Annotated in this window: 753 protein-coding genes, 11 tRNA genes, 10 pseudogenes and 1 riboswitch (1 of these 775 running past the window's edge); of the genes and pseudogenes, 424 read left to right on the top strand and 350 right to left on the bottom strand. The window is 43.7% G+C overall.

The genetic code is table 11. The features are described from left to right. The 5 genes from L3V35_RS04255 to L3V35_RS04235 all read left to right on the top strand — a co-directional run. A protein-coding gene (locus L3V35_RS04255; protein WP_054545960.1) for an FCD domain-containing protein crosses the window boundary here: on the top strand, positions 1 to 196 show its end. It extends 587 nt beyond the left edge of the window; the window shows 196 of its 783 coding nt (coding positions 588-783); its start codon lies beyond the left edge, outside the window; it ends in the stop codon at positions 194 to 196. Positions 197 to 403: 207 nt separating this feature from the next. Continuing rightward, a complete protein-coding gene (gene uxuA / locus L3V35_RS04250; RefSeq protein WP_054545959.1) occupies positions 404 to 1,591 on the top strand; it encodes a mannonate dehydratase in 1,188 nt (395 codons plus the stop codon). Positions 1,592 to 1,764: 173 nt separating this feature from the next. Further along, entirely contained in the window at positions 1,765 to 2,283 is a 519-nt protein-coding gene (locus L3V35_RS04245) for a TetR/AcrR family transcriptional regulator (RefSeq protein WP_237298558.1), read from the top strand. Then, positions 2,280 to 3,335 (top strand): alcohol dehydrogenase family protein, encoded by a 1,056-nt coding sequence (locus tag L3V35_RS04240; RefSeq protein WP_237298556.1) that lies wholly within the window; start codon positions 2,280 to 2,282, stop codon positions 3,333 to 3,335. The genes L3V35_RS04245 and L3V35_RS04240 overlap by 4 nt, the downstream gene beginning before the upstream one ends. Before the next feature lie 234 nt (positions 3,336 to 3,569). Next, positions 3,570 to 4,664 carry an HDOD domain-containing protein gene (locus L3V35_RS04235; RefSeq protein ID WP_237298554.1) on the top strand — a complete coding sequence of 365 codons (1,095 nt, stop codon included), beginning with the start codon at positions 3,570 to 3,572 and terminating at the stop codon, positions 4,662 to 4,664. 102 nt (positions 4,665 to 4,766) lie between these two features. On the opposite strand, the gene L3V35_RS04230 is transcribed toward L3V35_RS04235, so the two are convergent. The 5 genes and pseudogenes from L3V35_RS04230 to L3V35_RS04210 form a co-directional block, all read right to left on the bottom strand. Then, on the bottom strand, positions 4,767 to 5,165 hold the full coding sequence (locus L3V35_RS04230) for a DUF1090 domain-containing protein (protein ID WP_237298553.1): 399 nt from the start codon (positions 5,163 to 5,165) through the stop codon (positions 4,767 to 4,769). A gap of 162 nt (positions 5,166 to 5,327) precedes the next feature. Beyond that, positions 5,328 to 6,854: an SgrR family transcriptional regulator gene (locus L3V35_RS04225; protein WP_237298551.1), complete on the bottom strand. Its 1,527-nt coding sequence runs from the start codon at positions 6,852 to 6,854 to the stop codon at positions 5,328 to 5,330. Between the two features lie 10 nt (positions 6,855 to 6,864). Further along, positions 6,865 to 7,875: a Gfo/Idh/MocA family oxidoreductase gene (locus L3V35_RS04220; protein WP_237298549.1), complete on the bottom strand. Its 1,011-nt coding sequence runs from the start codon at positions 7,873 to 7,875 to the stop codon at positions 6,865 to 6,867. Positions 7,876 to 7,988: 113 nt separating this feature from the next. Beyond that, positions 7,989 to 8,888 carry a homocysteine S-methyltransferase family protein gene (locus tag L3V35_RS04215; RefSeq protein ID WP_237298547.1) on the bottom strand — a complete coding sequence of 300 codons (900 nt, stop codon included), beginning with the start codon at positions 8,886 to 8,888 and terminating at the stop codon, positions 7,989 to 7,991. A 131-nt stretch (positions 8,889 to 9,019) separates the two neighbouring features. Continuing rightward, a pseudogene (locus tag L3V35_RS04210) lies at positions 9,020 to 9,222 on the bottom strand (IS110 family transposase); the annotation flags it as partial. 23 nt (positions 9,223 to 9,245) lie between these two features. Between L3V35_RS04210 and L3V35_RS04205 the strand changes: the two are divergent. Together L3V35_RS04205 and L3V35_RS04200 are read left to right on the top strand one after the other, a co-directional pair. After that, a complete protein-coding gene (locus L3V35_RS04205; RefSeq protein WP_237298546.1) occupies positions 9,246 to 10,325 on the top strand; it encodes a hypothetical protein in 1,080 nt (359 codons plus the stop codon). 170 nt (positions 10,326 to 10,495) lie between these two features. Beyond that, positions 10,496 to 11,197: a lipoate--protein ligase gene (locus L3V35_RS04200; RefSeq protein WP_237298544.1), complete on the top strand. Its 702-nt coding sequence runs from the start codon at positions 10,496 to 10,498 to the stop codon at positions 11,195 to 11,197. Between the two features lie 152 nt (positions 11,198 to 11,349). Here the strand turns inward: L3V35_RS04200 and L3V35_RS04195 are convergent, their stop codons facing one another. Both L3V35_RS04195 and L3V35_RS04190 read right to left on the bottom strand, forming a co-directional pair. Next, entirely contained in the window at positions 11,350 to 12,210 is an 861-nt protein-coding gene (locus tag L3V35_RS04195) for an SDR family NAD(P)-dependent oxidoreductase (protein ID WP_237298542.1), read from the bottom strand. Positions 12,211 to 12,536: 326 nt separating this feature from the next. Then, positions 12,537 to 14,609 (bottom strand): alkyl sulfatase dimerization domain-containing protein, encoded by a 2,073-nt coding sequence (locus L3V35_RS04190; RefSeq protein ID WP_114634509.1) that lies wholly within the window; start codon positions 14,607 to 14,609, stop codon positions 12,537 to 12,539. 188 nt (positions 14,610 to 14,797) lie between these two features. Here L3V35_RS04190 and L3V35_RS04185 point away from each other — a divergent pair, with 188 nt between their 5' ends. Further along, entirely contained in the window at positions 14,798 to 15,700 is a 903-nt protein-coding gene (locus L3V35_RS04185; protein WP_065206627.1) for a LysR family transcriptional regulator, read from the top strand. Here the strand turns inward: L3V35_RS04185 and L3V35_RS04180 are convergent. After that, on the bottom strand, positions 15,697 to 16,596 hold the full coding sequence (locus L3V35_RS04180) for a DMT family transporter (RefSeq protein WP_114634510.1): 900 nt from the start codon (positions 16,594 to 16,596) through the stop codon (positions 15,697 to 15,699). The two genes, L3V35_RS04185 and L3V35_RS04180, sit on opposite strands and share 4 nt — an antisense overlap. A 209-nt stretch (positions 16,597 to 16,805) precedes the next feature. Here L3V35_RS04180 and L3V35_RS04175 point away from each other — a divergent pair, with 209 nt between their 5' ends. Together L3V35_RS04175 and L3V35_RS04170 are read left to right on the top strand one after the other, a co-directional pair. After that, on the top strand, positions 16,806 to 17,195 hold the full coding sequence (locus L3V35_RS04175) for a VOC family protein (protein ID WP_171307524.1): 390 nt from the start codon (positions 16,806 to 16,808) through the stop codon (positions 17,193 to 17,195). A gap of 51 nt (positions 17,196 to 17,246) precedes the next feature. Beyond that, positions 17,247 to 17,771 (top strand): hypothetical protein, encoded by a 525-nt coding sequence (locus tag L3V35_RS04170; protein WP_237298534.1) that lies wholly within the window; start codon positions 17,247 to 17,249, stop codon positions 17,769 to 17,771. Positions 17,772 to 17,940: 169 nt separating this feature from the next. On the opposite strand, the gene L3V35_RS04165 is transcribed toward L3V35_RS04170, so the two are convergent. Further along, positions 17,941 to 18,150 (bottom strand): hypothetical protein, encoded by a 210-nt coding sequence (locus tag L3V35_RS04165; protein ID WP_237298532.1) that lies wholly within the window; start codon positions 18,148 to 18,150, stop codon positions 17,941 to 17,943. Positions 18,151 to 19,039: 889 nt separating this feature from the next. Between L3V35_RS04165 and L3V35_RS04160 the strand changes: the two genes are divergently transcribed. The 6 genes from L3V35_RS04160 to L3V35_RS04135 all read left to right on the top strand — a co-directional run bounded on the left by L3V35_RS04160 (position 19,040) and on the right by L3V35_RS04135 (position 28,627). Beyond that, positions 19,040 to 20,167 (top strand): hypothetical protein, encoded by a 1,128-nt coding sequence (locus tag L3V35_RS04160; protein ID WP_237298530.1) that lies wholly within the window; start codon positions 19,040 to 19,042, stop codon positions 20,165 to 20,167. Between the two features lie 64 nt (positions 20,168 to 20,231). Then, the gene (locus L3V35_RS04155; protein ID WP_237298528.1) at positions 20,232 to 23,924 is read left to right on the top strand and encodes an RHS repeat protein; all 3,693 of its coding nucleotides are present in this window, start codon (positions 20,232 to 20,234) and stop codon (positions 23,922 to 23,924) included. Then, on the top strand, positions 23,914 to 25,044 hold the full coding sequence (locus L3V35_RS04150; protein WP_237298526.1) for an RHS repeat-associated core domain-containing protein: 1,131 nt from the start codon (positions 23,914 to 23,916) through the stop codon (positions 25,042 to 25,044). Before L3V35_RS04155 ends, L3V35_RS04150 begins: the two co-directional genes overlap by 11 nt. Before the next feature lie 264 nt (positions 25,045 to 25,308). Next, entirely contained in the window at positions 25,309 to 26,748 is a 1,440-nt protein-coding gene (locus L3V35_RS04145; protein WP_237298524.1) for a 6-phospho-beta-glucosidase, read from the top strand. Between the two features lie 106 nt (positions 26,749 to 26,854). Further along, the gene (locus L3V35_RS04140) at positions 26,855 to 27,853 is read left to right on the top strand and encodes a LacI family DNA-binding transcriptional regulator (protein ID WP_237298522.1); all 999 of its coding nucleotides are present in this window, start codon (positions 26,855 to 26,857) and stop codon (positions 27,851 to 27,853) included. Between the two features lie 213 nt (positions 27,854 to 28,066). Next, on the top strand, positions 28,067 to 28,627 hold the full coding sequence (locus L3V35_RS04135; RefSeq protein ID WP_237298520.1) for a sugar O-acetyltransferase: 561 nt from the start codon (positions 28,067 to 28,069) through the stop codon (positions 28,625 to 28,627). Positions 28,628 to 28,779: 152 nt separating this feature from the next. On the opposite strand, the gene L3V35_RS04130 is transcribed toward L3V35_RS04135, so the two are convergent. From L3V35_RS04130 to L3V35_RS04095, 8 genes are all read right to left on the bottom strand, one after another. Further along, complete coding sequence (locus tag L3V35_RS04130) at positions 28,780 to 30,138, bottom strand: GGDEF domain-containing protein (protein WP_076671089.1); 1,359 nt, start codon at positions 30,136 to 30,138, stop codon at positions 28,780 to 28,782. 37 nt (positions 30,139 to 30,175) lie between these two features. Beyond that, entirely contained in the window at positions 30,176 to 31,045 is an 870-nt protein-coding gene (locus L3V35_RS04125; RefSeq protein ID WP_237298519.1) for a hypothetical protein, read from the bottom strand. Next, a complete protein-coding gene (locus tag L3V35_RS04120) occupies positions 31,014 to 33,452 on the bottom strand; it encodes a pilus assembly protein PapC (RefSeq protein ID WP_237298517.1) in 2,439 nt (812 codons plus the stop codon). The genes L3V35_RS04125 and L3V35_RS04120 overlap by 32 nt, the downstream gene beginning before the upstream one ends. Positions 33,453 to 33,496: 44 nt before the next feature. After that, positions 33,497 to 34,171 (bottom strand): fimbria/pilus periplasmic chaperone, encoded by a 675-nt coding sequence (locus tag L3V35_RS04115; protein WP_048609919.1) that lies wholly within the window; start codon positions 34,169 to 34,171, stop codon positions 33,497 to 33,499. Positions 34,172 to 34,223: 52 nt separating this feature from the next. Then, entirely contained in the window at positions 34,224 to 34,895 is a 672-nt protein-coding gene (locus tag L3V35_RS04110) for a hypothetical protein (RefSeq protein WP_237298516.1), read from the bottom strand. A gap of 122 nt (positions 34,896 to 35,017) precedes the next feature. Then, positions 35,018 to 35,662 carry a response regulator transcription factor gene (locus L3V35_RS04105; RefSeq protein WP_237298514.1) on the bottom strand — a complete coding sequence of 215 codons (645 nt, stop codon included), beginning with the start codon at positions 35,660 to 35,662 and terminating at the stop codon, positions 35,018 to 35,020. A 31-nt stretch (positions 35,663 to 35,693) separates the two neighbouring features. After that, positions 35,694 to 36,452: a helix-turn-helix transcriptional regulator gene (locus L3V35_RS04100; protein ID WP_237289694.1), complete on the bottom strand. Its 759-nt coding sequence runs from the start codon at positions 36,450 to 36,452 to the stop codon at positions 35,694 to 35,696. A 387-nt stretch (positions 36,453 to 36,839) separates the two neighbouring features. Beyond that, entirely contained in the window at positions 36,840 to 38,024 is a 1,185-nt protein-coding gene (locus L3V35_RS04095; RefSeq protein ID WP_237298512.1) for an MFS transporter, read from the bottom strand. 281 nt (positions 38,025 to 38,305) lie between these two features. On the opposite strand from L3V35_RS04095, the gene L3V35_RS04090 reads away from it, so the two are divergent. Then, positions 38,306 to 39,187 (top strand): LysR family transcriptional regulator, encoded by an 882-nt coding sequence (locus L3V35_RS04090; protein WP_237298510.1) that lies wholly within the window; start codon positions 38,306 to 38,308, stop codon positions 39,185 to 39,187. Between the two features lie 154 nt (positions 39,188 to 39,341). Here the strand turns inward: L3V35_RS04090 and L3V35_RS04085 are convergent, their stop codons facing one another. Further along, positions 39,342 to 39,839, bottom strand: a complete 498-nt coding sequence (locus L3V35_RS04085; RefSeq protein ID WP_237298508.1) for a hypothetical protein — start codon at positions 39,837 to 39,839, stop codon at positions 39,342 to 39,344. Positions 39,840 to 40,333: 494 nt separating this feature from the next. On the opposite strand from L3V35_RS04085, the gene L3V35_RS04080 reads away from it, so the two are divergent. Further along, positions 40,334 to 41,863, top strand: coding sequence for a phospholipase D family protein (locus L3V35_RS04080; RefSeq protein ID WP_237298506.1), 1,530 nt, complete (start codon positions 40,334 to 40,336; stop codon positions 41,861 to 41,863). 120 nt (positions 41,864 to 41,983) lie between these two features. Here the strand turns inward: L3V35_RS04080 and nfsA are convergent, their stop codons facing one another. From nfsA to L3V35_RS04065, 3 genes are all read right to left on the bottom strand, one after another. Then, on the bottom strand, positions 41,984 to 42,706 hold the full coding sequence (gene nfsA, locus L3V35_RS04075; RefSeq protein WP_017087636.1) for an oxygen-insensitive NADPH nitroreductase: 723 nt from the start codon (positions 42,704 to 42,706) through the stop codon (positions 41,984 to 41,986). A gap of 206 nt (positions 42,707 to 42,912) precedes the next feature. After that, a complete protein-coding gene (locus L3V35_RS04070) occupies positions 42,913 to 44,025 on the bottom strand; it encodes an outer membrane protein transport protein (protein WP_237298504.1) in 1,113 nt (370 codons plus the stop codon). A 140-nt stretch (positions 44,026 to 44,165) separates the two neighbouring features. After that, positions 44,166 to 45,566, bottom strand: coding sequence for a DUF1254 domain-containing protein (locus tag L3V35_RS04065; RefSeq protein ID WP_237298502.1), 1,401 nt, complete (start codon positions 45,564 to 45,566; stop codon positions 44,166 to 44,168). A 242-nt stretch (positions 45,567 to 45,808) separates the two neighbouring features. Here L3V35_RS04065 and L3V35_RS04060 point away from each other — a divergent pair, with 242 nt between their 5' ends. The 5 genes from L3V35_RS04060 to L3V35_RS04040 all read left to right on the top strand — a co-directional run bounded on the left by L3V35_RS04060 (position 45,809) and on the right by L3V35_RS04040 (position 52,539). After that, positions 45,809 to 46,960, top strand: coding sequence for an anaerobic sulfatase maturase (locus L3V35_RS04060; protein WP_237298501.1), 1,152 nt, complete (start codon positions 45,809 to 45,811; stop codon positions 46,958 to 46,960). Positions 46,961 to 46,977: 17 nt separating this feature from the next. Further along, complete coding sequence (locus tag L3V35_RS04055; RefSeq protein WP_237298499.1) at positions 46,978 to 47,874, top strand: LysR family transcriptional regulator; 897 nt, start codon at positions 46,978 to 46,980, stop codon at positions 47,872 to 47,874. Between the two features lie 185 nt (positions 47,875 to 48,059). Further along, on the top strand, positions 48,060 to 49,598 hold the full coding sequence (locus tag L3V35_RS04050) for a sulfatase-like hydrolase/transferase (protein WP_237298497.1): 1,539 nt from the start codon (positions 48,060 to 48,062) through the stop codon (positions 49,596 to 49,598). 73 nt (positions 49,599 to 49,671) lie between these two features. Then, on the top strand, positions 49,672 to 51,117 hold the full coding sequence (locus L3V35_RS04045) for a DUF1254 domain-containing protein (protein WP_237298496.1): 1,446 nt from the start codon (positions 49,672 to 49,674) through the stop codon (positions 51,115 to 51,117). A 177-nt stretch (positions 51,118 to 51,294) separates the two neighbouring features. Further along, positions 51,295 to 52,539 (top strand): NADH:flavin oxidoreductase/NADH oxidase family protein, encoded by a 1,245-nt coding sequence (locus L3V35_RS04040; RefSeq protein WP_237298494.1) that lies wholly within the window; start codon positions 51,295 to 51,297, stop codon positions 52,537 to 52,539. 108 nt (positions 52,540 to 52,647) lie between these two features. Here the strand turns inward: L3V35_RS04040 and L3V35_RS04035 are convergent, their stop codons facing one another. Together L3V35_RS04035 and arcC are read right to left on the bottom strand one after the other, a co-directional pair. After that, positions 52,648 to 53,274 (bottom strand): TetR/AcrR family transcriptional regulator, encoded by a 627-nt coding sequence (locus tag L3V35_RS04035; RefSeq protein WP_237298492.1) that lies wholly within the window; start codon positions 53,272 to 53,274, stop codon positions 52,648 to 52,650. A 125-nt stretch (positions 53,275 to 53,399) separates the two neighbouring features. Next, positions 53,400 to 54,308, bottom strand: coding sequence for a carbamate kinase (gene arcC / locus L3V35_RS04030; protein WP_237298490.1), 909 nt, complete (start codon positions 54,306 to 54,308; stop codon positions 53,400 to 53,402). A gap of 396 nt (positions 54,309 to 54,704) precedes the next feature. On the opposite strand from arcC, the gene L3V35_RS04025 reads away from it, so the two are divergent. The 9 genes and pseudogenes from L3V35_RS04025 (at position 54,705) to L3V35_RS03990 (ending at position 63,519) form a co-directional block, all read left to right on the top strand. Beyond that, positions 54,705 to 56,141 (top strand): APC family permease, encoded by a 1,437-nt coding sequence (locus tag L3V35_RS04025; RefSeq protein ID WP_017078523.1) that lies wholly within the window; start codon positions 54,705 to 54,707, stop codon positions 56,139 to 56,141. Positions 56,142 to 56,157: 16 nt separating this feature from the next. Beyond that, a complete protein-coding gene (gene aguA, locus L3V35_RS04020; protein WP_065206656.1) occupies positions 56,158 to 57,249 on the top strand; it encodes an agmatine deiminase in 1,092 nt (363 codons plus the stop codon). A 169-nt stretch (positions 57,250 to 57,418) separates the two neighbouring features. Next, complete coding sequence (gene argF / locus L3V35_RS04015) at positions 57,419 to 58,465, top strand: ornithine carbamoyltransferase (RefSeq protein WP_004732254.1); 1,047 nt, start codon at positions 57,419 to 57,421, stop codon at positions 58,463 to 58,465. 175 nt (positions 58,466 to 58,640) lie between these two features. Further along, positions 58,641 to 59,906, top strand: coding sequence for a RidA family protein (locus L3V35_RS04010; protein ID WP_237298489.1), 1,266 nt, complete (start codon positions 58,641 to 58,643; stop codon positions 59,904 to 59,906). Between the two features lie 175 nt (positions 59,907 to 60,081). Then, the gene (locus L3V35_RS04005) at positions 60,082 to 61,065 is read left to right on the top strand and encodes an HAD family hydrolase (protein WP_237298487.1); all 984 of its coding nucleotides are present in this window, start codon (positions 60,082 to 60,084) and stop codon (positions 61,063 to 61,065) included. A 205-nt stretch (positions 61,066 to 61,270) separates the two neighbouring features. Further along, positions 61,271 to 61,966: an aspartate/glutamate racemase family protein gene (locus L3V35_RS04000; RefSeq protein WP_237298485.1), complete on the top strand. Its 696-nt coding sequence runs from the start codon at positions 61,271 to 61,273 to the stop codon at positions 61,964 to 61,966. A gap of 312 nt (positions 61,967 to 62,278) precedes the next feature. After that, positions 62,279 to 62,662, top strand: a complete 384-nt coding sequence (locus L3V35_RS03995; RefSeq protein ID WP_054545906.1) for a hypothetical protein — start codon at positions 62,279 to 62,281, stop codon at positions 62,660 to 62,662. 232 nt (positions 62,663 to 62,894) lie between these two features. Then, positions 62,895 to 62,990: pseudogene (locus L3V35_RS25525) on the top strand (radical SAM protein); the annotation flags it as partial. A 292-nt stretch (positions 62,991 to 63,282) separates the two neighbouring features. Further along, the gene (locus L3V35_RS03990; protein WP_012600119.1) at positions 63,283 to 63,519 is read left to right on the top strand and encodes a YdcH family protein; all 237 of its coding nucleotides are present in this window, start codon (positions 63,283 to 63,285) and stop codon (positions 63,517 to 63,519) included. 218 nt (positions 63,520 to 63,737) lie between these two features. On the opposite strand, the gene glpD is transcribed toward L3V35_RS03990, so the two are convergent. The 5 genes from glpD to L3V35_RS03965 form a co-directional block, all read right to left on the bottom strand. Then, positions 63,738 to 65,297 carry a glycerol-3-phosphate dehydrogenase gene (gene glpD / locus L3V35_RS03985; RefSeq protein ID WP_171331215.1) on the bottom strand — a complete coding sequence of 520 codons (1,560 nt, stop codon included), beginning with the start codon at positions 65,295 to 65,297 and terminating at the stop codon, positions 63,738 to 63,740. Between the two features lie 267 nt (positions 65,298 to 65,564). Continuing rightward, positions 65,565 to 66,350: a DeoR/GlpR family transcriptional regulator gene (locus tag L3V35_RS03980; protein WP_004732237.1), complete on the bottom strand. Its 786-nt coding sequence runs from the start codon at positions 66,348 to 66,350 to the stop codon at positions 65,565 to 65,567. 292 nt (positions 66,351 to 66,642) lie between these two features. Continuing rightward, positions 66,643 to 68,166 carry a glycerol kinase GlpK gene (glpK, locus tag L3V35_RS03975; protein WP_065206658.1) on the bottom strand — a complete coding sequence of 508 codons (1,524 nt, stop codon included), beginning with the start codon at positions 68,164 to 68,166 and terminating at the stop codon, positions 66,643 to 66,645. Positions 68,167 to 68,225: 59 nt separating this feature from the next. Next, complete coding sequence (locus L3V35_RS03970) at positions 68,226 to 69,080, bottom strand: MIP/aquaporin family protein (protein WP_004732234.1); 855 nt, start codon at positions 69,078 to 69,080, stop codon at positions 68,226 to 68,228. A gap of 448 nt (positions 69,081 to 69,528) precedes the next feature. Continuing rightward, a complete protein-coding gene (locus L3V35_RS03965; protein ID WP_237298483.1) occupies positions 69,529 to 69,960 on the bottom strand; it encodes a PACE efflux transporter in 432 nt (143 codons plus the stop codon). A 131-nt stretch (positions 69,961 to 70,091) separates the two neighbouring features. Between L3V35_RS03965 and L3V35_RS03960 the strand changes: the two genes are divergently transcribed. Beyond that, positions 70,092 to 70,982: a LysR family transcriptional regulator gene (locus tag L3V35_RS03960; RefSeq protein WP_237298481.1), complete on the top strand. Its 891-nt coding sequence runs from the start codon at positions 70,092 to 70,094 to the stop codon at positions 70,980 to 70,982. A gap of 72 nt (positions 70,983 to 71,054) precedes the next feature. On the opposite strand, the gene arsB is transcribed toward L3V35_RS03960, so the two are convergent. Beyond that, complete coding sequence (gene arsB, locus L3V35_RS03955) at positions 71,055 to 72,110, bottom strand: ACR3 family arsenite efflux transporter (protein ID WP_237298480.1); 1,056 nt, start codon at positions 72,108 to 72,110, stop codon at positions 71,055 to 71,057. A gap of 102 nt (positions 72,111 to 72,212) precedes the next feature. Then, entirely contained in the window at positions 72,213 to 72,554 is a 342-nt protein-coding gene (locus L3V35_RS03950; RefSeq protein ID WP_054545903.1) for a winged helix-turn-helix domain-containing protein, read from the bottom strand. A 318-nt stretch (positions 72,555 to 72,872) separates the two neighbouring features. Between L3V35_RS03950 and L3V35_RS03945 the strand changes: the two genes are divergently transcribed. The 3 genes from L3V35_RS03945 (at position 72,873) to L3V35_RS03935 (ending at position 75,740) form a co-directional block, all read left to right on the top strand. After that, positions 72,873 to 73,670 (top strand): Cof-type HAD-IIB family hydrolase, encoded by a 798-nt coding sequence (locus tag L3V35_RS03945; protein ID WP_237298478.1) that lies wholly within the window; start codon positions 72,873 to 72,875, stop codon positions 73,668 to 73,670. A gap of 179 nt (positions 73,671 to 73,849) precedes the next feature. Then, the gene (locus L3V35_RS03940) at positions 73,850 to 74,497 is read left to right on the top strand and encodes a DsbA family oxidoreductase (RefSeq protein WP_237298476.1); all 648 of its coding nucleotides are present in this window, start codon (positions 73,850 to 73,852) and stop codon (positions 74,495 to 74,497) included. Between the two features lie 34 nt (positions 74,498 to 74,531). Then, positions 74,532 to 75,740 (top strand): crosslink repair DNA glycosylase YcaQ family protein, encoded by a 1,209-nt coding sequence (locus L3V35_RS03935; RefSeq protein WP_237298474.1) that lies wholly within the window; start codon positions 74,532 to 74,534, stop codon positions 75,738 to 75,740. A gap of 65 nt (positions 75,741 to 75,805) precedes the next feature. Here the strand turns inward: L3V35_RS03935 and L3V35_RS03930 are convergent, their stop codons facing one another. Next, positions 75,806 to 76,744 (bottom strand): LysR family transcriptional regulator, encoded by a 939-nt coding sequence (locus L3V35_RS03930; RefSeq protein ID WP_237298472.1) that lies wholly within the window; start codon positions 76,742 to 76,744, stop codon positions 75,806 to 75,808. A gap of 106 nt (positions 76,745 to 76,850) precedes the next feature. Between L3V35_RS03930 and L3V35_RS03925 the strand changes: the two genes are divergently transcribed. Next, complete coding sequence (locus L3V35_RS03925) at positions 76,851 to 77,174, top strand: antibiotic biosynthesis monooxygenase (protein ID WP_237298471.1); 324 nt, start codon at positions 76,851 to 76,853, stop codon at positions 77,172 to 77,174. Between the two features lie 3 nt (positions 77,175 to 77,177). Next, positions 77,178 to 78,152 (top strand): Gfo/Idh/MocA family oxidoreductase, encoded by a 975-nt coding sequence (locus L3V35_RS03920; protein WP_237298469.1) that lies wholly within the window; start codon positions 77,178 to 77,180, stop codon positions 78,150 to 78,152. Between the two features lie 112 nt (positions 78,153 to 78,264). Here L3V35_RS03920 and L3V35_RS03915 read toward each other — a convergent pair whose 3' ends face one another. The 7 genes from L3V35_RS03915 to L3V35_RS03885 form a co-directional block, all read right to left on the bottom strand. Further along, entirely contained in the window at positions 78,265 to 78,903 is a 639-nt protein-coding gene (locus L3V35_RS03915; RefSeq protein ID WP_237298467.1) for a 2-dehydro-3-deoxy-6-phosphogalactonate aldolase, read from the bottom strand. After that, positions 78,893 to 79,801, bottom strand: a complete 909-nt coding sequence (locus L3V35_RS03910) for a 2-dehydro-3-deoxygalactonokinase (protein WP_237298466.1) — start codon at positions 79,799 to 79,801, stop codon at positions 78,893 to 78,895. Before L3V35_RS03910 ends, L3V35_RS03915 begins: the two co-directional genes overlap by 11 nt. 168 nt (positions 79,802 to 79,969) lie before the next feature. Then, the gene (locus L3V35_RS03905) at positions 79,970 to 81,115 is read right to left on the bottom strand and encodes a mandelate racemase/muconate lactonizing enzyme family protein (RefSeq protein ID WP_237298464.1); all 1,146 of its coding nucleotides are present in this window, start codon (positions 81,113 to 81,115) and stop codon (positions 79,970 to 79,972) included. Positions 81,116 to 81,129: 14 nt separating this feature from the next. Continuing rightward, entirely contained in the window at positions 81,130 to 82,398 is a 1,269-nt protein-coding gene (locus L3V35_RS03900) for a TRAP transporter large permease (RefSeq protein ID WP_048614493.1), read from the bottom strand. A 9-nt stretch (positions 82,399 to 82,407) separates the two neighbouring features. Beyond that, the gene (locus L3V35_RS03895) at positions 82,408 to 82,881 is read right to left on the bottom strand and encodes a TRAP transporter small permease (protein ID WP_017089486.1); all 474 of its coding nucleotides are present in this window, start codon (positions 82,879 to 82,881) and stop codon (positions 82,408 to 82,410) included. 135 nt (positions 82,882 to 83,016) lie between these two features. Then, a complete protein-coding gene (locus tag L3V35_RS03890) occupies positions 83,017 to 84,072 on the bottom strand; it encodes a TRAP transporter substrate-binding protein (protein WP_050643400.1) in 1,056 nt (351 codons plus the stop codon). A 58-nt stretch (positions 84,073 to 84,130) separates the two neighbouring features. Further along, positions 84,131 to 84,856, bottom strand: a complete 726-nt coding sequence (locus L3V35_RS03885) for an IclR family transcriptional regulator (protein WP_237298462.1) — start codon at positions 84,854 to 84,856, stop codon at positions 84,131 to 84,133. Positions 84,857 to 85,078: 222 nt separating this feature from the next. Between L3V35_RS03885 and L3V35_RS03880 the strand changes: the two genes are divergently transcribed. Further along, positions 85,079 to 85,417, top strand: coding sequence for a Fis family transcriptional regulator (locus L3V35_RS03880; RefSeq protein ID WP_237298461.1), 339 nt, complete (start codon positions 85,079 to 85,081; stop codon positions 85,415 to 85,417). A gap of 53 nt (positions 85,418 to 85,470) precedes the next feature. Further along, positions 85,471 to 85,770: a hypothetical protein gene (locus L3V35_RS03875; protein ID WP_237298459.1), complete on the top strand. Its 300-nt coding sequence runs from the start codon at positions 85,471 to 85,473 to the stop codon at positions 85,768 to 85,770. Between the two features lie 292 nt (positions 85,771 to 86,062). On the opposite strand, the gene L3V35_RS03870 is transcribed toward L3V35_RS03875, so the two are convergent. After that, positions 86,063 to 86,962, bottom strand: a complete 900-nt coding sequence (locus L3V35_RS03870) for a GyrI-like domain-containing protein (RefSeq protein WP_237298954.1) — start codon at positions 86,960 to 86,962, stop codon at positions 86,063 to 86,065. A gap of 226 nt (positions 86,963 to 87,188) precedes the next feature. Then, positions 87,189 to 87,953 (bottom strand): DeoR/GlpR family DNA-binding transcription regulator, encoded by a 765-nt coding sequence (locus L3V35_RS03865; protein ID WP_054545888.1) that lies wholly within the window; start codon positions 87,951 to 87,953, stop codon positions 87,189 to 87,191. A gap of 281 nt (positions 87,954 to 88,234) precedes the next feature. Here L3V35_RS03865 and ltnD point away from each other — a divergent pair, with 281 nt between their 5' ends. The 8 genes from ltnD to L3V35_RS03825 all read left to right on the top strand — a co-directional run bounded on the left by ltnD (position 88,235) and on the right by L3V35_RS03825 (position 97,524). Further along, complete coding sequence (ltnD, locus tag L3V35_RS03860; RefSeq protein WP_146455018.1) at positions 88,235 to 89,149, top strand: L-threonate dehydrogenase; 915 nt, start codon at positions 88,235 to 88,237, stop codon at positions 89,147 to 89,149. A 2-nt stretch (positions 89,150 to 89,151) separates the two neighbouring features. Then, entirely contained in the window at positions 89,152 to 90,408 is a 1,257-nt protein-coding gene (gene otnK, locus L3V35_RS03855) for a 3-oxo-tetronate kinase (RefSeq protein WP_237298457.1), read from the top strand. A gap of 11 nt (positions 90,409 to 90,419) precedes the next feature. Further along, complete coding sequence (locus L3V35_RS03850) at positions 90,420 to 91,085, top strand: aldolase (protein WP_065206674.1); 666 nt, start codon at positions 90,420 to 90,422, stop codon at positions 91,083 to 91,085. Continuing rightward, positions 91,085 to 91,861 carry a 2-oxo-tetronate isomerase gene (gene otnI, locus L3V35_RS03845; RefSeq protein ID WP_065206675.1) on the top strand — a complete coding sequence of 259 codons (777 nt, stop codon included), beginning with the start codon at positions 91,085 to 91,087 and terminating at the stop codon, positions 91,859 to 91,861. Before L3V35_RS03850 ends, otnI begins: the two co-directional genes overlap by 1 nt. A gap of 163 nt (positions 91,862 to 92,024) precedes the next feature. Further along, on the top strand, positions 92,025 to 93,479 hold the full coding sequence (locus tag L3V35_RS03840) for an SLC13 family permease (protein WP_065206676.1): 1,455 nt from the start codon (positions 92,025 to 92,027) through the stop codon (positions 93,477 to 93,479). Positions 93,480 to 93,591: 112 nt separating this feature from the next. Beyond that, positions 93,592 to 94,758 carry a glycerate kinase gene (locus L3V35_RS03835; protein WP_237298455.1) on the top strand — a complete coding sequence of 389 codons (1,167 nt, stop codon included), beginning with the start codon at positions 93,592 to 93,594 and terminating at the stop codon, positions 94,756 to 94,758. Positions 94,759 to 94,957: 199 nt separating this feature from the next. Then, positions 94,958 to 96,409 (top strand): catalase, encoded by a 1,452-nt coding sequence (locus L3V35_RS03830; RefSeq protein WP_237298453.1) that lies wholly within the window; start codon positions 94,958 to 94,960, stop codon positions 96,407 to 96,409. 242 nt (positions 96,410 to 96,651) lie between these two features. Then, a complete protein-coding gene (locus L3V35_RS03825) occupies positions 96,652 to 97,524 on the top strand; it encodes a patatin family protein (RefSeq protein WP_114634607.1) in 873 nt (290 codons plus the stop codon). A 120-nt stretch (positions 97,525 to 97,644) separates the two neighbouring features. On the opposite strand, the gene L3V35_RS03820 is transcribed toward L3V35_RS03825, so the two are convergent. The 3 genes from L3V35_RS03820 to L3V35_RS03810 form a co-directional block, all read right to left on the bottom strand. Next, positions 97,645 to 98,637, bottom strand: coding sequence for a 2-hydroxyacid dehydrogenase (locus L3V35_RS03820; RefSeq protein ID WP_017081793.1), 993 nt, complete (start codon positions 98,635 to 98,637; stop codon positions 97,645 to 97,647). A gap of 223 nt (positions 98,638 to 98,860) precedes the next feature. Beyond that, a complete protein-coding gene (locus L3V35_RS03815) occupies positions 98,861 to 99,193 on the bottom strand; it encodes a DUF1971 domain-containing protein (protein ID WP_017072581.1) in 333 nt (110 codons plus the stop codon). A gap of 64 nt (positions 99,194 to 99,257) precedes the next feature. Further along, positions 99,258 to 100,061 carry a ferredoxin--NADP reductase gene (locus L3V35_RS03810; protein ID WP_237298451.1) on the bottom strand — a complete coding sequence of 268 codons (804 nt, stop codon included), beginning with the start codon at positions 100,059 to 100,061 and terminating at the stop codon, positions 99,258 to 99,260. 356 nt (positions 100,062 to 100,417) lie between these two features. Here L3V35_RS03810 and L3V35_RS03805 point away from each other — a divergent pair, with 356 nt between their 5' ends. Next, positions 100,418 to 101,362: an acyltransferase gene (locus L3V35_RS03805; protein WP_237298449.1), complete on the top strand. Its 945-nt coding sequence runs from the start codon at positions 100,418 to 100,420 to the stop codon at positions 101,360 to 101,362. Positions 101,363 to 101,516: 154 nt separating this feature from the next. On the opposite strand, the gene L3V35_RS03800 is transcribed toward L3V35_RS03805, so the two are convergent. The 3 genes from L3V35_RS03800 to glgX form a co-directional block, all read right to left on the bottom strand. Then, positions 101,517 to 102,239, bottom strand: a complete 723-nt coding sequence (locus L3V35_RS03800) for a tRNA (adenine(22)-N(1))-methyltransferase TrmK (RefSeq protein WP_237298953.1) — start codon at positions 102,237 to 102,239, stop codon at positions 101,517 to 101,519. Between the two features lie 137 nt (positions 102,240 to 102,376). After that, positions 102,377 to 104,110: a diguanylate cyclase gene (locus L3V35_RS03795; RefSeq protein ID WP_237298448.1), complete on the bottom strand. Its 1,734-nt coding sequence runs from the start codon at positions 104,108 to 104,110 to the stop codon at positions 102,377 to 102,379. Positions 104,111 to 104,362: 252 nt separating this feature from the next. Then, positions 104,363 to 106,336, bottom strand: a complete 1,974-nt coding sequence (gene glgX, locus L3V35_RS03790; RefSeq protein ID WP_237298446.1) for a glycogen debranching protein GlgX — start codon at positions 106,334 to 106,336, stop codon at positions 104,363 to 104,365. Between the two features lie 434 nt (positions 106,337 to 106,770). Here glgX and lamB point away from each other — a divergent pair, with 434 nt between their 5' ends. After that, on the top strand, positions 106,771 to 107,979 hold the full coding sequence (gene lamB, locus L3V35_RS03785) for a maltoporin LamB (RefSeq protein ID WP_065206686.1): 1,209 nt from the start codon (positions 106,771 to 106,773) through the stop codon (positions 107,977 to 107,979). Between the two features lie 162 nt (positions 107,980 to 108,141). Continuing rightward, positions 108,142 to 108,972: a MalM family protein gene (locus L3V35_RS03780; RefSeq protein WP_237298444.1), complete on the top strand. Its 831-nt coding sequence runs from the start codon at positions 108,142 to 108,144 to the stop codon at positions 108,970 to 108,972. 588 nt (positions 108,973 to 109,560) lie between these two features. Here the strand turns inward: L3V35_RS03780 and pulA are convergent. Together pulA and L3V35_RS03770 are read right to left on the bottom strand one after the other, a co-directional pair. Then, positions 109,561 to 113,202 carry a pullulanase-type alpha-1,6-glucosidase gene (pulA, locus tag L3V35_RS03775; RefSeq protein WP_237298951.1) on the bottom strand — a complete coding sequence of 1,214 codons (3,642 nt, stop codon included), beginning with the start codon at positions 113,200 to 113,202 and terminating at the stop codon, positions 109,561 to 109,563. A gap of 403 nt (positions 113,203 to 113,605) precedes the next feature. Continuing rightward, entirely contained in the window at positions 113,606 to 115,378 is a 1,773-nt protein-coding gene (locus L3V35_RS03770; protein WP_237298443.1) for an alpha-amylase family protein, read from the bottom strand. 179 nt (positions 115,379 to 115,557) lie between these two features. On the opposite strand from L3V35_RS03770, the gene L3V35_RS03765 reads away from it, so the two are divergent. Continuing rightward, the gene (locus L3V35_RS03765; protein WP_237298441.1) at positions 115,558 to 115,947 is read left to right on the top strand and encodes a DUF1294 domain-containing protein; all 390 of its coding nucleotides are present in this window, start codon (positions 115,558 to 115,560) and stop codon (positions 115,945 to 115,947) included. A gap of 56 nt (positions 115,948 to 116,003) precedes the next feature. Here the strand turns inward: L3V35_RS03765 and L3V35_RS03760 are convergent, their stop codons facing one another. Then, complete coding sequence (locus L3V35_RS03760) at positions 116,004 to 116,588, bottom strand: LysE family translocator (RefSeq protein WP_010431665.1); 585 nt, start codon at positions 116,586 to 116,588, stop codon at positions 116,004 to 116,006. A gap of 141 nt (positions 116,589 to 116,729) precedes the next feature. Between L3V35_RS03760 and L3V35_RS03755 the strand changes: the two genes are divergently transcribed. Both L3V35_RS03755 and L3V35_RS03750 read left to right on the top strand, forming a co-directional pair. Beyond that, complete coding sequence (locus tag L3V35_RS03755; RefSeq protein WP_102357329.1) at positions 116,730 to 117,170, top strand: Lrp/AsnC family transcriptional regulator; 441 nt, start codon at positions 116,730 to 116,732, stop codon at positions 117,168 to 117,170. Positions 117,171 to 117,196: 26 nt separating this feature from the next. Then, positions 117,197 to 118,126, top strand: a complete 930-nt coding sequence (locus L3V35_RS03750; protein WP_004732134.1) for a LysR family transcriptional regulator — start codon at positions 117,197 to 117,199, stop codon at positions 118,124 to 118,126. A gap of 142 nt (positions 118,127 to 118,268) precedes the next feature. On the opposite strand, the gene L3V35_RS03745 is transcribed toward L3V35_RS03750, so the two are convergent. From L3V35_RS03745 to dsrO, 5 genes are all read right to left on the bottom strand, one after another. Next, positions 118,269 to 119,330 (bottom strand): c-type cytochrome, encoded by a 1,062-nt coding sequence (locus L3V35_RS03745; protein WP_237298439.1) that lies wholly within the window; start codon positions 119,328 to 119,330, stop codon positions 118,269 to 118,271. 9 nt (positions 119,331 to 119,339) lie between these two features. Next, a complete protein-coding gene (locus tag L3V35_RS03740) occupies positions 119,340 to 119,981 on the bottom strand; it encodes a c-type cytochrome (RefSeq protein WP_237298438.1) in 642 nt (213 codons plus the stop codon). Positions 119,982 to 120,440: 459 nt separating this feature from the next. Beyond that, positions 120,441 to 123,533 carry a tetrathionate reductase subunit A gene (locus L3V35_RS03735; protein WP_237298436.1) on the bottom strand — a complete coding sequence of 1,031 codons (3,093 nt, stop codon included), beginning with the start codon at positions 123,531 to 123,533 and terminating at the stop codon, positions 120,441 to 120,443. A gap of 14 nt (positions 123,534 to 123,547) precedes the next feature. Then, complete coding sequence (nrfD, locus tag L3V35_RS03730) at positions 123,548 to 124,696, bottom strand: NrfD/PsrC family molybdoenzyme membrane anchor subunit (RefSeq protein ID WP_237298434.1); 1,149 nt, start codon at positions 124,694 to 124,696, stop codon at positions 123,548 to 123,550. Next, complete coding sequence (gene dsrO / locus L3V35_RS03725) at positions 124,693 to 125,529, bottom strand: sulfate reduction electron transfer complex DsrMKJOP subunit DsrO (RefSeq protein WP_237298433.1); 837 nt, start codon at positions 125,527 to 125,529, stop codon at positions 124,693 to 124,695. Before dsrO ends, nrfD begins: the two co-directional genes overlap by 4 nt. Positions 125,530 to 125,783: 254 nt before the next feature. Here dsrO and L3V35_RS03720 point away from each other — a divergent pair, with 254 nt between their 5' ends. The 3 genes from L3V35_RS03720 to L3V35_RS03710 all read left to right on the top strand — a co-directional run bounded on the left by L3V35_RS03720 (position 125,784) and on the right by L3V35_RS03710 (position 129,872). Next, positions 125,784 to 127,673 carry a sensor histidine kinase gene (locus L3V35_RS03720; RefSeq protein WP_237298431.1) on the top strand — a complete coding sequence of 630 codons (1,890 nt, stop codon included), beginning with the start codon at positions 125,784 to 125,786 and terminating at the stop codon, positions 127,671 to 127,673. 11 nt (positions 127,674 to 127,684) lie between these two features. After that, positions 127,685 to 128,287: a response regulator gene (locus L3V35_RS03715; RefSeq protein WP_237298429.1), complete on the top strand. Its 603-nt coding sequence runs from the start codon at positions 127,685 to 127,687 to the stop codon at positions 128,285 to 128,287. 322 nt (positions 128,288 to 128,609) lie between these two features. Next, positions 128,610 to 129,872 (top strand): tetratricopeptide repeat protein, encoded by a 1,263-nt coding sequence (locus L3V35_RS03710; protein WP_237298949.1) that lies wholly within the window; start codon positions 128,610 to 128,612, stop codon positions 129,870 to 129,872. A gap of 203 nt (positions 129,873 to 130,075) precedes the next feature. On the opposite strand, the gene sstT is transcribed toward L3V35_RS03710, so the two are convergent. The 7 genes from sstT to malT all read right to left on the bottom strand — a co-directional run bounded on the left by sstT (position 130,076) and on the right by malT (position 139,362). Further along, on the bottom strand, positions 130,076 to 131,290 hold the full coding sequence (gene sstT, locus L3V35_RS03705; protein ID WP_019824728.1) for a serine/threonine transporter SstT: 1,215 nt from the start codon (positions 131,288 to 131,290) through the stop codon (positions 130,076 to 130,078). A 459-nt stretch (positions 131,291 to 131,749) separates the two neighbouring features. Next, complete coding sequence (gene rsgA / locus L3V35_RS03700; protein ID WP_237298427.1) at positions 131,750 to 132,814, bottom strand: ribosome small subunit-dependent GTPase A; 1,065 nt, start codon at positions 132,812 to 132,814, stop codon at positions 131,750 to 131,752. Positions 132,815 to 133,320: 506 nt separating this feature from the next. Further along, positions 133,321 to 133,779, bottom strand: coding sequence for a copper chaperone PCu(A)C (locus tag L3V35_RS03695; RefSeq protein ID WP_076649322.1), 459 nt, complete (start codon positions 133,777 to 133,779; stop codon positions 133,321 to 133,323). Between the two features lie 83 nt (positions 133,780 to 133,862). Then, on the bottom strand, positions 133,863 to 134,459 hold the full coding sequence (locus tag L3V35_RS03690) for an SCO family protein (protein ID WP_004732104.1): 597 nt from the start codon (positions 134,457 to 134,459) through the stop codon (positions 133,863 to 133,865). After that, a complete protein-coding gene (locus L3V35_RS03685; RefSeq protein ID WP_017073657.1) occupies positions 134,456 to 134,896 on the bottom strand; it encodes a hypothetical protein in 441 nt (146 codons plus the stop codon). The genes L3V35_RS03690 and L3V35_RS03685 overlap by 4 nt, the downstream gene beginning before the upstream one ends. A 202-nt stretch (positions 134,897 to 135,098) precedes the next feature. Further along, the gene (locus L3V35_RS03680; protein ID WP_029405904.1) at positions 135,099 to 136,019 is read right to left on the bottom strand and encodes a DUF368 domain-containing protein; all 921 of its coding nucleotides are present in this window, start codon (positions 136,017 to 136,019) and stop codon (positions 135,099 to 135,101) included. Positions 136,020 to 136,653: 634 nt separating this feature from the next. Next, entirely contained in the window at positions 136,654 to 139,362 is a 2,709-nt protein-coding gene (malT, locus tag L3V35_RS03675; protein WP_237298947.1) for an HTH-type transcriptional regulator MalT, read from the bottom strand. Positions 139,363 to 139,930: 568 nt separating this feature from the next. On the opposite strand from malT, the gene L3V35_RS03670 reads away from it, so the two are divergent. The 3 genes from L3V35_RS03670 to glgB all read left to right on the top strand — a co-directional run bounded on the left by L3V35_RS03670 (position 139,931) and on the right by glgB (position 147,109). After that, positions 139,931 to 142,384: a glycogen/starch/alpha-glucan phosphorylase gene (locus L3V35_RS03670; protein ID WP_010431613.1), complete on the top strand. Its 2,454-nt coding sequence runs from the start codon at positions 139,931 to 139,933 to the stop codon at positions 142,382 to 142,384. Positions 142,385 to 142,572: 188 nt separating this feature from the next. Next, positions 142,573 to 144,753 carry a 4-alpha-glucanotransferase gene (malQ, locus tag L3V35_RS03665; RefSeq protein WP_151417593.1) on the top strand — a complete coding sequence of 727 codons (2,181 nt, stop codon included), beginning with the start codon at positions 142,573 to 142,575 and terminating at the stop codon, positions 144,751 to 144,753. Positions 144,754 to 144,928: 175 nt separating this feature from the next. Further along, positions 144,929 to 147,109, top strand: a complete 2,181-nt coding sequence (glgB, locus tag L3V35_RS03660; RefSeq protein WP_065206705.1) for a 1,4-alpha-glucan branching protein GlgB — start codon at positions 144,929 to 144,931, stop codon at positions 147,107 to 147,109. A gap of 80 nt (positions 147,110 to 147,189) precedes the next feature. Here the strand turns inward: glgB and L3V35_RS03655 are convergent, their stop codons facing one another. From L3V35_RS03655 to L3V35_RS03630, 6 genes are all read right to left on the bottom strand, one after another. After that, positions 147,190 to 147,660, bottom strand: coding sequence for a TetR/AcrR family transcriptional regulator (locus tag L3V35_RS03655; protein ID WP_004732091.1), 471 nt, complete (start codon positions 147,658 to 147,660; stop codon positions 147,190 to 147,192). Between the two features lie 222 nt (positions 147,661 to 147,882). Beyond that, entirely contained in the window at positions 147,883 to 148,722 is an 840-nt protein-coding gene (locus tag L3V35_RS03650; protein WP_017086560.1) for an energy-coupling factor transporter transmembrane component T, read from the bottom strand. Next, entirely contained in the window at positions 148,719 to 150,413 is a 1,695-nt protein-coding gene (locus tag L3V35_RS03645) for an ABC transporter ATP-binding protein (RefSeq protein ID WP_054545856.1), read from the bottom strand. Before L3V35_RS03645 ends, L3V35_RS03650 begins: the two co-directional genes overlap by 4 nt. 6 nt (positions 150,414 to 150,419) lie before the next feature. Further along, positions 150,420 to 150,968 carry an ECF-type riboflavin transporter substrate-binding protein gene (locus L3V35_RS03640; protein ID WP_048609818.1) on the bottom strand — a complete coding sequence of 183 codons (549 nt, stop codon included), beginning with the start codon at positions 150,966 to 150,968 and terminating at the stop codon, positions 150,420 to 150,422. A gap of 310 nt (positions 150,969 to 151,278) precedes the next feature. Then, the gene (locus L3V35_RS03635; protein WP_054545855.1) at positions 151,279 to 152,409 is read right to left on the bottom strand and encodes an HlyD family secretion protein; all 1,131 of its coding nucleotides are present in this window, start codon (positions 152,407 to 152,409) and stop codon (positions 151,279 to 151,281) included. After that, positions 152,409 to 152,804, bottom strand: coding sequence for a DUF3302 domain-containing protein (locus tag L3V35_RS03630; RefSeq protein ID WP_065206708.1), 396 nt, complete (start codon positions 152,802 to 152,804; stop codon positions 152,409 to 152,411). Before L3V35_RS03630 ends, L3V35_RS03635 begins: the two co-directional genes overlap by 1 nt. A gap of 250 nt (positions 152,805 to 153,054) precedes the next feature. Here L3V35_RS03630 and L3V35_RS03625 point away from each other — a divergent pair, with 250 nt between their 5' ends. After that, complete coding sequence (locus tag L3V35_RS03625; protein ID WP_237298425.1) at positions 153,055 to 153,957, top strand: DMT family transporter; 903 nt, start codon at positions 153,055 to 153,057, stop codon at positions 153,955 to 153,957. Between the two features lie 55 nt (positions 153,958 to 154,012). Here L3V35_RS03625 and L3V35_RS03620 read toward each other — a convergent pair whose 3' ends face one another. The 4 genes from L3V35_RS03620 to deoD form a co-directional block, all read right to left on the bottom strand. Beyond that, on the bottom strand, positions 154,013 to 155,593 hold the full coding sequence (locus L3V35_RS03620; protein WP_017081835.1) for a GGDEF domain-containing protein: 1,581 nt from the start codon (positions 155,591 to 155,593) through the stop codon (positions 154,013 to 154,015). Continuing rightward, the gene (locus L3V35_RS03615) at positions 155,593 to 157,062 is read right to left on the bottom strand and encodes a hypothetical protein (RefSeq protein WP_237298424.1); all 1,470 of its coding nucleotides are present in this window, start codon (positions 157,060 to 157,062) and stop codon (positions 155,593 to 155,595) included. The genes L3V35_RS03620 and L3V35_RS03615 overlap by 1 nt, the downstream gene beginning before the upstream one ends. Before the next feature lie 186 nt (positions 157,063 to 157,248). After that, a complete protein-coding gene (locus L3V35_RS03610; protein WP_029222154.1) occupies positions 157,249 to 158,718 on the bottom strand; it encodes a lactate dehydrogenase in 1,470 nt (489 codons plus the stop codon). Positions 158,719 to 158,800: 82 nt separating this feature from the next. After that, a complete protein-coding gene (gene deoD, locus L3V35_RS03605; protein WP_004732072.1) occupies positions 158,801 to 159,511 on the bottom strand; it encodes a purine-nucleoside phosphorylase in 711 nt (236 codons plus the stop codon). Between the two features lie 347 nt (positions 159,512 to 159,858). Between deoD and L3V35_RS03600 the strand changes: the two genes are divergently transcribed. Continuing rightward, on the top strand, positions 159,859 to 160,935 hold the full coding sequence (locus L3V35_RS03600) for a L,D-transpeptidase family protein (RefSeq protein WP_237298422.1): 1,077 nt from the start codon (positions 159,859 to 159,861) through the stop codon (positions 160,933 to 160,935). 117 nt (positions 160,936 to 161,052) lie between these two features. On the opposite strand, the gene L3V35_RS03595 is transcribed toward L3V35_RS03600, so the two are convergent. Next, positions 161,053 to 161,319 carry an Lpp/OprI family alanine-zipper lipoprotein gene (locus tag L3V35_RS03595; protein WP_004732066.1) on the bottom strand — a complete coding sequence of 89 codons (267 nt, stop codon included), beginning with the start codon at positions 161,317 to 161,319 and terminating at the stop codon, positions 161,053 to 161,055. Positions 161,320 to 161,681: 362 nt separating this feature from the next. Here L3V35_RS03595 and L3V35_RS03590 point away from each other — a divergent pair, with 362 nt between their 5' ends. Further along, a complete protein-coding gene (locus tag L3V35_RS03590) occupies positions 161,682 to 163,013 on the top strand; it encodes a DEAD/DEAH box helicase (RefSeq protein WP_237298420.1) in 1,332 nt (443 codons plus the stop codon). A gap of 151 nt (positions 163,014 to 163,164) precedes the next feature. Here the strand turns inward: L3V35_RS03590 and L3V35_RS03585 are convergent, their stop codons facing one another. Then, on the bottom strand, positions 163,165 to 164,412 hold the full coding sequence (locus L3V35_RS03585) for an SGNH/GDSL hydrolase family protein (RefSeq protein WP_237298945.1): 1,248 nt from the start codon (positions 164,410 to 164,412) through the stop codon (positions 163,165 to 163,167). 546 nt (positions 164,413 to 164,958) lie between these two features. Here L3V35_RS03585 and L3V35_RS03580 point away from each other — a divergent pair. Continuing rightward, entirely contained in the window at positions 164,959 to 165,900 is a 942-nt protein-coding gene (locus L3V35_RS03580; protein ID WP_216611623.1) for a triacylglycerol lipase, read from the top strand. 39 nt (positions 165,901 to 165,939) lie between these two features. Further along, on the top strand, positions 165,940 to 166,845 hold the full coding sequence (locus tag L3V35_RS03575; protein WP_237298419.1) for a lipase secretion chaperone: 906 nt from the start codon (positions 165,940 to 165,942) through the stop codon (positions 166,843 to 166,845). A 168-nt stretch (positions 166,846 to 167,013) separates the two neighbouring features. Here L3V35_RS03575 and L3V35_RS03570 read toward each other — a convergent pair whose 3' ends face one another. Beyond that, on the bottom strand, positions 167,014 to 168,657 hold the full coding sequence (locus tag L3V35_RS03570) for a methyl-accepting chemotaxis protein (protein ID WP_237298417.1): 1,644 nt from the start codon (positions 168,655 to 168,657) through the stop codon (positions 167,014 to 167,016). Positions 168,658 to 169,123: 466 nt separating this feature from the next. Here L3V35_RS03570 and L3V35_RS03565 point away from each other — a divergent pair, with 466 nt between their 5' ends. The 5 genes from L3V35_RS03565 (at position 169,124) to L3V35_RS03545 (ending at position 175,185) form a co-directional block, all read left to right on the top strand. Continuing rightward, positions 169,124 to 169,945 carry a phosphate ABC transporter substrate-binding protein gene (locus L3V35_RS03565; RefSeq protein ID WP_054545847.1) on the top strand — a complete coding sequence of 274 codons (822 nt, stop codon included), beginning with the start codon at positions 169,124 to 169,126 and terminating at the stop codon, positions 169,943 to 169,945. Between the two features lie 111 nt (positions 169,946 to 170,056). Then, positions 170,057 to 170,986, top strand: a complete 930-nt coding sequence (pstC, locus tag L3V35_RS03560) for a phosphate ABC transporter permease subunit PstC (RefSeq protein ID WP_004732040.1) — start codon at positions 170,057 to 170,059, stop codon at positions 170,984 to 170,986. Positions 170,987 to 171,001: 15 nt separating this feature from the next. Further along, positions 171,002 to 171,865 carry a phosphate ABC transporter permease PstA gene (gene pstA, locus L3V35_RS03555; RefSeq protein WP_004732038.1) on the top strand — a complete coding sequence of 288 codons (864 nt, stop codon included), beginning with the start codon at positions 171,002 to 171,004 and terminating at the stop codon, positions 171,863 to 171,865. A gap of 90 nt (positions 171,866 to 171,955) precedes the next feature. Next, positions 171,956 to 172,705 carry a phosphate ABC transporter ATP-binding protein PstB gene (gene pstB / locus L3V35_RS03550; RefSeq protein ID WP_004732036.1) on the top strand — a complete coding sequence of 250 codons (750 nt, stop codon included), beginning with the start codon at positions 171,956 to 171,958 and terminating at the stop codon, positions 172,703 to 172,705. 335 nt (positions 172,706 to 173,040) lie between these two features. Continuing rightward, complete coding sequence (locus tag L3V35_RS03545; RefSeq protein WP_237298416.1) at positions 173,041 to 175,185, top strand: GGDEF domain-containing protein; 2,145 nt, start codon at positions 173,041 to 173,043, stop codon at positions 175,183 to 175,185. Between the two features lie 136 nt (positions 175,186 to 175,321). Here the strand turns inward: L3V35_RS03545 and L3V35_RS03540 are convergent, their stop codons facing one another. The 6 genes from L3V35_RS03540 to L3V35_RS03515 are packed head-to-tail and all read right to left on the bottom strand — an operon-like array spanning position 175,322 to position 182,393. Beyond that, positions 175,322 to 177,004, bottom strand: a complete 1,683-nt coding sequence (locus L3V35_RS03540; protein ID WP_237298414.1) for a BatD family protein — start codon at positions 177,002 to 177,004, stop codon at positions 175,322 to 175,324. Positions 177,005 to 177,006: 2 nt separating this feature from the next. Then, positions 177,007 to 179,040 carry a VWA domain-containing protein gene (locus tag L3V35_RS03535; protein WP_237298412.1) on the bottom strand — a complete coding sequence of 678 codons (2,034 nt, stop codon included), beginning with the start codon at positions 179,038 to 179,040 and terminating at the stop codon, positions 177,007 to 177,009. Continuing rightward, positions 179,033 to 180,025, bottom strand: a complete 993-nt coding sequence (locus L3V35_RS03530; RefSeq protein ID WP_237298411.1) for a VWA domain-containing protein — start codon at positions 180,023 to 180,025, stop codon at positions 179,033 to 179,035. Before L3V35_RS03530 ends, L3V35_RS03535 begins: the two co-directional genes overlap by 8 nt. After that, on the bottom strand, positions 180,018 to 180,503 hold the full coding sequence (locus tag L3V35_RS03525; RefSeq protein ID WP_146456311.1) for a DUF4381 domain-containing protein: 486 nt from the start codon (positions 180,501 to 180,503) through the stop codon (positions 180,018 to 180,020). Before L3V35_RS03525 ends, L3V35_RS03530 begins: the two co-directional genes overlap by 8 nt. After that, the gene (locus tag L3V35_RS03520) at positions 180,500 to 181,426 is read right to left on the bottom strand and encodes a DUF58 domain-containing protein (RefSeq protein ID WP_237298409.1); all 927 of its coding nucleotides are present in this window, start codon (positions 181,424 to 181,426) and stop codon (positions 180,500 to 180,502) included. Before L3V35_RS03520 ends, L3V35_RS03525 begins: the two co-directional genes overlap by 4 nt. Positions 181,427 to 181,436: 10 nt before the next feature. Next, positions 181,437 to 182,393: a MoxR family ATPase gene (locus L3V35_RS03515; protein WP_017084836.1), complete on the bottom strand. Its 957-nt coding sequence runs from the start codon at positions 182,391 to 182,393 to the stop codon at positions 181,437 to 181,439. A gap of 458 nt (positions 182,394 to 182,851) precedes the next feature. On the opposite strand from L3V35_RS03515, the gene L3V35_RS03510 reads away from it, so the two are divergent. Both L3V35_RS03510 and L3V35_RS03505 read left to right on the top strand, forming a co-directional pair. Beyond that, entirely contained in the window at positions 182,852 to 184,768 is a 1,917-nt protein-coding gene (locus L3V35_RS03510; RefSeq protein ID WP_237289420.1) for a methyl-accepting chemotaxis protein, read from the top strand. Between the two features lie 208 nt (positions 184,769 to 184,976). Next, positions 184,977 to 185,177, top strand: coding sequence for a hypothetical protein (locus L3V35_RS03505; RefSeq protein WP_017091765.1), 201 nt, complete (start codon positions 184,977 to 184,979; stop codon positions 185,175 to 185,177). 250 nt (positions 185,178 to 185,427) lie between these two features. Here L3V35_RS03505 and malK read toward each other — a convergent pair whose 3' ends face one another. Beyond that, positions 185,428 to 186,540 carry a maltose/maltodextrin ABC transporter ATP-binding protein MalK gene (malK, locus tag L3V35_RS03500; RefSeq protein ID WP_171307598.1) on the bottom strand — a complete coding sequence of 371 codons (1,113 nt, stop codon included), beginning with the start codon at positions 186,538 to 186,540 and terminating at the stop codon, positions 185,428 to 185,430. Positions 186,541 to 187,203: 663 nt separating this feature from the next. Here malK and malE point away from each other — a divergent pair. The 3 genes from malE (at position 187,204) to malG (ending at position 190,943) form a co-directional block, all read left to right on the top strand. Beyond that, a complete protein-coding gene (malE, locus tag L3V35_RS03495) occupies positions 187,204 to 188,388 on the top strand; it encodes a maltose/maltodextrin ABC transporter substrate-binding protein MalE (protein WP_017074674.1) in 1,185 nt (394 codons plus the stop codon). Between the two features lie 81 nt (positions 188,389 to 188,469). Further along, positions 188,470 to 190,041: a maltose ABC transporter permease MalF gene (gene malF / locus L3V35_RS03490; protein ID WP_017074675.1), complete on the top strand. Its 1,572-nt coding sequence runs from the start codon at positions 188,470 to 188,472 to the stop codon at positions 190,039 to 190,041. A gap of 11 nt (positions 190,042 to 190,052) precedes the next feature. Next, on the top strand, positions 190,053 to 190,943 hold the full coding sequence (malG, locus tag L3V35_RS03485) for a maltose ABC transporter permease MalG (RefSeq protein ID WP_017081399.1): 891 nt from the start codon (positions 190,053 to 190,055) through the stop codon (positions 190,941 to 190,943). 583 nt (positions 190,944 to 191,526) lie between these two features. On the opposite strand, the gene L3V35_RS03480 is transcribed toward malG, so the two are convergent. The 4 genes from L3V35_RS03480 to L3V35_RS03465 all read right to left on the bottom strand — a co-directional run bounded on the left by L3V35_RS03480 (position 191,527) and on the right by L3V35_RS03465 (position 195,714). Further along, positions 191,527 to 191,799, bottom strand: coding sequence for a hypothetical protein (locus L3V35_RS03480; protein ID WP_171307599.1), 273 nt, complete (start codon positions 191,797 to 191,799; stop codon positions 191,527 to 191,529). Between the two features lie 258 nt (positions 191,800 to 192,057). Continuing rightward, positions 192,058 to 192,561 carry an acyl-CoA thioesterase gene (locus tag L3V35_RS03475; protein WP_139685920.1) on the bottom strand — a complete coding sequence of 168 codons (504 nt, stop codon included), beginning with the start codon at positions 192,559 to 192,561 and terminating at the stop codon, positions 192,058 to 192,060. A gap of 427 nt (positions 192,562 to 192,988) precedes the next feature. Continuing rightward, the gene (locus tag L3V35_RS03470) at positions 192,989 to 194,626 is read right to left on the bottom strand and encodes a peptide ABC transporter substrate-binding protein (RefSeq protein ID WP_237298407.1); all 1,638 of its coding nucleotides are present in this window, start codon (positions 194,624 to 194,626) and stop codon (positions 192,989 to 192,991) included. A gap of 194 nt (positions 194,627 to 194,820) precedes the next feature. Next, entirely contained in the window at positions 194,821 to 195,714 is an 894-nt protein-coding gene (locus L3V35_RS03465; RefSeq protein ID WP_171315398.1) for a DMT family transporter, read from the bottom strand. Positions 195,715 to 195,812: 98 nt separating this feature from the next. On the opposite strand from L3V35_RS03465, the gene L3V35_RS03460 reads away from it, so the two are divergent. Beyond that, complete coding sequence (locus tag L3V35_RS03460; protein WP_237298405.1) at positions 195,813 to 196,601, top strand: helix-turn-helix transcriptional regulator; 789 nt, start codon at positions 195,813 to 195,815, stop codon at positions 196,599 to 196,601. A 47-nt stretch (positions 196,602 to 196,648) separates the two neighbouring features. Here the strand turns inward: L3V35_RS03460 and L3V35_RS03455 are convergent, their stop codons facing one another. Continuing rightward, positions 196,649 to 197,011, bottom strand: coding sequence for a hypothetical protein (locus L3V35_RS03455; RefSeq protein ID WP_054545834.1), 363 nt, complete (start codon positions 197,009 to 197,011; stop codon positions 196,649 to 196,651). Positions 197,012 to 197,415: 404 nt separating this feature from the next. On the opposite strand from L3V35_RS03455, the gene L3V35_RS03450 reads away from it, so the two are divergent. From L3V35_RS03450 to L3V35_RS03415, 8 genes are all read left to right on the top strand, one after another. Continuing rightward, entirely contained in the window at positions 197,416 to 197,757 is a 342-nt protein-coding gene (locus L3V35_RS03450; RefSeq protein ID WP_160317329.1) for a DUF1214 domain-containing protein, read from the top strand. Positions 197,758 to 197,767: 10 nt separating this feature from the next. After that, a complete protein-coding gene (locus L3V35_RS03445) occupies positions 197,768 to 198,127 on the top strand; it encodes a hypothetical protein (RefSeq protein WP_237298403.1) in 360 nt (119 codons plus the stop codon). 3 nt (positions 198,128 to 198,130) lie between these two features. Further along, on the top strand, positions 198,131 to 199,528 hold the full coding sequence (gene secD / locus L3V35_RS03440) for a protein translocase subunit SecD (protein WP_237298401.1): 1,398 nt from the start codon (positions 198,131 to 198,133) through the stop codon (positions 199,526 to 199,528). Beyond that, positions 199,515 to 200,459 (top strand): protein translocase subunit SecF, encoded by a 945-nt coding sequence (gene secF, locus L3V35_RS03435; RefSeq protein WP_172837690.1) that lies wholly within the window; start codon positions 199,515 to 199,517, stop codon positions 200,457 to 200,459. Before secD ends, secF begins: the two co-directional genes overlap by 14 nt. 306 nt (positions 200,460 to 200,765) lie before the next feature. Further along, positions 200,766 to 201,449, top strand: a complete 684-nt coding sequence (locus L3V35_RS03430; protein ID WP_065206733.1) for a hypothetical protein — start codon at positions 200,766 to 200,768, stop codon at positions 201,447 to 201,449. Positions 201,450 to 202,149: 700 nt separating this feature from the next. Then, entirely contained in the window at positions 202,150 to 203,949 is a 1,800-nt protein-coding gene (locus L3V35_RS03425; RefSeq protein ID WP_237298399.1) for a mechanosensitive ion channel domain-containing protein, read from the top strand. Positions 203,950 to 204,067: 118 nt separating this feature from the next. Beyond that, positions 204,068 to 205,159 (top strand): efflux RND transporter periplasmic adaptor subunit, encoded by a 1,092-nt coding sequence (locus tag L3V35_RS03420; RefSeq protein ID WP_237298397.1) that lies wholly within the window; start codon positions 204,068 to 204,070, stop codon positions 205,157 to 205,159. After that, positions 205,159 to 208,212 carry an efflux RND transporter permease subunit gene (locus L3V35_RS03415; RefSeq protein WP_237298396.1) on the top strand — a complete coding sequence of 1,018 codons (3,054 nt, stop codon included), beginning with the start codon at positions 205,159 to 205,161 and terminating at the stop codon, positions 208,210 to 208,212. Before L3V35_RS03420 ends, L3V35_RS03415 begins: the two co-directional genes overlap by 1 nt. A 492-nt stretch (positions 208,213 to 208,704) precedes the next feature. Here the strand turns inward: L3V35_RS03415 and L3V35_RS03410 are convergent, their stop codons facing one another. From L3V35_RS03410 to L3V35_RS03395, 4 genes are all read right to left on the bottom strand, one after another. Next, positions 208,705 to 209,355 carry a MarC family NAAT transporter gene (locus L3V35_RS03410; protein WP_054545826.1) on the bottom strand — a complete coding sequence of 217 codons (651 nt, stop codon included), beginning with the start codon at positions 209,353 to 209,355 and terminating at the stop codon, positions 208,705 to 208,707. A 130-nt stretch (positions 209,356 to 209,485) separates the two neighbouring features. Continuing rightward, positions 209,486 to 210,877, bottom strand: a complete 1,392-nt coding sequence (locus L3V35_RS03405) for a magnesium transporter (RefSeq protein WP_237298394.1) — start codon at positions 210,875 to 210,877, stop codon at positions 209,486 to 209,488. 9 nt (positions 210,878 to 210,886) lie between these two features. Continuing rightward, positions 210,887 to 211,537 (bottom strand): DedA family protein, encoded by a 651-nt coding sequence (locus L3V35_RS03400; RefSeq protein ID WP_237298393.1) that lies wholly within the window; start codon positions 211,535 to 211,537, stop codon positions 210,887 to 210,889. A gap of 67 nt (positions 211,538 to 211,604) precedes the next feature. Continuing rightward, complete coding sequence (locus L3V35_RS03395) at positions 211,605 to 212,696, bottom strand: calcium:proton antiporter (protein WP_237298391.1); 1,092 nt, start codon at positions 212,694 to 212,696, stop codon at positions 211,605 to 211,607. A 265-nt stretch (positions 212,697 to 212,961) separates the two neighbouring features. On the opposite strand from L3V35_RS03395, the gene L3V35_RS03390 reads away from it, so the two are divergent. Further along, positions 212,962 to 214,026 carry an alpha/beta hydrolase gene (locus tag L3V35_RS03390; protein WP_237298390.1) on the top strand — a complete coding sequence of 355 codons (1,065 nt, stop codon included), beginning with the start codon at positions 212,962 to 212,964 and terminating at the stop codon, positions 214,024 to 214,026. A gap of 91 nt (positions 214,027 to 214,117) precedes the next feature. On the opposite strand, the gene L3V35_RS03385 is transcribed toward L3V35_RS03390, so the two are convergent. Further along, positions 214,118 to 215,047, bottom strand: coding sequence for a LysR family transcriptional regulator (locus L3V35_RS03385; protein WP_054545821.1), 930 nt, complete (start codon positions 215,045 to 215,047; stop codon positions 214,118 to 214,120). Between the two features lie 675 nt (positions 215,048 to 215,722). Between L3V35_RS03385 and L3V35_RS03380 the strand changes: the two genes are divergently transcribed. The 6 genes from L3V35_RS03380 (at position 215,723) to L3V35_RS03355 (ending at position 223,463) form a co-directional block, all read left to right on the top strand. Further along, complete coding sequence (locus tag L3V35_RS03380; protein ID WP_237298388.1) at positions 215,723 to 216,856, top strand: outer membrane protein transport protein; 1,134 nt, start codon at positions 215,723 to 215,725, stop codon at positions 216,854 to 216,856. A 303-nt stretch (positions 216,857 to 217,159) separates the two neighbouring features. After that, complete coding sequence (locus L3V35_RS03375; RefSeq protein ID WP_237298380.1) at positions 217,160 to 218,485, top strand: anaerobic sulfatase maturase; 1,326 nt, start codon at positions 217,160 to 217,162, stop codon at positions 218,483 to 218,485. Positions 218,486 to 218,488: 3 nt separating this feature from the next. Beyond that, positions 218,489 to 219,334, top strand: a complete 846-nt coding sequence (locus tag L3V35_RS03370) for a LysR family transcriptional regulator (protein WP_065206740.1) — start codon at positions 218,489 to 218,491, stop codon at positions 219,332 to 219,334. Between the two features lie 230 nt (positions 219,335 to 219,564). Next, positions 219,565 to 221,919, top strand: coding sequence for an arylsulfatase (locus L3V35_RS03365; protein ID WP_010432891.1), 2,355 nt, complete (start codon positions 219,565 to 219,567; stop codon positions 221,917 to 221,919). Positions 221,920 to 222,123: 204 nt separating this feature from the next. Beyond that, positions 222,124 to 222,435 carry a hypothetical protein gene (locus L3V35_RS03360; RefSeq protein WP_010432893.1) on the top strand — a complete coding sequence of 104 codons (312 nt, stop codon included), beginning with the start codon at positions 222,124 to 222,126 and terminating at the stop codon, positions 222,433 to 222,435. After that, positions 222,432 to 223,463: a multidrug transporter gene (locus L3V35_RS03355; RefSeq protein WP_237298378.1), complete on the top strand. Its 1,032-nt coding sequence runs from the start codon at positions 222,432 to 222,434 to the stop codon at positions 223,461 to 223,463. Before L3V35_RS03360 ends, L3V35_RS03355 begins: the two co-directional genes overlap by 4 nt. A 76-nt stretch (positions 223,464 to 223,539) precedes the next feature. On the opposite strand, the gene L3V35_RS03350 is transcribed toward L3V35_RS03355, so the two are convergent. From L3V35_RS03350 to L3V35_RS03340, 3 genes are read right to left on the bottom strand one after another with little or no spacing between them, the layout of a single operon-like run. Continuing rightward, positions 223,540 to 224,673 carry a lipocalin-like domain-containing protein gene (locus L3V35_RS03350; RefSeq protein ID WP_237298376.1) on the bottom strand — a complete coding sequence of 378 codons (1,134 nt, stop codon included), beginning with the start codon at positions 224,671 to 224,673 and terminating at the stop codon, positions 223,540 to 223,542. Next, positions 224,673 to 227,219 carry an FtsX-like permease family protein gene (locus tag L3V35_RS03345; protein WP_237298943.1) on the bottom strand — a complete coding sequence of 849 codons (2,547 nt, stop codon included), beginning with the start codon at positions 227,217 to 227,219 and terminating at the stop codon, positions 224,673 to 224,675. Before L3V35_RS03345 ends, L3V35_RS03350 begins: the two co-directional genes overlap by 1 nt. An 8-nt stretch (positions 227,220 to 227,227) precedes the next feature. After that, positions 227,228 to 227,941, bottom strand: a complete 714-nt coding sequence (locus tag L3V35_RS03340; protein WP_237298374.1) for an ABC transporter ATP-binding protein — start codon at positions 227,939 to 227,941, stop codon at positions 227,228 to 227,230. 859 nt (positions 227,942 to 228,800) lie between these two features. Here L3V35_RS03340 and L3V35_RS03335 point away from each other — a divergent pair. Further along, positions 228,801 to 233,732, top strand: a complete 4,932-nt coding sequence (locus L3V35_RS03335) for an AAA domain-containing protein (RefSeq protein WP_237298372.1) — start codon at positions 228,801 to 228,803, stop codon at positions 233,730 to 233,732. 5 nt (positions 233,733 to 233,737) lie between these two features. Then, positions 233,738 to 235,123, top strand: a complete 1,386-nt coding sequence (locus L3V35_RS03330; RefSeq protein WP_171310874.1) for a hypothetical protein — start codon at positions 233,738 to 233,740, stop codon at positions 235,121 to 235,123. Positions 235,124 to 235,411: 288 nt separating this feature from the next. Here the strand turns inward: L3V35_RS03330 and L3V35_RS03325 are convergent, their stop codons facing one another. Continuing rightward, the gene (locus L3V35_RS03325; RefSeq protein WP_237298371.1) at positions 235,412 to 237,316 is read right to left on the bottom strand and encodes a bifunctional UDP-sugar hydrolase/5'-nucleotidase; all 1,905 of its coding nucleotides are present in this window, start codon (positions 237,314 to 237,316) and stop codon (positions 235,412 to 235,414) included. Positions 237,317 to 237,687: 371 nt separating this feature from the next. On the opposite strand from L3V35_RS03325, the gene L3V35_RS03320 reads away from it, so the two are divergent. From L3V35_RS03320 to L3V35_RS03310, 3 genes are all read left to right on the top strand, one after another. After that, positions 237,688 to 238,530, top strand: a complete 843-nt coding sequence (locus tag L3V35_RS03320; RefSeq protein WP_108175487.1) for an ABC transporter ATP-binding protein — start codon at positions 237,688 to 237,690, stop codon at positions 238,528 to 238,530. Further along, positions 238,527 to 239,489 carry an ABC transporter substrate-binding protein gene (locus L3V35_RS03315; RefSeq protein WP_171308319.1) on the top strand — a complete coding sequence of 321 codons (963 nt, stop codon included), beginning with the start codon at positions 238,527 to 238,529 and terminating at the stop codon, positions 239,487 to 239,489. The genes L3V35_RS03320 and L3V35_RS03315 overlap by 4 nt, the downstream gene beginning before the upstream one ends. Positions 239,490 to 239,590: 101 nt before the next feature. After that, positions 239,591 to 240,538, top strand: a complete 948-nt coding sequence (locus tag L3V35_RS03310) for an iron ABC transporter permease (protein ID WP_237298941.1) — start codon at positions 239,591 to 239,593, stop codon at positions 240,536 to 240,538. 21 nt (positions 240,539 to 240,559) lie between these two features. Here the strand turns inward: L3V35_RS03310 and L3V35_RS03305 are convergent, their stop codons facing one another. Both L3V35_RS03305 and L3V35_RS03300 read right to left on the bottom strand, forming a co-directional pair. Continuing rightward, complete coding sequence (locus L3V35_RS03305; protein ID WP_237298369.1) at positions 240,560 to 241,549, bottom strand: zinc-dependent alcohol dehydrogenase family protein; 990 nt, start codon at positions 241,547 to 241,549, stop codon at positions 240,560 to 240,562. A gap of 20 nt (positions 241,550 to 241,569) precedes the next feature. Then, positions 241,570 to 242,358: a phytanoyl-CoA dioxygenase family protein gene (locus L3V35_RS03300; protein WP_237298367.1), complete on the bottom strand. Its 789-nt coding sequence runs from the start codon at positions 242,356 to 242,358 to the stop codon at positions 241,570 to 241,572. A 593-nt stretch (positions 242,359 to 242,951) separates the two neighbouring features. Between L3V35_RS03300 and L3V35_RS03295 the strand changes: the two genes are divergently transcribed. After that, the gene (locus L3V35_RS03295) at positions 242,952 to 244,142 is read left to right on the top strand and encodes a GGDEF domain-containing protein (protein ID WP_237298365.1); all 1,191 of its coding nucleotides are present in this window, start codon (positions 242,952 to 242,954) and stop codon (positions 244,140 to 244,142) included. On the opposite strand, the gene L3V35_RS03290 is transcribed toward L3V35_RS03295, so the two are convergent. Further along, entirely contained in the window at positions 244,129 to 245,010 is an 882-nt protein-coding gene (locus tag L3V35_RS03290) for a DMT family transporter (protein ID WP_237298363.1), read from the bottom strand. The two genes, L3V35_RS03295 and L3V35_RS03290, sit on opposite strands and share 14 nt — an antisense overlap. 143 nt (positions 245,011 to 245,153) lie before the next feature. Further along, complete coding sequence (locus L3V35_RS03285) at positions 245,154 to 246,485, bottom strand: MFS transporter (RefSeq protein WP_146456246.1); 1,332 nt, start codon at positions 246,483 to 246,485, stop codon at positions 245,154 to 245,156. 315 nt (positions 246,486 to 246,800) lie between these two features. On the opposite strand from L3V35_RS03285, the gene kduD reads away from it, so the two are divergent. Both kduD and L3V35_RS03275 read left to right on the top strand, forming a co-directional pair. Then, positions 246,801 to 247,559 (top strand): 2-dehydro-3-deoxy-D-gluconate 5-dehydrogenase KduD, encoded by a 759-nt coding sequence (kduD, locus tag L3V35_RS03280; protein ID WP_065206754.1) that lies wholly within the window; start codon positions 246,801 to 246,803, stop codon positions 247,557 to 247,559. A gap of 65 nt (positions 247,560 to 247,624) precedes the next feature. Then, a complete protein-coding gene (locus L3V35_RS03275) occupies positions 247,625 to 248,263 on the top strand; it encodes an RpiB/LacA/LacB family sugar-phosphate isomerase (RefSeq protein WP_017074718.1) in 639 nt (212 codons plus the stop codon). A gap of 172 nt (positions 248,264 to 248,435) precedes the next feature. Here the strand turns inward: L3V35_RS03275 and L3V35_RS03270 are convergent, their stop codons facing one another. Next, positions 248,436 to 249,947 (bottom strand): DUF1214 domain-containing protein, encoded by a 1,512-nt coding sequence (locus tag L3V35_RS03270; RefSeq protein WP_065206755.1) that lies wholly within the window; start codon positions 249,945 to 249,947, stop codon positions 248,436 to 248,438. 143 nt (positions 249,948 to 250,090) lie between these two features. Continuing rightward, complete coding sequence (locus L3V35_RS03265; protein ID WP_054545795.1) at positions 250,091 to 250,879, bottom strand: hypothetical protein; 789 nt, start codon at positions 250,877 to 250,879, stop codon at positions 250,091 to 250,093. A gap of 130 nt (positions 250,880 to 251,009) precedes the next feature. Here L3V35_RS03265 and L3V35_RS03260 point away from each other — a divergent pair, with 130 nt between their 5' ends. Beyond that, on the top strand, positions 251,010 to 251,936 hold the full coding sequence (locus tag L3V35_RS03260; protein ID WP_017074721.1) for a LysR family transcriptional regulator: 927 nt from the start codon (positions 251,010 to 251,012) through the stop codon (positions 251,934 to 251,936). Between the two features lie 43 nt (positions 251,937 to 251,979). On the opposite strand, the gene L3V35_RS03255 is transcribed toward L3V35_RS03260, so the two are convergent. Then, on the bottom strand, positions 251,980 to 252,900 hold the full coding sequence (locus L3V35_RS03255; RefSeq protein WP_054545793.1) for a LysR family transcriptional regulator: 921 nt from the start codon (positions 252,898 to 252,900) through the stop codon (positions 251,980 to 251,982). A gap of 888 nt (positions 252,901 to 253,788) precedes the next feature. On the opposite strand from L3V35_RS03255, the gene L3V35_RS25520 reads away from it, so the two are divergent. Next, positions 253,789 to 254,079, top strand: a complete 291-nt coding sequence (locus L3V35_RS25520; protein WP_346730170.1) for a hypothetical protein — start codon at positions 253,789 to 253,791, stop codon at positions 254,077 to 254,079. Positions 254,080 to 254,223: 144 nt separating this feature from the next. On the opposite strand, the gene L3V35_RS03245 is transcribed toward L3V35_RS25520, so the two are convergent. Beyond that, positions 254,224 to 254,445 (bottom strand): hypothetical protein, encoded by a 222-nt coding sequence (locus L3V35_RS03245; RefSeq protein ID WP_237298362.1) that lies wholly within the window; start codon positions 254,443 to 254,445, stop codon positions 254,224 to 254,226. Between the two features lie 201 nt (positions 254,446 to 254,646). Here L3V35_RS03245 and L3V35_RS03240 point away from each other — a divergent pair, with 201 nt between their 5' ends. The 3 genes from L3V35_RS03240 (at position 254,647) to L3V35_RS03230 (ending at position 258,663) form a co-directional block, all read left to right on the top strand. Continuing rightward, positions 254,647 to 255,570, top strand: a complete 924-nt coding sequence (locus L3V35_RS03240; protein WP_054545791.1) for a LysR family transcriptional regulator — start codon at positions 254,647 to 254,649, stop codon at positions 255,568 to 255,570. Between the two features lie 552 nt (positions 255,571 to 256,122). Beyond that, entirely contained in the window at positions 256,123 to 258,081 is a 1,959-nt protein-coding gene (locus L3V35_RS03235; RefSeq protein WP_054545790.1) for a DUF1566 domain-containing protein, read from the top strand. Between the two features lie 219 nt (positions 258,082 to 258,300). Continuing rightward, the gene (locus L3V35_RS03230) at positions 258,301 to 258,663 is read left to right on the top strand and encodes a hypothetical protein (protein ID WP_054545789.1); all 363 of its coding nucleotides are present in this window, start codon (positions 258,301 to 258,303) and stop codon (positions 258,661 to 258,663) included. A gap of 458 nt (positions 258,664 to 259,121) precedes the next feature. Here the strand turns inward: L3V35_RS03230 and L3V35_RS03225 are convergent, their stop codons facing one another. Both L3V35_RS03225 and L3V35_RS03220 read right to left on the bottom strand, forming a co-directional pair. Beyond that, positions 259,122 to 261,725: a hybrid sensor histidine kinase/response regulator gene (locus L3V35_RS03225; protein WP_054545788.1), complete on the bottom strand. Its 2,604-nt coding sequence runs from the start codon at positions 261,723 to 261,725 to the stop codon at positions 259,122 to 259,124. After that, positions 261,718 to 262,953 (bottom strand): acyl-homoserine-lactone synthase, encoded by a 1,236-nt coding sequence (locus tag L3V35_RS03220; protein ID WP_237298361.1) that lies wholly within the window; start codon positions 262,951 to 262,953, stop codon positions 261,718 to 261,720. The genes L3V35_RS03225 and L3V35_RS03220 overlap by 8 nt, the downstream gene beginning before the upstream one ends. Before the next feature lie 443 nt (positions 262,954 to 263,396). Between L3V35_RS03220 and L3V35_RS03215 the strand changes: the two are divergent. Then, positions 263,397 to 265,843, top strand: a pseudogene (locus L3V35_RS03215) (collagenase). A gap of 263 nt (positions 265,844 to 266,106) precedes the next feature. Next, positions 266,107 to 266,481 (top strand): cystatin domain-containing protein, encoded by a 375-nt coding sequence (locus L3V35_RS03210; protein WP_054545785.1) that lies wholly within the window; start codon positions 266,107 to 266,109, stop codon positions 266,479 to 266,481. Positions 266,482 to 266,599: 118 nt separating this feature from the next. Here the strand turns inward: L3V35_RS03210 and L3V35_RS03205 are convergent, their stop codons facing one another. Continuing rightward, the gene (locus tag L3V35_RS03205; RefSeq protein WP_054545784.1) at positions 266,600 to 267,178 is read right to left on the bottom strand and encodes a hypothetical protein; all 579 of its coding nucleotides are present in this window, start codon (positions 267,176 to 267,178) and stop codon (positions 266,600 to 266,602) included. A gap of 232 nt (positions 267,179 to 267,410) precedes the next feature. After that, positions 267,411 to 269,009 carry an isocitrate lyase gene (locus L3V35_RS03200; RefSeq protein WP_017091722.1) on the bottom strand — a complete coding sequence of 533 codons (1,599 nt, stop codon included), beginning with the start codon at positions 269,007 to 269,009 and terminating at the stop codon, positions 267,411 to 267,413. 141 nt (positions 269,010 to 269,150) lie between these two features. On the opposite strand from L3V35_RS03200, the gene L3V35_RS03195 reads away from it, so the two are divergent. Beyond that, on the top strand, positions 269,151 to 270,104 hold the full coding sequence (locus L3V35_RS03195; protein ID WP_017077357.1) for a LysR family transcriptional regulator: 954 nt from the start codon (positions 269,151 to 269,153) through the stop codon (positions 270,102 to 270,104). 117 nt (positions 270,105 to 270,221) lie between these two features. Next, a complete protein-coding gene (locus L3V35_RS03190; protein ID WP_237298359.1) occupies positions 270,222 to 272,405 on the top strand; it encodes a malate synthase G in 2,184 nt (727 codons plus the stop codon). A gap of 196 nt (positions 272,406 to 272,601) precedes the next feature. On the opposite strand, the gene L3V35_RS03185 is transcribed toward L3V35_RS03190, so the two are convergent. After that, the gene (locus L3V35_RS03185; protein ID WP_237298357.1) at positions 272,602 to 274,029 is read right to left on the bottom strand and encodes an NAD-dependent succinate-semialdehyde dehydrogenase; all 1,428 of its coding nucleotides are present in this window, start codon (positions 274,027 to 274,029) and stop codon (positions 272,602 to 272,604) included. 182 nt (positions 274,030 to 274,211) lie between these two features. Continuing rightward, positions 274,212 to 274,994: an IclR family transcriptional regulator gene (locus L3V35_RS03180; protein WP_016767893.1), complete on the bottom strand. Its 783-nt coding sequence runs from the start codon at positions 274,992 to 274,994 to the stop codon at positions 274,212 to 274,214. A gap of 153 nt (positions 274,995 to 275,147) precedes the next feature. Between L3V35_RS03180 and pta the strand changes: the two genes are divergently transcribed. Together pta and L3V35_RS03170 are read left to right on the top strand one after the other, a co-directional pair. Beyond that, positions 275,148 to 276,227, top strand: coding sequence for a phosphate acetyltransferase (gene pta, locus L3V35_RS03175; RefSeq protein WP_237298355.1), 1,080 nt, complete (start codon positions 275,148 to 275,150; stop codon positions 276,225 to 276,227). Positions 276,228 to 276,300: 73 nt separating this feature from the next. After that, positions 276,301 to 277,065, top strand: coding sequence for a TSUP family transporter (locus L3V35_RS03170; protein ID WP_237298353.1), 765 nt, complete (start codon positions 276,301 to 276,303; stop codon positions 277,063 to 277,065). Between the two features lie 84 nt (positions 277,066 to 277,149). On the opposite strand, the gene L3V35_RS03165 is transcribed toward L3V35_RS03170, so the two are convergent. Further along, positions 277,150 to 278,868, bottom strand: a complete 1,719-nt coding sequence (locus L3V35_RS03165) for a cobalamin biosynthesis protein CobT (protein WP_237298351.1) — start codon at positions 278,866 to 278,868, stop codon at positions 277,150 to 277,152. Positions 278,869 to 278,871: 3 nt separating this feature from the next. Beyond that, complete coding sequence (locus L3V35_RS03160) at positions 278,872 to 279,855, bottom strand: MoxR family ATPase (protein WP_237298349.1); 984 nt, start codon at positions 279,853 to 279,855, stop codon at positions 278,872 to 278,874. Between the two features lie 262 nt (positions 279,856 to 280,117). Between L3V35_RS03160 and xsc the strand changes: the two genes are divergently transcribed. From xsc to L3V35_RS03110, 10 genes are all read left to right on the top strand, one after another. Next, positions 280,118 to 281,929, top strand: a complete 1,812-nt coding sequence (gene xsc / locus L3V35_RS03155) for a sulfoacetaldehyde acetyltransferase (protein ID WP_004731917.1) — start codon at positions 280,118 to 280,120, stop codon at positions 281,927 to 281,929. Between the two features lie 380 nt (positions 281,930 to 282,309). Further along, entirely contained in the window at positions 282,310 to 283,125 is an 816-nt protein-coding gene (locus tag L3V35_RS03150; RefSeq protein WP_237298347.1) for an FRG domain-containing protein, read from the top strand. Positions 283,126 to 283,389: 264 nt separating this feature from the next. Further along, positions 283,390 to 283,827: a nuclear transport factor 2 family protein gene (locus L3V35_RS03145; protein ID WP_017064287.1), complete on the top strand. Its 438-nt coding sequence runs from the start codon at positions 283,390 to 283,392 to the stop codon at positions 283,825 to 283,827. A 48-nt stretch (positions 283,828 to 283,875) separates the two neighbouring features. Continuing rightward, a complete protein-coding gene (locus tag L3V35_RS03140; RefSeq protein ID WP_237298345.1) occupies positions 283,876 to 285,324 on the top strand; it encodes an FAD-binding oxidoreductase in 1,449 nt (482 codons plus the stop codon). 117 nt (positions 285,325 to 285,441) lie between these two features. After that, positions 285,442 to 286,443 carry a TRAP transporter substrate-binding protein gene (locus L3V35_RS03135; RefSeq protein ID WP_065206980.1) on the top strand — a complete coding sequence of 334 codons (1,002 nt, stop codon included), beginning with the start codon at positions 285,442 to 285,444 and terminating at the stop codon, positions 286,441 to 286,443. 164 nt (positions 286,444 to 286,607) lie between these two features. Further along, positions 286,608 to 287,150 carry a TRAP transporter small permease gene (locus L3V35_RS03130; RefSeq protein WP_237298343.1) on the top strand — a complete coding sequence of 181 codons (543 nt, stop codon included), beginning with the start codon at positions 286,608 to 286,610 and terminating at the stop codon, positions 287,148 to 287,150. Positions 287,151 to 287,187: 37 nt separating this feature from the next. Continuing rightward, a complete protein-coding gene (locus tag L3V35_RS03125; RefSeq protein ID WP_004731904.1) occupies positions 287,188 to 288,528 on the top strand; it encodes a TRAP transporter large permease in 1,341 nt (446 codons plus the stop codon). 11 nt (positions 288,529 to 288,539) lie between these two features. Continuing rightward, positions 288,540 to 289,460: a cache domain-containing protein gene (locus tag L3V35_RS03120; protein ID WP_237298342.1), complete on the top strand. Its 921-nt coding sequence runs from the start codon at positions 288,540 to 288,542 to the stop codon at positions 289,458 to 289,460. A gap of 236 nt (positions 289,461 to 289,696) precedes the next feature. Further along, the gene (locus L3V35_RS03115; protein WP_017094519.1) at positions 289,697 to 290,269 is read left to right on the top strand and encodes a malate synthase; all 573 of its coding nucleotides are present in this window, start codon (positions 289,697 to 289,699) and stop codon (positions 290,267 to 290,269) included. Positions 290,270 to 290,755: 486 nt separating this feature from the next. After that, positions 290,756 to 292,363, top strand: coding sequence for a BCCT family transporter (locus L3V35_RS03110; protein WP_171308339.1), 1,608 nt, complete (start codon positions 290,756 to 290,758; stop codon positions 292,361 to 292,363). Between the two features lie 253 nt (positions 292,364 to 292,616). Here L3V35_RS03110 and L3V35_RS03105 read toward each other — a convergent pair whose 3' ends face one another. The 4 genes from L3V35_RS03105 to L3V35_RS03090 all read right to left on the bottom strand — a co-directional run bounded on the left by L3V35_RS03105 (position 292,617) and on the right by L3V35_RS03090 (position 296,469). After that, positions 292,617 to 293,543 carry a M14 family metallocarboxypeptidase gene (locus L3V35_RS03105; protein WP_237298339.1) on the bottom strand — a complete coding sequence of 309 codons (927 nt, stop codon included), beginning with the start codon at positions 293,541 to 293,543 and terminating at the stop codon, positions 292,617 to 292,619. A 166-nt stretch (positions 293,544 to 293,709) separates the two neighbouring features. Next, complete coding sequence (locus tag L3V35_RS03100) at positions 293,710 to 294,915, bottom strand: GGDEF domain-containing protein (protein ID WP_237298330.1); 1,206 nt, start codon at positions 294,913 to 294,915, stop codon at positions 293,710 to 293,712. A 164-nt stretch (positions 294,916 to 295,079) separates the two neighbouring features. Next, positions 295,080 to 296,108, bottom strand: a complete 1,029-nt coding sequence (gene pyrC, locus L3V35_RS03095; protein WP_146456488.1) for a dihydroorotase — start codon at positions 296,106 to 296,108, stop codon at positions 295,080 to 295,082. Between the two features lie 202 nt (positions 296,109 to 296,310). Continuing rightward, positions 296,311 to 296,469 (bottom strand): YqaE/Pmp3 family membrane protein, encoded by a 159-nt coding sequence (locus L3V35_RS03090; protein WP_004731890.1) that lies wholly within the window; start codon positions 296,467 to 296,469, stop codon positions 296,311 to 296,313. 217 nt (positions 296,470 to 296,686) lie between these two features. Between L3V35_RS03090 and L3V35_RS03085 the strand changes: the two genes are divergently transcribed. Further along, positions 296,687 to 298,543, top strand: coding sequence for a hybrid-cluster NAD(P)-dependent oxidoreductase (locus L3V35_RS03085; RefSeq protein WP_237298329.1), 1,857 nt, complete (start codon positions 296,687 to 296,689; stop codon positions 298,541 to 298,543). A gap of 97 nt (positions 298,544 to 298,640) precedes the next feature. On the opposite strand, the gene nadE is transcribed toward L3V35_RS03085, so the two are convergent. Then, complete coding sequence (gene nadE, locus L3V35_RS03080) at positions 298,641 to 299,471, bottom strand: ammonia-dependent NAD(+) synthetase (RefSeq protein WP_237288693.1); 831 nt, start codon at positions 299,469 to 299,471, stop codon at positions 298,641 to 298,643. A 109-nt stretch (positions 299,472 to 299,580) separates the two neighbouring features. Between nadE and L3V35_RS03075 the strand changes: the two genes are divergently transcribed. Next, on the top strand, positions 299,581 to 300,102 hold the full coding sequence (locus tag L3V35_RS03075; protein ID WP_017081421.1) for a nicotinate-nicotinamide nucleotide adenylyltransferase: 522 nt from the start codon (positions 299,581 to 299,583) through the stop codon (positions 300,100 to 300,102). A gap of 22 nt (positions 300,103 to 300,124) precedes the next feature. Continuing rightward, complete coding sequence (locus L3V35_RS03070; protein WP_004731883.1) at positions 300,125 to 300,616, top strand: hypothetical protein; 492 nt, start codon at positions 300,125 to 300,127, stop codon at positions 300,614 to 300,616. Between the two features lie 121 nt (positions 300,617 to 300,737). Here the strand turns inward: L3V35_RS03070 and L3V35_RS03065 are convergent, their stop codons facing one another. Then, positions 300,738 to 301,364 carry a hypothetical protein gene (locus tag L3V35_RS03065; RefSeq protein ID WP_017077381.1) on the bottom strand — a complete coding sequence of 209 codons (627 nt, stop codon included), beginning with the start codon at positions 301,362 to 301,364 and terminating at the stop codon, positions 300,738 to 300,740. A gap of 175 nt (positions 301,365 to 301,539) precedes the next feature. On the opposite strand from L3V35_RS03065, the gene L3V35_RS03060 reads away from it, so the two are divergent. Further along, the gene (locus L3V35_RS03060) at positions 301,540 to 302,646 is read left to right on the top strand and encodes a 1-acyl-sn-glycerol-3-phosphate acyltransferase (protein WP_029222283.1); all 1,107 of its coding nucleotides are present in this window, start codon (positions 301,540 to 301,542) and stop codon (positions 302,644 to 302,646) included. Positions 302,647 to 302,795: 149 nt separating this feature from the next. Here L3V35_RS03060 and L3V35_RS03055 read toward each other — a convergent pair whose 3' ends face one another. Further along, the gene (locus tag L3V35_RS03055; protein ID WP_237298327.1) at positions 302,796 to 303,395 is read right to left on the bottom strand and encodes a hypothetical protein; all 600 of its coding nucleotides are present in this window, start codon (positions 303,393 to 303,395) and stop codon (positions 302,796 to 302,798) included. Between the two features lie 100 nt (positions 303,396 to 303,495). Between L3V35_RS03055 and L3V35_RS03050 the strand changes: the two genes are divergently transcribed. Next, a complete protein-coding gene (locus L3V35_RS03050) occupies positions 303,496 to 303,795 on the top strand; it encodes a DUF1496 domain-containing protein (protein ID WP_237298325.1) in 300 nt (99 codons plus the stop codon). A 39-nt stretch (positions 303,796 to 303,834) separates the two neighbouring features. On the opposite strand, the gene L3V35_RS03045 is transcribed toward L3V35_RS03050, so the two are convergent. Next, positions 303,835 to 304,134, bottom strand: coding sequence for a YfcZ/YiiS family protein (locus L3V35_RS03045; RefSeq protein WP_004731876.1), 300 nt, complete (start codon positions 304,132 to 304,134; stop codon positions 303,835 to 303,837). Between the two features lie 530 nt (positions 304,135 to 304,664). Between L3V35_RS03045 and L3V35_RS03040 the strand changes: the two genes are divergently transcribed. Continuing rightward, the gene (locus tag L3V35_RS03040; protein ID WP_004731875.1) at positions 304,665 to 305,126 is read left to right on the top strand and encodes a TetR/AcrR family transcriptional regulator; all 462 of its coding nucleotides are present in this window, start codon (positions 304,665 to 304,667) and stop codon (positions 305,124 to 305,126) included. 414 nt (positions 305,127 to 305,540) lie between these two features. Here the strand turns inward: L3V35_RS03040 and L3V35_RS03035 are convergent, their stop codons facing one another. The 6 genes from L3V35_RS03035 to L3V35_RS03010 all read right to left on the bottom strand — a co-directional run bounded on the left by L3V35_RS03035 (position 305,541) and on the right by L3V35_RS03010 (position 310,441). Then, positions 305,541 to 306,323, bottom strand: coding sequence for a heme ABC transporter ATP-binding protein (locus L3V35_RS03035; RefSeq protein ID WP_017077386.1), 783 nt, complete (start codon positions 306,321 to 306,323; stop codon positions 305,541 to 305,543). After that, positions 306,323 to 307,360, bottom strand: coding sequence for an iron ABC transporter permease (locus L3V35_RS03030; RefSeq protein WP_029222281.1), 1,038 nt, complete (start codon positions 307,358 to 307,360; stop codon positions 306,323 to 306,325). Before L3V35_RS03030 ends, L3V35_RS03035 begins: the two co-directional genes overlap by 1 nt. A gap of 126 nt (positions 307,361 to 307,486) precedes the next feature. Continuing rightward, positions 307,487 to 308,377, bottom strand: a complete 891-nt coding sequence (locus L3V35_RS03025; protein ID WP_017092662.1) for an ABC transporter substrate-binding protein — start codon at positions 308,375 to 308,377, stop codon at positions 307,487 to 307,489. A gap of 149 nt (positions 308,378 to 308,526) precedes the next feature. Beyond that, positions 308,527 to 308,940: a biopolymer transporter ExbD gene (locus L3V35_RS03020; protein ID WP_017077389.1), complete on the bottom strand. Its 414-nt coding sequence runs from the start codon at positions 308,938 to 308,940 to the stop codon at positions 308,527 to 308,529. Then, the gene (locus tag L3V35_RS03015; protein WP_017087354.1) at positions 308,937 to 309,638 is read right to left on the bottom strand and encodes a MotA/TolQ/ExbB proton channel family protein; all 702 of its coding nucleotides are present in this window, start codon (positions 309,636 to 309,638) and stop codon (positions 308,937 to 308,939) included. The genes L3V35_RS03020 and L3V35_RS03015 overlap by 4 nt, the downstream gene beginning before the upstream one ends. Before the next feature lie 2 nt (positions 309,639 to 309,640). Beyond that, positions 309,641 to 310,441, bottom strand: a complete 801-nt coding sequence (locus tag L3V35_RS03010; protein ID WP_237298323.1) for an energy transducer TonB — start codon at positions 310,439 to 310,441, stop codon at positions 309,641 to 309,643. Positions 310,442 to 310,601: 160 nt separating this feature from the next. Between L3V35_RS03010 and hutW the strand changes: the two genes are divergently transcribed. The 4 genes from hutW (at position 310,602) to L3V35_RS02990 (ending at position 313,932) form a co-directional block, all read left to right on the top strand. Further along, positions 310,602 to 312,011, top strand: coding sequence for a heme anaerobic degradation radical SAM methyltransferase ChuW/HutW (hutW, locus tag L3V35_RS03005; RefSeq protein ID WP_237298322.1), 1,410 nt, complete (start codon positions 310,602 to 310,604; stop codon positions 312,009 to 312,011). Between the two features lie 58 nt (positions 312,012 to 312,069). Continuing rightward, positions 312,070 to 312,591, top strand: coding sequence for a heme utilization cystosolic carrier protein HutX (gene hutX, locus L3V35_RS03000; RefSeq protein WP_054541823.1), 522 nt, complete (start codon positions 312,070 to 312,072; stop codon positions 312,589 to 312,591). 154 nt (positions 312,592 to 312,745) lie between these two features. Beyond that, complete coding sequence (gene hutZ, locus L3V35_RS02995; RefSeq protein ID WP_004731858.1) at positions 312,746 to 313,276, top strand: heme utilization protein HutZ; 531 nt, start codon at positions 312,746 to 312,748, stop codon at positions 313,274 to 313,276. 113 nt (positions 313,277 to 313,389) lie between these two features. Further along, a complete protein-coding gene (locus L3V35_RS02990; protein ID WP_054545756.1) occupies positions 313,390 to 313,932 on the top strand; it encodes an ATP:cob(I)alamin adenosyltransferase in 543 nt (180 codons plus the stop codon). 109 nt (positions 313,933 to 314,041) lie between these two features. On the opposite strand, the gene L3V35_RS02985 is transcribed toward L3V35_RS02990, so the two are convergent. Then, a complete protein-coding gene (locus L3V35_RS02985) occupies positions 314,042 to 314,956 on the bottom strand; it encodes a chemotaxis protein (protein WP_102451040.1) in 915 nt (304 codons plus the stop codon). Between the two features lie 282 nt (positions 314,957 to 315,238). Here L3V35_RS02985 and ppiC point away from each other — a divergent pair, with 282 nt between their 5' ends. Both ppiC and L3V35_RS02975 read left to right on the top strand, forming a co-directional pair. Next, entirely contained in the window at positions 315,239 to 315,517 is a 279-nt protein-coding gene (gene ppiC / locus L3V35_RS02980) for a peptidylprolyl isomerase PpiC (RefSeq protein ID WP_010431207.1), read from the top strand. Positions 315,518 to 315,800: 283 nt separating this feature from the next. Then, positions 315,801 to 317,207, top strand: coding sequence for an alpha-amylase family glycosyl hydrolase (locus L3V35_RS02975; protein WP_237298320.1), 1,407 nt, complete (start codon positions 315,801 to 315,803; stop codon positions 317,205 to 317,207). 147 nt (positions 317,208 to 317,354) lie between these two features. On the opposite strand, the gene L3V35_RS02970 is transcribed toward L3V35_RS02975, so the two are convergent. From L3V35_RS02970 to L3V35_RS02955, 4 genes are all read right to left on the bottom strand, one after another. Next, positions 317,355 to 319,226, bottom strand: coding sequence for a methyl-accepting chemotaxis protein (locus L3V35_RS02970; protein WP_237298318.1), 1,872 nt, complete (start codon positions 319,224 to 319,226; stop codon positions 317,355 to 317,357). 458 nt (positions 319,227 to 319,684) lie between these two features. Continuing rightward, on the bottom strand, positions 319,685 to 321,055 hold the full coding sequence (locus tag L3V35_RS02965) for a YjiH family protein (RefSeq protein WP_004731847.1): 1,371 nt from the start codon (positions 321,053 to 321,055) through the stop codon (positions 319,685 to 319,687). Between the two features lie 229 nt (positions 321,056 to 321,284). Next, positions 321,285 to 321,959, bottom strand: a complete 675-nt coding sequence (locus tag L3V35_RS02960) for a YoaK family protein (RefSeq protein ID WP_004731845.1) — start codon at positions 321,957 to 321,959, stop codon at positions 321,285 to 321,287. Positions 321,960 to 322,109: 150 nt separating this feature from the next. Further along, positions 322,110 to 322,592, bottom strand: coding sequence for a GFA family protein (locus tag L3V35_RS02955; protein WP_017077401.1), 483 nt, complete (start codon positions 322,590 to 322,592; stop codon positions 322,110 to 322,112). Between the two features lie 32 nt (positions 322,593 to 322,624). Between L3V35_RS02955 and L3V35_RS02950 the strand changes: the two genes are divergently transcribed. The 3 genes from L3V35_RS02950 (at position 322,625) to L3V35_RS02940 (ending at position 325,228) form a co-directional block, all read left to right on the top strand. Then, the gene (locus L3V35_RS02950; RefSeq protein WP_237298316.1) at positions 322,625 to 323,278 is read left to right on the top strand and encodes a hypothetical protein; all 654 of its coding nucleotides are present in this window, start codon (positions 322,625 to 322,627) and stop codon (positions 323,276 to 323,278) included. Positions 323,279 to 323,404: 126 nt separating this feature from the next. Then, positions 323,405 to 323,704: an isoamylase early set domain-containing protein gene (locus tag L3V35_RS02945; RefSeq protein ID WP_004737771.1), complete on the top strand. Its 300-nt coding sequence runs from the start codon at positions 323,405 to 323,407 to the stop codon at positions 323,702 to 323,704. Between the two features lie 231 nt (positions 323,705 to 323,935). Continuing rightward, a complete protein-coding gene (locus L3V35_RS02940; RefSeq protein ID WP_054545752.1) occupies positions 323,936 to 325,228 on the top strand; it encodes a peptidoglycan DD-metalloendopeptidase family protein in 1,293 nt (430 codons plus the stop codon). A 121-nt stretch (positions 325,229 to 325,349) separates the two neighbouring features. Here the strand turns inward: L3V35_RS02940 and L3V35_RS02935 are convergent, their stop codons facing one another. Both L3V35_RS02935 and L3V35_RS02930 read right to left on the bottom strand, forming a co-directional pair. Then, entirely contained in the window at positions 325,350 to 327,188 is a 1,839-nt protein-coding gene (locus tag L3V35_RS02935; protein WP_237298314.1) for a bifunctional diguanylate cyclase/phosphodiesterase, read from the bottom strand. 131 nt (positions 327,189 to 327,319) lie between these two features. Further along, positions 327,320 to 328,216 carry a LysR family transcriptional regulator gene (locus L3V35_RS02930; RefSeq protein ID WP_004731832.1) on the bottom strand — a complete coding sequence of 299 codons (897 nt, stop codon included), beginning with the start codon at positions 328,214 to 328,216 and terminating at the stop codon, positions 327,320 to 327,322. A 108-nt stretch (positions 328,217 to 328,324) separates the two neighbouring features. Between L3V35_RS02930 and L3V35_RS02925 the strand changes: the two genes are divergently transcribed. From L3V35_RS02925 to L3V35_RS25435, 3 genes are all read left to right on the top strand, one after another. Beyond that, a complete protein-coding gene (locus L3V35_RS02925; protein WP_237298313.1) occupies positions 328,325 to 329,530 on the top strand; it encodes a multidrug effflux MFS transporter in 1,206 nt (401 codons plus the stop codon). Between the two features lie 122 nt (positions 329,531 to 329,652). Next, the gene (locus tag L3V35_RS02920) at positions 329,653 to 330,003 is read left to right on the top strand and encodes a hypothetical protein (protein WP_237298311.1); all 351 of its coding nucleotides are present in this window, start codon (positions 329,653 to 329,655) and stop codon (positions 330,001 to 330,003) included. A 337-nt stretch (positions 330,004 to 330,340) separates the two neighbouring features. Then, a complete protein-coding gene (locus L3V35_RS25435) occupies positions 330,341 to 330,475 on the top strand; it encodes a hypothetical protein (RefSeq protein ID WP_267136081.1) in 135 nt (44 codons plus the stop codon). A gap of 157 nt (positions 330,476 to 330,632) precedes the next feature. Here L3V35_RS25435 and L3V35_RS02915 read toward each other — a convergent pair whose 3' ends face one another. The 3 genes from L3V35_RS02915 to L3V35_RS02905 all read right to left on the bottom strand — a co-directional run bounded on the left by L3V35_RS02915 (position 330,633) and on the right by L3V35_RS02905 (position 333,316). Next, positions 330,633 to 331,250: a glutaredoxin gene (locus tag L3V35_RS02915; RefSeq protein ID WP_004731823.1), complete on the bottom strand. Its 618-nt coding sequence runs from the start codon at positions 331,248 to 331,250 to the stop codon at positions 330,633 to 330,635. 68 nt (positions 331,251 to 331,318) lie between these two features. Continuing rightward, positions 331,319 to 332,209 (bottom strand): DMT family transporter, encoded by an 891-nt coding sequence (locus L3V35_RS02910; RefSeq protein WP_017089881.1) that lies wholly within the window; start codon positions 332,207 to 332,209, stop codon positions 331,319 to 331,321. Between the two features lie 153 nt (positions 332,210 to 332,362). Beyond that, entirely contained in the window at positions 332,363 to 333,316 is a 954-nt protein-coding gene (locus tag L3V35_RS02905; protein WP_237298309.1) for a porin, read from the bottom strand. 376 nt (positions 333,317 to 333,692) lie between these two features. Between L3V35_RS02905 and L3V35_RS02900 the strand changes: the two genes are divergently transcribed. After that, positions 333,693 to 334,706 carry a succinylglutamate desuccinylase/aspartoacylase family protein gene (locus L3V35_RS02900; RefSeq protein ID WP_054545747.1) on the top strand — a complete coding sequence of 338 codons (1,014 nt, stop codon included), beginning with the start codon at positions 333,693 to 333,695 and terminating at the stop codon, positions 334,704 to 334,706. A gap of 261 nt (positions 334,707 to 334,967) precedes the next feature. Here the strand turns inward: L3V35_RS02900 and L3V35_RS02895 are convergent, their stop codons facing one another. From L3V35_RS02895 to L3V35_RS02875, 5 genes are all read right to left on the bottom strand, one after another. Further along, the gene (locus tag L3V35_RS02895; protein WP_054545746.1) at positions 334,968 to 335,687 is read right to left on the bottom strand and encodes a DsbA family protein; all 720 of its coding nucleotides are present in this window, start codon (positions 335,685 to 335,687) and stop codon (positions 334,968 to 334,970) included. 127 nt (positions 335,688 to 335,814) lie between these two features. Further along, a complete protein-coding gene (locus L3V35_RS02890) occupies positions 335,815 to 336,384 on the bottom strand; it encodes a protein disulfide oxidoreductase (protein ID WP_146456446.1) in 570 nt (189 codons plus the stop codon). 3 nt (positions 336,385 to 336,387) lie between these two features. Further along, entirely contained in the window at positions 336,388 to 338,451 is a 2,064-nt protein-coding gene (locus tag L3V35_RS02885; protein ID WP_237298940.1) for a protein-disulfide reductase DsbD domain-containing protein, read from the bottom strand. Between the two features lie 95 nt (positions 338,452 to 338,546). After that, positions 338,547 to 339,023: a hypothetical protein gene (locus L3V35_RS02880; protein WP_065207018.1), complete on the bottom strand. Its 477-nt coding sequence runs from the start codon at positions 339,021 to 339,023 to the stop codon at positions 338,547 to 338,549. A gap of 351 nt (positions 339,024 to 339,374) precedes the next feature. Then, the gene (locus tag L3V35_RS02875; protein ID WP_004731805.1) at positions 339,375 to 339,623 is read right to left on the bottom strand and encodes a hypothetical protein; all 249 of its coding nucleotides are present in this window, start codon (positions 339,621 to 339,623) and stop codon (positions 339,375 to 339,377) included. A gap of 252 nt (positions 339,624 to 339,875) precedes the next feature. Here L3V35_RS02875 and L3V35_RS02870 point away from each other — a divergent pair, with 252 nt between their 5' ends. Next, the gene (locus L3V35_RS02870; RefSeq protein ID WP_237298307.1) at positions 339,876 to 341,480 is read left to right on the top strand and encodes a mechanosensitive ion channel family protein; all 1,605 of its coding nucleotides are present in this window, start codon (positions 339,876 to 339,878) and stop codon (positions 341,478 to 341,480) included. Positions 341,481 to 341,714: 234 nt separating this feature from the next. Next, on the top strand, positions 341,715 to 342,548 hold the full coding sequence (locus tag L3V35_RS02865) for a RecX family transcriptional regulator (RefSeq protein WP_054545743.1): 834 nt from the start codon (positions 341,715 to 341,717) through the stop codon (positions 342,546 to 342,548). 40 nt (positions 342,549 to 342,588) lie between these two features. Here the strand turns inward: L3V35_RS02865 and L3V35_RS02860 are convergent, their stop codons facing one another. Next, positions 342,589 to 343,383, bottom strand: coding sequence for a LuxR C-terminal-related transcriptional regulator (locus L3V35_RS02860; RefSeq protein WP_237298306.1), 795 nt, complete (start codon positions 343,381 to 343,383; stop codon positions 342,589 to 342,591). 219 nt (positions 343,384 to 343,602) lie between these two features. On the opposite strand from L3V35_RS02860, the pseudogene L3V35_RS02855 reads away from it, so the two are divergent. The 3 genes and pseudogenes from L3V35_RS02855 to L3V35_RS02845 all read left to right on the top strand — a co-directional run. After that, a pseudogene (locus tag L3V35_RS02855) lies at positions 343,603 to 343,680 on the top strand (DUF3187 family protein); the annotation flags it as partial. A gap of 156 nt (positions 343,681 to 343,836) precedes the next feature. Next, the gene (locus L3V35_RS02850; RefSeq protein ID WP_054545742.1) at positions 343,837 to 344,871 is read left to right on the top strand and encodes a porin; all 1,035 of its coding nucleotides are present in this window, start codon (positions 343,837 to 343,839) and stop codon (positions 344,869 to 344,871) included. A 197-nt stretch (positions 344,872 to 345,068) separates the two neighbouring features. After that, a complete protein-coding gene (locus L3V35_RS02845) occupies positions 345,069 to 345,380 on the top strand; it encodes a hypothetical protein (RefSeq protein ID WP_029222415.1) in 312 nt (103 codons plus the stop codon). 92 nt (positions 345,381 to 345,472) lie between these two features. Here L3V35_RS02845 and L3V35_RS02840 read toward each other — a convergent pair whose 3' ends face one another. Further along, positions 345,473 to 347,320 (bottom strand): M3 family metallopeptidase, encoded by a 1,848-nt coding sequence (locus L3V35_RS02840; protein ID WP_237298304.1) that lies wholly within the window; start codon positions 347,318 to 347,320, stop codon positions 345,473 to 345,475. Positions 347,321 to 347,574: 254 nt separating this feature from the next. Here L3V35_RS02840 and L3V35_RS02835 point away from each other — a divergent pair, with 254 nt between their 5' ends. From L3V35_RS02835 to dbpA, 9 genes are all read left to right on the top strand, one after another. Further along, entirely contained in the window at positions 347,575 to 356,751 is a 9,177-nt protein-coding gene (locus L3V35_RS02835) for an RTX toxin (protein WP_237298302.1), read from the top strand. A gap of 33 nt (positions 356,752 to 356,784) precedes the next feature. Beyond that, positions 356,785 to 358,944, top strand: a complete 2,160-nt coding sequence (locus L3V35_RS02830) for a type I secretion system permease/ATPase (RefSeq protein ID WP_237298300.1) — start codon at positions 356,785 to 356,787, stop codon at positions 358,942 to 358,944. Continuing rightward, entirely contained in the window at positions 358,937 to 360,262 is a 1,326-nt protein-coding gene (locus tag L3V35_RS02825) for an HlyD family type I secretion periplasmic adaptor subunit (RefSeq protein ID WP_017074812.1), read from the top strand. The genes L3V35_RS02830 and L3V35_RS02825 overlap by 8 nt, the downstream gene beginning before the upstream one ends. Positions 360,263 to 360,296: 34 nt before the next feature. Then, the gene (locus tag L3V35_RS02820) at positions 360,297 to 361,610 is read left to right on the top strand and encodes a TolC family outer membrane protein (RefSeq protein ID WP_017074813.1); all 1,314 of its coding nucleotides are present in this window, start codon (positions 360,297 to 360,299) and stop codon (positions 361,608 to 361,610) included. Then, positions 361,610 to 362,248, top strand: coding sequence for an OmpA family protein (locus L3V35_RS02815; protein ID WP_102551464.1), 639 nt, complete (start codon positions 361,610 to 361,612; stop codon positions 362,246 to 362,248). The genes L3V35_RS02820 and L3V35_RS02815 overlap by 1 nt, the downstream gene beginning before the upstream one ends. Continuing rightward, entirely contained in the window at positions 362,248 to 363,192 is a 945-nt protein-coding gene (locus L3V35_RS02810) for a substrate-binding domain-containing protein (RefSeq protein WP_237298299.1), read from the top strand. Before L3V35_RS02815 ends, L3V35_RS02810 begins: the two co-directional genes overlap by 1 nt. Positions 363,193 to 363,402: 210 nt before the next feature. Continuing rightward, positions 363,403 to 363,987 carry a hypothetical protein gene (locus tag L3V35_RS02805; RefSeq protein ID WP_237298297.1) on the top strand — a complete coding sequence of 195 codons (585 nt, stop codon included), beginning with the start codon at positions 363,403 to 363,405 and terminating at the stop codon, positions 363,985 to 363,987. 217 nt (positions 363,988 to 364,204) lie between these two features. Further along, on the top strand, positions 364,205 to 365,113 hold the full coding sequence (locus L3V35_RS02800) for an aldo/keto reductase family oxidoreductase (RefSeq protein WP_237298295.1): 909 nt from the start codon (positions 364,205 to 364,207) through the stop codon (positions 365,111 to 365,113). A gap of 176 nt (positions 365,114 to 365,289) precedes the next feature. Further along, on the top strand, positions 365,290 to 366,669 hold the full coding sequence (gene dbpA / locus L3V35_RS02795) for an ATP-dependent RNA helicase DbpA (protein ID WP_017074818.1): 1,380 nt from the start codon (positions 365,290 to 365,292) through the stop codon (positions 366,667 to 366,669). Between the two features lie 84 nt (positions 366,670 to 366,753). Here dbpA and L3V35_RS02790 read toward each other — a convergent pair whose 3' ends face one another. Then, complete coding sequence (locus L3V35_RS02790) at positions 366,754 to 366,927, bottom strand: hypothetical protein (protein ID WP_017077429.1); 174 nt, start codon at positions 366,925 to 366,927, stop codon at positions 366,754 to 366,756. Between the two features lie 304 nt (positions 366,928 to 367,231). Here L3V35_RS02790 and L3V35_RS02785 point away from each other — a divergent pair, with 304 nt between their 5' ends. Continuing rightward, entirely contained in the window at positions 367,232 to 368,068 is an 837-nt protein-coding gene (locus tag L3V35_RS02785; RefSeq protein WP_237298293.1) for a DUF6279 family lipoprotein, read from the top strand. A 69-nt stretch (positions 368,069 to 368,137) separates the two neighbouring features. Here L3V35_RS02785 and L3V35_RS02780 read toward each other — a convergent pair whose 3' ends face one another. The 3 genes from L3V35_RS02780 to L3V35_RS02770 form a co-directional block, all read right to left on the bottom strand. Beyond that, on the bottom strand, positions 368,138 to 368,761 hold the full coding sequence (locus L3V35_RS02780; RefSeq protein ID WP_237298291.1) for a 3'-5' exonuclease: 624 nt from the start codon (positions 368,759 to 368,761) through the stop codon (positions 368,138 to 368,140). A 66-nt stretch (positions 368,762 to 368,827) separates the two neighbouring features. Beyond that, positions 368,828 to 369,232 (bottom strand): PPC domain-containing DNA-binding protein, encoded by a 405-nt coding sequence (locus L3V35_RS02775; protein ID WP_237298290.1) that lies wholly within the window; start codon positions 369,230 to 369,232, stop codon positions 368,828 to 368,830. Between the two features lie 113 nt (positions 369,233 to 369,345). Continuing rightward, entirely contained in the window at positions 369,346 to 370,542 is a 1,197-nt protein-coding gene (locus L3V35_RS02770) for a DEAD/DEAH box helicase (protein WP_017109066.1), read from the bottom strand. 167 nt (positions 370,543 to 370,709) lie between these two features. Between L3V35_RS02770 and bluB the strand changes: the two genes are divergently transcribed. The 3 genes from bluB to L3V35_RS02755 all read left to right on the top strand — a co-directional run bounded on the left by bluB (position 370,710) and on the right by L3V35_RS02755 (position 374,796). Further along, positions 370,710 to 371,366, top strand: coding sequence for a 5,6-dimethylbenzimidazole synthase (bluB, locus tag L3V35_RS02765; RefSeq protein ID WP_237298287.1), 657 nt, complete (start codon positions 370,710 to 370,712; stop codon positions 371,364 to 371,366). 137 nt (positions 371,367 to 371,503) lie between these two features. Further along, on the top strand, positions 371,504 to 373,159 hold the full coding sequence (locus tag L3V35_RS02760) for an ABC transporter substrate-binding protein (protein WP_237298285.1): 1,656 nt from the start codon (positions 371,504 to 371,506) through the stop codon (positions 373,157 to 373,159). 176 nt (positions 373,160 to 373,335) lie between these two features. After that, positions 373,336 to 374,796, top strand: a complete 1,461-nt coding sequence (locus L3V35_RS02755; RefSeq protein WP_054545726.1) for a hypothetical protein — start codon at positions 373,336 to 373,338, stop codon at positions 374,794 to 374,796. A gap of 142 nt (positions 374,797 to 374,938) precedes the next feature. Here the strand turns inward: L3V35_RS02755 and L3V35_RS02750 are convergent, their stop codons facing one another. After that, the gene (locus L3V35_RS02750; RefSeq protein ID WP_237298284.1) at positions 374,939 to 376,570 is read right to left on the bottom strand and encodes an NAD(P)/FAD-dependent oxidoreductase; all 1,632 of its coding nucleotides are present in this window, start codon (positions 376,568 to 376,570) and stop codon (positions 374,939 to 374,941) included. 253 nt (positions 376,571 to 376,823) lie between these two features. Here L3V35_RS02750 and fdxA point away from each other — a divergent pair, with 253 nt between their 5' ends. Beyond that, a complete protein-coding gene (fdxA, locus tag L3V35_RS02745; RefSeq protein ID WP_050650887.1) occupies positions 376,824 to 377,147 on the top strand; it encodes a ferredoxin FdxA in 324 nt (107 codons plus the stop codon). Between the two features lie 97 nt (positions 377,148 to 377,244). Here fdxA and L3V35_RS02740 read toward each other — a convergent pair whose 3' ends face one another. The 3 genes from L3V35_RS02740 to L3V35_RS02730 all read right to left on the bottom strand — a co-directional run bounded on the left by L3V35_RS02740 (position 377,245) and on the right by L3V35_RS02730 (position 379,734). Continuing rightward, positions 377,245 to 377,979, bottom strand: coding sequence for an RNA methyltransferase (locus L3V35_RS02740; protein ID WP_171311645.1), 735 nt, complete (start codon positions 377,977 to 377,979; stop codon positions 377,245 to 377,247). 206 nt (positions 377,980 to 378,185) lie between these two features. Then, a complete protein-coding gene (locus tag L3V35_RS02735; protein ID WP_267136080.1) occupies positions 378,186 to 379,238 on the bottom strand; it encodes an aldo/keto reductase in 1,053 nt (350 codons plus the stop codon). Between the two features lie 349 nt (positions 379,239 to 379,587). After that, positions 379,588 to 379,734 carry a hypothetical protein gene (locus tag L3V35_RS02730; RefSeq protein WP_171315947.1) on the bottom strand — a complete coding sequence of 49 codons (147 nt, stop codon included), beginning with the start codon at positions 379,732 to 379,734 and terminating at the stop codon, positions 379,588 to 379,590. Between the two features lie 348 nt (positions 379,735 to 380,082). Here L3V35_RS02730 and pepT point away from each other — a divergent pair, with 348 nt between their 5' ends. The 3 genes from pepT to L3V35_RS02715 all read left to right on the top strand — a co-directional run bounded on the left by pepT (position 380,083) and on the right by L3V35_RS02715 (position 382,867). Further along, positions 380,083 to 381,315 (top strand): peptidase T, encoded by a 1,233-nt coding sequence (gene pepT, locus L3V35_RS02725; RefSeq protein WP_171328379.1) that lies wholly within the window; start codon positions 380,083 to 380,085, stop codon positions 381,313 to 381,315. 76 nt (positions 381,316 to 381,391) lie between these two features. Further along, positions 381,392 to 381,859, top strand: coding sequence for a DM13 domain-containing protein (locus L3V35_RS02720; protein ID WP_054545722.1), 468 nt, complete (start codon positions 381,392 to 381,394; stop codon positions 381,857 to 381,859). A gap of 165 nt (positions 381,860 to 382,024) precedes the next feature. Then, positions 382,025 to 382,867: a mechanosensitive ion channel family protein gene (locus L3V35_RS02715; RefSeq protein ID WP_054545721.1), complete on the top strand. Its 843-nt coding sequence runs from the start codon at positions 382,025 to 382,027 to the stop codon at positions 382,865 to 382,867. A gap of 134 nt (positions 382,868 to 383,001) precedes the next feature. On the opposite strand, the gene L3V35_RS02710 is transcribed toward L3V35_RS02715, so the two are convergent. Next, positions 383,002 to 383,445 (bottom strand): cytidine/deoxycytidylate deaminase family protein, encoded by a 444-nt coding sequence (locus L3V35_RS02710; RefSeq protein ID WP_004731749.1) that lies wholly within the window; start codon positions 383,443 to 383,445, stop codon positions 383,002 to 383,004. Between the two features lie 259 nt (positions 383,446 to 383,704). Here L3V35_RS02710 and L3V35_RS02705 point away from each other — a divergent pair, with 259 nt between their 5' ends. From L3V35_RS02705 to L3V35_RS02695, 3 genes are all read left to right on the top strand, one after another. Then, positions 383,705 to 384,841 (top strand): efflux RND transporter periplasmic adaptor subunit, encoded by a 1,137-nt coding sequence (locus L3V35_RS02705; protein WP_029405039.1) that lies wholly within the window; start codon positions 383,705 to 383,707, stop codon positions 384,839 to 384,841. A gap of 11 nt (positions 384,842 to 384,852) precedes the next feature. After that, positions 384,853 to 388,005, top strand: coding sequence for an efflux RND transporter permease subunit (locus L3V35_RS02700; protein WP_237298282.1), 3,153 nt, complete (start codon positions 384,853 to 384,855; stop codon positions 388,003 to 388,005). Positions 388,006 to 388,338: 333 nt separating this feature from the next. Further along, positions 388,339 to 389,025: a MaoC family dehydratase gene (locus tag L3V35_RS02695; RefSeq protein WP_004731744.1), complete on the top strand. Its 687-nt coding sequence runs from the start codon at positions 388,339 to 388,341 to the stop codon at positions 389,023 to 389,025. Positions 389,026 to 389,183: 158 nt separating this feature from the next. Here L3V35_RS02695 and L3V35_RS02690 read toward each other — a convergent pair whose 3' ends face one another. Then, positions 389,184 to 389,999 (bottom strand): phosphate ABC transporter substrate-binding protein, encoded by an 816-nt coding sequence (locus tag L3V35_RS02690; RefSeq protein WP_237298280.1) that lies wholly within the window; start codon positions 389,997 to 389,999, stop codon positions 389,184 to 389,186. Positions 390,000 to 390,308: 309 nt separating this feature from the next. On the opposite strand from L3V35_RS02690, the gene L3V35_RS02685 reads away from it, so the two are divergent. Beyond that, positions 390,309 to 390,671 (top strand): DUF3024 domain-containing protein, encoded by a 363-nt coding sequence (locus tag L3V35_RS02685; RefSeq protein ID WP_017077443.1) that lies wholly within the window; start codon positions 390,309 to 390,311, stop codon positions 390,669 to 390,671. A 167-nt stretch (positions 390,672 to 390,838) separates the two neighbouring features. On the opposite strand, the gene L3V35_RS02680 is transcribed toward L3V35_RS02685, so the two are convergent. Next, the gene (locus L3V35_RS02680) at positions 390,839 to 391,645 is read right to left on the bottom strand and encodes an AraC family transcriptional regulator (RefSeq protein ID WP_004731740.1); all 807 of its coding nucleotides are present in this window, start codon (positions 391,643 to 391,645) and stop codon (positions 390,839 to 390,841) included. Positions 391,646 to 391,848: 203 nt separating this feature from the next. Beyond that, entirely contained in the window at positions 391,849 to 393,855 is a 2,007-nt protein-coding gene (gene rnb, locus L3V35_RS02675; protein WP_237298278.1) for an exoribonuclease II, read from the bottom strand. Positions 393,856 to 394,164: 309 nt separating this feature from the next. Here rnb and L3V35_RS02670 point away from each other — a divergent pair, with 309 nt between their 5' ends. Both L3V35_RS02670 and L3V35_RS02665 read left to right on the top strand, forming a co-directional pair. Next, entirely contained in the window at positions 394,165 to 396,258 is a 2,094-nt protein-coding gene (locus tag L3V35_RS02670) for a DEAD/DEAH box helicase (protein WP_017081949.1), read from the top strand. A 765-nt stretch (positions 396,259 to 397,023) separates the two neighbouring features. After that, positions 397,024 to 398,217, top strand: a complete 1,194-nt coding sequence (locus L3V35_RS02665) for an acetate/propionate family kinase (RefSeq protein ID WP_171311655.1) — start codon at positions 397,024 to 397,026, stop codon at positions 398,215 to 398,217. Positions 398,218 to 398,387: 170 nt separating this feature from the next. On the opposite strand, the gene L3V35_RS02660 is transcribed toward L3V35_RS02665, so the two are convergent. Beyond that, complete coding sequence (locus tag L3V35_RS02660; RefSeq protein WP_004731730.1) at positions 398,388 to 398,603, bottom strand: hypothetical protein; 216 nt, start codon at positions 398,601 to 398,603, stop codon at positions 398,388 to 398,390. 175 nt (positions 398,604 to 398,778) lie between these two features. On the opposite strand from L3V35_RS02660, the gene L3V35_RS02655 reads away from it, so the two are divergent. Then, positions 398,779 to 399,828, top strand: a complete 1,050-nt coding sequence (locus L3V35_RS02655; RefSeq protein WP_171308380.1) for a cysteine synthase A — start codon at positions 398,779 to 398,781, stop codon at positions 399,826 to 399,828. Between the two features lie 105 nt (positions 399,829 to 399,933). On the opposite strand, the gene L3V35_RS02650 is transcribed toward L3V35_RS02655, so the two are convergent. Beyond that, on the bottom strand, positions 399,934 to 400,500 hold the full coding sequence (locus L3V35_RS02650) for an XRE family transcriptional regulator (RefSeq protein WP_171308381.1): 567 nt from the start codon (positions 400,498 to 400,500) through the stop codon (positions 399,934 to 399,936). 99 nt (positions 400,501 to 400,599) lie between these two features. Between L3V35_RS02650 and L3V35_RS02645 the strand changes: the two genes are divergently transcribed. Continuing rightward, positions 400,600 to 401,793, top strand: coding sequence for a benzoate/H(+) symporter BenE family transporter (locus L3V35_RS02645; protein WP_237298276.1), 1,194 nt, complete (start codon positions 400,600 to 400,602; stop codon positions 401,791 to 401,793). A gap of 170 nt (positions 401,794 to 401,963) precedes the next feature. Beyond that, positions 401,964 to 402,353, top strand: a complete 390-nt coding sequence (locus L3V35_RS02640; RefSeq protein ID WP_054545708.1) for a hypothetical protein — start codon at positions 401,964 to 401,966, stop codon at positions 402,351 to 402,353. A gap of 156 nt (positions 402,354 to 402,509) precedes the next feature. Here the strand turns inward: L3V35_RS02640 and L3V35_RS02635 are convergent, their stop codons facing one another. Then, a complete protein-coding gene (locus L3V35_RS02635; protein WP_114634917.1) occupies positions 402,510 to 403,442 on the bottom strand; it encodes a LysR family transcriptional regulator in 933 nt (310 codons plus the stop codon). Between the two features lie 267 nt (positions 403,443 to 403,709). Here L3V35_RS02635 and L3V35_RS02630 point away from each other — a divergent pair, with 267 nt between their 5' ends. Beyond that, entirely contained in the window at positions 403,710 to 404,477 is a 768-nt protein-coding gene (locus L3V35_RS02630; RefSeq protein WP_171308424.1) for a glycine betaine ABC transporter substrate-binding protein, read from the top strand. Between the two features lie 156 nt (positions 404,478 to 404,633). Then, the gene (locus L3V35_RS02625) at positions 404,634 to 405,659 is read left to right on the top strand and encodes a zinc-binding alcohol dehydrogenase family protein (RefSeq protein ID WP_237298274.1); all 1,026 of its coding nucleotides are present in this window, start codon (positions 404,634 to 404,636) and stop codon (positions 405,657 to 405,659) included. Positions 405,660 to 405,773: 114 nt separating this feature from the next. On the opposite strand, the gene L3V35_RS02620 is transcribed toward L3V35_RS02625, so the two are convergent. From L3V35_RS02620 to L3V35_RS02590, 7 genes are all read right to left on the bottom strand, one after another. Then, the gene (locus L3V35_RS02620; protein ID WP_237298272.1) at positions 405,774 to 406,409 is read right to left on the bottom strand and encodes a CIA30 family protein; all 636 of its coding nucleotides are present in this window, start codon (positions 406,407 to 406,409) and stop codon (positions 405,774 to 405,776) included. Positions 406,410 to 406,456: 47 nt separating this feature from the next. Further along, positions 406,457 to 406,723: a DUF3081 domain-containing protein gene (locus tag L3V35_RS02615; protein WP_171308387.1), complete on the bottom strand. Its 267-nt coding sequence runs from the start codon at positions 406,721 to 406,723 to the stop codon at positions 406,457 to 406,459. Between the two features lie 260 nt (positions 406,724 to 406,983). Beyond that, the gene (locus L3V35_RS02610; protein WP_237298270.1) at positions 406,984 to 408,186 is read right to left on the bottom strand and encodes a type III PLP-dependent enzyme; all 1,203 of its coding nucleotides are present in this window, start codon (positions 408,184 to 408,186) and stop codon (positions 406,984 to 406,986) included. Then, on the bottom strand, positions 408,179 to 410,044 hold the full coding sequence (locus L3V35_RS02605) for an IucA/IucC family protein (RefSeq protein ID WP_237298268.1): 1,866 nt from the start codon (positions 410,042 to 410,044) through the stop codon (positions 408,179 to 408,181). Before L3V35_RS02605 ends, L3V35_RS02610 begins: the two co-directional genes overlap by 8 nt. Further along, the gene (locus L3V35_RS02600; RefSeq protein ID WP_237298266.1) at positions 410,016 to 411,233 is read right to left on the bottom strand and encodes an MFS transporter; all 1,218 of its coding nucleotides are present in this window, start codon (positions 411,231 to 411,233) and stop codon (positions 410,016 to 410,018) included. Before L3V35_RS02600 ends, L3V35_RS02605 begins: the two co-directional genes overlap by 29 nt. Positions 411,234 to 411,239: 6 nt before the next feature. After that, positions 411,240 to 413,051 (bottom strand): IucA/IucC family protein, encoded by a 1,812-nt coding sequence (locus L3V35_RS02595; RefSeq protein WP_237298264.1) that lies wholly within the window; start codon positions 413,049 to 413,051, stop codon positions 411,240 to 411,242. Beyond that, on the bottom strand, positions 413,048 to 414,259 hold the full coding sequence (locus L3V35_RS02590; RefSeq protein WP_237298262.1) for a hypothetical protein: 1,212 nt from the start codon (positions 414,257 to 414,259) through the stop codon (positions 413,048 to 413,050). Before L3V35_RS02590 ends, L3V35_RS02595 begins: the two co-directional genes overlap by 4 nt. Positions 414,260 to 414,499: 240 nt before the next feature. Here L3V35_RS02590 and L3V35_RS02585 point away from each other — a divergent pair, with 240 nt between their 5' ends. The 8 genes from L3V35_RS02585 (at position 414,500) to L3V35_RS02550 (ending at position 424,526) form a co-directional block, all read left to right on the top strand. Beyond that, positions 414,500 to 416,536, top strand: a complete 2,037-nt coding sequence (locus L3V35_RS02585; protein WP_237298260.1) for a TonB-dependent siderophore receptor — start codon at positions 414,500 to 414,502, stop codon at positions 416,534 to 416,536. A 206-nt stretch (positions 416,537 to 416,742) separates the two neighbouring features. Next, a complete protein-coding gene (locus L3V35_RS02580) occupies positions 416,743 to 418,872 on the top strand; it encodes a TonB-dependent siderophore receptor (protein WP_237298259.1) in 2,130 nt (709 codons plus the stop codon). Positions 418,873 to 418,959: 87 nt separating this feature from the next. Next, positions 418,960 to 419,937: a Fe(3+) dicitrate ABC transporter substrate-binding protein gene (locus L3V35_RS02575; RefSeq protein ID WP_237298258.1), complete on the top strand. Its 978-nt coding sequence runs from the start codon at positions 418,960 to 418,962 to the stop codon at positions 419,935 to 419,937. Next, a complete protein-coding gene (locus tag L3V35_RS02570) occupies positions 419,934 to 420,968 on the top strand; it encodes an iron chelate uptake ABC transporter family permease subunit (protein ID WP_237298257.1) in 1,035 nt (344 codons plus the stop codon). Before L3V35_RS02575 ends, L3V35_RS02570 begins: the two co-directional genes overlap by 4 nt. Further along, positions 420,968 to 421,939 carry an iron chelate uptake ABC transporter family permease subunit gene (locus L3V35_RS02565; protein WP_237298256.1) on the top strand — a complete coding sequence of 324 codons (972 nt, stop codon included), beginning with the start codon at positions 420,968 to 420,970 and terminating at the stop codon, positions 421,937 to 421,939. The genes L3V35_RS02570 and L3V35_RS02565 overlap by 1 nt, the downstream gene beginning before the upstream one ends. A gap of 2 nt (positions 421,940 to 421,941) precedes the next feature. After that, positions 421,942 to 422,706, top strand: coding sequence for a Fe(3+) dicitrate ABC transporter ATP-binding protein FecE (fecE, locus tag L3V35_RS02560; protein ID WP_237288733.1), 765 nt, complete (start codon positions 421,942 to 421,944; stop codon positions 422,704 to 422,706). A gap of 155 nt (positions 422,707 to 422,861) precedes the next feature. Then, entirely contained in the window at positions 422,862 to 423,755 is an 894-nt protein-coding gene (locus L3V35_RS02555) for a DMT family transporter (protein WP_237298255.1), read from the top strand. A gap of 354 nt (positions 423,756 to 424,109) precedes the next feature. Further along, positions 424,110 to 424,526, top strand: a complete 417-nt coding sequence (locus L3V35_RS02550) for a VOC family protein (protein ID WP_017074853.1) — start codon at positions 424,110 to 424,112, stop codon at positions 424,524 to 424,526. Positions 424,527 to 424,703: 177 nt separating this feature from the next. Here the strand turns inward: L3V35_RS02550 and L3V35_RS02545 are convergent, their stop codons facing one another. Continuing rightward, a complete protein-coding gene (locus L3V35_RS02545) occupies positions 424,704 to 425,603 on the bottom strand; it encodes a DMT family transporter (RefSeq protein WP_114634949.1) in 900 nt (299 codons plus the stop codon). 269 nt (positions 425,604 to 425,872) lie between these two features. Here L3V35_RS02545 and L3V35_RS02540 point away from each other — a divergent pair, with 269 nt between their 5' ends. Further along, complete coding sequence (locus L3V35_RS02540; RefSeq protein ID WP_237298254.1) at positions 425,873 to 427,273, top strand: alpha-amylase family protein; 1,401 nt, start codon at positions 425,873 to 425,875, stop codon at positions 427,271 to 427,273. 92 nt (positions 427,274 to 427,365) lie between these two features. Here the strand turns inward: L3V35_RS02540 and L3V35_RS02535 are convergent. Continuing rightward, positions 427,366 to 428,358: pseudogene (locus tag L3V35_RS02535) on the bottom strand (LysR family transcriptional regulator). Positions 428,359 to 428,458: 100 nt separating this feature from the next. Between L3V35_RS02535 and L3V35_RS02530 the strand changes: the two are divergent. Continuing rightward, a complete protein-coding gene (locus L3V35_RS02530; protein WP_108208047.1) occupies positions 428,459 to 429,811 on the top strand; it encodes an MATE family efflux transporter in 1,353 nt (450 codons plus the stop codon). 201 nt (positions 429,812 to 430,012) lie between these two features. Here the strand turns inward: L3V35_RS02530 and L3V35_RS02525 are convergent, their stop codons facing one another. Beyond that, positions 430,013 to 430,450: a Spy/CpxP family protein refolding chaperone gene (locus L3V35_RS02525; RefSeq protein WP_017087288.1), complete on the bottom strand. Its 438-nt coding sequence runs from the start codon at positions 430,448 to 430,450 to the stop codon at positions 430,013 to 430,015. 226 nt (positions 430,451 to 430,676) lie between these two features. Here L3V35_RS02525 and L3V35_RS02520 point away from each other — a divergent pair, with 226 nt between their 5' ends. Then, positions 430,677 to 430,922: a hypothetical protein gene (locus L3V35_RS02520; RefSeq protein ID WP_004731665.1), complete on the top strand. Its 246-nt coding sequence runs from the start codon at positions 430,677 to 430,679 to the stop codon at positions 430,920 to 430,922. Between the two features lie 27 nt (positions 430,923 to 430,949). Here the strand turns inward: L3V35_RS02520 and L3V35_RS02515 are convergent, their stop codons facing one another. After that, complete coding sequence (locus tag L3V35_RS02515; protein WP_146456578.1) at positions 430,950 to 431,147, bottom strand: hypothetical protein; 198 nt, start codon at positions 431,145 to 431,147, stop codon at positions 430,950 to 430,952. 102 nt (positions 431,148 to 431,249) lie between these two features. On the opposite strand from L3V35_RS02515, the gene L3V35_RS02510 reads away from it, so the two are divergent. The 6 genes from L3V35_RS02510 to L3V35_RS02485 all read left to right on the top strand — a co-directional run bounded on the left by L3V35_RS02510 (position 431,250) and on the right by L3V35_RS02485 (position 436,455). Beyond that, the gene (locus L3V35_RS02510; protein WP_004731662.1) at positions 431,250 to 432,254 is read left to right on the top strand and encodes a response regulator; all 1,005 of its coding nucleotides are present in this window, start codon (positions 431,250 to 431,252) and stop codon (positions 432,252 to 432,254) included. Between the two features lies 1 nt (position 432,255). Further along, complete coding sequence (locus tag L3V35_RS02505; RefSeq protein ID WP_004731659.1) at positions 432,256 to 432,693, top strand: PAS domain-containing protein; 438 nt, start codon at positions 432,256 to 432,258, stop codon at positions 432,691 to 432,693. 865 nt (positions 432,694 to 433,558) lie between these two features. Beyond that, a complete protein-coding gene (locus L3V35_RS02500; RefSeq protein WP_004731658.1) occupies positions 433,559 to 434,602 on the top strand; it encodes a GMP reductase in 1,044 nt (347 codons plus the stop codon). Positions 434,603 to 434,672: 70 nt separating this feature from the next. Then, positions 434,673 to 435,209 carry a hypothetical protein gene (locus L3V35_RS02495; protein WP_216609837.1) on the top strand — a complete coding sequence of 179 codons (537 nt, stop codon included), beginning with the start codon at positions 434,673 to 434,675 and terminating at the stop codon, positions 435,207 to 435,209. 328 nt (positions 435,210 to 435,537) lie between these two features. Next, positions 435,538 to 435,765 carry a hypothetical protein gene (locus L3V35_RS02490; RefSeq protein ID WP_171315903.1) on the top strand — a complete coding sequence of 76 codons (228 nt, stop codon included), beginning with the start codon at positions 435,538 to 435,540 and terminating at the stop codon, positions 435,763 to 435,765. A gap of 12 nt (positions 435,766 to 435,777) precedes the next feature. Beyond that, the gene (locus L3V35_RS02485; RefSeq protein WP_171315901.1) at positions 435,778 to 436,455 is read left to right on the top strand and encodes a hypothetical protein; all 678 of its coding nucleotides are present in this window, start codon (positions 435,778 to 435,780) and stop codon (positions 436,453 to 436,455) included. Here the strand turns inward: L3V35_RS02485 and L3V35_RS02480 are convergent. Next, positions 436,437 to 436,688: an ogr/Delta-like zinc finger family protein gene (locus tag L3V35_RS02480; RefSeq protein ID WP_171315899.1), complete on the bottom strand. Its 252-nt coding sequence runs from the start codon at positions 436,686 to 436,688 to the stop codon at positions 436,437 to 436,439. The genes L3V35_RS02485 and L3V35_RS02480 overlap by 19 nt on opposite strands. Positions 436,689 to 436,875: 187 nt before the next feature. On the opposite strand from L3V35_RS02480, the gene L3V35_RS02475 reads away from it, so the two are divergent. Then, positions 436,876 to 437,634 carry a hypothetical protein gene (locus L3V35_RS02475; protein WP_102513293.1) on the top strand — a complete coding sequence of 253 codons (759 nt, stop codon included), beginning with the start codon at positions 436,876 to 436,878 and terminating at the stop codon, positions 437,632 to 437,634. 74 nt (positions 437,635 to 437,708) lie between these two features. Here the strand turns inward: L3V35_RS02475 and L3V35_RS02470 are convergent, their stop codons facing one another. Further along, positions 437,709 to 439,016 (bottom strand): putative phage abortive infection protein, encoded by a 1,308-nt coding sequence (locus L3V35_RS02470; protein ID WP_171315897.1) that lies wholly within the window; start codon positions 439,014 to 439,016, stop codon positions 437,709 to 437,711. Positions 439,017 to 439,494: 478 nt separating this feature from the next. Further along, complete coding sequence (locus tag L3V35_RS02465) at positions 439,495 to 440,457, bottom strand: phage portal protein (RefSeq protein ID WP_171315895.1); 963 nt, start codon at positions 440,455 to 440,457, stop codon at positions 439,495 to 439,497. 133 nt (positions 440,458 to 440,590) lie between these two features. Between L3V35_RS02465 and L3V35_RS02460 the strand changes: the two are divergent. Continuing rightward, a pseudogene (locus L3V35_RS02460) lies at positions 440,591 to 440,689 on the top strand (IS5/IS1182 family transposase); the annotation flags it as partial. 63 nt (positions 440,690 to 440,752) lie between these two features. Here L3V35_RS02460 and L3V35_RS02455 read toward each other — a convergent pair. Continuing rightward, complete coding sequence (locus L3V35_RS02455; protein WP_171315893.1) at positions 440,753 to 441,427, bottom strand: glutathione S-transferase family protein; 675 nt, start codon at positions 441,425 to 441,427, stop codon at positions 440,753 to 440,755. Positions 441,428 to 441,925: 498 nt separating this feature from the next. Here L3V35_RS02455 and L3V35_RS02450 point away from each other — a divergent pair, with 498 nt between their 5' ends. From L3V35_RS02450 to thiM, 11 genes are all read left to right on the top strand, one after another. Beyond that, the gene (locus tag L3V35_RS02450; protein WP_009844828.1) at positions 441,926 to 443,023 is read left to right on the top strand and encodes a YdcF family protein; all 1,098 of its coding nucleotides are present in this window, start codon (positions 441,926 to 441,928) and stop codon (positions 443,021 to 443,023) included. 130 nt (positions 443,024 to 443,153) lie between these two features. After that, positions 443,154 to 443,405, top strand: a complete 252-nt coding sequence (locus tag L3V35_RS02445; RefSeq protein WP_009844829.1) for a DUF2999 family protein — start codon at positions 443,154 to 443,156, stop codon at positions 443,403 to 443,405. Between the two features lie 423 nt (positions 443,406 to 443,828). Then, a complete protein-coding gene (locus tag L3V35_RS02440; protein ID WP_171315891.1) occupies positions 443,829 to 444,857 on the top strand; it encodes a DUF4382 domain-containing protein in 1,029 nt (342 codons plus the stop codon). A gap of 174 nt (positions 444,858 to 445,031) precedes the next feature. After that, positions 445,032 to 445,760 (top strand): AraC family transcriptional regulator, encoded by a 729-nt coding sequence (locus L3V35_RS02435; protein ID WP_016768295.1) that lies wholly within the window; start codon positions 445,032 to 445,034, stop codon positions 445,758 to 445,760. An 85-nt stretch (positions 445,761 to 445,845) separates the two neighbouring features. Then, complete coding sequence (locus L3V35_RS02430) at positions 445,846 to 446,763, top strand: EamA family transporter (protein WP_237298252.1); 918 nt, start codon at positions 445,846 to 445,848, stop codon at positions 446,761 to 446,763. A 98-nt stretch (positions 446,764 to 446,861) separates the two neighbouring features. Continuing rightward, positions 446,862 to 446,973, top strand: a riboswitch (TPP riboswitch). A gap of 96 nt (positions 446,974 to 447,069) precedes the next feature. Next, the gene (thiD, locus tag L3V35_RS02425; protein WP_237298251.1) at positions 447,070 to 447,963 is read left to right on the top strand and encodes a bifunctional hydroxymethylpyrimidine kinase/phosphomethylpyrimidine kinase; all 894 of its coding nucleotides are present in this window, start codon (positions 447,070 to 447,072) and stop codon (positions 447,961 to 447,963) included. Then, entirely contained in the window at positions 447,953 to 448,732 is a 780-nt protein-coding gene (locus L3V35_RS02420; RefSeq protein ID WP_237298250.1) for an ABC transporter ATP-binding protein, read from the top strand. The genes thiD and L3V35_RS02420 overlap by 11 nt, the downstream gene beginning before the upstream one ends. Before the next feature lie 46 nt (positions 448,733 to 448,778). Continuing rightward, positions 448,779 to 449,570 carry an ABC transporter permease gene (locus tag L3V35_RS02415; RefSeq protein WP_237298936.1) on the top strand — a complete coding sequence of 264 codons (792 nt, stop codon included), beginning with the start codon at positions 448,779 to 448,781 and terminating at the stop codon, positions 449,568 to 449,570. 119 nt (positions 449,571 to 449,689) lie between these two features. Then, a complete protein-coding gene (locus tag L3V35_RS02410; RefSeq protein ID WP_050646626.1) occupies positions 449,690 to 450,646 on the top strand; it encodes an ABC transporter substrate-binding protein in 957 nt (318 codons plus the stop codon). A gap of 8 nt (positions 450,647 to 450,654) precedes the next feature. Beyond that, positions 450,655 to 451,335 carry a thiaminase II gene (gene tenA / locus L3V35_RS02405; protein ID WP_017109110.1) on the top strand — a complete coding sequence of 227 codons (681 nt, stop codon included), beginning with the start codon at positions 450,655 to 450,657 and terminating at the stop codon, positions 451,333 to 451,335. 28 nt (positions 451,336 to 451,363) lie between these two features. Beyond that, positions 451,364 to 452,149, top strand: coding sequence for a hydroxyethylthiazole kinase (thiM, locus tag L3V35_RS02400; protein WP_237298249.1), 786 nt, complete (start codon positions 451,364 to 451,366; stop codon positions 452,147 to 452,149). Positions 452,150 to 452,286: 137 nt separating this feature from the next. Here thiM and L3V35_RS02395 read toward each other — a convergent pair whose 3' ends face one another. After that, positions 452,287 to 454,230: a methyl-accepting chemotaxis protein gene (locus L3V35_RS02395; RefSeq protein ID WP_237298248.1), complete on the bottom strand. Its 1,944-nt coding sequence runs from the start codon at positions 454,228 to 454,230 to the stop codon at positions 452,287 to 452,289. 260 nt (positions 454,231 to 454,490) lie between these two features. Here L3V35_RS02395 and thiE point away from each other — a divergent pair, with 260 nt between their 5' ends. Beyond that, positions 454,491 to 455,108 (top strand): thiamine phosphate synthase, encoded by a 618-nt coding sequence (gene thiE / locus L3V35_RS02390; protein WP_237298247.1) that lies wholly within the window; start codon positions 454,491 to 454,493, stop codon positions 455,106 to 455,108. Positions 455,109 to 455,290: 182 nt separating this feature from the next. Here thiE and L3V35_RS02385 read toward each other — a convergent pair whose 3' ends face one another. Both L3V35_RS02385 and L3V35_RS02380 read right to left on the bottom strand, forming a co-directional pair. Next, on the bottom strand, positions 455,291 to 455,635 hold the full coding sequence (locus L3V35_RS02385; protein WP_009844840.1) for a hypothetical protein: 345 nt from the start codon (positions 455,633 to 455,635) through the stop codon (positions 455,291 to 455,293). 418 nt (positions 455,636 to 456,053) lie between these two features. After that, positions 456,054 to 456,956 (bottom strand): LysR family transcriptional regulator, encoded by a 903-nt coding sequence (locus L3V35_RS02380; RefSeq protein ID WP_237298246.1) that lies wholly within the window; start codon positions 456,954 to 456,956, stop codon positions 456,054 to 456,056. Between the two features lie 138 nt (positions 456,957 to 457,094). On the opposite strand from L3V35_RS02380, the gene L3V35_RS02375 reads away from it, so the two are divergent. From L3V35_RS02375 to L3V35_RS02355, 5 genes are all read left to right on the top strand, one after another. Continuing rightward, positions 457,095 to 457,523, top strand: coding sequence for a PACE efflux transporter (locus tag L3V35_RS02375; protein ID WP_237298245.1), 429 nt, complete (start codon positions 457,095 to 457,097; stop codon positions 457,521 to 457,523). Between the two features lie 181 nt (positions 457,524 to 457,704). Beyond that, positions 457,705 to 458,685 carry a helix-turn-helix transcriptional regulator gene (locus L3V35_RS02370; RefSeq protein ID WP_346730169.1) on the top strand — a complete coding sequence of 327 codons (981 nt, stop codon included), beginning with the start codon at positions 457,705 to 457,707 and terminating at the stop codon, positions 458,683 to 458,685. 357 nt (positions 458,686 to 459,042) lie between these two features. Then, positions 459,043 to 460,419 carry an amidohydrolase family protein gene (locus L3V35_RS02365; RefSeq protein ID WP_237288753.1) on the top strand — a complete coding sequence of 459 codons (1,377 nt, stop codon included), beginning with the start codon at positions 459,043 to 459,045 and terminating at the stop codon, positions 460,417 to 460,419. Positions 460,420 to 460,505: 86 nt separating this feature from the next. After that, positions 460,506 to 461,171 (top strand): DUF3299 domain-containing protein, encoded by a 666-nt coding sequence (locus L3V35_RS02360; protein ID WP_346730168.1) that lies wholly within the window; start codon positions 460,506 to 460,508, stop codon positions 461,169 to 461,171. 164 nt (positions 461,172 to 461,335) lie between these two features. Further along, positions 461,336 to 462,535 (top strand): carbohydrate porin, encoded by a 1,200-nt coding sequence (locus L3V35_RS02355; protein WP_237298935.1) that lies wholly within the window; start codon positions 461,336 to 461,338, stop codon positions 462,533 to 462,535. Between the two features lie 96 nt (positions 462,536 to 462,631). Here the strand turns inward: L3V35_RS02355 and L3V35_RS02350 are convergent, their stop codons facing one another. Continuing rightward, positions 462,632 to 463,099 carry a hypothetical protein gene (locus L3V35_RS02350; RefSeq protein WP_004731619.1) on the bottom strand — a complete coding sequence of 156 codons (468 nt, stop codon included), beginning with the start codon at positions 463,097 to 463,099 and terminating at the stop codon, positions 462,632 to 462,634. A gap of 343 nt (positions 463,100 to 463,442) precedes the next feature. Here L3V35_RS02350 and L3V35_RS02345 point away from each other — a divergent pair, with 343 nt between their 5' ends. After that, positions 463,443 to 464,447 (top strand): Solitary outer membrane autotransporter beta-barrel domain, encoded by a 1,005-nt coding sequence (locus L3V35_RS02345; protein WP_054545669.1) that lies wholly within the window; start codon positions 463,443 to 463,445, stop codon positions 464,445 to 464,447. Positions 464,448 to 464,565: 118 nt separating this feature from the next. Next, positions 464,566 to 465,639 carry a sensor domain-containing diguanylate cyclase gene (locus L3V35_RS02340; protein WP_237298243.1) on the top strand — a complete coding sequence of 358 codons (1,074 nt, stop codon included), beginning with the start codon at positions 464,566 to 464,568 and terminating at the stop codon, positions 465,637 to 465,639. Between the two features lie 37 nt (positions 465,640 to 465,676). Here the strand turns inward: L3V35_RS02340 and L3V35_RS02335 are convergent, their stop codons facing one another. Beyond that, entirely contained in the window at positions 465,677 to 466,672 is a 996-nt protein-coding gene (locus L3V35_RS02335; protein WP_065207093.1) for an AraC family transcriptional regulator, read from the bottom strand. Positions 466,673 to 466,831: 159 nt separating this feature from the next. Here L3V35_RS02335 and L3V35_RS02330 point away from each other — a divergent pair, with 159 nt between their 5' ends. From L3V35_RS02330 to L3V35_RS02315, 4 genes are read left to right on the top strand one after another with little or no spacing between them, the layout of a single operon-like run. Beyond that, positions 466,832 to 467,953: an HlyD family secretion protein gene (locus tag L3V35_RS02330; protein ID WP_054545666.1), complete on the top strand. Its 1,122-nt coding sequence runs from the start codon at positions 466,832 to 466,834 to the stop codon at positions 467,951 to 467,953. Beyond that, complete coding sequence (locus tag L3V35_RS02325) at positions 467,943 to 468,962, top strand: DUF2955 domain-containing protein (protein WP_065207094.1); 1,020 nt, start codon at positions 467,943 to 467,945, stop codon at positions 468,960 to 468,962. Before L3V35_RS02330 ends, L3V35_RS02325 begins: the two co-directional genes overlap by 11 nt. Positions 468,963 to 468,984: 22 nt before the next feature. Next, a complete protein-coding gene (locus L3V35_RS02320) occupies positions 468,985 to 470,085 on the top strand; it encodes an AI-2E family transporter (protein ID WP_016793015.1) in 1,101 nt (366 codons plus the stop codon). After that, entirely contained in the window at positions 470,086 to 470,745 is a 660-nt protein-coding gene (locus L3V35_RS02315; RefSeq protein ID WP_171315861.1) for a potassium channel family protein, read from the top strand. A 112-nt stretch (positions 470,746 to 470,857) separates the two neighbouring features. On the opposite strand, the gene L3V35_RS02310 is transcribed toward L3V35_RS02315, so the two are convergent. Continuing rightward, positions 470,858 to 471,397 carry a DUF3332 domain-containing protein gene (locus tag L3V35_RS02310; RefSeq protein WP_029222428.1) on the bottom strand — a complete coding sequence of 180 codons (540 nt, stop codon included), beginning with the start codon at positions 471,395 to 471,397 and terminating at the stop codon, positions 470,858 to 470,860. Positions 471,398 to 471,656: 259 nt separating this feature from the next. Beyond that, positions 471,657 to 471,818: a hypothetical protein gene (locus L3V35_RS02305; protein ID WP_237298242.1), complete on the bottom strand. Its 162-nt coding sequence runs from the start codon at positions 471,816 to 471,818 to the stop codon at positions 471,657 to 471,659. A 266-nt stretch (positions 471,819 to 472,084) separates the two neighbouring features. Here L3V35_RS02305 and L3V35_RS02300 point away from each other — a divergent pair, with 266 nt between their 5' ends. After that, positions 472,085 to 472,678, top strand: coding sequence for a hypothetical protein (locus L3V35_RS02300; protein WP_108099566.1), 594 nt, complete (start codon positions 472,085 to 472,087; stop codon positions 472,676 to 472,678). A 231-nt stretch (positions 472,679 to 472,909) separates the two neighbouring features. On the opposite strand, the gene L3V35_RS02295 is transcribed toward L3V35_RS02300, so the two are convergent. Continuing rightward, entirely contained in the window at positions 472,910 to 473,119 is a 210-nt protein-coding gene (locus L3V35_RS02295) for a hypothetical protein (RefSeq protein ID WP_004731601.1), read from the bottom strand. A 971-nt stretch (positions 473,120 to 474,090) separates the two neighbouring features. On the opposite strand from L3V35_RS02295, the gene L3V35_RS02290 reads away from it, so the two are divergent. From L3V35_RS02290 to L3V35_RS02265, 6 genes are all read left to right on the top strand, one after another. Beyond that, positions 474,091 to 475,023: an ABC transporter substrate-binding protein gene (locus L3V35_RS02290; protein ID WP_237298241.1), complete on the top strand. Its 933-nt coding sequence runs from the start codon at positions 474,091 to 474,093 to the stop codon at positions 475,021 to 475,023. Positions 475,024 to 475,122: 99 nt separating this feature from the next. Beyond that, the gene (locus L3V35_RS02285) at positions 475,123 to 476,076 is read left to right on the top strand and encodes an iron chelate uptake ABC transporter family permease subunit (protein ID WP_016793445.1); all 954 of its coding nucleotides are present in this window, start codon (positions 475,123 to 475,125) and stop codon (positions 476,074 to 476,076) included. Beyond that, positions 476,069 to 477,019, top strand: coding sequence for an iron chelate uptake ABC transporter family permease subunit (locus tag L3V35_RS02280; protein WP_237298240.1), 951 nt, complete (start codon positions 476,069 to 476,071; stop codon positions 477,017 to 477,019). The genes L3V35_RS02285 and L3V35_RS02280 overlap by 8 nt, the downstream gene beginning before the upstream one ends. A 12-nt stretch (positions 477,020 to 477,031) precedes the next feature. Next, a complete protein-coding gene (locus L3V35_RS02275) occupies positions 477,032 to 477,796 on the top strand; it encodes an ATP-binding cassette domain-containing protein (protein ID WP_102557138.1) in 765 nt (254 codons plus the stop codon). Positions 477,797 to 478,085: 289 nt separating this feature from the next. Beyond that, positions 478,086 to 479,111, top strand: coding sequence for a two-component system response regulator (locus L3V35_RS02270; protein ID WP_054545659.1), 1,026 nt, complete (start codon positions 478,086 to 478,088; stop codon positions 479,109 to 479,111). Then, positions 479,104 to 484,026: a transporter substrate-binding domain-containing protein gene (locus L3V35_RS02265; RefSeq protein WP_237298239.1), complete on the top strand. Its 4,923-nt coding sequence runs from the start codon at positions 479,104 to 479,106 to the stop codon at positions 484,024 to 484,026. The genes L3V35_RS02270 and L3V35_RS02265 overlap by 8 nt, the downstream gene beginning before the upstream one ends. A gap of 140 nt (positions 484,027 to 484,166) precedes the next feature. Here L3V35_RS02265 and L3V35_RS02260 read toward each other — a convergent pair whose 3' ends face one another. After that, positions 484,167 to 485,057 (bottom strand): LysR family transcriptional regulator, encoded by an 891-nt coding sequence (locus L3V35_RS02260; protein ID WP_114635084.1) that lies wholly within the window; start codon positions 485,055 to 485,057, stop codon positions 484,167 to 484,169. A gap of 230 nt (positions 485,058 to 485,287) precedes the next feature. Between L3V35_RS02260 and L3V35_RS02255 the strand changes: the two genes are divergently transcribed. Then, a complete protein-coding gene (locus L3V35_RS02255) occupies positions 485,288 to 486,463 on the top strand; it encodes an MFS transporter (protein WP_146456332.1) in 1,176 nt (391 codons plus the stop codon). Between the two features lie 274 nt (positions 486,464 to 486,737). Here L3V35_RS02255 and L3V35_RS02250 read toward each other — a convergent pair whose 3' ends face one another. From L3V35_RS02250 to L3V35_RS02240, 3 genes are all read right to left on the bottom strand, one after another. After that, entirely contained in the window at positions 486,738 to 489,494 is a 2,757-nt protein-coding gene (locus tag L3V35_RS02250) for an immune inhibitor A domain-containing protein (RefSeq protein ID WP_237298238.1), read from the bottom strand. 55 nt (positions 489,495 to 489,549) lie between these two features. Next, positions 489,550 to 489,867: a hypothetical protein gene (locus tag L3V35_RS02245; RefSeq protein WP_237298237.1), complete on the bottom strand. Its 318-nt coding sequence runs from the start codon at positions 489,865 to 489,867 to the stop codon at positions 489,550 to 489,552. Positions 489,868 to 490,366: 499 nt separating this feature from the next. Continuing rightward, the gene (locus L3V35_RS02240) at positions 490,367 to 491,332 is read right to left on the bottom strand and encodes a hypothetical protein (protein WP_215945768.1); all 966 of its coding nucleotides are present in this window, start codon (positions 491,330 to 491,332) and stop codon (positions 490,367 to 490,369) included. A gap of 153 nt (positions 491,333 to 491,485) precedes the next feature. On the opposite strand from L3V35_RS02240, the gene L3V35_RS02235 reads away from it, so the two are divergent. Together L3V35_RS02235 and L3V35_RS02230 are read left to right on the top strand one after the other, a co-directional pair. Then, positions 491,486 to 491,953 carry an Lrp/AsnC family transcriptional regulator gene (locus L3V35_RS02235; protein WP_017086398.1) on the top strand — a complete coding sequence of 156 codons (468 nt, stop codon included), beginning with the start codon at positions 491,486 to 491,488 and terminating at the stop codon, positions 491,951 to 491,953. Positions 491,954 to 492,130: 177 nt separating this feature from the next. Further along, positions 492,131 to 493,693 carry a PAS domain-containing methyl-accepting chemotaxis protein gene (locus tag L3V35_RS02230; RefSeq protein WP_237298236.1) on the top strand — a complete coding sequence of 521 codons (1,563 nt, stop codon included), beginning with the start codon at positions 492,131 to 492,133 and terminating at the stop codon, positions 493,691 to 493,693. Positions 493,694 to 493,872: 179 nt separating this feature from the next. Here L3V35_RS02230 and tkt read toward each other — a convergent pair whose 3' ends face one another. Both tkt and tal read right to left on the bottom strand, forming a co-directional pair. Continuing rightward, positions 493,873 to 495,864: a transketolase gene (gene tkt / locus L3V35_RS02225; protein WP_237298235.1), complete on the bottom strand. Its 1,992-nt coding sequence runs from the start codon at positions 495,862 to 495,864 to the stop codon at positions 493,873 to 493,875. A gap of 90 nt (positions 495,865 to 495,954) precedes the next feature. After that, positions 495,955 to 496,905, bottom strand: a complete 951-nt coding sequence (gene tal, locus L3V35_RS02220; RefSeq protein ID WP_029224345.1) for a transaldolase — start codon at positions 496,903 to 496,905, stop codon at positions 495,955 to 495,957. A gap of 459 nt (positions 496,906 to 497,364) precedes the next feature. On the opposite strand from tal, the gene L3V35_RS02215 reads away from it, so the two are divergent. Beyond that, a complete protein-coding gene (locus L3V35_RS02215) occupies positions 497,365 to 498,369 on the top strand; it encodes a sugar-binding transcriptional regulator (RefSeq protein WP_017075438.1) in 1,005 nt (334 codons plus the stop codon). Positions 498,370 to 498,540: 171 nt separating this feature from the next. Here L3V35_RS02215 and L3V35_RS02210 read toward each other — a convergent pair whose 3' ends face one another. Continuing rightward, positions 498,541 to 499,419, bottom strand: a complete 879-nt coding sequence (locus L3V35_RS02210) for a LysR family transcriptional regulator (RefSeq protein WP_017075439.1) — start codon at positions 499,417 to 499,419, stop codon at positions 498,541 to 498,543. Positions 499,420 to 499,517: 98 nt separating this feature from the next. Between L3V35_RS02210 and L3V35_RS02205 the strand changes: the two genes are divergently transcribed. The 3 genes from L3V35_RS02205 to L3V35_RS02195 are packed head-to-tail and all read left to right on the top strand — an operon-like array spanning position 499,518 to position 502,806. After that, a complete protein-coding gene (locus L3V35_RS02205; protein WP_237288768.1) occupies positions 499,518 to 500,582 on the top strand; it encodes an HlyD family secretion protein in 1,065 nt (354 codons plus the stop codon). 9 nt (positions 500,583 to 500,591) lie between these two features. Beyond that, positions 500,592 to 501,626 carry a DUF2955 domain-containing protein gene (locus L3V35_RS02200; protein WP_237298234.1) on the top strand — a complete coding sequence of 345 codons (1,035 nt, stop codon included), beginning with the start codon at positions 500,592 to 500,594 and terminating at the stop codon, positions 501,624 to 501,626. Next, on the top strand, positions 501,616 to 502,806 hold the full coding sequence (locus tag L3V35_RS02195; protein WP_237298233.1) for a patatin-like phospholipase family protein: 1,191 nt from the start codon (positions 501,616 to 501,618) through the stop codon (positions 502,804 to 502,806). Before L3V35_RS02200 ends, L3V35_RS02195 begins: the two co-directional genes overlap by 11 nt. A gap of 125 nt (positions 502,807 to 502,931) precedes the next feature. On the opposite strand, the gene L3V35_RS02190 is transcribed toward L3V35_RS02195, so the two are convergent. The 7 genes from L3V35_RS02190 to moeA form a co-directional block, all read right to left on the bottom strand. Beyond that, positions 502,932 to 505,223: an EAL domain-containing protein gene (locus L3V35_RS02190; RefSeq protein WP_237298232.1), complete on the bottom strand. Its 2,292-nt coding sequence runs from the start codon at positions 505,221 to 505,223 to the stop codon at positions 502,932 to 502,934. A gap of 394 nt (positions 505,224 to 505,617) precedes the next feature. After that, on the bottom strand, positions 505,618 to 506,466 hold the full coding sequence (locus L3V35_RS02185; protein ID WP_237298231.1) for a sulfurtransferase: 849 nt from the start codon (positions 506,464 to 506,466) through the stop codon (positions 505,618 to 505,620). Between the two features lie 106 nt (positions 506,467 to 506,572). Continuing rightward, positions 506,573 to 506,887, bottom strand: coding sequence for a hypothetical protein (locus tag L3V35_RS02180; protein ID WP_017077526.1), 315 nt, complete (start codon positions 506,885 to 506,887; stop codon positions 506,573 to 506,575). A gap of 204 nt (positions 506,888 to 507,091) precedes the next feature. Next, positions 507,092 to 507,709, bottom strand: a complete 618-nt coding sequence (locus L3V35_RS02175; protein ID WP_237298230.1) for a hypothetical protein — start codon at positions 507,707 to 507,709, stop codon at positions 507,092 to 507,094. Positions 507,710 to 507,720: 11 nt separating this feature from the next. Further along, on the bottom strand, positions 507,721 to 509,856 hold the full coding sequence (locus L3V35_RS02170) for an LruC domain-containing protein (protein ID WP_237298229.1): 2,136 nt from the start codon (positions 509,854 to 509,856) through the stop codon (positions 507,721 to 507,723). Between the two features lie 255 nt (positions 509,857 to 510,111). Then, positions 510,112 to 510,861 (bottom strand): molybdopterin-synthase adenylyltransferase MoeB, encoded by a 750-nt coding sequence (gene moeB / locus L3V35_RS02165; RefSeq protein ID WP_065207154.1) that lies wholly within the window; start codon positions 510,859 to 510,861, stop codon positions 510,112 to 510,114. A 12-nt stretch (positions 510,862 to 510,873) separates the two neighbouring features. Next, positions 510,874 to 512,109, bottom strand: coding sequence for a molybdopterin molybdotransferase MoeA (gene moeA / locus L3V35_RS02160; protein WP_065207120.1), 1,236 nt, complete (start codon positions 512,107 to 512,109; stop codon positions 510,874 to 510,876). Positions 512,110 to 512,325: 216 nt separating this feature from the next. Between moeA and folE the strand changes: the two genes are divergently transcribed. Next, positions 512,326 to 512,979 carry a GTP cyclohydrolase I FolE gene (folE, locus tag L3V35_RS02155; protein ID WP_004731548.1) on the top strand — a complete coding sequence of 218 codons (654 nt, stop codon included), beginning with the start codon at positions 512,326 to 512,328 and terminating at the stop codon, positions 512,977 to 512,979. Between the two features lie 65 nt (positions 512,980 to 513,044). On the opposite strand, the gene L3V35_RS02150 is transcribed toward folE, so the two are convergent. The 5 genes from L3V35_RS02150 to L3V35_RS02130 form a co-directional block, all read right to left on the bottom strand. Beyond that, positions 513,045 to 514,517: a C69 family dipeptidase gene (locus L3V35_RS02150; RefSeq protein WP_065207121.1), complete on the bottom strand. Its 1,473-nt coding sequence runs from the start codon at positions 514,515 to 514,517 to the stop codon at positions 513,045 to 513,047. A 743-nt stretch (positions 514,518 to 515,260) separates the two neighbouring features. After that, on the bottom strand, positions 515,261 to 515,842 hold the full coding sequence (locus tag L3V35_RS02145; protein WP_065207122.1) for a hypothetical protein: 582 nt from the start codon (positions 515,840 to 515,842) through the stop codon (positions 515,261 to 515,263). Further along, a complete protein-coding gene (locus tag L3V35_RS02140; RefSeq protein WP_004731545.1) occupies positions 515,835 to 516,374 on the bottom strand; it encodes a YaeQ family protein in 540 nt (179 codons plus the stop codon). Before L3V35_RS02140 ends, L3V35_RS02145 begins: the two co-directional genes overlap by 8 nt. 117 nt (positions 516,375 to 516,491) lie before the next feature. Next, the gene (locus tag L3V35_RS02135) at positions 516,492 to 516,701 is read right to left on the bottom strand and encodes a cold-shock protein (protein ID WP_004731543.1); all 210 of its coding nucleotides are present in this window, start codon (positions 516,699 to 516,701) and stop codon (positions 516,492 to 516,494) included. Between the two features lie 448 nt (positions 516,702 to 517,149). Further along, the gene (locus L3V35_RS02130; protein WP_237298228.1) at positions 517,150 to 518,235 is read right to left on the bottom strand and encodes a PQQ-dependent sugar dehydrogenase; all 1,086 of its coding nucleotides are present in this window, start codon (positions 518,233 to 518,235) and stop codon (positions 517,150 to 517,152) included. A gap of 270 nt (positions 518,236 to 518,505) precedes the next feature. On the opposite strand from L3V35_RS02130, the gene L3V35_RS02125 reads away from it, so the two are divergent. Then, positions 518,506 to 519,699 carry a multidrug effflux MFS transporter gene (locus tag L3V35_RS02125; protein ID WP_237298227.1) on the top strand — a complete coding sequence of 398 codons (1,194 nt, stop codon included), beginning with the start codon at positions 518,506 to 518,508 and terminating at the stop codon, positions 519,697 to 519,699. Positions 519,700 to 519,847: 148 nt separating this feature from the next. Here L3V35_RS02125 and L3V35_RS02120 read toward each other — a convergent pair whose 3' ends face one another. Both L3V35_RS02120 and L3V35_RS02115 read right to left on the bottom strand, forming a co-directional pair. Beyond that, a complete protein-coding gene (locus L3V35_RS02120; RefSeq protein WP_237298226.1) occupies positions 519,848 to 520,633 on the bottom strand; it encodes an ABC transporter ATP-binding protein in 786 nt (261 codons plus the stop codon). Positions 520,634 to 520,710: 77 nt separating this feature from the next. Then, positions 520,711 to 521,472, bottom strand: coding sequence for a siderophore ferric iron reductase (locus L3V35_RS02115; RefSeq protein WP_171309409.1), 762 nt, complete (start codon positions 521,470 to 521,472; stop codon positions 520,711 to 520,713). Positions 521,473 to 521,692: 220 nt separating this feature from the next. Here L3V35_RS02115 and L3V35_RS02110 point away from each other — a divergent pair, with 220 nt between their 5' ends. The 7 genes from L3V35_RS02110 (at position 521,693) to L3V35_RS02080 (ending at position 530,984) form a co-directional block, all read left to right on the top strand. Continuing rightward, the gene (locus L3V35_RS02110; RefSeq protein WP_017091277.1) at positions 521,693 to 522,601 is read left to right on the top strand and encodes a helix-turn-helix domain-containing protein; all 909 of its coding nucleotides are present in this window, start codon (positions 521,693 to 521,695) and stop codon (positions 522,599 to 522,601) included. A gap of 206 nt (positions 522,602 to 522,807) precedes the next feature. Next, the gene (locus tag L3V35_RS02105) at positions 522,808 to 524,955 is read left to right on the top strand and encodes a TonB-dependent siderophore receptor (protein ID WP_237298225.1); all 2,148 of its coding nucleotides are present in this window, start codon (positions 522,808 to 522,810) and stop codon (positions 524,953 to 524,955) included. 82 nt (positions 524,956 to 525,037) lie between these two features. Continuing rightward, positions 525,038 to 525,976, top strand: coding sequence for an iron-siderophore ABC transporter substrate-binding protein (locus L3V35_RS02100; protein ID WP_237298224.1), 939 nt, complete (start codon positions 525,038 to 525,040; stop codon positions 525,974 to 525,976). After that, a complete protein-coding gene (gene fhuB / locus L3V35_RS02095) occupies positions 525,976 to 527,970 on the top strand; it encodes a Fe(3+)-hydroxamate ABC transporter permease FhuB (RefSeq protein ID WP_237298223.1) in 1,995 nt (664 codons plus the stop codon). The genes L3V35_RS02100 and fhuB overlap by 1 nt, the downstream gene beginning before the upstream one ends. Positions 527,971 to 528,207: 237 nt before the next feature. Then, positions 528,208 to 529,020, top strand: coding sequence for a crotonase/enoyl-CoA hydratase family protein (locus L3V35_RS02090; protein ID WP_237298222.1), 813 nt, complete (start codon positions 528,208 to 528,210; stop codon positions 529,018 to 529,020). A gap of 93 nt (positions 529,021 to 529,113) precedes the next feature. After that, a complete protein-coding gene (locus tag L3V35_RS02085; RefSeq protein WP_237298221.1) occupies positions 529,114 to 530,295 on the top strand; it encodes an outer membrane protein transport protein in 1,182 nt (393 codons plus the stop codon). Then, on the top strand, positions 530,295 to 530,984 hold the full coding sequence (locus L3V35_RS02080) for a hypothetical protein (protein WP_237298220.1): 690 nt from the start codon (positions 530,295 to 530,297) through the stop codon (positions 530,982 to 530,984). The genes L3V35_RS02085 and L3V35_RS02080 overlap by 1 nt, the downstream gene beginning before the upstream one ends. A 113-nt stretch (positions 530,985 to 531,097) precedes the next feature. Here the strand turns inward: L3V35_RS02080 and L3V35_RS02075 are convergent, their stop codons facing one another. The 3 genes from L3V35_RS02075 to L3V35_RS02065 form a co-directional block, all read right to left on the bottom strand. Beyond that, positions 531,098 to 532,696, bottom strand: a complete 1,599-nt coding sequence (locus tag L3V35_RS02075; RefSeq protein ID WP_237298219.1) for a bifunctional aspartate transaminase/aspartate 4-decarboxylase — start codon at positions 532,694 to 532,696, stop codon at positions 531,098 to 531,100. A gap of 148 nt (positions 532,697 to 532,844) precedes the next feature. Then, positions 532,845 to 534,563: an aspartate-alanine antiporter gene (gene aspT / locus L3V35_RS02070; RefSeq protein ID WP_237298218.1), complete on the bottom strand. Its 1,719-nt coding sequence runs from the start codon at positions 534,561 to 534,563 to the stop codon at positions 532,845 to 532,847. A gap of 147 nt (positions 534,564 to 534,710) precedes the next feature. Next, on the bottom strand, positions 534,711 to 534,971 hold the full coding sequence (locus tag L3V35_RS02065; protein ID WP_054545625.1) for a hypothetical protein: 261 nt from the start codon (positions 534,969 to 534,971) through the stop codon (positions 534,711 to 534,713). 172 nt (positions 534,972 to 535,143) lie between these two features. Between L3V35_RS02065 and L3V35_RS02060 the strand changes: the two genes are divergently transcribed. After that, the gene (locus L3V35_RS02060; RefSeq protein ID WP_171309400.1) at positions 535,144 to 536,367 is read left to right on the top strand and encodes an efflux RND transporter periplasmic adaptor subunit; all 1,224 of its coding nucleotides are present in this window, start codon (positions 535,144 to 535,146) and stop codon (positions 536,365 to 536,367) included. Positions 536,368 to 536,376: 9 nt separating this feature from the next. Then, the gene (locus tag L3V35_RS02055; RefSeq protein WP_237298216.1) at positions 536,377 to 539,424 is read left to right on the top strand and encodes an efflux RND transporter permease subunit; all 3,048 of its coding nucleotides are present in this window, start codon (positions 536,377 to 536,379) and stop codon (positions 539,422 to 539,424) included. A gap of 103 nt (positions 539,425 to 539,527) precedes the next feature. Here L3V35_RS02055 and L3V35_RS02050 read toward each other — a convergent pair whose 3' ends face one another. Continuing rightward, complete coding sequence (locus tag L3V35_RS02050; protein ID WP_237298215.1) at positions 539,528 to 541,441, bottom strand: winged helix-turn-helix domain-containing protein; 1,914 nt, start codon at positions 541,439 to 541,441, stop codon at positions 539,528 to 539,530. A gap of 231 nt (positions 541,442 to 541,672) precedes the next feature. Between L3V35_RS02050 and L3V35_RS02045 the strand changes: the two genes are divergently transcribed. The 6 genes from L3V35_RS02045 to L3V35_RS02020 all read left to right on the top strand — a co-directional run bounded on the left by L3V35_RS02045 (position 541,673) and on the right by L3V35_RS02020 (position 550,090). Next, positions 541,673 to 542,308 carry an SDR family oxidoreductase gene (locus tag L3V35_RS02045; protein ID WP_237298214.1) on the top strand — a complete coding sequence of 212 codons (636 nt, stop codon included), beginning with the start codon at positions 541,673 to 541,675 and terminating at the stop codon, positions 542,306 to 542,308. A 277-nt stretch (positions 542,309 to 542,585) separates the two neighbouring features. Next, positions 542,586 to 543,698 (top strand): NADH:flavin oxidoreductase, encoded by a 1,113-nt coding sequence (locus L3V35_RS02040; protein ID WP_267136077.1) that lies wholly within the window; start codon positions 542,586 to 542,588, stop codon positions 543,696 to 543,698. A 415-nt stretch (positions 543,699 to 544,113) separates the two neighbouring features. Next, positions 544,114 to 544,749, top strand: coding sequence for a CatB-related O-acetyltransferase (locus L3V35_RS02035; RefSeq protein WP_237298213.1), 636 nt, complete (start codon positions 544,114 to 544,116; stop codon positions 544,747 to 544,749). Between the two features lie 139 nt (positions 544,750 to 544,888). Next, a complete protein-coding gene (locus L3V35_RS02030; protein WP_237298212.1) occupies positions 544,889 to 546,535 on the top strand; it encodes an ABC transporter ATP-binding protein in 1,647 nt (548 codons plus the stop codon). Continuing rightward, on the top strand, positions 546,532 to 548,784 hold the full coding sequence (locus L3V35_RS02025) for an ABC transporter transmembrane domain-containing protein (protein WP_237298211.1): 2,253 nt from the start codon (positions 546,532 to 546,534) through the stop codon (positions 548,782 to 548,784). Before L3V35_RS02030 ends, L3V35_RS02025 begins: the two co-directional genes overlap by 4 nt. Further along, a complete protein-coding gene (locus L3V35_RS02020) occupies positions 548,777 to 550,090 on the top strand; it encodes an HlyD family type I secretion periplasmic adaptor subunit (protein ID WP_048614198.1) in 1,314 nt (437 codons plus the stop codon). Before L3V35_RS02025 ends, L3V35_RS02020 begins: the two co-directional genes overlap by 8 nt. Positions 550,091 to 550,318: 228 nt before the next feature. On the opposite strand, the gene L3V35_RS02015 is transcribed toward L3V35_RS02020, so the two are convergent. After that, positions 550,319 to 562,930 (bottom strand): VCBS domain-containing protein, encoded by a 12,612-nt coding sequence (locus L3V35_RS02015; protein ID WP_237298210.1) that lies wholly within the window; start codon positions 562,928 to 562,930, stop codon positions 550,319 to 550,321. A gap of 233 nt (positions 562,931 to 563,163) precedes the next feature. Between L3V35_RS02015 and L3V35_RS02010 the strand changes: the two genes are divergently transcribed. The 6 genes from L3V35_RS02010 (at position 563,164) to L3V35_RS01985 (ending at position 571,308) form a co-directional block, all read left to right on the top strand. Next, positions 563,164 to 563,628: a hypothetical protein gene (locus tag L3V35_RS02010; RefSeq protein ID WP_237298209.1), complete on the top strand. Its 465-nt coding sequence runs from the start codon at positions 563,164 to 563,166 to the stop codon at positions 563,626 to 563,628. Positions 563,629 to 563,727: 99 nt separating this feature from the next. After that, a complete protein-coding gene (locus L3V35_RS02005) occupies positions 563,728 to 565,194 on the top strand; it encodes a TolC family protein (RefSeq protein ID WP_237298931.1) in 1,467 nt (488 codons plus the stop codon). Between the two features lie 3 nt (positions 565,195 to 565,197). After that, positions 565,198 to 566,937, top strand: coding sequence for an efflux RND transporter periplasmic adaptor subunit (locus tag L3V35_RS02000; protein ID WP_237298208.1), 1,740 nt, complete (start codon positions 565,198 to 565,200; stop codon positions 566,935 to 566,937). After that, positions 566,934 to 570,077 (top strand): efflux RND transporter permease subunit, encoded by a 3,144-nt coding sequence (locus L3V35_RS01995; protein WP_237298207.1) that lies wholly within the window; start codon positions 566,934 to 566,936, stop codon positions 570,075 to 570,077. The genes L3V35_RS02000 and L3V35_RS01995 overlap by 4 nt, the downstream gene beginning before the upstream one ends. Positions 570,078 to 570,104: 27 nt before the next feature. Further along, positions 570,105 to 570,710, top strand: coding sequence for a cupredoxin family protein (locus L3V35_RS01990; protein WP_237298206.1), 606 nt, complete (start codon positions 570,105 to 570,107; stop codon positions 570,708 to 570,710). A 112-nt stretch (positions 570,711 to 570,822) separates the two neighbouring features. After that, complete coding sequence (locus L3V35_RS01985; protein WP_237298205.1) at positions 570,823 to 571,308, top strand: hypothetical protein; 486 nt, start codon at positions 570,823 to 570,825, stop codon at positions 571,306 to 571,308. Between the two features lie 161 nt (positions 571,309 to 571,469). On the opposite strand, the gene L3V35_RS01980 is transcribed toward L3V35_RS01985, so the two are convergent. After that, positions 571,470 to 571,727, bottom strand: a complete 258-nt coding sequence (locus L3V35_RS01980) for a hypothetical protein (RefSeq protein WP_016788617.1) — start codon at positions 571,725 to 571,727, stop codon at positions 571,470 to 571,472. A gap of 299 nt (positions 571,728 to 572,026) precedes the next feature. Between L3V35_RS01980 and L3V35_RS01975 the strand changes: the two genes are divergently transcribed. After that, the gene (locus tag L3V35_RS01975) at positions 572,027 to 574,312 is read left to right on the top strand and encodes a glycoside hydrolase family 9 protein (RefSeq protein ID WP_237288796.1); all 2,286 of its coding nucleotides are present in this window, start codon (positions 572,027 to 572,029) and stop codon (positions 574,310 to 574,312) included. Positions 574,313 to 574,491: 179 nt separating this feature from the next. On the opposite strand, the gene L3V35_RS01970 is transcribed toward L3V35_RS01975, so the two are convergent. Next, positions 574,492 to 574,566, bottom strand: a tRNA-Gly gene (locus tag L3V35_RS01970). A 38-nt stretch (positions 574,567 to 574,604) separates the two neighbouring features. Beyond that, positions 574,605 to 574,679 (bottom strand) — tRNA-Gly (locus L3V35_RS01965). Positions 574,680 to 575,205: 526 nt separating this feature from the next. Between L3V35_RS01965 and L3V35_RS01960 the strand changes: the two genes are divergently transcribed. The 4 genes from L3V35_RS01960 (at position 575,206) to L3V35_RS01945 (ending at position 577,899) form a co-directional block, all read left to right on the top strand. Continuing rightward, complete coding sequence (locus L3V35_RS01960; RefSeq protein WP_017058966.1) at positions 575,206 to 576,369, top strand: threonine/serine exporter family protein; 1,164 nt, start codon at positions 575,206 to 575,208, stop codon at positions 576,367 to 576,369. Positions 576,370 to 576,548: 179 nt separating this feature from the next. Next, positions 576,549 to 576,887: a zinc ribbon domain-containing protein YjdM gene (locus tag L3V35_RS01955; RefSeq protein WP_054545608.1), complete on the top strand. Its 339-nt coding sequence runs from the start codon at positions 576,549 to 576,551 to the stop codon at positions 576,885 to 576,887. A 102-nt stretch (positions 576,888 to 576,989) separates the two neighbouring features. Further along, positions 576,990 to 577,412, top strand: a complete 423-nt coding sequence (locus tag L3V35_RS01950) for an N-acetyltransferase (RefSeq protein ID WP_054545607.1) — start codon at positions 576,990 to 576,992, stop codon at positions 577,410 to 577,412. Between the two features lie 55 nt (positions 577,413 to 577,467). Further along, entirely contained in the window at positions 577,468 to 577,899 is a 432-nt protein-coding gene (locus L3V35_RS01945) for a GNAT family N-acetyltransferase (protein WP_237298204.1), read from the top strand. Positions 577,900 to 577,954: 55 nt separating this feature from the next. On the opposite strand, the gene L3V35_RS01940 is transcribed toward L3V35_RS01945, so the two are convergent. From L3V35_RS01940 to L3V35_RS01915, 6 genes are all read right to left on the bottom strand, one after another. Then, a complete protein-coding gene (locus L3V35_RS01940) occupies positions 577,955 to 578,899 on the bottom strand; it encodes an ADP-ribosylglycohydrolase family protein (protein ID WP_237298203.1) in 945 nt (314 codons plus the stop codon). A gap of 192 nt (positions 578,900 to 579,091) precedes the next feature. Continuing rightward, a complete protein-coding gene (locus tag L3V35_RS01935) occupies positions 579,092 to 580,018 on the bottom strand; it encodes an amino acid ABC transporter permease (RefSeq protein ID WP_237298202.1) in 927 nt (308 codons plus the stop codon). A 134-nt stretch (positions 580,019 to 580,152) separates the two neighbouring features. Continuing rightward, positions 580,153 to 580,962 (bottom strand): transporter substrate-binding domain-containing protein, encoded by an 810-nt coding sequence (locus L3V35_RS01930; RefSeq protein ID WP_012600468.1) that lies wholly within the window; start codon positions 580,960 to 580,962, stop codon positions 580,153 to 580,155. Between the two features lie 12 nt (positions 580,963 to 580,974). Continuing rightward, complete coding sequence (locus L3V35_RS01925; protein ID WP_237298201.1) at positions 580,975 to 581,772, bottom strand: amino acid ABC transporter permease; 798 nt, start codon at positions 581,770 to 581,772, stop codon at positions 580,975 to 580,977. Then, positions 581,772 to 582,518, bottom strand: coding sequence for an amino acid ABC transporter ATP-binding protein (locus tag L3V35_RS01920; RefSeq protein ID WP_019350835.1), 747 nt, complete (start codon positions 582,516 to 582,518; stop codon positions 581,772 to 581,774). The genes L3V35_RS01925 and L3V35_RS01920 overlap by 1 nt, the downstream gene beginning before the upstream one ends. 225 nt (positions 582,519 to 582,743) lie before the next feature. Next, positions 582,744 to 583,892, bottom strand: coding sequence for an iron-containing alcohol dehydrogenase (locus L3V35_RS01915; protein WP_004731461.1), 1,149 nt, complete (start codon positions 583,890 to 583,892; stop codon positions 582,744 to 582,746). A 193-nt stretch (positions 583,893 to 584,085) separates the two neighbouring features. Here L3V35_RS01915 and L3V35_RS01910 point away from each other — a divergent pair, with 193 nt between their 5' ends. The 8 genes from L3V35_RS01910 to L3V35_RS01875 all read left to right on the top strand — a co-directional run bounded on the left by L3V35_RS01910 (position 584,086) and on the right by L3V35_RS01875 (position 589,884). Then, positions 584,086 to 584,970, top strand: a complete 885-nt coding sequence (locus L3V35_RS01910) for an AraC family transcriptional regulator (protein WP_054545603.1) — start codon at positions 584,086 to 584,088, stop codon at positions 584,968 to 584,970. Between the two features lie 165 nt (positions 584,971 to 585,135). Beyond that, positions 585,136 to 585,486, top strand: a complete 351-nt coding sequence (locus tag L3V35_RS01905; protein WP_108100593.1) for a hypothetical protein — start codon at positions 585,136 to 585,138, stop codon at positions 585,484 to 585,486. 146 nt (positions 585,487 to 585,632) lie between these two features. Next, on the top strand, positions 585,633 to 586,067 hold the full coding sequence (locus L3V35_RS01900) for a GNAT family N-acetyltransferase (RefSeq protein ID WP_237298200.1): 435 nt from the start codon (positions 585,633 to 585,635) through the stop codon (positions 586,065 to 586,067). Between the two features lie 578 nt (positions 586,068 to 586,645). Continuing rightward, positions 586,646 to 587,893, top strand: a complete 1,248-nt coding sequence (locus tag L3V35_RS01895; protein ID WP_237298199.1) for a RidA family protein — start codon at positions 586,646 to 586,648, stop codon at positions 587,891 to 587,893. A gap of 223 nt (positions 587,894 to 588,116) precedes the next feature. After that, the gene (locus L3V35_RS01890) at positions 588,117 to 588,473 is read left to right on the top strand and encodes a hypothetical protein (protein ID WP_146457734.1); all 357 of its coding nucleotides are present in this window, start codon (positions 588,117 to 588,119) and stop codon (positions 588,471 to 588,473) included. Positions 588,474 to 588,567: 94 nt separating this feature from the next. Next, positions 588,568 to 588,717, top strand: a complete 150-nt coding sequence (locus tag L3V35_RS01885; protein WP_165886753.1) for a hypothetical protein — start codon at positions 588,568 to 588,570, stop codon at positions 588,715 to 588,717. A gap of 113 nt (positions 588,718 to 588,830) precedes the next feature. Next, complete coding sequence (locus L3V35_RS01880; protein ID WP_237298198.1) at positions 588,831 to 589,295, top strand: acyltransferase; 465 nt, start codon at positions 588,831 to 588,833, stop codon at positions 589,293 to 589,295. Between the two features lie 70 nt (positions 589,296 to 589,365). After that, on the top strand, positions 589,366 to 589,884 hold the full coding sequence (locus tag L3V35_RS01875) for a GNAT family N-acetyltransferase (protein WP_237298197.1): 519 nt from the start codon (positions 589,366 to 589,368) through the stop codon (positions 589,882 to 589,884). 133 nt (positions 589,885 to 590,017) lie between these two features. Here L3V35_RS01875 and L3V35_RS01870 read toward each other — a convergent pair whose 3' ends face one another. Then, positions 590,018 to 590,464, bottom strand: coding sequence for a DUF417 family protein (locus L3V35_RS01870; protein WP_004731440.1), 447 nt, complete (start codon positions 590,462 to 590,464; stop codon positions 590,018 to 590,020). A gap of 197 nt (positions 590,465 to 590,661) precedes the next feature. Here L3V35_RS01870 and L3V35_RS01865 point away from each other — a divergent pair, with 197 nt between their 5' ends. Beyond that, positions 590,662 to 591,426 carry a PhzF family phenazine biosynthesis protein gene (locus L3V35_RS01865; protein WP_237298929.1) on the top strand — a complete coding sequence of 255 codons (765 nt, stop codon included), beginning with the start codon at positions 590,662 to 590,664 and terminating at the stop codon, positions 591,424 to 591,426. A gap of 112 nt (positions 591,427 to 591,538) precedes the next feature. Further along, positions 591,539 to 591,901: a RidA family protein gene (locus tag L3V35_RS01860; RefSeq protein WP_237298196.1), complete on the top strand. Its 363-nt coding sequence runs from the start codon at positions 591,539 to 591,541 to the stop codon at positions 591,899 to 591,901. Positions 591,902 to 592,021: 120 nt separating this feature from the next. Here the strand turns inward: L3V35_RS01860 and L3V35_RS01855 are convergent, their stop codons facing one another. Continuing rightward, positions 592,022 to 593,608: a BCCT family transporter gene (locus L3V35_RS01855; RefSeq protein WP_237298195.1), complete on the bottom strand. Its 1,587-nt coding sequence runs from the start codon at positions 593,606 to 593,608 to the stop codon at positions 592,022 to 592,024. Between the two features lie 451 nt (positions 593,609 to 594,059). Here L3V35_RS01855 and L3V35_RS01850 point away from each other — a divergent pair, with 451 nt between their 5' ends. Together L3V35_RS01850 and L3V35_RS01845 are read left to right on the top strand one after the other, a co-directional pair. Beyond that, positions 594,060 to 597,227: a glycosyl hydrolase family 18 protein gene (locus L3V35_RS01850; protein ID WP_237298194.1), complete on the top strand. Its 3,168-nt coding sequence runs from the start codon at positions 594,060 to 594,062 to the stop codon at positions 597,225 to 597,227. Between the two features lie 295 nt (positions 597,228 to 597,522). Beyond that, positions 597,523 to 598,986, top strand: coding sequence for a sensor domain-containing diguanylate cyclase (locus tag L3V35_RS01845; RefSeq protein ID WP_237298193.1), 1,464 nt, complete (start codon positions 597,523 to 597,525; stop codon positions 598,984 to 598,986). Positions 598,987 to 599,121: 135 nt separating this feature from the next. Here the strand turns inward: L3V35_RS01845 and L3V35_RS01840 are convergent, their stop codons facing one another. Next, positions 599,122 to 599,376, bottom strand: a complete 255-nt coding sequence (locus L3V35_RS01840) for a YgjV family protein (RefSeq protein WP_010430226.1) — start codon at positions 599,374 to 599,376, stop codon at positions 599,122 to 599,124. 268 nt (positions 599,377 to 599,644) lie between these two features. Between L3V35_RS01840 and L3V35_RS01835 the strand changes: the two genes are divergently transcribed. The 3 genes from L3V35_RS01835 (at position 599,645) to L3V35_RS01825 (ending at position 602,056) form a co-directional block, all read left to right on the top strand. Continuing rightward, a complete protein-coding gene (locus L3V35_RS01835; RefSeq protein WP_017093719.1) occupies positions 599,645 to 600,235 on the top strand; it encodes a DUF4136 domain-containing protein in 591 nt (196 codons plus the stop codon). A gap of 178 nt (positions 600,236 to 600,413) precedes the next feature. Continuing rightward, positions 600,414 to 601,598, top strand: a complete 1,185-nt coding sequence (locus L3V35_RS01830; protein ID WP_108185383.1) for a D-alanyl-D-alanine carboxypeptidase family protein — start codon at positions 600,414 to 600,416, stop codon at positions 601,596 to 601,598. A 164-nt stretch (positions 601,599 to 601,762) separates the two neighbouring features. After that, the gene (locus L3V35_RS01825; protein ID WP_017076090.1) at positions 601,763 to 602,056 is read left to right on the top strand and encodes a YkgJ family cysteine cluster protein; all 294 of its coding nucleotides are present in this window, start codon (positions 601,763 to 601,765) and stop codon (positions 602,054 to 602,056) included. Here the strand turns inward: L3V35_RS01825 and L3V35_RS01820 are convergent. Beyond that, complete coding sequence (locus L3V35_RS01820) at positions 602,053 to 602,949, bottom strand: LysR family transcriptional regulator (RefSeq protein WP_237298192.1); 897 nt, start codon at positions 602,947 to 602,949, stop codon at positions 602,053 to 602,055. The two genes, L3V35_RS01825 and L3V35_RS01820, sit on opposite strands and share 4 nt — an antisense overlap. Before the next feature lie 104 nt (positions 602,950 to 603,053). Here L3V35_RS01820 and L3V35_RS01815 point away from each other — a divergent pair, with 104 nt between their 5' ends. Then, the gene (locus L3V35_RS01815) at positions 603,054 to 603,437 is read left to right on the top strand and encodes a DoxX family protein (RefSeq protein WP_237298927.1); all 384 of its coding nucleotides are present in this window, start codon (positions 603,054 to 603,056) and stop codon (positions 603,435 to 603,437) included. A gap of 89 nt (positions 603,438 to 603,526) precedes the next feature. On the opposite strand, the gene L3V35_RS01810 is transcribed toward L3V35_RS01815, so the two are convergent. The 6 genes from L3V35_RS01810 to L3V35_RS01785 form a co-directional block, all read right to left on the bottom strand. Continuing rightward, positions 603,527 to 605,209 carry an RluA family pseudouridine synthase gene (locus L3V35_RS01810; RefSeq protein WP_237298191.1) on the bottom strand — a complete coding sequence of 561 codons (1,683 nt, stop codon included), beginning with the start codon at positions 605,207 to 605,209 and terminating at the stop codon, positions 603,527 to 603,529. A gap of 151 nt (positions 605,210 to 605,360) precedes the next feature. Beyond that, complete coding sequence (locus L3V35_RS01805; RefSeq protein ID WP_108185380.1) at positions 605,361 to 605,981, bottom strand: glutathione S-transferase; 621 nt, start codon at positions 605,979 to 605,981, stop codon at positions 605,361 to 605,363. A gap of 38 nt (positions 605,982 to 606,019) precedes the next feature. Then, the gene (locus L3V35_RS01800; protein ID WP_237298190.1) at positions 606,020 to 607,051 is read right to left on the bottom strand and encodes an NADP-dependent oxidoreductase; all 1,032 of its coding nucleotides are present in this window, start codon (positions 607,049 to 607,051) and stop codon (positions 606,020 to 606,022) included. 138 nt (positions 607,052 to 607,189) lie between these two features. Beyond that, entirely contained in the window at positions 607,190 to 607,780 is a 591-nt protein-coding gene (locus tag L3V35_RS01795; RefSeq protein ID WP_029222534.1) for a TetR/AcrR family transcriptional regulator, read from the bottom strand. A gap of 172 nt (positions 607,781 to 607,952) precedes the next feature. After that, positions 607,953 to 608,426, bottom strand: a complete 474-nt coding sequence (locus tag L3V35_RS01790) for an FKBP-type peptidyl-prolyl cis-trans isomerase (RefSeq protein ID WP_004731366.1) — start codon at positions 608,424 to 608,426, stop codon at positions 607,953 to 607,955. 114 nt (positions 608,427 to 608,540) lie between these two features. Next, positions 608,541 to 609,167, bottom strand: coding sequence for a thioredoxin domain-containing protein (locus tag L3V35_RS01785; RefSeq protein ID WP_237298189.1), 627 nt, complete (start codon positions 609,165 to 609,167; stop codon positions 608,541 to 608,543). A gap of 271 nt (positions 609,168 to 609,438) precedes the next feature. On the opposite strand from L3V35_RS01785, the gene L3V35_RS01780 reads away from it, so the two are divergent. Continuing rightward, the gene (locus L3V35_RS01780; protein WP_029222001.1) at positions 609,439 to 610,074 is read left to right on the top strand and encodes an OmpA family protein; all 636 of its coding nucleotides are present in this window, start codon (positions 609,439 to 609,441) and stop codon (positions 610,072 to 610,074) included. Between the two features lie 112 nt (positions 610,075 to 610,186). On the opposite strand, the gene L3V35_RS01775 is transcribed toward L3V35_RS01780, so the two are convergent. Beyond that, positions 610,187 to 610,546: a glutaredoxin gene (locus tag L3V35_RS01775; RefSeq protein ID WP_004731371.1), complete on the bottom strand. Its 360-nt coding sequence runs from the start codon at positions 610,544 to 610,546 to the stop codon at positions 610,187 to 610,189. Between the two features lie 89 nt (positions 610,547 to 610,635). Beyond that, positions 610,636 to 612,228, bottom strand: coding sequence for a nitric oxide reductase transcriptional regulator NorR (gene norR, locus L3V35_RS01770; protein ID WP_237298188.1), 1,593 nt, complete (start codon positions 612,226 to 612,228; stop codon positions 610,636 to 610,638). Between the two features lie 349 nt (positions 612,229 to 612,577). Here norR and hmpA point away from each other — a divergent pair, with 349 nt between their 5' ends. Beyond that, on the top strand, positions 612,578 to 613,774 hold the full coding sequence (gene hmpA / locus L3V35_RS01765; protein WP_017078299.1) for an NO-inducible flavohemoprotein: 1,197 nt from the start codon (positions 612,578 to 612,580) through the stop codon (positions 613,772 to 613,774). A 147-nt stretch (positions 613,775 to 613,921) separates the two neighbouring features. On the opposite strand, the gene L3V35_RS01760 is transcribed toward hmpA, so the two are convergent. Together L3V35_RS01760 and clcA are read right to left on the bottom strand one after the other, a co-directional pair. Further along, the gene (locus L3V35_RS01760; RefSeq protein WP_004731381.1) at positions 613,922 to 614,869 is read right to left on the bottom strand and encodes a TDT family transporter; all 948 of its coding nucleotides are present in this window, start codon (positions 614,867 to 614,869) and stop codon (positions 613,922 to 613,924) included. A gap of 352 nt (positions 614,870 to 615,221) precedes the next feature. Next, positions 615,222 to 616,628, bottom strand: coding sequence for a H(+)/Cl(-) exchange transporter ClcA (gene clcA / locus L3V35_RS01755; RefSeq protein WP_017078301.1), 1,407 nt, complete (start codon positions 616,626 to 616,628; stop codon positions 615,222 to 615,224). Between the two features lie 597 nt (positions 616,629 to 617,225). Here clcA and L3V35_RS01750 point away from each other — a divergent pair. The 3 genes from L3V35_RS01750 (at position 617,226) to L3V35_RS01740 (ending at position 620,503) form a co-directional block, all read left to right on the top strand. Next, positions 617,226 to 618,209, top strand: coding sequence for a GTP-binding protein (locus tag L3V35_RS01750; protein WP_237298187.1), 984 nt, complete (start codon positions 617,226 to 617,228; stop codon positions 618,207 to 618,209). Between the two features lie 181 nt (positions 618,210 to 618,390). Next, a complete protein-coding gene (locus L3V35_RS01745; protein ID WP_054545580.1) occupies positions 618,391 to 619,677 on the top strand; it encodes a DEAD/DEAH box helicase in 1,287 nt (428 codons plus the stop codon). Positions 619,678 to 619,882: 205 nt separating this feature from the next. Further along, positions 619,883 to 620,503 (top strand): LysE family translocator, encoded by a 621-nt coding sequence (locus L3V35_RS01740; RefSeq protein ID WP_004731394.1) that lies wholly within the window; start codon positions 619,883 to 619,885, stop codon positions 620,501 to 620,503. A 240-nt stretch (positions 620,504 to 620,743) separates the two neighbouring features. On the opposite strand, the gene L3V35_RS01735 is transcribed toward L3V35_RS01740, so the two are convergent. Continuing rightward, entirely contained in the window at positions 620,744 to 622,771 is a 2,028-nt protein-coding gene (locus L3V35_RS01735) for a PhoX family phosphatase (protein ID WP_237298186.1), read from the bottom strand. A gap of 254 nt (positions 622,772 to 623,025) precedes the next feature. Here L3V35_RS01735 and L3V35_RS01730 point away from each other — a divergent pair, with 254 nt between their 5' ends. From L3V35_RS01730 to L3V35_RS01710, 5 genes are all read left to right on the top strand, one after another. After that, a complete protein-coding gene (locus L3V35_RS01730) occupies positions 623,026 to 623,367 on the top strand; it encodes a YggL family protein (RefSeq protein ID WP_004731398.1) in 342 nt (113 codons plus the stop codon). Between the two features lie 387 nt (positions 623,368 to 623,754). Next, the gene (locus L3V35_RS01725; RefSeq protein ID WP_237298185.1) at positions 623,755 to 624,438 is read left to right on the top strand and encodes a spondin domain-containing protein; all 684 of its coding nucleotides are present in this window, start codon (positions 623,755 to 623,757) and stop codon (positions 624,436 to 624,438) included. Positions 624,439 to 624,447: 9 nt separating this feature from the next. Then, positions 624,448 to 625,128: a spondin domain-containing protein gene (locus tag L3V35_RS01720; protein WP_146457766.1), complete on the top strand. Its 681-nt coding sequence runs from the start codon at positions 624,448 to 624,450 to the stop codon at positions 625,126 to 625,128. A gap of 89 nt (positions 625,129 to 625,217) precedes the next feature. Continuing rightward, entirely contained in the window at positions 625,218 to 625,949 is a 732-nt protein-coding gene (locus L3V35_RS01715) for a response regulator transcription factor (RefSeq protein ID WP_102553570.1), read from the top strand. A 66-nt stretch (positions 625,950 to 626,015) separates the two neighbouring features. Beyond that, positions 626,016 to 627,389, top strand: a complete 1,374-nt coding sequence (locus L3V35_RS01710; RefSeq protein WP_237298184.1) for a HAMP domain-containing sensor histidine kinase — start codon at positions 626,016 to 626,018, stop codon at positions 627,387 to 627,389. A gap of 33 nt (positions 627,390 to 627,422) precedes the next feature. Here the strand turns inward: L3V35_RS01710 and L3V35_RS01705 are convergent, their stop codons facing one another. Then, positions 627,423 to 627,878: a hypothetical protein gene (locus L3V35_RS01705; RefSeq protein ID WP_054545573.1), complete on the bottom strand. Its 456-nt coding sequence runs from the start codon at positions 627,876 to 627,878 to the stop codon at positions 627,423 to 627,425. Between the two features lie 158 nt (positions 627,879 to 628,036). Then, positions 628,037 to 628,966, bottom strand: a complete 930-nt coding sequence (locus tag L3V35_RS01700) for a DMT family transporter (protein WP_237298925.1) — start codon at positions 628,964 to 628,966, stop codon at positions 628,037 to 628,039. A gap of 149 nt (positions 628,967 to 629,115) precedes the next feature. On the opposite strand from L3V35_RS01700, the gene L3V35_RS01695 reads away from it, so the two are divergent. Then, positions 629,116 to 629,574 (top strand): Lrp/AsnC family transcriptional regulator, encoded by a 459-nt coding sequence (locus L3V35_RS01695; RefSeq protein ID WP_237298183.1) that lies wholly within the window; start codon positions 629,116 to 629,118, stop codon positions 629,572 to 629,574. 169 nt (positions 629,575 to 629,743) lie between these two features. Here L3V35_RS01695 and L3V35_RS01690 read toward each other — a convergent pair whose 3' ends face one another. Continuing rightward, positions 629,744 to 629,986, bottom strand: a complete 243-nt coding sequence (locus tag L3V35_RS01690) for a hypothetical protein (protein ID WP_017062621.1) — start codon at positions 629,984 to 629,986, stop codon at positions 629,744 to 629,746. 269 nt (positions 629,987 to 630,255) lie between these two features. Next, positions 630,256 to 630,831: a hypothetical protein gene (locus L3V35_RS01685; protein WP_237298182.1), complete on the bottom strand. Its 576-nt coding sequence runs from the start codon at positions 630,829 to 630,831 to the stop codon at positions 630,256 to 630,258. 106 nt (positions 630,832 to 630,937) lie between these two features. Between L3V35_RS01685 and L3V35_RS01680 the strand changes: the two genes are divergently transcribed. The 5 genes from L3V35_RS01680 to phaC all read left to right on the top strand — a co-directional run bounded on the left by L3V35_RS01680 (position 630,938) and on the right by phaC (position 636,470). Then, positions 630,938 to 631,603 (top strand): SH3 domain-containing protein, encoded by a 666-nt coding sequence (locus L3V35_RS01680; protein WP_237298181.1) that lies wholly within the window; start codon positions 630,938 to 630,940, stop codon positions 631,601 to 631,603. A gap of 530 nt (positions 631,604 to 632,133) precedes the next feature. Then, the gene (locus L3V35_RS01675) at positions 632,134 to 632,874 is read left to right on the top strand and encodes an SDR family oxidoreductase (protein ID WP_054545568.1); all 741 of its coding nucleotides are present in this window, start codon (positions 632,134 to 632,136) and stop codon (positions 632,872 to 632,874) included. A gap of 26 nt (positions 632,875 to 632,900) precedes the next feature. Beyond that, positions 632,901 to 634,112: an acetyl-CoA C-acetyltransferase gene (locus L3V35_RS01670; RefSeq protein WP_237298180.1), complete on the top strand. Its 1,212-nt coding sequence runs from the start codon at positions 632,901 to 632,903 to the stop codon at positions 634,110 to 634,112. 108 nt (positions 634,113 to 634,220) lie between these two features. Then, a complete protein-coding gene (locus L3V35_RS01665; RefSeq protein WP_237298179.1) occupies positions 634,221 to 634,568 on the top strand; it encodes a phasin family protein in 348 nt (115 codons plus the stop codon). A 75-nt stretch (positions 634,569 to 634,643) separates the two neighbouring features. Continuing rightward, positions 634,644 to 636,470 (top strand): class I poly(R)-hydroxyalkanoic acid synthase, encoded by a 1,827-nt coding sequence (gene phaC, locus L3V35_RS01660; RefSeq protein ID WP_237298178.1) that lies wholly within the window; start codon positions 634,644 to 634,646, stop codon positions 636,468 to 636,470. Positions 636,471 to 636,613: 143 nt separating this feature from the next. Here phaC and L3V35_RS01655 read toward each other — a convergent pair whose 3' ends face one another. The 6 genes from L3V35_RS01655 to napF form a co-directional block, all read right to left on the bottom strand. Beyond that, positions 636,614 to 636,751 (bottom strand): TIGR02808 family protein, encoded by a 138-nt coding sequence (locus tag L3V35_RS01655; protein WP_004731329.1) that lies wholly within the window; start codon positions 636,749 to 636,751, stop codon positions 636,614 to 636,616. A gap of 11 nt (positions 636,752 to 636,762) precedes the next feature. Then, positions 636,763 to 637,344 carry a NapC/NirT family cytochrome c gene (locus L3V35_RS01650; protein WP_017105877.1) on the bottom strand — a complete coding sequence of 194 codons (582 nt, stop codon included), beginning with the start codon at positions 637,342 to 637,344 and terminating at the stop codon, positions 636,763 to 636,765. 29 nt (positions 637,345 to 637,373) lie between these two features. Further along, the gene (locus L3V35_RS01645) at positions 637,374 to 637,835 is read right to left on the bottom strand and encodes a nitrate reductase cytochrome c-type subunit (RefSeq protein ID WP_004731324.1); all 462 of its coding nucleotides are present in this window, start codon (positions 637,833 to 637,835) and stop codon (positions 637,374 to 637,376) included. Positions 637,836 to 637,960: 125 nt separating this feature from the next. Further along, positions 637,961 to 640,450 (bottom strand): periplasmic nitrate reductase subunit alpha, encoded by a 2,490-nt coding sequence (gene napA, locus L3V35_RS01640; protein WP_171329636.1) that lies wholly within the window; start codon positions 640,448 to 640,450, stop codon positions 637,961 to 637,963. Continuing rightward, positions 640,447 to 640,752 carry a chaperone NapD gene (locus L3V35_RS01635; RefSeq protein WP_004731320.1) on the bottom strand — a complete coding sequence of 102 codons (306 nt, stop codon included), beginning with the start codon at positions 640,750 to 640,752 and terminating at the stop codon, positions 640,447 to 640,449. The genes napA and L3V35_RS01635 overlap by 4 nt, the downstream gene beginning before the upstream one ends. 23 nt (positions 640,753 to 640,775) lie before the next feature. Next, the gene (napF, locus tag L3V35_RS01630; RefSeq protein WP_017078318.1) at positions 640,776 to 641,255 is read right to left on the bottom strand and encodes a ferredoxin-type protein NapF; all 480 of its coding nucleotides are present in this window, start codon (positions 641,253 to 641,255) and stop codon (positions 640,776 to 640,778) included. A gap of 253 nt (positions 641,256 to 641,508) precedes the next feature. Here napF and narQ point away from each other — a divergent pair, with 253 nt between their 5' ends. Beyond that, positions 641,509 to 643,239, top strand: a complete 1,731-nt coding sequence (gene narQ, locus L3V35_RS01625; RefSeq protein ID WP_114635236.1) for a nitrate/nitrite two-component system sensor histidine kinase NarQ — start codon at positions 641,509 to 641,511, stop codon at positions 643,237 to 643,239. Further along, positions 643,226 to 643,858: a response regulator gene (locus L3V35_RS01620; RefSeq protein ID WP_054545562.1), complete on the top strand. Its 633-nt coding sequence runs from the start codon at positions 643,226 to 643,228 to the stop codon at positions 643,856 to 643,858. The genes narQ and L3V35_RS01620 overlap by 14 nt, the downstream gene beginning before the upstream one ends. 233 nt (positions 643,859 to 644,091) lie before the next feature. On the opposite strand, the gene dcuC is transcribed toward L3V35_RS01620, so the two are convergent. The 3 genes from dcuC to L3V35_RS01605 all read right to left on the bottom strand — a co-directional run bounded on the left by dcuC (position 644,092) and on the right by L3V35_RS01605 (position 647,128). Next, on the bottom strand, positions 644,092 to 645,459 hold the full coding sequence (gene dcuC, locus L3V35_RS01615) for an anaerobic C4-dicarboxylate transporter DcuC (RefSeq protein ID WP_065206214.1): 1,368 nt from the start codon (positions 645,457 to 645,459) through the stop codon (positions 644,092 to 644,094). A gap of 450 nt (positions 645,460 to 645,909) precedes the next feature. Then, entirely contained in the window at positions 645,910 to 646,416 is a 507-nt protein-coding gene (locus L3V35_RS01610; protein WP_171329634.1) for a hypothetical protein, read from the bottom strand. Next, positions 646,409 to 647,128, bottom strand: a complete 720-nt coding sequence (locus tag L3V35_RS01605; protein ID WP_237298177.1) for a winged helix-turn-helix domain-containing protein — start codon at positions 647,126 to 647,128, stop codon at positions 646,409 to 646,411. The genes L3V35_RS01610 and L3V35_RS01605 overlap by 8 nt, the downstream gene beginning before the upstream one ends. A 356-nt stretch (positions 647,129 to 647,484) precedes the next feature. On the opposite strand from L3V35_RS01605, the gene L3V35_RS01600 reads away from it, so the two are divergent. The 4 genes from L3V35_RS01600 (at position 647,485) to L3V35_RS01585 (ending at position 655,468) form a co-directional block, all read left to right on the top strand. Further along, the gene (locus tag L3V35_RS01600) at positions 647,485 to 649,689 is read left to right on the top strand and encodes an alpha/beta fold hydrolase (RefSeq protein WP_237298176.1); all 2,205 of its coding nucleotides are present in this window, start codon (positions 647,485 to 647,487) and stop codon (positions 649,687 to 649,689) included. After that, the gene (locus L3V35_RS01595; RefSeq protein WP_237298175.1) at positions 649,679 to 650,872 is read left to right on the top strand and encodes an outer membrane protein transport protein; all 1,194 of its coding nucleotides are present in this window, start codon (positions 649,679 to 649,681) and stop codon (positions 650,870 to 650,872) included. The genes L3V35_RS01600 and L3V35_RS01595 overlap by 11 nt, the downstream gene beginning before the upstream one ends. Before the next feature lie 194 nt (positions 650,873 to 651,066). Further along, positions 651,067 to 652,404: an efflux RND transporter periplasmic adaptor subunit gene (locus L3V35_RS01590; protein ID WP_237298174.1), complete on the top strand. Its 1,338-nt coding sequence runs from the start codon at positions 651,067 to 651,069 to the stop codon at positions 652,402 to 652,404. Then, entirely contained in the window at positions 652,391 to 655,468 is a 3,078-nt protein-coding gene (locus L3V35_RS01585) for an efflux RND transporter permease subunit (RefSeq protein WP_237298173.1), read from the top strand. Before L3V35_RS01590 ends, L3V35_RS01585 begins: the two co-directional genes overlap by 14 nt. Positions 655,469 to 655,568: 100 nt before the next feature. Here the strand turns inward: L3V35_RS01585 and L3V35_RS01580 are convergent, their stop codons facing one another. The 3 genes from L3V35_RS01580 to L3V35_RS01570 form a co-directional block, all read right to left on the bottom strand. Continuing rightward, complete coding sequence (locus L3V35_RS01580) at positions 655,569 to 656,321, bottom strand: DUF481 domain-containing protein (RefSeq protein ID WP_054545555.1); 753 nt, start codon at positions 656,319 to 656,321, stop codon at positions 655,569 to 655,571. 191 nt (positions 656,322 to 656,512) lie between these two features. Next, positions 656,513 to 657,409: a hypothetical protein gene (locus tag L3V35_RS01575; RefSeq protein WP_054545554.1), complete on the bottom strand. Its 897-nt coding sequence runs from the start codon at positions 657,407 to 657,409 to the stop codon at positions 656,513 to 656,515. Positions 657,410 to 657,640: 231 nt separating this feature from the next. Next, positions 657,641 to 658,357, bottom strand: coding sequence for a GntR family transcriptional regulator (locus tag L3V35_RS01570; protein ID WP_009845448.1), 717 nt, complete (start codon positions 658,355 to 658,357; stop codon positions 657,641 to 657,643). A 317-nt stretch (positions 658,358 to 658,674) separates the two neighbouring features. On the opposite strand from L3V35_RS01570, the gene mngA reads away from it, so the two are divergent. From mngA to manA, 4 genes are all read left to right on the top strand, one after another. Continuing rightward, on the top strand, positions 658,675 to 660,609 hold the full coding sequence (gene mngA / locus L3V35_RS01565) for a PTS 2-O-a-mannosyl-D-glycerate transporter subunit IIABC (RefSeq protein ID WP_054545553.1): 1,935 nt from the start codon (positions 658,675 to 658,677) through the stop codon (positions 660,607 to 660,609). Positions 660,610 to 660,846: 237 nt separating this feature from the next. Continuing rightward, positions 660,847 to 663,516, top strand: coding sequence for a mannosylglycerate hydrolase (mngB, locus tag L3V35_RS01560; protein WP_054545552.1), 2,670 nt, complete (start codon positions 660,847 to 660,849; stop codon positions 663,514 to 663,516). Between the two features lie 45 nt (positions 663,517 to 663,561). After that, positions 663,562 to 664,728, top strand: coding sequence for a glycerate kinase (locus tag L3V35_RS01555; RefSeq protein ID WP_054545551.1), 1,167 nt, complete (start codon positions 663,562 to 663,564; stop codon positions 664,726 to 664,728). Between the two features lie 2 nt (positions 664,729 to 664,730). Then, the gene (gene manA, locus L3V35_RS01550; RefSeq protein ID WP_054545550.1) at positions 664,731 to 665,918 is read left to right on the top strand and encodes a mannose-6-phosphate isomerase, class I; all 1,188 of its coding nucleotides are present in this window, start codon (positions 664,731 to 664,733) and stop codon (positions 665,916 to 665,918) included. A 231-nt stretch (positions 665,919 to 666,149) separates the two neighbouring features. On the opposite strand, the gene L3V35_RS01545 is transcribed toward manA, so the two are convergent. The 3 genes from L3V35_RS01545 to L3V35_RS01535 all read right to left on the bottom strand — a co-directional run bounded on the left by L3V35_RS01545 (position 666,150) and on the right by L3V35_RS01535 (position 669,439). Next, on the bottom strand, positions 666,150 to 666,440 hold the full coding sequence (locus L3V35_RS01545) for a putative quinol monooxygenase (protein ID WP_054545549.1): 291 nt from the start codon (positions 666,438 to 666,440) through the stop codon (positions 666,150 to 666,152). A gap of 203 nt (positions 666,441 to 666,643) precedes the next feature. Next, positions 666,644 to 668,017 carry an endonuclease/exonuclease/phosphatase family protein gene (locus L3V35_RS01540; protein ID WP_054545548.1) on the bottom strand — a complete coding sequence of 458 codons (1,374 nt, stop codon included), beginning with the start codon at positions 668,015 to 668,017 and terminating at the stop codon, positions 666,644 to 666,646. A 279-nt stretch (positions 668,018 to 668,296) separates the two neighbouring features. Further along, positions 668,297 to 669,439, bottom strand: coding sequence for a fatty acid desaturase (locus tag L3V35_RS01535; RefSeq protein ID WP_054545547.1), 1,143 nt, complete (start codon positions 669,437 to 669,439; stop codon positions 668,297 to 668,299). A 166-nt stretch (positions 669,440 to 669,605) separates the two neighbouring features. On the opposite strand from L3V35_RS01535, the gene L3V35_RS01530 reads away from it, so the two are divergent. Next, positions 669,606 to 670,151, top strand: coding sequence for a GNAT family N-acetyltransferase (locus L3V35_RS01530; RefSeq protein WP_004731280.1), 546 nt, complete (start codon positions 669,606 to 669,608; stop codon positions 670,149 to 670,151). Between the two features lie 151 nt (positions 670,152 to 670,302). Here L3V35_RS01530 and L3V35_RS01525 read toward each other — a convergent pair whose 3' ends face one another. From L3V35_RS01525 to L3V35_RS01510, 4 genes are all read right to left on the bottom strand, one after another. Continuing rightward, on the bottom strand, positions 670,303 to 671,328 hold the full coding sequence (locus L3V35_RS01525; RefSeq protein ID WP_162838712.1) for a GGDEF domain-containing protein: 1,026 nt from the start codon (positions 671,326 to 671,328) through the stop codon (positions 670,303 to 670,305). 284 nt (positions 671,329 to 671,612) lie between these two features. Then, positions 671,613 to 672,548: a ribosome biogenesis GTPase YlqF gene (ylqF, locus tag L3V35_RS01520; protein WP_054545545.1), complete on the bottom strand. Its 936-nt coding sequence runs from the start codon at positions 672,546 to 672,548 to the stop codon at positions 671,613 to 671,615. Positions 672,549 to 672,764: 216 nt separating this feature from the next. Beyond that, positions 672,765 to 673,760, bottom strand: a complete 996-nt coding sequence (locus L3V35_RS01515; protein ID WP_054545544.1) for a DUF2955 domain-containing protein — start codon at positions 673,758 to 673,760, stop codon at positions 672,765 to 672,767. Further along, positions 673,750 to 674,856, bottom strand: coding sequence for an HlyD family secretion protein (locus L3V35_RS01510; RefSeq protein WP_054545543.1), 1,107 nt, complete (start codon positions 674,854 to 674,856; stop codon positions 673,750 to 673,752). The genes L3V35_RS01515 and L3V35_RS01510 overlap by 11 nt, the downstream gene beginning before the upstream one ends. An 811-nt stretch (positions 674,857 to 675,667) precedes the next feature. Between L3V35_RS01510 and L3V35_RS01505 the strand changes: the two genes are divergently transcribed. Together L3V35_RS01505 and L3V35_RS01500 are read left to right on the top strand one after the other, a co-directional pair. Then, on the top strand, positions 675,668 to 676,678 hold the full coding sequence (locus L3V35_RS01505) for a helix-turn-helix transcriptional regulator (protein ID WP_054545542.1): 1,011 nt from the start codon (positions 675,668 to 675,670) through the stop codon (positions 676,676 to 676,678). A gap of 196 nt (positions 676,679 to 676,874) precedes the next feature. After that, the gene (locus L3V35_RS01500; RefSeq protein ID WP_237298172.1) at positions 676,875 to 678,320 is read left to right on the top strand and encodes a pyridoxal-dependent decarboxylase; all 1,446 of its coding nucleotides are present in this window, start codon (positions 676,875 to 676,877) and stop codon (positions 678,318 to 678,320) included. Between the two features lie 46 nt (positions 678,321 to 678,366). On the opposite strand, the gene L3V35_RS01495 is transcribed toward L3V35_RS01500, so the two are convergent. The 9 genes and pseudogenes from L3V35_RS01495 to L3V35_RS01455 form a co-directional block, all read right to left on the bottom strand. Next, on the bottom strand, positions 678,367 to 678,714 hold the full coding sequence (locus L3V35_RS01495; RefSeq protein ID WP_237298171.1) for a cytochrome c: 348 nt from the start codon (positions 678,712 to 678,714) through the stop codon (positions 678,367 to 678,369). A gap of 409 nt (positions 678,715 to 679,123) precedes the next feature. Next, positions 679,124 to 679,807 carry a response regulator transcription factor gene (locus L3V35_RS01490; protein WP_237298170.1) on the bottom strand — a complete coding sequence of 228 codons (684 nt, stop codon included), beginning with the start codon at positions 679,805 to 679,807 and terminating at the stop codon, positions 679,124 to 679,126. A 94-nt stretch (positions 679,808 to 679,901) separates the two neighbouring features. Beyond that, positions 679,902 to 680,783: a hypothetical protein gene (locus L3V35_RS01485; protein ID WP_102451518.1), complete on the bottom strand. Its 882-nt coding sequence runs from the start codon at positions 680,781 to 680,783 to the stop codon at positions 679,902 to 679,904. After that, complete coding sequence (locus L3V35_RS01480; protein ID WP_237298923.1) at positions 680,773 to 683,157, bottom strand: fimbria/pilus outer membrane usher protein; 2,385 nt, start codon at positions 683,155 to 683,157, stop codon at positions 680,773 to 680,775. The genes L3V35_RS01485 and L3V35_RS01480 overlap by 11 nt, the downstream gene beginning before the upstream one ends. 91 nt (positions 683,158 to 683,248) lie before the next feature. Next, entirely contained in the window at positions 683,249 to 683,935 is a 687-nt protein-coding gene (locus L3V35_RS01475) for a molecular chaperone (RefSeq protein ID WP_237298169.1), read from the bottom strand. Between the two features lie 2 nt (positions 683,936 to 683,937). Then, the gene (locus L3V35_RS01470; RefSeq protein WP_237298168.1) at positions 683,938 to 684,663 is read right to left on the bottom strand and encodes a molecular chaperone; all 726 of its coding nucleotides are present in this window, start codon (positions 684,661 to 684,663) and stop codon (positions 683,938 to 683,940) included. Between the two features lie 114 nt (positions 684,664 to 684,777). Further along, positions 684,778 to 685,275 (bottom strand): hypothetical protein, encoded by a 498-nt coding sequence (locus tag L3V35_RS01465; RefSeq protein WP_017076027.1) that lies wholly within the window; start codon positions 685,273 to 685,275, stop codon positions 684,778 to 684,780. 77 nt (positions 685,276 to 685,352) lie between these two features. Further along, complete coding sequence (locus L3V35_RS01460) at positions 685,353 to 685,877, bottom strand: hypothetical protein (protein WP_237298167.1); 525 nt, start codon at positions 685,875 to 685,877, stop codon at positions 685,353 to 685,355. 770 nt (positions 685,878 to 686,647) lie between these two features. Next, positions 686,648 to 686,830 (bottom strand): annotated as a pseudogene (locus L3V35_RS01455) (low-specificity L-threonine aldolase); the annotation flags it as partial. Between the two features lie 428 nt (positions 686,831 to 687,258). Here L3V35_RS01455 and L3V35_RS01450 point away from each other — a divergent pair. The 5 genes from L3V35_RS01450 (at position 687,259) to L3V35_RS01430 (ending at position 695,098) form a co-directional block, all read left to right on the top strand. Beyond that, positions 687,259 to 690,900 carry a transporter substrate-binding domain-containing protein gene (locus tag L3V35_RS01450; RefSeq protein ID WP_081008932.1) on the top strand — a complete coding sequence of 1,214 codons (3,642 nt, stop codon included), beginning with the start codon at positions 687,259 to 687,261 and terminating at the stop codon, positions 690,898 to 690,900. After that, positions 690,890 to 692,056 carry an EAL domain-containing response regulator gene (locus tag L3V35_RS01445; RefSeq protein ID WP_237298166.1) on the top strand — a complete coding sequence of 389 codons (1,167 nt, stop codon included), beginning with the start codon at positions 690,890 to 690,892 and terminating at the stop codon, positions 692,054 to 692,056. The genes L3V35_RS01450 and L3V35_RS01445 overlap by 11 nt, the downstream gene beginning before the upstream one ends. Then, the gene (locus L3V35_RS01440; protein ID WP_054545534.1) at positions 692,053 to 692,640 is read left to right on the top strand and encodes a response regulator transcription factor; all 588 of its coding nucleotides are present in this window, start codon (positions 692,053 to 692,055) and stop codon (positions 692,638 to 692,640) included. The genes L3V35_RS01445 and L3V35_RS01440 overlap by 4 nt, the downstream gene beginning before the upstream one ends. Continuing rightward, positions 692,637 to 694,022 carry a GGDEF domain-containing protein gene (locus L3V35_RS01435; protein WP_237298165.1) on the top strand — a complete coding sequence of 462 codons (1,386 nt, stop codon included), beginning with the start codon at positions 692,637 to 692,639 and terminating at the stop codon, positions 694,020 to 694,022. The genes L3V35_RS01440 and L3V35_RS01435 overlap by 4 nt, the downstream gene beginning before the upstream one ends. 182 nt (positions 694,023 to 694,204) lie before the next feature. Next, positions 694,205 to 695,098, top strand: coding sequence for a LysR family transcriptional regulator (locus tag L3V35_RS01430; protein WP_237298164.1), 894 nt, complete (start codon positions 694,205 to 694,207; stop codon positions 695,096 to 695,098). 55 nt (positions 695,099 to 695,153) lie between these two features. On the opposite strand, the gene L3V35_RS01425 is transcribed toward L3V35_RS01430, so the two are convergent. The 4 genes and pseudogenes from L3V35_RS01425 to L3V35_RS01410 form a co-directional block, all read right to left on the bottom strand. After that, positions 695,154 to 695,747: a response regulator transcription factor gene (locus L3V35_RS01425; RefSeq protein WP_237298163.1), complete on the bottom strand. Its 594-nt coding sequence runs from the start codon at positions 695,745 to 695,747 to the stop codon at positions 695,154 to 695,156. Between the two features lie 172 nt (positions 695,748 to 695,919). Next, a complete protein-coding gene (locus L3V35_RS01420) occupies positions 695,920 to 697,542 on the bottom strand; it encodes a response regulator (protein WP_054545530.1) in 1,623 nt (540 codons plus the stop codon). A 97-nt stretch (positions 697,543 to 697,639) separates the two neighbouring features. Further along, a complete protein-coding gene (locus L3V35_RS01415) occupies positions 697,640 to 697,990 on the bottom strand; it encodes an Hpt domain-containing protein (protein WP_054545529.1) in 351 nt (116 codons plus the stop codon). A 291-nt stretch (positions 697,991 to 698,281) separates the two neighbouring features. Further along, a pseudogene (locus L3V35_RS01410) lies at positions 698,282 to 698,710 on the bottom strand (beta-eliminating lyase-related protein); the annotation flags it as partial. Between the two features lie 101 nt (positions 698,711 to 698,811). Between L3V35_RS01410 and L3V35_RS01405 the strand changes: the two are divergent. Together L3V35_RS01405 and L3V35_RS01400 are read left to right on the top strand one after the other, a co-directional pair. Then, positions 698,812 to 699,732, top strand: coding sequence for a LysR family transcriptional regulator (locus L3V35_RS01405; protein ID WP_054545528.1), 921 nt, complete (start codon positions 698,812 to 698,814; stop codon positions 699,730 to 699,732). 103 nt (positions 699,733 to 699,835) lie between these two features. Then, the gene (locus L3V35_RS01400) at positions 699,836 to 701,290 is read left to right on the top strand and encodes a DUF1254 domain-containing protein (RefSeq protein WP_054545527.1); all 1,455 of its coding nucleotides are present in this window, start codon (positions 699,836 to 699,838) and stop codon (positions 701,288 to 701,290) included. 186 nt (positions 701,291 to 701,476) lie between these two features. Here L3V35_RS01400 and L3V35_RS01395 read toward each other — a convergent pair whose 3' ends face one another. Further along, a complete protein-coding gene (locus tag L3V35_RS01395; protein WP_054545526.1) occupies positions 701,477 to 701,866 on the bottom strand; it encodes a glycine zipper family protein in 390 nt (129 codons plus the stop codon). Positions 701,867 to 702,813: 947 nt separating this feature from the next. On the opposite strand from L3V35_RS01395, the gene L3V35_RS01390 reads away from it, so the two are divergent. Further along, positions 702,814 to 703,629, top strand: a complete 816-nt coding sequence (locus tag L3V35_RS01390) for a LysR family transcriptional regulator (RefSeq protein ID WP_237298162.1) — start codon at positions 702,814 to 702,816, stop codon at positions 703,627 to 703,629. 148 nt (positions 703,630 to 703,777) lie between these two features. Here the strand turns inward: L3V35_RS01390 and ltaE are convergent, their stop codons facing one another. Next, positions 703,778 to 704,782, bottom strand: a complete 1,005-nt coding sequence (ltaE, locus tag L3V35_RS01385) for a low-specificity L-threonine aldolase (protein WP_054545524.1) — start codon at positions 704,780 to 704,782, stop codon at positions 703,778 to 703,780. A gap of 39 nt (positions 704,783 to 704,821) precedes the next feature. Continuing rightward, on the bottom strand, positions 704,822 to 705,337 hold the full coding sequence (locus L3V35_RS01380; protein WP_054545523.1) for an NUDIX hydrolase: 516 nt from the start codon (positions 705,335 to 705,337) through the stop codon (positions 704,822 to 704,824). Positions 705,338 to 705,624: 287 nt separating this feature from the next. Between L3V35_RS01380 and L3V35_RS01375 the strand changes: the two genes are divergently transcribed. The 7 genes from L3V35_RS01375 to L3V35_RS01345 all read left to right on the top strand — a co-directional run bounded on the left by L3V35_RS01375 (position 705,625) and on the right by L3V35_RS01345 (position 711,624). Beyond that, positions 705,625 to 707,280, top strand: a complete 1,656-nt coding sequence (locus L3V35_RS01375; RefSeq protein WP_054545522.1) for an ATPase RavA domain-containing protein — start codon at positions 705,625 to 705,627, stop codon at positions 707,278 to 707,280. Positions 707,281 to 707,291: 11 nt separating this feature from the next. After that, entirely contained in the window at positions 707,292 to 708,737 is a 1,446-nt protein-coding gene (gene viaA, locus L3V35_RS01370; protein ID WP_054545521.1) for an ATPase RavA stimulator ViaA, read from the top strand. Positions 708,738 to 708,934: 197 nt separating this feature from the next. Beyond that, a tRNA-Cys gene (locus tag L3V35_RS01365) sits at positions 708,935 to 709,008 on the top strand. 48 nt (positions 709,009 to 709,056) lie between these two features. Further along, positions 709,057 to 709,132: transfer RNA gene (locus tag L3V35_RS01360), tRNA-Gly, on the top strand. A gap of 80 nt (positions 709,133 to 709,212) precedes the next feature. Then, positions 709,213 to 709,299, top strand: a tRNA-Leu gene (locus tag L3V35_RS01355). Between the two features lie 65 nt (positions 709,300 to 709,364). Continuing rightward, positions 709,365 to 709,438, top strand: a tRNA-Cys gene (locus tag L3V35_RS01350). 320 nt (positions 709,439 to 709,758) lie between these two features. After that, entirely contained in the window at positions 709,759 to 711,624 is a 1,866-nt protein-coding gene (locus L3V35_RS01345; protein WP_237298161.1) for a methyl-accepting chemotaxis protein, read from the top strand. An 83-nt stretch (positions 711,625 to 711,707) separates the two neighbouring features. Here the strand turns inward: L3V35_RS01345 and L3V35_RS01340 are convergent, their stop codons facing one another. After that, a complete protein-coding gene (locus tag L3V35_RS01340; protein ID WP_054548453.1) occupies positions 711,708 to 712,496 on the bottom strand; it encodes a lipase in 789 nt (262 codons plus the stop codon). Between the two features lie 349 nt (positions 712,497 to 712,845). Here L3V35_RS01340 and L3V35_RS01335 point away from each other — a divergent pair. From L3V35_RS01335 to L3V35_RS01315, 5 genes are all read left to right on the top strand, one after another. Next, positions 712,846 to 712,932 (top strand) — tRNA-Leu (locus L3V35_RS01335). Between the two features lie 82 nt (positions 712,933 to 713,014). Continuing rightward, positions 713,015 to 713,088, top strand: a tRNA-Cys gene (locus L3V35_RS01330). 44 nt (positions 713,089 to 713,132) lie between these two features. Continuing rightward, positions 713,133 to 713,208: transfer RNA gene (locus tag L3V35_RS01325), tRNA-Gly, on the top strand. Between the two features lie 80 nt (positions 713,209 to 713,288). Further along, positions 713,289 to 713,375 (top strand) — tRNA-Leu (locus tag L3V35_RS01320). A 64-nt stretch (positions 713,376 to 713,439) separates the two neighbouring features. Beyond that, positions 713,440 to 713,513, top strand: a tRNA-Cys gene (locus L3V35_RS01315). 157 nt (positions 713,514 to 713,670) lie between these two features. On the opposite strand, the gene L3V35_RS01310 is transcribed toward L3V35_RS01315, so the two are convergent. Next, positions 713,671 to 714,861 (bottom strand): hypothetical protein, encoded by a 1,191-nt coding sequence (locus tag L3V35_RS01310; protein ID WP_171308615.1) that lies wholly within the window; start codon positions 714,859 to 714,861, stop codon positions 713,671 to 713,673. 621 nt (positions 714,862 to 715,482) lie between these two features. Here L3V35_RS01310 and nirB point away from each other — a divergent pair. The 4 genes from nirB (at position 715,483) to cobA (ending at position 720,392) form a co-directional block, all read left to right on the top strand. Beyond that, the gene (nirB, locus tag L3V35_RS01305) at positions 715,483 to 718,041 is read left to right on the top strand and encodes a nitrite reductase large subunit NirB (protein ID WP_054546800.1); all 2,559 of its coding nucleotides are present in this window, start codon (positions 715,483 to 715,485) and stop codon (positions 718,039 to 718,041) included. Between the two features lie 15 nt (positions 718,042 to 718,056). Beyond that, positions 718,057 to 718,380: a nitrite reductase small subunit NirD gene (nirD, locus tag L3V35_RS01300; protein WP_004731122.1), complete on the top strand. Its 324-nt coding sequence runs from the start codon at positions 718,057 to 718,059 to the stop codon at positions 718,378 to 718,380. A 123-nt stretch (positions 718,381 to 718,503) separates the two neighbouring features. Continuing rightward, positions 718,504 to 719,319 (top strand): formate/nitrite transporter family protein, encoded by an 816-nt coding sequence (locus L3V35_RS01295; protein ID WP_017109568.1) that lies wholly within the window; start codon positions 718,504 to 718,506, stop codon positions 719,317 to 719,319. A 296-nt stretch (positions 719,320 to 719,615) separates the two neighbouring features. Next, complete coding sequence (gene cobA, locus L3V35_RS01290) at positions 719,616 to 720,392, top strand: uroporphyrinogen-III C-methyltransferase (RefSeq protein ID WP_054546801.1); 777 nt, start codon at positions 719,616 to 719,618, stop codon at positions 720,390 to 720,392. Positions 720,393 to 720,443: 51 nt separating this feature from the next. Here the strand turns inward: cobA and L3V35_RS01285 are convergent, their stop codons facing one another. Next, on the bottom strand, positions 720,444 to 720,995 hold the full coding sequence (locus L3V35_RS01285; protein ID WP_054546802.1) for a DUF4174 domain-containing protein: 552 nt from the start codon (positions 720,993 to 720,995) through the stop codon (positions 720,444 to 720,446). Between the two features lie 235 nt (positions 720,996 to 721,230). On the opposite strand from L3V35_RS01285, the gene L3V35_RS01280 reads away from it, so the two are divergent. The 3 genes from L3V35_RS01280 (at position 721,231) to L3V35_RS01270 (ending at position 723,832) form a co-directional block, all read left to right on the top strand. Next, positions 721,231 to 721,704, top strand: a complete 474-nt coding sequence (locus tag L3V35_RS01280) for an NYN domain-containing protein (protein WP_046223538.1) — start codon at positions 721,231 to 721,233, stop codon at positions 721,702 to 721,704. 80 nt (positions 721,705 to 721,784) lie between these two features. After that, positions 721,785 to 722,450 (top strand): response regulator transcription factor, encoded by a 666-nt coding sequence (locus tag L3V35_RS01275; RefSeq protein WP_054546803.1) that lies wholly within the window; start codon positions 721,785 to 721,787, stop codon positions 722,448 to 722,450. Then, on the top strand, positions 722,447 to 723,832 hold the full coding sequence (locus L3V35_RS01270) for a sensor histidine kinase (RefSeq protein ID WP_054546804.1): 1,386 nt from the start codon (positions 722,447 to 722,449) through the stop codon (positions 723,830 to 723,832). The genes L3V35_RS01275 and L3V35_RS01270 overlap by 4 nt, the downstream gene beginning before the upstream one ends. Positions 723,833 to 724,056: 224 nt before the next feature. Here L3V35_RS01270 and L3V35_RS01265 read toward each other — a convergent pair whose 3' ends face one another. Next, positions 724,057 to 725,361 (bottom strand): dicarboxylate/amino acid:cation symporter, encoded by a 1,305-nt coding sequence (locus L3V35_RS01265; protein ID WP_017093555.1) that lies wholly within the window; start codon positions 725,359 to 725,361, stop codon positions 724,057 to 724,059. Between the two features lie 548 nt (positions 725,362 to 725,909). On the opposite strand from L3V35_RS01265, the gene L3V35_RS01260 reads away from it, so the two are divergent. From L3V35_RS01260 to L3V35_RS01230, 7 genes are all read left to right on the top strand, one after another. After that, positions 725,910 to 728,006 (top strand): TonB-dependent siderophore receptor, encoded by a 2,097-nt coding sequence (locus L3V35_RS01260; protein ID WP_237298160.1) that lies wholly within the window; start codon positions 725,910 to 725,912, stop codon positions 728,004 to 728,006. Positions 728,007 to 728,185: 179 nt separating this feature from the next. Continuing rightward, the gene (locus L3V35_RS01255; RefSeq protein WP_108156515.1) at positions 728,186 to 728,953 is read left to right on the top strand and encodes a DUF3450 domain-containing protein; all 768 of its coding nucleotides are present in this window, start codon (positions 728,186 to 728,188) and stop codon (positions 728,951 to 728,953) included. Continuing rightward, complete coding sequence (locus tag L3V35_RS01250) at positions 728,953 to 730,329, top strand: MotA/TolQ/ExbB proton channel family protein (RefSeq protein ID WP_237298159.1); 1,377 nt, start codon at positions 728,953 to 728,955, stop codon at positions 730,327 to 730,329. Before L3V35_RS01255 ends, L3V35_RS01250 begins: the two co-directional genes overlap by 1 nt. Further along, entirely contained in the window at positions 730,329 to 730,889 is a 561-nt protein-coding gene (locus tag L3V35_RS01245; protein WP_004731144.1) for a MotA/TolQ/ExbB proton channel family protein, read from the top strand. Before L3V35_RS01250 ends, L3V35_RS01245 begins: the two co-directional genes overlap by 1 nt. Beyond that, positions 730,886 to 731,290, top strand: coding sequence for a biopolymer transporter ExbD (locus L3V35_RS01240; RefSeq protein WP_004731145.1), 405 nt, complete (start codon positions 730,886 to 730,888; stop codon positions 731,288 to 731,290). Before L3V35_RS01245 ends, L3V35_RS01240 begins: the two co-directional genes overlap by 4 nt. A 19-nt stretch (positions 731,291 to 731,309) precedes the next feature. After that, positions 731,310 to 731,930 carry an energy transducer TonB gene (locus L3V35_RS01235; protein WP_054546808.1) on the top strand — a complete coding sequence of 207 codons (621 nt, stop codon included), beginning with the start codon at positions 731,310 to 731,312 and terminating at the stop codon, positions 731,928 to 731,930. Continuing rightward, positions 731,927 to 733,105 (top strand): hypothetical protein, encoded by a 1,179-nt coding sequence (locus L3V35_RS01230; RefSeq protein WP_054546809.1) that lies wholly within the window; start codon positions 731,927 to 731,929, stop codon positions 733,103 to 733,105. The genes L3V35_RS01235 and L3V35_RS01230 overlap by 4 nt, the downstream gene beginning before the upstream one ends. Positions 733,106 to 733,279: 174 nt before the next feature. Here L3V35_RS01230 and L3V35_RS01225 read toward each other — a convergent pair whose 3' ends face one another. After that, entirely contained in the window at positions 733,280 to 733,600 is a 321-nt protein-coding gene (locus L3V35_RS01225; RefSeq protein ID WP_017082146.1) for a hypothetical protein, read from the bottom strand. Between the two features lie 398 nt (positions 733,601 to 733,998). Here L3V35_RS01225 and L3V35_RS01220 point away from each other — a divergent pair, with 398 nt between their 5' ends. From L3V35_RS01220 to L3V35_RS01180, 9 genes are all read left to right on the top strand, one after another. Further along, positions 733,999 to 734,628 carry a PepSY-associated TM helix domain-containing protein gene (locus L3V35_RS01220; protein ID WP_171308618.1) on the top strand — a complete coding sequence of 210 codons (630 nt, stop codon included), beginning with the start codon at positions 733,999 to 734,001 and terminating at the stop codon, positions 734,626 to 734,628. Between the two features lie 97 nt (positions 734,629 to 734,725). Then, positions 734,726 to 735,244 (top strand): DUF2271 domain-containing protein, encoded by a 519-nt coding sequence (locus L3V35_RS01215; protein ID WP_065206167.1) that lies wholly within the window; start codon positions 734,726 to 734,728, stop codon positions 735,242 to 735,244. 94 nt (positions 735,245 to 735,338) lie between these two features. Further along, the gene (locus L3V35_RS01210) at positions 735,339 to 736,175 is read left to right on the top strand and encodes a DUF4198 domain-containing protein (RefSeq protein WP_102516694.1); all 837 of its coding nucleotides are present in this window, start codon (positions 735,339 to 735,341) and stop codon (positions 736,173 to 736,175) included. A gap of 116 nt (positions 736,176 to 736,291) precedes the next feature. After that, a complete protein-coding gene (locus tag L3V35_RS01205; protein ID WP_135458643.1) occupies positions 736,292 to 736,627 on the top strand; it encodes a hypothetical protein in 336 nt (111 codons plus the stop codon). Continuing rightward, on the top strand, positions 736,624 to 737,202 hold the full coding sequence (locus L3V35_RS01200) for a hypothetical protein (protein ID WP_237298158.1): 579 nt from the start codon (positions 736,624 to 736,626) through the stop codon (positions 737,200 to 737,202). The genes L3V35_RS01205 and L3V35_RS01200 overlap by 4 nt, the downstream gene beginning before the upstream one ends. Before the next feature lie 49 nt (positions 737,203 to 737,251). Then, positions 737,252 to 738,187, top strand: a complete 936-nt coding sequence (locus L3V35_RS01195) for a zinc ABC transporter substrate-binding protein (protein WP_237298157.1) — start codon at positions 737,252 to 737,254, stop codon at positions 738,185 to 738,187. Next, entirely contained in the window at positions 738,187 to 738,921 is a 735-nt protein-coding gene (locus tag L3V35_RS01190) for a metal ABC transporter ATP-binding protein (RefSeq protein WP_237298156.1), read from the top strand. The genes L3V35_RS01195 and L3V35_RS01190 overlap by 1 nt, the downstream gene beginning before the upstream one ends. Then, positions 738,921 to 739,796 (top strand): metal ABC transporter permease, encoded by an 876-nt coding sequence (locus tag L3V35_RS01185; RefSeq protein ID WP_017075990.1) that lies wholly within the window; start codon positions 738,921 to 738,923, stop codon positions 739,794 to 739,796. The genes L3V35_RS01190 and L3V35_RS01185 overlap by 1 nt, the downstream gene beginning before the upstream one ends. 2 nt (positions 739,797 to 739,798) lie before the next feature. Then, a complete protein-coding gene (locus L3V35_RS01180; RefSeq protein ID WP_237298155.1) occupies positions 739,799 to 740,722 on the top strand; it encodes an ABC transporter substrate-binding protein in 924 nt (307 codons plus the stop codon). A 152-nt stretch (positions 740,723 to 740,874) separates the two neighbouring features. Here the strand turns inward: L3V35_RS01180 and L3V35_RS01175 are convergent, their stop codons facing one another. After that, positions 740,875 to 741,105 carry a DUF2986 domain-containing protein gene (locus L3V35_RS01175; RefSeq protein ID WP_237298154.1) on the bottom strand — a complete coding sequence of 77 codons (231 nt, stop codon included), beginning with the start codon at positions 741,103 to 741,105 and terminating at the stop codon, positions 740,875 to 740,877. A 97-nt stretch (positions 741,106 to 741,202) separates the two neighbouring features. Here L3V35_RS01175 and L3V35_RS01170 point away from each other — a divergent pair, with 97 nt between their 5' ends. Together L3V35_RS01170 and L3V35_RS01165 are read left to right on the top strand one after the other, a co-directional pair. Continuing rightward, positions 741,203 to 741,718: a GNAT family N-acetyltransferase gene (locus tag L3V35_RS01170; protein WP_237298153.1), complete on the top strand. Its 516-nt coding sequence runs from the start codon at positions 741,203 to 741,205 to the stop codon at positions 741,716 to 741,718. A gap of 2 nt (positions 741,719 to 741,720) precedes the next feature. After that, complete coding sequence (locus L3V35_RS01165; protein ID WP_237298152.1) at positions 741,721 to 742,116, top strand: nitrous oxide-stimulated promoter family protein; 396 nt, start codon at positions 741,721 to 741,723, stop codon at positions 742,114 to 742,116. A 158-nt stretch (positions 742,117 to 742,274) separates the two neighbouring features. Here the strand turns inward: L3V35_RS01165 and L3V35_RS01160 are convergent, their stop codons facing one another. Next, the gene (locus L3V35_RS01160) at positions 742,275 to 743,672 is read right to left on the bottom strand and encodes an MATE family efflux transporter (RefSeq protein WP_017079272.1); all 1,398 of its coding nucleotides are present in this window, start codon (positions 743,670 to 743,672) and stop codon (positions 742,275 to 742,277) included. Between the two features lie 50 nt (positions 743,673 to 743,722). Between L3V35_RS01160 and L3V35_RS01155 the strand changes: the two genes are divergently transcribed. The 3 genes and pseudogenes from L3V35_RS01155 (at position 743,723) to L3V35_RS01145 (ending at position 745,606) form a co-directional block, all read left to right on the top strand. Then, entirely contained in the window at positions 743,723 to 744,616 is an 894-nt protein-coding gene (locus tag L3V35_RS01155; protein ID WP_054546821.1) for an AraC family transcriptional regulator, read from the top strand. Positions 744,617 to 744,764: 148 nt separating this feature from the next. Then, a pseudogene (locus L3V35_RS01150) lies at positions 744,765 to 745,123 on the top strand (winged helix-turn-helix domain-containing protein). Between the two features lie 147 nt (positions 745,124 to 745,270). Next, positions 745,271 to 745,606: a winged helix-turn-helix domain-containing protein gene (locus L3V35_RS01145; protein WP_017079269.1), complete on the top strand. Its 336-nt coding sequence runs from the start codon at positions 745,271 to 745,273 to the stop codon at positions 745,604 to 745,606. Between the two features lie 172 nt (positions 745,607 to 745,778). Here the strand turns inward: L3V35_RS01145 and L3V35_RS01140 are convergent, their stop codons facing one another. Both L3V35_RS01140 and L3V35_RS01135 read right to left on the bottom strand, forming a co-directional pair. Continuing rightward, on the bottom strand, positions 745,779 to 746,930 hold the full coding sequence (locus L3V35_RS01140) for an MFS transporter (RefSeq protein WP_237298151.1): 1,152 nt from the start codon (positions 746,928 to 746,930) through the stop codon (positions 745,779 to 745,781). Positions 746,931 to 747,200: 270 nt separating this feature from the next. Further along, positions 747,201 to 748,226: an AraC family transcriptional regulator gene (locus L3V35_RS01135; RefSeq protein ID WP_017095742.1), complete on the bottom strand. Its 1,026-nt coding sequence runs from the start codon at positions 748,224 to 748,226 to the stop codon at positions 747,201 to 747,203. Between the two features lie 303 nt (positions 748,227 to 748,529). Here L3V35_RS01135 and L3V35_RS01130 point away from each other — a divergent pair, with 303 nt between their 5' ends. Continuing rightward, entirely contained in the window at positions 748,530 to 750,131 is a 1,602-nt protein-coding gene (locus L3V35_RS01130; RefSeq protein WP_237298150.1) for a long-chain fatty acid--CoA ligase, read from the top strand. After that, on the top strand, positions 750,124 to 751,773 hold the full coding sequence (locus L3V35_RS01125; protein ID WP_237298149.1) for a GMC family oxidoreductase N-terminal domain-containing protein: 1,650 nt from the start codon (positions 750,124 to 750,126) through the stop codon (positions 751,771 to 751,773). The genes L3V35_RS01130 and L3V35_RS01125 overlap by 8 nt, the downstream gene beginning before the upstream one ends. A gap of 145 nt (positions 751,774 to 751,918) precedes the next feature. Here L3V35_RS01125 and trxC read toward each other — a convergent pair whose 3' ends face one another. Next, positions 751,919 to 752,353, bottom strand: coding sequence for a thioredoxin TrxC (gene trxC, locus L3V35_RS01120; RefSeq protein WP_237298148.1), 435 nt, complete (start codon positions 752,351 to 752,353; stop codon positions 751,919 to 751,921). A gap of 122 nt (positions 752,354 to 752,475) precedes the next feature. Here trxC and L3V35_RS01115 point away from each other — a divergent pair, with 122 nt between their 5' ends. The 5 genes from L3V35_RS01115 (at position 752,476) to L3V35_RS01095 (ending at position 756,538) form a co-directional block, all read left to right on the top strand. Further along, on the top strand, positions 752,476 to 753,573 hold the full coding sequence (locus tag L3V35_RS01115) for a ketoacyl-ACP synthase III (RefSeq protein WP_237298915.1): 1,098 nt from the start codon (positions 752,476 to 752,478) through the stop codon (positions 753,571 to 753,573). A 32-nt stretch (positions 753,574 to 753,605) separates the two neighbouring features. Further along, positions 753,606 to 754,070: a GNAT family N-acetyltransferase gene (locus tag L3V35_RS01110; protein WP_237298147.1), complete on the top strand. Its 465-nt coding sequence runs from the start codon at positions 753,606 to 753,608 to the stop codon at positions 754,068 to 754,070. A 101-nt stretch (positions 754,071 to 754,171) separates the two neighbouring features. After that, positions 754,172 to 755,404, top strand: coding sequence for a glycosyltransferase (locus L3V35_RS01105; protein ID WP_237298146.1), 1,233 nt, complete (start codon positions 754,172 to 754,174; stop codon positions 755,402 to 755,404). A gap of 226 nt (positions 755,405 to 755,630) precedes the next feature. After that, positions 755,631 to 756,107: a YeeE/YedE family protein gene (locus L3V35_RS01100; protein WP_054546829.1), complete on the top strand. Its 477-nt coding sequence runs from the start codon at positions 755,631 to 755,633 to the stop codon at positions 756,105 to 756,107. Continuing rightward, positions 756,107 to 756,538, top strand: a complete 432-nt coding sequence (locus L3V35_RS01095) for a YeeE/YedE family protein (RefSeq protein WP_237298145.1) — start codon at positions 756,107 to 756,109, stop codon at positions 756,536 to 756,538. Before L3V35_RS01100 ends, L3V35_RS01095 begins: the two co-directional genes overlap by 1 nt. 159 nt (positions 756,539 to 756,697) lie before the next feature. Here L3V35_RS01095 and L3V35_RS01090 read toward each other — a convergent pair whose 3' ends face one another. After that, positions 756,698 to 757,573, bottom strand: a complete 876-nt coding sequence (locus L3V35_RS01090) for an endonuclease/exonuclease/phosphatase family protein (protein ID WP_237298144.1) — start codon at positions 757,571 to 757,573, stop codon at positions 756,698 to 756,700. Between the two features lie 303 nt (positions 757,574 to 757,876). Here L3V35_RS01090 and nrdD point away from each other — a divergent pair, with 303 nt between their 5' ends. Both nrdD and nrdG read left to right on the top strand, forming a co-directional pair. Then, positions 757,877 to 759,997 (top strand): anaerobic ribonucleoside-triphosphate reductase, encoded by a 2,121-nt coding sequence (nrdD, locus tag L3V35_RS01085; protein ID WP_017081069.1) that lies wholly within the window; start codon positions 757,877 to 757,879, stop codon positions 759,995 to 759,997. A 173-nt stretch (positions 759,998 to 760,170) separates the two neighbouring features. Beyond that, the gene (gene nrdG / locus L3V35_RS01080) at positions 760,171 to 760,641 is read left to right on the top strand and encodes an anaerobic ribonucleoside-triphosphate reductase-activating protein (RefSeq protein ID WP_102435170.1); all 471 of its coding nucleotides are present in this window, start codon (positions 760,171 to 760,173) and stop codon (positions 760,639 to 760,641) included. Between the two features lie 114 nt (positions 760,642 to 760,755). On the opposite strand, the gene L3V35_RS01075 is transcribed toward nrdG, so the two are convergent. Continuing rightward, positions 760,756 to 762,183, bottom strand: a complete 1,428-nt coding sequence (locus tag L3V35_RS01075; RefSeq protein WP_237298143.1) for an MATE family efflux transporter — start codon at positions 762,181 to 762,183, stop codon at positions 760,756 to 760,758. A gap of 121 nt (positions 762,184 to 762,304) precedes the next feature. Between L3V35_RS01075 and L3V35_RS01070 the strand changes: the two genes are divergently transcribed. From L3V35_RS01070 to L3V35_RS01055, 4 genes are all read left to right on the top strand, one after another. Next, positions 762,305 to 763,141, top strand: a complete 837-nt coding sequence (locus L3V35_RS01070; RefSeq protein ID WP_237298142.1) for an AraC family transcriptional regulator — start codon at positions 762,305 to 762,307, stop codon at positions 763,139 to 763,141. A 210-nt stretch (positions 763,142 to 763,351) separates the two neighbouring features. Further along, complete coding sequence (locus L3V35_RS01065; protein ID WP_114635321.1) at positions 763,352 to 764,536, top strand: amino acid aminotransferase; 1,185 nt, start codon at positions 763,352 to 763,354, stop codon at positions 764,534 to 764,536. Between the two features lie 11 nt (positions 764,537 to 764,547). Beyond that, positions 764,548 to 765,234 (top strand): RimK/LysX family protein, encoded by a 687-nt coding sequence (locus L3V35_RS01060; protein WP_054546836.1) that lies wholly within the window; start codon positions 764,548 to 764,550, stop codon positions 765,232 to 765,234. Positions 765,235 to 765,558: 324 nt separating this feature from the next. Beyond that, on the top strand, positions 765,559 to 767,166 hold the full coding sequence (locus L3V35_RS01055; RefSeq protein WP_267136073.1) for an ABC-F family ATPase: 1,608 nt from the start codon (positions 765,559 to 765,561) through the stop codon (positions 767,164 to 767,166). A 203-nt stretch (positions 767,167 to 767,369) separates the two neighbouring features. Here the strand turns inward: L3V35_RS01055 and L3V35_RS01050 are convergent, their stop codons facing one another. Beyond that, on the bottom strand, positions 767,370 to 767,894 hold the full coding sequence (locus L3V35_RS01050; protein WP_054546838.1) for a hypothetical protein: 525 nt from the start codon (positions 767,892 to 767,894) through the stop codon (positions 767,370 to 767,372). A 99-nt stretch (positions 767,895 to 767,993) separates the two neighbouring features. After that, the gene (locus L3V35_RS01045) at positions 767,994 to 768,392 is read right to left on the bottom strand and encodes a NirD/YgiW/YdeI family stress tolerance protein (protein ID WP_108209198.1); all 399 of its coding nucleotides are present in this window, start codon (positions 768,390 to 768,392) and stop codon (positions 767,994 to 767,996) included. A gap of 288 nt (positions 768,393 to 768,680) precedes the next feature. Between L3V35_RS01045 and L3V35_RS01040 the strand changes: the two genes are divergently transcribed. The 4 genes from L3V35_RS01040 (at position 768,681) to modC (ending at position 772,896) form a co-directional block, all read left to right on the top strand. Continuing rightward, complete coding sequence (locus L3V35_RS01040; RefSeq protein ID WP_237298141.1) at positions 768,681 to 770,153, top strand: cobyric acid synthase; 1,473 nt, start codon at positions 768,681 to 768,683, stop codon at positions 770,151 to 770,153. Positions 770,154 to 770,335: 182 nt separating this feature from the next. After that, positions 770,336 to 771,094: a molybdate ABC transporter substrate-binding protein gene (modA, locus tag L3V35_RS01035; RefSeq protein ID WP_237298140.1), complete on the top strand. Its 759-nt coding sequence runs from the start codon at positions 770,336 to 770,338 to the stop codon at positions 771,092 to 771,094. Further along, a complete protein-coding gene (gene modB, locus L3V35_RS01030; protein WP_004731040.1) occupies positions 771,095 to 771,793 on the top strand; it encodes a molybdate ABC transporter permease subunit in 699 nt (232 codons plus the stop codon). Continuing rightward, positions 771,790 to 772,896: a molybdenum ABC transporter ATP-binding protein ModC gene (gene modC, locus L3V35_RS01025; RefSeq protein ID WP_004731038.1), complete on the top strand. Its 1,107-nt coding sequence runs from the start codon at positions 771,790 to 771,792 to the stop codon at positions 772,894 to 772,896. Before modB ends, modC begins: the two co-directional genes overlap by 4 nt. 471 nt (positions 772,897 to 773,367) lie before the next feature. Here modC and L3V35_RS01020 read toward each other — a convergent pair whose 3' ends face one another. Beyond that, a complete protein-coding gene (locus L3V35_RS01020; protein WP_004731036.1) occupies positions 773,368 to 773,805 on the bottom strand; it encodes a DUF3069 domain-containing protein in 438 nt (145 codons plus the stop codon). A 131-nt stretch (positions 773,806 to 773,936) separates the two neighbouring features. Here L3V35_RS01020 and L3V35_RS01015 point away from each other — a divergent pair, with 131 nt between their 5' ends. Both L3V35_RS01015 and L3V35_RS01010 read left to right on the top strand, forming a co-directional pair. Next, positions 773,937 to 774,908, top strand: a complete 972-nt coding sequence (locus tag L3V35_RS01015; RefSeq protein ID WP_237298139.1) for a diguanylate cyclase — start codon at positions 773,937 to 773,939, stop codon at positions 774,906 to 774,908. A 77-nt stretch (positions 774,909 to 774,985) separates the two neighbouring features. Next, positions 774,986 to 776,017 (top strand): Solitary outer membrane autotransporter beta-barrel domain, encoded by a 1,032-nt coding sequence (locus L3V35_RS01010; protein WP_237298138.1) that lies wholly within the window; start codon positions 774,986 to 774,988, stop codon positions 776,015 to 776,017. A 32-nt stretch (positions 776,018 to 776,049) separates the two neighbouring features. On the opposite strand, the gene L3V35_RS01005 is transcribed toward L3V35_RS01010, so the two are convergent. Continuing rightward, a complete protein-coding gene (locus L3V35_RS01005) occupies positions 776,050 to 777,291 on the bottom strand; it encodes a GGDEF domain-containing protein (protein ID WP_065206137.1) in 1,242 nt (413 codons plus the stop codon). Positions 777,292 to 777,629: 338 nt separating this feature from the next. On the opposite strand from L3V35_RS01005, the gene L3V35_RS01000 reads away from it, so the two are divergent. The 9 genes from L3V35_RS01000 to L3V35_RS00960 all read left to right on the top strand — a co-directional run bounded on the left by L3V35_RS01000 (position 777,630) and on the right by L3V35_RS00960 (position 786,314). Next, positions 777,630 to 777,998: a late competence development ComFB family protein gene (locus tag L3V35_RS01000; RefSeq protein WP_004731025.1), complete on the top strand. Its 369-nt coding sequence runs from the start codon at positions 777,630 to 777,632 to the stop codon at positions 777,996 to 777,998. Between the two features lie 39 nt (positions 777,999 to 778,037). After that, positions 778,038 to 778,319: an HlyU family transcriptional regulator gene (locus tag L3V35_RS00995; RefSeq protein WP_004731023.1), complete on the top strand. Its 282-nt coding sequence runs from the start codon at positions 778,038 to 778,040 to the stop codon at positions 778,317 to 778,319. A 300-nt stretch (positions 778,320 to 778,619) separates the two neighbouring features. After that, positions 778,620 to 780,170 (top strand): Re/Si-specific NAD(P)(+) transhydrogenase subunit alpha, encoded by a 1,551-nt coding sequence (gene pntA / locus L3V35_RS00990; RefSeq protein ID WP_004731020.1) that lies wholly within the window; start codon positions 778,620 to 778,622, stop codon positions 780,168 to 780,170. A gap of 10 nt (positions 780,171 to 780,180) precedes the next feature. Further along, positions 780,181 to 781,560, top strand: coding sequence for a Re/Si-specific NAD(P)(+) transhydrogenase subunit beta (pntB, locus tag L3V35_RS00985; protein WP_017079246.1), 1,380 nt, complete (start codon positions 780,181 to 780,183; stop codon positions 781,558 to 781,560). Between the two features lie 367 nt (positions 781,561 to 781,927). Continuing rightward, positions 781,928 to 783,400, top strand: coding sequence for a sensor histidine kinase VxrA (gene vxrA, locus L3V35_RS00980; RefSeq protein WP_054546846.1), 1,473 nt, complete (start codon positions 781,928 to 781,930; stop codon positions 783,398 to 783,400). Beyond that, positions 783,375 to 784,034 (top strand): response regulator transcription factor VxrB, encoded by a 660-nt coding sequence (vxrB, locus tag L3V35_RS00975; RefSeq protein WP_009845363.1) that lies wholly within the window; start codon positions 783,375 to 783,377, stop codon positions 784,032 to 784,034. Before vxrA ends, vxrB begins: the two co-directional genes overlap by 26 nt. Next, positions 784,034 to 784,921, top strand: a complete 888-nt coding sequence (locus L3V35_RS00970; protein WP_146455745.1) for a DUF2861 family protein — start codon at positions 784,034 to 784,036, stop codon at positions 784,919 to 784,921. Before vxrB ends, L3V35_RS00970 begins: the two co-directional genes overlap by 1 nt. Positions 784,922 to 784,971: 50 nt before the next feature. Further along, positions 784,972 to 786,120, top strand: coding sequence for a conjugal transfer protein TraF (locus tag L3V35_RS00965; protein WP_237298137.1), 1,149 nt, complete (start codon positions 784,972 to 784,974; stop codon positions 786,118 to 786,120). A 41-nt stretch (positions 786,121 to 786,161) separates the two neighbouring features. After that, positions 786,162 to 786,314, top strand: a complete 153-nt coding sequence (locus L3V35_RS00960) for a YoaH family protein (protein WP_004731009.1) — start codon at positions 786,162 to 786,164, stop codon at positions 786,312 to 786,314. 834 nt (positions 786,315 to 787,148) lie between these two features. Here L3V35_RS00960 and L3V35_RS00955 read toward each other — a convergent pair. Further along, on the bottom strand, positions 787,149 to 788,456 hold the full coding sequence (locus L3V35_RS00955; protein WP_237298136.1) for a GGDEF domain-containing protein: 1,308 nt from the start codon (positions 788,454 to 788,456) through the stop codon (positions 787,149 to 787,151). Positions 788,457 to 789,372: 916 nt separating this feature from the next. Here L3V35_RS00955 and L3V35_RS00950 point away from each other — a divergent pair. The 5 genes from L3V35_RS00950 (at position 789,373) to L3V35_RS00930 (ending at position 793,789) form a co-directional block, all read left to right on the top strand. Next, positions 789,373 to 790,068 (top strand): hypothetical protein, encoded by a 696-nt coding sequence (locus L3V35_RS00950; protein WP_237298135.1) that lies wholly within the window; start codon positions 789,373 to 789,375, stop codon positions 790,066 to 790,068. Positions 790,069 to 790,241: 173 nt separating this feature from the next. Further along, a complete protein-coding gene (locus tag L3V35_RS00945; RefSeq protein WP_237298134.1) occupies positions 790,242 to 790,769 on the top strand; it encodes a hypothetical protein in 528 nt (175 codons plus the stop codon). 109 nt (positions 790,770 to 790,878) lie between these two features. Then, positions 790,879 to 791,562 (top strand): hypothetical protein, encoded by a 684-nt coding sequence (locus L3V35_RS00940; RefSeq protein ID WP_237298133.1) that lies wholly within the window; start codon positions 790,879 to 790,881, stop codon positions 791,560 to 791,562. 344 nt (positions 791,563 to 791,906) lie between these two features. Then, the gene (locus tag L3V35_RS00935; protein WP_237298132.1) at positions 791,907 to 792,470 is read left to right on the top strand and encodes an SLATT domain-containing protein; all 564 of its coding nucleotides are present in this window, start codon (positions 791,907 to 791,909) and stop codon (positions 792,468 to 792,470) included. Further along, positions 792,470 to 793,789 carry a reverse transcriptase domain-containing protein gene (locus L3V35_RS00930; RefSeq protein WP_237298131.1) on the top strand — a complete coding sequence of 440 codons (1,320 nt, stop codon included), beginning with the start codon at positions 792,470 to 792,472 and terminating at the stop codon, positions 793,787 to 793,789. Before L3V35_RS00935 ends, L3V35_RS00930 begins: the two co-directional genes overlap by 1 nt. Before the next feature lie 85 nt (positions 793,790 to 793,874). Here L3V35_RS00930 and L3V35_RS00925 read toward each other — a convergent pair. The 4 genes and pseudogenes from L3V35_RS00925 to L3V35_RS00910 form a co-directional block, all read right to left on the bottom strand. Next, positions 793,875 to 794,158 (bottom strand): annotated as a pseudogene (locus tag L3V35_RS00925) (DUF3653 domain-containing protein); the annotation flags it as partial. 584 nt (positions 794,159 to 794,742) lie between these two features. Beyond that, the gene (locus L3V35_RS00920; protein WP_237298912.1) at positions 794,743 to 796,089 is read right to left on the bottom strand and encodes an ISNCY family transposase; all 1,347 of its coding nucleotides are present in this window, start codon (positions 796,087 to 796,089) and stop codon (positions 794,743 to 794,745) included. 302 nt (positions 796,090 to 796,391) lie between these two features. Next, a complete protein-coding gene (gene yciH / locus L3V35_RS00915; protein WP_145565382.1) occupies positions 796,392 to 796,703 on the bottom strand; it encodes a stress response translation initiation inhibitor YciH in 312 nt (103 codons plus the stop codon). A gap of 3 nt (positions 796,704 to 796,706) precedes the next feature. Next, positions 796,707 to 797,075 (bottom strand): DUF3319 domain-containing protein, encoded by a 369-nt coding sequence (locus L3V35_RS00910; protein ID WP_004730993.1) that lies wholly within the window; start codon positions 797,073 to 797,075, stop codon positions 796,707 to 796,709. Positions 797,076 to 797,175: 100 nt separating this feature from the next. On the opposite strand from L3V35_RS00910, the gene L3V35_RS00905 reads away from it, so the two are divergent. Next, positions 797,176 to 798,144 (top strand): tyrosine-type recombinase/integrase, encoded by a 969-nt coding sequence (locus L3V35_RS00905; RefSeq protein WP_237298130.1) that lies wholly within the window; start codon positions 797,176 to 797,178, stop codon positions 798,142 to 798,144. A gap of 63 nt (positions 798,145 to 798,207) precedes the next feature. Here the strand turns inward: L3V35_RS00905 and L3V35_RS00900 are convergent, their stop codons facing one another. Together L3V35_RS00900 and L3V35_RS00895 are read right to left on the bottom strand one after the other, a co-directional pair. Next, positions 798,208 to 799,203, bottom strand: a complete 996-nt coding sequence (locus L3V35_RS00900) for a D-alanine--D-alanine ligase (RefSeq protein WP_076647591.1) — start codon at positions 799,201 to 799,203, stop codon at positions 798,208 to 798,210. A 179-nt stretch (positions 799,204 to 799,382) separates the two neighbouring features. After that, positions 799,383 to 799,946, bottom strand: a complete 564-nt coding sequence (locus L3V35_RS00895; protein WP_004730988.1) for an SPOR domain-containing protein — start codon at positions 799,944 to 799,946, stop codon at positions 799,383 to 799,385. Between the two features lie 216 nt (positions 799,947 to 800,162). On the opposite strand from L3V35_RS00895, the gene L3V35_RS00890 reads away from it, so the two are divergent. Further along, entirely contained in the window at positions 800,163 to 802,844 is a 2,682-nt protein-coding gene (locus L3V35_RS00890; protein ID WP_237298129.1) for a bifunctional acetate--CoA ligase family protein/GNAT family N-acetyltransferase, read from the top strand. Here the strand turns inward: L3V35_RS00890 and L3V35_RS00885 are convergent. Continuing rightward, positions 802,836 to 803,723, bottom strand: a complete 888-nt coding sequence (locus L3V35_RS00885; protein WP_114635338.1) for a LysR family transcriptional regulator — start codon at positions 803,721 to 803,723, stop codon at positions 802,836 to 802,838. The genes L3V35_RS00890 and L3V35_RS00885 overlap by 9 nt on opposite strands. Before the next feature lie 224 nt (positions 803,724 to 803,947). Between L3V35_RS00885 and L3V35_RS00880 the strand changes: the two genes are divergently transcribed. Then, positions 803,948 to 806,095, top strand: a complete 2,148-nt coding sequence (locus L3V35_RS00880) for a TonB-dependent hemoglobin/transferrin/lactoferrin family receptor (protein ID WP_237298128.1) — start codon at positions 803,948 to 803,950, stop codon at positions 806,093 to 806,095. 355 nt (positions 806,096 to 806,450) lie between these two features. On the opposite strand, the gene galE is transcribed toward L3V35_RS00880, so the two are convergent. The 4 genes from galE to L3V35_RS00860 all read right to left on the bottom strand — a co-directional run bounded on the left by galE (position 806,451) and on the right by L3V35_RS00860 (position 812,112). Next, complete coding sequence (gene galE, locus L3V35_RS00875; protein WP_017079232.1) at positions 806,451 to 807,464, bottom strand: UDP-glucose 4-epimerase GalE; 1,014 nt, start codon at positions 807,462 to 807,464, stop codon at positions 806,451 to 806,453. An 85-nt stretch (positions 807,465 to 807,549) separates the two neighbouring features. Next, positions 807,550 to 809,523, bottom strand: coding sequence for a diguanylate cyclase (locus L3V35_RS00870; RefSeq protein ID WP_237298127.1), 1,974 nt, complete (start codon positions 809,521 to 809,523; stop codon positions 807,550 to 807,552). After that, the gene (locus L3V35_RS00865) at positions 809,523 to 810,059 is read right to left on the bottom strand and encodes a YfiR family protein (RefSeq protein ID WP_237298126.1); all 537 of its coding nucleotides are present in this window, start codon (positions 810,057 to 810,059) and stop codon (positions 809,523 to 809,525) included. The genes L3V35_RS00870 and L3V35_RS00865 overlap by 1 nt, the downstream gene beginning before the upstream one ends. Continuing rightward, complete coding sequence (locus L3V35_RS00860) at positions 810,049 to 812,112, bottom strand: TonB-dependent receptor (protein WP_237298125.1); 2,064 nt, start codon at positions 812,110 to 812,112, stop codon at positions 810,049 to 810,051. The genes L3V35_RS00865 and L3V35_RS00860 overlap by 11 nt, the downstream gene beginning before the upstream one ends. A 170-nt stretch (positions 812,113 to 812,282) precedes the next feature. Here L3V35_RS00860 and L3V35_RS00855 point away from each other — a divergent pair, with 170 nt between their 5' ends. The 3 genes from L3V35_RS00855 to L3V35_RS00845 all read left to right on the top strand — a co-directional run bounded on the left by L3V35_RS00855 (position 812,283) and on the right by L3V35_RS00845 (position 814,914). Continuing rightward, positions 812,283 to 813,026 carry a 5-oxoprolinase subunit PxpA gene (locus tag L3V35_RS00855; protein WP_017064591.1) on the top strand — a complete coding sequence of 248 codons (744 nt, stop codon included), beginning with the start codon at positions 812,283 to 812,285 and terminating at the stop codon, positions 813,024 to 813,026. 177 nt (positions 813,027 to 813,203) lie between these two features. Next, on the top strand, positions 813,204 to 813,971 hold the full coding sequence (locus L3V35_RS00850) for a carboxyltransferase domain-containing protein (protein WP_237298124.1): 768 nt from the start codon (positions 813,204 to 813,206) through the stop codon (positions 813,969 to 813,971). Beyond that, entirely contained in the window at positions 813,955 to 814,914 is a 960-nt protein-coding gene (locus L3V35_RS00845) for a biotin-dependent carboxyltransferase family protein (protein WP_237298123.1), read from the top strand. The genes L3V35_RS00850 and L3V35_RS00845 overlap by 17 nt, the downstream gene beginning before the upstream one ends. Positions 814,915 to 815,232: 318 nt before the next feature. Here L3V35_RS00845 and L3V35_RS00840 read toward each other — a convergent pair whose 3' ends face one another. From L3V35_RS00840 to L3V35_RS00830, 3 genes are all read right to left on the bottom strand, one after another. Then, positions 815,233 to 816,687, bottom strand: coding sequence for an NAD(P)-binding protein (locus tag L3V35_RS00840; RefSeq protein ID WP_237298122.1), 1,455 nt, complete (start codon positions 816,685 to 816,687; stop codon positions 815,233 to 815,235). 531 nt (positions 816,688 to 817,218) lie between these two features. Continuing rightward, positions 817,219 to 819,657 carry an ABC transporter permease gene (locus L3V35_RS00835; RefSeq protein ID WP_237298121.1) on the bottom strand — a complete coding sequence of 813 codons (2,439 nt, stop codon included), beginning with the start codon at positions 819,655 to 819,657 and terminating at the stop codon, positions 817,219 to 817,221. A 1-nt stretch (position 819,658) separates the two neighbouring features. Further along, a complete protein-coding gene (locus tag L3V35_RS00830) occupies positions 819,659 to 820,333 on the bottom strand; it encodes an ABC transporter ATP-binding protein (protein ID WP_004730959.1) in 675 nt (224 codons plus the stop codon). Here L3V35_RS00830 and L3V35_RS00825 point away from each other — a divergent pair. The 5 genes from L3V35_RS00825 to mrdA all read left to right on the top strand — a co-directional run bounded on the left by L3V35_RS00825 (position 820,332) and on the right by mrdA (position 828,265). Beyond that, complete coding sequence (locus L3V35_RS00825) at positions 820,332 to 820,949, top strand: arylesterase (RefSeq protein WP_237298120.1); 618 nt, start codon at positions 820,332 to 820,334, stop codon at positions 820,947 to 820,949. The two genes, L3V35_RS00830 and L3V35_RS00825, sit on opposite strands and share 2 nt — an antisense overlap. A gap of 81 nt (positions 820,950 to 821,030) precedes the next feature. Next, positions 821,031 to 822,230: an enoyl-ACP reductase FabV gene (gene fabV / locus L3V35_RS00820; RefSeq protein ID WP_237298119.1), complete on the top strand. Its 1,200-nt coding sequence runs from the start codon at positions 821,031 to 821,033 to the stop codon at positions 822,228 to 822,230. A gap of 178 nt (positions 822,231 to 822,408) precedes the next feature. After that, positions 822,409 to 824,316 (top strand): EAL domain-containing protein, encoded by a 1,908-nt coding sequence (locus L3V35_RS00815; RefSeq protein ID WP_237298118.1) that lies wholly within the window; start codon positions 822,409 to 822,411, stop codon positions 824,314 to 824,316. A gap of 119 nt (positions 824,317 to 824,435) precedes the next feature. Then, positions 824,436 to 826,091: an ABC-ATPase domain-containing protein gene (locus L3V35_RS00810; RefSeq protein WP_054546884.1), complete on the top strand. Its 1,656-nt coding sequence runs from the start codon at positions 824,436 to 824,438 to the stop codon at positions 826,089 to 826,091. 275 nt (positions 826,092 to 826,366) lie between these two features. Then, positions 826,367 to 828,265, top strand: a complete 1,899-nt coding sequence (gene mrdA / locus L3V35_RS00805) for a penicillin-binding protein 2 (RefSeq protein WP_237298117.1) — start codon at positions 826,367 to 826,369, stop codon at positions 828,263 to 828,265. An 84-nt stretch (positions 828,266 to 828,349) separates the two neighbouring features. On the opposite strand, the gene L3V35_RS00800 is transcribed toward mrdA, so the two are convergent. Beyond that, positions 828,350 to 828,970, bottom strand: coding sequence for a DNA-J related domain-containing protein (locus L3V35_RS00800; RefSeq protein WP_237298116.1), 621 nt, complete (start codon positions 828,968 to 828,970; stop codon positions 828,350 to 828,352). Positions 828,971 to 829,278: 308 nt separating this feature from the next. Next, a complete protein-coding gene (locus L3V35_RS00795; protein WP_004730947.1) occupies positions 829,279 to 830,118 on the bottom strand; it encodes a 2OG-Fe(II) oxygenase family protein in 840 nt (279 codons plus the stop codon). A 202-nt stretch (positions 830,119 to 830,320) separates the two neighbouring features. Here L3V35_RS00795 and L3V35_RS00790 point away from each other — a divergent pair, with 202 nt between their 5' ends. Beyond that, the gene (locus L3V35_RS00790; protein ID WP_171328587.1) at positions 830,321 to 830,929 is read left to right on the top strand and encodes a DUF2238 domain-containing protein; all 609 of its coding nucleotides are present in this window, start codon (positions 830,321 to 830,323) and stop codon (positions 830,927 to 830,929) included. Positions 830,930 to 831,019: 90 nt separating this feature from the next. Here L3V35_RS00790 and L3V35_RS00785 read toward each other — a convergent pair whose 3' ends face one another. The 5 genes from L3V35_RS00785 to L3V35_RS00765 form a co-directional block, all read right to left on the bottom strand. Further along, positions 831,020 to 831,271 (bottom strand): hypothetical protein, encoded by a 252-nt coding sequence (locus L3V35_RS00785; protein WP_017082269.1) that lies wholly within the window; start codon positions 831,269 to 831,271, stop codon positions 831,020 to 831,022. 21 nt (positions 831,272 to 831,292) lie between these two features. Then, positions 831,293 to 832,201, bottom strand: a complete 909-nt coding sequence (locus L3V35_RS00780; RefSeq protein WP_237298115.1) for a DMT family transporter — start codon at positions 832,199 to 832,201, stop codon at positions 831,293 to 831,295. Positions 832,202 to 832,266: 65 nt separating this feature from the next. Then, the gene (locus tag L3V35_RS00775) at positions 832,267 to 833,958 is read right to left on the bottom strand and encodes an SgrR family transcriptional regulator (RefSeq protein ID WP_237298114.1); all 1,692 of its coding nucleotides are present in this window, start codon (positions 833,956 to 833,958) and stop codon (positions 832,267 to 832,269) included. A gap of 154 nt (positions 833,959 to 834,112) precedes the next feature. Further along, positions 834,113 to 834,346: a DUF3389 domain-containing protein gene (locus L3V35_RS00770; protein ID WP_004730938.1), complete on the bottom strand. Its 234-nt coding sequence runs from the start codon at positions 834,344 to 834,346 to the stop codon at positions 834,113 to 834,115. A 76-nt stretch (positions 834,347 to 834,422) separates the two neighbouring features. Then, on the bottom strand, positions 834,423 to 834,848 hold the full coding sequence (locus tag L3V35_RS00765) for a hotdog fold thioesterase (protein WP_004730936.1): 426 nt from the start codon (positions 834,846 to 834,848) through the stop codon (positions 834,423 to 834,425). Positions 834,849 to 835,036: 188 nt separating this feature from the next. Between L3V35_RS00765 and L3V35_RS00760 the strand changes: the two genes are divergently transcribed. Beyond that, positions 835,037 to 835,825 (top strand): M48 family metallopeptidase, encoded by a 789-nt coding sequence (locus tag L3V35_RS00760; RefSeq protein WP_004730934.1) that lies wholly within the window; start codon positions 835,037 to 835,039, stop codon positions 835,823 to 835,825. Between the two features lie 85 nt (positions 835,826 to 835,910). Here L3V35_RS00760 and L3V35_RS00755 read toward each other — a convergent pair whose 3' ends face one another. Continuing rightward, positions 835,911 to 836,993: a site-2 protease family protein gene (locus L3V35_RS00755; protein WP_237298113.1), complete on the bottom strand. Its 1,083-nt coding sequence runs from the start codon at positions 836,991 to 836,993 to the stop codon at positions 835,911 to 835,913. 356 nt (positions 836,994 to 837,349) lie between these two features. On the opposite strand from L3V35_RS00755, the gene L3V35_RS00750 reads away from it, so the two are divergent. From L3V35_RS00750 to L3V35_RS00740, 3 genes are all read left to right on the top strand, one after another. Beyond that, complete coding sequence (locus tag L3V35_RS00750; RefSeq protein ID WP_237298112.1) at positions 837,350 to 838,603, top strand: outer membrane protein transport protein; 1,254 nt, start codon at positions 837,350 to 837,352, stop codon at positions 838,601 to 838,603. A gap of 18 nt (positions 838,604 to 838,621) precedes the next feature. Continuing rightward, positions 838,622 to 841,120, top strand: coding sequence for a VolA/Pla-1 family phospholipase (locus tag L3V35_RS00745; protein ID WP_237298111.1), 2,499 nt, complete (start codon positions 838,622 to 838,624; stop codon positions 841,118 to 841,120). Between the two features lie 232 nt (positions 841,121 to 841,352). Then, on the top strand, positions 841,353 to 841,910 hold the full coding sequence (locus L3V35_RS00740) for a PhnA domain-containing protein (protein WP_004730927.1): 558 nt from the start codon (positions 841,353 to 841,355) through the stop codon (positions 841,908 to 841,910). Positions 841,911 to 841,982: 72 nt separating this feature from the next. Here L3V35_RS00740 and L3V35_RS00735 read toward each other — a convergent pair whose 3' ends face one another. After that, the gene (locus L3V35_RS00735) at positions 841,983 to 842,897 is read right to left on the bottom strand and encodes a LysR family transcriptional regulator (RefSeq protein ID WP_237298110.1); all 915 of its coding nucleotides are present in this window, start codon (positions 842,895 to 842,897) and stop codon (positions 841,983 to 841,985) included. Positions 842,898 to 843,134: 237 nt separating this feature from the next. Here L3V35_RS00735 and L3V35_RS00730 point away from each other — a divergent pair, with 237 nt between their 5' ends. From L3V35_RS00730 to L3V35_RS00720, 3 genes are read left to right on the top strand one after another with little or no spacing between them, the layout of a single operon-like run. Then, positions 843,135 to 843,347: a DUF1656 domain-containing protein gene (locus L3V35_RS00730; RefSeq protein WP_054546893.1), complete on the top strand. Its 213-nt coding sequence runs from the start codon at positions 843,135 to 843,137 to the stop codon at positions 843,345 to 843,347. 10 nt (positions 843,348 to 843,357) lie between these two features. After that, on the top strand, positions 843,358 to 844,218 hold the full coding sequence (locus tag L3V35_RS00725; protein WP_054546894.1) for an HlyD family secretion protein: 861 nt from the start codon (positions 843,358 to 843,360) through the stop codon (positions 844,216 to 844,218). A gap of 13 nt (positions 844,219 to 844,231) precedes the next feature. Beyond that, positions 844,232 to 845,587 carry an FUSC family protein gene (locus L3V35_RS00720; RefSeq protein ID WP_171328571.1) on the top strand — a complete coding sequence of 452 codons (1,356 nt, stop codon included), beginning with the start codon at positions 844,232 to 844,234 and terminating at the stop codon, positions 845,585 to 845,587. Between the two features lie 90 nt (positions 845,588 to 845,677). On the opposite strand, the gene L3V35_RS00715 is transcribed toward L3V35_RS00720, so the two are convergent. From L3V35_RS00715 to L3V35_RS00695, 5 genes are all read right to left on the bottom strand, one after another. Next, positions 845,678 to 846,964, bottom strand: a complete 1,287-nt coding sequence (locus L3V35_RS00715; RefSeq protein WP_065206091.1) for a DEAD/DEAH box helicase — start codon at positions 846,962 to 846,964, stop codon at positions 845,678 to 845,680. Positions 846,965 to 847,107: 143 nt separating this feature from the next. After that, positions 847,108 to 847,848: a DUF1223 domain-containing protein gene (locus L3V35_RS00710; RefSeq protein ID WP_065206090.1), complete on the bottom strand. Its 741-nt coding sequence runs from the start codon at positions 847,846 to 847,848 to the stop codon at positions 847,108 to 847,110. A 177-nt stretch (positions 847,849 to 848,025) separates the two neighbouring features. Further along, positions 848,026 to 848,214, bottom strand: coding sequence for a hypothetical protein (locus L3V35_RS00705; protein ID WP_017079198.1), 189 nt, complete (start codon positions 848,212 to 848,214; stop codon positions 848,026 to 848,028). Between the two features lie 312 nt (positions 848,215 to 848,526). Further along, positions 848,527 to 849,528 (bottom strand): TerC/Alx family metal homeostasis membrane protein, encoded by a 1,002-nt coding sequence (locus L3V35_RS00700; protein WP_029222116.1) that lies wholly within the window; start codon positions 849,526 to 849,528, stop codon positions 848,527 to 848,529. Between the two features lie 657 nt (positions 849,529 to 850,185). Beyond that, positions 850,186 to 851,925, bottom strand: a complete 1,740-nt coding sequence (locus L3V35_RS00695; protein ID WP_237298109.1) for a bifunctional UDP-sugar hydrolase/5'-nucleotidase — start codon at positions 851,923 to 851,925, stop codon at positions 850,186 to 850,188. Between the two features lie 238 nt (positions 851,926 to 852,163). Here L3V35_RS00695 and L3V35_RS00690 point away from each other — a divergent pair, with 238 nt between their 5' ends. Next, the gene (locus L3V35_RS00690) at positions 852,164 to 853,936 is read left to right on the top strand and encodes an ATP-dependent endonuclease (protein ID WP_237298108.1); all 1,773 of its coding nucleotides are present in this window, start codon (positions 852,164 to 852,166) and stop codon (positions 853,934 to 853,936) included. Positions 853,937 to 854,117: 181 nt separating this feature from the next. Here the strand turns inward: L3V35_RS00690 and L3V35_RS00685 are convergent, their stop codons facing one another. Then, entirely contained in the window at positions 854,118 to 854,612 is a 495-nt protein-coding gene (locus tag L3V35_RS00685) for a DUF1097 domain-containing protein (protein ID WP_171308667.1), read from the bottom strand. 204 nt (positions 854,613 to 854,816) lie between these two features. Next, the gene (locus L3V35_RS00680) at positions 854,817 to 855,722 is read right to left on the bottom strand and encodes a LysR substrate-binding domain-containing protein (protein ID WP_004730888.1); all 906 of its coding nucleotides are present in this window, start codon (positions 855,720 to 855,722) and stop codon (positions 854,817 to 854,819) included. 273 nt (positions 855,723 to 855,995) lie between these two features. Between L3V35_RS00680 and focA the strand changes: the two genes are divergently transcribed. After that, a complete protein-coding gene (gene focA, locus L3V35_RS00675; protein ID WP_054546901.1) occupies positions 855,996 to 857,447 on the top strand; it encodes a formate transporter FocA in 1,452 nt (483 codons plus the stop codon). 305 nt (positions 857,448 to 857,752) lie between these two features. Here focA and L3V35_RS00670 read toward each other — a convergent pair whose 3' ends face one another. The 3 genes from L3V35_RS00670 to L3V35_RS00660 form a co-directional block, all read right to left on the bottom strand. Next, positions 857,753 to 858,322, bottom strand: coding sequence for a YceI family protein (locus L3V35_RS00670; RefSeq protein ID WP_114635371.1), 570 nt, complete (start codon positions 858,320 to 858,322; stop codon positions 857,753 to 857,755). Continuing rightward, positions 858,319 to 858,858: a cytochrome b gene (locus tag L3V35_RS00665; RefSeq protein ID WP_146455689.1), complete on the bottom strand. Its 540-nt coding sequence runs from the start codon at positions 858,856 to 858,858 to the stop codon at positions 858,319 to 858,321. Before L3V35_RS00665 ends, L3V35_RS00670 begins: the two co-directional genes overlap by 4 nt. Before the next feature lie 185 nt (positions 858,859 to 859,043). Next, positions 859,044 to 859,289 carry a DUF2164 domain-containing protein gene (locus tag L3V35_RS00660; protein ID WP_048660209.1) on the bottom strand — a complete coding sequence of 82 codons (246 nt, stop codon included), beginning with the start codon at positions 859,287 to 859,289 and terminating at the stop codon, positions 859,044 to 859,046. A 285-nt stretch (positions 859,290 to 859,574) separates the two neighbouring features. Between L3V35_RS00660 and L3V35_RS00655 the strand changes: the two genes are divergently transcribed. Next, a complete protein-coding gene (locus L3V35_RS00655; protein WP_114635373.1) occupies positions 859,575 to 860,210 on the top strand; it encodes a hypothetical protein in 636 nt (211 codons plus the stop codon). 575 nt (positions 860,211 to 860,785) lie between these two features. Next, complete coding sequence (locus L3V35_RS00650) at positions 860,786 to 861,523, top strand: EAL domain-containing protein (RefSeq protein ID WP_171328555.1); 738 nt, start codon at positions 860,786 to 860,788, stop codon at positions 861,521 to 861,523. A 186-nt stretch (positions 861,524 to 861,709) separates the two neighbouring features. Here the strand turns inward: L3V35_RS00650 and L3V35_RS00645 are convergent, their stop codons facing one another. The 3 genes from L3V35_RS00645 to L3V35_RS00635 are packed head-to-tail and all read right to left on the bottom strand — an operon-like array spanning position 861,710 to position 866,909. Continuing rightward, a complete protein-coding gene (locus tag L3V35_RS00645; protein WP_237298107.1) occupies positions 861,710 to 864,769 on the bottom strand; it encodes an efflux RND transporter permease subunit in 3,060 nt (1,019 codons plus the stop codon). Further along, positions 864,766 to 865,821 (bottom strand): efflux RND transporter periplasmic adaptor subunit, encoded by a 1,056-nt coding sequence (locus L3V35_RS00640; RefSeq protein WP_237298106.1) that lies wholly within the window; start codon positions 865,819 to 865,821, stop codon positions 864,766 to 864,768. Before L3V35_RS00640 ends, L3V35_RS00645 begins: the two co-directional genes overlap by 4 nt. Beyond that, complete coding sequence (locus L3V35_RS00635; protein WP_237298105.1) at positions 865,821 to 866,909, bottom strand: efflux RND transporter periplasmic adaptor subunit; 1,089 nt, start codon at positions 866,907 to 866,909, stop codon at positions 865,821 to 865,823. The genes L3V35_RS00640 and L3V35_RS00635 overlap by 1 nt, the downstream gene beginning before the upstream one ends. 150 nt (positions 866,910 to 867,059) lie before the next feature. On the opposite strand from L3V35_RS00635, the gene L3V35_RS00630 reads away from it, so the two are divergent. Continuing rightward, entirely contained in the window at positions 867,060 to 867,800 is a 741-nt protein-coding gene (locus L3V35_RS00630) for a TetR/AcrR family transcriptional regulator (protein WP_114635377.1), read from the top strand. A 127-nt stretch (positions 867,801 to 867,927) separates the two neighbouring features. On the opposite strand, the gene L3V35_RS00625 is transcribed toward L3V35_RS00630, so the two are convergent. From L3V35_RS00625 to L3V35_RS25425, 3 genes are all read right to left on the bottom strand, one after another. Then, a complete protein-coding gene (locus L3V35_RS00625) occupies positions 867,928 to 869,199 on the bottom strand; it encodes a DEAD/DEAH box helicase (RefSeq protein ID WP_237298104.1) in 1,272 nt (423 codons plus the stop codon). 57 nt (positions 869,200 to 869,256) lie between these two features. Next, positions 869,257 to 869,868 (bottom strand): ACP phosphodiesterase, encoded by a 612-nt coding sequence (locus L3V35_RS00620; RefSeq protein ID WP_237298103.1) that lies wholly within the window; start codon positions 869,866 to 869,868, stop codon positions 869,257 to 869,259. A gap of 174 nt (positions 869,869 to 870,042) precedes the next feature. Continuing rightward, a complete protein-coding gene (locus L3V35_RS25425; RefSeq protein ID WP_004730901.1) occupies positions 870,043 to 870,171 on the bottom strand; it encodes a hypothetical protein in 129 nt (42 codons plus the stop codon). A gap of 446 nt (positions 870,172 to 870,617) precedes the next feature. Here L3V35_RS25425 and L3V35_RS00615 point away from each other — a divergent pair, with 446 nt between their 5' ends. Together L3V35_RS00615 and L3V35_RS00610 are read left to right on the top strand one after the other, a co-directional pair. Further along, positions 870,618 to 871,841: an aromatic amino acid transport family protein gene (locus L3V35_RS00615; RefSeq protein WP_237298102.1), complete on the top strand. Its 1,224-nt coding sequence runs from the start codon at positions 870,618 to 870,620 to the stop codon at positions 871,839 to 871,841. Positions 871,842 to 871,989: 148 nt separating this feature from the next. Further along, positions 871,990 to 873,414 (top strand): methyl-accepting chemotaxis protein, encoded by a 1,425-nt coding sequence (locus tag L3V35_RS00610; RefSeq protein ID WP_102534164.1) that lies wholly within the window; start codon positions 871,990 to 871,992, stop codon positions 873,412 to 873,414. A gap of 458 nt (positions 873,415 to 873,872) precedes the next feature. Here the strand turns inward: L3V35_RS00610 and L3V35_RS00605 are convergent, their stop codons facing one another. From L3V35_RS00605 to L3V35_RS00595, 3 genes are all read right to left on the bottom strand, one after another. Continuing rightward, positions 873,873 to 874,598: an HAD-IA family hydrolase gene (locus tag L3V35_RS00605; RefSeq protein WP_237298101.1), complete on the bottom strand. Its 726-nt coding sequence runs from the start codon at positions 874,596 to 874,598 to the stop codon at positions 873,873 to 873,875. 305 nt (positions 874,599 to 874,903) lie between these two features. Next, positions 874,904 to 876,712, bottom strand: coding sequence for an HD domain-containing phosphohydrolase (locus tag L3V35_RS00600; protein WP_237298100.1), 1,809 nt, complete (start codon positions 876,710 to 876,712; stop codon positions 874,904 to 874,906). Positions 876,713 to 876,772: 60 nt separating this feature from the next. Then, positions 876,773 to 877,267, bottom strand: coding sequence for a hypothetical protein (locus L3V35_RS00595; RefSeq protein WP_054546913.1), 495 nt, complete (start codon positions 877,265 to 877,267; stop codon positions 876,773 to 876,775). A gap of 248 nt (positions 877,268 to 877,515) precedes the next feature. Between L3V35_RS00595 and L3V35_RS00590 the strand changes: the two genes are divergently transcribed. The 4 genes from L3V35_RS00590 (at position 877,516) to L3V35_RS00575 (ending at position 883,623) form a co-directional block, all read left to right on the top strand. Then, positions 877,516 to 877,992, top strand: coding sequence for a CreA family protein (locus L3V35_RS00590; protein ID WP_114635383.1), 477 nt, complete (start codon positions 877,516 to 877,518; stop codon positions 877,990 to 877,992). 142 nt (positions 877,993 to 878,134) lie between these two features. Continuing rightward, positions 878,135 to 879,439 (top strand): inosine/guanosine kinase, encoded by a 1,305-nt coding sequence (locus tag L3V35_RS00585; protein WP_054546914.1) that lies wholly within the window; start codon positions 878,135 to 878,137, stop codon positions 879,437 to 879,439. Between the two features lie 293 nt (positions 879,440 to 879,732). Then, entirely contained in the window at positions 879,733 to 881,481 is a 1,749-nt protein-coding gene (locus L3V35_RS00580; protein WP_146455671.1) for a formate--tetrahydrofolate ligase, read from the top strand. Between the two features lie 237 nt (positions 881,482 to 881,718). Beyond that, positions 881,719 to 883,623 (top strand): diguanylate cyclase, encoded by a 1,905-nt coding sequence (locus tag L3V35_RS00575; RefSeq protein ID WP_146455669.1) that lies wholly within the window; start codon positions 881,719 to 881,721, stop codon positions 883,621 to 883,623. A 36-nt stretch (positions 883,624 to 883,659) separates the two neighbouring features. Here the strand turns inward: L3V35_RS00575 and L3V35_RS00570 are convergent, their stop codons facing one another. After that, a complete protein-coding gene (locus L3V35_RS00570; RefSeq protein ID WP_237298910.1) occupies positions 883,660 to 884,265 on the bottom strand; it encodes a beta-phosphoglucomutase family hydrolase in 606 nt (201 codons plus the stop codon). 87 nt (positions 884,266 to 884,352) lie between these two features. On the opposite strand from L3V35_RS00570, the gene arfB reads away from it, so the two are divergent. Further along, the gene (arfB, locus tag L3V35_RS00565) at positions 884,353 to 884,763 is read left to right on the top strand and encodes an alternative ribosome rescue aminoacyl-tRNA hydrolase ArfB (RefSeq protein WP_146455665.1); all 411 of its coding nucleotides are present in this window, start codon (positions 884,353 to 884,355) and stop codon (positions 884,761 to 884,763) included. Between the two features lie 56 nt (positions 884,764 to 884,819). Here the strand turns inward: arfB and L3V35_RS00560 are convergent, their stop codons facing one another. Next, positions 884,820 to 885,137, bottom strand: a complete 318-nt coding sequence (locus tag L3V35_RS00560) for a helix-turn-helix transcriptional regulator (protein WP_004730913.1) — start codon at positions 885,135 to 885,137, stop codon at positions 884,820 to 884,822. 201 nt (positions 885,138 to 885,338) lie between these two features. Here L3V35_RS00560 and L3V35_RS00555 point away from each other — a divergent pair, with 201 nt between their 5' ends. Then, a complete protein-coding gene (locus L3V35_RS00555) occupies positions 885,339 to 885,665 on the top strand; it encodes a hypothetical protein (protein ID WP_065206070.1) in 327 nt (108 codons plus the stop codon). A gap of 100 nt (positions 885,666 to 885,765) precedes the next feature. Here L3V35_RS00555 and L3V35_RS00550 read toward each other — a convergent pair whose 3' ends face one another. The 3 genes from L3V35_RS00550 to L3V35_RS00540 form a co-directional block, all read right to left on the bottom strand. Further along, positions 885,766 to 886,824: a trypsin-like serine protease gene (locus L3V35_RS00550; RefSeq protein WP_237298099.1), complete on the bottom strand. Its 1,059-nt coding sequence runs from the start codon at positions 886,822 to 886,824 to the stop codon at positions 885,766 to 885,768. Between the two features lie 265 nt (positions 886,825 to 887,089). Further along, positions 887,090 to 888,223 carry a glycine cleavage system aminomethyltransferase GcvT gene (gcvT, locus tag L3V35_RS00545; protein WP_237298098.1) on the bottom strand — a complete coding sequence of 378 codons (1,134 nt, stop codon included), beginning with the start codon at positions 888,221 to 888,223 and terminating at the stop codon, positions 887,090 to 887,092. A 493-nt stretch (positions 888,224 to 888,716) separates the two neighbouring features. Further along, positions 888,717 to 889,340: an XRE family transcriptional regulator gene (locus L3V35_RS00540; RefSeq protein WP_017105927.1), complete on the bottom strand. Its 624-nt coding sequence runs from the start codon at positions 889,338 to 889,340 to the stop codon at positions 888,717 to 888,719. Between the two features lie 440 nt (positions 889,341 to 889,780). On the opposite strand from L3V35_RS00540, the gene L3V35_RS00535 reads away from it, so the two are divergent. From L3V35_RS00535 to gcvP, 3 genes are all read left to right on the top strand, one after another. Beyond that, the gene (locus L3V35_RS00535) at positions 889,781 to 891,073 is read left to right on the top strand and encodes a serine hydroxymethyltransferase (RefSeq protein WP_017082299.1); all 1,293 of its coding nucleotides are present in this window, start codon (positions 889,781 to 889,783) and stop codon (positions 891,071 to 891,073) included. Between the two features lie 51 nt (positions 891,074 to 891,124). Beyond that, positions 891,125 to 891,505, top strand: coding sequence for a glycine cleavage system protein GcvH (gene gcvH, locus L3V35_RS00530; protein ID WP_017074376.1), 381 nt, complete (start codon positions 891,125 to 891,127; stop codon positions 891,503 to 891,505). An 89-nt stretch (positions 891,506 to 891,594) separates the two neighbouring features. Beyond that, entirely contained in the window at positions 891,595 to 894,474 is a 2,880-nt protein-coding gene (gene gcvP, locus L3V35_RS00525) for an aminomethyl-transferring glycine dehydrogenase (RefSeq protein WP_237298097.1), read from the top strand. Positions 894,475 to 894,857: 383 nt separating this feature from the next. Here the strand turns inward: gcvP and L3V35_RS00520 are convergent, their stop codons facing one another. Both L3V35_RS00520 and L3V35_RS00515 read right to left on the bottom strand, forming a co-directional pair. Then, entirely contained in the window at positions 894,858 to 895,448 is a 591-nt protein-coding gene (locus L3V35_RS00520; protein WP_054546923.1) for a hypothetical protein, read from the bottom strand. A 401-nt stretch (positions 895,449 to 895,849) separates the two neighbouring features. After that, positions 895,850 to 896,512: a hypothetical protein gene (locus L3V35_RS00515; RefSeq protein WP_054546924.1), complete on the bottom strand. Its 663-nt coding sequence runs from the start codon at positions 896,510 to 896,512 to the stop codon at positions 895,850 to 895,852. Between the two features lie 399 nt (positions 896,513 to 896,911). On the opposite strand from L3V35_RS00515, the gene L3V35_RS00510 reads away from it, so the two are divergent. Further along, positions 896,912 to 898,294, top strand: a complete 1,383-nt coding sequence (locus L3V35_RS00510; RefSeq protein WP_017082305.1) for an MATE family efflux transporter — start codon at positions 896,912 to 896,914, stop codon at positions 898,292 to 898,294. 97 nt (positions 898,295 to 898,391) lie between these two features. Here L3V35_RS00510 and L3V35_RS00505 read toward each other — a convergent pair whose 3' ends face one another. From L3V35_RS00505 to L3V35_RS00495, 3 genes are all read right to left on the bottom strand, one after another. After that, the gene (locus L3V35_RS00505) at positions 898,392 to 898,955 is read right to left on the bottom strand and encodes a type II secretion system protein (protein WP_267136071.1); all 564 of its coding nucleotides are present in this window, start codon (positions 898,953 to 898,955) and stop codon (positions 898,392 to 898,394) included. A gap of 359 nt (positions 898,956 to 899,314) precedes the next feature. Beyond that, the gene (locus tag L3V35_RS00500) at positions 899,315 to 900,841 is read right to left on the bottom strand and encodes a methyl-accepting chemotaxis protein (protein ID WP_237298908.1); all 1,527 of its coding nucleotides are present in this window, start codon (positions 900,839 to 900,841) and stop codon (positions 899,315 to 899,317) included. Between the two features lie 416 nt (positions 900,842 to 901,257). Continuing rightward, on the bottom strand, positions 901,258 to 902,142 hold the full coding sequence (locus L3V35_RS00495) for a LysR family transcriptional regulator (protein WP_237298095.1): 885 nt from the start codon (positions 902,140 to 902,142) through the stop codon (positions 901,258 to 901,260). A gap of 148 nt (positions 902,143 to 902,290) precedes the next feature. Between L3V35_RS00495 and L3V35_RS00490 the strand changes: the two genes are divergently transcribed. Then, complete coding sequence (locus L3V35_RS00490) at positions 902,291 to 902,896, top strand: short chain dehydrogenase (RefSeq protein WP_237298094.1); 606 nt, start codon at positions 902,291 to 902,293, stop codon at positions 902,894 to 902,896. A gap of 143 nt (positions 902,897 to 903,039) precedes the next feature. Here L3V35_RS00490 and L3V35_RS00485 read toward each other — a convergent pair whose 3' ends face one another. The 9 genes from L3V35_RS00485 to L3V35_RS00445 all read right to left on the bottom strand — a co-directional run bounded on the left by L3V35_RS00485 (position 903,040) and on the right by L3V35_RS00445 (position 913,219). Then, on the bottom strand, positions 903,040 to 903,666 hold the full coding sequence (locus L3V35_RS00485) for a LysE family translocator (RefSeq protein ID WP_017094265.1): 627 nt from the start codon (positions 903,664 to 903,666) through the stop codon (positions 903,040 to 903,042). 270 nt (positions 903,667 to 903,936) lie between these two features. Then, positions 903,937 to 904,797 (bottom strand): delta-class carbonic anhydrase, encoded by an 861-nt coding sequence (locus L3V35_RS00480; protein ID WP_017074386.1) that lies wholly within the window; start codon positions 904,795 to 904,797, stop codon positions 903,937 to 903,939. 382 nt (positions 904,798 to 905,179) lie between these two features. After that, the gene (locus L3V35_RS00475; RefSeq protein ID WP_171307837.1) at positions 905,180 to 905,704 is read right to left on the bottom strand and encodes a hypothetical protein; all 525 of its coding nucleotides are present in this window, start codon (positions 905,702 to 905,704) and stop codon (positions 905,180 to 905,182) included. A 142-nt stretch (positions 905,705 to 905,846) separates the two neighbouring features. After that, a complete protein-coding gene (locus tag L3V35_RS00470) occupies positions 905,847 to 906,224 on the bottom strand; it encodes a VOC family protein (protein WP_237298906.1) in 378 nt (125 codons plus the stop codon). A 200-nt stretch (positions 906,225 to 906,424) separates the two neighbouring features. Continuing rightward, positions 906,425 to 908,455: a M4 family metallopeptidase gene (locus L3V35_RS00465; RefSeq protein ID WP_237298093.1), complete on the bottom strand. Its 2,031-nt coding sequence runs from the start codon at positions 908,453 to 908,455 to the stop codon at positions 906,425 to 906,427. A 458-nt stretch (positions 908,456 to 908,913) separates the two neighbouring features. Further along, complete coding sequence (locus tag L3V35_RS00460) at positions 908,914 to 909,282, bottom strand: hypothetical protein (RefSeq protein ID WP_237298092.1); 369 nt, start codon at positions 909,280 to 909,282, stop codon at positions 908,914 to 908,916. 218 nt (positions 909,283 to 909,500) lie between these two features. After that, a complete protein-coding gene (trpS, locus tag L3V35_RS00455) occupies positions 909,501 to 910,583 on the bottom strand; it encodes a tryptophan--tRNA ligase (RefSeq protein ID WP_237298091.1) in 1,083 nt (360 codons plus the stop codon). A gap of 251 nt (positions 910,584 to 910,834) precedes the next feature. Beyond that, positions 910,835 to 911,635, bottom strand: coding sequence for a hypothetical protein (locus tag L3V35_RS00450; protein ID WP_237298090.1), 801 nt, complete (start codon positions 911,633 to 911,635; stop codon positions 910,835 to 910,837). A 252-nt stretch (positions 911,636 to 911,887) separates the two neighbouring features. Continuing rightward, positions 911,888 to 913,219: a D-serine ammonia-lyase gene (locus L3V35_RS00445; protein WP_237298089.1), complete on the bottom strand. Its 1,332-nt coding sequence runs from the start codon at positions 913,217 to 913,219 to the stop codon at positions 911,888 to 911,890. 133 nt (positions 913,220 to 913,352) lie between these two features. Between L3V35_RS00445 and L3V35_RS00440 the strand changes: the two genes are divergently transcribed. Continuing rightward, complete coding sequence (locus L3V35_RS00440; RefSeq protein ID WP_054541138.1) at positions 913,353 to 914,546, top strand: MFS transporter; 1,194 nt, start codon at positions 913,353 to 913,355, stop codon at positions 914,544 to 914,546. 14 nt (positions 914,547 to 914,560) lie between these two features. On the opposite strand, the gene L3V35_RS00435 is transcribed toward L3V35_RS00440, so the two are convergent. Together L3V35_RS00435 and L3V35_RS00430 are read right to left on the bottom strand one after the other, a co-directional pair. Continuing rightward, complete coding sequence (locus L3V35_RS00435; protein ID WP_237298088.1) at positions 914,561 to 915,373, bottom strand: helix-turn-helix transcriptional regulator; 813 nt, start codon at positions 915,371 to 915,373, stop codon at positions 914,561 to 914,563. A gap of 130 nt (positions 915,374 to 915,503) precedes the next feature. Then, positions 915,504 to 916,037 (bottom strand): YbhB/YbcL family Raf kinase inhibitor-like protein, encoded by a 534-nt coding sequence (locus tag L3V35_RS00430; protein ID WP_237298087.1) that lies wholly within the window; start codon positions 916,035 to 916,037, stop codon positions 915,504 to 915,506. Between the two features lie 243 nt (positions 916,038 to 916,280). Here L3V35_RS00430 and L3V35_RS00425 point away from each other — a divergent pair, with 243 nt between their 5' ends. The 4 genes from L3V35_RS00425 to L3V35_RS00410 all read left to right on the top strand — a co-directional run bounded on the left by L3V35_RS00425 (position 916,281) and on the right by L3V35_RS00410 (position 921,656). Then, positions 916,281 to 917,690: a DUF3404 domain-containing protein gene (locus tag L3V35_RS00425; RefSeq protein ID WP_237298086.1), complete on the top strand. Its 1,410-nt coding sequence runs from the start codon at positions 916,281 to 916,283 to the stop codon at positions 917,688 to 917,690. Next, positions 917,668 to 918,315: a response regulator transcription factor gene (locus tag L3V35_RS00420; protein ID WP_054541141.1), complete on the top strand. Its 648-nt coding sequence runs from the start codon at positions 917,668 to 917,670 to the stop codon at positions 918,313 to 918,315. Before L3V35_RS00425 ends, L3V35_RS00420 begins: the two co-directional genes overlap by 23 nt. Continuing rightward, positions 918,315 to 919,133 (top strand): DUF2861 family protein, encoded by an 819-nt coding sequence (locus tag L3V35_RS00415; RefSeq protein ID WP_237298085.1) that lies wholly within the window; start codon positions 918,315 to 918,317, stop codon positions 919,131 to 919,133. Before L3V35_RS00420 ends, L3V35_RS00415 begins: the two co-directional genes overlap by 1 nt. A gap of 120 nt (positions 919,134 to 919,253) precedes the next feature. Further along, on the top strand, positions 919,254 to 921,656 hold the full coding sequence (locus tag L3V35_RS00410; protein WP_237298084.1) for a glycoside hydrolase: 2,403 nt from the start codon (positions 919,254 to 919,256) through the stop codon (positions 921,654 to 921,656). A 72-nt stretch (positions 921,657 to 921,728) separates the two neighbouring features. Here the strand turns inward: L3V35_RS00410 and L3V35_RS00405 are convergent, their stop codons facing one another. Beyond that, positions 921,729 to 922,631, bottom strand: coding sequence for a LysR family transcriptional regulator (locus L3V35_RS00405; protein WP_017092646.1), 903 nt, complete (start codon positions 922,629 to 922,631; stop codon positions 921,729 to 921,731). Positions 922,632 to 922,746: the final 115 nt, after the last annotated feature.

Below are 922,746 nucleotides of genomic sequence, written 5' to 3'. Positions count from 1 at the left end.
AGAATGGTTAGATGATCATGCTCGTATCCTCGCAGCCTTACAGCGCAAAGACCCTGTCGCTGCTAAGAACGCAATGTGGCAACACCTTGAGAATGTTAAACAGCGTTTGTTAGCGCTGTCAGACATTGATGACCCAAACTTTGATGGTTACTTATTTAGTTCCAACCCAGTGGTGCTGCTTAGCTCAGAAAGCTAGTTCTGAAGCTAATGTGGAATTCAGTGACAAGGTTCCTCTTGAAAGCTGACTCAATCACTAGGTTGTAGATAGGTAATCGTCTTTAGACCGGCGTAGACCGGTACTATCTCGGGCAGTAATTGTCATTGCTGCCATTAAGAAGTCGTTATTGCATTTAGCTTGATTAATTCGAGCCGGCTAAGTGCGTCTTAAAGAAAGGTAAGTCTCATGGAACAAACGTGGCGTTGGTATGGCCCTAATGATCAAGTTTCGCTAGACGATATTCGTCAAGCGGGCGCAACTGGTATTGTGAATGCACTGCACCATATTCCAAATGGTGAAGTTTGGACAAAAGAAGAAATCCTTAAGCGTAAAGCCATTATCGAAGAGAAAGGTTTAACGTGGTCGGTCGTAGAAAGCGTGCCTGTGCACGAAGAGATCAAAACTCAAACTGGCAATTACCAGCAGTGGATTGATAACTATAAGCAAACTCTGTCTAACCTTGCTGAGTGTGGCATTGACACAGTTTGCTATAACTTCATGCCAGTGTTGGACTGGACGCGCACTGATTTAGAATTTGAAATGCCAGATGGCTCGCGCGCATTGCGCTTTGACCAAATAGCATTTGCGGCCTTTGAGCTGCATATCTTGAAGCGCCCGGGTGCAGAATCGGACTATTCAGAGTCAGAGCAAGCGCAAGCGTTGGATTACTTCAACAACATGACGCCAGAGCAAATTCAACAGCTGACCAATAACATCATCGCTGGCCTGCCAGGCGCTGAAGAAGGCTACACACTTGAAGCGTTTCAAGTGCAGCTGGATCGCTATGCGGGAATCGACAAAGACAAGCTACGTGGGCACATGTCTTACTTCCTTACTGAGTTGATGCCAATTTGTGATGCGAGTGGTTTGAAGATGGCGGTTCACCCAGACGATCCACCGCGTCCAATTCTAGGCTTGCCTCGTATCGTTTCAACGATCGAAGACATTGATTGGTTGACCGAACATGTACCGAGCAAAATGAATGGCTTGACGATGTGTACGGGTTCATACGGTGTTCGTGGCGACAATGATCTGGTTAATATGATCAAAAAGCACGGTGACCGAATTTACTTTACGCACCTGCGTTCAACTAAGCGTGAAGAGAGCAACCCAATGACATTCCACGAAGCAGCGCACCTAGATGGTGATGTGGACATGTACAACGTTGTAATGGCAATTTTGGATGAAGAAAATCGTCGTGCAGAAGTGGGCGATCACCGTTTAATTCCAATGCGTCCGGATCACGGGCATCAAATGTTGGATGACCTGAAGAAAACCACTAACCCAGGTTATTCGGCGATTGGCCGATTGAAAGGGTTAGCCGAAGTTCGCGGGTTGGAAGTTGCACTCAAGCGTGCTTTCTACACTAAGTAACCATTCGAACATTAGCGACTAACGCTTACACATAAAAATCCTGCTTCTTGATAGAAGCGGGATTTTTTGTTTTTAGGGCTCTATAAAAAGATCTCATTGACATGGGTAGAATGATCGCTCTACTATATGTGTAGAACAATCATTCTACCTTTGGTTAGGTATAAGAGGTCAGCTTGTTAAGAGAACAGATTGCAGCAAGTCTTGAAGTGGCGTTTAGCCAACAAGGGTTTGCTGAGCCGAGTGTGGCTCAACTGAAGACGGCGTGTAACGTGAGCCTACGTACGCTCTATAAACATTTTCCATCGAAAGAAGCGATGATAGTGGGCGCCTTAGAGCACCGTCATCACCGTTACCTAAATTTCCTATTAGAAAATGTACCTGCTGGTGGCCTTGAGTCGATGCTTGATATCTTCAACAAGTTACAACAGTGGATGGAAGAGTATGCGCCGCACGGTTGTATGTCGATGAATGCGATGGCGGCTTTTCCTGACAACGAGATAATTAACCAAGCTGTTACTGAACATAAACGAGAAGTAAAAGCACTTCTGGGTAAGCAGAGTCAACGAGATGATCTGGCTTCAGAGCTTTTTCTACTTCATGAAGGTGTATCAAGCGCGTGGCCAGTATTAGGCGAAGAAGCGGTGATATCAGCACAGAATATGGTGACAAAATTACTCAAGGAAACACGATGAAATTCGAATTACCAAAAACAATGAAAGGCGTAGAGATGTTAGGACACGGCGGAGCAGAAATGCTTGGTTACCGTGAAGATATCGCTGTTCCTGAAATTGAACCTAATGAAGTGCTGATCAAAGTGATGGCTGCGGGCGTGAACAATACGGATATCAACACTCGAATCGGCTGGTACTCAAAAAGTGATGACTCAGACGACGCAAGTTGGTCGGGTGAAGCGTTGCAGTTTCCTCGTATCCAAGGCGCTGATGTGTGTGGTTTTATCGTGGCGGTAGGTAATGAAATCTCTGCTGATCGTATTGGGGAACGTGTACTGATCGAACCTTGTTTGACGGAAGTTTACGGGCGAGATTTACCACAACCATGGTATTTTGGTTCGGAGTGCGATGGTGGCTTTGCGGAGTACACCAAAGTGGCCGCGAAACACGCTTATGAGGTGAACAGCACTATGTCGGATGTTGATCTAGCGTCTTTCCCGTGCTCTTACTCGACAGCAGAAAACATGCTAACCCGTGCCAACGTAACCGAAGGTGATCGCGTGCTTATTTCTGGCGCATCGGGTGGTGTGGGCTCGGCTGCTATACAACTGGCGAAAGCTCGCGGTGCTTATGTGATTGCCATTACTAGCCCAAGTAAAAACCAACAGTTACTTGAACTTGGCGCAGATGAAGTGGTTGCTCGTGATGCTGATCTGGTTAAAGCGTTAGGCGCAAACAGCATCAATGTGGTTATCGACTTAGTTGCCGGTGACAAGTGGCCTCAGTTCCTTGAAGTACTGAAACCCCGTGGCCGTTATGCCGTATCTGGCGCAATTGGTGGCGCTATGGTCGAGCTCGATGTACGAACTTTGTATCTCAAAGATCTCAGCTTTTTTGGTTGTACGGTTTTAGAACCACAAGTGTTCCAGAATCTAGTCAATCGTATCGAGAAACAGCAGATCGAAGCAATCGTCGCGCAGTCTTATCCGCTCGCTGATATCCACAAAGCACAAGACGACTTCTTGAAGAAAAAGCATGTCGGTAAGATTGTATTGGAAGTGTCCCAGAGCTAACTTCAGACAGTGCCACACATCTAACCTATGTAAGAGCGAGCCAGTGTTATGTGCTCGCTTTTTTGTTTCTGACGAATACAGGAGGCCTAGTCTCGCAGGCTGTTGAGTAACAGATCCTATACAGTTGAATAGTTAGTGATTAAATTGTCACTGTATGGTTTATGAGTTGTCTGTGCGATAATCACCCCCGTTATATATCCCTATCTATGTTGTATTCATCTAGGAGCCGTATTGATGTTTAAAAGGGTATTACAGGCATTATTCTCACCTTTTGTTGATCCAAAAAACAAACCCTCTGCAGAGCCTGTTCAAAAAGAGCAACAACAAACCGTTGCTACTGATTCCGTTCAGTCTTCAACCTTTGTTCCGCCGTCGTCAGCTCAACCATCATCATTAATCGTTGATAAGACGCTTAGCCTTCACGATGGTGAGTTCCTTGATTACTTGTTTGGAGAGTCTCGCCTGCGAACAGAGTCAGACCCATTTAGTGATTTTGTTGCTTGTCAGATCGAACGTTTGATTCGCTCTCCAAAAGCCTTGCTCAATGAATTGCCAGTGATGCCAGCCTCTGTGACCACATTAATGGCAGAATTACAGAGTGATGAATTTGACGTAGATGCATTGCTAAAAGTAATTGAGCGCGAGCCGAGCATGGCAGCCGATGTGATTAAACTGGCTAACAGCGCATTCTACAAACGTAGTGAAAAACAGGTAACCGACCTAAAAACAGCATTCCTAAATATGGGTTCTCAAGGACTTGTTGAAGGGGTTGTGAATAGCTACATGAAGAACTTCACGCCGGGCAACAATATTTACTGGCGTCATTTCGGTGAGAAAATTTGGAATCACAGCGTTCAAACCGCGTCTTTTTCTAAGGAGTTGATGAAAGACTCTTCATCACAAGAAGAACAAGCGGCGGCGTATTTTGTTGGGTTAATTCGCAACTTAGGCAAGATGATCATTTTCCAAATGATGGTAGAAGCCTTCAAGCATATTGATCCTTCTGTTCCACCTAACTCATTAGCATTGAAGCGCCTGATGAACAGCTATTCAATTCGCCTGACTTACACCATTGCTAAGTTCTGGGAGCTGCCAGAATCAGTGTTGACCGCAATTGGCTACCAAGAGTCGAGCCGATACGAATGCACACCACTTGGTCAAGCTGTGTTTGAAGCTAACTACTTGAGTGAGTTGTACTATTTACTGGAAGAACAAACGATTGAAGTCGAGCAGTTTAAGCACAGATGCAAAGAGACACTAACGTCACCTGCGGCATACAAAGTGGCTAACCGGATTTATAAAGAGTCTGAATTGGCACTGGTGGGATAATAACGGCTGGCGTTGGCTAGGTTGATTCTTGAGGTCGTCAAAAAGCGGTATTTTTTCAATGGTCTTACTAAGCAGTAAGACCATTTTTGTTTAAATTATCGATTAAGGAATCTGAGCCAGTTCTTGTTTCAATTCATCGATTTTACCCAGTTCTTTTTCGATCTTACCCTCATATTTTCGAATCTTATCCGCTCTATCGTCTTGTTTTGCTTCTTCTAAGTCGGCTTGGTATTCAGCTAAATCTTGTTCATTGGATTCAATCTTCTCGCGGAGCTCATTCTTCAACCCTTCATTGGTGCAGTTGTCTTTCGCAGCTTTCAGTGCGGTGGTTAATCGCTCTACTTTGTACTGATTGTCGTACTGTTCCGCTTTCTTTATCTGATATTCAATCTCACAGAACTTCTTTTCACAGCCTGTTAGCGCGTCGCATTGGGTGCTTGCCATGCTGTTAAAAGAGAGTGTGCAAAGAAACAGTAATGAGCCTGTTAGGTGTCGAGTCATGGTTTACCTTCTTATTGGGGCTATTTAGTTTGTGCTTATATTTGTGGAGTCTCACTTCGAGAGTACATTAGCATCCCATTTCTTTGCTATTGGCAGGGGAGTGTTAAAGATAAGTCTCTGTGCCTAATGACTTATTTTGAACACGACTAGATTTACAAATGGCTAGACTGACAAATGGCTAATCCACAGCTTGTCGAGCTCACACCAACCGAAACCATTCACTTGCGCGCCGTGTATCTTTTCAGAAACCTCTAAGTTGAACGCCTCTTGCTTGAGCTCAACCACAATCCCTGAATCATTCAACCAATGCTTCAGTGCCAACACTGCATTCATCGCTAACTCAAAGTTTGGCTGGTTTCTTATTGAGGCTAAGCCTTGTTGGATTGTCTCTAGCATTTCAGCAGGCAGAGCTAAGTCCTCAAACGGAAAGCGAATGAAAAAGCTTAACCACGAAGTGAAGGTGTCGTTCTCATCAATAATGCTGCACAGCGCGACGTCTTTGGTAGTTAGGTAGTTAGGTAGGTAGTGTCCATATTCCACGCTGGTTTTGCTGTCGCCGGATACTGACAATTGCTCGAAAAGGGTTTGGCATTCAGAGGTGTCTTCAACAGTGAATTCACGAATGGTTTTCGACAATGTTGGGTTCTGAATTTTGAAAAACGTTGAGCCGAAATCCGGTTGAGAAGAATGGTCATCGCCACGCACGGTGATCGTTTTCTCGGGCAGTTTCACGCACACCTGATTTTGAGCGCAAGCTTTGCTCTGTGCCCATTCTGGATAGACCCACAATTCGACTCGATTGAGAATGGGTGTACTGTGTGAATACGCGCTATTGCGGCTCAATCTCAACATCTTGCTCGAGAATATGTCTAATGAGAACGCGCCAGATCCAATCAGCCTTTCAGTCGGTGATGAGTGATCAAATATGGAGGCTTCAACTCTGGCAAGTAAGCGCGGTAAATGCCAATCAGGTTGATTCAATTTCACGACAACCACATTACCAGTCGAGACAGAGACCTCATCAATATGCTGATAACAGCGACGCCATATTTTGCTTTGAATTAGCGAGTTAAGGTTGCGTGCTATGTCTTGAGGTTCGAGTGTTCGACCGTTATGGAACTGAACGCCATTGCGAATTTGAAAGTGCCACTGTGTCGCATCTTCATTAGGTTGCCAATTATAAGCCAGATCGCCGCTGAGTTTGCCGTGCTTAACGGAGGTTAGGCGTTGGCAAGTTTGCATCACTAAGAAACGTTCGGTGCGTCTAAGTACTCGTTGAGGGTGAAGCGCTTCGAGTTCTCGGTGAAATGGGATATACGCGATATTCTGCGCCGACGGATTGGTATTGCTTAGAAAGGCTTGTAACTCAGCGCCAGCATTGCGGCCATTAAAGCTCAAGGTGCTAAACACCTGTTCGATGTTGCCTGCGTCAGCTTGGGTTTGTGCGTATTGGTAACACGCCTCAATGGGCTCAACCAGACACGTGAGTTGTGCCTTCTTGCTGCGGCCTGAGCTGGCGTGCCACTCAATCCAGCCTTGTGCTGTCATCGCTTTGAGTAAGGTTTGAACGTGACGTTCACTCACGTGCAGCAGTGTGGCCAGTTGGTTGACCTGACAATGTGATACTCCAGGCCCAAAAGCCTGAAATATCTTTTCATACAGTTCAAGCTTGCGCTTAAGGTTGCCCAATTTGCTTTTCCTAACGATGAGGTTGAGTTAAATGTTTATAGCCAGAGTCAATGAGTGCTTTCTCCATCGTATCGAGCACTTGAGAGGTTACCTCTGAGCTTAGGATATCCGATTCAGTTTTGCCTTGAAGCACCAAATCTGAAAAATGGTCGATTTCAAATTCGAACCCATTGCCCGTCACTCGTTTGTTGATGGTCGACTTCTGCCCTTGATGTTCAATCTCAATAAAGGCCGGATTCCACCATTTTTCGTGAATGGTGATCTTAGTGTTGGGCCCAGTCAAGTGTGCTGATCGGGTAAGGTTTTGCACTGTTGATGCCGATATCTTACCGTTTATATCACCAGAGAAGGTAAAGCACGCATCGGTATCAACATTCGCCCCCTCATACAGACATGACATCTCTACCTGAGGTTTTGAAGGGGTCACACCCAGTGTTCGACACAGATCGTAGAAGAACCAAAGCCCATAGACCCCAACATCGAGTGTTGCTCCGCCTGACAAATCCGGATTGAAGATAAACAAATCGGGCTCATAGTCGTGATGGTTACCAAAGTTGGCTTCGATTGAATCTATTTGAATGTGGTTATCGACCAAGAATGATTGGAGCTCACGATACGCGGGAAACACCACGGTTTTCATCGCTTCTAACAGCATCACGCCATTTTGTTTCGCAAGGGCTTTCATCTCAAGCCAGTCAGCAAGGTTGGTAAAAGCCGGCTTCTCGACCAATACGTGCTTATTGTTCTTTAGAAACAGTTCAGCGAGTGGCTGGTGGTACGGGTGAACGGTGGCGATGTAAACCGCTTCAACATTTGGGTCATGCGCCATTTCTTCATAAGAGCCATAAGCCTTGTCGCAACCAAACTTGTTGGCGAACGTGGCTGCGCGTTTATGGTCTCTCGCGGCAACCGCATAAAGTTCACCATGCAGACAGTGCTCTGTTACAGCTGTTGCGAATCGATTGGCGATATTGCCTAGCCCTGCGATGCCCCATTTAATTTTTCGTTGCGTGTCGCTCATCAGTTGCTCCAAATCGTTGTTTTGTATCAGTGTACTCAGAGGCGCCACATACAAATAGAGAACAGATTTCTCAACCTGTTCTCTATTTATTTTATTCTAGCTGAAGCTCCGGATTAGCTCTGTAGGGAGCGTTTCCAATCGGCTAGGGCTTGAATGTGTTTTGGCCCGATGCCACAACAGCCACCGACAATATTCGCACCCAATGCGTGCCAGCGTTTTACATAAGTTAAGTAACCTTGGCCATCCAGCTCACGCATCTCCTGAAACATATCATTCGCTTCATGTTCGTTGCTGATAGGCGCAAAATTGTTGGCGTAGACACCAATTTCTAAATCACGGCCTAGCTCATCGATCACTTTCTTAGCATCGATAATGGCTTGATCCATCACTTCAGGCACTGAGCAGTTAAACATAATGCCTTTTGCGTTCGATTGGCAGGCAAGTTTGATCGCGTCTGTTACGCTCTCGCCAGAACGAATATTGGCACAATCGTCCTTGGTGTCTTCCAAACTGAATGCGTAGTAACAAGGTTTGCTTGATTGCTTGAGTACCGAATGAATGGATTCGAATTCTTGCAGGCTACAGATGGTTTCTGCTATCCAAAGGTCGATGTTTGGATCTTGTGCATCGTAAAGTGTTTGGATGATTGGCGCGGCCTCTTCGACCTTAAATAAGTCTGGTCGGTAGCTGCCAAATGGCGGTGGAATCGCGCCCGCCACTTTCACGGTGTGAGAAGCATTGTCAGCAACCGCTTTAGCCAGTTCTCCAGACAGTGCGGCTAGTTCAAAGCCTCGTTGTTCAAAGAGTCTTTCACCCAAATGAAAAGGTACACAGGCATAGCTATTGGTGATCAGGATTTCAGCACCTGCATCGACAAAGTTTTGATGCGCTTGGCTAACAAAGTCGGGTGCTTCAATCAGCGCTTGAGCACTCCAAAGCGGTTGAGAAAATGGCGCGCCGATTTCTTTGAGTTCTCGGCCCATGCCGCCATCAAGTATGGTTAGTGTTTTCATATTCAATACTATCTAAACAATTGCTGAAGTTCTGCCGCCACCATATCAGACAACCTTGTCAGACAGAAGCCATCAAGACTCTGTGTTATCGAGAAAAGGTGTCGGACTGTTTTGGAGATAGCTACGGCATAATTCAGAGTGCCCTTTCCCAAGAATGTATACCACTACACACATCAATAGCTATACGCTTGAGTAGCACATTTGCTATTGTAGTCAGTGGGTTAGTGCGGGTTGCTGACTTGTGAAGTATAACCTTACCTTTTTGGTCTACGACATGAACACTAAAGTGGTTTTTAGCTAGGTCGATACCGCAGAAATAAGAGTAATCAGACATGGTGCCATGGTAAGGGGAAGTCTATGTCATTTATTAGTAGTTTTAAGGGGTATAAATTGAGTTCACCAATATTAGAGGCACTTCCAGCTATCCATGTAACTGTTATTGGTGTTGTAGCAGCCTTCTTTTCTGCATTTGCTATCTATGCTTATCAAAAGGTTAATGATGCTAAAGAGAAGCTTGATTCTGCGCTTAAGCAAAGTATTAACTTAACATCTCCAAGTGCTATGAGATTTGGAGGTGGAAATAGATTTGTAACAGGTGATGGTAATTTAGATTGGGATGAGAATGGCAAGGAGTTGCTACGACAAGTAACTTCATTCTATTCGTATCTCGACTATGAAGAAAAGTATGGCATCCCACGTAGTGAGTTTCAGCGAGAACCAAACCCTGAAGAAGTCATAGAGGCTTGTGATGAATTGTTTTTATTATTAAGTACAATTTTCACCACATACCCGTTTTGGAATAATAATATGGTCCACGTTCAGGCGCAGACTGAAAAGGTTGTACTAAATTGCAATCAAGATCTTGATTTAGAGCGCATTCATGAAATGCAAAGAATCGTTGGTTATTTGTGCTGGACATGGAGTACGAGTAGTCGCGCTATAATAACGTTAGCGCGTAAAGGAGTGGAATTTAAGAAAAACCAACAAATGAAAGAACAAACAGAAATGTTTGAGAAACAGTCAGCTAATATTCCAGAGTCTGAGCGTGAAAGAATATGGAAGCAATTTCATCAACCACATGTCAGTAGGGTTATGGATTTTGAGTCTATATTTGTTGGTTTTTTTGAAAAAGCACATCTTGTTCAGCAGGAAGTTATTCCAACATTGTTAGAATCTTTGACTAGTTTCACAACGTACAATCAAACATTCAAAGTTAAAGACACAACGCTAAAAGTAATAATGTTAATTGCATTTAATTTAGTTGCTGGAGTTATGCTACCGCTAATAATTTTAAACTTGTTAATAGGGGCTAACATCGAATGGTCCAACTTTTGGTTTAGCTCCTTTGAGTACTTTTTATTATTAGTCACTATGTTTCCTTACCTCTGGGTCATTAATTATCTCTTTAATAAGGTTAAAAATTTAGATTTTGCCTGATGCGGATAACAAGTAAGGATTAAGGTTTTGCGCGGTCTAAATCCCGAGTGTTGTACAAACTCGAAGCCACTTTATTAAGTCGTACGATTGGGTTTGGGAGGTATGCTTATCTCATCAACCACCCCAGCATGTTAAATACTAAGTCGCCACAATCTGTAGAGGAAAGTGCATTGAAGTTAACGAATAAACTCGTACGTTACCCGCACATTGATGTTGAGCGTGCGTTTGAAAAAGAAGATGCGTTATTGCAGCAAATACAGGCCGGTGAGATTGCGCAAGCCTTAATGCTTTGGCAAGCAAAAACGCCGACACTCGTTTTGCCCGCAGGTAAAAAATGGCCAGTGACGGTAGAGTCTAGAAAACAACTCGCGGCACAAGGTTGGCAACTCACCTCACGAAAAACCGGTGGCGCTCCCGTTCCTCAACTGCCGGGGATCATTAACCTGTCGCACATTTACCATTGGCCTCGTGATGAAGCCTACAACATCCAAAAAGCGTATCGACATTTATGCGACGTCTTAACCCAGTTTTTTAAAGAACTAGGCATCGATGTGGATGTACACGCAACCCCCGGTTCTTATTGTGATGGTGAGTACAACCTCAATATCAATAAACAAAAAATAGTGGGTACTGCTCAGCGTGTCTTGCTTAAACAAGGGGGCGGCCAAATTGTACTTTCGCAAGCCTGTATCTTGTTAGATGTCGACTTAGAAAACATAGTGATACCCGTGAACTTTTATAATCAAGTTTGCAGTAACCCAACCGTGGTAGATGCGCAGGTTCATACTCCGTTGTCCGCGCATTTGGCAACTCTACCCAACGTAGATTCACTTTTTCAACGGTTGAGCCAAGCTTTTATCAAGTACGCGTAATGTCGCTATTTCGCTAACGCTATGCCAATTTGTTGGGAGAGGAACCATTTCAATGCTATCGAAATAATAGTTGAAGCTCTCTCGTCACGATATCAGACAGTTTTGGGTTTTTGGTGCCCCTAAATATGGAGCACTCCTTGTATTGTATCTGGCTAGCGAGAGTGGGATTTCAGCTCGAGCTGTTCTGCAAGTAACTGGTCGAGAGTTGTCACCAGCTTTTGATTTTTCTCCGTATCTAATGCATCAGCATGAGGGTCTTTGAATAATCCCGAATCATTATCAAAGTACCGTCCTGAGGCATCAGAAAATTCTTCCGACAGTGCCGCTCTGCACAAGATATCAGCACCAATCCCTAAGTCATTGCCTTCCAAACCATACGCATCTTTAACCAATTTACTGCCAAGAAATGAGGCCGGATTAACGGGAATGATTAGGGGCCCTTGATCTCCTAATTGGTGCGCAAGATGGATTGACCACATCGTTAACGCTAACTTACTTTGTGCGTAGATGGGGCCATCTAAAGCGTCAGGATTTGGGCTGACAAGTGCCTCGAGATCGACCGATGACTGAGCGGCTGAAGATAGATTGACGATGCGACCGTTGGCATCAAAAAGTGGTAGCAGCTTTTGAGTCAGTAAATAAGGGGCAATGGTGTTGACGGTAAAGCGGACATCGAGATTGTCTTTGGTGGTGATCTCGGAAACCTTGTAGACACCAGCGTTGTTAATGAGTACATCGAGCTCTTCATGCTTCGACTTTATTTGGTTGGCGAGGGCTTCAACTTCAGAAAGAGAAGAGAGATCAGCAACATAACTTTCGATAATCGCATCCTTGGATAATCGAGAAAGGCCGGTTTCTACTTTGCTGAGTTTTGTTGGGTTACGTCCATGGATAAGGATGTGATGCCCTTGTTGGGCTAACATTTTCGCGGTCTCTAAACCGATACCATCTGTCGCACCTGTAATCATGATCTTTTTTCGCATCTTCCTTCCTTGAATAAAGAGTCCGGACAACTTTTATAACAAAGTTTGATTGCACAAAGTTTCTACTACTTCACATGCTGAGATATAGAAAGTACGGATGTGTATTACGATTGATAAACCGTGAAACAAGGGTGTGGTTTAACAAACACAGTACTGTTTTTCTGGGCTTGATAAGAAGATTTACTCAATGCTTTTTGAGTGCTGTGAGTGGGGTTTCTCATTTATTTTCTTGATATCGAATAAAGCTAAAATCAAAAAAGCCTCAACCGGTTTAATGGTTGAGGCTTGGTCGTATTAGCCTTGTTTCAGCCTATTTAGGCCAGTTTGACGTTGTAATTATTTTACCTTAGAGCGGCTTAGTGAGCGTGCTCGTGTGAATCTTGGTACAACTCAGCGTCTACTTCTTCGCCTTTGTTTGGACGAGGAACAATCTCAAAAGAGGTGTCAGCTTCTGTCAGTGAAGACAGCAGTTTGTTAAGTGATGATTTGTCTCCTTTCACGCCCGCTTGTCCGTCTTCTAGCAGTTTTCCAAGGCTTGTTTTCTTAAGCACTATATCAGACACGTCAGACTTATTGATGATCAGTGTGGTATCCGCATCTTGCAGCTCTGATACTTGGATGTTGTTCAGGTTGCCGTTAGACATTTCAACGTAGTAGAACTCTTTAACATCAGGTAATTGAATGTTCATCGTAAATGGCGTGTTTTGCGCCTTCAATGAATCCACTTTTACCGCTAAGTAATCCAACAAGTTCTCAATGGTCATGTTAGCCAATACATCCGGTGATGCTGTTTTCGGTGCGCCCGGTTGTGTGCCAATACGCAGTTCTTGGGCGCCCGTAAGGTAGATGTTTCTCCAACCTGCGCCTTCTGATTGATAACCCAATTGCTCGTAAGTATCTGCCAATAAGCCACGTGCAACTTTGTTCTCTGGCTCAGCTTGAATCACTTTATTCAGTGCTGTTGCAACGAAGCGATATTCGCCTTCTTGGAAATCTTGTTGCGCTTTCTCAATTACAGCATCGCTGCCGCCCATGTACTCAACAAACTTCACCGATTCTGGCTCGATTGGTAATGGGTTCAGATTCGCTGGGTTCATGTCGAAGTAACCAAGATACATGTTGTACACAGCGCGAGCGTTGTGAGAGTAAGTACCGTGGTAACCATTGGTGTGCCAAGACTGTTGAATGCTGTCTGGCATTACCTTGTAAATCTCGTCACCGATATCTTGTAGAACCACACCGTTATTGGCTAAACGAAGCGTTTGGTTATGAGTAAAACCGTAAGCATCGCGCTGCATTTTTAGGTAATCAGAAATCTCTTGTTCACCCCAGATTGGGGCTGAGTGAGACGCAAATAGCACCTCTGTTTCTTCGCCCCAAGTGACTAACATCTCGTTGATTTTTTTCGACCACTTCAAACCATCACGTACTTTTGCACCGCGAAGTGTGTATAGGTTATGCATGCCTTGGTAGGTCAGTTCGCCAGTCCAAAGTGCTTTCATGCTTGGAATGTAGGTCACCATTTCAGATGCCGCTTCGGTACCTGAAGCATCCATGAATTGCATTTCTAGGCCGTCGATAACCAGAGTTTCAATTTCTTCGTTATGGTTCAGTTCGTAGTCTGGCAGGACGTAAGTAATGCTACCGGTTGATAGGCCTTTAGACAGTGCCGCATCAACAATACCGTGTTCGTGTCGGTTCAGGGTTGCGCCATATTGATAAGCAGTACGACGAGACATCGCATTACCTGCTAATACGTTTTCGTCGACGATTTCTTTAGTGATGTTTTTCGAACCGTACACTTTTACATCTGGATACGCGTCTTTGATTGCTCTTGCGCCACCAAAGTGATCAGCGTGCGAGTGAGAGTAAATCATTGCAACGACTGGCAGTTCACCGCCATCAGGCACATTGTTCTTGAAGAATTCGAGTGATTTGGCGGCTGATTCTTTGGTAAGAAGAACGTCGTAGGCGATCCAACCGTTGTCACTACGAATGAAAGAGATAGACGCTAAATCCGCGCCTCGAACTTGGTAAACTTTACCCGGAACAACTTCATATAAACCTTCCGCCGCTTGGTTCAATACCGCTTGGCGCCACAGTGAAGGGTTTACCGAATCTGGTGCTTGGTCTGCATTCGTTACACTTGGATCGATGAAGTTAAAGCTATTACGAATGATGTCGCCCGTCTCTTGATCAAAGCTAGCAACAAGACCTTTATTGTTATTGTCGAAAGCGCGAGTGTCGGCAAAGTTAAGTGTTTTTGCGAACTCTTGGTTTGCTTTAGTGGTCATCTCGGTTGCGCTTTTGCCACCTTGATCGCCAATTTCGCTGAAGTGTGCGTGGTCATGGTTAGCTGCAATCGCAGGGAATGCGAGCGAGATAGCTAGGAACAGTGATGCATTTTTGAACGTGCGAGAAGTTGTCATAAGAGCCTCTTCATTTCAGAATTTTGTTTCGTTGAGGCGATTATAGGAATAAGACATATAGCAAAAAATAAAGTAAGCTTTATTTAATACATCACGATTGGCTATGTATTGAGTCATGCAATGGTTGGGGAACGAAGACGAATCCTGACCTATGATTGATTAAGACCACATTGACAGGGAGAGTAACGGTGAGCGACGTGGAAAAGTTGGATTTAAATCTATTGAGCGTGTTCTTAGAAGTGTATCGATTAAAGTCGATCACGCTTGCATCAGAATCGCTTGGTATGACTCAACCCGGGGTAAGTGGAGCCTTGAAGCGACTCCAATCTCAGCTTGATACTGATCTTTTTATTCGTGAAGGGCGAGGGATCATTCCAACCAATGCTGCGGTGCAACTAGCAAGCCGAGTGGAACCTGCACTCGAGGGAATCACCAGCGCTGTTAGTACCTTGAAGCAATTCGATAATCAGCAGCATCATGTGTTTCGAATTTTGGTCAACGAGATCGGTTTAACCAAGCTTCAGCCCCTTGTGGAAAAGGACGATACGCTTGGTAACATCTCGATTGAATTCAATATGGTGCCAAGCAATGAAGAAGATCTGCTGCAGAGTTTGAGCATGCAGCAAGCCGACTTAGCGATCGATATTCACTATCCACAAGTGAATGGTTATATGAACCAGCAAGTGATCGAAGATGAGCTCGTATTGATCGCCAAGCAAGGGCACCCAAGGATTGATGGATCGGTGACGGAAGAGCAGTATTATCATGAGAAACACATCACCTTCAGAATGCGTCGTTCTCGCCTTTATACCGCAGATTACTTTACGAAAAGCCCGATACAACAGCGAAAAGTCAGCTCCGAATGTGATTCATTGATGACGATGTGTGTGTTGGTCTCTGGCTCTGATTGTGTTGGTAGTACGTCTCGTGATTTTGCTAATCAGTTTGCGGAGCGATTCCAATTGCAAGTTCTCGACCAGCCGTTTGAGGTCTTGCCCATGAAGCAGTATATGATTTGGCATAAGAGAACCGATTTGAATCCTGCTCATCAGTGGTTAAGAAACAGGATTCAACAATACATGGCCGACTAACGAGCCGCTCTTGCTGCTCGTTTTTGTTTGACGCTCTCTATTATCTTAGAAGGTGTCATACCGGTCACTAACATGGTGCCGGTAATAACAAGAACCGAACCGAAAATGGTGTTAAGGCCAATCGCTTCGTCTAGGAAAAGGTTGCCCCACAAGATGCCAAACACTGGAATCAAAAAGGTGACAGACAGAGCCGAAGGCGCACCCAATTCAGAAACGAGATTGAAGTAAAGCAAGTAAGCAAGCCCAGTACATACGGCGCCTAATAAGATCACCGATGTGGTGATGGTTAGATCCGGAGCCTCTCTCATCGGCATAAAGAAGACAAACGGCAACACGATTAATACCGCCGCCCACATGCTGCCATGAGCATTGTTGAACGCCTCAACTTTGGGTGCTTGTTTGGTATAGTTCGACGCTATTCCGTAACTAAAGGCCGCCATCACCGCCGCAAAGATAGGAAGCACAGCCTCACGGCCAATGTTCATCGCATCCCAACCAACTAACACGCCAACTCCCGTTACCCCAATACCTAGCCCTAATAGAACTCTTGCATCGAGTGTTGTTTTTGTCCATATCGCACCAATGATCGCCGCCCATATTGGCGCGGTAGAGTTCAAGATAGCGAGTGTCGAGGCGTTCAGTGTTTGCGCTGCATAAGCGAAAAACAAAAAGGGAAGTGCAGTATTAAACAAGCCAAGAATGAAAAAGTGTTTCGCATGGGCATTAAAAGAAAGCTTCCTTTTCAGATAAAAAGAAACCAAGAGTAGAGTGACGGCAGCGCACAGAACTCGCGCTTCAATCAGCACCGCAGGGCCCAGCGGATTAGCGGCAATTCTCATGAACAGAAACGAACCGCCCCATATCGCAGCGAGAGTTATTAGTTTTATAAAGTTCACGGCTTATATCTCAGAATGTGTAAAACACTGACTATGGAGGAAAGATAACTATTACACAAACTTAGATGTTAATACTGTTCAGCTACTTGTTGTTATTTTGATAACTCAACTGACCGTTAAACAGGAACACATTCGATGAATTTCGTTCTGTTTATTGATCCTGATTTGATGAGTAATCTAGTGTTAGACATCAAACTTAGGTGAACAAAATGAAGATTGAACACATCGCAATATGGACAAAACAGCTCGAAGTACTTAAGCGGTTTTATGAAGATTACTTTGGTGCGGCGTCTAACCAGAAATATCGCAACCCAACTAAAGGCTTCTCTTCCTACTTCCTCTCTTTCGAGAGTGGTAGCCGATTAGAAATCATGGAAATGGATTCGGTTCCTGAATCGAAAGATGATATCTATGATCAATTTACCGGTTTCATTCATATGGCCATCTCATTGGGGTCGGAACAAGCGGTCGATGAGTTAACAAGCCGCTTGATTCAAGACGGTTATGAGCGCTTAGATGGTCCAAGAAGAACAGGTGATGGCTATTATGAGAGCTGTATACTCGATCCTGATGGTAATCGCTTGGAACTTACCGTTTAATGTAGAGACTTAATTGAGTTACTCATCTACTAACGGAACGGAGGTATTACAATGATGAAGCGTGCTTTGACTTTCCTTTTTAGTCTTGGGCTTATGGGATGTGCTACCTCAGTTCTGGTGTATGAGAAGACGCCAGATACGAAGCCTGAACCGTCTCAACCAATCGGCTACCTTGGATTTAAAGCGAATCAAGAATGGGCTGTTAAATTCAATGACTGTACGGTCTATGATTTAACAGGCGCACAACCCTACCAATGGTTTGATCGCACTTCAGCCGCAGTGAGCTGTTATACGTTCAAGCCAAACGATGCTATCGAGCCTCTGCTGGTTTACTCCAATGCTGATTTCAACAGCAATAAACTCACTCCGATTAACCGCTTTCAAGAGCTGCAGGTATCAGAGTCAGGCTGGGGCAATTTCCCTGCCGTCTATGAAACCAACGGCACCAATTGGCTGAAAGTTAAAGAGGGTTGGATTCACCTCACACTAGCCGATCAAACGCTCGTTCAGTTCTACCCTGGAACTCAAGACCAATCTGGTAAATCACAGCATGACCAGTATTTTGAGCAGCATTGATGTTGGGGTGCCATTCGTCCCTATCGAATTGGTAGGGGCAAATGGAGCCGTGAATTATTGACCTTTCTTGAGTTGGATTATAAAAGGCATAATGGCATTGAAAACAATCACCACGGCGCCAATCAGCGTTATGGTGTTTGGCAACTCGGCAAACAATAGTAACCAAGAATCATGAGTAGATTATCTGTGAGAACTCAACATTCGAAACCATGTTCGCTTCTCTCCATTTGTAAGCGTTGACACCAAACCATTGGCCGATAGAAGAAATAACACCGACCAACACTAACAGCACCAACTCATACCACGTCGGCCATTGCCACTCGATAAGCGGCGGAATCAGCGCAACACCCCCCACGAATATGACTTGATAAGTTAGCACTACGACCTTCTATTCCACATTCGCCATTTTCCTTACGCAGATAGCAGCAATCGTTGTGCCTAACGTGGCCACTAAGCCGAGTTCCAACGTAGAACAACATAGAACAGAGACTCGCTTTCTAGAGTGTGAAGTCTACCTTGGTAGAGGGGGCAAACAGAGTTTTCAAAATATTGAGAGAGAGCATTAATAAGAACTCATTAACTTTTCATTAATTATATTAATAGAAATTAGATAAAAGCATATAAATTATCATCTTGTCGGTTAATAATTGAACGCAGTAGTAATTTCATGGTGGTTTTTATATTTTGACGTAATTAACGAACGCGGTAGATATCTGAGGATATAAGCTGAATAATGAATATTACCATTTTATTGGTAAGGGTAATTATCTCTAATAGTTCTTCTTAATATAAAAACAATGTAAAAGCGCTGATAGTATCAACAGTAAGGTGGTGTAACGATGCGAGTCACCACAAATAAACAGGCTTATTTTTATAAAAAGTAATTCCCTCTCGATTCTGAGTGTGGCTATTGCATGAATGCATTTGAAATAATGTTACATGTGAAATTTTAAGTTGTTGTTTTTTATGGGTATAGTTTTTCATTAGATTTTATGGCTTGGCTAGCGCTAAGAAGACTTTTAAATTTTACATTGATGAATTGATTAATTAAATTAGCGCTGTCTGTTTAATCAATTAAATGGCGTGTAAGCAATGGTTATCAGAATGGATAATGTCACTTGTAATCGTTGATAGTGTGAACTTTAAAATAGGGCAAAGACCCTAGGGTGAATTTAACTATCAACAAAGTTGTTATACCCAGAGATATCATTGTCTTTTCTTTAATTTCTTACCTAATAATATGTAGAGTTAATACTATGAAGTTGTCGATGAATAAATCATTGTTACTAGCAATGTCAGCGTGTTTTTTTTCTAGTGCAAGTTTTGCAGGAATTAATAGTGATTATCATGTGGTGGCCGATGACTTAACGGCTGATCATAATGAAAGCAACGGCGTACCTATGCCTTTTTATGGCAATGGAAGAATGCAGTCCAAACTTAGTGTGTCAGTTTCCTTCGCTGATAGTTACGGCAGAGCAGTAACAGTACCTAAGAGTGACTTAGAAGGTGCGATATCTTTTTACCTTAAGAATAGTGAACAAGAGTTAGGCAAAAATAAAGACTGTACCTACGGAAGAGATTGCTGGGGGTATACATTGAACCCAAATGACTATTCTCACCAAATGGGGAACAGTTATGGATACTCTAAGGGTCTACCAACGTCTCGTGTTTCATCATCTGATACCAAATTAACCGCTTGGGTTTACAGTAACGAAATCGCTCAGCATCGCGAAGTTTGTATGAAAGTTAAATTTAATACTGGTAGCCAGTATGACAATAACTACTACGATAGCTGTGCTTATCCAAATGAATCAAGTGCCTTCTATCAAAGCGTGCAGCCTAAGTCCTATAGTGCTGCTGACTTTTCAGAGATTGGAGAAGGTGACAAGGTATGGGAAGAGAGTAACGCTGATGGGTTCTATTTCGAAAAAGCTGAGATGTATAACTTCTATGTGACGCCCAAAGATACTTCAGTGAAACTGGTCGAGGTTGCTATGGATAACTTCGACGAGTCGGACAGCGATAAGGTGTTCCTAAACGATGAGTGGTTAGGTTGTTATTCAGATTGCACTAATGGCTTTCGTTCAGTGAAAGGTTATGTGTTCGCTCCAGGTTCAGAGCGTAATGTATCTGATGAATATGTTTGGAATAGCGCCGCTGGCGAAGGTCGCACGGCGGTATGGCGAGTTAACCAGCAACTAAGATCAGTGACTCTGAGCCAATTGCTTTATTCAAATAGCGGGACATCGAACAATGATTCTCAAAAAGAGTACCGATTTACTGTATTTGACCAATACGGGAATAAAGGACCACTAAAGCTTATTTATCCTCAAAGTGAATTTACTGGTGGCGGCCAGAAATGGGATTACACCCATTGGAATCTCGTTAGCCAATAACATCCAGATAAAACAGAGTTAGCTCATCCACTTTGAGCTAACTCATTCACTTTAGGGGAAATTTATGTCTAATTGGACTTCAAACGCTTTTAACTTTGATAGCTTTTGTTCGGGCGGCGTAGACCAAAGAACCAGAAGCTATTCATATCAAATCTTACTTGGCTCTCTTATTGGTAACTGGCTTAAGGGACCAAACCTCGATATATCCATTCTATTCTCACCTTACTCGACGGACAACCTTGGTTTCGGTAAGGGCTGGAAATTGAATCTCCCAAGATACGACATCGAGAACCAACAGCTCTATCTTGCAAATGGACAGTCCTACCGTGCTGAATTAAATGCCAATATCGAAATGAGTATTCGCTACAAGAAACTGCTCGATTTTTCGGTATCTTCTAGCGCGAATGGCTATGAAATTACGTATAAAAATGGCCGTATTGATCTTTTAGATAAAGATGGCGACATCATTAAGATCACTCAAAGTAATGGCCATGCTCTCTACTTTTCTTGGCTCAACGTGGGACAAAATAAGCGCCTAGATAAAATTTGGGATGATAGAACAACCAAACAGACCGCACTGTTGTGGGTCGAGTATATTTCGGTAGGGCGCGTTAATATTTTTACTAATATTGGCAGCACCCATGAAGCTTATTTCAGTCTTACTCTTAGCAATAACAAGCTCGTCAAATGCAATTTACCAGAACAAGCAGGTAGCTATAGTTTTGGTTATGAAAGTATTGGTTCATATACGCTAATCAATGAAGTAAATCACCCTTGTGGTTTGACCGAGCGTTTGAGATATAAAGCTGATGGTATTCGAGTCAACTCAATGACTTATTTACCAGCCGTTACTGCACACGATGTCCTCACCCTTAATTCGCCAGTTATTACTACAACCTATGACTGTGTGGGTACAGATAGCCGCAATTTCATGGGTTATGGTGTACGTGGTGGTGAATTAAGTGAAGGGCTTGATAACCTGCTTGAGCGTGGTTACGAATATACTTATCGCGTCCAAAAAATCGAAAATGGCTCTATTGTCACCGCGCAAACATACAATCAATTTCATCTACTCGTTGAAGAAGCTAGACAGGTTAACGGAAACCTTGTTCATTTGAAAAGGCTGGAATACCCAGCGATTGATAACCAACAGTTTTCGGATCAACCTGCTCAGTATTCTTTGATCAGTAAAGAGGAACAAATCTGGTTTTCTGGATCGGATAGCCAAGCTCAAAGTCGATTTTGGGACTATGACGAGTACGGCAACATGCTTAAGTTCGTTGACGAGAATGACATCTATGAACGTTACGAATATTACGCAAAAAATGGTGAAGCAGGTTGTCCAGCATCACCAACAGGTATGGTGAATTTTGTAAAATCACGCGCCTTAAATAACGGTTCAGAGCAGCGAACGCTGTCTTATCAGTATGCGTCTATTGAGGGGCTGAATGGCCATCGTGACGTGGTTCTGAGCTTGGAAGAAGACGTGCAACGTTATAGAAGCCATTACGCTTATCAAACTGATACTGGTGAGACCTACTCTTTCGGACGATTGGCTTCAGTCCAAAATGACATTCTTCATCCTAACGGCACGTATTCTGCTATTTCTCACTATCGCTATGAGTTGGATAGCGATGTCCTTGAAGAACACGAAGAGCTGACCTGTCACGACAATACGAAAACCAATCTTGCGGTTGGGCACTACCTTGATATTGGAGAACTCGCGCGTCATGTCGATTCAGACGGAGTTAGCTGTGCATTTACTTATGATTCGCTTCGTAGAACTACTGAAGAACGGATTGAAGGAAGTGCAGCCCGTTCGTATCAATACATTGTTGATACTGGTATGAGTCGACAAACCTTGTTGCTAACCGATTGCAAAGGCAACTTGTGTGAACAAAGCTGGGACGGTCAAGGACGTGAATTAGAGGCTAAAGTTGGTAGCTCGGTCGTATGGACAAAAATGTACGATGCGTTGGGCAGACTCCAAAGTAAGAGTACTTACGATGTGTTGCCTGATCGCAATTCCAGATCGGCGCCTGTGGTGTTAACAGAAAGCTATGAATACGATGAGTGGGATCAGGTTAAAGCGACTCTGTTAGCGAATGGAAAACGTCGTGTCGAGTTCAATAACCTCGCCTCACGTAAGAAAACTCAAGGTATTGAAGGCTTGACCATGACGGTCAGCTCTCTGAATAGCTGGGGGTTAGAAGAGAAAAAAGAGCAAGGCATCAACAGTTGGAATTATGAGTACGACTCATGGGGAAGATTGATTAAAGAAACGAATCCTCTCGCTCGATCTAAGCATTACCACTACGACCGTTTTGATCGTGTTATTCGCATGACTCAAGCGAACGGTGTCGATCAAGATATCACTTACGCTGAACACACCGATCAGTCACAAGTTGTAGACCTGAAAATTGGTGGGGTGACTTTAGGGCAACGCGATATTGATGGATTGGGACGTCCACAATCCCTGCGAAGAGGAGCGAGTCCCCAAGCTTCATTGGCGTGGACTTATGCGGATAGCAGCAATATCCCAGAAACTGAATCCAGCATGGCAGCTCCAACAAGGCTATTTACTCGCGATAGCCAGTTGGGTGTGCTAAGTGCCAAGTCGTCTGATGGGCAGGCTTCTAGTTACAGTCATGACCCAATATCCGGCTTACCGACAGGGAGTCAGGACAGTGAAGGCAATCAAAGTACCATTACCTACTCGACTAAAGGTTTGCCTGAAGCCGAGGTGAATGATGGTCAGTCTCGTTATTACAGCTACTCTGATGGTGGGGTTATCGCTGCAGTTGAGAGTGACACGGACACTCGCCAATATGGTTATGATGAACTCGGGCGCTTGGTGAAGCTGAGCTCAAATTCAACAACGGTTTACTACGAATATGATGAGTTTGATCGAGTGATACTAGAAACATTGATATCGGGTAGTCAAACCCAAGTCACTGAACTCGAATGGGATGAATATAGTCGTGAAGTCAAGCGAGCTATAGCCTTGAACGATAATTATATCTTTGAGCAATCACAAGAATATAACGCGTTAGGGTTGCTTAATTCTCGTCAAAAGGAGTGTGCAACTTTAGGTAATCTGACGGAAATCTATACCTATGATGAACTCTCTCAGTTGACGAAAGTCGAGTTCTTTGGCGCGGGTCCACTGAGTGATTGGTCTCAGCCTATGACGTCTATTGATTGGAGCTATGATGAGCTAGGTAACATGCTGACGCAACGCACAGCTACTGCTGAATCTGAGGATTTCGCTCGTTACTTTTATGAGTCGGATGACCCTTGCCAGTTGACTCGTATTACTCATTCCCACCCACAACTCGACGGTCAGGTAACAGTGAAATACGACTTGAATGGCAACATGATTGAAGATGCGGATGGTCGAATTCTTGAATATGACCATTTTGACCGATTACAGCGTGTGTTAGCTGATAATGCCGAATGGCTCTATCAATATGACAGCAACGACCGACTGTCTGCACAACAGTCCGTTTCTGAATCTCGTCACTTTAACTATCTATGGGGTGACCTCGCTTCGATCGAGGAAAATGGCAAACTCACTCAGTATATCTATCACGAAGGAGTTCCTAAATGGTCAGAGATGGACTCGGAAACCACGTTATTGGCCACGGATCAAAATGGTTCGGTAATCGCGTCAAATACGTCGGGTAAAACAGGGTCTATATACCGTTACTCTCCATATGGGCAACGTGATCAAGCGGGGAATGAAAATGAACAATAAAGACTCGGTATTTATTACCCCACTTAATCGACGTGAGTTCCTGATTAAAATTGGTCAAACCGCAGCGGTGGCTGGTGGTATCTCACTGCTTCCTACTTCGGTTCGTTTGGCGATGGCGCAGTCGATGACCATCTCTCATTCGGAAATTGGCTTTAATGGCGAGTGGTTGGATCCTGTCCTACAAGGTTATCATTTAGGTCAAGGCTATCGCGTTTACCAGCCGAAGTTGATGCGCTTCAATGCACCGGACAGTTTGGCCCCTTTCAATGAGGGGGTTCACAATGCTTATGTGTACTGCCATAACGATCCGATTAACTTCACCGACCCAAGCGGACACCTGAATATCAGTAAGATCTTGTTTGGTGCTTTTGGTGTGATCGCGGGTATTGTGGGTATTGCATTGGCGGCACCAACCGGTGGTTCTAGCTTAGTATTGGCGGCGGGTATTATCGGTGGTATTGCAGGTATGACTAGTGGTGCGCTACAAATTGCTTCGGGGGTTATCGATGATGGTGACATCTCTCATAAGCTTGATATTGCGACCATTCCATTCGATATCATTGGTGTGGTGAGTGGCGGATATTCGGCCTACAAGTCGGTTCAGAACTTACGTTGGGTAAGGGCAGGTGGGGCATTGGAAGATGTCACTCAGCCCGGCCTTGGTTCTCGTTTGATGAACAAGATTAGGCCTTCTGGTGAATACAACCTTGCGTGGGCCTCTAAAACGAACCCAGCGATGCGAATCGGCAGCTCTAAGGGGCAGGTTATTGCGACCAGAATGACACAGGGTGGCAGAACGATGACCTATATGCCTCCTCCAATCCATGGTGGATTTACCAAGATTCTTCTTGGACAAGTCAAAGTGGGCGCCCGAGGCTATACCATCTACCAAGGCATAATGACGGCGCGCTCGATTGGTGGTTTAGGTTGGTCATCGGTTAAAACAATACCTGGGCGATTAGATGAAGAAAAGTCTTCAGTGGATACCATGGTTACGGAAGGTCGAAGTGCCAACCCTGCAGCCAAGAAGACGCAAATGTACGCACTCGAAGAGACACGACAACGAATAAAATATGGCAATGAGGTTCAGCAGATGATCCGTCAGTTGCCATTGTCGTAGTCTGATTATTTTTTTCTCTAACAACACAAAGCCAGCTCAATCCTCATTGAACTGGCTTTTTTGCATTCTGTGTAGGCGTTCTCGAACGTTATCCATCAACCATGATTACTTTCCTTAGATCTCACTTAGATCAACAGAAGATGAAAAAGGCATTGCTGAAACCGGTTTCAAGTTGTATCTTTGCTTTAATTGAAATCGGTTTCAGGACTGCAATAGGCTCTCTAATCCTGATCTTGTCACGAATAACTTGTAGCGAGTAATGGTATGAACAACGAATTTCCGAACGATTTTTTATGGGGTGGTGCTGTTGCAGCGCATCAGTTAGAAGGCGGCTGGGATGCGAATGGTAAAGGTGTCAGTGTTGTTGATGTATTAACAGCGGGCGCTCATGGTGTACAGCGTCGAATCACTGATGGCGTGATCGATGGCGAAAACTATCCAAACCAAGTCGCAGTGGATTTCTACCATCGCTACAAAGAAGACATTAAGTTATTTGCTGAGATGGGCTTTAAGTGTTTCCGTACCAGTATTGCTTGGACACGTATCTTCCCAAATGGCGATGAAGCTGAGCCATGTGAAGCGGGTTTAGCATTTTACGATGATCTGTTTGACGAGCTGTTGAAATACGACATTCAGCCGGTGGTAACATTGAGCCACTTTGAAATGCCTTACCACCTAGCCAAAGAATACGGCGGTTGGATGAACCGTAAAGTGATCGACTTCTTCGTTAAGTACTCAACCACGGTGATGGAGCGTTACCAGCACAAAGTGAAATACTGGATGACGTTTAACGAGATCAACAACCAGATGAACACTTCGGCAGACATCTTCGGTTGGTTGTGCTCTGGAGTGAAGTACCCACAATGTGAAAAGCCACAAGAAGCCATGTATCAAGCGGTTCACCACCAGTTTGTGGCAAGTGCTTTGGTGGTTAAGAAAGGTCACGAGATCAACCCAGATCTTCAAATCGGCGCAATGTGTGCGATGGTGCCTTTCTACCCTCGCTCTTCAAAGCCAGAAGACATCATGGTGGCGCAGAAAGCGATGCGTGACCGTTATTTCTTCTCGGATGTGATGGTGCGTGGTCATTACCCAAATTACGCTAAGCGTGACTGGGCAACCAAAGGCTTTAACATTGAGATGCAGCCTGAAGATGAGCAGATCCTAAAAGAGGGTAAGGCCGATTACTTAGGTTTTAGCTACTACATGTCGAATACCTTGGATTCTTCTTCTCACCAATCTACAGAAGAAGCGATGGACGGCGGTCATGAGAACTCGGTCGATAACCCGTTCATCCAGTCTAGTGATTGGGGCTGGCCAATTGATCCAACTGGTTTACGTTTCTGTTTAGCGTCTCTGTATGAACGTTATGAAGTGCCATTGTTCATCGTTGAGAATGGTTTTGGCGCTGTTGATACCATTGAAGAAGATGGCAGCATTAATGATGACTACCGCATTGCTTACCTTGGCGACCACATCAAAGAGATGAAAAAAGCCGTTGCGATCGACGGTGTTGATTTGATGGGCTACACCCCTTGGGGATGCATCGATTTGGTGTCGTTCACCACGGGCGAGATGAAAAAACGCTACGGGTTCATTTATGTAGATAAGGACAACGATCAATCTGGTTCTTTAGAGCGCAAGCGCAAGAAGTCTTTCGAGTGGTACAAAGGCGTGATTGCATCTAATGGTGCCACTATTTAGAATGCATTTCCCAGCGCAGTTATGCGAACTGTGAGCTGTGAGCTGTGATTTTGCAATGAATTAGTCGGCCTATGTCGACTAATTTTTTATAAAGGAAAAGAAGCCAATGGTAACCATGCTTGATGTCGCAAACCGCGCGGGCGTATCTAAATCGACCGTTTCTCGTGTCTTAAATGGCAAGAACATCGTGCGCCCAGATGTGGTGAAAAAGGTATTCGATGCGATTCAAGAAACAGGTTATCGGCCAAACCTGTTAGCTCAGCAATTGGCGACCAAGAAGACCAATTTCATCGGCTTTGTAATCACCAATGAGTTGTTCAATGGCCCTTACTTTTCTTCCTTGATGTATCACGCGGCTTCTTATAGCGAAAAGTCGAATCACCAGCTGGTGATCACCGATGGCAAACACAGCGCTGAAGACGAAAGAAAGGCGATCAATTTCCTGCTGGATATGAAGTGTGCGGGCATCATCATCTATCCGCAATGTTTAACGGAAAGCGAGATCGCTCAGATCATCGAAAGCACTGATACACCGATTTTGGTGCTCAATCGTGAAATGCCGTCGAAGCCCAATTACGCGATCACCACCGATCATTATCAAAGTGCTTGCTTGATGGTTGAACACATCATCGAGCAAGGTCATACAGGTATTGCAGTGATTCGTGGTAAAGCCGGCTCTTCGACCGATGAGCTGCGTTACCAAGCCTATCAAGATGTGTTAACTAAACATGGTATTGCATTGGATGAGTCCAAAGTTGTTCAGGGTGATTGGACGATGGGGAGCGGTTACCGTGCCGCGCAAGCTTTAGTTGAAAGCAAAGTAAGCTTCACTGCGATTTTGTCTGAAAACGATGACATGGCGACTGGAGCGATCAAGGCGTTAACTGAACTGGGATATTCATTGCCTAATGACGTTTCTATCGTTGGGTTTGATAACAGTAAAGTCGGTGCGTTTCTAACGCCAAGCTTAACGTCTGTCAGTGTGCCATTAGAGCAAATGACACAAAAGGCGATTCTGCAAATCGTCGGTGATACTGAGCAAGCTGAGGCATTAAGTACTACTGGCTGCTTGGTGATTCGCGACTCGGTTGCCCCGCGTGTTTAGGCTCAGTTAACCGTGATTGAGTTTCATATTTCACCTACAAAAAGTGACGAGCTACGCATCTCTTAAACCAAGCTTAAACACTCATTATTCACTGTTATTTAGATGTGCGATATTGCGTTTTTGGTTCGATGAATTGACCACCATTAGTTAAGTAATGTGACACTAGCTAAGTAATATGAAAATAGCTAATTGATGTGAGAACAGGTAAGTAACGTGAAAACAGAAAAACAAAAAATGCTAGCAGGCGAACCTTATCAGGCTTGGGATAAAGAGCTTTATTCAGCTCGTATCGAGTGTCGTAAGGTACTTCAAAAACTCAACAATAGTGTTCCTGACACACCAGAGTGGGAAGCGGCGACGCAAGAGCTTATTCCGGGTTGCGAGAACGCGCACTTAGAGCCCCCATTTCGTTGTGATTACGGCTCAAACATCAAGCTGGGTAAGAACTTCTACGCTAATTTTAACTGCGTGATTTTGGATGTGGCTGAAGTGACCATTGGTGACAATGTGCTGCTTGGCCCGAACGTTCAAATTCTTACCGCAGGCCATCCACTCGATGTGAAAGGTCGAGTAGAAGAAGGCGTCGAATTTGGCACACCGATTAACGTTGGTGACAATGTTTGGTTAGGTGGTGGTGTGATCATCTGCCCTGGCGTGACCATTGGCGAAAACAGCGTGATTGGCGCGGGCAGTGTCGTAACTAAAGACATCCCAGCTAATGTGGTTGCCGTCGGTAACCCGTGTAAGGTTCTGAAAGCGATCGATAACGAGTAAACATCGTTATTTTCGTTCGAGTGTAAGGCCTACTTATATTTCAGGTAGGTCTTTTTGTATGTGTAATCACGATAACTCATCGAACCATGGGGGCTATGTGACGCTCCTTTGACCTTCAATAACTGTCGCCGTAGTTGCTCAAACTCATTGGTTTAGATAAGGGAACTTTGAACTAAATTTCGCCCTTGATTTTTAGCTTGATACAACATCTCATCAGCGGAAATAATGGCCTCTTCAATCGACTGCCCAGTCGATAAATCCACAAGCCCAAGCGAAGCTGATATTCCGCCTTTAATCATATTTCTGAGTTGTGGATCGTAGGCGATTTTATCTCGGATACGGTCTGCCAGTTTAATGATATCGGATTGACTTTCCGTTTTGAGAATTACGATGAACTCATCTCCACCGATACGATAGCATTCATCGTTGTTTCTTACATTTTCCAATAATATCTCGCTTACCCGAACTAACACGTTGTCGCCGACATGGTGCCCGTAGTTGTCGTTGATCAGTTTGAAATGGTCTAGATCAATGGCAATGACTCCGATACAGCGATTGTTTTTACTCGTTCCATTATGACGAATGCGAGAGTTTGCACTTTCTAAGTAAGAGCGGTTCTTCAACCCTGTTAATGCATCTGATTCTAAAGCAATTGAAGTTCGATATTGATAATGAGAAAAGGCAATCAGTAATACATAGCCGATCCCTAACAATGCGATGACCTCAACAAAGCTTTGAATATCCCCCTTTATCTCAGCGACGGAACTGGTCATATTATCAAAGATAAAAAGGGTCGCACGGAGTTGTGGCAAAGGAACTTCAACGAGATGGAAGTACCGAGAATTGTCATTATTTAATCGAAAAAATATGACGTCTAGTAGTTTCACTTTACTTACATAGAAAGCGGAGTTTTCTGAAGTTTGTATGGTGTGCGTATTCGAGAAATCTAGATTTATCTTTTCTCCAGAAGGCATAAAGTATTGATGTTGATTGTCTCTTATCAAAAGAAGCGTATTGGCTGTACCCTTGACTCCTGGGAAGTAATATTGCAGGTCGACACTTGCCTCGTGGTAAAGGGATGACTGCCGCGATACGAGCCCTGCGATTAAGCTGGTATGAGGCTTTGGATGATTGAAGTTAAATCCCCAAAGTGTTGTTTCCCCATTCTTCATGGCAAGAAATTGAGGTGATGACGTGCTGACATTGAATCGTTGTGCGATGCGTTGAGTGTCAGAATTTGAGAAAGGTTGTGCAGGCTGATAATAAACACCGCCCAGATTGGGTTTGTTGGAGTTTGTCGCTCCAGAGCGTAAAGAAACGCCTAAAATATTCAGTGTTCGAACGACATTATTTTGAACCAGCGTTTGAATTAGCTCGCTTCTGTGAGTTTGATCTTTTTCGATAAAATGGATGGTTCTACGTATTTCACCAATATGAATATAAAGGATGACCAAAGCGAAGCAAGCCATTACCCAATGTCTTTGTTTCATAGCTAAATTGATAGCATTCATATTGGTGTACCTTTGTTAAAAATGTCACTGCGCTACTTTAGTAAATAGGGTCTATTGCTTTCACTTGGATATGCAATTCGTCGCGGTAACTTCCTGCTCGTGACAGGTTGGTGTTGTCAGTGATCGAGAGTGAAAAAGGAATGATGTGCTGACCGCGATTATAGGTTTTTATGGATGTCATGCGGTGCAATCTAGAGACCTCTGTTCCATCGGCGGTAAGCTGATAGGTAATAGCCCAATCAGGGTTCTGAGTGTTGATCAGTTTGCCATGTCGAGGTTTAACCCAAAGCTCTGTTTGAGAATTAGAACGGATCACAAAGTCCGCTTGATAGCGCTTTCCACTATACAGTTCACCGAGTTGCCAGCTGTATCCTGTTGCTGAGCGGTGAATGTTGTTTCCACGGCCTGACCAATCAAAGGTAACGAAAGACTTTATCTTGTAAGTCGCGGTGCTTGTTAGCGTTGATACTGGGTTGTCCTCATACTTGAGCTTGGCAATAAAAGGTACGATGTATCTTGCAGCGTAGTTAATTTTTGCTCTCGGGTCGACCAAGTAAAAACGGACAGGAGAATTGTATTTTGCGTATAGCAAGTACTCTTGTTCTTTGGGATCGTAAGCAAGTAATGTTTGGCTTTGGTTGACGAAATAAGGTCCATTTTTGTCCTGTGTATTGAGGATTTTCAACCGAACCGATTTTAATGAACATTCGCCGCTTTGAGTGCGTAGCTTTTTGAGCTCGTATTGAATTTTCGCAAATCCCGATTTATCAAACTCAATCGGACCATTGTTAAGTTGGGTTAAGCTCCATACTCCGTTGCAACTCTGTGCTAGCAATGGTGAAGGCAGCCAGAGAATGCATAATGTGAGCAGCCAATTAGTTTTTTTCATTGGAAGTACTTTGAACATTGTTTGCTCCTTGTTCTAGTTGAATATCAGAAAGCCTCAACAGGTTATCGTCTGATTCAGGGATGCTGATGCTCCCCGTTGCGTCGGAGTTGATCGCTTCGATTCGATAATCACCGCTGCCTATACCTTCAACAACGAACCTTCCGCCTTTGTTGGTGAAGAATGGATAAGATGTGTCATCGAGATCGGTTAAATAGCCTTGAGTTAACGCAAGCGGTTGACCGTTAGCTAGCAGTAACTTGCCTATTATGGTTTTAGATTTTTTGGACCCAACGGTGATGAGATGACTGGTATAGGCGCCTGGGGTGATGTTGTACATATAATTGCCGATGTCATAACCAACAGGTGCGTCTGGCGCATCAACAGTAAAACTCTGAGTGATATGGGCTGTAGAGAGGCTGATAGCATTGGGGTAACCTTGCTGAGAAATCGCTTCTGCATGCGCGTCTTCATCGCTGTTTATCAGGGCATCCGACTCTAAGCTTTCATGAACTTGCACTAAAGCCGCCGCACCGTATATTGGGCGTGACCAAGAGAGATTGCTGTCACTAATCGTGAATGCTGTGCTGGGTCTAAACGAGGTGACTACAGTGTCTTCGGTATTGGTCGAGTTGTAATAATTGATATCTCCATCATATCTAACCCGGTTGCCTATGTAGTCACCACGTAATTGGTACTGCCCTTGGCTTGATTCGATATCAGCAGATAGAGAATAGCCATATTGGCCGACTTGGTTTTTACTTGGCTTACTGAAGCTTGCTCGTAAGATCTCAGTATCGCTGGCGTATCCTGCATCTGCGGTATATTGGCCGTCATCAGAACTCCATGTCCAATCGACAGACACGATCCCCTCTGTGTTCGAAATTCCCTCATTTGGGTCTTCTTCATGAGTGATACCTAAACCAATCACAACATTGGAGTAAGACCAAGACGTTGAGGCTTCTGCGCTCCATTCCGTATCGAAACCATTCTGTTTATCAAGGTTATATGAGAGCGATAAGTAAACATCATCGGTAATGCTTAAGGTATAGCTGACAGCTGCCGAATGGCCTGTCGTTCCTTCTTCTGTCCAGGGTTGATAGGAATAGGTATCATAAGATTCAAGCGCGATACGTAAGTTGGGGGCACTGTAATTGTTTTGATCCCAGAGCGAGGCGGCATAATCGATGCTTGCGATATAACCGGTTTCATCATATTCACTCGATTGGCTGCCTGATAGTCGAAAGCCAAGATTACCGATGGGGGTACCAAACGTAGAGATCCCTCCCAGTATGAATCCGTCTTTATGATAAAAGCCATTTAACCCAAGCGTTAAGTGTTCGGTTAAGCCATAGTCATAATAGGCACTGGTGATTAAACTTTGGGTATCGTACTTATAGTGGCTGTCTGCTATTTCTGAAGGAGCACCAAAATACACGCCAAAGTCAGATATACCCTCTTTAAGCAGTTTTGAATTGTAGAACACGCTGTAGAGAATGGAGTCTCGCCTTCCTGATTGATATTCAATATCCAAACGAACGTCGTTGCTACCTGAAGACAGCGGCAAGTTATCGAGCATGTAACGTCCTGGTGGAAGTCGAAACTCTGTCACGTAAGAACCATTTATGTACAGTTCGATATCGGCAGACTCTTCAAGCACTAAGGCTTGAGTGCCTCCTACCTGAATACTGCGATTCGGTTGTAATGCTGAGTAATTACGTTCGAACCCGATTCCGCCAAATTGCTGGCTAGGCAGGTGACCTGAAGTGCTGTTGACTTGGTCGCCAAAAGTCACTCGATAAGGGATTTCTGCACGATCAATAAAGGCCGATATATCACCACGATAGAAAGTTTGTTTCTCATCGGTGCCACCATCAAAATAGCCTGAAAGTTTATAATTAACTCCTCGTGCACCAGCAAAGTTCCCTGTAGAGACCCACTCTATATTCCACTTTTGTTCTTCACTTTGAGTCTCAACTCCTCGTGTATCAGATAGGCCAAAGTTAAAGTTATTGATGTTGGTGAAGAAGGCCGACGTGGAATAAATGGGAGGAGAGTAAGGGGCGCTGAAACTTAGCGCTTGCTCTTTTCGTGCATCTTGAACGAAAGATAATGAGATTGACATGTCAGACGATGAGAAGGAGAGCAACACGCCCCAGTCTTTTAGTGTTTCAACTGAAATAAAAGTGTCTTTGTACGTAGATAACTTACCTGATACTTCATTTGTAAGCGCTGAACCAATCAGTGTATGCAGTTGAACAGTATGAACTTTGGAGATAGTTTTGCCATCAGAGAAAGCATCGATATCGCCCACAGTTGAGCCCAAATAGTTGATTGGGAATGGAAATAGCCAATCCGCGCAAAAGGCGTGAGGTTGGGTTAGCAAACATAGAGAGACGCACAGAAGAACTGTGTAGTATCGGCTCATGTTTACCTCCCAATAAAGCTCGTGTAGAAGCCGGTGGTTCAGTGTTAATCATTTTTTTTAATGGTGATACCAGTGACTTTTTTGAACTCGTTTGGAATAGGGTAATAGGCGGTGGCGCCAGGCATTAAGTAACCACTTGTCTTAGTGTCTATTTGGCTCCAAGGTAGGTCTTTTTTCTCGCCATTCATTTGAAGTTCGAATACTGAATGAAGCAAGTTCACTAAGACTTGGCTGGTGTTTTCTACCACTATGTTCCTGTCTTTAATCGAGGGCTTCATAGTCGGCTTTATTGAGTTAGGAGATACAAAAGCTAAGGTCGAAAAACTAAGAAGTGTTTTTATTTTACTGTCACTATCTTCAGGCCCTTCAACTTCTAGTTCGTTGAATTCGATTCGGTACAGTTTGGTCATTGTGAGAGCATCGCTAGGGATATAGCGCACCCGAATTTTTTGAGAACTTTGTGGATCTACCATTATTTGAGGAGGCAAAATGAGAAAACTATCCTCATTAAGCGTTAGCACCTCACCGGTTTCATCGTAACTTACGTCATACACCACAACTTCAATTGGAAGTGAGCGGTCTTGAGGATTATTGATCGTATAGCTTGAGAGAGCCTTTCCTCCAAATTCGTTCATTTCTTGATACATGGGGGTAATTTCGTAGCTGAAAGCGGCGGTGTGGAAGAGTAGCAGACTGATAAATAAAGTAATGTTTTTCATAAAACCCTTCCTAGGTAAAACGAGCCCACGTTTGCGGGCTCTAATTTATGAGCTAAAATCCACACATGCGATGACAAGTTTTCGCTTGGAGTTTCACATACACTGTAGAGCGATAATTACCGGCTCTTGCTAGAGCTGCACCCTCTGTAGTAATACTAAGAGGAACTTCTGCAATTCTTGCTTTTTGGTGTTCACCACTCCATTTAACTTGGAAGTTACCTGTCGTATGACCAAACAAACCATCACTTGCATTGCTTGTATCGAAAATGTCGGTTTGATTTGCTTGTAATGTGTAATCGATACGTTCTTTACCAATGGCCATGCCGAAACGAGTCATTTTGAAAGGTGTGGCAGTCATATCGACTTCCATTGATTTCCCGTAGTTACACCAGGCACGAAGACTTGCAATTGGTTTACTGGCTGTTAGCCCTGAGACCAAATTTTTGCTATCTGCCAGCATGTTCGTTAGGTGGATATCACCATTAACAAACTCTCCGGCTTGTGCTGATTTCAAGTTGAGCACACAACGTTGTGGAATCGTGCCTTCCATGCGAATGTGTGCGCCATCAGTGTTCGTTGCATTGGTCAGAAGAGCATTGGTTGCTCCTCCAAATTGAACCACATTAGCTTCTAACTTGGTTCCACCTGGACCACCACCAACAGCGAAACTATTTACACTGAACATCACACCAGCTACTGCTACCGCTAATATTAATTTTTTCATAATTATTCCCTCATTACTCTTGTTATTCCCGACAACAAATACATAGTAATTAGGATTTAAAAAATATACCTCGCAACGAGGGGTGATATATTGAATAAATAAGTATGAAAAGAGTGCTAATTTTAAACGGTTAATTCATGAGCTTTAGCAAATAGTTCATGTCGAGAATGTACATTCAACTTGGACATCACATTGTAAGCGTGTGTTTTTACTGTGTTTATACTGACATTTGTGTCGTTTGCTATTTGTATGTTTGAAAAACCTTGAATCATTAATTCAAAGACTCTTTGCTCTTTCTTTGTTAAAAAAAACTTTGATGTTACTTTTTCTGTGATGGAATAGGAATTCTTAGAAATGCTACTGATACAAAGGTCAATAATAAAGCTTTCCATAATATGTCTAGGGAACCAAAGCTCTCCCTCTTGAACAGATTTAATGGCTTTTGGAATAAATTCAAAATGATTCACTTCTATTTGGCCAAAAAAGCCAAATTTTAGGTAATCGTAACAAGCGCTGCATTTAATATTGATGGCGATCCACTTATCTTTTCTATTGATAATTGAAACACCACACTTGTCTGGCATCGGTATCGTACTTCTGTCTAAAAGCACAACGCCTTTATACTCAGGGTCAAGTTCAGAATAAGATTCGATAACTTGAAATTGATTGAGTGGGAAAGAAAGTTTCAATAAATCTCTGATCACTCGCGACAAGGTGTTGCTGCGAGTGATCAAGCATGTGTAAGGTGCTGGTCGATTATTTTGCATACTTTGAGCCTTCCTTGGCGGCAGAAGCGAATTAGGTGTAAGCAGAGCGTATTGGTGGGCTGATGAGCCACTGCCCTTGTCCAAATCGAGAGATCAGTTGGTTTTGGTTTTTACATTGTGTTTTGTGCAGGATACTCTTGATCTGACTGCGAACCGTTTCTTTTGATACATCACGGGTTTGTGCGATCTCAGTACCGTTCAATCCTTTAGTCAGTAGATCAAGCACATCAAGTTCTGACTTAGTCAAAGACGGGCTCGTGTTGGCCGTTTTTGGCTCAGAATATTTACGCCAATGTGAGACCATAGTACGGTGGGCGACCCATGAATTTGCCCAAGCGATGGCAATGTCACATATTGATTTTAACTGGCGTAATTCATCAATCCGGAGTTCATCGACACTATGAAACATTATTGATATTCCATGTTCGTAAAGTAGATTTTCAGAAATACTATAGAAATTCAGATAATCTTGTGCGACAGGGAGCTTGTCATGACCCAATATTCTATTGTCCATTATGTCATCTAGCTTGTGATGAATTTTTCCTTTACGGCTCTTTGAAATCAACATGAGATAATCATCTAGATTGTCTGTGATTACCTCTGTCAGTGAGACTCCATCTGACAAACCATCAATATATTTGAAGGCTGGGAAGTCTGGTTTTGATGAGATAACTAATGTGACATGCTCAATTCCAAGTGTAATTAATCCATTTCTTATCGCTTCTTCGAATTCAGACGGGGATTTATTAAGTCCATTTTCTAGTGGAATCTTCAATTCTGATATCTGCATAACTCAATCCATTTAGCCTATTGCAAGCGATAACTCGAATATATTTTGGTGCTTCATTTGAGTTTATCTAAGGTTGATATTAGTCATTAAATGATAGGTTTATCATCACCCAATTGGGTGAAGTAATCCACAAACAATCCACTTTTTATAATAATGGATGCCTATTGAGCAATTAATTGATTTGAATCAATATTAGAAGGGCGATATCGAAGGGTATTTAAATTCAAAAAAAGATTCATAATAAATTATTACTCAAATTATAATTAATAATCTCTTAATTTAATTCAATCGAGGATGTGTTATTTATGTTGTTTGATTCTTATTTGCGAGAAGACAAGGTAGAAAATAGCAACGATGTAAGATTTCATCGTTGCTATTTGGTTAGAGTTATTGGTTCGTCGCTTGGAATGCTGGTTTTTTATTGTCTAGATCACCACTAATTCGGGTCAACACTAGCGCGATTAAGACAATCATAGCCCCGATCCAAGGGGTGTTCATTAATCCAGATTTCGCGACAATCAAACCACCGCCCCATGAGCCCAATGCAATACCGACGTTGAAGGCTGCAATGTTCAACCCAGAAGCGACATCGACTGCGTCTGGTGTGTATTTCTCAGCCAGTTTCACAACATACACTTGTAGCCCCGGAACGTTACCGAATGCAAATGCCCCCCAAACCAAAATAGTCGCAACGGCTGCGTAAGGGTTTACTGCGGTAAAGTTGAATACCACCAGTACTGCGGCTAAACCAGAGAAGATAACGGTCAGCGCTTTAATCGGGCCCATCTTGTCGGCCATTTTACCGCCCCAGATGTTACCTACCGCCACTGACACACCGTAGACCAACATGATTAAGCTGATTGAGCTCGAATCAAACCCTGATACGTTTTCCAGTATTGGAGCAAGGAACGTAAACGCTGTGAATGTTCCGCCATAACCGAGTGCCGTGATAGCGTAAACCAACAGTAAGCGTGGTTGAGTTAGAACCTTTAGTTGTGCCGAAATCTTCGCCGCTGGTGGTTGCTTAAGGTTGCTTGGAACCAAGATAGCGCTACCGATAAGAGCAATAAGACCAAGCAGAGCAACGATCAAGAAGGTCGCTTGCCAGCCAAAGGTTTGGCCGATATAAGTGCCCAGTGGTACGCCGGTTACCAATGCAACCGTTAAACCCGTAAACATGATCGCAATGGCACTGGCTGCTTTATCTTTTGACACCAAACCTGTCGCGATGGTCGACCCAATCGAGAAGAACACACCATGGGCAAGGCCAGTCAAAATTCGTGCGGCGATCAGCGTGTTATAGCCTGGAGCTTGCCACGCCAATAAGTTACCAATGACAAACAATGCCATCACGGTCAGCAACACCGCTTTACGATTCCATTTGCCGGTTAGTGCCGTTAATACTGGTGCGCCAATAGCAACACCAAGCGCGTATAAACTGACTAATAGACCTGCCGATGGCAGAGATACATTCAAGTCGCTCGCCATGGTAGGAATCAAGCCTACGATGACAAACTCTGTGGTTCCGATGGCAAAGGCGCTGAGCGTCAATGCAAGTAATGCTAATGGCATAATCATCTCTCTTACTGTTCTTTGTTAAATACCGAGCGCGATAAAATGGGGCAGCTTGTGACTGCAATAGGAGCGCTTCGTTTGATGGCGAGGATTATCTAGCAAAATATATTTGTGAAAAATGCCATCATTAACAAATAACCTTTGTGTTATTTGCAATAATTTGAGAGTTAGCCGATCATAGGATTAAGCTGATGAGATCGAAAAGACACACATGATTTGAGCTGTGATGATCACAAGCGAGATGACATTAACCAAAATGAAGATAGCGAAGGAGCCTCATGTTAACCCGTTCAGATGATTTAGAAATGGTACTCACCGTCGTCGATGCTGGTGGTTTTTCTGCGGCGGCAGAGGCGCTGGATGTGCAGGTCGCCAAGGTGTCTCGTTCGGTGAGTAAGGTTGAGTCGCAACTCGGCGTCTCGATATTCAACCGAACAACGAGACGCGTGGAATTGACGGAGGAAGGGCGGCAGTTTGTCGATTCAGTCAGGGTAGGGTTACAGGTTATTCAGAGCGCGGAAGAAGAAATCGTGTCGCGTGGTGAGTTACCAAAAGGTCGTTTAAGAGTCGATGCCGCCAGTCCATTCGTATTCCATCAGCTAGTGCCGTTGGTGCAGTCATTCAAAAAGGCTTACCCAGACATTGAGTTGGAACTCACTTCCAACGAAGGCTTCGTTGATCTTCTGGAAAAGAGAACTGATGTTGCGATTCGAATCGGTAAGCTGTCCGATTCAACACTGCACGCTCGCCCGTTAGGAAAAAGTTTACTCCATATTGTAGCGTCACCTGATTATCTCGCTAAGCGTGGGCTACCCATTAAACCTGAAGATTTGAGTTCACATCAAATTGTGGGTTTTGCAGGGAACAAAGTGCTTAACCATTGGCCTTTACCAAACCAAAGTTATGTCGCGCCTACCGTGACAGCCAGCAACGGTGAAACCGTGCGTCAACTAGCACTAGCTGGAAATGGGATAGCTTGTTTATCGGGGTTTATGGTGCAGGAAGATATAGCTGCGGGTCGTCTAATCCCTATTCTGGAACAAGATAAACTTGCCAACACAGACCGAGAGCGAGTGAATGCGGTTTATTATAAATCGTCTTCTGTCTCTAAACGTATCTCAGCGTTTATTGATTTTATTCAGTCAAGGTTGAGCTTGTAGGAAGCAATTAAACACTCTTTAACAGCACACTGCCAAACCGTTATTTGAATCGTTTGAGAGTGGGTATTCGTATCAATGTTTAGAGAGCACATATTGTTGTATTGAGATTCGATAGGTGGATGTGATCTCAATATTGTTTACCAACTTTTACTGTTTAAAACCCGCCCGCCCACACATCAAAATCGTCAATGTTGTCGAGCTCTTCCTTGGTTCTTGGCGCGGGGTAATAAGGCAGAGCTAATCTTTGAACGGAAGGTTGCAGTTCCCAATCGGGCGTAATCTTGAGTCGTGTTAACTCATCGTTGAGTCGCACAAACATATAGTAGCCATCGGCATGGGTATTGGCGTAACTTGCGATGGTCGCAATGTCACCAGAAGGTAATTTTACATCTCTGCCGAGCGGGTAAAGTTGATGCAAAGCGAAGCTGACTTTAGGGTCTTGCAGCTTACCTTGTTTAAAGCGTTCTAGGCCAATCGCGGTTGAGGTCGTGCGAGGCTTCCAACCCGTGAGGAATAATCCACTCAAGCTATCTTGGAACGGTTTACCATTTCGATTGCCTTCATTGCTAATGAATTGAACTGTTAGTTTATCTCCTGACTCTTCCAGAATTTCTAAAAACTGTTCACCAGTGCGATCGACTAAAAGCTTCATAATATCCAAATACCATTAAGAATGAGATGCGATAAATGGTACTACTTTAGGGTTGGTTTTGGTAGGGGCTATAAAGGTTATGCAGCGTGAACACTGTTTTCAGTGTTGATCGTTACATTCCCTTTATATGGACAATAGTTTATCGCTTACGCAAGTAGTGAATTTGCACTATCTCATCTAAGTAAGCCGACACACCTTTTAGTGTGAAATCAAGCGGTGACACTAGCTCTCCAAACAATGGTGAAGCATCACCCAGACCGAACACAGCTCGCCATCGAAATGGTAGAAAACCCGCTAAGTTTATATTGCCTGGCACTCACTCAACTTAAGTGATTTGTAGGTCAATTTACTGATCTTCAAATTTATACTGGATAATTACCTATAAATTTCAGGCTTTAGCAGTAATAATCAATGAATAGACCTGAACAGCTTGTGAGTCGCAAAGCTGTCGGGACAGTTTCTAAAGACGTTACCGTGAAAAGGAAGTCAGACACATGCCTGTGCTCCAACGCATCAGTTTAACCTTAATTTTAGTCGCTATTCTCGGCGGCTGTTCTTCATTACCAGAAGGCATCGACCACCCAGCAGAACCGTACACCTCTTATGGACCAAGCACTTTGTCGGTTTTAGTGGATGAATACCTACCAACATCAGAACAGGCGACTACCGCCGTTCGTTTACAAGAATCCGGTTGGGATGCGTTAGCGCAGCGATTGGCGTTGGTTGAAAGTGCAGAGCACACCATCGATATTCAATACTACATCTGGAACTCCGACGAATCGGGCAGGTACCTAGCAAGTCGTTTGTTAGCCGCAGCTGACCGTGGTGTTAAGGTGCGAGTGATGTTGGACGACATCAACCTCAATGAGCGTGAAGGCCTATTATCGGCACTGGATGCACACCAAAACGTCGAGATTCGAATCTTCAACCCAACACCAACACGCCGTGGTTTTAGTAAGTGGTTGAGCTTCCTTGGCGATTTCTCCCGCTTAAACCGCCGTATGCATAATAAATCCTTTACCGTCGATGGCACCTTGTCTGTGGTTGGCGGACGTAATATTGGTGATGAATATTTCGACCTTTCTGACGAGATCAACTTCCGAGATCGTGATGTATTAGTGATGGGCTCAGTCGTTACCACGATCCAAACCAGCTTTACAGAGTATTGGGACAGCCGTTGGTCTTACCCTGTCGATATGTTGGGTGACGAAGAACAACCGGATCTTTCAAAGATTGACGATATCACCGTTCCACAATACAAAAACTACCCAGAGTTACCATTAAACCGTGAAGCGGCAGATGGCTTGTTGAAAGAGGCTCTTGATGAGATGACTTGGGTCAACGCTCGCTTTGCTTACGATCGCCCTGTGCCTATCGATTCAGATAATACCGATGAACCGAAAGCAACGGCGGTTCTTTTAGGGCAGCTTGCAAGTGAATCGAAGCAAGAGATCTTACTTGAATCCGCTTACCTTGTATTCGATGACGGTCAACTCGAAGAGTGGCAGGTATTGAACAATAAGGGCGTTGAGATAAAAGCGCTCACTAACTCTATGGCGTCTAATGATCTGGTGACTAATCACTCCGCTTATGCGGGCAGACGTTACGACATGTTGGATCATGGCATCGATCTGTTTGAGTTAAAACCAGAATCCAAGCTATGTGAAGCATCGACTCAAGACGCGTCGAAATGTGCGCCTGAGACGGCTTATGGCTTGCACGCTAAATCAGTCGTATTCGACCGCAGCATCGCGAGCATTGGCTCATTCAACTTCAACTTACGCTCTACCTACCTCAATACTGAATCGGTTTTGATCATCGAGAATAAAGAGATTGCTGAAACGTTAGCTGACACCATTGAGCAAGCAATGAATGAAGAAAACAGCTGGCGATTAGAACTGGAAGACGGTGATGTGTATTGGTATTCAGGCGAGCAAAGTTGGGACAGCGAACCAGAAACCGGCAAGTGGGAACGAATGCAGTCAGGCTTCCTACAGCTGTTACCGATTGAGAAATACCTGTAAGAATGTCAGTACCTTAGAAATGAAAGATGTCAGCGCATAATACGCTGACATTTTTATTTGTGATGACGAAACGGAGCTAACCTATCTGAACCTTTCTCTGTCTTCAGAGCTGTTCTCGAGCTATCGTTTGGTCAGTTGTTTACTGTTCAAGTAAGGCAGAATGTGCGGGCGAGATTCGCCAGACAACTTCTGTGTGATCTGTTGTGACCAACTGCTTTGCTTCTGATTGCTTGAGCGGTTCGCGTAGTAGCTTTGCATTGAATCGTCGTAGCTGGCAATTTCATCTAAGCTCAACGGTTGGTATTGATTTTCGTGCATGACCACGTGAGCAGGAAGGCGAGGTTTGACTTCAGGCTGCTGCGCAGGGTGACCTAAACACATACCAAATAGCACGGCCGTGTGTTGTGGAAGTTCCAGTAGTTCATCGACTTGTTGCGCGCTGTTACGCAAGCCACCGATGTACACGCCACCTAAACCAAGAGACTCCGCAGCCAGCATACAGTTTTGCGCCATGATGCCAGAATCGACTGCGCCAATCAGGGTCAGTTCAGTAAAGTCGGTTTTCACTTCAGGGTTGATTTGAGCGTGGCGTTGATAGTCGATACAGAACACCAAAAACTCAGCCGCGTTCTCAACATAAGCTTGGTTACCTGCGTATTCGGCTAGCAGTTTTCGCTTCTCTTTGTCTGTCACTCTCACGATAGAAACAGCCTGTAATAAGCTCGATGATGACGCGGCAAGGCCTGCCTGAACAATTAAATCGAGTTGCTGCTGCTCTATTGGTTGATCTGTATATTGACGAATGGAGCGGTGCCCCAGAATGGTTTCAATCGTGCTGTTCATAACTCTCAGACAGTCCTTGTGATGATGACGTAGAGATTCACAATAACGACAATTACCATGAGCGTAAAGGGTGTTTGAGTCTTTCTGGTTGGCGGAATGATATTCATGAATTCAAAAGGATTGCTCTCACAGCCAATCCTTTTTTATACCGTTTCCTGCTAGAAGCTAGAAGCTAGAAGCTAGAATGGAACGCTCAAGAGTTCGCTTTAATGGCGAAGAGACAAAGTGATGAAGTGAACTCTGTTGGTCGAATAGCTGCCAGAAGGCTGAAATAGTCCTGAGTCAGCATTAATTTCACTATGGCCTAGATCTTGGTATTGGTAGCTCAATCCTAGATGTAAGTCATTGGATATCTTCTTCTCAGCGCCAAATCCGATACGCCACTGTTTATCGAGTGGGAGTAACACATCTCTGTTTTGACTGCTTAAAGGGCTAGTGTCACCGCTCAGTCCGCTGTACAGCAACCAATCCTCATAAGCGTATTCCACACCAACCCCAAGAGAATAGGTGGTTGAGTATTTGTCATCATAATCTTGCCATGTTTCCATGTTGGAGCTGAGTAGAAGGTTTAAATCTTCATTTAATGAATGCTTCAACCCTAAATTTAAGCTTCGAACCCAAGTCAGTTCAGAGCTAATTCCAAAAGCGTTGGCGTTATCAAGGGAAAGGTCGTGATCAAATTTGTCCTGATAACTGACACCCAATTGTGTGTTGTCATTTATGTGGAGATTGAGACTCAGGCCGAACCCTAGCTCAAGGCTATCTCCTTGAAGTTCGCGACCGTTCAAAGCTTGAGTTTCAAGCGCAGTGTGCTGCAATATCAAAGAACCACCAAGGGACAGTTGTTTATTGACCTGATATGACAATGACGACGTTAAGTTGAGTGCCGAAATGCTATTTTCTTTGATCAATAAAGCAGGGTGCGCGCCAACGCCGTGTGAGTATTCAACGCCAGTGCCGCCTGCTGCGTGCAATGCTGTGCCAACGACCCATTGGTCATTGAGCCTTGATGCGTAAGATAAGTGAGGGAGAACATCCGCGCTGCTTCCTGTGGTTGAAGCCGAGTTATCGTCACGGACAAAAGTGGTTTCCACATCGAGGTATTGAACGCCGAGAATCCAAGCGCTTTCTTCAATGGCCGATAACCCCGCAGCGTTGGTGATCACTGCGGATGCATCGTTCGCGGTTACGTTTCCTACGCCAGCTGTGCCAACGCTTTTGGTAGTCGCAATCTGAGATAGGTTTAATCCTCCCGCGTGCGCGAGAGAGCTGACTATCCCTGTTACTAACAGAGACAGTGTGATGAAAGGTGTTTTCAAGAATAGAACCTCATTTTCAGTGTATGAGTCATGTTGCTAGTAATTTGAGTCATGTATTTAGGGATAGAACGAATTGCCACGAGCGAATACTAAGAACGCCGTGGCAATTGACTTGATCTACTTAATTGGCTTAATTAGAGCTAGAGTTTTTCAACTTGTGGCAGTGGATATTCATTGTCTAGAACGGCTTGAGTCGGCTCATACAGGCGCATGTGAAGATAGAAGTCATCTTGAGGTGCAGGCAGCCAGTTACACGTAGGATCGGTTGGTTTTGCGTATTGAATGCATATTGGCAATGTGCCGTCTTCTGCGTATTTCAGTTCATCCTTACGATTGGTTGAGATGGAGTAGCGTTGAATGAAGTTCTCAACCATGAACAGGTTTTTAGCGTCGTACATGGTCAAAGACCAAAAGGCGTCAGCGGGTGCATCAGCTGGCATGGTCATTCGATATTGATTGGATCCCGATAGCTGCTCGCCATTCGAGTCCGTGTATCGATTTGGGTAGAGTGCTCGCTCTGGTACATTCAAACCAGCCGCACGCATATTGATGCTCGCTCGGCTCAGGTAATCATTTCCGTAGCGGCCACCCTCGTACATCATCGACCAGCCATTATTGACATCGCCGATGCTTCGACCAGCGTATTGAATGATCTGCTGTGAAGACTCAATCGCGCGCATTAGCCCTTTTTTCTGTGCTGAGGTTAGCGCTTCAGGGTTAAAGGGGGTCGATCCTCCAATACCAATTTGTTGGAATTGATCAACGATGGCAGCATCTTCTGGAATCGGGTTTTTACGTAGTTCACGGTCAATTAGCGAATACCACTCTAACCCTTCAGGCCTCGCCATGGGTGGGATGCGACCTGTCGAAGCTTTGAGCTCTACGATGTCATGCTCTTCGCCGAGTTGATCAAGTGGGTAGCTGAGGAATTTGTCGTGAGTAACCAAGGCGTCATTGAGATCTTGCTCCCCAAACACACCCGTGCGTTGAATTAACCAAACCATAGGAGTGCGAGACTCTACGACACGATCAATTCCCTCTGGCACTTCGCCAGCCCATCCTTTGTTAACCAAAAGTATTTTGGTTCCTTGGTCGCCGACATTCTTCACGTGCAGATCTTCAATCGAATCTGAGTAAGCATCCAATAACTGAACAATGTAATAGCGGTTATCGGTGCGAGGAATATCAATCACCATTGGACCTGATAAATCCAGATCGTAGTGAGCTTGTGAGTAGAGCGTATCGTTGTTGACGGTCGGTACAATTCTATCCTGAGGACCGGATAGAACGCGTGTTTTACCCATCTCATTCAATGGTGCCATGGCGTTGTCCATCGGCGCATCAACAGATGTGGTCGTTTGCCTAACCGCTGCCACGGTTAATGGGCCTGTACCATAGATAAATGCTTGAACACCTAGATTGTAAGCGAGCTCTTCTTCAGGATTAATAGATTGTTGGGCAAGGGATGGCATCGCGATAATACCGGACAAAGAACACACTAAACTGGTCAGTACACTTTTCTTATAGAGGAGCTTTCTCATGGAACACCTTAGATCGTAGGAACAGAATTAGGCATTTATCATATGAGCAAGTGAGATTAAGGAGTGTAATAGCCGATATTAAGGATGTTAATAGTCTATTTTTATTATTCAAGTGATTGTTTTAATTAATATTAATTCAGGTTGGTGAAGCGACTCTACGACGTGTGCAGGTAGGGGGCCTGAGGCGCTATTGTTTGATTGATTTTCGGTTGATATGTTGGCAAAAAAGTACGGGAATCGATATGAACACATCCACTTATCCTTTTAGCTTATTCATTAAAGCCGAAGGGGCTCAGTGCAATCTGGACTGTAGCTACTGCTATTATCTCAATAGACAAGATGTCGATAAAAGATCTTCAATGTCTCTGGATATGATGGGGCAAATTGTCGGTGCTCATATCGACGCGCAGCCAATGAAAGATCAGCAAGTGGACTTTATCTGGCATGGTGGCGAGCCCATGTTAAGAGGGCTCGATTTCTATGAAACGGCAATGAAAGCACAGGCAAGCAAAGCGACGGAAAAGCGTGTCGTAAATACCATGCAGACCAATGGAACCATGATTAACGATCGCTGGGCGAACTTCTTTGCTAAACACAATTTCATGATGGGCATCAGTATCGATGGCCCCAACATTCTGAATGACATCGCTCGGATCGACAAAAATGGTCAGTCGTCTTTTGAACGCACAATGCGTGGGATGTTTTATCTAAAAAAGCACAACGTTGAGTTTAATACGTTAACGGTCGTGAATAATAAAACCTACAAACACGGCAAAACGATCTATCAATTTTTGGTTGAAAATGGCAGTGGTTATATGCAGTTTCAGCCTTGTATCGATCATGAGTTGGACAGGCGAACAGGGCACGACTGGTCGCTAACCGGTGAGCAATGGGGGCTGTTCCTTTGTGATTTGTTTGATGCTTGGAGCGCCAATGATGTCGGTAAAGTGTATATCCAGTTTTTTGAAAATTGTTTAATGGTGTTGATGGGCTACCAAAGCCAAATGTGCCATCACAGTGCGACTTGTGGACAGCAATTAATGGTTGAGCATGACGGTAGTGTTTACAGTTGTGACCATTATGGGTACCAAGATCATCAACTGGGTACTGTGAATAGTGATAAGCTTGCAACCATGGCGAGTTCACCTGAACAAATAGCGTTTGGCACCAACAAATATCATGAACTGAACAGCACTTGTCGAGGTTGTGACTTTGTTGAGCTTTGCCAAGGTGGCTGCCCTAAGAATAGAATAGCAACAACCGAAGATGGCAGCGCGATGAATCATTTGTGCCAAGGGTATGAGATGTTTTTTCGTCACGCATTACCCAAATTATTGCCAATGGTAGAAGCGATGAAAAAAGGGTATTCGCCAGCGTACTTCCCACTTTTCTAAATAACTTGGAGTCGGGCATGACCAGAGATCTAAACTTACTGCGGCTTATTTTGGTGCTCAATGAAACTCGCCAAACGGTAAGCGCAGCAAAAGCCTTAAACGTAAGTCAGCCGACGATCAGTGTCATGCTTCGTAAGCTCAGAGAACAATTTGATGATGAATTGTTTGTTAGAGATAAAGCGAGGCTTGAACCTACTCCAAAATGCTTGAAGCTCATCGAAACCTTGCCTCTGCTATTAGAACAACTAGACAACCTTTATATCCCCAATGAAGAGTGGGACTTGGAAGATTTAAGAGGGGAGGTTCAAATCATGTTACCTTCCCCTTTGTTGATCCCAGTGGGTGTGCCACTAATCAAAAAGCTGACCAAAGAAGCGCCGCAAGTGACGTTTCAATGTTCACCTTGGTTAGATAACGGCGTCCAATCTCTAGAGACCAACCGAATGTGTTGGGGAGTGAGCTATCTTCCTATGGACGTCAATAAAACCCTGACTGAGCGCCCAGTTGGCTTTGATAAGTTCATGTTGGTGCTAAGAGCTGACCACCCAATTCAAGGTAATTCCCTTGAGGACATTCTGAAATACCCACTCTGTATCAATATGATCCCTGGTTACATTCAGCCGTCCAAGACGGAAATGTTGATCAAAAAATATGACTTAGATAAACACATTGCGCTCAGAAGCAACAATATGAACTTGATGCTGGAGATAGTTAAGGACAGTGACTTTATCTATATTACATCGTCGAAATGCCGCTATTTGCTTGATCACTCTTATCGCTGTATCGATTTACCGCCGGAGCTGTTGAAAGACACCTATCGTCGAGAATTGGCACTGTTTACTCATCAAGCAAACCGTAATAACCCGTTCACGGATTGGCTTCAAAAAGAAATTACGTCGATCATTCAATCCTAGTGTCACGCTACTATTCTTTCTAAATAACGCCCCTTTATCACTGCCACTATTAATAATCGTAATAGTGGCTATCAAGCCATTTTAGACCTCTTTCTTATACCATTTACCTCAACAATGGTTCGCTGAGACATGCACAATTTTCGTTGTGACTTCAGCGATTTACTCATAGTGAATGAGGGTTATAAATGTATAAGTCTTTTGTTAAATCCGCTCTGGCGCTTTCGGTGCTCGCGAGCGTCAACGTACATGCCGCGAGCCAACCCAATGTGGTTGCCATCATGCTCGATGATGTGAGCCCAACGGATCTGTCTGCCTACCACCGTGGTTTAGGCGCGGTGGATACGCCGAACATTGATCGAATTGCCGAACGCGGCATGATGGTCAGTGATTACTACGCACAAGGTAGCTCTACTGCAGGTCGTTCTGCCTTTATCACGGGTCAATATCCATTCCGAACAGGCTTAACGTCTGTCGGTCAGCCGGGTTCTTCACTTGGCCTTCAAAAAGAAGATCCAACCCTAGCCGAAATGTTGAAAGACAAAGGCTATGCGACCGTGCATGTCGGTAAAAGTCACTTAGGCGATAACAATAGTCACCTGCCAACGGTGCACGGCTTTGATGAATTCTTCGGTTTCCTTTACCACCTTAATGTTATGGAGATGCCTGAACAGCCGGAATTCCCAACAGACCCTAACTTCAGAGGGCGCCCTCGTAACGTTCTTCACACTGTTGCTACCGAGAGTGTGGACATGCAAGAAGACCCAAGATTTGGTGTGGTTGGAAAGCAAACAATTGAAGATAAAGGTCTTTTAGGCGCTAAACGCATGCAAACCGTTGATGGCGAATTTTTGGAGTTTGCTACGAATTGGCTTGATAGACATGAAGCAGAGAAAGACGAACAACCTTACTTCATGTGGTACAACCCGACGCGTATGCACCAAAAAACACACGTGCGTCCGGAATATCAAGGCGCGAGCCAAATCAACACCTACTACGATGGCTTGATCGAACTTGATGATCAGATCGGTGTGCTGCTCGACAAGCTTGAAGACTTGGGCGAAATCGACAACACCATCATTCTCTTCACATCTGACAATGGCGTAAACCTAGATCACTGGCCTGATTCCGGCTCTGCATCATTCAGAGGACAAAAAGGCACGACATGGGATGGCGGTTTCCGTGTGCCTATGTTGGTGAGTTGGCCGGATAAAATCCCTCAAGGTGAATACACCGATGGCTTCATGACCTCAGAAGACTGGGTGCCAACCATTATGGCTGCAGTGGGTGAAGGCGACATTAAGCAAGAGCTGCTTGATGGTAAAGAGTTAAACGGCGAGCGCTATCAAGTCCACTTGGATGGGTATAACCAGCTAGACATGTTGACTAAAGGCGAGCCGAGTCAACGTCATGAGTTTTTCTTCTACAACGAGCAAGATTTGAATGCGTTCCGAGTTGATGATTGGAAAGTGCACCTAAAAACCAAAACGGAATGGATTGCGCCTCCTGAAGAGTGGCCACTAGGGATGCTCATCAACATCAAGGCTGATCCTTACGAGCGTAGCCCTGATACTCGCGGTTGGTTCTTATGGATGAAAGAGAAGTCTTGGGTATTACCAAAGCTGCAAAAATCAGCGGCAGAATATCAGAAGTCACTCAAAGCGTTTCCACCAAGACAGAAAGCCGGTGGTATTGGTATGGCAGACAAATCAGTGGTTGCTGACTAACGCCAATACAGTGAATTCAGGTGTGCTGTAACAAGCACACCTTACATATTGCTTTTAGTTGGGACATTGATTGATGAAAAAGAACATACTTGCGACAGCACTGGCTTGTGCTTTCATGGTTGCACTTCCGTCTACGCTACTAGCGAGCCAATCCGTGGACGCGACTAGCGTAGCTGTGGCAACAAAAACAGCAATGGAGATAAAGACGGAAACTCTCCCCGTTGAGATGGCGAGCTTAGCGTCGCTCAAAAAGGATAATCAGTTATTGGCACAACTTGCCTACGAGTACGCGTACTCGATAGATGAAGCCTACAAATATTTTTACAAAACCGTCGTTGAGCAAGACTACCCTTTGAATCGATTTCAAAATATTCGAATACTTGCTGACGACACTTACACTGCGCATCCGACGATTAACAATGACACGTTACACTTGATGGGGTGGATGGACCTAGCAGCAGAGCCTGTCATCGTTACGATTCCAGACCATGATGACAATCGATACTGGTTGTTCCATACGATGAATATGCAGCACTTTACTGACTCGGCTTTTGGCTCTCCACAGCGAGGCACAAAAGGCGGCAGTTTCATGTATGCAGTTGAAGGGTGGAAAGGTGAAGTTCCTGCGAGTGTCGACCAAGTGATCTATGTCGAGCATCCGCTGGTCAAGATGATGGGTCGAATCATGGACCTTGGTGGTGACGATTCTGCAACTGCTCAAAAGTTAATGGATCAATGGAATATTAGGACGTTGTCGGAATACTTAGGTCAGAAAGGACCAGATCCTGTCGTACGCGAGTATCCCGATCCTGAAGACTCTAATTGGGTCGAGCGAACCAATTTCATCCTGTCTGAAGGAACAATGAAGACGCATGACCAAAAGCTGCTTGAACAATTCGAGTACATTAGCTTGGGAGATTCTGAATTAGGCAAAGCTAATCATCCATTTACGAAAGAGCAGCTTCGTATGATCGAGTCTGGTCAAAAAGATGGACTGGAGCGAATTATTAATGCGGGCTTTGATGATTCACGTGACGTGTTAGGCACTCGCGATGAAATGACCAAGGTTCCAAGCTTTCAACACGCCTACGGTACCTTAATGGGCCAATGGGGGCTGCCTGCAAAACACACTATGTATAGCGGTGACTTCTTTGATAGTGAAGGTGGTGCGCTCGACGGTAGTAAGTATGATTACACGGTGACCTTCGATGCGCCACCGCTAGAAGAGGGTGGTTTTTGGTCATACACGGCTTACAGTGGTGAAACCCGATTGATGGAGAAAAACGAGTTAAACCGTCATTCCCGTGGAGACAGAACGCTAACGCCTAATGCTGATGGCAGTTACACCATTTACATGGGTAGCGATATAAAAGGGCATGAAGATGATCCTAACTTCTTACCTATCCCCGATCACCAATGGTATTCAGTGTTACGCATGTACACGCCCGGTGAAGAGGTAAGAACAGATAAATGGAAATCGACACCATTTACCAAGGTCAAAAAAACCACGATAAAGTGATGACTTAAACTGCCTGTTTAAGGTTTTGTTTATAATCGATTAATGCCAGCTGCTATGCCGCTGGCATTTTATTATTGAGTGAAACTTGCTTCGAAATAGGCACTAAATGCTCAGAACTGTCGGATAAAATAGGGCATACTGGATGCAATATATAGACCAAAGAAAGTAACCACGCGCATGAATCCGATCTGCCTCAACGACTCTTTTTCTCTTCCTAATGGCCAAGTGATCAAAAATCGCCTGTTCAAATCAGCAATGAGTGAACAGCTAGGTGATAAACACCATAACCCTAAGCAAGGTTTAGTCACGCTTTACCAGCGTTGGGCTCAAGGAGGCATTGGCCTATCCATGACGGGCAACGTGATGGTCGATAGAGGCGCACTTGGTGAACCTAAAAACGTTGTGTTGGATGAACACAGTGACTTAACTGTATTTCGTGAGTGGGCGAAGGCTGGAACACAGAGTGGTTCTCAGATATGGATGCAACTGAATCATCCTGGTAAGCAAATTCCTAAGTTCTTATGCGATAGCCCGGTTGCTCCTTCGGCTATCTCTTTAGAGCGTGGATTAGAAAAAGGCTTCAATAGGCCACGAGCTCTGACTGAGACGGAAATAATCGCAATCATTGATAAATTCGCGCTGAGTGCAAAGCTTTCAAAACAAGCGGGTTTTACTGGTGTGCAGATCCACGGTGCTCATGGTTATCTTGTCAGTCAGTTTTTATCTTCGAGACACAATCAACGCCAAGACAAATGGGGTGGGTCACTTGAAAACAGACTTCGTTTTGTACTTGAGGTTTATCGCGCGATTCGAAAAGAGGTCGGTGACGATTTCCCTGTCGGGATTAAGCTTAACAGCGCCGACTTCATGAAAGGTGGCTTCACTGAAGAAGAGTCGATGCAGGTTGTGCAAACACTGAGTGATAACGGTATCGACCTGATTGAGATCTCCGGCGGCACCTATGAAAGCCCATCAATGATGGGGTCGAAAAACAAAGCCGAGCCATTGAAGACCAGCACAGTAAAGCGTGAAGCGTATTTTATGGATTACATGGTTAAGGCGAGAAAGCTTGTGAGCACGCCGCTGGTGGTCACGGGAGGTTTTCGAACCGCGCAAGCAATGAATGAAGCATTAAACACTTCGGCGACCGATTTTATTGGTATTGCGCGCACAATGGCGGTTGATCCTGATTTCCCTAACAAGTTAATTGAAAACCCTAGCCACGGCATGCCGCTAACGGTGCCAACCACAGGAAAGCCCGCTTTAGACAAAATGGCGATGGTAGGACTCGTTTGGTATGAACATCAGATGTGGCGCATCGCTTCTGGCAAGAACGCCGACCCTAAATTAAGCGCACTCGGTGTGGTGTTAAAAACAATTTTCAGCGCTGGCTGGCACACTTTCAAGAAGCGCAGAGCGTAGAAGTAATGGATTGTTAAAGCAGAACTTTGAGGAATTGAAGTTCTGCTTTTTTATTCTGGTCACGAGCGCAAATAGAAAGGTAAGACGTTATCGGGATTACAGGTTCTCTTAATGCGTATGCATCCTGCTAGGCTCTGTTTTTTGACAGATATGCGGAATATACAGCTTAAGGTAAGACTCGGTCAGTCGGATTGCTTCGTTGGCAAGTTCTGGTGTGATGCAGCCATGTTGGCGATAAGATAACGAGTATATTTTATCTGCGACTTGCAATGAGATAGCGAAGACATTGATGGATTGTGGCAATTGAGGAACATCAAAGAACTGTCGATAAATCGTTTCTACTTCCTTACCAAGAATTAAGTCATTTTCAGTGTCCGCATGGCCTAATTCGGTGAATGTATGACGACCCAAAATAAGCTTTTTAGCAATCGGGTTATTGTTATAATAATTCACATAGGCTGTTTCAATCATACGATTGATATCAGTCCAATGACTAACATGCTTGGCATCTATACATTTACTGAGTAGAGAGTCGAAATCAATAAATACGTCATCTAACAGGTTATGGAATAAGTTCTCTATATTTGGATAGTGATGATAAACCGTGGACGTTGCCATTCCACACTCTTTAGCAACATCGTACATTGAAATATCCGTTGCTTCACGGCGTTCCATTAGTTGCACAACAGCATCATGAATTCGAATTAATTTTTCTTCGGTTGTTACTTTGCGCATCTAATGATCCTCACCTTTATTGTGGAACACAAAAAACATAAAGGGTTTTCAAGAAAAGTTCCAATTGGAATATCAAAACTTAGACTTTGTGACCCTTTATTTATATAAACCATGATAAGCCGATGTTAGGCGTTAATATGTGTCCCCGTTTTCTCTTCAATGATCTCTAGTGCGCTCGATAGGTCACCAATGTGTCCGTGTTGTTTTGTCCTTTCAACAAAAAGACAGCATGCGTCGACCTTCGGCCCCATAGAACCTGCTGGGAACGTGTATTTCTTCATTTGTTCAACTGACACGTTCTCAAGCTTCTCTTCCTTTGGGGTTCCCCAATCTAAACAAACATGAGACCCATCGGTGAGGATTAACAAATGCTCTGCGCCGATTTCTTCCGCAATGAGTGCCGCTGTCATGTCTTTGTCGATTACCGCTTCAAAACCCACATAAGCGCCATCTTTTTCCACTACCGGAGCGCCACCGCCACCGCCACAAATAATTAGGTGCTCTTTCTCTAGCAAGTCTTTGATGGCTTTTATTTCTAGCACTTCTTTTGGCGAAGGTGATGGCACCACGCGACGCCAGTGTGCGCCGTCAGGTTTCACAACCCATTGGTTGGCTTCTGCGAGTTTTTTAGCTTGTTCTTCTGTATAGATAGGGCCAATAAATTTGGCTGGGTCGGCAATCGCAGGATCATTTTCGTCTATAACAATTCGAGTCAGAATCGTGGTCGTAAAGCGGTCTTTAATTGCAGCATTTAGCCCTTGCTGGATGAGGTAACCAATCATCCCTTGAGTCTCAGCACCAAGCACATCAAATGGATAAGGGGGGCAATCTTTATAAGCATTGTTCTGCAATGAGAGTAGGCCGACTTGAGGGCCATTTCCGTGTACAACCACTAAGCGGTAATCTTTGCTGAGCTCAGCCAAAGAGCTGGCGGTTTGCGCGATGCTCTTTTTTTGGTTTTCACAACTCATTACTTCACCACGCTGTAGTAAAGCATTCCCACCGACAGCAACAACAATAATAGGCTTCGACATGTTTAACTCTCCAAATAATATTTTGCTCAGTGCAAATAAGTTGGTTTGAATTGTATTTAAATATTGTCGGTGCCGTGGGGATAAAAATCACAATTCGATTTGTGCTCAATATTTGATGTTTTTAGTCGCCTATATGTCACAGAAAGCCTTAATTACCCTTAAATTAACTAGATATGTGATCTTGGTTTTGAAATGGAAAATGTATTTATTAATCGAATGGTTATTGACCAAAATCAAGTATTCCGACTTTTAGCATTATAAATCTAATATTTGTTGGGTTTATTTTGTTTTTACCCCGAACTCGTTTGTGTAAAACCGATATTCAATTTTCATCCCAGTTCACTTCATCGCTTTGCCGTTTAATTAATCCCGAATTAGAGATTAAGGAGCTAAGAGATGAGTAACGAAACGCAAGGAAAAATGGGGGTTACGGGAATTGCACTCTTTACACTGTGTGCAGTTTTGGTGGTCGACACATTAACAGCGTCAGCCAGTATTGGTGTCAGTGCCATTGGTTGGTGGGTGTTAATGCTGGTCTTCTTTGTCATTCCATATGGCTTAATTACTTCCGAACTGAGTACCACCTACCCAGGTGAAGGTGGGATTTACGATTGGGTAAAACAAGCCTTCAATTTTAAATGGGCAGTCAGAACAACGTGGTTTTACTGGATTAACGTTGGTTTATGGATGCCTGCGGTATACATCATGTTTGCAGGGATGTTTGCCGAACTTTTCATGCCAGATCTGTCTTTATGGGGACAAATCGCCATTTGTATATTACTCACCTGGCTAACGGTTTTGATTTGTAATGTGTCTGCCGACATCGGAGTGTGGGTCACCAATATTGGCGCAATATTAAAAATTGTCGTGATCAGTACATTGGGTGTAGGCGGCTTTATCTATGCAATGAAAAACGGCGTAGCTAACGAATTTACGTTGCCAGCTATGATGCCTTCATTGGATTCTGCGGTCTCTTTCTTACCAGCGATTGTGTTCAACCTAATGGGTTTTGAATTGGTTGCGACCATGACTAAAGAAATGAAAGACGTTCGTGATATGCCTAAGGCCGTCTTCCTCTCTATCGGTATCACCGCTTTCTTATACATCTTCGGTACGGTAGGCATTTTGATGGCGCTACCTGTCGAAAGCATTGGTTTGGTGTCTGGCCTTATCGACACATTTAGAACACTTTTCGGCACTGGCGTGGTTGGTACAGCCATGGTGTACATCTTCGGTACTTTCGCTTTGTTAACGCTTATCGGCAACATGGTGAGTTGGACAATGGGCGCCAGCCGAGCTGCTGCTGAAGCCGCTCAAGAAGGTGAACTTCCAGCCCCTGTCGCGAAAGTGTCAGAGAAAGGTTCCCCTGTTGGTGCGAACAACATTACTGGCACGGTATCAACGGTCGTTATTCTGTCTTACGCGCTGTTTGCTCAGGGCAATGATGATTTGTTCTGGTCGATATTTGCCTTCTCTAGCTGCATTTTCTTACTTCCTTACCTGTTCATGTTCCCGGCATACCTAAAGCTTCGAGTGGTTGATGGTCAACGCGAACGCCCATTCAAAGTACCTGGCGGTATGGCGGCTCAATGGGTCATGTCGATTGTTTGTTTCTTGGTCGTCCTTCAAGCCGTGATCTTATTTATTTTCCCCGAAGCTCTTGATCTAACTGTTGCCGATTGGGGATACACAGGACCTGTTTTGATTGGCGTGATTGCCACCATCCTTGCTGGCGAATGGATTCTTCTAGGTGCTCTAAAACGCAAGAAGCAGCAAGGTTCAGGCGATGACGACACGACCGAGACACAAGATAAAAAAGAAGCTCAAGCATAATTTAGGGGACATAACGATGAAAAAACTGATTGATACCACTCCAAAACACGATGGCTTCAGAATGCCAGGAGAACACGAGCCACATAGCGAAATTTGGATGGCTTGGCCAGAGCGCACCGACAACTGGCGCAATGGGGCCAAACCAGCACAAGCAGTGTTTGCAGACGTTGCCACCAAGATCAGCCATACAACGCCAGTCACCATGCTTGCGAGTTCTGAGCAATACGATAACGCAGTATCTCGTTTACCAGAGGACATTAGAGTATTGGAAATCTCAACTGACGATTCTTGGATGCGTGACATCGGGGCGACTTATGTGGTCGATGACAGCGGTGAACGTCGAGGTGTGGATTGGGAATTCAATGCATGGGGCGGGTTTGTGGATGGTTTGTATTCACCGTGGAATCGCGACAACCAAGTCGCTCAAAAGATGTGTGAAACCATTCGTGACTCCAGATACCGCGCTCCAATCGTACTAGAAGGCGGCTCAATTCACGTGGATGGAGAAGGCACGCTCTACACAACCGAAGAGTGCTTATTACACGAAAGCCGTAACCCAGACATGAGCAAAGAAGAGCTGACGGAAGTACTTTGCGAACACCTCAGCGTTGAGAAGGTAATTTGGCTACCTCGTGGTTTATACAACGATGAAACCAATGGTCACGTCGATAACATCCTTCATGTCGTGAAGCCGGGTGAAGTGGTTCTAACGTGGTGCGATGACAAGAACGATCCTCAATATGAGATCAGCAAAGAAGCCTATGACTACATCACCAGTCAGACCGATGCCAAAGGTCGTCAGATAAAAGTACACAAGCTGCCGATGCCAGGCCCTCTTTTCATGACCGAGGAAGAAGCGGCAGGTATCGATATCGCAGATGGAATGGAGCGAGAAGCGGGTGAGCGTTTAGCGGCGTCGTATGCCAATTACTTGATTACCAATAACCAAATCGTGTTGCCTTTGTTGGATAAACGCTACGACAACGATGTTATCGGGATCTTGGAAGGCATCTATCCGGGCTACGAAGTGAATGGCGTCCCGGCTCGAGAAATTTTGTTAGGTGGCGGCAACATCCACTGCATCACCCAACAAGTACCAAGAGTTTAGTTACAACGATAAACCTAATAACAACTAAAGACTGAGAACAGTCGTTAACACCAATATTTAATCCAAACGTAGCGGTTCTTGAAAGTAATGGCATGTATTCAAAATCAAATCGCCATGAAAGAGAACTTACAAGAACCGCGCACAAAATTATGAAAAATAGGAACTTATTATGAAATTACCTTCTTCTAGCGCAACTGAACTAAACAAAGCAAATCTGGAACATATGGTGTCTATGAAAGACTTCTCGGTTGAAGAAATGGACAACATGATGGAATTGATGACTCACCTTAAGCAGGCTAGAAAGGACAATGCAATTCCGCCGTTGTTCAAAGGTAAATCTGTTGGGATGATCTTCGAAGCTGGCTCTACACGTACACGTGTTTCTTTTGAAGTGGCAGCAACATTGCTGGGTGGACACGCGTTGTTCTTGTCACCAAAAGATATCCATTTAGGTGGCAAAGAGTCTATTGATGATACTTCGCGTGTGTTGTCACGTATGTGCGACATCATCATGGCTCGTACCAATAGCCCAGAAACACTCGATGGCTTGTTAGAAATGTCGACGGTACCTGTGATCAACGGCCTTGATACGCGTTTCCACCCAACTCAAATGCTAGCCGACCTTTACACGATTAGAGAACACATTACCGATGGACGTAAGTTGTCTGATCTAACGTTAGCATTTATGGGTGATGCGACTGACGTGTGCCGTTCACTGATGCTGACTTGCGCAAAATATGGCATGGGCTTTAAGCAAATTGGTCCTAAGAAATACCACATGGAACAAGAATGGATCGATATGGCGTTGAACTTCTGTGAAGAGTCGGGCGGTACGATTGAGATCACCGACGATGTGGAGCGTATCAGCGACTGTGATGTGGTGTACGGCGATAGCTTCTACTGGGTTACACAAATGGACGAGAAAGAAGAGCGTCTTGCGGCATTCATGCCTAACTATGTGATCACTGAAGAGCTAATGGCTAAAGCTCGCCCAGGCGCAATGCTGCTGCACTGCCTACCTGCGAATGACAAAGAAGAAGTGACTCGTGGTGCACTAGAAAGTGAATACTCAGTGGCATTTGATGAAGCAGAAAATCGCTTAACTGCGCAGATGGCAATCTTGGTGTACTTCACTCATAAAGATGCGGTTATCCCAACACAAGAAACCGTTAAGCATCACGAAGAAAAAATCAGTAGCTTCCTAAGCACTTTGTAGATGTTTATTCGTGGGGGCATCACTGCCTCCACTGTTTAAAGTGAATTAAGCTGGACCAGTATTTATCACGATTTATTGGTTCGGCTATTTTTGTGCCCTTTATTTTGAACTATCGATAAACACGTGGCCGATTGGCTCTATCTGACATCAATACTCGAATAGGAGATGTATCGACATGAGTGCCGATATTATTAAAGTTTCAAGAAACACTGAAGATGCACCACTGAGCCCTTTCTCGACACAATCGGTGGCATTCTCACACTACAATAACCTCTCTGCTCAATTACCTATTGATCCTAAAACAGGTAGCCTGATCTCAGGTTCTTTAGAAGATCAAACAAAACAGTGCTTATTAAACATTCAAGCGATTGTGGAGAGCATTGGACACCGCATGTACGACGTTGTGAGAGTAAATATATACTTGAAAAACATTGCAGATATCGATGTGGTTAACGAAATCTATGCGTCGTTTTTCCAACACTATGTTCCCACATGCACGATACTCGCTGTCGTTGATTTGCCGCTCGAAGGCGCTCACTTACAAATGGATGCCGTGATCTCGAATGGTGAAGGCACTTATCCTCAAGCAGCTTGTGAGTTAGTTAAAATCGCCAGAAATACTCAACACGCGCCAGTCAGTTCTTTATCAACTCAGACGGTGGCTTTCTCTCACTATAATCACATTTCAGCTCAGCTACCGATTGATCCGAAATCGGGTAGCATCGTTGCTGGTGGAGCAAAAGAGCACGCGATTCGATGCCTCAAAAATATTAAATCAATACTGGAAAATGTTGATGTTCCGCTTGATGACATCGTGAAAGTGAATATCCATGTCAGAAGCCTTGATGACCTTGCAGCAGTCAATGAAGTGTATACCACCTTCTTCCCGGACTCCGCGATTGCGAGGGCTGTCGGTTACATGCCAGCACGTTCGGTGACGGTGGTTGAAGGCCTAGCAATGGGAGCGTTAGTGCAGATGGATGCGACCGTGTCACACGGCGATGGCACTCCGCCACAAGCGGTTGAAGATCGACATGGAATAGTGATTAAGGCAAACAATACCAAAGCTGCGCCAATAAGCCCGCTTTCAACGCAAACTGTGGCCTTTTCACACTACAACAATATCTCCGCTCAATTACCGATGGATCCAAGAGTTGGAGCGATTGTTGCGAATGGCGCAAAAGAGCAGGCGATGCAGTGCCTGAATAACATTAAAGAAGTGATTGAGAGCGTTGGCCACGTGATGGATGACATCGTGAAGTTGAATATCCAATTAAGAGACATGGCAGATCTAGATGTGCTTAATGACGTTTGCACGCGTTACTTTGGAGGTCCATTACCTGCGCGCACAGTTATTGGTGTGTCTAATATCCCTATGGGCGCCTTGGTGCAAATTGATGCGATTGCTTCTAATGGAGAGGGAACCCCACCGAGTCTTTAAGCTTTTTTCGGGCATTAGAAAACGAGGGCTAGCTGTGAGGCTAACCCTCTTTTTACGACAGCCCCAACGACAATATGAGTATTGGTTATAGTGTCCATAAGTGGAAAATCAGAGTAGACCAACTAGGATGAATTGAATTAAACCCTACAATTAATTCAACAACATGGTAGTTGCTATGAAGAAAATAACCCTTTTATCTGTCGCGACTTTATCTAGTCTTTCTTTCTCGTCTTTTGCTAAAGACTGTGACCATAACTTGCTGCCTTCTTGGAAAGATAGCGAGAGCAAATCCGCTATCGTCGACTATGTTGGGAAAACCACCAAAGCTGAGTCTGATACGTTCGTGGTGATTGAAGATCGTATCGCCGTGTTCGATAACGACGGTACGCTTTGGTCGGAAAAGCCTTACTACTTCCAACTGGCTTTTGCGTTAGACCGTGTAAAAGAGATGGCACCAGATCACCCTGAATGGAAAACCGAAGCACCTTTTAAGTTTGTGCTTGAAGATGATATCGAGAGCGTTCTTGGCAGCGGTGAAGAAGGGTTATTGAAAATCATTATGGCGACACATTCTGGTATGACTGTTGAGCAATACCAACAAGACGTTGAGCAATGGTTGACGGTAGCAAAAGACGGACGTTTCAATAAAGCCTACACAGACCTTACTTATCAGCCAATGAAAGAGATGCTGACTTACCTGCAAGAGCATGACTTTAAAACTTACATTGTGTCGGGAGGTGGTGTTGATTTCATGCGAGCGTGGGCTCCGCAAGCTTACAACATTCCTACAGAACAAATCATTGGTAGCGCCCTTCAATACAACTACAGCTACAACGATGGTAAGCCGACGGTTACTAAGGATTCGTCCATTTTGACCATCGATGACAAAGCCGGAAAGGTCACTAACATTCAGCATATTATCGGTAAGAAGCCTATTTTAGCAGTAGGCAACTCAGATGGTGACCAAGCAATGATGCAATGGGCAACGAGTCAACCCAACTCAATGGCTATGATTGTTCATCATACTGACGCTGAGCGCGAGTGGCAGTACGATCGTAAGTCTCATGTTGGTAAGTTGGATAAAGCGCTAGATGAGGCGAATTCCAGAGAGGATTGGACGCTGATCGACATGAAATCCGATTGGTGTGAGGTGTACTAACGCCTAGTTTTTCTTTGGTAAAAAACACAAAGGCTCGGATTGTTGATTCGAGCCTTTTTTGTTCGCGGACGTTTTGAAGTCAGAGGTTTGGAATGAACGCTTGAAAACAATGAAGGCTTAATGCCTCGCTTTAAGTAAGAACGTACTATAAGTTCTTAACTCATGACGGTTTAATAGGATAGTCGAAAAATAAAGGAATAAAAACATGAAAACGATCGGTTTGCTCGGCGGTATGAGTTGGGAGTCGACAGTAAGCTACTATAAATCCATCAACGAGGGCGTTAAAGCGATCCTTGGTGGGCTCAATTCTGCAAAGGTTTGTATGTACAGCGTGAACTTCGATGAGATAGAAAAGCTACAACACCAAGGTCGCTGGGCTGAGACTGCTGATATCTTGTCAGACGCGGCCTTATCGGTTGAGAACGGCGGGGCGGACTTTATCCTGATCTGTACCAATACCATGCATAAGGTCGTTCCTGAGATCGAAGAGAAGATCACGATTCCTATCTTACATATCGCAGATACCACGGCGCAGAAGTTGCTTGAGAAAGGAGTGAAGAAAGTCGGATTGCTCGGCACCGCTTTCACGATGGAGCAAGATTTCTATAAAGGGCGCCTGACTAACAAGTTCGGTATTGATGTTGTGATTCCAGATGAGAGTGACCGACAGAAAGTGCACAACATCATTTACCAAGAGCTGTGCCGAGGTGAAGTAAGAGAAGAATCTCGAGCTATCTATCGTCAAATCATTGAGAAGCTAAGCCAGCAAGGTGCAGAGGCCGTTATTTTGGGATGTACTGAAATAGCCCTGCTGATTCAACAGCACCACACCGATGTTCCTCTGTTTGATACCACTGCCATCCATGCAGAAGCGGCAGTACGTTTGGCGACGAGCGATTAGCCTATGGTTAACTTTCAGAGCATTAAGCTTGTCTTTCGATCATTCTACAACCATCAGCTAATTGGTGGTGTCAATTATTGGCCGCTGGGCGCTGCACAGTCAAAAGTATATAACTTTCAGAAGGTTGTTGATTTTTATCTGAGAGCGAATTACGAGTAACTTTTCTTTTAATGAAGACCAAAATTAAGTTTAATAAGCACTCTGTATCACACTTTTTATAAATTTTTAGGTGTGATGGTACACATTCATTTATCTCGTGAATAGAATCTCGATCTAGTGTTATTTTGGCTATGTAATTGAATGAGAATAAAAATGAAATTAAAACCTATTTTTTTGGCTTGCCTGTCTGCAACAATCCTGTCTGGCTGTTTGACTGTCCCAATTGAAGAGTTACAACCAACGGCAGACCAAAAAACAATTGATACCGCTATTGAGTATCTAAGCGATATAAAAGGTATAACGATTACAGAAAATGGCGTGATCTATTATGTTGAGTCACTGCCGGGCAATTCTCGATGGGCAACAGCGCATATTTTGGAGTCTAGCTATCGCTACTCTTGCGAAGGTCTTCGCTGGTATGTAGATCGAGGTATGATCGTGAGAATGAGATTCCAAGGTAATAGTGGCACGACGCAAGATTATGATCTTGAGCGTTGTGAAACGGAAGTCCCTACAAGATTATATGAATCTAAATAGTAGGTTATCGATCCAACCACATTGAGATTGAAGCTTTTCTTTTATTAGTAGTACATCAATACCCTCTACATCTGGTGAGGGTATTTTATTTAAAGTCTATAAACTGATTCGAAATTTGTTTCTATTATCAACACTTCCCTATGTTGTTAAACTCTCCCCAATAAAGTAGGGCTTAGTCAATTTGACAACAACCAGAGCGTGAAACGGGAGATACCATATATGGAATGTGAGGGAAAAGTATCTGCTCGAGAATCTCAATATCGGCACTTTTCATTGGTGCGACCATGGTAATAACATTGTGACTCAGAAATGCTTCCTACTTGATTCAAATTTTTGCGTGGTAGCGTTTACTTAGTGTCGATACCTGTTAGCAGACTCGAAAAGTTAACACGTAAAGAATAATGCTTAGGAGGTTAAACGACTCTCGTGAGCTAATTCCGCTATTGAGATAATTTAAATAAAACCCCTCATTTTTCTAGGTGCATGTTGTAAATTTTTGAATCTGAATTGTCTATATTCTAGGCTGTGTACTGGATCTCATTTGTTATTTGAAGCACTTGCTAAGGTTAATAATGAAATGTGCTTAATACCAATCACTTTACTCAACTTAAGAGGTTTCTATGCTAGGTGAAAATCACTCTCTTGTTCACGAATTTCCTGAAATGAAAGACAAAATTGCTGAGCTTGCTAAAACTGACGATGGCTTTGCAGCAGATATGAAGACATACGACAACCTTGATAAAGAGATTCGTAAACTAGAGCTGAAAGATTCACCCATTGATGACGGCTCGATGCACCAACTAAAACATGATCGTTCTGAGCTTAAAGATTCACTGCATGCTCGTTTAATTGCCTAGCTAGCGGGTTATTTTGCTGAATAGCTAAATTAAATAGTTAGTTAGCAAATTGCAGATTGAGACAATAAAAACTCCTTCGGGAGTTTTTTTGTTTCTGCATTCCTGTTCCTATCTGAACACATAAGCTTGGGTTTCATTGGATATAAAAAAAGCTTAGCGCGGGGGACGCTAAGCTTCGTTGTTAAGTATGTTCTTGAACCATGTTTAGGCTGGTGGGATTAGCCTACTTGAGAAAAGCTCACTACCTTGCTTTGTAGCTTCTCTTTCAGGTAATCCGTTACTGCTTGCTGCTCTGACTCGCTCATGTACAGGCCAAGCTTGGTTCTGCGCCACAAGATGTCTTCGTCAGTCATCGCCATCTCTTTATTGATTAAGTAATCGATTTCAACTTGATAAACGCCATGGGCTTCGCTTGAGAATTGGCTGCCAAGGTCAGCTTCGCTATTCGCACCTTCCAGTAGTTTCCACGTGTAAGTTCCGAATTGAGTCACGTAGCGAAGCAGCAACGCTTCAGATGCCCAAGGGTATTTAGTATGGATCATCTTCGCAAGTTGCTCTCTGCTACAGCTGAAGTTACCACCTGGAAGCGTGTTGTTGGCTGTCCAAGGCGCACCCATATTGGTTAGGTGTGGTTCTAACTTCTTAAGTGCTGCTTCGCCTAGCTTACGATAAGTGGTCAACTTGCCACCGAAGATCGAAAGCAGTGGTGCTTGATCGAGCTCTGCGTCCAATTCCAATGTGTAGTCACGAGTGATCGCTTGTGGTGAATCAGATTCGTCGTCACAAAGTGGTCTTACGCCACTGTATGTCCAAACCACGTCTTCACGGCCAAGCTGTTTAACAAAGTGCTGGTTAACGATATCAATCAAGTAATCCACTTCTACATCATCAATTGCGACGTTACGTGGGTCGCCTTTGTATTCAAGGTCGGTAGTGCCGATGATCGAGAACTTATCTAGGTAAGGGATCATGAACACAATACGATTGTCTTTGTTTTGCAGAATGTACGCTTGTGGTTCGTCGTGAATGCGTGGCACAACAATGTGCGAGCCTTTGATCAGACGAATATTACGAGGCGAAGCCTGCTCTAATCCATCATCAAAGAACTGTTTAACCCAAGGACCAGCAGCGTTAACCAGCGCTTTTGCTTTGCGTTCAAAGCGTTGGTTTGTCATCACATCAAGGATCGTCACATGCCAAATACCACCTTCGCGGTGCGCTTTTTCAACACGGCAGTAGTTACGTACTTCTGCGTTGTTCTCTTTTGCTGCTAATACGTTGAGCAACACCATACGCGCATCATCGACCCAGCAATCTGAGTATTCGAAGCCTGTCTTCATTTCTGGTTTCAGTAGCCCTGATTTTGCTAGGTTGACTGTCTTACTTCCAGGAAGAGTGGTGCGCTTACCCAAGTTATCGTAAAGGAATAGGCCACAGCGAATCATCCAAGCTGGGCGTAAAAATGGTCGATGAGGTAAACGGAAACGCATTGGCTGAGCAACGTGAGGCGCTTTTCTTAACAAGACTTCACGTTCAGCGAGTGCTTCCGAAACCAAACGAAATTCGTAATGTTCAAGGTAGCGTAGGCCACCGTGGATAAGCTTTGAGCTAGCAGAAGACGTCGCAGATGCGAAATCATTTGCTTCGTATAAGCCAACGTTTAGACCACGACCCGATGCATCTGCCGCGATGCCTGCACCATTGATGCCGCCGCCAATCACGATCAAGTCTAAAGTGGAAGATGTACTGTTGTTTGAATTATTTTGTTGAGCACTCATGGTTTTGACCTCTTCTGAGCGAACGAGCATTTTAGAACATAATTGAATCCTATATGAACTTTCGTTTGCGGTCATTTATTATTTTCGTTTATGCGCGTTTTATGTGATTTGGGCATAAAAAAACCTCTGCTTATGAAAGCAGAGGTTCAAATAAGTCTAATTCGAGCATAGAAGCGACAGTGGTAGTGAGCAAGTTTTACTTTTTTAACTTTTCTATAAAGAATCGTGATTCATTATAGAAAGTGGCTCACCGAGCACTTATGTGAGTTATTCGCTCACAGGACGAGCGGTATCGATCACTTCTAATGGTATTGCTGAATCTTTAAGGATGTTGAGAATCTCTTCAGGTGGCTGTTTATTGGTAAAGACCATGTGCGCTTGAGAGATATTACCGAGCTTAACCATCGCGTTACGGCCAAACTTGGTGTGGTCGACGGCTAAGAAGATGCTGCGACTGTTTTCGATGATAGCTTGTTTCACACGAACTTCGTGGTAATCAAAGTCGAGCAGTGAGCCATCAAAGTCGATGCCGCTGATGCCCAAGATACCGAAATCGAGGCGGAACTGCTTCACGAAATCGAGTGTCGCTTCGCCAACTATACCGCCATCACGGTTGCGTACTTCGCCACCCGCCAAGATAACCTTGATCTCTGGGTTCGGTAGAAGGATGCTGGCAACGTTAATGTTGTTGGTGACGACTCTTAGTTGTTTGTGATTTTTGTTGAGTGCGCGTGCCACCGATTCTGGCGTGGTACCGATATCAACGAATAGGGTTGCACCATCTGGGATGTGCTTAACCAGTTCGTCGGCGATCACGTCTTTTTCGTTGAAGTTAAGCGCTTTACGCGTGTTATACGAGGTGTTTTCCGAGCTTAAAGGAATGGTTGCACCACCATGATAGCGACGAATTTTGTTGCTATCGGCAAGTTCATTGAGGTCTCGTCTGATGGTTTGTGGGCTGACATCGAACTTTTCAACGAGCTCTTCGGTACTCACATATCCTTGTGTTTTTACCAGATCTACAATCTGCTGGTGTCTTGGTATCTGCTTCACTTAACTTACCACTCCCTGCGCGCAAAGGGCTCTAGCGCGTCAAAATCGAAAATATAAACTCACGCTATTGTGCTCGAATTGATGAAAAGAGAGAAGTAATGATGGTAAGGAATCATGTCTAAACCGCAAAAACGCTGCGCAAAACGCAGAATTTGAGCCTGAAACGCAAAAAAGAGCACAAAATAGTGCTCTTTTTAGTTTCGTTTGCTGAGGTTCGAACAATCTAGTCGATTAGATTACTCGAGTTCCTAGGTCAGCGGCTAATGATTAACGATTAGTTGAATAATCAGTATTACTCGTTGTCATCGTCATCGTGCAGCTCAGACCAAACCTGTGCACACTTGATAGCACGTTTCCAACCTTTGTAACGGCGGTTACGCTTCTCTTCGTCGTGGTGCGGCATGAATGTGCGGTCAAGAACGGCTTTGTCTTGAAGCTCATCAATGCTGTCCCAGAAACCAACCGCTAGGCCGGCAAGGTAAGCGGCGCCCAGAGCGGTTACTTCCGTTACTTCAGGGCGGTGAACTTCAGTATCCAGCACATCTGATTGGAATTGCATTAGGAAGTTATTCGCTACTGCGCCGCCATCAACACGTAGTTTCGCTAGCTTGATGCCAGAGTCAGCTTGCATTGCGTCAAGTACGTCACGCGTTTGGTAAGCAATACCTTCCAACGTTGCACGGATGATGTGGTTAGAGTTAACACCACGAGTTAGGCCGACAATCGTACCGCGAGCGTAAGCATCCCAGTATGGAGCGCCTAAACCAGTAAACGCAGGGACTACGTAAACGCCGTTTGAAGAATCTACTTTGGTTGCGAAGTACTCAGAGTCTTCTGCGCCAGCCAGTAGCTTCATTTCATCACGTAGCCATTGGATTGATGCGCCGCCCATGAATACTGCACCTTCAAGTGCGTATGCAGGCTCACCTTTAGGACCACATGCTAGCGTTGTTAGTAGGCCGTTCTTTGATGTTACTTTCTCTTGGCCTGTGTTCATTAGAAGGAAACAACCTGTGCCGTAAGTGTTCTTAGCTTGGCCTGCTTCTACACACATTTGACCGTAAAGTGCAGCTTGTTGGTCACCGGCAATACCCGCGATTGGGATACGCGTACCGCCTTTACCACCAAGGTTCGTTTGACCGTAAACCTCTGAAGAGCGCTTCACTTCAGGCATCATGACTGCTGGAATGCCCATTTCATCAAGTAGCTTCTGATCCCAGCATAGATCATTGATGTTGAACAACATAGTACGTGACGCGTTGGTGTAATCCGTAACGTGAACACGTCCTTGAGTCATTTTCCAAACCAACCAAGTATCAACCGTACCGAACAGTAGTTTGCCAGCTTCAGCGTCTTCGCGAGCACCTTCAACGTTGTCTAGAATCCATTTTACTTTGGTACCTGAGAAATACGGGTCAAGGACTAAGCCTGTATTGTCACGTACGTAGTCTTCTAGGCCACGAGCTTTTAGGTCTTCACAGATGTCTGCTGTACGGCGACACTGCCATACGATTGCGTTATAAACAGGCTTGCCTGTCTCTTTGTTCCAAACAATGGTGGTTTCACGTTGGTTAGTGATACCGATACCCGCTAGCTCATCGCTGCGGATGCCTGCTTTAGCAAGAGCTTCAACCAATGTAGAGCTTTGAGTCGCCCAGATTTCCATTGGATCGTGCTCAACCCAACCGGCTTTTGGATAAATCTGAGTAAATTCTCGTTGAGAAGAACTAACGATGTTTGCATCGTGATCGAGGATTACAGCGCGAGAACTTGTGGTGCCTTGGTCTAGGGCAACAATGTATTTTTGCTCGGTCATGGTAAGAATCCTTTTTCTTTTGTTATTTATATTTTAGTAAATGTAGGGTCGCTTAGGAATTAAGCTTGAGCTTGTTCAGCTTCTTCTTCTGTTTCACATTGGTTTGGAATTGTGCAGCCTTGGCCTTCTACTGGTAGGTAAGCACCGATAACACGTGGGTACAACCAACCACCAAAACACGCACCAGCAATTGGAGCAAGAATTGGAACGATGAAGTAAGGAATATCACGAGCACCGCTTAGTGCGAAATCCCAACCTGCAAAGTAAGCAAAAAGTTTTGGCCCGAAGTCACGAGCAGGGTTCATTGCAAAGCCAGTCAGTGGACCTAAAGAACCACCGATAACCGCGATAAGAATACCGATCAGTAGAGGGTTCATTGCACCGCGAGATGCGCCGTTGTTCTCATCACCTAACGCTAAAATGGCAAACATCAACACTGCAGTAATCACGAATTCCACAGCAAAAGCGCCGAAGAAAGAAAGTGAAGCATGTGGGTAAGTCGAGAAGATACCAGCAGTTGATAGTGCGTCTTGGCTGCTACGAACAAAGTTATGTGCGATTTCGTAGTCAGTAAATAGGTTGCTGTATAGGCTGTAAACCAATGCTGCAGAGCAGAAAGCGCCAAGCAGTTGCGAAATGATGTAAGGCACCACTTTCGCTTTATCAAAGCCATGGAACATGGCCAGTGCAATCGTTACGGCTGGGTTGATGTGTGCGCCTGAAACGCCGGCAGTACAGTAAATTGCAATCGCAACACCGAAGCCCCAGATGATGCTGATTTCCCATTGTCCGAATGTCGCACCAGTTAATACTAGAGCGGCCACACAGCCAACGCCAAAGAATATGAGTAATCCTGTACCGATAAATTCAGCCAAGCATTGCCCAAATAAAGAAGGGTGTTTGTTTGTTGTCATGTTCGAGTCCTTTTTAGTTTTGCTTATCTAGCACGTGTATTGTGCATATATTTGCGAACTCGAAAATAAACGAACATCAAAAGTGAGCGTTTGAGCATAAAATTGTTAATTAAAGTCACTTGAAATGTTAATCCGAACACTTTTGCTCGAAAAAGATGCTCGCATGAACGTCATTACTCGAATTGATAGGTTGCGAAGTCGCTCAAACTACCTATATGTAAATGAATGCGCAACTGGTACGAGGAGTTTATGTTTGGATTTGTGATGCTACTTCGTGAGTGGTGGATTATTAGACTTGCTTGAGAGGGGCTATGTGATGTTCTTGCTATGTTAGAAGGGAGTTAATAAATGAGCTTATATGCATAAATGAATAAACTGCCAACTATGTTGTAGTTTGGCAGTTTTAATTTGGGTGTATGTTCTTGTTATATGATACGAACTTACCGCTCTAAACCAGAGCTGCCACTTTTCCTTTCGCTACCAATTGATCTCGGATTGAGTCATACGCCCAGTTGAACGCTATCGCGTAAAGTACGAAGAAAATAACTAGGCCGATGTCCATGATCAGTACGGTTAGGAAGTCGAGTTGTAGAACCCACATCAAGACAGGTAGAGTCACTGTCATTAAGCCAAGCTCAAAACCTAATCCGTGCAGGACACGTGTTTTCGTGGTTCTTTTGCTTCGGTCTGTTCCGTAAACTTTGTCGTATCCATAGTTGTAAACGTAGTTCCACGCCATCGCTATCAATGATATTGCGAGCGCTAAGCCTGCCATTTCACCTGCGCCATTTCCTGTAACATAGGTTGCAAGCCCTGCCATCAAAACCAAAGCAACCAATTCAAATAGCACCATGTGCAACATGCGTTCTTTATGTGACATTTTTCTAACTCTCTTTACGATTAAATAGCCGCCGATGGGCTAGTGACTTGGCTAGATAATATCTACTTAAGTGATAATATAAAGATAGTTAGTATCACATATAGTGATAATAAGTTTTTGGGAGAAGCCAAATGTACAACATTGAACAACTGAAAATGTTTGTGTATGCCGTTGAATTAGGGTCATTTTCTGCCAGTGCTCGTCATTTGGGTAAGGTGCAGTCGGCGGTGAGCCAAGGCATCAGTAATCTTGAAATAGATTTTAATGTTGAGCTTTTTGATCGTTCGACTCGAAAGCCTTCACTAACCAAAGCGGGCGAGCAGCTGTTTAAACAGGTCAAAGCAATCGTGCTTCAGGTTGAAGATCTGAATGTGACGGTTAACGCGATGGGCAGCGGTGAAGAGGGGCTCATCAAAATTGCATTAGATGATTCATTACTGGTTCCGAATCTATCTAAGATCCTTAGTCAGTTCAGTTATCAATTCCCGGCGACTGAAGTTGAACTGGTTGCGTGTACCACAACAGAGGTCAATCCGTTAATTATCGAAGAGAGAGCCGACATTGGATTGATGTTTACCAACTTGGCTTTTGATGTCGGTTCTGAGCCATGCTTTATCGGTCACTTACCGTTTATTGCTGTGTGTCATCCAAGGCATGCGCTCGCAAAAAAAGGTGTGGCGAAACTCACTGATTTACTCCCGCATCGTCAGTTAATGTTGAGGGGAGACAAAGGTAAGGTGATGGATCAGTTTCCGCTGATTGCCGGAAAGGTATGGTGGTCAAACAGCTTTATTGTGATCAAAGAGATGGTACTCGGCAGTGATATTGGCTGGGCATACTTACCTAAGCACCTCGTCGAAGAGGAGTTGAATAAGCAGCGTTTAATGGAGATTAATGTCTCATTCGATCACAAAACATGGTCGCCGCCCGTTGATCTTGTTCTGTCTAAAACACGCTCAAAAGGTCCTGCATTACTTTGGCTTGAACAAGCATTGAAAGGCTTATTAGACGAAACTGAATAAAGAAAAGGCTCACCGCTTAGCGTGTGAGCCTTTCTGTTTAAAGTGATACTGCTTGCTTGCTAGATGTAGACGCTAGACGCTAGGTTTAACCGTCTGACCGTTGTAGTACTTGTCTTTCATCTTAAGCGCCACGTTCACTAGGTAAATCAACACAGGTACTTCAATCAGTGGACCGATAACACCGGCAAACGCTTGGTCTGAGTTGATACCGAATACTGAGATTGCCACTGCGATTGCTAGCTCGAAGTTGTTACCTGTCGCTGTGAATGCAATTGATGCGTTTTTGTCGTATTCAACACCCATCTTCTTACCAATGAAGAAGCTGATGAAGAACATCGCTGTGAAGTAGATAGTCAGTGGAACCGCAATCAGCAATACGTCCATTGGCAGTTCTACAATCATCTCGCCTTTTAGGCTGAACATCAGAATGATAGTGGCCAGTAGTGCAATCAATGTGATTGGAGAGATGCGTGGGATAAACACATCGTTGTACCACTGCTCGCCTTTCATCGAAACAAGGATCTTACGGCTTAAGAAGCCCGCTAGGAATGGGATACCAAGGTAGATAAGTACACTGTGTGCAATGTCGATCATCGAGATATCAACCAACATGCCTTCGTAACCGAATACCGGTGGTAGAACGCTGATGAATAACCACGCCATAAAGCTGTAGCTCACTACCTGGAATGCACTGTTTAGAGCAACCAACGCTGCGCCGTACTCTTTGTTACCGCCGCCGATGTCATTCCAAACCAGAACCATCGCCACACAACGAGCAAGACCAATCAGAATGACACCCACCATGTAACCAGGGTGGTCACCCAAGAACGTCAGTGCCAGCACGAACATTAGAATTGGACCTACTAACCAGTTCATGATTAAAGATAGCTTGATGGCTTTCTTATCTTTGACCACGGTGCCTAACAGGTTGTAGTTAACCTTAGCCAGAGGTGGGTACATCATTAAGATAAGACCAATCGCAAGTGGAATGTTGGTAGTACCAACCGACATCGATTCATTCCACTGTTCGATCTGTGGGAATAGGGTGCCAAGCAAAACGCCAAGGCCCATAGCGATGAAGATCCACAGCGTTAAGTAGCGATCGAGAAAACCTAATTTTGGTTTCATTATATTATCTCTTTGGTTGTTATCGTCAATCGTCGAAAAACGATATTTAAAGGCAAAAAATACGCTTAGTTTATTGTGTTCGACAAACTAAGCGTGGTTAATCTATTTTAAAATGGTGTCGATAAGCGATTCAAATTGCTGAATATTATCTCGGTTAATGCGATAGCACATCTTCGGTGGTATCGATTCGGCAGTGATGAAGCCTGAGGTTTTCAAGATTCTTAGGTGCTCTGATACTGTTGATTGAGCCAAACCTAATTCACTCACCAAGTCACTGTTCAAACAGCCGCCCGATTTTTCTAACGTTGAAAGGATACTCAATATACGAACTCTTGCCGGGTGAGCGAGCGCTTTGGCCAGAGCTGCCATTTGCGTTTCAGCTTCGGTATCACCATGTCCGATTGGTAGAGCACAGCTACCAGTTGTAGGGCAAGTTTCGTTCATATTGATGTTTCGCTTTCCATAATCGTTAAAAGACGATTAATGGTAAGCCTATTTCTTTTATTGGTCAACGCGAAATTTAAAAGTCGGCTTAAGTTGGCATATTAAATCAGTGGTTTTAGTTGAGTTTGATACTCGATTTCTATCTGTTTTAGCTCCTTATTGCGCAAAAATAAGATCTTAGATTTAAACAACGAAATCGGCCGAAAAGCATTGCATTCATTGGCTACTCTAGAGATATAATCGAACGCATAACCGTTACAAAAGATAACGAAAAATCATAATTTGCTATTTAATATTTACTTATAGGTAAGCCCTGAAATGCCACAACAGAACATCAAATTTATCGCTGCTGATATGGACGGCACCCTGCTTAATGAACATGGGAAGTTAGATCCAGAATTCTTCAATCTTTATGAGCGACTAGAAGCTCAAAACATTATTTTTGCTGCGGCATCGGGTCGTCAGTATTACAGCTTGATGGAAACCTTTGCCCCGCTAAAAGATCGCATGATGTTCGTTGCTGAAAACGGCACATTAGTGATGCACAAAGGCCAAGAGCTTTACAGTTGCTTACTTGATACTGATGCCATCAAAGAGATCATTAAAGAAGCTCGCGCGATTGAAGGCGCGCATGTGGTGCTTTGTGGTAAGAAATCGGCATACATTGAAACCAAAGATGAGCGTGCCCTAGCGGAGATCTCTAAGTACTACCATCGCCGTGAGCAAGTAGAAGATTTACTGGCGATAGAAGATGATTTTATTAAGGTCGCTATCTGCCACTTCGACGGTTCGCAAGAGAAAGTGAACCCAAGCATTAATGCCAAGTTTGGTGAGAACTACCAAGTGGTTGTGAGTGCAAAAATCTGGCTAGATGTGATGAACGCTGAGGCATCAAAAGGCGCGGCAATCAAACATCTACAAAACACACTCGGCTTCACTTACGAGGAGACCATGAGTTTTGGTGACTACCTCAATGACTTGGAAATGCTTAAAGAGAGCTACCACTCTTACGCGATGGAAAATGCCCATCCTAAGTTAAAAGAGATCGCACGTTTTAGCGCGCCAAGTAACATCGATGCAGGTGTGTTCCAAGTGCTAGAGAAGCTGCTAGCGTAACGCGGTTAAGCTCAGTCCGATATTTATGAAAGCCAACTCGGTAATAGGAGTTGGCTTTTTTGTTGGTTACTGGGGTATCGAGTTTAATTTGAACGAGTGTTCAGCTTGTTGTAGTCTAATTAGAAAGTGGGTATTCACTTTGAATTGGATACGCCTTAGCAACGATATTTGGAATGATTATGAGCAACAAACTTCAACTTGATATTATTTCTGACGTAATGTGCCCATGGTGCGTGGTCGGTTACAAAAACTTAGAACAAGCTATTACTGAGCTTGGCTTAGCAGAGCAAATTGAACTTGAATGGCAGCCGTTTGAGCTCAACCCTGATATGCCACAAGAAGGTGAAAACCTGCGTGACCATATCATGAGAAAATACGGCTCTAGTGCGGAAGAGAGCCAAAGTTCGCGTGAGCAACTGGCTGCTCGTGGCCAAGCGGTAGGGTTCGATTTCAATTTCTACGACAACATGACAATGGTCAATTCACGTCATCTACATGTACTTCTCGATTTTGCACTAGCGCACGGTAAACAGACTGAGTTAAAGCTACGCTTCTTTACGGCTCACTTCACAGAGCAAAAAGATCTGTCTGATCTTGAGGTTATCGCACAAGAACTTGAAGCGGTTGGGTTCGATTCCACGAAAGCGCTGAAGCGCCTAAAGAACACCGATAACTTGAAGCAAATTGAAGCGCAAGAGTTTGAATGGCAACGCATGGGGATCTCTGCGGTTCCTACTGTGGTATTCAACCGTAAGAGTGCAGTCACAGGCGCGCAGACGGTCGAAACGTACAAGCAAATTCTTCAAGAACTTATTGCTGAATCATAAGCCGATTATTGGTATTCATTAGAGTCTGAATTACATGGAATCATTGTCACTCGCTCAAGCGCAAAAACTGGTATTGCTTTCGCAAAAGCTGCCGCCTAAGAAGTTGCCACCTAAAAAACAACGTAATGGGGGCGCTTTGGCGAACACGCTGTCTGCGATTGAAAACCTTGGCTATGTGCAAATTGATACCATCTCTGTGATTCAGCGAGCTCACCATCATACGCTGTGGAATCGCAATCAAGACTACCAACTCAATCATCTTGATAAGCTGCTAGAGCGTCGAGAAGTGTTTGAGTATTGGTCGCACGCCGCCGCGTATTTACCCATGCGTGACTACCGTTTCAGCTTGCATCGAAAGAACGGGTTTGCGAGCGGTAAGCTTAAGCATTGGTATAAAAAGGATGATGCACTGATGGCGCATGTTCTCAAACGTATTGAGAACGAAGGGCCATTAATGGCGAAAGACTTTGAAGGGGATAGACCAAACCCCGGAGGATGGGGCGGTAAACCTGCCAAACAGGCACTAGAGACTTTGTTTATGCAAGGTGACTTAATGGTGCCGAGTCGAGTGAACTTCCATAAGGTGTATGACCTAACCGAACGAGTTTTGCCGAGTGGCATTGATACCTCTGAACCAACGGAACAAGAGTACATCGAGCACCTGATCATACGTTATCTCGAAGCCAATGGAGTAGGGATTGCGACGGAAATGAGCTATCTCCTCAAGAACACGAAACCATTGATACAGAAAACACTCCAACAGATGCTTGAAGACAAGCGATTGATAAAGGTCGATGTTCATGGTTGTGATTATTATGCCTTACCCGCTGTTTTTGAGCTGCTGAATCAGCCCCTTTCTAGAACCAAGCTTAAGATACTCTCGCCATTTGATAACCTGCTGATTCAACGTAAGCGAATGCAATCATTGTTCAACTTTGATTACCTTCTTGAGTGCTATGTTCCTGAAGCCAAGCGCCAGTTTGGTTACTTTAGTTTGCCAATTTTGTGGCAAGGAGAGCTGGTGGCACGAATGGATTGCAAGGTCGACAGGAAGAGTGGCTTACTCAATATTCGTAACTTGGTTGTGGAAGATCGAATCAAAAACCATGAATCATTAGTTCATGCCTTATGCGGTGAGCTAAAACACTTCATGGTGTTTAACCAATGTGATGAAATGATCGTTCACAACACCACGCCTTCTGAGCTTGGTAAGCGCTTGATGAGTCATTGGCAAACGGTTTAGCGGTTTTGTTGTTTAGAAAACGCTTCGTTACGTAGAAGCCTCTTTGCTAATTCGTCAGCGCTTAGTTACTCAGAAAGAGTGGCTAGCAAAAACTCGACAAAGGTTCTGTTCTTCAATGACAGTTGCTTGGTCTTGTACAGTAAGTGAATCGGTTTTGGTAACGGTGCCATGCCGGGTAAGATCTCCAATAGCATTCCACGCTCAATTTCTTCTGCGACTAAGATAGTTGGTTGCAACAAAACGCCCACGCCTTGTAGGGCGGCATATCGCAATACATCCCCATTATTTGACATCAAACGCGCACACCCTTTATTCGGTGCGGTTTGAGTTGCTTGGTGATTCTGAGGTTCTCCGGGTTGAGGTTCACTATTTTGGATATGGCGGATGTGAGTATCACGTCCAATCACATCACGACGACTGCTATAGCTGAACCCTAGCGACGGGTGTTGTGCAAGGTCTTCCAACATGCTGATCTCAGCATGTTGGTTAAGGTATTCAGGAGCTGCGCAATAACACATCTCATAATCCCCTAAGTATCTTGCGACCAAGCTAGAGTCAGACAGGTCGCCAATTCGCACAATCAAATCAATGTCGGAAGAATAAGGATCGACAAGGTCGTTGTTCAGCACGAGTTCGACGTTGATTGTTGGGTGATTCGCGAGAAACTTCGCCACTATCGGGGCAAGTACCTTGTTTCCATAGGTGACAGGGCAGTTTATTTTTACCGTGCCTTGGGGCTGATTTTCTAAGGCTTGAATCAGGTTTTCAGCATTGTTGATGTCTTCGATAATTCGCTTACATTCCCGATAGTAAAGCTGACCAGAATCGGTTAATGATTGCTTACGTGTGGTGCGATGAATCAATTGAGAGTTGAGGCTTGTTTCAAGATAGTGAACATGTTTACTGATCATGGTCGCCGACAGGTTGAAGTGGTTTGCGGCGCTGCGAAAGCTGCCTTGCTCGACCACGTAAACGAAGACCTTCATGCTGGTTAACTTATCCATTAAACACTCTCGGTTGATAAATAATAAACAAAAGGTGAGTTTATCAATTATTAGGGGTTAATTATATTAATGGCAAACCGATAATTAACTAAAATAAGAGCGTGAAATGCCTCAAATGAACGAAACCATCTTTGTCACTGCCGAACTTAAGATTAAAGCGAACATTGAACGTGATACTGCAGTTGAAGCCATCGAACAGTTTTGCTTAGACATGCAGAGCGAATCGGGCTGCCTACAAGCAATAGCAACCTATGACCAAAACCAAAGCGATCGCGTGATCTTGCTGGAGCAATACTCAAACCGTGAAGCAATTAACCAGCATTTTGTTATGCCTCATACCCAAGCGTTTATTGAGCGTGATATAACTGAATTAGTGCAAGCATTTGAAACGCAACATGGACCTATCAAAACACAAGAGCAGGAGAGCTAAGCCATGAAGTGGGGAATATTAGGAACAAGCTTTATTTCAGGCGTAATGGCTGATGCGATCAAAGGCGATGCACAAAGTGAACTGTATGCCGTCGCTGGGCGCACAGAGAAAACACTCAATGAGTTTGCCGCGCAATATCAGCCAACATTGACCTTCAACAGCTATGAAGCTCTGATTGAAGATGATTCAGTCGACATCATCTACATTGCTCTACCAAACCACGTTCACCACGAATACGTAATTAAAGCCGCTCAAAAAGGCAAAGCGATTTTGTGTGAAAAGTCGTTATCGGTTGATATGGATAAAACCGAGCAAGCTCTGCAAGCGGTGAAAGTATCTGGTGTGTTCTTCGCTGAAGGTCTGATGTATCTAAACCATCCGCTTATCGCCAAGCTTCATCAAGAGTTGGCTACTGGTGAGATTGGTGAAGTGCGCTCTATTCAAGGTTCATACGTTGCGGCGATTGATCAGTTCGTTAACCCTGCGAGCAAGGGTGCACTGTACAACTTGGGCTGTTATCCAATGTCGCTGATTCACTCTGTCGCACAACAACAGTTTGGTGAAAGTGTATTCGATGATGTGCAGATCTCAGCAATCGGTCGACGAGGCCAAGGTGGCAATATCTGTGAATCGTCGGCGATGATGCGCTTCAATAACCGTTTTACCGCGCAAATCCATACCGCAGAAGACCACGGTTTAAAGCATGGCTTCACGATTCTAGGCAGCAAAGGCTGCATCACTCTCGACACCAATCCGTGGTTACCGACTGAAGAGAATACATTCACGGTTGAGATCTATGAAACATCGACACGCGAAGTGAAAGTCGAAGCGCAAGGCGATGGTTTCCACTATCAAGTGCGTAATATTCGCCAAGCAGTTGAGCGAGGTGATACACAACTTGCTGCACCGATGGCTACTCATCAAGACTCTCGCGTAATCATGAAGTTACTGACTGATTGGGAACAAGCGGCGAGCTAGTGTCTTAGTAAAAGAAATACGACTCATATTGTTCTGTATGATTTGATAACAAAATCACGTAGACAAATATGAGCCGTATTGTTGGTTCTGCTTACTATTTGGGCGAGTTTACTTAAGCTGCAGACGCTTTAAAGGCGGTATTGAATGCCTTTGCATTGGCGCGAATCTCGTCGTCAGACAAGCCAGGCTTGTACAGTGACGCCCCTAAACCAAAGCCTTTTGCACCTATGTCTAAGTACGGTTTCATGCTCTCGACGGTAGGGTTGATTCCTCCTACAGGTAAGCAGATTGCTTCGGGAGGCAGCACGGAATTCAACGCTTTAAAGCCATCAAGGCCAAGTACTGAAACTGGGAATAGTTTTAACCCTGTTGCGCCGGCAGCAAGTGCAGCGAACGCCTCTGTTGGCGTAACAACACCAGGGAAGCTGACGCAACCTGCAGCCGCTGACATTTTCACGACCTGTTCGTTGAAGTTCGGCGTTACGACTAAGTTTGCACCCGTATCAATCACAGCTTGTGCTTTTTCTGGTGTGGTAACGGTACCCGCGCCAATTAAGTATTGATCACCGAAATGTTCGACTAGCATTTTAATGCTGGTCAATGCATCTGGTGAGTTCAATGGCACTTCAATCATTGAGAAGCCTTCCTCAATCAAAATCTGCGTCACACGAATACAATCTGCCGGTTCTACACCACGGATAATGGCAACGAGTGGTAAGTGATCATTTAGGTTAAAGTCTTTATTTGTCATTGTTCATTGCCTCTTTAATTTTTAACATTCCAGCGATGAAAGTGTCATCGCCATTCACGTATTCGGTTGTTTTCTTTAGCTGACGACAGGCTTGGTCATAGCGTTTTGATAGGGCTTTCCCGCCCACCAAGTAGATGCTCTCTTGATGCAGTTCTCGTACTTCGTTGCCGATTAACAGCCCTGATAAGTAATCAAACACCTCACTCTCTTCTAGATTGCCGAATAGACGATGCGTTCTGGCTTTGAAAAGTTGATTAGTGATTGACGGGTTCGAGCTTTCCTTTACCCCTTTCACAAAAGCAGTGGTCGAACTCATTTGTTCAGGTAAGCCACGCCCTAGGATTGTGTGTGTCGACAGTGCAGAGAATAGTTCGCCAGTCATGTAGGTTGAAAATGAGACTAACTTACCCGATTCAATATTTGCGTGTTTGCTGTGAGTGCCCGGAAAGGCTGCTTCAAGCGTCGGTTTGCCTGCTAACTCAAGAAGTCCAAACAACTGAACCTCTTCCCCACGCATGACGTCGTAGTGGCCATGCTCATCACAATGGCTGACACCCGGAATGATGGTGGCCGTTGCCCCCCAAGGGAGGTCGAATTGATGGGTGTTTTGAGCCAAGGATTCCACATTAGTTGGTGTGGAAACATAAGGGACGTTGACCCAGCCCTGTGCAGAACCAACCATACCTGCCATATAAATTGGGAAGTGTTGGTACTCGCCGAGCCACTCACTCAGTAATGATTCAAGTTCGGTTGCAAATGCACCATCTTCAACCTGAAGTAGCCCCATTTTGCGTTCTGCTTTATCAACGACCTGTCCTTGTTCATCCATGGCAAAGGCACGAAAGTTTGTCGTTCCCCAATCCAGAATTAGCCAACTGATTTTGTTTTTTTGATTCATAATTACAGCTCACAGACGCGCCCTAAGGCGCGCAGTTTTAGGTTTAGTTGATGTACTTTTTATCGGTTTACTTTGTCGAACCGTGAATGTTCGGATCTAGCTAACTCTATTTATTTAGTTAACCTTAGTTATCTAGTTCGCTTTGTTTGTTTAGTTAACTTTGCCTCTTTAGTTAACTCTGTACTGCTTGATGACGTCGGTATTCACATCGACACCGATGCCCGGTTTGGTAGAGATTTGTACCTTGCCGTTTTCCATCTTGATGCCATCGCAAATGAGATCTTTGCGGAATGGGTGTGAAGACTGGTCGAATTCAAGCATTGGCTCGATAGGGTTAAGTGATAAGGGTGAACTTGGTAATGAAGCAATAAACTGCAAAGAGGCCGCAATACCAATGCCAGAACCCCACACGTGTGGAATCATCATGGTGTGGTTTGCTTGTGCCATTGCTGCAATCTTCTTACATTCCGTGATACCACCTGAAGAACATAGATCAGGTTGAATCACGTCTAACGCTCTCTGTTCAAGCCAAGGGCGGTAGCCCATTTTTCCGAACAGTTGCTCACCTGCGGCGATATAAGTCTTAGAAAGGTTCTTGATTTCTTGATAGCCAGCAATGTCTTCTGGAGCTAACAGCTCCTCTAAAAAGTACAGGTTGAACTCTTCTGTTTCTTTGATGATGCGACGTGCAGCAGCGGCGTTGTACGCCCCATTAGCATCAGCCATGATCTTCACATCATTACCAACGGCTTCACGAATCGAACGAATGAAGGCGATGTCTTCATCTACGCCGAATCCAATTTTGAGTTTGAACGCTTCAAAGCCACCATCGACATAGCGATGTGCTTCCTCAATAGCTGCTTCTGGATATTTCGCGTCTGCGACACGATAGAAGCCAGTTGCGTACGGGGTGACTTCCTTGCGAAAAGCACCGCCGATCAGTGAGTGAATTGGTTTATTGAGAGCCTTACCAATGACATCCCATAGTGCAATATCAACACCGCTGATCGCGTTCACCGCAGAACCACCTTGACCGTATGGGCGAGTCACGTTGTACATCTCTTCCCAAAGCACTTCCACGTCGAACGGGCTGCGTCCGAGCAGTAGTGGCTTAAAGGTATGTTCAATAAATGCCGCCGCAATGTGCGGGCTCTGCAAGCCGTGACACAGAGCTTCACCAAAACCAACAACCCCTTCATCAGTAACGATTTCGATGATCATTGAGCTACGGTTATGAACCCAGCCTTGTGCGAAGTAAAACGGCGTCTCTAGTGGAACTGAGATTGCGTGTGGAATGACATCAATAATTTTCACAATAAATACCTTACTTAAATCAGAATCAGAGATATCTGAGGAATAAATACAATCAGCGTTAACGCGAACATCATGGCTAGGAAGAACGGGATAATGGCTTTAGAGAGTTTCTCAACAGAGACTCCTGAAACGCTCGAGCCAACAAATAAGTTTAGACCGAGAGGAGGAGTGATAAACCCGATAGCCAATGTCACCACCATGATGATGCCGATGTGTACTGGGTTGAAACCGAATAGCATGGCCACTGGAACCAAGATTGGCGTCAGAATAATGATTGCCGCAACGGTCTCCATGAAACAGCCGACAACGAGCAGTAGTGCTACCATCAAGATAATGAAGATCACCTTGCTATCAGAGAACTCAAGCATCGCGTTAGCAATTTGTGTTGGAATTTGCTCAAGTGCTAAGTACTTACCAAAGGCAGTTGCGGTACCCACAATCAACAACACAATCACGGAAGTAATCACCGATTTAGTGAAGATTTTTGGTAAGTCTTTAAAGGTAATTTCTTTGTAGGCGAATAGGCTCACAATAAGGCCATAAACCACCGCTACTACACTTGCTTCTGTTGGGGTGAAAATACCGCCGTAGATACCACCAAGAATGATTACGGGGATAAGCAGTGCGAGTTGAGCGTGTTTAAATTGAGCCCACACCTCTTTCCAGCTAAATGGTTCGTCTGATCCTTTGTAGCCTTTTTTCTTAGAGTAGATGTATGCCCAAGCCATCAAACAAAGCGATACCAAGATTCCTGGGATGATGCCTGCAATGAATAAGTCGCCAATTGATACGCCTGCAGATACGCCGTACATCACCATTGGGATGCTTGGTGGAATCATGACACCAATCGCACCTGCCGCTGTGACAACTGCGGTTGCAAAGCCCTTGTCGTAGCCGTACTTGATCATCGCTGGAATCATGATGCCGCCAACCGCTGCTACTGTAGCTGGGCCTGAGCCCGAGATAGCAGCGAAGAACATACATGTAATGATTGAAGCAATCGCGAAGCCACCCGTGATGTTTTTCACTAATGAGTTAGCAAAGTTCACCAAACGTTGCGAGATACCGCCGCTGCCCATGATGTCACCCGCTAGGATGAAAAATGGTACTGCCATAATTGGGAAAGAATCGACAGAGGTGATTAAGGTACTCACAAGAAAATCAACGCTTAAGGTGCCGGTTGAAATAATGGTGAGTAGCGTTGCCATACCCAATGAGATAGCAATGGGTACAGAGGCAATAACGAGTAGTGCGAAAGTTGCAAACAAAATAAATACTGACATGATTACCTCCTATTTCGCTGTTTTGATGTCATCAGTGGTGGATACCATCTGCTGAATCAACCTGATTGATGTAAGTGCAAAGCCTACTGGGCCTGCTAGATAAACGATCCACATTGGCAACCCAAGTGCTGGTGATGTTTGACCTAGGTAATATAGGTTCGCCACCATTTGCGTTGATTTAAATAAAATAACAACAGAGAATGCTAAAAAGACGAAGTCCGAAAATAGGCTTAGGTACTTTTTTTCCTTCTCATCAATTAACATTGCTATGGCTTCTATTTTTATGTGGCTCTTTTTCGCGACAGCAAAGCTGATGCCGATATAAACTAACCAAATGAAACAATAGCGAGCTAACTCTTCAGTCCAAGCAATTGAATAATCGAATGTTCTGGATACTACTTGTAAGAATATTGCCGCCGTCATAATAACGAGCAGTATTACGGCTATCGTATTTTCAAAATACTTATCTAACCAATTCAACATAATAAGGTTCCTTGTTCACTTATTACTTAGACCTATTACTTGTTTATTATTTATTAATGATAGTTATTGAGGGTTAATCATCAAAATAGTCAGTATTAATAATGTAAGGGTCTAAATGTTAAGTGATGGCTTAAGTTACTGAGCGGCTAATTCGTTTTCAGCTTTTTTAATTTGTTCTTGGAAAGCGGAGACAACATCTTTGCCAATGATTGGTGTGTATTTCTCAATAACGGGCTTGGTCGCTTCTTGGAAGCCAACCAGTGCTTCAGGTGTCAGTGTGACGACTTCCATGTTTTGTTTAATAACATCCAAGCTTTCAAGATTGACTCGACGGTTAACTTGACGCTCGTAGTCGCCAGCATCAATAGCGGCTTGGCGCAGAACTCTTTGATCGTGACGGCTTAGTTTGTTCCATGTCGCTTGGCTAACAATTAAAGCTAATGGTGTGTATACATGGCCTGTGTTTGATAAGGTTTCTTGTACTTCGAACAAGTTGTTCAGTGCGATATTCGGGTAAGGGTTTTCTTGCCCGTCAACCGTGCCTTGCTGTAACGCTGTGAACAGTTCGTTGAAGGCCATCGGCGTTGGGGTTGCGCCCATCGCTTTCCATGCGTCTAGGTGAAGTGGACTCTCCATAGTACGGATCTTTAGGCCTTTCACATCTTCAATCGATTTCACAGCACGACGTGAATTCGTAACATGACGGAAGCCATTCTCCCAGAAATCCAGGCCGACTAAGCCTTTTGACTCTAATCTTTTCAGCATGTCGTCACCAAATTCGCTGCGTAGCACTTTATCTGCGACATCTTCACTGGTGATCATAAAGGGAAGGTCGAACACATTGTATTCAGGGTAGAAGTTAGCCAGTGGACCCGTCGATGGAATAGATACGTCAAGTGTTCCTAATTGCAGCATTTCAATCGCCGCACGGTCATCACCTAATTGCGCTGAAGGGTATATATCCACCTTCAGTTCAGTAAATTTCTCAACAATTTCTTTAAACTTAGCAGCACCATCATAGATAGGGTGTTTGTTATTAGAGCTCATGCTGAAACGTAATGTTTGAACTTGAGATTCACCTGCTGCAATACTCGATTGGTTATTACCTTGAGAATTTGTAGCAATAGCTGCACCAATGATTGAGGCGACAAACACCCCACCAATGGCTAGAATTTTTCCGGTTCTAGACATAGTCGTACCTGATTAATTTATTATTTATATAAAGTGTACGTTACATACACCTGTAGGGTTAATTAAGTTGCTTGGATATTTTCTGACAATATTCAGTAATAACAGGAATTAACTCCGTCATTCTTTTGTCAGACATGTATTCTTTAATGCTGGTTACTGATATAGCCGCAATAATATTGTTATATTTATTTCTTATTGGTACAGCAACGCAACGTACAAGGTCTTCGTTATCTTCTAAGTCATAGCTATAGTCATGCTTAGAATATTCATTCATTCTTTTTAGCATCGACTCGACGTCATGATTAGTTTGCGATGAAATAAGTCGAATCCATTCCATCTTTGGCATATCAATCATTAACGCTTTTCCAATCCCTGTTGCAGACATTGGCAGCCGGTCTCCCACTTGAGATCGCAGTTGAATTGCACGCTCTCCCGGGATTTTATCTAGGTAGAAGATTTGATCCTCATCTTTGATGCCTAGATGGACGGTATCTTTAGTTTGAGCAGCAAGTTCGCGAATAAAGGGTTTCGCAATTTCTTTGAGAGGCATGTCTTGTTGGGCGCGGATACCAAGTTGAATCATTTTAGTACCTAGCACTAGACCAATCCCTTTCACTTCTCGGATATAGCGAGCTTCAATAAGGCCTTGGATAATTCTGTGCACCGTAGATTTCGGCAGCTGCAAATGTTCACACACATCTTTGAGTTGTCGATTACCTTCCGCGATCGAGTCGATGACCGCGATTGCTTTTACCAATGCTTGATTACCTTGTAACTTGCTCATGAAACCGCCTCTCGTTGTATGAGAGAAATATAGCGGTAGTTTGCTATTGATAATGTGATAACTATCAACATTCCACTTTGTGAAACAAGAGTCCCACATTGTGGAATTTATCAGTGGAGTATAAATACTTTGCATTTGAAACAGTCACAGTGTCCAATGTCGTTCAAACAATATTGACCGAAAAACCTTATTTTTTAAGGTGTTAAATAGGAAGTTTGCTGCATGCGTAAATCAGATAAGAAGATCGAAAATCAAATCAGAGACGTGTTAACAGACGTGTGTGAAGCTACGTTGAAAGGCTACGATGGTTTTCTATGGGTGACTCATGCCGTTAACTTTTCTTCTTTTCCACAAAGTTTGAAAATCGTCTGTGTATTCGATACGAATCAGGATAGAACGAACTTCTTAGAGGGAGGAGGTCAGCAGGAGGTCTCTGTTACCATCCAAAAGGCGTTTAGTCAGGTTGGGATTACATTGAAGAATATCGATAAGCACGTGAGCTTCGATACACAAGAGAATTGCGACCGTGACCATCAAGGTAAGTGGAATAAAAGGCTTTAGTACTCTTACTTCTTTAGAGATCCCCCCCTGTGTTGTGATAAAAAGGTCGTGAAATGAAAAAAGCTCAAATATCGCTTAACAAGAACACACTACTAGGTGTGTTCGAGCAATTTTCAATATTAGCCTTATGGCTGCTCGCAGGAAGTGTCGTTTGGTTTGTTTGGTTTGTGTGGGGTATTAACGTTGTCCCCTTTGACGATCCTTACCTCTCTGATACTGAGTATCAACGTCTAATTGAGCAAGAAACTCAGCTGATCAATATCGGCCTATGGGTCGGTAAGCTCTATATCGCGTGTGTGGTGATGTTTTTTATTGTACGCGTTAGGAAAGTACTTCGAGCCTCAAGCGATTGATGAAATCAGTAAGGGTTTCGCTTTGAACTGTCTTAACTGTTAGATGGAAATGGTAAGGCAAAATTTAGCTTACCTCCAGTTTGTATCCCACTCATTTTGATTGTCATGGTCCAAATCCGTTTGGGCTATGACATTACTGGTGTCTACTAGTATTTATTCTCATTTATTGACTAAAAAGCTTCGAAACAGGCCGGCTCTATCTCCAACCTAATTACGTAACAAAGCTGTTGGAAAGCGCTCTAAAGAGACGAAAGCCTACGCGAAGTAGGCTTTGTTATTGTATTTACTCTTGTTACTTAATTGCAGTACAGAAGCTGACGTCTGAATGGTGAGTTTGCGGGTCGTAGCTGTGGTAGAGCTCAAAACAAGGTCGGTCTTCGGTTTCAATGCCGGATTCAATGACGTTACTCATTAAATCATCCCATGCTTTTGCATATTGACCGACTTCGGTGATCGTTTGTCTCATCACCGCATATTGCCCACCGGGAAAATCTTTTAATTCGATCCCACTTGGCACTTCAGTGTCGTCTGAAACCATCAAGCAGATGTCTGTTCGGCACTTATCTGTTGGAGTGATTTCTGGATTGTCATGATAGATAAAGATGCAACTATTACTCGCTAGTCCCTTCATTTCTGCCCATTGATAAAGACGACCGCTTGGCTCTTCATAACCTTGTCCATAGGGGCCAGTCACTCGTACATACGCCAGTTTCGATGCTTCAAATTGTTGTGTTTTCATTGTCATACTCCATGTTGAAAGTTCGGAGTTAGTATATGAATTGCCGTCAGTTGCATCGTTTCCATTCTTGCGCAATGAGTGTCCAATCTTGCTATTTCGAGTTAACTCGCTGAACGCTTGGTAATCTTCGCAATCACGAAAGGCACTAGGCGTAACACCAAAGTGTTGCTTGAATGCCTTAGCAAAGCTCTGAGACGATGAAAAGCCATAATCAAATGCGACGTTAATAATAGGTTGTTTGGATTTGAAGAGATCATTGGCTGCCGCTTCAAGCCTCAGTCGCCTGATGAAATCAGCAAGCGTCTCGCCTTGAACGGCCTTAAAAGTACGATGAAAATGGTAGGGTGAAAAGTTGGCTAACGCCGCTACTTCTGGCAGGTTTAATGGCTCATTAAAGCGTTTTTCTAGATAACGGATAACGGGAATCAGCCGTTTGTGATAGTCAACTTTCATTGCTTTGCTCGCCTGTCTTGGCTTGTTATTGGTATTAGACAGAGAGCCTAACCTATCCAAACAGAGTTTCAATATTCACAGTGTAAAGGTGAGATTAGGTACCGGAAATCACAGTATGTTTATGAAGGGCCCCAGATTGTTTAGGTGTTCTACAGAAGAAAAGGAAAACTGGTTGGGTAGATAACCGAGCCATTAAAGGCTCGCACATCCAATTATTTGATGACCATTATGCCGAAGCGTTAATTACTTCAATACCTTTGTCATTTAACTCTTCAATTACGCTGCTTGGGAGATTGGTATCGGTAATGACACCATCAAGTGACTCCATATCAAGTGCGTGAAAGCTTGCTACTCGACCATATTTGGTGGAATCCGAGATCAAGTAATTGGTTTGGGCTGATTTTACAATCGCCTTTTTCACTAATACTTTATTTTCGTTTGGTGTCGATAAGCCTTTTAAGCTCCAAGAAGAAGAGGAAATAAACGCAATATCAATATTCATCCCTGCCAAGAACTCAGCTACTTTGCCCCCAATACTCGATTGGTTCTCTCGATCGACTTTACCACCCGTATGATAAATCTCGCATGGTGAGTGGTTCATTAAATAAGCCGCGATTGAGAAGTCATTGGTGATGATTAACAGATCTTCACGTGTTGCTAACTGATGGGCGATTTCCAATGAGGTCGTTCCAGCATCTAAATAGACAGTGGCATTTTTTTCGATAAGTTGGGCAGCAAGCTTACCGATTTGGACCTTTTCGTTTGCTTGCTGTTCTACTTTAGCATCATGAGACAGCTCGCGATGCAAGGCTTGAGCTAATTGGACCCCTCCAGATACTGAAACGACTTTTCCAGAAGCTTCCAGCTTTACTATGTCTCGACGAATGGTCATGTGTGACACGTCGAGCTGTTCGACTAACTCAGAAATACTAATCACTTCTTGGTGTGATAACAGTGACAAAATGGTTCTCTGACGCTCTGCTGGAATCATGGTTTTCTTCTATGTTCTTGTTTTTCATCATCCTAACAACCTTTATCTTATTTGTGAAGATCTGTGAACTTATGTTCCCTGTTTGGACTTTAAAGTGTGATAGCCGCCTTTTAAGTGAATTTGTGCTGCCTCTAAAGGGCTAAATTGAGTGGTGGTGTTAAGTTTTGTTAAAAATGTGACTTATCACTAAGTCACTGGTAGCCACTTCACATATAATCACAAACATAAACAAGAATTAACAAACTTAAAATGTACGAAATTACCAAGAAGGCATTGATATTATGAGTGAAGTTCAATCTGTCGGAGTGATCGGTTTAGGTTCAATGGGAATGGGCGCTGCGAAATCATGTGTACGTGCTGGCCTTGATGTCTATGGTTTTGACCTAAATGCACAAGCACTAGAAGAACTGGGTTCGTTTGGTGCAAAAGCGGTGTCGACGAATGCTGTCGAGTTTGCAGATCAACTTGATTCGGTATTGGTGTTGGTTGTGAACGCACAACAAGTGAACACAGTTTTGTTTAAGACTGGCCTTGCTGCGGCACTAAAGCCAAATACTCCAGTGATGGTGTCCGCAACTATCTCTGCTGAAGATGCAAAACAAATTGAAGCCCAGCTCGCTGAGCATAAACTTGTAATGCTTGATGCTCCGGTATCTGGCGGTGCGGTGAAAGCGGAAGCTGGTGAGATGACGATAATGGCATCGGGTGCTCAAGGCACATTCGACACGCTTGCTCCTGTTCTTAATGCAACAGCTGCTAAGGTTTACAATATCGGTGAAGCGATTGGTCTTGGTGCGACAGTGAAGATTATCCACCAATTGCTTGCAGGTGTTCATATTGCTGCGGGCGCTGAAGCGATGGCACTAGCCGCACGCGCAAACATTCCGCTTGATTTGATGTACGACGTTGTTACGAATGCAGCGGGTAACTCTTGGATGTTCGAGAACCGCATGAAGCATGTAGTCGATGGTGATTACTCTCCAAAATCTATGGTTGATATCTTTGTGAAGGATTTGAACTTGGTATCAGATACCGCTCAAGACCTGAAATTCCCACTCCCACTATCAAGCACTGCACTGAACATGTTCGTTAGCGCGAGTAATGCTGGCTTTGGTCAAGAAGATGACAGCGCGGTGATTAAAGTCTTCCAAGGTATTGATCTACCAGGTGTAAATACGTCAAAGGTGGAGAAATAATCATGTTATTAGGTGTTATTGCAGACGACTTTACAGGTGCAACAGACATTGCTGGTTTCTTGGTTGAAAACGGTATGCGTACTGTTCAATTGAATGGGATTCCAACGGGAGAGTTTGACACATCAGCAGATGCTGTGGTGATCAGCCTTAAATCTCGCTCTTGCCTAGTTGACGAAGCGGTGACGGATTCGGTTATTGCGCTTAAATGGCTTCAATCTCAAGGTTGCCAACAGTTTTATTTTAAATATTGCTCGACGTTCGACAGTACCGCTGAGGGCAACATTGGTCCCGTGACAGATGCGCTTTTGGCTGAGCTTGGAGAATCTTTCACTATCGTTTGCCCTGCATTACCAGTAAATGGTCGCACGGTTTACAACGGTCACTTGTTTGTCTTTGGTGAGTTGTTAAGTGATTCAGGTATGCGTAATCACCCTGTTACACCAATGACGGATTCAAGTGTGGTTCGAATGATGGACGCACAATCAGAAGGCGTTTCCGGTTTAGTGAACTTTCAAACGATTGAACAGGGCTCTGATGCGGTTACCGTTCGTTTTAACGAACTCAAAGCTCAAGGTAGTCGCTACGCCGTGGTAGACGCATTTAATGCCGAGCACTTGGTGACGTTAGGTCAAGCGGCTAAATCTATGAAACTAATCACAGGTGGCTCCGGACTAGCTGCGGGTATCGCTAAAAATTGGACAGAACATCTTGTTGACCAAAGTTATGCAAAACATGCAGGCAGCCCAGTAAAAGGAACAACCGTTGTGTTCTCTGGTTCTTGTTCTGTGATGACTAACCAACAAGTTGCTGTATACAAGCAGCTTGCTCCTCACTTTGCTATCGATGTGAAGGCTTGCTTGACCAATGATCAATACGCAAACGAAGTGTTCGATTGGGTAATGACCAACAGCCAAGGAGATTTTGCTCCTTTGGTTTATGCAACGGCAGACGCTGCTGAGCTTAAAGCTATTCAAGAAGAATACGGTGCACACGCTTCAAGCCATGCCGTTGAACAGTTTTTTAGTCAACTCGCTATCAAACTGCAACAACATGGCGTGAAAAACTTCATCGTTGCTGGTGGTGAAACATCAGGCGTAGTGACGCAAAGCCTAGCTGTGAAAGGTTTTCATATTGGCCCTCAAATCGCACCAGGTGTGCCTTGGGTCAAATCGGTTGGAGGTGAGCTTTCTCTGGCTCTTAAGTCAGGCAATTTTGGTGACGAAAACTTCTTTGCTAAAGCACAGTCATTTTTTCTATAGGTGGTGATTCGATGAGTAATGATTTAATAAACGAACAGCCACTATCGAGCGAACAGCAGTTGCGCGAACAAATGGTCACGCTCGCTCGTTCAATGTTCGAACGAGGTTACGCCACAGGTGGCGCAGGTAACCTATCTATCAAATTGCCAAATGGACATTTTCTAGCAACACCAACTGGTTCTTCATTTGGTCGTCTTGTTGCTGAGGAATTGTCGGTTGTCGATATTGATGGCAACCATATATCAGGTAAGAAGCCGTCAAAAGAAGCCGCGTTCCACTTAGCGATTTACCGTAATAATCCTGTATGCAATGCGATTGTTCATCTGCATTCTACGTACCTTACTGCACTGTCTTGCCTTGAAGGATTGGATCGCAACAATGCAATTAAAGCGTTCACTCCCTATTTCGTGATGCGTATTGGTGAGTTACCTGTGATTCCTTACCTACGCCCCGGTGACCCACAAATAGCTGAAGAATTGGCAAAACGAGCAGGTGATTATCGAGCATTTTTGTTAGCAAACCACGGCCCAGTAGTAACAGGCACTGACTTTGTTGATGCCGTTGATAACGCTGAAGAGCTAGAAGAGACCGCCAAATTAGCATTCTTATTGAAAGGGAATGATATCCGTTACCTAACGGACGAAGAAGTGATGGATTTAAAAGGGAGAGGCAAATAATGGCTAAGTTAGCAGCAAACTTAACGATGTTATTCACAGAAGTACCATTTCTAGAGCGTTTTGAAAAAGCACACCAAGCCGGTTTCAAAGCTGTTGAATTCCTATTCCCTTATGCATTTGAGGTCGAAGAGCTTACAGAAAAAATGCAGGAATTTGGTTTTGAACAAGCACTTTTTAATATGCCTCCAGGCGATTGGGACGCAGGCGAACGTGGCTTTGCAGCGATTCCTGGCCGTGAAGATGAGTTTAAAGCCAGTGTTGATACCGCACTTATGTACGCTAAAGCGCTGAACTGCAAAAAAGTCCATGCGATGTCGGGTCTACATGATGCGAACTTCACGAGACAACAACACGTTGAAACCTTCATCTCGAATATTCGTTTTGCCGCAGATAAGTTTGCTGAGCAAGGCATTGAATTGATGATTGAACCGCTGAATAGCCGTGATGTTCCTAATTACTTCGTGGCTCACCAACGTGATGCTGTCGAACTTATTAAGCTGGTCGATAGGTCAAATGTGAAACTGCAACTCGACCTGTACCACGCGCAAATCATGGATGGCGACTTAAGTACTTTGATTCGCGAAGTTGCTGCTTATACCGGCCATATTCAAATCGCTTCTGTACCAGAAAGGCACGAACCATCGGAAGGCGAGCTGAATTATCCACATTTATTTAATGTTCTAGATGATTCAGGTTACCAAGGATGGATTGGTTGTGAATACAACCCCAAAAATACAACTGAAGCTGGTTTGGAATGGGTTAAACCGTATTTATAGACGCAGCCAGCACGAGCCTTTAAGGCAGATTTGAACTCGTAAAAATAAGATAAAGCGGCCAAAACAAAAAGTCGCTGTACAACAAAGTGCAGCGGGAGGCACACCTATGTCTCTCGTTTGCAAAACCCTACACAACAAAAATAGACACAAAAAGGAATACACAATGGATGGAGCACTGATAGGCATTGTAATTGGCATTTTAGCCATGATGGGCATGATCATAAAAACAAGAATCCCAGTGGCGCTTGCTATGATTATCGCAAGCATCATCATGGGTCTGTTTGCTGGGATGGCACCCACTGAACTTATTAATGCAATCAAAGCGGGCTTTGGTGGCGTTCTTGGTGGTATTGGTTTAATTATCGCGTTTGGCGTGATTATGGGTGCATGTTTTGAGCGTTCTGGCGCTGCTGTAAGAATGGCAAAAACGTTTGTAAAGCTATGTGGTAAAGGTCGTGAAGACTTGGCACTTGGTTTCACAGGTGTACTTGTCGCTATCCCAGTATTCTGTGACTCTGCGTACATTATTTTACACTCGCTTGTTCGCGCAATTTCACGTGATACAGGTAAGTCAGCGGTAGGTTTAGGGGTGACACTGGCACTTGGCCTACTGATCACCCACGCACTTGTTCCACCAACACCGGGGCCAGTTGCTGTTGCGGGTATTCTAGGCGTTGATCTAGGTGAGTACATGATGTGGGGTTTGATGGTATCTATCCCTATGATGTTGCTTTCTATGATTTACATTCGCCGCGTGGGCAATGAATACTATCGTGTACCAAACGGTGAAACATGGATTACTAACCAAGCTGATTGGGCAAACCTAGAAAAAGTAAAAGAGACGGATGACAAAGAACTACCAAGTAACTTCTTATCATTTGGTCCAATCCTTCTTCCAATCGCCTTTATCCTAATCAACACACTTGTTGGTCAAGGTGACACTGCAATGCACAACGTTATTTCGTTGATTGGTAACCCAGTGGTGGCTGTGGGTATTGGTGTTGTTATGGCGCTATACGGTCTTACTCGCCATATTGAGCGTAAAGACATGGTTAGCTCTATGGATGATGCTCTGTCTACTACGGGGCTAATTCTTGTAGTGACTGGTTGTGGTGGCGCAATGGGGGCCGTACTTAAAGCATCAGGTGCTGGTCCTCAAGTAGCAGAAGCGATTGCAAGCAGCGGTATTCCTCCATTATTAGTTCCGCTAGCCATCGCATCAATGCTTCGCTTAATCCAAGGTTCAGCAACGGCATCAATGATGGTGGCAGCAACGATGACACTGCCTCTAGTTGAAACGTTAGGTCTAGACCCTGTGTTCGTTGCACTAGCTTGTGCGGTAGGCCCGGTTGGCTTCTCTCATTTGAACGACTCTTACTTCCATATTATCAACCGTACCTTAGGTATTACTGAACTTGCTGACCAAATCAAAATCTGGTCTGTATCTTCAACCGTAGCATGGGCAATTGGTGCAAGCATCATAATGATTCTTAACCTGGTGTTTGGTAAAGGCGGTACGCTGATCGACCCACTGATTCCAATTGCTGTTCTAGGTGCTGTATTTGTGTGGCTAAAAAGCAAAGAGAAATCACAAGTAAAGACAGCCGTTACTAACTAATACTGCTGACCTTTATATACTGCCTCTATTAAGTGATTAGCTTGCTGACCTTCTATAGGGGCATTTTTGGATCGGGCACTCATCAAAACTAATATTCTTTGGATCTCTCAGTATGAAAATTGTTATTGCACCAGACTCGTTTAAAGAATCTCTATCTGCTGTATCGGTGGCGGCGTGCATTGAAAAGGGCTTTCGTGAAATCTTCCCAGACGCTGACTATGTGACCTTACCTTTGGCCGATGGTGGCGAAGGTACGGTCGATGTATTGCTACAAGGTTTAGCCGGACAAAAGCGAACACATCAAGTTGAAGGGCCATTGGGTGAGTTGGTTAGTGCTGAATGGGCGATGTTAGAACCGTCTGCTCAGAACCCAAATCAAACGGCTTTGATTGAGATAGCTGCCGCGTCTGGTTTGGACTTGCTGACGCCAGAGCAGCGCGATCCTTTGATTGCTTCTTCATTCGGCACAGGGCAGTTGATTTTGGAAGCGATAGAGCAGGGTGCTCAAACCATCATTCTTGGATTGGGTGGCAGTGCGACCAACGACGGTGGTGCAGGCATTGTTCAAGCTCTAGGTGGGCGCTTACTCGATAGGAATGGACAAGAGCTTGGCCGAGGTGGTGCTGCACTTGCAGAACTCGCATCAATAGATCTTACCGACTTAGATTCGCGCTACACAGATGTCGAATTGATTGTGGCGTGCGATGTTGATAATCCATTGTGTGGTGATAACGGCGCCAGCCATATATTCGGTCCACAAAAAGGGGCGACGCCTGAACAAGTCTTAATGCTTGATAAGGCGCTTGCGAATTTTGCTCAAGTTGCTGAATCGCAAGGTTGTGTTGGTGGTGAACCCGTACAAGAGCGTGCCGGTTATGGCGCAGCTGGTGGCACACCGATGGGGCTTGGTTTGCTGTTCAATATGCAGATCAAACCTGGTATCGAGATGGTACTGGATGTTTTACAAGCCGATGACGTGTTGAAAGGTGCCGACCTTGTGATCACTGGCGAAGGGCAAATGGACAACCAAACTCTGCAAGGAAAAACACCTTATGGCATTGCTAAACGTGCGAGCTTACAAGGTATTCCAACCATAGGAATTGCAGGATCTTTAGGTACTGAAGTCGAAGCCTTATATGGTGAAATGAGCAGCTTGTTTGGAACGGTACGTTCTCCTCAATCACTCAATCAGGTACTGCAAGAGGCCGAAATGAATCTAACCAGAACGGCAAGAAATATAGCAGCGACGCTCAAGCTAGGAAGAAAGATACTTAGCTAATCAGTGCATCACATCGTTGTTTCTAAGTTGGCCGATTAATAGGTTTTATAGATTATAACGATAAATACAAACGATTATATTTTATGCCATTAGAGGTCTATTCTATATCCATAGTATTTTAGGGGCTTTTGAAAGGGAGCCAGTATAAATATCAAGGTGCATTGCTATTGCTGCATCTTTGGACCTTAAGGAATAGATCATGAGTAAAAAACTAACTACAGCTGCGGGTTGTCCTGTGGCTCATAACCAGAATGTTCAAACTGCGGGTAAACGCGGTCCTCAACTGCTTCAAGATGTTTGGTTTTTAGAAAAAATGGCGCATTTTGACCGCGAAGTCATTCCAGAGCGTCGTATGCACGCGAAAGGTTCAGGTGCTTATGGCACATTTACCGTTACACACGACATCACAAAATACACCAAGGCAAAACTGTTTTCTGAAATAGGCAAAAAGACCGACCTGTTTGCACGTTTTACAACAGTAGCGGGAGAGCGTGGTGCAGCGGACGCGGAGCGTGATATCCGTGGTTTTGCATTGAAGTTTTATACCGAAGAAGGTAACTGGGATATGGTGGGTAACAACACGCCAGTATTCTTCCTTCGTGATCCTCTTAAGTTCCCAGACTTAAACCACGCGGTTAAACGTGACCCGCGCACCAACATGCGCAGCGCAAAAAACAACTGGGATTTCTGGACTTCTCTTCCTGAAGCGCTTCACCAAATCACCATCGTAATGAGTGACCGTGGTATTCCTGCTACGTACCGCCACATGCACGGTTTTGGTAGCCACACGTTCAGCTTTATTAACGCAGACAACGAGCGTTTCTGGGTGAAATTCCACTTCAAATCTCAGCAAGGCATTAAGAACTTGTCTGATGCAGAAGCAGGACAGTTGATCGGTAATGATCGCGAAAGCCATCAACGTGATTTGCTAGACAGCATCGATAATCAAGACTTCCCGAAATGGACACTGAAAGTGCAAGTGATGCCAGAAGCGGATGCAGCGAAAGTGTCTTATAACCCGTTCGATTTGACTAAGATCTGGCCACACGCAGATTACCCATTAATTGAAGTGGGTGAGTTTGAATTGAACCGTAACCCACAAAACTTCTTCGCTGAAGTTGAGCAGTCGGCATTCAATCCTGCTAACGTGGTTCCGGGTATCAGCTTCTCACCAGACAAGATGCTACAAGGTCGTTTGTTTGCTTATGGTGATGCACAGCGCTACCGTTTGGGTGTTAACCATCAGCATATCCCAGTGAACGCACCTCGTTGCCCAGTTCACAGCTATCACCGTGATGGTGCGATGCGTGTTGATGGTAACTTTGGTAGCACATTGGGTTATGAGCCAAACAACGAAGGTCAATGGGCTGAGCAACCAGATTTCGCTGAACCAGCATTGAACTTAGATGGCGCAGCGGCACACTGGGATCACCGCGAAGATGAAGATTACTTCTCGCAACCAGGTGACTTGTTCCGTCTAATGACACCAGAGAAGCAAGCTATTCTGTTTGATAACACTGCTCGTAACCTAGGCGGCGTGCCAAAAGAGATTCAACTGCGTCACCTAAGACACTGTTACAAAGCTGACCCTGCATACGGTGAAGGCATTGGTAAATTGCTTCAAATCGATGTGAGCGAATTTAAGTCGTAATCAATAAACTCGCTTAAATAGTCAGAAGGCCGCTGAGTTAATCACTCAGCGGCCTTTATTGATCATGCGAGTATTAGTTGGCCTCTATTCGCGATCCATGTGAGTAGTGCGAATTCCCTGAAGTTCAGCACCATTTCTATTGATAGCTTTTACCTATCGAATTGATAAACATATCCCATTATCTTTATAAGATGGGCGGGATTATCCTACGGCTATCAGTTTATAAAGTAATAGAGTTTTAGATGAGTAAAAGCGCATTAATCGTTGAAGGTGGGGCTATGAGAGGCATCTTCGCAGCTGGAGTGTTGGACGCCTTTATGCAAGACGATTTCCGTCCTTATGATTTTGCCATTGGTGTATCTGCGGGTGTGTCGAATTTGGTGGGTTACTTATCTCAAGCGCCGAAACGCAGCTATCACGTGATTACCACGATGGCGACTGACAAGACGTTTTTTAACCCTGCTCGCTTTGCCAAAGGGGGTAACTTGGTGGACGTTAAGTGGTTGTGGGATGAATCAAATCAACGTTATCCCCTAGATTGTGGTGAACTGTTTTCAAGTATCCCACTCATTGCTGCTGTAACAAATGTCGATACGGGCAGTGCAGACTACTATCATATCAAGCCAGAAAACCTTTCTAACGTGGTGGAAGCGACCACCGCTCTACCTATTGCTTACCGCGAAACGCCGTGCTTCTCGGGTGGTTGTTATACCGATGGTGGTGTGGCCGATTCAATTCCGGTTCGTGAAGCCTATCGTCGCGGCGCACGAGACATTACCGTGATTCTTTCTCATCCTTTGAGTTACCGAATGAAGCCTCAAAAGCACCAATGGATGCTGAAAAAACTATTAAAGAAATTCCCTCACATTGCAGAATCAATGGCAGTGCGTGCTGAAAACTACAACCAATCTTTGGAGTTCATTCGTAATCCACCAAAAGATGCGACCATCAAGGTGATTGCGCCACCTGAAGCATTCGCGGTGAAGCGTTTAACTATGGATCAATCAACGCTTGATGCCGGTTATGAGATGGGGGTTAAAGCAGGGGAAGAGCACCTTGCTATTCGAAAAGGCATTTATGGTTTAGACACCGAAGATTGTCACTTCTGCGTCTAAGAACTATTTTTGAATACTAGATAAACGAAAAAGCCACGCTGTTCACTTCAGAATAGCGTGGCTTTGTATTTGTAGATCTCGTTTGTTTTTAACTCAGTCTGCTATTAACTCAATCTTCTATTAAACGAGTTCATTGCCGCTGGTGTTGCCTGTAAAGAAGGCATCGACGCTGGTTAGCGTTGTATTAGCAATGTTGAACAGAGCATCTTTAGTTAAGAAGGCTTGGTGACCGGTGAACAACACGTTGTGACAAGCGGATAGGCGACGGAATACGTCATCCACAATCACATCGTTAGATTTGTCTTGGAAGAACAGTTCTTTCTCGTTGTCGTAAACATCAAGGCCAAGCGCGCCAATCTTGCTTTGCTTCAGCGCTTCAATGGCTGCAGTTGAATCAAGCAGTTCACCACGACTGGTGTTCACGATCATTACGCCATCTTTCATTTTGCCAAATGCCGTTGCATCCAACAGGTGATAGTTCTCTTTGCTCATTGGACAATGCAAAGAAATCACGTCAGATTCTTGGTAAAGCTCATCGAGCTCTACGTATTTAGCACCAAGTTCTTTTGCCAAAGGATTTGGGTACGGGTCGTAGCACAAGATGTTCATGCCTAAACCTTTCAGAATACGCATCGTCGCTAAGCCAATCTTTCCTGAACCAATTACACCAACGGTTTTACCGTGGAAGTTGAAGCCAACTAGTCCCTCAAGAGAGAAGTTCGCATCACGAGTACGTTGGTATGCTTTGTGTAACTTGCGGTTCAAACACATCATCATACCGACGGTGTGTTCTGCTACAGACTCGGGAGAATAAGCAGGGACACGAACGACTTGCAGACCAAACTCTTTGGCTGCGTCTAAGTCGACTTTATCAAAGCCCGCGCAGCGCATCGCAATCAGCTTAGTGCCGCCTTTTGCTAGAATCTCTAGCACATCTCGCGATAGGTCATCGTTTACAAACGCACAAACGACTTCGTTGTCGTGCGCCATTTTTGCTGTTGTTGTAGTGAGTCGAAAATCGTGAAAATGGAACTCGGCGTTGAGTTCGCCTTTTGCAAGTTCAAATGATTTTTCGTCGTATGATTTTGAGCTAAAAAAAGCAATGTTGAGCATGGCTTCCTCTCTTACCTAAAATATAAATAATCCACTTATTCATTATCTGAAACGGGATTAAAACTAATAACTTTGTCCAGTGTGCTAGAGTTTTTTTGTCTTGTCTATCACCATTAGTCACTGTAATTACTATGGTTATTTGATCTTCTACCATCACTTCTTGAACATTAAAAATCACACTACGAAGTAGCTTGCTCATAAGTTCATTCATATTGAATCGATCTTACTTTCGAGTATTAAACATTTTCTTGGTCTCTTTTTCTGACCAGAAGTTGATATTGAATTGAGCATCGTCACTAAGTTCGATACGGTGCCAATATTGCGGAGGGCTTGTCGCAAATTGCCCGGCATTGATGACAACGGTGACTTCTGGTTCTGTCGCATCTGCGTCTGCAAAACCGTGGTAGGTAACCGTACCTTCCATAACACATAATTGACCGAATACACCCTCTGCGGTGTTGTGGTGACTGATTAACGCGGCAGGCACGTTGTCTTTAGTGAAGAATGGTGTTGAACGTTGAATCTTCCAATGTGAAGGAATGCGTAAATGACTCATATAAAACCTCTTATCTGCCTGTATTTTGAATACAAGCTTTAGCTTTTTGAATTGGTGACCGTGATTACCAGTAGTTTTCACTGCTGAATTGGCCGGGCTTTCGGCGTAAGTGCTTCTCGAAACCTAAGCTGGTTAGTGCTTCACTTGTGTCGCGAACCATTTGCGGATTGCCACAAAGGTAGAAAAAACTGCGGGTTTGATTGAAAGCGACAGACGTGGTTTGCTCAAGGTCGCCTCCAAGTAACAAGCTTGGGATTCGTCCGCGCAAAGTTCCGGTGACTGATTCTCTAGAAATAATTGGCACATATTGTAGTTTCCCTTGGAAGTGATTAACGAGTTGAGCGATACGGTCTCGATAAGTCAGGTCTTGTTCTGTTCTTACGGCATGAACTAGTACAAGGTTTTTGAATGACATTACTCTTTCGACATCTGAGCCATTTTGCTGCTGCATCTGCATGCTTTCGAGCATTGAGATAAAAGGCCCAACGGCAGTCCCGGTTGAAAGCATCCATAGATCGTCGGCGATCTCAGGGATCTCATCTAATGTCATAAATCCACTAGGGTCTTTGCCGACAAATATGTCATCGCCGACCTTCAACTCATGAAGTTGAGGAGAGAGCTGGCCGTTTTGATCCTTAACAATCAAAAATTCTAAATGCTGATGACCTTTTGTGTGTTCTGGCGCATTCACCATTGAATAAGCGCGTCGAACAAACTCATCTTCACTGTTGAGTAAACCCAACTTTGTGAATTGACCCGCTTGGTAGAGTGAGACTGGTGCACTGACTTGAAGCGAGAACAATTGATCGGTCCACTCTGTCTTGTGTGTTACTTTTCCTGTTACCAAACCATGAGGAATATCTGTCATATCATCACCTTTATGTAGAGAAGTTATCTCATTAAGGATACTCAACTATCTTACTTTTTGGAGTTGCATGTACCATGCCAATAATGAGAATGCTTATCAATACTGAATTGTTGAGAGGAATTACTTTTAATAGAGTCAAAAATACATACTTATAATTGAGTCTTAATGACTATTTATAGTCTTTTAGGTTCTTATTTGAAAGTTGGGTCTTGGTGGCTTTGCTATGGCTAATTTTGAATTGAGCTTGATCAATCTCAATGAGTGGTTTGACCCTTGAACGATTCCACCAATAACTGAAGAGAATAATTTACAGATGAGTATAATGGCGGCTTTCGATCTCAATATAGCCGTGTTTTATGCTTGATAATCTTCGTATGGCCTTGAATGTGTTGTTCGTGACCATTAATACTGCAATGACTGCGTTTACCGTAAGCTTCTTTGGTCTCATCAAACTGATTCTTCCAATCTCTGTTGTGCAGAAGTCATGTACTCGTCTCGCTAACTTCACATTTTGGTGTTGGGCTTCGCTCAATCTTTGGATGCTGAATGTTAATAATGATATCGAATGGCAAGTCGAAGGAGGGGAGGACATCTCGACCAAGCAGTGGTACTTGATGATGTCTAATCACCTGAGCTGGGCGGATATTGTGATTTTATCGTCAGTCTTGAAAGACAAGATGCCAATGACCAAGTTTTTCCTAAAGCATGAATTGCTGTACGTTCCTTTTGTCGGCCTGGCATGTTGGGGCTTGGATATGCCTTTCATGAGACGTCACTCACGTGAGTTTTTGATTCGTAACCCTGAGCGTCGCAATGATGACTTTGATGCAATCAACAAGGCGTGTACTAAATTCAAACTAGCACCGACAACACTGGTGAATTTTGTCGAAGGAACGCGTGCAAACCTCGACAAACTGGCGACAGCGAAAACACCATATCGACACCTACTGAAGCCGAAAACTGGCGGTGTGGCGTTTGCCTTATCGGCAATGGGCCCAATCTTGGATGGTATCGTGGATGTCACTTTGGCTTACCCTGAAAACAAAAGCTCTCCGTTTGAAGACATGCTGAAAGGTAAAATGAAGAAGGTGGTCGTGCGTATTAAATTGCATCCGATGGACGAAAACGTCAACGGTAACTACTTTGAAGACAAAGCGTTTAAGCGTCGTTTCCACAGTTGGCTGAATAACACCTGGAAAGAGAAAGACGACTATCTTGATACGGTATATGGGGTTGATACGCTCTATGAGGTTGAAACGATTGATAAGCCTGATGCGGTTCATAAGAAGCAAGAGCAGTAAGATCAAACCAAACAAATAGCATCAAAAAAGCCGATAGTTCATTGAACTGTCGGCTTTTTTATTAAATCGGCCCTACTAACGGTAAGCGATAAAGTTAGTACTTACTATAATCTAGTGGTAGTAAAATCAATGCTATATGCAGAACAGGTGAGGGCTAAATCGCTTGGTACGCATCAATGATGTGCTTCACTTCGCTGGGTTTACCTTGCTGCTCTTGGCCTTGATGAATGCGCAGATAATGCTGCAATGTTTTGGCTTTGTATTGCTGTGATATCTTCATTTGCTCATCACAACTTGGTGTCCAGATCTTGTCGCCGACGCTTGATATCTCGTTAACGTTTTGGCTCTTTTCAGCATCACCTTGGTTATTACTAATCAATAAAATTTCGTAATAACGACGGTTCTCTTCAATCAACACTTCGTCAATCAGGCCGAGCTTGAGCGCTTTTAAATGACTTCTTAGCTCGAACTGCTGATGGACTGGGCAAAGCAAAAAATCGATATCTTTGTCTGGATGTTGGCGATGAATATCATCGACGAGCTTCTGCGTGAGATCGCCACCGACGCCCGCGATAATAACCAGGTGTTTACCAGTATGTTTCTGGAGCGGAATAGCTGCGACATCCATGCAGTAAACTTGCCATCGGCTGGTAACCGTTTGTTGGTCTAAATTATCTTGGGGAAAGTAACGAGTTAGCTTGTCTTCCAGTTCATTCATCAGAGACGGGACAATATCGACAAAGTGAATCTGAGGCGCTCTATTATCCGACAACAGTTGAACGCCCAAAAATCCATGATCGCAGCAGCAGTCCCAAATATGTTGGTAGTCATTGTTGACAAGGGAGTGGAGAGTTTGCAGTCGGTTACTTAGCTTCATAAGGTTCGTGTCGTTAGAAAGGGAATATTGTCGTGTCGAAGGCGCATTGTAATGACTTTCCATAAAAACAAAAGCACCTAGGGTGTGAATCCTAGGTGCTTTGTGTGCACATACGAATCTACGGCGTGTTATGAAGCTTACGCGACAGCTCTTATATGGCCTTCCACTCGGTTCTTTCCTAGCTGCTGAGCGATGAGTTTCGCCTGTTCTGCAAGCGCTAAAGCCGAATCTGTTTCACCTACTATTTGCGAGAATCCGATGCTGACACCTAATGATAACGTGATATCTGGCGTGGCAATGGCTTGCTCACTAACTCCAATTCGACATTGGTCCAGCTGGAATTTGGCATCCTTCACATCATTTGCTTTGAACAATACAGCGAACTCCTTGCCTCCAATACGTGCTAGACAAAGCCCTTTAGGTTTAGGGAAGTATGAGCGTATCGCTTCTGCAGTCAGCTTGATCATTTTGTCACCGACCGCTTCACCATAGGCGCGATTAACGTGGTCAAAGTTATCGATGTCGAGCAAAGCAACATAGGTATCTGGCTCGTCGGCGTAGTTTTCCAATGCGATATTGAAACTGCTTTTGTTGTCAAACTGAGTCATCAGGTCTTTACTGCTCAATTGATAGTGGAGCAGTAAGTTAGACAGCGAGACCTCGGTGTAATCTCTGATCATACGCAGAATACTCTGGCTGATCGGTAAGTTCGCGTTCACATAAAGCACTGCGACCAACTGTTTGCGAGAGTGCAAAGGAATGCAGTAGTGACGTTGGTGTATTTTGAGTTTACATGCCAGCGGATCTGCGTACTTACCACTTCGATAAGCCATGGTGTCTGGTGTAAATCGTTCTGCAAGGGCCTTGTCACAATGTACCGTTGATTTGTTTCCGTGATAGTCGATGGTACTGAATGCGTGGTTTTCAGGCTGATAGAGACAGAATTGAATGCCTTTTTGGTATGTAAAGCTAGCCAGTATGGATTTCAACTCTCGCTTAAAGCTTACGAGGTCATCGACCTTATTCAGTTGAGATAAAGATACGTTCAAGCGATAAGACAAATAGTTTGCCCCAACCCACAATAGAATCAGAGAACCAAGTACGACGCCAGTTAACGTGAATTGATATGAGCTGGTTAGGATATCGTGACGATCGGTACCCGCAATGAATACCCAGTTCAAGCTATTGTCAGCGTCAAATACCGATATTTTGAAGTTATCTTGATAGTAGTATTCGTGTTTACCGACGGTTTCGCCTTGCGAGAGTTGGTGGCTTATTCCAGCGTGGTAGCTGATAGATTTAGAGCCGATACGTTTCGGATTAGGGTGAAAGACAAGTCGTTCTGTTGTTCGATCAACCACAAACACATAGCCGTGATTAAGCGTTTTTAAGTCTCTTAACCCTTGGGTTGTGTGCAATAGATCAAACTCAATCCATATCTCTTCGTTCAATCTTTCCGCTGTATGTTTTACCGCGAATACCCAACGACCATCGGGCTTTTGATAAATAGAAGAGATATAAAAATCGTCAACAACACTGTCTATTGGGTTCCATTTGATGGATCCAACTTGTTCGTTGGAAAGAGGTAAGCCACGACTTGATATATATTGTTGAGTTTGAGGTTGGTATCGAATGATATCGGAGAAGTTAGGTGTTCTTTTTAGAATGTTATCACTCAGTTCTCTGAATTTTCGATCACCGATTGGAGCCGTTTGAGGTAAGCCTAGACTGGTTTCTAAAAAATAGAGCTTGCCAAATGTGGCTTCGATGTTGGAACGAATCGTGGAGCTTGCGATTCGAATATTTGATGATGATTGTTCGGTTGCTGCTGTTTCTACTTTTTCAAGCTGAGCCACAGCAAGATAGAGCATCCCTCCAGTTAATAAAATAATGTATGGTTTAAAAAGCCGAATTAATGTTTTAGGTAAAGCCATGATATCCAAAGACGTTATAGATTCATTTTTATAGTACGGCCATACTAAACAGTTTTCGTAATCACATCAATGCAAATGATTCCATATAAATGAATGGCTTTTGTGATATTCGGCTAACAAAAAAGCCAGTCATAAACATAACTGGCTCCTATGGTTTCTGGTGGTTTATTAAGCTGGCTTAGCTTTAACTTAAATCAAATCAGTCTTGTCTGGCGAATAGTGCAGAATCGCCATTGAAACGGGAGATAGCAGCATTTCACCTTCAGCATGACCTGGTTTTACATTTCGTAGGTTAGTATCGCAGATAGTCACCCAGTTTTGCTTACGGTCACTAGGTAAAGAAAAACGCGCAGGTGCGTTGGTTTGGTTGATCAGATAAATCAACTCGTCACCATCTTTACCAATACCTAAATGCAACGCAACCGAGCTTAAACGGTTCCAGTCATCATGCTCCATAAGCGTGCCATCGACACGGCTCCAGAAGATGCGGTTAGAGTTACGCTTTTCGCCACTGAATGCCTTAATAAAAGGCACCATGTATTGCTGACGTGCGGAGATCATCTCAGACAGCCAAGTCTTGAAGTAAGTCTTACGCTCTGAATCTTCCCAGTTTAGCCAGCTGGTTACGCCGTCTTGGCAGTAAGCGTTGTTGTTACCCTTTTGAGTATGAGATAACACATCAGCTGTCAGAATATGCGGAATACCAAAGGCGAACAGCAGGCTTGCCATGAAGTTACGCTTCTGCTTTTCACGTGTTGCGACGACCAAGAGGTTTTCGGTTTCGCCTTCAACGCCATAGTTTTCAGAGCGATTGTCGCCGTGCCCATCGCGATTGTTCTCACCATTTTCTTCATTATGCTTGTGCTTGTAAGAAACAAGATCCTGCATGGTGAAGCCGTCATGGTAAGTGATGTAGTTTACGGTCAATTTGTACGGCCAGTGCGCTGCACTGTAGATATCACGCGATCCCATCAAGCGAGTTGCAAACTCTTTCAGATAGCCTTGATCACCGCGCCAGAAGCTGCGTGTAATGTCTCTGAGCTTGTCGTTACACTCATTCCAACCTAAAGGAAAATTACCAACTTGGTAGCCATTCGGGCCGATGTCCCAAGGTTCCGCAATTAACTTGGTTTCTTTAAGTACAGGATCTTGAGCAACGGCTTTGAAGAAAGCGGCCTCAGGGTTGTAATTATCGCCTTCACGGCCTAGCGTTGCTGCTAAATCAAAGCGGAAGCCATCAACTTTAAACTCATTAACCCAATAGCGAAGCGTATCCATCACTAAGTTGAGTGCTGGCTGGTGGGTTAGGTCGACCGTATTACCGCAACCAGTAAAGTTCGCATAATGACAACCATGTTTAATGTAGTAGCGACTATCCAGTGCTTTTAGGTTGAAGGTAGTTCCACCTTCACCGCCTTCTGCTGTGTGGTTGTACACGACGTCTAGAATGACCTCGATGCCATTACGGTGCAGTTCGCGAATCGCAGTTTTGAGCTCATTCACGGCGTCCTTTTCGGCGTAGCGTGGGTCAGGCACCATGAATAAGTATGGGTTGTAACCCCAATAGTTCACTTTCCCCATATCTAGTAGGTGAGGCTCATGCATGCACGCAGCAATAGGTAAAAGTTGTAGAGAGTTGATATTTTGCTGTTTGTAGAACGCGAGCATTTCAGGGCTAACTAACCCTAAGTAACGGCCTTTAGTATGGGTCGCGACTTCAGGGTGAAGCATAGATAGGCCTTTTACATGGGTTTCGAAAAGAACGGTCTCTTCTCGGCTAATACGTGGCTTGTCTACATCTTGCCAGTCGAAAGTGTCATCAATAACAACACATTTCGCCATCGAAAAGCTTTTTTCATTGGTATACGGCGTGACGTAATCGAGCGGTTCGCTGATTGCTTTAGCGTAAGGGTCTGAAAGTAGGATTGGACCATTTTCAGTTTCAGCAATGAAGCCGTATTTTTGTCCTGCTTTTATACCGTCGATAAACACATATCTGATATCAGCGTATTCATTTTCCAACTTATAAGTGGTGAACTCATCGTTCTCGTCAAAGAGTGCGAGGGAAAGTGATTTACAGTCAGGAGAATAAATTGAGAAGTTGCAGCCAGTGTTACCTAGCGTTGCGCCTAGTGGATAAGGGCGAGCGAGCGTTCTAGTCATTGCTTGATTTCTTGTTCGTTTATCGACATCAGTGAACTATAAGTAAAAAGCTTTGTCACAGTAAGGTCAAGCAACTTCACAGAATAATTACGGTAAAAAAAATAATTCATCGATGAAGTTCAAATTATATATTTGAACTAGATCTCACTTATGCTGAATAATTAGATCTGTGTGCTGTCTACTCCTCCTAGATTAAGTGATCCACCTCTTTAAAACACCGTTCTGTTTATTTTCTACTCCCCTCTAGTCCCCCTTAATTAACTTAGGGGTGGAGGAAGTCAAACTTGTCATCCCCTCTTAATATTGACTCCGTTGAAACGAATCAGGGGCAACCCTAAACCTCTCTATCTTACGACTACCATTACTGCCTTTGGTTGCCGCAAGAGAGCAAAAATATAAAAACCTAAAATAAATCGTCCTTAATGGAGTTAAGAATGAAAAAAGTAAGTTTGATTGCTGCTGCAGTGGCAACTACATTAGCTGCTGGCTCTGCGTTCGCTGTAGATTTTAATGGCTACATGCGTGCTGGTACTGGTATTAGCGGAAATGATGGTGGTGACGTTTCATTCATGAAGAATGGTATTGGCCGTCTAGGTAATGAAAACGACAACTATTCTGAGTTTGGCTTGGCTGAAGAACTGAAAACTGGCGAGCAAACTTGGCGTTTAGAGTCAATGATTGCTTCTGGTGCTGATGGCGCAAATGGTTGGGAAGACGGTGACTTTAACGTTGCTCAGTTTGCTGTTAAAGCAACAGGCGTTCTATCTTTCGATGAGGAAGCGACACTTTGGGCTGGTAAAACATACTACCAACGTAAAGATATTCACATCACTGACTTCTACTTCCTAAATACATCAGGTACTGGTGGTGGTATTGAAAATATTTCAGTTGGTAACCAAAAACTTTCTTTAGCGATTATTCAAGATGGTGAAGATGAGAACGGTGCTGGTTACATGGCTGATGCTCGTCTAGCGAATATCGGTCTATGGGAAGATGCTAGTTTAGAGCTTGGAGTTGTATACAACTTCGGTACTGAAAATAAGAATGGCAAATACGATGGCGATGACGGTCTACTTGCTACAGGTATCATCCACCAAAATATGAGTAATGGTTTTAACCAAACTGTTGTTCAACTAGGTACTGCTGGTTACGGCGTTCAAATGGCTAACTTGTGGGGTTCTGGTGCGTACTATGATCGCTCTGGTGCTCAAGATGATGGCTTTGGTTACCGTGTTCTTAACTGGGGTGTAATGAACCTAGGCGAATCTTGGGAAATGGGTCACCAACTTGCATTCCTTGCTGGTTCTGACCTAGGTGCTGATAAGCATGATTCAAGCCAATACTCTATCGTAGCTCGTCCAATGTATAAGTGGAACGACACAATGCGTACTATCTTCGAAGCGGGCTATAACGCTGGTGAAGTAGACAACGTTGACTTTGGTGGCGCTAAATTTACTGTTGCTCAAGCATGGGCAATGGGTGATAGCTTCTGGGCTCGTCCTGAAATCCGCGTATACGGTAGCTACCTGATGGATCTAGAAAACGATTCATTCGGTGAAGTTAAAGATGAAAACGGCGTTGTTACAGGTCAAGGCGCAGACAACGATTTCGTTGTTGGTATCCAAGTTGAAGCTTGGTGGTAAGCCACTAGCTAAAAATTCCAAACTGTCCTAATTCATAGCCGGCTTGCGTCGGCTATTTTTTTAAGGAATGTACGATTAGTAAAAAGGTTTCCTAGGTTAATTATTTTCGTTATGGTAATTAACTAAGTAAATTTCTTAAAAAAATAAAAATAAGGAAGAACTATGTATTTTCGCGCTCTAATGTTGAGTGGTTGTGTTGCGTTAGCTGGTTGCCAATCTGCGCAAGTAGTCGAGCAAGTTCAAGTGGCACAAGCAGAACAAGTGAATTCTATTGCTGGTCTTCAATTTGCCCCAATGAAGCTGCCAAGCTCGGCAATTTTTGATGTGACGCCAAATAGCCAAGTATTAAACTATCAAGGCATAAACAGCCCTGTAGTGGCGATTGAACTACCTGCAGACCGCGGCGAGTATTCGATTAATATCACGAGTATTATCGGTGACACAGCGTTTGTGCCAAATGCGGTCATCTATGACGAAAACGGTCGAGAGCTAGAGCGTTATGGTAAAGAGAGCTTCGAATACGCAAAACCAAGACTACACTTAGGAAACCGCCTCGTTGCTGAGAACGATTTTTACCCACCGACAACAGCAAAATCAGTTTATTTAGTTATCTATACAGATCAAGCTGATCTTGGTGGTTTTACTGATGTGATCCATCCAGCTCGCTTGGACGCGGAAGGCCGTGGTAATTATTTACCTGAAGTGAAAGATATCCCGATTCCAAATGCTAACGTTGGTAAGATAGAAGTTACAATCGATAAAGCGAGCTTCTTCTCAATTGGTTCATCAAACAGCGAATCTAACGCTAAACCAGCCGCTGCGACTAAGATAGATACAATTCAACCAGAGACGCAAACTTACTACCATAATGCAATTCAAACGGCAGTAAGTGAAGACAATATTCCTAAAGCACTTAGCTTATTAGATGAAGCAAAAGCATTAGGTATTGAAGGTGCTCAAGAAGTTTTTGTAAAAGCCGTCAATAAAAAGTAATCAAACGGTTTGTAAAAACTGAATGATATTAAAAGAAGGGCTCCCAGTTGGGGGCCTTTTTTATTGCTTGTTATAAATGGAAGTGAAATGTTTATATTCACTGAAAATTTGGATTTTAAATAACTATTGACTTGAAAATAATAATCAATGGCTAATATAAATGGACGTTCTAGGCTATTTATGGTCTTGATTTACTCACTGCTGATTAAAACACTCTCGTCTATTTTAATCCTCTCAAACAACTGAATACGAAATCTATTGAGGAATCGCAATTTCATTTACCAACCTAAGCTCGCTTCCTAAATTTCACATGCATTTAAATTAGACGCTCACACGAAGTCGTTATGCTTTCTACTAAGAACTAAGAACTAAGAACTAAGAACTAAGAACTAAGAACTAAGAACTAAGAACTAAGACAGTTTGCACATCGTTTTAGTAAAGAGCATCAATCGATGGGAGGCAAAGAGAATGGTGTGGTGCATTTGGATTGGTATTTATTGAGGATAAAAAAAGGGAGACTAATGTCTCCCAAAAGGCTAGCTTGCGCTGGTTTTATTATCTGTTTATTAGAATTCTAAGCTTTAAGGCTTAATTATTGGTTACTGAAACGACCGCTTTTTCTACATTGTCATCTAATTCATGAATTGCATTCAGAGTGAATGTGTAACTGCCAGCTTCTGTTACGCTCAATTGGCAGTTACCACCAGTACCAAGATTGATAGAGCCGTCTGCAAGTTCAGCGGACTTACAACCGATATCAATGGTTTCCCAAGTAGAACTCCCAAATTTGAATTCATAACTATTAGGATCTAAAGTTGCTGTTAGAGAATAAACTCCGTTACTAACAAAGCTCATTGCCCAATCATCAGTTGCGCCCCATTCATTCATGTTACCTCTAACGTAAACCGTTGTTTGCCCGTATGGTGGAATGCTAGATACATCTTTATCTGAGTTATCGACTGGCAGACCGACACCTTGTGCATCGCCTTGAGCTTGTACAAATACAGCGGTGGTTAATGCAGGTACTGTGAAGGTTTCATCGGCAAAGGTTGCGCCTTTCACTATATCATCCGTAGAGTTTTGCTGAACGCTGTGCAGCGCAAAGCCTGTCGCCCCAGTGATTTCGAATGATTGAGACTTAGCCGTAGAGTTAACGACAGCAACAATCGCATCGTTCGCTGGATCGAGGTCTGTACCAGCGGATACACCATCATCAATAGACATCACGATCAGTCCTTCGACTTGATCTTCACCTACATTACGGAAGTCGACACGCTTCATGACTTCGTCTGCTGTGTCTAAGCGGAACAGTTCGCTTGAGCTACGGATTTTCAATAGCTCTAGGAATTGCTGCTTAGTCAGCTCAATGTCGTCTGCGTCTGGTTTAGCCGTGCTGTCAGCAATGATAGTTTTGATCAAATCCCAGTTAGCACCATCTTTGTCTTCACGTGGTAGGCCAACATTCCAGTTGTTGCCCGTACCATCGAACATTACGCGGTTGTACCAGTCACCTGAATCGTAAGAATCACGCTGCATAGATTTAGAACGCAGCAGTTCAGAACCCATATGGATGAACGGTATGCCTTGGCCTAACATCACGGTAGAAAGCGATACAGACTGCATTCGAGCACGCTCTGCTGAGCTAGTACCTGCCGCGATCTTGTAAGCGTTGTTATCCCAAAGCGTTTGGTTATCGTGTTTGGAGACGTAAGAGATGTTCTCTGAAGGCATCTTCGTGTAACCAGCGGGTGCACCGTTGTAATCGACGTTTTTACCTAGTTTGGTATCACCTTTGTAATCAATCAGCACGTATTCTGCGAGGTTACCTGCCATCCCCAAACGAACAAGGTCTTGGTTGTGTAAACGACCGTTGATAGAGTCTTGGTCGGACTTTGTTTCTTCGTTGGCAATCGCTGCGTTACCAAAGCCTTGGTTGAAGCGAAGTGGGTGGTTGCCTTCTGAGTCGACACCGCCATCGAATGGGCTACCGCCACGTACAGCATCACGTAGACGGTCCGAGAAGGTACCGATCTCAGTGCCTGCCATGTTGATTTGGTTCGCTTGATCGAAGCGTGCGTTATCCGCTACTTCGCCGAAATCCCAACCTTCACCGTAGAAAAGTGTGTTCTCGTCGATTTTACGCACTTCAGCAAGAGCTTCTACCATCACGTCTTTTGGCTGGTGGCCCATTAAGTCAAAACGGAAACCATCCACTTTATAGTCGTCAGCCCACACCTTAAGTGAATCGACCATTAACTTACCCATCATTAGGTTTTCAGTCGCAGTGTTGTCACAACAAGTCGAGTTTTCGACGCCACCAGTGTTTACGTTAAGACGGTGATAGTACCCAGGGACAATCTTATCTAGAACCGACTTATCGTTCACGCCAGACGCGTTGGTATGGTTGTATACCACGTCCATGATCAGCTTAAGATCCATGTTGTGCGTCGCTTTAACCATCTGACGGAACTCTAGAATACGCTTAGAGCCATTAGGATCGGTCGCGTAACTTCCCTCTGGAACCGTGTAATGAAATGGGTCGTAGCCCCAGTTGAAGCTATCAAGCATGCGCAGGTCGTTCATTAGGGCTTGGGCGTCACCCGTTGCAGAGTCATAACCATCTAATACAGCTTCGATGGTTTTGCTTTCATCTTCGTTACCACATAAGGCGGCAGTCGGTTTTACATCACATAGCTTACCAACGGTGTCAGTAATATCGACACGGCTCGCTTCATCTTCATCAACGGTAGCGATATCAAATGCCGGTAAGATATGCAGCGTCGTTAAACCTGCATCTTTCAAAGCTTGTAGGTGCTTGACCGACTCACGGTCTGCTTCTGTGAGAGCGAGGTACTTGCCGTTTAGGCTTTTTGTGCCGAGCTTATCGCTGAAGCTAAAGTCACGCAGGTGTGATTCGTAGAGTACGTGGTCTTCGTCTTTTTCTACCGTTGGGCGCTCGTATCCAACCCAACCTTCAGGCATTAATGCAGCATCATTAAGGTCGATAACTTGAGAGTATGCAGAGTTTTTCGACAAACTGAGTGAGTAAGGGTCGGTTACTAGGCGAGTTTCAATGTTACCAGTGGTTGGATGGTAAACCTTCACTTGGTAGCGATAGTAACTGTTGACAGCGTTAGGTACCGCGTCAGTCGCCCAAATACCCGTCTCAGTGCTTTCTGTCATTGGAAAAACTTGTGAGCTTTTCAGGTCTTCGCTGTAAAGAACGAGCTCTACATCTTGCGCTGTTGGTGCCCAAAGCTTGAAGGTAGCCGCACTGCCTTCAACAATCGCGCCTAATTCTTTACCCATTGCATTACCAGCATCTTCGCTAGCAAATACCGCATCAAGCACACCTGGCTTTTGAACCTCAGTTGAAGAGATAACATCGCCATTGGCATTATAGGCAACAAAAATTATCTGAGATTTTAAGATGGTGCGTAATGTGTTGTCGTCAACGTCGATAGCAAGGGCAGGTAAGCTTGCAAGGTGGCGGAAACGCTCTTTCAATTCAGAAGACAATTCTCCATCTTTGCTTAGTTCAATTTCAGTGCCGCCGACAATTTCTTTGTCGTCGTTCATCGTGATGCTGTTGTCTAATGCATAGAACAGTTTTACAGAATCGGCATTACTAGCTGCTTCCCAAGCGATGGTGGTTGCATCTAACCAATGCGCTTTTTGGCCATCGATATTGACGGGACGCTCTGAAATTGGGTCGTAATACAACTCGCTGCTGCCATGGAACCCGAATACGCCCTGTGAATCGCCAAGCTTGGTTAGCTCGATTTTAGAATTGGCACTACCAAACGCTTTTTCGTCGCCATTGTGTAAGATGAAATTCATGCATTTATGTGGGTCAGAAGCATCTGGATCGACTTTCAACACATAGTAAGCGCCGTAGGTATCACTGATACCATCAAATTCGTAAGGTGCTTCCCAGTTAGTACCCGTTTCGCTTAAACCCATCGCGATTAAGTCAGTGCTAGTACAGCCTTCGCCATTCCATAGGTGAAGCCCCCAGCCGTCGTAAGTAGAACCCGAAGTGCTTGCAGCTGCAACATCACGTTTGTAGTAAACAACGACTTCGTTTTCGCCTGCTTTGTATAAGCCACTGTTGCCAGCATCCGTGTCGCTGTCGTTATCGCTACCACAGCCTGCGATAAGGGTGGCGGTGAAGAGAGGTAGAATCGCTTTGGCTAGCGTTGACCGTCTGAAGCTTCTCTTTTTTGTAATGTCGAAGGTGCGTTGTAGAGTGATGTTCTTATTAATATTTATGTTGTTCACGTTTGATATCCATATTTCACTTTTTATGAAGATGAATATCCTAGTCCGAATGATGGCCAACTATTTGTGATGGCAATGTATAAAGTTATTTTTAATACGTAAAAATAGGAAACCTAGTGTCAGTATCACGCTTTGTATTTGGTTTAAGTGAAATTAATTGGATCAACAGCTCATATGTTCGCTATTAATAACCTAAGGCGTAGAAGCTAGGAGTAGATAATAAGGATGAGAGCTCATCCTTATTAATGTGAGGAAGGTATCGAATTGAGAGGTTGTTAATTTAACTTGGGAATTAAGTTAATTATCAATTAGTAAGTTAATAGTTGTTCGGTAACTAATATTGAACGATAGGTTATTCATCTAACGATAATACCCAAACCAAAGATGCGAGCGGTTTTAATTCGATATTAAAATTTCCGATGCTATTTTCAACGTTGAATACTTGTTGGTGAACGCCCTCAATATGTTCATCTAGCAAGTAATTGCCATCCGTTATTTTAAGCTTTTGGATGACATCATTTGGGACCTTCAAGTGAATACTCTCAGTGGCGTGTTGGCTGAAATTTGCGGCAACAATAGTGAGTTCTTGGTCATCATAGCGCAGGAATGTGTAGACTGAATCACTCAAGTTGTTGCTCCGATGTAAGTCTCGATATTCTCCAGTCATTGAAGAGTGCTCAAGCGAAAAGTTCATTACCTTCTGATAGAAGTGACGTAGTTGCTTTTCGTTATGGTCTAATAAACCGCCATCGAAGGCACCGTGGTTCATCCATTTTTGATGTTGTGGAACTCCGATGTAATCGAATATAGAAGTGCGTGAGGGTTGTCCAAAGCCTGCATCTTCCGCTCCCGGTTCGCCAACTTCTTGTCCAAAATAGATCATGGTCGGTGAACTGCTTAATAATGCGCTGACGAGCATTGCAGGCTTCGCGATATTAGGGTTGCCAACAAACTCGGGAGAAGCAATTCGTTGCTCATCGTGATTGTCCAAGAAGTGCATCATGTGATGTTCAATATCCATCATCTGATGTTGGATATCGGGGATGATTGCCGTTGAAGCCTTGCCTTGCATGATGTCTTTTAGACCGTCATAAAGGTCAACTTTATCGTACAGGTAGTCCATTTTTCCTAGGTGAATATAGTCGCGGTACAAGTCCGGCTGATAAACCTCTGCCATTAAAAAGGCATCTTGGTTTTCCATCTTTATCGATGAGTTGAGGTAACTCCAGAACTCGACGGGTACCATCTCTGCCATGTCGTAGCGAAATCCATCAACGCCTTTTTCTAACCAAAACAAGGCTATGTCTCGGAATTTAACCCAAGAGCTAGGTACATCAACAGATTCCCAGAAGCGGAAATGATCCATGTAATTTCTTTGAGTATAGTCACTTGGCAGTTCAGGGAAATCTTTTGAGCCGTCAGGGCGCACGCCGTAATTGATTTTCACCGTTTCATACCAATCATCGAAATTGGGCTTGGCTAAGCGAGAGCCGTTACCCGTCCATTTGGCGGGCGTTTCGATAAACGGAGAGCGTAGGTTAGGGTGCTGTTCACCACCAAGCGGGGTAAAGGCAGGAGCTATATCTGGCAGTTCAAAGGAGCTGTTGGGAATGTAATAGAAGTTGTTATCTCGGTGATATTCGAGTGTTGTGTCATCTTGAGCGCCAAAGTCACTGACTCCCTCTGGGTTATTTAAGCCTTGATAATGACGCGCAACGTGATTCGGTACGATATCGATGATCACTTTTAAGCCGTTGTCGTGGCTTCTTTTGATCAATGCCTCAAATTCTTCTACACGGCGCTCAGGGTTCTCAGCGAGGTCCGGATTCACTGAGTAATAGTCTTTGACTGCATAAGGTGAGCCTGCGCGTCCCTTTACTACGCTCGGGTGATCGTCTGAAATACCAAAGTGTTTGTAATCATTGATGACGGCGTGATGTGGCACTCCGGTATACCAAATATGCGTAATGCCGAGTTTGCGGATTTCTGATAGCGCTTTGTCGGTAAAGTCATTGAACTTGCCGACGCCATTTTGCTCGATTGTGCCCCATGGAACATGCTGGGTGTTTTTATTGCCAAATAAACGCGTAAAAACTTGGTAGATGGCGTACTTTTGGTTGTACATATTTATAATTCCTTTAACTTCCATCATGTTATGTAGGGATGAAAGGGCTTTCTCTGAATTGGGAGGCTGACCTAATTGCTGTTTTATTTATACCAATCGTGGTAAATAACGGCTCATCCTTATCAAAATCTACAGGGCGTAATTGCTACAGTATGTGAGCTGTTACCCAAAAGGAGTTGATGTTGTCTTCATCTATTCAAATCGCCATCACCTATCTGGTTCTGGTGGCGGTGTCTGTGTTGTTTGCAGAAAGCTCTAAAGCGCTGTTGGCGTGGTATTTAGTTATCGGTGTGGTGACGTTTTTTGTATACGCAAAAGACAAAAGAGCAGCAATCACTGGTCATTGGCGTGTGCCTGAGAAAACTCTCCATATTTTGTCTGTTGCTGGTGGTTGGTTAGGGGCTTTGATTGCTCAAGATAAGCTGCGCCATAAAACGCAGAAGCAGCCGTTCAGAGCAATTTATTGGGTGACAGTGGCAATGAATGTTGCGGCGTTTGTGTGGACGTTAACCCCGAGCGGGCAGGCGATATTTGGTCGTTGGTTAAGTGAGATTATTGGATATCTTTAACGATAATAATGGCTAGCACGTGTGTACTAACCATCACATGATAGGAAACTGTTCGATTAGAGCATTGGAATCGTTGATGCTAACAGCAAGCCCGCCATACCGTAGTTAAAGCTTTTGATGCGTACTGGTGTTGTTAGCCAGTGTTGTAGCTGTTTGCCTGCTGCCGTCCAGAATGTCACAGATGGTAAGTTGGCTAGCGTGAATATTGCCGCGATGATCGCAAGCTCCCACCATGAACTGCCACTGCTGTACACTGAAATCGCAGTCAGTGCCATTGACCAACCTTTCGGGTTTACCCACTGAAAACTTGCCGCGCCAATGAAGGTCATGGGCTTATAAGCCTCTGTACTTTTTGCTTTGCCGCTCAATGCTATCTTAATTGCTAGGTACACAAGATAAGTCAGGCTTAGATATTTCAAGATCTGGTGAGAGACAGGATAAGCGTTGAAAATGCCCATCAAACCGAAGCCAACCAACAACAACATCGCGGCAAACCCTAGAGCTATCCCAAGCATGTGCGGAATAGTTCGGGCAAAGCCAACATTGGCACCTGATGTCATGAGCATGATGTTATTTGGACCCGGCGTGAAGGTCGAGACAAACGCAAACAAGGCAAGTGCGCTAAGTTGTTCTAAAGGCATAATGGTTCTCCTACAATAAAATGAACGAAGTGACTGACCGGTCATGACTTTCACGTGTTGAGAAGCATAGTAGGTGGAAAGTGAGGCAATTATGTGCTTTTATTTCACTTATTATCACTAAATGCACAATAATAAGTACCTATGGATAGATTTGACGAAAGGATATTGCAAGAGCTTAAGTTGGACGGCAGAATCTCCAACATTGAGCTTTCAGAACGAATTGGTTTGTCTGCTTCAGCGACTCTAAGGCGAGTTCAAGATCTCGAGCGTAAAGGTGTCATTCAAGGTTACCGTGCGGTTCTGGACAATGGGCTGATGGGTGTCGGTTTTATTGCCTATGTTTCAATTGGCTTATCGAGCCACAGCAAATCGGCTCAGCTGGAGTTTGAACAACATGTCAGTATGGAAAAAGAGGTGGTGGAGTGTCACAACATTACCGGTGCCAACGAGTACTTGTTAAGGGTAGAAACCAAAGATCTACCGGGCTACAAGAAGTTTCATGCCGATGTACTTGGGGAGTGCGCTCAGGTTCAATCAATAACGACCATGGTTGTTATGGATACACCCAAAGATGAACGCTAGTCGAGTTTTATTTCAGGAGAGGCGCAGTGCCAAATACTAACCAGTTGTTATTGTTCTTAGATGTGGTTCAACAAGGATCGTTTACCAAAGCGGCAACCTTGCATGATATGGACAACTCATCACTCTCTAAACAGATAAAAAAACTCGAGCAAGACTTAGGTGTTCAGCTGCTTAACCGTTCGACACGCTCGTTTTCGTTGACGTCGGCGGGAGAAGATATTCTCGCACAAACCTATGTGCTGAAAGACACCATCAATCAGATCCAAGGCATTGCAGATTCATACCAGTCTGAGCCAAAAGGCGTGCTTCGAATTACTTCGCCAATCTATTTTGGTCAGCAATATCTGCAACCTATCATCACTCAGTTCATGAGAAAGTACCCGGATGTTCAGATCGTACTTTCACTAGACGATAAGATCGCCAACATCATTGCAGGGCAGTTTGATATCGCGTTTCGCTTCAGTAAGCTTGTTGAATCGAATTTGATCGCGAAGAAGATTGCCGACAGTAACTTCATGTTGGTCGCGTCAAACGATTTTGTGAAGCAGCACGGTGAACCGAAAACGCCACAAGATTTGCTCGCTCTACCTGCTGTGATTTATACCAATGGCGATATGACGGTCGATCATTTACGTATCAGTGAAGAGCCGCATGGCAACACTTTCCAGAGCCTGACGATTCGTGGCAACTACAAGGTCAGTGATGTTCGTACTATGGTGTCTTGTGTGAAAGATGGTCTAGGTTATGGCTTCCTTGATCAATCAAACCTGTATGCCTCAATGAAAGAGCTTGGCTTGGTTACTTTGCTTCCGGATTATCCGATCTCTACGATTGATACCGCAATCTACGCTGTGTATCCGCACCGTAAACAGACCAAACTGGTCAAAGAGTTCATTACCACGGTTCAAGACTATATCGGCTCTCCAACCATTTGGGAGAAGATGCAGCAAGGTTAGCTGGATCTCTAATCGTTCAAACATAAAAAAGGAGCCAGAACGTCGAACGATCTGGCTCCTTTTTATTCCTCTGGCTATAGCTGATTTACAATGTAAAGCTTAGCTATAGCTGACGTGAACGGCTCTTGTGCACTAATGCCTATCAATGCTCATGAATCACTTCTTTACCACTTGGGTAGGCTTTGGAACCCAGCACATCACCGTCGACTTCTTTGCCATAGTAACCTTGGTGGCTGTGGTAACGCTTAGCATTGCCGGCAACATCGCCTTTGTATCGAGGGTCTTGTGGGCGTTCATGACTGTTTACAAACGCGGCCACATCCCACGCATCCTGAATTGACAGCTGTTGGCTTTTTCCAAGCGGCATGTTTTCGTAGATGAAGTACGCGGCGGTGTTTACGCGGTGCATACCTGCGCCCCAGTTGAATGAGTTTTTGCCCCAAAGTGGTGGTAGGTATGAGCGGCCGTCGTCCCCTTTGATACCTTCACCATTCTGTCCATGACACGTTTGGCAGCTGGTTTGATAAACCTTTTCGCCACGCGCTATCGACGGTTCTTGTTCAGGGTTAGCAATCTTAGGGTAGCCGCGACCTGCAAGCTTGCTGCGGTCATCGATTGGGTATTTGCTTAACAGCTCTTCAGGAAGAGGGAAGCTCTCCGCTTTTCCTCCGACTTGTAAATCTGCATCGCTAATCTCAGGAACGGGTGTGTCTTGCATGCCGTTCTTATCCAAGATACCGCCCATTGCCAACCAGTATGAGTAAGCGGTTAGCGCGACCATCTCTTTTGAGCCCACTGCTGGTGGCAGGCCATTCATTGAATAAGTGAAACAGCCTTGGATACGTTCTGCGTAGCTGTTTACCTTGTCGTTTTTCTTACGGTAAGCAGGGTAGGCCATATAAGCACCCCATAGAGGCGCCGCATTCGCTTTCATGCCCGCTTGCATGTGGCAGTTGACACAGTTTTGTTCATTTCCGACGAACGTACCGCGCATCTGTTGTGAATCGACAAACAGTGAATAACCCAGTTTAACTTTGTCGCCAAACTCTCCTGCAGGAATATCGACCAAGTCTCGTGGCACCAGATACTTGTTATCTTGTGGTTTCTCAACAGCTGGCAGTTCGGTTTGGCGATCGGGCAACTCACCTTCGGCGTAAGCGATTCCAGAAGCAAGGGTTGCGGTAATTAAGAGTAATGTTTTCATGCGAGCCCTTTAGTATCGGAAAGATGCGAAGTAGTAAGACAGGTTTTTGATCTCATCGTCGGTCAACTTACCGGCGATATTGCCCATCATGTTCAAATCATCCCCCTTACGAGTGCCGTTTTTCCATGCGTTGAGCTGAGTTTGAATGTAGTCGGCGTGCTGGCTCGCTAGGCGCGGGAATTTGTCTACGCCCATACCGCTTGGCCCATGACAGGTTGCACAAGCGGGGATGTTGCGGTCCCAATCGCCTTGGAATACCAGTTTACGATAAGGGTTATCAATATCAGCTTGTGAGCCGCGCTGTTCTAAATCGCTGAATTCATAAGAAGGAAGCGAAGCGAAGTACTCGGCAACTTCACGACGAATCGCAGGATCAGACACACCATCCGCCATCCCTTTCATGATCGCGCTTTGACGCTCGCCACTTGAGAATAAGATCAGTTGATGTTCTAGGTAGTCAGCATTGAGCTCTGCAAGCATAGGGGCGATGTTGGGCATGCCTTTCCCGTCTGCTTGATGGCAACCGCTACAGGTTTCTGCGGCTTCTGGCATTGGATTAGGCGCTGCTTGTGCAAAACCGGATAAAGAAAGGCTTCCCAGAGCAGCGATGCAAAGCGTTAGAGTTTGAGTTTTTATGTTCAGCTTAATCATGAGGCGTCGCTATTGGTTGTAATGCACGCATTTTCGACATAATTGGATGTTCGCGCTATTGTGGATTTCCACATCAATTCACTTGGAACTTGAGGTAAGTCTCACATTAATAACCTCAATCACCATAATGGTATTGGTGTGAATTTCGATAGGCGAATCCAACTGCGGTTAACGAAGTGCAAGGGAACTGCCATGTTCGCCTCGGTGTAACTGCTTGTTAAGGCTCGTTTATGGCACCGATTGTATAAGCATAGCTGCTTTATAGAGGCTGGCTAAAAAAGTTACGGTGAAAAGAAGAGAAGAGAATAGAAGTGAAGAGAGTTTGCGGGTTGGATTGAATGTTGCGGATTGAATGCTGCCGATGTATTGACTGTTAAAAAGCAGAACAACTTCGAATGGCGAAGTTGCTCTGTTTTGTCCCTATTCAGAAATGAATAGGGATAGGTATTGGATCACTGACTAGACTTTGTAGATCTTAGCCGGAAGCGCTTGTCTTGCTGCTGCGCCCACAACCCAATCCAACATCACGCCTTTGCCTTCTCTCGTCGGGTCAATCAAGCCTATATCATTGATGTTAACGCCATCGTTTGACTTCATCTTTACTGGTTGTCGTGTGTCACCAATCCAGTGTGCACGTTCACCGAGCTCTTTGTGTCCAAAGCCGTGTTCAAAGCCTAATGTGCCCGGCTTGATGCCATCAATCACCATCGCCAACGCGTGTGTGGTTGAACTCGGTGTTTCAATGGCAAATACGTCACCGGTTTTGATGCCCGCTGAAGAGGCGTCTTGCGGGTGAATGTAAACCGGGTTCACGCCTTTAATCGATTCCAAGCGTGGTGACAGGTTAGACACCGCACTGTGAATATTGGATTTAAAGTTGGTCAGAGTAAATGGCCACTCTTTTGCTGGGAACTGCTCAGCTAATGGCGTACCGTCTGCCAGTTTTTGTGGATACCATGTCGGGCACCCCATGTACTGCTCGCCACTGATGGTGTTGCGAGAGGTACCAAGCTTTTCATTCCAAATAGCCAGTGGCTTGGTCCATTTGTACTTCATGGTTTCATTGGTGTAGGCATTGGTTGCGTCTTCGAAACGACCGCCACGCGCAAAGATATACGCCACTTTTAGCATCTCTTCTGGCTTAAGCGTTTTGTTCATCACAGGTACTAGGCGTTCTAGACCAGACCAAACGATATCTTCAGCGTCTACATTCGGTACGCCACCTTTTGCAAATGCTAAGTTAGCCGCTGAGCGCAAGTAGAAATCTTCAGCGCTATGAATACCGTGCCAATTACCTTGGCTGTCTTTGATTACGTTGTCGCCAAAGCCACCCAAGTCGAGAGTTTTCGCCAGATCAATAAAGAAGTTTTCTAGGTTGATGGCGCGTCCGTCTTGAGTGCGTGAGGTTTTAGGCTCAACTATCGGCCAACGAGCGGTTATCGCTTTGGTCGCGACGCCGTGCCACGGTGTCGCCATGCCCCAGCTCTCGTAGGTAACCGTGTCGGGTACTAGGTAATCTGATAATGCTGTTGTCTCATTGATGAAGGCATCGATAGAGACGATCAAACCCAGTTGCTTTGGATCTTTAAGCTTCTCGCCCAGTAGGTTGTCTAAACCCGGAACACCATAAAGTGGATTCGCCATGTGGTTGATCCACGCTTTTGCGCGGTAAGGGTAGCCATCAATCGCAGCTGATAAATGCTCGGTTAAAAGCGGCGCAGAGATTGGGTACCACGGAGCACGTGTTGGGTAAGGTGATTCACCGGCCGCAACGCGACGTTTGTATTCGCTGGTCTTGTGATACGGGAACTTGCTACGAGACAAGAACACGCCTTGTGGCTTAGTCTTACCTTTGAATTTGGTAAAGTCGTAACGTGGGCCTGCAACAGAGGTTGGGTAGCCACCCGCCTTGGCCATCGCTCCGCCTTTTGCATTGATGTTACCGATCAGCGCATTCAGCATTAGAATAGAGAACGAGTTGTAGAAGCCATTGGTGTGCATGTTGCCACCGTGAGTATCGACGACTGCTTTTGTACCGTAACTGGTGAAGCGTTTCGCTAGCGCAATAATCTGATCTTGTGGGATTTCACACTGCTCGCTGTAGTAAGCAAGGTCATATTTGAAGGCTTCTTCTTTCAATCTTTGTAGAGAAGACTTCACACGAACGGTTTGACCATCAATTTCTACGTCTTGATCGACAAACAGAGCCGCTTCATCTACCTGAATATTTGATGTTAATAGTGACGTTGTCACATTAAGTGCAATGAATCCATCATCGTCAGACATCGGTTCGCCCGTTTCTAGCAAACCAATATCCGATGTGCGAAGCATGCGCCCGTTTTGTGGGTGTGTTTCGTCGCTGATCACGAGGTGAGAGGCATTACACCAATGGGTGGTGCCCGCTTTTTGCATCGCTTGTGCGCTTGGGCGAGACAAGAAGTCGTGATTGTATCGCTGGTTCTCGATGATCCATTGGATCATGCCCAATACCAATGCTGAATCGGTGCCCGGTTTGATCGGCAGCCAGTTGTTACGATCGCCTGCTGCAAGGCTTGATGATCCTGCAGGAAGGCTTGGTGTTACTATGGTGTAGCTCAGTTTTCCGTTAGTACGCGCCTCAGCCAGTTGTCGTGCTTGACGCTTAAACGGGTTACCCGCTTGAGCCGGAGACATACCGATGAAAAGAATGAACTCAGCGTTGTTGAAGTCGGGCTTTAAGTGCGAGAACTTGTCTAAGTCATTCATGATCGCGCCAGAACCTGCACGGAATGCGTAGCCACAGTAAGAGCCGTGGTGACCGAAGTTTCGTGTGCCGTAGCTGTTAAATGCAAAGCGCTTCAAGATATCGTCACGGCCTTCATTACCGGCATTGGTCACAAGCAGTTGGTTGGCTTTTGGTCCGTATTCAGGGTTGTTCGGATCAAGTGGTGTTTCGATGTCACGAATCGAACGTAGACCTTCGACTTCGCCTTCACCAAACAAGTCACCACCTTCGGTGATCTCAGCGATAAGTTGCTCGTAGCTGATTGTTTCCCACTTGCCTTCACCACGTTTGCCAACACGTTTTAGCGGTTGAGTGATTCGGTATGGACTGTTTTGAATCTCTAACATGCCGTTACCACGGGCGCAGGCTGTCGAGCGGTTATTGATACCTGATTCACCAGACAAGCCAATGTAGGCGTTTTTTACGGGCGTTTTGAACGGGATCTGCTGGTCACTTGATAGCGGATGATACGGGTTACCCGAGATACGCAAGATCTCGTCATTGCGATTATCGATACGTACACGCAAGCCACACAGTGTCCAGCAGCCGAAACACATTGACGGCGCAACGCGTTGGTTTGGATTCGGCGAAATCTTACCTTGCTCATCGACACTGTATTCCGTCTCTAGCGAATTACCGTGGTGGATGTGGTTGGTTTTCTTACCAGCGGTACCATCGATAGCACCGTGAACCATGTGTTTTGTGGTTGTCGCATAACCTGCAGCAAAAGCTCCAACACCACCGGCGGCAAAGCCTGTTTTCAAAAATTGACGACGTTTGTTATCCATGACGATTCCTCAGACTACGAGCTATGTGAGCGGTTAAGTGGTGACGGTGTGTTTTGGTTTGGCTTAGATTCTGTATTTTGTGCAGAGCCAGTTGTTCTTTTAGATCCAGTAGACACGATTTCAGAGGCGAACAACGCAAGTGCTAACCAAAGGCCACACATACCAACAATGCCAAGTAAACCAGCGCTACCCATTGGCAGTTCATAGGGGAATGGACCTACATCAAAACGTGGAATGGTTTGAACCTCCATCATGGTCACCCAACGCACCGCCCATGCTGAAACGATGGTTGCTAGCGCTATGCAGACAATTCCTAGCTTGCTTTGAGATAGACGTTGCAGCGGAAGAACCAAGATCATGCAAAGTAAAATACTAGTAGTCATGATGCCTAAATTAATGCCCCAAGCGTCGTTCTCATACAGATTGAAGTGACCATGGTTAGATGCCCAAATCGAGGTAAGAATAATGGCAAGGCCGCCCGTTAACGTAATCGTTCTTTGCACTATAGCGAGATCTGTCGGTTTTAAACTTGGCTTGCTTGAAGGCAGTAGAGCCCAAATCAACAACGTTAAGCCCGTTGCAGCAAAGAAGGCTGTTGTAAACCAAAGCAGCGGAGAAGCCGGTTGATGCCAAAGCGGGCGGCTCGCCAAAATCGCAATCTCGGCACCGGTGTAAAGCGCAATGCTTAAGCCCGATACTGCCGTCGCAGCAGCGAGTGCTATCATCAGTTTTGTTGAAATCTGCCATTGACCTAGGGTTAGCCAAGACAAACGCTTTAGAAGCGGGTTTTCACTCTCTTTCAGTTGTGCGATGTCGTCACGCAGGTAAACCCATGCGGTTGTGACAGCCAGACCAGAGAACAGAGGAAGAAACAGAGAGCCTAATGACATCCATGACCAAGGCGTGATGTGGGCGTAGAAGTGCCACGCACGTCCTGGTTGGTGTAAGTCACCTGTTAGTGCTAGTGGTCCAACAATTGCGCCGATAGCCATCACAAGCACAAGCGCTGAACGGAATTGGTGGCTAGTTGAGTTCTTGAATATCAGTGCAATCAAAAACAGAATAGCGGCCGCGTAAGCCGAACCAATGTAGAAGAAATATTGAACCGCCCACGGTAGCCAAGCGATCTCTTGAGCGGGAACTAACACTTCAGTGATATTCATGCTGTGTCTCCTTGTTTTCCTAGTGCTGCGATTGCCAATTCTTGTTTGCTAGAGGATGAGTTATCAATGGCGGCTGGATCATAAATCGCAGGTTGGCCTTCAATGTGGCTAACGAATCGCTCGTTCATGCCGATATAGAAAACATGGGGGTTGGTATTCTGCTCTGGTTTAAGCACCTTGATGTCGTCTTGGTTTTCATTGAGCAAGCGGTTTATCTCGCTGTTTGGATCTTTCAGGTCACCAATGACACGCGCACCTCCAACACAGGTTTCGACACAAGCGGGCAGTAAGCCGTCTTCAAGGCGGTGTGCACAAAAGGTGCATTTGTCAGCGGTAAGCGTGTCGTTGTTAATGAAGCGTGCATCGTAAGGGCAAGCTTGAACACAATAAGCGCACGCAACGCAGCGTTCGTTGTCGACCATCACGATGCCATCTTCACGTTGGAAGGTCGCTTGAACAGGGCAAACCTTTATGCAGGGTGCGTTGTCACAGTGATTACAAAGGCGAGGCAACATGAAAGATTTCACGTCTTGTTGAGCTGTCGAACCATCATCAAGGGAGACTTCATACTGTTTTACAGTGGTTCTGAACTGGCCAATCGGCGCTTGGTTTTCAACGCTACAGCCAACAGTACATGCCTGACAGCCAACGCATTTACGTAAATCAATCGCCATCGCGTAGCGTTTACCTATTTCGCCTTTGCGGTCAGGTTGGTTGTTATTGCGAATGGCTGTGCTCGCGACTGCGGTGTTGATTCCGGCAATGGGAATGAGCGCAGCACCGGCGGAAACTTTACCGAATTGGCTGAGAAACCGTCTTTTCAATGAGTCCATAGTGGTACCTATAAATGGGTATTCGATCTGTTAGGCTCATTGTCAGTTTTTGACCGTTCACGGGGTATTGTGGATTTCCACATACCCAGATCAAAGTTGATCTAGAACAAATGTGGTTTTCGCTATCTAGCTGTTATGCTTTGTTTTAAAGACTTGTTTAAGGCGATCTAAAGCATGAGTTAGGCGTTAAACATGTCGTCAGCGTAAAGACGAAGTGAAATGAATAAACAGTCCGTTTGGAGAAAGAGATTTTAGTGACAGTCAGAAACCTAATGACAATCGTTGGCCTTTGTTGGTTGAGCCTAACCGCAGGAGTGTGTTTTGCGGCTCAATCAGAACAAGTGATAGCAGCCCCAAGCTCAAGCCCAAACCAAAACACAGATGAACCCGAGCAGATTATCGAGGTTGGCGTGTTGGCGACCCGAGGCAAACTTGCGGCGCAGCAGCGTTGGCAGCCTACGATGGATTGGCTGTCTGAGCATATTCCGAGCAAGCACTTTGTCCTCAAGCCTTTCAATTTGGAAGAGATGGCTGAAGCGGTGAAAGGGGTCACTGTCGATTTTGTTATTACTAATCCAGGTCAGGCGGTTCGATTAGGACGCCAGTATGCGCTTTCTTGGATGGCGACCATGACCAGTCATAACGTTGAAGCTCAAGGCGCCAGTAATACTCGCAGCATTGGTTCTGCTTTAGTGGTAAGAAGAATGTCGCCCTATATCTCTTTCGAACAACTCAGTGGTAAGCCGATTGCAGCGGTCTCGGAAAATGCATTTGGTGGTTACTTAACAATGCGTTATCAAGTGATGCAAGAAGGGCTTAATCCCAACCACTTTTTTTCCAATACGCAGTTCTTAGGTTTCCCTATCGATGCCAGCTTGTACCAACTGCGAGAAGGACACATTGAAGCGGCTGTGGTGCCAGCTTGTTTGGTCGAGAGCATGATCAGTGAAGGTTTGCTGGTGGCGGGTCAGTATCGCGTTATCGGTAATCAAGCGCCTGAAGGTTTTCGATGCCAAGTGTCTACGCCGCTGTATTCCAACTGGTCGTTTGCCAAAACAGAGCGAGCCTCTTCGGCATTAGCTAAGCAAATGAGTCAAGTGTTGTTTTCAATGCCAAAAAGCAGTGTGCCAGCCATTGCTGCGAATGCATCGGGTTGGACGTCACCGACAAGCTTGCTCTCAATCGACAAGCTTTATCAGCAACTCGACATGCACCCACTGCAACAACCTTGGTGGAAGGAAGCGTTAATCTGGCTCAAGTACAATCAACAGTGGGCATGGGCGTTCTTTATTCTTGTCGTGTCGCTGAATGCTTACCACTTCTGGCTAGAATACAAATTCAGTCGCAGCAAGAAACAACTAGAAGCGACGCTGTACAAGCTGAAAAGTAAGAGTGAACAGCTAGAGCACTCACAACGTATCGCGGTAGTCGGTGAACTGGGAAGCAGCTTGGCACACGAGATCAATCAACCTTTGGCGGCCATTCGCAACTACAGTGAAGGTGGTTTATTACGGATTTCGAAGAACAAACCATTGACCGATATTGAACCTGTGTTTGAGAAGATTCAGTCTCAAGTGGATCGTGCAGACGCGATCATCCAACGCTTAAGAAACATGATAAAGAAACGCTCATCGGAAAAATCTCAGACGGACATCGAGCAGTTACTCACAGACACCATTGAGTTGCTGCAGTTTCGATTACAGAAACACAGGATAACCATTGAGCGCCACGCTGTAGGTAAGCCTATCCAACTGCATGTCGACCCGGTGGGATTGCAGCAAGTGATTGTAAACCTGATCAACAATGCGACTGACGCGTGTAACGCACAGCAGCACCGCGAACAAAGCGCTGCGTCTGATATTGATAACAAAAACAGCGAACCACCAACAATTAAAGTGATTACCGAGTATCAACCGGATAAAATGATGCTGTCGGTTATCGATAACGGCACGGGTTTAGATTTCACCGAACAACAAGTCACTCAAGCCTTTGTGAGTAGCAAAGAAAATGGCTTGGGTTTAGGGCTTGCGATTTGCCAAGACGTGATTGAAGACCACAGCGGCCAAATGGCCATCAAATCATTGACTCCTCATGGCTGTCACGTCGCAGTGACGTTACCTTTTTCTCTTTCAAATGATTCATAAGGAATCTTGTTATGTCTGAACTTCATCAAACGTTACCGGTCTATGTGGTTGATGACGATGAGTCGATTAGAGACTCATTGGTGTTCTTATTGGAAGAGCATGATTTCAAGGTGACAGCCTATGAAGATGGCCCGAGCTTTTTGGATGCAGTGGATTTGAATGCGACGGGATGCGTGGTGTTAGACAGTCGAATGCCCGAAATGAGAGGACAGCAAGTTCATGAGTTGATGATGAAAGCGCAGAGCCCATTGTCGGTGATTTACCTGACGGGCCATGGTGATGTACCAATGGCGGTCGAAGCCTTACAAGCCGGTGCGGTGAACTTTTTCCAAAAACCGGTGAAAGGCAGCGAGCTGGCTGAGGCAATCAAGCAAGGGCTAGAGGCCTCTGAAAAGCACTTACATATGAATGTGTATCGCCAAGCGTACGCATCGTTGACTGAACGTGAAATAGACATACTAAAGCAGATTATTGATGGTAAGCGCAATCAGAAAATTGCTGATGAATTATTTATCGCGATGAGAACGGTGGAAGTGCATCGAGCGAGTTTAATGAAGAAATTTTCTGCTAAAACGGTTGCTGAACTGGCTTACATATACGGCCAACTGAACTAACTACAGCGACACGAAATTGTTTATAGGTATTCATCAATTTCGTTGTCTTTGTTTAAGACTATTTTGTTGAAAGATGGTCTTCATTATCGAACTCTATTGAAGCAAGATCACACCATTTATGGAGTGCATAACGATAGGTCTTAGTAGACTTTTTATCGCTATGTATTCCTGAGATACTGAACTAAGTTCATTTTAGGGCGGAACGTTTTAATAACGGCGCTTTTCTCTGTAATTAGAAACATACCATTCACTATGGGTTGATCACTTTCCCGATATCGGGGCTAGTATCAGCCGAGTTAGGTTAAAATATTTTATGAGTACAATGGGAATCGCAATTGGTGCGACGGCTCTTTCGTTAATACTTGTCGCCGTGTGGCTGATCTCTTTATCGCTAAGAAAGCAGCGCTTGGAACAAGAACGTAAGGCTCGTGCTGTCGCTTATCGAAAAGCGATTGAAAAAGCGCGCATACAAGAGCAAAAAGAGCGTCACTTCAAAGCCGAAACTGGGCATGTACCGTCGATTCTGTATTTGGCAAAAGAAGCTGAACGTAACAATATTAAGGAAGCTCTGTATTGGTACGACAAAGCGGCGCAACTCGATAATATCAATGGCATGTACGGCATTGTGCGCCTAAGCATGAAGCGTAAAGAAGACCTGATTTTAAGAGAAAAAGCCAACTTTTGGCAGCTGGCAATTTCTGCTTTAGACAATGACGTATCGGCGAAATTCGAGATGGGCAAAGCGCTTGTCTTTGGTCGTGGAACCGATAAGAACATCCCTAAGGGTTATACCTATATTGAAGAGTCAGCGGCTGGTGGTAATACGGAAGCGATGCTGTTTATCGGTGACTGGTGTCTAGATAAAGAGAATCCCGATTACTCGGCTGAAAGCTCTGTTGAGTGGTACCAAAAGGCCGCTGAAAAAAACAACCTAGACGGCAAGATCAAACTCGGTATGAGTTATTTGAACGGTGTGGGTGTTGAGCCTAACCATGGCGAGGCTATTTACTGGCTTGAGACGGCTGCAGAAAAGAACAGTGCAGAAGCGATGTTTAGAGCAGGCGAAGCTTGGATTGACCATGGTGAACACGGCAACGCCATCGCTTATATCTGGTTATTCCTATCAGCTCATTTTGGCTACGCAGAAGCGAAGCATTTGAGGGATAAAGTCGGCGGGGAACTTGGTGTCGATGCTGTCGTGGGCTTACAGGCTCTGACTAAACCGATAATGACCAAGTTGACCCAAGAAGCGATCACTAAGCACTCAATCATTAAGGCGCTCAACAAGCTCTACAAACGCAATGTGCCTGTCCCTAAGAAGGTTAAAGAGGTTACTGAAGAAGAGGAAATTGACGAGTCGAATGTGCAAGGCAGCGATGTTGAAATGAGTTTCGAGATGAAAGCCCCGAACTCCAACCCAGAGCACAACCAACAATATTCTCCAGAGCACAACCAACAATATTCTCCAGAGCAACGCGCAGCGTCCCAAACGGGTACGGCTCAAAGCACAGATAATACATCGTCACCAGCGCCTAGCGGTGCGTCTTTAGACTTTAGCCAAACCAACTGGAGCAACAAAAATTAAGTCAGTAGCTTGATGAGGTGAGCGTTTGAGCGAATTGAACTCTCATTTAGGTCAGCTCAGCTTATTTTAGTCACACTCCATTGGAGACGGGACACTCTGAGTTAGGAATAACAGGATCAAAAAAGGGAAGCTGATGCTTCCCTTTTTATTTATGTGCTATTTGCTGTTAGAGCTTAGAGCTAAAGCCTAATACCCAAGAGCTGTTAAGCTTTGTTTTGCTCAGCTTTACATACAGCCGCAGTGAACACTACGTCAGTTGAGCTGTTAAGCGCTGTTTCAGCCGAATCTTGAATCACACCAATGATGAAACCAACCGCTACAACCTGCATCGCTACATCGTTTGAGATACCGAATAGGCCACAAGCTAGAGGAATCAGTAGCAGTGAACCACCGGCAACGCCTGATGCGCCACATGCTGATACTGCAGCAACAAGGCTTAGTAGAATCGCAGTGAAGATATCAATTTCAATACCCATTGTGTGTACAGCTGCAAGCGTTAACACAGTGATGGTGATTGCAGCACCTGCCATGTTGATGGTTGCGCCTAGAGGGATTGATACAGAGTAAGTATCTTCATCTAGCTCTAGCTTCTTACAAAGGTTCATGTTCACTGGGATGTTTGCAGCGCTTGAACGAGTGAAGAATGCCGTTACACCAGACTCACGAATACATTGCAGTACAAGTGGGTATGGGTTCTGTTTTGTCTTTACAAAGACAAGCAGTGGGTTAACGACAAGAGCAATGATCAGCATTGAGCTTAGTAGAACCGCTAGCAGTTGACCGTAGCTTGCTAGTGCATCGAAGCCCGTTGTTGCGAATGTAGTCGAAACAAGGCCGAAGATACCGAATGGCGCAAGACGAATAATGAAGCGAACAATGTGTGAAACACTGTGGCTAAGGTCTTCGAAAACCGCTTTTGTTGTTGCTGATGCGTGGTGCAGTGCAAGACCAAGACCGATAGCCCAAGCAAGAATACCGATGTAGTTAGCGTTCATTAGTGCGCTAACTGGGTTATCTACAAGCTTGAATAGAAGCGTATGAAGAACTTCTGCAATACCTTGAGGAGGGTTAGCACCTTCAGCGCCAGCAACCAGTGTCAAAGTGGTTGGGAACATGAAGCTCAGTACTACCGCAGTCAATGCAGCAGAGAACGTACCAATCAGGTAAAGCACAATGATTGGACGCATATGAGTATGCTGACCTTTCTTTTGGTTTGCGATAGAAGCTGCAACAAGAATGAATACTAAAATTGGGGCAACAGCTTTCAGAGCACCAACAAACAGACTACCTAATAGGCCTGCATCTTGAGCTGCTGAAGGAGAAACCATGGCGAGAACGACACCGAAAACAATACCAGCAAGGATCTGTAGAACGAGATTTCCACGAGCGATGCGGGCGAGCATGTTGTGATTTTGCATAAAATACCTGCAATTGTTAATTTATTATAGTGATGTATTTTTTTATAAAGTTGTACCAAATCCAACTATACACTAGTGGAATGGGCGGTCATATTAGCGGGATCTAAGAGGGTGTCTAGGAATAGTTTACTTTTAGGGTGATTGTTTGCGCTACGTGGTGTTTTTAGAGCTAAATGTTAAATTTTTGTACTCTTGTTGAGATATAAATCTGCATGATAATACTCATTCGGGTCAATGTTCTGGTTCTGGTGCCGTCAGAGTCGATTAGCAAGATCATTGTGTGCAGAAATGATCCCACTGGGTTCCTGTTGATATAAAGAAGACCTGTTAATACAAAGAAGCCTCGCTGATACAAAAAAGCCCCAGCCCAATGCATTAAAGAGCTCATGAATTAATGAGCTAATACGCGATAGGGGCATGGGGCTTATTTACGTGTTGTAAACCTAATCCAATAATCGGCTATTTAGACGATTTCTTGATATTACGGCTCTCTGATTGCACGGTTTTGTACATTTTAGAAAGCTGTTTACTGTTCGCTCTCTGTTCTGCCAATGAGGCTCCATTTCTTGCTTGCTCTCTGAGTAGCTTCTCATAGTTAGAGAATCGTCTTTCAGAAAGCTCACCGCTTTCAATGGCTTTGCGTATTGTGCATCCTGGTTCTGACTCATGACTGCAATCAGAAAAGCGACAATGTATCGCTAACTCTTCCACATCAGAAAAAGTTTCACTTACTCCTTCAGCACAATCGGCGAGTTGTAACTCTCGCATACCAGGAGTATCGAGCAATAAACCGCCCGACGTTAGCAAGTGGAGCGATCGTGACGTGGTTGTATGACGGCCTTTGCTGTCGTCTTCACGAATACCGCCCGTTTCTTGTTGAGTCTCCCCAAGCAGCGAGTTGACCAGCGTCGATTTCCCGACACCAGACGAACCCATCAAAGCCACCGTTTTGCCCGTTTTACACCAAGGTGACAATACTTGAGTAGAGTCTTGATCTAGGCTATTAACGGCTTCGATCATTAGCATAGAATCTAAGCTTTGCACTTGCTGTACTTTGTCTTGGTAGTCGTCACACAAGTCTTTCTTGGTCAGTACGATAACCGCTTTAACCTGTGCTTCATTGGCGAGTGCTAGGTAGCGTTCGATACGGCTTAGATTGAAGTCATTGTTTAACGAAACCACGATAAACACGGTGTCGATATTGGCTGAAATGTACTGCTCCGCCACACGACTGCCTGCTGCTTTACGGCTGAAGAGCGAATGACGCTCAAGTAAGCGGTCGAATTGTAAATCAACGTTTAATATCACCCAGTCGCCAACCGTCATTGCGGGTTGGTTTTGATGAACGGGTAGAACGATTTCGCCTTGTTCTGACGCAAGCGTATAACCGCTGCGATGGTGCGCGGTAATGCGAGCAATGACGGAATGGTCATAGTCTTCGAGTGTCAGTTGTTGTTGGAATACAGGTTGCCATCCAAGCTGTTGAAGCGACATTGGATGAGAAAATGCGTTTTGTGAATTCATGTCTATTTACCCAGACGTGCGAGCTTTCTTTTCTTGTGAGAGCATTAAAGTCTTATCAGTGCATTAAAGTCTTATGAGAGCATTAACGTCTTGTAAGACCCCAGATTGTTGATGAGATCGAAAAGCGTTAGTCAGATTAAAAAGCGTCGAGACGTCAAAAATGTTTTGAGCTTGGGTCGAATTCAAATAGATAGGACCCCGGATTGAGTCATGCGCTACAGGCATGCATATATTGATCACTTACGATCAACAGTAAACCGGGTAAAAGTGTGCGGTCGTCAATGGGTGACGATAAGTTGGTAGATCGGTGTTTAAGTTTGATTAACCAAACAAATTAACGCGTTACTTTTACTGCCAGTTGTAGTGTGTTCATTACAATCATCTTCTATTCTCCTTGGGTTATTTATGTGTTCAGGCTTTGAATAAAAAGCGAACTCAGTTTAACAAAAAGCCACGATGGCGAGAAGTCATCGTGGCTTAAATTATTTTATCAATTGTGAATACGATTAATGATGATCGTGATTCATCTTTTTCATGCCGCTCATTACTTTCTTAACCGGCGCATCGAAGGTCTGTGTTTCACCATTGGCGAAAGTCAGTGTCATCTCGATTTGCTCACCTTCTTTTAGGCTGCTTGCTAGGTCGAACAACATGATGTGTAGGCTGCCAGGTTTAAGTACCGCTTCACCATTCGCTGGGATTATGATCTCTTGAACTTGGCGCATTTTCATAACATCGCCATCCATGATTACATCATGAAGTTCTACTTTACCTGCTGCAGGTGTTGTTGCAGAAACAATAGCGCGATCTTTATCGCTGTGGTTCATCAGAGTCGTGAACACCGCGCTGTTCACTGCTGAAGGCGGGGTTGCACGAGCGTACGCGTCATGAACCATAATATCGCTACTAGCCTGAGCAAAAGGGGTGAGCAATAAGCCTGCTAGAGCAAGTGCTTTTAACTTCATGTTGTTGTCCTTAATTTTTATGTTTTTGGTCTGGGACCTGACTTTTTTTGAACTTTATTGAGTAAGTTCTTTGTTTTTACGTTTTACTGCGTCAGCTTGTTGATAGCCTCAACAATTGGCGCTGGCGTCAACGTGTGCGGTACTTTGGTAATCAAGGTACCGTCGGGCTTTAAAAAATAAAAATATGAGCTGTGGTCTAGGGTGTATTCCAACTCTGAACCTTCAAGCTTAGTTTTTCTGAAAATAACGCCGTAGTTATGAGCCAGAGTAGTGGTGACATCCAATGGACCACTTAGTCCTTCCATCATCGGGTGGAAGTATTGCGCGTATTCATACGAGGCTTCAGCAGCATCACGTTCAGGGTCAAGAGAAACAAACATCGGGCGAATCTTTGCTTTTGCTTCATCAGAGACTTGGTTAAGTGCTCCGGCTAACATAGCCAGAGAAGTCGGGCACACGTCCGGGCAACGTGTGAAACCGAAATAAACGATACGAATTCTGTCATCGGTTTGGTCAAAGATTTCCGTTGGCTGGTTGTCTTTGCCGAAAAGAGTCGTTGCGGAAAACTCTTGTTTAGCCGCGTGTTGTTCTTGAACTTCGTTTTGCCCATCAAGATAGCTTTTGACACCAAAGCCAAGTACAAAAGCGACAACCAATGCTAACGACCAATTTCTACTCATCTTGCCATCCTTATTGCAGGGTTTACAGTATCGACACCATCAGTGAGTTCACCGACCCATGTCATTTTATCTAAAGTACATACAGGTAAAATCACTTCACCTTCATAGGTATTATTGCCAATGCTCTTCAATTGAAAACGCGCTGATCCCATTTCCATTTCTAAACCGGTGAGCGATAACATCAGTGTCTCAGATGCAGCACCTTCCCAAACGACCTTTATCTTGGTGGGTAGAAGAGGTTGCGCGGTTTCGCGATCAAGCGACATTGAAATGGATTCCTGCTCACACGATATGGTTGAAAGCATGCAGTAGTCATCCAAGTTGACTTCGGCAGTTGAGTGCTCAATGACCGACTTAAATTTTTGAAATACTTGCGGCCCATAAAAACCTGCCACGAGAGCTATGCCAAGAGCCACCACCTTTAATGCTGGGTGCATGTCGTGTTCTCATCTAATTTTATAAGAGCGGCGATGTTATCATACCCCTCAATACGTGCTTGTATCAAAAAGCAATTTTGTGCGTATGGTAGAACTAAAAAAGCGAAGCCATTGGCTTCGCTTTTGTCTGTTTATCGAGAGGTGAGCTTAGTATTTCTAAGCATTATCCGTTCTAAACGCTTTCCAGAAGTTGGTTGAATGATTAGTCAGCGTTGCGCTCTGCAAATTTCTCTAGTCCTAGAACCAAGGCAATAGCAGCCAACATCATCACAATCGCCATTACCAGCTGAGAAGGCTGAGAGGTTACGGCTTCAAAATCAAACGGTGACAGATTTTCTTGAAGTAGAGGAACTTGCTCACCCTTTGAATTTGTACGCCAGCTGATGGTTTCTTTCCACGGCCAAATCTTAGGCAGCGTACCGATCATCAAACCAGTTAAGAACACTAATGTGAAATCGCGGAATGAGCGCAGTAACCAAGAAAGTACGTGCGAGAAAGTCAGTAGGCCAATCACACAGCCACTAAGGAATAGCGCAAGCACATCGATTTGGAACTCTTTAACCGCACCAAGAACCGGACCATACATACCAATCAATAGCAGAATGAAGCTACCCGAGATACCCGGCAAAATCATCGCACAGATCGCAATCGCACCCGCAATGAGAACATTGATGCTGGTTGGTTCCATTTGCAGCGGCTTAAGCACGGTAATGCTATAGGCGAAAGCAACGCCAAGCAGCAAAAACACGAATCGAATCATATCGCGCTTCTCTACTTGCTTAAGAATATGGAAAACCGACACCAAGATCAGGCCAAAGAAGAAAGACCACAGTGGAACGGGGTGGGTGACTAATAACCAAGAAATCAGTTTTGCAAATGTCGCAATGCTCGTGAATACGCCTGCGAACAGTGAAATCAGGAAGAAACCATTGATGTGGTTAAACGCGGCTTTGAAGCCTTCGCGTTTCCATAAGCCAAGTACGCTAGGGTTAATCCTGCGAATGCTTTCTAGCAGCGTATCGTAGATACCAGTGATGAATGCGATGGTTCCGCCCGACACGCCAGGAACAACGTCTGCTGCGCCCATTGCCATGCCTTTGAAAAAAGTACTTAAGTAGTTCATTGCTTCATAGAGTTGAGGGTAATTTTGTGCAGTATACAAACTTTAGTGTAAAAAAAGTATGAATATGCCATTGGGGAAGGGCTTTTATTACTCTCTTAATTGTAAGGCAATAAGTTGAACTGAACATTTGCCTAGCATTTAAAATACAACCACTTAGTAATTTGTCATTAAGAGCAGAGATGAAACTGATCTCTTATCGATATTGCATCTTGGTTGCATTATGCAAATGCACTTTGCAATTCGCATGACAAATTCATGGTTTTTATGCGATGCAGGGCTTATAAAACGTCGAATAAAAGTTGGCACGCTAACTGCATTATGTACATTGACCCTTCTTAAGCCGAGGGTCACCTAGCCAACTGACGTTGTTAGTGAACCTATTGATTTGTTCACAAATATATAGAGCCAATCGCGATTATTGCGGTTGGCTATTTTTTTGTCTGTCATTTGTCTATCTTCGTTTTTCGTTCCTAAGCTCTAAGTTCAAAACAAAAAAAAGCTAGCCACCATCGGCGACTAGCTCATACTTTTCTCGAATCTCGAATCTCGAATCTCGAATCTCGAATCTCGAATCTCGAATCTCGAATCTCGAATCTCGAATCTCGAATCTCGAATCTCGAATCTCGAATCTGCTTTAGTACCCCATTAACTGCAATAAGTTCTCAGCAGTACTGATCGCTTCTTTACGGTTTGCAATATTGAGCTTTTGATAAAGGTTTCGAATGTGAGTCTTGATTGTGGTACCCGCAACATCCAACTCTTGGGCTATCTGCTCATTACTAAAGCCAGAATAGATTAAGCCAAGCACTTGCCATTCACGTTGGGTGAGTGGGCTAGTACGCACAAGCTCAGGAATATTCGGGTGGTTCACCAAGTTCTCAACAAAGTCTTCATCGAAGTGAACCGAGCGGCTGCGTTGGGTGGTTGAGATATCTTTCATGATCTGTTGAGCGCGATGGCGTTCTAAGTCTCCTAAGCCTGGCTTGTTGCTCAATTTATCCAAGATATGCCCGATAGTTCCACCGTCGACTAAGAAGTTACCAACCATACCGGTTTGGTTGGTCATATGAAGCGCTTCTTCAAGTAGCACGCGTGCGCTGTCTTCATCGTTGATTTGCGTGCGTAACACGGCCTCGACGATTAAGTTCCTGTTGGTATCGGTGATTAGGTGTGAACGCTGTGCTTCACTCTTAAGGAAAGTCAGCGCTTCTTCCGCATCTTCATACTGCTCAAGAATGATGTGAGATCTTACGATATTTCGCCATTGAAGCTGACAGAAGTGGTTACTCGCTGATTCAGGACGAACTGCAACACTTAACCAATCACGAATGGCGTCTTTATCACCTTTGACCTGCCAGAATAAGATCAATGAAAGTGATGCATTCGCTGTCCAATCTACGTGGTAAGTTGATTGACGTAGCAGGTGTTGAATTTGGTCGATAAATTTCGACGCTTTATCAATCTCGCCGCGGCTCAATGAAATACGAGCCAGCATAGAATAGCTGTGCAGGTGTTTACTCGGAGAGTGGTGACCAAGGATATCTAAGCCTTTGTAGCAACATTCTTCCGCTTCATCTAGTCGGTTCCAACACCAGAAGATCTGAGCGCGAACACGCAGCAAAAATTCATGTAGAGGAACGTATTGAAGCTGATGCTCTTCGATCAATTTGAATGCGCTGTCTTGTAGCTCAAATGCAGCTTGAACATAACCTTGAGCAATCAAGATTTCGCTTTGCTGCAGAATTGCCCATAGAGCCTGATGGTAAACCTGATACTGACGTGCCAGTTTTTCTGTTTGTTGCATCATCGGTAGCGCACGGCTTAGGTTACCCATTACGTGATTCACTTCGCCCACAACCGAGGTTGCGACAATGCGGCTACGATAAACGGTGGTGTTCAACTGGCTCAACGAAAGCTCAGCCAATTCCAATGCTTTCTCAGGCTCATTGCTGTTGATGGCAACTTGGGCGCGCAAGGCGTTGTATTGGCCTTGTTGCTGAGTATCGAGTTCAATGTTTCGAGCTTGATATTGAGTCTCGGCTTCTTCAAGTAATGTGCCTACTTGATCATAGCGGTGCTGACTTTGTGCAAGCCAAGCGCGCAGCATTGATAGCTTCGGCTCACTGTATAGTTGATCCGTAGTCAGTTGCTTGATCGCCATTTCTAATGATGAAAGCTCACCTTGGTTGAACATCGGCCAACCGTGTTCAGTCAGGATTTGGATGATCAGATCTGGATCTTCAGCACGTTGTGCATGTCGCAGTGCTTGATGAGGCGTTTTCTGTTTGATCCACGCTTTCGCGGCACTTCGGTGCAACTCGGCTTCTTGTTGCGGAATTCGAGCTTGGCGCTCATGGGCAAGAAATTCACCGAATAGATTGTGGAATCGGTACCAGTTTTTCTCGCCTTCAAGCGGGTAGATGAATAAGCCAAATCGGTTGAGTGATTCGATCATACCCAGTGCGTCTTCACGCTGTGTAAGCGCGCAGACTAATTCGTCATTGAAATGATCAAGTACTGAACACTGCATCAAGAACTGTCGGGTTTCTTTATCCAGTAGATCGAATACTTCTTCAACCAAGTAATCCCAAAGGTGGGCATGGTTAAAGTGAGAGAACGATTCTGCAGATTGCGCAAGGGTACGTTTTTGATGTTGAGCTTGAAGGGCAATAAGCTGCAATGCCGAAGGCCACCCCTCAACATAAGTACAGATACTACCAGCGGTCGTGTCATCTACGCCATCGGCGACACGTTGATTGAAGAAGCGCGTCGTCTCTTCAGTATCAAAAGCCAGCGAATCGTTTCCAATTTCAATCATCAGATCACGAACACGAAGGTTTGCAGTGCCAAGTGGTGGTGTCCCGCGGCTAGTCACTACAAGCGTCAGGTTGTCAGGCATGTGTTTAAGGAAGAAGCGCATAGCTTCGTGGATGTCGTCATTGTTGACCAAGTGATAGTCATCCAACACAAGGAAACATTCGTGATGGAATTCAGACATCTCAGCAAACACTTCACTTAACAAAGAATGCAACGATGAAAATTGTCGCTTTTCTGCCAGCTTTTGGGCATTAGGGCAGGCATTTTGAGTCGCTTTATTGAGTGATTGCATTAGGTAGTTGATAAAGCGAAAGGCATCGTTGTCACTTTCATCAATGCTGTACCAACCCACATTGGGCTTATCTACCAGCCATTGAGCTGCCATTGTGGTTTTGCCGTACCCCGCTGGAGAGCGGAATAATACAAGCTTATAGCAATCTGCGTGTTGGAGCAGATCGAGAACCCTAGGTCGTAGGATTGCATTATGTAAGCGGCCGGGACGAGTCAGTTTCGAAGGGATCCACATGTCGAAGTTTTTCACCTATTCCGTGGCTTATGTTCTGGATTACCTCAATCTATCGTTGAGTGTAATCGAATGACATCAGCCTAATTACTTAAGTCTTCAATCATATTACGTGAAGCAAAACGGCACCGACTATGATCCTCCTCAGAAACCTTGCACTCCTGCATGTTTTTAGGCTTCTACGCCCTTTATTTGAGACTTTGCTCACATAGCGGGTTGGTTTGTGAATGTGACTTCCTTCATCCCAACACGTAAATCTATGCAAAAGATGAGAGGAAGAAATTATTTTCGTGATCTGAATATCAAATTTGATAATGACTTTAATCCGGTTAAATAAAAGTCACATCAATTGAAGGTAAGTTATCGAACGGGAGCTTGTGATCTTAGTCACTCCAAGTTTTTGTTCGAAGTCAGAACATGAGAGTCAGATCACTAACCCTATGTCGGTACGCCCCCTACGCCCTCCCATCTACTCCTAGTTTGTCGCGTTAGCGGGAGGATGTTTAGTTAATGGTGACCATGCACGATATGTCACAGATGAATTAGAACTATTAAAAGCGAGATTTCTGAAATGAAACCAACTCAGCAAAAAACTTTCGATAAAGTGTCGTTCCAAGAAAGCGTTAAGAAGCATTTATCTGCAACCTACGCAACAACGATTGAAAACGCAGATAGCCGCGCATGGTACCTAGCAATGGGGCGTGCGCTAGCAGAATTGACAACATTTGATCTGTTAGAAACTGAAAATGACGAAAAAATTAAGAACGCGAAGAGCGTTAACTACCTTTCACTAGAGTTTTTGATTGGTCGTTTAACAGGTAATAACCTGATCAGCATGGGTCTGTATGAGCAAATCACTCATGCAATGGAAGAGCTAGGTCAAAACTTAACTGACCTTCTAGAAGAAGAACGTGACCCATCACTAGGTAACGGTGGCCTTGGTCGTCTTGCAGCTTGTTTCATGGATTCTTGTGCCGCTCAAGAATACCCAACAGTAGGTTACGGTCTTCACTACGAATACGGTCTATTCAAACAGTCTTTCCAAGACGGTCGTCAACAAGAAGCACCTGACGCATGGCGTGGTGTTGAAGGTTACCCTTGGGAAGTAGCTCGTCCAGAACTAGCACAACACATTGGTTTTTACGGTCATGTAGAAGTTGAATACATCGACGGTAAAGAAGTTCGTACTTGGGTTCCGGGTATGGAAGTGAAAGCAATGCCTTGGGATCTACCTATCGTAGGTTACGAGTCAAACACAGTTTACCCATTGCGTCTTTGGGAATGTCAGGCAATCGCACCATTCTCATTAGCAAGCTTTAACAACGGTGACTACTTCGAAGCGCAACACTCGCTAATCGATGCAGGCAACATCACTAAAGTACTTTACCCGAACGACAACCACGAGAAAGGTAAGACACTGCGTCTAATGCAGCAGTACTTCCACTCAGCAGCGTCTGTTCGCGATATTCTACGTCGTCACGAAGCAGCAGGTTTCTCTCTAGAAGATCTGCCTAAGCAAGAAACGATTCAACTGAACGATACGCATCCAACGATCGCTATCCCTGAATTGATGCGCATCCTGATCGATGAGAAAGGTTTAACTTGGGACCAAGCTTGGGAAATCAGTGCTCATACGTTCGCATACACGAACCACACACTACTTCCAGAAGCATTAGAGACTTGGTCTGAATCTTTGATCAACCGTCTTCTTCCACGTCACATGGAAATCATTTTTGAAATCAACCACCGCTTCATGCAAGAAGTTCGCAAGATGTGGCCTGGTGACGGTGAGAAGCAAGCGAAGCTTTCTATCATCCAAGAAGGTTTCCACCGCATGGTTCGCATGGCAAACCTATGTGTGATTGGCTCTTACAAAGTAAACGGTGTAGCTGCGCTTCACTCTCAACTGGTTAAGAAAGACTTGTTCCCAGAGTTCAACGAAATCTTCCCTGGCAAACTGACTAACGTAACGAACGGCATCACGCCACGTCGTTGGTTGAAGTTCTGTAACCCAGGGCTATCTACGCTAATTACTGGCAAGATCGGCACTGAGTGGCCAGCAAAACTTGAGCAGCTAGAAGGCATCGCTAAGTTTGCAACAGACGCGAAATTCCAAAAAGAATTCATGGCTGTTAAGAAAGAAAACAAACAGCGCCTTGCTGATTGGGTTCAAGAGAACATGGGTATCGAGCTAGATACTAACGCTATCTTCGACGTGCAAATCAAGCGTCTTCACGAATATAAGCGTCAGCACCTAGATTTGCTACACATTCTATCTCTGTACCACCGTATTCTTAACGAACCTGGTTTCGAGTGTGAGCCACGCGTATGTTTCTTCGCAGCAAAAGCAGCACCGGGTTACCACCTAGCGAAAGAGATCATCTTCGCGGTTAACAAGATTGCAGAGAAGATCAACAACGACCCTCGCATTGGCAACAAGCTGAAAGTGGTATTCATCCCTGACTACCGTGTAAGCATGGCTGAAATCATTATTCCTGCGGCAGACGTTTCTCAGCAAATTTCATTAGCTGGTAAAGAAGCATCAGGTACGGGCAACATGAAGATGGCGCTAAACGGCGCGCTAACTATCGGTACTATGGATGGTGCAAACGTTGAGATTCGTGAAGAAGTTGGCGATGAAAACATCTACATCTTTGGCCTAGACGTTGATGGTGTAGTGGCATTGCAAGCTCAGGGTTACAACCCATACGATTACTACAACGCAGACCCACTGCTGAAAGCATCTCTAGACCTACTGACTGGCGATGAGTTCTCTCCAGGTCAACCAGGTCTTCTACGTGCAACGTTTGATAGCCTACTAGACGGTGGCGACCCGTACCTATGTCTTGCTGACTTCGCATCTTATGTGAAAGCACATGAAGACATGGGCAAGCAGTACAAAGACCAAGCAGGTTGGGCTAAGAAAGCGATTCTTAACACAGCATTGGTTGGTAAGTTCACATCAGACCGCTCAATCCGCGACTACGTGAACAACATCTGGAAGTTAGAAGCGGTTAACCGTTAATACTTTCAAAGTAGCCAAGGCAGTTTCTGCCTTGGCTCAATTAGCTTGTGAGCAAACGAAAGGCTTAAAGGTTTGTCGTTTATAAACAAGCTGCTTACAAACCGATTGTCACAAGCTAATTGATTAGTAAAAAATTAAATTAACAACCCTACAAAATTGAAAGCGTCAGAACGTTTTCGGAGAGAGCGATGAAAGAACAGACCGTATTAAAACAAGTCGCAGAAATGGCAAATATTGCCGACAGTTACGTTAGTGCGTGGGGCGATGAAGCACAAGTATCAGAAGAGACGATTACGTCTCTATTGGCTTCATTGGGCTACGATACAAGCAGCGATGATGCACTGCTTAAATCTGCAGAAAGAAAACACAAAAAAGATGTACTAGACCCAGTTCTTGTCTTGCGTGACGGTGAGCCAGTAGAAGTGGCGCTTAATCTAGGTGTTAGTGCTCGTGAAAGTGAGTTCAGCTGGCGTTTAGAAACCGAGCAAGGAGAGGTACTTGAAGGCTATCTTCAATCTCAAGTCGTTCGTGACGAGCGTGCCGAGGGTGGCCCTTTAGTGTTTGCATTGCCAAGTGATTTGGCGTGGGGTTACCACAAGCTGATTGTGAGCCGTAAGCGCCGTAAGAAGCCTTACGAGATGACATTGATCATTACGCCAAAAGCGTGTTTCAAGCAGTCACCAATCGAGCAAGGCAAAAAGCTTTGGGGACCAAGTGTTCAACTGTACACACTAAGAACTCAGCACAACTGGGGTATTGGTGATTTTGGTGACCTTAAACAGCTTGTTGCTGATATCGCTTCTCGCGGTGGTGATTTTGTTGGTCTAAACCCAATTCACTCATTATTCCCAGCGAACCCAGAAGGCGCGAGCCCATACAGCCCGTCGTCACGTCGTTGGTTGAACATCTTATACATTGATGTGAGCTCAGTACCTGAATTCGCACTAAGTGCTGAAGCACAACAAACGGTAGGTAGCGCTGAATTCCAACAGCGCCTACAGAAAGCTCGTGAAGCACACTGGGTGAATTACACTGAAGTGTCCGAGCTTAAGATGAGCATCTTGCCTCTGTTATTCGCAGAATTTAAGACTCGTCATTTAGATAAAAACAGCGATCGTGCACAAGCGTTCTTAGCGTTTGTAGAAGAAGGTGGTGAAAGCCTGATGCATCAAGCGGCGTTTGATGCTCTGCACGGTGAGTTACATGCCGAAGATTCAGGTATGTGGGGCTGGCCAGTATTCCCAGAGAAGTATCGTACATTCGAAAGCCCAGCGACACAGAAATATATTAAAGAGAACCTAGAGAATGTTCATCTTTACATGTACCTGCAGTGGTTAGCGGATTGCCAAATCAACGATGCACAGTCTCTTGCTGAAGAGAAAGGCATGGCCGTTGGTTTGTACCGTGACCTAGCTGTTGGTGTTGCGGATTCAGGCAGCGAAACTTGGGCCGATGAAGGCAACCTAGTGATGGATGCGAGCATAGGTGCTCCACCGGATGTGCTTGGTCCTCTAGGTCAAAACTGGGGTTTACCACCACTTAATCCTGAAGTGCTTCAAGAAACGAGCTACGACGCTTACATCAAGCTACTTCGTGCCAACATGAAGCACTGTGGTGCACTTCGTATTGATCATGTTTTAGGCCTACTGCGTTTGTGGTGGATTCCAAAAGGCGAAAACGCAACCAAGGGTGCGTACATCTACTACCCAGTACAAGACATGCTGTCAATTCTGGCGCTTGAATCTCACCGTTACCAATGTAGCGTTATTGGTGAAGATTTAGGTACTGTGCCGGATGAAATCGTCGATATTCTAGCGGATGCGGGTGTGCATTCTTACAAAGTATTCTTCTTCGAAACATCAGAAGATGACGGTGGTTTCATCTCACCAAAACACTATGCATCACAATCGATGGCAGCACTGTGCACTCACGATATGCCAACGCTTCGCGGCTTCTGGCATTGTGATGACTTGAAAATGGGTCAAGAGATTGGTTTATACCCAGATGCAGAACAGCTAGAAACCTTGTTCGATGACCGTCTGGAATGCAAACAAGGTATCTTAGATTCGGTGGCATGGCATGGCTTCTTACCTGAAGGTGTTGGTCGTGATGCAAGCCAAGTACCGATGGACTCTTATCTTGCTGAAGCACTTCAACTGCACGTTGCGGCTGGTGGTTCGACACTTCTTAGTGTTCAACTGGAAGATTGGTTAGAGATGGACAAGCCAGTAAACATTCCTGGCACTGTCGATGAATACCCTAACTGGCGTCGTAAACTATCAATGAACTTGGACGAAATATTTGCTCACGAAGGGGTAAATCGTATCGCTTCTAAGCTGACTGACGTTCGAGAAAAAGCAGCTAAGTAATGACGTTGAGTGGCTTGAAAATAGGTGGTTTTTTGCTTACGCCGTACGAAACTACAACCTCGGTCACTCAATAATGAATGCTCATCTGGTAGAATAAACCGTCGTTATATTGCCCGCACTAATAGCGGGCATTTTTGTATTATATTTTTTGGATGTTTGGTTAGGGAGAAGCGTTTTGGAACTAAGTTCGATTTCAAAGCAAAAACAAATATATACCCAACTATCACAGGCTTGTTTCACTGACCCATTTGCGTTTTTAGGGCCATACCTACCTTCTGAGCAAGGTGCATTACGTGTGTGGATTCCTGGGGCAAATAAAGTCGAGTTGATTGTTGGAAAGGAACCTCGTATTGAGTTAGCGCGAGAGGGTGAAAGTGGTTTCATTCTTAAGCAAGAGAGAGATTTACGTTTTACTCACTACAAGCTCGCGGTTGATTGGGCTGGAGTTGAGCAGATCATCGATGATCCATACCAGTACCACGATCTGTACGCGAGTTATGAAGATCTCCATACACCTAAAGATATGTATCATCACATGGGGGCTCAGTTTATTACGCTAGAGCGTGATGGACAGACGATTTCAGGTACGCGTTTCTTGGTGTATGCACCGCATGCAACAGCGGCAAGCTTAGTGGGTAACTTCAACGCTTGGGATGGTCGTCGTCATCCAATGCAACGCTTAGATTATGGCATGTGGGGCCTATTCATTCCTGAACTGGAAGAAGGCGCTCAATACAAGTTTGAATTAAAAGGACCTGATGGCGAAGGCTTACCACACAAAGCTGACCCATGGGGTTTTTACTCTGAGCAGTACCCTTCGTTCTCATCTGTGACTTACGATCACGCGCGTTACGAGTGGCAAGATACTCAGTGGCAGAATCGCCCAGTAACGCAAAAGCGTAAAGAAGCACTTTCGTTCTATGAACTGCACGCTGGTTCTTGGAAGCGTAACGCTGAAGGGGAATTCTTAAACTACCGTGAACTTGCTGCTGAATTGATCCCATATTTAACGGACTTGGGTTACACGCATGTAGAGTTGATGCCGGTTTCAGAGCATCCGTTTTACGGTTCTTGGGGCTATCAGCCAATAGGCTTGTTCGCTCCAACGAGTCGTTTTGGCTCTCCTGATGACTTCAAATTCTTCGTCGATCAATGTCACCAAGCTGGTTTAGGTGTTGTTCTGGATTGGGTTCCAGCGCACTTCCCTAGTGATGACCACGGCTTAGCCAATTTTGATGGAACACCTTTGTTCCATGATCCCGATCCACGTCGTGGTTGGCACCAAGATTGGAATTCGTACATTTATGATTTAGGCAAAGAGCATGTGCGCCGTTTCTTGGTTGCAAACGCACTGTACTGGTTTGAACAATTCCATATCGACGGCATTCGTGTTGATGCGGTTGCTTCGATGTTGTACCTCGATTATTCGCGTAGCCATGATCAATGGATTCCGAATGCTGACGGCGGCAACGAAAACTACGACGCTATCGCAACTCTTAAATGGATGAACGAAGAAGTGTACAAACACTTCCCGAATGCGATGACGATTGCTGAAGAATCAACGGCTTTCCCTGGTGTTTCAGCCCCAACCTTTATGGGCGGCTTAGGCTTCGGCTTTAAGTGGAACATGGGTTGGATGCACGATAGTTTGTCTTACATCCAAGAAGATCCAATCAATCGTAAATATCACCACGATACAATTACCTTCCCATTGGTTTATGCACACAGTGAGAACTATGTATTGTCTCTATCTCACGATGAGGTGGTTTATGGTAAAGGATCTATCCACGAAAAAATGCCTGGTGATGAGTGGCAGCAAACGGCAAATCTACGTGCTTACATGGGTTACATGTACGCGCAGCCGGGTAAGAAGCTGAACTTCATGGGTGCTGAATTTGGTCAGACGGCGGAATGGAACCACGATGATCAACTGCAATGGTTCTTGCTAGATTATGAACGTCATCAAGGTGTTCAGCGCTTAACGAAAGATTTGAACAATTTGTACCGTTCTGAAGCCGCAATGCATGATCTTGATTTCGACCCGAAAGGTTTTGAATGGCGTCTACAGGATTCAGCTGAAGCGAGTATCTTGGCTCATGAGCGTATCAGTGAATCAGGCGAGCGTGTATTGGTGGTTTCTAACTTTACACCCGTTCCTCATGAGCACTTCCGCTTAGGTGTTCCAGCACAAGGTCAGTACTCTTTGTTATTAAATACAGACTCTGCGGATTATGCAGGCAGTGGCTTTGAAGTGAAGCCGGTTGCTGAGGTTGAATCAGTAGAAAGCGAAGGTTTAGACACATCGATTGAGCTGCGTTTACCACCTTTATCGACCGTTTTTTACAAGCTAAATTAGGTCTATAAGTTAAAGTAAGCGATAACTAAAAAGAAAATGGGAGCCGAAAGGCTCCCATTTTTGTATTTCTAACGCTTGGTTTAATGCTGCTTGAAGTTTGTGAGATAGAACATTGAACGTCCTACGACAGTCTCAAGGATTCGAACGGTATCAAGCCCAAAGCTATTAAACATTATCTCGCGGAATTGACCATCTGAACTGATGTTAAACTGTTCAGGGCTCTTGACCTGGGAGGCATGGAAAAACATCAATTTGATCACGAATCGAAATTGATCATTATCTAGAGCGTTTTGCCAAGATTGAATGAATACTTCTTCCGATGAGAACTCTAGATTCTCTATAACAATTGATAGCATGTGTTGGTGTAACGCTGATCGGATAGCGCGGGTCGATGGATAATAGCCCTGAAGCGTCGTCAAACTAATGCCAATTTCTTGAGCAATCCTTGCATAAGTTAGTGCTTCATGTCCTTCAGCCAGAAAAAGGTTTAGTACGATCTCATCGTAGTGCTTTTGATTTTCTAGTTTCTGTACTTGAGTAATTCGAGCCATTACAAATCTCTATTGAGTGTAGCATTCTGTAAGCGTGTATATTAAGAGTTTCTAAATTAGATTTCAAACCAAAGACGTAAGTAAACGGTCAGTTTATCGTCAAAAATAGTCAGTATTGAGTTATTGGTTCAATTGTTAATCAGATCTTGGCACACATAAACACACCACTCTATTGAGCGGTGTGTTATTTTAAGTCGTTGTTTGTATGTGGTAAATGAAAACTTAGAATGGATACCAAAACAATTCAGGTTCAAGAATGCGTTTCGCTATGGCCAACACCACAATAAAAGCAATGACACTCAAACAGACAAAGTCGATACGTTTCAAAGGTGCATAGCTATACCAAGTACGTGCCTTGTGTCGGCCAAAGCCTCGAAGCGTCATTGCATTTGAAATCTCGTCTGCGCGGTCTAAGCTAGAGAAAATGAGCGGCCCTAGAACCTTAGCCACGTTTTTGATTCGAGTTATTAGGGGCGCTTTCTTCGAGAGTTCTACACCACGAGCTTGCTGAGCATGCATGATATTGATGAAGTCCTTCTTAACCTCTGGCAAGTAACGCAGCGTTAAGCTTACCGCATAGGCGATCTTGTACGGAACACCGATACGGTTGAGGCTTGCGGCAAACTCAGTCGGATGCGTAGTGAAGACGAATATTAACGCTATCGGAAACATGCTCATGTACTTAAGCGTGACGGTGACTAGGTAAAACAGAGTCTCCTGGCTCAACGAGTAGTTCCCCGGTAATGTCAGTAATACAGTTTCGCTACCGATGAGCTCAGTGCCTTGTTGCGGAGCAAGCAGGAACATGAATAAAGCATTTAGACTTAAGACACTCGCCGTACCTAATAACAAAGGCTTATACACGCGTATAGGCACATTGGTGAGCTTTAATAGGTATAAACCAGTCATAATAAGCAGCGTAATCAATCTCAGGTCGAACGTAGTCAATACCACGGTTACCCAAGCTAAGAAGAGTGCAAATTTCGTGATGCCATTTAATGCGTGCAGGGGGGATTTGGTATCAATGTAGTTGATGCCGAATTTTACTTTTGATGCGTTCATAGAGAACTTCTCTCGTAGTCGATGAAGTACTGCATAAACGCATTGGTATCGTCGATTTTCATCATAGTCGCGAGTTCATAAATACTAGTGGTACAGAGGTTTGCACGTTCTAGAAGCGATGGCTGACTAAACACTTCCGTCATGGCGGCATTGGCAATAAGCTTGCTGTCTGCGATTACGATCGAACGTGTGGTGTACTCTAGAACGAGATGCATGTCGTGTGAGATGATCACCACAGTAATCCCCAAATCACGGTTAAGCTTTTGGATAAACGCCAACATTGACGTGTAGTTTCGGTAATCTTGGCCAGCTGTTGGTTCATCCAAGATGAGGAGTTCAGGCTCCAACACTAAAATAGAAGCGATCGTTACACGCTTTTTCTGACCGTAGCTCAAAGCTTCGATAGGCCAGTGACGGAACTTACTCAGCCCACACAGCTCAAGAACGTTCTCAACTTTTTCTTTGACCTCATCTTCTGCAACGCCACGGTTACGAAGACCAAAAGCAATCTCGTCAAAAATCATATGATGCGAGATCATATGATTTGGGTTCTGCATTACTACACCGACTTTTTGGCTTCTTTCGAAGATAGAAAGCTCAGATAAGTCTTCACCATTGAGATAGGAAGAGCCTGAATCGGCATCGATCACACCCATGATGAGTTTGGTGATGGTAGATTTACCCGAACCGTTCTTGCCCAGAATTGAAACAAACTCGCCTTTGCCAATCTTGAAGCTCACATCTTCGAGTGCGTTCTTCTCGCCATCGTAAGAATAAGTCAGACCATGAACTTCAAGTAAAGGTTGATACTGCTTTTCTGCAGCTGGGGCCGGGCGGTCAGCAAACCAAGCTTGAACTGCTGGGCGGAACCTTTTGTAATCCAAAGCTTTGAGGTTTGACAGCTTATCTTCGCAGGTTAGTGGGGCTTTCGCCGCTTTAAGCGCAGATAAGTAAAGAGGCTCACGAATACCATGCGTATCAAGTAACTTAGACGCTAAAATTTCATCGGGAGTCATATCCGCGACAATTTCACCGCGCTCCATTAAAATCACACGATCAATATCGCGATGCAGGACATCCTCAAGGCGATGCTCGATAATCACGATAGTCTTGTTGGTTTCTTTATGCAGTTGGTCGATGATCTCGATGGTCGCCTTGCCGGTCTTAGGGTCAAGACTGGCTAAAGGCTCATCAAACAGCAAGATATCAACGTCATCAACTAAGATGCCGGCTAGCGATACTCGCTGCTTTTGACCACCTGAAAGATCGTGTGGCGAGCGCTCAAGCATGTCCGCTAGGTCAACCATTTTTGCAGTCGACTTAACTAACGGGTACATGTCAATGTTCGACATCAACTGGTTTTCTAATGCGAATGCGATATCTTCGCCGATACTTAAACCCACAAATTGGCTGTCAGTATCTTGCAATACTGTGCCTACCTGCTCGGTATAGTCGTGCATCGAAAATTCAGAGATATTCTTGCCGTTGATCTCTAAAGAGCCAGTTACCTCACCTTTAATTGCATGAGGTATTAGGCCATTGAGGCATTGACCTAGGGTTGATTTACCGCTTCCGCTTGGTCCAATAATGACGATTTTCTCTCCTTTCTCTATCCTTAGATTGATATTTTTTAGCGTCGGTTTATCCAGCGACTCATATCTAAAAGAGAAGTTCGAAAATTCTATAGTCATTGGCGCTTATGCCTCAGTAAGGTTGCGGCTTTGTTTGTTGCGTTTAGCGACTGATTTTAGGATCAGGAAGCCCACAACAGCGATCAGAACGGTGTTACCCGCTGCGATGATAGACAGTTGAGTGAAGACTTTAGTAAACGGTTCTGCGTATAGGATAGTGTCTAGGAACGCGGAACAGCCGTAGCCTACAACGTTACCTGCAAGGGCAAGTACCACGAACAATACAAAATCTTTCATTGGCAGTTCGCCTTGTTGAAGACGGTTCTTAGTCATCATAGGGAACAAGCCGATAACCATACCTACGATACCTGAGCCTAATACCCAAGTTAACCATACGCCCCAACCAGCAAATAAATCCGTTACCCAGTGACCAATAAAGCCAACCAAAAAGCCAACGATAGGGCCGAACAAAACAGAAAATAGTGCTAAGACTGCCATTGCTGGTTTCAATGTCGTGTTAGCAAACACTGGGACACCAAACATAGGTAAACCACCAATGCCGTACAGTGCCGCGCCAATGGCGATAACGACCACTGTTTTAGCTGAAAAGTTCATAGATAACCTCGAATACTGAAAGATAAAGCATGAATATTCGCCATTATTAATATGTGTCTCAATGAGAACGTTTTTTGGGCAAATATAAAAAATAAGGCGCGCATTATACAGTAGAACCCTTCCATAAGGGAAGATAAGTGTCTAGATGTCTAAAATTCCATCCGAACACTTAGATATCATGTAAAAAGCCCACTTTTACGGTTAATCAAGCAACAAAAAAGCCAGAACGGGTCTGGCTTTTTGATTCATCTTAACAATGTGTTAAGTGGGTTCATCGTATATCTACGACCATTTTGTGGTCTAGGTATAGTTAGTGGTCTAGATATAGATAGTTTTGCCAGCTCTTCATGCGAATAAGGACCTTACGCATGATAGACACGTGAGTGAAGCTGTCAGAATAAACGGCAACCTCAACTGCAGTACCCATAGGTAAATGGTAGTCAGACAGATCATCAGTGATGCTCAATTTAACAAACACACGACCACTGGTACGCAATGCGTCAGTACCTAGAAGCGCGCCTCGAGCTTGGAATTGGCTCTCACCAATAGCTGGAATCACTTCATCAATACGTCCTTTAAATACTTTTCCTGGCAATGCTCTAAATAGGAACTCAGCTTTGTAACCTGGTTGTAGGCGCTGTAGCGAGTTTTGTCTAAATGCAGCCGTATAGAACTGTTCTTCTGTGTGAACAAATGTCATCACGGGAGCTAAAGGAAGTGGTACTGCCATTACACCTGGGCGTAATGCTAGTTGCGTAACGTATCCGTCAGTGGGAGCTCGAACCACGGTTTGTTCTAAATCAAACTGAGCTTTACGTAATTCAGCTAATAAGCTTAAAACCGCTGTATTCTCGCCACCTATTTCAGAGTCCAAGGCGATCTTTGTTTGTTCTAGGTTTGCATCTGCAACTTTCACGGCCGCTTCCGATGCTTTGTAAGCTTGTCTGCGAGTATCCAATTGTTGCTCGGTAAAAGCGCCGCTGTCGTAACCGCGCTTGTAACGAGAAAACTCACGTTTGGCTTTATCTCTTTCTGCGATGGCTTTGATTTTTGCAGCCTCTGCTTCAGCCACTTCAGATTCCATTCCAAGCGCACCTTGGCTTGCTTCTTTTACCTTGGCTTCTAACCTTGCGACTTCAGCTTCGAATGGAACTGGGTCGATTTTGAAAAGAATATCCCCTTGCTTCAGAGGTTTGTTTGCTTCTACAGGCACTTCGATAACTTTACCCCTAACGCCTGAAACGACTGGCGTTGTTGAGTAAACTTGGTTACCGATTTGCGTAAATGGATGGTTGTAGTTCATTAGTAGAATTAGGGTACCTACTATGATCACACCTCCAAGTACGGCAGTGGGTACTGTCCACTTATTTAGCGGGATATTGAACACCTTGAAAATGGTGATACAAAGCGCCGCATAGGTCATTATCAGCAGTAAATCCATTATTTAGCCTCCTGATCTTGAGCGTTATTTTGATCTTTAGCTTGATTCTCTTTCACTGAATCGGCTTGTTTGAGTTGAGCAATTTCTTCCTGAAGCGTGCTAACCTGATCGATTAAAATATCAACACGATGATGAATGTCGTGTTGTTCTTCTTCTAATTTAGCAAAGCCCCAGCCACGATCTTTGCGCCATAGTGTCGCCCAAATCCATAGGAACGGCCAAATTGTGTGCAAAGTGAATAGGCTAACCCAGCCTGAAACATGAATAGCATCTTGATGAGGATGATTGCGTTCTTTCGCTATTTCGTAAGGAATATCGTGAATAACGATGATGCCGTAAAAGATGACTAATGCTACGAAAATAAGTAAGCCGAGCGCAAAGTAGTCTAAAAACATAACAGATCCTTGTAATGTTAGATATTAGTTATAAATATACTACGCTATCATCCAAGTAATTGTTATAAAAATGATTTACCGAGTTGAAAATAATGTGTTGTCGCTTCTAATGCGAATAAAAGCATTGATGAATCTTATAAAATCTCATCGCGTTTGAAGAGGCTATTTCGGCTTTCTGGTTGGTATTTCAGCTGAAATGATGACAGCTACGATTCTAAATGACGTGCATAACCACAAGGGGCAAATACGGATGTATATAGGTGAATTGGCGGCCATTGGCGCTGCAATTGTGTGGGCGTGTGCGACATGGATCTATGGGCAATTTGGACATCGCTTCTCTGCGATGCAATTGAACATTGTTAAGGGTGTTGTAGCCTCTGGCATGATGCTGTTAGTCATGCCGTTAATACCGATGCCTGAATTTGAATTGAGTACCAACCATTTTCTGATATTGGCAATTTCAGGTGTGATTGGCATTGCGATTGGAGATAGCGCCTATTTTGCGGCGTTGAAAAGAATCGGTGCTAATAAGACGCTGTTACTGGAATCTTTAGCACCGCCTCTTTCTGGCGTGCTGGCACTCATGTTTCTTGGTGCCGCATTAACGTTGCAAAGTTGGCTCGGAGTCGTGATTACAACATTAGCGGTGACCTTTGTTGTCTTTCAGCCATCAAAACCGGCGAGCGGTGAATCGAATGACAAAGCACAGTGGGGTGGCATTGGTTATGGGCTTGTGGCGAGTGTTTGTCAGGCATCCGGTGTGGTGATTTCTCATTACGCGTTAGTGGCGGGTGATATCCCACCATTATTAGGTGCACTGATTCGTCTCACGATAGGTGTGTTTGCCGTAATGCTGATTATCCCTTTTGTTGAAAAGAAGCCGTATTCATCGATAAAAAGAGATTTATGGGAAATGACCAAGCTCGATAAATTTTGGTTATTAGGGGCAATCTTTGTCGGGACGTTTCTCGCTCTATGGCTTCAACAAGTGGCGCTGAAAAATGCGAACCCTGCGATTGCACAAACATTGATAGCGACCAGTCCGGTCTTTATTTTGGTGATTTATGCGATTAAAGGGGAGAAGGTGTCAAAGCAAAGCGTCATAGGGACGCTTGCTGCCCTTGCTGGAATATCTCTGTTCTTTTATCAATAAGATGCAGGCTTACCTACAGACCTACAGACCTACAGACCTACAGACCTACGTGGCACTATTCTGTACACACTTGATTACGGCCGTTGGCTTTCGCTCGGTATAGCGCTTTATCGGCACGGTAGAAGGTACGCTGAGTATTTTCTCCGTCGCGATGTAAAGTGATACCGATACTCACGGTTAAACCGCGTTCTCCGAGTATTTCATGCCATCCGAATTGGAAGATGCGCTCTCGATAATTTTCAGAGTGCATTTCTGCTTTCGCAAGGTCAGTGTTCTCAAGGATGACTAGGAACTCTTCTCCGCCAAACCTGACACATGACGCGCCTCTAAACTTAAAGTATGAGCGCAGCTCTTGAGAAACGCTGACAATCGCTTTATCACCCACTAAGTGGCTGAGTTCATCATTGATAGACTTAAAGTGGTCGATATCAACAACCATCAAGGCGAAAGGTGCTTCGTGAAGCAACAGGTCTTTTAGTTTCACATCTAACCATCGACGGTTGTGTAACCCGGTAAGTGGGTCGGTGAAAACATCTTGTTGTAGTTGAGCAACTGTATTCTTGTGTTGTTCAGTCGTCTCTTTGAGTTCTCTATTTTCTTGTTCAGAGAGAATGAGTTTGAGTTGTAACTCAAAACGCGAAAGGCGGCGTAGTTGGCTTGCACCGAGTTCGCTGATCGGGATCTGCTTCATCAGATCCGTTTCAATTCGGTAACCTTTTTTCTCATAGCTCAGAGCTTCTTGAAAACGGCCCTGATTCATACATACGTCACTCAAAGAGTCATAGAAACGCTTTGCAAGCACTGGCGATGAGTAGGCTTTTACACGTTTGTCTGTGCTCGACAAAATCATGCTCGCATAGTCTTGCTTCCCGGTTGCACTTAGGCAATGTGCTAACTCGAGGCGAGTCATGGTTGCGAGCCAGCTTGCTTGAGTGCTGTTGGCTGGGTATTGAACTTTTGATAGGCAACGTAAGGCTTCATGGTATTTTTTCTTAGCACGAAGCACTTTCGCCTGGTAAAGCAATATCTGAGCAGTGAGCAGCTTGTCACTTACCAAAATACTGAGTTCTTCGCACTCATTCAGTAAATCGCTGGCCGCGGTAATGCGGTTGAGCAGAAGTAGGCTTGCTACCATATGCAGCTTGAATTTGAGGCGAAGTGAGCGACTGCTAATCGCGTGGTCTATACTGCTGATTTTTTGGTAATAGCGAAGAGCTCTGTTGTGATCACCATAGGCATCACACAGGTTCCCCATGCCTAAAATTGCCAATACATATTCATCGATATGGCCATGTTCAACCGCGATTGTCGATGAGCTGACGAATTCATTCAGTGCCGATGTGTAATCACCAATTTCAACTAAGCGGTCACTTAGGCTGGTCTTTACTGTGAGAATGTCTTCGATATCTACAGGAAGGTGGAGTAGGTCGAGTGCAAGCCTGAGTTCTTCAATACTGGTTTGATTTTGTTGCAACTCGGCACGGTACTCAGAGCTGATTATATAGCAGTGCGCTTGCTCTGTTTGCGTGGTCGAAACGTGCTGGCGAATGTGGTTCCAGAATATGATCGCTTCTTCACCCGATACCGATGAAGGGTCTAAACCAGCATCTGTGATTTTGCGTAATAGGGTTTCCATTATTCTATTACCTCAGCATCGTCTTCTTCTAATTGTTCAAGAGTGAACGGGAACGTCAAAATATCATTGAGGCTGACGGTAGGTCTCGAACCTTTTAATCCTTTTCTATGCCATGGATATATTTCTAGCATGGTGCTGAGAGTTTGGAAGGTTTGTTCTGCGGCTTCGCCTTTCTCTGAAAGCATCATAGCAACACGCTCTGAACTCAGCCTAGCGATGAAGTCGTTTTGATTACACAAGGTATGAGCAATCTCGGTACAGACATCTAAGTAATCGGTATCGACATGATGGAACATAATGATGCTGTGGTTCGAACGCTTAAGTTCTGTCTTAAATAGGACCAGCTTCTCCCACCAAAAGGTTTCAGAGACGACATAAGAGAGGTGCTTTTCAGGATCGTATTCATGCTGGCCACGAATACGATTAATCAGCTTTCGTGCTCTCTGTTCAAGCTGGCGTTTTGAACTGCGCGCTTTGTCTAAACCGACACGATTAGTTTGCTCTTTAAGCATACCGATGGAATATTGACGGTATTTTTTAAAGGCGACCAACGCAGCTTTGAAATCTTGGTTTTCTTCGGCAACCAAGGACTGTTGGTAACAAATTTGGCTAAGCAACTCACCATTATCGAATTCATTTGCAGAGTGTTCAGCGAGTTTCAACAATTCTGCCGCATGTTCTGGTCTTTTTCTCAGGAGCTCCAATCGAGCTCGACTGATGTAAGAGTGCGCTTTCATCCAAACGAGGTTGTGTTCTACGGCTAGATTGTGCGCTTTGGCTGTCGCGCGCTCTGCATCATCTAGACGTTCAAGCCCAAGCAGAGCAAGGCCTCGAAAGTCCCATACTTCGGCATGCCAAGTGTTATCTTTATGCTCTTTTAACGCTTCTTCTGCACCGTCGAGTACCGACAGCATTTCAACATAGTTGTTAAGCAGGTAGTAATCCCAAGCGAGCAGTATTCTTGCTTTGCCCTCTAGCCAACCAATGCGGCTGTTGTTAGCCACTTTAACGGCAAGCTGATGGGTAGAACGTGCAAGCTTATATTCATGAGTCATTCGCCAAATGTTGCCAAGCCCAATAAGACATTCAATTTGAATCTCGACTTCATCAACCAGTGCAGATTGCTCTAAGGCATTGATCCAGAACTGTTGGGCGGAATAGTACTTGGCTTGTCCCCAGTACTGGAGCGCGTGTAAATGGAGGATTTCAGGGAGGAAAAGGTCGGTATCTAATCGGTTCTGGCGCTTGTGGGCTTCCTTGATGTACTTCAAACCTTTTTGGTAATCCATCAGGTTCCAGCTACACCTAGTCATTAACATTAACGACTGGATAGCACCCTCTTCAAACAGAACTTGCTCCGATCGGACTAGGCACTGTTGAGCAATCTCAAGGATCACCGATGGCTCAGAGTCGACACGAGTTTTGAGTTGTTCTAGTTCTGTTTCAAGAAGGTACTGGTTTTTGTCCAAGACTTAGATCCATAATTATCGAACATATTGATAACACAATCATTATAAGTGTGTGATTTGAGATAAGCACCAATTATCTTTCTTAGAGCGTCAAAGGAACATGTATCTTTTCTAATTATGGGTGTTACCTCATGTTGTTGCTTTAAAATCAATGAGTTCCCGAATAATTATCTAGCTGATACGTGTCTATGAAAGTAGTTGCTTTAAGGTCAATGGCTGCTCTGCTACACCTAAGCGCTGCGCTGCCGTGAGCCCTTGCTTATCTTGGTAGCACAGATTGTGCCAAGCTCTGAATATGTCGAGTAATGGAAGAATGCCCCCAGGACGAAGCTTACGTCTGGGCTCATTAATGAAGCTATCAAATAACAGCTGGAAGCGTTGTTGATAGAACTTGGTTTGCTGAATTGAGGCAGTGTTAAACCACTGTTTTGGTTCTGGATTGTTACCCGTCAGGTAGCAAATACCTTTCTGATTATCACCTTGATTTGCGATAGCCCAACGATCGCGCCACCAACTCATGTGAACGATGTCGATCTTTTCGAAACTTTGATCGTCTTGCCAGCCAGGATCTTCCTCTACATACATAAGGTCAATATTTTGACTCTGAATGCGCGGCAAACATACACTTAAAGCGGCAGATCTTAGTAATGGATCTTGTGGCATATAGATAGCGACATGCTTGTCTTCATTACACATATCAAGCACATGTAAGAAGTGAGCATAAGAGGTATAAGGCGGTCGAATCAGCGCGCCTTTCGAAGGGTAGCTAAATGTGGTGAGGTTACCCATGGGATCCTCAACGTTACCTCTCGCTAGAATCACTTGGTACTGCTGTTCAATACGCTCTTTCAACTTGTCAGATGGCTGAGGTTGTTCGAGGTTCGCTTCTGATGAGTGATCTTTGGATACAAAACGCGCAACATCATCGTAAGGATTGTGGTCAACATTCCCTGAAGGCTCTTCATTTTGAGAATAGTTGACGTGTTGGCAAAGTATATAGCCAGAATGCGCCTCACCCGTCGCTATCCAAACCACACCATTGTTGCTTTGCGGTTGCAGACGTTGATAGTGAGAAGCGAATTGATAATCTTTGGCATGATTAACCCATCGTGCATCGATCATCGCTAATTTACGACGGCAACGGCTCGCGATGTGGTCAACATGATCATAGAAAGTCTTTGGGTTGATCTCAAGTTTTCTGCAGATTTCACGTACGGAATAACCCATGAACAATAAGCCCATGAGGTTTTCTTGAAACTGAAGTTTTTTATTGGAACCAGACCACTTGTCAACGAAGGTTGACTGGCAGTCTTTACATCGATAACGCTGCCTGTCGCCACTGTAGCCGAAGGCATGGTAAAGATGTTTGTGGGTATGAACCGATAGGCCAAAGTTATCGCAATCATCATTGCGGCAAGCAGGAAGGCCATCGCTGTGAAGTTGTCGCAGGCGATGAAGTTCGCTTAACACTTCACGATTGTTAAGTAAGGGGGGGAAAGCTCCACATTCACGACAAACCATCGCTGGACGCTTAGGGTTCGCGTGTTGCAAAACATACCGTTTTGCATCGCTCAAGCCAAAGTTGTCACACGCCAATGTTTTACAAAAGTTGAGTTGCAAACCATCCGCATCTTTTGGCAGCTTGTCGTTAGACACGATCTCCCCCTCGGGATTATTTGAGCAGCCAAGTGAACTCGGCTGCGAGGTAACGCTTTTCAATGTATCTTTTATCAAACTGTTAGATGTTGATTGCAGTCTCTAGAGCAACTTTCATCATGTCGTTGAAAGATTTTTGACGATCTTCAGAGCTTAATTTCTCACCACGGATGATGTGGTCAGATACTGTTAGGATAGTTAGTGCCTTAGCACCAAGATCCGCAGCAACACCGTAGATACCAGCCGCTTCCATATCAACACCAAGGATGCCTAGCTTTTCCATTTTCTCGAAAAGGTCAGCTTCTGGAGTGTAGAAAAGGTCTGCAGAGAATACGTTACCAACTTTAACTGGAACTTCTTGTGCACGTGCTTGGTTTACAGCTTCTTCTAGAAGACCGAAATCAGCGATTGCAGCGAAGTCGTGGTTGTTGAAACGAATGCGGTTTACTTTTGAATCTGTAGAAGCACCCATACCGATAACAACGTCCATTAGTTTAACGTCGTCACGTACTGCACCACAGCTACCTACGCGAATAACGTTTTTCACGCCGTATTCAGCGATAAGCTCGTGTACGTAGATGCAGCATGATGGGATGCCCATACCGTGGCCCATTACAGAAACTTTCTTACCTTTGTAAGTGCCTGTGTAACCAAACATGTTGCGAACGTCACAAACTTGCTTCACGTCATCAAGGAATGTTTCTGCAATGTATTTTGCGCGAAGCGGGTCGCCCGGCATAAGTACTGTTTCTGCGAAATCACCAGCTTGAGCATTAATATGAGGTGTAGCCATGGTCGTTCTCCAAAGTTTAAACGGTAATGATAGGAACAGGATTTAATCAATTACCGATTCTGTTGAATTGAATTCGTTTTGTTGAGGCAATATTAGCGAGTTAAAACGAGGCTCCATGAGACTTTAGTCACAAAACCGCTTTGCCATTATAGTTTTATTAATATTGATAACCAAATGTGTTGAAAGCGTAAAGGCAATCGATTTTGTATGGGTAAATTGCACGATATTTAAAGATAAAGCTCGAAATGTAAATCTGTTGCATATTGCCTTGGAGGCAACAATACGTTGTAGAGACGTTTGATCAGCGATAATCTAAACTTTGATAAAGAGACAAACCAAGGAATTGTATGTCGTATTGCGCTAACTCGACGCCTTCGCACTCGATGAAAACACAGTTACAGACGAAAACAAGGTTACATAAGCTAGCGTTGGTTGCTGTTAAATCCACATTGATTGCTGTTAAGTCCACATTGATTACTGCTAGAACGACTTTGTTTGCTGTGAGAACTGCTTTACTTGCTCGGGTAATCATTTTGCTTGCTGGTACGATGACTTCGTCGTGGGTGTCTGCTGCAACTTTTGAGTTGCCACCAACAGAAAGCCGTATCGTGGGCAGAATACAGCAACACGAAGTTGCGGCGGGTGAAACCTTGGCTATCATCGCAAAGCAATACGATATTGGCTTTCTCTCTTTAATGGCGGCAAACAAAGGGGTCGATCCTTTTCTTCCTGCTGAGGGCTATGTGTTAAGCATTCCTAGCCGTTTGATTTTGCCGGATACTCCGAGAAAAGGCATTGTGATTAACCTTGCCGAGTTGAGGTTGTACTACTTTGAGCCTGAGAAAAATCAGGTGCATGTCTTCCCTGTCGGTATTGGTCGAGTAGGGCGTGATACTCCCGAGATGATCACAAAGATAAGCCAAAAACGTCCAAACCCGACTTGGACTCCTCCAAACTCAATTCGCAAAGAGTACTTAGAGAAAGGCATAGAGTTACCAAGAGTGGTTCCTGCTGGGCCTGAAAATCCTTTAGGTGAATATGCATTGCGGCTTGCTTATGGTGCTGGTGATTATCTGATACATGGTACCAATAAAGACTTTGGGATTGGCTTGCGAGTGAGCTCAGGGTGTATCCGTATGGAACCTAAAGATATTGCGTGGCTTTTTGAACAGGTGAGTCGTGGTGAACAAGTCACAATAATCGATGAGCCGATTAAAGTGTCTCTAGAGCCCGACAGAAGCGTGTTTGTTGAAGCACACGAACCTTTGACGCGAAGTGATGGCTCTAAGAAATTACTGCAAATCCCTGTTGAATTAAAATGGTGGCTTGAAGATGCAGATTTGCCTAATTCAAAGGCGAAAGCGGTGATCTTTGCTCAAAATGGTGTGCCTGTTGAAATAGCACCGCCTGTGATTGAGTTTTAAAAACGAATCATTCCTCCCTCAATAAAAAACACCACCTCGAAAAGAGGTGGTGTTGTCAATTTACTGCATGTATATACGTCTTTTGAAATCTACAGCTTCATTGAGCTTCTATCTCAATTACTTAGTGTAAGACTCAGCAATGTTGTCGATACGGTCGTTAGCACGATCCGCTTCTTCTTTTGCTGCCATAGCCGCAGCTGATGCTTCTTGAGCTTTCATTTCAGCAGCCGCTTTGTCACTCTTAAGTGCTTCTACTTCGCTGCTTAGCTCAGCAACTTGGTTAGTTAGTTGGTCCATTTCTGATACCGCTGCTTCTTCAGGCTCTGAAGAACAACCAGCTAAAATAAATACTGAGGCTGCAGCTGCGATTAACGTCTTATTCATAAGAACTCCTTGCTTATTTATCATCAAAAGATGCGCTATACATTCTTTATCATATAGTCGCTTCATTAATGATTGTAGCGACTAATTTTTTAACTGCAAAAACAATAACTAAAGAAATTGCTAAATTTTTGAGGTAATTAGCTAGGTATCACAATCTGTCTCACTTTTGAGATGAAGTGTGTGGCGCGGCAATAATGCAGTACAAAGGTGAGTCACCCCTTTGTTCGCGGTGCATACAATATTCTGGCTAACATTAGATAAAGGGATAAATTTACTGTGATCTCTATCCTTATAAAGTACTTTCGCGGTATCATGTCACGTTAAATTAATTTTATTCAATACCATCATGACTGGAGAGTCCTTTGCACTTTAAAGATTTAGGCTTAGATAACCGCTTACTGAAGAACTTAAAACATTACGACTTCAAGAAGGCGACAGAGATCCAATCAAAAGCGATCCCTGTTGCTATTGCTGGTAAGGATCTATTGGCTTCATCAAAAACGGGATCAGGCAAAACATTGGCGTTTGTGTTGCCGATGATACATAAAGCATTAAAAACAAAAGCGTTTTCTGCTAAAGATCCTCGTGGTGTAATTTTGGCTCCTACTCGTGAGCTAGCAAAACAAGTTTACGGCGAGCTGCGTAGCATGCTTGGCGGTCTGTCTTACGAAGCCACACTTATCTTAGGTGGTGAAAACTTTAACGACCAAGTTAAAGCTCTACGTAAGTACCCTCGTTTTATTGTTGCGACTCCAGGCCGTCTTGCGGATCACCTTGAGCACCGCTCACTGTTTTTAGATGGTGTTGAAACGCTAATCCTTGATGAAGCTGACCGTATGCTGGATTTAGGTTTCGCACCTGAATTGCGTCGTATTGCGAATGCAGCTAAACACCGTCGTCGTCAAACGTTGATGTTTTCTGCGACGCTTGATCACGCTGAAGTGAATGGCATTGCAAATGAAATGCTAGACGCACCTAAGCGTATCTCTGTTGGTGTTTCTAACGAGCAGCACCTTGATATCACTCAGAAATTCTACCTTTGTGACCATCTCGATCATAAAGAAGCGATTTTGGATCGTGTGATTGAAGAAGCTGAATACCGTCAGGTGATGATCTTCACTGCAACTCGTGCCGATACTGATCGTTTAACGGATAAGTTGAACGAGAAGAAGCTTAAAGCTGTGGCATTGAGCGGCAACCTAAACCAAACGCAACGTAATGCCATCATGAGCCAATTTGAGCGTGCGGTTTACAAGATTTTGGTAACAACCGATGTTGCTTCACGTGGTATCGATATTCCAAACGTAAGCCACGTTATCAACTTTGATATGCCTAAGCATACGGAAGAGTACGTGCACCGTGTTGGTCGTACTGGTCGTGCGGGTAACAAAGGTGATGCAGTCTCTTTGGTTGGTCCAAAAGACTGGGACAGCTTTAAGCGTGTTGAGCTTTACCTTCAACAAGATCTTACTTTCTCAGTGCTTGAAGGCTTGAAAGGAAAGTTCAAAGGTATTAAGCCTCGTAAACCTGCTTTTGCTAAAGGCGGACCTGCGAAGAAGAAGACCAGCACTCAAGTTAAGAAAACGCCAAAGAAACCAGTTAAGCGTGATAAGAGCTTCCACCAAAATGTGGCAGTGGGTGATACCGTGTTTATCCCTAAGAAGAAAGTCGCACCAAAAGTGGATGACGAGTAATCAACTTGCGTGACCTAAAAGCTTAGCTTTGAAAGGTAGATGCAAATAAAAAACCGCCGATGATGGCGGTTTTTTTGTATCTGTACTTTGTGTAAGCTTTAGCTTTCGGTACTTACAGGTGGAATCTGATGATACTGAGAGAGCTTGTTAGCTAGAAATTGAACGTTGAGAATGAATACGCCAAGATATGATCTGCGATGTATTTGTGAGTAGCCGTAGTTGGGTGTGTCACGCCCCAGAATACATAACTGTCTGAACCATAGGTCGCGCAATCATTAGTCAAGCTGTGGCTTCGCAAATAGTCTGCGGCTGAGCTTCTATTGAGATCAAGACAGGCGTCACTCGCGTTTCGAAAACCATGTTGTTCTGGGTTATCGGTAATGCTGGCGAACAACGCACTTGCATCGAACAACACCACGTTTTTCCCCTGGCTCTGGTAATACTCGGCCTGCGCCTTGATGAATTGGTTGAACTCTAAGATCTTGCCACGAACTTTAATGATCTCTTGCTCCGTCGAGTATTTGAATTGTGGCGCTTTGGTCGCATCGGGCAATGTGAACAGCAAGATATTACTCGCACCAGATTCCGTTAATCGGATCAGAGCGCTGCCGAAATCGGCTTTGACATCGGCGACTTCTCGATCGTAATTCATAAAGTCATTGAGCCCAAATTCTAGAGTAAACAAGGAGTTTTCTGGGCGATAGTTTTTAGCGACTTTCATGTAGGTTAGGTAAGAGGTGACTTGATCATAGACGCCAGTCAGTGCGACGTATTGATTGGTTCCTGCTGCGCCACCCACGGCCCAGTTATAAAGAGGAACGTCTTTCGCTTTGGCTAAATATTCGGTCCAGACTAAACCGTTTGAAAAGTGCCCTAGAAACCATGAGTTCGCATTTGGGAAAACCCATTGAGAGCCATTAAATAGGTTGCCAGTGTCAGAGAGGCTATCACCAAAAGTGACAATGCGATTGATGGTATTGGCTTGAACAGCGTTATCGTTGGTCCAGATGGAGTGATTGTAAGAGAAGCGATTGTCTGCGGCAAAGTAGGTGATGTCAGCTGCGTCATGTTGGATGCCGAGAGTCTGCTCACAGCGCTGTTTGATTTCAGATTGCGGGGCATCACTGTAGAACATGTTTTTGAAAGAAACGGAAGACCACCAATATCCGTTGATCGTGTAATCGTCGCCGTTTTCTTTTTTCGCCCATTTCCAATCGGTGGCTGCAGAGTCGTGCGATGCATCGGTTCGATACCAACATCGAACATAAGAATAAGTCTCTGAACCTTGTGTGCTGAGCACTTGTGCTGATGTCATCGATTCTGGTGTCGGTATCGAGTCATCTGCAGCATAAGCCCCAAATGGTATGGTTAACGCGAGTATTAAAGCCGTATTTTTCATCACTGTATTCTCTTTGATATTTAGTGAGCCAAACAAAAACGTTGTTACTTGTTGCCTCTTGTTTGTTGATAGTTGGATAAGTAAAAAACTGGTACGACCTATATCGAAAATCAATAATTATCGTCAATACATTCAGGTTGTTGGCGTTCCATAATTGGTATAAGTATCAACTTTCCAACGACTTTCTGATTGAAAAATAATCAACTCGAAGCGAGAGATTTATCATTTAATATTCGATTTCTGAGAGCTACTACTCGCTAGTTTGTCGGCGTAGATCTAAAAGAGGTGAGCCGTTTTTGTGAATATCGGGCTTATCTTTGGTCAAGATAATTGAAGTTTTAGTGTCATTGATATCCATTAAATATTAATTTAATCAATAATTTATGATGTCGATATCTGGTTTGGTTTTATTTGTCTAATGTTCATCACAACTGTTTAATTCAGGTTCAATATCACAAATATCGAGTTGTTATTTTCTGTTTTATAAAATCATCAACTACGGTTTTCTTTACTCATCAGAGGTCTAATCTGTTTAAGGAAAGAGCATTGAAAAAGATATTAATTTGGACGATAGCCTGCCTATCCAGTTTTGGTGTCTATGCCGGAACGAGCGCATCGGCGTTAGAAGCCAGCGGATACACGGAAACGAAATATCCCATTATGTTGGTACATGGTTTGTTTGGTTTCGATACATTAGCGGGTGTCGACTACTTCTATGGCGTACCTGAATCCCTAACCAAAGATGGTGCGAGTGTCTATGTCGCTCAGGTATCAGCGACCAACAGCTCTGAAGTGCGTGGCGAGCAATTGCTAACTCAAGTTGAAACACTGTTAGCCGCGACCGGGGCAAGTAAGGTGAATCTGGTCGGTCACAGCCATGGCGGACCGACAGCACGTTATGTAGCATCAGTTCGTCCTGATCTGGTTGCCTCAGTGACAAGCATTGGTGGCGTCCATAAAGGATCTAAAGTCGCCGATCTCGTGCGTGGAAGCGTAGCAGAAGGCTCAGCGGCGGAAGGTATCGCGGTTAAGTTGGCTGGTGGATTGACTACGCTCATCAACCTGTTATCTGGTGGAACGGATCTTGATCAAGATGGCCTTGCTTCCCTTGAAGCATTGACCACTGAAGGTTCGCTTGCATTCAATCAGTTTTACCCTGAAGGCGTTCCGACGTCTGCGTGTGGTGATGGTGAATGGCAAGCAAACAACGGTGTTTATTACTATTCATGGACAGGATCTTCCACTTTTACCAACCTTCTTGATCCTACCGACGGAGCGATGACAATCCTTGGTTTAGCCTTTAACGAACCTAATGACGGGTTAGTGGGAGCATGCAGCGCGCATTTGGGTAAAGTGATTGGTGATGATTACAAAATGAACCACCTAGACGAGATTAATGGGTTGTTGGGTATCCATCACCTCTTTGAGACCGATCCCGTGACGCTATATCGCCAACATGCGAATCGATTGAAGTTGGCTGGCCTGTAGGTCGCACTGCCCAAAAGTTAAGAGCATAAGGAAAATATAATGAAAAAGACCGTCATTTTGTCGATAACCACGATAGCCCTGATGAGCACAGCGGCGGTCTTTTTATATGTAACCTTTTTACCTGAAAAAACAGACAATCTAAATTCAAACAACAAACAACAGAACGCCTCCTCTTTGAAAGTTACCTCTCAACAAGATACCGAAATCGATAATGCATCAGCGAAAGACATGATGGAATATTTCGTGTCAGGTAATACCGAATTAACCCTTGAAGATATTCGTGACAATGTGGCAAAACACCACGAGCAATCACAAGCTACGACTGTCGATGAAGCACTGTTTGCCAAATATCTTGAGTATAAGTCGGCACTGACATCATTAGACGTGCAATTTGACACCACATCAATATCCGCTGAGGACCTACGTGCACTGAATCAAGCGTTGCTCGATCTCCAATCTCAATTTTTCAGTGAGAGCGAGATAAGTATTCTATTTACCCATGACAATAGAATGAGAGAAATCGCTTTAGAAAAGTTACTTCTGAAACAAGAAGGGCTAGACGAGCCGGAATATCAGCAAAGGCTTGAGTCTTATCTATCTGAGCAGCCAGATTACGTTCAAACGAGCCATCAGAATCAGGTATTACTCCCACAGCTATCCAGTTCAGAAGGTCTAGATGAACAAGGTAAATACTTGAAGAGAAATGAGCTGGTCGGCGAAGAAGCGACGCAGAGGCTCGAAGCGCTTGATCAACAAAGGGCGGACTTTGAAGGATCTTTAGAAATTTACTTTGTTGAACGCGATGACCTTTTGAATGACTCAGCACTCTCAGAAATTGAACAAAAAGAGACGATCGCCCAGCTTAGAGAAGCTCATTTTCAGCCACAGCAGCTGAGAAGGGTAGAAGCGATTGAAAGAATCAGAGCTGCTGAGAACGGTCAGTAAGGTTTGCTGAGTCAGTAGAACATCTATCAAAAATAAAAAACCAGTCACGAGTGACTGGTTTTTTGGTTGTGAGGAGAGTTGCAACGTAAATAAAGCTAAGTGTCTTTATTTCTTAAACCTTAAACTTTATGCGTTAAACCTTACTCCCTCAACTTAATACCTTGAAGCTTATACCTTAAAGTAATCCAACTGCTGCTTTTGCTGCTCAGCTAAGTTAGATAGCTCGTGGCTCGCAGCTGCGGCTTGAGTAATACCGGTTACGTTTTGGCTTACTAGGCTGTAGATGTTTGAGATATTACGGTTGATGTCTGCAGTCACTTGGCTTTGTTCTTCTGCGGCAGAGGCAACCTGAGTGTTAATTTCTGTCATGTCGGTTACTGAGTTAGCAATACCTGAAAGGGCTGCACTTACCTCGCCTGAGAGCGTTTGGTTGTGCTCTAACATAGACAGTGAACTGCTCATGCTTTCATTAGCGTTGCCCGATTGAACCTGCAAGCCTTCGATGATCGCTTGGATCTCTTTGGTTGAATCTTGTGTGCGGGCTGCCAGCATTCGAACTTCATCGGCTACCACTGCGAAACCACGGCCACTTTCACCAGCACGAGCTGCTTCGATTGCTGCATTAAGCGCTAGAAGGTTGGTTTGTTCTGAGATGTTTTGAATCACCTCAATCACTTTACCTATTTGCTCTGAGTGCTCTTTTAGCGTGCCTACAACGTTTGCTGCTTCACTCAGCTGAATCGCCATTTGCTCATTGGCTTGGTTGCTTTCATTGAACAAGCTCATGCTGTGTGTCGCCATCTCGTCGGCTTGCTTAGACGCTGAATCGGCTTGTACCGCATTCTCGTTAACGTGTGCAGCTGTGCTCTCAAGTTGGTTCACGGCAGAAGCAACTTGCTCCACTTCTTGCTTCTCTTGGTCTGAGTTAGCGCTTGATTGCGTCATTACTGCTGCCAGTTCTGTAGAAGCAGATGCCACTTCGATACTGATTCGAGAAAGCGAACTTACCGTGTCACGCAATTGCTCAACCGACTTGTTTACGTCTTGGGCAAGGCGTGAGATCTCGTTATCGCCATACTCTTCAGCTTTAACCAGCAGGTTGCCTTTCGCTACTTCACGCATGGTTTCTTGGATATTGCTAAGCGGCTTAACAATAATGCCAGCAAGCGTCCAACTGATGACTAATGCGATAGAAAGAATCACGAGAAGGGCAATGGTCGCCGTATTCAGTGTGCTGGTGTGTTGTTGGCCATTGATGTCGACTTCTTGAGTGGCAAGCAAGTTGAGCTTCTTAGAAAGCGTGTTGATTGCTTGCACCATGTCATTACCCGCGTGACGGTATTGGTCAATTGCGATCTGGTAGCGATTATCAAAGTCAGAAGATAGCGCTGTATTGCCATGCTTTGCTCTTAATAGAGGAAGCATGGTGGTGCGAGAAAAGTCGACGTAATGATTCATCGCTTTGCTCATTGCAGCCACTTCATCTTGCATGCCTGGTACGGTATCAAGCGAGTTCAGTAGACGAGTATTTTGGTCACGTTTTTGATTCAGCGTTTCGACAAGCGTTTTGACGTCGTCAGGATTAAATAAGCTATAGATTGCTTTGATGCGCATTCCGTAGCTGTTGTCGACGATTTCGCTAAGTTCTTCTTTATGTAGAATGAGTTGATCTGTTGCTGTTGATACATCTTTAAAAGCATTTTCCAGTTTGTCACCACCGATAATGACACCTGTCAAAAGTAGTACGACAGAAAAGAGCACTGGGATAAGAATTTGTATTTTTATAGATAAGCCACTGAGAAGTTGTCGCATGTATTGTCCTTCTTTGAATAAGTAAATGAGCAGAAGCAATTGTTATTATTGTTATTAGCCAGTGATTCTAACTATTGAGAATGACAATTCAATCAGTAATAGATGCTATTTTTATATATGCGATAGGTATTTCATAAATTCTGATTATTTATCGTACAAACAAGGCTTTAGCCATTTTTAAGGTAGGGTTATTTAACGAGGAACCTTGTGCGGTATTAGGTAATGACAGGGATGGCGAGATATTGAGCGGTTTGGCTTAAATAGGTTGGAATGAATATTCAGTGCCTATGAGTGAGGCTCATTTATTGCTTCAAGGTTATTTGGTAGGGGGAAAACAAGAAAATAAATTGTAGTTGTCATATAGGCTTCAATTAAGTGAAACACAACTGTCACATTCGGATTCTAAAGTAGGCCTCGTTCAAGCAAAACAACATTACGGCAATAACGCCACTAAAGGAAATTTGTGATGAAAAAGACAGTTATCGGTGCAATCGCACTACTAGGCGCTCTAACAGTGAATACAGCTTCAGCTAAAGAAACTATCTCTGTAGTTGGCTCTAACAGTGCTTCTCCACTGGTTGAAGTTTTTGCAGAAACCTACATGAATAAAGGCGAACCAGTGTTCATCGAAATTCAAGCACCGGGTTCTTCTGCAGGCATCAAAGCAGCAAAAAATGGAAGTGCTGACCTTGGTATCTCTTCTCGTGACCTAAAAGAAGAAGAGAAAACAGCTGACCTGAAAGAGCTCGTTATCGCTCGTGACGGTATCGCAGTTGTTGTTAACCCAAATAACGAAGTATCTGCTCTTACAGCTGAGCAAATCACTTCAATCTACAAAGGCGATATCACTAACTGGAAAGATGTTGGTGGTGCTGACAAGCCAATCGTAGCAATCACTCGTGATACTGCATCTGGTACACGTGGTGCATTCGAAGACATCATGAAACTTAAGAAGAAGATTGGCGACAAGAAAGTCTCGGCTATCTCTCAACGTGCACAAGTTGCAAACGGTAACGGCGCACTTAAAGTTTCTGTAGCAAGCAACCCATACGCTATCGGCTTCATCTCTCTTGGTACTGTAGATAACACAGTTCAAGCTCTAACTATCGACGGCGCTGCGGCATCAGTTGATAACGTTAAGAACGGTTCTTACAAAGTTGCTCGTCCTTTCCTAGTTCTTTACAAAGCCGGCGCTCCAACAGCTGAAACTCAACAATTCCTAGATTGGATGGTTGCAGATGAAGCTCAAGCTATCGCTGACAAGAAAGGCTACATCACAGTTAACTAATCTTAACTGACTCAATCTTAATTATTGCTCAGCCTGCTTTAGGCTGAGCCTTTTCTTTCAACTTTGTCTATTTCGAGCTCTTTTTGAGCCACAAAGTTTGAGATTTTATATATGACCATCGCAAATAGTGAAAAGCTTATGAATACTGAAGCGACTCAAATCAATAAGCCGAGTCTGCGTGCTAAGAAGCGCATTGACTGGAGAGAAAGAATCTTCCACGGCTTGTTCTTATCGAGTGCTGTAATCGGCATCGTATCACTAGCCGTTATCGCTTACTTTATCGTTGCAGAGAGTATCCCTGCATTCCAAGAGGCCGGTGTTTCTGGCATCGTTCTGGGTGTGGATTGGTTACCTCCAGCTCTATTCGGTGTTGCAACAATGATTGTTGCATCGATTGTCTCGACGCTTGGCGCCGTAGTTGTTGGTGTGCCAGTCGGTGTATTAACCGCCATTTTTATCGCTGAGATTGCTCCTAAGCGTCTTGCCGATATTATTCGACCAGCAGTTGAGCTTCTAGCAGGTATCCCGTCGGTAGTTTACGGCTTCTTTGGTCTAGTAATCATCGTTCCTATGATTCAGAACATCTTCCAAGTACCAGCGGGTAACACTATCTTCGCGGGTATCATTGTTCTGGGTATCATGATTCTTCCTACCGTTATTACGGTTTCTGAAACTTCGATCCGCGCTGTACCTCGTACGTACAAAGAAGGCTCTTTGGCACTGGGTGCTTCGAAAATCTATACGATTTTTAAGTTACTCGTTCCTGCTGCACGTTCAGGCATTATGACGGGTGTGATTCTGGGTATCGGTCGCGCACTTGGCGAAACGATGGCAATCATCATGGTGATGGGTAATGCGCCAGCAATGCCAGAAGGTATTTTGGATTCGGCTCGTACGCTAACCGCAAACATTGCTATTGAGATGTCTTACGCAAGTGGTATTCACGCGAGTGCACTTTACGCAACCGGCGTTGTGCTTCTGGTATTCATCATGATGTTGAATGGTGCTCTGCTTTATCTTAATCGTGAAAAAACGAAGTAGGCGAGGGTAAGTAATATGGATCGCGTAAAACTAAAACAAGCACGTCAAATGAAAGATAATGTCTTGAAAGGCTTTATCTGGGCGGCAGCAGCAGTCACCGTTGGTTTCTTATTCTGGATCATTTGGTACATCCTATCGAATGGCCTGCAATACGTAGACTGGAACTTCATAACCGACGACTACACTCGTACAGGTGAAGAACGTGGTATTTTCCCAATGATCATTGCCACGATCTACATGGTTATCGCATCGATTGCAGTGGCGGCACCACTCGGCATTATGACGGCGATATACCTAACCGAATACGCTAAAGTGGGCAGCAAACTGGTTAAAGTGATTCGTTTCTGTACCGAATCTTTAGCAGGTATTCCGTCGATTATCTTTGGTCTGTTCGGTATGACCTTCTTTGTCTCGATTCTTGGTCTTGGCTTCTCGATTCTGTCGGGTGCACTAACACTAAGTATCCTTATTCTTCCTGTAATCATTCGTACTACAGAAGAAGCATTGATGTCAGTACCACAAACTTATCGTGAAGGCTCATACGGCCTTGGCGCTTCAAAAATCTACACTATCTGGCGTTTGATCTTACCAAGCGCAATGCCAGGTATCTTAACTTCGGTCATTCTTAGTATTGGTCGTGTAATTGGCGAATCAGCACCTGTATTTTTAACAGCAGGTATGGTGGCACGTGTTCCTGAGTCGGTATTCGATTCTGGCCGTACACTAACGGTTCACCTATATAAGCTGACAACAGAGCTATTTACTATCGATGAGTGGAACCAAGCCTACGGCACGGCGACAGTCCTAATCGTATTGGTTCTCTTGATCAACATGGTTACAAAACTGATTGCGAGACGCTTCAACACGGCAACTTACTAAGCTCATTAGCTGGCTCAACAATAAAGAGAGCCACCGTGATAAAGAAAGCATTAAGTTAGACACGAATTTAAGAATTTAGAGATTACGAATATGAACAAATTTGATATTGAGAACCTAGATCTGTTTTACGGCGATAACCAAGCGCTTAAATCTATCAACCTGCCAATTCCAACGCGTCAGGTAACGGCTCTGATTGGCCCATCGGGTTGTGGCAAATCGACGCTGCTACGTTGTTTGAACCGTATGAATGACCTAATTGAAGGCGTTACTATCAAAGGTAAGCTGGATATGGATGGCACAAACATCTACGGCAATATTGATGTGGCTGACCTACGTATTCGTGTAGGTATGGTATTCCAAAAGCCAAACCCATTCCCAATGAGCATCTACGAGAATGTAGCTTACGGCTTACGCGCTCAAGGTATCAAAGACAAGAAACACATTGATGAAGTAGTAGAAAGTTCACTACGCAGTGCGGCACTTTGGGATGAAGTGAAAGACCGTCTTAAAGCACACGCATTTGGTTTGTCTGGTGGTCAGCAACAACGTCTATGTATCGCTCGTACGATTGCTATGGAACCGGATGTAATCCTGATGGATGAGCCTACATCGGCACTTGATCCAATCGCGACACACAAGATTGAAGAATTGATGGAAGACCTGAAGAAAGACTTCACTATCGTTATCGTAACGCACTCAATGCAGCAAGCGCGTCGTATTTCAGACCGCACGGCTTTCTTCCTAATGGGAGAGCTTGTAGAGCACAACGAAACGAGTGTTATCTTCAGCGAACCAAAAGATGATCGTACTAAAGGTTACGTAAACGGTGACTTTGGTTAATTCGATTAACTCAGTGCTGTTTTAGTTTTTTAAAGGACAGCACGCTAACTGAAACGCAGGTTAGATAATCGAATAGATCGACAGAATTATCACTATAACTATAAGCGATGGAAGTTTTGCCCCACTCTAATGTGGGGCTTTTTTATGTTGCTAAAAAAGTCTTAATGTCGATGAAATTTTGGGCAGGAAATCCCATTTTTGTCGTCCTTCTCATGCTTGTGATAATGTAAAAAGTGAAATTGCGACCCGCTTAACATCTCATTTTTAGTTACATTGATTGCATATCAAGGCTTCGGTATTTTTGCTTCAATCTTATTAGCCAATGGACGGAAGCTGTGCCTGTTAAAGCCTTTGCAAAACAAATATCTGCTACTCGCGACCACCGTCTGTTGGCAGAGTCTCTTTTTGGTTACCTTGTTGAGGTACTTGCCCCAAAAGGGATCGGAGTATTTGCCGAGCCAACACCAGAAGGCGATTCGTTACCCTTGTTTTCTTGCGGTGAGCTAACCTCCCTCGACAAGTATCCCTCAACATTTTGGCCTTGGGTTTCCCAGTTTGATACCGCAGATGGTGTGCTTCCAATGTCTATCAATACTTGTAAGTGGGAACACATGGAGGTGCTGAGTGGTGAGTCGTTCATCATGATGCTAGACAACGCGCCTGCCTGCAGAACTTATTTAATTGTTCAAAATTGCGATGCTCAGCAGATCAACCAAACGTTCGACCAAGATCTTGATGTCCTTCAACTAGCCGCAGCTCGCTGGCAGTGTATTCGTGCGGAAAAGAACGCGGCACTTGAGATCAAACACAGAGACACACGTGAAGCGCAGTACCTTGATGAAATTAAGCTGCGAGAGCTATTTGTTGAGAACATGAAACTAGTCCATCAGGTCGCGTTAGAGCTTTCTAATCCTGAATCTTTGGATGCTTTGTATAAGGCTTCTGTTGAGGCAGTGCGCGACCGTCTAGGCTTTGACCGTGCGATCTTCATGTTACTCGATATGAAAAAGCGCTGCTTTAGTGGCACTTACGGTACCGATGAGCGGGGAAAAACTAACAGCGAGCATCATACTCAGTACGATTTACATCAACTTGAAGCCGAATACATTGAGGCGTTGTCTGACAATCACATCAACCTAGTTATTATTGAGAAAGCGCCGCTATACACCGAAGGCAAGGTCGTAGGGCAAGGTTGGAATGGCATGTTGATCTTACGTGAAGGGGATAAACCCGTCGGTTGGATCGCAATGGACAATTACATTCACCGTTCACCCATCACTAATTATCAAAAGCAGATGCTTGAATCCTTTGGTTCTCTGCTTTCTCAGATCTACATTCGTAAGCGCCAAGAACAGAATATACGGATGTTGCACTCAAGCATGGTGGAGTTGTCTCGCTGCGATAGCGTCAGTGAAGTGTGTAAATCGGCGGTGAGCTTTGCGATTCAGCATTTAGGCATCGACCGACTGGCCGTTTTCCTCACCGATAAAAATTGCAGTTACATGCAAGGCACGTGGGGCACTGACATAAAAGGCGACATTGTCGATGAATCTTATTATCGCTCAGAGCTGGTGGAGCGTGACATTGTAGCCGCAGCTCGCGCTTGCCCTAATCAAGTTGCCTTTGAAGAATCGGTGCCTATCTATCACGATTTCAATATTGTGGGTGTCGGTTGGACGGCAATGACAATGCTCACCACCAATACGGGTGAGCCGATTGCGTTTATTGCCGCGGATAATTTGCTAACTCGCAGCCCTTTAACCTCACAACTGCGTGAAGTGATACGTATCTTCGCTTCGAGTTTAGCTGAGGTGCTACAGAGAACTATGGCGCAAGAGGAGCTCAAAAAGCTCAATGAAACGCTTGAGCAAGAGGTCAGTAAGCGCACTCAAGAGCTTGAACGAGCCAATGAGCAGTTGGATATCATCTCTAAATTAGACCCGCTGACACGTCTTGGAAATCGGCGTATGTTGTCGCAGGTTTTAGATGATCTCAATTGTGATGATCAAGGGGCATTTGCCACAGAGCACGAAGTCACGTTTGGACTCATTCTTGTTGACCTTGATCACTTTGGTTTGTACAACACGGTTTACGGGCATACAGAAGGTGACGCTGCTCTGCGCACCATCGGCAAGATACTTAATGCTCATGTTCATAGCGATAAAGAAACCTTCTGCCGTATTGGTGGTGAAGAGTTTATGTTGTTGATGATCGGCACTCATCACTCTGAAACTAAACAGCGTGCAGAGTCGATCAGAAAATGCATTGAAGAGGCGAAGATCCTTCATTGTGAAAGCAGCACTAGCCAGTATTTAACCGCATCTGTCGGTTATGCTTCAATCACCTCTGATCAACGCCAATTCGATTTCGATCTACTGTATGGCAAGGCAGACAAAGCCTTGTATCAAGCCAAAGATTCAGGGCGAAATCGAATTGTCTCTGCTTTAAAGCGAAGAAAGGTCGCGACGCCACTGATTTAGTTTGGCGTTTATTTTTTCTGATCTCAAAACGATTGAAGCCGTGATGATCACAATGTGGTCATCACGGCTTCGTTCTTTTTTGTTTACTTAGATTTTCTGTTTAACTAGCTTTCTGCTTACTTAGAACGCTGGTTAATTAAAGCCTTTCTAATGTGCTCTTGTGTGTTTTGTTCGAGATGCGTTTTGGTTTCTTAACCGCTTTGATTACTTCAGAAGGATCCCATGACTGACTTGGTGAGCCAGGTTCAGCATAGAGGCTCTGATTCAGCTTGGTGAGCTCAGCTTCGATTGTTTCTAACGTCTCATCACTCAAGTCTGAATTTTCTGTTTTCCACTGTTCGAACAAAGTTCTCGTCTTCACACCATCTTTCATCTTCAGAGCGGCAATCAGCGCTTCTGCCGTATCGGATTGACGTTCATCTTTTTGCTTTGGTTTTACTGCTGTACCGCGGCGTGACCAGAAGTAGAAAGCAAACGCCGAGCTGATTAACCATAACGCAGCAAACAGCGCCGTTAGATAAGGCCACATTCCTGAGTTTTCAACGGTAACAATTGTCGGGTTGGCTTGCTGAGTTGGTGTTTCAATAACAGGAGGCGGCGTGCTTGAGGTTACGCGATCACTTGCCTGAACCGACAACTCAAGACCAAGAGCCTTACTGGTTTTTTGTGATTGCGAATCGGTGTTAAACCAAGTTTGAGAAACACCAGGCAGGGAGATGCTTCCAGATTCCTTAGGGATGAGAACCTGCTTATAAACAACGATAGCATTACCGGATTGGGTAGTGCCAAATTGCGGTTTCTCTTCATACACGCGCACCGATTTAGGGTAGGTGATGTTCAGTTTTGGTAACTGGTGTTGGGTCAAGTTGCTGGCTGTCATTGTGAAGGTACGAGTTAACGAATCACCGGCTTCCATCTCAATATTCTGCTTGTCGCCACCTAAAGTATTACTACCTGTCAGCTCGTTGCCTTGGCTATCTGACCATTTCTGAATCAACTTGAAGTTCGATGTTGGTAACCACTCACCTTGATAGCCTTTTGGTACAGGATTCACTGTGACATCTAAGGTTTCAACGGGCGTGTCGAGTTGGAAAAGGCGCGTTGTGCTTGAGTTGTTGGTTGAGTAAACAACTGCACCAGTTAACTTTGGCCCTTGAAGCTGAAATTGCCCTGCTTGTTGTGACGATATATGGAAAGATTGCTGAACAACGGTGACCTCTTGTCCGTTGATAACATCTTGAAATTGCTTAGACTCTCCAATAGGTTCTACATCTAATTTTGCTGAACTTGGTGGTGCGATTTTAGGATCTTGCAGTCTTCTAGGATCAGCCTTAATAATGAGTTTTACATCAAGCTCTGCGACCTCTTGAGGGTACAGCGAATCTTTACTCAGATTAAGTTGAAACTCGGCCATATCACTCTGCTTTGGAGCGGCTTTATTAACCGCAACGTTGATGGTGATCGGTTGGGTTTTTGCGCCGTCAATATCAAAGCTAGGAATCTCAAATCGGCCTAATCGAAGTGGGGCAAGGGTAATATTCCATTCGCTAGACACCGAACGGCTGCCATTGACGATTCGCATCGACGACCCAAATCTTGGGGTGCTGACGTAGAAATCCTTCTGAAGGGGGGATAGTTCTAAAGCGCCGGACGATACTTTTTCATCGGTCGCTACTCTAAGTAAGAAGACTTCATCCTTGGTCACACTGTTTTGCGAAACGCTCGCAACAGCGGTTGCTGCGAATACAGAATGTGACGAGAAAACACCGATTAGCAGTGTCAGTATTATTGATAAAAATGGCTTGTTTAAAAATCGCATGGTTACCACTTTTTGTTTTGGTTGTTAGGAGCACTTTTTTGTCGTGCTTGTAGAATCATTTGCGCTTTAAGCAGTTGGCTCGGATCACGAGCGCTTTCTACTTGCTCAAGTTTCCGCATATCAGGATCGCTCGACATCGGTTGACCTGATACTTGCGCTGCAGCTTGTTGAGCGTTGTTATCACTGTCTTCTTTATCAGACTCTTGAACTTGGGCTGTTTGAGATGCTGAGTCATCTTTGTCTTGTGACGGCTTATCTTTTTGACCCGCTTTGTTTTGTTGCTCAGCTTGCTTGTCGTTTTCTTCATCCGCCTTGGAATCAGAGCGGCTATCAGCTTGGCTTTGGTCAGTATTCTGAGTTTGGCTTTCACTTTGATCTTGGCTGCCGCTTTGACTTTGCGACTTGCCATTGTCAGCAGAGTCTTGTTGTTGATCCTGCGAGCTTTGCGAAGAATCATTTTGCTGACCTTGCTGACCTTGCTGACCTTGCTGACCTTGCTGACCTTGCTGACCTTGCTGACCTTGCTGACCTTGCTGACCTTGCTGACCTTGCTGACCTTGCTGACCTTGCTGACCTTGCTGACCTTGTTCGTTTTGGTCTTTGGACTCAGAATCGCCTTGCTGTTGCTGTTGCTGTTGCTGTTGCTGTTGCTGTTGCTGTTGCTGTTGCTGTTGCTGTTGCTGTTGCTGTTGCTGTTGCTGTTGCTTCTGAGCCTGTTCGACGACCTCTAAGTTCTTCTTGGCATAAGCATGCTCAGGGTTGCTTTCAAGAATACGTTGATACTCTTGTATCGCTTGGTCGTACTTACCTTGTTGGGCTTGGGCGTTAGCAAGGTTGTAGCGAGCATCTTCACCAGAAAGGTCTTGCAGCGTCTGCTCTGCGGCTTCGAAATCACCGGCTTTGTATTGAGCAATGCCTTTCCACTCTTGTTGGGTGAACTGTTCAGCAGCTTGTTGGAAGTCCTCGTCCTGATACAGCTGATAGCCTACTTGATCATCGGTTTTCCACGGGTTCGCAAACGCAGTATTTGGTTGGCTAAAAGAGATAACTCCAGCTAAGGCACACCAAATAACCCCTTTCCTGAATAATCCAAGTGCGGGAAGTAATAGCAAAGGCAGTAACCAGAAGCCGTTGTTCACTCTGGTGTTGAGTGAGTTGTTGGTCTTGGTTACTTCCGATGTTGTTGCAACGCGGTCGAGGTAGCTCGCGATGTGTTCAACATCTGAGTTATCAAATTGAACTTCAGTGAACGTGCCACCATAGCTGCGTGTAAGCTCGCGCATGTTCTTCAAGTTGGTTTTTGCCACCACGGTTTGTCCTGAGTCGCTTTGCAGCATCGACCCCGTAGGTAACGAGATTGGCGCTCCGCTTTCACTCCCTACAGCTAGAATCGACAATGTCCAATCGTTGCCAGAGAGTAGCGAGTCGATCTCTTTCTTCTCTTGAGCATCAATATCGTCAGCAATCAGAACTAGATCGCCTTGGTAGATATGAGCGCGAGTCATCATATGAATCGAAAGCTTAACGGCTGATGCGGCATCACCGCCTTGATAAGGCATGATATCTGGCGATAGGTTAGGGACTAGGTTCTTGATGGTGTTTATGTCTGAGGTTAGCGGGCTAATGGTGTAAGCATCTCCAGCATATGCCACCATGCCTGTTAGCCCCTCCTTCCATAATGAAAGCAGATCCAGAGCCTTGTATCGCGCTTGAGTTAAGCGATTCGGCTTAATGTCGGTGGCATACATAGACATCGACATATCCATGATCACAACTCGTGCCTGCGTTTTTTCAAAGCTCGGCTGTTCGTTTTTCTCGAAGCTTGGTCCAGCTAATGCAATAACGCCGACCAGCCACCAAATACCGAAGTAAGTACTGCGATTTTTCGATGGCTTACTCGATTCTGGCGCCAAGTATCGAGCGATGTGTGACGCGAGTAACCCTTGCTTGGATTGTCTCTTGCTCAGCCACCAAATAGCGGGCAGCACGGCAAGCGCCAAGAACCAATATGGGTAGATAAAAGTAAAGTTAGACATTGTTTCTCCTAATGGCTAACAGCATAAATGCGAAGAACATTGCCGCCGACAGTGGCCATACAAACCACTCTTGTTGCGGTCGCCAGATCTTAGTGGCGTTCGTCACGGGCTCTAACTGGTTGATGGTGTCGTAAATCGTCGCCAGCTCTTTGCTGTCACGTGCACGGAAGTACTGACCGCCAGTGCGTTTGGCAATTTCCATTAGTGTGCGTTCATCCAAATCTTGAGCAGTATTGACCTTACGCGTCATGAAGAACTCTTTAACCATCATCTCGCCTGCACCGACACCCACGGTGTAAATCGTCGCGTCGTATTTCTTTGCAATATCCGCCGCTTCTAATGGGTCTAATACCCCGGCGGTATTACTGCCGTCACTGAGTAGAATCATTACACGTTGGGGCGCATCGCTGTCGACAAAGGTTTTGGTGGCAAGGCCAATACCATCACCAATCGCGGTTTGAGTACCGATAAGCTTTAACACCGCTTGATTGAGTTGTTGTGAAAGTGTATCTCTATCTAGCGTAAGCGGAGTCTGCAAGTAGGCGTGATCGGCAAATAGCACCAATCCGACTCGGTCGCCTTTACGGCGCTCAATAAAGTCACTCAATACGCGTTTCACCGCCGACAAGCGGTCGATGTATTCGCCATTGAACTGCATGTCTTCTTGGCTCATCGAGTAGGAGAGGTCGACAACCAACATCAAATCACGGTGTTTCGGCTGAAACTCAACCGGTTCACCGTACCAAACTGGGCGTGCCATGGCCGTTACCAGTAAAAGCCAGATGATGACCGACAAGGTTTTAGGTAAGCGACTGCTCGGCGTTTTGGTATTGCTGTCCTCGGGCAAAAATGGAAGCCTTAGAGCGCTGCTTGGTTCTGATTTTGGTGAGAATAGGTAAACAAGGATCGGCAGGGGCGCGAGGAAAAACATCCACCACCAAACGAATTCAATATTTAGTAAGCTCGTGTTTAAAAGATCAGTCATAACGACCTCGCTTTGGAGGAAGGGCTTTACGAAGCCAGATTTCGCAGTCATTAACCAATTGCTGTTGAGCCTTTTTCTGTTCGTCGCTCATTAAGGCTGTATCTTGGTAGAGCGCTTGTTGCCATTGCGATTGTTTTGCGGCGAATAACGGCTTCGCCAATTGCGCATCTAAGAACGCCAACCAATCATCGCCAGATAAGCCTGCCACTTTTTCGCGTGGGAAATAGCTTAGTGCTGCCTGACGAACGATGTCTTGAGCTGCACTCGGAGACAAGGTATTTGAAGGCTGACTATTACGAAAGCAAGCAAGTGCTTCGTTCTTCGCGTATTGGTTCTTTTGTCTCCGTTTTACAATGAAAAATACTATGGCGATCAGAACGATGGCCGTGATAATGATTAACCACCAACCCCATGCCAAAGGCCACCACGATGGTGCGCTTGGCGTAATAATAGGGCTCAAGTCGAGAGATTGATTCATGACTGAACTCCTGACACTTGGCTCATTAACGATTGCGCACAAGACAATGAACTGTATGGGATCGCCAAAGAAAGGCTCATTTCCATAAGCTGTTGTTGCTTCTGATCAAATGCGTGACTGAGCTTTTCCTTTTCCTTGCTTGATGAAAAGTTAAACCATTGCGTTTTATTGCCGTCGGTGATCTGTTTTGAACCTTTGAAAGCAGTGACACCTTGCTCTAATGGATCGTAAAAATGCACCAAGCGAACTCGATTATGTCGACGTATTTGATTGATAAGTGAGTAATTACTTTCGTTATAACGGACGAAATCACTGAGCATAATGATATCGCTTCCTTTCGGGCAAAGCTGGTGAAGAGATTTCAGCCCATGCTCTAAGGTTGTGTCGCTGTTATTGCCTGGGTTGGTCAGCGCTGCGTTATTGATTTCTATGACTTTTTGTAAAATACGTAGCGGAGCATGGTTGCTAGCACTGGGTTTAATCTCAATGATCTCTTGGCCAGTATCTATCACTGCGCCAATACGGTCTTTTTGAGCGACGGTTAACCAGCAAAGTTGGCTGGCAAAGTGCGCGAGTTGAACCGATTTAAGTAACAAGGTTGAGCCGAAAATCATACTGCTCGACAGATCTAAGAACAAAATCACAGGCTGTTCTCTTTCTTCAGAAAACAGTTTGGTATGCGCCTTGCCTGTTCTCGCCGTGACGCGCCAATCAATGCTGCGGATGTCGTCGCCCGCCTGATATTGACGAACCTCAGAGAAATTCATCCCGCGACCTTTACGATTGCTCTCGTGTTGACCGTTTAGTTGCGACCACAGGCTCTTGGCTGGAGGCAACCAGCGAACAGACTGCGCTTTGTATTGCAGCAGTTCGCCCAGATTTAACGTGACACCGTCACTATGGTTGGGTAATTGATTATTCATGCGCTTATCCCTATGCGCTACCAACCAACGAGATAAGGTGTGCGATCACTTGGTTTGCAGTGACCCCTTCAGCTTGTGCGTGGTAACTGCGAAGTAGACGGTGGCGTAATACAGGGAATGCCATAGCTTGAACATCTTGCGGTGTTACGTAATCGCGGCCTGCTAGCCATGCGTGCGCTCGGGCACATCGGTCTAAAGCAATAGTTGCACGTGGGCTGACACCCATATCTAACCATTGATCAAGTTGGTCGCTGTATTGCTTAGGTTGGCGAGTCGCCATAACCAGTCGAATAATGTACTGCTCGATGGTGTCTGCCATGTGAATGTTGAGCACTTCTTGGCGAGCTTCGAAGATAGTTTGTTGAGAAATAGGCTCTGGTTGAACAGGTTGGTTGCCTTGAGCTTCGCCTCTGTTTAGGCGCAAGATCTCAAGTTCACTTTCCATGTCTGGATAAGCCACTTCTAAATGCAGCAAGAAACGGTCTAATTGAGCTTCTGGTAGCGGGTAAGTCCCTTCTTGTTCAATCGGGTTTTGCGTTGCCATTACCAAAAACAGGTCCGGTAGAGCATAGGTTTTTCGACCTGCGGTCACCTGTTTTTCCGCCATCGCTTCTAACATAGCGGCTTGTACTTTCGCTGGAGCACGGTTGATCTCATCCGCTAGAATTAGCGAGTTAAAAATCGGGCCAGATTGGAAGGTGAACTCTCCCGTTTCTGGACGGAAAATATCGGTACCAGTTAGGTCGGCAGGCAATAGATCAGGCGTGAATTGAATACGGTGAAAATCACCTTCGACACAGTCAGCGAGCGACTTTACCGCGCGGGTTTTTGCCAACCCTGGAGGCCCTTCAACAAGAATATGACCATCTGCCAGTAAGGCGATCATCAGTTGCTTAACGAGCTCTTGCTGACCAATGATTTGAGACTCTAGGTAGTTTTGAAGGATTTCGAAGTTATTTTTATGCATTTTTGGACTCTCTGGGGGCCATTTGATTCTTATTTTGAGTATTGGTCACTGATTACAAGGAAAAAGTTCCAGTACATTTGCGGAATTTATTTTTTCAAAATTGGAAAGATTTACAAGTGTTTAGCTAGAAAAATCACTGAACAGTGAATTTTTACCATATCAATCGCTTTTTATACAATAAAGCTCAAAGGTGTGATGCTGCCTGACTCAGATAAAAATTAAAGGGTTCGATACTAAGGGTGAATATCAATAAGGGGGCGTATTTAGCTAATTAATCTCAACCCCACAAGAAATGATTGAGTCGTTACATCATATTTGCAGTTTTTTGAGAGAAAAGTCTCTAGTTTTATTGGTTTTGGCCGATACATCACTCAGATTGTGCATTGCTTGTTGGAGTGCACTAGAAAAGTCCTGTCCAGGGTATACCGATAACGAGCGATTCTTTTAAAGGTCCAAATATGTTTAAAACTAACTCTCTGAGTATCAAACAAAAAGTTGTACTTGGAATTACCTTTGCGGTTCTTGCATCGACAGTGATTGTCGGCGCGATGGCACAACAGCAAGCAAGAGATGTATTGAGCCACCGTTTGGTTGATATTGAGCTTCCCGGTATGTTGGAGCGAATCAATGGTGAAATTGATCGTGAAGTCTCTCAGCTATTGTTAGCGGCGGAGCAAATTGCTTCAAATGAATTCATTTCTGATGCAATCGAATCGACCGATCGTGATGCTGAGCTAGAAAATAAACTGGTTAAACAACTGAACAATGTTCGTAATCAATATCAGCTGAACGATGCCTCGGTAGCGAACCGTCAAACAGCTTACTACTGGAACCAAGATGGTTTCTTACGCCAGCTAAACCAACAACAAGACGGTTGGTTCTTTGGCTTTACTCAGTCAGGCCAGCCAACCATGGTGAGTATGTTCCAAGAAGCCAACGGTGAAGTGAAGATGTTTGCTAACTACCAACAGCCTTCTGGTTTGGCGATGTCAGGTTTATCAAAATCGATGGATGACATGGTTAACTTGCTGAATGGTTTCAAAATTGAAAACACAGGCTTTGTATTTTTGACCGATAGCCAAGGTGATGTACAGATTCACCGTGAGCGTTCTCGCAGTGATTCTTCACTTCAACAACTTTACGGCCCTCAATCAAGCCAACTATTGAACAAGTCGGGTTTCAATCTGATTACCACTGAAAGCCAAGGACAAGAACTGTTTGTGGCGAGTTTGTATGTGTCATCAATGGACTGGTTCGTTATTGGTGTGGTTCCAACCGATGAAGTGTTTGCTGAGCTTGATGCGACTGCGCAAAAGATGCTGATCATGACGGCTGTTGTGGCTTTGGTGTTTATCCTAATGGGCGTAGTGTTAGCAAACAGCATTACTCAGCCAATTAAACTTCTGGCTAAGCGATTCGGTGACCTTGGCGAAGGCGATGGTGATCTTGCACAGCGTATCGAAGTTAAAGGCAACGATGAAATTGCACAGCTCTCTAAAGGCTTTAACGGCTTCATTGAGAAGATTCACGAGTCGATGAAAGAAGTATGCTCGACAAGCCAAGCGCTGCAAGTGGCGGCGGAAAGTGTTTCTAACAAAGCACACATCACCCACGACAATAGCCAAGAGCAACGTGACCAAACCCTTCAAGTGGTGGCTGCAATTAACCAAATGGGTATGACCATCAGTGAGATTGCATCAAATGCGGCAACGGCTGCGGAAACGGCCACTCAAGCTTCGGGCAATACTGAAGTCGGTCGCTCTGTTGTAAACAAAGCAAAAGACGCGATCAGCCGTTTAGCTCAAGATATCGAAAGTACGGGTCAAGTGGTTGAACAACTTGCTTCAACAACACAAGATATCGGATCCATTCTGGGTGTTATCCGCGATATTTCAGAGCAAACCAATTTACTTGCATTGAATGCAGCGATTGAAGCAGCGCGTGCCGGTGAGCAAGGCCGTGGCTTTGCCGTGGTAGCAGATGAAGTTCGTAACCTCGCAAGTCGTACAGCAGACTCAACGGAAGAGATTCAGAAGATGATCAACCAACTGCAAAGCGATGCTAAAGATGCAGTAGCAGCAATGAGTACAGGTAAAGTCATTACCCTTGAAGGTGTAGCTGCATCGGATGAAGCGGTAGATGTACTGGGTGGCATTTCAGACCGCATCGTAGACATCACCGATCGTAACACGCAAGTCGCAACGGCAACGGAAGAGCAATCAACCGTAGTTCACACCATCAACCAGAACATTGAAGAGATTAACGCAATCAATGAAGTGACAACGGGCACGGCTGAGCAGCTTGCTGAAGCGAGCCAAGAGCTCCGAGACCTTTCTTCTCGCCTAGATAAGATGGTTGGCTCGTTTAAGCTTTAATCCCTTTAAGCTGTAGCATGGCTTAGAAAGGGATACAGACGAAGAGCTGGATTCATTTAATCGTGAATCCAGCTCTTTTTATTTACGGGCTTGTTTTCTTCTAACTGGCCTTAGCTTGATCTGGTTTCGGGCTTTGCACTTAATCGCTCTAGCATCACAGAGCGTAAATGAGTAAAATCTGATTAGGTTTAATATTTAGGTAAGTATCATGAGCGATTTTGAAAAAGAACTAGAGCAGATGACTCAAGAGATGGGCGATGAGCCAGAAGTACAACTGCCATCAATTGAAGAGCAAAAAGCGATCGTTGCTGAATTTAAGCGACTAGAAGCGGAAGGCAAGCTAACACCAGAAGTGTTAGAAAAGCATTTTGGCCAGTTCAACAAAACAAGTGATACGCCAATCCACTAAGTTCTAAGCTTAAGGCAATTTCATCTTGTCTAAGATAGAGTGGAATGAGTAGTTGGGCTTAGCCTGACTACACAAATCAAGGTCTAGCCATTGCTAGGCCTTTTTTATTGCTGCGCGATAAGTTAACTGAGCTGTGCGCAAAGTTAAACAATCAAAGCGAAAGTAGTTGGCGCCTTTAAACAAAAAAATCCCCCTTACTTGGTAAGAGGGATTCGATATGGGCAAGTTATATCTTAAAAAGGCGAACCGACTAGTCGGTGCCGTACTCTTTGTACAAGCGACGACATGCTCGACCATCGCTATGGAACAAGTGACAACGGTGCGCAGGAATACCAATCGCTAGTTTGTCACCAGACTCAATCGTCAACGTATCTGGCTGGCGATAGATAACGTCAGCGTCTGCGCTGTCGAGGTTTAGGTAAACTTGTGTTTCGTTACCTAATTTCTCGACCATCATCACTTCAGCTTCAATCGTCGCATCACCTGTTTCAGCAGACAACAAGTGTTCAGGACGAACACCCAGAGACATACGGTCACCAGCATTGACAGTCGTACCATCAACAGGGATCCAGAAAGTCATACCGTTAGAAAGTTGAACTTGGACGCGTTCTGCTTCAGCTTGCTCGATGTGAACAGACATAAAGTTCATCTTCGGCGAGCCAATAAAGCCTGCCACGAAACGGTTTTGAGGGTAGTGGTAAAGATCAAGAGGTTTACCCACTTGAGAAACATAACCGCCATCAAGAACAACAATCTTATCGGCCATTGTCATCGCTTCCACTTGGTCGTGGGTAACGTAGATCATGGTGCAACCAAGTTGACGTTGTAGTTTAGTGATTTGCGAACGCATTTGAACACGCAACGCAGCATCTAGGTTAGATAGAGGCTCATCAAGTAAGAATACGTTTGGTTGAGAAACTAGAGTACGACCAATAGCAACACGTTGACGTTGACCACCAGAAAGTGCTTTAGGTTGACGCTCAAGAAGGTGACCAAGCTGAAGGATTTCTGCAGCATGCTCAACACGCTTGTCGATTTCAGCTTTGTTTGCGTTTGCTAACTTAAGGCCGAAAGACATGTTGTCGTAAAGGTTAAGGTGAGGGTAAAGCGCGTAAGATTGGAATACCATACCTACGCCACGCTTTGAAGGCTCAACGTCATTCATGCGTTGATCACCAATGTACAAATCACCAGACGTAATGTCTTCTAGACCTGCGATACAGCGTAATAGCGTCGATTTACCACAACCTGATGGTCCAACGAATACTACGAACTCACCTTCGTTGATGTCTAAGGTTACGTCCTTAGAAATCTGTACATCACCATATGATTTATAAACGTTTTTTAACGTGACACTCGCCATCTAGCTAGTCCTCGATCGATCAAATTTTAAGTTTTACTGCTTATCATTATAAGAAATTTTTGGGTCAGCAGTAACTGTAGGAATTGGTAAGTATTGAATGAGTAAGAAAAAAGTGGGTGAGACTTGGATTCTTTAACCAAGCCCACCCATCATAGCCAAACTGGTGCCTATTTCCCCCACATCCAGCTAAATCTCCCCCGTGATTCAATCACAGATTTAGCTCGATGCTTAATAAAGACAACAGCGGGCAGTGAAGCCAACTAAATGAACAGTGCGGTTACACACGACATTCGCTGGTAAGGGTTCTTACTATCCACTCTTGGATGAATGCAGTTTCGGTGAATTGGCGCAATGGTACATCCTCCCAATGAAAATTTAACGAGGGGGAGTAGTAGGGGAGGAGTAGATAAATGGGGTTATTAATAATTGGCGATCCAGTTCAAATAAATCCACCCCATAACGGTGATGTTGATCACGATGAGTATGGATTTTGTGATTTCAGTCTCTAATCTGACCGGATGGCGATCACGAAATTAAGCCATAATAGCTAGGGCGTAGTGGCTAGGATGATGAGTTAGGGGCTATTTTCTCAGATCATAAGCCCTGAAAACTGGCTCGTCTTGGTAGATGTGCCCTACGTATAAATATAAAAAGGATATTCACATGAAAAACGCTCTAAGCGCTGTAGCTCTAGGAACATTAGTTGCTCTGGGTTCTTTTGGTGCAAATGCTGCTATCGAAGAAGGACAACTAACTATCTGGGTAGGTGGTGACAAAGCTTATGAAGGCATGGCTGAAGTAGGTAAACGCTTCGAAGAAGACACTGGTGTTAAAGTAACAGTGGCTTTCCCTGACAAACTAGAAGAGAAGTTCTCTCAAGTTGCAGCGGCTGGCGATGGCCCAGATATGATCTTCTACGCACACGACCGTTTTGGCGGCTATGCAGAAGCGGGACTTCTTGTTGATATCAAACCTTCTAAAGAAATTAAAGAAGGTATCGTAGACTTCGCATGGGACGCTGTTTCATACGAAGGTAAAACAATCGCTTACCCAGTAGCGGTTGAGTCAGTTTCTCTAATTTATAACAAAGCGCTTGTTCCTAACCCACCTAAGTCTTGGGAAGAAATCCCAGCACTTGATGCTGAACTTAAAAAAGACGGCAAAAAAGCGATCATGTGGCCTCTACGTGGTGGCGCTTACTTCACATGGCCTCTACTTGCAGCTGACGGCGGTTACGCATTCAAACAGACTGCAGAAGGTTACGACATTAAAGATGCGGGCGTAGCGACTGACGGTGTTCAGAAGTCTCTAGGTTTCATCGAGAAGATGGTACAAGACAAAGTTATCTCTGCAGACATGGATTACTCAGTTGCTGAGTCTGAATTTGTTGCGGGTAACGTTGCAATGACAATCAACGGCCCTTGGGGTTGGGAAAACATCAAGAAAGCTGGCATCGATTACGGCGTAGCAACTTTACCTAAGTTCAACGGTAAAGCGTCTAAGCCTTTCGTTGGTGTATGGGCTGGTGGTATCAGCTCTGCTTCTCCAAACCGCGACCTAGCTGTTGAGTTCATGGAAAACTACCTACTAACTGATGAAGGTATGAAGAGCCTGAATGACGACAAGCCACTAGGCGCTGTTGCTCTTAACTCTTTCCAACGTCAACTAGACAGCGACACTCGCATTGCAGCAACAATGGACAACGCGATGAATGGTGAAATCATGCCTAACATTCCTCAGTTCACAACGTTCTGGTACAGCATGGAAGAAGCGATCGGTAACGTAGTTGACGGCCGTCAAACAGTAGATCAAGCACTAAAAGCTGCTGAAGGTCGTATGACTAAGTAACAACCAAGCACTACCTTTTAAGGAGAGGGTAACCTCTCCTTACTTTTCTATTTTTTATCTATATCGCTAGCAGGTTCCTCTATGCAGTCAGTTCAAGGTACAGATGCTATCCCAGCACCATCAAGCCTTTTAGGCAGTAAAAGCGTCTTCATCAAATGGGGGTTGCTTGGTAGTGTTGGCTTAATTAACGGCTACGCTACAATTCTAATGTATTCACGCGGTGAGCTCGCTTTTGCGTTGCTTACTGTGATTTTAACGGCTTTGGCACTTTACATTTTTGGCAGTAAGAAAACTTACGCCCACCGTTATATTTATCCGGGTATTGCCGGAATGATCTTGTTCATTCTTTTTCCATTGGCTTATACCGTCGGGCTTGCGTTCACTAACTACAGCGCAAAAAATCAACTATCTCTAGAGCGTACTCAAACCGTTCTTTTAGATCGCTCATTCCAAAGCGGTGAGAGCTACCCATTTACTTTGTACAAGACTGATGACGGTCACCAGATCGTTGTTAAAGATGGCGACCAGCTGTTAGCAACAGACGTATTTTCTTTTGAAGATATGAGTGCAACAGAGATGGACCTATCTGCAATTGAGTCTGCACAAGGTGAGAAAGAGAAGATCAAAGCGATCATCCAAAACCGTGCTGCGATTAATGCGGTTGATTTCCATCTGCCTAACGGTGACGACATCCGCATGAGTGGCTTACGTAAGTTTGCTTCTGTTGCTCCGCTTTACACGCTACAAGACGATGAACAAACGTTAATCAACAATGAAACGGGTGAAGTTCTCAAGCCAAATATGGAAGAGGGTTTCTATCAACCTGTTGATGCCAATGGTGAGTTTACTGGTAACACAATATCCCCGGGCTTTGTGGTTAATATTGGTACACATAACTTTGAACGTGTTTGGAAAGATGATGGTATTAAAGAGCCATTCATCAGCATCTTTATTTGGACGGTGATCTTCTCGGTATGTACCGTAGCGTTCACACTTGTTATCGGGCTTGTACTTGCAAATATCGTGCAATGGGAAGAGCTAAAAGGTCGTTCAATCTATCGTGTTCTACTGATTCTGCCTTACGCAGTACCAGCATTCATCTCGATTCTTATCTTTAAAGGTCTATTCAACCAGAGCTTTGGTGAGATCAACATGGTGCTTGAGAATATCTTCGGCTTAAGCCCAAACTGGTTCTCTGACCCAATTCTTGCGAAAACCATGGTGTTGATGGTTAACACGTGGCTAGGTTTCCCTTACATGATGATTCTATGTATGGGTCTACTAAAAGCGATTCCTGATGATTTGTACGAAGCGTCAGCGATTGATGGTGCGAACTTCCTTGATAACTTCAAGCGTATTACATTCCCATTGATGATTAAGCCGCTTACACCGCTATTGATTGCAGCGTTTGCCTTTAACTTCAATAACTTTGTAATGATTCAACTATTGACGAACGGTGGCCCGAACATGATTGGCACCTCAGAGCCAGCGGGTTACACAGACTTGCTTGTAAGCTACACCTACCGAATCGCATTCGAAGGCGGCGGCGGTCAAGACTTTGGTCTAGCAAGTGCAATCGCAACGCTTATTTTCCTATTGGTTGGTGGACTTGCGTTACTAAACCTTCGTTTCACTAAACTGTCTCAAGATTAAGGAGCACGACAATGGCTATGGTACAAGGTAAAGGCCTTAAATACCGAGTGTGGGCAACGCATGCAGTGTTGTGGTGCTTCTTGGCAATGATTATCTTCCCACTACTGATGATTATCGCTATCTCGTTCCGTGAAGGTAACTTTGCAACAGGTAGTTTGATTCCCGATAACCCATCACTGGAGCACTGGAAACTGGCTCTTGGTATGTCGGTAACGAATGCTGACGGCTCGGTGACACCACCTCCATTCCCAGTACTAACGTGGTTATGGAACTCAATTAAAGTCGCGGGTGTGACGTCGCTTCTTATTGTGGCATTGTCTACAACATCGGCTTATGCATTTGCTCGTATGCGCTTCAAAGGTAAAGAAACTATCCTGAAAGCGATGATGATTTTCCAAATGTTCCCAGCAGTACTGGCTCTAGTCGCTATTTACGCGCTGTTCGACAAGCTTGGTCAATACATCCCGTTCTTAGGCTTGAACACGCACGGTGGTCTAATCTTCTCGTACTTAGGCGGTATAGCACTGCACGTTTGGACGATTAAAGGTTACTTTGAGACGATTGATAACTCATTGGAAGAAGCGGCTGCACTTGATGGTGCAACGCCTTGGCAAGCATTCAGATTGGTTCTATTACCACTATCTGTGCCAATTCTAGCAGTTGTGTTTATTCTTTCGTTCATCGCAACAGTAGGTGAAGTGCCTGTAGCATCTATCCTGCTAACCGATGTGAACTCTTACACGCTAGCGGTAGGTATGCAGCAATACCTATATCCTCAGAACTACCTATGGGGTGACTTTGCGGCAGCGGCTGTACTTTCAGCACTTCCGATTACTATCGTGTTCTTACTTGCTCAACGTTGGTTAGTTGGCGGTTTGACGGCAGGTGGTGTAAAAGGATAAGCTGTACCCTATAAGAAAGACAAAGAGCGACCTTATAGGTCGCTCTGTATTGGCATTTTTATTACATCATTTGGTTTGGCCGCCGATCAGTAATAAAAATAACCCTCAGGTTACGCATAGCTGGCTACTAATCAGGTTCCTTACGCTATTAATGATTAGTGGTTTTTGTAACTCTAACCCAGGTATTTACTTGGGTTTTTTTATGCCTGCTACTTTTTGCTTTCTACTTTGTCCGGATATTCGTTTTACCTGTCAGTTTTTGTGCTCATAGCTGCTTTAGCCATTAAAGTTTCGAGTCACTTCTCTCCCGAATCTCTCCTGCGTTATTCCTCTTACAGGATGACATGAACGAGTCTCACAAATCAGACGCTCAGTATAAGGGGCAGTTGCTCTATTGATATATTGCTAATATTTCAATGCGTGATACTTCAATGATTTGTATGCAACGATTAGCCTGATTGCATAGAAAATGTCTATAACGGCGGGCTACTGTTGATGTGTTGTGAGTAGCTATCACTCGTAGTTATTGGTTTGCTTGGAAGTATCTTTCAATTCAAAGGTAAGAGGGAATCGGATGTTGTGATTATAGTTCTCTACTAGAAGGAGCACAGCCAAGATGCTGCAACAGCACATAGATGCTTTCTTGATCGAGTGCCACACGGCGAAATAGATCCGCAAACGTCTGGTCACCACCAAAACAAGTTTGGATGTAGTGGTTAATTTCGTTGCTGTCGTAGCCTTCGACGTACAAAGTTCTAACCCATTGGTACTCAACCGCCTTTAAATTGTTCAGTGTAGATTCGCTAAGAGTGGGGCGTGTGACGCTCAAAAGTGGCTCCAAGAAATTCAAATACATCCATTATGATTGGCGGTATTTAACCAGAGCTAAATGACGACTTTATTACAGTTCGAGCAAATTGCTAAACAATAGCGGCTTCATTTCAGCCCTTGGCTGAGTATCACGTTATATAAGCCGTATTGAGACAAGCGGTGTTGGGTAAGACGCGGCTTTGTCTGTGAGAGTGTGAATAGGGGAGTAGAGCTAGATAAGTAAATGCCAAGCAGGTGCTTGGCATTGTAATAAGGTTTTGTAGTGTAGAGTGGTTGGTGAAGTTTACTTAAGGTACTTAACGTGTGCTTCCATCTCTTCACCGATCTGTTTTCGCATGTTCATTAGGCGAATAGCCGAATCTCTTAATTCGATGTCTTCTGACGTTTCTGGCACCCATTCTGGCACCTTAGTCGGGTTACCATTTTCATCAACAGCGACCATAATAACGATGCAGTGAGTCGTTAGGCGGTTGTTGAGTTCTTTAGGGTCGCTGGCTTGAACGTCGATAGCGATGTGCATAGAAGATGAACCGGTATAGATGACCTTCGCACTTACCTCAACAAGGTTACCAACATGGATCGGAGCTACGAATCGAATCCCCCCTGCGTAAGCGGTAATACAATATTTACCACTCCACCCAGCAGAACAAGCATAAGCCGCTAAATCGACCCATTTCATTACTGCGCCACCATGAACTTTACCACCAAAGTTCACATCCCCAGGTTCAGCTAAAAAACGCAGAGTAACGTCTCGTTTACCATCTGGTCGGTTATTGTTACTGCTCATCTATCTTCCTTCATTATTATTGTGCTGTATAACATGCTTGTTACTTGCTAATAACAATATACTTAAGATGACATAAATTAAAGCGGTGTTTCTCACGATTAAGACTATTTTTTCAAACGGGTGACGAACGAATGAATATTGATGTTTAAAGGCGGTAGAGGCGAGTGGCAAACACGGATGAAGCAATATTGAGCAGGTGCCTAGCCATATTGAGTAAGAACCAATAAATGTTGAGCTGACAGCTAGAAAGGTCGATTGCAAAAAAAACACCTAGCGCAGTGCTAGGTGTTTCTAAGCCGTTTGGTACTCATTGCGGTACCTTATTTTGTTTTAGCCAACTAACCGCTGTTTATCTGGTTTAGTTAAATTATTTTAGTCTTTTTACCACTAAAGTGGTAGTTAAAAATATTTGTTATTCAGCTCATTTTTACTCTTGAATAAAGTATAGATCCTTCGCGTAGATATTTCCTTTCGGATTATTGTTAGGGAAGCCTTTGAGAGTATTTCGCACTAATCGGGTGTGATTGTAATGATATAAAGGCATAATTGCTGCAGATTTGTTAAGTAGCGATTCAGCATGCTGGTATAAAGTAAAGCGTTTAGACTGATCTTCCGTTTTACTTGCTTGCTGTAAGAGCTCATCGTAATCGGGATTACAGTAGCCACTTTCATTTGCCGTGTGACCACAAGAGAACGCCTCTAACAGTGCAGAAGGCTCTGGGTAGTCACCAAATGCCCATGAGCGAGCTAGTTGATAGTCGCCACTTCCCTTCGCTGCAACATAGGCTTTCCACTCCATGTTTTCTAACTCAACTTTTACGCCAAGTGGCTTCCACATCGATGCAATCGCAATAGCTATCTTTTTATGATTCTCACTGGTGTTGTATGTCAGGGTAAATTTGAGCGGCTTGTTTTCGTTGTATCCCGCTTCTTCAAGTAGCGTTTTGGCTTTTGTTAAACGCTGCGTGCTGTCTAAAGAATTGAATTCGGATAAAGGAGCTGTGTAGTCAGGAATATTATTCGGCGTCACGCTGTATGCTTCTGGCTCACCTTGACCAGTGACTTTATCTACCAATATCTCACGATTGACGGCCATGCTCAGTGCTTGGCGTACTCTTACGTCATCAAAGGGCGCTTGACGTGTATTGAATGAATAGACGTAAGAACCCAATAGAGCTTGCGCTTTGATCTGTTCAGGGCTTTCTTGGATTAATTTCTGGTAGTACTCAAGCTGAACGCGATTGGTCATATCAATTTCACCCGCTTGATAACGGATAAGCTCAGCATTTTGAGATGATAAGCCTAAATAGGTCACCTTGTTGATGACTGTCGACGTGTCATCCCAATAGTTTGGGTTTCTCTCGACTTCAACGTATTCGTTGGGTACCCATTTGCTCAAAGTGTAAGCACCGTTGGTCGCGATATTTTCTGCGCGAGTCCATTGGTCGCCTTTCTCCTGCACCAATTTAGTAGGTAGAGGGAAAAAGGTCTTGATGCTCATTAAACTCATAAAGTAGGGCGTAGGTTTTGAAAGTGAAATTTCAACCGTGCGCTCATCTAATGCTTTGATGCCAAGCTCAGAGGGAGCTTTGTCTCCTAATAGAATCTCGCTAGCGTTCACGATGTTAGCCGTCGAAAAAACAAAACCCGTGTTGTTACCTGTTTTAGGAGACACAGCTCGCTGCCAACCAAACACAAAATCAGACGCTGTGACTGGCTCACCATTCGACCACTTGAGGCTCTCTTTCAACACAAACGTGACGGTTTTACCGTCTTTGCTGATAGACCACTCTTTGGCTTGCCCTGGGATGATCTGCCCGTCACTGTTCTCAATCACAAAGCCTTCAAACATATCATTGACGATAATGTCACCGGGCATGCCTGAATTTACGAAGCTAGGGTCTAGTGTATTGGGTTCTGCGCCATTACCACGTACAAAATGTTGTTCTTCAGCTAATAGTTCTTCAGCTAATGTCACATCAGCAGGAACAGTGGCAGCAAAGCTTGAAGCAGATGACAAAGCAAGCAGAGACGAGATGATCACAGGGATCCTTGGTTGAGTCATTGTAATTCCTTTTACAACTTAAACAGTACTTAATACATTAAACCTGAGTCGGTAACATGTTGCAACCACAGTGAACACTTATTAAAAGCATTTGAAAGACTTGTGAATAAAACAACAGTGCCTACTTCGGGAGTAGGCACTGTGAGAAAAGTGAGTTTGAATATTTCCCCTAATGTGAGCGTTGGGTAATGCGTTTAGCTTTGTTGAGGGAGAGGTGCCTCAAGCCTTGGTTTTCTTTTGATTTGAGCAAGGATGACACCGGAAATCACCATCACACCACCAATGATGTGGAACTGGTTAATCTCTTCGCCAAGCCAAGTGGAAGCTAATACAATTGCGATAACTGGCATCAAATTCATGAACATCGCACTTGAGTCCGCACCAATGGTATCAATCGCTTTCACCCACATCCAAGGTGCTAAAATGGAAGCGGCAACTGCAGCGTAAGCTATCAATGGGATCGCTTGTTGCGGTGGTAAAAGCTGTTCGCTGGTAAGCCAAAGTGGCGCTAGCATTGCGACGGCAAACAGCCCCTGAATGTAAATCACAACCCAGTTACTGATTGGCATTTTCCAGCGTTTCAACAACACACAGTAAGAAGCATAAACAAAGGCTGCAATCAGCATATAGCCATCGCCTTGGGTCAATTCTTGATGGATGAAGAACAGAGGATCGCCTTTGCCTAACATCAGAGCTAAGCCTGACAGTGACAATACACCACCCACAATGCTCAAACTAGAAATCGACTTGTGTAACAGAGGAACGCTAAGGAACACACTGATCAAGGGTACTAATGAGGTGATCAACGCCATGTTAGAAGCGGTTGTGGTTAAGCCCGCGTAATAGCCTAGAGATTGGTTTAACACCATGCCCAAAAAGCCAAGGAAAGCCAACTTAGACAAGTTAGGTTTAATGACCGACCATTGTTTGATAACTGAGCGAATACAGAAAGGGGTGAGAATTAACATCGCAAAAAACCAGCGGTAAAAACTCATCGCGCTCGGTTCTATGGTGCTTGCGGCAAGCTTGTTGACGATTGCATTGGCGCCCCAGATACAGACTGTAAAAAATGGTAAGAGATAATGCATGTGAATTCCGTCGCAAATGAGTTGATGCGGCTAGTTTGACAGGTCGTTATACTTACAAGTATCTTTAGAAAGACATCAGGCGCGATAGGAAGACAAGTTTGAAAAAACACTCAAGAAACCTTCACCCGTCCTTATCAATCGATAAGGCACCATCCAACGTATTTATGAATTTCGAAGCTTTCTTATCGAACACCGAAACTCGTATTCACAGCCACCCTTGGGGACAGGTTCAGTTGATCAGCGGTGGGATTCTTGAAATGGAAGCAGAAGGCATACGCTTTCTCGCGCCGCCACATCTCGCTATTTGGGTGCCAGCTGGGGTCATGCACTGCAGCTACAACCGTAAGCCATTGGATTACTGCTCACTGAACATAGCTCACGAGTTAACTAAGCATTTGCCTGAGAAAACCAGCCTCATTAAGATCACCCCAATCGTGTCTTCGATTATTGATGACTTTCGCGATCGTGGAATCAATGTTGCGGAAACAGAACAAGATCAAAGGCTTGTTCAGGTACTACTCGACCAACTTGCGCAGCGTGAGGTTGAACACCACTTCTTGCCTTCGACCGACAATAAGTACCTAGCGCCTATACTGGCTTCTGTGGAAGAAAACCCAACCGATGAAGTGACATTGAAAGATTGGGCTGAGCGTGTCCACACCACGGAAAGAACCCTTTCTCGCCACTGCCAGACCGAGCTTGGAATGAGCTTTACAGAGTGGCGATTGCGAGTGCGGTACCTCTATTCAATGGACTTGTTGAGAAATGGCCAATCGGTTAAAGAGGTCGCTCTAACATTGGGTTATAACCAAGCAAGCCCTTTTATTACCATGTTCAAACGTTATGCGAACCAAACGCCAGAACAGTATAAGAACCGTTTGTTGTAACCCGAGCTGATCTCGCATGGCTAACATGACGAGAAACCCCGACATAACTATAACGTAGTCAAAGCAACGCACCTGTTACCTAACAGGGTCGACAAGGTTGCGATCATTGGTTTGTTAATGTAATCGCTTTCTACTGCTACGTCGTCAAGCCAGTAAATATCTGCAAGTAGGTGAAGATCTTCAATCAATGCTTGGCAACTTTCCTCAGTCACTTTTGAAATATCACTAGGGAAATCATCACTGAGATCGACAATGATCACTCGTTGATGCTTTTTTAGCTTCAATCTTACAATATCTTCTAAATCGGCCATGCTTTTCTCTCTGTGGAAAATAAACATCACACTTTGGCCCTCTCCGATATCGTAGATCTTATAGCGTCGATCATTGAGATAAATAATATTGAATTTCATGTTATCGATTCCTCGGGATTTAAATAATCAGCCAAAATGAAAATGTTGAGTTGGCATTAGACGTTAATTTTTAACTCAATGTCGTTTGAATTGAGTTTGCTTAACTTCACTTAAAGACTCAAAGAATTAGAGAAATTCAAATGTGAATCTCTCAAGTCATATTTGAATTTCTGTAAACCATATTCAGGACACTGTTGGTTATTTATGATCTCTGCATTCATGGTTTTCTAGGAAAGGAAACCTAATGCAGCAAAGGAGATAGGTTCAAAAAAGAATCTAAGTAGCATCAATTAACAGTTGTCAACCCAATGAAAAATATCAATAAATATCTTTTGTTATTCTCTCTTCTTGTAAACGGTTTTTTCTCAAGTTTTGCATGGTCTTCGAGCTCGATGTTGGAGGATGTGTCTGCAATAGCCAAGCTCATTTATGACAGTGAACCTCAAATTGAAGCGACGAGTGATGTCAAACAAATCAGTAATAATCAATCTCTGACGTATCGAATTACAAAGGCAGAAGCCGAAAGCGATTTGTGGTCGATTGTTATTATTGACGGACAAAGTGACGAGATAGCAGATGGTGGTCAGCAATTGATTACTAATATCGACAATATGAATTTTCATCGAGAACTCGATGGTAGCTTACTTATCAAAATCTCGAAGTACCGACCTGGTGATGTGAACGCTACTAACTGGTTACAAGCTCCAGAAGGTAGCTTTTATCTCGTGAAGTATGTGTACTTATAGGGTAGATAACATGAAAAAAATATTTGCCTATTTCCTGCTAATTCTCTTATTGATCAGCGCTATACCGAGTTTTTTTGGCGAAAAGCCTGCATTGGTTCTTAATCACGCTGATAGTTCATTACCCATTGAGCCTTTGCTAAGCATATTAGTTAAAAATCAGATAACTCCGTTAGGTGTTGAGAACCAACAAGACGAAACTACATTAATCTTTGAAAGTAAAAAAGAACAGCGAGAAGCGCAACAGGTATTGTCATTGGCGTTTCCGTTAGCTCATTCTCATTTTTCATTCGTCAGTGCAGCACCTCAACTATTTAGCCAGGTAGGGCTAACACCCATTAACCTTGGATTAGATCTTCGTGGTGGCGTGTAGTTCATGCTGCAAGTTGAAATAGATGATAGCGTGAGAAGTTTGGTAGAAGCGACATCGACTAATGCTCGCCACGTAGCTCGTGCAGAAGGGATTCGCAGTCGAATTGCTGACATAGATAACAATGGATTCTCGGTCATTATTACTAATTTAAGTAGTCGTGATTCAAACAGTATTCAAAGCGTAACCGACCACATGCGTTCACAGTTTTCTGAATGGAAAATCAGTGTAAACGACAACGTATTACGTTTTACGCTTGATGAAAGCATTAAAGAAGAGCAGGCAAGTCTCGCTATGCAGCAAACCCTAAATATTATGCGCCAGCGTATTGAAAGTTTAGGTATCACTGAGGCCGTCACTCAGCGTCAGGGGGCTGACCGTATATTGATAGAGCTTCCGGGTGTTCAAGATCCTCAAGTTGCGAAGCGTGTTATTGGTGCGACGGCGACGATCTCTTTTCATACGGTTGTTGATTCAAGTCAAGCTGCACAGACTCATACTACGCGTGATGGGGAATCTGTACGCTTGTCTAGACAACCGGTGTTAACGGGAGAGTACATTATTGGTGCATCCGCATCGGTTGGCGAGTTTGGACAACCTGAAGTGAACCTAGTGTTGAGCAGTGCGGGAGGCAGCAAAATGTCTGACTTCTCACGGAGTAACATCGGTAAACCTATGGCGACCTTATACAGCGAATATCATCAAGATCATAACAACCAACTTGTTCAACGCCATGAAGTGATCAACATTGCTACGATCCAAAGCCAATTAGGAAGCCGTTTTAGAATAACGGGTATCGGTCAAATTTCCGATGCACAAGACCTTGCGCTAATTCTACGCTCTGGGTCATTGACCGTACCTGTGACCATTATTGATGAGCAAGTGATTGGTCCAAGCCTAGGTGAAGAAAATATCCAAAAGGGTTTGCTCGCGGTGATGGTAGGTTTAGCTCTGACATTTGTGTCGATGCTGGTTTTGTACCGAAAGTTCGGTGTTATAGCTTGTGCCGCGCTTATCACCAACATTGTCATGATTGTGGGTTTTCTATCGTTGATACCGGGAGCAACGCTTACTTTGCCGGGTATTGCAGGCCTTGTACTCACCATGGGCATGGCGGTTGATACTAACGTTCTAGTGTTTGAACGAATCAAAGAAGAAATGCGTTCAGGAAGATCGCTAGCGAGTGCGATACCGAGAGGTTATAAAGAGGCCAGAAGTACGATTATTGACGCAAACCTTACGTCGTTGATCACTGCGATTATTCTGTTTGCGATTGGTTATGGTGCCGTGAAGGGTTTTGCAATAACACTCGGGATTGGACTGTTGACCAGTATGTTTACGGGATTATTTTATAGCCAAATGTGGATGACAAAACTTTGGGGGTATGACAATGACAAAGTTTAACCAGTTGGTCGCTGATATTCAGTGGTCAAAAGTAAGGTGGAACGGTTTATTGGTTTCACTTGGGTTGATGTTTATATCAATTGTCCTGATATCGACCAAAGGTTTCACGCTTGGGCTTGAGTTTACCGGTGGTATCTCTCATGTTGTCAATACAGATATTCCAGTGACTTTGGAAGCGATGCAGTCAGCTTTGAATACGGTATTTGATGAATTACCCAATCTAGTGCCCGATGTTACCTACCAAACTTGGCAGTTACAGTTTCCTATTGGCGGAACGGGTGAATTGGAGTTGTTGCAGTGGTTAAGAGCTGTAGAGTTGGAGCTAGGCCATCCGCTTAATCTAGTGTCGAGCTCAGTTGTTGGAGCGCAGGTGGGTGAGCAATTATTTGAGCAAGGTGGTTTAGCCCTGATTGTTGCGTCTATCGCCATTATGTTTTACTTAACTGTGCGTTTTGAATGGCGATTAGCTCTGGGGGCGATTGTTGCTCTACTGCATGATGTGCTGGTGGTTTTAGCATTGTTTGTGGTGTTTTCGATTGAATTTAATCTCACCGCTCTTGCTGCATTGCTTGCTGTTGTGGGTTACTCGCTCAATGACTCTATTGTTATCGGAGACCGAATTCGCGAGTACCTGACCCGTAGACCGAATCAGAGTACCAGTGAATCTACGGATCAAGCGATACGATCGTCATTGTTTAGGACTCTAGTAACGTCTGGAACCACGTTATTGACGGTAAGCAGTATTGGCCTTATCGCAGGTGGTACATTAAGTGGGTTTGCGTTTGCATTGTTCGCTGGGATTATTGTGGGCACTTGGTCTTCATTAGTGATCGGTACAGCAATACCGGAAAGGATCGGTTTGTCTTCTGAGCATTATAAGCCAAAAGCTCCTTTGTTAGATGAAGGCGGTAATCCTATTCATAGTGAATAGCCCGCCGTTTATAGCTTATAGCTAATTGAAAGTTTATGGCTCCTATATTGGAGCCTTTTTTGTGCCAAAGGAATTATTCATTATCTTTCGTCTAATGTACCAAATATGATCTTAGATTTTAGATTTCCTATTGGTGACTATCTGGGGTGTTATTGAAAATTTAAAATAGTAGTGTACTCATTTTATCGAATGAATGTATGTTTATTAATAATTTACAGTGAGCTCTATTTTGAATTTCTGTAATTCGTCGTAAACAATAGTTGGTTAGGTACAATTTACTCGACATTAAATATTGAGGAACACATTATGAAAAAAATTGTATTAACTATCTCTGCTATTTTACCTTTAACTCTTTCTGCTGTTGCGAATGCAAACCAGAACATCGACTTTTCAAACCCAGTGTCGACTTATTCTTATGCGAATCTAGGTTATGATAGTGATGGTTTTACAGCTGCCATTGCTGCAAGCCAGGAGCTAAACAATGGTTCAACCATGTTTCAATACATTGGTTCTAATGATTTCTACCAACATAATTTTATTGCGACATTAGCGAATAGTGATAGCGATGCCGCTCTTCAGTTGGATTACCTATGGGACACCGATTACAAGGATACAAGTAAAAACTCACATACGGTATTTTTTAATGCCATAAAAACAACCTCTATTGATTCTAACTTCAACCTTTCTCCATCAATGGGTCTAGGCTTTAATACCAATGACTTATCGACAAAAACAAGTTATTTAGCTAATGCAGCACTGACCATGACCTACGCATTCACTAGTCACGTTTGGCTTGATGTTACACCAGAATACACTTATAGCTTTAACGATCAAAAACAGAAAGTCGGCGGTAAAGAGAGTTACCGTGATTTATCTATTGAAACCAATTTAGGTTTCAAATTAGCGCCAAATCAGTTTGTTGAAGCGACATATCGTTACGATGAAAACAATGATCACCATACTGGTATCAGTTACAACATGAGCTTTTAAGCTCCCACAAAAAATCCCCCTTTGTTAGGTGACTGTATTTACATTGATTTTGAAGTGTACAGTTACTTAATGAATAATATCTTTATTTTATTGACAATAACTAACAACTAATAACCAGTAGCTAACAAATGATAGTTCAATTGATTATTAGCTAAGCGTAACGTTTGATTAAATGTTAAATGATAGGTGTAACCATATATGGTAAATATAACTGCTCAGCCATTGATTCTTTATGGGAAAGTTCCCTTTAAATACATTTATTTTGGTTTATCTTCTTATGTAATTGTTATGTGTGGTTTTTTGTCTTTGATAGGAGGGATGGGTTAAAGAAAATGATCTTCATAGATAAGTTTAATCGCAAAAGGAAGTGTAATCGCATAGTGAAGTAATTCGCTATGCGATAGTTAAAGATAAAATATATTTATGATGATATTCGTAATGTTAGAAATGACATGAAAATTAAGTAACCAAGAATAACGGCAATAAGTGGGAAGTATTTCATGGTTTATCTCCATCGATTATTGATGATTATTTATCGCATAACTACTTCACAAAGCACATGAATTAGAGAAATTCATTATCGCTCGAATTTATAATGAACCATTCTTAATTCATTTCAATTTTTATTCTTACTAGTCATATTGATAGTAATAATAGTGTGCTCTCTGAGAGGATCTCTCTACTAAATCAAAGGTCAATTATGGTCGCTCGACTTTTAACACTTTTCTTTTCAATCCAAATTGTTTGGTTTAGTTCATTCGCTCACGGACAAGACAAGCCCAGTTTTGTGGATACCTCAACGCCCAATAGCACTCTATCTGGTTTTATTAAGTATTCTAAGCACGTGATCCATTATTGGCAGCTTGAGCAGCTCGATTTACCTGAAGCCCAACACGCTTATGCCCAAGTAACGCGAACCATGGATCTGTCAAACCTTCCCAATCGCAGTCGAACCGTGGTCGTGATGGAAAGAATCATTTTGCTGCACGAAATTCTAAATAGGTTAGGACAAGACGTTCAATTACATCCTTCAGAAATGGCATCACCAACGGGTGACACTGGTCACCAATGGCGTCTCGCTAATACAGACATTCTGATCGCTAGACAGACGAATGGTGAGAAGGTTGGCCAATATCTGTTTACGACCACTTCCATTAATAGCTTATCGAAATGGTATCGCCTGATCTCAGCGTCTACGGAGAAAAGTGAACATGACGTTGATTTATACCATGAGTTTTTAATTCTTCCAGGCCCGCTATTTTCAATATCATTGATTAAATCTTTACCAGAAAGCTTTAATACCTTATACGCATCGATTCCTCTTTGGCAGTGGTTTGCTTTAGTGAGCGTCTTTTTGTTATGTAGGTCTATGATTAAGTTAAGCTTCTCGCTTGGCGAACGTTGGAACTTACATTGGTATCGAAATGGACTGAAATGGCAAGTTGGCCGCCAGTTATCTTTGGTTGGGGTCGTCTTTATTCTGTTTATTACCCGAAAAGTGATTGATGACGGAATATGGATCACTGGAGGTATCTACCAGTTTTTGTCTACCTCTTTTTTGATTGGCCAGTTTTTCTTCGTTGCATGGTTGATCATGACCATATTCAATTACTTTGCGGAGCTGTATGTATTTAATAAGCATGAAGGCAAGTATGTTGACTCTTCTTTAATTACGGTACTCGCGCGTATTTTTGGCGGCCTTACGATTGCCATCTTGGGCATCTATGTGATCGATTTTATGGGCTTCTCAATCTCCCCAATCGTAACGGGTTTAGGGGTTGGTGGTTTGGCGGTAGCACTCGCCATTCGTCCTGTACTGGAAAACGTGATTAATGGGCTTACCTTGTATGCTGATGGTGGTATCAAAATTGGGGAACTTTGCCGCTATGGCGATAACCTAGGTACTATTGAGAGCATAGGGCTACGGTCTACACGAATCAGAACACTAGAGCGTTCTTTAATTACTATTCCTAATTCCGAATTTGCCAATATGGAAATTGATAACCTCGAACGCCGCGATAAGCGTCGGATGAGCCACCGCTTGAGGTTGCGGCCAGAGCTGACTCAAGACCAACTCAAACTCCTGGTTGTTGGTATTAGGCGACTGTTGTTACAACATCCTAAACTGGATGAAGATCCGGTGAGAGCAAGGTTTGTGGGCGTTGGTGAGTTTGCGATACACATCGATATACTCGCTTATATTATATGCAAAGACCATGAAGAGTTTCTTGCTGTGCAAGAGGATGTGATGTTTTCGGTGATGCAGCAAGTTGAAGCGGTAGGTGCCCAGTTGGCATTCTCTAATCAATACCAACTTGCGCAAGCACTTAACCCTATTGAGGATGAACTCAAAGAGAAAGCGACCGAAACAGTTAAGCAGTGGCAGGATAACAATAACTACCCATTCCCTGACTTTAGTTATGAATTTAAAGATGGAATCAAAGACAGCATTATGTACCCTGCGAAAAGTTCATCGGTTCGCGCAAATGGAAATGGTTAAAACAGAAAGCTTTACCCTAAGGTGATTATCGCTAATTTGAATTTCTCTAATTCATCGTGTTTGCCTTCTATTTACTCCAAAGTAGCGTCAAAATATTTAAGCTACTTTGGAGATATCCATGCCTCGTATTCGTTCTTCACGCATACTTCTTTCTTTTTCTGTTTTACTTATGTCGATGGGGTGTTCGACCGAAGACTCACCACTGATAGGTGATACGCCTCGCCCTGTCCGTTTGACTGAAGTCCAAGCTGTGGGTCAACAAGAAATCAGACGTTTTCCTGCTCAAGTTTCTGCGTCGAAAGAAGTCGAGCTCGCTTTTAGAGTGGGTGGTGAAGTCGTTGAATTTAACTTAAAGCCATCGCAAAGAGTGACAAAAGGCGAAGTCATTGCTCGACTTGATCAGCGAGATTTTAAAACTGAAGTCACATTGAAAAAATCGGAGTTTGATTTAGTCAAAAGAGAATTAGATCGAGCGAGCCAGATGATGAAAAAGAATCTATTGGCTCAAGCGGAGTTTGATGGCATTCAAGCTCGTCTTCAAGTTGCACAGGGAGCTTTACAGCTTGCACAAGACAGGTTGAAAGATACCGTCATTACTGCGCCTTACAGTGGTCGAATTGCAACGACTCACATTGAAAACCATCAACAAGTGCAAGCTCACCAAGGTATCGTCCTTTTACAAGACCATGAAATGATAGATGTCACGATCCAGTTACCTGAGAGCGTCCTTAGCCAGATGGATGCTAAGAGAATTGACCCATCTTATCAGCCCTTAGCGACCTTTAATGGCTCGTCGGCTTCATACCCTGTGACTTATAAACAGCATAAAACGCAAGCAACAGCAGGAACACAAAGCTATGAAGTGACCTTTACTCTGGTCGCGCCAAAAGATAACCATACGGTGTATCCAGGTATGGGAGCAACGCTACACCTTGATATCGATAAAATCATTGCCGATAAGCAAGGTGCTCAACGTTTTGTCGTTCCTGCTAGCGCCATTTTAGACAATGACCTGATTGGTCAACCTCAAGTCTGGGTATTTCAGAACGGGCTAGTTTCTCCGTTAGATATCACCATTCAAGGAGTGTCGGCGCGTGGTGCGATTGTTTCTGGAGATCTCTCTCAGAATAGCTATGTGGTGAGTGCTGGTGTCAGTCAATTGTCAGAGGGGATGAGAGTTACGCCCGTCGTTCGTGAGCGAGGTTTATAATGAACCTGACTAATTACGCAATTAAAAACAAAGTCATAAGCTGGCTCGTCGTTGCCATTTTATTGGTGGGCGGTGTGCTTTCGTTTCGTGGTTTAGGGCAATTGGAGTTTCCTGCATTCCCTATTCCACAAGCTATGGTTAACACCACGTACCCTGGTGCCTCTGCAATGCAAGTTGAGGAAGAGGTCACCTTACCGCTTGAGCGTGCGATTTCTCAGCTTGAATATGTTAGAGATGTCGAATCTTTTACCAGTGCTGGGCTGTCTCAGATTGCGGTGATATTAAAAGAGACCATACAAGCAGAACAACAACCTCAGGTATGGGATGAATTACGTCGTAAGGTGAATGATATTCAGCCGAGAATGCCACCGGGAGTGAATCCATCGCAAGTCATTGATGATTTTAGCGATGTGTATGGCATTCTCTACAACATTACGAGTAATGAATACACTTATCGCGAACTACAAAATTACGGTGAATACCTTCAGCGTGAGCTTCTTGCTATTAAAGGGGTAAAGAAAGTTAACTTGGCCGGGCTAGTCTCTGAACACATTGTGATTGAGATTGCCCAGCAAGATCTTAATACGTTGAACCTTGACCCTGCTTGGCTTTCTCGTTTGATTCAAAATCAGAACATGGTGTCTAATGGTGGTGATTTGCTACTTGATGGACAATCGATCCGAATCCATTCTTCTGGTGAGTTTAATGAAATTGAAGCGTTAAAATCATTTAAATTTAGCCCGCTGGGAAGCAATGACCTGATCCAATTAGGTGATATCGCAGAGGTAAGCCGTCAGTTTCAGGATAAAGCTTATACCTTGTATCGTAACAATGGTGAACAAGCCATTTCTCTTGGGATCTCGTTTGCGAACAGCGTCAATGTGGTTGATGTGAGTGAACGTGTCAGTAATAAATTGTCTGAACTCGATTTTGCTCGTCCAATCGGCATTGAATTAAACAAAGTGTACGACCAAGGCGATGCGGTTGATAAATCGGTGTCTGACTTTGTGATGAGCCTAGTCGAAGCGGTATTGATTGTTATTGTCGTGCTGTTATTTGCCATGGGTTTGCGTTCTGGCATTTTAATGGGGGCTATTTTATTACTGACTATCCTCGGCACCTTCATTGGGATGAGTATTCTAGGCGTTGAGATTCAAATCATTTCACTTGGTGCTTTGATCATTGCACTGGGAATGCTGGTTGATAATGCGATAGTGATAACTGAAGGTGTCTTAATTGGCCTGAAACGTGGATTGACCAAACGTAAAGCGATTGAATCCGTTGTTAAACAGACCCAGTGGCCCCTGCTTGGTGCAACACTGATTGGTATTATTGCATTTGCCCCGATTGGCTTGTCTGCCGACGCAACGGGGGATTTCTTAGGGTCTTTATTCCAAGTATTAGCGATTTCTTTATTACTAAGTTGGGTGCTTGCTATCACGTTAACGCCGTTCTTCTGCGAACTGATGTTTAAAGAAGAAATAGCCAAAGGTGAGTCAGATCATATCGATCCTTATCGAGGGTTGATATTTACCCTGTATCGTACGGTTCTTAATACCGCACTAAAAAACCGTGTCGCGACAATGGTCATCACTCTGGTCTTGCTTATTTCTGCTGTGATCGGGTTTGGCTCTGTAAAACAGGCCTTTTTCCCGCCATCGAATACGCCAATTTTCTATGTGGATGTATGGCTGCAACAAGGCACAGACGTTCGTGAAACAGAACAACGCCTAAAACAAATTGAACGTACCGTGAGCGGGTTTAATGACGTTCATAATGTCACGACCGTCGTAGGTTCGGGTGCTCAGCGATTTATTCTGACTTATGCACCTGAAAAATCATACAGCAGTTACGGGCAATTGATTGTTGAAGCGAAAGACTTAGCCGCGATCGAAACGATGTTACCCCAGATGAAAGCAAGGCTTGAAAGTCTACATCCGGATATTGATTTTAAGTTTAAGTTAATGGATTTGGGCCCTGCACCTGCCGCTAAAGTAGAAGCGCGCTTTTATGGTGCGGATCCACAGGTGTTGAGACAACTTGCTGCTCAAGCGAATGAGATCATGCGTAATGAGCCAAAAGCAACCGCAGTTCGTCACTCATGGCGAGAGAAAACTCAAGTGCTTGAACCGCAACTTGACGGTGCAGCAGCAAGGCGAGTCGGGATAACCAAGAGTGATCTTGATAGAACCTTGTTACGCAATTTAAATGGTGAGCAGATTGGCTTGTTCAGAGATGGCAGTCATATCATGCCGATTGTCATGCGCGCGCCGGATGAAGAACGTTTTGATATCGATAGATTACCTGAGTTACAAGTGTGGAGCCAAGACCAAAGCCGTTATATCCCAATAACACAGGTCGTTTCCGACTTTAATTTGACGACGGAAGACTCTTTAATTGTTCGTCGTAACTTTAAACGCGTGATTTCCGTTATGGCCGATGTGACGCCATTTGGTGATGATACGGCTGAATCTTTGCGCCGTTTGGTCGCCCCTAAAATCGAAGCGATTGAACTTCCTCAAGGCTATCATTTTGAGTGGGGGGGGGAATATGAAAGTCAGCAAAAGGCTACCAACAACCTAATGGGTTCATTGCCAATGGGATACCTGATCATGTTCTTGATTACGGTATTGTTATTCAACACCATTCGTCAGCCTTTGGCGATTTGGTTGACGGTACCACTGGCATTAATTGGTGTGAGTGCAGGCTTATTATTAATGAATATTCCGTTCTCGTTCACGGCACTGCTAGGGTTATTGAGCTTATCAGGCATGATTGTGAAGAATGGTATTGTGCTGGTGGAGCAAATCAATATCGAAACCGACCAAGGTTCAAGTCTTAACCGTGCAATTGTAGATGCGAGTGTGAGTCGTGTTCGACCTGTGTGCATGGCGGCAATTACTACCATGTTGGGTATGATCCCGCTGGTGTTTGATGCCTTCTTCCAGTCGATGGCGGTGACCATCATATTCGGACTTGGGTTTGCTACACTACTAACTTTAGTGGTATTGCCTGTGATTTATGCCTTGTTGTACCGAGTAAGCTATCGTTAACATCTACATGTTCAATACCTTTCATTAGGATAAGAAAGAACGTCCAGAAGTGCATAGGATTAAGCTGATACCAATAATGTTGGTATCAGCTTTTTTGTTCGTATTAGCCTGGAGGAAGTGAACGATTTAGTACTCAAATTTGCAGAAAGATACGTGCTGTTATCAATGTGTATAACAGTACTATTCAGCTAGAAAGCCACCAGTGTGACCACCTTAAACGTCCATACATTGCTATCGAATCTCTGTGATGAAAACTCGGGAAGATGTTCGTTAAAGGCACCAATGTTTACTGGGCCGTCAATATATACTGGTTCAATGTTTACTGGTTCAGAGGAGCATTTACATAGAAGAACGTAGAGCAAGTCGAGCGATTAGAGTGGGTATTTTGAGGGGGATGGTATTGTGGGCTGTTGGAGTGGAAACTGGGTGCCGTTGTTCAACAGAAAAACCCACACAATAAGCAATCTACAGTGCGGGGTTTGATATGGAAAATTACAGCAATGCGCCGATATCTTGTACGATTTCTGTAATACCGATAGTAAAGAACTGCACACCCATACAGATAAGCAGAAAACCCATTATTCGGGTAAACGCGTTAATACCATTTTGACCCAAAGCTTTAAGTAACGGGTAAGCCATACTCAGAATAAAAGCGGCAACTAAGCTCACGACACCAAATCCGCCAATGACTCCTGTATAAATACTTATCTTTTCTAACTCTTCTTCACTAGATGCGATTTCAGCAGCAAGACTAATGATCAATGCCATTGTTCCGGGGCCGCATAGTGATGGAATTGTAAGGGGCACTAAAGCAATCGAATCTTGCCCGACACTACCATCCATACTTTCTGGTTTGGGAAACAGCATGTTAAAGCCAATCGCACAAATGATGATCCCGCCACCCAAACGTAAGCTCGGAATTGAAATACTAAACAACTCCAAAACAGAAGCACCAATAAAAAAGGTGATGCACATGGCGATGAATAGGTAAAGCCCAACGGTTTTCGCTTGTGAAACGATATAACTCTTGTCTCGGCCCTTACTTAAACCAAGAAGAACGGTGGCAGCGGCTGGTGGGTTCATCATTGGCAACAAGCCGAGAACAGTTAGAGTTAAATAGGTGAATAACGTTTCTATGTGCATACAGTTTCCTTTAAATGTGGGTGGATTTTTGTGTCATTGGGTAGTGGTTAAATTATTAGGTGTCGCTTAATCTCGAATCAAATTAATGACTAAATGGCTGACTAACTAAATGATTGACTAGCTAACTAAGTTAAAGAAGCATTAACTGTGCAAGATATAGAACACTAAAGAATGAAATCGCATCGGTTAATGTAGTGAGCAGTGGGCTAGATAACATGGCTGGGTCGAGGTTTACGCGCTTGAGAATTAGGGGCAAAGCGCCACCGATCATGACGGCACAAGTGGACGATATCGTGTAGGCAGCCGCGACTAACACCGGTAATAAATGACTTTGCTGACCATGGGTGAACAACATGAGTAGGGCAATAACCAAACCAATTGCAAGACCATTGATAGCGCCAATCGGTAACTCTTTGGCGACGACAAACAACCAGTCTTTAGCGGAAATATGCTTTGTTGATAATTCTCGAATAGAAACAGCAACGGATTGGTTGCCCGCGGCCCCGGATAAGTTAGCCACTAAGGGTAAAACGGCAGCTAATACGGCAACTTGTTCGATAATATGTTCAAAGGAAGCGATGATCGATACCGCGGCATAGCTCAAGATTACCGATGGCAACAAAAATGTGAGGCGTCGGATATTACGTTGTAATAGCGGCATAGTACGAAACTCGTCACCGCCAAATATACCGCTGGCTTCACGTTGTTGTTGTTCGGATTTCTCATATAACGCCTGGTTTAACTGGGTGTGACCAACGATACCAATTTGAAAGCCATGTTCGTTGATAACAGGAACGGTAGAGTGTGAGGTAGAGTCGAGCACACTTTTTAATGATTGGAGATCAAAATCTGCAGGTACGGTGGGGACACTTGTATCAATATGATCGAGCAATCTATCCCAAGATTGAGCGAGAAACAGTTCTCTAGTTTTGACCGTACCTAAGTAGTTACCGCGTTTGTCGTGTAAATAAATGTAGCGCCATTCAATTCGTTCAGAGCTTTGCTCGCCTTCACGCAAGACGGTTTCTAAGTCTGAAATGGTTGCCCAGCTTTCTAGTTTGATTATCTCATTCTTGCAAATTCGCCCCACGGAACCATTAGGAAAAGACATCGCGGATTTTTCTTCGTTTTCCCAAGTTTCGGGTAGTGAGGATTCAAGGGCTTTGTGAAGTGGTTTAGGTAAGCTACGTAATAGAGATCGGCGAACGTCTGAACGCATATGTAAAAGAATGTCTTTCGCACTGTCGATAGGAAGGTTTGAAAATAAGAGTGCACGCTCTGGCTCTGTTAGGTAATCCAGAAAGTCAGCAGCCAGATTAGGCTGCTGAGTACAAAGTAACACCCAAAACTGTTCACACTGTGCGTTGGTGAATTTTCTAATCACGAATGGAAGATCGGTCAGGTTAGCACTTTCTATTTGTTTGATAATGCCATCACTAGTCCCGGTCTGCATTGCTGAAATTAACTCGGAGTACAGCAGCTCGGCGTCAGTGTTAGGTAATGGAACGGTTATTAAGGTCATAATAATGGGCTACACTGCAATGTGATTACGTTTGCGAATTATTCGGATAAACAAGGTGATAAAAGCAATTGCCATCAGCATTAAGCTGGTGAAGAGAAACCACTTGGTGATGAGTTCTTGATGTTGATGTAGAAACGGGTGACGCATAATGGACTTTCCTGCATAAAGCAGGGCTAACACCCACACGATGGAACTGGTCATGCTGATCATGACAGTGCGGATAAAGCTCAGGTGTGCAATGCCCATCAGCATCGGGGTTAGAACTCGAACGAAAGGAATAAAGCGGGACACGAACAATGATAGGAACCCGAATTTATTGAGAAGGCGCCTTGCTCTAGGTAATGAATCGTCAGGCAGCACGACTTCAATTTTGTTCATGAAGCGTGAACCTTCTAACCAGCGTCCTTGTAGATAACCGATAATGGTACCTAAACAAGCCGATAAGCTGAGAGCAGTCAGGGCGGTATAAAAATCCACAGCACCTAATCCAACTAGTCCACCTACAAACAAGACCAGTCCATCCCCAGGGAGAGGCAAAAACACAAAACTCGACTCTAGAAATAACACAACCGCAAGCAGTAGCAGCAAGATATGGAGTGAGTTGATCTCAAGTAGCGTGTCAAAATCTTGTATCCAAATGGCGGATAATATTTCATTCATACTCTTTCCTTAATGGTATCAAACGACGTAACAGCCAGATCTAATGATCTGGCTGTTGTGCTTCGTGTTAGTCGAACATCAAAATTAAATAAGCGAAGAAGAGGACAAGGTGGGTTGCACCATTCAACGAGTTGGTTCTACCGCTGCTAAAGCTAACGCTGGTCATGAGAAGTGTAGCGGCCAGCAACACCATTTCTGCGGGTTCTAAGCCTAATTTCAAGGGCTGATCCATTACACCAGAGATCAATAAAACGGCCGGTACGGTCAGTGCAATCGTTGCTAATACTGAGCCGAAGAACAGGTTGATAGCACGCTGTAGCTGGTTTGTGAGAGCGGCTTTGACGGCACCAACTGCTTCTGGCGCGAGAATAATAAGGGCAACGATAAGGCCACCAAGGGCTGCCGGAGCGCCCATAACGCTAATGCTGTCGTTAATTGGAATGGCTAAACCTTTTGCCAGAAGTATTACGATGAGTAAGTAACTAATTAGCATGACGGTGTGAAATAGATTGCTACTTACAGGGCCGTGGTGGTCATGTTCACTTTTATTGTCGGCATCAATGAAGAAGTGAGTATGGCTACGTGTTTGTACGAACAGGAATACGCCATATAACGCAATGGATGCGAGAACTAATGTGCCCATCAAGCTCAATGACATGTTTCCATTGTCATTACTGCTGGTAAAGTTTGGCAAGATCAAGCAGAGCATCGCAAGAGGAATAATGGCAACCAAATACGCTTTAATGCCATCCAAATTGTAGGACTGGGTGTGATACTTCATCCCACCAACTAATAAGGTAATACCGACAAAGCCATTCAATACCGCCATGATCACAGCAAACATCGTATCTCGGGCAAGAACTGGATTTGGATCGCCAGTCAACATGACAGAAGAGATCATAATCACTTCTAATGAGATGACTGACAATGTCAGAATAAGGGTGCCGAATGGGTCTCCCAACTTAATTGCTAAGGAGTCTGAGTGGCGAACCACCGCAAAAATGGCGGTCATTGAGACATAAAAGAGGACGGCGGTAGTGATGACATATGAGAAGATTGAGAGACTTGAGGTCAGCATGCTTTCACCTAAAGTCTTGAAGAATATTACAGTCAAAATACCAAGGAGCAGCGTTTTCTCTTGTTTTAAAATCTTATACATTTGAGCTTCTCGTTGAGGCCAACATCGTAAGGTCCTAGTGACTTTGTCGGTTCGCGAATGTTCACTACGTCCTCCATAAGGTAGTGATTTGCTCATAGCTTATGGTTGTGGGAAGAGGTTGAATATGAATTAGAGAAATTCATAAATGCTTCAATTGTTGCCCCAATTCTGAATTTCTCTAATTCGTCGATTTTAAGTTCATTGATTTCAATAATGGCGTTAACAAACTGCAAACCGCAGTTCATAAGTTGCCTTTGGAGTCACAATGAAAACATTACGCAAATGTATACCGACTAATTTAATTCCTACTACTCTTGTCTCTGCGCTTGTACTTAGTCTTTCAAGTACCTCGGTAATCGCTGATATCAACTTGGCTGAGCGCACGATTCCAACGCCTGTGGGGATATCGACAACGTTTGCTGAAATGATCGAAGGTAGAGGCAGTATTCCAGAGATTCCTGTCCCTGAAAGTACAGAGGCGTGGCTTGAATTTCAGTCCATGTTTGATGCGCCCGGAGTTGAACTCGCTAAATCAGTAGCGGAACGTTTTGAAGTAACGTATGAAGCAAAAAAATTTGCAGGAGTAGATACCTTTTTTGTCACGCCCAAAATAGTCTCATCTGAATATAAAGATAAGTGGCTAGTTCATATTCATGGTGGCGCGTTTGTTTTTGGTGGGGGTGAATCGGCACTTCGAGAGGCAATTTGGGTCGCGAATGGGTTAGGGGCAAAAGTGATTTCAGTTGATTATCGTCAGCCACCATTACATCCATTTCCAGCTGCAATTGATGATGCCGTTGCCGTTTGGAAAGAGCTAATGAAAACTCAAACAGCAGAATCGACGGCTATTTTTGGCACATCTGCGGGCGGTAATTTAACGTTGGCAACGACACTAAAAATACAAGAGATGGATTTACCGGCTCCGGGAGCGCTTTTTGTTGGCACACCTGCGGTTGATTTGAAAGAAACATCGGATACTTGGCACACATTGAAGGGGCTAGATTCATTAGGTCATCGTGAAGGATTAATTCAAGCGACATTTGATTTATATGCTGATGGTGAGGCATTGGATAACCCAATAATTTCACCTATTTACGCAAATATAGATGCTTTTCCACCCACTGTTTTTATTTCAGGAACTCGTGATTTATTACTGAGTGATACGGTTCGAATGCACCGATTACTGCGCAGCGCTGATGTTGAGACTGAGCTTCACGTTTATGATGGTCAGTCTCATGGTGATTATATGAATGGACTCGTTGCGGACATGCCTGAATCGGAAGATGCTATCAAAGAGATTGGCTTATTCTTCAATAAGCATATCAATTAGTTTTAGTTTTAGTTTTAGTTTTAGTTTTAGTTTTAGTTTACAAAAGGCTCCAAAATAAGTGACCGATATGAAGTAACTTGATGTTCAAGAGTTACTTCTCTGGTTGCACCACTTTATCGAAGAAGCTTTGCATCGCTTGGTGCAACAGTTGGTTCAATGGGAAGCCACGTTTAGATTGTAGGTAGCCACCGTTAATTTGAATGGACCTCATCTCTCTAGGGACAACAGGAAGAGGATAGCAACTCAACTCTGGTTCATTTTCTGTCATGAAGGTACTGCCGAATGAAAAGGCATCAGAGTGTTTTAACTTGTTAAGTAAAACTCGAAGACTATGAGTGGATAACACAATATTAGCCTTGTAGCCTTTCGCTAAATAAAGGTCTTCAACTGGCGCACGCTTCGAGTTAATTCCATCTGCGAGTATCCGAGTTATAGGAAGGTGGTGAATATCTTCCCAAGCACTGCCGTTACTAAGCACAGGGTGGTTTTTGCGGGCAATAAGGCTCAGCTTGATTTCTTTCAATTTATGTTGATAAATTTCTTGTGGTAATGGGAATTGGGCGAAGTGGAGCATATAGTCAACTTGGCCATTAAGCATGTCACTCAAGCTTTGTTCTTGCCAGTAAACCAGTTTGAAGTTGGCATTAGGTAATACGCTTCTCAGCTCACTAAAAATACCATCACCGTATTGCTCTAGCAGGAAAATGTTCATTGCTATCGATACTTCACCGGTGAACTGTTGAGGGTCAAAATTTTGATAAGACTCAACGACTTTAACCAATGGCGTGAACATTTCATCGGCCGCTTCTGCCAGTTTTTCAGCTAGTTCAGAAGGTTCTACTCCATGTGCCTTACGTATAAATAGTTGATCGCCAAACGTTTCTCTCAGCTTAGCTAGACCACGACTGACGCTAGTTTGTGATATCCCTAGTTTGTCTGCGGCCTGATGTGTGTTTCGTGTTTCTACAACCGCTTGCAATAGTTTCAGTAGGTTTAAATCTAAATCGCGAAGTTCTTTCATCGTCAGTCCTTAACTATTGAGAGAATTCCATTGTAGTGTTGAACGAGGGTGACGCAAACTCATTTTTGTCCGCAGTTGTGAAGTGGGCTTTGAGCAACATAAGTTGTTGGTATCCAACTGAACTACCTCAAGAAGCAAAAAAGTTAGTTTTGGTTACAAAAGCGTATGCTTAATATCACACTAAATATAAATCGAATAAAGACGACGCCGTAAGGTTTAACTATAAACCCCGTTTATAGCAAATGTAATCCCCACCAACTATTTAGACCAAAACTGAACCTATAGAATAGTGGAACACACTTATATGGACCGTTTTCATTAATGGCCAGGTCGACGGGTTCTGTTTGTCATTTTGGTTGCAACTCCCTTTTCTATTTCGAAACACACCAACTCTGTCCTGGACACCCAATCAATTGTTAAATGAGTGATGACACGTTAAATGCGGATATGAATCGGGGCATCGAAAATCTACAAGTGAAATTGGTCTAAGTTAAACGAAATCCAAGACAATATTGAGTTTGTGGCTGAGTTGAATGACAAGAAAGGTTCGGGCGCCACTTAATTACTAATTACGTGAACGCTCTAGCTTTTATTGCGGATGGTTCAAGTGTGGGCTTGTTGCAAGTGTGCGATACGCCGAAAAATTCTCTCGAAACATCCTAAGGAATCTATAAAATGAAGATGACGCAAGTCGCTCTCAATGTTGTGGTTGCATGTGCCACTCTTACCCCCTTTTGGGTCAATAGTGCTGGCTTAAGCATGTCTCAAATAGCGACAACCAAAAGCGTTGCAACAGCAGGGGCCGCCAACGTTACAAACAGTTCTGACTCTTCTGCAACAATCTCAAACGCCGCTGCACTTTCTGGCATTGAAGATCGCTCGTATGTTTCGGGCGCTCAGTATATCAATGTATTCAACCAGTTCACTCGTGATGATTCAGGAGAAAGCACTGAAGCCTCAAAGGGATTAATCGCACCTCACGCCTCTTATGCTAAAAGAGTTAATAAGAAAGCGGTACTTGGAATTAGTCTTCATTCCGCGGGTGGCTTAGGTGCTGAATATAGCAATGGTGTCGGCGCTAATCCAATCAATGCCATTTCAGAGAATGCTATTGCTGTCGTCGATATTACAACTGGTGTTTCATATCAAGTTACAGACAAGCTCTCCCTTGGCGGTTCTTTGATTCTTCAATACATGAAAATAGACGTCGTTGGTGGCGTGAACACTCAATTGGAAGAACTTGCTACCGGTGACAGTATTGCTCCTTCTTTTGCTCTGAGCTCGTACTACACGTTGAGCGACAATACACACTTGGGTCTGCAATATCGCCATAAAACAGACCATGAAATTGATATTGAAACGTCGCTAGATGTGAATCCAACCGCGAATTTATCTTGGGTTACTAGTATCGACTTGGGGCTTAAGCATGCTCTTTCCAAACAAACCGATGTAATGGTTAACGCTAAGCTTGAAAACTGGGAAGATTATGACGACAAATATACATGGACCTATTCTGTAGGCGTTGGCGCAGCGCATAAGATGGATAAGTTTACGATTTATGGCGGCGCTAGCTACGACTCTTCTCCAGTGAACGAGAATGAGCGAGACGTACTACTGCCCGTTGACCAGCAATGGCGCATTGGGTTTGGTAGTGAGTATGAGCTTGAATCTGGCAACAAGTTAGGTTTAGCGTATCAATATCAAAATAATGGAACCGCGGATATCACAGCCGACAACGTGACGCTCCAGCCAACAGGAAGTTATGAAGATAACCGTATTCACTTTGTGACCCTTTCTTATCGTCACTGATTCGTTTAACAAGCCTAGATGCCGAGTTATACACTTTAAACTCACCCAAAACCAAAACCAAAGCAGAAGAATATAAGAGTAGAGAGCAGAAGAAGGCTTTGGTTAATCACTAAAATGTGTCGATATTTGTCGGTGGTCGTGGATTTGAGCTATTCAGAGGCATGAACTATAAATCCTGTTTATAGTAAATGTAACCACCACCGACTATTTAGCCAGAAACTGAACCTATAGAATGGTGATACACACTTATGGACGCTTCTCACTAATTAGCCACAATGGATGGGCTGACTATAAGGTTCACTCATGCAAGCACCTCACAATTGTCACGTAATGGCCAAGCCGACCGGCTCTGTCTGTAATCTTGACTGCAGTTACTGTTTCTATCTTGAAAAACACCAACTCTATCCTGAACGTCAAACAAACTGGCGAATGAGTGATGACACGCTAAGTTCCTATATAAAGCAGACCATTGAAGCTCAAAGCAACAACCATGTTCAATTTACTTGGCAGGGCGGTGAGCCAACAATGATGGGGCTCGCGTTTTTTGAAAAAGCCATGCAGTTATGTGAACAGTACGGAAAGGGAAAAAAACTTGAACACACCTTTCAAACCAACGGCATTTTGCTTAACGATGCTTGGTGTGAGTTTTTCAAAAAACATCACTTTTTAGTCGGTGTGTCCATTGATGGGCCGCAAGATTTACACGATGCTTACCGAGTCACCCGCTCGGGTAAACAAACACATGCTCAAGTTATGCAAGGTATCGAATTGTTAAAAAAGCATGGTGTTGAGTTTAATACGCTTACCGTCGTCAATAATGAAAATGTGAAACATCCAAAGCGGGTGTATCAGCATTTGAAAGAGATTGGTTCAACGTATATTCAGTTTATTCCGTTGGTCGAACGAACGAAGCAAACATGTTCTCAAACGGATTTAAAACTTGTCTTACCCGATGAGCCTTTAGCAGAAGTCACGTCATGGTCGGTGCCTTCGCAAGCCTATGGCGAATTTCTTTGTGATATTTTTGATGTATGGGTACGCAAAGATGTGGGCTCCATTTTTGTGAATATGTTTGATAGTACGTTGAGTGCTTGGTGCGGACAGCAGTCTGGAATGTGTCATTTTACTGAACGTTGTGGTCATGCTTTTGCTCTTGAGGCGAACGGGGACTTATACAATTGCGACCATTATGTATACCCAGAACATTGTTTGGGCAATATTCATCATAAATCGATTTCTGAATGCAATAACAGCCAGCAAGCCATTGAATTCGGTCTACAAAAACAAACAACATTGACTCCCGACTGTAAGAAATGCCCATTTCAGTTTGCCTGCAATGGAGGGTGTCCAAAACATCGTTTTGAACGCAGTTCAAGCGGACATCCAGGGCATAATTATTTTTGCCAAGGCTATAGAAAATTTTTCGAGTACAGTGCTCAATACATGAAAGAAATGCGTAGGCTATTATCTGTTGGTCGTTTTGCAGATGAAATCATGTGGGCATTGGCTTATCAAGATGTGAAGCTGACAGCAGTTGTAAGCAAAAGCTCTGTGACCATTGGTCGTAATCAATCTTGCTCTTGTGGAAGTGGTATAAAATACAAACATTGCTGCGGAGTAAGAAGGTAAACCATGGATTTTGATCTGAATTTGATAAAAGTATTCTTAGAAGTTTACCAGTATCACTCTTATACCAAAGCCTCTGAAACCATAGGTATCACACAACCTGCGGTGAGTGCATCTATAAAGCGAATGGAACAAGAGATTGGTGAGCCCCTGTTTTATCGAGAGGGGCGGACGATGAAACCGACCGCGATGGCCATTCGTTTAGCCGCTCGATTTCGCGTTGGGTTTGATGAAATACAAAATGCCTTGAGTGAGCGTTTTACTTATTCGGTTTATGTGAACGAGGCGCTGGCATTGGATTTGCCCGTTCTACCGTCAATGATGATAGAACATACTCCATTAGATCAGGAAATACTGCTGCACCAACTTAAATCGTTATCTGTCGATTTAGCCGTGGGCATATTTATGGTCAAAGACCACTCCATTGTCACTGAGCCGTTATTCAGCGAATCGACCGTTATTGTGTGCCGTCGTGACCATCCAAGAATTCATGGTCATATTTCACGGAATCAATTCTATGAAGAGGGGCATGTCGCATTAGCCACCCAATGGAAAGGAATGGATGGATTCGAACATATCCGCTTGGAGAGTCCAAAAAGTAGGAATATCCAATGCAAGACCCATTCAATTTCAGCGATGCTGCTTGATGTCACCATCAGCGATAGAGTTGCGATCGTGCCTAGACATCTTGCACTCAATTGGCAAGAGCGTTTAAATTTTCAAGTACTGGAAAACCCGATAGAGCATAAGCCATTGGAATACTGTCTGGCTTACCATCGACGCTATCAAAAAACAGAAAACCACATAAAAGTTAGAGAAGCGATTCGAGCCCACCTAGAATGCGCGGATTAGTACTATAAACCCCACTTATTGCTGATATAAACGCCACGCTCTACCTGCATATCCCCCTTTTGAATAACCTTAGCACTGAAAAACTACATTGGTGCTGAGGCTATTTTCTTTGACCCCTCGCCATTGAGTTTTACATCTCTGATCTATTTTGCTTCGCTAAATGACGGTATACGGATGTCTTTAGCACAACAGGTAGACCGGAGTTAATTCCTGTTCTCAAAGGTGTCCGAATGAAAAAGCTTAGTGCCATCATGATGTCTTGTTTTGCTGCGGGTTCTGTCGCACAAGAGGTCTTACCGTTTCCTAGTCAGCCATCGACCTCGGTGGCCAAACATACTCTTGCTGAATCTACTCATAACAAGCGTCCTATTTCCAACCATCTACCTGAAGATGCTCCTAATATCGTCATCGTGATGATTGATGATGTAGGTCCTGGCCAAACGTCGACTTACGGCGGTCCAATCGATACGCCTACATTAGATGAAATCTCTGGTGAAGGTATTTCCTACAACCGTTTCCACTCGACAGCGATGTGTTCGCCTACACGAGCTTCATTGCTTACTGGTCGAAACCATCACCGTGTTGGCGCAGGTGTTATTGCGGAATACGCTAACGATTGGGATGGTTATGCAGGGGTGATCCCGAAAACCAGTGCGACCTTTCCTGAAGTACTTAAAAACTACGGTTATTCAACCTCTGCTTTTGGTAAATGGCACAACACTCACCCGTTAGATTCCACAGCTGCGGGGCCTTTTGATAATTGGCCTACGGGTTATGGTTTTGAATATTTCTATGGGTTTGTTGGTGCTGGTGCATCTCAATATGAACCGACTATGGTGGAAAACACCACGTTTGTTGATCCAGAAAAAATCCACCGCGAAGGCTATCACATGAGTGAAGATCTTGCGGATCAAGCGATCAAGTGGATGCGTCAGCACAAGTCTTTACAGCCTGACAAACCTTTCATGATGTATTGGTCTAGTGGTGCGGCACACGGCCCTCACCATGTAACCAAAGAATGGGCTGATAAGTACAAGGGCAAATTCGACGCTGGTTGGGATGAATACAGAAAAGACGTATACGAAAAAGCCAAGAAAATGGGTTGGATTCCTGAAAACGCGCAGCTAACACCAAGGCCAGAAAGTATGCCTGCGTGGGACGATGTACCTGAAGATGAAAAAGCATTCCAAGCACGTTTAATGGAAGTGTACGCCGGCTTCATTGAGCATACCGACGCTCAGGTTGGTCGTTTGGTCGATGAAATCGATGAGCTTGGCTACAAAGACAACACTGTCTTCTTCTACTTGTGGGGTGACAATGGCGCGTCATCGGAAGGGCAAAATGGCACGCTTGCTGAATTGCTCGCTCAAAACGCTATTCCAACCACGACAAAGCAACAAATTGAAGCGATGAACAAGGTCGGTTCAATTGATGAGTTAGGCGGTCCTAAATTCGAGAACATGGCGCATGCGGCATGGGCTTGGGCAGGCAGCTCCCCTTATAAATCAACCAAGTTAGTTGCGGCTCATTTTGGTGGAACACGTCAACCTCTTGCGGTGCGTTGGCCAGCGAAAATTGAACCCGATGCGACGCCACGCTCGCAATTCCATCACGTTAACGACATCGCGCCTACTATCTACGACATCTTAGACATTACACCACCTAAAGTGGTCAACGGTCATGTTCAAGATGAAATCGATGGTAAAAGCATGACTTATTCGTTTGACGATGCGGATGTGAAAGGGCAGAAGAAAACCCAATACTTTGAGATCTTAGGCAGTCGCGGTATCTATCATGATGGTTGGTTTGCGAGTGCGTTTGGGCCAAGAGCTCCTTGGGTTCAAGGTATGCCCGAAGGTTTTAGAGAGTGGAGTCCTGAGACGGATAAATGGGAGCTATACCACATTGATGAGGACTGGTCTCAAGCGGTTGATCTGGCTGATAAGTACCCTGAAAAACTGGAAGAAATGAAGGCGATTTTCAAGCAAGAAGCGCAGGATAACAAAGCATTCCCGATTGGTGGATCATTATGGTCTACTGCAGCACACAGCCCGCAAGATGCGCCAGAGAGTAAATATACGCAATGGACGTATCCTGATGAAATCACCAGAATCCCTGAAATTGCAGCACCAAAAGTCGGCAACCGTTCTACGCTCGTCGAGTTTGATGCGGTGGTTACTCCTGATACGAATGGTGTGCTCTACGCGGTCGGTGCATTCTCAGGTGGTATGACGGTGTACGTGAAAGACGGAAAACTTAATTATGAGTACAACCTGTTTTTGATGGAACACACACATATCCAATCTGAGAAAGTGTTACCAGAAGGTGAAGTGACGATAGAAGTTGAATCTAAAGCGACTAAGCCGGGGCCGTTTACGCCTTTCGATATCACCATCAAGGTGAATGGTGAAACGTTCGCCTCTGGTGTGGTTCCAAAAACAGCGCCTTCGTTCTTCTCATTCAATGATGGGTTTGATATTGGCTCTGATTTAGGCTCGCCAGTATCACAAGCTTATTATGATGATATGCCGTTCAAATTTGACGGCAAAATCAAAGAAGTTCGTGTTAAGTACTTAGAACAATAAAGTGTATGCCGTCTATTGATACCGATGACAATGGGTATTGATAGACGGCTTTTTTCGTTCATTCCGGGCTCAGTACTTAAGTGCGTAAATATATAAGCGCATAAGTATATAGGTGCATAAATATATAGGTGCATAAGTACTTAAGTGATTGGAATAGTCCCAATGGCTTTGCCTTAGAGACGGGATGATAATTTAGGAAATCGTATGAAGATTCATCCAACTACCTTGGTTTACGATGCGTATCCTTCGGTCTATAACATTCTAGAATCGACGTTGTTCATGTGGTTCATTGTGGCAGTCACATTGGGCATCCTTGTATGGACATTGAGCAAGCTATGGTATGTCCATTCTATTCCCAAACACCTTGCTAAAGAGCGTGGTTTGGCTCAGGCCAAGTTGATTTTTTGGCTGTGCATATTGGGCATGTTTTACAAACCGCTCTGGATTATTGCGGTGCTCGCGATTGTGACGGACTGGGATAAATTACAACAGTGGATTAGAGGCGCTTCGCAATGAAAGAGATCATGCTCCCCTACATATTAGTGGTTTGGTTGTTATTCAAATTTAATGTACTCAAACGAACCCCTAAGAATTACTTTGTGTCTGTTGTGATTGGCTTGCTGTTACTGGTGAGTTTGTTTGTCGGCCATCGTTTCTATTCTCCGATTGATTTGACCAATTCAACCACTGTCAAAGCACCTCATGCAGTACTCTCTCCAGCGCTTGGCCAACACATCGACAAAATATACGTTGACCATAATCGCGATGTGAAAAAAGGAGAAGTGCTTTACACTCTCAAAGATGATCTGATCTCTGCGTCGATTTCTGAGGTTGATTCTGGTCTGATTGAAATTGATAGAACCATTGAAGCTCAAGAAGTGAAAGTGGCCCAAGCTAAGCGAAACCTATCGCGTAACCAGAACTTAGAGCAACATGTTAGCCTTAAAGAGTTAGAAGAAACTCAAGACAACGTTGAGTTTTTTATGGCTGAGTTGAACGTGTTGCACGCAAAGAAAGATGGCTTGCTCGCTAAGAAACAAAGCTTGATGTTTGACCTTGACCGCCTTACGGTTCGAGCTCCGTTTGATGGCATGATCACCCATGTTTTTATTGCTGATGGATCTCGAGTTGGTTCTCTGCATGTGTGGGATACATCGAAGAAATTTGTCGAAATGCGTATCCCTGATCAAGCGTTTGCCAATATCGAAAGAGGTCAGTTTAGTGAGTTCTTTATTGATACATTTCCGGGGCAAATTTTCCGCTCTCGAGTTCACAGCAAAGTAAAAGCAACCGGTGAGGCTCAAGGAAATTTACTCCCACAAGAGCAGCGAGTTTCGGCACACATTCAAAGGGGCTCTCCAGCAATTGGTCGAACCGTTATTTTAGAAATTGATGAAGAAACGATGAAAAAAATACCGATTGGCGCGACAGGCTCAGCATGGATCAGTGCGTCTAAGCCTTACCCTATACTCGGTTTTATAGACATTATTGGTGGGGCCACTTTACGTCTTGCGTCTGTTAAGTCGTATCTATTGGCGATTTAATCTCTTTCATTTGTTTACTTTGAATAGAGTGATGAAGCAGCATAAAGGTGGATAGCTCTTTACGCTGCTTTTTTGATTAATGCCCCGTCAACTCCATGTAGCCTGTACCAGGGTGAGTTCCTTCAATTAAGACCGGGCCTTCCCAATAGGGAACCGACAGCGGCATTTTGGCATTTGGATTGAGAGCTGAAACGGTCAGTTCGATTTGTTGAGTTGGAATTGAAACTTGCCATTTTGTTGGGTAGTCACTTCCATCGATTTCCGTTTGCTTGATGGCGGTTAAGTTGATGTCTTGTTGCTTAATCGCGATGCCAGAGCCATCTTGCTGCATTAACCTTGCATGGGAATAACTGGCTTCACCTGTTGCTGAGTTTCGCAGTTGGAACACGACTAAGCTGGTTGCATCACTCAGCCTTAGCGCAAACCAATCCCAGCCTTGTTGTGAGTCGAGTAAGAACTGAGAGCTCCACTCTCTGTCTATCCAACCTTTGCCAGACACTTGATGTGTTGTGCCATCAATGGTTACTTCGCCTGATACATCGATGAATGGTTGGCTGTAGTAATAGGAAGCTACTTTGCCATCGCCACTTTTGGTGCTGTAGCCTTGTTCGCCTTGCTTTTGATAAGGCGCGTTGTTGGTTAACTTAAGCGAGTAGCCAAACTGACCGGAATTAGCGTTCAAGGTTGCGGGGAACAGATCATCACTTGACGATGTCCATTGCCAGTCATCGAGATAGACCCGAAATGGTGAAGCGCTTACACCTGCGAGTTCAGCTTGGTCGCGTGACCACTTCTCATCGGCGTAGTGTCTGTCTTTGGTGGTGACTGCGCTGTGTGCCATGTAGATTTGCTGACTTTGCCACGTAGTTTCCTTAGTGCTATTCGAGCTATCCTTTGGGGCAGCCGCGAAGCGGAATTGTGTCCATTGTACGCCGAGAGCATTGCCATTCTCATCGATAAGGTTAGCGGTTAAATACCACCATTCATGACGAAAACTTGGGTGTGCTTGGTGGTCGGCAGGGAAGGTGATGTTGATACCTTTTACTACCGGAGAAAATTGCGCTTGATCGATTGCCGTTTCATTCTCGGCTTGTGTTCCAGTACCGAGTATCGAACCCATATTCTGAGCGGTTTGTTGTGTGGACTCCTCACACCCTAAAAGGAGCAAGATGCCAAGTGTGAGAACGAAAGCTCTTGTTGGTCGAGTCATCACAACACCTCGCTCTGTAAACTGGATACCACGGGTTTGCTGACCAAACTCCACAGTGGAATCAAGGTCGCAAACACAGCAACTAAAATGGTGATGGCTGCGATGCTGAGTGCGTCACTCCAACTCCATACGTAATTTAAGCTCCAACCAAAGGCGCGCAGGGTGACGATGTCCGTCAACACATAACCGACCATAGCGCCGAGTGGTAAGGCGATAACCAGAGTGAAGGTGACCAGAACAACGATTTGCGCGACTACCATCACCATCAATTTTCTCTGACTAACACCGAGCGCATACAGCCTTGCAATGGCGGCTTTGCGTGCATCGAGCAACATGAAACAGGCGCAGAACAACCCAATCACCGCGACCATTAAGGTGACGCCATTAAGCGCCCTAGTGATGGCAAAGGTTTGTGAGAAGATATCTAAAGCGATCGATTTTATCTGTGCCTGATCGTAAAGCTGGCTAGGGTGCAAATTTAGTTGTTGGCGAAGTTGTTCATAAACCGCTTGTGGATCGCCAGATACTTTGATTCCCAAGCTGGTGGGCAAGTCAGTAAATCCGCTTTCGAGCCATAAATTAGGTGCAAGTAACACTTCGCCATTCGGTGAGCCGTAATCGTGGAAAATCGCCCCGACGATGAGTGTTTTGTCTTGGATCGCGTCGAGCTTGAGTTGGCTTCCAAGGGACAAGCCGAGCTTCACCGCCGTAGGTTCGCTGATTGCCACGAATTCACCTTGGTAAAAGCGCGTCCAGAAGTCATCAAGGTAGGATTGGAACACCATGGTTTGCTCAAGTGTGTCTTTGTCTTTGGTACCGAGCAAAGTCGGTAAGCCCTGCAAGTTGTCGTCGACATAATATTGCTTATAAACGGTTTCAACATTATCAAACTGCTCTAACGCACGTTCCACATTCGCGATTTCAGCTTGGGCAGGGCTAACGTAAATATCGGCATGTAAGCGCTGTTCAAGCCATTGCTTTAACGTAGATTCAAAGCTGCCGACTAAGGTATTCATCCCCACATTGGCGGTAACCGCTAGAAGCAGCGCCATCATGGCAAGGGAAAGAGGGGAGATAAGTTCACGTAGCTCAGCAAACAGATATTGTATCAATCCCGATTGGGTGCGTTTTTCGCTCCAGTTCGCTAGCACGCTGAGTGTTTTGGGCAGGTACAAAGGAATCGACACCACTAACACACCGAGCCATGCCATGGTGAAGCGATGATGTTCGCTCAGCCATAACCCTGCTAACGCGACAATGGTTAATACTGACCCGATAATAAACAGCTGATTTTCGTTAGACGCTTCTGGCGCTTGATAGAAACCGCCATGGGAAGAGAGGGGTTGTCGCACCCGCTGTTTAAAGTGTTGCCAACACGCGACAAGCGTTGCGGCCAGCGTGAGTAGCAGTGCCTGCACTAACCATTGCCACTGCCATGTACCGGGAAGCAGTGTTGCACCATAAAGTTGCTCAAGCGTTATCGCGACAGTTGGATGTAGCCAATGGCTGAGTTGAATGCCGAGAATGAAACCAAGCGACGCGCCCAGTGTGACTAAAACAGTCAGCTCGACTAACAGAGCTGAAAACACGATGCTTGGCGCAATGCCGGCTTGTTGAATTTGCACCAACAGCCGATTACGTTTCAGCAAACTGTACTTCACACCGTTGTAAGCGATGAATAGGCCAACCAAAAACGCCAACAAACTCATGGCGGTGAGGTTAAGGTGAAAGCTGTCGGTAATTAAACCGAGATCCGTGCTTTGGTTGTTGGAAATCCATTGCCCTTGCTCGCCTATGAGGCTCTGCCATTTATCCTGAGTATTGCTGTTAATGTCGCTCTTAGTGTCGCTCTTGGTGTCAAAAATAGCGATATAGCTCAGTTGCCCTTGCTTGTTAAGCAATTGCTGAGCGAATCCAATGTCCATCAACATTCGGCTACCCAGTTGCCATTCATCTGGCAGTACCACAACCTTGGTGAGTACTTCATCCAAAGTGAGCGTGTCCACTTCGTCCAAACTCTGGTGCTGAGATTGACTCATCATCACAATGGGTTCACCCGCTAAGAGTTGCGGCAAAGGTAAGACATTGTCGAACAGGGAAATGTTTGGCTCTTTGGTTTGAGTATTGCTTCTTTCGTCGACGCGAGAGTGGCGAGTTCTTGAAGTGAGGGCGGCGATCAACTCACTGCCTTGAACTGACCAACGTCGACCTTGTTCGTCTCTCACTCGTCCTTCAATCACGGGCAGTGATGCGCTTAATCCACTTTGTCTTAAGCTGAAGTAGAGCGATTCCGGCAAATAGTTTTGCCCTGCTGGTGGAATGATAAGGTTCTGCGCTTGAGCGCTAAGTTGCTCGGTCGATTCTGCATAACTGCGCTTGGCATTGAGGTTGATGGCTTGCACTGCGACAAACAAGGTGACCGCTAACACAATGCCGATCAGAATCGCTGCGGCTTGTAGTGGTGATTGACGATAGTGCGCTGCGAATAGATTCAGAGTCAGTTTGGTATGGGTGAGCTGGTTCTGAGCGAAGCCAGTTTGCTTCATTGGATTACTCACAACGCTGCTGCTCTTAGGGTTAGATCCGTGTTCTTTAAACAACCATCATCTAACACCAATTTTGTCTGCATAAAGCTGGCACATTCCGAGCTGTGCGTGACCAAAAGCACAGCAGTGTTGCCTTGTGTGGTGATTTCGTTCAGCAGCCTCATTACTTCTAAACCTGCTTTGTGGTCGAGGTTGCCTGTGGGTTCGTCGGCAAGCAGTAGCTTGGGTTTATGGGCAAGTGCACGCGCTATTGCCACCCGTTGTTGCTGACCGCCAGAGAGTGCAGATACGTGTCTTTCGAGTAGATCGCTGATACCCAATGCATCAACTAAATAGTCGCACCAGTCGCTCCATTTCTGTTGATTTAAATGAAGAGGGAAGGCGATGTTTTGTTTTACGTTGAGTGGCGTTAGCAAGTTGAACTGTTGAAAGATAACACCCAATTTTTGATGGCGGAAACGGCTCCACTGTGGGTCTTTCCAATCCAATGTGTTCTCTCTATCGAGCCACAATTCTCCACCAGATAATTCGCCACCTGATAGAGGTTCAAACCCCGCAATGATATTCAGCAGAGTACTCTTTCCACTGCCACTCGCCCCTGTCAAAGCCACGCTTGCCCCTGTCGCCAAAGCGAAGTCGACATTTTCCAGCACGTGATGGGTATCTTTGCCATCAACAAAGCTTTTGCTGGCATGTGTGAGTGTGACAATTGGGCTTTCCATTTCCTTTCCTTATAACCAAAACTTACTATCAAAAGGTGTCGTTACTTGTGGCAATTACTGAAGCGACAAGCTCTATAAAACTGTAGACAACAATTTCAAACATTAGAGCGATTTATATCGAACTATTAATAACTTGTACTTCGAAAAGAGGGAAATAGATCAGTGTGAGGAGGAATACAGATGTTAGTGAGAGTTTTGAGTTGCTAATGAGGCTTTTGAATTTATCGTCCAATGGTTCTTGGCCACGTTTAAGTGCAATAAATCATGGCTCAAATTATTAAACGTTTTATTTATGAAAGCGGGGTGGGTTGGTGTTGTTTTGCTAGCTTGTTTTTGCCCCAAAATGAGTTGAGAATGATAGGAAATCGATTGGTAGACCTCAGACTTTGTGATACTTCAGCTAATGGGGGCAAAAGGCGAAACCTTATCCTCTGTGTGCTTGCGTTACAAAGGGCGATCGACCAACACCAGAGTTAATTGCAGAGGTCATACTTTGGAGTACTTGAGCTAATACAGGTAAAAAGAAAGACCTAACCCTACTATTTTCTTTGTACAGAGAGCCAACCGATGGGTTCAAAGATTAGCTCGGCAGCCCCTAACTAGCTAATTGGCATGACACTTTGTGCTTCCTCATGTCATATCCTAATCACATTAACTGCCAGTATGACTTGAGTTGCTTACGCCAATGATGGAGTATTAATCAAAAGCAATAGCGTAAAGATTCCGTTTCAAGTCTTAAGTCTGCTCACAACAATATAAGGTCTATTTTGCTTAATACTGATGCAAAATCGACCTCCAGAGTCGCCTCTTTATGTAAGTAAGCTTTTCTAATTGGATTAAAAAAGAATAAGAAGTAAATATGGATATCAAATATTGGGATGGTGGCCTTGAACGCCACGAAATCGATGCAATTAAAAAAATTGAAAATGTGCTGAGTACCCCAAATGCGCAAAAGCAGAAAAGTGCAAATAAAGGACAGGGGTTTGAAGCCCTGCAAGTTTTAAAAAAGTCCTTTAACGAGGGCTGGAAAGGTTACGCAGGTTTTCGCTTTGTCAATAAACATAAGCAAGGCGAAATAGATTTACTGATAGTAACCCACTGCAATATTCTTATTGTTGAACTTAAACACTGGAACGGCAAACCTGTTACTTCAAATAGAGGGAAATGGTTTTGGGGTAATGAAGATAGAGGGAAATCGCCTGTTGAGGTCACTCGCAATAAAGAGTTTTTACTGAAAAATTTACTTAAACCATTTACAGGAAAATTTAGTAACGCTAACTTCACACCACGTGTATATTCGTTAGTCGTGATGACTGGCAACAGTAACTTTTCTGGCTTAAACCAAAAAGAACTCGCTGAAACACTTAGCTTGAGTGACTTTTGTAAGTTGTGCACTAATCAGAAACTATTTAATGAACGCTTTAACCCTCATTCTAAGTCCGAAGTTTTGTTAAACGATGTCCCACTGCTAGAGAAAAGCTTGCTGCTAAATGATAAGAAAGTAGAAGCGAGGCCGTTATCCGTTGATGGCTGGTTAGGGCAAGAGCAGATTTTTGAGCACCCTAATGAAGTATATAAAGAGTACTTTGCTCAAAGTGAGGCCGATAAGAATGATCGTGCCATTATCCGCAGCTGGGATTTTGATAAACTATCAAACCATGATGCTAAAACCCCTGATGGACGTATAAAAATTGCTTCTCGTGAACGTGAAGTTCTCACCAAAATAAAAAGAGAAAATAGAGAGTTATACGAGCATTGTGTTTCTTCACTAACAATACCGACTAAAGAGAAGATAACCTCACAATATAACGAGGTTGTTGAGCTTCCTCATGGCCATGAACGCCTTAATGATTTTATTGTTACCTATGGTGAAAACTTATCCATTGATGAGCGTGTTAACCTAGTTAGGGTGTTAATCGCTCGTTTTGCAGACTTGCACCACCTACAACTCGCTCACCGAGACATTGGTAAACACAGTATTTGGTTAAGTACTGGGCAGCGCGTTGCGCTTTCAAACTTTATTTCGGCCTTTGTTCGCAAAAAAGAAACCGTGGGTGACGTTCGAGATGAGCTATCGGTATACAACCAAGCTACGCCTTCACTAACTCCCTATCATTATGATGTTTCTCGCCTTGCAATTATTGCGTGGTCAATTCTTGAAGCCAAACGATTAACACCTGCGCTTGAAAAATCGTTAGAGGTTGACCTTTCGCAATGTGATGTGTGGTATGGCGATACGTTATTAAGAGCTCTTAACGGTAAAGATTTTGCTAATGCTGGTGAGTTTTTAGATGCTTTGGTTGAACAAGAACCAAGTAAAGAAGCTGCCTTTAGCTTTTCAACGCAAGAGCTAGAGCGATTTGTTAAGGCTAGCAAAATAAGCAAATTGCACCCTGAATTAGAAGAAATTTCTGCAAACGATTCAAAAGAAGTCTTTAAAGCTGTCACTGGTGTAGTAAAAGTTTGGAATAATATTAATCCTACTGACATTAATGCTGGTCTTGGTCTTCGCACGTTATCGTTTTTAGAGCGAGTAGAAAAACTGCAAAGCCTTAATTTAAGTTTTATTCCCACCGTTGTTGATTATGGTATTACCGCACGAGATAGCTCGTTGTATTTGGTCAATGAGTGGATTGAAGGGGAAACTTTAGAACCTTACCGTATGCGTAATCGCAGAAACGATATTGTGAAAAGCTTAGTTGCCCATATTGAGCATATGCACTCGTTAGGCATTGCACATGGCGACTTAAAACCGGAGAACGTTCTGGTAGATAAACATGGTGACGTTTTTATTATTGATGTTTTAGATTTTCATCATGATGCAAAAGAGTTGCTTAATACTGAATATAGCCCTGCGGATATCGATAACAGTTCAGCCTTTGAACGTGATAATTATGCAGTAATGAAAATAAGCGCAGAGCTACTGGAAATTGACTGGGGAACTGAGAGCTCAAGCTTTGAAGCAGTTAGCAAAGCTATTATTCACGAACTTGAAGATGTTGATTTTGGCTTTAGAGAATTAACTCGTTTTAAAGATGCTGTTTTAAACCCAGAAAAAACAGCACAACCATCGGTTGAAACGATTGATATTGAAATAGGAGGAGCAAGAGAAAGCTTTGATCCTCTAACAATATACCCTGATAACGGTAAGTTATATGTTTCGATAGAAGACAGTGATAAAAAAGCCTCGGGTTTGGTAATGAACTTTTGTGGATTAGGTGGCTTCTTTAGGCTTTTCTTCGATCAAGTAAGTTTCACTTTTGAACATGGCTTAGCTCCTAAAACAAGAGATAGTATTTATCCTAGAGATATCGAAAATGCTGTTTTAGAGCTTCCTTTTGCTATTCGTATCACTCAAGGTAGAGCAAGTAATCTAGAAGCACTCAATAGACGTATTCGACAGTTTTATAGTTTCGAAAACGCAGTTAAACAATTTCAATTAAAACAGAGAAAAGTAGAACCTCTTTCAGTTGAGCACCCCACCGATACTATTGAGGCTGAACATAGTGTTAAGCCGATATCGACCAAAGATCTTTGGAAGGCAATTCTTAAAACAGAGACTGAATCTCATCCATATGTAGAGCTTATTGGCGAGCCAAGAACACATAAAGATGATAAAGATATCCTTATACTGTCATACGAAGCTGAAAAAGATCCACTTGATGGCTTTACCGCTAAAGATCAGGTTGAAGCTATTATCGTTAATGATGAAGAGGACTACTTTATTGGCGAAGTTAATTTATCGGCCTCAGGATTGAATAGAGTGCAGTTATCCCGCTATTCGAAGAGAGCTCACCGCTTAACTGAAGACGATATCATTTTCTTTCGCAGTAAAGCTGATAAGTCTTCTTTCAATAAACGAAAGAACGCATTAACTCGTATTCTTGAACAAGACTCAGTTGTAGAAAATTTATCAGATTATTTTGAGCCTGACTGTAACTTAGCGCCTACAGACTATGACTTAACTGTCACCGATGAAGATTTTAAACGTTATGATCGAAAAGATGATAACGGTAATACTATTAAGCTCAATGATAAACAACGAATAGCTTTTCAAAAGCTTCTAAGGTTTGGCCCACTTTCAATGCTGCAAGGTCCCCCGGGCACAGGTAAAACCGAGTTTATTGCTGCTTTTGTTCATTACTTAATTGAAAAACAAGGCACTGAGCGAATTCTATTGGTAAGTCAGTCACATGAAGCCGTGAATACTGCTGCTGAACGAATTCGAAAACACTGTGGCCGTTTAAAAACGGAGCTTGATGTTGTGCGTTTTAGTCGAAGTGAGTCAACCATTTCCCACTCATTACGTGACGCATATTCTGATAATATTGTTAGTCAAAAAGTAGAACAATTTGAAACTCAATTAAAATATCGAGTGTTGAACCTAGCTAAGTCATTAAAAGCTCCAACTGATTATTTAGAAGCCTATTTAACCTTAGATAAGCAAATACTCTCACACATTACCCAGCAACAAAGTGCATTAATAGCACTTGAAGATAAAGAGTTAGTAGCTAAACAGAAGAAAGAGCTTAAAAAACAAATTGGTGAAAGAAAGTCATTAATTAACAGTAGATTGCCTCAGAGTATACGTACCAACAAAGATTGGCATGATAACTTAAGAGATGTTCATGACGGCTTAATTAAAGAGTTAAATCAAGAGTATGCTATTGAGCTAAATACCTCTAGCTCAGTTCAACGACTAGTGAAATTGTCGAAAGATATGATACGAGTTATGCAATCTGGAAATGCCAATATGGATGAATTTTTGGCTCGTTCAAAACAACTGGTTGCAGGTACTTGTGTTGGTATTGGCAACTGGAATATTGATATAGCAAGTAATCAATATGACTGGATCATTATTGATGAAGCGGCTCGTTCCATTGCAAGTGAGCTAGCAATTGCGATGCAGGTTGGCAAACGAGTGCTACTAGTGGGGGATCACAAACAGTTACCTCCTCTTTATACCGATCCTCATAAGAAAGCTTTGGCGAGACATTTAGGTATTCAATCATCGAATGATATCGATGAATTAATTGAAAGTGATTTTGCTCGTGCGTTTGAAAGTGATTATGGGAAACAGATAGGTGCGAAACTGCTTGTACAGTATCGAATGGCTCCTGCTATTGGTACTTTGGTCTCTCAGTGTTTCTATGGTGGTGAGTTAGAAAATGGTGAACGAAAGATCCCTGATATTTATCGTGATGTGCCCGAAGCATTGAGTTCAGCTACAACGTGGCTTGATACATCAAATTTAAATAAAAAAGCATCTCATCAAACAGGTTCTGGTCGAAGCATTTACAATGATGCAGAAGCTGATGCTATTGTCGATTTGCTCAAACAGGTTGATGAAAATGAAAATTTTGTTCATTCATTACTTGAGCAAGTAAAAGAAGGTGAAGCCGCTATTGGTGTGATTTGTATGTACGCCGAACAGAAAAGGCGTATCAGACAGAAAGTTAAAAAGGCCTCTTTGTCTGATGAACTTACAAAATTATTGAAAATAGATACCGTAGATAGTTATCAGGGCAAAGAAAATCGCGTCATTATTTTATCGGTAACACGTTCAGAGCCAAAGCAAGGTTCAGGTTTTTTAAAACTACCCAACCGAATTAATGTTGGTCTTTCAAGAGCAATGGACCGTTTGGTAATTGTTGGTGATAAGAGAATGTGGCAAGGAAAGAATAGCCAATTGCCATTTGGTAAGGTTATTAAGTTTATGGAAGAAAATGCTAGTGAAAACTTGTATCGCTTTGTAGACATTACAACCAAGAAATTTAAGGAGGCGGTATAACTGTTATGGAAAACACAATGATTGAATTTAATGAAGTAGATTATATTGTGCCTACTGAAACATTTGGCATTGAATACTCTTACTTAAGTAAGCAAGGCTTTCCGTTCATAAAAGAGTTTTTGCTCAAAGCACTATATATTTCACCGCTTTCTAAGTTTGAACTATCCTCATTTTTTGGCTTTAATCAGCGTGAATTAGCTGCTGCTATTGAGGAGCCAATTGGTAAAGGTGAAGTTGCATATTCTGACGAAGGGAAGTTATTTCTAACCACACTGGCGAAGGGGTATTTTTCTTCATTGGATGATAAGCCTATGATCGAAAAGCCACAGTCTAGGACTTCTTCTGTTTCATTTGAACTCGCTGGGTTTAATAAAGTCAAAAATCAGCATGAAAATTGGCATACAGGCCTTCGTTTAAATATTAATCATGAAGTACAAAGCTTAAGTGAACAGCATGCAAGAGCGATGTTTAGTAAACACTTTCAGCGGCTAGTAGAGAAAGGTGAGCTGGGTGTAATTAAGACTCATGATAACTCGTTACCTAGCCTTTATTCTGTTGATAAAGTATCTAGAAAGAAAACTATCGCTCACAGAGTTAAGCGGAAATTTGAGATAGATTTAGACAGTCGTATTAAGCCTTTTTACGTTGATAAGCTTTATGAGAATGATGAGGCAATTACACAGGCTATTGCACAAGAAACTGACAACATCAGATTAGGTAACAACCTAGATAGTATTACTGCTGCATGGGATGCTCTTGAAGATATGTCTGTTAGCCGTTTTATTAAAGGTGAGAGTATCGACTTTCGAGGAATGCTGGCTGAAATGGTAGCTGGATCTTTTAATAAACCGTATGAGCTTTTGGTTGGTCCGTTATATGGTAAGCAACCTTGGAATGTTATTGAGAGCAATTTAAAGAAACTCAAGACCCAGAAAAAGACGCAAAAACCAAGAGAGCTATGCTGGTTTGGTGCTAATACTCGTTATTGGGGAATGAGTGAAGGCTTTAATAAAGTTAAAGATAACCTCATTAACTATAAAATGAATGGAAAAAACACAAATTATAAGCTGAAGGTGTATTTACCTTGTGATGACCATCAGAATGTTGAAAGGCAAGCTGGTAGAGCGTGGAAACACAAATTAGGTAGCATTGAGTTTTGTGAAGGTATTAGAAACGGTTTATTTGATGGTAGCGTTGAGGTTTTACTCTTAGATAATGAATTTGCTGCGGTGAGTTACCATTTATCACTGCCTGATCTCAGCCCTGTTCATATTCCGCTAGGTATTTTCACTACAGACCAAAAGTTGGTTGCCAAAATAGCTAGCGTTGCTAATGAGTTTTTAAAAGGCTCGGTATCTCATGGAAAGCCGAATTTAATCGGTAAATTGTAAGTTAGAGCCTGATTTTGGGAAGTGTTACATCTGATTTAGCAGTATAGTGGATGAGTGAGCGAGATCGGTTGCATACAAACTGTTTGCGGAGCTAAAAGTAATCTAAAAAGACAGTGCATCCTACGGAGTCTAACTCGCTTTTGTCCAACTATGAGTTAGTCTTTGCGGATCATTTATCCAGTATCAACCGTGTAATTAGTAAAGGTGTGGTGTTGTAGGACGGGAACGACTTAACCACGCTCTAAGCGTCGTTAAGTCGTTAAGTCGTTATTGGTTTGAGGTCAGGGATTAGTTGAGTGCTTTGATCAGAGTGATTTCGCGTTTGATCTGTTTGCTCTCTTGTTCACTAGCTTGCGCCAGTTTCTTTTCGCGTGTGGTTATGGCTGTTTGTTTGGCTTTGTCAGATTTGAACATCAGTTCTTTCACGTTGATAGAAGCGATGTTTGTGTAGCGGCCATCGTCACTGGTGGGGATTGATATGGTTTCATCATTAATCAATGACTTTACGATCTCTCGCTGTTCATTGTAGCGGTTCTCTAACCCCGAAAGTGCCCATCGCTGCTGAGTTTTACCTTCATACTTGCCGTTCTTTTCTTCTTTAAGATACTTGATGGTCATGTTACGGATCGTGCCTGCTTCTTCTCCATACTCTGCTTCTGTATCAAAGAGTACAGGGAACGATTCACCTTCTAGCACGCCGCCTTTCTTGGTTAGATGACCCATTCGATAGCTATTCATACCAATACGGATTTCTGTTTCATCTGTAACTGGAGTGCCATCTGCAAACGCGAGGTTGGTGATGCGTGTACCTGCAGGTTGAGTTAGGTCGATGGTATAAGTCACGCCCGCGAAGAAGTCATTGGTCGAGTATTTTGATGCTCTGCGCTCGGGATTAAAACTGTAGGTTACATCGCCAGTTTGCACTGAGTTGAAGTAGCCCGCAGACCATTCCATGTAGGTTCTTAACTCTTTTCCTGTCATCTGGTAGACAGTGATTTCGCCACCTGCGTATTGGTAGTTGTACGCGATGTCTTTAGCTTTGATCGGGCCAACGTCGAGCTCTGCATTGTCGTTGTCTATTTGAAGTGCAATGACATTGGCTTTGGGTGCATAGAAGAAGCTCGCTTCTTGGTATAGCGCACTGATGCCGGTGTCTTGAACGTGGACTTGAGGGATACCGCGGATTTCATTTTCAGGGACTAAATCAACGCCGGTAAGCTGAGCGACAGGTCTGTTCGCCATTTTTCGGAGTTGTTTATGATAAGGCTGGTATAGCTCATCCATATTCTCGTCAGAATCTATACCTTTAATCTTATAAGTGAAGCTGTCTTTGTTGACGAGAGTGAATGTGCCATTGCGCTCTTCAAATTGAAGATCGATACGAGATAGGGCTCGGCCATATTTGTCGGGCTCAGTAATAATAACGCCATTCACAACGGCCTTATCGATGCGAGTGTGCATGTGGCCAGCGACGATGGCATCAAGCTCTGGGTTTGCATTGGCAATGTCGGTGACACCGGTGTCGGCAATGTCATTCTCGTTTTCAATCCCCATATGGGCAACCAATACGATGGCATCCACTTGATCATCAATCTCTTTGACGATTTTCTTCACTTCCAAGGTTGGATTAGTGAAAGTGACGCCTTCTAAACGGTTTGTACCTTGCGCAAAGACCTCCGTCATTGGGGTATCCATTCCTATCACACCGATCTTAATGCCACCGCGTTCTAGAATGGTGTAACCCGGTAAGAATGGATTTCCGTTTTTGTTCTTGATGTTGCCGCCGAGAGACTGCCCTTTAAATTGGGTAACTGCTCTGTTGAGCGTTTTAAGGCCAAAGTCGAATTCGTGGTTACCTAAAACCCATACATCGTATTTCATGTGATTAAAGCCAAGCATCATTGGATCAACGGGCTCGTCTTTGAAGGTTTCGACGAAGTTGCCTTGGATGGTGTCGCCAGCGTCGACAAGGATAATGTTAGATTGCTCTTTGCGGATATTACCAACTTTGGTCGCGATTTGACTCAAACTACCACGAGTGTTGAGTTTATCTGCCGCGTAATCCCACGCCATAAAATGACCGTGGATATCTGAAGTACCCAGTATCGTGACATCGTGTATGTCGCCATCAGCTGCAAAGGTGGGAAAGGCTAAAGAGAGTAGGATGGCGCTTGATAGTATGTGTCTTTTCATAAGTATGTTCACATCGTGGTTTTAAGTATGACGCTACCATATAGAATCGAGGTTGCCTTATGGGTGATCAGTGTCATATTTATAGTGATATAACTTACTGATGTTTCAAATAAATGTGATTCATGACCATCTCGTAACCACTTAAATTATGGAGAAACGCATTACAACTCTTTACTGCGTTCTCAATACTCAATTCCTTGAATCAAACTTTCTCAGTGAATCAATTTCCGTAAGCACTTCTGTCTTTGTTTAAGGTGATTGGGTTATCCCGTCATTCCCATTACTTCTTAGAGCGGTCTTAATATTTCTATTAATAACTATACCTTTAATTTATTGTTATGTTATAACATAACAATAAATGTTGTTTTTGGATGTTCGGTGGGAATTTGAATAAACCTGTATTGTCTGTGCGCGGGCTCTGCGCTAATGGCTTGGCTAACTGGAGAGCCGTCTCCGACGTGACATTTGATGTGAACGACGGTGAATGCGTTGCCATCATTGGGCCTAATGGAAGTGGAAAGTCCAGTTTGCTGAAAGGCATTACAGGCGAATACAAAACCGTCGCGGGTGAGTTGATGTTGTCTGGCATTGCACTTGGAAGCCTTGAGCGGCAGCAGATAGCCAAGCAAGTCGCGGTGGTTACTCAGCATGAGCATGTTGATCCTCGTTTGAGCGTTGCTGAGTATGTTGGCTTAGGCCGCACTCCTCATACGTTTTGTTGTAGTGCAAAAGAGCACAAACGAGCGGTTCAGCAGGCGATGCAAGATGTTGGTCTTGTTCACAAAAGCCAGCGGTGCTTTGGTGAGCTATCCGGTGGTGAACAGCAACGTGCAAGTATTGCTCGCGCCTTCGCACAAGAGCCGAGGCTTTTACTCTTAGATGAGCCTACAAACCACCTTGATCCTCTCGCTCGTCTTGAACTTCTGAGCCTAATTAAACAACGTGGCATTGCGTCTGTCGTGGTGCTGCACGATTTACCTTTGGTAGCGCCATTCGCCGACAAAGTCTTGTTGATGTCACACCAAAAGATGGTGGCGTTCTCAGCCCCAGATACCGTGATGCAAGACCGATACATGATCCCTGTTTTTGGATTGCGCGTTCTCACGTTCAATCATCCTAATCTATGCAGCACCATCCATCATTTTGAAGCTGCATCAACTTACTCAACTCACTTAACTCTCTCTAATCACTCTTTAATAGGAGCAGCCCAATGAAGTGGCCTGTAATTTCCAGTCTTTTGTTTCTTTTACCTTTCTCTTTTGCGTATGCGACAAGCACTCAATACCCAGTGACGGTTGATAACTGTGGGAGCCCATTGACCATTGAAAAGCGGCCCTCGCGTGTGGTTGTACACGACATCAATATGACCGAGATGGCGTTTGCTCTTGGTCTTCAAAAGGAGATGGTGGGCGTTACGGGCATTACTGGGTGGTACAAGATGTCGAGTTCGTTTGAAGAACGTTTAGGTGATATTCCTGAGCTCGCACCTAAGTATCCTTCATTAGAAACATTGATTGCTGCTGATGCTGACTTCTTTTTCGCTGGCTGGAATTATGGAATGAAAGTGGGCGGTGAAGTGACGCCTCAAACACTGAAGCCATACGGGATTGATACCTTGGTACTTTCTGAAAGCTGTATTCATACCCAGAGTCAAAAGGAAGGCGCGACAATGGATCTGCTTTATGGCGACATGCAAAAGCTAGGCGTTATTTTCGACAAGCAAGCAGAAGCCGAGGCTTTGGTAAGCAGCTGGAAAGAGAGAGTTGAAAAAGTAGCAGAAAAGCAGAAAGCATCAGGTAAGCCGAGTCCAAAAGTGTTCTTGTTTGATTCGGGTGAAGATAAGCCTTTCACCGCCGGTAAGTACGGAATGCCAAACGCAATGATTGAAGCTGCTGGTGGCCAAAATATCACTGGCAACATGGAAGCAAGCTGGGCAAGAACATCTTGGGAGAATGTCGCTCGTGAAAACCCAGATGTGATTATTCTTCTTGATTACCAATCGGCAAGTGGTGCCGATTCGTTGCAACGTTTCCTAGAAGCCCATCCGTTGATGAAATACACCAATGCGGTCACTTCTGGTCGTTATGTCAAACTGCGTTATGAGCAACTCACTCCTGGGCCTGACAATATCGATGCTATTGAGAAACTTGCAGAGGCGTTCGTTTCTGAGTGATCGGGAAAGTTGTTAGATGAAAGCTTGTTATTGATAAGAGTAGTAGTCCTTTGATTTTATTTGATAAATATCGAGCAGCATGGCTAACAGGTATCACTGCCATGCTGCTCGCCTTCATGATGAGTTTACAATTTGGCTCAGTCCCTTTGTCTTTTAAGGAAGTGATTGTAGCGCTGAGCTCTTTCACTGATCCAACGCCGGATATGACTAGTCGAATACTGATCGATCTAAGGTTACCTAGAGCATTGTTAGCGGTTATCGCGGGTGCAGGGCTGGCGATGGTTGGGGCGTTGCTTCAAACCTCGACACGAAATGATCTGGCGGATCCGTTTCTGTTTGGCTTGTCATCTGGCGCGTCTGCTGGCGCGGTGTTGGTGATCACCAAAGTGGGAGATGCTCTGGGTGTTTGGTCACTGCCACTGGCTGCATTCTCGGGTGGTATTGTTTCGGCGACCGCCGTTCTGATTCTGTTTTCGATGCAGAAGAAAAAAGGCAATGACAACTTGATCTTATGTGGTTTGGCGATCTCATTTCTATTCGGAGCCATCACGAGTTTTTTGATTTATTCAGGCGACCAGAGAGCGGCGAGTTCGATTTTGTTCTGGACGATGGGAGGCTTAGGGCTCGCACGTTGGGATAATTTGATTTTTGCCTTGGTGGGCGTGTTGTGTCTTATAGCGTTGATTTTCAAACGTTATCGGGAGCTCGATACTTTGTTGGTGAGTGAACAGACGACAAGCTCATTGGGGATCAATGTACATCGCCTACAAAGTGAGATTTTTCTTTGTTGTGCGTTTTGCACTGCGTCGATTGTATCGATGACCGGAGTGGTCGGTTTTATTGGCTTGATGGTACCCCACTTAGTACGACCATTTTCAGGTGTCACTCACAAGCGAGCTCTGCCTTTGGTTGCCTTGTGGGGCGCGGTGCTTTTACTGTTTGGGGATGTGATTAGCCGAACCATATTAGCGCCACAAGAACTGCCTGTAGGTATTGTGACGGCGGCTCTTGGCGGGTTGTTCGTTTTGTATCTTGTTTGGCGTAAATAGTGTGTGCTCAATTCCACCAAACTACACAGGCAGTAAGATGATCTTGCCGTTCAAGCGTGTGGTTTTCGATTCAATGAGATCAATCGCGGTTTGCACTTCATCGAATGGCAGATAGCGGTCAATGTCGAGCTGAATGTCGTTTGTGATGAAGTGATCTAACATAGTCGTGAACTTATCACGGCGAACATCTTTACCTTCGGCTTCTTCCCAATAGCGTAAGAAGAAGGTGCTGAAATCGATGTCTTGGCTTTTCGCGTGCTCAAAAAAGCGTGGTTCGTAAAAATCCAGAGACAGAGTCCCATAGTTGATAAAGCGTCCATTGTTGCCAAGGGTGTGAATAAGATCGGTTCCGGGTGAACCGCCAATCGCATCAAAGGCGATGGTTGGCATAGGCAAGCCTAACGCCCTAATTTGAGAAACTAGATCAGCGTTCGAATCTAACGACCAACTAGAAGTGGCTGGGTATTGTTCCGGCTGTGATGTAACGACAATGATTTTGAAGCCGAGTGATGCTGATAACTGGGAAAAGATCTTACCGATGGCTGAGCTACCAGCATTGATGATCAACACATCTTCTTGGTTCAGCTTAGCCACTTCTGTCGTCAACACCCATGCGGTTAGCGCATTAATGTACAACTGGCAGGCGTAGCCATTTTCTAGATGCTGAGGAATTTGGAACAGGTCATCTGGTGATACATCGACATAGGTCTGCCATGTTCCACTGGTTGCCACAAGCACGCGCTGATTCACTGCAAACTCAGCATGGCTGGACTCTACAATCCTTCCTACCGCTTCAAATCCCGGCACTCTCGGCGGCTGGTGGCTATGTTTGTACTGCCCAACACCATAAATCGACAACAGATCACTAGGGTTGATGTTAGTCGCTTCAATGTGTACGCGAACTTTATCTTTGTCTAGTGCCCCTAAAGCGACATGTTCTAACTTGAGAGATTCTTTTGGCTGACCGAAACGGAACTGGCTAATTCGGGCGTTTTGCTTAGTGTTAGTCATAGTTCGGGTACCTTTATGGATTATGAGTACTGCATTGATTTTAAGTGTAGCGTGTTCATAAACAATCTTGGGTCGGTAATATTGCTCAGCATGGCTAGCGTTGGCAGACAATCGTCATCAACGTAGTCGACATAGTCTGCCGCCGAGTCAAAGATCAAAATATCCAAAGCCAAACGATCCAAGCCATAGCGGCCTCGGTGGATCATATCCGCTGAAAACACCAATAAGTCACCGGCGGCTAACGGTATCTGCTTACCGCCAGATATATCATCACTGCTCACTTTGCCGTTTTCTTCTTGGCGAACATTGTATTCTTCTTCGTTGTCCCAACGCTTGTGTGTGCCGGGGATAAGCTCCATACCGGGCTCGTCAAAAATAGGGACTCGCAGGTGCAATACTTGGGTTTCCATGATGACTTTCATCTGGTCATCAACGTCGTAGTCGTATTGACAGTCACGATGCCAGAAGTCTTTTTGTTGCGGGTTCACAGGGTTGAAGAACAGCTGCGTATTCATGAATGCCGGTTTGTTCGGAATCACTGCATCAACAACGCCCATCACTTGTTTTGAGCTGATGAAGTCAAAAAGCACGCTTCTATCATCGGCAGGCAAATATTCGCTTCCGGTAATTAAAGACGAGTTAAATGCTTCTTCTTTATAGAATTCTTCGTTGTCTGCTTTCCATGATTCATGGAATTTCAGCACGACTTTTCTAAGCGATGCAATTTGAGCTTCATCGAAATAATTTCTGATAACAAAGTAACCATGTTCGTTGTAACGGTCACTTAATTGTTGGCTGTTTTCTACCACTGACTACCTTCATTCATTCTTTACTGTGTAATAACTAGGGGCTGTTGACCTTTCGTGGTTAAGTTTTGTTCGGATGGGGGCGCCTAGTCAAATTCGTTTTAGGCGCGGCGAAGAGTATGTAGCCTAGTCATTCTAAGCAAATATTCTTCAACAAAGCATAAAACGATTTTTGCGGGGGCGCCTAGCTCGAACCCTTCGGGCAGCTCTTGTGGTTCATTTCTACTGCGTTATCGGCTTTTCATGTAGGCCAGCTACACGTCAAAGCCTCTTCCTTGAATAAATTTTCCACAAGATGCTGCAAAACCCAGCTCGAAAGGTCAACAGCCCCTAGAGATTTCTTGGGCGCATAATGCCAGACAGTCGTCATTCGACCAAGTAACGAGTGCAGAAGCCTGTAGATTCCGTGATGCTATGAAGCCATGTGGGCGAGTTTTACATGCCTATCCAGATCATGGACTCATGCGAAAAAATCTCTGCATATGTGATCTATCCCTTATTTTATAAAATACAAGGATTCATATAGTGAATGTTTCTTTGGTTTGTATGATTATTAACCATGTTGTGATTTGTTTGCGTATGGAAGATAGAAAATCATGGATGGTTTTTCGCTGGATATGAGAACACTTAATTTCATTATTATTTTGTTCTCTTTCATTTACTGTATTGGCTTATTGTTATTTCAATTCACTCAACAGCCGATTAAAGGGCTTTCAATCTTTTCCATTTCAATATTTGTTATCGGAACTGGGCCGTTGATGTTGAGCCTAAGAGGGGAATTCCCTGATTGGGTCACCGTTATTGGTGCCAATATGGTCATTGCGCTTGGTTTTCATCTCGCCTTGTATAGCTTATGTCTGTTTCGAGAATATTCTCTCAAATGCACTTACCTCAGTAGTCTAATGATGTTGGCTCTTTTGCCATGTTTTATTTACTTCACGTACTATGAGCCTTCCATCAAGGCTCGAATTATCCTCATTAGTTTATATCTGGCTTTTGTGACTTTTTGCACTGCCTTTGTGGTATTAAAGGGCCGGCGTGATGACTTGACCCTAGGTATTCGGATGATGGCCATGTCATTTACGATATATGGCGGGTTTATGGTTTTCCGAGTAATGGTGACGTTATTCTCAGCTGAGCTGCAGGATTTCATGGCGGCCACTCTCATTCATCAACTTGCCTTTTTAGTGAGCATCGTTCTTATCGTGTCGATGAGCTTTACAATGCTTTGGCTGATTAATGCAAGGTTGCTTAGTTCTATTCACGAGCTGTCCTACAGTGATCCCCTAACGGTACTGGGAAACCGCAGAGCATTAGATGAAATGGTACCAGTCATCATGAAGCAGGCGGGTACTACGCCTGTCAGTGCCATTATGATGGATATTGATAATTTTAAGTCGATCAATGATCAACACGGGCACATTGTGGGTGATCTCGTCATCAAGTCTTTTGCTGAAATGGTTCAAAGTGCGATAAAAACATCGCCCAAAGCCAGTGCGTTTCGTTTTGGCGGAGACGAGATAATGATTTTATTGCCCAATTTTAATTTTCTCCAAGCACAGGCTATTGCCTGCAAGCTGCGATTATCTATTTCAGAGGTATCAGCAGTACAAGAACATGAGATGTTTCTGACATCGAGTTTTGGTGTTGCTCAGCTTCACCCGCATGAGAGTTGGAATGGGTTTATTAGCCGAGCCGACAAAGCGTTATATCAAGCGAAGACAAACGGTCGCAATATGACTTCAATTTGTCCTAGTCATATTAACGAGCTCATCACTGCCACATAACCAATACCGCTGCGATAGAAAGCAAGATGAGCGCAACAATGTCTTTGCGCGCGATGCTTTGCCCTAACCAGAAATAGGATATCAATACCATGAAGATCACTTCGACTTGCCCGAGTGTCTTTACGTACGGCACGGCTTGAAGCGACATCGCGCTAAACCAACCCAGAGAACCGATAACACTCGCTAGGCTTGTCATCACCACCAGTTTCGACTTGGTAAATATTTGGCGCAGCGTGTCTCGCTCTTTGAAAAAGAGATACGTACAGATAATCACTGTCTGAAGGGAAATGACTAGGAAGAGTACCCATGCGGCGCTATGAGGGAAGGGTAGGCCGATGCTCAAGCTGGCCTCACGTACCCAAAGAGACGTTAAAGCAAAGGCGGTGCTGCAAGCCATGCCTAAAAGAAAAACCTTGGGAGAGAGGCTTCGCCAGCCAGAAGAACTACTCATGATTAGCACGCCTAACGTACCAATAAGCACGCCGACCCAACCTGTTAGTGTCAAAGCAGTACCAAAAAACAATACGGATAACACAGCAGATACGGGGGCTTCACACTTGGCTAAGCCTGCCCCTATCGCATAGTTTTCGAGTTTAAATAGCATCACCATTAACCCTGTTGCAAGGATCTGCATAATGGCTGCTGCAATAATGTAGAAAACAAACTCACCCGAAAAATCAGGTGTGGATACTGGCTTCCATTGATAGAGGGCGCACAGATAAATTAAGGCGATTGGGCCTGCCCAGATAAAACGCGCCAGCGTCACACCTGCCACACTCATGGTGCCACTTAACTTGCTTTGAAAGGCATTGCGCCAAGATTGGCTGAAGGCTGCGAGAAGAGTAAAGGCTATCCAACTAAATGACATGACGCTTCCGTGTGTTATATAAAATTATGATTATATTAACAAAAAATATCATGATAAGAAGCGACATGGTCTATTTATAACCAGAGGCTCACCTTTCCGCTCTATTTGGTATCAGAGCGTTCTTGAAAAGGTCGACGTTTTCTTCAAAAGATAGGCTCTTTCTTGTTTTTGAAATAGAACAACGCGCTGATCGAAACGAACAACAACGTGAAGTAATAGAAGAACGAAGACAATGAAGCCAAGAAAGCGAGGTTCTGCTCTATCTCTTGTTCGGTGTAGCCCTGAGATACCAACTTGTAGTAGTAAGCGTACAAAATACCGATCAAACCGTATCCGAGATTAAACATCAGGCCTTTAAAGCTAAGAACAGTGGCTCGGTTGTGCGATTCGGCCTTTTTGTTTAGGTGGTAACTAATGAAAATGTTCATCGTCATGATGATAAAGATAAGTACCAGTGCAGGGAGCACACCATAGATCGACCAACCTAAGCTGATCCAATAGTAGGTCGCCATGCTCGCTAAACCCATGACCACAATGAAGGTTTTAGGCTCGATGCTTTCTGCCAACCTACGGCTTTGCCCTGCCAATATAATCTTAAGCAAGCTGATACCCGCACCAATAAAACCAAAGTAGATAATTGGAATATCAATGGCCAAGTAGTATTGGCTGTTCATGGTTAGGAACATTCGCGAGGTGTGTTCGAACAGGCTGTAGTAGAGCAATATGAAAAACACATTAGGCGTAGCGAGTACCCACTTACCAGTATCGGCAGTTAGTTTAAGGCTAGCTATAGATGTAGCCAACTTGGTTTGGCCGCTTGGTAGGATCTTTTTCTCTTCTCGCATGTTTATAGCCGCATAAATGGCGATCATCGCGACAAATAGGGTGGCGAACACCGGAATACGCATCAGGTCTTTGGTGCTTTCTGGCTCGGCTAATCCGATGAAATGAAAGATGTTCGTCATAAAGTTCACGTCGTACATCGCTGCACCAATCAATGTGACAAAGATGCCGACGGTTGAGGCGACACGAAGTTGGATTTGTAACACTCGCGGCCATAACTCTTCATTACCTTGCTCTTTCAAGGTGTCGTAAGCCAATGCCTCGTCGGCTCCGCTAGCCAGTGCCATTGCTAAGCCACTTAATATTCGGTTAATCAAGAAGACGATGAAGACCAGATTAGGATCTCCTGTCGGCACAAAGGCGATCATGGCTATTTCAACAAACATCACAATCGAAGATAGCACCACAAGTTTCTTACGCCCTAAGGTATCGGCGAATGCGCCCGATGGCACCTCAGCAAGCACAATGGTGGCAGCCCAAACTACATTGAGCATCGCGAATTGAGAAAGGGTTAGCCCGTAATCTAAATAGAGTAGAGTGAATACAGGGTAATAAAAACGCGCAAAGTAACTGCTTCTAAATATTAAGAAGTAGCGGACGTTGGGGATTTTCAGGATTTCTTTGAGCGTCATGATAATTCAGTACTTTTAATAACACATTATTATGTATATACCGTTTAGCCTTTTAAATCATGGGATTGTTGCCAAATACCTGAAATATCTGTTTTAGATAATTTACGGGCTCAATATTCCTAAACGGTTACCGGTTTACTCTTCTTCAAATCACGCACCCTGTCCATTTACTTTGTTGTATTCGTTTCAACTTGTTCAACGGGTTTTGATCCAAGTTCTTTAACGTCAGTCTCGTTTTAATATCGTATTATATGATTTAATTGAGTGGTGGTAATGATATGTCACCATTCCAAACGTAATTGAGCGAGCGAACAGATGTTAGAGTCATTTAGTTTAGAAGGAAAAGTAGCGATAGTGACTGGTTGTAATACTGGCCTTGGACAAGGTATTGCAATGGGTTTAGCTGAAGCTGGTTGTAAGGTTGTTGGCGTTAATCGTACTGAGCCTAAAGAGACGATTGAGGCAATGAATGCCGCAGGTCACACGTTTCTAGATGTACGTGCCGACCTTCTAAAGCAAGAGTGCATTCCAGGCATTATAGAGAAAGCTTTGACTGAGTTTGGTCAGATCGACATCCTTGTGAACAATGCTGGAATCATTCGTCGTGAAGACGCCATTGAGTTCTCAGAGCGAAACTGGGATGACGTAATGAACATCAATGCCAAGACTGTTTTCTTTATGTCTCAGTCTGTTGCGAAGCAGTTTAAGGCGCAAGGTACTGGCGGTAAAATCATTAATATTGCATCGATGCTCTCGTTCCAAGGTGGTATTCGTGTGCCTTCTTACACTGCATCTAAGAGTGCAGTGATGGGTATTACCCGAGCGATGGCGAACGAATGGGCTCGCGACAATATCAATGTAAATGCGATTGCCCCTGGTTATATGGAAACGAACAATACTCAAGCATTGCGCGAAGATGCAGACCGCAATCAAGCGATTCTTGAACGTATTCCTGCCGAACGCTGGGGTACACCGAAAGATGTGGCTGGCCCATGTGTGTTCTTAGCATCGTCAGCATCGGATTACATCAACGGCTACACCATTGCTGTCGATGGTGGTTGGTTAGCACGCTAACTATTCTTGTATTATTAGATGGTTAGAAATTATTAAATTTGCAGCAATATAGTAGGAGAACGTAAATGAAAATCGCACTAATGATGGAAAACAGCCAAGCAGGTAAGAATGCAATGGTTTCTGCTGAACTAGAGTCAGTAGCTGGTGGCCTTGGCCATGATGTGTTCAATTTAGGTATGACAGACGAGAACGATCATCATTTAACGTATATCCACTTAGGCATCATGGCGAGTATTCTTATCAACTCAAAAGCTGTTGATTTCATTGTGACTGGGTGTGGAACTGGTCAAGGTGCTTTAATGTCACTGAACCTGCATCCGGGTGTGGTTTGTGGCTACTGTTTAGAGCCATCAGATGCGTTCTTGTTTAATCAAATCAATAACGGCAATGCTATTGCGCTTGCGTTTGCAAAAGGCTTTGGCTGGGCAGGTGAGCTCAACGTTCGCTACATTTTTGAAAAAGCTTTCACTGGCGAGCGTGGCCAAGGTTACCCACTAGAACGAGCAGAGCCGCAGCAGCGTAATGCTGTGCTTTTAAATGAGGTGAAAGCGGCGGTAGTGAAAGATAACTTTATTGACTCGCTAAGAGCGATCGATCAAGAGTTAGTGAAGACAGCGGTTGGCAGCGAGCGTTTCCAGCAATGTTTCTTTGATAACTGCCAAAACCAAGACATTGCTGATTATGTTCGTTCGGTTTTAGATTAATGTTATGAAGGTTTTTAGAGGACTTGGTGAGATGTATTGAGGTTTGTTATTTGATTTCTTTCGATTCTACGATGTGTTCTTAGCCTGGTTAGTTAGTTAGTTAGTTAGAGATAAAAAAGAGGAGCACTTAGGCTCCTCTCTACAGTTATTCGTTACTTCACGAGCATTGCTGTTATTTTACACGCTTAAAGTTCGGTAATAATGTCTCTGGTCGTTGCTCTACAAATCCTTTGCTTGGTGAATAAGCGCGGAAGTAAACAAACCAGTTTTCATCTTCTCGGGTTTGAACCCAGTTCGCTTCATTTACACCATTTGGCTTTGTTGGTGAGAAGTGGAACGTGTAATTACCTTGAGTATCTTTAACCGTTCCTTCTATGTTTGAACCGACATCGGCACGCTCAATCTGATTGTCGATGATGGCACGGTTTTCGACGTTGTAGACGGTAATTGTCCAGAACAAATCGGCAAAATTCACATCCCCATCCAGTGTCAAAGTGTAGTGATTGCTGCCATTAAGTCCGTTGCCATTATCGTCACGGTAATTGTCTAGATAGATCTGACCCCAACCGCCGTTTTCAAAACCGTGCATCGCAATATCGTTGGTCACCGCTTCATAAAACCAAGCCGCACGTCCATCGAGATCCATACCGTAGTCACGATCTTGGTTCGGAGTCGAAGCGGTTGCTATTTCCCACGAATTTCCTTCATTACCGTAAGCTGCGTGTGGCAAGCGTTCCGTTTTGTTGAAGTCGATGTTCTTAACCATAGCTTCACCCATGACGACAGCTTGCTCTAAAATCTCACGTTGTTGAGCTGATGGCGTAAACGCTTTACCTTTCTCAATGCCTAATGGGCGCAGCATGTCGTGCATCATACGATCGCGCTCTGCTACTGGCTCAGATTGGATTGCTTCATTTAGCGTTTCCCAAAATGCCATGCCACGCGGGTGTTTGGCATCTTCGCCACGCTCAGGGAAGTTCACCCCTTTATTGCTAAGTAGTTTGCCACTGAGGTCTGTGATTTTTAGCGCTTCTAAATCTTTCATACGTTGTTGTTCTGACTTAGCCATTAAGCGAACACCGAAGAAAACATTGTTTGTGTCAGACTCAAATACCTTTGCACCCTTTGGAAGGTTGCTCGGCGTTTCAGAACCTTTCGCTTTTACAACATAAACACCCGGTTCTGTCATCTGAGAAATGCCAATTTGCCACATGGTGTGTACTGCGCCACGCAACTCATCCGTCGGGATCTCAATCACTACTGGTTCTTTCTCTACGTTAAACCAGGTAATCGCATAAGGCGTAGAGGTATTGTAAGTTAATCCGCCCAGCTTGGATTCATGAGACTCAACGTAGGTGATTTGGCCATCTTCTGCCCCCATATCTGCATACGCTTTTTTCCACGCGTAGTTCGAGACTAAAGGTACCGACCAAATATACGCTTGTGACGCGCGTTGATAATCCATTAATTCAAATAGCTTCTCTGAGCTTGCTTGTGTTGGAATGCCGTGAAGAAAGTCTGTTTCGAAAGTAAAGTCACCTGCACGCGTCTGGATCGTTTCTGTTGCATCATCGTTTCCGGCTATCGCCGCTGCTGAAAATAAAGCCGTTACAGAAACGAGCATGGCAGCAGATCGTAATGGGCAAGTGAAACTCCCGACAAAGGCTTTAGATATCATATTCATAATGTGTCCTCAAAAACTCAAAATTGTTCGTTAAAACTGGAATTTCTCGTTAAAACTAAAATTGCTCGTTAAACTGAAATAGCTCGTCAAACAGAAATCATGGGTTAAGACTGCAAGAGCTTATCCGCACAGAAAATTACTGCTTAAAACTGATAGTTAAATTCGATACGGTGATCACCGTCTTCGATACTGGTGTTTTCTGTCCAGTTTGCGAAATAACGAACGTTGGCTCTTGGGTTAATTTGGTAACTTGCTGCAAACTCATGCGCGAGTACAGAATCACTGCCTTCAAAGCCATGATCTTTGAACGTTGAAGAACCAGACATTGTGCCTAAATACATAGGGTTATAGTTCAGCCAAATTTTGTCGGTAAGTTGCATCTTGGCGTACATACCCGCTACGTAGAAAGTACCGTGCATGTTGTAGCGATCGCTGAGCTGCGCGGCATCGAGGTCGCCTCCAGTTCCTTCAACCAACTCTTCACCCGCAGCGATACCGAGACCAGCAAGCGGATAGAAGTTAAACATGCCCATCTGTGGTAGCGCCTGAATAAAGCTGTAAGATGCACTACCTTGATTACTATCGAAATCCCAAGACATATCGACTTGTGTACCTCGGCCATTGGTTAAATCCACACCGAAATTCCTAAAACGAATCGAATCAATACTGTCGTCTGCGCCTCGGTTGTTCCAACCAACGGCTTCACCGGCGATGCCTTTTATTTCGAACACATTCATGCCCATGGTTGTGTCGCTACCAGTATCGTAGGTTTGGCCTATTTTTAGGTTTAGGCCTTTATCTGTGTAACCAAAGCCACCTTGTGTATACACCGCCAGAGGGTCGGACATATCTTGAATTTCGGTTTCTTCCGCGATAGCTAAACCAGCGAAAAGGAAAGAAGTAAGAGAAAGGATTGAACGGTGTAATAACATAGTTGCCTCATAAATTTATCTCACTACGTCCGTGTAATTCGTGAATGTGGGATAACTATACAAAGTGGACATCGTTAAGTTAATTCATATAAACTTAACCACTCGTTAATCTGTGCTTTATGGTTGTGTTATGAAACTGAACAATGTCGATTTGAACTTACTGAAAGTTTTTGTGGTGGTGTATCAGGAAAAGAGCTTGCGCAAAGCCGGCGAAAAACTGTTTGTTTCGACACCCGCGGTAAGCCAAAGCATAAAAAAGCTCAAGGAATCGTTAGGTGAAGAGCTGTTTGTTTTGTCTTATAAGCAGTTTCTACCGACGCCTTATTCCGATGATTTGTATCGACGTGTTTTTCCACTACTGGACGGATTAGTCACGGCGATAGAGGAGGGCAAGCAGTTTGCTCCTGCCGATCTAAACGAAGATTTTAAGATAGAGGCGAACCCTCATATTTTGCCTTGGTTAACACCAGCTCTCTTCCATCAACTCTCAATGGAAAGCCCGCTTTCTAGGCTGATAAGCCATACTAGTTCCCAAAACTCGTTAGAAAGACTTCGAAGTGACGAAGTTGATTTTGTTATTCATTTTGAAGCGGAGAGTTTGCCTGCCGAGATCATTGCCGTGCCTCTCGTGACCTTAAAGTTTGTATTGGCCGTGAGAGCTGATCACCCTTTCAAGGCGTCTATCGCTACAATTGATGATTTGTTGTCCTTCCCATTCGCTCATGTTGACCTCGCTTACTTCGACCAAAACAAGCACTCGCGATTGGAAGAAGAAGTTTTAAGCCAAGGCAAGTCGATCAATATGGCGCTTCGAACCACGTCAATTGTTGGACTCATCGAAACGATCAAGCACTCCAACATTATTGCCCCTTGTATGCCTCCAGTGATTGAACAACATAAGGGAGTATTGCGCTCAATCGTGATTGAAGGATTAGAGGAGGGGGCTGAGGAAATGGAGGTATTCGCCTATCTTCACAAGAAAAACCAACATTCCTCAAAATACAAATGGCTACTGGATTTGATCGAAACTTCGATGGTGGATGCTAATCACTCGTAATCGCTAGTCTGGTTTGTTTTTGTCGGTGATAACAAGCACACCGTTATCTTGTGAACACTTCTTCAATACACGATTCAAGCCAGCGTATTTTGGATTGGTTACGGTGCTTACGTCCAATGGTCATGCCAATATCACTGTTCGGCATATTGGGTATGTGAGGGAATTTCACAAATGAAAACTCATCAGATAGTGAGTTCGCTAGTAATTTAGAGCAAGGGAACAACACATCACTCTGTTTTACGATTGACAATAAACTGTGTAGATAGGTCGATCGTATTTTCACTTCAGTATTGATTCCAACGTCCGCTAGCACGTTAGGGGCAAGTGCAATATTCTCGTTCCAATCACTCACGACTAAGCTTGCTAATTGAAGCGGCTCTTCCTGATCTTGTGGTAATAATGAGTCAGCAAGCGGATGCCCAGATCGGCAGATCAAGACAAAGTCATCACTCGCTATTCGTTTTTGGTATACCTGCTTAGATAATTCTAATGGGTAGTAATTGATTCCTAAGTCGATTTCACCAGAGGTCATCAAGTCCGATGTATTTACTCCCCAATCGACGATGTTCACTTTCACCTTCGGGGCTTGTGCTAACAGAATATTAATCAGCTTCGCCGAGATGCTATTGGCAATGAATCCATTGATAGCAATGTTCACGGTGCCATCAAATTGAGCGACATCAAACTCAGATTCTGGTTCAAGCACTTGTTCTAATTGTAGTAACACTGGCATCAAGGTTTGTTTAATTTCAAGTAATTTAGCGGTCGGCTCTAAACCATGTTGTGAGCGTATAAACAACTCATCGTCAAAGTAGTCGCGTAGCTTTTGTAATGAACGACTGATTGAGGGTTGGCTCGTAAACAGGAGTTCTGACGCCTTTCGAGTGTTTTTCACCTCGATCAACACCTTCAATACTTTAAGTAAGTTGAGGTCCAAGCGCTTAAAGCGGTTACTTATTATCATTGTGGGATCCAGAACAAAGATGATTAGATATACCTAAAGTGTATATCTTGTTTTCATATAATCAATTGGAGTATATCACGGCGCATCTACATACTGAGCTCATCGAAACAAACACGAGAAACCATCATGAATAAAACGACGTTAGCGACGCTACTAGCATTAACCGCATTTGGTGTAACGGCAGAGGACAACAATCGTTCATCTACCTATGACCATGCTGCCGTTGGTGGTGTTAACTGGGATAACTACCCTGAAGCCGAGTCTGATTGGAACTTCCTTGGATTACAAAACAAAGTGGGCGTAAACCATTGGCTGCACGCAGACCCAGTATCCAAAGACGCACAAACGGTGATTCGCTCAAATCGTGATGTCGTTTACTCGACGATGGTGGTTGACGTATCAGAAGGTGCAACGTTCCATGTACCAAAAGAAGATAACGATTATTTCCAGATCATTCATATCATGGACGAAAATCATCTTCTGCATAAAGTGGTTCGCCGTGGCGAAACGCTAACTCTAACCGCTGATGATCTGACGAACGGTACTCATGTCCATGTATTAGCGAGAACACGCATTGCAGAATCCATTGAAGATACTAAGCGCCGCCAGAGTCTACTCTCTATAAAAGCGAACTCAGCCACGCCTTATCAAGGCAAAGGTTACAACCCAAGCGACGTTGAAGATTACCGTTTAAAACTCATCAACAACGTGATGAAACATGGCGCACCGATTGAGGGCTTGAAAGGGTTTGGCGCCACGTTAGATGACGTGGAAGATCACCATTTTAAATATGTGACGGCGTTTGGCTATGCAGGGCTACCGGCAGATACAGCGCAATATTTGGAGCGTGTTCCCGGCCAAGGTAAAACTACCTGCCAAGAGTGGACGATTCCAACACCGAACCTAGACTTTGAAGGTCGTGGCGGTTATTACTCTTTGACCACTTATGGCGCAAACGGTTGGATTGATTCTGAGCAATTCTATGCGTCTGGCGAGTCCATGCGTGACAACGGTGATGGTACCGTTTCGGTCACGTTCAATTGTGATACTGGTGCTGAATATGACTTTGAAGTTTCTGAAGGTTGGGCGGGAGTACTGCGCTTATACGAACCAATCGATGTAAACGAGACTCTAGAGTACATGGAAGCATTGCGCCAAATCGAGATGAAAGAGCTTTAGTCAATTATTGATACCGAGCCCTTTGAATTTTAAAATCCCCTCAAGAAAGGCTCTTGCGGGGATTTTTGATTAATCACTGGGTTGTCCAATTGCTGGTTTACTTATCGAGTCGTTGTTCTCATAGGATCAGCGGCTTTATTGCATCTAGTCTTCACTTTGTGTTTCTTTAGAAACGTTCGATCTCATGTCTTTCTTCAACCAGTTATCGAGTACATGTTGCAGTGCATTCAAAGAGGTTGGCTTCTCTAGGCGACCATCCATTAACCTGCTGATCATGTCCAGTTCGTGTTGCCCGGATTCCCCAGACAGTGCAATGATTGGCGTTTGAGGTGAGCGCGCTTTGATGATCTGGCTTAACTTCGGCATAGGCTTGTTTCTATGCGTAGTTTGAAACTGTTCTTTGAAATTGAAGCTGTTAGCTAAAAACGCTCAGTTAAAACTGATAGTTAAATTCGATGCGGTGATCACCGTCTTCGTTTGGATACTGAAACCACCATACAAACTAGACATTGTTAATAAAGTTCACATAAACTTAATTATTTGTTAAGCGATTCTTTATGGGCTGGTATGAAATTAAGTAATGTTGATTTAAACCTATTGAAAGTGTTTGTGGTGGTTTATCAAGAGCAAAGCTTACGTAAAGCGAGTGAGAAGTTGTTTGTTTCAACGTCGGCGGTAAGTCAAAGTATCAAGAAGTTGAAAGAGTCCCTGGGAGAAGAGTTGTTTGTTTTATCCAACAAGCAATTCCTACCAACTCCTTATTCAGACCAACTTTATCAACGTATTTCCCCTTTACTTGATGGGCTATTCACTGCGATTGCAGAAGGCAAACGATTTAACCCTGCTGGGTTAGAAGATACGTTTCACATTGAAGCCAACCCACACATCTTGTCTTGGTTGACTCCGGCGCTCTACCAACAGGTATCTAATGAGAGCCCAAAAGCAACGCTAGTGACTCACACTATCTCTCAGCATTCATTGGAAAAACTTCAGCACGGCACAGTCGATTTTGTGGTTCATTTTGGTACTAATGAGCTCCCCTCTGAAATCATCGCAGTGCCTTTGGGTAACCTGAAATTTGTGCTTGCTGCAAGAGTGGATCATCCGTTTAAAGGCACTAAAGCGAAAGTGGAAGAACTAGTCTGTTACCCTTTCGCTCACATTGATTTGGCGTACTTTGATAAGAGTAAAAAGTCGCGCATCGAAGAAGAAGCGCTTCTGCGGGGAACCTCCTTAAAAATGAGCCTTAGGACAACGTCTGTTGTTGGACTTATAGACACAGTTAAGCAAAGTAACGTACTCGCACCCTGTATGGTCCCTGTAATTGAACAGCATCGTCATGATATTCGTGCTATTACAGTTGAAGGTTTAGGTGGGATTGATGATATTGAGGTGTTTGCTTATATCCACAAAAGAAATCAGCATTCAGCAAAATATAAGTGGTTACTCGATTTGATTGAGGTTGCGATGTTTGAAAAAGATCACGAATGATATTTGTTTAGGGTGGAAGTATGTAGCTTGATCGATAAGACTATTGCCAAAGTTATTACTTGGTTTCATTCTAAGATGATTTACAGGCATTAATATATAAAAATAAAATAAAATCAAGTCGGGCAAGCAATGTGCGGCATGAATGTAAGGTTTTAAGAAATTAATGAAAGAATTATTCATTAATAATATACCGCGTGTTGATTAATAAGCAAAGATTATATTTAGTAAAAACCCACCCAAAGTAAGTAATAAAGTTTATATTATTTTAATGTATCCACTAGATTAAATAATTCTAGAGTATGTGTGTTTTTCGTTAAGCAGGGCTTAATTGTTGGTTAATTAATTGTGAATTAACTTTGTTCTATAACCTTAGTTAAAATGTTCTATTATCTCTTCATCAAATAGAGTTCTGTCTTTTATACGAGCTATTATCTTATTCTTTGTTATCAGACTTTATTAATTAAGCCTGAACATAGACAAATTATATGGTTGGTGTGAGGTTGAATAATATTTTTTAGGAAAGCGTTAAAGCGCTTTATGTAAGGTTTTTAGATGAATAAGAAAATTTGTTGGAGTTTAGTAGCTCTAGCTATGTTATCAGGCTGCAAAGAGTCATCTGATAGTAGACAAGACAAGGCGTTAATAGAGCTCGAATTGTTTCCTGTCACCGAGTTGATGTCGGGGGACAGAAGAACAGCAATTGCTCCACTAGGTTACCCAACAGAGTTCAAAGCCATGGGTACCTATGATGATGGTTCTATTCAGGAATTAGAATCGGTAGACTGGGATCATAGTAATGGCTTGCGTATAGATGAACAACACCTAAACGTTTTTTGGGCATATGATAGACAGGATAATATGCACGTGAGTGCGAATTACTCTGACCAGAATGCTAGTCATAGAGTTGAAGTGCAAGCTTTAAACCATAATGCGTTTGATGTTTCTGGGAGTTCAATTATGTTAGTTGGTGTCCCAGGCACGTATAGCGCAAATTTCCTGTTTAATGAACCAACTTTACCTAATAAAAAACTGGATGTAACTAAAACTTCTCAATGGTATTCGAACAACACTGATGTAGTGACTATTCGTAATGGAGTTGCAACACCAGTAGCTCAAGGAACAGCCACACTTTCTGCCGTTTTTGATGAAAATACAATGTATGAAGAAAGTGAATTTAGTGTTGAAGTCATTGCATTCGATGATATAGAGAAGGTTAATTTAGAGTTAGATGTTGGTTTTAGTAACCCAGAAGACAATTCACAACGAGTTCTTTTACAAAATCTTCCTGAGGAACTTGAAGCCAAATTAATTATTGAACGTTCAGGCGATGTATTTAAAGTCGATGTGTCAAATGATGTAGTTTGGTCAGCTGAGGGTAACTGTGTCATTGATAATGGCTACCTTGTTACTAAAGAAGTTGGTATTGAACTGAATGACTGCCAAGTATCTGGAACATACTCTAATAGCCATATCGATGACATATTAGAAGAAAATATAACACTGACTACTTTAGGTAAAAGTAACTTTTCTGATCATCTCGTAGTAGAATGCAATGACAATCCATTTTATGGTTCTACTGACTGTGAAGCATTGTTGACAGTAACAAAAGGTAACTTGAGCGAGGTTTTACATGTACGTGAGATTGCAGAATGGAAAACCAGTAACTACCTATTAAGTGTTGATAATAAAGGGAGCGTGACATCAACATCTTCTGGTCAAAGTGCAGATATTACTGCTGAATTAACTTTACTTGATCCTAGGAACCCGCCGCAAGGTAAAGAAAACTTAATGGTTGGCTTGCCTGTCGATAATATAGAAATTGCGATTAAAAATGGTAGTGATGAATTTGAAATAATTCAAGACGGGCAACTGGCACTGATCGCGAAGTCAGATGGTAGTGACGTAAGTTCATTAGTTGATTGGCATACTACTGGTTCTGGATGGGCAATTGATGAAAATGGGTTAGTTACCGTAAAAACCGATGGCGAAGAAACCGCAGACGTTATCGCGACATATAAGTACGATAGTAACATTCAAGATATTGTAACTATTAATAAAGTCGATCTTTTGGCATGTGAAAACTCTGATCAATATGGTTTATGTTTGCACGTGAACCAAGATGAGCTTGGGAATGATTTTGTATCCAACCCAAATGTATTAGTTACCCAATCATTGGGCTTTAGTACTGAAAGCGAGTATGAAACCAATGGTAAGCTATTCGCTTTAGTCAATTGGGGAGAAGCTAATGCATGGTGCGACACTTTGTCTTCAATGGGTTTTAATGGCAAGAGTTGGAGCTTACCTACTGAAAGTGCTTTGAAGTCACTACAGATAGTAAATGAGGATATGACTCTTATTGGTTGGGCTACAAGTTTTTATCAGTATTGGTCTACAACTGCCTTTCAGAATACTACTAGTAAAGTGACGGTTAGCTTAGTAACTGGAGATACCAGTTTTAAGCGTACGGACGAAGACTTCTTTACTTCATATGTGTCCTGCATCAGCAATTAACTTATAGTTCCTATAGCCCCTTATTGCACAGTCTTCAGTTAACACCACTTCGTTGTTATCTTAAGCTATTTGTTTTTACATAAAGAGGGGTGGAATCGTTAATATTGAATTAATGTACGTACCTACCCTAGGGGGTGGGTACGTTTCTATTGGGGGATAACAACATTCCTACTTCTTTAGTTTTCTATTAAACGTTTAATTAGTTAAGGATATAAAACAATGAGAAATATGATAGCTCTGATAGTTTCATTATTGATTTCCGGTTTAGCCTTGGCACTTAGTAGTCCTACGTATACAGTGTCTTACCAGATTTTTGAGGGTGATGAATTGCTTGTATCACCCCAAATAACGTTATTAAAAGGTGAGGTTAATTTTATAATAAATTTAGAAAATAAGGTGGTGGAAGTAGAAACAAAACTCTCTGAAATAAAAGGTGATAACAAGGATTATTATTTATCCAGTACTCTTATGATTGATGGCATAAAAGTCGCTTCTGTAGAGAAAAATATAGCCGTTGGTAGTACTTTTACGTTCGTAGGCTCTAAATACAAAATAGTTACTGAGTTTGAAGAAGCTATCTAAAGCGAACCAAATCGTCTCAGTTGTGGTATCAAAACGATTAAAGACAGTTGGCTTTTTTAGGTGGTTACTACTCTCTAACCACTTATGGATCGGATGGTTGGATTGATTCTGAGCAACTCTATGCGTCTGGCGAGTCCATGCGTGACAACGGTGATGGTACCGTCTAGGTCACGTTCAACTGTGATACTGGTGCTGAATATGACTTTGAAGTTTCTGAAGGTTGGGTGAGTACTGCGCTTATACGAACCAATCGATGTAAACGACACTCTAGAGTACATGGAAGCATTGCGCCAAATCGAGATTAAAGAGCTTTAGTCATTATTGATATCGAGCCCTTTGAATTTTAAAATCCCCTCAAGAAAGGCTCTTGCGGGAGTTTTTGATTAATCACTGGGTTGTCCAATTGCTGGTTTACTTATCGAGTCGTTGTTCTCATAGGATCAGCAACTTTATTGCATCTAGTCTTCACTTTGTGTTTCTTTAGAAACGTTCGCTCTCATGTCTTTCTTCAGCCAGTTATCGAGTACATGTTGCAGTGCTTTCAAAGAGGTTGGCTTCTCTAGGCGACCATCCATCAGTTTGCTGATCATATCTAACTCGTGTTGTCCCGACTCTCCAGACAAAGCAATGATGGGTGTTTGAGGTGAACGCGCCTTGATGATCTGGCTTGCATCAAAACCATTCATTATCGGCATTTGTACGTCCATTAAGATCAAATCAACTTTGTGTGATCTGAACAGATCGACAGCATTTTCCCCGTTTTTGGCTTGCAAGCTATTTACGCCAAGTCGGCTCAGGTACATCTGAACAAGCGTGCGTTGTACCTCTTTGTCGTCGACGATGAGCACGGTGGGTGCGAGATAGTCTAATTGTTCTTGAACGCTACTTGGAGCATGTTGACTCGTTTGTAAACCTGCCTGTATATCCGCTTTGGTTTTATCTTCACTCGTTGATTGGCTTTGCTTCCAATCATTGAAATCAGGCGTACGAAGCGCGTCTGCTTTGGGCGCATTAGGTACCACTGGGAAATACAGGTGGAATTCAGTAAATTCATCCAGTTTAGAGTGGCACTCAACTCGACCGCCAAATGAGCGCATTACGCGTTGGCAATAACCTAATCCTAAGCCGCTACCACCACTTTTTTGATACGAGAAAAAGTCATCGAAAATCTTATGAGCAATGGTTTCGTCAATGCCCGGACCGGTATCACGGAATGTGAGAATGTTCTCGTAAGAGCCGGTTTTAGTGCTGATCTCAATTTGGCTCTCTGGATAAGAATCAAAGTAATAGATCGCATTACGTATCAGGTTGAAAATGACAAAATTGAATAAGGTCTCATTGAGTTTTGCGACAAAATCAGCATGTTGTGGTAAACGAATTCGTTCAATAATCTTCTCGTTTTCAAAACCGTATTGGCTTACTGCTTGATCCACAGCTTTGTGAATAGAGGTCATCGCAACCGGCCCATGCTCCGGTGAGCTGTCACTGACCTCACGCAAGATGATGTCAATCAATTGTCGCCCACGTTGAATGGCAGCTTGGCCGTTCTCAATATCAAGCAGTATCTGTTTTGCTGGTGCTTGGTTATCAATGTGCTGCTTTAGTACTTCAAAATGCAATTGTACTTGAGCGAGCGGGTTACGCATCTCATGAGCAATTGAGTTCGCTAGTGCTCGGCTTTGACGAATGCGTCTATCAGCTTCGATGGTACTTTGCACACGAGTTAACAGGGTTTGCAGTGCCAAGATCTCTTCATTAGAAAACATTTGGTCGTTGCTCTTGTGTGATGATATCAATAAGTGCGAGACAGACTGCCCTTGACCAAACAAAGGCATAACTAAGGCTGTGTTATTTGAGCTCATCTTGTCATAAAGCGCCTTGATCGAGCTTTTCGTGGGCTCTGCGTAATCTAACTCTTCAGAAAGTTCATCGAATAACAAAACGGACTTATTTGTTGAAAGGTAGTCTTCGTAGAAGGTCTCGTTGTAGTTGCTGTTAACGAGGCGCAATTTGTCTTCTGGAATTTGCAGTAGGTTACCCAAGCGACGCATCGCGTCATCAATAGATAGTTTGAAGTCTTCTTCTAAAGCAAGGATTTGCTGTACAGGCGTTTTCTTGTTTCTGTAAACCAATAAAGAGGCGTAATGGCTCACGCGTTTGTAGAGTACATGCCAAGTGATGCCGATAAGCGCACAGATAGGTATTGCGATTAGCCATTGGTTGTTGTCGGTCAATGGGATGAATATTGCGCCGAAAGGTATCACTAAAATTGCACACACCAATAGCGCGTTAAGGCTCATATAAGCTAGGTATTTAACACTGTAGAAGCGAGAGGTCAGCAGGGCATAACCAACGAACAGCATCTCACTAATAGACAATGCTGGTGGTAACCAGGTTAGTGAGAAATCATGCATGAAGTATGTCATGCCAAGGTGAATGGTTGCGGTAGAAAGCATGAAAACTAAGATGCCCGCAATCATGTAACTGGTTTTGGCGAGTATGAGTTTGCTGCTATTAGCTCGCATGGCCACAAGGTTGGTTAAGGTCAGGACAACAAAGCTCACCAGCCCGATAAAGAAATATGGCGTATGAGGACCAAACTCAATAACGAATTGGCTTGGGCCGACAATGTCGACGTGTTCAACGGTTAACCCCGGACTTAAATTAATAAAGAGGGCATAGACTGATGATCCGACAAAAATAGCCTGTTGCCATATGTGTACTTTACCATTGCGTTGCTCGGCTGCGAGCTGACACGAGAAGTAGTAGGCAAATGCAAACGCAAAGAAAGAGGCGAGATTGGCAAATTTTGCCGCCAACACTGCGGCCGAAGCGCCAAGCTCCGGTAATAAGTCGGTATGGAAATACGCGTTGCTGCTGATCCACGCAACAATGCAAACCGAGTAAGCAATGTAAGGCACATGGTGCGTGCCCGCGATGGCTTCATTTTTTTGCTTCAGACGATAGCAATAGTAGAGTAACCACATTACTACGATTGCTGCCGTCATAAGAAGCGTTATTGCTTTGGCATAGATGACCGCCTCTAGGCCGAAATCAAACATGTTCATCTCTTTTTACCGAACTTAGTTTTTCTATCGAGTTTACTTTTTCTGCTGAGCCTAGCTTTCTACTCTCACGCACTGCGCGTTTGTAGCGACGAAAATCGGTGTTATTAAATACTTTGACCATCACTTCGAAATTCCACAATCCACGATAAATGGTTGTACCGTCATCATTTAACTCGCAATATCCGGAATGGAAATACGCTTTGGGATCGGTAGCTTGATAAAACTGGAGCATGAAAGGCTGCTCGATAATGGTGAAGCCGATTTTGTACCCTACTTGGTGCAATACACTCATTAGTTCTTTTTGGGCGAGATAGAGGAAATAGAGTCTTTGTTGAGTATTACCGCTTACTGTCAGGCGGAGCACTTCACATACGGCACTTTTGTCAGACAATTGTAACTGAAACTTGTTATCAAATTCTAGGAGAGAATGGCATTTTGACAGTGTAGACGGTGTGAATATCTGTAACTCAGTCAAATCATCGTAACCATGATCGGGTAAACAGTATTGCCACTGTTCATTGCTGAACGGTGGCGCGTAACTTAACCAAGTTTCATTCTTAGACCAATCTTGAATCAGCGCAGAGGAAACCAGTGTCGGAAAGGCTTCATCAACTGGATGTTTGAGTAGAATAAAATGCTTACCTGCCTGGGAAAGGTGTAATAAAGGCAGCATCTCAAACCATTTTTCACCCTTGATGAACACCTCAAGATTGCTTAAAGCAATGGCATCGCTGATTGACATTCCTTGTGGGTGACAGGGTGTTTGCACTACAAGTTGAGCATCTTCGATGTGTTCAACGATTGCACCGTAGTAGGCACTATCTTTAATGGGCAGATCGACAGGAGAAGGGGACTTGGTGTTCAATGGCGATTTTGCTTTGATCGCAGCAATTTCGCACTCACACCAGAAATCTAGCCAATGCATATAGCACTGCCCTGCGGCCTGCTCTAGAAGAGCAACCTCTGTAGATAGTGTAGTTGGATAGCGCAGAATCAGATCGCGGTAGTCCATCACCTCAAACAATACCGAATAGCTTTTGTTTTGATGCTCAGGGAAAAGCAATTCTAATTGGCTTCTACGATATTCAGTCACGCTTTGGAAAAGAGCAGTGCGCTCTTGTCGCTGATAAGTACTGATAACGAGCTCTATCAGCGCTCGCTGTTTTTTTTCGATAGACAGACTGCTAGCCAACAGTGAGCCTAAAGACGACGTTATTTTCATTTGATTAACCGAACCTAGCCTAGGTTTATATAATTATTTTTATTCGATTTGCACTGTCTACAGGACACAAATTTTTTAGTGTTTTTTTGAGTCATGTTACTTGGAGCGAGTCTGCCGTAACGTTACTTGAGCCTATGACTTGAGAGATAAGTTGCATAATCGGTCGCAAGTTTACTACTTGCGGTCATCCTTAACAACATAGCCTTGTCATATCTAAATCAATTAATGATCAAATAAACTACTTTATTATCAGTAGCTTGTGTTGTTCGATAGTGTTTTGAGCTTATGAGTTCTTGTCGAGCATAAACCTTTAAATTTATAAAATAACGCAAAATATCTATTTTTTGAACCAACCTCATAAATCATAAGCAACTGAATTCACCTTGTTAATCGTAAGGAATATAACGGCGACCCAAAATATATAATTAACTAATGAGTGTTGTATGTCTCATACCCGTTTATTCCCACGTCATCGTTTGGCGATCGCTTGTGTGCTTGCCAGTGTTTCCAGTTTCTCTTTTGCCGAAAATCAATGTGATGTTTCTGATCTTCAGTTGGCCTCTGATCTCGCTCTTTCTGTCTCTACGGCGGACTACAGTTGCTATGGTTCTTGGTTCTCTGCATCTGAAAATGCATTAAACAATATTTACAGTGAAGCGAGCTTAAGCCGCATTCAAGCCACGCTGAACCTAGAAATTGCCGGTTATCGAGGCGAAGAAGAACAAGCTCGTAAACTCGAAAACCTTGGCGAGTTTGTTCGCGCCGCTTATTACGTTCGCTATAACGCGCAAGCACAAGACTTCAGTGAAGCGTTGAGCCAGCGGTTTGCTCAGTCAACCATTGCCTTCTTAGCTAATCCTACTGCGCTAGACCAAGGTCGTGAACAAGTTGGAGCAATGAAAAGCCTGACGCTAATGGTTGATAACGTAAAGCAACTGCCACTCACAATGGATGCACAACTTGCGGCACTTCGCCACTTTAACCGAGAGACTGCGCAAGACTCACAATGGGTCGACGGGCTAAACAATCTGTTTCGAGCAATGGCTGGTCACGCGGCTAGAGATGATTTTTACGATTATATGGCGAGTCATACTCAGCATATCGATACACTTGCAGCGTTCGCTCGTGATAACTCATGGGCACTGGATACTGATGCCGGCTTTCTTGTTTATAACGCAGTCCGTGAAACAGGTCGCTTACTTGCAAGCCCAAACAAAGAAACTAAAGACAAAGCGTTGCGAGTTATGCAGCAAGTGATGGCACAAAACCCGCTTGGCAGTGAGCACGACAAACTTTGGTTAGCAGCGGTTGAGATGATGGGGTATTACGCTCCTGAAGGCTTAAACGGATTGGATCTTGAGCAAGCCAAACGTGATCTAGCCATGCGTGTTCTTCCTAATCGTCATGAATGCCAAGGGCCTGCCATTATTCGATCTCAAGACTTGAGTGCGTCACAAGCCATTGAAGCGTGTGATGTGTTGGCAACGAAAGAAGCACAGTTTCATCAAGTGGCGAATACGGGCCAACAACCTGTCGCCAACGATAACAACAACCGCGTTGAAGTGGCGGTATTTGGCAGTAAAGGCAGTTACACCGATTACTCTGCATTCTTGTTTGGAAACACCACAGATAACGGCGGTAAGGTTTGGGAAGCGAAGTGGGTAACGTGGCACGTTTCGTGGCTTACCGTTACGCCAATGGCGATGACCTTTCTATTCTCAATTTAGAGCATGAGTATACTCACTATCTCGATGCGCGCTTTAACCAGTATGGTTCCTTTAGTGACAATTTGGCTCATGGTTATGTGGTGTGGTGGCTAGAAGGTTTTGCCGAGTTCATGCATTACCAGCAAGGCTACGATGCCGCGATTAATTTGATTGCTAGTGGAAAAATGAGTCTGTCGGATGTGTTCGCGACCACTTACTCTCACGATAGTAATCGTATTTACCGTTGGAGTTACTTAGCGGTACGATTTATGTTGGAAGAACATCCTCAAGAAGTGCAGAGCTTGTTGGCACTGTCTCGTACTGGTCAGTTTTCCGAATGGGCGCAACAGGTAAAAGTGTTGGGTCAGCAATACAATGGTGAGTTTGAACGTTGGTTAGAATCAGTTTCAACCGAGCCTGAAATACCAAACCCGGATCCTAACCCAGGAGAGCCAACTGATCCCACCGAGCCGACAGATCAAGTCACTGTGCTTGTCTCAAACCAAGATGTGCTGTTAACCGGCACGGCTTATAGCGAACAGCTTTTCTACATTGATGTACCAGAGAACACCACGCATTTTGAGGTTTCGATTGAAGGTAATGCTCTGGGCCAAATCCAAGGTGATGCTGACCTCTATATGAGTTACGGTAAAGAGGCGCATTATTACGACTTCGAGTTTAGCCAATACGGCAACGGCAGCAATGAAGTTGTGGCGTTCGAACCTGGTTCATCGGGTTATATCAAACCGGGTCGTTACTACATGAGCATCACGGGTCGCACCGATTTTAGTGATGTGACGCTGTTGGCATCCGTAGAGACAAAAACGCCAACACCACCAATCCAAGAACAAGATGATTTAACACCAGTGATCTTTGAATCTGGTAAAGCTCAAATCCTGACTGTTCATCAACGTCGCTATGCTGCGGTGTATGTTCCAGAAGGTGTGCAAGAGGTGCGAGTGTGGTTAACGGACAAAAACACCGCTCAACCAGATACTGGTAATGTCGATCTGTTTGCTAGCAGTACATATTGGCCAACCGCAGGGCAGCACGAGTATGCGTCTAACTACGCAGGCAGTAATGAGTATCTGCAAATCCCTGTAACAGAAGAAGGCTATTTACACTTCTTACTGAGTGCAGAACAACAAGGGGATGATGTCGAGATGTTGGTGTACTTTCATTAACAAACATAGCACTAGATAAAATGGCATTAACAAATAGCACCATCTAAAACGTTACTCCTATAAAGGGTCACAATATCCGGTGGATAAAAGCTGGGCATGAATGTCCGGCTTTGTTTTTTCTGACACTGTTCTGTGTTTAGGGATTAGCGACACCATGATTCCTGATGAAGTGATGACATTTGAGGTTTAATCTTGAAGGCATATGAAACACCATTGAGAGTGAACGCTCGTTAATGGCTGAATGAATTATTTAGTGAGGATTTATGAGAAAAGCATTATTGGTTACTTTGGTAGGTGTCGTAGTTTTAGCTGGATGCAGTCAGAAGGGCGAAGTGATGACTCAATCACAAGAGAAGGCGAATCCAATCTGTAGCACTCAGAACCTTACTGGCGGTTGGTCGAAAAGTGATATCACACCTCAAGCTGAGCAAGCTTTAAACGCGGTTCTTGGTCAAATGAATACCGCTGCCGAGCTCAAACAAATCTTGAGTGTTCGAACTCAGGTCGTCGCTGGTTTGAACTATGCTATCGAGTTTGAAATGGATAATGGTGAGGTGTGGAATACGGTCGTTTATCGTTCGCTACAAGGTGATATCGAAATGATGCAAGCTGCGCAGCAAGGCCTTCTGTGTCTATAGTATAGACATTTTCAATACCTATATTTTTAGGTAACTTATGTTTGTATACAGAAAGTAGAAATGGCTCCGTATTGGGAGCCATTTTTAATTCTAATTAAGGTCGGTTGATTGAACGGTATTAGCTGGTCAGTTCAGGTTCCAATAACTCTTGAACACAAGCTCGGCTGATGTCTTCATCAATGTAGGCCATCCCAAGTTTATTCAGATAGTCCATACGATCGGCTGTGCGAAGCTCGATGTCGGGGCCTGCAATGTTGTTCTCTTGATAGATCTCGGTGAGGTGAGACATGAATTGCTCGCCAACACTCATCATCAACAGGCTCATTGCGCCTACATCCGGTCTGACTTTTGCTTGTTGTTTGTCAGATAGATTGACGGCTAACACGATAGGTTGCTCTTCACCCTCAAAACGAGTGCTGCGCTCGCGAATGGTTTGCTGAGCCCAGTAATACGCCAGTTCTTTACTCTGAGTTAAGAAGACGGGTTCAACGGATTCTGTGTAGTTGTTGCCAATGGTCGCCATGGTTTTTGAAGCCGCTTCGTTGAGCGCTTTGTCTCCAGAGCGCTTTAGCCCTTGACCTTGAATAGACGCAAGTAAAGCTGAAGATGTGCCGTGATACCAAGTATCACCCGTTGCGAAACCATTTTCTGATAACAGTGTTTTTGCATCTTGTAGGTGTGTCGGTATTGAAGTCATAGGCACTCTCAATCAAAAGGAATATCAACGAATAGGAATCTGAGCAAATATGTACACAGTTAGCTTAAACAGAAGTTGTTCGGTTAACCGTGGTGTGGAACACAAATCTGAGGCTTTGAGATAAAGCTGGCAGTAGTAGCTTTATCTCAAAGCCTTCCCCCGGATCTTACCTAAGTAAGAGAGAAGGGCGGGGGAGGCTTTAGTCTTAGCGATTAATCAAAAGTGTTAGCGACTAATCAAATTGATTCGATGTATTCGCTTCACCTGCTGCTTTTAGTGCATTCTCACCAGCAAAGTACTCTTTGTGGTCATCACCCATGTCTGAACCAGACATGTTTTGGTGTTTAACACATGCAATGCCTTGACGGATTTCTTTACGTTGAACATTCGCAACGTAACCCAACATGCCTTGGTCACCGAAGTACTCTTTCGCAAGGTTGTCAGTAGACAGCGCTGCAGTGTGGTATGTAGGTAGTGTAATCAAGTGGTGGAAAATACCTGCTTCACGTGATGCATCGGCTTGGAATGTACGAATCTTCTCGTCAGCGCTTGCAGAGAGTTCAGTTTCATCGTATTCCGCACTCATTAGGCTTGCACGGTCGTATGCTGATACATCTTTACCTTCTGCAGCCAACGCATCGTATGCTTGTTGACGGAAGTTTAGCGTCCAGTTGAATGATGGAGAGTTGTTGTATACCAGCTTAGCGTTAGGGTGAACTTCACGTACGCCGTCCATCATCTCTTTGATTTGACCGATGTGTGGTTTCTCAGTCTCAATCCAAAGAAGGTCAGCACCCGCGTTGATTGCTTCAATACAGTCGAATACACAACGGTCTTCACCTGTACCTTCGCGGAATTGGTATAAGCCTGAAGGCAAACGCTTAGGTCGAACTAGCTTGCCGTCACGGTTGAAGCAAACATCACCTTCAGCCATATCTGCAACATCGATCTCTTCAACATCTAGGTATGAGTTGTAGATGTCACCTTGGTCGCCAGGTTCTTTCACTACTGCGATTTCTTTTGTTAGACCAGCACCTTGTGAATCGGTACGAGCAACAATAACGCCGTTGTCGATGCCTAGTTCAAGGAAAGCGTAACGAAGTGCGCGAAGTTTTGCGTGGAAGTCAGCATGCGGAACCGTTACTTTGCCGTCTTGGTGACCACATTGCTTCTCATCGGCTACTTGGTTTTCGATTTGTAGACAACATGCACCCGCTTCAATCATCTGCTTAGCCATTAGGTAAGTCGCTTCTGCGTTACCGAAACCTGCATCGATATCGGCAATGATTGGCACTACGTGTGTTACATGGTTGTCGATTTTGTCTTGGATTCGGTCTTGTAGATTCACATCGCCAGCTTCACGTGCCGCATCTAGTTGACGGAATAAGCCACCTAGTTCACGAGCATCTGCTTGGCGTAGGAAGGTGTATAGCTCTTCTACTAGGCCAGCAACTGACGTTTTCTCATGCATAGATTGGTCTGGAAGTGGACCGAAGTCAGAGCGAAGTGCCGCGACCATCCAACCTGAAAGGTATAGGTAACGACGGTCTGTCTTGCCATCAAAGTGCTTTTTAATCGAAATCAGCTTTTGTTGGCCGATGAAACCATGCCAGCAACCCAGAGATTGAGTGTATTGAGAGCTGTCTTCGTCGTAAGCCGCCATGTCTGCACGCATAATATCTGCCGTGTATTGCGCAATATCCAGACCTGTTTTGAATTTGTTTTGAGCTCGCATACGGGCTGCAGATTCTGGGTTAATTGCATCCCATGGAGCACCAGCAGCGCTTTTTGCAACTTCAATCTTTTCGATATCTTGTGTAATTTGCGACATAACTATTCCTTAGTTTCACGTGGACATGTTGGCCAATTTGGCGAGGTCATTTGATTTGGATTAAATCTAACCATGGACAAAGAATAACCATGTATGTGATAATTTTGTTAATTTATAGTTATTATATTCGGTATTTTTCTTATGAATATTGCTCGTGTAGACCTTAATTTACTCGTGTATTTAGACATGTTGCTACGTGAAAGAAACGTAACGCGTGCAGCAAATCAACTGGGTATTACTCAGCCAGCCATGAGTAATGGCCTACGCCGATTGCGTGATCTGTTTGAAGATCCGCTATTGGTGAGAACAAGTGAAGGGATGATACCGACCGAACGAGCACATAAGTTGCAGCCACTGATTCGAAACATCTTGGTTAATGTAGAGAAGACACTGCAGCCGACCACGGAATTTAATGCAGAAGACAGTGAACGCGTGTTTCGTATCATGGCGAGTGATTATGCTGAGTCGACCATTATTCAACCTCTTTTGAAAAGGTTAAGCGAGATCGCACCGAAAATACGACTGGATATCATGACGCCAAGTGACGTGAGTTATCAGGATGTAGAGCAAGGCACTGTTGATATTATCATCAACCGTTTTGACGATATTCCACAGTCGTTTCACCAGATGAGCCTTTGGCACGACGGGTTTTCTTGTCTATTTAGTTGTGACAACCCAATAGCCGACAACTTTGATATTTTGTCTTATCTAAAGGCGCAACATATCTGGGTAAGCAAGACAGGTATGGGAACCGGAGTTGGGATCAACCCAAGCGAAGCACAAAAGCTGGGTTGGATAGATGAAGCACTAATGCGTATTGGTAAAACACGCAATATTACGGTGTTTACTCGACACTACTTGTCGGCGATTTTGTTCGCTCAACAGAAAAATTTGATTCTTACCATTCCAACCAAAGCTGCACAATTGCAGCGTAATAATCCTAGGTTGTTGATCAAACCTGCGCCATTTGCGATTGAACCTTTTGAGGTGAAGATGGCATGGAGTCCATTGTTGCAAACCAATCCAGACCACCAGTGGATGCGTCGCTTGATTAAAAGTGTCGCTAATGAAATCGAGAGTGGCGTGACGGAATAACACAGTTTGTAGGGTATTTTTTATGTGAATATCCAGTATAAACGGCATAAATTAGCTAAATTTATGTCGGTTGCGTAAATTTATTGAGTAGTCATCAGTTAGCTTGAGAGAGATTTTATGAGCAGTCGTATTCAACAGGGAAGCTTGAACATTGATAGCACCCTCTACCAATTAATTAATGAGCAGGTAATTCCTGGAACAGGCATTGTTGCTGAAGACTTTTGGCAATCATTTGCAACAATCCTTGAAGACTTGGCTCCCAAGAACCGCGCACTGCTTATCAAGCGTGAAGATCTTCAACATCAAATTGACGTTTGGCACCAAGAGCGTGCGGGACAGACTTTGGATGCGGCTGAGTACAAACAGTTCTTACAGCAGATTGGCTACTTAGTCCCTGAGGGCGAAGACTTTCAAGTCACCACTGCAAGCGTTGAGCCTGAAATTGCAACACAAGCGGGTCCACAGCTTGTTGTACCTATTATGAATGCACGTTTTGCACTTAACGCGGCCAATGCACGTTGGGGCAGTTTATACGATGCGCTCTACGGAACGGATGTCATCAGCGAAAGCGACGGTGCAGAGAAAGGTGGAAGCTTTAACCCTGTTCGTGGCGCTAAAGTCGTGAGCTACGCTCGAGGTTTCCTTGATGACGCTGCACCGTTAAACGGTGTCTCTCATAAAGACGTGACCAAATACAGCATCAGCAACGTCAGTATTGGCAATACACTGACAGCGACCTTAGATAACGGTGAAGAAGTCACTCTGATTGATCGCAACCAGTTCATTGGTTATCAAGGTGATGCGAGTGCCCCTTCAAGCATTCTGCTGAAACACAATAATCTACATATCGAAATTCAAATTGACCCAAGCGCACCGATTGGTAGCGTCGATGTAGCTGGCATTAAAGATGTGCTGGTCGAATCGGCTCTAACCACCATTATGGATTGCGAAGACTCGGTAGCTGCGGTTGATGGTGAAGATAAAGCATTGGCTTACCGCAACTGGTTAGGCTTGATGAAAGGTGACCTACAAGAGTCGCTAGAGAAAAATGGCAAAACCATCGTTCGTAACCTAAACCCAGATCGTCAATACACCAGTGTGACGGGGGGCGAGATCTCGCTTAAAGGTCGCAGCATGTTGTTCATACGCAATGTGGGCCACCTGATGACCAACCCTGCCATTATTGATGCTGACGGTAACGAAGTCCCTGAAGGCATTATGGATGGCATGGTCACCTCTCTAATCGCAATGCACGATTTAAAAGGGAACAGTGCTTACCAAAACTCGACCGCGAACAGCATCAACATCGTGAAACCTAAGATGCATGGACCAGAAGAAGTCGCGTTCACCAATGAGCTGTTTGGCCGTATTGAAGATGCATTAGGGCTAGACCGATTCACGATTAAAGTCGGTATCATGGACGAAGAGCGTCGTACTTCGGTTAACCTTAAAGAATGTATTCGCGCCGCCAAAGACCGTGTTGTATTTATCAATACTGGTTTCTTAGACCGAACCGGTGATGAAATTCATACCAGTATGGAAGCTGGCCCGTTTGCGCCTAAAACACAGCTGAAAACCATGACTTGGATTGGTGCATACGAAGATCAGAACGTTGATCTTGGCTTAGCTTGTGGCCTGCAAGGTAAAGCCCAGATTGGTAAAGGTATGTGGCCAGAGCCAGACAATATGGCGAAGATGATGGACGCGAAAATCGGACATCCACAAGCGGGCGCAAATACTGCTTGGGTTCCTTCTCCAACTGCCGCGACTCTGCATGCCTTGCACTATCACAAGGTGAGTGTACCAAGTCGCCAGAAAGAGCTTCGTGAGCGTGAGAGAGCAAATGTTGACGATATTCTTACTATCCCATTGCTAGGTAATCAAAAGCTGACCGCTCAAGATATCCAAAACGAATTGGACAACAATACGCAAGGTATTCTTGGTTATGTAGTGCGTTGGATTGACCAAGGCGTCGGGTGTTCTAAGGTGCCAGATATTAACGATGTAGGTTTGATGGAAGACCGCGCTACGCTGCGTATTTCGAGCCAACACATTGCGAACTGGTTACGTCATGGGATTTGTAATGAAGCCCAAGTAATGAAAACCATGAAGCGCATGGCCGCAGTGGTTGATGAGCAAAATGCTGGCGACCCGAGCTACCGTAATATGGCACCTGACTTTGAAAGCAGCATTGCCTTTTCAGCAGCGTGTCAGTTGGTATTCGAAGGTTGTGCTCAACCAAGTGGTTACACTGAACCAGTGCTGCATGCGATGCGTCTAAAACTGAAAGCGCAGGGATAGAGAAGCAACCCAATAACAAAAACAGAGAATGTAAAATACTAAAAAAAAGAAACCCCCTTTAACCGAGCCCAAGGTGCCGCGCTTTTATAGCGCGGCTTTTTTTTTGATTCATTTTTGTGGTGGGAAAGGTGGAGACTGGGGCAGGTTAGTGATCACTAAGACTTAATTATTTCCGAGCCCTAATCACTGCCAGAACCTAGTTACTACCAAAACACAGATATTTAATGTCCATGTACTCATCGATGCCTTCTTTGGCACCTTCACGGCCAATACCTGATTGCTTAACACCACCGAAAGGGGCGACTTCGGTAGAGATCAATCCATCATTGATGCCGACCATTCCGTACTCAAGCGCTTCTGCGATTTTCCATACACGGTGGATATTCTGGCTATAGAAGTATGATGCTAAACCGTAAATTGTATCGTTGGCCATCTCGATGAGCTCTTCGTCGGTATCGAATTGCATCACGGGTGCGACTGGGCCAAAAATCTCTTGTTGAACGATGTCCATGCTGTGTTTTACATCTTTAAGAACAACGGGCTGAAGGAAGAGTCCATCAAGCTGTTGAAGTGGCGTCACAGGTTTAGCACCTTGTTCAATAGCTCGGTTTATCAATCCTTGGATGTTTTGCTTAGCACCTTCATTGATAACAGGGCCAACCGTTACGCCTTCGTCCAAACCGTTACCAATCTTAAGCTGTTGAACCGCTTGATCGAATTTAGCCACGAACTCATCGTATACTTTACTGTGAACATAGAAACGGTTTGCACAGACACATGTTTGTCCCGCATTACGGAATTTTGACGCCATTGCGCCTTGAACGGCCGCGTCGATATCGGCATCGTCAAACACAATAAAAGGAGCGTTGCCACCGAGCTCCATTGAGGTGCGCTTGATGCCTTTCGCCGCTTGAGCCATCAAGATACTGCCGACTCGGGTAGAACCAGTAAAAGAGATTTTTTTAATCAGTGGGTGTGAGGTGAAAAGACCACCCACTTGCTCTGGGCTTTCACCGAGTACGACTTGAAGTAGGTCCTTGGGGATGCCGGCTTGATAAGCGAGCTCAACCACGGCAAACGCAGAAAGCGGTGTTTCATCTGACGGCTTCACGACAAAGCTACAACCCGCGGCTAAGGCAGGTGCGGCTTTACGCGTGATCATCGCCGTTGGAAAGTTCCATGGGGTAATGGCACAAGCCACTCCAATAGGTTGCTTGATCGTAACTAAGCGTTTGCCCGCGACTGTACTCGGGATTGAATCGCCATAGGTTCGCTTCGCTTCTTCGGCGAACCACTCTATAAAACTCGCACCATAAACGATCTCGCCCTTTGCTTCGGCTAACGGTTTGCCTTGTTCAATCGTCATTAGCCGAGCAAGATCATCTTTGTTTTCGAGGATCAGCTGATGCCAGCGATGAAGTAATGCGGCGCGAGATTTAGCAGGTACTTGAGCCCACTCTTTTTGTGCTATGTGAGCGCGTTCGATAGCACTTGTTAATTCAGACGCAGATAAAATAGGTGCATGCCCTACGAGTTCCCCAGTTGCCGGGTTTGTTACCGAAACAGCGTTTGTTGGTTCTGTCACCATAAAAGAGAGTAAGTGCTTGTTGTTAATGTTTAGCATCGTGTTTCCTTTGTCGTGATTACTTAAGTATGTTGCTGTTTATGATAAATGCGGGCGTTAAAATGATTTCGACCAAACATCGTTTGGCCGAATACCGTTTAGCCGAATACAGTGACAACGGGGCAACTGGCTTCAATATGTACTGAAAGCCAGAACCTACTGTTAAGCTGAAATTATCAAAACTAACCCCAATTATCAGATTCTATTTTTGCGAGCGCTTTTGCCGCTTTTTGAAGCGCCGGTAAGAATTTAATCGCTTCATCTGGTCTTAATCGAATGACAGGTGCTTGTATTGCGAGGCCGAGGTTTGATTGACCCGTAGATGACGGGATTAGCACGGCGATACAGACTAAGCCCGGCAAAAATTCTTCGTCATCAATCGCAAAGCCTTGGATTTTCGCTTCTTCGATGTCTTTCTCTAACATCGAATAGTCGGTAATGGTGTTCACGGTGTATTGAGTCAGTGGCACATTTTCAATTAATCGTCTGCGCTGTGACTTAGACATGTGCGCCAAAAACAGTTTTCCGCTTGCTGAGCAATGCACTGGGACGCGAGAACCTGGGTGTAGATGAAAACGAAGGGGTGCTTCAGTTTCTGCGCGATCAAGATAGATGATCTCGCCACTTGATAGCGCCGTTAGGTTACAGCTTTCGCCAACTTCTGCTCTCAGGTTTTCAAGAATAGTGCGTCGGGCACTATGCATGGTGCTATTCAACAATAGGTTTTCGGCAAGCTTTCTGAGTCGAATACCTGAGCTGTAGTGCTTCTCATCGCCGTCTCTTTGAATGATGCCTGCCGCTTCTAACTGCTGAAGCATTCGGTGCAGGGTCGGTTTTGGCAGTCCAGTTTCTTCGACTAATCCTTGAAGAGAAATAAACTCGTCTTTTTGCGCTATCACCTCTAATAGTGCAAAAAGTCGGAGAGTCGGTGTATCCCCTTGAACTGGTGGTGTTTCTGTTTGCATATAATGATCCATCCTTGCGATATGTCTATGCTTAAGAGTGTACATACCAAATCATTAATCTTCAATTATCTGAATAAAATTTGACCTTTTTTATTATTCCAATAATATAAATATAAATTATGGAACAATTAATCTCAATAAATGGAATTTAAGATGAAGGCGATTGAACGGATTATTGATAAGGCTCACTTAGATCGTAAGCGAGTGGTTTTGAGTGAAGCTGAGGACCCGCGAGTACTAGCAGCCGCAAGAATGGCGATAGACAAACAGCTCGCTCACATCACCCTAGTAGGGGATGAACCGGCGATCATCGCTGCTGCAGAATTACATCACATTGATCTTGTAGGCATTCACATTGTCTCCCCACAAGCGTCATCACTCAAAGAAGTGCTCGCTGAGCGGTTGTATACATTAAGAAAAGCGAAAGGTATGACTTACGATGACGCGCTAGAGCTGGTTCTAGACCCACTCGTTTTTGCCAATTTGATGGTCAGAGAGGGGCTGGTGGATGGCACAGTTAATGGTGCGGTTTATACCACGTCTGATGTGGTGCGAGCTGCGCTTCAGATTATCGGCCCCGCGCCAGACAGTGAATTGGTGTCCAGTTTCTTTCTGATGATGTTGTGTGAGCCTTTCCATAATCTTAAAGGCGGCATGATTTTCAGTGACTGTGGGTTGGTGATTAACCCCAATGAAACCGAGTTGGCATCGATTGCCGTAGCGGCATCAAATAGTGCTCAAACGCTGTTGATGGAAGAACCGAAAGTGGCAATGCTGTCGTTCTCTACCAACGGCAGTGCGAAACACGAATCAGTCGATAAGGTTCGTAATGCCGCTCAGTTAGTTAAACAACGTTGCCCCGGAATAGCTGTCGATCAGGATGTTCAACTCGATGCCGCGATTGTGACTGAGATTGCCGCGAAAAAGTTGCCAGATTCAGAGGTGAAAGGTCAATCGAACGTGTTGATATTCCCCAATTTAGAAGCAGGCAATATTGGTTATAAGCTTGCGGAAAGGTTAGGTGGGGCAGTTGCGATTGGACCGTTATTACAAGGCCTGAATCAACCTGCCAATGACTTATCAAGAGGGTGTAGTGCGCAAGATATCTTTAATGTGATCGCGGTGACCGCGGTACAAGCGCAGCAAGGGAAAGTGTCTGATTCTAACGCTGATATTGATATTGAAGCTGATGTTGAAGAAAGAGAAGAGTCGACGTTTGATTTTAGGTATTAACATTTAGCTCCCGAAGTTAATACTGAATCTTGCACCCAAAATAAAACCCTAAACAACCTAATTAGGATTGCTGATGGAGTTACCTGTTTTACTCGCCATTCTTGCCACCATCGCGGTGGGTACCTATTTCCAAACCGTCACGGGGTTTGGTCTTGGGATCATTGTAATTGGTTTAACGGTCAGTCTTAATCTGGTTTCCTTACCCGTTATTGCTGCTGTGGTCAGTATTGTGACTTTGTTTAATTGCTTTGTCGCTTTGATGGGTAAGCCACTGCTTGGGGAGCTCAAAATTCTGGTGGTGTTAGTCATCGGTATTATTCCCGGTGTATCGATGGGGGTGTTCTTGCTGGACGAGTTGAGTGACTCTGCGACCAATATCCTGCGAGGACTATTGGGTGCGATGGTGCTATTCGCAGGTTTGAGTTTTATGTTCAAACCTAAAACCAGAAAGGATCGCTCGGCAACCGTATCTTTCCTTGTCTCAGGCTTTAGCTCTGGGTTAGCGGGCGGGTTATTTGGGATGGCGGGCCCTCCGATTGTTTATCATCTCTATCGGCAGCCTTTTACGCTCGATCTGGTGCGAAGCACACTGCTGATGGTTTTCGCTTGTACGTCGATGTCGCGTACTGTCAATGTCTACGCTGCAGGCGACATGGAACAGAGCATACTGTGGTTATCTGCTATTGCTATTCCCTTGGTAGCGCTTGTCACGATGTTTGCTCGACGTTTCCCGCCACCGTTGTCTAATGACCAATTAAGAAAGCTGGTGTTTACGGTGCTGATGTTGATTGGTGGGTACTTGATGGCGGTCTCTGCATGGTCGTTGTTTTTGGCTTAGAACGTTTTCTTTATCAAAATTATCTTTGAAAGAGGAGGGCTTGATTCTCGTTTAATGCTTGATGAAGCCCTCCTTACTGACACGTCAGCGCTTTAGCATCTCAAATACGCTCTTAGATAATCCAAATAAGCAGCTCTCCTGCACATCTAAGGTGATGTTACTGCGGTAGTACGGGCTTAAATCGACGCCCATCCCTACGCCATGAATCTCAATACCGTTTTTGGTCGACTCGCGTTCAATGACTTGTTTGAGATGGTTATCCAAATAGAACTGATCGTTGGCGGTGCTGGTGGCGGTATCCATCGGACAGCCGTCTGAGAACACGATTAAAGCCTTTCGTTGTGCGCTATGCTGCTGCAACCGCTGGCTAGCGAACTGCACCGCTTCGCCATCAATCCCTTCTTTAAATATGTCTGCTTTCCGAAGGCTAGCAATGCCTAGGCGAGAGCGTCTCCAATGTGTATCAAAATCCTTAAACACGATGTGCCGAACTTCGTTCAACCGGCCTGGGTGCTTTGGTTGGCCTTGTTTAAGCCACTGTCGATAAACTTTTCCACCGTTCCAGTTATTGGTCGTGAATCCAATGATCTCAAATGGAATGTTGGCCAGTCCAACGGATTTGAGAATCGTATCCATCAGTAGGCTTAGCTTGTGACTGTGTTTCTGCATTGAGCCTGAGCAGTCCATCAAAAACGTAATGGCACATTGATGAGATGCGCCGATGTCAGGTTGATAAAAGACAGTGCGATCCAATGGCGAAGTGATGAGCTTGGTGATGGTAGTGGCGTTAACAATGCCTTCTTCTAAATGATCCTGACGTCGGTTCCTTTGTGGCGTGGCAACAAAGCTAGTGAGCATAGCGGCTAAACGGCGAGTGTTTACTTGTCTCGCCATGATGTCATCAGTCAGCTTTTGTCTCAGTTCGAGTAATAGGGCGCGCCTGACGAGTTTGTCTGCCGCGATGACTTGATCAAATTCTGAATTAAAGACCTGATAATTAGCGCCCGAAAGCTCGAATACCTTACTACTGCCTGTGATGTCAGTATCGACGTCTTGATCTTGAATGTCGCCATCAACGATAAGGGCAAGCTGCGCAAGGATCTTAATGTCTTCTTCGACCGTTGGCGTGGGCGAGCTATCGCTCTCTTGCTCTTGGATGACTAACTCTTGTGCAAGGGCGGCAAGCTCGTTAGCGCAGTGTGCAAACTGTTGTTGGTCGGCTCGATGTTGCTTTAAGCGCTTCAGGCAGTGACCAAAAGTAGGTACGATGCCGGCGCGAGTCGATTCAATGGTTTCAGCGATAGGCTCCGAAACTGGGACGCCAGTCAAGCGGGTGTGGATGACCTGCATCAGTGTAAACAGCAACATGCCTATTCGTGATTCGGTAAAGCCATTTTGATGATATTGGTCGCTCCAATACGCAAAGTTGAATTGAATACTCTTAGTGACGCCTTTTAGGTAAGACGGGACTTGTGATTCGATTCGTACCTGTTCGCAGAAGTCGTAAAGCAGACGTTCTATTTCGTTGTGAGGGCGTAATGAATAATGGAGGTCAACGTCTGAAAGCAATAGTCGCAGTGCCGATGAATCGATCTTACCTTGCATCGATAGTTTGCTGTTTTTCAGCTCATGGCGAGACACAAAGGTGAGATCGTTAGTGTGTGCAGACTGGTAATAACAGGGGATATTGCCTTTATAGAGACGCTCCCCCCGATAATTCAGATTCAACTCACCACTGATCGCTCTGGCGACAGACACGCCAAGATCAAGGATCTTTTTCTGCTGAGAAGAAACATTGGCCATGGTTTACGACTCCGAGTGCGAATAGTTTTGAGCATGCGTTTCTAGATCTTCACCAAAGCAGCGGAAATAGTATTCACTGACTAGCTCTTTCTCTTCGTCTTCGCAGCGATTTAAGAATGACAGTCTAAATGCCGTTGCTACATCGTCGAATATTTGGATGTTTTCGGCCCAAGTGAGCACCGTTCTCGGAGACATCACCGTCGAAAGGTCACCAGCTCGAAACCCGTTACGCGTTAATCCGGCGGTCGCGATCATTTTCTCAACCAGTTGTCGGCCACTTTCATTATTTAGATCTGGAAGCTTGGATAACACGATCTTAGTTTCATGTTGTGGATCTAAATAGTTGAGTGTAGCGATGATGTTCCATCTATCTAACTGACTGTGGTTAAGTACTTGAGTACCCGAATACAAACCTGAAAAATTACCCAAGCCAAGCGTGTTGCAGGTAGCAAACAGGCGGAAAGAAGGGTGAGGAGTGATCACGCGGTTTTGTTCTAAAGAGGTGTATTTACCGTCTTGCTCTAATAGCTGTTGAATCACAAACATCACGTCAGGGCGACCAGCGTCGTATTCATCTAATATCAGTGCGATGGGTTGTTGAATGCTCTGAGGAAGAATGCCTTCTTTAAACTCTGTTACTTGCATTCCGTCTCTAATGACGATGCTGTCTTTACCTATGAAATCCAAGCGACTTAAGTGTCCGTCTAGGTTGATCCTCAAACACGGCCAATTCAATCTTGCGGCAATTTGCTCAATGTGAGACGACTTGCCCGTTCCGTGTGTGCCTTGTATCAATGTGCGACGATTGGAGGTGAATCCCGCCAATATAGCCAACGTCACTTCAGGATCAAAACAGTAATTTGGATCGACTTTAGGAACATATTCGCCCGCATGTTCAAATGCCATCACGGTTAGGTTGCTGTCGATCCCAAATCGTTCTCTCACACTTACTGGTTGCGTTGGTATCAATTCCGCCTCTTTCATCATTTTTCCCTCTATATAACTCATCACTTGTCGCTGCTATCGCGATATGTCATCGATTATTAACAGCTTCAGTTAAGTTAACGGCACTTTTTGTACGAAAAACTACCAATAATGTGATCCAGTTTTATTAATTAGAATGAATTGTTCCAATTTAATATAAAAAGTTGACGCGCAAAAATTCTACTACTAAGGTGAAAATGAATTCGAAAAAGAGACAATTCATTCCGAAAAATGAAATTTTGGTTAACTCAAGGAGAATGGAAGAATGAGCGAGCAAGAAAAACGTACGGTTGTTTCCGGCACAGTAACAATGACACCATCAGAAGCGTTCGTTGAAACTATGGTTGCTAATGATGTTACCGATATGTTCGGCATCATGGGGTCGGCATTTATGGACGCAATGGATATCTTTGCTCCTGCTGGCATTCGATTGGTCCCAGTAGTACACGAGCAAGGCGCTGCTCACATGGCAGATGGTTACTCTCGTGTATCGGGTCGCCATGGCGTGGTAATCGGGCAAAATGGCCCAGGTATTAGTAACTGTGTGACTGCGATTGCTGCGGCGTTCTGGGCACATAGCCCGGTCGTAATTGTGACGCCAGAGACAGGCACTAAAACAATGGGCTTAGGTGGTTTCCAAGAGTGTAACCAGCTTCCAATGTTCCAAGAGTTCACTAAGTATCAAGGACACGTAACGCACCCAGACCGTATGGCGGAATACACGGGTCGATGTTTTGACCGCGCGATGAGTGAAATGGGTCCAACTCAACTGAATATTCCACGTGACTACTTCTACGGTGAAACTCAAACCGAGATCCCTAAACCCGCGCGTTTAGATCGTGGTCCAGGTGGCGAGAAGTCTCTGAATGAAGCAGCAGACCTAATTGCTGAAGCGAAATTCCCAGTCATCATTTCTGGTGGCGGCGTGGTAATGGCAGATGCAGTTCAAGAGTGTGCGGCATTAGCAGAAAGACTAGGAGCCCCAGTAGTTAACAGCTACCTACACAATGACTCTTTCCCTGCTAGTCACCCATTATGGTGTGGTCCTTTAGGCTACCAAGGTTCGAAAGCAGCAATGAAATTGATGGCTCAAGCGGATGTGGTTATCGCTTTGGGTACACGTCTTGGTCCATTTGGTACCTTGCCTCAACATGGCATGGACTATTGGCCGAAGAACGCGAAAATCATTCAGATTGATGCCGACAACAAGATGCTTGGCCTCGTTAAGAAGATTTCGGTTGGTATCTGTGGCGATGCGAAAGCAGCTGCGGTTGCTCTATCTGAAAGATTGGAAGGCCGTGCACTGTTGTGTGATGACAACAAAGGCGCTCGTCAAGATACAGTAGCAACAGAGAAAGCACTGTGGGAAAAAGAGCTTGATGAGTGGACACACGAACGTGACTCGTTCAGCTTGGATATGATTGAAGAAAACTCACACGAGACTCCGTTCTCTGGTGGTGAATATCTACACCCACGTCAAGTACTGCGTGAGCTAGAAAAAGCGATGCCTGAAGACGTAATGGTCTCGACGGATATCGGTAACATCAACTCAGTGGCAAACAGCTATTTACGCTTTGAGAAACCACGTAGTTTCTTTGCTGCAATGAGTTTCGGTAACTGTGGTTATGCGTTCCCGACCATCATTGGTGCGAAAGCAGCGGCACCTCATCGCCCCGCTATTTCTTATGCAGGCGATGGTGCGTGGGGCATGAGCTTGATGGAAACCATGACATGTGTTCGCCATAACATTCCAGTGACAGCCGTGGTATTCCACAACCGTCAATGGGGTGCAGAGAAGAAGAACCAAGTCGACTTCTACAACCGACGCTTTGTTGCTGGTGAACTTGAAAACCAAAGCTTTGCAGAAATCGCACGAGCAATGGGCGCTGAAGGTATCACGGTTGATAAGCTAGAAGATGTAGGTCCAACCCTGCAAAAAGCCATCGACATGCAGATGAACGAAGGCAAAACAACCATCATTGAAATCATGTGTACTCAGGAATTGGGCGACCCGTTCCGCCGAGATGCACTATCAACACCGGTTCGTTTCCTAGATAAATATAAAGACTACGTATAAGTCATAGGATGTTCGCCCGACCACATTCTCGAGAGTGTTAGATAAAGTGCTATCGAGAATGTGGTCGGGCAATACGAACGGTTATTGGCAAAGTAATTAAGTGGAGAACGTAAACGCTTAGTTCAATAATTTCTCGTTAAACATTAGAACACTAATTAAATGCCCCATGAGTATTTAAGTGGTTCTAGCTATATAAATTTTGTCGCTCGTTATTATGAATAGATTCTTAGTGGATGGATCTGTAAATACTAGTTAGTAATTAAGATATATATCTACTATCATTTTTTGAAATTATTTTAACCACTAATCACCGTGATCGTTGATTAACATGATTGTTGATTTTTTGATTATACCGAATATAAATTTAAGTGACTTATTGTATGAGTGTTGTGAAAAATAAACGTTATATAAGCTCACTCGACGAACTGTATGAAGTAACCGATTCACTCATTACAGAGTGTAGTGGGCACCGTGGATTAATTTATAACGTGTGTGATTATGAAAATAATAACCTGATGCCAAGCTTAGGCCGATCAAATCGAAAGAATATTCGCCGTGTCGAACAAGAGCTTCTCTCGACCGTGAGAGTTTATGGTGGGCATTCGTTGAGTGCACACGAGATAAACGATTGGTTACTGATGTGTTTAGCTAAGAAACAGGGGTTTCCAACCCGTTTACTTGAATGGACAGATAACCTGATTAATGCGCTGTGGTCTGTATGTCATAGCCAAAGTAAAGACTGTATCAATATTATTAAAGCCATTGATTATCATAAAGTTAGTGTTTTCAACTCACCATGTGACCTCAATAGGATTCAGATATTCAATGTGGCTGATTGTGATCAGCAAGAGCAACGAAAAGATAAGTGGTATTCCATTCACCCATTTAAGGAAGATGGCAATGATGCCATTCAGCCTTTGTACGATGAGAAAGAATATTCAAACGGTCTAGTATCCGTTCATATTCTTCCGTCAGCGAAAGTAAACCTGATAAAGGAATTAATCTCCATGAATGTTTTAAATGAACCGACAGAATATATTGAAGAGAAACTGGCTGATTTGAAAAATGAAGCCCATGTAGACAGCAATCAAGTAATTAAAAAAGGCGAGGGTAATATCGAGTTACAAGTTAATACTCATGATCGCCAGCTTGAGCAGTATGGCCGAAAGTACCATCAAGATTTTGATTTCGACTAAAGTCTAATATTTCTAATGATTTTATTTAGACCTCATATAAATCTAGTGATTACGAGATAAATAAAATTAGAACACCAATTAATTTATAAAAAGATGAAATCTGTGAGCTTAAAGATTGTTTATAAAGTAACTCGAAGTTAGAGTGGCGAATCTTGTTATCAAGTTGTTAAATTTTCACAGATCTAGTTTAAACACTCTAATAAAAAAGTAGCGCAAAGCTACTGAAATTTAAACCAATAACGAAAACATAAAGGATTCTGGAATATGAATATGCAAACCAATGCAGCGACATTCGTGCTGGAAAACCAAGTCGACACCGCCTTTTTACAGTCTTTTAGTGATGCATGGAATAACCATGATATTGAAGCGCTAATGTCGTTTATGACCGAAGACTGTGTCTTCCACACCGTGGCAGGAGAAGGCGAACTTGGAAACACTATCGAAGGGTACGAAGCCGTTCGCAATAGCTTTGAATTGGTTTGGCAGAACTTTCCAGATGCAGCCTGGAGCGACCCTGTCCACTTTGTGTGTGGCGACCGTGCGGTGAGTGAGTCAACGTTCTCTGCGACTAACCCTGATGGCACCGTCATCGAAGCTCGTATGGTTGATGTGTTTACCCTGAAAGATGGGAAAATCAGCGTAAAAAATGCCTTCCGTAAAACACGACCTCTTTTGACTCCCAACAATACTCCCAAGAGCTAGACACGAAACCACAACCCGTTCACGTGTTATGACTAGGAGAGTCGAATTATGAGTTTAGTAATGGAACAACCGGCAGCCGATGTGCCGCCAAAGGTGAAAAGCACCCAAGCACAAGATAAATACGATCCAAAATACGATCCACTTAAAGATAAGAGCCCAGGTCACGGTAAGGAATACGCCCCGACTTATTGGGTAGATACCGCAGGCGTACCACCTGAAGATGATGGCCCAATTACATCGGATATGGATGTTGATGTGGCGATAATCGGTTCAGGCTATACAGGCCTAAGTACCGCGATACACCTTGCTGAAATGTACGGCATTAAAGCGACTGTGATTGAAGCCAACCGTATGAGTTGGGGCTGCAGTACCCGAAATGGTGGTCAGGCTCAGTGTGCGTCAGGACGTTTGAAGCGTTCTCAGTGGATTGAACGCTGGGGACTAGAAACCGCGCTAAAAATGCACCGCGAATGCGTCGACGGCATGAACACATTTAAGTCTCTAATCAAAGACATTGATTGTGACCCACAACCGGGTGGCCACTTATACGTTGCTCACCGTCCAAAAGTGATGGCAACGCTCGAGAAAGAAGCCAAGTTGCTGCGTGACACGTTTGATTACGATGCGCAGATCTTAGATGCGGAAACCGTAAAGCGTGATTACGTTGGTGACCAAGAAGCGGCAGGCGCAATGCATGAGCCAGAAGGTATTGGCATTCATGCAGGGAAACTGGCATTTGGTTATCTAAGAAAGGCGAGAGCACTCGGCGTAAAAGTTCACCCAGCAAGCCCTGTGATGGGATGGGAAACTCGCAACGGTGTGCATTACCTGAAAACGCCTGGTGGTGTTGTAAAGGCTCGCTCTGTCGGTGTTTGTACAGGCGGATATACCAGCCAAGGTTTGCATTCAGAGCTTAAGAATCGCTTATTGCCAGTACTTTCTAACTCGATGGTGACGCGTCCGTTAACTCAAGACGAAATCGCTGCGTGTAACTTCAAAACCAATCAGGTGATTACTGATACTAGGATCTTGCGTCATTACTACCGTTTGTTACCCGATAACCGAGTGCAGATAGGTACACGCAGTGCCATCAGTGGCAAGAACGCACCTGAAAAGAAATACGAAGATATGTTGAGATCGGATTTAACCCGAAAATTCCCTTCTCTCGATCAGATCAAAATCGATTATTCATGGTGGGGTTGGGTTGATGTTAGCCACGACATGATGCCAAGAATCTATCAGCCGAATCCAAAGCAATCCATATTCTACGCACTAGGGTATGGCGGCAATGGTGTGATGTACTCCGCTCAAGCAGGCAAGCGCCTTGCTCAGTGGATTGCAGGTGAAGGTCATAAGCTTGACTTGCCAATATTTGAATCAAAACTTCCGTTCCCCAACGTGAGGGAAGTGGTGGAATCTGAGATGTTTGCACCATTTCGAAGAGTAGGGCAACAGTTCCTTTATCAGTGGTATTCGTTAAAGGATGAAGTGCTTTAACTACTCGAACATTGTTTCCAAAATAGGGAAATAGAACTACGACCAGGAAAGTTGTACCAGGTCACCTTGTGAGCAAAGTACAGGCAGGAAGTCTGTATGATATGAAAGGTTAAGACTATGAAATTTATTAAAAATAAAATTATTGCTGGCGTCACAATTGTAGCAACAGCGATGCTATCTCATACCGCGGCAGCAGCAAATTTTAAAATGGCTATCGGCGATGCTGCTGGTGGTACGCAGTGGGAACTAGCGACATCATTTTCTGAATTGATGGAGCAAAAAACAGACGGTAAAGTCAAAATCGACTTGTTCCCGAATGGTCAATTGGGCAATGAGCAAGATACCGTCAACGACGCGGCAATCGGCCTTCTCGACTTCTCTGTATTGGCGATCAACAACGTGACGCCTTTCTCTCCAACTGTTGGTCTACTGACCATGCCTTATGTTATTCAAAGTGCAGAAGAAGCGGTGCTATTAACTCAAGGCCAAGTCGGTCAAGATCTTGTCGACAATACTATCCGTGACGCAGGCGTTCGCATCGTAGGTTGGGCTTATTCTGGTTTTAGGGTTTTGACTAACTCGAAAAAAGCCGTAGCTTCGCCAGCCGATCTAAAAGGGTTAGTGATTCGTGTCCCTCGTAACGAAATCATGATTGCTTCTTACCAAGCATGGGGCGTAAACCCAACACCAATGGCATGGTCAGAAACCTTTACTGGCCTACAACAAGGCGTGGTTGATGGTCAAGACAACCCATACATCACTGTTCATGCGATGAAGTTCAATGAAGTACAGAAGTACGTCACAAACCTCCGTTACATCTTCTCACTCGAGCCGCTAATCGTGAGTGAAACGGTCTTCCAGCAACAGACGCCGGAAATGCAAAAGATCATTCTTGAAGCGGGTCAGGAAGCAACAGAACACAGCTTTGCTTATCTAGAGAATACTGAAAACAAGATCCGTGAAGAGCTACAAGCAAAAGGCATGGTATTCACAGACCCAGCAGACAATGAACAAGAGTGGATCAGCAAGGTAACGAAATCAGTTTGGCCTAAGTTCTATTCAAGCATTGGTGGCAAAGACAAGCTAGACGACGTTCTTGAGTTACTAGGTAGAAAGTAACGATTAGATACGCCCTATCTGCTGTTCTCCGCTACTTAATCACCTAGCGATAGAACAGTGAGATAGGGCCTTTACATGGCTTTACTCGTTGATCTGTTCAGTACCTGATCTTTTTAGTACCGCGAGCGATTGGTTGTCATGTGGAAATCAACATTGGAGGTTATATGTCAGTCGCTAAAACTATAAAAAAGCATCTTAACAACATCGAGGAATATACCTGTTGTCTGTTGCTAGCAAGCTTTGTCTTATTACTGTTCACACAAATCCTTACTCGTCAGCTTTTCGATTACTCGATACCTTGGGGTGATGAAGTCGCGACTTACATGTTCGTTTGGTTTGCCTATCTAGGCGCCGTTGTGGCGGCCAAAATGTCGGCGCATAACCGAGTCAGTTTTCACTTCAAGTTCTTCCCTCCGATTGTTCAGACCGTCTGTGAAACCATCGCTGACTTCTTATGGTTGATGTTCAACGGTTACTTTGTCTATCTCAGTTACGATTTCGTGTTCAACAAAATGAACCTGTTCTGGAAATCTCAAACTACAGGCATCCCAATGAAGTACTTCTATATGATTTTGCCTATCGCGTTTTCGTTGATGATGATTCGAATTATCTGGAACAACTACGAGCGTTTGTTTAAAGGCGCTAAGAACGAAGATCCAGAAGTTAAAGAACTGCGAAAAATGACGGCACAAAAGTCATCACAGTAGCCGTCACAGAGAATAGCCGTAATAGAGAGATGTAATAATGGAATCCTATTTAACTCTAATTTTATTTGGTGGCTTCTTAACCCTGTTAATTCTGGGTGCACCAATCACAGTATCACTGGCCGGCGCTTCAATGGCGGCCTATATGTTGCTCGACAAAAATCCCATTGCTTTAGTACAAATCGCGTTTACTTCGGTGGGTAACTTCCCATTAATGGCGCTGCCGGCCTTTGTTCTTGCCGGTGCATTGATGGAGGCGGCGGGTATCTCCAAACGGTTGGTGGATATAGCCGAGAGTTTAGCCGGCCCTGTGACGGGTGGCCTTGGCGCTGCAACGGTAATGGCGTGTCTTTTCTTTGGAGCTATATCAGGTTCAGGCCCTGCCACGACCGCTGCGGTTGGTATGTTGATGGTGCCTGCAATGGTTAAGCGAGATTACGATAAGAGCTACGCCTCTGCGGTGACTGCCGCTTCAGGGGGATTGGGTATCATTATTCCGCCATCGATCCCGCTAGTTATTTTCGGCATCTCCGCTATGGGATTAATGGCACCGCCAGAGGCCATTGCTCAACACGGACAGTTTGCCTCTCTATCTATTCCAAAACTGTTTGTTGCTGGGGTTGTACCGGGTTTCATTATGGCGTCGACGCTAGTGGTCACTAACTACTTTATTGCTAAACGTGAAGGTTACAAAGGGCTGACTGAAAACTGGTCATTTGGCGAAGTAAGACATTCTTTACGTCGTGGTATTTGGTCGATACTGGCTCCGTTTTTGATTCTCGGGGGCATCTACAGTGGCATGTTCACTCCAACAGAATCAGCGGTTGTGGCTATCTTCTATTCACTGTTTGTCGGGGTGTTTATTCACCGAGAGTTATCGTTCAAAAGCACGATTAAATCATTGTCGACAACGACATGGATCACTGGACGTGTGTTGCTGATTCTATTCGCGGCAACGGTATTCGGTCGTTTGTTAATCGAACAAAAAATTCCGGTGGTGGTGGCTGAGTCATTGCTAGGTTTCACTGACAACATGTACATGGTGTGGGCACTGACTATTGTGCTATTGCTTTTCGTCGGCATGTTCATGGAAACGTTAGCCGCGATCATGATTATCGTACCGGTCTTGCTGCCAATTATGTACATGCTCGGCGCGGATCCTACCCACGTTGGTATTGTGGTGGTATGTACGCTCTCGATAGGATTCGCTACGCCGCCACTCGGTGAAAATATCTTTGTCGCCTCGGGGATAGGCGGAGCCACGGTCGAACAGATCACCGCTAAGATCCATCCCTTTGTGCTTGCGTCCGTTATTGGCGTGTTCGTTATCGCTTTCTTCCCGCAAATTACGCTTTGGCTACCATCCTTAGTGGGCTATTAGGAGAGACAACTATGAATCTATCCAGAATTATCATTATCGGTTGCGCCTTATTTGCTGTAGTGAGTGGTATCGGATTACGTGCCGAACATTCAGAAACAGCAAAAGAAAACGAGCCAGTTAATGTGCTCGATATTTCAGAGCCACATGTCGTCAGCGATGCTGAAAGAAGAGCCAAAACCCTGCTTGCTAAAGCGGTTGTCCATGTACAAAAGGATGGCGATGAGAGTGTCAAAGACTTCATGAGTGATGCCGAATATATAGACGGTGAGCTCTATGTGTTTGCTCTTGGTATTGATGGCCAATTCCTTGCCAGTGGAGGCTCTTCAATGGTGTTGGTGGGCGACAGTGTTTTGGATACTCAAGACGTTTACGGTAATCCCTTTTTCCGTGAAATGATCACTAAGGCTGTGCACAACGGGTTTGGCGAAGTTCAGTACCATTGGACTAATCCGACTGACCGCATGGGCGAGCCTAAAACCACTTTCTTTGAACGTGTGGGTGATGTGATTGTTGCCGTGGGGTATTACCCAGAACGCTCTAGTGCAACAGAAGCTAAGCGGTTATTGGCAAGAGCCATGACCGCGATAGTGGAATCAGAGCAGGACAGTCTCGCTGAGTTCAATGATACCGAAGGCAGCTTTGTTGAGGGAGACTTGTATGTGTTCGTGATGGATATGAGCTCTGGAAAGCTGCTCGCGCACGGTGTATCCCCTGAGCTTGTTGGGCGTTCACACAACGAAATCCTAAGCCCTGACGATAAGCCAATTCTCACTGAGATGTTAAACCTAGCCAAAGAAAATGGCCGAGGCGTTTATACTTATCAATGGTTAAACCCGTTGTCGAGCAAAGTGGAAACCAAGCACACTTACTATCGAGTGATCGACAATAAGCTGGTTGGTGTTGGTTATTATACAAATTCAAACAACACGTAAAAGTGTTTCTACTGAGTCCTCAACCCAGTTAGATAAAGGGCTGGGGGCTCAAAATACCGGTTTGTGTAAAAAAGCAATTTAGTAAAATTAACACTGTGAAATTTTTGTTGTGAAATTGTTTTTAAAATACAAGTAGTATGAAATACATGGAAGCAACACAGTAAAGAACAATTTTGAAAAGGGTCAATCAGGATTTTTGACCGACATGAAATTCAAAGCCGTAAGAGGGAAAGACTATGAATATGCTGACACTAGACAAAACAGAACTTCACAGAAACCATTCAACATTTATTGCTGAAGCTGTCTTTGCCGTAGAAATGGTGAAAGCAGACAAGCAGCTCGAAAAACAAAAAATGGCGAAACAGTTGCTTGATACTCTATTTCCTCTTGAGGCGGGTTCACACGAAGACGCAGTGAGCTATGAGATTGACTACCGACATGTTCAGGTTTACTTTAAAAATGGCGAACATACTGGCCTAAAACGAGCGAAGCACTTTGTTGCTTTCACCGGCGATAAGTCTAAGCCTTCAGCAATCCTATTTCGTGATGAAAGCGGTACACACGTTGAAGTGACAATCGGTGCTCGTAAAGGCACTGGCTACTTAGAATTGGTTGATATTCAAGATATCCAGTTAGAGACATGCACCACGTTTGGCCAAACTGAGGCGAGCCGTTCTTCTGGCATCCGTCACTGGGTGAGCTTAGTGAAAGGCGATGAAAGCGGTCGACCGAACGCTTCAAGTGAAGATAAAGAGTTCACGGCAAAAAATGGCGAAGACTATAACCTAGGTTTTTGCTTCGCGATCTAATGTGCTGTCTTTGAAATGTGAAGTGCTGCTCTGCTAGACGTAGCACTGACATTTGAATACTGATTTCTCTTTTACCTTTGGTAATTTCCCCGCCCCTATAGCGGGGCTTTTTTGTTAGAGCTATAAATAAATTGGGCTGTTGTTGATTTTATCTTTAGAAAGTTTGAATGAGATTTTACAGTGCGTTATTTTAATTTAAAACACTGTATTTAAACATTTTTATTTGTTTATTTTATTCTGTTTTTATTGGCTTAACTGTCACTATTGACGGTGGTTTGGGTGACTATTGAGCTAAAACTCAGTCAAAATGCTTTGAGCTGTGCTATAATCCGCGCCTTGGGATTGAGCCAATAAGTCCATTTATCACCAATCATTGTGATTTTTATCGCCTTTTTATTTAGGTGGTGCGGCGAGCCAATCAAGTAGTAATTGGATATGGAGAGCGTCCTTATATTCGTTGATTCGGATATGCGAACATCATAATTTATGAGTTTTAAATCAAAAAAATACAGTATTGATTCTACTGACTATCAAGTTGGTCAAGACAACGTCAGTAAATGGGGCATGGATGTCCATAACACAGTCTTCGTAGCCTCAGTAGGCTTATCTCTTCTCTTCATCATCACTCTTCTTGCTCTTCCTCCTGCAGATGCTAAAGCTGCTATTGATTCTATTAAGGGTGCTGTTTTATCAAAGTTTGACTTCCTCTTTATGTGGGGAGCTAACATCATGCTAGCGTTTGCCGTTGTTCTCGCGTTTTCACCTTTGGGTAAAATTCGTCTCGGTGGCGAAGACGCGACGGCGGATTACTCCATGTCATCTTGGATAGCAATGCTATTCGCAGCGGGTATGGGTATAGGACTTATTTTTTGGGGTGTTGCAGAGCCAACCGCGTTCTTCACGAACTGGTTCGGAACGCCACTAGGTGCAGAACCTTTTACAGAAGCTGGCCGTGAACTGGCTCTTGGCGCGACACTGTTCCACTGGGGGTTTCATGCATGGGCTATCTATGGCATGACGGCACTTTGTCTAGCGTATTTTGTTTATAACAAAGGCTTACCGCTATCTATGCGTTCTGTGTTTTACCCAATTCTGGGTGAGCGAGTATGGGGCAAAACCGGTGATGTGATCGATGTACTGACGGTACTGGTTACATTGTTTGGTCTAGCGACTTCATTAGGCTTAGGCGGTACACAAGCTGCAAGTGGTATCAGCCATGTATTTGGCTTGGAAAACAACATCTTCCTTCAGCAATCTATTATCGTTCTGATCATGGGCTTGGCGATCATCTCTGTTCTACGTGGTATGGACGGTGGTGTTAAGTTCCTAAGTAACTTGAACATGGTTATTGCGTTCGTATTCCTTGGTCTTATCGCTATTCTGAACTTCACAACCGTGCTTGATTCTGTGGCAACGGCGGTGACGGGTTATGTGAATAACATCGTAGCGTTGAGCCAAAGCTCTGGTCGTGAAGACACAACATGGCTACATGGTTGGACTGTGTTCTACTGGGCATGGTGGGTTGCGTATGCACCTTTCTTCGGTATGTTTGTAGCGCGTATTTCTAAAGGCCGTACGGTTCGTGAGTTTTTACTTTGCGTACTGATTATCCCAACATTGGTAACGTCGGCTTGGATGGCTATCTTCGGTGGCGTGGCTATCGATCAGGTGATTAATCATGTAGGGCAACTTGGCCTTGACCAAGGCATTACAGACGTATCTCTAAGCTTGTTCTACATGCTAGATGCTTACTCGTTCGGTAGCATTCTGTCAGTTCTCGCAGTTGCACTGATCATTGTGTTCTTCGTTACCACGCTAGACTCAGGCTCTATCGTTATCGATGGCATGACCGCGGGTGGTAAACTAGAAGTGCCAGTGAAACAAAAAGTGGTTTGGGCGGTTATCTCAGGTGCTATTGCAATGGTGATGCTGTGGATTGGTGGAACTCAATCTATCCAAGCTCTGCAATCGATCACGATCATTGCTGCACTACCGTTTACGATCATTCTTCTGATTGGTTGTTTCAGCTTGTTGAAAGGTCTACTGACTGAAGTAGATAAAGGACAAGAAAACGTTAGCGAAACCGCTAAATAAAGTAATTAAGCATGGGGAGTAGATAGTTCGCTAGTTACTCCTTACTAAGTATTATTTCAAAGCTCTCTTGTACTGTGTGCAAGGGAGCTTTTTTATGCCCAAGAAGAAATCAAAGACAAGCCGATAAGACAAAAAAAGAGCCACAAGTGAATCGTCACTTATGGCTCTTTTTTAGTTTTAGGGATTAGCTTTAGGAGACTAGCTATTAGGGAACTCGCTATTAAGTGCTTGGTGCGAGGTCTTAAGTAGTCGCTTAAGCGTTTAGTTCGTGTTGGATTACGTAATCCAAAGCACCGACTACCGCAGCGACTTGAGCGTCATTACACTCTTCGTCTGTCACTTTGTCGCTGTCTGGGTAAACCTCTGTGGTTGTACCGTACTTACAATCAGTCACACCGCCACATAAGCCAAGCTTCTTCATTGGGTAATTAATCACACCATGTTGGGTAACTTCAGAACCAATGATCTTGCCGTCTGCATCTGCTGGCGCAATGTGGGTTACTTTTTCAACTGAAGCAATTACCGCCGCTTGGAATTCTGGCTGTGGATTTTCAGTATCACCAACCGTGTAGAAACCGTCTGGGATCATGCCTTCGATGTACTCAATACCATCACGAGCAGCAAGTGCCGGCCGGAATTCAGTTTCATCAGAGTCTGTCGTTTCATGCAGATCAACGTGAACCAATACTTCTGGCAAAGAGGCCACTAAAGCTCGTAGGTTTGCTGATTCTTCTGCTGGCGTACCGTCATAGAAAGAGCGGTTTGGATCAACAGCATTTGGATTCCAGCGGTTGATCACTTCGTAACCCCAAGGGCTCACACAAGGTGCTACTACAATGTTGAAGTGCGCTGCGTATTGTTCTGCTTGAGTTGCGGCGAACTTGATCGCGCCATGCACACCACTGGTTTCGTAACCGTGAACACCACCCGTTACAAGGAGCGTTGGTTTTGATGCGTCCCAGCTTTTGCTCTTGATTGCAAAAAGCGGGAAGCGAGCTTCGTCGTAGCTCAGTGCGCCGTATTGTTCGATGTCGAAGCGGTCTGCGAGTGCTTGGATTTTTGGCACAACTTCTTGTTGATATTCACGCTTAACCGTTCTTTGAGCGAACCATGCTTGACGTTCTGCTTGTTGCCATTTTTTTCCAGGTTTACCAATCGGGTAGGTGTAAGTACTTTCCATTATTTATCTCTCTTTGGGGTACGTTGCGATTAAATGAGAATAATCAGCAGAACAGTATCGTGCAACTCTTATTGAGTAGGCTTATGTTACAAACGATTGGTATTTTAAATAATGTTCCGTAGAAGTGTTCGTCTATGGTGTTTTTGACTCAAAGTTAGTGTTGCATTTACGAAACGAAGGAAGACAGGCAACCGGTTTTGGTTGCGCTTTGAACGTTTTCTGAATGACAAACCGTATTCCGACCATGCTCCTTCGCATAGTATAAGGCTTCATCCGCACGCTTAATCATATCTGTCATTTTATCTTCTGAACGAAGTTGAGAAATCCCAAAACTTGCCGTTAAATGATTACTTTGCTGTCGCCAAAATTTGCTTTCTTCAACAATCAATCTTAGTTTCTCAGCTACTTTGTATGCATCATTAATATTGGTGTCAGGTAGCATAATTAAAAACTCTTCACCTCCAAATCGGAAAGGGACGTCGGCTGCTCGTAGATTATCGAGCAGAACGCGTCCCATTCTTTTCAATACACAATCACCAATTTGGTGACCATATTGATCATTTACTTGCTTGAAATGGTCGAGGTCGAGAATTATCACTGATAGAGGGTGTTGATGCCTTGCGCTGCGCATCCATTCTCGTTTCAGCATGTCATTCATTGCTCGACGATTATAAAGGTTTGTCAAACTGTCTTTCATTGAAGAACTATAGAGAGACTGCATGATCCTCGCATTGAGAAGCCAGTTGTACGTAAAGCCTAGTGTGCTCAGTAAGATTGCGTTCATGATAATAGCCAGTTGGTGAATGTCACTGGCTTGTAAGAAATCCTCAATAGTCTGCTCTTTGAGTGTCACCCAAACTCTAAACACCATGAAAAGTGAGTGGACGGCAAATACGGCGATTAATAGATACAGTGCCGCTTTGACATCGGCCATAGTCCCTGTGTTGATGACTAACATGCTAGCTATCGTACATAGAGTGATGTAGAGGCTCATTGTCACGACACGTGCATTGGTTGAAGTTTCAAAAAAGGTGAAGTAAATCAAGGTAACCATAACGATGGGTAATACAGCCAACACGATTTTTGTGTAAATGGTAGGGGACTGCCTTAATTGAGTAAGACTAAATACCATCAATGCGAAACCTGTAGCGATTGTTATATTGGCAGTGATTTTTGAAAGCCATGGTGAGATATGAGGACCAAAACTCAGCAAAGAGAAGCCCGACATGAATAAAAGTATGGAACAAATAAAGCTGCGCATTCCCAGAACACGTGTTTGATTTTGTTGTTTAATTATCAGACCAATACAATATGTACCAGACAAGAACACCATAATTAAACACAGAGTGCGTATATCTAAGCCTAGATTCATACTTAACCATTATTCTTTTTATCATTAACCTCATTAAATATGAGGTCATGAGATAAGGTTAGATGCTAATGGCAGAGAATCAAGCGAATTAGATTAGAAAGAAAAAAAGCCTTTCACTTATGTGAAGGGCTTTTTAATAAGTGTTTTATTTGACTGCGTAGAATCTATTTAACAGACCAAGCAATCGTCTCGCCGCCACGGATTGGCACTACGATGTCTGAACCGAAAGGCATGGTTTCAGCAACGTTCCACTCTTCTTTAACAAGAGTGATAGTGTCCGTGTTACGTGGGATACCGTAGAAGTCAGGGCCGTTGTGGCTTGCAAACGCTTCTAGGTTCTCAATCTTACCTTCTAAGTCGAATACTTCAGCGTACAGTTCTACCGCTGCGTGCGCAGTGTAAGAACCGGCACAACCACATGCTGACTCTTTTGCGCCTTTAGCGTGTGGCGCAGAGTCTGTACCCAAGAAGAACTTCTTGCTGCCGCTTGTTGCAGCTTCGATAAGCGCTAATTGGTGCGTGTTACGCTTCAGAATAGGAAGACAGTAGAAATGAGGCTTAATGCCGCCAACCAACATGTGGTTGCGGTTGTAAAGCAGGTGGTGAGCTGTGATGGTTGCCGCTACGTTGTCGTTAGCATTCTTAACGAAAGTCGCTGCGTCTGCAGTAGTGATGTGCTCTAGAACGATTTTCAGGTTAGGGAAATCGTTCACAATTGGTGCTAGCACTGTGTCTAGGAACTGCTTCTCGCGGTCAAAGATATCAACATCGTGAGTCGTTACTTCGCCGTGAACCAGAAGCAACATATCCACTTCTTGCATTGCTTCTAACACATGGTAGATCTTTTGTGCAGACGTTACGCCTGAATCAGAGTTAGTTGTCGCGCCCGCTGGGTAAAGCTTTGCTGCCACTACTGCACCAGACTCTTTCGCTTTGCGAATTTCATCAGGTGTTGTGTTGTCTGTCAGGTAAAGTGCCATTAGAGGCTGGAATTGCTCGCTTGGCTGCTCTGCCATGATGCGTTCACGGTAAGCTAAAGCCATTTCGGTATCGGTTACCGGTGGGATGGTGTTTGGCATGATTAACGCTCGACCATTGTAGCGGCTGATATCGCGCACTGTATCTTTTAATACTTCGCCATCGCGTAGATGAACGTGCCAGTCGTCAGGACGAGTAATCGTAAGTTGTGTCATTGAAGGCTCCCACCATTTGAAGTGTTATGTAGTTGGAGCCTAAACTCGGCGAAATCTGTGAAAGCAATCGCTTACGTTTAGGCGACAGGATGATAGTGGAAAAGCACTTTCATTTCATCCTATTTTTAACTCTTCAGGGCTAGGAGCTTGTTTTTATGAGTATTTTATTCGGTATTAATTCTCGGAGATGGTAGGAGACGGGTTAACGAGTCGCCACCCAGAGCCCGTGAATCATTCCTGGCACCCAGAAGAAGAAAGTCAGGATGATGTTAATCAATAGGTCTTTACCTGCGCCACGAGCGAAGAACACGCCAACAGGCGGAAGTAGTACACACAAGATGATAATGACGAGTTTGTTCATGATAAATCCTTTTTATTCAATGAAAGTTCAATGCAGTAATCGTGTTCAAAGTATAGAACGTATGGAGAGTGTTACTGCATTGCTGCCTTAATGTATCAAAATAGACAGCTAAACATCTCAAGATAATAGCTTAGTATCAAGTGTTTAATGCCTGCCAGTTTATCTATTTATAACCATTTGTTAGCATTGGGACAAATAACAAAACATTGGAATCGTTATGTCGCAGCTACCGTCAGATCAAAAGGCTTCACAGCAAGTGCCTTCTCTATCTCAAATCAATGTGTTTCCGGTTAAGTCAGTGGGCGGGATTGCGCTCTCTTCTGCTTGGGTCGAAAAACAAGGTCTCACTTTCGACAGACGTTTTATGTTGGCGTTGGCTGACGGTTCAATGGTGACGGCGCGTAAGTACCCTAAAATGGTCAAGGTATCTTCTAGCTTGCAACCAGATGGTTTGATCTTCACTTATGAAGGTAAAGAAACGCTGCGCCTAAAGTATGCGAGCTTCAAGATGCAAGAAGCACCAGCAACGGTGTGGAAAGACAGCTTCACGGCATACACGACATGTGATGAGGCGGATGATTGGTTCAGCGATGTGCTTGGTGTTCGTGTTGAGCTACTGTTCTCTGGTGAGCAATCGAATCGTGTTCGAGAAAAGCTTGGTCATAATGTAAGCTTTGCCGACGGCTACCCAATGTTAATAATCAGCCAAGCCTCTCTTGATGAACTTAATCGCCGCAGCCCAGAAACACATTCAATGGATCAGTTCCGCACCAACTTTGTTGTTTCGAATACAGAAGCCTTTGCTGAAGATAGCTGGAAGCGTATCCGAATTGGTGAGGTTGAATTTGAATCCGTTAAGCCTTGTGAACGATGTATCCTAACCACGGTTGATGTTGAGAGTGGCGAACTTAGAGCGACAAAAGAGCCGCTTAACACCTTTTCTTCATTCAGAGCCAACGAGCGCGGTGGAGTTTTCTTTGGCCAAAACCTTGTGGCTAAAAATGAAGGCTTAGTCAAAGCCGGTGATGTTGTTGAAGTATTAGAAACTAAAGAAAAAGAGCACTACGAAGATACATGGGTAGAATCGCTACACTTAACTTGCGTTGAGCGTGAAGAGATCGCTCGAGACTTTACGACGTTCTGGCTAGAGCCAGCGAAAGAGAACCACGCATTACCAAGCTATCAGCCTGGGCAACATCTACCGATTGAAATGGTAATTAATGGTGAAAAAGTGTCTCGTCGTTACACGTTATCTTCGAGCCCAACACGCGCAGGTCGTTTGGCGATTTCAGTGAAGCGAGTGGACGATGGTCAAATCTCAAACTGGCTCAATGATCATTTCCAAGTGGGCGACACTCTAGTTGCTCAAAACCCAGATGGTGCATTTTACTTAGAAGCAAACCCAAAACACCCGTTACTGCTTTTGTCTGCAGGAAGCGGTATTACGCCAATGTTGTCGATGCTGCGTTACCTAGCCGACCATGGTCAAATTGATGATGTGGTTTTCTATCATCAATGTAGCAGCGAAGAAGACATCCCTTATCAAGCAGAGATCGATCAAATTGCCAATGAACATCGAGGCTTACAGGTGATTTACTCACTAAGCCAACCAACGAAAGAGTGGGATGGTTTATCAGGCCGTTTGAGCGTGTCTCATGTCGCTAAAATTGAAGAGCTACATAAGCGTCAAGCATTCGTATGTGGTCCTGACGGCTTTATGGATAATGCCAAGAAACTGCTGATTCAAATGGGGCTTAACCCTCAACATTATCATCAAGAAGCGTTTGGTGTTGCTCAGTCTACCGAAGAGGCGGTAAAGCAGCTGCAGTTAAGTGTCAATGGCTACTTGTTCGAAGGGAATAATCAGTCAACCTTGCTAGAGCAAGCAGAGTCGGCGGGTGTGTCTATCGCTTCAAGCTGCCGTGCTGGTTTCTGTGGCGCTTGTAAAGTGACCCTCGAGTCTGGGCAAGTTCATCAACCTGATGTGCCTGCATTGCAAGAGCATGAACGCAATATGGGTCAGATACTGGCGTGTTGCAGTGTGCCTCAAACCGATATCGAAGTTGTTGATTAACGACACGTTCGGTCAAAAGAAAAAACACTAAATAGAAAAGGCCGGAAGTTCGTTAAATGAACTTCCGGCCTTTTTGATTCTTAGATTAATTCAAAAATTAATCGTAAATCGTTGGGATAGGTTGACGCTTGTGCTGTGTTGCTTTGTAGATGTTTACTAAGCGATCTGATACGTCTTGAGAGACTTCTTTGCCTTCAAGGAAATCATCGATCTGATCGTAAGAAAGATTCAACGCTGCTTCATCGGCTTTCTGAGGGTCAAGCTCTTCTAGATCAGCAGTTGGTACTTTCTTAACAAGTTGCTCTGGAGCGCCCAGCGTTGCTGCTAGTTCACGAACTTGACGTTTGTTCAGGCCGAACAGCGGTGCTAAATCACATGCGCCATCACCGTGCTTAGTGTAGAAGCCAGTAATGTTTTCCGCTGAGTGGTCAGTACCGATTACAAGACCGCCAACGTAACCTGCAATTTCGTATTGTGCGATCATGCGAGCACGTGCTTTTACATTCCCTTTCACAAAGTCGATTTTTGCAGAATCTGTTGGTAGCAGGCCAGTGCCTTCAAGAGCAACATGAGATGCAGCGTGAAGCCCATCAACACCCGCTTTAATGTTTACAGAAACAGATTGAGAAGGCTGAATGAAAGAGAGAGCAAGTTGCGCTTCGTCTTCATCTTTTTGCTCGCCGTAAGGTAGGCGAACCGCGATGAATTGATACTCATTGCTGCCAGAGTTTTCATTCAGGCTGTCGATTGCCATTTGTGCTAAACGGCCACAGGTCGTTGAGTCTACACCGCCACTGATACCAAGGATCAGAGACTTGCAGCCTGACTGCTGAAGTTTCGTTTTAATAAAGTCCACACGACGAGTCACTTCGAAGTGAGGGTCAATTGAAGGTAGTACGCGCATTTCGTCACGAATTAACTGTTCCATTCGTATTCCTTTCCTGCAAGCAAATTAAAAATCTAGTGTTATCATACCTAAATCATCTGATTTAAAAACCTCTTTGCACAAGCTTAGAAAGAGAAGGCAGTAATAAATAATGGAAAAAATAGCCATTTTCGGTAGTGCGTTTAATCCGCCGAGCTTAGGGCACAAAAGTGTGATTGATTCGTTGGCTCACTTTGACAAAATTCTACTTGTTCCAAGTATTGCCCATGCTTGGGGAAAAGAGATGCTAGACTTTGATACGAGATGTCAGTTAGTTAACGCATTTATTAGCGATCTTTCACTGGATCAAGTGGAGCTTTCTTTGATCGAAAAGAGCCTATTTACTCCAGGTGAAAGCGTCACGACTTATGCAGTGCTCAGTGAACTCCAAAAGTTACATCGTGACGCTGAACTGACGTTTGTTATTGGCCCAGATAACTTCTTTAAATTCTCATCTTTCTATAAATCAGATGAGATTACCAAGCAGTGGTCTGTGATGGCTTGCCCTGAAAAAGTAAAGATTCGTAGTACCGATATCCGCCTTGCTTTGCAAAATGGGAGCAATGTGGCGAAATTGAGTACAAAGTCAGTTACAAAGATATTGCAAGATGGTGAACTGTATACAATAATGTAGATTCACTAATTTAAGAGGTCTGATGACTATGCTAAAGCGCGCGATACCAGCGACGATGATCATTGCAGCATGCAGTATGCCTGCTCACGCTGATTGTGATTTCTTTAGCTTAGATTCGATCATGCTGACTTCTGACGATGAAAATAACTGTTTAGATTTATCTACGAGCCTTGAATCCTTCGGTCAACGTATGATGGAGCTCAGTGGATTAAGCGAAGATGAACCTGAATCAACGGCAGACTATTGGTCTGATTGGGTTATTCAGAGCAAAGATGCGCCTCTATTAACTCAAAGCCTTGAATCTAACTACGTTGGATTAGGTATGTGGTTCCCAGAAGATCTCGAAGATGATCAGTATGATATGTCGACAGAAGAGTGGTTGATGAATCATGGCCTTCAATTGAGTATTGGCTTTGGTGATAAAGTAGAAGGGCAACCACGCATGCGATTTGATTACCGTTGGCATGACTCACGAGACGCTGACCTCATGATGCAGGTTGAATTGCCGTTCTAGACCGTTAGGTTATTAATCGATGCTGAGATGCTAAGAATTTAAAAAGCCGCAAAAACTGAGTTTTTGCGGCTTTTTAGTATCTGGTTTGTTGCTTTCATATTAGCTATAACTTATCGCTAAGCTATAAATCTTCACCAAAAACAAGCATGCACAGCTGTTCAAACTCTTCTTCTTTGCCTGAGAACAAATCATCAATCACAAGTGCACGTTTCTGACCCGACTGCATACGTTTCTTTGCCTCGCGCATTACCATCACCAAGGTGTGTTCTTGCGGTAGGTTCGAGTCATCGATGTTCCACTGATTGAATCGCTGAGACAAAGCACTTTCGCAAAGCAGTGGCTTAAATGCCAACACTTCTTGCTTGAGAACAGAAAGCATATCTTTAAACGCTTGCTCCGTATTATTGGCATTTGAAGCGCGAGCTTTGGTTAGCTCCAACTTTTCCAGTAACGCAGAAGAGAGGTTGGTTTGCGTGATGTATCCTGCTTGTCTCGGGAATGAGTCGGTCAAACGAACTGAGAAATCGACACGATTAACCTGGGTGTTTGGAAAGTAGGTCAGTGATGTTAGGCAGTCATATGGAATCCATACACTCTGGCCTGGCTCGACGGCATACTCTTGTTTACCCAGCTTTATCAAAACCAAGCCACTTTGAACCGATACAAGGCTATGTTTAAGTACTTTCTTGCGAGGTGTGATCACCAAGTGTGAAAAGTAAGCCGATGTATATTCAATAGCGAAGTTCATAGATAGTACCTTAATTTTGGGGCGTCAAGATTACCGTTAATTTTAAAGAATGCCAACAATAACAGGGTATTTTCAATCTTTCTGGTCTGACCTTGTCAAAAGTATGGACTCTGTAGCTGCGAGAAGTCAAAACAACGCGTAGAATGAGCCAGATTTTTATTATTTGAATTAAAAAATGACCTCTCCGACCGATCCATATGTTGATATTCGTCCTTACGGCGATGATGAAATTCCAGCGGCACTAAACCGTCTTATTAATGATGAAGAATTTATCAGTGCGATTCTGCACTATCGTTTTTCAAACCATGCGTCTTGGTTTAAAGCATTAATGAGCCCGATCTTGCGCGTTTACTTGAAAATGAAGTGGAGCAAGCTGACCAGCGTTGAATCCATTCAGATTGAAGTTAAGAAATACTTGCGAGATACATTAGCGAAAACCACGAATGGTGTGACATACACAGGTGTAGAGTCACTGGACGCTAGTCAAGCTTACCTGTTTATTTCAAATCACCGTGATATTGCTATGGATCCAGCATTAGTTAATTACGCATTGCATCACAACAATCACCAAACTTGCCGAATTGCAATTGGTGACAACTTGTTGAAGAAACCATGTGCGACTGAACTGATGCGCCTTAATAAGAGCTTTATTGTAAAGCGTTCTTTGAAAGGGCCTCGTGAGATGATGAAAGCACTGGGGCAGTTGTCTTCGTACATCAAGCATTCTTTGGAAACGGGCAATTCTATCTGGATCGCTCAAAAGGAAGGCCGTGCAAAAGACGGCAATGATTTTACTGAGCCAGCAATCTTGAAGATGTTCCACGTTGAAGGTCGTAAGCAGAAAATTGCCTTCCCTGAATACGTGAAGTCGTTGAAGATCGTTCCTGTGTCTATTTCTTACGAAAACGATCCATGTGATATCGCGAAAGCGATCGAGCTTTTTGAAAAAGACGTAAACGGCAGTTACGAAAAGGGTGAATTTGAAGATATCGAAAGTATCATTCAAGGTATCATCGGCAATAAAGGACGTGTTCATGTTGGTTTCGGTCAGGTTATCGACCAAGATTTTGATACGCCTGAAGCGCTTGCTCAAGAGATCGACCGCCAGATCCACGACAACTACAAACTGTTTCCAGTAAACTTGCTGGCAGCGGAAAAAGAAGACGAGTCGATTACAGCAGCGGTTAAGCAGGAGTTTGAAGATAAACTATCTGGTTTGCCACAAGGTGCTCGTCAGTACTTGATCGACAGCTATGCGAATCCAGTGAAGAACATTGGTTAACGAGCGTTAGTTAGCTGAGTAGTAACTTGATTGAATTGAAAAAGGAGCCTTGGGCTCCTTTTTTGTTTCTGAATTACTACTTGCTGCTGCATTAGAGTTTTAGAGCATTAGAGCATTAGAGCATTAGAGCATTAGAGCTTTAGGCTGAACTAGCGAGCGACAGCGCCACCAAGCTCTAGGTTTGTTGGCCACGTGGTAATCGTGTTACCACCGAGGTAGATATTACCTTTGACCGTCATGGTGTCGGGAAATGTTGTAATCCCAGAACCGCCTATATATAAATCGCCATCAATCACTATCCCGTTTGGTAGCTCTGTCAAAGGCGTACGAATCACGCTCAGGTCGCCTTTTACTCTAAAGCCATTGGGTAGCCTCTGGAGGGGAGTATCCGTGAGGTTAATAAATCCGCCCACTCTCACACCTCGTGGCCAACTGGTAATCTGACTACCAATCAAGTCGGCATAGCCTTTTATCTTCACTCCTGAGGGAACCCGCGAGAGTTGGCTGTTACCGCCTTTAAGACTTCCGTTTACGTCCAACCCTTTGGGTAGGCGGGTAATCGCAGTGTTCTCAATATTGAGGTTGCCATCAACGATTAACCCTGTTGGCAGTGATGTGTATGGCTTATTTCGTAAATATAAGTTTCCGTAATTATCCAGATGGTTCAATATTTGATACTGATCGAGTGGTTCAGCAGTCACATTTGTTATGGTTAAAGAACCAATAATAAGTGCAATTATTCGGAGCATAACAAGCTTCTTATTACGATAGACGTTAACACTATAAAGAAAAAATTATTCTCGCATAGTGTTTTACTCATTTGTTGGTAGGTAGAAAGGAATAAGAGACATGAAAGGTAAATTTTCGGTTCGAATAAAGCATCAAATTCTAAAATGCTTTGTGATTCTGACCTCTGCGTTTTGTTCAATATCAGTAAGTGCTAATAAAATAATATCAACGCCTGCAAAAGCGGCAGTGGTTGTCACTCAGAGTACTTCACAGCAACGAGTTTGTTATTACAATGATAAGGCATATAGTGTTGGTGCTATCGTTGAGGTCACTGGTATTGTGATTAAATGTGCGGCTGAAAATGACTTTGAGACCAATGGTGCTCTAGGTTGGGTTGAAATAATAAAAAAAGACGAGTAATAAACTCGCCTTTTAATTATATGAGTGTAAGTGCTTATATTAACGCGCTAGAGAGCGAGTCTTAAGTTCGAAAATAATTTTCTCAGCGCTTACTTCAAATTTAAAGCGTGCGTGCAATTCTGTGCTGTCTTCAGTCATCTCTGATGCTTCAAATTCAACATTGCTAGACACTTGCTTTGCTAACTCAACGTACTTAGCTAATTCAGCTTCAATAAGTGCTTTGGAGTTGCCGTAAACCGTTACCTCAGCAACCTCGTCGCCTTCTTTAATGATGAAGCCAATTTCACCTGCGCAACCGCAAGCCTCACATACATCGTTGTTACCAATATCTTGGCTCATAAATAATCCTCTTACAAAGTCTGAGGTTATTCTAACGAGCAATTTGAACTGTATCTACAAAAATTAAAACCTTTGAACTAATTTATACTGGTATGCTATGTTGTTTGTTAAGGTGTTTAATGAATATCTACATTCGCGCCGATAAATATGTATGTGATTTACCTCACGTTTTGTTGAAAAGGAATGTTATTAATTTGTCAGAATATCATTCACTTAGTTGCGTCAGGAATGATTTTATAAGACTATCTATCGCTTGATAGGTATTTATACAATGAATTTTTCGTTGGGTATTTCATATTCGAAGTCGTTATTTAAAATTATCGACTTAGGATTGTAAGGTGATTTTCGAAGAATAATTAGACAAAGTGTCCAAAGAGACATCACTGTAAAATTGTTCGTACATAGTATTTGTGTGCATTTAGTTCTAAATACTTGCGAAAAAACATCTTGCTCACATAATGCTGATAACGATTTTCATTCTGACTTCATTTGATTGAGTTAGATGGATTTACAAAGAGAAGAGCCTGAATATGCCAAAGCGTAGTAAAGAAGATACAGAAATCACGATCCAGAAGATCATGGATGCCGTTGTGGACCAGCTATTGAGATTGGGTTACGACAAGATGTCATACACGACATTGAGTCAACAAACAGGCGTTTCTCGTACAGGTATTAGTCATCACTTTCCTAAGAAAACGGATTTTACTGCTGCTTTAGACGGTCGTATTTTCAAGATGTTTATGGAACACATTGACTTTGAAAATGGCCTTGACGCATTTTCAGCTAGCTGGGTTGCAGCACTTGAAGACGCTGAGTTCCTAGCAATTTTACGTTTACTTTTCCATCATATCGTTACTGCTGAGAGCGCTCATGAGTTCGCTGCAAACGGTATTGACCGTCTATACAAGCTGACTGAAACTCAGTTTGGTGATACTAGCGGTAAAGAACTAGAGTGGTTGATTGGTAAGTCATTGATTCGCATGAGTCAGTAATCAACACACGATAAAAGAAGCTCCTACGGGGGCTTTTTTTGTGTCTGCAATTTCTCTTTCTCTTTCTCTTTCTCTTTCTCTTTCGCTTTTTCTCTCGAACTCATATCGCTTCTGCTATCTTGCTTTGTGCCAAATGAAGTTATTTCTTTTCTTTTTATATGCTTACGCTCGAGTCTTACATTCAACCTCAATTGCGAAAAGCGTAGCAACACTAACTGATTATGTTTATTTCTAGAGCCTCAAACGCTCTGGGTGAGCCGTTTTATAGCTTATTGCTATGGTTACTAACAAAATTGAGTTTAAGGCGAGAGAGAGGCTGTGAGCCAATAAAAAAGCCTCGACTAAATCGAGGCTTTGAATGGTGTCGGCGTTAGAAGGAACGAATACTCTAAATGCGCCAGTTTTTGATTGTGGTTATTGTGCGGGATGAACCTGAGGGAAGCTCATGGTTGGGTGTTTTTCGACGATACTTTTGTATCCGTATACGTCTTCAATCATTGACGGCTTTAGCGCCTCCCAAGGACTTCCATCGCAAACTAAGTGTCCATCCTTCAATACCACTAATCGGTCGGAATATTGAGCAGCTAGGTTTAAGTCATGCAAAACTACGATAACCGCGGCATTGTGGTTGTCGGCTAATTCTCTCGCGATCTTTAAGGTGTTGTGCTGGTGGGCAAGATCCAGTGCTGATGTGGGTTCATCAAGCATCAAGATACATTGGTCACCAGAATAGTGAAGCTGGGTTAGCACTCGAGCCAAATGAACACGCTGTTTTTCACCGCCGGATAGCGAAGGGTAGAGCCTTTCACTCAGGTGAGTCACATCGGCAACATCCATTTTTTGACTAGCGATGTTGGTGAGGTTCTTGTTGGACTCTTGCAGAGGAATACCACCAAGCTCGACAACTTCATGTGCCAAAAATGGGAAGGTCAACGTACTGTGCTGAGGTAGCATAGCCAGATGCTTCGCCAATTTTTGAGAAGGCCACTTGTCTTTGGTGTGTCCAAAATATTGGATATCGCCGTTGCTTGATATCTCTTGGCACAAGGCTTTAAGTAACGTGCTTTTCCCTGCGCCATTTGGCCCAAGCAGTGTGGTTACCTTTCCAGCCTCAATCTCAATAGAAACGCCATCTAATATCACTTTGCTGCCGAACTTCACTTCGATATCGGTCGCTTTTAACGCTGAAGGAAACATTAAAGGATTCTCCCTTTCTGTTGAAATAGTAGATACAAGAAGAAGGGAGCGCCGATGATCGCGGTGACAATACCTACAGGCAATTCTGCTGGTGCCAGTACCACACGAGAGAACATGTCTGCGGCTGTTAGCAATAGTGCGCCTAGCACTGCTGACAATGGCAAAAGAACTCGGTGATCTGGGCCTGCCAACATACGACCTAAATGAGGGATAACGAGCCCGATGAAACCGATCATGCCAGACAGGCTCACTGTGATACCAACGCCCGCAGCTGTCAATAGAATGAGTTTTCGTTTGAGTTTTTGTACTGGAATGCCAAGGTGTTGCGCTTCTGACTCGCCTAAGAGCAGGGCATTCAGTGACATCGCTTGACGGTAAAAAACAATAAACAGTGCTACGAGCGTAACCGCAGCAAGCAAAATGCCTGACCACTTCGCTCCTGCTAGTGAACCCATCGACCATAACGAAAGATCACGCAGCATTTGGTCATCAGCGATGAAGTTCAAGAACCCAATACCAGCGCCAGAGAGCGCACTGATCGCCACACCCGCCAACAACATGATGGTTACTGAGGTTCCGAATTTACCCGTGCCCAGTTTATAGACCAAGAGTGTGGTTAAAGCGCCACCTAAAAAGGCAAACACAGGAACGGCCGCAAAATTCATGAAGGCTGGGTATTGCAATGAGAGTTCAGAGAAAAGAACAATAGCCAACGCTGCACCTAATGCCGCACCAGCAGACACACCGATGATCCCTGGCTCAGCAAGCGGGTTGCGGAATAGCCCCTGCATAACCGCACCACATAACGCGAGAATCGCGCCGATTAGCATGCACAAAATAGTTCTAGGTAAGCGAATCTCTTGAATCACCAAATTGATGTGTGGGGCTAAATCATTGTTTGGTTGGAGTAAGCTCGCTGCACTGTCAGCTAAGCTAATGTTCATTGGCCCAACGGTAATTGAGAACAGTGCGACGAAGACTAGGGTAGCCCCTAGGCCTAACATCGATGTTTTCAGTGGGACGGATCGTAGCAACATAAAGGGCCTCAATGTCCATCGCTAGCTTCAATATCCATCACCAACATTGCGGAAAAGCGGTTTGGTAATGGAAACTGAGCTAGCAACAGTAAGAATAGGGTGGTCGAGTTATAGCGGGTAGATAAGTTATAACGGATAGATAAGAGCGTTTAATCGCTTGGCTTCTGAAAGGCTTTCGAGGCCAAGTCCGCCGACTAAGGCACTGCCTTTTACGGTAATGATTTGTTTGTTCATGCCAGCAGGAGTCGCTGCTAACATAGGCAGCGATTTAAGAATGGCGTCAGCGCCGCCCATTTTTTGGTAGCTGCGGCCACTCACCAATATGACATCAGGCTGCATTTCAACGAGTGATTCCATCGATAGTGGTTTGTATGACGTCAGGCTTTTAGCCGCAGGGTTTACACCGCCAGCCAATTCAATGATCGCGTTTGGTGACGTTTCACCGCCAGCAACGTTCGCCGGGCGACCTTCATGTAATAATAAGAACAGAACTTTCTTCGCTTCGTTGTTGGGTACTTGGTTTGCTTTTAGTGCCGCAATCTTCTTATTTACTTCAGCTTTGACTTGCTGTGAGTGAGCTTCGGTGTGGGTAATTTTTGCGATTTGGTCGATACGCTTTAATAACCCCTCAACGTTTGCTTCGGTATTGACGATCTCGACATCGACACCGGCAGATTTCAATTGAGAAATCGCGTTGTCAGGTCCCATTTCATCTGAGCCAATTAGTGTCGTTGGCTCTAAAGCAATCAAGCCTTCTGCTGAAAGGTTTCGGTGGTAACCAATCTTCGGCAGGTTCTCTGCTTGAGGGAAATGGCTGGTCACATCAATCGCCACTAACTGCTCTTCAGCGCCTAATGCTAAGACCAATTCAGTCACAGCACTGCCTGCACTTATGATTCGAGGTTGTTCTACGTCATTGGCCATTGCCGTTGGCGCAGTCAGTGCCAAGCTGATTGCAGCTACTGAAAGGAGATGTCTCTTGGTCGTTAATTTATTGAGCACGTTTAAGTTGTTCATAATCATTTCTTTATATTATCTACTTGTTTCGCGAAGATTCTCAGTGAGCAGTCCGTTCGCATTGTGAGTTCGAATCTATAGAGAGGTTTAGCTCTGCTTCTTTGGTGTTAGTCATCAAGAGCCAAACTTCATGAAAATAGAGAGTTGTTCTAGCCATCTTCAGTGAGCAATTGGGTTGCGGGTATTCCGTTCTCTTGAAGGAAAGACAGCAATTTCACTAGGTTCTCAACGTTGGCGGCTTTATCTGCACCAATGATGATCGGCTTCTTGTCTGATGTGCCTGTTTCTTCTAGCAATGCAATCTTGAAGTTTTCCCAGTCGATGTACTCTTGGCCGTTAATCGCCCAGTAGGGTTCGTGGTCTAAGATATTGACGCTAATCGAATCTTTATGAACTTCAGAAACGTTCTTAATATCAGAGCTCGGCAGTTCGACTTCTAATGACTCCAACTTCACCGATGCTGTCAGCAGCAGGAAAACCATCACGATAAAAATGATGTCGAGCAGCGGTGTTAAGTCCGGAGCTAAACTTTGTGTTTGAGATGAGTGGGGCGTTTTAATCATGCTTGTCTCGCATCACCGACAGCGACTTTGTTTAATGATGAATCTTTAGTTTCGTCAGACTGATTAGTTTGAATCGACATGCCTTCTAACCACACATTCACATAATTCAAAGTATGTTCTAGCTGCGCCAAAACCCTATCGGCCCAAAGTCCAAGCAGTTGAGACCCTGAGATCGCAGGCAGTGCAATCATCAAACCTGCAGCTGTGGTTCTCATTGCTAAGCCAAGGCCGTCAGCTAGGTCGTTAGGTGTAATACTTCCGGTGGTAGCAGCTACACCTTTGAACATCTCGATAAGACCAAGCACCGTACCAAGCAAGCCAATTAGTGGACTGATCACGCCGATTAAACCAAGCAACCTTAAACCTGCATGAAGCTGGTGGCGTTTTTCTTGTAGCCAGATGCCTGCCGCATCTTCACGTAGTCCTTTCGAAAAAGAGTGGTGAGCAAGCAACATCGAGACGCCCTTGTACAGCAGCGGTCGTTTACCAGAAATAGACTGAGCGAGAGCCTCAATCTCTTTGCTGTTGGTTGGTGATATTTGATTGAGCTCGCGACGAATGGCGCGTTTGCCAACACCAATGCTTAACATCACTTGGAAGACACGTTCAGCGATGATCATTGCGGTTAATGCTGAACAGATAAGAAGAGGCCAAGTCATTAAGCCAAGTTGATCTTGTAAGTAACTGATTTGTTGCATGATTATTCCAACCTAAAACGAACAGGTAGTTGTACTCGGTGAGCAATCGCTCGACCATTGACAGTGTGGGGTGAGAACTTCCATTTTTTAATGGCGTCTAATGCGGCGTTGTCGAGTATTAGTACGCCTGATGAATTTACTAATGCTTGCTTAATTTGTTTGCCTTCCGCGTCTAACCAGACCTCGTAAATTGCGACCCCTTCAATACCACGACGTCTTGCCTGTCGAGGGTAAGTCGGGGGAGTCGGGGGAGCTGAAAACGAAGGCTTAGTGACTAGCACAGGCTCTTGGTTTGATACGCCTTGGTTTACTTCCTGAGGTTGGTTGGCAGACTCGGCCAGGTTTCTATCGACTTTCTTGTCGGCCAGTTTTTCTGGTTGAGGCGTTGGTTTGGACTTTGGCTCTGGTTTTAGTTCTGGGCGTTTTTTCTTAACGACCTTTTTCTCTGTTACTGGTTTCTTTTCAACAACCTTTTTCTCTACTTTCTTGGGTTGAGGTTTATTGGTGATCGCTTTTTTCTTTGGCGTCGGTTTGGCTTGCTTTGGCTCAATGGCCTTGGGTTCGACAGGTTTAGGTTCAGCTTGTGAGACTGTTTCTTTGATTGGTTCTGGTTCAACCGGCTCTGTGATGGTTTTTTGTTGAGCTGGAGAAGGCGCGCTCTTGGGAGTGAAGTTGATCGATACCGTGTTCGATTGGCTACCTGCAGGCATCGCGAATACTTTGGATTCTTGAGCAACAAATAATAGCGCCGCATGAATCACTAACGATGCACCGCCTGCAATAACATATCTAGGAACGTTCACACTCAATCCTTTACCAAATCCAAAATCTGTATCGGATTATTGCTTATAATCTAAATAAGATCAATTATCAATTGCATTATCATTTGCGTCTATTTATGATTATTTCAGTTTTAGCGAATAGTCTTCCAGACTTTGCTATGTAAGTGTTTAGAGAGATTATATGAGTCTTAATATCTATAAGTATGACGAATCAATCTTGGGTGTTTCTAGCCCTGATCCGCTTCGTTTTGCGTTTGCTAAAAAGCATTCTGCCCATGCCGGAGGAAGTTCAATTCCGGTCGACCCGAGTAAGAAGTTAGAACTCTTTGACGAACTGATGCTGAGTGAAGGGAAAAAACAGGATAAGCGTTGCTTGTATATCCACATTCCTTTTTGTCGCGTGCGCTGTACGTTCTGCAATTTCTTCCAAAATGCCGCAAGCCGTAAATTAGTGGATGAGTATTTCGATGCACTGATGGTCGAGCTAAAGCAGAAAGCCAAAACACCTTGGGCTCAGTCTGGACTATTTCACGCTGTCTATATTGGTGGCGGAACACCCACCGATTTGTCACCTCAACAAGTTGAGCAGCTTGGTAAAGCCATTCGCCAATATTTCCCGCTAGCAAACGATGTGGAAATGACCTTGGAAGGGCGCATCAATCGCTTTGGCGACGAGATGTTTGATCGTGCGCTTGAAGGTGGTTTCAATCGCTTCTCATTCGGTATTCAAAGTTTCAATACTCAAGTTCGACGCAGTGCTAAGCGCTTGGATGACCGAGAAGTGGTGTTGGAACGTATCAGTTCACTGAGCCGCACTGAACAAGCTCCGATCGTTCTTGATTTGTTATACGGATTACCGCACCAGTCTATGGAAGTGTTCCAACAAGATTTAGAAGACTACATGTCTATTGGCGCACACGGCATTGACCTCTACCAACTGATTGTTTCGGGCAATGCTCCTATGCTTAATCTCGTTGAGAAAGGAAAAATACCACCACCGGCCAATACGCCAGATAAGGCGAGTATGTACTTGGCGGGTGTTGAGTTCATGGCAAAAAATAAGGTCAAGCAACTGAGCGTGAATCACTGGACTCGTGATAATCGAGAACGCAGCATTTACAACAGCTTAGCGAAAACTTATGCCGAAGTTCTACCCATTGGTTGTGGCGCTGGTGGCAACATCGGTGGTCATGGAGTAATGCAACATCGAACTTTAGACAGCTACATGGAGTCTATAAAGCAAGGTCAATTACCTATTGCCATGATGACCAAGCAAAGCTCACTAGAGCCAAGCTTCTCTTCATTGAAGGCAGGTTTTGATTCTGGTGTTGTTAGAAGAAGCACGTTACCGACCTTTATGGGACAAGACACATTCGATTACTTGAAGCCTCTTTTCATGCACTGGGAAAAGAATGGTCTAGTCGAGCTTTCGGAAGATTATTTGAGCCTGACTATCGCGGGTAGTTTTTGGGCGGTAAGCCTAGCGCAGAGTGTAATTCAAGTGCTTAACGCTGAATACCAAGCTATGCATCCAGCGCCTAAAGCATCAGGTTCGGGCGTACACCCGCATGCAAGTTTGAAGCACGCTTAATATCGAATTTTTAAGTTTATAACTTACGTAAATTACTCGTTTATACGGAACATATTCAATGACAGATACAACATTAGAAATGACAGAAACTCTAGAACAAAGCGTAGCTCGAATTTTAGAAGAAGAGCCAAAACTACTGCCGACAGCAATTGCTGAGAAGCTAGGCGTTTCAGAAGTTGAAGTAGTGGCTGCTTTTCCAAACGACATGGCGGTAATGCTAGATGGCGGCCGTGCTCAAGAGATTCTAGAAGGTTTAGTGGGCTGGGGCCCGGTGACCACAATTATGCATTCATTTGGCTCAATCTTCGAAGTAAAGGCGCCGTTCCCTAAAGGTAAAGTAGCACGTGGTTACTACAACCTAATGGGCAAAGAAGGCGAGCTTCATGGTCACCTGAAACTCGACAACATCAAACACGTTGGTTTGGTGAGCAAGGCGTTCATGGGTCGTGAAAGTCATTACTTCGGTTTCTTCAGTGAAACGGGCGAGAACATTTTTAAGATCTACCTAGGCCGCAATGAAAAGCGTGAGCTTATTGCCGACCAAGTAGAACGCTTCAAAGCACTAAAAGAACAAGCTTAAGTACAGTCAATAGTAAATAATCAGCAGCAATCATACATAGGGTTGCCAACTGGCTAAACAAGACATCAATGCTCGAGGATCGTTTAGTTCGCTGATGATCGCTCAACCTCGGGCAAAAATAATAAATCAGAGAAAGTGAAGTAAGGAAATACCCATGGAACAGCAAGTAAAACAAGAACGTCTACAAGGTCGCCTAGGTCCAGAAATTAAAGAGTTTCGCCAAGAGCGCCGTACCCTTCAACTTGCAACGGTTGATGAAGAAGGTCGCCCGAACGTAAGTTACGCGCCTTTCGTTCAGAACCAAGAAGGTTACTTTGTTCTAATTTCTGATATTGCTCGTCATGCTCGTAACTTGAAAGCTAACCCTCAAGTCTCTTTGATGATGATTGAAGATGAAGAGAGCTCGAAGCAGCTTTACGCACGTAAGCGTTTAACGTTTGATGCTCAAGCTAGTGTTGTTGAGCGTGAAACGGAACTTTGGACTCAAGTGATCGGCCAGATGCAAGAACGCTTTGGTGAAATCATTGATGGTTTGAGCCAACTTCAAGACTTCTCCCTATTCAACCTTAAAGCAGAGAATGGCCTATTCGTTAAAGGCTTTGGTCAGGCATACCAAGTATCGGGTGACGACCTAGTAGATTTCGTTCACCTGCAAGAAGGCCACAAAAAAGTGTCTAACGAGTAATCTCGTTTAACCGATTTCTTCAGGAGCCCTCCAATGTGAGGGCTTTTTTATGTCTAAATCAAAGAGTTTGGTATATTGGCGTTTGATGACTATTTATGTGTAAGGATCGGTACGTGAAACCAGTAAGTCGAGATTGGGACGAGTTCTGTTACCCATTTATCTATGAAGACAGCCCTATCTGTGATTTTGAGATTTTGTCGGATGAACTTTGTTGCCGAGTTGGATTGGTGTTGTCTTTAGAGCTAGAGCCTCAGGTTCGTGAGATCCTGCAACGCTTGCAGCCAAACATCTACCATTTGAATGGCTCTGTGCGCGGTAAGCTTGCCATCACCGAATCTGAATTGGTCGAGCTCAAGCAAGATTATCATTGTATCCGTGAGCAGCTAGAAGGCGGTTTCAAAGGGTTTGTTTTGCCCGGTGGGCACCGAGTGTCCAGCGAGCTTCACTTGTGTCGCTGTCAGGCTAAAAAAGTCGTGCGAGCATTGGTGAGTATTGAGCATCATGAAAGCAAAAAATCGCCGGACCCGATTCTTTTTAAATACGCTAACTTAGTCGCGAACACACTCTATGCATTGGCGTCTTTTACCAATCATGTCAATGAGGTAGAGGAAGTGGAATTTGTGAGTAAGAGCTATTCTATGCCAAAGAAATCTTAAGGAAGAGTTCTACATTGATTCATCTCTAATCCTAAAGAAGCTAAGAAGCTAAGAAGCTAAGAAGCTAAACCATTAAGCATGATGCTGGGTTTAGCTTCCAAAATAGCGTCTAAGCAGCCGTAGATGCTTCGTTTAAGACTTTTGCGCCGCGTAGCATGGCTTCGATTAATTCGCCCGCATTGAACTTCTCAAGCGCTTCATGTGCACCTACCTGATTGGCTCGGTCGACACAGATTTCACTGGACAGTGAGGTATGCAAAATACAGTAGGCATGACTCAGTGCACTGTCATTTTGTACTTCAAACGCAAGCTCATAGCCATCGAGTCCAGGCATCTCAATATCACTCACGAGAAGATCAATTGCATTGCCAGCGCTGGCTTGGCGTCGCATTAGATCGATCGCATCTAAACCATTATTACAAATGCTATAAGGGATGTTGATGCTGTCTAAGGCATCAGATAGCTGTTTCCGCGCGATTAAAGAGTCATCAACCAATAAGATATTCAGCGCTTTGAGGCGTTCTCTTTCTACATCGGTCAGCATCGGGATGTGTGCATTCTCATAAGCAGGGTAGATCTTAGAAAGCAGTAATTCCACGTCGAGCATTTGCACGATACGGTCTTCGAAACGTGTAATACCGGTAACAAATACATTGCGACCCACACTCGTAGGTGGAGATTCAATACTCTTCCAGTCGCATTCAATGATTTTATCAATCGAACGAACCAAAAAGGCCACTACTGTTCTTAAGCAATCGGTGACGATGAGCACACAATCTTGGTATTCAGCGGGTGTTATCGGTCGAAAGCCAATCGCGGCAGACATATCAATGACTGGAACGGTAAGATCGCGGATGGTCACCGTACCAATCACGTGATGATGGGAGTATGGGATTTGAGTCATCGGCTGAAAAGGCACTATTTCTCTTACCTTAAGCGTGCCAATCGCAAAACTTTGAGTAAGGGATAATTTGAACATCAACATTCCCTGTGACTGACTCGCTTTACTGATCGGTTTGGCCATAGTGGCTCCTACTTAATACGCGCTTAATTTATAAGGATTAATTTAAAGGGAAACAGGGATGTCGGCAAGTCACTATACGGTTTTTAGGGGTTTTAAGGCAGTTGTTTTCGGTTATAGAGTGAAGATTGGCAGTTCTTGGGTTAAAATCACGCTAAACGCGCGCTGTCGATGGTTTTATGTCGACAAGTCGTTAGCGATAAACAGAATTACAACAGTCAGTTCATTAACGATGCTCTAAGCAACCATCGTAAGTAAACTGACCGCAACACACTGAGAATTATCATGGCAAGAAAAGCAGCAGCACTTCACATCCTAGTGAAGCATAAAGAACAAGCAGAAGACATCATTAAACAGCTTAAGAAAGGCGCGAAGTTTCAAACACTAGCGAAGAAACACTCTACTTGTCCATCAGGCAAGAAAGGTGGTGATTTAGGCGAGTTCCAAAAAGGTCAAATGGTGCCTCAGTTTGATAAGGTTTGTTTCTCTGGCGAGACGCTAGTACCACACCTTGTTAAAACAAAATTTGGCTGGCACGTAGTGAAGGTTCTTTACAGAACTTAGTCATAAATATGTGTTAGATTGAATAAAAGGAGCGTATGTACGCTCCTTTTTTGTCACTTTTTTGTGCATTTTAAAGCACTACGGTTGAGTGTTCATCCCAGACGTTATGCGATAATTGGCACTACGCCCTTAACTATCCGCCGTGACTAATCGGTGGGAGGAGGAGGGTTTTTAATGAGTAACTCATATAATAAATACCATTCTTAAGGAAATTTATGCAGCTTTGCCTTTTAGCCTTTGTATTTATCTAGAAAGCTGTAAACAAGTTTGGTAGGAGAACAACATGGATAGTTCAGCTATGTTAAGCAACCCAGCGACAGATGTGATTTTGCATGCCTTTGACTGGTGCTACGCTGACGTAATGAAGAACGCCCCACTGATCCAAGAGTTGGGTTATAAATCTGTTTTAGTATCACCGGCAATGAAGTCGTTACGCGGACCTAAAGGTTGCGACCGTGATTCTGGCACCCAATGGTGGCAGCGCTATCAACCACAAGATTATCGTGTGATTGATAATCAGCTTGGTGACACGCAAGATTTCACTGCGATGGTGAACACGTTAAAGCAATACGGGCTTCGTACCTATGTGGACGTCGTGTTTAACCACATGGCCAATGAGTCGGGTATCCGTGGCGATTTAACGTATCCAAATCAGCAAGACATGGCGTCTTATCAAGAAGATGCTGACTATTACGAATCCATACGTTTGTTTGGTGATCTTTCTAAGCCTTTATTTGATGAAAACGACTTTGTTGAAGCGTTTGGTATCAAAAACTGGAAAGACACTTGGGAAGTGCAGAACGGACGTATTACCGGTGGAGTTAGTGACCCTGGCTTGCCAACGCTGTTAGACAACGACAATGTGGTCGCGCAGCAGAGAGCTTACTTAAAAGCCTTAAAAGAGATTGGCGTGAAAGGGTTTCGCATAGACGCAGCAAAACACATGACACTGTCACATCTACGCAAGGTGTGGACTGATGATATTTGCGAAGAAATGCACATCTTTGGCGAGATCATTACTGATGGTGGTGCGACCAAAGAAGAGTATGAGTTGTTCCTTGAGCCTTACCTCAAACACACTCGCTTAGGTGCTTACGATTTCCCTCTGTTCAATACTATCTTCAAATCCTTTGAAGAGCAGGGCAGCTTTAAATCTCTGATCAACCCTTACTGTTTTGGTCAGGCGTTATCGAATATGCGAGCAATCACTTTTGCCGTCACTCATGATATTCCAAATAATGAAGTATTTTTGGATCACGTAATGGGTGAAGTTGACGAGCGATTAGCTCATGCCTTTATTCTTGGTCGAGACGGCGGTGTGCCGCTTGTTTACAGTGAGCTAAGTACCAGTGGCATTCTGGATCAGAACGGTCAGCCTCGTTGGGTTAACGATTGGCAAGCGCCTTACATGAAAAACATGATTCAGTTTCATAACCATGTTCATGGCGAAGCGATGCGTGTGGTTGAGGCAAATGATGATTTGCTGGTGTTTGTCCGTGGAGACAAAGGCATTGTGGTGATCAACAAGTCGAAGCGAAGTAAAACGGCATCACTGGCTTGGACTAGTACAGTAACGGACTTATTGTCTGGTGCAGTGTTTGATTGTGTCGATAAGACGCTAACCATTCAGGTTGAATCTAATCAGTGCATGATGCTGACGACCAATGAGTTCGAACCTGTGATGAGTTAAGTCTGATCGGTTAGAAAGAGAAGTCGAAAAAAGAAAGACCCGTTTACTAGCATCTAGTAAACGGGTCTTTTGTTTTTTAGGTTCTTGGCGAAACGTTGGTTGAACTATGTGTTGGTTAAGCTAAGCGCTGATTAACACAAACTTCTGTTAAACCGTAAACTTGTTCAATAGCTCGTCTTGTTGGCGAACATTGTCAGTTTGTACCTGCATTGCCGTGTTTGCTTCTTGAGCCGCGTTGGATACTTGTGTTGAAAGGTCTTTGATCTTAACTGTGTTGTTGTTGATCTCTTCCGCTACTAAGCTCTGCTCTTCTGCTGCTGAAGCAATTTGAATATTCATATCAGAGATACGCTGAATCGCGTCACGGATGCGGTCAAGTGAAGAGTTTGCTTGCTGAGCGCGTTCAACGGCGTCAGTGGCTGTGTCTTTACTTTGATTCATCGCGTTCGATACTGAGCTTGCGCCAGCCTGGAGCTGCTCAATCATGTTGCGGATTTCAGTGGTCGATTCTTGAGTACGTTGCGCCAGAGTTCGAACTTCGTCGGCTACGACTGCGAAACCACGACCAGATTCACCAGCACGTGCCGCTTCAATCGCTGCGTTCAATGCGAGTAGGTTAGTTTGGTCTGCAATATCGTTGATTACTTTAAGAATCGTTTCGATGTTGGCTGTCGCTGATTCCAGTACTTGTACTTCTGCAACCGCTTGGTCGATACGTGCTGAAAGGTTATCAATCGCTTGAGTCGTATCACTGACTACAGATGTCCCGTCTAACGTTGCTTCGTCAGCTTCACGAGCCGCTGCTGCTGCGCCTTGAGCGTTGTTCGCGACTTCTGTTGCAGTCACTGCCATCTCGTTCATTGCGGTTGCTAACTGCTCTAGTTCCTGCAGTTGTGTGTTCATCGCGTTTGCTGATTCGCCTGCACCTTTAACCGTGATTTCAGTACCACGCTTAATCTCAACACCAATCGCTTTTGATTGAATGATTTGGTTTTGCAGGTTTTCAGTAAAGGTATTGAAACCTTTTGCTAGGTCAGAGAACTCTTGGTCTGTGTTGGTATCTAGGCGCTTAGTTAAGTCACCTTGACCGCTCGCCACATCTTGAATTGCTTGGTTAAGTACATCAAGTGGACGCATTAACACACGAATCAAAACAGTCAGTGCAATGATGCTGAGAATAACCGCAATCAACGAGTAGATCATTGAGCTGTTTTTCAAATCTTCAACGGTTTGGTAAGCGATCTCTTCATCAAGGATTGCACCTATGTACCAATCTTCACTTGGGATGTGGGTGAAGTTAACTAGGAACATTTTTCCGTCGACTTCAATTTCTTGAGAGCCTTCACGAATGCTTGCTTGTGGCATGTAGCTTGAAAGCGTTTCACCGTTGTTTTTCGCATTCGGGTGAGCAATCGTTGTGCCGTCAGCAGTGACTAGGAATAGGTAGCCGGCATCAAACAAGTTCACTTGGTTTACCAATGTCGCAAGGTTGGTCAGTTCTAGGTCGTAGAACATACCTGCCGTGAAGCGGCCGCTGTCTTTAACTGGCGTACCCACAGAGATGATGACTTTCTTACTTGATGCATCCACATAAGGAGCGGTAACCACTAAACTGTTTTTGGATTTAGCATCAATGTACCAAGGGCGGATTCGTGGGTCGTAATCTGGACCGGCTTCCCAACCGTCATCATTCTCAATGACGAAACCGTTTGCTTCATAACCAAAGCCAACCGCTAGGAAGCTGTTTTTAAGCTTTGGTTTTTCTAGGATTTCTTTTACGTAAGTACGGTCTTGAGGGTTAATCTCGATGACTTCAGTCGTCGATTGAGCCAACGCTTTCTTGGCGTTCATTTCTGATACGACTGTATTTTTTACGCCAGAGACCATCTCTTTTAGGCTCGCATTGACGTGGTTTTCTACAGCACTTCTTACGGTGTAAAGTTGTTGTATTGAAAGCAATGATACTGTCACTAGCAGCAAGGCTGATGATGCAGCAACCACCTTATGGCTAAATTTCATTGAGTGTTCCCCTTCTCACAGGCTTTGCGAAGTCTAAAGTTAATCGTGTTTTTCTAATTATATATATCGACGAGATTGAAATTTACTTGAATGTAATTTCACAAAATAGACTACAAAAATACAACAACCTAAACAATACAAAATTCACTAAATCATATATTTGTTACTTTTAGCATTTGGTTCAATGAGTTGAAGATACACGCGAGCCTAGAGCCTACGGGTATTGATAATTTATTAATTAGACGTTTATGTGTGTGGTTTTCTATTCTAAGACGAGAAGGAAGGTAAACAGATATGAAATTAAATGAACTGCCAATTTTATATCTTGGATGTATTTTTGGTGGGTAGGTGAATGTATTTTGAGCGGGTAGGGAATGTCTTTACTGGCAATAAAAAGCCCCACAAAAGTGAGGCTTTATAAAATAGTTCTTAATTACGCTATATCAGTAGGGTCTAATTTAGAATATTAGATGTGCTACACCAGCGATAACCGGAAGTGTAATTAACGTACGCAGAATAAAGATAATAAACAGCTCGAGGATGTTCACTGGAATCTTACTGCCTAGAAGCAGAGCGCCTACTTCAGACATGTAGATCAGCTGAGTTACCGACATTGCTGCAATAACAAAGCGAGTCATCTCGTTGTCGATAGAAGCCGCAAGGATTGCTGGGATGAACATGTCTGCAAAGCCAACCACGATGGTTTCAGATGCTGCAACCGCTTCAGGAACACCAAGTAGCTCTAGGAATGGAATGAAAGGTTGACCTAGGAATGAGAATACCGATGTGTATTCCGCAATAACCAGTGCCATCGTACCAAGGCCCATAACAACAGGCAGTACACCAAATACCATATCTACGGCGTTACGGATGCCTTCAGCAAATACTGACTTAGCTGACTTAACTTGTGATGCTTTGTTTACTGCTAGCTCAAGACCCCAAGAGAATGTTGAGTGACCTGCAGGAATCGCGTCAGCGTCTTTGTGAGGCTTGCTGCCATCAATGAAGGTGTCTTTCTTCATGCTTAGTGGCGGAAGGCGAGGAATGATGACCGCAGCCACAATACCCGCTAGACAGATTGCTGCGTAGAAAGGTAGGAATAGGTGCTCTAGCTCTACTTGAGCAATAACCACAAGGCTGAACGTGATAGAGACTGCAGAGAAAGTCGTACCAACTACAGCGGCTTCACGCTGGGTGTAGAATTTCTTCTCGTACTGTTTACTTGTAAGCAGGATACCGACACTGCCGTCACCTAACCAAGAAGCCATACAATCGATAGCACTACGACCTGGTAGGTTGAAGATTGGGCGCATTACTTTACTTAGTAAGGTGCCAAACAATTCTAGCAAACCAAAGTTAAGTAGTAGTGGCAGTAACAAACCAGCAAAGATAAACACTGAAAATAGAGTCGGCAATAGGCCTTCTAGTACGAGACCTCCGGTGTTTTCTTCCCAAATAAATTCAGGGCCGACTTGGAAGAAAGCCATGAATGCTGCAGCACCACCGATAAGACGAACCAACAACCACAGTGGCGATGGGTTGAAAAGGCCGTTTAAAAATGAGTTCGATGTAATGAATGCAGGTTTGAAAATGGTGCTTAAAACGGAAGCTACAGACATGAAGGCAACGATTGCAGTGATAATAGCAACTAGAGACTCACCGAAAACCGCTTGAATTGATTTTGCTAGAATAGCGACAGGGATCGTTAGATCACCTTGGTAGCTGATTGGTGCCATGAAAAGGAATAAACCAATCAGAGATGGGATTAAGAAAACCCAGAAACTGCCTTTAGATTTCTCTGGTTGAGCAGTATTCGTGTTGTTAGACATGTTAATTGTTCTCGTATTTCTACATGTAAAAAAGCCACATCCTTGGCGTTTTTATTCTCTAAACATCCGTATTTTCTCACTGGCTGCAAGATTACCCAGTATTGATAGTGCTTGCAATACTATTCATCAAATATCGCTAACTATTCACACTGGTTATTCTGCAACTCATTAAGAGTTTAGGATAAAGTGTTGCGGATGTTACGTAATTTGAGGATATATTGCCAGATATTTATAAATTGACTGGCGTTTCAGTTCGATAGGTCAGGTAGAGCCAGTAGCTAAATGCGATAATGAAAGCAAAAGAGGCAGGGAAAGCCAGCGCCAAAATTTCAAAGCGCTGGAACAGACAAGCTCCGCTTAAACCACCAAACAGAAAGCCAACCACAATGAACATCAGTAGTTTGGCTTTACGACGGTCAAAAGGCATCCCCTTTAAGCGAGCACCAATCATGATCCCAAGATCCGTGATGATCCCGCTCATGTGTGTTGTTCGAATGATCGCACCGCTGTAAGTCGTTATCATCGCGTTCTGCAAACCACAGGCTGCTGAAGCGAAGTATTGGCCTGAAGTGTAGCCCTGTAACAGCGCCCAAAGTGCTAAAAATAGCAATCCCCCTTCAATGCACAGAGCAACGCCGTAACGACGCCCTAACTTCAGTGCTTGGTTCTCAATAAAGAATCCGCTGAAGGCTGCACCTAACATAAAGCTCATGATAATCAGTAAAAGATGTAAAGAAGCCGAAGTTGGTGTGAGCAGGCTACTGCCTAATAAAGACATGGTGCCTGAAATGTGGGAGATCGCTTGATGCTGAAAGCCGAGTAAGCCAATCGCATTAACACTGCCAGCAAGGCCTGCGAGCAACAAAGCGCCGTATTCAACCCAGCGAGGTAGCTTAGAAATCATGTGGTTCACCCTGGGTTAAAAAGAGGAGCAGATTATAACGCTAGCGAAAAGATACGCTAGCGCTGTGGTGCGTTGATATTTGATCTTAGGCAACAGTATTGCAGTTTGTTCTAATGCCGTTGCTTTATCGAGATAAAGGTCAGTAACAGGCTAGTTGTAGTGACTCATTTGATGGTCAAATTTGACCCAGCCGTGTTTACGTTCTTCGTAGACTGAAAAGCTCGGTAGCGGAAAGTCTTGCTCTTTAAATAATCCGAGCGGGACGATATAAAAATCGGCAGCAGCAACAGATTGTAAGAGCATGGTGGTGCCACACTTAGGGCAAAACTGATAGGTCACTTCACTGCCCGTATCACTGATGCGTGAGAAAGAAGTGACTTCTCCGTTTAATGTGACTTGTTCTATTGGGAACCGAGCCTGAACACCAAACACACTTCCGGTGCGTTTCTGACATTCATAGCAATGGCATACAGAGGTGCGTTGAGGCTCGCCTCTGCATACTAGGTTGACTGCTCCACAGCGGCATTCGCAACTTCTGATATTTCTATCTTTAATATGATTGATATCCATCCATGCTCCACTTCTGGTTAACCCTGTATTGATAATTATACTAAAGCCCTTTATGGTCTGCACAACTGGATGAAAACAAAAGAATATAATTGCTCATGAAAAAGAAAATCTTACCTATACCTCTGATTTTACTGATTCCAATTGTCATGCTGGTTGTGGTGATACTGGCGGGTATTTATCGCTTTAGCTTAAGTGACGAAGAGATCTTGGCGAAGTTTCCTTCTTCTCAAGTCAGTTATGACCCTGTTGTTGAAACCGTTTTTGATTTGAAGACGACCAACCCATGGACAATTAAAGTACCCGAAACCAACGCATACGCTTTTATTAATGAAGTCGATGAACCTAGAGCTATAGCCTTTGGACGCTATGACTCGGGTGTTGAGCGTGGTGTGGTAACGGTAGACACCAACAACCTTTCAGCCGTCACGTTGGGCAAGGCGAGTTTCTTTGTCGCACCGATGTGGGTATCTAACCAAGGCAGTGGCGTGTTCTATTATCTTGGCTTGTTTAAACATGACCAGCAGCGAAGCCGTGTCGTGCTAGTCAACCAGCTTTTTCTAGGCGATAGAGTGCAAATTCAGACTTTAGAGGTCGCTCAGCAGCAAGATTTACAATCCGCTAGCAAACAAACAGGGGAAGGTTTTATCGGCTTTACTCAGCATTCTGCGGAACAATCATTTGCAGAATCCCCTTCTGAAAAGGTGTTAATGAGCTTTTCTTTTGATACGCAATCAATTGGTAAGCAATAACGTTTTCGTTAATGCAAGGATCTGTTGTTTATGTGAGCTAAATTACATATTATCTTAATTAGATGAATGAAATTTAGACACTCCTTATGCTTGGTGTCTGCCTATTTTTACAAATGGAGCTTGCGAATGATTAATAAACGTTTTTTTAAGACGAAAGATGAAGTTGAAGTGACCTTCGAGCTAGAAGCTCAAGAAGCGAACTCTGTATCCATCGTTGCTGACTTTCTTGATTGGAAAGCCACCCCAATGAAAAAACTGGCCAAAGGGAAGGTTTACAAGTTTAAAACTCGCCTACCTAAAGATGGCGAGTTTCAATTCCGCTACCTGGTTGATGACCAACAATGGGTGAACGATGCGAATGCTGATCGTTATATCCCGAATGAGTTTGGTGAAGACAATTGCTTGGTATCGACGGTTAGCGCTTAATCGAGATGAAGTAGCGTGAATCAATAGAAAGCAGAAACTAACCGTTTCTGCTTTTTTATTTTTTATTTTGGCGGTTAATATTATTTATCGTGAAGCGGGTTTCCACTTACGGTAACTCAATGACTTAGTCTAAATTGGGCAGATTCACATCATATTATGACAATGCAATGATGATTTATGCGTTTGAAAAGCATATCCTATGCCTTTATATCGTAGAAAGACCTGTTTACCGTGTATTCAAAAATATTTTCCTCTCCGTTTGCTGAGCTTTCACCTGTAAAAAAAGTAGCTATTTTAGGACTGCCACTTATTGCAGCGTTTGGTATTGCTTTGCAATCTTCAGAATCGGATCTGACGAAAACGATCGATCTTGATTTACCTGACTCAACCGTTATTGAGTCAATCCTATCACCTTCTTCTGTCGCTATTATCGAACCGCCGACGTTTGAGTATCAAATTCAAACGGGCGATAACTTGAGTAGCATCTTCACTCAACTTGGATTTTCTTATAAATCGATGATGAGCGTGATGGAAACCGATTTAAACTTCCTTGCCCTAGACACACTTCGTCCTGGTAACACATTACGTTTTTGGCGTGATGAGGCGACGGGCAATCTTTCCAAAATGGAAATTCAATTTAGTGTTGCGGATAAAGCGGTTTACCGACGACTTGAAGATGGCAGCTATGAATTTGAAGATATTTCTATTCCTGGTGAATGGAAGCAAAAGCCTTTAGTGGGTGATATTCACGGCAGTTTCTCTATGTCGGCGAACAAGGTTGGCCTGAATAGTCTTGAGATTGACCATATTGTGACGCTTCTTAAAGATAAGCTGAACTTTAGCCGCGACCTGCGTGCTGGCGATCAGTTTGAAGTGCTTCAGAAAGCGCAATTTGTTGATGGTGTCGCAACCGGAAAGCGTGAAATCGAAGCGATTAAGATTATGAATCGTAATCGTGTTGTTTCTGCGTACTTACACACTGATGGGCAATATTACGATGCCAATGGCGATAGCTTACAACGTGCTTTCCAACGTTACCCTGTGAGCAGTGGATGGCGTCAGAGTTCTCAGTTTAATCCTAAGCGCTTACACCCTGTGACAGGCCGAGTCTCACCTCACAACGGTACAGATTTCGCGACGCCAATTGGTACGCCAGTTCAAGCGACGGGTGATGGTAAAGTGATCATGACCCGTAAACACCCATACGCCGGTAATTACGTGGTTATTCAGCACGGTAGCACTTACAAAACGCGTTATCTCCATTTGAGTAAGATCTTAGTTCGTAAAGGACAAACGGTATCTCGTGGTCAGCGTATTGGCTTGTCAGGTAAAACTGGCCGAGTGACGGGGGCACACTTGCATTATGAGTTAATCGAACGTGGTCGTCCTGTGAATGCGATGACAGCGAATATTCCGATGGCTGATTCAGTGCCTAAAAAGGAAAAAGAGACGTTCGTAGCGTCAAGAGATGAAGCTGATAAGCTGTTAAAGGTAGCTTTAGAAGCACAATCTAACAACAGTTAATAGATTTCTCTAAATTAGGCCGATTAATCAAGCCGCGAGAGCTTTTCTAAATACTTCAGTATTTAGTCATGCTTCGCGGCTTTTTAGATTTTGGTCTGGCTACTGCTTTATATTTTAATTTTTATGGGCTTTGAATGAGCGCTTCTGAATGAGTCACTAAACTCACGATAGCTTCAGGTCGCATAGGAGGCGAGTATAGGTATCCTTGGATCTTGTCGCACCCCATATCGTGAAGTTTCTCTAGCTGTTCACGCTTTTCCACACCCTCTGCGACAAGTGATACGTTGAGTCGATGAGCAAGCTGGATGATCAACCAAACAACGCTCTCTGATGTCGAATTGGTGAGTAAATTTTGAATGAAAATTGCATCAATTTTAATGCAGTCAATCGGGTAGCTGTGAATGTAATTCAAGCTAGAGTAACCGGTGCCGAAATCGTCTAGCGCAATCGTAAAACCTTGTTCTCGCAAAAAGTTGAGTGCGTCTTTGGTGTCTTGAGTTGGAGATAGCAATACTGTTTCGGTCAGCTCAATAACAAACTCATCAGCCTTAAAGTGACGCTGTTCAATGGTCCGAGTGAGGTAGGAAATGTAACGCCTAGAGTCGGTAAGCTCATGGGCGGAACAGTTTATTCCGAGCTTAACCTTGTATCCTAAACCTTGTTCTAATGTCGTTTTAGCTCGGCATACCAGTTCGATAATGCGTTCACCCAGCTCGACAATTAGCCCGGATTCTTCTGCTACCTGTATAAACTCAACTGGGGATATGTCGCCGTGCTTTTCTGTTTTCCAACGAGTGAGTACTTCGAAATACTTCCAACGTTTGTCTTGTTGACCAACAATCGGCTGAGCCACAACATACATTCCGCTGTTCAGCGAGATAGAGTTTTCAAGTTCATTTCTCAAGGCCGCAATTAACTCGGTCTTTCTCTGATATCGAGATCTTAAGTGGGTGTCATAGCACTTGATATGGGTACCCGAGTTTTGCTTACATTCTTTTAACGCTAAGCTGGTGTTGAAGATGATTTGCTCTACGTCTTTGCTATCTCCGGCTGATCCTGCGATGCCTATGCTGATATCAAAATCGATCCTAAGATCAATACTGTTATACCCCTGTTTTACTTTGGCGATGATTTGTTCACAAATTGCGGTTGGGTCGGCGTAATAGGTGATGAAGGCGAATTCATTTCCTGCCGTTCTAAAGGTGAGGTTATTTTCTGGGAGTGTTCGTCTCAAAATCTCAGCCAGATGTTGCAGTACTTTGTCTCCGATATAGTTGCCGTGAAGATCGTTAATCGCTTTAAAACTATTAATGTCCAGTATTGCTAACGTAAACGGTGTTGAGTTTTGCTGAGTGATTGATTCTAGCGTATCGGATAAGCAACTGCGGTTAAGTAAACCTGTTAAGCTATCGTGTGAGACCTCATAACTGAGTTGATTGACCAATTGCTCAGAGCGATCGTTGAACCACATCTCACGCAGGGTGTGGATGATGATATCCGAAAAAAGTTGATGATGTTTAATCGCTTCTTGTTGCTGAGCATTACTCATTGGGGAAGTAAACGTAGAAAAAAGTACCCCCATGACTTCACCGCTTTGAGTCCGTGTAGGAATCGCAATGGAATTCTGTGAGGTAATCTCTTGCCGAAAGGCAGATGTAGGTAGTGATTTGACAACGTATTGAGCAAATGAGCAATCAGGGTGGTTTTGATTAACGGCTTGCTGATAGATTTGCCCATGACGAGGGTTGATTCTGTCATGCAAGACGTGATCAGAGTGAGCAATAACTAAAGGAACAATTTGGTCTGGAAAGTACTTTTTCTCAATGATAGTGGTGTACTTAGTATCGAACATTTGGTGTAGAGTAAGCACTGCTGATTCTAAAAGGTCGATACCTTCCAACTTGAGCAAGCGCCCTATACGCTCAGTGTCTATCATATTGTTGTACGTTTGTTGAGTCATAGCTACCATCCCTAGTTAACCAGATCCAGCGTGTAAGCCTGTGTGTTTAGTTTGTACGCATCTATTTCTATATGCGCTTAGTTTATTATTGGCCGCGTCGTATCATTTTTCAAATTAAGTTGAGACTTATTTCACAAAATTTGGTTATTTCTCTCTTTATCTAGCCTATCTTTCAAATGGTCCAAAAATAACTTGGTTCGCGTATGTGAGTAATCAAGTTTAGGGTAGTACGCGTAAACCATCACTTCGTCGGCGGTAATATTTGGCAATACTGGAACTAATGTCCCTTGTTTAAGATCCTCTTTGATCATTGCTTTGATGGTTAACAGCACACCCATTCCTCGTTTCGCCGCGTGAAACAAAGCCTCAGGGTTGGTGGTCGCAAAGTTGCCGTTCAAAGTGATGCGCTGCCCTTTGGTGAGTGTGACTTCACGGGTAGGGCGCTCTCCCCATATTAAGGAGTTGTGTTGTTCTAAGTCTTGCTCGTTGGTGGGATAACCATGTTTGGCAAGATAACTCGGCGCAGCATAGAAACTGGCCTTGTGTTCAAACAGCGGTGTTTTCTTGAAGCTTAATGAGTTGAGCTGTTCCAGTTCACGACTGATCACCAGATCCAAGCCAAGTTCAGGTAATTGACCAGGAGTCGTGGTGATCAGCTGTACCTTAATGTCTGGGTATTTTTCTAAGAAATCGTCCATGTATTGCACCAGAAACTTAGAGCCAACAGCAATCGTCGCGCCTATCTTTAAGAGGCCTGCCGGGGTTTGGTTAACCGAGCGAGTCTCATCAATAATTGATTGCCAATTGTCGAGTTGATCCTTGGCCCGCAAGTAAAAGAGTGCTCCTGCTTCGGTTTGGTTAATCGAGCGAGTGGTGCGTTTTAAAAGTTGAGTACCGATACGCTCTTCGAGCCAGTTTACTCTTTTGCTGATCGCCGAGCTGGTGGTGTTAAGTTTGCGAGCGGCGCCATTGAAACTGCCTTCTTCTACTACTCTAACGTAGCTTTTTACGTTGAGAATCCAATCCATATTATTTCCTGTTAGGACTTAATTAAATTCCAATTTGGTTAATTATCAATTACTGGTTTTGAATATAAACTTATATCATGAACAAATATCAAACGAATAGGGAATTTTTTGAGCCAATCGACCTTTAAAAAAACGCCGTTACTTTTAGCAATGATGATTATTGCTACGGGACAGGTGGGTGTGAGCATCTACTTGCCATCATTGCCGTTAATTGCTTCTGACTTAAGTGTGACTCAGGTAGATGTACAGCTGCTTGTCACGCTGTTTCTGGTGGGTTTTGGCTTGTCTCAGCTATTTTACGGACCGATGTCTGATGCAGTGGGAAGAAGACCTATTTTCTTGTTAGGTCAGGGTGTTTATTTGATTGGTACTGTCGTTTGTGTTGTTTTTTCTGACAACATGACGGCGCTAGAGGTTGGTCGCTTGTTGCAAGGTTTAGGGGCGGGTAGCGCCTCGGTTCTCGGACGAAGTGTGCTTCGCGACAGCTATGATGGCCCTCAACTGACTAAAGCGTTGTCTTATATTTCGATCACCGCTTCGATCATGCCGATCATTGCGCCCGTATTTGGTGGTTGGATTTCATTCCACCTAGGTTGGCAGGCGGTGTTCCTGTTTGTTCTACTGTATCTACTGGCAATATTCACTCTGGGTTACTTTGTGTTACCTGAGACTTTGCCATATAGAAAGAGTCGCTTTGATGCATGCCAAGTGGTGAAGAACTACGGACGCTTGTTGACTAACCGCCAAGTGTTGACCAGTGCCAGTTATAACTGGATGAGCTACATGGCAAGTTTGGTATCTTTATCGCTGTTTCCATTCTTAATGCAAGAGCAGTTAGGGTTGACAGCGGCTGAATATGGCTCATTGATGATAGTCCCTTCGGCTGGCTTACTGATCGGTAGCGTGGCTTTGAACTTGCTCAATCGTAGGTTTAGCACTCCGCAATTGATGAGCCTTGCGATTTTGATTATTTTGGCTTCGGGAACTTGGCTTCTTACTCATGAGTTATCCATCTTTAACTTAGTTTGGGCGTTTACTTGGTTGGCGATAGCACAAGGCATCTCGTTCCCACTATCGATCAGTATGTTGTTAGAACCTCATAAGAAGCAAGCGGGCGCAGTGTCGGCATTGTCTGGCTCAATTCAGATGTGTTTAGCGGGTTTATTGGGTGGGTATCTAGTAGAAATCTGGGTGACAACTCACTTACAACTCGGCGGGTTTTATCTGATTATTGGTGCTTGCATGGGTACAGTCCTTTGGTCTTCAACCAAAATGAATAAGAAAGCCGCAGCTACCGAAGTAGAGTACAGTTAAACAGCTGAAGTAGAGTACAGTTAAGCAACTAGCTCGCTATAGTTCAGAGTACAGTCGTTAATACGTTGTATTTGTATGGATGGTTTTCTACAATACCTGCGTCCATTTAATAGGTAATAAACATGCAGCAAAATGAATTTGAAGTACTGGTAAAAGCTATCTGCGCACTAGATGGCCTGCCTCAAGCGCTTGAGCTATTGAAATCCAGTGAGGATACAGAAGTCGCTGAGGCTGCTGGATCACTAACAGGTCAATTTGCGCTAGCTGAAGTAGAAGGCGAAAAGCGTATTTACCACGTGACGTTTCAAGAAAATGAACAAGGCGAAGAGCAAGAGTACATCGAACATGTAATGAATGAAGGCGATGACTTAATCAAATTTGCAGCTTGGTTCTTTGAAACTATGTTCGAATTAAAGCAAAAAGACACGTACCAGATTGCTGGTAAAACTTACAGACAGCCAAAGCGTAGTTAGTGTTTTAGTTACTAACTATTAGGCATTAGCGAATAGTGTCCTTTTTAAGGTCAGTGTTTCTAAGCTAAGTATTTAAAAAGCAGCTCTCTTGAGCTGCTTTTTTTATGGATGTCTAAACCAATGTCTTGGATTGCAAATGGGGATGGTGAATCAAGGTTAGACGGGCTTAACATTAACTCATTGATATAACGATACAATGCTGACTGATGCAGAGACAAGAATACGGATTTTGCAATAGGATGATTTACTTGCATCAAAGTGTGATTTAGATCTTGTTTTTGGGCGCTTTAAGTGTAGAATCCGCGCATAAGAAAATCGATTATGTGCGGAGATAAGCATGAATTACGAACTAGGCCACGCATACCTTGGTCAAATGGTAGCAAAAAACATGATGCACGAAGCATTGTATGGCAAGTCAAAGCCAAAGAAACCGTCGTTCTTTAAGCGAATGATGAAGAAAATGGCGAAATAAGCATTTTCAAAAACGGAATTTAAAAAGGCCTTAAACTCGATGAAGTTTAAGGCCTTTTGCGTTTTAGCGATTAATGAAGGTCATCGCTCGTTTTGTTGTGGATGGACACAAAAAAACACTGATTAATTCACGATCGGATTTGTAACTCTGTGTGAGTTTAGCCTGCCGATTGGTTGGACAGGTCGACAACGTTATTTGGAATGGTATCTAAACCATTTTCTTTCATCCACGCTTCTAAGTTGTCCGCTCCACCGATGTATTTACCATCGAGCCAGATCTGAGGAACGGTTACTGGTGTTTTCTCACCAATGTGCGCTTTGACCTCTGGAATCATGCGATACAAAGCTGCGCTGTCTTTTACAACATCGTGGTATTGGTATTCAACACCCGCTTCATCAAGCATTTTCTTTGCCTTAACACAGAATGGACAGGTCGCTTTACCATAAACGATGTTGCCTTTTAGGCTGTCGCGTTTGGTCCACTCTTTGATCACGGATTGAACTAACACACCGCGGTTAAGCGCTTCGCCTTGGCTTACAACCTTGCCTTCAACAACAAGGATTGGAGCATGCCAAGAGCCCAGTTTTAGAGGCTCCCACCAGTGAGACAACCAATCTTTCACTTCCAGTTCGACATCGACATCTGATAATTCATTCTCAAAAGTATCCTTAAGAATGTCTTTGGTAAGGGTACATTCCCCACATGGGATATTAACTTTAAATGGACCCCAGCTGCCTGCCCAACGGTATAGTGTAATCTTGACTGGTTTCTTCATGGTTACGGCCTCGTTTGAATTCTCTTATCCATATAGAACGGACAGTTGAACTATTTATTTCACTAACCCTAAACTTTCTTCAGTTTTGACGGCTTTTTCGTTTCCCAGTGCGTTATAAATGCGACTGACGCAATAATAATAGCAGCCCCGAGCCATAAACGACCCGGTGGAACCCAGCTAAATACAATCCAACCTGCTAGGACATTTAGCGGTAATTTTGCGTGGTCAAATGGTTGTACGAATGAAGCATCAGCGACTGAGTAGGCTTTTACAATTGCCCACTGAGCGAGTGCCGTCATAACACCGATGACAATTAAGATAGCCCAAATCGTACCGCCGCTTGGAGTCTGCCAATCTGGCGCAGCAAGTAGGATGTTAAATGGCGTAATCAATAGTAAAAGGTAGACCACCATAGTTGAAGGACTGTCTTGTGAAGAGAGCTTTTTCACCATTAGTGAGTAGCATGCCCAAAAGAAAGCGGCGCCAATCGGTAGTAGCGTTGCCCAGTTAAAGTCTTCAGCCCATGGCTCTAGAATCACCATCGCACCCACGAAACCTGCTAAGGTCGCGCCCCAGCGAGCAGCTCCCACTTTCTCCTTGAGGAAAAGCCCTGAACCTATGGTTGCAAACAGTGGCGACGTCATGAGAAGGGCAATGCCTTGCCAAATAGGAACTGGGTAAGCCAGCGCCCATATCCAAAGTTGAATACCAATCACCGATAAAAACACACGGAATACATGCAACTTGAGGTTGTCGGTTTTTAGCGCGCGGCGAATGCCCAGCGTTTTCAGATAAGGAAGAATAGCGAACAACGCGATGGCGTATTGAATGACGGCAACGGTAGTAGAAGTAAGTCCGAAATGAATGCTAGCGATTTGAGTTAGGCTGTTAATGACGGCAAAGGCTAGGCCTGCGGTTAGCATCCAGCTAGCGCCTTGGATCGGATGGTGTTGTGACATGATGCTTCTAATTATTTGATGTGGTTCACCTATGATACGGATTTAGCACCACTTAACCAGAAAAAGCATTGATGAAGTTAGTCAGAATATTTGAATATGAAAAAGGTTGAGCTATTGCCCAACCTTTTAGTCTGTATCTAAAGCCGATTTAGATTAGAAGTCGTAGCGAATGCCCGCCTGTAGTTGGTCATCTTTATTGTCTAGCTGTTCAAACTTGTAACCAGCATATGTGCGAATGTGGCCGTTAAACTTGTATACCGCTTCAATAGCAAAGTTATTTGCTTCTTCGTCAGCCGATTTATCGAACTCGCCGTAGTTGTATACACCAATTAGTGATAGCTGTTTAGTTGCCTTGAAGATAGCTGAAAGCTCGTAGCCTGTGTAGTCTTCATCTGCAACTGAAGCCATTGTGTATAGACCGCCAACAGTAAATGCATCCATAGAGAACTGAGCTACAAGGTTGATTTGATCGTCATCGAAGTTACCATTTTTTTGAGAAACATAACCCGCACCAAGGTCAAAAGCGCCTAGGTTGTACATAGCAGCGAGGCCAAAGCTATCGGCATCTTTTTCATTTGCGGCGATGTAGTTCGCTTGCACTGTCAACGCGTCAAACTCACCAGAGTAAAGGAAGTTATTCTCACGTTTATCTTTGTTGCCATCAACGGCATCAGCAGCATCTGCACCAAATGTTGCCATTGTATCTGTAATGTCAGTCAGCATTACCTGTGAAGAATCTTGCTTACCGTAAGAAAACTCACCAAAGTTTGTACCAAGGCCTGCATAGAAATAACGGTTAGTAAGTGAATCTGTTTTTTCGCCATTTACTCCAACTGCCGTATCTCCAGTAAATTCAGCTTCATATTTACCAAACCCGTATAGTTCATCTGAAACTTGAGTTTTACCCGAGATATTTAGACGAGCTCGTGACTTGTCTTTGAAAGAACTGTCAGATGCGCTTTCGTTGTTGTCAGATACGTTGAAACGAGCCTCCGCACGGCCGCCAATTTTAAGTTCTGTACCATCAGAGCTGTAAACTGTTGCTGCTAGAGATGAACCCGAAACTAGTGCCGCTACCACTGCAGAAGCTAGAACTGCCTTTTTCATAATCACTTACCTTGTATTTTAAAATCCGTGAGCAATGTGCTCTCCGTTTCGATATGAAGCTAATTTAGAGCAGCTAAATTAAGCTTTCATTTCTATAAAATTACATTTTCGTGAATAGGGAACTTTTTAAGTGTTGATTTTATTGCACTTTTATTTCAATAGACTGAGTGGTTTGTGAATGGTTATACAACTTATCTGTTTTTGTGTAGTTACTTTTGCGAGTTTCTATTTAGGGGAAGTGATGATGATATGAGTGAGTATTATGGGGAAGTCAGAGCTCGTTCATCTTATTAACTGTTTGTACTGATTAAGATATCCTCTATGATGCAAAAATATAGAAAAGAATAAATTTTGCTCAACAAGATGGAGACGTTGGATGAAAACAGAGTACTTAGGCGATGTTTTACAAGGCAGGCAGGTTGTAGGCTCTTTGAATGTTGAAGACTTACCGATTGGAGAGCATCAGTTTTGGTTCCAAGTAACCAGTGATGGGTTAGGGCAACCTAAGAACATGCCGGTCTCTGTTTTTAAAGGTAGTCAAGAAGGCCCGAAGTTGATGATCACTGCCGGGATTCACGGTGATGAGCTAAACGGTGTGTTGGCTGCTCAGCAAATTATCCGAGATTTAGTAGGCAAAACATTAAAAGGCACGGTAACGATAGTGCCTACTGTGAATTTGTCTGGTCTGTTAAACCATAGCCGCGATTTTATCTCTTCGGATCCGGGCTCTTGCCCTGCCAACCTTAATCGACTTTTTCCGGGTGATGCACACGGCTTAGCCGCGGAGCGATTCGTCGCATCTCTGTGGGATCGCTTACTCAAACACAATGCGACATTCGCCGTTGACCTGCATACCCAAACTCGTGGCGCTGTCTACCCACTCTATGTTTTTGCTGACTACCGAATTGAACAATGCCTTGAAATGGCAAGGTTGATGACGCCAGATTGTGTTCTCAATGATCCCGGTGACCCAGGTATTCTTGAAACGGTTTGGAATCGAAGTGGAATTCCGAGCATTACGGTGGAAGTGGGGATGGGTAAGTTTACTCAGCCTGACATGATTCAACGAGCCGTGGACGGTGTTTTTAATATGCTGTCTTACTATGAAATGCTTAATGGTGAAGACCCGTTAGAGGCAAAGCAGCTGCCAAGTATGGACTGGATAGAAGGCAACAACGTCGTGTCTATCCGCGCTGATATTGGTGGCTTTGTGCTGCCTCAGGTCGAGCTTTTGCAAAGTGTCGAACAAGATGATCTGCTCGCCATCCAATATGATGCGTTCGGTAATGAATGTCGCCGCTACCACGCACCATCTTCTGGGCGTGTACTCAGCTATAATGTGGATGCATTAAGGGAACCGGGCGCGCTTGTTTGTCGCTTGCTGAGTTAAGCAAAAAAAAAGACCAAGCAAGGCTCGGTCAAAGGACAGTTGTCTTGAGTTAACACGTCTTTGACTCATCGACAGAACAGCTTTTAGCGTAGCGAGGGTAAATTAAGAATCCATTGCAAGATAGTGACACTTCGATTGCTTTTCTGTTTCAAAAATAATATTGAAAACATTATCTTAAGCTCATTAAAAAGCCGACTGCGGTTTGCGCGAGTCGGCTTTTATTCACTTATCTTTCGAGTCTTTATCTCTATCTACACTCGATTAAAAAGCGTCATCCACGATATCTTTAAGTCGGTCGTAAGGCACATATCCTGGTAAAACATTTCCGTTCATCATCATGGTTGGAGTGCCCGTTAAGCCGAGTGCACTGAACGTTTGGTGGTTAGTGGTTAGAACCTGGTTTTGTTCTTTAGTTGTTTTTAGTTCCGCCTCTGTTCCCGTCTTCTTGGCAACGGCTTCTAGTGAGCTTTTCGAGTGAATACCGCTTTTGGCCATCAGCAATCTATTAACTTCAGGGAATGCTTCTGGGTTATCTTTCCATACTTTCATCGCGTATAGCGCCGCGTTGGTGTCTAGCCCTGCAACTTGTTGTTGTTTAAACGATAAGTACACGTTGATCACTTTGATGTCGCTATTTTCAGAGGCTAATTGAACCAAGCCTTTTTCCAAGCGCTTACAGTAAGGACAGTTATAGTCGGTAAAGTTAATGATGACTGATTTGCCATCCGGGTTGCCCGTGATTGGGTGAGCGTCATTGTTGTATAACCAATCATGGCTTCCTGCTTGAGCTTTCTTCGACTGTTCTTGCCCTGCTACGTACTGCTCTAAGCTGGTATGTAAGCCAGAGATCGTAGAAGGGTTCTCTTTCAGAAATTGGTTAATCTCTTCAAGTTGCTGGGTTTGCTCTGTACTCAACTCAGCGAAGGCAGCGGTGCTCATTAGTGAGCCTAAAATCAGTGTACTAATCAGATGTTTTTTCATGCTATATATTCTCTAATTCTTGATAATCGTGAGCGCTCATTGGGTCGCGCTCACGGTAATGCTGTTCGTTAAACGGGCTAAATCGAGTTATTCGCCTTGCTTTGCTCAGTTTTTCTTTGTAAGCGAGTTATGCAAAGTAGGTTCTTAACCAGAGCCCTATCGGGGAAGTAACGCCTGTTGCGATACTGCTAATCTTTCCATCTTTGATGATGACGATGCTTGGCGTGACATTGACTCCCCAACTTCTGCTGATCGATCCAGAGAGATCATTGATCACAGGGAAGTCATACTCTTTGGCGTCTAAGAAGCGCTGTACACGTTCGTCTGGACCAGACGAAAGCGCTACAGAAACTACTTGATGGGAGTCGTTGAAGCTATTGACCGTTGGGCTCACAAATTTGCAGGCGCCACACCAAGTTGCCCAAAAATAGACAATGACTGGCTTACCATTTTTGCTTAGCTCGATAACATCAATATCTTTGCCTTTGAGTGATTGACCCACAATTGGAATCGCGTCGCCCTGAGGCATGCTTCTGCTGTGATAAAAGTCCATCGCAAATGAAACCACGCCAACGATCAATATCATTGAAACCAGTTCCTTTCCCCACTTCTTAAGACGACTTGGCTTTTTGGTTTCACCCTTTACAGCGCTGTCTTCAGTCGTGCTAGATTTATCTTCATTGTTGGGAGTCTTCATTAGTTATCTCGCAGCATCGATGGCTTGAACGACCGTTTCACTGTTGAGAATGACAGGCAGTGGAATACCGCTTTTATAGCTTGGGCCGTAGACGATATTAAATGGCACACCAAATCGACCATTACTTTGTAGGTATTGAGTGACACTTTCACTTGGTGTTGTCCAATCGCCTTTCATCAAAACAATATTTTCTTGCTGTAGGTGGCTGTAGACAGGGTCTTGGAGAACGACGCCGATCTTGTTGGCCTTACAGGTAATACACCAATCAGCGGTCACATCGACAAATACCGTTTTGCCTTGCTCAACCAATTGAGGGATTTGTTTTGCATCTAGTTTTTGCCAAGCGAGATCGTCAACAATCGGTGTCGCCCAATTGTCTGCGGTCACACTGCCTACGATTAATGCAGCACCAAACACCAAGGTTGTGGTTGCGACGATAGGAATAAGTACCTTGCGACCCAACTTACGGCCAATCCAAATCAATACTGTAATCACGATAAACAGTGACAACAGGATCGTCGGGAATTTACCAATGAATGGGCTCATTAGGCTTGCTAACCATAGACTGGTAATGAACATCATTAAGCCAAATACCAGCTTAACTCTGAACATCCATGCCCCAGGTTTTGGAAGCAGTTTTGTAAGACTCGGGAACAGCGCGAAAATCAACCAAGGTGCACTCATACCGATGCCGAGTGCGATAAAGATAGCCCACAACTCTTGGTAGCTTGCCCCAAGTGCATAAGCGACTGCGGTTCCTAAGAACGGAGCACTACACGGCGTTGCCAACAGCGTCGCAAACATGCCTTGAATAAAGTGGCCTGAATGTGAGTCGTCGCCTTTAGTCGCCATCCAAGTGTTTAAACCTGATGGTAGTCTGAATTCGAATAACCCAAGTAGGTTAATCGAGAACAGCAAAGTGATGATCAGCATGAACCCGATGAACCAAACATTTTGGAACTGGATTCCCCAACCAATCGCATTGCCACCCAATTTTAGAGCGGTCATGCCAAGGGCTAGGAGTGCAAATGATGTAATGACACCTGACGCAGAAGCTAAGAATGAGAGTCGGATATGTCGATTGGATGCACCTTGATTTTGAATGATGCTATTTAACTTCATTCCTAATACAGGCAACACACATGGCATAATATTGAGGATCAAACCGCCAATCAAAGCAAAGCCGATCATTGCAAGAAAACCGTTGTTACTTGCTTGATAAGCAATAGGTTCTGAGCCGACTTGAGCCGTCATCTCTTCGGCAAAATTAGTGTCTGAAACAGTGACACTAACGGTGCGATCCGTTAAGTCGACTTCGCCTATCCAGTTGCTGACGTCAAATACCGCGGTCATCGTATTGCCGGTGATATGGACGGTTGGTTGAGCAAAGAAGTCATCGATGACTTCTTGCCCGTCAATCAACACCATCGGCTTATCCCAGCCTTCGTTACTGGTTAGTTGAGTGACCAGTTGTTGCTTGCTTTTGTCCCAAAATAGACCGTTCACTGAAGTCCGGCTCGCTTCTCTTGGAGATTGGCTCATGCCTTGGTTGAACAAGAACATCGCTTCTTCATCGAACTTCAATTGCTGTGTGTCGATAGGGAGTTCGATGTCATAGTCAGTCAAAACACAAATATTGGTGCACGACGGGAACGAGAGAGAAGCCCTAAATACAGCGGGTTGCGTTTTGTCTTTCAACGTTAGGGTGACAGGAAAGCTTACGTGCTTTTTGTATCCCAGCGTCATTACGTCAAGTTGTTCGTAGTATTTAGGGATCGGCCAATGCCAATCTACAGACTCTATATTAGTTGAATCAGACCAATTCCAGCTTGGCGGAATGCCACCTTCACCTGGACTGCGCCAATAGGTTTTCCAGTCACCGTCGAGTGTAACGTCCAATACAGTTTGAACGGTACCGCCGTTATCCGACTGTTCACCCGTCGACATCATTCGCATCTTAACTGGCGGATGCTCAGGCACGCTTATCCAGCCCGTGGTTTGAGCCAGGGCGGTAAATGACGTCATGACTAAGATTGCAGTGACGAAAGCTTTTGCGCATGTGCGCATGTAGAATGCCAACGAATCGACAAACTTAGTTAGTAGTGTGTTGTACACAAATGTATCTCCAAAAAATAAATAAAAGGGTGGAATAGCCCGGTTATTTACTCTCTAAATATACAGTGCTTTAGGTGCAAGCGGTGTTTTGTAGGTCGAGCAGAGCGATGATTGTCTCTAGATAATCTCGAGATGTGAGGAGGTAAGTTAAATGCAACAGCAATAATAAGTACGAATGGGATCAGCCAGCCGGTTTTCGGGGCGGCAAAGGTCAGCATTTTCGAACTCAGGCTGCATGAACTTGAATTTGGTGTTGTCAGAGCTTTAGATGCTTCTGAACCAAAAACGCTGGCATAAAGCTCAGACATTTTATCTAAAGATGCGATGACAGCATGTGGGTTGCTGGTTTCTGCGCCGACAAATATTGATTGTCCAACTAAGGAAGCTGAAGCCGTTACTTTATTCGCAGACAGCGTACTCGCCAGGCAAGTTATGATAACCAGTCCGGTAAGGAGAAGCGCCCAAAGCGATTGCTTTTGTTGGCGATTCTGTGTGGGTAAGAAAAGTAGCGATGTGTTCAGCAAATTAGTCAGTAATCAAATCAGTTAATAGTTAATAGCTAAAGCGAGCTCATTGAATTGTGGCTAGCTTAGATAAGTTCTCTTCGCGCCACAAGTCATAAAATTGTTAAAGTGAAACCATGTATAAACTAGAGAAACTATATAAACGCGGGAAACGGCATATACATGATAAAAGACGTATAAACATCAACTCACGCGAATACGACATTGGGCTCTGGTTAAAGTTCACAACAACCGGCAATTATAACTAATTTATTCTGTATCGATTTGTTTATTCACGATGAGGAGATACAAAAAGCCCAACAGATCTTATAGGAACTTATTGGGCTTAATCGTTGGTTCTATTGGAAAGGCTTAGTGAGTACGGCGAGGGCCATTACGTACCAAGTCTTTACCATTTTCGAAAACTTCTTTGGTGATCCAGCGAGCGAGCAGAACTTTGTGGCTGCTGTTGAATACAGCAACGAAGTGACGACCATCTGAATTATTGGTTGCCATGCCTACACCTTCAACGCCTTCAAGACCCAAACCGCCAGCTTCCACTGAGATTAGGAACTTTTCTAGTTCTTCTAAGGATTCGATAATATCAAGTTCGTTGTTCATTTCTATGCTCTCTTGCTGTTAGCTAACATCGGATTTAAGGCGTTTTTGTGCATGTGCTTAAGTGACGATATTGGCTGTTGTTCTTTGTTGGTTGCGTACTCTACAGATCATAAGAGGGGATTGGAACTCTCAAATATTAGATACGTACTGATATTTTGCGAATTTTTAACACAACATACGTTTAAATGCTTGTTATCCATATTCTTTTTACTACTATTTAAGGGGTCAATTTAGACATTCATAGGAATTAACATGATAAAGGTTTGGCGTTGTCTATTTTTAATGTTGGCGTTTGTTGCATCAGGGAGTTTTGCACAAAGTGTCGATAAAATAGCAGAAGTACAAGACCAGCTAATGCTGGACCTAACAACATTAGAAACAGCACACGATGCTGAGAAGCCGTTTCTAGAAGATATATTAAGACGAAAGAACCAAGCACTACGTAAAGAGATTTCCTCGCAATTATCATCCGATAAGAAGGAAGGCTTAGACGCTGTTCTTGCCCAACAGGTAGATCTTTTACAACATTTACTGTCATTGAACGAAGTCAAAATTGTCTCTATGAGCAAAGACAACCGTTCGGCTGAAGGTGATGCTAAAAAGCGTCTTGAATTGTTGATTCAAAAACGTATCGGAATGATGGATGATTACTATCAGCAACTCTCTAAAACCTTAAGTTGGTCAAAAGGTCGAGGCGTTGATGTATCGGCTGCGGAAAGTCAGTTAAAAACCGCATTGGTTTCTCGTTCTCAATATCTGACCAATGCGATCCTGTATACAGACACGCAGCGTCAAGATCTAGAGCGTCGCTTGTCTTTTGTTAGTGAAGACGAAAAGGCGACAATAAAAACTGAGTTAATACGTTTCAGCGAACGAACCAGTGTAATGGTTGCCAGCTTAGAGACAAGTATCTCTATGATGGCCCCGTTTGGTGTGGATGTCACTTCGTACAAGCGCATTCTATTAGCGACGACTGGGGACATTAACGCCGATGTGTTGGATGTCGATGTTGCACTGGATCTATTGGATAGCTGGCTTCGATCGTTCAGTTCATGGGCGTTTGACAACACGCCTTCATTTATCGTTAAACTCGCTCTGTTTCTCGGTATTTTATACGTAACTCGCCTTATTGCTAACGTGGCTCGTAAGACCGTTCGTAAGAGTGTCTCGCACTCTAAAATGGACTTTAGCGTATTGATGCAGGAGTTCTTCGTATCCATCGCATCTAAAGCGGTCGTGTTTATTGGTTTGCTTATCGCTCTGTCTCAAATTGGGATTGAGCTAGCGCCACTATTAACCGGTTTCGGTGTTGCGGGTGTCATTATTGGTTTCGCATTGCAAGACACACTATCTAACTTTGCGTCAGGTTTGATGATCTTGATCTATCGTCCTTATGATGTGGGCGACATGGTTAAAGTGGCCGGCGTTCAAGGCACAGTAAAAGACATGAGCTTAGTGTCGACGACCATTCAAACCATCGATAACCAACGCTTGGTGATCCCGAACAACAAGATTTGGGGTGACGTGATCAACAACATCACTGCAGAACGTGTGAGACGTGTTGATATGGTCTTCGGCATTGGTTACTCAGATGATATCGATAAAGCGAAAGCGGTATTGAACGACATCATTCTTGCGCACCCTCTAGTGTTGAAAAAACCAGAACATATGATCAAGCTTCATACCTTGAATACCTCTTCAGTTGATTTCGTAGTACGACCTTGGGTTAAGACTGATGACTACTGGGATGTGTATTGGGATGTGACGGAAACCGTGAAGAAACGCTTCGATGAAGAAGGCATCACGATTCCATTCCCTCAACGAGATGTGCATATTTACAATCACGAAGAGAACTAAGCGAAAGAGCTAGTACGAGAAGTAATTTCGAAAAGAGCGATTACGAAAAAAGCTAATACGAAAAAGCTAAGCATGGCTTAGAGCCATTATTCTTAATGTGATATCAAATGGACGCTGAATAAGCGTCCATTTTTATTGGCTTCCGTTTATATTGAGCTTCATTCTTTTATGTCACTCAACCGCCTTAGAATTACGTTATGATGGGGTAGGCTTAGTTTGGACAGTTGAAAGCGAATGGATGATTCACAGCAAAAAACGAATAGTAGAAATACAACGGTAAGAAAAGCAACACGAATTGAAAGCGTCATGAACTCTGCGATGTGGCACCTAACCCAGAGAGATATGACGGAAAGCGAGTTGGTTGCGAAGCTCAAAGTGAAAACCGACAATCAAGAATGGATCGATGAAACTCTAGGGACACTGAAAGGCTTCGGGTATCTCAAGTCTGACCAAGTGTTTGCAGAACAATTCGTGGAACAAGCTTTTTCTGGTGAATTCGGTTCTCGATATATTGTCGAAAAATTGAAGAAGAAAGGCCTGACCGATTCAGTGATTTCTGATGCAATCCATAAGGTGTCTTTCGAAAAGTCTATTGATGAACAAACCATCTTGATAGATCGCATCAACCATTACTATACAAGTTTTACCATGAGCCGTGAAAAGCTGGTCGCGACCCTGCAAAAGCGTGGTTTTAGCTACCAGCAGGTGAAGGTAGCGATTGACCAGCACACGCAGTCGCATGAACTGAAAAGTAATATTCAAATTAAGGCAGAGAAAGCTGATTTGGAAAAAGAGGTGCTTAAATATGCTCGTAAAGGCAAAGGCTTGACTGCTATTCAGCAAGAGCTCAGACAGCGACAAATCGACACCAGCGAGTTGTCATCGTTGGTCGACCGATTAACTAATGAGGAGCAACTGGATTTCTATTCATCTTGTTTGGAACAGCTGCAGAAGAAATCATATGACCTCAACGATCACAAAGAGCGTTCAAAGGCGTACGCAATGTTAAGTCGAAAAGGCTTTTCGTCGGATGAAATCAAATTTGCTCTGAGTGAAGGCAACGAATAACAATCAATATTATGCGTAAAGAAGTGTGCATAGCCTTGCTTTAACGTGTCGTGTGTAGGTTTTCTGTAAGACCTAGGCCATTGCGTAAGGCGAATTGAATCAGGTCATTGTGGCTGTTTAAATCGAGCAATCCAAGCATTCTGTATTTATGCGATTCTATCGTTCGAGAGCTAAGGTGGAGCTGTTCTGCACACTCTTTTGCACTAAACCCTTGAGCAATGAGAGCCAAAACCTTGGTTTGTTTTTTGGTGAGTAATAATAGTTTCTCACTATCATCTGCTAGCCGATTCTCATTTTGCTTTAGTGTCCTCGCTAGCGTTGAGTGCTGCCAATAACAGAGCCAAAGTTCACAGACTAACTTTAAGCGCTGGATGTCTTCGAGGTCGAAGGTGGTATCGTTGTCGTGAAAGTTAGTGAAAGACAATGCTCCCCAGCGTTGGTTAAACAGCTGCAAAGGAATGATGCAGTGCCATCTTCCCCCTTCTTTATAGATCTTCTTTAACACATAGTTTTTGGTTGAAACGAGTTCGTCACTGGTAAAGGTGAGATATGTTTCATTGGTTTTCAATAGCTTTAGGTAATCAAGGTAGTTACCGCCAACCAAACTTTTCTTATCGACAGGAGGTATGTTTGCTTTGGATACTGAACAAGTTTTCCCGTCTTCAAGTAAGACCATTGAATTCGGGTAAAGCGTTAAACGATCAATCCCGAACCAATCGAGTACGTCAAAGCTTGCTTCTGACCACGTTGTTTGAAAGTTTTTAGGATCGCTATTAATAAGAGAGGTTGATTGTTTCATTAATAGCTGTTCAAAGCTTAGGCTTAAAGCAGACACGTTTTTCCTTTCTCGATATATTCATTAGGTCAATACTCAGAAGATATTCGTTCGAGTGGCTCAGTGCAAGATAAGATTCTTATATATATCATAGGTTCTATTTTTAAGTTTTTTATAACTCTTAGTTCTAGATTGTCGAATGATAAGCAGTACATTTACTGCATTAATTGAACGGTGTTTTTTATAGGCTCAGGATTTTAATTCTGCCTAACAAACCCCGTGATGATTGAGAACATCCGGAATATGGATAACAGCACGGATATCGGGTTTACGCTCGGCTTGCGATTCTCAATATAAAAGCCATATCAACATATCATTATGTAATTTAATTCACCAAAGCTATAAAATTTTCAGTAAATTTACGGTATATCAATAACGTATTTTTTTGAACAATAGCGCCACTCCAAAAGGCCGGACTAACAAGGCCGAATTAATATATAGGTAGTGGTTATCATGAAAAAGACATTAGTAGCACTTGCGATTGCGAGCATTTCAAGTTCAGCTTTCGCAGTAAGCACAAGCAGCCAAAACAGCCAAAACGAAGACATGTTTGCATTCGATTCAATGCACAAAGATCAATTCTCAGTATCAGGCTCTTTCGGTGTTGGTGGTTACTACGACACTGGCTCTAAAGCGTTCTACGATGACTGGGCAACGGGTCTTACTCTTGCCGTAAACTACCGTAACAACCGTATTGTTGGTTATTTCGAAACTGATTTGATGGTGAACTACACGACAGACAACAACGTATCTGCGAACGACGCAGCAACAGCTGGTTGGACAAACGGTATCGATACTGGTCCAGCAACAGACGTAGACAAAGCATGGTTAGGTTTCGATACTGGCTACGGTATTGCTTCATTCGGTTGGGAAAACGACACAGCACTAGACAAAGTGGATGGCGCTGGCGATAACACTTACGAGTTTGGCGCTTCTGCTGGTGATGCATCTGACGGCTTCAATGTTGTTAAATTCCAAGGCGCAACAAACGGTATCGCTTATGGTATTTCTTACTTTGAAACAGGTGACGATCATAATGATGCGGATAAAGGCATTAACGGTTACATCGGTTTAGAGCAAGAGGTATTCAACCTATACGCAGGTTATGAAGCTCGTGATGACGATGCTGATTACGAAGTTTACACAGTGACAGGTAACGTTAAGGTTGGTGCTCTTAAACTAGGCATGAACTCTTGGATTGAAGAGAGTGATTCTGCTAAGAATACGGGTTACTACGTTTCAGGTGGCTACACAGTTTCTGAAGACCTAACAATCGCAGCAGGTTACGCGTCTAGCAGCAATGAATTAGATGGTCAATCTGACGTAGATTCTTCTTACATCAATATCGCTGCAATGTACCGTATTGCTGACAACGCTGACATGGGTATTGATATCAAGCAAGACTTAGACGGTTACCGTGTGGGTAAAACTAGCGCGCAATACGACGAAGAAACACACGTATTCGCAGCAGCTTACTACTATTTCTAAGAACTTAAGAACTTAAGAACTTAAGAACTTAAGAACTTAAGAACTTAAGAACTTCTAAGAAATTTGATGATAATGGTGTAATAGCTTGCCCGGTCTTTACACCATATTCTCTTCTTTACGCAGTTTAAATATCCACAGTTCGACATGTGGTATGCCACTCAGGTGTTACGAGTGGAATTATTATTTGGAGAAATGTAATGGTTAAAAACATTACTGCTAAGGGTAGTATTTACGGAAATGATACCCTGTTTACGTGTAAACCGAATCGTAATGGATTATTTGAATTGGCGCGCAAACATGGAAGAGTAGCAGGTACTCGCCCGCAAGATCTCAAGAACAAGGTTTATGCTGAATCTCTTGATGAAGCTTGGAATCTACTCAAAACAGAGAAGTTTTATATTGTTTTGACGGGGCAAGTGTTTGGCATTCATCGAAAATCATTGCGAAGTGTTGATTCTGTTGATGTTGAGTTTAATTGTGAAACTCGCTCGATATGTGTCACGGCATAGATCCAACGCTGAATATAAAAAGGACGATAAATTATCGTCCTTTTTTCGTTTGGTCTTTTGGTTCAACCTTGGTTATAGATGCTCAGCACCCGCTATCGGCCGTATTGCCCAACGATAAAGTGTTCAAACTCATCACACATCTGATGGTTTGACTTATCATTATTCGCCAACTCGGTGGCCCCATCAACGATCGATATCTTCGCATTCAAATCAGCGACTGGTGATCGTTCTCTTGTCGACAGCTGTTTGATTTTTTGCTCCTCAATAGCCCAAGCTTCTTCTGGCGATAAGTTGCACTCGTCAGCGAGGTATTTGGCATTAAAACCTCCCCCAGTCAGGCTTTCGATTGTCCCATTATGATTGACGCTATTGCCTTTGTGCCAGTAGTGCTTAGCTAACAAAGGGCCGATTTCTGGGTTATCCGTTAAGTAGCCAAACTTATCGGTGAAATATGCACGAGTTTGATACACAGCCATATGAGCCAGCAGGTAACCTTGATATGCGCAAGACGCTTCATCCGACAACAGATGTGGGATCGCCATCAATGGGCGAGGGCTACTCGCCAATCCAAGAATCATTTTCTCACTGCTACGAGCAAGATCGGTGATCTTTTCAGGTGTCAGATCTTCATCCGCCAATTCGTAAAGTGCTCGCTCGAAATACGGAACCACTAAAATGCTGCGTTCTTGATAAGCTCTGAAGGGTTGTTTGTTATCGATGATTGCTTTGATTAACTCATCAGGTACTGCTTGGCCATCTGCATTAAGCGCGTATTGTTTGAGCCAATCGGCGTCATTTAACAAGCTGTCACAGAACATGGATTGCGTTTCGGCATAAGCCATCGAGGTTGGTGCAAACTCTTGCGAGAAACACGGTGCGTTCATTTTAACGTTAGCAAAATGGGCCGCATGACCACCCTCGTGAAATAGTGTATTGATGCCATCATAACCGCTACCTACTTGATCGGGCTTTGCGTTGCTCGTGAAGTTAACTTGAGCCGCTACCCAAGTTTCTTGATCGTAGAAAGATGGGATAGGGCCATGGCAGAAACCATTAGGGTACTTACCTTTACGATCAAGCAGATCCAATTTTAATGTCGCTTGAGAGTATTCGATGTTTAGGCGACCAAAAGATTCAATCCAGCGTCGAAGTGACTTTGAGAACGGAACATAAGGATCAAGGTCATTCATAACGTCACCTGCAAAAGAGTAGGTAAAGTTATGGGCTTGAAGTGCATTCTCGCCTTTCTGTTCTGCCAAATTGGCTAGGCTTTGCTGATGGCTATCACGCGTGCGTGCTTCGAAGTCATCCAGTATCGTAAACAGTTGCTCTGTCGTCATCTGTTCGGTTTTCAGCACCGAGTAATCAAAGAAGGTTTTAAATCCCAGTGATTGAGCAAATTGGTTACGTTTTTTGATCAGCTCAATGAAGCCGTTAGCCAGCAGCCACTGTTCTAAATCTAATAGTGCTTGGTGTGCAGAAAATCTGACTTTTTCATTACCATTACTTCTAACTGCTGAACCTAAAACTGGCAGTGATCCTTCTGTTTCGTCGCCTGTTTCATTTACGTAAGTCATCACATGATTCTGTTTTTTCTCAAACAGTTCAGCCTCAAACTTTATGAGATCGGCTTTAAGCTTCTGTGACTGCTCAGACTCAATAGCGTGAGATCTAAAGGTCGCTAACCAACCATTCAAGCCTGTTAGCGTACTCTCTTTTTCTAGGGGATCTTGAATTTTATCGATAGCAGCTAGTTGCGTTTCGATAGCAGCAATTTGTTCGGTAGAGCTTAGAAATTCAGTCCATTGAGTCTGCGCGAGTGTCGAGCCATCGTGGTCGTCACTGATCCCCATATATGTATCCCAAAAGAAGTCTTCTTTCGCTTTATGAGTCGCAAGATACTTTTGATTCAATTGGTTGAGATAGTTCGTTGCAGTCATGACATTCCTTGAAAATTAACCAGTAATTTCAACATTATGACACATTCATTGAATGTATTTTGTGACGATAGGTATAACTGAATGCAAGTCACAACCTATCGGTTTACTTTACAGCGTATTAGTGATAATTAATTAACTGTTAATGATTTGTTGTTTGCTAGTATTAACTAAAGAGAGTGTGCTGATTTCTCCGGCTTTTTATTGAGTAAATTGATGTTCTCAAGGTCAGCGTTTTTGTAAGGAAGAGGTTTAGGATGGATCCTATTTTATATATCGAAGTTGGTGGTGTTGTGTGGCAAGTATTCCCTGATGGGACTTGGCTTCAATTACCAGCTACGCAGCCAAAAGTTGAAGGTGTGCAAGTCGTCAGCATTGAACCTCAGAATTTACAAGAGGCTCAGCCCCTAACCGAGCCACAAATAGCCGCAGTTGAACAACAGTTGGAAAAGGTGGTCACTGAACTCGTTAACAACATTGAAAGCGCACCTCAACAGCCTAACTCAGTGAATGATCAACCTAGTTCCAGTGCCTCTTTTATTGCTTATGTTCGTTCTACCTTAGATGAAACGCTCGCTGAGGCAGGTTTTGATACGCGTCCTACAGAATATGTCGAAGAAGATACAGCATCGAATGAAGGTAACCTTGATATTCTGTTACCTAGTGCACTATTAACCGTTGATATATTAGATGGCGGAGATGGTTACGAGAACCAGTTTGAAGTACCTGGTGTCACGATTACGGGTACGGCTGTGGATGTTCGAGACGGGCGTACCGTTGTTCTGACCATCACTGATGTTAACGGCAACACCGTTACCACTACTGCCGTGACTAGCAACGAAACTTATGTCGTCGACGGCGTCGATCTTTCTTCGCTCGCGGAAGGTGACCTTAAGGTCGACGCGATCATTGCTGATGACTTTGGAAATAGCATTACCGCTAACGATTCCACAATCAAAGACACATTAGCCAACATTGAGGTTGACTTCGATGGCTTTGGTGATGAGTTTTACAATCAATTCGAAATTTCCAACGGGGTTTTAGCCGGTACTGTTGCCAATGTTGAAGATGGCCAGACGATAAGCATTTCTATTACCGATAGCCAAGGTCTCACACAAGAATATACAACCACCGTTTCAGGCGACACTTGGACACTAGTCTCTCAAGATTATTCTAGCTTTGCCGAAGGTGAGCTCACTGTCGTTGCTAGTACCGTCGATATTGCAGGAAACCCTACCACGGCGACTGACACCATTGTTAAGGACACGTTGGCGAATATTACAGCGAGTGTTGATGATGGAGGTGATGGTGTCCTCAACAGTTTCGAAATTCAATCCGCTAAATTCTTTGGTACGGTACAGAACGTTGAAGACGGTCAAACGGTCAATATCCGTATTTCTGACAGTACAACGAATATCATTGTGCTGACGGCAACGGTCGTTAATGGTGCTTGGTCAGTTGAAGGCGTCGATCTAACAAGTTTTGCTGACGGTGGTATACAAATTGAGGCTGAAACGGTTGATGTTGCTGGTAACCCTGCTTTAGCGATAAATACTGCTGGGCAAATTGTTATTGATACCGTTTCCCCTGTGATTGATATTGATACGCTAGATGGTTTTAGCATTTTGGCATTTCGTAGTGGCCAACTTACAACCATGCAGGGTACAACCAATGTTGCAGAAGGTTTACCGGTTTACATTGAAGTAAACGACGGGACTCAGACACTGGTGTTCGAGGGAGTTGTTGATTCCGCAGGTAACTGGGTGGTGGAGAATATTGATATATCTACCTTAAATTCTTCTGCGGAATGGACGATCGACGCAAAAGTTTTCAATACAGTCGGCAACGAAGCCATCGATGACATGCCGACGATTATTCTTCCTGAATCAGTTGTGTTTTCGGAAAACATCATCGGTATTTTTGGAGACGAAACACAAACTTCTGATATTAGGATCGATTTTGCGGACTTCTCGTTTAGCGCAGATCAAACTATAGCTGAGTCGCTAACTTCTCAAGGCTTGTCGATAACGATTACCGTATCAGGTGACAAACAAAGCCTAACCGGAACAAGAAGCGATGGCGAAATTGTATTCGATGCTGCCATATCTGGCAGTAACGTAAATATCAACTTCTATAAGGCGATTGACCAAGAGGCTGGATTAGATTCAATTCAGACTGCTCTAGTTATTGAAGGTTTACAAACGGATGCGGACGGTACTACTGAGCTCGTTATAGGTCATCTACCTATTGTCATCAAAGATTCGGAGCCGTTAATTTTCGATGAGTCTTATGATGTGATAGAAGGTGAGGTCACGTCAGGAAATGTACTAAATAACGATATCGATCTTGATACTCAGCTAACCATAAAAAGTGTCGAAGTCGATGGCACGACCCAAACAATATCCGGTAGCACCCCTGTCTCATTTACTTTGGATGAAGGGGTTTTAACTGTTTTTTCAAATGGCCACTGGACGTTTATCGCCAACAGAAATTTGGATCACACCGTTGCTCAGAACATCACTTTCAACTACGTTGCAGGTGACAGCAGTACTGACTTTGGAAGTGGCACTGCAGTCATCGATATTTTTGATGGTGACGCAGGGTTAGTTGTTGATGGGACAACGACCAGCTCTGAAGGTGATGTGTCTGATGGAGTCCAAACCGTAGTCGGTCAGTTTACCGTTTCCGCTGGCTCAGATAATCCAGATCCTGCTTCGATTGTATTTAATGCTAATACTCTGGTGCAGCTAGACGCCTTGGGCTTGACGACTGGAGATGAAGAGTACCCTCTAACCTACACGTTAGTGAATGATGGTAAAACGATTACCGCGCAAGCAAATGGTGAAACGATATTCACGCTAACGTTGAGTGCAGCCGCTAGTGGTATTGATGTTCTAGCAGATGTCTCCCTAGTGTTAGAACAGCCTATAAACCACCTGATCAGTAACGACTCCATCACCCTGCCTCTTATTATTGATGGGGAAGATTTGGATGGTACTTCTTTAAAGCAAGGGCAGTTTGATTGGATTATCCAGGATGGAGTCGACCCGGTATTAACTTCCACTAGTAATGCGGCAGTGGATGAATCAGACCTTATTCACGGCAGTGTTTCTGATACTGGCACTTTCAACCTCAACGTCGGAAGTGATTTTGTTGAGTCTGTATTTTTTGATGTTGGAGATCAGCCGCAGTTATTTAGTGGGGGCGTGCAGATCATCTATGTGGTCTCTGCGGACGGAAATGAACTTACTGGTTATGTTGGCTCTGAAAGTGCTGAAAATAAAGCGTTCACCTTGAGTTTTACCTCTCCTTTAGGTGAGGCAGATACTGATGTCACTTATACCTTTGAGCTGTTTAAGGGACTTGACCAAGATAATATTACAGACGAACTACCTTTTGTTGTTACAGCCAGAGATGATGACAACGATGAAGCCAAATTAACCTTGAATGTGTCGGTGACTGATGGCGGTGAGCCAACGATTGGTTCTGGAACGGTTGAATTGAGTGAAGTCCCCGTTGCGGATAGCACACCGTCGGGAGTTGGCTCAACAGCAAACGTGAGCTTGGTAGTTACCGCTGGTAATGACCCTCTGGTTTTCTTAGGTTTGGATGTGACCACGGGCCAAGCTGTTCTTGATAGCGATGGTGTAGCGGTAACCAGCAATGGTGAAGCGCTGACTTGGCGCGATAACGGCAATGGTACTTTTGATGCTGTTCTTGGTAATGGTGATGCTGTCTTCAAAATCAAACTACCAGATGACTTTAGCCTTGAAGCCAATGGTTCAACAAACGTAGACGTAGTTATTGAGCTATACCAGTCAATTGATCATGGCTTGGGTTCTAAAGACACCGAACTGACGATTCCAGCTTCTATCGTCACTATTGACTCTGATGGTTCTCGAGATACGCAAGAATCAGACATTAAAATATACGATGGTAAGGACCCTGCATTCTCGATTGTAGGCAGCATATCTGTCGATGAAGATGGACTCATTGGTGACAACGAACAAACTGGCACAGAAGACCCAAGTCCATCGATAGCGATTATTCAGGGCTCAGACGATATCGTATCAGTTTCAGTTAATACCGATGCTTTTGACGCATTAGGCTATACCAGTGGTGGGCAAGCCATTTCATTGCAGGCAGTGAATGCTGATGGTTGGTATTACGCTCAAGATGCGTCGGGTAACGATATCTTCCGAATTCGTTTTAACAACGATGGCACAACAGAGTGCAACCTATATGCACCTCTTGATCATGCAAATGCTGATGGAGAGAATAATCTAGCCCTCAATTTCGAACTGACAGTCAACGATGCGGATGGAGACAGTTCTGATCCTGCCATTTATATAGTTAATGTCACGGATGCCATTCCAACTTCACGAAGCGGTTCTATTGAAATGGTTGAGGGTGATGACCTCAATGGGCAGTTCCTAACGGAAGAGTTCGCAGGTGCCGATGGAGCAACTATTGTAAGTTTCGATTATCGCGGTACTACCTACACCTTTGTGGATGCTGATACTCCAATAACCATTGATCTAATCAACGATTTTGACAGTGGTAGCGTATACGGCCAATTTACCCTTTCACCTGATGGTAGCTATCAACTAACCACGAATCCCAATGTAACGACCAATCCTGCCGATCCTAAGATCGTCGATGATATTGATTATTTGGTGCGAGATGCCGACGGCGATGAAGTGGTTAGTAACGCGGAGCTCATACTGGATGATAACGAAGGCTTTATTCGTTATGAAGATTCAGAAACCACAGAAGATAACGACGCCATTATTGTTGTGAGTGTTTCTACTGGAGACGTGGACCAAAGCGAAACCGTTACGGCTATCGAGTTCTCAGAAGCTTCTTTGCAAGGCGGTAGCCTGTATTTAGATGGCGTATTACTTCAAGTAGTTGATGGCAAGGTGACGCTTTCAGGTAATCAGTTAACGGCGATTGACAGTCAGTTTACCGGCCCGAATGGTCAGTTAACTTATCGACCTGCACTCCATGAATCGAATACGACCTCAACGGTTATTCTAGCGATCAATGCAATTATAAGTACTGACACGGTTCCAAAAGAGCTGACCGCAGATGTCTCTGTTTCTGTTTTACCGGTGGCCGATGCTCCAGATTGGTCAGATTCTGTATTTACCTACCAATCCGTAGAAGATGATGCAAATCCAATTAAATTAGATATCACCGCTCAGTTGGTTGACCAAGATACATCTGAAGAACTGTCTTACACCATTAGCGGCATTCCAGATGGGCTGAATATCACCTTGAACGGAAACGCGGTTAAAGAAGGCAAAGAGTACACCCAGACCCAAATCGACAAAATGGAAATCAGAGCTGATGAAAACCTTGCAGGTCGATTTGAGTTTGAGATTACTGCGATTGCAACCGAAGCGGGAAGCACCTTCGCTGACCCCGATGATAAAACGGCCGATATTGTTAATACTGTCGTTGTAGAGATCTCACCGGATGCTGATACTCCAATTTTATCTGTTAAAGATTACAAAGGTCTGGAAGATGAAAGCATCTTCCTCAAGAACGTAATCAATGGTGCGTTGACTGATACCGATGGTTCTGAGTCGTTAAGTTATCAAATTGAAGTACAAGACGGCTGGGCGATTCAAGGTGGATTGTTTGACTTAATTGGTCCTAATACTTATCTCGTTTCTGCTGAAGCGATAGAGAACGGCACCGCTTATCTAATACCAAAAGAAGACATCAGTTCCTTTACGGAAGACCTATTCATTAACGTGACTGCCGTTTCTTATGAATCGACAATTGACTCGTTAGACCCTGTTAATGTGACTGCGTTAAGCGATACTCAAACCATCAATATCTTCCTTAAAGGTGTCGTAGACGAACCTATCGTTGTGGATGGTGGAAATGCGCATTGGGAATATGACAGCGATACCAAAGTCATCAGCAATCAATCGGTTCTTAATGAAGATGGTTTGATTCGACTCGACTTTGTCGTCCAAACAACCGATGACGATGCTTCTGAAGAGATCAATATACTCCTGACCAATATTCCTGACGGCACCTTGCTGGTGGATTCACTGGGTGAGCCCGTGTCGCTAACCATCGCCTACATTGACGATGTAACAGGCCCTGTATTCCAGGTCTCTAACGCACAACTTAATGATTTGTATCTCAAGCCAGTGACTGATTTCAGTGGTGAGATGGAACTGACCGTTATTGCTATCTCGACAGAGCCTGATGGTGATTCGGGCGAATTCCCGATGACGTTGAAGGTAGAGTTAGCACCGATTGTCGATCAAGAAGATGGCCAAACGGTTAGTACTCAAGGTATTGAAGACAGCAAAATTGGATTGAACCTTGAGCCATCTGTGAATCAAGATGTTGATGGAAGTGAGTCTTTAACGGGGTATGTGATTGATAGCCTACCTGCTGATCTGACTCTTTATTTTGATGGCAGTGTTATTGCAGTGCCAGTTTCAGGGTTAGATTTAGAAAGTTTATTGGATTCTACGACGCCAACATTGTCCGAGCTTTTAAGTAGCGGAAGACTGTCAGTAACCGCTACTGAAGATTTGAGCGGTACATTTTCGATCCCAATTACCTACGAAGTTACCGACACTTCGCCGACAGGCTCGACTGATGTAAAAGATATCTCGGGATCAATCAGTGTCACCGTCGATGCGAGGGTTGAGTCAGATACTCGTTTAGAAAGCTCTGGTCAGCTATACATCAGTGATGACGGCTCTCCAGTCAACGTGTCTGATGCCGTTACTTTTGTTGACGCTGATATGGATGGCTCAGAATACTTAGATTATATCTTGATCGATGTGCCTGATGGTTATTCGTTGATTATCGATCACCCGAACGGAGCCGCTCAAGATATTTCAGGAAACTGGATTATCTCTGCGAACGGTCTTACGAGTGACTCTATCCAAGAGTTGGCGCAAGAAATCTTGAGCGGTATGACGATCTCCAGCCCAAGCGATACTCCCGTTTTAGATATTGTGGTTCGTGCTCGTGTGATTGATGGCGAAGATTCGAAGTATATTGATACTTCATTCCAAATTCAGATCACTGGCCATGACGGCGGTGGCGGTACTTGTGACCCTGTTGGCCCACCAAGTCCCATTCAACCGGGTGGTGATATTAAGACTAATGAAGGCGAAGATATCGATCTTACGGGCTTGCTCAATACCAATGTAGCCAGTGACCCAGATAACTCGATTTCTTTCTACATTCCTGCCGATTCGCTTCCTGAAGGCGTTGAGATTTCTGGAGATGGCGTTATTGCTGAATATGACGCGTCTGGCGAAGTAGTTGGTTACTCGATCACTGCCGATGGCCTCTCGAAATTGACGTTAACTGGATTGGACGAAGACTTCGCTGGGTGTATTGATTTCACGATAGAGACGATTGAAACCTCGCCGTGTAATGGTGAGACGGTAACGACAGCTCAAACTATTAGTATTCAAGTCTTGCCTGTTGTGGATGACATCACCGTTGCCACGGATTCGACAACGATTCAAGAAGACATCGCCACGGATCTTAATCTTGAGCTTGTTCTTGGAGATAGCGTTGAAGACGGGCAGTTAATCACGGGAGAGGGTAACAGTGCTACCGGTAAAGAGACAGTTAACTCTCTGACGATAACGGTATCAAATGGCGGCACGTTATCAGAGTATCCTGCTGATACTGGTTTGTTGGTCGACAATGGCAACGGTACGTGGACGGTAACCGATCCTAGCCGATTAAGTGATGTTTTGGTGACACCACCAGAACATTACAGTGGTGAGATTACGCTAACGGTGACGGCCAATATTACCGATGAAGCGGATTGTGTCGTTGAAACCGATACTCAAGACAAGACGACCGTGGTGACGATCACCGTTGAACCTGTTGCGGATGCGGCGAACTTGGTGACGGAGGATATAGTAGGCGACGAAGACAACTACATTTCACTGTCATCACTTAGCGCGGAGCTGATTGACCAAGATGGTTCTGAAAACATGTCGCTTTCATTGAAGGGCGTGCCTGAAGGCGCGGTTGTTGCTATAAAAGTAGGAGATAGCTACGAATTAGTTCCAAATAATGGCGTTGATGGCGGTAGTTTTGATGGGAATCCTACTTATGAGTGGCAGCTCGATCCAAGTCAGCTTGCTAATCTCGTTATCTTACCGCCGAGAGATTTTAGTGGAGACATGGATCTGGTTCTTGAAGCCATTACTCAGGAAATCGGCACAACAGATATTCGTTATACCGAATCTGAATTTACCGTTGGTGTAAACCCTATCGGCGATAAAGTTGAGTTCTTCGATTTACCTGAACAGCTCACTGGAAGTGAAGATGATGGCATCGTGATTCCTCTTGATGCCAACAGCTTTGAAACCAACAGTGATGAATTTTTGGTGATAACGGTGACGGTAAACGCCACGTCAGATCTTTCAGGTTTAGTTGGGCTAGATCGAATTCGAATTGGATCAGAAACCAGCTCTTTCACTAGTGTTGGTGGCATCATACAGGCGACGATCCTCGTTAAAGCAAGCTCTGTTGATGAGCTCGAATTCTTTGCGGGCGACGCGTTTGGTAACCTTGATATTACGATTACAGGCCGAACGGTTGATCAAAATACGGTACTCGGTGAGTTAGTGGTCGATACGGGTGACCCAAGTTCACAAGATATGACGCTTATCATCACACCAGAGCCTGATGCTCCGTTATTGAGTGTTGAATACTCTTCGATTGTGGCTGAAGCGAGTGGCACGATTCCGCTTAACTTAGATCTCTCTCTTGTTAACCCTGCCGATTCCGAAGTGGGCTTTATTACTATCTACGATATACCTGCGGGTTTGACGTTCTCACACGGCTCGATGGTTGACGGTCAGTATGTGGTGGATTTAGCGGATGTATCGAGTTTGGCTATTACTGGCGGTTATGATGGTGTTGAACCATTTGAACTCACCATCGAACCTTCTGCTGAAATAGGTAATAACCAAGCGGTAGGATTACCTCAAACGGTATCGGTTGAGTTTGTTGCTGAAGGGAATTCTACGATTACCGCGACAGATGATAACGATCTGCTGATTGGCGGTACGGGCTCTGATAATTTTGTGTTCGCCTCTTCAGGCTTAGGGAGTGCAGAAGCCCCGAGCTACGATGTAGTTCAAGATTTTGATGCGTCTCCAGACACTGATGCAATTGACCTCTCGGGCATTTTAGGAAGCCTAGGGCTTAATACTGGGCTAGGGGCAACACAATATCTAGATTTAGAAGAATCTGGTGAAGGTGTGACCATTTCTATTAAACCTAATGGAGACGAAGACGTTCAACAAAACATCTTATTAGCCGATGTCACGTACGACGATCTGTATCAAGGCGACAGTAGCAGTGCATTAGAAGCACAAATTTTACAAAAAATGATAGAAGACAATAATTTAACGCTGTAAGTTAGAGGTACAGTCTATAAAAGGAAGTTTAGATTGGTAGAACAAAAAGACAGCTGGCTAGGTTGTGTTGAATGGTTATGTAAGCATTTTAATGTTCGTAGCCATCCTTCCAAAATAGTGTCTGGCCTACCTTTAAATGAAGGAAGGCTCAATGAATCCCTTTTCCCAAGAGCCATTGAGAAATCGGGGTTAACGCTGAGCCATGTAAAAAAAGAATTACTGACTCAATGTCAGTTCCCCGTTGTTGCTGTTAATTCCGCGACAGGAAATCCTGTTGTCGTCACTCAAGACGCCGGTGACCACTTTCAAGTATTGGATTGCGAAACCAACTCAAGCCAAGAAACATCGTTAAAAGACTTGGTTGCTCAAGTGGAATCGTATGTGTGGCAAGTGGGGGCTCAAGCGCTTGATGATGCGCGTGTTCAATCCCATGAACGTAGCGAGAATAAATCCAACACCCGTTGGTTATGGCGTGTCGTCAAAGAAGTAAAACCTTGGTATCGAGACCTGTTTATCGCTTCATTCTTGATCAACTTGCTCGCGCTAGTCGTGCCTCTTTTTACCATGAATGTGTACGACCGCGTGGTGCCAAACCAAGCGTTTAATACGCTTTGGGTTCTGGCGGCAGGCGTTGGTATTGTCGTTATTTTTGATTGGGTATTGAGAAGCTCACGAAGCTCTGTGACTGACATGGCTGGGCGCCATATTGATAACAAGTTGTCTTCCCAACTGTTCTCTAAAGTCCTTGGTATGAAGTTGGAAAATCGACCTCAATCGGTAGGTGCATTTGCCAGACAGCTTCAAGATTTCGATAGCGTGAAAGACTTCTTCACCTCCATCTCTTTAGTCACGTTAGTCGATCTACCATTTACCTTACTGTTCTTGTTCCTTATCGGTTGGCTCGGTGGTGCGATGATGTTCATTCCTGTCGCAATAATGCTGGTATTGATTGTGCTGAGCATTGCGATGAAAGGTAAAGTAGAAAAAACATTCGATGAAACCGCACGTTTGTCGACACAAAGACAAGCACAGCTGTTTGATTGCTTAACAACCCTTCCGGATATCAAGCAAAACAATGCTGAGGGTATTACGCAGAAGCGTTGGGAACAGACTATTTCATCGCTCTCTCAATGGCAGACTCAATCTCGTCACTATTCTAATATCGTGACGCATTCTATTCAGTCGAGTCAGCAGATCGTTACCATCACTCTGATTATCTTCGGCGTGTATCAGATCTCTGAAGGCTTGCTGAGCATGGGTGGCTTGATAGCTGTGGTGATGTTGAGTGGACGTGCCGCGAGCTCGGTGAATCAACTTTCCCTTCTACTACTGAGATTCCAACAAACTCGCTCGGCTGTTGAAGGGCTCAATCAGATCATGGACTTACCTCAAGAAGAGTCTAAGCACCAAGTGATTGATAAGGGTGATTTCGATGGTGGAGTAAGGCTGGATGAAGTCACGTTTACTTATCCAGAGACTCAAAGCCCCGCGCTAAAGGAAATCTCTTTGGAGATAAAACCGGGTGAGCGAGTTGGCCTTGTTGGCGCTGCTGGTGCAGGTAAAACCACGCTTTTATCGATTGTTGCTCGACAGTATTTGCCAACAACAGGACAAGCTTTCTATCAAGAGATTGATGGGCAGTTATGGCCAACCAGCGTCTTGCGCAGTGGCATGGGTTGGGTTGGGCAAACCACTAATTTGATCTTTGGCAGTGTTTACGACAACGTCACCTTGGGCGCAACCAATGTTGATGAAGAAAAGCTAAGACAAGCGCTGCAACAGTCGGGTCTCAACGGTTATATGGGACGTTTAAGCAATGGCTTAGAAACGCCAGTTGGTGAAGGTGGACGGTTACTTTCAGGAGGTCAACGACAAGCTGTGGCAATAGCGAGAGCATTGTATCGCTGTCCTAAACTATTGATTATGGATGAGCCAACCAGCGCTTTGGATAATCAAGCAGAGATACAGTTTTTCAACGCACTGCAAAGTATGCCGAGAGAAACCTCAATGCTGATCAGCTCGCACAAATCTTCCTTCTTGATGATGTGCGACCGCGTGGTTGTATTGGATAAAGGTCAGGTCGTGGCTGAGGGTGAGCCAAAAGATATTCTCTCTCTACAGAAGAAAAGTGCACCCAAAGGAACCAGTCGCTTCAAAACGGTTTCAGTGGTTAAGGGAGGTCGTCATGAGTAATGATATTCAATGGACCAACAATCACTTGGCATTCCGTTCTCGGAAGCTGATTTGGCTAAGTGCACTACTCATTATCTCGATTATCGGTTGGGCTACATGGGCAACTTTAGAAGAAGTCGTCATTGGTGAAGGCAAAGTTGTCCCTAGTCTTTCTGTGCAAACTATTCAAAGTTTAGAAGGCGGATTAGTCCAAGAGATCATGGTGCGACAAGGTCAATCTGTGGCGAAAGGACAACCACTGGCTAAGTTAGAAGACACGCGTTTTAAAGCGGCCTTTTTAGAGTCGGCTCAACAGGCCGATACTTTGCTTGCTCAACAGTTGAGATTGAAGGCTGAACTGTCGACCGTGGTTTTAAATAACGATGCGAAAGAGTGGTATGAACGAGTGATGCTAGTCCCGCAAGATATTGTCATCGACGCATCAAGTCACCCTGCTTTGATGAATGCGAAAGCCAACTATCGAGAACGTCTGGGACAATTGAAATCTGAACTGGAAGAGGCGGCACTTCGCATTGAGCAACAAGATCAAGCGCGATTCGATACACTCAATAACATTCAGACTCTAGAAAGTAGCTTAGATATTGTTATTAGAGAGCGCAACATGCTGAAAGACGTGGTTGCCAGTGGTGCGGTTGCAGAAGTTGAACTGCTTAAGTTAAACCGCGATGTAGTAAAGCTAAAAGGTGATATTGCCAGTTCAAAAGTAGCCGCCCAGAAACAAAGAGCAGCCTATTCAGAATCGGTAGCCGATCACAGAAGCATAGCTTTAGATTTTCGCGCCAAAGTTCAAGGTCAGTTAAACGAAGTTGCCAGCAAAATAGCTCAGTTGAACGAAAGCCAACAGGCGATTGCCGACCAACTAAAACGGACTCAAATTTTAGCGCCTGTTGATGGCACGGTGAAAGAGATCTTTGTTCGAACCATCGGTGGTGTTGTTCGTCCGGGTGAGCCTATTATCGAGATCATTCCTTCAAACAGTGATTTGATTGTTGAAGCTAGAATTTCACCTCAAGACATCGCGTTTGTTCATAACGGATTAGGCGCAACCGTCAAATTCTCTGCGTATGACTTTGTTATCTATGGCGGTCTCAAAGGTAAAGTGACTTATGTCAGTGCCGATGCGTTACAAACAGAAGACGGTAATGCTTATTACCGAGCCCACATTCAATTAGATGAAGATCAACAACACAACTCTGCGTTCAGTATTATCCCGGGGATGCAGGTTGCGGTGGATATATTAACGGGTGAAAAAACAGTATTGAGTTATTGGTTGAAGCCAATTTTACGAGCTAAGGAAAACTCACTTCGCGAGCGATGAAGTGTGTTAAAGCATAAATATAAAAGGAAGTGTAATGCATTCAAAATTCTTACTCTCTTCTTGCTTATTAGTGAGCGGGCTGTCTCAAGCAGCCTCATTAGAAGAGTCCGTGGCCTTTGCCATCGACTACAGTCCAGAAATATTGGCGCAGTACTCCCGATACCAATCGGTGGTTAGAGACGGGGACGCTGCGGGTGGTTTGTATATGCCACAAGTCAATTTGTACGCGGCGGCAGGTTATGAAGAGACTCGCTACAACAGTGGCAGCAAGCTTGATACCGATGATCGTGGGCTAACGCGAACAGAAATTGGCGTTAAGGTATCTCAATTACTATTCGACGGTTTTAAAACGACGTCGAATGTCGACAGATTAACGTTCGAAGCTGAAGCTGAACGATTAACCCTGATTTCACGCGCTGAAAATGTCTCGTTAGATGTGGTGAGAAACTACCTCGATATTCTTAAGGCTGAGACGTTACTTGAACTGTCTAAACGTAACGTAAAAGAGCACCAAGAGATCTATCAAGACATTCAAGACAAAAAGAGCAAAGGGTTGAGTAGTAACTCCGATCTGGCTCAGATCTCGGCTCGTGTTGCCACGGCGCAATCTTCGTCAATCGCGGCTCAGAATAACCTGTTTGATTTACAAACTAAGTACTTGCGCTTAGTGGGTAAGCCAGCTGTTAACCTCGTTTATCCTCGTTTTGATTACGCGTTGTTACCGAGTTCTGCGCAGGTCGCACTTGAGCAAGCGGTTGAAAATCATCCTGAAATTCAAGCATCACTATTGGATATTGACGCAGCTCGTAAAGAGATGCGCCGAGAAAAAGGTGACTATTATCCTGAAGTAAAACTTGAGCTTCATGCTAACAAGAATGACAACGTGTCTAATCCGCCAGGCGGTGTTGATGAAGACGCGCGAATCATGCTGACCATGGATTACGATTTGTTTAATGGCTTCTCTACCGACTCTCGAGTTGAATCGTCTGCGTGGCGAGTTGAAGAGGCAAGGGCAATTAGGTTGAGAACAGAGCGTGAGGTTAAAGAGGGCACTCAGCTTGCTTGGAACGCCTACAAAATGCTTGAGCAGCAAAAATCGCTACTTCAACAAAACGTAGATGCAGCAAAAATTGCAGAGCTTGGTTATATCCAACAATTCAATGTAGGAAGACGAAGCCTATTAGACGTACTTGATGCGAAAGTAGAAGTCTTCTTGGCTCGAAGAAACTTTATTAGCACTGAATATGATCAAACATTGGCGGCATACCGAGTTTTGAACGCGATGGGCATGTTGACCTACGCGTTGAGAATTGAGCATCCAGAAGAGTGGCAAGGGGAGAATAAGTAATGAGACATTTTAAATTAGCGCTACTTAGTTCTATCTTGCTGATGGGATGTGCAGAAACGCCCGATACGACGATGACTCGTCATCAGATTGATGATTTGGCAGATAATGATCGTGATGGTGTTATCAATCAGCGAGATCTGTGTGCCGATACACCAGAAGGTGTGACCGTTGACATTAAAGGATGTGCAAACTGGAAAATTGTTGAAGACGTTGAAGTATTAAGCGTGGCATTTGATTTCGACAAATACGTTCTTAAACCAGAACACACCGCCGTGTTAAACGAGTTGGTGCGTTTACTTGGGGAGCAACCTGATGCCTCAGTGACCTTAGTTGGTGATACGAGTTCAGAAGGTACTAATGTTTATAACAAAGCGTTGGCAAAGAAAAGAACCGGTGTGATTCGTGATGCACTGATTAATAGAGGTATTGATGGTCAGCGAATCTTCGAACAAGAATTTACTCAGATAACCAGCTTAACTCAGCACCTTCATAAGCGTAAGCGTAGAACCATTGCGGTGTTAAAAACAGAGAGCATGGAAGTAAACCCATCTTGGAATATTTTCACCTCAGAGATGCAGCTCGACAGCAATAGCGATGTTGAATCTAAGACATCGATTGACCCAGTAGGAGGCCTGTAATGAAACGTCTATCTAATAAATCGGGCTTACTGCTTGCGGCTGTACCTGCGTTTTTTTCTGTATCAACCTTAGCGAATGAAGTAAGTGATATTGGTTTGGTCGCGATTGAACCTAATATGCAAGGGCTCGTTGAAGACTTGCTTAAGAGCCAAGAGATCGATCTAGAGGTTTTACTGAGTGATAGCGTCCCCGAGCAGATGATCATGCAACGCTCACGTGTTGGTATTACTTCCAAAAAGTGGACTGATAAAGAGATGGCTAGGTTCGACATGCGCTACGGCTACAGACCGACCGAGCTGATGTTTACTGCCGATGTAATTGCGATTTTGGCGAATGAGAATAACCCAGCCACATCCATCAGCGTTGCTGAACTTATCGATGTGTTTGGGTGCTCTAGCGACCCTAAGCATCCGAAATGGACGCCAAGCAGCGACGTTCGTGATGGAGAAAGCCTAGACACACACATGTTGCCTTTCGCTATCGACCACAACCTGCAAGGCCATACCACCTTTTCAAATTGGGTCGAGTGTGGAACTGACGGGGAATATGCGAATACTCAATTCTTAGCGGATTTGCCGGATCTGATTAATAAGATTGAGGGCGAAGATGCCGCTATTGGTTACACCGTTTACTCGGATCAAATCTCTGATGTGAAATGGTTAAGCGTGGTTGATAATCTGGGTGTGAACTACGACCTAAACAAAGAAACGATTCTCTCAGGTCGTTACCCATTAGCCACGGTTTACTATATGTACCTGAATATTCCCGCGCATCGCAAAGACTTTACGGAACAGGAGAAGTTCTTTGTTGGCCTGACTTTGTCGGAAGAACATCAAGGTGTGTTGAACCAATATGGTTTCATCAGTTTGCCGCCAGAAGCAATCCAACGAAATAAAGTAAGGCTATCACTTGAAGAGCCTGCGATCGAAGGCGGTTATAAATGATTGGTATGATATGCTGTATGTGAATCGTCGGAATGGTATTGTTAGTTCCGTAATGGTTCTCAAGGTGACGGATTACGTTATTCGGCGATAGAATTTATCTAACGGGCATATATGCCCGTTTTTTTCGCCTAAAGTTTGTGGCTTGAGCGGGTGTTTGTTGATTGGTCACGTATAATGAACGCTTCATACCGCGCGAAATAAGCACAATAAATGAGAACTCTTCCAGTCTTAATCCTACCTTTGTTATTGGCTCTGAATACCCTTTCATCCTCTGCGCAAGCGAGTGAAAGCTGGTGGTTGCGTACGGTATTCAATAGCAGCCCAACTCAACCGAGTTCTCAAAACTATATTAACGATATCGATCTTATGGATTGTGGCGAAGTTGAAGGCACTCTGTTGTGCAGTGACTTAACCCAATATTACGATTTGGATGTTTATGTTGAACTGGAGTTGGGTGGCTCAAGTGTCGAGGTGGTTCGCTTAAACCTGTCATATTCGAACCTAAGTTACACAAAGCTTCAAGCCTACCTTCGCCAAGATGGCTTTGCTCTCAGTTCTATTCGTATTGGGGAAGATGAGTTTGATGTGGTCGCTCAACTCGAACAAGCGAAGCGTGAGGGAGTTGGTTACGACATGGTAGATAAACAACTCGTCAAATTCATCAATACTCCACATCATTCCTCTGAGCAAATGAGTTTATGGAATGTGCCTAGTTCTTCCTCATCTTCTTCAGCTCCTTGGATTCAATTACATAGTGATGGTGACAACTTAACGGTTGAACTGAATCGTCTTTAATTGCTCAAATTTATAGATAGTTTCGTAATTCATTAGGGTAAACAAGCCTTTTGGGAAAACGGCTGACGGGCAGACAGCAAGCTATTACTGATTTAAGTGTTCGTTTTTCTGTGGCTCTCACATTTTTAGTAAGCGTTTACCTTTGCCATTTGTTATACGTTGAGCCCTCGGTAAAACGAGCTTACGATACGTTCAGTATTGATAAAGGAGACAACCCATGGTTGCAAGAGTAACGACAGCGCCACAAGGCCCAGAACTTTCTGAGTTAGTGCAAGGATACTGGCGTACAGCAGAGTGGGGCATGACCCCGCAACAACGCCTGACTTTCCTGAAGCAGCACATTGATCTTGGTATCACAACTGTTGATCACGCGGATATTTACGGTAACTACCAATGTGAAAAGTTGTTTGGTGAAGCATTGGCGCTTGAGCCAAGCCTTCGTGATGATATCCAAATCGTCACCAAGTGCGACATCAACTTGTGTGGTGACCACACTCCTGATCGCAAGATCAATCACTATGACACCAGCGCGCACCATATTTACCAATCGGTAAATAACTCTCTAGAGCGCTTGGGTGTAACCGAACTGGATGTATTACTGATTCACCGCCCAGATGTACTGATGGATGCAGATGAAGTAGCAGAAGCGTTCGCTGAACTGCATAAGGTCGGCAAAGTTAAGCACTTCGGTGTCTCTAACTTTTCACCACGTCAGTTCGACTTACTGCAATCTCGACTAGGTAAGCCACTGGTGACTAACCAAGTTGAAATCAATCCATTGAACTTCGAAGTAGCCCACGATGGTACGCTGGATCAACTGCAGATGAACCGTATTCGTCCAATGGCGTGGTCTTGTCTCGGTGGTGGTAGCATCTTCAGTGGCGATTCAGCACAAGCAATTCGCGTTCGTGATGAGCTAGAAGCGATTCGCCAAGAAGTGAGTGCGGACAGCATTGACCAAGTGATTTACGCTTGGGTTCGCCGTTTACCGTCTAACCCGATCGCGATTATTGGCTCAGGAAAGATTGAACGTGTGAAGACTGCCGTTGATGCACTGAAAATCGAACTGACTCGTGAGCAGTGGTACCGCGTATGGGTTGCATCTAAAGGCCATGGTGTGCCATAGAGACCTTTGGGGTCTGGCATTTATCCACAGACTTAGATGTTTCAACGTAAAACACCAGCACCCCAGCTGGTTTTTTTGTATTCGCCTAACATGTTGCTCCAAAACTGTGATTAAGGTGGAATAATTTTCAAAAACACTCATAATGCACTCTGTTTTTCACCAGTTGGATATTTCCATTGAGCACTTCAAAATTCTCTTCAATCGCCCTTAAGCCAGAGCTTCTAAATACGTTAGATTCTCTTGGTTATACTGAAATGACGCCTATTCAAGCGTTAAGTCTTCCTATTATTCTGGATGGCAAGGATGTTATCGGTCAGGGTAAAACGGGTTCAGGTAAAACAGCTGCCTTTGGTTTAGGCGTGCTGCAAAACCTACGCGTTAAGCGTTTTCGTGTTCAATCTTTAGTGTTATGTCCGACTCGTGAGCTTGCAGACCAAGTAGCAAAAGAGATCCGTACTCTTGCTCGTGGCATTCACAATATTAAAGTGCTGACACTATGTGGCGGTATGCCAATGGGCCCTCAAATTGGTTCATTAGAGCATGGCGCACACATTCTTGTGGGCACTCCTGGTCGTATCCTGGACCACCTAGAGAGAGAGCGTATTGACCTGTCTGAGTTGAACACACTTGTGTTAGATGAAGCCGATCGCATGCTGGAAATGGGTTTCCAAGATGCACTAGATGCTGTTATTGAAGCAGCACCAAAAGATCGTCAAACGTTATTGTTCAGTGCAACTTTCCCTAAACAGATTAAATCTGTTGCAGACCGCATCATGAATAACCCTGAAATGGTGAAGGTTGAATCAACGCACGATCACTCAAGCATCCAACAACACTTTTATAAGGTTGAAGGTACTGAAGCTCGTGATGACGCACTAGAGCTAATGCTTCTTCATCATCAACCAGAGTCAGCGGTTGTGTTCTGTAATACTAAGAAAGAAGTACAGAACGTAAATGATGAGCTAAGCCACCGTGGTTTCAGTGTTATCGAGCTTCATGGCGACATGGAACAGCGTGAACGTGACCAAGCTTTGGTTCAGTTCTCAAACAAAACCATCTCTATCTTGGTTGCAACAGATGTTGCTGCTCGAGGTCTTGATGTTGATAACCTAGATGCTGTGTTCAACTTTGAGTTGTCTCGCGATCCTGAAGTACACGTGCACCGCATCGGTCGTACTGGTCGTGCAGGAAGCAAAGGTGTCGCAATTAGCTTCTTTAGCGAAAAAGAGATGCACCGTGTTGCTCAAATTGATGAGTACATGGATATGCCAATCGAACCGTCTCAGTTGCCAGCTAAACCAATTGCTAAGCCGTACTACTCAAACATGGTAACCATCCAGATTGATGGTGGTAAGAAAGCGAAACTTCGCGCAGGCGATATCCTTGGTGCGTTGACAGGCCAAGGCGGTATTGATGGTAAGTCAGTAGGTAAGATCAACTTGTTCGCGATGCGTGCTTACGTTGCTGTAGAAAGATCAATGGCTAAGAAAGCATTAGGTAAAATCGAATCAGGTAAAATGAAGGGTCGTCAATTCCGCGCCCGAATTCTGAAGTAATTCGAGATTGTCTCCCTTTACTGCTAAGTCATGCTAGTAATAATGCAGTAAAGGGTGTTCCACAATCAGTAACGTATCAAACGTTTATTCATCAGGTCTGATCGAATAGAAATCGTTAATATGTCTTCCTTCGCTAAGATACCAAGTCATCGCTTCCTGTCGATTATTAGCGGATATCGTAATTGTGGTTAGTCTTCCATCGTCAAAATAACAAAGCTCGTACTCTAACTCGCTTGTATAATGAGGAGTAGCGGCCATAGCTTACCTCCCAAATATTAATCATTTGAAAATAAATAAACCATTCGTTTATAGGATTCGTTTACATCAAGTGAGCAATAAAAATCAAGTTACATCACTGCCATTAATTATTTTTAGTTTAATCATTTGCCGAAATAGCTAGATTAGCAAGTCTGAGTCTCAATTTATCTCAAAGTTTTTACAGCCACTGCTTATTAAGGCTACTTTTATAAGAGCTAGAATATAGCGTTATAAGAACTAGAGCTAACCTTAAAAGGGTGAGTTAATGGATTTGTGGATTTGCTGAATATCGTGAGAGGGTTAAATGAGAAAGTGTCGATGGTTAGTCTTATTAGTCTGTTTTGTATTCGCTGGTTGCGGGACTAAATTTGCCTACAACAATATAAGCTGGTTTGCGGTTAGCTATATTGAAGACTTTGTTTCTCTATCCAACAGTCAAGAATCAGAGCTCGAAGAGCGCCTCGACTTATTACAGCAATGGCACAAAGAAATCCAACTTCCGCTGTATATGTCGCAACTGCAAGCGATTCAAAACTTAGACCGTTCTGATATGAATTCTGCTTTTATAATTGATCAAAGTGAACAAACTAAAAATCATATTCGCTCGATCGTTAACAAGTTCGCTCCAGATATTTACGCGTTAAGTATGCAGCTTACCCCAGAGCAAGATAACGAATTCTTAAAGAACTTTAGGGAAAAGCAGCAAGAGTATTACGAAGAAAGATTATCATTGAATGATGAAGATTCGAGAGAACGCTATCGAAGTCGAATTGAAGATAGGTTAGAGCGATGGTTCGGGTCGGTATCGGAAGAGCAAAAAACGATTATTTTGACGTGGTCTCAAGAGTGGGTAAATACTAACGATAGCTGGCGACAATATCAAAATAATACGTATCAAGACCTAACGACACTTATGCAAAAGAAGACCGATTTACATATTGCACAGCCAATTATTATGAAACTACTTTTGAACAATGAAGATTATTATCCGCAAGAACTGGAGTCTAAGCTTGATAAGAATATGCAAACATCAGCGAAGTTCTTGGTGGATATCGCCGCAGTGAGCAGTGATAAACAATGGGCTTATTTTATGAGTGAACTAGAAAGCCTCAAGACGACGTTAGTGTCACTGCAGGAGTAGGGTAGCAATTTAAGGCTAGTGACTGTTTGCTACTAGCCTTCTGACAAACCCAAAGCCGAACGCAGAGAGTTAGCCTCTGTTACTCATTAGCAGCTTTGGAATAGATCCTTTAGCGGTCTTAGATATTTTCTGCATCAATTGAAAGCTTGGCTGTTGAATGCCGTGGTCATTTTGAAGTTCATCAATCATCAATAACCATAAGCGTGCTGTCATTTCTGAATCGGCTAACGCTCTGTGAAAAGTACCATCGTTGTCGATATTTTTGAAACGTACAAGGTCACCCAGTTTATGAGTGGGTGCGTCTTGAATCAGGCGGCGAGCAATCAACATTGAGCAAGCGAACTTGCCTGTGTAGTCTCGGCCAATAAAGTCTAATTCCGCATCTAGAAAGCGTTTATCAAACGACGCATTGTGAGCAACAAGTTGGCTGCCTTGGATAAAGTCTGCAAACTCATTCATCACTTCGCTGCAACTGGCCGCCGTGCTTAACATACGGTTACTGATCCCGGTATAGCTTTCAATGAACCCGCTAACACGAAATCCTGGGTTCATGAGTTGCTGGAAGGTGTCGACGACTTCGCCGTTAACTAATTTAACCGCACCGATTTCGATCGCTCGGTCACCCATGTTTGGTGATAAGCCTGTGGTTTCGAAATCGAGAACAATAACGGAGTCTGCGGAGTTTGGAGCCATCGTGTTTCCTAATGCTATTTGGTTGTATCGCTTTATATGGGGCGCTTAGTGTTGCTACGGGGCGATCTATTGCGTGCTTTCGCTGATAGTGAGCTCAGTGTAACCCGTAGACTCGTCATGCTCTCTGTTGAAGGTCAAAGTCTCGTAGCGATGAACAATCAATTCAGCCGTGGTTGCGATAATCGTCCCTTCGAGCAAGTGCCCACCAATCACATTGCCATTTTCATCAGCAACGGATATATGGACATGCTGGTGGTTTGGGGTTAGCGTTGCCATTACAGACACAATTTCGAACGGAGCTGTGATTAGCTTGGTGTTGTTTGCATTAGCCAGACGAATATTGAGTTGAGAAACACATCCGACACAAGACGCGACAGAGCCCGCTGAGATATTGTGCGCTGTCACAAGCTTTTGGAGTTCAAGCTTTAGGTCTTGCCCACGGGTTAATCTCGTTGCGATAGGAGTGATCATCTTATTGCCTCAGTTTTATTTGTATTTCAAAGAACAAAACGAAGCCACATAGGGCTTCGTTTTATTTTCATTTTGGCTAACGCGACTTTTGCATTTTCTGTCGCTGAAATTACTTAGTCTTGTTGCTGTTCTCTTTTCTTCTTAGGCACGAAGTTCAATACTGAAATTGGTACTTCTTTGCGTGGTTCGAAACCTTCAACAACACGACGTTCAATCAAGTGGCCAAGACGTTTTTCAATGATGCACAGGTTCTTGAAGTTATCTTTCGATAGGAAAGAGATCGCTTCACCAGATGCATCAGCACGGCCTGTACGGCCAATACGGTGAACATAGTCGTCCGCTGGGAATGGGATGTCGTAGTTCACTACGCGGCTTAGATTATCAATATCGATACCACGAGCAGCAACACCTGTCGCAACGAGATATTTTAGACGACCTTTTTTGAAGTCTGCCAGAATCTTTTCACGAATCGCTTGGCTACGTCCACTGTGGAAAGCTTCAGCTTCGATACCACGCTTTTCAAGTTGAGCAACCAACTTAGCGGCACCGTGTTTAGTCTCGATAAAGATAAGCGCTTGGTCCCACTCACCATCAGTGATCATGTGGCTTAATAGCGCAGATTTACGGTCTTTATCTACAGTAACTAGCCATTGTTCGATGTTCGCTTTAGAAGCGTCAGTTTTGGCGATAGAAATCTCTTCCGCTTCACTGATTGCGCTTTTCGCTAGCGCACGAACTGGCGTTGATAGCGTTGCTGAGAACAACAGGTTTTGAATGTTTTGTGGCAAACGCGCGATGATCTTGTTGATGTCTTCGATGAAACCCATGTCTAGCATGCGGTCGGCTTCGTCAAGAACCAGAACTTCAACTTCATCAAAGTGAACGGCACGTTGTCCGTACATATCGATCAAACGGCCAGGTGTTGCCACAAGAATATCAACACCTTCGATCAAGCGGTCTTTCTGGTGTTGGTAAGAGACGCCACCGTACATCGCTAATGATGTTAGGTTTAGGAACTTCGCGTACTTAGTAATGTTCTGCTCAACCTGAATCGCAAGCTCGCGAGTTGGTGTCAGAATAACAGCACGAATACGTTTTTTACGTTGTGTTTCACCTTTACTTAGCATTTCTAAGATAGGGAGAACAAAGCTCGCAGTTTTACCTGTACCTGTTTGTGCAGCAGCAATTAGGTTCTTACCAGAAAGCACAATCGGAATTGCTTTTTCTTGAATAGAGGTTGGCTTTTCATAGCCTTGTTTTGCAACGGCTTTAACAATAGGTGAGCTTAATCCAAGCTTGGAAAATGGCATAAGTTTCTCGGTATGATTTGGCTAAATAGCGATGGAAAGGTTCAACAATCTTATACAAGGATAAGATTAATGGCGGCATTCTACCATGTTGCTTGTGTACCGCTAGTAACATAGACACTTTAGTTGGATAATACTGGCTCAATAAGACGACGATAAGACAGGGATGTATGGAAATTACGCCGAATGAACGCGATGCAGTATATAAAACGATTTTTTCTCGCCGAGATGTTCGTGGTCAGTTTCTTCCTAATGAGATCCCAGAAGACGTTTTGATGCGTGTGTTAACCGCAGCGCACCATGCTCCTAGTGTTGGATTTATGCAGCCTTGGGATTTTGTCGTTGTCCGTGATATCGAAACCAAGCAACAAATCAAAGCGGGTTTCAATCAAGCTCATGCCGAATCCGCGGAAATGTTTACCGATGAAAAGCAGGCAATGTATAAGCGTCTAAAGCTTGAAGGTATCGTCGAATCACCTATCGGAATCTGCGTGACTTGCGATCGTAATCGAACCGGAAAGGTCGTGCTAGGCAGAACCATCAAACAAGAAATGGATCTTTACAGCACCGTGTGTGCGGTTCAAAACTTATGGCTGGCAGCAAGAGCTGAAAACCTCGGATTAGGGTGGGTGAGTATTCTTCACGATTCAACACTGCGAGACGCATTAGATATCCCGGAAGACATCGATATCGTTGCGTACTTATGTATCGGCTACGTTGAACACTTCAAAGATAAACCCGAACTTGAAACCATGGGCTGGTTACCAAGAAGAGACGTCAATTCTGCGATTCATGAAGGGAAGTGGAACTCTAGTAAATCGGAGTGACATAAAGGCTCTTGTATCTATGTAATGTATTGATATTAAGTGTCAAAACTCGTTATAGATATTTCAGTATAAGGTTGAATTTAAAAATCCATACTGATATTAATGACACTTGATTCACCGCTCTAGCCTGGAATCCAATGAACGACGCTAACTTACGTAGACTTCAACAGCTTACTGCAAAGTACGAATTAGGCGAAGAGTACCATCTCACGATCGATGATCTAGAGCATTCGCTTTCGACTTCGCGCAGAAACACCTCGATAGTTCTGAAATGCTTATCTGAGTACCACTGGATTTGTTGGATTCCGTCCAAAGGACGAGGGAGGCTTAGTCAATTTAAAATTTTGCTTAGCTTCCCTGAAGCATTAGAGCAAGTTTTAGCGCTTCAGTTAGAGCAAGGTCGCTTTAAAGTAATTCCTCGCCTTTTAGAAAGCTATGGTGATACCGCAATAAAGGCACTGACGCTAGCCACTGAAAAACATAACCTTTTCAATCAACAGCATGATCATTTGTTGATTACTCAATACCCCTGGGTTGATAATCTTGAGCCCGCCAAAACCTATAGAATCGCTGAACATCAAATTCTGAGAAGTATCTATAATACTTTGTTAGTTCAAGATCTTAATGGCGAGCCTCAAGCCAGTCTTGCCCACCATTGGAAGATAGAAGGTCGCTTTCTGCATTTTTGGTTAAGGCCTAATGTTGTTTTCCATGACGGTGAAACCTTGAGTGCAAAAGATGTCGTTCAATGTTTGTTACGGTTAAAAAACATAGATGGCCCGGTACAGTCTTTATTTGAGCAGGTGAATGATGTTCATGTGGTGGGTGAGAAAAAACTAACTATCGAGCTAGCGCGCGCAAACCCAATGTTTATCTATGCGCTGTGTAGTGCACACGCGTCTATCTACCGTTGCAAGCGTAGCTATTTTGCTAGTGGACGCAGTGCGTATATTGGAACGGGGCCTTTCTCTTTAGATGATTGGAGCGAAGAGCGCCTTATTCTAAAACGTCACCGTGGTTACTTTGCTCAAAATGCCTTGTTAGAACAGATAACGCTCACCGACATAGAAGGTTTGAATGATCACACCCTGAGTTTTAATCAATCTGGCGTAGCAGAAGAAACCACAATCAATGCACTTTCGTATCTTGCAGTTAATCGTAGAGAAAACGCAGGCATAACCCCTGAAGAACTCGACAGGCTGGTATCGTTTATCAAGTCCAGCAGTAAAGAGTTTGATGCTGATATGGTGACGGATGATCTCTCTTTCTCGCCTAGTAAATTAACATGCAGCAATCCCATTCCTATTTTGACGGGCACTGTTGTGTTAACACGACCTAGAATGACGATTCCTTTACTTCAAGAGATGGCTGACTGGCTGCAACAAACGATTGTAAAGACAGGTGTCATTATTGAAGTTGTTGAGCTTCCCAATATCAGTGACCCTAGCTCCATGAGTGAGTCGGCAGACCTGTTATTCATTGAAGAAGTTATCGAACAGCCAGCCGATTATGGCCTTTACGATTGGCTACTTGCTTCATCTGGCCTCAGATTCATTTTCAACAATTTGGAGATGAGGGCGCATTGCGAGAGAGTTAGAGCCGCTGTGAGTGGCGAGAAGCCAATGAGCGACTTGCTAGAAATTGAAGATTCGCTTTATCAACAGAAGTTACTTTGTCCGTTATTTCACGGCAAAGAGAAGGTTTTTAATAGTGTTGAGGTTCAAGGCGTAGAGATCAATCAAACTGGCTACAGTGATTTCTATAAACTCTGGATATCTTCAAGCGATATGTAATTAGTCCATTTAAGACCTTTCGTTAGAACAAAACATGCATAAATTGCCTAGCACCCTTTCATGTTTCTTTTGAATACCAATCGCTATTATGACTGACCATGACTATCACAGTCATTCTCGGTCATCCCTCCAATGACAACCCTACTTATTAATGTATTTCATTAGGATCTCATCGAATGAAACTTAAGCTTATTTCTATCGCACTTATCGCTGGTGGCCTTACGGCTTGTGGCGGAGGAGGCGGTGGTAGCAGTACCAGTGCTTCCGCTCCTCAAACAAAAACCTTACAAGGTGTGGCTATCGATGGTTATATTTCAGGGGCGACCGCGTTTTTGGACATCAATTATAACGGTGTGTTAGATGAAGGTGAGCCAAGCAGCATCACAGACGATGAAGGCAGCTATCAGTTATCTTTAACGGGTTCTAATTCTGACTGCATGGACTACGCTCCAATCGTAGTGAACGTACCGGTCGGCGCAATTGATGCGGATAGCCCAAACTCGCCGATTACTGAACCTTATCAGTTAGTCTTTCCGCCAGTCATGACGGTGAGTTCTGATTTAGAAATCAAGTCAACGACACCATTAACCACAGTGTTATGGAACGAGATTCAAGCTGATTTGCACAAAGGTGGCTTAAACAGTTGTTCAGCTTTGAAGCAAGCCGTAAACACCCAAAATAGCATTATCCAAAATGTGAAAGATCATGACTTCCGCATTGCCAATCGATACAACATCGCAGTTGAAGACTTGTATGGAGATTTCGTTAAAGATCAAAATACTGAGCTCTATGACTTAGCGCAAAAAATGATGCCGGCTATCAAAAAGTCGTATCAAGAGACCAAAGAGATTCAAAAAGAGAATCCAAAAGCTCAGCAAGCTTATGTTGATTATTACTGGGAGCATTGGGATTACTCCAAGAAGAACGAAATTAATAAGTGGTATAAAGTTAAAACGGTGATGACCGCAGACAAGCTGATTGTCATTGAACATGAAGTGTCCGCTGATCTGCAGACTGAGCTGGCTTTAAATAAACATATTGAGCGTAATGGCCAAAAGAAAAATGGCTTAGAGTATGACAAAGAAGCTTGGTTCTCATTGGATAGTGATGGAACTGAATATTCATGTTCGGTGCAAGAGACGATCAAGCAGCAGGTTTTGCCTAACTCACTCGCGACCTTTGGTGTGTTGAACCGTGGTTGGTCTAAACAACCTGATTGGGAAAGTTGTTCACGTCAAAATATCGGTGCTGGATTCATGCAAACCTTGTCGGCAGATGTTGTCGGTGACTACAAAGATCAGTTTACCCAAGTACAAGCGAAATTTAATTTTGAAAATAACGCATCACATCCAGAGTGGGTTAATCTAGGTGATTCATTGGATAGTGTGTCGCGTAGCGACTTTGATGCGCTCAATTACCTATCGGTAGATTTTAATGACAACAGTTCATATGGCTCTGACAGCTGGAACAGACATAAGTATGCGTACATTGAAAATACGCCGTTTGATTATACTCAAACGATAACGTCTAGATATTCTCAAGGTAACTGGACTAAAGGTTATTATTACCAGAATGGGACAAGTCGATTTGAGTGTTCAGATGATGGTGTGAACTGGTCAAAAGACACTTGTAAGTAACGCTGACGAAATCGTGATTTAATAACTCTAGATACCTTAATGCAATAAAAAATCCAGTGTCTACAAGACACTGGATTTTTAGTTTTGGCTACCTGCAATCTGTTTTAGATATACAGCCAATTTAGATATGCAAATTGAGAGCCTAAGCGATCTCAATTTTCTCAGCTTGGTTCTGTTCTGCCATTGATATCGCTAGTGCTTCTGCAGCCTTAATACCATCGATACCAGCAGATAGGATACCACCAGCATAGCCTGCACCTTCACCTGCAGGGAAGAAGCCCTTTAAGTTGATGCTTTGGAAGTCTTTGCCACGTTTGATACATACAGGAGAAGACGTACGCGTCTCAACACCCGTTAGTAGGCCGTCTGGCGTAGAGAAGCCTTTGATCTTCTTCTCGAACGCTGGAATTGCTTCACGAATTGCTTCGATAGCAAAATCAGGTAGTGCTTTTGAAATGTCCGTTAGGTGGATACCCGGCGTGAATGATGGTTTTACTTCACCAATCTCACTTGGATCGCGACCTTTCAGGAAGTCACCGATTTTCTGTGCGGGGGCATCGTAATTCTCGCCACCTAGAACATAAGCTGCACTTTCTAACTCACGTTGTAAACGGATACCTGCTAGTGCGTCACCTGGGTAATCGCGTTCAGGATCGATACCCACAACGATGGCACTGTTTGCGTTACGTTCTGCACGAGAGTATTGGCTCATGCCATTGGTTACTACGCGACCTTCTTCAGAAGTCGCTGCAACCACAGTACCACCCGGGCACATACAGAAGCTGTATACAGTACGGCCGTTCTTACAGTGGTGTACTAGTTTGTAGTCCGCAGCACCTAGGATAGGGTTACCCGCGTTCTTACCGAAGCGAGCTTCATCGATCATTGCTTGTTTGTGTTCGATACGGAAACCAACAGAGAAAGGCTTAGCTTCCATGTAAACGCCACGTTCGTGCAGCATTTCAAACGTATCACGAGCACTGTGGCCAACAGCCAGTACTACGTGACGAGATTTAATCTCTTCACCGTTAGAAAGCGTCAAACCAGTGATTTGACCGTCTTCCATATGAACGTCGTCTACGCGAGTGCTGAAACGGATTTCGCCACCTAGCTCAATGATAGAAGCACGCATCTTCTCGATCATGGTAACCAGCTTGAAGGTACCTATGTGCGGCTTACTTACGTATAGAATTTCTTCTGGTGCGCCAGCAGCTACGAATTCTTCGATTACCTTACGGCCGTAGTGCTTTGGATCTTTCACTTGGCTGTATAACTTACCGTCAGAGAATGTACCTGCGCCACCTTCACCAAACTGTACGTTTGATTCTGTGTTCAGAGTACGCTTACGCCAGAAACCAAAGGTATCTTTGGTTCGTTCACGAACTTCTTTACCACGCTCAACGATGATTGGATTTAAGCCCATTTGAGCAAGCACTAGGCCTGCGAACAAACCACAAGGGCCAAAACCGATAACGACAGGGCGCTCAGTTTGGTTCTCAACCGCTTTAGCCACGAATTTGTACTCCATGTCAGGAGTCACTTTTACGTGTGGGTCGCTGATGAATTGTTCTAACAACTCAGCTTCGTTTTCAACGAGAACATCAAGCGTGTAGATAAGTAAGATTTTTGATTTCTTACGAGCATCGTAGCCACGTTTAAAGATATTAAAAGAAAGTACCTGATCAGCGTTAATGCCAAGCTTTGCTTCAATAGCGTCTTGAATGGCTGACTCTTCATGGTCTAGTGGGAGTTTAATTTCGGTTAAACGTATCATTTTGATGTCTCGTTTTTATAGGTGTCTTAGCTAGATCGTTTCTTAATACAGAGTTTGATAAAACGCCGATGTTGAAAGAAGCGATAAGCTCACAATGGCGCGCATTTTACGAGAAATTGATTTATCTGTCATACTAATTTGGAAGCATCGAGCAAATAGACACGATATTAGAGTCGTATGATGTTGAATTTTGCCTTGGGATGAGTATTATCCCCCATTCTTCAATTTTGACTAACTTATAGAGCAGAGCATCATGGCATTTGTCGTAGGCGATAACTGTATTCAATGTAAATACACAGACTGTGTGGCGGTATGCCCCGCAGATGCGTTCCATGAAGGCCCTAATTTCATGGTAATTAACCCAATCGAATGCATTGATTGTGGTTTATGTGTACCTGAATGCGATGCTCAAGCGATCTTCCAAGAAGATGAACTGCCAGAAGATCAAAAGATTTTTATTGAAGTAAATGCCGAGCTTGCCGAAATCTGGCCGGTACAAACTGAAGTCAAAGCACCGATGGATGAAGCTGAAAAGTGGAATGGTGTCGCTGACAAGTTGGCAATGCTAGAAAAGTAATTGTTGAGAGAACTCAAATAAAAAGGCGTACTGATATTAATCAATACGCCTTTTTTAATATCTGAACACTGTCGATTGGCTCGTTAGCTTATGAAATCTAGCTATGTTGACGACGCATATTGTCGAGAATGATACCTGTCGCCATTGCTACATTCAGAGACTCTGCGCCACCGAATGCAGGAATCGTAATCTTATCCGTTACGTATTTAGCCGTATGTTCACGAATGCCGTGAGACTCGCTGCCCATTAGCAAAATGCCATTGGCAGTAAATTCTGTCTTATGAACACTTTCGCCTTCTAAGAACGCGCCGTAAACCGGTAGGTTCGCTTGTTCTAAATAAGCCGGTAAGTCTGTTTGGCTTACGTGTACTCGGCCAAAGCTACCCATAGTTGCACTGATTGTCTTAGGGTTGTATGGGTCTGCACAATCGCTGCTCGCAACGATATGCTTAATACCATACCAGTCTGCTACGCGAATAATGGTACCTAGGTTGCCCGGATCAGATACGCCATCCAGTGCAATCATCAACCCAGTTGCTTTTGGCAGTTCAAATGTTGGGATCTCAACGACAGCAATCGCGGCATTGTTACTCACCAAAGTACTCGCTTTGGTTAGGTCATCCAGCGAGGCTTCAACACAATCAAACTCAATAAGTGAAGCGTGATTTTCAGATAAGAAATCAGCGGTAGCAAAGACGTTCTTCACGACTAAGTCACTATTGAAAAGCTCAAGAACGTTCTTTTCACCTTGAACTAGAAACAAGCCGTGGGCTTTACGTTGTTTCTTTTGGCCCAAAGCACGAAGGAGTTTTAATTGGTTTTTTGAAATCATGTTTTTATCCTAGATATAAGCCCGCGCATTATAGAGCAAAGGTTGGAGAACCAAAAGCGTGATAGCTCAATGCGATCCACATAAAAAGCAAAGCGACCCACTTACAAAAAGAAAAGCGTACTAAATAGTACGCTCTTATCTGATTTACTTACCAAAGATTAAGCTGAACAGGCTAGACAAACTGAGAAGGCTGGGTGAACTACAGCTTAATATGGAACAGGATAGCGCTTAAACACTGTGTTGATATCGGTAAGAATCTCTTCTGATAATGGCTTACTGAAAGCAGCCACGTTCTCTTTTAGCTGCTCCATCGTGGTCGCCCCAATGATGGATGAGGTAACACCATCGACTTGATTACACCATGCTAATGCAAGCTGGCTCGGCGTAAATCCATGAGAGTTCGCAACTTCGACATATCCTTTTACGGCTTCATTGGCAGACTCAGTGTCGCGGAAAATGCCTTTACGCTGCATGTAAGTCCAACGGCTTCCTTCTGGTCTCGCACCATCAATGTATTTGCCACTGAGCATTCCTCCAGATAACGGTGACCAAGGCAGGTAAGCGACATCTTCATGCACACAGTTCTCAATCAGATACGGCCAGTCTTTTGCGTGAAGTAGGCTGAATTCATTCTGAATCGAGACCATGCGTGGCAAATCGTGTTTTTCGCTCAGCTTGAGATAAGTGTTGATGCCCCAAGTGGTGTCATCAGACAAACCAACATGACGGATTTTTCCTGCTTTAATGCAGCTCGCTAGGGCTTGAAGGATCTCCAACATTTCCCCTTCATGCTGCTTTCGGTCGATATCACTGAAGCGAATTTGATTTGGGAACTGTTTTCCAAAGTGAGGTGTATTTCGATTTGGCCAATGCAGTTGATATAGGTCGATATAATCAGTCTGTAGACGCTTTAATGACGCATCAACCGCTTCGATTACGGCTTCACCCGTTATAGGACCACCATCTCGAACCCAAGGAAGACCTGGGCCTGCAATCTTACTCGCTATGATCAGTTCTTGGCGGCGCTGCGGGTGGCGCGATAGCCAGTTACCAATAATCGCTTCTGTTTTGCCGTAGGTCTCTGGAGACGGGGGAACCGCATACATTTCTGCAGTATCGATGAAGTTAATACCTTGGCTTAGTGCGTATTCGATTTGTTGGTCGGCTTGCTGTTGCGTATTTTGCAGCCCCCAAGTCATGCTGCCGAGACAGATGCGGGAAACGGGAATTTGACTACTTCCTAGTTTTGAATATTCCATTGAATTCGGGATTCCTGTGGTTAAGTTCTCTGGTACTCGCATTAGAGTTTTTGAAAAGAGAGCGAGTGAGGAATGAAAACGAATATAAATTATTAGCACAAAATGACACGACAAGGTATGGCTGAGGGAAGTTTAATGAGTCATTTCTCAACGTAGCGAATGAGCTAGCTGCATAGTCGTGGAGCTATAGATATAAAGCAGGGGAGTCACAAAACGTGAATGGGTTCGACGCCTGAATAGGACATCATAGAAAGAGAGAAGAAGAGTCAAAGACAAAAGAGCTCTACATCATAGAGAAGTAGAGCTCTTTTATTAGGGGTTCTTAAATATGTTCTGAGTATTGATTAAGTTACGAGGTCGCGTTGGTGTCAAACCCACCTTGAGATTGCGCCTGTCTTAGAGCTTCCTGCCTTTGAACTTCTTTCTCAGTTAATACTGGTTGAAGCGTTTCCTCAGAGGCTTGAGGAGATAAAATGAAATATTTATTAATCGTCATAACTGTGTCTCCGTGTAACGTATGACAGATTCTGCATCAAGGATAAATTGTGATCATCATCCACTTTGTACTTTTTTTAGGCTGAGAGCGGAGGGCGTAGAATGCGTACAAAGCGATCTCTTATCATCCGTATGCAATGTTGAACTGACGAAACCCTCTTATTTCAAGTATAGGAAGCTCGTCTAATTTCGCACAATAATGATGTAGAGCAATTACATACATGGTCAGGGGCGTAAGATGAAAAACCTCGCTACTGACTCTATGTTCGTCTTAATTTAACGATGCATCGCTTATCGACATAATAATTAAGTCAGTAAATCAATTACTTAATCCATGGTGAGATGAATTATGGAAAAGCTTGTAGAACGTTTTCTGAATTACGTTACTTTTGATACTAAATCCGATCCTTCTAATCAGCAGTGCCCAAGTTCACCGGGTCAAATTACATTTGCTGAAGCCTTAAAATCAGAATTGATCGCATTAGAGTTAACTGATGTCTCTTTAGACGAAAATGGCTATTTGATGGCGAAACTGCCGTCGAATGTCGATTACGATGTGCCTGCTATTGGCTTTGTCGCACATATGGATACCGCTCCTGATGCTTCCGGCGCGAACGTGAAACCACAGGTGATTAAAGATTATCAAGGTGGAACGATAGAATTAGGTGCAAGCGGTGAATGCCTGAATCCAAGCCAATACCCAGATCTTGATGCCTTGCATGGCCATGACCTCATCACTACCGATGGTACGACTCTGCTTGGGGCTGATAATAAGGCGGGTATCGCTGAAATCATCAGCGCGATTGCTTACCTTAAAGCAAACCCAGACGTTAAACATGGCGATATTTGTATTGGCTTCACGCCAGACGAAGAGATCGGTCGTGGTGCTAACTTGTTTGATGTTAAGAAGTTTGGTGCCGAATGGGCGTATACCATTGATGGTGGCCCGGTAGGGGAGTTGGAATTTGAGAACTTTAATGCCACGAGCGCCGATGTTATCTGTCATGGCGTGAACGTTCATCCGGGTACCGCAAAAGGTAAAATGGTGAACTCGATGAACATCGCGGCGCAATTCCAATTGATGATGCCAACGCAAGAAACACCAGAGTGCACAGAAGGTTATGAAGGTTTCTACCACCTGAAATCAGCTGAAATGGGTGTGGCTCGCTCTGAACTGGGTTACATCATCCGTGATTTTGAACGTGAGGGTGTAGAAGCGCGTAAGGCATTCATGCAACAGAAAGTGGATGAGCTGAATGAGCGTCTTGAGAAAGGCCGTGTTGAGCTGGTGCTAACCGATAGCTACTTCAATATGAAAGAGATGGTTGAACCGCATCAACATATTATTGAATTAGCGAAGCAAGCGATGATCGAGTGCGATGTTGAGCCAATGATTAAACCGATCCGAGGCGGTACCGACGGTGCTCGCTTATCTTTCATGGGGCTACCATGTCCGAATATCTTCACTGGCGGCTATAACTTCCACGGTATTCATGAGTTCATTACCATTCAAGGCATGGAGCAAGCGGTAAAAGTGATTGTCGAATTGTCTCAGCGTACGGCGACTCATTACCAAAAATAGGATATCAAAGCGTTATATCTCTTTGTATTTTTAAGAGTATTCAATAATACTCTCTTTGAGCATAAGGGAGTACGCGATGAAAAAGTTAGTTTTACTTTGCACCCACTTAGCCGTGGGTGCTTTTGGTTTTGGGCTTGGTGTCTATGCATTACCTATCTTGATTGAGCCTGATTCTCCTTCCTCAAGTTCTGTTGAAGCGATCAGTCAGCAGGCTATCTATACAGGTGAGTTCACCAAAGACCGACAAGACAGTGACTTTTTGCATTGGGGAGAAGGCATCGTTTCGGTTTCTGAAAGTGCGATAGCTTTTGAAGGTGAACTGGCACCGGGGCCTGATTACAAAGTTTACCTATCACCTAAGTTTATTGAAACCGAACAAGCCTTCAATGATAGTAAAAGCGATTTACTGAGAGTCGGAGATGTAAAAACATTCGACCGATTTATGGTTGAGTTGCCTGAAGGTGTTGATCTCAATCGATTTAATACGGTTGTGATTTGGTGTGAAACTTTTGGCCAATTTATTACTTCTGCCAAGATAAAATGATAGCCTTACCTAAGCTGCTTTAGGCATGAAAGAAAGCGCTCTATTTTTGAGCGCTTTTTTATAATGCTTGCCCAGCTAGTTCTTCAAATACCAATTGTTGTAAAGCTCGTTGCTGTAAAGTTCGTCGTTATAAAGCTTAATTGTTGTAATATAAAGGAATACGTAATGGAAAAGTTGTGGCAAGTGATCGATTTCTTACTCGCTAATAAGTTTATTTTTAGTGTGCTGATCATCTGCATTATATTAATAATCCGACGAATCACTCTGTCTCGAATCCGTGGTGATGTCGCTTTTCTCAGTGAAGATCAACGTAACTGGATGTCACGTACCAAGAACGGTACGTTTGCCATTATTATGGTCACTTTATTTGTGCTGTGGAAATCTGAAATCAGCGAATTTGCACTGTCGGTCACCGCCATTGCTGTTGCAATCGTGGTAGCTTCAAAAGAGATCATCTTGTGTTTCACGGGCTCTATCCAGCGCGCAAGCTCTCGTTCATTTAGAATTGGTGACTGGATTGAAGTAGGTAAAATCAGCGGTGAGGTGATTGAGCACAACTTGATGGCGACTGTGATTCAAGAAATCGACCTATATCATGGGCAATACCATTTCACAGGTAAGACCGCTACGCTGCCCAATAGCATGTTCTTCACCTACCCGGTCAAGAACCTTAATTTCATGAAGCGCTACGTTTATCATAACTTTTTTGTGACGGTAAAAGACTTCGTTAACCTATATCCAATGGTGCCGGGCCTTATCGTTAAAATTGAAGAGCATTGTGAAGAATTTATCGATGTTGCTCGCCGTTATAACGGTGTGATCGAAAAACACGCTGGCGTTGACCTTCCGGGATCTGAGCCTCATATCCATATCACGAGCAGTTCGACGGGTGAGCAAGAAGTGCACTTTATGATCTTCTGTCCGACCGAAAAAGCGATTCATCTTGAGCAAGATATCCGTAAGGATTTCATGGAAGCTTACGCTCTTGCATTCCCAAGCAACGATTAATTTACTCGTCAGTCTATTGCGACCAACCTACAGCGTCTAAACTATAGTGTCCAAACTATAGCGCCCGAAAAAAAGAAAGCCGAGAGCGATATATCGACTCTCGGCTTTTTTGTATCTGAAATTCAGCTTCGATATTAGTCCAGATCAGCGAGTGGTAACCAGTCTACTTCCACACCAGCTTGCTCAAACATATCTTGGCTTATCTTGATTTTATCGCCCCAACGAGAAAGGAAGTCTTCACTTTGCTCTGGGCAATGTACCGCTGAAATCCCAGTTTGGATGATTTTTGCTGCACAGTTCGGACAAGGGAAGTGAGTCACCCAAACTTCACAACTGTCTAAATCACGTTTAGCAAACAAGATTGCATTTTCTTCAGCGTGAAGCGTCTTAAGGTACTTCATTTCCCTGTCATCAGTATCCGCACTATCAGACACGCCATGTGGGTAGCCATTAAAACCAACGGAAACAATACGGTTGTGCTTAGTGATTACGGCGCCGACTTGAGTTGAAGGATCTTTACTCCAAGAACCGACCAATTCCGCCATTTGATAGAAACGTTTAGCCCATTTTGAAATCATGAGAATTCCTTAACAATTAAATGTGAATGCTTATCTGTCTGACCATACATGATGTTAGACAATATCCATAGAGAACAAAAGCTGAGAGGTTGATTTACTTAGAAATTGTAACGCGTTTGTAATCACTTTATAAGCACTTGGTTTCAATTAACATATTGATACACTTTGGCTAGTTATAATTGATATTCCTCGGACAATGGTGACGAGTGTGTTACGTAAATTTTATGCTGTTCAAATACTAATAAGTGACGGTATAACCATGCGTAAAAAGTTGATCCTTACGGCTCTTGCAAGCTCTCTTATTCTTGCTGGGTGTGGGCAAGATGCTCAAAATGCCAAGCAAGCGCCTCTACCTCTCGTAGCTGTACAGGATGTTAGCGTTGTTTCTCACCAGCAAAGTAAGTCGTACATCGGTCGTATTGAAGCCGTTGAAGACACGGCTATCACCGCGCAGGTTTCAGGCTATCTACAAAGCCGTCATTTCAATGAAGGTCAAATGGTCGAAAAGGGCCAATTGCTTTACTCGATCGAGCCATCTTCTTTTGAAGCTGAAGTCGCAAGCGCAAAAGCGTCTGTTGCTCAAGCGAATGCAAACCTTAAAAAAGCCGAACTTGATTTCAACCGCGGTAAGAATCTGCTTCCTAAAGGCAGTATTTCTCAATCGGAATTTGATGCATTGACGGCAAACTTATTAGGTTCTCAAGCGCAACTTGAAGCTAGCCATGCTCAGCTAAACGCAGCCAATGTTCAGCTTTCCCATACCCAAATTACCGCGCCTTTTTCTGGAAGAATCAGCGACACCAAAGTGAGCACGGGTGACCTGGTTTCGCCGTCTTCAGGTGTATTAACTACGTTGGTTAGCCTAGACCCAATCCATGCGTCGTTCAGCATCAGTGAACGTGAGCGTATTGAGTTAGGGATGGATCGCATTGAAGGCGACGGCAGCAGTGACTCTGCAGGGGTTGAAGTTCAGATCATACTTGAGAATGGTGAAGCGTTTGAACATCTAGGTCAGCTTGATTTCTTGGGCAACCGTATCAACCTTAATACAGGTACAATCGCGATGCGCGCCATTGCTGATAACCCGAATCAGCAACTACTTCCAGGCCAACACGTTCGCGTTGATCTACGTGAAAAACAATCGATTGATGTTGTGACTATCCCGCGACGTGCAGTTCAAACCGACCTAGAAGGTGACTTTGTAATGGTACTGGTTGAAGGCGAAGCTGCACCAGTCGCTGAGCGTAGAAATATTGAGATGGGGCGACAAGTTGAAGGTGGCGTGATTGTTCAATCTGGATTAGAGAAAGACGACGCGGTGATCACTCAAGGCCTACAGCGTGTACGTAATGGTATGTCCGTTCGTATTCAAGCTTCTGCTGAACAAGCTGAGTAAGAGGGCTATTTATGTTAAGTCGTTTCTTTATTCAAAGGCCTAAGTTTGCCCTTGTCATATCCATAATATTAACGCTGGCGGGTGCGATCTCTCTCGCTATCTTACCAGTGGCCGAATATCCAAAAATTAGCCCACCATCGGTCAGTGTATCGGCATTCTACACGGGTGCCAGTGCTGAAGTTGTGGAACAGGCGATAGCCGACCCCATAGAGACGTCGGTGAATGGCGTAGAAGATATGATCTACATGTCTTCTAAAAGTGCTAACGACGGTTCATACAATCTTAATGTGACCTTTGATGTCGGTACTGATGCTGATATGGCTCAGGTCAACGTTCAGAACCGAGTAGCCCAAATCGAATCGAAGCTTCCACAAGAAGTTAGAATGGTCGGCGTAACGGTTAAGAAACGTTCACCTGACCTTTTGATGGTATTGAACTTCTACTCTCCAAACGGTGAGTATGACGATCAGTTCCTAATCAACTACGTAAACTTAAACATTAAAGACCAACTGGCACGTGTGTCTGGTATTAGTGAAGTAAACGTGTTGGGCGGCGGTGAGTATTCGATGCGTGTTTGGTTAGACCCTGAGAAAATGGCTAACCTGAACCTAACAACATCTGATGTGTATGGCGCATTGGCTGAACAAAATGTTCAAGTCGCTGCCGGTCGTATTGGTGCTGCACCATACGCCAATCCACAAGAAGTACAGTTCAACTTGGTGACAAAAGGCCGCTTAGAAACGGCTGATGAGTTTGAAAATGTTGTACTTCGCGCAAATCAAGATGGTTCAACCGTTTACTTAAAAGACATTGCACGCGTTGAGTTAGGTAAAAAATTCTACGATGGCAATGGTAAATACCGAGGACAAGACGCTTCAATCGTAACGCTGTCACTTCAGTCAGACGCAAACGCGTTGGAAAGTGGCAAAGCGGTCATGGCGATGCTCGACAATCTAAGTGCGAACTTCCCTGAAGGTGTGGCTTACGAGGCGAGTTATGACACCACGGTATTCGTTGCTGAGTCGATTAAGGGCGTAGTGAAAACGCTGATCGAAGCTATCTTGCTGGTTATCGCGGTGACGTACCTGTTCTTGGGTAGTGCGCGTGCAACCTTGATTCCTGTGGTTGCGATTCCGGTGTCGTTGATTGGTACATTTGCCGTCATGCAGATGACAGGATTTACCATCAACACGGTAACCCTGTTTGGTTTGATATTGGCGATTGGTATCGTGGTAGATGATGCGATCTTGGTTATCGAAAACGTCGATACGACGATGGCCAAAGACCCAACGATTTCACCGCGTAAAGCAACGTTGATCGCGATGAAAGAAGTAACGGGTCCTATCGTTACATCAACACTGGTACTTCTTGCCGTGTTTATCCCTGTGGCGATGTTGCCGGGTATTACTGGCATCATGTATCGTCAGTTCGCTCTGACTATCTGTATTGCGGTTGTTATCTCTTCTATTAACGCTCTAACGCTGTCACCAGCATTGTGTTCATTGGTTCTTAAACAGGGCGGTGGTAACACAGCACGTTGGTACCAAGCATTCAACCGTGGCCTAGAGTCTGTTACTAACAAATACGGCCAAATCGCGGGCTTCCTTGTGAAAAAAGGTGTTCTGCTGTTTACCTTCTTTGTTGTGGCGCTAGCAGCGGTTACTTACTTCGCGAAAACGACGTCAACGGCGTTTGTACCTCAAGAAGATAAAGGCATCTTGCTGGTTAACGTGCAGCTTCCTGACGCGGCATCATTGTCTCGTACAGAAGATGTGACTGAGCAGTTGCTAGAGATGGTTGAGCAAGAGCCGGGTGTTGATGGTGTGACACTGGTAAACGGCTACGCATTCATGACGGGCGCTTCGGCTTCGAATGGCGCGTCGTTATTTATCAAACTGCATGATTGGGATATGCGTAACGCACTGGATGGTCAACATTCCGCACAAGCTATCTCACAACGTATTAATGGTCGAGCGGCCACTGAACTGCCTCAAGCTATTGTGTTTGCAATGGGACCTCCGGCTGTTCCGGGTATGGGTGCGGCTTCTGGTTTCGAATTTGTTCTAGAAGATACATTAGGTCGTAGTCGTACTGATCTGGCGATGGTAATGAATGATGTGATTGCTGAGGCGAACAAACAGCCTGAGATTTCACATACGTTCAGTACTTTCCGTGCCAACGTTCCTCACTACTATGTCGATATCGACCGTGAGAAAGCGCAACAGTTAGGTATCCCACTATCGGAAATTTTCCAAACTCTGCAAGGTAATCTTGGTTCACTGTACGTGAATGATTTCACCATGTTTGGTAAGAACTTCCGCGTTACCATGCAAGCTGATAGTGAACACCGTAGCAGCATGGATGATCTACAACGATTCCACGTGCGCTCGTCTAATGGCGAGATGATCCCGCTCAGTACATTAGTAACGTACGACCAGATCTTCGAACCAGATGTCGCATGGCGTTACAACATGTACCGCAGTGCCGTGATTCAAGGCCAACCAGCACCGGGTTACTCAAGCGGTGATGCTATTGCTGCAATGGAACGTGTAGCCACTGAAGTCTTACCTCAGGGTTATCAGTACGAATGGACAGGCATGGCCTACCAAGAAGTATTGGCTGGCAACCAAGCGATCTTTGCTTTTGCACTGGCTCTGATCTTCATCTACTTGTTTATGGTGGCTCAATACGAGAGTTGGACAATACCGATAGCGATTATCTTAGTGGTACCGGTTGCAACATTAGGCTCCTTCTTAGCATTGAATCTGACGGGCACACCGCTAAACCTTTATGCACAAATAGGTTTGGTTCTCTTGATAGCCTTGGCCGCGAAGAACGCAATCTTGATTGTAGAGTTCGCAAAAGTGGAGCGTGAAGAGAAAGACGCATCAATTGAAGATGCGGCAGTGAAGGGCGGTACGCTGCGTTTCCGTGCTGTGAACATGACCTCTTGGTCGTTCATCTTAGGTATCTTCCCGCTTATCTTCGCAGCGGGCGCAGGTCACGTGAGCCAGAACTCGTTGGGTATTTCACTGATCGGCGGTCTGCTATGTGTGTTGTTAGCGGGTACGTTCCTAATCCCAGGCTTCTATGCATTCGTGCAACGTAAGCGTGAGAAGGCACACGGTGGCACGACTAAGTTGATTCCACTTGATGACGAATAGGAGACTTAACACCGGTAAGATTAACGCCTTTCAAGGCTAATCCCTTGCAGGATTAAATCCTTATAAAAACTGAGGCTTAGCATTGCGCTAAGCCTTTTTTATTCCGCTTGTGAATAAAAACGCCATTTATATAATCAAATGTTCGTTTTGTGATGGAGCTAACACTCTAATTTAGGTTTTGTAATAAAATGATGTTTTATTATTAAGTGTCTGTTTAATATGGGAATAACAGTGTTCAGCTAACGAGTGTATGCTCGAAAACATTTGCACAATAGTGTGAAGTGTTTCAAAATTAACTAGTTATATTGAAATTTTTTGTGCATTGAGGTTCTTATGAAAGTCATTGATTTATTTAAACACCGAGGCGACAGCGTGTCTTCGCAACACTCAGAGTTTATGCAATGGATGTCTCCAGCTCTTAGAGATTACTGGGGTGACTTTCTGAATCGTACGCAAAATAGCCATTTCTTTGCTTGGGTTCGTGATCACCACAAACCTGCTGTAAATGAAGATGCACCAGAGATGCCAATAGAACAGCCGCTCGTATTAACGCGAGAAGCACAGCTTGTGTTTGATGAGCTTAATCAGCAGATCGGTGAAGTTATTCATACTGGCGACTGGATCAATGTTAGTCAAGACCGTATTAACCAGTTCGGCCTTGTTACTGAAGATATGCAATGGATCCACACTGAACCTTCTAAGGCTGAAACAGATTCTCCGTTCAAAACAACCATCGCACATGGTTTTTTGACTTTGTCTCTGCTTCCTAGACTGACTGACAGTGTTGATCCTGATAAGTCTCAATTCCCAACAGCGAAGATGGTTGTAAACATTGGTCTTAACCAAGTACGTTTCCCATATCCTGTCAAATCGGGCAGTAACGTTCGTGCTAAAAGTACGCTAACAAAAGTAACGCCAATTAAGAAAGGCCTAGAGATTGAACGCGAAATTCGCGTAGAAATCGAAGGTATTCGTCGTCCTGGCGCTGTGATTGTTTCGGTAATCCAACTTCACTTCTAGAGCTTTTTTGTAAGTGGAACTGCTTTAAGCGAAGATTATAGATTCAAAAAAAAGAGAGAGCTTAAGGCTCTCTCTTTTTGTTTGTGTCTATCAAGGCGATATCATCAGCATCCTAATAACATCACTAAAAGTACTTATCTTACTTCATTCGTGAATAGCTACTTAATACGTGTGTAGCCGTACTCTTCGATAAGATCTTGCCCTTGCTTTGACTTCACGAACTTGATGAAATCTTTGCTCTCGTCAGAAACTGATTCAGTTTTGTGTAGCAACAAGAACGGGCGAGCCAATTCATAGCTGTGGTTAGCAATGTTCTTTGATGTTGGCTCTATGCCTTCAAAGGTAATGGCTTTAATTGAACGGTCGATAGAACCAACAGAGATGAATCCAATGGCGTGTGGGTTATGGTTAACAATCGTTTTAACCATGCTGTTGCTGCTTACAACCAAGTTATTTGGGTTGATGTCAGACACTAGACGGTCGTTAATGATTTTTGTTAAACCAAGCAAGCTTTCGAAGCTGTAGCGTGAACCAGAAGAAGCTTCACGAGTTACAACTGCGATAGGCTGATCTGCGCCACCCACGGCTTTCCAGTTTGTGATTTTTCCTTTATAGATATCGAATAACTGTTCACGTGTAACGTTGCTTACACCGTTTGAACGGTTAGTTACGACTGCTAGGCCGTCAAAGGCAATTGGAAATACCTTCAATTTTTCGTCCTGTTCGCGGTCAGTTAAGTAACGCGAGCTCATACCAATATCAGCGACACCTTTATTAACCATGGTAATACCCGCTGTAGAACCGATGCCCTGAACCGCAATGTAGTTATCAGGGTGAGTCTTGTTGTACTCCTCTGCTAAAACATCCATCACTCGTGATACAGAAGTGGAGCCCGAAATATTGGTTTCTTGTGCTAAAGCAGCTTGAGACGATAGGGCTAAGGATAAAAGAGAGGCAAGCGCGACTCGTAACATAAACAACTCCTAGTTAATAACATTTGTTGGCTATGATAGGTCGGTTATATGACACTTTTGTGAAATTCTATACGGATACGTTATAGCGGTTAATCTGGTGAGTGAAAGACAGTGTGGCTGCCAAAATGGCACTGGTTAATGAAATTTAGACGGCTTTGCCCTTTTAGAATGTGTTTACTGAAGAAGGATTCGTTTCTGGGAGCAGGGCGGGTATTTTGTTTGCACTTGTTCGCTAAAATGATCGTTGAGTCCTAAGCTAAGTAGAGGAATTCACTACTTAGAAGTTTCTATGAAGTTACAAGGGGTGTTATGTCCGTTATTCATATAGAACTGAATCGTCTTTTAATTGGAGCTGAGAGGCTCTGTACTTCACGAAATCGTAGTTTACCTGTAGAGCTAGGCAAATCCCTTTATGAAGAGTGTGAGGGTGGTGTGCTGTTTTCTCAGGCGCATTATCTACTCGACTCATCTCATAGTGATTATACCAACGAGATCGCCTGCGTTACCTTTGATGAGTCGTTATCTTGCTGGGTGGTGATGGTGCCACTTGAAGATAATGCGGAAACCGACTCTGTAAATTGGGGACCTTACCCTTACCTTCCTCAATCCAAGGATCTTGATGCTATTTTGGCTGAAATAGAAAAAGACCCTAAATCCTACTTCTGGTCGTGACCATTTTACTTAGGCGTTCGCTGGTGGTTTGATACCAAAAACGAACGACCTTCGTAAATTCCCACCAACACATTTCAGATTTATACTTTTATCTGCATGTGCATCTGCACTCGTACTTTCTAAGACTGTTCAACCAATAAGACAGTACAGCCAATAAGATTGTGCAACTAATAAGACTGTGCAACCAAAGAGCGGAAGTCTTTTGGAGTCTTGCCATGATAGGTTTTAAAGGCTGTACTGAAGTGTGCCGCGCTTTTAAATCCAGATTCATAAGCGATTTGAGTAATAGATTTATTCGATGTTCTGAGCTGTGTCGCTGCATGGGCGATTCGCTTTATCTTTAATAGATTTGAAAAGGAAAGGTCTTCAGCCGACAAACGGCGCTTAAGTGTGGCTGGTGACATCCCCATATAGCTGGCTAGGGTATCGAGTGAGATATTATTTTCAATGTTCTGTTCAATGTAATGAATGACCTTTTGCGTCACGGTTAACCTTGACGCTCGGGCAATAATAACTAACAGAGCAGGGTGCTGCTCGACCATTAGAGAGAGCAAACCTAAACCTAATTGAGTGAGTGCATAGTCGTTCTGAGTCGATGAATGAACGAGCGACATGATGAGCTCTTTCAATTGGCATATTTCGGTATCAGTTTGATTAAACTTAATGTATTTATCTGGGACTCGTGTGGGTTCTAAATCGCTGAACTGATTAATGAATTTCTGAAAAATAGCTAAATCAAAATCTACACAGGTTGCGCTGAATTCGCCATTCTCAGTGTCAACGGTGATGTCTTTAATCTGACCAGAATTGTAAAGAGTAAAATCTCCGGCTTGCAATGAGGCTTCAGTCCCATCAGGTAGCACGAAAGAAATACTGCCTTTAGAAACGATGAAAATACCGTTTTTAGAGGCGGGGTAACGTTCCCGTTTCCTGGGAATGAAGTTTCTGAATTGAGTAACTGTGATTGATGACATAGTGCGCTTCTTTGACGTTGTAAACTGATTGCTTATTGATTATTTTTTTTAAGTATTGTTTAAGCATGAGACATTTACAAAAAAGGCGCTAATAATTAGCGCCTTTAGAAGTGAACCTTTGAAGCTTTTGACCTTGAAAGCTCTAACCTTGAAAGCCTTAACCTTGCAAGCTTTGACCTTGAAAGCTGTAACCGTTAAAGTTCTTAAGCTTCGGTTTCGTTTGTCGTTTCAGGCTCGCTAGGCAAGTCCGCAAATACTTGAGTAGGTTTTGCTACTAAGTTACGGTTTTCCTGATTAACTTCGAAGAGAACTACTTCTAAAACGTCTCCCAGTTTGTATACCATTTCTTTATCGATAGATACAGTACCCATATCACCGTTGCACTCTATTCTCTCTTTATTATCAATAATGAGAGAACCAGGGATAAATGCAGCTGCACCATTCTCAAGCAGACGCACACGCATACCAGCACGGTTAATGTCGAAGATCTCTGCTTGGAAGCGAGTCTCTTCTACAGGAGCGTTTGCTAGAGTACGAGCGTACAACCAATCGCCAACATTGCGCTCAGCCATACCGTGGTGACGGCGGTGCAGGGCAAGTTCATCACCAATAGTTTCGTCTGGTGTTTGAATTGGCGCTTTACCTAAGATGTGTGCTTTAAGCATACGGTGGTTAATCATGTCGCCGTATTTACGAATTGGGGAAGTCCACGTCGCGTAAATGTCTAAACCCATAGCGTAGTGTGGCGCAGGTTCATTGCTGATCTCGCTGTACGCTTGGAGTTTACGAATACGGTTGTCGTAGTAGCTGTTGTCTAGAGAGCCTAACCAACGGCGCAGAGTTGCGAAGCCTTCTAGAGAAACGATCTGATCTTCTGTAAATGGTGTTTCGGCTTCTGGATTAACCAGTTCTAGAACGTCTGCTACTTTCTCTGCTTTAAATCCAGAGTGACAGTTAAAGACACCTTGGTTAAAGCTTTCTTTTAATACTCGACCTGCACAGATGTTCGCGCTGATCATAGATTCTTCAACCAACTTGTTTGCAGTGCGACGCATGTCTGCGTGGATAGCGACAACATCGTTATCTTCGCTAAGTTCAAAGCGGTAGTCAGGGCGGTCTGGGAATACAACAGCGTTTGTTGAGCGCCATGCTGAACGTGCTTGTGCAAATTGGTGAAGGTCAGAAACAATCGCAGCGATCTCTTCTGATGGTTGCCATTTGTCTGATACACCGGTTTCTAGCCAGTCAGATACGTGGTCGTAAGCAAGACGAGCATGAGATTTGATGTTCGCAGCGAAGAAGTTAATGTCATCGCCGATAACACCCTCTTTAGATACTGTTACTGTGCAGCAAAGTGCCGGGCGAATTTCGTTCTCTATTAGTGAACATAAGTTGTCAGCTAGATCTCGAGGTAACATTGGGATGTTACGACCTGGAAGGTAAATAGTGAAACCGCGCTCACGAGCCACTTTATCCATCGCATCATCTGGAGAGATGTAAGCGGTAGGATCAGCAATCGCAATAGTTAGCTCAAAATCACCGTTCTCTTTCTTCTTAGCGTAAAGCGCATCGTCCATATCTTTTGTGCTTTCGCCATCGATAGTCACAAAAGGGACGTGAGTCATGTCAATACGTTCAAGATCAGCGTCGTCTTTGATCTGCCAGTCGTCGATGCCTTCAGGTTCGCTGTTTGGTAGGTCGTTTTGTGCCAGCGTTACCCACCAAGGTGCGATCTTGTCGTCAGCATCTGTGATTTTTTCAGAGACTTGAGCCAAGAATCCGTTGTCACCTTTTAACGGGTGTTGAATGATATGAGCAACAACCCAGTCGCCTTCTTTTAGCGTTTCAGGGTTTAGCCCCTTTTTTGCTTTCGCTTTAAGTTGCAGCTTTTTCAGTTGTGGGTGATCTGGAACAACGTTCAAACGACCTTTAAACAACTTCACTCGTGCAATAAAACGAGTAAGGCCTTGTTCAATCAATTCCTCAGGCTCTGCTACTTCGCGATCTTTCTCGGTGCGAATGATGGCAATTACCTTGTCACCGTGTACACATTTCTTCATGTATGGAGGTGGAATGAAGAAGCTGGTCTTGTTATCGACTTCGAGAAAACCAAACCCTTTTTCAGTGGCTTTGATTGTACCTTCCTTTTTAGGGAGGGTTTCTTGGATTTGCTGTTTGAGTTGAGCGAGTAGAGGATTATCTTGAAACATTTTGACTTTTATCTATCGAGGACAATTGAGCACACTATAATCATTGCGAGGCTTGATTACTACTTAAAGGCGAAGTGAGCGTTAATTAATTGCCCTCTTATTTAACTAGGTCAATTTGCTAGAAGATGGGTGCTGTGACGAGATATTCATCAAGTTTTGACGATATGATAACCAGTATTGATGTAAAAGCGAAAAATATGTGATGTATTTCAATTTTTTCTGGATTTTTTTATGCATTTAGGGAATAATCCGCCTCCCTTAGACGTCCCTAATGGCTTGAAGTGTTTTATTACTGCTTCGTAACTCTGAATGGAATCAGTATCTGATTGGATCAGTATTGGAATTGATAGAGCTCCCGGGACCTTTTGTTTACTTATATATAGTGGGATCCCAATGTCCGAATCTGTAATTCAATTTAATGAATTAGCCCTTAACGATAACATTCTTTCAGCTCTTGATAGCATGGGTTTCGTTTCTCCGACTCCAATCCAAGCAGCAGCTATTCCTCTTCTTCTTGAAGGCCGTGACGCACTAGGTAAAGCACAGACTGGTACTGGTAAAACAGCAGCATTCTCTCTGCCTTTACTTAACAAAATCAACCTGAACCAACACAAACCACAAGCAATCATCATGGCTCCTACTCGTGAGCTAGCGATTCAAGTTGCTGCGGAAATCAAAAACTTAGGTCGTGACATCAACGGTCTTAAAGTTCTTGAAATCTACGGTGGTGCTTCAATTGTTGACCAAATGCGTGCTCTAAGCCGCGGTGCTCACATTGTTGTTGGTACTCCAGGTCGTGTTAAAGACTTACTAACTCGTGACCGTCTACACCTAGATGAAGCGCATACATTTGTTCTTGATGAAGCAGATGAAATGCTAAAAATGGGTTTCGTAGATGACGTTACTTGGATCCTTGAGCAAGCTCCAGAATCTGCACAACGTGTACTTTTCTCTGCAACTATGCCTCCAATGGTTAAGACTATTGTTGACCGTTACCTACGTAATCCTGCACGAGTTGACGTTGCTGGTACTAACCACACGGTTGATAAAGTAGCGCAGAACTACTGGGTTGTTAAAGGCGTAGAAAAAGACGAAGCAATGTCTCGTCTTCTTGAAACTGAAGAAACTGACGCGTCAATCGTATTCGTACGTACTCGTCAAGACACTGAGCGTCTAGCTGATTGGCTATCTGCACGTGGCTTCAAAGCTGCTGCATTGCACGGTGATATTCCTCAGTCTCTACGTGAGCGCACTGTTGATCACATCAAACAAGGTGTTATCGATATCCTAGTTGCAACTGACGTTGTAGCACGTGGTCTTGATGTTCCACGTATCACTCACGTATTTAACTACGACATCCCATTCGATGTTGAATCTTACATCCACCGTATTGGCCGTACTGGTCGTGCTGGACGTAAAGGTAAAGCGATCCTACTAGTTCGCACTAACCAAATCCGTATGCTTCGCACAATCGAGCGTGTAACTAAGTCTCAAATGGAAGAAATCCAACTTCCACAACGTGACGAAGTTGCTGCTGCACGTGTTGCTAAGCTTGGTGCTGAGCTTGAAACTGAGAAAGAGAGCAAAGCTCTAGAAAACTTCGCAGGTTTAATCTCTACACTACAAGAGTCTCTAGAAGTTGATGCTGCTACTCTAGCTGCAATGCTTCTTAAGCGTCAGCAAGGTAAGAGCCCACTATTCTACGTTGGCGAAGACCCAATGATCGCTGCTATTGAGCGTGATAAGAACCGTCGCAAAGAGCGTCGTGAAGATCGTGACAATGGCCGTGACGGTGGTGGTCGTAACTTCAATACTCAAGATTGGGATACGTACCAACTACAAGTTGGCCGTGAGCAAGGCGTTCAGGTTAAAGACATCGTTGGCGCACTAGCAAACGAACTAGGCCTAACTAAAGGTTCTATCGGTGCTATCAAGCTAGACCAAGGTTCTACTTACGTTCAACTGCCAAAAGCAATGAACTCTGAAACTGCTGGTAAGCTAAGCAAACTTCGCATTCGTCAAAAAGAAGCTGGCGCTGTAGTTGTTGATTTCAACGACTTCCGTGAGCCTCGTCGTGGTGGCGGCGGTCGTGATGGCAACCGTGGCGGTCGTGATGGCGGTCGTGGCGGTCGTGATGGCGGCGGCTACCGTGGTAACCGTGAAGGCGGTAATCGCGAAGGTGGTAACCGTGAAGGTGGCAATGGCGGTCGTGGTGGCTACCGTGGCAACCGTGACGGCGCACGTGATGGTAACTCTGCTGGTGGTCGTGATGGCGAACGTCGTTTTGACCGTAACCGTGGTGGTGATCACCGTGGTAACCACCGTGGCGAACGTGGCCATGGCAACGCAGCAGCTGGCAATGGCGGCAACCGCGGTCGTCGTCCAGAGCGCAGCGAAGGTTAATCAACCTTTAGTTTAAGTTGAAATTTACAAGCCAAGTGCTTATAGACGAATAGCTTAAACAGTGAATTTAAAAGCCGAGTATTATGCTCGGCTTTTTTGTGCCTGCTATTTTATTCTTTACGCCTGTAGCACGTTCTAAGCCCTGATTAAGATAGTGCCTCGCATCATAAGGCTGCCACAGTGACATGTGCGTAAAGCGCCGTTTAGCGGGTCTAGTTTAGAGGTATGGGAGTCGAGCGATGTCTAGCAAAAGAAATCCACTGCTATAGTGAAAAATGAAAATGGATTTTGAAGTAAGATCTATTCAACCTTTCGATCCAAATAAGTGATCTATTTATAGTGCTGAGGCGAAGTTAAACGCCTTAAAGTCTATTAGCGGGTATTGGCAACCAGCAGCTCTATATTTAAGTGTCGTGCTGTATTTTTTAAGTCGCAGCGTAGAACGCCAGCTTGTTTTTTTGCTTTATGGGCTTAATTTATGAATTGGACTCTTGGATAAGATTTCAATCCTAGATGACTTTACTCTCAATGTGGTTTGTATGAACCTATCAGTTTCATAACTGCATTTACTTCATCTAATTCAACTATTTTTTAATTTTCGTTCTCGAAAGAAATGAATTGATGACTAAGATCAACTTAATTGTGTTCATTTGGTGGTTTTTGCAAAACAAAAGTTGAAAGATTCAAAAATTATTGAATAATAGACTTAACTAAAATTGAAGCACAAACTTCACTAAATTCGTACTGAAACAGGATCCATATCCAATGTCTAATTCGTTTGTTCTGGTTATTAACTCGGGTAGTTCTTCCCTTAAATTTGCTGTCATCGATTCTGTTTCTGGTGACGCTGTATTAAGTGGCTTAGGGGAGTGTTTTGGTCTTGAAGATGCTCGTATGAGCTGGAAGCATCAAGGTCAGAAAACAGAAATTGCTATTCAAGGCGAGGGTAACCACCACAAAATTGCCATTGGCAAATTGGTTGGCCTGATGGAAGACTTAGGCTTCACAGCTGATATCGTGGCGATCGGTCACCGTATCGTTCACGGCGGTGAGAAGTTCACTCAAACTGTTCGTATTACTGAAGAAGTAACGAGTGAGATTGAAAGCCTATCTGACTTAGCTCCACTTCATAACCCAGCAGGTGCTATCGGTATCCGTGCTGCAATTGAAGCTTTCCCTTCTTTACCTCAGTTCGCCGTGTTTGATACTGCTTTCCACCAAACAATGCCACAACGTGCATTTACAGGTGCAATTGCAAAAGAGCTATACACAGACTTCGGTGTTCGTCGCTACGGTTTCCACGGTACTAGCCACTACTTCGTTAGCCGTGAAGCTGCGAAAATGGTCAACAAGCCAGTAGAAGAATCGAGCTTCATCTCTGTTCACCTAGGTAACGGCGCATCTGTATGTGCTATCAAAGACGGTAACAGTGTTGATACTTCAATGGGCTTCACACCGCTTTCTGGTCTTATGATGGGCACACGTTGTGGTGACTTAGACCCAGGTATTATCGAATACCTACTTAAGAAAGGTTGGTCACAAGAGCAAGTATTCAACTCTCTAAACAAGGAGTCTGGCTTCCTTGGCGTGTCTGGTCTTACGAGCGATGCTCGTGGCATTTTAGAAGCGATGGAAGAGGGCCATGAAGGCGCTAAGCTTGCGTTTGAGGTGTTTACTTACCGCGTATCAAAGTACATTGCTTCTTACCTAGCAACGCTAGATTCCTTAGACGGCATCATCTTCACTGGCGGCATCGGTGAGAACTCTCTACCGATTCGTCGTGAGATCCTAAGCAACCTTAAGATTCTTGGTTTTGTTGAAGATGTAGCGGGCAACGAAGCAGCTCGCTTTGGTGCTGAAGGCATCATCGCTAAATCAGAAATGCTTGGCGCAGTAGCAATGGTTATCCCAACCAACGAAGAGTTCGTGATTGCTCAACAGTCGGTAGAGCTTCTGTAATCGAAGCAACTGCTTAAGAAACAATTGAAAAGCGAGCCTAAGTGGCTCGCTTTTTTGTGTTTAGTAAAGATGCATTTGAACGCTTTAACAGAGGGAATAGCCCATATGGTCAAACGCTTTTAGAACAGAGTTTCAATTACAACTCACTTGGTACTCTGGAAGAGTTAAGGTTATTTAACCTCTGAGCGGTAGTTTGGATCTGTCCAGCATCGAGGTAACTCTTCACCTGACATAAACACCAGTTCGGACTTTTTAAACATCTCAGGGTCTTGCTGTTCTTCGCCAGCTTGAAACCGACCTTCGATACTGTCCTGAAATAAGTTGGTTAATTTGGTCATTTCAGTAACATCTACGAGGTCACCGCTTTTTTTCTCTTTTAGAAACATCTTATTTACCCTCAATCTAATCGATCACCCCTAATTATAATTGTTATTTTGAAAATGAGAGTCTTTTCAATTTCGCCACTCCTTGACTAAGCAGACCTCAGAGCTACGCTTATGATCATCGACAGATCAATCGATCAACAAACTCATCCTCAATAAATAAATAAATGGAGTCGCGATGTCATCTGCCCACATTGCAAACAATCTCAGTGAACTCATCGGCGATACCGATCTTGTTAGAATCAATAGTCTTTCAGAGATATCAGGTTGTGAGATTCTTATTAAGTGCGAACACCAGAACCCGGGTGGTTCGATTAAAGATAGAGCGGCACTTCAGTTGGTTATGGATGCAGTAGAAGCCGGTAAGCTTAAGCCGGGAATGACAATCGTTGAAGGTACCGCAGGAAATACGGGGATCGGCCTTGCTCTAGTCGCTAAATCCCTTGGTTACAAAATGTTGGTGGTGATGCCAAAAGGGCAGGCACAAGAGAAAGAGCGCATGATCTCGCTTTATAATGCTGAACGGTTATTGGTCGACCCTTGTCCTTTTGCAAACCCTGAACATTTTTACCACACGGCTAAGCGGATTGGTGTCGAAAATGAGAATTATTGGTGGGCAGATCAGTTTGAAAATCTCAGTAATTATCGAGCGCACTATTTAAATACTGGACCGGAAATTTGGCAGCAAACCCAAGGGAAAATTGATGCTCTAGTTTCAGTGGTGGGGACTGGAGGAACCATTGCCGGAAACTCACACTATCTATCTGAGCAGCAACCCAACCTCGAAACTTGGTTAGTTGACCCAAATGGGTCCGGCATTTATTCGTTTCTACGTAATGGACACTATCAATCAACGGGAAGTTCGTTCACGGAAGGCATAGGGATCATGCGAACGGTTGAAAATTTCAGGCAAGCAAAAATCAATCGTGCCATCACGCTGCCCGATCAGGATTTGGTGACGATATCCCGCCTTGTTGCGGAGCATGACGGTATTCTTCTAGGAAGCAGTTCGTCATTGAACGTAGCAGGTGCGCTATACGCTGCGGCTAGAATGGGGAAAGGGAAAACCATCGTTACATTTAGCTGTGACCTTGCTGAGCGCTCGTATTCGAAGCTGCACAACGAAGCGTTTCTGAAAGAAAAAGAGATACAGCTTAATAAAGAAAACCTTTCTCAACTATGGGCACGTTACCAAGCAGAAGATGGCAGCATGGTCGTCAACGTATAGTCGTTCTCAGTGAATACTAGCCAGTGGGATGCCTGCTCTTTCGTTAGCGATGGACATCCGTTAGCGCTAAACATCCGGTTATAGCCGTTATCACCAAACCCGGCACTATTGCTTGTTATTAGGGTAGTGAATCACATTATGAAATACGGCATTTCCTTCACCGATATTTTTGTAGCCATGGTTCTGGTTAGCATTAAAGCGAACGGCTTGCCCTGCTCGTAACGTATGCCACTCACCATCAAACATCACGGCCATCTCTCCTGAAATACATAAGATGTGCTCAGTGACGCCTGCGTTATGTGGGGCGGATTTATGTTGGTAATCGGGGGCTAGGGTGAGTTCGAATATTTCAAACCCTAGTGCTTCCTCAAAAGGAAACAACAAACTGACGAAAAAACCAATGTTGTATTCCTCATGCCTTAGTTCGCTTGCATCTCTGAATAAACTCGTCAGTTCACTGTTTGGGCTAGCCGCGATAAAGCTCGAAAGTGACACCTCGAACCCAGAAGCTATCTGCCAGAGCTTAGCGACTGTCGGGCTTGATTCTCCACGTTCAATTTGTCCTAACATTGCTTTACTCACGCCTGTTGCTTTCGCTGTTTTGTCTAAGCTCCAGCCTTTTTCTTGGCGAAGGCGTTTCAAGTTAACGCCGACTTTAATTTCTGTTTGCATATTTTCTCTACAAGTTTTTCAAAAATTAGTTGTGCGTTATAGCGCACGAGTGCTAAGTTCAGTCTATAGACGTTATAACGCACGAAGGAATAAATTAACATGACTAAGCTAAAATTTTCTCACGTCAGTACCGGCTTTATCGCTGTTTTCATTGGTTATGCGAGCGCCGCGGCGATCATTTTCCAAGCGGCAATGAGTGCTGGAGCAACCGAAGAACAAGTGGCGTCATGGTTTTGGGCGTTGGGAATTGGCATGGGCGTAACCACGATACTGCTCTCGTTTCACTACAAGAAGCCAGTGGTTACAGCGTGGTCGACGCCTGGAGCTGCGTTGTTAATCACGTCTCTTGAAGGGCTGACAATGAATCAGGCCGTGGCCGTGTTTTTGTTCAGTTCGATGTTGATCACGTTAGTTGGATTAGCGGGGATATTTGAGAAAGTCCTAAAACAGATTCCAACATCGATTGCCTCTGCGATGCTCGCGGGGATTCTATTGCAATTCGGCTTAGGTTTATTCACGTCGTTAATGGAAGAGGTACAAGTCGTAGCTGTCATGCTCACAGTATTTATTCTGGCGAAAGCGCGGTTAGGAAATTTACTGATCCCAAGCATTTTCATCATCGCATTGGTCATGTGTGTGGGGTTTGGCAAACTCGATGTTAGTCAGGTGACTATGGGATTAACGACCCCAGTGTTTATCACGCCCGATTTTGAGTTCTTTTCGTTGTTCAGCGTGGGAATTCCATTATTTATAGTGACGATGGCTTCACAGAACTTACCGGGATTTGCGGTTCTAAAAGCGAACGGATACCAAGTCGATTCATCGAAGATCATTACCACCACAGGGGTGACAGGTTTGATCTTCGCACCGTTTGGTGGTTTTGCGTATAACCTTGCAGCGATTACGGGCGCTATTTGCATGGGCCCGAATGCGGATAGTAATCGAAAGACACGTTATATGGCGGGGATCTGTATGGGCGGGTTTTACTTGCTAGCTGGCGTTATGGGGATGTCATTTGTGTCGCTGTTTAGCGCTGTGCCCTCCGAGATTGTCATTGCGGTTGCTGGCTTAGCGGTGATGCCGACCTTGATGAATTGCCTTGCGGTATCAATGGCAGACAGTCATTACAGAGAACCCGCACTGCTTACTTTCTTATCCACTGCTTCTGGTACTAATTTACTGGGAATCGGCAGTGCATTTTGGGGTCTGTGTATTGGGTTGTTTTGTTGCTGGTTACACAATTACAAAGCTAAGTCGGGTGGAGAAAGCAAGGCTTCGCAAACTTCGTCGTAATGAGATGATGTCCCTAGTGAACGAGGCCTTAAATTTATCAGTAGTCATCATGGTGCTTTGTACTTGGTACAAATATTCAGTTCGAACCAGCCTTAGGTTGTGATTGAGATAGTATTTTGCTACAAAACGCGCATAATCTTGCTATACAACACTTAACGAAGAAATTACCTATGACTACCTTTCAATACTACTTCCACCAACTGCCTTGCTTCGACTGTAAAAAAACAACAGTAAGTACTGATCTTGGTTGGTTAACGCCTGCGATGAAAGAGGATGCTCTCGCTCAACTGACAGCGACTCTTGCGCAAGGTGAGATTACACCAGATCTTTCAGCAAACGTGGTCTGTACTAAAGAGGAAGCTCGTGAGTACCTATTGCTTAACTTCTTCGGTTATTCAGAAGAAGAGCTAGCAAGCGAAATTGAAGCGGATGATGAGAAAGAAGTCGCGGATGAAATCGCAGAGCTACTGGAAGAAGGCGAAGACACCATCACCTTCGAACATGAAATTGCTCTTCAGTGCTGTGCAGGTTGTGACGTTGTTGAAGACGAGTCAAACTAAACTCTTGTATTAAGGTTATTAAACCAAGTACTTGTAATAAAGTCAGTATGTTCATCATACCCATATGATGTTCAAATGATTAAAGGCGTTAGCGAATTGAAGTTCGCTAACGCCTTTTTTGTATCTCTACTTCTTATCTCTAAGCTGCATTAGATCCTATGATATTTTGCTTTCTATAATGCCTTTTTCGCTAAGTTGCGAAAGGATCTCTGCGGTCTTCTCTCTGAATAAATCTCTCAGTAGACGCACAGTAGGGGTGATGGATTGACGACTTGGGCATACTAACCACAACTCTGTAGGTGTTGGTTTAAATTCAGGAATGACTTTAACCACTTCGCCTGAAAGCAGATGAGGAGACATGTCTAGACAAGATTTTATTGCCACTCCTTTACCCGCGATACACCAACGTCTTACAAGGTCAGCGTCGTTCGAGGCGCGGTTCCCTTTTAGTTTCACTTTATGATCTTGAGTGCCATCGTTGAATATCCACTCGTCTTGCAATATGTCATGAAGTTGGTAGAGCAAACCATTGTGTTGAGTTAAGTCACTCGGGCGTTTTGGTGTTCCCATTTCAGCCAAGTATTCAGGGGCCGCACACAATATTCTGGGTACATCGCAGATTTTAAAGCCATACATGTTGGCATCAGTCGGGGAGCCATAACGCAACGCCATATCAACAGAATCACGGTAAAAATCGATATTGCTATCGCTGATGCTAGTACGTAGTGCGGCGTTAGGGTATTCCAGTAAAAACTCATCAAGCCAAGGTGTGATTAGATTTCGTCCTAGATCAGAAGAAAGCGCGATGCGAATTTCACCGTCAACAATACCAAGCTCTTCTCGCATGTTGAGCTTCGCTTGCTCCAACATTTTTAAGGCTTGTTCACACTCAGGTAAATAGCGTTCGCCTGCTGAAGAGAGCCTTAGGTGGCGTGTGGTCCTGACAAACAATTCAGCGCCTAACGCGGCCTCAACACGTTTCACGGCAGCGCTTGCGGTGGCAGTGCGCATATCAAGGTTGGTGGCTGCAGCGGTGATACTGCGAAACTCCGCCACTTTCAAAATGACCTGTAAGTCTTCAAGAAGCATGTTATCTACCTGTATTGAATTATATTCTAAACATGGGGTTGGGATATTTCCCGATCACAATCTGCAAATGGGTCATCTCTACTTATCGCTTCTAAGTTAGCTTCAAACACTTAATTGTCAAAATTAATTTGATAATAATTTAAATGTGAGGCTGTTTTTCATTAGTAATTTTCTCACTATCATTTCCCCTATCGACAACGTAGCGCAGTACACACCGTATGGACGAAGCCTACGATCTAGGGGGATAAGATGACTAAGACAATCACAATGGGTGTAACGGATTTGTCGTTCCACCGTACGGCCGCTTCATTGGTTGCCAATGTATTGAAAACCATGGGGTTTGAGGTAGAGCGCATTTTCTCTCCACATCAGGAGAACTTTGAAAAGCTGAAGACAGGCCAAGTGGATATGCTTTCTTCTGCGTGGCTGCCATCAAGTCACGGCATCTACAAAGCGGGCGTTGAAGAAGTTGAGCCGCTTATCGAGCTTGGGCTTCATTATGAACCTTATGCCTTGTGGGGCGTACCAGACTATGTGCCTGAAGAGGCGGTTTCTGAAGTCTCTGATTTATTAAAAGCCGAAGTGATCGAGAAAATGAACTCGACCATCCAGGGTATCAACCCCGGTGCTGGTATCACACGCTTCTCTATCCAGATGATGAAAGACTATGGCCTGAGCGATGCTGGTTACCAGTTCTTTCCTGGCAGTGAAGACGGTTGTTTCAGAGCCTTTGAAAGTGCAGTGGCAAACAAAGAGTGGGTGGTAGTGCCATTGTGGAAACCTCAGTTTTTGCACCATCGTTACGATATTCGAGAACTTAAAGAGCCTAAAGGCTTACTCGGAATCGTTGACAGAGCGGTACTGCTTTTAAGAGATGACAAGAAGCACTTGTTTAACGAAGAGCAGATTCAGAAGTTGGATTCCCTACGCTTCTCGAATGACATTATCGCAGAGCTGGATTACAAAGTTTGCCGTGAAGGTAAACCACAAGATCAAGTCACACATGATTGGTTGATTGAGAAAGGCCTGATTTAACCTCTCAGTCTTTGGCAATGCAGTTAGATGTCTGCATTACCCAGATAGCGGTAACACCATTATCAAAAATTATTTGAGAATTATTCAAATATTAGGCGGTTTATCTAGAGTGAGAATTGACTAAGATTAACTCGTCTAATTCAAGGAGAAAGCACAATGTCAGTACCATCAAAAATGAAAGCTATCGGATTTACTCAATCACTTGCGATTACAGAGCAAGACAGTTTATTTGAGTTTGAAACGAGTCTGCCAGAACTAAAAAATAATGACTTGCTGGTAAAAGTGAGCGCGACTTCTATTAACCCTGCTGACGCAAAAATTCGTATTCGTAGTGCCAAGGATAAAACACTCGAACAACCTAAAGTGTTGGGTTATGACGCAGTCGGTGAAGTTGTTGGCAAAGGTGCTGACGTTGAAGGCTTCGAAGTCGGTGACCGTGTGTACTATGCGGGTGACGTAACACGTATGGGGGCTAACGCAGAATTCCAAGCTGTGGACTACCGTATTACCGCTAAAGCGCCGAAGAGTCTTTCAGATGAAGCTGCAGCCGTTATGCCACTAGCAACACTTACCGCTTGGGAAGCATTGTTCGACCGCTTGCGTGTTCGCCCTGAAGAGAAAAAATCTATCCTGATCATTGGTGGAGCAGGCGGTGTAGGTTCAATTACAATTCAACTGGCTAAGCAACTGACCAACCTAAATGTTATCGCAACAGCTTCAAGACCTGAAACTGAACAGTGGGTAAGAGATATGGGGGCGGACTATGTGGTGAACCACCGTAACCTTGTCGAGTCTGTGCGAGAGCAAGGCATTCAACATGTCGACTACATCTTCAATGTTGCTGATACAAAAGGGCACTGGGATGCGATGGTTGAGCTGATTGCACCACAAGGCCTGATCAGTTCGATTGTAGAGTTCGATGGCGGGATTGACTTATCAGCGCTGCAAGGCAAATCAGCAGGCTTTATTTGGGAACTGATGTTTACACGTTCACTGTTCAACACCTACGATATCCAGAAGCAGCAAGACATCCTATTCCAAGCCGCGAATCTGATTGATGCGGGTCGTATTAAATCGACGCTGACCACGACCTTAAATGGCTTTAATGTGGACACAATTAAAGATGCACACCAACGTATTGAAAGCAGTGCCTCGATTGGTAAAACAGCCATCAAATACTAATCGCTGATGTTTTAATCCGCCGTTGTTTCGAATCGTTGACGGTTTAAATAGAAGAAGCCCTTAATATCTTGTTGTTAGTCAAAAAGGTATCAAGGGCTTTTGTTTGTTTGCGGTTTAATCAGCTTCTGGTGATGGGATAGGTTGCAATGTTTTGAAGTGAAGCTGTATTAGGTCTAGCTCAAAAAGCGAGGGCTGTTTGTCTGCAATTAAAAATCCGATTTGTTTGATGTCTCGTGCCTTAAGTTCCGGCGCATCGCTCAGTAGCCTACCTCTGAATACCGCTTGAAAATCATTTAAGTGGAACGCCTTGCTAAACTGCAGTCCCTTAATGGTATCGAAATCGTGTTTGTATTGAACTCGATTGCCATCCTTCGATGTTGTTAATCTCAGTTGGTAGGTGCGACCATCACCAACGAATACTAGCTCTGCACTATCTATTTTATGGGCAGGTGATTCAATGGAGCGCTTTATGGAACTGAAACCACCATTGTTTTCTAACGATAGCTCGCCCCTAAATCGACTCATATTATCAACATAAATGAGCTCACCTGTTGAGATGCCGCCCATTACATCGTCGTTGGTCACTGTCCAGTTTTGATGCTCACTCGCTTGTGTAAAGTCGATCATGATTGTTCCTATTGCCTCAGCCTTAAGACCTAACGAATGTAGGCAGAGTAGAAGGAATAAAGGTGTGGTTAACCTAAGGAGTAACCGCGTTTTACAATGGGTTCCGTTCATCTTTTTCTCCACTCTTTCCCCGTAGGCTATGCGTTGTTTACTCGATAGCGATGGTTCACTTATGAAGAAGGCTCAGTTTCAAGCATAGTTAAACAACGATTGATGAAGTCTTCATAGTTTGACGCCTTGTCGTATTCGATCTTCAATGAGCCGTGGAACATCAGGGTTACCGTAACGTCTCTGTAGCTCAACCAACAGGTGTAACCATCGTAATCGTGCCACGCTACCATCTCGTCCAACTGATATTTGCTATCCAATTGCTTGCCCGAGGAGCGAATGCAGTCGAACACTCTGAGAAACTCTAAAATGGTGATTCTGTTGTCCATGTACCACTCCCGCTGCGCAGTCGATGAAAAATGCTAAGTGCTTGTATTTGAATTAACTACGGTTTGGTTCTACATTGCGATCACTGTGGGGAGTCGAGTGTTCAATCACCTTAGCTGTTTGGCAAAAGGGTTACGATAAACATAAGAAAGGCGTTAGCAGACCTGAGTTTGCTAACGCCTTTTTAATTTAGCGCCTTTAGTTAACTCTATGGCGTTTTGACTCAACCCGTAAGTTAGAAATCATAGAGCACTGGAGAGCTTTAGAAGTAATGAAACACCGGAGGTTCATGCATTAAAAAGTTTTGATGCGATATATTCCATGCGTAAGCGCCTGCTAGAGTGAACACCACATAGTCACCGATATCGACCTGCTCGATATGTTGATTTCGTGCCAGAACATCTTTTGGCGTACAAAGCTGTCCAACCAACGTGGCTGTGGCATGGTTTATCGGATGTGAAATCGTGGGTTGCTGATTACTTTTCACGATTGCAAAAGGGTGGTCATGGCTTTGCGCTGCCGGAGTACGGAAATGATGCGTGCCACCACGGGCAATCACAAAATGCTCGCCAAGATTTTGTTTAATATCCAAGACCTCCATTACGTAATAGCCACAAGGTGCAGAGATGTAGCGGCCACATTCAAAACGCAGCTTCCAATCTTGTAAATGTTCCTTGGAAATCAGGAACTCCAATTTGTCGCAAAACTCCATCCAAGGAAAATGTTGTTTAGGGTTTTGGTAATTGATCCCCATGCCACCACCGAGGTTGATGATCAACTCATCGAGTGAGAACGTTTTTTTCCACTCTTTGACCACTTGGAAATAGCGTTGCATCAAGGCGAGGTGGCGATCAACGTCGAGTTGATGTGACATCAAATGGAAGTGAAAGCCTTTCAACTTGATTAAGGGGAAATCGCGTAGGTACATCAGCGCGTTGTTTAACTCACTTTCATCTAAACCAAATGGGGTGGGCTTTCCGCCCATGGCTAATTTGCTAAGTGTGATGTCTCCAATGTCGATGTTCATACGCAGGAAGATCGAAGCAGGCCGATTCAATTTTTGTGTTAAAAGACCAATGCGTTGTAACTCAGTGAGGCTCTCTACATGAATCGCATCAACATCGAGTTCAATTGCTTGCTCCAGTTCACTGGGCATTTTCCCCGGGCCACCAAAGATCAGTGGTTTATTGAGTTGTTGCTGGTGGAGGTGTGTAAGCTCTCCGCCTGATGCAGCTTCGAAGCCGTCAACATAAGGAGCTAAAGTTCGCAGTATCGGCGCTGAAGGATTCGCTTTCGCCGCGTAAAATAGCTCTACGTTTTTTGGCAATACATGTCGCATCTGCTTAATGTGCTGCTCCAATGCATCGAGATCATAAAGATAAGCACATAATGGCTGCGTTTGTTGCTTGGCCAATTGCTGGATTTCTTGATGGATAGAGGCTGAAAGTTGAGGAGAATTAAGCATGGTGAACTCCTTTTGAATGAGTTGGCCACGGTGCTACAACTTGGGTGTAACCGGACTCTTTATCGGCGTTTTGCATCAAACGCGTTGTGAAGTTGTTTTTGCTTGGGAAATGACCATCGTTTAACAATGCCATTAGCTCAGGTTGCTGACCATTGATCGACTGCCAGCGGACGATAGCGTCTTTTAAAGTTCCCCATAACGAGCTCTCAAGTGCCGAATTACCCTCAGCGATAAAGAAAATGGCCTCACTGATATTGTTTATGAAGGTGCAATAGCCAATACGGTTCCAACCTTGCTCACGACTGTAGTACACCGATTGACGAGCACGTTCTGAAAGTTGCTGAAGTGTTTCTGATGGCCAAAACTCTTGTAGTAGCTTGGTACCTTCTAAGTCTCGAATCCATACACAGCAAGGCATGCCTTTTTCAAATCCAATCAACGTATTTTGTAAGTGCGGTTCAAACGCAACCCCATGTTTGAAGTAGTAGTTAAAGACGCCCGGAATCAAACAATGCAGATAACGCTCAAACCACAGTGTGGCGACATTTTCATATTGGCTTTGGGTTGTTTGCGCTTTTTGTTTGAGCTGAGTGGCGATGCAACTGTTCCCGTCTGTATCGTAAGCAAAGAGGGCTCCCGCTAACGTTGGTTGCAAAATATCGGTTTCGCTTAAGGTGAAATTCTCTCGATACAAAATACCAAACGACTCGCGAGCTTTAATAACATCAGTTTGTTCCTGCTCGGCAACCGACTCTAGATCCAATGTGGTCGCGTAAGGTTCAGTCATTACCTTGAATACTGGATTACGTAACTGTTCGCTTTCTTTGATTGGATGCAGAATCGAGGTTAATTGAACGGCACTATCGAGCTCATACCATGCGTTTTTACGTACGCAGTTGGTTAAACGTACATTGATAGAGAACTTAGCAAACCAATCCATATCTGGGTGGTACAGAGTGCGCACGGATGAAGTGGGTAAGAGTTTTTCACCACCTAATCCAAGCGGGATGATTCTGCCTTGTTCAATGGCCGTTTTGACCACTGGGTTTTGCAAAAGTGTGTAACTTTCCCAAGGGTGGCAAGGGTAAAGCATGGTAGCTGCTGAATTGTTTTCATCAGGTGCAAGTTGTTCAAGCATGGTAGTTGGTGAGGTACGGTCATCTGAACTCAAGACATCGAGCAACGTGGTGTCGACCTTAAACCAATAGAGAGGAACTTTAGCGCCAACCTCAGGGGAACACGCGAGCAGATCATCGATACTGACACCTGATCGACTCTTTGGCGTTGGATGAAAAGTATGTCCCCAAAGTAACGATTGCTCTGATGCGATAAACGCATTGTGATGCTGAGGTGAGTTGTCTGAGTTTAGGAACTGCTCGGTAATCAACAAACTGTTTTCCATTTGCTCGACTAACTCGTGATTGAATGGAATCGTCAGCATTTCTTTTAGGTAACTGAGTAGAAGCTTCAGGGTTTGAGTTGCGTCCAATTTGCACCAAGCTGCACCAGGCATTTTGGCCCAAGGTGTATCACTGAGCTTCACTTTCCCCAGTTTACTGGTGTACTCAACGGGTAAAACCATCAGACCATTTTTCTGAGGTTGATCTTGGTGAGGTAGGTGAATGGCCACGCGTTGGTGAGCGTTGTAGTTTCTTTTCAAAGTTTGAGGAAGAGAGGCCGAACTGTAGCGCCAATTAACCTGCTTCTTTGGTATCGCGTATTCACGTAGGTAACAGTTCACCACGCCCATGATGGTATTGAGTTGGGCTTTTTCTCGGTTTAGCAGTACTTTTTTACGACTTTGAAGAACTTGGTCTTCAGCGTAATGTTCACTTGGAGATAATTGAGTCTGTAACATGTTGATGTCCAAATTTTGAATGGATGATCAGCGCGATAGCCGCAATGCCACTGACCAACATAGAAAGTATGAAAGGAACCTCAAGCCAGCCCAGGCTTGATATAAAAGAAGCGCTCAATCCAGCCGCAACGCCACCCCATTTAGACATAGCATCAAAGCGCGAAAATACTTTGCCGCTTTGTCGTCGATCAATTTGGTTTGCTAACGCTTGATGCAAGCCGTGATAACAGCAAACCATGCCAAGTCCGAAAACAATACGAGCAATAATCAACACTTCTTGATAAGGAGTGAGATGCATTGCTGCACTGAGTGAAAGCAAACCAAAGCCTAGCCATAAAGTACGCTGTGTTTGATTGCGTTCAAGCTGGTGGCGATCAACCCATTCTGAGAACAGATGAACTTTTCCTGCAAAGATCAGATAAACACCATGTGGGAGGGCATATAAAAAACCAATCCATGCTTGGCTTGTCACGCCATATTGCTGCACATAAGGCGAGAAATAGGGGAACGTGACGACCATGGCGAAAGCAAAGCTGAACTGCGCGCCAAACACCCAATAAAGCGTATTTAACGAATTGATTTGGCTGCTTTGAGCTTTATTCGACGACTGATTTTTTACAATTCCCTTCGATTTCGCTAAGTCATCGATGGGTAATGTTAAGGTGATCAATAGCGCGAATAGCGGCAAAGCGGACAGCCACAGATACGCGTTCAGCGGGTTTGTTTCTGATAAGCTCCAGCCAAGCCCTATCGGAGCAATAATTAGCGCCAGACGAGCAGAAAGCTGAGTTTTATTGAGTGACTTACCGAGTGATTTTGCATCCTTGATTTGGCTGGATAAGTAGCTGTTTGAGGCGGCCATGGTGCCACCAAAGGTTCCTTGAACGATAAGACCAAACACAAACATTGAGAGATTATCGGCTAAGCCACACAGCGCGAAGCCTGCTGCAAGCCCGAGTTGAGCACGTAATAGAGAGCGACGTCTGCCATATTTATCAGCAAACTGCCCCCAAAAGCGCGCCGCAACGGCAGTGCAAAAGGTCGGCAAAATGAACAGTACCCCCGCCCAATCCGAAGTAATGTTTGCATCCAGTGTTGGCAATACCATTGGTAAAAACAGCGGCATGCCTAGGGCTGAAAACGCGGCGATAAAGTGGCTTAAAAGCACGCAATATATGAGTTTGGTCATGATGGGTTAACTCACGCTCTGCTTGATGTCTTCAAGGTAAGCGTGTTGTGCTTCTTCGCTGGTTAGCAATAAAAAGTTCGGTGCCGACAAGCCATAGAACTTATTGATATCGCTTGCGCCAGACGCCTCTTTAGACAATAAGCTACCCGAGCTCAATAGATACTTAGCGTATAGGTTAGGTGATTCAAACAACATCTCGTTTGCGAGCTTGGTGTTGTGTCCTTGTTCATCCAACTGGTTAAGTTGTTGGGAGAGGCTATTGGCGACCATTTCATACAGATAAGCTGAAGTGGCGATTCCTTTCGTCGCCATTGCTTCCACAATCGCGGCAATGTCTAACTGCAAAGTAATCGTGGTAAACATCTGACCAAGAGCAAGCTCGTTATCTACAGTGATACGTTGATCTAAAAGGTGATCGCATTTTACGGGCGATTGTTGCTCAAACGTTTGGAAACGCTCTGGCCAAATACGCGCTGCATCGTTGTCTTTCATGGCTAAGGTCATCTTGCCTTGCTCATCGAATGCAATGATGGCGTTTTGTTGGTTAGACTCCAAAGCGATACCGTAACGAATCCACAATGTAAGGTGCACTTTGCAAAGCAGATCAACGTAATCTTTAAACCAAGTCAGTGTATCTTGCTGATAATACTGTTCGGCGAGGTGTTCCAAGAACAAGCGTCCATCAGGTATTGGGCTGGCAAGGGCAGCAACAGGTACTAGTGCTTTGTCTTGGAAGTAACTCTGCGGGTATTCGCGCACAATGTAAGCAAAGGTTTTATCGTCTCCAACATGGCCGCCATGTTTCTCATAACAATGGAAAAACGTGCCATGTAAGTCTTTATCTGTTTGCTCTAAGTGCGTCAACAAACGTTCAAACCAATGCCCATCATAGAGCGTAGATGGTTTGATTAGGCGAATGTTTTTAGTACCCAAAGATCGCATGATCAGCGGCACCTTGATATGGACCTGTGGCGCTGTGTTCACGACCACAGTCCGCACTGACAGGGTTGGAGTTACCTCAAGATACGCAACCGGTGCTTCAATGACACCGTCAGGAATGCCATCAAGACTTCTTAGTGTTAATGGGTGTGCGGGGAATAGCTCATGGCTAAGAGCAAAATCGTCGGGCAGACCCACTTGCTCCATCGTTGGCCAACATTCTGGTTGTGGACTGGTCAATGTAACGAGTGACTTCTCGATTGCGAGCCAACGAAGTTCAAAGCTTTGTGCAAATTCTGGCGCGAATTGCTCTAGGTCGTGATCGCTTAAACCGAACTTAGCACGTGCTGTCGGGTAGTAAGGGTGGTCAAGATAGGATGCGATTTGATCGGCACGTAATAGCTTTTTCTCCCAACGTTCTAGTTGAGAAATCGGTTGCATGAGTGATTCGGATTGCTGACTGAAGGCGCTGTCACACAATCCTTTGTGTTTTTCTGCGCATTCGAGTTCTTGCAAATAACCATCTAATAACGAATGCGAGCTTTCGTGAGCACTTGCTTTCAATAATTCAATCCAATCTTGATAGTACTGCTGGCTTTCAACGACACCATTTCTCTCGATGAACCAACCATCACCTTCCGAGCCATCTGGTTGGCCGTATACCCAACGCTGCATGTAATAGCTGGGAGTAACGGGCAGGTAGAGTGTAAAGTCTAAACCCGTAAAAATAGCCCAAATTTGATTACGAGGATAAGAAGATAACTTGAGTGCACTCGGGAGCTGAGACTCAAATTGGCTTTGAGAAACTAATCCAAACAAATCTTCACGCAAGCAAGTATCGACTAGTCGTTGAGTGAGGTATAACGCGTTTTTATTCATGCTGTTACCTCGTTTGTTGCTGTTAGATTGAAGCGAGAGATTGCCTGTTGTAGTGCGGGTTCTAGATTTTGACCAGAAGGAGAAACGACCGAAATTCGCGCTAAGTAATCCTTGTTGGAGAAACTTTGTTGGAACGTATCACCAACCTTTTTAAGGACTTGCTGCTGAGTGACAATATCGCCCTCTTGGTGAATGAAAGAGGTTGATGACCCTTCAATTAAACCGCTTTGTTTGGCCACTAAATAGTGCACATGGGCGCTGCCATCAATACGAAATGTAGGATCAAGCTTGTGACCCAAGTGAAGATTTAAGATGGTATTGAACCAATTCCCGCCACTGAGGTTATTAAGCAAAAACTCCCGGCCATCACCAATACTTCGATAGTTGATTTCGACCAGTACAGGCCCTGAATCTGTGATGATGAACTCGCTATGACAGACACTAAACCCCACCCCGAATTCTTTAAGCTGACGTATACATTCATCACGGTAGTGAACGCTGTTAACACCATTCCAACTCGCAGCTGTTTCGATGAAGTAGGGTGGTGCTGAGAGCTCTACATCAAACCCACCAAGCGCGACCAAATGATCCCCGTCGCCAATGGTTTCGACAGTAATCAGTGGGCCTTGCAAAAACGCCTCAACCAAGATGGGAGTAGTAGGGTGCCTTTGCCAAAAGGTATCGCAATAGTTATCCAGCTCAGCCGCAGAATCGCAGCGCTGCACGTCTAAACTAGCCACGCCTTCCTTGGGCTTCGCAACGACAGGAAAATCGAAATCGAATACAGGAGCGCTCTCTCGACTTAACAAAACACTTAGAGTATTAGGTAACGATTTTTCGTTGAGAACCTGACGAGTTAAGTATTTGTTTTTCGCCTTAATCGTCACGTTCCAATCTTTAGCGGGTAAACCAAAGAACTGTGCACAGATTGCAGTGGAAGTTTGTAGGTGGTCGCTATTACTGAAAACAGCATGAGGTGCTAGATTTTTCTCGGTGATGATTTCGATGAGTTCAAGAGGGTTGAAGACATCGCATTCTAAAATTTCATCGGGATTAAAGCGTTCATCATCACTGCTCAATTTCAGGTGATTGAGCTTGTGATCTGTGATCAAAACGACGTGAAGACCCATCGCCTTTGCGGTAGGTACGAAGCCGTGAGTGACTGCATCATTCACGACGTGACTTACGATAATAATCGTAGATTTCATGGGGCTTTCCTAATTTTAAAACGTTGTTGTCGCCTGCTCACAACTCGCTTTCAAGTGCTCTCTTTCGGGGTTAAAAGAAAGAGAATTTTTCTATCTTATTGTTTTTATTGATTCTTATGTCATTAGTAGTGTTGCATATTGCAAAGCAAATATAGATCAAAAAATATATATTGCAAATATAAATGATATTTGTTCTTATTCGCAATATTGTTATTTTATAAACTAAAACGGAATTAGAAAATGAACATGAGATTGACCTTGTCCCCTCTTGCTTTGGCAATTGGCGGAGCCTTGGCGGCGGTGGCTGGTGTGTCAACTGCAGTGGCGGAAGAACAAGCCACAGTAGATGAAACAGTGCAAATTATTGGCCATCAATACGAAGGTTATGCAGAGCATATGCCTCAGTCAGGAACCAAAACGGATGTCGAGTGGTTAGATGTGCCACAAGCGGTATCGGTTGTTACAAAGACAGAAATGGAAGACCGTGGCGCGGTACGTTTAGTGGATGCACTTGATGGTGTCGCAGGGGTTAACAATACCCTGGGTGAGGGAAGCCGAGACCAATTTGTGATTCGTGGTTTTGATGCACTCAACGATATCTACCGTGATGGTATGCGTGATGACGGGACTATGCAATCGTACCGAAGCCTAGCGAATGTCGAACGTGTCGAAGTGGTAAAAGGCCCTGCGGGCGCACTTTATGGCCGAGGCTCCGCGGGCGGTATCATTAACTTGGTCACCAAGCGAGCTAACGGTGATAACTTCACCAACGTAAATGGCAGTGTTGGCAGCAACAATTTGTTTGTTGGTCAAGTTGATAGTTCGATGGCGTTTACTGACAAGGTCAGTGGTCGTATCAACGTGGAAAGTCGACAGTCTGATTCCTATGTAGACCATGTCGAATCTAATGATTTCTTTATTGCGCCAACAATTCGAGTGATGCCTTCTGATGGACACATTATTGATCTCGATGTCGAATATGCTCACCAAGAGTTGGTGCCATATCGTGGTGTTCCATCAAAGAATGGTAAGCCTGTCGACGTCTCTGAAAGCACGTTTTACGGTGGCACGAACGATTATCAAGAGTCGGACAGCATTCGTGTTGGCGTTAATTATGAATGGCTTTTGAATAGCGAATGGGCATGGACAAACCGCGCAGCATACAACCATATCGAACTTGAGCAAAAGGGTACACGCCAAGGGACGGTAACTGGGAATGGAGTATCTCAGAGTGTAAATAACCTCGGTTACGACCCTCGTACCACGACGACTCTTCAATCTGAGCTAGTTTGGGAAACGGATTCGAACCAAATGATGATCGGTGCGGATTATAATCAGATCAATATCGACCTAATGCTCGCAAGAGATGAAACCTTACCTCCGAAAGATATCTATAACCCTGTAGCAGGCCCAACGCCTGATCCGGGGTTTAAACCTTCCCGTGATAACACCACAACGACGACAGGTGTTTACATTCAAGACGTTTACACCTTTGGTGATCTTTCAGTGATCGGTAACGTGCGTTACGACTCGATGGAGCTTGAACAGCAAAAAGCGGGCTCAGCAAATGAGAATCTAGACGATGACAAAGTGAGCTACCGTGGTGGTTTGGTCTACCGTCTCAACAATGATATGTCAGTGTATGCGAGTTTAGCTCGTTCATGGCAACTGCCTTACTCGGGTATCTATATCAATCCTAAATTGGCTGAATTTTTCCATACCGATCTAAAAGAAGTGGGTGCAAAAGCTTACTTACTCGATAACGCCTTGATGCTGAATGCCGCAATCTTCCAAATTGATCAAGAACAACCTGAAACCAATATAGACGGAGACGTTGTTAACAAGATCGAAGCTCGTCACCAAGGTATTGAGCTAGAAGCTCGCGGTCAGTTTACAGAGCAATGGGACATTTCTGTGGGCTACAGCTATTTAGACGCGGAGAACAAAGAGACAGGCAAAAAGCCAAACGATGTGTCTGATCATTTGTTCTCTCTTTGGAGCACTTATCAGCTAGACGATAACTGGCGTTTAGGTGGTGGCGTGAAATACGTAGGTGACCGTTACGCGGGTAATGATGAAGCGGTAGCTCTGGGTGACTACACCACGGTTGACTTGATGGCAGCGTACACCACGGGTCGTCACAAAGTTCAAGCGAACGCTTACAACGTGCTTAATGAGAAATACATTCTGGGTGCAACCAACGGCACGTCTGGTACTAACCAGATTGGTTACGGAGCGCCAGCCGAATTTATGCTCAGCTATGGCTATCAGTTTTAAAAGTTAATTCAATTCTAAGAGCGAATTCAGCTCTAGGAGCTAGTTCATTTCAAAGAGCTATTTCAACTCTAAAAACGATTGTTTTGTTCACTACGAATTAGTGAAAAGTTGGCCTTATTTTGAGGCCGTTTAGCCCATAGGATCAAAGCGCCGATATAACCGAAAACACGGCCTTTGATCCTAACCTGCCTACTTAGGAGATTTTCATGCCTTACCAGAATTTGGATGGTAAACCCTGTACTCAACCACATAAAAAGTTGCGTCTAAGTGCCCTTGCAATGGCCATCGCTTCAGTGACTTCCATGAGCGCGTTGGCTGCATCTGACCCACAAACGACAACCATGGAAACGGTTGTCGTGACGGGCAGCTTGATCGGTAATTCAGAGCTTGAGGATGTGAAAGAGTATCCGGGAGCTCGTACTGTTCTGACTAATGAACAAATTAAAAAGACTGGCGCACTCTCGATTGATTCGGCCTTCCAAAGTGTACCGGGCATTAAGGTTCAAGACGAAACGGGCACCGGTGTTTTACCTAACATCTCAGTGCGTGGTTTGAAAGCGAGTCGCAGTGGGCACGCTCAATTCCTAATGGATGGTGTTCCTCTAACACTGGCGCCGTATGGTCACACAGGACAATCAATTTTCCCTGCAACGCTGTCGATGCTTGATCGTATTGATATTGTGCGAGGCGGTGCAGCGGTTCAGTACGGACCAAACAACGTCGGTGGTGTGATCAACTTGGTGACCAAGCCGATCCCACATAAGTGGCAAACGGAAATCAGTAATCGCTTTACTGTATTCGAGGATGGCGATACGCCGCTCAACGACTTTTACCTGCGAACGGGTGGTTGGTTAACCGATACGCTGGCACTTCAAGTCGAGGGGAACTTCTTAAAAGGTGAGAGCTTCCGTGAACACTCCGACACGGATGTAAAAAACTTCCAAGCGAAATTGCAATGGTTACTGAGCGATACTCAAGAGTTACAAGCTTTCGTTCAACGTTATGATGCCGACACCCAAATGCCGGGCGCTTTATCGCCAGATGATTACGAAAAAGATCGTACTCAGTCGAAGCGCCCATACGATGAATATCAAGGCACTTCAACGCGTTGGAGCCTGAAGTATTTACATGACTTGAATATTGCAGATAGCGCCGAATTAGAAATACTGACGTTTGGCCACCGTTCTGAGCGTTTCTTCCAATGGGGCTTTAACAGCGCTGGCGGTCACTGGGCGGACCCGGCATTACCATCAACCGATATTCGTACGTCACCACGTGAATTTGCTGTTTATGGTGTTGAACCTAAACTCGCGATGTACTTTGACGGAAATACCGTAACGCAAAACGTGATTGTTGGGGCACGCTACGTCAACGAAGATATCGATTACAAGCTCACTCAAACATCAATTTCTACTGGAGTAACAACAACGCCGCGCGATTGGCATTTGGATACCGACGCTTTCGCAGGCTATATCAGCAATGAAATTGGCTTGTTTAATGATGTACTGAAAGTGACGCCTGGTATTCGTTACGAATCAATAGACATGGCATTTAATGATTTGGGCAAAGCGGAGAATACCGACAACAAAGTGACTGAGTGGTTGCCGGGCTTAACTGTGGCATACCATCTTACGGAACAATGGGTTGGTTACACTAATGCACAGAAATCTTTACGTGCACCACAAATTGCTTACATTCGAGGCAAGGGTGAAGAGGGCAGCGAGCTAGCATGGAACTACGAGTTGGGCGCTCGCTACAACCAAGATTCAACCAGCTTTAACGTCGCATTTTACCGCATTGATTTTGAAGATCAGCTGCAATGGCAAAGTGCTACTCAAACTTTCGACAATATTGGTAAAACCCTTCATCAAGGTGTTGAACTCTCTGGTCGTTATATTCCTCAAGCGATGCAAGCTCTGAGTTTGGGCGCTGGCTATAACTACTTAGATGCAACGTTAGAGGAAGAGGGCGCAAACAAAGGTAATCAACTTCCTTATACGTCTAAACATCAATTTAGCTGGGATGCGACTTACGCGTTTAGCAAGGTAGATACGACTTTATCTGGTTACTACTTTAGCGAATCTTATTCTGACAATGCGAATACAAGTGCCGAAGATGCAACGGGCGCGACAGGTAAAGTGCCTGCCTACATGGTCTGGAACTTCAACCTAGGTTCGGATTTGTACAAAGATGAAAACAGTAAGCTGCGCATGAACTTTGCGGTGAACAACCTGTTTGATGAGGACTATTACTTCCGCGGTATTGATACCAGCCCGGTTGGTCGTTATCCAGCACCGGGACGTTCTTACACTTTGGATCTGAATTATCAGTTCTAATACGTAATTTATTGAAAGTAATAACGAATAAAAGTCGCCAATACTCTTGGCGGCTTTCACGGTTCTAGCGTTTAAGGAAAATTAAATATGGAAAACAGCTCCCGACTCTTGTTTTCGAATCCATTGCAGCTGTCGAACGGACTGCTGTCATTTAATCGGCCGTTTTTATTCAGCAGGATAGCGATAACCTTAGCTTTGCTGATTTTAAGCTTGTTCTCATTCTCCAGTTCAGCACAAACCAGGGTCATACAAGACGAGCAGGGTCAGTTTGAGATAGCGACTACCCCGCAACGTATTGTGGTGTTGGAGTTTTCATTTGTAGATGCACTCGCTGCGGTGGGTGTTGCTCCTGTTGGTGTTGCTGATGACAATGATGCTTCGCGAGTGATTCCGGCGGTACGCGAATTGGTTCAACCATGGGAATCGGTTGGCATGCGTTCTCAGCCTAGCCTAGAAGCCATTGCGGTATTAAAGCCTGATCTAATCATTGCCGATGCAGAGCGTCATCGTACGGTCTATCAAGATCTACAACGCATCGCACCAACTCTGCTGCTCAAAAGCCGTGGTGAGACTTACCAAGAGAATTTGGAGTCTGCGCACAAGATTGGCATCGCTCTCGACAAGCAATCGTCAATGGAACAACGAATTCAACAACATCAACACGCCATGGCTGAATTTAAAAGTCATTTCTCGCTCAAACAAACCGTCCAATTCGCTGTCGTGTCGGATAAAGGTATGTGGTTACATAGCCCTGCATCTTACGCAGGGGGCGTGCTGACCACATTAGGCATTGCGAGCCCAATTGTGAAACCAACAGAGAAAGCATATTTACCAACCAGCTTTGAGTTGTTGTTGAAAACCAATCCGGATTGGTTGCTCCTTGGCGCTTACTCTCATCCTAATATTGTTGATGATTGGCAGAAAAACCCGTTATTCAATGTACTAACCTCCGCAAAAAGTCAGCAAGTTGTAGAAGTGTCACCAGCACTTTGGTCACTGAATCGAGGCATGTTAGCGGCAGAACAAATGGCGAAAAATCTTGAGCAGATCTTGGAACCATCATGAGTACGATGTTGTTCTCTAAAAGTAAGCGATTCTGGCCAATATTGTCGTGGCGAGTCACGTTATTTACCGGATTAGTGTCGTGTTTGGCACTTTCTGGTTACGCGGCCTCTATGACCGGGTGGTCTAATTTCTCTTTAACATTGAGTGACTTGATTCACTACTGGTTTGCGTTTGATGAAAGCAACATGACTCATCAAATATTGGCGACGCTAAGAGCGCCAAGAGCTTATGCAGGGCTATTGATTGGTGCGAGTTTGGCCGTCGCTGGGTTATTGATGCAAGGTTTGACGCGCAATCCACTGGCGTCTCCGTCGATTCTTGGCATTAACGCTGGCGCAGCCTGTTTTATGGCGTTAGCTGCAATAGGTATACCTGTGGTTAGCGAGCTAAACCCTATCCTTAATGCGGTTCTTGGTGCGTTGCTAAGCGGCGGTGCTGTGATGCTTCTGGGCGGCTTTTTCTCCGCACGTTCTCATCCGTTACGTTTGGTTCTAGCAGGTATCGCTATTACTGCGTTATTGCTCGGACTGACACGAGCAGCGCTGATTCTTGCTGACGACATGGCTTATAGCGTCTTGCATTGGCTTACTGGCTCACTGTCTAGTGTGGATGATGGGCAATGGCAACAGCTTTGGCCGCCTGTAGTGATTGGTTTGGTGTTGGCAATGAGTCTTGCTCGCAATCTCAACTTACTGGCACTTGGCGAAGAGGTAGCCGTGGGGTTGGGCAGTAACATCAGGTTTACCCGCCTCGTGAGTGGACTGACGATCGTGTTGCTTGCCGGAGCAAGCGTCGCTATCGCAGGGCCAATTGGTTTTGTTGGATTGTTAGTGCCTCATTTGGTTCGACCTATGGTTGGGCACAATTACCATTTACTGATTCCTATTTCAGCATTGGCAGGCGCAGCATTAGTGTCTTGGTCAGATGCGCTGTCGCGAGCGATTGCTTTCCCGACTGAAACACCCGTTGGTGTTATTACTGCTTTGCTCGGGACACCTTGTTTTATTTTGATTGCGACGAGGAGATCTTAATGCATCATCACACTAAGATAGTTTTGTTATCAGGGATTCTCATATTAGTGGCATCTGCGGGTTTGTTTGTCGGCGCAGCGTCACTTTCTATTCCTCAAGTCACCGAACATTTGGTCGCGTTTTCCAGTGACGACTTTGTTATCCATCAGTATCGGTTACCACGTATGTTGCTCGCGATAAGCGTGGGCGCAGGGTTAGGGCTTTCTGGGGTATTAGTGCAAGGCGTGATACGTAATCCGTTAGCATCGCCTGACCTTATGGGTATTAGCGCTGGGGCAGGCCTTGCTGCGACAGCTAGTTTAGTTTGGTTTCCCAATGCACCAGTCAGTGTGCTTCCTGTTGTAGCGATGTTCGGTGGGGTATTGGCTGCAGGGCTGATTGCTGTATTGGCATGGTGGTCGAGGCCAACACCCGCCAAATTGGCGCTAATTGGTATTGCGGTGAGTGCGTTTCTGGCCAGTTGTATCGACTTCTTGCTGGTTACCAATCCGATCGAGATCAACACGGCCATGGTGTGGCTTACTGGCAGCCTTTGGGGGCGAAACTGGCAGCAAGTTCCCTTTATTTGGAGCGTACTGCTCTTGTTGTTACCTATGGCATTATGGCTTGCTTGGCGATTAGATGTGATGGGGCTTGGCGAGGAAAGTGCAACCACATTGGGCACTAAGCCAAAACAGATTCAGGCTCTCGCGTTATTGGCCGCTGTATTGCTTGCCAGTGTTAGCGTTTCTGTTGCTGGAACGATCAGTTTTGTGGGTTTATTGGCACCTCACTTAGCACGCTTGTTGTTTGGGCATAATCATAAATTATTAATCCCAGCATCTGCACTGGTTGGGGCGATTCTGGTTACCAGCGCTGATGGGTTAGCCAGAGGTCTACAGCCACCCATTGAATTGCCAGCAGGCGTTCTCACGTCTGTGATTGGCGCGCCATATTTCATCTTTCTTCTCTATCGTTATCGAGGTTGGTAACCATGCTTAAAACGCAGAATCTTTCCGTCGCGTACGGCAAACAAACGATCATACCGAACCTGTCTGTTTCTATCCCTAAGGGAAAAATTACCGCATTGATAGGACCTAACGGGTGCGGTAAATCCACCTTGTTAAAGACGTTAGTCAGAATTAACAAGCCAGTGGCTGGAGAGGTGTTGTTTGAAGACAAACCGCTATCAAGCTATGGCGATAAAGCGCTTGCTCGTTCGTTGTCACTTCTTCCGCAAATCTTGGTCAGCCCTGAGGGGATCACGGTAAGAAAGTTGGTCGAATATGGCCGTTCGCCTTATGTGTCTCATTGGGGGAGGCTAGGGCAGGACGATCAAATGATTGTCGAACAAGCTATGCGTGATACAGGTGTGCTTGAGTTTGCTGATAAGCCGGTTGAGTCTCTGTCTGGTGGGCAGCGTCAAAGAGCATGGATCGCGATGGTAATTGCACAAGATACGGATGTAGTGATGTTGGATGAACCGACCACATACCTTGATATGTCTCACCAAGTGGAATTAATGAACCTGATGCAACAGATGAATGCCAAAGGAAAAACGGTGGTTGTTGTGCTGCATGATCTTAACCAAGCTAGTCGTTACTGCGATCATTTAGTGGTTTTGGAAAAGGGATGCGTAATAGCAGAAGGCTCGCCTGATGAGGTGATGACCGAAACTATGCTCAGTAACGTGTTTGATCTCAAAGCGAGCGTGTTTCGTGACCCTATTTCAAATACGCCAATGTGTGTTGCTATTTAGGAGACTATCAGGCAGCTGGAAAGGATGGATACTTATTCCTTAATACCTTTGGTTTTTGGTAATAAGTATCCGGAAACTTTGTTCTTACTTATTTTCCATTCTCATGTATTATGCCTGCCCATAATTGTATGACAAATGTGTAGCTCTGTTTCCGTATGAATAAAGTCACCAACCACGCCATCTTGCTTTTGGTATTTGCAAACCTATTGGCGTCTTTTTCCGATGTCTCACTAAAAATACTTAATGGTGAAGTTCCCACATTTCAGTATGTGTTTATCCGCCAGCTATTGAGCGTGATCTTACTGCTTCCTTTTTGGCTAAAGCTCCCTAAAGAAACTCGCATGCAAGGCGGTTGCCGCATCAATTTTTTACGGGCTCAATTTATATTAGTGGGCAGTGGTTGTGCGATGATTGCCATTACACACCTTACCTTGGCGACAGCGAACGCGATGTTCTATGTTGGGCCAATCCTGATGCTTCCTCTATCTATTATGTTGTTGAAAGAAAGGCCGACATCATCAAAAGTGATCGCGACACTGATAGGCTTCGGGGGGGGGCTAATTGTGTTGCGTCCAGAGCAATTTCACTGGGCGGCGATTGCAGGGCTAGGCAGTGCGCTTGCAATGGGTGTTGGTAATATTTTGATCAAGCGTCTGAACGCCGAACAACACATTATCTCGACCTTATTTTGGACTAGTGTTATGACTCTGCCACTTGCACTGGCGTTTGCATTGCCGGCATGGGCCGAGATTGAATGGCGTCATGTGGGGTGGATCATGGCAATCAATCTATTTGTTCTTGGTTATCATGCATTGGTGGTGGTCGCGTATAAAAAGGCTCCAGCAAACCAAATTGCGCTCGCAGAATACTCGGGGTTAGTGTTTGTAACCTTGTTTGGCGTGATGTGGTTTGACGAGATCCCCGACATTCTGACACTGGTTGGTATCAGCCTCATCGTTATTCCAATGATGCCGATTAAATGGAAGAAGTTCTTTAGTCTAGGGAACAGAGCATCTCTCGATGTAGAGGTGAATCAGCCCAAGTCATAATATCTACGGCTTAACCGCCGCGTATTGCAAAGACGAAACGTGCTAGATGAAAGAAAAGCGAACCTAAGTGGTTCGCTTTTTGTTTTTGAATCATTAAAGACTTAAGAAACGAGCTTAACAAGCCGCATGATTAGGAAGTCAGTTTGGGGTAGGTCGTCTAAACTTAACGTCTGTTGTTTAAAACTTAGGTGATTAAAGTTCTCATGCTTAAAGTTTGTATAGCATCAAAAAATAGAACAATTTGGACTCTAAAAACGTTCTCGAAAATAAACGTAAATTAACCCTTTACCTCAACTTAACTTGAGGTATTAGCATGTACAACGTTGCTTATGAGAATACTTTAAGGAGAGAAGAATGATCCAACTTGAACATGTAAATTTAGTCGTCAAAGACATCCCTGAAATGCTGACTTTCTACAAAGCGGCGTTCCCTCATTGGTATGTCCGTGATGAAGGGAAAGGTGAATGGTCAGGTAAGCCACGTAACTGGCTGCACTTTGGCGATGAGTATCAATATATCGCAATGAGTGATCATGGAGAGGGTGAAAATAGAGACTTAGCCGGACACTCCGTTGGTCTCGCGCACTTCGCTTATGTGACCAATAATATTGAGAGTGTGATTGAGCGCCTTATTGATGCGGGCTTCCCAATAGCCAAACCCGGAGCGGAAGAACCTTATCGTAAAAACGTCTACTTTGTGGATCCGGCAGGTTTTGAAATCGAGTTCGTAGAATACCTGAGTGATGATCCTAAACTGCGCAATGCCACGTAATAAAACTCATTAATCGAGTTGGTGTGTTAGAGCGAGTTTGTTCGAAATAAAACGTCTGAGAAAAGGTGCTAGGAAAGACTTACAGAAAAGGGCATTGTGGAATAATCCGCAATGCCCTTTTTAGATCTATTTAATCGCTGATTGGCTAACTGGTATTCAGCTCTGTTATTTGGCTATCTACTTAGCTTTAAATGGCACCAATAACTGTTTACCAAACACATTGATTAGTGCGCCTGTCACGATCAGCCCACCACCTAGATATGTCCAAACCGATGGAATCTCATTGAACACCCAAACACCTAATAGTGCTGAGAATACGATCTGAACGTATGAGTAAGCTGAAGCTTTACCAGCCGCTTGAGTTTGCATTGCTTTGGTCAAACCGTATTGGCCTATTTGTGTGAAAATCCCCACCAGAACCAGCATCATGGTTAAGAAAAGGCTAGGCCACACAAAGTCGTTCCAGATCAGGGCGGTCGATATTGGCAGAGCGACCAGTGGGAAGTAAAAGATGATGACTGAGCTGTCTTCAGTTTGGCTAAGCTTTCTTACAATCACATAAGCAATTGAGCTACCAAACGCGCCACATAACGCCAGCATAATACTGAATAGCGGCAACTCGCTGCTCGCGCTGCTGCTCATGCTTGGCTGTACCATTACCGATAATCCCGCTAGGCAGAATACAATGCAGATCATGGTCGACTTTTGGACGCGTTCTTTCAGGAACAGTACGCCAAGTAACGCAGTAAATACGGGATGCACGTATTGTAGAATGGTGGCTTCTGCTAACGGAAGAGTGGTTACAGCATAGTAAACACACATCAAGGCTGCGGTACCAACAGCGCCACGAACAAACAACAGAGGTTTGTTATTGCCCCAGATAGAAATGCCTTTTCGTTTAACGTCGATGTAGCTGATGATCAAAGACACCAAAGCCCTTGCTGCAACAATTTCAAATACAGGTATGCCGTAATTGCTAACGTATTTCACACAAGCTGACATCAGTGCGAATCCAAAAGCGGAAAGGATCATGAACCGAACCCCTACAGGGATCAGTGAAAAAGAGAAAGAAGGCATAAAAATATCAATTGGTTGAGGGGAAAAGGAATCATAACGTAGTTTAGAAGAGCCGACCAAAGTCTTTGTCTTGTTCAGGTCAACTTGATTCAATTAATTCTCATTTCAGTTCTTTTCAAAATTCATCCCGCATAACATCGGCGATAGCTCAGTTTTATAAAATCACCATCAACAGAAGGTGACGCTAATTCAACTCTGATTTATCCGTCGTTTTAATTGTCTTTCTTATTCATATCATTCTTGTGAATTTATAATGAGAGATATGTTCTATGAAACCAATCAATACCCTACTCATATCCGCACTTGCCGTTTGTTCTTTTAGCTCAGCCTCTTATGCTGACACTATTTTGCATGCTTTCAATTGGAAGTATTCGGACGTAACGGCCAACGCTAATCAAATTGCACAAGCTGGCTATAAGAAAGTACTCGTCGCTCCGGCAATGAAATCGAGCGGCAGCCAATGGTGGGCGCGTTACCAACCTCAAGACCTTCGTGCCATTGATTCACCTCTCGGCAACAAACAAGATTTAGCCGCAATGATTGCCGCACTTAAAGGTGTGGGTGTTGATGTGTATGCCGATGTGGTGTTGAACCATATGGCGAATGAAAGCTGGAAGCGAAGTGACTTAGATTATCCGGGAACAGAAGTACTCAGTGATTATGCGAGCCGTTCAAGCTACTTTGCTGACCAGACTCTGTTTGGTAATTTAGCGCAAGGTTTTGTCTCGGCTAACGATTTCCATGCCGCAGGTTGTATTTCAGATTGGAACGATCCTGGTCACGTTCAGTACTGGCGTTTGTGTGGTGCCGATGGCGATGTAGGTTTACCTGACCTTGATCCGAATAGCTGGGTGGTTTCACAGCAACGTTTATATCTGAAAGCGCTAAAAGATATGGGGATCAAAGGTTTCCGTATTGATGCGGTAAAACACATGAGCCAGTACCAAATCGATCAAGTATTCACGTCTGAAATTACTGCGAACATGCATGTGTTCGGTGAAGTCATTACCAGCGGTGGAGCAGGGAACAGCGGCTATGAGTCATTCTTAGCGCCGTACCTGAATAATACTAATCACTCCGCGTACGATTTCCCGCTGTTTGCGTCGATTCGCTCGGCATTCTCAATGGGCGGTGGCTTGAATCAGCTGCATGATCCTAAAGCCTACGGCCAAGCATTGGATGATAATCGCTCAATTACTTTTGCGATCACACATGATATTCCAACCAATGACGGTTTCCGTTACCAAATTATGGATCCACAAGACGAGCAGCTTGCTTACGCTTACATCCTTGGCAAAGATGGCGGTACGCCGTTGATCTACAGTGATGACCTTCCTGATTCTGAAGATAAGGATAACGGTCGTTGGGGCAATGTTTGGAATAGCTCAAATATGAAGAATATGCTGAGCTTCCATAACGCGATGCAAGGTAAATCGATGACGATGATTTCCAGCGACCAATGTACTTTGCTGTTTAAGCGTGGCAAAGAAGGCGTTGTTGGTATTAACAAGTGTGGTGAAACCCGTGGCGTGACGGTCGATACCTACCAACATGAATTCAATTGGAATGTTCAATACAAAGACGTATTAAGCAGCGCGACAGAAACCATTTCTTCTCGCTACCATACCTTCAATCTACCACCACGCAGTGCGCGTATGTTTAAGCTTTAATGCTCACTAAATAAAAGCGATAAACGACTGGTAGAAAGCATAAGCCGCAGCAAGTTCTGCGGCTTAGTTGTATCTGGGCTTACGGCTTACCGTTACTGATGATCGCTAATAACACCAAACCAATGATTCTGGTGAGCTAATGATTTCAGCAACTCGATCTCTTTTGTTGTCTCTTCCCTAAGCCATTCAATAAGGTCATTGATGATAGGTGTGTGAGTACGCTGGTGCATAAAGTAAGTCCAAGCACTGTGTTGGATCTTTGCATTCTTAGGGCAGTATAAGAAGCCTCGTTGGAGCTCTTGTTGTACTAGCAATAGATCTGTGACCGTAACGCCTTCACCGGATAAACAGGCACTGAGCGCCATATCTAAAGACAAGAAACTGGTATTTCTGACGGGTTTCTTTGGTGGGAATTCAACATCGGCCAACCACACTTTCCAGTCATGATGATCTAAGGTTGGATGGAGCCTTGGCAAGGTTAAGATCGAATCGAGGTCGGTGTCTTTATTCGTTAAGTTGGTCGAATTAGTTAAATTGGCAGAATTAGTTAAGCTAGTCGAGCAGACCGGTGCCATAAACTCTTCACGCAAGAAGGTGATGTCAGGTGCTTTGTCATAGCGCTTTTTGAAGCGCGTGTGGAAGATCAATAGGTCATATTCGCTACTATTAATCGATTCGTCTTCCTCAATCACAGGAACAATGACGATCTCATGATCTTGATAACGCTCGTTTAATTCCCGCACTTTAGAGATCAATACTCGCGTCGCGAAACTCAGGGTCGCTTTGATCACAATACGTTTCTGCTTGGGCTCACTCCAAGAGGCAATGACAGCTTCGATATTGCCGTAGCTTTCACGCAAAGCCACATACAAATCATGACCTTGTACCGTTAATTCAATGGCTCAATGCTTACGAATAACCAGTGATGCGTTTAACTCATCTTCAAGCTGTTTGATCTGTCGGCTGATTGCACTTTGTGTCACATGCAGCTCTTCGGCAGCCAGAGTAAAGCTCATCAGCCTTGCTGCAGCTTCAAAGGCTTTGAAGCCATTATGTGAGGATGGCAAGCTAGGATATGGGGTCATAATTCGTTCGCATGAGTTTATGGAATGTTAGATTCGCAAATTTATCAATTGAACGCCAGCCCCATCGATCGTATTTTGGGCGAAATTACCTGAGGCGCTCATGAAAAAAATACTCACTCTCGCATTCCCTTTGATCATTTCACAGCTGATCTCTATGGCGTTAGTCCTTACTGATGTTTGGATGATGTCGCGTATCAGTGTGTCAGCCCTTGCGGCTGGTGGCTTAGGCGCCTCTATCTACTTTTTCATCTTCATTATTGCGAGCAGCACCGTGGGTTGTGTCGCGAACCTGATCGCGATCGCTTATGGTCAGCGCGTAGCTCGTCCAGAGTTTGGTAACACGCAAATTAGATTGGCGGTGAAAGGCGCAACCATGCTGGCATTCGTGCTCAGTGTGACCTTAATGGCCAGCTTCTGGTTTGCTCCGTTGGTATTGGAAGCAGCAAAACAGCCGCCAGAAGTGATCACCTTAGCCATGGAATATGTACACGCCTTGAAATGGGTGATGTTGCCTTCGCTTATCTTGTTGGTGCTTCGTGGCTTAACCAGTGCGTTTGGTAATGTGCGCTCCATTCTTGTGATGTCGATTATCACCGTAATTCTGAATGTGCCAGTCAGCTACTTCTTAACCTTCCAATTAGACATGGGCTTAACGGGTTTAGGGCTAGGTACGGCTATCGCGGCATTTATCGTGATGGTTGGATACACGGTTTGGGTATTCAAACGTGATGAATTCAGGCAGTTCGCCCCTTGGTTAAACACAGAAGAGTATTCAATTAAGTTGATGAGTCCGCTTTTAATGATGGGTTTACCTATCGGATTAGCAGCATTACTCGAACATGGCCTTATTTACGGCGGCACCTTGATGGCGGGTACGATCAGTATTGCTTCTTTAGCCTTACACCAAATCCTGCTGCAATGCTTAAGCTTTACTTGGAACTTCAATTTCGGTTTCTCACAAGCTGCGGCGATTTTGGTGGGGCGTGATTTTGGTGCGGGTAACTACGAAGGGATCAAAAGAACCTCGATTCTCAGCTTTATCTTGGTGTCGGTGTTGAGCGTGGCGTTGTCTGCCGTGTTTATCATATGGCCTGAAATGATCGCTTCTCTCTTTAAGCTAGACGACGGCACGGGCGCGATGACTTCGTTATTGGCTTCTGTTATCTGGGTAGTCGCGTTGTGCTTCATCGTTGATGCTTGGCAGTTACTGGCAATTAACCTATTGAGAGGGATGAAGATTGTCTCCATGCCAACGGTGATGACTGCTATCGGTTACTGGGTATTTGGCCTACCTGCCGCTTGGTATTTGATGCCAAAATTTGAATTGGCAGGGATCTGGGGTGGAATCGGCGTTGGTTTGGGCGTGACTGGTATTCTGCTGCTTATCCAATTGATGCGTGTCATTCAAAAGAACAACCAATCTCCAGATTTGTCGAATCATGCTTATACGTGATTTGCTGATGCTGTACTCAACACAAAAAAGCCGCAGTCATCATAATGACTGCGGCTTTTTGTTGTCTATTCAGATTCTCCCTTTTCTGGGGGAGATGGGAAGAATCAATATCAGGATTAGGGGCAGCTATTTTCTACCAGACGGTTTATTGCCAGACTACTTTCTACCAAACTGCTTTCTACCAAACTGCTTTCTACCAAACTATTTTCCACCAGACAGCGCAGACTTCATCATGGTTTTGAATTGCTCTTTCTGCTCTTCAGTTAACACATTATAAATGTTGTTCTTGAGACGCATCTCTTGCATCACCATCGACTTCTCGGTTGCTTGAACGGTGTCGATGATCTTTTCCATCTCGGCTTCATTGAAATCAGGTTGAGTCACAAGGCTGATCTGTTTCTTCTTGAGTTCTATCGCGCTATCCATGTCAATCTGTGTTCTATCCGATTGATAGCCTTCAACAAGGGAGATGACTTCCGCGTGTTGCTCTTCGCTTAGGTTTAAAGAAGCAATAACCATTTGCAGTGGGCTCACTGCGGGTTGTGGCGGTTGTTGTGGTGATGAAGCACTCACAAACGGAGCGGTAACGAGTAGAGCTGAAGCAGTTAATACACAAAGCGACTTTTTCAGTGATTTCATTGAATTTCTCCTGTTAGTGGAAACATGAGTATAGATGGCGAAGCTGAACTCGATATGAACACGCTGTTCAGTTAAGTACACGCAGCTAACTACGTTCGCTTAAATTCGTTCAGATAAGTACCTTCAAGTAAGTAGAGAGTGGGTTAGACCTTGGTCTTACAGAAACTGAGCGTAAAGGTGACTAGAATGATTTGAGTTGCTCACCGTTTTATCAAGGAATACACAAATGGAAGTTGGATTGTTCTGGGCTGAAAAAGGAATGTTAGTGCTTGGCGCACTGTTTGTTTTGACGAGCATGATGCAGTACGGAAGACGCAGTAGCGATTGGAAGGGCGTGATTACGATGTTTTATAAGCGTATCCCAATGAGTATCGCGGAATACAAATGGTATCGTTTGGGTATCGCTTTATTGGTGTTTGCTGTGGTTATACGTTTCGCATTACTGATCTTATGGCCTTCATACCAGTTCTAGTTCTTCACACTACGTCTCTTATCATGGCTACATAAAGCCGATAAATGAATGAGTAAACCGAGCCTTAATAAACTCACTTATTAAGGCTACCATTTCATAAACTAGCTCTATTGTTCTATCAAAAAGTGCTATTACTCTATTATGATGAACGGTTATTACCTTTGTAGCATATTGTTTTTCATGAAGAATAATGCCAGATAATAGCTCACCTGCTTGTTCCATCATTCTTACTAATAATCTACACATAAATTCATTCACCCCGTACCTGATACTATAATGTTCTGTTACACTCGTCCGAATTAGCTTTAATTTGTCGGTGGTGCATTTATGTCGTTCCCAGTTCTTATATGTGATGATTCTGCGTTAGCAAGGAAGCAGATGGCTCGATCACTGCCCAGTTCTCTAAATGCAGATATAACTTTTGCTGTTCATGGGCTCAATGCACTTGAAGAGCTCGCTCAAAACCAATTTAAATTGATGTTCCTCGACCTCACCATGCCGGAATTAGACGGCTATGGCACATTGGAAGAGATGCAACGTTTGGGTGATACCACACCTGTTGTCGTTGTTTCGGGTGACATACAACCAAAAGCACAACAGAAGGTGTTGGATCTCGGCGCCAAAGCGTTTTTACAAAAGCCGATCGATAAAGAAGCGCTAAAAGCTATTTTACGTGAGCATGTTGAGCCGCCAAAACAGCCTCAGATCATTACTCCAACCGCTTTAGAACTGCCAATACTTCGCAGACGTGATATCTATATGGAAGTGGCGAACGTAGCGATAGGCCGTGCAGCTGATGCACTGGCTCGTCACTTTAATGTATTTGTTCATTTACCATTGCCGAACGTCAACATCTTCGAAGTGAGTGAATTGCACATGGCACTTCGTGACCTAGCCGACAACGACCAAGTGTCGGGTGTTTGCCAAGGTTTTAGCGGAGAAGGCATTGCAGGCGAAGCATTAGTTTTGTTGAGTGATTCCAGCGTGAGCGATCTTAAGAAGCTAATGAAAGTGCCAACCGAAAGCGAACAGCTTGAAGAATTAGAACTGCTGATGGATGTGTCGAATATCCTAGTTGGCTCTTTCCTTAACGGGCTAGGGGAGCAATCTGAGGTTCGCTTCTTCCAGAGTTCGCCTGTTCTGCTTGGGCAACACATCTCGATTGATTCGGTGATTGAAAATACCAGCGGCTCGTTCAAAAAGACCATGACCTTTGAAGTCAGCTACAACATTGATGGCACTTCTATCCGTTGTGACCTTCTGTTTATGTTTGTCGATGAGTCTCTGCCTCTTCTAGACAACAAATTGGCCTACCTAATGGAGGAGTTTTAATATGCTGAATCTTCCTGCTGAATTTGAACAGTTCCACTGGATGGTGGACATGGTTCAAAACGTCGATATGGGGCTGGTGGTCATTAATCGTGACTTTCAGGTACAAGTTTGGAATGGCTTTATGACGCACCATAGCGGTAAGCAATCGCATGATGCGATCGGTAAGTCGATCTTTGAGTTATTTCCTGAGATCCCAGAAGAGTGGTTTAGACTGAAAACCAAGCCAGTCTATGACCTAGGTTGCCGCAGCTTCATTACATGGCAACAAAGGCCTTATCTGTTTAAGTGCCGCAATGTTCGCCCTGTAACTCAACAAGCCGATTTCATGTACCAGAACGTGACGCTGAACCCAATGCGCTCACCAACAGGGCAAGTCAGCTCATTGTTCTTATCTATTCAAGATGCGACCGCTGAAGCGTTAGTTTCTCAAAAGAACTAGCACTGCTCTATTCACTAAACAGCACTTTTCTATGTGCGTATTAGTATCAGTCTGATCAGCGAATAAAAATGGCTAAGGTTTACCACTTTAGCCATTTTTTGCTTTCTATTCTTCAAATCTAATCTTTCCCCTAGTTTTTCACGTCAACCAATCCTCTTTTACTAAGCGCTTTGCTGAATGTTCCTGGTTAAATGAACGAAAGGGCAGCCACGAAATGTGCTTTTGGAACGGTAATGCTACGGGTTAATAGAAATTAGATTTATAAAGTTTGAGCTTCAAAGCATTATTTAATGGAGTGCGAGGGCTGGATTCTCAAACCCAAGTGAATCTCGACCTATAAATCGGCCCCATGGCACAGTGCTTTTCCAAATTGAGGCGAACTGACAAGGTGATGAGATTGCCGGATTTGGTCGAAAACAAAGAAAATTTGGGAAAAAATCGAATTTATTTAAGAAAAAAGACATTTTTTTGTTGGAGAAAAGTGTGATTTTTATGTGATTTCGAGGCACTTTCTTCACATTATTGCTTAATGAGGGTGATATTGAGTGAGATAGGGAGGAAAACGATTGCGCAATAAACCGACAGCGTTTGCGTGAATAGTTCGCTAAGTTATTAATTAATAAGAATTTAGTGGGAAAGTAAAGCTGAGGGGTTTGAAGCAGGTATGGAATCTTTGAGAGGATAGCACAAAAAAAAGTGAAATATCAGACTTGCTGTTACTAAATCACGACCTATAATGCTGAAAACCGGAGCGTCTGCCAACGCTCCGGTTTTTTTGTGTCCGAAGAAAAGTAAACTCGTCTGCCAACGGTTTTACTACGCATTTCGCGAGAGACACATAATTTTATGAATCAAGGAAAACACCATGCGTATCGAACAAGAACTTAAGTTAGGTTTCAAAGATGTACTCTTCCGTCCGAAGCGTTCTACCCTTAAAAGCCGTTCTCAAGTTGAATTAACCCGCGATTTTACATTCAAGCATAGCGGTCGTCAATGGTCTGGTACTCCAGTAATTGCAGCGAACATGGATTCGGTAGCAAGCTTTGAAATGGCAGCCGCTCTAGCAGAGCACGGTGTTATGACTGCAGTACACAAGCACTACACAGTAGAGCAGTGGGCTGAGTTTGCTAAAACAGCAGACAAGAAAACACTGAACAACGTATTTGTATCAACAGGTACATCTGAAGCTGAGTTCGAGAAAGTTAAGAAGATCATGGCTCTTAGCGAAGAGTTTGTATTCATCTGTATCGATATCGCTAACGGTTACTCAGAGCACCTTGTTGAGTTCGTACAGAAAGTACGTGCTGAATTTCCGACTAAAGTTATCTCTGCGGGTAACGTTGTAACAGGTGACATGGTTGAAGAGCTAATCTTAGCTGGCGCAGACATTGTTAAGGTTGGTATCGGCCCTGGTTCTGTTTGTACTACACGTGTTAAAACAGGCGTAGGTTACCCTCAACTTTCTGCAATTATTGAGTGTGGCGACGCGGCACACGGCCTTGGCGGCATGATCATCGGTGACGGTGGTTGTTCATGTGCGGGTGACGTATCTAAAGCGTTCGGCGGCGGTGCTGACTTCGTAATGCTAGGCGGTATGCTAGCTGGTCACTCTGAGTCAGGCGGTGAAGTAGTAGAGCAAGACGGCAAGCAATACATGAAGTTTTATGGGATGTCATCTCAGTCGGCTATGGACAAGCACTCAGGTGGTGTTGCTAAGTACCGTGCTGCGGAAGGTAAAACTGTTTTACTTCCATACCGTGGTTCTGTTCATTACACGATTTCTGACATCCTTGGTGGTGTACGTTCAACTTGTACATACGTAGGCGCAGCAAAGCTTAAAGAGCTGACTAAGCGTACGACTTTCATCCGTGTACAAGAGCAAGAGAACAACGTATTCGGTAAAGAGTAACGTTTAAAGCACTTGTTTAAAATTTTAAGAATTGAGCCACTTTAGAGTGGCTCTTTTTTTTGGGGAATGCTTGGCCTCTTTTGAAGCCGACAATATGACCGCAGTGATTAAGGAGCTTGGCCATAAACTCGACCAGTGGAAAAAACCTTTGAAGCGCAAGGTATCAAAGCTGATTGTTGCTAAAGCTCAAACTATTAAGGCTAAGTCGATAGCAATCAAACAAGGTAAACCGAAAGAGCTGACGGACAAGATGCAGAGTCGCATTATCCGCTTAGAAAAGCAGGCTGAGAAGGTGAATCGAGAGATTCACGAACGTGGGGTACATGCTTCTAGTGGTAACCGGTTTTCGGTGACATCTGAAGGTGACGAGTCACGTACCAAGGTTGATGAGTTTCTGTATTGGGCAGCTGGTGCTCGTGGTTGGTCGATGGAGTGTAGGGATTTGGATTTAGCTGATCTCAAACAAGAAGCTGATGAATATTACGAAAGTAGCTTTGTTCACCACCAGGAACGGCAAGCCTATTGGAAAGCGGTATTTGAAGATAGCCCTCCTATTCTGGAGGCGGATGAGAGTGAGCAAAGTTATTGGATGCAAGCACAACAGTAGTACTCAGCTTCTATGTTTGAGCCATCATTGCATTAGCGAAAGTGGGGGATGAATCTCGGAGAATTGAAAATAAATGTAACTTCTAATTTGTTGAAGCACTTCAACGTATGATCGGGTGGAGTGTTAGCGGAGTTCTTAATTGGGCCTTTGCAACAAGGTGAAAAAGTCTAAATTGACAGACATATGACTGTTCGCTGCGCAATGGACGGTTGGAGGCGAACTAGCACATTGGGGTTAGGTCTAAGTAATTTTGAATAATTCATACTTTTAGTTGCAATGCTGTATGTGTGTACAGTATATTTCCAGTGTCGTTGCTAAGGGGCTTGATATGTCTGATAAAAACCAATTTTTCCAACAAGCATTGGAGCTGATCATAGATGGTGTTGCACTGAGTACTAATGAAAAAAGCAGGGCTCAGGTAGGCGCATATTTGATGGGACTAGTGGTCGCAGACAATCAAGACAATCAAGACAAACTAGATAACAGTAAAGTAGAAGCCATTCAGATGATCATCCAAATGGCTGATGAAACAGATAGTCCAAAATTCAAGTTATAAGGGAACGTATTTTTGGAAACAATAATAGTGTTATTTGAATTATTCAAGAAAGTTAGTAGTGAGATTAAATGGCTCACCCCAGAGATTGGTATTTTGTTAGGTGTGATTTTCTCTGGGTTTGTAGTTCATTGCATAGTGATGTTCTTTGGCTATGTAGGTACCTTTTTTAAGGCTGCATATTATAAGCACAGTTTTAGCAAAACTGATGAAAGTGCTAAAAGTCTAGACAGGATGAAGTATCAGAATGACCTTCATATCATATATGGAGAAAAAATAGATTATCGTGTTGGTAAAGAGCTTGAGTGGATAAAAGAAAATGTAACTTGGGAACTAGCCGACTCAGCTCTTAGGCATTGCTCAAGGTTATTTGAAGTAGAAAAAGGGAAACTATGTAGGATCTCCAATTTTAAATATTATTCATTTTTGGCAGTATGCATTGGAATATCTGTGTATTTTAGCATTATATTTGGAATGACTATTTATCTTTTCGATGCATTTATCAATGGAACAGGGATATATGGAGAAATAAACAACGGAGAGGAAGGAGAAAGCATAGTGCCAATTGTGATTGGGTGTGCTTTCGTGAGCTTAGGTTTACGAGTTGTTTTTAAAAGATATTATGGTTTCAAGGTTGCTCATAACCTTGGGAAAGCATTAAAAGAAAGACGATACTATAAGACCGAAAGTTGATTCTTCAACTCTGCCCTCCTTTCAGGAGTAAGTGCCTTAACCAATTCAAAGGCCATCTGTGAGGTGGTCTTGGAGCTTGGGCTGAGAGTGTGGCTAAACGTTAGGTTCATGACGAACGAATGGCCACATTCTGGGTCACTGCAACTACAATATAAATCGCTATAACCCGCTGAAATACGGTTTGATTTTTGTATACGGGCTTTCTCGCCACACTCGGGGCAAACTACTCTCATATGACACCATAAACCTATCTGAATGATAGGCTCATAGTACTAAATTATGGTGGTGTTTTATACAGCAATGCTATTTTATTAAATGGGTGTGAAAAGTGCTGTTTAATATAAATAACTCAAATGTGTGATACTGGTCTTATATTGAATTGATATGTTTGCCTACTTTAGTTTGTAGGAGGAAACGAATATGGAATTGAATATGAGTCTTTTAGGAGGAGTACTATTCGCAATATCATCTGCTGTTGTTGCGGATACTCAGCCTTTACAGCAACAACCCGAAGAAAAGTTGAAAGTTAAAACTGATCTTTTAGGAAACGAAGTTTTGGATACAAATATAAACGATGATTCCAACTTTATTGGAGATAGGATTAGTTTTCCTCTAATCACTCCACTTGAAGGCGAGTTAAATTGTTCTATACCTCCAGGGATCACGATGAAAGCGCTTGGACTTAATGCTGACCAAGATTTAGTTTTATTTACTCAAAACGAAAAAATTGAATGTTACCAACCGCCATCTTCAACTCAATCACCAACATACATACCAGCATATGAAAAACTGTTAGTGGATAAGGATAATCGAGTCGGAATGCACCGATTTGGATTAACTTATGGTGGCCTAATTGTTCCATACAAATACTTAACTAGCGCTAAGGAGTTTAGAGGTGGGACATCGATAGCACCTTACGTAGGATATCGATTTGATCCAAGTTCTTATGGATACGGTATGAAGCTAGTCGGTTTTTTTGGAGCTACAACAGTTGATGTAGAGGGAAATGACTCTAGCTCTTTAGGTGTAACTTATGGTATTGGACTTCTTGGGCAGATTAAAGGGAGCTTTCAGCTTGGTTTAGTGTTTGGAGCTGACCAAGTAGGTGAAAGCGAAAATTATGAATTCAACAAGAAGCCGTGGGTCGCATTGTCTCTAGGCTATGACTTTTCAAATTAGACTTTGATAAAACCCGCTTAAGATACACTTATGCGGGTGTTATCGTCTTGGCTCCATAAATCGATAGGATTTATTTATTTATTTCTTTTTCGAAGAGATTCTATTGAGTTGTCTTCTAGTTTCTTTAAAGAGTCTAATAAGTATTTTTCATTCAAACTATATGTAGGGTTAGTGCCGAACGCGCTTATCACTAGATGATTGTCAGTTCTTCGCATATATTTTGCTAAGTCGAGACCTGGTAGGTAGAATGCTCCTTTAAAACCGTATATATGAGATTTTTCTTTCGATATTGAGGTGAATCTTTCTTGGGTGCTGTTATCGTTGAAAGGAATATGTTCTAGCATACGATACTCAATTAATAATTCTTTAAATTGCCCTTCATCTATTGAATTACAGATACAGTTGACAAGAAGTAGTATAATTTCGTTAGCGGAGAGTTGAGCTCTTAGCATATTTGTGTAAACTTTTTTTTGCTTTGGTTCGATGCCTTCGTATTCATGCACATATTTAAGTATTTGGTAGATGTTCCTAAAATAGTGCCCCAACACTTCATTTTTGTTTGAGTTGAAATTATCATATATTGAATTTATTTTTATAGAATTTGAAAAATCATCCTCGCTAGTGAATGATGACTTTATATATTCGATAACTCCCTTGAAAACATCTCGCCCATGAGTTACTTCTTCTTTACTAAAGCGACTTAGAGTCTTTAAAATTGAAAGTTTACCATTCGTGTTTTTATTAACAAAGTAGGTAAACGATAAGTTCTCTACAATTTGTGCATGTATGTTCAACATATTAAAAAACGTATTTTCAAACGCTTGTTGGCTTAATGCCTTTTCGGCATTGATTTGTGCGTTACTAGAACGTTGTATTTCTTTTCTAGTTTCTTTCAATTCTTTTGATTGCAAGATGATAGTTAGGAGAAGAGCGAAGAACCCAAGGAAGCTTAGTATTGGGTTTAATACCCCTCCCATGAAGTCTCCGAATACCCCCATTTGCTCTTGCACCCCCATATAGCTAAAGACCAAGTTCATCAGTAGTAGGATACAAAAAACGGCCGCGGCTACGATCAATAGCTTTGAAAGAGTTGGTAAGAGTGTGTTGTCGTCTTTTGCTGCGGAATTTAAGTGATTACTTATTATATCGCTTAGTTGCTTAGTCTTATACGTAGGTATTGTAATTTTCATTAAAATGACACTGCTAAGAGAGAAGAGGATAAAGCTAACAGTGAAAATAGTGTTCTTAGTATTAAAAAATTCTTCGTAACCCTTGTAGTAATTTGTTAAGAAAGCTAATACCCCAACTAAGCTCACTGTCACCAAAGTCCATACCCAAATTATTACGAACATGTGTTTGCAGCCCGTCAGTAGTCTTTTCATATAGCCTCCATAAATAATATTAATTATTTCATAAGGTTAGGGATGCGTAAACTGAAACAGAGTATATGCGTGACGGAAAACGCACTCCTCCTCCCCACCTGAAGCGTTTTCGATCTCATTTTTTCGCAATTCTATTTCAGTGAAATTCTGTCGCTGCTATGGAAGGCTAACAAGCCGCTAGCCCTTTAGGAATAACGGGGCTTGCTGCAAGTTAGCAGCGCTCCAAATAGCTTACAAAGCGCCTAACAAAATTGCGAAGAGTGCAAAAAATTGCAAGGAATTGAAATTATGACGATCAGTGTTGGTCTGGTTGGTTATATTAAGTGCTTGAAGTGCAATGGTTTTGGTGTTTTAGGTCGGTTTCTTAATGATCGTTTGTGTTTTGTGACGATCATTTGAGTTGTTTCTCAGCCATTATGGAGAAAAGGTTGAGCATAAATTACAGTGAAAAACGTAATTGCAAAAAATATCCTATTACTTAGGCCGCGACATTGTCTAAATTGAAGGTTAAATGGAGATGTTTGGGTACTTCTGGGTCGCTGTTCACTGCATCCATGAACATTTCGCAAGCGGGTATCACTTCGTTTTTACAGTAAACGTAATCGAATTTAATCGGGTCACCACGAGTGCCACCATTGGGAATGATTGCGGCCAGTTCGACAGGGAAGCGATGACCGGTGATCACCTCTTGTGCGGTGACGTTTTTAATTTTCTCGTACTCATCTTTTGTTGCAATGTCGCCAACGGGTATCAACTGAATCCCTTTTTCGTTGCCGTTTGGAATGTTGATGAACATTGACCGGAAGTTCCCCACGCCACGGCTTGAAGCCATCTTCTGTTTTAGGTCTTCCTCATCGTCTTTACTCAAGTTCGGGTCAGTCGCATAGAAGATAAAGCCCATGTGCAAACCGTTTTTATAGTAACGGCGACGGAACGTGGTGGAGTCCTGACTAAGCAAAGCAGATTGAACACGACCAAGGTAATCCGGTCCACCGTAGACTTGTTGCACTGGGTCATATTGCTTGATGAATATAACGTCTTCTTTCTTGTAACTCTTTTGCTTGTCGTCTCGCTCTAAGAATGCGAAGTCACCGTTCTTACGTTTACGTAAATACATCGTAGGAATAGGCCATAGCCCAATGACTTTACCAAAGTAGTTACGAAGCTTAAGCAGGACAGTGTCACCAAATTCTAAGAAGTCATGGACGGCTGATTGCATTTGCAGCTTCTGCATTCCACCTTGGGTGTAACGGCCCGCAATCATGTTACGGCGAGCCATTAAGATAGAACCGTGATAAGCGTTAGCCCGAGTCAGTTTATTTAAGCCCGCTCTATCGAGTGGCGGTTCCCAGTAGTTTCCATCTTCGTTGTAGTAAAGCTCGTTGTATTCGTAGTTGGTGAAATCACGGTCCATGATTTCTGGCTCACCAAAGCTAAACATCAAGCTTTCATCATTAGCGGATTCTTTCGTGATTATTTCTGTTGTCTGTTCAGTGGCTTTGTTGCGTAATTCAATGGAACTAAATCCAGAACCTACGATCTGATCAGCTACGTTCAGCCCCTCTCGTAGCCCTTTGCATAAGCCTCGTTACAAAACAATTAACTGGAAGCAATACAACCAATCACTCATTAACCGCGGGTCTCTGACCTTTTGGATTGAGAAAGAGCCGCTTTTTAGCGGCTCTTTATGTTTGAGTTCTAGCTATCACTCAGTAGAGCGTTAACTTTCAAATTTTCTACTTCGCATAATTTGAAGGAAACAGTGCTCGCTTTGCCTCTTCATCACGTTCGGTTTTAAACTCAACGTCTTTACCAGTTTCGCGAGCGCGAATTGCAGCAGGGCGAGTGTTGATGGCGTTAAACCAACGCTTTAAGTTCGGGTAAGGTTCTAGGCCTTCTTCACCAAGCACGAAAGGTGCTTTATCAATCCAACCCCATGCAGCGACATCGACAATGGTGTACTCATTTCCGACGAAAAACTCACGACCTTCCATGTGCTTTTCTAACACTTCGTAATGACGTTGTGCTTCACGTAGGTAACGGTTCACTGCGTAGTCTAGGCCTGCTGGCGCAGCATGACGGAAGTGTACCGATTGGCCTGAATAAGGGCCAAGGCCGCTCGCAATAAACATCATCCAAGAGAGCAGTTCAGCTCTGTCTTCTGGCTGTCCACCAAGCTTGCCTGTTTTCTCTGATAGGTACAAAAGGATAGCGTTTGAATCGAACACGCGTTGTCCTTCGTCTTCAATCGCAGGTGTTTTCCCGTTTGGATTTATTAAGCGATATTCCGGCGTGTGTTGCTCGCCTTTTAAGGTATCGACAGGAACAAGTTCAAAATCTAGGCCTGTCTCTTCTAGAAACAGAGCGATCTTCATTGGGTTGGGTGTTTGGTGAAAATAGAACTTAAGCATGGGGTAACTCCTTGTATTGATAATCCATTAAAGCACCGCTTGAACGATCGTTCAATAATTGATTTTGAATTATTTGAAAATACGTCGATTCGCATTTAGCGGCCATATGTTTAGAGCTTCGTTATCTGTGGGGAGGATCAACATCGAACAATTCGGTGTGTTGGATTTTAAGTTGTTGAAAAAATGAGCTTAAAGTTGCTGTTTGGGCGTGTTGTTTTCTGCGGAGTTTGGATTTGTGATGGATGGTTTTCGGTGGAATAGGGCGTATGTAATCCTCAGTCAGATATTCCAAAATGATCGGTGAACTCCCCTTTAAACCAAAATTATCTCGATGCGCAGGCTTATTGATAAGTTCAAAATCGTGATCTGTTGCCACACCTTATGCAACAAATGAATATTAACCTCGGAGATTCTGGTGTGGTTCACAGTTTTTTAATCTCGGGGGCTTACATTGGGGAGCAAATCTGATGTGAACACTTAACGACACAGGATCTTTCCATGAAAAAGAACATTATCGCCCTCGCTCTTGGTGGCATGCTCGCTTTTGGCGCAACACCTTATTCTTTTGCTGCTAACGATGGCGCAGTACAGGCTTCAGCGGATTACGCGCAGTTGGTGACTAAGCGACAAGTTGTCGACCAATTACTTCTTGATGCGTTGCAGGCGTTTAAGTCTCCGGCAAGAATTTCTCACGCGGGCTTCACGGCTAAAATGCCAAGCAACATGGAAATTGTGACTAACCGATTGTTAGAAGCTTACCAGCTAGAACCTTACCGTACCGACTTGTTGATCTCGGCAGCGAACGCTCAGATCTACAACAAGAACGCAGAACGCGCTATTGAGTTGTTTGAACAAGCACTGACGGTTGCGCCAGACGATGTCGACCTTCATGCGTATCTAGCGGTTTGGCAGCGATTTGAAGGTAATGACAGTGAATCGAATAAGCATATGGAGAAGCTGGAAAGCCTGAATAAAGGTAAAGCAGAAGACATCAAACGTATTTTTGCTACGGTTGACCGCGTGTTAGAAACACCTCTTAAAGAGTCTGCAGATAAGGGACTGTTGAGCGACCACGGTGCCATCGTCACTTTGGGTTACGCGCTTAACCCTGATGGTTCTATGCATGAAATCTTGATTGAACGTCTTGAAACGACATTAGCAATGTCGAAAGCTAACCCAGACGCGATGATCGTGTTAACCGGCGGCGTGCCTAAGAACCATAAGACAGAAGGCAAGTTAATGGCGGATTGGCTTATCTCAAAAGGGGTAAGCAAAGACCGTATCATTGAAGAGAACTACGCGACCAGCACGGTAGGCAACGCCTTGTTCAGTAGCTATGCGCTTGCTCGTCATGATATTAAACATGCGACCATTATTAGCTCGGCAAGCCATGTTCGTCGTGGTCAAACTCTGTTTGAAATTGCTAGCTGGCAAACGGGCCCTCAGGGCATTACCTTCGATACGGTCTCTTACCCAGATAAGCCGCTAGAAGATCTTAAGAAGGCGAGCAGTGGTGAGCTTCTAGGCATCTACCGTGACGCACTGAGAACGTATGGTATGTGGAGCTACCGCTCTTACCCATTAGAGTCTCGCTAAGCCCAAGCATTATTTGCGTTTGGGAAAAGCACAGTTCGTGTTAAACCAAAGCTTCACTTGCTAGTACAATCGAGCACAGCTAGATGGTATGCTGTGCTCCTACTTAATTTAGTGTTTCAAAGGCAAAAAAATGAACCCGATTTTAGCGATGTTGAAAGAGAACAATATTAGCGACGAGCAGATCAGCGAGATATTCAAGACGTTGACCGAGAACCCTCTTGCAGCAATGGCGACAATCAGCCAACTTGGTTTACCACAAGATAAGCTTCAAATGCTGATGGGTCAGGTAATGCAAAACCCTGCGCTAATCAAAGAAGCAGTTGAAGAGCTTGGCCTAGATTTTTCTAAGGTTGAAGCCGCTAAAGAGCAACTTCAAAAATAAGTGAGTTTGAATGAGCTGATATCGTCTTAGCTTAATCAAAATTCAATGAAAAGGTCGTTTAAGTTCAGCAAGAGGCTGTCTTAACGGCCTTTTTTGATCTTGGTGGCGATTATTCACTTTGATCAAGTTGCTTTCAATCCCTGTCTCCCATTTTCTACTCAACGACTATTTCAACACAATTGACAGCACCTTTGCCAAATATGTGTTGCTACTGACAATTTACTTACTAGACTTAATTAACCTATGTGCGACTTGATATGTGCACCTTGATGAACAGTGTTTTTTGGATGAGGAATGCCCTGAATAGTAGGGATATAAACATCAAACAATAGCGCTGTTTATTTATGGGTCACAACAAGAAAAAGAATAAGAGGGCACTCGAATAAGCCCTTTATTGAGCAGTGATTTTATAGGAAATGAGTTATGAAATATTTAAAGGAAACGGCTTTAGCGAGCCTTGTGTTGGCAGGGCTTGTTGGTTGTGGCGGAGACTCAGGATCATCAAGCAGTACGACACCCATTACTTTGAGTGTGAGTGATGCGCCCATTGATGATGTTAAAGACGTCACCGTGACATTCAGCAAGGTCGCTTTACTTCCTCAAGGGGGAGGTTCGCCACTGATATATGATGTGTATAAAACGGACGAAACCGGCGACTACGTTGATGAAAATGGCGATCCATTGCCAGATGGTGAGGACCCTATTCCATTAAGTGTGAATTTATTGGATTACCAAGGCAGCGAGGCGCTTCCTTTGATTGAAAATGAGGTCATTCCGGTAGGCAGCTATAAGTTGTGTGTGTTTGCGAATGATGGCGATCACCCAACAGATCCATCTTACGTGGTAGAAAATGATGATACGAATCGTGAGTTAACGGTGAAAGGTGAAGGCGCGTGCCCGCAAGGCGTGGGTAAAGAAGATAATGCTGGCGTACTTTACTTTAATAACTCATTTAATGTGAATCAACAAAGTAACGATTTTGTTGTCGAGTTCGATCTTCGACGTGGCCTAAAGAACAGTTCGACATTCCCTGATTACACCATTCAAAGAACGTCTGTAAGCCTTATTAATACGGTTGAGACAGGAAACATTGAAGGTACTGTAGCGACAACAACTTTTGGAGCTTGTAACCCTACAAATGACAATACCTTCGTCCAATCGGTTTATTTGTATGAAGGTGACATCGCTAAAGCTAACATGGCTCCGATTGGCGGCAGTGATGAAGTGAAACCGATCACTTCAGCGTCAGTAGCAATGAATGAAGCACAGACTAACTATGAGTTCTCTCTGGGCTTCATTGATCCAGGTACTTACTCATTGGGTTATACCTGTACTGCGCAGTACGACAGTGATGAAGACAATGCTGATCCGGTTGCTGATGGTTTTGAAATCTATGATGTTCAAAATAGTGTTCAGGTAGTGGTTGGTCAGGATAACCAAGTATCGTTTTAAATCTTTGACGTGATTTAGCATTCGAATAAATACGGCCTCTTATTTGGAGGCCGTTTTTGATCATGTCACCTAGTTAGCATGAATTTGATGATCATTGAGTGTGACTCTAGGGAAGTGATAATGTAACGTTGTATCTCTTACTTTAACCTAGCGAAATGTACTCCGGCGTTGCTCATGAAATCTAGCTTAAGCATTCGATCTTACACCAAGCAATTTAATACCCATGCTCATGATGACCATCATCAACTGGTATTGCCGATCCAAGGCAGTATTAATATCGAAATGGTGGGGTATGTCGGTAAAGTGGCGGTGGGCGAATGTGTGGTGATTCCAGTAACCACAGCACATGCGTTTAAGGCGGATGAAGCAGCGCGGTTTATTGTCGCGGATATGGCGGAGTTGCCGCAGCATTTGTTAGAGCATGAGCTTTCGGTTTTCACGATAACGCCACCTTTGATGAGCTTCTTGTTGTTTGTAGAGAAGCAGTTGGAATATCAGGTCGATAGCGGTATTGAGTCATCAATTTTGGATGTGTTTTCACTGCTGTTAGAGCAACAACAAGTGAGCAAGAGCATCGACCCAAGAATCCGCGCCGTACAAAGGCTGATAGCGGATAACTACACGCAACCGTTATCCATATCACAACTTGCAGAAACGGCCTGTTTGAGTCCCACTCAATTTAAAAAACGCTTCAAAGAATGCCTGGGTATCAGTGCGCTTAAATACATCACTCGATATCGTATGGAGAAAGCTCAAGCCTTGTTAACCCACACAGATTTACCTGTTCAATTGATCGCTGAAAATGTGGGATATAGTGATGTTTCTGCTTTCAGTCGCCGCTTCTCTCAGCACTTTGGAATGTCTCCAAGGGCGTTTCTAGGCTCAATGAAAGACAGTCTTTAGAAACAACAATAGCGTCCTTTCGGCAAACTAACTTTTATCAATCTTCATTATTATCTATTTCAGAACTGAAAATTGGGTAATAGAAATGAATCTTGCCATCAATCGCGTTAACGAATTCCAAACGGGCACTTTAGCCATCTTGTTTGCTTCCATTTTATGGGGCACGACAGGCACCGCCGCAAGTTTTGCGCCTGATCTAAGCCCATTAGCGATTGGTGCTTTCTCTATGGGTGTCGGCGGCCTAATGCAAGCGGGCCTAGCGTATCGAAAAATCCTATTAGCCCTTGATAAACTTTTGCAGAATAAGAAGCTGTTGGCAGTGAGCGCTTTGGCTTTGGCGGTCTATCCTTTAGCTTTCTATTCTTCAATGAAATTATCAGGCGTGGCGATTGGTACCGTGGTTTCGATTGCAACCGCACCTTTCTTTTCAGCACTGTTAGAGTGTCTGATTAGCAAAAATAACAACATCAACAAACGTTGGCTCACTAGCTTTGCGATTGGTGTCGTGGGTATTGGGTTGTTAGTGTTTTCAGAATCTTCATCGACGAATGAATCCGGTGATGATCTAAAGCTGTTAGGTATTGCTTTGGGTTTGCTCGCTGGTTTGTGTTACGCCATTTATTCTTGGGCGACAAAAGCACTGATCGATAAAGGGATTAAGTCGCAAGCGGCGATGGGCAGTATTTTTGGCCTGGGTGCGATGCTGTTGCTGCCAACGCTCTGGTTTACTGGTGAGAACCTGTTTTCCTCGCAGATTAACGTATTAGTCATCAGTTATCTGACGCTAATCCCACAATGCTTGGGCTATATCGCGTTCAGTTTTGGTTTACGCCACGTGACCGCGAGTAGTGCCAATCTACTTACTTTGTTTGAACCGGTAGTCGCAGCGGTGCTTGCCGTCTGTGTTGTCGGTGAGCTGATTCCTTTTACAGGCTGGCTAGGTATGTTTCTGATTGTGTTGTGCTTGTTGATACAGTCGAAGCCATCTAAAGGAACGTTATAAGTATTTGTTTTGTTGGACCTAATTGAAATTTTTTCATGTGTAATTCTTATAATTGAATAAAATCAGTATCTCAGTTGTGAGAGTGCTGTTACTATCGCTATCAATAGTCGGGGGGCATATACCTTATTTGGTGTTTGCTGAGATCGTTAATCGAGACCCGTTGAACCTGATTCAGTTAACACTGGCGTAGGGAACTATAAGCACTCGATCTACGTCTGCACCCATGAAAACTTTCATGAGCCTAATGCGACTTCTCCTTCGATCAGTGTTCGTTCTCCTACGTCTTGTAAGATAGTAGGAGCGACAATGACACACAGTTCTATTTCAAAAGATTTAACGCCCAAAGCCTCAGTTTCACAGCACTCTGCTGATGGTTCGATTCGAACGAACACTCCGATTGTATTGACGATCGCAGGCTCAGACAGCGGCGGCGGTGCAGGGATCCAAGCTGATATTAAAGCCATGTCTGCTACCGGTAGTTTTGCTTGTTCGGTAATTACCGCTATCACATCTCAGAACACTCAAGGCGTGTCAGCCATTTTCCCTATTCCACTCGACCATGTTGCCAGCCAGTTAGATGCGGTTTTCACTGACCTGAATATCGTGGCCGTAAAAGTCGGGATGTTGGCTGATTCGCAAATCATCAAAGTCGTTGCTGACAAAATTAAGCAATACCAACCTAAACACTTAGTGATTGACCCTGTAATGGTTGCGACAAGTGGCGATCTTCTTCTAGAAAACTCAGCCATCACGACGCTGAAGCAAGAGCTGATTCCGCTGGCAGACATCATCACACCTAATTTACCTGAAGGCGCGGCATTAACAGGCAAGCCGGTACCTGAAAGCGAAGCAGAAATGCAGGGCATGATTGAAGACTTACGCGCACTGGGCGCGAAAGCCGTTCTTCTCAAAGGCGGCCACTTAGAGAAGGATGAGAACAGTAACGATCTGCTGATTCTCCCGACGACGTCTGCCTTGATTAGCGCGAAGCGTTTTCCTACCAAAAACACCCATGGCACGGGTTGTACGCTCTCTTCTGCTATCGCTTCTTTCTTGGCTCAAGGCAATACGCTTCCAGAAGCTGTCGACTTAGGTAAACAATACATTTCTCGCGCGATTGCTCATGCTGATGAGTTGCAAGTCGGTCAAGGTCATGGCCCTGTAAATCACTTCTTCGCTGGACACGGTAATGTCCGTTAATACGATCGGCGTTCAACTCAGCAACGCGACCTTACGTTACCGCGATAGCGAGCACGCAACCTTATCGGGATTGTCCCTGAGCTTAAACGCAGGTAAATGGACGGTGTTGCTGGGCCGAAGTGGCTGCGGAAAAACCACGGTATTGCGTTATCTGGCAGGCTTGCTGGACGACAAGGTTGAATGGCAGGGCACATTGGCAACGTCTGATGAACTGCCTTTAAGGGATCGCATCGCTTACATGGCGCAGCAAGATTTGTTGCTGCCATGGTTGTCGGTTATCGACAATGTGTGCCTGAGTCATCGCTTTCAAAATTCCGCAGACAAGCATCAAAGCCAAGCATCTCATAAACAAGCTCAAACCAACCAAGCATTGGAGTTGCTGACTTCGGTTGGTTTGGCCGACTACGCGAACGCGATGCCGGATCAATTGTCTGGTGGTATGCGTCAACGTGTTGCTTTGGCTCGAACCTTAATGCAAGACAAGCCTGTCGTGTTGATGGACGAACCTTTCTCTGCGCTGGATGCGGTAACAAGACACAAGTTACAGAGCTTAGCGTGTGAACTGTTAAGAGATAAAACTGTTGTGTTGATCACTCATGATCCACAAGAAGCGGTGCGTTTGGCGGATAACTTGTATGTGTTACAAGGCACGCCTGCAAGCGCTCAGTCATTGTCTGTGCCGAATACAGCGACGCCACGAGTGTTAGATGGTGAGTGTGCTGAGTTACAACAAGCCATCTTAGACCAGTTGGAGCGTGATTATGAATGATCTAACGCGAAGCGAAGCTACTGATAGCTCCAAGATAGAAAACTCAATGGAAGAAAGTTCAACTAACACACAGATCACGACTAAGCGCTCTCGCCAGATGAATCCCGTAATGCGTTTGCTGATCAGCAGTGCTGTGATTCTCGGTTTATGGCAACTGGTGGTCGTTATCTTCGAGATGCCGAGCTTCATTCTACCAGCGCCTGCAGAAGTCTTTATTAAGCTAATCGAACGCTACGATGTGTTACTCAAACACACTTGGGTGACTGCGCAGGAGATTTTACTTGGTCTATTGCTCGGTTTATCCATGGGGCTGTTTTTTGCTCTGCAGATGCTGATGTTCGAACCACTGAAACGCTGGTTGTTGCCTATCTTAATTGCTAGCCAAGCGATCCCTGTGTTTGCGATCGCGCCAGTGTTGATGCTGTGGCTTGGCTATGGCATCGCGTCAAAAGTGGTGATGGCGGCGATCATTATCTTCTTCCCTGTAACCACTTGTTGTTACGACGGCCTGCGAAATACACCGACTGGTTATCTTGACCTTGCTAAGACCATGGGTGCATCGAAATGGCAGCTGCTTCGTTATATCCAATTGCCTGCTGCGCTGCCAACACTGGCGTCTGGTATTCGTGTTGCGGTGGTGATAGCCCCAATAGGCGCAGTCGTCGGTGAGTGGGTAGGCTCCAGTGAAGGTTTAGGTTACTTAATGCTACAAGCCAATGCGCGCATGATCATTGATGAGATGTTTGCGGCCTTGTTTATCTTGGCGGTGCTGTCTATCTCGCTCTATTTCATCACAGACAAGTTACTCAAAAAAGCCATCCCTTGGGAGAACCAGTGATGGCTTGCTCAATAACACCTTGTTTAATAAGGCTTCGCTCAACGCTATTTATCTAAACAAACCTCATTAAAAATTAGCTCTATAAACACAATAATAATATTCAAAAGGAAAGGTTAACTATGAAAAATACCAAATTGATAGGTGCAGTGGCACTGCTTGCTTCGCTAGTTTCAGGTCATGCTCTAGCGGACTCTGAACAAAAGAAACTGACGCTGATGTTGGATTGGTTTGTGAACCCGAACCATGGCCCGATTGTGATCGCTCAAGAGCGTGGCTACTTTGCTGACCAAGGCCTAGAGGTTGAAATTCAAGAGCCAGCAGACCCAAGCACACCAGCAAAATTGGTCGCGGCAGGTAAGGTCGATTTAGCGGTAACTTACCAACCAAGTTTAACCATGGATGTGGCAGCGGGTCTTCCTTTAGTTCGTGCATCAACCCTTATCGCGACGCCACTAAATACACTAATGGTATTGGATAACGGCAAGAACGATTCGCTAGCGGATCTGAAAGGCAAGAAGATCGGTATTGCGATCGCAGGAAACGAAGAAGCGACTATTGGCACTATGCTAGCGCAAGAAAATGTTGCGTTTACAGACGTGCAAACCATCAATGTCGGTTGGGCACTGTCGTCTTCATTGGCATCGGGCAAGGTAGATGCAATTTGGGGTGGCTTACGTAACTTCGAAACTAACCAATTAGCACTTGAAGGCTTTAAAGCGAAAGCATTCTTCCCAGAAGAGCACGGCGTACCCGCTTACGACGAGTTGATCTTTGTGGCGAACGCAAAGCAGCACGACGACGAAGCGATCAAAGCGTTCAATAAAGCATTGGAACAAGCAACCACTTACATTGTGAACCACCCACAAGAGTCATGGAGTGAGTTTGTGGCGTATTCACCAGATACGTTGAACAACGAGCTTAACCAACGTGCATGGAACGACACACTGACTCGCTTTGCACTTCGCCCTTCTGCTGTAGATATGAAGCGTTACGACGATTACGCGCAGTTCATGTTCGACAAAGGCATTATCAAATCACTACCAAAAGCCGCTGACTACGTGCCGACTTTTGACTAAGGAATCTCATGAAATACCAAGACTTAATCCAAGCCTGTCAACAAGATTGGCAAGACTACACCGAGCATGATTTTGTTAAAACGCTGGCAAACGGCACCCTCGCTCAGCCGTGTTTTTTGCATTACCTGAAGCAAGATTTTCTGTTTTTGAAGCAGTATGCTCGCGCTTATGCATTGGCAATTTACAAGGCAAAGACACTGGCTGATATGCGCCGTGCACTGCCTAGTGTTCATGCTCTGTTAGATTCTGAAATTTCACACCACGTGACTTACTGTGGTCAGTGGGGTTTAACCGAATCGGATTTAGAAAACGAACCTGAAGATTTCGGCACTGTTGCCTACACGCGCTACGTTCTAGATGCGGGTATGACGGGTGATCTTGTCGACTTATATGCGGCACTGGCTCCGTGTTCAATCGGTTATGCCGTGATTGGTAAAGCGTTGTTAGAAAGCAGTGATACTGTTTTGGAAGGCAACCCATACGCAAGCTGGCTACAGCTTTATGGCGGAGAAGAGTTCCAGTCGGGCGTGGCAACGGGCGCTGAGTATTTCAATCAGCTACTGGCTGAAATTGATATCAACAGCGAGCGCGGTCAGAACATCGTTCATATCTTCAAAACGGCAACGCGTATGGAAGTGGCTTTTTGGCAGCAAGGTCTGAATGCACTTAATGACTCAACCGCGGCTTAAAGCGACTTTTACGAATAAGGATTTATCCATGCTAACTGAACAAATCATCCAATCGTTGCGCGCAGTACGAGAACAAAAGCCACTGGTGGTGAACATCACCAACTACGTCGTGATGAACAATACGGCCAATGCTTTATTGGCGATTGGTGCTTCGCCTATCATGGCGCACTCACAGCAAGAACTGGCTGAGATGATGTCATTCTCTGGCGCTTTGGTGATTAACATCGGCACGCTTGATAGTGTTTGGACGCCAAGAATGCGCTTCGCGGTTGAACAAGCGAATGCGAACAACAAGGTTGTGGTTCTTGACCCTGTAGGTTGTGGCGCAAGTACGCTGCGTACCGAGACTTCTCGTGAAATTGCACGTTTAGCCAATAAGCTAATCATTCGTGGTAACGCGTCTGAGATCATTGCGCTAGCGGGTGAGCAAGCACAGAGCAAAGGCGTTGATGCGCTGGATAGCAGTGATGCCGCATTAGGCGCAGCGCAATGCTTAGTCGCTGAATATGGTGCGAATGTGGTGATTTCTGGTGAGACAGATTACGTTGTCACCAAAGACAGCGTGGTGACGTTAAACAACGGGCACCCAATGATGCCGTATGTGACCGGTATGGGTTGTACCTTAACGGCATTGACGGGCGCATTTGCTGCTGTTGGAGATGAAAGTGGTTTAGCGGCAGCGGCGGTATTAGGTGTGGTTGGTGAAATCGCAGCTGAGAACTCGCGCGGCCCAGGTAGCTTGCAAATGAACTTACTTGATGAGCTGTATCAATTGGACGAAGAGACTCTGATCCAACGTTTGAAGGTTCAGTAGATTCAATCTAGATCTGTATTCGTAGCTTATTAAAAAGCCCTCAGCACATATGTGTTGAGGGCTTTTCTATTATTGCTTCAAAACCGTATTAACTCGTCGTCGTGTTAGTTATCTCGTTATATGAGCAATTGGCTTCGTTAGGTTCTAAATCGATTCACTTGGCTTTCTAGGTGATGAGCAACCTCGGTTAAGTCACTCGCTGCGCCAGAAATACTGCTTACAGACTCTTGGTTACTTTGTGCGATGGTGTTTGCACCTTGCGCATTTTCACCCAGCGACTTAGTCAAGCAATCCTGTTCATCAACCGATACTGCGATCTGGCTGTTGGCCTGATTCAAATCTTGGATGTGTTGGTTAATCACATGCAAATTCTGAGAGGCTTGTTGTGCCTGAGTTGAAGCATCTGAAACCGTGCTGTGACTCTCTTTGATCGACTCTAGCGCGTCTTTTGCACCACGCTGCAGTGAGGTGATGAGTTCATCAATCTGGCTTGCAGAATCTTGGGTGCGCTTAGCTAAGGTTCTTACTTCATCGGCTACTACTGCAAACCCACGACCTTGTTCACCTGCGCGCGCAGCTTCAATAGCCGCATTCAATGCCAACAGATTGGTTTGCTCAGAAACGCCTTTGATGACTTCAAGAATGGCACCAATGTTCATCGACTCTTTATGTAGGTCAGTCACTTTCTGGCTACTCACCTGCATGCTTTCATCGGCACTGCCAATTTCATGCAGTGTCTTGTCTACTTCTTTAAGTCCCATCGCCACATTCTCGGTTGCTTGGTTTGCAACTTGAGACGCGTGGTTAGCACTTGCAGCAATTTCTGATGTGCTCGAAGCCAATTGATCAACGGCAGAAGAGATATTGATCATCTCATTGTTCAACTGTGTCGCGTTGGTCGAGCTGTTATTGGTCACTTGATTGAGCGACTCCGACATCTCACCAATACGCACGCTAGAGCGGTTCACTTGGCCGACAATATCGCGCAGAGATTCAATGGTGATCTCCATGTTGGTCAGCAGTTCGCCAATCTCGTTTTTGCTCTCGATGTTTACTTCGACATTCAGATTGCCTTGAGAAAGTTCGTTGGTGATCTGCTTAACCTGTGCAAGCCCTTTAGTAATTGAACGAGTAACCAAAACAGCGCTTGTCATACCAATGATTAAAGCCACCCCCGTTAGCAAGAAGATGATTTGAATTGAACGTTTTTCACTGGCTTGCAGTTCAGGCGTCAATGCTTGTTTCTGTTGCTCGAGAATGCTTTGAGCATCCGCGACCGCAATCGCTAAACTGTCACCAATAGAGGCGAGGGTTGCGGTTCTTTGGGTGTTCTCAATCATCTGTTGATGAACTTGCTCAAAGCCTTTTGCATACGCTTCGCGCTGGTTAGAGAAGTCTTCAATAAGCTCGCTTTGGTAAGGGGATGATTTGAGAGACTCAATGTCGCCTTCAATACCCGGCAACGCGTATTCAAAGATATCTTTACCCGATTCATAGGTTTTTAGGTCGTTGTTGTTTGAGTAACTCAGTACAGTGATCTTGGCTGCGAGGAAGTTCTCCATCAACATACCCGCGTATAAGCTCGCGTTTGGATCATTGTTGTTGTACGACTCATACAACAAGCTCTGAGCGGCTTTGAGGGCGTTGGTTTCTCGTTTGACCAGCTCGATATTCACCAATTGGTCGATGAGCAGCTGGCTCTGTTTCATTGAGCCATAAGCCGTGTCAAATGCCGCCACGCTGTCTTGCACTAATTGCAGGCTAGCTAGGCTATCGGTTTTGGTGGTGGTTTGGATTAAGTTGTTCAGCAGTTCATCAATCGCGAGTTTGCTTGATTGATAATTCGTTTCGTATTGCTCATCCAATGACTCTAAGTAACGTTCAGAGGCTAAGCGCATCTGAAGAAAATGCACTTGAATGTTGCCTGACAGTGTCGCTTTCTGGCTGAGCTCACTGTACTGGCTAAAGCCGTTCGACAAGGTTTGGATACCTTTGTAACTCACAAAGCCAGAAATGACGAAAAAGAGTAAGCAGATGGCATAACCTAGCTTGATCTTAAACGCTATAGAAAGGTGGCGCATAACTATCCCTATATTTACCTGATTCCTTCATAGCGAAGTATTCCATAAAACAGCGTTCTGGGCAGGCTTAAGTGAATAGTTTGTGTAATAAGTAACGCTTTAGTTAAAAATTTCAGGATTTTCGGCATGCTCTCAACGAGTTGTATATTCAATGGCACGCGCTTAATTGAGCTAATTTAGTATTAACTTCCATGCACATGATGCGATTTGTCGGTAAAATGGTAGCAACTCTATTTAGACTCCGACTCCAAAGGCACGATATGAACCCTTATAAGCTCTACTTAGTAACGGATGACCAACAAGATTTAGAAACACTTAAGTTCGTGGTTGAACAAGCGGTCGCTGGTGGTGTCACTATGGTTCAAGTGAGAGAGAAACATGGGGATGTGAGAGCTTTCATTGAACGAGCACAAGCTGTTAAGTCGATTTTGGCAGGTTCTAATGTGCCGTTGATTATTAATGACCGAGTGGACGTTGCGGTGGCTGTGGATGCTGACGGCTTGCATTTAGGTCAATCAGATATGCCTGCTGTGTTAGCCCGTCAGTTGATTGGTCCTGATAAGATTCTTGGGTTATCGATTGAAACTGAACAACAGCTTCAAGAAGCCGATAGTCTGCCGATCGATTACATTGGACTCAGTGCGCTTTTTGCCACACCGACTAAGACAAATCTTAAGAAACATTGGGGTTATGACGGCATTAAAATGGCGTTGGAGACAACGAAGTTACCGATTGTCGGTATTGGTGGAATTAACGAGTCGAACATCCCGCAGTTAGTTGAGAGCGGTATTCATGGGTTAGCACTGGTATCTGCGATATGTCACGCTGAAGATCCAAAACAAGCGACGCAGGATTTGTTGTCTCTAATGGGAGAGTGAAGTCTTTTAGACTAGAAAATAAATGATTTTAACTGTTTGTTTTTTAGCTAAAACATAAGCATAGAGATGTGCTTATGTTTATCGCTTGAGCTTTTAAGGCAAACTATTAAGCACGCTATGCTGTGTGTGAGGCATAACGTTTTTATTGAGCCTGAAAGCGTCTATTGAATGCACAGTTTTATCTACTGAGCACACAGAGCAACAGTACCGATGATCATAAGAACGATCGCGGCATACCAGCCGTATTGTGCGGTCTTATCAGCAACAAACACCTTAATGTAGTTGAGTTCTTCATGCGCCATGGCAATGAAGTCCGTGTAGTTAATTGATAACTCACGGCTCGCTTCTTTCAAGTCTTGCTGAAGTTTGTTGAAAGCCTCATCGATGAAGCCTTTTGTTTCTGAAACAGACGGAGTAGCAACCAAAGTTAAGCTATTCCAAACTGCCATACGCGATTCATATTCGCTTTCACTGACACAATTAAGTACGCGTAAATCATACTCTCGTTTGTTACGCTCTTTACCCATTTTCTCAGGGCAAATATTTCTTAAAACGTTCACGACAAATTTTCCAAAAGGTTCATTTAGATATAAAAAAGCACTCGAAGAGGGCTCATAAACTGGGTGCGAATCAATATTCAAAAGTGATCTATTTGAAGCTGTCACAAGTGGTTGCAGGGCAGGGGCACTTATGTGGGAGATTTGAAGTTGGGTCAGTGGTGTTAAAGAGCGATTTGGTTATGTCGATATCAGCTTGATAAGACAAATCCTTTGGGATCGCATACTAGTTATGTCACTTTGGGATATCAACTAGGGTGTTTTATCCACACGACAAAGAAAATTATCGGCACGAAAAGCGGAAATGAGGTAGTGCTGGAGAAAACACCACCGTCATTAATTTAGGATTCAGTTGCTGAAATAGGCTGAACTCAAAAATTGGGGGAGATTAGTTGGCTTGCCACTGATTGTTCTCTAATGAGTGGCCTTTTAGTTTTTCAAGTAAACTTGTTAACACTGGGCCATTGATGTGACTGCGAGACACCAAGCAACCAACAGGTGTTATCCAACCACCATGCTCGTGTGCGACAGGCAAAGCCACAAGGTCTCCTTTCTGAATCCCTTTCATCACCATCATTTCAGGCACATTTGCCCAACCTACGTTCTGTTCAACGAGATCGATGATCGTTTTGTGGTTGTTGGCATACCAAAGCATGGAGCTGATGCCATAGGTGAACCACAATTCGTGCTGCTTCGAACTACGATGCACACATTGGCGGTAGCGCTTTAGGTCTGAGTCTTGAACGACGGGCATTTGGCTCAGCTCGTGCGTGGCAGAGCTGACAGTAAGAAAGCGCGCTTGGCCAAGTAGGAAAAAGTCCATATCCACCTTAAGCTCACCATCCGCGTAGATGATGCCTATCTGTGCTTTTCCGCGTCTGACTAAGTCTTCAACATCGAAGGTAGATGTCGTAATAATATCGAAGTGTGTGATTGGAAACTGATCGGCTAGTGAGCTGATTATCTTAATGAAATTCTTATCTATGATGCTCTCATCAATGGCAATGATCAGTTCGTGTTCATCTTCTTGCGTCAGCGATTCTACTTTTTGGTCGAAGTACTTTTGTTGGTCGAGAATCGACTTGGCAACAGGCAATAAGGCTTTGCCTGTGTTGGTCAAAACGGGGATGTTTTTCTCGCGGTTAAACAGCTCTTGGTCGATGGCTATTTCGAGATTGGCGATCGATTGGCTGACGCCGGATTGAGCGCGTTTCAGCTTGCGTGCTGCAGCAGAAAAAGAGCCACTTTCACACACGGTGACGAAGACTTTTAATTGCTCAAAACTGTACATTCTATATCTCGCTCAATACCAAAGGGGGGGATAACTCCTAAGTTATCACTGTTCGTGATGGCTGTTAACTTTCTCTTATTATTTTCGATGACATAATTCGAGCTAATCCAACACATACTAGATTATTTAGAGGAATGTATGAGTACATCAGAAAGAGTGTTCCACTCGGTGTTATTCGAAGTTTTGGCCGTAACACTTTCAATTATGGGCTTGGCGATATTTACCGATCACGATGTGAATGCCTTATCAGGAACCATGATAGTTGTTGCCACTATCGCGATGATTTGGAACTACTGTTTCAATCGCATTTTTGACCGTTATTTCACGGGTGAAAAATCAAAGCGTTCGCTCAAGTTACGTGTTTTTCATGTCGTGTTATTTGAGGCAGGCTTGCTGGTGGCGACGATTCCTGTGATGGCGTACTTGCTCAACGTCGGGTTATGGCAGGCATTTTTGATGGACATCGGCGTGACCATTTTTATTACCATTTACGCGTTTGTGTTTAATCTGATTTACGACCATGTGCGAGCATTTTGGGTACGAAAAGGCGATTTAGCGGTTCAGTAAACTACCAAGTCAGTAAATGTAATTTGAGCGACTAACCGTTTGTTTATTCGTTATTTTGACGGGTATATTCGGTTAGTAACTCTAGGTAACGCGGCGTTTGTTCTGCTATCTTAAAGAAGGTGATAATTTGAGTTCGTGAACGAATAGATAAGAGGAAAGGATGCCAAATACCCCTCAGGCAATGACGGTTGTTGATAAGAAAGAAGTCGAATTGTTCGCGGAACTGTTCAAACATATTGATGGTGAAATCTACACCTTACTACGCAGTGCCCAAATCCCTAATGATATTCTCACCAGTAATGACCATTACGATTATCTCCCTGAGACCACTATTAAAAACGTGGTCAAGATTATGGGGGAATCTGCGTCGAGAGAAGAGTTTTCGCTGTTTATGTGGAGTTTTTGCAAGCAAACCTATGTGCCAAGGTTTGTGGCTAAGCTAAGCCAGCAGGATTCATTGAAAAGCGCGCTAGACCAATTTGGTGAGCAGCTTAAGCTCGTATCCAATGGTGCGAATGTCTATACCAAGCAATCCGGAGGCAAGTGGTGGTTGGTTCGTGAGAAGCCATTTACTAACGCACCTTGGTTTAAGTTCGCTGAACTGTTCTCTGTTATTTTCATTAACGAGCTACTTTCAGTATTAACGCAAGGTCGTTGGAAGCCGTCTGAGGTCGGAATTCAGAATGGTGATCTCGAATGTTTTCAATCTCTACCACAAATGGGCTGCGCTCAGTTTTATACGCATAGACCGGTCACTGCCTTTGAGATCCCTGAAGACATCATGCTTGCACCGATTGTTTTACCCAAAATTGCTCAAGTATCAGACCTCACTAAGCCTTTACCTAGCTCATTCCTGATCGCTTTTAAGCTTGTTATTAAACCTTATCTCACGATGGGGAAACTCCCAATTAGCTTAGCTTCTGAGATTCTAAATATTCATGTCAGAACGATCCAGCGTCGGTTGGAAAGTGAAGGGGTGGTCTACAAAACCTTGATTGAAGAGATGGTTCTTGAGCAGGTTTTAGAATTGCTTAAGCAGCCAGATCTATCGATCACGCAAGTAGGCGCGAAAATGGGCTATTCCGATTCTTCCCACTTTACCCGAGCCTTTAAACGACAGATGAACATGACGCCAAGACAGTACCGAAAAGAGCACAGCTAACTCCGGTAAGCAACAGTACAAAGCTATCAGTAAGAGATCCGGCAATAACAGTTCCGCCACGAAACTCTAGCCAATAAGTAATAACTCCAGCCATTAAGCCGAAACCGGAGCCTGAACGCAGATTTATTTATTGTCACCAAATGGCCATTTGTGAACCTTGAACACTGGCAGTATCACTACTAAGTTATTGAATGTTGATGAGTTGTTTTTGCCTCGATTTTTCTCGGAATTTTGATTAGATTTTTGTGATTATCGCGGCTAATAAAAACACCTTTGAAACCTCATAACACTCATTAGTAGTTACGGAATCGTTATGGGAAGTGGATTCCACTCATTTATGGATAACAAGGTGTAAAAATGAAAAATACTGGCTTAAAGCTCTCTGTTGTGGCTCTTTCGTGCGCGTTTGCTCTTTCTGCAAATGCGGCGTCAACGTTGTTTACTAACGTCGACATATTCAATGGTACAGAAGATAAACTGTACGAAGATCATCACGTATTGGTTGAAGATAATCTGATCAAGCAAATCTCCGCAACGCCAATTGAAGCAGGTGAAGCTGATGTGATTGATGGTCAGGGTAAAACCTTAATGCCGGGTCTGATCGATGGCCATGCTCATATCATGATTAATTATAATTTTGGTGATATCGAATCTAATAAAGACCTGACTGACATTTCAATTCATGCGACTCAAGTTGCTAAACGCTTCTTAGATGATGGTTTTACTACTGTCCGCGATATGGGCGGTCCAGCCTTTGGTCTAACTCGTGAAATTGAGGCGGGTAACGTTGTCGGCCCGCGTATTTACCCTTCTGGTACATTTATTTCTCAAACCTCAGGTCATGGTGATTTCCGAGACCGAAGTGACTCAGGTTTTTCTCCAAATTCTGTGGGTGACATTTCTAACTTTGAACGTATGGGGATTGGTGCAGTTGCCGATGGCGTTCCTGAAGTATTGAAAGCAACACGATTGAACCTACGAAATGGCGCGACTCAAATCAAGATCATGGCTGGTGGCGGTGGTTCATCTCGATTTGACCCAATAGATACCACTCAATACTCGATCGATGAGACATGTGCGATTGTTGAAGCTGCTAAAGATTGGAATACCTATGTCGCGGCACACACTTTTAACGATCGATCGGTAAATCGCCTATTGGATTGTGGCGTTAAAACCTTTGAACATGGGTTCTTTATCAATGATGACACGATGAAGAGAATTGCCAAAGAGGGCGGATATATTGTTCCACAAATGTGGGGATTATCACCAGACCTAGCAAAAAATCCGCTGATGCCTGCTGAGAAATTGCCAATGGTGGCCCAACTTCAAGAAGAATACGGTGATTACGGTAAACGACTGTTAGAGAACAATGTGAAGGTCGTTTTCGCCTCTGACTATGTCGGAGCAGATTCCGATGCCGAGCGAGCTCGTCGTTACGAAATTTATTGGCGCACACAAGCTTTCGGCAGCAACTTTGAAGTGTTGAAACAAATGACTTCAACGGCTGGTGAAATGTTGGCGATGTCAGGCCCTAGAGGCACCACACAAGGGAAATTAGGCGTTATTGAAAATGGAGCGGTTGCAGACATCTTATTGATTGAGGGTAACCCATTGGAAGATATGGCAGTGATAGGCGCGACTCCGGAATGGTTTGACGCTGATCCTGAATACAAGACTATCGATACTATCAAATTGGTAATGAAAGATGGCGTTGTATACCGCAACGAAATGTAATTTACGATTCGATTTTTAATCATTTGGTAGAGGAGCTTTTCCTCTACCTACTTCCTTTTTGTTGTGTTTGGTTGGAGTAGATTTTGATGGTTGATTTAAAATCAATAGGCTCATTTTTTATGTTCTGTTGTTTGTCATTTTCATCATTGGCTAGTGAAATAAAAGTGACGTACTGGGATGAGTTAGTTCCGAGTATGGAGTTAATGGAGGATCCATTTCAAAAGTTAGATAGAAATCAGATGTTTGACATGGCGACTATTGCTCGCTTTAAAGAGGCTCAGGCTGAAGACGGTTTTGTGGCAAGTGATAAAGCGAGACAAGAAATCGTCGAAGTTACTGAAAGATTAAAAAAGCAAGATATAGATGTAGAAGCATTGTTCGTTGCTCGTGCTCAGATCATGAAGCAACGCGAAGCGTTAGGCTCGAAACCCAATACAGAGGTAGTAGGTAGTAAACATCGTATTCCTGGTTACATCACGCCGATTGAAATGGATGGAACTAAGGTGACTAAGTTCTTTTTAGTGCCTTCTGCTGGAGCGTGTATTCATACACCACCGCCTCCAGCGAACCAGCTTGTATTGATTGATTTTCCTGAGGGCATTGAATTGGTCAGCTTAATGACACCAGTCTGGGTTGAAGGGCAGTTAACGGGTCATCAATCGAAAGAAAATGTGAATTACTCTGACGGCGCAGCCAATGTGCAGTCGGTGTATGCGATGAAAGCGGAAGGTATAGAACAGTATCAACCTTAGCTAGTGCATTTAGTTGAATCCAATCTCTTGTTGGAAGTATCTAAATAACTCAGTGTCATCAAATGACAATTTTCAATGTGAGTAATGAATAAAATAAAACTAACTTAAAAAGCACTGGTGACATGATGAACTCAAGATTCTCTAAAGTAAGTATGGCTATTGTTATGGCGGCTAGCCCAATGAGCGGCGTTGTTTACGGCGCTAACTTTGAAGGCCCAGATTCTGTTGAAAATACAATTGCAGAGCAGAAAGCACAAAAGAAATCTTGGAGGGAGTCATTAGCTGAAGATGGTTTTACATTTGGTGCAGATTACTTTGCTTTGGGGCTGACCTCTGGGGATGGGGTTGGCGGCGATAGCGTTGATGCATCGTCGGGTGTGGCACGATTATACGGTTCATGGCATCTATTAGGAAACGGCACACAGAACTCAGGTAGCTTAGTTTGGAAGGTGGAACATAGGCATGCCTATGGTGATACTCCGCCAAAAGACTATTCATTCGGCCCGCTTGGCTATGTCGGTGCAATTGGTCCGGCATACAGCGACCAAGGGTTTCGTGTTACGGACTTAAACTGGAAGCAAAAAATCAATGATGGCAAAGGCACCATTGTCGTCGGTTGGCAGGATGTAACGAACTATGCGGATGTTTACGCTTTAGCAAGCCCGTGGTCTGGCTTTACTAACTTGGCATTCTCGACAGGCTCAGGTGCGATGGGCTTACCGGATGACGGTGTATTGGCCCTTTCTGCCGGTCATATGCTAGGCGAAAACTTTTATGTGGTCGGTGGTATCGCTGATGCAAATGGTCAGTCAGATGATATTTTTGATGGCTTTGATAGCGCTTTTGGTAGTGATGCGTCTTACTTTACAACACTTGAATTAGGTTGGACGGCTTCACAAGACCTGATTTATACAGACAACTTCCATGTGACGTTCTGGGATTTTGGTGACGATACTCGCCACAGTAATAGCCTTGCAACTGAAGGTGGCTCAGGTGTCAATTTCTCATGGAGTCAGTTTATCACGCCTCAAGTTATGCCGTTTGTGCGAGGTGGTTTCTCAGAAGGTGATGTTGCCCTTTACGATAAATCTATCTCGGTTGGTATGGGATATTTCGGGTTAGGAAAACCGACGAACAACCTTGGTGTAGCGTTAAACTGGGCGGAGGTGAATGGCGATTCTTTTGCAGCTGATGCGAAGGTGATAAGTGGCAGTACAGAGCAGTGGACGGCTGAAATTTACTACAACATGCAACTCAACGATTTCATCCAAGTGACACCTGATATTCAATACATTAAAGATCCAGCTTTCTCCAATGAAAGTAGCGCTTGGGTGTTTGGTATTAGAGCGAGAGTCTTTATCTAACTTCTCTGTTTGTTAATCGCTGAAACGTAAAGAATAGATGTAAAAAGTGAGCCTGTTTGGCTCACTTTTTTTGTCTTAGGTCTGTATCAAAAGCGGCTATGCTTTTTCGGCTTTGGGCGTGTCATCGAGTGCGAAGTAGATTTTTGAAACAATAATCTCTGCGACCAAAATCGTGAATACCACAGCGAAGAATGCCACCACACCATTCCATGGGCCTGTGAAGTCTACCTTGTCGCCAAACAAGATATTGATGGCTTCCAACATCACAAACTTAGAGCCCACCAAAATCACGTAACTGGATAAACCGCGATAAATCTTAGGCGCTGTACCCGGTTTAGATTTGAAGTAATCTGCGAGCTTATGTTCTAAGCCAATAGACAGTTTGAGCAGGAGTTGTAGCAGAATCGCAGCTGCAAATGAGATGGTGAAAGACTCGATATTGACGAAGTCCCAGTATTCATCAAAAAAATTAAGAACCGTTAAATCGACGAGTACCGCAAGCGTGTATCCGACAAAGAGTCGTTGGGGCGTATTAAATCCATATACTTTTTCTATATTGCTCATCTACTTCTTCCTGAGTAAAGGGTTATAAAAAACTTAGGAGATAATCCTATAATTTTCAAGCGCTTATTGTTTTATATGCGAAATAGGTCTTAAAGTCAGTTTGGCGCATTATGGTAAGTAAGCGTTTTAAGAATGATTCATGATAAGACTTCAATTTAGAGAGAGGCGCATATGATTATTCATTTTAGAATCCAAGACGTAGAAGAACTTTGGGGAGCCATCGATTTAGCAACGCTCTTGCAGCTGGAACTGAGAGCAGTATCAACCACACCGTTAACTCTCTGATTGAATTAGTTAAGTTACCAATTACACTTGAAGCATAAGTTTGAATGGAGTCAACTTAATGCTTTCACCCCTATCGCACTATCCCCGTTCTATTATTCTGCTCTTAATGGGCCTCAGTTCTTCCTCGGCCTATGCATCCAATGAATTGATTCAGAACCGCTTAGAGAAGATATTTTCTGTGTCAATTGCGCTGACTGACAGCGATGCCATTTCAATTGGCTTTGTGGATTTTGATCCTAATTCGTTTATCAATTTAAACGACAGTGGTTTTGGATCCGATAAAACCATCGATACTCGAAGCCAAGTGAGTGTGGGCTCCATCCCTTACTCTTCCGTGATTAAAACGGATGACCCTGACTTCGACCTTATTTGGTCTGTGCGAGGGTCTTATGCGCTTTCTGAACAGGATATTGAGATCTCATCAGATGTGACTCCTGACCGTCGTGTTAACCCAAATGAAGACTCGGTATTGGGCCTGTATGGCTTTTTCGGAGGGCAAAACCATTTAAACCAGCATTGGTCTATCGCCTATGGGTTAGGCACTCACTTGCTCTATTACCGCAATAAATACGAATACAACAACAGCTACTCTCAAGCATTTCAATCTCAGCTAGATGGCTACGCATTGAATACATCAGCATGGGCGCTTGTTGCTGAACCTTCAGTCAAACTTCAATACTTGCAACCAAAGGAGTGGGGCAGTTGGAATGTGTCTTCCAGAGTTCGTTACTTTTATGGAACAGGCTGGGGCGAAGCGAACGATGGCGATATCGGTAACCCAGAAGGGATGCGATTCATTAATGAACTAGAGTTTAGGCAAAATGTAGCGCTCGATGCTTGGTCGCTTAATAACCCTCAAATCCACTATAACTTAACAAGAATCGATGTCGCGGGTGATTTGACTGCTCCTTTAGATACGCACTATTACTATGAGTTCGGGGCAGGATTAGTATTTGATGTGCCTTACGACTCTTACTTTTTTGACAACTTCGGGATTGGAATTAACTTCAATTATGGCAGCTCACTCAGTGGTGGTAGCTTGCTATTCTTACTCAATAATTAGCATAAGTTATTGATCTTAATGGTACTCATATAATTTGAATTTGTATGTGTCGTAAAATGGTAAATATCTTAGTGAAAACTTAGCCATCATAGTCATTCGCCCATCACTAGAGCAGACTATGAATAAGTTAAGTTTTGACCGAAAAATGCCGCTATACGTGGTGTCTACACTTGCCCTTAATATGGCAGTTAGCTTGTGGTTATTGAGTATGGCTTCTTCGGCAGTCATGGCTTTTTCTGTGTGCGCGTTGTTTTTGCTCAGCACCCTCATTACTGCACGCCTATATCGACATGAAATGGCTCAAAGCAAGAATAGCTTGTCTGAAGCGATCATTGATGGCGTCGCTGGTTTTATCATCCTCGATAGTCAATTGAGGGTAATACAAGTTAATCAACAGTTCTCTAGAGTTTCAGGCTATGCCTTTAATCAAGTCGAGTCTCGCCCGATTTCTGATCTCTGTTTTATGAATAACAGCAGTTTAATATCGACCATTACTCGCTCACTCAAGGAAAACCAGAGATGGAAGGGGGAGTTGAGTGGAGTCAGTCGACTTGGCGAACATTTTACTGTGAATGTGGTTGTCGAAAAGTTAGCTGAAATACTGTCGCACAATAATAAATATGTGGTGACCTTTACGGATATTAGTCGACGCAAAGTATTAGAACGTCGATTAAGAATGTTGGTGGACACAGATTCTCTCACAGGGTGCTGGAACCGCCGCCGTTTTGATAAAGAACTTAACCATTATTCAAACTTAGCGGAGCGTTATGGTTATACACACTCTTGTTTGGCGTTGATCGATTTAGATCATTTCAAGGCCATCAATGATAATCATGGTCATGACCAAGGTGATTCAGCGCTGAAAGAGGTCGCTGAACTGTTGAGAAATAACAGTCGAGACACCGACATCGTCGCGCGAGTAGGCGGCGAGGAGTTCGCTATCTTGATGCCCGAAACTAATTTAGCAGAAGCGTTTGAGGCGATGTATCGATTGAAAGAAGTGATTGCCAAAGGAACAACACTGAACCTGACTGTGAGCAGTGGTGTGTCTGAAATACAGGCACAAGCCGAAGCGACCTATCGCAGTGCGGATAAGGCGCTTTATCGCGCTAAAGGTAATGGGCGAAATAGAGTGTGTAGCTCTAGTTCTAGCTCAGGCTCGGGCAGTGCAGCGCCCATTGTCCTTGGTTAGGCGTGTGTTGCAATTAACTAATCGGTGAGAGCGGTATCTAAGCCGAAATCGAGCGTTGATAGATCTTGGGTGTTAACCCTGAAACGCGCTTAAACGCACGAGAAAAATGCGAGATGTTGGTGTAACCGAGCTGGCTAGAAATGTAGGTCAGCGTGTGGCCTTCTTCCATCAGTTCGCAAGCTACCGAAAACATCAGGTTTTCTTTGATCTTTCGATAAGTGGTGTTTTCGTTCTTGAGTTTGCGTTGGAACGTTCGCACCGAAAAGTTGAGTAGCTCAGCGGCTTCTTCAAGAGAGAGGTCTTGTTCTTTCATGTACGGCTTTAGAAGCTCATAAACGCTATCGGTAAAGCTGGTGTGCCACTCAATCAGTGTCGGTTTAGCACTGAGTTCTTTAGAGGTTAGGCGAATTGGGAGTTGTAAGATTTCTTCAGGAATAAGCACAGCCGTCGACGACTGATCAACAAACAATTGGCAGCTACTTGGCACCAGTGTTTTAACGACATCGATGTCATGTCCTTGCAGACGCACCTTATTAGGTAACCATGGCGATTGGGATAAAGTGGTTATTAATTCAATGATATATGTAATCGCAAAAGCTTCGCCCCATTGAAACATAGGGGAGTTGTCTTCCGGGGCAGTACGGCAAAACCAGCTCTGACCGTGTTCTTGAATAAACTCGACTTTGCTGCCTGGGGAGTCATAGGCAAAGATTGAATTGATCTGTTTTAGAGCATCACCAATGGTTTCGAATTCGGTAAATTGATGCAAGACATTTGGGATGATTCGACGTCGAAATGCGAGTCCAAGAATATCGGTGAACCGAGATACGCCGAGTTGTGCTGATGTTAGATAAATCAAACGCTTAATGGATTCCGATGGCACAAAATCACTTTCTGATTCGATAAGGTCGGGTGGTAAACCGGAATCTTTAAGCAACAGATGTAAATCAAGACCATAGTCAGAAAAAACCTGAACCAGAATTTTAGCGTAGTTCGTTTGAATTACCGGGACTTGGTAGTGACTAGAGGTCATTGGAATACAATCCTGTATATATTGTTGCATTATTAGACGTGCATATCATTTGCAACGTTTTGTTTACTAAATCTAACCCTATTTACTTGAGTTTTCCATCGCTGGGTTTATTTTTAAAGTATTAATTTTGTTGATCTTAGTTATCTAGAAGGGAGTCCCATGTCAGAAGCCAAAGGGAATAAGCAAGAAGCCAATGAAGAAGTTGGCCAGCAAGAAAATGGAAAAGACAAAGTAAGAAAGGTCACAAACTACCTATTGTTGTTTGTTGCATTCATGTTGATCTTCAGTGTCATTTCAGACCGCATCATCCCTATTACTGATAATGCTCGTGTAAAAGGTTATATCGTTCCAATCAAGCCAGAGGTGTCGGGTAAAGTACTCGACATACTGGTTCAACCTAACCAACTGGTTAATCAAGGCGACAAGTTAGCCATTTTAGATGAGTCTGATTACAAAATTGCAGTACAACAAGCCGAGCAAAATTTAGAGATTGCAGGCCAAAATGTCGGTGCTCAAACCGCGAGCATTGCTTCAGCTCAAGCGAAACTTACTTCAGCGATTGTTGAAAGACAAAACACCAAGCTGCAAGCCAAGCGGGTTTTAGAGATGGCCGATAAAGGTGTGGTTTCTAAATCAGATGCAGATAAAGCGCGAGCAGCATTAGCGACCTCTCGGGCGGCTGTTGTGAATGCAGAGGCTGATCTTGAAGGTGCGAAGCAACAAATGGGTAAAGAGGGACAAGAAAACAGTCAAGTGAAAGCTGCGTTGCTGGCACTTGAACAAGCTCAATTGAACCTAGAGCGCACCGTGATTACGGCGCCGACACAAGGTGGGGTTTCTAACTTTAGCCTGTCTGAAGGGTTTTATGCATCGGCAGGGCAAGCAATCATGACCTTTGTTTCAACCGAAGATATTTGGATTGAAGCTTATTATCGAGAGAACAGCCTAGGTAATGTAACGGTCGGTGATGAAGTTGAAGTGGCGTTAGATTTCGCACCGGGCAAAGTGGTAAAAGGGCGCGTAAGTAGTATCGATTGGGGTGTTGATTGGGGGCAAAATGATCAAGCAGGTAAGCTTGCGCAAGCTAGCCAACAAACGGGTTGGTTGCGTCAAACACAGATGCTTCCTATCACTATTGAATTTGAACGAGATGAGATGCAAGGCATGCTTCGAGTGGGTGGCCAAGCGGATGTGATTGTTTATAGCGGCGACAACTTTGTGTTCAACGCGATAGGCAAAGTTTGGATTCGTCTGATTAGCGTATTGTCTTATGTCCGATAAGCCGATTCTTGACCAGCAAACACAGCAACGGATCCTGAGGTATACGGTTGGGGTCACGTTGGCTGTTTTCTTAGCGGCATGGATAAACTGGCCACTTGCGTTTGTGGCGCCAGTGTTCACTGCTAAGTTCCTAATTGATAAACCAAATCTCCATAAGGAAACGGTCTACGAATTGCTCTTGGCAGTTGTGGTGACTATGGGGTTAGGTTTATTGCTATCGCGAGGAATTACCCATTACCCAATCCCATTGCTGATTTTAGTGGGGCTAATGATGCTTTGGGGTTACTACTTGTTTGTCGACCCTAAATGGAACCTGTTCGCCACCATATTGTTGATTGCTGTCTTGATGTTGCCATTCATGGCGATTGATAACCCTGGCGTTTCGGTAATGCTGGCATCTGGCTTAGCAACTTCTGGTGTGGTTTCAGTGATGATCTTTGCGTTAGTGCATGTATTTTTCCCTGAGCCTAAATCGGAGTTCTCAGGTTTTGCTGCTGCACCACTCGAAAAGAAACAGCGTTGGTATGCGGCCTTTAGGGCGATGATTATCTCCTATCCAGTGGTATGTTTTTTCTTTATTTTTCAAATATCTGAAGCTTTATTGACAATGATGTTCATTGCGCTGTTATCGTTGATGATTACGTCAGAGAAGTCGATAAAGTTGAGTGCTTTTCTAGTGATAAGTAACGGTATCGGGGGATTGCTCGCGATAGCGGCTTTTTCAATCCTTTCGATTGTTCCTAATATTATCTTCTACTCTTTATTCATAGGCTTGGTCGCTATTGTGATCGCCAAGAAGATCTACACAGTTCCCGAAAAAGCGCCGATTTTCGCCACTGCATTTAGTACGTTGTTAGTACTTGTCGGTAGCACTTTGATGAGCTCAGGCGACATCGATAGCAACACTCTTATACGCATATTCCAATTAGTGTTAATTGGTATATATATGATTTTGGCTTCTTTATTCCTAGAAACTCGGAATTGGAAGTTCCTACAAAATCAGCCTTAATTATGTCTTACAAGGACGTCTCATGAAGTTAACCGATGATTTTTCAAAACAGGCGATAGACGCTGCCATCAAAATCGCAGCGATTGCCATGCTCGTGTATTGGTGTTTCTCGATTTTGCGCCCATTCATTCTATTGGTTATTTGGGGGGCGATCATTGCAACTGCGCTCTATCCAGTTGCTGTCGCCATTTCAAATAAGACGGGAATGTCGAAAGGAAAAGCCAGCGCGTTACTGAGCTTTATCGGAGTACTGTTACTACTCATTCCTTTAGTCGCGCTCTCTTCCGGTATTTACACCAGTGCTTCGGACCTAATGACAGGGCTACAGGACGGAACCTTGTCTCTGCCGAAACCCAAAGAGTCCTTGCAAGATATCCCATTAGTTGGCGAAAGAGTCTATGCCGCCTTGGTCCATGCTTCTTCGAATATAGAGGGCGTGTTTATCACGTATGCAGACGAACTTAAGGTATTTGCTTCTAAAATGGCATCGATCTTAGGCTCATTGGGTGGTGGTTTTGTCCAATTTATTATCTCAACCATCATTGCAGGTGCGTTCATGAGTAATGCCGATAAATGTCAAACCGGAGTGACTCACTTAGTGGTTCGTTTAACGGATGGCAAAGGTGTAGAGCTCGTGCAGTTATCTAAATCAACTGTGCGCAGTGTTGTACAGGGTGTGATAGGCGTTGCTGTGATTCAATCTATCATGTCGGCAATTGGTTTGGTTATCGCGGGTGTTCCAGCCGCGGCATTGTGGGCGCTAGCGGTGTTACTGGTCGCTATTATTCAGTTGCCTCCGATTCTTGCTTTGTTACCTGCCATTATTTACATGTTCAGTGTTGAATCGACACTGGCGGCGAGCTTGTTCTTAGTGTGGTGTATTTTGGTGAGCGGCAGTGACGCTATCTTGAAGCCAGTACTACTGAGCCGTGGCTCTCACATTCCAATGTTGGTGATTTTGCTTGGTGCGTTGGGCGGAATGGCGATGTCAGGAATCGTCGGTCTGTTTGTTGGTGCTGTGATACTGAGTTTAAGCTATGAGCTGATGATGGCGTGGCTTGGGCTTGAAGAGAAAAACCAAGAAGACACTGAGAAAAAACCAGTAGAGGCAGAGGAGAAATAGATGAAGGCAGTCTCGAAAGACGACAACTTCTACTTCTTATTCTATGCACTGTTGGTGTTGTTTTTTGGTTGCGCGGTGATGCAGCAGTTTTATCCGCAAGGCCAGAAAACAATACTATTTCTCATCATCATTACTCTGGCGAGTTCAATTGTTGGTATCCATAAAGAGCGAGCTTTGTATCGATCTTGGTATGGGATGTTGTTGATTACGGCGTTGGTGTCTGGCGTGTTTTCGTTTTTGGAAGGCTATAACCTGTCGATAGTGACGCTATCGGCGTTGGCTGTGTTCTTGTTTTCACACATTTACTCGGCGTTAAAACAGGTGATGAAAGCAAAAACGGTAACACCCAATCACATTATCGGCTCGATCTGTATTTACTTGTTGTTGGGGTTCGCTTGGTCGACCATCTACTTGTTGATTTTAGAAATATTTCCCAACGCCTTTAATGGGTTAGAAGAGCAAATCTGGCTAACCAATTTGTTTAATGCGATGTACTTTAGCTTTATCACGTTGACTACGGTTGGTTATGGTGACATATCACCGGCATTACCTATTGCTCAGTTCTTCGTGTTTATGGAATCCATTATCGGCAGTTTTTACTTGGCCATAATGGTGGCGAGTTTGGTGAGCATTCGACTTACACAGTCTCAATCTCAATAGGGCATTTACAAATAATAGAGCACATACGAAGAAGCCCAGCAGTTGCTGGGCTTCTTCTATTTTGTGAGCTTTAAAGTCTGTTTAAGTTTGAACTCTGTGTGGGCGATGAATCTTACGCTTCAGTGCCTTGTATCTTCTCTAATTCAGCGATGGTCGTCTGTGACACAAGCTGACCATCCATGTAATAGCTAACGTTTTGACCCTCTTTGATACCTGTCAGAGTTGCCGTTTCACCAGAGGTATAGACGATGTCCATTTGAACCGTGTTTTCGTCAATCTTAATCATCTCACCCGTTTCAATCGTGCGATTGTTTGAAATTGGCCCAACAGGTGCTTCTTTCAAGCTTGGGTCTAGGTCGTCGTTCACTTCGAAGTGTGTATCTGTTTTTGTATCAAATACGTGTGGTGAACCACTGATTGGGTTTTTACCTGTCCAGAATTCGAGTGAGTTGAATACGACATAGTCGGCTGCGGTTGTAATACCGTACACAGGCGCTAATAAGAAGTTTACACCTGCACGAGCATAGCGGTTATCGACAACTTCAACGTTAAATTTCATCACTTTCCCTGTTACGGCGTTGCTGCCGATACAACCAGTTAGCGCAGAAGCCAAAACCGTTAGTCCTACAATTTTAAGTGCAATCTTTTTCATTTTAGTACCTGTATAAGTTAGAAGTCTGTTTTGTTGGAACAGGTGTAGTATGGTTTTTATTCGATTCAGAGTTTTACCATTTAGCGCCACTGACGATAGAAAATTGGTTATGTACTTTAAGTATCAAAAGCTAGATCTAGAAAACCGGACATAGAAAAGCTGGCTACAAAAATGGGAGCATAAAAAAAGCGCGACCTAATAGGGCGCGCTTTTGGGTATTTGGATAAGTCGTAATGAAAACAACGACTCCAATACAGAATTATTTCATCACATAAGAATAGGCCGATACGACAAGCCAGCGGAAAAATCGAAATAAAAAGGTAGTGGCTTTAACGGTAAACTTGGCGATTGATACCGTTGCTTCTGCACCAACGCTAACGCACTTATGCAGATCGGATTCTTTGTATTCGGAATAGGTCATATGGTTTCTCATTTCTCGCTGTTGTCTTTCATATGTAAGTAATGACTCCTGTCTGGCGATATACCCTGTACGACTAATGTACGAATATTCATCGATAGAAACTTACCATTTAATGCCAAGTAGTGTGAAAACTAGCCAAAAGATAACGTGTTGAGAGAAATTAAGTACGTACCTAGATGTAACCTATCAAGTTACCGAAAAAACGAGGTTATATAGTGGTATGATCGCGGGCTCAGCACCATAAGTGATAAAGAATAGGAAACAGAATGACTCACCTTACCGATCAGCAAGAAGCCGCAATGGCGACGTTTAAGGAAAACTTACACCTTCCAAATGGTGGTTTTCATAAACTGATTATCGATCTAAGTAAGGAATATCAGCTGCCATTTCAAAAGGTGCGCGCCGTTTTAAAGAAAGCTCAAAAAGACGTAGAGCGACAGATACGAGAAGACTTTACCAGCGTTGATGACGCGGTACTGAGCCAAGCCAATTGGGTCAATATCATTAAGTCGAAACTTGTTGAGCTAGCGGAAGAAAACCAAACAGTCATGGATAAGCTTCAACAAAACCTGAAGTATCAAAAAGTGTTGTCGGCAACCAATGGTTCAATCGCAAGTGAAGACGAGCGTGACGAATTGATTGAAGAGTTGATTCAAGCTTATGAAAAAGAGGTATTCAAACCTTTACTGGCGATGCTGCATACAACAAAGCTGTATTGGAAATTAATGCTGGTGGATGAGACATGTAAGATGAATGAGGAAAATCGTGAGAAATTCAGTGATTACCCTCAACACATGCAAGCTGCAGAACACTTATATACTCTTGATCAAAAGTTAAGGTCGATGCCGTTAACTTATTAGTCCATGAATGCACTGATAATGACGCATTGGTGATTCAGAGTTTGATATAAGTTGGTTTCAATAGAAGTACGATAACCTAGCTAGCGTTAGCCGCGCGTGAAATGCAAAAAGGGCTAGGTTTCTGATCTGTTTTACTTCTACTCTATTTTGTTCTGCTAGAGCGAATTGAGGGTGACATCTTTTACATCTTTGGGACTAAACGGTGTTTCTTTTTGTAGCCTATGGGAAATGCTATAGGAGTGTGAAATGTCCTAGGGTGTTTCCGTTGCCTGAAACAATAGTTCCGATGCTTTCTCGTTCATTAAATTCAAAATCGATGAGATAACTGTGATGTTGTAGCTTGGGCAATATGTGGCGGTGGAGTATATCGCTATTAAGCTGTCGAATCTCTGTGACCCATGAAATTTCTTCTTTGTGTAAGTCTATTTTAATCTTGAGCATTTATTACCTTTTAGTTTATTGACTGATTTGTCGCGTGATAGTTGGTACCAATGGGTTTGTCGTGTTGTTCTGCGTGACATAACTGTGCCTTGTGTTTATTACATTTATATTTAAGTGGTCGATCTATTTTGACTTCGCTAACAAGAGAGCGAATGACGATAGATCGGTAGTGAGGATCGAATTTAAAAGCTATTGAATGACTATCTAGGTGAAAGCTGACGCAGAGATGGTGTAACGAGGTAATCGAGAACTGTCTTTGAGGAACTTGGACTTACTTTAGCATTAACAGCTCTATAGATTAGAGCCAAGTGGCGAACTATACGCCTAGTTTTTGAAATTACAACCCTATTTTAAATTAAATTAAAAAATATTTTTGAATGATTTGCCGTCGCTTGTTGAGAGTTAAATGAGCGATGGGCAGGTGATTCACCATGATACCTGACAGATGTTTGGCTTTGCACCGCTTCGTATTCTTTGTCATTAGTGGTTTTAATTGTTTAGCTAATTTATTGATGATTAACTCTCTGTTATATATGGTCTTTACATTGTAAATTACAGTTCGTGACTCTGAGGTTGAGCGTTGTAATTCTGGGGTTTGGCGTCGTAATTCTGTGATTTAGCGTTGTAATTACAGGGTTTTCAGGCATTTTTCCCCATCAGTTTATTCTTCAGATTAATGATAATTTTCCTCTTCGCGTCTTTTTGCTATTTCTGATCCCTAGTATCTCTCCTGACTACGCAAAATATGAATACTCACTTTTACATTTCTGAATAATAAAGTTGTTGTGTCGCCAGTTTAACGCAAATATAATTGATAATAGTTCTCACTTGCGTTACGGGTTTGTTATCAAAGCAATGACAGACTTTAAATTATCGTTATTTAGCCGTTGTGTTCGCCCCATGCTCGCCTATGAGTAGTGTGACTTTCATTGTCATGAGTGGTGGTTAGTATCAATGGCAAAGGAATAAACATGAAGAAAACAATCAATTCAGTTCGCCAGTTGTTAAGCGGGCTTGCCATCGTTCTTGCATCATCATTACTGATGACCGCTCAAGCGAAAACCCTGACCATTGAACACGTAAAGGGCACGGCGCAGTTTACTGAAGTACCACAGCGCGTTGTAGTACTTGGCTTTGGTAGCTTGGATGTGCTTGATCAAATTGGTGTACAGCCAGTTGGTGCGCCTCATAGCTTGCTGCCCGATTACCTAGCTTCGTACAAAGAAACGACAGCAAATACAGGATCATTGAGTGAACCGGATTTTGAAGCTATCTACATGTTGAAGCCTGACATCATTATCGCGGAAAACCGTATGCTTAAGGTTTACGACAAGCTGGCACAAATCGCTCCAACGGTCATGTTCTCTATTGAAGGTGATAAATACTGGGCTGATGCTCAGCAAAACTGGCGCGCGCTAGGTGACATCTTTGGTAAGCAAGCTGAAGTAGAAGCGATCATCAAAGAGACTCAAGAGTCTATCACGGCGGTAAACGACAAAGTTGCGTCTGACGAAACGTCTGCAATGATGCTGATGAACAACGGCAACAACATTGCGATGTTCAATAAGGGCAGTCGCTTCTCGATCATTTTTGATGATTTTGGTTTCGAGGAGTCAAAGAGTGCGACAGTGGCTCCAATTAAAGGGACTCACGGCAACCTAATCTCGTTCGAATACATTGCTGACGCAAAACCTGAAGTGCTTTACGTTCTTGACCGCGAAAAAGCGATCGGTAAATCAGAAGGGCGCGCACAACAGCTGTTTGATAACCCATTAGTTGCGGCGACACCTGCAGCGCAGAAAGGCAACATCGTTTACCTTGATTCAAGTGCTTGGTATTTGGCTGGTGGTGGCGTGACAGCGATTCACAGAATGTTGGGTGATATTGAACGAACGATTCAATAGTCATCAATCATCAGATTTTTGGGCTTATAAGAGCGTTCTTATAAGCCCTTTTTCACTTTTCATACGGACTCAAAGTGCCCTACCTTTAGTATTATTTCTATGTTGAAACCCATTGCCGCTGCTGTATTTCTTGTTGTGTTATGCATTATGTCATTGATGATTGGAGTCGCTGAAATCAGTTTTAGCGACTTCTTCAATGGCAACCAACACGCCAACTCTATTTATGTTGTTAGTCGAATCCCTCGACTGTTCGCGATTGTACTTGCCGGTGCGGGCTTGAGTGTCGCTGGCTTGATCATGCAACAGATCGTGCAGAACAAGTTTGCCGCGCCTTCGACTATGGGTACCATTGACTGCGCCATGCTTGGCTACATAGTCGGTATTCTGGTTCTGGGCAATGCAGCGCAATGGAGCTACTTAGGTTTCATTTTCGCGTTTGCGGTTTTCGGAACCATGCTATTGGTCCGCTTTCTACAACACCTTAAGTTTAAGAATGCGGTGTTGGTGCCTTTGATTGGCATCATGTATGGCAACGTTGTTTCGTCTCTAACAACCTTTATTGCTTACAAGTACGACTTAGTACAAACCATGTCGGCATGGACAATGGCGAACTTTGCGAGTGTGTTGCAAGGCAGCTATGAAATTCTTTACCTCGCAGTGCCTGCTTGTGTGTTGGCTTACTACTTCGCGAGTCAGTTCAGTGCGGCGAGTATTGGCGAGAGCTTTGCGAAAAACATCGGCTTGAATTATCAGAAGATCGTCTTCATTGGTGTTGCATTGGTCGCTATCTGTGCCTCTTCTGTGGTGATGATCGTTGGTGTTATCCCATTCCTTGGCCTTATCGTGCCGAATATCGTGTCGCTGATGATGGGCGATAACATGAAGAAGATTCTGCCTTGGACAGCCTATTGGGGCGTGATCTTGGTATTGGTTTGTGACTTGTTAGCTCGAATCGTCATCTTCCCTTATGAGATTCCAATCTCGATGGTAATCAGCATCTTTGGTGGCTTGATTTTTATCTACCTAATCATGAGAGACAAGTCGAATGCGTGATTCAGTAAAAATTGCGATTCTGGCCATCGCGTCTTTGTGTATGGCGGCAGTATTTGTGGGGCAGGGACTTACGTGGGATAACTATGAGTTCTTCTTGTCTCTGCGACTACCAAAATTGCTGTCGATTGTGTTGGCGGCGGTGGCGATCTCGGCGTCGTCATTGGTTTTCCAAACCATCACTAATAATCGAATTCTAACCCCATCCATCTTGGGCTTTGACAGCTTGTATATGCTGGTTCAAACGGTGCTTCTGTTTGTGTTTGGCAGTACAAGCTTCTGGGTCATTGATTCAATCGCAAACTTTTCGATGTCTGTAACCGTGATGATCTTGTTCTCGTTTGCTCTGTTCCATTTCTACTTTAAGAGCAAGCGAAATAACGTATTCACACTGCTTTTAATAGGCATAGTGTGTGGCAGCGTATTCTCGAGCTTAGCGAACTTCCTTGCGATGTTGACTGATCCCAATGAATTCGCGGTGCTGCAGAATGTGATGTTCGCAAGCTTCAATAACGTGAAAGGCGAACTGGTTTACCTCAGCCTGATTCCATTAGGTTTGAGCTTGCTTGGCCTGTGGTTGTTAGCGCCTAAGCTTGATGTGCTTTGGCTTGGTGTCGATAACGCAACAAGCTTGGGCGTGAATACCAAGCGACTGACTCAGATTACCTTGGTTATTGTGTCAGTGATGGTCGCGGTATCAACTGCCTTGGTTGGCCCGGTACTTTTCTTCGGTTTAATTACAGTAAGTTTGGCTCGTCAGATATTCAGCTCTTATCAGCACCGTACTCTAATCATCGCTAGCAGCTTGTTAGCGGTAGTGTTGCTCGTGTCTGGTCAATGGTTCATCGAAAAAGTAATGGCGTTTGAAACCACAGTGAGTGTGATCATTAACTTGGTCGGTGGTTTGTATTTTATGTTCTTGTTGTTACGCACCAGAATTCAGTAAAGGTAGTAAGTAGTGATTAAATTAACAGGTTTAACTAAGAAGTATGGCAAGTCACTCGTGGTTGATGATGCCAGTGCTATGTTCCCGAAAGGAGAAGTGACTTCTATCATTGGCCCAAATGGTGCGGGTAAAAGTACACTGCTTTCAATGGCAAGCCGTTTAACAGACAGTGACGCGGGTGAAGTGGTCATTGGCGATAAGTTATTGGCTGAGTGGGATACCAAAGAGCTAGCCAAGCACCTTGCCGTGTTAAGACAGTCAAACAACATCAATATGCGATTTACGATTCGTGAGTTGGTTTGTTTTGGTCGTTTCCCACACTCTCAAGGTCGCTTGAAAGACGAAGATCATAAGATCGTCGATACAGCGCTAGAACACCTTGGCATTACCGATATCCAAAACAAATACCTTGATGAGTTGAGTGGTGGTCAGCGTCAAATGGCGTTTATCGCGATGGTTGTGGCGCAAGATACAGATTATGTGTTCCTAGATGAACCACTGAACAATCTTGATATTAAACACTCGGTCGAAATCATGCAGACGCTGCGTCGTTTAGCGCATGAGTTCAATAAAGCGGTGGTGATCGTGATTCACGACATCAATTTTGCTTCTTGTTACTCTGATAACATTGTCGCGATGAAGAAGGGCCAAGTGGTTAAGTCGGGTAAGGTCTCTGAAGTGGTTGAAAAGTCAGTGATGGAATCGATCTACGAGATCCCATTTGAGATTCGCGAGTTCGATGGCGTTCGAATCTGTATGTATTATTCAGGTCGTTAGATTACTGGGTCTCTAGCCTGCTTAACCCCTTAGTTACCGAAATGAAAAGAGCTCCCATATGAGGAGCTCTTTTCGTATGGTTCATATGTCCAAGACAGCATATTCCCTCTTGTGTTATACGCTAATCTCTGCCGTATTTTTGACATCAGACGAGGAGCAAACCGTTAGTTTGATGTCACTCGAAGATTGACTCTTCATTTTTAACAATCATTTGTCATTTTCATGTTGAGAGGTACGAAAACCCATCTACACTATGTTTATAACTGTTTGATTTTTATAAGAGGTGTCAATGAGTCGTAAACCTATAGTGTTAGTCGTGGATGACACCCCAAGTAACTTAGATGTGTTAACGGCAATCCTCAAAGATACCTATCAAGTTAAGGTCGCGATTAACGGTACTATCGGTATCAAAATAGCGAAGATGGTGCCGCAGCCAGATCTTATTCTCCTTGATATCATGATGCCTGACATCGATGGCTACGAAGTGTGCCGTCAATTAAAAGCTCAGCCAAATACTGCGCATATCCCCATTATATTCGTTACCGCAAAGATTGGCCCTGAAGCCGAAGTAAAAGGCTTGTCCTTAGGTGCTGTTGATTATTTAACGAAGCCAATTACACCTGAAATTGCACTACAACGTGTAAAAACCCATATTGCTCTTTATGACCAGCAACGAGCTTTGTTTAGTCAGGTGAAAGAGAAAACCCAAGAGATCAATCTCGGCAAACTAGAAACGCTCAACATATTGGGTAGAGCCGCTGAATTTAAAGATAACGAAACAGGCATGCATGTTATGCGCATGAGCCATTATTGCGAGATATTAGCCAAAGCCTTGGGCATGACAGACGAAGATGCCGAGACCTTACGTGATGCAGCGCCGATGCATGATATTGGCAAGATTGGCATTCCTGACAGTGTGTTACTGAAGCCAGGCAAATTGGATGCCGATGAATGGACTACCATGCAGAAACACGTCGAGTTCGGTGTTGAAATCCTTGGTAGGCAGGGCGATTCCAAACTGATGCGTATGGCCATTCAAGTCGCGCAGTATCACCATGAAAAGTGGGATGGCAGTGGTTACCCAAACCAGATAGCCGGCGAAGATATTCCATTGGTCGGACGAATTGCGGCCGTTGCTGACGTATTTGATGCCCTGACAGCAGAGCGTCCTTATAAGAAGGCTTGGAGTGTCGATGAGGCGCTGAGCTTGTTTGAAGAACAGAAAGGCAAGCATTTTGATCCGACTATCGTCGATCTTTTTTTCGTCAACTTGCCCGAAATACTAGCGATTAAAGAGAAATTTAAAGATGAATAAGCGCTTTGTTATATGGATTAAGCAGTGCTTTATACTCATTTCTAGTTTGTTATTTCTTCTCATTGGTTTACCACATGCTCATGCCGTGAGTGTTAGTGAAGGTGATTTAACCCGGTGGTTAGAAAGTAAACCTAAAGTGACCTTTATCGCGCTTTCCAGTCATTATCCTTATTCGTTTATTGATGATAAAGGGGAGGTGTCCGGTATCATTCGGGATTGGGCGAACGAGTTTGAACTTAAGTATGGAATTGAAACGGATTTTATAAGCGTAAACTCTAATTCTGACGCGAAACAAGCGCTACTTGATGGGAAAGGAGATGTTTTCCCTTTCCAACAGTTTGATCCGAGCGAAGGTGGGCGATTTCTCGCTACTAATCCTTACATCCCTTACCAAATCGCGGTGATTCTTCCTACCGACGACCCTACTACCGACAACATTGAGCAGTCCGATAAGCGGCGTATCGCGATGGTTCAAGATAGTATCGATCTAGAAAAGTCGGGGGTACAACTGAGCTCAATCGAAAGAGTCCAATTTGATACTGCGATTGATGCTATCCGAGCACTGGAAGATGGTTCAGTCGATGGGATGCTCGCTGAGCCCGTTACAACATTAAATCTTGCTCACAAGAGTGGTGTATACAGTTTAGCGGTCAATTACGTTCTCGACCGCTGGAAATACATAGAAGCTGCAATGGTTGTTCGAACTAAGGACACCGAATTGCTTGCTTTGTTAAACCAACAAATTGCAACGTTTGATATTGGGAAGAAAAACCGGATCCTATCGCATTGGTTAAAAGACTCACCCTACCGAACTCCAGTTAAAGGGGTGTTTGGTTTTGGTAATCCACCATATATGTACCCGGATAGCACTTCTGTCGGTATCGAACACGACATTATGCAAAGGGCTCTAAACAGCATGGGCTACCGACTTGGTGACGTTGTCACGTTGCCTCGTAGTGCTGCAAATCAAGCCATCGATAACAATAGTTCGATATCGTTTGTCTCAGGGATACAGGCTGACGGGTCTTCAGTGCACTTTTTGAGTGACAAAGTCATGGATGTTGAATTCGTGCCAGTTTCGTTAAAAAGACGTAACTTGAACCTCAAATCTGCCAAGAACCTATCTTTAGGTGCTTTGTTATTCGATGAAACATCACCAATAAAAAATTCTGTCGAACTACTTAAAGATAAGGTGAGCATCGATCGAATTGAAGATATTGATAGCTTAGAGTCTGCATTTTCTCAACTACGAGCACAAAATGTTGATTTGTTAATGGTCGAAAAACGGGTATTAAGATGGTTTGTGACAAATACTCGTTTCATTGAAATGCGTGAAATCGAACTACACGAAGATTTTAAAGTCGATTATCCAATTTATGTTGATTTTAGAACGCCCAAGTTAAGAGACAGTTTTAACGAAGCGATTAAATATTTAAAGCAAACTGATGATGAGTTTGAACAGATACTTGAAACCCAAGTTAAGAATGATCTTACTCCTGTACTTAGAAAAGCCGATATTATCGCTCAAATCTCCGCTTACTTTATTGTGAATGACCGCTTCGAAGAACTCCCTAAGATCTTTGACATATTCGATGCTGAGCACACATTCAAGGTTATTTCTGCTCAAGCGGATAATAATAAAAGACCGATTGAATCTTGGTATTTAGGCGAAGTATTAGATTCTTCACTGAGTAAAAAGAATACGTCTGAATTATCATCTGTTACCAAAGGTGCTGGTTATAAAACGCAAACAGGAAGCATTAATGCGGGCTTCATGACATTTTATTTTGATGTCAATTCGGTTGAGAGTAATTATGTGTATTTCCCTTCAATTGACCAATTTGAGTCATTTGGTGAAGGAGCTCAGCGTTATATCTCAGATGTTTACCAATCGAACAGCCTGACTGGTGAACTTCTTAACCTAAGTCAGAAAGAGCGTCAATGGATCAAGGATCATCCCGAACTAAAGATAGGTATCGATCCAAACTCATTACCTTATGAAGCTTTGTCAAACAGGGATGAATATATAGGGATGATTGATGATTACCTCAAGTTAATTGAACAAAAAACCGGACTGCGCCTTAGTCATGTCGACGTTGAAAGTTGGCAAGAAACTCGTCGCCTCGTTGATCATCGACGAGTACATTTAGTGTCAGCTGCGGTTGAGAACCGCTCATTAGGCGAAAGTGTAAAGCCAGCAAAAGCGCTATTCTCTAGTCGCCTTGCGATAGCTTCAAGGCGTGATGTAAATAGTATTGTGCTTAAAGAGGCTAAAGGTTGGAAGCTTGGAATATTAGCCAGTGGTGCTAATACCGAAGCCATTGTTGAAAGTTACCCAAATATTGAATGGGATCTTGTCGAATCCACCAAAGAAGGGTTGGATCGAGTTGAATCTGGTGAGCTCGATGGATTTATTGATACTGTCGATGTGTTGAATTATTTGATCAATTCATTTGGTTATCGAGGTATCGGAATTATTGGTCGATTGGATTTCTTTTTATCGCCGACCTTACACGTCATTAAATCAGAGCCGTTATTACTGTCTATTGTTAACAAAGCAATAGGAAGTATCTCTGCAGAAGACCACCAAAAAATATCCGCTAAATGGGCGGCACCTAAAGCGATTGAAAAAGTTGATTACCAACTCGTTTATACCATCTCGGTATTTTCCGTGGTGATAGTATTGTTGATTGTATTTTGGAATAGGAAATTATCTAAGCAAATCACTATTGCTAATAACGCTACCGAAGCACTTCGTAAAGCACAAAATCAGCTTTACAACATTTTGAACACGTCCCCTATAGCTGCGAGTGTTATTGTCGACGAACAAGTTCGTTATACGAATGATACGGCGAAACGTCTTTTTGGAGTAGAGCGAAGAGAGCTCTCTTCTATTGATGTTGAAGTCGTTTACAACACTTTATCCGATCGTGATACTTTGTATAAAGAACTGAATCTTAACGGTAAGGTTGTGAATCGGGAGTTAGTGCTTCGGAAATTTGATGGCAGTCGTTTTGTCGCTCTTGTTAGTTACTACCTACTCGAGCTTGATGGGGAAGTCGCGACTCTATTTTGGGCTTTTGATATTTCAGAAATGAAACGCCTAAATGAACAACTAGAAGAAGAGAAAAAGCGAGCCGATTTGGCGAGCCAAGCCAAATCTGAATTCTTAGCTAACATGAGCCATGAAATAAGAACGCCGATGAACGCGATTATTGGTTTATCTTATCTAGCGATTGGGGAAATATCTAATCCGGTCGCTCGAAATTATATTGAGAAAGTGCATCGTTCGGGTCATTCATTATTAACTATCATCAACGATATTCTTGATTTCTCAAAGATAGAAGCGGGTCAGCTTGTTATCGATAGTATTCCCTTTGATCCTGTAACGACATTCAAAGATGTGATTGAGTTGATGGAGTCGAAAGCAATCGAAAAGCAGCTTAATTTATCAATGTCGATTGCACCGGAACTAGAGATGCCAATGCTTGGTGACCCATTGAGGCTATTTCAGGTGATCCTGAACCTTATTGGTAATGCCATTAAATTTACAGAGTACGGGCAAGTGACCTTAGCCGTTGAACTGGTTAAATCTAACGAGAACAGTGTGAGTATGAAGATCATTGTTTCGGATACTGGGATAGGTATATCAGAAGAGAACCTACATAAACTATTTCAAGCGTTTAGCCAAGCAGATAGTACCACCACGCGCAGGTTTGGGGGCACAGGTTTAGGGCTTAATATCAGTCAAAAGCTTGTACAAGCCATGGGCAGTGAAATTTCAGTAGTGAGCATATTGGGACAGGGCAGTGAGTTCTCTTTCCCTTTGACGTTACCTAGATCGAACACAGAGGAACTCGCGGACTTTAAGTCGCAAGAACTTAAACTGGATTATCATATTGAGTTTAAAGGACAAAGGGTGTTGTTGGTTGAAGACAACGAGCTGAACCAAGATTTAGCTCTGGCATATTTTAGTCGTGCTAAATTGAATGCTGATCTAGCTGAAAATGGCAAAGAAGCCGTGGCGTTAGCTCAAACTAACAATTACGAAATGATTTTTATGGACCTTCAAATGCCGATTATGGATGGCTTCGAAGCGACACGAAAAATTAGAGAGTTTGATACGCAAGTTCCTATCATTGCGATGTCGGCCAATGTATTCGCTGATGCAAAACAGAGAGCAAGAGACGCAGGGGTAACGGATTTCTTAGATAAGCCGATAATCATTGATAAAGCGACCTCTTTGCTTATCAAGTACATCGTGCCAGAGGTGATGGTAGAAGAGAAGGCAGCGCCGTTAGATGGGCAGGCAGAGCAACTCGAAGGCCTAACAAATCAACCTACCAGCATTGATGTGATCAGTGTGTTTTCTCAGCAACGATTTGAACAGCTCACTCATCATGATGCAGAACTTCAAAACAAACTGATTGGGAAGTTCCATAGCAGAGCCCCAAGCATGATGGTTGATGCGGTTGATAATTTGGCACAAGACGATTGGATTACGCTTGAAAGAAACCTGCATACTTTGAAAAGTATGGCAGCGTCGATTGGCGGCCTCAGGTTTGCTGATTTGATGGGAGAGTTAGAAGATAAAGCTCACAATCGTTTGTGTGATGATCAAGCCCTCAGAGAAGGTGAGGCGAGGTTAGTTGAGCTTATTGCAGCAACGGAAAGCCAGATTGTGAAGCCACAAGTGGAATACATGAGTGAAGCAAGTGCGATGGGAACCGTGGTCAAAGAAGATCAAAGGGTTAAGCTACTCTCGCTGCTGGAAGCTTATGATAACGATGCAACGCAATACGTGGCCGAGTTACTTACAGAGTATCCAAATTCTGTTGCGCTTAACGATGTGCAAAGTGCGTTAGATAATTATGACTTCGAGCGAGCCTGTCAGGTTCTCAGTACCTTGGAATAAGCCGCTTTGCTTAGTCGGCATATAACAGTTGCTGTCTTATCGCTATTACTGTCTGAATAACAAGTGCTTCAGTACTAAAGCCTCTAATCTTCTGGGTTAAAGGCTTTAAATTTAATCAACTAATCAACTAATCAACGCTTCTAACCACTCACGTTCTGTTTGATCAGATCGATAACCGTATCGTATCGGTGCGGCAGTTTTCGGTTTCGTTTTTGAACCAGATACAGTATTTCCTCAACCTCTATTTTGGGTGGCACAACGTGCAACTTGTCTCTTTCCGGGAAGTGCTCAACTGCGCCAGCCGGTAAGACGGTAAAGCCTAACCCTTTCGATACTGGCAGCAAGATCTGGTGAAGCTGATTGATGTAGCCAGATCTTGGTATTTCATTAACGTTGATGTTCGCAAGATCCTTGTCTCCACACAGGTCGAAATACAAAGACAGGTAGTGAGCAGAATCTGGATGCGCAATCAGGCCAATGTCGTGCAGTACTTGTGGTGTTATCTCTAAGTGAGCCAGACTGCTGTGAACGATGAGGCAGAGTGCTTCTTTACCAATGACTTGGCTTTGATAGTAACTGTCGTTTGGGGAGTGCCTAACAATGCCGATATCGGTGGTGCCTTGGATCAGGTCATTCAATATCTTTTTGTTTGGAGCCGCTTCTAAGTTAATGCTCAGATCTTGGTGTTGCTGCTGAAGTTCAAGAAGCTTGGGGTACAGACGTAAAGAGAGTGAACCAGAGCAAGACAGGTGACATTGTCCTGCATAAGGGTTATCAAAACTCAGAGACTCAAAGAGATCTTCTTGGTCTTTTTCTAGCTTGAGCGCATAGCGATACATAATCCGACCCTGTTCGGTCAGCTCGAAGCTTTTATTTTCCCGAGAAAGCAGGTCACAATTACAAGCTTGTTCAAGCTTCTTGATGTGCTGGCTAACTCCGGGCTGCGTCATATACAACTTTTCTGCGGTTTGGGTGAAATGTCCAACTTCAACCAGAGTCTTAAATGTATTGAGCCAAAGTGGATTAATCATACTCACCTTCAAATGCTAAAGCCTATAAATAATAGAAAATTATTATTATCTTAAGTAATGATAATTTCAACCCTAGGGCGTAAAGCAGCGAAGATCAAAGTATGCTGGATTGAATATTGTTCGAGGCAGAGTCTGCGGTTGTTTGCTGGAGTTCTTTTGAGTAACAAAGTGTTGCGACTTTGTTGATTATTTGGTCTATTGACCCACTGTGCTCATATTTAGGAACGAAGATGAATAGAAATGTTTGGCTGCTCTCACTGTGTCAGGCCTTATTGATGACGGGTAACATATTGTTGATCTCGGTGATTGGTTTGATAGGTAAACAGATCGCCCCTAGTGTCAGCATGATTACCTTGCCGGTAGCACTGCAGTTTTTGGGTTTAATGGCAGCCACTATTCCTGCATCTTTAATTTCAGGAAAATTAGGACGAAAACGAGGGTTCAGTATCGGTAATGTGGTTGGCATTACAGGGGCGAGCCTTGCAACTTACGCTTTATCTCAGCAAAATTTCTATCTGTTTTGTTTCGCCACGTTCTTACTTGGGATAGGTATTGGTTTTGGTACGCTTTATCGTTTCGCTGCTATCGAAGTGTGTGATGAAAATGCACGCCACCGTGCGATTTCAATATCGATGGCTGGTGGCGTTCTTGCTGCAGTACTCGGGCCTAACTTAGCGATCATGTCTCAACAATGGTCAGCAGATGGCTTGTACATTGGTGCTTTTGCTTCTTTGATTGGGTTGAATATTCTTGCGTTACTCATCTTACAAACCATTCAGTTTCCTAAAGCCTCTTTTAATAGTCAGGCTCCCAAAGCCGATCCTTTAGGTGTGATCGTTAAAGCACCGAACTTTATTGGTGCGGTCTTTGCGGCCATGGTTGCTTACGCTGTAATGAACATTTTGATGACTGCAACGCCATTGGCAATGATTGGCTGTGGTTTTGACTTTACTAAAGCTGCTGGCGTGATTGAGTGGCACGTGTTGGGGATGTTTGTACCTGCATTTTTTACCGGATCACTTATCGAGAGGTTTGGCTCAAGAATGATGATCTTGGCGGGCGGGATTCTGTTCGTCGTCTGTATCGCGATTAACATTCATGGAGAATCTATTTGGCACTTCAGAGCGGCCTTGGTTGTGCTTGGTGTGGGTTGGAACTTCATGTTTATCGCGGCAACAGGTTTGTTTAGTCAGTCCTACCAATCGCAGAATAAAGCTAAGGCACAAGCGTTTAATGAATTTATTGTCTTTGGCTGTGTGACTATTACAGCGATGCTCTCTGGCTGGCTAGAATCGACAGCAGGGTGGCAGAACCTTAATATCTACGTATTACCATTCGTGTTAGCTGTTATCTTGCTGTTCGCATTTAGTGCTCGTAAATCGCGTATTCAAAAGCAGCCTGTGTAATGGCTCATCGAATAGTGGTTCAGTAAATTCGTTACTGTGATTAGAACCCTAGTATCTCGAACTGCGACCAATAAAAAGCCCTACCAAATCGGTAGGGCTTTTGCTTACGGCTTAAATAATAACGTTTCCTTAAAACTGCTGTCTTGGCTCATGCTCGAAGACAACAGTGCTTAAGCTTGCTTGTAAGTACGTGTGATAGAGCCGCGTACTTATTTTGATGGTCTATCGTTTAAAACCTAAGACCTAAGACCTAAGACCTAAGACCCAAGATGAGCTACAGGTCGACCAAAATTGTCTTAGTCGTAATCCCACCTTGGTCATCGATTATCTTCAGAGTCACCTCGTGCTTTCCGTATGAAGGGAAGATAGAAGTGAATGTGCGACCTCGTTTCACCTTTCCGTTTGGAAGTGTCCACTCGGTATCAACAATACGACCATCGCTGTCTGAACTTGTAGACCACATGGTTACCCAACGACCCAAGTGAATGTACTTTGCACTCGCTTCTGGAAGGGCGTTTGGAGATTCAACACTCACTACGGAGCTAAATGAATCGGTAGCGCCTTTGTCGTCGACAACAGTCAAGTTCACCGTGTATTCACCGGCTTGCTCGTAAGACCAAGTTGGTGCCACTTCGTTACTTGTTGTGCCGTTGCCAAAGTCCCATAGATAACTTGCGATCTCACCGTCTTGATCAGAACTGAAGTTACGTGCAGAAACGTTCAGGCCAGTAACATTGAGCTCAAAGTTCGCAGTAGGGGTGACGTTGTGTTGGCTTACTTTCGATAAGCGAACCACGCCGTATTCGTTGTTGTCACTCTGATTCACAATATCAACGGCTAAACCAAACTCCGTCAGGATACGTCCTGAATCAGGCGCTTGAGGAGACGTGTAGTCTTGGTCGTCAGAGAAGCTAGCGTTACCAAGCAAACTGGTATCTTCAAGTACATCATTGTCGCTGTTCACAAGACGCATTGGGGTATGATCTTTGAGTGAGAACGCAGCATCACGAACTTGGTAACGAGTTTGAGCGACTTCACCAGATTTTTCCCAAGTCATGGCATTCTGGTCTGCATCGACCACACCTAACCAACCTTCACCTGGGTGTTTGCCTACCCAGTTATCAGTCAGTGACTCGTCTACGTACCAAATGATCAAACCCGGATCGAATGAGATAAGTTGCCCCATACGTTTGATGTTGGCTAGGCCTTCATCAACATCCATGTGGCTACGCCATTGCAGCAGGTAGTAGTGTTGCGCTTGGTGGAATCCATTGCTCAGCTTGTAGCCATTTAGGGCGAAGGTGGAGTTGCTTTCACCATCGTCTATTGAGGTGACTTCACCATCCACGACCACACTGAGGTTATCCAAATAGAAGCCTTCCATCGCTAAGCCACCATCGGTGATGTACTCAAATGACAGTTCTACTTCTTGGCCTACCCATTGTGAAACGTCAAACTCAGCGTCAATCCACCCGCCAGATTCGCCGCCAATAGCAGGAACGAGGCCAGTATTGTATGGGTCATCCATTGAGGTGATGTTGCCAGCTATCGCTTGTCCATTCACAAGCACGCGAGCGAAGTCGTAGTCTTTCTCAATTTCATACCACGTTTTGAACGAAAGCAATGCAGAATCACCGGCTGGAATCACCAACTTGCGTGTCATGCTGTTTTTCAGGTCATCGCCTTTTTGAGAGTGGAATGAATACTCTCCCTCAAAGGGTTTCAGACTTTCAATTTGCTTTTCAGGAAGATCGACCTTAATCATGTTCGGACGGCTGTTATCCGTTGTTTGGAACAGTGTATAAACTTGTGGGTTGTCTTCTAGGTCATCAATCGAGATTTGATCATCGTTAACCCAGCGACCACCAATCGATTTTTGTAGGAAGTGCTTTGCCCAAGAGCTGAATGCCGTTGGTTGTGTGCCACCAATTTTGCCAGCCCAGCTGCCTGAAGACATGATTGACCAGTAAGAAATCGGTTCACCTTTGCCTGTGTATTGCGTGTCGTACTCGTCTGGTAAGCCTAAATCATGGCCATATTCGTGAGCACAGACACCGGCTGCGGCATCAATCGGTTGAATGGTGTAATCAAAGGCCGCGTATTGGCCACCAAAGCGGTCGGGAAGAGAGCTAGAGGTACCTTCAAGCACATGTGTGCGACCAAGGTTGAATCGGTGAGACCAGATAGCATCAGGGCCTAATACGCCACCACCGGCTTCTTCGCCAACAGATGCGTGGAATACCATTAAGTGATCAATTACACCATCGGGTTCACGGAAGTTTCCGTCACCATCGTAATCGTAACGATCTTCAATATCGTAATCGGCTAGGTTGATGCTAGGATCTTGAGCCAGTTGATTCAACGCTTCGCGAACCAGTTCTTGTGCGTTGAGATCGTTGTCGGTCGTCGGGGAGTTACCACCATAGAAAGACGCAGGCTTAGAGGCGCGATACCAACCAGCAGCTTGACCTGCAACGCTGTAACTGTCACCCGATTCGCTTTGGTAATACTGACGCATCGAGATTAGGTTTTCGCCGTTTGGCCCTGTGTAGCCAGAGTTTGAAAACAGCAACTCTTGATAATGTTCTGGGTTGTAGCTCTCGTAGAGCATTTGGGTGTGCTCTTCGGTCAGCTTGTTGTCATCCCAGTTCAAATCAGGGAAATCCACCAATAGAGCCAGTACTTTATCGGTACGCTTGGTGCCGACTTCCAAAGCAAAGACGCTGGCCTTTTTAACGCCAGATCCTTTCTCAATGGCTTTGAGTATTTTCGCTCGTTGCTCAAGTGCTTTTTTACCGAATTGAGCGTCGCCTTTAAAACCGGAATTGATCTTATTTTTTAAGTAACGGTCAAGTGCGTCGTGTTTTGCCACATCGGTTGCATCTTGGTCGACTAAGCCTTGTCTAACTAGCATTTCAATGAGTTTGTCTTCATTAACAACGCCTAAATCAATAGGTGTTTTTGCATAACTACTGACGCTAAATAGAGTAAGCATTGCTGAAGCCAACAATGTTTTTCTCATCATTTTCATTGTATTTCCTTTTTATATTTCCATGTCGATATCAGTATCAACTGCCTTATTCGAATCAGTTGTCCGAGTCTGGCCTAATACACTCTTGTGGTGTCTTATTTAACTGACGTGTGTTTGCTGTATGTTTCGTACTTTCTATCTCTTTTGTATTGGTTGTCTCTTTTCTATTTTTTGAATCAAACGGAGTGCTCTTTACTTTCTTGGCGTTTAGATAGATACGCAAAGCTTCTTGATTGCCCTCATAGGTTAAGCTAGGACAGATAACGCCTCGTTCAATCAATGACTTCAGCAATAGTTCGTCGTTCTCAATAGTGGAAGCCTGTGACAGTGAGGAAAAAATGAGAACCATTAAAGCCATTGTTTTGTGTGACATTCTTATATCAAGCCATCAGTTTTGATTATGTAACAAAATATATTTATAAAATTAACCAATCAAATGAATAATCATTACAAATCATTATTCGTTCCGGTTTCAACATTAAGAGTTAATATCAAATAAGGATGGTTATTTATTTTATTGTCAGCTATTTAATGGGTTTTGTTGAATGAATAGCTGATAGTTTGGATTTTTAATAACATTGGTTGGTAAGTGTTTATTATCTTGAGACCGCTTTATACAAGGTGTGGGGTGATAAATAATAAGATACGTTTTTATTATCGGTGTTTAAAAATTGCATTTAATAATTGAGTGTTTAGTAAATACCCATACTGAAATTATTTTCACTCTAAATATCAATAATTGGGGTGTTGAGAATGATTTTCAGTGTTTCAAGGGCGTGAAATTTAACAATAGTGGAGGTGATAGGAGCACCAAGTCGTAAAAAAGAGCCCGTATTTGAGCTCTTTTCCTTTTATTCTCGTTGGCGATTTACTTATGACTGAGAGACATCACGATAAAAATAACGTTCACAAGTACGTGGATTCATGCGCTTAATGACGTTTGATATTAAGGCGATAACCAGCACTGAGAATACTAACCTTCCCCAAAATATGGTGTAAAAATCAGCCCCAATTAACATGATCAAAAGTGTATCTTCAATCAAACTGTGGAGTAGATTGAGCAGCATGATTGCAGTGAATACATCCCTCGCCGAGATATGTCCCTTTTTAGCTTCATTGATCAATAAGCCGCCGCCAAACGAAAGACCAAGCGTGATTCCAATAATGGTTAGGTTAGTCGCGTCCTTGCTGATTCCGAGTAGTCTCAAGAATGGTCTTAACAATATTGCCATGAGCTTTTCAACGCCTAGAATCTTTAAGATCTTGAGTAGCAGTAATAGTGCTGATATCACGATGAAGATAACGGCAAAGCTCTTTAGCTGCTCAATAGCCCATCCAAGATAGCTAGTGTCTCCAGATACTTCAGGCTGCCAAAGCACGGTTGCTGGGTAGTTGAGCAAATCCCCGTATTGATAACTGAGATTGAGTAACCATGCCAGCACCAAGCTACCACCGACTCTCACTGATAGGGTAGCCAGCCAACTCACACCCGCCTTTTTAGCTATTGCACCCTCAATCGGTAATGAATGCGCTAGTAGCATCATGCTGCCTAAAACCGAGGCTTGAGCAACCGTTAAGGGAGCATCGGAATTAATAAGAATAATCAGTCCCGCATAGATGTTAGTGAGTATGGTTGTTGCCCATACCAAGCCCATTTCTTTCGGTAATCCGACGCTTTGCATTATTGGGCTTAGCCATTCGCTAAGAATCACGACGCCGCCAAGTTCTTCAACGACCTTTATCACGATGATGATTGGAATCATGATTCGGAAAAGAGTCGAGGTGACATCGAAAATCTCTCTGAGGAGTTCTTTAAAAAATTGATAGATTGATTTCATAGTTACGACCATGGTTCGATTGTTTGGAATGAGAAGATCTTACCTTGATTATTGTGATGGTTATTTCAAAATCTATATCAATATTCGACTCCAATTTTTTATTTGTCGTAGTATTCGAAATTATTGGTCACGAAATTAGAGCTTTGAGAAATTATGGAAATTGATCGTATAGATAGGAATATTCTCGTTGAACTGCAGAAGAACAACCGAATCCCAAACCTCACATTGGCTGAGATGGTTGGGTTATCGCCTCCGGCTTGCTTAAAGCGAGTGAAACGATTGAGAGAGGAAGGCGTGATTGTGAGTGATGTGTCTATCATCAACCCAGAACTTACAGGCAGTAAGATGACTTTGGTTGTGTCCGTAGAAATGGAACGAGACCGAGGGGATATTTATCAGATCTTTCGCCATTCTATTTCTAAGGCGTCAGAGGTCACGCAGTGCTATCAGATATCGGGCAGTTTTGACTTCATGTTGATTGTCACGGTCAAAGACATTCAAGCCTACGAAGATTTTGTTGAACGAGTACTGCGCAAAGATTTAAACATTCGCAAGTTCCATACCTCTGTTTCTATGAGAACCGTGAAATTTACCACTGCAGTTAACTTAGATGAGTCATGACCGCTAATTTGAGAAGAGAAGAGAAAAGACGTGAAGCTCTGAGCTTTGTGAGGTGTCAGGCGTATTTTTGTATAAATAGCAGGCATTTACATAAAATGTGACGTTCACATTTTGTCATAACTTTAATAATTGTATATATTCCTCGCCTAAAACAATAATTAACAAAAGTTAATATAAATGACTGTCAGTTCATCTTCTCAATCTCGTGAAACGCTTCTAAGCGAAAACGAACAACTTGTCTCGACTACCGACCTTAAAGGTGTGATTACTTACAGTAATGATGCTTTTTGTCGCATCGCAGAATACAGCCAACAAGAATTGCTAGGGCAACATCACAATATCGTGAGGCACAATGATATGCCCAAAGCGGCTTTTGCCGATATGTGGGTTAACCTAAAGCAGGGTAAAGCGTGGCGCGGTATCGTAAAAAATAAAACCCAATCTGGTGGTTACTACTGGGTTGATGCTTACGTTACCCCTATTTATGATGGCGGGAAGGTGAGTGGCTACCAATCGGTTCGTGTTAAGCCTAAAAACGAATGGGTACAAGTCGCGGATAAGGCTTACCAAAGCTTATTGAAGGCTGAGAAGTCGGGGCGTCAATGGTCGTTACAGATCAGTGACAGTGTTCGTTACGCAGTGTTACTCGGTTCTTTAGCAGCCCCTTTGATTTCAAACCTAATCGAAGTAGGGCAAGTATCGCAATGGTTATTGAGCTTACTTCCTGTTTCCGCATTAGCATTGCTTTTCCGACAAGAGCTCATTGATACTCCATTGCAGTTAAAAAAGCTGCAATCTAAATTCGATAGTGTCAGTCGCCTTGTCTATTCAGGCAATAGTCAGTTCTCTGTTGCCGATTTTCACTTAAAATTATTGTCTGCAAGAATCCGCACGGTACTAGGTCGCATGACAGACTCAGCCAAGCCACTGCAGGATTTGGCGGACAACCTGAATGCCACGTCATTTGAAGTATCAGAAGCCTTAGACCAACAAACAAAAGACATCCTTCAAGTACGAGAGGCGACTGAAGAGGTTGAAGTAACCGCGAATGAGGTCTCTTCTCGTACAGAAGAAGCGCACCAGATTGTTGATGTGACTTTGCAAACCTGTGCTGGCGCTAAAGAGAGTATTAATCAAACCCATCGAAATTTAGAAAGCTTAGCTTCACAGGCTGAAAAGGCGACTCAAACGACTTACCAATTGAGCGACCAAGCGCAGAGCGTAAGCAAGATAATGGAAGAGATTGGTGGAATCGCCGAACAGACCAACTTATTGGCACTAAATGCAGCAATTGAAGCGGCTAGAGCGGGCGAGCAAGGACGAGGCTTTGCCGTTGTTGCCGACGAAGTACGTGCACTATCGGGTCGCACGTCAAAGGCGACGGTTCAGATCAAAGAGAGTATCGACACCATGCTAGCGACGATTGAAGGCTGGCAAAAGGATATTCTGGCGAACCGAGAGCAAACGGACGCGTGTGGGGATGTGGCGAAGGTGAGTGCAGAGCGCTTGTCTGAAGTCGAAACCTTAATGCAATCGATGAACGATTTGATGCAGTCGGTTGAAAGCTCCGCGCATAAACAGCGTCAGTTATCGAGTGATGTAAACCTGCATATGCAGTCTATCGCGTCGACCGCCGAGCAAAACTTAGTGGCAACGCATTCCGTGAAAGATCACTCCTCTGAGCTAAAAGAGCAAGTGAATGAGTTCTATCACTTGGCGAAGCGCTTCGAAGAGAAATAACCGTTAAAGACAAGCTGAATGAGAGATAAGAGAAAGCCTTGCGAAATTTGCAGGGCTTTTTTGTGAGCTAAAAGAACAGATAACAGATAACAGCCAACAGATACAAAAAAGCCCCGCATTTTTATACGGGGCTTTCAGTATGCATCAACCCATTTAAGGGTGAGGCAATTTAATCAAGACTAAGCAAGAATCTCTTTTGCTGTGTTTACTACGTTTTCAGTAGTGAAACCGAACATCTTGAATAGCTCGCCCGCTGGTGCAGATTCGCCGAACGTTGTCATGCCGATGATCTTGCCACCGAAACCAACGTACTTGTACCAGAAGTCAGCGATGCCAGCTTCTACTGCGATACGTGCTGTTACGTCAGCTGGAAGCACAGACTCACGGTATTCAGCGTCTTGCTTGTCGAATGCGTCAGTTGCAGGCATAGAGACTACGCGTACCGCTTTACCTTCAGCTGTTAGTTCAGCAGCAGCGCTAACCGCTAGCTCAACTTCAGAACCCGTTGCAATGATGATTAGCTCTGGCTTGCCAGCACAATCTTTCAGGATGTAACCACCCTTAGCGATGTTTGCTACTTGCTCAGCGTCACGATTTTGTTGTGCAAGGTTTTGACGAGAGAAGATAAGTGCAGAAGGACCATCTTTACGCTCGATTGCCAGTTTCCAAGCAACAGCAGACTCAACTTGGTCACATGGGCGCCATGTGCTCATGTTTGGAGTCAGACGTAGAGATGCGATCTGCTCAACCGGTTGGTGAGTAGGACCATCTTCGCCTAGGCCGATAGAATCGTGCGTGTAAACTTGGATGTTCTGAGTCTTCATCAGAGCAGCCATACGCATTGCGTTACGTGCGTATTCCATGAACATTAGGAACGTTGCGCCGTATGGTACGAAACCACCGTGCAGAGCGATACCGTTCATGATAGCCGTCATACCGAATTCACGTACACCGTAGTGGATGTAGTTACCAGAGAAGTCATTTGCTTCAAGAGGCTTAGAACCAGACCACATAGTCAGGTTAGAAGGCGCAAGGTCAGCAGAGCCGCCCATGAATTCAGGTAGCATAGCACCGAAAGCTTCTAGTGCATTTTGAGATGCTTTACGTGATGCGATGTTTGCTGGGTTAGCTTGAAGATCAGCGATGATTGCCGATGCTTTCTCTTCCCATTCAGCAGGAAGATCACCGTTTACGCGGCGTTTGAATTCAGCTGCCAGCTCAGGGTATGCTGCTTCATAAGCTGCAAGTTTCTCGTTCCACGCTGCTTCCTTAGCTGCGCCTGCTTCTTTCGCATCCCACTCTGAGTAAACTTCCGACGGAATTTCAAAAGGACCGTGCTCCCAACCTAGTTGCTTACGAGTTGCTGCGATTTCATCAGCGCCTAATGGTGCACCGTGACAGTCGTGCGTACCTGCTTTGTTTGGAGAACCAAAGCCGATTACAGTTTTAGTACAGATTAGAGTAGGACGAGGATCCGCTTTAGCTGCTTCGATAGCTGCGTTGATAGCGTCAGCATCGTGACCATCAACTGCTGGGATTACGTGCCAGCCGTAAGCTTCAAAACGCTTAGGCGTATCGTCAGAGAACCAACCTTCAACTTCGCCATCGATAGAGATGCCGTTGTCATCCCAGAAAGCAACCAGCTTACCAAGACCTAGCGTACCTGCTAGAGAACATGCTTCGTGAGAAATACCTTCCATCAGACAGCCATCACCCATGAATGCATAAGTGTAGTGGTCTACGATGTCGTGGCCTTCTTTGTTGAACTGTGCTGCTAGCGCTTTCTCAGCCATCGCCATACCAACAGCGTTAGTGATGCCTTGACCTAGAGGACCAGTCGTTGTTTCTATACCTGGTGCGTAGCCGTACTCTGGGTGACCAGGAGTCTTAGAGTGCAGTTGACGGAAGTTCTTAAGGTCTTCAATTGAAAGCTCGTAACCTGCAAGATGAAGCAGAGAGTAAATCAACATTGAACCATGCCCGTTAGACAGAATAAAACGGTCGCGGTCAGCCCATTCTGGGTTTGACGGGTTGTGGTTTAGGTGAGAGCGCCAAAGTACTTCAGCGATGTCAGCCATACCCATAGGTGCGCCAGGGTGACCAGAGTTTGCTTGTTGTACGCCGTCCATGCTTAGAGCACGGATCGCGTTAGCTAGATGTTTGCGGTTCATAATTGCTTCCAAAATTGATTCGAAATTAAAAATTCGTGGATAGATGTAAAAGAGGAACGAAATTCGTTCCTCTTATTTATTCGGTAGTGATTACAGCTTAGCTGCGATCATGTCTTCTAGTTTGCCTTGGTCAACGGCGAAGTTGCGGATGCCTTCAGCTAGCTTCTCTACAGCCATTGGGTCTTGGTTGTGATCCCATAGGAACTCAGCGTGAGTCATTGCAGCAGGACGCTCTTTAGTACCGTTAGAGTCGATTAGCTTCTCTACTACTTCGCCTTCAGCTGCTTCTAGGTCAGCTAGAAGTTGAGGAGCGATAGTTAGACGGTCACAGCCAGCAAGTTCAAGGATCTCACCGATGTTACGGAAGCTTGCGCCCATAACAACAGTCTTGTAACCGTGCTCTTTGTAGTAGTTGTAGATGTCTGAAACAGAGATTACGCCTGGATCTTCTGAAGCTTCGAAATCGCGACCTTCTTTCGCTTTGTACCAGTCCATGATGCGACCAACGAAAGGAGAGATTAGGAATACACCCGCTTCAGCACAAGCACGAGCTTGAGCGAAAGAGAATAGAAGCGTTAGGTTACAGTTGATGCCTTCTTTCTCTAGGATTTCAGCAGCACGGATGCCTTCCCAAGTAGAAGCCAGTTTGATAAGGATGCGGTCGTTAGTGATGCCAGCGTCGTTGTACATTTTGATAAGTTGACGAGCTTTAGCAACGCTGCCTTCCATGTCGTAAGAAAGACGAGCATCTACTTCAGTAGAGATACGGCCAGGTACAACGTTAAGGATTTCTTTACCGATGTTCACGTTAAGCATGTCACAAGTGTCTTGAACTTGTTGTGCTTTATCAGCGCTTTGCGCTTTAGCGTATTCGATAGAAGCATCGATTAGAGGTGCGTACTCAGCAATTTGAGCGGCTTTAAGAATTAGAGATGGGTTAGTTGTTGCATCTTCCGGAGTGTACTTGCTGATAGCTTCGATATCGCCAGTGTCAGCTACAACAGTTGTTAGTTTACGAAGTTGCTCTAATTTATTGCTCATTTTGATCATCCTATGTATCGCAGAACACCCCTTTAATGGGAGAGGTGTGGGCATTTGCAAGCGAACTAATGAAGTTCCTCATGGTTGTACCAGTGAGCCTAACTTACATTAATTTAAATTTTTCTCCGAACGAACATTTGCACAGAACATTTGTTCGCTCGATGAGTAAATGATGTATCCATATTTATCCGATCTAGCCCCAAAGTCAACGGTAAATAGTGCTGTATGGTGACTTCAGTCAAATATATTTCGCTCTAGTAATCATGGGGTATGCAAGCAAACGTTTAACAGACAAAGTGAGGTGAATTAATCAACAACGAAACTATGGTTATGATGCTGAGTAAATGTTCCTTGTTGTTACATATGTTCAGGGTGTAAGCTTGTGCATCACTTACTGAGCTCTCCTATATTAGGAAGTACAGCAGGTAAAATAATTGTTAAATATTAGTTGAGTGGTATATGAGTAAGAATATCCAAGATGTTTCCGAAGAAAACACTGATCTCCTCACTGAAGTAGCCGTTGCTTACTATCAAGATGGTGCCACCCAGGAAGAGATCTCTAAAAAGTTCTCTATCTCTCGTGCAAAGGTTGGTCGAATGCTCAAGCAAGCCCGCGATGAAGGGATTGTCGAGATCACCGTGAAATACCACCCAGTATTCAGCGCGAAGATAGAACAACGTTTGATCGAACGATTTGGTGTTAAGCGTGCATTGGTTGCACTAGACCAACCGAATGAAGAGAAGCAGCGGTTACAGGTTGCTGGTTTGGTGTCTAACTATCTTACCAGTACACTGAAAAACGGCATGGTGGTGACAGTAGGACAAGGTCGAAACGTATCGTCTGTTGCTCACCATACTGGCGTAATTACCCCACGTGACTGTAAATTCGTATGCGGTATCGGCGGTATTCACCCAAGAGGCGGTATGTTTAACGCCGACCATATATGCAGACAACTAGCGAAAAAGTACGGCGGATCTTCTGAAACCTTATACGCGCCTGCTTATGCTGAAAACAAAGCACAAAAATCCGCGTTCATGGAAAACAGTACTGTTAAGCAAACACTCGATCTAGCTCGTAAAGCGGATGTCGCTTTAGTCGGTATCGGTGATATGAGTGAAAACAGCTATATGGTCGACCTAGGTTGGTTTACGGCGGGTGAGGTAGTACAGTCTCGTTTACTACAAGGTGTCGTCGGTGACTTTGCGGGTTATGACTTTTTCGACGTTCACGGAAAAGCTGCAAATACAGTAATGAGTGACCGTGTGATTGGTTTAGCCTTGGAAGAGTTCCGCCCTATCGCTGATGTAATCGCCATCGCTGCCGAGAACAGTAAGCCATTAGCTTTATTAGGTGCTCTAAGAACAGGCGTGGTGGATGTGATTGCAACTAGTGTAAGTAATGCTTTAACGGTACTTAACTTGGATGAGCAAATGAAGCATGTTGAACTGATTGATAAAAACTAAAGAGAAGACAAAGGAGATATACTTTATTGTCCTATCCCTTGTTGTTCTTACGAAAATGAGCTTCATTCGTTACTAAAACGGGAATCTATCTAGGTTCCCGTTTTGCATTTCTGCTTATAATTTAGATGTAAATCACTGATAAAATTAACTTTATTATAGTCAGGGTGACCTCTAACCTATTGAAATACTCTGTTCTAAATTGAGCTTGAATAAGTCGATAAAGGAACGGGTCTTTTTTGATAAAGAATTGGCAGACGGGTAGAGCATAGTTAAGCTCAATTTTGGGAAAACAACATCGGGTAATACATATACTAGGCTCGAATCGTCAACCGAACGTGTCAGGTATATATCAGGTAGAAAAGCAATACCGCGGTGTTGTAAGGCTAACTTGAGTAAGAGGTTTAGATCATCAGATTTTAAGTGTATTTTAATGGACTTATCAAGAAAGTCTGCACTGTATCTATTGGATAAAATACGATGGAGTTTCAGGTCATTTAACGTATCACAGAATGGGTGAGATTCTAGGTATTTTTTGGTCGCTACGAGCCGAGATCCGTACTGCAGTAAGTTAAACTGAATATAACTATCATCAATGACTTCAACAACATTAGGTAGTATTTGTAGATCAAAACCATATCGTTTTAAATCTACACTGTCTTGGTGATTTTCAATTTCTATTTGTACGTTGGGAAATTGTGCTGAGTAGTCATCAATAGTTGAGTTAAAGATGCTTGAGCTCATCAAAGCCGAAGGAATCGCAAGACGTAAAAGACCATTAAAATCTCTCTGGCTCTCCTGTAAAGCTTCTACTCCTTGTTCGATATGATAAACCTGCTTAGCCACCAATTCGTAAAAATGTCTCCCAGATTCTGTCAATTCAATATTGCGTGTCGTGCGAATAAGCAACTCTGAACCCAACGAAAATTCTAAAGCTTTTAGGCGACGACTAACCTTGGAACGCTGCATATCGTTTGCTTTAGCTGCAGCACTTATTCCGCCATGAAGTACGACTTGTGAAAAAAGTCGGATATCGTCAAAATTTGCTTTCATTGTCCTATTTTTAGCTCAAATGGGGGCTTTTTATGAGCATACCAGAATGACCTTGTTATGACTATAATTGCACAAAATCTTTAGGCTTAGGATAAATCATGCAGCAAAAGCAAGTATTTCAACGCGTCATGAAAATTTTGGGTAGCGTGTTTATTGTCTCGTTTGTGTATTTAATTGTCGCTGATCGTCGAGCTCCTTTTACGACAGAGGGACGTGTTTATGGTCAAGTTGTGCAAGTCGCGCCTGAAGTGACTAGCAGGGTCACAGAAGTCCTCGTCAAAAACAACGAAGCGGTAGAAAAGGACGATATCTTGTTTGTTCTTGACCCTGGTAAATATGTTATAGCACTAGAGCAAGCTGAACTCGCATTGAAAGCAGCTCAAGAGCAGGAAAGATCTCTATACGCTCAAAAGAAGATGGCGATGGCCAGTATCTCCAGAGCTGAAGCAGGCTACGAAAACGCGCGTGCAGATTACCAACGAGTTGCTGAGCTTGCTAAGAGCCAAGCCGTATCAAAATCGAATTTGGATAATGTGTTCAAGCAGTATCAAGTGGCAAGTTCAGTTCTTGAAATTGAGCAACATCATCTTGGTACTTTAGTTGCGCGCTTAGGAGAGCCGGGTATACCAACAACAGATGTCTTGTTAGCTGAAAACCGTGTAAGACAAGCAAAGCTTGATTTGACTAATACGACGGTACGTTCACAAAGTGCGGGGGTAGTGACTAACTTGCGTTTAGAAGTTGGCGCAATGGCGAACGCGAATATGCCGCTGATTACCTTAATCTCTGACGGTTCTATGTGGGTCGCTGCAGACTTCAGAGAAAAGTCAGTCGCTCACGTACAAGAACGTTATCGAGCGCTGGTTACGTTTGATGCTCATCCCGGGAAGATCTTTGACTACAGCGTAGCGAGTCGAGACTTAGGTGTCGCTTCTGGACACCAAAATCCAAATGGTACTTTGACTCAGATTGAAGGGAACAACCGTTGGGTACGAGATGCACAGCGCACTCGAATTAACCTACAAAGCGATGATGCACTGCCAAGCCCGTTATTCGTAGGTTCGCGCGCAACGCTTGCTTTATATTCAAACGACAACCGTTTTTGGCGATTCGTAGCAAAAACGCGTATCCGTTTGATTAGTTGGTTTCATTTCATCTATTAGGCGGTTGCGATGAAGACACTTCGAATATGGTTTGGTTGTTCTTTTGGTCTGGCTGTTAGTATGGCCATGGGTTGGGAGCTGGGTTTCTTGGCAATTTTGCTGCCTCTTTTTGTCCTTAGTATCAGCGATAGCTTGAACTTGCCATTGTTACTGATCATTTTCGTCAGTGCTATTTGGTCAATCATTCAGGCCAATGTGTTGTGGGGAGTCTTAGGTAGCTATCCCCTTATTTTACTGACTGCTGTGGCCGTGATGTTCTTGTTTAAATGTATCGCCATGACAAAAAAGCAGACCTTTGTCGTCGGTTATATGGGCTTAATTGTTGTCTCTATATTACTGCATCTAAGTAGCTATGACTTTATCGATGTCGAGCAGATCTCTATTACCATTGGGGTTTATTGCTTATTGAATATTGTTATCTGTTCAATAGCGTATTGGCTCTTTCCTGAACCGATTTGTGAGCTGCAATATCAGCAACGCCAAGATCAACAACAGCAATCCGCTGAGAATCTGAAAGGTGAAGCAGAACTTCCTATTGAGTATGACGCTACGCAAATTATGTTGATTTGGGTTGTCGTGATGTTGTCTTTCATCGTTTTTCAAGTCGTCGATCTGTATGACTCATCAGCGGCTTACGCATCAATATTGGTGATTTTAGCTCCTTTAACTTGTGCTGGCGCGGTCGATATGGCCAAAGTGAGAGTGATTGGCACTGCTGCTGGGTGTGCTGCAGGTTTGGCGGTACAGTTAACCTTGGGGCAATGGTACGAAAATGCATTTTTATATTGGTTATTGTTCACGATTGCTATGGGGCCATTTTGCTATTGGCACACACAAGGCAAGCTCAAATCGGCCTTAGCATCTTCTGCAATGGCTTCGTTAACAGTGCCGTTGACAACCGTGCTGATTCCCGGTGAACAAGATGCTTTTTTCTCCATTTTATATCGATTTAGCTCAATTTTTATCGCAGTAGTGATCAGCGCTCTATTTATCTTATTGATGCAGAAAATACTAGAGTATAAGGTGGTAAATCGTGCTGTATAAGCCGTCTGAAAGAGACACAGCATTGATGACACCAAAACCTGTGTTGTTCATGATCGTAATATTTGTGTTGTTGGTATCGGGTTGTGCCTATACACCTGAACGTAACGTCTTATTAAATTCCGAGCAGTTAAACCCCTTAGACACGCCGGGTTTGAGGTTTTGGGATGAGTCCGTTATCTCGACTGATAATTACGACTTTAGTCACGCTATAGAATCTCTTGTTGAACACAGTAATAAGTCCGGGCAGGTAAACCATCTTGCGCTGTCAGGGGGTGGGTTTAATGGGGCTTTCTCCGCGGGCGTTTTGAACGCATGGAGTGAAAGTGGAACTCGACCCGAATTTGATGTTGTTACAGGTGTATCAACGGGTGCGATTGTGTCGATATTTGCATTTTTAGGCAGTGAATACGATCAAAAACTGAAGGGTTACTATACGCGAACGACAGCCGATGAAATGTTTAAACGTAATTCAATTTTTCAGTTACCTTTTCGAAATTCAATGGTGGATGTTAGTGGTTTTGAATTCAAAGTCCGTGATGCTGTCGACGCTATAATGGTCAATCAACTTGCTGTTGAGAGAAGCAAAGGGCGGATATTACTTATCGCGACAACAAGCTTAGACAATGAAAAAATGGCGATTTGGGACGTTGGAAAAATTGCCCAGATCGGAACGCCTCAAGCCCAACAGTTGATACAAGATATCATTATTGCGAGCAGTGCAGTTCCTGGGCTATTCCCCGCCACTCGAATTACATTGCCATATCGAGGGGCAACGGTCGACGAATTGCATGTGGATGGAGGTGTTTCAAGGCAAGTCTTTCTTATTCCACAGGGTTTCCCAAAAACCTTTGTTCCCAAAAATATAGAAAAGAACATTTACGTTATACGTAATGGTTTTCTTAAACCTGAGTTTGAAGAGATAGATAATGGCTTAACATCAGTTTCTTATCGTGCGTTATCAATATTGATTCGTCGTCAAAGTATCGGTGATATAGAGCATATTTATAACTACAGTGAGCGTAACCAAATTGGTTTTAATCTTGCCTATATCGATGATGATTTTTCGAAGGATGATCTAAGTTCATTCAGTTTAGAGTATGTGCAGAAATTGTATGACTATGGGTATCAAAAAACGCTAGATAGTGACTTATGGCGTCGAAACTTACCGGATCCAGGTTGAGTTAGATTTGAATACCTCCATGCTTTTGAGGGGGCATGGCAGTAAATTCACTTTCTTGGTTCATTAGACTCTGAGGTCGCAATAGCCAGGGGTAGAAATAGTGGTGCTATTGGTTAACTTGCGGTTTATGCCAGTTCGACTTCCTTGACTGAAGCTGGAGATAAAAATTCGTACAACTCACCGTAAGGAATAGGACGAGAGAAGTAATAACCTTGCATTAAGTCACATCCACATGCCTTTAGAATCGCGAAGTGCTCGTTCGATTCTACGCCTTCAGCCAATACCACCATGCCGAAATTCTTACCTATCGCGATGATGTTTTGAACCATGGTAAGAGACTGTTGATCGACTGCAATGTTCTCAATAAAGCTCTTATCGATTTTAAGTTCATCGATAGGGAGTGCTTTTAACATGCTTAGTGATGAATAGCCTGTACCGAAGTCATCTAAAGATATTTTAATATTCTTTTCGTGTAAGGCTTCAAAAATAGGTTTTACTATGTCTACGTCTTCAATGAACAGGCTTTCAGTGATCTCTAATGTTAGACAGCTTGCGGAGAGCTGGTACCTCTCCAGCGTTGTAAATAAATGCTCAGAGAAAGATCGGTGAGAAAACTGTCGAACAGATATGTTGATCGAAAGCCCGATTTTCTGTTCCGTCGTTCGGTGCAAATGGGCGATCTGCATAATGCTGGACTCAATAATAAAAGTGCCGAGCTTTTGCATTAAGCCAGTGTTTTCAGCCACCGGTATAAAGACATCTGGCGGAACGAAACCCAGCTCGTCATCAATCCAGCGAACGAGTGCTTCTACACCGTGAATACTTTCATCAGCGCGGACCAGTGGTTGGAAAACCATGAACAGAGTTTGTTTCTCGATCGCGATACGTAGCCTCTGTTCTACTTTCATTTTGTAGAGGTGGGCGTCTTGCATTTCCGTTGTAAAAATACTGTACGAGTTTTGCTGCTGCTTCGCTTTGTACATGGAAATGTCGGCAGAGCGTAACAGGCTATCTAAATCTTTTCCGTGTTCAGGAAAACGCGCTACGCCGATGCTGCAACCTAACAAGAACTGCGCACTTTCGACTTCATAAGGTTGAGACAGCACTTCAATAATTCGCTTGGCGAGTCGTTTAATTTCTACTTCATTCGATAAAGGCGTTAAGAATAAAAACTCATCACTGGATTCGCGCACCAATAGGCTGACTCGAGAGCGGAATCTCATCAAACGTAAAGCGATTTGCTTGAGCACCTTGTCACCGAAGTCGTGCCCGTGGGTATCGTTGACGCATTTAAAGTTATCGATATCGATAAACAATAGTGAGAACGGCTCTGACTCATCTTCAATCCATTTACCAATGTTTCTACGCATGTATAAACGGTTGGGTAGAGAGGTTAACGGGTCATGATTCGCTTGGTAGATGAGTTGGCTTCGAGTGCGTTGTTCGTTCTTGGCAATCGATTTTACTAAAAAGTAGAAACCAAATTGAAGAAAAATAAAGGCAACAAAAAGAATGCCAAACTCTTTTACGAATATGCCATCGACGTGCGATAGGTCTGTACGGCCGACCACCCAAAGCTTGTAGTCTGGAATGTATTTAGCGCTAACGAGCGAGTGATATGTGTCGTCACTGATACTGAAAGAGTACGTGTCTTTACCTGTTTTTGCTTCTTTGACACTGACATTCACTTGTTCTAAAAAATTTTTGGTAATGCGCTTCATCAGGTCGTGAGCAACAGGTTTCAAATAGGCGTCAAGAGATTCGATGTCGCTAGAAAAGAACTGACGATAGTTGTCTGTTCTAAGCAAGGTTAACGTGTTGTAGCTACCTGCGTGTGCGTTGCTTTCAAATACGATCGTACTGTCCAAACGCAAACCCGCAGTCATGACTGCATCGACGTGCTTGCCATCGATTGAAATCGACTTTCTTAGCGGAATTACTAGGCTGTTAAGTGAGTCCTGGAAATAGGTACGTCCCAACACCATTTTTTCGCTAGACATGGCCTCGAGAAATGAATCTCTGGTGTATGAGTCGTTAAGCAAATTATGCTGATCGGACAGCTGTAAGTTTGAGCTAATTGCAAGGTAATCACCTTCAGGATTAAGTAACCCAAATGCGGCTATCGCGGGGTGAGTATCAAGTAGCTTATCTAATATTGGTCGAATCTGGATAGAAGCCGTGCGAGTAAAGTCAGATTGTTGGGCTAACTGGTGCCCAACAACTTCAAGTAGTGCTTCTTGGCTGGTCATCAGCGAGCTAACAGAGCTAGAAAAAAGTTCTACCTGAATGTGCTGTTGCTCCGTGAAATCGTCTCTGTTTGCTTGCCACTTGCTTACGCCCAACACAGCGAAAAGTATCAGGGTAAGCAGTACGATCAGAACATACAGCGACCAGATATTTTTCTTAAATAGAGCCATGAGATGCCTTTTGTTAATTACTACTTAAACAGAGAGCAAGTGACAAACTAGTGGATTGTCAGCGTGATTCATGCAACGAAGGATACAAATATCAATAATGAAAGTATTAATGATTAAATAGTGTAACGACTACGAGCAGAGATTCTTGAGCGAAATATTAGTATTCAGAATTTTGATGACGAATAACCCATGGTTAATCACAGTTTATAGTTAGCAAACAGTCGTCGTTTATAGCAGTAACGCTAATCGAGCTCTGGCTTCAAGCGGAGGTAGCCGTTAGCTACATAGTAAAAAGCTTACTCCATGAGGTTTTATTCTCACGGTGAATAAGCTTCTTATGCGCACGTAGTATGTTCTAGCAGTAAGATTAACAGTAGCACTGAGCGAAGTTGAATTACTTTTTAGTCACGGCGATAGGGAGTTTGTCGTTAGCGCCCCACTCAGTCCATGAGCCATCGTAAACGCCCATTTCACCTGTATAGCCAGCGAGTTTAGCGGCCAATAATATGATGCAGGCTGTTACTCCAGAGCCACAGCTAAAGAACATAGGTTGAGAAGGGGCGATCTCTATGGTGGAAAATATCTCAATTAACTCTTGTTGAGTTCTTAATTTGCCATCATTTAATACCTGAGCGAACGGTAAGCAAACTGAGTTTGGGATGTGGCCACTGCGTAAACCTTCACGTGGTTCAGGAACTTCTGAATCGAAGCGAGCTTGAGAACGCGCATCTACAATGTTTGCGCTCTTGTCAGTTGAGTAACTTTCAATCTGATGAGCAGTTACAAAATAGTTGTCTTGAATATTGCCTTCAAAGTTGCCCGTTTTCACTTCGGTTCGATAGTCAGTCTCTGTCGCGTAACCGGCTTTGATCCACGCTGGTAAACCACCATCTAAGATGTATACGTCGTTGTGTCCCATTGCCATAAACATCCACCACGCACGGGGCGAAGCGAAGGTTCCGGCGTTATCGTAAACCACAATCGTACTGTCTTGATTGATGCCAATTTCTTGTGCACGTATGTTGAAGTGTTTTTCGCTCGGGAACATGTGAGGAAGCAGAGTGTGCTTATTACAAAAGTCTTTGTCGTAGTCAAAACAAATAGCCCCAGGAATCATTTGTCCTTTGATCTTTTCTGACTCACTTGGAATCTGAAATTCGATACTGGCGTCGAGGAGGATGATGTTGTCTTTTTCTAGCAAACGTTGTTGAAGTTGTTCTGGTGAGATGAGTGGCTGATTCATTATTGTTATATCCATTCTTGTTGTTATAGCGATTACTGCTGTTTTAGCGAATACCGTGTTAGAGAGATTACTGTCGTTTTTACGAATACCGTTGTTGTATAGCCCGTTACTGTGCAGCTCGACAGTGGATGAACTGATAACTGCTTTGTCCGGTTATTTGATTGTTTAATGTATCAAGCGCGACCACAGAATCAATAGGGCAGTCTGTGGTTGGAGCAATAGAGACGCGAAATACGTCATTATCTTTTGTCTGAACCGTAAGATAACGCCTGTGTCCATCTAAGGATTGGGTTAGCGTGTTCGAAATTACTTTGGCTTGAATGCGTTGTCCCGTCTCAGATGTTAGCGGGAAATAGGAGAGGGCCAATAGCACCCCCACACCGCACATCAATATAAATAGACCTATTTTTAACTGTTTCATGAGAGTAAGTCTTTGAAGGTTATATTGAAAATATAAGTGAGATTGGCGGTAAAGTGAATGTTACTGGCTAAGAAATCTGAATTAACCGCACTTCGGCGAAAACAAAAAAGTGAGCATTTCTGCTCACTTTCTACCTACAAGAATCAATTTTGAATCTGTTTCGTCATAGACCTCGCTGACGACAAGTTAGCTGTTGTTAACGATTTACTGCCAGACAATCTGAGAATCGCCGCTGGAAACCACTTGTTGTAATGGAGGCTGACCATCGTAGAACCAAATCTCTATCAGGAGTACTTCATGGTTTACCGGTGCTGCAAAGTTGGAGGCGAACACACCATTATCTAATGGACCTGCAATGACTTTACTGGAGTAATCCGGCTTCAAGGTTGAGTCATCTCTTGTACTAAATCGGCTATAAACGGTCACAAAAGAACGGTCTGTCGAAATGCTGCTGATGTCGATGTCGAGATCAAACTGGTCAACAGAGCTGTAGTCAAAGCCGTCAGGTACCACTAAATCACTCATCGTATAGCTTTGCGCTGCTACCGCACCTGTCACGGGAGACGGCGATGGTGTTGCTGTTACCGGAGTCGACGGGGTTGCAGGTGTCGAGGGTGTCGATGGCGATGGAGTAGATGCACTTCCGCCGCCCCCACCACCGCCCCCACAACCGGCTAATACCAATGGAGCTGTAGCTAAAATAACGGCTAGTGACTTCTTCATGTTCCAAGTGCTTTGTACAGACATACGTTCTTCCTCAGAGAGATTGCGGCTTGAATCAACGCAATGATTGTCTCGATATTGTTTAGTGTGAATAGTCATAACGTCTCTCCTTATGGTTCGTAACGTTGGTTGTCTGCAGGTGATTGGTACCATGTTTGGTTCGTGTCACCGCCGGATTCTGCGTATTCTTTAAACTCTGGGTAAGCGGTAACAATATCGACGTACTCTAGAGGCCACTCCCATTCGTCATCCGAAGTTACTATGAGAGCCCAAGGGTGGTTTTCTGCTGTTTTGAAGTATTTACCTGTTGATGGATTACTGTCATCGACGCCTAATCCAGCTTCAAAGAGGTTAGTGGTATCAAATGCCTCGGTTGGAGCTTGGTCTGGCAAGTGAACCTCCCAGCTGCGCCCTGGATGTAGAGGTAGGTTTTCACCGTGATAATACCCAGGCGTTGCAAAAATGAACGGGTCGTAAGGCATATCGGTCCATGTATCAGTACTGATTCCATCGCCAGATAAGCTGATACCTATTTGGAAAGAAAACTGTTCGTTGTCTTTGCATGAGTTACTGGTTCGATAGAAAGTACATGATGTTTCTGTTTTAGACGTCAAATCATCGGCGGCAACAAAGATAGCCTCGCTGCGTCCGTCTTCCATGTCTAAGTCAGTAAAGACACCATTGTGTTTCATGTAAGAGTTACCACTGTCTACCGAGCTTGGTGCAAGGTTTGGTAAGCGAACGGCGAAGCCATTTCTATAGGTTGCGCCAACCGCAGCTAGGCGACCATCGATGGTGGATTTCACGACTTTTCCGTCTTTTAAGATTTCTGTGATTCGATACATAATCACGGCATCATTCATATCGTAGTCGGCTTTATAAGGCCAGTTGTCTTCATACGCCAAGGTTGCGTAACCAGAAGCACTTGGGAAGTAACGGGCTGTGGCACCGTCATTAAGAACATCGACTTGAATATCGACCACCTCACCAGATGTAGAACCACCAAAGTAGCTCAGGTTGGTTTGTTGGCTGAATCTAAAGCGAGCCCAAGTCGTCCCCGTTAGTGCGTTGATATCAACATTAAGGAACAGATCGTTTTCACCAGCATCGAGCGCGTAATCTGTAAACACCTGTTCGTTGGCACCATCGAAGCTGCCATCTTGGTTCCAGTCGATCCAAGCTGAAAGGTAACCGGTTGTTGAAGCTTCAATCACAACTTTTGAATCAAATCCGGCTTCAAGTGCGGTTACAAAACCGATACCTCCGTTTGCCCATTCATCATCCACTCCAACGGTTTCGTCTGATTGTGGTGTGACATAACCATCCAAATCCGCATCTGGAGGTGTTGTACCTAACCATGTGATGCCATCGAGTTCATGTCGAGGGCCATTGCTCGCCAGTAACGTTAGGTAGCTGTCTGGAGCATCACCGAAGTCGATGTTTGAGTCTTCATCAACAACAGGTGCATTAGCACAACGAGCACCATCGTTTTGACCAGAAGCTGGGCCATTCGATACAAATTCAACCGCCGGAACAATCCCAGCAGCGATATTGGTCGCGTTGTCAGGAGATAAGTTGATTCGGTAAATCTTGCCGTCTTGATTTCGAGATACGTAGTAGTAGCCGTTTACATCGAAATAACCTGCGCCGAATGTACCTGTTTCTCCGGTGTCACCAATGTAGGTTTCTGCGCCTGTAGTGGGGTTGAAGCTGTACAGGCCACCCGAGTTGTTATCAATACCATATAAAGAGCCATCACTTGGGTGGAAAGCAAAATCGGTCAGTTTTACAGTTGCTGGGCTGCCTACAATTTTGTTAACCGTAACAGTCACGTTTGGGTCGGAATCTAAAGGAGATAGGTCAACGGTGAATAGCCCTTTTCCTGTACGGTATAAGTAGTAAACGTGATCATATACGTCACCTACATAAAAGGTGTGTTCGGTGGGTAAGCCACTGGTATTGATGACTTCAGCTTGGAAATCCTGGCCAAGGCGCACCAAGCGTTTGTTGGTTGTGTCATAGCCATAAATATATCTGTCTTGAAAGTCGAAACCGACACCATTGATGTTAGCGCTCATTCCCGTGTTGTCTTCTAGCAGAGTTGTTGAGCCGGTCACTAGGTTAACCCCCCAAACTTGAACTGGGGTCGATTGAAAGAGGTAAGCCTTACTCGGGCATGTATCGAAGGGCGCTGCGTTGGCGACCAATGGCGCGCTTAATAGCAAACTTAACGTTGTAATTCTCATATTTACATCCTTGTCATGGAAGGTCTAAATACTTTTACAAGTTACGTGCCAATTTTAAGTTGTTGATTTTTATTGCTTATATTTTATGGTCTTGGGGTTTTTATTGTATTCTCAAAATGAGAACTCAAATGAAACTAATCTTTCATAAAGTCTTTCAAATTGATAAAGCGATTTGAGAAGCTGATGTAGAGACCTAAAAAAGCCCTGACATAAAGTCAAGGCTTAGGTTTTCGATAAGAGGGGATATGATTTAGTTTATCCACACACTGAACAATTAGGCATCTTCATTAAATTCATTTCACGCCAACTGTGCGACATGGCATCAAGAATCAAAAGCTTGCCTTGCTTTGGTTGTCCAAACTTGGCAATAACCTTGATAGCTTCCAAAGCTTGAGCCGCGCCCACCATGCCAACAACAGGCGCCATCACACCAGCTTCAACACAGCTTAGAGCAGCGTTGCCAAATAGGGCACTTAAGCACTGGTAGCATGGTGCTTCAGCATCTTGATAAGTGAATACACTGATCTGACCTTCCATGCGAATCGCTGCACCTGATACGAGTGGCGTTTTAGAGGCGTAACACAAGCGGTTGAGTTGATTGCGCGTTTCAACGTTGTCACTGGCATCAAGAACAAGCGAGTGTGTTTCAATCAACTTGCCAAGTGCTTGATCATCAAGCCTGTGATCAACAGTTTCAATCGTCAGGTGAGGGTTCAGTGCCTGTAATGATTCTGCGGCTGAGTTGACCTTCTTCTTACCAATGTCTGCATCGGTGTGAAGCACTTGTCGCTGTAAATTTGAAAGTTCGACAACATCATCGTCGATCAGTGTCAGCTTACCAATACCGGCAGTCGCTAGGTATTGAGCAGAGGCGCAACCCAAGCCGCCGGCACCCAGTACCAAGATTGAGCTCTGTTTCAGCGCTTCTTGGCCTTCAAAATCAAACTGTTTTAGAATGATTTGACGGTTGTAGCGAAGCATCTCAGCATCGGACAGTATTTCCATCATCAAGCCTCGTTAGTAAAGCGTTGAGTTAAACAGTTGAATCTGAACCGTTTCACCGACTTCAACACGGCCACGTTCACGCTCTAGAACCACAAAGCAGTTTGCTAAGCTCATTGAGCGGAAAGCGCCTGAACTTTGGTTGCCTGTTGTTTCTACAACAAATTGACCGTTTTCAATCGAGTAAATACCACGTTGGTAATCAGTACGACCTGGGCCTTTTTTGAATGCAGATTTAGTAATAGCAGGGATCGACTCTGGTGCCGTCCATGCGGTGTGACCTGAAAGTTTAGCCAGCATAGGTTGAACCAAAACATACATGGTCATCATTGCCGACACTGGGTTACCCGGTAAGCCACAGAACCACGCGTTATCTAATTCACCGAATGCGAACGGTTTGCCCGGTTTGATTGCCAGTTTCCAGAAGCCGATTTGGCCGATCTCTTCCAAAATGTCTTTGGTGTAATCCGCCTCACCAACACTCACGCCACCAGAAGTCACAACTACATCTGCTATTTGCTGTGCTTTTTCGAAGGTTTCTTTAAGCGTTGCAGGACAATCTGGGATGATACCCAAGTCGATAGCTTCACAACCAAAGGCTTCGATTAATGGTTTAATACCGTAACGGTTACTGTCGTAGATCTGACCGTCTTCAAGAGGTTGGCCTAATGGTTTTAGTTCATCGCCAGTAGAGAAGAAAGCGACTTTAGGCTTATGTAACACTGTCACGTGGCTCACACCCAGTGAAGCAATCATTGGAATGTCACGAGGTGTTAAACGCTCACCGCGGCTAAGAACGATATCGCCTTGTTTGATGTCGTCACCAGTAGGGCGAATGTTATTGTTCAGCTTTATGTTGTCTTGTTGAATCTCAATACCAGCCTCAGTTTCGGCCGTGTTTTCTTGCATGATGACGGCGTCACAACCTTCCGGGATCTTTGCGCCAGTCATAATGCGAATACAGGTATTGCTTGGCCATTCACCTTCGAACGGTTGGCCTGCAAAAGATTTGCCTGCTAATGGTAGTACCCTACCGTTTTCTAGATCTGCTAAGCGCAGTGCATAGCCATCCATTGCTGAGTTATCAAAAGGAGGTACGAAAATAGGGGAAAGAATATCTTCAGCAAGGACATAACCTAATGCTTCAGCAAGAGGTAGAGATAAAGTCGTTTGAATTGGTTTGATTGGTGATAGCAGCTTATCTAGTGCTTCTTCAATTGGCATTAAGCCCGGAGCGTCGCAACAGCCCATAATTGAAATCCTTTGGTCGTTATTATTTTGATTTAGTGGTTGGCAATAGTGGGTTAATAATTATCAAATCACGGTTGTTCGCCAACGAAATTGCAGCCACTTTAGCATAGTTTAAGCCCCGTAAATAATGACCTCCCTTAAAATATGGGTGTATTTATTCAAAATTCCGAGTATCCTTGTTTGCCATCCAGAAGGGGCAATAAAAGAGGAAGTTCAATGTCAGGTCTTAGCGAATCAGCGAAGTTGGTTAAAGATGCGCTAGCAAGCCGCGGATTAGAGACACCAATGCGTCCTAACCAGGTTAGCCGAGAAGAGAAAAAGGAACGAATCGAACACCATATGCGTGAGATTCTCACTCTCCTTGAACTTGATCTTGCAGATGACAGTCTGGAAGAAACACCACAACGTATTGCGAAAATGTATGTGGATGAGATTTTCTCTGGTTTGGATTACGCCAATTTCCCTAAAATCACCGTGATCGAAAACAAGATGGGTGTTCGTGAGATGGTACGAGTAAAAGACATTACCGTAACCAGCACATGTGAGCATCACTTAGTCACCATTGATGGTAAAACCGCAGTAGCTTACATTCCTCAAGGTAAGATCATTGGTCTTTCGAAGATCAACCGAATCGTTCGTTTCTTTGCTCAGCGTCCACAAGTTCAAGAGCGCATGACACAGCAAATTCTTGTTGCATTACAAACGCTACTAGAAACGGATGATGTTGCTGTAACTATGGATGCGGTTCATTACTGCGTAAAATCTCGTGGTGTTATGGACGCAACCAGCGAAACGACAACAACTGCACTGGGTGGTATTTTTAGGTCAAACCCAGCAACGCGCCATGAGTTCTTACACGGCCTGCGTTAGAACTAAACCTATTAAGAACAAAAAACGGAGCATTATGCTCCGTTTTTATTGGTTGCTTCATAAACCTACAGATTGACTATTTTCTTAAATTCTTCCTCTGAGTATTTCTTCTCTGTGCTTTTAGTCAAATCTGTAATCATTTTATATCTAAGCTCAGTTGCCATATCCAATGTACGCATAAGCTGTCCGTATGAGTAGTCGGCAGCCATGTTCAGAGCCGCTTGTTTATCTACTTTATACATGTCTGTTAACGTTTTATCTAAGTGTGCGACCTGCTTGTATAGTTGAGTTTCTTCTTTGTCCCAAGTTGCTTTTAGTACTGGTAAATACTTGTCTGGATTTGCAGAAGCGAGGGCGGTTAAGCTACGGAACTGCCAATAAGCAGAGTCATCGCTGTAGTTATCATCGCCTACTTGGTACGCTTTGGGGTAATCTTGTAGGGTTGAGTATAACGGCACTAACACAGATTCTGGTAACACGCCGAAGCTTTGCCAAATAATACCTTGAAGCTCTTCTGGCATCTCAGGGCGAAGCTGAATAATATGCGACTCTAGTTGACGCTCAACTCTAATTGGTCGTTTCGATTTTCCTTCCAAAACCGTGTCTTTATAAGTCGCGCTAAGTACTTCCGCCACATCTTCAACTGAGATTTTTGTATCTGGTTTCATAAACAAAGGGTATTGCGTCATGCGACTTTGTTGATGCAGCGAAGGTGTCAGCATTTTTTGGCCTAGCCATTCACGATCGATATTATACTCATCACCAATAACTCCGAATGCTTTAGCAAAATTGAAAGATTTTTTATCTGCGTTATCAAGCAGTTTGTGCTGTTCTACAAACTCGAATATATCTTTTGAATGCAGTACCTCTTTGTTTGCCAAGTTCACATCATGTACACGCAAGCCATTTGCAATCATGGCGTAACTGTCATCTGGCACTTTTACAGCAATCCAATGGTGACCTGAACCAATTTCAAATAACCACGCCTCATTGGTGTCTGCAATATAGAGACTGTTACCTTCACCAGCACCATAGGTTTCGATGTAATGACCGAGTAACTCTACGGCTTGTTTTGCGTTTTCTGCCTGAGGAAGGATTAGCGTAGGTATAATGGCTTCGATTACGCCATTGTCGATTAAAGGATCTACCTTGGCGACTTTGTCGTTTATTTCTGCGCTGGTTGTTGCTGAAATGGCAACGTTGTGTTCATTAATCCCACGTTCTTCATAGAACTTTCCATCGCGATTAACGGTATCCGCATCCCAGTCTGGTATCGCAGAGTAAGCAAAGAAGTGTTTTGGCATTGGAACAATTAATCCGTTACCTAACTGCCAGTCACCTTCTTGGTTATCTTGCGCAGGTCGAAACTTTAGGTATTTGTTCCAGTTGTTAATGCCAAAATCTTCATTACGAGCAATCATAATGCTACCGTCGCTCGAGGCTCCTTTGCCAACAATAAGCCCAGTACAAGCTATCGCATTACTGCTTAGAGCGACAGCTACTGCAGTTGCAAGAAAGGATACAGACCATATTTTCATTTTAATTCTCCGCTTATAAAACAAGATAATTTAAAGTTAACGTTAGTTGTATTTGCAGGTTTTTTATTATCATTTTATAAAAGTCAGTGTACTTATCATCATAGGAAAAAATGCTTCCGCTCGTCACATAAATGATCATTTCCATTTGAGAATAATTATCTGAAAAATATGCACTTTTTGAATAAATTGATAAGTTACATTTGTAAAATAACCTTGCCATATACGTAGCTTGAATTCGTCGTTTTATGGGAAGTATCATTATCACAACAAAACTTTGTTCGTTTCTAACGTATGGTTTTTGGATTGCAATCGGATAAACAACGATGCTGAAGCGCAGGATCTTGTGGGGGCTTTTTTGTACTTGTAATGAAGTTAACGGCAATGACTGCGAATGTCGTCATTCTCTAAAGCGAGGAACGAGCGAGTAGGGAATGTGTTTATCTGTATGCTTTCTGACTTGGTATGAGATCCCCGACTCAGTCGTTCCTCCTTCTCGGGGATGACGGCGAGTGAGGTAAAATACGAGGGTAGGGGTTCAGCGTGTATTATATCGACAGCTTTTTAGAGAAAAACGCTGCTGATCTTGCAGAATGAGAGACTCGTTAACTTTTGTCATTCCCTAAAGTGAGGAACGAGCGTAATAGGGAATCTGCATTTTTGATGTGGGTTGGTTGGAACGGAAATTAGATGCGCTCTACAGAATCTATAAAGCGCAAATTTGGGTACAGCCGCTGGTGGAATGCTTAAGTAAGATTAAACAAACGCTTAAAGTGGTGAACAAAACCGGACGGCTTATTCTCAGCTTGATAGAGGTTCAAACCATCATAAAAACTGGCCATAAACTCAACGCGAATCTCATCATCACTGCTTCTCGATATGCGAGACAACAGCGTAGCGGCTACAGCAGCATGATCATTGGCAAGGCTGTAATCCATTCCTAGTCGTCCTTGAATGAACAACCACAAATGCGTCACTAATTTTAACTGCTGGGCGTTAGAGTTTTGAAACTTGTCGCTGTACTCAGTGCCCACTGTATTATCGAATACATTTTGCATCGCCTCATTCGCTTCTTTATTGCTTTCAAAGCGATAGCTTGCATCGATATGTACTTTGGTTAACAGGCCAAGCAACGTCTGGCGTGCAGAGTTATCAGGCTTGTTCTCGCAAGCATGCTTAAACAGAGCATGGTTGTCATCAATAAATGACTTTAACTCTTTTTCATAGCCCGTCGTCAGCGCTTTGACTGAATCGAGACCTGCGAGCTGCAAACACGCTTCGAGCTTAGTTTGGCGCTGAGGTTCAGTCTGAGTTTGGATCTCAGTCATTACTCTGTAGCTCTTCCCACGTTACTTCTGCAGATTGAGTGTCGCTGTTTACGAACGCAGAGTTACCCGACAGCATCACTGAAAGATCCATCGTACGTTGTGTCATCGCCGCTAGCTGCTCAATACCATCGTTGTCTAGACGAACGATCTGAGCTTTCAGGTAACCGAATTTACCTTTGTTCTGTTCCCACCAAACATTCGATTTAGTGTTGAAGCTGAACACGCTCACAGACTTAGATAAGCGAGTCGCTTTCTTAACGCGTTCTGGATCGGGTTCGCCAACATCAATCCACTCTAAGATTTGGTCATCTAACGACTTCTGCCATAAATCGGGTTCTTCAATGCTAGACAACCCTTTAGTGAACTCAAGTTCAGGAGATGCATTGATACAGAAAGCAATGATACGAGCCATCATGCGCTGTTCTGTTTCAGAAGGGTGTTGTGCAACCGTTAGATTAAAAGAGTCGTAATAGTCGCGATTCATATCGGTTAAAGAGATACGAAACTTATAGATTGTCGGTTTAAGAGCCATTGATAGGGTGTCTTAGGTAGAAATAGTGAGGGGGAATATTACCTTAAATCTCTGAATAGCGGGTAAAAAAATAGCCAGCAGAGGCTGGCTATTTTTAGAAAGCTTTAAAATACTAAATTAAAGTACTTTGATGCTGTCAGCTTGAGGGCCTTTTTGACCTTGAGATACAGTGAACTCAACTTGTTGGCCTTCAGCAAGAGTTTTGAAACCGTCGCCTGTGATTGCAGAGAAATGTGCGAATACGTCTGGGCCGTTTTCTTGCTCGATGAAGCCGAAGCCTTTAGTTTCGTTGAACCATTTTACTTTACCAGTAACTGTGTTAGACATGATGATATCCTAAAATTAAATTTTTATTATGAGCCAATTGTGGCACTGATAGCGTGGAAAAGTTTATTGCTATTGCGTACAACACAACGGGGTTACTAGTAATCCAACGAAATGTTTATATACAAAGAACTTTCTTTCTAGCCGAGATGAAGTCTAAATCAAATCAGGGGATAGTCAATCGAATCCATAGTGAAAGGTTGCAGAAACTTGGGGGTAGTCAAACTTTGCATTCCTTAAATATCATGGAGTTACAGTTATATGGTGATTTGTTGTCATTTTTGTGAAAATGGTGGTCGAAATTGATGACGAATTTGGAGTGAATGCACTGTTTTAGCGCATTTCTTTTTGCAAATTAGAAGCCGGTAACTGGGTGTTGAGCCCACTTTTAACGGCTTATATTTATCACTGTCGTTATAAGGAAAATGTCTTTACTTGAACGAGAACTAGACTACTTTTTCAAGCGGTACAGGTTGCCATTATCGGTACTGAAAAAGATGTCGCCGCTTGGTGAAGTTTCGATGTCTCTTATCCTTTCGCCTAAGTCTTCTAAAATACGCTCTTCCTTGATTGCCTCACCTTGTTCATTGACTGTCACAATATTAATGTGAGTAAGCTTAAGAGCGCCAGCCAGCAGCTTTCCTTTTAACTCTGGGTATTTATCGCCTTGGTAAACAATCAAGCTCCCCGGAGCGATTGAAGGAATGTAGACTTTTTTAGGCGCTTCAATACCATCTTTGGTTTTAGACTCGCCAACGCTAATTGGGCCCCAATACTCTTTTCCGTGCGATGTGACTGGCCATCCATAGTTGGCGCCTGCTTTTATTAGGTTGATTTCATCACCACCGCGCGGGCCGTGTTCAATCGACCAAAGCTTTTGAGTCGGGGCATCATAGAACAACCCTTGTGGATTACGATGGCCATAGCTCCAAATCTCATTGAGTACCTTGTTGTTGTCAGTGAATGGGTTATCGCTTGGCGTGCTTCCATCGGCATTTAATCGCAATATTGAGCCAGCATGAGTCATGGTGTCTTGGCCGTTGTCCCTGTCACCACGATCGCCGATTGAAAAATACAGGAGGCTCTCATCAAAGGTGATACGGCTACCAAAGTGACGCCCTGTGTCCGTTCTGGATTTCGACACAAACACGTCTGTCCAATTAGTGATTTCATTATTACTGTAATTAGCAGAAGCCAGTGTCGTTACACCTTCACCATCGACCTCTTTACTATAAGTGACGTAGAACCTTCCGCTTTCAAAAGGAGAGAGTGCGATATCCAATAATCCACCTTGGCCTTTCGCCCAAACATTTGGCAGCCTGAACAGTGTGTTTTGATCACCGGTCTTTAAATCAATGTGTTTAATGACGCCTGATTTTTCTGTTACTAGCATGGAGTTGTCGTTGATATAAGCCAACCCCCAAGGGATCACGAGTCCGTCGGTGATCTTCTCTGCCTGCCATGCAAAGGCTGACGTTGTAGGAGCAAGGGCAAGCAGCGCCAAAGCACATGAAAAAATACGGTGATGAGTGTTCATTGAAGTCCCTTGATTATGAGCATCTAGTGTTAGTCTAGCGCTTGTCGTGGGCAGGCGGAAAGCTGAGGTTGCTGAAAAGTGACTATTCACATATTTAGTTGAACGCCTATTGTATGATTATACAAGCTCACGTATGTTTACTGTGCCTTTCTCTATTTGATCCAGTCGGAGCATTATGAACAACTCGCCAGCAGCGTTTCCGCTATTTTCTCTGTTTTTATGTTGTGAGTTAGATACGCACGTTTTTTCTTCGAACGGACGTATTAAACGATGAGTCGTCGATTTGATTTTAAATCGATCTTACTTGCGTGTTTGGTCATCAGTGTCGGTCAGCTCAGTATGGGGCTTGTGTTTCCATCACTACCTTGGATCGCCAAAGATTTCGATGTATCCCTAGAGCAAGCCCAGCTATTGGTAAGCGTGTATCTATTAGGTTTTGGGCCTTCCCAGTTTATTTATGGCCCTATTTCCGATGCTCTCGGGCGCAAGAAAGTACTGCTGAGCGGATTATTAATCGCCATGCTGGGACTATTGATGATCATTTTCTTCAGCCACTCGTTTACCAATATGGTGATGGGGCGATTTCTGCAAGGCCTAGGAACTGGCTGTTGCGCTGTACTTGCTCGTGCCTCGACGCGCGATAGATTCAACGGCGCAGACTTGCCTTTGGCGATGTCTTATATTGCGATGGTTGCCTCTATAACACCTTTGATCGCGCCTGTTATCGGTGGGTTTATTAACTTCCACTTTGGCTGGAGTATGGTGTTTATATCACTACTTGGCTATGTCTCATTGGCTTGGGTGGTATTGGCGTTCAAGTTTAAGGAAACCGTCACTCAGGTTTCGGCTATCCCTTCACCGAAGAAAATGGTATCGCAATATAAAGAGTTACTTACTTCTCGTTATTTTATGAGCTTTGCGAGTATCGGTTGGCTTAACTTTAGCTTGATGATCACCACCGTATCAGTGATGCCATTTATCATGCAAAACCAGATTGGTATGACGTCAGATGAATACGCGATGTGGGCGGTGATTCCTGCATTAGGCATGCTGGGCGGAACAAGCTTATGTAACCGTATTCGCCCTATGCTGGGCAACAAGAAAACTCTGTTATGCACACCTGTATTACATGTTGCTGCGGCGTTATGGCTTTTCTTTTGTCCACTTGAGCCACTGTATTTAATGCTTGGCCAGTTCTTGATGATTCTTGGCAATGGTATTGCGTTACCTTGTGCTCAGGCCTTGGTGATGTTGCCTTATAAGAAGAATGCAGGCGCGGCGGCTGCGATGTCTGGCGGCGGGCAGATGGTGGTGTCTTCCATGGTGAGTATGGGGTTAGTTCAATTAGGGCTAGGAGAAGCGTGGCATTTATCGCTCGTCATCATGCTGTTCACATTGATTACCCTGTTTAACATTTTGCGTGGCTTTAGTAGCCAAGAAGCCAGAGATTCTCAGCTTAGCTAGTGAGTTAGAATTAGTTAGCGAATTTAAACAGAAAAGGCCATTGAAGTGATGAATTTCAATGGCCTTTATTATGCTTAGAGCTTAGAGCTTAGAGCTTAGAGCTTAGAGCTTAGAGCTTAGAGCTTAGATTTAAACTGAAATGCCCGAACTATTCACAGACGACTGCAACCTTCTCACTGGCTGCAGTATTGGCTGGAACTGGATGATCGATCAGTCGGATAGAGGACTCATACAAAGCCGATAGCGCTTGTTCATCAAGCAACTTATCCGCGCTGCCTTCGAACGCAATCTGACCTTTTTTCAGGGCGACAATATGCGTCGCGTAACGAAGCGCTAGGTTCAAATCGTGTAAAATGACGATAACCCCGACGTTTTCCTTTTTGTTGAGTTCAGACAACAAACCCATAAGCTGGAATTGATGATGAACATCTAATGCAGAGGTCGGTTCATCAAGGATCAATACCGGTGACTGCTGAGCGAGTAACATAGAGACCCATGCTCGTTGACGTTCTCCTCCAGACAAATCATCCGCCAAAGCTTGAGAGAATTTAGTGACACCGGTTCTTTCCATCGCTTGTTGGATAATCGATTTGTCTTCTGAATTCCAACGACCTAGTGCGCCTCTCCATGGGAAGCGTCCTAAACGAACCAGCTCTTCTACGGTTAAGCCAGCAGAAGCGGGGAGCTTTTGCGGTAAATAAGCAATCTGCTTGGCTAAGTCTTTGCTTTTGAATGAAGAGAGGGAAGCACCGTCTAGTTCCACGCTGCCATGATCCGGAGACATTTGCCCTGAGAGTAAATTAACGAGTGTAGATTTACCCGAACCATTATGGCCAAGAACGACGGTCAGTTCGTTGGTCGGAATCGTGAGGTCTTCGATTGAGAGAATCGTTCGTTCATCACGAACAATTTTGATGTTTGAAAGCTGAAACATGTCAGTCCTGTGCCTAGGCTAATAAAGCGCTTCAGTGAAATTAAACGAGCTTTATTGGCTTTTAAAAATAGAGGGTGTTATTGAGCTGTTTTTTTGTTGTCGGGGTGTCTTGGGCAATCGTCGCAGTACTTTCTTGAATCACACTTATAAACCAAACAGCAGCTGATTCTGATCAGTTTTAGCATCCCCGAATCAGCGTCTATTTTAAGGCTGTCTAAATGATTTTCAGGTAACTGGCATGCTTCTAACCAAAGCTTAGCTTGTTCAGTGATATAATCGTTGGTTAGGCTCGGTTCGTGCTGCTGTAGTTTTATCAAGCTGCCTAGTAATAGATCAGCAAGTAGATGATTGGTAAACCCCGGACGAATACGTGTCCATTCACTAATCTGGCTACGATAAAACTCTGTTAGTGCAAGAATAGCTTCGCCTGCTTGTGGAATCAGTTCTTCTGGTGAGCCGTGTTCATGATCACCATTAAAGAAACGGTAGCCTGTGACAAATTCTTTGTACCTAAACTGGCCGATATTCTTAATATCAGGCAGTGAGTGAAGGCCGTAGATAGATATAAAGGTCACGTAGATTGGTTGCCAGCAAACCAGATCCCACGTTCGGGTTAACCAATAGGCTTTGCCTGCTTCAGGGTGGCTCTGCGCAAGGCCATCGTAAACGCGTTTGATTTCTTTATGGCTATCATCATTCGTTATTGCAATGCTCTTGCTATGCAGAGCACCAAAGCTTCCACTTAAATAAGGTGTCACTTGTTTTGAGTGAGCGAAGATTTTCTGATGTAGAGACGGGGCTCTCCGACGAGTGATAATATTGTGCAGCTGGGAAAGCATCATAAACCATTAAATGAGAATCAGTAGCGTTATCATAACGGACATGATCGAGGATAACCATACAAAATGGAGCATCTACTCGGTGCCTCTGTCTTTTGGTCATTTTATAGAACACACATGAGCGCTTCTTTTTTTGAGTGATAAAAGCCGTTTTAAATGATAAAAGTATTGATGAATCGAATATGTCGCTGCCAACTATAGAGAATATGAAAGCTTGAATATGAACACACCTGCATTTGGTCGTATCAGTCGCGTTTTGACCTATATCCATTCGAACCTTAGCTCCTCGCTATCGTTAGAAGATATTGCGACACAAAGCTGTTGGTCTCGTTGGCAGCTTCAAAGAGTGTTTCAAGCCGAAACAGGGCTTACTGTGGCTAACTATGTGAGAGAGCTAAAGTTAAGCCAAGCTGCAGAACACCTGCTTGATGGAAAAGAGCGCGTGATAGATATTGCTCTTGGGCTCGGGTTCAATTCAGAAATAAGCTTTAGTCGCTCGTTTAAGCAGATGTTTGGGTCTAGCCCAAGTCAGTATAGAAAAGCAGGCAAAAGAGTCGGGCTAAGAAAGCCGATACAAGTATCTGAAACAGCGAGTACTTCTGAAAAAGGGGCGTTAAGCTTTGTGGAAGTGCGCATTGATGAAAGAGAGTCTTTCCTAGTGAAAGGTATGACATCAGAAATCAGTGGTTTGTTTTCACTCACGCAAGACTTCGCTCAGAAAGTCCCTCAGCTATGGTCACGTTTAGAAGGTGAGGTTGAGATCCCTGACGACAACGTGCTCCAGTTCATTGGCGTGGTTGACCTGACTCAGTCTTGCTTTGACGGGACTAATATTCACTATTGGGCAGGGGTAGAGCTTCAGGAAGGAATTTCAATCCCGCAATTACCGAGTATTATCTCTGAAAGGTTAGAGGTACTGACGGTTCCTAAGCAAACTTATGCTGTAGTGAAGCACTGTGGTCCAATTGAGAATTTACGACACACCTTGAGTTGGTTTGTGCTGAATTGGATGCCAAGTTCAGGTTATCGTGGCGTTGATGGATATGAGCTTGAAGTGTACCCGTTTGCCTACCAAGCACATGCCTCTGACGCTGAAATGGAGTACTGGGTTCCTATTATTAAATCGTAGTCATATTCCCGCTCACTCTCTTCTAGCAAAGCCTTCCTATCAATAGGGTCAATTGTCTTTTTAATCACCAATTGACCGTTTTCTACTAAAAATAGGTCAAGTTCTTTTTGAATTTGCACCAAATTGTTAATTATCCCACCTCTAGATACATACAATGCAAATGAGATTTATTATTATTTATATTAAGCATTGGTACCGAGGGAATTATGACCACTCACACTCGTTTTAAGTATTCATCATTGGCAGTAGCGTTGCTGACTGCGTTCTCAGCGCAAGCATTGGCGAAAGAAACCGTTACTGCGGCAGATTCGAATGTAGAAACTGTCACTATTATGGGTAAAGCCTATCGTAATACAGCAACTAAATCGGCACTTGAGCCAGAAGAAACACCTCAAGGTATTACAGTCATTGATGAAGAACAGTTAGAGCAACGAGGTGTAAAGTCTCTTAACCAAGCGCTTAGATACGCGCCGGGTGTTGTGACTGAGCAAAAGGGCGCATCAGTAACCATGTACGATACGTTCTCGATTCGTGGGTTTAGTAACAATCAGAGTTACTACGATGGCTTGATTCTGCCGTTCCTGACTGGATGGAACCTGCAACCTCAGATCGACCCTATTGCGATTCAGCAAGTTGAAGTGTTTAAAGGCCCTACGTCTGTGTTGTATGGATCGATGCCGCCGGGTGGTATGGTCAACATGATCGCGAAGGCACCGCAAGAAGACGGGTCGACAAAAGTGGGTGTATCTACAGGCTCAAGAAACTTGATGGAAGCGTCAATTGATACTTCAGGTCAGTTAGGTGACAGTGACTTTTCATATCGTTTAGTTGCACTCGCTCGTAAACAAGACAGCCAAGTTGATAACGCTGAAGAAGAGCGTTATGTGATTGCTCCATCGCTAGATTGGCAGGTATCTGATAGAACACTTATTAACTTCAATCTTTACTATCAGAATGATCCGTCAATGGGTACTAACTCTGCAATGCCGCTCGACGTATTGAAGGCAAGTGATCCATCTGTGTCTATGGGCGACAAGAACTGGAGTACTTTTGAACGTGAAGTCTTGATGTTAGGTTACAAAATTAACCACCAAATCAATGACAACTGGACTTTCCTTCAGAACGCTCGTTATTCCGATGCGTCGCTATATCAAGAAAACACCTACCATCGCGGTACGAATTTTAATGCCGCAACTGGTAGCTTAATTCGAAATGTATATAGCACGGATGAAGACTCTCAAAGCTTTGTTATCGATAACCAAGTTTCAGGCCGCGTCGAAATTAGTGGCTTAGAGCACAATTTACTATTCGGTGTCGACTACCTAAAGCTAACAGGTGACTCTTTGTACAAAGAGTTTGATGCAAACAGTAGTTTCGGTGATTTCAACGCATACAATCCAAATAACGACCTTTTGGATAAAAGTCAGCTTCAAGAGAATTACCGTGAATCCCACGACATTACTACCGAGCAACTGGGCTTGTATTTCCAAGATCAAGTTCGCTACGACGCGCTGGTTTTACTTGCTGGTGGACGTTACGACATGTTTAAAGCGAGTGACGATAAAACGAGCACTTACCCAACAAGCGATGGCACAGAAAAAGCGGATCACAATCAGTTCTCTTACCGCGTAGGTGCCTTGTATGAGTTAGATAATGGCATCTCTCCATTTGTAAGTTACGCGACGAGCTTTGAGCCGGCGGCAGGTACTGACATTAATGGTAACTCTTTAAAACCTCAGCTAGGTGAACAGGTCGAGTTGGGTATCAAATACCTGTCTCCAGATATGTCGCAACAGGTTACGGCTTCTTACTTCCATATTACTAAGAAAGACTCAATTGCAGCAGATCCATCAGATCCGACATATCGCTCTAAGATTCAGTTAGGTGAAGTACGCTCTCAAGGTGTGGAAGTCGAAGGCCGATGGTTTGTAACGGAAGGTTGGGATGTGAACGCGAGCTATACATACGTCGATATGGAAGTAACGGAAGATGCAAACCCTGACCTTGAAGGAACGACACCAATTTACGTACCGACACACGCTGCGAATTTATGGAGTAATTACTATGTCTATGGTGGTGCTTTAGCGGGTACACGTTGGAGCGCGGGAGCTCGTTACATGGGTGACATGGAGATGGATGCAACCAATACTCAAGGGAAAGTGCCGTCTTACACTGTCGTTGATATCTCTGTGGGTTATGACCTAGGGGAAGCAAGTGAAACTCTGTCAGGTGCAACGGCTAACTTGCTCGTTAATAACCTGTTTAATGAAGAGTACTACACCTGCTACGACCAATCGAACTGTTGGTTCGGTGCAGAGCAGTCAGTAGAACTCAGCGTGAACTACGAGTTTTAATTCATTTGAATACATAAATCTAAGCAGTCTGTGTAGGCTGCTTTTGTCGTTAAATAAACAATTAAAAAGTGACAGTGATTATATGAAAGCCAACTATTTTACTTCTCGTTTTCCTAAAGTGAGTTCGTTCATTGTCTCATTGAGCTTGTTGTTATCAGCTCAAGCGATGGCCAACTTTCAAGTTGAAGACAGTGAGGGTGTTAAAACCCTTGAAGCACAACCGGCTAGAGTGGCTGCGCTGAACTGGGACATAGCCGAACAAGTGATTGAACTCGGTGTCACGCCAGTAGCAGTACCTGATATTGCAGGTTATACCGATTGGGTTGTTCAACCTGCAATTCCAGAAGGCGTGGCGGATATTGGCACTCGAACTGAGCCGAATTTTTCTGCTTTGAAGAAGCTAAACCCTGATGTGATTCTTATCGCTTCTCCTCAGAAAGATCTTCAGGAACGACTTTCTGAAATTGCGCCCGTGCTTTACTACCAAACGTACAGCGAACAACACAGCAATGCAGCGGCTGCTATTGAGAATTTAAAGAAGATCGGACAGTTGCTTGGTAAAGAAGAACAAGCGAACCAAAAGCTGGCCGCAATGGATGAGCGTATCGCTGTTCTAAAAGCTGAGTTAGACAAAGCGTATCCGGGCGACAAGCCGAAAGTCACCTCTTTCCGTTTTGCGAGCACCACTTCGGTGTTCATTTACGGCGATAACTCGATTCCACAATATGCGCTTGAGCAGCTCGGTTTTGAAAATGCGATGGATCTTCCCTCAAGCCAGTGGGGCATCAGTCAAAAACGAATGACAGAGCTGAAGAACGTCAAGGGTGGCATTGCGCTTTACTTTGAACCTTTTCCATATCAAGACAAGCTAGATCGCTCTCCGGTTTGGAAGAGCATGCCTTTCGTTCGCAATGGTCAATTTAGCCCTGTAGCAGCAAGTTGGAGCTACGGCGGTGCTATGTCGATTTTGTATAACGCAGAAGCGATGGCGCAATCGTTGTTGACGTTAGCGGAGCAGTAATGAAATCCAGTGGTTTAATGATGGGGGCAACTCTGTTTCTCGCTGCCCTTGCTCATTTATGGTTAGGGCAGTCTGAATTTGGCCCTATCGGTGAGTTGTTCCAGCAATTCTCACAAATCAATGACAGCGCGACATTCAACTCAATGGTCGATGAATCATTCGAGCTGATGGCGCTAATCTATGTCAACTTGCCGCGTTTAGTGATGGCGATTTTGGTCGGAGGAACACTCGGCACTATAGGTAGCCTGTTTCAACAGTTAACGCAGAACCGCATGATGTCTCCGCTTACACTCGGTACATCGTCAGGCGCATGGCTTGGTCTGGTTATTCTGAATGTGGTTGGGCCGATGTTGGTCGCTCAGTATTCAGTTTGGTTTGCTCTAATTGGTGCGCTGCTTGCGATGGGGCTTATCGTTTCCATTGTTGGCATCAAAAATATGAGCGGCTTGCCAATTGTATTGGCGGGTATGGCGGTCAACTTATTGCTAGGGGCATTTGCAACGGCGATTATTCTACTCAACGACCAGTACGCACAGAATCTGTTTGTATGGGGAGCGGGCGACCTTGGACAGAATGGTTGGGAACAAGTGCTTTGGTTGATGCCTAAGCTGTTGCCGATTTTTGCCATATTCTTCTTAGCTCCGCGAGTTCTGACTTTGCTTTCCATCGGCACAGAAGGGGCAGCAGCGCGCGGGCTCAATATTGGCACCACATTCTTTGTATTGATGGTGGTTGGCGTTTGGTTGGTTTCAGTGTCGATTACCTCAGTGGGCGTGATCAGCTTTATCGGCTTGATTGCTCCGAACATTGCTAGGCATCTAGGTTTTCTAAAGGCGAAATCTGAACTCATCGCAAGCTGTGTATTAGGTGCGTTACTGCTGTGTGTCACTGACAGCTTGGCGATCTTCTTGGCGCAATGGTCTTTGGACATGATTCCAACAGGGACGGCAACCGCAGTGATTGGTGCTCCTGCGTTGATCATTATTGCGAGAAAGCAAATGTCTGCTCAAGATCAGTTGTTTTTCTCAATGCCTAAAGGTCCGAAGTCTATTTCATCTTTGGCTTACTTCTTGTTGGGCTTGATGATCTTCGGGTTGTTCGCGTTGAGCGCATTGTCACAGCCTTCTTCTGATATGGGCTACTTTGTTATCCCAGACGCATTTGAATGGTCTATTCGTTGGCCGAGAATGTTAACCGCGATATTCGCTGGTGGTGGCTTAGCGGTGGCTGGGGTGATTTTACAAAGGTTGGTCTACAACCCGCTCGCAAGCCCAGATATTCTTGGTGTGTCGGCGGGTGCGGTTCTAGCTTTGATTTTCAGCAGCTTGTTTATGGGATATTCGATTCACTCATTGAGCCCTTGGATTGCTTTCTTAGGCAGTGCGATTGCACTCTGTCTATTATTGTTCCTTGGCAAGAAGCATCAGTTCGCGCCATCGATTTTGATCCTCACTGGTATTTCGCTGACCGCGGTATTGGAAGCTTTGGTGCAATTCTCTTTAACGCGAGTGGGTGAAGGGAAATACACTTTATTGGCTTGGTTAGCAGGGTCTACCTATCGTGTTGAACCTGATTCAGCAGTAATTATGACCATAGTGATAACGGCTTGTATTGGTGTGTCTCTGCTGTTGAGTCGTTGGGTGACCTTAATTGCGACTGGACGTCAGTTCGCGAGTGCCAGAGGGCTGAATATCAATATCGCCTACGTGGCACTGTTGTGTATTGTTGCGATCTTATGTTCGGTCGTGACAACCACCATGGGGCCTGTCGCGTTTGTCGGCTTGTTAGCTCCGCATATCGCTGCAATGGTGGGGGCACGTTTGGTTCGAGAGCAGATCATATTGTCGTTTTTAATTGGTGCTGCACTCATGCTATTTGCAGACTGGTTAGGGCAAGTGGTGGTGTTTCCGGCGCAGCTTGCGGCAGGGACGTTAGTTTCCATTATTGGTGGTAGCTACTTCATCTTCTTGTTATTGAAATCTCGAAGAACATAGGTTCTAGCAAAACTGAGAGTCCTTGCTTATCAAAGCTAATGGTATTCAAAGCTATTGGTAATAAAAGCTACGAATGAAAAGCAGTGAATAGAGCGATCCATCACTGCTTTTTTATTGATGTTGTTTGTGTAAGGGGGCGGCGTTAAGCAACACAGGTCTCGCTTCTTAATGTGCAAGTTTGGCATATGTTAATAAAATGTATAATCTAAAGGTCTGACCACTTATAAGGTAGCCACCATGCCAAACCTCGATCGTATTACTTATTCTATCGATGAAAACCAAATTGCGACGGTTGTGTTGAATCGACCCGATAAGCTCAATGCTATTGATATGGCGATGTTTGAAGCCGTTAATGACATGATAAGTGAGCTCAAGAAGAACAGAGATATTCGAGCTGTTATTGTTAAGGGCAGTGGTTCCGATTTTTGTTCAGGCTTAGATGTTAAATCGTTATTGAACAGTAAAGTTGGGGCGATGAAGCTTTTGTTCAAATGGTTACCGACATTACCTAATGCTGCGCAGCACTTTTCGCTTGGTTGGCGAGAGATCCCATGTCCTGTCATTTTTGCGATTCATGGTCGTTGTTGGGGAGGCGGCCTTCAATTAGCCAGTGGTGGTGATTTTAGGATGGCCAGTCCAGACGCGACTTTCTCTATACTGGAAGCCAAATGGGGTTTGATTCCTGACATGGGAGGCGCCATCGCATTTCGAGAGTTAATGCGTAAAGATCACACCTTAGAAATGGCGATGACCGCTAAAGTGATCGACTGTGAAACAGCGAAAGACTATGGGCTGGTAACCAAGATTGCCGAAGACCCTTACGCTGAAGCTTATGCGTTGGCACTTGAATGTGCGAATCGGTCGCCAGATGTCGTCGCAGCTAATAAGAAACTTTACAACAAGACTTGGTGGTCAAGCCCTGGCATGGCCGTATTTTACGAGACCTGGTATCAGATAAAGGTAGGGTTAGGTAAGAACAGAGCAATTGCTGCTCAACGTGAAATTCATCGAGACAAGCCACGTTCATACGTCGCGAGAAAGTTCAAATAGCGTTTGTACAGGAATAACGGATATTCCATTTGTTTATGGGGCTTTGCGGTAACCTTAGAGCAATTTTATGTCTAAGGCTAAATGAGCAATCTGATGAACAAAACTTTTACTTACTCGCTAGCTGCCACCGCAATTTTTACAAGCTTAAATGCTTTCGCAAGTGGTTTGTTTTTGCAAGAAGCTGTTGTCGCCAATGCCGGTACTACTGGTGCTGGTGATGGTGTTTACACTCGTTCGGCTGCGGCGATGTGGACCAACCCAGCCACCATGTCACACATGGGCGAAAGCAAGACGACCATTAATACTATGGCGTTTGATCTTGAGATGAAATATCAAGATAACGGCGACAAGCAGGATGGTAAAGGCCATTCAGTGTTGCCTTCATTTGGCGCGTTTCATGCACATCAAGTCACCGACAAATTACACCTTGGTATTGCGCTTGGTGCTGTCGGTGGTTCAAGCCTTGATTACGGCAGTGAATGGGCGGGTGCTACACTTCTAGAAGATATCACTCTCACAGCAATGCAAGTGAATCCATCACTAAGCTACCAACTGAATGACCAGTGGTCGGTTGGTGCCGGTATCCAGTTAAGTTGGGCTGCGTTACAACAGTCATCCTCTGTTTTTACAGCAAAGCAAGACACTGACTGGGCTTATGGTTATAACCTAGGTGTAATGTTTACGCCGTCGGATAAACTTAAGTTGGGTGCTAGCTATCGGTCAAAGCTTGAGCACGAGTTTAATAATGAGTTAAGAGGGGTAGAAGATTTTTCTAACTCTCTAGCTATGGATCTTGCTTTGCCAGAGATCGTTGATATCAGCGCTAGTTACGCACTTAACCCAAAGCTCGACTTATTGGCTAGTGTGCAATTACATCGTTGGAGTGAGTGGGATACAACAGTTCTTGATTTTGGTGTTGCTGGAAGCCCAATTAGTGGTGTTCCACTTGAGCGCGATTGGGACGACGTGTGGAAGTTTGCGGTTGGTGCTGACTATCAATTGAATTCAGATTGGCGTTTAAAAGCGGGCTTTTCTTATGAGACTTCTCCGCAGGATGATCCTTCAATGCAGTGGGTTGACCTCCCTGTTGGCGAGCAGTACCGCTACTCGGTAGGTGCTTCAACGTATTGGGATGACATCTTGATTGATATGTTCTACGAGTATGCGGATTTAGGTTCAGTTGATATGAATCGAAGTGGACCAAAAGGTAATACTTTGCTAAACGGCTCATTCGACGGTCGCATCCACTTTGTTGGCGTTAGTGCGACCTTCTAATGACATTACGTAATCTATTACTTGTTGCTGTGGCAACGTTCGGATCGATGGATGCTTTGGCTGAAGAGAAGCACCCTGATGATCCCACTAAGATCGTAACCAAAGCCGGCATTGCTTATAACGAAGAACTGAAGTTTTCGGGCTCTGTTGGGCTTGATGAAGCGCGCATGATAAATGCTCGTGTCAATGCAGACGGTGAAGAGTGGCGACTTGGTGGTTCTTGGCTGTTGCCTATGGGTATTGTGAACTTCAACTTTAGCCGTTCTGAATATGACAACGATGCTTATAAGAACAACTACAGTATTGGCACATTTATACCACTGAGCTATTTCGATATTGAGCCGTTCGGTTGGCAAATCTTCCCTATGGCTGGTTACAGCTATAATGACGGCGAAGTAGCTGTTTTCGATGACGATAACGTTGGTTCTGACTATGTGTTGATGCCAAGCTCAACACACGGTGGCTACATTGGTGCGTTTGGTTTAAAAACGATTACTGATGAATGGTCTATCATGGGATTCGGTGGCGGTTCAATGGGGTCTGATGATTATTCAGGGTATTGGGCAGGCGTCGGTGCTAGCTACAAGTTGAGTGATGCTCAATCATTCAACTTCTTCACTATTTTTGCTGAGGATGACTTCGGTGAAAATAACAGTGTTGGCGCTTCTTATACCTATGAGTTCAAATAGCTTTTCTAACATATCGTCTTAGATAAAAAGAACTGAGTGTAGGCCCACTAATTTAGTGAATCTACACTCAGAACTTATCGCTCTTCTATGAGCTTTCTAGTGTTGAGGTCGTGTTAGCAAGCCGCTTCGTAACGTTCAACATAGCTTTGCATTACCGCGTTCATCGCTTTGGTGATATTTGCGTATTGTGCTTCCTCTAGATTCGCGAGAGACACACGCAGAGACCACGTTGGCGCATCAAAACCTGCCCCAGGCATCACAATCACACCATGTTCTTCTGCAAGGCGTACCAAGAAATCAAGCGGCTCATACGTTTCTTCTAACCATGCGAAGAAATCGTTGCTGTGAATCGTTTGAGCAATCTCTTTCAGATCAATCTCCACGTAATAGAATGCACCGGTTTGATCGCCTTCAGCAACGATTGGCGCGGCTAAGTTATTCTGCATTAGAGTGTGGTAGCGACGACGCACAATTTGTTTCGCGAGTCGTTTGTATTCTTCACCATCCTTCATCAAAGACAGTAGCGAGAACATTGTCATCTGAATCTGCTGAGGTGTTGAAAGACCGGCCGTATGGTTCAGTGCTACTGCACGGCTGTCTGCCACTAAACGATCAATGAACTTAATCTTACTCGGCTCAAGTGCAATGCCTTGGTATCGCTGAGATAACGTGCTTCGAGTGTCTTCTGGAAGATCTCGAATCATGCGGTCGAAATTATTGTCTTCGTGTACGCCAATCACGCCTAAACGCCAGCCTGTTGCACCAAAGTACTTAGAGTACGAGTACACTAGAATCGTGTTCTTCGGAGCCAGCATCGCTAGTGATGTGAAGTTATCAGCGAAAGTGCCATATACATCATCTGTAAGAAGGATTAGGTCAGGGCGGCGGTTAGCAACCTCTGCAATCTTATAGAGTGTCTCATCGCTTAATCGAACCGAAGCAGGGTTGCTTGGGTTAACGAGGAAGAAAGCTTTAACACTTGGATCGTTCAGTTTTTCTAATTCAGAGTCTGGAATTTTCCACGCAGACGCTTCATCCGCCATGATTTCTACTTTGTTGAGCGCGTAATCTTCTAGCTCTGGCATTTCAATATACGGGGTGAAAATCGGCGCACCAATCGCGATGGTGTCACCAGGGTTCAATAGTCGGTTACTCTTTAGCGTGTTAAAGATGTAAACCATGGCCGCTGTGCCACCCTCAACAGCAAATAGGTCAAACTTCCCAGCAGGTAATGGCTGCGACCCCGCCATTTCTTGCTCAATGTATTTGCGAGCAATGAGTTCCGAATATTTGAGCATGCGATCAGGCACTGGGTAGTTGTTACCTAGAATCCCCTCAACCCATTCATAAATAAGCGCATCACCGTCTACCTGGTATTGATCCGTAATAAACTGGAAGGCTTCAATGAGGAATTGCACACCTTCTTGGTCTTCGTATTTTTCACAAAACTGAAGAAAGCGCAGGCTAATATCTTGTTGAACTCCCATTCCACCAAAGCCTTCATATCCTGAGAAATTCGATTTTGATTCTTCTAGTGCAAACATACCTAATTGGAAAAAGGCTTCACGTGGCGCTGTCGCGACCCAGTTTGGGTTACCACGACCAGCGTTGATCATGGTTTTTTCATGTGAATGTTGAGCAAGGTCGATCAGTGTGTTTTTTACTTCGAATGGGCTTAGTGTTTCTAGGCGTTTTTCATCTGTGCGTTTCATAGTCGTTTCTCTTTAAATTTGTTTAAGAACCAAGTTTTTTGGATAGATAAATGAGTTAATTTCTTTGAGCAGCTAGCCTGCTTGGCTAGCTACTGTGTTAAGTAGTCAATGAATAAGTTGAATCATCAATTGGCTGATTCGATGTTGATTACGAGATTTTGGTAATTAGGTTGATGATGATCGGACCCCATAAGGTGAGGAAGATATTGGCAACCGCATAAGTCATCGTGAAACTCGGTACTGGTGTGCTGTTTTGTGTTTTTTCTAGTAGCGATGCGAATGCAGGGTTTGCACTGCGGCTACCCGCGATAACCGCTAGCGCTTCTACTGGGTTTTTGATTTTGAGTACGTAGTAGTTGAATAGGAACGTCAGTATTTGAGGAATCAGAGTCACCAATACACCGAGTAGTAATAGCGTTATGCCATTCTCTTTGATTGCAGTCAGTGCTGGAGCGCCTGCGTTGATACCAACAACCGCGACAAATACTGCAAGGCCGAATGTTTGCATAAAGTTGGCTGCGCCATGGTTAACACTGCCTAAACGAGGTGTACGCATTCTTAGGTAGCCCACAAGTAGGCCGGAAACCAGACAACCTAAACCTGAACCTAGAGCGATATGAGAACCACCGATAGTGAAACCAATCTCGCCAATCAGATAGCCAAGCACCATGCCGAAAGACATTGTTACGAAGTCAGTAACACTAGGCAGTGGGCTGTTGTAGCCGATTTTCTTGACGACTTTGGCAAGGTCTTCTTTTTGCCCCACTAACGTAATTTCGTCGCCAAGGTGTAATTCGGTTTCTGGTAGTGTTGAGATATCGTGACCCATACGAGATAGCTGAGCGATATAAACACCACGGCGAATGCGTGCGTTTGTTTCATCGTGGAGCTTACGCAGTGTGATACCTGCGAGTTTTTTGTTGGTGAGTACAATCTTTTGCTGAGTATGAATAACGTTGTTTTCTGAGTTGAATTCACCGAGTTCTATGCCAAGCGCAGTGACTCTCGGGAAGGCACGAGTAAGGCCTGTAAGATAAACCTTGTCTCCAGCCGCTAAGATAGGGTTCTTAGAGATATCTAAAGTCGATTCTGTCTCGCCTTTGGTGCGGTAAATCGTTTCAATCGTTAAGTCTGCGTCGAATGCTTCTTCAAGTTCAGCAACGCTTTTACCAGTAAAGATAGAATTTGCTGTTACTTGGTAAGCTCGTGAAGACACGCGGTTTAGTGCTGAGAATTCACCCTCGTTTAACTGCTTGTTGCCAGCGCCCATTTTTTCTGCGAGTTTTTTCGCTTCTTTAGTAATGTTCCAACCCATCACCATAGGAATAAGAGACATCATTAATATTGGGCCAAGAGAACCAAAGATGTAGGTGATCGAGTAACCTACAGCCACGTTTGTCTTTAGTGTTGAAGTCACATCGGGAGCAAGGTTGAGCTGATCTATCGCGTTACCTGCCGTACCGATAATTGCTGATTGCGTTAAGCCGCCAGCTGCAAGACCTGCCGCTAACCCCTTGTCTAGTCCTGCCCACTTAGAGAGCAATACAACCGTGACTAATCCTACAAACGTCATCACGAATGAAGCGAATAAGCGTGTTAGCGATGAAAGACGGAATGATGAGAAAAACTGCGGACCGCCGTTGTAACCCACCATAAAAATAAATAAAGCAAAGAAGATGCTTTTTACTTCGTTAGAGATCGCGATACCGCCGATCTGACCAAGTGCTACAGCAACAAGCAGTGAACCTGCGATTCCACCTAATTCAAACTTACCGATTTTAATTTTACCGATTAAGTAACCGAGACCGAGTGATAAAAAGAGCGCTATAAACGGATAGTCTCTAAGTTGTTCAATAATAAATGACATAGTAATCCTTGAATGAAATAGCATCATCATTGAATCGCTATTTCATTTTTTAATTTGGTTTAACGTTTGATTAAGCATTAATCAAGGTTTGGTTGATGAACTGATCTAATGCTTTATTTTTTAATAATCTGGACTTCATCCAGCCTTCTACTTTTTATGATGCAGTCGCGATGATTTTTTATGGTCATGTATTTTATCTTTGTGATGTTTATCATGATGACCATCAGAATGGTGATTGACTAAATGCTTATGACCTTCTGGGGCGCCACCATGTTGACCAGAATGAGAAGGTTGATGCTCTCTATATTCTAAATGGTCTTTATTATGTTTATGGGTAACATCTTCTCCATATATACGTTTCATCTTTTCTTTAATAGCGACTTTAGTATGATTAATTTGATTCGACATAGTTAACTCGTTTATTTGTTTAAGGAACGATGAGAATTATATCGATCGAGAAAATAGATAAATCATGTTCAAATAAAATAGCAATAAAATAAAAATTGAGTTTCGATTGATGTTTTCATTGTAAGTGTTTGATTTTTAAATTTTGATTTTTATTTTATATAAGATTGGCTGGATGTTATATGAGTTTGATTTATTGGCAGTGTCGATAGGTAGAATGACCAGACTTAAAAAACAAGGTGAACACATGAGTAAGTATAAAGGCGTTATCGTCGGGTTAGCTCTTTTTATATTACTGTCTTTTGTATTTGGTTTTCATTATGTAAAAGGTGAAATGATCAAAGAGAAGGTCGATAATTTTAAATTGCCAGCTATATCTGTAACAACGGAAAAAGTAAACCAAGATACTTGGGATAAAAGTTTAAAAGTCATTGGTAACATTCATTCTAATCAATCTATTGATGTGACGAGCCAAATGTCAGGCCAAGTAAAAGAGATTCTCTTTACTTCAGGTCAGCAAGTAAATAAGGGTGATGTTCTTGTTAAATTGGATGATGCGTTATTGAAGTCCAACTATAAGAGTCAGCTATCCAAAGTTGAATTGGTAAGAGTCGAATTGATGAGAAATAAATTGCTCCTTAGAAATAACAGTGTTTCAAAAAATTCGGTTGATAAGCTACAAGCTCAATTTAATGCTGAAGGTGCAAAGCTGGAATATATTTCTACGCAAATTGACTACATGAAAGTGAAAGCGCCATTTTCTGGCAGCGTTGGGATTCGTAATATCGATGTGGGTGACTTTATTAATTCAAGCACAGCGATTGTCGAACTGGAAGACAAATCAAAGCAATATGTCGATTTCTCTATTCCAGAGCTTTATTTACACGATGTGAAGGTAGGGCAAGATTTACAGTTTAATTCAGAAGCAACGAACGACGAAGTCTTTCACGGCACTATTTCTGCCATTGAACCGAGCTCAGACAGCAACACGCACAATATCGAATTGAGAGCCATGGCTAACCAAGCCGTGCCGTTAGAGGCGGGTATGTATGTCGACGCTACGTTAATCACATCAGAATCGGACACTATTGTGGCGGTACCTTCCGTTGCGATCAGTTACACCTTGTATGGGAACACCGTGTTTGTGTTGGATACGTCCACTAAAAAGGCCAGTGAACATTCGAGCAACGATGCATCACCATTTTACGAGTACAAGGTTGTGCAGCGCACTGTTGAAGTCGGCCCCAAACAAGGCGGTTATGTTGGTGTGGTTTCGGGCTTGAAAGCAGGGGATGTGGTTGTGACTTCAAACCAACACCAACTCAAGAATAGTGGATGGGTTCTGGTTAATAACCAACATCCGTTGATTACTGACAAAAGTACTAAGCAAAGTAACTAGGAAACTCCCATGACATTTACTGATGTATTTATCAAACGTCCAGTTTTGGCTACGGTATTAAGCCTTGTACTGTTGGTGTTAGGCCTTAAAGCCTTCACCTCACTGCAAGTGCGTCAATATCCAGAAATTGAAACAGGCGTTATTACCATTACAACGAGTTATCCAGGTGCCAGTGCATCCAGCGTTCAAGGGTATGTGACGCAGCCACTGCAGGCAGAAATTGCTCAAACAGCGGGCATTGATTACATGACATCGGATAGTGCTCTGGGTAAGTCGGTTATCACGGTTTATTTGAAGCTAGGGTACCCGTCTGATAGTGCTTTGACCGAAATTTTGTCTCTCGTGCAGCAAGTGAAATATAAGCTGCCGTCGGGTGTATTGGCCCCGAGTATTCTTAAATCGACGTCTCAATCTCCGATCTTATATGTTTCATTTTCGAGTGACACATTGAAGACGGAGCAAGTCTCGGACTATGTGAGCCGCGTAGTTAAGCCGACTTTCTCTACTGTTGAGGGGGTGTCAAAGGTCGACATATTGGGGCAAGAAGATTTTGCAATGCGAATCTGGCTGAACCCTCAACGACTGGCTTCATATGGTCTGACGGCTGAAGATGTTCAAAACGCGCTTCGTGCAAATAACATTGTGAGTGCGGCGGGCAAGTTGCAAAACCCTTATATCGAAGTTGATATTAACGCCCATACCGATTCAAGTTCGGTAGACGATTTCAAGAACATGGCTTTGAAAGCGCATGACGGGCAACTGGTGCACTTAAAAGATGTGGCGACGGTTGAACTAGGCGCAGCAAACTATGACTCAGACGTTGAATTCAATGGTGTGACTACCGTATCAACGGCGATCAGTAATACGGCAACATCTAACCCATTGACCGTTGTTGAAGGCATTTACGAATTGCTTCCACAGATCCAAGCAGGCTTACCTGAAGGTATTAAAGCGGATGTAATCTATGACTCGACTAAGTTTATCGAAACCTCAATTGATGAAGTAGCAAAAACCTTAATCGAAGCCGCACTGATCGTAGTCATCGTTATCTTCGCCTTTTTGGGCTCAATGCGAGCGATGTTGATACCACTTGTAACGATTCCTTTGTCATTGATTGGCTCTATGTTCTTCATGTTGAGCATGGGCTTCAGTATTAACCTGTTGACGCTGCTTGCCATGGTATTAGCAATATCGCTGGTGGTTGATGATGCCATCGTTGTTGTGGAAAACACCTTTCGCCACTTAGAAGACGGCACTAGCCCAATTAAGGCAGCAATAGACAGTGCTCGTGAAATTGCAGGCTCGGTTATTGCGATGACCATTACATTGGCCGCAGTGTATGCGCCGATTGGTTTCATGGGTGGACTCACCGGTAAGTTGTTTACTGAATTCGCATTCACTTTGGCGGGTTCAGTACTAATTTCGGGTTTCATCGCCTTAACGCTAACGCCGATGATGTGTTCAAAACTGCTTAATAAATCGGTTCTCGACGGAAAACTGGTTAAGAAAATCGATGCGGTAATTGAAGGCGTAACAGAGCGCTATCGTAAAGTGCTCGAACATGTGTTGAATAACCGTGTTTATATTTGGCCTGTGGTAGGAACGTTGCTGATCAGTCTGGTGTTCATGTTTATGAATACTTCATCTGAACTGGCACCTGAAGAAGATCAAGGCGTGATGATTGTGATGGGACAAGGTCCTGCACAAGCGAATACCGATTACATTCGCCACTTTACTCCGGCTCTGATTGACTCTATCAGCAAGAACGATGAAGTCGAAATGACCATGCTAGATAACGGTTACATGAACAACAATGCGTTCTTTGGTTTGGGTGTATTGAAAGATTGGGATTCGCGTGACGCAACGGCAAAAGAGGTAATGCAACGTTTCGAAAAAGAGAGTTCTGTATTACCGGGTTTGCAGGTGTATACCTTCTCTCCACCGGATTTGCCAGGCACGCCGCAAGGTCTGCCATTCCAAATGGTTCTGAAAACGCCAACGGGTTCTTATCAGGATCTCTATCAGTACGCTGAAAAACTGAAAGAGTACGCACAAAAGAGTGGCAAATTCATCTATGTACAAAACGACCTGAATTTTAATAAACCACAGGTAGAGATTCGCATCGACCGCGATAAAGCGGCTCAGATGAACGTGAACGCACAAGACATCGGTACCGTGTTGTCTCGCTTTATCAGTGAAGGCTTCGTGAATTACTTCTCGATGGATCAGCGCAGCTATCAAGTTATCACTCAGGTACCTAACGAGAACCGTAACTCTTGGGATGATCTGAAGAGCTACCACGTACGCTCTAACACCAATGAGATGGTCCCGCTGGCGTCATTGATTGAAATTAGCCAATCAGTACAGCCATCGAAAGTGGATCAGTTTCAACAGCTTAATAGCGCCATGATTGAAGCGAAAATGATGCCGGGAATCAGTATCGGTGAAGCCTATAAAGTGATGGAAGAAGGGGCAGCGAAGATATTGCCTAAATCTTATACGACGGATACTTCAGGCCAATTGAGACAGTTCCTACAAGAAGGCTCTTCACTGGTTACGACGTTCTTCCTTGCTCTTGTGATTATTTACTTGGTTCTGGCTGCTCAATTTGAAAGTTTGCGAGACCCACTAGTGGTATTAACCAGTGTGCCATTGTCTATCTTTGGTGCTCTGATGCCACTGTATTTAGGCATTGATACGCTCAACATATACACCGAAGTAGGGCTGGTGACCTTGATAGGCTTAATCAGTAAGCACGGTATTCTGATTGTGGAGTTTGCAAACCAAATGCAACAGGAATTGAAATGTAGCCGACGCGAGGCCGCTATTCGTTCAGCGACTGTTCGAATGAGACCGGTATTGATGACCACAGCTGCGATGGTTGTCGGTGTCGTACCGCTGCTCATTGCAAGCGGAGCTGGTGCTCAAAGCCGTTTCTCGATTGGTTTGGTCATCACGGTTGGTATGTCGGTGGGCACATTATTCACTCTGTTCGTTGTACCAACGATATACACCTACTTGGCTGCGGATCACCGCGGGCAAGAGCAAGAAGTTTAGTCCGTTATCCAGTTTGTTATTTTATTCACTAGTATTTAGCTCACAAGAAGCACATCGCCTGTATGGGCTGTGTGCTTCTTAATGATCGAGAATTATAAACTCATCAATGCTTGATACCCAATTTGGATTCAATCTCGGTGATGTTACTTTTGAAAAACAGTGTTTGAGCTACTTTCAAAACTACAGGGTGGCCAGATTCTAATATCGCTTCATAGTAATACTCTTCCGCCATTGAAGGGTTGCCTTGAGATTCTTCAATTTTTGCCAAGATAATCATAGACATCACACTGTATTCATTCCTCGGGATCAAGCTCAGATAGTATTCGGCTTGGTCAGGGTTATCTTCAGTGAGGAAGTAGGCTGCTAACGCGTCATAGACTCGATAAGAGTTAGCATTGTTCTGAGCATTTAGTAACTGTTTTTTGAATTTCTTATTGAGCGCTTCAACCTGCTTATTCTTATTCTTCGATCTCATTATAAAAATGTCGGCAAGCTCATACATGTAACGGTTCGACATAACGAAGTGGTTGTCGGGTTCTAGCTCATTGGCTTGGGCGATCTTAGACAATGTGTCGGTTCTGTCTAATGTCATGAAGGTGAGTCCGAGCGCTTCAAGGGTGAGCTTTAAGGCTTCTTCTTGTTTGGGTAACTCAGAGATTTGTTGCTTTAATATCGATTTTTGAATATCCAAACTAAATGAATCCAACAGGTCATCGAGCATTGAACGCATGGTCGTGTGGAGTGAAGCTGGGTCAATCAGGTAATCTCGACCTAGGTGTCTGAAGTTAGAAATTCGGTTGAAGTAGGTGATATCAAGGTATTCTCTATCACCATCAATTTCACTCTTGAAACTGATCACGTTGGCTGAATTTGGCACCAAGGTTTCATCGATTACGACACGAAAATCGCGATAGGTGGTCAAGTAGCTCATTAATTTATGGATGATCCCACGCTTAAAGGCATCCGTCTTCAAGTTGTCATCGATACTTACGTAGATGTATCTAGGCTCTAAAGACAAGTAGTGCACAGATTCGTGTGCTTTGTGGGCATCTAGATTTTGGCTGTTTGCTGTTTGATTAAGACGATTTTGTTCCGTTGATTGATTTGAGTCAGCGAGTGGTTGGTTTGATTCATTAGCGGCGGTATTTAAACTGCTCAAATCGAAGGCGTCCGATGTAGGGCTGGTCGGTTTTAACGTCCACCAAATAAGTCCAAGCGCAATAACTATAGCGCCCCCAAACATCACAGCACGAGAAGTTCTTTTCTGAGGTTTATTGGCTGCTATAGGCGCTTGTTTGTCGTTTGCTGTTTTATTTACAGGTGACTGTTGAATGAACTGTGCTGTACTCGAATCGGTATGGCTTGGATCGACATAGCTCGAATCGCTAGGTTGCGGATCAACAGGCTGGACAGGCTCTTGTGAAGCAGGTTTTTCTGAGGTTGCATCGATTGAACTCTCTTTAGGTTCTTCGAGTACGGTTTTGGCCTCTGAGCCTTGATCGCTTATTAGGTTCTCACCAGTAACCGATTCTGCTTTTGGTTCGACTTGTTGTTTTTTATCCTCATCCAAAACTGGCGATGTATCTGGTGCGTCTGATTGAGTTGAAGGAAAGGAATCAAAAGCATTAGGTGCATGATTCATGTCTGCAACTGACACGGTATCTGTGGTGATACTTGCAGGTACTAAGATGGTTTTGTGTACATCAACATCGAGTTTATAACCGCGTTTGGGCACGGTGATGATGTGTCCCATGGAATGTCGTTCAGCCGCTTTGAGTATTTTGCGCAGTTCAAAAATGGCTTGCGTGATCACCTGATCTGTCAAGATTGAGCCATTCCAGACTTCATTAATCAGCTCATCTCGTGAGAATACTATCTTAGGATTTTGGCAGAAAAAGTTGAGTAGCTTGGACAAGCGATTGTCGATGATCACGTCTTCATCATTCATGATGAGTTTGTCTTCATCAGGAATAAATAACCACACGTCGAAAGAGTATTGAATGCGTTCTTTTTTCATAACCACCGAGACTAAGTCATTGTATTAAAATTACTTTAGTAGACATGTTTGGGCAATTCAATCAACCAATGTCTAATTATGATAAGTGGTCGTGCTTTTGAGCGGATTAGTAAGATCCAGCAAAAAATAAAAATAATACTGAGACTTATTCTCATTTGTTGATCTGAACGTAAGAACCGATTAGATTGTGTCGTTAGTATTAAGAGCAACATGAATATTATGAGGTTTTTTATGAGTACGGTCGTTGTATGGGGAGCAGGAAGTGGATTGGGTGCTGCAATTGTTGAGCATTTTCACAAACAAGATTATCAAGTGATAGCGATTGCGAGAAGCCCAGAGAAGAACACGCGTTTAGCTGAACTTGGTATCACCACACTTCGCTGTGATGCTACCGATAAAGAACAAGTTGAATCTGTGGTTGCTCAGTTACCTAAATCGGCACTTTTCGTTTCTAGCATGGGCAGCTTCAGAGCGGATGTTCCTGTTGATTACATTGGGCACCGACATCTAACAGACGCGCTTGAAGCCAATGGCATCGCTCGATTTGTACTAGTAACGTCGTTGGGTTGTGGTGACTCTTGGCAGTATTTGTCGGAGCGATCTAGAAAAGGGTTTGGCGCGGCGGTTCGTGAAAAGTCGTTGGCTGAAGCTTGGTTAGCCTCGAGCTCTTTGGATTACACAATCTTACGTCCGGGTGGCTTGTTAGACGGCGAGGAGACTGGCAACGGTGAGCTGTCCCAGCAGGTCGAAGTTCATGGTGTGATTTACAGACAAGAAGTGGCGTGCCTTATTGAAGCCTTGTTAACCAATGAAGCGAGCATTGGGCAGATCTATCAGTGTGTTGATCCTACGGTTAAATATGGGTAACACTGTTAAGTCTGAATTTTAGTAAAGCCTTCAAGCTATATAGCTATAAGCTTATAAATCCCTGAAGTCGTTTAGCTAAACTAAGCGGCTTTTGTTTGCTTCCTTTGTCTTCTCTAATTCCTGTCTTTCTGATCTCTTTCTGCCTTTTTCTCATATGAGAGTGCCGCTCTCTTAATCTAGATTAAGTTTTCCCTAGTTTATTCTCTGTAGTATCCGCCTGAATCAGTGCCCATGCTTGATGGGTAACTCGCGTAACACGATTTTGAGAGGAAGACACTTGAGCACTTTGTTTACAGAAACCCACATTGGCAAGATGACACTAAAGAACCGCTTCATGAGAAGTGCAACGTGGGAAAATATGGCCACCGAAGATGGGCATATGACAGATAAACTGTACGCTATCTATGAAGAGTTGGCTCAAGGTGAAGTCGGCCTGATCGTGACGGGTTACGCGAACATCGTTGAAGAAGAAAAGCCGAATGCGGGCATGATGGGTATGTATAACGACTCATTCATTTCAGAGTATCAGAAGCTGACTCAACTGGTGCACGACAACGACTCTAAAATCGTGATGCAATTGGCTTATGGTGGCACCAAAACCACGCATGATCTTGGCGAGCGAGTAATCTACGCACCAAGTGAGGTTCCAGAAAAAGGAACTCAAACACTAGGCAAAGCGATGACCAAAGATGAGATCGACTACATTGTTGATGCCTTTGCTCAAGCGTCATTAAGAGCACAGAAGTCAGGTTTTGATGGCGTTGAAATTCATGCCGCTCACACTTACCTAATTAACCAGTTCCTAAGCCCTTATTACAACCAACGTGAAGATGAATACGGTGGTAGCCTTGAGAACCGCATGAGATTTTTGTTAGAGATCTATACCGAGACTCGTAAGCTAGTTGGCGATGATTTCCCAATCTTAGTTAAGCTTACAGCTTCTGAGTTTTTCGAGGGCGGAGTGACGTTTGATGAAACTCGCTTGGTGTGCAAGAAGCTTGAAGAAATTGGTGTGGATGGCATTGTTGTGTCAGGCAATATTCATGGCAAAGCAGACACTATGATTGGCGAGTTGCACGATGGTTTTACCATTCAGGCAGAAGGCTACTTCCAGGAGTATGGTCACGCAATCAGCCAAGACGTTAATATCCCAGTCATCACGGTTGGTGGCCTAACGGATTTTGATGCTATCGAAGCGATTGCAAACAATACTGGCATTGAATACTTCGCGCTTTCAAGACCGCTGCTTTCTGAACCCCATTTAGTTAAGCGTTGGAAAGAGGGTGACCGAAGCCCTGTTGAATGTGAGCGATGTTCTAAGTGTCGTACCAAGCGCGGTAACTTCTGTGTCGTGAACAAAGACAGAAAAGTACAACTTGCTCGCATGTAACCGCTGATCCTAGACCCAAGCGTAAGCCTAAATTTATAAGCGAGTCTAAGTTTGAGCCTGTGTAATCGCGCAGGCTCTTGTTCATTCAGTATTCTACGAAACGATATTTGTAACCTTATTAATCACATTCTTCTGTCAAATGAGTGTGCATTAACGGATACAATATACCTGTAAATTATCTAACCAAGTTATCGATAACAAACTGAGCAAACTTTGAAATTACTTCCTCTCTTAAAGCAACCTCGAATCCACTGACGCCTTTTTAGTTTCAGCGGCATTACGATCATTTCAACTGTGACTACACTATTGATGTATCAGGGCACCCATTGCTACTACGTCAGCGAAACTGTGCACGTTGAATCTGTATTGTCGAATATATTGATATTTAACTAATAAAGATTAATCAGAGGTAAAAATGCAAAACAAGCATTGGTCTAAATTCGAATTGCTGCATGAAGTAGTCAGCAACCCCAACATTCACATCAAAGGTCAACACAGTTACTACAGCGATTGCTGGGACAATGGGTTTGAAGGTTCAGTTGTCCGTTATCTTCATGGTGACGAAGTCAGTCGTCAGTGGGAGCCTCGTTGGGACATCGACGAACTCTATATTGGTGACTATGTTTGTATCGGGGCAGAAGTGGTCATTCTCATGGGCGGTAACCATACCCACAGAGTCGACTGGTTTTCACTGTATCCATTTATGGATGTGATTGAAGACGCCTATATCGGCAAAGGCGATACCCATATTGAAGATGGGGTGTGGTTAGGCATGCGAGCGATGGTGATGCCCGGAGTTACGATTGGCGAAGGCGCTGTAGTTGCAGCGAATAGCGTTGTGACAAAAGACGTCGCACCCTACAGTATTGTTGGTGGTTCTCCTGCGAAAGTCGTTAAGTACCGTTTTGACAAGTCCGTTATCGAAGAACTGATTTCGATGAAAATATACGACTGGCCTGAAGAGAAGTTTGAGTCATTAAGAAAGCACTTGTGTGATTCGGATTTTACAAAGTTAAAGCAGGCGATTGAGGATTATGACAACAGATTGTAGAGCACGAATAGAACGGAAGATTTGTGTAGGAAGATCTGCGTCATAGTTATATTGAAAAACACGTTAAATCAGTCCGTTACCTTGCAATACTCAACATGGTGTACCAATCTTATTTCATAAGCATGGATAAGGATTGTGTATGCCCGCAAGTTCAATGAAAAACAAAGGGGTGGTAGGAAAAGTCCTACTGCCTTCTTTACTCATAAATCTTCTCTCTCTCGCCGTTCCGTTAACGGTTTTACAAATTTATGATCGTATTTTACCTAACCAAAGTTACGGTACTGCCACTTTGTTGTTGGCGGGTGCAGCGTTGGCTGTTGCCATGGAAGCATTGATCAGGTTTGTGCGTACTTGGCTTTTGTCAGCCGCGGCCAGCAATACCGAGAAAGCGACCTATCAAACCTTGGTTGAAAGAGTAACAACGGCTTCATCAGGCCATCTTCGCCACATTGGTGTTGGCGGTGTGGAAGAGGGGCTGGGCTCAGTATCAAAAGTCAAAGATTGGTATTCCGGTGGTGTGATTGCAGGCTTTATTGATTTACCTTTTGCATTGATCTTCTTGGGCTTAGTGGCTTACATCGGCGGTGAGCTGGTGGCGATACCTTTGGCAGTTTGGCTTATTACGCTCGGAATCGTTTGGTTATCTTCTATTCGCGTTAAAAGCTTAAGTGAAGAAGCCTCTCAAGATGAGCAGGAGCGAAAAGCGTTCTTGATTTTGCTGAGCCAAACCATTCAGGGAATCAAACGTCAGGCCGTTGAGTCTCGAATCTTCAATCAGTTTAAATCCCTCAATAATGTTCGCTCTCAGTCTAAAGCGAGAGAAGAAGAACAGAACGCCTTCGCCCAAGAGTGTATTCAACTTGCCGCATTAGCGACGTCAGTTTTACTGGTGATTACGGGGAGCTTGTGGGTGTTGGATGGGCAGTTAACTACTGGTGGATTAGCGGCATGTTCTATCTTATCTGGCAGAGCGGTTGCGCCTTTGAGTGCTCTGGTTGGGGTTAGAATCAAGCTTAATTCAATACACAGTGCCAATCAGGCAATAGAAAAATTGAGTGACTTATCATTATCGGAATCTTCAGATTCTGAGCAAGCTGAGAACCACTTATCTGACTTTGAGACGTTGGAAATTAAGCAAGCGACCGTTGAAAGATACGGTGAATTCTCTCATGCAGATGTCACCCTGAATAAAGGTGAGTTGGTATTGTTAGAGAGTGAGGATCGCCACACCAACAGTCATTTATTGTCGTCGATTGCAGGTATTGATGATCTGAAAGCGGGTGAGTGCTTCATTAACGGATCTGCCGTTTCAATCGCATCCGTAACCAATATTGCTGCCTACTGTGGCGTTAAAGGGCAGTTGGTGTCGGGGACCATTCTTGATAACTTGTGTGGCTTTGACCCTGAGAAAACGCAAAGCGCCAGTGACTATGCAAAGCGTTTGGGTTTAACCAAGGAAATTACTCGATTACCTGATGGACTAGAGACACAAATCGGCCACACGAGTGCTTCTTTGTTGAGTATGGGTAACGTGAAAATGCTCAATATCGCGGCTCAATTGGCAAGCGATAAACCCATAATCATGTTGGAAAGGCCGGATTCTTCACTTGATTTAGATGCCCTTGGAAACCTAGCTAAGGTGTTGGAAGAAGAAGTGACGGCAGGACGCACGATACTGATGGTCAGCTACCATTCGAAGCTTCGCGAATTGGCTAATCGAATCATTACAGTGGAAAGTCGAGCTCTTACGGTCGACAGCGAGAGCAATCAGGAGGCTATCGTATGAATCGTTTAGATATTGGTAACCCTTCAGGTACGAACAACCGTGCAGATACCAACGGTCGACAAGAGGTGATGAATCATTTAGAAACCGAGAGCCTTTCCGTTCTTAAGCAGTTGGAAGTGAATGCGAATATCCAGTTGTTCGCCCATCAATGGGTCGATGAAAATGGGATTGAATCAATAGATGATATGTTTGCCCTGTTCGACAGGCTTGCATTGCCTTATCGCTTGGTTGCCAACCTAGATGAAGTTGGCGAACACAAATTAGTATTACTGGTGCTTGGTGAACATGAGTTGGTCTGTGGTCATATAGAATCGAAACAGTTTATTGCTTTTGATACCAATGAAGACATTACCCAGATCCCACAGTTTTGTATTGTTATCGAAGGTCCACCACTAGAGAAGGCTTCTCCTGATTGGGTTGGCGAACGGCTACATGCGTTTCGCCCCATTATTCCTAAATTGCTGCTAGTCAGTTTTATCACTAACTTATTTGCGCTTGCCGTTCCTTTCATCACGATGTCAATTTATGACCATGTGATTGGCGGTGATGCAGGGCATGAGCTGCAAGGTATCGCCATTGGCGCGGCGTTGTTGTTTATGATGATGGGTTGGTTGAGAACATTGCGTAGCCGAGTGTTTGCTTCAGTTTCCAACCGAGTAAGTCGTGAGATCTCTCAATCCCTCGTGCAGCGTCTGCTTCGAAATAGCTATGCGCAAAATCAGCAAACAGCTTCTTCTAGTCAACAAAACCAAGTGATGTTGTCGGAGCGTATTTCAGGTGTGCTTTCAGGGCCATTAGGAAATGCGCTGTTTGATCTGCCATTCATTCTAATTTTTGTCCTTGCGATAGGTGTGTTAGGTGGGTGGTTAGTACTGGTTCCTATCGTTTCTTTGGTTCTTTATTACCTATTAGCTAAGCGTTCGATACGCTCAAGTAGCAAGCGCTCAATGCAATCGACGGTAGCAGGTACAAATCGTCAAAATATGACCAATGAATTGTCATCCAAGCTTGCCTTTATTCGCAGTGCCGGATTCTCAGAGCACTGGATTCAACGCTTCAAAAAGGCCAATCTTCTTGCTTCAACAGTGACCTTTAATCAATCGGTTCTCCAGAGCCGGTACACCTCGATTTACTATTTCATTGGGGTTGGTTCGACATTAGCCGTGATGGGGTTAGGTATAGGACTTATTTTTGAACAAGTGATGACCCCTGGTGGTTTGATTGCTTCAATGATGTTGATATCTAAAGTGACGGGTCCTGCTCAGGTGTTGGCAAACAGTGCGATGCGTTTTAATAGCTTTAATCAATCCAAGCTGCAAGTGAACCGTATTTTGTCTCAGCCGTCTGAGCGTGAATTCAGTTACCAGCATCACCCGTTACCTGTGGTAGCGCCTAATTTGAAATTAGACCAAGTGACACTGCGCTATCCCAAACAGAGTCGCCCTGCCTTGAATGGTGTCAGCTTTGATATTGAAGCCGGTGAAATTGTCGCGATTACCGGCCCTTCTGGGAGCGGTAAATCAACATTAATTGAAGTGCTGTCTGGCTTGCAGCCTATCCAAAACGGCATGGTCGAGCTTGAAGGCGTTAACCTCGTCCAATACGACCCGCAGCTCTATCGTCACTGGTGTTTCATTCGAGCCGCTTATCCTGATTTGCTTACGCTGAGTATTCGAGAGTGGCTAAACGACGGCCATAAAGTCGAAGATCAGAAAATGATCTCTGCAATTGAAATGGTGGGCGGAAAGCGTTGGTTCGAGACATTATCAGGTGGGCTCGATACTTCCATCAGCAGTATTCAGCCGGACAGCCTTTTTGACATGTTGTCTGGCAGCGTCGCGCAGATCCTCATTGACGCGAAAGCGCTGGTTTATGACTACCCTATGTTCTTAATGGATAATCCTGTGCCGGATGCTCACCCAAATGCTAAACGTATATTTGGTGAGTTTGTGCAGTCTAAAAAAGGAAAAGCAACCGTGATCTACACGTCCCACGATCCGGATTTAATCAAGCTTGCCGATAAAGTTGTGGTATTAAATGAAGGTGCAGTGGTTTATGCCGGTCCATTAGAGCCGGAGCAGTCTTCGAATCAGGAACAGCCTTCAGAACTTCAAGCTTCTCAAGAACCGCAGTTATCTGAGCAACCGTTATCTCAAGAGCTACAGCCGTCAACTCAAGATTCGTCTGCTCAACAAAATGCAGCCCAACAAGAACAATCAGAGTCTAAGCAAGGAGTCGCTAATGACTAAACAATCTATCGAGAAGGGCAAGCGCTACGGTGAACTTGTAGAATCACAAAATACGGCTCGTACATTAGCGCTGGCCACATGGTCGGTTGCCTTATGTGTTATTGCTTTTGCCACTTGGTCTGTCGTCACTCAAGTTGATGAAATTGCCAAAGCCAAAGGCGCTGTGATTCCGGAAGGCGAGAAGCAAGTATTACAAAGTGCGATTGGCGGTAAGTTAAAGCAAATTCTCGTAAAAGAAGGCCAGTTGGTTGAGAAAGGCCAGCCGCTTGTTGAGTTTGATGCCACTTTCCAGCGTACCGCCCTCGAGGAACTAAAGTCTCAACAAGTGACGCTTCTAGCCAGTGTGGAGCGTATGAATGCGCTGCTTGAACAACGCGAGCCTAACCTTGCTGAGTTCGAGGTCGATTACCCAGAGATCGTCAGCCAACAAAAAGCGCAGCTGAACGCGCAAAAAGCCCTGTACTTCCAAAAGCGAGTGGTGCTTGAGAAAGAGAGTGAGCAAATTGCAGAGCAGCTTCGTAGTGTAGAAAAGGCCTTGCCGAGTTATGAGAAAGAGTTGAATGCGACCAAGCAAGAGTTGAACATACTAGAAAAGGGTTATAAATCGGGCAACATTTCACGCTTACGTGTGCTTGAAATGCGTCAAAAACTGGCCAGCATTGAGCAGAAAATTGAAGAAGCTCGTGGCAAGAAGTCTGTATTGATTAGACAAGCTGACAGTAATGATCAAAAAATCATACAGCTTCTGGCGGAGGCGAAAGCTAAAGTGAGCGATGATCGTTCTAAAGCTGTCTCTGACTTGTCAGCCCTGAACGCCAGAGTACGTTCAAGCCAAGCGAAATTGACGAACACCATGTTAGTGTCGCCGCTACAAGGTTTGGTGCAAAGCCTGCCAAGTACACAGAACGGAGGTGTTATTCAGCCGGGTGGCACTGTGGTTGAAATTGTTCCTGTTGGTGGGAAAGCCGATTTTAAAGCCCGTTTGTCGCCAAGAGATATTGGTTTTGTGAGTGTAGGGCAGCCGACTCGTATCAAGATTGATGCGTTTGATTACAGCCGCTTTGGGGCGCTAAAAGGGGCGGTTGAGAGTATTTCACCGACCACAAGTCAAAGCGAACGTGGCGAGATCTATTATGAAGTAGTCGTCTCGGTGGATGTTCCTTATTTCCGTGATAATCCTGAGAGCTTTTCTATCTTGCCAGGTATGACGGGCGAGGTAGATATTACCACTGGTGAGAAATCAGTATTCCAGTATTTATGGAAACCGATCTACACCAATGTGAGTGTCGCATTTGGTGAAAGGTAATCGTTATAAAGAGTAGCTGGATAGTCAACGAATAAGAAAGTAGAAAAGTATAAAAGGGAGCACATCATGTGCTCCCTTTTTGGTTTTCATATTCTCTGTTTTGTATGTTGTTTAGAGAGAAACAACGGGGAGCAAGTAATGCTCCCTGTTGTGTTGGCTTTGAGTTTAAGCGGTAAGTTGCAAGCACTAAGCACTAAGCGTTAGGCAATAAGCACTTGATATGTGGAGTTATGAGTTAGGATCTATGTCCGGTAATCCATCGATATCGTGGTGGTGATGCTCATCATCCTGGTTATGGTTGATGTTTGCATCATGGTGTTCCAGCGCGTCTGACATATCCAAGTGCGCTTGGTCATGTGTCGTTGCATCTTGATGGTCAACTTGCGCTAGTACGATGTCCATGTCCGCAGGTTGATCGTGGACAGTTGTTGATGTCGCATCGGGTTTAATCCCCAATGCATCCAGATAAGCAGCTGCACCGTGGTGGCTGGTTTTCTGATCGGGTTCTTGGTGAGTGTGCTGAGTCAAATCTAGATAACTGTCATCGCTTTGCGTAACGGTAAAGTCCGCTTGTGAAGCCATGTCTGGCTCATCATGTAGTACCGGAGGTGGAGGTGGTGGAGCAGGGTGTGAAGCATGTGCGATAGGAGTGATTGTCATATCAACCACTTCGGTACCAATATTTAGTTTGCCACTATTCCCTGGCCCATGGCTTAGTATTTGAATGTTGACATGTGCGACCACTTCATCTTGATTCGTACCTTGTAAGGCAACTTCGAACTTGTCTTCATGTTGACCGATGCCAGAAGCACTACCATGTGGCCCTGTGTGAACATTTGCTTGTTCTTGATAATGTAAATCACCGGTTTGAGGATCAATGGTTAGTGTTCCATATTGCCCATGATGACTGGTCACATATTGTCCATTTGGTAGATGGATTCTCCAACCGTGTTGTGTGGTGGGTACTGGTGTTAAAGATGGCAATTGTGGTGGTATGCCAAGCGTGCCAGACACTTGATGGCTTCCCGATGGTGGTCTGACAACGATCGGTTCAGGTATAGCACTTGCAGCAAAACCTTGGCTACCTGCGGTATTACCGTGTTCGTCAGTCATTGTTGCTTGCACATTAGAACCTGGATGAACTTCAATTTGTATTCCATGTTGAAGAGTGTGAGCATCTAATACATGATCCTGACCGTTAACAACAAGATGCTCACCGATTTTAGCATCACCAGGAGGCGTAACGGTTGCTGTAATCGTATTTGCATGGCCTCGGGCGATTTCAGCTTTGCTGTACAAGTTGTCTGCCCCTGTGTTTTCAAAAGTGATAGTAGGAACGCTAACCTGAGTGTCGACTTGATAAACAACATCAGTGGTGGTGTGAGCGCTGTTACCTGCGCTATCTGTTACCGCGATTGACGCTTCAATTTTTTGGTCAGCATCTGCAGTTAACTCGCTACCAGGAACGGCAATGGAATAGTGTCCTTGTGAGTCTACAGCGCCAGTATGTTGTGCCCCATTGACGTTCAAAGTAACAATGTCGCCGACATTGAAATCACCAGAAACGGATCCAGTGACATCAACGGATGAATTGGATTCTTGAGAGTTAATCACATTATCAGCGGTTATAGGATCGGTCTGAATACCGATGTGTATTTGTGTATCAACGGTGAATACTTGCGATCCTGTGGTTGCACTGCCCACATTTCCGACAACATCTGTTGTTTGTATTGTTGCTTCAATAGAGTGTATCGGTGCTGCCTGGCCACTTGCATAGCTAGTGTGAATGTTAGCATGCTCCAACACTCTGCCATCAACTGGAATTGAGAAGTGTCCGCTAGCGTTAATAGTGCCCGTGAGAGACAGAATATGCGTCCCGTTTATTTTTAAGCTTACCGTGTCACCTGCGTGATAATCGCCAGTAACCGTACCTGTTATCGGAATGCTTTGACCCGATTCAAGGGCATTAAGCACGTTATCTTGTGTAACTGAATCGACGGTTATATGTGGAATAGGGTTCTGTGTATCGACTAATAAATGAGTTGAAATACGAGGCGTTGAATTTCCAGCAGTATCTACGGTACCCACTTGTATTGGGTAGTCGTGATCGGACGCCAGAATGTTTTGGTGAACAGATGCACTAAGGGTCAATGACCATGAACCATCCGATTTTACGGTCGCGTCATAAAAATGATTATTACCAACGACAACATACACGACATCACCAGGGTCGATATTAGAGGTGGTTCCTGTTATTACCAACGGCTGATTATTCTCAGCAGCATTTAGTGCATTATCTTGCGATATCGGATTCACAGTCACCGTGCCGGGGGTTGTATCTAAGGTGAAGCTAAAGTTAGTCACTGGAGATAAGTTGCCTGCGATATCAGTTTGTCTTACCTGCAGGTTGTTTACACCTTCTACTGGGTTAAATACAGCAGTCCAAGTGTGTCCGCCATCATTTGAATATTCTACTTTTGCGCCCGCTTCCGTTTGAATTGAAAGCTGAGAGTCTTTAGTGATTAAGTCTGGGGTGTTGACGGAGTGTGGCCCAGTATCGTTGCGCAATGAGACAGTCGGTGCGGTAATTGTATTGTCGAGGGTGAAAGTCAGTGAAGTATTGGTCGACACATTTCCTGCGGTGTCAGTTTGTCTCATACTAACGGTATTTGAACCTTGTTGTGGCGTAAAGCTCGATGTCCATGTATGCCCGTTGTCAATGGAATACTCAACAGTTGAGCCTGCTTCTTGTCCGCCAATAGTTAGTGCACCATCACTGGTGATTAAATCGGAGTTATTACTTCCCGTATCATGAGTTAATCCAATGGTAAGTGGCGCAACCACAGTATCAACATGTACAGAAAGTAGTGACGATGTTGCAGGTTGCACTGATGAAGGAGCCAATGCTTTGGCGGATAGATTATGATCGCCGTCCGATAAGCTGCTTACCGCAACACTATATTGTCCAGATGCATCAGACACCGCGTGTCCAACGAGTGTTGAACCATCATAGACCGTGACTTGTGAATAAGGGATATCCGTATGTCCCGTGATGGTTGGTGTGGTTTCTTTGGTGACGTTATCGGTATCTGATATACCAGTATCACTAGATGCGGCTAGATCTAGGGTTACTGCATTACTTGGTGGTGTGTTTGTTCCAGTAGGTAAGCTCGGTTGAGTTGTAGTAATCAGCGGATTAACAGGCACCGTTGTTGAAATCGTTGGTTGTTGTCCGGGGACAACGGAAACATGACCATTGGTATCAAAAGTAATGAACTTCGATGATTCACCACCATGATTGTCAGCCACTTTCACTTCAAACACATCGGTTCCGTGATACGTGTGTGTAGCTGAGTTATAAGTCATCCCTGCAACCGAAGAGTTTGCCGTGTACACATAGGCACCGGTATCCGGATCGACGGAGAGCGAACCAAATTGGCCTGTTGAACTGACGACAGAGAAAGTATGCATATCTTTAACGTCAACATCGGTTTCAGTGAGGGTTCCCGTTGTTGGGGTGGTTTGGGTAACGGATAGTATAGGCTCATCATTGGTACCAACGACGGTGATGACTATTTGGTGTTTATCTCCTCCGCGAGAAACCACTTCATATGTAACTTGATGTTTTTCGCCTTCAGCAAGCCTATTTAAATTGTTGTTCGGAACCGAGTAAGTCCAGTCGCCGGCTCGGCCAATACTTAAATCACCGCCAAATTGGTCACTCACAGCATGTACATTTCGGTTGGCGACGAACTCACTTTCTCCTGCGTCAGGGTCGGAAACAATTAGTACTCCCGATACTGCTACAGTATGTTGTGAGTCTCCTTGAACGTGGACATCTTCTTTTACCGATCCGGTATCGTCTACTGAAAATACAGCGGCATCATTGACGGCGGCTAGTGTGGTACTTGCACCCGTGTGTGTCACTCCACCATGCCCATCGATGACATCGTAAGAGAAATGGACTTGTCCGTTATAGTTGGGTTCGGGATGGAAGTTAAATGTCCCATCTTTGTTATCAACAATGACGCCGTGATCAGCGACTAAGTTGGTTATGTTTAAGTGCCCTATGTCGTTGTGATCGATGTCTGTAGCATTTGAAAGAAGATCAGACTTGTTTAGCTGAATATCGGTATCTTCTATTCCTGGTGCTAATTTAACTTGCGCTGAAACTAGGGGTGCATCGTTGGTTCCCTGAACTGTCACTGTAAGTAATTGACTGGCGGTGCCATCTAGGGAATGGACTGTGTGGGTCTCGGTAAATGATTCACCAGCGCCGAGTTTTTGTACTTCATCGATGGAGTTATCAATGGTGTAGTTCCATCCTCCATCAGCGCTGATCTTGAACTGGCCATGATGTGCGGTATTGATTGTTTCAGCTTGCAGATAAGATTGATCATGGTCAGGGTCAACCACATGCAAACGCCCGCCAGCATAGAGATTTGTTGTACTCGCGGGAACAAAATGTTCTTCAGTAACAGATTGATTAGCAGGCAATGAATTTGGCATCGAAACATGGATTTGTGCGTTACTATCTTCACCGGTTACCCTGACCATAATGGTCAGTGTTTGTCCGTCACTGGTTTTTATCTCATAAGGAAAATCAGTGGACTCACCGGCATGTAAGCTTTGGATATCATCATTGGCGTGTCGGTTAAGCGCTCCTTGGAGCCTGAATTGATAGGAACCATCAGGAAAAATATTAAGTGAACCTGGTGAGTAATGTTGGCCGATATATCGCCCGCCAAATAGAAATTGTGTATTATCTCCCGTATCAGGATCGACTAGTTGTAATGAACCTTTATAGGTATGTTGCGCACTATCAACGGCTTCTGTTTCACTCATTTGAATGATGTTTGAGGTTAATCCTGCTTTATCATCTGTACCAACAATAGTAATAGTTGCTATGGCAGGTGTTTGCCCTCCATGATTATCGTCAATCATGTAATGGACAACGACATCTGATTTTTCACCAACTCTTAGGTGCTGAAATACTTGAGCATGGCTATCAATGATCAACGAATGACCATCGCTCGCTACTGTGACACCTTGAGGTAACTTGCCAGTACTGCCTTCAAATGAAGCCTGTATCTGACTAATAGATAAGGCATCACCATCAACATCAGTGGCACCTGCAAGTAAATTTATAATATGGTGCGTATCTGTGTCTTCTGTTACAGAATCAACAACAGGAATATTATCAGGGTTATCGTTGATCGCGCCTAGTGAGGTGATTGCTCCTGTATGGGTCACTCCACCATGTGCATCCCTAACATCATATGAAAAGTGGACATTACCGTTGTAATTTTTCTCTGGTGTAAATGAAAAGCTACCATCTGAATTAATTGCAATTGAACCATGATCAGCATGCAAATTTTCTACAGTAAGTAGCCCAGCATCGTTGTTATCGACGTCGACAGTATTTTGCAGCAATTGTGCGATGGTAATGGTCTGGCGGGTATCTTCTGTGCCCGCGTTAAGTTGCACTTCTGATGAGCAATACGGGCGGTCATTACTGCCATGAATAGTGATAACAATGTTATGAGCTGTACCGTCCGCTGACTTGATTGTGATTGTATCGGTTAGGTTTTGCCCCTGACCGAGTTTATCTATTGCTCTACCCGTTGAATCTTGGCCAATTGAAGCGTAATAGTTCCAATCACCGTTTTCTTGCAATATGATCTGACCATAATGTCCGTGGTAAACACCATTTTGGGCGTGCGCTTCGCCACTATCGGCATCGTGGATATTAAGGTGGCCCTTGGTATGGATCTGATCGTTCCATAATTTGCCAGTATTGTGATGCTGATGATCGGGCGATCGATCGTTCACCCTAGAACCCGACATACTGCCGTCTGGCGCGGTAAAAGTGTGTCCTTCATGCACATCACCAGTATCTGTTCCTGTAATTTTTGCGGTGTCGCTAACGGCATCTATGTGAAGGGTATTCGTCGCTTTCTGCGAGTTTACATGACCATCATTGACAGTGTACTTAAATTGAACATCACCATTGAAATCTTGCGCGGGGACGAATTGAAGTTTACTGATGTCTGCGGTGGCAATGCTCTGACCTGAAGAGATGTCATGCCCGTCAAGAACAAACTTACCTTGTGTCGCTGGTGGTAGGTCTGTAATCGAAATCGAGTGCAACGTGTCTTTGGTGTCTATATCGGTGAAACCAAACTGACTTGCTTGCATTTGGTAATGTGTGTCTTCTGTGCCGTTGCTGAGAACAACTTTATTCACCGTAGGAGCGTCGTTGGTTCCTGTTACATCAATATGCAGATCGTAAGCAGTCCCATCATAACTATGAACACGATACACCACCGTTTCAGTCTGTCCTTGACCAAGGTGTTGTAGAGCCGCGTTGTCAACGCTATAACCCCAATTTCCGGCGCTGTCGATTCGCAACATGCCACCAAATGGATCGTGAATAGAGGTTTCACCAAACTGGCTGTATTGGAATTTATTTTCACCGCTGTCGGGGTCAATGACTTGAAGTTGCCCATATGCCAGCTCTGTAGTGATGCCGTTATTGTGAGTAGCATGCGTGCCATCTTCAGTCACGCTTCCTGTTGTCACTTCAGTAATAACGGCTTGATCTGGAGTACCAGTAATCGTTGTATTTGCACCAGTATGAGTGGCGCCACTATGTGCATCGACGACATCATAGGTAAAATGGATGTTACCGTTGTAATTATGGTTGGGAGTAAAGGTGAAAGTACCGTCGTGATTATCCCGAATTGAACCATGATCGGCATGAAGGTTAGCGACAGACAGCTTACCTGCATCGTTTGCATCAACATCTACGCTATTCGAAAGCAGTTCACTGGTTGTTATGGTTTGAACTGCATCTTCTTTGCCTGAATTTAGTTGTACTTCGGATGAACAATACGGGCGATCATTGCTACCGTTTATGGTAATTACAATATCGTGCGTAGTGCCATCTATAGAATGGACAGTGATGGTGTCAGTTAACGTATCACCTTTACCAAGTTGGTCGATGGCGGTCCCTCTGGTGGTTGGTCGCCCACCAATATGACTGACACTGCCTGCATCGGCAACGTAATGCCAACTACCATCAGGGTTTAAAATTAAATCACCATAAGTACCATGGTAGTTATAGGCATTGGTGTGGGAAGCAAAACCTTGTTCGCCTTTATCTGAGTCAACAATGGTCAATTGTCCATCGGCGGATAAAACACTGTTTCCCAGTGTTGCCATTCCGGAATGAGCAAAATCGGGTGACATATTATCACCCGCTGTTTTTTCAATGACAGAACCCGTATCCACACCTCCTATAATGGCGGAATCACCAGTACCAGTAATAATAATCGTCAGGTTTTCTGTTGAGCTGCTGTTGTGCTCATCTGTGACGGTAACGGGGATTGTGATCGTTTGAGTCTGTTTGTCGGCTAGCTGTTGATAGGTATTATTTGCAGGGTCAAAGATGTAGCTACCGTCTTTATTTAATGTCAATCCATCTACAGGATTTGCTACTGAATAAGTTAACTGGGCACCATTATCGATATCTGTGCCGACCATCTGACCTTGGAGTAATTGCCCATCTTCGGTAACCGAGTGCGATTGCGCAGCAATAATTGGTTTATCGTTGGTACCATTTATCGTGACTTTTATGGTCGAGGGTGTGCCATCAACGGACGACACAGTAAAGGTTTCTTCAACCTTATCGCCGACGTTCAGTTGATTAAACGCGCTGTTGGCAGTGAACGTCCATTGACCATGGGTGTCGATGTTTAGGTTACCGTTAGTGCCTGAAATGGAATCCGGTGTGAACGTATTGTCTGGGTTGTCGACGTCGGTGCTGGTTAGCGTGCCTGAGGTAGTCACCGCAGTATCGGTTTCATCCACAGCAACAGTGGCAGTGCTAACCGTGGCAGCATCATTGGTGCCATTGATCGTAACTTTGATGGTTGAGAGGGTGCCATCAACAGAATTTACGGTAAAGGTTTCTTCGACTTTATCGCCCACATTTAACTGATTAAATGCGCTGTTGGCAGTGAACGTCCAATGACCATTAGCATCAATGTTTAGGTTACCGTTAGTGCCTGAAATGGAATCCGGTGTGAATGTGTTATCTGGATTGTCGATATCGGTGCTGGTTAGCGTGCCTGACGTGGTTACCGCTTTGTCGGTTTCATCAACTACGACTGTTGCACTGCTAACAGTCGCTTTATCGTTGGTACCATTGATGGTGACTTTGATCGTTGATGGTGTGCCATCGATAGAATTTACGGTGAACGTTTCGTCGACTTTATCGCCGACATTCAATTGGTTAAACGCGCTGTTGGCGGTGAACGTCCAATGACCATTAGAATCAATGTTTAGGTTGCCGTTGGCACCAATAATTGAATCCGGTGTGAACGCATTATCTGGATTATCCACGTCAGTACTGGTCAATGTTCCTGATGTCGTTACTGCTTTGTCGGTTTCATCGATGGCAACGGCCGCACTGCTGACAGTAGCGGCGTCGTTAGTGCCGTTAATCGTCACCTTGATGGTGGACGCTGTGCCATCAACAGACGACACCGTGAAGGTTTCTTCGACTTTATCGCCGACGTTCAATTGATTAAATGCGCTGTTGGCAGTGAATACCCAGTGGCCTGTGGCATCAATGTTTAGGTTACCGTTAGTGCCTGAAATGGAATCCGGTGTGAACGTATTATCTGGGTTATCGACGTCGGTGCTGGTGAGGGTTCCAGAAGTTGTTATAGCGCTGTCCGTTTCATCCACACTGACCGTTGCTGTACTGACCGTCGCTTTATCGTTGGTGCCATTGATCGTGACTTTGATCGTTGACGGTGTGCCATCAATAGACGACACCGTAAAGGTTTCTTCAACTTTGTCACCGACGTTCAACTGATTAAATGCGCTGTTAGCGGTGAATGTCCAATGGCCATTGGCATCAATGGTTAAGTTGCCATTGGTACCCGTGATGGCACCTGGCGTAAAGGTGTTGTCTGGGTTGTCGACATCGGTGCTGGTTAACGTGCCTGACGTCGAGATAGCCGTATCGGTTTCATCCACACTGACTGTTGCGGTACTGACTGTCGCTGCATCGTTAGTGCCATTAATCGTGACCTTGATCGTCGAAGGGGTGCCATCGATGGACGACACCGTGAAGATCTCTTCGACCTTATCGCCGACGTTCAATTGATTAAACGCGCTGTTGGCAGTGAATGTCCAATGACCATTAGCGTCAATAGTCAGGTTACCGTTAGATCCAGTAATCGAGTCGGGTGTAAACGTATTGTCTGGGTTATCGACGTCGGTGCTGGTTAGCGTGCCTGACGTGGTTACCGCTCTGTCAGTCTCATCGACGGCGACGGTCGCACTGCTGACAGTGGCTTTGTCATTGGTTCCGTTTATCGCAACTTTGATGGTCGACGTTGTGCCATCAACCGAAGTTACCGTGAAGGTTTCTTCGACTTTATCGCCGACATTCAACTGATTAAACGCGCTGTTGGCGGTGAAGACCCAATGACCATTGGCATCAATAGTCAGGTTACCGTTGGTGCCTGAAATAGAATCCGGCGTGAACGTATTATCGGGGTTATCGACATCGGTACTGGTTAGGGTACCTGAGGTGATTACTGCTTTGTCAGTCTCATCCACACTTACCGTTGCGGTACTGACCGTCGCTTTATCATTGGTGCCATTAATTGTCACTTTGATCGTTGACGGTGTGCCATCAATAGACGACACCGTAAAGGTTTCTTCGACTTTGTCACCGACGTTTAATTGATTAAACGCACTGTTGGCGGTGAATGTCCAATGGCCATTGGCATCAATGGTGAGATCACCATTAGATCCAACAATGGAGTATGGTGTAAATGTGTTATCTGGATTATCAACATCGGTACTAGTCAATGTTCCTGAAGTAGTTACCGCTTTGTCGGTTTCTCCCACACTGACTGTTGCTGTACTGACGGTGGCTTTATCATTGGTGCCATTAATCGTCACTTTGATGGTGGACGGTGTGCCATCAACAGAATTTACGGTAAAGGTTTCTTCGACTTTGTCACCCACATTCAAGTGATTAAACGCACTGTTGGCAGTGAATGTCCATTGACCATGGGCGTCGATGTTTAGGTTGCCGTTCGTGCCAATGATAGAATCTGGCGTGAACGTATTGTCTGGGTTATCTACATCGGTACTGGTCAATGTTCCTGATGTTGTCACTGCTTTGTCGGTTTCATCGATGGCGACGGTCGCACTGCTAACCGTGGCTTTGTCATTGGTTCCGTTGATCGTAACTTTGATGGTCGACGGTGTGCCATCAATAGACGAGACAGTGAAGGTTTCTTCAACTTTGTCACCGACGTTCAATTGATTAAACGCACTGTTCGCAGTGAAGGTCCAATGACCATTGGCATCAATAGTTAGGTCTCCGTTAGATCCAACAATGGAGTCTGGCGTAAATGTATTATCTGGGTTATCGACGTCGGTACTGGTCAATGTTCCTGATGTCGTTACCGCTTTGTCAATTTCATCGATGGCAACGGTCGCACTGCTGACAGTTGCGACGTCGTTAGTGCCGTTAATCGTCACCTTGATGGTGGACGGTGTGCCATCTACAGACGACACCGTAAAGGTTTCTTCGACTTTATCTCCGAGATTCAACTGATTAAACGCGCTGTTGGCGGTGAAGACCCAATGACCATTGGCATCAATAGTCATGTTACCGTTGGTGCCTGAAATAGAATCCGGCGTGAACGTATTGTCTGGGTTATCCACGTCGGTACTGGTAAGGGTACCTGAAGCCGTTACTGCTTTGTCGGTTTCATCGATGGCAACGGTCGCACTGCTAACAGTGGCTTTGTCATTGGTGCCATTCACCGTAATCGTAACTTGATTTGGTGTACCGTCAGCAGAATGAATAGTAATGGTGTCGGTAGCGGTTGCTCCTTTACCCAACGCTTGAACGTTAGGATTTGTATTATCAAGATCGTACGTCCAAGAACCAGTATCGGTCAGATGAAGCGTACCAAACGAGCCTACGATATCGGTATTAGAGAAATGCGCTTCGCCAGTATCCACATCCGTTACCGCAAGTGTGCCCGAGGTCTGAAGTTGGGACTCTTCGGTTACCACGCCGGCACTGGTTCCGCTTATCACGGCTTTATCATTGGTGCCGTTAACGGTAATTGCAATTTGATGAGGAGTGCCGTCGGCGGAGTGGATGGTTATGATGTCTGTTGTCGTAGAGCCTTGACCAAGAGCCTGAACTTGTGGATTTTTATTATCTAGATCGTAGGTCCAATCGCCATTGTCTTTAAGGTGTAAAGTACCCAGTGTCCCCTTGAGGTCGGAATTAGAAAAATGCGCCTCTTTTGAGTCGATATCGGTGATGTTGAGTTGGCCCGAAACCGTTAGGTCTTTATCTTCAGTAACTTGGCTTGAGCCATTACTTTTCCCGATAGCGAAAAACGAACTTGGTGAATTTGCTGTACTACTCGTGATTACCGCATTGTCGTTGGTGCCATTTATCGTAACCGTAACTTGATGCGCTGTACCGTCAGCAGAGTGAACCGTGATGGTATCCGTCGCTGTTGAACCTTGGCCAAGCCCTTGAACTACCGGGTTATTGTTATCTAAATTGTATGTCCATGCACCGTCTTTGGTGATGCTTAGCGTACCGAAATTACTAGTCACTTGTGAGGCTTGAAAGTGGTCTTCTCCAAGATCAGAGTCCGTTACTGAAAGCTGCCCTTGAACTTGTGTCGTTAAATCTTCAGTTACCGTGCCAGCATCTACACCTGTGATAACTGCGTTGTCGTCGTTGCCGCCAATTGTCATATCGATTGTTTGAGGCGTGCCATCTTTGGTGTGAATAGTGAAGCTTTCGTGCAATGAAGTGGCTGTGGTTAACGCTTGAACATTCGAAAGAGAGTTGTCAACTTGATACTGCCAGTGTCCATCAGCATCGATAGTTAATGAACCATATTTTCCTGAGATAACTTCCGGCGTAACCGAACTTTCATTTTGGTCAGGGTCTATGACATCGATTTTGCCGTTCGCATGTAACAAGCCTTGTGAATCAATATTGTGATCTTCTGTTACGACACCTGTTAGGTCTCCAGAAATACTTGGCGTGTCTTGCTTACCTGTTACTGGTATCTGAACAATGATGCTCGAGCCATTAGATAGATGTAACGCAAAATGGTCAGTACCTGGTTGGTGCTGATTTAACAGGATGTATTGAGGAGAATTTGTATTCAATATGAATGTGTATTGACCATTTGCATCAACATGAAGCTCTCCGTACGTACCTTTTATGACTTCTGGCATGAAGGTGACGGGTAAAGCGGGCGTCGTAGGCGCATTCGAATGAGTCGGCTGACCGTTACTTCCTGAGGAGATAGTCGGCATCGATACCGAAGGAATGTAATGGACTTGCGGGTGAGAAAGCGTCGACAAATGATGAGAAGGAACCAAGTGAGAGCTCGAACCATGGGGGGCATGACTTGCACTTAAGGTTGAGTTTACATCGCTGTCACTTGTCTGAGCTTCTTGATTAGCAACCGCAGATGAGTCCGCCTTGCTATGGTCATCGGTGACATCTTTTTCGGTCACGTTATTTGCGGTTACTTGATCTGCAGCGTCGCTGGAATTGTCTATACTTTCGGCAGCAGCGTGTTTAGCCAATGATGGCAAAATCATCATGAGTGACTGAAAAAGTGGGATATTCACTTTTAGATGTGAATGCAGTCTGCGCTTCTTTCTTTGTGTTGGTTTCTTTTGTTCTAGCTCGTTACTTTTTTTATTTTTGATTTCTGTATTTTTCTTGTCTGTTTCGACGTTTTTTTTGTTAGCCATTTTTATCATCCGTGAATCGTGGTTGCACTATTTTAAGTAAAATACATAGATAGAGGTTTCGCTAGCTAATTGGATAATTTTTAAAGAAAAAACTGCAAAGTCGAAGAATTATCTCACTTTGATGAAAGAGAGGATGAATACTTTTTCAACGGTCAGATAAATATCGGCACAATGGCATTGACCTTACCCTAAGGGTAACGTTTATAGTTGCGGTGTAAATTCAAAGGTAAACTATGACAAACACATTCCGAAAAACTTGGATTATTGTTTTCAGCATCATTGCGATGTTGATGTCTAGCTATGCCTCAAGCTCCTCAGCCTTGATGACTGAAGTAATGATGATGGAAATGGGGTCGAGCAAATCGGCTTGTTACCACAGCGGTACTTCGGTTAATGATTCAATGGCAGGGGGTCATGTGATGAGTGAAAAAGTACACGCTGAAGACTCTAACATGAGTGCCCATGCTTTGATGGCTCAATGCGATATGTCTTCAATGAGCGAAGACGGCAGTTCGATGATGGGTAACCATTGTTCGAGTGCCGATTGCTGTGCCTCAATGTGTTCTGCAAGTCCCTATCCAATTCAGGCTGTTCAAGCCGTTGATCAACTTTCCTTTTCATTAGCTCGTTTTCAATCGGTCACGATTGGCCAGAAAGTAGCACGCGCTCAATCTTTGTTACGCCCGCCCACTGCATAAATCTATATCTAAAAATACAGTTCTATCAGTTAGATAAATCTGATAAGCCATTCTTTTTTATGCGCTAATTAGCGCTAGATATGGACATTCATTGTGAATATGAAACCAACAACCTATGTGTTTGTTATGAACACGAGCTTAGTGGTTGCTGCTGCCTTGCCTATGGCCTTGTTTTCAAGTGCTACGCTCGCGGCTACCACTGCGTCAGCTTCAAATGCTCAACACATTTCAGCACATGACCAAGCAAGCTCGACGCAGCAACTCAATACACTGATTGAGATTGCTTTAAGCGAAGATGGAAATCGCAAACAGTACTTTGCTCAGTCTCAAGCGATGCGAGAAACCGGTATTGCCAGCGCAACCTTGATGGATCCGAAACTAAAAGTCGGATTTGGCGGTCTGCCAGTCGATAGCTTCCAGTTTGATGAAGACCCGATGACCAATATTTCGGTCGGTCTAATGCAGCAATTTGAACGTGGCGATACGCTGGATCTTCAGCAGAAAAAAGCCGGTCAGCAAGCGGATGGGTTAGCGCTTCAAGTGCAGGCTCGTGAGCTTACCGTTGCTAACAGCATGACGCAGCTTTGGCTTGAATTGGGTTACCAGAAAGTCGCAGAAGGTGTTATGCGTGAAAACCGACGCCTTTTGGTTGAGCTAGAAAACTATGTGCAAACCAACTACTCGATTGGTAAAAGCGAAGCGCAAGATCTGCTTAATGCTCAGCTTCAAGTCAGCAAGCTTGATGAAAAGTTGCAAGCCAATCAGCAAGTTCAACGCCGTCTGATCTCTCAACTGTCTGAGTGGCTCGGTTCTGATTGGTTAGGGAACCAAGCGATTGACTCTCAGGCTCTTGATCCTCAGGGGAGGCTTCATGCGACCAACTACATTGATTGGTCGTTATTGGAGAGCAAGCTGGCGACTAACCGTGATTCAACCAAGCACTATCAACTGTTGACCGATCATCCGCTCGTTAAGATCACAGATGCGACTATCTCATCTAATCAAACTCAAGTAGAGCTAGCTGAGCAAGCGTATACGCCTCAGTTTGGCGTGGAAGTGATGTATGCCCATCGACAAGCGAACAACATGGCTGGCGAACCTGCCTCTGATCTTGTCAGTGCTTATCTTACTGTCGATATCCCTTTGTTTACGGGTAACCGACAGGATAAGAACTTGTCGGCGGCTCAGTACCAAGTTGGTGCAGCTAAATCCCAAAAAGACACCTTACTTTCCCAAATGAACGCGCAAGTGAATGCATTATTGGTGGATAAGGCGAACCTCACCCAGCGTTTAGAACGCTACCAAAGCACTTTGCTTCCTCAAACTGCCGCTCGAATTAGTGCGGTCGAAAGAGGTTACCAAAACAACACCGCACAGTTTAACGATGTTATTGCAGCAACGACGGATGAACTAGCACTCCAGCTTGAACAACAACGCCTAATCACTGATCTCAACATCGTAAATAGTAAATTGGCCTCACTGGTCAGTGGTTTTGACTACCAAGTTAAGCAACCGCAACTCAATCCCACCGTAACTCAAAACAACAGCCAATCAGTAAAGGAATAGACAATGAATACAGTAAAAGTAGCGACTATCGCTTTGTTGGTCGGTGGTGCATTGGGTTTTGGTGTGAATCACTTTGTTGTTGGGTCAGCACATAACATGTCATCGATGGCAGGTACTGAAGGAGCTGAATCTAAAGCTGACGAAAGTAATGAACCTCTGTATTGGGTTGCGCCTATGGACCCAAATTATCAGCGAGACAAACCGGGTCAGTCGCCTATGGGGATGGATTTAATTCCTGTTTATGCGGATGACTCAAGTGCGGGAGCAGACAAGGCGGGAACTGTGTATATCGACCCGTCGGTAGAAAATAATCTTGGTGTCAAAACAGCAAAAGTTAACTTTGAAGCGTTGTCTCCTCGTATTGAAACCGTGGGTTACGTGGCGTTCGATGAAAGTACATTGTGGCAAACCAACGTAAGAGCAGCTGGTTGGGTTGAGAAGCTCTACATCAACGCAGTGGGTGAGAAGGTAAACAAAGGTGATGTGCTTTTCACACTCTATTCTCCAGAGCTTGTTAAAGCACAAGAAGAGTTGATCAGTGCTTATAAAACGGGTCGTAAAGGTTTGATCAAGGGCTCGACTGAACGCTTAATTACCTTGGGTGTTGATAAGACTCAAATCCGCGCTATTACGCGCAAAGGTAAAGCCTCGCAAACCATTGAAGTCAAAGCGCCAGCCGATGGTGTCATCGCAAGCCTGAATATCCGAGAAGGTGGTTACCTTTCACCTGCACAAGCGGTGATCAGTGCAGGCCCATTAGGTGAAGTATGGGTTGATGCTGAGGTGTTTGAGCGTCAAGCGCACTGGATCTCATCAGGCAGCAATGCGGTGATGACGCTAGATGCCATTCCCGGCAAAGAGTGGTTGGGTAATGTCGATTACGTTTACCCAATCCTTGATCCAAAAACTCGAACCTTGCGCGTTCGTTTGAAGTTCTCCAACCCAAATGGCGAGCTTAAGCCAAATATGTTTGCCAATATTGCGCTGAAACCCATCAGTGATGAAGCCGTTCTTACTATCCCAAGATCTTCGGTTATTCACTCCGGTGGTATGACTCGAGTGGTGATGACAGAAGGTTCTGGCAAGTATCGTTCTGCTCGTATTGAAGTTGGTCGTGAAGCTGGCGAAAAAATAGAGGTGCTTCAAGGGCTAGAGCAAGGTGAAAACATTGTCACTTCTGCACACTTCATGTTGGATTCTGAATCGAGCCAATCTGCTGATCTGTCACGCATCAATGGTGTTGAAGAAGAAGCTGAAACCGTGTGGGCAAATGGCGAAATTTCCGACGTTATGCAAGGCAGTCGCATGGTGACGATTAACCATCAGCCTGTTCCTGAATGGGATTGGCCGAGCATGGTGATGAATTTCACCTTTGCGGAAGGCTTGGACATGAGTGACGTGCAACGTGGTAAGGCGATTGATTTTGAGATGAGAAAGACAGAGTCAGGGCAGTACGAGGTTGTGGATTACAAGGTCAACAAACACAAGATCGCCGGCGAAGTTTGGGGAACGGGTGACATTACAATGTTGATGGCAGATTTTGGCATGATCACCGTAAAACATCAGCCTGTCCCTGAGTGGAATTGGAAAGCGGGTGAAATGAATTTCCAAGCCAGTGATGACCTTGATTTATCGGAGTTTACCGAGGGTCAAACCATTCGGTTTCTAGTAGCGAAGCAGGGTTCAGATTATGTGCTCAAATCTCTCGAACCGACGAATAGCAAGGGTGAGGGCACATTATGATCAATGCAATCATTCGCTGGTCTATTAGCAACCGCTTCTTAGTGCTGGTTGCTACTGTAGCCATCGTATTTGGCGGCTTATACAGCGTTAAAAATACACCGGTCGATGCCATTCCAGATTTATCAGATGTTCAGGTAATTATCAAAACCAGTTATCCGGGGCAAGCGCCACAAGTGGTCGAGGATCAGGTGACTTATCCATTGACCACAGCCATGTTAGCTGTACCAGGAGCTGAAACGGTTCGTGGTTACTCGTTCTTTGGTGATTCCTATGTCTATATCATCTTCAATGACGATACTGATATGTACTGGGCACGTTCACGAGTGCTGGAGTACCTAAGCCAAGTTGCACCTAACTTGCCTTCGAGTGCTAAGCCAACACTAGGGCCAGATGCAACCGGTGTGGGCTGGGTTTACAGCTACGTGTTGCAAGATAAAACCGGTCAGCACGACTTAGCGGAACTTCGTAGTTTGCAAGATTGGTTCTTGAAGTATGAATTGCAAACTGTAGAAGGCGTGTCTGAAGTGGCGACCGTTGGCGGCATGGTGAAGCAGTACCAAGTACAGATTGATCCTGCCAAGTTACGTGCTTACGACTTAACGCTTCAGCAAGTCAATAAGGCAATCCAAGATGGTAACCAAGAAACCGGTGCGTCTGTTGTTGAGATTGCCGAAGCCGAGCACATGGTTCGTACGACCGGTTACCTGACAAGCATCGAAGATATTCAATCTCTGCCGCTAAAAGTGACCGACAAAGGTACTCCTTTGTTATTGGGCGACATTGCCAATATTAACCTTGGCCCACAAATGCGTCGTGGTATCTCGGAACTCAATGGTGAGGGCGAGGCGGTTGGCGGCGTTATCGTGATGCGCTTTGGTGAAAATGCCAGTGAAGTGATCGACTCGGTGAAATCCAAGCTCGCTGAACTGCAAGCTGGCTTACCTGATGGTGTCGAGATTGTCGCGACTTATGACCGCTCTACTTTGATAGATTCAGCCGTTGAAAACCTTTGGAAGAAGCTGGCTGAAGAATTCATCGTGGTCGCCGTGGTGTGTGCGCTGTTCTTGTTCCATATCCGCTCATCACTGGTTATCGCACTAAGCCTGCCTGTTGGTATCTTGGGTGCATTCATTGTGATGCATTGGCAGGGTATTAACGCCAATATCATGTCTCTTGGCGGTATAGCGATTGCGATTGGCGCCATGGTGGATGGTGCCATCGTGATGATCGAGAACGTTCATAAACACATTGAACGGACTCCGCTCACTGACAAAAACCGTTGGCAGGTGATTGGTAAGGCAGCAGAAGAAGTTGGCGCACCGCTGTTCTTCTCTCTGATTATCATTACCTTGAGCTTTGTGCCTGTGTTCGCGCTAGAAGGGCAAGAAGGCAAGATGTTCTCGCCACTTGCGTTTACCAAGACGTATGCAATGGCCGCAGCCGCTGGTTTGGCAATCACGCTTGTGCCTGTGCTAATGGGTTACTTCATTCGCGGTAACGTGTTGCCTGAACACAAAAACCCAGTCAACCGCAGCCTAGTGGCGATGTACAAGCCGCTTCTGAACCTCAGCCTAAAGTATCCAAAGGTAATGATTGTTATCGCACTTGGCTTAATGGCGTCTGCTTATTACCCAACCAGTAAACTTGGCAGCGAGTTCATTCCTCCTTTGGATGAAGGTGATTTGATGTACATGCCGACCACGTATCCGGGTATCTCAATAGGTAAGGCTCGTGAGTTGTTGCAACAAACCAACAAGCTCATCAAAACCATTCCAGAAGTCGAAACCACATGGGGCAAAATCGGACGCGCAGAAACGGCAACCGATCCTGCGCCACTGACCATGATTGAAACGGTTATTCAGCTTAAGCCGCGAGATGAGTGGCGTGACGGTGTCACTACAGAGTCGCTGCGTAAAGAGTTTGATGATCTGATTCAGTTCCCCGGTTTAACCAATGCTTGGGTTATGCCAATCAAAACCCGTATCGACATGTTAGCGACCGGCATTAAAACCCCAATCGGTATCAAAATCGCAGGCCCGGATCTGAGCGTAATTGAAGATATTGGTTCTCAGCTGGAACCTATCTTAAATGGTGTTAGCGGTACGGCTTCTGTGTATGCCGAACGTGTTGCTGGTGGTCGTTATGTGACGATAGACATTAAACGCCGCTCGGCTGCGCGATATGGCTTGAGCATTAAAGAAGTGCAACAGGTTATCTCGACTGCAGTTGGCGGGATGAATGTGGGTGAAACCGTTGAAGGGCTAGAACGTTACCCAATCAATGTACGTTACCCACAAAGCTATCGTGACTCTGTCGTTAAGTTGCAGAACCTGCCGTTAGTGACACCAAATGGAGCGCGAATTGCTCTCTCTGATGTTGCGGATATTCGTTATGAAGATGGGCCTCCAATGATAAAGACGGAGAACGCGCGTCCTAATGGTTGGGTGTTCGTTGACATCGAAGGGCGTGACTTAGGTTCTTATGTGGCTGAAGCGCAACAAGTCGTTGCCGAACAAGTTGTATTACCTGCGGGTTACTCGCTCGCTTGGTCTGGTCAATACGAATACATGGAGCGCGCGAAGGAGCGTTTGAGTGTCGTTGTGCCAATCACCATCGCCATCATCATGTTGTTGCTCTACCTAAGCTTCCGCCGCGTCGGTGAAGTGATGATGATCATGGCAACACTTCCTTTGGCTATGGTGGGTGGACTGTGGTTGATGCATTACCTCAATTACAACTTCTCGATAGCCGTGGGTGTTGGCTTTATTGCACTTGCAGGCGTTGCGGTCGAGATAGGTGTGATCATGTTGGTCTACCTAAACCAAGCATGGCACTACAAAAAGCTCGATGCAGAACAGAACCAACAAACGCTTCAACAAGCTGATCTAACCGATGCCATTAGAGAAGGCGCAGGACTGCGTGTGCGCCCTGTGATGATGACGGTTCTTACGGTGATCATTGGTCTCATTCCAATTATGTATGGCGAGGGTACGGGCTCAGAAGTGATGCAACGAATTGCCGCGCCGATGATAGGCGGAATGGCGTCGGCACTGTTGCTTACCCTACTGGTGTTGCCTGCAATCTTTAAGCTCTGGAAACAGCGTGAGATTACGCACAGCCAAAGTGAGACAAACAAATAAATAACTGAATTAATCTAAGGAACGACGATGAAAAAGACACTAATTGCTATCGCTCTAACACTGACTACAGCAACCGCGTTTGCTGCAATGGACCATTCAGCTGGTGACCAATCAAATATGGACCATTCAAGTATGGACCACTCGATGATGAAAAATGGAGAAATGGATCATTCAAAAATGGATCACAGTATGATGACGAGTGGAAAGATGGACCATTCAAAGATGATGAATATGGATGGAATGATGGACATGGAAGGTATGTCAGAAGTTGGGATGCCAGCTAAAGGCGCGAAGCCCGATAAAGTGGTTCATGTGCTGCTAAGTGATGATATGAAAATCACATTTAAAAACAAGGTCGATATAGAGCCAAATGACGTAGTGCAGTTTGTTGTGATGAATACAGGCAAGATTGATCACGAATTCTCGATTGGCTCTGCTTCAGAGCAGCTAGAGCATCGTGAAATGATGAAAAAAATGGGTAATCACGCTCATGACTCGGGTAGCACAGTTACAGTTGAGCCGGGTAAAGCGAAGCAGATGCTTTGGCATTTTCATGGTGATAATAACGTAGAGTTCGCGTGCAATATTCCTGGTCACGCTGAAGCGGGTATGGTCAAAGCATTAACGCTATAAGGTGATACACAAGCCATATCTAGTTCAAAGGGATGAGTGCTAGGTATGGCTACCTTGTTTTAGTGCTATTTAGGTATTAGCTTTAAAAGACTATAGGAATAGGAGTTTAAGGATGAATAAGACAGTTCTAGTACTTGCAGTAACGGGTGCTTTGATAACGTGGTCGACCCACAGCATTGCTGCTAAACCTGAGTGGGCTGGTAAAGGTAAACCCGATTTAGAAGAAGTAAAAACATTCGCTGAGGCAAAAAAAGTTGAAGGCGAAATGGATGATCATGAGAAGCAGCTTGATTCGATGATCGAAGAGAGAAAGAAAAAAGCGAAAAAAAGTAAGAACAAAAAAGATAAGCAGAAGTTAGATAAAGAGCTTGATGATTTAGAAGACGAGAAAAAAGCCCTCGAAGAGAGTAAAGAGAAGCTCAAAGATAAGAAAGAGAAGCTTAAAGATGATATGGATAAGGACGAAGAAAAGTCGGGATTAGAAAAGCAGAAAGACAAAAAAGCGGAACAAGAGCGTAAAGAAGAGGGGAAAGGTTCAGAAAAAGGCCAACAGCAGCGTGAGGAAAACAGCAAAAAATGGTGGAACTTTTGGGAGTAATGCGAGGCTCTTACATCACCTATTCATTTCAACCTACCAGTACAGCTTTGTGTGGCCGCTAAGTCATTGGTTAAATAGAGTGTTCAGTTAAAGATAAGTCTCAACCTGTCTAGGAATACATGAACTAATTTGTATTGGCTGAGGCTTATCTGTAGCTAGAATCACTGTAGCAAGATAGAAGTTTCCAGCAGATGGTGAGCTTCGCCGCTCAGATGCGGTAACTCTGACATGATTTTCTTAAGTTTGTCGTCGATCGATTCCACTTCATTCAAAGAACGAAACGCAAGCACGGCCTGTTCTGGTTCGCTGCTCACATAACCTTTCAACGTATTAAGCTGAATTTTGTTCGCATTTTCGACTTTTGACAGTGCGACATTGATTGCTTCGATGTTTATTGTTAACTCATTGCTTTTAAACATTTTTAATTGTTTTTGGTTGTTGCTAATGCGCGCACATTAACACAACTGTTTTTTTGGATATTGACCAAGATTATTAAACCCGCACTTTTATGAAATCTGAGTTTAATTGAGAAGCACTAGCACAATATCGTTTTGTCTATCCATGCAATTGATTCATGAGCTTGTTCCTTAGTGTTAAACATCACAAGAAATCATAATATTTATTTTTACGAGTCTATTTTTTGCGAATGTTAACTCTCTATTATTGAATCTATTTCGCTAGTTTCCTTGGAGATATGAAACATCTTTAAGGAATAATGATGCAAAAAGGAACGTTATCTCTCGCGGTTGTCATGATTTTATCTTCTGGAGTAACTTATGCAGAAGAGCAGATTAGGAATAGTCACTTTAAAGGCAATATGGATGGTTGGTGGAATGCTGGCGCCAACATAGCAACAGAAAGTAATGAAGCGTGTATTGATATTAAAAACCCAGGGAAAAATTCTTGGGATATTATTTTAGGCCATAGCGGTATTGGCTTAGAGCAAGGTCAGAAATATCAGGTATCGTTCGATGCATATGCAAATATTGATACTGAGATGAAAGCCTTGATCCAACATGAAGGGCCTCCTTATACGCATTATTTTCTAAGTGACGTGGGTGTATCAACAGACAAGCAAATCTATACGTTTGATTTTGTACAAGCACTTGATAGTGACGCCGATACAGAATTCCAGTTTCAATTAGGCGCACAGAAAACGGGGGTCATCTGTATTGATAACGTTTCTGTTGTAGGTAAGCCATTTGTAAAAGTAGCGACTAAGATGCCAATTCGAGCTAACCAAGTTGGCTTCTTACCTCAATCCGATAAATTTGTCTTCGTTGAAAATACGTCGACGACACCTTTGAAATGGACATTAGTATCTCATTCCGGGATCAGCCTTGATCTCGGTAAAACAGAAGTATTCGGTTTGAATAAAGCGTCGGGTGAGCACATTCACCGAGTTAACCTTTCAAAATATACAGACACGATGAAAGGTTTAACGGTCAAGGTCGACGACGATGTCAGCTATCCATTCGATATTCGAAACGATGTTTATAGTAAGTTGAAGCTCGATGCGTTGTCTTACTTCTATCAAAATCGTAGCGGCATTGAAATAAAGCCAGAGTTCGTTCAACGTGAGGATCTTGCGAGGCCCGGTGGCCACATGTCCGATACTGCAACATGCTTTGATAAAGTCGATAGTTGGGGAAATAAATGGCCTGGCTGCGACCTGACGATTGATGCGACTGGTGGTTGGTATGATGCAGGCGATCATGGTAAATATACGGTGAACAGTGGCATCTCAACATGGACACTTCTGAACTTATACGAGCGAAGCCAGTTCCTAGAAAACAAATCGCTTCCTTTTTCAGAGAGCAAAGTAAAAATCCCTGAAGCAACCAATGGCGTTAACCCGCTGTTGTCTGAAGCTCGCTGGAACATAGAGTTCATGTTAGCGATGCAAGTTGATTCTGACACGCCTATCGCCGTTCCTGTTGGTAATCAGTCTGCGAGTAAAAACCTCAAACTTACCGAAATTAACGCGAGAGGGCTGGCATTCCACAAGATCGCAGATGAGTCTTGGACTGGCATGCCATTACCACCGCACAAAGATACTCAGAAACGCTATGTTGGTTACCCTACGACAGCGGCCTCATTGAATTTGGCCGCCATTGGTGCTCAGTGCGCACGTATTTGGAAAGATATCGACAGCGACTTCTCACAGTTATGTTTGGATTCAGCGACCAAAGCATGGAACGCCGCAAATCAACATCAAGATATCTATGCTTACGACAACTTCACCGGTTCTGGGCCGTATGATGATATCGAATTGAGTGATGAGCGATACTGGGCTGCGGCAGAGCTCTTTATCACAACCAATGATGAGGTTTACAAAAAAGTATTGATTGATTCCCCGCACTATCTTGAAGTGCCGAAGGGGAACATCAATGCAGATGGTGACATGTATTGGCAGTATATAGCGCCTGCGGGCACCGTGAGTTTAGCCGTGGTACCTAATTCATTAGACAACCAAGTTATTGAACAAGCACGTAAGAACATCATTAAAACGGCAGAATCTTATACCAAGCAAGTTGCCAATGAAGGTTATAACATTCCTTATACCGTCGAAGAGTACTCGTGGGGCTCAAACTCCAACCTTGTAAACCGAAGTATCTTTTTGATTTACGCTCACGATTTTTCTAATGATGTTCGATACATCAAAGCGGCGGCTAGTGCGATGGATTATATCCTCGGAGGTAACCCGATGAATATCTCTTATGTTACTGGTTATGGAACGAAACCTGCTGAGAACCCTCATCATCGATTCTGGGCTTACGCTGCTGATGAAAGTTCACCAAAACCAGCACCGGGTGCGTTAATTGGAGGCCCAAATTCGGTAAGTTTTAGTGATCCTATTGCCGCTGTGATGAAAGGCAAGTGTGTTGGACAAACGTGTTACCGCGACAATATTGGAGCTTGGACGTTGAACGAGATAACCATCAACTGGAATGCGCCGCTAGTATGGGTTACTTCTGCTTTAGATGAAGGGCAGCTTGATTGAGGTAACCAATTAAATTAAGAATATTCAAAGAGTAATATCATTTGATATTGCTCTTTTTTAATACAAAAAATCACACAATGAAGTGCGCAGTTTTAATTATTTTAGGCTTTGAAGCTAAGAGGAGATGGTGAATCTAAAGGGATATTGTAATTAAAGAGAATTTGAAACTAGACAGAAGTTGGAGCGTGCAGCGGGAATCGAACCCGCATCATCAGCTTGGAAGGCTGAGGTAATAGCCATTATACGATGCACGCACACTGTCTTAAGAGTAAGACTGAGGCATCAAGAAGACTGGAGCGTACAGCGGGAATCGAACCCGCATCATCAGCTTGGAAGGCTGAGGTAATAGCCATTATACGATGTACGCACATCGTCTTAACGAGTTTGATAATGCCACATCTAACTGAAAACGAAACCTTTTTCTTTCATTTTTATTCTAAGTGCTCGCATAACCACCACTCCGCTAGTTTTTCAATCATATCTGGCGTTATGAGAGTGAATAAAATGTGACTAAAATCTCGTTAAAAAGGAGGACGAGAAATAATAGTAAATGTCATGCCGCTTTTTTCGATAAATCCAACTTAATTTATAAACCTGTTTTAGTGGTTCTCAGTTGTCATAAATCTAATAAAAATTAAGGTATTTGGAGTGTTAACATAAACTGATTTTTATTCGTGTTTCGGCGTTCGTTAATAACAATCTGAATGCATAAATTTAACTTATTAGCCAGTCAAAACATTCAGTAAACTAATCCCAAATGAGTAGAGTTATAGAGACTTCTAAGCCTTTGCAGAAAAAAGTAACGAGTTCAGTTGATAATTCACGCAAAAGCCTCGTCATTCCGTCTGTCGTTTGGTACATTTGCCGCACATTTTGTCTCCGCTAAAATACCCATGCCTTCTCAGTTCCGAATTAACAAAATTGTTGAAATTGGTGACACTCTTCACCGCAGTGGTTGCGCTCCGTATAAGCTTGAAAAATATACACAATATTATGCTAAAAAGCATGGTGTGGATGTGATGATCCAAGCAACGCCAACCGCGATTAATTATCAGTTTCCAGACGATAACAACGCTGTGATTCTTAAGCGTCTAAAGCCTGCTTCAATTAACCTGAGTTTGTTGGCCAATACGATCATTCGTATTAACCAACCGAGCAGTGAGCCCGTACCAGAGCCTGTCGGTTACTCTAAATTTGTGACTGCACTAGCCAATATGGGGATTCCGCCTGCGTATTTGATGCTGGTGGGCAGTACGTTGGAAGCGGTGGGCTTTTCTGCGTTATTGGGTTTGATGGTGTGGGTATGTCAGCAAGTTCTTCATTCACGTCGCGCTATAGCGGTTGAGTTCATCTCTGCATTGTTAACGGGTATCTTCGTGGCGTTTTTGGCGAGTACAGGCTTGCCGATTCCGGTGTGGGCATTGTGTATCGCCTCGATTGTCTTGTTTGTCCCCGGATTATCCATAGCCAACGCATTAGAGTGTTTGGCGTTTAACGATCTCGTCTCTGGTACCAGCTTGCTAGGGCAGAGTGCGTTAACGCTGATCAAGCTGTTTGTTGGGATTATTATGGGTCTCAATATTGGTGAAGCAATATGGGGACAAGCGGTCTCTATCGACTATACCAATGCGGTACCGATGTGGATGCACATATCAGGCTTGGTGTTGATCTCAGTATCTATCGGTGTGATGTTCAATGCGCGCCCTAAAGACATCTTGCTTGGCTTGCCAGTCGCGGTTCTTGGCATGTGGGGGCCGTTCTACCTCGGTTTTGATAGTGGTTGGGTTGTGGGCACTTGGGTAACCACGGTTCTTATTACTTTGTACGGAACTTGGATTGCCAAGAAGATGGAGCTCACGGGCTCTATTTATATCGTGCAAGGTATTATCATTTTGGTTCCGGGTAGCCGAGTATTAGTGAGTGCCAGCCAGTCGGTGTTTGAACAATCTATTTTGCCTATTCCAAGTATTGGTTTGTCGGCGTTATTCATGTTCTCTGCAATCGTGGCAGGGCAAATCACCGCTTACTCAATTTACTCGCCAAAAGTAGAACGTTAATCCGTTTCGCTTCCCAAACCTTTAAACAAACACAGCTTAACTTCTGTGTTTGTTCGTTTTAGGTGCTGTTCTTGTTTACGTTAAATTATGCTACCGAAAATTGGTTCGATTTGTGCTCGCTAAGCCTAACAAGAGTCATTAAAATGGGGACAAATTCTATTTAAATGAAGTATTAACGTATGTCTTTACCTCCTTGTCCGCAATGCCAATCTGAATATGTCTACCCAGACCAAAACAACCTAATTTGTCCTGAGTGTGCCTATGAATGGAACCCAGAAGAAGAGCGTTTAGAAAGAGAAGCCGCGCGTGTTAAGGACGTGAATGGCGTTGTATTGGAAAGTGGCGATAAAGTTACCTTCATTAAAGATCTAAAAATTAAAGGCAGTTCTTCTGTATTGAAAATCGGCACTAAAGCGGTAATCAGACGAATCAATGAAGGCAAAGATCACCAACTAGACTGTAAGCTTGATGGTGGCGGTGAAATGCTGGTGACATCTAAATACGTGAAAAAACAGTAACCATTATTTCGAACAATTGTCGTAAATCTTCAATATTATTAGGCCGTTTCTGAGCATACTGACTCGCAAAATAGAGTCAAATTCAAACGTTAGAGAATCAACATGATCAGAGAATACAGCGCAGCCGACACCGAAACAGTTCTAGATATTTGGCTCGCGGCTTCTATTAAGGCACATAACTTTATAGCGCCTGAATTTTGGGAGTCACAAGTGGGCAATATGCGCGATATCTACCTTCCTGCCTCACAAACCTACGTGTTCCAAGTTGATGGGGAAGTTCGTGGCTTTTATTCGCTTTATGAAGGGATCTTAGCGGCGATCTTTGTCAGTACAGAATATCAAGGCAGTGGTATTGGTAAGCAGCTTATTCATCACGCGAAGCTTGAATGCCCGAACTTGTCATTGAATGTGTATAAAGAGAACCAAGCGACGATTCAATTCTACTTGTCCCAAGGATTTTCTATTGTGAGGGAACAAGTTGATGAACATACAGGGTATCAAGAGTACACAATGCACTTAGCCTAGCGTTGGGTTTAGTCAGACGATTAGTTGGCGGGAATAGAATTTATATGGAGATATTTTGAAGTATTCGACAAGACCTGCTCAGTCATCAGATTATGAATTTCTGTTCGAGCTAAAAAAGGCGGCTGAATTTGAGCCAATCAAAGCTGTTTTTGGCTGGGATGAACAAGTTCAACGAGATATACACGCCGAAGAGTGGGCAGAAGAACGGCCTGAAATCATTGAATATCAGGGTAAAGCGATTGGTAGTGTCTTGCTGCAAGACAAAGGGGACCACTTCTACTTTTGCCGATTTTTCCTACTGCCTGAATATCATGGTAAAGGTATTGGCAGCCAAGTTTTAACGGATTGCTTAGCTCAAGCAGCCAAACTCAATAAGCCTGTGGAGTTGTGTTATTTACAAGGTAATCGAGTTGGGAAGTTGTACTTGAGGTTTGGCTTTGAAATCACCTCGCAAAACGATCAGTTTGTCTATATGTGGCGTCAGTAATTCCAAGCGTTAGTTCTTAACCTCAACGGCACAATGTGCCGTTGTGTTGTAATCGTTACTCAATAGGCAAAGACAGCACGCCGCCATTGAGTTCGACTTGTTTTAGCCATTCGGATGGAATTTCGCCATCTTCTTCGTAGAAACACGCCGCTAATACAGCGCCAATCACAATCGCACGCCCGCAGCTGTCACCGCCACATAAGATATTGTCTCGAATACCTTGTTTATAGCTCTGAGCACCCGCAATGATGCGAATCAGCAAGGGAAATGCGGCACTCAGTTCACAATGCAATCCGAACTTCTTCGCGGCATCTGTTATTGAAAGTTCGGGATCAGCCAAAGCCATGTCGATTTGGTCGTGTACAAACTTGCTACAGGTTTGTCGCACCATTTCTACCGACTGCAATGGCGAGTTGCCTTGAATTGCCGCTTGAACCAATAGGGTGATGGCTTGCGCCCACTCCACTGCTTTGTCGTTATTGTTAGTGACTCGCACCGCACTCTCTACCATGGCTGGTAAAGTGTGAGAGGTGTAAGTACACGCCACCAATGGGATGATCTTTGAGACTGCGGGAAGTTGCGTATCGTCTGCGCCACAGGCAGTAATCGGGGCGTCCTCTAGTTCTAATTGATGGATGTTCAGCAAGCTCATGCGCGTCGCTTTATCAATGTAGCCTTGCCAACTGCCGCCAAAATCAAACCAGAAGCGGAAATGTTGAATATAGTTCGCTTCATCGTATTTTTGGTTTTCGACTAAGCTGTCGACCATCGCCAGTAACTGAGCACCATATTGCGATTGCTCACCTGCGGTTTTACCTTGGTGCGCAAAGTAGCCTTTGTCTTGATAATCGAACCGATTCGGTGAGCGAAATTCAGGCTCAAAACCAGCCACGCGTAAGATCCTCTCTTGGTCATACAGCCAGTGCAGCCCCATTGAAGCTGCGTCTCCAACCAATGCGCCAACAACGGCGTAAAAAGCTCTTTCTTTATGATTGTCCATGTTGAGCAATGTCCTTGAGATGAATCAACGTAGTTCGGTACGTTAAGTATAGTGATTAGGCGAGTATTTTGCTGTGTTTCTAAGAAGAAATATGAAGGGATAAATCCTGATTGGTCAATAGCTTAAACCAATCAGGTAAAATTGATAAGGGCAATGAATGGTCGGGCGATTTGGTACTTTTGATTAATGACGTTACTGGTGGTTAAGGTAAGCACTAGAACGTTGCTCAATCACTTTGAACAGACGCGAAAGTGCAAAGCACAAAGCAAAATATACGAAGCCTACAATCAGCCAGATCTCAAAGATCAAACCTGAGGAGTTTGCCATCTCAGTGCCAACAAACGTCATCTCTTGGATCGAAATCAGAGACACAATTGACGTGTCTTTAACCAAGGAGATTGCTTGGCCAGCCAAAGGCGGTGTGATAGCCGTTAATACCTGTGGACCGACCACAAATCGATACTTAGACAATGCAGACAGACCAAGTGAATCGGCCGCTTCCCATTGGCCTTTAGGAATACCTTCTAAGCCAGCTCTAATCACTTCAGCAATATAAGCAGAAGAGAGCAAGCCAATACAGATAACACCAGACGCCAAGTTTTCCCAAAGGTTAGCTGGGCCGAATAGGAAATCTTGAACAGCGTTAATCTCCCCATTGTGTTCACGCAAGATACTTTCTAAACCAAGTAATGGAATCAGTTGGTTAGAAACGAAGAAATAGAATATGAAGACAAACACCAGTGGCGGAATATTACGAACCAACTGAATGAAAATCAGTGCCGGTGTTTTGAAAAAAGCGATCTTTGAGTGCCTTGCCACACCTAACAATGTGCCAAAAGAGAGTGCTAACACCATACTCCATAAACTTAAGCGCAGCGTTGCGATCAAGCCTTGGAAAAAATAGGGAATACTGCCTTGAGAAGGTGGAATAAAAATTAGTGTAAACGCATCTTCCCAGCGCCACTGGTAATTAATACCAACAGCCGAACGATAATAAAGCCAGCCTGAGAATACACACATGACAGCGAGTAACACGCCATCCAAAAGGTTAAGGCGTTGATACCAAGGCTTCATATGAAAGTTGGGCTTAGGTGTTGTTAATGCGCTAGTGCTACTCACGTCATTCCTGTTTAAACAATAATAATTAGTAGGCTGTTTTGTTAAGTTTTAGATCATCAATAAAGCGAATCAAGTTGCCGATGAGAAGGCAGTGCAGACAACGCACTGCCTCGATTCACTAGCAAAAGTTCTGATTACTGACCTTGAGCAATCTGGTCTTGCCAATCTAGAGTAGAGAACCAGTACTCGTAACGCTCTTTCAACCAACCGTCTTCAGTACGTGCTTTGATCCATTCGTTGAAGAATTCTGCCTTGTCAGTTTCGCCTAGGCGAACTGCAAATGCTTCGTTACCTTTTGATAGACGCTCTTCAAATGGAATAAATAGCGTGTCCGCGTTTTTGATCGTTTCGTGTTCTGGTTTCGGGCTAGACGCAATAACCGCGTGTGCGTTGCCGTTCAACACTTCTTGGAATGCTTGAGCATCGTCATCGAACTGAAGTACTTTTGCTTTCGGGAAGGTTTCACGAGCGACTTGAACAGTGAAAGCGCCACGACGTGCTGCAATTTTCACACGGCGAGAATCAAAATCAGAGATCTGAGTAAAACCTTCCGCTAGCTCTTTATTAGCCGCCAGTTGAACACCAGAGTGCGAGTAAGGTTCAGTGAACAGTACGCTTTTGGCACGAGCTTCAGTAATAGACATACCGCCGATGATCACATCAAATTTCTTCGATAGTAGAGAAGGGATGATGCCGTCCCATGCCGTAGGTACAAATTCGACTTTCCAACCAGAATCTTCGGCAAGGCGTTTCGCCACGTCGATTTCAAAGCCAACGAGATCGCCTTGTTTGTTACGCATCGCCCAAGGAACAAATGTCGACATACCAACGCGCAGTGAGCCACGTTCGTTGATTTTATCGAGGTTAGGCGTTTCAGAAGCAAGTGCAGGCAAACTTACGGCAAGCGCAAGTAGGGCTGTAATCGCGGTTTTAAATAGCTTCATGCTGATAAATCCTTATTGTGTTCGCCAGTTAGCCCCGAGCTTATGCTCAAGCCAAGCAGCAACGGCAGAAAGTGAAAGTGTAAGAGCAAGATAAATGATCGCCACAGAGAACCAGATCTCAAATGGCATCGCGGTTTCAGAAACAATGTTTCTGGCTTCTGTCGTCAGGTCAAAAATAGCCATGACACTCACAATCGAAGAGTTTTTAATAAGAGAGATTACTTCATTGGTCAAAGGTGGCAAGGTGCGTTGCACCACCTGAGGAAGAATCACATCCCAGTAAGTATAGGTCTTTGATAAGCCCAAGGATTGAGCTGCTTCAAATTGTCCTCTCGCAATACCATTTAAACCGGCACGGAATATCTCGGCGGTGTAAGCACCTTGGAAAAGTGCCAAGGCTAAAACGGCAGTGCTAAAGCGATCCAGCCCTAATACGGGGCCAAATACAAAATAGAGCAAATAAATCTGTACCAATAACGGCGTGTTACGAATCAACTCAACATAGCTGGTGGCTAAGGTGCGTCCGACTACAGAGTTTGAGTTTCTCAATAGCGCTGTCGTTAAACCAATGATCAACGTAGCGACCAAAGAAATCAAAGAGATATTGATGGTAACCAGTAGCCCTTCAATCAGCTCTGCTGGCCACCATTCACCATCTTCATAGAAAGCAATATAGTCCGGGACGCGCTCCCATTGCCAGGTGTATCCCATGGTTTGTGCGCCAGAATCGAGGATCCAGACAACCGAAGCCACGAGCACAATAATTTGTACCAAAGCGGATAGGGCGGGTTTAATAATTCGAATCAACATCAATAGGTCAGGATTTGATTTAGGAACGCTTGAGTACGTTCATGTTGCGGGTTTTCAAAAAGCGCTTGAGGCGTATTGGATTCCACAATTTGTCCTTCATCCATGAAGATAACGCGGTCGGCCACTTGTTTCGCAAAGCCCATTTCGTGGGTCACACACACCATGGTGATACCTTCGCTCGCCAGTTCAACCATCACGTCGAGCACTTCGTTGATCATCTCCGGATCAAGCGCTGAAGTTGGTTCATCAAAAAGCAGCAATTCAGGCTTCATGCACAGTGAACGTGCGATAGCCACTCGTTGTTGTTGGCCACCAGAAAGTTGTACAGGGTATTTGTTGGCTTGTTCTGCAATGTGTACGCGTTCGAGATAGTGCATTGCAATCTTCTCGGCTTCTTGTTTGCTTTTTTTAAGCGTACGAATCGGCGACAGAGTTAGGTTCTCAAGCACGGTAAGATGGGGGAACAAATGAAAGTGCTGAAACACCATTCCGACTTGACCAGGTGTGTTGAATTTACTCGGAAGCACTTGTTCTAACACGCAAAGCTCGCCACTTTCGAAAGGTTCTAGCTGATTGATACAACGGATTAAGGTTGATTTACCCGAACCTGATGGCCCGCAAATCACCACTATCTCTCCTTGTTCAATATTTAAATCGATATCCTTTAGGGCATGAAAATCACCATACCACTTGTTAAGTGACTTAAACTTAACCATTTCCTTGAGATTGTTCAAATCGTTGTTCATACCTAGTAAAGAGACAGGTTTACCTTACCAATATAGAAATCTGAATGCACATAAAATTAAGGACTTATGAGAATTTAATAGCATCTTGTAGGGCAAATTAAAAAGCAGCGCCCAAAATGAACGCTGCTTTGTTTGTACGAAAGAAATAAGTAACGGGTTCAGTCAGATGTAAAAAATCATCTTTGTGTGACTATTGTCTTTGCTTTCTCTCCACTTTAGCAATTCTTAGTGAATCGCAGACTCTAAAATCTCACGCGTTTTCTCTGGCGTGATTGCTTGGTTTTCGCCAAGTTGCAGGTAACCGTGTGATTCAAGTTGAGCAACAACGTTGTCGATTGCTGCCGCTTTAGTTGCTTCGTAACCGTCGAACATGGTTGGAACGTCTAGGCTGTGGTAGAAGGCTTCGATTGCCGCGATTGTACGCTCGGCTAAATCAGCACCCGCTTCTAGGCCAAATACGTTACGACCCATTTGCTCTAGCTTGCCACGCTTCGCTTCGATTTGGTTACGAAGTAGTGAAGGTTGAACAATCGCAAGAGAACGCGCGTGGTCTACGTGCCATAGTGCTGTGAACTCATGGCCAATCATGTGTGTTGCCCAATCTTGAGGGACGCCAGTACCAATCAGACCGTTAAGCGCTTGGTTTGCAGTCCACATTAGGTTTGCACGCCATGCGTCGTTGTCACGCTCGTCGTATTGCTTACCCAGTACAAGTAGGTTCTTAAGCAGTGTTTCTGCGTAACCGTCTTGAACCATCGCGTCTGTTGGCATTGTGATGTATTGCTCACATACGTGAACCCACGCATCAACTAAGCCGTTGATCAGTTGGCGCTCTGGCAGAGACTTCATTACGTCTGGGTCCATAACCGCAAATTTAGGCTGTACCGCAGGGTTCATGAATGCCAGTTTCTCTTGAGTTTCTTTACGAGTGATTACCGCACCCATGTTAGATTCAGAACCTGTCGCAGGAAGTGTCAGTACCGCACCAATTGGTGTCGCTTCTGTTACTTGGTGTTTACCCGCTAGGATATCCCAACCGTCGCCGTCGTATTTAGCTGCCGCAGCAACGTATTTAGAACCGTCGATTACTGAACCACCGCCAACAGCGATAATGAACTCTACGTTTTCTTCTTTAACAAGAGCGACGGCTTTATCTAGCGTCTCTTTGGTTGGATTAGCTTCAACACCAGCGAACTCAATCCAAGCGTGATCCTTCAGAGAAGCGACAACTTGGTCGTAAACACCGTTGCTTTTGATTGAACCGCCACCGTAGATGACTAGTACTTTCTTCGAAGTATCAACCGCTTGGCTGATAGCGTTGATTTGGCCTTGGCCGAAGTGGATAACTGTAGGGTTAACATAAGTGAATTGCATTAGAGATTCCTTGTGTAAAGCTCAATTTGTTATTTTATTTGATTGCTCAATTTCTATATTTGCATATTAGTACAGTAATCTAGGGTGATGAAGAGCTGATCCTCCAAATAAATTGCCTATTTCTACAAACTTGATATTCTTTCTCCGCTTTAGCTTACTTACTCTTAGCACTTGGAATGGAAAGTCGCCACTTATGAAAACACTCGCGCAGTTATTACAGTCTTATGTAGAACACAAAGGTTGGGATGATCTCGAAGGGATCAGAGAAACTGAAATTGGCGGTGTGTGGTTGTATAGAAGCAGTGGCGGGAATCAGCGTCAGCCATTCACTTACCAGTCGGGTATTATCATGCTCGGGCAGGGGAAAAAGAATATCTACATTGGCGACAGACCCGTTACTTACGCCGCAGGTGATTACCTTGTGGTAGGTGTACCAATGCCATTGGAGTGTGAAGCCTTGCCTGTAAATGGCGAACCATTGCTTGGTTTATCTATCAACATTGACTCTCAGCGCTTGCACAGCTTGGTAAAAAAGTTAGAAGACCAAGGCTTTCTTGAGAGCTACTGCAATAAGCACAGACAGAATTCTAGCGGCTTAGAATCCACGCCGATGGAAGAACAAATGCTCGAAAGTTTTACTCGATTGGTGAAAATGCTGCATTGCGACATCGAAGCCAACATATTGGGTGATGCCATGGTCAGCGAAATTGTCTACCGCGCCCTAACCGGTTCAGAAGGACGAGTGCTGTTTGATTTAGCTCATCATGACGGTCACTACGCACGTGTCGCTAAAGCGCTGTCTAAAGTGCATGAAGAGTACGACCAAACCATCACTGTTCAATCGCTTGCCGACGAAGCCAACATGAGTGTGTCTGCGTTCCACAACGCCTTTCGTAACGTAACGTTCGAATCACCGCTGCAATACTTGAAGAAGGTTAGGCTCAACAAAGCCAAAGAATTGATTCAACTAGAAGGCCTACGCATCAGCGATGCTGCACGCCGAGTTGGCTATTCCAGCCCATCCCAATTTAGTCGCGAATTTAAGCGCCACTTCAACACTACTCCAAGAGCTGTTTAGCCTTTACTCAATATTTATGTTTCGAAACGTGCGGTATTTCATGTTGCGCGATATCACGTATATCTTTTGGTTGATCGAGAAGTGTTTATTTTATAAATATCTGTTTAGTCTTTGCTTTTCTCTCGTGAGGAAAGCTTAATTTACAGACATTTTCTAGGAGTTCTCTTGCTCGATTTATTGAAGAAAGTAGCATTGATTAATTTAACGGCAGCATTGGTTGTTCTGGCCTTATCTCAGTTTTTTCCTTTCTTTGCCACTACAAGAATCGTCGATTTCTTGTTTTTCGTGGTTATCGTCATTTGGGTTCTAGCCAAGTTAATGTGGGAAGGTGGTGTTCATAGTAAGACCACACGTCTTGATGACCCTGTAACAGATAAAGTCTACAAAATGGTCGAAGGCCATGATTTTGATAAAGACCAACAAGAACATTATCGAATGAATTATCAAACAGGCCTAGTGTTATTTATTGCAGGATTACCTGCTTTTATTGCTTGCTTCGTTCTTCAACTTCTTTGAGTTCCAGTAGAACAAATGAGTTGCAATGATACTTAATACTTGGAAATTTTCGCTTAAAGTGTGTTTCGTGCATCAATGACGTTTAAAGTTTCGCCAGTAAGATATTAGCTAAGAAGGTAATGATGGAAGAGTATTTGGAACTAGATATGCTCACGTTGGAGTCAATTTCTAAAGAAGCCGGGTTTCCGATCGAAAGAGATGTTTATTTGGCGTCACGTGCTGAATCAATTGAGCAGGGGTTACTTTTTGAATATCGTAGAGGCGACAAGTTAATTGGTTATACGACACTGCGTGATTTAGGCGATGGTCAGTGGTTTGTACCTATGTTTGTGGTACACCCAAACTATCGTAGTAAGGCGGCTTTCCTTTCTTTGTTTCGCTCCATTGCTGATAACCTAAAAAACAAACACTCAACTGTGTTAGTGAGTAATGTCCTACGTCTTAATGAGTTGTCGGTGCGGTTTCACAAGCATCTAGGTTTTGAGGTCACACGTGAAAACCATTTAGGCTACGAATTCTCGCTAGATTTAACGCCTGAAGTAAAAGACAAATGGTCAAGCTTCTTAGGCGCTCGTCGTTAATGTTTTGAAAATTACAGTGGCTACTTCTAGGCCGACTTATCGGATACCTTGAACGAACACAGTTGTCTTGTTGAATTAAGTGAGTAAATGTATCTAATTGTGGGCATTTTCAGTGTGTTGGTATTTGATTGTCGAGTATATTATTAACGTATTTATATAAAAATAGCTCTCTAAAATAATTAGTTAAACAGCCTAAGAGTTTATGCACGTATATAAGAGAGTAAGCTCAATAATTAGGCTAGTAAAAGAGTTATAGGACTTTTAGTGTGAACAACCTATCAAATATTATCTAAAATTTAGGAATTACTCATCGTATTCTCAGAGAGAGTATTCAGGATTATTGAATAGACTTGAAATTAAAGAGAATTTAGCAGTTGATAAAGCCTAGTGTTACGGATAATTAGTCGTTCGATGACTAATTATTCTGTAACTTGCTGATTTATAGTCAACTGAGAGTCTGATGGATATCACGTTTACCCTAAAATAATTCACTTAACATGGCGCTACTTTAATCATTCTTTCTAATACGATTGTTAAATATAAATACGTATTCCTATATTATTAAAAGGATAATTCCGATGAGTAGCGATATCATTAAAATTTCAAGAAATACTGAAAAAGCATCAATAAATTCTGTATCTACACAAACGGTCGCTTTTTCTCATTATAATAACTTTTCAGCTCAATTACCTGTCGACCCTAAAACAGGTCAAATAGTAGCTGGTGATATTAAAGACCAAGCAACGCAATGCTTAAATAATATTAAAGCGATTGTTGAAAGCATCGACCATGTTATGGATGATGTCGTGAAGATTAATGTTTTCGTTAAGAATATTTCTGATATCGATGCTATTGATGAAGTTTACAAAAGCTTCTTTAACAACAGCCTGCCTACACGTACCGTCGTGGGTGTAGCTGCACTGCCAAACAGCGATGCGCTAGTGCAAATGGATGCTCTGATTTCTAACGGCGAAGGCACTAAACCACAAGCACCTTGCGCATTAGTTAAGGTATCAAGAAATACAGATAATGCACCTCAAAGTGCAGTTTCCACGCAGACTGCGGCTTTTTCTCACTACAACAATCTTTCAGCTCAGTTACCGATAGATGTAACAACAGGTGAGTTGGTTGATGGTGGTATCGAAGCGCAAACGGCCCAATGTCTATCAAACATTAAAGCTATTTTAGAAAGCATCGGACATGTCATGAATGATGTGGTTAAAACGACTATCTACGTAAAAAATATCGCAGATGCGGAAGTGGTAAATGAAATATGTGCTAAATTCTTCCCAAGCTACGTTCCTGCTCGTACCGTTGTTAACGCAGCTGAATTACCAATGGGCGCTTTAATTCAAATTGATACATCCGTTTCACATGGTGACGGTACACCGCCGCAATTACCAGAAGACACTCGCTTACTGGTTATTGAAACCAATAATACTGTTGCAGCACCATTCATGCCTTATTCGCATACTGTTGCTTTCTCTCACTACAATCATATTTCTGGTCAACTACCTGTAGATCCGAAAACCAATGAAGTGGTTGCTGGTGGTATAAAAGAACAAGCTGAACAGTGCCTTAAGAATATTAAGGCGATCATTGAAAGTGTTGACCACAGCATGGACGATACGGTGAAAATTAATGTTCAGCTTAAAGATGTTTCAGATATTGATGCGGTGAACGAGATCTACACTACGTTCTTTAACGCTGACTTACCGGCAAGAACGGTGGTTGGAGTTTCAGAGATCCCTATGAATGCTCTAATTCAAATTGATGCCGTCGTTTCTAACTGTGAAGGCACACCTCCACAAGACGTTGTTGCTTAATTCACTGAACCCCTTCGATAAAAGCGATTAAATTCAGGCTCTAGCTCCTAACAAGGAACCAGAGCCTATTCTCTGATTCGCGAACTTTACCCCAAGACGTACCCCCATCATTAAGTCTCGCTATACAACTCACTCTAAACAAGCTTCTGCCCGACATATGGTGTTTACTGATGCGAAGTGTTTTAATATGAAAAACAGACGCTTAACGTAAGAAAACCAATTTATGCAATTTCGAGTTATTTTAATGCTGTGCCTAGCCTTGATGGGTTGTTCATCCAATCCAGAGTTAGCTCCTGACCCAAAAACTATCACGTTGTTTTATGGTGATACGTCGATCTCTTCGGGTGTTTTAGAAGATAAAACATTTAGTTCAGTGCTCGCGGATAGGGTTGAAAGCGTAACTTTTTCAGGGTCAATACGAAAGCAAGATTCTGGCTACTTCGTCGATATGCTCGTGATTCGAGAAACGAAAGAGCCACGCTCAACACGACAACTAAACGCCTCGCTTGTTATGAAGCCTGGCGAGTTAGTGGATGTTGGCGGCGTGAATAACGATGTATTTAGAGTTATTCTCGAGTAACACACCCAATGTGCTCAATTAATCTGAATTTTTGCTTTACCTCAACCTAGCTTCAAGTCTTAAGCTTCTCTTACTCATTGAAAAGGAGCTTATTATGCAAAACAACTACGTAAAAGAACTTGCCGTCAAAACTTATCAAGAAGAGCTTCAGAAAGAGTACGTAAAATCTAAAGCTCGCCCATTTCATGCCCCAAGTTTTATCGGAGGAATACTGTTGTCAGTCGTGCTGGTTGGCTTGTTTTAATTTATGCAGAATTTTTGATCCATTACCAACTCTCAACATCTCTATTTGATGCGTTTTAATGCATACGGCACAATCGCTTATGTTGAATTATGACGCTAATGTCGAGAGGAAGTATGGCCAGTCCAAGAGTGTTAAAGGTACAGATTACTGACATTACCTGTGGTGAGAATGTCACTATCATCGAGCCAAGCAATGTTTATGGCTGTGAGCTTAAAGATGACGTGTTCGTTGGCCCCTTTGTCGAGATTCAAAAGAACTCCGTGATAGGCGAGAGAAGTAAGATCCAGTCTCATACCTTTATTTGCGAGTATGTGACTATCGGAAGTGACTGCTTTGTTGGGCACGGGGTGATGTTTGCGAATGACTTGTTTAAAGATGGCAAGCCAGATCCAAACCCAGACAGTTGGGGGCGAACTGTTATCGCTGATAACGTTACTATTGGTTCTAATGCGACAGTGTTGCCTGTCAGTGTTTGCGAAGGGGTGGTAATCGGCGCAGGCAGTGTGGTGACAAAAGACATCACCGAGAAAGGTATTTATGCAGGCAACCCTGCTAAGAAGTTAAGAGACTTACCTTAGATTCATAAGACAAGCTGAGCTGTATGAATCATAAGGTGCAGCTTTTTAGATAAGCGACAGAGTATTGATTATGGATGTATTTTTACACGTACTTCACCCAAGCGATGTTAGTGCTTTGTTGGAATTTGAAGTCGAAAATAGAGAGTGGTTTGAGCAATTTGTCCCAGCTCGGGAAGACCGTTTCTATTCTAATACGGGTGTTGCCGAACAAATCACTAGCTTTCTAACAGAGTATGACAATGGCGATATGATTCCTATGTTGATCAAAGACGCTAATGGCACTATTTGTGGGCGAATCAACGTTCGTGATATCGATCAGAACGCTGAAAGTGGAGAACTAGGTTATCGAATAGGTCATTCCTTTGGTTCTAAGGGTATTGCGTCTAACGCGGTGAGGAAGTTACTTATCTACTTGGCCGAGAACTCTTCCCTTAGGTATGTTGAGGCCTATGCGTTAGTGGGTAATATCGGCTCAAATAAAATTTTATCCAATACAGGATTTGATTTAGTTGAGCGCGTTGAAAGTTACGCCGTGTTCAAAGGGAAGGATCAAGATGCTCATTATTATCGTAAGGTTTTAGCTGACTAGCTGACTAGCTGACTAGCTGACTAGCTGACTATCAGTGCCTTTTACATTAGAAGCTGGCAGCGTCCTTCTAGCCAGCTTCGAGTCTTTTTATTTCAAGGTTACTTCTAGGTTTTGGCCACTTCTAGATTTACTGTTACTTCTGAGGTTTGTTACGTTCGATTACGCTAATCGCGATCGCCAAAAATAGGATATCTTTCACTAGGAAGAAGTTAGTGACTAAGATGCCATCCGATACTTTCCAAGCGTTTGGCGTTGTAATTAGGAAGCTGAGTGTCACAACAAAGATAGCCGCTGCAGCAATGCCTGAATAGAAAGCAATTGTCGGTTTCTTAAATCCAACGATCAGTCCAATCGCGACAATGATCTCCGCGCCACCCACCATGTTAGACACAGCTTGTACTGAAAACAGATTGTAAAGCCAGTTCATTGCAGGATGATTTGCGATTAGCGGTTCAATGAGCATCGCTTCGGTTGGCGTAAACTTGTAAATACCAATCCAAGCGAGCACTAATGCTACGCCAATCACACCAAGGTTATATCCCACATTACTCTGTTTTAAATCATAGGTTTGAACATGCATAAAAGTACTCCATTTAATAAAATCCCTGAATATGACCGCACTAGTGCAAAATTAATTTCGCTGTGAGAGTATTAGTTTTCTGTATGAATCATAATGCTTGGCAACTTTTAGTGTTCTCTATGCTAATGATTTGTGTAAAGAAAAAGAAACTAGAGCTTTGAATGAGAGCTTTAGATGACAGAATAAGGAGATAGGTTATCAAAGCGCTTATATATGATGTATTTGGTGGGGAGTCAGCGAAAGGTAACCCTTGTGGGGTCGTAGAACTTGGCCAATGGTTAGCCGCCCCGGAATTACTAGAAGTAACGCATCAACTCGCACAGCCAATCACTGCTTTCGTCGTGAAATCAGGGAATGATTTCGATATTCGTTGGTTCTCCTTAGATGGTGAAATAAACCTTTGTGGTCACGGCAGTTTGGCTGCAGGCACTAGTTTGATCGATAAGTATAAGTTCAATGAGGTTACCTTAAATAGTGATTATGGACAGGTCGTGATTTCTAGAAAGGAAGGCTTGTCTCAAATAGAGTTGCCAAGCTGGAAGGGTAAATCTTACTCGCAGTTACACGATGTTCCTATTGATTTGGCGGCTTTAAATCAATCTGTTGTCGAAGCTTTTTCTACAAGAGATTTAGTGCTGATTTTGGAATCAGAGGAAGCCGTAAAGAATTTTTCGCCTGACTTTGAATTGTATAAAAAAATTAAAGATCTGCATGCAGTGATGGTGACAGCCAAAAGCTCAGATGACAGTTATGTTCTGCGCTATTTTGCGCCGAAAATCGGTATTTCGGAGGATTTAGCAACAGGTTCGGCACAATGTTCACTGGCTCCATATTGGTTTGATAAGCTAGGGAAAGACAAGCTTTCAGTTCGTCAGCTTTCAAGTTCTGGTGGTTGTTTTGAAGTTGAGAGGAAGGCAGATTCTTCAATTGTGGTGTCGGCACGAGTTGAGCGCCGTCCATAACAGAATGATGATCTCACTGGAGAGATAGAGCTTTCCAATTTTTGTTTTCAATATTAGGAATTTGGATTAGATTACGTTGACGTAAATCCAAATTATAAGAAGAGAATCGCTCGTGAAAATCCATAGAATTAACCCGACCAAACGTTGGTCAGATGTAACTGTATTTAATGGCATCGCAAGCTTTGTGGAAGTGGCTGAGAAGGATACATCTGCAGGAATTAAGAGTCAGGTTCAGCAAATTTTTGATCAAGCTGAAGCAATGATGAGTTTAGTAGACAGTGACAAATCTCGCGTATTGTCGGTAACGATTTACTTAACAGATTTTGCCAATTTTGACGCGTTAAATGAAGTGTGGGAATCGTGGTTCCCTGAAGGCTGTGCGCCAAGCCGCGCATGTGTGAAAGCAGAACTTGCTAACCCTGAGCTATTGGTTGAGATGTCGTTTATGGTTGCTGCGGGTGAAAAATTCCAGTAATTGAAGATACTGGTACCAATAACCTTATAAAACGTTATAAATACAACAAAGCCACTCAGGTGAATCACTTGAGTGGCTCTTTAATTTTATACGCTACCCAAAACTAAATCGGGTCAGGCATTAAGCGAGACCTTGATCTCTGGCCATCTGCTTCGCGATTTTCGGTGCGTGCCATAGACACGGCAACAAGATGAACGATACAGGAACCGCAGTGATTACAATGAATGACTGTAGAGCGGAGATGCCGCCAGAACCCATTGAGATAAGCGCAATGGCTACTGCACCCATGATGATACCCCAGAAGGTACGTACGGCTGCGTTTGGCTCTGTAGTGCCTGTCATTACCACACTGATGGTGTAAGTCATCGAGTCACCTGTTGTCACGATGAACGTGGTCGTCAGGATAAGGAACAGAATCGCAATCAAAGTAGGGAACGGCAGCTGAGCGGTAATTGCCAGTAGCACAGCAGGAAGGTTGAAGCCTTCGAACGCGCTAGAAATCACGCCTGGGTTCTCTAATTCAAACGCTAAACCACTACCACCAACGATGCTGAACCAGAAACACGTTACAAGCGGTGCAACGATGCTGATAGAAACGATCATCTGGCGAATGGTACGGCCACGTGAGATACGAGCAATGAAGATTGCCATCATTGGACCATAGCCTAAGAACCAACCCCAGAAGAATACCGTCCAGCCACCTAGCCACGCTGTATCTTGGCGGTACAGTGCCATTGGGATGAAGTTATCGACCATTTCGCCCATACCTTGCAGGTAGCCATCAATAATGAAGCTTGTAGGGCCTACTAACAGAATATAGCCGATTAGGCACACTGATAAGATGATGTTGTAACGGCTTACCAGTTGGATGCCTTTGTTAACGCCACTCAATGCAGACAGCGTGTACATAGCAATAGCAAAAATGATCACGACGCTTTGCGTTGCGAATGTGTCTGAAATACCAAACAGTTCACTCAGTGCGTAGCTGATTTGAAGACCAAGGAAGCCGATAGGACCGATAGTACCCGCAGCGACTGCAACGATGCTGCACGCGTCGACTACGTTGCCGATCCAGCTGTTGATTGCTTTGTCGCCAAGTACTGGGTAAAGAAGAGTACGAGGCTTAAGGGGAAGGCCTTTATCGTAATGCAGGTGCATTAACACGATGGAAGACAAACCACCTAAGATTGCCCATGCAAGGAAGCCCCAGTGCATGAAAGATTGTGATAGGGCGTTGAACGCCATCGCTTGAGGATCAGCGTTGCCATAAAGTGGTGGAGCTGAAACAAAGTGAGCAATAGGCTCTGCGGCTGCCCAGAACACACCACCGCCAGCTAGCAGCGTACATAGGACGATAGACATCCATTTAAAGGTGGTCATTTCAGGGAGAGCAAGCGTTCCTAAACGAACGTGGCCTGTGCGTCCTAGTGCAAGCACTAAGCCGATAATGAAATTGAGTAGTAGTAGGACTTGCCAGAAAGCACCGAACCACTTAGTTGAGTAACTAAAGCCGATGTTTACAAGTTCGGACAACACGGAGGTGTTGGTGAAAGCAAGGACGACAAAGAGGGTTAAAAAACTCCCACTAAGCCAAAATACTGGGTTTCCGAGTTCCAGTTTTTCACCCAAAGATTGAGCTTTATTGAAATTGATAGAAGTAGCTTCTGCGTTGATGTTTTCGTTGGCGACTTGCGTCAAGTTGGACATTATTTCTTCGCTATATTTGGCTCTTTCAAGCCTATGTATTTCTCCCACACTTGCATAGAAGTGTGAGGTTCGTCAAAAAAGCCGCAGATACTAACACATTTGTTATCAAAAGGTGGCCGAATTCCAAAAAGAAAGCCAAATCGACTGTAAATCTCTACTTTTTGGCTAGTTTTGATACGAATTTTTTTCCCAACGCTGAGTCACATTTCTGATTTTTGAGACATTATTTTTTAGCTTTCCGAAATAAATTAATATTAGTTGTTGGTGCAAAATAAGTGTCGACTCATTGCATGCTATAAACAAATTAATGCGAGTCATTTTATAAATAGAGAATATTTTAGGTGTTAAATTTGCGTTGTTACCTACAGTTGTTTTGCGAAGAGATTTAAGTGGTGAGTAAAGTCTCATTTAAATTAAACATCTTGAAACAACAACTTAAGGGATAGCTAACATGCACCTAAACCAAGGAAGAGTGGCCAAGAAGGTTTTTACACTCAGTACTCTCACTGCGTCATGCTTGATGGCGTTCAACAGTTATGCGGCTGTTGATTGCTCAACGTTAGAAACGTGGGACTCTGCCACTGTTTATACCGGTGGTGATCAGGTTTCACATGACGGCAGCGCGTACTCAGCAAACTACTGGAATCAAAATAACAACCCAAGCCAATTTGAAGGTGATTACGCACAATGGAAGAAAGTCGATGTGTGTAGTGGTAATGGCGGTGGTGGTACACCAAACGAAGCACCAACGGCTTCATTAACAACGCCTACAGCATCAGATGTGATTGTTGAAGGCGACAATGTCGTATTAAGCGCAACAGCACTGGACGCTGATGGTAGTGTTGCTTCCGTAGAATTCTTTGTTGATGGTTCTTCGGTCGCGGTTGTGACAGCGGCACCATTTGAAGCAACGTGGGCTGCAACGTCGGGTAACCATCAGGTTTCTGTTGTCGCGACAGACAACGAAGGTGCGGCAAGCCTTGCTAGTGAAGTTTCAGTGGTTGTTGATTCAGCACAACCAGGAAATGAAGCACCGACAGTTTCGGTTGCGCTTTCAGCAGCTTCGGTCGATGTTGGTGGTGTAGTAACGCTTACCGCAACAGCAGCAGACAGCGATGGCACGGTTGATAAAGTAGATTTTTATGTGGCAGGCGCTCTTATTGGCACAGCTGCAACTACCCCTTACACGCTTGATTACACAACCACTCAAGCGGGTTCTTTAGCGGTTTACGCAAAAGCGACTGACAATCAAGGCGCAACGACAGATTCAGCGCTGGCTTCTTTGACGGTGAATGGCACACCAACGGTGAGCACTTGTCGACCTGATGGCTTATATCAAACTCAAGGTGTCGATGTTCCTTACTGTACTATTTACGATGATGAAGGCCGTGAGAAAATGGGCGCGGATCACCCACGTCGTGTCATTGGTTACTTCACCAGCTGGCGTGCAGGGGACGACCCACAAGCTGCTTACCTAGTAAATGACATCCCTTGGGAACAACTCACACACATTAACTACGCTTTCGTGAGCATTGGCTCAGATGGCAAAGTAAACGTGGGTGATGTGAACGATCCGAATAACGCAGCGGTTGGTAAAGAGTGGCCGGGCGTTGAAGTTGATCCTACCTTAGGCTTCAAAGGTCACTTCGGTGCATTAGCGACAGCTAAGAAAAAACACGATGTTAAAACGCTAATCTCTATTGGTGGCTGGGCTGAAACGGGTGGTCACTTCGCGACTGATGGCAGTCGAGTAGCTGATGGTGGTTTCTATACCATGACAACCAACGCAGACGGTTCTATTAACCATCAAGGTATCGAAACATTCGCCACTTCCGCGGTTGAAATGCTTCGTAAATACCAATTCGATGGCTTAGATATCGATTACGAATATCCAACCTCTATGGCGGGTGCTGGTAATCCGTACGACAAAGACTTCATGGAGCCGCGTCGCCAATACCTGTGGGCTTCGTACCAAGTCTTGATGAAAGTGCTACGTGAGAAGCTTGATGCGGCGTCTGCGCAAGATGGTAATCATTACATGTTAACGATCGCGGCGCCTTCTTCTGGTTACCTGTTGCGCGGTATGGAAACGTTCGATGTGACTAAGTACCTCGATTACGTAAACATCATGTCTTACGACCTTCACGGTGCGTGGAACGATCACGTAGGTCATAACGCTGCGTTGTTTGATACAGGTAAAGATTCAGAGTTAGCACAGTGGAACGTTTACGGCACTGCGGCTTACGGTGGTATCGGTTATCTGAACACGGATTGGGCTTACCATTACTTCCGTGGTTCTATGCCAGCAGGTCGTATTAATATCGGTGTGCCTTACTACACTCGTGGTTGGCAAGGTGTAACCGGAGGCGAAAATGGTCTTTGGGGCCGAGCTGCACTTCCAAACCAAGCTGAATGTTCAGCAGGTACGGGGGAAGGTGAGAAGAATAACTGTGGCCATGGTGCAATTGGTATCGACAACATGTGGCACGATACCGATCCAAAAGGTAACGAAATGGGCGCGGGTTCTAACCCAATGTGGCACGCGAAGAACCTAGAGAAAGGCATTTGGGGTTCGTATGCAGAGGCTTACAAGCTTGATCCTGTGAATGATCCATCTGATGTTCTAACGGGAACTTACACGCGTAACTACGACAGCGTAGCGGTTGCCCCTTGGTTGTGGAACGCAGAGAAGGGCGTATTCCTTTCAACGGAAGATAAAGATTCTATCAACGTGAAAGCAGACTACGTTATCGACAAAGAGATCGGCGGTATCATGTTCTGGGAACTGGCAGGGGATTACAACTGTTATGTACTCGATGCAAGTGGCAACCGAACGTCTATTGATACGACAGAACAAGCGTGTAACAGCGGTAACGGTGAGTTCCACATGGGTAACACCATGACGAAAGCTATCTACGACAAGTTTAAGTCTGCGACCCCATACGGAAACAAGGTAGCGACGGGCGCTATCCCGACAGAAGCTCTAGATATTACGGTATCGGTTGGTGGCTTCAAAGTCGGTGACCAAAACTACCCAATCAATCCTAAGATCACGTTTACAAACAACACCGGTCAAGCACTTCCGGGTGGTACCGAGTTCCAATTCGATATCCCAGTGTCAGCGCCTGACAATGCAAAAGATCAATCGGGTGGTGGTTTAACGGTGATTGCTTCGGGTCATACTCGTGCGGATAACATTGGTGGATTAGATGGAACCATGCACCGAGTGGCGTTTACTTTGCCTACATGGGAAGAGCTTCCAGCTGGTGGTGTGTATGAGCTAGATATGGTGTATTACTTGCCAATTTCAGGCCCTGCTAACTATGCAGTAAGCGTGAACGGTATCGATTATGCCTTTAGCTTTGAGCAACCAGACCTACCATTAGGTGATATCAGTTCAGGTGGCGGTAACCCTGGCGATGGTGGCACAAACCCAGGTACATGTGATACAGCCGGTTTAGCGGTTTACCCAGACTTACCTCAGAAAGATTGGGCGGGTAACCCAAGCCATGCAAACACTGGCGACCAAGTGGTTCATAACGGTAGTATTTACCAAGCGAACTGGTGGACAAGTTCTGAACCGGGTAGCGATGGTAGCTGGACTCAGGTTTGTTCTTAATTTAATGCTCACTAATCGATTTATAGACAATAGCTTGCGTTGATAGTCAGTAAATACGAATGCTTTTAAGTCTATTTATCAGGGTTTTAGTGTAATTTAAGTAATCAACTTCAACGTAAAATTAAAACGCCGAACTGAATCCAGTTCGGCGTTTTTGCTTTAAGTCACAGATTGCGTATAGAAACCCTTAAAAATATCGACACTCGTTCAGTAAAAAATAAAAGCATGATATAAAACAGTCTGTATATAAGAGAAGTCACAGCGTTACCTAAAATTATAAATCTATGGGGTAATCTTGAAAGTCAGACGTAAATACATTCTTAGTTTTTCCATTGCGCTCGCCATTGTGTCGATGATTCTTTCGGCTTTTCAATTTAACCGAACTGAAAGGTCACTGTTGGAATCCAATCAGCTATTTTTTCGAACGATTGTCAATGCGAGTTACGATATTGTCGACACAACAGTTAATGAGGCGATAAAGACATATCTCAAAGGAATTACCGATACCGTTGCGTCCCATGTATGGCATGCCACACCGGAACAAGAAATTGAACAGGTAAGCCAGATCGCCAGTGAACTGCACATTGGACAATCAGGTTATATCTATTTGATGTCACCGCAAGGCGTTCACCTCTACCATCCTTTCTTGCAAGGCAAGAAGCGCGGGCATCTTACTCATATCCAAAAACAACTCAGTATCGACTCTGGTATGATCGAATACTTTCACGCTAATCCTCATGAGATAAGTCGGCGTGCAAAAGTTGCCTATTCGATGAGGCTACCGAGTGGCAATACTTTGGTCGCGACGACCTATAAAGAAGAATTGATGTATTTGGTCGATCTTGAAGGCTTAAAAGATAAGCTGAGAAAGTACGCGTTCGGTGATAGCGGATATGTGTACATTATTGATCTTCAGGGTAACTTAGTGCTTCATCCTGATTATGAACACAAGTCATTGAAAGCCTTGATAGGCTACTCGTCGGAACTGCTAATTGATCGAATCGCAACCAAGCCAGAAGGTCACTTTAGCTATTCAATTTCCAGTGACAATGGTACGACCAACAAAAACGTCTTCTATAAATTTTACCCCTATCTGAATTGGGTCATTTCCGCGGGTATTTTAGAGCAAGAGCTCAATAGAAATCATAGTTTGCTGTTCATTAGTTTGATGGCTTTAGTCGTGAGCCTATTGAGCATTATCATCGTGTTGGTGCTTTACCTGCGGCATCGTCATCTCAAAATATTGGATGTTGCGAGCCTCGATTACCTCACTGGTCTTCCTAGCCGACGGAGTTTTATTGAGCAGTTAAAGCTGAAAATTGCTCAAAGGTCGCCTTATCCGCTAACAAATGTCGGTGTCATTTTGCTTGATATTGACCATTTCAAACGAGTGAACGATCAATATGGTCATGCTCAAGGCGATAGGGTTATCTGTGAGGTCGCAAAATCACTGAAGAGATTTGTTAATCGTCGTCGCTTGATTGCACGCTATGGCGGTGAAGAGTTTATTTTGGTGACGTTTGATTGTGATGAGCGTGAGTTATTCGAATTGTCTGAGGAACTAAGACGAAGTGTAGAGCAACTGCAAGGTTTGGTGTCACCTGTCACAATCAGTGCTGGCTGTTGTCACGATCGAGCGCTCACTGATATTGAAACAGCGATCGATAAAGCTGACAAAGCGCTTTATCAAGCAAAAGAGAGGGGACGTAACAACACTCAGACGTATCAAAAGAACGAATATCGCGTTGCTTATATGTGATCAGTTGAAAGAATCGATGTCTTCAAAGGCTGGAAAATTGGAAATCATGCTCTTGAGAACGACAGACACAAAAAAGCCCAAATAGATCGCTCTATTTGGGCTTTTTCTGAAATATTTGAAATGCTAATCGCTAATTTAAGCTTTCGCTGCTTTCATCGCTTCCGTTTTTTTTTCCTTTTGCATTTTTGCAAGGAAGTAGATGTTTACACAAGCGATGAAACCGTTGGTCGCGACCACTGGCCATGCGTCAATCATAACGCCGTATGCTGTAAAGAGAGTACAGCCAATAAAGTTAAGGACACGCAGACGAACGATATCTTTCATTGTTAATGAAATTGCGACCATAATAGATGCCGCGTAACCTAAAATTTCAACCATATTGAATTCCATTGTTTGACCCTCTTAAATTTGCCGATACTTTGTCGGTACCAATTCTTCTCTTCATGAGATGATTGAGGAAGCTCCGTGCCTCGAATGGTCTGGTTATGTTTAACGAGGTAGACTATACCAACTCTGTTTTTGTGATTAAACCCCCAAAACGGGCAGAAGTGAAGGTTAGCGATTACGCAAACGTTTAATGACCTTTCTATTAACATAATTACTATTTATGTTGGGAGGTTAATTGATATTTATTCTTATATAGGTAAGGAAGCCGCGAATGATAAAACGATCCATTTGTGCAACAAAAAGCATAAAAAAAGCAGCGTTATTGGCTTTGATAGCGATTGGACTGACAGCATGTACCACACAAGAAATGCCGCCAACGCACAATTATGGTGTGGTCACCAGTGGCGATTTTGAGTTCATGAAACACGGAGTGACGACGTACTCGTGGCACCCTGAATCAGAGCAGGTTTACCTTTCTCAAAAATACGATGAGACCGTAGTAACCGATCTGGTGCGTGATGCGATTGAAGATCAACTCGCTACGAAAGGTTATCAACTGAATCAAAATGGTGCAGTTGGTGATGTTGTTGTCGGTTTTGGATTGGCCGAAGAATCAGAGTTAAATGATGACTCGATTTTCGATGCGATTAAGCTTTCAACAGGGGTGCCATTTTATGATGGTGACGGAAAAGTCGCCGAGAAAGGATCTCTGTACATTGCTTTTTTCGTACCTAACTCTCAGGTCGTACAATGGCAAGCATTAGCACAGTCTGGCATTCAACCTGATTTAGAGCCAAGCGAGAGCAAACAGCGCATTACTGGCTTTGTTGAAATGTTATTTAGACGCATGCCTGAGCGATAGAATAAGGCGTTGGATGCATTCGTTGAGTCAATATTGGTTGTTGAAAATATGGTCAGATCGCAGATTATACTTTTTTATTTGTAACGAATGGTACAAATACGTAAAGCAACGTAAAGTTCGCGCTTCTTTTGCTAGCATTTGTCTATACTGCTCAAAACGTTAACTTAGGTTTGATTCAATGAAACTGTTTTCCAAATACTCTCTCCCTCTATTAAGTATATTCATTGTAAGTAACGCAGCGATGGTAAGTAATGCAGCTATCGCAGCACCTTCTATAGTGCCAAGCCCACCTAGCCTAGGCGCAAAAGGGTATGTGTTAATTGATTTTAATTCTGGTGATGTGCTGGTAGAAAAAAACGCACACACTAAGTTAAACCCAGCGAGTTTGACCAAACTGATGACCAGCTATGTGGCTGGGCAAGAGATGAAGCGAGGCAACATCTCTGCTGACGATCAGGTACGAATCAGTGAGAACGCGTGGGCGAAAAAATTCCCAGACTCATCGAAGATGTTCATTGAAGTGAACACCGATGTGGCGATGATGGATCTTTACCGTGGCTTGATTATTCAATCAGGTAACGATGCGAGTGTTGCGATTGCGGAACACGTTGCGGGCTCACAAGATGCATTTGTGGATCTTATGAACTCTTGGGCAACATCTTTAAAATTAGAAAATACCCACTTTGCTAACGCGCATGGCTTAGACGCTGACGATCTTTATTCGACTCCTTACGATATTGCATTACTAGGTCGTGCGATTATTCGTGACTTACCGGATGTTTATGGCTTATACAGCGAACGTTCGTTCAGTTATAACGGCATCACACAACACAACCGTAATGGCTTACTGCGTGATAGAAGCTTGACGGTTGATGGAATGAAAACGGGCTATACCTCTGGTGCTGGATACAGTTTAGCGAGTTCGGCGACACAAGGTGAGATGAGACTTATCGCGGTTGTTATGGGCGCATCAAGCGTTAAGAGCCGTGAGTCAGACAGTAAACAGTTATTAAGCTATGGCTTTAGGTTCTTTGACACGCTAAACCCACATCAAGGTGGAGATGAAGTCGCTGAAGAGAAGGTATGGTTTGGTGCCAAAGATACATTGAAGCTGGGTGTTGCAGAAGACACGTTTATCACACTGCCTAAGTCAGACAGTAAAAAGCTAACTGCATCGATTGAACTTGATTCTGAGTTGAAGGCACCGATTGCAGAAGGTCAAACACTAGGTGTGGTTCATTACACCGTTGATGGTGAAGATGTTCAAACTCAACCATTGATTGCGTTAGAGGCTGTTGAACAAGGTGGCATATTCAAACGTCTGATGGACTACATTAAATTGTTCTTCGCGAGCCTATTCTAAATAGAGTCTTTACCGAGCTAAAAAATAAATTAATGGGTGTTGTGAGTGAATCATAGCGCCCATTGTTATTTCTAGATCCATGAAAACGCCGTCACCTGCTTTCTTTATTAGCCGTAGCGGGCGGTTTCGATTACTATACGCAAAATTTAGCAGTGTAATCACTTATGACCATAGAGATAAAGAACGTAACCGAACCTGAAGTAACATGTGCCAACTGCCAGGCATGCTGTTGTCGTCTAGAGGTTATGATCATCACAGATACAGGCGTTCCTGAAGAGCATATTGCTTATGACGAGTGGGGCGGAGAAACCATGCTGAGATTAGACGATGGCTGGTGTTCTGCAGTAGATAGAGAAACACTGATGTGTACTATTTACGAGAATCGACCTTGGATCTGTCGTGAGTTTGAAATGGGCTCATACGAATGTGTAGAACAACGCACCGATGTGATGGGCTAATCGCTCGTAGAGCTTAGATGCTCCGCAAGAAAACCGATAAAAACTCGAATTCGTTGGGGCAAATATTCACTCGCATGATACACCGCGTACATGGGTAAGTAGTTGTTGCTCCATTGTTCTAATAACTGCGTTAATTCCCCATTCTCTACAAATTCTTTGCCCATCCAATCCGGTAAAGCAACCACACCTAAACCTTGTCTAGCCATTTTAAGTAACATTTCTGGACTGTCTGACGTGAAAATTTGGTTTACTTTCATACTGGTGCACTGGCGATCTTTGTCTGTGAAACGCCATTCGTTTGCAGGGTTCATCAGAGAATAAGTTAAGCACTTATGCTGGCTAAGATCTTGCGGATGTTTAGGTTTTCCGTGATTTTTTAAGTAATCGGGCGATGCAAAGTAGTGAACTCTATTGTTGAAAAGAAAGCGAGCTTTTAACCCTGAGTCTTCAAGTTGTGATGCTCGAATGGCGACATCTATATTGTGTTCATTGAGGTTAACAATACGGTCGTCGACACTCAGGTTAATGCGGATACCTGGGTGCTGTTCAATGAAAGCTTGAAGCGGCTCACTGAGTAACATCGATGAAAAGGCACTTGGCGCAGATATCTTGAGCTCGCCTTCTACGGATTCTGTCTCACGCTTGAGCTTGCTTTCTATGGCAGACATCTCTTCGAGCAAACGGGAGCAATATTCTAGGTAGTCTTTCCCTGCATGAGTGAGGGATATCTTGCGGCTGTTTCGCTGAAACAGAGTCATCCCTAAGTCACTTTCCAACCATGCGATCTTCTTACTAACCGCACCCTGTGTCATGTTTAACTTATTGGCGGTTGCGGTGAAGCTATTCAGTTGTGCGGTTTCCACAAAGATACGAATACACTCAATCTTATCCATCTTACTCACCTTGTGTTTATCTATTCCAATTTGGAATCTTTACTATCATGAAACTAGCATTTATCACCTTAATTATGAATGATTAAATAACATCGTTGAAATTAATGATTCTTATAGAGGTAGACGGAATGAGTACAGTAATAAGTATTTTGATGGTGATGTTCTTTGTGTTGGCGAGCTCAATCAAGACGCTTGGTTGGCAAAAGAAGGTCTTTGAAATTCAGCTTGGTTTCTTTAAAAGCTATGGCTTGAATAGAAAGGTCATGTTTCTCGTGGGGTTAATCGAATTGACCGGAGCGGCTCTTTTGATTTTAGCCCTATGTGACATCTCACCAGAACATACTCAATTGATGGGTGGTGCAATATTGGGGGCTACTTCGATAGGGGCGCTTTATTTCCACTTACGCTTTGATACTTGGAAGGACGGCATTCCCGCGATGGTCACTTTATTGTGTTCAAGCTTTTTAGTCTTAGATTTCTGGTACTAATGTCTTGGTCTTTCGACCGAGGGTTGAAAGCTTATTTACAGGACATTTGAGAAGCGTAGGGCTCGAAAGCCCCACGCTAAAGATAGCGGTTAAAACTCAGAAGGCACTTCAAATTCCATCCATTTACCGGTTGTTGGGTGAATCAGTTTTAGGTAGCCCGCATGAAGGTGTAAGCGCTCACGTTTGTAACCATAGAGATCATCACCTCGGATTGGTACACCAAGGCCCGACGGGTGAGCGCAATGCACGCGTAGCTGATGGGTGCGGCCTGTTTTCGGATACAGATGAACCTTGGTTTTACCATTGCTGGTACCAATCGCTTCCCAATGAGTTTCAGCGTTACGTCCATGTTCATGGCAAACCAATTGTCTTGGTCTGTCTGTTATGTCGCCGCGCAAGGGCATGCTAATATCGCCAGATTTGCCGTCGATTTCACCATCTAACAGAGCTGTATATCGTTTCTCTACGGTTCTATCTATGAATTGCTTCTGGATGTGTTTATTAGAATCTGCGGTCAGTGCCAAAATCAATAATCCAGACGTCGACATGTCTAATCTATGGATGATCAAAGGCCCTGTCGCATTCGGGTAACGCGCTTTAATGCGTGTATAAACCGAGTCTTCGATAAACTTGCCAGGAACGGAGAGAAACTCTTCGGGTTTATTAACCACCACGATCTCGTCATCTTCATAAACAATATCAAACGACTTACCCACTGCAGGGTTCACGATAAGCGGGTTATCTTCTAATTCGATGCCATTCAGTTGGTGACTGATGATCTCGAAGCTTTTACTTTGGCAAACAGGGTATAGGTTTCCGTGTTGGCGAATGACAGCCGTCGGAGGCAGTCCCCACCAAAACTCAGACAAAGCTAATGGTTTAAATCCGTGTTCAAAAGCAAAATTAAGCAGCTTAGGTAGGCAACAGTCGCCAGAGCCTTCAAGAGCGTCTTTGCCATCTAACAATTCAAGCAGGTTCTTTGATTCGAGTGCTTGGTTGATAAAGCGATAATGGAACAAACGTTGCGCTTCTAATTCGGCTGAGATCGCTTGGTACTCTTGCTTGCGGCTCTTAAGTTCGCTTTCGATAGCATCAACTTGCAACTGGCGTTCTGCGATCTTTTGTTTCCACTCGATACGGAGCGCTTTTAGGTCGCGCTTCTCTTGGCTGCTTTGATTACCTAATTGTTTAAGCAGGTCAGCGGCTGAATCAAGATTCCCCAACGCTTTCTCTTGATTGGCTTTTTCTCTTAGAATCGTACGCTCAGCCTTGTTAGCAGCCATTGCGATCTGAAATGCTTCAACTGCTTTACTCGCATCGTTTTTGAGTTCATTTAGGCTTGACGTCAAATCATCTAGGTTATGAGTTTGTTCTAGGTTCGTAATGTCATTAATCAAGGTTGCTTGCTTGACTAAGCCTTGCGTGTTTTGGACTTGAAACTGTTGCCCATCAAAAGCAGAAGGAACAAAGGCAATACTTGTTAGCGGAGAGGCGAGTGACGAATCTAACTGCAAACCTGAAAATGCAGAAAGGTAGCCTAGTTCTTGAGTTGTTGGATCCTGAACAAGAAGTACGGCATAGAGGTTGCCTTGCGATGTTTCATTCACACCACAGTCGAGCAGTGACTGTTGAAGCTGCAGCATTGCTAACTCACACATTGGGTGCGGAGTATAGTAATACGGAAACGTAAACCGAGTGGGTAGCGATAAGTCTTGGTTCGCTGGTTGGTTTAAAGCGTGCAGTGGTGTGTATTGAGCAAGGTTTGCTGACATGAAAATCAAACTCTATGGCTGTTCAGTTAGAGTTCGGTATTGTTGTCGAAATGAAGGCAAATGAGAAGCCAAAGCGAAAGATAAATCGGCTTTGGCTTCATTTAGTTGCTTGTGCTTATCCTAAGCGCGTCCGAGCTTGATTGAAACTCGATCAGCTCGAGTGTTCTAGCTCTACTTGCTCTGCTTTTTGGTAAGCAGGGTGGTCAGCCAAAAGCTTACCGTATTTAGCAATGTTAGGGTAAAGCGCAGTTGCACCAAAGTTACCAACGATTTCTACGATGAACGACATCATAAAGTCTGCACCTGTTAGTGTGTCTGCAACCAAGTAGGTTTTACCTTCAAGAGCATTATTCACGTAAGTTAAGATCTTTTGGTTTTCATCGTCAGCGTAGCCGCCAAGGAAATTAGTCTCGCAACCGTCTTTCATTACAAAGATCTTAAGCAACATTGGCAAAATACCTGAGCTTTCAGCGAAGTGAAGCCATTGAGAATATTCTACGTAGTCTGCGGTGCCGCGTGTAGGTGCGAACTTACCCTGACCGTATTTGTCGATTAGGTACTCCGTGATCGCGCCAGATTCAGTGATCACGATGCCATCGTCTTCAATGACAGGAGATTTACCCAATGGGTGAACGGACTTAAGCTCTGGTGGCGCAAGAAAAGTGACACTGTCTCGTTGGTATGGTTTGATTTGGTAATCTACACCAAGCTCTTCCAACAGCCAGATGATGCGCTTTGAGCGTGATTTATTCAGGTGATGCAAAGTAATCATGATTCTACCTAGTTAACTAACGGGTTCAGTTTTTGAATTTATTTAGCTTCGTTTGTTTTGATAACAAGCTTACCGAAGTTTTGGCCTTCTAATAGACCCATGAGTGCTTGTGGCGCCTCGTCTAGACCTTCAATTAGGTGCTCACGGTAATGCATCTTGCCTTGAGACAACCATTCTGTCATTTGAACAGCAAACTCGTTATAACGGTGCGCGTAGTCATCAAAGATAATGAAGCCTTGCATCTTAATACGCTTGACCAGCAGCGTACCCATAAGGCTAGACATGCGATCCGGGCCTTCAGGCAGTGATGTCGCATTGTATTGAGAGATAAGGCCACATACAGGAATACGAGCACCGGTGTTAAGCAATGGCATTACGGCATCGAAAACCTTGCCGCCAACGTTTTCAAAATAAACGTCGATGCCGTTGTCACATGCTTTAGCCAGTTGTTCCGCGAAGTCGTCAGCTTTGTGGTCGATACATTCGTCAAAGCCAAGCACGTCTTTCGCGTACTGACACTTCTCTTGACCACCCGCAATGCCGATAACACGACAGCCTTTTAGTTTGCCGATTTGTCCAACGGTTGCGCCTACTGCACCTGTTGCCGCCGCAACGACTAGCGTGTCGCCTTGTTTAGGTTGGCCGATATCAAGCAAACCCATGTAAGCCGTAAAGCCAGGCATACCCATAATGCCAAGTGCATAAGAAGGGTGCGTTGGTTCTTTGCCTAGTTTGATGAGGCCTTCACCGTTAGACACACCAAGATCTTGCCAACCAGTGTAAGCCAGTACCCACTCGCCAATTTCGTAATCAGCGTGGTTTGATTCTTCAACCTGACATACGGTTGCACCAACCATCACTTCATCAATCGCAACTGGGTCTGCGTAAGATTTAGCATCGCTCATACGACCACGCATGTATGGGTCTAGAGAAAGATAAACTGAGCGAAGTAACATCTCGCCATCTTGAATTGTTGGTGCGGCTACTGACTCTAAACGGAAGTTATCTTGAGTCGGTGCGCCAACTGGGCGAGAAGCCAATACGATGCGGCGATTGTCTTGTTGAGTCATTGGATATCCTTAATTTTATATTATGTTTATTTGGAATTAGACCAGTCGTCTAGTCTTGTTGTCTAAAAATCCCGCCGTCATCAAATTGATAAGAGGGCGGGTTATCTGTCGTTAATAAAGACTAAACACAGTACGTGGTTAGTTTTTACCTTTTAAAATCTGTTGGGTTAGGTTTAAAGCTGATTCTAAGCTGCTTGAGCTCTGGCTTAGTTTGCTCAACAAACTTGCGCCCAACCACATAGAATATAGATTTTGAGCGGTTTCTTGGCTGTCTTCAACTTTAATGGAGCCATCTTCAATACCACCAGCAACACAGTGTTGTATCGTAGAGGTCACTTTTTCAGCCCCTTTTAGCAAGGCTTGACGCATAGGATCAGAAAGATCAGAAACTTCAGCGCTGAGCTTAACGACTAAGCATTTATGAGCGTTACAGGTACCGTTTTCAATCTGTGACCATCGAGTGAAATAACTGATGATTCTCTGGTAATGGTTTCCTTCGCCATGAACCAAAATAGTTTCAACTCTGCTGATGTAGGTCTCAAAATAGTGTTGGATCAGAGCCTCGCCAAATTGCTCTTTCGATTTAAAGTAGTGGTAAAACGACCCTTTCGGCACGTCCGCTTCTTTAAGCAATTGCGATAAGCCAACGCCGTTAAAGCCGTTGTTCACTATTAATTGGTAGCCAACATCTAAAACATGCAGGCGTGTGTCATTCGTTTTTTCGTTCATGGGCAGTACTATAATTCAAATTAGACCAGTCGTCTAGTGGTCGATTTTTGAGGGTATATTTGGTCGTTGTTAAAGTAGCTAAATAGCCAAAGTGCCAAAGTGCTTTCAAATGTTCACATATAAAAAAGCCCCAACATAGCTTGTATGTTGGGGCTTATATCAGTCACTTCGGTTATTTGATAGAGATTAACTCAACATCAAAAATCAGAGTTGATGACGGTGGGATAGGGCCTGAACCGCCCTTACCGTAAGCCAATTGGCTCGGAATAAACAGGCGAACTTTTTGGCCTTCAACCATGTAAGTCAAACCTTCTTGCCAGCCTTTGATTACTTGCTTAAGAGCAAATGAGATTGGCTCGCCGCGCTCAACAGAGCTGTCGAAAACAGTGCCGTCGATAAGTGTACCGTGGTAGTGAACCGTTACTTTACTGTTCTTAGTTGGGTGCTCTGTGCCTGTACCTTCTTCAAGTACAAGGTATTGAAGACCGCTTTCAGTCGTAACAACCCCTTCTTTAGCACCGTTTTCGACAAGAAACTGTTGGCCTTGCTCGATATTTTCTTCGCCAGATTTATGATTCATCCAAGTGCGGTAGATCATGAAGCCAGCCAAAATAAAGACAATGACCGGGATGATAAATTTAGACATAGTAAAACCTATTTATAGTTAATGCTGTATTTCATAGTTAATGCATAATTTGATAGTTAATGCAGAATTTCGCAGTTAATACAGAGTGTGTTAATCAATGGGCTAAAGCCGTGATTAGGGTTGAGTCAAAAGGTAGTTGATCGTTTTTGCGATGCCAGCAACATCTTGGTGACCTGCAGTGAGTACTTGGTATTTACCGTTGATGATAAATGTTGGTACTGAGTTGATTTGACCTTTTACTGAGATCTCTTCTGCTTTCTTAACGTAGTCAAATAGAGCAACTTGCTGTTCTTTATTCAGTTGGTATGGGCTAACCAAACCACGAGAAGTGAACGCTGTCTCTAGTGCTTGTTGACGCTGTTCTGGCGTTGCATCTGCACCCATTTGAACGGCACCAAATAGGTCGTCCATGAACGCGTGGTCAGGTGTCGCGTCAAGTTGCATCACTGCTGTGTAGTAGATCATTGCGCTGATTTGAGCACTTTCATTGAACGTTACGTGCATCTTGCCAATAGTTTGGCCTGTTAGCGACTCAATCTCTGGAATTGCACTTTCCATTTGACGACAGTGACCACAGTTTAAAGAGAAGATTTCAGTGATCGGAGACAGGTTAAATTCAGTTAGAGCAGTAGGAAGTGCTTCGTATTGAACGCCTTTCTGTGGCTCGTCTGTTTCACTACAACCCGCAATAATAAGTACGGCAGCGAGTGCTGTGATGAATTTAGTAAATGGTTTAAACATAATGTTTGCTCTAGCGTTGAGAAGTCGTGAGATTCTAACTATTTAGTACGAATTGGAAAACAATTATAAGGTAAATAAATGCAAACAGTTGGAACTAGCGGGTGATGACAGGCTAGTTGACGGTTAACTGTGATCAAAAGCACTTTTTTGGGATGTGCTTTCTTTTCGTATAAAGTTTTTGTCTAAAGTTTTTCCCTCGGTGCCGATATAGACATTAGTGAATGGTTTATCTGCATGAGTGGTTGGTGAAGTAATGAGATATTTAGCGATAATGTTAAGCATAGCTTTGGCAGGGTGTGAAACGACGTTACCAACGGGTATGTTAGGTGACGATCTGCTAGAAACTGCTCCGCAAACCGATTACGACCTTATGCATCCTGAATGGGGTGTGGTTCAAACGACATCTGTAGCGAGCAATCGCAGTTACTCAGTCCAGAACAGCACTCATCAACAAAAAACCATCACAACCAACTATGGACGTGGTGTCTCGACTAATGACCCACTGGAAGTTTTTTTAAGACAAAACCGTATCGACTTTGAAGTACTGCCGGGCAACCATGTGATGGTAAAGCTGGAACAGCACGTGAACTTTAAAACGGGTTCGGCATTCCCTGAGCCAGCCTACAATCAATGGCTGGATACTTTAGGCAGTTACCTTTCTCAACGCCAAGACATTGATGTGGTGATTGAGGGCCATACTGATAACACGGGCAGTGATCGTGTTAATGATCCGCTTTCTGAGCTACGTGCAAAAGAAGTGAAAGCGCGCTTGGAAAGTAACTATGTTTCGAGTCGTGCTATTTACACTCGCGGCTTTGGCGAATACGTACCTGCTTGTACTAACGCTTCTCCGCAAGGCAAGGCGTGTAATCGCCGTGTAGAATTGATGCTGATTGTGTCGAAGTAGTCATTTGAGCTTTCTTCCCTAAATTGAAAGCGACGAGTTCCAAATAATAGACATAAAAAATCCCTCATATTTGAGGGATTTTTTGTATCTGACTTTCGTTACGCAGGTTAGCTTATGCGAACTGCTTTTCTAAGTAAGTAACGATATCCGAAGATTCATACATCCACTCAGTTTTGCCGTCTTTTTCGATACGTAGGCAAGGCACTTTAACGCGACCGCCACCAGCTTCAAGCTCTGCACGGTGTTGATCATTGTTCTTTGCATCACGAAGTTCAAATTGAACCGATTGACGTTTCATCGCGCGGCGCACTTTTACACAAAATGGGCACGCTTCGAATTGGTATAACGTGTGCGTCTTTGCCTGCTCATTCACTTTGCTTTGCTCTTCTTGAGAACGCTTCACACCACGTGGGCTGAATACAAAATTCAATAACAAGATGACACGACCTAAGAACCAACGGATAAACTTCATAACTCTCTCTACATATTTAAAATTAGCGTTACAATTTGCAGCATTATATACACAAGTTTTGCTAGATGCTCGCAACAAACCGCTAATATCTATTTTGTCCGTTCGATCGTGTGAGACTTAGCCACATTTAGTCCTAAACGCTTAGACAGTCGAGTCAGATTTGCTCGGTCTGTTTTCAGAACTCGTCCTGCTTGCGCCCAGTTAAAGTTAGCATCTTCCAACACTTCAGTAATGATGCTGCGTTGAAAATCGTCCGTCGCGCCACGTAAACCAGCGGATAGGTCGATCGTTGGTGTCGATAATGGTGTGTTTTTTACCTGTGTCGTCGCAATCGGTTGATCTTGGTCGAGTGGACCACAATCTTCTTTAGTGATTGTAACGAGGTTTTTGTTAGTGCTGCGAGCCAATGCTTTCAGTGCTGAACGGCTGATAACGTGTTCAAGCTCACGAACGTTACCTGGCCAACCGTAACGGTTTAGGAATACCAGAACATCAGAACGGAACTTAACTTGGTTGATACCAAGCTTACGGCGCGCTTGTTCTAGGAAGAAACCAGCTAATAAGCTGATGTCGTCACCGCGCTCTTTCAATGCAGGTACCGCGATAGGGTACACACTAAGTCGGTGATACAAGTCGGCTCTGAATCGACCGTCTTCAACTTCTTGCTTTAAGTCTCGGTTGGTTGCAGCCAGAACACGAACATCAATGGTTTGGATGTTGTCTTGGCCTACAGGTTGGATTTCGTTGTTTTGCAGCGCACGCAGTAACTTACTTTGTGCTGCCAAAGGCAATTCACCAATTTCATCTAAGAACAGAGTGCCGCCGTCGGCTAGGGCAAACTTACCTAAGCGGTTTTTGTCTGCGCCAGTAAATGCGCCACGAACGTGACCAAATAGTTCACTCTCTACCAAGTTCTCAGGAATAGCAGCACAGTTCACGTAGACCAGCGGATTACGCTTACGTTGCGATTGGTGGTGCAGGGTACGAGCAACGAGCTCTTTACCAACACCAGTATCACCATGAATCAGAATATTAAACTCAGACGGTGCTACAACCGCGATGTCGTTCTTAAGCGCGACCATGGTGTCACTGTTACCAATTAACTCGCCGCCGTCACGTTCCCACGCTTCTACGTTCAACTCTTCCAGTAATTGCTTTGACTGTTTTGCTTGATGCTCAAGTTGCGAGAAAGTCATCGCCATCTGCATGGTTGAAGCCGCAATAGCAGCGAGAACTTCTAGGTTACGAGCAGGAATATTCGCAAAGACATCAGGTTTTAGGCTGTCTAGGGTTAGCACTCCTAACAATTTGTCACCAAACAGCAGAGGCAAACCCATGCAGGCATGCATTGGCAAATCGCCGTCGTGGTCTATCAGTAAGCCATCGAAAGGATCAGGCAATGAGCTATCAGCATCAAAACGAACAGGAGAGCGTGATGCGCAAATCGCATCAAAGCGAGGGTGTTCCGAAATGATAAAGCGGCGACCGAATGTATCTCGACTGAGCCCTTGCATTGCGATGGGTACTAGCGTGTCGCCTTGAAGGCTTAAAAGCGCGACGCAATCACACGTTATGGTTTTACGAATGGCATCGATTAGGCGATTAAAACGGTCTTGATCGTTCACACCGCTGGCTAAACCAATGGTCATTTCCATGAGAGTGGATGCTGAGATATCTTGCATAAAGGGCTCATACTGTTTGTATTTTTATACATGGTAGAGTCTTTATGACACAAAAAAAAGGTCTTTTTGACTAAAGTTTGAAGTGGATTTTTGAAAGGATGCCAGACACAGCAAGCTTTCGCATGTTGGCACCGTTTGTGCAATGTGTCCATTACGTGTTGTCTATATGACTGAATAACTGACCTATAATTGATTTGAATCAATTAATGCCCATTTATCAGTCCACGTGATTCTCATAAAAAATGTAGCCAGAGAGCTCATTGAGAATGAATTGGTATAAAGTCATCTTTAAATAAAACTAGTCAATTTGACTCAAGTGGTCAAAAGACTAAGTGTTCGGAGTAAATCAATGCTAAACAATCTACATATCAACATCATCAAATCGACGATTCCTCTTTTAGAAAGCGCAGGCCCTGCTTTAACTCAACACTTCTATCAACGTATGTTCACGCATAACCCTGAATTGAAAGATATCTTCAATATGACTCACCAAAGAACAGGTCGCCAAGGTGTGGCACTGTTTGAAGCTATCGCGGCTTATGCTAAAAACATTGAAAACCTAGCAGCGTTAACCACCGCGGTTGAACGTATTGCACAGAAACACACAAGCTTTAACATTCAACCAGAGCACTATCAAATTGTTGGTTTGCACCTGATTGAAACACTACGTGAATTAGCTACTGAGGCATTTACTCCAGAAGTGGAAGAAGCATGGACTGCCGCTTACCTATTCTTAGCGCAAGTATTCATCGACCGTGAAGCTGAACTTTATCTACAGCGCAAGCAGGCTGTTGGTGGCTGGGAAGCAGCACGTGCATTCGTAATTGCAGACAAGATCGAAGAGTCAGCACTCGTAACAAGCTTCATCTTACAGCCAAAAGATGGCGGTGAGGTTTTGGATTACACACCGGGTCAATACATCGGCATTGAAGTGAAACCTGAAGGCGCACAATACAGCGAAATTCGTCAGTATTCACTGTCAGACAAGCCGAACGGAAAATACTACCGTATCTCTGTGAAGCGTGAAGGCCAAGGTCAAGAAACGCAAGGTGTTGTTTCTAACCACATGCACGATACCGTTGCTATCGGCGATGAAGTTAGCCTATACGCACCAGCAGGTGACTTTATGTATCAAGAGCGCAGCAAGCCAGTAACGCTCATCTCTGCAGGTGTGGGTGTAACGCCAATGCAGTCTATGCTTGAGTTCTTGAACAACGAGCAGAAAAACGAACCGGTTCTCTACCTTCACGCTTGTGAAAACGTAGGCCAACACTCTTTCACGACTCGTGTTAAAGACATTGTTGCCGACAAAGGTTGGGAAGCGAAAACGTGGTACATGAACAAAGACGAGTCTGCTTGTGAGAACACACATCAAGGTCAAATGGACCTAGCGTCTATCTCCGATACTAAAGGCTTTGAAGAGAGCGATTTCTACATCTGTGGACCTGTTGGTTTCATGAAGAACATCGTAGAGCAGTTAGACGCACTTAAAGTCGATCGCTCACGCGTACACTACGAAGTATTTGGCCCTCACGCTAACTTCTAATAGCTCTCGCCAGACTCGCCTGAACTATTAACACCTTGCCTATTCAAAGGCCTCACATTGTGAGGCCTTTTTTTGTTTGGTTCTGCTGTCTGACATATCGGATATTGGAGAATTCGGTCGAGCAAACTAAGCTCTTCTAGCTTCGGTCTAAGAACGTTTGACCTTTTTAGACATGTAGTCAGTATCAAAAAACTCAGGCCAGTACATTTTCACGTATCCACCTGCAACCCAAATCACTAGGATGGTTGCGATGGTTAACTCGAAGAAACCAAACTTGTGCAGCCAATACCATTGCGGGTATTCCGCGCCGAAAAACGTAGTTAGACGATGCATGGCAATAGCGCTGATCACGGAAGGGAAAGTGACGGCAGCAATCGAAGGTTGGAATTTCAGACGCATCAATCGTATGTAACACAAGTAGATCAGTAGCGTCATGGTGATAGCAATGCCAGCCAACGCGCCTGTTAGAATCGGGTCTGGGTTGTCGAAGTTAACCAAGTAAGCCGCTAAAGACAGGTTCACAGGTGCTGCCATGATGGCTAAGGTTGGTCTTGCTCTGCGTGGCAGGTTTCCTTCGAATACCAAGCGGTACAACACCACTGGCAGCATTAGGAAATAGATACCGATACAAGTGGCCGCAAGTGTTTCTGAAAAAACGGTGTGCCCAAATTGTGAACCTGCTAAGGAACTGCTGATTAACCCCACCGGATACAGAAACCAACTCGGTACAATGTTCGACATTTTGAAGTTGATGATCTGGAAACTAAAGAACAACACCATCATGGTAAAATGCAATAACAACGCGCAGAACCAGACTGGGTAAGCAATGACTGGAGAGATTTCGGCTAAATAGTCGCATAGAATCAATAACGCCATGCTCATTGGTGCCATCAAGCTTCCACTAAGCGGATGACGAATGTCATTGATGAAAGTATTAAAGCTGGTGAGATAACGAAGTAAAACGGGTAGCAATAACAGTGCGCCAAATGCAGCAAGGTAGGGGCGAATGATCTCACCAACCCCTGGCAGATATAATGCCCAAGCTTGTCCTAGTCCAATAACACCAAGTGCCAAAGACGCCTGAGATGGCGGCACATTTTTTACTTGGGTTAACCTTCTCCAGTTCAACGCCTTTCTCCAACTAGTTATTTATAGAATATGAGTCAATTATAGAATTTTTGCTCTAGAGTGAGCGCTCAGCTGTGTCCTCAATAGATGTTAAGGACACTCAAATAATTTTGAGTGGATGATAGCAAGTTTAACGTTTGCTTTTTTGATTTTGATACGAAATCGGGACATTAAGCACGAGGAAAGTGTGCTTTATTTTTTTGAGTGATTTATAAATACCGAACTGGGTTTGCTCATATATCAGTGGAACCTGACTGTATTAGTGGAACTTGACGAGTTACGTTTAAGTCCCACATTTGAACTACCGTTCTCAATGCCGTTAACGTACTTCCTCTTGCTGAGGGAGGTCTTGTTGTCTTAGCTTCTCGTTTTTCAGCGTACGGTTAAGCAGCTGACTGTAAATTGGCTGCCCACCTAACATTTGAGCAATGATTACCGCACCTAAGCAGGTGATGATCAACGGCAGGATCAGGTAGTAGTTATTGGTCATTTCAATAACCAACAGTATGCCAGTGATAGGCGCTCGTACGGTGGCGGCAAATAATGCGCCCATGCCAGCAATCGCAAACATACCCGGCTCTATATTCAGTTCAGGGAAGAATGCCGCCGCGATAAGCCCAAACGCGTAACCAAAGAGCGTTCCTAGAGCAAGCATTGGTGCAAAGATACCACCCGGTGCACCAGAGCCGAAACAAAGTAGCGTGGTGAGCACGCGCCCTAAAAAGATTAACAGCAGCACGTTTGCGCTGTAGTTGCCATTAGTGATATTCGGGATGATACCAATACCACCGCCAGTCAACTCCGGTATATAGAGCAGCAATAAGCCAAAGCAACCGCCCAGCAGGGAACCTGTCATTAAGTAGCGTTTACGGTCATTCTTGTGTATTGCCACAAACAGGTCTTGCGAGAGTGTAATCAGCTTATTGAAAATCACACCAAACAGGCCGAACAACACGCCTAACAACAAGAATAACCACAGAGCATCCAGTTCAGGCGGTTGGTATTGAGGCATTGTGATGACGGCAGACTGTCCGTTGATTGATCGAAAAACGATGTTGGCTGAAACCGCGGAGATGATGACGGCTTTAATTGATATGAGTGAGTAGCGAAACTGTGGTCTCATCTCCTCGACCACAAACATGATCCCAGCCAGAGGTGCGTTGAATGCGGCGGCTAAACCACCTGCGGCACCCGAAGCCAACAGTGAGTGGCGAGTGTCGTCATCTTTGACTCGAAAGATATCGGTGACCATGCGACCAATACTGCCGCCCATTTGAACGGTTGGTCCTTCTCGACCTAAAACCATACCAGAACCTAATGCGCCCATACCGCCAAAGAATTTTACTGGCAATACTCTCCACCATCGAACTGGGCGCATACCGTCCATCGCCCCTTCAATTTCAGGGATGCCTGAGCCTGCAGCCTCTGGAGCAAAGCGATGAACGAGGAAGTAACCAATAAAGGCAAATGCAGCACTAATAAGGAAAGCGGCAAGCCAAAGGGGTAAATAGCTACCGATTTCATCTTTAAGCCAATCGGTACGAGTTTCTGTGATGAAATGAACCGCGACTTCGAAATAGGTACCCACCACACCAGCAAGTACACCTACAATACAAGAAAGAAAGAGAACGGAAGCGGGTGTCTTATCTCTTGAGAGAAATTGATTAATAGCATCCCTTGGCATTTTGGCTAATAAGGATTGCTTAATTTTCTCTCTTCTGGTCATTGAGATAAGGCTCCTGAATGGGTTAAGGCGGGTTTGTCGTAAATTATACGCGTCCTCTGCATATCCTATAGCAGCAAAGATGAAAAGTTGAATTTCATTTATGGAATGTGCGTGTTACATAAATAGAATCTATGGGCAATTGTGGAATCGCCGTCACAATTTTGATCGATTCTCTGGTGGTGGCTTGAATATCCCCAAAAATGAACCATAGTTAAATCGTAAAGCAACATAACGAACCGCAAGGAGAAGTGAGGTTTTACACACAATTTGGATGGATTCAGAAACAAAGTTTTAGTTCCTCGTTAAATGTTCAGGTCGATATTTAAGGCTTCCTGATTCGCGAACTCACGATTGAGTAACGAGGGTGAGGCGTACTGAGTAAGTACGCCTTTAGTTCGTCTGGAGCATCCAACTTTCACATCTACTTATCTACTTATCTACTTATCTACTTATCTATTTACCCTCTATTTATCTCTACTCTTATCTCTTCTGATTATATCTGCGCCATATCTCTATTAATGAATCTCAGTATAAACAATCGATTGGGGTCAACTTTTCGGTGATTGAGTATATACTCCTTGAAAAAGGAGAACTGATATGACCAAAAAAGTTCCTACAAACATAATTACGGGTTTTCTGGGTGTCGGTAAGACGACCGCTATTTTGAACCTACTGAAAAACAAACCTGAGAATGAAAACTGGGCTGTTCTGGTTAATGAATTCGGGGAAATCGGCATTGATGGCGCATTGATGACAGATCAAGGCGCTTTGATTAAAGAAGTACCGGGTGGTTGCATGTGTTGTACTGCAGGTGTGCCTATGTCGGTGGGCATTAATGCTTTACTGCGCCAAAAGCCAGACCGTTTATTGATTGAGCCAACTGGGCTTGGTCACCCTAAACAGGTTATTGCGACACTAACTTCAGATCAATACGCACCTTATGTTGATTTAAAAGCGACGCTTGGCTTGGTTGACCCACGAAACTTATCCAATGAAAAGTACACGTCGAATCAGAATTTCAATGATCAACTGGACAGTGCAGATGTGATTCTTGGTACTAAGGTTGACCTTGTTCATTCTGAAGACATCGATGCGTTCAATGATTGGGTGACGGATCAAACGCCAGCCAAAGTCTTCCACAAGCTAATCCACGATGGTGAAGTGCCATTGGAAGTGTTGGATATTGAAAGAGTATATGGCAGTGCTTCCTCTCATATTGAATCGCACCATCACGATCACGCTGAACAAGAGCCTCAATTCCAACTTCCTCCCGGTGAAGCTTTCATCCGAAAAGAGAACAAAGGACAAGGCTACTTTAGTTGTGGTTGGCTATTTGGCGCAGAGCATAAATTTGATTTTGATGAGCTATTCTCTATGTTGTCGGATCTAACGGCTGAGCGTGTAAAAGCGGTGGTGAATACTGACCAAGGTTGTTACGCGTTTAACGTGGCGAATCAAGTCGTATCAGTGAATGAAATTTCCCTTGATGGCTTCGAATCTCGACTTGAAGTGATTGACTCTCAACAGATGCCTTGGGCTGAGCTCGAACAGATTTTGCTTAAGCTGTGTGGTATCAAATAGCTCAATTATCCTGTTTGAAACGATGATTCTGGTGTTTGCTTCGCGGATGGTGAAGTAAACACCAGATTAAATGAGAAAGTTTGCGTTATATCACGATAAATGTGAGATAAATCACTCTAATTACTTTATAGTGCTCGGCTGAAATAAGAATGTAGGCTGTCTGCTTAAGGAACCCGTAACAATGTCATTTTCTTCTCAAGGTTTTGCTCCTGAATTAGTCAAAGCGTTGACTGAGTGTGGTTATGAAAAACTCACTCCAATTCAACAAAAAGCGATTCCAATGGCTCGTAAAGGCCATGATATTTTTGCTACTGCTCAAACCGGTACGGGTAAAACAGCGGCATTCTCATTGCCTGTTATTCAGAGTCTTCTGAATAGCGGTAAAAAAGCATCTCGTGGTACGGCTCGTGGCCTAATTCTTGCGCCAACTCGTGAGTTAGCTGCGCAAATCGCTCAAAACATTAAGGACTACGTTAAATACACTGAACTAAGCGTTTCTGCGGTTTACGGTGGTAACAAAATGTCTTCACAAGTTCGTCAATTAGAACTGGGTGTGGATATTTTGGTTGCAACGCCAGGCCGTTTAGAAGAGCACTTAGAAGCGGGTAACGTGTCTATCGCAAACCTAGAATTTCTAGTATTCGATGAAGCTGACCGTATCCTTGATATGGGCTTTATCAATGCCGTTCGTAAGATCATGTTGGATGTAGAAACGTCTCCACAAATCATGATGTTCTCGGCAACGACTTCTACTCAGCTAAACCAATTGTCTGTTGATATTTTACGTAAACCAAAACGTATTAGTGTTGAGCGTGAAAACTCAACGGCTGCTACTGTCGGTCACGTGGTTTACCCAGTAGATCAAGAGCGTAAAACAGAACTGCTTTCTGAGCTTATTGGCCGTAAAAACTGGCGCCAAGTTCTTGTATTCGTGAACTACAAAGAAACAGCGAATGATGTGGTAAAAGAGCTTAAGCTAGACGGCATCAAAGCAGTACTTTGTCACGGTGATAAAGCGCAAAGCGCTCGTCGTCGTGCTCTGGATGACTTTAAAGAAGGCAGAGCGCGTGTAATGGTAGCAACCGACGTTGCGGCTCGTGGTCTTGATATCGAAGACTTACCACACGTAATTAACTACGACATGCCTTTCCTAGCGGAAGATTACGTTCACCGTATTGGCCGTACAGGTCGTGCTGGTAAACAAGGTCACGCGATTTCTTTCGTTAACCGCGAAGAAGAGCTGACTGTTGTTCAAGTTGAAACACTGATTCAACAACGTATTCGCCGTGTCGAACAACCAGGTTATGAACCGAAGAAACGTGATGCTTACATCGAGAAGTTGAACACAAAATCGGCTTACAAAAACCGTCAGGGTCGCAAGAACAACGCGAGTGAAGAGCCTCAAGATCAAGCAAGCGCTGAACGTCGTTTGACTATGATGAAGCGAATTAAAAACCGTCGTAAGTAATTACGGTTGGTGATTGAAAAGAGCCACGGTGATGTGGCTCTTTTTGTTTTAGTACTGTTCTGTTTATAAAAGCTCTTGGTATAAATAAACCTAATTCAGTAGCGAACTCTAATGTGTGTTGATTCAATAATCAGCGCTCTCAGACAGTAATTAAATTTTGGGTAACTTCAGTTATCAGATAACACTAAGCCAGTAAGGTAATGATATGGATAGCGCACTACTTTGGGCTTTTATTCCCACGTTCTTCTTTGTTTCAATCACGCCTGGTATGTGTATGACCTTGGCTTTGACACTAGGAATGAGTGTGGGGTATAAGCGCACATTATGGATGATGATTGGTGAACTGGCCGGTGTCGCTGTAGTTTCTATTGCCGCGGTATTGGGTATTGCATCTATTATGTTGAACTACCCGTGGCTATTTACGGGCTTCAAATTTGTTGGTGCAGCTTACTTGTTCTATTTAGGCGTTCAGATGTGGCGTTCAAGAGGCAAACTGGCGATCAGTACTGACAACCAAACAACTAAAGTCAGTAATGATTGGGACTTGGTGGTTCAAGGCTTCGTGACAGCTATCGCGAATCCGAAAGGTTGGGCATTCATGATTTCGTTATTGCCTCCTTTCATTAACAGTAATAAAGACTTAGCCCCGCAATTGTTGATTTTAGTGTCTATTATTCTGGTTTCTGAATTTGTCTGCATGACCTTGTACGCGACAGGCGGAAAGAGCCTAAAACATATGCTGGGTAAAGCCGATAACGTTAAGTTGATGAACCGTATAGCAGGTACGTTAATGATGGGCGTTGGTGTGTGGTTGTTCGTGAGTTAACTGTAATTATACAGGTAGAAAGATCCCTGACTCAGTCGTTCCTCTTTCTCGAGGATGACGGTGAGTGCTTTGGAGGGAAGAGCAGTGTACGAAGCCGAAGATCATTAGTTGAATCAAAGAGCGTATAGAATTTAAAAAGAGCGATAGGGCATTTGGCCTTATCGCTCTTTTTGATTTTACTTAGCTAGCGAACAGTAACTAGATAACAGTAAGGTTGCTGATTTTAGCTAGATTTGCTTATTAAACCGCAATTTCACCGCCGTCTTCACGGCGAATCACAACCGTAGATGCTCTTGGACGAACGTTGCCCTGAGTCTGAGCCGTTGCATCTTCAGACGATGGCCAGTTGGCTGGGTGTTGAATGTTCACAAATAGTGATTTGAAATCCGGGCTGATGGTAAAGCCAGTTACTTCACATCCGTTTGGACCAACAAAGAAGCGTTTAAGCTGTGCTTGGTTGTTTGCATCAATCACCGCGCTGTTGCCGTTGTCATCCGTTAACTGAGATGGAACCACTGCCAGCATTTGGTCATTGGTGTAACCCGTTACTTCATCTGCGCCGTTATCTGTCTGAATCCACAAGATGCCACGAGCATCAAACGCTAAGCCGTCAGGGCTGGCGAACTGGTTCATGTCTGTTAAACCTGAGCGGTTAATAGACTTGTCTTCCACTGCTGGAGAGCCAAATACGAAGATATCCCAATTGAACTCGCCTGCTGTTTTGCCTTCATCCCAACGAATAACATGACCGAACTTGTTGTCTACGCGAGGGTTCGCAGAGTTCGCTTCTTTACGCTTGTTGTTATTAGTTAGCGTTAGGTAAGCCGTACCTGTCATCGGGTCAACAGAGCACCATTCAGGGCGATCCATTGGCGTTGCGCCTACAAGGTCGGCTGCGCCTGCGGTATTAATGATAAGTGCTGCTTGAGAATCAAATGAATCACCTAACTTACCGCCGTTTGTGGTCTTACTGCTCAGAGTCAGTGGTAGCCAAGTGCCTGAACCATCATCGTTGAACTTAGCCACATACAGTGTGCCTTTGTCCATGTACTTGTCACCCGCACTTAGGCGATTGCTCGGCTCTGCATCACGCGGGTCCCATTTCTCTTCAGAAACGAATTTGTACAGGTATTCAAAGCGCGAATCGTGACCAGAGTAGAATACGATCGGCTCGCCTTCAGTCAACTTACCAAACGTACAGCCTTCGTGACGGAAACAACCCAGTGCAGAACGTTTCTTAGCGCGAGAGTTTGCTGTGTATGGGTCGATTTCAACAATGTAGCCGTGACCGTGTGCTTCGTTACGGTAATCGTCCATTGCTGACTCACCTGTTGGTGTTACGTCAAAGCGTGCAAACTCGTCTAAGCGTTCTTGTTTGTTACCTGAAAGCGTGTCCCAACCGTAACGTGTTTTGTCGGTAGCGATACCAATACGTTCTTGCGCTGGCGTTGTCTCGCCTTTGTTCACGAAATAACCCGGCCAGTTTTCTTCACACGTTAGGTAAGTGCCCCATGGCGTGTAGCCATTACCACAGTTGTTCAACGTGCCACGAGCTTGGCTGCCGTCTTGTGAGAACTTGGTTTTGGTAAATTCACTGTGAGCAACGGGGCCAGACAGATCCATCACTGTCGCGCCTGTGTAGCGGCGGTTCAGTGGGTCGTTATCGACCATCACCCATTGGTTGCCTTCCAGTTTCACTCGAACAACACTCACGCCGTGCGCGTTGATCTCTTTACGTACTTCATCAAGGCTAGGGCGAGCGCCTTCGTTGTATGTTGGGCCGTTGGCGTGCAGTGCTTTTTGGTCGATGTATTCGTGGTTGATCACCAACAAACCGTCGTTGCTGTTGCCATTAAGCGGGAAGAAGTGCATGCCATCGTGGTGCATGCCCAGTGAGTTAGCTTGATCTTGTGCGTTGTTGGTGCCGTCTTTTAACCAAGCCTTGCCTTGCTTGTTAAGTGGAGTACCCCAAGGAACTAATACCTGTGCTGTATAGCCTTTTGGTACAACGACACTGTCTGTCAATGATCCTTTAACCGATTCGAATGCAAGTGTTGCAGTGCTTTTTTGGGCGCCCGTTGCTTGCATTGTCGTAGCGTTAGCCGTGCTGTGGCCTGCTAAACCAAACGCGCCAAAGGCGGTCATTGCACTGATGCCTAAACCGCCTTTCAGAACGTTTCTTCTTGAAAGGTTCGCATCTAGAACTTCTTCGAAAGGCTTGTTGTTACTCTTGTTAAAACGAGTGCTATCAAATGTTTCCTTGCTCATCGGGACTGCTTCCTGTTGGCTGACTTTATTATTCGTTATTTATGACTTACCCACTTACTAATGAATTGGTTAATAACTTGGGCTGATGTGTGAGCAATCGTGAAGCAGTTAAGTGACAGATTTTTATAGTTTTGATTAAGGTTTTGTTTCTGTAGCACGATTTTTGCTGCTAACCCTCTCGTGCAATACAAAACTCTTGGGAATTAACGGAGAACTGTGTATAAATGCTTTATCAAACGAAAAGAGAGACAGTTATGAAATTAGATAAAATCGAAAACAAAAATCGCCGCCTACGCAAGAAGTTATACCTAGGTGAATTCGCTATTCTAGGTTTTGAGGTAAGCTGCACGACTTCGATTGCTGATTTTGACCAATACGATGTGTTCATCGATGAATTTATCGATTTTATCGACAGCATCGGCCTGTGCTTTGGTGGCGGTGGTTTAGAGCTGTTCGAAGGTTTCTTATGTTCTATTGAGCGCTACCGTTCAGTGACAGAAGCCGAGCAACTGCAAGTTGCACAATGGCTTGAAGCTCGCGCAGAAGTAAGCAAAGTTGAAGTAAGCGAACTTGTTGACGCAAACTACGCATTCTAAATTGGTGTTGTTCGGCTAGCTCAGTTGGAAGCGAATAGAGCTTTCCTGAGATAAGCTTTATACATCAGTGAAAGGCCCAGTCGATATATCGATTGGGCCTTTTTACGTTTGGTCAGCGCTATTCTTGAACCATGATTTCTTGTGTAACTCTCATTTCTAGAACGAGAGTTTCTATTTACATGTCAGTCTCTTAAGTCTGTCTTTCTGGATAGTAAGAAGTTTGAATAAACTTGTGAGAGTTTTATGAGAATTCAATGAAGTTGCTGATAGATTTGATCGCCATTCTTAGAGTCAACAACACCACAGTTCGTTCTGGCAAATGTAACGGTATATTACTGTTATTAGTTTTGTTGGCAACGATAGGACTCGATAAAGGATGGAATCAAAATGAACAAACGTACTCAAATCAGCTTAGTGATTAGCTCGGCTATGTTGGCCTTCGGAGCGGCTCAGGTTCAGGCTGCAGAGCTTGAGGTGACCGTTACCAACGCAACGAAAGGGATCTACTTTACGCCTATCTTGGCAGCCGCTCATGACTCCAGCTTGTTCATGTTTAGAACGGGTGAGAGTGCTTCTGCGGAATTAGAATCGATGGCCGAAGGTGGTGATATTTCAGGTCTATCGAGTTTGATTGCTAACGCGGGTGGTGTGGTGGTAGAAAACCCAGCTAGCGGAATTCTTAACCCGGGCGTCGCAACTACGTTTGATATCGACACTGGTGATTTAGCTTACTTGTCATTGGGTGCAATGCTGCTGCCAACCAACGACGGTTTTGTTGGCTTAGACAGTTGGAAAATCCCAACTCAAGCGGGCACCTACAAAGCGACCCTCAATGGCTATGACGCAGGCACAGAAGCCAATGATGAGCTAGCGGGCAGCATGCCAAACCCGCCATTTATTACCTTTGGTGCTGGTGGTACCGGAGTTGAAACTGCAGTGTCAAACGCTAAGGTTCATATTCATCCGGGTAACATTGGTGATAGTGATGCGGCGGGCGGCATCAGTGACCTCGATAGCAGCAGCCATCGTTGGTTAAACCCTGTTGCAACTATCACCATTGTTGTGAAGTAAGGGGGATGTATGAAAGCTAGAATTCTATTTATCGCTGCATCTGTCGCCGTATTAGCGGGTTGTCCTGACGATGACGACGATTACTATCGCTATGATGTGAGTGTGACTAACCTCACTCCAAACCAGCCGATGTCGCCACTCGCGGTATTGACTCACAATAATAGCTTCAATCTGTTTGAAATCGGGCAAAGTGCCTCGGTCGATCTTGAATACTTAGCGGAAGGTGGCAGCAATGCTCAATTGCTGGCACTAAGCGACAGTGATGCCAATGTTTATCAAGGCATCTCTGGCAATGGTTTGATTCTTTCAGGTGAAAGGGACACTGTTTCAATCCGTGTCGATCCTAACCAAGAAGGCTACCTCTCCGTCGCTTCAATGCTGGTAAACACTAATGATGCGTTTGTTGGTGAATCCGGTTTGTCGCTCAAGTCATTAGCCGTGGGTGATACCTTCGTCATGAACATGAATGTTTGGGATTCGGGGACTGAGCTGAATGACGAGCTTGCTGCGACTATTCCGGGGCCTGCCGGCGGTGGTGAAGGCTTTAACACTACAAGAAATGACACGGATGTAGTGAGCTTCCATGCAGGTGTAATAAGCCAAGATGATGGCCTGACGACGTCGGCATTAAGTGGCAACCATCGCTTCCTTAACCCAGGCGCAAGAATCACTATTACTCGAACTGAGTAGCCGATTAACTGAGTTAAAGGTGTAATGAAAGAATTCCTGCTCTGTTCCGGTCAATCTTAGGTGGGCAGACTCCGAATAGAGCAGGGATCATGAATAGTGCTGCGGTAAATTTGATGGCAAACATATTGTTGGTCGAAGACGATGATGACTTGGCAGAACTGGTGCAAATGCATCTCAAGTTCCAAGGTCATGACGTAACAAGAACCAACTCAATTGATAAAGCTAACGCGTTATACAGTAATGATCAGTTTGATTTGGTTGTACTTGACCGAGGCTTGCCTGATGGAGATGGGCTCGATTTTTGTCGAATGTTACGTCAGCAAGAGGACTGGACACCTGTATTGATGCTAACGGCAAGAGATGCGGAGCTAGACAAGGTGTCGGGTTTAGAAGCTGGCGTCGATGATTACATCACTAAACCATTTAGCGTGCTGGAGTTTCAAGCTCGCGTGAGGAACGTACTACGCCGTCTAAACCATGTTGAATCAACCGGCCAGTCTACCTCAACAATAGAATCGATTATGAGTTTTGGTGGGCTCACCATCCAACCTGAGCGCCATCAGGTTTCACTTAACAACCAAGATGTCCCGTTGACTGCAACAGAATTTACCTTACTTCACTTTTTAGCCACCCGACCGGGACGCGTATACAGCAAAGACGAGTTGCTCGATCATGTTTGGAACACTCATCACTCTGGCTACCACCACACTGTGTGTAGCACGGTCAACCGTCTAAGAACCAAGCTTGCCATGCCCAATAGCGATGATGATTTCATTAAAACCGTTTGGGGTGTCGGATACAAGTTTGAATCGAAAGTATAGGTTTATGTATCGCTTTCTAAGCTTATTAAAAAGTCAGTAAGATCTACGAGCCATAGAGGAGAGAACATGAGTTTTAAATCGCGTTTAGTATTGTTCACAAGTTTGTGGTTTCTGTTGGTGAGTGTGGTCATCGCCTACACTTATCATTGGCAAAAAGAGACCATAGAACAAAGAACCAAGCAGAGCTTACATAAAGATCTGGCAGTTCATATGCGTGATGATAATCCTCTCATGATTGGTACCGACTACAACCCCAAAGCACTCAAATCTATATTCCATACATTGATGTTGATAGGACCTGATTTCGACATCTATTTTCTTGATAGTCAGGGCAATATCACTACACATGCGGCGCCTGAAGGTACCCAATTATCGAGCCAAATCGATTTAGCGCCTATCCAACAGTTTTTAAATGAAGGGGCTTATCCTATCTTGGGAGAGGACCCGATTAACCCCGAGTCACCTAAAGTCTTTTCTGTTGCGGCGATTGAAGAGCTTGGTTCTACTGTCGGCTATTTGTATGTGGTTATTGGAAGTAATCGCCATACTGTGATTACTAATTCCCAGGTTGATACGCCATATATCGCGCTAGCAGGGCTTGTGCTGGTTTCTATCTTGGGCTTTGCAATTGGTGCGTATCTGTTAGTGAAACGCAGCTTGTTGAACCCAATAGAGGCGGTAACCAATAAATTGCAGCAACAAGCTGAACAAGACTTTAGGTTAGAACCTAATTTCACACACCAAGTACCAGAATTAGTGCCCATAGCACGTTCTTATCAATTGATGGCGAAACACATTCAACAACAATTCTTGCAACTTGAATATCAATCCTCGCATCGTAGACAAAGCTTATTACAGCTCAGTCACGATTTGAAAACGCCGCTTTCCAGTGTGCTTGGTTATTTAGAAACATGGAAGATTCAAAATCCGCAATCGGATCCGCTGATCGACGTTGCTTACCGCAATGGCAACAAGTTGTCTGAACAGCTCCATTCACTACTCGATAGCGCCAAAAATGATAACCCTGTGCCGAGCTATCAGTATGCTTCGATTGATATCAATGTGTTGATGGGAGAGTGCTTAGAGACGATACAAAGCCAATACTTGCAGAAAAATGTTCAGATCAATATCGAAATACCAGATGGGATTAAGGCTGTAGGTGACAGTGATTTGCTTGAGAGGTTGATCTTGAATCTGCTAGATAATGCGTTGAGGCATAGTCCAAGTGGAACGGTGGTATCGATGAATGTTGGTCTAGAAGCTGATTCAAAACGGGTGAAAGTGGTTATACACAATGAGATCGAGTTGGAAGCACCCAATGGATCGCTGGGTATTGGGACTAAAATCGCCCAGTCGATACTGATGTTGCATCACAGCGTGTTAGAAACAACAAAGGCAGAGAACTCATTTCAGCAAAGTTTCTACTTGCCTTCGGTATAGCCCTGTCTGCCTTCGGTTCGGAGATATTCGAGTCTATCCGTTTTCTTTGTCGTCATTCACTTTGGCATAGAAGTGAAGCAACTCTGTTAGCTCTTTTACCCAACCAAACGCTTCTGTCGGTGCTTTCAACAAAATCTTCTCGACTTTATCACAGTGAGTTTCAAGGCTGATCGCTTGCTCAAGGTTGAACGACATTGCATAGAAGTGCCAAAGCAATAGTCGAGTCATGCGCTCGATGTTTTGTTGCGAGTTATCCGACTCACTAAACGCAAGATTCACTTCACTCAGCGCGATTGCAGTCATTCTAAGCATCGCATCAAACTTCGCTGATTGCATACGCTCTTCATTGGTCACTTCTTCCTGTTCGAACGTAAACAGTTCCGTCATTGCATCTTCAGGGACAAGGCGATGAATCATTCTTAAACTAAATTCTTCTAGTTCTTCACGAGGCATGTTGTTTAAGCAAGTTAAAGTGTAATCGCGTTGCATGGTGTTCTCTTGGATCTGCAAAAAGGTCGGACAGTTTAATGGAGAAGCGAGCTCAGAAAAAGGAGATTTTAGATAAGCCTACGTTTGTAGGCTTATCTGTGTACTACAAGCCCTAAAATTGATGTTTAGGGGAACTGTATTTATGTTGGAACGCAGTATCAGGCTTTACTATGGCTTGGCGGTTGATACTGCATAGACTGGTCGTTTCTCATGAAAATGTTGCTCGCGACCAAGCTGCCGATACAAATTGAACCAAGTGCTAACCAAGTCATCGTATCCGGAATCTCGTTAAACAGAGGGATCGCCAACAACGTTGCAACGGCAGGTGTTGCACTGCCAAAGGCGGCTGAACGCTCTGCCCCTAACGTGTTTACAGCATATAAATAAGTGAAAGCCGCGATTAAACCTGCACCAACGCCTTGTACCGCTGAATGTATGGCAAGTTCTGTGACTGGCCATTGAGCAATTGGTGTGCTCATTAAATGGCTAGGGAGGGTTCCTGTAAGGATAAGGATCAGCAATAGCAAAGTGGAACAGAATGAAATGAAACCCGCACTCACAAGCGCATTAAGATTGGCAACACGTGCTGAGATGGTAAAAGTTGCCCACATTAAGCTGCCACACAAAAACAACAAGTGACCTTTGGTGTATTCAAAGTTGAAGCTGCTTAAGCTATTTCCTAGAAACAACAATATCCCGAGTAAAACAAGACCTAAACCAACGACACGGTGTCGGCTAAGCGGTTGTTTAAAAAGGAGTACCGCGATTCCTGTTACAAACAGAGGAAGCGTTCCCGGAACCAAAGCACTCCCGTGTGATACCGGAACAAACTGCATGGCTGTCCCTGCAACGAGTAAATAAGGCAACCCGCACCCCACGAACATACCGGCCAAGTATCGATTCGGGACAGCAGCGATCGTGCTGCGTGCTTTCCACATCAAAGGCAATAGCACCAATGCAGGTATGAGGAATCGAGTCAGTGCGATGTCTGCAGGTGTTAAGTCTGAATTTGCGCCGCCTTTAAGAGAAAGGAAAAAGCTCGCCCAGATGAGCAGAGTGACAATAATAGATAGATAGCCAAGCTTCATAATAAATAAGGAAAGTGGATGATGACTCATTATGAGGTACTTGGTGTGCCACAGGTTGGCAAGTTTTGTTCTAACTTGAGTTATGGTTGATGATTTCTGCTAATATTTTCCGAATTGTTAATGAATTTAACCAATGATCGGTATTTACTATGGATAGAATTGATAGACATCTTCTTGAGTTGCTTCAGAAAGACGGCAGGCTAACCACGGCTGAGCTAGCTGATGAGGTTGGCTTATCAGCTTCACCGTGCGCAAGGCGCATTAAAAGGCTAGAAGAGAAAGGAATCATTGACGGTTATCGCGTGAGCTTGTCGCGAGAGCACGTTGGGATTGCGATGAGTGTGTTCGTTGAAGTGAGTTTAAACAACCATCAAGAAGTGTCGATCGATAAGTTCGAAGGCGCAATTGTAGATATGGAAGAGGTGATAAGTTGCCACGTGGTGTCTGGCGCTTATGATTATCTGTTGGAAGTTGTTAGCCCAAATCTTATGGCTTATGAAGCATTTACAAGAAAGCTACAGCGGCTCTCTAACGTAAAAGATATACATACTCATCTTGCGATTAGGCAAGTGAAAGGCAATGCGCCACTTCCGGTTTATACTGACTAAGCTATAGGTAGGGGAGACGTCTTTGGGTGAAATGAGCTGAAAACGAAATGACTTTCGTTGTTAAACTAGGGTGCCGCTGCTCTTAAAGACTGTCGTCAAATACCAGATGCGCAGCAATAAAAAACGGAGCGCCTCGCGAAAGGCACTCCGTATATGATAGGTGCAAAACTTAGTGATACTTAAAGTTAGAGATTGAACAATCCCCAGTTTGAGCGTTAATTCTGAATGAGAAAGCATGTGAATGATAATCCACACCGTCATTCCAAATCGTCTCTCCAAATATCTTACATAGCTCTAGCTCACTTACTGAACCGAACTCTTCCATGTGTTTAGCTACAGATAAAAGTTTACCTCTTATCTCCGCAGTCCATTCCGTGTTACTCAAGCAGTTGAAAGCCATAGTTTTTTGCATATTACCTAGCCAAAATGTTTCTTGTTATTAAGTTATATGAATAATCATGATAACAATTTCTTGGCGTTTGTAAATCTATTTTGTGATGAATATCTCATATGCTCGCTTGCATTGGTCGGAAATTGAACTTTATTGTTGATAGTTCGCACATTAGTTTTACAACTTATTGATAAAGCTTTGATTAACGACTTATCTGACTATTTTGGCTTGAGGGAAGCATATTTATCGGAAAAATCCAGTCGAGAAAGCGATGAAACCTAGAAATGTTTTCAGTTTGGGTCATCGTTTGTCGGTTGGTTTGTATGGCGTGCTTCGTCAATCATCGTGGCTTCTTTGCGGTATTTTGAAGACAGCTGACGGAACTTTTCACTGAGTGTATGGAGATCTCGGGAGAGTGATTGCGAGCTTGTTACGTGCAACTGTGCGCTTTCAGTTTGGCGCGGTAGCTTTGCTTTAGCACAGTGTTGAGCCACGGCTTGCCATGAGTGGATGAGAGATTGAGCTCCATCTAATTCAGTAGAGACTACGTATGCTTGCTTTAACAAAACCTCAGAGACATCATAAGCGGTATTCATATGACTATTGAGCTGCACATTAAACCTTTCTTCATATTTTTCCCAAAGCTCAATGATCTGTGTTTCGTTGAAGTGTTTAGATAGCAGAGTTTGTGACTCGTAGGTTGAGAGAACTTGGTTGAACTCTTTGGTGTATTGGTTGTAGCGATCTTCATATACGAGTTGGCGATCCAATAATGTTTGCCAGTTTTCACGATCGCAATGGCTTGCGACCGCGGCATTGGCAATCAAAGGCACACTTACAATGATAACCTTCACCCAAAAACTCATGACTTTCCTCTACTTACTGCGTTCTCTATAGAGAGTATAGATGAGCAGCAGCATGAGTTGATGTACACTTGAAAGATACCTAAAACGGAAGAGCTGGTGGAATTGGATGAAAAAAGCGCTGATCGCTTTACTTGTGTTGTTAATATTGGGCGGAGGAGCGGCGTATTACTTCTTTGTTATGAAGAAAGACTCACCACCAGCAGACAAAACCGAAGAGTCCGTTGAAGACGTTGCTCAGCCTGAAGCTGATTTAAAACCGATCATGGATCTTCAACCTGAACCAGAACAGACCGAATTTTACGTTTTGGATAGAAAGCTCGAAGTGGTAGAGCAGCCTGAAATTGATGGGTTGATAACAGATTACCTCTATAAAAGTGAAAAGGTCGAAGTGTTAGAGAAACAAGGCGAATGGGCTCGTATCTCAGATTACATCGTTCTAAAAGAAGGCGGGCCACAGACAGCCGAATGGGTTTCGATGTCTGGCCTATCCAATGATGAAGTGATTATTTCTGAGAAAGAAAGCATCGAGATATTGGATTCTTATTTGGTTAAATCCGACGATCTTAAGATCCATAAAGAGAAGTTCCGCAATACGGTGGCAGAATTGAGCTCTGATGGCGAATGTGACCCAAGTGACTTCGAAGAATTGGGTGGTTGGGTGAAATCGGTAAAGTACAGTGACCGAGATGTCTATTTTATTTATTGCGGCGGACTATCGCTTGAAAATAAAATTTATTTAGATGTAAATACAAATGAAATATTTACGAAGTAGAATCCTGCGCTCTATTTATTAATAACATTTACTTAAGCCCATTCATAGATTGAGTGGGCTTTTTTTGTCTATTCATAATGTTCATCTTTCCAATCCAGAACGTTAATTATATTGAGGTTTATATAGAATGATAAGGAACCATTTATTAATGACTAATTAGAGTTTTGTTATTATTCTCATGATCAATCATTTCAAATTCCCACATTGCATTCTTCTTGAAACAAGCTGAGAGATATAGGTTTGTCTCGTATTAACAAAGACTTATCTGCTTGGTGATAAAAGTAAAATTAAATAAACATTATTAAAATCAAAGTATTGCGTGGTTTTACATCCATGTAACATTTCATTGATTTTGGGACGAAAGTCTAGTTTTTAATCATGATATGAAAATATTTTATATTTGTAATAATAATTTTTTATTTTGAGCTGTAGGGTTTAAATAAAGAAAAACGTAAAGTTAAATTTTCGACTAAGACATTATCTTATTAACATCATTGTTATTTAATCGCTTGTAAGGGATGGAACCATTAATGAAAAAGCTTGCTTTAATTACAGGATCAAAAGGCGGTATCGGCTCAGCAATTTCTTCTAAATTAGTCGCGGATGGCTATCGTGTTATCGCGACCTATTTTACTGGGAATTATCAGTGCGCACTGGATTGGTTTAATGAAAAGCAATTTACTGAAGATCAAGTGCGATTGTTTGAATTAGATGTCACCAACACCGCTGAATGTGCACAGAGCTTAAGCAAGTTGTTAGAAGAAGAAGGCACGGTGGATGTTTTGGTCAACAACGCAGGTATTACTCGTGACAGCGTCTTCAAAAAGATGGATGCCGAAGCTTGGAAAGATGTGATTGAGACTAACCTCAACAGCCTTTTCAATGTGACACAGCCTCTGTTTGCACCTATGTGCGAAAAGGGCAATTGCCGAGTCATCAATATTTCTTCAGTCAATGGCTTAAAAGGTCAGTTTGGACAAACTAACTATTCGGCGGCTAAAGCGGGAATGATTGGTTTTTCAAAAGCACTGGCGGCTGAAGGTGCAAGAAGTGGAGTGACAGTAAACGTGGTTGCCCCTGGCTACACAGGCACGCCTATGGTTGAGCAAATGAAGCCTGAAGTCCTTGATTCAATTAAAAACCAAATCCCAATGAAACGTTTAGCGACGCCTATAGAAATTGCAGACGCAGTGGGCTTTTTAGCAAGTGAATCTGGCGCGTACATTACAGGCGAAACACTGTCTGTGAATGGCGGCTTGTACATGCACTAATTGGCGAAACTGAAGGGAATGGAATAATGGAAAAAGTCTTTATTGTTGCGGCTAAACGTACTCCTATTGGTGCATTCACCGGGTCGCTAAAAAACGTATCTGCGGGCGAGTTAGCTGGCGTTGCGATCAAAGGCGCGTTGGAGTCCGTAGATCTTTCGTTGGATGCGATTGATGAAGTGATCGTTGGTAATGTAATTTCGGCAGGTCAAGGCATGGGGGTTGCTCGTCAAGCTTCCATCTATGCAGGGTTACCTGAGGAAACACCTGCATACGGTGTGAACATGATTTGCGGCAGCGGCATGAAATCGGTGATGGACGCAGCGTCGCACATCAAAGCACAAGATGCTGAAGTCGTTATTGCGGCGGGTGTTGAGGTGATGTCTCAGATTCCTTTGATTGTGCCACCGAGTATTCGCAACGGACACAAGATGGGTGACATCTCGATGAAAGACTTGTTGGTGGGTGATGGGTTAACCGATGCGTTCAATCACTACCACATGGGCATGACCGCTGAAAACATTGCCAACGCTTTGAATATTTCGCGTCTCGCACAAGATAACTACGCGTTAGAAAGCCAACAGAAAGCAGTTGCTGCGATTGAAGCGGGTAAGTTCAACGAGCAAATCGTGCCTGTAGAAGTTAAGCAACGCAGACAAACCGTCACTTTTGATACCGATGAGTATCCGAAGTCAGACGCGACATTCGAAGCTCTACAAAAGCTTCGTCCAGCCTTCGACCGAGAAGGAACGGTCACCGCTGGTAATGCTTCGGGCATCAATGATGGCGCAAGTGCCATTATCTTAGCGTCTGAATCTGCGGTCTTGAAATACGGCCTGACTCCACTGGTAGAGCTGAGCAGCTACGCACAATCGGGTTTAGACCCGAAGATCATGGGATTGGGCCCAGTAGAAGCAGTATCTAAAGCGCTAGATAAAGCGGATTTAACTTTAGAAGAAGTTGAGCTATTTGAGCTGAATGAAGCCTTCGCTGCACAGGCGTTAGGCGTAATGTACCAGTTGTCTGAACAACATGATCTGCCGCTTGAAGCGTTCAAATCTAAAGTTAATGTCAACGGTGGCGCTATCGCACTTGGTCACCCTCTAGGGGCATCAGGTAACCGAATTATTGTTTCACTCATCCACGAAATGATCGAGCAACATACCAATTATGGTGTTGCTTCGCTTTGTGTGGGCGGGGGAATGGGAACCGCCGTTTTGCTGAAAGGTATTGAGGATTAGAACTCGACATGCCGTAGGCGAGCCAATTGGTTTTTAAGCTATTTATTTTTTAACTATTTCTTTATTAAGCTATTTCTTCACTAACTATGTATTTATCAGGAGTTACTTATGTACACGGATATTTTCAAAACAATCACAGACCAAACTGAAAAGCAGTTCGAACCGTACTTGAAATTCAATAAGTTGGTTGCAAAGAACGTTCAAACAATGACTGAACTTCAAATGAATGCGTTGCAGACTTATACCGATATGGGTCTTGCACAAATGAAAGCAGTCAGTGAAATCAAAGACGTAAATAGTCTTACCGCTTTTAACGGCCAGCAACTAACGGCACTCACTCAATTGTCTCAACAGATGATGACTGATAGCTCAAAAATGCAAGCTGCTGCAAAAGAGTTCAAAGAAGATGTTGAAACACTAACAACTGAAAACTTGAAAACAGTTACACCTGTATAAAATTAGTCGCCTTCAAGTTGGTACAGGTTGGCCTGTGCCGCTTGGTGGCGATTTTCCGATTATTGGAGTCATGTTATGTTTCAACACTTCTTTTCGGACTACCTTGTTAAGCTTCAACAAACGAACCAGCAATGGTGGGAAAATTTTGAACAAAACAAGGAAGCCGCGCAATCTCCCCTAAATAAAGCGATGCAAGAATTGAATTTTGATGATGCATCGAAAATTTTTGAGCAAGCCGCAAACCAACCAGCCGTTCTACTTCAGCTGCAATCCCAATGGTGGGAACAGCAACTGCAAATCTGGCAAAACGCTGCACTGATGGGTAACACCGAGAGCGTTATCGCTGAAGATCGTGGTGACAAGCGCTTTATCGATGATGCATGGAAGAACGACCCTTTCTATAGCTTCATCAAGCAATCTTACTTGCTGTTTAGTAAAAGCTATATCGATACCATCAACTCGATTGAAGGCATTGACGAGAAAACCAAAGAGCGTGTTGCGTTCTTTTCACGTCAGGCAATCAATGCAATGTCCCCAAGTAATTTTATCGCGACTAACCCGGAGCTGATGAAGCTGACTCTTGAGAGAAATGGCGAGAACCTTCTTGATGGGTTAGAGCAGTTGCAAGCGGACGTGGAAGCGAGTGCCGACATCCTTAAGATCCGTATGACCAACAATAATGCATTCCGATTGGGTGTGGATGTTGCGAATACAGAAGGTGATGTCGTCTTCCAAAATGACTTGTTCGAATTGATTCAGTATTACCCGAAGACCCCACAAGTCAATGCGACACCATTGTTGATCGTTCCGCCGTTTATCAATAAGTACTACATTCTCGACCTTCGAGAAAAGAACTCGATGGTGCGTTGGTTGCTTGAACAAGGGCATAGCGTATTTATGATGTCTTGGCGTAATCCGGGTGTGGCACAGAAAGACCAAGAATTCGGAGACTACGTCACGGAAGGTGTCGTTAAGGCGGTCACCGCTATTGAAGACATCACCGGCAAAGAGCAAATCAATGCCGCAGGTTATTGTATTGGCGGTACGGTACTCGCATCTACAGTGGCTTACTATGCGGCTAAGCGTATGAAGAAGCGCATAAAAACGGCGACCTTCTTTACCACGTTATTAGATTTCTCGCAGCCAGGTGAGGTTGGGGCGTACATCAATGAGACGATAATCGACGCTATTGAGAAACAGAACGACGCTAAAGGTTATATGGATGGTCGCTCGTTGAGCGTGACGTTCAGTTTACTTCGAGAGAACAGCTTATACTGGAACTATTACATCGATAACTACCTCAAAGGCAGTAGCCCGATGGAGTTTGATCTTCTGTACTGGAACAGTGATAGCACTAACGTTGCGGCTAAATGCCATAACTTCTTGCTGCGAGAGCTTTATCTTGAAAACAAACTGGTTCAAGACAAAGGCGTAAAAGTAGGCGGTGTTTGGATTGATTTGAATAAGATCAAAATTCCAAGCTACTTTATCTCAGCCAAAGAAGACCATATTGCTTTGTGGCAAGGGACTTACCGTGGTGCATTGAACACTGGTGGAAACAAAACGTTTGTTCTGGGTGAGTCGGGTCATATTGCCGGCATTGTTAACCATCCAGAGAAAAAGAAATACGGCTACTGGTTGAACGATAACCTAGACGATTCCGCTGACGAATGGCTAAATAACGCAAGTCACAACGAAGGCTCATGGTGGACACACTGGGATCAATGGTTACAAGGCTTTGAAGCTGACGAGAAAATCGAACCTTTCAATCAAGGTTCCGAGCTTCACCCTGTAATTGCTAAAGCACCGGGTAACTATGTAAAACAGGTACTGCCGATTGTTGATAAGGAAGATGTCGATAAAGAGAGCGTCGATCCAGAAGCTTCGGAAAATCAAGCTTAACGTTTTGCCTCTTACTTAACAGTAGAAACACCTCAACAGTAGAGTAAGAAATGCCAGACAATAAAAAAGCCACTGAATTCAGTGGCTTTCTAGTATCAACTCATCTCAAAAATAACTGGTAAAAGTTGACGCAATTTCGATTTCTAATCGATTTCTTTGTCTTTAGTCATAGATAAAAGCCAAAGAGATACGGCTGCAACACCTGCAAAGCCACCAAGAATGATAACTGGCATAGCACTGTAACCTAGGATGTGCCAAATTACGCTTTCTAAAGTACTCATTCAATCGCTCCTTATTGCCAGCCTTCAACGCCGTGCATGTCTGGTAGTTTATGTGCGATACCTTTGTGGCAATCTACACACGTTTTTTCACCAGAAGCTAGCGCAGTTGAGTGTTGTTTCGCACTACGAGGGCTCTGCTCTGAGAAGTCCATGTAATCGAACTGGTGACAGTTACGACACTCAAGTGAGTCATTGCCTTTCATACGTTTCCACTCACGTTCAGCAAGGTGAGCACGACGTGCTTTGAACTTCTCTTCAGTATCAATGGTTTTTGCAATGAAGTGCGCGTACAACTCTTTAGATGCCTGAACCTTACGAACAATTTTATCTGTCCACTCGTGAGGTACGTGACAATCTGAACAGATAGCACGAACGCCTGAGCGGTTAGAGTAGTGAATTGTTTCTTGGATTTCAGCAACAATAGGAGCGTGACAACCAGAACAGAACTCTTCTGTGTTGGTTGCTTGCATACCTGTGTTAAATGCACCCCAGAACAAAAGACCGCCTGCGAATCCCAAGAAAAGTACAACGCCTACCGCTGCTTTACTTGGTGTCGCGAGTCTTTTCCAAAACGCTTTAAGTAATTTTATCATATATAGCCTCTCTTACCGTCTGGCTACGATTAACGCAGTGAATCTACAGGTTTGAACTCGTTCTCAACTAGTGGTTTAGCATTAGCTTGAGGTACGTGACACTGTAGACAGAAATAACGACGAGGTGATACGTCTGCAAGTACCGCATCTTCACGGTTCATGTAGTGAGTTACACTCACTTTAGTCGCACCCATTTCTTTTGCGTTTTTCCAGCTGTGGCAAGAAAGACACTTGTTTGCGTTAAGAGAAACTTCATAGCTACGAATAGTATGAGGCACTAGAGGTGGTTGGTATACGTAGTCACTCTCGAGTACTTGGTCACGAGGGAACTTTTTGAAGTCATCTGCTGCGCGAGTAGCTTCAAGTTCACTTGCACCACGTAGAGATTCTACGCCACCAATGCCGCCTGGGTTATCCAGCTCAGCTTGAGCTTGAACTGCACCAGCTAGCAAAAGACCAGCTGATAGTAGGGCAGTAATCAGTTTTTTCATGGTTAATTTCTCCGCCTAAAGGCTAATTCTTTGAGTGGACTACTTCCTTCAAAAAGTGATGAAAAAAGTAGTCGCAATATTAAATACGTTAGATCTTGTATCTAGGTTCCAAAAGCAATTGGCGCTTAAGAAACCTTAGTGATCTTAACTGGACACTTCTTGTAATCCGTCTGTTTAGACAGAGGATCCGTTGCATCCAAGATCAACTTGTTGATCAGAATTCTTGCATCAAAGAATGGTACGAATACCAAGCCTTGTGGTGGACGGTTACGACCACGAGTTTCAACACGAACGCGTACTTCACCACGTTTGTTTTCGATAAGAACTTCATCACCACGGCGAAGGCCACGAGCTTTAGCGTCAGCAGGGTGGATGTAACAAAGTGCATCCGGTACTGCTTTGTAAAGTTCTGGTACACGACGAGTCATAGTACCTGTATGCCAGTGCTCAAGAACACGACCTGTACATAGCCACATATCGTATTCATCGTTTGGTACTTCTGGTGGCGCTTCGTATGGAGCGTTGATGATCAGCGCTTTACCATCTGGCTTACCGTAGAAGTCCCAATCAGAACCTTTCTTAGCGTATGGATCTGAACCTTCTTTAAAGCGCCATAGTGTTTCTTTACCGTCAACAACAGGCCAACGTAGACCACGAACTTGGTGGTAGCGATCGTATGGTGCTAAATCGTGACCGTGGCCGCGACCAAAGGCTGCGTATTCTTCGAATAGACCTTTTTGAACGTAGAAACCTTGAGCTTGTGCATCGTCGTTAAGCTCTTGAGCTTCAGACAGTGGGAATGCATCAACGTTGCCGTTTTTGTAGAGCACGTCGTACATGGTTTTACCACGGTACTCAGGCATTTTCGCAACAAGTTCTTCGCCCCAAACTTCTTCAATAGTGAAGCGCTTAGAGAACTCCATGATTTGCCATAGATCAGACTTCGCGTCACCCACAGTTTTAACTTGTTGGTACCATGCTTGTGTACGACGTTCAGCGTTACCGTAAGCACCTTCTTTTTCGATCCACATTGCTGTTGGAAGGATAAGGTCGGCCGCTTGAGCTGTTGCCGTTGGGTACGGGTCAGAACATACAATGAAGTTGTCTGGGTTGCGGTAACCTGGCAGACGTTCAGTGTTGATGTTTGGACCAGCTTGCATGTTGTTGTTACACATTACCCAGTACGCATTGATCTTGCCGTCTTTAAGCATTCGGTCTTGAACAACAGCGTGAGCACCCGGTTTAGCAGGGATAGTGCCTTCTGGAAGTTTCCAGATGTCTTCTGCAATCTTACGGTGTTTAGGGTTAGCAACCACCATATCTGCCGGTAGACGGTGAGAGAACGTACCAACTTCACGAGCTGTACCACACGCAGATGGTTGGCCAGTTAGTGAGAATGGGCTGTTACCTGGAGTAGAAATCTTACCTGTTAGAAGGTGGATGTTGTACACAAGGCTGTTCATCCAAACGCCACGAGTATGTTGGTTCATACCCATAGTCCAAAGTGACATTACTTTGATGTTTGGATCCGCGTATTGCTTAGCCAGCTTGATAAGGTCATCTTGAGATACACCTGACATTTCAGACGCTTTTTCAACGGTGTATTCAGCAACAGAAGCTTTGTAGTTCTCGAAGCTGATATCAGTCATTTTGCCTGAGTTAGGGTTCGCAGCGGCTTGCTGTAGTGGATCGTCGTCACGAAGGCCATAACCGATGTCTGTCGTTGCTTGCTTGAAGTTCGTGTGTTTGTTCACGAAGTCCCAGTTAACGGCATCGTTTTGAATGATGTAGTTAGCAATGAAGTTAGCAATCGCTAGATCTGATTGAGGTTCGAAGATATAACCCGTGTCTGCAAGCTCAAAAGAACGGTGGTAGTAAGTAGACAGTACGTTTACTTTAACGTGTGGGTGGCTTAGACGACGGTCTGTAATACGAGTCCATAGTACTGGGTGCATTTCTGCCATGTTTGAACCCCACAGTACAAATGCGTCTGCGTGTTCAAAGTCATCGTAACAACCCATTGGCTCATCGATACCGAAGGTACGCATGAATGCACCTACCGCAGAAGCCATACAGTGACGAGCGTTTGGATCGATGTTGTTTGAACGGAAGCCCGCTTTCATCATCTTAACGGCTGCGTAGCCTTCCATTACAGTCCACTGGCCTGAACCGAACATGCCAACACCTGTTGGACCATTCTTCTTCAGAGCCGCTTTCCATTTCTCAGCCATTACGTCGAAAGCTGTGTCCCAAGATACTGGTGTGAAATCACCATCTTTATGGAACTCACCGTCTTTCATACGAAGAAGAGGAGTTTCAAGACGGTCTTTGCCGTACATGATTTTTGAAAGGAAGTAACCTTTAATACAGTTAAGGCCTTTGTTTACAGGTGCTTCTGGGTCGCCTTGAGTCGCAACCACTTTACCGTTTTGAGTACCAACTAGTACCGAACAGCCCGTACCACAAAAACGACAAGGCGCTTTATCCCACGTGATTTTTGTTTGATCAGAGCTAGCAATCAGATTGGTTGCTGTTGCTGGCAGAGTTACACCTGCAACGGCTGCCGCTGATGCAGCTGCGTTTGCTTTCACAAACGCGCGTCTTGTCATTTTCATACTTCACCCTCAAGTTGAGAATTGTTGCTTCCAGTTTCTAAATCCGTTTCGTCGAGCTCAGTTTCGATTTGGTGATAAACCAAAGCTGTGCCTAAAACGTTCGTAATATTATTAATTTCTTCGATGGTGTCCGTTACAAAACCTTGGTTTTCGGTTTCTAGGACTACTATGATTTTGCCTTCAGGGCTGCTGCCGTAAATCTCTGCGTTATCGAATTTCTCGATTTGTGCTTTGATCTCGTCTAGATGCTCTGGGCTCACATGCACGACTAAACTTGATATATGCACTTCATTTAGTGCCATAAATTGCTCTCGTTATTTTTGTTTTATGCATTACTCACAAGAATAGCTGAAGTAGGGCAAACTGCTACGCAGGCTCCACAACCGTTACACTCATCTAACTCGATTTTTGGTAGAGCAACACTGCCTGCTCTAAGTTGAAATTGAATGGCCATAGGTTCACACATGTCACCACAGCTTCGGCATTCAACATTTTGTTGCGCTAAGCATTTATCAGAGATACTTGCTTTTGCTTGCCAAGGTGTTTCTTCCTTGGGTTTAAAAATTGGTTCAGGACAAACGTCAGCACATTGATAACAAAAAGTGCATTCGTCTTTTGAATAATCGACAGTAGGAAAACCACCATCGCCTACAATGATTATCTTAGTCTCACAATTTTCGATACATTTACCGCAGCGAGTGCAGTCATCTGTAAAGCTTTCTAGGCTGTTAATCCAAGGCAATCGAATCTGGCTTGAATCTACTTTTCGCCTAGAAAATAGGCGTCGTCTCGATAGGTCTACCACTAAATGCCTACTAATGTTGCTAAGATGTTGTAATTGTAGATCATTGTTTTGTTAATATCTTGTCATTTATCCTCACAAGTAGTGTAGTTTTAGAAATATTTGTATAAATACCCCTTAAGGGCTAAATAGGATCCTATATTGTCTTAGATCAATAAATTACGAAGCGTTTGGTCACATATTGAATGGAGCTCTGTTTTTTGATGTGTGACAATAGGTTTCGGACAGCCACTTATATACCTTCAGGATTTTGATTTTGCTTATTAAACCAGTTTCATCTGTAACGAGTACAATAGCTAAATCATTACTGTCCATACTGCTCCTTTCGGTTGCCACTACTGGTTTTGCTATCTTCACATTGGCGTCAAGTCTCAACGACGCAGAGGCGGTTAACGTGGCTGGCTCAATGCGTATGCAAAGCTATCGTTTAGCGCATGATATTCAAATAGAATCAGCTGATTATGATTCTCATATTCGTGAATTCGAAAGTTCTCTTTATTCCCCTTCAATGGCCAACTTGGTCAGTTGGGAAGTTCCTACAGACATCACCGAAGATTACTATTTAATTATTGGTCGTTGGCACGAGCTTAAACAGGTATTAAGCAGCGAAGACCGAAAGCACTATCTCGTATTAGTTGAAAACTTCGTTGCTGAAATCGATGGCTTCGTTTTTAAGCTGCAAGAGTTCTCTGAAGATAAGCTGATAAAGTTGGCATGGGCTGGTGGTATTGGCTTAGGGGGAATTCTCGTCATATCTCTTTTTGTTGTTCACTTTGTCCGTAAACAAGTTGTTAAGCCGTTACATGCACTCGTTGGCGCCAGTCAGCGAATCAAAAATAGTGATTTTGCAGTCGAGTTGAAGGTCACCAATAACAACGAACTGGGTATTTTGACCAAGACATTTAACTCAATGGCGAAAGACTTGGGTGCGCTCTATCGAAATCTTGAAGACGTTGTGGATGCTAAGACAATAGAGCTACAAAACGCTAACCAATCACTCCAGGCGTTGTATCACTCTTCACAAGAGCTGACCGTAACACGTATCGCCCCAGAGAACTTCCGAGCAATCCTGCAACACCTCGTGAGCTTAGAAGGCATCGAATCGTTAAGGCTAGAGATTGTAGACAACTCAGGTCGTTCACTGATTATGGATGAAGGGTACGATTCGAACTTAGATTATGAAAAATTTGAAATGAAGCTGGATGATAATGAGCTTATCTTGGGCTATTTATATTGTTCATATCATCATGGCCATTCAACCAGGACGCTGATTGAGAGTTTTATCCAACTCTTATCGCGAGCTATCTACTATAATCGCGCGCAAAAAAAAGCTGAGCAGCTTATTATTATGGAAGAGCGTGCAACAATTGCACGTGAACTGCATGATTCACTGGCTCAGTCACTGTCGTATTTGAAAATCCAAGTGACATTGCTGAAGCGTGTGATTGGCAAACTGCCAGAGCAACAACACCGAGAGCAGTCGGAACAAATAGCGTCGGAGATCGGTAACGGTTTGGCTGATGCTTATACTCAGTTACGAGAGTTGCTCACAACCTTTAGGTTGACGATAAAAGAGGGCAACTTCGGAGAGGCTTTGAGCACCATGCTTGAAGAACTCAGCGAAAGAACAGAAGCGAAGATTAACCTAACCAATAATCTTTCATCGATTGAGCTTGATGCGCACAGTCAGGTTCACTTGCTTCAATTGATTCGTGAAGCAACAATAAACGCAATAAAACACGCCAATGCCGACTTGATAGATGTATGTTGTATCGATGAGGAAGGTGAAGTATTCGTCGTGATTAAAGATAATGGAGATGGCTTTGACCCAAGTAGTTCGAAGATGAACCACTACGGGATGAGCATTATGCAGGAGCGTGCGGCAAGACTGAATGGCGACTTAACGATTGAAGCGGCTCAAGGTGAAGGCTGTACAGTCATATTGAAATATAAAAGTTTGAAGGAAGTTAAAGTTGACGATTTGTAAAGTAATGCTGGTTGATGATCATCCATTGATGCGCAGAGGTATAAGCCAATTACTGAGCTTTGAAGATGAATTCGAAGTGATTGCAGAAGCAAGTAACGGTACTGAAGCGGTCGCTCTTGCCCATGAAGAAGAACCGGACTTGATCCTTTTGGATCTTAATATGAAAGGTATGTCTGGCCTTGACACGCTGAAGGCACTTCGTACTGATGGCTCAAGCGCTAACATCGTTATTCTAACAGTTTCTGACAGCCCTGCAGATATTGAAGCAATTGTAAAAGCGGGCGCTGATGGTTACTTGCTTAAAGACACTGAACCCGATGAACTCATCGAATTACTGAAACAAGCTCACAATGGCGACAAAGCCTACAGCAGTGTTGTATCTCGCTACTTAAATGATGCTGAGAGCCGCAACGATATCTTCGACCAACTGACCGAACGTGAAATGCAGATCCTTCAAGAAGTTGCAAAAGGTTACCGCAACAAACAGATCGCAGACCATCTGTTCATTTCTGAATCGACAGTTAAGGTACATATGAAGAGTTTGCTGAAAAAGCTACAAGTTCCTTCACGTACTGCAGCAACGGTTCTGTACCTAGAACGCTATGGTGACATGAAGTAGGGCTTGTTCCTTTGAAATAAAACTATTTCAAGCCGTACTGTTAGTTTCAAATGTTAGGGGCAAAAGCGTGAGATTTTAACGACAGTTCCTTGCGATAACTTCTAATTTAGCATCTAAATAGCCTCTAATGATTTTGAACACGTGACATTAAAAAAGGCGCTGAACTTATTAAGTTCAGCGCCTTTTTGTTAGGGCATTTTATATCCAAATAATCATGTCTGTTTTACTGACAATTAAGCTGCCATTGGTACTAGAACAAGCGTACCGAAGATAACCGTGATAAGACCACAGATTACAGGGACAGAAGTACGTTTTACTACTTCAAATGGGCTGATCTTACCCATACCAGATGTCGCGACAATTACACCAGAGACTGGCGAGATGGTACGACCTAGGTTCGATGCTTGAAGCATTGGGATGATTAGGAACGCAGGGTTCAAGCCCATTTTCGCCGCCAGTGACGGAGCCAGTTCTACGAATGCATAGAACGGTGCGTTACCAGAACCTGTCGCGATAGCAGCAGCCACCGTTAGACCTGTTAGGATAAGCATTAACGCGATGCCGCCAGCGCCAGCTGATTCAGCAAGACCGATTAGGTTATCAATAGCACCGATAGACATTAGGCCTTGAGCAAATACGCCCGCCGCAACCAACAGCATTACCACGCCTTTGAATGCTTCTGCCATACCTTGGTAGCAAGAATCTAAGTCTTCTAATGTTTTCTCACCGTCGAACTTCTTCACAACGTAATCGATGAGAGCACCCACGAAGATAGAACCCACGACGATGGTGTAGATATCAAGTGAAAGGCCTGGAATCGTACGGCCGTTAAATAGGAATACACCGATGATAGGCAGGAATGGCAGTGCAGCGTAGAAAGCGGGTGCCGTTGTTTCAATGTCTGAAACGTCTACTTTTTCCATTGGTGTGTTTTCTTTCTTATCCAGATACTTGTTCCAGAAGAAAGCGGCCGCAGCCATCACGATGATTGCACAGATAGAAACAGGTAGTACCGTTTGAACGGCAAATACATCAAGAGACATGCCTGATTTTTCAGCTGCAATAACCACATCACCAGAGGTTGGTGAGAGAATGATTGCTGCAGGTGACGCACAAACTGCAACCGCTGCCGGGCGTGAAATACCCATTGCCGTCATCATTGGGAATAGGGTAGCCATCAACAACACACCAAGGCCTGTTGCAGAACTTACTGCTAGAGACATTAGACACGCTACGATGTAAGCCGCAACAAGAAGAACGTATGGAGATTTGATCGCAGCAAGCGGTTTAGAGAATTGTTTCACTACCACGTTGTTTGCGCCGATGTGCGTCATGTAAGAAGCAAAGCCACAAAGAAGCATGATTTGCATGCCTAGGCCGCCTCCACGGTACTGAAGCATGTACTTAACAAATTCTAGTGAGTCGGTAACCATGTTACCTGTTGAAGCGACCTTAGCTGGTAAGACTGTGTGACCAATAAGGCCAGTAATAAGAAGTAGGGCAAGGCCAGCAGTTAGTAATACGCCTGCCGCTTTATAGCCTTTCACAATAAAGTAACCAACAGCGATGGTAATCACTAATCCGATCAAGAGCTCTAACATAGAAATCTCCACAAAGTTTAAAAAATATAAGAAAGTGTTTCAGAATATGACAATGAATGTACAGAAAACTGCACTGTGGCACGAGGCATAGTTGAGGTTGATATGATCTAAGACAAACATTTTTTTCGATGTTAATTGTGGTTGTAAATCGTGATTAACTACTGTTGTTTAGATGTTAATAAACAAATTTTGTAGCTCGTTAGAATATAACTTGGATCACTTTTGGTTGTTCTAGTTGCATATGGATGCATTATTCTATAAATCGTGAGTGTTTTTTGTACTTTGGAAGGGAATGTGTAACGAAGTGGGTATTTATCGGAGTAAAGAGGTGAGAATCTTAGCTTTGACGATTACTTAGCTTTGACGCTTAACGCCTACTTATTTCCCTAAGTAAGCGTTAAAACACAAGCTGGCACTAAAATATAATTAGGGTGAAAATAGCGAGTGAGCTTAGTTCATATCAACGTCAGGAATGTCATTTGAATACGTTGACAGCTCAGAGCAGACTACCTTCTTACAAAAATGAATCATCCCATAGCGCGTCACCAGTAAAAACTCTTCTCTATTCAATGGAATGTAAGGCATCGCGTCAGAAGATAGGGTAGAACCTTCACTTATCATGACTTTTTCGTAAAACGACAACTCGCGATTCGGGATGATTTGCTGGTGTTGGTTCTCATCGAGTGAGATGTCGTGTTGAGTGACAGAGTAAGATCCCGATGACGTAAAACCGACTTGCTTGGTCGACACGTATAATAGGTCATAACTGTCATTCTTCTTAAATTCGATGTTAATAGAAGACTGGTTATGAATCATATTATTGGACGGGTTAATAATCGAAGCTGTATTTGCTAAATAATGCCCTGCAAGGTGTGACTTCGGAATAAAGGTAGAAAGCCAACCGATTAATACGCCAAGCAGTACCACAAAAATTACTGTATTCTTTTTGTTATTCACAAGTCACTCCTTTAAATCCTGCTGGAAAGCTCAGAGATTTTCCTGAATTATCGATGATGATTTTTCGTTCCTTATATTCATAAAGCGTGACGTTGAATAATTCATTAAAAGTGAATTCGTCGGATTCGATTTTACAAGAGATAAAATGCTGACCCACGAGATCTTCGCCTAGGTTATTTCTATCTAAATAAGAAAATAAATAATGGGATAAACCTGCAGTCACCAAAAATAATGTAACCAGCGCTACTACACTGTTTGTTTTTTTCGCTGCGGCCGTTGTCTCGGTTGTTGAATTTTCTGTCGCTATGCTATCTGTCGCCGTATTGTCTTCAGGTTGTTTCGTTTCTTGTTTTGGTTGCGATTGAATTTTACGCAGCGCGCTTTCTTTGTCTTGTGTCACTTGTCCTGCAAATCGGTAGCCTTTACCGCGTTCAGTGACGATGATCATCCCGCTCTTGTCTTCTAATGCTTTTCGGCAAATCGAGATGGTCTGCATTAGGCTACCATCTTCAACGTAGATACCTTTAGACACCCACACTTGTTCAATCAGAACTTGGCGAGTGATCACCTCATTGGGTCTCGAGATAAAAAACTTAAGCAGCTCTGATTCATTAGAACCTATTGGGTAGGTACGGCCCGTCTTAAAGTGATGGATTTCACTCTCTTCTAAATTGACTTGTATATCATCATTGATAATAAATTCAGCAGACATCTGGGTTCTCATTGTTGTAAGCGTTCTAACCTAAATATAACAAATGTTGCTACAAATATAAACTCGCTGACTTTGTCTCCTTTGATATTTAAGTTATTGAATAAATGTATTTTATTGCCCTATTTAGATTCCCTTATAAACCTTTTTGAGGTTGTTTAATGCGGTTTCAGGTGCTTGGTGTCAGTTGCTATTAGATCATTAACTGGTGACGCTGATTTAGTGGGTGTGGGTAAAGTGCTCAGATTTCTTACGTAGTTCTATCAACGTGTCATTCCATCTCTGTGTTGCCTTGCTCTCTGCGAATAAAAGTCGAGTTTACCTCCGACTCAATCGGCAACTCAAATAACGATAAACGCATGACCACACCAGTTAAATGCGAAAGCTACGAAGGAGCTGTTTTGAAAGAATTCAATAAGCCATATATATGTGGACTAATTACGCTTGCCTTACTCGGCTGTCAGTCTGAAGACTCGACTCAAGAACCTGTTTCAGTTTTGGTTCCTTACAACATTAACGAACTACCAAAACCGAACGATGGGTATGGGTATGACGAAGACGGAACTATCTCGGGAATTGGAGAAGACGCTGTCGCAATGTCATCGGCTAACGATGCCTATTATCAAGATTACAACAATTCATACGCAGCATTAGACGGCTGGGGCCTTTGTGCAGAACCGATTTTAATTCCTCTGCAAAGTGTTAATTCCGACAAACGTTATCCATTAGATAACAACTCTTTATTAAATAATGTCGTGTTAATTGATGAGAGTGGGGAATTAGTTGCAACTCGCGTTGAAGCTGATGGTTCAAATATTAAGATTCAATGTGAAGCTAGTCTCAAACCACATGAACTGTATTCAGTCGTTGTAACTGATGGTGTGAAAACAGAATTTGGAGAGTCGCTTCAAGCTGCGCAATCTTTCAATGACCTTTTATATTCAGGTGTTCCCCTTGAAAGTGAAAGAGATATTGAATTACAGAAACAAGTACTCAGTGCTATGGACGCATACTACAAGCACTTTCCTGAACAAGGTGTTCCTGTGTATGCCGCTCAGTTTACAACGCAGAGTGCTTATTCGACTTTAGATGCGATGAGGGATAACCATATTTCTGAAGGAACGACTTTCTCACGAGAGCTCATTTTAGTCGAAGATAAAACGACTAAATATGATCTTTATACTCAAAAATTGAAGCTTCCATTTTATTTACCTTTTACTGAAAGTCGTGAGGCTGAATGTAATTATGATCAATACGAGCCTAAAGCATCATGCCCACCGTTATATGAATGGATGAAAACAGGCTCTGGTGGCTTTCCTACTGAAGATGATCCACTTCCAATTGTCGTAGAGTCACAAATTATCAATGCTGATATCTACACCCCAGCTCGTTGGGATGGAATCGAGCAGCTACCGACGGTGGTTTTTGTTCATGGCGTTACAGCTGATAAGTCTGCCGCTTCGCTAATGGCAAAAGATTATACAACACAGGGCTTTGCGGTGGTGGCTATTGATATGCCTTATCATGGTGAGCGCATGAGATACGATGTAAATGGGCTTGAAATTAGTGCTAAAGCGAACAAATCTTTCTTCATCAATATCGACTCGCCTCTTGCTCTTCGCTCCAATTTACAACAGTCGGTTTCGGATTTTTTAGGTTTACGTTTTGCTTTGAATGGTCAGCCATGGGTTGATAAAAAAAATATTCACTTAGTCGGGCACTCCTTGGGTGGAATCATGTCAGTCATGGTGAGTGAATTCAGTCAAGACTCCCCTTTGTTTAGTTTTAAAACAGTTAACTTCGTCGTACCAGGACAGGGGCTCACCAATCTAACTTTAACATCTCAAACTTTAGGGCCTGAGATGTCTGAGGGTGTTAAGAAATCCCCAGATGTACAGCGCAGTATTGCTGAGACAGTTGTTCCTGAAAGCTGCGTGACAGATACGACCAATCAACAATGTATCGCGGCGTTGAACGAATTTGTCAGTTTATCTTCCGAAAATGCTCTTACGGTTAGCCAGTTAGAAAATGATATTTATGACCTTCTTGTGACTGGTTTAAAGCAGGGAGTTCAGGCTGCCATCGACAGCTCAGATCCTGCGAGTTTTACATCTCGTCAAGCCAACAACGAACAACCAACGTTATTGTTGGCGGCTGTAGGTGACTGCGGTGACTCATGTGATGTCGGCGTGGATTACATTCCAGACAGTGTCGTTCCCAACTCAGCTCCAGACAACATAAGAACGGGAACTGAGCCACTTATAAAGGCTTTGGGATTGGCCCCAATTACGGGCACGACAGGACAACCATTAACTACTACTGAAACTCGCGGGGTAATTCGAACGACCACGGGAGGGCATGGTACTTATCTGTTCCCTTATGAAGGAACGATGGACGAATCGGGATTACCCGGATTTCCAGATTCAGAAGAGCTTAATTTTGTTTGGGATGCGACCAATACTCAGCAGGTCGCCGTTGCCTCTATGGTAACAACAAAGGGTGCCTCAATCGAAATAGTGAACGAAGATCATATCGAAACAGAGGTGCCTCAAGATGAAGAATAAACTCATATTGGGCACCGCAGCTGCTCTCATTCCATGTTTAACAAACGCCGCAGGATTCCAACTTAACGCACAATCAGCAACGGGTTTAGGCCGTGCATTCGCGGGTGATGCTGTTATGGCCGATAGTGCGGCAATTGTGGCTAAGAACAGCGCTGCGATGGCTTACATAAAGCAACCAACACTCTCTGTCGGCGCTATCTATATCGATAGTGGTATTGATGTGTCGAGTGTTAGCTACACACCAATGATTGGTGATACTGAAATGTTAGATGACCAATCATTGGACGCAGGGACACTAGTCCCAAACATTCATTATGTTCACCCAATTCAAGATTCGAAATTTACCTTGGGCGTAACCGTCCATTCCAATTTCGGTACTGATGTTGAGTTTGACGAGTCGTTCGAAGCGGATGAGTTCGGAGGGAAAACGGCGCTTTCCAGTATCAACGTTGGCTTTGCTGTGGCTTATGAGTTGTCTGAAAAAATCAACTTAGGTGCAGGGCTTGACGTTATTTACGGTGAAGGTGAGATCTACCGTCAGGGCTTGTTGAATGTAGATGCGGACGGCTTTGGTTTGGGAGCCAACATTGGTGCGACTTATCAAGTGAATGAGCGAAACAGGTTCGGTATTTCTTATCGCTACAGCCCTGATATCGAAGTTGAAGGTGACATCACTAAAGCAGGCGTTTCTGCTGACAAAATGAACGTCCCGTTACCAGACACTCTAGAGTTTTCCGGTTGGCACCAACTCAACGATCAGTGGGCTTTTCACTACAGCCTGCAGTGGGTGAACTGGTCTGAATTTGACTCGCTAACATCTAACTCTTATGACGACTCGATCAAAGAGTATCAATGGAAAGATGCAGGGCATGTTTCTGTCGGTGGTACATACACTATGTCAGAAGACATCGTTCTACGAGCGGGCTACATGTACGACATTTCCCCGACTGACGAACTCACATCGTTATCTATTCCTGATGTTAACCGACACTGGCTTACAGTTGGAGGGACATATAGCTTCACGGCTGCCAGTTCTGTGGACGTTGGAGTCGGATTTATCATCGGAGAATCACAAGATATTGACGAAAACCTGACGACGATTCCAGGAACGAGTTCCAATATAAATGCTGATGTGACTGCCGATGCTCTCTTGCTTGGGGTTCAATATCAGCATCGTTTTTAACTTTTACTTTGGAGTTCAGAACGTAAAAATTTAGGAATCATATAAAAATTGCCGGGCTCGACAGTGAGTTGAGCCCTTTTCTCATTATTAGCTGTTTTAGCATTATTTAAATAGCTGGAAGCTCATTAAGTAAGAAATAGCTGCTTAGAAAAACGTTTTAATTCAGACGAATTCAACGGTTATGGTTATTAAAAATGAAATTTACAAAGCTTAGTAAAACAATCTGTCTGGCACTGTTTGCCTTACATATCTCTCCATCGTTTGCCCAAGACTCGAACTTGATTCCTGTGACTATCGAAAAAGCGCACAAACAAGCATTCACTTCTTCAATCAACGAGGTTGGCAAAATCAGGGCAACGGATTCTGCTGCATTGACATTTAGTGCCTCCGACAAAATTCTCAACATCCATTTCAAAGATGGAGATTCAGTTAAAAAAGGCGAGTTGATAGCTCAGTTGGACAATACCAAAGCGAAAGCTGATTTAGATAAAGCAAGAAGCTCGCTCGCGCTAGCAAAGTCGAAATTAAAGCGAGTACAAGAATTACTAAAGAAACAGCCTGACTCTATGTCTCAACAAGATGTGGAAGAACTGGGAGAGCAGGCGAATCTAGCAGCCGCGGATTACCGACAGAAAGAAGCGCTGATGAATGACTATTTATTGGTAGCGCCATTTGATGGGCAGTTAACTAATTTTACCCACTCAGTGGGCAGTAAGATTGATAGCGCAACCGCGTTGGTGAGTTTGATCAAACTCGATCCTGTCGAAGTTCAGTATTCCATTGGACAGTCGGATTTAGGTAACGCGCAGCTTGGACAGAACGTTTCCATCCAAGTTGATGCTTTTGTCGATGAAGCCTTTTCAGGCGTAGTGGATTACATTGCCCCCGCGGTGGATGAGAGTTCAGGCCGTGTAGAAGTACACGCGCACGTAACCAACCCAGACCATCGCTTGGTTCCAGGTATGTTTGCCAAAGTAAGCCAAATGACGAGCGAAGACACAACGCAGATGGTGGTTTCCCAAAACTCCGTTCAAGCAAAAGATGCTGAGCGCTTTGTGTGGGTTGTGAATGGCGAAAAGATCGAACAACGCATTGTTGAATTGGGCGTAAATACTAACGACGGATACGTTGTTGTCGAGAAAGGCTTGAAACTGGGTGATAAGGTCGTAGTGACGGGACAACAGAACCTAAAGAAAGCGTCTCTAGTTAAGGTAATGAACCCTAATGCGGAGCAGAAAACGGTTGAGCTAATAACGGAGCCAATAGACAAAGAGGTCACTAAGCCGGCCGTTAAGCACGAGGTAGAAAAGACCGAAACACAGATTGATGAAGCACATCCGGTTGAGCCTTCGGTTGATTGGACGGAAGCAACAAAAGGTGTAGACGAAGCGGTCAACGAAAATAACGAGCGTGCGGAAACTAATGCGGCCGCTGAGCAATCATCAAGCAAAACCCAAAGCAAGGAAATTCACAGCAAGGAAATCCAAAGCAAGGAAGCCGTAACGAAGGAGAATCTGAATGAAGCTTCCTGAGATTTGTATTAAGCATCCAGTTTTTGCTTCAGTACTGAGTATCGCAATTGTTTTATTTGGCATGCTGTCATTTCAGAAATTATCGATCCAATATTTCCCTGAACATAAAACACCGTCAGCGACCGTAACCGCGGCGATTAATGGTGCGAGCGCAGAGTTCATGTCACGTAACGTGGCCGACAAACTGATTACCGCTGCAACCGGTCTCGACAGTGTGAAAACCATGACGACGGACTGTCAGGAAGGTACGTGTAATCTAAAAATCATCTTTGAAGATGACATTGATGATGTCGAATACACCAGCTTAATGAACAACCTGCGCAGCAGTGTCGAAGCGATTGGCGATTTTCCACCAAGTATGACGGATAAGCCAACGGTAACGGATGACTCTTCTGACACCAGTATGCCCAGTAACATCATCACGTTTGTGAATACTGGCAAGATGTCGAAGCAAGATATGTACGACTACATTAGCCAACAGGTTGTGCCTCAGTTTAAGCATATACAAGGCGTTGGCGGTATTTGGGGACCGTACGGCGGCAGTGAAAAGGCGGTGCGTGTTTGGCTTCAACCCGATCGCATGATGGCGCTTAACATGAGTGCATCGGATGTAGTTGGTACATTAAGCTCATACAACGCGACATTTACCGCGGGTACTATCAAAGGTCAGGTGAGAGATTTCTCTATTAACCCGGTCAACCAAGTGACCAGTGTTGATGATGTGCGAGATCTGGTGATTCGTGTTGATAACGGCAAGATCATTCGTGTCGGCGATATTGCAGAAGTTAAAATGGGAGAAGAAAGCTTAACCCCGAGTATTCTTCGAGTCGATGACAACTTAGCAATGTCGATTCAGGTGCTGCCACTGAAAAGTGAAAACCCAGTCACAGTAGCGAATAAAGTTAAGAAACAAATCGATGTGATTCAGCCTCAGTTGCCAGAAGGCATTGAGATGAAGATGGTTTATAACCAAGCCGACTTCATTAAAACTGCGATTGATGAAGGTTTCATGACTTTGGTTGAGGCGATTGTTCTTGTTTCAGCCGTTGTCGTGTTGTTCCTTGGTTCAGTTCGTGTGGCGTCTATTCCTATTATCACGATCCCAGTGTGTGTGATTGGTGTGTTTGCAGTTATGCATGTGCTCGGGTTTAGTATCAACGTGCTGACTATCTTGGCCATCATTCTTGCGATTGGTTTGGTCGTCGATGATGCCATTGTTGTGGCTGAAAACTGTTACCGACATATCGAAGAGGGCGAAACCCCTTTTAATGCGGCAATCAAAGGGTGCCGAGAGATCGTCTTTCCTGTGATAGCGATGACGCTGACTTTAGCGGTCGTGTATCTCCCTATTGGTTTGATGTCGGGCTTAACCGCCGACCTATTTAGACAATTTGCTTTCACGTTAGCAGCAGCAGTGATCATCTCTGGGTTTGTGGCTTTAACGCTCTCACCCATGATGTGTGCTTACTTAATGAAGCCAGTTACAAAGCCGGCAAGGTGGTACAAAAAAGTTGATGCGAAGCTGAATGTTCTGTCTGACTTGTACACCAAGGAACTTAGCAAATGGTTTGAGCGTAAAACACTGATGAGTGGTATTGCCTTGGCATTGATTGCTCTATCTGCTTTGGCGGTTTGGACAATGCCTCAAGTGTTGCTTCCAACGGAAGATACTGGTTTTGTTGAGGTCACTTCAACGCCTCCTACAGGAGTCGGACGTCAGTATCACCTAGACAACAACGAGCAACTTAACAGTGTGTTCAAAGGTGATAATTCAGTAGAAGCGAATTTATCTTACATCGAAGGGACTCCGACCAATCACGTTTTATTGAAATCATGGGGCGAGCGTGACCAGTCAGCTGATGAGTTGGTGAACGAGTTTATCGCTAAAGCGCAAAGTTCGGTCTCTGCTTATGGCATGTCTTTCAAGGTTCGCTCGGCTGATAACTTGAACATTGCCACTAATATGATCCTAGAGTTAACGACGGTTAACCGTGATACCACCGTATTGTCGGAAACGGCGAATGAGGTGGTGGAGGCGCTTGAAAGTTATGAGGGCGTGACCAACATTAAAAATTCGATGTTGCGTGACCAATTGCGTTATGACTTGTCGATTGACCGCAATGCTATCGTATTGTCTGGTGTGGATTACAGTAATGTCACCAATGCGCTATCTACTTTCTTAGGTTCAGTGAAGGCGGCAGATTTGCAAGCCGATGACGGTTATACGTACCCAATTCAAGTTCAAGTTAACCGAAAGGATCTCGGCGACTTTAAGGTTCTCGATAAGTTGTATGTGGATTCACAGTCTGGCCAAAGGCTTCCTTTGTCTCAGTTTGTATCGATTAAACAAGTGACATCAGAATCGAACTTCAAGACATTCATGGGCAAAGACAGCGCAGAAATTACGGCTGATTTAATGCCCGGTTACACGGCGAGCGATGTGAAAGCCTACATTGATGATACCGTTCCAAGCCTATTGAAACCTGCACAGAGCTACGAATTCAATGGAATTGTAAAAGACCTCGTTGATTCAACAGCCGGTGCACAAGTGTTGTTTGTATTGGCGTTAATTTTCATCTTCCTGATTTTGGCGGCGCAATTTGAAAGCTTTGTCGACCCAATGATCATCTTGCTAACGGTTCCGCTGTGTATCGTGGGTGCGATTCTGACGCTATCGATATTTGGCCAAAGCCTTAATATCTACTCAAAAATCGGCTTGCTTACTCTGGTTGGGCTAGTGACCAAACACGGTATTTTGCTGGTGGAGTTTGCTAACGAGAAACGTAAATCGGGTGCAAGTGCTCAAGAGGCGGCGATCAGCAGTGCGCGTTCAAGATTGCGTCCTATATTGATGACATCACTCACCATGATCCTCGGTTCATTGCCACTGGCACTAGCGGATGGTCCGGGTTCATTAGGCCGTATCAATATTGGTTTAGTGTTGGTCGGAGGTTTGACTGCCGGAACCTTTTTCTCACTGTTCTTAGTGCCCGTGGCTTACGTCGGTATGGCGAACCTAAAACAGATGGACATACTGACTCGATTGAGAACGAAAGCAGCATAGCGATATACTTTAAGTTTAAGTTAAATACTTCAAGGCCCTCGTTGTGAGGGCCTTTTGCTATGGGGTTTTCTAGATTAAGCGAAATGAGCGGTGCGGACGGTTAGAAATCGTAGTTTAGATTCATTGAACTGTAGATTTCAGCGTTACTTTGGTCTGACGCAACGGTGGTGTTGTAAATGTACTCGGTATCAAACGTGAGTGCCAAATTGCCCATCAGAATGTTCTTCAAATAGCCTTTGAGGTTGTAATTGGTGTTCTCTTCACCGTAAGCCATGTTAGCCGTTGCCCCCATAGAAAATGTTTCTGTTAGGGTTAAAGATCCATCAATATTGGCATTGACGATCAGTTCATAGTTCTCTTTGTTTGGAAACTCTTCATCAGAAGACTGTCGCTTACTGATTCGGTAACCCGGACCGGCAGATCCTTGGAGTTTGATTCTTTCAGTATCATAAAAGTGGCGACCTAGTCCTGTAGCTGTTATGAATTGCTTACGATAAGTACCAAAGTGGTCGTGTTCAAAACGTGTTGTGGCGACCAAATAGGTGATTTCGTTTAGGTCATAGCTAATGCCATAGTTTGTGGTATAGCGATTAGTACCATCTTCGTCGTTTTCAGCATCGGTATAGTAGGTATCGAACTGAACTCGCTGTCCCCAGTTCTCTTTTTTGTATCCAACAGAGATTCCAGAGTTGATCGACAAAGATGAGCTGGTGTTTTGCGAGTAGATAAACCCAAGCTTAGTCAGGGTTGTAAAAGGAGATTCTTCAGCTTCTTCTTTTAACTCAGAACCTTCGCTTAATACGACGTCGCCTTCGAGTACCATTTCATCAACCTCTTCGGCAAATACGGGCATAGAGAACGCGATTAGAACTATAGGTAGCTTTGCTAGGGAACGTGTGTATGAAACTGTGCTTGTTAATGGGCGCGTTGTTTGTGAGGTAGTGTGTGTCGACATAATAGTTTGGTTTATAAAGTGATTTAACACGGCCAACCAAGGGTTAGTCGTGATGAGTAGTCAATGATTGAACCGTAAGGTCAAGTGAGTTATGACGCGATAGGCAAAGGCGAAAAAATCGTTTTTATCGCAGAGAATCCGTTACCTCGATGAGGATTGAAATCTTCAATGTGGACAAAGAATTCAAGTATCTCAGAGGGTTTATCGTCTTCGATTAACAAGAACTCGAGTAATCCCTGTTCGACATGGCATGAAACGATGGTCTCACTCGAATAGTCAGCTAGAACCTGTTCAACATTGATTAAGACGCTTGTCTCAGGCAAGACGTTGAAAGCATCTTGCGCGCATTTAAGGATACAGCTACACACATACTCACGATATAAGGTGTTGCTTTCTGAAAGAGGCATCGCTTCAAGCTTCACTTCGCCTTGGCACAATACCTTTTTCTCTTTTGGGATGACGTTGTGCTTATTAACCTGAATATTGACTTCTAACAGGTGCCCATTCTTATAGGTATTAAAGTTATGGTTTATCAGCTTGGTGTCGACTACAGCGGCGTTTATAGGGTTCTGTTGCGCTTCTGAAAGGGCAGAAAGCTTGGCGCGACTATCGTTGTTTAAAATGCCTTTCGACAACTGATTACCTTTGGCCCAGTAGCTGTAGTGTTGAACCCAACTTACAAACTCAGTTTTGTATTGTTCGATGTCTTTTTCGGCGGCACGCTCAATATTGTTGGTCAGGGTGTACAACTTCGACTTGCTGCCCAACAGCATATCTAGCCAGTTAGGCTTGTACTCATCGAGTGCTTCCATGGCTTTGACTTTATGATCGAATCGGACCGTTGGCATTGCCGGCGCAGGTTCCATCGCAATCGACTCCCAATTCATTTTTGGGGTCGGAATGGTATGCACGGATTGGATTAAGTGGAGGTGCTGATTGAATAAGCTCACTTCGCTTACAGCGTCCTCAAGTTGTTTGGTATTCATCTACATTCCTGTCGACTGTTGTTCTTGTCATTTGGCGCTTAGTTTATGTTCAAAGTGCGCGAACAGTATTTAAATGAACGTGAATGATCTTTTGTGAGGTTGCTTGATATTGGTTTAGGAATATTTTGGGGAGAAAGTTAGGTTTATGATTGAGATAACAGCATAGAAACACAGAGAACAGGCGCTCTCTGTGTTGGTCATATTACGACTATAGAAACTCGCTGATGAGTATTATCTCTGGCGTCTTGCGACCAAAGTAAATCGGTAATCGTTAGACGTGAAGTAGTTACGGCTGTATTCAAACACCGTATTATTGGCAAGGTAACCACGAGTGCGCTTTTCAATAATCGGTTGAGCAGGGTCGATACCTAGCTGTTTAGCCACGTCTTCTGGCGGAAGAATCGGAACCAGTTCTTGTTCACTTCGATCAATCACCATGCCTTTGGTGTTTTCAATAAAGTCGTATTTTGATGTTTGCATCACTTGATAGGTAAGATCCGGGAATAGAGCAACCGGTAACCAGGTTTCTTCAACCGTGATTGGGTTGTTGTCTATAAAACGAACACGCTTTACGTAGAAAACCAATTCGCCTTCTTTGATATCTAGATGTTCAGACATCGCCAAAGAGCAGGGTTTCATTTCAAAGGCCAGAACTTCACTGTGTGTAACCACATCCAAATGCGCCCACTTTTCTTGAAAGCTCGACTGTTTGTAGATGTCGTAATTGATCTTGTTCTCTTTCACATAAGTGCCGCTGCCTTGAACGCTTTCAAGCTCATCGTTTTCGATCAATAGCTTGAGTGCTTGTCTTACGGTGACACGGCTGACAGAAAAGACTTCACGTAGCTGTGCTTCTGTTGGAAGTGCTTCTCCAACTTTATATTCACCAGAACTGATCTTTTCTCTTATTGCATCGGCGATTTGGCGATACATCGGGAGTCTTGCCATTTTTGCCTCATTTGTGCGCTAGGACAACTAGACTTTGATTAACAACCTGTACCTTAAATACGTAAATTTGCTCTATATAAGCCTTGCTTTAAAGGTTAGTGTAAGCAACGTATCGGTATTTTGTAGTACATATAATACAAATTAAACGATACATAACAAGCTTTCTTAAAGGATTTACCAATATGATTTAAATACAAATTAAATACAAATATGTATTGATGAGATCGTGATCACGGATTAAATGTCTTGAAGTTGTATTATTCTTCTCGTCGACAGGGACGACTGTCGTACTAATCCGTGACTATGGGACAAAGGTTATGAAACTTACTACTCTAACGAATAAGTCGCTCGTAAATCTGCAAACTACGTTTAGCAGTCGAGAAGAAGCGATTTACGCACTTGCTGACCAACTGGATCAGCAAGGCAAACTGCATAACAAGCAAGAGTATCTTGATGCAGTATTTGCTCGCGAAGAGCAAGGCCCGACAGCGCTTGGTGAAGGCCTAGCTGTACCGCATGGCAAGACTGACGCGGTTAAAGAAGCTGGCTTCGCTGTAGCAACGCTTAAAGAAGACATGAAATGGAAAGGCTTGGATGAAGATGAAGATGTAAATCTTATCTTCCTAATTGCGATTCCAAATGCAGAAGCGGGTTCTACCCACATGCATCTGCTTACCGCACTGACAACTACATTGGTTGACGACGATGTTCGCGAAGCGGTATTAAAAGCGACAACCGCTGAAGAAATCTTTGCGCTTCTTGATGGCGACAATCAACAAGAAGAAAAACAAGACAACTTAGATACAAATGCACCGACAATTGTATGTGTTACTGCTTGCCCTGCTGGCATTGCTCATACCTATATGGCGGCAGAATATCTTGAAAAGGCGGGCAAAAAGCTTGGCTATAACGTACATGTTGAAAAACAGGGCGCAAACGGTATTGAAGATCGCTTAACGGCTGAGCAATTAAACAATGCTGTAGCGTGTGTGTTTGCTGCTGAAGTTGCGATTAAAGAATCTGAGCGCTTTAATGGCATTCCTCGTGTTGAAACCCCAGTTGCAGAACCGATTAAGCACGGTGAACGCATTCTTAATGAAGCGATTGAAGAGTCGAAAAAAGGTAACGGTGCAGAACGTAAAGTTGCTACCGACGACAAACCGAAGAAACTGCCGTTGAAAACTGAGCTTAAACAAGCACTGCTTTCTGGTATTTCTTACGCGGTTCCTCTTATCGTTGCTGGTGGTACTGTTCTTGCGGTTGCTGTTCTTATCGCGCAAATTTTTGACCTGCAAGAGCTCTACGCAACAAAAGATTCTTGGCTATGGATGTATCGCAAACTAGGTGGCGGCCTACTGGGTACATTGATGGTGCCAGTACTGGCGGCTTACACAGCTTACTCATTAGCAGACAAACCCGCACTTGGCCCTGGTTTTGCCGCAGGTATTGCAGCAAACATCATTGGCTCTGGTTTCCTAGGCGGTGTTGTTGGTGGTTTGATTGCTGGTTACGTGATGCGTTGGGTAAAAGAGCATGTTCGCTTAGGCCCTGCGTTTAACGGCTTCCTTACTTTCTACCTTTATCCGGTGATCGGTACTTTGGTGGCAGGTAGCTTGATGTTATTTGTTATCGGTAAACCTGTAGCGTTCCTAAACCAAGGTCTAACGGACTGGTTGAACGGTATGTCAGGCACCAATGCGCTGTTATTGGGTGCGATTCTTGGTCTGTTTGTATCATTCGACTTAGGTGGTCCGGTAAACAAAGCCGCTTACGCATTCTGTTTAGGTGCAATGGCGAACGGTGTTTATGGCCCATACGCAATCTTTGGTTCAGTAAAAATGGTATCGGCGTTCACCGTAACGGCTTCAACCATGATTGCTCCACGCCTATTCAAAGACTTTGAGATTGAAACCGGTAAATCTACATGGCTACTTGGCCTAGCGGGTATTACCGAAGGTGCAATCCCAATGGCGATTGAAGATCCAATCCGTGTAATCGGCTCATTCTTACTAGGATCAGTGGTTACAGGTGCGATGGTTGGCGCGGCAGGTATTGGTCTATCGACTCCGGGCGCAGGTATCTTCTCTATCTTCTTGTTACACGATTCAGGTTTGGGCGCATTCTCTGCTGCTGCAATCTGGTTCGGTGCTGCGATTGTCGGCACAGTGATTTCAACTGTTACTCTTCTGATGTGGCGTGGTCATGCTGTAAAAAAGGGTAAGTTTGAAGCAAGTACTGCAACACAGAACTAACTAAATTTTGAGCTAACTTCTAACTCGCAATTAAAACACCATATAAAAAATAACGAACAACTTGGCTGTCCTAAATACCTGTGCTCCTAACGGTTTTATTCACACAGATTCTGGGCGTGGTTTTCTGCACCCTAAATTTAGTGGCAGCCAATTTTAACCCCTTGAAAAACTTTAATTTAGTCGTATTTGAGTTCGAATTTTAGATTTACTCGAAGCGACACATTTAGGTAAATGATTATGACTACATCACGCGTACATATTACTCCACACATGCACTGGGATCGTGAATGGTATTTCACAACAGAAGAGTCTCGCATTCTTCTTGTGAACAACATGGAAGAAATCATGAACCGTCTGGAGAGTGATCCAGAATACAAATACTACGTTCTAGATGGTCAAACCGCTGTTCTAGAAGACTACTTTGCGATCAAACCAGAGAACACCGAACGCGTAAAAGCATTGGTTGAAGCGGGCAAGCTTATTATTGGCCCTTGGTATTCTCAAACCGACACAATGCAAGTTTCTGGTGAGTCGATTGTGCGTAACATGATGTATGGTATTCGTGACTGTATGAAATTTGGCGACGCAATGAAGATTGGTTACCTACCAGATTCATTCAGCATGAGTTCTCAACTGCCGATGATCTATAACGGTTTCGACATCACGCGTGCAATGTTTTGGCGTGGTTGTTCAGAGCGTCATGGCACCAACAAAACAGAATTCTTATGGCAGTCTAATGACGGCAGTGAAGTTACGGCACAAGTGCTTCCGCTAGGTTACGCAATTGGCAAATACCTTCCGCAAGATGAAGAAGGTCTACGTGCTCGTTTAGATAAGTACTTCCCAGTGCTAGAAAAACCATCGGTAACGAAAGACATCCTATTGCCGAACGGCCACGATCAAATGCCGATTCAGAAAGACATCTTTGAAGTAATGGACAAACTTCGCGAAATCTACCCAGATCGTGAATTCTCAATGAGCCGCTTTGAAGAAGTGTTCGAAAAAGTAGAAGCGGCACGCGACCAACTCGATACAATCAAAGGCGAATTCAACGACGGAAAATACATGCGTGTTCACCGTACGATTTCTTCTACGCGTATGGACATCAAACTGATCCATGCAGAAATCGAAAACAAGATTGTAAATATCTTAGAACCGCTAGCATCTATCGCTTGGACATTAGGCTTTGAATACCACCACGGTTTGATTGAGAAAATGTGGAAAGAGAGCATGAAGAACCACGCTCATGACTCGATTGGCTGCTGCTGTTCTGACAAGGTTCACGCTGAGATCCTTAACCGCTACATCCTTGCGGACGACATGGCGACAAACCTGATTCATTTCTACAAGCGTAAGATTGTCGACCACATGCCGGATCGCGAAGGTTGCGACAAACTGGCGATGTTTAACCTTTCTCCGTACGAGCGTGAAGAAGTGGTGAACACAACCATTACTATCCGTGCTCAAGAATTCTCAATCTTTGATGAAAACGAAAACCCAGTTGAGTACTTCATCCAAGACAAGCGCCAAATTGACCCAGGTAAAGTAGACCGTCAAATCGTTCACTACGGTAACTACGACCCGTTTATGGAGTTTGATATTCAAATCAAACGCACTGTGCCAGCAATGGGCTTCACCACGTTACACATCCAAGGGAACGAGAAGGGCGCAGTAAAAGTTGCAGAACAAAAAGACTATTTGCTAGAGAACGAGTACTACCGAGTCAATGTGAACGACAACGGTACTCTGACTATTTTCGATAAAGAGACAGAGCAAGTATTCGACCAAGTACTTCGTTTGGAAGACGGTTCTGATGACGGTGATGAGTACGATTACTCTCCATCTCGTCAAGAATGGTTACTGTACTCAGACGAGTTCCCAGTGGAAACATCGATTGACCACCAAGGCTTCCAATCGGTAGCGAACATCGCTTTCCGCATGAACGTACCAGCAAACCTTGCAGAGCGTGAAGAACGCACGGGTCAAAACGGATTCGTTGAAGCGCAATGCCAAGTGGTATTGAAGCAAGGTTCTCGCCGCATTGAAGTACGTATGGAACTAGACAACCAAGCCGACGACCACCGTGTACGTGTCTTAGTACCAACGCCATTCGTTTCTGAAACTGTGGTTGCGGATAACCAGTTCGGTTGTATTACTCGACCAACCAATGACCCAGCAATGGCGGTTTGGGAAGAAGAGAAGTGGAAAGAAGCACCGGTTCCGGTTTACCAACTGATGAACTTCGCTGCGTTAGAAAACGGTAACGCGGGCATGGCAATCATGTCGAATGGTCTACGTGAATTTGAAGTGATTGCATCTCAAGGTGACGAAAACCGAGATACCTTCGCACTGACACTATTCCGCGGTATCGGCGTGTTAGGTAAAGAAGAGCTATTGCTTCGTCCGGGTCGTCCTTCAGGTATCAAGATCCCGACACCAGATTCACAAGTGCGCGGCAAGTTAGTGTGTGAATTCACGCTGTGTGGATTCTCTGGTAACCACATTGACGCGAACATCATGGCGCAAGCACGTGACAATGTCACTCAAATCGAATGCTACAACAAGATCCCTTACAACGCGATGAAGCTGAATGTGGGTGAGCAAAACCTACCAATGAGCTTTAGCCTTCTGTCTAAGCAACAATCAGGAGCGGTACTAAGCGTACTGAAGAAAGCGGAAGACGAAGATGCACTGATCATGCGTTTCTACAACCCGGCAGAAACAGGTTCAGTGTCAGATTCAATCTCCTTCACTCAAGCGGTTTCAAGCTGGAAAGAGACGAGCATGGACGAGCGCGTTCGTGAAGGTGATGTAGCAATTGAAACCTTTAATGACTTGTCTTTTGGCGACTTATCTTTTGGTGAACTAGCATCTTGCCAAGCAAAAACATTCCAAATTAAATTCTAATTTTAATCACCCGCTCACCTTGGTGGGCGGGAATGGTGAACGACAATGAAAATTGTAATTGCCCCCGATTCATTTAAAGAATCACTCGACGCTCATCAAGTTGCGTCTTGTATTGAGCGTGGATTTGCTGACGTTTTCCCTCATGCAGAGTTTGTGAAAATGCCACTCGCCGATGGCGGAGAAGGCACGGTAGACGTGTTGTTAGACGCGCTCAATGGTAAGAAACAAGGGCTGCAAACGACGGATCCAATCGGACGTGAATGCGCGGCTTACTGGGCATCGTTAGAACAGACTTTTGATGGAACTAAAGTGAAAACTGCCTTGTTGGAATTTGCTCAAGCGTCGGGCTTAGACCGATTAACGGTAGAAGAAAGATCACCTTTAACCGCATCTTCGTTTGGCACAGGGCTATTGATTAAAGATGCGTTAGATCAAGGCGTTGAACAAATCATTATCGGCTTGGGCGGTAGCGCAACCAACGATGCAGGTGCTGGCATTTTACAAGCGTTGGGAGGCAAGTTATTAGACAAGCAAGGCAACGAGTTATCTGGTGGCGGCGCCGAATTAAGTCAGCTAGCAAGCATCGATCTTGATCGGCTGCACCCGAGATGCAAAGAAGTCACGTTCGTGGTTGCGTGTGATGTGGATAATCCACTGTGTGGTGAAAGCGGAGCAAGTGCCGTGTTTGGTCCTCAGAAAGGGGCTTCACAAGCTCAAGTTCAACAACTTGATACTGCCATTGGGCACTTTGCCGATATCGCTCAAACCCATACATGCGTTAATCATCGCGACAGCAAGGGTTTTGGTGCTGCTGGTGGCACACCCCTAGGGCTAAGCCTGGCATTCAATATCCAAATTAAAGCGGGTATTGAGATGGTACTCGACGCATTAGATGCGGATAAGGTGCTTGAAGGCGCTTCACTGGTCGTGACGGGTGAAGGGCAGATGGACAATCAAACTCTGCAAGGAAAAACACCTTTTGGCATCGCACAGCGATCTCTTAAGCAGAACATTCCAACCATTGGCATTGCTGGCTCTTTGGGTAAAGACGTTGAAAAGCTTTATGACTCAATGTCTAGCTTATTTGGAACCGTACGTTCACCTCAGTCCTTAGACCAAGTTTTATCAGAAGCGAGCCAAAATCTGACTCGCACTGCCCGTAATATCGCCGCCACGCTCAAGCTTGGCAGCCAGATTTTTAATGAGAAGTAATTATGTCTCTATTTAAACTCGACAATGTTATTCAAAACTATGCATGGGGAAGCAAATACTCCATCAACCAACTGTTTGGTATTGTGAACCCAAACCAAGAACCTCAAGCAGAAATTTGGATGGGTGCTCATCCAAATGGTTGCTCAAAAGTAGGCGATACCGGTGAGCCGCTTTCTCACATGATTGATGAAAACAAAACCGATGTTTTAGGTGGGTACACGGCGGCACGTTTTGGTGAATTACCGTTCTTGTTTAAAGTGTTGGCAGCCGAAACACCGTTGTCGATTCAGGTACACCCGAACAAGCGTAAATCTGAATTAGGTTTTGAGAGAGAGAATGCACTCGGCATCCCTTTGAATGCGTCAAATCGTAACTACAAAGATCCAAACCACAAACCTGAACTGGTTTATGCGTTGACCTTCTACAAAGCGATGAATGGCTTCCGTCCAATCGACGATATTATTGCCTTGTTCGAAGAAGCGGATATTCCTTCGTTAGCGATTGAACTTAATGTACTGAAAGCCAATGCCGACAGTGATTCTCTGAAGTCTTTCTTTAGCGCAATTATGTCTCTTGAAGGTGACCGCAAAGTGTCTGCGCTTAATGAGCTTTATGCTGCACATGCGCGACCAGCTAAAACGGTCATGGGGCGTGAAGCTCTGCAATACAGCATTGAATTCAAACAGCACTATCCGGGGGATATTGGTTTGTTTGCACCATTGATGCTCAACACGGTTGAACTGGCGCCCGGTGAAGCGATGTTCCTGTTCGCAGAAACACCTCACGCTTATGTTCAAGGCACAGGCTTGGAGATCATGGCAAACTCAGACAATGTGCTGCGTGCCGGTCTCACACCTAAATACATAGACGTTCCTGAGCTTATCGACAACACGATCTTTGAGCCGATTAAGCCAGAAGATATTCGCCTTAAGCCTGTATTGAAAGAGGGCAAGATGAGCTATCCGATTCCTGTGGATGACTTTGGATTTGATATCTTATCTGCGACTGATGAGAGCAAGTCACAGTATCTACGTAGCGCGGAGATCTTGTTCTGTGTGGAAGGAGAGGCGACCGTAACCTCAGAAGGTCGTACAGTTTCTCTTAAGCCTGGAGAATCGGTCTTTGTAAGTAGTAATTCAAGTGTTTACCAATATCAAGGGAATGGCATTTTGGCTCGTGCTTTTAACTAGTGCCCCCGTGCTAGCGATCAGCAAAAGAAATGTCAGAGTGCCATTGTAAAGTGGTACTCAATATTGGATTGATGGTTGTTACCTATCTGTCTTTGACAGTCATGATTATTGACCATACCCGCTACTCTGGCGGGTTTTTTCATGATTAGAATGAGCAGATATAAGCCTGTAGAAAAGACAAACCCTGCGATTAGAGCAGGGTTTTTTATTGAATCAGCACTGAGTGACTGGTTAGGCTATGTGCGTCATTTTATTAAGCACGAAGGTTTCAATACAACCTTCAGTCGCAGCTACATACTCTGCAATGTGTTGGCTCGCTAAGTGTTTCTCTAGATGAACTTCCGACTCCCAGTTCTCATGAAATACAAAATGAGCTGGGTTACTGTTGTCTTGGTGCAGATCGTAGTTAATACAGCCATCTTCAACACGGGTTTTATCGATCAATTTAATCATCTCTGATTTAACTAACTCAATCTTATCTTCTTTAGATACGATTGTTGCAATAATAGTCAGCTTGCCCATTCTTTATTCCTCGGTGTTCCACTCAATAAGTGCAAGTAATATAAGTACAAATTCAGATAGAAAAAAGAGTTCTGGGATCCAATAACTATGGTTCTTGGCATCCACAATTCAAGTTTGAAAGCATAAAGCTAGTGGCGAGTAGGTTACGCTCATAAAAAGCCCTCAAAGCAAATTAAGGGCTTTTGGGCTCTCAATTGAATGGGTTATTTATTGAAGTCAGCTTTGATCCAAATCATACGGTGATCAGATGAAATTTCTTTACTATCGCCATTAGAATCTGGGATTCGAGAATCAAAGATTAAAGTCCTGCCATCTTCATTTGTGGCAGGCCAGTATACTCCAGAATCAATGATGCTCATTGTCGCTGATGGTAGGGCGTAGTCGACCGCCAATCCAAAATTTGAAGTAATGCGACTTGGTAATGGATGGTGTAGTGGTTTATCAGCAGCATACTCAGCTGCGCCATCACTTGTTGGATACAATGAGCCATTGGTTACATCTTGGTTAACCAATGCATCGTTGTGTAAGTCCTGCATAACAGAGCTAATGCCGTCGCCATCAACTGGATCGAGGTTTTGGTCACCCATCATAACAAAATGCTTGCCTTGTTCTAGGCCGCCCATTTTTCCAGAGTCATCGTAGAAGAACGATTTGTTTTGAATGTATTGGTGCCAGAAGTCGACTTCTGCTGCGTTTTGTTCGATGTTTTTACCTACATCAAAAGCGGGCGGAGTAGGGTGTGACATCAGTAAGTGAACCGTTTCTGTGCCATCTTTGGTTGGGATGAGGATTGGTGCATCAACGTGGTTCTTTGAAGATAAGCGAACTTCTGCCCATTCTTCGGCCGTGTACCACTCATCGCCGCAAACCATACCTGTTGGGAACTTACTAGGATCGTCGCAAACAGTGATTGTTGGAATAGTAGCACCTTCGAGATCTTTCCATTTAAATTCTTGGAATGTACGCGTGTTGGCTGTGTCGATTTCATATTTTGACATCAGAGCAAATGCGTATTGCCCATGGTACAAACCGAAGCCCCACGCATCTCCTGGCAGTGTTCCAGCGTTACCATCATTGTCTAAATCAAAACCAAATTCGTTCAGTAAACCTGTATTAGTTGAGTAGCTTTCAAAGTATGGGTATGAGATTGGCTCTAAGTTTGCGTCGCCACCTGCACCTTCAATACTTTGAGCGACAGAGAGATAGTTCTTTTGAAAACCTTCTAGCGCTGATTTATCAGTACCTGTGCCGTCATTGTTAAATTCAGCCATCATAAGCACGTCAGGGCGATTCTTTTGAATCACAGCTGCGACGTTGCGGATCTGAATAACTTTTGCTGCCGTTTCTTTGTTAGCGGCGCTAATTGTATTATCCAAATAATCGGACACTAACGTCGCTTGAGCGTTAGGTTCGATTTGCATTTCAGTTACGAGATCTTGAAAGGTTGCCCGGTCAAATGACAAGTTGTAGGTAGCGATCTTAACTTCTTCAGGTTGAACGTAATCAGTGTCGCTGCTGCAACCAATTAAAAGTGCAGAAGAGATGGCGAAAGCGATAGATGTTTTTAACAATTTCATAAAATGGGTCCGCTAATTGCTGAAAGAATTTTGGGACGCGCATGTTATGGGATGGATATCGTTCTGTAAGTGATATTTGTCACAGCAAGCTCTATAGGTTGACATCTTGTTGCAGTGAAAGTGTGACATTTGGAACTAGTGTCTGTTATTAGAATAAAGACTTAAAATTCATGTATTTAATTAGATCTATGAAATAAAAATGCCCTTACCGGAAGATAAGGGCATTTGAATAAGAATCAAACAGTGTTGTTATTGAGGTGTTAAGCGTATTACTTTACTTTAAGCATATTGCTCTACTGTCATAGCCCAATTTTTCTTCTGCTGTTCAAAATTCATTTTGATTTGTTGGTAACGAACCTTAAGTACTGAGTGTTCGTACTTTTTCACAACATCTTCGCGTTTACTTTCAATTAGCTGCTTTTTGACTTCGTAGTATTCGTTCATGTTTGATACAAGTGCATCGAATTCTTGTTGAAGCTTTTCCGCGATTTGTTGCTTATCGGCACGGTGCATGATTTTTTGCTGCGTGCGCTTTAATAACATTGATGCTTCGGCTTTTTCGATGCGAGCTTGAGGCGTTTTCTTAAGCTTGCTTGCTAAGCCCATTAAAGATGCACTCTTAATCAACCATTTTGTTGGATCGTATTGCCACCAGTAGATGCCGTTACGGTAATCGTTCTCAAAGATGTGGTGGAAGTTGTGGTAGCCTTCGCCAAAAGTGAGTACCGCTAGCACACCGTTGTCACGCGCTGTGTTTTTGTCGGTAAAAGGTTGGCTACCCCAAATATGAGCAAGAGAATTAATGAAGAATGTAGTGTGGTGGTTGAGGACCAAACGAACTGCACCCACAATTAACAACATGCCAAGCACGTCACCGTAAATTACACCTAATACGATTGGAACACCGAAGTTCATAAGCAATGCCAATGAGACGTAGTGCTTGTGCTGCCACATAACAATTTTATCTTTCTTCAGGTCGCGACAATTTTCGTAATCTGTGTACATTGCAGTGTTGTAATTACGAATCATCCAGCCGATGTGCGAATACCAAAAGCCACGTTTTGCTGAGTATGGGTCTTTGTCGTTGTTATCGACATGCTTGTGGTGCACACGGTGATCAGAAGACCAGTGTAGCGCGCTGTTTTGTAGAGCAAATGCGCCACCTAATGCAAATAGAAATCTTAGGCTTGAATGCGCTTCAAATGCTTTGTGTGACCATAAACGGTGATAACCCGTCGTGATAGAAAGGTTACAGAACGTAAAACAGATCGCTAGCCATATCCAGTGCTCCATACCATAGCCAAAAAAGTAGCCATAAACGGGAGCCGCGACAACAGCAAGCAGCATGCTAAAAGAGAATACAAAAATATTGAGCCAGATTAGTGGTGGCTTTTTTGTTGATGGTTTATCGGCACTATTCATTAGTAAATTTCCATTGAGCTTACATCTGTTCGCTAGAATATCAGCGTACACGTGTAAGTCAATATTGAAAGTGTAAACGTGTATTAGTATGTTTTGCTTAAATATTGTATAAAGGTAGTGTGAAATGTAGTAGCAAGTCATAAATGGAAGTACTAAGGGCTAATAAATGGAAATTAAGGTAGCTGAATATAAAGATTATGAGCGGATTGCCCAATTACACGCGGATAGCTGGAAGCTATATTACCGTGGCATTCTTGCTGATGATTACCTAGAAAATGATGTTTTGGAGGACAGATCTGTTATTTGGCAGACTCGTTTGATTAATCCTCCTTTCAACCAGCATGTTTTATTGCTTGAAGAAGGCGGTTTACTGGTTGGTTTCGTCTGCGCGTTTGGTAATCACAACTTTGAACGTGGCACGTTCATTGATGCGTTACACGTAGACAATAATTACCACGGTCGTGGTGTTGGCAAGCGTCTATTGTCTGAATTGTCAAAGTGGTTGCAGCAATACTATTCTGATTCGGGGCTTTACCTAGAGGTGATGTCTGAGAACCACCAAGCGATTGCTTTTTATCAGGCGATTGGTGGCAAAGAAGAACTAGAGCAAGTTTGGAACGCACCATGTGGCAGCCAAGTGAATGAAAAAGTGATTTCTTGGAGCTCTCCCGTTGAACTTGAACAGAAAACAGCGAGCGTTGTGTATTCTTAGTAGCTTCTTATTTAAGTAACTATAATTACTGAAGTCACTTTAAAGCCGAAGAAAGAAGACAAAAGCCCCGAGCATTCAATTGTTCGGGGCTTTTTTGATTGGATTAATGGTCGTTATAATGAATCGCTAACGCGCGTGAAATACTGTGTGATTAATCACTCCATGTGATCTTATTTCTACCGCTCTTCTTCGAAATGTAGAGTGCTTGATCGGCATCGTCGATAAGTTGTTCGACAGAGCCGAGAGCCTGTGACGCATGTTTCACACCGATTGAAATTGTTACTTCTAACCGAAGGAGAGAAGGAGATTCTAATAGGGAGTTAACTAGCGATTCAATTGAAGCCTCAGTTTCTCCTTGGACCATCACCAAAAACTCTTCACCGCCGTATCGAAAGCAGTTACTGCTGGTTGGTAGCCTTTTTTGAATCTCATCGGCGAGCTCTTTGATCACCATATCACCCATTTGGTGGCCGTAGGTGTCGTTAATCGATTTGAAATGATCAATATCTATCATGATCGATGTAATGGACAACTGACGGTCTATGCTTGGTTCGATCACCTGATGAAGATAAAGGCGGTTGTAGCAACCCGTTAGCGCATCTTGATAAGAAAGGGCTTCAAACATATTAGATTGCTTGCGAAGTTGAATCGCTTGTTTGCGCAGTTGTTCGGATTGAGCAAAACGTTTGTGTACTTCTAAGTCTCGCCTTATACAGGCCGCTGAGATTAGGATGTAAGCTGAAATATAAACGGAAATTGTTTCGATCTCATGCTTTGGCTCTGCCTCATAAAGTATTGGAGCAAGGCCGATGAGATAAGCCAAAAACATAAACGACAGAGTAGTGATGCTGTATTTAGCAGACAGTCTTGAAAAGGTTCCGATGTAGATCATTACGAGAATGATGCCACCTTGGTAATCGAAATTGTTCAACTCAATAGCGAGTCGACCTACATAGACCAAGAAAAGCGAGCTAATTACAAGGAAGGTACTTTCTACGAGTTCTAAAACGTTGGGTTTATTTGTAATGCAGTATCTGGCGACGGCCATCATCAATAGAAAAAGTATGACTCGGAAAATGATAGGGGTTACGCACTCTGTACCAAAGTGGATGTAGTCGGTAACAATGAAAGCACAGAATATTGAGATTGGAATGTAGATGAAATTTATGTACGGCAAATAAATTTCATTATCGAAATAGGTTTTAAATCTTTGATTCTTGAACCCAGAATAAGAGCGCATTGAGAAACTAACCGAGATTGATACACAATAATTTGCGTAGTATGTCACAGTCTTTGGGATTGTAAATGACCGTTTCTATAGATTTGTCAGTATGTTAGCTAGATCAACAAACGGTAGAACGCAATATTCACGCCCTATTATCGATAGAGCGTGAATATATTAGAGGTTGGTGTAAGAGTGGTTAACAGAAACTAATGCAGATTAACAAAAACTAATAGCAATTAGCGCTTGTTCTTCAAGTAACGTTTACGGCGCTCTTCTTTCTTCTTAATCTGTTGCTCAGCTTTCAGCGCAGCTGCTTCTTCTACTTCAACCAATTCTTTGGTAATCATCTCTGGTAGTTCTAGCGTTACTTTACCTAAAGTACCGTTGCGAAGTTCGTGAAGTAGGATTTCCGAACACTTGTGAATGTCTATATGACCACCTGCACGAAGTGCACCGCGTTTACGACCAATCGCTTCCATCAACTCGATGTCAGACTCTGGCAGCTCTTCAATTTGGTAGCGTTCTTGTAGAAGGTGAGGGTACTGTTTCGCTAGGTACTCGACTGTGTAGAAGGCCACTTCATCGTATTCCATTGCCGTATCTTTCACCGCGCCGGTAGCGGCTAAACGGAAACCACTGTGTGGATTTTCTACTTTAGGCCAAAGGATCCCTGGAGTGTCTGAAAGGATCACGCCGTTTTGCAGGTTGATACGTTGTTGGCGACGAGTTACCGCAGGTTGGTTACCCGTTACCGCAATCGTACGTCCAGCCAAGCAGTTGATGATGGTCGATTTACCCACGTTCGGGATACCCATAATCATCGTTCGGATGTTCTTACCCATTTGTTCACGGTGCGGTGCTAGTTTACGAACTAGTTCCATGACGTGGTTAACTTCTTCTTTTACGCTGGTGGTAATCGCAATCGCTTTAACGCCTTGCTCTTTCTCGAAATGTTCAATCCAACGTTCAGTAAGCTCAGGATCGGCAAGATCGCGCTTGTTCAACACTTTTACACAAGGCTTATCGCCGCGCAGTGAAGAGATCATTGGGTTTTCACTACTGAACGGGATACGAGCGTCCAGTACTTCGATGATCACATCAACCTGTGGGATAACTTCTTCGATTTCTTTGCGGGCTTTATGCATGTGACCCGGAAACCATTGAATAGACATAGAGATAAACCTTGATAAATATATTTGCTGCACATTGTAAGGGTTCGCTAGGGCGTGTAAAGCGCTATGTTGTACCTGAAGCAATGTCTTTACAGTGTTATCTAGGGGCTGTGGCTGTCACATGACTAGATATGGCAGGAGTTTCCCTGCCATTTAACAACACCTAGTAACAATGGATGAGATTGTACGAACGACTGAAAGTTGATTTTTGACGGGTTATTTCCTAGTTCGTGACTCTAAGAAATAGGTCATAAATACCATGTATAGCAAGACTAAAAATAGCTGGAAAATACGAACGTAAAACTTGTCATCCAACGCGCCGCTGCTTATTGATGTTCCCATAAGTACATTGAATCCGGTAAAGGCCGTAATATATATAGGCGCCTTTTGTGGAACGGTATAAATCTTTATTCCGAAAAGCGCAATGACACTGAGTACAACCATCATATATACATACATATTAGGTGCTAAAGATATGATGAGAAAAGTGACGAATGAAATCAGGCCTGCGAAGATGTTACTTACTGTGAAAAATAACGCGGTCTTACCGGACGTTTCGCTGCTTGCCATTAACGATAGTAACATTACAAATGCAACGGTAAGCAGTATCTGTGAAAGTTGAAAATAGAAGTAAAAGCATACGAGTGGAAATGAAATCACCCATGCGCGTATAGCGGCTGTCCATCGCATTTCTTTGGTAAGTGGAGATACGGGAAAGCCAACAAAGTCCGTCTTCTCTTCTTCGGGAAAATAAACGTGTGAAAGGGCATACAAAGCGACGGCCAAAGTGCCTGAAAACGCAAAACCGATTCCTACATTCAGCGCGGATGCTTGATCGATTATAGTTATAGATGGAAGTAATATCAGTTCGATCATTAAGAATGTTGCGAACATGACCCATTTAGGGTCGGTAAATAAATAGTATGCCCAAAGCATCCCGAGTGTGAGTATAGAAAGAAAGGCAATTTTATACTCAGGTAGCCCCGTTGATACTACGAATCCAATTACAGCGGTGGATAGAAGCGCATAGGCCAACTGTTTGACATGGAGAATATGAAATTGAGGTTTATCAGTGATAAATTTTGCGGTCAGAAGTGGCGTACAAAAAGCTAATGGCCAGTTAAACCATAGTGCAAGGAATGTTGCCAAGCCGACTGTCGTGACGTAGCGAAAAATCCTACGCTCTTGTGCTTGTTCTATTTTATCGAACATAAGAGAACAAGCTCACTACGTTAATCCAGAATTTTCCAAGTAGGTTGAATAGAGTGTTTTCGCCAGTATAAACGATGACATCTGCTTGGCCTCCAATTCGCATTGATTGGATCGCTGATGGTTCGTTTATTTTGATCGTAACTGGAATACGTTGTGTGTCTCTTAACCATCCATTTTGGTTTTGTACACTCGCAAGGTCGCCAAGTTGTTCGTTTTTACCCCATGTGACTCCCAGGTCAATTGAAGAAACTGTGCCTTTGAACGTAGTGCCTGGAGCAAGATCTAATGCGATTTCAACATCATCGCCTGGCTTTATGTTACCGAGACTATTCTCTCGAAAATAAGCTTCAAGCCATAAATTGTCGCTTTCGACGAAGGTGACTAATGGAGAGCCTGAAGAAGCGTATGAACCTTCTGATAAATTCAAGTTGGTTACCGCACCATCTGAAGGCGCTGATAGGGTTGTGCGCGATAAGTCTAATTGGGCTTTTTGTAATTCAAGTAGTGCTGATTGTATTTGTGCATTTTCCTCTCCCTCTGAACCCACTTGAGCTTTAGCTTTTTCTAGATTAGCGCGAGCATTCATGACCTCAGCATTAGCTTTATCAATCGTGGCACGTGTTGTATCTGCATCTGACTTTGATACAACCCCTTTGTCTGCCATCGCTAATACTCGTTGACCCTGACGCCGAGCATTTTGTTGTGCAACTAACGATGTCGTGAGTTGTGCTTGAGCGGAAATAATACTGGCCATTTGCGCCCCAACTTGCTGCCCGGCTATCTTCAATTTTGCTTCTGCTTGTTTAACGGCTATCTCATAGTCGGTAGAGACAATTTTGAGCAACACGTCATTTTTCTCTACTTTAGTGTTTGCTGTAATATTAATTTGTTCTATTAAACCTGATACTTGTGGTTTTAAGGAAATGACGTTGCCTTCAACTCTAACGTTGTCGGTAGTTGGAATAATCCTGTCTGAAACTACAGCGATACCAATAGAAAATATGGTGAATGCCAACAGACTGTTTGTCGCTATTTTTACTTTATTGATTGGTTTCTTTTTTTGCATTTCAGTGTCGATTTTTTTTATTTCTGACATGTGAGGCTCTCAATTTAAGATTCTGATATGTAGGGAGTTAGGTGTACTACTCCCATCAATGAACCATCACGTTATTAATGAGAGAGTGAACTATTTTTAAGATAAAAATAAGATCAAATATCTTGATTTAATGGCCATGTCGTGACATTGATTTTTTTATTTTCGTGATGAAATTGAAACATATGCTAGGCAGAGTCAAATCGGTATTAATTAAATTGGTTATTTTTGATGTGTCACCAAATGGCAAGCATGACGTTAGATGAATGATTAACATGGGTTCTGAACATCAATTGCAGCCAATTAAGAGGTTCGAGAACTGCAATTGAAACAAGACTAACGTTAAAGAGTACTGGATATGAAACTGATAAAGACTCTCGCATTCTCTATGATTGTGTTGACTTCCAACGCGTATGCAATCACAGATGCCAGTAAGATTGGCGCAAACTCAGGTGCTATGAATTACTGCTACGATAACTTTTCTGACCCTAGCCAAAATTCGAAATATAAAATTCTCAAACTGAAAACCTATGAAAAGTACCGAGATCTACTTAGTGATGAACGTGCACGAGCGTTATTAATGAAAAGGGCTGCAGAAGGTGGCGATTATTTAGGAGACCCTCTGGATAAGAGTCGATGCAATAGCCTACGAGTCGATGCAATAGCCTACGAAAGGTGCTTTATATTAAATATAACTAAATAGTATGAATCTAACCCCTTATTTGATTTGCCAAGTAAGGGGTTTTCTAATTCTTAGGCACGACTGTCAACATATCAAACGAGAAACATCTAATTATAAAGAAGGTCCTAACGTATGGCGTTACCGAATAGAGGAGTACCACTTGTTCGCACAGATTGTGTTCATGACCTGGCTGAACTCTTTAGTGAAAGAGATATTAATGTTTATTCTTTGATTACTGGTGTTAAAGCACCGGTTGACATACAAAGATGTGAATTCCCGTTTATACCTGAGACTGTTTTACTCAACATAATCAGAATGTTTGGTGAAAGTGTTTCGTTGGACACATTTGTGACTCGTGTTTGGTTAATGTGTAAGAACACCTATATACCGGGCGTGATTGCTCAGTTGGTAAAAGCAAGGGAGGGCACTGTAAAAGAAGCGCTAGAAGAATTCTGTGAAATCATTCGACATTACTCAAGCGGAGTCAAAATATCGTTAAAGCTCCATAATGATTGTTACTGGTTAGTTCGCGAAAAAGAGGGTGCGACACAAGACTGGTTTAAGTACGCGGAAATATTCTCGTTCATTTTCCTGGATGAGTTGATAACAGCTTTGACAAAACACAACAGCAAAGAAAAGTATGTGACAATTGTCAGCCCACATACGGAGTGCTTTTTTGAATGCTCACAGTTAGCACATGTTCAGTTTTTTACACTCCGCTCAGTCACAGGTATTCGTCTAAATGACGAAATTTTGAGTCAAAAAGTTAACTTAATAAAAAATTCAGGAAGAGAGGTCATAGATCGAGAAGGTATACCTAGTGATTTTTTGTGCTCATTCAAACATGCCTTGCAACCATATTTGTCGATGGGAAAGTTACCCATATCAACGGCTGCGAACATACTGGGAATGAGTCCTAGGACTATCCAGAGGCGCTTATTCGGCGCAAGTGTAACTTATCGCGAAGTATTGGATGATCTTATTCTAAATGAAGTTCAGGTTCGGCTGAAGTACTCGGACGACTCAATAACGTCAATAGCAACCAATATTGGGTATGGTGAATCTGCTAACTTCACTCGTTTCTTTAAACGCAAAACAGGGTTTACTCCTTCACAGTTCCGCAGCCAACATCAAGGGTTATAGTTTTCTGTCAGTGAGGGGTAATTATATGATTGACTCAAAACTCTATACATTGATTAGAAAAGTTCGTCTTTGGTTTCTCGTTTTTGTGCTGGATATATGAACTTTATTAAATCGCATTCCCGTGGCGCGATATGACAATTCCTAAACGCTCTGATCCAATAACATGATTGGGTAGACAACAAATAGAGGAATCATCATGTCACACCGTTTTAATGAATATCGCTTACCACTTGAAAGCTCTCTCAAACATGCAGTCTCTTACCTAGAATCTTTAGCAGATAGACCGGTAGACAAAGGTACAACCTCACAAGCGTTACGTGAAGCTATCGGCGGGGATTTACCATTGCGACCAACAGACCCATCACAAGTGATTAATGACATGGTAAAGAATGTCGATGCTGGTTTAATGGCATCTGGTGGTGCACGTTTCTTTGGGTACGCGATTGGCAGTTCATTTCCCGCTTCACTAGCAGCCGATTGGCTCGTGAGTGCTTGGGACCAAAATGTGCCTTATTACGTTTCTAGCCCTGCTATGTCTGTTGTTGAAGAAACAGCTGCTGAGTGGATGGTTGAGCTACTAGGTTTAAATAAAGGTACGGCGGTAGGTTTCACTTCTGGTGCTCAAGAAGCGATTTACACCGGTTTGATTACTGCCCGCAATACACTGCTTGAACGCGCTGGTTGGGATGTGGTGACAAAAGGCTTGTTTGGAGCTCCTCGTATTAACGTTGTTGTCAGTGATCAAATTCATTCAACGATCAAGCGCGCGCTATCCATGATTGGCATTGGTCTTAAAACGATTGTCAAAGTACCAACTGACGATAACTTACGTATTATCCCTGATAACTTAAAAGAAATTATTTCAGGCTTAGAAGGCCCAACGCTTGTTTGCGCTCAAGCTGGCTGTATTGATTCCGGTGCTTTCGACCCATTTAATGAATTGGCTGATGCTGTCGAGAACCACGGCAACGCGTGGCTTCACGTAGATGGTGCAATTGGTTTATGGGCTGCCGCAAGTGATAAACAAAAGTATTTATTAGCAGGTATTGAACGCGCAGATTCTATTGATACTGACGGGCATAAATGGTTCAACATGCCGTATGACAGTGGAATGATCATCGTAAAAGATGCAGCGGCACTATCTAAAGCGATGGGCGGTAGTAACATGGGTGACTACCTTAATGATGCAATGGAAAAACCAGATCGAAATGCGATTAATTTTGGTATTTCTGCATCAAGAAGAGCACGTGGCGTTCCTGTGTATGCAGCATTCAAATCATTAGGCAAAGAAGGGATTGTTGAACACATTGATCGTTGTACTGAGTTAGCTCAGCGTATGGCGAATAAGCTTTCATCCGTGCAAGGTATTACGATTTTGAATGATGTTATTTCTAATCGTTTCTCAGCACAATTTGGTGAAGGCGATGACACTTACCGCAATGAACTAACAGATCGAGTAGTTCACCGTTTACAGGAAGAGGGAACATTATATCCATCAACTTCGGGTTACAAAGGTTTGAAGACGATGCTGTTCTCTGTTCTGAGCTGCCATACTTCGACTGAAGACATCGACCTATCTGCTGAGAAGATTGTTGAAGCATACCTGACGGAGAAAGAATTTATGGATAATGGAGCTTCTTAATTCATCCCTTAGGGAGTAAGTCCCAATTGAATATTGGGACTTTTTACTAATTTCCATCTAATACATGAGTTCTGGAACCATTATCTTGAGATGAATAAAAATCCGCTATATCTCTCAAGTCTTGATCATCGAGCTTACTGAGCTGAACTCGCATCATTTCTGCGTAGTCGCCTTGTCTATTTCCGCTTTGGTATGCTTTCATCGTGTTATAGAGGTAAGTTGAATTTTGACCCGAAAGTTTGGGGTAATCAGTGTTACTTGTTTCACCCGTGGGGTTATGACAGAAAACGCAACTTGGTGATTTCATTTTACCCAGTTCAGGATCGCCAAAATCAGAGGCATGAAGGCTAGGGGAAAGAGTGAGTAATAGTAAAGCGAAGGATTGATAAGTCATGTTTTACTCCAGTTAAAAACATAACAATAAGGCTTACCCTAAGGGGAAGCTCAAGTCTGAATTGCTATAGGTGCTATAGGTGCTATAGGTGCTATAGGTGCTATAGGTGCTATAGGTGTTAACAGTTAAAGCGTACTTTTTGCTCTGTTAGGTAAGTAGAGGGACTGCAGAAGTGGTGTTTCCATGAGTTAACAAGTTCGACTCGTATTTTAGAGGGCGGGATGTTTTTCTACTTTTTTAAGTGTGATTAAACCACAGATGATTCGATTTAAACTTCGTTTATTAGCCTGACAGTGATTCTATGAGGAACTGAATAATATCAGGTCACCTTTCAAGGGCTTAAATTCTAATACGTCTGTTTGAAAAAGAACTGCAATCGGAATTTTTATATTTATGCTCATAATTTCAACTATATGTCTGGTTGTATAATAGTCTCTAAACTATTGATAAAATGTGCTTTTCTTATCGCTTCTTTCCTATTAGTGACATTTATTTTTTTGTATATATTGTATACGTGCGTTTTTACCGTACTTTCTGAAATAAATAGTTCGCTTGATATCTCTAGATTTGAATCTCCTCTGACAACTCGTTTAAATATCTGAGTCTCTCTTTTCGTCAGATTAGACAGTATTACCTGAGACTTGAAAGTATAAGAGCACGCATTGGATAAAATATGTGACATTAACTTTCTAGGTAGCCATAGATCGTCATCACATACTGTTTTTAAACAACGTGTAAGGTGTTCAATAGGAGCATCTTGATAAATCATCCCCTTTATATTAAACAGGTTGAATAGCTGCATTACGGTAATACTCTGTCCGGTAATATCTGAGGGAACGTCATAGACTACCCATTTACTGGACTCTATTTTTGATAAGATGATGTTGATATCTTCGATATTTTCCAAGAGTAAGTAGCTAATGAGAACGACATCGAACGTTTTATGATTACGAGAGCGCTCAATGCTTAAAATACATTCTCTGCTAAAAGAAAAATCACTGTATTTCCCTATTTCTCGTTGAATAAACTGGTTGTTAATACCGTTGTCACCTACCAGGAGTATGTGCTTTAAATTATTTTTATTTTCATACATAATTTACTCCGAAACTGAAAAATCACGTTTGATTGTATGATGATAGATTTTATATAATTGAGTTGCATATCTCACTTTTTATATAATTACATAATTATGGTTGTTGTGAAAGTTGGGGTTCGATAGAAATTTGTAATGTATCGTCATATTGTCCTCCTGGTTTGTTTTCTGTCTCACCGATGACAAAACTCAAAGGAATAGGCTGACCAATCGTAGCGGAAAGACGTTGAATTCTTGCGTCAAGTTGTTCAAGGTTTACTCTGTCGTTTTCGAGGGAAAGTTCGTATGGAATGTCCCATTTTGCCTCATTAGACTCATGACGTAGCATTCCTTGATGGGATGATTCCAATACGATGGTATAAGCTGTGTTGCTTTGAACCCATAGGTTAGGTGCGGAACGGATAACCTTGTTGGAATATAAAGTCCCTAGATCAAGGTCATAATGTTGTTGGGTCAATCCATAAAAATGAATTTTTGCAGCAGGCGGAACGTTAACAGATACCGGGAGTGAACTAGGGCTAATTTCTATTTGTTTACTATCTGAGGTATAAGACGGCGAGACTTCCAATAACCCTCGATAGGTTCCTGACGCTAACCATTGTTTACTTGGGAAACGCATTTGTATCGTTGCCGAAGGTTGGTTTTCGGTTAATGATAAGTGCCATTGATTAGCCACTGACATACCAATCTGCCCACTCCATTCAAAGCCGAGTTTTGCTTGGTTTACCCCTTTTAACGATCGACTGGTATCGTTAAGTTGTAAAATTAAGTCTAATTTGCAGGGTTCGCCAATTATGATCGCATCTATACGATAAGTGTTTATTGTTGCGAACGTTCCTGCGCTGAAAACATCATATTGTGATTTCGATGAGACGGGTTGAATAGCCAAGGCACTGGCTTCACACGCCAATGCCGAAGGTACATGGTTTATGGCGATGAGGAACAAGGATCCCCAAAGAACTTGTTTATTCCACATAAACATCTCCTAGTCTTATCAAGTTGTCACTGCGTTCACTGAGGGTAATGATGACTGATTCTTGTTCTTTGGTGTCGAGTACCAATTGATATTTCCCCGGCTTTAATCCAGAGATTGCGAATATGCCGTTACGATTGGTAAAGAAGTCAATCGGCAACTGTTTTGCCTCACCAAGGTAATGTGCGACACCAGCGACAAGTGAAATAGGGTTGTTACTTTGACGATCGAATAGCTTGCCAATAACAGTTAATACAGCATCCGATCCGATCTGTAGCTGGAATCCCCGTTTATAACCAGGCTTAATCCAAAAAGCACCATCACCTAAGTCATACCCTGGTGGCAAGTTATCGACCTCGTAACCGACTACTTGGCCATTATAAGCAACAAGGTCAGGAACCATGGCACTTGCATCTCCTTTAAGGTAAACGCGTGCGTACTCACCATCTCTTGTTGGGTCGACAGCCACATCATTTTTTGCGAGGCTTTCGTGCTTGCTAACAATAGCAAATGCTTCGCGCACCGGTCTGCCGATCGTCACAGATGAACCTGCAAAAGCAAGGGCACTACTTATAGTCACATCAGTACTGTGATTTCGTGTTTCACCATTAATGTCTTCAAGCCGCGAAGCGTGGGTCGCGTTTAATTCATAACGGTTAGCCGTGTAGTTAATCCCAGCATCCATATCGGCATCCGTTTCTTCGTTAGTAATGACACTCGCAAACGCCGACATCCCCCCAGTATTACCAATATTATTCTGATAGCTGTAATCTAAGGCGGCTTCATTAAGCTCAGTGGTGTAACGACCGACTACACGAGTTTGTCGACTAAGGGGCCAGCTTATGGTGACAGTCGTGCTGATATCATCGTCTTCGGTTGCGTTATGCCGATAGTTAACGCGTGCACTCCAGGTGGCGGGAGTATCAAACAGTCCGTCCGATAAACTCGGGCTAATCAACCAATAATCGTTCTCTTTGTCTACCCCTGAGCGATAATTGAGGGTCATGGCGGCACGTAAAGACTGACCAAGGTAAATAGAGCTGAATGCAGATACATAATGGGTGGTTAGATTGATATCGGTATCGGAAGCATCAAACCCTGAGACCCCAGTAAAATTGTTGGTCAGATATTCATAACTTACACTCAGTTGTGGGGACAGTGTGTTCGTATTAGAAAATTCCGCATCGAACGCAAATTTGTAAGCGTCGCCAGTTCCAAATGTAGGGTGGTCGCTACGCGAAGCATTGAGTTCAGTGACGCCCCATGTAGAAGCGAGTAAAGCGGTGGCTCCATATTGGTAAAGATCTTCACGGGTTTGGAAGTTGGTACCTAACGTTAACCAAGGGTTAATACCCACATCGATATAACCATGCAAAATACGTTCGTCGGTTAGATATTCTATTTGCCCATTCTGTAATTCAGAAGGCGCTCCATACATGACGCTATATTCAAACTCACCGCTATTGAGCAAGTCGTTACCGGTCGCAATAGAAAACTCGATGCGTTCTTCATTCCCGGAGCGGTCGGTGATGACGAGTACAATATCATTGCTACCTTGCGCTAGAGGTATGTCACTAAGGTTATAGCTACCAGCGCCTAGCGTTAATCGCTGGACTGCAATCCCATCTATATAGACATCGACATTTGAAGCTCTTTGAAGTGTGAATGATTGATTGGCTCGTGGTCGTGCATTTCTGGTTGGAATGAGCGTGAAATCTCGAGTTAAGCCAATACCAAGTATGTCGGTGCTGTCCTGCAAAGATTGACCACTGTTGTACATATCACCGAGCACAAGTCGCGTGCCTTGTTCTGCAAAGTCAATATTAAGACGAGATCCTTCTCTTACGTATCGCGAATCTTGCGATGAGCTGTTTTCTAAATAAGATTCATACTCAAAGTTTAGAAAACCAATGTTAAGTGCTGAGTCAAACTGACTGCGATAGAGATCCTGCCTTGACGAATTCTGATCGACATATTGGCTCTCATTAGCCGAAAGGGCAAAGTTAACGTATCCACTAAACAAACTTGGCTCAGCATAGTTATAAAAATCATCTGCGCCATTCATAGACAGTTGCTGGGTTAAGCTAAATTCAGGCGGTACTGTCACGATGCATTCTAATGAAGAAAAATCGAAACTAAGACCTAATCCTACGCTCTCAAAATGGTGCTGAGACAGCATTTTATCGCTTGTCGTGTCATTGAGTTTCCCAATACCTTCTTGAGTTACGACGGACGAAAGGAGAGAAAGCGTACTTTCCTTGGGTAACAAGATCTCGTTGTTTGCGGTAATGATAATGTCCGCTTCTCCAAGTATGGTGTCACTTATTCTTAACAAAGAGGTAAGTTGAATATCTCGTCCTGTCGGGTTCAAGACCATTTCTTGACCCCAAGCAGCAGGGCTTAAGGCAGCACAATAAAAAAGTACTAATACCAAGACATACAAAACTTGCCATATCTTGGGATAGGTTTCAGTTTTCATGCCCATGGTAAGTGCCCACTGGTAAATAATTTAAAGAAGAAGGCAAAGTAATAATGGAGCGTGGTGGAATAAACTGCTCACCTAAAGCCTCATGTACTTTTTGGCTCTGAGATTCGAGCCCCGCAAAATGAAGTAACGATGTATAGGTAAATCGCGACCCAGAATTAGTGAGTGTCAGTTTGCCCTGCTCATCTATGCGCAATTTCACGTCAGGTTCTAAAGAGGATGAGTGAATGTGTAACAACGCATTGTAGTGAACTTGTAAATTGATACCGGTTGTTAAACCGATGGGTTTGTCTATTCTCGCGTTGTTCTGGCCAATATTCACGGTACTGAAGCGAACGAAGTAACTCTGGGAGGTTTCGAGTGATCGGTTTCCCAACCACTGTATACGGAATACTTGGCGTGCACCGGGTGCCAACATTGCGGCTGGTGGAAACACAAACATCTCTTCACTCGATAGATCTGATGTTTGGAACGTGCCATCAGATAAGAAGTTCAAACGACGAACGTTAGCTTCAAGTGGGAGAGCTTGTGTTGAATTGTTAGTTACAACCAATTGCGATGTTGCCCGGTGATCTGTGTTGAGCTCGATGACGGTTGGAAACAATGTTATGCCAAACGTTTGTGCACACAGAAAGCAATAAATGAGCCCAACCAAGATATAACGTCTCATTGTTATTGATCCTGCTCTATTTCAATCGATAGGGTGTCCACATCATAATTTTTAAGAGGCTGCATTTCGAAAAAGCGAGTGGAGTAGGGTAGGACTAAAGTACCCGGAATACGTTTAGCGATTTCTACGCCTTTTAAATATGTTGAATTTTTACCATCAGATATTTTCCATGTTGTATTGGTTAATCGACCATAACTATTACCACTGTTAAGTACCTCAAGAACCCATTTGTTCTTTTTGTCATTTTGTTCGATACTTTTAATTTCTAGCTGAGAAGCCGTGTTCTGAGGTCGCACGTTGATAAGCGTATTAAACTGAAGTAAAAGACTTACTTGCCCTTGATTACTGCTCGCTCTTTGAACTTTTACTTGCTTAACAGCAATGCGATACGCTTTAGATTCTGTGATGGAAGGATCGCCCAAATACCGCACCATAATGGATTGTGATCTTCCAGGTTCTATTATTGCGGTCACCGGTATCACTAATAACTCGTCATCTGCAGGCGTCGTGGTCTCTTTCCCATATTCGTTCATGGTCATAAATACTGGAGACAATTCAACCGTGAGTGGTTCGGTAGACGAATTCTCAACCCTCATCGTCATTTGAGCTCTTTTTCCTAGTGGTGTCATTTCCATAGACATCGGCTCTACTTTGAACGCATGAGCTGACAAACAAGTGAGTGACAATAACAAGAGAACAGTCCATTTATGCATGATCCATTTACACATCGCGGTGAGCTCCAAATTAAACTAAAGTCAGTGATGCAACTGAGGTTAAGGTGTTTTAATACTGAGGTTAAGATTAAGCCGGAGGCCAAATAATAGCCCCCGACTTATTAACCTCTAATTTGAGGTGATATTTACGGTTAATGTATCTGAGTAGCCACCTGCCCATGGGGAGGTTTCTGTTGTCACAATATCAATAGATGCGGCAACACCAGTAGCCAATACTCCGGAACCACCATAAGAATTACTGACTGAAACGTCATTTTGACCTGGGCCCCCTGGTGCATTAAGCGTAAAAGGAGCTAAACCTGAAGGGTTGAATGTTGCATCGTATGTAAGAGCGTAGTCTTCGCTATCGTCTGACTCTAGACCACCTTCAGCACTTGTCAGTGTCACAGTTGCACCATCGACGTCATTACACTTCATGTTAAGACCACTAACAGAAAGGTTTTGAATTTGAGATACGTTACCGAAGTCCATCAGTTGCGTTGAAAGACCAGTAACTTCACATACAGGTGAAACAAAACCAACTAACTGGACATCACCAGGAGCGGCTTGGACTTGAGCACCAAAAATAGCAGTGACTGTTGCTGCGTAGAGTGTTAGCTTTTTCATTAGAAATTCCTTTATCTTAAATGATTGGCTCGAATACTGCTGAGCGTTTGTTGTTCTGCATATACATTGCAGAGTTTTCACTTTGTCACGCTATGAATCGAAGGGTAAACTTCGATCTCGATAACGTCTTGATAATAACCTGCGAAACGCAAGCTATTTTCGAGTGCTACCCTAAGGCTCCCATGTTGAGCGAAAGGAATAACACCAGAACTGTTTATCATTACGGGTGAAGTAAGTTGGCTGCTGTGCCTACTTTCATAAAGACGAATTTCGTCTATTTGTAATGACAAATTGTAACTCTCAATAATATCAACCCCTTGGTGTTGATATTTTAAGCCTCCGTATTTTGAGTTAATCGTTATACCCAACGGGCGGTTGCAATACACATTAAAAGGCAACGATTGCTCATCGAGATGTTCGGTAAACTTCATAATGTTGCCAGAGAAAAAGTTTATTTCGCATCGATCTTTGATCTGACCACTAATTCCTAACGTTAAGTTGTTAGCGCTAGCATAGAATGAAAGTGACATACTAAAAATTAACACGGAGACGATGAAGTTATGAAGAATCCGAAATACTCTAACCATAATTCCACCTCTCACTGATTGAATGTAACTTGTTGCTTAACTTTCAAAACTATAAGTGCTTTAAAAAATGGTGAAGTAGTAAAAAAAGTTTATTATTTAGGAGAAGTATGAGTTTTAGTATGATTTTAACCTGAGAGGTAGAAGCGAAATTATTAGAGAATAATTTAATATTCAATTAGATAGGTTGTTTTTACTCAATACTAATATTGGCGGAGATTTTTTATTTAATTGATTAAAATAGGACTATGGTCTACACGGGTGTTTTGGGGTTTTTGATGGGTTACTGTCATCATGAATGTGACAGCATTATTAACGAAAACACTAATTTGATTATTTAATTTACAAGTTGATTGTATCGATTCTGAACTTTAATAATGGAGAGCGACTATCTACTATTTCTTTATTGAAATTAGTTCTTTACAAGAATCTATTAGAATTCATTTGTTCTAGTTTTAATTATCGTATGTGTGGTGATTAAAAACTTGAATCTATTATGACTAAGTCATTTTCCTTTAGTGACAATACAGCGCTGATAAGCCATTAATGTAACTCCAGCTTAAACAATAATTTAATGTTTAAATGCTAGAATAATTATTAGAGGGTATTCTCATAGGCCAAAAAGAGATCGCGTTCTGTTCCAGTCAATCAAGTGTGTTTATGAGAAAACTAGTAGGTGTCGAAGGTTATTTTGGCAGTGGAATCGGCTAATAATTTTGTTCAAAAATAAAGCTTCCCATAGGGGAAGCTCAAATCTCAATTGCTATAGAGGCTAATCTCGTCAAGAGTTAAAGCGCATTCTCTAGCTTTGTTAGGAAAGTAACGATGTCTTCTGAACTGATATCTCTATGGGTAACAAAACGTACTGGATTACCCGGCGACATCGTAATACCTTGTTCACCTAACTCTCGCGCGATGCGGTTAATATCTACAGATTCATCTAACTTAGCAAACACAATGTTAGTTTGTATTGAGGAGGGCAGTGTCTCTGATTGAAAGTGTGGGACTGTGTGCGTATATCTAATGTGGAAACTAAGTGGTATTGCAAGTAACGCCGAACTTAAAAAGTAAGCGCAAAACGTATCGTTTCACAAAGGGGCGAGCTCACTGATCTTTCAATAGTGACCTAGAGCGTTGTAATCAATGAAGTATTCATAATATCTTTTAGTTCCATAAATAATATGAATTAAACTAAAGAACCAGTTTAAACATTTTGTTCCACATCAAGTCCCCCGATTTTTAATTCGTAGTCCTTTACGGAAAGAGCTATGAGAATTTTCCTACTTATTCTTATTAACTTTTAAATAACAGTAACTTACTGTCATATGTGGTTTGTTGCTTAATTTGACAGTTAAACTCCCAGGATTAGGATGGCAAGCCTGTTTTGTAGGAACGTTACATGTTGAACTATAGAAATACTATTGCTTTTATTATCATTACTTTGGTTTGTTTCATCATTCCAGAGACCACTGTCGCATCTGAAGAAAGGGACGACAAAATCGTTGTTGGCGTGCTCGCAAATAACAATTATGATCAAGGTGGAAAATTTGAGGCTATTTATGGTATCAGCTTAGATTACTTATCAAATATAAGTCATTTCCTAAATCTAAAATTGGAAATTAAGCATTATGGAAATATCCCTGAACTGCTTGATGATGTCGAAAAGAACAAAATAGATGGCGCATTAGGGTTTAGTAAAACAGCTGAAAGAGAAAAGAATTTCTCATTCTCAGAACCAATCTTCTCGACTACTCTGGCCGTTTGGTACAGAGACGTGTACCTGAAGAATCAAATCCAAGACCAACTTACATGGGCGTGCATAGACAAAAGTGTGTATTGCCAACTTGTAGAGAAACGTGGTGCTCATAAAATCTACAGAGCTAAGTCCCGTGATGATGCATTCGATGCGGTATTACAGGGCAAAGCTGATGCTTTGGTCACTACTTATGTTTCAATTAACGAATATCTCGATCATAAAGATGTGATGAGAGGGGCCGTTGATGTACCTGTTTGGTTACCTGAAGAGAAAATCCGCTTTATTTCGAGCAAAGACAACTCAGAACTGATTAAAGACATCGATTCAATCCTCTTGTGGGAAGTTGAAGGGCGTGGCATTCGCTCAGTGGCCTCAAAGAACCCTTATCATGTTAGCGACAAGCTTATCTCCCAATATAAAGCACACCAAAACGGTAAAGGTGTGATCACCTATAGTTCGAGTGGTGAGGCGTATCCATTTCTGTTTGAAAACGAAAAACAACAACTCGATGGCATGCTGGTGGAGTATCTTGCGCTGGTTTCTGCACGTACAGGGCTAGGTTTTGATTATGTAGTGCCTGAGTTGAACTTAGAATCCAGTTACACCTCTTATAACGCAGATATTGTTCCTGTGTTATATCGTGATAGGACTAAAACTAAGGCTGCACAATGGTTAATCACCAAACCATTTATGCGTGCTAGTTTTACCAAAGTGACACACAACGAAGCCAACAATACGCTGCAGACAGATAAGAAAGGCATTCTTCTTAGTGTAAGCAAACAAGGGATCATTAACGTCGGTGAGCGTGAAGACCGAAATCTCACACGCTATCGAGATATGAAAAAGATCCTTGATGATTTGAGAAGTGGTGAGATATCAGCCGCGTATGTACCGAATGATATTACATACTCAATGATTCTAAATGACTCGTCTGAAGGGCTCACATTTGATCAAGATGAAGGCATCACTTATTCAATTGCCTTTGCTGTATCAAAGAAAAATGTCGAGTTGAAGAATGTATTGAATAGCATCATTGATACCGTGAGCGTTGAAGAGATAGAAAAGCTGCGCCGTAACTATCGTAAATTCGATTTGGTTTACGGTTACGACAGCAGCAATGTGAATAAGTTTGCGGCTTTGGTGTCTGTGGTGTTTGTGACCCTTTCATACCTTGGCTATCTACTATTGGTGAATCTGCGTTACAAAGTCAGGCTTGCTGAGTTGAACGCAGGCAATGAAGAAAAAGAGAAAATTTGGCTCTCTGAGATCATTCAAGAGATAAACAATATCGTCTTTATTCATAACGATAAAAACGAGATATTGTTAAGCAATTGTCCAAAATTCCAATCGAATGAGTGTCAGTTTTGTACTATGAAGTCTCAAGCGACCGGAGCTTCGTTAGTCGGCAATCAGATTGAGATCAAAGCCATTCTTGACGGCGATAGCCTCAACGATACTCATTTAACGAAAGATTGCCTTTTGGGTATCTCCCATGTTCACAGAGAAAGCAAAACAATTGCTTCGTCGAGTAGCGACAAGCGTTTTATTCTGACTTCTCTGCTCGATATTTCTGCGCAGAAGAAGCGTGAGAACGCATTAATCAAGGCTGAGAAAGAGGCCAAACTTGCAGTTGAAGCAAGAGAGAGCCTACTGACAACCATGAGTCACGAGCTACGCACTCCTTTATCTGCAGTGCATGGATTACTAGACATCATCAAGATCAACGCGGGTAACGACAAAGACAGTCATTTGGTCGACCAAGCCATTCGATCTCTCGACCACTTAAATAAGCTGGTGGATGGCGTACTTGATTTGTCGAAGATTGAATCAGGCGTGTTGTCTGTTAAGGCCGAAAAAGTAGAACTGTTGCCTCTTCTTTGTGACGTTTTCAGAACCTTTGAACCGATTTCGAAAAGTAAGAACCTACAGTACAGTGTTGAGATTCACCCCTTTGCTTTTCGTTGGGTGATGGTTGATGGCATTCGTGTTTCTCAAATACTTACAAACTTGCTATCGAATGCAGTGAAGTTCACCTCTGAAGGTGAGATCAGTGTTGTGGTTGCAGCTGTCGATGATCAGTTAATTGTCGAGTTAACGGACACGGGCATTGGCATGACATCCATGCAACAACAACAAGTGCTGAAACCCTTCGTGCAGGCTGATGACACCATTACCCGACAGTTCGGTGGCACGGGGCTAGGGTTAAGCATTGTTGACCAACTCCTGCAATGCATGGGTGGTGAGCTTCATATTGAGTCTGAACTGAGTCGCGGTACCACGATTAACGTGTCTATTCCGTTTGTCGTAAACGAAAATGAAGGCAGTGCAGATTATGATATTCGAGACCTGACTTACTCACGCGACCTACCAGATAATTTGAAAGGTTGGTGCCACGAGTGGAGGTTGACGGAATCCGAGGATACGCCGGATCTGAGCATCACCCGTAGCTCTCAATCTAACCATGTTGATATGACCTTTCGCCGAGGTGTGAATGATCTGGTCACAATTGAACATCAACAATTGAAATACCCAGACAGTTTGTTGAATTTGTTAGTGAAATCAGATGAGCACTCCATCAATGTACCAACCCCGAAAGCGGTCAGAGAATGGAAACATGGCGATGTACTCATCGCAGAAGATAACCCAATCAATCAAAGTGTCATGACGCTACAAATGAATGAGATCGGCATCAAACCTGTGTTTGTGGATAACGGTCTTCAAGCGTGGGAATACATTAATCAGAACCCGATTAAATTACTGCTTACTGATTTCCACATGCCCGAAATGGATGGCTATGAGCTCGCTAGCAAGATTAAGAGCAGTGACCAGTTCAAAGATATTGTTGTGATTGGTATCACCGCGGAAGACACACGAGTTGCTCGTGACAAGACCAAAGATATCGCGATCGATGACATTCTTTACAAGCCATACAGTGTTTCCAAGTTGTTGGATATTTTAGAGAAACATGCAACGCCTTCGAGCCATGCGCCAAGTTGGTTAGAGCGATTCGACAAAGATGATGCGATTGCGGTTGCCAATGTGTTCATTAATACCATGAGCGAAGACGTAGCGAATATTGACATCAATTCGCCAACCATCAACCGAACGCTTCATCGAATAAAAGGAGCGTTAAACGCAGTCGGTGCAAATGAAATTGCCGCGTTGTGTCAAGACGTTGAGTGCTGTGAAGCGAAAGCGAATACAGAAAAATTAGAGAAGCTAGCTAGGGCCATTGAGTCAGAAATTGAACTTACAAAAGCGTGGTTAAAAGCCAATGAATACTAATCTCGAAATCATGATTGTTGATGATCATCCCATTCATCTGATCTTACTCAAGCAACTGTTAACTAAGCTCGGTAGCAAGGTTACCGTTTTTGATAATGCATTAGACGCTTGTCAGAGCGTGGCTGACAAGAAGTACGACATTATCTTTTGTGATATCCAGATGCCGGTGCATGACGGGATAGACATGATGTTTATGTTGGACGAGGCGAATTACCAAGGCAACGTGGTGTTAATCAGCTCTGTCGAACTGACGGTGATCTCGGCTATTCGCGCGATGTGTGAAGGTTTCCCATTCGATGTGTTGGACATCATTGAAAAGCCATATACCCAAAAGTCGATTGAAGATGTGCTAGCGATGAGACTCAAGTCAGCCACCACAGCTTTTCCTGCGAGAAAGAAGATTGAGGTAACTGACGAAGAGTTTCTGGTTGCATTAGCAACAGGGCAAATACAGAACTACTACCAGCCTAAAGTTGACTTTGTCACGGAACATTTGTCGGGTTATGAAGCGCTGGCGCGATGGGTGCACCCTGAATACGGTGTGCTAACCCCAGACGTGTTCTTGCCTATTGTGACTCGATGTAAGTTGTCAGCAGAGCTGTTTGATACCGTTTTAGACAACGCGCTAGATGACATTAAAATTCGAAATCTGGACAAGAAAATCGCCATTAATGTTGATCAGTTCAATTTAGAAGACAGCGACTTTGCTCAAACCTTTATTGCTCGATGCCTAGAGCGAAAGGTGAGCCCTTCGGCATTCATTATCGAGATCACCGAGCGTGACACCTACCGTAACAGCGTCTCTTTGTACAAGAACCTCACTAAGCTGAGGGTGAATGACGTGACCGTATCGATTGATGATTTTGGGACGGGTAATTCGACCTTGGAAAAATTGGCTCAACTGCCGTTCAACGAAATGAAAATTGACCGTTCGTTTGTTTTTGAAATTAAAGGTGATCAAAAAAAGAAGAATATCGTTTTATCAATATGTGGCTTAGCGAAAAACCTTGGCATTAAGCTTGTCGCTGAAGGGGTGGAAGACCACGAAACTTGGTCTTTGCTAAAGGAATACGGTGTGGAAGTGTGTCAGGGATATTTCGTGTCAAAGCCATTGCCGTTAGAACTTGTCAAAAATATAGATATAGATATTAAATGAACTGTTTAATCTTTGATGATCACCCTCTGGTTTGTGTTGCGATCAAATCACTTGTTGAATCTTCCCCCCACATTGCTCAAGTCAACGTGGCTTCAGATTTGAAAACTGCCAATGATTTTGTTCGTAAATCAAACATCGACTTACTGATCCTTGATGTGAATCTGAATGATTGCGATGGCTTCGATTTTTATCGCCGTATTAGATCGCACGGTTTCAAAGGGAGGGTGGTGTTCTATTCTGCCGAAACCAGTGCTTACTACAGTGAAATGGCGTTCAAAGTAGGGGCTCATGGTTTTGTGTGCAAGTCTGAGCATTACAGCGTGCTCAAAGACGCGATTGAAGCTATTGCAAAAGGTTACTCGTTTTTTAAAGAGGTTAAAGACCCACAGAAGGCCAAATTAGCTCTTAAGCTCTCTGCTCGTGAAGCGACAGTTGCAAAGTTATTGTTGAAGGGGATGACTAACAAAGATGCAGCCGAGTTTCTCTCTATCAGTGAGAAAACAATCAGTACTTATAAAAGAAGGATGCTTATCAAGTACAGCGTTGACAGTATTGTCGAGTTGTCGAGAGTGATTGAATTATGACGACCAAACGAATCATCAAGTTGATGCCAAAATTTAAAATGGCGACGATTTCATTAATTTTTTCATCATCGCTCTTTCTATTACTAATAGTGACTTTTGGTGCTTCTACGATTAACAACGATATCAAAATGTTCGACTTGAGCACATTGAAGTTAGATAAACACAAAGAAAATATAATCCTGTTTAGCTTGTTCACTGAATCTCAAATTTACCACACATCAGGTAAAGGACTCTATGACATGGTTAGTGTTGATGAGACCAACTTTAGTAATAGTATTTTTACATTGAGTGACCCTGAACTCAATCGTTCTGAAGTTATAGTTAGAAATATTATGCATAAAATCTCGTACTACAGAAGCCTAGGAGATGACAGTAATAATTTTGTTTACTTCTATCGTTCATATTCTGGACTCAAGTACATTTTCCCGGATAAGTTAGAGAAACTAACACCTATAGAAAACTTTCCATCGTCAGATATTTGTAGTGGTGAAGAGTTGTGCTCCACAAAGGTCAAAGAACATCAATTAGCAGATAGAGTGATTATATCGCCTCCTCATACCGATGTTAGAACTAATGAAGAAGTCATTTCGATTGTCGCTCCTGTATATGAAAGAGGGGAAATCATTGGGGACTATGTATCGAACGTTAATATTGGAGACTATCTAACCAATGGTTTAGAGATTAGCTATGAAAAAGTAAATGATATTAATAATTTAATTGTGACATACCCTGGTTATCCCTATCTCAATTTTAATCACTCTAAAACGGTGGTTGCGGATAACGAAACAACCTATACGTATCGTTATCCGTATTCAAAGTTGTTTATTGATTACTGTTGGGTGTTTGTCATATTATTTTTGGCGAGCCTTAATTATCTGTTCTATGTAAGCAAAGCTAAGATTACTAAAGACGAATTGGTGGATGCAAAACATACGGCGTTAAAAGACGAACTGACAGGGTTGTACAATCGTCGAATTTATAACGAGCCGTCATTCAATCAAGCAGTACTAGGCAAAGCTTGTTCGGTTATCGCCATTGATGGTGACCAAATCAAGAAGATCAACGATAACCTTGGTCACAACTGGGGTGACGAGGTGATTCAACATATCGCTCATTCAATGAAAGACGTTTTCCGCCGTGATGATTTCTTGGTAAGAGTTGGCGGCGATGAGTTTATCGTCATCATGCCGAACTGCAGTTTTGAAAATGCTAAGAAAGCATCAGAGATTTTAAAAACACAAGTGACAGAATCTAAAGTTGCTTCATTGGGTTTTGATGTTTCGGTGAGTGTTGGGGTCGCATTTAAAGGAGCGAGTGAGTCTCTGGAAAGTGTACTATACAAGGCTGATGAAAAGCTTTATGAGCAAAAGGCGCAGCGCTAATCGAGAATTTATTCCATCTAACCTATCGATTTAATGCTTCGTTATGTGAGATGAAAGTCATTTATTATTGCTAGTGGAAAGGATAACGTCAGCAATGGTTCACTTCCTTGTATTGACTAGACTTAAATACTAACGTGTACATGTTAGTTAAGTTTATGAATTTACGATGAAGGGTTATTGCTGTGAATAAAGATTTAGACCTAAATCTTCTACGTATCTTGGTGTTGTTGGATAAACACCAACAACTTAAGCCTGTGGCTAAGATTCTTGGCAAGAGCGAAGCTTCTATCAGTAAGTACCTTGCTCGCTTAAGAGACCAGCTTCGTGACGAGTTGTTTATCCGACATGCACACCATTTTGAAAGCACCGACTTTCTGAAGGAGCAGCTTCCCGCCATTCAGGCTGGGTTAGACAGCCTTGAGTCTTGTATGGGGACGAGTGCCTTTGACCCGTTAACTTATGACAAACCGATCACCATCTCGATGCCGCAGGTTGCACAATACTTTCTGGGCGAGGTAATTTTGAATGAACTGTTTGAATTACTGCCGAACGCTTCGATTAATATCGTGAGCCCTACCGACAAGCCGATCGAAAGTATCTCGGATGGTAATGTGGATGTGTATATGCATCACTTCAACGAAGACTGCCCAAAGAGCATCTACCAACAACCGGTTGGGGCGTTACCAGTAGGTATTGTGGTTCCTGATGATATGGAAGCAGACTCTTTAGAAACGGCACTCTCACTGCCTTTTATTTTTTTGGAACTTAAAGGCTGGAAAGGACCTAAGCAAGTTGTGCGAATGATCTTAGAGAAGAAAGGTTATCAGATTGAATCTAAGGTAACTGTCGGGGATATTGGCCTTTTGCTTAGATTATTAAAGCGACGTAGATGTGCGACTATGATGATGAATTTTGGCCAATCGATAGATGGTTTTAAATTTATTGAGATTCCGGAATCTTACTATTCGACAGGACGCCCAAAAATTGCGACATATATTAAACAGACACACCGTAACAACGCACTTCATCAACTACTCATTAGCGTAATTGAAAAGAACTTAAACTTAGCTCAATAGCTCAAACAAGTTAATTGCATTGTAAGGCATCAATATTATCTAAGAAACTAATTGGCTAAATTGTATCGTTAAGTTGAACCAATTCAACGATCGAGTTGGCTCGGTACTTACTTAGAATTCTCGTTTTATAAGTGCTGATAGTCTTGGCACTTAGAGACAGTTTTTCTGAGATAAGTTTGTTCGAGTATCCTTGAATCAGATACTGGAAAACGATCGCTTCTTTATTGGATAGCTTAGTGTTTTTGCCACTGTTCTTTTGATCTGATTTGAACAACGAATAACCTTTCATAATGCTGGATAGGGCGAAGCGAATGGATTCATGGCTTTCGTTTTTACTAAGAAACCCGTTGGCACCCAATGATAGAGCTACCTCAGACAAGCTTGAGTTATCTAAAGAAGAGACAAATAGTAACTTTCCTTCGTAACCGTGCGCCTTGATTATCTTCGCAAGGTTCATACCATCGTTGTTTGTTAACGTCACATCGAGAATAATCAAATCAATGCTCTGGTTTTTTACTAGCTTCAGTACTTTGTCGGTATCGGTAGTTTTATAGAGATCTTCAACATTTAGCGAGTCCATGATCAACTCGGCAAGTGCTTCTCGGTAAAGAGGTTGTTCATCTATGATTAGAACGTTCTGATTTGTCATAAGTCACCTAAGTTATTGCTATGTGACGTCCTGTCTCTTTGAGTTCTAAGATTGTGATAAGCGATAATTCTATGTGAAAATATAGAGGTTAAGGTGAAAATGACATTTTAACATTTTGAAAATCTGGTATTTACAAAGGATGCGCGTTACTACTTACTTAAAGATAACGTGATTAGTAGGTAGCGCGACCTCGTGCTTTATACAGTATTTGGTTGTAATTTAGACTGCTCAACTCTTCTTTAGTATATAAGTTAACCAATACGTCGTTGCACTTGTTTATTTTGATACGAATATCGTGTTTACCTTCATAGGGAGTGCTGAGCAAGGCTGAAAGCTTGATAATTGCCAAACATGTCTTTTTCGAATGCGGCAAAAGATTATGAATATCGAGATAGTAATCGAGCTGTTTGTCTTTTGTTAGACGGTCCAATGATTTCATGAGTATCATTTCTTTTCTGATATTACTTAACTGTTGCTGTGATGTTTGCAAGCGTTCTTTAAAGCCATTGAGCATATGAATTTGGCTCCGAATAATACTCGGGTGTTGGTCTTTATTAATGCTGTCTTCCAACCTTGCTACGAATGTCGGTGTTTCGCTTAAAAATGAGCATTGTTCCAATAAGAAGCAAAGGTGGTAGAAATCATAAAAATGAAACTCAGAGGTATAATTGAGAGCTTGTTTGATACTTAGCGTTGCCGTTTTTAGATCACCTTTGATCAATCCAATGTGCGCAGAGATAAGTTTATCCTGAAGAATAAGCTCTGGCGTTTTACCGATATCATTGAGAATTGAATTATATGAAATAAGTTGCCTTTCAAAGAGGTTTGTTGAACCTCCAAGTGTTTGTTTATAGAGAAAAGTACGCACGTAGTTAATCTTTGTATAAAACCCGCCACGAAAGGTATTAATGTTCTTCTCGTAATACCTTTTCATATAAGTGAAAGAGTCTTGATAAGCCCCAGCAGCGATAGATAAATTCGCAATCACCAATTCACGATGTGCGCCTGCATCAAGTAACATCGCTGACTGTTTCAAATGATCTATCGCGTTGGGCAGGTCTTCTTCAATCGAGTATATGTTCGACATTTCGTCGTGAAAGTATGGGTTGTTCTTTCTGGATTTTACTAAGCTGAGGATTTCTTTGGCTTCATCCACTTGGTCTGTTTCAATGAGCGTGCTCGCTAGGCCGGTTTTAATCCAGTCCAAGTCATCTTCTTCGAGTAAGCTTTCATACTCTTCTTGAGCTTTATTAAACTGCTTACTTTTTAGCAAGGCAGAGGCTTTGTACTTTCGGATAAGTTTCGAGTATTCAGGGTGAAATGGCTGAAGCTCGTCGCACTCACGCACAACACCAGCAAAATCGAATTCAGTTAACTTCTCAAAGATCGGCGCGAGGACCAATTTGCGATTTAAGGATGAAAATATCCGTTTAATAAAGAACTGTTTATTAAAGGGTTTAAGCAGGTAGTCGTCAGGATCTGAATCCACGATAGATCGCACGACGTTGTAATCATTTTCACCAGTAAGGAACATAAAAACCGTCGTCGATTTTAAAATTCGAGCGTGTTTGAGTTCTTCCAGCAGTTGGTAGCCCGTCAATTGGGTTTGGAAGTTGTAGTCACAGATTATAATGTCAAACGAGTTCTGGCGGCATTGATGAATAACATCGAAAGGTTTGTATGCATAAGATATGGATTCAAAGCCGATTTGGCGCAAAATTGTGGTTACACTGCTTGTAACGAGTCGAGAGTCGTCTGCAACCAGTACCGTATATTTTTTTATAACGTTATTCATTATTTTAACTGTTGACTAAATTTAGCTAATTGTAACAAAACGGAAATAGCTAAAAGTATCTGAGAGTGAAAACAAGAAAAATCCTACAATGATTTAATTAATTTCCTACGTTATTAATATTAAGCCAATCTTCAATTGACTCGACACTGTGTGAGATTAATTTAATAGTATTGAGATTTGTCTGTTCGACATTGTTATTTCCGGCTTTCAAATCTTGCTCTTCCACTTTAATGAGTTGCTCTAGTGGGAGGTGTCCGATTGAAGAAAGGCCACCCTTTATGCGGTGCATGATTTGCAAGGTTGTTGCGCGCTCAGGCTTTGTATCCCTTAGTTGCTCTAAGTCTTCTTGCATTACGCTAATGTAAACTTCAGCAAGGTAAATTCTTTGATCGCTAGGGTAGCTATTTAACCAATCGATGTTATTGGATTTACTCGGTCCAGATTGCATAAGAATATTGATTGAGATATTTGAAAGAAAGGGTATCTATAATGGTCAGTTAATGGAAATAACGCAGAGTTATTGAATTGATGTGATTGATATTTAAAGTGTATATTGGTGGGTGGTTAGGTAGAAGTATATTTAATACGGGTAAGTAAATTGAGTGTTTAACGAAATGGGTAATAGAAATCAAAAAAGACCATTAATACTAAATAGTATTAATGGTCATTTTGTAGCAATACTGTGCTTAGTCGTCAGTACGTTCAATCGATCTTGTGTTACGAATTTATAGCGACTTCTCTATAGCGATGATGAAACGAGCAATGTCTCCGCGTTAATATCACGGTGAGTAACAAACCGAACAGGGTTACCCGGTGACATCGTAATGCCTTGTTCAGCTAACTCACGTGCGATTCGGTTAATATCCACAGATTCATCTAACTTAGCAAACACGATGTTAGTTTGAATGAAATCAGGACTAACAGAGAAACCTTCCAGTTTACTTAGGCCAATTGCTAGGTTTTTCGCGTTCTCGTGGTCAACTTTTAGTTGAGCAACATTTTCAGTCAGCGCCATTTTACCTGCAGCAGCAAGAATACCTGCTTGACGCATACCGCCACCAACCAACTTACGCAGTCGACGAGCTTTAGCGATGTACTCTTTGTTGCCAAGGAGTAGTGAACCGATTGGAGCGCCTAAACCTTTTGATAAACAAATCGTCGAAGAGTTATTGTCTTTGTGCGTTAAGGTCAGTATATACTGTCACTGCTGAATCTAGCATAAGCGTTTGCAGGATGTGTTTTAGTTGAATTTATCTATGGAGAGATTTGATGGATCGCGGTTTTCGAAATCTAGACCTTAACCTTTTAAAGACTTTGGTTGTGCTCTATCAAGAGAGAAATACTCGCCTTGCCGCAGAGCGTTTGTTTACCACTCAACCATCAGTCAGCCGTGCCCTAAATAAGTTGAGAGATCACTTTCAGCAAGAGTTGTTTATTCGCAATCAATACGGGTTAACGCCAACTCCAGAAGGCGACAAAATCTGTCGAGAGGTGAACCAAGCCTTGCAAATTCTTGAGCAAAGTGTCGTGTTACACACATTCTCCCCAGAGAGAGCTGAAGGTAAACTTAGTATTAGCTTGAACCACTTTATGGCTGAACGCTATGCTAGCACCCTGTATCGAAATATTTCCCGTTTAGCGCCAAACTTGCAGTTGGAGATAGAGTCTTGGAACCAAGCTAGCCTATCCAAGTTGGTGCAGGGGGAGTTAGATTTTGGCGTCAATTTCTACGGTATTGACGCACCGAAAGAGTTAGTTAGTAACTCATTGGGTAGAGAAGCATTCTCTTTGTATATGCGAAAAGGTCACCCATATCTCGATAACGTTCGCTTAGAAGCGCTTTCCGATTACCCGTTAGCCTCAGTGCTTATCTCCAATTGGAATCAGAAAGAATCGCGAGTTGAAAAGATCTTACGCAAAGCAAAGGTTCCAGTTACCGTGGCGCTGCGTTCGGAAAGTGTACACGCGATAATCAGGTCGTTGGTAGACAGCAACTTAATTTTCCCCGCTATTTCTGGCTTGTTGGATGAAAACAATCAACCCAATATTGTCAGCATACCTATACAAGAAATATTGGATGTGCCTGCGGTGGAGTTCGATCGTAGCTTGTTTTATCATCAGAAAAATCGAAATTCAGAATTTCACCTATGGGTTATGGCTCAATTAGAAGCGGTGTTTGCCACTGAATAACCAGATATACATTTTTCGTATTTCTTAGGTCAAAATTAGGAATTAGATCGTATATCTAAGAGTCATTAGAGTGTTGTGTATTCCCTGAACATTAGGACACAACATGAAACTGACTTTTATTGCCTCTGTGCTTTCACTCTCCGTCACTACCGCGTTTGCGGGTGACAATAATGATCTTACTTTTACCAGCTCTCACGGTTATCAATTTGTCAACAATGTACCTTCGGCTGAAACCTCGCAGAAGATGTATCAAGATCAGAATATTCAATATGCAGCTATGGTTTATCAATGGTCAATGCCTGCTATGGGTTTGAAGGGTTGGGAAAATGCCAATCATGACATGGGCAATAGTGCGAACAGTGCGCAAATCTCTTCTTATCAAGGTGATGGGGCTCGCGGCATTTTGACTCCCAACCAAGTAGTGGAGTATCTGATTGCTTTTCATAATGCCGATGTTCATGGTCCTGTGGTGTGGGAAGTCCCAGAAGGTATGACAGCAGGCTATGTGGGTGATCAATGGCAGCGCCCTATTATAGATGTGGGCGTTGCCGGGCCAGAGCAAGGCCAAGGTGTGAAACTGCTTATCCTAGGTCCAGATCAACAAGAACCTGAACACGATGGCTCTTATACTGTCGTTGAGTCACCAACCAACGTTATTTGGCTCGGGACACGTAATATGGAGCGTGACCCAATCAAGCATAAGCAAATCACAGAATCCTTCAAAGCCTATCCATTTAACCAACAGGAACTTAGAGATCGCCCAATCGTATCAAAGCAGGGCGATGCGTTTATCCAAGCTCAGCCACGCGGTATGACGTTTTGGGAAAATCTAAATGAGATCGTTCAGCGGGAAGTGATGCACGAGCGTGATGTGTTTTTCTACGCCATGTTGAAAGATCTTGGCATCGAGAAAGGCAAGCCGTTTAATCCAACCAAAGAACAGAAAGCTATTCTGATTGCTGGCGAAGAGTTAGGTTATTTACAGGCAATTAACAACACCTACAAAAAGAATTTTGAGGGAGCGAATTATTTTGGCGATAAGAACTGGTTTGTCGCTCTGGTAAACGATTCTACTCAACAACAAGAGACTCACGGTGAGCTTCGTGAGCGTGCTGCTTGGTTCCATGAGGCGATCGGTTCGACCAAAGCGATGAAGATGTATAAACCGGGCCCTGGACAGATGTACTTAGGTGCGTATGAGGACGCGAACGGTATCGGATTTGATGGCGGCAACAATTATCATCTCAATGTACCAGCAGATGTGCCTGCGGATCTTTTTTGGGCGGTGACTATTTATGATTCTAAGTATCGTAACCTAATTGCCAACAGTACGGGTCAAGCAGAGATCAATTCTTCAAACAAGTTAACTTATAACGAAGATGGCAGTGTTGATGTGTTTATTGGTCCTCAATGCGAGAAGAGCAAAGGGTGTGTGTCCGCTAATTGGGTTCAAACTGAGCCTGGTCAAACATGGTTTACCTATTTCCGTTTGTATACTCCGAATGAGCGCTATTTTTCAGGAGGTTGGTCTCTAGATAATATTCAGTTAGTTCAATAGCAAATTAAAGCCCCATTTTTTGCTAGGGTTGAAAGGACCCTAGTTAGGGAATCGTTCTCGAAGAATGAGGTTAGCTATCGTGTTTGATTAGGAAATACGAACTAGAAGTTATAGAATTGTGCGTTATGCCAATGGCGTCTTGATTTTTAGTCGTGTTAGATTGAGTGGTAAACGCACTTATTCATACTAATTCAAAACTGCGTATCCTCGATTAGACATACAATTTCTCAGGACTGTTTCTTTTTCTTGTTCGTAGTTTTGTTGGTTTTTTCTTCGGTCACGACTTCCTCCAACAACACCAGTAGCTAAACCTACCGCCGCCCCCTTTTTTGCACCATCAGAGCCTGAACCTCCAGCGATTGCTTTACCAGCAGAGCCAATAGCCGCGCCTTTAATTGCACCACCGACAGCTCCGCGTGAACCATTATCCTTCTTAGTTTGGTTTGCTAGTTCTTCACATTTATTCATATCATAAATATATTCTTTTTCATCAACGCCATCTTTGTCGATAATAAGTTTTGCTTGTAGATGTGTAGTAAATAACAATGTGAGTATAATTGGCGCGTATTTAATCATAACTTTAAACCTATGGGTGTGTGTTTAACATTAGTAAAAACAAGTCTATCAATCTTTAGATTTTATATGGAATATGATTTATTCCATGCGGTGCTGCATGATTTACACTGTACGGATAGGGTTAACATGATGTGATGTGATGTGATTTGAACTTAGGTGTTTTTCATTAAATATGTGGGCTGTATGTTGGTTCGTTAACTGGGGCTTAACGATGGGTTAATTTTATTTTAATTTTAAAAATTGACATTTAAAGTATATTTATTGGCTGCTATTTAGTCAGAATAAAGATAAATCTTGTTTTTTTGAAGTTTTTAGTAACTTGTTTTGGTATTTGAGGTGGTAATTTAAATTATCCCCAAAGATTTTGTTTATTCCAATGTTTTCAACTTTTGTTTTTTGATAATTTATTAAAGGCAAAGGCAAAGGCAAAGGCAAAGGGATAGGGATTCTACGAAGAGATTTATGATTCGTTGAAATATGCAGAATTTAGAAAGCACGAGCTTATTACTAGATTTGAGACAAACAGCTGTCAATACTATGGTGACGAATTTAGCAAGAATCTTGTGGCGTCAGTGTATCTAATTTTCAATGGCGAGATCATTTGTCAAAGCGGAAAATCTTTACTTTTCAATGCTGATTCACTTGGTGAAATAACTATTTTACCTGAGGGATTACTCATTAAAGGGTATGTTGATGGTATTAATGGGGCATACGCTCTTAAGCTGATTCATCGAGAATTTATTGAGAAGCGAACTCGGTCAATATTTGGAGATGCCTTTGAATACGTAGAATTCTTAGAATATTTCGATCTAGATGAACAGTTGATGTGTTTTTGAACTTAGCCCTAGCTCAAGAACTCAAATCAAATAAATTTTCCATAAGTTAGCCAGTTGCAATCTGTGGGATTTTTTTTTGTAAGACGGTCTAACCGAAAACGATGAGGTCAAATGAATAATGATATAAATGAGTTAAACGCATTACGCGTTTTTCTAGCCTTAATGCAGACTGGTTCGACAAGTCGAGCTGCTATTAAACTAGGTCGATCTCAGTCATACATTTCTAAGATGTTGGCTCAACTCCGTGAAACTCTTGATGACCCTTTATTTATCCGAAGCCCTGAGGGTATGGTTCCGACCTCTTACGCTTTAGCTGTTGAGCCTAAACTCAAGGCCGCACTAGAATCTGTTTTTTTAGCGCTAGAACCTGCTCACTTTGATCCACGAAAAATAACGAAAGTATCTTTACATATTATAGAGCCGTATTTAGTTCAAAAAGGCAGTGCAATCATCAAAGCTATTCGCCAAGAAACAGATGCTATTATTGATATACGTACATGGGGAGAGGAAAGCGAATCACTTCTTTTACGAGAAGACGTTGATTTGGGAATCCATATACTCAGTGATAAACCACAAAGTTTTTACCAAAAGCGATTACATCAAGGTTCTGCGAGTTTCAAAGGTAATATTGGTAGTCGGGAATATGTGAAGTATGTTGTAGCTGGAGTGAATGACCATGAAAATCTATTTAATAAGCTAGATCCAACAATAAAACCTAAGTTGTATATTGATAACTATCAACTTATGTCTCAACTTATGGATGATTTCTATACACTTAGATACAACAAAGTGAGCGATGAACTAGCTCACGCCGATGTAAGTATAGATATAGCGTTAATAGTAAAATCTTCACGGAAGCACTCTGCAAAAATTCAATGGCTTTGCGAGTTAGTGGAGCCAATTATCAACCAGGGCCCTGTGATCTGAATTTCAAGATGAGTTTAGGTTCAGCGGTGTAAAAACTTGGAGTGAAGACCGTTAATACAAGAGCTAGGGACTGGTAAGTCATGTTTTTACTCCTACAAAATAAAGCTTCCCCTAGGGGAAGCTTAAGTCTTAACGGCCTAGTGCTTGTTTATAGTGCTTTTTCTATAGCAATTAAGAATGTAGAGATATCTTCCGCGTTAATGTCACGGTGAGTCACAAACCGAACAGGGTTGCCTGGCGACATTGTAATGTCTTGCTCACTTAACTCGCTTGCGATGCGGTTAATATCTACGGACTCATCTAATTTAGCAAACACAATGTTAGTTTGGATGAAATCAGGGTTAACAGAAAAGCCTTCTAGTTTGCTTAAACCAATCGCTAGGTTTTTTGCGTTCTCGTGATCATTTTTAAGTTGAGCTACGTTCTCAGTCAGCGCCATTTTACCAGCGGCGGCAAGAATACCTGCTTGGCGCATACCGCCACCGACCATTTTACGCAGTCGACGAGCTTTAGCGATGTACTCTTTGTTGCCAAGGAGTAGTGAACCGATTGGAGCGCCTAAACCTTTTGATAAGCAAATCGTCATAGAGTCGAAGTGCTGTGCGATCTCTTTGATGTGTACATCCAGCGCCGCTGCTGCATTATAAACGCGCGCGCCATCTAGGTGCATTTGTAAGCCGTGTTGGTTTACGAATTCACGAGCTTCCGCTAGGTAAGACATTGGCAGCACTTTACCATTGATCGTGTTTTCTAAACTAAGAAGCTTAGTACGAGCAAAGTGGCTGTCGTCTGGCTTAATCGCAGCGGCAAGCTTTTTAAAGTCGAGTGTGCCGTCTGGGTTGTTCTCAATGGGTTGAGGTTGAATCGAGCCGAGCACTGCAGCACCGCCGGCTTCATACTTATAGTTATGCGCTTGTTGGCCACAAAGGTATTCGTCACCACGCTCACAGTGTGCCATTAAACCAAGTAGGTTGGCTTGTGTCCCCGAAGAAGTGAACATCGCTGCTTCAAAGCCGGTTTCATTGGCAGCCCACTGTTCCAATTCGTTTACGGTTGGGTCATCGCCATAAACATCATCGCCCACTTCTGCATTAGCCATTATGTCACGCATAGCTTGCGAAGGTTTAGTTACGGTATCAGAACGAAAGTCCATGCTTCTCTCCTAGAGTACTTTAGGTAGTCATATAGTTGGCTATAGATAGCCACATAGTTGGGCTTTGCTTAAACAAGCGATAGTTTTTGTATCGGTGATTTTATCGTGTCGTATTTTGTTGTGCAGCTCTTCTAAGCTCAGCTCTATCACTTCTATAACTTCATCTTCGTCGCATTCAAATCGGGTTGTGAGGCTAAGATGTTTTGCGACAAATAAATGCTGAATCTCATCACAGAATCCAGCCAAAGGTGTGACTTGACCTAAGCTCTGAAAAAAAGTTGCACTGTAACCGGTTTCTTCTTCCAGTTCGCGCTGGGCACATTGAAGAGGTGTCTCATCAATTTCCATCGTGCCTGCAGGTAGCTCCAAAAGCCATTTCTTAAGAGAAGGACGAAACTGATTAATGAGGATGATTTTTCCTGACGAAGTGATAGGAAGAATAACGGCCGCGCCAGGGTGGTGTATTGTTGTATGTTTTACCACGACGTTCGTAGGGAGCGTCACGTTCTCTTCGATGAGAGAAATACTTTTCCATTGATGGATAACTTTACTCATGCAATTTGGCCACATTCCTTGCCAATTTTTCGTATAACTGAAGACGTGTACCACCATAACGTCTATGGTGTCGAAAATAAAAGAAAAATTAGGCTTAGCAATAGATTTAATTTGACGCCGTTCGTGATGTTACTCTCATAATTGGAATCTATGATTACGCGAAAATTGCAGCGTAACCATCTGATATAAAGGCAACTCAATAATAAAAGATACTTGTAACAAAGTGCTAACAAATGTATAAAAACGTATCTACACTCTCAACTGTTCAAAGATTTTCGGAGTAACGCATGAACCCTTCTATTTCCTCACATGCTGACAAGGCGCTACTCTCTGAAAGAATCAACAAATTAGCGCATGCTCTCTCAGATGGCGTTTACGAAAGAGAAGACACCATTAAGCTTTGTTTACTGGCGGCTCTTGCCGGTGAAAGTGTGTTCCTATTAGGCCCTCCGGGTATTGCAAAAAGTCTTATCGCTAAACGCCTCATCCAAGCTTTTGACAACAGCAGCTATTTCGAATATTTGATGACACGTTTCTCTACACCAGAGGAAGTGTTTGGCCCGCTAAGTATCCAAGAATTAAAAGACAACGGTCGTTACGTAAGACTGACCGAGGGTTACCTACCAACCGCGCAAGTTGTATTTCTTGATGAGATCTGGAAAGCAGGTCCTGCAATCCTAAATACTTTGCTCACGGTCGTTAACGAAAAGACGTTCAAAAATGGCGCAGACATCGAGCGCGTGCCGATGCGTTTATTAGTGTCTGCATCTAACGAACTTCCAGATGAAGACAGCGGCTTAGAAGCTCTTTACGACCGGATGCTCGTTCGTGTGTTTGTAAACCGTATTCAAAACAAACAAAACTTCAAATCGATGCTGACGACGGGTACTTCTCAGGAAGCTGTGATTCCAAAAGGTTTGGCGATTACTGATATTGAATACCATCAATGGCAGAAAGAGCTCGATAACCTAGAGCTGACGGATCACTCGTTCAACAAGCTATTTGAACTGAAAACCATGCTTGAAGATACTGTCAAAAAGCAAAGTTCGGCTACTGAAACTGATCTATATGTATCAGATAGACGCTGGAAGAAAGCGGTCAAGCTGTTGAAGGCAAGCGCATTCTTCAGTGGTCGTGATAGCGTAAACCCGCTGGATATTATGCTACTGCAAGATTGTTTATGGCATAGCCCAGAATCGCGTGATGTGGTTCGTAGTGTGGTAAAAGACTTTGCATTGAACCGAGCGTTTGACCAACAAGAGTCGAAAGCTCAAATTGAAATGTCACGTGAAGAGCTCGAAGAGATTCAAGAAGATGTTGAATCGACGCTATCTGTTTCGCTCTCTATGGAGTCAACCAGCGGCTTGTTGCGTAAAGACGTTTATCAGAATGACATCAAGAACGCGAAAATGTACAGCGTGGGCAGTGCATACAATCTAGTTAAACTGGTGATGTTGCAAAGCAATATGTCGGTGTCTGAATCTGAGAAAGGCGACAGCCGTTGGGTATACGTAGCCAAAGACGATTTTGACCGAGCACTTAAAGAAGGCCACGGTGATATTTACGGTTACGTAAACGAAAACAAAAATCTATGTCGTTTAAAACTCGACTTGGATGCATCGAACCAATTAGTGATTAAAGATATTGCCAATCGCTCTGTATTGGTGAGTGTGGTTACTACCGACGGTTTAGATCAAGAATTGTATAACAAGTGGTTGAGTGGCGCTGATAAAGCCTTAGAACAGTTAACTGAAGCTGAATTCAAGTTAAAGAGAGTTCGAACTGAATTCCATGATGCGTTGCCTCATAACTATATTGATCCTGATTTACCGAAGGCAATGGAAGCAAGCTTGCAAGCGGTAACGCAAGATCTTGAAACCACAAAAGTGAAGAGCAGTAAGATCGCACAGCGTATTAAGTTCATGAGTCAGTACTTCGAGTAAGGGGAGAGCATATGTTAGGAGCAGACGGCTTAAACCTCGCTTTGATGGTGGCTGATTCAGGTATCATTGATACCGCGATGAATGATCTCATTGCTCGTTCTCAAGTCATGATGGCTGCTGAGAACAAAGGCGTTAAAACATCAGTGAAAAACCACTTAGTTAAATGGCGCGGTAAAGTGAAGAAACGTGTCACTAAGGTGTGTGAAACTGATCGTTTCCAAGAAGAAATTGCATTGTACCAAGAGGTTATCTACTGGGATGAACCCCAGTTTTTTGATGAGATTGACAGTGTCATCAAAAAATTGGAGTGGCACTCAGCGTTCTACCTTCAAGCAAGACGTTTAATGGAAAACAACAAAGGCGTTTATAACGCAATGTTTCCACACTACTTTTGCGACCAGTGGTATCAATCGCTTTCAGATGCGATTAAGCAAGCTCAAGTAACCGAACTTGAAACAAGCAAAGAAAAAGTCTTAGCTGACCTTTATCAACGCATGGAAACCATGAAAAACATGGATAAAGTGACGGAGTCTGGTGATGAAGGCAGTGTAGGGCGCTTGTGGGACATGGCTTCGGCTAAGTTGAGTAAAACCGACCTAACAGTAATGAAGCGTCATGCGGAGTTTCTAAATAAGCACAAAGGCCTTCAAGAAATTGCTGAAAAACTAGGTCGCATGGCTGGCTTAGAAGATGACCCTTCTTTGCACAAAGCCCCTGTAGAAGAACTACAGATGGTTGAAGAGAAAAGCGATGAAGCGGTTGATGATATTGTTGGGATTCATGAAAGTGATGACCTCAATAAAATGCTACCAAACGAAACCATGTTCTTAGCTTATCCTGAGCTTGAGGTTATTTTTTATAAACATTTGGCTGATAAACGTTTACTTAGCTATCGCTCGCAAGGTAAGTCACGCACGTTACGTAAAGTAAAAGCGCAAAAGCCCGATAGCAAAAACGTCGATATTGAAAAAGGGCCGTTCATCGTCTGTGTGGACGCTTCTGGTTCTATGAGTGGGTTCCCAGAGCAGTCAGCCAAAGCAATGGCTTACGCTTTGATGCAAATCGCGCTTGCGGAAGAGAGAGACTGTTACGTGATTCTGTTCTCTTCTGAGCAGATTACCTATGAGTTAACAAGACAAGATGGCCTACGTGAAGCGAGCGACTTCTTAAGTTACTCATTCCACGGCGGTACGGATCTAGAACCTGTACTCATGAAGTCGATTGACCTGATGACGGGTGATAAATACAAGAACGCAGATTTGATCGTACTTTCTGACTTTATCGCCCCTAAGCAATCTGATGAAATGATTGCTCAAGTCGAAAAATTGAAAGAGCACAAAAACCGTTTCCATGCGGTTAGTCTTTCTAAGTATGGTAATCCTCAACTTATGACTATGTTTGATCACTGCTGGGCTTATCACCCAAGCCTCGTTGGCCGCTTCATGAAAAAGTGGTAGTGCGCAAACTCCTTAAATGAATCGACTTTGCTGTATGCTTTTTGAATAAAAAGATCGAACATGCAGCAATTTGATTTAAATGTCAGCAAACAGAATTTAAATTCACATTTTTGTTTGACTATCTTCACTCAATCCGTAAAGTAGGCACCCGAACACAGCGGGGCTAACGTTTAGTCGGTTCTAACGTGTTGAAAAATGGCGCCTTGGCAGAGTGGCTATGCAGCGGATTGCAAATCCGTGGACCTCGGTTCGACTCCGGGAGGCGCCTCCATTCTCTTTCTCTCTTATTTAGTTAATGAGAAATTAGACGAATGAAATTGCGATACTAGCTCAGTTGGTAGAGCGCAACCTTGCCAAGGTTGAGGTCATCGGTTCGAACCCGATGTATCGCTCCAAATTTTGTAATGTTGATTCATTTTGACATTAAGATGGTGTTTTACTTTTCAGTAATCGGCATCGCAATAAAGAATTGCGTGCCCTGGTGGTGGAATTGGTAGACACAAGGGATTTAAAATCCCTCGGCGTTCGCGCTGTGCCGGTTCAAGTCCGGCCCGGGGCACCATCTATTTGATTGTTATCTTGTTTGGTAGTGATCAACAGAGTCGTTCTCTTAAAACACGACTTGAAGGCGCCTTGGCAGAGTGGCTATGCAGCGGATTGCAAATCCGTGGAGCTCGGTTCGACTCCGGGAGGCGCCTCCATCATTTAGAAGAAACCAGTCCTTGTGGCTGGTTTTTTCGTTTCTGGCTTCTTTGTTTCTTGTTTCTCCATCCTTGCCTCTTCATTTCTCCCCTTTACCTTTCATAGACCCACTCTATTTTGATGAGATCCTAAGTTGAACCTTTGTTGATAGACAGGTGAATAAACCAAAGTCACAATTAACCATAATGCTCAATTTGTTTCATTATTTTATGGGATAACCCTAATTAAAACATGTGTATGAGTGATAGTGTCCCTCTTTATATTTCTTTAATTGTTCTATAAGAGGTTCTTAAATATGCAATTTAGTCTAAAGAGGAAAATGGTTTTCTCTGTAGTTTTGGCGATTGCTGTTACATCTGCCATTCTCCTTTTCATGGGTTATAAGACTTTTCAAACAAACAGCTGGCAAGCAATAGAAAGTGAAAGCCGCAATACGATTCAAGCTCATGCAAAAGGCATCAGCGACTGGTTTTACGATAAGAAGCAAGCAGTACACGGGCTTAAGCAACAAGTACAGCTTAACCCTTCAATAGATATCGTTCCTCATTTACGTCAAACCTTGGTATCTGGTGGGTTTGGATTGAGCTATTACGGTAACAAAGAAGGTGAGATGTTTCGCCATGATCCTTCATTGAATAAAGCGGGTTACGACCCAAGAGTCCGAGGTTGGTATAAACAAACATTGGCTGAAAATCGAGCTGTGACAACAAAGCCGTATGTGAGTGTGACGATGCAAACCTTGGTGGTGACACTGACCGATCCTGTGACCGAAAATGGTTCAATCATCGGTGTTGTGGCATCTAATCTTGCGTTAGACAAGCTAATTGAAGATGTGTTGGCTATTCAGGTTCCAGGTAATGGACGAGCGATACTAATTGATAAGCAAGGCACGGTCGTTGCTCATAAGAATAAAGATTTCATCCTTAAGGAAGTCAAAGAGATAGCACCTGAATTAAGTGTTTCTGGATTAAACAGTGCTGCGCAGAACTTGACGACGATCTTTACGCAAGTGGATGGTGCCGCGCGAGTCATCATGGCTGAGCCAATTAAAGGCACTGACTGGTTACTTGTGATTGAAATGGATAAAGACGTACTAGAGCAGCCCCTGTTCGATATGTTGATTAGCCAAATTACCACAGGTTTGATTGTATTGATCGTTATGGCTGTAGCAACCTCATGGTTTGTGGCTCGTCAATTAGTTGAACTGGGTCGAGTGAGTGAAGCATTAGCTGATATTGCGGAAGGGGAAGGCGATCTCACCCAAAGACTACAAGTGTCGAGCCAAGATGAGGTGGGTCAGCTTGCCGATAAATTTAATGTCTTCGTTGATCGACTCCATCAAATGATGCAAAACGTCACTCAAGTTTCTACCGCGATGAACAGCGGTGCCGAGCATGCTAATACCAGTGCGATGAAGCGCAGTGATAGTGTAAGCAGACAACAAGATGAGATCACGATGGTAGCAACGGCTGTGACAGAAATGGCGACAGCAACAGCCGAAATCGCCACGAATGCTGAGAGTACGGCCAAAAGTGCGACTCATTCGGTGGAGTTGAGCGAGCAAGGTTTCCAACAGATGGCCAAAAGCCAATCATCGATCAATGAACTTGCTACTGAGCTAACAAGCGCTGTGTCTATCATCAGCGAGCTTGAAGAGCATGGTCAACAAATCGCGTCTATCTTAGCGACGATTCGTGAAATAGCGGAGCAAACTAACTTACTCGCGCTCAATGCGGCCATTGAAGCGGCTAGGGCAGGCGAACAAGGCAGAGGTTTTGCTGTGGTGGCTGACGAGGTTCGTGTGCTTTCTCAACGTACTCATGCTTCAACAGAAGAGATCGAAGACAAGATCAAACGCTTACAACAAGCGACCAATGGTGCGGTGAAAGTGATGACACAAAGCCATGATATGGCGAAAACAAGCGTACATGACGTGGACATGGCCGGAGAGAGCTTGGCTCAAATCCGTGAAGCGATTCAGATGATCAGTGATATGGCGACTCAGATTGCTTCTGCCGCTGAAGAGCAATCTTTAGTTACTGCAGAAATCAATGCGAATACTGAGTCTGTTCGTGAAGTCAGTGATGTGATGGCGCTTGATGCGACAGATGCCGTTTCGCAAGCCGATCAGCTCAGCCACTTAGCTAACGATCTCAAACAGGAACTATCAAGATTTAAACTTTAAGTTCAATTAAAATCATAAAGAGCACAAGTCATTACAGGCTTGTGCTCTTTTTTATGCAGCCAGCATCAACTTAATTCACTGCCTCAATGCTTATCGAAGAAATCCTTATTACGGATATACTTACTCATTAAGTGATAAGAGAAAGGCCGGATCAACCAACTGAATATTGATCGCCCGAGGCGTATTAACGTCGGTGTGTTTTCGTAGATCCTGCCGTTATAGAGCCAAAGTACTTTCCCTACATGCCAATACAACAGCGGCACGGGCGGCATGAAGGTGACAATATCGATGTCACAACAGATACGGTAGGTTTTCTTGCTCAAACGGTAGTTCTTTTTAAAACTCCAATCACCGATTGCAGGTTGGCCGAACGTAACGATTCGTTTGATAGAGCCTGGATACTTTTGGTCTAGGTAGTCAGCAAATACACAACCAATAGCGCCGCCAGAAGAGTGGCCGGTGATCGAAACTCTTTTCCCTTGCTCTAACAAAGGTTTGAGCGTAGCTTCTAAGCGTTCGATAACGGTTTGCCCAAGCTTGTCTTCGTTGCGACTTGGTTGGCTTTCTTGGAACATAAGATGATAGAAGCCAGCGTGTACCCGATAGTTCAGCCCAATCCTTTTACAGCTTCTGGTCCATAGTGCAAAAGTGAGTAGCCAGTCAGAAATGCTGTGTGACCCCTTGATAACCACGACCACTTCATCTTTGTCGCTGCTCCATAAGACTCGAATCATGGTTTTGCCAAACTGATTCTTTATGATGCGCTGTCCATTCGGATCAAAACCGTAACGAGTTTGTTTAAAGACTCTAGGGTAGGCGAGGTTACAAAGAACGGCGTAGCGCTCATACTGGTATCGTTTTAGTGGCTTCACGTTGTCATTTCGTAATAGTTGTTACTTAAAACTTTAGTCTTTGAATGTGAAAAGCACATGAAAACGAGGGAGTGTTTCGTTCATTCTATGGAATCAACAGTATTTAGTGAATCTTCGAACTGGATTTCGGCTTATGAGTTCCCGTTAAAACTCAAAATCTACGTATAAGAACCGTACAAGCTGCACTAAATTCAATCGTTTGAGTTCGATAATTAATCACTTGAATTGAAAGATAAAATTTACTGTTGACGAATTTTTTCTATCCGTTAAAGTACACCTCGTTCTCACGGCTTAGGTCGCTGAGAGATGGTGTTTTACTCTTCAGTAATCAGCATCGCATGATTGCGTTGCCCTGGTGGTGGAATTGGTAGACACAAGGGATTTAAAATCCCTCGGCGTTCGCGCTGTGCCGGTTCAAGTCCGGCCCGGGGCACCATCTATCTAGCTTCTACTTTGAGTAGAGTGTTGAACAAAGAGTGGTTCTCTTTAAACACTTCAATATATTTTATGTTGATAAAGGCGCCTTGGCAGAGTGGCTATGCAGCGGATTGCAAATCCGTGGACCTCGGTTCGACTCCGGGAGGCGCCTCCATTCTCTTTCTTATTTAATTAATGAGAAATTAGACGAATGAAATTGCGATACTAGCTCAGTTGGTAGAGCGCAACCTTGCCAAGGTTGAGGTCATCGGTTCGAACCCGATGTATCGCTCCAAATTTTGTAATGTTGATTCATTTTGACATTAAGATGGTGTTTTACTTTTCAGTAATCGGCATCGCAATAAAGAATTGCGTGCCCTGGTGGTGGAATTGGTAGACACAAGGGATTTAAAATCCCTCGGCGTTCGCGCTGTGCCGGTTCAAGTCCGGCCCGGGGCACCATCTATTTGATTGTTATCTTAGTTGGTAGTAATCAAAAGAGTTGTTCTCTTTAAACACTACTGAAGGCGCCTTGGCAGAGTGGCTATGCAGCGGATTGCAAATCCGTGGACCTCGGTTCGACTCCGGGAGGCGCCTCCATTATTTAGAAAGCCCGATCAGAAATGATCGGGCTTTTTTACGTCTGTAGGAAAGTGTTCTTAGAAAACATTTCTTGTTCTGTCTTGGTTCAGAATCATTAAGGAAGCAAGTGCTATGAATCGTATCTCTGTTTGATCAGTAAACACGTGTATGTGAATCAAAGAGTCCAACGCTGATCAGTGAACTGCACTTGTTCAATGCTTGATAGGGTATTCAAGCCATCGCGTGAAGTAACGGTGTCATTGAGCTGAAATTTACCGCCCCCAAGATTGTGGATTTGGTATTCACTTTTAGGACCATGTACTACAACCGTATTAACACCTAAATTTCCGGTTACCTTATTATCATATCCATTGATCTCAATATTTGCGTTATTCTTGCCCGATAGCGTTAGTTTCGTCAGATATTGAGAGTGATGAGTGTAGGGCGTTGCTGGGTCATATTGCATTTTAAAAGTGCCGGTGAATGTATCAGCAATGTATGCGTCGTAATCCAGGGTTGGAGAGAAAATCTGTTCCGTAATATATTGCGCGTTAGGATCTCTTGTAGAAAAGTCGTCGCGAGTTTTAACTCTGTATAACCCCCACATACCTTCGCCACTATACGCCCCCCAAAGCCCGTAATAGCTATCAATGACGGCTGCAAAGTATTCTTGGTCAACACTGACTTCTTCTTGCCACTCTTCCAAAGTGTCAACTGGAGGTGTATAGGCATTATGTAAAGCCTGAGTCTGTATTGTATTTAGCTCTTTTTGAAATAAAGGTAATGCCGATTTGCCACTTTGAGGGGAGTTAAGAACACCAATACCATAGTCATGGACTAGGTGGAGAATTTCCTCGTAAGACGCATCGCGATGCTCTTCATAATCCTGTCGAACATACCATTCTCCGCCTTCTACTTGAATTTCCTCTTCGAACAAGGGTTGGCCATCCAAATCGTCGTTATATTGGGGCTCATCGTGATAATTCATTAGTTTCAATATTGCGCCATTGTTCGCCATAGCATTTGCAATATCGCGTTTTGAGTCAGCGCTCCCGTATTTAGTGCCATCAACGGGGGTTAGATAGTGGTTGAGAATATTGACTGATTTGACTATTTGATAATCGCTCAGGCGATCCATAATTAGAATATGGATAGATTTGCCATTGGGGGCATTGACCGCGACATGTCGGTTATAACCTGCTTTGGAATACGCAGAGAACTGAGAAGGGACTGCTTCTATTGTGATCCCGTGAACAACGGATGGTTTGACATTTTCTTGGCTTGCCACAGGCTTGCTTTGGCTTGAACTATTACAACCGACAAGAAGAACATTGGCAGCGAATGCAGTTAAAGATAACACTTTCATGGGACACATCTTATGATTTTGAACGTAGTGCCAATATACCGAGATGTCGCGTGATATTGGGTGATTACAGTTGCTGTAATACATATCCATACAATGTCTTACAAAGCCCGTGATCCTAACCGTTCTATCATTTTAAGTTGTTAGCGGCCGCGAGTAGTGTCGAGGTATGGATGAGTAAAATGGCGAAGGTAATAGTTTCGTCTGTCATAGACACGTTATGCGTAATAGTAGAGGAGATGGTATTTGCTTTGTCACCATTAATTGATCATATGACTCTTCACAATTACTCATACTTCTTCATGAAGTAAGAGGTTTGGCAATTTGTAGAGTAGAAAATGGAACGGTAAATGAAAATGATTGTCATTTACTTACGTTGTTGCTAACCTATTATGAAACTTTACAACACTCTTTCTAGTGCGCCAAAGTGTATATAAAATCCCGCTAAACCCTATCAAAACCAAGGTTATTCGTTTGCTTAGCTCGATAAACAAGCAGATCTACCTCTTTTGTCCTACCCCTTTCGGGTAGTTCGTTTTCGTAATTGATTTACATCATATTTTCATTTTCTTTCATAATTCATTATTCGTGTAGTTAAGAAATATATAACCTTCAGGAATTCTTATGAGCAAGATGAAGCTAGTCGTAATCGGTAACGGGATGGTCGGTCATCGCTATATCGAAGATTTAGTCGAGAAGACAGATGTTGCGAACATGGACATTACGGTGTTCTGTGAAGAACCACGTGTTGCGTATGACCGTGTGCACCTTTCTTCTTACTTTTCACACCACACTGCAGACGAACTTTCTTTAGTTAAAGAGGGGTTCTACGAGAAAAACGGCATAAACATGCTGATCGGTGAACGTGCAATCAACGTTAACCGTGAGAAAAAAACGGTTTACTCAAGCACTGGCCGTGAAATCCAATACGACAAACTTGTTCTTGCTACTGGTTCTTTCCCTTTCGTTCCGCCAATTAAAGGCAACGAAGGTAAAGACTGTTTTGTTTACCGCACAATCGAAGATCTAAAAGCTATTGAAGCAACCGCTAAGAATTCTAAGTCTGGTGTTGTTGTTGGTGGCGGTTTACTAGGTCTTGAAGCGGCTGGTGCACTAAAAGCACTTGGCGTGACAACACACGTTGTTGAGTTTGCTCCTAAGCTAATGGCTGAGCAACTTGACCTAGCGGGTGGTAACCAACTTCGTCAAAAAATCGAACGTATGGGCGTAAACGTACATACAAGCAAGAACACGCTTGAGATTGCTCCTGAAGGCACTGAAGCTCGTAACGTGATGCGTTTTGCAGACGGAACAGAGCTCGAAACAGATTTCATCGTATTCTCTGCTGGTATTCGTCCACAAGACAAACTTGCTCGTCAAATGGGCTTGGGTATCGCACCTCGTGGCGGTATCGAGATTAATGATTACTGTCAAACGACGGATAAAGACATCTATGCGATTGGTGAGTGTGCGTCTTGGAACCAAACGTTCTACGGCCTTGTTGCTCCGGGTTACAAAATGGCGACCGTTGCTGTTGACCACGTTGTTGGTAACGAAAGCACATTTGAAGGTGCTGACATGTCTGCGAAGCTTAAGCTTCTGGGCGTGAAAGTAGGTTCAATCGGTGATGCAAACGGTCGTACTCCTGGTTGTAAAAGCTACGTTTACCAAAACGAAGAGCAAGAAGTTTACAAACGCTTAATCGTTTCTGAAGACAACAAGAAACTGCTTGGCGCAGTAATGGTTGGCGATACTTCTGATTACGGTGACCTTCTTCAACTTATGTTGAACGAAATTGACCTACCAGAACATCCAGATGCATTGATTCTTCCAGCACACGCTGGCGGTGAAAAACCAACGCTTGGCGCTGACTCCTTACCGGAAACTGCAGTTATCTGTTCTTGTTTCGACGTAACCAAAGGCAAGATCGCTCAAGCTGTTGCTGAAGGTCACCACACCATTGGTGATATCAAAGCAGTGACTGGCGCAGGTACAGGTTGTGGTGGTTGTATTCCACTTGTGACTTCTGTGCTAAACGCTGAACTTGCTAAAGCGGGTGTGGAAGTGAAGAACGACGTTTGTGAGCACTTTGCTTACTCTCGCCAAGAGCTTTTCCACCTAATCCGCATCGAAGAAATCAAAACATTCGACGAGCTACTTGAGAAGTACGGTAAAGGCTACGGCTGTGAAATCTGTAAGCCTCTAGCGGGTTCTATCCTTGCTTCTTGCTGGGGTGAGCACATCCTTAAGCCTGAGCTAGTAAAACTGCACGATACCAACGACAACTTCTTAGGTAACATTCAGAAAGATGGTACTTACTCGGTTATCCCTCGTATGGCGGGTGGCGAAGTAACGCCTCAAGCTCTAAGCGTTCTTGCGGATGTTGCGGCTGAATACAACCTATATACGAAGATCACTGGTGCACAACGTATCGGTCTATTCGGTGCTCAGAAAGATGACTTACCAGCAATCTGGAAGAAGTTAATCGCAGCCGGTTACGAAACGGGTCAAGCTTACGCAAAAGCACTTCGTATGGCTAAGACATGTGTCGGTTCAACTTGGTGTCGTTACGGCGTTCAAGATTCAGTTGGCCTAGGCGTGATGATCGAGAACCGTTACAAAGGCATCCGTACGCCTCATAAGATGAAGTTCGGTGTGTCTGGCTGTACTCGTGAGTGTGCTGAAGCTCAAGGTAAAGATTTAGGTATTATCGCAACGGACGCTGGTTGGAACATGTATGTGTGTGGCAACGGTGGTATGAAGCCTCGTCACGCAGATTTATTGGCAAGCGATCTAGACCAAGAAACACTGCTGAAATACATCGATCGTTTCATGATGTTCTACATCCGTACGGCTGCGCCACTACAACGTACTTCGGTATGGATGGATAACCTAGAAGGCGGCGTTGACTACCTACGTGAAGTGATTGTAGATAATAAACTTGGCATCAACGACCAGCTCGAAGCTGACGTCGCTGGCCTAGTGGGTAACTTTGCTTGTGAGTGGACTGACACTATCAACGATGAAGCTCAACTTAAGCGCTTCTCACACTTCATCAATGCTGATGACCGTGATGAAAACGTTGTGTTTGTTAACGATGGCCGTGAACAACACCGCCCAGCAACATTTACAGAAAAACACCCAGAAGCGAAGGGCGACATCCTTCACGTTGAACTGGTTTAATTGGGAGACGACATCATGGCATTTACCAAAGTTTGTAAGATCGAAGATATTATTCCAGGTACCGGTGTTTGTGCATTGGTTGGTGGTGAGCAAGTTGCTATTTTCCGCCCAACTAAAGCTGAAGAAGTGTTCGCTATTAGTAATACTGACCCGTTTTTCCAATCAAACGTTTTATCTCGCGGTTTAACGGTTGAGCACAAAGGTGAGCTTTGGGTGGCGAGCCCACTTAAGAAACAACGCTTTAACCTAGCAACAGGTGTGTGCATGGAAGACGAGAACTTCAGCGTGAAAGCGTATAAAGCTCGAATTACCAAAGGTGCTGTTGAAATTTCAGCATAATCGAATACGTAACAAGATTTGATAGATCAAGGGTTCTAGTTATCGACATTGCCTTAGTTCGGCAACTAGAACCTTTTCCTATCCGATTTTAACTTTTAATTTTAACTTTTTAAGGACAACCTTATGTCTCCTGATTTTAAACCAGCTGAATTCGTTCAAACGATGATCGATGTGGGTGAAGCGAAAACGAAAACAAGTACTCGCGATCTTCTGATTCGAAGCACAATGGCAGGCATCATTCTTTCTCTTGCTGTTGTTGTGGCTATTACGACTATCGTGCAAACAGGCATTGGTATTGTTGGCGCTCTTGTGTTCCCAGTGGGCTTCGTTATTCTAAGTGTAATGGGCTACGACCTAGTAACAGGTGTATTTGGCCTTGCTCCTTTAGCGAAATTCGATAACCGCCCAGGTGTGACTTGGGGGCGTGTTCTACGTTGTTGGGGTATTGTTGGCCTTGGTAACCTTATCGGTTCTCTAATCGTTGCGGTACTGGTTGCTATCTCATTAACGGGTAACTTCTCTTTAGATCCAAACGCAGTAGCACAAAAGTTCATTGCGGTTTCTACAGCTCGTAGCCTAGGTTTTGAAAACATGGGTATGGACGGATGGATCACGTGTTTCGTACGCGGTATCTTCTGTAACCTAATGGTATGTCTAGGCGTGATTGGTAACATGACAGCACGCACTGTGTCTGGTCGTGTAGCAATGATGTGGTTCCCAATCTTCATCTTCTTCGCACTAGTATTTGAGCATACAGTAGTTAACATGTTCCTATTCCCACTGGGTATGATTCTAGGCGCTGATTTCGGTATCGCGACATGGTTGAACTTCAACCTTATCCCTACAATCCTTGGTAACATCGTAGGTGGCCTTTTCTTAACATGTGTTCCTTTGTTCCTAACACACGCTAGAACCGCTCCTTCTCTAGGTGCTAAGTAATTCTGAATACGGTGAAACGTAATTTAGTATGAGATTAAGAGCCCCAACAACATGTTTGGGGCTTTTTTAGTTCGAAAGCCTTAAACATCATCAATGCGTTGATTTTTATTGAGTAAAATAGCCGCAATAGACTGTTTTGTTATAATTACTTCTATCTTCGTTAGTATTTAGACTGAATATTTAATTCAACACCTGATAGTCTAAGGGTTAAGGATTTGGATAAGTCATCATGAATACAGTGACTTATCACATAGATTAAAGCTTGAGATAGAACAAGCAAACCTTCGGAGCACAGCATGTCAGAAGTATCGTCATCGAATGTTAAAGAAGTAACCAAAGGATTGGTTTCATTAGTAGGCGCGGGCCCTGGTGACCCAGACTTACTTACCCTAAAAGCGGCACGTGTTATTCAACAGGCTGATGTGGTCGTTTATGACCGCTTAGTATCTAAAGATATCTTGGCAATGGCTAACTCCTATGCAGAAATGCTGTATGTGGGGAAAAAGCTCGACCATCACTGTGTACCACAAGATCAGATCAACCAACTGCTAGTGACTAAAGCGCAAGAAAATAAACATGTTGTTCGCCTTAAAGGCGGTGACTCGTTTATCTTTGGTCGTGGTGGTGAAGAGTGCGAAACTCTGGCTGAAAATGGTGTGAGATTTGAAGTGGTACCCGGTATCACCGCAGCTGCAGGCGCTACCGCGTATGCGGGTATTCCGCTTACACATAGAGATCACGCACAAAGCGTTCAATTCATTACTGGTCATCTAAAGAAAGATGGTGAAGATATTGATTGGCGTTCGCTTGCTCAACACAATCACACGATCGTGTTTTACATGGGTTTAAAAGAGAGCCCGAACATTCAGAAAAACTTATTAGATAACGGTATGCGAGCAGACATGCCTGTTGCGATTATTGAAAATGGTACGCGCCAAGAACAGAAAGTGTTCCGTGGTGGTTTGAGTGACTTAGCCAACCTTGCGAGTGTCGCAAAAAGCCCAGCATTGATTGTGGTAGGTAGCGTTGCTCAGCTTCATGAAAAATTGGCTTGGTTTAACAAGCAAGCTTAATTGATTAATTTACAAGTTAATGTGTTAAGCGACCGCTTAGCTGACTAAGAATCAAATACTGCAGCGGCTACTTTGTCGCTGCATTTCTTTTTGGCGCATAGGCATCTCATCAATAATGTTGGTGATAAGGTTCCAATCAGTCTTCCCATTCCATCGATGCTTTTCTTTTCCGTCTTTACCTATCAAAACAGCAGTATGTGAGCCTTTCGGTATTCCATAGCTGTCGGTTACCGCCTCTAAGTTAAATTCTTCTTCAAGCCAAGTAGGGACTGTGTAGCCGCTTTCCGCGATGACTATGATAACCACGTCTCGTTCATCCAATTGACAGTTATTGATCAACACTTCATTGAGAAACTCTTTGACGGCAGAGTCCTCCTTCGGTGCAAAATAGATCACACTGCGGTGCGGCAAGGCCTTGGAGTGAGAGTAGGCTGGGTAAGCGTGCAACGAGTTGACTGACAGAATCATAAACATAACCGCGCTTGTTAATAGAGTTTTCAATGGTTTGGATATTGCTTTGGTTATCGCTGCGCAGCAACGTGGCAATACTGAGCCATTGGTGTTGCTGCCAACGTACGATCTGATTATTTGTCGGTACTGCATGTTCCACCTTCCTTGATAAACTCAAACAAGCTCTGAGTTAAGCTAATAACAACTACGTTAAGCTAATAGTAGCGACGTTAAGCCAATAACAGTTACGTTAGGCCAATAACATCTGCGTTAAGCCAATAATAGCTACGTTAAGCATAGCCAATGAGTTCATTTTTATTAAAGAAAGCGGCTCGCATTTTAGAGTTGAATAGAATAGGGTATACGGAAAATCTAAAGGTATGAAATTATGGAAAACATAGCAATTTTGGTCGACGTTCAGAACGTTTACTACACAACGCGCGACAAATACCGTTCTAACTTCGACTATAACCAGTTTTGGTATGTTGCCACGGAAGGGCGTAACGTTGTGACAGCCAATGCTTACGCAATCTCAAGCCAAGATCCAAAGCAGCGTCAATTTCATCATATCCTTCGTGGTGTTGGTTTTAATGTGAAGTTAAAACCCTTTATTCAGCGTCGAGATGGCAGTGCAAAAGGCGACTGGGACGTGGGTATTGCGTTAGACGCGATAGAACTCGCAGAGACGGTTGATACGATTGTTTTGGTATCTGGAGACGGTGATTTCGAAATCCTTGTAGAGCGAATCAAAGAGCGTTTTGGCAAACCTGTTGAAGTGTATGGTGTACCAGGGTTAACTGCTCAAAATCTTATCGATTCTGCCTCAAAATTTGTACCGATTGAAAAAGATTTTCTTCTATAGAGGAAATCCTGCACTTTATAATTGAAATCAATAATAACGATAATTAGAATGCAAACTGTTCTTATTTATCGGTGTGTGCAATGTCTCGCGTTTTAGTTGTTGATGATGATATCCAGTTGTGTGAGTTACTGGGTGAAGTATTGGAAAATGAGGGGTATCACGTCGATACCGTTCATTGTGGTGAATCTGCGCTAGAGTTTATTCAATCGAACCCTGTCGATTTGGTTCTACTAGACGTAATGCTTCCAAACTTGAGCGGAATTCAAGTGGCAAGGCGTATTTGTCAGCGTTTTGCTACTCCTATTCTTATGCTGACTGCACTGAACGACGATGCCTCTATGCTGGATGGCTACCAAGCTGGAGCCGACCAGTACATCGCCAAACCTTTCAATGTTCCTGAGCTCCTAACCCGAATCAAGGTGATCTTGCGCCGCGTTGGTTTTGAACGTCAAAGGCAATCTTTGGCTTCACCTAATCAAGGCTTGTGTGAACAACTTTCTCGTTTACCGTTAACGGGTACTGAGAAAGAACTGCTTGATTACTTGGTCAAAAACGACGGTATTGTTGTATCTAAATCTGACCTTCAAATCCATGTTCTAAAGAAAGAACTCTGTCCTTTCGATCGTAATTTAGATATGCATATCAGTAACATACGTCGAAAGCTCGTTCAGGCAGGCTTGTCTAAGCAACACATCAAAACCGTTCGTGGTAAAGGCTATAGCTACCTAGAGTCGGTAGGGGTATGAGTCAGAAACTGCTGCGTTGCCCTGATTTTATTGCCAAGCGTAAAGATGGTTTAACGTTCCAGTTGTTCAGTTACCTGACGGTGATTCTGGTAAGTATATTAATCCTTCAAGGCGTGGCTGAACGAGCGTTGATGAAGGCTTTGTTGAAGGTACCAGAATCCGTCAAAGCTGAAATGTTGGATCTTGCGTATCAAGCTAATGTTCTGATCGAAGAAGGGGATATGGATGAGTTAGCTGACTGGGGCAATGCTCAAGGTTACTATCTATTTGTGATTGATGAAAATAATCGACCAATTACCCATCGACACATGCATCCGCACTTTGAATTCAAACTCAAGTACCTGCGTACCTTAGATCATCAACTTAGTGACCGTGTGAGTAAGCCGATATTCGGCCTGCCACTCGATAACGGTAAAACACTGGTTATCCAACTCCCACACCAGTTTCACCCGGCTAAATCCTTTGCGCCATATTCTTACATGTTGAAAGCGGTAATAGCTTTGATCGTGTTGTCTCTGTTCTCAATCATCATGGCGAAAAGCCTGCAGCAGCCGCTGGATAGATTAAGAGAAGCGAGCCGAAGATTAGCGCAAGGCGACTTCACTGTCAGTGTTGTTTCTGAGTTAAATTCTACGACGCGGGAGTTCAACGAACTTGCCCATGATTTTGATCATATGACGGTTGAGATTAAGTCTTTGGCTGAAAAGCAACGCCGTTTGATTCGTGATGTGTCTCATGAACTTAGAACACCATTGGCTAGGCAAAACCTCGCATTGCACCTGTTGCGCAGCAAGGTAGATGATAAGAGTATTGGCTTGCTTGAGCGAATGGAAAGCGAAACGGAAGAGATGAACAAGCTGGTGGGTGAGATCCTTGAATTCAGTCGTCTAGAAACGTCTCGCTATGACTCCAAGTTAAGCTTGATGCATCTTGAGCATTATTGTTCGATGCTAATCGCGCAGATGCAAAATGATTTAAAACCGAATCAAACTTTGATTGGTGATTTAGAGACGCCGACATCAATGGTTAATGTTGATGAAAGGTTGCTCCTGCGAGTTATCGGTAATTTGGTCAGTAACGCGATCAAATATGCGGGTGAGAATGCTCATGTTGTCGTGACTACCTATGAACTGTTAACCGATAAACGTTACAGTGTCATATCTGTAGAAGATGACGGCCATGGCATTCCTGATAACAAGATTGCAGGGATTTTCGATCCGTTTACTCGCATAGAGTCAGCCCGTGATAAACAGTCTGGTGGTTACGGTCTTGGGCTAGCGATCGTGAAGGAAGCGATGGGAGTGATGAATGGGCATGTTACTGCTGAGAATAGAGACGGTGGAGGGCTTAGAGTGAACCTTATGTTCCCAATCGCCGACTAGCCTCTTGTTGTTACCTGTCGTGCTTCATCTATAACGATGACTGAAAGCGTGCTGAGAAACATTGCTTAGAAATATAACTTAGTAATATAGCTTAGAAACATAGCCCAAACAAAAACGCCACTGCAGATGCAGTGGCGTTTTTGTTTATACGCTTTTCATTATCAGCTAAGGTATAGCCATTAATTACGCCTCAGCTTGAAGGTAAGAGCGACAGAAAAGCTAGATTATGCCTGTTGGCGTGTTAGCTTAACTTCTTCTTCTTTCTCACCAGCCGCAGGGTCATTGAAGCGAGCTTCGTCAAAAGAACCTTCAGACTTCGCCACAATGATAGTTACGGCACTATCACCTGTGATGTTTACTGCGGTACGAATCATATCAAGAAGGCGGTCAACACCCATGATAAGCGCGATACCTTCAAGCGGTAGACCAACTTGGTTCAATACCATTGCTAGCATAACAAGACCAACACCAGGAACACCTGCAGTACCAACAGACGCCAATGTCGCTGTTAGGATAACCATCAAGTAGTCACCCATAGTAAGGTCAATGTTGTAGGCTTGTGCGATAAACGCCGTTGCAACACCCTGCATGATAGCAGTGCCGTCCATGTTCACTGTTGCACCTAGTGGTACAGTGAAAGAAGCGACTTTGTTGTCAACGCCCATGCGGTTTTTAGCCGTTTCCATTGTTACTGGAATCGTCGCATTCGAAGAAGCCGTTGAAAATGCGAACATGATGGCATCTTCCATTTTACGTAGGAACGTAATAGGGCTTAAACCTGTGAAACCTTTTAGCATCGCACTGTAAGTAACCAAACCGTGTAGGAGTAGGGTACCTGCAAGTACTAAGAAGTATTCTGCTAGGTTCCAGATTGCGCTTAAACCAAGGCCGGAGAACAGCTTCGCCATCAAGAAGAACACACCATAAGGCGCAAGGTTCATCAGTAGCGCAACAAGCTTCATGATCACTTCGTTCAAATCAGAGAAAACCGCAGCGATACGCTCGCCAGGTTTACCCGCTGCACTGATTGCAATACCAAACAACACAGCAAATACGATAACTTGTAACGTTTTGCCCTCAGCCATCGCCTGAATAGGGTTGGTTGGGAACATGTCGATGATTACTTGGCCCAAAGAAGGGGCATCCGCTGATTTGAAAGAGCTCGCAGCAGTAAGATCCGCACCAGCTCCAGGTTGGAACAGGTTACCGATAGTGAGTGCTAGAGTGATAGCAACGGCTGTGGTACCGATATAAAGTGCAAGCGTTTTGCCACCCATACGGCCAAGAGTTGATAAATCTTTAAGAGAGCTCGTACCGCACACTAGTGAAACGAAGACTAGAGGCACAACAAGCATTTTTAAACTGGCGACAAAAATCTGCCCGCCTACTTCAAAGAGTCCGTTAACGATGTAGTTGTTAACAAATCCGCTGTCTGCAAAAAGGGATTGAATGGCAAATCCCGTTAATATGCCCACGACCATACCGAGGATAACTCGACCAGTTAGAGACATAGGTTTCTTGGTATTCATTTAGAACACTCCTTATTATTTATAACTTTGATACCTTTTCAAAGTGAGCGGGAGATTAGCAGTCGGTTGATCAAATCGAAAAACAAAAAATGGGTTTGAAATTATAGATGTGATCAGAGTCACTGATAATTGTATAAATTAAACAAATGAAAACAAAATAATTCACCATTTATTTACATTTATCGAGGGTTTTATACATAAATCAGTTGTTTCAAAGGTAGTAAATAAGACAAGACAGTACTTGTATTGATCTTGGCTGCTTAGATTGACCAGGCCAATGACCTTATAGTGAAATGTTGAATTCATGTTTACAGATCTGCACGCTCAATTAACGTATTGAATTGATTTTGTTGAGCTAAAGAAAGTGTGCGTTCAGTGGGCTTTACAAATCTTTACGAATGCAAAGAATGTAAATTTAATGCAAATGGTAATAATTATCACTTATATTCACTCCCGAAATGATTCAGTGGTACCGGAAACGGTTCAACCGAGCACATCGAATAAATAACAAAGTGCTCGTACAAAAGAATAAAAGCGGAGTAAAGGACATGTTTTCAAAGAGCCCATTGGCCTTAGTGATCGGCGCAGTATTAGCTTCACCAGCAGTATTGGCAGAAACAGCAAAAACAGACGAGCACATGGTTGTTGAAGGTCGTGACTATGGTTACAAGGCCGACACAAATACAACAGCAATGCGCATGGAGGCGACTCAATTAGAGACTCCAGGACAAATTTCGATCATTGATGAACAGCTAATCGATGAACAACGTGCTAGTACTCTGGGCGAAGTTTTACAAAACGATGCAAGTGTTAGTGCTGGTGGTACAAGCCGTAACCGAGAGCGTTTCTCTTTACGTGGGTTCGATCTAGAAAGTTCTTCGGGTTTTCTTCGTGATGGCAAACAACATTGGTCTCACTACCGTCAACCTATTGAATTACTTGAGCGAGTTGAAGTAGTAAAAGGTCCTTCAGGTCTACTTTATGGTCAGTCAGCTCCTGGTGGTTTGATTAACATGGTATCTAAAAAACCAACTTATGAAACTCAAGTAAGTGTAAGTCAAGATATTGGTTCAAATGATCACTCACGTACAGTAGTGGACGTAAGTGGTAGTCTCAACGAAGCTCAGACATTGCGAGCTCGTACCGTTATAGCTAAAGAAAGTTATAGCTCATGGCGCGAATATGGTGATGGTTCGAAGCCACAAACTGAAAGGTTAGTTGGTGGTCTTTTCGTTGATTATGATGTTACAGAAGACGTACTTGTGTCACTTCACTACGACCGTACGAATGATGATGGAAGTGTTGACTCAGGTGCACTATTTGTTGATGGTAAACAAGTCGGTAGCGATAAGCATATTTGGGACGCTCAATGGTCTGAGATTGAAAATGACGTAGAGAATGTTGGTATCGATGTTAATGCTAACCTTACTGATTCAATTCGACTGAGTACTGGCTTTAATTACCAAGATTTTGAGCGTACTGATGTAGAAAGCTTTCCGGGCTTCGACAACTTAAACCCTGATGGAACTGGTACGGTTTCTCATGGTGGTAGCCATCGTCAAGATAATTGGCGTTTTCGTACTGCTTATTTAGACGTAGTTAGTGACTTTGAGTTGGTAGGTATGGAACACCAATTCTTGGTTGGCTCAAACTGGTTAGGTTATAGCTACAAGCGCGACCAATTGGGTTATAACTCAGTAGATGTTGCTCCTGGTGAAAGTGTGGGTACACCAACGTTGAGCGGCAATGACCGTCATACTTTCAGTTCTTATGATTCTTGGGGTTTTTATGCTCAAGACCTAATTTCAATAAATGAACAATGGCAAGTTTTAGCGGGCGTGCGTTTTGATCGTAAAGTTGCAAATGGTGTTGCAGAAGAACATGTTTCTCCGAAGTTAGGTGCTATTTATCACCCAGCGGAAAACGGTAGTGTTTATTTAAGTTATTCTGAAAGTTTCGAGCCTCAAGGCATGGTTTCAAGTGGTCGTCGAACTTATACGAATGATGGCGAACTTCTTGACGCTAAAGTAGGTAAGTCATACGAAGCTGGCACGAAATGGGAGCTTATGGATAACAGCCTATTCGTTTCCGGTGCGATTTTTGATATTACCCAAGATAGCATCGCACTTGATGTTAAAGAGTCGAACGGTGATTACACTAAGACACAATCTGGTGAACAACATCACCGTGGTGCCGAAATTTCAGCTCAGGGCTTTATTACAGAACAGCTATCACTTAGTGGCTCTACTATGTACCTAGATGCTGAAATTGTTAATCATGAAACTTATGCTGGTAACCGTCCAGCAGATGTTCCTGAGTTCTCAGCGAGCCTTTGGTCTAAATACTCTGTTACCAATGCGACTGATGTAAACGTTGGCGTTATCTATGAAGGGTCACGTTATGGCGATGATGCTAATACATTCAAAAAAGACGGTTACACCCGTGTTGATATGGGTGTTGCATACACGCTTAAATATGACGCTGATTTAGATATGATCGTTAGGTTTAATGTTGAGAATCTATTTGATACGGATTACTTAGCCGGCGGTGGCTCAACTGATGTAATCAATGGTCAGGTATATGCTGACGGTGTAGTCATTGGCGAAGGCCGCAACTACATGGCAACACTGCAGGTTAAATACTAATTTGTTTGTAGGGTGTCATTGATAGCTTAAATACTAAGGGGAAGGTTTCGACTTTCCCCTTTCGTGATTCTGCTATTTAGTAAAAATATCCCTAGTAATGCGAGTGACTTTTAATGATAATGAGACTGCTTATCAATAAAACTCATTTGACCTTCTTCTTATAGTAAATGACGACAATTATGAATCTTTTAAAAACTAGCCTAGCGCTTGCCATCAGTTTGTTTGCAACGTCTTCTATGGCAAACAGCTTGGATCAAGCTCAATCAATTCAAAACAAGACCAATAACGCGTCGGCTTCGAGCCAAAAGGTTATTGATAAAAGCTCACAAGCGACTCTAATGCTGCAAGCTGAGATTGAGCGACTGCAAGAAGAAGTTAAAAACTTAGAAATCTACCACGATCACCTTGCCGCACTGGTTGAAAGCCAGAATCAAGAAGCTCAGAGCATTGAAGGGCAGATCGATGAAATTAAGCTAACACGTCAAGGTGTTGTGCCTTTAATGTACAAGATGATCGATGGCCTCCAAGAAGTTATTGAAAGTGATCTTCCTTTCAAGAAAAAGAGCCGTCTGCGTCGCGTTGAAAAGCTGAAAGCGATGATAACTCGTGCTGATGTCAGCGACGCTGAAAAATATCGCCGTATCTTAGAGGCGTATCAAATTGAAGTGGATTACGGTATTAAGCTCAGTTCTTATTCAAGCCGTGTCGAATTAAGTAAAGATAAAGTACTTGAAGTTGACGTTTTGCATCTTGGACGTATTTCACTAGTCGCTCGTAACTTGAATGGTACTCAATATTGGTCTTGGGATCAAAATAGCGCCCAATGGCAAGAGCTTGATTCTTCGATGAAATCTGAGTTGGACAAAGCGTACGATATTGCTAACAAGCAAGCATCTCCAAGCTTAATCACTTTACCTGTTTCTTTAACTGTTGCGGAGGTTAAGTAATGAACTTTAAGCCATTAGCAGCATTGCTTTGCATTACGTCCATTTCATTTTCTGCTTTCTCTGCATCAGACACGACTGCTCAACTAGTTAATAAAGCAAAATCAGAAAGCCGCACTCAAGCTTCTCACAACGTGGTGCGTGAGGCTGACTTCAAAAAGACAGAACAAGAACTCAAAGCCATCAAAGCACAGCTTGATGCGAAACGTACATCGGTTCAAAACGCGACAGACGTTCTAACGAGCACATTTAGTGATAACGAAAACAAACTGGCTCGTTTAGAAGAGAAACTGCGTTTAGAGACTGGTAGCTTAGGTGAATTGTTTGGAGTTGTAAGACAAAACGCGAAAGATCTCGATCATGAACTATCTGACACCGTTACTAATGTCGATCGAGCTGTTTACACAGAAACTGTTTATGACATCGTGGACGCTAAATCATTGCCTTCGATGTCTCAATTAACAGGTCTTTGGTTAAGCATGATGGAGCAAATTCAAGCGAGCTCGGAGATAAGCAAATCGACTGTTTCTCTTGTTAATGATGAGGGAGTAACTGAAAGTGCAGAAGTTTACCGCTTAGGTTCTATTGGTTTGGTTGCAGAACCAGGTTACGTATGGTGGGACTCTAAGCACCAAGATGCGATTGTTTATTTGAAGCAGCCATCAAAAGGTCCAACACTGGCGTCGCTGTCTACATTAGCTAATGGCGAAGTGTCTAACGTGGTAGTCGATCCGTCTCGTGGATTCATGCTAGAACAATTAGCTTTGGAACCAAGCCTAACTGATCGCCTTCAAGCGGGTGGTGTTGTTGGTAAAGTGATTCTTGGCTTGTTGGCAATTGGTTTAATGATCGCATTGGTTCGTGGTATTTCTTTGGCTATCGCTCGTCATAAAATTCGCGCACAACTTAAGAACCCTGAACAACCGGGTAATAACCCGCTTGGTCGTGTTCTTGCGGTTTACAGCAAAGAGCAAAACCAAACCGTTGAAGCTTTAGAACTGCGCCTTTTAGAAGCCGTCGTTGATGAACAGACTCATTTAGAGAAAGGTTTATCGATGCTAAAACTTCTAGCAGCACTCGCACCAATGCTTGGATTGTTGGGCACCGTAACCGGCATGATCGAAACATTCCAAGTGATTACACAGTTTGGCAATGGCGACCCTAAAGTGATGGCGGGTGGTATTTCGATGGCGCTTGTAACAACCGTACTTGGTCTTGTTGCTGCAATGCCACTACTACTGGCACATAACATTCTTAGCACTCAATCAGAGAACATTCGCAATATTCTTGAGAAACAAGGGATTGGTCTTGTTGCTGAACAGGCAGAAAAGACGGTTGAATCAAAACCTGTTGTTTCACCAGTTGGGACTGCTGCGTAATGGATATTTTGTCGGGTTCTCTATTACCAGCGAGTTGGTTAACGAGTGACTGGCTGCTGTCTTTATCAAGCTTTATGGAGCAGGGCGGTTTCGTCCTGTGGTGGCTAGCGGCTGTTGTCCTAGTGTATTGGGTGCTTGTGGTAGAACGCGTGCTTTATCTTGCGTTCTATTTTCCAAAACAACGCCAAGCTTGGATTACAAAGTGGCATGAAAGAGAAGATCACTCTTCTTGGCATGCTAAAGCCATACGTGAAGGTTGGTTAGGGCAAGCGAGTATCTTGCTTAACCAAAACTTGAATTTTATTAAGCTGTTAGTCGCTATCTGTCCTATGTTGGGCTTGTTAGGTACCGTTACCGGTATGATCTCTGTTTTTGATGTCATGGCGACTCAAGGAAGCAGTGACCCTAAATTGATGGCTTCAGGTATCTCGTTGGCAACACTGCCAACCATGGCAGGTATGGTTGCTGCATTAGCGGGCATGTTTGTTCACGCTCGTTTAGCGAAAGTGTGTAACCGCTTAGAATTGAAATTAGAAAAATCTTTAAGGAGTCAACGATGAGACTCGGTCGACGTCATTCTAAAAATGAAGAGGCTCAAATAGACCTTACTTCGATGCTTGATATTGTCTTTATCATGCTTATTTTCTTTATTGTGACCAGTTCATTTGTTCGTGAATCAGGGGTTGAAGTCAATCGCCCACAAGCGTCTAACGTAGTAAGCCAAAAGGATGCGGGCATCTTTGTTGCGATTACGTCTGCGAATGATATCTTCATCGATAAACGTGTTGTCGATGTTGAACGTGTTCAAGCGACGTTAGAACATTTATTGCTAGAACAACCTGATGCTTCTTTGGTCATTCAAGCGGATGAACACGCTTATAACGGAACTGTTGTAAAAGTGATGGACGCCGCTAAAGGTGCCGGTGTGAAAAACATTGCGCTTGCTGCTGAAAAGCGATGATCTTGGAGGATCTTTATAAATGATTCGCCTTTTTCTTGCCTTACCGATAGCGGGGGCACTGGGTTTAGCTCTGTTTTCCTTCATGGCTTGGATGGTTGATAATGGCCATCAACGTTCTCCAGAAAGTGGTGAGACTTTAAGTTTCAACATGGTGATGGTGGAACAAGAACAAGACGTTCAAAGAAGACAACGTGCCGTTCCTGAACAGCCAGAAATGCCAGAACCACCACCAGAAGCGCAAACGTCTCAGTCACAGGCTGAAGTTACGCCTCTGAATTCGATGTCTTCACTGCCTTCATTGGATTTGAATACATCTGTTGATGGTCTAGCGATTAACGCGCCGACATTTTCTGATTTTGGGTCAAACCAACAGGCAATGCCTCTGTATCGAGTAGAACCTCGTTACCCAGCGAAGGCGCTTAAGCGTGGCGCTGAAGGTCATGTCATTATGTCTTTTACTATCGATGAGACGGGGCGCCCAGTTGATATTCAAGTCACTGACGCAAACCCACGTCGTATGTTTGAACGTGAAGCGATGAGAGCACTTAAAAAATGGAAATATCAACCGAAAGTCGTCGATGGAAAAGCGATAGCTCAGGTTGGTCAAACCGTGAAACTAGAGTTTAAGTTGGCAAAATGATGAAACAGATATGGATATTAGTGGGCGTGTTGTTAATGCCCCTTACAACACAAGCAAAAGAGCTAACTCAATATACTGCTATTCGTGTTCAAAAAGCGCACAAGCTTGCTCAAGATGAACAGGTTAAACAGGCGATTGACGTTCTTGCAGGCTTGGAGCTTTCTAAAGGCTACGACAAAGCGTACGTAGCTCGTATGCTTGGTGTGTTTTACTGGCAAGATGGCAAAACCGACACGGCAATTAAGCAGCTTACTTATGCGGTCGACAGCAATTTGCTGGTTGATGAACAGGCTTGGATAACGAAACGCATGCTGGCTGATTTGTTGTTGAACGATCAGCAGTTTAAAAACGCGCTTCCGCACTATTATCAGTTAGTAAAAACAGCGCCAGAAAAAGAAAAGAAAGACACGCTTTGGATGCGAATTGCACAAGCTGAATACCAAATTGAAAACTGGTCGAAAGTCCTAGTAGCCATCGGTAATCGAGACAAATTCAATTCAAAAGCAGAGTTGTCGCCTCTATCGCTGAAATTGGGCGCACAGCTTCAGTTAAAGCAGTGGAAGCAATCTATTCCAACACTGGAAAGCCTCATTGAACTTCAACCAGAGAAAGATAACTGGTGGCGTCAACTTGTTGGTATTCAGCTAAGATTAGAACGTAATCGTGATGCATTGAACACATTAGCGCTGGCTGATCTACAAGGTGTTGAGCTGAAAAACTCAGATCGCCGCTTGTTAGCACAGCTTTACGCGAAACGCGGCATTCCAGAACGCGCAGCACAAGAAATTAGCAAGCTAGATGATGCGAACAGCGACGTTCAACTTCTGGCGGAGCAAGCAACTTACTGGCAGCTAGCGAAAGAGTGGGACAATGCGATTGAAGTGTGGACGCTAGCGTCTAAAAAAGACACTCAATATCATTGGAATGTGGCTCAACTATTGGTTCAGCAAGGTTACTACGACCGAGCGCTGGTTGTTTTAGACAAAGTGAAAGACAAAAACAAACAGGCCGACGTTGCATTAGCAAAAGTGCGCTCATGGTATAAGTTAAAGAACTTAGATAACGCCCTTGCTCAAGCGAAGCGTGCGAACAACATTGAACCATCTTCTGAAGCAAAAGGTTGGATTAAATATCTGACTCAGCTAAGAACAGTTAGTGATAACGGAAATGTCTAACTGCTGATAGCTAAAAAAGAAGATAAGAGACAGCACATAGAAGCTAGAAATAAGAAAAGCAAAAGGGTGTCATTTGATCGTTCAAATGACGCCCTTTTTTATATATTGAATAAAATTGAGCCTTAGTGCTTCATTAGGCCTTGGTGTTTGAGCGAGGTATGAGCAAAGGCAAAATTAAGGGCTACACATCTCGCCACTGTGCGATCCCGCGATGATCATTCCGTTTTGGTCAGCAACCCAGTTGATAGTGCAGTCACGATAGGGATTTTTGAAAGCATGTTGTGTTTCGCCATTCTCGAGTGGGGTTTGAGTTTCTACCCAAGCAAACGTGCGCGACTCCCAAAATGAAACAGCTTGAGAGTGAGGCGTTAAATATAACTTTTGGGCGTCGGCAATATTGGAGCCGATATAACTCTCGATATGTTCGTCAGTGCCGATAATTTGGCTAGTACAAGCCGTTACCAACAGGGTAAAAGCTAAAATAATAATACGCATTTCAAAATCCTTTTAAACATGTATCGCCATGCTCTTTTTATAGACAATAAGCTTAAACTACTCTTGAACAGATCGTGATGTTAATGATCTTGATAGTGATCTCAGTTCTAAATACTTCCAGTTTTCTTTCCTTGAATGCACGGTGTATCCACCTATTGGTTTCTATCTATGATCTTTCGGCTAAATCAGATTGACGTTTTAACCAGTTATTACCACCAACTCTAAACGTTAACAAGATTTACATGTTAACAGAGTAGATAAACAGTTCGATTACTTCCCATGTAATGTTATGTAAATTTCTTTACGCTGCTCGGCAAACGTAAACAATGTAAATTGAATGCCAATACGAATGATTATCAACTAAATTGACGCCATAAAATTTATAGGTATTGGTTTGTATGTCGTTAAAAAGTAGGGCGGTTCAATCATGGGCTCGTCGACTTCATGTTTATATTTCAATGGCGCTTCTGTTCGTTGTTCTTTTCTTCTCAGTGACAGGCATCACCCTTAATCGCCCTGAGTTATTTGAATCAACACAACCCAATATCCAACGGTCAACGTTAACGCTTCCTGCGAATTTATTCACGATACAAGAAGGACGATTGAAAGCCGACGAAACGACCTTTGAAACGTTTTTGTTTGAAGAAGCCAACTTATCTGGCGTTCCTTCAGGTTTAGACATCTACGCAGAGATTGAAAACGGTGAGTTGCTCATCGGCGAAGTGTCTATGGACTTCAAAGGACCAGGCTACAACGCCTCTGTGTTCGTTGACGTGACGTCTGAAATGGTGGAAGTCGAAACCACCAATTACGGCGTTATCGCGCTTTTGAACGACCTACACAAAGGCCGTAACAGCGGTGAAGTTTGGAAGTGGTTCATCGATATCACTGCTTTGCTGATGATCTTTTTTGTGCTGACTGGCGTGTGCTTATTGTTACCTAAGAAAAAAACGCTCAATACCTCCATTAAATGGACGGTGTTTGGGTCTGCAATCTCTCTTGCTATCTATTTTGTCGCCGTGCCTTAACTCTCAATTAGCTTGAGCAATCAGGTTGATGAGTCAGTTTGGTTAATCAGCTTGAAGAACGAACTAAAGGTTAAACGGATTTAAAAGGTTGTTAAACATGAAAAAAATGAACTGGAGCAAGGTGCTTCTTGCTTTATCTCTTTTGCCAAGCCTAGGTATGGCACAAGCGATCCCTGATACGGCAAAACTTGATGTGAACTTTAAGCTGCCAAAGATTGATACCTCTATGTACGCACGTCCTTATGTGGCGGTGTGGGTAGAGAACAGCGAACGAAAGTCAGTGAAAACCATTGAGCTTTGGGTCGGTAAAGATGAATGGCTTAAAGATTTACGTAGCTGGTGGAGAAAGGTTGGGCGTTACGATCGTGAATTGGTTGATGCAGTGACGTCTGCAACGCGCCCTGCTGGCCAGTACCGCTTCGTTTGGGATGGTAAGAGCGATGATGGCCAAACTCTAGAACAGGGCGAGTACACGGTTCATATCGAAGTTGTTCGTGAACATGGTGGCCGTAATTACCTTCGTCAAAAAGTATCGCTAACAGATTCAAACGCTTCTTATGAGCTAAAGGCGACGGAAGAGACGGGTGAAATCACTCTGAACTACATCGCTAAATAACAAGTGCGAATAGCAAACTGAACAGAATAGACAGCAGTCATCGTAGGCTCAGATAGAGCGACACGGCTAACAATTATAAATAATGGAATTGAACATGATGAAACAAACAAAAATCAAAGCACTTGCACTAGCGGGTGTGATGGCATTCGGCCTAGCCGCAACGACAACAGCACAAGCTCACCCGCGTTGGATACTACCATCTCACTTTACTGTATCGAAAGAAGGCGGTGACTGGCTAACGTTCGACGTGACTGCATCTCACGGTACGTTCGTTTTCGATAAGCCAGCAGGCAGTGAAAACGCTCATGTCATCATGCCAGACGGTCGCAGCGAGCGTCCAAACTTTGTTATTCGCGGTAAACGTCGTTCAATCTTTGATTTCTACTTTGAAGAAGAAGGCACGCACAAAGTGGCGATCAACAATGAGCCTTCTTACTACACGCAATACAAAGCGGGCCGTCGTGACACTGTAAAGTGGATCAAAGCAAACAAAGCGGAACGTGATTCAGTTCTTCCTGAAAAGTCGCGTGACGTGGTAACACAAATTAGCTTCACTCGTGCAGAAAGCTACATCACAGTGGGCAAGCCATCGGATTCAGTATTTAAAATTGAAGGCAAGCTACTTGAAATGAAGCCAGTAACGCACCCTTCAGACATCATTGAAGGTGAACCGGTGACATTCCAATTCTTCTACAACGGTGAAATCCAGAAAGATGTAAAAGCGGAGATCACTCGTGAAGGTACGCTTTACCGCAATCACCAAGAGCAGATTGATGTAGTGAGCGATGAGAACGGTGAAATTACATTTACTCCAGACGTAGCGGGTCGTTACGTAATGAAAGCGAATTACAAAGGTGAGTTGATTGACAACCCACTGGCTGATAAAGCGAGCGCGAACGTTCACTTAACGTTCGAAACACTGCTTCAATAATCGGTGATATCGGGGCTCGATCCCTGATTAAACGACCAAAAAACTTAAGGGCTCATTTGAGCCCTTTATCGCTCAGTTTACTTCTGAGAATTTGCACTGTGGCTAGGGTACGAACCATGACAATAAAAACAAAACTAAAATCGATAATCACTCCATGCTTGGCACTGGGACTTGGTTTCGCTGCATTACCTGCGCAAGCACACTTTCCACTGATGAGTTGCTGGTTTGAAGATAAAACCGTGGCCTGTGAAGCGGGTTACTCTGATGGCAGTAAAGCGATTGATTACGCGGTTGAGATGTACGATTACGAAGACAACTTGATTGCAAAAGAGATGACAGATAAACGCTCTATCGTTGAATTCCCAAATCCTGACACTGAGTTCTACCTTGTATTCGATTCAGGCCATGAGTTTCCTGTTGAAGTCGATGTTGTTGAGATCAGCGAGAAATGATGATTCAAGGCGTACGTGCTGACACGGGTGGCAGAGAAGGCAAATGGGTAGGGCTGATCATTGTTTTTATATTGAGTTTTGCCACGATAGCTATCCCATTTCATCAAGCAGAATCGCATATCGAAGCGGTACTTGATCATCAAATCTTAGTGACCGATGTTGAGCAAGAAAACTTGGCTATGTTATCAGAGCTGCGTTTGGCTCATGAAGAGATTCGCGACCTGCGTATGGACTCTGATGGCGAATGGCCAAGTGTTGTGTCACTTAAAGATGAATGGGTCGCGCCATTTGTTGAAGACCAGAGTTGGAAGCGCAAAGGTTCTCATGCTTGGCTATTGGACGAGCGTGGTTACTATTTTTCGACGTCAAGCGAATACGCTACATCAAACGATCATGGCTTTGCAGACTCGTTTATTTTAAACGCGAACAGCGTTTCTCCTGAAATCTGGATCTTCTTCGGTGGTGTAGCGAAACAGCCAGATACTTTTGACCAACACACGCTTGAGTCTACCGGTTGGAAGCTGGTGGTGAATGAGTCAGAAGTTGCTGATCAGCATGATGCTTCTTCTCATTAACCCCAGATTCTCGAGAAACAAAATGTTCAAAAATAATAAGAGATTTACTATGCGAATTATGACTCTGTTCATGTCGTTATTGGCGGTGTTAATGACACCCAATGCATTGGCAAAAGAATACAAGATCGACAGCGACAAGCTGACGATTGGCATAACCCTTCAGCCTTATTTCAGCTACGTAAAAGCCGTGGTGGGTGACAAAGTGAACATTCTTCCATTGGTTGATGCTGGGTTTAATCCGCATAACTACTTACCACAACCGAATGATTTGAAGCGATTGAGCCAGATGGATGCAATCGTAGTAAACGGTATTGGCCATGACGACTTCGCACTAAAAGTAATCTCAGCCGCGCAACGTGATGACTTAGTGGTTATCGAAGCAAACAAAGAAGTGCCTTTGCTTCCTGCTCTTGGTCAGTCTGTTGGTCAAGGTGCTGTGAATCCGCATACGTTTGTTGGGCTTTCGACAACGATTCAAAAGGTTTACACCATCGCCAGTGAAGTCTCTAAGCTTGACCCAGACAACGCTACGTTTTATCGCAAGAACGCACGTAAGTACGCCAAGCAATTTCGTTTTATGAAGCGTGATGCGATGTTGTCATTAGGTGAGCTCGACACATCAGGCATGAAAGTAGCGACCACGCACAATGCTTACGGCTATATCCTTCAAGAGTTTGGTGTAGATGTGGCGGCGGTGATTGAGCCTGCACACGGTGTTGAACCAAGTGCTAGCCAACTGCAAGAAACGATCGAAAAGATCCGCGCATCGGGTATTGATGTGCTGTTCTATGAGCTCAACATGCCAAACCGTTTTGTTGACACCATTGAAGCGGAAACGGGCGTTCAGCTTTACCGTTTCTCTCACATGACGCACGGCGAATATGAAGACGACAAAGTCGCAGTCGAAATGAAGAAGAACCTAGAGACGTTAATCGAAGCAATGAAGTTTGCGGCGGCGAACCAAGCTAAAAGCGGGAACGCATAATGCTAGGTCCATCAATTTCAATCAATCAACTTGGTCTGCAATACGACAACAACGTCATTCTTGACGATATATCATTAGAACTTAAAGCAGGTGAGTGCCATGTGATCATGGGGCCAAACGGCGGAGGTAAAACATCTTTGCTGCGCTCTGTTCTTGGTTTGACGCCTTTCTTTGGGCAAATCAATATTCATTGGCCAGAAAAGCCAAGTATTGGTTACGTTCCTCAAAAAGCGACCTTCGAATCGAGCTTACCCCTGACGGTAATGGATTTCGTACTGCTTAACCAAACTCGAATTCCGCTATTTTGGCGTCGTAAGTCTAAGCAGTTGGAGCTCGCATTAGCGCAATTGGATCGCGTCGGTATGGCGACACGTAGCGATCGCCGAATGGGACAGTTGTCGGGTGGTGAGCAGCAACGTGTGTTGTTTGCTCAAGCGCTATTGGATAACCCAAGTCTATTGGTGTTGGACGAACCAACGACCGGTATGGATGAGCAGGGCGTTCGTTATCTTGAATCGCTGATTCGTGAATGTGTTGACGAGGGTCGCACGATTCTTGCGGTTCACCACGATGTAACCGCAGTGCGTCGCCTTGAAGCTAACGTACATGTCGTGAATCGATTCTTGGTAGATAGTGGTTCACATGAACAAGTACTGCACCCAAGTAAAATTGAAAGCTTATTCCAGCACTACAGCAGTGGTGCAACCATCGCTAAATCGAAGGAGGTTGCGTAATGGAATGGTTACGACAACTTGCCGTAAGTGGCGTCGAAGCGGGTTGGTTATCAGACAGCTTCATGTATGCGTTCATGGTGAATGCACTGGTTGCTGCATTATTACTGGGCCCGTTACTAGGTGGCCTTGGTACTTTGGTGATTGCAAAGCGTCTGGCTTTCTTCTCTGAAGCTGTCGGCCACGCGGCTTTAACCGGCATCGCTATCGGTGTTCTGCTTGGTGAGCCACCAGAAAACCCAATTATTGGCTTGTTTAGCTTCTGTATGATCTTCGCTTTGCTTCTTCACTTTGTAAGAAACAGAACCAACGTGCCATATGACACCTTAGTTGGTGTGTTTCTAGCGCTAGCATTGGCAGTAGGCGCGGCATTGCTGATGTACGTAGCACGTAAGATCAATATCCACATGCTTGAGAACGTGTTATTTGGATCGATTCTGACAGTAACAGACCAAGATTTAGCAATTCTCGCAGGCAGCTGCGCGATCATCATTTTGCTCTTGATACCGACGTTCAACCGTATTCTTTTGACTTGTATTAGCCCTGATATTGCCAAGGTTCGTGGCTATAACACCAGCTTTTATGACTACTTGTTTGTCATGATGATCACCTTAGTGACGATTGCAGCAGTGAAGATCGTGGGTGCGGTTCTTGTTGGGGCATTACTGCTCATCCCAGGCGCGACGGCTCGACTGTTGACAAAACGCATGGGCAGCTTTGTTTTACTGTCTGCGTTACTGGCAACCATCGCATGTTTGGTTGGGACGGTGTTGCCTATGGAGTTAAAACTTCCAGTGCCATCTGGCGCTTCAATTATCATCGTTTCTGCAACGTTTTTCTTAGCGGCAACGCTATACCGAATTGTAAGAAAGGCATAATCATGACTTCTTTAATGAATCGTATTTCAAGTTCAGTGAAGGCAACGACTCAAGCGGGCGCACTAAGCAGCCTATTGTTGGCTGGCTCAATGGTGTCTATCAGCGCTAATGCAGAGGATATCCTCACCAGTACGCCTGTGACTTACGCGTTAGCGACTGAGCTCACCAAAGGCACCGATATTACCACTGAATACCTACCACCAAAACGTTACGGCATTGATCGTTTGCCTAACTGGTTTGGTACTAAGGGCGCAAGTAAGGTGCTTAAGTCAGGTGAAAAGGCGACCGTTGCATTAACGCTGTCATCTATCTGGCAAGCTGACCCTACATTTGTATACGCAAGGCAGGGAAACATCCGTTTGGTAGAGGTGGATGCGGCTCAAGCGACTACTCCACGAGCACAAGGTGTCGCTGCGCTGACGTTATCAAATGGTGAAGTGTCTAAATACGCGTGGTTAAACCCAACCAATCTAACGCGTATGGCGGCAATTGTGGCTGATGACTTTAAGTTGTTGTGGCCGGCGCAAGCTGAGACCATTGATAGCAACCTACAGCGTGTAATGCTTGATGTGCGTGAACTGATTAACAAGCAACAAGCGGTGTTATTGGATAACGACGTAGATTCAGTATTGTTGCTTTCAGAAAGCTTGGAAGATTTCGCTTCGGGTAGCCAACTGTTTGTTGAAGCGCGTATGTTCAAAGCTGAACTGGAATGGACAGAGCAAGATAAAGCGAAGCTTAAAGCGATGTTTTCAGAAGACGATGCTCTATGGTTAGTGACAGCAAAAAAGCCTACGACGTTGATTAAGTCACTGGTACCGAATGAGCGAATTCTTTTTGTTGATTCGGTAGACCGTTGGGGAAGAGCAGGGATTAATGCAAAAGCGCCATTTGCTCGCTGGGAAGTTGAGCCTTTCAAAGGTTAAGTGGCTAAAACAAGTTAGCTAATAAACCGCTCGTTCAAAAAAGACGATCAAAAAAGCAGCCCAAATAGAGGCTGCTTTTTTTGTTCTTGTCCGTTGGCTCTGATCAGAGTTTTGGGTCGGAGTGCTGGGCAAGAACACTGAGAGTTTAAAACTTACTCTGCAGCTTTTGTCTCTTCAGTTTCGATACCAGCTTCTTCAGATTCAACAGAAGCTTCTACCGATCCTTCCGCTTGCTCTTGAGCGGCTTTTGCTTGCTCTTCAGCTTCCATTTTTGCGCGGTCAGCTTTAGAAATATAGCGAGGCTTGTTGCTACCATGCAGTTTAGACGTCGCCTGTTTCTGTCTTTTCTTTAGAATTTGATTGATTTTTTTCTTACGGTTCATTGCTGCATAGCCTTGTATTTAGTTTATGCGGTGGAGGATAATCATTTTAGATCTAGAACTCAATATTTACATGCTATCCAGCAAGGAAAATATCACTATGCAGGCAGTCGAAACCGCACGCTTACGATTAAGAATGATCGCACCTCAAGATGCGGCGTTTATTCAGCGATTATATAGCTCAGAAGATTTCTTGCGTTACATCGGAGACAAGGAAATTACAGATACTGGCAAGGCTGTTGAATACATAGAAAACAACATTCTTAAGATGTATAGAGAGAAGGGGGTGTGTTTACTAGTGGTCGAAATGAAAGAGTCTTCAACGCCAATCGGTGTCTGTGGTTTGATTAAAAGAGACACACTAGAGGCGCATGATATTGGTTATGGTTTTGTCCCTGAAGTCTATGGCCAAGGTTATGCAAAGGAAGCGGCACAAGCGATAATTGAACAAGCTCAACATAATGCTGATATCGATCATTTAGTTGCCATCACGACCTCTGATAATATTCGAAGCATCGCACTGCTGACTAAGTTGGGTTTTGTGTTTGAGCGAGTCGAGGACGTGTTAAGTGAAAGCGTCAACCTCAACCTGTACGGTTTATCACTGAGTAATTAATCATGTTTCAACATAACAATATTCTGCAAGGCGAACTCGCAACCGAGTACAAAACCGTTATCGCGATGGTGCACATCTATTGCAAAGATCATCACGATGCCGTTCGTTTGGACAACGCGTTATGTGAAGAGTGTGAGCAACTGTTGCGTTATGCCGAAACACGACTTGATCGCTGTCCTTATGGCGAGGCGAAACCAACCTGCAATAAGTGTCCAATTCATTGCTATAAGCCTGACCCTAAAGAGCAGATGCGTTTAGTGATGCGATATGCTGGGCCAAGAATGCTACTCAAGCATCCGATTTTAGCGATACGACATTTGATACATGAAAAACGAAAAGTGCCAGAGAAGCCATTGCCGAATGTGTCGAACCGCCATATCCGAATGAAAAAGAAGTAACACATTGTTTACTGTGTGAAAGTATGTGTAATGTGAAAGTAATCGAAACAAAAAAGGTCTGATTACTCAGACCTTTTTGATGTAGATACACTTCTATCTAAGCTTGAATGCAGCTAGGTAGCTAGGTAGCTAGGTAGCTAGGCAGGTAGACAGGTAACTTATGCCGCTTGAGGCTCGTCGTAGGTCACTGTGAGGTTGTTGATCCAGCGTCGGCTCAAGTATCGGTGCGAGCATATAGCTAACTTCACCACTTCTTCTACCAACATCAGACCATAGATGTATTTGAAATCCCATCCAGCGACAAACGCACCGTAAACACATACTGGAATACCCACCATCCACATCGCGATGAAATCCATTCGCAGGCAAAAAGCGTTATCACCACCAGCACGAATAATACCGTTAATGATCACCATGTTGAGCATACGAATAACTACCGCAAAACACATAATAGTCATTGCAGGTGCAGCGAGTGGGTACAATGCATCGGTAGAAAGGTTTAGCCATGATAGAACATGTTCTTTACCCATAAACAGTAGCAACCCAACGACCGCGCCAAAACCAACGACGGCTTTAATGAATGTTAGACCCATGCTCATCGCGTCATCAAATTCATCACGGCCTAATGAATGGCCTAACAAAACAGAACACGCCACTGAGATACCAAAGAAGATCGAGTAACACAGCGATTCAAATGGTGCGAGCATCGAGAACACTGCAAGCTCAGTCGTGCCCATGTGACCGAAAATCATTTGATATGCCATGGTACCCATTGCCCACAACACAGCATTCATCGTCAACGGCAAAGCAATGCGACGGTAAGACAACCACAATGACGGGCGATGTGGTGAGCTCGGTGTCGTTAATAGCCAATGTTTACGCATACGCATGTAGCTATACATCAAGCCCACTTGAATTAATCGCGCTAAGGTTGTCGCCAATGCCGCTCCTGCGACGCCCATTGCTGGAATGCCGAAAGCACCTTTAATAAGAATGAAGTTAAGCGCAATGTTGAGTGCGATGGTAACGCCACCTAATAATAGTGGAGTTACGGTGTCACCTGATGAGCGCATGCTTGCTTCTACCACGACAACAATGTGAGTCAGAAGTAGAACAGGGAAGCCATACCATAGGTAAGTCGCGCCAAGTTCAATCACGGTTTGATCGCTGGTTTGCAACATCATTAAAAACTGAGAACCAAGAGTGATGATTGCAGTAACAGGCAACAGAACTTTTAAGCCAAATATCATCGCAATCGAGGATACTGTTCGTGCGCTTTTTCGGTCATTCTTTCCCCAGTATTGAGCGACTAATGTACCGTTTGCTGAGGCCAACCCTGCCATAATCATAATCGCAACGAAGTGCCATTTTGATGCAATTCCCACAGCTGCAGCTGCTTCCATACCATAATCACTGACCATTAATACGTCAGCAAGGGCAAGAATAGCGACAAGCGCACTTTGCAAAGCAACAGGCAAACCAAGTTTAACGATACGAGGTAAGATGCTCTCTGGCTTGTTATTCATAGATGAGTTAGGGTTGATGTTAGTTGTCATAAGCTCTCCGATTTATGGCAGAACTATAGTGTTTTGAGCGAAATAACAACATGTTTAAAAAACAACAAAACCTGTGCGAATCCGTCATTGATTCAATGAGACCAAAATCAACTTGGCGCGATGATGTTTTTCTCGCTGAACAGTGCAAAGAACGTTTTTTGACCGTTGAAGATATTCCAGAGATGAAAAGCTTTGGTGTCTATATGGGCGGCATGGCGAAGCTATATGATGGCTACTGGGTTGAGCGCGAATCCGTTAATGTTCATACGTTGATTTTTACTCAAGAAGGGGGCGGAATTCTAACCACTTCAACCTCGGTACAAGCGATTACACCTTATACGCTGGTGGTTCTTCCTGCTGAAACCCCATTTCGTTTCGAACTCGATCCTCAATACAATTATTGGAAAATGGCGTGGATGCTGACGCCCGATACACAACAATGGCAGCACATAGCAAGTTTAGGTCAGGGGATTGTGCCGTTCGGAGAGTGTGAGCAGATCTGGTCATTAATGAACTTGGTTTACTTTGAGATAGGCGGTAGAGCCAGTTACCGTAAGTTACTTTTGAGTGAAATCATCCGAACGTTGACGGGGTTTGAACCCAAATCGACCAGCACCACAGCACGTGTTCAAGCACTCTATAACGAGATTGAAAGCAGTCTGCACCAGCCATGGACCGTCGCAGGGATGGCCGAAAGGGTGTTCATCAGTGAAGAGCAGCTCAATAGAGTCACCAAGACGCTATTCAACCTGTCACCACGCAGTAAATTGATTCAATTACGCATGGATAAAGCCACCAGTTTGCTGAAATATCAAGATTGGTCAGTCTCTATGATTGCTAATCGGTTGGGCTACAAAGATCCTTATAACTTTTCACATCGTTTCAAAAAACATTTTGGTCTGTCACCCAGCCAGTATCGAAAAAGCCATCGACTTCTTGGTTAGCCTTGCTTATTTCCTCGATCAATTACGCAAGATCAAGCTTTGCAGTAATATTACCGTATTGAGCTATCTATCAATTTAGTATTTTTACTCTATTCGGTACTATTGGAAATATCCAAGAGGGTGACTGCATATGCAATGCGAGGAATTAATGCACCAAGTTATCAGTGAGACGGATGATTTAGCTCTTCCGTCGAAGCTCATTTTAAACAATAAAGAGTTTCAATCAGGCACTAAAATCGTACGCAAGCAGGGTTGTGGTTCAATAATAGGAACGCTTGCTGAGCCTCATCGTAAAGTACTTTTCTATCTTTACCTGAACAGAGGCCAAGTGGTGAGCAAGCAAATTTTGAAGCGTGTAGGCTGGGCTGGTAAAGCGGTGACATCTGCATCTGTGTTGGTTGCTATTTACGAGATAAGGAGGATTCTTGACTGCCGTTGTATACAAACCGTTTCCAACGAAGGGTATGTCATGGAGTAATAAATAATCTTCTATTGATATCCTGTTAATATATTAATAATAAAAATTTAATCTCTTTACCGTACGAATTCCATTGATTATCGTCAAATCTAAAACGTCCACTTATAAGCGGCGTTATATAAATACGATCGAATCTGACTTTGTCGCTGGCTATATAGTAAGGGAATGATATAAAAATGGACTCTTATCCTGCAATAGAAACGAACCACTCTGAAAACAACGTAGTACTTGAACTAAACGGTAAAATTGTTGAACTCAACACCAAACTCATTCGCAATGTTGAAAATGGTTACGTACTGGCTACCATGCCTTTGGCGTACCGAAAGATCATTTTATTTATGAATCGACATCGAGGTGAACTGTTCAGTGTTGGCCAATTAAAGAAGATTGGCTGGGAAAGTGAGAAAGTGACCAACTCATCTGTGATTGTTGCGATATCCGAAATTAGATCATTATTCGGAGACGGATTAATCATCACGATTACTGGTGAAGGTTACGTATTTCAACCTTAACCTTCTGAAATCATAGATTTTATTGCTATTTGCTATTTGCTATTTGCTATTTGCTATTGGTTTTTTGTCGATCTTTCCTCCAGACGACATAAAACAAAAAGGGCTCTTAATTTAGACGGGAAGTCATAACTAAGAGCCCTAGTGATACAGTTCTTGTGCCTGTCTATTCCATTTACTCGCCTGCAATCTGTAGAGGAGAACGTTTTAGGCTAGCAATTAGCATGTAGATGGTTGTAGCGAGTAGAGACGCGAACAGGTAAGTGAATAAGCCTGCTTGTGAATCCATAAAGCTATCCGCAACCAATGGCCCTGCTACAGAGCCGATGCTGTAACACAACAACATAACTTGAGTCACTGAAACTAAGTAGCTCGGGTCTAAGTTACGACAACCCAAGTTAATCGCAATTGGGTAAAGTGCAAAGGTCGCCATACCTAAAACAAACAAGCTCATACCAAGAACGTAAAAATCATGGTTGATAGTGAGCACACCAATGCTTGCAACCCCTAGCAGGCAGAACAGAGCCATTAATAACACTTGTCCTATGTGGTGAGATAACCACGTCACCATCGGTTGAACGGCCATACCACCCATAATCACTAACGCCATCAAACCGCCAATGTCTTGGTGTGCGATGTTGCGTTGAGCGAGTTCGACAGGCATCAAGCCGTAAATAGACCCAAGTGTTAACCCTGATACAATACAGCCAATCAAAGCGCTGTGACTTAGCTTGCTGATTTGTTTCAGTGATAAAGACTGCGCATCGTGAATTTGTGGTGCTGTCGCTTGTCCGTACATCAATACAATGATTGCTCCAAACAGCAGCGTGAACATCGCAATGAAAGGCACGCCGCCCGTAATACCAAGGTATCCGATGCCAAGTTGACCAACGGCCGAACCGCCATATAACGAACACATGTAAACCCCTAAACGTTTCGCACGCTGAGATTCGTCCCCGCTCATTAGCCAAGATTCCACAATCACAAAGATCCCAGCGACTGAGACACCCGCGACGAAACGAGCCAACAACCAAACTGATTGATGTGGCGCCAACGGTAATACAAGAATCGTGGCGATAAATACGCTAAGTGCAATGACGAACGCGTCTTTGTGACCAACGCGAGCGATCGCACGCTCAATCAATAACGTACCCGCTAAAAGACCTGCATAAAAGGCACTCGCCAACCAACTCGATAGATTACTGTCTAAGCCATACTCAGACAGCATTAATGGTAATGAACTCATTAAGTAGCCTGAAGCGATCGCGTAAAAAGACAATGCAATAACAGGAACAGTTATGCGAGTTGTTGGTTGGATGTTGTCCAATGCAGGAGCCTCTAAATAGTAAAAGAAACGATGAATTTTCCGCGACTATGGGGGAGAAACTGAATTGGGTAAAACGAATAAAAATGGTCGTTAAGATAAAAGAAATCTATCGTGTTTGTTGGCTAAAATACCGTTGTGATATTTCATGTTTTCGCGATATTTTCTGCGGTTAAATAGCCGTTAAAGCGTTGTTCAAACGACTATTTAATTTGAAAGACTGAGAGAGATTCGTTGTATTCATCAGATTTTAATTTAGGGCGTTTAATCGTGTTAGACCACTTCTTTTCGGTATTGTCTGGGCGAGCTGCCGCTCCACCTACGAAAGGCATGCCGAAAGTTCGCACTGTCCGAAAAACCCACTCTATCGGAGATCTCTTCAATACTCATATGCGTCGATGAAAGATAGTGTCGAGAGAGGTGAAATCGCACGTGATCCAATATTTTCTGATAGCTCGTGTCTGCAGCTTTAAGGTGTCTACGTAGTGTTCTAGAAGACATTCCTAATTCTGTGGATAGCGCCTCAATGGAAGGGTAACAGCCAGGCCTTTCAATAAACATTTGTGAGATCTTCTCTTTAAGGCTGGTGGGTGCGCTCACTCTAGCCAACATGTCGTCACAAGATTTCAAACACATTTGTAAGGTGATTGGGTTAGCCGTTGGTAAAGGTGAATATAGGCGTGTTGCATCGAACTGCCACTCAAGCTGCTCGCAATCAAACTCTACCCGGCAACGGAAAATCTCCTGATAGAGATCGCCGTAGGTAGGTTTAGGATAAGGGAAGCGGATCACAAGAGAGGGAAACGGCTGTTGTAGCACTTCTTCACACAAACTTTGAATAGCGGAAAACCAATACTCACAACAGAAAGGCAACAAAGAGTCGAGCTCGATAAGTTGCTCAGCGCGAAAGTATCCGGTTTGATGTTCAACGGACATGGTCTTCTTGAGAACAGGGCCCGCAAGACGCAGATATTTGAAGCCCATTAAAAGAGCGTCTAACAGTGTCTCACTGCTGAACACTGCGTAACCCAACACACCAAAATCACTAAATCGGGCTTCCTGTCCAACTTTTAGTCCTAGCCCCTCTACGTTGGAACTCTCAAGCGCGTTACTGAACACCGCTAATTTTTGTGCGAGCGTGATGTGGGTATCTGGCGTATTGAGCTGGAACTCATCGATGTTACTGCCTTTCAATAACGTATCGACCGTCAAGGATGATGAAAAATATCGAGACAATAGTTGAAGATCAAGAATACCAAATGCCTGCATATCCGGTTCGTAAACTGCGGTGTATTCCATAATATGCCTCTTGTTGAGTGTTCTTATTCTATCTTAACCACGAACATCTTTTCGTCGGCTGTGTTGCAATTATGTCCGAATATCACCGTTTTTTGTCTTTTTGCAACCTTTGCAGAATGTTATCAAAATGTTGTAATTTAATAAGTCATACACGGACACGTGTGCATAGGGTCGAAATAACAATAGATTAGAAACGAAAGCAAAGAGCAAATGAACATAGGTTAAACACATATTCGAAACAAAACACAACAACGTCTACGGTGACCGTGACTAATAGGTCTAAGCCGAATAAGGAGATCATGGATGCACAATCTTGCTGTTAACTTGGAGCGCAGCGCTTCGCTTTTCCCAAATAAAGTCGCTCTGCGAATGGGGACGGATGAAGTCAGCTTTTCTCAGTTGGAACAACTTTCTGGAAACGTCGCCGCTAATTTAAAGAGGCTGGGGCTCAAGAAAGGAGATAAGGTCGCGTTGTCGTGTCCGAACGTCACATATTTTCCAATCGCTTATTACGGGATTCTAAAAGCGGGCTGTGTGGTGGTGCCTTTGAATGTGTTATTCAAGGCCAGAGAGATCGCTTATCACCTCAATGATTCAGATGCGAAAGCTTATTTATGCTTTGAGGGCAGTGAAGAGCTGCCAATTGGACGCTATGGATTACAAGGCTTCGAGCAGGCAAATCAGTGTGAACACTTTATTGAGATGCCAATCCCAACCGGCGCAGACACGACTTCAGAAAGAAACGAGCAGCATGAATCAATCGCTGACTGGTTAGCACAACCTTTGATTCCTTTTGAGTCTGTGGCTTGCCATGGTGATGATACCGCTGTGATTCTTTATACTTCAGGTACGACAGGTCAGCCAAAAGGGGCTGAGCTTTCCCACACCAACATGCAAACCAATGCGATGTCGTCACAGTATCTAATGCGATTGGAGTACAGCGACACCACAATGGCCACACTGCCTTTATTCCATAGCTTCGGCCAAACGGTCATGATGAACGCGAGTGTGCTAACAGGGTCGACCATGGTGTTGATTCCGCGTTTCGAACCGTCACTGGTGATCGAACAGATCATTAACCATAAAGTCAGCGTGTTTGCGGGCGTTCCAACCATGTATATCGCGCTATTAAAGGCGGGAGAAGAGTCCTCTAGTAGTTTAGAAATAAGCAAACGCTCTGAACAGGTTAAACACAGCTTGAGGTTGGGTGTTTCTGGCGGTGCTTCTATGCCACTTGAGGTTATTCGACAGTTTGAGTCTCGCTTTGAGCTTCCAGTATTAGAAGGCTATGGTTTATCAGAAACAGCGCCAGTTGCGACCTTTAATCATATTGATGGTGACCGATTGTCTGGCAGTGTGGGTCAACCTTTGTGTGGTCACCTTATCAAGATCACTGATATACAAGGTAACTCTGTTGCAATGGGTGAATTGGGCGAAGTCTGCATCAAAAGTCCAAGTGTCATGAAAGGCTACTATCAAAGGCCAGAAGCTACGGCGGAAGCCATCAGAGACGGTTGGTTCCTAACTGGAGATATTGGACGCACCGATGAGCACGGCAACTTGTTCATTGTCGATCGCGTTAAAGACATGATCATCCGCGGTGGTTACAACGTGTACCCGCGCGAAATCGAAGAAGTATTGATGTGTCATCCTGATGTCGAAATGGTCGCGGTGGTGGGTGAACATCATGATCGCCTAGGCGAGGAGATTCACGCTCATGTGGTGCTTCACGAACATACGCAATGTGATAGTGTAGCTCTGATAACATGGTGTCGTGAGCAATTGGCCGATTACAAATATCCGCGTAAGATATTCATTCGTAAAGCCTTACCCATGACAGCAACCGGAAAAATCTTGAAGCGCGAATTACACCCACTAGAAATAGCGGAGCTGGCAAATGGATAGTTATGATTTTATTGTTGTTGGCGGTGGTTCGGCTGGGTGTGTGATGGCTTCTCGGCTGTCGGAAGATCCTAATGTCACTGTTTGCTTACTAGAAGCGGGCGGCAAAGATACGAGCCCATTCATTCATACACCGGTTGGCGTTGTGGCAATGATGCCAACCAAACTGAATAATTGGGCTTTTGAAACCGTTAAACAACCGGGTTTGAACGGCCGCAAAGGTTACCAACCGAGAGGTAAGACACTTGGCGGCTCTAGTTCTATCAATGCCATGATGTACGCTCGTGGGCACCGTTATGATTACGATATATGGGAAAGTTTGGGTAACACTGGGTGGGATTATGAATCGTGTCTGCCTTACTTTAAGAAAGCAGAAAATAACGAAGTTCACCAAGATGAGTATCACGGCCAAGGTGGTCCATTGAATGTGGCTAACCTTAGATCGCCGAGCCCGATGTTGGAACGTTACTTAACTGCGTGTGAGTCGATAGGTGTGCCTCGTAATGAGGACATCAACGGCGCCGCACAATTTGGGGCGATGCCGACTCAAGTGACTCAAATTAATGGTGAACGATGCAGTGCTGCCAAGGCTTATTTAACGCCAAACCTTTCGAGACCAAATCTTACGGTCGTGACCAAGGCAACCACGCATAAGGTCTTATTTGAGGAGAAGAAAACGGTAGGTGTTGAATACGGCTCGAATGGTAAGCGTTACCAGATCCGAAGCAACAAAGAGGTGATTCTTTCGGCTGGCGCCTTTGGTTCACCCCAATTGCTGTTACTGTCGGGTGTCGGTGCTAAAGGTGAATTAGAGGCGCATGGCATCGAACAGGTTCATGAGTTACCTGGAGTGGGTAAGAACCTACAAGACCATATCGACTTAGTGCATTCGTACAAATGCAGTGAAAAGCGTGAAACCTTCGGTATCTCGTTGCAAATGGCCTCTGAAATGACCAAAGCTCTGCCGCTATGGCACAAAGAACGCCGCGGTAAGATGAGCAGCAATTTTGCAGAGGGGATAGGCTTTCTTTGTTCCGATGATCATATCTCGGTGCCGGATTTAGAGTTTGTATTTGTGGTCGCTGTTGTGGATGACCATGCAAGAAAAATCCATACCAGTCATGGCTTTACCTCCCATGTCACCTTGTTGCGACCGAAGAGCCATGGCAGCGTAACGCTTAATAGTAATGATCCTTATGATCCGCCTAAGATCGATCCTGCGTTTTTCAGTCATCCTGAAGATATGGAGATCATGATTAAGGGCTGGAAGAAGCAGTATCAAATGTTAGAGAGTTCGGCGTTTGATGACATCCGTGGCAATGCTTTCTACCCAGTGGACGCCAGTGATGACAAGGCTATCGAGCAAGACATTCGTAACCGTGCAGACACTCAGTATCACCCGGTCGGGACCTGTAAAATGGGCCCTAGTAGTGATTCATTAACCGTGGTAGATAACGATCTTAAAGTTTATGGATTGGATAATTTGAGAGTCATTGATGCTTCTGTGATGCCGACATTGATTGGGGCAAACACCAACGCGCCAACCATTATGATTGCTGAAAAAATCGCAGATCAAATCAAAGAGGAATACGGGTTAGGTCAGCAAGAATCTAGTATTCAAGCGAAAGGCGAAGCTGTGGTTTAATTCAAGAAGTTAAGTGATAACCATAAATAAAACAGTAGGTTAGATAGTCTTGATTTGATAAGACTCTCTAACCTATTTTTGTGTGTTTACTTAGAACAAAGCAAAAGCTAATTCAATAGTTTAATCAATAGCTTAAACAATAGTGTTACTTGGTTAGAGCTTGATTAAGCCATTGATCAAATTGGCTTTTTGGTAACGCACCGTTAATCGTATCGACACGTCTGCCATCTTTAAACACCATCACGGTCGGAATACTTCTGATTTGGTACATCGCGGCAAGCTGTTGCTGAGCTTCAGTATCAATCTTAACGAATCGAACATCTCCCGAACGCTCTTTAGCAACGTCACTGAACACTGGCGCAAAACCCACACATGGGTTGCACCATGTCGCCCAGAAATCAACAACCACAGGCTGTGAACTGTTCAAGATAGATTGGAAATTAAGTGACGTTCCCTCGATGGGAGCGCCATCGAGCAATGCTGTTTTGCATTTACCACAAGTTGGGCTTTCTGAAATTCTTTCTGAAGGAACTCGGTTTACGCCATTACAAGAAGGGCATCGTGTGTTGAATGTAGACATAACTTTCTCTTTTTATTGTAACTCCGTTGCTAACGCGATTTACGAATCACGCACGGAGCGCTTATACTGTTTAAAACTAGAATACGATACTTAAATAAAAACAAACAATAAACAGGTAAATGATGACAAAATTTTACGCCGAAATTACTGGCTGGGGAAAGTGTCTGCCACCAGCCGTGCTGTCCAATGATGATCTAAGCACTTTCATTGATACGTCTGACGAGTGGATTCGAACTCGAACTGGTATCGAAAACCGTCGTATCAGTCATGTAAATACCTCTGAGCTAGCGACTGTTGCAGCGAAACATGCCATGGCGTGTGCTGGCCTAACAGCCGAAGATATCGATCTCGTGATTATCGCGACGTGCAGCCCAGACTCCCTTATTCCAAATACCGCATCTAAGGTTCAACAGAACTTAGGCATTAAGAGTGCAGCGGCTTTCGACCTTAACGCGGCGTGTACTGGCTTCATTTACGGTGTTGAAACGGCGACTCGACTGATTCAAGCGGGTAACTACCGCAATGCAATCGTTGTAGGCGCAGAACGCCTGTCATTTTTCATTGACTGGACCAAGCGTGATACAGCGGTTCTTTTTGGTGATGGCGCTGGCGCTGTGGTTCTATCTCGCACTGAAGAACAAGTCGGCTTACAAGAAGCTCAGATCGGTTGTGATGCTGAAGGCCGTGATATTCTAGCGGTACCAAAATTCGGTACGTCTATGGACCGCTTTGCGGCTGATAACGGTTACTGGGACTTTGATTTCGTTGGTAAAGAGATCTTCAAGCGTGCAGTGAAAGGCATGGGCGCAGCGGCACACACAGTACTGAGCCGCACAGGTATCTCAACCGATAACATTGACGTTGTGATTCCGCACCAAGCGAACATCCGCATTATTCAAACCCTGTGTGATATGGCGGGTATTGAGCGCGATAAAGCGTTTGTTAACATCCAAAATTACGGCAACACATCCGCAGCGACAGTACCAATCGCATTGTGTGAATCGCTAGAGCAAGGTTTCGTTAAGCCTAACGACAATATTCTTGTTGCAGCGTTTGGTGCGGGTTTAACTTGGGGTGCTGGCCACATTAAATGGGGCAGCCGTGTTGAACCGCTAGGAAAATCAGATGCTAAACTTCCTGAAGCCGATAAATCTGCTTTGGAGCTTTTAGAAAGAGCCATTTTACACTGTAAAACACACCCGAATTCAGCGAGCGAATAACGCTGATGGGTACTGTCGTCAAAGTACGTCTTATGACTAAAGCCGACCTTGATGAGGCGGCTTTAGTCCACCAAGCTGCATTTGTTCGACAACAGCACTCTAGAAGTTGGTTACAATGTAACTTAAATGCTGCACCGCGTTTTCTTAACTTTGTTGTGGAGAGTGAAGGCGAGATCTTGGGTTACATCATCTGGGTTCAGAAAAGCGGGTTTAGACCTGAAGCTGTTTTAGAACTAGAGCAACTTGCCGTGTTACCAAGCGTGCAAGGGCAAGGATTGGGAAAAACGCTGATTCTAGACTCCTTGCCGCAAGTGAAGCAGAAGCTAGCAGAGCAAGGCTCGACGCTCAAACACGTGCTAGTGACCACCAGAGCAGACAACTTTGCACAAAAGCTTTATCAATCTACGTTGGGTGCAGAAGTCGAAACCACGATTTCAAACCTGTATTCTGCTGATGAAGTACTTATGATAGCTCGCAATGTAGGTGAGCGAATCTGATCGCTGAGTTTTTAGAACTAATTATAATCAGCGGTATAAATCGATTAATGTTTTATTAGGGGGTCTTCTGTGGCCCCTTTTGTTATTTCTTAGGAAGTGTTTTGAAGAAAGTTTTAGCAATTGGCTACGTTTGGCCAGAACCGAATTCATCGGCGGCGGGTAGCCATATGATGTCACTTTTACGCCTGTTCAAGAGACAAGGTTGGTCAGTTGAATTTGCAACGCCAGCTCAAGAAACCGAGCACATGATCGATCTTTCTGAAGAGGGCATCACAAGCCAATCTATACAGTTGAATTGCGACAGCTTTGACCAATACATTGAAGAGCTGCAACCCGATGTCGTGATGTTCGACCGTTTTATGATGGAAGAGCAGTTTGGTTGGCGTGTTGAGAAAGTATGCCCGAATGCATTTAAGTTACTGGATACTGAAGATTTACAGTTCCTACGTAACGCGCGCCATGAAGCTGTTAAGAAAGAGACTGAACTGACCAAAGCGCATTTGTACAGTGACTTAGCGAAACGTGAAATTGCCGCGATTCTACGCTGTGATCTTTCGTTGATCATTTCAAGTTACGAGATGGAACTTCTTCAATCTGAGTTCAATATCGATCCAAAGCTGTTACATCATCTGCCGTTCATGGTTGATCTCAATACGCTGCCTGAAAGCACGAAAAGCTTCGACGAGCGCAAGCATTTCATGACGATAGGTAACTTTAGACATGCTCCTAACTGGGATGCTGTTCTTCAGTTACAGAAGATATGGCCGAAGATTCGTAAGCAGTTGCCTGACACAGAACTTCACATTTATGGATCGTACCCGCCACCGAAAGCGACGGCATTGCATAACCCTAAAACCGGTTTCCATATTAAAGGTTGGGCCAAAGACGCTCAGGAAGTGATGGAGCAAGCTCGTGTGTGTGTTGCACCCCTTCGATTTGGCGCGGGCATTAAAGGTAAATTGCTTGATGCGATGAAGTTACAAACTCCGAACGTGACCAGCGAAATCGGCAGTGAAGGCATGTTACCGCAAGGTGAACTGCAATGGCCGGGCGCAGTTGCTGATGATATCGATGAGTTTGTTGAAGCTGCCGTTGCCCTCTATAAAGATGAAGAGAAGTGGCTGAAGGCACAAAGCCAATGTCATTCGATCCTTGAAACGCACTACGAGCAGAATCAACTGGGTGACAAATTGATTGAGCGATTAACTGCGTTAGAGTCTGAACTTGAATCTCATCGACTGGATAACTTCTTCGGTTCAATGCTCAAGCACCACAGCATGGCGAGTACCAAGTACATGTCGCAGTGGATAGCTGAAAAGAACAAGACTAAGTAACTGACACAATAAACCGAATCAAATCATAAGCCCTTAGGTTAACGCCTAGGGGCTTTTTTCATGTGGGACGCTTTTAAATTCCAAACTTACAAATCGAAACATAACGCCATTACATTAGCATTGACTAATTTATATTTATTAGTAAACTCTAATTTATATTTATTAGTAAGACCTAATTTAAAGTGCGACGAGTTAAATTTAAGTTTGTGGATGGGAGAGGTCAGTGATGAGTTTAATACCTTGGGATGCATTTTTCGGTGGCATGCTACTAGGCGCGTCGGCAATTATTCTGATGTTGGGGATCGGACGAGTAGCAGGAATAAGCGGAATCGTTAGCCGCTTATTGCCGTCTAGAAACAACAAAAGATTAGAATCAGGATCTGAATCCAGATTGGACACCAACACAGAGAAAACCGAAAAACATTGGCGACTTGCTTTTGTTGTCGGAATGGTCGCGAGCGGTTGGTTATTGATTCCAACGGGCCACCAACTTCCGCAATTAGAAGAGATCAACTTCGCAGTGGTTATCATAGCCGGACTATTGGTTGGCTTCGGTACCAAGATGGCGAACGGTTGTACTAGCGGTCATGGCATTGTGGGCATGGCGCGCTTGTCTAAACGTTCAATTGTCGCGACCTGTGTATTTATGGGTGTCGCGATGGCAACAGTGTTGGTTAAAAACCTGATTGGCTTGGGGGCATAATGAAAAACTCTTCATTTACTATCGTTATCGGCTTGCTCGCAGGTATTCTTTTCGGCTCTGGCATGATCATTTCAGGCATGGTTGATCCTGAGAAAGTACTCGGCTTCTTAGACATTACCGGTAACTGGGACATTAGTTTGGCATTCGTCATGGGTGGCGCGCTATTGGTCTTTGCACCGTTTTATCATTTGGTCATTAAAAAGCGTGCTAAAGCTATCAATGGCGAGCCGTTAGATAGCCGTAACAATCCTCTAATCGACAGAAAGCTGATTCTTGGCTCTACAGCGTTTGGCTTAGGCTGGGGGATTGCAGGCTTTTGCCCGGGGCCTGCAGTAACCAGCCTTAGTGGCGGTAACCCTACGGTATGGCTGTTCGTCTTAAGTATGCTGGTGGGGATGTGGCTAGCGGGTCGAACCAATAAAGGCTGCTAGCAGTACGCCTACCATTTCTTGCATGGCTGAGAGGATTCGATCTTATCTGACCAAACAGAGAGGCTGACCCGCTTTTAGTAAAAGCCAGTCAGCCTCTTTCTATATCTACTGTTTTCTATTATTTGCACTTATCTACAATCTGCCGTTATCTAAAATCTACTATTTAATAGTCGTTGAAACAGGGCAGTGGTCACTGAGTTTGTAGTCCAGAACATCTTGCGTTTCAAATACCTTTTGCTTCGCAGGAGAGGCATCCAAGGACTTGCTCACAACAATATGATCAATCACCGAACGGAACTGGTGTGTGCGATGATTGTTGTGGTTTGAGCGCACCTTACAATCTGCTCGAGTTTTTCTTGTTGCCAACTGGGCATCGGTATTTTGCGTTATATCTTTCCACATCCAATCTCTTGAATAGGATAGGTTGTGGTTAAAGTCGCCCAGAATCGCGTAGTCTTCATCTTTACGTTCTCTTTGCTGTATCCACTTATTCAGCTGTTTAGCTTGGTCTTTTAGCCTTGAACAGTCTGGGTTAGACTTATACGCGCCGCTGCAACCCGCCTTTAAGTGTACTGACAACATGTGAATTGGTTTTGTATCTGTTTCCACAACCATATAACTGGCAAATCTAAGCTTGCTGTTAGCACTCGTTTCCAGAGGAAAGTCAGCGTAGTCGGTGAGTGTGATTCCTTTACGAACCGCGAAGCCCGTATATTGGTTCACTTCTTTGAATTGTCGGTTACTGTTTTTGGGCAATGCGCGGTCAGACATCAATATTTTGTATTGAGCGCCGGCGATGCGTTGAATGGCATTGATGTCATCGACTTCTTGAAAAGCGACCACATCCGCATTTAATGATTGGAAATACTGTTCGAGTTTATCGAAATCTGCTTGGTTTCGTTTGGAAGAAAACTTATTCACAGCCTCGTTGGTTGATAACCATTCGATATTCCAACTGGATATGGTCAAAGGTTCAGCAAATGTCTGGCTACTGAGTAAGCAAGCTAACATTATCCACTTTTGAAGTCGTTTCATCCCAAATATCCCTAATTTTGGTGTCCAATATAGTTGAGCCGTTATCCTACAACACTTACCAAAAATTCAACTCTTTTTAGCAGTTTTTTTATTGTTACATTGTTTCTTTTCGACTTGAGAACTCACGTAATAATATTGGATTTATCTTGTTCAGCGTGCGCGTTTTATTGATCCAAATCAATACTCAAAGTTGGTGGTTCTCGTTAAATACGCCACAATATCTAGTGTTAGTTAAACGATAAATCGCTCTATGTAGTGTGTTTGTGGATAAGTCTGTGAATACCTCAAGAGTAAGGAGAAGTGGTGAAATCAATCGTAATCAAGCGTGATGGCTCAAGAGCTCCATTCAGTAGAGATCGTATCCAAGCTGCAGTGGAAGCAGCATCAGACAAAGCCGATAAGGAAATTGCTATTTATGCTCTGAATGTGGCATTAGCAGTTGAGTTGAAGCTCGAAGACTACGATGAAGTTCATATTTCTGAAATTCAGACTTTGGTCGAAAATGAGCTAATGCAGGGACCGTATAAGTCTCTGGCTCGTGCCTACATTGAATATCGTCATGACCGAGACATCGCACGTGAAAAGCAAAGCGCTTTAACTCGTGAGATCGAAGGTTTGATCGAAGAAAGCAATGTTGATCTGATCAATGAGAATGCCAACAAAGACGGTAAAGTTATCCCAACTCAGCGTGACTTACTGGCGGGTATCGTGGCTAAACACTATGCAAAAACTCACATTTTGCCGCGTGACATCGTACAAGCTCACGAGTGTGGTGACATTCATTACCACGATCTAGACTACGCACCGTTCTTCCCAATGTTTAACTGTATGCTTATCGACTTGAAAGGCATGTTAACGCATGGCTTCAAGATGGGTAACGCGGAGATCGACACGCCTAAGTCGATCTCTACGGCGACAGCAGTAACAGCACAGATCATCGCGCAAGTGGCGAGCCACATCTATGGCGGCACAACGATTAACCGTATCGACGAGGTTTTAGAACCTTACGTAATGGCGAGCTACGAGAAGCATTTATCATTAGCGAAAGAGTGGGACATTCATAGCCCAGAAGCTTTTGCTATCTCTCGTACAGAGAAAGAGTGTTACGACGCGTTCCAATCTCTAGAGTACGAAGTAAACACGCTGCACACAGCTAATGGTCAAACACCATTCGTTACGTTTGGTTTTGGTTTAGGCGAAAGCTGGGGTTCAAAACTTATCCAGCAATCTATCTTGAAAAACCGCATTGCAGGTTTGGGTAAGAACCGCAAAACAGCCGTGTTCCCTAAATTGGTCTTTGCAATCAAAGATGGCTTGAACCACCAGAAGCAAGATCCAAACTACGATATCAAGCAATTAGCACTTGAGTGTGCGTCTAAGCGTATGTACCCAGACATTCTAAACTACGACAAAGTAGTAGAAGTGACAGGGTCATTTAAAACGCCTATGGGTTGCCGTAGCTTCTTGAATACTTACGAAGAAAACGGTGAGTTGATTCATGAAGGACGTAACAACCTAGGTGTAGTTAGCCTCAACTTGCCACGTATCGCGATTAACGCGAAGCAAGATATGGTTAAGTTCTACGAACTGCTTGATGAAAAATTGAAGCTGGCTCGTCGTGCTCTAGAGACTCGTATCTCTCGTCTAGAAAACGTCAAAGCGCGTGTTGCTCCAATCCTATATATGGAAGGTGCATGTGGTGTTCGCTTGAAAGCGGACGATTCTATTGCAGATATTTTCAAGAACGGCCGTGCTTCTGTTTCTCTTGGTTACATTGGTATCCACGAAGCAATGACTGCGCTTTACGGTACTGACGTTCACCTGTACGACGATGGCGAAATGCGTGCTAAAGCGCTTGAGCTAGTGGAATACATGAAGCGTGAAGTGGAATCTTGGACAAAAGAGACAGGTTACGCGTTCAGCCTGTACGGCACACCAAGTGAAAACTTATGCAGCCGTTTCTGCAGCATCGATACCAAAGAGTTTGGTGTGATTGATGGCGTAACAGACCGCGGATACTACACAAACAGCTTCCACTTAGACGTGCAGAAGAAAGTGAACCCATACGACAAGATTGATTTCGAGATGCCTTATCCTGAAATTTCTAGCGGTGGTTTCATTTGTTACGGTGAATTCCCGAACATGCAGAAGAACATCGAAGCACTAGAAAATGTATGGGATTACAGCTACACACGTGTTCCTTACTACGGTACCAATACGCCGATTGATGAGTGTTACGAGTGTGGATACAACGGTGAGTTTGACTGTACAAGTAAGGGCTTTACATGTCCTAAGTGTGGCAACCATGACTCAACCAAAGTATCGGTAACACGCCGTGTTTGTGGTTACCTTGGTAGCCCAGATGCACGACCTTTTAACTTCGGTAAGCAAGAAGAAGTTAAACGCCGCGTGAAGCACCTTTAATCTAACGAAGGATCTTAGTAAGGTCTGCGATCTTTAGCTAGTTCACTTAGAAGAGCTACGTTTCAAGAAATAAAATTGGTATCGGCTTTATGTCGATACCAATTCTTTTGTTTCAGTTCTTACTGCATTTCGCTTCAAACTATTAAGCAATAAAGAGTTTTCAATACTGCCTTATGAATTATCATCAATATCACCCAATCGACGTTGTAAACGGCCCAGGAACACGCTGCACTTTGTTTGTGTCGGGTTGTGTACACCAATGTCGCGGGTGCTATAACCAATCGACACAAAGGTTGGACTCTGGGCATTTGTTTACTCAAGAATTACAAGACCAAATTATTGCCGATCTCAATGATCCGCGAATCAAGCGTCGTGGTTTGTCGCTTTCTGGTGGTGATCCAATGCATCCGGCAAACGTGTCTGAAGTCCTTAAGCTCGTTCAGCGAGTAAAAGCAGAATGTGAAGGCAAAGACATCTGGATGTGGACAGGTTACGAACTTGATGAGCTTGATGAAAAGCAGAAGCAAGTATTGGAATACGTTGATACTTTGATTGACGGTCGCTTCGAGCAAGATAAAGCAGATCCAATGTTAGATTGGCGTGGTAGCTCGAACCAAATCATCCATCGATTTACTGACATATAACTGTTGTCGTGACTTAGAACACTCGTAAAGCGAAAAAGGGCGTCATGGTTAGCGCAATGCAACCAATCGGCCCTTGGGTGTGAGTTCTTTTCGTTTATGAGCTCAAACTATCATTCAAGCAGTGAGCTGGTCAGTTTCTTCTATTAGGTTGTTAATCCATTTCTTAGAGTGAATTCGTTGGCTAGTTAAAACTATCTTGGCCAGTTCTTCTAACAGCACAATCATTAATACCCATTCTAAAGACCAACCCAACACTATAGCGGTAAAATAGGCGAGGGGGATCCCAATAGCCCATTGGCCGAATATGTCGATGAAGATGCTGTAGTTGATGTCTCCACCGCTTTTTAGCACACCTCCAATTCCGACCATATTGAATACTCTCAGTATCATCCCCGCAGCCATCACTAGTGCTACGTTGACAGCCGTGTCTTTAAGCTCTAGATGCGTAAAACCGATAAGCTGTACAATGGCTGGTTTGGCGATAAAACACAGTAACGCGAGCAAAGCAGCAAGCGCACAACTGACGAACACATATCCCCAAGCGGTATTCTCGACGCGTTGATAGTTCTTTGCCCCGATCTCGTTGCCTAAAATGATCGAAGCAGCGACGGCAAAGCCCATGAACGCCGAGATCAAGATGCTTTCTACTGGTGATAACAGTGAAATGATCGCAAGCTCGCCAACCCCCATCTGACCAACAATAACGTTATAAATCAGAATGCCACCCGCCCAAGCCGTGTCATGAACCAACATCGGAATTGCTATCTTGAAATACTTCTTTCTATGCTTAGGCAATATTGCATCGCGCCAATTACTTAGTGTTGGGAAAAGGTGGGCGTAGTGTTTCTTTGCCATAACAAGCAGGGCAATCGTTTGAAAGAATCGAGACACCGTAGTACCGATTGCCGCGCCAACCACACCCAGTTCTGGGAATCCAAACAAGCCAAAGATCAATAAGGCATTGAGGATCGCATTGATGATGATCGCCCAGATGCTGATCTTGGTAGGTAGTTTTGCTTCGCCGACCGATCGCAGTGCGCTTTCTAAGGGCACTACGATCGCGGTACCAAAAAGGCTGGCTCCTGTTATCCAAAGGTAATCCGTTGCCAAGCGGACGTAGTCAGGGTCTGAGGCCACCAGAGACACCACTGATTCAGGAGCCAATGTATAAATCAACACAAACGGGATAATGGCGACAATCGACAATGCCCACGATTGCGCTAGTGTGCGTCTAATCCCCTTGAAATTACCCGCACCAAAATATTGCGAAGCTAGCACGCTGACGGCGCCGCTAATCCCCGATACCATGATCAAGTTGAAGAAGAAAATGCGGTTGCCAACGCCCACAGCGGCGGTTGCAGAATCACCAAGCTGATTGACCATAAAGATATCGACCACGCCTAGTAATGAAAACAACATGGTTTGCAGTGAGACAGGTAAACCAATGTGTAATAGTTTTTGCCAAAACTCTTTGTCCAAATGACGATATGTCGAGAGCATCGCATTTCTCCTGTGGTTAATATGCGAGAAGTTTATCGGCATTTGTTTTGCCTGTATTGTTTCTGTTCATCACAAACTTTTGCCAAACTATCTATTTTCCAAAACTATCGAACTACTTACATGGCGACTCAGTTGCAGGCAAACCCAATGAGCGAAAAGAGAAATGAGTGAGAAGCAAGAACGGTATGAGATTTCTGAAAACACGTATCAAGAGTTTGTCGACCAAAGCCATGTATTGGCATTCGAAGAGCTAGGTATCGTTCAGTGTGGGACGGCGTCGTGTCGTGATTTCTTTTCGGTGTATCGGAAAAACCAACAAAAACACATGTTGCTGTATACCGTGAGAGGAAAGGGTTGGTTAGAAAGTGGGGCGTGTCGCTACATTCTAGAGCCAGGGTCGTGTATTACCGTGCCTGCGGGCATTGAGAATGGATTCGGGATTGAAGAAGAAACATGGCAAATCGCATGGATCTTTCTCTCACCCGATAAACAATGGGAAAATGTCGTCAGTGATGAAGTGAGTTATACGCTGTCTCCCGCAGCAGAAGTCGTCTCGTCGTGCATTCATACTCTGTTGAGAAGCATTGCCTTACCGATCGATTTGGGTGGAGCAATTGCTAATCACAGTGTGGCTCAAATAGAACACATGATTAATGCGCCGGTACCTCAGCAACAATCACGCAATTTGATTCGTTTAAGACGAGTGTTCGACAACGTACAAAAGCAGCTCCACAAGGAATGGAACGTTCATGAGCTGGCAGGCTTATTCCCGTGCTCAGAGCCGCATTTCCATCGTTTGTGCCAGCGCTATTACTCACACAGCCCAATGACTCACATTATGCGTATGAGGATGGAGTACGCAGCACGCTTGCTGAAGTCGAGTGATTGGTCGATTCAACACATCGGCGAGATCGTGGGTTACCCGAATGCGTCTAACTTTAGTACTCGATTCAAGGCTTGGTCGGGAATGACACCGAGGCAATTCAAACAGAACACTTAATTGATGTCGTAATAAAAGACTTAACAATAAGCCCGTTTATTTTGTTATTGGTTATTAAACGCCCGAAATTTTCACATTATCTTGGCTTAAAATGACCAATCTCTGATTACTTATGGTAACTAAGCTCTTCTATTAAAAAATGTTTCTGATTTTAGTACGAAAATGTTAACGTGAAATTCAATACTTGAATTTCAAAGGGTTGTGACTTTCATGTTTTCACATCTACCAAAACCAACTTTAGATCCAATTTTATCTCTTTCTGTCGCTTACCGCGGCGATCCTCGTACTGACAAAGTCGACTTAGGGATTGGCGTTTACAAAAACGACCAAGGCGAAACACCGATCATGAAAGCCGTTTCTATGGCTCAAGATATTGTTGTCGATACTCAGAAAACCAAAGCTTACGTTGGCCTAGCAGGCTGTGAAGAGTTTAACCAGAGCATGGTTGATCTGCTGCTTAAAGGGACTTCTGCAATGGGGCGTGTAGCCGCGATTCAAACACCGGGTGCAAGTGGTGCACTTCGTATGTTGGGTGACTTAATGAAAGTTTCTCAACCAGACACCACGGTTTGGATTTCAAACCCAAGCTACGTTAACCACAAACCGGTAATGGAAGCGGCAGGCTTAAAAGTTCGATACTACAATTACTTCAGTCCTGAAACGAAGCAAGTTGATGTTGCAAGAATGATGGAAGATCTATCAACAGCGGGTCCATCAGACGTTGTACTACTTCACGGTTGCTGCCATAACCCAACGGGTGCTGATATCAACTTTGAAGCGTGGCAGGAAATCACCAAACTATCTCAGAAAAATGGTTTCTTACCGTTCGTTGATATTGCCTATCAAGGCTTTGGTGACGGCCTAGAAGAAGATGCAAAAGGTCTTCAACACATGGCTAACAACGTTGAAGAAATGCTGATCACAACATCTTGCTCGAAGAACTTCGGTTTGTATCGTGAAAGAACGGGTGCGGCGATCGTTATCGGTAAGAACAGCGAACACGTTGGCAACGCAAGAGGCAAGCTTCTTACGCTGGCTCGTTCAACTTACACTATGCCGCCTGATCACGGTGCTGCTCTGGTTAAAACAATTCTTCAGAATCAAGAGCTAACGAAGATTTGGAAGCAAGAGTTGAGTGAAATGCAGCAACGTTTGTTAAATCTGCGCCAAAGTTTGTGTGATGAATTGCGAAATACTTATAACACGTCACAATTTGACTTCATTGAAAGCCATAAAGGTATGTTTAGTGTACTAGGCTTTAAAGAAACTCAAATGAATCAATTACGTGAAGAATATGGAGTCTATGGTGTTGGTGATGGACGCATCAATATTGCAGGCCTTTCTGAATCCCATATTCCTTATGTAGCTAAAGCGATAGCTAACGTTTCGAAATAGAAGGTGACTGAATGTATAATTGGAAAGCGATTGTAGTCTTAATGCTAAGTGGTGGCCTGTTTGCTTGTTCGACAACGACTCAAGTTCCTGTCGAGCCAGAGCAAAAGCCTCAAGTAGAACAACCCGTTGTGGATGACTCTTCAAAGACTGAAGCAACTGAAGGCGAGAAAGTAACGGAACCTACAGAGAAGCCTGAAGAAGTAAAACCAACTGAGCCAGAAGTTAAACCTGAGCCAGTTGAAAAGCCACCAGCAAAACCGTTAAAAACGGATGATGGAAAACTGATTCTTGGCGAAGAAGAGTGGGTGTTTGTTCCTGGTTTGAAAGAAGCATTTAAAGCTCGTATTGATACAGGCGCAACAACATCTTCGATCAGTGCTGTAGATATCGTTGATTTTGAGCGTGACGGAAAAGACTGGGTTAAGTTTAAAATTGAGCATGACGGTATCACAACCAAAGAGATCAGTTTACCGGTAGAGCGTTGGGTTAAGATCAAGCAGTCGAGCGCGGAAGGCACACAACGACGTGCTGTTGTCGTAGCTTCAATTCAAATCGGCGATCTGAAAGACAAAACTGAGTTTACGCTAGCAGACCGAACGCATCTTTCTTTCCCTATTCTATTGGGTAGAAGCTTCTTTAGAGATGTTGCGGTAGTGGATGTAAGCCAAAAGTACGTTCAAAAGAAAATTACTAAATAACGGTACATCTCCTCCTCAAGCCTTTTAGTCTTGAAGAGAGATAGCTTTAAAAGCGATCAGATTAGAACATTTTTAGTATCGATAAATTGAATCCCTGTCAGTTCAACTGGTGGGGATTTTTCTATTTACACGTTAATAACGTATGAAAAGCATCTAAATGGTCTATGTTTACGATTCGTTTACGGTTTAGCCTCGACAACGTGATCGAGATCTCTATATAATCCGCGCTTCGATTTTTGTTTAATCCATACTTTCGTACTTCTTATTTAGGTTCTTGAAATAGCCTAATAATTATCTGTCAGTACACGCTTAGGAATTAGTTCTTTGATATCTACCGCGAACATCACAATGCAATTTGGCGCAGAGCCGCTGTTTGAAAACATCTCTGCTAAATTTGGTAACGGCAACCGCTATGGTTTGATCGGCGCCAATGGTTGCGGCAAGTCAACGTTCATGAAAATCCTAAGTGGTGCATTAACGCCAAGCTCGGGCAACGTTTCTATCACTCCAGGAGAGAAACTGGGTGTGCTAAGCCAAGATCAGTTCGCTTTTGAACAATACAGCGTTATCGACGTTGTGATCATGGGTGACAGAAAACTGTGGGAAGTAAAACAAGAACGTGACCGTATTTACTCTTTGGCAGAAATGAGCGAAGACGATGGTATGAAAGTCGCTGAACTTGAAAGTGAATTCGCTGAAATGGATGGCTACACAGCAGAAAGCCGTGCAGGTGACATCCTAATTCAAGCGGGTATCGAAGAAGAGTTCCATTTCGGCCTGATGCAGCAAGTTGCTCCAGGTTGGAAACTGCGTGTGCTTCTGGCACAGGCTCTATTTGCAAACCCAGATATTCTGCTTCTTGATGAACCAACCAACAACTTGGACATTCACACGATCAACTGGCTTGCTGAAGAGCTAAACCAGCGTAAATGTACAATGATCATCATTTCGCATGATAGACACTTCCTGAACTCTGTGTGTACGCACATGGCTGATATCGACTACGGTGAGCTACGTGTTTACCCTGGTAACTACGAGTACTTCCTAGAAGCTTCTGGTTTGATTCGTGAGCAACTTCTAGCAAACAACGCTAAGAAAGCGGCTGAAATTAGCGAACTTCAAGATTTCGTTAACCGTTTTGGCGCAAACGCATCTAAAGCGAAGCAAGCAAGTTCACGTGCTAAGAAAATGGATAAAATCACGCTTGATGAAGTGAAATCATCGAGCCGTATGAGCCCATCAATTGATTTTGGTGAAGGCAAGAAATTACACCGTCAAGCGCTTGAACTTAAAGAGCTTGGTCACGGCTTCGATGGCGAAACACTGTTTGCTGGTGGTAACTTGCTGCTTGAAGCGGGTACACGCCTTGCTGTTATTGGTGAGAACGGTGTGGGTAAAACCACGCTGCTACGTTGCCTAGTTCAAGAACTAGAGCAAAACGAAGGTATCGTTAAATGGTCTGAAAACGCATCGGTAGGCTACTGCCCACAAGATAGCACGACTGACTTTGACAACGACCTGAGCATCTTCGATTGGATCTCTCAATGGCGCACAGTGAAGCACGATGACCTTATGGTACGTGGCATTCTAGGTCGTCTATTGTTTACTGCTGATGACGCGAACAAGAAAGCGCGTAACTGTTCAGGTGGTGAGAAGAACCGTCTGTTATTCGGCAAGCTAATGATGCAAGACATCAACGTGCTTGTAATGGACGAACCAACGAACCACATGGACATGGAAGCAATTCAAGCGCTTAACGATGCATTGAAGGTTTACACTGGCACACTTATCTTCGTAAGCCATGACCGTGAGTTCGTTTCTTCTTTGGCGACACACGTTATTGATGTGAAAGACAAGCAACTGGTTAGTTTCCAAGGTACTTATGAAGAGTACTTAGATCATCAGAAAAAGATGCTGATGGTTGCTCTATAGATGCAAATTGCTCGCTAAGTCTTAACGTGGTTAAAAGCGAGCGATAACAGCGAATAATAAAAAAGCCCCGAGCATATTTATGCTCGGGGCTTTTTAGTATCTCTGTATCACTACTTATAAAGGGAACTTAGCTTAAAAGTAGACCCTAGCTTAGAAACAGAATTTAACTAAGGCAACTAATTCAGTTTAGCAGCCGATTCAGTTTAGAAGCCGAATCGAGCAGACATTAAGATTTGGTGGCCATAAGTACCGTTGTTTCGCATATCAAGGCCAACAGACAGTTGATCCGTTGAGTGAAAGCGAGCGCCGATACCAACAACTGAGCGAGAGTCGTCGTTGTCGATCAGTTGACCAAGGCGCGCGTTAACTTCAACGTTTGCCATTAACCACGCTCTCAAACCGATGTTGATTTCAGTCTTGATGTGATTGTCATCATTACGTTCAATGTTGTGTAACAGCATTTGACCCGTAACGTCAGCAAATTGATTAATTGGGCCGTTGAACCCCATACCTACCGCTGCATCCCAGTCACTTTCAAATTCTGAATCGATACGAGCAACAAAGTGAGAGTTCTGAGTGAACATTGTTGTTACTTCACCACCGAAAGTACTTGGGCTAGTACCCATGCGTAGCTCGAATGTGTTGTAGTTAAAGTTGTTTGCAGACGCAGAGAATGAACACAGTGCAGCTAGTCCTAAAAGGACAGTCTTATTCGTGCAACCTAGCATGGTGACTCCATATAAATTGTATTTTTCGGCAGTATAATACAAAAAAGCCTGCAATATGCAGGCCAATTACTTGAAGTCAGTATGTTTTGTATTTATCGCTTATAGAACTTGGATATGATCCACTTCGATTTCCGGTGTCTTGCCGCCTTCATATTCGCCGAAGATGCGTACTTTAGTATCAGCAGTTAGCGGTTGTGCTAGGCGGATATCATCATCCAATTCGATTTGAATTTCACTCTGCCCATCAGAGAAGACAAATGTATCATTCTTTAGCTGACGAACAATCTTGCCATCTACAATCGCTTCTTGCTCTGCGAACATGCTTGTGTCTGCAAGTAGTGTCGCAACAGAAACGGTTTCAATCGGCCCTGTGTAAGCGATAGCGCTCTCGTGCTTGCTATTGCTGTTGTGGGTATTGCTGCTGTTGTGGTCACTAGCCATTGCGAAAGTAGGGGCAAGGATAATAGTAGATGCGATAGCTAATACAGTTTTTTTCATGGTGAATCCCTTAATGTTGTTTTTAGTAGAAACGTTTTTCTGAATTTGAAACGTTTCTTTTCGTTAGTACGTTTTATTTGTTGATGCGCTGCTTATTGTTCATAAGCTTCGTTTCGATGGAGCCATTAAACAACACCGGGGTTGAATCCAGAGTGAGTAACACATTCATTTTCCATTCATTTTATTGAGCATCTACTCGGCAATGACGTTAAGATGGAGGCAGAGAAATATTGCGTACAGCTATAAATTGAACATTAAGAAATTAAGAAATTAAGGATTTAAGTACAGATGCGATCACCGTTAAACGCCCTTATGGTTCAAGGGACAACGTCAGATGCCGGAAAAAGTGTTTTGGTGGCAGGTTTATGCCGTGTTTTGGCAAGGAAAGGAATCAAAGTGGCACCTTTTAAGCCACAAAACATGGCGTTAAACAGTGCGGTGACAAAAGATGGCGGCGAAATTGGTCGCGCTCAAGCCGTTCAGGCGCAAGCTTGTAACATTGAACCCACTGTTCACATGAATCCGGTATTGCTAAAACCCAATTCAGATACTGGCGCACAAGTGATTCTGCAAGGCCGAGCGATCAGTAACATGGAAGCTACGGGCTATCACGATTACAAGAAAGTGGCGATGGATACCGTTATTGACTCATTTGACCGACTTTCTGACGAATACGAAAGCGTGATGATTGAAGGGGCGGGTAGCCCAGCAGAAATTAACCTCCGCGAAAATGATATTGCGAACATGGGATTTGCTGAAAAGGCGGATATCCCTGTGATCATTGTTGCTGACATTGACCGTGGTGGCGTTTTTGCACACCTCTACGGCACATTAGAGTTGTTATCTGAATCTGAACAAGCTCGCGTAAAAGGCTTTGTGATAAACCGCTTTAGAGGCGATATCGCGCTACTTCAATCTGGACTTGATTGGCTAGAAGAGAAAACCGGCAAGCCAGTGATTGGTGTATTGCCATATCTCCATGGTTTTAACCTAGAAGCGGAAGATGCCATTACCTCAGCTCAAGAGTCTGACGGAGAAGCTAAGCTTAAGGTGGTGGTGCCAGTGCTAACCCGAATCAGCAACCATACGGACTTCGACGCGTTAAGACTTAATCCTTCCATTGATTTACGTTATGTCGGTAAAGGTGAACGTATAAACAATGCAGATTTGATTATCTTGCCGGGTACAAAATCGGTAAGAGCTGATTTGGATTACCTAAAACAACAAGGCTGGGATAAAGATATTCAGCGTCATTTACGCTTGGGCGGCAAAGTGATGGGTATTTGTGGTGGTTACCAGATGCTAGGAAATATCATCCACGATCCAGATGGCGTTGAAGGTGAGCCAGGAAGCAGCGAAGGGTTAGGATATCTCGATACTGAAACGACGCTAACACAACAGAAAACCTTAACAAACATGCGCGGCACCATGACACTTGATGGTAAAACAGCACAAGTAAAAGGGTATGAGATCCACGTAGGTAGGACTGATGTCAAAGAAATAGCATTACCGGTTCAGTTAGAATCAGGCAGCCTTGATGGCGCTGTGAATCAAGATAACTCAATTTTTGGTACTTACCTGCATGGCGTATTCGATAACAGCGATGCGTTGTCGCTTATTTGCGAATGGGCAGGAGCCAACGATGTAACAGCGATTGACCATGAACAGCTTAAAGAGCTGGGTATTAATCGAATCGCTGATGCCATCGAAGAGCATTTAAATCTTGATTTGCTTTGGCCGGAATTAACCATTTCGGTCTGAATTAAAAGCTTTAGCCTGAATTCAAAAGCTTATGTCTGACTCATTAGCTTATGTCTGACCTAATAGCTTCAGTTAGAGTTAAAAGCTTTAGCTTGCGTTAATAGCTTTAGCTTTCGTTAAACCGTTGAGTCTGTCTTAAAACGAGCTCAAGAACTGAAACGAACAATAGATAAGTGATCACAATGAAAAAGCGAGTCATCCTTTTAACCATCGCCTTAACTTCGGCATTGAGTTCTAGTCATCTTTTGGCTGCGGAAAAGCTACGAGTTTACGCTGCATCGTCGATGACGAATGCGGTTAACTTGTTGGTCGAAGAGTTTGAGAAAGATCATTCTGTCGATGTTATTCCAGTCTATGCGAGCACGTCATCTTTGGTACGCCAAATCGAAAGAGGCGCGCCAGCAGACATATTTATCTCGGCAAACGAAAAATGGATGACGCATTTAGTCGATCGTCAATTGGTTTCTAGTGACAATGTCACAAACTTGTGCGAAAACGAATTGGTGCTAATTTCCCCGAAAGAGACGCCAATATCGTTGGATCTCTCAAACGGTGACCAATGGGCTAAACTACTAACGAATGAAAGACTTGCGGTTGGTAACACCATGTCGGTTCCTGCGGGTATCTATGCGAAAGAAGCGCTAGAAACGTTAGGTGTATGGGACGATGTGAAGACTCGATTGGCACTAAGTAACAATGTTCGTATGGCATTGGCTTTGGTAGAGCGTAGTGAAGCTAAGCTTGGCATTGTCTACAAAACAGATGCGTTGCTTTCTAAAGAAGTGAACCTAGTGTCGACGTTCCCATCAAATTTACATACGCCAATACGTTACCCTGTAGCGAAATTGAGCGATAAAGTCGTCGCAGAAGAGTTTTATACTTTCCTAAATAGCGGAAAAGCGAAGGACACCTTGAACAGTTTTGGATTTGAAGTGCGTTAAATGATGTATTTATCGGAATACGAATACCAAGCCTTAATGCTGAGCTTGAAAGTCGCTGGTTTTGCCATCTTGTGGCTTATTCCTATCGGCATCGGCTTAGCATGGTTGCTTGCTAAGAAACAATTTGTGGGTAAAAGCATTGTAGAAAGTATTGTCCATTTGCCTTTGGTACTTCCACCTGTGGTCATCGGTTATTTGCTGCTAGTGATGATGGGCAGGCAAGGCGTTATTGGCTCTTGGCTTAATGACGTGTTTGGTATCGTATTCAGTTTTAGCTGGAAGGGCGCGGCACTCGCGTGTGTTGTTGTCGCGCTGCCATTGATGGTTCGCTCTATTCGCCTGAGCCTAGAAACCGTAGACAGTAAACTGGAAGAGGCCGCAGCCACATTGGGCGCTTCACCTCTTCGCGTGTTTTTCACCATCACTTTACCTTTAATGATCCCTGGGATCATTACCGGCACCATGCTTTCATTCGCAAGAAGCCTAGGTGAATTTGGTGCGACCATCAGCTTCGTTTCAAATATTCCCGGTGAAACTCAGACCATTCCATTGGCCATGTATACCTTTATTGAAACCCCTGGCGCGGAAATGGAAGCGGCGCGTTTGTGTGTCATTTCAATTGTGATAGCGCTTGGTTCATTAATGCTATCTGAGTGGCTCAACAAAAAGTCAGCAAAACGCTTGGGAGGAAATGCATGAGTGCTTTGATCCTTCAATATCAGCAACAGCTTGGTGAAACCTTTTTCGATATCGACTTAGAACTCCCTAGTAGCGGCATTACGGCGATTTTTGGTCGTTCTGGTGCGGGGAAAACATCCCTCATCAATGCGATCAGTGGCCTTAAACAGCCGGACAAAGGCTTGATCAGCGTATCTGGAACCACTCTGTTTGATAGTCGTAATGGCATTAATTTGCCAACCCACAAACGCAACGTTGGTTATGTGTTCCAAGAATCGCGATTGTTCCCGCACATGAAAGTCGCGGCGAATCTTAAGTACGGCATGAAAGGTGCTGACAAAGCGCACTTTGAGCAAATAGTCTCGCTGTTGTCTTTGGACTCATTGCTTGATCGCTATCCAGCTCGTCTGTCTGGCGGTGAGAAGCAACGTGTGGCAATTGGACGTGCTTTGTTGTCTAAGCCGAGTATTTTGTTGATGGATGAACCATTGGCCTCTCTCGACTTACCTCGTAAGCGTGAAGTGATGCCGTTTCTGGAAAACCTTTCTGAAACAGTGAATATTCCAATCATTTACGTTACGCACAGCCTTAATGAGATCCTACGCTTGGCCAATCACCTTGTGATCATAGAGCAAGGTAAAGTCATTTCGTCGGGTGTGACGGAAGAAGTGTGGGCTTCAAGAGCCATGCAGCCTTGGCAATCATTCTCAGAACAAAGTTCATTGTTTGAGGGGACGCTGGCTGAGCACAATGACGATTACGCACTATCGCGACTGAAGCTTGGTAAATCGACATCGTTGTGGGTTCAGAAGGTGTCGAGCGACATTGGGGCCGCAGTAAGGTTACAAGTTAGGGCAAATGATGTCTCTATCACGCTAGAACAGCCGCAAGGCACTTCGATACGTAATATCCTTCCTGTGACCATTAAAAGCGTAGAGACGCACCAGCAAGGCTCAAATAAGCAGAGTGTTGCGGTAGAGCTGGAGCTAGAGCCTGGTTGTTACTTGTGGGCGACCATAACCTTGTGGGCTCTGGACGAGTTGAGTTTGGAAATCGGTCAGCAAGTCTACGCTCAAATTAAAGGCGTGAGTGTCGCTCAGCGAGATATTGCCGTCACGCACTGATTCAGGCGCGACCTTTGAGGCAATGAGTGAGATAAGTTCGATCATTGTCTTTTCTATGTTTACTGCTTTTCAGCGGGTTTAACGTTTGTCAGTGATGCTTACTGCTTGTCAGTGATGCTTACTGCTTGTTTGCGATACTTACTGTTTGTCTGCAATATGAATACTTGTCCGTGATATGAATATTGATCTTGATTCCATGAATGGATACATGCGTCATTTTTTTACGGTATAACTGCCAGCTTTACGCCACACTGTATGAGTGTTAAGGCATATTACTTATTTGTAGAATGTCAAAAGCGACACTGACAAGAGCTTCAGTGGCAAAAAACACAAAGATATTGTGAGCGAAGCTCTCAAGCAACGAACAGAAAAAGCTGCAGGCACAAAAAAGCCGCATGTTTTAAATAACATACGGCTTAATCATTAAGTTTTCGTTAAACATTCAACCTAAATTTAGGTGCGATGAATAGCTTAGCGGATGAAAACTTCTTTGAAATCACGCTTCAAGATAGCATCACGGCGCGCTTTCTTGATTTGCTTAGCCATGTCTTTTACACAGTTATGTAAAATTTGGTCAAGCAGTTGAGCTCGGTACTCTTCTTTTTCTTCATCAGACATGCCTTCTGGAAGTTTAAGAGTAGGGAACTCCTCCATCATGTTTACGCCAGCGAAAGCTTGGCTAACAGAGATTAGAGCGTGGAATTGCTCAAAGTTGTCTAAAACATTTTGTGCGCTTGCTGGAAGGCTGCTCCAAGTTTCACGCACTGCTTCTTCAGACACCTCATGAATAGAAGTAACCATGTTGTGCATCTCTTTAGGCACTTCATCAAATTCGATAACTTGGCGAAGCTCTGGTGAGATAGTGGTTAAATCGATTTCTTGTACTTCGTTGTTTGTAGCGTCTGACATAGTATTTCTCTTTAAAAAGAAACAATGCTAAAAAGATCTGTAAAAAAGTCAATATAATATAGAGATTAGGGCATGATTTAAGCCCAAATTTGAGCTACTTTGAATATTCAACACTAGATAAAGGTGATGTGATGATAGAAAAGGGATCTTCGATGCGCATATTGCTGGTTGATGACGTTCAACTAGACAGGATGCAACTCGCTATTCGACTCAAGCAATTGGGTCATGTTGTAGAAGCTGTTGGTAGCGGAAAAGAAGCCCTGAATGTTTATTCTGATTTTGATCCTGAACTCGTATTACTTGATATTAGCATGCCAGACATGGATGGTTTTGAAGTGGCTAATGAGGTTCGTGACCAATTCCCAGAATGGGTTCCTATCATCTTTTTGAGTGGTCACGAAGAGCCGGAGATGATCGCGAAAGCGATTGATGCTGGTGGTGATGATTATCTAATCAAACCGGTAAACAAAGTTGTTTTGAACTCTAAGTTGATTGCGATGCAGCGTATTGCACACATGAGACGAGAGTTAAAACAGAGTACCGCCAAGCTCGAAGAACTGAATATCCTCCTGCAGCAACAAGCCAATGAAGATGGCCTGACTAAATTGTACAACCGTCGATATATGGATACTAAGCTTGAAGAGAGCATTGCGTGGCACGGAAGACGTAAGATACCCATGACTGTCATACTTCTTGATGTAGACTTCTTTAAGCCTTACAACGATAATTACGGTCATATTCAAGGGGATAAGTGCTTGCAAGGGCTTGCCGGTACCTTGAAGCAGCTTTTTGTGCGTGCGGGAGAGTTTGTCGGTCGCTACGGCGGTGAAGAGTTTGTTCTTATCCTAAGTGACACAGACAGCGATGCTGCTATGTTGCAGGCGACACGTATAAAAGAAGCGTTGCATGAAATGGATTACGCTCATGAGCACTCAACGGTATCTGATAGAGTGACAGCGTCACAAGGTGTACTATCATTTGTGCCTGATGGTGGAGAATCTATCGCCTCTATTTACGAAAAGGTCGATCAAGCGCTTTACCAAGCGAAACAAAGTGGCAGAAATACCTTCATACAACGCAACATTTTGGAGCTTGCTCGTTAGTTGGCGAGCTCTTTGAGATATTTGAATTTATACTTTACTGGCGTTTTAGCTAGGAAGTGCTTTAAGTGATAAGAGAAATGCCAGATTCAAAGTCATTTTATGTGACTAGCACATGTTGGACGCTTGCGGTTCCTCTACTTTTAACCGCAGCTCCTCTATTTTTAACTGCAGTGCCAACCACCGCTAATGCTAACTCCCTATCTGATCTCTTCCGTAAGGATCTAGAGCAGCGCTTTGCCACCAGTGTATTACTCAACGATAACGATGTTTTCACTTTTGGTATCAATAACTTCGATCCGAACAAAGTGCTGAGTTTGGACAATGACGACATTGGTTCGAACGATTCGGTGAGTCGTCGACAAAACATCACATCTCTCAGTCTTCCTTACACATTTGAGCTACCAAGTTACATAGAAGACAACCATCAAGAGGTAACGCTACGCCTGTCAGCGTTACGAATTGAGAATGATGTGGAATATGCGTCAACAATCAAAAGTGACTTTCAAAAAGAGTCAGTGATTTCTGGTTACGTGGCGTTTGCCAATGTGTCTCAACTCAACGAACACTGGAGTTTCAGCTCTGCAATTGGTAATCATATTTCTTATTATCGTAATGACTTTGAATATCGGTCTCCACTACTAGAACCTATTCAAGAACAGTTAGACGGGGTCTATTACAATACCGATGCATGGGCATACATAATTGAACCAAAGATCAAGCTGACCTTTGAAGACAAAAATGATTGGGGCAGATATAAACTCAGTACCAGTTGGCATTACTTTAATGGCTTCGGATGGGGCGAAGCCAATAACGGCGATATTGGTCACCCTGAAGGTTGGTATATCGCCAATGAAGCCAAGATTTTCTATGACTTAATACGCTGGGATAAGAACATTACTTCTATGTACTCCAGTATAAGAAGAATTGATATCGGTGGTGATACCGTTGCTTCTATGGGTACAACGTCATACTACGAAGGCAGTGTAGGTTGGCTACTCAACCCAAATCTATTTAACGACTGGGTCGATAATGTTGGAATTGGGTTTACGATCAATTACGGAAGTAGTCTGAAAGGAGGGAGCTTGGTTATCTTCTTCAACCAAGATTAATCTCCCTCTAGTCTAGTTATCGACACTTACGTTTAGCTATCAACACACAGCTTGTTTCGGCCGGTTTCTTTCGCTTTGTAGAGTGCCTTGTCAGCAAGCTTCAATACTTCTTCAGGATGCTTGGTGGTTGTGCTATCAGACAGCCCAATACTCACCGTCACGTTTACCACTTCCGATGGTTTTCCGTTCTGACCACGATTTTTGATACCCACTTCATGGTCATCAGGGCGCTCGTGGCTATTTCGAATGGTCATGTCGTAGTTTTGGATCTCTGAAATCAGAACTTGAAGGTGCTCTTTCACCTGTTCCGTGTATTTGCCTTTAAAAATAATCGTGAACTCTTCTCCACCATAGCGATACGCTTTCGCACCACCGGTGGTTTCTCTAAGAATACGAGCCACCAGTTTCAGCACATCGTCGCCAATGTCGTGGCCATAGGTATCGTTAAATTTCTTGAAGTGGTCGATATCAACCATAGCCATTGAATATTTACGGCCTAAGTGCTTCATATCGACTTCTAAGGCGTGTCGACCTGGGATGTTAGTCAGTTGGTCATTAAACGCCATATCGTGGCTAGCAGACATCACATAGACGATGATCAACGTGCCTGATAAGGAGAACATAGTGCTAGAGATGTACTGCACATCAAAGAAGATGAACGTACAAGAAGACAGCAAGATAGTGCTATAAACGACAACATCAATAGAACGGTTGTACACCAGCACGAGGATGGCTGTAAGGCCAAGCAAGCAAAGGCTATACAACACCAAAACAAAAGGCAGTTTGGAGAAGTCTCTAACAATGAACAGTAGGCCTTCACTCCATGATTCAAAACCGCCAGCATGGAAATGAGAAACGATCAATTGCGCCCATACCATAAACAGCACGAGAACGATGGCGTAGAGGAGCATCGACTTTGAATTGACACCGTTATCCGGGAAGGCATACACCAATAAGCAAGTAACCGGTACTAATGCCGCAAGTAACGACAGCTCTAATAAGGTGGTTCCGGTGTTTAAAGGGGTTTGTAAGCGAACTTGGATGATCAAATAGGCTACTAGCATGGTTAATGACACCATGGCCATGCGCCCTTGTCTGAATGTATGGCATAGCAAAACGGCAACGCTCAATAAGATATATGGAAGGTTGCTAGCAAACCCTAGGTTTGAATCCGTCACAAGAATGACGTTGTTCATACCAGCGAGTAAAATTGCCAATAAAAATAGAGGGAAGCAAAATCGAAACATGCTCGACGTTACAAAAGAAGATGCCATTTACGTGGTGAGCCTAATTATACTGATGATCTTATAATTTAATTTTATACGTAGGATACGGTTAAACAAGCGAATGCCAAGCTTTTTACTTAAATTAGAGCAAAAACATAGTCATAGGCCGCTAATGATGCAACCATTTTTATATGTATTTGAGTTGCTATTAACCATAGAACCAACTACACAGTATATATGAGAAATTAATTAGTCGTTATAGTTAGTTAACATGCAGTTAGTAAATCTGTAGTAATGAGTAGGGTATAGTAAGGTAACAATATGTAGGTCGTTGCCAATCAGGCTAGAACTCGATCTGTCGTGATAGCTACAAATGGAGGTGTGGTATGCAAATTAGTGTTGATGTTCACAACTATATGGAAACGCTGGTGGGTCAGGTCTTGGCTACCGAGGAATATGTGTCTAGTTATAACAACGAACAGTTGGCTGATCTCGCGTGTTTGGCTTTAGGTCAACTTAAGCCCATCTATATTCGTTTCGATATCGATTTTCTTTCGGCATTGCCAGAAGACAAACTGGTACTCTATAAACGAAATAGTGAGATCGCGGTCAAGAATGCTGAAAGTATGATCATTGACGATAGAAGACGCGAACGTGACGACAATGTGCCCGTTATCTTTAGTCAACACAATTTTGATGATGACGTAGAATTGCAGTGGTATGAAAAGCCATTGTTGAACCGTAAACAGTCGTGATAGTTTAGAGTTAATACGGTCATTTAAGGAGTAAAAAACGTGGGATTCTTTTCTAGATTATTTGGTGGCAAAGAAAAAACCGAACAAAAAGTAGAGATTGAGCCAGTCGAATATAAAGGTTTCAATATCTATCAAGATGCCATTGCAGAATCTGGTCAATACCGTGTTGCTGGGCGAATCGAGAAAGAATTCGACGGTGAAATCAAAACTCATCGTTTTATTCGTTCAGATGTTGTTTCAAACAAACAAGATGCCGATGAATTGATGCTAAAAAAATCGCAGATGTTCATCGACCAAATGGGCGACAATATATTTAGCTAACCAAATAGGGTTAGAATTGATGTTGGTCATAATTTAGAGAGCTTTCAGTGTATATGCTGAAAGCTCTTTTTAGTTTTAGGGACAAAGAACAGCTAGTAAGTTGTTATTTAAAGGATTATTTGCAAGTGGTTTGACCTCTTCGTTCGAGAAGGTCGTCATTTCTTCAAATGAAGCGCTCAAATTCCATCCAAATCGTTATAAGTAATAACTTTTCCTGTTCTTTGAACAAAACGCTTGAAGTATTAGTTGTCGTTAGATACAAACGAATAAGTCATTCGTGCCAATAGTCAAGGAATAGCTATGCAAATTGGTGTACCAAGAGAAACACTCGCAGGTGAAACGCGAGTCGCTGCTTCGCCGAAATCGGTAGAACAGCTTCTAAAATTAGGGTTTGAAGTTTGTGTTGAATCACAAGCAGGTGCGTTAGCAAGTTTTGAAGATGCAGCTTATGAACAAGCTGGAGCAAAAGTTGTTACTGCAGACGAAGCTTGGAAATCCGATATTATCTTTAAAGTTAACGCTCCGATCGTTGACGAGTCTAAAAACGAAATCGATCTACTTAAAGATGGCGCAACATTGGTCAGCTTTATTTGGCCTGCTCAAAATCCAGAATTAATGGAACAATTGTCCACTCGTAGCATCAACGTGATGGCGATGGATTCTGTTCCACGAATTTCGAGAGCTCAGGCGCTAGATGCATTGAGTTCTATGGCAAACATCGCCGGTTATCGTGCCGTTGTTGAAGCGGCACATGAGTTTGGTCGATTCTTCACGGGTCAAATTACGGCGGCAGGTAAAGTTCCACCAGCGAAAGTATTGGTTGCTGGTGCGGGTGTTGCTGGCCTAGCGGCGATTGGTGCTGCAGGTAGTTTGGGTGCGATCGTTCGTTCGTTCGATGTTCGTCCTGAAGTAAAAGAGCAAGTCGAATCTATGGGCGCTGAATTCTTGGAAGTTGATTTCAAGGAAGATACCAGTGCGGGTGATGGCTACGCAAAAGAGATGTCTGAAGCATTCAACAAGAAAGCTGAAGAGCTTTATGCAGCTCAAGCAAAAGACGTCGATATCATTATTACAACGGCACTGATCCCAGGTCGCCCGGCACCTAAGCTGATTACCAAAGAGATGGTAGACAGTATGAGTGCAGGTAGCGTCATTGTGGATCTTGCCGCTGCGAATGGCGGTAACTGTGAATACACGGTTGCAGACCAAGTGATCACAACTGCTAATGGCGTGAAAGTGGTAGGTTACACCGATATGGTTGGTCGACTGCCGACTCAATCATCTCAGCTATACGCGACTAACTTAGTTAACCTGCTGAAACTGCTTTGCAAAGAGAAAGATGGCAACATCAATATCGACTTTGAAGATGTCGTCTTACGTGGTGTAACGGTGGTTAAAGAGGGCGAAGTGACTTGGCCAGCTCCACCAATTCAAGTTTCTGCTCAACCACAACAACAAGCTAAGCCTAAAGCGGTGAGACCTGAACCAAAAGTTCAAGAACCTGTCTCTCCAATTAAGAAAGCGGCGGGTATGGCAGTTGCTGTAGGTGCTTTTGCTTGGATAGCTTCGGTTGCTCCTGCTGCGTTCTTATCTCACTTTACCGTTTTTGTTCTCGCTTGTGTGGTGGGTTATTACGTAGTTTGGAATGTAAGCCATTCTCTGCATACACCTCTGATGTCCGTAACTAACGCGATTTCAGGGATCATTGTAGTAGGCGCACTGTTACAGATAGGACAAGGAAGTGGCGTCGTCACATTCTTATCATTTATTGCCGTATTAATTGCAAGTATCAATATCTTTGGTGGCTTTACCGTGACCAAACGTATGCTTGAAATGTTCCGTAAAGACTAAGGAGTAACAGATGTCTGAAGGATTAGTACAAGCAGCTTATATTGTTGCTGCTGTATTCTTTATAATGAGCTTGGCCGGGTTATCGAAACAGGAATCTGCACGTGCAGGTAACTATTACGGTATCACGGGTATGGCAATCGCGTTGATCGCGACGATCTTTGGCCCTCATTCTGCTGGAATTGTGTGGATCATCATTGCTATGGTGATCGGTGGTGGTATTGGTATCCACTTCGCGAAGAAAGTAGAAATGACTGAAATGCCAGAGCTGGTGGCAATTCTGCACAGCTTCGTAGGTATGGCGGCAGTGCTTGTTGGTTACAACAGCTACATTGATGCACCAGAAGCGGCAACGCATGCAGAGCACGTTATCCACTTAGTGGAAGTGTTCCTAGGCGTGTTTATCGGTGCGGTAACCTTCACCGGTTCTATTGTTGCATTTGGCAAGCTTCGCGGCGTTATCTCTTCGTCAGCACTGAACATCCCTCATAAGCATAAGTGGAACCTAGCGGCTATCGTTGCTTCTACATTGCTCATGATCATGTTCGTTAAAGCTGACGGCAGTATGTTCGCATTAATGGTGATGACTCTTATCGCATTCGCATTCGGTTACCACCTAGTGGCATCGATTGGCGGCGCAGATATGCCAGTGGTTGTTTCTATGCTGAACTCGTACTCTGGTTGGGCAGCAGCGGCAGCAGGTTTCATGCTTGCGAACGATCTGCTTATCGTAACTGGTGCGTTAGTCGGTTCGTCAGGTGCGATTCTGTCTTACATCATGTGTAAGGCGATGAACCGTTCGTTCATTAGTGTTATCGCTGGTGGATTCGGCCAAGACGTGGTTGTATCTGACGGCGATGAAGAGCAGGGTGAACACCGCGAAACATCAGCTGAAGATGTGGCAGACATGCTGAAAAACTCAAAGTCAGTCATCATCACTCCAGGGTACGGCATGGCAGTAGCTCAAGCTCAATATCCAGTGCATGAAATCACTGACAAGCTAAGAGCGCAGGGCATCAAAGTTCGATTTGGTATCCACCCTGTTGCTGGTAGGTTACCGGGTCACATGAATGTACTGCTTGCTGAAGCAAAAGTGCCTTACGATATCGTTCTTGAAATGGACGAAATCAATGATGACTTCGATGAGACAGATACTGTATTGGTTATTGGTGCAAATGACACCGTGAACCCTGCAGCACTTGAAGATCCAAACAGCCCAATTGCTGGTATGCCAGTACTTGAAGTTTGGAATGCTCAGAATGTTATCGTATTCAAACGTTCTATGAACACAGGTTACGCCGGTGTGCAAAACCCACTGTTCTTCAAAGAGAATACGCAGATGTTGTTTGGTGATGCTAAACAGAGCTGTTTAGGCATTCTAGAACATCTATAGAAAGCACTTTCTAATCTCTTGCTAAGAAGTTTTTTAAGAAAATTTCTAAGAGTTTTCTGAGGGGTTTTCTAATAGCTTTCTAAGTGCTTTCTAAGCACCATGTAATATCTAGACTAGGAGCTCATTTGAGCTCCTTTTTTTGAACCTCAGAACTAGCCTTAACCCAAACCCACAACGAATAGGGTAAAGAAACCAAAGCAAAACCCATTCGAATGATGGCTGGATTCATCAATCAGCTAGCGAGTATGCCTGTGCAACACAATCCTAATATGATGGAACTTATCGCTATAACTCACCATTCCCACTGTTTTTCATGCGGTTAAAAATTTATCTTTGATAGCGAATGGTATATATTTGTTTGATCTATATGAATTTGCGTTGGTTTGTGATCATCAAAAGAACATTTACTCTTCTTATCGCTACGTTATCTGTGTCTGCAAACGCGCTTGCTGACTCTTTACCTGAGCGTATCGATAATTTCACCAAACTCTTTGATCATGAAACCGCAATCGAATCTTATGATATTCGATTGTTGCAGGCTGATTATCCAACACGTTTGATCATGCCGTCTTCTATGCTGCCACAAACCGCAGAGTACCCATTAAAAGACATACAGCGCTTATACCAGTTATCAAAAACCTGTAGCGGGAAATTACCGTTAAGCCCGTTGATCACTGAACCATTGGTCTTTACTCGTGCAATGTGTAAAGGAACCAAGCTTTCTGATCGTTGGTTTAGCCGTAGTGGCTTGATTCACCCAGGTGGTGGTTCTTATGCGGCGCGATACGTAGAGAAGTATCCTGACAAGTTCGACTCTTTGAAACGTTTTATGCATATTCAAGAGCGTCCAAACACTGAACATGATGAACTGTTATCTCGTTTACAAAACATGGACAGTGAGGCCATCACGGCACTGTTAGCCGGTTCGAGCATGTTTGTCGAGCTTGACGAAATGTGGGTAAAACGCGGCGACAGATATTACCTGTACAAAGAATCAGACTGGAATGAAAACGCGACACTTTCTGGATTATCGTTCAGTTTATCTTCAGAAGGCAAAAGCTGTTTTGTTCAGCGCGGTAATGTATGTTGGGAAATAGAAGATCATTCAGAGCTTCTGCAAGTCGCCATGTTTATCTTGGTGCTCGCCAACATCATGCTTGTTTTGGGGTGGGCGGTTTACCGTTGGAACAGTAAGAAACAAGAGATGAAGAGCCGCATGCTGGTGCTTCAAATCCTAACGCACGAATTAAGAACGCCGATTGCAAGTTTGTCATTGACGGTTGAAGGGTTCAGACGTGAGTTCGAACACTTACCAGAATCGGTATATGATGAGTTTCGTAGGCTGTGTGAAGATACACGCCGTTTAAGACAGTTGGCAGAAGCAAGTAAAGACTATTTGCAATCAGACAACCAACCGCTCGCAACAGAGTGGGTACCAAGCGTAGAAGAGTGGCTTCAATACAAAGTTGAAGAAGAATTTGCACCGGGTATTGAACTCCGTGTAAACAAAGATATTGCTGCAAAAATAAACGTATATTGGTTAGGAACGTGCATCGACAACCTGATCAGGAACGCCGTGAAATACGGTGTCGCACCAGTGATACTAGAACTGAATACTTCTGACAAGAAGCTGACATTCAAAGTTATAGATAATGGAGACTTGTCCCGCAAAGATTGGGGGCAACTAAGAAAGCCATTCGTAAGTAAGAGTGGACTCGGTTTAGGTCTGACGATAGTGGAATCTATGGTCGGAAAAATGGGCGGTCACATGACGCTGATAGGCCCCCCAACAACATTTATTTTGGAGATACCTTGTGAAACAGACATTGCTTCTCGTTGAAGATGATAAAAATTTAGCTGACGGTTTATTAGTTAGCCTTGAGCAAGCTGGATATGAATGTTTGCATGCAGAACTGATCTCTGAAGTTGAAGGCTACTGGGAACAAGCGGACCTAGTGATTCTAGACCGTCAACTTCCTGATGGTGACTCAGTAGATTCACTTCCAGGTTGGAAGAAAAAGAAAGACATCCCAGTTATTTTGCTAACGGCTCTCGTAACAGTAAAAGACAAAGTTGCGGGCCTAGATTCAGGTGCAAACGACTACCTAACTAAGCCTTTCGCTGAAGCTGAATTGTTTGCTCGAATTCGCGCGCAGTTACGCCTACCTGATGCTGAAGATCAAGACGCATCAAAAGTGATGGCTCAAAATCTGGTTATCGATAAAGCGACACGTGAAGTGTTTTTCAATGAACTGGAAGTCACGCTAACGCGCACTGAGTTTGACCTACTGCTATTTTTGGCAAGCAATCTTGGCCGTGTTTTCACGCGTGATGAGCTGCTTGACCATGTATGGGGTTACAACCATTTCCCAACAACACGTACGGTAGACACGCACGTTCTGCAACTAAGACAGAAACTGCCGGGTCTAGAAATCGAAACGCTGCGTGGCGTTGGTTACAAGATGAAAGCGTAATGAAAAAAGCCTTACTTCCACTATTAATGTTGTCTTGCGTGGTGAATACCGTGCAAGCTGCAGATTGGTTTAAGAGTAGCGATACTCTAACTCAAGTTCATAAACACCTGTTGGATAATGACTTACCTCAGATGTTTGATTCACTAGTGGAAGTTTGGCAAATCAACTCTTCTCAATCACGAGAAGACCACCTCAATGAGCTGTTCGATCAAGCATTGAACAAAGATTGTGGTAAAACCCTCACCAGAAAAACACTCCCAGATTGGATCAGTTCAGTCGTCGTTAAAAGACACATCATTCAAAGCCCTGGCCGAGATACTTTTCGCGTATCAATTGATGTTGAATCTGAAAACAACATTCAAGATATTACCTTCGAGAAGTGGGTCGATAAGATTGTTTCATCGGACAGTGAGCTAACCAAAGACAGTGAAGTGGTAAACAACGCATCGGTGAGCCTATACCGCAAGCGTTACAATTTAGCATCTCAACTTGAGTCAGGCCTGTATCGTTTAAGTGTGAAAGGCGATGGCGGTAATTCATGGAGTACTTGGATTATTCTTGGTGACGTTTCTTTTCGCCAGCAAGTTCGTTGGGCATCAAAAGACACGTGGCGCATCGATAAAAAAGAACTGCTGAACCCTTATTGTCCGCTTCCTAAGCTCGAAATTGGTTTGTACGATTACGTCGATGAACACTATGAGCAGGTGTGGGGCAAGAGCTATGAATCTGATTATCCAATGAACCTAACTGGCGAAGAACTTCCAAATGATCGCTACGTTTTGGCGGTTTCAATGGTGCATTCACGCTGGCAAGGTGACATAGCGATAGAACAAGCACAAACTATCAGTAAAACTTATGATATTTCTAGCGAAGAAGAGTTAAAGTAATTTAAAATTGAGCCGTTAACTATGTAAGGGATCTAACAAAGATAAACGGCATGAAAAATACGACTAAACTACTCGCAGCATCAATTGCATTCGCCAGTCTTCCTCTTTCAGCAGCAAACTACGCCATTGAAGCGCGTGGTGATGCGATGGGTGGTGTTGGTGTTGTTTCAGCAAACTTCTTAACCGCTCCATTCTATAACCCAGCACTTGTTGCCATTTATCGTCGTAATGATGATATGGGAATGATCACGCCAAGTTTTGGTGGTAGCTATAACGACCCCAACGACATGAAATCGAACATCGATGGTGTTGTTGATGCATCAAATACTGCAGAACTCGATGCGGCGCTTAACAAATTGGATGGCAACCAAGCCAATGTTGAACTGGGTGGTGTAGTCGCCTTTGCTCTTCCTAATCAGTTTATCGCGGCAAACCTTTTCGCTAAAGCCTACACAGAATCATTTGCAACACCTAACGTTTACACAACAGGTTCAGATGCAGATAAAGTGGAACTGTCTACCGTTGAAGCGGTTTCAATCGGTGTCGCAGAAGTCGGCCTTTCTTTAGCAAAATACCAAACCTTTATGGGCCAACACATCTCATTTGGTATCACACCTAAAATCCAACGTATTTACACGTACAACTATGTTGCATCGGTTGATGATTACGATTTATCTGATGTAAGAGAAAACAGTGACGGCGAAACTGCATTTAACATGGATGCTGGTGCGCTTTGGTTCTTCGGCCCATTCCGAGTGGGTGTTGCTGCAACTAACTTAATCTCTCGAGATATCGAAACCAAAGATACGACGAGAACGCTAAACAGCAGCACAAGTAGTGCGACACACCAAGTTGGCGGTAAATACACTTACCAACTTGAACCGGTATACACAGTGGGTGCCGGCATCGTGTCGGATTACTTTTCTTTCAGTGTTGATTACGACCTAAACGAGACTGAGAAGTTTACTTCGTTTGCTGATAACGAACAGATGATTCGTGTTGGTACTGAAGTCGATCTTTTACGTCAGCTTAAGTTAAGGGGAGGGTACTACAAGAACCTGGCTTACTCTGATTCAGAAGGAACAGTCACAGCCGGTATTGGTATTTCGCCACTCAACTTGTTCCAGTTAGATCTAAGTGCAAACTACACAAACGAAAATGCAATGGGTGCTTCAATCAATTTCCTTGCTAGTTACTAACAGTCCTTATATAGTTCTGCTCCTAAATAAAGGAGCAGAGCATGCTAAACGACTTACCAACCCTTTCTCACGAAGAACAACAGAAAGCTGTTGAACGAATTCAAGAAATGATGACTCAGGGCATCAGCACAGCACAAGCTATCAAAATCGTTGCTGAGCAAATTCGTGAAGAAATGAGTAATAAAGAAGAGTAGGGCATCAGCCCTTCTTTTTTAACACCTTAGTGCACTATAACTAAATATATTACCCTCTAGTATATTATCTCGTACATCCGAACTCTTTAGTTACCCTAAATACCGATCTACCAAAAACCCTTAAATACCTTATATTCAGTCAGTTACGTCGGAGTAATCCACTTTTCAGGCTTTCCTTGGCTTCTATTTGTAATTAAATTACAGCAAGATCTGAAAGTAAAACAACCGCCACTTTAGGTGTCAGCATTTATGTCACCACGTCTAAGTGGTTAAATATATAGCGTTTTTTAAGGCTAGTGACGTTGTGACTTCTATTTTTAGCGGATAATAGTTGATGAACGTTCAGAAGCAGACAAATGAGGATTTCATCTAAGAACAATGCGAGATAAGTGACGACGGTAATGTTCAAAACCGATACCGCGAGTGACTTACCACCCCTTATCGCAAGCTTTACGAGCCAAATATGTGACTTTAAGAACAAGTGCTTAGGAAGCTTAGAGGCGCAAGGAAGAGCTGTTTATAGAGCGATTCAGGTACGATACATATCAACCTGAGAATGCTATTGATGACGTTATTACAGATGGTTTTCTAGCAAACGGTGTTATAGCCGATGGCGAGAGCGCGCTTATAGGCATACGAATCGAATCGATTTGAGTTCTGATGAGACAGCAAAGCTTATGGGCTTGTTTAGTCAGCGGTTAAAAATTTGATGGGTGCTTAAGTGGAGAGTAGATATCGACTGGGTATTAATGGCTTGTTGATTGAGTATTGGCAGAGAGTTGATTGAGTAGTGGCCTGAGTTGAATGTGTAGCTGCGGTCCAGTCTAGCGAGCCTTAGTAAAACGTAACGACTTGGTTTCGTCCGTTGTCTTTCGCTTGGTAGAGTGCTTTGTCTGCACGTTTGATGGCGGTACGTATCGATTCATGTTCCTTAAGCTGCGTTACTCCGGTCGAAGTCGTTACTTTAAGCGCTTTAGGCCAAAGGCTTTGGTCCATTGCTAGGTAAAAATTATCGATAGATTCGTTACACTGTAGCGCAGTTTGCTCGAGGCAAACGAGTAGAAACTCCTCACCACCCCAGCGATAAAGCAAGTACTGCTCACCAAGGCTCTCGTTCGCCGTTGCGACAAACTGAATAAGTACTTTGTCACCCATTTCATGGCCATGTTGATCATTGATCTGCTTAAAATGGTCTAAATCAAACAACGCGATGTGAATGGTTTTTCCTTGTTGCGCCAGCCATTCGAAATCATAGAAGGTATCTAACGCTTCGGTTCGGTTTCTACATCCGGTCAACGGATCGGTTGTTGCCTTTACCTTGAGCTCTTCAATTTCTTCGGTCAAATGGCGTTGTTGCTCTGCTGCACGCGTTCTGCTTCGCTGCGCGATGTGTAACGCACAACCTACATAACAGATGGCATAGGTCACCCATAATCCAATTAAGAGTTCACCTAACAAAGCTTTGCTGATGATTTTACCGTGGAAAACAATGCTCGAGATCTTAATTGAATGGTGCCCATCAAGCGTGCTGGCTCCGAGCCCGAGCTCAACAGAAACCGCGTTTGTAATGTCTACCGCACTACTCGTAATAAGTTGGTTGTAATGGTCAATCCACCAAAAAGGGACGTTGAAGTAGTTTAAGTCGATGTTGTTTTTATCTGGTAACGAGAAGTCTAAGCGATTGAACTTATTCGACATAGCATCGCCCTTCACGCTGTAATTCTTGGCGTAATTACGAATGTAGAAGCGAAACCTTGGGTCTTCTTGGCCTTGGTAATCCATATTAATGGTGACCGAATCGAACGTAGAGAGATCGAGCCCTTTACCTTGTGTCGATATAACGAATTCAATTTCACAGAAGGGTAAGCTATAGGTTCGTTCAAAGTCACACTGTAACTCAATTCCATCTTCTGACTTATGTAATGAGCCTACGGTGCCACCATCGTGGTCTCTGTCTGTGTTAACGCGTGTAGGGTATTTGTCTGGTGTAATAACGTAGCTTTTATTCATGAGCGTATTAAAAGAGCTCAACGACACTAGCGTGATTGCTAGGCAAAAAATCGAAAGGAATATGTTGAGTTTTCGGAATGCTTTGTCGCTCATGATACTAACCCGTACACGTGATTCGAATGTAATGCGCAATGCCTTAGAGTTGGCGCAATCGGAGATTAGAGTATTAGCATTGATAAAATTGCTACACCCAGAACTTATCCAGAATTGACGGTTATACAGGAAAGCGCACCATTAGACCAAATTCAAGTTTAAAAATTGAACGCAGACCCTTGATTTTGAATGTTATTTGCTCAATAAGTGCGGTTTTTACGGGGGTAATAATTTAACTGTATGTTTATACAGTTAAATTTAAAGTGGCTCGGTTTGTTGTAATCAGAGTAGTGTGCGCGAGTTTTAAGGCTTGCTGTGATACGAGTCACGAGGCCACTGCTACTGCTCATCAATTAAAGTGGAGGGCTATTATGTTGCAGTGTCACTTTTTTTATCGAAACACTTTGTTGTCTATGAGAGCGTTCGTACCACTCATCTAATCTTTCATTCCCAATTACGCGCCATGGTGCGATACCTACTTGAATACTACGCATCTCGATGGAAAACGAAGTGATGGCGTTACTTGATGCGTTAATCATCGCACTTATTACAGGTTGAGTCTCAAGCCTTGGCACGATTGCGGCATTGAAAACAGACATCAACTGGATAAAGCGAGTGCAGCAAGATCAAGAGCAACGCATACGAAAGCTGTAGAACCTCAATGGTTAAGAAAGGTTATAAGTGCAAAGGTCGAAAGCAAAACGGTCAGTTAATGAAGGGCTACACACTTAGAAACGGGCGAGTGGTCAGGGTGAATACGACCAGAAAGCGTTGATAATTAACATTAACAAAGGAGCCACTTTCTCATAAATGTGGCTCTTTTTTCATTTGCTATTAATCAATAAGTCACTAAGCACCTAGTTTTATAGCTAATGATGTAAATCACTGTTATAAATAAGGTTATCGATTATACTCTCCCAATAAATAGGTTTAGATAGAAGTTGCTGGATAGACAATGAAGTACGATGATTTAGGCGGTGGTTGGTCAAAAGTAACGGTATTGAAGTCAGAGACGTCAGATTTCTACAATCGTTATTACTACAAGCGAGTAAAAGCAAAAAGAATTGAGATCACGACACCTAAAGCGCAGGTTTTAGCATCATATACTTTGATCGAAAAAGATTTACGTAGTGTTGGTATTTGGTTAACGGAAATTGAGTCGATGCTTAAGGCCGATGAAAAGTATGCCAAAAACCCAAAGTATAGAAAATCTGATCATGACCGAACGAGGTATAATGTAATCAAAGGGTTGTTTGTCGCAGCACTAACGTTTTATGCAAAGTGCTTCGCTACTTGCGAAGGTCGAAGGGTTAAACTTGAAAAGAAGAACCTTGATGAAGATTTTCAAAATAAACACCAAGCGGCTATTGATATGCGTAACAACTTCGCTGCTCACAGTGGATCTGAAAAAGTTGAAAAAGTGAAAGTCGTTTTAGCTTTGGATACGAAACGTAGAAAAGGAGCTACTCCTTATTTTACGCGTGAGTTAGGGCAACCAGATACGTACACCTTGGAAAATCTCACAGAGTTCCGTGGTTTAGTTGAGCACGTGAAGTCCCTAGCTGATGATAAAATTGAGACCTTGAACAAAAAAGTGCTTGAAGACGATATAATTTCAAAAGGCGGTGACTACTGGTATAACAAGGCTTAACAAAGTGGGAGGCTTGTTACTGCTACTTAGTAATCTGCGGTTATCTTTTTTGTTAGAAGCATATAAGCATCGTTATTACTGTCTGGTATAAACCTCGACCTAATGATGGGGGTTCACAAAGAGCAGTGAGGGAACCAATTTTTCAATTAAGCATCTAAAATTTATGGATTTATATGACTATTTTTGAGGTGGATTACGGTCTAGGTCCTCTAAAGGATGTCGAAAATGCGATCTTATCTGGTATCACAACATTATCAGAAAGACATCGACGTACCCCTGGATTTGACGGGTTATGGATGAATGAGTACGGGTCTGTATTGTACGGGGCATTGTTCGTTGCTGCTCAAGCGTACTGTATTGGAAGCTTAAGAGACATAAATGACCTAAGAGGGAGTTTAGGCTTGAGCAAACTCACTAAAAACAGTGCCTACAGTGACCACCATATAACTTCTAATGAATGTTCATTAATTGAACTTGTTAACTCAGCCGCTAATTATTTCAAACATAGAGAAGAGTGGAATGAACCTTGGCCACGCAACTATACCACTGGAGTACTAGAAGCATTTTCTATGGACTGTGATTTCCCCATCAATGAAGTTTATGAATTAATAGAGGTAACTCACGATTATGGGCGACTTTCTAACCTTTTGTCAGAATGGCGAGAAAACCTGATTAACAAAGCAAATCAAGAGAAAATCTAACATTGTTTTGGAGTTTTCTGTAACAGTATGATTTTTTTTTGGTGAAATTGGCCGTGTTAGCAATGTACATATATTCAGGATTTCGCAATGTATTCAATAGGAGATATTGGTGTTAAAAAAACATAAAAATGGCTTTCTTGAGATAATCGAAGAGTCAGGTTTTCATGCGAGTCAATTTAAAGCAGTGGAAAAAGAGGTTGATAGTAATCCTGGGTTCATTTTACAGTTCGTAAACTCTCCGCTAGCTTTCTTAACAAGAACCAATTCAACTGATTATTTTGAACATGATTTTCGTTATGTCCTATTTGCTCCATCTTATCCCAAGTCTGAGTACGTGCCTGAGAATGGCTGGTGCTCAATAAACGATGTGTATGAGGGTCTTAAACAATGGTTGGAAAACCATATTCTAGTTTATTTAGACGAAATAGATATACCTGACCTTTGGTCTCAAATAGAAAGTCAGAATTTATTCGTTGAAGATCCAATGGTTAATAGAAGTGAAAAGGGGTTTGATAAAGCTGAAAAGGAACGCATAGTATTGGCAATTGAGCACTTCAAGAGCTTAGTCAAACTGGAATACAAACCGACAGAAGAGCAACTAGAGGTCATAAATGACCGCTTAGGTTATCTTGTTGAATCAGTAGACCGTCTCAACAAAGTTGACTGGCAAGGGGTAGCAGTGTCAACGATAATCAGTATATCTATTGCTCTATCATTAGATACTAATAGAGGAAGCGAGTTGTTTAGCTTATTCAAGTCTGCTTTTACGTCCGCACTGGACTACATTGGCTAAAAGGCTTTTGACTGGTACAGATGCTTGACACCTTAGTAGATAACTTGAGGATAGTATGAAAATATATCGAATAAGCAACAAGTTAGTTTTGTTCAATATGTGACTAGTAGTTGAACATCTAAATGCAATGCTGTATATTCATTCGGCTCTTGATGGGATTGAATGGGACGTAAGTACCTTTCAATTTGTTGGCTAAATTTGCTTTAGTCACAAGGTTCACTTCTAACAAGGTGGGCAACTCTAATCTTTACACTTCGGTGTTTGGTTTACCAAGGTGTTAATTAACACATAATCTATAAGTATCTTCACCCATCTTGAGCATTTTCAATTGGAGAAAAAGCTTAATGAGTGATGACGTCACAAATTCCCTCGAAAATAAAATCTGGTTTACGAGAAAGACTAGAATTAGAACATCTGAAAGATTGCAATCAAATCACTTTCATTCTAATTTGATATTAATCTGGTACTCTCTTTTTACTTTTCTTTTAGCAATTTACTTAATCAAATTCCCCAAACTGTTTAGTGACTCAGACGTTATTATGACGATTCTTACGGGAGCAGTGTTTTCCTTATCTCTTTTCATTCCACAGCTAAATTTATCTGCTCGCTATGAAAAGGTTAAGAAAAATTATATTTTATTAGATGATCTTCTATTTGAATTGAAGTTTAAGCCTAATAAACAAGAATTACTTTCTTTGAACGACCGATATTTAGATTTACTAGATTCAGTTGAGAATCATTCAAACATGGACTATCTGTACTTTTTGCACTACGAATCTGGCGATAAATGTTCGGCAACTATAAGTACATATGACTGGTTTATGTTACAGGTTCAATTGGCCGTTAGGGCAGTTACATTGACTACTCTTTATATTGCACCAATTTTATTCTTGATGGAGTTTATTTGATGCAAGCATATGAAGTAATGTTTAACTATTTTAATAAGGATAGTTTGACAGAAATATACTATAAGTACATACATTACTCACCATCAACTGGCGTTGATGGCATCAAGGCTAATGATAAATATGATATTGATAAGGAAATTGAACTTATTGTAGATAAAGTTCTTAATGGACGATATAAATTCAGCAAATATAAAGAAAAACTCATATCAAAAGGTGCAAATAAATTACCTAGAGTTATCTCTATACCTACCGTTAGAGATAGAATAGTTATCAAAGCTTTACATTTAACATTACAAGAAATATTTCCTGAATGTGCAAGTACATTGATACCACAGTTAATGCTAAACAATATTAGTTGTCAGATTAAAGAGCATCGATTTGAGTCATTCATCAAAATAGATATAAAAGAATTTTATCCTAGCCTAGACCACAATATTCTAGAAGAAAAATTATCACAAAAAATCAGAACGAAAGCACTTAAAAATATTCTATTCTCTGCAATTAAGAACCCTACAGGTGCATCTGATTGTGTAAAAGGTGTTCCTCAGGGTTTATCTATTTCAAATATATTGGCAGAAATTTACATAAACAGCCTAGACCAAAAATATAGCAATAATTTTAAATTCAAATTCAATCGCTATGTTGATGATTTATTGGTTCTTTCTGTGGATGATTACCCTAAAGATTTGTTGTTTGAGATAATTTCGGATTTTAAAGCTTTGGGTTTAGATTGCCATCCTTATGACGAAGTTGGAAGTAAAACAAAGATTGGACGTATTACTTCTAAATTTGACTTCTTAGGATACGGAATCGAGAATAGAAAATTAACAGTTAAAGAAGAGAATGTACAAAGAGTCGAAAAATCAATAGCCAGAATAATTCATGCTCACAAGTATATATCTAAGGCGAGTGAAAAAATAACTCAATACAAATTGAATTTAAGAGTCACAGGTTGTGTTTTTGAAGGAAAAAGAAGAGGGTGGTTATTTTATTACTCTCAAATGGAAGAGCATGAGGTTTTATATCGGTTAGACAGTACTGTAACTAAGCTTTTGAAACAGGCAAAACTGAATCCCTTTATTAAGCCGAAAAAATTTTCCAAGGCATTCTATGAATGCTCAAGGAAGAATTTAGAAAATCATAATTACATTACTAATTTCGACGGTTATTCTCTCGATGAGAAAAGACGGTTGCTCAAAAAATTTATGGAAGCAAGTAAAGTAAATAGCCTAGATGACACAGTTGTGGACGCTTTGTTTAAAAAACGTGTTAGATATTTGGTTAGAGATTTAGAGGAAGATATAAGAAACAACAGTTAACCAAAAGCATTGAGTGCTAGTAACATTGTTAAAGAGAAACTTGGAGAGCGATCTACGTTAACTAGTAATGGCTTTGTCCCGGTTCTTATTTAAATTTGGTGGGCACCCAAGGTTTCGCCGGCATACGACGACCGCCACGAAATGGCAACGGATGCTCCTTAGGTGGGTAAAACTTTGGGGAATCAATTCGACTGTGGCGTTCGACGAGCTGACGATGTTCGTCGCGCCAAAACGCAAAACTGAGCAATTCTTTCGGATTAAATTCGCTTCGTTCAGGCGTGATCAAGGTAGCACGATCAAATTACATCTAAATCCATTCCAACGATAGTCTAAAGGCAAATAACCGCGAGCGTGGATGTTTGTGAGTTTCGGTAAAGTACTTAACCGATTTGAACATGTCTGTTCGTGACATTACGTAGATCTGAGGAACACACAGAGTAATTCAATAATCTAACCAACATGCACAAACTTATTGCGAGCTGTAAGTTGGGTTTAAAAAACTCAGCATGAAAACTTACAGACGAACTCGTGTGAGAAAACTTAACTGGCTTAGAGGATAACTCAAAACAGAATTCAACGTGTATAGCCAACAAGAAACACGGTGGCGTGTGTAAAATCTGAAAAAGAAACGACAGCAATGCCCACAAGGTTTACACACAGCGCGGTGAATCATTAGTACAAAAAGATGTAAGTCAGACAGACGGAACAAATGTTCTCGTTAATCGACTTTGTGTAAACGAATCATGTAGATGTTGGCCATGCGTATAATGATTGGGTTAAAAGAGCGTTTAGAGAATGCTGGTGAACTCAATACGCGTTGTAATATAGGTTTTAAGGAGAAACGATGACAAGAACAACTTGGGAAAATAGTGACATTACTATCTGGGGCTTACACTGTCTGTCAATCCCATTTTAAAATGTCCTCATTTGTCCCAAATAGAAATGTCCCCTTGTTAGGTCTTTCGACTGGAAGCTTTGAATGGTTCGGTGAGCACTGGGTTGATGGTTCGAGGGGCAGTTTGAAGGGCTCTTTGTTGTGCACGGCGCTTGGGGACTTTCTTACTGCGGGTTCGTTGCTGTTGTTGTTCGAATTCTTCTTGTTGTTGCTGAGCAAACTTTAAAACTTGGCCGAGGCGTTTGTTGTCGACGATTTGGGTTTGTTGAACGTGCTCGAGTTTGTCGAAGGTTTTGAATTCGAGTCTTCGATGTCCGTATTGGATGGCGATTTCACCGTTTGGGTAGTCGAGTATCTTGACATGTTCGTGCGCTAGTCGGCTGTTTTCTTCAGTAGGTTCAATGAGATAAATCACTTTATCGTATTGAAATGTAAGTGACTTTGAGAGCTTGCGGGTTTCTTGCCAACTGAAAATATCGTCGAGTTCTTGCTTGGACTCTCGAACCGGACGATGCATGTCTTTTGGGTATTGAGCGGGCTTAGCAAAGCGATGGTTAAAATCGGCGGTGAAGTAGGGAAGCCAGGCGTTGGCTTGTTCGATGGTGTCGATACCTTGTAAGCGCATCTCTTTAACCAGCCGGTCTTGCAGCGTGAGGTTGGCTCTCTCAACGCGGCCTTTGGCTTGGGAGCTGTTGGCACAGATGAGTTCTATGGCCAGTTCTTTCAGCACGCGCCCGTATTGAGTTTGGCCAACTTGTTTGTGTTTCTCCTGATTCACTCGAAAAATTGAGTGCTTGTCACTGTAAAATGCGATGGGTTTACCGTGCTCATTGAGGTATTCACGCGTGGTCAACATGTAGTCAAATGCGGATTCTGTCTCGCTGAATCTTAGGTTCATCAAACGGCCAGTCGCATCATCAATGAACACCAATAGGCAACATTTGTCGCTGCGGCCTTCAAACCAGTCATGATGGGAGCCGTCAATTTGGATAAGTTCGCCCAAGCAATCACGACGGTAACGAGGCTGATAGACTCGAGGTTTGCGTTGTGAATGTGGAAGCCACAGTCCGTCGGCGATCATCCATTGACGGAGTGTTTCTTTAGAGACGGATAGATTGTGTCGTTCAGTCAGTTTTTCCAGAGCGAACGTTGGTGAGAAGTCAGAGTAATGCTCACGGATAAGTTTCAGTATTTCAATTCTGAAATGTTCTGAGTAGCGTCGATTACTTGGGCGTCCACGCGCTGCGTGTGTAAGACTTTGAGCGCCAAGAGAGACCAGTTTGTTTACCAAACGTCGGATATGACGCGCAGACAGATTCAAAATGATAGCAGCGTCAACTTGGCGTAGTCGTTTTTCACGTACGTCAGTAAGCACCTTGAATCGATGAATATCTTTTTCACTCATAGTAATAAGCATCCGGATAACTCCTAAGCAGACCAATATAGGTAAGCTTAGGAGGACATTTTAAAATGGCTCAAACCGGACATTACTAAATTGCTCTAACAATATCACTGCGTATTATGTACGTTATGTTAAATTGATTTTGGTGTTTATAAGGCAGGTATCTTTGTGTGATGCCCTGCCTTTATTTGGTGTCGATATTCTCTGATTTATACTGTGTATTTAACCATATTGGCTATTTACCATAAAATACCTAATAACCAGTGATAATAATCTTCGATTTTACCCCTGGCATTAGTTAGAGCTTAACCGCCAGCAAATTTAACTTTGTAGCCTTTCTTCTCAAGATGCGCTTTGAGCTTGTCACGAGCGTCGCCTTGAATCTCGATGTTGCCATCTTTAACTGAGCCGCCACAGCCGCATACTTTTTTAAGTTCTGCCGCCATTAGTTTTAATGGTGCGTCATCTAGGTCTAAGCCCGTTACGATAGAAACGCCTTTGCCTTTACGGCCTTTGGTTTCTTTTTGGATTCGAACGATACCATCGCCTTTAGGACGTTGGACTTTCTCTTCTTCAGGTGTGATACGACCTGTTTCTGTTGAATATACTAGGCTCATAAATTACTTCTTTTGTTGCTCTGCTTTTTGTTTTGCGAGTAAGTAAGCTTCTATATGACGCTGGATTGCAATCTTGCCGCCTTTGATAAGACGCCCGTTAAACATGCAATACCACGCGTTAGGCTCACCGGTGTCATTCTTGATCTGATAGCCGTTGAAGTTTTCAGTTAGGCCACCAGTTCCTCTCGACTTATTTAATGCAGTGAACTCTTTAGGGTCAATAATAGACGCCGTGTCAATCCACCAATCAATACTCTTCTTCACGGCAGCTAGGTTGCCCTGAATCACATTGTTTTTTAACTTAGCACGCCAAATGGTGTTATTCGCATCCATCGATTGCAGATGGACGCTACGGTAAATTGAATTAGCCATATCTATTAATCATCTTTTTGTTTTCACTGTATTAATCATAAGTATACTTATAATGATATCAAGCATAATATGGTAAAAACACCTGTCGAGGTACGGTAATTTGCGAAAAAAAGTCCCTATTTTAACCGACTCTGTGACAATTAATTCATTTGTTGAAAAATTGAACAGGCACGCGACAATTGAAATTATAGATGAGTTAACAGGATACCAGTACTCTCGTAACTCACTGCTGGGTATCTACAGTGATTGGAATCGCTACCATGCGTTCTGTACTAAAAACCGTATCAACACTCTCCCAGCCTCTATTACTGCTGTTCGTCGTTTTCTAGAGACGGAATCCAGTGACAGAAAATACGCATCTTTAAAACGTTACACTGCAACGCTTAGTTTGTTGCATACTGTGTTGAGCTTTGCCAACCCAATCAAGCATAGACAAGTTCGTTTTGCCCTGCTCCACTTGCAAGCTCAAATGGCTGGCGACGCTAAGCAAACCAATGCCATGACATCTGCACACCTCGCTGAGTTAAACACGTTACTTTCAAATGAGAAATCGAGCTTAAAAGAGATCAGAGACATCGCCATTTATAATGTGATGTTTGAGTGTGCTTTAAAACGATCAGAACTTAAGGCGTTATCAATGGGTAATGTCGAGTGCGTTGAAACTGATTACCTGATTACAGTAAAAGATTCAGCGTATCGGCTGTCGCAAGTAGCCAGTGCTGCACTTCAGCGTTGGTTTGCGTTTACTGGAACACAAGATGAGTTACCCGTGTTTCGAGCGATAGACAAGCATGAGAATATCAGCCTGCAACCTTTAGATGATTCGTCGATCTATAGGATACTAAGAAGTGCAAGCGACTTACTTCAACTCGCAGAAAACCACCATTTTTCAGGGAATTCGATTCGTGTGGGTGCCGCACAAGAGTTGTCAAAACAAGGTCTTAAGGTGAGGGAGATTCAGGATTTTGGTCGTTGGCTCAGCCCTGCAATGCCTGCGCAATATGTGGGTTACTCGGGGACGGCTGAGACTGAGAAGATGAAGTTTAAAACACTAGTGCCTTGGCAATAAGCTCAAGGCACTATTATGTTCTTTAGCCAGTGGTGTAAGACTCGCTAAGATATTTTGAAACAACTAAGAAATGCTTGTTCTCACACAGTTCTCTAGGAACTGGCTGAATTTGTGGCCATCATGTTCAACCATTTTAGGGAACATGGAAATTGGTGTCATACCTGGGAAGGTGTTGACTTCATTCAGGTAGATCTCGTTGTCTTGTGTTAAGAAGAAATCGATACGAGACAAGTGACGAAGCTTCATTTGGGTGAATACTTTGCGAGCACTGTCTGCAATTAACTCTAGTTGTTCATCTGTTAAGTTATTTGCTTCAACTTCTGTAATTGAGTGGCTGTCTGAGCTGTATTTCTCTTCGTAAGAGTAAAATGCGCCATTAGGTGCAATCACCTCGCCCGGTTTGCTGATGTGTAGCTCACCATCGATTTCATAAGCGGCAACTTCTAGCTCTCTAGGCACAACTGATTTCTCAACCAGCACTTGATCAGAGAAGGTAAACGCCTTATTGATCGCTTCGCTTAAGTCTTCCACTTGGTTAACTTGGTAACAACCTACAGAAGAACCTTGACGAGCCGCCTTCACGAACACTTTACCCCAATTTTCAAAAGCTTGAGTCGCTTGTGAATGAGCTTGGTCGTTGTTGTCTGATAAAAACAGATACGGCGTGTTTGGGATGCCAAGTGCGTCGTACCAAAGCTTTGAAGTGATTTTGTTGAAGCTGTTGTTGCTCGCTTCAGAACCACAACCTAAGTACGGAATCTTAGCCATTTCAAATAATGATTGAATGTCACCAGTTTCACCCGGGAAGCCGTGAATACAAGGCACAATGAAATCGACTTTAGATTCTAGGTTGTCACCACGTAAGGTTTGATTATTGATATCTAGATAAACCAATTCACCTGAATCAAGACACCAGCCTTCGTTTTTAATTTCAACTCTGACAACGTTAAAATCTGCAACGCTATTCAGTTGTTCAAAAAGGTAATTGGCTGAAACTAAAGATACTTCATGCTCTGAAGATCCACCGCCACAAAGTAGAAGGATGTTAATGGTGTTCATGGGTAAATTCGGTCCTTGAAACTAGGAATACTGACTTCAATGATAAACAAAAGTCGAAATAGGTACAGTGTTTTGAACGTTAAAATTGTGTTCGAAAGAACGAGCGATTAACTATTAAACAAAACTGCTGGTCTTAAAACAAAAGAAGGAGCATTTGCTCCCTCTTTCTGAATTAAAACTTAGTTCAACTTGTTAAGCGTTGGGTATTCAGAGTTCTTGATGTCATCAATGCTCTTAACAAACGGCTTCAAGTTTTGGAAAGTGGTTGGCAGCGTTGAGATTGCCTTTTTAGCTTCTAAGCGTGTTGCGTAATCACCGTAAAGTACGGTGAACCACTTAGTGCCGTTAACCATTTTGTAGTTTTCCCAAACTGGTTGAGAAGTCGTAGGTAGCATTTTCACGAAAGAATCGACTTTACTCTGGCTGCCAACAGCAACAACTTGAACCGTGTAACCAAAACGCTGGTTCATATCTTGTTGTTTCTTCGTTGGGCCTGTCACTACTGCAACTGGCTTAGCTTTAGTCGTTTGAGTGACTTTCTGCTCAACAGGTTCGGTTCTGATCACGTTGACAACGTTTTCTTCAACAACGCCTGTTTGCTCAGATTGAGATACAACTGGAGCTTCAACTTTTGCCGTTTTGTACTCTTCTTGATAACTATCTGAAGTTACATTTGTAACGTAGTCGTCAGATACACATGCAGCCAAGAGCAGTGGCAAAGTCACAATTGCAAATTTTTTCATGGAAAGCTCTATATCCTTAATAATAATTACTATAAATCATGCCGATACGTCGGTTTAGAATCAAGTTAACTTTGAGATTATACACCATTAGTGGGTGACCTATTTCACAAACTTTATGCAGTGTTTGCTTATTCATCTGAATTCGGTGAATTTGCCATCAACTCGTGAGTGAAAAGTAAGTTACGATGAACTTACGTGCATTGCTAGGATATGTCTATGAATCATCTTGATCCCCTCCTTAAACCCCGTTCAATCGCTGTTGTTGGTGCTTCTCAACGAGAAACGCGCGCGGGATATATCGTCATGAACAATTTGTTGCACGGGGATTTTAAAGGTGCGGTGATGCCCGTTACGCCAAAATATGACTCGGTGGCAGGCGTACTCTCATACAATAACATTTTGTCACTGCCTATCGTGCCTGACCTTGCGATTCTCTGTACCAATGCGACCCGTAATGTGGACATTTTTGAAGAGCTGGCCGAGAAAGGCATAGCCTCTGTCATTGTGCTTTCTTCCGACATGCAGCAACAAAGCGATAATGGCGAAACGTATGATGCACGATGCCTAGCGATTGCTAAAAAACACAACATTCGGGTGCTTGGCTCCAATAGCTTGGGGATTATTGTCCCTTGGTTAAATTTAAATGCCTCTTTTTCTCCGGTAACTGCGCTGCCAGGTAAAATCGCCTTTGTTTCTCAGTCGGCTGCAGTGTGTACCACGATTCTCGATTGGGCGAACGACAAAGAGATTGGCTTCTCAGCGTTTATCTCGATAGGCAATGGCAGTGACATTGAATTCTCGGAACTCTTGGATTATCTGAGTACCGATTCTCACACCGAAGCGATATTGCTTTATGTCGATAGCATTACTGATGCGAGGCGCTTTATCTCTGCAGCGCGTGCAGCGTCACGCAACCGACGAATTCTAGTGCTCAAAGGCGGACGAACAGCGAAAGGCCGAGCAGCGGCCATGGCACATACTGGTGGTGCCGATACCTTAGACATTATCTATGACTCTGCGATCCGACGTAGCGGTATGTTGCGAGTTAAGAACTTACATGAACTGTTTGCTGCGGTAGAGACACTAACTCATTCAGTGCCCTTGCGTGGCGAGCGCTTGGCTATTGTTACCAATGGTGGCGGCCCTGCAATTATGGCCGTGGACACCCTATTTGACCGCGGTGGTAAGCTCGCAGAATTCTCTGAAGATACGCTCGATAAACTCAGTAAGGTTTTGCCATCGAGTTGGTCTCATAGCAACCCTATCGACATTGTTGGCGATGCAGGCGATCAACGCTATATCGACACCATAAACATCTTGCTCGATGGTGATGAAGCGGATGCCATTCTTATCATGCACAGCCCTTCTGCGGTCGCACATTCAGCCAAAACAGCAGAGCGAATTATTGAGGCGATTAAAAAGCATCCTCGCCACAAGCGCTTTAATATCTTAACGAATTGGTCTGGTGAGTTAACCGCTAGGCCAGCGAGAAAGCTGTTTACGGAAGCGGGTTTCCCAACCTATCGAACGCCTGAAAGTTCAGTGGTCGCATTCATGCACTTGGTCGAGTACAGACGCAACCAACGTCAGTTAATGGAAACGCCGACCACGGCAGAAAAAGTGCACATTGAAGACTTGGCAGATGCAAAAAATTGGATAGAACGTCAACTACTGGATAAAGAAACAGTTAGTCTTGATACTCATCAAAACAGTCAGTTTTTCAAGCACTTCAATCTTGATGTGTTGCCAACTTGGATTGCTTCCGACCCAAGTGAAGCGGTGCACATTGCTGAAACGATCGGTTACCCGGTCGCTGTAAAACTTCGCTCGCCAGACATTGCGCATAAGTCGGACGTTCAAGGTGTGATGCTCAATTTACGAAACAGTAGTGAAGTCGCGAATGCCGCTCAGGCAATTCTCGATCGATCTCAATTGTCGTTCCCTACTGCTCATATCCATGGCTTGTTGATTCAAGGTATGGCCAAGCTTGCAGGCGGCCAAGAACTGCGAGTTAAGGTTACAACGGATGAAACCTTTGGCCCTATCATTTTACTTGGCCAAGGTGGCTCTGAGTGGGACGAATCAATTGATGCCGCTGCTGCTTTCCCACCGCTTAACATGACACTGGCGCGTTACTTGATCATTAGGGCGATAAAAAGTGGCAAGATTCGCCTGCAAAAACTGCCTAACCCGATCGACATTGAAGGCCTCTCTGAGTTGCTGGTTCGTATATCGCAAATGGTAGTGGATTGCCCCGAAATACATGATTTGGATATCCACCCAGTACTGGCCAATGGTGACAAGTTCACGATATTAGATGCCGATATCATCTTGAAAGCGTACGAAGGCGATCCACAAGAACGTCTTGCGATTCGCCCTTATCCGGTCGAGCTTGAAGAGAATATCGTACTCAAGGACGGCACCGAAGTGTTGCTACGCCCTATTCTTCCTGAAGATGAACCGCTTCATGCCGATTTTATTAATCGCGTCTCTAAAGAGGATCTTTATAAGCGTTTCTTTAGTGATGTTGGTGAATTCAACCATGAGGCATTGGCAAATTTTACTCAGATTGATTTTGATAGAGAAATCGCGTTTGTGGTGGTTCGTAAGGAACAAGGTGTGCCTGCGATTATTGGTGTATCGAGAGCGCTAATTAACCCAGAGAACACCGATGCCGAGTTCGCGATTCTGATACGTTCCGATCTGAAAGGTGTCGGCTTAGGTCGTATTCTTATGACTAAGGTTATTGATTACTGCCGTGCAAAGCAGACTAAACAGATGTCGGGCATGACGATGCCAACGAATAGAGGGATGCTGACACTAGCTCAAAAGCTCGGCTTCGAGCTAGATATCAGTTTTGAAGATGGTACTGCAGATATGGTGTTACCGTTACTTTAACGCCCATGTCTTTTTAAGATGTTGGATACACCAAGACTTGGCGTCGCCCATTTTGTTGCGTCGCCAAGCCATGACGATATCGATCGGCTGTGGTTCTGTACCCGAAATCTGCTGTAGAACGCCAGATTCAATCAGCGGCTTAGCAATACTACTCGGCAAGGTGCCAATCCCTAATCCAGTTGTTAGAGCCTCCACCTTTGCAGGGAAGCTTGTTACGGTTAAACGAGGTTGTTTCTCTAGAATGTTGCGACTTAACGCTGGTTGATCGCGTGCAGTATCCGCAATTGCAATAACCCTGTAACTTTCCCTCGCTTTTTGATCGAAATCGCCAGAGCGCTTATGCACGTAGTGGTTTGTTGCAGCGACCCATACCATTTCCATCTTGCCAATGATGTCACTTTTCATATCGTTTGGAATCGTGTCAAGCTTGGGACATACCAATAAATCGGCTCGGCCATCTGTCAGGGATTCCCAACATCCGGCTAAGATCTCTTCTTGTAAGCGAACACGTGTTTTGCTGATTTTCCCTAGTTCGTCGACCAACGGGAAGAAATTGGCAATAGGAATGATGCCATCAAAGGCAATGGTTAAATCTAGCTCCCAGCCATTAGCAAGAATACTCGCATCGTTAACGAGTTGTTCAGTGGCACCAAGAATGATTCTACCTTGCTCTAAGATTAACTGCCCCGCTTCCGTGAAATTTGCACGGTGGCCTGAGCGATCAAAAATCATGATATCTAAGTCTTGCTCTAACTTCTGGATTTGATAACTCAATGAAGAAGGCGCTCGGTCCAGTTCATTCGCTGCAGCTGCGAAACTCCCACGACGATCAATGGCATCTAATATGTGTAATGCTTCAAGTGTTATTGGACTATGCATAGCTTTCCTACTTTATAAATGAGACTTCAATCACAAAAACAGAAGCATTCAGACTATGAATGGAACTGTAAAAGTCTTTTTAATACAGATATTTAAGATTATTAATTATGAATTAGTTGATAAAATTGAAAATTATTTAAATGCAAATAATAGTAATTATCATTTAGATCCAATATTATCTTTCGCAAATCAAGATAATACTATGGAACTAAGGTAACTATCAGATGTATAAGCAATCCCTACTCTCTGCTTCAATCGTTTTAGCGCTTTCATCAACATCAGCCTTTGCTGACGATTATGCCCTATTTGATGAGGTTGTTGTATCTTCGACTCGTACTAATCAAACACTTATCAATACAGCAGCTTCTGTTACTGTCATCTCGGATAAGCAAATTGAAGAGAATATGGCGAAAGACGTGAATCAAATCTTCGAATACACTCCGGGTGTAACGATGAACTCAAGCTCTCGCCAAGGTGCACAAACCATCAACATTCGTGGCATGGAAGGTAAACGCGTTAAGATTTTGGTCGATGGCTCTTCTCAGCCAGGTTCATTTGATGGTGGTCCATACGCATTTATCAATTCTAGCGGTATTTCAATCGATCCCGACATGCTTAAAAGTGTAGAAATTATCAAAGGTGCTGCTTCAAGTTTACACGGAAGTGATGCTATTGGCGGTGTTGTTGCTTTTGAAACTAAAGACCCTTCTGATTTCTTGAAAAATGGCGAAGACTTCGGTGGCCAAGCGAAACTGTCTTACTCTTCAGAAGATAACTCTTTCAGTGAGCACGTTGCATTAGCTAATCGATTTGGTGACTTAGAAACATTGGTTGCCTACACTCGTCGTGACGGTGAAGAGCTTCAAAACTTCCGCGACTCTAATAACTTAGAGAATTACGCAGTAGAAGATCAAGACACATCTGCAGATAACCTTTTGGTAAAATTGCAATACCAATTGAATGAAAGCCATCGTATTGAGTTTCTAGCTGAGCTAATCAAAGATACTTCAGACTCTGACATTTATCACTCAAGCTACGATAGCTACACGGGTGCAGATGATACAGAGCAAAATCGATTTGCGATTAAACACATTTGGTTTGCTGATGGCGCAATTGCCGATACCGTGACCAGTAAAGTGTCGTACATTTCTAAAGAAGAAAATGGTGTGACGAAGCGCTTTAAGCCAGCGGGTCCAGGTATGCCACCTTGGGTGCCAGCTAACAACGATAACTTACAAACAAAAGACTATGAATACACCGAAGATAAGCTTGAGCTCGAAACTCAGCTAGATAAAGAGATTAACAACCATTACCTAGTTTATGGGGCAACTTATACACATAGCGACATCAGCAATACCAATATGGAGTACAACTCTGATACTGCGACTGATGATAAGCTCTATGTATACACTCCTGATGCTAAAGAGCAAAAACTTGGTCTGTTTGTACAAGACGAAATTAGCCTAATCAACGACAAACTTATTGTTACTCCAGGTGTTCGTTTCGATCACTTCTCTACAGACCCTGGTAAAAATACAGGTGAGTCACTTACGGACTTCTCTGATTCTGCAGTAACTGGACGTTTAGGCTCAACATACAAACTTACTGATACAGGCACCATTTTTGGCCAAATTAGCCAAGGCTTTAGAGCCCCTTCTTTCGATGAACTGTACTACACGTATGACAACCCAGGACATGGTTACGTAAACGATCCAAACCCGGATCTTAAGTCAGAAACCAGTATCTCTTATGAGCTAGGTTACCGTCATAATACACAGGCTTCATCGTCTGAGATTGCGGCTTACTACAGTGATTACGATGACTTTATCGAAACAGTGGTAACGAAAAAAGTTGGCGGAACTACACACTACTCTAACGTTAACTTAGATTCGGCAACAATTAAGGGTGTTGAATTCTCTAACACGTTACTATGGGATGTTTTGGTAGGTGCACCTAAGGGGATTTCAACTCACTTCGTTGCTTCATATACAGAAGGTGAAGACGGAAACGGCAATGCACTGAATAGTGTTAACCCTTGGAATGCTGTATTAGGTCTTAACTATGATGCTCCAAACCAAAACTGGGGTACTAGCCTTAAGTTAAACTACACGGCTAACAAGTCTGGTTCAGACATCAACTTCGATGACGAAAGCGGCGGCAACGCTGGTCAAGCTGAGCTTCCAAGCGCTACGGTTGTTGACCTGACAGCTTACTACAAGCCAATGAAGGATCTTACTATCCGTGGTGGCGTATTCAACTTAACTAACGAAGAGTACTACCGTTGGAACGACATTCGTGGCGATGATGAGCTTTACAAAGAGAACTCTCAAGCGGAAAGAAACTACGGCATTTCAGCTAAATACGAATTCTAATTCGTTAGAAAGCTGAACCACAGAAACGTATACAGCAGATACTAAAAAGCCAGCTAAACGCTGGCTTTTATTATTTCACTAAAAATTGTATAAAAAAGGGATAAAGTGAAATTACTTCTCTGCCATCTCTTTCTTAACCATTACTGCAGCAGCAATGATGAAAGTGATAATTAGGCCTAGTTCCATGATTAACTCCAAAGAAAATTAACATTAAACATATAATTCGCGAGCATGATAACAACAACCGATACAGAATGATACTTTTTAACCACTAATTCACTTTTTATTCGATTTAGATCAAAAAAGATGCCCTAAAGCATCTTTTTGTATATTAATCATTCATGAAACTACTAGATCAGCCAGGGAAACCGTTAGGATTCGTTGACTGCCAGCGCCATGTATCTTCGGTCATTTCAGTCAATGTACGCGTCGCATTCCAGCCAAGCTCTTTCTGAGCTTTAGCAGGATCTGCCCAACATTCTGCGATATCACCTGGGCGACGATCGACCAGTTTATAAGGGACTTGTTTACCGCTCGCTTTCTCGAACGCTTTAACCATATCTAATACACTCGAACCGTTACCAGTGCCAAGGTTGTAGATATGAAGACCGTCTTTACGCCCTACTTTTTCAAGCGCTGCGATGTGGCCATCAGACAGATCCATGACGTGGATGTAATCACGAACACCAGTCCCGTCTTTTGTTGGATAATCGCTACCAAATACCGATAGGAATTCACGGCGGCCCACGGCTACTTGAGAGACAAATGGCATTAGGTTATTTGGAATACCCTGCGGGTCTTCACCTAGCTCACCACTTGGGTGTGAACCTACTGGGTTAAAGTAACGCAGCAGTGTAATGCTCCAATCTGGATTGGCTTTTTGGAAATCGGTTAAGCACTCTTCAACCATTAGCTTACTACGACCGTAAGGATTGGTTGCGCTTGTTGGAAAATCTTCTGTGATAGGCACACTCGCAGGATCGCCGTAGACCGTTGCTGAAGAGCTGAATACTAAGGTTTTCACACCAGCGTCACGCATTGCATCAACAAGAACTAACGTACCGTTCACGTTATTGTCATAGTATTCAAGTGGCTTAGCCACAGATTCACCAACCGCCTTTAGACCAGCGAAATGAATAACGGCTTCAATGTTGTGTTGCTTCATGGTTTCAGTCAAAAGCGCTTTATCACGAACGTCACCTTCAATGAAATTAGGGCGAACACCAGATACTTTTTCGATACGCTCTAGAACGCTTGGTTTACTGTTATACAAGCTATCAAAAAGTACAGGTGTCATTCCTGCGTTGATCATCTGGATACTTGTATGGCTACCGATGTAACCCATGCCACCTGTAACTAAAACATTCATGTTTAGCAGACCTTTTAATTAAAAATATTCAACCTATCACTTATGATACAACAACTTAGGTAGAGGTCACAAACGCCTACGGCTATTAACTATCACGAGAGAACACAAATTGACCTTTTCCTTTGCGTTTTGCTTGGTACATCGCCTCATCGGCAACCTTTAGGATCACGTCTATATCACGCTCTGAACCATCAACTAAGTGTATGCCCAAGCTCGCTCCAACATGAAGCGAGCGCTGTTTATGGGTCACTTCTTGCCCGATCAGCTCCAACAGTCGCTCCGCTAACTTTGCTAACAAGACTTTGTTGGTTTGTTTAATAATAAGAACAAATTCATCACCCGACAAACGTGCTACCAAATCTCCTGCACGAACTTGAGATAACAACCGGCTCGATACTGCTTTGAGGATTTCGTCGCCCGCATCGTGTCCATAGTTATCATTAACGTGTTTAAAACCATCGAGATCCAAATAGATAACCGCGAAGTGTTGATTAGAATAATGGCTAGACGTGACTACATCATCCATCACTTTATACAGCTGAGCTCTGTTGGCCAAACCCGTTAATGCGTCGTGATGAGCCAAGTGTTCGAGCCTTTCCATCTCTTTGACATTAGATAAATCAGACAATGTGAGTACCATATCAAACTCGTCTTTCTCGTTGTCTGACGAAACTCGATTCACTTTTACAAACATTGGAACCAAAGTGCCAGATGCACTCTTCTCCCATACCTCGCCTTGCCACTGCCCATAATTTTCCAATGAACTGCGAATTGTCGGCATTAGGGATGAAAACTGTTGCCAAGAAAAAACGTCAAATGGTGTTTTGCCCACCAGCAGATCGGCGTGATAACCAAGAAGTTGGGTGACCGCTGGGTTTACCATGGTAATTACATTGGATGAATTCAGTACGATTAAGCCGTCTTTACTGTTCTCAAAAACCCCCGCGGCTATACGCTGGCGACTCATGGCAGTTTCTATCCCCGTGACATCTTGGATTGCATAAAGAATACGACCGTGCTTTGACAACGAACGGCTGCTCACACGAAGCCAGCGTTTTGAGTTAAAGAGATCGGTGGTTTCGAGTAGCTCGTCATTCAGCTCAATATTGGCGTCGATAACCTCTTGTAAGAACCCAGTTTGCTTTGTCGAGATCAACTCTTGGATCAATAAATTTTCAAGAAACGCTTCGGTACACTTAAAAATGTCACGAGTGGCAGCGTTCGCATGAACGATGAACCCTTTTTCATCGGCTACCAACAACGAGTGCTGAACAGTTTCAATTACCTCATTCGCAAACGACTTTTCTTCTTGTAGTTTATCGAGCGTAAAATTGATTTGGTTGTCGCGATGTTGAAGTCTTTCGAGCATGGTATTAAAAGCTCGAACCAGATCCCCTATCTCATCGTGGTTCGTTGCGACTAATTTTGGTTGTTCTGAACGACGTTCAACAAAAGCTTGCATCGCCTCATTAAGGTCAAACATTGGATCGATAATTAAGCGTTGAACCAATTTGACCAGTACCCCGCCTAAGATCACCAGAAACAGCAAGTAGACGGCCGCAACCTTGAAAATATTCGTTAAGATCGTAATAAACGTCTCTTTTGATATTGTCACTCTCAAGTTAGCGATCACAGCGTCATCCAGCGTCACCGGAACAAGCAAAAAGATGAAATTCTCGGAGATGGCAAATTGGTGATCCGCGATGTCATTTAATTCATCTGTATTCGGCCTTGGAACCAGCGTATTACTCACTTGATAACTCGCAAAAAGCTGTTCATTAATGTCATAGAGCTTCACCCTGACGATATCTTTATCCGCAACGAAGGCTGACAAAATCTCCTGAGCCGAGGATTTATCCTCAAATAGAATCGCGGCTTGCAGGTTATAAGCAACACCTTGTGCCAACACTTTAACTCGCTGAATAAGACTCTCTTTCTCTCGCTCAAAAGTGACAGTGTAATTCACTGATTGAATCGTCACAAAAGTAACCGCGATGAAGATGACAATCGGTAATATCAGCTTGTTTTTAATCGATAAATTATTAATGAAAGACAACATTATTGGCCCTCCACTATAGCGATTCGTAACAGGTTTGAGCCGATGACGTATTCACCGCGTCTTGCATTCACTAAGTTGATCTTAGGCTTTAGCTTATTATCGATGTGCGTTAGCTCAATGACTCCTCCCATGTCCGTAAAGTTTGGGATATCGCTAATCGTCACAGTATGTGGTGAGTGGGCTTTACGGCTAAATTCATCATCATCGAGATCCGATAGATAAGTGATATCACACTTAGGAGTCACCAATTGATGAACTTGAATAGCGAGAGAACGAATAGATTTCCCTTGTGTAATCGACGTCAGTGCTTTGCTTACCTTCTCATCGCCAATCACACAGAAGTTAACCGTATTCATGGTGCTTTCGTCGTTCCAACGAATAAAGTTGGCAATTCTAAAAAGGTACACCGCTTTCACTTCATAAGGCTTGAAACTAGCCGCCGATGTATTTAAAGGCATAATAAACATTGCTAAAGTGGCAAGGCTGAGTTTAGTAAAACCGAGCTTAATACGGTACTTAAGCCACTTAGAATTCATGAGAGACCCTCACATATACAGACTCTTGGTTAACACTTTTCTCAGACGTGAATTCAGCTTGATAGCCGTCACTCTTACCAATGTTTTCAACGACCACTTCAATTAAAGGTGCTGCGGATGATTTTTTCCATGCAAGACGTGCATCAAAGGTTATTTCATGTGGGTAAGATTGCCATTCGTATTGAGTGCCATCGCCTGCTATCCAATAGTCTGGGTAATTCACATTAATGTATTGGCCGATAACATCGAATTGCCAGCTATCGGTGATATTCCACATCAACTGTGCCGTGGCTAAATGTTCATTATCAATGTCATGATAGACGCCAGTTTGTGGGCTAGATTTAGGGTCATCACCCTTGTTTTCACCCTCTAACGTTGAATAGGCATAACTCAGGTAACTGGTGAGATCTTCTGTAATTTGATAACTTGCGCCTAACTCTAAGCCATAGGTTTTCGCTTTATAATCATCAGATAATGCACCGACATAGACATGATTCGCGGGGATATCATTCGGGTCATAGCTGTGGAAGCGTAGATTGTCATGTTCACTCAGGTAGATTGTTGCATCGAGCTCGAAATTTGAATTGTTAGAGTAACGATACCCCATTTCAGCCGTTATGACGTCCTCTATTTCAAGGTTAGAGTTTGATTTATAGACATCCAGATAACTGTCGTTTGAATCGGTATTATAACTGTTGAAGTAGTATGTAGAGTTTGAATCCATATATGATGGTGCAACCACTGCACGGCTGAGCCCCGCCCACACGGAATGACGTTGAGTTAACTTATATAAACCTCGCAATTGAGGTGAAAGCTCAGTTGAATCATTCTGTGTAAAGTGCTCGACCTTGGCACCAATAGTAATAGATAGCGCTTCCGTCATTTGAATTTGAGACTGTATAAAAGCGTTCGCAATATAATCGTTGGCAGATTGGATATTGTAGGCTCGACCTTCGTAATCGGGATTGTACCAATCAACCTCCGAAACTTGGCTAGACGAGAAATCAAGATACATATATCGCAGGCCACCACCGAGTGTCATCTGATGCTTTGCAGATAGCTGGTTGATATAGGTCGAGTCAAAATCGAGGGTCGAGTAGCTTCCCGGAGCATCTGGCGCGTTATCCTCATTATATTCCCCCCATAACGAATATGAGAGTGTCGAACTTTCATCAAAATGGCGAGAGTCGTTGAATTGGACGTAAACAGATTGGCTCTTGTTATCGAAATCATTGGCTTGTGAACCGACAAACGAACCTGAGTTATCATATTGGAACGTATAGAGTTCCGACTCGTAAAAGCTTTTCTCGCCGCCGATACGCAATGACCAGTTTTCTTCAGTATTACTTGGTTGAAACACCATCCCAGCCGTTTGCGCTTTCCATTTTTCAGATTCGTTTGTGCGATACGTGGGTTCTTCTCGGTACTTATAGAATGCACGCGCATTCACATCGTCATTCAAGCTTAAACCCTGACGAACACTAAACTCGTAATTATCAGTATTAGAAGCGACACCAGAGAGATACGTCCCTTGAGTATCATTGGCAGACTTAGTAATGATATTCACCACACCATTAACCGCATTGCCTCCCCAAATCGTTCCGCCGGGGCCTTTTAATACTTCGATACGTTCGATGTCGGCAAGTATATAGTCAACATCACTCCAATACGTGCCGCCATAGACTGGGCTAAATAAGCTTCGTCCATCCATCATCACGAGCATTTTGTTATACAGCCCATCATGAAAGCCGCGCGTCGAAACAAACCACGAGGTCTCGTTAAACTTAGTCACTTTGAGGCCGGGTACTAGCGTCAGCACTTCCGCAATGGTTTTAGCCCCACTGCGTTGAATTCGCTCATTAGAAAGTACATAAACCGATGAGGGAATGTCGGTAAGTTTTTGTGTCACTTTCGAAGCCGTTTCCATCTCAACATCTAACATAGACAACTCTTCAAGGCTCATCGACATGAGTTGGTCTAAAGAGTTTTCTTGAGCAGCTACAAAAACAGGTGTCGTTAATGCTAGTCCTAAGCAAACCTGGCGCGATATCATGTGCTCACCTAATATACAGATAGATATTAATCCTTTAATCAATAGTTCAACTATATATGAAATGCCATACTGGTAAATTTTCGGTGTCGAAAGTTTGAGTCAGGTCACTGTTTATTTATGGCATTTATAAGACCGTCATTACTTACCTCAACGTAAAGGATTAGCACCACGTGACAACGAAGATTTTGCTTAATTGCGACATGGGAGAAAGTTTCGGCAATTGGAAGATGGGCGATGATGAGTCGGTCATGGAATGGGTCGATATGGCAAACATCGCTTGTGGCTTTCACGCGTCTGATCCGCACGTTATGTCCAAGACTATTAAACTGGCACAGCACTATCACACCCAAATAGGTGCTCACCCTGGTTATCAAGATTTAGTCGGGTTTGGTCGCCGTTCTATTCCGCACACCATGGATGAGATCAGTGAACTGGTTTGTTATCAAGTCGGTGCACTACAAGCCCTTTGCCGATATCACCATGCATCTGTTGGCTATGTGAAACCTCATGGCGCTCTTTACAACGATATGATGGCGAACATTGATGTGTTTAATGCGGTAGCCCAAGCCGTCGCTGAATTTAACATCCCCTTAATGATCCTCTCTTCGTCAGACAATCAGCAGTATTTAGATATTGCTGACGATCATGACTTACCCCTCTTGTTTGAAGCGTTTGCCGATCGTGCATACTTGAATAATGGGCAGTTATCGCCGCGAACTCAAAAAGGCTCGGTTTACGTTAATCAGGACGACATCTACAACCAAGTCATGCAAATCATTAACTACGGTTCGGTCACGACCATTGAAGGTGAAAGACTGCCTATTGAAGCCGATACCATCTGTGTTCATGGTGATAATCCCCAATCCATCGCATTAATTAGAAAAATCAGACAAGACCTTAACGCTTTTAACTAATATGAAGCGTGTGATTGGTATGGCGCATGGCTTTATCGCTCGCCTAACCGAGTACTTAATCAATTGCTCGTAAGGTCTAATTGCTTTGTATTGGTTTAGACACGGAAGTTAGACACGCCAAATAAGCAAACAAAAGGCAGTAAGTAAATCAAAGGCAAGCAAAAGTATGGAAACGAAATGACGACGAATCAAATTGAGTTCAATATAGCGCCAGTCGCAGAATGCAGTGTTTTGGTCACCTTGGCGCTATCGCCTTCAAATAATCAATCTAGCGCTCAATATGCGCAGTACATGGCTCATTTTTCCGATGCTATTCGTCAAAACTTAGCACCTGTATTGATGAATGTGACACCGGCTTACCACACCATTCTGGTTGACTACTTACCTTATAGAATTTCAGAACATCAGCTCATGGAACAACTCAACGCCTTGTTGAGTCATGCTGTTTCGTCCTTCTCTAGTGTTATTAACACGCGTAACACTATCGAGCTTCCCGCCTATTACTCACCAGAAACAGCACTCGATTTAGACCGATATCAAGCCCAAGGCATGTCGCTGGATGAAATCATTCAACATCACACCTCACAAACATACAGCGTCAGTGCCATTGGGTTTACGCCTGGCTTTGCGTTTATGTCTGATGTGGTCAATGAACTTGTTTTGCCTCGTCATTCAACCCCACGCTTAAGTGTGCCGAAAGGCAGCATCGCCATCGCGGATACGAAAACGGCGGTGTATCCTTCGGACTCACCGGGCGGTTGGAATATTATTGGCAATTGCCCGATCGCACTGTTTGATCACAGCCAATTGAAGAACGCTGATACCACGCAAACGCCGCTGTCTCTACTTAATGTCGGTGATACGGTCCGTTTCATCGCGATTTCAAAACAAGAATTTGTAGAGCTTAGGCTTATGGAGATTAGTGGAGATGTCGCTAATGGTTAATACAATAGCTAAACCAACACTAACAGTGATTAAACCCGGCCCGTTGAGTTTGATTCAAGATTTCGGACGATTTGGTGTCGCTCATCTCGGGTTGACACAAGGTGGCCCTGTTGATGATTACTCGTATAGCTGGGCCAATCACCTGCTCGGAAACCCAGTCAACCAAGCGGCGTTGGAAATCACGCTTGGGCAATGCGCGTTACGAATCGACTTTGATTGTGAGATGGCGTTATGTGGTGGCGATTTACAAGCGAAGCTTGATGGCAAACCACAGTCGAACTGGCGTACTTTTCAAGCTTTCGCAGGGCAAGTTCTCTCATTTGGTTTACCTAAAAATGGTCTAAGGGCGTATTTAGCCATTAAGGGGGGCTTCGATGTTCCATCAACTCTTCATAGCTGTTCTACGGTGACTCGAGAAAAGATTGGTGGATTAACGCAAGATGGAGAGCCATGCCAGCAAGGGCAACAAATTGCGTTTACCCAACACAAACTCTCTCGCCCGTTTAAAGCGTTGAGTGTCACCTTCCGATACACGCCTGATTACAATCTACCAGTGAACCTGCGAGTGATTGAAGGCTATCAAAGCGAACTATTCTCCGAGTCAGCAAAAGAGACTTTGTATAACGCACAGTATCACGTTGACCAAAATTCAAATCGCATGGGTTATCGACTGAGTGGTGAATCGGTTGATTCACCTGATATTTCGCTATTGTCAGAAGGCATTGCCTTAGGTGCGATTCAAATCCCCCAAGATGGGCAACCTATCGTGTTGCTTAATGACAGACAGACTATTGGTGGCTACCCAAAGATTGGATGTGTCGCCAGAATCGATTTACCGCGCTTAGCACAAGCCAAACCTGGACATGCGATATCATTCAACAAGGGAGATCGCTTAGGCTTACAAGATGTTTGGTGCCAATGGGCTCAATTTTTCGGTTATTGATGTGCCCCTGTAGATAAAAGCCACTTTAATACCAATCGTAGTAAATAACTGGTCACCCTAGCTTGTTAGAAATCTCGATAACTTCGTTAGAATTTTTGATTGTAGAATAACTACTCATCGAAACTTCTTGTCGAAAAGAGCCGCCTTGTTCTCAAGCTTTTTTCCTACGCTATTCTTGATCACTTACTTACTGTGATTGGTATAATTTCGAACATGAAGCAAGACGTATAAACTAAAAATCCAACTTACTGTTTGCAGCAAGCTGGATTTTTTTGATGAGGCCATCATGATTTAGACGCTAGATGAATCAGCGCAATTTTAAGCGTGGTCTTGACCTGACACCTTTGCAAGCGCTTCTGGGTATCCACGTTCTTGTGTCAAATCTATCGCTCTGTTTTCAATTGCATTTAGATTAAGTGACATTGTCACCGAGTGCGTATCTTCAATCGATACTGACTCTGCGACATCAAACCAATGCTCAGCAACCTTTTGTGCAGCCTCTAGGGTTGAGGAAGCTTTGACTACTTCAAGTCGAGCATAGCGCTCACCACAGAATGAAACATCTGAAGCTCTTAAGCTCGGATCGGTTCCCGGAATCTGCTGTGCACCGAACAGAGGCTTACCACCTACCAGTGCAGAGCTAAAACTTGGGATGAACTGAGACATATGTGTTATCGCAGCGCGAGTTCTTAATTCAAGCTGCTCTTCACTCCAACCTGATACGATTTTCTTAAGAAGCTTAGAAGGCAGCTGAGGTTGTGATGAATCTGTTGATGATGAAACAAGCCCCCCCTCAAACAGAGTAATCCCTTCTGTCATACCGTGAAGTTGGAATACACCATCAGCGTACGGTGTTAGCTGAGCCATGCCTTGCGGTGTGCCTCTCGGGCCATGGAAGATAACCTCTGGCCACTCTTCCTTACATTCTTGCGAATACGGCCACTCTGTAACATATGCGGCTTTGAACTCAACAAGCCTTTGTTGCTTAGAACCGACAAAGTCATCCACGATGCCCGTCTCAAAGCCACTTGCATTAATCAAGTAGTCGGTCGTTAGATGACAGCTTTGGTTCTCAGCGTCTGTATAAGTCAAAGACCAGCCTTGCTCTAACGATTCAACAGATTGCAATCGGCTGTTGGTTAATACTGAGCAATTCGATTGTTGCCCCAAAGACAGTTGAGCGGTTGCAGATAAGCGGAATACACTCCAGCCATACTCTTGGACCATAGCAACAGGATACTTAAGGGTTTCTAGATCCGTATGTTTCGCAAAAGGAATACACCAATCATCAAGCGATGTTGGTTTCAGAGGCTGTGTTCGGGTAGCAAGTGCTAGTAACTCTTCTTTATCATACAGCTTGTAATACTCTTCCGGTTTACCAAGCACTTGGTTGCTTTTATCTTGATTAACAAGCTCAGCATAAGCGTTCTTGATTATCTTTAGACGCGGAAGTAGATCCAACGGCTCTCCACCATCACTGTGTGGAACAGCAATAATTGTCGGACGAATATTGATCGTGTGGGGAAACAAGCGGACAGTATCAATTGACTGAGTGAGCAACTGAAGACACTGCTCTACAGAAATATCCCGATACAAATTGCCGCCAGCGTGCAGGTGGCAAATTGGTGGACCATTAACCAAACTCGGCCCTTTTTCCAGGATAGTGACCTTAAAACCCAACTCACTAAAGTGAATCGCGCTCGTTGTTCCGGCTATACCACCACCAACAATGGCAATAGAAGGCTGATTTGTATCCGTTTTGTTGTGGTTCATCGTGTTCTGTAGAATAAGATTAACTGCCGCTATTCTACTTTTGTTCTGCGATGAATTAAAACACATTTTTATCAAGGTCTTAGTTCAGTGGGATTTAATATCTATGTAAAAAACATAAATAATCTCTTGACTCAATAACTCCAGATAGAGTTTTAAAGGTTATTCTAACAGTCAAAATTGTCCTAAGTGACGCCACATAAAGGCTGCCCCAGTACTCTTAAAACATAGATGTTAACTTATCCCTAAAGTTATCCACCGTTTTTGTGGATAACTGTTGATAACGTTCTTGCTAAGTTGCGCAAACCCTTTGTTTACAGGGACTAACCGCTGTTCATTAAATCGGCATTATTGTGCGATTAGTTTTAAAAAACACTAAAAAATTGGAAAATTAAGGTGCGATATTCGTTACTTGTGCTACCCATTGGTCAAATAAAAAACGGTCTAAAGCGATGCTATATAAATAGTGCATGACTAAATATAAATAATATCACTTTTAGACCGTTTTAAGCATTTGTGAGATCTCGCTAGCGACTAGCCAAAATCCTTGTTCACGGGTGCCAACAAACGTTTGATTAAGCTATTCACTACCGCAGCCAATGTGATGAACGTTAGTACAGGTAGCGCTATCCACAGCATTGGGTGGAGTGAAGGTTCTAACTCGAAGCCAAAGTTCATTACCCCTGCAACACTGAGCTCAGAACCCATCGCAGCAATCGAGCCAGCCACTAACGCCATTAACCCGTATTCACACCAAATAGTGTTGAGAATTCGCTTTTTACTCGCACCTAAAGTGCGGTACAAACGTATCTCTTGTTGTCTTTGAGACAAGCTCAATCGCAACAGAGTAAAGATTAGCAACAACCCCGCTACCACACCCAAAGCCGCAAGTACGGTTATCGACCAAACAATCTGTTTGAGCAACTCTTGGATCTTACTACCCATCTTACGAATATCCATCAAACTCACGGTTGGGTGATTTCGAGAGAGTTCGTTGAGCATCTGATTATGTTGTTCTTCTAGTCGGAAACTCACGAGCCAAGTAGAAGGAATAGAGCTCAAAACATCTGGCGTAAATATGAAGTAGAAATTCGGCTTCATTTCTCGCCACTCTACTTTTCGGATGCTGTTCACCTTGGCAGAGACATTCTGGCTGTTGATTGTGAACGATAACTCATCGCCAATCTTTAGACCCAGCTGCTCCGCGACATCGGATTCCACAGATACGCCCTGCTCTTGTGTCCAGCTGCCTTCTAACACTTCATTGTACTCAGGAAGGCTATCTCCCCAAGTGAAGTTGATTTCGCGGCTTAGTGCATCTGTTTCTTGTGAGGTATCACTGTATTTTGCCGCTTCAACGCCATTAATGGTCGTGAGTCTTCCTCGTATAATTGGAAACGCTTGAGTACGCTCTACTCCGTTTGCATCAATCGTCTCGAGATAACTGTCTTTCTCATAGCTCGCAATATTCAGCGCAAACGCATTAGGTGCGTTCTCGGGCAAGGTTTGTTGCCAATCCGACAACAAGTCACTTCTCACAAGCCATATGATCGATAGCAGCATCAAAGATAGCGCTAGAGAACCAAATTGAATCCCTGTTGCTAAAGGTGTGCGATTAATTCGGCTCAATGCCAAACGCATAGATGTCGACGTCGGCAGCTTGCCGACCAAACGCAGAACAAACGTACTGACAATCGCGAGCACTAAGAACAGGCATGCGATACCTGCTAGAACTATCCATACCAACAGATTGTCGCCGTACATCAGCATCATTGGAATTATAGGTACCAGCAATAACAAGTATTTCTTATAGCTTTCATTTGATTGATGACTTGATTGAATCACGCTGATTGCCGAAGTGTTGACCAAGCCAATTAACGGAATACCAAGAGCAGGCACACCAATGAGGATACTTGATAAAATCGCCAAAATGACAGGTTCAATGCCATAGCTAGGAAGTGGTGTTGGCAACAAATCACCTAATGGTATACGAAGTAGAAACTCTAAGCCGACCCCTATTGTAATTCCCAGTACAGCGCCGATGACCACTAACAGAGACACCTGTACAAACAACCATTTAATGATCCATTGCTTGCTCGCGCCTAAACTCTTAAGCATCGCAATGGTTTTACGGCGACTCGCAACATAATGTTGGCAAGTGAGTACCAAAGTGGTCGCAGCCATGATCACAACGATAGCAACCGTTAGCGAAAGATATTGAGTTGTGCTCTCGAACATGTCGTTAGTGCGACTCGCTGAATCTTGCGTGCGCCAGCGATCGCTCGGTGTCAATTCTACGCTGTCTTGCGCGGCTTTCAGTTTTGTATCATCACCGTTTAGAAACAGCCTAAAGCTTACGCGACTGCCCGGTTGAATCGCTCCAGTGGCCTCGATATCGCTGGTATGAATTAGCACAGCAGGCATTTGTTGGAATGGGTTAAAGCTCAAACCTGGCTCTTGGGTGATACGCCCTGTTATCGTTAAATCGGCATCACCAATAGTGACATTGTCACCAATTTCAACCTCAAGCTGTGCAAATATACGCTCGTCTAACCAAAGTTCACCTGGCGCAACATGGTTACTAGACACATTGTCCGCACCTTCTAGTATCATTTCTCCACGTAATGGGTAATTACTTTCAACCGCTTTTACCGTCACTAGCTGCATCGAGTTATCACTGAATGCCATCGTTGAAAAACGGGTCAACTGAGAGCTTTTTAACTGTTCAACCTGAGTGAGGTCCAGCAAGGGTTGCGGGATTGGGTTTGCTGAGATAAACACGCTATCGGCAGTAAGCGCATCTTTGCCCTGTTTAACAATCACCTGCTCCATACGTTCGGCCAATGCCGACAATGCAAAAACACACGCAATGATCAGTGTTAATGCTATGGAAACTGGCCATAACTGACCGTGTCGAATCTCTTCGATACTCCATGAGAACAGGCGTTTATTCAGTCCGTTTGATGAATTCAATTTAGACTTCCTCTATCTGACCGACATGCATCTTAAGTGTTCGTTGGCAACGTTGTGCGAGTTTAGGATCATGCGTCACTAGAACAAGCGTTGTGCCATGTGATGAGTTCAACTCAAACAACAACTCGACAATTTTGGCTGCAGTTTGTTGGTCTAGGTTGCCTGTGGGTTCGTCAGCAAAAAGGATTTTTGGCTTGATCATAAAAGCTCGAGCTAAAGCGACTCTTTGTTGTTCACCGCCTGATAGTTGAGATGGCAGGTGATCAAGCCTGTCTTTTAAGCCCACTGATTCAAGCAAAGCCGTCGCACGTTCGATGTCTTCGTCTTCCCCTTTAAGTAGACAAGGAAGCGTGACATTTTGCAGCGCAGAAAGGCTTGGAATTAATAAGAAGCTCTGAAATACAAACCCGACAGACTCACTGCGGATCTTAGCCCTCGCTTCATCATCAAGCTGTGAAAGCGGCTGCCCTAATAAACTGATTTCGCCTTTCGTTGGCACATCAAGCCCTGCAAGCAATGTCATTAGGGTTGATTTACCTGCGCCAGAGGTGCCGACAATCGCGACAGTTTCACCTTCACGAATATCAATATCGACGTGCTCTAGGATTGTTAAATGTTCTTGATTAGTAGACACTGTCTTTGAAACAGCTTCAGCTTTAATGATGGATGTATGCATGACTCGACTAATTTCCTTTTTATTCTTTATTATATTTTCAACCGCTTCTTTGGCTCAAGGTACCGAGTTAGATTCTAAGTTACTGGTACTTGGTGATAGCTTGAGTGCTGGTTATAACATGGACATCAAACAGAGTTGGCCAAGTCTATTGCCAAACGCATTAGCGAAGCATGACAAAACAGTTACCGTGGTAAACGGCAGTATTTCGGGTGACACAACTGGCAACGGGTTAGCTCGTTTGCCACAATTACTTGAAGAACATGCTCCAGACACTGTTCTTATCGAACTCGGTGCAAATGATGGCCTTCGTGGCTTCCCACCTAAGCTGATGTCTGCGAACCTTGATCAAATCATTGAGCAGATAAAAGCTGCGGGCGCCAAGCCAATTATGATGCAGATTAAAATCCCACCGAATTACGGTAAGCGTTACAACCAGCAATTTGAATACGTTTTTGCAGCGCTTGCTGATCAACAAAATGTGCCGCTTTTGCCGTTTTTCCTAGAGCATATCATCCTTAAACCTGAGTGGATGATGAACGACGGACTGCATCCAAAACCAGAAGCTCAACCTTGGATCGCTGAATTCGTCGCCGAAGAATTATATCAGTATCTTTAAGTTTTAATGGTCTAGCTCAATAAATTTTACACAGCTTTACGTTAGCCTGAGTGCATATCACCGTTAACTGTAAGGTTATTTATGCTGATCGAACCTATTATCAAGGGGGTGGTTGCCAAAAGCGCTCACCCTCTTGGCTGTCAAGAAGCTGTAAAGCAACAAATCAAGTTTGTTAAGAGTGCGCCGCAAATCAAAGATGGCCCTAAACGAGTACTGATTATCGGCGCTTCCTCAGGCTTCGGCCTTGCCGCTCGTATTGCCGTAACCTTTGGCGGTGCAAAAGCTGACACCATCGGCGTCTCATTCGAGCGCGGTCCTAACGAAAAGTCCCTCGGTAGTGCTGGTTGGTACAACAACATCTACTTCAAGAAAGAAGCCGAACGAGAGCAACGCACTGCTATCAACATCGTTGGCGATGCATTTTCACAAGAAACACGTACACAAGTTGTCGAAGCCATTGAAACCTACTTCGAAGGTGAAGTGGATCTGATTATCTATAGCTTAGCGGCTGGCGTTCGACCTAAGCCAAATACTGATGAGCTTTGGCGTTCTGCCATTAAGCCTATTGGTGAAAGCGTTACCGGTGCGACTATCTCGCTAGAGCACGACAACTGGGTGACAAACACACTTGCTGCAGCGACGGAAGAAGAAGCCGAAAGTACACTCAAAGTCATGGGCGGCGAAGATTGGGAACAATGGATAGATGAGCTCATCAACGCTGAATCCATTGCCCCTGGTTGTAAAACCATCGCATTTTCCTATGTTGGTCCAGAAGTCACGCACCCTATTTACTTAGACGGCACTTTGGGACGCGCTAAAATAGACCTTCATCAAACCAGCCATGCGCTGAATCTTGAACTAGCAAACTTCGGCGGTAATGCCTACGCGACTGTGTGTAAGGCACTCGTCACCAAAGCCAGTGTATTCATTCCGGGATTAAGTCCTTATCTGCTCGCTTTATATAAAGTGATGAAAGAGAAAGAGACGCACGAAGGCTGTATCCAACAAATGCAGCGTCTGTTTAGTAGCAAACTGTATGGTCAATCAAAAGTCCCTCTGGACGGCGAACGCCTAATTCGGATGGATGAATGGGAACTCGATCCAGAAACCCAAGCCCATGTGACTGAGTTACTTGAAGCTATGGATGAAAACAACTTTCAAGCAATTGGCGACTATCAAGGATTCAAAGAAGAGTTTTTACAGTTGAACGGTTTTGCTCAACCGTCGGTAGACTATAAAGAGAAACTTAACACTGATGATTTTATAAAGTTAAAGCCTTAATCGAAACTTATCTCATTACTGAGACCCAGATTCACATTTGAAAACCTCTGCAAAATTGCAGAGGTTTTTTTGTGCAACATTTCTTATACTTAGTAAAAGTAAGATTCACAGTTTATTTGGTTCATCTTAATTAACACAGGATGTGTTGATGCATTTAGCATAATTGACTCGGAGTCATATGAAGAAGATAAAAACGATAGACTTAGATATCCCTGACGATATGGCCTCCAGCTGGCAGAATATTGTCGACCTCTTGGCTCAAATCACTGAAGTGCCTGCCGCACTTATCATGCGTGTTCACACCAACTATATTGAAGTCTTCTCTACCAGTCACAGTGAGAATAACCCTTACAACAAAGGCGATTCTGAAACCTTAGGAAATGGGCTTTACTGCGAAACGGTGATGGAGTCTCAGCAACAACTTGTGGTGCCCAATGCGCTTGCCGATCCTGATTGGGAAAACAACCCCGATACAAAGCTTGGCTTAATCTCTTATTGTGGCATTCCGCTATTTTGGCCTAACGGCGAATTATTCGGCACCATTTGTATCTTGGACTCGAAAGAGAATCACTATACACCTACCTATATCAAGCTATTAGAAAGCTTTCGTACCTCGATAGAATCCCAGCTTAAAACCTTGTTTCAGCACGCTAAACTCACCCAAATGAATCGTGACTTAAAGAACCGGGTTTACACTCGCACTAAAGATCTCGCGAGCCTCAATTATTCTTTAAACCAAGAAATTGATAAGCGAAGAGCGGCTGAACAAAAGATAAACTTCCAAAAGAATCATGACATCGGCACCGGTTTTTTGAACCGAACCGCATTCGAGTCTCGCCTAAATAACAAACTATCGTCACAACAAAGGCTGACGGACAGTTCATTTGCGGTTATTCATATAGGGTTTACGAATGGAAGGCGCATACAGGCTCGATATGGCTATCACGCGTTAGACCAGGTGTTGGTTGAATACCGACAACGTATCGACAGTGTCTCTGATATCGAGGTACTAACTGCACGCCCTACTTCTATCGATCTCGTACTGGCCTTCAGCGTAAAAGATTTACACCAACGCCTAGAAGAACTTTGCCAGACGCTCGTTAAGGTCGGCCATTCAGAGTTCGATATCGACAGTGACAAAGTACATTTGCATGCCTTTATCGGGATTGCGATTACTGATAACGAAGACGATGCGGAAAGCATTCTCCAGAAATCATCAGAAGCGATGCTCGCCTGTAAAGATTCCGGGCAAAAATTCGCTTACTACTCTCAATCTCATACTGAACAACAAAGTCACATCAATAAGATCGAAGGTTATTTGCTTCAAGCTGTCCGTAATGATGACCTCATGCTCTACTTTCAACCTAAGGTATGTCCATTAACGCATCGTTGGGTTGGTGCTGAAGCCCTACTACGTTGGCGCCATCCAGTATTAGGTGATATCTCCAACGAAACCTTGATACATATGGCCGAGCAAAACGGCTTGATTTTCGAAGTCGGAAGCTTTGTTCTGCGTAATGCGATTGAAAAAGCGAAAGAGTGGTCCGAATACGTTGAAGATTTCAAGATGGCTGTGAATGTGTCTGCAATTCAACTCAAGAACGTGCACTTTGCGGAACAAGTGGTTCACCTACTCGAAACCTATCACCTAGAACCTCATTTTTTGGAACTCGAGGTGACAGAAAGTGGCCTGATTGCCGATGAAGTTGTCGCTAAGAATACCTTAGAATCACTGCATGATATTGGCGTTACATTGTCACTGGATGACTTTGGGACGGGCTACGCCTCTTTCAGTTATCTCAAGAAATTTCCGTTCGATACGATTAAAATTGATAAGAGCTTCATCGACCAGATGCTTAACTCACACGAAGACTCGGAAATCGTTCGTTCTATTGTCCAAATCGCGAAGAAGCTCGACCTAAAAGTCACGATTGAAGGGATAGAATCTGAAGTTCAGGAGCAATTTATTATCAACGAGGGCTGCGATGTGGGCCAAGGTTACCTTTATGGGCGGCCAATGCCGAGCCAAGAATTCGAACACAGTTTAATCAATCAAAACTATTTGGGGACAACCCGTTACGCTTAAAGCGAAAAAGAGCAGTTTGTTTTGGATTTAGGCCTACTTTCTCTTTACTCTAAAGGTGGTGATTTTTATAATCGCCGCCTTTCTGTTTTAATCTTCCCTTTATATAGGCATTCCTCGTTATGGATCAGTTGACTGCAAAGCTTAAAAAGCTCGAAAAACAAAACTTCCGCGCATATCAACAAATTAAAGGTCAATACGACTTTGCTGATTTCGAATTACACATCGACCACGTTCAAGGTGACCCGTATGCATCTTCTTCACGTTTTCGCGCAACACGCGCTTGGTCGTTAACTGGGTTAGATTGGCTTAAAGAAAAGTCTTACGAATACCAAGTAGCAGCACGTGATTTCATTGCACGTAGCTTCTCTGAATTTGCTAAGCAAGAAACGACTGTGTCTATTGCACTAACGGGTCAAACTGTTTTGGATAACACCTCAGTGGTTTTCACCGAGCACGGTATCGAAATCCGTTTTCGTATCAACCTACCTGCAGATGGTCGTAGTATTCTTGCAAAGAAAGCAATCAACATCATTACATTCTATTTGCCTAAGTTTATTCGTCGCGCAACGCTTGAACGCGAACTCAACATTGAAGCGATGATTAAGCATTGTGAAGCCGTTGAAGACCAAGACGCGTTGCGTGCTCAATTGGAAGAAAACAACCTAGCGGCATTCGTAGCAAATGGCAGCGTATTACCTCGTATTGCTGGTAACTGTGACCTACCAATGAAAGGTGCGGTGCCTTTCTCTGCTCCAGAATCGTTGAGTGTTACGTTAAACACACCGAACAAAGGTGATGTGACTGGCCTAGGCATTCCAAAAGGTATCACGCTAATCGTTGGTGGTGGTTTCCATGGTAAATCTACGCTGTTGAACGCCGTTGAACGTTCTATCTACAACCATATTCCTGGTGACGGTCGTGAAGGTATCGTGACGGCGACTGATACAATGAAGATCCGCGCTGAAGATGGCCGATGTGTTCACAACTTGAACCTATCAAACTACATCAACCATTTGCCGATGCAAAAAGACACGTCTGATTTCAGTACACAAGATGCGTCTGGCTCGACATCGCAAGCGGCTTGGTTACAAGAATCAATTGAAGCAGGCGTTCAAACGCTACTTATTGATGAAGATACGTCAGCGACTAACTTCATGATTCGTGACGAGCGTATGCAAGCGCTTGTATCAAAAGGGGCTGAGCCTATCACTCCACTTGTTGACCGTATTGGCCAACTTCGCGAAGAGATGGACATCTCAACTATCGTGGTAATGGGTGGTTCTGGTGATTACTTAGATGTTGCTGACACTGTGATTCAAATGCACGACTACCAAGCGGTAGACGTCACTGAAAAAGCACAAGAAGTCATCGCTCAACACCCGACTCAACGTACTAACGAATGTGAGACGGCATTAGAAACGTTTGTTCCTCGTTCGTTAAACCGTGCTGCACTGATGAATATTCTTACTGACGGCAAATTCCGAGTTAACGCGAAAGGCAAAGAGTCTCTGCGTTTTGGTAAGGAATTCGCTGATCTTTCTGCATTGGAGCAGTTAGAGTCGACATCAGAAGTTAACGCGATTGGTTGGGCATGGTTCCAGTTTGCACAAACTCCAGGTTGGTCAAACAACCCTGCTAAAGAGTTTAGTGCGATCTTAAGTGATGAGTGGCACGTTAATATGCCAAACTACGGTGATTTAGCGAAACCAAGAGTATTGGATGTAATGGCCGCACTAAACCGTATGCGTAAATCTCAGTTCAAACCTTCGAACTAAGTTAGATCCAAGCATCATAAATTGTATGGACGGCTCTCATTGTGAGGGCCGTTTTTTTATTCGCTAGCTCTAGCTCTAGCTCTAGCTCTATATCTAGATCTAAAGCAAAGCCTTAAGACCGTCTCCTGCCTCACTTATCTTGTTTGGCGATAAAACCGACCAATATTGTGCTTATCCTAAAAATCATGACACAGCTTTTACAAAACTATGGCGATATTCATATAAAGTTCCGACTCGACAGGTGTAACTAAATGTAACAAACCCTTGAGGCTTCAATGAATCATAAACGCGTTAAGATGCGTGACCATAAAAAAGAAGTAAATCTGTTCAAAAACCGTGTAACCGTTGCGTTTTGTGGGATCTTGCTGTTCACTCTTGTCTTAGTCGGCAACCTTTACCGACTTCAAGTCGAAAATTTTAAAAGCTATCAGACTCGTGCAGATGGCAACAGAATCAAAGTATTACCTATTCCCCCGACTCGCGGGCTTATTTACGACCGTAATGGTGTGTTGCTCGCCGAGAATGAACTTGTCTTTAATCTGACGATGATTCCAGAGCAAACTGATGATGTCGATGCAATGCTTACCAAGTTGGACAAATACATCCCGCGAGAGGCTGAGCAGATTGCTCGTTTCAAAAAGCGTTATCACAACACTCGCCGTTTCAAATCTGTCACGATACTAGAGAACCTAAGCGAAGAGGAAATTGCTAAGTTCTCAGTGCACCAGTACCAATTCCCCGGCTTATCGATCGATACCAGCTTGAAACGATTTTATCCAAATGGAGAGGTACTTACCCATGTCTTAGGATATGTCGCACACATCAATGATAGCGATCTTAAGAGACTAGAAGAAAAAGGCATCGAAGCGAATTATCAAGCGACGACCATTATCGGTAAGCTTGGTGTCGAACGCTATTACGAAGACATTTTGCACGGCACCAAAGGTTATCAAGAAGTCGAAGTAAACAGCCGTGGGCGAGTCGTCCGCACCATTGAGTATGTAGCTCCAGTAGCAGGAAAAGATATCGTATTAAATATCGATCTCGAACTACAAAAATACGTATTCGACCAGCTTGATCACCGAACAGGCAGCGCAGTCGTTCTGGACCCGAAAGACAACAGTGTACTTGCAATGGCATCAAGCCCCAGCTACGACCCGAACCTCTTTGTCGACGGTATTTCTAGCAAGAACTATCAGCGTTTATTGAATGATCCTGCTCACCCATTGGTAAACCGCACTACTCTCGGCGTTTATCCTCCGGCATCTACCATCAAACCATTTATGGCAGTAGCTGGCTTGCAAGAGCATGTCATCTCTGAGGATACGATTCGTGATGATCACGGTTCATGGCAAATCCCTGGTTCTAAGCGTAGCTCTAAATCATGGCGAGACTGGAAACGCTGGGGTCACGGCCCCGTCGACGTTACTCAAGCCATTGAAGAGTCAGTGGATTCGTTCTTCTATCAAACCGCTTTTGACTTGGGCATTGACCGTATCTCAAGCTGGATGAATCGCTTTGGTTTTGGTGAACCTACAGGTATCGATATCTATGAAGAGAGTACCGCCAACATGCCAACTCGAGAATGGAAGATGATGCGCTATCGTACCCCTTGGTATCAAGGTGACACAGTTCCAATTGGCATTGGTCAGGGTTATTGGACATCGACACCAATGCAACTGGCAAAAGCGACTTCAGTGTTGGTCAATCATGGAAAGGTGATGCCACCTCATATCCTGAGAGCAATCTTGGATCATGGTGAGGACTTTGACACACAACAACTCGTTACACCTGAACCTATGCCATCTATCACTGAAGTCCCTGACAAAATATGGGATGTACCCATCAATGCAATGAGACTCGTAAACCACGGCAGTCGAGGTAGCGGCAGGCGCGCATTTAAGGGAACCAACTACACTAGCGGCGGAAAATCAGGTACGGCACAAGTATTTGATCTTGCGAAAGATCAGGTCTACAACTCGAAGAAATTGGCTAAGCATTTACTCGACCATGCGCTTTACACGGCTTTCGCACCTTACGAGCACCCTGAGTATGTCGCGACGGTGGTCATTGAACACGGTAACGGCGGTTCAAAAGTCGGCGCGCCATATATCCGTAAAGTACTCGATTATGCGTTTGAGCATAAAAGTGGCCAAAACAAAGATAACTCCTAATACCAAGAAAGCCCCACTCTAGATTCATAGTATGGGGCTTTTTATTTTAGAGTTGCATTAGACGTAGCTAGAGACTTCGTTAGGTTACGAGCTTCTCAATATATGCCATGCTTCGCACAATGTCTGAAACTTAGCCGTGTTGCCCTCGTCCCTATCTGGATGCCAGCGCAAAGCCAATTGTCGCCAGCGCTTTCTAATCTCATGATGAGTCGCGTCCAACGGTAACTCAAACAAGTTTAACGCTCGGCTTCTATCCATATCGAGCTCATCACCACCGACAAACTTTCTGTACCGAGTCCAGAACTCGTTCAGCAGCCTTTTGACTTCGCCCTCGTCCGCTTCATAGTTAATCCAATTAATGTAGTATTCTCGCAGTGGGTCTTGATGATCGATGTTGTGACTGCTTCCGTGATAACGACCATTCATCAATTCAATGTCCATCGCTTGGACTTGTAGCCAACCATCAGGGTGTAAGGTTTCTTGAAGCTGATAAAGCGCATTCATGATGAGGAAGTTCTTTTTAAACAACTCTTTCTCAGGTGCTAGGTCTAGCACCGGCACAAACCCAAGGTCGTTAAGATGAGCCGCCAATGTGTGTACTTTCCAGCCGCTTGGCTTTTGCTTGAGCACTTCCATAATCGGCCAAAGCAATGGGTTCTCCATATGGCAATGAAAGTTTGCTCTCACCTCTTGATGATTCGACATAGTGGACTCAGTTAGATTTTCTGTATTAATGGATGACTAGGGCATTGGATACAATGAGCAACCTACATCATACCCATTGGCGTATCTCTTTTAATTGAAAGCGATTTTCTGTGATTTGTCGAGCTAATGGACCAACAACTTTCAAACGCTTGGCTCAAAGGCACCCTTTCATCATGAAACTGAAAGTCATTAAGTGAGTGCAACCGCCATCAATGCAGAAGTGATCCTGAAGTACAGGTACAAAAAAGGTCAGCAATTTAGCTGACCTTTGATATCTATACCAATTTTAGCACGACATATTTCGCTAATTAGATAACGCCAAGTTCTCTTAGGCGCTCCATTAGGTACTCGTTTGCTGTGTACTTTTCTGACAGCACAACTTCCGGTTTCGGGTGAAGGAATAGAGGCAAAGAGATACGAGATTTCTCTTGGCGTTCACCTGATGGATTGATTACACGGTGAGTTGTCGATGGAAAGTAACCACCCGATGCCTCTTGAAGCATGTCACCAATGTTGATGATCATGTTGCCGAAGTCACACGGAACATCTAACCACTCGTCGTTTTGAGCTTTAACTTGAAGGCCTGGCTCGTTTGCTGCAGGAAGAACAGTCAGTAAGTTGATGTCTTCGTGTGCTGCTGCACGGATAGCGCCTGGCTCTTCGTCACCTTGCATTGGTGGGTAGTGAAGAACACGAAGCAGAGTCTGCTCACTGCCGTTGATCATTTCAGACAAAGCGATAGAGAACTTCTCTTGTACTTCTTTAGGAGCATGAGCTTCAACCCATCCTAGAAGCTCTTGAGCAAAAGCATTCGCACGTTGGTAGTAATCTAGAATCTGTTCTTTCAGCTGCTCAGGAATTTGGCCCCAAGGGTATACGTGAAAGTACTCTTTGATGTCTTTTACAGTGTGACCCTTAGCAACTTCAGACACTGATGGTGGAAAATATCCATCTTGTGTTTCAACATTAAAGTGGAAGTTCTCTTTCTCTTCAGAGATGAAGAATTGGTACCAGTTTTCGTAAATAGACTCAACAAGCTCTTTTGGGATTGGATGGTTCTTAAGAACACCAAAACCAGTTTCACGTAGAGAGCGAACAAATTGTTCTGCTGCGTCGTCAGCAAGGTAATCGACAGTTTCCAGTTTCATGACTTTTCTTTCTTGTTATGTAGTGATGAAGCGATTTTAAGGATCGCTTTGTTGTAAATCAAACTTTTGTGAAACTCTCGCAACCGTTTGTCTAGATACTGGGCGATAACGCCAGTTTTCAACAAATATGGTGATTACAGCCCAATTGAACACTGTTCAATATTGTGTAACACTATTAAAAACTTCGACGAGAGATCTCGATATGACAATTACGCCACTTGCTCAAAATCGACCATTGCTTTCATTAACGACGCTTTATCTGATTGTGTTTCTATTTTCAGCGTTTGCTCCCTCTTCAAGAGCAGTATGGATTGCCGAAATTGTTCCTGCTCTAGCGATATTAGTAGGTATCTGGTGGCTATCCACCAAGCTCACCTTTTCAAAGACGGCTTACGTTTTAATGTTCATCTGGTTGGTTCTGCATACGATTGGCGCTAAGTACACTTTCGCTGAAGTCCCCTTTGATTGGTTTAATAACCTGATTGGATCTGAGCGTAATAACTTTGACCGCGTGGCGCACTTTTCGATTGGTCTCTACGCTTACCCGCTCGCTGAATATTTGATTCGTAAGAAATTGGCTCAACCGGCATTAGCTTGTTTCTTTGCTTTATTTGCCATCATGAGTGTTGCCGCAGGTTATGAGATTATTGAGTGGTGGTACGCGGAGATTGCAGGTGGTGATGAAGGCATCGCATTCCTCGGTTCACAAGGTGATATTTGGGATGCGCAGAAAGACATGCTGTGTGATACAACGGGTGCTATTGTCTCGCTATTACTTCTGAAACTTCAAGGGCGAGTTAGAGCTCAATAGTTCGTGGATAGCCCGCTCAACTTCTTTCTTATAAGTTAATTAGTCGATTTAAATGCCACACACAAACTGTGTCGTGGCATTTGTTCTTTTCTACTTCATAGTCACCTTGCCACCCACAAACTTGTAGGCTGGCGTACCTCGAACCAAGGTATCTCGCGCAAATTCAATCCCGCATTCAGGGCACACACATGGCTCTTTAGTGAAATCTTCAACAATACGTTCCTTAAAACACTTCACGAGTGCACCTTTGCCACCTTTCCGATACTTAAAAAGTTGCGTTTTGCATTTCGCACAGAAAATCTGAACCGTTTTGGTCGGTTGCTTCTTATTTGGTTTAGCCATAGAAGTTAATGATTGAACTCTTTATTTCTTAAGTTTAGGTGCGACAAGAACCAAGCTTATCCCGAGTAAAATAACGGTCGATGAGATAATAAATTGCATGGTGACTGGCTCGGAGAGTAACAAGACGCCACCGAGTGTCGCGATAACCGGCACAGAAAGCTGTGCAATGGATGCGACCACTGTATTCAGCTTTTTCACCACGTAATACCACAAACTATAACCCACACCAGAAGCCACCGAGCCCGATATAACCGCGTAAATCAAACCCTGCTCACTGATAGACACTTGAGGCATTGCATTAGGTATTACAGCTAGAAGGCTTAAACCTGCAAGGATAACTAGCGAGCTAAATCCAAAGTTAGCGGTCGTCGATTGCAGTGCGTTTAAAGATTTCTTTCCTGCCAATGTGTAAATACCCCACCCAACTCCGGCCAGAGACATCAAGATGATAGAAACTAAGTCTGGTGCCTGTGTCGATTCAGTTGGCATTAACAAGTAAACAAGCCCTGCCACAGATAACAAACATCCGCCCCACTCAAGTAATGACATTCTGTTTCCAGAGAACAAGTGTGCGGCAATCATCGTAAATTGTACTGCGACAAACAACACCAGCGCACCAAGACCTGCGCCAAGCTCTAGGTAAGCAAATGAGAAGCCAAACATATACACAAGCAGTGACAATATTGATGTGAATTGAAACTGTGACTTTAGCTTTGTATATACCGATGTGCTGTTGTTTGCTAACTCCTGTTTATACTTAGATTGGGAAGATAAAGTGAATAAAATCAGAAGTGTAAGCGCACCAGATAAGATGCGCACGATCGAAAAGCTCAAAGGATCAATCGTTTGATCCATTAAAGCCCAGCGACACAAAACTGAATTAGCAGCAAAGGCCACCAGCGTAATAAATGTAACCACCAGAGTTTGCATCGTGTTGTCCTAATTGAGTTATTTGGTCCTAATAAGTGTTCTTGGTTTTCAATCAACGTTGGGTTTCAATCAACGTCAGGCTTCACCCAAACTTGGCTAAAGTCGAACCAGCCTAATGCATTACACTTTGCGTTCTGCAGCGTACCGCATTGGTCTTTGTTTACACCTAGCCAACAGTGAAACATAGGGATCAACTGATTGCTTTGCACAAGTTGTTTCCCGAGTTGTCTTGCTGGGAATTGCTCAAACTCGCCCGAGCGCCAACGATCAATCATGTGACACCATTGGTCGAAGTCTTCAGCTGGGCTAGATTCATCAAGAAAACTGTAATCCATTAACCAACCAGCCAATGCATCGTCTCTGTTGTTAGCGATACCCATTGGATTAATCCAAATATCAACATTATCGGCGTGTGGAGGATCGGTTTCGTAACCGATAAGCTCAACATCGACATTATATTGCTTCAACACGGTGACAATCGCTTTGGCAAGTGTTGGGAACATCGGGTGTTGGCATTGGTACGCCAATCTAATGGTTGGTTTCGCATTTGCTGGTGGACAGACTGGCGTGTTTAACTTTATGTCATACCAGCCAGGTTTTATCCCATAGGCGTGTAGAACGCCCAAATCGATGACGGTCTCTTTTGGGATATGAACAAACAGATCAGCTGCATTCAATGCGTTAGACAAAAACTCCGCCCATGCGGGATCTTGTGCAATGCCCTTCTTTCTATTCAATAGTAAATACGTACAACCGGGATCAAGCTCTACTTCATCACTATCACCACGGTCGGCCATTACCGGTTTCGAAAGGCTTGGGTAAACCATAGAGGAATACGCTTCATCAACCACCCAAACCTCAACGCGATCAATCAACGGCCTGAAACCAAAGTATCCGTTGAAAGCCGTTAGTACGAGTTGCTTCTCATCGTTCTTCTCAATGCGATACGGCCCCGTACCAATTGGTCGAATATCGTAGTCTTCGCCACGTAAAATCATCGGTAAAGTGACCTTAGCGACCGATTCCGTGAGCGCGAGTGGGAAATACTTATCTGGGCGCGTTAAGAAGACATCGACCACGCAATTTGCGGGTGAAGAGACATCTTTAATATGCGAGAACAAATTGAGTGGTTCGAGCGCAAGAAGCGTGTCGACAACATGGTTCGTTAATAGAGGCTCCCCGTTATGAAAACGGACACCCGGCCTTAAGAAGAATCGCCATTGATAGTCGCTGATTTTTTGCCATGAATGAGCAAGATCGGGGTGTAACTGATCATTTTCATCCAGTCGCGTTAACCCACTAAAGACTTGGCAGGCAATGTGCTGCTCTGAACGTCGCATCGATTTTGTCGGGTTAAGCATTGAGAGCGGTCGGTAATAAGGCAAACGAATGACCTGCTCACCTTCTTGATATTGCACACCCAAATAGTTTTGAATAACCTGAGTAAGCTTGGCAGCATTGTGGTCAAGCACTGACAGCGCCTGACCAATTTTACCTTCCTGTAAGTACCGCCTCGCTAAGTTTTCACTGACATCGCAACGATTCTGCTTAAAGATAAGTTGAGATAACTTACCTCGGCCAGCCGCCGGTAACCATTCTACCCAACCTTGTTCTTCAAGTTTGTTGAGTACCATTCTTGCATTACGACGCGTACAACAGAGTACATCTGTTATGTCATCGAGCTGAACATCAGAATCTTTACCATCGAAGTATTCAAACAGGGTTTCAAATTGAACGCGAAGTCTTGGGCTGCTCATAAAGAGGAAAACTTATTCAAAGGACATTGAATTCAGTTTCCCTATTTTAAGACGTAAAATCAATCTTACTTACGTGTTTTTATTGCGAATTATTGGGTATGACGTCCCAAGATGTTATTCAAACAGAATGGCTAAGTACTTTTGCAGCATACGGTTACATCACATCGCAGCCGATTTCATTAGCGATGTCACGAAGCTGTTGTTCATTGTCTAATTTAATCGACCATTTACATTCTGAACCGTTGGCAGAAATAACGTTTGCCCCTTTTCCGATCAATTGAATCGCATCAACTTGCGCTTGCAGCGTGACTCTATGTTCACCATCTAAACGAACAACCAGCTCATGTGCGGTTGCGATAACTTTTCCACTTTTAAACGTTATGACCATCGGTTTCTCTAGCTACTTCTTCTAAATACAAATTACTACTTTCAAAATAGAACACAGTTAACTGCTGCCTACTCTATTATCGCTTATGTTTCTTCACGGCAATCGTTAATCGACTCGTACACACTAAGCGTTGACGCTCGTCAGTGATATTGATTTGCCATACTTGGGTAGAGACACCCAGATGAATAGGTTCAGCAGTACCGATAACATGGCCTTCACGCATTGATCTTACATGATTCGCGTTGATATCTAATCCAACGCAATAGTAGCCTTCTGGTACGCAGAAATTAGCCGCCAATGAGCCAAGCGTTTCAGCCAGCACAACCGATGCGCCGCCATGAAGCATGCCTAGTGGTTGGTGCGTAAAATGACAAACCGGCATGGTTGCCACTAAGGAATTGTCGTTTACTTCTGTGTAAACAATGTTGAGGTGCTCAATTAAGGTGTTTTTTGAGGTCGCGTTGAAGGTATCTAGGTCAACGGGCTTTTTCCAAATACTCATATGGGTTCCTTAATTATTGACTTTATTAGTGCGTGAATCGCTTTATTAGTAACTGAATAGCTTCATTATCGTTAATAGTGATCTTAACGATAACCATGTTTTTAAATACAATACTTATCTTACAGCTCTTAGTTATTACGCAAGTTGATGTTAACATGCATAAAAACCGAATACACAGAGGATATTGTATGACGTCATGGATGAAGTTTGCCTCGCTTCTCACACTTGCAGGCCTAACCGCATGTAGCGCTTCCCCGACAGGAAGAAACCAATTACTGCTTTTTTCTGATCAAGACATGTCTCAACTTGGGGCACAATCTTTTGAACAAATGAAGAAAGAACAGCCAATAAGTAAAGACGCCAAAACAAACGCTTATGTACAGTGCGTTGCAAATAGCATTACTCAACATATTCCAAAACAAGGCTTTAGTGAATGGGAAGTTGTTGTTTTTGATAGCGACCAAGTGAATGCCTTTGCTTTGCCGGGTGGCAAAATTGGCGTATACACAGGGTTACTTAAGGTAGCGGTCAATCAAGACCAACTCGCAACGGTTATCGGACACGAAGTGGCTCACGTTCTCGCTGACCACAGCAACGAACGTCTCTCTCAGTCTCAAATCGCTAATACTGGTTTATCCATTACCAGTGTTGCGTTAGGCGCATCAGAATACAAACAGTACCAAGGAATGACAATGGCTGCCCTAGGTTTAGGTGTTCAATACGGGGTTATTCTACCGTATGGCCGTACTCAGGAATCAGAAGCCGATGTTGTTGGTTTAGAATATATGGCTCAGGCAGGGTTCGATCCTAAACAGAGCGTCGACTTGTGGCAAAACATGGCGAAAGCATCAGGTGGTAGCCAACCGCCAGAATTGCTGTCTACGCACCCTTCCCACAGTACGCGTATCAAAGATCTACAGGCGACGATAAAAACGTTACCTCAATCGGGTTCACCAAGACCAAATTGCAAAGCGTAATCTAACATTTGTTTAAACGCTAAACTTCGAATACAAAAATGCCCTATCCATATTGGTTAGGGCATTTTTTTGTTTTTGATTCTTGTTAAGTACCAAGAATTTGCAATGGTAGGCTTAATAGCTGATCACCCGTAGATGCAAAATACCAGATAACACCGATCAAACTGCTCACTAGACCCACATACCAAACAAACGACACGACTTGACCGTATTTGTCTAATGGCAACAAGTGACTGTGGTGACGCCCTTTCCATTCGAATAGTATTTCCACACTGCCCATAATCAATAAGAAGCCAAACAGGGTCAAATTCAACTGATAACTCAGTACCACGCCAGCAATAGCGGCCGCAACACACAGGACAATACCAAGCACACTGTTCATCGAGAAACTGATACTTTTTAGTACATGTCCGCCATCGAGAGGCAAAATCGGTAATAGATTAAATAAGTTTAATAACGCGTTAAATACCGCAAGCCCCGCGAAGAACATTTCACCAGTCGCCCAGTACAACACCATAAATATCAATGACAATATCAAGCCAAACAATGGTCCCATGATCGAGATAACCACATCTTGCCAGCGCGTATTGATCTTTTCGTCGGATAACGCCAAACCACCAAGGAATGGTATCAAATAGATGCCTTTGGTCTTCATTCCAAAGTATTTCATTGCTCTGATGTGGCCATATTCATGGAACATTAAACAAGCGATCAAGGCTAAAGCGAACTGAATTGAAAATAGCCATGAGTAAGCAGCTAAACTCGCAGAGGCAAGTACCACCTTGATTAACTTGGCACTCTTAAGGGCTTTCATTCCCAGCGAAACTAACCCGATTAAGCTAAAACGCTTCTCTGGTTTTGGTGTGACAACCGGGGTTTGTTGCTCGATATCTTTGGTATTTCGATTGCCTTCGGTAACGGTTTGGCCATTCACGGTCGCTTTATAGGTCATCTCAAACGGTTGCCACTGAACGGCCGCCTCAACGTGACACTGCAACGTTTCTTCACCTGCGCGCAGAGTAAATGCATGAGTTCGAGCGTCATCTTGATCTGTGGTTGCATCTAATTGGGACACCAAAGTATTGTCCCAATACAACTGTTGCCACCCTGCCATTGATCCCTCTAAACGAAGTGGTTTTCCAAGAAACTCTATCGCGAGTAATTCCAAACTTTAATCCCAATTTAATGACTATCAATATGAATCGATATTATGCCGATTTAACGATAAACGGTAAACATAAACAAAGTTGTTACATATTGAGCAGTTGAACACTATTTATACCAACACCTAACACAAACATTCTGGTCACACCTCCAACCACCCATAAATCATTGATTGTAATTATATTATTAGTGTTAGAGTGCCGCCCCTTAAAAATATTACTTCACAAAATGACAACTCATTCTTTGACTTTATATTAAACATGAATTTAACATGTCGTTTACATTAGAGCTTAAGCACCAAAAACGCTCAGTGTGTTTTCAACAATAAGATTGAGATTTGATGCCCTAGGAGGGTCAAGGATGAAAACAATACAACGCTCTCTCGTTTCACTTTCTGTGCTATTTGCATGTAATTCACTTGCGGCTGGTTTCCAAGTTGCTGAGCACTCTGCCTCAGGTCTTGGTCGCGCATTTTCAGGTGAAGGTGCTGTAGCTGATAACGCGAGTGTACTAGCGAGAAACCCCGCCGCAATGACCCTATTTGATACAGCCCAATTTTCAGGCGCGGTTTCTATCGTTGATCCAGAGGTTAACGTCACTCAAACCAAAATTAATGATAGCGATTTCAATCAGAAGTCTTCTGACGTAGCCCCTTTGCAAATAGTCCCAGCCGCTTACTACATCAGTCCAATCAATGAAAAATGGGCATGGGGGATTGGCATGTTCACTACATATGGCGTTGCTACTGATTATCCCGACGATATTTATGCAGGTGATTTAGCCGGTGACACATCTTTGGTGTCCGTAAACCTAAATCCAAACATTGCTTACAGAGTAAATGAAAGCGTAAGCCTCGGTGCTGGTATCAATCTGGTATATGCGGAAGCTGAATTAAATAGACACAAAGGCAGTCTGCCTGTTGGCGGATCGCCAAGTGACAAACTGATATCAATGACTGGTGAAACGTTTGCTTTTGGCTGGAATGTCGGTGCGCTGTATGAACTGAATGAAAATAACCGTTTTGGTTTTGGCTATCGCTCATCTGTCGAACTTGATTTTGATGACGGAGAGTTCACTGATTACACCGGCTTAAAAATGGAAAGTGGCGCTCCAGGTAAGACTACCGGACGTTTAGAAATTGAACTACCCGATATCTTTGAACTATCCGCTTTTCATCAACTTAGCGATGCTTGGGCAATACACTATGGTTGGCAATTAACCAAATGGAGTAAGTTCAAAGAATTAAAAGCAACGAGTTCAGATTGTAAAAATAATGAGTGTTTCTTAAAAACCGAGCATTACGAAGACAACCAAAGATGGTCTGTTGGTGCTACTTACATGGTTAACCAAAGCTGGACTCTACGTGCAGGTTTGGCATATGACGAACAAGCTGGTGAAGCAACGTTAAGCATCCCCGATAGCGACCGTATGTGGTATTCAGCCGGTTTAACTTATGCAGTTTCTGAAAACATGACTGTCGATGCAGCATTTGCATTAGTACAAAGCGAAAGCGGCTCGTTTACCGAAACCGATGCAGCAGGACAAAAGCTTACATTTGATGCTGAAGGCGTTGCTTACCTTTCAGCGATACAACTTAACTACACGTTCAACTAACCGTACGGGAATAATTACATGAATAACAAATTTTCTTTATCTCTCGTATGCTCAGCATTACTTCTTGCTGGCTGCGGGGACAACAGTGAAAGCTCCGGTGATTCAACGGCTGCACCTTATTCCGATGCAATCAACCAATCATTAGCTAGAAGCTCAAAAATTAGCTTTACGCTTTTAGGTAATGAAGCGGATGTCCCTCTTCCTTCTTTTTTCTTGTTCGATACTAACGATCACACTCTGAACATCCCGTTAGATGCAAGTTCAACAGGATTACTGAATGATCCCAAAGTAGCAATGGGAGAAGCTGATGGTTGGAGTACTATCATGCCGTTCACTATCAATGTGAACCTTCCTAGTGACAGAACGTTGAAGAATGATGTCGTGATGAACGGGACGACACCGTTTAGTGCGCACCTCAATGCTGGGGTAAAAGTTGCTAAAGTCGATGTTGATCTGAGCACTGGTGTCATGTCTAACTTTACTGCGCTAACTGCTGGCGTTGACTACTTAGTGGCATCTAGCGATTTTAAGACCATACAAGTTTTACCTCTTAAAGGTTTAGATCCCAGCTCTGACTACATTTATGCATTAACTGACTCAATTATTGATAGCGCAGATGAACCACTAGGAACATCAAGCTCCTACGCGTCTTTAAAAACGACAGATATAGACCAAGCAGGCTCGCTCGATTTACCACAAAAAATCATCCATCAAGTTGAAGCGTTATTCGCTGGCTATGGTGAAGTGTCCAGTTCAGATGAGATCATCTATTCATCTTGGTTTACGACTGCTTCAGCTGGTAACGTTATGAACGGGACCAAAGCTGCAATTGCACAAACGATTAGTCCCACAGTTACCCCTTCTGATATATGGAAGAACCTTGCGAATCCAAATAGCATCCCAGCTGCTGAACTCGACAAGCTGTATACATTTACAGTTGATGGAACGAAACAAAATTTTGCTACAGCTGTACAAGCTGACGCGATGTTTAAGAGTGCATTTGGTGACGATGCTGCTACACAATTAGCTGCAGGTTACACTGCTAAGTTCTCAGCTGCTGCTTCTATTCAAGTGTATCGCGGAACAGTTGAACTGCCATATTTCTTGTCTGATTCATTAACAGACGACGAATGGAAAACAACGCCTTGGCGCAGTGCTATGCCTAGTGTTTTAACTATCTTGAATGTACTCAGCTCAGGAAGTGACGCGGACAAAACAGCCGTTGCTACACAGCTAGCAGGTTTAGGGATCACTGAGCCCGCTACTCAACTCTATCAAGCAGAGTACCAACAATTACTCATTGGAGAAAAGTTAACCCTCGCAGATGGAGAACAGTTAGATAGCGCGCGTATTATGACCAAATACAGCGCTGTACCGCAAATTCGAGCAGTAAAGTCAGTGCCGTTCGTTATGTTTGTACCTGAAGGAGCAGCTATCGACAGCACTTTACCTATTCTACAGTACCAACACGGTATCACTAGCATCAAGGAGAGTGCTTACGCTTTTGCGATGCAGCATATTGGCGGCGCACTTACTGGAACTGCGCCATACAAACCCTATGCAATTATCGCTATTGATCAGCCACTTCACGGTCAACGTGCACTAAGTGCGGATGCCGTGACGACACCAACGACCCCTACCGTATACATGAATCTTGAGTACTTACCTGTTGCTCGAGACAATATTCGCCAAAGTGCAATTGATGGGCTTGGGGTTCGCTTTGCTTTAAATTCAGCTACCGATGCTGCATTCAGTAACCTAGATAAAACCAATGTATCTCTATTTGGGCATTCTATTGGGGCTATTACAGGAATCAGCTCTTACACAGTAGGTAACACTGTGTTGAACCCTGCTATCGATTCTTTGTTTAGTTATACAAGTGCAACCCTTGCTAACCCAGGTGGTGGTATTGCTCCTTTCTTGCTTAATTCAGGTTCTTTCTCTCCTGAGATCAAGCATACCGTTAGCCTATCAAGTGTAACAGAGTACCAAGCACACTATTCAAGTAACTGCGTTCCAGTCAGTAAATCTGGTGGTGTTTGCTTTACTGAGTATTACACGGCCTTAAGTAGTGACAGTGCATCGGCTTCAGACAAAGCTATCAAAGCGACAATCGACTCTACCCAGACTTCATTCATGTATGCTGCTCAAACAGTTCTAGATAATGTTGACCCTTACAACATTGCCTCTACCACTTCGGGACCGGTATTTGGTATTCAAGCCGACGGTGACGAAACAATACCAAACTCTGTTGCTGCGATCCCAACAGCTGGAACCGAACCACTGTTTAAAAAGTTATCATTGGTTAATACTGCACTGAACTCTTCGGGAGACAAGCTGGCTTCGTATTTTGACAAATCATCATCAGAGGCTGAACACTCTACTGTAATTTCTCAGCAAAATGCTGGTGATGCAGCAGCCAACGCAGAAATGACCTCGCAAATTGTACAATTTACCTTATCGCAGGGGACTGGTATTGCAAGCGTAACCGCTGGCTTATTAGATGCGAGCAAGTAATAAACGTATGATCAAAAGTTAATGAAACCAAATGCCAGCCTAACCGCTGGCATTTTTGTATCTATCGACATCCCACCGTCCCCTAGTTAACCGTTTGCATAGAACCTTAAAACACAAATGGTTGATCTCAGCTAAAATTAATCAAGACAGAATACCGTACGACCTCTTTCTTTATTGTAAATAAAGTGGATAATAGCCCCGTAATTTAATACCTAATAAATGTGAGTCCATTATGTCTTCTGAAGCTACGATGCTAGAACGCTGCCAATCTAAATGTGAACTATGTGGTTCTGATTCTTCTCTTACTGCATACGCAGTACCGCCACACAGCCACGTAACAGTGGATCACGGCATCATGGTATGTGACAAATGCCTGGGTGAGATTGACGATCCAAAAGATATCAACCACTGGCGTTGCCTAAGCGACAGCATGTGGAGCCAAGAAGCGCCAGTTCAAGTAATGGCGTGGCGTCAACTTACTCGTCTGAACTCTGAAAGCTGGGCTCAAGACGCGCTAGACATGATGTACCTTGAAGAAGAAACATCAGTTTGGGCACAAATCGGCATGTCTGCTGATGACAAGCCTCTTGATGTGAACGGCGTTGAACTTAAAAAAGGTGACGACGTAACAGTAATCAAAGACCTGCCAATCAAAGGTACTAACCAAGTGATTAAGCAAGGTACTGTTATCCGTGGCATCAGCGTTGGTGACGATCCTAAGCTTGTTTCTGGTAAAACAAACGGCGGTCAATCAATGTACGTAATCGCTGAGTTCTGCCGTAAGAAGTAATTCTTCTTTTCGCTGAACAAAATCTAAAAAGGCGCTAATGAATAATTAGCGCCTTTTTAATATCTCAAATTTTCACGACTTAAAACTATCAATAAGTTGCTCGCGGTACTCTTTAATAACAGACACCAAAGAGCCTTTGATACCACTGACTTGTTTTGAGTGCGGACACCACAACGCGAATCCAAATTTGAATCCTTCCACCATTTGCGCAGAGTGAATGGGCTCTATTGAATGTTTTGAAAATTCAGAGTCGGTAAAAAATGCCTTAGGAAGAAGTGCCCATCCAAAACCCTCTTCAAGCATTTTGATCATTAACGAAAGCTGATCAATCTCTTCATAGTCAGAGCTCACAATAATCTTTTCAGACATCCCTTCGTCAATCAGAGACCTCAATACGAACTGTTTTGAGTTCCTTAGTGCGACTAATACTTCGTCTTTATTTATATGTGATAGTTCTCCACCTTTTTGTCCGAATGGGTAGAACTCAAAGTGTCCAAGGAAGGTAGAATCAAAACTATGCATCGCTCGGCTATTGTGAGCATTCACAAGTCCAAAGTGATATTCCCCACTTTGTATTCCTTGTTTAATTTCGTTCTTATTCCTAACCAGAAAGTTCACTCGCATCATTGGGAAGTCGTGCTTAAGTCGTTTACGTATATCCACCAAAACACGTTGTGGAACGAAACTAGAATACGCGATTGTTATTTTCTCTAACCCACCATAAGAAAGGCTCAACGCTACTTTGTCAAAAGTACGAGCTTGTTCAATCGTCTGTTTTGCGTAGTGATAAAGGAGGTGCCCGTCCTCCGTTGGTTCTACAGAGCGGCCAACTCTTTCAAAAAGATGCACAGCAAGGTGATCTTCCAAATTTGTAATAACCTGGCCGACGGTCGTTCTGTGCTTGTTAAGCTTTACCGCCGCCTTGCTAAATGACCGCTGTTCATAGACGGTCACAAACGCGAGAAGTTGTTCAATACTGAAGTTCATTTTGATGTGCTTACTTTCTTAGTCATGCATATGAGATAGAAAAATATCTACTGCATCAGAATAATAATGATAAAAAGACAGAGCTAAATAGCTAATGATTTGTGCCTTTTGCTAACTCTTCTTTCTAGTATATACCTAAACCTACCTACGTTTGATGGATCCGATCCTCTATATACGATTATTAACATTGCCATAGTTCCTTTATCGTAACCTTCTTCAAACGATAGAGACAGACCCATGAACACAATGCCACATGAACTCGTGTGGGGTGAGATCTACTTCCCGCCTTTGCTTTTGGTTATCGCGTTAGCGTATGTATTGACGATATTGACTGGCTCAATCGCGACAAAACTTGGGCTACATAAATATGTCGCTTTTCCTGCAATAGCCGAAATAAGCTTAATCGTTATTTTCGTCGGCGTTATCGGCCAATTTATTACCATTTTCTGAGGCATTCACCTTGATTAAACGTTATCTCATCACGCTACTACTGGTCGTTGCCGCAAGCTCTGTGGTTTATAGCTATTACCAATCCTATTCAAGTAATCCTTGGACTAGAGATGGTCAGGTCAGCGCATACATCGTTTCGATTACCCCTAGAGTCACCGGGCAAGTAACCAAAGTCCATATTGAAGACAACTCACAGGTAGCTAAAGGGGATCTACTGTTTGAGATCGACCCAAGCATTTATCAGGCAGCCTACAATAAAGCACTCGCGACACAGAAACAGGCTCGCGCGCTCTTAGCAAAAGCTAAAAACGAAGAGCAACGCGCGTTGAACTTAGAAAAAAGAACGCCTGGCGCGCTGCCAGTGCTGACCTTGAATAACCTGAACAATGCGGTTGAGACAAATGCAGCTAACGTTGCACTAGCAAAGGCCAATGTTGAAGAGGCACATTTAAATCTCAAATACACCAAGGTGTACGCTCCAACGAATGGCTTCATCACGAACTTAAACCTACGTGAAGGTTCTCAAGTTGTTGCTAATACCCCTGTGGTGGCATTAATCGATGAGGATAGTTTTTGGATTGAAGGTTATTTCAAAGAAACTGATCTTGTGAACGTTGCACCAAACGACAAAGCTATCGTCACGCTCATGATGCACAATGATGTTCAATTAAAAGGCCATATTAAAAGTATTGGTTTTGGCATTGCGACACAAGATGGCAGTACTGGTAATAACCTTCTTCCCAACGTGAACCCAAATTTTCAATGGATTCGCCTCGCTCAGCGTATACCAATTAAAGTAGTACTCGATAACGTGCCTGAAGACTTGCAACTTCGTGTCGGCATGACAGCTTCGATCAAAATAATCAAATAGTTGGATGGCATTTATGTTCAGTGCATCGACCAAAGAAGCAATTAAGGCTTCTCTCGCGATTGTTATCTCTATCTGCCTTGCGTTGTGGTTTCAGTGGGAAAAGCCCTATTGGGCGGCAATTGCGGTTGCAGTCATGGCATTGAACGAGAGTTTTGCCCATTCAATAAACAAAGGCCATAACCGATTAATGGGAACCTTGTTAGGGACGGGTTATGCCTTTTTTTTAATTGCGATGTTTTCTCAGGACCGCTTTCTGTTTCTGATGTTTTTCACCTTATTTCTCGGTACATGCATCTTCATGTCGAGTGATGAAAAATACGGTTATGTCTTTTCTATAGGCTTTGCTGTCTGCTCCATCATCTCTTGCATGGGCGGATTCGATAACCAAATTACATTTTATTTTGCGGTACTACGAATACAAGAAACTTTGCTAGGCGTTATCACCTTCTCAATTGTTTATCGTCTAATCTGGCCGGTAAACACTGAACAAAACTTCGTACAACGATTTGAAACAAGCAGAGAAACGCTGATAACAGCAATGAGCAACACTAACAACTTAGATATAGAAGCATTGGAGTCCAATACCGCTAATATTAAGAAGCTTTATCAACTGTTGGATTTACCGCTCACTGGCAGTTATCACCTAAAACAAAATATCCATGCGTGGCGTTTACGAGTCCGTGAAATGGCTCATATTCAAGATCGTCTGCTTGAACTCGCCTCGGATGAACTGACTCAACCTATTGATTGGCCAATTCTCACAGAAAAAATGGAAAAACTAGAGTTAATGGCGCCGCACTTATCATTGATTGATGATGTGCCGTTTGTGAAGAGTGAGAAGAAAAACGTTTCTTGGCACCATGAGCACCGTACCTTTGTTCAACACCTTGATGAAGATGGGAGAAAAGTCTTACAAGGAGTCTCGATGTTCGTAACGTCGCTACTGGTTTGGATATATCTACCTGTGCCGGGTGGTTTTATTTTTCCGATGATTGCAGGCGTATTTTCTTCCATGTTGCCGACGATGCCACCAAGTGTTATCAAAGATGCGTTTTTCGGGGTGATAGGCACAGGTACCATTATTTTACTTCAATACATCTTTATCATGCCGATGATGACTGAATTGTGGCAATTGGCACTGTTTTATTTCATTAATAGCATGGTGATATGGAAAGTGTTCGCAACGCCTAAACTGATGGTACACCGAATACTTGGCATTAACCTGTTGGTCGTCCTTACATCTGGCGCGCTCAATCTAACACCGGTTTATCAGATTCAAACACCTTTGCTGATGTTAACCACACTGCTCATCATTTTAATGATAGGCAAATTATTTACTGACCTCTTTAGAATCAAGAGTGTCGTTTAATCTCGTTACGCGGATGCGCTAAACTTGGAATAAGAAAACAAAAAGGCGCAATTAAGCGCCTTTAGAAATTCTATTTTTACTGACTCAATATCAGTTGTTTCTCAACCAAACATCTTGGTTTTTAGGTGCTTTCTTCTTTTTCTTCTTGCCTGTACCAGCCGGTGGCGCAACGGGTTTTAATGCAGCAACAAGTTCAGCGGTTGCCTCTTCATCCACTTCAAAACCTTCAATTTGCTCACGCTCAAGACGGATTTTGTTCTTCTTCTCAATGATCTTGAAGTGATGGTAATCTTCGTGATCGATCAATGACAACGCAAGGCCAACCTCACCTGCACGGCCACTTCGACCGATACGGTGCATGTAATCCGATGGGCTTCTTGGTAAATCAAAGTTGATTACAACTGGAAGTTTTTCAATGTCCAAGCCACGAGCAGCGATGTCTGTCGCGATAAGAACGTCAATCTCGCCAGATTTGAAATCTTCAAGAATACGAGTACGTGAACCCTGCCCTTTATCGCCGTGGAATACTTCTGCGATGATACCGCGCTTGTAAAGCTTATCTGCAAGGTGCTCACAGCTGTTCTTCGCGTTTACGAAGATCAGTGCTTGTCGCCACTCGTGTTGTTGAATCAGGTGCGCTAGCAATGCGGTCTTACGACCTTTTTCTACTTCGAATACACGCTGAACCAGAGTGCTCGCATTAGCACTTTGAAGTTGAACTTCAATTGGATCATTCAGTAGTTCGTGAGTCAGCGTTTTTACTTGCTCTGGGAAAGTCGCAGAGAACAACAAGGTTTGCTTCTTGCTCGGCAATAGCTTCAAGATAGCATCGAGCTCTTCGGTAAAGCCAAGGCTCAACATACGGTCAGCTTCATCAAGCACTAGCGTTTTAACTTTATCAAGTTTGATTGCGTTGCTTGAGATCAGATCCAGCAAACGACCCGGTGTTGCCACCAAGATATCAGTGCCGCCACGTAGCGCTTGCATCTGAGTGTTTACCGATACACCACCAAATACACAAACGGTTTTGATCGCACCATTGAAGTGTACTGCGTAAGACTTAACGCTGTCAGCCACTTGCTTAGCAAGCTCACGAGTAGGAACTAAGATAAGACCAGACACAAAGTTACCTTTGCCCGAACGACGGTCTAAAGGTGCATCTTCATGGATCTGCTGTAACAGTGGAAGTGCAAATGCTGCGGTTTTACCTGAACCCGTATTTGCACCTGCAATTAGGTCGCGTCCTGCTAACACACTTGGAATAACTTGCGCTTGGATAGGCGTTGGCTGTTGGTATTCAAGCTCTGTTAAGCGAGCCATCAAAGGAGAGATTAAGCCAAGATCAGAGAAGTTGGTTGGTGTTGTGGTGTTAGTCATTAATTGCAGGAACTCAAAGCTAAAATAATAGCGCGCTATATTAACGTATTTCAGCAGTATTACGTAACTAAATCGCCTCTTTCTCCCGTGTTTCAGCGATTAAGCCCCTCTAAAACACATCCAGATATCAAGTTATCGCAAATTTAGTTAAGCCACCCCGCTACCGTTTGCTCTGGCGCATACGAGTTAGGCTCTGTTAACCACACGGCTACTGCGTCAGGTGTGGCAACTAACGGGGAGAAGTCGATATTGAATTGCCATTCAGACTCACCACGTTGGTAGCCATCGTAAACCACGACAAAATCGTGCTCAAGTTTCTTACCTCTGTTCTCGCCCGCTTTAACGCTGGTGACTTCGTTCATCGCCAACAAGGCAATATGAGCGACATAATCCCCTTTGCTTTCGTAACTCACACTGAACGTATCGCCTTCATGGTGCACTGTTAATTTGGGATTAGTTTGTTGTTGGAGCGAAGGCAACGTTCTGTCTAGCCAATTAAAGTAACCACGCCACTCTTTTCCATCGACAACGAAGCCCGGTGTATAGACGCCACTTGTTACCCCATAAGCTTTGTACAAACGTTGCTTCTGACTGAATGCCTTGCTGGCGAACTTGTCTCCCCAGCCTAAGTAATCCCAGTAGTCTACGTGATAAGCAAGCGGTATGACCTCGGTCCAAAGTTTTGGATGATCTGCAAAAGTACTAAGGTACGTGTCAGCAGGCGGACAACTAGAACAACCTTCAGAGGTAAACAGCTCAATAACCTGAGCAGGCTGGCCTTCGTTACTCCAGGTTTGTGCAAACGACACAGAGGAATAGGCGCCGATCGGTAAGGCAAATAAACAAAGTTTAATCAATGATGAATTGCGTGTGGCGTGTGACATACCGAGATCCTTGTACAAAGCGAATTTACTGGCGCTCAAACAAAGACCGTTATGCCTAAGTATTTCTTTCAGGTGCTGGGTTTATTTCAGATACACAGCTTATTTCAGATACAAAAACGCCAGCTTTAGAAGCTGGCGTTTTTTAAAATTCTATATTTTTACATGTTAACGCAGAGATTAACGGTTGATACCGATATCGCGTTGCATGTGACCAGATAGGTCGCTTGCGTAGTAACTACGTGGAGAGTTGTCTACGAAAAGAATATCGAAAATGTGTGCAATCAATCCTTTGATGTTAACCGAGTAGGTCTTCTTATCCATAGAGTTAGGAACAGCGATAGTATTCATTTGCATTGCTTGAGCCATGATTGCCTCTCTATAAATTTGTTTATGTGGTTCGTTCTGATGACAAGAATAATAGGTGATCTTTTGCAGGTTAAAAAATGACTAAAATTAGAAATTCAGATTAGTTTTTCTAATAAAACAAATCATTAACAACACCTCGAAATACATATTCACGCTTGATGAGTAAAAATTCACAGCAGTGCCTAAATCATGCATTTAGTACAAATAACCCTCAAACAACAGCGGTCAATGTCACAAAAAATTTACATAAATAAATTTCAAGCTTCATTGACCACCTAATTATTATCGAGTTTTCGATAAGTTATTTTTGTTTCAATTTACTTGTTCAATGTCTGGCTTCTTCGCATAAATCGACGCTATAACCGCAATCGTCATAGTAGAAATTAGAACAGCTAACGACCAATACGTTGGGATAGCCCACTCACTGTCAACCAATAACATTTTCACACCAATGAACACCATGATGAATGCCAGTGCAGGCTTCAAGTAGATGAACTTATCCATCATGCCTTGCAGAACAAAGTACAAAGAACGAAGGCCAAGCAATGCAAATACGTTTGCAGCCAGTACTAAGAATGGCTCTCGCGTAACGGCGAAAATTGCAGGAATAGAATCCAGTGCAAACATGACATCCATAACCGCAATGGCACCAATCACCAACATCATTGGCGTGAGTACCCATTTAGTGCCTTGCTTGATCATCAACGCGGGACCATGGAAGTCTTCTGTCACAGGCATCACTTTACGAAGTAACTTCTCAGGTAGCGTATTCACACTCTCCTCTTCGCCCTTATCTAGCGCCAGTTTAATACCCGTACCAATTAGGAACGCAGCAAATACATAAAGCACCCAGTGGTATTCAGCCAATAGCTGAGCACCTAATGCGATCATAATTGCGCGAAGCACCAATGCACCAATTACGCCCCAAAGAAGCGCACGAGGTCTTAGATGCTCAGGAACTTGGTATTGAGCAAAGATCATCGCGAAAACAAACAAGTTGTCTACGCTCAATGATTTTTCTAGCAAGTAACCGGTAATAAATGACACGGTTGCTTTTTGGGCTGTGTATTCACTATTTGGCGCATAGATGTCCCAAAAAAGGTAAATGGAACCAGCAAATAAAAACGCGAGCACAAACCAGAAAACGCTCCAAATTGCCGCTTTCTTGATGGTTACACTACCACCACGAGTCTGATAAATATCGATAGAGACTAGAATCACAGTCAGCAGGAAAAAGCCCGCATAAGTCGTCATGATTGGCGATGAAAAAAAGGATTCACTATTTGTAGATAATAGAGATTGAGTTGAGTTCATTATTCCTCCGGGCGGAAGAACTGTACAAAGACCTTCCGCAAACAAAACTATCAAGTTCCACGACGGATCTTGATTGTGATTGCGTTGGTCTCGTTGAAGTGAAATATGGGATTTCACCTTTACATACCGGATAGACTCTTGGCCTAACGAGATGACGATATGTAAACTTGCGCTAACTACTCCCCAAACGCGTGGATAATATTCCTCTATCTTTGTTTCGTCTAGAAAAATTTTCGGAAATAAATAAAAAAGGAGCAAAACGCTCCTCATTTATTTCTATAGGCTTGTCAAAACGACATTCGTATTGATTCTGAGAATACTACTGAGAGGATTAACCCCTATTACCGTTACTCATGATACAAATCCGTTATTCAATGATACGAATAACGAGCGAGTCTTGTACGCGCTTTGTCTGACAGCTCACTTCAAGGCACGCTACGTTATAAACCTGCAGCGGGTACCAAGTACACTAACGCAGACCAAACCGATACCCAACCAACCACCGCTACCGCATCTAACCAATCTTTCTTATCCATGCTTATCTCCACAAGAAGGCGACCTGCAGGAATAAAGCATAAACAATGCCAAATTTATAAATAGGCAAAACTAATAATACTAGCCGCAAGCATTACCTGTGACTATCTAAATTACCTGTGACTATCTAAAACACTCCAAACAATTCAGTGGCTCGTTGTGTTGCAGTGACTCTGGGTGGTCTTGTAGAAACTCGATGAAACAGTCTGCCATTGAGTCGGTCGTAACCACGCCATCACCTATCATATCCAAGACGGCGTTATAGCCCTCTTTTCCTTTCATGGTATAGGCTGACGACGCGCCTCGGTAAATACGGTCACGAGAAACAGCCTGCCAGCCCAATACTTCAGAGCGAATTTCTAAATGGTGAACCCTATGCCCTAGAGGTGCTTCTTTGTGGTAACAAAACCTCAAGTTATGCGTATAAGGAAAGCTGCCTGAACCTGTCCCTACAACACCATTATCCAAAGCATTGTTGATTGCACCTTCAAGCATGCCTGCGATCGTTTCACCTTTTACTTCATACACACCAATGGGTACGGCAAACGGTAGTAGTTTTCCGGCAATATCGGCAACAGAGACGTCGCCGCTATTCAGTGAATTTCTAACACCACCTGCGTTGTGAATGGCAAATTCAACCTGATGCCCTTTTTTGTTCATTAGGTAGTGAAATGATTGAGCAACTAAGGGCGCTAGTTGGCTCGGGCCTTTCTCGTCCGGGATGCGTATGTGGCGCAGTTTTGTATCTGCATGAGCAATAACTTGTTGCTGAAGCTTTCGAACTCTCGGCTGATATTTATCCGTAAGAATGCTCTGAAGTTCCGGATCTTTTTTACATACCGCAATATTGGGGTGGTTGTTCAAAAACTCACACGCCATATCGTGGGCATCGTCTTGCCCTACTTCACTCAATTTCGCGTCTATAAACAGTCGACGGCCTAACAGCAGTTCGTTCTTACCGTTGAAGTGAGTCACTTTGCCTTCAGTATTGAACTCGATTTCACAGTGTCCTAGACTCATTGCATGGAAACCCGCTTGCACAACATAAGTGTCACCGATTTTCACGCCGTAATCATCATCTTTAACTAAGCCAATATCAGAGAAATCACCTTGTAAGCGATGACTATGACCACCAACAATGACACCAATACCTGTTACGTTGGCTGCTAACTCTAAATCAGCTTCGTAACCAAGATGGCTAAGTAACACAATCTTGTTGATGCCAGCTTTATGAATCTGCTCAATGGTCGCTTTTGCTGTTTCTAAAGCATTTTCAAATGGTGTATCGATATCTGGATTAGCAATGCCTGCCATCTTGTCGATGCTTAAGCCGAATATTGCAACCTTCTCGCCATCAAACTCTTTCGTTATAAAAGAAGCACTTCGCGTTTCAGTCAGATAAGGCTTAACAATTTCGTTGTCCGCTAAGGTATGAGTTTTATTGATATCCTCATTCGATAGATTCCAGTTACCGGCCAACAATGGGAATTTGATTCTTTTCGCGAAAATCGCAACGGGCTCATTACCCATATCTAGCTCGTGATTGCCAAGCGTCATGGCATCTATATTAAGGGCATTCAACAAATCGGCGTTGGCTTTTCCCTTGAACAGAGAAAAGTACAAAGTCCCCTGGAAGCAGTCACCAGCGTGTAGGAACAGGGTTCCAACCTTCTGACGCTGGGCATCTTGTTCTATTTGTTTAAAGCGTGTTGAAATTCGAGCAAAGCCACCTGCACTCACATAAGGTTCAATGATGTGGTTGTTCATTTTAAGTGATAGCTGTAACGAGGTTGGTTCAAAGTATGAGTGGGTGTCGTTGATGTGTGCCAACACTATTTTTGTCGGCTTATTCTTTTTAGTCATATTTTCTTCTCTCTTTGTCCCTTCATACTAGGTCGAGAATCATGACAGAATCGTGAATTTTATGAAACTGCACTGCAAAAAAATACTCGAGATAGATCAAAAATCTCGTTTCGATCCGTATAAATAAACAACGGGTTTTGTGACAGGTGAGCATACCGGATTGGTATTTTTCGATTATGATTAAAGATATCTGTTAGCTTTCAAACAATTAGCAGAGCCTTCCGTTAGGAGTAAGCCTATGCAACTAGAAAGAATCGAGATTTCTGGCTTTCGAGGTATTAAGCGTATGTCACTCGCGTTTGATGAGCTAACCACGCTGATTGGTGAAAATACTTGGGGTAAGTCTTCATTATTGGATGCCCTTTCCGTCGTTCTTCCCTCTGACGGTGTGCCATATCACTTCGAAATGACTGATTTTCATGTCGATTACTCGGTTTCACATCCACAGTCTCAACATCTTCAAATTGTTCTCGCATTAAAAGCCAATGACAAGAGCGAACTCAACGCTGGTCGTTATCGCAAGCTCAAACCTATCTGGGTTCAAGATGAATTTGGCGTCTATCGTATCTATTACCGAATAAGTGCCACATTAGAACAATATGAAACGACCACAAACTACGCATTTTTAGGTTTAGACGGTAATCCGCTCAAACTCCACCACTCAGAAAAGCTCGCTCAAGAATTAATGACCTTACATCCTGTGATCCGTTTACGAGACGCAAGGCACTTTGATCGCCCTTTCAACGGAAATTCACTCAACCACAATGCTCACCTGCCAACTAATGTTCACACTAATAACGGTCACGCTAACAATGCAAACGGAAATGGGAACGGACATAATCACACGACCAATGGTCATGGCTCGAATGGAAGTGGCAGCAATGGCAATGGCAATGGCCGTCAGGCAAGAATAGAAAAGCGCATCGACAACACCTGCCGCCGTCTTATGGCGATACCCGGACATGTTAATAAAGGTGAAATGCGCAGTAGTCTTGAGTCAATGCAAAGCTTAATAGAACACTACTTCTCGTTTAAGAGTGTCTCACGTAAGAATCCGAGAAAACCACGTGACGGGCTACTGTACTCCGCTGGCGCGAACGACAAGAGCATTCATCAATTGGTCGAGGAGACCAAGAATAAGCAAACTCGACTGTTATTCATGGGGTTACTTAACGCATATCTACAGGCTAAAGGGCCGACTGACTTAAGACGATGCGCTCGCCCTCTTTTGATCCTTGAAGATCCAGAAGGTCGACTGCACCCAACGCACCTAGCAAGGGCTTGGAGCCTAATGCAGAAGTTACCCATGCAAAAAATCCTTACCACCAACAGTGGCGATCTACTTGCTGCCGTACCACTTCAATCGATTCGTCGTTTGGTGCGTCAGTCCGATAAAACCATCGCTAACCAACTCAACATGAACCACTTTAGCAAAGATGAGCTTCGTCGAATTGGTTTTCATATTCGTTTCCATCGTTCAGGTGCTCTGTATGCTCGCTGTTGGTTATTGGTAGAAGGTGAGACTGAAGTTTGGTTGTTTAACGAGCTAGCCAACCAATGTGGGTATAACCTTGCTGCGGAAGGCGTTCAGATTATTGAGTTCGCTCAATCAGGACTAAAGGCATTAATCAAAGTCGCGCAAGAGTTTGGCATCGATTGGCATGTCGTCACCGATGGTGATGCAGCAGGCAAAAAATATGCGGCAACAGTGCTATCTAAACTTGGGAACGATCAAGAGCGACATCGCCTCACAGAACTGCCTGATAGGGACATCGAGCACTACTTGTATATGAATGGGTTTGAGAACTTTTTCAGAGACATGGTTAAGATTCCTTACGATCACCCTATCCCAGCGAAAAAAGTCGTGGCTAAAGTTCTTAAGAAACACGCAAAACCAGATCTGGCTTTAGCGATCGTGTCTCATTGTGAGAATCAAGGACAAGACTGTATTCCCTTGTTATTAAGGTGGACGCTAAAACGTGTCATCACCATGGCAAACGGCAACACCTAAGCGCTTTAATTAATTGATAGATGCTATTGGTTCTTCTGCAGATGAATTTTTTGACTGATAGGCTTAACCAAGAACCAAAAAAGGCACACCAAGTGGTGTGCCTGTATAAATCGATATACAAATTAATTGGGGGTTATCTTGCAAGAGTTTACAGTCACTAAACTACGGCTTAACGTATTAATTAGGCCTTAGCTTGCTTAGTGTGTTGTTCAACCACTTCCGAAGATTGAGTCGATTTCTCGTGAAGCCATAGCCCCGTTGCTTTCATCAAGTATCCAAATACACCACCAAGCAGTAAAGATGGTACTACAAGTTGCCAATCGCCACCTGCAGCAAACGTCGCACAACAACCAATGAAGGTTCCTGGGATATAACCTAGCCACGCTTGTTTCGCTTGGATACACATAAAGAAAGCCACAATAGCGGTAATCATATAGCCTAAAATCTCTAACCCTGCGAAGGTTGAGCTTTCGATAATCACCATTGCCCAGAATACGCCTGTCATGTTGGTCAGTAAGCTACCGGCTAGTCCTTTAACGCCGCCTGTTGGCGAAGCAAAATAACTGGTGCAACCTAAGAAACCTGCCCATGACAATAAGCCGAAAAAGATAGCAATCCATCCCCATAGACCTGACAAAATACCTGTTGTTAATGAAATCGCGACTAATGTACTCATACTATTTCTAAAGCCTAATTACGTAATTCATCGCAACCGGATTTAGCCTCACTTAAAATCAAGTAAGCATATTATGGGAAGAACGCCTTCTTTTAGCCGATCGTGATCACATTAATAATGTATGCGAACATGCATTTATCACCAGATGGAGACCGGAATCGCTTATTCAACATAAATAGTTATTAGTCTTTTATCAATTTATCGCTACAGAACCGACGGTTTGCCTTTCATCATGCGTTTACCTTCTCGCTTAATACACTCAGCAAGTGGGTTCTCAGACATATCAGCACGCCAGATAAACGAAAGCGTACGTTCCATTTCAAGCTCAGGGACATTTAACGTGACCAGTTGGCCAGACTCAACAAACTGTTCGACATCGAGATAAGGTAAACACGTTAAATATGGGCCGTTTGCAACCAAACTTCTTAAAACAGGAACGTGTTCATACTCTCGCCAAACATCAAGATCACCAATTAAATGATGAATAGAGCTATCAAAAACTTTGCGAGTACCCGAACCATGTTCACGTAATACCCATTTTGCTTGTTCTAATTGCGCCAAGCTTACTCGTTCACGCTTGGCAAACGGGTGATGAGCCGATGCAACCACCGTTAAATGGTCAGTACACCACACTTCTTGGTGAACTCGGTTGTCATCACAACGACCTTCGATAACACCCAAGTCATATTGATAATCTAATACGCCATCAATAACCGCATCAGTACTTTGCACGCCGAGCGAGATTCGCATCTCAGGAAAGTCGTTATCAATAATACTGATGAGGTCAGGAACAAGGTGTTCCGCTGGTGTTTGGCTTGCACCGAGTTTGAGCTCTCCACTTAGTAAATGCTGCTCATAAAAACCCATCTCAATTTGCTGCGCATCTTGCAGTAAACGCTTCGCTTTAGGCCTTAGCCACATACCCCAATGAGTAAGGGCCATTTGCTTGCCCTGCCTTTCAAATAAAGGCCTGCCGAGCATTTTTTCCAACTGTGCAAGAGACATACTTGTCGCCGATTGAGTCAACGCCAATCTGTCTGCTGCTTGACTTACACTCCCGGAATCTGCCACTGCATCAAATACCGCGAGTTGCTTTAATGAATAACGCAAAATTCATCCTTAATTCTTTTAATAACTTGTGTCCTGTTGCTCGTTTTTTCTTAAGCCGATGAGCAATCAATTTCATTCTACGCGTAACCCAATCTATATCAATAAATTTGATGTGGTTTCTAAAAATTATCAATTTTACCTCTACCCCTCTACCCCCTAATCTGGAATGGCAGGACACAACGAGCCCTGCAAAAAATCACTGATTAACCATTACGGATTAACCAAGTCGTTAACACTAGGAATTACACATGACGGATTGTTCAAGGGGGGGATATGGCAACCAGCACTTCTGAAAATCAGCAACTGTTCTCGCCAACAGAAATGATGGCGGAAGCCGAGAAGTTTGCATTAAGCAAAGCAAATAAAACCAGCAGCATGACATTGAGTTTGGCAATCATGGCTGGCGCATTCATCGGGCTTGCTTTTTTATTCTACATCACGGTGACCACGGGTAGCGCTGATGCTGGATGGGGATTGAGTCGTTTAGCCGGCGGTCTTGCATTCAGTATGGGGTTAATCCTGATTGTGATTTGCGGTGGCGAGCTGTTTACCAGTTCAGTGTTATCAAGCATTTCATGGGCTAACAAGCAGATAACCTTCACCAAGATGTTGTCTATCTGGGGCAAGGTCTACGTCGGTAACTTTATCGGTGCCATGTTCCTATTGGCTTTGGTAAGCGCAGCAGGCTTATATCAACTGGATGGCGGTCAATGGGGCTTAAACGCTCTGAACATTGCTCAACACAAGCTACACCACAGCCCTGTTCAAGCTTTTGCTTTGGGTGTGCTTTGTAACTTATTGGTGTGTTTAGCGATTTGGTTAACGTTCAGCTCTGCGAACGCCATGACCAAAGCAATGATGACCGTATTACCCGTTGCAATGTTCGTTAGCTCAGGCTTTGAGCACTGTGTGGCGAATATGTTCATGGTTCCACTAGGCATCACGATTCAAACATTCGCACCAGAGAGTTTTTGGATGCAAATCGGAGCAACGCCTGCTCAGTACGCAGACTTAAACATCATGAAATTTGTCACCGCAAACTTAATACCAGTGACAATCGGCAACATTGTAGGTGGTTCAGTATTGGTCGGCTTAGCCAATTGGAGCATTTACCGTCGCCCGCAGCTGAAAGCAGCAAAAATTACAGCAATTACACAAACAACAGAAATTACGTCAGTTAAGGAAATCACTATGAACACAGCAACGACTATCAAGCAAATCATGAACACTCAACCAATTACACTGAGCGTAGAAATGCCTACATCAGTCGCGATTGACTCTCTTCTAGACGCTCAACTTGTTAGCGCTCCTGTTTGCGATGTTGAAGGTCGTCTAGTGGGTATCTTCTCTGTTCACGACGTAATGGTTGACCTTTGGTGCCAAGATTACATCCCGACAAAAGGTCAGAAAGTCGTAGACCTAATGAGCCGTGACGTAGTCGCTATCTCTGCTAGTGATAAGTTGGTCGATGTTGCTGAATTCCTATGTATCGACAAAGAGCAACTTTACCCTACTACAAGCATGGGCTACGCCACTCGCCTGACTTCTCTTTCTCTAGAAGAGCGTGCAAAAGCGATGAAAGTAAGCCAACCACATATGCTGCCAGTGTTAGAAAATGGCGTAATGGTCGGTGTGTTAACTCGCATTGAAGTGATGCAAGCACTACGTCCAATTTACGGTGACCGACTAAACGTGGTTCCAAAGGCTGAACTAGAAACGGCTTAACTAATCGTAAGTTGAACTATTAGGGATTAGTAATTCAATTAGATAACTCAGTCATGGCAACGTTGACTGGCAGAAGTAAATGGTGGCTTAAGACGCAGTAAAAGGTTTGACACAAAACAGACCTAAACGCGTGGCCATTTACCTCAATAAAAAAGGCGCAAAGTGAAAACTTTGCGCCTTTCTCTATTTCTAGCTGTTTTGCTACTTACCAACTAGCTAACTAGCTGCTGACCTCTTTAGTATCGACCAAACTTTTGATGTTTCTAAAAAATGTTGATACCTGTCAGCGAATATTGAAGGCTAGATTATTTCTTTACACCTTCAACGTGCAGATCCATGTCTACATAGCTTGAAGCGCCCATTACTGGAATGTTGAAGTCAGCAAGCTCTAGACGAGTTGTACCAACGAAACCAGCACGCTCACCGCCCCATGGGTCTTGACCAGCACCAATGAATTCAGCTTCGATAACGATAGGCTTAGTTACGCCATGAAGTTTAAGGTCACCCATTACTTCAAGTTTGCCGTCACCTTTATCAACCACTTTCGTGCTGTTGAATGTAGCATCAGAAAACTTGCTTGCATCGATGAAATCACCGCTACGGATGTGCTTATCACGTTCTGCGTGGTTTGAGTCAAGACTTGTAGTATCAACCGTTACGTTTATTTTAGACGCTTCAACGTTGCTTTCATCAAATGAGAAATCACCTGAGAATGTGTTAAAACGACCTTGGATAAAGCTGTAACCTAGGTGGCTAACTTTAAAGTTAACTGAAGCATGCGCACCTTTTGTATCAATCACGTAATCAGCGGCGTTCGCAGCGAAAGGCATTGCCATAGCAAATGCTAATCCTGTAGCGATAATTGACTTTTTCATTTTGAAGCTCCTATCATTTTTCGTAGCGTATCGTCTTTGTCGATAACGTGGTGTTTTATCGCCGCTAAGGCGTGCACTGATGCCATAATGATCAGTACCCATGCAGCATAGTAGTGAACCGTACCTGCGAGATCAGATTGGTTTGCAAACAGTTCACCCATACTTGGTACAGTGAACCAATTGAAAACCTCGATCCCGCGGCCATCTGATGTCGAAATCAAATAACCTGAAACAAATAAAACTGCTAAGTTGATGTACATAAAGCCGTGAGCGATCTTCGCTGCTGCAACTTCATAGCTTTTACCTTCCACCTTAGGTGACGCGGTAACTAGTTTCCAAAGCAAGCGGAGAACAGTAACTGTAGCCAAAAGAATGCCTACCGAACGGTGGTAGTCTGGTGCTGTTTTGTACCACTCGCTGTAGTATGAAAGATCAACCATCCATAGGCCTACACCAAATAAGCCAAATATTGCGAGTGCTGAAATCCAATGCATTGCTCTTGCTAAGGGATTGTAATTTTTAACGTTGTTGTCCATGCATCTGTTCCGAATGTTAACGAGTCGTGTAATTTTGAAAAGCGTACCCTACACTAAGTTTGTGTAACATATTATTTACCAAGCTTTACATTAGTTACATCATTTCAAATTAAACAAGTTATTCAAAATTTTTGAACAAGTTGCTTTATTGACAAATTTCTTTGTCGAACAATCGCTTGCTGTGTCTATATTTCAACGATTTGTTCAATTTCATAGAGCTCATCTGAGATATCCAACATTTTTCGTTCCATGACTTTCTGAGCATCTTCTATCCCCTTGTTGTAATACACCGCACCAAACTTTTTGCTAATGAAGTCGACCAAGAATTCTGTGTCGAACTGACCGAGTTCTACATCAAGTTCATCTTGAAGGTACTTTTGAAGGGCATGGGTAAGCTCAGATTTTTGCTTCGAATCTAATTGAATGGTCATGAATATTTCCAAATAAAGAGTAAGTAGATCAATTGTGATTAGCTGACTAAGATTAAGCTAGCCACCAGTAACTTTGCTAACTAAGCATAATCCTTCTAACTAATTAGAATTCCTAATAATTTAGAATACAGACAATTGAAGTGCCAGTGCTATCCATAAAATCGCTCGGCAATAGCTAATTTTGATAGAGGGATCAAGAACTCGCACTTTGGCGATAGGTAACGGAACCTCAATTACCGTACTATTGCCCATCAATAAGATAGTAACTGTGTATAAGGGACTTCATTGTTATTAGATCTAGTGATTAAAAGCGTCAATCAATTTCAAGATGATTGCCTAAAGCTATGTGAACGCCACTACCCTACGGTACACAATCAAGGAATCAGTGAGCATCACATCGGCAAAGCCTTTGCCCGACGAATGGAACACACCTTTGTTAGCTTTAACCATGCAAGCAACATCAGCCCACTCGAAATACTCTCTTCTGGTGAAAACCCTCGACACTTCCGAATCTCTTCTGAAATCGGTACCGTTTGGATGATCAGCCATCATATGGTGAGTGCAGGAAAAACCTGTCGTAAAAAGTTGATGCTAGACATTCATAACTGGCAGCAAGAGTATGGATTTGCCATTCAGCCAAATGACGTTTTGATCATTGTCTCCGACCATTGGATAAGCCGAAGTAAAAACAGTAGTGAGTTGTTACATTGGTGGATGGGAGAACTCCCAGACGAGATAACGGAATACAGCCAGCAAGGCATCACCCTAAGAGAGAGTGATTCTCAATTCGCTTCCGATTTAAATAACAATTTCAGAATCAGCCCTTGCTTTATTAAATTCAGCCACCCACTCAAACGGTCAGGAAATCAACAATTGGTTCGTAAATACCTGCAACTTTATGCGGTACTTCAATGGCAGTGATAATACGGGTCAACTTTTTCATTCAATATTGAAAGTAAATTGTTAGACCTTCATCCCAATATTTTATAAAAGACAACTCATTCCTTGTTCATTAATTATTCGAACCTTCTGTTTTAATTATTAATAGTTGTTGTACTTGCCGTCTCGATTTTGAGAGATAGATACCATTTCTATGTAACTCGCTTAGTCTCTCTGTTTTGTAACTTTGACATTCCCCCACAATCTAAGCCTTTAACCCTACTTTTCTCTGGTGTATCAGCATTCTAGCCTTATATTGGCTGGGGTTAATATGAGAGACGTTACTTAGCCATTAAATTCACTGCAACTATCAAATATAGTGAATGATAAGTAAATTTAATAGCTAATGTCATTTATCATGCTGATTTTTCGTTAATTATATTTATTTAAATATTGACCCTACAAATGAATTTTTATTAATTGACAATTTACTTACACCTGTCAATATTGTGACAGCCATGGCGTATATTTTCGTCATTAAATAAACACCTTTATTAGCGACTATGATTTTATCAGACAGAAGTGAATTTATTAGCTGTATATCTGTGGATACCGATATGCAGTTTATTGCGAAATATCAAGACTTAACACTTAGAAGTGTCTATCAACCTATATTTGACAGTTCAATGACTCAGATAGGCGTTGAGGCTTTGGTTCGTATTTCGAATAGCAAAGGGGATGTTGTTCGTCCTGATCACTTCTTCCATTCCGACGATACCTTGTGCATTGACAAGATCAATGTAGAAAGGCTGAGTCGCGCTATCCATATCCGTAACTTCGCACAATCGAATATCCGCCATTTACACTTGTTTTTGAATGTTCTTCCAAACGTTGGTGAATTGTTTGCTGCTGAAAAAGTCAGTGACAGCCTGTTGGCTAAACGCCTGCATGAACTTAACCTTTCATGCGAACAAATAGTCATGGAGCTGGTTGAACTGAATGCAGAAAGTGAAGAACGCTTGAAAGATGCTGCTCACTCTCTCGCAGAGAACGGCTTTCAAATTGCTGTTGATGATTTTGGAACACAAGCGTCAACAGAACAGCGCGTTCGTCATATTAATCCTCATATCATCAAGATAGATCGCTCTGTCATGTTGGATTTTGAACAAGGCGACACAAGCGAGATGGAATTGGTTCTTAGCCTTGCTAATCAAATTGGTGCAAAGACCGTAATCGAAGGTATCGAAACCGAACAACAGCTCGCAGCAATGCAAAGCTTAGGCTTCGATATGTATCAAGGCTATCACTTAGCGATGCCAAAGCCGATTGAGTTAGATCTCCGCCTCGCAATCTAAACTGTCCCTTATTCTCTATTCTACAGGAAGCCGCTTTACCATTGGTTAGCGGCTTTTTAATACCTATCTCTTTCTTAACGCAACGCTCGCTGACGCTATAGTCCCTTAGTCGCCAAATCACACCCATAAAAAAGCCCAGTCAAAATTGACTGAGCTGGCTTAAAAGAATCTGTTTTATATCATTCCCTAATAACCCGCAGTGGACGGTTTGATTCTATATAGAATAGCGAACATCACTGGTACTACTATTAGCGTTAGTACTGTAGCAAAGCCTAAGCCTGCCATGATGGTAATCGCCATCGAGCCGAAAAATGCATCGAATACCAAAGGAATCATACCCAAGATAGTCGTCAATGCTGCCATAGATACCGGTCGTACACGACTAATCGCGCTGTCGACAACCGCTAGGTATGGGTCTTTACCTGTTGAGAGTTCGGTGTTGATCTGGTCAAGCAGGACGATACCGTTTTTCAAAATCATGCCGCTTAGGCTCAGTAGGCCAAGGAACGCCGTGAAGCTGAATGGCATATTGGTACCTAACAGACCAATCGAAACACCAATGATAGAAAGTGGTACCGTAAACCAAATCACAAGTGGCTTACGAAGCGAATTAAACAAAAGCATGGTGATGATAAACATCAATAAGTAACCCATTGGTAGTGAACCAAATAGAGATTCTTGTGCATCTTTCGAACTTTCGTACTCGCCACCCCAGCTAATGTTGTAACCTGCTGGTAGCTCTAATGCTTCTACCTTTGGTTTAACACGAGCAAACAAGCTAGCCGGCGTTTCATCACCCAATACATCATGATCAGCCAGTACGGTTAGCGTACGTTTTCTATCACGACGTTGAATCAGTGGTTCAGACCATTGAAGCTCTACACCATCAATCACTTGTTCAACTGGAATGTAGGTTTGTAACGATGGGCTCCAAATCTTCACATTGTTCAGTGATTCAAAATCAAAACGCTCTGCTTCAGGTAAACGCGCAACAATAGGCAACATATGAGTACCATCACGCAGTAGACCGATGTTGTAACCGCCAAACGCCATCTGTAACGTCTCGGACAGATCCGTCTTTGAAATACCAAGACGACGAGCCTTTGATTCGTTAAACAGTGGCACTAGCTCTTTGGTACGTTCACGCCAGTCGTGACGAACATTTCGAGAGCCTGGGTCCGCTAACAAGATGTCTTCCACTTCAACCGCAATACTGCGCAAGATTTGTGGGTCGGCACCACTAATACGAGCCTCGATTTTTGAAGCTGGTGACGGGCCAAACTCAATCAATTTGAATTGGAACGTAGGTTGTTCAAATTTGTTGGCTAAGTCCTTGTCTAACTCTTCTAGGACTTCGAACATGGTGTCACGGTCAGTGGTTCTTACTTGTAACTGACTGTACGCTTCGTAGCTTTTCTCTGGTTGGTATGTCAGCGCGAAACGTTGCATGCCCTGCCCAACCGTTGTGGTTACAAACTCTACGTCGTCTTGTTGACGAATGTAGCTTTCGACTTTTTCTGTCTGCTTGATCGTTTCACGAACATCAGTACCTTCCGGCATCCACATGTCTACATAGAACATTGGCGTGTTTGATGGCGGGAAGAACTGCTGTTTCACCATACCAAAGCCGACAACGGAAACCGCTAATAGCGCAACCATGCTGACAACAGTAAGCCATCTAAATCGAAGCGCTACTTTCAGGCACGCACCAAATACAACGAACAAGATGCCTTTGTAAGGGTCTACGTTTTCATCAACCTTGTCTTCTTCTTTAAGCAACATCTCAGCCAGGAAAGGCGTTAATGTTAGCGCCGTTACCCAGCTCAAGAATAGCGAGAAACACAGTACCCAGAACAACGAGCCCATGAACTCGCCCGTTGCATCTTTCGACAAGCCGATAGGTGCAAAGGCTGTGATAGCAATAATGGTTGCACCTAATAGTGGCCATTGTGTTTGTGTCACGATGTCTTTCGCTGCTTCAAGCTTGGTTTTGCCTTTCTTCAAGCCAACTAAAATACCTTCAACGACAACAATCGCGTTATCCACCAGCATACCCAGTGCGATGATCAAAGCACCCAGCGAGATACGGTGCAGTTCAACATCGTTGTAGTCCATAAGAATGAACGTACCGAATACAGTCAGCAACAGAACCAAACCAATGATCAAACCACTGCGCAAGCCCATCGCGAACAGAAGTACGATGATAACAATTGCGACCGCTTCCACTAGGCTGATCAAGAAATCAGCAACAGACTTGTCCACTTCTTGTGCTTGGTTGTAGAAGTAATTCAACTCAACACCGGCTGGCTTAATGCTTTCTAAGCGCTCAAGCTCTGCATCGAGTGCCTGACCGATTTCCACTACGTTTACGCCTGAAGAAAATGCGATCCCGAGGTTGATGGCTGGCATACCATTGTAAGTGAGTTCATTGCCTGGCTTTTCTTGGATTCCGCGAGTGACCTCAGCGACATCTTTTAAGCGAATTAGGTTACCCGTATCGCGACCATGAATGATTAAGTTTTCTAGTTCTTCAACCGTACTTAAAGTGCCATTCGGTTTGATCGTTAGGTTTTGACCATTGAGCATTACCTCACCGGCTGATACCACACTGTTTTGTTGTGATAGCAGTGAAGTAACCATCGACATATCTAGATTCAGCGCGGCTAAACGCTCAAGCGACATCTCAACAAACAATTGCTCTTGTTGGTCGCCTGCGATACTTACTTTGCCTACGCCTTCAACCAGTTCGATTTCGCGTGTGAGATAATCAGCATATTGTTTGAGTTCAACGTAATCGTAGCCATCACCCGTCAGCATGATCATCACGCCAAACACATCACCGAAGTCATCAATGATCTGAACTGAGTTAACACCACTAGGAAGCGTGGGCTGTAGATCGTTGATCTTACGACGCATTTCATCCCAGATTTGTGGTAGCTCGTCTGGACCGTAGTCCATCTTCATGCTGACCATAATTTGAGACATGCCATTCGACGACGTTGAGGTTATCTTGTCGATATAAGGGAGCTGTCTTATCTCTTTCTCAAGGGGGTAAGTCAGTTCTTCCTCAACTTCCATTGACGTAGCGCCAGGGTAAGTTGAAATAATCATTGCATCTTTAATCGTAAAAGCTGGGTCTTCTAAACGGGATAGATTACCAAAAGACGTCACACCGCCAATGGCCAAAATGACTAGAAACAGCCAGCTGATTACTTTGTTCTTTATTGAATATTCTGCAATGTTCATTCTGCTTTTCCTGACAATTTAATTCCGTCACGGAGTTTTCTTAGATTCGAGTTTACGAGTCGATCACCTTGCTCAACACCATGAGCGATTAATGCGCCTTGGCCACTGATCTTGTCGACTTCTACTTCGTTTTTGAATGCTTGTCCGTCTTCCATTTTCCACACATAAAACTGATTCGCTTCAGAACCCGCTTCTAAAGTTGTCATTGGTAATTGGTAGCCTTGAACATCGCTCAAGCCAGCTTTCGCCATATCCACGTTCACCGTAACGCTGGTGCCCGGCAGGATTTCGTTTTTAGGTTGTTGCATCTGCATCCAAAATTCGTAAGTACGCGATTGCGGGTGCAATTCACTGGTGTGCTCCAAATACGTCAGTGGATATTGGCCAGTGTGACCGCCAAAGGTCGCCTCAGGACGATAGCTATTTGAACGCATGTCTGGACTGAACGATGCCAAGATCGAATCTGATACTTGAATTCGTACATATACCTTGTCGTTCTGGTACACGCTTAATAGTGTTTCACCCGGTGTCGTGTTTTCGAAACGTTGCTTGTCCACGGTAGAAACGGTCCCGGAAAATGGCGCTAAAAGCTCTGTGTAACTTAGCTTGCGCTCTGCAGCCGCCAAATTCGCTGATGCCAGCTTATAGTTAGCCGTTAGTTGGTCTAGCTCTGACTGCGACAACATCTTGCTACCAAACATCTCCGTACCACGGGCTAACTGCTTGCTCGCCAGTTTGAATTGAGAGTTAGCGTCAGTAAGATCTTGGAGATACGTTGCGTTGTCTAAGGTCGCAAGTAACTGCCCTTTTTCGACGTTGTCACCGGCTTCTACCAAGACTTGTTGGATTTCGCCTGCGAGCTTAAATGCCAAGGGGGTCAATTCAGCGGGCATTACCTGACCGTTAAAACTTCTGAATTGATCAGTCAGCGGCGCGCCAACTTCAAAGGTAGAAACTAACAGAGGGGGTTGTTCACGATGCACGACTTCACTGTTACAGGCTTGAAGCAACATAGCCGACGCGACAACAATTGATAATTTGGAAAGGTTCATTAAATACCGCCCTCACGTAACCAAGCTTTAACTTGCTGTCCATCGGATAACACATCCACACCCGCTTCAACGATAAAGTCACCAGACGACAATCCATCAATAACCTTGCCTTGCTCATCAAGAAGGACTTGTACTTTAGAAATCAATTGAGAGTCAGGGTTATAGCGCCATAGCTCACCATGGTCAGCTTCTTTGGTTAACCAAGCTGAATCAACAATGCCAATACCGTAGTCAGATTTATGCTTCTGAACTTCAACTTGCGCTGTCATTCCAGAAAGTAAATTGATGCCTTCCGGCTTTTCGATGGATACAACCGCTTGGTAGCTGTTGGTGTCTTCATCTGGTTGTGTAGAGATTTCTTTAAAGCGAGTCGGGATACGAATACCACGGTGGCTATCCATCACAACCCACATGTTTGAGCTCGTTAGGTCTTGAATAGAACGGTCTTCAAGCTTTGATACTGGAATTGAAAACGTCACGTCCATCTCACTGTGATTCAAAATATTCAGTACAGGCTGCTTTTCTGCGATCAATTGATATTGTTTTCCAAACACCATCGATACCACGCCATCGAATGGAGCAACTAAGGTGGTGTAGCCAAGGTTTGTTTTTGCTTGGTCCAACTCAACGTCAGCGGCAGTAAAAGTGTTCACGGCTTGGTCGTAGTAATCGGTACTGACTAACTTTTTCGCGTACAACTCAGAAGCTTGTTTATATTGGCTATTCGCAAGATCAAATTTGGCTTGTGCTGCATCAACCGCAATACGGTAATCCGTCGCATCTAATACGGCGAGCACCTGACCTTTCTTCACTTCTTGTCCCATACGAACATCGAAGGTTTCAATGTCGCCTCCTACTTGGAAGGAAAGCGCAGCACGGTCGGTTGCATCCACTTTTGCGATAAAGCTATCAAGCTCGATATCCGTCTGCAAAGGAATCTCAAACAGCTTTACAGGCTTAACAACTTGAACCGTTTCTTCTGACTGAACCTTATTACATCCGGTCAAAGAGCCTGCGAGCAATAGTGCTGCAATCACAGCTCCCATGCGCTTACTCGATATGGCATTGATAGACAAATTGGACTGCATGATGTCTCTCCATTTAATTATTATGATTTATTACACAGGTGGGCAGTATATTCAAAATTCTGCAATCCACAAGCTTTACTTTCCACCTGTGCAGTATTTTTTATTTGAGTAAAAACAGTGTAGAATGTGGTAATCAGGTAAATGTGTGAAATGAAGATGACTGAAAAGAAACAAGGCAGAAGAAGCGCAAAAGACGCTGAAGAGACGAGATTTTTGATCATGGGTGTTGCCGCGGATATGTTCTGTGAGCATGGTTATGATAGCGTTTCGCTTCGTAACATCAGTGAAAAAGCAGGCGTATCGCATAGCCTTATTCGCCACCACTTTGGCAGCAAAGAAAAAATCTGGCATGCGATAAGCGATTGTTTACACGCCTATTTTCAGTCTTATATTGCTAAGATAGTGGAAGAGTTACCAAAAGGCGTCGCACCAAACATTACTATCTATTTATTTAGTATGCGCCTCTTTAGCAACATGATTCACTCACGAAAACCGATGCAACTTATCACTGACTCTGTTCGACAAAAAGACAACTTGGTCGATTATTTTATCGACAATGTTGGCGATGTCGAAAAAGAAATCAACATGTTAGCTGAACAATATAACGATGCGAATCCAAAGAACTTGATCAACATTTATGAGATTAAATGGCAAATGATCATGTATGCGCACGGAGCGGTATGCCTAACCCCCTTCATGGAAAGCACATGGAACGAAGGCGATATGGTCACCTCGCCCGAAGATGCCCTACTTAAGCATTGGCAACTATTCAACTCACAAATGGTAAGTAAGTTTAGAATCGAAGACCAATGGGTGCTAAACCCAATTAGCCTAGATGAGCTAATTTATGAAGTGCCCTGTGTATGGAAGTGCAATCAAGAACATCATTAATCCAGTGTTTTTATTTTCCTTGGTCATAAATTGATTTACTTGAAACAAAAATGCGCCGTTACAGAACCAACTGTAACGGCGCATTTTTATATCTATAGATCTTTAAACTGGAGCTTTGTCCAGCTTGTTAGCGACGTGCTTTACCGCGGTTTTGGTGAATCTTAAGCTTGGCTTTCATCTTACGTTTTTCTGATGAACGACTTTTACTGCGACCACCGCGATCAGGGGCTACATCTTTTTCTAGGCTTGGTTCAAAGCCCTCTAACCACTCTTGAGGCAAGCGAGTATCAAGTAAGCGTTCAATGTCACCCAATAGGTACGCTTCATCCTGACTCATCAAAGAAATCGCTAAACCGGTATTACCTGCACGGCCAGTACGTCCGATGCGGTGAACGTAATCTTCAGCTTTAAATGGCATGTCATAGTTCACAACTTGTTCTAGCTGCTGGATATCAATACCACGAGCTGCCACGTCGGTTGCAATCAACGCTCTGACCTTGCCTGATTTGAAATCGTCCAGTGCTTTTTGGCGCGCACCTTGGCTCTTATCACCATTGATTGATGCCGCTTTGATGCCGTCTAACTTAAGCTCTTTAACTAGAGCATCAGTGCCCTGCTTAGTTTTCGTGAACACCAACACTTGTTGCCAGTTTTTTGAGCCAATCAAATAGGCCAACAGTTCACTTTTACGCGATTTATCAACCGGATAAACCATCTGGGTAACGGTGTCAGCGGTGCTGTTTTTTGGCGTAACTTGAATTTCGCTTGGTGACTGCATCATTCGATGTGCAAGCGCTTTAATTTTATTGTCGAACGTCGCAGAGAAGAACAGCGTCTGACGTACGTCGTTCATGCGAGAAAGAATGCGTTTGATGTCAGGCATGAAGCCCATATCTAGCATGCGGTCTGCTTCGTCTAATACCAACACTTCCGTTTGGCTCAACATTATGTTCTTGGTGAACATATGGTCAATAAGACGACCAGGTGTCGCTACAAGAATGTCGGCGCCTCCGCGTAGGTTATCGGTTTGAACCTTCATGCTAACGCCGCCGTAAGCCACCACAACTTTAATATCGGTGCCTTTCGCATAACTCGTTACGTTATCAAACACCTGTTGTGCCAATTCACGCGTTGGCACTAACACAAGTGCACGAACGAGTTTAGGGTTCGGAATAACATTGTCTTTAGTCTCGATTAATCTTTGAATAATCGGCAAACCAAATGCCGCGGTTTTACCGGTACCCGTTTGCGCACCAGCCAGTACATCTTTGCCTTCCAGTACCAATGGAATAGCTTGTTCTTGAACACTAGTCGGAGCCGTAAAGTTTAGCTCTGATAGCGTTGTAAGAAGTTGCTCAGACAATCCTAGTTGGTTAAAAGATTGGGTAGATTCAGACATAGTATGATGCTCAAAGATTAAATAGGCGCGGATTGTAGCAAACCTGCATTACGCTGTTTACCTTTCCTTTTGATTTTTCTTCATTTGAAGTGCATTAAACTGCTTCGCTTCTTCTAAAACGTTGGGATACAGCTCATTAAAGTGACACTGCAACGTATCATAGTGACGTTCGAGGTCGTCGTAACAATTTTTGAGCATGCCTAACTTGGGCCTTCTCAACGCCATACGTTGCAATACCACCTCTATGGAAGACATGTCTAGATAGCTTTCCAGCCAACGTTGTTCAGCCATCTTCTGATGAATCGTAATGAAGTTCTCAGGCCAGTGTGGCTCTTGATGTTCAAAGATCTGTTGATGACTATCGAAACAAAAATGCTCTAACGTCTGCCGCGAGAACTGAGTCCAATGATTGGCTAAGCAGTGATCCCAAAATACATCCAGTGCAATAGGTGCAAAGCGACGCGTTTGTTCTAAAAAAAGCGATTTTGCCGATCGGGATACATCGTGGCGGTCTGTGTAACTATCCACGAATCGATGAAGTCTTATTCCGTCTGAAAGCGAGGTTGAATAGTGTTTATTAGGGTCGCCTTTAACGAAGTCACCTAACAGATTACCAGCTAAGTTACTTTTACAGTGTTGAGCGATGTGGAGGTGTGCGAGAAAGTTCATTGAACCTCATTAAAGTATCGAGAACTAAGTAACATGGTAAACGTACTCGTTTATCTTCGCGAACTTTAATGAGGATAGTTTTGTTATGACGTGTGAGCGAATGAGATTTGCTCAGTTTAAGAATTGTCTAATTTGAGAACGTTGAACTACAGAAACCTTTAGTTCAGGTAAAACCTAGTTCGAAGACTTAAAAAGTTCTTCTGCTAATTGTTTAACCGCCTGCTCGTAGTCAGATAAATCAATGCCAATTTCCATGGCATCTAACAACTCAAGACTTTCGTCATTAAAAGATTGGTCACTCATAGTGCCCCCTCTATTCCTTGATGCGGACATGATGTCCGATTAACTAGTGCACCATCTTGGACTTATATTATGTCACTTTGATGAACGCACTCTACTCTACCCATTCCATATTTATAGCTTGAAGCTACTCGCGATCATTAGCGCTTGCTTACGCTAAAGGGGTATACGCGAACGACATATGTACTGTCACCTTACACCAAGTACAACAAATTACTCTACAAATTTTGAAGCAGATCATGGTCAAACGTTTGCTTCGGGCATTTGAGTGCTTCCAACCCACCAGTCGTAAAATAAAGTTTACAGTGGATATTTTTAATTACATTAGACATTGCATTTGGAATTAAACTCAATCAGAATACTTAAAAATCGAGATATTCTTTGGGTTTATGCGCTTAAGCTAGAAGAATTACAATGAAAACACACCCTAACGTAAAGAATTATATACAATGAATAAATCAAAGGTTTTTGGTAGTACTTTGATCATTGCAGGCACCACTATTGGTGCTGGCATGCTCGCTCTTCCACTTGCTTCTGCAGGTATTGGCTTTTCAACCTCACTTTTTCTAATGCTTGGCTTATGGGCTCTAATGGCCTTTACTGCATTGTTAATGGTAGAACTACATCAATTCGCTGATTCTGACGCAACCCTACATACGCTAGCTGACAAAATTTTAGGGACAAAAGGTAAGTGGATCGCTAGCTTTGCAGTTATGTTCCTTTTCTACGCTCTGTGTGCAGCCTATATTGCAGGCGGTGGTGCGCAGTTTAATCAACGTATCTCGGATATTTCAGGCATTGAGCTTAATGGCCAAATCACAACCCTTCTATTCACACTGTTAGTTGCTGGCGTTGTGACGATTGGTACGCACAGTGTTGATAAAGTTAACCGCGTTTTATTCGGACTTAAACTGATTGCGATGGTACTGGTACTCAGCTTCCTAGCACCAAACATCACCTCTCAATACCTAATGAGCATGCCTTTACAGCAAGGGCTGATTGTTGCAGCAATCCCAGTCGTGTTTACCTCTTTTGGCTTCCACGGCAGCATCCCTTCAATTGTTCGATACTTAGATGGTGACGTTCGATCTCTACGTAAGGTCATGATTATTGGCTCTGCACTGCCTTTGGTCATCTATGTTTTCTGGCAGAGTGTGACTCTAGGTGTGATCAGCCAAGAGCAGCTTTTGTCGGATACAAGCTTAGGCGCACTATTAGTCTCATTGTCACAAACCGTTCATCAATCAAACCTTAGCGTGATCGTTGGCGTATTCGCAGACCTTGCACTGCTGACTTCTTTTATTGGTGTGAGCTTGGGGTTATTTGAATTCATGGGTGATTCACTGAGCAAGAAACTAGGCAGTGCAAAACGCGTTAAAACGGCCGCTATCACTTTCTTACCGCCATTAGGTTTTGCCTTGTTCTACCCACAGGGTTTCATTACAGCTCTGGGCTACGCAGCCATAGCACTTTCAGTGCTCGCAATTTTGCTGCCGACAGTGATGGTATACAAGATTCGTTACACGGATTTCTCTGTAGAACCTAAAGGCACAGAAGCGACTTACCAAGTGTTAGGTGGAAGTAAAGCGCTGTTTTTAGTTGGCAGCGTAGGCGTTTTTATCATTGCGATTCAAATCCTTATTTCAGTAGGGCTATTGCCTTCTCTGGGCTAATAAACCCATAGAGAACAAAAATACTTGATAGATATCTCATAAACGATATGTTGGTATCATTAATTTTCACAATTAGTCGATTGGCATCACATTTTTATTGAGGTCGGTTATTTAGAGTCCACGGTAAAGGATTTACCGTGGAGTTTTTATGAAAGAAGTACAATTTCGAACGATAGATAAACTGTTTATTAAAATGTCTATCAACGACAAGTTCTGGGTCATTTTCTTGATCTTTTTTGCCGCTGTGGCAAGCCTCGCTGGCCTCAACTACGTCAACAATATGGAACAAATTGACGCGAGTGCAAAACAGCAGGTTGAATATCAATTGCAAGGCATCTTATCAGCGTCAGACTCCCCAGCTTCCGTTCGTTCAGTTAGCCAACAAACACGTCCTCAAGAAACAACCATATTGAAGAATGGTGCAGTTACAGCAACAGCCATTGCACAAGATGGTAACTACTACTCTCTTACCGTTTCAAATCTCGATACGCAGAATCAAAAGCAGCAAGCACTGTACTCTTTATTACTCAGTTTTTTGTGGTGTGTGCCTTTTGGTCTTTTCTGTTACTGGGTGGCGACTTTTCTAGGCGGTGCATTGTGGGTGCTTTACTCAACTACTCAAAAAATTGGTGATGGCGACTTAACATCACGCCTTGGTTTCCACCCAGGACGTGATGAGTTCGGTACGATTGGTTGTGCACTTGACCGTTCAATGGACACGCTTAGTGAGCTAGTCAACAATGTAAACCACAGTGCAGCGACACTAAGCGAAACATCGGCTTCTTTCGAAGCAGAGATGAAGCGCAGTGAAACACAAATTATGAGCCAGAATGCGTCTCTAGACTCTGTTGCTACTGCCATGGATCAAATGACCGCTTCAGCCAATGAAGTCTCTAACATTTCAGCACGCTCAACAGAACAAACTGAACAAGACGCGCAGCAAATCAACGACAGCCATACGAAAGTTCAACAAGCTATCTCAGAAATCACCACCCTTTCTTCTTTGATTGAGCAAACCTCATCTTCAGTTACCAGCTTGAATGTGAACACTAGCCAAATTAATGAAGTGATCACGACGATCAACGCTATTTCAGAGCAAACTAACTTGCTTGCTTTGAATGCCGCGATTGAAGCCGCTCGTGCGGGCGAACAAGGCCGTGGTTTCGCAGTTGTTGCGGATGAAGTAAGAACACTGGCAAGTCGCACTCAGTCGGCTACGGTTGAAATCCAAGCGATGATTGAACGCTTACAGCAAGAGAGCCAAAATATCGCTAAGATCACCGAGCAAACGGTCGACCAAGCACAAACTAGCAGCCAACTGATTTCAAACATTGGGGACGATGTAAACTCGATTGCCGACTCAGCTCAAGCGCTAATGGATATGAGTATTCAGATTGCAACCTCAGCGGACGAGCAAAGTAACGTAGCGAATACCATCGCAGCTGAGCTTAACGATATTCGCAGTCAATCCGATGTGATTAAAGAAGTGGCTCAAAACTCTTCAAATGGCGTGTCGACACTGACAGACGCATCAGTTTCTTTGTCTAAAACTTTGGCAAGATACCGCACTTAGATTTGAGTGATGACTTAGGCTGACCAAGTTAAATTAAGCGAAACTAAAAAGGACTCATCATGAGTCCTTTTTTATCGATGTTCGTTAATAGCAACGTCCGTTAATAACAACTTCCGCTAATAACAACTTCCTTTAATAACAACAAGAAACACATGGTCTTTAACGATGAGATTATCATTAGCATGAAGCAAGTCGCAAAGGCGAGATTATCAAGTGTCAAAACTGTCTAATATTCGAGCTTAGGGGTAATCTAATTAAACGGGTCTTTTTTCGCTTACCCTCTTGCTGCAGGTGACACATAATGAATAAAACAGAAGCACCAAACACCGACGACATTACATGCCCTTTATGCCAACATGACGAATATCTACTCTCAGAAAGTGGAGAAAAGTTTACTTGTGCCTCTTGCGGTTTTCACACTAAACAATTTAGTAAGGTAGTCAGCCTTCAGCTAGGCTCTACCCCACCAAAGCTGCAGGGTTCGGTATTCCACCACTTGAGCAGTGTTTGCCATTAATCCAAACCGAAATCTCTTCCAAACTGTAGATATCCTGAGCCGCTACCTCTGATGAATCGGCTTCGGGATCTACGACTGATTCATTGATATTTGGGCGCAATCGGAATGATTGAATACCCGCACGAACACCCGCTTCAATTCCTTTTAAAGTATCGTCCACATAGATACACTCATTGGGTAAAAAGCCCATATTCATGGCTGTATACATAATCAGGTCAGGTTCTGGCTTCCAGCTGTTGGCATCAAAAGCTGAAAACACTTTACCTTTAAAGTCATCAAGCATTCCTGTCATGGCCAATGAAGATTCAACCCGAGACTTAGGCGCATTAGAAGCGATACAAAATTCGATGTCCTGTCGCTTTAGAAATTCAATGAGCTCGATAGCACCATCCATCGGCTTTAAATGACGTTGGAACAAGGCTTCTAATTCAATACGATATAACGGCTCAAGCGTATCAATCGAGATAGATAGCCCTAAACGTTCCTGTGTATCAATTAAGATGTCGGCCAGCTTTCCACCTTGAAAGTGAGCATAGCAGTCATTAACGTTTAGTTCCGCCCCAAAGCCGGTGAATACATTCACCAAGGCTTGGCAACAAAGCTTTTCGCTATCGATGAGTGTTCCATCACAATCGAAAATTACACATTTAGTCTGTTCTAACCGCATAGCTCTCTCACTCGCATTGAATTCAAGTTTTATCCTATAGTGTTCTTTCAATGCGTGGGATGATTAAGATAACAGTTTACGGACGCAGGCTTATTTCTCTTCGCGAAATATGGGCTTGATCACCTTATGGCTCGACATAAGCAACAGCTTTCATCAAATTAACCCAGAATCTGCCAAACCAAATACTGCAAGGTTTACATAAACGACTTAATTTCAGTGGAAAATATAAATTGCCACGTCCTAGTCGGATTATGGCGAATTGATAAAGAAACCAAGACTTATAGACTATTCAGATAGAGCGAGAGTTAGCTAACAACCGACTCTTCTAATACCTTAACTTCAATCGAAGGTACAGACGCATATTCTACAGTTCCAGTATCGGGATACGAATCTCGGATGGCGACAAACTCGGGCAAGTGTTTCAGTAGCAGTTTGGTTAGTTTAGGGTCAAATTGATAGCCACACTCTCTATCGAACAAATCGACGACCATCTCTAATGGCCATGGCTCTTTGTAGCAGCGGGCACTAAGCAATGCGTCAAATACATCGGCTACCGCAGTAATGCGAGCAAACAAATGAATTTGTTCACCTACCTTACCATTAGGGTATCCAGTGCCATCCCAACGCTCATGATGTTCGTTAGCAATGATTGCTGCGAGGTTGGTAATATCACCCGCTCCGCTCTTCAGTAAATTGTAGCCCGCAGTGGTGTGAAGTTTCATTACATCCCACTCTTGGTCTGTCAATTTACCTGGTTTATCCAAGATAGATTCCGGAACCGAAATCTTACCTACATCATGCATTGGGCTTATGATCTCAATCATCTCGACCTCGCGATGGCTCAAGCCACGATACTTGGCAAGCAATGCGGATAACTTGGCTACACGCTTAACGTGATTACCCGTCTCGCCAGAGCGAGTTTCAATGGCTTCACCCAACACATGAATCATGTCCTTTTGAACATTCAAAGTTTGTTTCTGTAGAGCAAGGATTCGCTTGTTCTTTTTTGCCAACTCTTTCTTTTGGCGCAGGGTAATAAATTGCATCACGATAATCACGCTCAGCCCTGTAATGACCATGATTAAGCCCAACAACAATTGAAAGTTCTTTTGTAAAAAGGAGGAAGGCTCGTTAACAATCACAGATCCTGTCGGCAGTACATTATCACCAATACCAAACTTTTTAAGCGCCGGATAATTGAAAACAAAACGCTTGTTGTCACCGGGAACTAAAGGTGTAGAAAAATTAAGAGGCACATACTTATCCAATGCACTAACGGCCTCTTCGCCCATACTTCGCGAGTGGTTTACATAACCTCCGAGTACATCACCGACTATATTAAACTGCCATAACGCAAACACTGGTGCGGCGCTCGATGCAGATAAGGTTTCCGCGACCTCTTGATAGGTATGATATACACCTTGATCTAACTCAGTATTGTAGTGGCTCAGTAAGACCGCATCGTCAACAGAGACCCCTTTCAAGAACTCACTTGTTTGCTTGAGCGACAAATCGCGTATTTCTACCAAATTAACCGATGGAAAGTCTGCCATAATATGGCTTATATCTTTACGGATTAGTTCAGAAGTGACACTGTAATCATTGATGAAATAGAGGTTCTTTAGATTAGGTCTTAGTTTAGAGATCAGCTTAATATTGACGTCTATCTGATCGTTCTCATAAAGCACAGTCGCTCTATCAGACACCGCATACATATCGGTGCTTATGTCATTGATACCCGCCGCAACAATAGGTGTCGCACGGTCAATCAACGCACTCAGTGATTCAAGGAAATTAGCCGCATTATCGTCAGTCGCAATAACACCATCAAATTTATAACCTGCGTATTTGGCTTGTAAGTAATCGGTGAGAGAGTGGTAGTACTCAGAGCTATGGACGCGCTTTGTATCCAAATACTCGATTGAGAGTTTAACTTCGGTTTGAGATTGGCTGAACGCACTGTCTATCCCTTTCTGAAAGTCAGCAGTCCATTGGTAAGAAGGTTCGTATGAGTGTAAAACTAGGATGCGTTTGATATCCCAGTCGGTAGCAAAACTGACTGTAGAAAAAGCGCTAACACACAATACAGCGATTGATATCAATAGCTTGTACATACAAAACCCTTTATAAAAGATGGGGTATTGTACTTAGATTAACGCTTTCTCAAAGAATCTTTAGTTCTCGACCCACACTTTATCGTGAGAAGCATGATCTTGTGCCCAAAAATCATGTAACTGCTTAGCAAAGCCGTTGATATCTTGACCGTTTTCAATAATCACGTCGGAGATCAACAGAGAGTCTTCCACTTCTGTGACAATAGCACTCGCCACAACATCACCATTTTGAGTTCCAATGTATAAAACATGCTCATCAGATAACATAATCTGACTCAAGAACTCAAGCATATGTGCCCTTTCGGTTTCATCGTGATAAACACTGGCTTGGTTAAGTGAAAAAAGTACCGTCAGTTTATGGAAATCGACTTTATGCAGTTCATCAATTTGGGAAGGAATTTGATCTTGAGCGAGGAGTTGGTAATTCTTGGATGGGAGTCTGCTTTTATAAAGTTCTCGACCTAGCAAGCTCTCCTTTGCGGGATAAGCAATGTCGAGTTGGCTAAACAGCCATTGGTTTTTTTTATGTGCGCTTTCAGGTATTTCGTTATTCATTCTTTTAGTACCTAAGATTAGTAACCCCAAATATCACAGTTATTTGGAAGACATATGGTCGGCGTAGGAGCCGAGCTACATGCAGAAAGGATACAGAGCATGACTAACGCCAACAAGTACTTTAAATGCTTCATATTTTTCATTCTCTCATAACATCCTTTAAGAACTCGGTGAAAAGCTCTACACTCGTATTCAAGCTTTCAATATCCTTATAGTAAACAGAACTATATAAATAAAAAGGACTTCTTATGAAAAAAGCCTTAATAGCAGCAGGTATCATCACAATGTTGGCAGGCTGTTCGGACAACGAGGTTGGCGACGTCTCTTTGGGATTCTTCACAATGAAGGATATCAAGATGTCATCTTTAGATGATGATAAGATCGAAGGTGTGACTTGTCACATTGCATCAATCGAAGCAAATCTTAGCCTTTCTGATCCAAGCGATAGCTCTATCTCTTGTCGTCAAACGGGCGAAATCACTCCAGAAATGATTGCTAAAATAGACAAAAGTAAATCAGGTGAAGTGGTATTCAAGCAGTCGAAGAGTATCTTCTTCAAAACGATGAAGGTACGTCGTATCTACGATGCTGAGAATCAATCGCTGCTTTACTTGTCGTACACAACCAAAGAAACAGAAGGCAGTTTCAAACATAGCCTTTCAACCGTTCCTCTTTGGGGTACAAAGGCTTACGTAGATCCGACAACACTCGTTCCAGCCGAATAGTCTCACACGAACGGTCTGAAGCAAGAGTAAGCTGAATCACCTGTACAGACATTGCGCAGGTGATTCAAAATGTAATAAAAATGAAAGAAACAGAAACAAAATGTGATATCATGCGGCAAAATTTTTTCACTGTATTTGTCATATGAAATTTCCTGGACAGCGTAAATCTAAGCACTACTTTCCAACTCACGCCCGTGATCCGTTGGTCAACCAAATTCAACAAACACCTAAGCTTCACCGCGCAACAATTGTCGGTGTGGGTCAAACTATTGTTGATATCGAGGCCCGTGTTGACAACGCGTTCCTAGAAAAATACGAGCTGAGTAAAGGTCATTCACTAGTATTGGAAGAAAGTAAAGCAGATGCGCTGTATGAAGAATTAGTTCAACGCGGTTTGATCACGCATCAATACCCTGGCGATACTATCGGCAATACATTGCACAACTATTCCGTACTTGCAGACAGTAAATCTGTCCTGCTTGGCGTAATGTCTAAGAAGATTGAAGTTGGCTCATTTGGTTACCGCTACCTTTGCCGCACTTCTTCTCGTATGAACTTAAACCACCTACAAACCGTTGATGGTCCAATTGGTCGTTGTTACACGCTCATTACCGAAGATGGCGAACGTACGTTTGCGATCAACGAAGGACACATGAACCAACTACTCCCTGAAAGTATTCCTGAACAGATTTTTGAAAAAGCGTCTGCATTGGTTGTGTCTTCATACTTAATGCGCGGTAAGCCTGAAGATCCGATGCCAAAAGCGGTACAAAAAGCGATCGAATACGCGAAAGCGCACAATGTGCCAGTTGTACTGACGCTTGGTACGAAGTACGTGATCGAAGGTAACGCTGAATGGTGGCAAGAATACCTGAAAGAGAACGTAACCATCGTCGCAATGAACGAAGATGAAGGTGAAGCATTAACGGGTGAAAAAGATCCTTTGCTAGCGGCGAACAAAGCGCTTGAGTGGGTTGACCTAGTTCTCTGCACTGCAGGCCCTGTCGGCTTATACATGGCAGGCTACACTGACGAGCCAGCGAAACGCGAAACAACACTACCGTTATTACCGGGTAACATTCCTGAATTTAACAAATACGAATTCAGCCGCGCGATGCGTAAGCAAGATTGTAAAGACCCAGTAAAAGTGTACTCTCACATCGGCCCTTACTTAGGTGGCCCACTTGAGATTAAAAACACAAACGGTGCTGGTGATGGCGCGCTTTCGGCACTTCTACATGATATGGCAGCAAACAGTTACCATCACGTGAACGTACCGAATTCAGAGAAACACGAGCACGCGTGCTTAACTTACTCTTCACTGTCTCAAATTTGTAAGTACGCAAACCGTGTAAGCTATGAGGTGCTAACTCAGCACTCTCCTCGCCTTTCTCGTGCGCTACCTGAACGCGAAGATAGCTTAGAAGAAACATACTGGGATCGTTAATCAACCATGCCAGGTTGTTAACTCATCAAAGTTGATGACCAGCTAGATTTTCCATTCCTGAAGGGCTGCTATATGCAGCCCTTTTTGTATTCAGCACTAATATAACTGCAGCTGAAGGTAGTCACATCGAATATTTTGCTCGTTTAACATTTGATCTCGCGCAATGACTCTTTAGATCTGTTATCTTCCAGCACATAATTCGTGTGGTTTGCCTTTACTTGGCAAATTTATACAGTACTATCGCCACGCAAACGTTTACGTACAACCTTTCGGTTCTGATATAAGGATCAAATATGCTGTCTGATATTGATATTTGTCGCTCTACTCCCCTTAAAAACATCAGTGAAGTTGCCAAACAAGCTGGCCTGCAACACAACGAACATCAGCCATTAGGGCAATACAAATCTAAAGTGTCTCTGACATCACTTGAACGCCTCGCCAACCAACAAGATGGTAAATTGGTCGTGGTGACCGCTATCACACCAACACCTCTTGGCGAAGGCAAAACCGTCACTACTATTGGATTAGCACAAGGCCTCGCAAAGATTAACCAATCTGCGATGGCCTGCATTCGCCAGCCTTCAATGGGCCCAGTTTTTGGTGTTAAAGGTGGCGCAGCCGGTGGTGGTTACTCTCAAGTCGCCCCTATGGAACAATTAAACTTGCACCTCACCGGTGATATTCATGCTGTAACAGCCGCTCACAACCTTGCCTCTGCCGCTATCGACGCTCGTTTGTATCACGAGCAGCGTGAAGGATTAGAAGCCTTTGAAACGCGCTCTGGCTTAAAATCATTAGACATCGATCCAAGCAGAATCGTGTGGCGCCGTGTACTCGACCACAATGACCGCGCATTGCGCATGATCACAGTAGGCAAAAACGAAGCAGACAAAACAATTAACGGCCTTGAACGCGAAGATGGTTTTGATATCTCAGCCGCTTCAGAGCTGATGGCTATTCTCGCTCTTGCCGATGATCTACAAGACCTACGCAAGCGTATCGGCCGTGTCGTACTCGCATACAACAATCAAGGTTCGCCATTAACCGCAGAAGACTTCAACGTTGCAGGCGCGATGACAGTAACGATGAAGGACTCTATTGAACCTACATTGATGCAAACCCTTGAAGGCGTTCCTACCCTAATACACGCGGGGCCTTTCGCTAACATTGCACATGGTAACTCTTCAATTATTGCCGATAAGATTGCTCTCAAACTGAGTGATTTTGTTGTGACTGAAGGCGGCTTCGGCTCTGACATGGGGTTTGAGAAGGCGTGTAACATCAAGGTGAAAGCATCGAACAAAAAACCCGATTGCGCAATTGTTGTAGCTACATTACGCGGATTAAAAGCCAACTCTGGATTATACGATTTAAGACCAGGCACTCCGTTACCGGATTCGATTTTTAATGATGACCAAGACGCCCTAGCCGCGGGCTTCGAAAACCTTAAATGGCATATCAACAATGTTAAGCAATACCAAGTGCCAACGGTAGTAGCAATTAACCAATTCCCACAAGATTCTGCTCAAGAGATCGATGCTTTGAAACAAATGATCACCGACTTTGACCCAAGTGTCAGCGTTGAAGTAAGTGAAGCCTTTGGTCAAGGTGGTGAAGGTACAACTCAGTTGGCTCACGCCGTGGTAAAAGCATGCCAAACAGAGAGTAAATTTAAGCCTTTGTACTACTCTGAGCAAAGCTTAGAAGAAAAACTGATGGCAGTCGCTGAAGTCGGATACGGCGCAGCAAGTATTTCGCTATCACCACTGGCAAGAAAGCAACTGACTGAGTTCAACCAACACGGCTATGGCGACCTATCGGTTTGTTTGGCAAAAACGCCATTATCGATTTCAACAGAAGCTCAAATAAAGGGTGCACCGACTCAGTTTGACGTACCCGTTAGAGAGTTAAAACTGTGTGCTGGTGCCGGCTTCATCTACGCTTTGTGCGGCAACGTAATGACCATGCCAGGTTTACCTGATAAACCGGCTTTCATGTCATTAGATATTGATAGTAATGGAAATATTATCGGCCTAAGCTAGATGCTCTTAGCTAGATAAACGGCAATTAATCGCGATTAATTGGGCTCAAGTTTCAGAGCGGCGTTCTATATTGAGCAATCATTTCCTAACGAAGTGATTGCTCGACAATCAAGCTTGAATGCAAAAAGTTGCAGTAAAATCGTAGTTATATGCGAATCTTGTTTTAAGTTCTGGGTTAAGATCACATTAAAAACCCCATAAAATATATAGTATTGCGCTGATTCTTTGAGGACAGTGATGAATACGAGTATAAAAAAACTAGTCAGCCAATTTCTATGCACCATATTTGCCCTAGGATTAGTCCCTGCCCTCTACATCAATTCTGAACTTGACAGAATTGATGCTCAGCATACTCTAAATATTAAGCAGTCTAGCCAAAACCAAATCGAATACAGCTTCCACGAACTGGCCGTTATTGTTGAGCAAATATCTAATTCTGTTCCTTCCATCGCAGACTCTCAAACGTTGCTTCGCGCAATTGAAGAACCATCAATTGTTCATAAACAAGCTCTGCAAGATCTGTGGGTGATGTTAGCTCGCGGACAACAATACTATTCTCAACTTCGCTACCTCGACCTAGAAGGTAACGAGGTTTACCGTATCAACTACAACAACAATAAAGCGACAATAGTTCCTGAGAATAAACTGCAGAACAAATCAGCTCGTAGCTACTTTAAAGATCTCCACCGACTGAAGATTGGAGACGTAAGCTCCAACGGTATCGATTTAGAGATTGAAAATGGTGAGGTTGTCCATCCTTTGATGCCAGCCCTAAGGATAATGACACCAGTAGCATCAGAAGATCGTATTATTGGTTACTTTATCGCTAACCTGAATATGCTCGAGGTCTACGACCGCCTTCTTTATCAAATCGGTACGTCATCCGCCGTCCCTGTTATTCTTAACAGGACCGGACATGTCATCATGGGCCCGGATATCGAAGAATCGTTTGGGCATCTTATTGAATCTCGTTCAGATAAAACCTACGCGAAGCTTTACCCTGAACTTTGGAAAGCCATTCAAGAAAATACCTCTTCTAGCTACTTTGATGGTAAAAACTGGTATTTCCACTCAGATATCAGCCCTAAAATAAAGCAATTTGAAGGACCAATTTATTTGGTTCTTCATGTTGAAAACCAACTGTTCAGCAGCCAGTACCTACAAGAAAAACAAGCTATATTCGTGCAGGTCATCACCTTATCTTTCCTAATTTCTATGATCTCTGCTGGTTTTGTTTTGTGGAACAGTAACCATAAAAAAAACAGCATCGATAGCCAACTGGCCAAAGCAGCAATGAACGGTATGTCTGCACTGGTCATTACCGACAGAAATAACCGAATCATTAAAGTTAACCAAGAATTTACTCGAGTCAGTGGCTACGAACTGGAAGAAGTAAAAGGTCGCCAACCATCGATGTTTGCCTCTGGGCGCTATAATCAGGAGTTCTACATCAAGATGTGGAGCGTAATCCAGAAGAAAGGCATGTGGGAGGGAGAAGTGATAAATCGTCGCAAAGACGGTTCATTGATTACCGAAATACTACGAATCCAAACCATCAAAGATTCGAAAGATGTGATTCAGTTTTACGTCGCTTCTTTTGTCGATATTAGTAAACACAAAGAACTCGAAAAAAAGCTCAGAAATCTAAGTGAAAAAGACGCACTAGCTGGTTGCTGGAATCGAAGAAAGTTTGACCTTGAACTTCGTGACGAGTGTTCTCGTGTTAATCGTTACCCTACTCGCGAGCAATCTTGCTTAGCTATCTTGGATATTGACTACTTCAAACGCATTAACGACAGATTTGGGCACGACTACGGTGATCGAGTCATTCAAACAGTCGCTCAAGTACTTCAGCGTGAATGCCGTGAAACAGATTTTGTTGCTCGCATTGGTGGCGAAGAGTTTGGTGTTATTCTGCCTCACACTACAACGGAAGGAGCTGAATACGTTCTAAACAGGCTGAGAATTGCTGTCAGCCTTGAACTCGATAACGTAGTCACTGTGAGTGGCGGCATTACTAACATCACCAATGATCCAGCGCTGAACTACAAGTGCGCTGATTTAGCGTTATACGAAGCTAAAGCAGCAGGAAGAAACAATGTATGCTTATTCCTAGACAAAGAAATGAGTGAAATAGCCTAACAATAGATAGTACAAGCACTCTTGTTAGGCTCTCGATCAACTTGGGGCCGGGTAAAACTCTAACTTGTTCCCTTCTACCACCAGAATACAATCCATCTTCGCAGCATGAGCGGCTTGTTTACCTAAGTTCGTATCTTCAAACACAACACACTGCTTTGGCTGTAATCCCATACCAAAACAAGCATCTAAGAAGGTATCTGGATTGGGTTTGTGATTATTAACATCTGTTGCTGTCACTAGGATATCGAGCTTGCTCAAGATATCTGTTTTGTCCAACAACTGTTCGGCACTTTTACGCTGGCTGCCCGTTCCAACCGCAATCTTTTTGCTACCTAAATGCTCTAACAACAGAGAATGAGTACAAGGGATAATGTCCCCTTTATCTTCAATAGCCGCAAACGACGCCATCTTAAACGTAGAAACTGCTTGTGGGTCGAGCGATAAACCGTACTTACTGTTCACTTCACTGGCGATCTTGTAACTCGGCATGCCACCTAAGCTGTGCAGCCAAGATGCCTCAAAATGAAAACCGAATTCATCAGCTGTTTGCTGCCACGCTTTTACATGTGCTGGCATTGTATCGATCAACGTACCATCCATGTCAAAGATTAACCCTTCATACGCCGTTAAATCTATTTTCATCACTACTACCACTCTTTGAGAAACTTACTGATACCATAACCAATATTCAGTATCATGACCCCATATTACCGTTCAAAATGGATGTTTATGTTACAAATATCTAACTCTGTTTCAATTCAAGACTGGGAAATCCAGTTAACTGCGATCAGAGCACAAGGAGCAGGCGGCCAAAACGTCAATAAAGTATCAAGTGCGATACATTTGCGTTTTGACATCAAGCACTCCACCCTGCCAGATTTCTATAAAGAGAAACTGCTAGCACACAAAGATAGCCGCATTACTAAAGATGGTGTGATTATCATTAAGGCGCAGCAGTATAGAACTCAAGAACAAAACCGTGATGATGCTTTGGTACGTTTGAAAGAACTGATCTTGGAAGCAACAAAAGTTCAAAAAGTAAGACGAGCAACTAAGCCGACGCGTGGCTCTCAGAAAAGACGTTTAGAAGGAAAGAAACAAAGAAGCACCACCAAGCAACTGCGTGGAAGAGTAGAATAATTGTTTCATGTCACCCATGAAACAACCGCTCTAACTCTATTTGCTTGAACAGAACTCTACTGCTGTTTTTTGACCGACAAAATCAGCTTGATTAACAACATGCGCTCTTCGCTGGTCAGTAAACGACTGACCGCCGCTACATCTTCCGCTGTCGCTTGTGATGCGCCAACAACATCCAGTACTACATCCAAATCGGTAACTTTCAACGTCCTAGTGAGCGAACGATACTGAGACATTTTGATATCAGCTTCACCACGCTCGATTCGTTGGTAGGTTTTTAAGCTCATTCCCGCACTTGAGGCTAATTTTTCCTGGGACAAATTGGCGAGCTTCCTGCGATCAATCAGCGCCATGATTATGGGTTCTTGTGACATAAGCTTATCCTCAATAGACAGTTATGACCTAATTTCAGCAAGAAGCAGACCATATTGACTCGCAACGGTTTACATACGCCATTAAAGGCATATTATTCGATTATTAAAAAACGTTACGTTTCATAAACTTTGACACTTAGATCGGTCGTGAGCGTACAGGCTACTAAACTTGAATATTCAAGTGTTGGGAAATAAGAAAAATTGCAAATTGCGAATAATGAAGACGTCAAATTGGAAATTGCGAATCGCTATACATTGGCATTTCCTTGCATAAAGCACGCATTAGAATCAGAAAATACCCGCAATCAAATTATCGCGGTACAGCATAGACTACTCACTTACAAAGAAGTGTTGTTGCACGGGAACATGTTGGAAGACAAGGAATTAAGACAGGCTTTTTCTGCGTTGAACCAAAATGAAAAAGATGTCGCGCAAGGCGGTATTAAAAGCATCAACGATGCAATAAAAGAGATGGACGAGATTCTGGAAAGGTACAGCCGTAAAGCAGTTGTAGAACTAAGCAACTAAGCAACTAAGCGAGTAAATAACTAAACAGCTAAACCTGCAGACATAAAAAAGTCGACGCTATCGTTAGATACAGCGTCGACTTGTTCACAACATTGAAGTTCTAACGTAACACGGTTTTTCTAAGACCCGCGAACAACATCAGCATACCTAGCAAACCAAATGAAACACTACCACCACTGCTACCAGAGCCAGTCGATGTACGTGCATTCACATAAGCTGTTCGCTTAGCATCAGTAGAAACAAACTTAGCGGTTTCAGTACCAGCAATAACACTGTCAATCCAAGCTTCATAGTCTTGGATTTCCGTAAATACAGACGTTACGGTTGAACTTCCACCACAAGTATCTGGTCCAAAGCTGGTAATACCAACTTGTCTGTAATCAGCACCATCTTTCCAATACACTGGGCCGCCTGAATCGCCTTGACACGTACCACCGTACAAACCAGAAGTAGCCCTGTCACCAACAAAGCAGATTTGATTATCAGTTAACGCTGAACCATCAATAAAGGCTGAAGCACAAGTAGCGTTGTCTACGTAATTCAAGTCAGCCTTCTGCAACAAAGTTGTCCCGTCAAAGCCTGATCGTGTATCACCATGCCCAACAGCAACAAAGTCATTAACACCAACACGGTAACTCTCATCGAAAGGACGCTTAACCACATCGTTAACTGAATCGATATTAAGTGCGCTTTCTAACTTAAGAATAGCAACATCATTGCGTAATAGATCACTCAACGCATTTGAATAATCACTGCGATAGTAAACTTCTGAGACTCGCGCTTTTTGAATGTTCCCATTAGGAAACTGAGAAGTATCTTCAATTTGAGGAACGACAACCGTAAATAACTGCCCTTCTTCATTGCCGTAAATACAATGTGCTGCCGTCAGAATATGCGTTGGATCTAAAATTGTTGCTCCACAGTAAGGGCCTGTAGAGTAAACACCGTCATAATCAATACGATCAATGAACAAGCTCGCCATCGAAGGAAACTCAGTGACCGAAGCATTGCTACCATTCACGATATAAGGTGTTACACCCGTATTAGGAGTACTTTCGACCGAGTTTTCCGTCGCCATAACACTTGATGTATAAATTAATGGCGCTAAAAGCCCTAAAACGGCTTTACGAACCGGACTCACTGCATAGTTCACATTCATAGTTAACTCCTTGTAACCGCTACGACTTATTTATAAAAATGATATGTGGACACCATAACACGGCGTAACCCTGAGTATAGTAAGTATTTGTAACGATATGGCCACATCTCTCATTTTATAAACGGATTTATCGACAACTTATCTCAGCCAATCATCCTTAGTTTTATACGTTGCGAAAAACAAAAAAGCCTACCGTTAACACCCTCAAATACAGAGAAGCAAACAATAGGCTTTGATTTAGCTTAGTGGTTTCTCTTAAAAGAGATTAGCCACGGTAGTAACGTTGAGGTACGAAAGGCATTTTTTCTACTGTCATTGGTAGCTTCTTGCCACGAACGTCAGCGAATACTTCAGTGCCAATTTCTGCTAGGTCTGTACGAACGTACGCCATAGAAACAGGCTTGCCAGCGTTAGGACCCGCAGTACCGCTCGTTACAACGCCAATCTTGTTGTCTTCAGCATCGAACAATTCAGCACCTTCACGTACTGGTGCTTTAGTTTGACCCACTAGACCGACACGTTTACGTTGAACATCTTTCGTTGCGATTTGCTCAAGGATGATATCAGCGCCTGGGAAACCGCCTGCACGCTCACCGTCAGCACGACGAACTTTTTGAATACCCCATAGAAGGCTAGCTTCTACTGGTGTTGTCGTTGTGTCTAGGTCGTGACCGTATAAACATAGACCACACTCAAGACGAAGTGAGTCACGAGCACCAAGGCCAATCCACTCTACTTCTGCTTCTGATGTTAGTTTACGAGCAAGTGCTTCAGCGTGATCGTTCGGTACTGAGATTTCGTAGCCGTCTTCACCGGTATAACCACTGCGGCTTACGATGCACTCTACGCCGTCGATATCGACTTTTTGAACGTCCATGAACAGCATGTCAGCAACGCTTGGTTGGAAACGAGCAAGAACTTCAGACGCTTTAGGGCCTTGAAGTGCTAATAGAGCACGATCATCAATCACTTCCATTTCTACGTCAGCTGGAAGGTGCGCAGTTAGATGGTCGATATCTTGTGTCTTACAAGCCGCGTTCACAACAACAAACAGGTGATCGCCTAGGTTAGCAACCATCAGATCATCCATAATGCCGCCCTGCTCATTAGTAAAGAACGCATAGCGCTGCTTACCAGAAGGAAGGTCAATAATATCTACAGGAACCAAAGATTCTAAGACAGCAGCTGCGTTCGCACCATGAAGACGAAGTTGCCCCATGTGAGAAACATCAAAAAGACCGGCAGCATCACGAGTGTGTAAGTGCTCTTTCTTTACACCTAGTGGGTACTGAACTGGCATATCGTAGCCAGCGAAAGGAACCATTTTTGCACCCTCTTCAACGTGAAGTGCATGCAATGGTGTTGTTAGTAGGTCTTGATTAGCGTGTTCTTGAGTCATTTTCTTCTCCATGAAGCGTTGCAGGCTTTCCAAATCGAGTCTGCCGCTTATATCTCTATTTAGAGTCGCTTCTAACGATAAGTTTCATCATTAGTCACCTCAGCGTATTCGCGTCAGTAACCTTGGCGTCTTAACCTTAGAAACAGTAGATAGTAAAAAGTGATGTCTTTTATATAGGCTTACATCGTTAGCTTGATAAATCAGGTTAGCTGTACAAAAGCTCTACAAGTCACTTTCTAAGAATTCACTTCAGTAAACTTCAATCAACATGAGTAAACCGTGTTCACTATAATAAACAAGCCTGAGTCAGTTTTACACCCTTAACAATAGTCAAACAGCTCAAAATGTGACATTTAACAATTTAAAAACAATTATTCGATACATACAAAAACGCGATATTGATGATTATCACACCAATATCGCGTCTAATGCCTAACGTTCGAAACAAAAGCAAACGTTTGCATCCACTATAAGAAATTCTAAGATTGTTAATTTATTTTGCAGTCACCCACAAAATGAGCGCGTCTTCTGCACTGGTCGAGATAAGCATATGACCCATATTGGCATCGTAATACATGCTATCACCTTCACTCATCGGTACGGGTTCGTAAAATTCTGAGTAGAACATCACATCGCCAGAGATGATCATTAAGAACTCTTCCCCGTCGTGGCGAACCCAATCGTTATACTCTTCAAAAGTACGCGCTCTCACGCGGCTCTTAAACGGCATCATCTTCTTATTAGAAAGCTCTGTGGCAAGCAGTTCATGCTCATAAGTCGGTGTTGGGTGTGGTTTACCTTGGCCAGCCTTGGTTAAGTCACGACGTCCTGTTGCAACTTTTTTTCTTGGCGGTTCAAAGAGTTGAGGCATATCAATTTGCAAACCCATCGCCAGTTTTTGCATGGCCTGAAAGGTTGGCGAGATTTGTTCGTTCTCAATTTTGCTGAGCGTAGAACGCGCTAAACCTGTTCTTTGACTTGCTTCTTCTAGCGTAATCCCAAGCTTGCCGCGGATATCTTTAATGCGCTGGCCAAGCCTAAGTGGTTCAATATTCTGGTCTAACGTTTCCTTCGCCAACGTTAAAGATGGGTACTCATCATAAATGTCTTCTGACATAGGTCCCTCATTAATTTCTTGCTTCCTGTCTATTAATTTCATTGTTGCATGAAGCGCTTTGTTGATGAAAGAGCACACAGAGAAATAAAGCGTGCTCCCCGTAGCAAAACAAGAAAAGTTGTTTCCTATTGGAAATTTTTGTTGAAAATTGATTTTATCGGAGCTATGTTATCGACTTGTTAGATGAAGAGATGCTACTTCAGCTTGCAGCAAATGATAGATTTAACATTTGTAAGAGCTGTTTTTTACCCGAACTTTTGGGAAACAATTCGTGCTGCATTGACCCTACAACGATCGCTTAGACGCTGTAAGAGTATATTTATAACGCAATTCACGTTTATCTATACCTATATAGCGCAAACGATACCGATGCAGAAATCAACTTAAGACCTAATGGACTATAAAAACAATCACCATTAGCTTAATGAAAGGTCTCGACAATGAACGCTTACCAAAACCATAGCTTAGACAGTTTTTTCACTACGAACTTATCTGGTACTGACGACGCAGTATTTGCTGGAATCCAAGCAGAGAACACTCGTCAAAACGAACAAATCGAACTTATTGCTTCTGAGAACATCGTTTCTAAAGCAGTAATGCAAGCTCAAGGCACTTGCCTAACCAACAAATACGCTGAAGGCTACCCAGGCCGTCGCTACTACGGTGGTTGTGAGCACGTAGATACCGTTGAAGCTATCGCGATTGAACGAGCTAAGCAGCTGTTCAAATGTGAATACGTAAACGTACAGCCTCACTCTGGCGCTCAAGCAAACGGCGCAGTTAAACTTGCCCTACTTCAACCTGGCGACACGATCCTAGGTATGTCCCTTGACGCTGGTGGCCACCTTACACACGGTGCGCGCCCTGCAATGTCTGGTAAGTGGTTCAACGCAGTTCAATATGGCGTAGACCGCGATACTCTAGAAATCGATTACGAAGCAGTTCGTGCTTTAGCTATCGAAAGCCAACCTAAAATGATTATTGCTGGTGGTAGTGCTATCCCACGCGTTATTGATTTCGCTAAGTTCCGCGAAATTGCTGACGAAGTTGGCGCTATCCTAATGGTCGATATGGCACACATCGCGGGTCTTATCGCGACAGGTGCTCACCCGAGCCCACTACCACACGCACACGTTGTAACCACAACAACGCACAAAACACTTCGCGGCCCACGCGGCGGCATGATTCTGACTAACCACGAAGACATCAACAAAAAGATTAACTCTGCAGTGTTCCCAGGCCTACAAGGCGGCCCACTAATGCACGTTATCGCAGCGAAAGCAGTCGCGTTTGGCGAAGCTCTTGGCCCAGAATTTAATACTTATATTGATTCAGTGATCGATAACGCAAAAGTTCTCGCTGAAGTGTTGCAAACTCGCGGTTGTGACATTGTGACAGGCGGAACAGACACGCACCTAATGCTGGTTGACCTTCGCCCTAAAGGCTTGAAAGGTAACGTAACAGAAGAAGCGTTAGAGCGTGCTGGGATCACATGTAACAAAAATGGCATACCATTCGATACAGAGAAGCCTATGATTACTTCTGGTATCCGTTTAGGCACGCCAGCTGGAACCACTCGTGGTTTTGGCACTGAAGAATTCAAACTTATCGGTGAATGGATCGGCGATGTACTTGATGGCCTAGTTGAAAGCCCTGAAGGCAACGCTGAAGTTGAGCAACGTGTTCGCAAGCAAGTTAAAGAGCTTTGCAAGCGCTTCCCTCTTTACCGTTAAACCGTTTTTAAGATTTAAATTAAAACCTCATAAATTTTTGGAGAATAAGCAATGGACAATACACTAAAGTTTGCAGACAGCCACGAGTGGGTAAAAGACAACGGTGACGGTACTGTAACTATCGGTATTTCTGAGCACGCTCAAGAGCTACTAGGTGACGTTGTGTTTGTTGACCTGCCTGACACTGGAGACGAAATTGAAGCTGGCGAAAGCTTTTCTCTCGTTGAGTCAGTGAAAGCCGCTTCTGATATCTACGCACCAATCTCTGGCGAAATCGTAGAAATCAACGAAGAATTAGAAGATAGCCCAGAGTTAATTAACGAAGAATCTTATGAAGGTGGTTGGATTGTTAAAGTGAAGATGTCTGATGCGTCTGAACTAAACAACCTTAAAGATGCGGAAGAATACCTAAGCTCTGTAGAAGAAGACTAATAGGTAACCTCATTACGATAAAGCTGCTCTTGTGAGCAGCTTAATTTTAGGGGCTAGCTCACGGCTCCAGAGAGAAAGTAGAACATATCATGACTGAATTACTTCAAAGCCAATTACTGAAAGACTTGGGTACTCAAAACGAGTTTGTTGCTCGTCATAACGGCCCTAATAAAGCAGACCAGCAAAAAATGCTTGAAGCGATCAACGCGACTAGCTTAGACGCACTGATCGACGAAACGGTTCCTGCACAAATCCGTCTTGAAAAACCAATGACACTTGCCGCGCCACTGAGCGAAATGGACATGCTGACCTCTCTTAAAGAGATCGCTAACCTAAACCAAGTGAAACGTACTTTCATTGGCCAAGGCTACTACAACACATTCACTCCAAACGTTATTCTACGTAACGTTTTAGAGAACCCAGGCTGGTACACAGCTTACACACCATACCAACCAGAGATTTCTCAAGGTCGTCTTGAAGCTCTACTCAATTACCAACAAATGGTAATGGACCTAACCGGTATGGAAATCGCAAACGCATCCCTTCTTGATGAAGCGACAGCGGCTGGCGAAGCGATGACACTGTGTAAACGTGCTGGTAAAAGCAAGAGCAAAGTATTCTTCGTTGCTGACGATGTTCACCCTCAAACACTAGAAGTTGTTAAAACTCGTGCTGAGTACATCGGTTTTGAAGTAATGGTTGGCGCTCTTGAAACACTGCCAGAGCAAGACGTATTTGGTGCGCTTCTTCAATACCCTAGTACAACGGGTGAAGTTCGAGACCTAACAGACATCATTGCTAAAGCTCAAGCAAACAAAACACTTGTAACGGTTGCTACTGATCTACTTGCTTCTGCTCTACTTAAGCCTGCTGGTGAAATGGGCGCAGACGTAGTAATCGGCAGCGCGCAACGTTTCGGCGTTCCTATGGGTTACGGCGGTCCACACGCTGCATTCATGGGTACTCGTGAAAAGCATAAGCGTACAATGCCAGGTCGTGTAATCGGTGTATCTATCGATACTCACGGTAACCAAGCGCTACGTATGGCAATGCAAACTCGTGAGCAACACATCCGCCGCGAGAAAGCGACATCAAACATCTGTACAGCTCAAGCACTTCTAGCAAACATGGCGTCTTTCTACGCGGTTTACCACGGTGCAGAAGGCCTACGTACTATTGCTCGTCGTACACACCACATGACAGCTATCCTAGCGGCTGGCCTGACTAAAGCGGGTTACGAGCTAACGAACAACAGCTTCTTTGATACTATTACGCTGAACACAGAAGACAAGACAGATGCACTGTACGCGAAAGCGCAAGCAGCAGACATCAACCTTCGTCGACTTGTTGGTAAAATCGGTATCAGCTTAGATGAAACAACAACGATCGACGACGTGAACGCACTGTTCGCAATCTTCGACGTGAAAGAAGACATTCAAGCACTATCTTCTGACATTGCATCAAACGAGTTTGCAGCAATTCCAGAAAACTGCCGTCGTGAATCAGAGTTCCTAACTCACCCAGTATTCAATACGCACCACAGCGAAACGCAAATGATGCGTTACTTAAAACAGCTTGAGAACAAAGACTTCTCACTAACGCACGGCATGATCCCACTGGGTAGCTGTACGATGAAGCTGAACGCTGCTGCTGAGATGATCCCAGTAACATGGCCTGAGTTTGGTTCAATTCACCCATTCGCACCTCTAGAGCAAGCGGCTGGTTACACGGCACTAGCAAAAGATCTTAAAGAGAAGCTATGTGAAATCACTGGTTACGACGATTTCTCACTACAGCCTAACTCTGGTGCATCTGGTGAATACGCAGGTCTAATCGCGATTCAACGTTACCACGCAAGCCGCGGTGAAGCTCACCGTAACGTTTGTCTGATTCCAAGCTCTGCGCACGGTACTAACCCTGCAACAGCATCAATGGTTTCTATGAAGGTAGTGGTTGTTAAGTGTGATGAAGATGGCAACATCGACATGACAGACCTAGCAGCGAAAATCGAGAAGCACAAAGAAAACCTATCAAGCATCATGATCACTTACCCTTCTACGCACGGCGTATACGAAGAGCAAGTGAAAGAAGTGTGTGAACAAGTACACGCAGCGGGCGGTCAGGTTTACCTAGACGGCGCGAACATGAACGCTCAAGTAGGCTTAACTTCACCTGGCTTCATCGGTTCAGACGTATCTCACTTGAACCTGCACAAAACATTCTGTATCCCACACGGTGGTGGCGGTCCGGGTATGGGTCCTATCGGCGTTAAATCGCACCTAGCACCTTTCCTACCAGGTCACATCGAGAACGGTGTACAAGGTTCAGATTACGCGGTATCAGCTGCAGATCTAGGTAGTGCTTCAATCCTACCTATCTCTTGGGCTTACATCGCAATGATGGGCGAACCTGGCTTAACGGACGCAACGAAAGTAGCGATTCTGAACGCGAACTACGTGATGGAAAAACTACGTCCTCACTACCCTGTTCTTTACCGTGGCACTAACGGCCGCGTAGCGCACGAATGTATTATCGATATTCGTCCACTTAAAGAAGACACAGGCATCAGCGAAGAAGATATTGCTAAGCGTCTAATGGACTTCGGTTTCCACGCGCCTACTATGTCTTTCCCAGTAGCTGGCACATTAATGGTAGAACCAACTGAATCAGAAGATTTAGAAGAGCTAGACCGTTTCTGTGAAGCGATGATCGCAATCCGTCACGAAATGGCAGCAGTGAAAGCCGGTGAATGGCCACTAGACAACAACCCTCTAGTGAACGCACCACACACACAAGTTGACATTTCAGGCGCAGAATGGGATCGCCCTTACTCTCGCGAACTTGCTTGCTTCCCATCAAAAGCAACGAAGAACTCGAAGTACTGGCCAACTGTTAACCGTGTAGACAACGTATACGGCGACCGTAACCTAATCTGTTCTTGCCCAAGCATCGACAACTACGAAGACTAATTCGTAGCGGCGCTAAGCAGCGAAACATAACAAAAGGCGAACCAAACGGTTCGCCTTTTTTGTTGTCCGAAATTCGAGGTAAACAAATGCATTGACCTTACCGTAAGGGAAAGGTTTAAGGTGAAATGAATCCAACGATGAATGAGGAAAGGATTATGGGATGTTGTAACAAAGCGCCAAAAGGTGGAGCCCCTCTTGGCTTACTTCTAAAGGTCACGCTTGGGATTGGGCTTTTGGTGTTTCTGGTGGCGTTGTGGCAATAAATTTGAGTTGAGCCCTTAAGGGACGCTTTCGACAGTGCCTTAGAGACAACCAAAAACAGAACTAGTATGTAATATTTGTGTGCCCTATCTTTAATCGGCTCTGCAAAATATAACCATGTTTTATTCTTCAACCCCAATTAAACAATGCTCTCCATGTTGAGGAAGAGAGTGAATTCCACCAATTCGCTTTAAGTCGCATGCGGATAATGAGGGTTCAACCTGCGAATAACAGCACTGCATACACAGAATTTCAGGCTGCGCACAGATAGAAGAAATGATTACCTGATCACTTGTCGTGCATGGTGAAAAGGGTTTTTGTTCCCATGCAAAAGAACCAGTGCAAAAAAAAGCAACCTGTGCCGGTTTGCCGCATTTCTCGCAAAACCCACGTAGTTTTCGAAAGGTCTCTTTCAGAACGATTAAATCTTCTTTTCTTTCCCCTTGTTTATTATCGTGAAGGGCAAACTCTTCAAATTCACGCAATGGAGTCGAAAGGTATTGATAGAGACCTTTTCTTTTGTATTCAAAGTCGGGGTAGAAGACAACCAATCGCGCTTGTGACGTAGTGAATGACTTTCGATATTCCAATAATAAATGTTCTCGACATAAGGCCTGTCTTTGATATCCATACCATGAAAACCACAGAAATTTTTTAGGCACTTTGACACAAAAATCAGTAACACTTTTTTCTCGGCACTTAAGACAAGTCATAGACACATCCTCCAATTATTCCCGTAGGGTCGCTTTTACACAATCAAACAGAATAGGAGAACTATACTGTTTAAGTACAGACCTAAGTATCATAAAGAGTTAAACCCACCGGGTCATTAAAGATTTTAATTATGGCAATAGGTTAAGGCCACTCACAGAAAACCTGTTAATGCGGCGGACACACTAGATGTCATCTAACGAATAGACACCGCAGTCGCGCAAAGTCATCAGAGCCACGACGTATGCGAATCGTCGATAAGTATGCAGAATGTAGAGCAGCAGTCAAACCCATCAACATAAGTTTAGCGGTTGTTTGACAACCAGGGGAACCCATGTAGCCGTGTTAAGTAGTGAGCAACACAGGCTACAGAACTAAACCCATTGCGCCGTAAACACTAAACTTAAAAATGCCGAGCGTTGCGAATCCCTCTTAAACGCTTTGTATGGCTTTGGTAGGTGCCTTTCGGGTCATGCCCCCACCTTGCAAAAATATAAAAAGGCATAATTAAAAAAACCATAAAAACACCCGAAGTTAAACAACTTAGAAAAATCTCTGGCATAAGCTCAATGACTTTGTTTATGTTCTCTTCTGGTAGTTTCCCTTTAGCTCCCAGTATCGCAATAACCAAGCTAGCAGGTCTATAACCCACCCATACTAAAAACCAAGAACATGCCGATACAGGTAAAAGGAATAATAATGGTTTTAAATGCCGATGAGGTAAGACGAAGAACAATAATGAGATCGCAAATATGACCGTTAAAAATGCTGTCCAAGAATGGATTCTCATATCTTGAAACCAGAAATGTTCTTTGATGTACATTAAGAGAACCAGCGCACCTAGTATGCTTACGAACAAAAACTTTCCGGCTTCTTTCGTGGTTTCAAACCGAACCAATATATACGCAACAACACACCAGAATATGCTAATACAAACAATGACATCTACTTCTAAGGAGAAGAATCTCGGAGTCGAACTATTGGTCAATATTAAAACACCGATAATTACTCCTAGTAGTAAACACACTATTGCGAATCTCACTAAAAGCCAAACCAATTTTATCATGAGTACCTCGTTCCATGAGATGGCTAACAGTTCTTAGACCGAAAAAATTCTGCATTTAAATCCAGAATCTTTCTATCTATTCTCTATGCCATCAATTGTACTAGCCTTTGTCTTTTCATAACAATCACTTATACCTTCATCTTAGTGATAAGCGTGGCAAATATTGAATTTATCTGTCTATTATTATTCTCGATAAATCAATTACTTACGTACGTTAGAGTTGTATTCTAACCATCAGAACTCACCGGTATCTCAAAGCTAGTTAAACTCTATAAATCCAATGCTTGACCCTATACGGTAAGGTGTTTATATTGTCGCCCGCCCAACAGGGCACATCCTAAAATACACACCGGCCATCCTGCCATCATTCGTGTATTTATATTGGTGTTGTGAACTTCCATGCTAACGAAATTTCGTCCTTTTACTCGTGAATCGGGTGCACTTATGCATCTTTCGATTCCAATCATTTTGACTCAAATAGCGACCCAAGCGATGGGATTTGTCGATACGACAATGGCTGGCCAAGTAAGCCCTGCCGACCTCGCCGCTATTGCACTTGGCACCAGCCTTTGGATCCCAGTGTTACTTCTTCTACGTGGTGTGATTATGGCGTTAACGCCTGTTGTCGCTTACCACCGCGGCGCACGTGACTTTCAAAGTATCTCTGTTGAATTCTTCCAGATGGTTTGGTTAGCATTAATCGCGAGTGTACTGCTTATCGCTTATTTGGTGAGTGCTAAACCGATCTTAGAATGGATTGGTGTAGCCGCTGAGATCATCCCTATTGGTAGCGATTATGCCTTTGCCCTAGCCTTTGGTGTGCCTGGTATTGCCCTGTTCTACACTTTGAACGGCTTCTGTGAAGGGATGAACAATACCAAAGTACCAATGATCATTTCTGTGGTTGGGTTGTTGGTGAATATTCCGGTCAACTACGTACTTATCTACGGAAAGTTCGGCTTCCCTGAAATGGGCGCTGTAGGTTGTGGTTGGGCAACAAGTTTGGTGTATTGGTTAATGTCGGGAATGCTGTATTCCTACATTAAAGGTCATCACCACTACAAGACCATTATTAGCTTTGCCGATGCAAAACCAAAAGCAAAAGAGATGCTTCACCTTCTAAGGTTAGGTTTACCTATCGGGATGAACATTGCGGTATGTGGCAGTATCTTTGCGGTAATCGCTCTGATGATTGGTCGTATTGGTGCAGAGAACGTGGCAGCGGCGCAAATTGCTCTGAATATATCGAGCCTGACATACGTGATTCCAATGAGTATATCATTTGGCATTACAATTCGTGTTGGGCACGCTTTGGGTGAAAAAGACGAACTTGGCGCGATTGAACGTAGCAAAGTCGGTATCTTGGTTGCAGCTTTAATCTCGCTTCTTTCAGTGGCTATGTTCCTACTGTTCCCTGAATGGATAATCAGGCTTTACACCACCGACCCTGCAATAAGCGCTACGGCAGCGGTGTTGTTAACCTTTACGGCGATGTACCAATTCAGCGATGCATTACAAACATCCGCTAACGGTGCATTACGTGGTTATAAAGATACTAAGATCCCAATGATCTTAGCCATCGCTTCATATTGGGGCTTGGCACTGCCACTCGGCATGGTGCTAGGACTAACAGACCATATTGTTCCAGCAATGGGTGAAGAAGGCTTTTGGATTGGTATCCTAACGGGCTTGAGTGTTTCAGCGACGCTGATGTTAATTCGCTTGCGATACGTGATTAAGAAGCGTGACTTGCCACCAGCAAGTGCTCCATTGGTAAACTAAGACAAATCATTAAGCTAATACAAAAAAGCGCGTTATTGCTACTCGGCAATAACGCGCTTTTTTATTGAATTTCTATAAACCAGATGATGTGCTTGGTTTAACACTCATCGTTCATAACACGAACTGTACACTCACAACCATCTACTGGACATGTGTCTCCACTTGTCCTGCCGCCAAAAGAATCATAGATAACATAACAACCCGAAGGTAAGGCATCGTCGGTAATGTTATTGCTGTTCAGGTCTGCGTCGCTAAAAGGTTGATTGTATCCGACTACCGTATGTCTATTTCCATAATCTGAGATAATACTGTCATCATCTGACAATGTGAGGAAATCGAGCATTTTTAATTTGTCTCCGGACTCCCCTTGACTTTCAGGACATAGCGTTCCCCAATCGACTTCAACGCTACCAATACCAAAGTCAATCACATAGTTGCTCTGGTCACCTGGGTTTGCTGCGTCCGGGTTAAGTCCAACAATAATGGCTTTAGAAGTCACCTGCGTGATAACGCCTTCCATAGCACCAGCAACCCCCTCTAGTACCGCTTCTCTTGCTGACTCTTGAATATTGAGAAACCTCGGGGCAGCGGTAACGGCCAATACTCCGAGTATCACGATCACAATGATTAATTCCATTAAAGTAAATCCGTTTTTCTTCATAACACCCACATCAACTGACAGCTACAGATACAATTACTGAATGAATTATCAATAACTATACATCGTGATGAGATGCGGAACACCTTATGTGTCACGTCAGAGCTGTTGTTTAGTCGATTTTTAGACCTTGCGCATGGGAGGATGAAAATTAGCACCTTGTTGTCGCTGTCTTATTTGATCGCGTTGTTTTGAATGAGCTAAATTGTCGATATTACACTGCAGGTACATTCTTCATTTCTGTTGCGCTCTATCGGAGTATCTGCGTCGGCATGTCGCAAAAAAATAGCGCTCATGTATGACATAAGCGCTATTAAATAACTGGAGACTCACACATCTCTTAAAGAGATATGTTGGGAAGTCTAGATTTTAAATGAACCGACATAACGATCGAGAACTTGTGACAACTCTGCCAGCTGCTGACTTGATTGCTCTAATTTCTCACTTGCGCTCAAACCGTTTTTGACTGAGCTATTAACCGTATCCATGTTCATATTAATTTCATTCGCTACCGCTGATTGCTGCTCCGTTGCCGTTGCGACTTGCGTGTTAATATCGAGAATAGCTAATACTTGCGTGGAAATTTTTTCCAAAGCTTGGCGAGCCATTTCAGTTTCAGTCGTACCCTCTTCAATTAAGCTCTTACTATTACTCATCGAACTAACAGCGTTCTTAGCTTCGGTTTGAAGTTGGTTGATCATAGTGTCAATTTCATCGGTAGATTGTGCTGTTTTTGTCGCTAGGTTACGAACTTCATCAGCAACGACAGCAAAGCCTCGGCCAGCTTCACCAGCACGTGCAGCTTCAATTGCAGCATTAAGTGCCAGCAAGTTCGTTTGCTCAGAGATACCTCGAATAACGTCAAGAATAGTACCGATCGACTGAGTATTTTCAGCAAGGCTCACAATGATGTCAGAAGCACTATTCATTTCGGCTTCAAGGTTCGAGATTGAAGTCGTGGTCTTCTCAATCGTCTTATGACCTTCTTGAGTTTCACTCGCTGCCATGTTTGCCGCGCTTGCAGCACCAGCCGCGCTAGATGCAATTTCATTAACCGTGGCAATCATTTCATTCATAGACGTCACGACCAACATAGTTTGTTCGTTCTGTTCTTGCCCTCTTTGCAATGCTTGCTGCGACTGTTCACGAAGCCCAATAGCGGTCTTATTTAATTCGACACCCGTATTCACTGTTTGCGTAATTATCTCGTGCACCTTGCCAACGAACACATTGAAAGCCGATGAGATTTGAGCAACTTCGTCATTCCCTTTGATTGGCAAACGTACTGAGAGATCACCATCGCCTTCAGAAATATCATGCAATGTATTTTTCAATACCAAGAGAGGTTGCATCAGTTTACTAAGAAGAAGTGATAGAACAACGAGACAAACAACAAAAATGAAAACCATTGAAGCGAGCTGGTAGCTAATAATGCCATTCGTTGCTTGGCTAACCTCTGTGATAGGAATGCCGATATCAAAGGTGCCGTACAGCTCACCGTTGACGTAGATAGGTGCCATGATGTCAAACACCCATACTTTTTGAACATCAGCGTACCATTTTGAATACTGTTGTACGCCTTGGGTTGCACCTTTAACGGTATAGCTATCTTCGTAAACCTTATTAAGTTTATTTTTATCGCTGTGAGCAATAGCACTTACGTTACTATCGATAACAATGGCATAAGTGACATCAGACCGCTGTTTCAGCTCGCCCACCAGCTTTTGTAAATCTTGAACTGGATTGTCCGAATTCTCTAAGATATACCCAGCATTCCCAGCCAAAAATTCAGCTTGAACTTGAGATTTGTTCAATATTATCTCATCAATTTTTTCGCTTGAAATGAAATAAGTTGACGCCATACTCGCAGCGACGGCAATGCCAAACATAATAAAAACGGCAAATAGGATTGTTTTCTTCATTTAGGTTGTCTCGACGCAAGTTTGTTAAAAGTTCTCTAAAGGTTTCAAAAAGCGAAACCAAAGCTCGCACGTTTTATCTCGTGTTAGAGCTCGCCTCTATTCCTTTATCTGTAAAAAGCCCGATAACTTTAGCCGAAGAATACAAAAAACATATATTGATCACGTTTATGCAACACGTAAAATTCTTCAATAAAGGTCAATTAACTGGAAATCAAGTAGTTGGAGTTCAGGTTAGAAGAAAAAAATGTCGATGAACAAATAAGTGCAAGAACACCAATTAAAGTAGCGGCGGTTCAGGTCGATATACCTAATCTAACCTAATCACATAGACAGCCCAATAAGAGCCTTCTTTAGTTCGCTGCGATACAAAAACACTCTTCCCATTAATCGACTTCTAACAAAGACGTCACCCATTTTTGTAGCGGATCATCGTTATACCTTGGGTGCCATGCGGCTATCACATCAAAACTCTCGGGTGATTGTTCCATTGGAATAGTCACCAAGTTCAGCCCTTCGATTGCCCTTGATGGTAAGAAAGCAATAGAGTCAGTAGTGTTTAAATACATAGGTACGATAGAGAAACACGGTGCAGATACCACCACGTTACGCTTTAGCCCAAACTGACCGAACCATTCATCAATCGACCCTTTGAAGTTTGGACGCGATGGTGAAGCAATAATGGTTGGATAGGTCGCCACCTCCTCTAATGAAGGCGTGATTTGTGCTATTGAAGAATGAGGTGATGCAACACACACATGGTGCTCTTCAAACAGCGTGATTACTTTGTAGCTGCTTGGAATGTAGTCCGGAAACGCGATCGCTAAGTTAACCTTGCCGCTTTCCATTAGCTCGTGCAGATTGTCGATTTCGAAGTCACGCACAATCAACTTTAACTCTGGCGCTTGCTCCCTTAGCTTTGCAATTAAGCTTGGTAGGATGATCTGCTGGGCATAATCCGTCGCCGCAATCACAAACGTCCCGTTAGCTTTCTCTGGTATGAAATTTGTTCTAGATAACAACAAATTGAAATCGATCAGTAAACGATCAACACCAACAGATAACTCTTGTGCGAAGGTGGTCGGAACAAAGCCGTTGGTTTTTCTCACAAACAGCCTATCGTCGAACACTTCTCGCAGCTTCTTCAAATGCTCACTAACAGCTTGCTGGGTCAGCCCCAATTGATTCGCAGCTTTAGACGCGTTCTCTTCACGGATTAAAGCTTGGAAAACTCTAAGTTGCTTTATGTCTAATCGGTCTAGTTTGCTCACACGCACTCGCTTCGGTGAAGTTGGATTCCATATCAGTGTAACACTCAACAAGTAAAACCAGTAACACTCACAACTAAGCTTTGTTTCTACTTGTTTAGCTATTTGGTTAAAGTTCTTCCATCGAAACATATACAGATCGGAGAACAACATGAAAACAATCATTCTAATTGGCGCACGTGGCAAGATGGGTCAAGCAGCATTAATGGGCTTAGGCAATCATAACGTTATCACTGCGGGTCGCTCTGGCGATGTCGACCATATTGTTGACATCACTGACCTACAATCAATTGAGGCGCTTTACAAGAAAGTGGGACACTTTGATGCGGTTGTGAACACCGTCGGCCTTTGCGAATACAATACCTTTGCAGATATGACGGAAGAACAGTGGATGACTACAGTAATGAGCAAAATGATGGGACAAATTAACCTTGTTCGTATCGGCCAAAAGTACATCGGTGACGGTGGTTCATTTACGCTGATTAGTGGCATATTGAACGTTAAACCAATCCCTTTCGCTATTGCTGACGCAACCACCAGCGGCGCAATTGATACCTTCGTTAAGACTGTCGCTTATGAAATGCCAAGAAACACACGTATCAATGTAATCAACCCAACGGTTCTTGCTGAAGCATGGGATGTTTACGGTGAAATGATGCCAGGCTTTGAACCTGTACCGAGCAAATTAGTTGGTAAAGCCTTCGAGCGTTCTGTCGATGGCTTCATTACCGGTGAAGTGATTTTTGTAGATGCTTAGATTTAGCAAATGAACCGTATTTATAAGCGCTCGCTTTTTATAAGAATTGTTTTTACAAGCACATAGTCCATTTCTCTCTAACAAAAAAGGCGAGCCATTCGGTTCGCCTTCTTGTTTAAAGAGTCGTGCTTAAAAAGTCGTGTTTATCGATTTATCGCCAAATATGAGCCAGCCGCAATCATTATTCCACCAGCACTTTGGTTCAACCTTTTATGTGCACGTGGCGTTTTAAGTAAACTGGCCATTCTGCCCGCGCCCATTGCAATGAGCATTAAACCAGACATCAGCGCAACAGCCGCCAAAACAGAAACCAAGACGATGTCTTGTGAGCGCAAAACAGTCAGGTCGACGAAGGTCGGCAAAAATGAAATATAAAAGAGAATCACTTTAGGGTTTGATGCTGAGATCAAAAAGCCTTGTGCGAAACTGGCGAGTTCCGATTTCTGACTTTGTTTGGCAGCGAGCTCCGCTGAGCCTTGCACTTCCGGTAGGCTCTTAAACATCTTGTAGCCTAAGTAAATCAAATAAGCCGCACCAACGTAGCGAATTACCTCAAAAGCAAACGACCAGTTCTCAGCAATCGTCGCGAGACCAAAACAGGCAAGCGCAAGATAGATAAGATCACTGCATATCATCCCCAACGAGAGAGTGATGCACTTTCGCCAACCGTTAACCATGCCACGAGCTAAAATGGCAAACACGCCAGGCCCCGGAGTAATACCAAATATAAACATGGCAATAAAGAATGTAATCGCACCTTCTAATGACATTGGACTGTCCTTATCTATAACCCAACATAATTGATCATGAACGTATCATGGAGCTTCGATTCGGGTAAAGAACGTTTTTGACTAAGCACGTTTAACACAACTCATGTTTAGAATAAGTGTCACACGTAATTTCCCCGCTAAGCCTAAGCCTAAGCCTAAAGCTGAAACTGAAACTGAAACTGAAACTGAGCGTTTTTCGTTAAGACACAAAAAAGGCGAACCTAGTGGCTCGCCTTTGAAAAATATTGATTACAAATCAACGTAACAAGATTAGTTCGCTATTGGTGACAACAACTCTGGGTTTACAACTATGTTTCTCACACCATGCGCGTGATCTTCGTTGAAGTCATTGCCTTCACACCAGCTGCCAACCGTCGCAATGTTTACTTTCGCTACTTGTGGTCTCACGCTCCATGTTACTTGGAACGGTGAACCTTGTTCATTGTAGCCAGGGCCCGTTGTAGAGCCTGCGTATTGAATCGCTGAGCCCGTATTTTGTGGAATGTTCGGGGCTTGGTTTAAACCGTTGACTTTAGAGTGTTTCGCTAATGCTTCGAAGTCGAGAGCTTTGTCGTCATTAACTAATACATAGACTTGAGTTTCAACACGCAATTGTGGATTGGTAATCGCATCGTTAAAACAAGCGCCCAATGTTTCACCCGGTTCAACTTGCGCCGTTGAATACACGTAATGCACCTCAATAGTATCTCCCGAGTGAAGAGAACCATGATCACTTGGACAAACCTTTTGATCAAATGGATTAAGTTCAGCCGCACTTAGCTTACCTGTGTATTTGAAACCACTTTGGAAGCCCTTTCCATCACCATTGCCAGCGTATTGAGTAAACTCACCCCCTTTATGCTCGGCGTTCTTGTGAAAGTGAATATTACATAAGTTCATTGCTGTTGAATCTGGCGCATCCGAAAACAGGCGGGCGTTAGTTCCCTTTAAAGAGTCCAAATCTCGTGGGGCTTGCGGTCCAAAACCTTTCCCTTGAGTATTTTCAGAAAGGTTCGCTCTTTGTTCGGCGATAACTCCATCTGAAACAGCTTCATGATTCGCGCTAGATGCATTTGCTTGAGCCGATAACATGACCATCGCAACGCTTAAAAACACACTCTTGTTCTTCATATCTCTTCCCTAGAATATTGATAACTTAATCTAAACATCGAACTTCACAACAAACATATTACTATGCTCCAAAGTGAATATAAGACATTGTCTTAGCAAGATTAGATTTCATTGCTTACTTTTGGGTAAGAGTATTAAAAGCCTTGATGCATATAACAAGTCGAATACAGTAAATACGACTAGTCCCTTCCAGAACGAGAAAATTCCTACTTTAGTTGACTGTGTTTTGACTTAATCAGATAGAGTTGTGGATATTGAACAACAAACATAATAGCCAACAGAACGATGAGTTAATTAGGCTGCGATATAAAAAAGGCGAACCACTTAGCTCGCCTTCATCGCTTCATTACAAAGTTTAGCTTAGAGCTCGCCCCCAACTTGCTTATCCATGGCCCGTCGCAAATATCCCGAAGGTCAGAATGTTCAATGTGTCTGTCACACCCTCTAACGATTTAATGACCTTCTTGGTTGGTTCATTATTTTGCAAGAAATAGTTTCCTATGCCCTTTTCACTATCGTGCTCATCGGCCGCGTGTTTTGCCGTTATTTGAGAGGTTTCTGTTGATGTAAGCTCTGTCTTAGTGTGTGTATTCGAATCTTCATTTGAGTCAGACGATGTATTTACATCTAAAGTCGTATTTGGTTCTAGGTTCGCTTTGGAATTTGGGAGCACATTAGAATCATCGTTGCCACCAGCATCATATAAAGGCTCATCACCCGTTTTAGCATTTGCGTCAGTACCGGAGTTTGTTTCTGTACTAATGTCTAGATTGGTCTCTTCCTCTACACTTTTAGATACAGTGTCTTCGTTACTTAATGTCTTATCATCAAGTTGATTGTTGCTCGTTGTAGAACAAGCCGTCAAAAGAAATAGGCTAACGATGAATGTGATTAAATTTCTCAGCATAGGGATTAGATTTTGAATTAATCAAACATTGTTCGATTGTAATTTATTTGGCTTTCAACATCCAGCATCTATTGGCTCTAAAGGCAGTTGGTGTGCTATTAAGTTTCTATTAAACGGTCTGGTATTTTGCTCTCTCCAACATCTAGTAATTGGATATTTCAATCAGGTTACCATCAGGGTCTCGAACATAGACAGAAACGATTTTACCCGTTGCGCCTGTTCGCGGTACTGGTCCCTCTTCTATCACGACTCCTTGCACTTGGATATGCTCAATAACATCAATCATGGGCGTATTGGTAATAAAGCAGAGATCGGCACTGCCAGCTTGCACGCACTCAGCCTTTGGCTCGAACTCATTACCTCTTTGATGAAGATTAATCTTTTGATTACCAAACGATAAAGCCAAACGCCCTTCACCGAATTGGATTGGCTTCATACCTAACACGTTGTGATAAAAATCCACCGTCACGGATAAGTCTTTAACGGTTAATACCAAATGGTCCAAATGGCTAATTTCCAATTTAATCATCCTTATCTCGTCGTTACTAAATGTTGAATATAAAATGCTGAATAACGCTAAGTTACATACTCTAATGTTGGGTTTGCTAACACAAGATAAGCGTACACCTTCACTTCTCACTTTGAACGAATAAAGGGAGCACAGACTGCGCTCCCTTCTCATAGGTTTTAGCTAACTTGAATCACTTTAAGTCGTTTTAACTAGTCACAAGTACCTTCAAATACCCAGTACCAATAATTGTTGAACGGGTCGGCTCCCCAGTTATCCGCAGACGCTGAGAATCTATTGCCATAATATTGAATTGCTGTGCCCGCGGGGTAATAGTAATTTGGGTTCCACTCTTGAAGGTTATCGCACAAACCTTGTGGTTCTGGTTGTGGCTCAGGTTGAGGAGCTTCTAGGTCAGCACTCACAGCAACATACGCATCCATCGAAGCTTGAGCCCCAGAAGCCATCACGTAAATGTCGGCACCCGTTACACCATTGAGACCACAATATTCTCGGTTACCTTGATTAGTTGACGCACAATCGTAGTCACTCAGCGTGGCTGGTCGACCGATCGCAACGTACATATCTACTTCACCGTACCCATTATAAGTCTGCACCCATACCTCATCGGCTGGTGTGTTTTTGAGAACGAACTGTTGCTGATCCGCGCCGTCACTCAAGATAGGCGTTGGCATATTGATCTCTAGGTCCACAACGTCTGAATTTGGTGATGGTAATGGTGGATTAGGCTGACCAGAACCACAGTGTTCTACATCAATGCCTACTTCGTTAAAAGCAATCCTTACCGCAGAGGTTTCATAACCAAGATCTTGGGCCGCTTTGCAGACACCGTCAGCACCTTGTTGGAAATCCGAGTTAGGTGTCCAATAAAGTTGGTTAGCGGTCGCGTAGGCCTCAAAAGCTTTCTTAATTCCCCAGTTATTGCTTGTTGATAAATGGTAGAACGCTTTATTGAAAATGCCTGAACTATGGTGAACATCAATGCCGTTGTAGTACTGGTTGACGTGGTCAATAGACACACCATCTTGGCTTGGTTGAATGAAGTAACGCATTGCATCACTATGTTTCATCACATGTTCGCCCATCTTCCAATTGAAGCTACCGTGCACATATTCACTTAATGCTGCTGCTGCCACATCAGAAAAGGATTCATTCATTCCTCCCGACATTCCACGATATTCTAAGCCTGAGTTTTGTTCGGTAAAGCCGTGGCTGACTTCATGGGCGATCACATCCCATGTTGCTAGCGGATACATCGATTGGTTACCATCGCCGAATGTCATTTGACGACCGTCCCAAAATGCGTTCCCATAATTTGAACCATAGTGAACACGCATCGTGAGCTTTTGTTTAATCGGACGTGTATTTAGCCAATCTTGGTACATGTCGAATACACGTTGGCCAAAATAATGAGCGTCATTCATCGGCGCATACGCACCATTCACTGCGCGATAATTGTTAACGTTCACGCCATTATTATCGCTACAGCTAAATTGATGTATCTGCCCAGAGCTTTGCTGATTGTTCATGTTCAGAGTAACGACGTTCTCGCTGTCCATTTGGCAATACGGGTTAACCTGAAAACCGCCATACTGTGTGTTTGAGCCAAAATAATAACGCCCACTTTTTTCGTTACCGCCAGGACCTTCAGCCTCAAGAAAAGCGATGCCTTCCCACTGTTCCAATAGCTCACCAGATTTAGCATCCACAAGCGTAATCGGCCTTGAAGGAGCCATCCCTTTAGTCTGTAAGAAATCAATTTTATAGATGAGCCGAGCAGACTGCTGATCATCAAGCCAAATAACAAGCTCAGTGTGAGGGTCACGGATAGTAGCCGCGGCAATACCTTTGTGTTGTGACTTCGCAATATCAACGGCCTGTTTAGCATTAATCATGGGCAGTGTTGAACCAATATCTGACTCAATACCGGTTAACACTTGGCCATCAACAGCCTTTGCCACACCTTGCTTAGAAAGATCAACGACCACAGATTGTCCATAAACAGGGATTCCATAATGGATCTGCTTCTTACGTAAAAGTGTTGTTGTATTGGTGTTTACTCGGCTTATATCTTGATAAGACAGTGGTTCACTGGCTACTGTAAGCCCTTGTTTTGTATTATTAAGTACTTTAGACAAGTCAACCTTCGAATAGTCAACAACATTAGCAGCTTGAGAAGTAAACGCTATCGGGAATAGCATTATTAAATGTGCACTACGCATATGTAACCTTTTATAATTATGTTTTACAAATTCACCAACTTGATGAGCGCGTATCTTAACGATAGATATTCCACATATAGAAATAAACCTAGTTGCATACGTGAGCTTAATTCAAAACATAATTACTGGAGCAAGACGAACTGAGACATGCAGTCAAAAAAAGTAAGTAAAATCTGATGGTTAACTGAAGCAATGTAATAAGAAGAACGAGAAAACACGAATTTATCCTCATGTCTTTTATATCCATATACAAAGAACTGAACCCAAAGATTGAACATTATTCGTCGCCTCTTTGGGTTAACGACGACGAAAGCGCAGCGTCGACAAATTCAACGGTTTGAATTCCATGATTACCTTCCGAAGAATAACCATGATGAGTGCTTGCTGGTACTTTGGTGAAACGTGTTATTTATCAACCCATATCAGCAATAAACAGATATAGGTTGGAATTCATTAACTTAGTCTTCACGCTTGTTTAGTGTGTAGTTAACTACACTGTCTTCTCCCACAATGAACACCCAAACATTTTCGCCGTCGACAAAGTGAAATTCATTGGTCGACTCATTCGACTCCAATTTCGCAATAAACTCGGACAATGCTGGCTCGTTGATGATAAAGCGTCCTTTTGAAGTATTCGCATCCAGATCGTTATTCACTTCAATATTCAAAGTAGATTTAGGCAGGATGTCGGGTAACCAACCTCTGTCAAACAAGCGTTCTACTTTGGCTTGTGCATAAGTCGAGTATTCATCGCTGACTACATCTGAACAACCCGACATTAGGGCCAGAGCCGAAAATAAGGCAGGAAGTAAAACGTTAATTTTCATTTAATTACCATCACTTGAAGATAAGGTTTTGAGGTCGTGCTTTGCCACATAACCTCAAAGACATTCATAAAAGACATTTTATAAATCAATCGTAATCACCATTCAAATCAATTGACTTTATTTACATCCAAACCAGTCATTGAATACCAAACTCTTGATTACTAAGTCATCGCGCTTTCACTCTCCCGCCGTTTAGCCTGTAACAGGTGCAGTCAATGCTAGATAATATTCAGACCAAAGACGCCTTTTACATCGAACAATACCTTTTGCGTTCTTTCCCTAGAGACTTCGCTACCATTTCGCAAAATATCGATGAGCTGCGCTTTGTCATCCAACAACTCAGATCTTCTTTCACGAATAGGACGAAGCATCTCTTGCAGGCACTCTTCCAACACTTTCTTAGTGTATCCATCGCCGAGCCCACCTCTTTGATAATGCTCTTTTAGCTGACTGACATAGTTAACGTCTGTGTGAAAAGCATCAAGATAAGTGAACACGATGTTCCCTTCTACCTTGCCTGGATCTTCAATTCGTAGATGGTTTGGGTCGGTATACATGGATTTAACGGCAGCTCTGATCTCCTTTTCTGTTGAACCAAGATTAATGGCGTTGCCCATCGATTTAGACATCTTACTTTTACCATCAGTACTAGGGAGACGCGAGGCGTTGCTGAGAAGTGGCCTGCATTCATTCAAGATTGGTTTGCCAGCGAGCGAATTTAACTTTCGCACGATCTCATTGGTTTGTTCTAACATCGGCAGTTGGTCATCACCGACAGGTACTAAAGTCGCGTTGAAAGCGGTGATGTCTGCCGCCTGTGAGATTGGATAAGTGAGGAATCCTGCTGGAATTGAGCGTCCAAATGCTTTGTTTTGAATCTCGCTTTTGACCGTTGGATTACGTTCCAAACGAGCGATAGAAACAAGATTACTGTAGAACATGGTGAGCTCAGCTAACACCGGCAACTGTGATTGTAAACAAATCGTGGTCTTCGCCGGATCAATTCCAACAGCAAGATAGTCAGCGACTACATTGAGAATGTTAGAAGAAACCTTCGAGGGGTTATGGGCGTTGTCGGTCAGCCCTTGCATGTCGGCGACCAATATCGTTTGGTCGTGAATATGCTGCAAAGAAACTCTTTGTTCGAGAGAACCGACGTAATGGCCTAAATGCAAAGGCCCAGTTGCTCTATCGCCAGTCAGAATGATTTCAGGCTTGTTGGTATTGTTCTTACTGCCAGCGCTATAGTTGCTGACCGCATCGCTGTTGCTATCAATATGGCTGTTTGAATGGGTTTTCATGAGGTATCTCCAAGTTAGAAAGGCTACTGGAGATAAAAAGAGGCGACATTTTTGATGACATTCTTAGCTACCGTCCAGCAGCTAAAGAATGTGAATATTCCGTGCTGCTCTATTAAGAGCACCACCAAAAGAAAATTGAAGTTGAAGCAGAATTAAATTTCATGGTTAAAACCTATCAACAATACAGACTAGCGACAACTGTTATTTACGCGCACCAAGAAAATAGGTTTTAAGATTAACAGGTTATAAGCTTAATCTTTACCGGAACACAGTTCAGTGGTTCGGTCACACATGGCTTGGTTAACTGTGAAGTGGGTGTTGAGGAACGCTAGTTGGGCAAGTGCTGATTCAGCGGTGCGCTCGTAACCTTGGGTAAAGGTTGGTAGCAATTGGGCAAACTTAGGAAAGCGCGCTTCTAGCCTTCTATCCGACATAAACTCATCGACGAATTCAGGCTCAGAATGTTCAGTTTGATCCACAAGATCGATCAAACGATCAAGTGCGTAAGATTGAACGAACCGACTCCCAGCCAGCTTTTCGCCTCGATTATAACGAGACATGCCGACATAAAGATTGGTAAGTGCCTCACCAATGATCCACTCTTGGGAGTTAGTGTCTGACTCCCCTTTTACGGGAGGAATACAACACTGCGTATCAAATTCCGGTTGCTGCCAAACAATGCGCCCTTCAGCAAATGGAATATGCGCTAACTCGTGGGGTTCAAACACAGCAAATTCGCAGAAGATTCCGTCAGCGTAAAGCACTTTATAACCATCGACGGTGTTTCTTACGGCATAGTCGATTGGGTGAATATCAGAGAGCCAATGCAAACTGTCTAAGAAATACTGCTTGTGCCCTGTTTGTACTATCGCGAAAAAATCGACATCTGAATACTGATCCAATCGTTCTGTCTCAATACCGACTGAGCCCAATCCCAATAAAGCATGAGCCTTACCCGATGCTTCCAAAGACTGCCCAATCGCATCTAAACGCTGTAGTAATTTTTCTGGTGTGTTTATGTGTCTTGTCTGCATCACTTTATCCGTTTGCATTGCTCAATCCCTATCAAGTTGAATGCCACTCAACCTAACTGATAGTTAGAACATCTATGAAGTCTAATTTATAAAATATGTGTTTTGGATAACGATCTGCGCAAGTTATTGTTTGAATTACGGTGGGAATTGGAGATGAGAAAGAGTGTGTTCAAGCTATAAACATCACTCTTCTCTCCTGACTTATCTGTTTAACCGCTTACATTTATAAACACCCAGTTTATAAACGATCAACTTACAAACGCTTTAGGGCTAAACCGACGATTTTTCCAAGTAAGCGGCCATTTCTTGCTCTGGCACCATGCCACCACCAGTCGCCCAAACAAGATGCGTTGCATTCGCTAGCGTCGACTCATCAATCTCTAGGCGATCAAGATATTCTCTATTCTGCTCAACATGAATCACACCCGGCATGCCCGCGAGTGCTGAAGGCTCTAGTTGAATCCCCTCGGCTTGATTCAGTTCACTTAGTAATTGATACATGTGCTCGTCGGTTAATGTGTAGTAACCATCAAGCAAACGCTCCATCGCACGACCAACAAAGCCAGAAGCACGCCCCACCGCTAAACCGTCTGCAGCAGTTAGATTGTCTATCCCCAGATCTTGCACTGCGATCTCATCATGCAAACCCGAGTGAACACCAAGCAACATGCAAGGCGAATGAGTCGGCTCAGCAAAAATACAGTGCACGTGATCACCAAAAGCCATTTTCAATCCAAATGCGACACCACCGGGGCCACCACCTACTCCACATGGCAAGTAAACAAACAAAGGATGCTGTTCATTAACCACAATCCCCTGTAACTCGAATTGCTGCTTAAGCCTTTCTCCTGCGACAGAGTAACCAAGGAACAGTGTTTGTGAGTTTTCATCATCAATGAAAAAGCATCGAGGATCTTGTTCTGCCTCTTTCCGTCCTTGTTCTACTGCAACGCCATAATCTTGTTGATACTCGACCACGTTAACACCGTGCTCTCGCAGTTTACTTTTCTTCCAAGCTCTCGCGTCTGCCGACATGTGAACAGAGACCGTAAAGCCCAATTTGGCACTCATGATACCGATCGACATGCCTAGGTTACCCGTTGAACCTACTGCAATGCTGTATTGTTGGAAGAAGTTACGAAACTCAGGTTCGAGCAACTTGCTGTAGTCATCGCTTTCACATAGTAACCCGGCTTCAATCGCAAGCTTCTCGGCATGCGTTAGTACTTCATAAATACCTCCGCGCGCTTTGATTGAACCTGAAATCGGCAAATGGCTGTCTTTCTTCATCATCAAACGCCCTTTTATTGGCTGCTGATAATGAGCTTCTAATGCCAACTTCATTGCAGGGATATCGATAAGCTCAGATTCGATGATGCCATTCGTCACATGAGTTTCAGGAAATGCCTTCGCCAGATAAGGGGCAAACCTTTGTAACCTCAAACTCGCATCATGAATATCTTGTTCGCCCAATCCCACATAAGGTAAACCGCGCTCCAGAGTCGTCACATTTGGGTTAAACCAAACCACTTCTTCCAATGCAATCAATTGTTGAAGCAGTGGGAAATCTGAGATGAGTTTATGGATATTCAATATGGTCATGGATTACCTTTTTTGGTAAAGCGCGCGCGACGCTGGTTCAGTCATTAGTAAACCTATTTAAACGGTATTTGTGTAATCATTCAATGACCTGTAGGCTAGCTTTTCTTCTCATAAGCAAACAGTAGAACAACCTATGAGCGCCTCTCTTCGTAATAGCATTTTCGTCATGTTAGGGATTCTATTCCTAGCACTTAACCTTCGTGGGCCTTTTACGAGCTTGGCTCCTGTGCTTTCTCAGGTTATGGAAGGCCTCAACCTTACGTCGTCGGCTGCTGGCTTCTTAACAGCTTTGCCACTGTTAACTTTTGCCTTATTTTCACCATTAGTCACCAAGATATCTCAACGAATTGGCCTAGAACCTAGTCTGCTCTTAGGCTTAGTTTTGATCACTACGGGTATTACACTGCGCTCTTTTGGAGCAATTCCGACTTTATACATCGGCACAGTAATGATTGGACTTGGTATCGCGATTGGTAATGTGTTGTTGCCCGTAGTAGTGAAAATTAGCTTCCCTACTCGTATTGCGACAGTCACTTCTTTGTACATCTTTACTATGGGCATCGGTTCGACGTTAGGCTCAAGTTTGATGGTGCCGTTTTCAAATCTAACCTTATTCACGGTCACGGGTTGGCAATTAGCACTGTTAATGAACCTAATATTCCCAATATTAGCTTTGATGATCTGGTTGCCTAAAATCAGAAAACGCTCTTCTTCATCGACCAATAACAAGCATCAAGAAAAGCCAATTCCGATGAAGAAGATGATCAAGAGTGGCGTTGCATGGCAAGTGACACTAGCTCTTGGGCTTAACTCATTTACCTTCTATTCTTTGGCAGGCTGGCTTCCACAGATCTTGAACGACCTTGGCTACAGCGAAATCGATGCGGGTTATATCTACGGATTTCTACAATTTTCGACTATGGTTCCGGGATTGCTGTTACTGCCGTTCTTAGGTAAAAGCGATAACCAACAATGGCTCATTACGCTTTGTACTTCGAGTGTATTCATTGGATTAATTGGGCTGCTGTATTTGCCTGAGTTTGCGATCTTTTGGGTGGGACTCTTTGGATTAGCCAACTGCTCTACGTTTATTATCGCGCTCTCTTTTGTTGGCCTGAGAACATCGAATAGCAGCCAAGCCGCATCGCTGTCGGGTATGGCGCAAGGAATTGGTTATGCTTTAGCGGCAACAGGTCCAACGCTGGTGGGTAAGCTTCATGCTCAAACCGATTCTTGGAGCGTTCCCATTCTGCTGATCGCATCTGTTGCATTTGCGTGCACGATTTTCGCGGCATTGGCAGCACGAGACAAAAAAGTGAGCGTTTAGGACGAACAGAATGGTTATGGCGTCGTGACTTTATTACTCGCGACTCTATTGCTGACGACGGTTTTGATGTATTCGCTTGGCGACAAACCAAACTTCCCTTTAAAGCGCTGACTAAAACGCCCCTCCGATTGGTAACCGCAAGACTGAGCCAGCATCGCGACATTCTGCTGCCCGTTTTGCATCAGATAAAGCGCGTGACTCAAGCGAACTTCAGCCAGTACCTCACGATATTGCATGCCTTCAAGTTTCAATTTACGGATAAGCGTGGCGCGGCTCATCGCAAAGCGCTCTGCTACCGACTCTAACGGATGTTTCTCGTCCGGTGAATGTGAAAGGTAGTGGCTGAGTTTCTGGCTAAACGAGACGTTTGAGCTAATAAACAATCGATGCAGTACGCCCTTCTCGGCTAATTGCTGGTATAAGCCCTGCAACCAAAACTGCTGGGTCTCTTTACTCATGCTTTGTCTATCAAAGGAAAACAGAGCATTGAGTGAATCTTGTAAGCTTCGGTCCGCTTGTACTGTAGGCAGCCCCAGATCATTCGAGCGTTCCTCACTTAAATCAAGCATCGCCTGAGAAGGTTGGAATTGAAAGCTGAATACACGCGAAAGGAAACGTCCTTTGTGGGGCATGTTCTCAAAACTCAATGACGATGATGCCTCACACAACAGCAGCTCTGAATGTGAGAGTTCTGCCATTGAGTCTTTCCAAAACAGGCGCTTACTGCCTGTAATGATCTGAATGATACTAGGGGATAGAATCCTCACATTACGCAGTTTTTGTAATTGCTCTGCACGAAAGATCGTCACTTGATATTGATGATTCATCTCATCCCCCTTGTTTACTTGTTATCAACGACCAGCTATCCCATCAATAACTGGTCGCTTTATTAGCTTGTGTCAATTATCAACGCGTATAAGTTATTAACGTATTCAAATTATTAGCGTACATAAGCCATTAACGTGTGTAAGTTGTAGTCAGTTTCGCTTTGCCTAAAGCCATGCTGTTCAACGTGAATCCAACCACAGCCGACGGCGTGTTTTCGTCTAGGTTGAGCTTATCCGTTGGCAATGCCCAAACCGCGAACTGGTAGCGGTGCATGCCATCTTTTTCAGGAGGACAAGCGCCACCGAAACCTACCGTTCCATAATCTATGCGGCCTTCTTTGCCACCCACTTTAGAGATGTCGACACCACGAGGTAGCTCGCTCACTGTTGCTGGAATATCAAACGCGACCCAGTGCCAGAAACCACTTTCAGTTGGTGCATCTGGATCATAAGCCGTGATTGCAAAGCTTTTGGTTCCTGCTGGAGCATCTTTCCACATCAACTGCGGTGACAAGTTCTCGCCATCACAGCCCCAACTTGAATATTCAAACGTCTTCGCCATTGGGTGACCTTCTTGAATATCATTACTCGTTAATTCGAATGCCTGAGCCGAGCCCGCTGTTAAGATACTAAGTGCCAATACTGATTTAATGAGTGTTTTCATGGTGGTTCCTCTGATTAGGTATGAGCCCAGTATAGTCCCCTCCATCCGTTCAATAATGACAATAAGTACACAATTATCTAGTTTAATCCATTAAAATGATACTTACTGTATTTCCAATTTATTATTTTAAAACATGACCCACTCGACAATTTGTTGTTAAAGGAACACTTGTTGACATTCAGGTTACAAATCACGTCCAAAACTCTTTAGACTCGCCCCACGACTTTTAACGAGAATGATTGGATGCGCAGGTTTACCTTAGCCCTTGGCTTGATCTTTTGGCTCCCAACTCTAGCCAATGCCCAAAGTTTGCAAGACAAGTGGCAAACCCTGTATCAACTGAGCTGGCAATCATCCCCAATCCTAGTATCTCAACAAGAGTTGGCTCAGTATCCGAAAGTTCTGCTTCATGAACGTAGCCGCTATCCTGATTTCAACCAATTCAGTTGGGACGACATCGCAGCGTTAGCGTCAATACAAGATCACTGCCGAGCGATTGAAAGCAATAACCCTTCATTAGATGACGCCATCGAGTTTGAGCTCGCTTTGTGTCAGCAACAAGCATTGGATTCCATTTGGTTTGCAGCACACTCCAAACGACACCCTGCAGGTGGCAGTTTTGCTGATCGTTATTTAGCCGCTTACCCAGATGTGACCGAGCAGATACGCCCATTTTTGAGTATTACCAACCCTCAGCATCCTTTATATAACAAGCTAGAAAACCTAAGCGCACAAGGCAGAGAAGCACTGCTCAGTGGATACCGCGCTTGGCAACAGGACGATGTGCTTTGGTTAAGTGGCGAACAAGGCTGGAAAGCCATTCCCTTAAATGTTTGGCAACCTATTGCAGAGCGGCAAGAGGTATCTTTGACGGGTGAAACCTGTACTTTTCGTTACAGCAACGTGTGCTTAAGCGAGCCTAGCAATGACAATCTGATCATGAAAACCTTGATCTTTACATTGCTGTTAACGTTGCTTTCCGGACTCGGTAGAGTCTTATACCTAAGAACAAAACAACGAAAAGAGAGGCAGTTCGTTTTACAGCTTCTTACTCATGAACTGCGCACGCCAATTACTAGCCTAGGCTTAACCGTCGAAATGTTTAGAAATCGCTACGATGACTTTTCTGATGAAACTCAAAATGCGGTTTGGCGTTTAATATCCGACTATCAAAGGCTCTCTCAGCTCACCGAAAACAGTAAAGTGTATCTAAGTTCGGATCAGTCAGAACCTTTGTTGAAGCAAAACGCTTCATTAGAAGAGTGGCTCGATCATGTATGTGAAAAGCACAATATCGAGTATCAATGTTATTCAAGTGATGCTGAACTTAACCTACCGTATTACTGGCTAACCATCTGCTTAGATAACTTGATTAAGAACGCTAAACAGCACGGTATAGGTGAGGTTTTGGTCAAGGTAGAACTCGCTGATAAGCTCAGGATTGAGGTGCAAGACGAAGGTCACTTCCCTTCTTTTCTGCAACGGTTAGTATCTCGAGCAACACCGAATATCAATCACAGACAAGACAACATGGGCATTGGCCTCACAATTGTCGAACACTTGATGAAACAAGCGAATGGCCGCCTCATTATTCTTCGTAACCCAACCCGATGTATTTTGGAAATAGCTTATGAACACCCTACTGCTGATTGAAGACGACCATCTACTTGGACAAGGCCTCGTCAGCTTCTTTGAGTCCAATGGTTACCCATGCCTTTGGGCGAAGGATTCAGAGAGTGCCAGTAAGCAATGGTTCCGCGCCGATCTAGTGATACTGGATCGACAACTCGAAGACGGTGACAGCTTGCGACACCTGCCGAATTGGCTACTCCTCAAAGCGCTTCCTGTGATTGTGTTAACCGCTAAAGTGGAAGTCCAGCAACGCGTAGAAGGCTTAATGGCAGGTGCCAAAGATTACGTCACTAAACCTTTCTCAAACGAGGAGTTGCTTGCTCGAGTCATTACCCAACTTCGTCCGTTAGGGGTGAGCCACTTAAATTACGCAAATATCCAAATCAACTTGTCAGAACGAATCGCTTATTTGGATGAAAGCCCGATCACGTTAAAACCTAAAGAGTTCCAGTTATTGGTCTTGTTTGTTCAGAACCAAAGTCGCGTGTTTCATCGTGATGAGTTACTCAATAAGATTTGGGGTTATCAAGCCTTTCCAAGTACCCGAACCGTGGATAATCACATACTGCGCTTGCGCCAGAAGCTGCCAACCCTAAAGATCGAAACACATCGCGGCGTTGGTTACCGCTTAGCTGGGGAATCATAATGAGAGTCACTTCGTTAATCGCATTGATCTGCGCTTTGCCGTTTGCGTGTCACGCCGCTTGGTTTACCAACACACCATTGCAACATACGTATCAATCTCTGCTTGATGAACAACCTCAAGTCGCGTGGCAAGAGCTTCAAATCGCACTCGATCAACAAACACTCGATAGTGAGCTTTGGCTGCCTGTGAAACAAGAGATATTGAGCCAAACTCAATGCGGAACTTCACTAAGACAAGACACTGAGACGAAACATCACATTCAAGTTAGCTTCATTCGACGCTACGGCCTGTCATCGCAAGGTTATCAAATCAAAGTCGCTGCAGAGCAACTCAGTGAAGACACGAAAATCCAAACACAACCTATCTCTCTGGTTTCCCCAAGAGGTAAAATCCTTCTCGATGGACAACTCGCTTCTAACAATGAGTATCAAGAGATTGAGACTAGTGAAATGTTTATCAAACCCGAATCTGGTGTTTATCAACTAAGGATAGGTTCGAACCACTATCCTATTGTTGTCGCTTTAGACAACAGCAAGCGATGGTTAACACTCGAAAGTAAACTCAGCGAACCACATATCGTGATCACGCCACCGAAGGTGATCGACAACTGCCCTAACGCCAATGTGAGTTGGCAATGGTTCGATGAGAACTACAACCTGTTAGGCTACAAAGTGCCAATCAAGACAGCGCAAGCACCCGTTCCCACAGAAAGCCCACTAGGGACTAATGCCAAACACTTGAGTGCTTCGGTTGAAATGTTTGAATACCAAGGCGCGATTGAAGTCCAATATGTGCAGCGTGTCGCGGTGCCTTTCTAATGGAATGCATTCAGAAGAAGATTAGAAACTAGGTAATGCAGAAAATAGAGACATATAGGTGACAAAGCACTAACGCTACTTGGGTGTAATGACCGTACTTACCCTTTACGGAATCTAGATATGCTCAGCGTACGTCACCCACTCAATCTTTCTACTTGTGCCATTGTAGCTTTAACAACAGCTTGTCTGTTTTCATCCAATGCACAAGCGAGCCAAATAACGCTAACCAGTAATAGCAGCGTCAACGCTAACACCACTACCAACAATACAGTCTCTATTTCTTCGAATACTTTAGAGGTAGATTGGAACGGCTTAAGCGTTAACAGCGCCGCTCTCACCGTTGATAGCCAACCACAGAAAGTGACCAATCTAGTCATTGGTCTTTCCGATAAAACTAACTCAGCAAAGACCGCAACTTGGACCTTAGTACCTAGTGGGATAAACGTTGAGGCCGAGCTTAATCAAGACCAGCTCACTTTTCAGTTCAGCTTCCCTTCAAATATACAGGTGAAACGTAACCAGCCCGTAGAGTTGGCGTGGTTTGATCTTGCAGAACAACAAACTCAGACCCTATTTCTTCCTTTTAGCGAAGGCATGCGTGTACCTACAAATAACAAGCTTTGGGGTAGTTATCTAGTCGACAACCATTCTGGAAGCAACACCACTCAAGACCTAAAGATGCCTTTTTGGACAGCACAACAGAACGACCACTTCATTAGCTACCAGATGATTAATGCAACCAACAATCAACTGCTCTTTTCAGATGCGTCCTCTAATGCTTCCTCAAATACAAAGACAAAAATTGATATGAAGGCATCACACCAATTTACGATGCTCAATCAGTCACAGCCTTTTATTGTTCGTATCACCCTCGGAGACTCGTGGTTAGATGGTGCCAAACAATACCGAGATTGGCGCATCAATAATGACCAGTCCGAAACACTTGTAGCAAAGCAAAAGTACAATCCAGATGTGAGTAAGTTGATCGGCGCGAGCCACATTTATTTGTTTGGTAAAGACCCATTAAGCGTCCAAGATGTGAGTGACTGGTGGGGATTGAAAGCTTGGTATCTAAAGGGCTCTAAACTCAACGTTTCCAAGGAAGCAAAAAGAGAGCTTTCATCACTCTCCAAGGGCAAAGATTGGTTCAGTCAGTACCACAAACAGTTATTGTTGGACTCTATTAGCCAGTCGTTGCAGGTGTTATTTCCAGTCGGTACTGCGACACTCGAAAACAACACGATCAAAGCTCAATACGTGGCAGCGCAGAATAAGAAAAATTGGTTGGTTGAACACGCCTCCCCCTACCTAAACTCGTCAGACACTTGGGGACAAGCGTTGTCTTCAGACATGGTAACCAATCTAAATAAGGCAGGCTTAAACAAACTTTGGCTCGGATTTGATAATTGGATGCCAGCATTCTATCAACCTAACGCTGTGGGTCTGGCAAAACAGTCGGGATATCTGGTCGGCACCTATGACTCCTACAACACAGCCATTCCTGCGAAGCTGAACGACAACTGGCTAACCGCTCAATTACCAGAGCCAATGCGTCAAAGTTGTGCCATTGAACTAGCGGATGGCAGCCTAAAAAAAGGGTTTCGAGGTAACGGATTCTATCTTAATCCGAATTGCCATTTAGATTACGTAAAGCAGCGCGCTCAAGACATTATGAAATTCGGCAACTTCAACAGCTTGTTCTTAGATGTTGATGCAACCGCCATGGCACGTGAGGATTACAGCGGCTCTATAGACAATCATAGCAAGAGTCATAGCAACAGCAATGTCAATGGCGATACAAACGAATCGGATATGCTTTCTGCCTTCAACAACCGAATGCTGTGGCTAAGCGAGCAACCATCGTTAGTATTAGGATCTGAAGACGGCAACAGCCTAACAACAAAAGGCATCGCGTTTGCGCACGGCTTAGAAACGGTTGGTTTTGGCTGGACAGATAAAGACATGAAAGAGAATCGCCAATCTCCCTATTACTTAGGTCGTTGGTACCCAGACCACAAGCCTGACTTCTTCTTTAAACCCGCCGAGGTTAAAGAGCCCTACAAGTCACTACTGTTTTCGCCACAATATCGAATTCCGTTATACCAAGCCGTTTTCCATGATGAAGTAATCAATACGCACCATTGGCACTCAGACAGCCTTAAGTTCACTAATGTACAAGCAGAACGTGACTTAACCGCGATGCTGTACAACACCCCCCCGATGGTTCACTTGACCAGAGATGAAGCTTTATCAAGTTCAAGTCCAAGGATCAAAGCACTCAAACGCTATCAAGATGGCTTTGAACCGATGCACGAACAGTTATGGGATAAAGAGTTGGTCGATTTCGACTGGTTAGATAAGAACGGCGATGTTCAACAAACCGAGTTCAGTGACGGGAGTAAGATCATAGCCAACTTCTCCAACAAGGCATTTCGTCACAACGGTATCGATATTGCTGCCCTATCGGTCAAAGCTATATTAGTGAATGGACAAGTCGTCGACTGGCAGTCAACTTATCATTAGCTTCGATACGGTTTAGGCAAAGCGATTAATAGGAAGCCTAAGCACTTATTTACCCGCTAAGGTTATCCCCCGTTACTTTTGCTTCCTATTTTGAAAGGCAGTCAGTAGATAGTCGATAAAGACCTTTTTACGTTTCGGCATCAACTGCCTGTCTGCATACACTAGGCTTACTGAAACTTCTGGCATCTCATATTCAGGTAACAAACGAATCAGCTTACCTGTCTTGAAGTGTTCCCGACAAATGAATTCAGGAAGCACCGCCAAGCCGAGCCCATCCACACACGCTGTTAGGCATGCCGTGATGGTATTCACCCGCAACTGACACGGTAGATCGATCAAAATCGACTCTCCGCCTTCTAATTGCAAATGCCACTTAGGTAGACGTGCCGCCTTGTTCACCACCTCAATCATCCTAAATGGAGGCTTAAGGTCATCGGGTGAAGAGATTTCACCGAACTGTTCTAAATACTCAGGGCTGGCTACCAATACACGCTTCGATGTTGTGAGGTAGCGAGAAACCAAGCTCGAATCCACCAGCTCACCAATTTGCGCGTAAAGATCGATCCCCTCCGCAATGATGTCGACTTCTCGATTCGACAGTTCTAAGTTCAAAGTCACGTTTGGGTGCTCTTTTAGGAAACTGTGGATGTATGTGGCTAATACTTGATGTCCCAATTCGACAGGCAACACAACATTCAACTGCCCTCGGATCAAATCCTGATTGGCAGAAACCTCTAACTCAGCTTGGTTCATGATCTCTTGCATCTGCATGCTCGACTGATAAAAGCGCTCACCCTCTGGCGTTAAAACTAAACTTCGTGTCGAACGAGTGATCAACCTCACACCTAGGTGCTGCTCGAGCTCATCAAGCTTTCGGCTGACGGTCGACTTGGTCATGTTCAATGCTTCAGCTGCGTGCGTGAAACTCCCACAATCAACAACTTGTGTAAAAACAGTCACAGCATTTAAGTCCATCGTACTTCTCCCAAAGCTATATTAGTAAGATTTTTGCAACAGTGTTTCCCTTTTTTCCTATCTTATCAATCAATCGAATTCATTTACAATTCGTTACATCTAAATAAAAACAAAA

The sequence above is a fragment of the Vibrio sp. L5-1 genome, assembly GCF_021728315.1.
GTDB classification, from domain to species: Bacteria; Pseudomonadota; Gammaproteobacteria; order Enterobacterales; family Vibrionaceae; genus Vibrio; species Vibrio splendidus_K.
Note: the sequence above shows the minus strand (reverse complement) of the source record. Positions and strands in the feature narration are given on the sequence as shown.

Excerpts from the sequence above, each read along its gene's own strand:
- deoD (WP_004732072.1), bottom strand. The coding sequence starts at position 159,511 with ATGGCTACACCTCATATTAATGCTCAAGCTGGTGATTTCGCAGAAACA.
- L3V35_RS03160 (WP_237298349.1), bottom strand. The coding sequence starts at position 279,855 with ATGATGAAAGAGGCGGAATTGATACCAACGCAACCAGTAAGTGTGAGA.
- L3V35_RS00740 (WP_004730927.1), top strand. The coding sequence starts at position 841,353 with ATGTCTTCTGAAGCTACGATGCTAGAACGCTGCCAATCTAAATGTGAA.
- L3V35_RS02945 (WP_004737771.1), top strand. The coding sequence starts at position 323,405 with ATGATTAATAAACGTTTTTTTAAGACGAAAGATGAAGTTGAAGTGACC.
- L3V35_RS02065 (WP_054545625.1), bottom strand. The coding sequence starts at position 534,971 with ATGTCGAATCAAATTAATCATACTAAAGTCGCTATTAAAGAAAAGATG.
- L3V35_RS01650 (WP_017105877.1), bottom strand. The coding sequence starts at position 637,344 with ATGATAAAATTACTTAAAGCGTTTTGGAAAAGACTCGCGACACCAAGT.
- L3V35_RS02415 (WP_237298936.1), top strand. The coding sequence starts at position 448,779 with ATGGAAGAAAGTTCAACTAACACACAGATCACGACTAAGCGCTCTCGC.
- L3V35_RS00620 (WP_237298103.1), bottom strand. The coding sequence starts at position 869,868 with ATGAACTTTCTCGCACACCTCCACATCGCTCAACACTGTAAAAGTAAC.
- L3V35_RS02050 (WP_237298215.1), bottom strand. The coding sequence starts at position 541,441 with ATGAAAAAAGAACGCATTCAATACTCTTTCGACGTGTGGTTATTTATT.
- L3V35_RS00890 (WP_237298129.1), top strand. The coding sequence starts at position 800,163 with ATGAATCATCTTGATCCCCTCCTTAAACCCCGTTCAATCGCTGTTGTT.
- L3V35_RS02315 (WP_171315861.1), top strand. The coding sequence starts at position 470,086 with ATGAAGGCAGTCTCGAAAGACGACAACTTCTACTTCTTATTCTATGCA.
- L3V35_RS03425 (WP_237298399.1), top strand. The coding sequence starts at position 202,150 with ATGGTCGCTCGACTTTTAACACTTTTCTTTTCAATCCAAATTGTTTGG.
- L3V35_RS01005 (WP_065206137.1), bottom strand. The coding sequence starts at position 777,291 with ATGGCATCTTCTTTTGTAACGTCGAGCATGTTTCGATTTTGCTTCCCT.
- fdxA (WP_050650887.1), top strand. The coding sequence starts at position 376,824 with ATGGCATTTGTCGTAGGCGATAACTGTATTCAATGTAAATACACAGAC.
- L3V35_RS01440 (WP_054545534.1), top strand. The coding sequence starts at position 692,053 with ATGAACTGTTTAATCTTTGATGATCACCCTCTGGTTTGTGTTGCGATC.
- L3V35_RS01125 (WP_237298149.1), top strand. The coding sequence starts at position 750,124 with ATGGATAGTTATGATTTTATTGTTGTTGGCGGTGGTTCGGCTGGGTGT.
- L3V35_RS02875 (WP_004731805.1), bottom strand. The coding sequence starts at position 339,623 with ATGAACAACGAACTTGATATTATCGAATCCTTAGAAGAACTAGAAAAG.
- ppiC (WP_010431207.1), top strand. The coding sequence starts at position 315,239 with ATGGCAAGAAAAGCAGCAGCACTTCACATCCTAGTGAAGCATAAAGAA.
- L3V35_RS00965 (WP_237298137.1), top strand. The coding sequence starts at position 784,972 with ATGAAAAATACGACTAAACTACTCGCAGCATCAATTGCATTCGCCAGT.
- L3V35_RS01915 (WP_004731461.1), bottom strand. The coding sequence starts at position 583,892 with ATGCAATTCACTTATGTTAACCCTACAGTTATCCACTTCGGCCAAGGC.
- malK (WP_171307598.1), bottom strand. The coding sequence starts at position 186,540 with ATGGCGAGTGTCACGTTAAAAAACGTTTATAAATCATATGGTGATGTA.
- L3V35_RS04065 (WP_237298502.1), bottom strand. The coding sequence starts at position 45,566 with ATGAGAAAGCTCCTCTATAAGAAAAGTGTACTGACCAGTTTAGTGTGT.
- L3V35_RS03875 (WP_237298459.1), top strand. The coding sequence starts at position 85,471 with ATGAAAAAAGCTCAAATATCGCTTAACAAGAACACACTACTAGGTGTG.
- ltnD (WP_146455018.1), top strand. The coding sequence starts at position 88,235 with ATGAGTGAAGTTCAATCTGTCGGAGTGATCGGTTTAGGTTCAATGGGA.
- L3V35_RS04025 (WP_017078523.1), top strand. The coding sequence starts at position 54,705 with ATGAGTAACGAAACGCAAGGAAAAATGGGGGTTACGGGAATTGCACTC.
- L3V35_RS03810 (WP_237298451.1), bottom strand. The coding sequence starts at position 100,061 with ATGACAGATATTCCTCATGGTTTGGTAACAGGAAAAGTAACACACAAG.
- L3V35_RS03960 (WP_237298481.1), top strand. The coding sequence starts at position 70,092 with ATGTACAACATTGAACAACTGAAAATGTTTGTGTATGCCGTTGAATTA.
- L3V35_RS00445 (WP_237298089.1), bottom strand. The coding sequence starts at position 913,219 with ATGACCATATTGAATATCCATAAACTCATCTCAGATTTCCCACTGCTT.
- L3V35_RS01415 (WP_054545529.1), bottom strand. The coding sequence starts at position 697,990 with ATGCAATCTGGACCGAGTAAATCCAATAACATCGATTGGTTAAATAGC.
- L3V35_RS03650 (WP_017086560.1), bottom strand. The coding sequence starts at position 148,722 with ATGAACGCATCAAAAGTAAAATTCGGCATCAACTACATTGATACCAAA.
- L3V35_RS02145 (WP_065207122.1), bottom strand. The coding sequence starts at position 515,842 with ATGACTGAGATCCAAACTCAGACTGAACCTCAGCGCCAAACTAAGCTC.
- L3V35_RS02335 (WP_065207093.1), bottom strand. The coding sequence starts at position 466,672 with ATGACCTCTAGTCACTACCAAGTCCCGGTAATTCAAACGAACTACGCT.
- L3V35_RS03130 (WP_237298343.1), top strand. The coding sequence starts at position 286,608 with ATGTCAGTCGCTAAAACTATAAAAAAGCATCTTAACAACATCGAGGAA.
- L3V35_RS03925 (WP_237298471.1), top strand. The coding sequence starts at position 76,851 with ATGCCTCAAATGAACGAAACCATCTTTGTCACTGCCGAACTTAAGATT.
- L3V35_RS01750 (WP_237298187.1), top strand. The coding sequence starts at position 617,226 with ATGACCAAAAAAGTTCCTACAAACATAATTACGGGTTTTCTGGGTGTC.
- L3V35_RS01250 (WP_237298159.1), top strand. The coding sequence starts at position 728,953 with ATGAACTTTAAGCCATTAGCAGCATTGCTTTGCATTACGTCCATTTCA.
- L3V35_RS02590 (WP_237298262.1), bottom strand. The coding sequence starts at position 414,259 with ATGAAATCTACGATTATTATCGTAAGTCACGTCGTGAATGATGCAGTC.
- L3V35_RS03815 (WP_017072581.1), bottom strand. The coding sequence starts at position 99,193 with ATGAGTCATTTACGCATTCCTTCACATTGGAAGATTCAACGTTCAACA.
- L3V35_RS04060 (WP_237298501.1), top strand. The coding sequence starts at position 45,809 with ATGAACACATCCACTTATCCTTTTAGCTTATTCATTAAAGCCGAAGGG.
- L3V35_RS01265 (WP_017093555.1), bottom strand. The coding sequence starts at position 725,361 with ATGAATACCAAGAAACCTATGTCTCTAACTGGTCGAGTTATCCTCGGT.
- L3V35_RS02500 (WP_004731658.1), top strand. The coding sequence starts at position 433,559 with ATGCGTATCGAACAAGAACTTAAGTTAGGTTTCAAAGATGTACTCTTC.
- L3V35_RS03690 (WP_004732104.1), bottom strand. The coding sequence starts at position 134,459 with ATGAGTAGAAATTGGTCGTTAGCATTGGTTGTCGCTTTTGTACTTGGC.
- L3V35_RS03055 (WP_237298327.1), bottom strand. The coding sequence starts at position 303,395 with ATGCTCCGAATAATTGCACTTATTATTGGTTCTTTAACCATAACAAAT.
- galE (WP_017079232.1), bottom strand. The coding sequence starts at position 807,464 with ATGAATGTTTTAGTTACAGGTGGCATGGGTTACATCGGTAGCCATACA.
- L3V35_RS01910 (WP_054545603.1), top strand. The coding sequence starts at position 584,086 with ATGAAAACACTCGCGCAGTTATTACAGTCTTATGTAGAACACAAAGGT.
- sstT (WP_019824728.1), bottom strand. The coding sequence starts at position 131,290 with ATGCAAAATCACAACATGCTCGCCCGCATCGCTCGTGGAAATCTCGTT.
- L3V35_RS01405 (WP_054545528.1), top strand. The coding sequence starts at position 698,812 with ATGGATCGCGGTTTTCGAAATCTAGACCTTAACCTTTTAAAGACTTTG.
- L3V35_RS03350 (WP_237298376.1), bottom strand. The coding sequence starts at position 224,673 with ATGACTCGACCAACAAGAGCTTTCGTTCTCACACTTGGCATCTTGCTC.
- L3V35_RS01180 (WP_237298155.1), top strand. The coding sequence starts at position 739,799 with ATGACTTCTTTAATGAATCGTATTTCAAGTTCAGTGAAGGCAACGACT.
- nfsA (WP_017087636.1), bottom strand. The coding sequence starts at position 42,706 with ATGAACAGCACGATTGAAACCATTCTGGGGCACCGCTCCATTCGTCAA.
- L3V35_RS02010 (WP_237298209.1), top strand. The coding sequence starts at position 563,164 with ATGACAAACACATTCCGAAAAACTTGGATTATTGTTTTCAGCATCATT.
- L3V35_RS03120 (WP_237298342.1), top strand. The coding sequence starts at position 288,540 with ATGAATCTATCCAGAATTATCATTATCGGTTGCGCCTTATTTGCTGTA.
- L3V35_RS02320 (WP_016793015.1), top strand. The coding sequence starts at position 468,985 with ATGAAGTTAACCGATGATTTTTCAAAACAGGCGATAGACGCTGCCATC.
- L3V35_RS00710 (WP_065206090.1), bottom strand. The coding sequence starts at position 847,848 with ATGTCACACGCCACACGCAATTCATCATTGATTAAACTTTGTTTATTT.
- L3V35_RS03305 (WP_237298369.1), bottom strand. The coding sequence starts at position 241,549 with ATGACTAACACTAAGCAAAACGCCCGAATTAGCCAGTTCCGTTTCGGT.
- pstB (WP_004732036.1), top strand. The coding sequence starts at position 171,956 with ATGAACAAATTTGATATTGAGAACCTAGATCTGTTTTACGGCGATAAC.
- L3V35_RS01740 (WP_004731394.1), top strand. The coding sequence starts at position 619,883 with ATGGATAGCGCACTACTTTGGGCTTTTATTCCCACGTTCTTCTTTGTT.
- L3V35_RS00775 (WP_237298114.1), bottom strand. The coding sequence starts at position 833,958 with ATGAGCAGCCCAAGACTTCGCGTTCAATTTGAAACCCTGTTTGAATAC.
- L3V35_RS00645 (WP_237298107.1), bottom strand. The coding sequence starts at position 864,769 with ATGAACATTGCAGAATATTCAATAAAGAACAAAGTAATCAGCTGGCTG.
- L3V35_RS02750 (WP_237298284.1), bottom strand. The coding sequence starts at position 376,570 with ATGATACGTTTAACCGAAATTAAACTCCCACTAGACCATGAAGAGTCA.
- L3V35_RS01145 (WP_017079269.1), top strand. The coding sequence starts at position 745,271 with ATGGACTCTTATCCTGCAATAGAAACGAACCACTCTGAAAACAACGTA.
- L3V35_RS02920 (WP_237298311.1), top strand. The coding sequence starts at position 329,653 with ATGCAGCAAAATGAATTTGAAGTACTGGTAAAAGCTATCTGCGCACTA.
- L3V35_RS03170 (WP_237298353.1), top strand. The coding sequence starts at position 276,301 with ATGGAGTTACCTGTTTTACTCGCCATTCTTGCCACCATCGCGGTGGGT.
- L3V35_RS00600 (WP_237298100.1), bottom strand. The coding sequence starts at position 876,712 with ATGTACAAGCTATTGATATCAATCGCTGTATTGTGTGTTAGCGCTTTT.
- L3V35_RS02650 (WP_171308381.1), bottom strand. The coding sequence starts at position 400,500 with ATGCAAACAGAAATTAAAGTCGGCGTTAACTTGAAACGCCTTCGCCAA.
- lamB (WP_065206686.1), top strand. The coding sequence starts at position 106,771 with ATGAAAAAAGTAAGTTTGATTGCTGCTGCAGTGGCAACTACATTAGCT.
- L3V35_RS02580 (WP_237298259.1), top strand. The coding sequence starts at position 416,743 with ATGCCTTACCAGAATTTGGATGGTAAACCCTGTACTCAACCACATAAA.
- L3V35_RS01020 (WP_004731036.1), bottom strand. The coding sequence starts at position 773,805 with ATGTCAGACGCTACAAACAACGAAGTACAAGAAATCGATTTAACCACT.
- L3V35_RS02075 (WP_237298219.1), bottom strand. The coding sequence starts at position 532,696 with ATGAAACGCACAGATGAAAAACGCCTAGAAACACTAAGCCCATTCGAA.
- L3V35_RS02635 (WP_114634917.1), bottom strand. The coding sequence starts at position 403,442 with ATGCTTCTTGAAGACTTACAGGTCATTTTGAAAGTGGCGGAGTTTCGC.
- L3V35_RS02905 (WP_237298309.1), bottom strand. The coding sequence starts at position 333,316 with ATGAAAAAGGCAGTTCTAGCTTCTGCAGTGGTAGCGGCACTAGTTTCG.
- L3V35_RS03640 (WP_048609818.1), bottom strand. The coding sequence starts at position 150,968 with ATGAACTTTTCAGCTAAAACAGTGGTCGTTATCGCCATTGGCGCGGCA.
- L3V35_RS03030 (WP_029222281.1), bottom strand. The coding sequence starts at position 307,360 with ATGTTGCTACGATCCGTCCCACTGAAAACATCGATGTTAGGCCTAGGG.
- L3V35_RS02345 (WP_054545669.1), top strand. The coding sequence starts at position 463,443 with ATGCTTTCACCCCTATCGCACTATCCCCGTTCTATTATTCTGCTCTTA.
- L3V35_RS01580 (WP_054545555.1), bottom strand. The coding sequence starts at position 656,321 with ATGCCCGTATTTGCCGAAGAGGTTGATGAAATGGTACTCGAAGGCGAC.
- L3V35_RS01835 (WP_017093719.1), top strand. The coding sequence starts at position 599,645 with ATGATAAAACGATCCATTTGTGCAACAAAAAGCATAAAAAAAGCAGCG.
- L3V35_RS03780 (WP_237298444.1), top strand. The coding sequence starts at position 108,142 with ATGTATTTTCGCGCTCTAATGTTGAGTGGTTGTGTTGCGTTAGCTGGT.
- L3V35_RS00770 (WP_004730938.1), bottom strand. The coding sequence starts at position 834,346 with ATGGTCATAACGTTTAAAAGTGGAAAAGTTATCGCAACCGCACATGAG.
- L3V35_RS00560 (WP_004730913.1), bottom strand. The coding sequence starts at position 885,137 with ATGTCACAAGAACCCATAATCATGGCGCTGATTGATCGCAGGAAGCTC.
- L3V35_RS03235 (WP_054545790.1), top strand. The coding sequence starts at position 256,123 with ATGAATAAGAAAATTTGTTGGAGTTTAGTAGCTCTAGCTATGTTATCA.
- L3V35_RS02960 (WP_004731845.1), bottom strand. The coding sequence starts at position 321,959 with ATGATTTCTAAGCTACCTCGCTGGGTTGAATACGGCGCTTTGTTGCTC.
- folE (WP_004731548.1), top strand. The coding sequence starts at position 512,326 with ATGTCAGGTCTTAGCGAATCAGCGAAGTTGGTTAAAGATGCGCTAGCA.
- L3V35_RS00635 (WP_237298105.1), bottom strand. The coding sequence starts at position 866,909 with ATGCAGTCCAATTTGTCTATCAATGCCATATCGAGTAAGCGCATGGGA.
- L3V35_RS01825 (WP_017076090.1), top strand. The coding sequence starts at position 601,763 with ATGACCATAGAGATAAAGAACGTAACCGAACCTGAAGTAACATGTGCC.
- L3V35_RS01060 (WP_054546836.1), top strand. The coding sequence starts at position 764,548 with ATGTATAATTGGAAAGCGATTGTAGTCTTAATGCTAAGTGGTGGCCTG.
- L3V35_RS00510 (WP_017082305.1), top strand. The coding sequence starts at position 896,912 with ATGCTAACGAAATTTCGTCCTTTTACTCGTGAATCGGGTGCACTTATG.
- L3V35_RS03060 (WP_029222283.1), top strand. The coding sequence starts at position 301,540 with ATGACCTCTCCGACCGATCCATATGTTGATATTCGTCCTTACGGCGAT.
- nadE (WP_237288693.1), bottom strand. The coding sequence starts at position 299,471 with ATGGAACAGTTAATTCGTGACGAAATGCGCGTACTACCTTCAATTGAC.
- L3V35_RS01500 (WP_237298172.1), top strand. The coding sequence starts at position 676,875 with ATGTCACACCGTTTTAATGAATATCGCTTACCACTTGAAAGCTCTCTC.
- glpD (WP_171331215.1), bottom strand. The coding sequence starts at position 65,297 with ATGAGTGCTCAACAAAATAATTCAAACAACAGTACATCTTCCACTTTA.
- otnI (WP_065206675.1), top strand. The coding sequence starts at position 91,085 with ATGGCTAAGTTAGCAGCAAACTTAACGATGTTATTCACAGAAGTACCA.
- pta (WP_237298355.1), top strand. The coding sequence starts at position 275,148 with ATGAAGGCGATTGAACGGATTATTGATAAGGCTCACTTAGATCGTAAG.
- L3V35_RS01425 (WP_237298163.1), bottom strand. The coding sequence starts at position 695,747 with ATGACAAATCAGAACGTTCTAATCATAGATGAACAACCTCTTTACCGA.
- L3V35_RS03910 (WP_237298466.1), bottom strand. The coding sequence starts at position 79,801 with ATGAATCAAAAAAACAAAATCAGTTGGCTAATTCTGGATTGGGGAACG.
- L3V35_RS03195 (WP_017077357.1), top strand. The coding sequence starts at position 269,151 with ATGAATATTGCTCGTGTAGACCTTAATTTACTCGTGTATTTAGACATG.
- L3V35_RS00610 (WP_102534164.1), top strand. The coding sequence starts at position 871,990 with ATGAAAGAAGTACAATTTCGAACGATAGATAAACTGTTTATTAAAATG.
- L3V35_RS02005 (WP_237298931.1), top strand. The coding sequence starts at position 563,728 with ATGAAACCAACAACCTATGTGTTTGTTATGAACACGAGCTTAGTGGTT.
- L3V35_RS01505 (WP_054545542.1), top strand. The coding sequence starts at position 675,668 with ATGGCGTTACCGAATAGAGGAGTACCACTTGTTCGCACAGATTGTGTT.
- L3V35_RS04215 (WP_237298547.1), bottom strand. The coding sequence starts at position 8,888 with ATGAAAACACTAACCATACTTGATGGCGGCATGGGCCGAGAACTCAAA.
- L3V35_RS02565 (WP_237298256.1), top strand. The coding sequence starts at position 420,968 with ATGCATCATCACACTAAGATAGTTTTGTTATCAGGGATTCTCATATTA.
- L3V35_RS03150 (WP_237298347.1), top strand. The coding sequence starts at position 282,310 with ATGAGTGTTGTGAAAAATAAACGTTATATAAGCTCACTCGACGAACTG.
- L3V35_RS00795 (WP_004730947.1), bottom strand. The coding sequence starts at position 830,118 with ATGAAACTGGAAACTGTCGATTACCTTGCTGACGACGCAGCAGAACAA.
- L3V35_RS02930 (WP_004731832.1), bottom strand. The coding sequence starts at position 328,216 with ATGGATTGGATTCTCAACGTAAAAAGCTACGTTAGAGTAGTAGAAGAA.
- L3V35_RS02805 (WP_237298297.1), top strand. The coding sequence starts at position 363,403 with ATGAGAACTCTTCCAGTCTTAATCCTACCTTTGTTATTGGCTCTGAAT.
- L3V35_RS00780 (WP_237298115.1), bottom strand. The coding sequence starts at position 832,201 with ATGCAAACTCTGGTGGTTACATTTATTACGCTGGTGGCCTTTGCTGCT.
- L3V35_RS03380 (WP_237298388.1), top strand. The coding sequence starts at position 215,723 with ATGAAGATGACGCAAGTCGCTCTCAATGTTGTGGTTGCATGTGCCACT.
- L3V35_RS25435 (WP_267136081.1), top strand. The coding sequence starts at position 330,341 with ATGAATTACGAACTAGGCCACGCATACCTTGGTCAAATGGTAGCAAAA.
- L3V35_RS01280 (WP_046223538.1), top strand. The coding sequence starts at position 721,231 with ATGGAAAACATAGCAATTTTGGTCGACGTTCAGAACGTTTACTACACA.
- L3V35_RS03230 (WP_054545789.1), top strand. The coding sequence starts at position 258,301 with ATGAGAAATATGATAGCTCTGATAGTTTCATTATTGATTTCCGGTTTA.
- L3V35_RS03225 (WP_054545788.1), bottom strand. The coding sequence starts at position 261,725 with ATGTTTGATTTCGGCCTAGAGGCGGTCATCTATGCCAAAGCAATAACG.
- L3V35_RS00650 (WP_171328555.1), top strand. The coding sequence starts at position 860,786 with ATGCAGTTTATTGCGAAATATCAAGACTTAACACTTAGAAGTGTCTAT.
- L3V35_RS00970 (WP_146455745.1), top strand. The coding sequence starts at position 784,034 with ATGAAAAAAGCCTTACTTCCACTATTAATGTTGTCTTGCGTGGTGAAT.
- L3V35_RS03115 (WP_017094519.1), top strand. The coding sequence starts at position 289,697 with ATGAATATGCTGACACTAGACAAAACAGAACTTCACAGAAACCATTCA.
- pyrC (WP_146456488.1), bottom strand. The coding sequence starts at position 296,108 with ATGACACAACTTACGATTACTCGTCCTGACGACTGGCACGTTCATCTA.
- L3V35_RS03950 (WP_054545903.1), bottom strand. The coding sequence starts at position 72,554 with ATGAACGAAACTTGCCCTACAACTGGTAGCTGTGCTCTACCAATCGGA.
- L3V35_RS03935 (WP_237298474.1), top strand. The coding sequence starts at position 74,532 with ATGGAATCATTGTCACTCGCTCAAGCGCAAAAACTGGTATTGCTTTCG.
- L3V35_RS04220 (WP_237298549.1), bottom strand. The coding sequence starts at position 7,875 with ATGAGCGACACGCAACGAAAAATTAAATGGGGCATCGCAGGGCTAGGC.
- L3V35_RS03335 (WP_237298372.1), top strand. The coding sequence starts at position 228,801 with ATGGATATCAAATATTGGGATGGTGGCCTTGAACGCCACGAAATCGAT.
- mngB (WP_054545552.1), top strand. The coding sequence starts at position 660,847 with ATGACTACATCACGCGTACATATTACTCCACACATGCACTGGGATCGT.
- L3V35_RS03480 (WP_171307599.1), bottom strand. The coding sequence starts at position 191,799 with ATGTATTTGAATTTCTTGGAGCCACTTTTGAGCGTCACACGCCCCACT.
- L3V35_RS03755 (WP_102357329.1), top strand. The coding sequence starts at position 116,730 with ATGGATAGATTTGACGAAAGGATATTGCAAGAGCTTAAGTTGGACGGC.
- L3V35_RS00750 (WP_237298112.1), top strand. The coding sequence starts at position 837,350 with ATGAAAACAATACAACGCTCTCTCGTTTCACTTTCTGTGCTATTTGCA.
- L3V35_RS01175 (WP_237298154.1), bottom strand. The coding sequence starts at position 741,105 with ATGAACCGTAAGAAAAAAATCAATCAAATTCTAAAGAAAAGACAGAAA.
- L3V35_RS01115 (WP_237298915.1), top strand. The coding sequence starts at position 752,476 with ATGACAAAATTTTACGCCGAAATTACTGGCTGGGGAAAGTGTCTGCCA.
- L3V35_RS01070 (WP_237298142.1), top strand. The coding sequence starts at position 762,305 with ATGAGTGAGAAGCAAGAACGGTATGAGATTTCTGAAAACACGTATCAA.
- nirB (WP_054546800.1), top strand. The coding sequence starts at position 715,483 with ATGAGCAAGATGAAGCTAGTCGTAATCGGTAACGGGATGGTCGGTCAT.
- L3V35_RS01075 (WP_237298143.1), bottom strand. The coding sequence starts at position 762,183 with ATGCCGATAAACTTCTCGCATATTAACCACAGGAGAAATGCGATGCTC.
- L3V35_RS01950 (WP_054545607.1), top strand. The coding sequence starts at position 576,990 with ATGATCAGAGAATACAGCGCAGCCGACACCGAAACAGTTCTAGATATT.
- L3V35_RS00520 (WP_054546923.1), bottom strand. The coding sequence starts at position 895,448 with ATGACTTGTCTTAAGTGCCGAGAAAAAAGTGTTACTGATTTTTGTGTC.
- L3V35_RS00790 (WP_171328587.1), top strand. The coding sequence starts at position 830,321 with ATGACAATTACGCCACTTGCTCAAAATCGACCATTGCTTTCATTAACG.
- L3V35_RS01465 (WP_017076027.1), bottom strand. The coding sequence starts at position 685,275 with ATGAAAAAGCTAACACTCTACGCAGCAACAGTCACTGCTATTTTTGGT.
- L3V35_RS03210 (WP_054545785.1), top strand. The coding sequence starts at position 266,107 with ATGAGAAAAGCATTATTGGTTACTTTGGTAGGTGTCGTAGTTTTAGCT.
- L3V35_RS02510 (WP_004731662.1), top strand. The coding sequence starts at position 431,250 with ATGTCGTTCCCAGTTCTTATATGTGATGATTCTGCGTTAGCAAGGAAG.
- L3V35_RS02570 (WP_237298257.1), top strand. The coding sequence starts at position 419,934 with ATGAGTACGATGTTGTTCTCTAAAAGTAAGCGATTCTGGCCAATATTG.
- L3V35_RS00420 (WP_054541141.1), top strand. The coding sequence starts at position 917,668 with ATGAACACCCTACTGCTGATTGAAGACGACCATCTACTTGGACAAGGC.
- L3V35_RS00480 (WP_017074386.1), bottom strand. The coding sequence starts at position 904,797 with ATGAAGAACAAGAGTGTGTTTTTAAGCGTTGCGATGGTCATGTTATCG.
- L3V35_RS02600 (WP_237298266.1), bottom strand. The coding sequence starts at position 411,233 with ATGACCAAACTCATATATTGCGTGCTTTTAAGCCACTTTATCGCCGCG.
- L3V35_RS00500 (WP_237298908.1), bottom strand. The coding sequence starts at position 900,841 with ATGTTTGGCATTGCCGTCGCTGCGAGTATGGCGTCAACTTATTTCATT.
- L3V35_RS03075 (WP_017081421.1), top strand. The coding sequence starts at position 299,581 with ATGGAAAAAATAGCCATTTTCGGTAGTGCGTTTAATCCGCCGAGCTTA.
- L3V35_RS03595 (WP_004732066.1), bottom strand. The coding sequence starts at position 161,319 with ATGAATAAGACGTTAATCGCAGCTGCAGCCTCAGTATTTATTTTAGCT.
- L3V35_RS03445 (WP_237298403.1), top strand. The coding sequence starts at position 197,768 with ATGAAAAAAATATTTGCCTATTTCCTGCTAATTCTCTTATTGATCAGC.
- L3V35_RS02085 (WP_237298221.1), top strand. The coding sequence starts at position 529,114 with ATGAACAAAACTTTTACTTACTCGCTAGCTGCCACCGCAATTTTTACA.
- L3V35_RS02170 (WP_237298229.1), bottom strand. The coding sequence starts at position 509,856 with ATGAGAATTACAACGTTAAGTTTGCTATTAAGCGCGCCATTGGTCGCC.
- L3V35_RS03345 (WP_237298943.1), bottom strand. The coding sequence starts at position 227,219 with ATGAAGCAAACTGGCTTCGCTCAGAACCAGCTCACCCATACCAAACTG.
- L3V35_RS03105 (WP_237298339.1), bottom strand. The coding sequence starts at position 293,543 with ATGGAAAGTACTTACACCTACCCGATTGGTAAACCTGGAAAAAAATGG.
- L3V35_RS02205 (WP_237288768.1), top strand. The coding sequence starts at position 499,518 with ATGCAGCAAAAGCAAGTATTTCAACGCGTCATGAAAATTTTGGGTAGC.
- L3V35_RS02055 (WP_237298216.1), top strand. The coding sequence starts at position 536,377 with ATGACATTTACTGATGTATTTATCAAACGTCCAGTTTTGGCTACGGTA.
- L3V35_RS00900 (WP_076647591.1), bottom strand. The coding sequence starts at position 799,203 with ATGAACACCATTAACATCCTTCTACTTTGTGGCGGTGGATCTTCAGAG.
- L3V35_RS03765 (WP_237298441.1), top strand. The coding sequence starts at position 115,558 with ATGTTGTCTTCATCTATTCAAATCGCCATCACCTATCTGGTTCTGGTG.
- L3V35_RS01605 (WP_237298177.1), bottom strand. The coding sequence starts at position 647,128 with ATGTCTGCTGAATTTATTATCAATGATGATATACAAGTCAATTTAGAA.
- L3V35_RS03670 (WP_010431613.1), top strand. The coding sequence starts at position 139,931 with ATGAAACCAACTCAGCAAAAAACTTTCGATAAAGTGTCGTTCCAAGAA.
- L3V35_RS00730 (WP_054546893.1), top strand. The coding sequence starts at position 843,135 with ATGAACACAATGCCACATGAACTCGTGTGGGGTGAGATCTACTTCCCG.
- L3V35_RS01155 (WP_054546821.1), top strand. The coding sequence starts at position 743,723 with ATGTTTAAAAAACAACAAAACCTGTGCGAATCCGTCATTGATTCAATG.
- L3V35_RS01495 (WP_237298171.1), bottom strand. The coding sequence starts at position 678,714 with ATGACTTATCAATCCTTCGCTTTACTATTACTCACTCTTTCCCCTAGC.
- L3V35_RS02660 (WP_004731730.1), bottom strand. The coding sequence starts at position 398,603 with ATGTTTCTAAAAGAGAAAAAAAGCGGTGACCTCGTAGATGTTACTGAA.
- L3V35_RS01705 (WP_054545573.1), bottom strand. The coding sequence starts at position 627,878 with ATGCAACGCGATTACACTTTAACTTGCTTAAACAACATGCCTCGTGAA.
- L3V35_RS02330 (WP_054545666.1), top strand. The coding sequence starts at position 466,832 with ATGTCAGAAGCCAAAGGGAATAAGCAAGAAGCCAATGAAGAAGTTGGC.
- L3V35_RS03385 (WP_054545821.1), bottom strand. The coding sequence starts at position 215,047 with ATGAAAGAACTTCGCGATTTAGATTTAAACCTACTGAAACTATTGCAA.
- malT (WP_237298947.1), bottom strand. The coding sequence starts at position 139,362 with ATGTGGATCCCTTCGAAACTGACTCGTCCCGGCCGCTTACATAATGCA.
- L3V35_RS00930 (WP_237298131.1), top strand. The coding sequence starts at position 792,470 with ATGCAAGCATATGAAGTAATGTTTAACTATTTTAATAAGGATAGTTTG.
- dcuC (WP_065206214.1), bottom strand. The coding sequence starts at position 645,459 with ATGTTAGAGCTCTTGATCGGATTAGTGATTACCATCGCTGTTGGTTAC.
- L3V35_RS02125 (WP_237298227.1), top strand. The coding sequence starts at position 518,506 with ATGAGTCGTCGATTTGATTTTAAATCGATCTTACTTGCGTGTTTGGTC.
- L3V35_RS01875 (WP_237298197.1), top strand. The coding sequence starts at position 589,366 with ATGGATGTATTTTTACACGTACTTCACCCAAGCGATGTTAGTGCTTTG.
- L3V35_RS02615 (WP_171308387.1), bottom strand. The coding sequence starts at position 406,723 with ATGGACAACAGAATCACCATTTTAGAGTTTCTCAGAGTGTTCGACTGC.
- L3V35_RS01925 (WP_237298201.1), bottom strand. The coding sequence starts at position 581,772 with ATGTTGATTCGAATTATTAAACCCGCCCTATCCGCTTTGGTACAAATT.
- L3V35_RS03710 (WP_237298949.1), top strand. The coding sequence starts at position 128,610 with ATGGGAATCGCAATTGGTGCGACGGCTCTTTCGTTAATACTTGTCGCC.
- L3V35_RS01830 (WP_108185383.1), top strand. The coding sequence starts at position 600,414 with ATGAAACTGTTTTCCAAATACTCTCTCCCTCTATTAAGTATATTCATT.
- L3V35_RS02550 (WP_017074853.1), top strand. The coding sequence starts at position 424,110 with ATGATCCAACTTGAACATGTAAATTTAGTCGTCAAAGACATCCCTGAA.
- modB (WP_004731040.1), top strand. The coding sequence starts at position 771,095 with ATGATGTATTTATCGGAATACGAATACCAAGCCTTAATGCTGAGCTTG.
- L3V35_RS04140 (WP_237298522.1), top strand. The coding sequence starts at position 26,855 with ATGGTAACCATGCTTGATGTCGCAAACCGCGCGGGCGTATCTAAATCG.
- mrdA (WP_237298117.1), top strand. The coding sequence starts at position 826,367 with ATGAATCATAAACGCGTTAAGATGCGTGACCATAAAAAAGAAGTAAAT.
- L3V35_RS03870 (WP_237298954.1), bottom strand. The coding sequence starts at position 86,962 with ATGAAAGTTGACTATCACAAACGGCTGATTCCCGTTATCCGTTATCTA.
- L3V35_RS02370 (WP_346730169.1), top strand. The coding sequence starts at position 457,705 with ATGACGGTTGTTGATAAGAAAGAAGTCGAATTGTTCGCGGAACTGTTC.
- L3V35_RS02895 (WP_054545746.1), bottom strand. The coding sequence starts at position 335,687 with ATGAAAAAACATCTGATTAGTACACTGATTTTAGGCTCACTAATGAGC.
- L3V35_RS03540 (WP_237298414.1), bottom strand. The coding sequence starts at position 177,004 with ATGCGATTTTTAAACAAGCCATTTTTATCAATAATACTGACACTGCTA.
- L3V35_RS02780 (WP_237298291.1), bottom strand. The coding sequence starts at position 368,761 with ATGGCTCCAAACTCCGCAGACTCCGTTATTGTTCTCGATTTCGAAACC.
- L3V35_RS00550 (WP_237298099.1), bottom strand. The coding sequence starts at position 886,824 with ATGAATGTGAACTATGCAGTGAGTCCGGTTCGTAAAGCCGTTTTAGGG.
- L3V35_RS02490 (WP_171315903.1), top strand. The coding sequence starts at position 435,538 with ATGTCTGATAAAAACCAATTTTTCCAACAAGCATTGGAGCTGATCATA.
- L3V35_RS04240 (WP_237298556.1), top strand. The coding sequence starts at position 2,280 with ATGAAATTCGAATTACCAAAAACAATGAAAGGCGTAGAGATGTTAGGA.
- L3V35_RS00735 (WP_237298110.1), bottom strand. The coding sequence starts at position 842,897 with ATGAACTTCAGTATTGAACAACTTCTCGCGTTTGTGACCGTCTATGAA.
- L3V35_RS02595 (WP_237298264.1), bottom strand. The coding sequence starts at position 413,051 with ATGAATAAAAACGCGTTATACCTCACTCAACGACTAGTCGATACTTGC.
- L3V35_RS02465 (WP_171315895.1), bottom strand. The coding sequence starts at position 440,457 with ATGTTTAGCTTTGGTGAGCCAGAAATCATGGACCGTGATTTCACCAAC.
- L3V35_RS03940 (WP_237298476.1), top strand. The coding sequence starts at position 73,850 with ATGAGCAACAAACTTCAACTTGATATTATTTCTGACGTAATGTGCCCA.
- L3V35_RS01670 (WP_237298180.1), top strand. The coding sequence starts at position 632,901 with ATGGAAAAAGTCTTTATTGTTGCGGCTAAACGTACTCCTATTGGTGCA.
- malG (WP_017081399.1), top strand. The coding sequence starts at position 190,053 with ATGGCTATGGTACAAGGTAAAGGCCTTAAATACCGAGTGTGGGCAACG.
- secF (WP_172837690.1), top strand. The coding sequence starts at position 199,515 with ATGACAAAGTTTAACCAGTTGGTCGCTGATATTCAGTGGTCAAAAGTA.
- L3V35_RS01000 (WP_004731025.1), top strand. The coding sequence starts at position 777,630 with ATGCAAATTAGTGTTGATGTTCACAACTATATGGAAACGCTGGTGGGT.
- L3V35_RS00575 (WP_146455669.1), top strand. The coding sequence starts at position 881,719 with ATGAATACGAGTATAAAAAAACTAGTCAGCCAATTTCTATGCACCATA.
- L3V35_RS00745 (WP_237298111.1), top strand. The coding sequence starts at position 838,622 with ATGAATAACAAATTTTCTTTATCTCTCGTATGCTCAGCATTACTTCTT.
- L3V35_RS03015 (WP_017087354.1), bottom strand. The coding sequence starts at position 309,638 with ATGCAACAAATCAGTTACTTACAAGATCAACTTGGCTTAATGACTTGG.
- L3V35_RS04190 (WP_114634509.1), bottom strand. The coding sequence starts at position 14,609 with ATGACAACTTCTCGCACGTTCAAAAATGCATCACTGTTCCTAGCTATC.
- aguA (WP_065206656.1), top strand. The coding sequence starts at position 56,158 with ATGAAAAAACTGATTGATACCACTCCAAAACACGATGGCTTCAGAATG.
- L3V35_RS03880 (WP_237298461.1), top strand. The coding sequence starts at position 85,079 with ATGCGTAAATCAGATAAGAAGATCGAAAATCAAATCAGAGACGTGTTA.
- L3V35_RS03260 (WP_017074721.1), top strand. The coding sequence starts at position 251,010 with ATGAAACTGAACAATGTCGATTTGAACTTACTGAAAGTTTTTGTGGTG.
- L3V35_RS02970 (WP_237298318.1), bottom strand. The coding sequence starts at position 319,226 with ATGAAATTTAGCCATAAGGTGGTTGCTGCATCATCAGCCTTGCTGCTA.
- L3V35_RS02835 (WP_237298302.1), top strand. The coding sequence starts at position 347,575 with ATGGATCCTATTTTATATATCGAAGTTGGTGGTGTTGTGTGGCAAGTA.
- L3V35_RS02120 (WP_237298226.1), bottom strand. The coding sequence starts at position 520,633 with ATGTTTCAGCTTTCAAACATCAAAATTGTTCGTGATGAACGAACGATT.
- L3V35_RS00685 (WP_171308667.1), bottom strand. The coding sequence starts at position 854,612 with ATGAGTACATTAGTCGCGATTTCATTAACAACAGGTATTTTGTCAGGT.
- L3V35_RS00865 (WP_237298126.1), bottom strand. The coding sequence starts at position 810,059 with ATGAATTCTAAGTGGCTTAAGTACCGTATTAAGCTCGGTTTTACTAAA.
- L3V35_RS04000 (WP_237298485.1), top strand. The coding sequence starts at position 61,271 with ATGAAAACGATCGGTTTGCTCGGCGGTATGAGTTGGGAGTCGACAGTA.
- L3V35_RS01400 (WP_054545527.1), top strand. The coding sequence starts at position 699,836 with ATGAAACTGACTTTTATTGCCTCTGTGCTTTCACTCTCCGTCACTACC.
- L3V35_RS03390 (WP_237298390.1), top strand. The coding sequence starts at position 212,962 with ATGAAAACATTACGCAAATGTATACCGACTAATTTAATTCCTACTACT.
- otnK (WP_237298457.1), top strand. The coding sequence starts at position 89,152 with ATGTTATTAGGTGTTATTGCAGACGACTTTACAGGTGCAACAGACATT.
- L3V35_RS01375 (WP_054545522.1), top strand. The coding sequence starts at position 705,625 with ATGAACCCTTCTATTTCCTCACATGCTGACAAGGCGCTACTCTCTGAA.
- L3V35_RS02380 (WP_237298246.1), bottom strand. The coding sequence starts at position 456,956 with ATGTACAGTTTTGAGCAATTAAAAGTCTTCGTCACCGTGTGTGAAAGT.
- L3V35_RS03525 (WP_146456311.1), bottom strand. The coding sequence starts at position 180,503 with ATGAATCAATCTCTCGACTTGAGCCCTATTATTACGCCAAGCGCACCA.
- L3V35_RS03395 (WP_237298391.1), bottom strand. The coding sequence starts at position 212,696 with ATGTATAAGATTTTAAAACAAGAGAAAACGCTGCTCCTTGGTATTTTG.
- L3V35_RS03585 (WP_237298945.1), bottom strand. The coding sequence starts at position 164,412 with ATGAAAAATACGGCTTTAATACTCGCGTTAACCATACCATTTGGGGCT.
- L3V35_RS02290 (WP_237298241.1), top strand. The coding sequence starts at position 474,091 with ATGAAGAAAACAATCAATTCAGTTCGCCAGTTGTTAAGCGGGCTTGCC.
- L3V35_RS03190 (WP_237298359.1), top strand. The coding sequence starts at position 270,222 with ATGAGCAGTCGTATTCAACAGGGAAGCTTGAACATTGATAGCACCCTC.
- arfB (WP_146455665.1), top strand. The coding sequence starts at position 884,353 with ATGTTACAAATATCTAACTCTGTTTCAATTCAAGACTGGGAAATCCAG.
- L3V35_RS03575 (WP_237298419.1), top strand. The coding sequence starts at position 165,940 with ATGAAAAAGACCGTCATTTTGTCGATAACCACGATAGCCCTGATGAGC.
- L3V35_RS02150 (WP_065207121.1), bottom strand. The coding sequence starts at position 514,517 with ATGAAAATATGGTCTGTATCCTTTCTTGCAACTGCAGTAGCTGTCGCT.
- L3V35_RS04130 (WP_076671089.1), bottom strand. The coding sequence starts at position 30,138 with ATGAATGCTATCAATTTAGCTATGAAACAAAGACATTGGGTAATGGCT.
- L3V35_RS03045 (WP_004731876.1), bottom strand. The coding sequence starts at position 304,134 with ATGAGCCAAGATATTGGTAACAACGATGTATGTGAGGCTTGCGGTTGC.
- L3V35_RS01135 (WP_017095742.1), bottom strand. The coding sequence starts at position 748,226 with ATGGAATACACCGCAGTTTACGAACCGGATATGCAGGCATTTGGTATT.
- L3V35_RS04005 (WP_237298487.1), top strand. The coding sequence starts at position 60,082 with ATGAAGAAAATAACCCTTTTATCTGTCGCGACTTTATCTAGTCTTTCT.
- tenA (WP_017109110.1), top strand. The coding sequence starts at position 450,655 with ATGAAATACCAAGACTTAATCCAAGCCTGTCAACAAGATTGGCAAGAC.
- L3V35_RS00665 (WP_146455689.1), bottom strand. The coding sequence starts at position 858,858 with ATGGACAACAACGTTAAAAATTACAATCCCTTAGCAAGAGCAATGCAT.
- arcC (WP_237298490.1), bottom strand. The coding sequence starts at position 54,308 with ATGTCGAAGCCTATTATTGTTGTTGCTGTCGGTGGGAATGCTTTACTA.
- L3V35_RS04080 (WP_237298506.1), top strand. The coding sequence starts at position 40,334 with ATGCCTGTGCTCCAACGCATCAGTTTAACCTTAATTTTAGTCGCTATT.
- L3V35_RS00895 (WP_004730988.1), bottom strand. The coding sequence starts at position 799,946 with ATGAAAAAATTTGCAATTGTGACTTTGCCACTGCTCTTGGCTGCATGT.
- L3V35_RS01955 (WP_054545608.1), top strand. The coding sequence starts at position 576,549 with ATGTCTTTACCTCCTTGTCCGCAATGCCAATCTGAATATGTCTACCCA.
- bluB (WP_237298287.1), top strand. The coding sequence starts at position 370,710 with ATGGAAATTACGCCGAATGAACGCGATGCAGTATATAAAACGATTTTT.
- L3V35_RS02685 (WP_017077443.1), top strand. The coding sequence starts at position 390,309 with ATGTCCGTTATTCATATAGAACTGAATCGTCTTTTAATTGGAGCTGAG.
- moeA (WP_065207120.1), bottom strand. The coding sequence starts at position 512,109 with ATGGGCTGTTGCGACGCTCCGGGCTTAATGCCAATTGAAGAAGCACTA.
- L3V35_RS02175 (WP_237298230.1), bottom strand. The coding sequence starts at position 507,709 with ATGACTATTCACACTAAACAATATCGAGACAATCATTGCGTTGATTCA.
- mngA (WP_054545553.1), top strand. The coding sequence starts at position 658,675 with ATGAAACTTACTACTCTAACGAATAAGTCGCTCGTAAATCTGCAAACT.
- L3V35_RS03430 (WP_065206733.1), top strand. The coding sequence starts at position 200,766 with ATGAAAAAAATTGTATTAACTATCTCTGCTATTTTACCTTTAACTCTT.
- L3V35_RS03145 (WP_017064287.1), top strand. The coding sequence starts at position 283,390 with ATGAATATGCAAACCAATGCAGCGACATTCGTGCTGGAAAACCAAGTC.
- L3V35_RS00485 (WP_017094265.1), bottom strand. The coding sequence starts at position 903,666 with ATGTCATTAGAAGGTGCGATTACATTCTTTATTGCCATGTTTATATTT.
- L3V35_RS03795 (WP_237298448.1), bottom strand. The coding sequence starts at position 104,110 with ATGCTCTATCTTGCTGTGGCTCAGCTTGAAAAAGTAGAAACAGCAGCA.
- L3V35_RS04055 (WP_237298499.1), top strand. The coding sequence starts at position 46,978 with ATGACCAGAGATCTAAACTTACTGCGGCTTATTTTGGTGCTCAATGAA.
- L3V35_RS02245 (WP_237298237.1), bottom strand. The coding sequence starts at position 489,867 with ATGTCACACAAAACAATGGCTTTAATGGTTCTCATTTTTTCCTCACTG.
- L3V35_RS01940 (WP_237298203.1), bottom strand. The coding sequence starts at position 578,899 with ATGGACAATCATAAAGAAAGAGCTTTTTACGCCGTTGTTGGCGCATTG.
- L3V35_RS02515 (WP_146456578.1), bottom strand. The coding sequence starts at position 431,147 with ATGATGGAACAAGCAGGTGAGCTATTATCTGGCATTATTCTTCATGAA.
- L3V35_RS03655 (WP_004732091.1), bottom strand. The coding sequence starts at position 147,660 with ATGGCTCGAATTACTCAAGTACAGAAACTAGAAAATCAAAAGCACTAC.
- L3V35_RS03570 (WP_237298417.1), bottom strand. The coding sequence starts at position 168,657 with ATGCGACAACTTCTCAGTGGCTTATCTATAAAAATACAAATTCTTATC.
- L3V35_RS02360 (WP_346730168.1), top strand. The coding sequence starts at position 460,506 with ATGGTTGATTTAAAATCAATAGGCTCATTTTTTATGTTCTGTTGTTTG.
- L3V35_RS00825 (WP_237298120.1), top strand. The coding sequence starts at position 820,332 with ATGACTCGACTAATTTCCTTTTTATTCTTTATTATATTTTCAACCGCT.
- L3V35_RS03625 (WP_237298425.1), top strand. The coding sequence starts at position 153,055 with ATGTATATAGGTGAATTGGCGGCCATTGGCGCTGCAATTGTGTGGGCG.
- L3V35_RS00700 (WP_029222116.1), bottom strand. The coding sequence starts at position 849,528 with ATGAACTCAACTCAATCTCTATTATCTACAAATAGTGAATCCTTTTTT.
- L3V35_RS01100 (WP_054546829.1), top strand. The coding sequence starts at position 755,631 with ATGAGTTTAATACCTTGGGATGCATTTTTCGGTGGCATGCTACTAGGC.
- L3V35_RS00595 (WP_054546913.1), bottom strand. The coding sequence starts at position 877,267 with ATGAATAACGAAATACCTGAAAGCGCACATAAAAAAAACCAATGGCTG.
- L3V35_RS03890 (WP_050643400.1), bottom strand. The coding sequence starts at position 84,072 with ATGTCTAGAACCGGAAAAATTCTAGCCATTGGTGGGGTGTTTGTCGCC.
- L3V35_RS02445 (WP_009844829.1), top strand. The coding sequence starts at position 443,154 with ATGAACCCGATTTTAGCGATGTTGAAAGAGAACAATATTAGCGACGAG.
- hutZ (WP_004731858.1), top strand. The coding sequence starts at position 312,746 with ATGGAACAGCAAGTAAAACAAGAACGTCTACAAGGTCGCCTAGGTCCA.
- L3V35_RS03200 (WP_017091722.1), bottom strand. The coding sequence starts at position 269,009 with ATGTCGCAAATTACACAAGATATCGAAAAGATTGAAGTTGCAAAAAGC.
- L3V35_RS02700 (WP_237298282.1), top strand. The coding sequence starts at position 384,853 with ATGTTAAGTCGTTTCTTTATTCAAAGGCCTAAGTTTGCCCTTGTCATA.
- L3V35_RS00570 (WP_237298910.1), bottom strand. The coding sequence starts at position 884,265 with ATGAAAATAGATTTAACGGCGTATGAAGGGTTAATCTTTGACATGGAT.
- cobA (WP_054546801.1), top strand. The coding sequence starts at position 719,616 with ATGTCAGAAGTATCGTCATCGAATGTTAAAGAAGTAACCAAAGGATTG.
- L3V35_RS02885 (WP_237298940.1), bottom strand. The coding sequence starts at position 338,451 with ATGCGCACATGCGCAAAAGCTTTCGTCACTGCAATCTTAGTCATGACG.
- L3V35_RS02250 (WP_237298238.1), bottom strand. The coding sequence starts at position 489,494 with ATGAAAATGATGAGAAAAACATTGTTGGCTTCAGCAATGCTTACTCTA.
- L3V35_RS00540 (WP_017105927.1), bottom strand. The coding sequence starts at position 889,340 with ATGTCAGAAGACATTTATGATGAGTACCCATCTTTAACGTTGGCGAAG.
- L3V35_RS01570 (WP_009845448.1), bottom strand. The coding sequence starts at position 658,357 with ATGGCAAGACTCCCGATGTATCGCCAAATCGCCGATGCAATAAGAGAA.
- L3V35_RS01040 (WP_237298141.1), top strand. The coding sequence starts at position 768,681 with ATGCGATCACCGTTAAACGCCCTTATGGTTCAAGGGACAACGTCAGAT.
- L3V35_RS01045 (WP_108209198.1), bottom strand. The coding sequence starts at position 768,392 with ATGAAAAAAACTGTATTAGCTATCGCATCTACTATTATCCTTGCCCCT.
- L3V35_RS03630 (WP_065206708.1), bottom strand. The coding sequence starts at position 152,804 with ATGTTTTTAGACTACTTTGCGCTCGGCTTACTTATTTTCGTAGCATTA.
- L3V35_RS02985 (WP_102451040.1), bottom strand. The coding sequence starts at position 314,956 with ATGGCCAAACCGATCAGTAAAGCGAGTCAGTCACAGGGAATGTTGATG.
- L3V35_RS02655 (WP_171308380.1), top strand. The coding sequence starts at position 398,779 with ATGTCATCTGCCCACATTGCAAACAATCTCAGTGAACTCATCGGCGAT.
- L3V35_RS01960 (WP_017058966.1), top strand. The coding sequence starts at position 575,206 with ATGCCTTCTCAGTTCCGAATTAACAAAATTGTTGAAATTGGTGACACT.
- L3V35_RS01745 (WP_054545580.1), top strand. The coding sequence starts at position 618,391 with ATGTCATTTTCTTCTCAAGGTTTTGCTCCTGAATTAGTCAAAGCGTTG.
- L3V35_RS01255 (WP_108156515.1), top strand. The coding sequence starts at position 728,186 with ATGAATCTTTTAAAAACTAGCCTAGCGCTTGCCATCAGTTTGTTTGCA.
- gcvT (WP_237298098.1), bottom strand. The coding sequence starts at position 888,223 with ATGACTCAAGAACACGCTAATCAAGACCTACTAACAACACCATTGCAT.
- modC (WP_004731038.1), top strand. The coding sequence starts at position 771,790 with ATGAGTGCTTTGATCCTTCAATATCAGCAACAGCTTGGTGAAACCTTT.
- malF (WP_017074675.1), top strand. The coding sequence starts at position 188,470 with ATGCAGTCAGTTCAAGGTACAGATGCTATCCCAGCACCATCAAGCCTT.
- L3V35_RS01715 (WP_102553570.1), top strand. The coding sequence starts at position 625,218 with ATGAATAGTGCTGCGGTAAATTTGATGGCAAACATATTGTTGGTCGAA.
- L3V35_RS02215 (WP_017075438.1), top strand. The coding sequence starts at position 497,365 with ATGAGTAAGAATATCCAAGATGTTTCCGAAGAAAACACTGATCTCCTC.
- L3V35_RS01975 (WP_237288796.1), top strand. The coding sequence starts at position 572,027 with ATGCAAAAAGGAACGTTATCTCTCGCGGTTGTCATGATTTTATCTTCT.
- L3V35_RS02520 (WP_004731665.1), top strand. The coding sequence starts at position 430,677 with ATGGAAGTTGGATTGTTCTGGGCTGAAAAAGGAATGTTAGTGCTTGGC.
- L3V35_RS03265 (WP_054545795.1), bottom strand. The coding sequence starts at position 250,879 with ATGTTATTACACCGTTCAATCCTTTCTCTTACTTCTTTCCTTTTCGCT.
- L3V35_RS00830 (WP_004730959.1), bottom strand. The coding sequence starts at position 820,333 with ATGCATACATCCATCATTAAAGCTGAAGCTGTTTCAAAGACAGTGTCT.
- L3V35_RS02740 (WP_171311645.1), bottom strand. The coding sequence starts at position 377,979 with ATGATTTCAAAAAACCAATTAAAACTCCTTCGTGCTTTGGGCCAAAAG.
- trpS (WP_237298091.1), bottom strand. The coding sequence starts at position 910,583 with ATGAAAACCCATTCAAACAGCCATATTGATAGCAACAGCGATGCGGTC.
- L3V35_RS02280 (WP_237298240.1), top strand. The coding sequence starts at position 476,069 with ATGCGTGATTCAGTAAAAATTGCGATTCTGGCCATCGCGTCTTTGTGT.
- L3V35_RS01820 (WP_237298192.1), bottom strand. The coding sequence starts at position 602,949 with ATGGATAAGATTGAGTGTATTCGTATCTTTGTGGAAACCGCACAACTG.
- L3V35_RS01480 (WP_237298923.1), bottom strand. The coding sequence starts at position 683,157 with ATGGTCTTGAACCCGACAGGACGAGATATTCAACTTACCTCTTTGTTA.
- L3V35_RS02090 (WP_237298222.1), top strand. The coding sequence starts at position 528,208 with ATGCCAAACCTCGATCGTATTACTTATTCTATCGATGAAAACCAAATT.
- kduD (WP_065206754.1), top strand. The coding sequence starts at position 246,801 with ATGTTAGAGTCATTTAGTTTAGAAGGAAAAGTAGCGATAGTGACTGGT.
- L3V35_RS02935 (WP_237298314.1), bottom strand. The coding sequence starts at position 327,188 with ATGACTCAACAAACGTACAACAATATGATAGACACTGAGCGTATAGGG.
- L3V35_RS03290 (WP_237298363.1), bottom strand. The coding sequence starts at position 245,010 with ATGTCATTTAGTTGGATAGCCTTTACTCTTCTCGCAGCCTTCAGCCAA.
- L3V35_RS03205 (WP_054545784.1), bottom strand. The coding sequence starts at position 267,178 with ATGACTTCAATACCGACACACCTACAAGATGCAAAAACACTGTTATCA.
- L3V35_RS03100 (WP_237298330.1), bottom strand. The coding sequence starts at position 294,915 with ATGAATCTAGGCTTAGATATACGCACTCTGTGTTTAATTATGGTGTTC.
- L3V35_RS03945 (WP_237298478.1), top strand. The coding sequence starts at position 72,873 with ATGCCACAACAGAACATCAAATTTATCGCTGCTGATATGGACGGCACC.
- L3V35_RS02610 (WP_237298270.1), bottom strand. The coding sequence starts at position 408,186 with ATGCTTAATTCTCCTCAACTTTCAGCCTCTATCCATCAAGAAATCCAG.
- L3V35_RS01645 (WP_004731324.1), bottom strand. The coding sequence starts at position 637,835 with ATGAAAAAACTGATTACTGCCCTACTATCAGCTGGTCTTTTGCTAGCT.
- L3V35_RS01130 (WP_237298150.1), top strand. The coding sequence starts at position 748,530 with ATGCACAATCTTGCTGTTAACTTGGAGCGCAGCGCTTCGCTTTTCCCA.
- ltaE (WP_054545524.1), bottom strand. The coding sequence starts at position 704,782 with ATGGACTTTCGTTCTGATACCGTAACTAAACCTTCGCAAGCTATGCGT.
- L3V35_RS04105 (WP_237298514.1), bottom strand. The coding sequence starts at position 35,662 with ATGCAAAATAATCGACCAGCACCTTACACATGCTTGATCACTCGCAGC.
- L3V35_RS04145 (WP_237298524.1), top strand. The coding sequence starts at position 25,309 with ATGAACAACGAATTTCCGAACGATTTTTTATGGGGTGGTGCTGTTGCA.
- L3V35_RS02910 (WP_017089881.1), bottom strand. The coding sequence starts at position 332,209 with ATGTCACAACACCATCCGATCCAAGGCGCTAGCTGGATGCTAACCGCA.
- L3V35_RS03240 (WP_054545791.1), top strand. The coding sequence starts at position 254,647 with ATGAAATTAAGTAATGTTGATTTAAACCTATTGAAAGTGTTTGTGGTG.
- L3V35_RS03995 (WP_054545906.1), top strand. The coding sequence starts at position 62,279 with ATGAAATTAAAACCTATTTTTTTGGCTTGCCTGTCTGCAACAATCCTG.
- L3V35_RS01885 (WP_165886753.1), top strand. The coding sequence starts at position 588,568 with ATGCAAAACAACTACGTAAAAGAACTTGCCGTCAAAACTTATCAAGAA.
- L3V35_RS01110 (WP_237298147.1), top strand. The coding sequence starts at position 753,606 with ATGACTAAAGCCGACCTTGATGAGGCGGCTTTAGTCCACCAAGCTGCA.
- L3V35_RS01990 (WP_237298206.1), top strand. The coding sequence starts at position 570,105 with ATGAAAAAGACACTAATTGCTATCGCTCTAACACTGACTACAGCAACC.
- L3V35_RS01690 (WP_017062621.1), bottom strand. The coding sequence starts at position 629,986 with ATGCAAAAAACTATGGCTTTCAACTGCTTGAGTAACACGGAATGGACT.
- L3V35_RS01015 (WP_237298139.1), top strand. The coding sequence starts at position 773,937 with ATGATAGAAAAGGGATCTTCGATGCGCATATTGCTGGTTGATGACGTT.
- L3V35_RS01790 (WP_004731366.1), bottom strand. The coding sequence starts at position 608,426 with ATGTCTAAATTTATCATCCCGGTCATTGTCTTTATTTTGGCTGGCTTC.
- L3V35_RS03695 (WP_076649322.1), bottom strand. The coding sequence starts at position 133,779 with ATGAAGTTAAAAGCACTTGCTCTAGCAGGCTTATTGCTCACCCCTTTT.
- malQ (WP_151417593.1), top strand. The coding sequence starts at position 142,573 with ATGAAAGAACAGACCGTATTAAAACAAGTCGCAGAAATGGCAAATATT.
- L3V35_RS03895 (WP_017089486.1), bottom strand. The coding sequence starts at position 82,881 with ATGTTGAATTGGTTAGATAAGTATTTTGAAAATACGATAGCCGTAATA.
- L3V35_RS00800 (WP_237298116.1), bottom strand. The coding sequence starts at position 828,970 with ATGTCGAATCATCAAGAGGTGAGAGCAAACTTTCATTGCCATATGGAG.
- L3V35_RS03505 (WP_017091765.1), top strand. The coding sequence starts at position 184,977 with ATGAGCGATTTTGAAAAAGAACTAGAGCAGATGACTCAAGAGATGGGC.
- L3V35_RS02255 (WP_146456332.1), top strand. The coding sequence starts at position 485,288 with ATGAATAGAAATGTTTGGCTGCTCTCACTGTGTCAGGCCTTATTGATG.
- L3V35_RS00505 (WP_267136071.1), bottom strand. The coding sequence starts at position 898,955 with ATGAAGAAAAACGGATTTACTTTAATGGAATTAATCATTGTGATCGTG.
- L3V35_RS03600 (WP_237298422.1), top strand. The coding sequence starts at position 159,859 with ATGTCGTATTGCGCTAACTCGACGCCTTCGCACTCGATGAAAACACAG.
- L3V35_RS00535 (WP_017082299.1), top strand. The coding sequence starts at position 889,781 with ATGAACGCTTACCAAAACCATAGCTTAGACAGTTTTTTCACTACGAAC.
- hutX (WP_054541823.1), top strand. The coding sequence starts at position 312,070 with ATGACAGATACAACATTAGAAATGACAGAAACTCTAGAACAAAGCGTA.
- L3V35_RS02240 (WP_215945768.1), bottom strand. The coding sequence starts at position 491,332 with ATGAAATCAATCTATCAATTTTTTAAAGAACTCCTCAGAGAGATTTTC.
- L3V35_RS02710 (WP_004731749.1), bottom strand. The coding sequence starts at position 383,445 with ATGATTTCAAAATGGGCTAAACGTTTCTATCAAATGGCGGAATTGGTC.
- L3V35_RS01600 (WP_237298176.1), top strand. The coding sequence starts at position 647,485 with ATGACCACACCAGTTAAATGCGAAAGCTACGAAGGAGCTGTTTTGAAA.
- L3V35_RS00920 (WP_237298912.1), bottom strand. The coding sequence starts at position 796,089 with ATGAGTGAAAAAGATATTCATCGATTCAAGGTGCTTACTGACGTACGT.
- L3V35_RS00810 (WP_054546884.1), top strand. The coding sequence starts at position 824,436 with ATGGATCAGTTGACTGCAAAGCTTAAAAAGCTCGAAAAACAAAACTTC.
- L3V35_RS00630 (WP_114635377.1), top strand. The coding sequence starts at position 867,060 with ATGAAGATGACTGAAAAGAAACAAGGCAGAAGAAGCGCAAAAGACGCT.
- L3V35_RS03330 (WP_171310874.1), top strand. The coding sequence starts at position 233,738 with ATGGAAAACACAATGATTGAATTTAATGAAGTAGATTATATTGTGCCT.
- L3V35_RS02770 (WP_017109066.1), bottom strand. The coding sequence starts at position 370,542 with ATGCCATTTTCCAAGCTTGGATTAAGCTCACCTATTGTTAAAGCCGTT.
- L3V35_RS02865 (WP_054545743.1), top strand. The coding sequence starts at position 341,715 with ATGGATGATTCACAGCAAAAAACGAATAGTAGAAATACAACGGTAAGA.
- L3V35_RS01200 (WP_237298158.1), top strand. The coding sequence starts at position 736,624 with ATGATGATTCAAGGCGTACGTGCTGACACGGGTGGCAGAGAAGGCAAA.
- L3V35_RS03255 (WP_054545793.1), bottom strand. The coding sequence starts at position 252,900 with ATGATAATAAGTAACCGCTTTAAGCGCTTGGACCTCAACTTACTTAAA.
- L3V35_RS03715 (WP_237298429.1), top strand. The coding sequence starts at position 127,685 with ATGTCTGAACTTCATCAAACGTTACCGGTCTATGTGGTTGATGACGAT.
- L3V35_RS01880 (WP_237298198.1), top strand. The coding sequence starts at position 588,831 with ATGGCCAGTCCAAGAGTGTTAAAGGTACAGATTACTGACATTACCTGT.
- L3V35_RS03685 (WP_017073657.1), bottom strand. The coding sequence starts at position 134,896 with ATGCACCCAGCATTAAAGGTGGTGGCTCTTGGCATAGCTCTCGTGGCA.
- L3V35_RS02025 (WP_237298211.1), top strand. The coding sequence starts at position 546,532 with ATGAATCGTTTAGATATTGGTAACCCTTCAGGTACGAACAACCGTGCA.
- L3V35_RS00885 (WP_114635338.1), bottom strand. The coding sequence starts at position 803,723 with ATGCATAGTCCAATAACACTTGAAGCATTACACATATTAGATGCCATT.
- L3V35_RS03510 (WP_237289420.1), top strand. The coding sequence starts at position 182,852 with ATGTTTAAAACTAACTCTCTGAGTATCAAACAAAAAGTTGTACTTGGA.
- L3V35_RS00580 (WP_146455671.1), top strand. The coding sequence starts at position 879,733 with ATGCTGTCTGATATTGATATTTGTCGCTCTACTCCCCTTAAAAACATC.
- L3V35_RS01920 (WP_019350835.1), bottom strand. The coding sequence starts at position 582,518 with ATGAACAACGATTTGAACAATCTCAAGGAAATGGTTAAGTTTAAGTCA.
- L3V35_RS04035 (WP_237298492.1), bottom strand. The coding sequence starts at position 53,274 with ATGCGCAAAGTAACAACCGAAGAAAAATTAATTCGAATTCATGATGCT.
- L3V35_RS03035 (WP_017077386.1), bottom strand. The coding sequence starts at position 306,323 with ATGTTTCCTTCAGCGTTAAAAGCGACCGATATCGAAGTGAAGTTCGGC.
- L3V35_RS01700 (WP_237298925.1), bottom strand. The coding sequence starts at position 628,966 with ATGAAGCTTGGCTATCTATCTATTATTGTCACTCTGCTCATCTGGGCG.
- L3V35_RS01870 (WP_004731440.1), bottom strand. The coding sequence starts at position 590,464 with ATGCATGTTCAAACCTATGATTTAAAACAGAGTAATGTGGGATATAAC.
- L3V35_RS02270 (WP_054545659.1), top strand. The coding sequence starts at position 478,086 with ATGAGTCGTAAACCTATAGTGTTAGTCGTGGATGACACCCCAAGTAAC.
- L3V35_RS03135 (WP_065206980.1), top strand. The coding sequence starts at position 285,442 with ATGAAATTTATTAAAAATAAAATTATTGCTGGCGTCACAATTGTAGCA.
- L3V35_RS03800 (WP_237298953.1), bottom strand. The coding sequence starts at position 102,239 with ATGAAGCTAAGTAACCGACTGCAAACTCTCCACTCCCTTGTCAACAAT.
- L3V35_RS02475 (WP_102513293.1), top strand. The coding sequence starts at position 436,876 with ATGGAATTGAATATGAGTCTTTTAGGAGGAGTACTATTCGCAATATCA.
- L3V35_RS02505 (WP_004731659.1), top strand. The coding sequence starts at position 432,256 with ATGCTGAATCTTCCTGCTGAATTTGAACAGTTCCACTGGATGGTGGAC.
- hmpA (WP_017078299.1), top strand. The coding sequence starts at position 612,578 with ATGCTAAACAATCTACATATCAACATCATCAAATCGACGATTCCTCTT.
- L3V35_RS01295 (WP_017109568.1), top strand. The coding sequence starts at position 718,504 with ATGTCTCCTGATTTTAAACCAGCTGAATTCGTTCAAACGATGATCGAT.
- L3V35_RS03745 (WP_237298439.1), bottom strand. The coding sequence starts at position 119,330 with ATGAAAACATTACTCTTAATTACCGCAACCCTTGCTTCTGGAATCGCT.
- L3V35_RS03635 (WP_054545855.1), bottom strand. The coding sequence starts at position 152,409 with ATGGATTTACTGCTGATAATGACCTATGCGGCGCTTTGTATCACCATT.
- L3V35_RS02870 (WP_237298307.1), top strand. The coding sequence starts at position 339,876 with ATGATAAAGGTTTGGCGTTGTCTATTTTTAATGTTGGCGTTTGTTGCA.
- thiE (WP_237298247.1), top strand. The coding sequence starts at position 454,491 with ATGAACCCTTATAAGCTCTACTTAGTAACGGATGACCAACAAGATTTA.
- L3V35_RS03850 (WP_065206674.1), top strand. The coding sequence starts at position 90,420 with ATGAGTAATGATTTAATAAACGAACAGCCACTATCGAGCGAACAGCAG.
- L3V35_RS01235 (WP_054546808.1), top strand. The coding sequence starts at position 731,310 with ATGATTCGCCTTTTTCTTGCCTTACCGATAGCGGGGGCACTGGGTTTA.
- L3V35_RS02140 (WP_004731545.1), bottom strand. The coding sequence starts at position 516,374 with ATGGCTCTTAAACCGACAATCTATAAGTTTCGTATCTCTTTAACCGAT.
- L3V35_RS03970 (WP_004732234.1), bottom strand. The coding sequence starts at position 69,080 with ATGACAACAAACAAACACCCTTCTTTATTTGGGCAATGCTTGGCTGAA.
- L3V35_RS02545 (WP_114634949.1), bottom strand. The coding sequence starts at position 425,603 with ATGCCTTCTTTCTCTTTTTCACTGATCCCTGTAGGGGTTCGGTTCATG.
- L3V35_RS02775 (WP_237298290.1), bottom strand. The coding sequence starts at position 369,232 with ATGATCACTCCTATCGCAACGAGATTAACCCGTGGGCAAGACCTAAAG.
- L3V35_RS04235 (WP_237298554.1), top strand. The coding sequence starts at position 3,570 with ATGTTTAAAAGGGTATTACAGGCATTATTCTCACCTTTTGTTGATCCA.
- L3V35_RS03680 (WP_029405904.1), bottom strand. The coding sequence starts at position 136,019 with ATGAACTACTTAAGTACTTTTTTCAAAGGCATGGCAATGGGCGCAGCA.
- L3V35_RS01800 (WP_237298190.1), bottom strand. The coding sequence starts at position 607,051 with ATGACTCAACAAGACAATCGCCGCATCGTATTGGCTTCTCGCCCAGTT.
- L3V35_RS03820 (WP_017081793.1), bottom strand. The coding sequence starts at position 98,637 with ATGCTCAACATTGCTTTTTTTAGCTCAAAATCATACGACGAAAAATCA.
- L3V35_RS02790 (WP_017077429.1), bottom strand. The coding sequence starts at position 366,927 with ATGGCCGCTACTCCTCATTATACAAGCGAGTTAGAGTACGAGCTTTGT.
- L3V35_RS02190 (WP_237298232.1), bottom strand. The coding sequence starts at position 505,223 with ATGGCTCTATTTAAGAAAAATATCTGGTCGCTGTATGTTCTGATCGTA.
- L3V35_RS02285 (WP_016793445.1), top strand. The coding sequence starts at position 475,123 with ATGTTGAAACCCATTGCCGCTGCTGTATTTCTTGTTGTGTTATGCATT.
- L3V35_RS02975 (WP_237298320.1), top strand. The coding sequence starts at position 315,801 with ATGGATAGTTCAGCTATGTTAAGCAACCCAGCGACAGATGTGATTTTG.
- L3V35_RS03565 (WP_054545847.1), top strand. The coding sequence starts at position 169,124 with ATGAAAAAGACAGTTATCGGTGCAATCGCACTACTAGGCGCTCTAACA.
- L3V35_RS01575 (WP_054545554.1), bottom strand. The coding sequence starts at position 657,409 with ATGAATACCAAACAACTTGAGGACGCTGTAAGCGAAGTGAGCTTATTC.
- L3V35_RS01185 (WP_017075990.1), top strand. The coding sequence starts at position 738,921 with ATGGAATGGTTACGACAACTTGCCGTAAGTGGCGTCGAAGCGGGTTGG.
- L3V35_RS04150 (WP_237298526.1), top strand. The coding sequence starts at position 23,914 with ATGAACAATAAAGACTCGGTATTTATTACCCCACTTAATCGACGTGAG.
- L3V35_RS02800 (WP_237298295.1), top strand. The coding sequence starts at position 364,205 with ATGGTTGCAAGAGTAACGACAGCGCCACAAGGCCCAGAACTTTCTGAG.
- L3V35_RS04115 (WP_048609919.1), bottom strand. The coding sequence starts at position 34,171 with ATGAAAAACATTACTTTATTTATCAGTCTGCTACTCTTCCACACCGCC.
- L3V35_RS02265 (WP_237298239.1), top strand. The coding sequence starts at position 479,104 with ATGAATAAGCGCTTTGTTATATGGATTAAGCAGTGCTTTATACTCATT.
- L3V35_RS03965 (WP_237298483.1), bottom strand. The coding sequence starts at position 69,960 with ATGTCACATAAAGAACGCATGTTGCACATGGTGCTATTTGAATTGGTT.
- L3V35_RS02760 (WP_237298285.1), top strand. The coding sequence starts at position 371,504 with ATGAACGACGCTAACTTACGTAGACTTCAACAGCTTACTGCAAAGTAC.
- L3V35_RS01730 (WP_004731398.1), top strand. The coding sequence starts at position 623,026 with ATGAAATTAGATAAAATCGAAAACAAAAATCGCCGCCTACGCAAGAAG.
- L3V35_RS02575 (WP_237298258.1), top strand. The coding sequence starts at position 418,960 with ATGGAAAACAGCTCCCGACTCTTGTTTTCGAATCCATTGCAGCTGTCG.
- pntA (WP_004731020.1), top strand. The coding sequence starts at position 778,620 with ATGCAAATTGGTGTACCAAGAGAAACACTCGCAGGTGAAACGCGAGTC.
- L3V35_RS00430 (WP_237298087.1), bottom strand. The coding sequence starts at position 916,037 with ATGAAAACACTCATTAAATCAGTATTGGCACTTAGTATCTTAACAGCG.
- L3V35_RS04230 (WP_237298553.1), bottom strand. The coding sequence starts at position 5,165 with ATGACTCGACACCTAACAGGCTCATTACTGTTTCTTTGCACACTCTCT.
- L3V35_RS00870 (WP_237298127.1), bottom strand. The coding sequence starts at position 809,523 with ATGTTGTCTTTCATTAATAATTTATCGATTAAAAACAAGCTGATATTA.
- L3V35_RS00765 (WP_004730936.1), bottom strand. The coding sequence starts at position 834,848 with ATGAGTATTTGGAAAAAGCCCGTTGACCTAGATACCTTCAACGCGACC.
- L3V35_RS04095 (WP_237298512.1), bottom strand. The coding sequence starts at position 38,024 with ATGCCATTAGCATTACTTGCATTGACGCTCAGCGCCTTTGCCATCGGA.
- L3V35_RS02100 (WP_237298224.1), top strand. The coding sequence starts at position 525,038 with ATGAAAGCCAACTATTTTACTTCTCGTTTTCCTAAAGTGAGTTCGTTC.
- L3V35_RS01590 (WP_237298174.1), top strand. The coding sequence starts at position 651,067 with ATGAAATTTACAAAGCTTAGTAAAACAATCTGTCTGGCACTGTTTGCC.
- L3V35_RS00850 (WP_237298124.1), top strand. The coding sequence starts at position 813,204 with ATGACGACGAATCAAATTGAGTTCAATATAGCGCCAGTCGCAGAATGC.
- L3V35_RS02845 (WP_029222415.1), top strand. The coding sequence starts at position 345,069 with ATGGTTAAAAACATTACTGCTAAGGGTAGTATTTACGGAAATGATACC.
- L3V35_RS01170 (WP_237298153.1), top strand. The coding sequence starts at position 741,203 with ATGCAGGCAGTCGAAACCGCACGCTTACGATTAAGAATGATCGCACCT.
- L3V35_RS02080 (WP_237298220.1), top strand. The coding sequence starts at position 530,295 with ATGACATTACGTAATCTATTACTTGTTGCTGTGGCAACGTTCGGATCG.
- L3V35_RS02715 (WP_054545721.1), top strand. The coding sequence starts at position 382,025 with ATGGAAAAGTTGTGGCAAGTGATCGATTTCTTACTCGCTAATAAGTTT.
- L3V35_RS02455 (WP_171315893.1), bottom strand. The coding sequence starts at position 441,427 with ATGCTTAAGTTCTATTTTCACCAAACACCCAACCCAATGAAGATCGCT.
- L3V35_RS01445 (WP_237298166.1), top strand. The coding sequence starts at position 690,890 with ATGAATACTAATCTCGAAATCATGATTGTTGATGATCATCCCATTCAT.
- L3V35_RS01310 (WP_171308615.1), bottom strand. The coding sequence starts at position 714,861 with ATGAAAGTGTTATCTTTAACTGCATTCGCTGCCAATGTTCTTCTTGTC.
- L3V35_RS02850 (WP_054545742.1), top strand. The coding sequence starts at position 343,837 with ATGAAAAAGACATTAGTAGCACTTGCGATTGCGAGCATTTCAAGTTCA.
- L3V35_RS00440 (WP_054541138.1), top strand. The coding sequence starts at position 913,353 with ATGAGCGCCTCTCTTCGTAATAGCATTTTCGTCATGTTAGGGATTCTA.
- L3V35_RS02810 (WP_237298299.1), top strand. The coding sequence starts at position 362,248 with ATGAAACGTCTATCTAATAAATCGGGCTTACTGCTTGCGGCTGTACCT.
- L3V35_RS03920 (WP_237298469.1), top strand. The coding sequence starts at position 77,178 with ATGAAGTGGGGAATATTAGGAACAAGCTTTATTTCAGGCGTAATGGCT.
- L3V35_RS03515 (WP_017084836.1), bottom strand. The coding sequence starts at position 182,393 with ATGCATAAAAATAACTTCGAAATCCTTCAAAACTACCTAGAGTCTCAA.
- gcvP (WP_237298097.1), top strand. The coding sequence starts at position 891,595 with ATGACTGAATTACTTCAAAGCCAATTACTGAAAGACTTGGGTACTCAA.
- L3V35_RS01775 (WP_004731371.1), bottom strand. The coding sequence starts at position 610,546 with ATGAAGTTTATCCGTTGGTTCTTAGGTCGTGTCATCTTGTTATTGAAT.
- L3V35_RS01420 (WP_054545530.1), bottom strand. The coding sequence starts at position 697,542 with ATGAATAACGTTATAAAAAAATATACGGTACTGGTTGCAGACGACTCT.
- L3V35_RS01710 (WP_237298184.1), top strand. The coding sequence starts at position 626,016 with ATGAGTTTTAAATCGCGTTTAGTATTGTTCACAAGTTTGTGGTTTCTG.
- L3V35_RS00880 (WP_237298128.1), top strand. The coding sequence starts at position 803,948 with ATGTATAAGCAATCCCTACTCTCTGCTTCAATCGTTTTAGCGCTTTCA.
- L3V35_RS00840 (WP_237298122.1), bottom strand. The coding sequence starts at position 816,687 with ATGAACCACAACAAAACGGATACAAATCAGCCTTCTATTGCCATTGTT.
- L3V35_RS03070 (WP_004731883.1), top strand. The coding sequence starts at position 300,125 with ATGACTATGCTAAAGCGCGCGATACCAGCGACGATGATCATTGCAGCA.
- L3V35_RS00450 (WP_237298090.1), bottom strand. The coding sequence starts at position 911,635 with ATGCAAACGGATAAAGTGATGCAGACAAGACACATAAACACACCAGAA.
- L3V35_RS02530 (WP_108208047.1), top strand. The coding sequence starts at position 428,459 with ATGAAAAAAATACTCACTCTCGCATTCCCTTTGATCATTTCACAGCTG.
- L3V35_RS01275 (WP_054546803.1), top strand. The coding sequence starts at position 721,785 with ATGTCTCGCGTTTTAGTTGTTGATGATGATATCCAGTTGTGTGAGTTA.
- L3V35_RS00435 (WP_237298088.1), bottom strand. The coding sequence starts at position 915,373 with ATGAATCATCAATATCAAGTGACGATCTTTCGTGCAGAGCAATTACAA.
- L3V35_RS02825 (WP_017074812.1), top strand. The coding sequence starts at position 358,937 with ATGAGTAATGATATTCAATGGACCAACAATCACTTGGCATTCCGTTCT.
- L3V35_RS00950 (WP_237298135.1), top strand. The coding sequence starts at position 789,373 with ATGAAGTACGATGATTTAGGCGGTGGTTGGTCAAAAGTAACGGTATTG.
- L3V35_RS01805 (WP_108185380.1), bottom strand. The coding sequence starts at position 605,981 with ATGATTACTTTGCATCACCTGAATAAATCACGCTCAAAGCGCATCATC.
- L3V35_RS01395 (WP_054545526.1), bottom strand. The coding sequence starts at position 701,866 with ATGATTAAATACGCGCCAATTATACTCACATTGTTATTTACTACACAT.
- yciH (WP_145565382.1), bottom strand. The coding sequence starts at position 796,703 with ATGAGCCTAGTATATTCAACAGAAACAGGTCGTATCACACCTGAAGAA.
- L3V35_RS01270 (WP_054546804.1), top strand. The coding sequence starts at position 722,447 with ATGAGTCAGAAACTGCTGCGTTGCCCTGATTTTATTGCCAAGCGTAAA.
- L3V35_RS00760 (WP_004730934.1), top strand. The coding sequence starts at position 835,037 with ATGACGTCATGGATGAAGTTTGCCTCGCTTCTCACACTTGCAGGCCTA.
- L3V35_RS03270 (WP_065206755.1), bottom strand. The coding sequence starts at position 249,947 with ATGAATATGATATCTAAAGCCTTTGTCGGGAGTTTCACTTGCCCATTA.
- L3V35_RS04170 (WP_237298534.1), top strand. The coding sequence starts at position 17,247 with ATGATGAAGCGTGCTTTGACTTTCCTTTTTAGTCTTGGGCTTATGGGA.
- L3V35_RS02200 (WP_237298234.1), top strand. The coding sequence starts at position 500,592 with ATGAAGACACTTCGAATATGGTTTGGTTGTTCTTTTGGTCTGGCTGTT.
- L3V35_RS00410 (WP_237298084.1), top strand. The coding sequence starts at position 919,254 with ATGCTCAGCGTACGTCACCCACTCAATCTTTCTACTTGTGCCATTGTA.
- L3V35_RS03020 (WP_017077389.1), bottom strand. The coding sequence starts at position 308,940 with ATGATTAAAACGCCCCACTCATCTCAAACACAAAGTTTAGCTCCGGAC.
- focA (WP_054546901.1), top strand. The coding sequence starts at position 855,996 with ATGGCAACCAGCACTTCTGAAAATCAGCAACTGTTCTCGCCAACAGAA.
- L3V35_RS02605 (WP_237298268.1), bottom strand. The coding sequence starts at position 410,044 with ATGTTACAGACTCAATTATCTCCAAGTGAACATTACGCTGAAGACCAA.
- clcA (WP_017078301.1), bottom strand. The coding sequence starts at position 616,628 with ATGACCAGAAGAGAGAAAATTAAGCAATCCTTATTAGCCAAAATGCCA.
- ylqF (WP_054545545.1), bottom strand. The coding sequence starts at position 672,548 with ATGTCTATTCAATGGTTTCCGGGTCACATGCATAAAGCCCGCAAAGAA.
- L3V35_RS01195 (WP_237298157.1), top strand. The coding sequence starts at position 737,252 with ATGCGAATTATGACTCTGTTCATGTCGTTATTGGCGGTGTTAATGACA.
- L3V35_RS03085 (WP_237298329.1), top strand. The coding sequence starts at position 296,687 with ATGTCGCAGCTACCGTCAGATCAAAAGGCTTCACAGCAAGTGCCTTCT.
- L3V35_RS02410 (WP_050646626.1), top strand. The coding sequence starts at position 449,690 with ATGAAAAATACCAAATTGATAGGTGCAGTGGCACTGCTTGCTTCGCTA.
- L3V35_RS01810 (WP_237298191.1), bottom strand. The coding sequence starts at position 605,209 with ATGTCAGCAAACCTTGCTCAATACACACCACTGCACGCTTTAAACCAA.
- L3V35_RS01850 (WP_237298194.1), top strand. The coding sequence starts at position 594,060 with ATGCACCTAAACCAAGGAAGAGTGGCCAAGAAGGTTTTTACACTCAGT.
- L3V35_RS03040 (WP_004731875.1), top strand. The coding sequence starts at position 304,665 with ATGCCAAAGCGTAGTAAAGAAGATACAGAAATCACGATCCAGAAGATC.
- L3V35_RS02585 (WP_237298260.1), top strand. The coding sequence starts at position 414,500 with ATGAACATGAGATTGACCTTGTCCCCTCTTGCTTTGGCAATTGGCGGA.
- L3V35_RS02735 (WP_267136080.1), bottom strand. The coding sequence starts at position 379,238 with ATGGAATATTCAAAACTAGGAAGTAGTCAAATTCCCGTTTCCCGCATC.
- vxrA (WP_054546846.1), top strand. The coding sequence starts at position 781,928 with ATGAATTTGCGTTGGTTTGTGATCATCAAAAGAACATTTACTCTTCTT.
- L3V35_RS02630 (WP_171308424.1), top strand. The coding sequence starts at position 403,710 with ATGGGTGTAACGGATTTGTCGTTCCACCGTACGGCCGCTTCATTGGTT.
- L3V35_RS02375 (WP_237298245.1), top strand. The coding sequence starts at position 457,095 with ATGAGTACATCAGAAAGAGTGTTCCACTCGGTGTTATTCGAAGTTTTG.
- L3V35_RS01165 (WP_237298152.1), top strand. The coding sequence starts at position 741,721 with ATGTTTCAACATAACAATATTCTGCAAGGCGAACTCGCAACCGAGTAC.
- L3V35_RS00945 (WP_237298134.1), top strand. The coding sequence starts at position 790,242 with ATGACTATTTTTGAGGTGGATTACGGTCTAGGTCCTCTAAAGGATGTC.
- L3V35_RS00720 (WP_171328571.1), top strand. The coding sequence starts at position 844,232 with ATGTTCAGTGCATCGACCAAAGAAGCAATTAAGGCTTCTCTCGCGATT.
- L3V35_RS02840 (WP_237298304.1), bottom strand. The coding sequence starts at position 347,320 with ATGACTGCAACGAACTATCTCAACCAATTGAATCAAAAGTATCTTGCG.
- L3V35_RS02430 (WP_237298252.1), top strand. The coding sequence starts at position 445,846 with ATGAATCTTGCCATCAATCGCGTTAACGAATTCCAAACGGGCACTTTA.
- L3V35_RS01450 (WP_081008932.1), top strand. The coding sequence starts at position 687,259 with ATGTTGAACTATAGAAATACTATTGCTTTTATTATCATTACTTTGGTT.
- L3V35_RS02110 (WP_017091277.1), top strand. The coding sequence starts at position 521,693 with ATGAACACACCTGCATTTGGTCGTATCAGTCGCGTTTTGACCTATATC.
- L3V35_RS03465 (WP_171315398.1), bottom strand. The coding sequence starts at position 195,714 with ATGCATTATCTCTTACCATTTTTTACAGTCTGTATCTGGGGCGCCAAT.
- L3V35_RS03840 (WP_065206676.1), top strand. The coding sequence starts at position 92,025 with ATGGATGGAGCACTGATAGGCATTGTAATTGGCATTTTAGCCATGATG.
- L3V35_RS03370 (WP_065206740.1), top strand. The coding sequence starts at position 218,489 with ATGGATTTTGATCTGAATTTGATAAAAGTATTCTTAGAAGTTTACCAG.
- L3V35_RS03365 (WP_010432891.1), top strand. The coding sequence starts at position 219,565 with ATGAAAAAGCTTAGTGCCATCATGATGTCTTGTTTTGCTGCGGGTTCT.
- hutW (WP_237298322.1), top strand. The coding sequence starts at position 310,602 with ATGAGTCTTAATATCTATAAGTATGACGAATCAATCTTGGGTGTTTCT.
- L3V35_RS00815 (WP_237298118.1), top strand. The coding sequence starts at position 822,409 with ATGAAGAAGATAAAAACGATAGACTTAGATATCCCTGACGATATGGCC.
- L3V35_RS00460 (WP_237298092.1), bottom strand. The coding sequence starts at position 909,282 with ATGAAAATTAACGTTTTACTTCCTGCCTTATTTTCGGCTCTGGCCCTA.
- L3V35_RS00465 (WP_237298093.1), bottom strand. The coding sequence starts at position 908,455 with ATGCGTAGTGCACATTTAATAATGCTATTCCCGATAGCGTTTACTTCT.
- manA (WP_054545550.1), top strand. The coding sequence starts at position 664,731 with ATGTCTCTATTTAAACTCGACAATGTTATTCAAAACTATGCATGGGGA.
- dsrO (WP_237298433.1), bottom strand. The coding sequence starts at position 125,529 with ATGGACTCATTGAAAAGACGGTTTCTCAGCCAATTCGGTAAAGTTTCC.
- L3V35_RS01585 (WP_237298173.1), top strand. The coding sequence starts at position 652,391 with ATGAAGCTTCCTGAGATTTGTATTAAGCATCCAGTTTTTGCTTCAGTA.
- L3V35_RS04050 (WP_237298497.1), top strand. The coding sequence starts at position 48,060 with ATGTATAAGTCTTTTGTTAAATCCGCTCTGGCGCTTTCGGTGCTCGCG.
- L3V35_RS02355 (WP_237298935.1), top strand. The coding sequence starts at position 461,336 with ATGGCGGCTAGCCCAATGAGCGGCGTTGTTTACGGCGCTAACTTTGAA.
- L3V35_RS03900 (WP_048614493.1), bottom strand. The coding sequence starts at position 82,398 with ATGTCAGTATTTATTTTGTTTGCAACTTTCGCACTACTCGTTATTGCC.
- L3V35_RS01680 (WP_237298181.1), top strand. The coding sequence starts at position 630,938 with ATGAAAAAAGCGCTGATCGCTTTACTTGTGTTGTTAATATTGGGCGGA.
- viaA (WP_054545521.1), top strand. The coding sequence starts at position 707,292 with ATGTTAGGAGCAGACGGCTTAAACCTCGCTTTGATGGTGGCTGATTCA.
- L3V35_RS02915 (WP_004731823.1), bottom strand. The coding sequence starts at position 331,250 with ATGAAGAAACCAGTCAAGATTACACTATACCGTTGGGCAGGCAGCTGG.
- L3V35_RS01785 (WP_237298189.1), bottom strand. The coding sequence starts at position 609,167 with ATGTTTAAACCATTTACTAAATTCATCACAGCACTCGCTGCCGTACTT.
- L3V35_RS02130 (WP_237298228.1), bottom strand. The coding sequence starts at position 518,235 with ATGAACACTCATCACCGTATTTTTTCATGTGCTTTGGCGCTGCTTGCC.
- L3V35_RS03740 (WP_237298438.1), bottom strand. The coding sequence starts at position 119,981 with ATGATTAAGCTGAACATAAAAACTCAAACTCTAACGCTTTGCATCGCT.
- L3V35_RS04155 (WP_237298528.1), top strand. The coding sequence starts at position 20,232 with ATGTCTAATTGGACTTCAAACGCTTTTAACTTTGATAGCTTTTGTTCG.
- L3V35_RS00585 (WP_054546914.1), top strand. The coding sequence starts at position 878,135 with ATGAAATTTCCTGGACAGCGTAAATCTAAGCACTACTTTCCAACTCAC.
- L3V35_RS00715 (WP_065206091.1), bottom strand. The coding sequence starts at position 846,964 with ATGACTAACACCACAACACCAACCAACTTCTCTGATCTTGGCTTAATC.
- trxC (WP_237298148.1), bottom strand. The coding sequence starts at position 752,353 with ATGTCTACATTCAACACACGATGCCCTTCTTGTAATGGCGTAAACCGA.
- L3V35_RS01490 (WP_237298170.1), bottom strand. The coding sequence starts at position 679,807 with ATGTATGAAAATAAAAATAATTTAAAGCACATACTCCTGGTAGGTGAC.
- L3V35_RS03990 (WP_012600119.1), top strand. The coding sequence starts at position 63,283 with ATGCTAGGTGAAAATCACTCTCTTGTTCACGAATTTCCTGAAATGAAA.
- malE (WP_017074674.1), top strand. The coding sequence starts at position 187,204 with ATGAAAAACGCTCTAAGCGCTGTAGCTCTAGGAACATTAGTTGCTCTG.
- L3V35_RS00490 (WP_237298094.1), top strand. The coding sequence starts at position 902,291 with ATGAAAACAATCATTCTAATTGGCGCACGTGGCAAGATGGGTCAAGCA.
- nrdG (WP_102435170.1), top strand. The coding sequence starts at position 760,171 with ATGAATTATCATCAATATCACCCAATCGACGTTGTAAACGGCCCAGGA.
- L3V35_RS01215 (WP_065206167.1), top strand. The coding sequence starts at position 734,726 with ATGAAAAAAATGAACTGGAGCAAGGTGCTTCTTGCTTTATCTCTTTTG.
- L3V35_RS25425 (WP_004730901.1), bottom strand. The coding sequence starts at position 870,171 with ATGAGTGACCAATCTTTTAATGACGAAAGTCTTGAGTTGTTAGATGCC.
- L3V35_RS02060 (WP_171309400.1), top strand. The coding sequence starts at position 535,144 with ATGTTATATGAGTTTGATTTATTGGCAGTGTCGATAGGTAGAATGACC.
- L3V35_RS01530 (WP_004731280.1), top strand. The coding sequence starts at position 669,606 with ATGGAAATTAAGGTAGCTGAATATAAAGATTATGAGCGGATTGCCCAA.
- L3V35_RS01720 (WP_146457766.1), top strand. The coding sequence starts at position 624,448 with ATGAAAGCTAGAATTCTATTTATCGCTGCATCTGTCGCCGTATTAGCG.
- L3V35_RS00860 (WP_237298125.1), bottom strand. The coding sequence starts at position 812,112 with ATGATATCGCGCCAGGTTTGCTTAGGACTAGCATTAACGACACCTGTT.
- L3V35_RS03865 (WP_054545888.1), bottom strand. The coding sequence starts at position 87,953 with ATGATTCCAGCAGAGCGTCAGAGAACCATTTTGTCACTGTTATCACAC.
- L3V35_RS02180 (WP_017077526.1), bottom strand. The coding sequence starts at position 506,887 with ATGAAACAGTTAAAAATAGGTCTATTTATATTGATGTGCGGTGTGGGG.
- L3V35_RS01540 (WP_054545548.1), bottom strand. The coding sequence starts at position 668,017 with ATGAAATTGTTAAAAACATCTATCGCTTTCGCCATCTCTTCTGCACTT.
- glpK (WP_065206658.1), bottom strand. The coding sequence starts at position 68,166 with ATGACCGAGCAAAAATACATTGTTGCCCTAGACCAAGGCACCACAAGT.
- L3V35_RS00690 (WP_237298108.1), top strand. The coding sequence starts at position 852,164 with ATGCAACTAGAAAGAATCGAGATTTCTGGCTTTCGAGGTATTAAGCGT.
- phaC (WP_237298178.1), top strand. The coding sequence starts at position 634,644 with ATGTTTCAACACTTCTTTTCGGACTACCTTGTTAAGCTTCAACAAACG.
- L3V35_RS02965 (WP_004731847.1), bottom strand. The coding sequence starts at position 321,055 with ATGTCTAACAACACGAATACTGCTCAACCAGAGAAATCTAAAGGCAGT.
- L3V35_RS04160 (WP_237298530.1), top strand. The coding sequence starts at position 19,040 with ATGAATAAATCATTGTTACTAGCAATGTCAGCGTGTTTTTTTTCTAGT.
- L3V35_RS02395 (WP_237298248.1), bottom strand. The coding sequence starts at position 454,230 with ATGCGCCACCTTTCTATAGCGTTTAAGATCAAGCTAGGTTATGCCATC.
- L3V35_RS00670 (WP_114635371.1), bottom strand. The coding sequence starts at position 858,322 with ATGAAAAAGTCAATTATCGCTACAGGATTAGCATTTGCTATGGCAATG.
- L3V35_RS02230 (WP_237298236.1), top strand. The coding sequence starts at position 492,131 with ATGACTGTCAGTTCATCTTCTCAATCTCGTGAAACGCTTCTAAGCGAA.
- L3V35_RS00605 (WP_237298101.1), bottom strand. The coding sequence starts at position 874,598 with ATGCGGTTAGAACAGACTAAATGTGTAATTTTCGATTGTGATGGAACA.
- L3V35_RS01655 (WP_004731329.1), bottom strand. The coding sequence starts at position 636,751 with ATGAGTACTTTAGAAAGCGTAATTTGGCACATCCTAGGTTACAGTGCT.
- L3V35_RS01555 (WP_054545551.1), top strand. The coding sequence starts at position 663,562 with ATGAAAATTGTAATTGCCCCCGATTCATTTAAAGAATCACTCGACGCT.
- L3V35_RS02695 (WP_004731744.1), top strand. The coding sequence starts at position 388,339 with ATGAAAGTCATTGATTTATTTAAACACCGAGGCGACAGCGTGTCTTCG.
- L3V35_RS02260 (WP_114635084.1), bottom strand. The coding sequence starts at position 485,057 with ATGATTAATCCACTTTGGCTCAATACATTTAAGACTCTGGTTGAAGTT.
- L3V35_RS03090 (WP_004731890.1), bottom strand. The coding sequence starts at position 296,469 with ATGAACAAACTCGTCATTATCATCTTGTGTGTACTACTTCCGCCTGTT.
- L3V35_RS00415 (WP_237298085.1), top strand. The coding sequence starts at position 918,315 with ATGAGAGTCACTTCGTTAATCGCATTGATCTGCGCTTTGCCGTTTGCG.
- L3V35_RS03415 (WP_237298396.1), top strand. The coding sequence starts at position 205,159 with ATGAACCTGACTAATTACGCAATTAAAAACAAAGTCATAAGCTGGCTC.
- L3V35_RS02105 (WP_237298225.1), top strand. The coding sequence starts at position 522,808 with ATGACCACTCACACTCGTTTTAAGTATTCATCATTGGCAGTAGCGTTG.
- L3V35_RS02450 (WP_009844828.1), top strand. The coding sequence starts at position 441,926 with ATGAAAAAGAACATTATCGCCCTCGCTCTTGGTGGCATGCTCGCTTTT.
- L3V35_RS00785 (WP_017082269.1), bottom strand. The coding sequence starts at position 831,271 with ATGGCTAAACCAAATAAGAAGCAACCGACCAAAACGGTTCAGATTTTC.
- L3V35_RS01090 (WP_237298144.1), bottom strand. The coding sequence starts at position 757,573 with ATGAAACGACTTCAAAAGTGGATAATGTTAGCTTGCTTACTCAGTAGC.
- L3V35_RS02045 (WP_237298214.1), top strand. The coding sequence starts at position 541,673 with ATGAGTACGGTCGTTGTATGGGGAGCAGGAAGTGGATTGGGTGCTGCA.
- L3V35_RS01160 (WP_017079272.1), bottom strand. The coding sequence starts at position 743,672 with ATGACAACTAACATCAACCCTAACTCATCTATGAATAACAAGCCAGAG.
- L3V35_RS03315 (WP_171308319.1), top strand. The coding sequence starts at position 238,527 with ATGAAGTGGCCTGTAATTTCCAGTCTTTTGTTTCTTTTACCTTTCTCT.
- L3V35_RS03410 (WP_054545826.1), bottom strand. The coding sequence starts at position 209,355 with ATGCACATAGAAACGTTATTCACCTATTTAACTCTAACTGTTCTCGGC.
- L3V35_RS00935 (WP_237298132.1), top strand. The coding sequence starts at position 791,907 with ATGAGTGATGACGTCACAAATTCCCTCGAAAATAAAATCTGGTTTACG.
- tal (WP_029224345.1), bottom strand. The coding sequence starts at position 496,905 with ATGAGCAATAAATTAGAGCAACTTCGTAAACTAACAACTGTTGTAGCT.
- gcvH (WP_017074376.1), top strand. The coding sequence starts at position 891,125 with ATGGACAATACACTAAAGTTTGCAGACAGCCACGAGTGGGTAAAAGAC.
- L3V35_RS02665 (WP_171311655.1), top strand. The coding sequence starts at position 397,024 with ATGTCTAATTCGTTTGTTCTGGTTATTAACTCGGGTAGTTCTTCCCTT.
- L3V35_RS00475 (WP_171307837.1), bottom strand. The coding sequence starts at position 905,704 with ATGCTGAGAAATTTAATCACATTCATCGTTAGCCTATTTCTTTTGACG.
- L3V35_RS02755 (WP_054545726.1), top strand. The coding sequence starts at position 373,336 with ATGAAACTTAAGCTTATTTCTATCGCACTTATCGCTGGTGGCCTTACG.
- L3V35_RS04125 (WP_237298519.1), bottom strand. The coding sequence starts at position 31,045 with ATGTTCAAAGTACTTCCAATGAAAAAAACTAATTGGCTGCTCACATTA.
- L3V35_RS03825 (WP_114634607.1), top strand. The coding sequence starts at position 96,652 with ATGAGTAAAAGCGCATTAATCGTTGAAGGTGGGGCTATGAGAGGCATC.
- L3V35_RS01245 (WP_004731144.1), top strand. The coding sequence starts at position 730,329 with ATGGATATTTTGTCGGGTTCTCTATTACCAGCGAGTTGGTTAACGAGT.
- aspT (WP_237298218.1), bottom strand. The coding sequence starts at position 534,563 with ATGTCATTTATTATTGAACAACTTAGAGACTATCCGTTTATAGCGCTC.
- moeB (WP_065207154.1), bottom strand. The coding sequence starts at position 510,861 with ATGGAAATACTGTCCGATGCTGAGATGCTTCGCTACAACCGTCAAATC.
- L3V35_RS03885 (WP_237298462.1), bottom strand. The coding sequence starts at position 84,856 with ATGAGCAAGTTACAAGGTAATCAAGCATTGGTAAAAGCAATCGCGGTC.
- xsc (WP_004731917.1), top strand. The coding sequence starts at position 280,118 with ATGAGCGAGCAAGAAAAACGTACGGTTGTTTCCGGCACAGTAACAATG.
- L3V35_RS01240 (WP_004731145.1), top strand. The coding sequence starts at position 730,886 with ATGAGACTCGGTCGACGTCATTCTAAAAATGAAGAGGCTCAAATAGAC.
- L3V35_RS02690 (WP_237298280.1), bottom strand. The coding sequence starts at position 389,999 with ATGTTACGAGTCGCGCTTGCCTCTCTTTTATCCTTAGCCCTATCGTCT.
- L3V35_RS02640 (WP_054545708.1), top strand. The coding sequence starts at position 401,964 with ATGACTACCTTTCAATACTACTTCCACCAACTGCCTTGCTTCGACTGT.
- L3V35_RS03125 (WP_004731904.1), top strand. The coding sequence starts at position 287,188 with ATGGAATCCTATTTAACTCTAATTTTATTTGGTGGCTTCTTAACCCTG.
- L3V35_RS01050 (WP_054546838.1), bottom strand. The coding sequence starts at position 767,894 with ATGCTAGGTTGCACGAATAAGACTGTCCTTTTAGGACTAGCTGCACTG.
- L3V35_RS00695 (WP_237298109.1), bottom strand. The coding sequence starts at position 851,925 with ATGACTAAAAAGAATAAGCCGACAAAAATAGTGTTGGCACACATCAAC.
- L3V35_RS04040 (WP_237298494.1), top strand. The coding sequence starts at position 51,295 with ATGAATCCGATCTGCCTCAACGACTCTTTTTCTCTTCCTAATGGCCAA.
- L3V35_RS01210 (WP_102516694.1), top strand. The coding sequence starts at position 735,339 with ATGATGAAACAAACAAAAATCAAAGCACTTGCACTAGCGGGTGTGATG.
- L3V35_RS01725 (WP_237298185.1), top strand. The coding sequence starts at position 623,755 with ATGAACAAACGTACTCAAATCAGCTTAGTGATTAGCTCGGCTATGTTG.
- L3V35_RS03520 (WP_237298409.1), bottom strand. The coding sequence starts at position 181,426 with ATGAATAATCAATTACCCAACCATAGTGACGGTGTCACGTTAAATCTG.
- L3V35_RS03285 (WP_146456246.1), bottom strand. The coding sequence starts at position 246,485 with ATGACGCTCAAAGAAATCCTGAAAATCCCCAACGTCCGCTACTTCTTA.
- L3V35_RS01485 (WP_102451518.1), bottom strand. The coding sequence starts at position 680,783 with ATGTGGAATAAACAAGTTCTTTGGGGATCCTTGTTCCTCATCGCCATA.
- L3V35_RS02340 (WP_237298243.1), top strand. The coding sequence starts at position 464,566 with ATGAATAAGTTAAGTTTTGACCGAAAAATGCCGCTATACGTGGTGTCT.
- L3V35_RS03180 (WP_016767893.1), bottom strand. The coding sequence starts at position 274,994 with ATGCAAACAGAAACACCACCAGTTCAAGGGGATACACCGACTCTCCGA.
- L3V35_RS02325 (WP_065207094.1), top strand. The coding sequence starts at position 467,943 with ATGTCCGATAAGCCGATTCTTGACCAGCAAACACAGCAACGGATCCTG.
- L3V35_RS04090 (WP_237298510.1), top strand. The coding sequence starts at position 38,306 with ATGTTAACCCGTTCAGATGATTTAGAAATGGTACTCACCGTCGTCGAT.
- L3V35_RS00960 (WP_004731009.1), top strand. The coding sequence starts at position 786,162 with ATGCTAAACGACTTACCAACCCTTTCTCACGAAGAACAACAGAAAGCT.
- L3V35_RS02305 (WP_237298242.1), bottom strand. The coding sequence starts at position 471,818 with ATGACCTATTCCGAATACAAAGAATCCGATCTGCATAAGTGCGTTAGC.
- argF (WP_004732254.1), top strand. The coding sequence starts at position 57,419 with ATGAAATTACCTTCTTCTAGCGCAACTGAACTAAACAAAGCAAATCTG.
- L3V35_RS01695 (WP_237298183.1), top strand. The coding sequence starts at position 629,116 with ATGGATAGAATTGATAGACATCTTCTTGAGTTGCTTCAGAAAGACGGC.
- L3V35_RS02420 (WP_237298250.1), top strand. The coding sequence starts at position 447,953 with ATGTCCGTTAATACGATCGGCGTTCAACTCAGCAACGCGACCTTACGT.
- L3V35_RS01890 (WP_146457734.1), top strand. The coding sequence starts at position 588,117 with ATGCAATTTCGAGTTATTTTAATGCTGTGCCTAGCCTTGATGGGTTGT.
- L3V35_RS01190 (WP_237298156.1), top strand. The coding sequence starts at position 738,187 with ATGCTAGGTCCATCAATTTCAATCAATCAACTTGGTCTGCAATACGAC.
- L3V35_RS02525 (WP_017087288.1), bottom strand. The coding sequence starts at position 430,450 with ATGAAATCACTGAAAAAGTCGCTTTGTGTATTAACTGCTTCAGCTCTA.
- L3V35_RS01475 (WP_237298169.1), bottom strand. The coding sequence starts at position 683,935 with ATGAGACGTTATATCTTGGTTGGGCTCATTTATTGCTTTCTGTGTGCA.
- L3V35_RS02350 (WP_004731619.1), bottom strand. The coding sequence starts at position 463,099 with ATGAGCAATATAGAAAAAGTATATGGATTTAATACGCCCCAACGACTC.
- L3V35_RS01635 (WP_004731320.1), bottom strand. The coding sequence starts at position 640,752 with ATGGCACTAAATGAAGTGCATATATCAAGTTTAGTCGTGCATGTGAGC.
- L3V35_RS00845 (WP_237298123.1), top strand. The coding sequence starts at position 813,955 with ATGTCGCTAATGGTTAATACAATAGCTAAACCAACACTAACAGTGATT.
- L3V35_RS00625 (WP_237298104.1), bottom strand. The coding sequence starts at position 869,199 with ATGTCTGAATCTACCCAATCTTTTAACCAACTAGGATTGTCTGAGCAA.
- L3V35_RS02235 (WP_017086398.1), top strand. The coding sequence starts at position 491,486 with ATGGAAATTGATCGTATAGATAGGAATATTCTCGTTGAACTGCAGAAG.
- L3V35_RS01685 (WP_237298182.1), bottom strand. The coding sequence starts at position 630,831 with ATGAGTTTTTGGGTGAAGGTTATCATTGTAAGTGTGCCTTTGATTGCC.
- L3V35_RS02890 (WP_146456446.1), bottom strand. The coding sequence starts at position 336,384 with ATGAAGACTCCCAACAATGAAGATAAATCTAGCACGACTGAAGACAGC.
- L3V35_RS01220 (WP_171308618.1), top strand. The coding sequence starts at position 733,999 with ATGTCGTTAAAAAGTAGGGCGGTTCAATCATGGGCTCGTCGACTTCAT.
- L3V35_RS02210 (WP_017075439.1), bottom strand. The coding sequence starts at position 499,419 with ATGAAAGCAAATTTTGACGATATCCGACTTTTTTCACAAGTCGTACTT.
- L3V35_RS01510 (WP_054545543.1), bottom strand. The coding sequence starts at position 674,856 with ATGTCAGAAATAAAAAAAATCGACACTGAAATGCAAAAAAAGAAACCA.
- L3V35_RS01815 (WP_237298927.1), top strand. The coding sequence starts at position 603,054 with ATGATTCTTATAGAGGTAGACGGAATGAGTACAGTAATAAGTATTTTG.
- L3V35_RS03320 (WP_108175487.1), top strand. The coding sequence starts at position 237,688 with ATGTTCGGTGGGAATTTGAATAAACCTGTATTGTCTGTGCGCGGGCTC.
- L3V35_RS03025 (WP_017092662.1), bottom strand. The coding sequence starts at position 308,377 with ATGAACAACTTAAACGTGCTCAATAAATTAACGACCAAGAGACATCTC.
- L3V35_RS03295 (WP_237298365.1), top strand. The coding sequence starts at position 242,952 with ATGGATGGTTTTTCGCTGGATATGAGAACACTTAATTTCATTATTATT.
- L3V35_RS00590 (WP_114635383.1), top strand. The coding sequence starts at position 877,516 with ATGAAAAAAGCCTTAATAGCAGCAGGTATCATCACAATGTTGGCAGGC.
- L3V35_RS02115 (WP_171309409.1), bottom strand. The coding sequence starts at position 521,472 with ATGCTTTCCCAGCTGCACAATATTATCACTCGTCGGAGAGCCCCGTCT.
- nrfD (WP_237298434.1), bottom strand. The coding sequence starts at position 124,696 with ATGAATATCACTGAAGTGTTAGTTCCCGCTCAAGAGATCGCTTGGCTA.
- L3V35_RS01780 (WP_029222001.1), top strand. The coding sequence starts at position 609,439 with ATGTTAAGCATAGCTTTGGCAGGGTGTGAAACGACGTTACCAACGGGT.
- L3V35_RS01980 (WP_016788617.1), bottom strand. The coding sequence starts at position 571,727 with ATGTTTAAAAGCAATGAGTTAACAATAAACATCGAAGCAATCAATGTC.
- L3V35_RS02730 (WP_171315947.1), bottom strand. The coding sequence starts at position 379,734 with ATGACGATTAATAAATATTTCATTTTATCTCCTCAAGCCTCTGAGGAA.
- nirD (WP_004731122.1), top strand. The coding sequence starts at position 718,057 with ATGGCATTTACCAAAGTTTGTAAGATCGAAGATATTATTCCAGGTACC.
- L3V35_RS03770 (WP_237298443.1), bottom strand. The coding sequence starts at position 115,378 with ATGTACAACCAAAAGTACGCCATCTACCAAGTTTTTACGCGTTTATTT.
- L3V35_RS02815 (WP_102551464.1), top strand. The coding sequence starts at position 361,610 with ATGAGACATTTTAAATTAGCGCTACTTAGTTCTATCTTGCTGATGGGA.
- L3V35_RS03645 (WP_054545856.1), bottom strand. The coding sequence starts at position 150,413 with ATGACTATAGAATTTTCGAACTTCTCTTTTAGATATGAGTCGCTGGAT.
- L3V35_RS01345 (WP_237298161.1), top strand. The coding sequence starts at position 709,759 with ATGGTTTTCTCTGTAGTTTTGGCGATTGCTGTTACATCTGCCATTCTC.
- L3V35_RS04175 (WP_171307524.1), top strand. The coding sequence starts at position 16,806 with ATGAAGATTGAACACATCGCAATATGGACAAAACAGCTCGAAGTACTT.
- L3V35_RS04010 (WP_237298489.1), top strand. The coding sequence starts at position 58,641 with ATGAGTGCCGATATTATTAAAGTTTCAAGAAACACTGAAGATGCACCA.
- L3V35_RS04085 (WP_237298508.1), bottom strand. The coding sequence starts at position 39,839 with ATGAAGCTTTTAGTCGATCGCACTGGTGAACAGTTTTTAGAAATTCTG.
- L3V35_RS00640 (WP_237298106.1), bottom strand. The coding sequence starts at position 865,821 with ATGAACCTTTCCAAATTATCAATTGTTGTCGCGTCGGCTATGTTGCTT.
- L3V35_RS03405 (WP_237298394.1), bottom strand. The coding sequence starts at position 210,877 with ATGACCTTAATAACCGTTCCATTACCTAACACTGACGCCGAGCTGCTG.
- L3V35_RS04120 (WP_237298517.1), bottom strand. The coding sequence starts at position 33,452 with ATGAGCCGATACTACACAGTTCTTCTGTGCGTCTCTCTATGTTTGCTA.
- L3V35_RS02900 (WP_054545747.1), top strand. The coding sequence starts at position 333,693 with ATGAAAACAGAGTACTTAGGCGATGTTTTACAAGGCAGGCAGGTTGTA.
- L3V35_RS00515 (WP_054546924.1), bottom strand. The coding sequence starts at position 896,512 with ATGATAAAATTGGTTTGGCTTTTAGTGAGATTCGCAATAGTGTGTTTA.
- L3V35_RS02705 (WP_029405039.1), top strand. The coding sequence starts at position 383,705 with ATGCGTAAAAAGTTGATCCTTACGGCTCTTGCAAGCTCTCTTATTCTT.
- pstA (WP_004732038.1), top strand. The coding sequence starts at position 171,002 with ATGGATCGCGTAAAACTAAAACAAGCACGTCAAATGAAAGATAATGTC.
- L3V35_RS03915 (WP_237298467.1), bottom strand. The coding sequence starts at position 78,903 with ATGACAAATAAAGACTTTAACCTAAATGATCACTTACCACTCGTTGCC.
- uxuA (WP_054545959.1), top strand. The coding sequence starts at position 404 with ATGGAACAAACGTGGCGTTGGTATGGCCCTAATGATCAAGTTTCGCTA.
- pstC (WP_004732040.1), top strand. The coding sequence starts at position 170,057 with ATGACCATCGCAAATAGTGAAAAGCTTATGAATACTGAAGCGACTCAA.
- L3V35_RS01895 (WP_237298199.1), top strand. The coding sequence starts at position 586,646 with ATGAGTAGCGATATCATTAAAATTTCAAGAAATACTGAAAAAGCATCA.
- L3V35_RS03835 (WP_237298455.1), top strand. The coding sequence starts at position 93,592 with ATGAAAATTGTTATTGCACCAGACTCGTTTAAAGAATCTCTATCTGCT.
- L3V35_RS02720 (WP_054545722.1), top strand. The coding sequence starts at position 381,392 with ATGAAAAAGTTAGTTTTACTTTGCACCCACTTAGCCGTGGGTGCTTTT.
- L3V35_RS03110 (WP_171308339.1), top strand. The coding sequence starts at position 290,756 with ATGAGTTTTAAATCAAAAAAATACAGTATTGATTCTACTGACTATCAA.
- L3V35_RS03805 (WP_237298449.1), top strand. The coding sequence starts at position 100,418 with ATGCTTGATAATCTTCGTATGGCCTTGAATGTGTTGTTCGTGACCATT.
- L3V35_RS01535 (WP_054545547.1), bottom strand. The coding sequence starts at position 669,439 with ATGAATAGTGCCGATAAACCATCAACAAAAAAGCCACCACTAATCTGG.
- L3V35_RS01260 (WP_237298160.1), top strand. The coding sequence starts at position 725,910 with ATGTTTTCAAAGAGCCCATTGGCCTTAGTGATCGGCGCAGTATTAGCT.
- L3V35_RS01470 (WP_237298168.1), bottom strand. The coding sequence starts at position 684,663 with ATGTGTAAATGGATCATGCATAAATGGACTGTTCTCTTGTTATTGTCA.
- L3V35_RS02385 (WP_009844840.1), bottom strand. The coding sequence starts at position 455,635 with ATGGGTAAAGAGCGTAACAAACGAGAGTATGATTTACGCGTACTTAAT.
- L3V35_RS02480 (WP_171315899.1), bottom strand. The coding sequence starts at position 436,688 with ATGAGAGTAGTTTGCCCCGAGTGTGGCGAGAAAGCCCGTATACAAAAA.
- modA (WP_237298140.1), top strand. The coding sequence starts at position 770,336 with ATGAAAAAGCGAGTCATCCTTTTAACCATCGCCTTAACTTCGGCATTG.
- L3V35_RS00615 (WP_237298102.1), top strand. The coding sequence starts at position 870,618 with ATGAATAAATCAAAGGTTTTTGGTAGTACTTTGATCATTGCAGGCACC.
- L3V35_RS02820 (WP_017074813.1), top strand. The coding sequence starts at position 360,297 with ATGCATTCAAAATTCTTACTCTCTTCTTGCTTATTAGTGAGCGGGCTG.
- L3V35_RS03165 (WP_237298351.1), bottom strand. The coding sequence starts at position 278,868 with ATGGCCAATGTTTCTTCTCAGCAGAAAAAGATCCTTGATCTTGGCGTG.
- L3V35_RS02625 (WP_237298274.1), top strand. The coding sequence starts at position 404,634 with ATGTCAGTACCATCAAAAATGAAAGCTATCGGATTTACTCAATCACTT.
- L3V35_RS02015 (WP_237298210.1), bottom strand. The coding sequence starts at position 562,930 with ATGGCTAACAAAAAAAACGTCGAAACAGACAAGAAAAATACAGAAATC.
- L3V35_RS02950 (WP_237298316.1), top strand. The coding sequence starts at position 322,625 with ATGAAAAAGAAAATCTTACCTATACCTCTGATTTTACTGATTCCAATT.
- tkt (WP_237298235.1), bottom strand. The coding sequence starts at position 495,864 with ATGAACCGCAAACATCTAGCTAACGCGATCCGTGCTCTAAGCATGGAC.
- L3V35_RS02470 (WP_171315897.1), bottom strand. The coding sequence starts at position 439,016 with ATGAAAAGACTACTGACGGGCTGCAAACACATGTTCGTAATAATTTGG.
- L3V35_RS03065 (WP_017077381.1), bottom strand. The coding sequence starts at position 301,364 with ATGAACTTCGCTATTGAATATACATCGGCTTACTTTTCACACTTGGTG.
- L3V35_RS01435 (WP_237298165.1), top strand. The coding sequence starts at position 692,637 with ATGACGACCAAACGAATCATCAAGTTGATGCCAAAATTTAAAATGGCG.
- L3V35_RS01840 (WP_010430226.1), bottom strand. The coding sequence starts at position 599,376 with ATGGAATTCAATATGGTTGAAATTTTAGGTTACGCGGCATCTATTATG.
- L3V35_RS01095 (WP_237298145.1), top strand. The coding sequence starts at position 756,107 with ATGAAAAACTCTTCATTTACTATCGTTATCGGCTTGCTCGCAGGTATT.
- L3V35_RS01390 (WP_237298162.1), top strand. The coding sequence starts at position 702,814 with ATGAATAATGATATAAATGAGTTAAACGCATTACGCGTTTTTCTAGCC.
- L3V35_RS02000 (WP_237298208.1), top strand. The coding sequence starts at position 565,198 with ATGAATACAGTAAAAGTAGCGACTATCGCTTTGTTGGTCGGTGGTGCA.
- L3V35_RS03400 (WP_237298393.1), bottom strand. The coding sequence starts at position 211,537 with ATGAATGAAATATTATCCGCCATTTGGATACAAGATTTTGACACGCTA.
- fhuB (WP_237298223.1), top strand. The coding sequence starts at position 525,976 with ATGAAATCCAGTGGTTTAATGATGGGGGCAACTCTGTTTCTCGCTGCC.
- thiD (WP_237298251.1), top strand. The coding sequence starts at position 447,070 with ATGACACACAGTTCTATTTCAAAAGATTTAACGCCCAAAGCCTCAGTT.
- L3V35_RS02185 (WP_237298231.1), bottom strand. The coding sequence starts at position 506,466 with ATGAATCAGCCACTCATCTCACCAGAACAACTTCAACAACGTTTGCTA.
- L3V35_RS03830 (WP_237298453.1), top strand. The coding sequence starts at position 94,958 with ATGAGTAAAAAACTAACTACAGCTGCGGGTTGTCCTGTGGCTCATAAC.
- L3V35_RS04110 (WP_237298516.1), bottom strand. The coding sequence starts at position 34,895 with ATGAAAAAATTAATATTAGCGGTAGCAGTAGCTGGTGTGATGTTCAGT.
- napA (WP_171329636.1), bottom strand. The coding sequence starts at position 640,450 with ATGAAAATGACAAGACGCGCGTTTGTGAAAGCAAACGCAGCTGCATCA.
- L3V35_RS01855 (WP_237298195.1), bottom strand. The coding sequence starts at position 593,608 with ATGTCCAACTTGACGCAAGTCGCCAACGAAAACATCAACGCAGAAGCT.
- L3V35_RS00705 (WP_017079198.1), bottom strand. The coding sequence starts at position 848,214 with ATGGCTCAAGCAATGCAAATGAATACTATCGCTGTTCCTAACTCTATG.
- L3V35_RS00910 (WP_004730993.1), bottom strand. The coding sequence starts at position 797,075 with ATGGCTAATTCAATTTACCGTAGCGTCCATCTGCAATCGATGGATGCG.
- L3V35_RS02300 (WP_108099566.1), top strand. The coding sequence starts at position 472,085 with ATGACTCACCTTACCGATCAGCAAGAAGCCGCAATGGCGACGTTTAAG.
- L3V35_RS01545 (WP_054545549.1), bottom strand. The coding sequence starts at position 666,440 with ATGGGCAAGCTGACTATTATTGCAACAATCGTATCTAAAGAAGATAAG.
- L3V35_RS02035 (WP_237298213.1), top strand. The coding sequence starts at position 544,114 with ATGCAAAACAAGCATTGGTCTAAATTCGAATTGCTGCATGAAGTAGTC.
- L3V35_RS03360 (WP_010432893.1), top strand. The coding sequence starts at position 222,124 with ATGAAGATTCATCCAACTACCTTGGTTTACGATGCGTATCCTTCGGTC.
- L3V35_RS02540 (WP_237298254.1), top strand. The coding sequence starts at position 425,873 with ATGAAACCAATCAATACCCTACTCATATCCGCACTTGCCGTTTGTTCT.
- L3V35_RS03325 (WP_237298371.1), bottom strand. The coding sequence starts at position 237,316 with ATGAAAAGACACATACTATCAAGCGCCATCCTACTCTCTTTAGCCTTT.
- L3V35_RS03760 (WP_010431665.1), bottom strand. The coding sequence starts at position 116,588 with ATGCCTTTAGAACAACTTAGCGCACTTGCCTTGTTTGCGTTTGTCTCG.
- L3V35_RS03340 (WP_237298374.1), bottom strand. The coding sequence starts at position 227,941 with ATGGAAAGCCCAATTGTCACACTCACACATGCCAGCAAAAGCTTTGTT.
- L3V35_RS03455 (WP_054545834.1), bottom strand. The coding sequence starts at position 197,011 with ATGAAATTCAATATTATTTATCTCAATGATCGACGCTATAAGATCTAC.
- L3V35_RS01380 (WP_054545523.1), bottom strand. The coding sequence starts at position 705,337 with ATGAGTAAAGTTATCCATCAATGGAAAAGTATTTCTCTCATCGAAGAG.
- L3V35_RS02645 (WP_237298276.1), top strand. The coding sequence starts at position 400,600 with ATGACTAAGCTAAAATTTTCTCACGTCAGTACCGGCTTTATCGCTGTT.
- L3V35_RS01930 (WP_012600468.1), bottom strand. The coding sequence starts at position 580,962 with ATGAAGCTATTTAAAACCGCGATTACAGCCCTACTTGCGCTTGCCGTA.
- norR (WP_237298188.1), bottom strand. The coding sequence starts at position 612,228 with ATGCAAGATATCTCAGCATCCACTCTCATGGAAATGACCATTGGTTTA.
- L3V35_RS03185 (WP_237298357.1), bottom strand. The coding sequence starts at position 274,029 with ATGCTAAACATTAACAACAAGCACTTACTCTCTTTTATGGTGACAGAA.
- L3V35_RS01515 (WP_054545544.1), bottom strand. The coding sequence starts at position 673,760 with ATGTTCGATAAAATAGAACAAGCACAAGAGCGTAGGATTTTTCGCTAC.
- L3V35_RS02440 (WP_171315891.1), top strand. The coding sequence starts at position 443,829 with ATGAAATATTTAAAGGAAACGGCTTTAGCGAGCCTTGTGTTGGCAGGG.
- L3V35_RS04045 (WP_237298496.1), top strand. The coding sequence starts at position 49,672 with ATGAAAAAGAACATACTTGCGACAGCACTGGCTTGTGCTTTCATGGTT.
- L3V35_RS03530 (WP_237298411.1), bottom strand. The coding sequence starts at position 180,025 with ATGACTGATCTTTTAAACACGAGCTTACTAAATATTGAATTCGTTTGG.
- L3V35_RS01675 (WP_054545568.1), top strand. The coding sequence starts at position 632,134 with ATGAAAAAGCTTGCTTTAATTACAGGATCAAAAGGCGGTATCGGCTCA.
- L3V35_RS02310 (WP_029222428.1), bottom strand. The coding sequence starts at position 471,397 with ATGAAAAAGATTGCACTTAAAATTGTAGGACTAACGGTTTTGGCTTCT.
- L3V35_RS02030 (WP_237298212.1), top strand. The coding sequence starts at position 544,889 with ATGCCCGCAAGTTCAATGAAAAACAAAGGGGTGGTAGGAAAAGTCCTA.
- L3V35_RS03310 (WP_237298941.1), top strand. The coding sequence starts at position 239,591 with ATGCTGCTCGCCTTCATGATGAGTTTACAATTTGGCTCAGTCCCTTTG.
- L3V35_RS01995 (WP_237298207.1), top strand. The coding sequence starts at position 566,934 with ATGATCAATGCAATCATTCGCTGGTCTATTAGCAACCGCTTCTTAGTG.
- L3V35_RS03375 (WP_237298380.1), top strand. The coding sequence starts at position 217,160 with ATGCAAGCACCTCACAATTGTCACGTAATGGCCAAGCCGACCGGCTCT.
- L3V35_RS03140 (WP_237298345.1), top strand. The coding sequence starts at position 283,876 with ATGAGTTTAGTAATGGAACAACCGGCAGCCGATGTGCCGCCAAAGGTG.
- L3V35_RS04205 (WP_237298546.1), top strand. The coding sequence starts at position 9,246 with ATGTCATTTATTAGTAGTTTTAAGGGGTATAAATTGAGTTCACCAATA.
- L3V35_RS01205 (WP_135458643.1), top strand. The coding sequence starts at position 736,292 with ATGACAATAAAAACAAAACTAAAATCGATAATCACTCCATGCTTGGCA.
- L3V35_RS02785 (WP_237298293.1), top strand. The coding sequence starts at position 367,232 with ATGAGAAAGTGTCGATGGTTAGTCTTATTAGTCTGTTTTGTATTCGCT.
- L3V35_RS02435 (WP_016768295.1), top strand. The coding sequence starts at position 445,032 with ATGAAATCTAGCTTAAGCATTCGATCTTACACCAAGCAATTTAATACC.
- L3V35_RS00405 (WP_017092646.1), bottom strand. The coding sequence starts at position 922,631 with ATGGACTTAAATGCTGTGACTGTTTTTACACAAGTTGTTGATTGTGGG.
- L3V35_RS01665 (WP_237298179.1), top strand. The coding sequence starts at position 634,221 with ATGTACACGGATATTTTCAAAACAATCACAGACCAAACTGAAAAGCAG.
- L3V35_RS03470 (WP_237298407.1), bottom strand. The coding sequence starts at position 194,626 with ATGACTCAACCAAGGATCCCTGTGATCATCTCGTCTCTGCTTGCTTTG.
- L3V35_RS01900 (WP_237298200.1), top strand. The coding sequence starts at position 585,633 with ATGCTCACGTTGGAGTCAATTTCTAAAGAAGCCGGGTTTCCGATCGAA.
- rsgA (WP_237298427.1), bottom strand. The coding sequence starts at position 132,814 with ATGAATTCACAAAACGCATTTTCTCATCCAATGTCGCTTCAACAGCTT.
- L3V35_RS01225 (WP_017082146.1), bottom strand. The coding sequence starts at position 733,600 with ATGCGTATTATTATTTTAGCTTTTACCCTGTTGGTAACGGCTTGTACT.
- rnb (WP_237298278.1), bottom strand. The coding sequence starts at position 393,855 with ATGTTTCAAGATAATCCTCTACTCGCTCAACTCAAACAGCAAATCCAA.
- pntB (WP_017079246.1), top strand. The coding sequence starts at position 780,181 with ATGTCTGAAGGATTAGTACAAGCAGCTTATATTGTTGCTGCTGTATTC.
- L3V35_RS02365 (WP_237288753.1), top strand. The coding sequence starts at position 459,043 with ATGAAAAATACTGGCTTAAAGCTCTCTGTTGTGGCTCTTTCGTGCGCG.
- L3V35_RS02020 (WP_048614198.1), top strand. The coding sequence starts at position 548,777 with ATGACTAAACAATCTATCGAGAAGGGCAAGCGCTACGGTGAACTTGTA.
- L3V35_RS01010 (WP_237298138.1), top strand. The coding sequence starts at position 774,986 with ATGCCAGATTCAAAGTCATTTTATGTGACTAGCACATGTTGGACGCTT.
- L3V35_RS03620 (WP_017081835.1), bottom strand. The coding sequence starts at position 155,593 with ATGGAAACCCTATTACGCAAAATCACAGATGCTGGTTTAGACCCTTCA.
- L3V35_RS03420 (WP_237298397.1), top strand. The coding sequence starts at position 204,068 with ATGCCTCGTATTCGTTCTTCACGCATACTTCTTTCTTTTTCTGTTTTA.
- L3V35_RS01065 (WP_114635321.1), top strand. The coding sequence starts at position 763,352 with ATGTTTTCACATCTACCAAAACCAACTTTAGATCCAATTTTATCTCTT.
- fecE (WP_237288733.1), top strand. The coding sequence starts at position 421,942 with ATGCTTAAAACGCAGAATCTTTCCGTCGCGTACGGCAAACAAACGATC.
- L3V35_RS03535 (WP_237298412.1), bottom strand. The coding sequence starts at position 179,040 with ATGTCTAACTTTACTTTTATCTACCCATATTGGTTCTTGGCGCTTGCC.
- L3V35_RS00425 (WP_237298086.1), top strand. The coding sequence starts at position 916,281 with ATGCGCAGGTTTACCTTAGCCCTTGGCTTGATCTTTTGGCTCCCAACT.
- L3V35_RS03245 (WP_237298362.1), bottom strand. The coding sequence starts at position 254,445 with ATGCCGAAGTTAAGCCAGATCATCAAAGCGCGCTCACCTCAAACGCCA.
- arsB (WP_237298480.1), bottom strand. The coding sequence starts at position 72,110 with ATGAAACCAAAATTAGGTTTTCTCGATCGCTACTTAACGCTGTGGATC.
- fabV (WP_237298119.1), top strand. The coding sequence starts at position 821,031 with ATGCTGATCGAACCTATTATCAAGGGGGTGGTTGCCAAAAGCGCTCAC.
- L3V35_RS02135 (WP_004731543.1), bottom strand. The coding sequence starts at position 516,701 with ATGTCTAACACAGTTACTGGTAAAGTAAAATGGTTCAACGAAACTAAA.
- L3V35_RS03475 (WP_139685920.1), bottom strand. The coding sequence starts at position 192,561 with ATGAGCAGTAACAATAACCGACCAGATGGTAAACGAGACGTTACTCTG.
- L3V35_RS01795 (WP_029222534.1), bottom strand. The coding sequence starts at position 607,780 with ATGAACGAAAAAACGAATGACACACGCCTGCATGTTTTAGATGTTGGC.
- L3V35_RS03930 (WP_237298472.1), bottom strand. The coding sequence starts at position 76,744 with ATGGATAAGTTAACCAGCATGAAGGTCTTCGTTTACGTGGTCGAGCAA.
- L3V35_RS03735 (WP_237298436.1), bottom strand. The coding sequence starts at position 123,533 with ATGGATAACAAACGTCGTCAATTTTTGAAAACAGGCTTTGCCGCCGGT.
- L3V35_RS03220 (WP_237298361.1), bottom strand. The coding sequence starts at position 262,953 with ATGAAAATAACGTCGTCTTTAGGCTCACTGTTGGCTAGCAGTCTGTCT.
- L3V35_RS02680 (WP_004731740.1), bottom strand. The coding sequence starts at position 391,645 with ATGTCATCAATCACAGTTACTCAATTCAGAAACTTCATTCCCAGGAAA.
- L3V35_RS01735 (WP_237298186.1), bottom strand. The coding sequence starts at position 622,771 with ATGAGCAAGGAAACATTTGATAGCACTCGTTTTAACAAGAGTAACAAC.
- L3V35_RS01285 (WP_054546802.1), bottom strand. The coding sequence starts at position 720,995 with ATGCAGTACCGACAAATAATCAGATCGTACGTTGGCAGCAACACCAAT.
- pepT (WP_171328379.1), top strand. The coding sequence starts at position 380,083 with ATGGAAAAGCTTGTAGAACGTTTTCTGAATTACGTTACTTTTGATACT.
- L3V35_RS03355 (WP_237298378.1), top strand. The coding sequence starts at position 222,432 with ATGAAAGAGATCATGCTCCCCTACATATTAGTGGTTTGGTTGTTATTC.
- L3V35_RS01595 (WP_237298175.1), top strand. The coding sequence starts at position 649,679 with ATGAAGAATAAACTCATATTGGGCACCGCAGCTGCTCTCATTCCATGT.
- L3V35_RS00660 (WP_048660209.1), bottom strand. The coding sequence starts at position 859,289 with ATGACCATTCAATTAGATTCGAAGCAAAAATCTGAGCTTACCCATGCC.
- glgX (WP_237298446.1), bottom strand. The coding sequence starts at position 106,336 with ATGACTAGAACGCTCGCTCGCCCTTATCCACTAGGCGCAACGCTAGGT.
- L3V35_RS02670 (WP_017081949.1), top strand. The coding sequence starts at position 394,165 with ATGGAATCAGTATCTGATTGGATCAGTATTGGAATTGATAGAGCTCCC.
- L3V35_RS03275 (WP_017074718.1), top strand. The coding sequence starts at position 247,625 with ATGAAAATCGCACTAATGATGGAAAACAGCCAAGCAGGTAAGAATGCA.
- L3V35_RS02295 (WP_004731601.1), bottom strand. The coding sequence starts at position 473,119 with ATGCTCAAGATTAAAATAGACTTACACAAAGAAGAAATTTCATGGGTC.
- L3V35_RS04100 (WP_237289694.1), bottom strand. The coding sequence starts at position 36,452 with ATGCAGATATCAGAATTGAAGATTCCACTAGAAAATGGACTTAATAAA.
- thiM (WP_237298249.1), top strand. The coding sequence starts at position 451,364 with ATGCTAACTGAACAAATCATCCAATCGTTGCGCGCAGTACGAGAACAA.
- L3V35_RS03050 (WP_237298325.1), top strand. The coding sequence starts at position 303,496 with ATGAAAGGTAAATTTTCGGTTCGAATAAAGCATCAAATTCTAAAATGC.
- L3V35_RS01230 (WP_054546809.1), top strand. The coding sequence starts at position 731,927 with ATGATGAAACAGATATGGATATTAGTGGGCGTGTTGTTAATGCCCCTT.
- L3V35_RS01985 (WP_237298205.1), top strand. The coding sequence starts at position 570,823 with ATGAATAAGACAGTTCTAGTACTTGCAGTAACGGGTGCTTTGATAACG.
- secD (WP_237298401.1), top strand. The coding sequence starts at position 198,131 with ATGCTGCAAGTTGAAATAGATGATAGCGTGAGAAGTTTGGTAGAAGCG.
- L3V35_RS02555 (WP_237298255.1), top strand. The coding sequence starts at position 422,862 with ATGAATAAAGTCACCAACCACGCCATCTTGCTTTTGGTATTTGCAAAC.